This window comes from Acinetobacter sp. CAU_H_29a_1 (assembly GCF_058599505.1).
Genome location: NZ_CM178655.1, coordinates 922,742 through 1,845,487, shown reverse-complemented (window position 1 = coordinate 1,845,487; position 922,746 = coordinate 922,742). Strand labels below are relative to the sequence as shown.

Annotated in this window: 826 protein-coding genes, 18 tRNA genes, 3 rRNA genes, 1 other RNA gene, 36 pseudogenes and 2 riboswitches (2 of these 886 only partly in view); of the genes and pseudogenes, 406 read left to right on the top strand and 478 right to left on the bottom strand. The window is 41.1% G+C overall.

Annotated features, from left to right (window positions below; all coding sequences use genetic code 11):
* Positions 1 to 480 carry the final stretch of an NAD-dependent epimerase/dehydratase family protein gene (locus tag AC4MDD_RS09060; RefSeq protein ID WP_491881449.1) on the top strand. The gene continues 528 nt to the left of window position 1, outside the view, so the window shows 480 of its 1,008 coding nt (coding positions 529-1,008); its start codon lies beyond the left edge, outside the window; its stop codon occupies positions 478 to 480.
* A gap of 111 nt (positions 481 to 591) precedes the next feature.
* Complete coding sequence (fumC, locus tag AC4MDD_RS09055; protein ID WP_004979849.1) at positions 592 to 1,986, top strand: class II fumarate hydratase; 1,395 nt, start codon at positions 592 to 594, stop codon at positions 1,984 to 1,986.
* 285 nt (positions 1,987 to 2,271) lie between these two features.
* On the opposite strand, the gene AC4MDD_RS09050 is transcribed toward fumC, so the two are convergent.
* Positions 2,272 to 3,404, bottom strand: a protein-coding gene (locus AC4MDD_RS09050) for an IS3 family transposase (RefSeq protein WP_223235881.1) whose coding sequence is annotated in 2 segments (ribosomal slippage) — positions 2,272 to 3,152 and positions 3,152 to 3,404 — 1,134 coding nt in all. Because the reading frame shifts where the segments join, the coding sequence is not laid out codon by codon here.
* Between the two features lie 79 nt (positions 3,405 to 3,483).
* Here AC4MDD_RS09050 and AC4MDD_RS09045 point away from each other — a divergent pair.
* Together AC4MDD_RS09045 and AC4MDD_RS09040 are read left to right on the top strand one after the other, a co-directional pair.
* Positions 3,484 to 3,870 (top strand): annotated as a pseudogene (locus tag AC4MDD_RS09045) (hypothetical protein); the annotation flags it as partial.
* A gap of 186 nt (positions 3,871 to 4,056) precedes the next feature.
* Complete coding sequence (locus AC4MDD_RS09040) at positions 4,057 to 4,659, top strand: nitroreductase family protein (protein WP_491881448.1); 603 nt, start codon at positions 4,057 to 4,059, stop codon at positions 4,657 to 4,659.
* Between the two features lie 63 nt (positions 4,660 to 4,722).
* On the opposite strand, the gene AC4MDD_RS09035 is transcribed toward AC4MDD_RS09040, so the two are convergent.
* The gene (locus AC4MDD_RS09035; RefSeq protein ID WP_491881447.1) at positions 4,723 to 5,277 is read right to left on the bottom strand and encodes a thermonuclease family protein; all 555 of its coding nucleotides are present in this window, start codon (positions 5,275 to 5,277) and stop codon (positions 4,723 to 4,725) included.
* A 336-nt stretch (positions 5,278 to 5,613) separates the two neighbouring features.
* On the opposite strand from AC4MDD_RS09035, the gene AC4MDD_RS09030 reads away from it, so the two are divergent.
* The 5 genes from AC4MDD_RS09030 (at position 5,614) to AC4MDD_RS09010 (ending at position 11,946) form a co-directional block, all read left to right on the top strand.
* Positions 5,614 to 8,241, top strand: a complete 2,628-nt coding sequence (locus tag AC4MDD_RS09030; protein WP_491881446.1) for a type VI secretion system Vgr family protein — start codon at positions 5,614 to 5,616, stop codon at positions 8,239 to 8,241.
* Positions 8,242 to 9,147 carry a DUF4123 domain-containing protein gene (locus AC4MDD_RS09025; protein WP_286406309.1) on the top strand — a complete coding sequence of 302 codons (906 nt, stop codon included), beginning with the start codon at positions 8,242 to 8,244 and terminating at the stop codon, positions 9,145 to 9,147. It begins immediately after the preceding gene.
* A gap of 159 nt (positions 9,148 to 9,306) precedes the next feature.
* Entirely contained in the window at positions 9,307 to 9,729 is a 423-nt protein-coding gene (locus tag AC4MDD_RS09020; protein ID WP_491881445.1) for a hypothetical protein, read from the top strand.
* A 99-nt stretch (positions 9,730 to 9,828) separates the two neighbouring features.
* Positions 9,829 to 10,248, top strand: coding sequence for a hypothetical protein (locus AC4MDD_RS09015; protein ID WP_491881444.1), 420 nt, complete (start codon positions 9,829 to 9,831; stop codon positions 10,246 to 10,248).
* Between the two features lie 12 nt (positions 10,249 to 10,260).
* On the top strand, positions 10,261 to 11,946 hold the full coding sequence (locus tag AC4MDD_RS09010) for a T6SS phospholipase effector Tle1-like catalytic domain-containing protein (RefSeq protein WP_491881443.1): 1,686 nt from the start codon (positions 10,261 to 10,263) through the stop codon (positions 11,944 to 11,946).
* Between the two features lie 300 nt (positions 11,947 to 12,246).
* Here AC4MDD_RS09010 and AC4MDD_RS09005 read toward each other — a convergent pair whose 3' ends face one another.
* Positions 12,247 to 13,164, bottom strand: a complete 918-nt coding sequence (locus tag AC4MDD_RS09005; RefSeq protein WP_004693275.1) for a LysR family transcriptional regulator — start codon at positions 13,162 to 13,164, stop codon at positions 12,247 to 12,249.
* Positions 13,165 to 13,258: 94 nt separating this feature from the next.
* Here AC4MDD_RS09005 and AC4MDD_RS09000 point away from each other — a divergent pair, with 94 nt between their 5' ends.
* From AC4MDD_RS09000 to AC4MDD_RS08970, 7 genes are all read left to right on the top strand, one after another.
* Complete coding sequence (locus AC4MDD_RS09000) at positions 13,259 to 14,500, top strand: acyl-CoA dehydrogenase family protein (RefSeq protein WP_491881442.1); 1,242 nt, start codon at positions 13,259 to 13,261, stop codon at positions 14,498 to 14,500.
* A 96-nt stretch (positions 14,501 to 14,596) separates the two neighbouring features.
* Entirely contained in the window at positions 14,597 to 15,718 is a 1,122-nt protein-coding gene (locus AC4MDD_RS08995; RefSeq protein ID WP_279744125.1) for a phosphotransferase family protein, read from the top strand.
* Positions 15,715 to 16,413: a histidine phosphatase family protein gene (locus tag AC4MDD_RS08990; RefSeq protein ID WP_010326632.1), complete on the top strand. Its 699-nt coding sequence runs from the start codon at positions 15,715 to 15,717 to the stop codon at positions 16,411 to 16,413. The genes AC4MDD_RS08995 and AC4MDD_RS08990 overlap by 4 nt, the downstream gene beginning before the upstream one ends.
* A gap of 15 nt (positions 16,414 to 16,428) precedes the next feature.
* Positions 16,429 to 17,172 carry an SDR family oxidoreductase gene (locus AC4MDD_RS08985; RefSeq protein ID WP_491881441.1) on the top strand — a complete coding sequence of 248 codons (744 nt, stop codon included), beginning with the start codon at positions 16,429 to 16,431 and terminating at the stop codon, positions 17,170 to 17,172.
* Between the two features lie 152 nt (positions 17,173 to 17,324).
* Complete coding sequence (locus AC4MDD_RS08980) at positions 17,325 to 17,648, top strand: pyrimidine/purine nucleoside phosphorylase (RefSeq protein ID WP_491881440.1); 324 nt, start codon at positions 17,325 to 17,327, stop codon at positions 17,646 to 17,648.
* 131 nt (positions 17,649 to 17,779) lie between these two features.
* Positions 17,780 to 18,490: an SGNH/GDSL hydrolase family protein gene (locus AC4MDD_RS08975; RefSeq protein ID WP_491881439.1), complete on the top strand. Its 711-nt coding sequence runs from the start codon at positions 17,780 to 17,782 to the stop codon at positions 18,488 to 18,490.
* A 30-nt stretch (positions 18,491 to 18,520) separates the two neighbouring features.
* Complete coding sequence (locus AC4MDD_RS08970; protein WP_491881438.1) at positions 18,521 to 19,114, top strand: uracil-DNA glycosylase family protein; 594 nt, start codon at positions 18,521 to 18,523, stop codon at positions 19,112 to 19,114.
* A gap of 61 nt (positions 19,115 to 19,175) precedes the next feature.
* Here AC4MDD_RS08970 and AC4MDD_RS08965 read toward each other — a convergent pair whose 3' ends face one another.
* On the bottom strand, positions 19,176 to 19,613 hold the full coding sequence (locus AC4MDD_RS08965) for a hypothetical protein (protein ID WP_491881437.1): 438 nt from the start codon (positions 19,611 to 19,613) through the stop codon (positions 19,176 to 19,178).
* A gap of 256 nt (positions 19,614 to 19,869) precedes the next feature.
* Positions 19,870 to 21,423: a phospholipase D family protein gene (locus tag AC4MDD_RS08960; protein ID WP_491881436.1), complete on the bottom strand. Its 1,554-nt coding sequence runs from the start codon at positions 21,421 to 21,423 to the stop codon at positions 19,870 to 19,872.
* A gap of 119 nt (positions 21,424 to 21,542) precedes the next feature.
* Here AC4MDD_RS08960 and AC4MDD_RS08955 point away from each other — a divergent pair, with 119 nt between their 5' ends.
* The 6 genes and pseudogenes from AC4MDD_RS08955 to AC4MDD_RS08930 all read left to right on the top strand — a co-directional run bounded on the left by AC4MDD_RS08955 (position 21,543) and on the right by AC4MDD_RS08930 (position 30,651).
* Positions 21,543 to 22,658 carry an S-(hydroxymethyl)glutathione dehydrogenase/class III alcohol dehydrogenase gene (locus AC4MDD_RS08955; RefSeq protein ID WP_087013053.1) on the top strand — a complete coding sequence of 372 codons (1,116 nt, stop codon included), beginning with the start codon at positions 21,543 to 21,545 and terminating at the stop codon, positions 22,656 to 22,658.
* Positions 22,659 to 22,884: 226 nt separating this feature from the next.
* Entirely contained in the window at positions 22,885 to 23,913 is a 1,029-nt protein-coding gene (locus tag AC4MDD_RS08950; protein ID WP_491881435.1) for a flavin reductase family protein, read from the top strand.
* Positions 23,914 to 23,925: 12 nt separating this feature from the next.
* Positions 23,926 to 25,095 carry a fatty acid desaturase family protein gene (locus tag AC4MDD_RS08945; protein ID WP_491881434.1) on the top strand — a complete coding sequence of 390 codons (1,170 nt, stop codon included), beginning with the start codon at positions 23,926 to 23,928 and terminating at the stop codon, positions 25,093 to 25,095.
* Between the two features lie 476 nt (positions 25,096 to 25,571).
* Positions 25,572 to 27,671, top strand: coding sequence for an EAL domain-containing protein (locus tag AC4MDD_RS08940; RefSeq protein WP_491881433.1), 2,100 nt, complete (start codon positions 25,572 to 25,574; stop codon positions 27,669 to 27,671).
* A gap of 490 nt (positions 27,672 to 28,161) precedes the next feature.
* Positions 28,162 to 29,223 (top strand): 3-deoxy-7-phosphoheptulonate synthase, encoded by a 1,062-nt coding sequence (locus AC4MDD_RS08935; protein WP_491881432.1) that lies wholly within the window; start codon positions 28,162 to 28,164, stop codon positions 29,221 to 29,223.
* A 235-nt stretch (positions 29,224 to 29,458) separates the two neighbouring features.
* Positions 29,459 to 30,651, top strand: a pseudogene (locus AC4MDD_RS08930) (PilT/PilU family type 4a pilus ATPase).
* Between the two features lie 47 nt (positions 30,652 to 30,698).
* Here AC4MDD_RS08930 and AC4MDD_RS08925 read toward each other — a convergent pair.
* The 11 genes from AC4MDD_RS08925 to AC4MDD_RS08875 all read right to left on the bottom strand — a co-directional run bounded on the left by AC4MDD_RS08925 (position 30,699) and on the right by AC4MDD_RS08875 (position 42,811).
* Complete coding sequence (locus AC4MDD_RS08925) at positions 30,699 to 31,877, bottom strand: MFS transporter (RefSeq protein WP_491881431.1); 1,179 nt, start codon at positions 31,875 to 31,877, stop codon at positions 30,699 to 30,701.
* A gap of 260 nt (positions 31,878 to 32,137) precedes the next feature.
* Complete coding sequence (gcvH, locus tag AC4MDD_RS08920; protein WP_004693240.1) at positions 32,138 to 32,512, bottom strand: glycine cleavage system protein GcvH; 375 nt, start codon at positions 32,510 to 32,512, stop codon at positions 32,138 to 32,140.
* A 71-nt stretch (positions 32,513 to 32,583) separates the two neighbouring features.
* Entirely contained in the window at positions 32,584 to 33,612 is a 1,029-nt protein-coding gene (locus AC4MDD_RS08915; protein ID WP_004693238.1) for an AraC family transcriptional regulator, read from the bottom strand.
* 303 nt (positions 33,613 to 33,915) lie between these two features.
* Positions 33,916 to 35,766, bottom strand: a complete 1,851-nt coding sequence (locus tag AC4MDD_RS08910) for an ABC transporter ATP-binding protein (RefSeq protein WP_491881430.1) — start codon at positions 35,764 to 35,766, stop codon at positions 33,916 to 33,918.
* Between the two features lie 238 nt (positions 35,767 to 36,004).
* Positions 36,005 to 36,271 (bottom strand): hypothetical protein, encoded by a 267-nt coding sequence (locus AC4MDD_RS08905; RefSeq protein ID WP_039889627.1) that lies wholly within the window; start codon positions 36,269 to 36,271, stop codon positions 36,005 to 36,007.
* Between the two features lie 194 nt (positions 36,272 to 36,465).
* On the bottom strand, positions 36,466 to 37,704 hold the full coding sequence (locus AC4MDD_RS08900; protein WP_491881429.1) for a mechanosensitive ion channel family protein: 1,239 nt from the start codon (positions 37,702 to 37,704) through the stop codon (positions 36,466 to 36,468).
* A gap of 262 nt (positions 37,705 to 37,966) precedes the next feature.
* Complete coding sequence (locus tag AC4MDD_RS08895) at positions 37,967 to 38,503, bottom strand: DUF2058 domain-containing protein (protein WP_005399509.1); 537 nt, start codon at positions 38,501 to 38,503, stop codon at positions 37,967 to 37,969.
* Between the two features lie 20 nt (positions 38,504 to 38,523).
* A complete protein-coding gene (locus tag AC4MDD_RS08890) occupies positions 38,524 to 39,192 on the bottom strand; it encodes a YoaK family protein (protein WP_491881428.1) in 669 nt (222 codons plus the stop codon).
* 39 nt (positions 39,193 to 39,231) lie between these two features.
* Positions 39,232 to 40,425 carry a serine/threonine transporter SstT gene (gene sstT / locus AC4MDD_RS08885; RefSeq protein WP_004979798.1) on the bottom strand — a complete coding sequence of 398 codons (1,194 nt, stop codon included), beginning with the start codon at positions 40,423 to 40,425 and terminating at the stop codon, positions 39,232 to 39,234.
* Positions 40,426 to 40,658: 233 nt separating this feature from the next.
* A complete protein-coding gene (locus AC4MDD_RS08880) occupies positions 40,659 to 42,392 on the bottom strand; it encodes a SulP family inorganic anion transporter (RefSeq protein ID WP_491881427.1) in 1,734 nt (577 codons plus the stop codon).
* 101 nt (positions 42,393 to 42,493) lie between these two features.
* Positions 42,494 to 42,811, bottom strand: coding sequence for an ArsR/SmtB family transcription factor (locus tag AC4MDD_RS08875; RefSeq protein ID WP_004693230.1), 318 nt, complete (start codon positions 42,809 to 42,811; stop codon positions 42,494 to 42,496).
* Between the two features lie 392 nt (positions 42,812 to 43,203).
* On the opposite strand from AC4MDD_RS08875, the gene rutD reads away from it, so the two are divergent.
* The 8 genes from rutD (at position 43,204) to cysK (ending at position 50,681) form a co-directional block, all read left to right on the top strand.
* Positions 43,204 to 44,007: a pyrimidine utilization protein D gene (gene rutD, locus AC4MDD_RS08870; protein WP_491881426.1), complete on the top strand. Its 804-nt coding sequence runs from the start codon at positions 43,204 to 43,206 to the stop codon at positions 44,005 to 44,007.
* 344 nt (positions 44,008 to 44,351) lie between these two features.
* A complete protein-coding gene (gene rutA / locus AC4MDD_RS08865; RefSeq protein ID WP_491881425.1) occupies positions 44,352 to 45,464 on the top strand; it encodes a pyrimidine utilization protein A in 1,113 nt (370 codons plus the stop codon).
* Complete coding sequence (gene rutB / locus AC4MDD_RS08860; RefSeq protein WP_491881424.1) at positions 45,461 to 46,210, top strand: pyrimidine utilization protein B; 750 nt, start codon at positions 45,461 to 45,463, stop codon at positions 46,208 to 46,210. The genes rutA and rutB overlap by 4 nt, the downstream gene beginning before the upstream one ends.
* Positions 46,211 to 46,240: 30 nt before the next feature.
* Positions 46,241 to 46,624, top strand: a complete 384-nt coding sequence (gene rutC, locus AC4MDD_RS08855) for a pyrimidine utilization protein C (RefSeq protein WP_004979782.1) — start codon at positions 46,241 to 46,243, stop codon at positions 46,622 to 46,624.
* 125 nt (positions 46,625 to 46,749) lie between these two features.
* Positions 46,750 to 47,247: an NADH-dependent FMN reductase RutF gene (gene rutF / locus AC4MDD_RS08850; protein WP_491882607.1), complete on the top strand. Its 498-nt coding sequence runs from the start codon at positions 46,750 to 46,752 to the stop codon at positions 47,245 to 47,247.
* A 36-nt stretch (positions 47,248 to 47,283) separates the two neighbouring features.
* Positions 47,284 to 48,639, top strand: a complete 1,356-nt coding sequence (gene rutG / locus AC4MDD_RS08845) for a pyrimidine utilization transport protein G (RefSeq protein WP_491882587.1) — start codon at positions 47,284 to 47,286, stop codon at positions 48,637 to 48,639.
* Between the two features lie 45 nt (positions 48,640 to 48,684).
* The gene (locus AC4MDD_RS08840; RefSeq protein WP_039889624.1) at positions 48,685 to 49,521 is read left to right on the top strand and encodes an NAD(P)-dependent oxidoreductase; all 837 of its coding nucleotides are present in this window, start codon (positions 48,685 to 48,687) and stop codon (positions 49,519 to 49,521) included.
* Positions 49,522 to 49,682: 161 nt separating this feature from the next.
* Positions 49,683 to 50,681, top strand: a complete 999-nt coding sequence (cysK, locus tag AC4MDD_RS08835; protein WP_491882586.1) for a cysteine synthase A — start codon at positions 49,683 to 49,685, stop codon at positions 50,679 to 50,681.
* 61 nt (positions 50,682 to 50,742) lie between these two features.
* Here cysK and AC4MDD_RS08830 read toward each other — a convergent pair whose 3' ends face one another.
* The gene (locus tag AC4MDD_RS08830) at positions 50,743 to 51,354 is read right to left on the bottom strand and encodes a TetR/AcrR family transcriptional regulator (RefSeq protein WP_491882585.1); all 612 of its coding nucleotides are present in this window, start codon (positions 51,352 to 51,354) and stop codon (positions 50,743 to 50,745) included.
* A gap of 524 nt (positions 51,355 to 51,878) precedes the next feature.
* Between AC4MDD_RS08830 and AC4MDD_RS08825 the strand changes: the two genes are divergently transcribed.
* From AC4MDD_RS08825 to AC4MDD_RS08800, 6 genes are all read left to right on the top strand, one after another.
* A complete protein-coding gene (locus tag AC4MDD_RS08825) occupies positions 51,879 to 53,051 on the top strand; it encodes a thiolase family protein (RefSeq protein ID WP_491882584.1) in 1,173 nt (390 codons plus the stop codon).
* 319 nt (positions 53,052 to 53,370) lie between these two features.
* Positions 53,371 to 54,264: a LysR family transcriptional regulator gene (locus AC4MDD_RS08820; RefSeq protein WP_004979763.1), complete on the top strand. Its 894-nt coding sequence runs from the start codon at positions 53,371 to 53,373 to the stop codon at positions 54,262 to 54,264.
* Positions 54,265 to 54,408: 144 nt separating this feature from the next.
* A riboswitch (guanidine-I (ykkC/yxkD leader) is annotated at positions 54,409 to 54,512 on the top strand.
* 27 nt (positions 54,513 to 54,539) lie between these two features.
* Positions 54,540 to 55,280 carry an urea amidolyase associated protein UAAP1 gene (locus AC4MDD_RS08815; RefSeq protein WP_491882583.1) on the top strand — a complete coding sequence of 247 codons (741 nt, stop codon included), beginning with the start codon at positions 54,540 to 54,542 and terminating at the stop codon, positions 55,278 to 55,280.
* A 17-nt stretch (positions 55,281 to 55,297) separates the two neighbouring features.
* Positions 55,298 to 55,948 (top strand): urea amidolyase associated protein UAAP2, encoded by a 651-nt coding sequence (locus AC4MDD_RS08810; protein WP_148826080.1) that lies wholly within the window; start codon positions 55,298 to 55,300, stop codon positions 55,946 to 55,948.
* Positions 55,949 to 55,953: 5 nt separating this feature from the next.
* Positions 55,954 to 59,559, top strand: a complete 3,606-nt coding sequence (uca, locus tag AC4MDD_RS08805) for an urea carboxylase (protein ID WP_491882582.1) — start codon at positions 55,954 to 55,956, stop codon at positions 59,557 to 59,559.
* 212 nt (positions 59,560 to 59,771) lie between these two features.
* Entirely contained in the window at positions 59,772 to 60,239 is a 468-nt protein-coding gene (locus tag AC4MDD_RS08800; RefSeq protein ID WP_491882581.1) for a hypothetical protein, read from the top strand.
* A gap of 63 nt (positions 60,240 to 60,302) precedes the next feature.
* On the opposite strand, the gene accC is transcribed toward AC4MDD_RS08800, so the two are convergent.
* The 15 genes and pseudogenes from accC to AC4MDD_RS08725 form a co-directional block, all read right to left on the bottom strand.
* Positions 60,303 to 61,664, bottom strand: coding sequence for an acetyl-CoA carboxylase biotin carboxylase subunit (gene accC, locus AC4MDD_RS08795; RefSeq protein ID WP_491882580.1), 1,362 nt, complete (start codon positions 61,662 to 61,664; stop codon positions 60,303 to 60,305).
* A 16-nt stretch (positions 61,665 to 61,680) separates the two neighbouring features.
* A complete protein-coding gene (gene accB, locus AC4MDD_RS08790) occupies positions 61,681 to 62,100 on the bottom strand; it encodes an acetyl-CoA carboxylase biotin carboxyl carrier protein (RefSeq protein ID WP_004979753.1) in 420 nt (139 codons plus the stop codon).
* A gap of 16 nt (positions 62,101 to 62,116) precedes the next feature.
* On the bottom strand, positions 62,117 to 62,572 hold the full coding sequence (aroQ, locus tag AC4MDD_RS08785) for a type II 3-dehydroquinate dehydratase (protein ID WP_205668078.1): 456 nt from the start codon (positions 62,570 to 62,572) through the stop codon (positions 62,117 to 62,119).
* Positions 62,573 to 63,663: 1,091 nt separating this feature from the next.
* Positions 63,664 to 64,440 (bottom strand): 3-oxoadipate enol-lactonase, encoded by a 777-nt coding sequence (gene pcaD, locus AC4MDD_RS08780; protein WP_491882579.1) that lies wholly within the window; start codon positions 64,438 to 64,440, stop codon positions 63,664 to 63,666.
* Between the two features lie 99 nt (positions 64,441 to 64,539).
* Positions 64,540 to 65,745, bottom strand: a complete 1,206-nt coding sequence (gene pcaF / locus AC4MDD_RS08775) for a 3-oxoadipyl-CoA thiolase (protein WP_491882578.1) — start codon at positions 65,743 to 65,745, stop codon at positions 64,540 to 64,542.
* A 135-nt stretch (positions 65,746 to 65,880) separates the two neighbouring features.
* Positions 65,881 to 66,537, bottom strand: a complete 657-nt coding sequence (locus AC4MDD_RS08770) for a 3-oxoacid CoA-transferase subunit B (RefSeq protein WP_491882577.1) — start codon at positions 66,535 to 66,537, stop codon at positions 65,881 to 65,883.
* A gap of 13 nt (positions 66,538 to 66,550) precedes the next feature.
* Positions 66,551 to 67,231, bottom strand: coding sequence for a 3-oxoacid CoA-transferase subunit A (locus AC4MDD_RS08765; protein WP_491882576.1), 681 nt, complete (start codon positions 67,229 to 67,231; stop codon positions 66,551 to 66,553).
* 27 nt (positions 67,232 to 67,258) lie between these two features.
* On the bottom strand, positions 67,259 to 68,491 hold the full coding sequence (gene benE / locus AC4MDD_RS08760) for a benzoate/H(+) symporter BenE (protein ID WP_491882575.1): 1,233 nt from the start codon (positions 68,489 to 68,491) through the stop codon (positions 67,259 to 67,261).
* Positions 68,492 to 68,545: 54 nt separating this feature from the next.
* Positions 68,546 to 69,331 (bottom strand): benzoate diol dehydrogenase BenD, encoded by a 786-nt coding sequence (benD, locus tag AC4MDD_RS08755; protein WP_491882574.1) that lies wholly within the window; start codon positions 69,329 to 69,331, stop codon positions 68,546 to 68,548.
* Between the two features lie 320 nt (positions 69,332 to 69,651).
* Entirely contained in the window at positions 69,652 to 70,668 is a 1,017-nt protein-coding gene (gene benC, locus AC4MDD_RS08750) for a benzoate 1,2-dioxygenase electron transfer component BenC (RefSeq protein ID WP_491882573.1), read from the bottom strand.
* Between the two features lie 88 nt (positions 70,669 to 70,756).
* Positions 70,757 to 71,266, bottom strand: coding sequence for a benzoate 1,2-dioxygenase small subunit (gene benB, locus AC4MDD_RS08745; protein ID WP_004979732.1), 510 nt, complete (start codon positions 71,264 to 71,266; stop codon positions 70,757 to 70,759).
* Positions 71,263 to 72,660 (bottom strand): benzoate 1,2-dioxygenase large subunit, encoded by a 1,398-nt coding sequence (benA, locus tag AC4MDD_RS08740; RefSeq protein WP_004693190.1) that lies wholly within the window; start codon positions 72,658 to 72,660, stop codon positions 71,263 to 71,265. The genes benB and benA overlap by 4 nt, the downstream gene beginning before the upstream one ends.
* Positions 72,661 to 72,738: 78 nt before the next feature.
* A pseudogene (locus AC4MDD_RS08735) lies at positions 72,739 to 72,870 on the bottom strand (catechol 1,2-dioxygenase); the annotation flags it as partial.
* A pseudogene (locus tag AC4MDD_RS08730) lies at positions 72,864 to 73,082 on the bottom strand (muconolactone Delta-isomerase family protein); the annotation flags it as partial. The pseudogenes AC4MDD_RS08735 and AC4MDD_RS08730, both read right to left, overlap by 7 nt.
* 29 nt (positions 73,083 to 73,111) lie before the next feature.
* Positions 73,112 to 74,221, bottom strand: coding sequence for a muconate/chloromuconate family cycloisomerase (locus AC4MDD_RS08725; protein ID WP_119063936.1), 1,110 nt, complete (start codon positions 74,219 to 74,221; stop codon positions 73,112 to 73,114).
* Between the two features lie 115 nt (positions 74,222 to 74,336).
* On the opposite strand from AC4MDD_RS08725, the gene AC4MDD_RS08720 reads away from it, so the two are divergent.
* From AC4MDD_RS08720 to AC4MDD_RS08705, 4 genes are all read left to right on the top strand, one after another.
* Positions 74,337 to 75,251, top strand: a complete 915-nt coding sequence (locus AC4MDD_RS08720) for a LysR substrate-binding domain-containing protein (protein WP_491882572.1) — start codon at positions 74,337 to 74,339, stop codon at positions 75,249 to 75,251.
* Positions 75,252 to 75,530: 279 nt separating this feature from the next.
* On the top strand, positions 75,531 to 76,898 hold the full coding sequence (locus AC4MDD_RS08715) for an MFS transporter (protein WP_428871501.1): 1,368 nt from the start codon (positions 75,531 to 75,533) through the stop codon (positions 76,896 to 76,898).
* Positions 76,899 to 77,137: 239 nt separating this feature from the next.
* The gene (locus tag AC4MDD_RS08710) at positions 77,138 to 78,415 is read left to right on the top strand and encodes a DcaP family trimeric outer membrane transporter (RefSeq protein ID WP_491882571.1); all 1,278 of its coding nucleotides are present in this window, start codon (positions 77,138 to 77,140) and stop codon (positions 78,413 to 78,415) included.
* Positions 78,416 to 78,692: 277 nt separating this feature from the next.
* Positions 78,693 to 79,580 (top strand): DMT family transporter, encoded by an 888-nt coding sequence (locus AC4MDD_RS08705; RefSeq protein WP_491882570.1) that lies wholly within the window; start codon positions 78,693 to 78,695, stop codon positions 79,578 to 79,580.
* 210 nt (positions 79,581 to 79,790) lie between these two features.
* Here AC4MDD_RS08705 and AC4MDD_RS08700 read toward each other — a convergent pair whose 3' ends face one another.
* Positions 79,791 to 79,952: a hypothetical protein gene (locus AC4MDD_RS08700; RefSeq protein WP_317455089.1), complete on the bottom strand. Its 162-nt coding sequence runs from the start codon at positions 79,950 to 79,952 to the stop codon at positions 79,791 to 79,793.
* Positions 79,953 to 80,354: 402 nt separating this feature from the next.
* Here AC4MDD_RS08700 and AC4MDD_RS08695 point away from each other — a divergent pair, with 402 nt between their 5' ends.
* From AC4MDD_RS08695 to AC4MDD_RS08665, 7 genes are all read left to right on the top strand, one after another.
* On the top strand, positions 80,355 to 81,191 hold the full coding sequence (locus AC4MDD_RS08695; RefSeq protein ID WP_491882569.1) for an SDR family NAD(P)-dependent oxidoreductase: 837 nt from the start codon (positions 80,355 to 80,357) through the stop codon (positions 81,189 to 81,191).
* Positions 81,192 to 81,321: 130 nt separating this feature from the next.
* Complete coding sequence (locus AC4MDD_RS08690) at positions 81,322 to 82,230, top strand: cation diffusion facilitator family transporter (protein ID WP_004693172.1); 909 nt, start codon at positions 81,322 to 81,324, stop codon at positions 82,228 to 82,230.
* 65 nt (positions 82,231 to 82,295) lie between these two features.
* Positions 82,296 to 82,724, top strand: coding sequence for a cation efflux protein, CzcI-like (locus AC4MDD_RS08685; protein ID WP_004693170.1), 429 nt, complete (start codon positions 82,296 to 82,298; stop codon positions 82,722 to 82,724).
* Positions 82,725 to 82,771: 47 nt separating this feature from the next.
* Positions 82,772 to 84,094, top strand: coding sequence for a TolC family protein (locus tag AC4MDD_RS08680; protein WP_004693168.1), 1,323 nt, complete (start codon positions 82,772 to 82,774; stop codon positions 84,092 to 84,094).
* Between the two features lies 1 nt (position 84,095).
* Positions 84,096 to 85,322 carry an efflux RND transporter periplasmic adaptor subunit gene (locus AC4MDD_RS08675; RefSeq protein WP_491882568.1) on the top strand — a complete coding sequence of 409 codons (1,227 nt, stop codon included), beginning with the start codon at positions 84,096 to 84,098 and terminating at the stop codon, positions 85,320 to 85,322.
* On the top strand, positions 85,312 to 88,458 hold the full coding sequence (locus AC4MDD_RS08670; RefSeq protein ID WP_491882567.1) for an efflux RND transporter permease subunit: 3,147 nt from the start codon (positions 85,312 to 85,314) through the stop codon (positions 88,456 to 88,458). The genes AC4MDD_RS08675 and AC4MDD_RS08670 overlap by 11 nt, the downstream gene beginning before the upstream one ends.
* A 204-nt stretch (positions 88,459 to 88,662) precedes the next feature.
* Complete coding sequence (locus AC4MDD_RS08665) at positions 88,663 to 88,776, top strand: hypothetical protein (protein WP_010326689.1); 114 nt, start codon at positions 88,663 to 88,665, stop codon at positions 88,774 to 88,776.
* Positions 88,777 to 88,892: 116 nt separating this feature from the next.
* On the opposite strand, the gene AC4MDD_RS08660 is transcribed toward AC4MDD_RS08665, so the two are convergent.
* Complete coding sequence (locus AC4MDD_RS08660) at positions 88,893 to 90,986, bottom strand: TonB-dependent siderophore receptor (RefSeq protein WP_491882566.1); 2,094 nt, start codon at positions 90,984 to 90,986, stop codon at positions 88,893 to 88,895.
* Between the two features lie 408 nt (positions 90,987 to 91,394).
* On the opposite strand from AC4MDD_RS08660, the gene AC4MDD_RS08655 reads away from it, so the two are divergent.
* The 3 genes and pseudogenes from AC4MDD_RS08655 to AC4MDD_RS08645 all read left to right on the top strand — a co-directional run bounded on the left by AC4MDD_RS08655 (position 91,395) and on the right by AC4MDD_RS08645 (position 95,051).
* Entirely contained in the window at positions 91,395 to 93,551 is a 2,157-nt protein-coding gene (locus tag AC4MDD_RS08655; RefSeq protein ID WP_491882565.1) for a TonB-dependent siderophore receptor, read from the top strand.
* Positions 93,552 to 93,563: 12 nt separating this feature from the next.
* Positions 93,564 to 93,710 (top strand): annotated as a pseudogene (locus AC4MDD_RS08650) (zinc ribbon domain-containing protein); the annotation flags it as partial.
* Positions 93,711 to 93,992: 282 nt separating this feature from the next.
* Positions 93,993 to 95,051, top strand: a complete 1,059-nt coding sequence (locus AC4MDD_RS08645; RefSeq protein ID WP_201703322.1) for an asparaginase — start codon at positions 93,993 to 93,995, stop codon at positions 95,049 to 95,051.
* Positions 95,052 to 95,169: 118 nt separating this feature from the next.
* On the opposite strand, the gene AC4MDD_RS08640 is transcribed toward AC4MDD_RS08645, so the two are convergent.
* Complete coding sequence (locus AC4MDD_RS08640) at positions 95,170 to 95,868, bottom strand: DUF1826 domain-containing protein (RefSeq protein ID WP_491882564.1); 699 nt, start codon at positions 95,866 to 95,868, stop codon at positions 95,170 to 95,172.
* A gap of 247 nt (positions 95,869 to 96,115) precedes the next feature.
* On the opposite strand from AC4MDD_RS08640, the gene AC4MDD_RS08635 reads away from it, so the two are divergent.
* From AC4MDD_RS08635 to AC4MDD_RS08625, 3 genes and pseudogenes are all read left to right on the top strand, one after another.
* Complete coding sequence (locus AC4MDD_RS08635) at positions 96,116 to 97,447, top strand: type II toxin-antitoxin system HipA family toxin (RefSeq protein ID WP_078389110.1); 1,332 nt, start codon at positions 96,116 to 96,118, stop codon at positions 97,445 to 97,447.
* Positions 97,432 to 97,755: a helix-turn-helix domain-containing protein gene (locus AC4MDD_RS08630; RefSeq protein ID WP_078389111.1), complete on the top strand. Its 324-nt coding sequence runs from the start codon at positions 97,432 to 97,434 to the stop codon at positions 97,753 to 97,755. Before AC4MDD_RS08635 ends, AC4MDD_RS08630 begins: the two co-directional genes overlap by 16 nt.
* A 29-nt stretch (positions 97,756 to 97,784) precedes the next feature.
* Positions 97,785 to 97,882 (top strand): annotated as a pseudogene (locus AC4MDD_RS08625) (IS5/IS1182 family transposase); the annotation flags it as partial.
* A gap of 485 nt (positions 97,883 to 98,367) precedes the next feature.
* Here AC4MDD_RS08625 and AC4MDD_RS08620 read toward each other — a convergent pair.
* Together AC4MDD_RS08620 and AC4MDD_RS08615 are read right to left on the bottom strand one after the other, a co-directional pair.
* On the bottom strand, positions 98,368 to 98,838 hold the full coding sequence (locus tag AC4MDD_RS08620; protein ID WP_005399975.1) for an IS5/IS1182 family transposase: 471 nt from the start codon (positions 98,836 to 98,838) through the stop codon (positions 98,368 to 98,370).
* Positions 98,786 to 99,181 (bottom strand): transposase family protein, encoded by a 396-nt coding sequence (locus tag AC4MDD_RS08615; RefSeq protein WP_039889777.1) that lies wholly within the window; start codon positions 99,179 to 99,181, stop codon positions 98,786 to 98,788. The genes AC4MDD_RS08620 and AC4MDD_RS08615 overlap by 53 nt, the downstream gene beginning before the upstream one ends.
* Positions 99,182 to 99,468: 287 nt before the next feature.
* Here AC4MDD_RS08615 and acuR point away from each other — a divergent pair, with 287 nt between their 5' ends.
* The 5 genes and pseudogenes from acuR to AC4MDD_RS08590 all read left to right on the top strand — a co-directional run.
* Positions 99,469 to 100,113 (top strand): acrylate utilization transcriptional regulator AcuR, encoded by a 645-nt coding sequence (acuR, locus tag AC4MDD_RS08610; protein ID WP_078389310.1) that lies wholly within the window; start codon positions 99,469 to 99,471, stop codon positions 100,111 to 100,113.
* An 83-nt stretch (positions 100,114 to 100,196) separates the two neighbouring features.
* Positions 100,197 to 101,174, top strand: a complete 978-nt coding sequence (gene acuI / locus AC4MDD_RS08605) for an acrylyl-CoA reductase (NADPH) (RefSeq protein WP_491882563.1) — start codon at positions 100,197 to 100,199, stop codon at positions 101,172 to 101,174.
* A gap of 93 nt (positions 101,175 to 101,267) precedes the next feature.
* Complete coding sequence (locus AC4MDD_RS08600; RefSeq protein WP_004979619.1) at positions 101,268 to 101,426, top strand: hypothetical protein; 159 nt, start codon at positions 101,268 to 101,270, stop codon at positions 101,424 to 101,426.
* Positions 101,427 to 101,468: 42 nt separating this feature from the next.
* The gene (locus tag AC4MDD_RS08595) at positions 101,469 to 104,135 is read left to right on the top strand and encodes an excinuclease ABC subunit UvrA (RefSeq protein ID WP_491882562.1); all 2,667 of its coding nucleotides are present in this window, start codon (positions 101,469 to 101,471) and stop codon (positions 104,133 to 104,135) included.
* 168 nt (positions 104,136 to 104,303) lie between these two features.
* Positions 104,304 to 104,768: pseudogene (locus AC4MDD_RS08590) on the top strand (IS5 family transposase); the annotation flags it as partial.
* Here the strand turns inward: AC4MDD_RS08590 and AC4MDD_RS08585 are convergent.
* Positions 104,766 to 105,791: an IS30-like element ISAba125 family transposase gene (locus AC4MDD_RS08585; protein ID WP_005100823.1), complete on the bottom strand. Its 1,026-nt coding sequence runs from the start codon at positions 105,789 to 105,791 to the stop codon at positions 104,766 to 104,768. The pseudogene AC4MDD_RS08590 and the gene AC4MDD_RS08585 overlap by 3 nt on opposite strands.
* A gap of 53 nt (positions 105,792 to 105,844) precedes the next feature.
* Between AC4MDD_RS08585 and AC4MDD_RS08580 the strand changes: the two are divergent.
* Positions 105,845 to 106,333: pseudogene (locus AC4MDD_RS08580) on the top strand (IS21 family transposase); the annotation flags it as partial.
* Positions 106,333 to 107,097: an IS21-like element ISAba8 family helper ATPase IstB gene (istB, locus tag AC4MDD_RS08575; RefSeq protein ID WP_143002170.1), complete on the top strand. Its 765-nt coding sequence runs from the start codon at positions 106,333 to 106,335 to the stop codon at positions 107,095 to 107,097. The pseudogene AC4MDD_RS08580 and the gene istB, both read left to right, overlap by 1 nt.
* Positions 107,098 to 107,371: 274 nt before the next feature.
* Here istB and AC4MDD_RS08570 read toward each other — a convergent pair whose 3' ends face one another.
* Positions 107,372 to 108,463, bottom strand: a complete 1,092-nt coding sequence (locus AC4MDD_RS08570) for a sigma-54-dependent transcriptional regulator family protein (RefSeq protein ID WP_004979611.1) — start codon at positions 108,461 to 108,463, stop codon at positions 107,372 to 107,374.
* 233 nt (positions 108,464 to 108,696) lie between these two features.
* Positions 108,697 to 109,671 (bottom strand): lipoyl synthase, encoded by a 975-nt coding sequence (gene lipA / locus AC4MDD_RS08565; RefSeq protein WP_491882561.1) that lies wholly within the window; start codon positions 109,669 to 109,671, stop codon positions 108,697 to 108,699.
* Positions 109,672 to 110,012: 341 nt separating this feature from the next.
* On the opposite strand from lipA, the gene AC4MDD_RS08560 reads away from it, so the two are divergent.
* Genes AC4MDD_RS08560 through AC4MDD_RS08535 form a run of 6 tightly spaced genes read left to right on the top strand, consistent with a single transcriptional unit; the run spans position 110,013 to position 116,836 of the window.
* The gene (locus AC4MDD_RS08560) at positions 110,013 to 110,975 is read left to right on the top strand and encodes a thiamine pyrophosphate-dependent dehydrogenase E1 component subunit alpha (protein ID WP_004979607.1); all 963 of its coding nucleotides are present in this window, start codon (positions 110,013 to 110,015) and stop codon (positions 110,973 to 110,975) included.
* Positions 110,976 to 110,990: 15 nt separating this feature from the next.
* Positions 110,991 to 112,010: an alpha-ketoacid dehydrogenase subunit beta gene (locus AC4MDD_RS08555; RefSeq protein ID WP_048881927.1), complete on the top strand. Its 1,020-nt coding sequence runs from the start codon at positions 110,991 to 110,993 to the stop codon at positions 112,008 to 112,010.
* 1 nt (position 112,011) lies between these two features.
* Positions 112,012 to 113,547, top strand: coding sequence for a dihydrolipoamide acetyltransferase family protein (locus tag AC4MDD_RS08550; RefSeq protein ID WP_279745063.1), 1,536 nt, complete (start codon positions 112,012 to 112,014; stop codon positions 113,545 to 113,547).
* An 11-nt stretch (positions 113,548 to 113,558) separates the two neighbouring features.
* Positions 113,559 to 114,959, top strand: a complete 1,401-nt coding sequence (gene lpdA, locus AC4MDD_RS08545) for a dihydrolipoyl dehydrogenase (protein WP_491882560.1) — start codon at positions 113,559 to 113,561, stop codon at positions 114,957 to 114,959.
* An 11-nt stretch (positions 114,960 to 114,970) separates the two neighbouring features.
* A complete protein-coding gene (locus AC4MDD_RS08540; protein WP_075166716.1) occupies positions 114,971 to 115,756 on the top strand; it encodes an acetoin reductase in 786 nt (261 codons plus the stop codon).
* 21 nt (positions 115,757 to 115,777) lie between these two features.
* Entirely contained in the window at positions 115,778 to 116,836 is a 1,059-nt protein-coding gene (locus AC4MDD_RS08535; protein WP_491882559.1) for a 2,3-butanediol dehydrogenase, read from the top strand.
* A 323-nt stretch (positions 116,837 to 117,159) separates the two neighbouring features.
* On the opposite strand, the pseudogene AC4MDD_RS08530 reads toward AC4MDD_RS08535, so the two are convergent.
* Positions 117,160 to 117,315: pseudogene (locus AC4MDD_RS08530) on the bottom strand (VF530 family DNA-binding protein); the annotation flags it as partial.
* Positions 117,316 to 117,688: 373 nt separating this feature from the next.
* Between AC4MDD_RS08530 and AC4MDD_RS08525 the strand changes: the two are divergent.
* Both AC4MDD_RS08525 and AC4MDD_RS08520 read left to right on the top strand, forming a co-directional pair.
* On the top strand, positions 117,689 to 118,195 hold the full coding sequence (locus tag AC4MDD_RS08525; protein ID WP_004692085.1) for a GNAT family N-acetyltransferase: 507 nt from the start codon (positions 117,689 to 117,691) through the stop codon (positions 118,193 to 118,195).
* Between the two features lie 105 nt (positions 118,196 to 118,300).
* Positions 118,301 to 118,624: a condensation domain-containing protein gene (locus tag AC4MDD_RS08520; RefSeq protein ID WP_129556769.1), complete on the top strand. Its 324-nt coding sequence runs from the start codon at positions 118,301 to 118,303 to the stop codon at positions 118,622 to 118,624.
* On the opposite strand, the pseudogene AC4MDD_RS08515 reads toward AC4MDD_RS08520, so the two are convergent.
* Positions 118,547 to 119,146, bottom strand: a pseudogene (locus AC4MDD_RS08515) (site-specific integrase); the annotation flags it as partial. The gene AC4MDD_RS08520 and the pseudogene AC4MDD_RS08515 overlap by 78 nt on opposite strands.
* A gap of 73 nt (positions 119,147 to 119,219) precedes the next feature.
* Positions 119,220 to 120,310, bottom strand: a protein-coding gene (locus AC4MDD_RS08510) for an IS4-like element ISAba1 family transposase (protein ID WP_491881637.1) whose coding sequence is annotated in 2 segments (ribosomal slippage) — positions 119,220 to 119,770 and positions 119,770 to 120,310 — 1,092 coding nt in all. Because the reading frame shifts where the segments join, the coding sequence is not laid out codon by codon here.
* Between the two features lie 274 nt (positions 120,311 to 120,584).
* Between AC4MDD_RS08510 and AC4MDD_RS08505 the strand changes: the two are divergent.
* Positions 120,585 to 121,073, top strand: a pseudogene (locus AC4MDD_RS08505) (helix-turn-helix domain-containing protein); the annotation flags it as partial.
* On the opposite strand, the pseudogene AC4MDD_RS08500 reads toward AC4MDD_RS08505, so the two are convergent.
* The 4 genes and pseudogenes from AC4MDD_RS08500 to tssF all read right to left on the bottom strand — a co-directional run.
* Positions 121,055 to 122,230: pseudogene (locus AC4MDD_RS08500) on the bottom strand (type VI secretion protein IcmF/TssM N-terminal domain-containing protein); the annotation flags it as partial. The pseudogenes AC4MDD_RS08505 and AC4MDD_RS08500 sit on opposite strands and share 19 nt — an antisense overlap.
* Positions 122,231 to 122,254: 24 nt before the next feature.
* Positions 122,255 to 123,682, bottom strand: coding sequence for a hypothetical protein (locus AC4MDD_RS08495; protein WP_004693090.1), 1,428 nt, complete (start codon positions 123,680 to 123,682; stop codon positions 122,255 to 122,257).
* Positions 123,675 to 124,673 carry a type VI secretion system baseplate subunit TssG gene (gene tssG / locus AC4MDD_RS08490; protein WP_491882558.1) on the bottom strand — a complete coding sequence of 333 codons (999 nt, stop codon included), beginning with the start codon at positions 124,671 to 124,673 and terminating at the stop codon, positions 123,675 to 123,677. Before tssG ends, AC4MDD_RS08495 begins: the two co-directional genes overlap by 8 nt.
* A pseudogene (tssF, locus tag AC4MDD_RS08485) lies at positions 124,637 to 125,911 on the bottom strand (type VI secretion system baseplate subunit TssF); the annotation flags it as partial. The gene tssG and the pseudogene tssF, both read right to left, overlap by 37 nt.
* 79 nt (positions 125,912 to 125,990) lie before the next feature.
* Between tssF and tssA the strand changes: the two are divergent.
* Genes tssA through AC4MDD_RS08460 form a run of 5 tightly spaced genes read left to right on the top strand, consistent with a single transcriptional unit; the run spans position 125,991 to position 130,876 of the window.
* Positions 125,991 to 127,121, top strand: a complete 1,131-nt coding sequence (gene tssA, locus AC4MDD_RS08480; protein ID WP_491882557.1) for a type VI secretion system protein TssA — start codon at positions 125,991 to 125,993, stop codon at positions 127,119 to 127,121.
* 5 nt (positions 127,122 to 127,126) lie between these two features.
* Positions 127,127 to 128,491, top strand: coding sequence for a type VI secretion system baseplate subunit TssK (gene tssK, locus AC4MDD_RS08475; protein WP_004693069.1), 1,365 nt, complete (start codon positions 127,127 to 127,129; stop codon positions 128,489 to 128,491).
* Positions 128,492 to 128,502: 11 nt separating this feature from the next.
* On the top strand, positions 128,503 to 129,300 hold the full coding sequence (gene icmH / locus AC4MDD_RS08470; protein ID WP_005399426.1) for a type IVB secretion system protein IcmH/DotU: 798 nt from the start codon (positions 128,503 to 128,505) through the stop codon (positions 129,298 to 129,300).
* Positions 129,301 to 129,311: 11 nt separating this feature from the next.
* Positions 129,312 to 129,911, top strand: a complete 600-nt coding sequence (locus tag AC4MDD_RS08465) for a hypothetical protein (RefSeq protein ID WP_201951470.1) — start codon at positions 129,312 to 129,314, stop codon at positions 129,909 to 129,911.
* Entirely contained in the window at positions 129,908 to 130,876 is a 969-nt protein-coding gene (locus tag AC4MDD_RS08460; RefSeq protein WP_201951472.1) for a M15 family metallopeptidase, read from the top strand. The genes AC4MDD_RS08465 and AC4MDD_RS08460 overlap by 4 nt, the downstream gene beginning before the upstream one ends.
* On the opposite strand, the gene AC4MDD_RS08455 is transcribed toward AC4MDD_RS08460, so the two are convergent.
* From AC4MDD_RS08455 to AC4MDD_RS08420, 8 genes are all read right to left on the bottom strand, one after another.
* Positions 130,877 to 131,650 (bottom strand): alpha/beta fold hydrolase, encoded by a 774-nt coding sequence (locus AC4MDD_RS08455; protein WP_201951474.1) that lies wholly within the window; start codon positions 131,648 to 131,650, stop codon positions 130,877 to 130,879.
* 214 nt (positions 131,651 to 131,864) lie between these two features.
* Complete coding sequence (locus tag AC4MDD_RS08450) at positions 131,865 to 132,734, bottom strand: MBL fold metallo-hydrolase (RefSeq protein ID WP_078389287.1); 870 nt, start codon at positions 132,732 to 132,734, stop codon at positions 131,865 to 131,867.
* Positions 132,731 to 133,153 carry a DUF6691 family protein gene (locus AC4MDD_RS08445; RefSeq protein ID WP_078389286.1) on the bottom strand — a complete coding sequence of 141 codons (423 nt, stop codon included), beginning with the start codon at positions 133,151 to 133,153 and terminating at the stop codon, positions 132,731 to 132,733. The genes AC4MDD_RS08450 and AC4MDD_RS08445 overlap by 4 nt, the downstream gene beginning before the upstream one ends.
* Position 133,154: 1 nt before the next feature.
* On the bottom strand, positions 133,155 to 133,571 hold the full coding sequence (locus tag AC4MDD_RS08440) for a YeeE/YedE family protein (RefSeq protein ID WP_078389285.1): 417 nt from the start codon (positions 133,569 to 133,571) through the stop codon (positions 133,155 to 133,157).
* A gap of 473 nt (positions 133,572 to 134,044) precedes the next feature.
* Positions 134,045 to 134,770 carry an ATPase gene (locus tag AC4MDD_RS08435; protein ID WP_490748070.1) on the bottom strand — a complete coding sequence of 242 codons (726 nt, stop codon included), beginning with the start codon at positions 134,768 to 134,770 and terminating at the stop codon, positions 134,045 to 134,047.
* A gap of 33 nt (positions 134,771 to 134,803) precedes the next feature.
* Entirely contained in the window at positions 134,804 to 135,055 is a 252-nt protein-coding gene (locus AC4MDD_RS08430; RefSeq protein ID WP_004693049.1) for a hypothetical protein, read from the bottom strand.
* 127 nt (positions 135,056 to 135,182) lie between these two features.
* Positions 135,183 to 135,608, bottom strand: coding sequence for a hypothetical protein (locus AC4MDD_RS08425; protein ID WP_062034896.1), 426 nt, complete (start codon positions 135,606 to 135,608; stop codon positions 135,183 to 135,185).
* 3 nt (positions 135,609 to 135,611) lie between these two features.
* The gene (locus AC4MDD_RS08420; protein ID WP_004693046.1) at positions 135,612 to 135,980 is read right to left on the bottom strand and encodes an immunity protein Imm33 domain-containing protein; all 369 of its coding nucleotides are present in this window, start codon (positions 135,978 to 135,980) and stop codon (positions 135,612 to 135,614) included.
* A gap of 185 nt (positions 135,981 to 136,165) precedes the next feature.
* On the opposite strand from AC4MDD_RS08420, the gene AC4MDD_RS08415 reads away from it, so the two are divergent.
* The 5 genes from AC4MDD_RS08415 (at position 136,166) to AC4MDD_RS08395 (ending at position 140,317) form a co-directional block, all read left to right on the top strand.
* Positions 136,166 to 137,110: an ABC transporter permease gene (locus AC4MDD_RS08415; RefSeq protein ID WP_114837069.1), complete on the top strand. Its 945-nt coding sequence runs from the start codon at positions 136,166 to 136,168 to the stop codon at positions 137,108 to 137,110.
* Positions 137,110 to 138,006 (top strand): ABC transporter ATP-binding protein, encoded by an 897-nt coding sequence (locus AC4MDD_RS08410; protein ID WP_114837068.1) that lies wholly within the window; start codon positions 137,110 to 137,112, stop codon positions 138,004 to 138,006. The genes AC4MDD_RS08415 and AC4MDD_RS08410 overlap by 1 nt, the downstream gene beginning before the upstream one ends.
* 72 nt (positions 138,007 to 138,078) lie before the next feature.
* Positions 138,079 to 139,089, top strand: coding sequence for an isopenicillin N synthase family dioxygenase (locus AC4MDD_RS08405; protein ID WP_125273816.1), 1,011 nt, complete (start codon positions 138,079 to 138,081; stop codon positions 139,087 to 139,089).
* Positions 139,086 to 139,970 carry a hypothetical protein gene (locus AC4MDD_RS08400; RefSeq protein ID WP_490747666.1) on the top strand — a complete coding sequence of 295 codons (885 nt, stop codon included), beginning with the start codon at positions 139,086 to 139,088 and terminating at the stop codon, positions 139,968 to 139,970. Before AC4MDD_RS08405 ends, AC4MDD_RS08400 begins: the two co-directional genes overlap by 4 nt.
* Before the next feature lie 17 nt (positions 139,971 to 139,987).
* Positions 139,988 to 140,317 (top strand): DMT family transporter, encoded by a 330-nt coding sequence (locus AC4MDD_RS08395; protein WP_159128315.1) that lies wholly within the window; start codon positions 139,988 to 139,990, stop codon positions 140,315 to 140,317.
* A gap of 111 nt (positions 140,318 to 140,428) precedes the next feature.
* Here AC4MDD_RS08395 and AC4MDD_RS08390 read toward each other — a convergent pair whose 3' ends face one another.
* From AC4MDD_RS08390 to AC4MDD_RS08375, 4 genes are all read right to left on the bottom strand, one after another.
* Entirely contained in the window at positions 140,429 to 141,451 is a 1,023-nt protein-coding gene (locus AC4MDD_RS08390) for an ABC transporter substrate-binding protein (protein WP_201951482.1), read from the bottom strand.
* 90 nt (positions 141,452 to 141,541) lie between these two features.
* Positions 141,542 to 141,982: a CopG family ribbon-helix-helix protein gene (locus AC4MDD_RS08385; RefSeq protein ID WP_201951485.1), complete on the bottom strand. Its 441-nt coding sequence runs from the start codon at positions 141,980 to 141,982 to the stop codon at positions 141,542 to 141,544.
* A 4-nt stretch (positions 141,983 to 141,986) separates the two neighbouring features.
* Positions 141,987 to 142,109: a hypothetical protein gene (locus AC4MDD_RS08380; protein ID WP_260395253.1), complete on the bottom strand. Its 123-nt coding sequence runs from the start codon at positions 142,107 to 142,109 to the stop codon at positions 141,987 to 141,989.
* A gap of 318 nt (positions 142,110 to 142,427) precedes the next feature.
* A complete protein-coding gene (locus AC4MDD_RS08375) occupies positions 142,428 to 142,919 on the bottom strand; it encodes a hypothetical protein (protein ID WP_058869640.1) in 492 nt (163 codons plus the stop codon).
* Positions 142,920 to 143,248: 329 nt separating this feature from the next.
* Here AC4MDD_RS08375 and AC4MDD_RS08370 point away from each other — a divergent pair, with 329 nt between their 5' ends.
* A complete protein-coding gene (locus AC4MDD_RS08370; protein WP_491882606.1) occupies positions 143,249 to 144,328 on the top strand; it encodes a zinc-binding metallopeptidase family protein in 1,080 nt (359 codons plus the stop codon).
* Between the two features lie 133 nt (positions 144,329 to 144,461).
* A complete protein-coding gene (locus tag AC4MDD_RS08365; protein WP_491882556.1) occupies positions 144,462 to 144,776 on the top strand; it encodes a hypothetical protein in 315 nt (104 codons plus the stop codon).
* Here the strand turns inward: AC4MDD_RS08365 and AC4MDD_RS08360 are convergent.
* A protein-coding gene (locus tag AC4MDD_RS08360; protein ID WP_326942947.1) for an IS4-like element ISAba33 family transposase occupies positions 144,738 to 145,828 on the bottom strand; the annotation gives its coding sequence in 2 pieces (ribosomal slippage) (positions 144,738 to 145,288 and positions 145,288 to 145,828; 1,092 coding nt in all). The two genes, AC4MDD_RS08365 and AC4MDD_RS08360, sit on opposite strands and share 39 nt — an antisense overlap.
* Positions 145,829 to 145,884: 56 nt before the next feature.
* On the opposite strand from AC4MDD_RS08360, the gene AC4MDD_RS08355 reads away from it, so the two are divergent.
* From AC4MDD_RS08355 to AC4MDD_RS08345, 3 genes are all read left to right on the top strand, one after another.
* Positions 145,885 to 147,591, top strand: coding sequence for an esterase/lipase family protein (locus AC4MDD_RS08355; protein WP_491882555.1), 1,707 nt, complete (start codon positions 145,885 to 145,887; stop codon positions 147,589 to 147,591).
* A 172-nt stretch (positions 147,592 to 147,763) separates the two neighbouring features.
* Entirely contained in the window at positions 147,764 to 148,525 is a 762-nt protein-coding gene (locus AC4MDD_RS08350) for a 3-oxoacyl-ACP reductase (RefSeq protein WP_491882554.1), read from the top strand.
* Positions 148,526 to 148,665: 140 nt separating this feature from the next.
* Positions 148,666 to 149,820 carry an MFS transporter gene (locus tag AC4MDD_RS08345; RefSeq protein WP_491882553.1) on the top strand — a complete coding sequence of 385 codons (1,155 nt, stop codon included), beginning with the start codon at positions 148,666 to 148,668 and terminating at the stop codon, positions 149,818 to 149,820.
* A 55-nt stretch (positions 149,821 to 149,875) separates the two neighbouring features.
* Here AC4MDD_RS08345 and AC4MDD_RS08340 read toward each other — a convergent pair whose 3' ends face one another.
* From AC4MDD_RS08340 to AC4MDD_RS08305, 8 genes and pseudogenes are all read right to left on the bottom strand, one after another.
* Positions 149,876 to 151,366, bottom strand: a complete 1,491-nt coding sequence (locus AC4MDD_RS08340; protein WP_491882552.1) for an amidase — start codon at positions 151,364 to 151,366, stop codon at positions 149,876 to 149,878.
* A gap of 54 nt (positions 151,367 to 151,420) precedes the next feature.
* Positions 151,421 to 152,835 (bottom strand): annotated as a pseudogene (locus tag AC4MDD_RS08335) (GGDEF domain-containing protein).
* Between the two features lie 255 nt (positions 152,836 to 153,090).
* Complete coding sequence (locus AC4MDD_RS08330; RefSeq protein WP_491882551.1) at positions 153,091 to 153,318, bottom strand: hypothetical protein; 228 nt, start codon at positions 153,316 to 153,318, stop codon at positions 153,091 to 153,093.
* Between the two features lie 182 nt (positions 153,319 to 153,500).
* Complete coding sequence (locus tag AC4MDD_RS08325) at positions 153,501 to 154,745, bottom strand: D-amino acid dehydrogenase (RefSeq protein WP_491882550.1); 1,245 nt, start codon at positions 154,743 to 154,745, stop codon at positions 153,501 to 153,503.
* Positions 154,746 to 154,877: 132 nt separating this feature from the next.
* A riboswitch (glycine riboswitch) is annotated at positions 154,878 to 154,964 on the bottom strand.
* A 249-nt stretch (positions 154,965 to 155,213) separates the two neighbouring features.
* Positions 155,214 to 156,011, bottom strand: a complete 798-nt coding sequence (locus tag AC4MDD_RS08320) for a hypothetical protein (protein ID WP_491882549.1) — start codon at positions 156,009 to 156,011, stop codon at positions 155,214 to 155,216.
* Positions 156,012 to 156,271: 260 nt separating this feature from the next.
* Positions 156,272 to 157,363, bottom strand: coding sequence for a chorismate synthase (gene aroC / locus AC4MDD_RS08315; protein WP_491882548.1), 1,092 nt, complete (start codon positions 157,361 to 157,363; stop codon positions 156,272 to 156,274).
* 15 nt (positions 157,364 to 157,378) lie between these two features.
* Positions 157,379 to 158,389 (bottom strand): 50S ribosomal protein L3 N(5)-glutamine methyltransferase, encoded by a 1,011-nt coding sequence (gene prmB / locus AC4MDD_RS08310; protein ID WP_010326759.1) that lies wholly within the window; start codon positions 158,387 to 158,389, stop codon positions 157,379 to 157,381.
* Positions 158,390 to 158,494: 105 nt separating this feature from the next.
* Entirely contained in the window at positions 158,495 to 158,884 is a 390-nt protein-coding gene (locus tag AC4MDD_RS08305; protein ID WP_491882547.1) for a lysozyme inhibitor LprI family protein, read from the bottom strand.
* A gap of 225 nt (positions 158,885 to 159,109) precedes the next feature.
* Here AC4MDD_RS08305 and AC4MDD_RS08300 point away from each other — a divergent pair, with 225 nt between their 5' ends.
* From AC4MDD_RS08300 to AC4MDD_RS08275, 6 genes are all read left to right on the top strand, one after another.
* Positions 159,110 to 159,415 (top strand): hypothetical protein, encoded by a 306-nt coding sequence (locus AC4MDD_RS08300; RefSeq protein WP_201706538.1) that lies wholly within the window; start codon positions 159,110 to 159,112, stop codon positions 159,413 to 159,415.
* A gap of 157 nt (positions 159,416 to 159,572) precedes the next feature.
* Positions 159,573 to 160,946 carry an ABC1 kinase family protein gene (locus tag AC4MDD_RS08295; RefSeq protein WP_419277441.1) on the top strand — a complete coding sequence of 458 codons (1,374 nt, stop codon included), beginning with the start codon at positions 159,573 to 159,575 and terminating at the stop codon, positions 160,944 to 160,946.
* A 231-nt stretch (positions 160,947 to 161,177) separates the two neighbouring features.
* A complete protein-coding gene (locus AC4MDD_RS08290) occupies positions 161,178 to 162,464 on the top strand; it encodes an acyl-CoA dehydrogenase family protein (RefSeq protein WP_171065398.1) in 1,287 nt (428 codons plus the stop codon).
* A gap of 17 nt (positions 162,465 to 162,481) precedes the next feature.
* Positions 162,482 to 163,681 carry an acyl-CoA dehydrogenase family protein gene (locus AC4MDD_RS08285; RefSeq protein WP_491882546.1) on the top strand — a complete coding sequence of 400 codons (1,200 nt, stop codon included), beginning with the start codon at positions 162,482 to 162,484 and terminating at the stop codon, positions 163,679 to 163,681.
* 188 nt (positions 163,682 to 163,869) lie between these two features.
* Entirely contained in the window at positions 163,870 to 164,898 is a 1,029-nt protein-coding gene (locus AC4MDD_RS08280) for an IS701 family transposase (RefSeq protein ID WP_007116247.1), read from the top strand.
* A gap of 534 nt (positions 164,899 to 165,432) precedes the next feature.
* Entirely contained in the window at positions 165,433 to 165,993 is a 561-nt protein-coding gene (locus AC4MDD_RS08275) for a lytic transglycosylase domain-containing protein (RefSeq protein ID WP_195727983.1), read from the top strand.
* A gap of 246 nt (positions 165,994 to 166,239) precedes the next feature.
* Here AC4MDD_RS08275 and rrf read toward each other — a convergent pair.
* From rrf to ftsY, 9 genes are all read right to left on the bottom strand, one after another.
* Positions 166,240 to 166,354 (bottom strand): 5S ribosomal RNA (rrf, locus tag AC4MDD_RS08270).
* A gap of 238 nt (positions 166,355 to 166,592) precedes the next feature.
* Positions 166,593 to 169,486 (bottom strand): 23S ribosomal RNA (locus AC4MDD_RS08265).
* Positions 169,487 to 169,906: 420 nt separating this feature from the next.
* Positions 169,907 to 169,982, bottom strand: a tRNA-Ala gene (locus AC4MDD_RS08260).
* A gap of 68 nt (positions 169,983 to 170,050) precedes the next feature.
* Positions 170,051 to 170,127: transfer RNA gene (locus tag AC4MDD_RS08255), tRNA-Ile, on the bottom strand.
* 61 nt (positions 170,128 to 170,188) lie between these two features.
* Positions 170,189 to 171,726, bottom strand: a 16S ribosomal RNA gene (locus tag AC4MDD_RS08250).
* Together the 16S, 23S and 5S rRNA genes with 2 tRNA genes alongside form the textbook arrangement of a ribosomal RNA operon.
* Before the next feature lie 429 nt (positions 171,727 to 172,155).
* The gene (locus AC4MDD_RS08245) at positions 172,156 to 172,818 is read right to left on the bottom strand and encodes a DUF2057 family protein (protein WP_005401243.1); all 663 of its coding nucleotides are present in this window, start codon (positions 172,816 to 172,818) and stop codon (positions 172,156 to 172,158) included.
* Between the two features lie 198 nt (positions 172,819 to 173,016).
* The gene (locus tag AC4MDD_RS08240) at positions 173,017 to 173,610 is read right to left on the bottom strand and encodes a nitroreductase family protein (RefSeq protein WP_279737847.1); all 594 of its coding nucleotides are present in this window, start codon (positions 173,608 to 173,610) and stop codon (positions 173,017 to 173,019) included.
* Between the two features lie 172 nt (positions 173,611 to 173,782).
* On the bottom strand, positions 173,783 to 174,469 hold the full coding sequence (locus tag AC4MDD_RS08235; RefSeq protein ID WP_491882545.1) for a nitroreductase family protein: 687 nt from the start codon (positions 174,467 to 174,469) through the stop codon (positions 173,783 to 173,785).
* 192 nt (positions 174,470 to 174,661) lie between these two features.
* Positions 174,662 to 175,768: a signal recognition particle-docking protein FtsY gene (gene ftsY, locus AC4MDD_RS08230; RefSeq protein WP_126036255.1), complete on the bottom strand. Its 1,107-nt coding sequence runs from the start codon at positions 175,766 to 175,768 to the stop codon at positions 174,662 to 174,664.
* A 195-nt stretch (positions 175,769 to 175,963) separates the two neighbouring features.
* On the opposite strand from ftsY, the gene AC4MDD_RS08225 reads away from it, so the two are divergent.
* Together AC4MDD_RS08225 and AC4MDD_RS08220 are read left to right on the top strand one after the other, a co-directional pair.
* Complete coding sequence (locus tag AC4MDD_RS08225) at positions 175,964 to 177,343, top strand: M16 family metallopeptidase (protein WP_279692279.1); 1,380 nt, start codon at positions 175,964 to 175,966, stop codon at positions 177,341 to 177,343.
* Positions 177,343 to 178,935: a M16 family metallopeptidase gene (locus AC4MDD_RS08220; protein ID WP_279692280.1), complete on the top strand. Its 1,593-nt coding sequence runs from the start codon at positions 177,343 to 177,345 to the stop codon at positions 178,933 to 178,935. The genes AC4MDD_RS08225 and AC4MDD_RS08220 overlap by 1 nt, the downstream gene beginning before the upstream one ends.
* A gap of 377 nt (positions 178,936 to 179,312) precedes the next feature.
* On the opposite strand, the gene AC4MDD_RS08215 is transcribed toward AC4MDD_RS08220, so the two are convergent.
* Positions 179,313 to 179,672: a hypothetical protein gene (locus AC4MDD_RS08215; protein ID WP_004697078.1), complete on the bottom strand. Its 360-nt coding sequence runs from the start codon at positions 179,670 to 179,672 to the stop codon at positions 179,313 to 179,315.
* Between the two features lie 217 nt (positions 179,673 to 179,889).
* Between AC4MDD_RS08215 and AC4MDD_RS08210 the strand changes: the two genes are divergently transcribed.
* From AC4MDD_RS08210 to AC4MDD_RS08200, 3 genes are all read left to right on the top strand, one after another.
* Positions 179,890 to 180,123, top strand: a complete 234-nt coding sequence (locus tag AC4MDD_RS08210; RefSeq protein WP_004697075.1) for an SEL1-like repeat protein — start codon at positions 179,890 to 179,892, stop codon at positions 180,121 to 180,123.
* Positions 180,124 to 180,263: 140 nt separating this feature from the next.
* On the top strand, positions 180,264 to 180,644 hold the full coding sequence (locus AC4MDD_RS08205; protein WP_114837285.1) for a DUF2750 domain-containing protein: 381 nt from the start codon (positions 180,264 to 180,266) through the stop codon (positions 180,642 to 180,644).
* A gap of 130 nt (positions 180,645 to 180,774) precedes the next feature.
* A complete protein-coding gene (locus AC4MDD_RS08200; RefSeq protein ID WP_114837284.1) occupies positions 180,775 to 181,206 on the top strand; it encodes a CBS domain-containing protein in 432 nt (143 codons plus the stop codon).
* A 125-nt stretch (positions 181,207 to 181,331) separates the two neighbouring features.
* Here the strand turns inward: AC4MDD_RS08200 and trpB are convergent, their stop codons facing one another.
* The 6 genes from trpB to AC4MDD_RS08170 form a co-directional block, all read right to left on the bottom strand.
* Positions 181,332 to 182,540: a tryptophan synthase subunit beta gene (gene trpB / locus AC4MDD_RS08195; protein ID WP_491882544.1), complete on the bottom strand. Its 1,209-nt coding sequence runs from the start codon at positions 182,538 to 182,540 to the stop codon at positions 181,332 to 181,334.
* Positions 182,541 to 182,581: 41 nt separating this feature from the next.
* Complete coding sequence (locus AC4MDD_RS08190) at positions 182,582 to 183,769, bottom strand: vWA domain-containing protein (protein WP_005401232.1); 1,188 nt, start codon at positions 183,767 to 183,769, stop codon at positions 182,582 to 182,584.
* A gap of 13 nt (positions 183,770 to 183,782) precedes the next feature.
* Positions 183,783 to 184,634 (bottom strand): AAA family ATPase, encoded by an 852-nt coding sequence (locus AC4MDD_RS08185; RefSeq protein WP_004697065.1) that lies wholly within the window; start codon positions 184,632 to 184,634, stop codon positions 183,783 to 183,785.
* Between the two features lie 22 nt (positions 184,635 to 184,656).
* Positions 184,657 to 185,040, bottom strand: a complete 384-nt coding sequence (locus AC4MDD_RS08180; RefSeq protein ID WP_004697064.1) for a hypothetical protein — start codon at positions 185,038 to 185,040, stop codon at positions 184,657 to 184,659.
* 22 nt (positions 185,041 to 185,062) lie between these two features.
* On the bottom strand, positions 185,063 to 185,371 hold the full coding sequence (locus AC4MDD_RS08175) for a YcgL domain-containing protein (RefSeq protein ID WP_279692284.1): 309 nt from the start codon (positions 185,369 to 185,371) through the stop codon (positions 185,063 to 185,065).
* A 129-nt stretch (positions 185,372 to 185,500) separates the two neighbouring features.
* Positions 185,501 to 186,643: a ribonuclease D gene (locus AC4MDD_RS08170; RefSeq protein ID WP_336956973.1), complete on the bottom strand. Its 1,143-nt coding sequence runs from the start codon at positions 186,641 to 186,643 to the stop codon at positions 185,501 to 185,503.
* A 177-nt stretch (positions 186,644 to 186,820) separates the two neighbouring features.
* Here AC4MDD_RS08170 and AC4MDD_RS08165 point away from each other — a divergent pair, with 177 nt between their 5' ends.
* Positions 186,821 to 187,849 (top strand): IS701 family transposase, encoded by a 1,029-nt coding sequence (locus tag AC4MDD_RS08165; protein WP_007116247.1) that lies wholly within the window; start codon positions 186,821 to 186,823, stop codon positions 187,847 to 187,849.
* A 106-nt stretch (positions 187,850 to 187,955) separates the two neighbouring features.
* On the opposite strand, the gene recR is transcribed toward AC4MDD_RS08165, so the two are convergent.
* Genes recR through AC4MDD_RS08150 form a run of 3 tightly spaced genes read right to left on the bottom strand, consistent with a single transcriptional unit; the run spans position 187,956 to position 190,114 of the window.
* Positions 187,956 to 188,552 carry a recombination mediator RecR gene (recR, locus tag AC4MDD_RS08160; RefSeq protein WP_010326778.1) on the bottom strand — a complete coding sequence of 199 codons (597 nt, stop codon included), beginning with the start codon at positions 188,550 to 188,552 and terminating at the stop codon, positions 187,956 to 187,958.
* A 16-nt stretch (positions 188,553 to 188,568) separates the two neighbouring features.
* Complete coding sequence (locus AC4MDD_RS08155; protein ID WP_004984648.1) at positions 188,569 to 188,898, bottom strand: YbaB/EbfC family nucleoid-associated protein; 330 nt, start codon at positions 188,896 to 188,898, stop codon at positions 188,569 to 188,571.
* A 28-nt stretch (positions 188,899 to 188,926) separates the two neighbouring features.
* The gene (locus AC4MDD_RS08150; RefSeq protein ID WP_004697048.1) at positions 188,927 to 190,114 is read right to left on the bottom strand and encodes an O-succinylhomoserine sulfhydrylase; all 1,188 of its coding nucleotides are present in this window, start codon (positions 190,112 to 190,114) and stop codon (positions 188,927 to 188,929) included.
* Between the two features lie 142 nt (positions 190,115 to 190,256).
* Here AC4MDD_RS08150 and AC4MDD_RS08145 point away from each other — a divergent pair, with 142 nt between their 5' ends.
* Positions 190,257 to 191,348 (top strand): alpha/beta fold hydrolase, encoded by a 1,092-nt coding sequence (locus AC4MDD_RS08145; protein ID WP_491882543.1) that lies wholly within the window; start codon positions 190,257 to 190,259, stop codon positions 191,346 to 191,348.
* Positions 191,349 to 191,363: 15 nt separating this feature from the next.
* Positions 191,364 to 192,236, top strand: coding sequence for an NAD(P)-dependent oxidoreductase (locus tag AC4MDD_RS08140; RefSeq protein WP_491882542.1), 873 nt, complete (start codon positions 191,364 to 191,366; stop codon positions 192,234 to 192,236).
* A 71-nt stretch (positions 192,237 to 192,307) separates the two neighbouring features.
* On the opposite strand, the pseudogene AC4MDD_RS08135 reads toward AC4MDD_RS08140, so the two are convergent.
* Positions 192,308 to 192,628 (bottom strand): annotated as a pseudogene (locus AC4MDD_RS08135) (transglutaminase); the annotation flags it as partial.
* Between the two features lie 257 nt (positions 192,629 to 192,885).
* Between AC4MDD_RS08135 and AC4MDD_RS08130 the strand changes: the two are divergent.
* The 3 genes from AC4MDD_RS08130 to AC4MDD_RS08120 all read left to right on the top strand — a co-directional run bounded on the left by AC4MDD_RS08130 (position 192,886) and on the right by AC4MDD_RS08120 (position 194,927).
* Positions 192,886 to 193,155, top strand: coding sequence for a YARHG domain-containing protein (locus AC4MDD_RS08130; RefSeq protein ID WP_491882541.1), 270 nt, complete (start codon positions 192,886 to 192,888; stop codon positions 193,153 to 193,155).
* 30 nt (positions 193,156 to 193,185) lie between these two features.
* Complete coding sequence (locus tag AC4MDD_RS08125; protein WP_491882540.1) at positions 193,186 to 193,599, top strand: HIT family protein; 414 nt, start codon at positions 193,186 to 193,188, stop codon at positions 193,597 to 193,599.
* 272 nt (positions 193,600 to 193,871) lie between these two features.
* Complete coding sequence (locus AC4MDD_RS08120; protein ID WP_491882539.1) at positions 193,872 to 194,927, top strand: porin; 1,056 nt, start codon at positions 193,872 to 193,874, stop codon at positions 194,925 to 194,927.
* Positions 194,928 to 195,031: 104 nt separating this feature from the next.
* Here the strand turns inward: AC4MDD_RS08120 and AC4MDD_RS08115 are convergent, their stop codons facing one another.
* Together AC4MDD_RS08115 and AC4MDD_RS08110 are read right to left on the bottom strand one after the other, a co-directional pair.
* Complete coding sequence (locus AC4MDD_RS08115) at positions 195,032 to 195,652, bottom strand: YidB family protein (protein WP_195727994.1); 621 nt, start codon at positions 195,650 to 195,652, stop codon at positions 195,032 to 195,034.
* 107 nt (positions 195,653 to 195,759) lie between these two features.
* Complete coding sequence (locus AC4MDD_RS08110; RefSeq protein ID WP_004697025.1) at positions 195,760 to 196,227, bottom strand: DUF6231 family protein; 468 nt, start codon at positions 196,225 to 196,227, stop codon at positions 195,760 to 195,762.
* Between the two features lie 34 nt (positions 196,228 to 196,261).
* Between AC4MDD_RS08110 and AC4MDD_RS08105 the strand changes: the two genes are divergently transcribed.
* Entirely contained in the window at positions 196,262 to 197,131 is an 870-nt protein-coding gene (locus AC4MDD_RS08105; RefSeq protein WP_436904929.1) for a DUF2797 domain-containing protein, read from the top strand.
* Positions 197,132 to 197,213: 82 nt separating this feature from the next.
* On the opposite strand, the gene AC4MDD_RS08100 is transcribed toward AC4MDD_RS08105, so the two are convergent.
* From AC4MDD_RS08100 to AC4MDD_RS08090, 3 genes are all read right to left on the bottom strand, one after another.
* Positions 197,214 to 199,079 carry a SurA N-terminal domain-containing protein gene (locus AC4MDD_RS08100; RefSeq protein ID WP_491882538.1) on the bottom strand — a complete coding sequence of 622 codons (1,866 nt, stop codon included), beginning with the start codon at positions 199,077 to 199,079 and terminating at the stop codon, positions 197,214 to 197,216.
* A gap of 131 nt (positions 199,080 to 199,210) precedes the next feature.
* A complete protein-coding gene (locus tag AC4MDD_RS08095) occupies positions 199,211 to 199,483 on the bottom strand; it encodes an HU family DNA-binding protein (protein WP_004697018.1) in 273 nt (90 codons plus the stop codon).
* Positions 199,484 to 199,651: 168 nt separating this feature from the next.
* Positions 199,652 to 200,119 carry a phasin family protein gene (locus tag AC4MDD_RS08090; protein WP_195727997.1) on the bottom strand — a complete coding sequence of 156 codons (468 nt, stop codon included), beginning with the start codon at positions 200,117 to 200,119 and terminating at the stop codon, positions 199,652 to 199,654.
* 192 nt (positions 200,120 to 200,311) lie between these two features.
* On the opposite strand from AC4MDD_RS08090, the gene AC4MDD_RS08085 reads away from it, so the two are divergent.
* The 9 genes from AC4MDD_RS08085 (at position 200,312) to AC4MDD_RS08045 (ending at position 207,908) form a co-directional block, all read left to right on the top strand.
* Positions 200,312 to 200,959, top strand: coding sequence for a hypothetical protein (locus tag AC4MDD_RS08085; RefSeq protein ID WP_491882537.1), 648 nt, complete (start codon positions 200,312 to 200,314; stop codon positions 200,957 to 200,959).
* A 113-nt stretch (positions 200,960 to 201,072) separates the two neighbouring features.
* The gene (locus AC4MDD_RS08080) at positions 201,073 to 201,546 is read left to right on the top strand and encodes an Rrf2 family transcriptional regulator (RefSeq protein WP_004697011.1); all 474 of its coding nucleotides are present in this window, start codon (positions 201,073 to 201,075) and stop codon (positions 201,544 to 201,546) included.
* A gap of 1 nt (position 201,547) precedes the next feature.
* Positions 201,548 to 202,765 (top strand): IscS subfamily cysteine desulfurase, encoded by a 1,218-nt coding sequence (locus tag AC4MDD_RS08075; protein WP_004697009.1) that lies wholly within the window; start codon positions 201,548 to 201,550, stop codon positions 202,763 to 202,765.
* A 104-nt stretch (positions 202,766 to 202,869) separates the two neighbouring features.
* Positions 202,870 to 203,256: a Fe-S cluster assembly scaffold IscU gene (iscU, locus tag AC4MDD_RS08070; RefSeq protein WP_004697007.1), complete on the top strand. Its 387-nt coding sequence runs from the start codon at positions 202,870 to 202,872 to the stop codon at positions 203,254 to 203,256.
* Between the two features lie 36 nt (positions 203,257 to 203,292).
* A complete protein-coding gene (gene iscA, locus AC4MDD_RS08065; protein ID WP_004697006.1) occupies positions 203,293 to 203,613 on the top strand; it encodes an iron-sulfur cluster assembly protein IscA in 321 nt (106 codons plus the stop codon).
* 119 nt (positions 203,614 to 203,732) lie between these two features.
* The gene (gene hscB, locus AC4MDD_RS08060) at positions 203,733 to 204,248 is read left to right on the top strand and encodes a Fe-S protein assembly co-chaperone HscB (RefSeq protein ID WP_004697004.1); all 516 of its coding nucleotides are present in this window, start codon (positions 203,733 to 203,735) and stop codon (positions 204,246 to 204,248) included.
* A 37-nt stretch (positions 204,249 to 204,285) separates the two neighbouring features.
* Positions 204,286 to 206,145, top strand: coding sequence for a Fe-S protein assembly chaperone HscA (gene hscA, locus AC4MDD_RS08055; RefSeq protein WP_491882536.1), 1,860 nt, complete (start codon positions 204,286 to 204,288; stop codon positions 206,143 to 206,145).
* A 16-nt stretch (positions 206,146 to 206,161) separates the two neighbouring features.
* Complete coding sequence (gene fdx, locus AC4MDD_RS08050) at positions 206,162 to 206,500, top strand: ISC system 2Fe-2S type ferredoxin (RefSeq protein WP_004697000.1); 339 nt, start codon at positions 206,162 to 206,164, stop codon at positions 206,498 to 206,500.
* Positions 206,501 to 206,606: 106 nt separating this feature from the next.
* Positions 206,607 to 207,908 (top strand): IS4 family transposase, encoded by a 1,302-nt coding sequence (locus AC4MDD_RS08045; RefSeq protein ID WP_039891156.1) that lies wholly within the window; start codon positions 206,607 to 206,609, stop codon positions 207,906 to 207,908.
* 68 nt (positions 207,909 to 207,976) lie between these two features.
* On the opposite strand, the gene AC4MDD_RS08040 is transcribed toward AC4MDD_RS08045, so the two are convergent.
* The 5 genes and pseudogenes from AC4MDD_RS08040 to aspA form a co-directional block, all read right to left on the bottom strand.
* Positions 207,977 to 209,440 (bottom strand): adenylate/guanylate cyclase domain-containing protein, encoded by a 1,464-nt coding sequence (locus tag AC4MDD_RS08040; RefSeq protein ID WP_234304991.1) that lies wholly within the window; start codon positions 209,438 to 209,440, stop codon positions 207,977 to 207,979.
* A gap of 58 nt (positions 209,441 to 209,498) precedes the next feature.
* Complete coding sequence (locus tag AC4MDD_RS08035) at positions 209,499 to 209,933, bottom strand: HIT domain-containing protein (protein WP_004696995.1); 435 nt, start codon at positions 209,931 to 209,933, stop codon at positions 209,499 to 209,501.
* Positions 209,934 to 210,164: 231 nt separating this feature from the next.
* Complete coding sequence (mfd, locus tag AC4MDD_RS08030; protein WP_491882605.1) at positions 210,165 to 213,623, bottom strand: transcription-repair coupling factor; 3,459 nt, start codon at positions 213,621 to 213,623, stop codon at positions 210,165 to 210,167.
* A 140-nt stretch (positions 213,624 to 213,763) separates the two neighbouring features.
* Positions 213,764 to 214,129 carry a hypothetical protein gene (locus tag AC4MDD_RS08025; RefSeq protein ID WP_080543921.1) on the bottom strand — a complete coding sequence of 122 codons (366 nt, stop codon included), beginning with the start codon at positions 214,127 to 214,129 and terminating at the stop codon, positions 213,764 to 213,766.
* 464 nt (positions 214,130 to 214,593) lie between these two features.
* Positions 214,594 to 214,778, bottom strand: a pseudogene (gene aspA / locus AC4MDD_RS08020) (aspartate ammonia-lyase); the annotation flags it as partial.
* A 583-nt stretch (positions 214,779 to 215,361) separates the two neighbouring features.
* Between aspA and putP the strand changes: the two are divergent.
* Entirely contained in the window at positions 215,362 to 216,885 is a 1,524-nt protein-coding gene (putP, locus tag AC4MDD_RS08015) for a sodium/proline symporter PutP (protein WP_087013618.1), read from the top strand.
* A 66-nt stretch (positions 216,886 to 216,951) separates the two neighbouring features.
* Here the strand turns inward: putP and AC4MDD_RS08010 are convergent, their stop codons facing one another.
* The gene (locus AC4MDD_RS08010) at positions 216,952 to 217,446 is read right to left on the bottom strand and encodes an Lrp/AsnC ligand binding domain-containing protein (protein ID WP_491882535.1); all 495 of its coding nucleotides are present in this window, start codon (positions 217,444 to 217,446) and stop codon (positions 216,952 to 216,954) included.
* 117 nt (positions 217,447 to 217,563) lie between these two features.
* Between AC4MDD_RS08010 and putA the strand changes: the two genes are divergently transcribed.
* Entirely contained in the window at positions 217,564 to 221,319 is a 3,756-nt protein-coding gene (putA, locus tag AC4MDD_RS08005) for a trifunctional transcriptional regulator/proline dehydrogenase/L-glutamate gamma-semialdehyde dehydrogenase (RefSeq protein ID WP_491882534.1), read from the top strand.
* 267 nt (positions 221,320 to 221,586) lie between these two features.
* Complete coding sequence (gene trmA, locus AC4MDD_RS08000) at positions 221,587 to 222,669, top strand: tRNA (uridine(54)-C5)-methyltransferase TrmA (RefSeq protein ID WP_419276316.1); 1,083 nt, start codon at positions 221,587 to 221,589, stop codon at positions 222,667 to 222,669.
* 98 nt (positions 222,670 to 222,767) lie between these two features.
* Here trmA and AC4MDD_RS07995 read toward each other — a convergent pair whose 3' ends face one another.
* Positions 222,768 to 223,796, bottom strand: coding sequence for an IS701 family transposase (locus AC4MDD_RS07995; RefSeq protein ID WP_176536921.1), 1,029 nt, complete (start codon positions 223,794 to 223,796; stop codon positions 222,768 to 222,770).
* A gap of 221 nt (positions 223,797 to 224,017) precedes the next feature.
* Between AC4MDD_RS07995 and AC4MDD_RS07990 the strand changes: the two genes are divergently transcribed.
* The 3 genes from AC4MDD_RS07990 (at position 224,018) to AC4MDD_RS07980 (ending at position 225,443) form a co-directional block, all read left to right on the top strand.
* Entirely contained in the window at positions 224,018 to 224,242 is a 225-nt protein-coding gene (locus AC4MDD_RS07990) for a hypothetical protein (protein ID WP_004984703.1), read from the top strand.
* A 211-nt stretch (positions 224,243 to 224,453) separates the two neighbouring features.
* Positions 224,454 to 224,702, top strand: a complete 249-nt coding sequence (locus tag AC4MDD_RS07985; RefSeq protein ID WP_004696981.1) for a hypothetical protein — start codon at positions 224,454 to 224,456, stop codon at positions 224,700 to 224,702.
* 201 nt (positions 224,703 to 224,903) lie between these two features.
* On the top strand, positions 224,904 to 225,443 hold the full coding sequence (locus AC4MDD_RS07980; RefSeq protein ID WP_125281696.1) for a lecithin retinol acyltransferase family protein: 540 nt from the start codon (positions 224,904 to 224,906) through the stop codon (positions 225,441 to 225,443).
* On the opposite strand, the gene AC4MDD_RS07975 is transcribed toward AC4MDD_RS07980, so the two are convergent.
* From AC4MDD_RS07975 to AC4MDD_RS07965, 3 genes are all read right to left on the bottom strand, one after another.
* On the bottom strand, positions 225,437 to 225,898 hold the full coding sequence (locus tag AC4MDD_RS07975; protein ID WP_004696977.1) for an SRPBCC domain-containing protein: 462 nt from the start codon (positions 225,896 to 225,898) through the stop codon (positions 225,437 to 225,439). The genes AC4MDD_RS07980 and AC4MDD_RS07975 overlap by 7 nt on opposite strands.
* Before the next feature lie 119 nt (positions 225,899 to 226,017).
* Positions 226,018 to 226,929, bottom strand: a complete 912-nt coding sequence (locus AC4MDD_RS07970) for a bestrophin family protein (protein WP_491882533.1) — start codon at positions 226,927 to 226,929, stop codon at positions 226,018 to 226,020.
* A gap of 82 nt (positions 226,930 to 227,011) precedes the next feature.
* Positions 227,012 to 228,730: a glutamine--tRNA ligase/YqeY domain fusion protein gene (locus AC4MDD_RS07965; protein WP_491882532.1), complete on the bottom strand. Its 1,719-nt coding sequence runs from the start codon at positions 228,728 to 228,730 to the stop codon at positions 227,012 to 227,014.
* A 235-nt stretch (positions 228,731 to 228,965) separates the two neighbouring features.
* Between AC4MDD_RS07965 and AC4MDD_RS07960 the strand changes: the two genes are divergently transcribed.
* Both AC4MDD_RS07960 and AC4MDD_RS07955 read left to right on the top strand, forming a co-directional pair.
* The gene (locus AC4MDD_RS07960; RefSeq protein WP_004696971.1) at positions 228,966 to 229,475 is read left to right on the top strand and encodes a peptidylprolyl isomerase; all 510 of its coding nucleotides are present in this window, start codon (positions 228,966 to 228,968) and stop codon (positions 229,473 to 229,475) included.
* Between the two features lie 118 nt (positions 229,476 to 229,593).
* Entirely contained in the window at positions 229,594 to 230,313 is a 720-nt protein-coding gene (locus tag AC4MDD_RS07955; RefSeq protein ID WP_491882531.1) for a UDP-2,3-diacylglucosamine diphosphatase, read from the top strand.
* Between the two features lie 61 nt (positions 230,314 to 230,374).
* Here the strand turns inward: AC4MDD_RS07955 and AC4MDD_RS07950 are convergent, their stop codons facing one another.
* Entirely contained in the window at positions 230,375 to 230,602 is a 228-nt protein-coding gene (locus AC4MDD_RS07950) for a hypothetical protein (protein WP_004696967.1), read from the bottom strand.
* A 595-nt stretch (positions 230,603 to 231,197) separates the two neighbouring features.
* Here AC4MDD_RS07950 and nfsB point away from each other — a divergent pair.
* Together nfsB and AC4MDD_RS07940 are read left to right on the top strand one after the other, a co-directional pair.
* Positions 231,198 to 231,851: an oxygen-insensitive NAD(P)H nitroreductase gene (gene nfsB, locus AC4MDD_RS07945; RefSeq protein ID WP_491882530.1), complete on the top strand. Its 654-nt coding sequence runs from the start codon at positions 231,198 to 231,200 to the stop codon at positions 231,849 to 231,851.
* Positions 231,852 to 231,952: 101 nt separating this feature from the next.
* Positions 231,953 to 232,186 carry a hypothetical protein gene (locus AC4MDD_RS07940; protein ID WP_490768564.1) on the top strand — a complete coding sequence of 78 codons (234 nt, stop codon included), beginning with the start codon at positions 231,953 to 231,955 and terminating at the stop codon, positions 232,184 to 232,186.
* On the opposite strand, the gene AC4MDD_RS07935 is transcribed toward AC4MDD_RS07940, so the two are convergent.
* From AC4MDD_RS07935 to AC4MDD_RS07915, 5 genes are all read right to left on the bottom strand, one after another.
* Positions 232,146 to 233,003, bottom strand: a complete 858-nt coding sequence (locus tag AC4MDD_RS07935) for an EamA family transporter (RefSeq protein WP_491882529.1) — start codon at positions 233,001 to 233,003, stop codon at positions 232,146 to 232,148. The genes AC4MDD_RS07940 and AC4MDD_RS07935 overlap by 41 nt on opposite strands.
* A gap of 75 nt (positions 233,004 to 233,078) precedes the next feature.
* Positions 233,079 to 234,383 (bottom strand): IS4 family transposase, encoded by a 1,305-nt coding sequence (locus AC4MDD_RS07930; protein WP_062032364.1) that lies wholly within the window; start codon positions 234,381 to 234,383, stop codon positions 233,079 to 233,081.
* A 112-nt stretch (positions 234,384 to 234,495) separates the two neighbouring features.
* Positions 234,496 to 235,533 carry a class II fructose-bisphosphate aldolase gene (fba, locus tag AC4MDD_RS07925; protein ID WP_004696956.1) on the bottom strand — a complete coding sequence of 346 codons (1,038 nt, stop codon included), beginning with the start codon at positions 235,531 to 235,533 and terminating at the stop codon, positions 234,496 to 234,498.
* A 121-nt stretch (positions 235,534 to 235,654) separates the two neighbouring features.
* Positions 235,655 to 235,909, bottom strand: coding sequence for a hypothetical protein (locus AC4MDD_RS07920; RefSeq protein WP_491882528.1), 255 nt, complete (start codon positions 235,907 to 235,909; stop codon positions 235,655 to 235,657).
* Between the two features lie 149 nt (positions 235,910 to 236,058).
* Entirely contained in the window at positions 236,059 to 237,249 is a 1,191-nt protein-coding gene (locus AC4MDD_RS07915) for a phosphoglycerate kinase (protein WP_058869696.1), read from the bottom strand.
* Positions 237,250 to 237,388: 139 nt separating this feature from the next.
* Between AC4MDD_RS07915 and AC4MDD_RS07910 the strand changes: the two genes are divergently transcribed.
* Complete coding sequence (locus tag AC4MDD_RS07910) at positions 237,389 to 237,775, top strand: DUF2237 family protein (RefSeq protein WP_004984725.1); 387 nt, start codon at positions 237,389 to 237,391, stop codon at positions 237,773 to 237,775.
* Positions 237,772 to 238,365, top strand: coding sequence for a Maf family protein (locus AC4MDD_RS07905; protein WP_078388849.1), 594 nt, complete (start codon positions 237,772 to 237,774; stop codon positions 238,363 to 238,365). The genes AC4MDD_RS07910 and AC4MDD_RS07905 overlap by 4 nt, the downstream gene beginning before the upstream one ends.
* 114 nt (positions 238,366 to 238,479) lie before the next feature.
* Here the strand turns inward: AC4MDD_RS07905 and AC4MDD_RS07900 are convergent, their stop codons facing one another.
* Positions 238,480 to 238,902 (bottom strand): hypothetical protein, encoded by a 423-nt coding sequence (locus AC4MDD_RS07900; protein WP_087013594.1) that lies wholly within the window; start codon positions 238,900 to 238,902, stop codon positions 238,480 to 238,482.
* A gap of 193 nt (positions 238,903 to 239,095) precedes the next feature.
* On the opposite strand from AC4MDD_RS07900, the gene AC4MDD_RS07895 reads away from it, so the two are divergent.
* Positions 239,096 to 240,262, top strand: a complete 1,167-nt coding sequence (locus AC4MDD_RS07895; protein ID WP_004696944.1) for a ribosomal protein uL16 3-hydroxylase — start codon at positions 239,096 to 239,098, stop codon at positions 240,260 to 240,262.
* 21 nt (positions 240,263 to 240,283) lie between these two features.
* Here the strand turns inward: AC4MDD_RS07895 and AC4MDD_RS07890 are convergent, their stop codons facing one another.
* Both AC4MDD_RS07890 and AC4MDD_RS07885 read right to left on the bottom strand, forming a co-directional pair.
* Positions 240,284 to 242,182, bottom strand: coding sequence for a sensor histidine kinase (locus AC4MDD_RS07890; RefSeq protein ID WP_078388850.1), 1,899 nt, complete (start codon positions 242,180 to 242,182; stop codon positions 240,284 to 240,286).
* A complete protein-coding gene (locus AC4MDD_RS07885) occupies positions 242,179 to 242,865 on the bottom strand; it encodes a LuxR C-terminal-related transcriptional regulator (protein WP_004696942.1) in 687 nt (228 codons plus the stop codon). The genes AC4MDD_RS07890 and AC4MDD_RS07885 overlap by 4 nt, the downstream gene beginning before the upstream one ends.
* Before the next feature lie 298 nt (positions 242,866 to 243,163).
* Between AC4MDD_RS07885 and AC4MDD_RS07880 the strand changes: the two genes are divergently transcribed.
* Positions 243,164 to 244,834 carry an FMN-binding glutamate synthase family protein gene (locus AC4MDD_RS07880; protein ID WP_490752896.1) on the top strand — a complete coding sequence of 557 codons (1,671 nt, stop codon included), beginning with the start codon at positions 243,164 to 243,166 and terminating at the stop codon, positions 244,832 to 244,834.
* Positions 244,835 to 244,892: 58 nt separating this feature from the next.
* Here the strand turns inward: AC4MDD_RS07880 and AC4MDD_RS07875 are convergent, their stop codons facing one another.
* Genes AC4MDD_RS07875 through AC4MDD_RS07860 form a run of 4 tightly spaced genes read right to left on the bottom strand, consistent with a single transcriptional unit; the run spans position 244,893 to position 248,601 of the window.
* Positions 244,893 to 245,924 carry an alpha/beta hydrolase gene (locus tag AC4MDD_RS07875; protein ID WP_004696940.1) on the bottom strand — a complete coding sequence of 344 codons (1,032 nt, stop codon included), beginning with the start codon at positions 245,922 to 245,924 and terminating at the stop codon, positions 244,893 to 244,895.
* Entirely contained in the window at positions 245,924 to 247,036 is a 1,113-nt protein-coding gene (locus AC4MDD_RS07870) for a YdcF family protein (RefSeq protein WP_159127493.1), read from the bottom strand. Before AC4MDD_RS07870 ends, AC4MDD_RS07875 begins: the two co-directional genes overlap by 1 nt.
* A 4-nt stretch (positions 247,037 to 247,040) precedes the next feature.
* Positions 247,041 to 248,078, bottom strand: a complete 1,038-nt coding sequence (gene murB / locus AC4MDD_RS07865) for a UDP-N-acetylmuramate dehydrogenase (RefSeq protein ID WP_491882527.1) — start codon at positions 248,076 to 248,078, stop codon at positions 247,041 to 247,043.
* Between the two features lie 13 nt (positions 248,079 to 248,091).
* Positions 248,092 to 248,601, bottom strand: a complete 510-nt coding sequence (locus AC4MDD_RS07860; protein ID WP_491882526.1) for a low molecular weight protein-tyrosine-phosphatase — start codon at positions 248,599 to 248,601, stop codon at positions 248,092 to 248,094.
* 114 nt (positions 248,602 to 248,715) lie between these two features.
* On the opposite strand from AC4MDD_RS07860, the gene AC4MDD_RS07855 reads away from it, so the two are divergent.
* A complete protein-coding gene (locus AC4MDD_RS07855) occupies positions 248,716 to 249,876 on the top strand; it encodes an iron-containing alcohol dehydrogenase (RefSeq protein WP_491882525.1) in 1,161 nt (386 codons plus the stop codon).
* Positions 249,877 to 249,927: 51 nt separating this feature from the next.
* The gene (locus AC4MDD_RS07850) at positions 249,928 to 250,371 is read left to right on the top strand and encodes an acyl-CoA thioesterase (RefSeq protein ID WP_110973968.1); all 444 of its coding nucleotides are present in this window, start codon (positions 249,928 to 249,930) and stop codon (positions 250,369 to 250,371) included.
* Here AC4MDD_RS07850 and dnaX read toward each other — a convergent pair.
* The 5 genes from dnaX to AC4MDD_RS07825 all read right to left on the bottom strand — a co-directional run bounded on the left by dnaX (position 250,364) and on the right by AC4MDD_RS07825 (position 256,959).
* Positions 250,364 to 252,460 (bottom strand): DNA polymerase III subunit gamma/tau, encoded by a 2,097-nt coding sequence (gene dnaX, locus AC4MDD_RS07845; RefSeq protein ID WP_491882524.1) that lies wholly within the window; start codon positions 252,458 to 252,460, stop codon positions 250,364 to 250,366. The genes AC4MDD_RS07850 and dnaX overlap by 8 nt on opposite strands.
* Before the next feature lie 260 nt (positions 252,461 to 252,720).
* Complete coding sequence (locus AC4MDD_RS07840; RefSeq protein WP_058951900.1) at positions 252,721 to 253,176, bottom strand: copper resistance protein NlpE N-terminal domain-containing protein; 456 nt, start codon at positions 253,174 to 253,176, stop codon at positions 252,721 to 252,723.
* A 71-nt stretch (positions 253,177 to 253,247) separates the two neighbouring features.
* Positions 253,248 to 254,498, bottom strand: a complete 1,251-nt coding sequence (locus AC4MDD_RS07835; protein ID WP_491882523.1) for a serine hydrolase domain-containing protein — start codon at positions 254,496 to 254,498, stop codon at positions 253,248 to 253,250.
* Positions 254,499 to 254,564: 66 nt separating this feature from the next.
* Positions 254,565 to 255,419: a MaoC family dehydratase gene (locus AC4MDD_RS07830; protein WP_491882522.1), complete on the bottom strand. Its 855-nt coding sequence runs from the start codon at positions 255,417 to 255,419 to the stop codon at positions 254,565 to 254,567.
* Between the two features lie 148 nt (positions 255,420 to 255,567).
* Positions 255,568 to 256,959, bottom strand: a complete 1,392-nt coding sequence (locus AC4MDD_RS07825) for a 3-oxoacyl-ACP reductase (protein ID WP_491882521.1) — start codon at positions 256,957 to 256,959, stop codon at positions 255,568 to 255,570.
* A 241-nt stretch (positions 256,960 to 257,200) separates the two neighbouring features.
* Here AC4MDD_RS07825 and AC4MDD_RS07820 point away from each other — a divergent pair, with 241 nt between their 5' ends.
* Complete coding sequence (locus AC4MDD_RS07820) at positions 257,201 to 258,718, top strand: acetyl-CoA C-acetyltransferase (protein WP_491882520.1); 1,518 nt, start codon at positions 257,201 to 257,203, stop codon at positions 258,716 to 258,718.
* A gap of 127 nt (positions 258,719 to 258,845) precedes the next feature.
* Here the strand turns inward: AC4MDD_RS07820 and AC4MDD_RS07815 are convergent.
* Positions 258,846 to 259,960: pseudogene (locus AC4MDD_RS07815) on the bottom strand (OmpW/AlkL family protein).
* Positions 259,961 to 260,177: 217 nt separating this feature from the next.
* Entirely contained in the window at positions 260,178 to 260,603 is a 426-nt protein-coding gene (gene aceI, locus AC4MDD_RS07810) for a chlorhexidine efflux PACE transporter AceI (RefSeq protein ID WP_004696918.1), read from the bottom strand.
* A gap of 99 nt (positions 260,604 to 260,702) precedes the next feature.
* Between aceI and aceR the strand changes: the two genes are divergently transcribed.
* The 4 genes from aceR (at position 260,703) to AC4MDD_RS07790 (ending at position 264,691) form a co-directional block, all read left to right on the top strand.
* Complete coding sequence (gene aceR, locus AC4MDD_RS07805) at positions 260,703 to 261,590, top strand: HTH-type transcriptional regulator AceR (protein ID WP_491882519.1); 888 nt, start codon at positions 260,703 to 260,705, stop codon at positions 261,588 to 261,590.
* A 92-nt stretch (positions 261,591 to 261,682) separates the two neighbouring features.
* Entirely contained in the window at positions 261,683 to 262,669 is a 987-nt protein-coding gene (tal, locus tag AC4MDD_RS07800; RefSeq protein WP_491882518.1) for a transaldolase, read from the top strand.
* A gap of 70 nt (positions 262,670 to 262,739) precedes the next feature.
* Positions 262,740 to 263,390, top strand: coding sequence for a leucine efflux protein LeuE (leuE, locus tag AC4MDD_RS07795; protein ID WP_491882517.1), 651 nt, complete (start codon positions 262,740 to 262,742; stop codon positions 263,388 to 263,390).
* Positions 263,391 to 263,515: 125 nt separating this feature from the next.
* Complete coding sequence (locus AC4MDD_RS07790) at positions 263,516 to 264,691, top strand: benzoate/H(+) symporter BenE family transporter (protein WP_491882516.1); 1,176 nt, start codon at positions 263,516 to 263,518, stop codon at positions 264,689 to 264,691.
* Between the two features lie 66 nt (positions 264,692 to 264,757).
* On the opposite strand, the gene AC4MDD_RS07785 is transcribed toward AC4MDD_RS07790, so the two are convergent.
* The 3 genes from AC4MDD_RS07785 to AC4MDD_RS07775 form a co-directional block, all read right to left on the bottom strand.
* Positions 264,758 to 265,315 (bottom strand): TetR/AcrR family transcriptional regulator, encoded by a 558-nt coding sequence (locus tag AC4MDD_RS07785; protein WP_078425038.1) that lies wholly within the window; start codon positions 265,313 to 265,315, stop codon positions 264,758 to 264,760.
* Positions 265,316 to 265,320: 5 nt separating this feature from the next.
* A complete protein-coding gene (locus AC4MDD_RS07780; protein ID WP_005401176.1) occupies positions 265,321 to 265,665 on the bottom strand; it encodes a DMT family transporter in 345 nt (114 codons plus the stop codon).
* Between the two features lie 82 nt (positions 265,666 to 265,747).
* Positions 265,748 to 266,761 carry an alpha/beta hydrolase gene (locus AC4MDD_RS07775; protein WP_491882515.1) on the bottom strand — a complete coding sequence of 338 codons (1,014 nt, stop codon included), beginning with the start codon at positions 266,759 to 266,761 and terminating at the stop codon, positions 265,748 to 265,750.
* A gap of 302 nt (positions 266,762 to 267,063) precedes the next feature.
* On the opposite strand from AC4MDD_RS07775, the gene AC4MDD_RS07770 reads away from it, so the two are divergent.
* The gene (locus tag AC4MDD_RS07770) at positions 267,064 to 267,507 is read left to right on the top strand and encodes a universal stress protein (RefSeq protein WP_178927977.1); all 444 of its coding nucleotides are present in this window, start codon (positions 267,064 to 267,066) and stop codon (positions 267,505 to 267,507) included.
* Positions 267,508 to 267,580: 73 nt separating this feature from the next.
* Complete coding sequence (locus tag AC4MDD_RS07765) at positions 267,581 to 268,024, top strand: universal stress protein (protein ID WP_005401174.1); 444 nt, start codon at positions 267,581 to 267,583, stop codon at positions 268,022 to 268,024.
* Positions 268,025 to 268,091: 67 nt separating this feature from the next.
* Here AC4MDD_RS07765 and AC4MDD_RS07760 read toward each other — a convergent pair whose 3' ends face one another.
* Positions 268,092 to 268,307 (bottom strand): hypothetical protein, encoded by a 216-nt coding sequence (locus tag AC4MDD_RS07760; RefSeq protein WP_004696898.1) that lies wholly within the window; start codon positions 268,305 to 268,307, stop codon positions 268,092 to 268,094.
* 248 nt (positions 268,308 to 268,555) lie between these two features.
* Positions 268,556 to 271,165 carry an aminopeptidase N gene (gene pepN, locus AC4MDD_RS07755; protein WP_491882514.1) on the bottom strand — a complete coding sequence of 870 codons (2,610 nt, stop codon included), beginning with the start codon at positions 271,163 to 271,165 and terminating at the stop codon, positions 268,556 to 268,558.
* A gap of 423 nt (positions 271,166 to 271,588) precedes the next feature.
* Here pepN and AC4MDD_RS07750 point away from each other — a divergent pair, with 423 nt between their 5' ends.
* The 3 genes from AC4MDD_RS07750 to thiM all read left to right on the top strand — a co-directional run bounded on the left by AC4MDD_RS07750 (position 271,589) and on the right by thiM (position 274,083).
* The gene (locus tag AC4MDD_RS07750; protein WP_279689963.1) at positions 271,589 to 271,846 is read left to right on the top strand and encodes a hypothetical protein; all 258 of its coding nucleotides are present in this window, start codon (positions 271,589 to 271,591) and stop codon (positions 271,844 to 271,846) included.
* A 186-nt stretch (positions 271,847 to 272,032) separates the two neighbouring features.
* Positions 272,033 to 273,196: a hypothetical protein gene (locus AC4MDD_RS07745; RefSeq protein ID WP_491882513.1), complete on the top strand. Its 1,164-nt coding sequence runs from the start codon at positions 272,033 to 272,035 to the stop codon at positions 273,194 to 273,196.
* Positions 273,197 to 273,207: 11 nt separating this feature from the next.
* Positions 273,208 to 274,083, top strand: a complete 876-nt coding sequence (gene thiM, locus AC4MDD_RS07740) for a hydroxyethylthiazole kinase (RefSeq protein WP_491882512.1) — start codon at positions 273,208 to 273,210, stop codon at positions 274,081 to 274,083.
* A 24-nt stretch (positions 274,084 to 274,107) separates the two neighbouring features.
* Here thiM and AC4MDD_RS07735 read toward each other — a convergent pair whose 3' ends face one another.
* Positions 274,108 to 274,728 carry a hypothetical protein gene (locus AC4MDD_RS07735; protein ID WP_491882511.1) on the bottom strand — a complete coding sequence of 207 codons (621 nt, stop codon included), beginning with the start codon at positions 274,726 to 274,728 and terminating at the stop codon, positions 274,108 to 274,110.
* Between the two features lie 242 nt (positions 274,729 to 274,970).
* Positions 274,971 to 276,497 (bottom strand): TerC family protein, encoded by a 1,527-nt coding sequence (locus AC4MDD_RS07730; RefSeq protein WP_004696888.1) that lies wholly within the window; start codon positions 276,495 to 276,497, stop codon positions 274,971 to 274,973.
* A gap of 539 nt (positions 276,498 to 277,036) precedes the next feature.
* On the opposite strand from AC4MDD_RS07730, the gene AC4MDD_RS07725 reads away from it, so the two are divergent.
* Together AC4MDD_RS07725 and AC4MDD_RS07720 are read left to right on the top strand one after the other, a co-directional pair.
* Complete coding sequence (locus tag AC4MDD_RS07725; RefSeq protein WP_491882510.1) at positions 277,037 to 277,354, top strand: hypothetical protein; 318 nt, start codon at positions 277,037 to 277,039, stop codon at positions 277,352 to 277,354.
* 153 nt (positions 277,355 to 277,507) lie between these two features.
* Positions 277,508 to 277,972: a MarR family winged helix-turn-helix transcriptional regulator gene (locus AC4MDD_RS07720; protein ID WP_491882509.1), complete on the top strand. Its 465-nt coding sequence runs from the start codon at positions 277,508 to 277,510 to the stop codon at positions 277,970 to 277,972.
* A gap of 5 nt (positions 277,973 to 277,977) precedes the next feature.
* On the opposite strand, the pseudogene AC4MDD_RS07715 reads toward AC4MDD_RS07720, so the two are convergent.
* The 4 genes and pseudogenes from AC4MDD_RS07715 to AC4MDD_RS07700 form a co-directional block, all read right to left on the bottom strand.
* Positions 277,978 to 278,640 (bottom strand): annotated as a pseudogene (locus AC4MDD_RS07715) (SOS response-associated peptidase family protein).
* Positions 278,641 to 278,900: 260 nt separating this feature from the next.
* The gene (locus AC4MDD_RS07710) at positions 278,901 to 281,063 is read right to left on the bottom strand and encodes a malate synthase G (protein ID WP_491882508.1); all 2,163 of its coding nucleotides are present in this window, start codon (positions 281,061 to 281,063) and stop codon (positions 278,901 to 278,903) included.
* Positions 281,064 to 281,425: 362 nt separating this feature from the next.
* On the bottom strand, positions 281,426 to 282,577 hold the full coding sequence (gene zapE / locus AC4MDD_RS07705) for a cell division protein ZapE (protein WP_004696878.1): 1,152 nt from the start codon (positions 282,575 to 282,577) through the stop codon (positions 281,426 to 281,428).
* Between the two features lie 85 nt (positions 282,578 to 282,662).
* The gene (locus AC4MDD_RS07700; RefSeq protein ID WP_491882507.1) at positions 282,663 to 283,670 is read right to left on the bottom strand and encodes an AraC family transcriptional regulator; all 1,008 of its coding nucleotides are present in this window, start codon (positions 283,668 to 283,670) and stop codon (positions 282,663 to 282,665) included.
* Positions 283,671 to 283,818: 148 nt separating this feature from the next.
* On the opposite strand from AC4MDD_RS07700, the gene AC4MDD_RS07695 reads away from it, so the two are divergent.
* Both AC4MDD_RS07695 and AC4MDD_RS07690 read left to right on the top strand, forming a co-directional pair.
* Positions 283,819 to 285,324: a flavin-containing monooxygenase gene (locus AC4MDD_RS07695; RefSeq protein WP_491882506.1), complete on the top strand. Its 1,506-nt coding sequence runs from the start codon at positions 283,819 to 283,821 to the stop codon at positions 285,322 to 285,324.
* A gap of 45 nt (positions 285,325 to 285,369) precedes the next feature.
* Complete coding sequence (locus AC4MDD_RS07690) at positions 285,370 to 286,278, top strand: LysO family transporter (protein ID WP_491882505.1); 909 nt, start codon at positions 285,370 to 285,372, stop codon at positions 286,276 to 286,278.
* Positions 286,279 to 286,405: 127 nt separating this feature from the next.
* Here the strand turns inward: AC4MDD_RS07690 and pyrF are convergent, their stop codons facing one another.
* From pyrF to AC4MDD_RS07550, 28 genes are all read right to left on the bottom strand, one after another.
* Positions 286,406 to 287,086 carry an orotidine-5'-phosphate decarboxylase gene (pyrF, locus tag AC4MDD_RS07685; RefSeq protein ID WP_491882504.1) on the bottom strand — a complete coding sequence of 227 codons (681 nt, stop codon included), beginning with the start codon at positions 287,084 to 287,086 and terminating at the stop codon, positions 286,406 to 286,408.
* A gap of 238 nt (positions 287,087 to 287,324) precedes the next feature.
* Positions 287,325 to 287,690 carry a lipopolysaccharide assembly protein LapA domain-containing protein gene (locus tag AC4MDD_RS07680; RefSeq protein WP_004696867.1) on the bottom strand — a complete coding sequence of 122 codons (366 nt, stop codon included), beginning with the start codon at positions 287,688 to 287,690 and terminating at the stop codon, positions 287,325 to 287,327.
* Between the two features lie 17 nt (positions 287,691 to 287,707).
* On the bottom strand, positions 287,708 to 288,013 hold the full coding sequence (locus AC4MDD_RS07675; RefSeq protein WP_004696865.1) for an integration host factor subunit beta: 306 nt from the start codon (positions 288,011 to 288,013) through the stop codon (positions 287,708 to 287,710).
* 161 nt (positions 288,014 to 288,174) lie between these two features.
* The gene (gene rpsA, locus AC4MDD_RS07670) at positions 288,175 to 289,851 is read right to left on the bottom strand and encodes a 30S ribosomal protein S1 (protein WP_004696863.1); all 1,677 of its coding nucleotides are present in this window, start codon (positions 289,849 to 289,851) and stop codon (positions 288,175 to 288,177) included.
* Between the two features lie 113 nt (positions 289,852 to 289,964).
* Positions 289,965 to 290,648, bottom strand: coding sequence for a (d)CMP kinase (cmk, locus tag AC4MDD_RS07665; RefSeq protein WP_004984817.1), 684 nt, complete (start codon positions 290,646 to 290,648; stop codon positions 289,965 to 289,967).
* Between the two features lie 17 nt (positions 290,649 to 290,665).
* Complete coding sequence (locus AC4MDD_RS07660; RefSeq protein WP_004696860.1) at positions 290,666 to 291,097, bottom strand: SRPBCC family protein; 432 nt, start codon at positions 291,095 to 291,097, stop codon at positions 290,666 to 290,668.
* 75 nt (positions 291,098 to 291,172) lie between these two features.
* On the bottom strand, positions 291,173 to 291,673 hold the full coding sequence (tadA, locus tag AC4MDD_RS07655) for a tRNA adenosine(34) deaminase TadA (protein WP_317109989.1): 501 nt from the start codon (positions 291,671 to 291,673) through the stop codon (positions 291,173 to 291,175).
* A gap of 5 nt (positions 291,674 to 291,678) precedes the next feature.
* Positions 291,679 to 292,800 (bottom strand): enoyl-CoA hydratase/isomerase family protein, encoded by a 1,122-nt coding sequence (locus AC4MDD_RS07650; RefSeq protein WP_058951874.1) that lies wholly within the window; start codon positions 292,798 to 292,800, stop codon positions 291,679 to 291,681.
* Complete coding sequence (gene ung, locus AC4MDD_RS07645) at positions 292,797 to 293,510, bottom strand: uracil-DNA glycosylase (protein ID WP_004696856.1); 714 nt, start codon at positions 293,508 to 293,510, stop codon at positions 292,797 to 292,799. The genes AC4MDD_RS07650 and ung overlap by 4 nt, the downstream gene beginning before the upstream one ends.
* 41 nt (positions 293,511 to 293,551) lie before the next feature.
* The gene (locus AC4MDD_RS07640; protein ID WP_004696854.1) at positions 293,552 to 294,148 is read right to left on the bottom strand and encodes a 6-pyruvoyl trahydropterin synthase family protein; all 597 of its coding nucleotides are present in this window, start codon (positions 294,146 to 294,148) and stop codon (positions 293,552 to 293,554) included.
* 122 nt (positions 294,149 to 294,270) lie between these two features.
* A complete protein-coding gene (gene gspK, locus AC4MDD_RS07635; RefSeq protein WP_491882503.1) occupies positions 294,271 to 295,221 on the bottom strand; it encodes a type II secretion system minor pseudopilin GspK in 951 nt (316 codons plus the stop codon).
* Between the two features lie 78 nt (positions 295,222 to 295,299).
* Positions 295,300 to 295,920, bottom strand: coding sequence for a type II secretion system minor pseudopilin GspJ (gene gspJ, locus AC4MDD_RS07630; protein WP_491882502.1), 621 nt, complete (start codon positions 295,918 to 295,920; stop codon positions 295,300 to 295,302).
* Positions 295,917 to 296,318, bottom strand: a complete 402-nt coding sequence (gene gspI, locus AC4MDD_RS07625) for a type II secretion system minor pseudopilin GspI (RefSeq protein WP_062032924.1) — start codon at positions 296,316 to 296,318, stop codon at positions 295,917 to 295,919. The genes gspJ and gspI overlap by 4 nt, the downstream gene beginning before the upstream one ends.
* A gap of 34 nt (positions 296,319 to 296,352) precedes the next feature.
* The gene (locus AC4MDD_RS07620; RefSeq protein WP_278344809.1) at positions 296,353 to 296,922 is read right to left on the bottom strand and encodes a type II secretion system protein; all 570 of its coding nucleotides are present in this window, start codon (positions 296,920 to 296,922) and stop codon (positions 296,353 to 296,355) included.
* A gap of 12 nt (positions 296,923 to 296,934) precedes the next feature.
* Positions 296,935 to 297,549, bottom strand: coding sequence for a TetR/AcrR family transcriptional regulator (locus tag AC4MDD_RS07615; RefSeq protein WP_004696845.1), 615 nt, complete (start codon positions 297,547 to 297,549; stop codon positions 296,935 to 296,937).
* 45 nt (positions 297,550 to 297,594) lie between these two features.
* The gene (locus AC4MDD_RS07610) at positions 297,595 to 298,368 is read right to left on the bottom strand and encodes a TatD family hydrolase (RefSeq protein ID WP_078425022.1); all 774 of its coding nucleotides are present in this window, start codon (positions 298,366 to 298,368) and stop codon (positions 297,595 to 297,597) included.
* Between the two features lie 26 nt (positions 298,369 to 298,394).
* A complete protein-coding gene (locus AC4MDD_RS07605; RefSeq protein WP_005401154.1) occupies positions 298,395 to 298,736 on the bottom strand; it encodes a PilZ domain-containing protein in 342 nt (113 codons plus the stop codon).
* Between the two features lie 14 nt (positions 298,737 to 298,750).
* Positions 298,751 to 299,734: a DNA polymerase III delta subunit-related protein gene (locus AC4MDD_RS07600; RefSeq protein ID WP_126036800.1), complete on the bottom strand. Its 984-nt coding sequence runs from the start codon at positions 299,732 to 299,734 to the stop codon at positions 298,751 to 298,753.
* A gap of 19 nt (positions 299,735 to 299,753) precedes the next feature.
* Complete coding sequence (gene kdsB / locus AC4MDD_RS07595) at positions 299,754 to 300,515, bottom strand: 3-deoxy-manno-octulosonate cytidylyltransferase (RefSeq protein ID WP_491882501.1); 762 nt, start codon at positions 300,513 to 300,515, stop codon at positions 299,754 to 299,756.
* Positions 300,516 to 300,523: 8 nt separating this feature from the next.
* Positions 300,524 to 301,528 carry a tetraacyldisaccharide 4'-kinase gene (gene lpxK / locus AC4MDD_RS07590; protein WP_491882500.1) on the bottom strand — a complete coding sequence of 335 codons (1,005 nt, stop codon included), beginning with the start codon at positions 301,526 to 301,528 and terminating at the stop codon, positions 300,524 to 300,526.
* Positions 301,529 to 301,531: 3 nt separating this feature from the next.
* Complete coding sequence (gene msbA, locus AC4MDD_RS07585) at positions 301,532 to 303,259, bottom strand: lipid A export permease/ATP-binding protein MsbA (protein WP_114836896.1); 1,728 nt, start codon at positions 303,257 to 303,259, stop codon at positions 301,532 to 301,534.
* Entirely contained in the window at positions 303,259 to 303,681 is a 423-nt protein-coding gene (locus AC4MDD_RS07580; RefSeq protein ID WP_004696832.1) for an ExbD/TolR family protein, read from the bottom strand. The genes msbA and AC4MDD_RS07580 overlap by 1 nt, the downstream gene beginning before the upstream one ends.
* Before the next feature lie 8 nt (positions 303,682 to 303,689).
* On the bottom strand, positions 303,690 to 304,343 hold the full coding sequence (locus AC4MDD_RS07575) for a MotA/TolQ/ExbB proton channel family protein (protein WP_058869744.1): 654 nt from the start codon (positions 304,341 to 304,343) through the stop codon (positions 303,690 to 303,692).
* Positions 304,344 to 304,379: 36 nt separating this feature from the next.
* Positions 304,380 to 305,267 (bottom strand): ParB/RepB/Spo0J family partition protein, encoded by an 888-nt coding sequence (locus AC4MDD_RS07570; RefSeq protein ID WP_058869745.1) that lies wholly within the window; start codon positions 305,265 to 305,267, stop codon positions 304,380 to 304,382.
* Positions 305,264 to 306,046 carry a ParA family protein gene (locus tag AC4MDD_RS07565; RefSeq protein ID WP_004696827.1) on the bottom strand — a complete coding sequence of 261 codons (783 nt, stop codon included), beginning with the start codon at positions 306,044 to 306,046 and terminating at the stop codon, positions 305,264 to 305,266. Before AC4MDD_RS07565 ends, AC4MDD_RS07570 begins: the two co-directional genes overlap by 4 nt.
* 25 nt (positions 306,047 to 306,071) lie before the next feature.
* The gene (gene rsmG / locus AC4MDD_RS07560; RefSeq protein WP_491882499.1) at positions 306,072 to 306,704 is read right to left on the bottom strand and encodes a 16S rRNA (guanine(527)-N(7))-methyltransferase RsmG; all 633 of its coding nucleotides are present in this window, start codon (positions 306,702 to 306,704) and stop codon (positions 306,072 to 306,074) included.
* A gap of 84 nt (positions 306,705 to 306,788) precedes the next feature.
* The gene (gene murU / locus AC4MDD_RS07555; protein WP_491882498.1) at positions 306,789 to 307,478 is read right to left on the bottom strand and encodes an N-acetylmuramate alpha-1-phosphate uridylyltransferase MurU; all 690 of its coding nucleotides are present in this window, start codon (positions 307,476 to 307,478) and stop codon (positions 306,789 to 306,791) included.
* Positions 307,475 to 308,491: a phosphotransferase gene (locus AC4MDD_RS07550; protein ID WP_279043796.1), complete on the bottom strand. Its 1,017-nt coding sequence runs from the start codon at positions 308,489 to 308,491 to the stop codon at positions 307,475 to 307,477. The genes murU and AC4MDD_RS07550 overlap by 4 nt, the downstream gene beginning before the upstream one ends.
* Positions 308,492 to 308,612: 121 nt before the next feature.
* Here AC4MDD_RS07550 and AC4MDD_RS07545 point away from each other — a divergent pair, with 121 nt between their 5' ends.
* Positions 308,613 to 311,072: an LPS-assembly protein LptD gene (locus AC4MDD_RS07545; RefSeq protein WP_491882497.1), complete on the top strand. Its 2,460-nt coding sequence runs from the start codon at positions 308,613 to 308,615 to the stop codon at positions 311,070 to 311,072.
* The gene (locus AC4MDD_RS07540; RefSeq protein ID WP_114836901.1) at positions 311,072 to 312,376 is read left to right on the top strand and encodes a peptidylprolyl isomerase; all 1,305 of its coding nucleotides are present in this window, start codon (positions 311,072 to 311,074) and stop codon (positions 312,374 to 312,376) included. The genes AC4MDD_RS07545 and AC4MDD_RS07540 overlap by 1 nt, the downstream gene beginning before the upstream one ends.
* Positions 312,377 to 312,489: 113 nt before the next feature.
* Here the strand turns inward: AC4MDD_RS07540 and hfq are convergent, their stop codons facing one another.
* The 4 genes from hfq to tsaE all read right to left on the bottom strand — a co-directional run bounded on the left by hfq (position 312,490) and on the right by tsaE (position 316,459).
* The gene (gene hfq / locus AC4MDD_RS07535; RefSeq protein ID WP_058869749.1) at positions 312,490 to 313,005 is read right to left on the bottom strand and encodes an RNA chaperone Hfq; all 516 of its coding nucleotides are present in this window, start codon (positions 313,003 to 313,005) and stop codon (positions 312,490 to 312,492) included.
* A gap of 93 nt (positions 313,006 to 313,098) precedes the next feature.
* Positions 313,099 to 314,043: a tRNA (adenosine(37)-N6)-dimethylallyltransferase MiaA gene (miaA, locus tag AC4MDD_RS07530; protein ID WP_114836902.1), complete on the bottom strand. Its 945-nt coding sequence runs from the start codon at positions 314,041 to 314,043 to the stop codon at positions 313,099 to 313,101.
* Between the two features lie 6 nt (positions 314,044 to 314,049).
* Complete coding sequence (mutL, locus tag AC4MDD_RS07525) at positions 314,050 to 315,990, bottom strand: DNA mismatch repair endonuclease MutL (protein ID WP_491882496.1); 1,941 nt, start codon at positions 315,988 to 315,990, stop codon at positions 314,050 to 314,052.
* Positions 315,983 to 316,459: a tRNA (adenosine(37)-N6)-threonylcarbamoyltransferase complex ATPase subunit type 1 TsaE gene (gene tsaE, locus AC4MDD_RS07520; protein ID WP_279689994.1), complete on the bottom strand. Its 477-nt coding sequence runs from the start codon at positions 316,457 to 316,459 to the stop codon at positions 315,983 to 315,985. The genes mutL and tsaE overlap by 8 nt, the downstream gene beginning before the upstream one ends.
* Positions 316,460 to 316,580: 121 nt before the next feature.
* Here tsaE and AC4MDD_RS07515 point away from each other — a divergent pair, with 121 nt between their 5' ends.
* From AC4MDD_RS07515 to AC4MDD_RS07505, 3 genes are all read left to right on the top strand, one after another.
* On the top strand, positions 316,581 to 317,495 hold the full coding sequence (locus tag AC4MDD_RS07515) for a pseudouridine synthase (RefSeq protein WP_491882495.1): 915 nt from the start codon (positions 316,581 to 316,583) through the stop codon (positions 317,493 to 317,495).
* Between the two features lie 112 nt (positions 317,496 to 317,607).
* Positions 317,608 to 317,943, top strand: a complete 336-nt coding sequence (locus AC4MDD_RS07510; RefSeq protein WP_004984882.1) for a type II toxin-antitoxin system RelB/DinJ family antitoxin — start codon at positions 317,608 to 317,610, stop codon at positions 317,941 to 317,943.
* Positions 317,944 to 318,036: 93 nt separating this feature from the next.
* Positions 318,037 to 318,477 carry a GNAT family N-acetyltransferase gene (locus AC4MDD_RS07505; RefSeq protein ID WP_004696801.1) on the top strand — a complete coding sequence of 147 codons (441 nt, stop codon included), beginning with the start codon at positions 318,037 to 318,039 and terminating at the stop codon, positions 318,475 to 318,477.
* Positions 318,478 to 318,487: 10 nt separating this feature from the next.
* Here the strand turns inward: AC4MDD_RS07505 and AC4MDD_RS07500 are convergent, their stop codons facing one another.
* Positions 318,488 to 319,222: a pseudouridine synthase gene (locus AC4MDD_RS07500; protein ID WP_491882494.1), complete on the bottom strand. Its 735-nt coding sequence runs from the start codon at positions 319,220 to 319,222 to the stop codon at positions 318,488 to 318,490.
* A 135-nt stretch (positions 319,223 to 319,357) separates the two neighbouring features.
* Here AC4MDD_RS07500 and AC4MDD_RS07495 point away from each other — a divergent pair, with 135 nt between their 5' ends.
* Complete coding sequence (locus tag AC4MDD_RS07495) at positions 319,358 to 319,816, top strand: DUF441 domain-containing protein (protein WP_004696797.1); 459 nt, start codon at positions 319,358 to 319,360, stop codon at positions 319,814 to 319,816.
* A gap of 247 nt (positions 319,817 to 320,063) precedes the next feature.
* Positions 320,064 to 321,284, top strand: coding sequence for an MFS transporter (locus AC4MDD_RS07490; protein ID WP_279744022.1), 1,221 nt, complete (start codon positions 320,064 to 320,066; stop codon positions 321,282 to 321,284).
* A gap of 199 nt (positions 321,285 to 321,483) precedes the next feature.
* On the opposite strand, the gene AC4MDD_RS07485 is transcribed toward AC4MDD_RS07490, so the two are convergent.
* From AC4MDD_RS07485 to AC4MDD_RS07475, 3 genes are all read right to left on the bottom strand, one after another.
* Entirely contained in the window at positions 321,484 to 322,467 is a 984-nt protein-coding gene (locus AC4MDD_RS07485; RefSeq protein ID WP_491882493.1) for an ion transporter, read from the bottom strand.
* 101 nt (positions 322,468 to 322,568) lie between these two features.
* The gene (locus tag AC4MDD_RS07480) at positions 322,569 to 324,284 is read right to left on the bottom strand and encodes an AAA family ATPase (RefSeq protein ID WP_279732577.1); all 1,716 of its coding nucleotides are present in this window, start codon (positions 324,282 to 324,284) and stop codon (positions 322,569 to 322,571) included.
* 128 nt (positions 324,285 to 324,412) lie between these two features.
* Entirely contained in the window at positions 324,413 to 326,377 is a 1,965-nt protein-coding gene (locus tag AC4MDD_RS07475) for a hypothetical protein (protein ID WP_491882492.1), read from the bottom strand.
* Positions 326,378 to 326,616: 239 nt separating this feature from the next.
* Between AC4MDD_RS07475 and mdh the strand changes: the two genes are divergently transcribed.
* Both mdh and AC4MDD_RS07465 read left to right on the top strand, forming a co-directional pair.
* Positions 326,617 to 327,828 (top strand): iron-dependent methanol dehydrogenase, encoded by a 1,212-nt coding sequence (gene mdh, locus AC4MDD_RS07470; RefSeq protein ID WP_279740925.1) that lies wholly within the window; start codon positions 326,617 to 326,619, stop codon positions 327,826 to 327,828.
* A gap of 192 nt (positions 327,829 to 328,020) precedes the next feature.
* Positions 328,021 to 328,992 carry an alpha/beta hydrolase gene (locus tag AC4MDD_RS07465; RefSeq protein ID WP_491882491.1) on the top strand — a complete coding sequence of 324 codons (972 nt, stop codon included), beginning with the start codon at positions 328,021 to 328,023 and terminating at the stop codon, positions 328,990 to 328,992.
* Positions 328,993 to 329,021: 29 nt separating this feature from the next.
* Here AC4MDD_RS07465 and AC4MDD_RS07460 read toward each other — a convergent pair whose 3' ends face one another.
* Positions 329,022 to 330,197: a helix-turn-helix domain-containing protein gene (locus tag AC4MDD_RS07460; protein ID WP_010326873.1), complete on the bottom strand. Its 1,176-nt coding sequence runs from the start codon at positions 330,195 to 330,197 to the stop codon at positions 329,022 to 329,024.
* Positions 330,198 to 330,395: 198 nt separating this feature from the next.
* Between AC4MDD_RS07460 and exaC the strand changes: the two genes are divergently transcribed.
* The 4 genes and pseudogenes from exaC to eutC all read left to right on the top strand — a co-directional run bounded on the left by exaC (position 330,396) and on the right by eutC (position 335,914).
* On the top strand, positions 330,396 to 331,907 hold the full coding sequence (gene exaC, locus AC4MDD_RS07455; protein WP_010326874.1) for an acetaldehyde dehydrogenase ExaC: 1,512 nt from the start codon (positions 330,396 to 330,398) through the stop codon (positions 331,905 to 331,907).
* Positions 331,908 to 332,241: 334 nt separating this feature from the next.
* A pseudogene (eat, locus tag AC4MDD_RS07450) lies at positions 332,242 to 333,689 on the top strand (ethanolamine permease).
* A 13-nt stretch (positions 333,690 to 333,702) separates the two neighbouring features.
* Complete coding sequence (locus AC4MDD_RS07445) at positions 333,703 to 335,088, top strand: ethanolamine ammonia-lyase subunit EutB (RefSeq protein ID WP_491882490.1); 1,386 nt, start codon at positions 333,703 to 333,705, stop codon at positions 335,086 to 335,088.
* 10 nt (positions 335,089 to 335,098) lie between these two features.
* The gene (gene eutC, locus AC4MDD_RS07440; RefSeq protein ID WP_491882489.1) at positions 335,099 to 335,914 is read left to right on the top strand and encodes an ethanolamine ammonia-lyase subunit EutC; all 816 of its coding nucleotides are present in this window, start codon (positions 335,099 to 335,101) and stop codon (positions 335,912 to 335,914) included.
* A gap of 64 nt (positions 335,915 to 335,978) precedes the next feature.
* On the opposite strand, the gene AC4MDD_RS07435 is transcribed toward eutC, so the two are convergent.
* Positions 335,979 to 336,575, bottom strand: coding sequence for a 2-hydroxychromene-2-carboxylate isomerase (locus AC4MDD_RS07435; RefSeq protein ID WP_491882488.1), 597 nt, complete (start codon positions 336,573 to 336,575; stop codon positions 335,979 to 335,981).
* 11 nt (positions 336,576 to 336,586) lie between these two features.
* Positions 336,587 to 337,354, bottom strand: a complete 768-nt coding sequence (locus AC4MDD_RS07430; RefSeq protein WP_491882487.1) for an SDR family oxidoreductase — start codon at positions 337,352 to 337,354, stop codon at positions 336,587 to 336,589.
* A gap of 165 nt (positions 337,355 to 337,519) precedes the next feature.
* On the opposite strand from AC4MDD_RS07430, the gene AC4MDD_RS07425 reads away from it, so the two are divergent.
* The 3 genes from AC4MDD_RS07425 (at position 337,520) to AC4MDD_RS07415 (ending at position 340,114) form a co-directional block, all read left to right on the top strand.
* A protein-coding gene (locus AC4MDD_RS07425; RefSeq protein ID WP_126624276.1) for an IS3 family transposase occupies positions 337,520 to 338,664 on the top strand; the annotation gives its coding sequence in 2 pieces (ribosomal slippage) (positions 337,520 to 337,784 and positions 337,784 to 338,664; 1,146 coding nt in all).
* Positions 338,665 to 338,734: 70 nt separating this feature from the next.
* Positions 338,735 to 339,298 (top strand): TetR/AcrR family transcriptional regulator, encoded by a 564-nt coding sequence (locus AC4MDD_RS07420; RefSeq protein ID WP_279734297.1) that lies wholly within the window; start codon positions 338,735 to 338,737, stop codon positions 339,296 to 339,298.
* Positions 339,299 to 339,412: 114 nt separating this feature from the next.
* On the top strand, positions 339,413 to 340,114 hold the full coding sequence (locus tag AC4MDD_RS07415; protein ID WP_491882486.1) for a glutamine amidotransferase: 702 nt from the start codon (positions 339,413 to 339,415) through the stop codon (positions 340,112 to 340,114).
* Between the two features lie 103 nt (positions 340,115 to 340,217).
* Here AC4MDD_RS07415 and AC4MDD_RS07410 read toward each other — a convergent pair whose 3' ends face one another.
* The 4 genes and pseudogenes from AC4MDD_RS07410 to tkt form a co-directional block, all read right to left on the bottom strand.
* Positions 340,218 to 340,814: a YceI family protein gene (locus AC4MDD_RS07410; RefSeq protein WP_114837831.1), complete on the bottom strand. Its 597-nt coding sequence runs from the start codon at positions 340,812 to 340,814 to the stop codon at positions 340,218 to 340,220.
* A 123-nt stretch (positions 340,815 to 340,937) separates the two neighbouring features.
* Positions 340,938 to 341,387, bottom strand: a pseudogene (locus AC4MDD_RS07405) (GNAT family N-acetyltransferase).
* A 114-nt stretch (positions 341,388 to 341,501) separates the two neighbouring features.
* Positions 341,502 to 341,717: a hypothetical protein gene (locus AC4MDD_RS07400; protein WP_004696769.1), complete on the bottom strand. Its 216-nt coding sequence runs from the start codon at positions 341,715 to 341,717 to the stop codon at positions 341,502 to 341,504.
* A gap of 115 nt (positions 341,718 to 341,832) precedes the next feature.
* Positions 341,833 to 343,821, bottom strand: coding sequence for a transketolase (tkt, locus tag AC4MDD_RS07395; protein ID WP_491882485.1), 1,989 nt, complete (start codon positions 343,819 to 343,821; stop codon positions 341,833 to 341,835).
* Between the two features lie 720 nt (positions 343,822 to 344,541).
* Between tkt and metK the strand changes: the two genes are divergently transcribed.
* The gene (gene metK / locus AC4MDD_RS07390) at positions 344,542 to 345,708 is read left to right on the top strand and encodes a methionine adenosyltransferase (RefSeq protein WP_004984924.1); all 1,167 of its coding nucleotides are present in this window, start codon (positions 344,542 to 344,544) and stop codon (positions 345,706 to 345,708) included.
* A gap of 95 nt (positions 345,709 to 345,803) precedes the next feature.
* Here metK and AC4MDD_RS07385 read toward each other — a convergent pair whose 3' ends face one another.
* Positions 345,804 to 346,049, bottom strand: a complete 246-nt coding sequence (locus AC4MDD_RS07385; RefSeq protein WP_491882604.1) for a hypothetical protein — start codon at positions 346,047 to 346,049, stop codon at positions 345,804 to 345,806.
* 313 nt (positions 346,050 to 346,362) lie between these two features.
* On the opposite strand from AC4MDD_RS07385, the gene AC4MDD_RS07380 reads away from it, so the two are divergent.
* Positions 346,363 to 346,575 (top strand): hypothetical protein, encoded by a 213-nt coding sequence (locus tag AC4MDD_RS07380; protein WP_491882484.1) that lies wholly within the window; start codon positions 346,363 to 346,365, stop codon positions 346,573 to 346,575.
* Here the strand turns inward: AC4MDD_RS07380 and AC4MDD_RS07375 are convergent.
* The gene (locus tag AC4MDD_RS07375) at positions 346,537 to 347,178 is read right to left on the bottom strand and encodes a LysE family transporter (RefSeq protein WP_286407364.1); all 642 of its coding nucleotides are present in this window, start codon (positions 347,176 to 347,178) and stop codon (positions 346,537 to 346,539) included. The genes AC4MDD_RS07380 and AC4MDD_RS07375 overlap by 39 nt on opposite strands.
* A gap of 132 nt (positions 347,179 to 347,310) precedes the next feature.
* On the bottom strand, positions 347,311 to 347,892 hold the full coding sequence (locus AC4MDD_RS07370) for an FxsA family protein (protein WP_087013404.1): 582 nt from the start codon (positions 347,890 to 347,892) through the stop codon (positions 347,311 to 347,313).
* A 122-nt stretch (positions 347,893 to 348,014) separates the two neighbouring features.
* Between AC4MDD_RS07370 and ruvC the strand changes: the two genes are divergently transcribed.
* Complete coding sequence (gene ruvC, locus AC4MDD_RS07365) at positions 348,015 to 348,560, top strand: crossover junction endodeoxyribonuclease RuvC (RefSeq protein WP_004984936.1); 546 nt, start codon at positions 348,015 to 348,017, stop codon at positions 348,558 to 348,560.
* Positions 348,561 to 348,568: 8 nt separating this feature from the next.
* On the opposite strand, the gene AC4MDD_RS07360 is transcribed toward ruvC, so the two are convergent.
* The 5 genes from AC4MDD_RS07360 to AC4MDD_RS07340 all read right to left on the bottom strand — a co-directional run bounded on the left by AC4MDD_RS07360 (position 348,569) and on the right by AC4MDD_RS07340 (position 352,772).
* Positions 348,569 to 348,895, bottom strand: a complete 327-nt coding sequence (locus AC4MDD_RS07360) for a hypothetical protein (RefSeq protein ID WP_491882483.1) — start codon at positions 348,893 to 348,895, stop codon at positions 348,569 to 348,571.
* Between the two features lie 29 nt (positions 348,896 to 348,924).
* Positions 348,925 to 349,764, bottom strand: a complete 840-nt coding sequence (locus tag AC4MDD_RS07355; RefSeq protein WP_491882482.1) for a hypothetical protein — start codon at positions 349,762 to 349,764, stop codon at positions 348,925 to 348,927.
* A gap of 145 nt (positions 349,765 to 349,909) precedes the next feature.
* Positions 349,910 to 351,208: a glutamate-1-semialdehyde 2,1-aminomutase gene (hemL, locus tag AC4MDD_RS07350; protein WP_004696756.1), complete on the bottom strand. Its 1,299-nt coding sequence runs from the start codon at positions 351,206 to 351,208 to the stop codon at positions 349,910 to 349,912.
* Positions 351,209 to 351,250: 42 nt separating this feature from the next.
* Complete coding sequence (thiE, locus tag AC4MDD_RS07345; protein WP_004696754.1) at positions 351,251 to 351,871, bottom strand: thiamine phosphate synthase; 621 nt, start codon at positions 351,869 to 351,871, stop codon at positions 351,251 to 351,253.
* A gap of 517 nt (positions 351,872 to 352,388) precedes the next feature.
* Positions 352,389 to 352,772 (bottom strand): Mpo1-like protein, encoded by a 384-nt coding sequence (locus AC4MDD_RS07340; RefSeq protein ID WP_195728043.1) that lies wholly within the window; start codon positions 352,770 to 352,772, stop codon positions 352,389 to 352,391.
* A gap of 286 nt (positions 352,773 to 353,058) precedes the next feature.
* On the opposite strand from AC4MDD_RS07340, the gene AC4MDD_RS07335 reads away from it, so the two are divergent.
* Together AC4MDD_RS07335 and AC4MDD_RS07330 are read left to right on the top strand one after the other, a co-directional pair.
* Positions 353,059 to 354,519, top strand: coding sequence for a CYTH domain-containing protein (locus AC4MDD_RS07335; RefSeq protein ID WP_279690026.1), 1,461 nt, complete (start codon positions 353,059 to 353,061; stop codon positions 354,517 to 354,519).
* A gap of 401 nt (positions 354,520 to 354,920) precedes the next feature.
* On the top strand, positions 354,921 to 356,381 hold the full coding sequence (locus AC4MDD_RS07330) for a CYTH and CHAD domain-containing protein (RefSeq protein ID WP_491882481.1): 1,461 nt from the start codon (positions 354,921 to 354,923) through the stop codon (positions 356,379 to 356,381).
* Positions 356,382 to 356,451: 70 nt separating this feature from the next.
* Here AC4MDD_RS07330 and AC4MDD_RS07325 read toward each other — a convergent pair whose 3' ends face one another.
* Positions 356,452 to 357,084: a hypothetical protein gene (locus AC4MDD_RS07325; RefSeq protein ID WP_178927894.1), complete on the bottom strand. Its 633-nt coding sequence runs from the start codon at positions 357,082 to 357,084 to the stop codon at positions 356,452 to 356,454.
* A gap of 114 nt (positions 357,085 to 357,198) precedes the next feature.
* Between AC4MDD_RS07325 and AC4MDD_RS07320 the strand changes: the two genes are divergently transcribed.
* Entirely contained in the window at positions 357,199 to 357,594 is a 396-nt protein-coding gene (locus AC4MDD_RS07320; RefSeq protein WP_004696747.1) for a DUF3144 domain-containing protein, read from the top strand.
* Positions 357,595 to 357,715: 121 nt separating this feature from the next.
* Positions 357,716 to 358,780 carry an amidohydrolase family protein gene (locus AC4MDD_RS07315; RefSeq protein ID WP_491882480.1) on the top strand — a complete coding sequence of 355 codons (1,065 nt, stop codon included), beginning with the start codon at positions 357,716 to 357,718 and terminating at the stop codon, positions 358,778 to 358,780.
* A gap of 90 nt (positions 358,781 to 358,870) precedes the next feature.
* Here the strand turns inward: AC4MDD_RS07315 and AC4MDD_RS07310 are convergent, their stop codons facing one another.
* The 3 genes from AC4MDD_RS07310 to AC4MDD_RS07300 all read right to left on the bottom strand — a co-directional run bounded on the left by AC4MDD_RS07310 (position 358,871) and on the right by AC4MDD_RS07300 (position 364,163).
* The gene (locus AC4MDD_RS07310; protein WP_491882479.1) at positions 358,871 to 361,648 is read right to left on the bottom strand and encodes a M16 family metallopeptidase; all 2,778 of its coding nucleotides are present in this window, start codon (positions 361,646 to 361,648) and stop codon (positions 358,871 to 358,873) included.
* A 146-nt stretch (positions 361,649 to 361,794) separates the two neighbouring features.
* Positions 361,795 to 362,622, bottom strand: a complete 828-nt coding sequence (locus AC4MDD_RS07305; protein WP_176537524.1) for a PhzF family phenazine biosynthesis protein — start codon at positions 362,620 to 362,622, stop codon at positions 361,795 to 361,797.
* A gap of 152 nt (positions 362,623 to 362,774) precedes the next feature.
* Positions 362,775 to 364,163, bottom strand: coding sequence for an L-cystine transporter (locus AC4MDD_RS07300; RefSeq protein WP_491882478.1), 1,389 nt, complete (start codon positions 364,161 to 364,163; stop codon positions 362,775 to 362,777).
* 159 nt (positions 364,164 to 364,322) lie between these two features.
* Here AC4MDD_RS07300 and AC4MDD_RS07295 point away from each other — a divergent pair, with 159 nt between their 5' ends.
* Together AC4MDD_RS07295 and AC4MDD_RS07290 are read left to right on the top strand one after the other, a co-directional pair.
* Positions 364,323 to 364,928: a flavin reductase family protein gene (locus AC4MDD_RS07295; protein ID WP_490747594.1), complete on the top strand. Its 606-nt coding sequence runs from the start codon at positions 364,323 to 364,325 to the stop codon at positions 364,926 to 364,928.
* A 108-nt stretch (positions 364,929 to 365,036) separates the two neighbouring features.
* Positions 365,037 to 366,239 carry a YbfB/YjiJ family MFS transporter gene (locus AC4MDD_RS07290; RefSeq protein WP_125281324.1) on the top strand — a complete coding sequence of 401 codons (1,203 nt, stop codon included), beginning with the start codon at positions 365,037 to 365,039 and terminating at the stop codon, positions 366,237 to 366,239.
* Positions 366,240 to 366,443: 204 nt separating this feature from the next.
* On the opposite strand, the gene AC4MDD_RS07285 is transcribed toward AC4MDD_RS07290, so the two are convergent.
* The 3 genes from AC4MDD_RS07285 to icd form a co-directional block, all read right to left on the bottom strand.
* Positions 366,444 to 366,995 carry a M23 family metallopeptidase gene (locus AC4MDD_RS07285; RefSeq protein WP_058869762.1) on the bottom strand — a complete coding sequence of 184 codons (552 nt, stop codon included), beginning with the start codon at positions 366,993 to 366,995 and terminating at the stop codon, positions 366,444 to 366,446.
* A gap of 350 nt (positions 366,996 to 367,345) precedes the next feature.
* Positions 367,346 to 367,519 carry a hypothetical protein gene (locus AC4MDD_RS07280; protein WP_164996884.1) on the bottom strand — a complete coding sequence of 58 codons (174 nt, stop codon included), beginning with the start codon at positions 367,517 to 367,519 and terminating at the stop codon, positions 367,346 to 367,348.
* 390 nt (positions 367,520 to 367,909) lie between these two features.
* On the bottom strand, positions 367,910 to 369,163 hold the full coding sequence (gene icd / locus AC4MDD_RS07275; protein ID WP_491882477.1) for an NADP-dependent isocitrate dehydrogenase: 1,254 nt from the start codon (positions 369,161 to 369,163) through the stop codon (positions 367,910 to 367,912).
* Between the two features lie 197 nt (positions 369,164 to 369,360).
* On the opposite strand from icd, the gene AC4MDD_RS07270 reads away from it, so the two are divergent.
* Positions 369,361 to 370,149, top strand: a complete 789-nt coding sequence (locus tag AC4MDD_RS07270) for a pseudouridine synthase (protein ID WP_062032802.1) — start codon at positions 369,361 to 369,363, stop codon at positions 370,147 to 370,149.
* Positions 370,150 to 370,217: 68 nt separating this feature from the next.
* Here AC4MDD_RS07270 and AC4MDD_RS07265 read toward each other — a convergent pair whose 3' ends face one another.
* Together AC4MDD_RS07265 and AC4MDD_RS07260 are read right to left on the bottom strand one after the other, a co-directional pair.
* Positions 370,218 to 370,967: a hypothetical protein gene (locus AC4MDD_RS07265; protein WP_213072646.1), complete on the bottom strand. Its 750-nt coding sequence runs from the start codon at positions 370,965 to 370,967 to the stop codon at positions 370,218 to 370,220.
* A gap of 151 nt (positions 370,968 to 371,118) precedes the next feature.
* Entirely contained in the window at positions 371,119 to 373,350 is a 2,232-nt protein-coding gene (locus AC4MDD_RS07260; protein WP_491882476.1) for an NADP-dependent isocitrate dehydrogenase, read from the bottom strand.
* Between the two features lie 513 nt (positions 373,351 to 373,863).
* Here AC4MDD_RS07260 and uraH point away from each other — a divergent pair.
* Positions 373,864 to 374,262: a hydroxyisourate hydrolase gene (gene uraH / locus AC4MDD_RS07255; protein WP_491882475.1), complete on the top strand. Its 399-nt coding sequence runs from the start codon at positions 373,864 to 373,866 to the stop codon at positions 374,260 to 374,262.
* An 82-nt stretch (positions 374,263 to 374,344) separates the two neighbouring features.
* Here the strand turns inward: uraH and AC4MDD_RS07250 are convergent, their stop codons facing one another.
* On the bottom strand, positions 374,345 to 376,048 hold the full coding sequence (locus tag AC4MDD_RS07250; protein ID WP_491882474.1) for a M61 family metallopeptidase: 1,704 nt from the start codon (positions 376,046 to 376,048) through the stop codon (positions 374,345 to 374,347).
* A gap of 179 nt (positions 376,049 to 376,227) precedes the next feature.
* On the opposite strand from AC4MDD_RS07250, the gene AC4MDD_RS07245 reads away from it, so the two are divergent.
* The 3 genes from AC4MDD_RS07245 to slyD all read left to right on the top strand — a co-directional run bounded on the left by AC4MDD_RS07245 (position 376,228) and on the right by slyD (position 379,586).
* Positions 376,228 to 377,538, top strand: a complete 1,311-nt coding sequence (locus AC4MDD_RS07245) for a D-alanyl-D-alanine carboxypeptidase PBP6B (RefSeq protein ID WP_491882473.1) — start codon at positions 376,228 to 376,230, stop codon at positions 377,536 to 377,538.
* Between the two features lie 124 nt (positions 377,539 to 377,662).
* Complete coding sequence (locus AC4MDD_RS07240) at positions 377,663 to 378,964, top strand: NAD(P)/FAD-dependent oxidoreductase (protein WP_491882472.1); 1,302 nt, start codon at positions 377,663 to 377,665, stop codon at positions 378,962 to 378,964.
* A 139-nt stretch (positions 378,965 to 379,103) separates the two neighbouring features.
* Positions 379,104 to 379,586, top strand: a complete 483-nt coding sequence (gene slyD / locus AC4MDD_RS07235; protein ID WP_004696728.1) for a peptidylprolyl isomerase — start codon at positions 379,104 to 379,106, stop codon at positions 379,584 to 379,586.
* Positions 379,587 to 379,653: 67 nt separating this feature from the next.
* On the opposite strand, the gene AC4MDD_RS07230 is transcribed toward slyD, so the two are convergent.
* Both AC4MDD_RS07230 and AC4MDD_RS07225 read right to left on the bottom strand, forming a co-directional pair.
* Positions 379,654 to 379,932, bottom strand: a complete 279-nt coding sequence (locus tag AC4MDD_RS07230; RefSeq protein ID WP_491882471.1) for an acylphosphatase — start codon at positions 379,930 to 379,932, stop codon at positions 379,654 to 379,656.
* Complete coding sequence (locus tag AC4MDD_RS07225; protein ID WP_491882603.1) at positions 379,929 to 381,398, bottom strand: NAD(P)H-hydrate dehydratase; 1,470 nt, start codon at positions 381,396 to 381,398, stop codon at positions 379,929 to 379,931. The genes AC4MDD_RS07230 and AC4MDD_RS07225 overlap by 4 nt, the downstream gene beginning before the upstream one ends.
* Positions 381,399 to 381,420: 22 nt before the next feature.
* Between AC4MDD_RS07225 and queG the strand changes: the two genes are divergently transcribed.
* Together queG and bioB (AC4MDD_RS07215) are read left to right on the top strand one after the other, a co-directional pair.
* A complete protein-coding gene (gene queG, locus AC4MDD_RS07220; RefSeq protein WP_491882470.1) occupies positions 381,421 to 382,515 on the top strand; it encodes a tRNA epoxyqueuosine(34) reductase QueG in 1,095 nt (364 codons plus the stop codon).
* Between the two features lie 301 nt (positions 382,516 to 382,816).
* Complete coding sequence (bioB, locus tag AC4MDD_RS07215; protein WP_004981788.1) at positions 382,817 to 383,806, top strand: biotin synthase BioB; 990 nt, start codon at positions 382,817 to 382,819, stop codon at positions 383,804 to 383,806.
* Between the two features lie 68 nt (positions 383,807 to 383,874).
* Here the strand turns inward: bioB (AC4MDD_RS07215) and AC4MDD_RS07210 are convergent, their stop codons facing one another.
* Positions 383,875 to 384,111 (bottom strand): hypothetical protein, encoded by a 237-nt coding sequence (locus tag AC4MDD_RS07210; protein ID WP_490753508.1) that lies wholly within the window; start codon positions 384,109 to 384,111, stop codon positions 383,875 to 383,877.
* 602 nt (positions 384,112 to 384,713) lie between these two features.
* On the opposite strand from AC4MDD_RS07210, the gene AC4MDD_RS07205 reads away from it, so the two are divergent.
* Complete coding sequence (locus tag AC4MDD_RS07205; protein ID WP_491882469.1) at positions 384,714 to 386,351, top strand: long-chain-fatty-acid--CoA ligase; 1,638 nt, start codon at positions 384,714 to 384,716, stop codon at positions 386,349 to 386,351.
* 67 nt (positions 386,352 to 386,418) lie between these two features.
* On the opposite strand, the gene AC4MDD_RS07200 is transcribed toward AC4MDD_RS07205, so the two are convergent.
* Positions 386,419 to 387,345, bottom strand: a complete 927-nt coding sequence (locus AC4MDD_RS07200; RefSeq protein WP_491882468.1) for an alpha/beta hydrolase — start codon at positions 387,343 to 387,345, stop codon at positions 386,419 to 386,421.
* A 268-nt stretch (positions 387,346 to 387,613) separates the two neighbouring features.
* Positions 387,614 to 388,075, bottom strand: a complete 462-nt coding sequence (locus AC4MDD_RS07195; protein ID WP_491882467.1) for a DUF2147 domain-containing protein — start codon at positions 388,073 to 388,075, stop codon at positions 387,614 to 387,616.
* A 230-nt stretch (positions 388,076 to 388,305) separates the two neighbouring features.
* Between AC4MDD_RS07195 and AC4MDD_RS07190 the strand changes: the two genes are divergently transcribed.
* A complete protein-coding gene (locus tag AC4MDD_RS07190; RefSeq protein ID WP_062032364.1) occupies positions 388,306 to 389,610 on the top strand; it encodes an IS4 family transposase in 1,305 nt (434 codons plus the stop codon).
* Positions 389,611 to 389,663: 53 nt separating this feature from the next.
* Here AC4MDD_RS07190 and prpC read toward each other — a convergent pair whose 3' ends face one another.
* Positions 389,664 to 390,800: a bifunctional 2-methylcitrate synthase/citrate synthase gene (gene prpC, locus AC4MDD_RS07185; protein ID WP_004696709.1), complete on the bottom strand. Its 1,137-nt coding sequence runs from the start codon at positions 390,798 to 390,800 to the stop codon at positions 389,664 to 389,666.
* Positions 390,801 to 390,802: 2 nt separating this feature from the next.
* On the bottom strand, positions 390,803 to 391,687 hold the full coding sequence (gene prpB, locus AC4MDD_RS07180; RefSeq protein WP_004696708.1) for a methylisocitrate lyase: 885 nt from the start codon (positions 391,685 to 391,687) through the stop codon (positions 390,803 to 390,805).
* Between the two features lie 246 nt (positions 391,688 to 391,933).
* Between prpB and AC4MDD_RS07175 the strand changes: the two genes are divergently transcribed.
* From AC4MDD_RS07175 to AC4MDD_RS07165, 3 genes are all read left to right on the top strand, one after another.
* A complete protein-coding gene (locus AC4MDD_RS07175; RefSeq protein ID WP_005401081.1) occupies positions 391,934 to 392,584 on the top strand; it encodes a TetR/AcrR family transcriptional regulator in 651 nt (216 codons plus the stop codon).
* 120 nt (positions 392,585 to 392,704) lie between these two features.
* Positions 392,705 to 393,625: an ornithine carbamoyltransferase gene (gene argF, locus AC4MDD_RS07170; RefSeq protein ID WP_151836136.1), complete on the top strand. Its 921-nt coding sequence runs from the start codon at positions 392,705 to 392,707 to the stop codon at positions 393,623 to 393,625.
* Positions 393,626 to 393,715: 90 nt separating this feature from the next.
* Positions 393,716 to 394,189: a hypothetical protein gene (locus AC4MDD_RS07165; protein WP_151836135.1), complete on the top strand. Its 474-nt coding sequence runs from the start codon at positions 393,716 to 393,718 to the stop codon at positions 394,187 to 394,189.
* Positions 394,190 to 394,216: 27 nt separating this feature from the next.
* On the opposite strand, the gene AC4MDD_RS07160 is transcribed toward AC4MDD_RS07165, so the two are convergent.
* The 8 genes from AC4MDD_RS07160 to rpiA all read right to left on the bottom strand — a co-directional run bounded on the left by AC4MDD_RS07160 (position 394,217) and on the right by rpiA (position 402,143).
* Entirely contained in the window at positions 394,217 to 394,570 is a 354-nt protein-coding gene (locus AC4MDD_RS07160; RefSeq protein ID WP_126036920.1) for a YnfA family protein, read from the bottom strand.
* A gap of 88 nt (positions 394,571 to 394,658) precedes the next feature.
* Entirely contained in the window at positions 394,659 to 396,935 is a 2,277-nt protein-coding gene (gene clpA / locus AC4MDD_RS07155; protein ID WP_151836134.1) for an ATP-dependent Clp protease ATP-binding subunit ClpA, read from the bottom strand.
* A 9-nt stretch (positions 396,936 to 396,944) separates the two neighbouring features.
* Complete coding sequence (gene clpS, locus AC4MDD_RS07150; protein WP_004981811.1) at positions 396,945 to 397,361, bottom strand: ATP-dependent Clp protease adapter ClpS; 417 nt, start codon at positions 397,359 to 397,361, stop codon at positions 396,945 to 396,947.
* A gap of 17 nt (positions 397,362 to 397,378) precedes the next feature.
* Entirely contained in the window at positions 397,379 to 398,125 is a 747-nt protein-coding gene (locus AC4MDD_RS07145) for a DUF6776 family protein (protein WP_078424936.1), read from the bottom strand.
* 79 nt (positions 398,126 to 398,204) lie between these two features.
* The gene (gene argC, locus AC4MDD_RS07140; RefSeq protein ID WP_171262485.1) at positions 398,205 to 399,260 is read right to left on the bottom strand and encodes an N-acetyl-gamma-glutamyl-phosphate reductase; all 1,056 of its coding nucleotides are present in this window, start codon (positions 399,258 to 399,260) and stop codon (positions 398,205 to 398,207) included.
* A gap of 107 nt (positions 399,261 to 399,367) precedes the next feature.
* On the bottom strand, positions 399,368 to 400,402 hold the full coding sequence (locus tag AC4MDD_RS07135; protein ID WP_151836133.1) for a GGDEF domain-containing protein: 1,035 nt from the start codon (positions 400,400 to 400,402) through the stop codon (positions 399,368 to 399,370).
* A 259-nt stretch (positions 400,403 to 400,661) separates the two neighbouring features.
* Positions 400,662 to 401,345, bottom strand: coding sequence for a YgjP family zinc-dependent metalloprotease (locus AC4MDD_RS07130; protein ID WP_491882466.1), 684 nt, complete (start codon positions 401,343 to 401,345; stop codon positions 400,662 to 400,664).
* 126 nt (positions 401,346 to 401,471) lie between these two features.
* Positions 401,472 to 402,143: a ribose-5-phosphate isomerase RpiA gene (rpiA, locus tag AC4MDD_RS07125; RefSeq protein WP_004696685.1), complete on the bottom strand. Its 672-nt coding sequence runs from the start codon at positions 402,141 to 402,143 to the stop codon at positions 401,472 to 401,474.
* 107 nt (positions 402,144 to 402,250) lie between these two features.
* On the opposite strand from rpiA, the gene ilvA reads away from it, so the two are divergent.
* Positions 402,251 to 403,789, top strand: coding sequence for a threonine ammonia-lyase, biosynthetic (gene ilvA / locus AC4MDD_RS07120; RefSeq protein ID WP_004981822.1), 1,539 nt, complete (start codon positions 402,251 to 402,253; stop codon positions 403,787 to 403,789).
* Between the two features lie 40 nt (positions 403,790 to 403,829).
* Here ilvA and AC4MDD_RS07115 read toward each other — a convergent pair whose 3' ends face one another.
* Positions 403,830 to 404,324 carry a hypothetical protein gene (locus tag AC4MDD_RS07115; RefSeq protein ID WP_279734370.1) on the bottom strand — a complete coding sequence of 165 codons (495 nt, stop codon included), beginning with the start codon at positions 404,322 to 404,324 and terminating at the stop codon, positions 403,830 to 403,832.
* A 150-nt stretch (positions 404,325 to 404,474) separates the two neighbouring features.
* Between AC4MDD_RS07115 and AC4MDD_RS07110 the strand changes: the two genes are divergently transcribed.
* Together AC4MDD_RS07110 and AC4MDD_RS07105 are read left to right on the top strand one after the other, a co-directional pair.
* Entirely contained in the window at positions 404,475 to 405,128 is a 654-nt protein-coding gene (locus AC4MDD_RS07110) for a potassium channel family protein (RefSeq protein ID WP_491882465.1), read from the top strand.
* Complete coding sequence (locus AC4MDD_RS07105) at positions 405,125 to 406,474, top strand: TrkH family potassium uptake protein (RefSeq protein ID WP_491882464.1); 1,350 nt, start codon at positions 405,125 to 405,127, stop codon at positions 406,472 to 406,474. The genes AC4MDD_RS07110 and AC4MDD_RS07105 overlap by 4 nt, the downstream gene beginning before the upstream one ends.
* Positions 406,475 to 406,534: 60 nt before the next feature.
* Here AC4MDD_RS07105 and AC4MDD_RS07100 read toward each other — a convergent pair whose 3' ends face one another.
* From AC4MDD_RS07100 to AC4MDD_RS07090, 3 genes are all read right to left on the bottom strand, one after another.
* On the bottom strand, positions 406,535 to 407,665 hold the full coding sequence (locus AC4MDD_RS07100; RefSeq protein ID WP_491882463.1) for a phospholipase A: 1,131 nt from the start codon (positions 407,663 to 407,665) through the stop codon (positions 406,535 to 406,537).
* Between the two features lie 17 nt (positions 407,666 to 407,682).
* On the bottom strand, positions 407,683 to 410,622 hold the full coding sequence (locus AC4MDD_RS07095) for an insulinase family protein (RefSeq protein WP_419380958.1): 2,940 nt from the start codon (positions 410,620 to 410,622) through the stop codon (positions 407,683 to 407,685).
* 159 nt (positions 410,623 to 410,781) lie between these two features.
* Positions 410,782 to 411,231 carry a GNAT family N-acetyltransferase gene (locus AC4MDD_RS07090; RefSeq protein WP_201951601.1) on the bottom strand — a complete coding sequence of 150 codons (450 nt, stop codon included), beginning with the start codon at positions 411,229 to 411,231 and terminating at the stop codon, positions 410,782 to 410,784.
* 139 nt (positions 411,232 to 411,370) lie between these two features.
* Here AC4MDD_RS07090 and AC4MDD_RS07085 point away from each other — a divergent pair, with 139 nt between their 5' ends.
* The 8 genes from AC4MDD_RS07085 to AC4MDD_RS07050 all read left to right on the top strand — a co-directional run bounded on the left by AC4MDD_RS07085 (position 411,371) and on the right by AC4MDD_RS07050 (position 417,366).
* Positions 411,371 to 412,375 carry an adenosine kinase gene (locus AC4MDD_RS07085; RefSeq protein ID WP_491882602.1) on the top strand — a complete coding sequence of 335 codons (1,005 nt, stop codon included), beginning with the start codon at positions 411,371 to 411,373 and terminating at the stop codon, positions 412,373 to 412,375.
* 14 nt (positions 412,376 to 412,389) lie between these two features.
* A complete protein-coding gene (locus tag AC4MDD_RS07080; RefSeq protein WP_010326961.1) occupies positions 412,390 to 412,701 on the top strand; it encodes a Rieske (2Fe-2S) protein in 312 nt (103 codons plus the stop codon).
* A gap of 18 nt (positions 412,702 to 412,719) precedes the next feature.
* On the top strand, positions 412,720 to 413,337 hold the full coding sequence (locus AC4MDD_RS07075; protein WP_125280978.1) for an OB-fold-containig protein: 618 nt from the start codon (positions 412,720 to 412,722) through the stop codon (positions 413,335 to 413,337).
* 683 nt (positions 413,338 to 414,020) lie between these two features.
* The gene (gene cydP / locus AC4MDD_RS07070; RefSeq protein ID WP_004696660.1) at positions 414,021 to 414,212 is read left to right on the top strand and encodes a cytochrome oxidase putative small subunit CydP; all 192 of its coding nucleotides are present in this window, start codon (positions 414,021 to 414,023) and stop codon (positions 414,210 to 414,212) included.
* The gene (locus AC4MDD_RS07065) at positions 414,212 to 415,792 is read left to right on the top strand and encodes a cytochrome ubiquinol oxidase subunit I (protein WP_004696658.1); all 1,581 of its coding nucleotides are present in this window, start codon (positions 414,212 to 414,214) and stop codon (positions 415,790 to 415,792) included. The genes cydP and AC4MDD_RS07065 overlap by 1 nt, the downstream gene beginning before the upstream one ends.
* Entirely contained in the window at positions 415,789 to 416,934 is a 1,146-nt protein-coding gene (gene cydB, locus AC4MDD_RS07060; RefSeq protein ID WP_078424927.1) for a cytochrome d ubiquinol oxidase subunit II, read from the top strand. Before AC4MDD_RS07065 ends, cydB begins: the two co-directional genes overlap by 4 nt.
* A 24-nt stretch (positions 416,935 to 416,958) precedes the next feature.
* Positions 416,959 to 417,060 (top strand): cytochrome bd-I oxidase subunit CydX, encoded by a 102-nt coding sequence (gene cydX / locus AC4MDD_RS07055; RefSeq protein WP_002120988.1) that lies wholly within the window; start codon positions 416,959 to 416,961, stop codon positions 417,058 to 417,060.
* 3 nt (positions 417,061 to 417,063) lie between these two features.
* A complete protein-coding gene (locus AC4MDD_RS07050) occupies positions 417,064 to 417,366 on the top strand; it encodes a cyd operon YbgE family protein (RefSeq protein WP_004696655.1) in 303 nt (100 codons plus the stop codon).
* 54 nt (positions 417,367 to 417,420) lie between these two features.
* On the opposite strand, the gene AC4MDD_RS07045 is transcribed toward AC4MDD_RS07050, so the two are convergent.
* The gene (locus tag AC4MDD_RS07045) at positions 417,421 to 418,035 is read right to left on the bottom strand and encodes a MarC family protein (RefSeq protein ID WP_004981851.1); all 615 of its coding nucleotides are present in this window, start codon (positions 418,033 to 418,035) and stop codon (positions 417,421 to 417,423) included.
* 12 nt (positions 418,036 to 418,047) lie between these two features.
* Positions 418,048 to 420,108: a choline transporter gene (locus AC4MDD_RS07040; RefSeq protein ID WP_005401063.1), complete on the bottom strand. Its 2,061-nt coding sequence runs from the start codon at positions 420,106 to 420,108 to the stop codon at positions 418,048 to 418,050.
* A gap of 544 nt (positions 420,109 to 420,652) precedes the next feature.
* On the opposite strand from AC4MDD_RS07040, the gene betI reads away from it, so the two are divergent.
* The 6 genes from betI to AC4MDD_RS07010 all read left to right on the top strand — a co-directional run bounded on the left by betI (position 420,653) and on the right by AC4MDD_RS07010 (position 428,547).
* A complete protein-coding gene (gene betI / locus AC4MDD_RS07035) occupies positions 420,653 to 421,279 on the top strand; it encodes a transcriptional regulator BetI (RefSeq protein ID WP_078388798.1) in 627 nt (208 codons plus the stop codon).
* A complete protein-coding gene (gene betB / locus AC4MDD_RS07030) occupies positions 421,272 to 422,744 on the top strand; it encodes a betaine-aldehyde dehydrogenase (protein WP_491882462.1) in 1,473 nt (490 codons plus the stop codon). The genes betI and betB overlap by 8 nt, the downstream gene beginning before the upstream one ends.
* 119 nt (positions 422,745 to 422,863) lie before the next feature.
* Positions 422,864 to 424,528 (top strand): choline dehydrogenase, encoded by a 1,665-nt coding sequence (gene betA, locus AC4MDD_RS07025; RefSeq protein WP_491882461.1) that lies wholly within the window; start codon positions 422,864 to 422,866, stop codon positions 424,526 to 424,528.
* Positions 424,529 to 425,023: 495 nt separating this feature from the next.
* Positions 425,024 to 426,658, top strand: a complete 1,635-nt coding sequence (gene mqo / locus AC4MDD_RS07020; RefSeq protein WP_491882460.1) for a malate dehydrogenase (quinone) — start codon at positions 425,024 to 425,026, stop codon at positions 426,656 to 426,658.
* A gap of 72 nt (positions 426,659 to 426,730) precedes the next feature.
* A complete protein-coding gene (locus AC4MDD_RS07015; RefSeq protein ID WP_491882459.1) occupies positions 426,731 to 428,005 on the top strand; it encodes an MFS transporter in 1,275 nt (424 codons plus the stop codon).
* 56 nt (positions 428,006 to 428,061) lie between these two features.
* On the top strand, positions 428,062 to 428,547 hold the full coding sequence (locus AC4MDD_RS07010) for a hypothetical protein (RefSeq protein ID WP_348928760.1): 486 nt from the start codon (positions 428,062 to 428,064) through the stop codon (positions 428,545 to 428,547).
* Between the two features lie 81 nt (positions 428,548 to 428,628).
* On the opposite strand, the gene rodA is transcribed toward AC4MDD_RS07010, so the two are convergent.
* From rodA to pyrG, 6 genes are all read right to left on the bottom strand, one after another.
* Positions 428,629 to 429,765 carry a rod shape-determining protein RodA gene (rodA, locus tag AC4MDD_RS07005; RefSeq protein ID WP_491882458.1) on the bottom strand — a complete coding sequence of 379 codons (1,137 nt, stop codon included), beginning with the start codon at positions 429,763 to 429,765 and terminating at the stop codon, positions 428,629 to 428,631.
* 113 nt (positions 429,766 to 429,878) lie between these two features.
* The gene (gene ispD, locus AC4MDD_RS07000; RefSeq protein ID WP_491882457.1) at positions 429,879 to 430,598 is read right to left on the bottom strand and encodes a 2-C-methyl-D-erythritol 4-phosphate cytidylyltransferase; all 720 of its coding nucleotides are present in this window, start codon (positions 430,596 to 430,598) and stop codon (positions 429,879 to 429,881) included.
* A complete protein-coding gene (locus AC4MDD_RS06995) occupies positions 430,558 to 430,959 on the bottom strand; it encodes a septum formation initiator family protein (protein ID WP_010326966.1) in 402 nt (133 codons plus the stop codon). Before AC4MDD_RS06995 ends, ispD begins: the two co-directional genes overlap by 41 nt.
* Before the next feature lie 7 nt (positions 430,960 to 430,966).
* Positions 430,967 to 432,256 (bottom strand): phosphopyruvate hydratase, encoded by a 1,290-nt coding sequence (eno, locus tag AC4MDD_RS06990; protein WP_004696631.1) that lies wholly within the window; start codon positions 432,254 to 432,256, stop codon positions 430,967 to 430,969.
* A 60-nt stretch (positions 432,257 to 432,316) separates the two neighbouring features.
* On the bottom strand, positions 432,317 to 433,174 hold the full coding sequence (gene kdsA / locus AC4MDD_RS06985; RefSeq protein ID WP_005401052.1) for a 3-deoxy-8-phosphooctulonate synthase: 858 nt from the start codon (positions 433,172 to 433,174) through the stop codon (positions 432,317 to 432,319).
* Positions 433,175 to 433,205: 31 nt separating this feature from the next.
* Positions 433,206 to 434,846 (bottom strand): CTP synthase, encoded by a 1,641-nt coding sequence (gene pyrG, locus AC4MDD_RS06980; protein WP_004696627.1) that lies wholly within the window; start codon positions 434,844 to 434,846, stop codon positions 433,206 to 433,208.
* A gap of 226 nt (positions 434,847 to 435,072) precedes the next feature.
* Here pyrG and AC4MDD_RS06975 point away from each other — a divergent pair, with 226 nt between their 5' ends.
* Positions 435,073 to 435,474: an internalin gene (locus AC4MDD_RS06975; RefSeq protein WP_087526770.1), complete on the top strand. Its 402-nt coding sequence runs from the start codon at positions 435,073 to 435,075 to the stop codon at positions 435,472 to 435,474.
* A gap of 59 nt (positions 435,475 to 435,533) precedes the next feature.
* On the opposite strand, the gene AC4MDD_RS06970 is transcribed toward AC4MDD_RS06975, so the two are convergent.
* Entirely contained in the window at positions 435,534 to 436,424 is an 891-nt protein-coding gene (locus tag AC4MDD_RS06970; protein WP_491882456.1) for a LysR substrate-binding domain-containing protein, read from the bottom strand.
* Positions 436,425 to 436,534: 110 nt separating this feature from the next.
* Between AC4MDD_RS06970 and dkgB the strand changes: the two genes are divergently transcribed.
* The gene (gene dkgB / locus AC4MDD_RS06965) at positions 436,535 to 437,341 is read left to right on the top strand and encodes a 2,5-didehydrogluconate reductase DkgB (RefSeq protein ID WP_279692057.1); all 807 of its coding nucleotides are present in this window, start codon (positions 436,535 to 436,537) and stop codon (positions 437,339 to 437,341) included.
* An 8-nt stretch (positions 437,342 to 437,349) separates the two neighbouring features.
* Positions 437,350 to 438,519, top strand: coding sequence for an MFS transporter (locus AC4MDD_RS06960; protein WP_279692059.1), 1,170 nt, complete (start codon positions 437,350 to 437,352; stop codon positions 438,517 to 438,519).
* Between the two features lie 59 nt (positions 438,520 to 438,578).
* Here the strand turns inward: AC4MDD_RS06960 and AC4MDD_RS06955 are convergent, their stop codons facing one another.
* From AC4MDD_RS06955 to AC4MDD_RS06945, 3 genes are all read right to left on the bottom strand, one after another.
* Complete coding sequence (locus AC4MDD_RS06955; RefSeq protein WP_195728061.1) at positions 438,579 to 439,676, bottom strand: YheT family hydrolase; 1,098 nt, start codon at positions 439,674 to 439,676, stop codon at positions 438,579 to 438,581.
* Between the two features lie 80 nt (positions 439,677 to 439,756).
* The gene (locus AC4MDD_RS06950; protein ID WP_078388785.1) at positions 439,757 to 440,170 is read right to left on the bottom strand and encodes a nuclear transport factor 2 family protein; all 414 of its coding nucleotides are present in this window, start codon (positions 440,168 to 440,170) and stop codon (positions 439,757 to 439,759) included.
* Between the two features lie 178 nt (positions 440,171 to 440,348).
* Positions 440,349 to 442,373 (bottom strand): oxidoreductase, encoded by a 2,025-nt coding sequence (locus AC4MDD_RS06945; RefSeq protein ID WP_491882455.1) that lies wholly within the window; start codon positions 442,371 to 442,373, stop codon positions 440,349 to 440,351.
* 169 nt (positions 442,374 to 442,542) lie between these two features.
* On the opposite strand from AC4MDD_RS06945, the gene AC4MDD_RS06940 reads away from it, so the two are divergent.
* Positions 442,543 to 443,082, top strand: coding sequence for a PadR family transcriptional regulator (locus tag AC4MDD_RS06940; protein ID WP_010326972.1), 540 nt, complete (start codon positions 442,543 to 442,545; stop codon positions 443,080 to 443,082).
* Positions 443,083 to 443,104: 22 nt separating this feature from the next.
* Positions 443,105 to 444,016 (top strand): alpha/beta fold hydrolase, encoded by a 912-nt coding sequence (locus AC4MDD_RS06935; RefSeq protein WP_491882454.1) that lies wholly within the window; start codon positions 443,105 to 443,107, stop codon positions 444,014 to 444,016.
* 157 nt (positions 444,017 to 444,173) lie between these two features.
* Here the strand turns inward: AC4MDD_RS06935 and AC4MDD_RS06930 are convergent, their stop codons facing one another.
* From AC4MDD_RS06930 to AC4MDD_RS06920, 3 genes are read right to left on the bottom strand one after another with little or no spacing between them, the layout of a single operon-like run.
* Complete coding sequence (locus AC4MDD_RS06930; protein ID WP_491882453.1) at positions 444,174 to 444,953, bottom strand: glutathione S-transferase N-terminal domain-containing protein; 780 nt, start codon at positions 444,951 to 444,953, stop codon at positions 444,174 to 444,176.
* A 49-nt stretch (positions 444,954 to 445,002) separates the two neighbouring features.
* Positions 445,003 to 445,515 carry a ribonuclease E activity regulator RraA gene (gene rraA, locus AC4MDD_RS06925; protein WP_279746812.1) on the bottom strand — a complete coding sequence of 171 codons (513 nt, stop codon included), beginning with the start codon at positions 445,513 to 445,515 and terminating at the stop codon, positions 445,003 to 445,005.
* 8 nt (positions 445,516 to 445,523) lie between these two features.
* On the bottom strand, positions 445,524 to 446,189 hold the full coding sequence (locus AC4MDD_RS06920) for a Rossmann-fold NAD(P)-binding domain-containing protein (RefSeq protein WP_491882452.1): 666 nt from the start codon (positions 446,187 to 446,189) through the stop codon (positions 445,524 to 445,526).
* 213 nt (positions 446,190 to 446,402) lie between these two features.
* Between AC4MDD_RS06920 and rpsT the strand changes: the two genes are divergently transcribed.
* Positions 446,403 to 446,669, top strand: a complete 267-nt coding sequence (gene rpsT, locus AC4MDD_RS06915) for a 30S ribosomal protein S20 (RefSeq protein WP_004696602.1) — start codon at positions 446,403 to 446,405, stop codon at positions 446,667 to 446,669.
* Between the two features lie 195 nt (positions 446,670 to 446,864).
* Here rpsT and AC4MDD_RS06910 read toward each other — a convergent pair whose 3' ends face one another.
* Entirely contained in the window at positions 446,865 to 448,199 is a 1,335-nt protein-coding gene (locus AC4MDD_RS06910; protein WP_201953753.1) for an IS4 family transposase, read from the bottom strand.
* A 136-nt stretch (positions 448,200 to 448,335) separates the two neighbouring features.
* Positions 448,336 to 450,917: pseudogene (locus AC4MDD_RS06905) on the bottom strand (M66 family metalloprotease).
* A 465-nt stretch (positions 450,918 to 451,382) separates the two neighbouring features.
* On the opposite strand from AC4MDD_RS06905, the gene AC4MDD_RS06900 reads away from it, so the two are divergent.
* Positions 451,383 to 451,823: a hypothetical protein gene (locus tag AC4MDD_RS06900; protein ID WP_010326978.1), complete on the top strand. Its 441-nt coding sequence runs from the start codon at positions 451,383 to 451,385 to the stop codon at positions 451,821 to 451,823.
* A gap of 35 nt (positions 451,824 to 451,858) precedes the next feature.
* On the opposite strand, the pseudogene AC4MDD_RS06895 reads toward AC4MDD_RS06900, so the two are convergent.
* The 6 genes and pseudogenes from AC4MDD_RS06895 to AC4MDD_RS06870 all read right to left on the bottom strand — a co-directional run bounded on the left by AC4MDD_RS06895 (position 451,859) and on the right by AC4MDD_RS06870 (position 456,609).
* Positions 451,859 to 452,624, bottom strand: a pseudogene (locus AC4MDD_RS06895) (IS5-like element ISAba31 family transposase).
* Positions 452,625 to 452,819: 195 nt separating this feature from the next.
* Complete coding sequence (locus tag AC4MDD_RS06890) at positions 452,820 to 453,551, bottom strand: histidine phosphatase family protein (RefSeq protein WP_491882601.1); 732 nt, start codon at positions 453,549 to 453,551, stop codon at positions 452,820 to 452,822.
* A 54-nt stretch (positions 453,552 to 453,605) separates the two neighbouring features.
* Complete coding sequence (locus AC4MDD_RS06885; protein ID WP_491882451.1) at positions 453,606 to 454,460, bottom strand: 3'(2'),5'-bisphosphate nucleotidase CysQ family protein; 855 nt, start codon at positions 454,458 to 454,460, stop codon at positions 453,606 to 453,608.
* A gap of 501 nt (positions 454,461 to 454,961) precedes the next feature.
* Positions 454,962 to 455,207, bottom strand: coding sequence for a hypothetical protein (locus tag AC4MDD_RS06880; RefSeq protein WP_004696594.1), 246 nt, complete (start codon positions 455,205 to 455,207; stop codon positions 454,962 to 454,964).
* A 320-nt stretch (positions 455,208 to 455,527) separates the two neighbouring features.
* A complete protein-coding gene (locus tag AC4MDD_RS06875; protein ID WP_004696593.1) occupies positions 455,528 to 455,773 on the bottom strand; it encodes a hypothetical protein in 246 nt (81 codons plus the stop codon).
* A gap of 243 nt (positions 455,774 to 456,016) precedes the next feature.
* Positions 456,017 to 456,609 (bottom strand): annotated as a pseudogene (locus AC4MDD_RS06870) (LysE family translocator).
* 570 nt (positions 456,610 to 457,179) lie between these two features.
* On the opposite strand from AC4MDD_RS06870, the gene AC4MDD_RS06865 reads away from it, so the two are divergent.
* The 4 genes from AC4MDD_RS06865 to AC4MDD_RS06850 all read left to right on the top strand — a co-directional run bounded on the left by AC4MDD_RS06865 (position 457,180) and on the right by AC4MDD_RS06850 (position 460,159).
* Complete coding sequence (locus tag AC4MDD_RS06865; RefSeq protein ID WP_491882450.1) at positions 457,180 to 457,854, top strand: HAD-IA family hydrolase; 675 nt, start codon at positions 457,180 to 457,182, stop codon at positions 457,852 to 457,854.
* Positions 457,847 to 458,290: an RNA-binding S4 domain-containing protein gene (locus tag AC4MDD_RS06860; RefSeq protein ID WP_004696588.1), complete on the top strand. Its 444-nt coding sequence runs from the start codon at positions 457,847 to 457,849 to the stop codon at positions 458,288 to 458,290. The genes AC4MDD_RS06865 and AC4MDD_RS06860 overlap by 8 nt, the downstream gene beginning before the upstream one ends.
* Positions 458,291 to 458,404: 114 nt before the next feature.
* Positions 458,405 to 459,448 (top strand): recombinase RecA, encoded by a 1,044-nt coding sequence (gene recA / locus AC4MDD_RS06855; RefSeq protein ID WP_005401034.1) that lies wholly within the window; start codon positions 458,405 to 458,407, stop codon positions 459,446 to 459,448.
* A 105-nt stretch (positions 459,449 to 459,553) separates the two neighbouring features.
* The gene (locus tag AC4MDD_RS06850) at positions 459,554 to 460,159 is read left to right on the top strand and encodes a regulatory protein RecX (protein ID WP_491882449.1); all 606 of its coding nucleotides are present in this window, start codon (positions 459,554 to 459,556) and stop codon (positions 460,157 to 460,159) included.
* A gap of 458 nt (positions 460,160 to 460,617) precedes the next feature.
* Here AC4MDD_RS06850 and ffs read toward each other — a convergent pair.
* An RNA gene (gene ffs, locus AC4MDD_RS06845) (signal recognition particle sRNA small type) lies at positions 460,618 to 460,714 on the bottom strand.
* 274 nt (positions 460,715 to 460,988) lie between these two features.
* Between ffs and AC4MDD_RS06840 the strand changes: the two genes are divergently transcribed.
* Complete coding sequence (locus AC4MDD_RS06840; protein ID WP_491882448.1) at positions 460,989 to 461,834, top strand: YbgF trimerization domain-containing protein; 846 nt, start codon at positions 460,989 to 460,991, stop codon at positions 461,832 to 461,834.
* Positions 461,835 to 461,892: 58 nt separating this feature from the next.
* On the opposite strand, the gene lpxA is transcribed toward AC4MDD_RS06840, so the two are convergent.
* The 12 genes from lpxA to rimO form a co-directional block, all read right to left on the bottom strand.
* Positions 461,893 to 462,681, bottom strand: a complete 789-nt coding sequence (gene lpxA / locus AC4MDD_RS06835; protein ID WP_078388772.1) for an acyl-ACP--UDP-N-acetylglucosamine O-acyltransferase — start codon at positions 462,679 to 462,681, stop codon at positions 461,893 to 461,895.
* Positions 462,678 to 463,163, bottom strand: a complete 486-nt coding sequence (gene fabZ, locus AC4MDD_RS06830) for a 3-hydroxyacyl-ACP dehydratase FabZ (RefSeq protein ID WP_010326983.1) — start codon at positions 463,161 to 463,163, stop codon at positions 462,678 to 462,680. Before fabZ ends, lpxA begins: the two co-directional genes overlap by 4 nt.
* Before the next feature lie 7 nt (positions 463,164 to 463,170).
* Positions 463,171 to 464,238: a UDP-3-O-(3-hydroxymyristoyl)glucosamine N-acyltransferase gene (lpxD, locus tag AC4MDD_RS06825; RefSeq protein WP_491882447.1), complete on the bottom strand. Its 1,068-nt coding sequence runs from the start codon at positions 464,236 to 464,238 to the stop codon at positions 463,171 to 463,173.
* Positions 464,239 to 464,241: 3 nt separating this feature from the next.
* Complete coding sequence (locus AC4MDD_RS06820; protein ID WP_491882446.1) at positions 464,242 to 464,736, bottom strand: OmpH/Skp family outer membrane protein; 495 nt, start codon at positions 464,734 to 464,736, stop codon at positions 464,242 to 464,244.
* A 33-nt stretch (positions 464,737 to 464,769) separates the two neighbouring features.
* Positions 464,770 to 467,214, bottom strand: coding sequence for an outer membrane protein assembly factor BamA (bamA, locus tag AC4MDD_RS06815; protein WP_491882445.1), 2,445 nt, complete (start codon positions 467,212 to 467,214; stop codon positions 464,770 to 464,772).
* Positions 467,215 to 467,259: 45 nt separating this feature from the next.
* On the bottom strand, positions 467,260 to 468,615 hold the full coding sequence (rseP, locus tag AC4MDD_RS06810; RefSeq protein WP_491882444.1) for an RIP metalloprotease RseP: 1,356 nt from the start codon (positions 468,613 to 468,615) through the stop codon (positions 467,260 to 467,262).
* Between the two features lie 2 nt (positions 468,616 to 468,617).
* On the bottom strand, positions 468,618 to 469,814 hold the full coding sequence (ispC, locus tag AC4MDD_RS06805) for a 1-deoxy-D-xylulose-5-phosphate reductoisomerase (protein ID WP_335999093.1): 1,197 nt from the start codon (positions 469,812 to 469,814) through the stop codon (positions 468,618 to 468,620).
* Positions 469,815 to 470,639: a phosphatidate cytidylyltransferase gene (locus AC4MDD_RS06800; RefSeq protein ID WP_114837241.1), complete on the bottom strand. Its 825-nt coding sequence runs from the start codon at positions 470,637 to 470,639 to the stop codon at positions 469,815 to 469,817.
* A gap of 3 nt (positions 470,640 to 470,642) precedes the next feature.
* On the bottom strand, positions 470,643 to 471,395 hold the full coding sequence (gene uppS / locus AC4MDD_RS06795) for a polyprenyl diphosphate synthase (protein WP_004696563.1): 753 nt from the start codon (positions 471,393 to 471,395) through the stop codon (positions 470,643 to 470,645).
* An 8-nt stretch (positions 471,396 to 471,403) separates the two neighbouring features.
* Positions 471,404 to 471,958 carry a ribosome recycling factor gene (gene frr, locus AC4MDD_RS06790; protein WP_004981941.1) on the bottom strand — a complete coding sequence of 185 codons (555 nt, stop codon included), beginning with the start codon at positions 471,956 to 471,958 and terminating at the stop codon, positions 471,404 to 471,406.
* A 79-nt stretch (positions 471,959 to 472,037) separates the two neighbouring features.
* Positions 472,038 to 472,766 (bottom strand): UMP kinase, encoded by a 729-nt coding sequence (pyrH, locus tag AC4MDD_RS06785; protein WP_004696558.1) that lies wholly within the window; start codon positions 472,764 to 472,766, stop codon positions 472,038 to 472,040.
* Between the two features lie 43 nt (positions 472,767 to 472,809).
* Entirely contained in the window at positions 472,810 to 474,153 is a 1,344-nt protein-coding gene (gene rimO / locus AC4MDD_RS06780; RefSeq protein ID WP_148825854.1) for a 30S ribosomal protein S12 methylthiotransferase RimO, read from the bottom strand.
* 351 nt (positions 474,154 to 474,504) lie between these two features.
* Here rimO and glnL point away from each other — a divergent pair, with 351 nt between their 5' ends.
* Both glnL and glnG read left to right on the top strand, forming a co-directional pair.
* A complete protein-coding gene (gene glnL, locus AC4MDD_RS06775; RefSeq protein WP_004696555.1) occupies positions 474,505 to 475,614 on the top strand; it encodes a nitrogen regulation protein NR(II) in 1,110 nt (369 codons plus the stop codon).
* On the top strand, positions 475,601 to 477,082 hold the full coding sequence (gene glnG / locus AC4MDD_RS06770) for a nitrogen regulation protein NR(I) (protein WP_004981946.1): 1,482 nt from the start codon (positions 475,601 to 475,603) through the stop codon (positions 477,080 to 477,082). Before glnL ends, glnG begins: the two co-directional genes overlap by 14 nt.
* Positions 477,083 to 477,143: 61 nt before the next feature.
* Here the strand turns inward: glnG and AC4MDD_RS06765 are convergent, their stop codons facing one another.
* Positions 477,144 to 477,470 carry a hypothetical protein gene (locus tag AC4MDD_RS06765; RefSeq protein ID WP_004696551.1) on the bottom strand — a complete coding sequence of 109 codons (327 nt, stop codon included), beginning with the start codon at positions 477,468 to 477,470 and terminating at the stop codon, positions 477,144 to 477,146.
* A gap of 62 nt (positions 477,471 to 477,532) precedes the next feature.
* On the opposite strand from AC4MDD_RS06765, the gene AC4MDD_RS06760 reads away from it, so the two are divergent.
* Positions 477,533 to 477,964: a phosphohydrolase gene (locus tag AC4MDD_RS06760; protein ID WP_491882443.1), complete on the top strand. Its 432-nt coding sequence runs from the start codon at positions 477,533 to 477,535 to the stop codon at positions 477,962 to 477,964.
* 111 nt (positions 477,965 to 478,075) lie between these two features.
* Positions 478,076 to 478,984 (top strand): LysR family transcriptional regulator, encoded by a 909-nt coding sequence (locus tag AC4MDD_RS06755; RefSeq protein ID WP_004981950.1) that lies wholly within the window; start codon positions 478,076 to 478,078, stop codon positions 478,982 to 478,984.
* A gap of 302 nt (positions 478,985 to 479,286) precedes the next feature.
* Here the strand turns inward: AC4MDD_RS06755 and map (AC4MDD_RS06750) are convergent, their stop codons facing one another.
* Positions 479,287 to 480,081, bottom strand: coding sequence for a type I methionyl aminopeptidase (gene map / locus AC4MDD_RS06750; RefSeq protein WP_114837234.1), 795 nt, complete (start codon positions 480,079 to 480,081; stop codon positions 479,287 to 479,289).
* 350 nt (positions 480,082 to 480,431) lie between these two features.
* Here map (AC4MDD_RS06750) and brnQ point away from each other — a divergent pair, with 350 nt between their 5' ends.
* Positions 480,432 to 481,718 (top strand): branched-chain amino acid transport system II carrier protein, encoded by a 1,287-nt coding sequence (gene brnQ, locus AC4MDD_RS06745; RefSeq protein ID WP_491882442.1) that lies wholly within the window; start codon positions 480,432 to 480,434, stop codon positions 481,716 to 481,718.
* Between the two features lie 493 nt (positions 481,719 to 482,211).
* Positions 482,212 to 482,448, top strand: a complete 237-nt coding sequence (locus AC4MDD_RS06740; RefSeq protein WP_004696541.1) for a hypothetical protein — start codon at positions 482,212 to 482,214, stop codon at positions 482,446 to 482,448.
* Between the two features lie 67 nt (positions 482,449 to 482,515).
* Here the strand turns inward: AC4MDD_RS06740 and AC4MDD_RS06735 are convergent, their stop codons facing one another.
* Positions 482,516 to 482,974, bottom strand: coding sequence for a hypothetical protein (locus AC4MDD_RS06735; protein WP_078424894.1), 459 nt, complete (start codon positions 482,972 to 482,974; stop codon positions 482,516 to 482,518).
* Positions 482,975 to 483,097: 123 nt separating this feature from the next.
* On the opposite strand from AC4MDD_RS06735, the gene AC4MDD_RS06730 reads away from it, so the two are divergent.
* From AC4MDD_RS06730 to AC4MDD_RS06720, 3 genes are all read left to right on the top strand, one after another.
* Positions 483,098 to 483,955 (top strand): alpha/beta hydrolase family protein, encoded by an 858-nt coding sequence (locus AC4MDD_RS06730; RefSeq protein ID WP_491882441.1) that lies wholly within the window; start codon positions 483,098 to 483,100, stop codon positions 483,953 to 483,955.
* A gap of 216 nt (positions 483,956 to 484,171) precedes the next feature.
* Positions 484,172 to 485,536 carry an amino acid permease gene (locus AC4MDD_RS06725; RefSeq protein ID WP_004696534.1) on the top strand — a complete coding sequence of 455 codons (1,365 nt, stop codon included), beginning with the start codon at positions 484,172 to 484,174 and terminating at the stop codon, positions 485,534 to 485,536.
* A 216-nt stretch (positions 485,537 to 485,752) separates the two neighbouring features.
* Positions 485,753 to 486,238: an Lrp/AsnC family transcriptional regulator gene (locus AC4MDD_RS06720; RefSeq protein ID WP_004696532.1), complete on the top strand. Its 486-nt coding sequence runs from the start codon at positions 485,753 to 485,755 to the stop codon at positions 486,236 to 486,238.
* A gap of 232 nt (positions 486,239 to 486,470) precedes the next feature.
* Here AC4MDD_RS06720 and gltS read toward each other — a convergent pair.
* Positions 486,471 to 487,693 (bottom strand): annotated as a pseudogene (gene gltS, locus AC4MDD_RS06715) (sodium/glutamate symporter).
* 204 nt (positions 487,694 to 487,897) lie between these two features.
* Positions 487,898 to 490,129: pseudogene (locus tag AC4MDD_RS06710) on the bottom strand (TonB-dependent siderophore receptor).
* Between the two features lie 404 nt (positions 490,130 to 490,533).
* On the opposite strand from AC4MDD_RS06710, the gene AC4MDD_RS06705 reads away from it, so the two are divergent.
* Positions 490,534 to 491,466, top strand: a complete 933-nt coding sequence (locus AC4MDD_RS06705) for an IS5-like element ISAba12 family transposase (protein ID WP_074384144.1) — start codon at positions 490,534 to 490,536, stop codon at positions 491,464 to 491,466.
* A gap of 385 nt (positions 491,467 to 491,851) precedes the next feature.
* Here AC4MDD_RS06705 and AC4MDD_RS06700 read toward each other — a convergent pair whose 3' ends face one another.
* From AC4MDD_RS06700 to AC4MDD_RS06670, 7 genes are all read right to left on the bottom strand, one after another.
* Positions 491,852 to 494,491, bottom strand: a complete 2,640-nt coding sequence (locus AC4MDD_RS06700; protein WP_491882440.1) for a bifunctional aconitate hydratase 2/2-methylisocitrate dehydratase — start codon at positions 494,489 to 494,491, stop codon at positions 491,852 to 491,854.
* 294 nt (positions 494,492 to 494,785) lie between these two features.
* On the bottom strand, positions 494,786 to 495,055 hold the full coding sequence (locus tag AC4MDD_RS06695; protein WP_491882439.1) for a hypothetical protein: 270 nt from the start codon (positions 495,053 to 495,055) through the stop codon (positions 494,786 to 494,788).
* A 123-nt stretch (positions 495,056 to 495,178) separates the two neighbouring features.
* Positions 495,179 to 495,538 (bottom strand): hypothetical protein, encoded by a 360-nt coding sequence (locus AC4MDD_RS06690; protein ID WP_491882438.1) that lies wholly within the window; start codon positions 495,536 to 495,538, stop codon positions 495,179 to 495,181.
* A gap of 108 nt (positions 495,539 to 495,646) precedes the next feature.
* Positions 495,647 to 496,081 carry an I78 family peptidase inhibitor gene (locus tag AC4MDD_RS06685; protein ID WP_491882437.1) on the bottom strand — a complete coding sequence of 145 codons (435 nt, stop codon included), beginning with the start codon at positions 496,079 to 496,081 and terminating at the stop codon, positions 495,647 to 495,649.
* A gap of 145 nt (positions 496,082 to 496,226) precedes the next feature.
* Positions 496,227 to 496,430 (bottom strand): hypothetical protein, encoded by a 204-nt coding sequence (locus AC4MDD_RS06680; RefSeq protein WP_004696512.1) that lies wholly within the window; start codon positions 496,428 to 496,430, stop codon positions 496,227 to 496,229.
* Between the two features lie 209 nt (positions 496,431 to 496,639).
* Positions 496,640 to 501,157: a translocation/assembly module TamB domain-containing protein gene (locus AC4MDD_RS06675; protein ID WP_491882436.1), complete on the bottom strand. Its 4,518-nt coding sequence runs from the start codon at positions 501,155 to 501,157 to the stop codon at positions 496,640 to 496,642.
* Positions 501,158 to 501,182: 25 nt separating this feature from the next.
* Entirely contained in the window at positions 501,183 to 503,936 is a 2,754-nt protein-coding gene (locus AC4MDD_RS06670) for an autotransporter assembly complex protein TamA (RefSeq protein ID WP_491882435.1), read from the bottom strand.
* Between the two features lie 176 nt (positions 503,937 to 504,112).
* Between AC4MDD_RS06670 and AC4MDD_RS06665 the strand changes: the two genes are divergently transcribed.
* On the top strand, positions 504,113 to 505,432 hold the full coding sequence (locus AC4MDD_RS06665) for an MFS transporter (RefSeq protein WP_491882434.1): 1,320 nt from the start codon (positions 504,113 to 504,115) through the stop codon (positions 505,430 to 505,432).
* A 4-nt stretch (positions 505,433 to 505,436) separates the two neighbouring features.
* The gene (coq7, locus tag AC4MDD_RS06660) at positions 505,437 to 506,072 is read left to right on the top strand and encodes a 2-polyprenyl-3-methyl-6-methoxy-1,4-benzoquinone monooxygenase (protein ID WP_004696505.1); all 636 of its coding nucleotides are present in this window, start codon (positions 505,437 to 505,439) and stop codon (positions 506,070 to 506,072) included.
* A gap of 70 nt (positions 506,073 to 506,142) precedes the next feature.
* Here coq7 and AC4MDD_RS06655 read toward each other — a convergent pair whose 3' ends face one another.
* The 8 genes from AC4MDD_RS06655 to AC4MDD_RS06620 form a co-directional block, all read right to left on the bottom strand.
* The gene (locus tag AC4MDD_RS06655) at positions 506,143 to 506,670 is read right to left on the bottom strand and encodes a COG3650 family protein (RefSeq protein ID WP_491882433.1); all 528 of its coding nucleotides are present in this window, start codon (positions 506,668 to 506,670) and stop codon (positions 506,143 to 506,145) included.
* A gap of 73 nt (positions 506,671 to 506,743) precedes the next feature.
* Positions 506,744 to 507,187, bottom strand: a complete 444-nt coding sequence (locus tag AC4MDD_RS06650) for a 2-amino-4-hydroxy-6-hydroxymethyldihydropteridine diphosphokinase (RefSeq protein ID WP_491882432.1) — start codon at positions 507,185 to 507,187, stop codon at positions 506,744 to 506,746.
* Positions 507,144 to 507,524, bottom strand: a complete 381-nt coding sequence (folB, locus tag AC4MDD_RS06645) for a dihydroneopterin aldolase (protein ID WP_010327015.1) — start codon at positions 507,522 to 507,524, stop codon at positions 507,144 to 507,146. Before folB ends, AC4MDD_RS06650 begins: the two co-directional genes overlap by 44 nt.
* A gap of 145 nt (positions 507,525 to 507,669) precedes the next feature.
* Entirely contained in the window at positions 507,670 to 508,968 is a 1,299-nt protein-coding gene (locus AC4MDD_RS06640) for an ABC1 kinase family protein (protein ID WP_078426644.1), read from the bottom strand.
* A gap of 57 nt (positions 508,969 to 509,025) precedes the next feature.
* On the bottom strand, positions 509,026 to 509,796 hold the full coding sequence (locus AC4MDD_RS06635; RefSeq protein WP_004696494.1) for a HesA/MoeB/ThiF family protein: 771 nt from the start codon (positions 509,794 to 509,796) through the stop codon (positions 509,026 to 509,028).
* A gap of 566 nt (positions 509,797 to 510,362) precedes the next feature.
* On the bottom strand, positions 510,363 to 512,009 hold the full coding sequence (locus AC4MDD_RS06630) for an AMP-binding protein (protein WP_078389333.1): 1,647 nt from the start codon (positions 512,007 to 512,009) through the stop codon (positions 510,363 to 510,365).
* Positions 512,010 to 512,269: 260 nt separating this feature from the next.
* Positions 512,270 to 513,406: an acyl-CoA dehydrogenase family protein gene (locus tag AC4MDD_RS06625; RefSeq protein ID WP_078389332.1), complete on the bottom strand. Its 1,137-nt coding sequence runs from the start codon at positions 513,404 to 513,406 to the stop codon at positions 512,270 to 512,272.
* A 247-nt stretch (positions 513,407 to 513,653) separates the two neighbouring features.
* On the bottom strand, positions 513,654 to 514,424 hold the full coding sequence (locus tag AC4MDD_RS06620) for a 3-hydroxyacyl-CoA dehydrogenase (protein ID WP_114836743.1): 771 nt from the start codon (positions 514,422 to 514,424) through the stop codon (positions 513,654 to 513,656).
* Between the two features lie 143 nt (positions 514,425 to 514,567).
* Here AC4MDD_RS06620 and AC4MDD_RS06615 point away from each other — a divergent pair, with 143 nt between their 5' ends.
* The 6 genes and pseudogenes from AC4MDD_RS06615 (at position 514,568) to AC4MDD_RS06590 (ending at position 521,115) form a co-directional block, all read left to right on the top strand.
* The gene (locus AC4MDD_RS06615) at positions 514,568 to 515,593 is read left to right on the top strand and encodes an AraC family transcriptional regulator (RefSeq protein WP_114836744.1); all 1,026 of its coding nucleotides are present in this window, start codon (positions 514,568 to 514,570) and stop codon (positions 515,591 to 515,593) included.
* 327 nt (positions 515,594 to 515,920) lie between these two features.
* Positions 515,921 to 517,243, top strand: a pseudogene (locus AC4MDD_RS06610) (sphingomyelin phosphodiesterase).
* 9 nt (positions 517,244 to 517,252) lie between these two features.
* Positions 517,253 to 518,212: a lipase secretion chaperone gene (locus AC4MDD_RS06605; protein WP_419381075.1), complete on the top strand. Its 960-nt coding sequence runs from the start codon at positions 517,253 to 517,255 to the stop codon at positions 518,210 to 518,212.
* A 478-nt stretch (positions 518,213 to 518,690) separates the two neighbouring features.
* Positions 518,691 to 519,044 (top strand): hypothetical protein, encoded by a 354-nt coding sequence (locus AC4MDD_RS06600; RefSeq protein ID WP_029575052.1) that lies wholly within the window; start codon positions 518,691 to 518,693, stop codon positions 519,042 to 519,044.
* A 290-nt stretch (positions 519,045 to 519,334) separates the two neighbouring features.
* Complete coding sequence (locus tag AC4MDD_RS06595; protein ID WP_279687420.1) at positions 519,335 to 520,294, top strand: aliphatic sulfonate ABC transporter substrate-binding protein; 960 nt, start codon at positions 519,335 to 519,337, stop codon at positions 520,292 to 520,294.
* Positions 520,294 to 521,115: an ABC transporter permease gene (locus AC4MDD_RS06590; protein ID WP_490747573.1), complete on the top strand. Its 822-nt coding sequence runs from the start codon at positions 520,294 to 520,296 to the stop codon at positions 521,113 to 521,115. The genes AC4MDD_RS06595 and AC4MDD_RS06590 overlap by 1 nt, the downstream gene beginning before the upstream one ends.
* Positions 521,116 to 521,171: 56 nt before the next feature.
* Here the strand turns inward: AC4MDD_RS06590 and prmC are convergent, their stop codons facing one another.
* Together prmC and prfA are read right to left on the bottom strand one after the other, a co-directional pair.
* A complete protein-coding gene (prmC, locus tag AC4MDD_RS06585) occupies positions 521,172 to 521,990 on the bottom strand; it encodes a peptide chain release factor N(5)-glutamine methyltransferase (RefSeq protein ID WP_419381073.1) in 819 nt (272 codons plus the stop codon).
* Entirely contained in the window at positions 521,990 to 523,078 is a 1,089-nt protein-coding gene (gene prfA, locus AC4MDD_RS06580) for a peptide chain release factor 1 (RefSeq protein WP_004982013.1), read from the bottom strand. The genes prmC and prfA overlap by 1 nt, the downstream gene beginning before the upstream one ends.
* 338 nt (positions 523,079 to 523,416) lie before the next feature.
* Between prfA and AC4MDD_RS06575 the strand changes: the two genes are divergently transcribed.
* The 5 genes from AC4MDD_RS06575 (at position 523,417) to AC4MDD_RS06555 (ending at position 528,105) form a co-directional block, all read left to right on the top strand.
* Positions 523,417 to 524,546, top strand: a protein-coding gene (locus tag AC4MDD_RS06575; protein WP_100607972.1) for an IS3-like element ISAcsp5 family transposase whose coding sequence is annotated in 2 segments (ribosomal slippage) — positions 523,417 to 523,669 and positions 523,669 to 524,546 — 1,131 coding nt in all. Because the reading frame shifts where the segments join, the coding sequence is not laid out codon by codon here.
* A gap of 284 nt (positions 524,547 to 524,830) precedes the next feature.
* Complete coding sequence (locus AC4MDD_RS06570; protein ID WP_004696467.1) at positions 524,831 to 525,256, top strand: glycine zipper domain-containing protein; 426 nt, start codon at positions 524,831 to 524,833, stop codon at positions 525,254 to 525,256.
* Positions 525,257 to 525,480: 224 nt separating this feature from the next.
* Positions 525,481 to 526,008: a YMGG-like glycine zipper-containing protein gene (locus AC4MDD_RS06565; protein WP_078389325.1), complete on the top strand. Its 528-nt coding sequence runs from the start codon at positions 525,481 to 525,483 to the stop codon at positions 526,006 to 526,008.
* 290 nt (positions 526,009 to 526,298) lie between these two features.
* Complete coding sequence (locus AC4MDD_RS06560) at positions 526,299 to 527,300, top strand: LLM class flavin-dependent oxidoreductase (RefSeq protein WP_078389324.1); 1,002 nt, start codon at positions 526,299 to 526,301, stop codon at positions 527,298 to 527,300.
* A 241-nt stretch (positions 527,301 to 527,541) separates the two neighbouring features.
* On the top strand, positions 527,542 to 528,105 hold the full coding sequence (locus AC4MDD_RS06555) for an NAD(P)/FAD-dependent oxidoreductase (RefSeq protein WP_078389323.1): 564 nt from the start codon (positions 527,542 to 527,544) through the stop codon (positions 528,103 to 528,105).
* Positions 528,106 to 528,140: 35 nt separating this feature from the next.
* On the opposite strand, the gene AC4MDD_RS06550 is transcribed toward AC4MDD_RS06555, so the two are convergent.
* Together AC4MDD_RS06550 and ppsR are read right to left on the bottom strand one after the other, a co-directional pair.
* On the bottom strand, positions 528,141 to 528,815 hold the full coding sequence (locus AC4MDD_RS06550; RefSeq protein WP_171263873.1) for a hypothetical protein: 675 nt from the start codon (positions 528,813 to 528,815) through the stop codon (positions 528,141 to 528,143).
* 132 nt (positions 528,816 to 528,947) lie between these two features.
* Positions 528,948 to 529,784 carry a posphoenolpyruvate synthetase regulatory kinase/phosphorylase PpsR gene (ppsR, locus tag AC4MDD_RS06545; protein WP_005400687.1) on the bottom strand — a complete coding sequence of 279 codons (837 nt, stop codon included), beginning with the start codon at positions 529,782 to 529,784 and terminating at the stop codon, positions 528,948 to 528,950.
* A 156-nt stretch (positions 529,785 to 529,940) separates the two neighbouring features.
* Here ppsR and ppsA point away from each other — a divergent pair, with 156 nt between their 5' ends.
* From ppsA to alr, 14 genes are all read left to right on the top strand, one after another.
* Positions 529,941 to 532,319, top strand: coding sequence for a phosphoenolpyruvate synthase (gene ppsA, locus AC4MDD_RS06540; RefSeq protein WP_419381316.1), 2,379 nt, complete (start codon positions 529,941 to 529,943; stop codon positions 532,317 to 532,319).
* A 341-nt stretch (positions 532,320 to 532,660) separates the two neighbouring features.
* Positions 532,661 to 533,428 carry an RDD family protein gene (locus AC4MDD_RS06535; RefSeq protein WP_332476799.1) on the top strand — a complete coding sequence of 256 codons (768 nt, stop codon included), beginning with the start codon at positions 532,661 to 532,663 and terminating at the stop codon, positions 533,426 to 533,428.
* A 301-nt stretch (positions 533,429 to 533,729) separates the two neighbouring features.
* On the top strand, positions 533,730 to 534,803 hold the full coding sequence (cyoA, locus tag AC4MDD_RS06530) for a ubiquinol oxidase subunit II (RefSeq protein WP_004696450.1): 1,074 nt from the start codon (positions 533,730 to 533,732) through the stop codon (positions 534,801 to 534,803).
* A 3-nt stretch (positions 534,804 to 534,806) separates the two neighbouring features.
* Complete coding sequence (gene cyoB, locus AC4MDD_RS06525; protein ID WP_004982033.1) at positions 534,807 to 536,795, top strand: cytochrome o ubiquinol oxidase subunit I; 1,989 nt, start codon at positions 534,807 to 534,809, stop codon at positions 536,793 to 536,795.
* A gap of 4 nt (positions 536,796 to 536,799) precedes the next feature.
* A complete protein-coding gene (gene cyoC, locus AC4MDD_RS06520; RefSeq protein ID WP_004696446.1) occupies positions 536,800 to 537,420 on the top strand; it encodes a cytochrome o ubiquinol oxidase subunit III in 621 nt (206 codons plus the stop codon).
* Positions 537,417 to 537,746 carry a cytochrome o ubiquinol oxidase subunit IV gene (locus tag AC4MDD_RS06515; protein WP_026056475.1) on the top strand — a complete coding sequence of 110 codons (330 nt, stop codon included), beginning with the start codon at positions 537,417 to 537,419 and terminating at the stop codon, positions 537,744 to 537,746. The genes cyoC and AC4MDD_RS06515 overlap by 4 nt, the downstream gene beginning before the upstream one ends.
* Positions 537,747 to 537,756: 10 nt before the next feature.
* Entirely contained in the window at positions 537,757 to 538,635 is an 879-nt protein-coding gene (cyoE, locus tag AC4MDD_RS06510) for a heme o synthase (RefSeq protein ID WP_419381317.1), read from the top strand.
* A 112-nt stretch (positions 538,636 to 538,747) separates the two neighbouring features.
* A complete protein-coding gene (locus AC4MDD_RS06505) occupies positions 538,748 to 540,856 on the top strand; it encodes a PA5441 family protein (protein WP_490747571.1) in 2,109 nt (702 codons plus the stop codon).
* A 6-nt stretch (positions 540,857 to 540,862) separates the two neighbouring features.
* Positions 540,863 to 541,618 (top strand): DUF3142 domain-containing protein, encoded by a 756-nt coding sequence (locus tag AC4MDD_RS06500; RefSeq protein ID WP_419380821.1) that lies wholly within the window; start codon positions 540,863 to 540,865, stop codon positions 541,616 to 541,618.
* 144 nt (positions 541,619 to 541,762) lie between these two features.
* On the top strand, positions 541,763 to 542,149 hold the full coding sequence (gene rpsF, locus AC4MDD_RS06495) for a 30S ribosomal protein S6 (RefSeq protein WP_004278789.1): 387 nt from the start codon (positions 541,763 to 541,765) through the stop codon (positions 542,147 to 542,149).
* An 11-nt stretch (positions 542,150 to 542,160) separates the two neighbouring features.
* Positions 542,161 to 542,388, top strand: a complete 228-nt coding sequence (rpsR, locus tag AC4MDD_RS06490) for a 30S ribosomal protein S18 (RefSeq protein ID WP_004278792.1) — start codon at positions 542,161 to 542,163, stop codon at positions 542,386 to 542,388.
* A 9-nt stretch (positions 542,389 to 542,397) separates the two neighbouring features.
* Positions 542,398 to 542,844, top strand: coding sequence for a 50S ribosomal protein L9 (gene rplI, locus AC4MDD_RS06485; RefSeq protein ID WP_004696433.1), 447 nt, complete (start codon positions 542,398 to 542,400; stop codon positions 542,842 to 542,844).
* A 273-nt stretch (positions 542,845 to 543,117) separates the two neighbouring features.
* A complete protein-coding gene (gene dnaB / locus AC4MDD_RS06480) occupies positions 543,118 to 544,563 on the top strand; it encodes a replicative DNA helicase (protein WP_004696432.1) in 1,446 nt (481 codons plus the stop codon).
* A gap of 47 nt (positions 544,564 to 544,610) precedes the next feature.
* Complete coding sequence (gene alr / locus AC4MDD_RS06475; RefSeq protein WP_114836755.1) at positions 544,611 to 545,681, top strand: alanine racemase; 1,071 nt, start codon at positions 544,611 to 544,613, stop codon at positions 545,679 to 545,681.
* 32 nt (positions 545,682 to 545,713) lie between these two features.
* Here alr and AC4MDD_RS06470 read toward each other — a convergent pair whose 3' ends face one another.
* From AC4MDD_RS06470 to AC4MDD_RS06450, 5 genes are read right to left on the bottom strand one after another with little or no spacing between them, the layout of a single operon-like run.
* Positions 545,714 to 546,139, bottom strand: coding sequence for a BLUF domain-containing protein (locus AC4MDD_RS06470; protein WP_419380820.1), 426 nt, complete (start codon positions 546,137 to 546,139; stop codon positions 545,714 to 545,716).
* A gap of 47 nt (positions 546,140 to 546,186) precedes the next feature.
* Positions 546,187 to 546,921 carry a proteasome-type protease gene (locus AC4MDD_RS06465; protein ID WP_491882431.1) on the bottom strand — a complete coding sequence of 245 codons (735 nt, stop codon included), beginning with the start codon at positions 546,919 to 546,921 and terminating at the stop codon, positions 546,187 to 546,189.
* Between the two features lie 24 nt (positions 546,922 to 546,945).
* Entirely contained in the window at positions 546,946 to 547,725 is a 780-nt protein-coding gene (locus AC4MDD_RS06460) for a transglutaminase family protein (RefSeq protein WP_058869872.1), read from the bottom strand.
* Positions 547,722 to 548,324: an alpha-E domain-containing protein gene (locus tag AC4MDD_RS06455; RefSeq protein WP_114836757.1), complete on the bottom strand. Its 603-nt coding sequence runs from the start codon at positions 548,322 to 548,324 to the stop codon at positions 547,722 to 547,724. Before AC4MDD_RS06455 ends, AC4MDD_RS06460 begins: the two co-directional genes overlap by 4 nt.
* A 25-nt stretch (positions 548,325 to 548,349) precedes the next feature.
* Positions 548,350 to 549,900, bottom strand: coding sequence for a circularly permuted type 2 ATP-grasp protein (locus AC4MDD_RS06450; protein ID WP_114836758.1), 1,551 nt, complete (start codon positions 549,898 to 549,900; stop codon positions 548,350 to 548,352).
* A 239-nt stretch (positions 549,901 to 550,139) separates the two neighbouring features.
* Here AC4MDD_RS06450 and AC4MDD_RS06445 point away from each other — a divergent pair, with 239 nt between their 5' ends.
* Positions 550,140 to 551,141 (top strand): helix-turn-helix transcriptional regulator, encoded by a 1,002-nt coding sequence (locus AC4MDD_RS06445; protein ID WP_078389314.1) that lies wholly within the window; start codon positions 550,140 to 550,142, stop codon positions 551,139 to 551,141.
* A gap of 438 nt (positions 551,142 to 551,579) precedes the next feature.
* On the opposite strand, the gene AC4MDD_RS06440 is transcribed toward AC4MDD_RS06445, so the two are convergent.
* Together AC4MDD_RS06440 and mnmG are read right to left on the bottom strand one after the other, a co-directional pair.
* Positions 551,580 to 553,388 (bottom strand): tetratricopeptide repeat protein, encoded by a 1,809-nt coding sequence (locus AC4MDD_RS06440; RefSeq protein ID WP_419380819.1) that lies wholly within the window; start codon positions 553,386 to 553,388, stop codon positions 551,580 to 551,582.
* Positions 553,389 to 553,482: 94 nt separating this feature from the next.
* Positions 553,483 to 555,363: a tRNA uridine-5-carboxymethylaminomethyl(34) synthesis enzyme MnmG gene (mnmG, locus tag AC4MDD_RS06435; RefSeq protein ID WP_078389200.1), complete on the bottom strand. Its 1,881-nt coding sequence runs from the start codon at positions 555,361 to 555,363 to the stop codon at positions 553,483 to 553,485.
* A 253-nt stretch (positions 555,364 to 555,616) separates the two neighbouring features.
* Here mnmG and AC4MDD_RS06430 point away from each other — a divergent pair, with 253 nt between their 5' ends.
* From AC4MDD_RS06430 to AC4MDD_RS06330, 21 genes are all read left to right on the top strand, one after another.
* Positions 555,617 to 555,967: a hypothetical protein gene (locus AC4MDD_RS06430; RefSeq protein ID WP_004696401.1), complete on the top strand. Its 351-nt coding sequence runs from the start codon at positions 555,617 to 555,619 to the stop codon at positions 555,965 to 555,967.
* 138 nt (positions 555,968 to 556,105) lie between these two features.
* Entirely contained in the window at positions 556,106 to 556,993 is an 888-nt protein-coding gene (locus AC4MDD_RS06425) for a bile acid:sodium symporter family protein (RefSeq protein ID WP_004982071.1), read from the top strand.
* A gap of 44 nt (positions 556,994 to 557,037) precedes the next feature.
* The gene (locus AC4MDD_RS06420) at positions 557,038 to 557,919 is read left to right on the top strand and encodes a bile acid:sodium symporter family protein (RefSeq protein ID WP_004696396.1); all 882 of its coding nucleotides are present in this window, start codon (positions 557,038 to 557,040) and stop codon (positions 557,917 to 557,919) included.
* Positions 557,920 to 558,033: 114 nt separating this feature from the next.
* Positions 558,034 to 558,936, top strand: coding sequence for a 50S ribosomal protein L11 methyltransferase (gene prmA, locus AC4MDD_RS06415; protein ID WP_004696394.1), 903 nt, complete (start codon positions 558,034 to 558,036; stop codon positions 558,934 to 558,936).
* Between the two features lie 18 nt (positions 558,937 to 558,954).
* Positions 558,955 to 559,854, top strand: a complete 900-nt coding sequence (locus AC4MDD_RS06410; RefSeq protein WP_148825806.1) for an MJ0042-type zinc finger domain-containing protein — start codon at positions 558,955 to 558,957, stop codon at positions 559,852 to 559,854.
* 380 nt (positions 559,855 to 560,234) lie between these two features.
* A complete protein-coding gene (gene fis / locus AC4MDD_RS06405; RefSeq protein WP_001086304.1) occupies positions 560,235 to 560,504 on the top strand; it encodes a DNA-binding transcriptional regulator Fis in 270 nt (89 codons plus the stop codon).
* 90 nt (positions 560,505 to 560,594) lie between these two features.
* Positions 560,595 to 562,169 carry a bifunctional phosphoribosylaminoimidazolecarboxamide formyltransferase/IMP cyclohydrolase gene (gene purH, locus AC4MDD_RS06400; RefSeq protein WP_419380818.1) on the top strand — a complete coding sequence of 525 codons (1,575 nt, stop codon included), beginning with the start codon at positions 560,595 to 560,597 and terminating at the stop codon, positions 562,167 to 562,169.
* A 141-nt stretch (positions 562,170 to 562,310) separates the two neighbouring features.
* Positions 562,311 to 563,594, top strand: coding sequence for a phosphoribosylamine--glycine ligase (gene purD, locus AC4MDD_RS06395; protein ID WP_491882430.1), 1,284 nt, complete (start codon positions 562,311 to 562,313; stop codon positions 563,592 to 563,594).
* Between the two features lie 581 nt (positions 563,595 to 564,175).
* Positions 564,176 to 565,048 carry a MetQ/NlpA family ABC transporter substrate-binding protein gene (locus tag AC4MDD_RS06390; protein ID WP_419380816.1) on the top strand — a complete coding sequence of 291 codons (873 nt, stop codon included), beginning with the start codon at positions 564,176 to 564,178 and terminating at the stop codon, positions 565,046 to 565,048.
* 73 nt (positions 565,049 to 565,121) lie between these two features.
* Positions 565,122 to 566,147 (top strand): methionine ABC transporter ATP-binding protein, encoded by a 1,026-nt coding sequence (locus AC4MDD_RS06385; protein ID WP_126037103.1) that lies wholly within the window; start codon positions 565,122 to 565,124, stop codon positions 566,145 to 566,147.
* Positions 566,144 to 566,839: a methionine ABC transporter permease gene (locus AC4MDD_RS06380; protein ID WP_419380815.1), complete on the top strand. Its 696-nt coding sequence runs from the start codon at positions 566,144 to 566,146 to the stop codon at positions 566,837 to 566,839. The genes AC4MDD_RS06385 and AC4MDD_RS06380 overlap by 4 nt, the downstream gene beginning before the upstream one ends.
* Before the next feature lie 86 nt (positions 566,840 to 566,925).
* The gene (locus AC4MDD_RS06375) at positions 566,926 to 567,555 is read left to right on the top strand and encodes a hypothetical protein (RefSeq protein ID WP_419380814.1); all 630 of its coding nucleotides are present in this window, start codon (positions 566,926 to 566,928) and stop codon (positions 567,553 to 567,555) included.
* Between the two features lie 184 nt (positions 567,556 to 567,739).
* Positions 567,740 to 571,309 (top strand): DNA polymerase III subunit alpha, encoded by a 3,570-nt coding sequence (dnaE, locus tag AC4MDD_RS06370; protein WP_419380813.1) that lies wholly within the window; start codon positions 567,740 to 567,742, stop codon positions 571,307 to 571,309.
* Between the two features lie 33 nt (positions 571,310 to 571,342).
* Positions 571,343 to 572,191 (top strand): RNA methyltransferase, encoded by an 849-nt coding sequence (locus tag AC4MDD_RS06365; RefSeq protein WP_419380812.1) that lies wholly within the window; start codon positions 571,343 to 571,345, stop codon positions 572,189 to 572,191.
* On the top strand, positions 572,184 to 572,993 hold the full coding sequence (cysE, locus tag AC4MDD_RS06360) for a serine O-acetyltransferase (RefSeq protein WP_078425892.1): 810 nt from the start codon (positions 572,184 to 572,186) through the stop codon (positions 572,991 to 572,993). The genes AC4MDD_RS06365 and cysE overlap by 8 nt, the downstream gene beginning before the upstream one ends.
* Positions 572,994 to 573,116: 123 nt before the next feature.
* Entirely contained in the window at positions 573,117 to 574,019 is a 903-nt protein-coding gene (locus tag AC4MDD_RS06355) for an ABUW_2363 family tetratricopeptide repeat lipoprotein (protein ID WP_078425893.1), read from the top strand.
* Positions 574,020 to 574,151: 132 nt separating this feature from the next.
* Positions 574,152 to 576,158, top strand: coding sequence for an esterase/lipase family protein (locus AC4MDD_RS06350; RefSeq protein WP_491882429.1), 2,007 nt, complete (start codon positions 574,152 to 574,154; stop codon positions 576,156 to 576,158).
* A gap of 251 nt (positions 576,159 to 576,409) precedes the next feature.
* Complete coding sequence (gene mutS, locus AC4MDD_RS06345) at positions 576,410 to 579,043, top strand: DNA mismatch repair protein MutS (protein ID WP_491882428.1); 2,634 nt, start codon at positions 576,410 to 576,412, stop codon at positions 579,041 to 579,043.
* A 497-nt stretch (positions 579,044 to 579,540) separates the two neighbouring features.
* The gene (gene fdxA, locus AC4MDD_RS06340) at positions 579,541 to 579,864 is read left to right on the top strand and encodes a ferredoxin FdxA (RefSeq protein ID WP_004696359.1); all 324 of its coding nucleotides are present in this window, start codon (positions 579,541 to 579,543) and stop codon (positions 579,862 to 579,864) included.
* Between the two features lie 132 nt (positions 579,865 to 579,996).
* Entirely contained in the window at positions 579,997 to 580,716 is a 720-nt protein-coding gene (locus AC4MDD_RS06335) for a D-Ala-D-Ala carboxypeptidase family metallohydrolase (protein WP_005400653.1), read from the top strand.
* Between the two features lie 131 nt (positions 580,717 to 580,847).
* Positions 580,848 to 581,513, top strand: coding sequence for an O-methyltransferase (locus AC4MDD_RS06330; RefSeq protein WP_491882427.1), 666 nt, complete (start codon positions 580,848 to 580,850; stop codon positions 581,511 to 581,513).
* Between the two features lie 141 nt (positions 581,514 to 581,654).
* Here the strand turns inward: AC4MDD_RS06330 and AC4MDD_RS06325 are convergent, their stop codons facing one another.
* From AC4MDD_RS06325 to AC4MDD_RS06210, 24 genes are all read right to left on the bottom strand, one after another.
* Complete coding sequence (locus AC4MDD_RS06325; protein WP_004696353.1) at positions 581,655 to 582,497, bottom strand: universal stress protein; 843 nt, start codon at positions 582,495 to 582,497, stop codon at positions 581,655 to 581,657.
* Positions 582,498 to 582,625: 128 nt separating this feature from the next.
* Entirely contained in the window at positions 582,626 to 583,237 is a 612-nt protein-coding gene (locus AC4MDD_RS06320; RefSeq protein ID WP_062033549.1) for an acyltransferase, read from the bottom strand.
* Positions 583,230 to 583,826, bottom strand: coding sequence for an IMPACT family protein (locus AC4MDD_RS06315; RefSeq protein WP_078389212.1), 597 nt, complete (start codon positions 583,824 to 583,826; stop codon positions 583,230 to 583,232). The genes AC4MDD_RS06320 and AC4MDD_RS06315 overlap by 8 nt, the downstream gene beginning before the upstream one ends.
* A gap of 245 nt (positions 583,827 to 584,071) precedes the next feature.
* Entirely contained in the window at positions 584,072 to 584,773 is a 702-nt protein-coding gene (locus AC4MDD_RS06310; protein WP_219349264.1) for an IS1-like element ISPa14 family transposase, read from the bottom strand.
* A gap of 111 nt (positions 584,774 to 584,884) precedes the next feature.
* A complete protein-coding gene (gene lptB, locus AC4MDD_RS06305; RefSeq protein WP_004696348.1) occupies positions 584,885 to 585,631 on the bottom strand; it encodes an LPS export ABC transporter ATP-binding protein in 747 nt (248 codons plus the stop codon).
* Positions 585,631 to 586,197 carry a lipopolysaccharide transport periplasmic protein LptA gene (gene lptA, locus AC4MDD_RS06300; RefSeq protein ID WP_004982118.1) on the bottom strand — a complete coding sequence of 189 codons (567 nt, stop codon included), beginning with the start codon at positions 586,195 to 586,197 and terminating at the stop codon, positions 585,631 to 585,633. Before lptA ends, lptB begins: the two co-directional genes overlap by 1 nt.
* Positions 586,187 to 586,729, bottom strand: a complete 543-nt coding sequence (gene lptC / locus AC4MDD_RS06295; RefSeq protein WP_419380809.1) for an LPS export ABC transporter periplasmic protein LptC — start codon at positions 586,727 to 586,729, stop codon at positions 586,187 to 586,189. Before lptC ends, lptA begins: the two co-directional genes overlap by 11 nt.
* Positions 586,730 to 586,763: 34 nt before the next feature.
* Entirely contained in the window at positions 586,764 to 587,303 is a 540-nt protein-coding gene (locus tag AC4MDD_RS06290; RefSeq protein WP_419380808.1) for a KdsC family phosphatase, read from the bottom strand.
* A 3-nt stretch (positions 587,304 to 587,306) separates the two neighbouring features.
* The gene (locus AC4MDD_RS06285; RefSeq protein WP_004982125.1) at positions 587,307 to 588,284 is read right to left on the bottom strand and encodes a KpsF/GutQ family sugar-phosphate isomerase; all 978 of its coding nucleotides are present in this window, start codon (positions 588,282 to 588,284) and stop codon (positions 587,307 to 587,309) included.
* 271 nt (positions 588,285 to 588,555) lie between these two features.
* Positions 588,556 to 589,299 (bottom strand): adenosylcobinamide-GDP ribazoletransferase, encoded by a 744-nt coding sequence (locus AC4MDD_RS06280; RefSeq protein ID WP_419380807.1) that lies wholly within the window; start codon positions 589,297 to 589,299, stop codon positions 588,556 to 588,558.
* Positions 589,299 to 589,901 (bottom strand): histidine phosphatase family protein, encoded by a 603-nt coding sequence (locus AC4MDD_RS06275; RefSeq protein ID WP_419380806.1) that lies wholly within the window; start codon positions 589,899 to 589,901, stop codon positions 589,299 to 589,301. Before AC4MDD_RS06275 ends, AC4MDD_RS06280 begins: the two co-directional genes overlap by 1 nt.
* Positions 589,902 to 589,903: 2 nt before the next feature.
* Positions 589,904 to 590,956, bottom strand: coding sequence for a nicotinate-nucleotide--dimethylbenzimidazole phosphoribosyltransferase (gene cobT, locus AC4MDD_RS06270; protein WP_490747562.1), 1,053 nt, complete (start codon positions 590,954 to 590,956; stop codon positions 589,904 to 589,906).
* Positions 590,953 to 591,471, bottom strand: a complete 519-nt coding sequence (gene cobU / locus AC4MDD_RS06265) for a bifunctional adenosylcobinamide kinase/adenosylcobinamide-phosphate guanylyltransferase (protein WP_419380804.1) — start codon at positions 591,469 to 591,471, stop codon at positions 590,953 to 590,955. Before cobU ends, cobT begins: the two co-directional genes overlap by 4 nt.
* Positions 591,462 to 592,109, bottom strand: coding sequence for a 2'-5' RNA ligase family protein (locus AC4MDD_RS06260; protein WP_279690343.1), 648 nt, complete (start codon positions 592,107 to 592,109; stop codon positions 591,462 to 591,464). Before AC4MDD_RS06260 ends, cobU begins: the two co-directional genes overlap by 10 nt.
* A 147-nt stretch (positions 592,110 to 592,256) precedes the next feature.
* Positions 592,257 to 592,332: transfer RNA gene (locus tag AC4MDD_RS06255), tRNA-Gly, on the bottom strand.
* Positions 592,333 to 592,396: 64 nt separating this feature from the next.
* Entirely contained in the window at positions 592,397 to 593,818 is a 1,422-nt protein-coding gene (gene cysS / locus AC4MDD_RS06250; RefSeq protein ID WP_419271601.1) for a cysteine--tRNA ligase, read from the bottom strand.
* Between the two features lie 189 nt (positions 593,819 to 594,007).
* Positions 594,008 to 594,505, bottom strand: coding sequence for a molybdenum cofactor biosynthesis protein MoaE (locus AC4MDD_RS06245; protein WP_419380803.1), 498 nt, complete (start codon positions 594,503 to 594,505; stop codon positions 594,008 to 594,010).
* Position 594,506: 1 nt separating this feature from the next.
* Complete coding sequence (locus tag AC4MDD_RS06240; protein WP_078425903.1) at positions 594,507 to 594,773, bottom strand: MoaD/ThiS family protein; 267 nt, start codon at positions 594,771 to 594,773, stop codon at positions 594,507 to 594,509.
* A 1-nt stretch (position 594,774) separates the two neighbouring features.
* A complete protein-coding gene (gene moaA, locus AC4MDD_RS06235; RefSeq protein ID WP_419380802.1) occupies positions 594,775 to 595,803 on the bottom strand; it encodes a GTP 3',8-cyclase MoaA in 1,029 nt (342 codons plus the stop codon).
* Between the two features lie 347 nt (positions 595,804 to 596,150).
* Complete coding sequence (mobA, locus tag AC4MDD_RS06230) at positions 596,151 to 596,777, bottom strand: molybdenum cofactor guanylyltransferase (RefSeq protein ID WP_125273474.1); 627 nt, start codon at positions 596,775 to 596,777, stop codon at positions 596,151 to 596,153.
* A complete protein-coding gene (locus AC4MDD_RS06225; protein WP_078389225.1) occupies positions 596,774 to 599,566 on the bottom strand; it encodes a nitrate reductase in 2,793 nt (930 codons plus the stop codon). The genes mobA and AC4MDD_RS06225 overlap by 4 nt, the downstream gene beginning before the upstream one ends.
* A gap of 74 nt (positions 599,567 to 599,640) precedes the next feature.
* Complete coding sequence (nirD, locus tag AC4MDD_RS06220) at positions 599,641 to 601,251, bottom strand: nitrite reductase small subunit NirD (RefSeq protein WP_325087469.1); 1,611 nt, start codon at positions 601,249 to 601,251, stop codon at positions 599,641 to 599,643.
* A 95-nt stretch (positions 601,252 to 601,346) separates the two neighbouring features.
* Positions 601,347 to 603,893, bottom strand: coding sequence for a nitrite reductase large subunit NirB (gene nirB / locus AC4MDD_RS06215; protein ID WP_419380801.1), 2,547 nt, complete (start codon positions 603,891 to 603,893; stop codon positions 601,347 to 601,349).
* A 65-nt stretch (positions 603,894 to 603,958) separates the two neighbouring features.
* Positions 603,959 to 605,308 carry an MFS transporter gene (locus AC4MDD_RS06210; protein WP_078389228.1) on the bottom strand — a complete coding sequence of 450 codons (1,350 nt, stop codon included), beginning with the start codon at positions 605,306 to 605,308 and terminating at the stop codon, positions 603,959 to 603,961.
* 612 nt (positions 605,309 to 605,920) lie between these two features.
* Between AC4MDD_RS06210 and AC4MDD_RS06205 the strand changes: the two genes are divergently transcribed.
* From AC4MDD_RS06205 to AC4MDD_RS06195, 3 genes are all read left to right on the top strand, one after another.
* Positions 605,921 to 606,508: an ANTAR domain-containing response regulator gene (locus tag AC4MDD_RS06205; protein WP_004982170.1), complete on the top strand. Its 588-nt coding sequence runs from the start codon at positions 605,921 to 605,923 to the stop codon at positions 606,506 to 606,508.
* Between the two features lie 3 nt (positions 606,509 to 606,511).
* Positions 606,512 to 607,507: an ABC transporter substrate-binding protein gene (locus tag AC4MDD_RS06200; RefSeq protein ID WP_419380799.1), complete on the top strand. Its 996-nt coding sequence runs from the start codon at positions 606,512 to 606,514 to the stop codon at positions 607,505 to 607,507.
* Positions 607,508 to 607,777: 270 nt separating this feature from the next.
* Entirely contained in the window at positions 607,778 to 608,056 is a 279-nt protein-coding gene (locus tag AC4MDD_RS06195; protein WP_004696307.1) for a hypothetical protein, read from the top strand.
* A 23-nt stretch (positions 608,057 to 608,079) separates the two neighbouring features.
* Here AC4MDD_RS06195 and AC4MDD_RS06190 read toward each other — a convergent pair whose 3' ends face one another.
* Genes AC4MDD_RS06190 through hrpA form a run of 3 tightly spaced genes read right to left on the bottom strand, consistent with a single transcriptional unit; the run spans position 608,080 to position 613,941 of the window.
* The gene (locus AC4MDD_RS06190; protein ID WP_078389230.1) at positions 608,080 to 608,853 is read right to left on the bottom strand and encodes a 1-acyl-sn-glycerol-3-phosphate acyltransferase; all 774 of its coding nucleotides are present in this window, start codon (positions 608,851 to 608,853) and stop codon (positions 608,080 to 608,082) included.
* Positions 608,854 to 608,859: 6 nt separating this feature from the next.
* Positions 608,860 to 609,972, bottom strand: a complete 1,113-nt coding sequence (locus tag AC4MDD_RS06185; protein WP_004696303.1) for a beta-ketoacyl-ACP synthase III — start codon at positions 609,970 to 609,972, stop codon at positions 608,860 to 608,862.
* A 30-nt stretch (positions 609,973 to 610,002) separates the two neighbouring features.
* Positions 610,003 to 613,941, bottom strand: coding sequence for an ATP-dependent RNA helicase HrpA (gene hrpA, locus AC4MDD_RS06180; protein ID WP_419380822.1), 3,939 nt, complete (start codon positions 613,939 to 613,941; stop codon positions 610,003 to 610,005).
* Positions 613,942 to 614,285: 344 nt separating this feature from the next.
* Here hrpA and ahpC point away from each other — a divergent pair, with 344 nt between their 5' ends.
* From ahpC to AC4MDD_RS06165, 3 genes are all read left to right on the top strand, one after another.
* Positions 614,286 to 614,849 carry an alkyl hydroperoxide reductase subunit C gene (gene ahpC / locus AC4MDD_RS06175; RefSeq protein ID WP_004982189.1) on the top strand — a complete coding sequence of 188 codons (564 nt, stop codon included), beginning with the start codon at positions 614,286 to 614,288 and terminating at the stop codon, positions 614,847 to 614,849.
* Between the two features lie 204 nt (positions 614,850 to 615,053).
* Positions 615,054 to 615,785, top strand: coding sequence for a hydroxyacylglutathione hydrolase (gloB, locus tag AC4MDD_RS06170; protein WP_419380798.1), 732 nt, complete (start codon positions 615,054 to 615,056; stop codon positions 615,783 to 615,785).
* A 490-nt stretch (positions 615,786 to 616,275) separates the two neighbouring features.
* The gene (locus AC4MDD_RS06165) at positions 616,276 to 616,479 is read left to right on the top strand and encodes a hypothetical protein (RefSeq protein WP_004696295.1); all 204 of its coding nucleotides are present in this window, start codon (positions 616,276 to 616,278) and stop codon (positions 616,477 to 616,479) included.
* A 129-nt stretch (positions 616,480 to 616,608) separates the two neighbouring features.
* Here AC4MDD_RS06165 and AC4MDD_RS06160 read toward each other — a convergent pair.
* The 8 genes from AC4MDD_RS06160 to AC4MDD_RS06125 form a co-directional block, all read right to left on the bottom strand.
* Positions 616,609 to 616,693, bottom strand: a tRNA-Leu gene (locus AC4MDD_RS06160).
* 33 nt (positions 616,694 to 616,726) lie between these two features.
* Positions 616,727 to 616,800 (bottom strand) — tRNA-Trp (locus AC4MDD_RS06155).
* Positions 616,801 to 616,835: 35 nt separating this feature from the next.
* Positions 616,836 to 616,920 (bottom strand) — tRNA-Leu (locus AC4MDD_RS06150).
* Positions 616,921 to 617,109: 189 nt separating this feature from the next.
* Positions 617,110 to 617,194: transfer RNA gene (locus AC4MDD_RS06145), tRNA-Leu, on the bottom strand.
* Between the two features lie 33 nt (positions 617,195 to 617,227).
* A tRNA-Trp gene (locus AC4MDD_RS06140) sits at positions 617,228 to 617,301 on the bottom strand.
* 35 nt (positions 617,302 to 617,336) lie between these two features.
* A tRNA-Leu gene (locus tag AC4MDD_RS06135) sits at positions 617,337 to 617,421 on the bottom strand.
* Between the two features lie 107 nt (positions 617,422 to 617,528).
* On the bottom strand, positions 617,529 to 618,353 hold the full coding sequence (locus AC4MDD_RS06130) for a serine/threonine protein kinase (protein ID WP_419380797.1): 825 nt from the start codon (positions 618,351 to 618,353) through the stop codon (positions 617,529 to 617,531).
* Positions 618,328 to 619,839, bottom strand: a complete 1,512-nt coding sequence (locus AC4MDD_RS06125; RefSeq protein ID WP_078388965.1) for a DUF3336 domain-containing protein — start codon at positions 619,837 to 619,839, stop codon at positions 618,328 to 618,330. The genes AC4MDD_RS06130 and AC4MDD_RS06125 overlap by 26 nt, the downstream gene beginning before the upstream one ends.
* A gap of 204 nt (positions 619,840 to 620,043) precedes the next feature.
* Here AC4MDD_RS06125 and AC4MDD_RS06120 point away from each other — a divergent pair, with 204 nt between their 5' ends.
* Positions 620,044 to 620,916: an ATP-binding protein gene (locus AC4MDD_RS06120; protein ID WP_078388918.1), complete on the top strand. Its 873-nt coding sequence runs from the start codon at positions 620,044 to 620,046 to the stop codon at positions 620,914 to 620,916.
* A 163-nt stretch (positions 620,917 to 621,079) separates the two neighbouring features.
* Here AC4MDD_RS06120 and AC4MDD_RS06115 read toward each other — a convergent pair whose 3' ends face one another.
* On the bottom strand, positions 621,080 to 621,730 hold the full coding sequence (locus tag AC4MDD_RS06115; RefSeq protein ID WP_078388919.1) for an isochorismatase family protein: 651 nt from the start codon (positions 621,728 to 621,730) through the stop codon (positions 621,080 to 621,082).
* A 603-nt stretch (positions 621,731 to 622,333) separates the two neighbouring features.
* On the opposite strand from AC4MDD_RS06115, the gene AC4MDD_RS06110 reads away from it, so the two are divergent.
* Positions 622,334 to 623,571, top strand: a protein-coding gene (locus AC4MDD_RS06110) for an IS3 family transposase (protein WP_115613876.1) whose coding sequence is annotated in 2 segments (ribosomal slippage) — positions 622,334 to 622,670 and positions 622,670 to 623,571 — 1,239 coding nt in all. Because the reading frame shifts where the segments join, the coding sequence is not laid out codon by codon here.
* 54 nt (positions 623,572 to 623,625) lie between these two features.
* Here AC4MDD_RS06110 and tsaD read toward each other — a convergent pair.
* Positions 623,626 to 624,642, bottom strand: a complete 1,017-nt coding sequence (gene tsaD, locus AC4MDD_RS06105) for a tRNA (adenosine(37)-N6)-threonylcarbamoyltransferase complex transferase subunit TsaD (protein WP_114837510.1) — start codon at positions 624,640 to 624,642, stop codon at positions 623,626 to 623,628.
* Positions 624,643 to 624,787: 145 nt separating this feature from the next.
* On the opposite strand from tsaD, the gene rpsU reads away from it, so the two are divergent.
* A complete protein-coding gene (gene rpsU / locus AC4MDD_RS06100; protein ID WP_001136722.1) occupies positions 624,788 to 625,003 on the top strand; it encodes a 30S ribosomal protein S21 in 216 nt (71 codons plus the stop codon).
* 33 nt (positions 625,004 to 625,036) lie between these two features.
* The gene (locus tag AC4MDD_RS06095; protein ID WP_004982206.1) at positions 625,037 to 625,483 is read left to right on the top strand and encodes a GatB/YqeY domain-containing protein; all 447 of its coding nucleotides are present in this window, start codon (positions 625,037 to 625,039) and stop codon (positions 625,481 to 625,483) included.
* Positions 625,484 to 625,646: 163 nt separating this feature from the next.
* Here the strand turns inward: AC4MDD_RS06095 and AC4MDD_RS06090 are convergent, their stop codons facing one another.
* The 12 genes from AC4MDD_RS06090 to AC4MDD_RS06035 all read right to left on the bottom strand — a co-directional run bounded on the left by AC4MDD_RS06090 (position 625,647) and on the right by AC4MDD_RS06035 (position 638,034).
* Complete coding sequence (locus AC4MDD_RS06090) at positions 625,647 to 627,086, bottom strand: M48 family metalloprotease (RefSeq protein ID WP_491882426.1); 1,440 nt, start codon at positions 627,084 to 627,086, stop codon at positions 625,647 to 625,649.
* A gap of 84 nt (positions 627,087 to 627,170) precedes the next feature.
* The gene (locus AC4MDD_RS06085) at positions 627,171 to 628,139 is read right to left on the bottom strand and encodes a 2-hydroxyacid dehydrogenase (RefSeq protein WP_114837508.1); all 969 of its coding nucleotides are present in this window, start codon (positions 628,137 to 628,139) and stop codon (positions 627,171 to 627,173) included.
* 17 nt (positions 628,140 to 628,156) lie between these two features.
* Entirely contained in the window at positions 628,157 to 628,807 is a 651-nt protein-coding gene (locus AC4MDD_RS06080) for a hypothetical protein (RefSeq protein ID WP_114837507.1), read from the bottom strand.
* Between the two features lie 132 nt (positions 628,808 to 628,939).
* Positions 628,940 to 630,826, bottom strand: coding sequence for a M48 family metalloprotease (locus AC4MDD_RS06075; protein ID WP_164836585.1), 1,887 nt, complete (start codon positions 630,824 to 630,826; stop codon positions 628,940 to 628,942).
* Positions 630,827 to 630,913: 87 nt separating this feature from the next.
* Entirely contained in the window at positions 630,914 to 632,449 is a 1,536-nt protein-coding gene (gene purF, locus AC4MDD_RS06070; RefSeq protein WP_114837505.1) for an amidophosphoribosyltransferase, read from the bottom strand.
* A gap of 24 nt (positions 632,450 to 632,473) precedes the next feature.
* Positions 632,474 to 633,058 (bottom strand): CvpA family protein, encoded by a 585-nt coding sequence (locus AC4MDD_RS06065; protein WP_004696270.1) that lies wholly within the window; start codon positions 633,056 to 633,058, stop codon positions 632,474 to 632,476.
* A complete protein-coding gene (locus AC4MDD_RS06060; RefSeq protein WP_087526510.1) occupies positions 633,055 to 634,065 on the bottom strand; it encodes a quinone-dependent dihydroorotate dehydrogenase in 1,011 nt (336 codons plus the stop codon). Before AC4MDD_RS06060 ends, AC4MDD_RS06065 begins: the two co-directional genes overlap by 4 nt.
* A 90-nt stretch (positions 634,066 to 634,155) precedes the next feature.
* The gene (locus AC4MDD_RS06055) at positions 634,156 to 634,635 is read right to left on the bottom strand and encodes a type II secretion system protein M (RefSeq protein WP_114837504.1); all 480 of its coding nucleotides are present in this window, start codon (positions 634,633 to 634,635) and stop codon (positions 634,156 to 634,158) included.
* Positions 634,635 to 635,774, bottom strand: a complete 1,140-nt coding sequence (gene gspL, locus AC4MDD_RS06050) for a type II secretion system protein GspL (protein ID WP_491882425.1) — start codon at positions 635,772 to 635,774, stop codon at positions 634,635 to 634,637. The genes AC4MDD_RS06055 and gspL overlap by 1 nt, the downstream gene beginning before the upstream one ends.
* A 29-nt stretch (positions 635,775 to 635,803) precedes the next feature.
* On the bottom strand, positions 635,804 to 636,259 hold the full coding sequence (locus AC4MDD_RS06045) for a phosphoglycerate mutase family protein (protein WP_005400615.1): 456 nt from the start codon (positions 636,257 to 636,259) through the stop codon (positions 635,804 to 635,806).
* 102 nt (positions 636,260 to 636,361) lie between these two features.
* On the bottom strand, positions 636,362 to 637,435 hold the full coding sequence (locus AC4MDD_RS06040; protein ID WP_004982230.1) for an NAD(P)H-dependent glycerol-3-phosphate dehydrogenase: 1,074 nt from the start codon (positions 637,433 to 637,435) through the stop codon (positions 636,362 to 636,364).
* 23 nt (positions 637,436 to 637,458) lie between these two features.
* Positions 637,459 to 638,034 (bottom strand): nitroreductase family protein, encoded by a 576-nt coding sequence (locus AC4MDD_RS06035; protein WP_005400613.1) that lies wholly within the window; start codon positions 638,032 to 638,034, stop codon positions 637,459 to 637,461.
* A 232-nt stretch (positions 638,035 to 638,266) separates the two neighbouring features.
* Here AC4MDD_RS06035 and AC4MDD_RS06030 point away from each other — a divergent pair, with 232 nt between their 5' ends.
* Positions 638,267 to 638,647, top strand: a complete 381-nt coding sequence (locus AC4MDD_RS06030) for a hypothetical protein (RefSeq protein ID WP_004982234.1) — start codon at positions 638,267 to 638,269, stop codon at positions 638,645 to 638,647.
* A 59-nt stretch (positions 638,648 to 638,706) separates the two neighbouring features.
* Here the strand turns inward: AC4MDD_RS06030 and rhlB are convergent, their stop codons facing one another.
* Both rhlB and AC4MDD_RS06020 read right to left on the bottom strand, forming a co-directional pair.
* Positions 638,707 to 639,858: an ATP-dependent RNA helicase RhlB gene (rhlB, locus tag AC4MDD_RS06025; protein ID WP_005400612.1), complete on the bottom strand. Its 1,152-nt coding sequence runs from the start codon at positions 639,856 to 639,858 to the stop codon at positions 638,707 to 638,709.
* 97 nt (positions 639,859 to 639,955) lie between these two features.
* On the bottom strand, positions 639,956 to 640,168 hold the full coding sequence (locus AC4MDD_RS06020) for a cold-shock protein (protein ID WP_004648643.1): 213 nt from the start codon (positions 640,166 to 640,168) through the stop codon (positions 639,956 to 639,958).
* A 390-nt stretch (positions 640,169 to 640,558) separates the two neighbouring features.
* On the opposite strand from AC4MDD_RS06020, the gene AC4MDD_RS06015 reads away from it, so the two are divergent.
* From AC4MDD_RS06015 to AC4MDD_RS05990, 6 genes are all read left to right on the top strand, one after another.
* Complete coding sequence (locus AC4MDD_RS06015; RefSeq protein ID WP_004696251.1) at positions 640,559 to 640,792, top strand: sulfurtransferase TusA family protein; 234 nt, start codon at positions 640,559 to 640,561, stop codon at positions 640,790 to 640,792.
* 138 nt (positions 640,793 to 640,930) lie between these two features.
* Complete coding sequence (gene rpoH / locus AC4MDD_RS06010) at positions 640,931 to 641,800, top strand: RNA polymerase sigma factor RpoH (RefSeq protein ID WP_004982243.1); 870 nt, start codon at positions 640,931 to 640,933, stop codon at positions 641,798 to 641,800.
* A gap of 129 nt (positions 641,801 to 641,929) precedes the next feature.
* Positions 641,930 to 642,295, top strand: a complete 366-nt coding sequence (locus AC4MDD_RS06005; RefSeq protein ID WP_004696247.1) for a DUF423 domain-containing protein — start codon at positions 641,930 to 641,932, stop codon at positions 642,293 to 642,295.
* Positions 642,296 to 642,314: 19 nt separating this feature from the next.
* Positions 642,315 to 642,512 carry a sulfur carrier protein ThiS gene (gene thiS, locus AC4MDD_RS06000; RefSeq protein WP_004696245.1) on the top strand — a complete coding sequence of 66 codons (198 nt, stop codon included), beginning with the start codon at positions 642,315 to 642,317 and terminating at the stop codon, positions 642,510 to 642,512.
* A 12-nt stretch (positions 642,513 to 642,524) separates the two neighbouring features.
* On the top strand, positions 642,525 to 643,310 hold the full coding sequence (locus AC4MDD_RS05995) for a thiazole synthase (protein ID WP_078426210.1): 786 nt from the start codon (positions 642,525 to 642,527) through the stop codon (positions 643,308 to 643,310).
* A gap of 184 nt (positions 643,311 to 643,494) precedes the next feature.
* A complete protein-coding gene (locus AC4MDD_RS05990; protein WP_078426240.1) occupies positions 643,495 to 644,220 on the top strand; it encodes a hypothetical protein in 726 nt (241 codons plus the stop codon).
* A gap of 40 nt (positions 644,221 to 644,260) precedes the next feature.
* Here AC4MDD_RS05990 and AC4MDD_RS05985 read toward each other — a convergent pair whose 3' ends face one another.
* From AC4MDD_RS05985 to AC4MDD_RS05975, 3 genes are all read right to left on the bottom strand, one after another.
* Positions 644,261 to 644,572, bottom strand: a complete 312-nt coding sequence (locus AC4MDD_RS05985; RefSeq protein WP_279690907.1) for a putative quinol monooxygenase — start codon at positions 644,570 to 644,572, stop codon at positions 644,261 to 644,263.
* A gap of 15 nt (positions 644,573 to 644,587) precedes the next feature.
* Entirely contained in the window at positions 644,588 to 645,169 is a 582-nt protein-coding gene (locus AC4MDD_RS05980) for an NAD(P)H-dependent oxidoreductase (protein WP_279690906.1), read from the bottom strand.
* Between the two features lie 158 nt (positions 645,170 to 645,327).
* Positions 645,328 to 645,939, bottom strand: coding sequence for a glutathione binding-like protein (locus AC4MDD_RS05975; protein ID WP_279690905.1), 612 nt, complete (start codon positions 645,937 to 645,939; stop codon positions 645,328 to 645,330).
* Positions 645,940 to 646,158: 219 nt separating this feature from the next.
* On the opposite strand from AC4MDD_RS05975, the gene AC4MDD_RS05970 reads away from it, so the two are divergent.
* Positions 646,159 to 647,601, top strand: coding sequence for a SulP family inorganic anion transporter (locus AC4MDD_RS05970; RefSeq protein WP_279690903.1), 1,443 nt, complete (start codon positions 646,159 to 646,161; stop codon positions 647,599 to 647,601).
* 66 nt (positions 647,602 to 647,667) lie between these two features.
* Here AC4MDD_RS05970 and AC4MDD_RS05965 read toward each other — a convergent pair whose 3' ends face one another.
* The gene (locus tag AC4MDD_RS05965; RefSeq protein WP_171263856.1) at positions 647,668 to 650,121 is read right to left on the bottom strand and encodes an ExeM/NucH family extracellular endonuclease; all 2,454 of its coding nucleotides are present in this window, start codon (positions 650,119 to 650,121) and stop codon (positions 647,668 to 647,670) included.
* Between the two features lie 192 nt (positions 650,122 to 650,313).
* On the opposite strand from AC4MDD_RS05965, the gene trmB reads away from it, so the two are divergent.
* Positions 650,314 to 651,030 carry a tRNA (guanosine(46)-N7)-methyltransferase TrmB gene (trmB, locus tag AC4MDD_RS05960; RefSeq protein WP_005400603.1) on the top strand — a complete coding sequence of 239 codons (717 nt, stop codon included), beginning with the start codon at positions 650,314 to 650,316 and terminating at the stop codon, positions 651,028 to 651,030.
* A gap of 53 nt (positions 651,031 to 651,083) precedes the next feature.
* Here the strand turns inward: trmB and AC4MDD_RS05955 are convergent, their stop codons facing one another.
* The 7 genes from AC4MDD_RS05955 to AC4MDD_RS05925 form a co-directional block, all read right to left on the bottom strand.
* Entirely contained in the window at positions 651,084 to 651,869 is a 786-nt protein-coding gene (locus AC4MDD_RS05955) for a fatty acid desaturase family protein (protein ID WP_078388939.1), read from the bottom strand.
* Between the two features lie 112 nt (positions 651,870 to 651,981).
* A complete protein-coding gene (locus AC4MDD_RS05950) occupies positions 651,982 to 652,755 on the bottom strand; it encodes a Rossmann-like and DUF2520 domain-containing protein (protein WP_078388940.1) in 774 nt (257 codons plus the stop codon).
* 90 nt (positions 652,756 to 652,845) lie between these two features.
* Complete coding sequence (locus AC4MDD_RS05945) at positions 652,846 to 653,643, bottom strand: thioesterase family protein (protein ID WP_491882424.1); 798 nt, start codon at positions 653,641 to 653,643, stop codon at positions 652,846 to 652,848.
* Between the two features lie 53 nt (positions 653,644 to 653,696).
* Complete coding sequence (locus tag AC4MDD_RS05940; RefSeq protein WP_078388942.1) at positions 653,697 to 654,371, bottom strand: class I SAM-dependent methyltransferase; 675 nt, start codon at positions 654,369 to 654,371, stop codon at positions 653,697 to 653,699.
* A gap of 70 nt (positions 654,372 to 654,441) precedes the next feature.
* The gene (gene bioB, locus AC4MDD_RS05935; RefSeq protein WP_078388943.1) at positions 654,442 to 655,434 is read right to left on the bottom strand and encodes a biotin synthase BioB; all 993 of its coding nucleotides are present in this window, start codon (positions 655,432 to 655,434) and stop codon (positions 654,442 to 654,444) included.
* Positions 655,435 to 655,508: 74 nt separating this feature from the next.
* A complete protein-coding gene (locus tag AC4MDD_RS05930) occupies positions 655,509 to 657,197 on the bottom strand; it encodes an AMP-binding protein (protein ID WP_279690899.1) in 1,689 nt (562 codons plus the stop codon).
* A 100-nt stretch (positions 657,198 to 657,297) separates the two neighbouring features.
* Positions 657,298 to 657,924, bottom strand: a complete 627-nt coding sequence (locus tag AC4MDD_RS05925) for a TetR/AcrR family transcriptional regulator (protein WP_004982268.1) — start codon at positions 657,922 to 657,924, stop codon at positions 657,298 to 657,300.
* A 148-nt stretch (positions 657,925 to 658,072) separates the two neighbouring features.
* Between AC4MDD_RS05925 and AC4MDD_RS05920 the strand changes: the two genes are divergently transcribed.
* The 8 genes from AC4MDD_RS05920 to AC4MDD_RS05885 all read left to right on the top strand — a co-directional run bounded on the left by AC4MDD_RS05920 (position 658,073) and on the right by AC4MDD_RS05885 (position 667,507).
* Complete coding sequence (locus tag AC4MDD_RS05920) at positions 658,073 to 659,245, top strand: isovaleryl-CoA dehydrogenase (RefSeq protein WP_234304752.1); 1,173 nt, start codon at positions 658,073 to 658,075, stop codon at positions 659,243 to 659,245.
* A gap of 36 nt (positions 659,246 to 659,281) precedes the next feature.
* Positions 659,282 to 660,883, top strand: coding sequence for a carboxyl transferase domain-containing protein (locus AC4MDD_RS05915; RefSeq protein WP_114836816.1), 1,602 nt, complete (start codon positions 659,282 to 659,284; stop codon positions 660,881 to 660,883).
* Between the two features lie 10 nt (positions 660,884 to 660,893).
* Positions 660,894 to 661,688: an enoyl-CoA hydratase/isomerase family protein gene (locus tag AC4MDD_RS05910; protein ID WP_491882423.1), complete on the top strand. Its 795-nt coding sequence runs from the start codon at positions 660,894 to 660,896 to the stop codon at positions 661,686 to 661,688.
* Positions 661,689 to 661,708: 20 nt separating this feature from the next.
* Entirely contained in the window at positions 661,709 to 663,700 is a 1,992-nt protein-coding gene (locus AC4MDD_RS05905; RefSeq protein ID WP_491882422.1) for an acetyl/propionyl/methylcrotonyl-CoA carboxylase subunit alpha, read from the top strand.
* Positions 663,697 to 664,599, top strand: coding sequence for a hydroxymethylglutaryl-CoA lyase (locus AC4MDD_RS05900; RefSeq protein WP_114836818.1), 903 nt, complete (start codon positions 663,697 to 663,699; stop codon positions 664,597 to 664,599). Before AC4MDD_RS05905 ends, AC4MDD_RS05900 begins: the two co-directional genes overlap by 4 nt.
* A 26-nt stretch (positions 664,600 to 664,625) precedes the next feature.
* Positions 664,626 to 665,330, top strand: a complete 705-nt coding sequence (locus AC4MDD_RS05895) for a CoA transferase subunit A (RefSeq protein ID WP_114836819.1) — start codon at positions 664,626 to 664,628, stop codon at positions 665,328 to 665,330.
* Between the two features lie 3 nt (positions 665,331 to 665,333).
* A complete protein-coding gene (locus tag AC4MDD_RS05890; protein ID WP_078388950.1) occupies positions 665,334 to 665,963 on the top strand; it encodes a CoA transferase subunit B in 630 nt (209 codons plus the stop codon).
* A gap of 134 nt (positions 665,964 to 666,097) precedes the next feature.
* Positions 666,098 to 667,507, top strand: a complete 1,410-nt coding sequence (locus AC4MDD_RS05885; RefSeq protein ID WP_078388951.1) for a short-chain fatty acid transporter — start codon at positions 666,098 to 666,100, stop codon at positions 667,505 to 667,507.
* A 101-nt stretch (positions 667,508 to 667,608) separates the two neighbouring features.
* Here the strand turns inward: AC4MDD_RS05885 and AC4MDD_RS05880 are convergent, their stop codons facing one another.
* The 5 genes from AC4MDD_RS05880 to AC4MDD_RS05860 form a co-directional block, all read right to left on the bottom strand.
* Positions 667,609 to 668,634, bottom strand: a complete 1,026-nt coding sequence (locus tag AC4MDD_RS05880) for a DUF1311 domain-containing protein (RefSeq protein WP_114836820.1) — start codon at positions 668,632 to 668,634, stop codon at positions 667,609 to 667,611.
* A gap of 111 nt (positions 668,635 to 668,745) precedes the next feature.
* Positions 668,746 to 670,203: an OmpA family protein gene (locus AC4MDD_RS05875; protein ID WP_491882421.1), complete on the bottom strand. Its 1,458-nt coding sequence runs from the start codon at positions 670,201 to 670,203 to the stop codon at positions 668,746 to 668,748.
* Positions 670,204 to 670,363: 160 nt separating this feature from the next.
* Positions 670,364 to 671,599 carry a dihydroorotase gene (locus AC4MDD_RS05870; protein WP_114836822.1) on the bottom strand — a complete coding sequence of 412 codons (1,236 nt, stop codon included), beginning with the start codon at positions 671,597 to 671,599 and terminating at the stop codon, positions 670,364 to 670,366.
* Positions 671,600 to 671,609: 10 nt separating this feature from the next.
* On the bottom strand, positions 671,610 to 672,626 hold the full coding sequence (locus AC4MDD_RS05865; RefSeq protein WP_218288250.1) for an aspartate carbamoyltransferase catalytic subunit: 1,017 nt from the start codon (positions 672,624 to 672,626) through the stop codon (positions 671,610 to 671,612).
* Positions 672,627 to 672,912: 286 nt separating this feature from the next.
* Positions 672,913 to 673,266, bottom strand: a complete 354-nt coding sequence (locus AC4MDD_RS05860; protein WP_004696191.1) for a hypothetical protein — start codon at positions 673,264 to 673,266, stop codon at positions 672,913 to 672,915.
* Between the two features lie 231 nt (positions 673,267 to 673,497).
* Here AC4MDD_RS05860 and rlmKL point away from each other — a divergent pair, with 231 nt between their 5' ends.
* Complete coding sequence (gene rlmKL / locus AC4MDD_RS05855) at positions 673,498 to 675,702, top strand: bifunctional 23S rRNA (guanine(2069)-N(7))-methyltransferase RlmK/23S rRNA (guanine(2445)-N(2))-methyltransferase RlmL (RefSeq protein ID WP_114836824.1); 2,205 nt, start codon at positions 673,498 to 673,500, stop codon at positions 675,700 to 675,702.
* A gap of 123 nt (positions 675,703 to 675,825) precedes the next feature.
* Here rlmKL and AC4MDD_RS05850 read toward each other — a convergent pair whose 3' ends face one another.
* The 4 genes from AC4MDD_RS05850 to AC4MDD_RS05835 all read right to left on the bottom strand — a co-directional run bounded on the left by AC4MDD_RS05850 (position 675,826) and on the right by AC4MDD_RS05835 (position 682,132).
* Entirely contained in the window at positions 675,826 to 677,112 is a 1,287-nt protein-coding gene (locus AC4MDD_RS05850; protein ID WP_114836825.1) for a DUF945 family protein, read from the bottom strand.
* A gap of 209 nt (positions 677,113 to 677,321) precedes the next feature.
* A complete protein-coding gene (locus AC4MDD_RS05845) occupies positions 677,322 to 678,623 on the bottom strand; it encodes an IS4 family transposase (protein ID WP_039891156.1) in 1,302 nt (433 codons plus the stop codon).
* 116 nt (positions 678,624 to 678,739) lie between these two features.
* A complete protein-coding gene (gene clpB / locus AC4MDD_RS05840) occupies positions 678,740 to 681,319 on the bottom strand; it encodes an ATP-dependent chaperone ClpB (RefSeq protein ID WP_114836826.1) in 2,580 nt (859 codons plus the stop codon).
* 390 nt (positions 681,320 to 681,709) lie between these two features.
* Positions 681,710 to 682,132 carry an OsmC family protein gene (locus AC4MDD_RS05835; protein ID WP_004982311.1) on the bottom strand — a complete coding sequence of 141 codons (423 nt, stop codon included), beginning with the start codon at positions 682,130 to 682,132 and terminating at the stop codon, positions 681,710 to 681,712.
* 147 nt (positions 682,133 to 682,279) lie between these two features.
* Between AC4MDD_RS05835 and crp the strand changes: the two genes are divergently transcribed.
* Positions 682,280 to 682,987, top strand: coding sequence for a cAMP-activated global transcriptional regulator CRP (gene crp, locus AC4MDD_RS05830; RefSeq protein WP_004696183.1), 708 nt, complete (start codon positions 682,280 to 682,282; stop codon positions 682,985 to 682,987).
* 188 nt (positions 682,988 to 683,175) lie between these two features.
* Positions 683,176 to 684,225: an NADP(H)-dependent aldo-keto reductase gene (locus AC4MDD_RS05825; RefSeq protein WP_078388958.1), complete on the top strand. Its 1,050-nt coding sequence runs from the start codon at positions 683,176 to 683,178 to the stop codon at positions 684,223 to 684,225.
* A 125-nt stretch (positions 684,226 to 684,350) separates the two neighbouring features.
* On the opposite strand, the gene AC4MDD_RS05820 is transcribed toward AC4MDD_RS05825, so the two are convergent.
* The 4 genes from AC4MDD_RS05820 to AC4MDD_RS05805 all read right to left on the bottom strand — a co-directional run bounded on the left by AC4MDD_RS05820 (position 684,351) and on the right by AC4MDD_RS05805 (position 688,372).
* On the bottom strand, positions 684,351 to 685,124 hold the full coding sequence (locus tag AC4MDD_RS05820) for a M48 family metallopeptidase (RefSeq protein ID WP_004982314.1): 774 nt from the start codon (positions 685,122 to 685,124) through the stop codon (positions 684,351 to 684,353).
* Between the two features lie 186 nt (positions 685,125 to 685,310).
* Positions 685,311 to 685,616 carry a hypothetical protein gene (locus AC4MDD_RS05815; RefSeq protein WP_004696180.1) on the bottom strand — a complete coding sequence of 102 codons (306 nt, stop codon included), beginning with the start codon at positions 685,614 to 685,616 and terminating at the stop codon, positions 685,311 to 685,313.
* A 200-nt stretch (positions 685,617 to 685,816) separates the two neighbouring features.
* A complete protein-coding gene (locus tag AC4MDD_RS05810) occupies positions 685,817 to 687,136 on the bottom strand; it encodes an adenylosuccinate synthase (protein ID WP_114836827.1) in 1,320 nt (439 codons plus the stop codon).
* 69 nt (positions 687,137 to 687,205) lie between these two features.
* Entirely contained in the window at positions 687,206 to 688,372 is a 1,167-nt protein-coding gene (locus tag AC4MDD_RS05805) for an ATP phosphoribosyltransferase regulatory subunit (protein ID WP_078388960.1), read from the bottom strand.
* 429 nt (positions 688,373 to 688,801) lie between these two features.
* On the opposite strand from AC4MDD_RS05805, the gene AC4MDD_RS05800 reads away from it, so the two are divergent.
* Positions 688,802 to 689,314, top strand: a complete 513-nt coding sequence (locus AC4MDD_RS05800; RefSeq protein ID WP_114836828.1) for a hypothetical protein — start codon at positions 688,802 to 688,804, stop codon at positions 689,312 to 689,314.
* Between the two features lie 88 nt (positions 689,315 to 689,402).
* Here AC4MDD_RS05800 and AC4MDD_RS05795 read toward each other — a convergent pair whose 3' ends face one another.
* The gene (locus AC4MDD_RS05795) at positions 689,403 to 689,858 is read right to left on the bottom strand and encodes an Lrp/AsnC family transcriptional regulator (RefSeq protein WP_078426373.1); all 456 of its coding nucleotides are present in this window, start codon (positions 689,856 to 689,858) and stop codon (positions 689,403 to 689,405) included.
* A 162-nt stretch (positions 689,859 to 690,020) separates the two neighbouring features.
* Between AC4MDD_RS05795 and AC4MDD_RS05790 the strand changes: the two genes are divergently transcribed.
* Together AC4MDD_RS05790 and AC4MDD_RS05785 are read left to right on the top strand one after the other, a co-directional pair.
* Entirely contained in the window at positions 690,021 to 690,767 is a 747-nt protein-coding gene (locus tag AC4MDD_RS05790) for an AzlC family ABC transporter permease (RefSeq protein WP_078426372.1), read from the top strand.
* Positions 690,764 to 691,063 carry an AzlD family protein gene (locus AC4MDD_RS05785; protein ID WP_005400577.1) on the top strand — a complete coding sequence of 100 codons (300 nt, stop codon included), beginning with the start codon at positions 690,764 to 690,766 and terminating at the stop codon, positions 691,061 to 691,063. The genes AC4MDD_RS05790 and AC4MDD_RS05785 overlap by 4 nt, the downstream gene beginning before the upstream one ends.
* 12 nt (positions 691,064 to 691,075) lie before the next feature.
* Here AC4MDD_RS05785 and AC4MDD_RS05780 read toward each other — a convergent pair whose 3' ends face one another.
* Both AC4MDD_RS05780 and gap read right to left on the bottom strand, forming a co-directional pair.
* Complete coding sequence (locus AC4MDD_RS05780) at positions 691,076 to 691,381, bottom strand: hypothetical protein (RefSeq protein ID WP_004696167.1); 306 nt, start codon at positions 691,379 to 691,381, stop codon at positions 691,076 to 691,078.
* Between the two features lie 113 nt (positions 691,382 to 691,494).
* Positions 691,495 to 692,529: a type I glyceraldehyde-3-phosphate dehydrogenase gene (gene gap / locus AC4MDD_RS05775; protein ID WP_279691201.1), complete on the bottom strand. Its 1,035-nt coding sequence runs from the start codon at positions 692,527 to 692,529 to the stop codon at positions 691,495 to 691,497.
* 393 nt (positions 692,530 to 692,922) lie between these two features.
* On the opposite strand from gap, the gene alaS reads away from it, so the two are divergent.
* From alaS to csrA, 3 genes are all read left to right on the top strand, one after another.
* On the top strand, positions 692,923 to 695,616 hold the full coding sequence (alaS, locus tag AC4MDD_RS05770; RefSeq protein ID WP_171355056.1) for an alanine--tRNA ligase: 2,694 nt from the start codon (positions 692,923 to 692,925) through the stop codon (positions 695,614 to 695,616).
* A gap of 66 nt (positions 695,617 to 695,682) precedes the next feature.
* The gene (locus AC4MDD_RS05765; RefSeq protein WP_005400573.1) at positions 695,683 to 696,963 is read left to right on the top strand and encodes an aspartate kinase; all 1,281 of its coding nucleotides are present in this window, start codon (positions 695,683 to 695,685) and stop codon (positions 696,961 to 696,963) included.
* 273 nt (positions 696,964 to 697,236) lie between these two features.
* The gene (gene csrA / locus AC4MDD_RS05760) at positions 697,237 to 697,491 is read left to right on the top strand and encodes a carbon storage regulator CsrA (RefSeq protein ID WP_004696158.1); all 255 of its coding nucleotides are present in this window, start codon (positions 697,237 to 697,239) and stop codon (positions 697,489 to 697,491) included.
* Positions 697,492 to 697,548: 57 nt separating this feature from the next.
* On the opposite strand, the gene rnhB is transcribed toward csrA, so the two are convergent.
* The 3 genes from rnhB to AC4MDD_RS05745 form a co-directional block, all read right to left on the bottom strand.
* Entirely contained in the window at positions 697,549 to 698,127 is a 579-nt protein-coding gene (gene rnhB, locus AC4MDD_RS05755) for a ribonuclease HII (RefSeq protein WP_114837582.1), read from the bottom strand.
* Between the two features lie 62 nt (positions 698,128 to 698,189).
* Positions 698,190 to 698,552, bottom strand: a complete 363-nt coding sequence (locus AC4MDD_RS05750) for a hypothetical protein (RefSeq protein ID WP_078389499.1) — start codon at positions 698,550 to 698,552, stop codon at positions 698,190 to 698,192.
* 137 nt (positions 698,553 to 698,689) lie between these two features.
* Positions 698,690 to 699,067, bottom strand: a complete 378-nt coding sequence (locus AC4MDD_RS05745) for a hypothetical protein (RefSeq protein ID WP_078389498.1) — start codon at positions 699,065 to 699,067, stop codon at positions 698,690 to 698,692.
* Between the two features lie 236 nt (positions 699,068 to 699,303).
* Between AC4MDD_RS05745 and AC4MDD_RS05740 the strand changes: the two genes are divergently transcribed.
* Positions 699,304 to 699,858, top strand: a complete 555-nt coding sequence (locus AC4MDD_RS05740) for a cytochrome b (protein ID WP_004696150.1) — start codon at positions 699,304 to 699,306, stop codon at positions 699,856 to 699,858.
* 26 nt (positions 699,859 to 699,884) lie between these two features.
* Here the strand turns inward: AC4MDD_RS05740 and AC4MDD_RS05735 are convergent, their stop codons facing one another.
* The 4 genes from AC4MDD_RS05735 to AC4MDD_RS05720 form a co-directional block, all read right to left on the bottom strand.
* Positions 699,885 to 700,247, bottom strand: a complete 363-nt coding sequence (locus AC4MDD_RS05735; protein WP_114837583.1) for a hypothetical protein — start codon at positions 700,245 to 700,247, stop codon at positions 699,885 to 699,887.
* Between the two features lie 54 nt (positions 700,248 to 700,301).
* Positions 700,302 to 701,303, bottom strand: a complete 1,002-nt coding sequence (locus tag AC4MDD_RS05730) for an adenosine deaminase (RefSeq protein WP_114837584.1) — start codon at positions 701,301 to 701,303, stop codon at positions 700,302 to 700,304.
* 67 nt (positions 701,304 to 701,370) lie between these two features.
* Entirely contained in the window at positions 701,371 to 702,693 is a 1,323-nt protein-coding gene (locus AC4MDD_RS05725) for an NCS2 family permease (RefSeq protein WP_004696144.1), read from the bottom strand.
* Positions 702,694 to 703,105: 412 nt separating this feature from the next.
* Positions 703,106 to 703,303, bottom strand: a complete 198-nt coding sequence (locus AC4MDD_RS05720) for a hypothetical protein (protein WP_227557032.1) — start codon at positions 703,301 to 703,303, stop codon at positions 703,106 to 703,108.
* Positions 703,304 to 703,530: 227 nt separating this feature from the next.
* Between AC4MDD_RS05720 and AC4MDD_RS05715 the strand changes: the two genes are divergently transcribed.
* The gene (locus tag AC4MDD_RS05715; protein WP_114837586.1) at positions 703,531 to 704,958 is read left to right on the top strand and encodes a cryptochrome/photolyase family protein; all 1,428 of its coding nucleotides are present in this window, start codon (positions 703,531 to 703,533) and stop codon (positions 704,956 to 704,958) included.
* Here the strand turns inward: AC4MDD_RS05715 and AC4MDD_RS05710 are convergent.
* Together AC4MDD_RS05710 and yaaA are read right to left on the bottom strand one after the other, a co-directional pair.
* Entirely contained in the window at positions 704,955 to 705,581 is a 627-nt protein-coding gene (locus AC4MDD_RS05710; protein WP_004696137.1) for an HD domain-containing protein, read from the bottom strand. The genes AC4MDD_RS05715 and AC4MDD_RS05710 overlap by 4 nt on opposite strands.
* Positions 705,582 to 705,596: 15 nt before the next feature.
* Positions 705,597 to 706,376, bottom strand: coding sequence for a peroxide stress protein YaaA (yaaA, locus tag AC4MDD_RS05705; protein WP_491882420.1), 780 nt, complete (start codon positions 706,374 to 706,376; stop codon positions 705,597 to 705,599).
* A gap of 126 nt (positions 706,377 to 706,502) precedes the next feature.
* Here yaaA and AC4MDD_RS05700 point away from each other — a divergent pair, with 126 nt between their 5' ends.
* Entirely contained in the window at positions 706,503 to 707,132 is a 630-nt protein-coding gene (locus AC4MDD_RS05700) for an alpha/beta hydrolase (protein ID WP_010327145.1), read from the top strand.
* A 468-nt stretch (positions 707,133 to 707,600) separates the two neighbouring features.
* Here the strand turns inward: AC4MDD_RS05700 and AC4MDD_RS05695 are convergent, their stop codons facing one another.
* Both AC4MDD_RS05695 and AC4MDD_RS05690 read right to left on the bottom strand, forming a co-directional pair.
* A complete protein-coding gene (locus tag AC4MDD_RS05695) occupies positions 707,601 to 708,095 on the bottom strand; it encodes an IS630 family transposase (RefSeq protein WP_265102686.1) in 495 nt (164 codons plus the stop codon).
* A 47-nt stretch (positions 708,096 to 708,142) separates the two neighbouring features.
* Entirely contained in the window at positions 708,143 to 708,448 is a 306-nt protein-coding gene (locus tag AC4MDD_RS05690; RefSeq protein WP_000122230.1) for an IS630 transposase-related protein, read from the bottom strand.
* A gap of 30 nt (positions 708,449 to 708,478) precedes the next feature.
* Here AC4MDD_RS05690 and AC4MDD_RS05685 point away from each other — a divergent pair.
* A pseudogene (locus AC4MDD_RS05685) lies at positions 708,479 to 708,832 on the top strand (DUF2147 domain-containing protein); the annotation flags it as partial.
* A gap of 113 nt (positions 708,833 to 708,945) precedes the next feature.
* Here AC4MDD_RS05685 and AC4MDD_RS05680 read toward each other — a convergent pair.
* The 4 genes from AC4MDD_RS05680 to pheA form a co-directional block, all read right to left on the bottom strand.
* Entirely contained in the window at positions 708,946 to 709,311 is a 366-nt protein-coding gene (locus AC4MDD_RS05680; RefSeq protein WP_491882419.1) for a hypothetical protein, read from the bottom strand.
* Positions 709,312 to 709,419: 108 nt separating this feature from the next.
* Complete coding sequence (locus tag AC4MDD_RS05675) at positions 709,420 to 711,669, bottom strand: bifunctional prephenate dehydrogenase/3-phosphoshikimate 1-carboxyvinyltransferase (RefSeq protein WP_114837589.1); 2,250 nt, start codon at positions 711,667 to 711,669, stop codon at positions 709,420 to 709,422.
* A gap of 3 nt (positions 711,670 to 711,672) precedes the next feature.
* Positions 711,673 to 712,764 (bottom strand): histidinol-phosphate transaminase, encoded by a 1,092-nt coding sequence (gene hisC / locus AC4MDD_RS05670; RefSeq protein ID WP_114837590.1) that lies wholly within the window; start codon positions 712,762 to 712,764, stop codon positions 711,673 to 711,675.
* A gap of 67 nt (positions 712,765 to 712,831) precedes the next feature.
* Entirely contained in the window at positions 712,832 to 713,941 is a 1,110-nt protein-coding gene (gene pheA, locus AC4MDD_RS05665) for a prephenate dehydratase (RefSeq protein WP_004696123.1), read from the bottom strand.
* A gap of 456 nt (positions 713,942 to 714,397) precedes the next feature.
* Here pheA and AC4MDD_RS05660 point away from each other — a divergent pair, with 456 nt between their 5' ends.
* Entirely contained in the window at positions 714,398 to 714,916 is a 519-nt protein-coding gene (locus AC4MDD_RS05660) for a DJ-1/PfpI family protein (protein ID WP_114837591.1), read from the top strand.
* Between the two features lie 51 nt (positions 714,917 to 714,967).
* Here AC4MDD_RS05660 and AC4MDD_RS05655 read toward each other — a convergent pair whose 3' ends face one another.
* On the bottom strand, positions 714,968 to 716,110 hold the full coding sequence (locus AC4MDD_RS05655; RefSeq protein ID WP_005400559.1) for an acyl-CoA dehydrogenase family protein: 1,143 nt from the start codon (positions 716,108 to 716,110) through the stop codon (positions 714,968 to 714,970).
* Between the two features lie 142 nt (positions 716,111 to 716,252).
* On the bottom strand, positions 716,253 to 717,596 hold the full coding sequence (locus tag AC4MDD_RS05650) for a dicarboxylate/amino acid:cation symporter (RefSeq protein WP_491882418.1): 1,344 nt from the start codon (positions 717,594 to 717,596) through the stop codon (positions 716,253 to 716,255).
* A 560-nt stretch (positions 717,597 to 718,156) separates the two neighbouring features.
* On the opposite strand from AC4MDD_RS05650, the gene AC4MDD_RS05645 reads away from it, so the two are divergent.
* Complete coding sequence (locus tag AC4MDD_RS05645; protein WP_114837367.1) at positions 718,157 to 719,152, top strand: glycosyl transferase family protein; 996 nt, start codon at positions 718,157 to 718,159, stop codon at positions 719,150 to 719,152.
* Positions 719,153 to 719,180: 28 nt separating this feature from the next.
* Here AC4MDD_RS05645 and AC4MDD_RS05640 read toward each other — a convergent pair whose 3' ends face one another.
* The 3 genes from AC4MDD_RS05640 to AC4MDD_RS05630 all read right to left on the bottom strand — a co-directional run bounded on the left by AC4MDD_RS05640 (position 719,181) and on the right by AC4MDD_RS05630 (position 720,923).
* Positions 719,181 to 719,621: a hypothetical protein gene (locus tag AC4MDD_RS05640; RefSeq protein WP_114837366.1), complete on the bottom strand. Its 441-nt coding sequence runs from the start codon at positions 719,619 to 719,621 to the stop codon at positions 719,181 to 719,183.
* A 93-nt stretch (positions 719,622 to 719,714) separates the two neighbouring features.
* A complete protein-coding gene (locus AC4MDD_RS05635) occupies positions 719,715 to 719,981 on the bottom strand; it encodes a YeaC family protein (protein ID WP_058869973.1) in 267 nt (88 codons plus the stop codon).
* 3 nt (positions 719,982 to 719,984) lie between these two features.
* A complete protein-coding gene (locus tag AC4MDD_RS05630; RefSeq protein ID WP_004696112.1) occupies positions 719,985 to 720,923 on the bottom strand; it encodes an NAD(+) kinase in 939 nt (312 codons plus the stop codon).
* A 153-nt stretch (positions 720,924 to 721,076) separates the two neighbouring features.
* On the opposite strand from AC4MDD_RS05630, the gene mrcB reads away from it, so the two are divergent.
* Both mrcB and AC4MDD_RS05620 read left to right on the top strand, forming a co-directional pair.
* Positions 721,077 to 723,473, top strand: a complete 2,397-nt coding sequence (gene mrcB / locus AC4MDD_RS05625) for a penicillin-binding protein 1B (protein WP_201951948.1) — start codon at positions 721,077 to 721,079, stop codon at positions 723,471 to 723,473.
* A 21-nt stretch (positions 723,474 to 723,494) separates the two neighbouring features.
* Positions 723,495 to 724,043 carry a tetratricopeptide repeat protein gene (locus AC4MDD_RS05620; RefSeq protein ID WP_201951951.1) on the top strand — a complete coding sequence of 183 codons (549 nt, stop codon included), beginning with the start codon at positions 723,495 to 723,497 and terminating at the stop codon, positions 724,041 to 724,043.
* A 12-nt stretch (positions 724,044 to 724,055) separates the two neighbouring features.
* Here the strand turns inward: AC4MDD_RS05620 and AC4MDD_RS05615 are convergent, their stop codons facing one another.
* On the bottom strand, positions 724,056 to 724,955 hold the full coding sequence (locus tag AC4MDD_RS05615; protein ID WP_201951955.1) for an NUDIX domain-containing protein: 900 nt from the start codon (positions 724,953 to 724,955) through the stop codon (positions 724,056 to 724,058).
* 150 nt (positions 724,956 to 725,105) lie between these two features.
* Between AC4MDD_RS05615 and hemP the strand changes: the two genes are divergently transcribed.
* Complete coding sequence (gene hemP / locus AC4MDD_RS05610) at positions 725,106 to 725,273, top strand: hemin uptake protein HemP (protein WP_004696105.1); 168 nt, start codon at positions 725,106 to 725,108, stop codon at positions 725,271 to 725,273.
* A gap of 116 nt (positions 725,274 to 725,389) precedes the next feature.
* On the opposite strand, the gene AC4MDD_RS05605 is transcribed toward hemP, so the two are convergent.
* The 4 genes from AC4MDD_RS05605 to tfpB form a co-directional block, all read right to left on the bottom strand.
* Positions 725,390 to 726,727, bottom strand: a complete 1,338-nt coding sequence (locus AC4MDD_RS05605; protein WP_201951958.1) for a sensor histidine kinase — start codon at positions 726,725 to 726,727, stop codon at positions 725,390 to 725,392.
* A complete protein-coding gene (locus AC4MDD_RS05600; protein ID WP_114837362.1) occupies positions 726,727 to 727,389 on the bottom strand; it encodes a response regulator transcription factor in 663 nt (220 codons plus the stop codon). Before AC4MDD_RS05600 ends, AC4MDD_RS05605 begins: the two co-directional genes overlap by 1 nt.
* 145 nt (positions 727,390 to 727,534) lie before the next feature.
* Positions 727,535 to 727,897 carry a NirD/YgiW/YdeI family stress tolerance protein gene (locus tag AC4MDD_RS05595; RefSeq protein ID WP_201951961.1) on the bottom strand — a complete coding sequence of 121 codons (363 nt, stop codon included), beginning with the start codon at positions 727,895 to 727,897 and terminating at the stop codon, positions 727,535 to 727,537.
* 101 nt (positions 727,898 to 727,998) lie between these two features.
* A complete protein-coding gene (gene tfpB, locus AC4MDD_RS05590; RefSeq protein ID WP_491882417.1) occupies positions 727,999 to 729,756 on the bottom strand; it encodes a type IV pilus assembly ATPase TfpB in 1,758 nt (585 codons plus the stop codon).
* Positions 729,757 to 729,964: 208 nt separating this feature from the next.
* On the opposite strand from tfpB, the gene AC4MDD_RS05585 reads away from it, so the two are divergent.
* A complete protein-coding gene (locus AC4MDD_RS05585) occupies positions 729,965 to 731,221 on the top strand; it encodes an MgtC/SapB family protein (RefSeq protein ID WP_201951966.1) in 1,257 nt (418 codons plus the stop codon).
* A 5-nt stretch (positions 731,222 to 731,226) separates the two neighbouring features.
* On the opposite strand, the gene tsaA is transcribed toward AC4MDD_RS05585, so the two are convergent.
* Positions 731,227 to 731,937 (bottom strand): tRNA (N6-threonylcarbamoyladenosine(37)-N6)-methyltransferase TrmO, encoded by a 711-nt coding sequence (gene tsaA / locus AC4MDD_RS05580; RefSeq protein ID WP_039890059.1) that lies wholly within the window; start codon positions 731,935 to 731,937, stop codon positions 731,227 to 731,229.
* Positions 731,938 to 732,039: 102 nt separating this feature from the next.
* On the opposite strand from tsaA, the gene AC4MDD_RS05575 reads away from it, so the two are divergent.
* Together AC4MDD_RS05575 and AC4MDD_RS05570 are read left to right on the top strand one after the other, a co-directional pair.
* A complete protein-coding gene (locus AC4MDD_RS05575) occupies positions 732,040 to 732,819 on the top strand; it encodes a ferredoxin--NADP reductase (protein ID WP_004696086.1) in 780 nt (259 codons plus the stop codon).
* Positions 732,820 to 732,927: 108 nt separating this feature from the next.
* Positions 732,928 to 733,728, top strand: coding sequence for a DUF2071 domain-containing protein (locus tag AC4MDD_RS05570; protein ID WP_201951969.1), 801 nt, complete (start codon positions 732,928 to 732,930; stop codon positions 733,726 to 733,728).
* A gap of 389 nt (positions 733,729 to 734,117) precedes the next feature.
* On the opposite strand, the gene AC4MDD_RS05565 is transcribed toward AC4MDD_RS05570, so the two are convergent.
* A complete protein-coding gene (locus AC4MDD_RS05565) occupies positions 734,118 to 734,684 on the bottom strand; it encodes a TetR/AcrR family transcriptional regulator (protein ID WP_005400544.1) in 567 nt (188 codons plus the stop codon).
* Between the two features lie 251 nt (positions 734,685 to 734,935).
* On the opposite strand from AC4MDD_RS05565, the pseudogene AC4MDD_RS05560 reads away from it, so the two are divergent.
* Positions 734,936 to 735,681 (top strand): annotated as a pseudogene (locus AC4MDD_RS05560) (hypothetical protein).
* A gap of 142 nt (positions 735,682 to 735,823) precedes the next feature.
* Here AC4MDD_RS05560 and AC4MDD_RS05555 read toward each other — a convergent pair.
* Positions 735,824 to 736,462 carry a cation efflux transmembrane domain-containing protein gene (locus AC4MDD_RS05555; RefSeq protein WP_039890057.1) on the bottom strand — a complete coding sequence of 213 codons (639 nt, stop codon included), beginning with the start codon at positions 736,460 to 736,462 and terminating at the stop codon, positions 735,824 to 735,826.
* Positions 736,463 to 736,538: 76 nt separating this feature from the next.
* Here AC4MDD_RS05555 and AC4MDD_RS05550 point away from each other — a divergent pair, with 76 nt between their 5' ends.
* The 3 genes from AC4MDD_RS05550 (at position 736,539) to AC4MDD_RS05540 (ending at position 739,099) form a co-directional block, all read left to right on the top strand.
* Positions 736,539 to 736,967: a Cd(II)/Pb(II)-responsive transcriptional regulator gene (locus AC4MDD_RS05550; protein WP_005400541.1), complete on the top strand. Its 429-nt coding sequence runs from the start codon at positions 736,539 to 736,541 to the stop codon at positions 736,965 to 736,967.
* A 462-nt stretch (positions 736,968 to 737,429) separates the two neighbouring features.
* Entirely contained in the window at positions 737,430 to 738,830 is a 1,401-nt protein-coding gene (gene trhP, locus AC4MDD_RS05545) for a prephenate-dependent tRNA uridine(34) hydroxylase TrhP (protein WP_078389480.1), read from the top strand.
* Between the two features lie 14 nt (positions 738,831 to 738,844).
* Positions 738,845 to 739,099, top strand: a complete 255-nt coding sequence (locus AC4MDD_RS05540; RefSeq protein ID WP_078389479.1) for a YfhL family 4Fe-4S dicluster ferredoxin — start codon at positions 738,845 to 738,847, stop codon at positions 739,097 to 739,099.
* Positions 739,100 to 739,386: 287 nt separating this feature from the next.
* Here AC4MDD_RS05540 and ahpF read toward each other — a convergent pair whose 3' ends face one another.
* From ahpF to rnk, 5 genes are all read right to left on the bottom strand, one after another.
* Positions 739,387 to 740,952 (bottom strand): alkyl hydroperoxide reductase subunit F, encoded by a 1,566-nt coding sequence (ahpF, locus tag AC4MDD_RS05535; protein WP_491882416.1) that lies wholly within the window; start codon positions 740,950 to 740,952, stop codon positions 739,387 to 739,389.
* A gap of 170 nt (positions 740,953 to 741,122) precedes the next feature.
* Complete coding sequence (locus AC4MDD_RS05530) at positions 741,123 to 742,049, bottom strand: hypothetical protein (protein WP_078426580.1); 927 nt, start codon at positions 742,047 to 742,049, stop codon at positions 741,123 to 741,125.
* 33 nt (positions 742,050 to 742,082) lie between these two features.
* Complete coding sequence (locus AC4MDD_RS05525; RefSeq protein WP_004696049.1) at positions 742,083 to 743,216, bottom strand: toxic anion resistance protein; 1,134 nt, start codon at positions 743,214 to 743,216, stop codon at positions 742,083 to 742,085.
* A 19-nt stretch (positions 743,217 to 743,235) separates the two neighbouring features.
* Entirely contained in the window at positions 743,236 to 744,024 is a 789-nt protein-coding gene (locus AC4MDD_RS05520) for a tellurium resistance protein (RefSeq protein ID WP_201951973.1), read from the bottom strand.
* 312 nt (positions 744,025 to 744,336) lie between these two features.
* Positions 744,337 to 744,741: a nucleoside diphosphate kinase regulator gene (rnk, locus tag AC4MDD_RS05515; RefSeq protein WP_005400535.1), complete on the bottom strand. Its 405-nt coding sequence runs from the start codon at positions 744,739 to 744,741 to the stop codon at positions 744,337 to 744,339.
* A gap of 224 nt (positions 744,742 to 744,965) precedes the next feature.
* Between rnk and AC4MDD_RS05510 the strand changes: the two genes are divergently transcribed.
* Positions 744,966 to 746,267, top strand: coding sequence for an IS4 family transposase (locus tag AC4MDD_RS05510; RefSeq protein ID WP_039891156.1), 1,302 nt, complete (start codon positions 744,966 to 744,968; stop codon positions 746,265 to 746,267).
* A 43-nt stretch (positions 746,268 to 746,310) separates the two neighbouring features.
* On the opposite strand, the gene glyA is transcribed toward AC4MDD_RS05510, so the two are convergent.
* Together glyA and AC4MDD_RS05500 are read right to left on the bottom strand one after the other, a co-directional pair.
* The gene (glyA, locus tag AC4MDD_RS05505) at positions 746,311 to 747,564 is read right to left on the bottom strand and encodes a serine hydroxymethyltransferase (RefSeq protein WP_005400534.1); all 1,254 of its coding nucleotides are present in this window, start codon (positions 747,562 to 747,564) and stop codon (positions 746,311 to 746,313) included.
* A gap of 156 nt (positions 747,565 to 747,720) precedes the next feature.
* Positions 747,721 to 748,980, bottom strand: coding sequence for an alpha/beta hydrolase (locus tag AC4MDD_RS05500; RefSeq protein WP_078389474.1), 1,260 nt, complete (start codon positions 748,978 to 748,980; stop codon positions 747,721 to 747,723).
* Positions 748,981 to 749,470: 490 nt separating this feature from the next.
* On the opposite strand from AC4MDD_RS05500, the gene AC4MDD_RS05495 reads away from it, so the two are divergent.
* On the top strand, positions 749,471 to 750,169 hold the full coding sequence (locus AC4MDD_RS05495) for an exonuclease domain-containing protein (protein WP_114837799.1): 699 nt from the start codon (positions 749,471 to 749,473) through the stop codon (positions 750,167 to 750,169).
* Between the two features lie 89 nt (positions 750,170 to 750,258).
* On the top strand, positions 750,259 to 750,855 hold the full coding sequence (locus tag AC4MDD_RS05490; protein WP_114837798.1) for a hypothetical protein: 597 nt from the start codon (positions 750,259 to 750,261) through the stop codon (positions 750,853 to 750,855).
* Between the two features lie 336 nt (positions 750,856 to 751,191).
* On the opposite strand, the gene AC4MDD_RS05485 is transcribed toward AC4MDD_RS05490, so the two are convergent.
* Positions 751,192 to 751,410: a hypothetical protein gene (locus AC4MDD_RS05485; RefSeq protein WP_201951975.1), complete on the bottom strand. Its 219-nt coding sequence runs from the start codon at positions 751,408 to 751,410 to the stop codon at positions 751,192 to 751,194.
* Between the two features lie 631 nt (positions 751,411 to 752,041).
* Between AC4MDD_RS05485 and AC4MDD_RS05480 the strand changes: the two genes are divergently transcribed.
* From AC4MDD_RS05480 to AC4MDD_RS05460, 5 genes and pseudogenes are all read left to right on the top strand, one after another.
* A complete protein-coding gene (locus AC4MDD_RS05480) occupies positions 752,042 to 753,067 on the top strand; it encodes an IS30-like element ISAba125 family transposase (protein WP_491882415.1) in 1,026 nt (341 codons plus the stop codon).
* Positions 753,068 to 753,538 (top strand): annotated as a pseudogene (locus AC4MDD_RS05475) (serine O-acetyltransferase).
* 189 nt (positions 753,539 to 753,727) lie between these two features.
* Positions 753,728 to 753,958, top strand: coding sequence for a DUF2171 domain-containing protein (locus tag AC4MDD_RS05470; protein WP_078389470.1), 231 nt, complete (start codon positions 753,728 to 753,730; stop codon positions 753,956 to 753,958).
* Between the two features lie 65 nt (positions 753,959 to 754,023).
* On the top strand, positions 754,024 to 754,956 hold the full coding sequence (locus AC4MDD_RS05465) for an IS5 family transposase (RefSeq protein WP_201951978.1): 933 nt from the start codon (positions 754,024 to 754,026) through the stop codon (positions 754,954 to 754,956).
* Between the two features lie 74 nt (positions 754,957 to 755,030).
* Positions 755,031 to 755,261: pseudogene (locus tag AC4MDD_RS05460) on the top strand (helix-turn-helix transcriptional regulator); the annotation flags it as partial.
* 75 nt (positions 755,262 to 755,336) lie between these two features.
* Here the strand turns inward: AC4MDD_RS05460 and AC4MDD_RS05455 are convergent.
* The 6 genes from AC4MDD_RS05455 to AC4MDD_RS05430 all read right to left on the bottom strand — a co-directional run bounded on the left by AC4MDD_RS05455 (position 755,337) and on the right by AC4MDD_RS05430 (position 761,406).
* Positions 755,337 to 755,954: an ATP-binding cassette domain-containing protein gene (locus tag AC4MDD_RS05455; RefSeq protein ID WP_005400526.1), complete on the bottom strand. Its 618-nt coding sequence runs from the start codon at positions 755,952 to 755,954 to the stop codon at positions 755,337 to 755,339.
* Positions 755,955 to 755,958: 4 nt separating this feature from the next.
* A complete protein-coding gene (gene modB, locus AC4MDD_RS05450) occupies positions 755,959 to 756,651 on the bottom strand; it encodes a molybdate ABC transporter permease subunit (RefSeq protein WP_005400525.1) in 693 nt (230 codons plus the stop codon).
* Positions 756,651 to 757,403, bottom strand: a complete 753-nt coding sequence (modA, locus tag AC4MDD_RS05445; RefSeq protein WP_227557100.1) for a molybdate ABC transporter substrate-binding protein — start codon at positions 757,401 to 757,403, stop codon at positions 756,651 to 756,653. The genes modB and modA overlap by 1 nt, the downstream gene beginning before the upstream one ends.
* A gap of 267 nt (positions 757,404 to 757,670) precedes the next feature.
* The gene (locus AC4MDD_RS05440) at positions 757,671 to 758,021 is read right to left on the bottom strand and encodes a winged helix-turn-helix domain-containing protein (RefSeq protein WP_005400523.1); all 351 of its coding nucleotides are present in this window, start codon (positions 758,019 to 758,021) and stop codon (positions 757,671 to 757,673) included.
* A gap of 84 nt (positions 758,022 to 758,105) precedes the next feature.
* Positions 758,106 to 758,906: a formate dehydrogenase accessory sulfurtransferase FdhD gene (gene fdhD / locus AC4MDD_RS05435; RefSeq protein ID WP_151836066.1), complete on the bottom strand. Its 801-nt coding sequence runs from the start codon at positions 758,904 to 758,906 to the stop codon at positions 758,106 to 758,108.
* A 91-nt stretch (positions 758,907 to 758,997) separates the two neighbouring features.
* A complete protein-coding gene (locus AC4MDD_RS05430) occupies positions 758,998 to 761,406 on the bottom strand; it encodes an FdhF/YdeP family oxidoreductase (RefSeq protein ID WP_491882414.1) in 2,409 nt (802 codons plus the stop codon).
* 378 nt (positions 761,407 to 761,784) lie between these two features.
* Between AC4MDD_RS05430 and moaA (AC4MDD_RS05425) the strand changes: the two genes are divergently transcribed.
* From moaA (AC4MDD_RS05425) to AC4MDD_RS05400, 6 genes and pseudogenes are all read left to right on the top strand, one after another.
* Positions 761,785 to 762,792 carry a GTP 3',8-cyclase MoaA gene (gene moaA, locus AC4MDD_RS05425; protein ID WP_078389598.1) on the top strand — a complete coding sequence of 336 codons (1,008 nt, stop codon included), beginning with the start codon at positions 761,785 to 761,787 and terminating at the stop codon, positions 762,790 to 762,792.
* 139 nt (positions 762,793 to 762,931) lie between these two features.
* Positions 762,932 to 763,855: a bifunctional molybdenum cofactor biosynthesis protein MoaC/MoaB gene (moaCB, locus tag AC4MDD_RS05420; RefSeq protein WP_004982494.1), complete on the top strand. Its 924-nt coding sequence runs from the start codon at positions 762,932 to 762,934 to the stop codon at positions 763,853 to 763,855.
* On the top strand, positions 763,852 to 765,069 hold the full coding sequence (locus AC4MDD_RS05415) for a molybdopterin molybdotransferase MoeA (protein ID WP_491882413.1): 1,218 nt from the start codon (positions 763,852 to 763,854) through the stop codon (positions 765,067 to 765,069). Before moaCB ends, AC4MDD_RS05415 begins: the two co-directional genes overlap by 4 nt.
* 140 nt (positions 765,070 to 765,209) lie before the next feature.
* Positions 765,210 to 765,815, top strand: a complete 606-nt coding sequence (locus tag AC4MDD_RS05410) for an NTP transferase domain-containing protein (RefSeq protein ID WP_201951984.1) — start codon at positions 765,210 to 765,212, stop codon at positions 765,813 to 765,815.
* A 195-nt stretch (positions 765,816 to 766,010) separates the two neighbouring features.
* The gene (locus AC4MDD_RS05405; protein ID WP_201951988.1) at positions 766,011 to 766,262 is read left to right on the top strand and encodes a MoaD/ThiS family protein; all 252 of its coding nucleotides are present in this window, start codon (positions 766,011 to 766,013) and stop codon (positions 766,260 to 766,262) included.
* A gap of 1 nt (position 766,263) precedes the next feature.
* A pseudogene (locus AC4MDD_RS05400) lies at positions 766,264 to 766,732 on the top strand (molybdenum cofactor biosynthesis protein MoaE).
* Positions 766,733 to 766,891: 159 nt separating this feature from the next.
* Here the strand turns inward: AC4MDD_RS05400 and AC4MDD_RS05395 are convergent.
* On the bottom strand, positions 766,892 to 767,872 hold the full coding sequence (locus AC4MDD_RS05395) for a tyrosine-protein phosphatase (protein WP_078389602.1): 981 nt from the start codon (positions 767,870 to 767,872) through the stop codon (positions 766,892 to 766,894).
* Positions 767,873 to 768,533: 661 nt separating this feature from the next.
* Positions 768,534 to 768,609: transfer RNA gene (locus AC4MDD_RS05390), tRNA-Arg, on the bottom strand.
* A gap of 178 nt (positions 768,610 to 768,787) precedes the next feature.
* Here AC4MDD_RS05390 and AC4MDD_RS05385 point away from each other — a divergent pair.
* From AC4MDD_RS05385 to AC4MDD_RS05360, 6 genes are all read left to right on the top strand, one after another.
* Positions 768,788 to 769,723, top strand: a complete 936-nt coding sequence (locus AC4MDD_RS05385) for an ABC transporter ATP-binding protein (RefSeq protein WP_286405879.1) — start codon at positions 768,788 to 768,790, stop codon at positions 769,721 to 769,723.
* Positions 769,720 to 770,493: an ABC transporter permease gene (locus AC4MDD_RS05380; RefSeq protein ID WP_004982514.1), complete on the top strand. Its 774-nt coding sequence runs from the start codon at positions 769,720 to 769,722 to the stop codon at positions 770,491 to 770,493. The genes AC4MDD_RS05385 and AC4MDD_RS05380 overlap by 4 nt, the downstream gene beginning before the upstream one ends.
* Complete coding sequence (queF, locus tag AC4MDD_RS05375; RefSeq protein ID WP_491882412.1) at positions 770,493 to 771,305, top strand: NADPH-dependent 7-cyano-7-deazaguanine reductase QueF; 813 nt, start codon at positions 770,493 to 770,495, stop codon at positions 771,303 to 771,305. The genes AC4MDD_RS05380 and queF overlap by 1 nt, the downstream gene beginning before the upstream one ends.
* A 27-nt stretch (positions 771,306 to 771,332) precedes the next feature.
* Positions 771,333 to 771,983, top strand: coding sequence for a hypothetical protein (locus AC4MDD_RS05370; protein ID WP_004695843.1), 651 nt, complete (start codon positions 771,333 to 771,335; stop codon positions 771,981 to 771,983).
* Between the two features lie 470 nt (positions 771,984 to 772,453).
* Positions 772,454 to 773,455: a lytic murein transglycosylase B gene (gene mltB, locus AC4MDD_RS05365; RefSeq protein ID WP_062033930.1), complete on the top strand. Its 1,002-nt coding sequence runs from the start codon at positions 772,454 to 772,456 to the stop codon at positions 773,453 to 773,455.
* Between the two features lie 287 nt (positions 773,456 to 773,742).
* Positions 773,743 to 774,351 carry a septal ring lytic transglycosylase RlpA family protein gene (locus AC4MDD_RS05360; protein WP_004695839.1) on the top strand — a complete coding sequence of 203 codons (609 nt, stop codon included), beginning with the start codon at positions 773,743 to 773,745 and terminating at the stop codon, positions 774,349 to 774,351.
* Between the two features lie 643 nt (positions 774,352 to 774,994).
* Here AC4MDD_RS05360 and AC4MDD_RS05355 read toward each other — a convergent pair.
* From AC4MDD_RS05355 to rpsB, 6 genes are all read right to left on the bottom strand, one after another.
* Positions 774,995 to 775,312: an AzlD domain-containing protein gene (locus AC4MDD_RS05355; protein WP_491882411.1), complete on the bottom strand. Its 318-nt coding sequence runs from the start codon at positions 775,310 to 775,312 to the stop codon at positions 774,995 to 774,997.
* Positions 775,313 to 775,315: 3 nt separating this feature from the next.
* Entirely contained in the window at positions 775,316 to 775,948 is a 633-nt protein-coding gene (locus AC4MDD_RS05350) for an AzlC family ABC transporter permease (RefSeq protein ID WP_227518648.1), read from the bottom strand.
* Between the two features lie 137 nt (positions 775,949 to 776,085).
* Positions 776,086 to 776,919, bottom strand: coding sequence for an AraC family transcriptional regulator (locus AC4MDD_RS05345; protein ID WP_491882410.1), 834 nt, complete (start codon positions 776,917 to 776,919; stop codon positions 776,086 to 776,088).
* Positions 776,920 to 776,986: 67 nt separating this feature from the next.
* Positions 776,987 to 777,481, bottom strand: coding sequence for a DUF3465 domain-containing protein (locus tag AC4MDD_RS05340; RefSeq protein ID WP_004695827.1), 495 nt, complete (start codon positions 777,479 to 777,481; stop codon positions 776,987 to 776,989).
* Between the two features lie 82 nt (positions 777,482 to 777,563).
* Positions 777,564 to 778,439, bottom strand: a complete 876-nt coding sequence (tsf, locus tag AC4MDD_RS05335) for a translation elongation factor Ts (RefSeq protein WP_004695824.1) — start codon at positions 778,437 to 778,439, stop codon at positions 777,564 to 777,566.
* A gap of 141 nt (positions 778,440 to 778,580) precedes the next feature.
* The gene (rpsB, locus tag AC4MDD_RS05330; RefSeq protein WP_004982536.1) at positions 778,581 to 779,330 is read right to left on the bottom strand and encodes a 30S ribosomal protein S2; all 750 of its coding nucleotides are present in this window, start codon (positions 779,328 to 779,330) and stop codon (positions 778,581 to 778,583) included.
* A 207-nt stretch (positions 779,331 to 779,537) separates the two neighbouring features.
* Here rpsB and map (AC4MDD_RS05325) point away from each other — a divergent pair, with 207 nt between their 5' ends.
* The 5 genes from map (AC4MDD_RS05325) to AC4MDD_RS05305 all read left to right on the top strand — a co-directional run bounded on the left by map (AC4MDD_RS05325) (position 779,538) and on the right by AC4MDD_RS05305 (position 784,376).
* Positions 779,538 to 780,365, top strand: coding sequence for a type I methionyl aminopeptidase (map, locus tag AC4MDD_RS05325; protein WP_004695821.1), 828 nt, complete (start codon positions 779,538 to 779,540; stop codon positions 780,363 to 780,365).
* 328 nt (positions 780,366 to 780,693) lie between these two features.
* Positions 780,694 to 781,764: an OmpW/AlkL family protein gene (locus AC4MDD_RS05320; RefSeq protein ID WP_078426464.1), complete on the top strand. Its 1,071-nt coding sequence runs from the start codon at positions 780,694 to 780,696 to the stop codon at positions 781,762 to 781,764.
* Between the two features lie 152 nt (positions 781,765 to 781,916).
* Entirely contained in the window at positions 781,917 to 783,125 is a 1,209-nt protein-coding gene (locus tag AC4MDD_RS05315) for an MFS transporter (protein WP_236769713.1), read from the top strand.
* Positions 783,118 to 783,252: a hypothetical protein gene (locus AC4MDD_RS05310; RefSeq protein ID WP_004982541.1), complete on the top strand. Its 135-nt coding sequence runs from the start codon at positions 783,118 to 783,120 to the stop codon at positions 783,250 to 783,252. The genes AC4MDD_RS05315 and AC4MDD_RS05310 overlap by 8 nt, the downstream gene beginning before the upstream one ends.
* A gap of 167 nt (positions 783,253 to 783,419) precedes the next feature.
* Complete coding sequence (locus AC4MDD_RS05305) at positions 783,420 to 784,376, top strand: TauD/TfdA dioxygenase family protein (protein WP_281963719.1); 957 nt, start codon at positions 783,420 to 783,422, stop codon at positions 784,374 to 784,376.
* Positions 784,377 to 784,496: 120 nt separating this feature from the next.
* On the opposite strand, the gene serC is transcribed toward AC4MDD_RS05305, so the two are convergent.
* Entirely contained in the window at positions 784,497 to 785,576 is a 1,080-nt protein-coding gene (gene serC / locus AC4MDD_RS05300) for a 3-phosphoserine/phosphohydroxythreonine transaminase (protein ID WP_004982544.1), read from the bottom strand.
* A 341-nt stretch (positions 785,577 to 785,917) separates the two neighbouring features.
* On the opposite strand from serC, the gene AC4MDD_RS05295 reads away from it, so the two are divergent.
* The 4 genes from AC4MDD_RS05295 to AC4MDD_RS05280 are packed head-to-tail and all read left to right on the top strand — an operon-like array spanning position 785,918 to position 790,811.
* Positions 785,918 to 787,426, top strand: a complete 1,509-nt coding sequence (locus AC4MDD_RS05295) for a TolC family protein (protein ID WP_114837179.1) — start codon at positions 785,918 to 785,920, stop codon at positions 787,424 to 787,426.
* 21 nt (positions 787,427 to 787,447) lie between these two features.
* Positions 787,448 to 788,596 (top strand): HlyD family secretion protein, encoded by a 1,149-nt coding sequence (locus AC4MDD_RS05290; protein WP_491882409.1) that lies wholly within the window; start codon positions 787,448 to 787,450, stop codon positions 788,594 to 788,596.
* Entirely contained in the window at positions 788,596 to 789,726 is a 1,131-nt protein-coding gene (locus tag AC4MDD_RS05285) for an ABC transporter permease (protein ID WP_491882408.1), read from the top strand. Before AC4MDD_RS05290 ends, AC4MDD_RS05285 begins: the two co-directional genes overlap by 1 nt.
* On the top strand, positions 789,723 to 790,811 hold the full coding sequence (locus AC4MDD_RS05280) for an ABC transporter permease (RefSeq protein WP_279701517.1): 1,089 nt from the start codon (positions 789,723 to 789,725) through the stop codon (positions 790,809 to 790,811). Before AC4MDD_RS05285 ends, AC4MDD_RS05280 begins: the two co-directional genes overlap by 4 nt.
* Before the next feature lie 33 nt (positions 790,812 to 790,844).
* Here the strand turns inward: AC4MDD_RS05280 and AC4MDD_RS05275 are convergent, their stop codons facing one another.
* The 6 genes from AC4MDD_RS05275 to AC4MDD_RS05250 all read right to left on the bottom strand — a co-directional run bounded on the left by AC4MDD_RS05275 (position 790,845) and on the right by AC4MDD_RS05250 (position 798,350).
* Positions 790,845 to 791,288, bottom strand: coding sequence for a DUF3887 domain-containing protein (locus tag AC4MDD_RS05275; protein WP_419276818.1), 444 nt, complete (start codon positions 791,286 to 791,288; stop codon positions 790,845 to 790,847).
* A 73-nt stretch (positions 791,289 to 791,361) separates the two neighbouring features.
* Positions 791,362 to 794,343, bottom strand: coding sequence for a DNA gyrase subunit A (gene gyrA / locus AC4MDD_RS05270; protein WP_491882407.1), 2,982 nt, complete (start codon positions 794,341 to 794,343; stop codon positions 791,362 to 791,364).
* Between the two features lie 306 nt (positions 794,344 to 794,649).
* Positions 794,650 to 795,258, bottom strand: a complete 609-nt coding sequence (locus tag AC4MDD_RS05265; protein ID WP_491882406.1) for a hypothetical protein — start codon at positions 795,256 to 795,258, stop codon at positions 794,650 to 794,652.
* 298 nt (positions 795,259 to 795,556) lie between these two features.
* Positions 795,557 to 796,492, bottom strand: coding sequence for an FAD-binding protein (locus AC4MDD_RS05260; protein WP_004982561.1), 936 nt, complete (start codon positions 796,490 to 796,492; stop codon positions 795,557 to 795,559).
* Between the two features lie 17 nt (positions 796,493 to 796,509).
* A complete protein-coding gene (locus tag AC4MDD_RS05255) occupies positions 796,510 to 797,262 on the bottom strand; it encodes an electron transfer flavoprotein subunit beta/FixA family protein (protein WP_005400499.1) in 753 nt (250 codons plus the stop codon).
* Between the two features lie 482 nt (positions 797,263 to 797,744).
* Positions 797,745 to 798,350, bottom strand: a complete 606-nt coding sequence (locus AC4MDD_RS05250) for a LysE family translocator (protein ID WP_491882405.1) — start codon at positions 798,348 to 798,350, stop codon at positions 797,745 to 797,747.
* A gap of 113 nt (positions 798,351 to 798,463) precedes the next feature.
* Between AC4MDD_RS05250 and AC4MDD_RS05245 the strand changes: the two genes are divergently transcribed.
* On the top strand, positions 798,464 to 798,958 hold the full coding sequence (locus AC4MDD_RS05245) for an Lrp/AsnC family transcriptional regulator (protein ID WP_004695793.1): 495 nt from the start codon (positions 798,464 to 798,466) through the stop codon (positions 798,956 to 798,958).
* Complete coding sequence (locus AC4MDD_RS05240; protein ID WP_491882404.1) at positions 798,958 to 799,563, top strand: GNAT family N-acetyltransferase; 606 nt, start codon at positions 798,958 to 798,960, stop codon at positions 799,561 to 799,563. Before AC4MDD_RS05245 ends, AC4MDD_RS05240 begins: the two co-directional genes overlap by 1 nt.
* Here the strand turns inward: AC4MDD_RS05240 and AC4MDD_RS05235 are convergent.
* From AC4MDD_RS05235 to AC4MDD_RS05210, 6 genes are all read right to left on the bottom strand, one after another.
* Positions 799,490 to 799,888: a hypothetical protein gene (locus AC4MDD_RS05235; protein ID WP_010327226.1), complete on the bottom strand. Its 399-nt coding sequence runs from the start codon at positions 799,886 to 799,888 to the stop codon at positions 799,490 to 799,492. The genes AC4MDD_RS05240 and AC4MDD_RS05235 overlap by 74 nt on opposite strands.
* Before the next feature lie 321 nt (positions 799,889 to 800,209).
* Positions 800,210 to 801,121 (bottom strand): tyrosine recombinase XerC, encoded by a 912-nt coding sequence (locus AC4MDD_RS05230; protein ID WP_491882600.1) that lies wholly within the window; start codon positions 801,119 to 801,121, stop codon positions 800,210 to 800,212.
* A 154-nt stretch (positions 801,122 to 801,275) separates the two neighbouring features.
* The gene (dapF, locus tag AC4MDD_RS05225; RefSeq protein ID WP_491882403.1) at positions 801,276 to 802,121 is read right to left on the bottom strand and encodes a diaminopimelate epimerase; all 846 of its coding nucleotides are present in this window, start codon (positions 802,119 to 802,121) and stop codon (positions 801,276 to 801,278) included.
* Positions 802,122 to 802,127: 6 nt separating this feature from the next.
* Positions 802,128 to 803,378, bottom strand: a complete 1,251-nt coding sequence (gene lysA / locus AC4MDD_RS05220; protein ID WP_491882402.1) for a diaminopimelate decarboxylase — start codon at positions 803,376 to 803,378, stop codon at positions 802,128 to 802,130.
* A 32-nt stretch (positions 803,379 to 803,410) separates the two neighbouring features.
* Positions 803,411 to 803,635: a hypothetical protein gene (locus AC4MDD_RS05215; protein WP_004982578.1), complete on the bottom strand. Its 225-nt coding sequence runs from the start codon at positions 803,633 to 803,635 to the stop codon at positions 803,411 to 803,413.
* Between the two features lie 133 nt (positions 803,636 to 803,768).
* On the bottom strand, positions 803,769 to 805,172 hold the full coding sequence (locus tag AC4MDD_RS05210) for an amino acid permease (protein ID WP_491882401.1): 1,404 nt from the start codon (positions 805,170 to 805,172) through the stop codon (positions 803,769 to 803,771).
* Between the two features lie 331 nt (positions 805,173 to 805,503).
* Here AC4MDD_RS05210 and AC4MDD_RS05205 point away from each other — a divergent pair, with 331 nt between their 5' ends.
* The 4 genes from AC4MDD_RS05205 to AC4MDD_RS05190 all read left to right on the top strand — a co-directional run bounded on the left by AC4MDD_RS05205 (position 805,504) and on the right by AC4MDD_RS05190 (position 810,066).
* Complete coding sequence (locus AC4MDD_RS05205) at positions 805,504 to 806,865, top strand: alanine/glycine:cation symporter family protein (protein ID WP_004695773.1); 1,362 nt, start codon at positions 805,504 to 805,506, stop codon at positions 806,863 to 806,865.
* Positions 806,866 to 807,008: 143 nt separating this feature from the next.
* Positions 807,009 to 808,400 carry a DNA repair protein RadA gene (gene radA, locus AC4MDD_RS05200; protein WP_004695771.1) on the top strand — a complete coding sequence of 464 codons (1,392 nt, stop codon included), beginning with the start codon at positions 807,009 to 807,011 and terminating at the stop codon, positions 808,398 to 808,400.
* A gap of 118 nt (positions 808,401 to 808,518) precedes the next feature.
* Positions 808,519 to 809,481, top strand: a complete 963-nt coding sequence (locus AC4MDD_RS05195; protein WP_491882400.1) for a Tim44 domain-containing protein — start codon at positions 808,519 to 808,521, stop codon at positions 809,479 to 809,481.
* A gap of 261 nt (positions 809,482 to 809,742) precedes the next feature.
* The gene (locus tag AC4MDD_RS05190; protein ID WP_004695767.1) at positions 809,743 to 810,066 is read left to right on the top strand and encodes a CREC-EF hand family protein; all 324 of its coding nucleotides are present in this window, start codon (positions 809,743 to 809,745) and stop codon (positions 810,064 to 810,066) included.
* A 70-nt stretch (positions 810,067 to 810,136) separates the two neighbouring features.
* On the opposite strand, the gene AC4MDD_RS05185 is transcribed toward AC4MDD_RS05190, so the two are convergent.
* On the bottom strand, positions 810,137 to 811,318 hold the full coding sequence (locus AC4MDD_RS05185; protein WP_004695766.1) for a S1C family serine protease: 1,182 nt from the start codon (positions 811,316 to 811,318) through the stop codon (positions 810,137 to 810,139).
* A 168-nt stretch (positions 811,319 to 811,486) separates the two neighbouring features.
* On the opposite strand from AC4MDD_RS05185, the gene AC4MDD_RS05180 reads away from it, so the two are divergent.
* The 9 genes from AC4MDD_RS05180 to AC4MDD_RS05140 all read left to right on the top strand — a co-directional run bounded on the left by AC4MDD_RS05180 (position 811,487) and on the right by AC4MDD_RS05140 (position 816,513).
* Positions 811,487 to 812,245, top strand: coding sequence for a Nif3-like dinuclear metal center hexameric protein (locus tag AC4MDD_RS05180; protein ID WP_491882399.1), 759 nt, complete (start codon positions 811,487 to 811,489; stop codon positions 812,243 to 812,245).
* A gap of 346 nt (positions 812,246 to 812,591) precedes the next feature.
* Positions 812,592 to 813,212, top strand: coding sequence for a superoxide dismutase (locus AC4MDD_RS05175; RefSeq protein ID WP_279697757.1), 621 nt, complete (start codon positions 812,592 to 812,594; stop codon positions 813,210 to 813,212).
* Between the two features lie 86 nt (positions 813,213 to 813,298).
* The gene (locus tag AC4MDD_RS05170) at positions 813,299 to 814,249 is read left to right on the top strand and encodes an IS481 family transposase (protein ID WP_491882398.1); all 951 of its coding nucleotides are present in this window, start codon (positions 813,299 to 813,301) and stop codon (positions 814,247 to 814,249) included.
* A 180-nt stretch (positions 814,250 to 814,429) separates the two neighbouring features.
* Entirely contained in the window at positions 814,430 to 815,056 is a 627-nt protein-coding gene (gene sodB, locus AC4MDD_RS05165; protein WP_010327236.1) for a superoxide dismutase SodB, read from the top strand.
* Between the two features lie 144 nt (positions 815,057 to 815,200).
* Positions 815,201 to 815,276: transfer RNA gene (locus AC4MDD_RS05160), tRNA-Asn, on the top strand.
* A gap of 4 nt (positions 815,277 to 815,280) precedes the next feature.
* Positions 815,281 to 815,356, top strand: a tRNA-Asn gene (locus AC4MDD_RS05155).
* A 196-nt stretch (positions 815,357 to 815,552) separates the two neighbouring features.
* Positions 815,553 to 815,628, top strand: a tRNA-Asn gene (locus AC4MDD_RS05150).
* Positions 815,629 to 815,916: 288 nt separating this feature from the next.
* Positions 815,917 to 815,992: transfer RNA gene (locus AC4MDD_RS05145), tRNA-Asn, on the top strand.
* Between the two features lie 41 nt (positions 815,993 to 816,033).
* Positions 816,034 to 816,513: a DUF2726 domain-containing protein gene (locus AC4MDD_RS05140; RefSeq protein ID WP_491882397.1), complete on the top strand. Its 480-nt coding sequence runs from the start codon at positions 816,034 to 816,036 to the stop codon at positions 816,511 to 816,513.
* 1 nt (position 816,514) lies between these two features.
* Here AC4MDD_RS05140 and AC4MDD_RS05135 read toward each other — a convergent pair whose 3' ends face one another.
* From AC4MDD_RS05135 to glnA, 6 genes are all read right to left on the bottom strand, one after another.
* Entirely contained in the window at positions 816,515 to 816,745 is a 231-nt protein-coding gene (locus tag AC4MDD_RS05135) for a hypothetical protein (RefSeq protein ID WP_491882396.1), read from the bottom strand.
* Between the two features lie 99 nt (positions 816,746 to 816,844).
* The gene (locus tag AC4MDD_RS05130) at positions 816,845 to 818,296 is read right to left on the bottom strand and encodes an alpha/beta hydrolase family protein (RefSeq protein WP_491882395.1); all 1,452 of its coding nucleotides are present in this window, start codon (positions 818,294 to 818,296) and stop codon (positions 816,845 to 816,847) included.
* A gap of 107 nt (positions 818,297 to 818,403) precedes the next feature.
* Positions 818,404 to 819,285, bottom strand: coding sequence for a 4-hydroxybenzoate octaprenyltransferase (gene ubiA / locus AC4MDD_RS05125; protein WP_491882394.1), 882 nt, complete (start codon positions 819,283 to 819,285; stop codon positions 818,404 to 818,406).
* A complete protein-coding gene (locus AC4MDD_RS05120; protein WP_010327240.1) occupies positions 819,282 to 819,767 on the bottom strand; it encodes a chorismate--pyruvate lyase family protein in 486 nt (161 codons plus the stop codon). The genes ubiA and AC4MDD_RS05120 overlap by 4 nt, the downstream gene beginning before the upstream one ends.
* Positions 819,768 to 819,849: 82 nt before the next feature.
* Complete coding sequence (locus tag AC4MDD_RS05115; RefSeq protein ID WP_151835813.1) at positions 819,850 to 820,125, bottom strand: hypothetical protein; 276 nt, start codon at positions 820,123 to 820,125, stop codon at positions 819,850 to 819,852.
* A gap of 89 nt (positions 820,126 to 820,214) precedes the next feature.
* The gene (gene glnA, locus AC4MDD_RS05110; protein WP_005400480.1) at positions 820,215 to 821,630 is read right to left on the bottom strand and encodes a type I glutamate--ammonia ligase; all 1,416 of its coding nucleotides are present in this window, start codon (positions 821,628 to 821,630) and stop codon (positions 820,215 to 820,217) included.
* 841 nt (positions 821,631 to 822,471) lie between these two features.
* Between glnA and AC4MDD_RS05105 the strand changes: the two genes are divergently transcribed.
* The 3 genes from AC4MDD_RS05105 to trpC are packed head-to-tail and all read left to right on the top strand — an operon-like array spanning position 822,472 to position 824,942.
* The gene (locus tag AC4MDD_RS05105; RefSeq protein ID WP_087013255.1) at positions 822,472 to 823,056 is read left to right on the top strand and encodes an anthranilate synthase component II; all 585 of its coding nucleotides are present in this window, start codon (positions 822,472 to 822,474) and stop codon (positions 823,054 to 823,056) included.
* A gap of 16 nt (positions 823,057 to 823,072) precedes the next feature.
* On the top strand, positions 823,073 to 824,119 hold the full coding sequence (gene trpD, locus AC4MDD_RS05100) for an anthranilate phosphoribosyltransferase (RefSeq protein WP_005400478.1): 1,047 nt from the start codon (positions 823,073 to 823,075) through the stop codon (positions 824,117 to 824,119).
* Between the two features lie 16 nt (positions 824,120 to 824,135).
* Positions 824,136 to 824,942, top strand: coding sequence for an indole-3-glycerol phosphate synthase TrpC (gene trpC / locus AC4MDD_RS05095; RefSeq protein WP_491882393.1), 807 nt, complete (start codon positions 824,136 to 824,138; stop codon positions 824,940 to 824,942).
* 115 nt (positions 824,943 to 825,057) lie between these two features.
* On the opposite strand, the gene AC4MDD_RS05090 is transcribed toward trpC, so the two are convergent.
* The gene (locus AC4MDD_RS05090) at positions 825,058 to 826,896 is read right to left on the bottom strand and encodes a winged helix-turn-helix domain-containing protein (protein WP_491882392.1); all 1,839 of its coding nucleotides are present in this window, start codon (positions 826,894 to 826,896) and stop codon (positions 825,058 to 825,060) included.
* The gene (locus AC4MDD_RS05085) at positions 826,878 to 827,711 is read right to left on the bottom strand and encodes an AAA family ATPase (RefSeq protein WP_491882391.1); all 834 of its coding nucleotides are present in this window, start codon (positions 827,709 to 827,711) and stop codon (positions 826,878 to 826,880) included. The genes AC4MDD_RS05090 and AC4MDD_RS05085 overlap by 19 nt, the downstream gene beginning before the upstream one ends.
* Before the next feature lie 344 nt (positions 827,712 to 828,055).
* On the opposite strand from AC4MDD_RS05085, the gene AC4MDD_RS05080 reads away from it, so the two are divergent.
* The 6 genes from AC4MDD_RS05080 to AC4MDD_RS05055 all read left to right on the top strand — a co-directional run bounded on the left by AC4MDD_RS05080 (position 828,056) and on the right by AC4MDD_RS05055 (position 833,133).
* Positions 828,056 to 828,547, top strand: a complete 492-nt coding sequence (locus tag AC4MDD_RS05080; RefSeq protein WP_279693268.1) for a 2,4'-dihydroxyacetophenone dioxygenase family protein — start codon at positions 828,056 to 828,058, stop codon at positions 828,545 to 828,547.
* Between the two features lie 70 nt (positions 828,548 to 828,617).
* On the top strand, positions 828,618 to 830,252 hold the full coding sequence (locus tag AC4MDD_RS05075) for a long-chain fatty acid--CoA ligase (RefSeq protein WP_491882390.1): 1,635 nt from the start codon (positions 828,618 to 828,620) through the stop codon (positions 830,250 to 830,252).
* 32 nt (positions 830,253 to 830,284) lie between these two features.
* Complete coding sequence (locus tag AC4MDD_RS05070) at positions 830,285 to 831,106, top strand: SDR family NAD(P)-dependent oxidoreductase (protein WP_490738327.1); 822 nt, start codon at positions 830,285 to 830,287, stop codon at positions 831,104 to 831,106.
* Between the two features lie 252 nt (positions 831,107 to 831,358).
* Positions 831,359 to 832,045: a Smr/MutS family protein gene (locus AC4MDD_RS05065; RefSeq protein WP_279043624.1), complete on the top strand. Its 687-nt coding sequence runs from the start codon at positions 831,359 to 831,361 to the stop codon at positions 832,043 to 832,045.
* A 93-nt stretch (positions 832,046 to 832,138) separates the two neighbouring features.
* Complete coding sequence (gene folE, locus AC4MDD_RS05060) at positions 832,139 to 832,687, top strand: GTP cyclohydrolase I FolE (protein WP_171054237.1); 549 nt, start codon at positions 832,139 to 832,141, stop codon at positions 832,685 to 832,687.
* 86 nt (positions 832,688 to 832,773) lie between these two features.
* Positions 832,774 to 833,133 carry a cupin domain-containing protein gene (locus tag AC4MDD_RS05055; RefSeq protein WP_279043626.1) on the top strand — a complete coding sequence of 120 codons (360 nt, stop codon included), beginning with the start codon at positions 832,774 to 832,776 and terminating at the stop codon, positions 833,131 to 833,133.
* 56 nt (positions 833,134 to 833,189) lie between these two features.
* Here the strand turns inward: AC4MDD_RS05055 and AC4MDD_RS05050 are convergent, their stop codons facing one another.
* A complete protein-coding gene (locus tag AC4MDD_RS05050) occupies positions 833,190 to 834,572 on the bottom strand; it encodes a diguanylate cyclase (RefSeq protein WP_279043627.1) in 1,383 nt (460 codons plus the stop codon).
* 85 nt (positions 834,573 to 834,657) lie between these two features.
* On the opposite strand from AC4MDD_RS05050, the gene AC4MDD_RS05045 reads away from it, so the two are divergent.
* A protein-coding gene (locus AC4MDD_RS05045; RefSeq protein WP_491882389.1) for an IS5 family transposase occupies positions 834,658 to 835,409 on the top strand; the annotation gives its coding sequence in 2 pieces (ribosomal slippage) (positions 834,658 to 834,994 and positions 834,994 to 835,409; 753 coding nt in all).
* Positions 835,410 to 835,585: 176 nt separating this feature from the next.
* Here AC4MDD_RS05045 and AC4MDD_RS05040 read toward each other — a convergent pair.
* From AC4MDD_RS05040 to hemE, 4 genes are all read right to left on the bottom strand, one after another.
* Positions 835,586 to 837,469: an Lnb N-terminal periplasmic domain-containing protein gene (locus tag AC4MDD_RS05040; RefSeq protein ID WP_491882388.1), complete on the bottom strand. Its 1,884-nt coding sequence runs from the start codon at positions 837,467 to 837,469 to the stop codon at positions 835,586 to 835,588.
* Positions 837,470 to 837,538: 69 nt separating this feature from the next.
* Positions 837,539 to 838,009, bottom strand: coding sequence for a DUF3015 family protein (locus AC4MDD_RS05035; protein WP_004695672.1), 471 nt, complete (start codon positions 838,007 to 838,009; stop codon positions 837,539 to 837,541).
* Between the two features lie 144 nt (positions 838,010 to 838,153).
* The gene (locus tag AC4MDD_RS05030; RefSeq protein WP_491882599.1) at positions 838,154 to 838,951 is read right to left on the bottom strand and encodes a DUF817 family protein; all 798 of its coding nucleotides are present in this window, start codon (positions 838,949 to 838,951) and stop codon (positions 838,154 to 838,156) included.
* A 36-nt stretch (positions 838,952 to 838,987) separates the two neighbouring features.
* Positions 838,988 to 840,058, bottom strand: coding sequence for a uroporphyrinogen decarboxylase (hemE, locus tag AC4MDD_RS05025; RefSeq protein ID WP_078425354.1), 1,071 nt, complete (start codon positions 840,056 to 840,058; stop codon positions 838,988 to 838,990).
* A gap of 202 nt (positions 840,059 to 840,260) precedes the next feature.
* Here hemE and AC4MDD_RS05020 point away from each other — a divergent pair, with 202 nt between their 5' ends.
* The 3 genes from AC4MDD_RS05020 (at position 840,261) to AC4MDD_RS05010 (ending at position 843,463) form a co-directional block, all read left to right on the top strand.
* Entirely contained in the window at positions 840,261 to 841,502 is a 1,242-nt protein-coding gene (locus AC4MDD_RS05020) for a L,D-transpeptidase family protein (RefSeq protein ID WP_242759422.1), read from the top strand.
* Positions 841,503 to 841,577: 75 nt separating this feature from the next.
* On the top strand, positions 841,578 to 842,645 hold the full coding sequence (locus AC4MDD_RS05015) for a hypothetical protein (protein ID WP_491882387.1): 1,068 nt from the start codon (positions 841,578 to 841,580) through the stop codon (positions 842,643 to 842,645).
* Between the two features lie 122 nt (positions 842,646 to 842,767).
* Positions 842,768 to 843,463 carry a pirin family protein gene (locus AC4MDD_RS05010; RefSeq protein ID WP_491882386.1) on the top strand — a complete coding sequence of 232 codons (696 nt, stop codon included), beginning with the start codon at positions 842,768 to 842,770 and terminating at the stop codon, positions 843,461 to 843,463.
* Between the two features lie 81 nt (positions 843,464 to 843,544).
* Here AC4MDD_RS05010 and AC4MDD_RS05005 read toward each other — a convergent pair whose 3' ends face one another.
* The 3 genes and pseudogenes from AC4MDD_RS05005 to AC4MDD_RS04995 all read right to left on the bottom strand — a co-directional run.
* Complete coding sequence (locus AC4MDD_RS05005; protein ID WP_087013231.1) at positions 843,545 to 843,898, bottom strand: DUF1304 domain-containing protein; 354 nt, start codon at positions 843,896 to 843,898, stop codon at positions 843,545 to 843,547.
* A 67-nt stretch (positions 843,899 to 843,965) separates the two neighbouring features.
* The gene (locus AC4MDD_RS05000) at positions 843,966 to 844,943 is read right to left on the bottom strand and encodes a zinc-binding dehydrogenase (RefSeq protein WP_114837166.1); all 978 of its coding nucleotides are present in this window, start codon (positions 844,941 to 844,943) and stop codon (positions 843,966 to 843,968) included.
* A gap of 3 nt (positions 844,944 to 844,946) precedes the next feature.
* Positions 844,947 to 845,465, bottom strand: a pseudogene (locus AC4MDD_RS04995) (TetR/AcrR family transcriptional regulator); the annotation flags it as partial.
* A gap of 435 nt (positions 845,466 to 845,900) precedes the next feature.
* On the opposite strand from AC4MDD_RS04995, the gene AC4MDD_RS04990 reads away from it, so the two are divergent.
* Entirely contained in the window at positions 845,901 to 847,049 is a 1,149-nt protein-coding gene (locus AC4MDD_RS04990; protein WP_491882385.1) for an acetyltransferase domain-containing protein, read from the top strand.
* 122 nt (positions 847,050 to 847,171) lie between these two features.
* Here the strand turns inward: AC4MDD_RS04990 and AC4MDD_RS04985 are convergent, their stop codons facing one another.
* The 5 genes from AC4MDD_RS04985 to greB form a co-directional block, all read right to left on the bottom strand.
* Entirely contained in the window at positions 847,172 to 848,077 is a 906-nt protein-coding gene (locus AC4MDD_RS04985; RefSeq protein WP_114836985.1) for a DMT family transporter, read from the bottom strand.
* Positions 848,074 to 848,652: a TetR/AcrR family transcriptional regulator gene (locus tag AC4MDD_RS04980; protein WP_491882384.1), complete on the bottom strand. Its 579-nt coding sequence runs from the start codon at positions 848,650 to 848,652 to the stop codon at positions 848,074 to 848,076. The genes AC4MDD_RS04985 and AC4MDD_RS04980 overlap by 4 nt, the downstream gene beginning before the upstream one ends.
* Before the next feature lie 583 nt (positions 848,653 to 849,235).
* A tRNA-Ser gene (locus tag AC4MDD_RS04975) sits at positions 849,236 to 849,325 on the bottom strand.
* Between the two features lie 220 nt (positions 849,326 to 849,545).
* Positions 849,546 to 849,635, bottom strand: a tRNA-Ser gene (locus AC4MDD_RS04970).
* Positions 849,636 to 849,724: 89 nt separating this feature from the next.
* Positions 849,725 to 850,219 (bottom strand): transcription elongation factor GreB, encoded by a 495-nt coding sequence (gene greB / locus AC4MDD_RS04965; RefSeq protein WP_078425340.1) that lies wholly within the window; start codon positions 850,217 to 850,219, stop codon positions 849,725 to 849,727.
* A gap of 365 nt (positions 850,220 to 850,584) precedes the next feature.
* On the opposite strand from greB, the gene AC4MDD_RS04960 reads away from it, so the two are divergent.
* Positions 850,585 to 851,697 (top strand): MltF family protein, encoded by a 1,113-nt coding sequence (locus AC4MDD_RS04960; protein WP_491882383.1) that lies wholly within the window; start codon positions 850,585 to 850,587, stop codon positions 851,695 to 851,697.
* 67 nt (positions 851,698 to 851,764) lie between these two features.
* On the opposite strand, the gene AC4MDD_RS04955 is transcribed toward AC4MDD_RS04960, so the two are convergent.
* Positions 851,765 to 852,148 (bottom strand): SCP2 sterol-binding domain-containing protein, encoded by a 384-nt coding sequence (locus tag AC4MDD_RS04955; RefSeq protein ID WP_279669793.1) that lies wholly within the window; start codon positions 852,146 to 852,148, stop codon positions 851,765 to 851,767.
* 227 nt (positions 852,149 to 852,375) lie between these two features.
* Positions 852,376 to 853,299: a tRNA 2-thiocytidine(32) synthetase TtcA gene (gene ttcA / locus AC4MDD_RS04950; RefSeq protein WP_004695645.1), complete on the bottom strand. Its 924-nt coding sequence runs from the start codon at positions 853,297 to 853,299 to the stop codon at positions 852,376 to 852,378.
* A 502-nt stretch (positions 853,300 to 853,801) separates the two neighbouring features.
* Between ttcA and AC4MDD_RS04945 the strand changes: the two genes are divergently transcribed.
* Complete coding sequence (locus tag AC4MDD_RS04945; protein ID WP_114836986.1) at positions 853,802 to 854,674, top strand: lytic transglycosylase domain-containing protein; 873 nt, start codon at positions 853,802 to 853,804, stop codon at positions 854,672 to 854,674.
* A gap of 117 nt (positions 854,675 to 854,791) precedes the next feature.
* The gene (gene htpX, locus AC4MDD_RS04940; protein WP_004695643.1) at positions 854,792 to 855,697 is read left to right on the top strand and encodes a protease HtpX; all 906 of its coding nucleotides are present in this window, start codon (positions 854,792 to 854,794) and stop codon (positions 855,695 to 855,697) included.
* A gap of 70 nt (positions 855,698 to 855,767) precedes the next feature.
* On the opposite strand, the gene AC4MDD_RS04935 is transcribed toward htpX, so the two are convergent.
* The 4 genes from AC4MDD_RS04935 to AC4MDD_RS04920 form a co-directional block, all read right to left on the bottom strand.
* On the bottom strand, positions 855,768 to 856,133 hold the full coding sequence (locus AC4MDD_RS04935; protein WP_078425337.1) for a bleomycin resistance protein: 366 nt from the start codon (positions 856,131 to 856,133) through the stop codon (positions 855,768 to 855,770).
* Between the two features lie 6 nt (positions 856,134 to 856,139).
* A complete protein-coding gene (locus AC4MDD_RS04930) occupies positions 856,140 to 856,733 on the bottom strand; it encodes a DUF4112 domain-containing protein (RefSeq protein WP_114836987.1) in 594 nt (197 codons plus the stop codon).
* 115 nt (positions 856,734 to 856,848) lie between these two features.
* Positions 856,849 to 858,195 (bottom strand): magnesium transporter, encoded by a 1,347-nt coding sequence (gene mgtE, locus AC4MDD_RS04925; RefSeq protein WP_114836988.1) that lies wholly within the window; start codon positions 858,193 to 858,195, stop codon positions 856,849 to 856,851.
* A gap of 134 nt (positions 858,196 to 858,329) precedes the next feature.
* The gene (locus AC4MDD_RS04920; RefSeq protein WP_491882382.1) at positions 858,330 to 861,434 is read right to left on the bottom strand and encodes a multidrug efflux RND transporter permease subunit; all 3,105 of its coding nucleotides are present in this window, start codon (positions 861,432 to 861,434) and stop codon (positions 858,330 to 858,332) included.
* Between the two features lie 257 nt (positions 861,435 to 861,691).
* On the opposite strand from AC4MDD_RS04920, the gene AC4MDD_RS04915 reads away from it, so the two are divergent.
* Positions 861,692 to 862,831 (top strand): glycerophosphodiester phosphodiesterase, encoded by a 1,140-nt coding sequence (locus AC4MDD_RS04915; protein ID WP_491882381.1) that lies wholly within the window; start codon positions 861,692 to 861,694, stop codon positions 862,829 to 862,831.
* A 213-nt stretch (positions 862,832 to 863,044) separates the two neighbouring features.
* Entirely contained in the window at positions 863,045 to 863,419 is a 375-nt protein-coding gene (locus AC4MDD_RS04910) for a diacylglycerol kinase (protein ID WP_078425379.1), read from the top strand.
* Positions 863,420 to 863,521: 102 nt separating this feature from the next.
* Here the strand turns inward: AC4MDD_RS04910 and AC4MDD_RS04905 are convergent, their stop codons facing one another.
* Positions 863,522 to 865,126: an isocitrate lyase gene (locus tag AC4MDD_RS04905; RefSeq protein WP_004695627.1), complete on the bottom strand. Its 1,605-nt coding sequence runs from the start codon at positions 865,124 to 865,126 to the stop codon at positions 863,522 to 863,524.
* A gap of 647 nt (positions 865,127 to 865,773) precedes the next feature.
* Between AC4MDD_RS04905 and AC4MDD_RS04900 the strand changes: the two genes are divergently transcribed.
* From AC4MDD_RS04900 to AC4MDD_RS04885, 4 genes are all read left to right on the top strand, one after another.
* Positions 865,774 to 866,763 (top strand): LysR family transcriptional regulator, encoded by a 990-nt coding sequence (locus tag AC4MDD_RS04900; RefSeq protein WP_004695623.1) that lies wholly within the window; start codon positions 865,774 to 865,776, stop codon positions 866,761 to 866,763.
* 129 nt (positions 866,764 to 866,892) lie between these two features.
* Positions 866,893 to 868,221: a polyamine export protein PaeA gene (gene paeA / locus AC4MDD_RS04895; protein WP_491882380.1), complete on the top strand. Its 1,329-nt coding sequence runs from the start codon at positions 866,893 to 866,895 to the stop codon at positions 868,219 to 868,221.
* A gap of 236 nt (positions 868,222 to 868,457) precedes the next feature.
* Positions 868,458 to 869,798 carry a CitMHS family transporter gene (locus tag AC4MDD_RS04890; protein ID WP_491882379.1) on the top strand — a complete coding sequence of 447 codons (1,341 nt, stop codon included), beginning with the start codon at positions 868,458 to 868,460 and terminating at the stop codon, positions 869,796 to 869,798.
* 121 nt (positions 869,799 to 869,919) lie between these two features.
* Positions 869,920 to 870,204 carry a hypothetical protein gene (locus AC4MDD_RS04885; RefSeq protein WP_004695618.1) on the top strand — a complete coding sequence of 95 codons (285 nt, stop codon included), beginning with the start codon at positions 869,920 to 869,922 and terminating at the stop codon, positions 870,202 to 870,204.
* A gap of 47 nt (positions 870,205 to 870,251) precedes the next feature.
* Here the strand turns inward: AC4MDD_RS04885 and AC4MDD_RS04880 are convergent, their stop codons facing one another.
* Entirely contained in the window at positions 870,252 to 870,764 is a 513-nt protein-coding gene (locus AC4MDD_RS04880) for a hypothetical protein (RefSeq protein WP_004695616.1), read from the bottom strand.
* Between the two features lie 173 nt (positions 870,765 to 870,937).
* On the opposite strand from AC4MDD_RS04880, the gene AC4MDD_RS04875 reads away from it, so the two are divergent.
* Positions 870,938 to 871,666 carry a hypothetical protein gene (locus AC4MDD_RS04875; protein ID WP_004695614.1) on the top strand — a complete coding sequence of 243 codons (729 nt, stop codon included), beginning with the start codon at positions 870,938 to 870,940 and terminating at the stop codon, positions 871,664 to 871,666.
* Between the two features lie 40 nt (positions 871,667 to 871,706).
* Here AC4MDD_RS04875 and AC4MDD_RS04870 read toward each other — a convergent pair.
* A pseudogene (locus AC4MDD_RS04870) lies at positions 871,707 to 873,401 on the bottom strand (alkaline phosphatase D family protein); the annotation flags it as partial.
* A 36-nt stretch (positions 873,402 to 873,437) separates the two neighbouring features.
* On the opposite strand from AC4MDD_RS04870, the gene AC4MDD_RS04865 reads away from it, so the two are divergent.
* The 4 genes and pseudogenes from AC4MDD_RS04865 (at position 873,438) to AC4MDD_RS04850 (ending at position 875,126) form a co-directional block, all read left to right on the top strand.
* The gene (locus tag AC4MDD_RS04865; protein WP_039890557.1) at positions 873,438 to 873,785 is read left to right on the top strand and encodes an IS630 transposase-related protein; all 348 of its coding nucleotides are present in this window, start codon (positions 873,438 to 873,440) and stop codon (positions 873,783 to 873,785) included.
* A 17-nt stretch (positions 873,786 to 873,802) separates the two neighbouring features.
* Positions 873,803 to 874,276 (top strand): annotated as a pseudogene (locus AC4MDD_RS04860) (IS630 family transposase); the annotation flags it as partial.
* 298 nt (positions 874,277 to 874,574) lie between these two features.
* Positions 874,575 to 874,660 (top strand) — tRNA-Leu (locus AC4MDD_RS04855).
* Between the two features lie 97 nt (positions 874,661 to 874,757).
* On the top strand, positions 874,758 to 875,126 hold the full coding sequence (locus AC4MDD_RS04850) for a hypothetical protein (protein WP_078425328.1): 369 nt from the start codon (positions 874,758 to 874,760) through the stop codon (positions 875,124 to 875,126).
* A gap of 54 nt (positions 875,127 to 875,180) precedes the next feature.
* Here the strand turns inward: AC4MDD_RS04850 and AC4MDD_RS04845 are convergent, their stop codons facing one another.
* From AC4MDD_RS04845 to rlmE, 4 genes are all read right to left on the bottom strand, one after another.
* Complete coding sequence (locus tag AC4MDD_RS04845; protein WP_004982696.1) at positions 875,181 to 875,492, bottom strand: DUF5713 family protein; 312 nt, start codon at positions 875,490 to 875,492, stop codon at positions 875,181 to 875,183.
* Positions 875,493 to 875,652: 160 nt separating this feature from the next.
* Positions 875,653 to 876,504, bottom strand: coding sequence for a dihydropteroate synthase (gene folP, locus AC4MDD_RS04840; RefSeq protein ID WP_317112233.1), 852 nt, complete (start codon positions 876,502 to 876,504; stop codon positions 875,653 to 875,655).
* A gap of 135 nt (positions 876,505 to 876,639) precedes the next feature.
* Entirely contained in the window at positions 876,640 to 878,532 is a 1,893-nt protein-coding gene (ftsH, locus tag AC4MDD_RS04835) for an ATP-dependent zinc metalloprotease FtsH (protein ID WP_004695609.1), read from the bottom strand.
* Positions 878,533 to 878,664: 132 nt separating this feature from the next.
* Positions 878,665 to 879,315: a 23S rRNA (uridine(2552)-2'-O)-methyltransferase RlmE gene (gene rlmE / locus AC4MDD_RS04830; protein ID WP_004695608.1), complete on the bottom strand. Its 651-nt coding sequence runs from the start codon at positions 879,313 to 879,315 to the stop codon at positions 878,665 to 878,667.
* 194 nt (positions 879,316 to 879,509) lie between these two features.
* On the opposite strand from rlmE, the gene yhbY reads away from it, so the two are divergent.
* Complete coding sequence (yhbY, locus tag AC4MDD_RS04825; protein WP_004695606.1) at positions 879,510 to 879,833, top strand: ribosome assembly RNA-binding protein YhbY; 324 nt, start codon at positions 879,510 to 879,512, stop codon at positions 879,831 to 879,833.
* A 12-nt stretch (positions 879,834 to 879,845) separates the two neighbouring features.
* Positions 879,846 to 880,385 (top strand): DOMON-like domain-containing protein, encoded by a 540-nt coding sequence (locus tag AC4MDD_RS04820; protein ID WP_004695605.1) that lies wholly within the window; start codon positions 879,846 to 879,848, stop codon positions 880,383 to 880,385.
* 73 nt (positions 880,386 to 880,458) lie between these two features.
* On the opposite strand, the gene AC4MDD_RS04815 is transcribed toward AC4MDD_RS04820, so the two are convergent.
* Entirely contained in the window at positions 880,459 to 880,905 is a 447-nt protein-coding gene (locus AC4MDD_RS04815) for a hypothetical protein (RefSeq protein ID WP_218289016.1), read from the bottom strand.
* A 308-nt stretch (positions 880,906 to 881,213) separates the two neighbouring features.
* Here AC4MDD_RS04815 and carA point away from each other — a divergent pair, with 308 nt between their 5' ends.
* The 7 genes and pseudogenes from carA to AC4MDD_RS04780 all read left to right on the top strand — a co-directional run bounded on the left by carA (position 881,214) and on the right by AC4MDD_RS04780 (position 889,850).
* On the top strand, positions 881,214 to 882,356 hold the full coding sequence (carA, locus tag AC4MDD_RS04810) for a glutamine-hydrolyzing carbamoyl-phosphate synthase small subunit (RefSeq protein ID WP_004695603.1): 1,143 nt from the start codon (positions 881,214 to 881,216) through the stop codon (positions 882,354 to 882,356).
* Between the two features lie 14 nt (positions 882,357 to 882,370).
* Positions 882,371 to 885,604, top strand: coding sequence for a carbamoyl-phosphate synthase large subunit (carB, locus tag AC4MDD_RS04805; RefSeq protein WP_491882378.1), 3,234 nt, complete (start codon positions 882,371 to 882,373; stop codon positions 885,602 to 885,604).
* Positions 885,605 to 885,698: 94 nt separating this feature from the next.
* Positions 885,699 to 886,175, top strand: a complete 477-nt coding sequence (greA, locus tag AC4MDD_RS04800) for a transcription elongation factor GreA (RefSeq protein WP_005400425.1) — start codon at positions 885,699 to 885,701, stop codon at positions 886,173 to 886,175.
* Positions 886,176 to 886,386: 211 nt separating this feature from the next.
* Entirely contained in the window at positions 886,387 to 887,013 is a 627-nt protein-coding gene (locus tag AC4MDD_RS04795) for a CatB-related O-acetyltransferase (RefSeq protein ID WP_201702730.1), read from the top strand.
* Positions 887,014 to 887,090: 77 nt separating this feature from the next.
* Positions 887,091 to 887,856: pseudogene (locus AC4MDD_RS04790) on the top strand (IS5-like element ISAba31 family transposase).
* 77 nt (positions 887,857 to 887,933) lie between these two features.
* On the top strand, positions 887,934 to 888,866 hold the full coding sequence (locus AC4MDD_RS04785; protein WP_081405714.1) for an IS5 family transposase: 933 nt from the start codon (positions 887,934 to 887,936) through the stop codon (positions 888,864 to 888,866).
* 543 nt (positions 888,867 to 889,409) lie between these two features.
* Positions 889,410 to 889,850: a universal stress protein gene (locus tag AC4MDD_RS04780; RefSeq protein WP_004695589.1), complete on the top strand. Its 441-nt coding sequence runs from the start codon at positions 889,410 to 889,412 to the stop codon at positions 889,848 to 889,850.
* Positions 889,851 to 889,893: 43 nt separating this feature from the next.
* Here AC4MDD_RS04780 and AC4MDD_RS04775 read toward each other — a convergent pair whose 3' ends face one another.
* Both AC4MDD_RS04775 and AC4MDD_RS04770 read right to left on the bottom strand, forming a co-directional pair.
* Positions 889,894 to 890,217: an MGMT family protein gene (locus tag AC4MDD_RS04775; RefSeq protein WP_125279993.1), complete on the bottom strand. Its 324-nt coding sequence runs from the start codon at positions 890,215 to 890,217 to the stop codon at positions 889,894 to 889,896.
* 114 nt (positions 890,218 to 890,331) lie between these two features.
* Positions 890,332 to 891,831: a cation:proton antiporter gene (locus AC4MDD_RS04770; RefSeq protein ID WP_004695584.1), complete on the bottom strand. Its 1,500-nt coding sequence runs from the start codon at positions 891,829 to 891,831 to the stop codon at positions 890,332 to 890,334.
* A 223-nt stretch (positions 891,832 to 892,054) separates the two neighbouring features.
* Here AC4MDD_RS04770 and AC4MDD_RS04765 point away from each other — a divergent pair, with 223 nt between their 5' ends.
* The gene (locus AC4MDD_RS04765) at positions 892,055 to 892,612 is read left to right on the top strand and encodes a hypothetical protein (protein WP_078425319.1); all 558 of its coding nucleotides are present in this window, start codon (positions 892,055 to 892,057) and stop codon (positions 892,610 to 892,612) included.
* Between the two features lie 54 nt (positions 892,613 to 892,666).
* On the opposite strand, the gene ypfJ is transcribed toward AC4MDD_RS04765, so the two are convergent.
* Both ypfJ and AC4MDD_RS04755 read right to left on the bottom strand, forming a co-directional pair.
* Positions 892,667 to 893,572, bottom strand: a complete 906-nt coding sequence (gene ypfJ, locus AC4MDD_RS04760) for a KPN_02809 family neutral zinc metallopeptidase (protein ID WP_004695581.1) — start codon at positions 893,570 to 893,572, stop codon at positions 892,667 to 892,669.
* A gap of 41 nt (positions 893,573 to 893,613) precedes the next feature.
* Complete coding sequence (locus AC4MDD_RS04755; protein WP_114836765.1) at positions 893,614 to 894,540, bottom strand: DUF808 domain-containing protein; 927 nt, start codon at positions 894,538 to 894,540, stop codon at positions 893,614 to 893,616.
* 196 nt (positions 894,541 to 894,736) lie between these two features.
* Here AC4MDD_RS04755 and trpS point away from each other — a divergent pair, with 196 nt between their 5' ends.
* Positions 894,737 to 895,750, top strand: a complete 1,014-nt coding sequence (gene trpS / locus AC4MDD_RS04750) for a tryptophan--tRNA ligase (protein ID WP_491882377.1) — start codon at positions 894,737 to 894,739, stop codon at positions 895,748 to 895,750.
* Between the two features lie 347 nt (positions 895,751 to 896,097).
* Here the strand turns inward: trpS and AC4MDD_RS04745 are convergent, their stop codons facing one another.
* Positions 896,098 to 897,126 carry an IS701 family transposase gene (locus tag AC4MDD_RS04745; protein ID WP_081316814.1) on the bottom strand — a complete coding sequence of 343 codons (1,029 nt, stop codon included), beginning with the start codon at positions 897,124 to 897,126 and terminating at the stop codon, positions 896,098 to 896,100.
* Between the two features lie 189 nt (positions 897,127 to 897,315).
* On the opposite strand from AC4MDD_RS04745, the gene AC4MDD_RS04740 reads away from it, so the two are divergent.
* Both AC4MDD_RS04740 and AC4MDD_RS04735 read left to right on the top strand, forming a co-directional pair.
* Complete coding sequence (locus AC4MDD_RS04740) at positions 897,316 to 897,960, top strand: YqiJ family protein (RefSeq protein WP_491882376.1); 645 nt, start codon at positions 897,316 to 897,318, stop codon at positions 897,958 to 897,960.
* A 45-nt stretch (positions 897,961 to 898,005) separates the two neighbouring features.
* A pseudogene (locus AC4MDD_RS04735) lies at positions 898,006 to 899,719 on the top strand (flotillin family protein).
* 300 nt (positions 899,720 to 900,019) lie between these two features.
* Here the strand turns inward: AC4MDD_RS04735 and AC4MDD_RS04730 are convergent.
* From AC4MDD_RS04730 to sdhC, 10 genes are all read right to left on the bottom strand, one after another.
* On the bottom strand, positions 900,020 to 900,394 hold the full coding sequence (locus AC4MDD_RS04730; RefSeq protein ID WP_279736877.1) for a hypothetical protein: 375 nt from the start codon (positions 900,392 to 900,394) through the stop codon (positions 900,020 to 900,022).
* 377 nt (positions 900,395 to 900,771) lie between these two features.
* Complete coding sequence (sucD, locus tag AC4MDD_RS04725; protein WP_078425316.1) at positions 900,772 to 901,662, bottom strand: succinate--CoA ligase subunit alpha; 891 nt, start codon at positions 901,660 to 901,662, stop codon at positions 900,772 to 900,774.
* A gap of 11 nt (positions 901,663 to 901,673) precedes the next feature.
* The gene (gene sucC / locus AC4MDD_RS04720) at positions 901,674 to 902,840 is read right to left on the bottom strand and encodes an ADP-forming succinate--CoA ligase subunit beta (RefSeq protein WP_078425315.1); all 1,167 of its coding nucleotides are present in this window, start codon (positions 902,838 to 902,840) and stop codon (positions 901,674 to 901,676) included.
* A gap of 172 nt (positions 902,841 to 903,012) precedes the next feature.
* Positions 903,013 to 904,446, bottom strand: a complete 1,434-nt coding sequence (gene lpdA, locus AC4MDD_RS04715) for a dihydrolipoyl dehydrogenase (protein WP_078425314.1) — start codon at positions 904,444 to 904,446, stop codon at positions 903,013 to 903,015.
* Positions 904,447 to 904,505: 59 nt separating this feature from the next.
* On the bottom strand, positions 904,506 to 905,720 hold the full coding sequence (odhB, locus tag AC4MDD_RS04710; protein WP_004982740.1) for a 2-oxoglutarate dehydrogenase complex dihydrolipoyllysine-residue succinyltransferase: 1,215 nt from the start codon (positions 905,718 to 905,720) through the stop codon (positions 904,506 to 904,508).
* Positions 905,721 to 905,736: 16 nt separating this feature from the next.
* Positions 905,737 to 908,559, bottom strand: a complete 2,823-nt coding sequence (locus AC4MDD_RS04705; protein ID WP_490753230.1) for a 2-oxoglutarate dehydrogenase E1 component — start codon at positions 908,557 to 908,559, stop codon at positions 905,737 to 905,739.
* 804 nt (positions 908,560 to 909,363) lie between these two features.
* Positions 909,364 to 910,074 carry a succinate dehydrogenase iron-sulfur subunit gene (locus tag AC4MDD_RS04700; RefSeq protein WP_004982744.1) on the bottom strand — a complete coding sequence of 237 codons (711 nt, stop codon included), beginning with the start codon at positions 910,072 to 910,074 and terminating at the stop codon, positions 909,364 to 909,366.
* 14 nt (positions 910,075 to 910,088) lie between these two features.
* A complete protein-coding gene (locus tag AC4MDD_RS04695; protein WP_078388585.1) occupies positions 910,089 to 911,987 on the bottom strand; it encodes an FAD-binding protein in 1,899 nt (632 codons plus the stop codon).
* Between the two features lie 12 nt (positions 911,988 to 911,999).
* Positions 912,000 to 912,365 (bottom strand): succinate dehydrogenase, hydrophobic membrane anchor protein, encoded by a 366-nt coding sequence (sdhD, locus tag AC4MDD_RS04690; RefSeq protein WP_004695554.1) that lies wholly within the window; start codon positions 912,363 to 912,365, stop codon positions 912,000 to 912,002.
* Positions 912,365 to 912,763, bottom strand: coding sequence for a succinate dehydrogenase, cytochrome b556 subunit (sdhC, locus tag AC4MDD_RS04685; protein WP_005400408.1), 399 nt, complete (start codon positions 912,761 to 912,763; stop codon positions 912,365 to 912,367). Before sdhC ends, sdhD begins: the two co-directional genes overlap by 1 nt.
* A gap of 1,028 nt (positions 912,764 to 913,791) precedes the next feature.
* Here sdhC and gltA point away from each other — a divergent pair.
* The gene (gltA, locus tag AC4MDD_RS04680; RefSeq protein ID WP_004695551.1) at positions 913,792 to 915,066 is read left to right on the top strand and encodes a citrate synthase; all 1,275 of its coding nucleotides are present in this window, start codon (positions 913,792 to 913,794) and stop codon (positions 915,064 to 915,066) included.
* A 148-nt stretch (positions 915,067 to 915,214) separates the two neighbouring features.
* On the opposite strand, the gene AC4MDD_RS04675 is transcribed toward gltA, so the two are convergent.
* The 4 genes from AC4MDD_RS04675 to AC4MDD_RS04660 all read right to left on the bottom strand — a co-directional run bounded on the left by AC4MDD_RS04675 (position 915,215) and on the right by AC4MDD_RS04660 (position 919,333).
* A complete protein-coding gene (locus tag AC4MDD_RS04675; protein WP_491882598.1) occupies positions 915,215 to 916,807 on the bottom strand; it encodes a flavin-containing monooxygenase in 1,593 nt (530 codons plus the stop codon).
* Between the two features lie 18 nt (positions 916,808 to 916,825).
* Positions 916,826 to 917,671: an SDR family NAD(P)-dependent oxidoreductase gene (locus AC4MDD_RS04670; protein ID WP_279733489.1), complete on the bottom strand. Its 846-nt coding sequence runs from the start codon at positions 917,669 to 917,671 to the stop codon at positions 916,826 to 916,828.
* 15 nt (positions 917,672 to 917,686) lie between these two features.
* Positions 917,687 to 918,643 (bottom strand): metal-dependent hydrolase, encoded by a 957-nt coding sequence (locus AC4MDD_RS04665; RefSeq protein WP_491882375.1) that lies wholly within the window; start codon positions 918,641 to 918,643, stop codon positions 917,687 to 917,689.
* 183 nt (positions 918,644 to 918,826) lie between these two features.
* On the bottom strand, positions 918,827 to 919,333 hold the full coding sequence (locus AC4MDD_RS04660; RefSeq protein WP_078425310.1) for a type IV secretion protein Rhs: 507 nt from the start codon (positions 919,331 to 919,333) through the stop codon (positions 918,827 to 918,829).
* 203 nt (positions 919,334 to 919,536) lie between these two features.
* Between AC4MDD_RS04660 and AC4MDD_RS04655 the strand changes: the two genes are divergently transcribed.
* Positions 919,537 to 921,162, top strand: coding sequence for an NAD+ synthase (locus AC4MDD_RS04655; RefSeq protein WP_491882374.1), 1,626 nt, complete (start codon positions 919,537 to 919,539; stop codon positions 921,160 to 921,162).
* A gap of 117 nt (positions 921,163 to 921,279) precedes the next feature.
* On the opposite strand, the gene AC4MDD_RS04650 is transcribed toward AC4MDD_RS04655, so the two are convergent.
* A tRNA-Met gene (locus AC4MDD_RS04650) sits at positions 921,280 to 921,356 on the bottom strand.
* Between the two features lie 700 nt (positions 921,357 to 922,056).
* On the opposite strand from AC4MDD_RS04650, the gene AC4MDD_RS04645 reads away from it, so the two are divergent.
* Positions 922,057 to 922,746: the 5' portion of an RDD family protein gene (locus tag AC4MDD_RS04645; RefSeq protein ID WP_078389147.1), read on the top strand. 303 nt of this gene lie beyond the right edge of the window; only the first 690 of its 993 coding nucleotides appear in the window; the start codon lies at positions 922,057 to 922,059; the stop codon falls past the right edge of the window.

Sequence of the window (922,746 nt, the reverse complement as noted above, 5' to 3'; positions counted from 1 at the left end):
GGCAATGTTGCTGGTGCATTTGAAAATGCGATGCTCGGAGAACTGTTCCCGCCTTTACCGAAAAATATTATTCCACTGTTGATGCAAGTCGCTGCAAAACAACGTGATCACATTGAACTCAGAAAAAGTGCACAAACCACAGATCATACCGTAGAGCGTAGTTTTTTACATATCCTCGATGCCTGTGATGCGATTGCGGCTTCGCTACAATGGTTAAGTATTCAACAGTTTGCTTGTGAAGCCTTTAATATCGCAGGTCAAAGTGTATCGATACAGCAGTTGGTTGAAAAAGTTGAAAATGTAACACAAAGTGATATTGCTACAGTCGATGTTGTGGATTCGCATATCGTGGAATTAGATCAGGTCGCAGCAGAGTGTAGTAAAGCGAAAAACGTTTTACACTGGCAAGCGAAACGCAGTTTAGAACAAACCCTTGAAGATGGATGGCGTTTCTACCAACAAAGTTTAGATGGCCGTTAATTAATTTAATGATAATAATTATCATTTACATATTTTTGCTTAATCATTAAGATAAGGAAAACAAGTGCAAAATAATCATTTTGCAATTCACTTAAAAAGGAAGAGGTTAAAATGCAAACACGTATTGAACATGACACGATGGGCGAAGTTGAAGTACCGAGCGAAGCACTTTGGGGTGCTCAAACTCAGCGTAGTTTGCAAAATTTTAAAATTGGTAGTGAACGTCTACCACGTCCAATGATTCGTGCCATGGGCTTAGTGAAAAAAGCAGCAGCATTGACCAATGCTGAGCTCAACCAAATTCCACAAGAATTGGCGCAATACATCGTCGGTGCTGCGGATGAAGTGATTGCAGGGCAGTGGGATAGTCAGTTTCCTTTGGTGGTATGGCAAACTGGTTCAGGCACACAAAGCAACATGAACTGTAATGAAGTGATTGCCAATATCGCCAATCAGAAACTTGGCAATCCTTTAGGTGCACAAAAACCTGTACACCCGAACGATCATGTGAATCGTGCACAGTCGACCAATGACTCGTTCCCAACGGCGATTCATGTCGCAGCAAGTATTCAGATCAATGAATTACTGATTCCTGCGGTTACCCAGCTTCGAGATACTTTAGAGGCAAAGTCTCAAGCATTTGCTGACATCGTCAAAATTGGCCGAACTCATTTACAAGATGCGACACCCTTAACCTTAGGCCAAGAATTTAGCGGTTATGTTTCTCAGCTCGATCACGGCTTAAAGCGTTTACAACAAGCACTTTCAGGTTTGTATGAGCTGCCTTTAGGTGGAACGGCTGTAGGTACAGGGCTGAATGCTCATCCTGATTATGCAGAAAAATCAGCGGAGCAACTGGCACAGTTGACTGGACTGCCTTTTGTGACTGCACCAAATAAATTTGAAGCATTGGCTGGGCGTGATGCAGCAGTGTTTGCCTCGGGTGCATTAAAAACGCTTGCGGTAAGTTTGAATAAGATTGCCAATGACATTCGCTGGTTGGCAAGTGGCCCGCGTTGTGGTTTTGGCGAGTTACGTATTCCAGAAAATGAGCCAGGCTCAAGTATTATGCCGGGGAAAGTGAATCCGACTCAAAGTGAAGCGATGACCATGGTGGTGGCTCAAGTCTTAGGCAATGACACCACGATTAATGTTGCGGGCGCATCGGGTAACTTTGAGTTGAATGTATTCATGCCAGTGATTGCGTTTAATTTATTGCAGTCGATTCAGCTTTTGGGTGACGCATGTAATAGTTTTAATGATCACTGTGCAGTGGGTATTGAACCAAACCGTGAAAAAATTGATCACTTCTTACATGACTCATTGATGTTAGTTACGGCTTTAAACCCAGTGATTGGCTATGAAAATGCAGCGAAAGTTGCCAAAACAGCCTATAAAGAAGGGAAAACGTTAAAACAGGTGGCCGTAGAATTGAACTTAGTCACGGCTGAGCAGTTTGATGAAGTAGTACGTCCAGAGCAAATGATTTCACCAAATGTAAAATAGCCCTTGGTCCAGATGCTCAACTAAAGAGCAAATGAACACCAGCGGTTTTTATCTTTGGGCGAAGTCGGTACAATGGTCGACTAAAGATAAACTGCTGATGAGTTACCATGCTTGATATTTATTTGACAGATGTTCAGAAAAACGTGCAATTTAACGATTATCCGGGTGAACATCCTGTTAAATTTGTTTTAAATTTCAAAAAGATTTTCCCAAGTGTTATGGAGAGAGGTGGTCCCACATGTTTGAACAACTAAAAGCTTATTTATAAGTGATACTCTGCTCTAGTTAAGCTACCTTATTTTGTTGTGGTAGCTGGTCATAGTAAAACTCATCTGGAGTCATTTTGTCCAGACTCGAATGAGGTCGTTTCAAATTATAAAATTCAAAATATGCGTTTAATTGCTTCTTCGCATCCAAAACATTGCTGTAGGCTTTGAGATACACCTCTTCATATTTAACGCTCCGCCATAATCGTTCAACCATCACATTATCAACCCATCGACCTTTACCATCCATACTGATTTGAATGCCATTTGATTTCAATACATCAATAAATGCATCACTGGTAAACTGACTGCCTTGGTCTGTATTAAATATTTCAGGTCGACCATATTTTTCAATAGCTTCATTTAATGTTTCTATGCAAAATGTAACCTCCATACTAATCGATACTCTATGCGCAAGTACCTTGCGGCTATGCCAATCAATCACAGCACATAAATAAACAAAGCCTTTTGCCATAGGGATATACGTTATATCCGTAGACCACACTTGATTACTGCGCTGAATAGCCAATCCTTTGAGCAGATATGGATATTTGCGGTGAGCTTGATTAGCCTGGCTTAAATTTGGTTTGCAATATAACGCATTAATGCCCATTTTCTTCATTAAAGTACGTGTATGACGTCGTCCTATATGATGTCCTTGACGATTCAACAAATCACGCATCATCCGGCTACCTGCAAAAGGGTATTGCATATGTAACTCATCCATACACCGCATCAGCTTCAGATCTGATGCACTCACAGGTTTTGGGCGATAGTAATAACAACCACGGGAGACTTTCAGCAGCTGAGCTTGCTTAGATACTGAAATCTGAAGTGAGTCATCGATTAACTTTTGTGGTTGAAGCGGCCCAGTTTCTTCAACACACCTTCTAAAAAATCAATTTCTAATGCCTGCTCACCGATTTTTGCATGTAGTTTTTTTAGATCGATGGGTGGTTCTGTTGGAGCTTTTGATTGATCGAAAGCTTGCGAGGAAGCTGAAATCAGTTGATTTTTCCAGTCGATAATTTGGTTTTGATGAACATCAAATTCAGCACTCAATTCAGCAAGTGTTTTTTCTGCTTTAATCGCAGCAAGTGCTACCTTAGCTTTAAAATCATTTGAATGATTTCTTCTTGGTCTACGTGCCATAAAATACTCCATATATTGATGTTTATAACATCATTTGGGGAGCAAAATATCACTTATAAGTGTTGTTCAAATTTCCTGATCCACCTCTGAGTTATTACTTCCTGTTCTACCTGAAAATGAAAATCTTGAAGAAATGACATGGGAATCAACCACGACTGACTTTGAACTTTTCAAACTGTTGTTGAGTGGTTGGGGCGTTATTGAATTACGCTTAAACGCGATCAAACAGTTTAAAGATAAAGATTTTGCCGATGCTCTAGTGAAACGTGCACAACAAAAGCGCAAAGACTTTGCAAAAGCACAGCAACAGTTGAAAACAGTTGAACTCGATTATTTATTTATGCATGAGATTCATGCATTGATCGATGCAGAATTGGTTGAACTGGGTGAAAAGTTCTATTTACCCGTTCTTCGTGACTTATGGAAAAATAAAATTTCCACTCAAGTCTTAGAAGCCAAATTTTAAGTCATTCAAAAATCCTCCAAATGGAGGATTTTTTATATCGATAGCAAAACTATGTATTTGCGAGCACAAGAAAGTATTTAAACTGCATCTAAAGCAATAAATTTTATTATTTGGTCAAATGTTGGAATTAATATTGCTTGATACATTGCGTCATCATTCACAGTATAACCGTAAGGATTTTATAATATGTCAAATCAGTTCATCGACTTAATCACAAAGCGTCGTACCATTTATGCCATTGGTAAAAAGGTCGAGCACAGCCCTGAATTTTTAACTGATTTGATTCAAACTGCCATTAAACAAAGCCCATCATCGTTCAATTCACAGTCATCTCGGGCGGTAATTTTATTTAATACGGAACATGAAAAGTTTTGGACTTTTGTGGCTGAAAAACTGAAGTCTTATGCTAAAGATGAAGAAAGCACGGCTAAAACAACGGCAAAAATGACCAGTTTTTCAGCAGGTGTGGGAACTGTTTTATTTTTTGAAGATTTAGATGTAATTCAGGACTTACAAGAGCAATTTCCATCTTATGCTGAAAATTTCCCAGTATGGGCAGAGCATTCAACTGCAATAGCGCAGTTTGCAACTTGGACTGCATTACATACCTTAGGTTTAGGTGCATCTTTACAGCATTACAATCCAATTGTAGATGAAGAAGTCCATGCTGAGTGGGATGTGCCTGCAAGTTGGAAACTGCGAGCACAACTGGTCTTTGGTTCAGTTGAGGGCGAAGCTAAAGAAAAAGGCTTTGTGGATGATGCTGTACGCTTTAAAGTCTTCAAATAATTAATGAAAAAGCCACTCTACACGATGGAGCGGCTTTTTTTAGGCTGAGTTTTTACAGATCGACTACTTCTTCATTTTGCGGTAGTCACTCGGGCGAATAGGGCGGGTGCCGCGCCATAAACCTTTCTTGTGCTTTTTCGCATGATTTTGTAAAGCATTCATATGTTTCAAATGCTTTTTATCTTTAATATAGTCTTCATAGACCCATGCTGCACCACGTTTGACCATCTCTTCATTCATACTTCTCCGAAAACGATAAATTTCACCTACACAACGACCATAACGGTCAATGTCTGTAATGCGAACACGAACCACTTTCCGATAAACCATTTTTTTGATTAAGCGTTTGGATTCAGGTCCATAGCTTTGAGTCGACTCAGGCGCATCAATATAGGCAAAGCGTAATTTGGTTTCAGAGCGTCGAAAGTTAAAGCGATAACATGTTAGCGTATCACCATCACTTATAGCCGTAATTCGACACCAATAGGTTTTACCTTTTTTAAAGGGATGGAGAAGTTGGCTGAGTGCATTTTGTATTTTATAAAAAGTAAATACCAGTATCAGGCAAAGGGCGAAGCCAATACCGATGAGCCAGCTATTGGACAGGTGATCAAACATAGAGGAGAGCAATGGAAAATAAAAATATCAAAAAGACATTGTATGGTAGATACACTATTTAAAATGCTTTAAGTGATCTCAAGTGTTTATTTTTCATAACAAAATAGATGTTTAATTAAACAAGTAAACTGGAACAAATTTTTAACGAAATAAAAAAGCCAATAGTCAGTTTAATAGAGTGAATTTGTATTCCTTTAAATCATTTGAATGCTATTTAAACTGATATTTTCATAAGAAAAATAATTATTTATCCCTGATAACAAAAAATATACCGAATAGTTTTGAGAACAATACATTGTTTTGTTAGCATATTCTTGTAAAATTAAGGTCATAATAATGATAAATAATATTTCCACTATTTTGGATAAGCTTGGTTTTGGACTGCAAAAACGAGCAATTAGTATTCAACTTTCAAATACAGCAGTTAATTCTCAAATCATGCTGCAACGCCTCGAAGGTTATCATGGTATTAATGATGGGTTATCCTTAGAACTAATCTGCTTATCTACAAATCCATATATCGAATTAAAACAATTTATTGGATGCCAAGTTGCCGTTGATCAGGTGACAGATTCAGGCCAACTATATAGAACTACAGGTATTATTACAGGTGCAAGCCAAGGGCAAAGTGATGGTGCTTTGAGCCTCTATCGGCTCACCATGCAGGATACCACTAGTTTACTGCGCAAACGGTGTAATAGCCGTGTATTTATGAATAAAAGTGCGGTGGAAATTTGTGAAATTATTTTCAAAGAATGGCAAAGTAAAAGCCCTTTGTTTGCTGCTAGTCTAAAATTAGATACCAGTGGTTTAAGCAGGAATTACGATATACGCCCTTTCTCTATGCAGTCGAATGAAAGTGATTATGCGTATTTAACTAGGCTGTTACGTGAAGAGGCGATTAATTGGTTGGTTGATGAGTCTCATTTTTTTGTCTCAAGTAACGATGACAATATTGAGCCACAAATACTTAAGTTAATAGATAATAATGCTCAATTTGAAGCAATTGAGCGAAGAAGCATTCGCTATCATCGTTCAAATGCCACAGAACAATTAGATAGCATTACAAGCTTTATTGCGCAACGTCAATTGCAACCGACAGCCATTCACGTACAACGTTGGCAAGCTGATCGTTTGAGGCAAGAAGACTCAAGTGGTTCAGTGATCAGTTCACATCAGCACAGTGCCCAGCAAGATAATGAAAGTTTAACTTTGGAGCAAGCTTGGAATATCTCACCTGCTTGGATTGGGGATCTAAAAGGGGAAGATCAGGCTACTGCTTCAGGAAATGGCCAATTAGATAAACTCAATAAACAGCTGAATCAATATCAGGCTTTGCAGGCAAAATATTTTATAGCAAATAGTAGTGTACGTGATACTCAAGTTGGCTATTGGTTTCAGTTGAATGATCATCCGGAGCTAGAGAAGAACCATAGTCCAAAGGATAAAGAATTTTTAATCTTAACGAAGCATTTTTATAATCAAAACAACCTGCCTAAAGATATCAAAGATCAAATTGAAAAGTTGTTAAGTTTAAGTCATTGGGCAACCAGTAAAGACAGTGATCAAGAACGTCAAGCAAATGAGCTAACTGTCGTACGTCGTACGATTGAGGTTGTTCCTGAATATGATCCATTGACTCACCGTCCGGCTGCACATGTACAACGCGCTAAAGTTGTGAGTGATGGTGAAGAAATCCATGTTGATGAATGGGGGCGAATCAAGGTCCGTTTCTTATTCACACGTAGAGAAGACCATGCACACGATGGTGGTGCAGGATCAAATGACACTGATACCGATTCGGCATGGATAGATGTTCTCACCCCTTGGGCAGGCGAAGGTTATGGTGCACGTTTTTTACCACGTAAGGATGAAATGGTTGTTATCGATTTCTTTGATGGCAATATTGACCGTCCATTTGTGACTGGCCGTATTCACGAAGCGCAGCGTTTGCCAACCAAATTTGATATTAAAGGACAACTCCCTGATACCAAAAAACTCAGTGGAATCCGTTCAAAAGAAGTCGGAGGTGAAGGTTACAACCAACTGCGTTTTGATGATACAACAGGGCAAATCAGTGCCCAGTTACATAGTAGTCACGGTGCAACCCAACTGAACTTAGGGAATTTAAGTCATCCAAAAGACAAAGCTGAAAGTGATGGTCGTGGAGAAGGCTTTGAACTCAGAACTGATCATGCAGGTGCTATTCGAAGTAAAGGACTATATCTTTCAACGTTTGTTCAGGATAAAGCAACCGATATACACTTAGAGACAAAAGAAGCCGTCCAAAACTTCACAGAAAGTTTGGAAAGTATGAAAGCACTATCTGAATATGCAGTTAAGCAAAAAGCTGAAGCTGCAGATATGCTCGAAAATATTGATCAATATATCAAAACGATTGAATCACAATGGTCTGACTTAAAAGCAACGAAAGATGCTCTGATGCTTTTGGCATCACCAGAAAGTATTTCTCTGGTTTCAGGGAAAGATATCCATATGAATGCTTTGGATAGTATTACCGTTGGCGGTGGTCAATCGATCAATGTTAGTACAGATGAACACCTCATATTGAATGCCAAGAAAAAAGTCAGTGTTTTTTCAGGTGAAGACGATCTAAAAATTTATGCAGCAAAAGGCAAATTTGATCTGCAATCACAAGACAATGTATTAGATATTTCAGCACGACTAGACGTCAAAATAACTTCATCTGAAGGCAAAGTAGAAATTCATAGCCCGACCGAAATTGTATTTAAAGCAAAAGACAGTGCCTTAAAAATCAATGGTGATGGGGTTACCGTCATTACACCAAATAAATTTACTGCCAAAGCTAGTCAACATCTCTTTACAGCAGGTGCGAGTGAAAGTCCTACACTTCCTCTTTTCCCTAACAATATTTGTTGGGAATGTCTCGCTCGACGGGCAGCACAACGTGGTGCTTTTATTAACAAAGGAGATGGAATGTAAATGATAGGCAACCAAAGTCTCCAAATTTTCTTTAAAACATTTGAAAAGTATCCGCTTGATCAAGTTGGATTAAACGTTTATGCATTAGCCGATGCAGCCCAAGATAAAACATTCTTAAAAGTTTTAGAGCATTTAAGGCAAAAATGCCTATTGAAAGAAGCAGGTGGTGAAAAAGCTAGAGAAATCTCTCCACATTTACTGCAATTACCAAAAGACTTTACTGCACTCGAATGGGAGTGGATAGAAAAAAATATCGCTGGCACGACCAAAATGACGATTATTATTTCACCCTTGACATTTGATTACTTATATAAACACTTACGCCAATTCTTAGATGTCGAATTCGATGGTGGTCTAGAAATGATGTTGGCATTTTGGGATCCTGCTATCTTAGCAACACTGGTTGGCCACAAAGCCGATAAAACATTATATGTACAAGGACCTGTATTCAATCCACAACAAATTGAAACCTTGCTTAAACCGATTCAAAGTTGGTGGTACTGGGATCGTTCAGGTAATTTGCAGGGCATATTTGGCTTGAATGAGCGTGTTGAATTACTTCCATCCATAGAAGCACCACTACACTTTTCCGCTGAACAAGAAGAAATGATGGTTGAGGCAACCTTTCCCGATAATTTGATGTATTACCTCAAACTCAATAACTCATTTTTAGTCGATAAAATTGATGATGATACATTGTATCAGTTGGTGGTTAAGAGTATCCCTAAAGCAAGAGCTTATGACCTGGCTGGTACACGTGATATTTTAAATTTCATCTGTTTAAAGCTGATTTACAAAGATAAATTTGAGTCTGACGATAATTTACAGTATCAATTGATTCATTTGAAAGATAAAAAGTTCACAATGGATCAAGTAATGAATAATGTAATGGCTAAAACTGAATAATACAATTTTAGTTTTTTATACACCTTATTAAAATGAATAAACATAAATTCTCAAGAGAGAGTAAATATGAATTACAAAGTATTATTTTTCTTGCTTATCATTATACCAGTAGCATTATCTGGCTGTATCGGAAATTGGGCATATGGACAGATTTAAGCAATGACACTGATTTATCCTAAGAAAGAAATTTTAATACCAGTACTTATCTTTGCATTAATTGGATGTGCCAGTATTGGACCAAATACAACCTATTATATGGCTACTACGTCATTTAAATATGATCCAACATATGTAAGCTACATGGTTGAATTAAATAGTCATGAAATAGGAGCTGGTTTTGGTAGTGGAGTGAATACATCTCTTGTAAAAGTTGGACCGCAAACTATTACATGGAAAGATGCAAAAAATGGTGAAATACACTCTGCTAAAAACCAAGTAGTTATTACAAAAGAGCAATTAAAAGGTAAGAAATATTTAGCGGCTCATATTTATCCGGATGATACTGTAGAAGTTACAACATCTAATAATTGGCCAAATCCGACTGTAAAAGGTAATGCTTGGTATGATAGGTTAACTAAATAGATCTAAATAATGTTTACGAAAATGATTAAAGCTATTTAATCTATATGAATTAGATATGTTTTTATAGATTAAATATTTTAAAGAAAACAAGGAACTACTATGAATATAAAGAAGTTAGTCCTACTACCTATCAGCTTAGTTTTTAGTGCTGCAGGTTGTGCAGGTATTGGACCAAATGCAAGCTATTATATGGGAACGACTTCATTTCATTATGATCCTTCATATAGCCCTTATATGGTAAAATTAAACGGAAGTGAAATAGGTGGTGGCGGTGGTGGTATGAATACTTCACCGGTAAAGATTGGACCACAAACTATTACATGGAAAGATGCAAAAACAGGTGGAATACACTCTGCTAAAAATCAAGTAATCATTACTAAAGAACAATTAAAAGGTAAGAAATATTTAGCGGCACATTTATATCCAGATGACACAGTTGAAGTTACGACATCTAATAACTGGCCAAATCCAACTGAAAAAGGTACTAAATGGCTAAATCAATTGAAAAATAATAGATAGTGAGCGTAGCTAATGTTTACGAAAACGATTATAAAACGGACAGTAGAAACCAATCGTGATGTTTCCAATACTCCACCTACTGCAAAACAAGATTGTTCAGATGTAGTCCATATTTCAGTTTTTTTTGATGGCACAGGCAATAACAAAGATGCCGATGAGGAAAAAAAGAAGTGGTCTAACCCTGCTCGATTATGGCGTACTGCTAATCAATATGTTGTAGATAGTAGAATAAATAATTCAACTTCTAATTATGCAATCTATGTATCAGGCGTAGGCACTCGTTTTAATGGCGAGTTAAATATATTTCAACGTGCACTCGCTATGATGCAAGACCATAGTGGTTTTGGCCTTGGTGTGGGGACAGGTGGTACCCGACGCCTAGATTATGGCGAAGATCAACTGAATGATGCTTTAAAGCAAGTCATGATTATAAATGCAAAAAAATCAGAAATAGACACAGGTAAATATGCCAGTGAAAAAAAAGTGTATAGTTTTGCAGAGGTCGATAATAGTTTAAAGCAACATCGCCTCATTAAAAAAATTAATATTTCTACATTCGGCTTCTCCCGTGGAGCAGCTCTAGCCCGTGCATTTACGAATCAATTTATGTGGCAATGCGAATCTGATTGTAACGGTTTAAGTTACGGCACTGGAAAATACCCTATTGAATTTAAATTTATGGGTATCTTTGATACCGTTGCCTCATTTGGCTTACCCGCGACCAACTTAAATAATAATTTAACCTTTGAAGGTCGGGATATGGTCATTGATGAACGCATTAAAATGTGTGTGCACCATGTTGCAGGAAATGAGCTGCGCTTTGCTTTCCCTGTCGATTTAATTCATAAAGGAAATGGTCAAATTGCCAATCCAAATTGGAAAGAACTTGTTTATCCAGGCATGCATTCCGATGTTGGTGGTGGCTATACACCTGGTAGTCAGAATGTAAATGATAACTTTGCCCGTATCCCATTGAAAGACATGTTGGAAGATGCTGTCAGTGCAGGTGTTCGAATGTTTGACTATAATCAATTAAAAGAAAAATATGGGGCATTATTTACTGAACAGTTTGAAATTCAAAATGAAACACAGCGTTTGTATGATGCGGTAAAAGCACAAATGTCGTCTACAGGAAAAGTTCAAGATCAAATTGCTGCTGCAATGAAAGTTTATTATAGTGCATATGGGACATTGGCGAGAAGTAAGATAGCCTCTGTCAGTCAAAATGTGCGTAAAGAGAATAAATTTCGTGAATTATTACCGATCGGCCCATCAGATATGGCAACTGAAATTAGCCGCTTAGAAAAATTACAAAAGCTAACAGCACCTATTAAACCTGGTGGAATGAATATTTTTAGAATATTATCACCTGTTTCAAAAGCATATGAGTTTTTCTTAGGCGTAGATGATTGGGAGTTCGCGAGTTGGCATAAAGAATCAACACCAGAAATCATGAGCTTTTATCAAAACTATATTCATGACTCTAAGTACGGTTTTATGAGTAATGCTGAACCATTTAGTTATTTCCGTCAAAGGACGGTATATGAGTCCCGTCGTAGTGGAAAGGGCGAAGAGGTAGATCAAAAAACTGCAGAAGATAAAGCAGTATGCGCTGTGGTAAATAGGGAAGTACAACACGAAGAATTTTTTGATGCATTTGAACGAGCTAAACAAGAAGATTTACCGTTAGCTATGTAAAAAGAATAAACTCTTGGTACGGTCGCTAAGTTCTAAACGGCTTTAATTCCTTATAAGTGCTATTAAGAAATTAACATTTATTCCATATTTTAAGCATCTTAAGATGAGATGCTTATTGTTTACTTTCAAATTGAGTGTTCCTACAAATGGTTATGGTGTATATAACAAAGATACAGAATTAGAAAAAAACAAGGAGTAATTTGTAAGACTGGTGCGTTGGTTGTTTAGAGGTTCCAAATGACAGTCAAGATAAGAAGTTAAGTTCAAACTTCGAGTTTTTTAAAATTCTTATAAAATAGCCTAAGCAAAAATTTTATGAATTTCGCTCCTTAAAAAATGGTGTCTTTTATTTTCCATTAAATTTTTATGCCAAAAAATTCCAATATTCATTTGCGGCAGTTTTACAGGAACATCAAAAATATTGAGTAGAGGGGAAACATGCAAATGGCTCAAAATATTTTGAGGAATCGTTAAAATTGCATTTGGATATTGCTCTAAAATTTGTAGCGCAGTGGAATAGTGCTGACAACGCAAGAAAACCTGCCTAGACAATTGCTTACGATTTAAATGAACATCTTCAACCAAAACACCAGTACGCCGCGAAGATACACCAATATGCGGTGCAGCCAAATACAATTCAGCATTGATTTGCTGGAGCTGAGTACAAGCCACAAACTGGTCTTTGACCAAGCTCTCAAATTGAATTTTATCGCCAAAGTTTTGTTCCAAATCAATCACAAAATCAATTTGTTGAGAAACTAAATCAGCATCTACTGTTTTACGGTCCAGCTTACTACTCATGAACTGAATACTTAGTCCAAGTTTCTGAAAGTGAGCAACTAACTTTGGGAAAACAATTGGTTCGATTTCATCATGAATCGCAATTTTTAGACTTTGAACCATATTAGGGTCGAAGCTTTGCTGCTGCATAGAAATACTTTGAATCGCAATTAAAGCATTTTTAATAATCAGGTAATTTTGTTCTGCAAAAGGTGTTGGAAGCATTTGGCTGCCAGACCGAACAAATAAATCATCCTTTAAATGGTTACGTAGACGCTGCAAGGCATGACTGGCAGCAGACTGCGTAATCGACAAGATTTGAGCTGCTTTAGAAATACTTTTTTGCTCATAAATTGCAATAAAAAGCGGGTATAAATTGATATCGATGCGATGAAAAAGCCCCATATCAATGGGTGACTTACTATGAATATTGTTCATGCTGATCTATAAAATAAAATCATTTTGTTCATATTAGTTTTCAGGTTATGTTGATGTAAAGCGAAAATATCAAAATAGATCGAAGGAAGCAGCCATGTTTGAACTTTCAGCACGTGCTCAAGATTATGTAGAACGTACCAAACAATTTATTCAAAACGAAATTGAGCCGATAGAAACTGACTTTTGGCATGAGGTACATGAACTGAACCAAGGTGGCGACTGGACCAAATGGCAGTGGCCTGCACAACTTGAAACGCTCAAAGCAAAAGCAAAAGCTGCGGGGTTATGGAATATGTTTTTGCCATGTCCTGAATTGGGTCAAGGTCTATCGGTTCAAGAGTACGCTCATATTGCAGAACTCACAGGTCGGAGTCTTCTTGCACCGACCGTATTTAACTGTAATGCACCAGACAGTGGCAACATGGAAGTATTGTGGCGTTATGGTTCTGAAGCTCAAAAGCAAGAGTGGCTTACGAAGCTTTTAGATGGAAAAATTCGCTCTGTTTTCTGCATGACAGAACCAGCTGTTGCTTCATCCGATGCGACCAATATGCAAGCAACAGCCGTGATCGAAGGCGATGAAATTGTGTTAAATGGTCGTAAATGGTGGTCTTCAGGCTTAGGTGACCCCAATGCCAAAATTATTATTTTTATGGCGCATACGCCAGATGAAACCAAAGATCGCCATCATCAACACTCGATGGTTCTAGTGCCTGTTGAAACGGCTGGAGTCACAATTGAACGAATGTTACCAGTCTTTGGTGACTACGATGCACCACATGGTCACGGCGAAATTAGCTTTAGTAATGTTCGTGTACCTGTTTCCAACTTTATTGGTGGTGCAGGTCAAGGTTTTGAAATTGCCCAAGGTCGATTAGGCCCGGGTCGTATTCATCACTGTATGCGCTGTATTGGTGCTGCGGAAAAATCTTTAGAGTTGATGATTGATCGTGGTATGAGTCGTACAGCATTTGGCAAAGAAATTTTAAAATTAGGTGGAAACCTAGAGCGCGTGGCTGATGCACGTGTTGCAATTGATCAAGCACGTTTATTAACCTTGTATGCTGCGTATAAAATGGATACTTTAGGGAATATGGCAGCGTTAACTGAAATCTCTGCCATTAAAGTCGTTGCGCCAAGTGTGCTTGAAAAAGTGGTCGATATGGCGATTCAAATTCACGGCGGAGCAGGTGTGTCGCGTGATACGCCTTTGACAGGTTTCTTCGCTCAAGCACGTTCACTGCGTTTGGCCGATGGGCCAGATGAAGTCCATAAAGGCATGATTGCAAAACTAGAACTGGCAAAACGCGGCTATAGTACGCGTCGTAAAAAATAATAGAGGAGAAGATCATCTCTTTAATTCATCGTGTTGAAATAAGAATAGATGATCTTCTAAGTTATAAAGAAAAGATTGATAGTTTGGGAAAAAAGAATGTCAGCGATTGATGTAGGTGGAACAGTTCGGGCGGGTGAAGAACTGGATGCTGTAGCCGTAGAAAACTGGCTCAAAGCACAAGGTGTCGATCTACAAGGGCAGGTTGAAGTCACGCAATACTCAGGCGGTGCATCTAACTGGACGTATAGATTGAAATACGACAATGTCGATCTAATTCTACGCCGCCCACCCAAAGGTACCAAAGCTAAATCTGCACATGACATGGCACGTGAATATCATGTGCAAAAGAATTTAACCCCTTTTTATCCTGTACTTCCCGAAATGGTTGCATTGTGTCAGGACGAATCTGTTCTTGGCTGTGACTTCTACGTGATGAAACGTGTAGAAGGCATTATTCCACGTGCCAACTTACCGAGAGAGCTAGATTTTAAAGAAGCCCAAGTTCGTGAGTTGTGTATCAATGTGATTGATAAACTGATCGAACTTCATCAAGTGCCATACCAAGGCACAGAACTTGAGAACCTTGGTAAAGGTGATGGTTACTGTCGTCGTCAAGTGGAAGGTTGGGACGCTCGTTTTGAAAAAGCCAAAACCATTAATGTCCCTTCATTTAAATATGTGCGAAAGTGGCTGAAAGATAATATTCCAGCAGACTCAAAAACCTGTGTGATTCATAACGATTGGCGTTTTGATAATGTCATTTTAGATCCGAATCATCCGACACAAATTATTGGCGTTTTAGATTGGGAAATGGCAACGCTCGGTGACCCACTGATGGATTTAGGTTCGGCTTTGGCATATTGGGTTGAAGAGTCGGATAGTGCACTCTTTAAAGCGACACGTCGCCAACCGACAAATCTTAAAGGCATGTTCACGCGTAAAGAAGTGGTCGATTATTATTTAGAACAAACGGGTTTAGACGTCGAGAATTGGACCTTTTATGAAGTCTTTGGCATTTTCCGTTTAGCCGTGATTGCCCAGCAAATTTATTATCGCTATCACCATAAACAGACCAATAACCCTGCCTTCAAAGATTTTTGGATTTTAATTCATGCTCTCCATATTCGCGCACTTAAATTGATTGGTTTACAAAAAATTGAAGCCAATGAAGTCGCTCAAAAATACATTGTTAAAATGAAGGAAATATTAGGCAAATGACCACTATTTATTTCATTCGCCACGGGCAAGCATCTTTTGGTGCAGAAAGTTATGATCAACTCTCTCCCAATGGTGAACTCCAAGCCAAAATTTTGGGTCAATATTTTGATCAGATCTTAAAAGAAGCACCTGTGGTGGTGTCAGGCTCCATGCAGCGACATCAGCAAACGGCATGTATTTCTTTGGCTGAATGCTTTCCTGAGGTGGATGTCTTAACAGATTCTGCATGGAATGAGTTCAATCATCAGCAAGTCTTTGCTCATTACGAACCGCGTTTTAATGAGCCACATTTACTAAAAGCCGATGTGGCTAAAGAGTCGAACCCACGTGCTTATTTGGCCAAGATATTTGAAGGGGCAATTGAACGCTGGACAGGTGGCGACTATCACCATGAATACGATGAATCATGGCCTGAGTTTAAAAGTCGAATTGAAGTCGCTTTACAAGATTTGTGTGATGAACTGGCTCAAAGCAAACCTCGTTATGCTGTGGTGTTTACTTCAGGCGGTGTGATTTCAGTGGTAGCAGGCAAACTCTTAGGTTTAAGTCCAAATAAAACCTTTGCGCTTAATTGGGCTATTGCCAACAGCAGCATGACCACATTACGACTGGTGGGGAATGAACCTCAGCTTTTAAGTCTCAATGAACATCATTTTATTAAAGCCGAAAACTCAAACTTACTGACATGGATCTAAGGACAGGATTAAGACATGGCTAAAACAATTTTAATTACAGGGGCAAGTTCTGGCATTGGTGCAGGTATGGCGCGCGAATTTGCACAAAAAGGCTATAACTTGGCAATTTGTGCACGACGCTTAGATCGCCTTGAAAGTTTAAAGCAGGAACTTGAAAGCAAGTACGGGATAAAAGTCATCCCTAAAGTTTTAGATGTAACCAATTACGATCAAGTGTTTGAAGTTTTTCGTGCATTTAAACAAGAATTTGGCCATTTAGACCGTGTGATTGTAAATGCTGGAATTGGAGATGGACGTCGAATTGGTAAAGGCAGTTTTGCGATTAATAAAGCCACGGTTGAAACCAACTTTATTTCAGCTCTAGCGCAGTGTGAAGCTGCAGTTGAAATTTTCCGTGAGCAAAATGCAGGGCATTTGGTTGTTATCTCGTCTATGAGTGCAGTCCGCGGTATGCCAAACCATTTGACAGCGTACGGTGCAAGTAAAGCGGGTGTTGCACATTTGGCCGAAGGTATTCGTGCAGAACTTCTCAATACCCCAATCAAAGTCACGACTATTTTTCCTGGCTATATTCGTACAGAAATTAATGAGGGTGCAAAACCACTGCCTTTTGAAGTCGATGAAAAAACAGGTTCACGACTGTTGGCCGCAGAAATTGAAAAAGCCCCTGTAAAAGCCTATGTTCCTAAATGGCCATGGCTACCACTAGGTTTGGCGATGAAAATTTTACCGCTGAAATTGGTCAATAAACTGGGTTAATGATTGAAATAAAAAGGCTGTAAATCAGCCTTTTTATTTTTAACTATGTGAGTGCCTTCTAAATACAGGTTGCTATTTCCAGATGAGCATTTGAGTGCATTCATGAGTTGGTCATAATACCGAGGTAGCATTGAAGAAAAAAGGTGATCAAGATGTCCACACAATTCGACTTTGTTTCAGTCAGAAAAAAGCCCAATGTTCATTTTGGTGGGCGTTCAATTAGTCATGTTATTCAATGTGAAGATGGTTCACAAAAGACCCTTGGGGTTATTTTGCCTACAGATCAACCGCTGACTTTTGAAACACATGTCGCAGAGCATATTGAAATCGTTTCAGGTCAATGCCAAGTTAAAATTGGGCTACAGACTGAAATGAGGCTGTATCATGCAGGTGAAAGTTTTGATGTTCCTGCCAACAATCGCTTTAGTATGATGGCAAGTGAAGTCGTAGATTATATTTGTCACTTAGAAAAATAGCCGAAGATAAAGACTTAAAATGGCTAGAACAACGTTAATTCTTTATTTCTGAAGAATATTTAAGTCTGTGTATCGGTAATTCAACGTATACTATTTTCATCTCTCAGCTAGCTTAGACCCAGTCACTGAATATGCGATTAAAAATTTATACTTTGGCTTTGATTCCAGTCATTCTTTTTCAGGGCTATGCTGTCAAAAAAAATACACCAAGATTGGCTGAACCCAAAGGAGAGCGCATTGGACAAAAGGGCGTGGGTAAGTCGCTTGCTTTGCTCATTTTGGGGGATTCAGCAGCGGCAGGTGTCGGTGTAAATGTTCAGGATGATGCGTTATTGGGAGCAATTTTAAAAGAACTGTCATCTGAGTTTAGTATTCAATTTTATTTACACGCAATGACGGGATTCACCACAGATCAGGTCATTCAGTCCATCCAAACGCTTGAGACACAGCATTTTGATGTCATCATTACTTCTGTGGGCGTAAATGACATTACAAAATTCACTTCGCCGCAGGCTTGGATCGCAAAACAGAAGCAGCTTTATGACATACTCAAACATAAGTTTAGTCCACAATTAACGATTGCATCTGGTGTACCTCCGATGGATCAGTTTCCTGCACTTCCAAACCCACTTGCATGGTTGTTTGGTCAATATGCCAAAGCGATGAACTTAGAATTAGGCCAATTTGTCGCACAGCAAAAACAGATGGAGTGGATAGAGTACGATCTAAAGAAGTTTTTGGCTTTAAACTTAGCTATGGCCAAAGACGGTTTCCACCCCAGCAAAGAAATTTATCAGTATTGGGGTAAACAAGTGGCTGAAAAAATACGCCAATTTTTTTAAAATGCAATAAAGACAAATTTTCTATAGCTTATGACACATTCAGTTGAAATTGAAAAACATCCACTTAAGCCGTTCCTCCCATCTAATGCCAAATTATTGATGCTGGGCAGCTTTCCGCCGCCCAAGACCCGCTGGAAAATGGACTTTTACTATCCAAATTTTCAAAATGATATGTGGAAAATATTTGGTCTGTGTTTTTTCCAAGATAAAAATTATTTTCTCAATATCGAGCAGAAGACATTTAAAGAACAACAGATCCGTACATTTTTAAATGAACGGGGCATTGCGATTTTTGATACGGCCTATGAAGTGATTCGCCAAAAAGGCAATGCTTCAGATAAGTTTTTGCACATTATTAACCCAACCAATATACAACATTTACTTGAAAAAATGCCCGAATGTCATAGTGTGATGACCACTGGCGATAAAGCCACTGATACGCTCATGCTGTCTATGCCTATAGGTACATTAAAACCACAATTTGGCATGAAGTCCGAGACACATTTTGCTGGGCGAGATCTGAGGCTTTATCGGATGCCATCTTCTTCTCGTGCCTATCCTTTGGCTTTAGAGAAAAAAGCCGAGGCTTATTACAACTTATTTTCTGAAATAGGCTTACTTTAGGTAACTATTTGGATTATCCACATGACAGAATGTTCCAGCCATTCGTAGATAGTGGTCTGCTTTAGTCTTCGTACTCAACATAGTCCCAGAGATTCAGCCGCGCTTTAATCTGTTTACGTAGTTGTGGCAGCATAGGAAATAATGTTCCATCAATCCATAGGCTGAGTGCACCTGCCGAAAGTGGTTGTTGCGATTCATCGATCAATTGTGCACCTTTCACCAAAACAAAAGTCTCTTCGCTTGCAGCTGTTTCGATCCCTTTAAACTGAACCAAAAGTTCATGGCCTGTATCATGGATTAGCCACTCCAGTTCAATTTGGATATTTTGATTGGATTTTAAAACAACTTGTCCTTCAACCATGTCATTGTCACTCAAGCAGTCATGTTCAACACGCACTTTACTTAGAAACCATTCTTGTCGAGCAAGATCTTCTAGTGTTTTGTAGGGGGTTAAAATATTGCTGAGATTAAACTGACGACTTAAATCAAAAAATTGCATTACTAAACTTTATAAAGGAGAGATAAAAAAGGAGGGCTGCATGTTAAATCAATGTGTGTACTGAGTAAAACCTTTCAAGCCCTTGAATGAATTTAGGTATGAGATCCAATTATTTTGTTCGGGTCTTATATTCAATGGTGTTTATTAAGAATAGTAATAGATAAAACATTTCTAAGATGAGCCTAAAAAAAACAACTCAGACTAAACAGAAAGCTATCATACATTAGAGAATATGGATAACGTCATTCACCTGTAATTACATCATCCATTCAATGGGTAGGTATGACACGGCCTTCATCATAAAACGCTGAAATTTTGTGGTTTCAGGTTCTTTTTGATGTTCAATGACAGTTCCATCTTTTTGATGCTCAAGCCAAATGATATCGCCTTGAGAGTTGAGTTTTAACTCATAAGCAATATGCGGGAGAAATTCATCTAACTTATGTGAAATTGCATTTTGCAATTGATCTGACTCTACCACTAAGCCCACTTCTGTATTTAAATGGGCTGAGCGTGGGTCAAAGTTAAACGAACCAACAAAGACTTTTCCGTCTATATCAAAAAATTTGGCATGGAGCCGTGAGGAACTTCGACCTTTAGCTGGAATCACATGACCAGTTGCCACTTCATACCATGTGTATTTTTCTCGTTCTATATAGGGTTTAAACTCATACAGTTTGACGCCATTTTCGAGCAAGCCACGGCGATATTTTTTATAAAATGCATGCACAATGGCAACATCATTAGCCAATAACGAATTGGTTAAGACCCGAACTCGAGTTCCATTTTTTGCCAAATTGGAGAGATAGTCCGCACCTGCTGTGGTTGGAACAAAATATGCGGAGACCAATTCCATGTGCTTTTCAGGCTTGCCCATCAAATCGAACATTTGTTTGACAATAATTTCATCAGGCTTTGCTTCACCACGAATTTTATTGGGAGAATCAGCAATGAAATGAGCCTTTGCCCAGTTAACAGGATGTTTAGTTAGCTCTGAATCGACTTGTATCCGAGCCAAATCAATTTTCTGTTCAATCACATTTTTATCTAAGGCATACGCTTCATAGTGCTGTTTTAATTGAGCCAGTTCTTCTTTTGTTCCACGACCCACTAATTGGGGAATTGTATAACTGAGATCATCATTCCAGAAATTTAGAAATACACTGTTAGCATGCTCTACAGCTTGCCCATAAAACAAAATGTCCAAATCTGTAAATTGGAACTTTTCACTGGCATCAAAGTATTCACTGCTGATATTACGACCACCAGTTACCGCAATTGCACCATCAGCAATGATCAGTTTGTTATGCATACGATGGTTAATGTGATTGAAGCGAAAAGCGTAATCAATCACACGTAAATGACGGTATTTGTAAGGATTAAATAATTTGATTTCAAAGTTGGGATGAGCGGTCAGTTTTTTGAGAGTTTCATCAAGTGCTGTGCCGTTTTGGTCATCAATCAATAAACGTACTTTCACCCCACGATCCGCAGCATTCAGCAGTTCGTGCAACATCATATGGCCTATAAAGTCATCTCCCCAGATATAGTATTGGACATCTAGACTGTGCTTGGCCTCTCGTATCAAGTGTAAGCGTGAGGCAATGCTCATAAATGCTTCGTCCAACGCCAAATAAGCCGTAAGTCCCTGTTTTTGCTGTGCAGACTCATCTTGACCCTTGAGCCAATGCTCTGCATATACCTCTACAGGGGCTGAAGGCTTAGCCTGATTGGGGGCGAGCTGGCATCCCGCGAGTGTTAAAACGGTGCTCAACAAAATCAGCGGTCGACAATGAGTTGGTATCACCATATTTCTTTTAAAGACCTAATTTTTATAAGTTATATATTTCATATGTTATAGGTTGAAACAGAGAATAAAAAGCGGTTACTGTAGCGCATCTGTTAAAGACTTCCTTAAGGATAGCGAAAATGAAATCACGTGCAGCTGTTGCCTTTGGACCTGGACAACCTCTCGAAATTGTAGAAATTGATGTTGCTCCACCGCAAAAAGGTGAAGTTTTAGTCAAGATTACCCATACAGGTGTATGCCATACCGATGCATTTACTCTATCTGGTGATGATCCCGAAGGTGTTTTTCCAGCAGTTTTAGGCCATGAAGGTGCGGGTATCGTAGTTCAGGTCGGTGAAGGCGTAACTAGCGTTCAGCCGGGTGATCATGTTATTCCACTGTATACGGCTGAATGTGGCGAGTGTTTATTCTGTCAGTCAGGCAAGACCAATCTATGTGTTGCAGTTCGAGCTACACAAGGTAAAGGTCTGATGCCAGATGGTACAACGCGTTTTTCTTATAATGGGCAACCGATTTATCACTATATGGGCTGTTCAACCTTTTCTGAATATACCGTTGTCGCAGAAGTGTCTTTGGCTAAAATCAATCCAGATGCTAACCCTGAACACGTCTGTCTATTGGGCTGCGGCGTGACCACTGGTTTAGGTGCAGTCAAAAATACAGCTAAAGTACAAGAGGGTGATACCGTTGCAGTCTTTGGTTTAGGTGGTATTGGTCTAGCAGTTGTACAAGGTGCAAAAAAAGCCAAAGCCAGCCGTATTATTGCGGTTGATACGAACCCTGACAAATATAAATTAGCAGCAGAATTCGGAGCAACTGATTTTGTAAACCCAAAAGATCATGACCGTCCTGTACAAGAAGTCATTGTTGAAATGACTGGTTGGGGGGTTGATCACTCATTTGAATGTATTGGTAATACTAATGTCATGCGCTCAGCACTTGAATGTGCACACCGTGGTTGGGGTCAGTCGGTAATTATTGGCGTGGCGGGTGCAGGCCAAGAGATTTCAACACGTCCATTCCAACTGGTCACTGGCCGTACCTGGAAAGGGACAGCTTTTGGCGGTGTAAAAGGTCGTTCACAACTGCCAGGTATGGTTGAAGAAGCAATGACTGGTGACATTCGTTTAGCTCCATTTGTTACGCATACGATGGGTCTCGACAAAATCAATGAAGCCTTTGACTTAATGCATGATGGGAAATCAATCCGTACTGTGATTCATTTTGAAGACTAATTCGCTGTAAGATGTTTAAAAAACCAAGCTGCGGCTTGGTTTTTTGTTTTTGATTAGAAGAAAAGTGAATTGGCAAAACCGTTCATGTTGTTAGACAAAAATGATAAAAAATGTCAATTCGTTAGATTTTGTCCTTTTATGACATAGTCGAAAATAGGTTCTCACCTTATCTTGATGCCTTGATAATGCACACTTGTATAAAAATAAACTAAAGCAGAGGGTGACTATGGGAAAGCATGTTGAATACCGTCCTGAATGGGTGCGTGAAGATTTCATCGATTTTCTGGCTGAAAAAGTCAATCCGCTATGGGCATGGAAAAAAGCCAAAGCGCGGATTGTTGCAAAACATCACTTGTCAGATGACTTCCTGTACATGCAGTTACAGCCAAATCATCATTTTAAAGCAACCGACTATCAAGCTGGGCAAAGTATCTTAGTGACAGTACTCATTGCTGGTGTACGTTGGCAGCGCAGCTATTCGATTGTCGAGATTTTAGAAAATGGCAATCTTGTGGTTGCTGTCAAACAACAGGGCAAAGTCTCAAATGCGCTCACTCAACAGCCTGTAAAAAGTGTAGTTGAAATTTCCCAAACGCAGGGCGAATTTGTTTTGAAAACTCAGCCTCACTCTGCACTGATGATTGCCTCGGGAAGTGGTATTACCGCAATTTACGCATTGATTAAGGCTGCATTAAAACGCCCACAAACAGTTTCCAATATCGATTTAATTTACTTTACGCGGGATGATAGCTTTCATGCAGAACTGCAACAACTTACTGAACATTATCCGCAGTTTAAATACCATCATGTCAATACACGGACTCATAAACAACATCTGAGCCAAGACTTGCTTAGCCAAAAGATTGAAGATTTTGAACAACGTGAATGCTATGCCTGCGGTGCTGCCAATATGATGCGAAGCCTGACAGAAATTTATCAGGCTCTAGACTTAGTTGACTATCTGCATACCGAATACTTTCAAATTGTTGTCGATCACACCCAAAGCGCTCAAGTGGTCACGTTTCAACGTTCGCAGCAACAGTTTCAAGCCCAAAGCAATTTATTAGACAGTGCAGAACAAGCGGGTTTACGTCCCGCACATGGCTGTCGTATGGGCATTTGTAATACTTGTTCATGTACAAAAGTTCAGGGCGTGGTGCGGAATCTGCTCACAGGCGAGCTTGATCAAAACAATAACACACAAATTAAATTATGCATTTCACAGGCGGTTAGTCCTGTTGTAATCAACCTTTAAGAAGGTATAGATATGAATCTTCCCGTTTATTTTAGTGAAAGCAGTAAATCCAAATATTTAAGTCCTGCACAAATTGAAGAGTTTGGTGCGAAAGTTGAAGCGATCCGTCGTGAAGTGATGGAAAGTCTCAATGAAAAAGATGCTCAATATATTTACAAAATCCGAAATTTTGTGCGCTATAGCGAAATAAGCGCACGAGCGCTGCTTATGTTTGCAGGATGGCTGCCTCCAGTATGGCTTTTGGGCACAGGTTTATTGGGGGTATCTAAAATCGTAGAAAATATGGAGCTTGGGCATAATGTCATGCATGGTCAGTTTGACTGGTTAAATGACCCGAGTCTCAATGGGACAAATTATGACTGGGATACTATGGCCACAGGCCCTGACTGGAAACATACACATAATTATATCCACCATACCTACACCAATATTGTTGGTATGGATCATGATGTCGGCTATGGCTTAGTCCGTGTGAGCGATGCACAGGTCTGGGAACCTCGCTTTTTGCTGAATCTGCCTTTAGCTGCACAATTGATGGTATTTTTTGAGTGGTATGTTGGTATACAAAATCTGCATATAGAAGATGTGGTGGCGTATAAAACAAAAACTTGGCGCGAAGTTTGGATAGAGTCATATGATTTTAGGCAGAAAATGAAACGCCAAGTGATTAAGGACTATATATTTTTCCCAATCATTGCTGGGCCAAATGCTCTGCCAGTCTTTGCAGGAAATGCAGTAGCCAATGTTATTCGTAGTTTATGGGCATCCGCGGTGATTTTTAATGGTCACTTTACCGAAGACGCTGAAAACTTTGAAATGGACAATATCGACAATGAAACACGGGCTGAGTGGTATCTGCGCCAAATTCGAGGCTCAAGTAATTTTAGTGGGACACAGGGCTTGCATATTTTAAGCGGGAACTTGAGTCATCAAATCGAACATCATCTTTTCCCTGACATGCCAGCCAATCGCTATACGCAAGTAGCTCCCAAAATTAAAGCACTGTGTGCAGAGTATGGAATTCATTACAATGAAGCGAGTTTTATCAAACAGTTTTCATCTGTTTGGGTGAAATTGGCTAAATACTCACTGCCAAATGAGTGTTATGAAAAAAGTGACCCTACACAGTCTTTTCTGAAACACAATCTGAGTTTATTGAAGAAAAAAATCTTTAAATCATAGCTCACAAGCATGTACCAGAGCAGAAACTTTATTGGATAATATTGACCCATTAGGTTTCTGCTTTTTTTGCACAAAAGTAGGGCGTAAAATCCCTCTATATGATGTCTTTGTGTAAGTCGGATTAAATTTAATCATTATGTGAATAGTCGGCATTTACTTAAAATAAATTATTGTTAATATTGGTTTTTCAGTGAAAGTTGTTTAGCTTTGCTATGTCGCTCAAATACCTGCTCATTTGCTATTGAAAACGGCTCTCAGTTATTTGTCTAATTTGTGTAATAGTTGCAATTTTTCATTGGTATACGCTTATATAAGTTGTATATGATGCATATTGTGATGGTAATCACGCAGCGTCATTATACTTATATTTACTTTTTTGTTTTTTCATTGTTTTTCATGACTTTGCTTGATTTCTTTTTTAAACAATATGGCTGGTTATGGACTAAACCAGCAAGTTTAAGTTGCAGATAATTATTATGTCTCGAACCCATTCACAGCCTAAGAATAAATCTAAAAATATTGCTTATGATCAACAGGCAGGAAAGAGTTCTACTTCAAAAAAAGACCACCATCTGATTGATATTATTCCTCAGCTTTTTTGGATACATAATGACCTCTGCAAATATATAAATTTACCCTTACGTCAGTATGTGGGAGGAATGGATTTATCCGCAGATAGCTTCAATTTGGTCGAATATATTCATCCAGAAGATATACCAGCATTAGATGAATTTTTGCATCAACCGATAATTGCCGAGCTCACATTTGAAAAAACCTGCCGTATTCGTAATCATCAGGGCCAGTATCATTGGTTTTTAGTCCAAGGTGAAATGGATCGCTCTACGGCTGGATTTCAGCTGAGTTGCACTGATATTCATCAGGGCATGAAAATTTATATCGAGTCTTTGGCGCTGTTACGTGCGCATTCGGATATGTTAAATGCCAGTGTAGACTGTATTATTGTGGTTGAGCCAGATGGTACGGTCACACATATGAATAAGTCTGCATGTGTCATGTTATTGGGAAGTGGAGATGTTAAAGGCTTCGGTATGTCTTGGGTTGAACTACTGCCTCCTGCGGTGCGTAAAAAAGCCAAAAAAGCATTGCATGATGCGGGGCAAGGCCAAATTTCCCATTTTAATGGCATGAGTTTACTGAATGAAAAAGTTTATTATTGGGATAATGTTCTGACACCTGTACTTGATGTTGACGGAAAAACCCAGAGTATTTTATGTGTTTCACGTGATATCACGCTGCAATATTTGACTGAACAAAAATTAAAACAAGGCAGCGAACGTGATGAGTTAACTGGGTTAAATAACCGACGTGCGTTTAAAGAAAAAATCAGAAAAATGTATAACAGTGCACGTGATAAAAAACAAAAGTTAGCCGTCATGCTGATGGATTTAGATCACTTTAAAACCATCAATGACACACTGGGCTATGCGGCAGGCGACCACCTTTTAAGAATTTTATCGAAACGCTTAAAACAAATTCTAGAAGGGCGTGCTTTCTTAGCACGTCTTGGTGGGGATGAGTTTGGTGTGATTGTTCCGCATGTGCAGGATATAGGTGAGCTCAATCAAATTGCCCAGCAAATTTTGCAACAACTCGAGATTCCCATCACATTTTCGGGGAACTACATCAATGGTGGTATGAGCATTGGATGTGGCCTCTATCCAGATGATGCCAATGACCTCAGTGAGCTACTCAAGTGTGCCGATACAGCACTGAATGATGTTAAAGCGCAGGGCCGCGGTGGTATGCGCATGTTTGATCAGGATATGTTTAATGCGGTACGGGAGCAATCTGAACAACTTAATTGTGCGCATCAAATTATTCGTAATGTTGCTATCGAGGCTTTCTTTCAACCGAAAGTGTGTTTAGATTCAAAAAGAATTATCGGTTATGAAGCACTCTTACGCTGGCGTGATGATCAGAATAACATTCAAAGTCCTGCACGAATTGCAGCAGCCTTTAATGATTATGAGTTATCCAGCCGTATTGGTGAGATTATGCAGCATCAGGTTTTCAAGCAGATTACTGAATGGCGGGCAAAAGGCTTACAGATTGTACCTATTTCAATTAATGCAGCACCTGTTGAGTTTATGCGTGATAATTTTGCAGAGATCTTTTTAAAACGTCTCAAATCCTACCGCATACCCTCAAAATTTGTTGAAATTGAGGTTACTGAATATCATTTGGCTGAACGCGGCTATGAATATGTGGTTCGTGCCTTAAAGAAACTCAAAGCAAATGGTGTGCGAATAGCACTGGATGATTTTGGTACAGGGCATTCTTCTCTTACTCATTTACGTGACTATCCTGTTGATATTATTAAAGTTGATTGCTCTTTTGTGCAACGTTTAAGTGATGATAAATCAATTTATGCCATTGTCGAAGGGTTAGCCAAGCTTGGTCCGATTTTATCAATGGATATCGTTGCTGAAGGGATTGAAACTGAAATGCAATTGCAGCTTTTAAGAGATATGGGCTGTCATATTGGGCAAGGCTATCTGTTTAGTCCGCCTGTTTGTGCTCAGCAGGCAGAAATGCAGTTGCTAAAATTACACTAGGTATGGCTCTATAGAGTGTTCGTTCTCATGAACTCAAATATGATGAGGCAATTGAGCTAAAGGCGAAGACAGCAACTTAAACAGGGTGGAACTGAATTTTTGCATAAAAAAGTGTTGTAAAAGCAAAAAAATCAGCGTATTTTAAATTTCAGATAACATATTTTTGAAGATATAAAAATGTTAAAGCAACCTGTAATTTCTAACGCAAATTATTACTTTTGGCAATTTAGATAATTGCCTGAACGCGTTCGGGCATCAAAAGGTTGCCCACCTAGTTAATACCTGATCGGCAACCCTGGTCAGGTTTTTTTATATCTGCTGTTTTAATAAATTTTGGAGTACTTCATGAAAACAACTAACTATTCATACTTTAGCAACTTTCATTGGTTTTACTTTAGTCAATTTATGACTTTAGCCCAGCAATCCATTAGACCCATAACGCTCAAATAAAAGATCGGACTGAAGACCACAGTCCAAAGGATACAAACCAATGAATGCTTTAAATACTGCACTACAAAATACACAAACAACAGTTCAAGAAACACTTCTAAATTTGCCGCAGCAACTCAAAGCGCAGTTGCCACTTTCAGCGCCATTAAAACTACAAATTACTGAACAGCGTCAAACCATTCGAAATATATTAGAAGGCAAAGACCATCGTTTAATGGTCATTACTGGCCCATGTTCCATTCATGACCCTATTGCGGTTTTAGAATACGCTGAAAAGTTAAAACAATTACAAACCAAAGTTTCAGATCAGATTTTCTTCGTAATGCGTGCTTATATTGAAAAACCACGGACAACAGTGGGTTGGAAAGGTTTTTTATACGATCCTTTACTTGATGGATCTTCCAATATGCAGTTGGGATTAGAGCAGTCTCGAGCATTGTATTTAGCGATTATTGAAATGGGTTTGCCGATTGCTACAGAAATTTTAAGCCCGATGGCGACTGCTTATTTCGATGATTTGTTGGCATGGGGAGCTATTGGTGCGCGGACCAGCGAGTCGCAGATTCATCGTGAAATTTCGAGTCATATGCCATTCAGCATTGGTTTCAAAAATGGCACAGATGGTTCAATTCAAATTGCACTGGATGCGATTCAGTCTGCATCAAACCCTCACCAGTTCATGGGAATTGGGCAGCAAGGCATGGCATGTATGCTTCAGTCCCAAGGAAACCCGAAGCCACACTTGATTTTACGTGGTGCAAACTCAGGGCCTAACTATGCTTTAGCCGATATTCGTCATATGCAAGATAAAGTCAAAGGTGAATTACCTGCTTTGGTGATTGACTGTAGTCATGGTAACAGTAGTAAAAATCCACTCAATCAACCTAATGTATTGCGTAGCATTGTTGCAGAACGTACGCAAAGCAATGTGTGTGGTGTCATGCTTGAAAGTCATTTGGTTGATGGTAATCAGAAAATTTCAGATGACATGGTCTATGGTCAGTCTGTTACCGATGGCTGTTTAGGCTGGGAAAAAACCGAGCAAGTACTTTTAGAGGCTGCCGACACATTACGCAGTCATGCCATTCAACGTAGTGCTTAATCAACGCAGCCCAAAAGACCTTTCAATGAAAGGTCTTTTTTGTGATCCAGTTCAATAAATGAAGATAATAAATTGAAAAATAAGCTAAAAGTTATTTATCAAACGATAAATTAGGTTGAGCTAGAGCATAAACTTATGCAAAATCAGAAGCCTGAAACAACACGATAAAAATTGTATTTTGAATAAAAGAAATGCTTTTTAAAGTCAGCTATTTGCACTAATTTTAGAGAACACTATGTATTCTGCAGAACTTTTAGAAGAAGCCCGTCGGATGATGTTTCACATGCTCAGCAAAGTGGTTGAGTATGGTGGTTCAGACTTATTTATATCTGCAGACTTTCCGCCAAGTATTAAGCATCAGGGCCTTATGAAGCCATTGGGTCAACAAAACTTGCCATCTGATCAGACCAAACTCTTTGCTTATAGTTTAATGAATGAGAAGCAACGATTGGAGTTCGAAACTGAGCTGGAGTGTAATTTTGCAATTAGCGTTCCCAATGTTTCACGTTTTCGTGTCAATGTTTTTCAGCAGCAACTGCATGTAGGTATGGTGATTCGTACGATTACTGCGGAAATTCCTAACTTCACTAAGTTACAACTTCCAACGTCTTTAAAAGACGTAATTATGGAAAAACGTGGTTTGGTCCTCGTTGTCGGTGGTACAGGGTCGGGTAAATCGACGTCTTTAGCAGCCATGATTGATCATCGAAATGAAAACTCAGCAGGGCACATTATTACGGTTGAAGATCCTGTGGAGTATGTACATAAACATAAGAAATCGATGATTACTCATCGAGAAGTGGGTGTGGACTGTCATTCTTGGCACAATGCTTTGAAAATACTCTGCGCCAAGCACCCGATGTCATTTTAATTGGTGAGATTCGTGACACGGAGACTATGGAGCATGCTATAGCTTTTGCGGAAACAGGTCATTTATGCCTTGGAACATTGCATGCCAATAATGCAAATCAAGCTTTAGATCGAATTATTAACTTTTTCCCAGATGAGCGTCGCAATCAACTTTTGATGGACTTATCCTCCAATATGAAGGCGATTATTTCACAGCGTTTGGTGCGAACTGAAGATGGGCGTGGTCGCCGAGCAGCAGTAGAAATCATGCTTAATACACCCTTGATGTCAGACTTGATACTTAAAGGGAATTTCCACGAACTTAAAGAAGTGATGTCGAAGTCACGAGAGTTAGGCATGCAGACTTTTGATCAGGCTTTGTTTGATTTATACAATCAAGGTGCAATTGCTTATGAAGAGGCGCTACGAAATGCAGACTCGGTCAATGAATTACGTCTACAGATTAAATTAAAGAGTAGTCGTGCTAACCCACAGTTAAACTCAAGTAGTGCTTTGTCTTTTGATCAAGCGGTTGCTGAAAAAGCCAAAGACGCTGAAGAAGAGAAGGCCGACGCCTAATTTTCTGAGTCCGTATGTTCATTGCTATGCGCATACGGACTGATATTTTAAGCGGTTTTCTTTCTATTCGCGATAACGGCATAGAACAATAAACTTAAAATGGTTGTCAGTGCACAGAATAAATAGGTGAAGCTATAACCTTGCTTAGAAATGAGTAGACCCAACAATACAGAGCCAAGAGCAATACCTAAGTCATACATGGTAAAGAACGTGGAGGTCGCATGGCCAATCCGATGCTTTTCCGCACCTTGAATAGCTAAAGTTTGTAGACAAGGCTGTGCAGAACCAAAGCCCATGCCAACGCATACTGCCGCAACCAATAAACCCGTCAGAGATTGAATCTGACTGAGACTCACAAGTCCTAAGCTAAATAATATAATCGCTGGGTAAATCACATAGCTCGCTCCGCGACGGTCATAAATTTTGCCTGTAATCGGGCGTAGACTCATCATGGAAATCGCAAAGACGATAAAAAACAAGCTCGCGTAGTTCAGCAGATGTTTAGACTCTGCATAAGTTGAAATGAACGACATAATACTGGCATAGGAAAAAGAAACGATCATACCCATAATTGAAATATTCAAGGCTTTAGTTTCAACAAAGTCATGGATACTGAGCTTGCGCTTCACGGGTGGTGTCAATTTTTGAGTGGTCTGCTGAATTGGGATAAAGAGGCAAAACAAGAAACCGAGACAGACACTAAACGCTAAAATTCCTGCGACCATTGGATAGGATACAGACTGGATCAGGGTTAAACCGAGGAATGGCCCAAGTACAATCCCCAGATTAATCGACATGACAAAATAGCTCATGCCTTCGCCTTTACGTTTTTCTGGAATAAACTCATTGACGATAGGTACGGCAACTGTGGTGACGATACTGAACCAAATGCCATGTAGAAAACGAATCAGTAACAACAGGTGTAAATTATCAGCAAACAAATAAGCCAAGGAAAACAAACAAAATAGGGCTTCCGCGATAAAAAGCGTTTTCTTATTTCCCAGTTTTTCAATAATGAGTCCGCTAAAAGGGCGAACTGCGATAGACGATGCCATGAACAAAGTCATGGCTAAGCCTGCTTGTGCAAGGCTTCCACCCAAATCATTCAAAATATAGATTGGGAGAATTGAGGTCTGCGCAAAGTAAAAGATGAACAAAAACAGATTGTTCGCTAAACAAAGAATAAAAGACTTATTCCATAGCGAAGATGTATTAAGAGCAGACATGCAGAACCTTTGGTCCGAAGATGAGGCCACAGGGCGTGAGCTGTTGCTATTATTTTATGTAGAAGCTAGGTCACGGCTGTGAAATTAGAACAATCAAATTATAAGATAATGCACGTGAAAAGTATAATTATAGTAATAAATGCTGATATTTAAGCGATTTGAAAATAAAAATATTAAGTTAATTTATCAAAATAAGAGAATAATTGCAAAAAAATCAGTCCGCAGACTGATTTTTTGAGCCGTAAATATGAATACTAGGCTTATAGACCTGCTTCATAGGCTGTGCTTGAAAGGAGTTGTTCTACATCTGCGATATTGTCTGGTTTGATTTTATAAATCCAACCTTTGCCGTAGGGGTCATCATTGACGAAGTCAGGATCATCTTCCAGATTGGCATTGATTTCTACCACGGTGCCAGAAACCGGTGCATGAATATCAGAAGCCGTTTTTACAGATTCAACCACACCCGCTTGTTCGCCCGCAGTGATTTGTTGACCAACTTCTGGTGTTTCAACATAGACTAAATCGCCTAAAGCATCCTGTGCATGGTCTGAAATACCAGTTACAACAAGATCACCTTCAATACGCACCCATTCATGTGTACTTGCATACTTCAATTCTGAAGGATGATTCATGAATAACTCCTTAAAATACAAAAATCATTTTTCGCATGATTTATACATGCTTTTCTATCAAAACAAAAGATCTATAAATACGGATCTTTACGCCAATTACTCGGGCTGCGTCCACTCCAACGCTTAAATGCTCGGCTGAAATTTGCCACATCACTATATCCCAGTTCATCCGCGATTTGCTCTAAGCTATAGTCTGTACGTGACAAAAGTGACGTGGCATGACGGTAACGCACTTCATCCACAATGGTTGAAAAAGACGTGCTTTCAGCAGCCAATTGGCGCTTCAGTGTGCGATCAGACATGTGTAAGAGGTCAGCCACATGCTCGATGCTTAAATAGTGTTGTTCTGAGCGCGTTAAAATGTCACGAACACGCATCGATAATCTTCGGCGTTCGCCCATAGCTGAGAGCTCAGCTTCACATTGATTAATGGCTATTTGGCTTGCAAGTGGGTCAGCATTGACCATTTTAAAGCCGAGATAATGCTTATCAAAACTCAAAAGTAAATGTGGTTGATCAAAGCGAACACTATGGTTAGGTAGCTTTGCACGATAGCGATCAAAGCCTTCGGGTTCTGGAAAATCGAAATCAATTTCCCCAGCCAGATTTTCAATGCCAGTGAGCGCCTTACTCATAGAAACAATGCCAAAAATAATACTGATCGCAATATCGGTACGCAACGGTTCTATATCGACATCACAGCGTAATTGTAAAGTCGCTTTTTCGCCAAAGGTCGAAAAGAAAAGCTGCAAAAAAGGCATGCGCAGTTGAATAAAGCGGTTAGCAAGTACCAAGGCTTCGCCAATATCATGAGTTGTCATAATGGCATAGCCAATGAAGCCATGAATTGAAATACGCATTTGCGTGCCTAGATGGTAGCCAAGCGTGGGCTCACCAGTGAGACGGCTGGCTAACTTCACAAGTTCATTGGCAGTATGAACGGGTATGCGGAACTCAGGCTCTGCGAGTTGTTCGCTCGTGAGTTGAAAAGGGGAAAATAGGGTCTCTGCGTTATAGCCCCAACGAGACACAACATCTAACAACAATAAGCCATAAACACCAGGAATTCCTTGATCTTGGCGAAGTGAAACTGTTTTCATGCGCGATCCATTGCATTTTTCTTTCTTTTCTGACTGAAGTTATATTGGCATGAATATTTCAAATTCATGGAGCATATTGTTGGACAATATGTTCCGAGCCTATATCAATTCAGTATCCTTTTCATTTCTGATTTAGTGGAACGATATTATAAATATCATAAATTTATGAGCAAAAATATAAGACTCTCGATAAAAATAAAGGCTCAGCAAATGATGCTAAAAATTATGTAAAATCTTTTTAAAATCAGCACACCAAAATCATTGATGATAATGATCTAAGCGTGCTGAAAATGGAAAGTAAAATTAGGCTTCTTTCTTTTTAATCGGATGTTGTTCCGTTAAAAATCCACCTGTTTGACGCTGCCAAAGGTGCGCATAGATACCATTTTTTTGAATCAGCTCTTCATGTGTCCCTTGTTCTGCAATACGACCTTCATCAAGCACAATCAAGCGATCCATTTGAGCAATAGTTGAAAGACGGTGAGCAATCGCAATCACCGTTTTATCTTGCATTAAGTCATCAAGGCTGGATTGAATTGCAGCTTCAACTTCTGAGTCTAGGGCACTGGTGGCTTCATCTAAAATTAAGATTGGTGCATCTTTCAAGAACACACGAGCAATGGCGATACGCTGGCGTTGGCCACCTGAAAGTTTCACTCCACGCTCACCAACATAAGCTTCATAACCTGATTTACCACGTAAGTCAGTCAGCTGAGGAATAAACTCTTCGGCTTTGGCTTTACGTACAGCAGCATACATTTCTTCATCACTGGCATTGGGACGGCCATATTTGATATTTTCTGCGACACTACGGTGTAGCAGGGAGGTATCTTGAGTCACTAAGGCAATATTACGACGTAAACTGTCTTGGGTGACATCTTCAATATTCTGTCCATCAATTAAAATTTCACCCTGTTTCAATTGATAAAAATGCAGTAATAGTTGAATCAGTGTTGATTTCCCTGCACCAGAGCGACCCACGATCCCAATTTTTTCACCAGCTCGGATGCGTAGGTTTAAATTGTCGATGACATTTTTACTGTTGTACGCGAAAGTGACGTCTTTAAATTCAATCACGCCTTGTTTAACCTCAAGGTCTTTGGCATCAGGTTTGTCTTGAATGGTGATCGAACGACCGAGAGTTTTCATGCCATCTTGAATAGTGCCGACACTTTCAAAAAGTGCTGAGGTTTGCCACATGATAAATTCAGCAATACTGCTCAATTTTAAAATCATAGCTGTTGCAGCAGCAATAACACCGAGTTCAACTCGCCCATTCATCCATAACCAAACTGCGGTGCCCAGTACACCCACGTAAAGCACTATGTTTAAAAACAGGATGCTGATTTCATATTTGGCACCTAAACGCATTTGTTTATAAACGGTGACCATGAACTCTTGCATCGAGGCTTTGGCATATAAGCTTTCGCGTCCTGCATGGGCAAAAAGCTTTACTGTTTGAATATTGGTATAGGCATCGGTAACGCGGCCAGTCATTACAGCTCGGGCATCAGCCTGTTCATTTGAAACTTTGCTCAAACGTGGAATGAAGTAATACGCTGCACAGATAAACAACGCCAACCAGACCAGTAAAGGCAATATTAGGAGCGGGGAAATAGCGGCAAGGACCAGATTGACCGTGACAAAATAAATCAACACATAAGCCAACATGTCACCCAAAATAACCCAAAACTCACGTATTGCCAGTGCAGTTTGCATGACTTTTGCGGAGAGTCGTCCTGCAAAATCATTGTGGAAAAAGTCGAGACTTTGCTTCAGCAGTAAATTATGAAAACGCCAGCGCAGACGCATGGGAAAAGTGCTAAATAATATTTGATGTTTAATAACCGACTGTAAACTGGCAAATAAAATATTGGCCAATAAAATACAGAATAACAGGACTAAATTTGAACCATGTTCTGCTAAAAATGTTTCTGGCTGGCTTTTACTGAGCCAGTTTACTAAGTCACCAATTTTGGCATAAAACAAAGCTTCAAAGCTGGCAGCCCCAGCCGTGAATAAAACCAAGATCAGCAAATAGCCACGCACACCTTTAGCGGCCTGCCATACAAACGGAAAGAACGTGGTCGGTAAAGGTTGGTTTAAACCTTCTTCTGGATAGGGGTCAACACGTTTTTCAAACCATTTGAACATGAATAAAACCTTCTAAAAATAAGTCATTTATGAGGTAATGACTTGTTTTATAAATAAGTAGAATTTGAAAATTTTAGCATGAAAAGACCTCAGTGGTCTGTGTAAATTGAGAGAGACTAAACGTTGCTGTAGTAGTATTGATAGCAAGAAATGTAGATGAATAGATATAAAAGCCTGATATAGAGAAGAGTGATAAAAGGGAATCCAATCGAATGAATCCCCCAAGATGCTTAAAGTATTAGTTTGCTTGAGCTTCTGATGTCGCAACCGCATCAGATGCAGCAGCTTCTGAAGCAGGTGCTGCATTTTCAGTTGCAACAGCAGCTTGAGTGGTTTCTACAACTTGAGTTTCTGCTGCAAAAGAAGATGTCGCTGCTACAGCTAAAAGGGCAGCACACAAAGATTTATTTAAAGTATTCATTTTAGAAAGTCTTACAAAGTGAAAAGGAGTGGCTAATTTAATGAAGAGAAAAGGTTGGTATTGTGATATTGCAGTATATTTCATGTAAATAATCACATAATTAACTTACATAATACACAACGTAAATAACACAGTTATTGAAAAACTAATGTTATGTATTTCCAGAATCTTTATTCTAGAGTTGGTGATTTAGAACATATGTTGAAACGCTTATTCTGCGTTTTTAAGACCTTGGAATGCCAAAACTAGAGTAGTTTTAGCATACCAAAGTGAAAAAATTACGGGTTTGACATTGCGATTTGCATGTCATATCCCGATGGTGCTTGGTAAATTTTGAGACCAAATTCGGGAAGAATGGCAATCAAATGATCGAAAATATCCGATTGAATCGCTTCATAATCTTTCCATGCAATTTGATTGCTAAATGCATAAATTTCTAGTGGCAAGCCTTTTTCAGTCGGTTGTAACTGACGTACGATTAAAGACTGATGTTTTGAAATGTTCGGATGCTGATTAAGGTACAGCTCAACATACGCACGGAAGGTCCCAATATTGGTTAAACGTCGCTGATTACAAGGAGATGTATTGCTCAATTTCTGATTAAACTCAACCAGCTCTGTACTTTTGTGATCCAGATATTGGTCTAATAATAAGAACTCTTTAAGTTTGCTTTGTTCTGCTTCAGACATAAAGTGAACGCTACTTTGATCAATATAAAGTGAGCGTTTGATACGACGTACGCCTGCCTGTGACATACCACGCCAGTTTTTAAAAGTATCAGTGACCAATTTGTTGGTTGGAATCGTGGTAAAGGTTTTATCAAAGTTTTGTACGGTGATGGTATGTAATGACATATCAATGACATCACCATCTGCATTGAGGGATGGCATTTCAATCCAATCTCCAATACGCACCATGTCATAGGATGAAATCTGAACAGAAGCCACCAAAGACAAAATGGTGTTTTGGAAGACCAACATCAGCACTGCTGCCATAGCACCGAAGCCCGCTAGCAAGGTGAAGACATCTTTTTTCAGGAAGGTGCCTAAGATCATCAAACCACAAACGATGAAAATAATCAGTTTGATCAGCTGTAGATAGCCTTTGATGGGTTTATTTCTAGACTTCGGATTGCGTTGATAAACTAAATTGAAGATATTCAGTAATTCACCAATCGCGAGCGCAATGGTTAAGAAAATAAAGGCCTGTGCCGCCATTTGGACAAAGCTGACCATTTTCGCAGACAGGTGAGGAACGGTGACGATACCATTCATAATGACGATTGCTGGGACAATGTTCGCAATTCGACGAATCACGCTATGCTGCGACATGATGTCGTGATTGGCAAATTTTAGCTTAGTGATGAGATGCCGAATGCCGCGAACGACAACATGCTTGGCAATAATATACGCCAGTATAGCCACTAGAATGAGTATGCAGAACCCTGTCAGCATTTCGATCCAAGGATACTGATCCGACCAATCTTTTAAACTCTGTATAAAATGAAAATTATCCAAAATGCGATCTTCTTTTGATTAAAACACTGTAAATAGTGTAATCAGCTATATGAATTAAGCAAATTGTGTCACTAAGTTTATACATGTTATCAACGACTTGTTTATTTACTCTCGTAGATTCGGTTTTTAAATCGATATTTGAATGTCATGAAGTATAAATTGTTGATGGTCGGGATGTGTCAGGTCAGTGGAATGGTAAATTAGTTTTATAATGAACTAGGAAAAAAGAAGCTTCCAATATGGAAGCTTCTGATGGTTCAAATTACCACATGAGATCATCAGGGATCACGTACGCAGCGTATGGATCTTCCTCATCGGTGACTGCTTCATTTTTCTCTGAAGTATTTACGATAATAAAGCCTTCAAGTTTGGCATTAATACGATCAGCTAAAGCTTTAGGTAAGAAGGCATAACTTTCATGATCACGTGCAATCACGAGGCTACCAGCAACCAAGGCATTATAAATTTGTTGATTGATATATTGTTTTTTGATTTTGCCATCGTCAATAAACTGATAAGCCACGTCACCGTCGGTATCCCGGATTTTATGCTGCGTGATCATTTGAATGATCGTCGCTTTGAGCTCTTTTTCTTGCAATATCGCTTTCTTCTCAAGTTCAATGGCTTGATCTTTGGCCTGTTTTTGCTGTTTGTCTTGTGCAATTTTTGCCTTGATCTCAGCTTCACTGCTTTGACCTGTTCTTTGCTCATGCACTGCTTGTTTAGAAAGTTTTTTGGCCTTTTTGTTGTCAACTAAACCGGCTTTGAGTAACTGAGCCTGTAATGCATTTTTTACCATAGCGAATTCCACAACTGCGTTTAAAAACGACGATAACGAAAGTAAATGATCCAATATACAACACTAAGGATCAAGCTTAATGCTGTTGGAACTAAAAAAGAATTGAGTTTTAAATAGGGATACATCCAACTTGCACAGAGTCCACCGATCAAAAAGCCACTTAAAATCAAAAGATGTAAAACTACGCGCCGACGCTCAACCACGAGTCCGCGCAATCGATAACCAAGCGCTAGGCCGAGGTCGGTAAGGACACCCGATAAATGTGTAGTGCGAATGATAGTGCCTTTATAATGGCTCACCATGGCATTTTGCACACCCATTGCGACGCAGGCCCAGAGTAAAGCATAGCGTGGAAAATAAGGCAGAAAGAACCAACACAGAAAAATAAAAAAAGCCACTAACGTGAGTGGTACGCCATAGCGGCGTCCCAATCGAAAGTGACTATTTCCTAAAATTACACCGCTATAAAATGAACCTATGACATAGCAGACAGTTACTAATAGCAAATATAAAATGCTTTCGGGTTGCCAATGTACAAGCGACATCGCCAAAACAGTTACATTACCAGTCATATGGGAAACGGACTGGTGTAAAACAGTCACCAGTCCTAAGACATTAATCATTCCTGCATTGACTGCAAGAAAGAATGCCCCCAGTTGAATCCAAAGTGGTAAGTGTTGAAATGGCATAACTTCAAAAAAGAAATAATATACTGATTCTACAATATATTATTTTGAAGCGCGGTCAACTGCTGCAGTAAATAATACGTCAGTTGATGAGTTCAATGCGGTTTCAGTAGAGTCTTGTAGTACGCTAATCACCATACCAATTGCAACCACTTGCATTGAAATATCAGATGAAATACCAAATAGGCCACACGCAACAGGGATCAACAGCAAAGAACCACCTGCAACACCAGAAGCACCACAAGCTGAAACTGTTGCAAGCACAGATAAAATCATCATGGTGGTAAAGTCAACATTAAGACCTAGTGTATTGACTGCTGCCAGTGTAAGCACCGTAATCGTCACTGAGGCGCCAGCCATGTTAATGGTCGCACCGAGTGGAATAGCTACACTCGCTGTAGATTCAGCCACACCCAAACGTTTTGCAAGATCTAAGTTCACAGGAATGTTCGCAGCAGAACTACGCGTGAAGAAAGCAGTGATACCACTTTCACGTAAACACTGAAATACCAATGGATACGGATTGCTACGTGTTACCACAGCAACCATAAGCGGGTTGATGACTAAGGCAACGAAAGCCATTGTACCGAGTAAGACGGCCAATAAGTGTGCATAGCTTGCTAATGTGCTTAAACCTGTTTCTGCAAAGGTTACCGCCACTAGACCGAAAATACCGATAGGCGCAAAGTTAATCACCAAACGAATCACGCTATTTACTGCGTGTGCAGTATCATTGAGTAAGTCTTTGGTTGAGTCTTTGGCATGACGGAATGCAGCACCCAAGGCCACAGCCCACGCTAAAATACCAATGAAGTTTGCTTCACTAATGGCAGTTACAGGGTTAGCAATAAAGCTCAACAGCAGGTTCTTAAAGATTTCAATCAAGCTACTTGGTGGTTGTAAGTCAGTATTTGCAGGTAAATTTAAGAACAACGTACTTGGGAAAGCGATGCTGACAGCAACTGCTGAAAAAGCAGCCAGTAGCATACCCACGGCATACATGATGATGATAGGACGTAGATTCGCACTATGACCTACTTTAAAATTTGCAATAGAAGCAAGAACCAAGACAAATACAAGTACAGGCGCGACAGATTTTAACGCTTTAATAAATAAGTCGCCTAGCAGGCTCAAATAAGGTGCAACACCCGGGAAAACGAGGGCTACACCAATACCCAAAATAATGGCAATGATAATTCGAGTAACTAGACTCATTCGCGCTAAAACAGAAAACATAGAGGCGCCTTGTTGAAATTACGAGGACAAAATACGGATTTTAAGTGCGCCATTTTATACCTAATTTGCTAACTGACTGAAAAATATTTAAATATAAAAATTAAGTTATTGTAATTCCAGTTTTTATTATTCATTTTAATTCATTAAAATGACATATTTAATGGATTTTTATCATAAATGCCTGCTTGATATTTCTCACTATATTGAAAAAGTGCAAGCAGCCATTCTTTCTCTTATGAGGTTTTAAGCAGCTGTGGAGAAAGGGTCTGAATGGCTTGATAATGGGTTAAAAAGACATTCCCACTCAAATGTTTCAATAGTTTTGAGCTTTGCAGCCGATCCATCACAGGACCTTTAACTTCGGACAAATGCAGTTGAATGTTTTGCTTGGCCAATTCTAGATTAATATCTTCCAGCATTTCTAAAGCACTCAAGTCGATACTGCTCACACTGGAGCAATTAATCACCACATGGGCTAACTCAGGTTTTTGGCTCACGGCATTGATCAGCTCGCCTTTGAATATGTTGGCATTTAAGAAGGTTAGGCTTTCATCTATACGCATAGACAGTACTTGTGCCGTCGTCTGAACTTGATGGCGTTCAACATTGCGAAAATGTTGCGTCCCTTCGACCAAGCCAATCACAGCAATATGTGGCCGGCTAATCCGCCAAAGCAACAAAATAAAGGTCGAAACCATGCCAATGATCAGGCCGGTTGAAATATCGATACAGACAACACCAAAAAAGGTAATCCACATCGCGATACCATCTGCTTTGGAATACTTCCATGCTTCGATGAAGGGTTTAAAGTCCACAAGTTTCCATATGGAGACGATAATCGTTGCAGCCAAAATGGCTAAAGGAAGGTCCTGAAAGAAACCGGTAAAGTATAAGCTCACTACAATAATCAACAGCGAAGAGAGCACACCCGCCATAGGGGTCTGAGCGCCTGCATCTGCATTAACGACAGTACGAGAAAGGCTGCCTGTTACAGGAAAGGCCGAACTGAAACCTGCACTGATATTGGCTAACCCCAAAGCAATAAGTTCTTGGTTGCTGTTGAGTTGGCTTCGGTTTTGTAAAGCAGTGGCTTGAGCAATGGAAAGTGATTCAACAAAACTGATCATCGCGATCATAGTTGCACCTGGCAAAAGTTGGAGAACTAAAGTCCAGTTCCAATATGGCATATCGAGTGGAGGCATACCAGATGGAATGATTCCGACGGTTTTGATTCCAAGCGTTTGCAGTTGGAAAAAATAGACCAAGGCAATTGAGGCAACCACTAAAAATAAAGGAATGGTACGCGAAAGTAATACGGTCGATCCGAACCAACCCTTTAAGGTCTTAGTATTCAGCAGCTTTGGTACATAAATTAAAAATGCGATTGCACACAGTCCAAACAGCAGCGTACCTATATGAGTCAAACTGATGTATTGCCAAACACTTACCACAAACTTGGGGATATTATTGGCTTTTAAAGGCAGATCGACAATAAACTTCAACTGACCCAACGCAATCAGCAAAGCAGATGCAATAATGAAACTTTGGATGACGGGGTGACTAATCAGTTGGATGAGGAAACCAAAGCGAAATAAACCCAACAGTAGGGAAATGATACCGACCATTAGGGCTAATAAACATGCCGCTTGTATATAAACTGGTGAACCAACTTCAAACATTGAGCTCAAAGTCGCAAAGGTCATCATCGAAATGATGGCAACAGGGCCAATAGAAAGTGTAGGGCTGCCGCCAACGATGGCATAAATAATCATTGGGATAATGCTGGCATATAGCCCAGTGATTGGTGGTAAGCCTGCCAACATGGCATAGGCCATGCCTTGAGGAACCAACATGGCAATGACGATAAAAGATGCAAGTAAATCTGACTTAAACGTAGGCGTGTCATAGTTCTTGAGCCATTGCCATGCGGGTAGATAATGGCTTAGACGACGATTCCAATCAGACATAAAAAAATCTAAATCACAAATTTAGATATATTATGCATAAAAAATGCTAAGAAGTCTTAGCATTCGTTTTCAGAGCACAGAAAATATAGCAGTGATTTGGTTTAGAGACGTGGTTTTGGGCAGTACAAGCTATACAAAGTATTTAAAACTTCAATCATGCGTTCATCTTTAATGGAGTAATAAATTTGCTTACCATCACGACGCGTATTTACCACATCACTTTTACGTAACATCATTAATTGTTGAGAAAGAGTCGGTTGTTTGATGTCGGTAATTTCTTCAATTTGAGAAACATTAAGTTCTTGTTGCGACAAATGACACAAAATTAATAAACGATCAGTATTGGCTAGAGATTTTAAAATACTCACAACAACTTCAGCAGAGTCGCGCATAGACGTTATTTCAAGTCCTGTGTTCATTTAAAACCTACTCATAAAACAAAACAACTGTGCGCTTAGTATAAAACCAAGCCGTTCATAATGCTGTCTTTTCAAGTCCAATATGCATGGCTTTTAGTGAAATAAAATATTAGCTAAAGTTATATATACTTAATATTTACATCAAAATTAGTTATTCAAAATGTCACTTAAGTTCTCGATATTTATATAATTTAAGCCGATTTTTTAAATCAAAAAACTCATTCTTTATGATTATTTATAATAAGCTTTGAATATTTTATCATATAGATACTATTAAAATCTTAATTACAGATTTTTTTAAAAATATCATTATAAATTTAAAAAATACAAACATTTATTAAAAGGCATAATTATTGCTAGATAATATTTTTGACCAAAAAGTAAACATTGAGATGAATGTACAAATTTTTCTATCCCATATAGAAGATGCTGATTATGTGGTTTTGTCGTCGGGTTTAGGTGGACATGCGCAGTTTTGGCAGCCACAAATTCAAGACCTACAAACCAAATTTCATGTCCTAACTTACGATCAAGAAGGTTGCCATGAAAGCAGTACATTATTAAAACCAGATTATTGCATACGCGATTTGGGGCAGCAGCTTTTGCTGATTTTAAAGCAACAACATATTCGACGCTTTCATTTTATCGGTCATGCACTAGGTGGTTTTATTGGTGCGGAGTTAGCCTACTTGTGTCAATCGACCGAGTATCAGATGTTGTCAATCACGATTTTAAATGGTTGGGACACGTTAGATGCGCATACCTATAAATGCTTTGAAACCCGAATTAACCTTTTAACATGCACTGGCACTGAGGCTTATGTCAAAGCACAGGCTTTGTTTTTATATCCACCAGCTTGGATTTCAGCAAATATAGAAAGTATTCAAAAACAAGAACAGTTGCAAATTCAAAACTTTCCACCGCATGAAAATGTATTGCGACGGCTAAGTGCTTTAATGGACTTTGAACTGAGCGAGGAGATACGAGCCACTTTACAGAATATACCGATGCATTTGATTGCAAACCAAGATGATTTCCTTGTGCCTTACCAACGCTCACAAAACCTAAAACGGTTGTTTCCGCATGCACAGTTGACTCTTTTAAAGCAGGGCGCTCATGCAGCGACTGTAACCGAAACAGTACTGATGAATAAGGAAATGTTGGCTTTTTTAACAGTACAGGAAAGTTTAGTTTAGATTATCGATTGTTTAATTTGGCTTTATAAAGTGAAGGTGTATAGGTTTTGAAATCTATACACCTTTTTTATTTAGGCTAAAAATATAAAAACTCTAGTTTGGATCATTTACCGCACAATCATTGATCACTCCTCACAGAGATAGTGCATAAAATAAAAACTAATTTTACTTTTTGGTAAAAAATAAAATTAAGTAAAAATATTTAACATGTTGAAAAATAATAATAAATAATAGTTGGCATGGCTTGTGCAAATGTATTTTTATCAAACTAAAGGTCAAAAGTTTTGCTGTATTTAGCCTTTGATGTTCTGCAAATAATGAAATAAGTGTAGAGGATGAACAAGATGAAAATAGGTGTATTTTGTCCAATTGGAAATAATGGCTGGCTGCTTTCGGAAACCGCGCCACAGTACATGCCTTCATTTGAGCTAAACAAAAAAATTGTTCAACGTGCTGAGCATTATGGTTTTGACTTTGCTTTGTCGATGATCAAACTGCGTGGCTTTGGCGGGAAAACAGAGTTTTGGGATCATAACCTAGAAACATTTACCTTGATGGCTGGGCTCGCTGCGGTGACCAGTAAAATCCAAATCTATGCAACAGCTGCGACGTTAGTGATGCCGCCTGCAATTGTGGCACGTATGGCATCAACCATTGATTCCATTTCAAATGGTCGTTTTGGTTTAAATGTCGTGACAGGCTGGCAAGCACCCGAATATACGCAGATGGGGATGTGGCCAGGAGATGAATATTTTGCACAGCGCTATGAATATCTTTCCGAATATGTAGAAATTTTGCGTGAACTCTGGGCGACAGGTCGTTCAGATTTTAAAGGAGAGCATTTTACTATGCAGGACTGCCGTGTGAGTCCACGTCCGCAAGCAGACATGAAAATTATTTGTGCGGGCCAGTCGGATACAGGGCTTGAGTTTTCTGCCAAATATGCCGATTACAACTTTGTTTTCGGTAAAGGGCTGAATACACCGACAGCCTATGCAGAAATCAATGAGCGCTTAAAACAGCAAACCGATAAAACAGGGCGTGATGTACAAATCTATGTGCTGTTTATGGTGATTGCTGCAGAAACAGATGAAGAGGCGCATGCGAAATGGCAAACATATAACGCTGGTGCGGATATGGAGGCGATTAATTGGCTGATGAACCAAGGGGGTAAAGATACCAAATCTGGAACAGATACCAATATTCGCCAAATGGCATCTTCGGTTTCGCCTGTGAATATCAATATGGGAACGTTAGTCGGTTCGTTTGAACATGTTGCGCAAATGTTGGATGAAATTGGTGAAATTCAGGGGACTGAAGGTATTTTGCTTACCTTTGATGACTTTGTACAAGGGGTCGAAGACTTTGGTCAGCGTATACAACCTTTGATGAAATGCCGTGAACATATCGTGGTTGAAGCGGATGCACCACGCGTTGTTTTGGAGAAAAGTGCATGAATGAATCTATAGTCTGTGCAGAATTTACAAAACAAAGTCTGCACGCAAAAACATTAAAAGCAGAACCTGAACAGATTGCCTTAGCACCTGAACACACGGCATTGATTGTGATTGATATGCAAAATGCCTATACCTCAGTAGGTGGCTATTTGGACTTGGCTGGGTTTGATGTATCTAAAACCAAACCTGTGGTTGAAAACATTCAAAAAGCCATTACTGCTGCACATACAGCTGGCATTCAGGTGATTTACTTTAAAAATGGTTGGGATGATCAGTACCGCGAAGCAGGAGGGAGTGATTCACCAAACTTCCATAAGTCGAATGCTTTAAAAACCATGCGCAAAAATCCAGAGCTACAGGGAAAACTACTGGCAAAAGGTGGTTGGGATTTTGAGTTGATTGATGCACTCAAGCCTGAACCACAAGATTTAGTCATAGAAAAGCCTCGCTATAGTGGATTCTTTAATACTGCGTTGGACAGTATGTTGCGGGTGCGTGGAATCCGAAATTTAGTTTTTGTCGGTATTGCGACCAATGTCTGTGTCGAGTCGACTTTAAGGGATGGTTTTTTCTTGGAGTATTTTGGGGTCGCTCTTAAGGATGCGTGCTATCAAGCTGGGCCTATCGAGGCGCAAGAAGCAAGTCTCTATAACATCAAAACCTTTTTTGGTTGGGTGTCTGATACACAAAGTTTTGTGAACACCTTTCAAACTTCAAGCAGTCAAACACTGGTAAAAACAGCATAAGTCATACATACGAAAGATAGAGGAAACCTCATGCCTAAAGAAATTATTGTGCCTGAAGGCACAGCGAAACCACTTGCACCATTTGTACCTGCAACTAAGGCTGACAATATCGTCTATGTATCAGGCACCTTGGCCTTTGATGAACACAACAACGTTGTTCACGTTGGTGATGCAGCAGCACAGACTAGACATATTTTAGAAACCATTAAACGAGTCCTTGCAACCGCAGGTGGCACAATGGATGACGTCACTTTTAATCATGTTTTTGTGAAAGATTGGGCCGATTATGGCGCGATTAATGCTGTATATGCCGAGTATTTTCCAAACGATAAACCTGCACGCTATTGCGTACAGACTGGACTGGTCAAGCCAGAGGCTTTGGTTGAAATCGCTTCGGTTGCACATGTGGCTTAAGTGGAATAATCAAATTTTAATGCCCTGATATACGATTTTTTTAGGGCATGGAGAATACGATGAATGCAAAACTGATGAATCAAGATCAAGTTGAAACCTTGCTGAATCATAAAGCACCAGAGGCAATGGGTGAGGCAATGTTGGATCAACACACATTTCGTCAAGGTATGGCGAATCTAGGAGCTGCTGTCAATGTGATTACAACAGATGGGGGGGCGGGTCAGGCAGGCTTTACTGCATCGGCAGTATGCAGTGTGACCGATACACCGCCAACGTTGTTGGTGTGTTTAAACCGTTCAGCCTCTGTGTTTGAGACATTTAAAAGCAATCAAGTGTTATGTGTAAACACGTTGTCGAGTCAGCAACAACATTTATCTAATTTGTTTGGGGGGAAAACCCCAATACCTGAACGTTTTGCTCAAGGAACATGGTCCACACTTTTGACCAATGCACCAGTATTGGAGGATGCCTTAGTGAGCTTTGATTGTGAAGTGGTACAGACTATGTCTGTAGGCAGTCACGATGTGTTGTTTTGTCAAGTCAAAGCCATGAAGCAAAGTTATGGACTAAATGCGCTGATGTATTTTAACCGTGGTTACTGTGAGCCATTACCAATGTGCTAATTCAAAAATTCCTACTTTTACAAGGAGGGGAAACCCATGCAAACAAAAGAATCGTGGTTTCCAAAATTTAAGCCTTATCAAGGCGATTTAGATACAACGCCTGTGCAAACAGATGAATACTTGCCCGCAGGAAAAAGCATTATTTTGGGGTTGCAACATGCTTTTGCCATGTTCGGCGCAACCGTACTTGCCCCATTGTTGATGGGCTTTGATCCGAATCTAACGATCTTCATTACAGGCATTGGTACGATACTCTTCTTCCTCATGACCGGTGGACGTATGCCAAGTTATTTGGGGTCCAGCTTTGCCTTCATTGGAGTAGTGGTCGCTGTTACGGGTTATACAGGTGTTGGAGCAAACCCAAATCTTTCTTTAGCACTGGGTGGAACCATTGCGTGTGGAGTGTTGTACGCGTTAATTGGCTTAATTGTGATACGCACTGGTACAGCATGGATTGAAAAGTTGATGCCACCTATTGTGACAGGCGCCATTGTGATGATTATTGGGCTACACCTCGCACCAGTTGCGATCAAAAGTGTGTCAGCCAATCAGTTTGACTCTTGGATGGCGTTAATCACGATTATTTGTATCAGTGTCATTGCGGTATTTACCAAAGGTATGGTGCGCCGTTTACTGCTACTTTTAGGCTTGGTTGCATCCTATTTTATTTATTTCTTACTCACCAATGTCATGGGTTTTGGCACTGCAATTGACTTTGCAAAAGTCGGTCAAGCAGCATGGTTTGGTTTGCCAACTTTCCACAGCCCAACCTTTGATGTAAACGCCATGATGTTGATTGCACCCGTTGCGATTATTTTGGTGGCTGAAAACTTAGGACATTTCAAAGCTGTGTCGGCGATGACGGGGAAAAATTTGTCTCCTTATATGGGGCGTGGTTTCTTTGCAGATGGTGTATGTACCACACTGTCTGCTTCAGTTGGTGGCACAGGGATGACCACCTATGCTGAAAACATTGGGGTGATGGCAGTCACTAAAGTTTATTCAACCACAATCTTTGTTTTTGCAGGTGTATTTGCGATCTTACTGGGGCTTTCTCCTAAGTTTGGCGCAGTGATTAGCACAATTCCCATTGCACTCTTGGGTGGTGCATCCATTGTCGTTTTTGGTTTGATTACCGTTGCTGGCGCAAAAATTTGGGTCGATAACAAAATTGATTTCACCAAGAACAGTACTTTAATGATTGGGGCCGTGTGTCTGATTATGGGAACTGGTAATTACAGCTTACAAATAGGGAGTTTTGACCTAGGTGGTATTGGCACCGCAACACTAGCAGCCATTCTTCTTAATCTTTTCTTGAACCGAGGCAGTGAAAAAGAGCAAGTCGTAGAAAAATCAGAAGATCAAATCAATAGCACTATTGCACATAGTTAGGAGTACATTTTGAGTCTGAATATTGCATTTATAGGACTTGGGGCAATGGGCTGGCATATGGCCTCCCATTTGCCAAAACTGGGTTATCCTGTTTGGGTGTGGAATCGCACAGTGGAAAAAGCGTCTTCACATGCGCAAACCTTCGGTACTTTGCAGGTTGAACTTCAACAAGCGATGCAAGCCGATATTATATTTTCATGCTTACCGACCAGTGCAGACGTTGAAGCTTTAATTGCGTTACATCCACCCAAATCAGGAAGTTTATGGGTGGATTGTACCAGTGGCGTGCCTGAATCTGCACAGCGAATTTCCACTGATTTGGCAGGACGTGGAGTGACTTACTTAGATGCACCTGTTTCGGGTCAAACCGTTGGTGCTGAACGCGGTACTTTGACAGTTATGGTGGGTGGTAATATCGCTGGATTTGAAAGGGCAAAACCTATTATTCAGGCATTTGCGGGGCTGATTGAATATGTAGGGGAAAGTGGTACAGGCTTTGCGGTCAAAGCGGTAAATAATACGCTTATGGCAACGCATTTATGGGCACTGTCTGAAGGCATGTCTATTTTGAAGCATCAAGGCGTTGACTTGGCTAGAGCATTGAGTTGTATCAATCACTCCAGTGGTAAAAGTACCATGTCTGAAACGGTGATGGCGCAAAAAGTTTTGAGCCGCACTTTTCAAAAAACATTTGCTTTAAACCTGTTGCAAAAAGACATTGGTATTGCGATGGATCTTGCTGAAGAAGGACAGATGAAAACACCTGTTTTTCAAGTGACACAGGAACTGTTCTTAAAAACAGAGCGAGAACAGGCTGCACAAGTAGACTTTAGCGCAGCAGTTACACAGTTAGAAAAGTGGAATAGTGTAAGGCTCGTTTAAGCTGGTCGCGCGGGAGAAAAGCATGGGAAAACGCATGCTTTTTCTGTTTAAGTGATTTATTTATCAAATAAAAACATAAGCCCGACCAAATGTCAGTTTGCATTTAAAAATCAGGGTATGATAATGAGTGGATCATTAAAAACAACATAGGAAACATTGGTATGAGTACTGACTCAGCTTTTCCAACGCCTAATAATTTAGGGATAGCGGTTTATAGTAATAATGCAGAAGCGATTGGTAACACACCATTGGTTCGTATTAACCGAATTATACAAAGTCCAGCCACCGTTTTAGCCAAAGTTGAAAGCCGTAACCCTGCATTTTCAGTAAAATGTCGTATTGGGGCTGCGCTGATTGCGGATGCGGAAGCACGCGGTGTGCTGAAAGCGGGAATGCACATTGTCGAACCAACCAGTGGCAATACAGGCATTGCTTTGGCATTTGTTGCTGCTGCAAAAGGTTATGCGTTAACCCTGACTATGCCATCAAGCATGAGTATCGAACGTCGTAAAGTGATGAAAGCTTTGGGTGCGAACTTGGTTCTCACCGACCCTGCAAAAGGGATGCGCGGTGCGGTAGAAGAAGCACAGCGTTTGTTGGATGAAAATCCAGACACTTATTTTTTGCCACAACAGTTTGAAAACCCAGCAAACCCAGCTATTCATGAAGCAACCACTGGTCCAGAAATTTGGGAAGCAACAGGCGGTAAAGTTGATATTTTAGTTGCAGGTGTAGGGACGGGCGGTACGATCTCAGGGATTTCAAGTTATTTTGAAAATGTAAAAAAACAAGCCTTGTATTCAGTTGCGGTAGAACCTGCTGAATCGCCGATTATTGGTCAAACCAAACGTGGCGAAACTTTAACGCCTGGACCACATAAGATTCAGGGCATTGGCGCTAACTTTATTCCTAAAAACTTAGACCTTGACTTGGTCGATGAAGTGATGCCAATTGATGCTGCAACAGCAATTGATTGGGCGCGTAAAACAGCAAGCCAAGAAGGTATTTTGGTAGGTATTTCAGGTGGTGCCGCGATGGCAGCAGCAGCTGAACTTGCAGCACGCCCTGAAAATGCAGGTAAAACTATTGTGGTGATTTTACCTGACGGTGGTGAACGTTATTTATCTTCAGTTTTGTTTGAAGATATTTCCGTAGACTAATTTTCTGGATGAAAAAAAGCTAAACATAAAATGTTTAGCTTTTTTTATGCCGTTTAGAAACTTAAAGTGCTGCGTGTGAAATTTTATCAGGTGTCATGAGGGCTTGGTTTACATACAGTTTAATCAGACGCTCGCGAGAACCGATTGATTTTTGATAATGCGTTGAATTGAGTAACAATGACGCACCATAGGTCACTGTCCATACATAAGATAAATAATCACGAATGGACATTGCACTGTCTAAAGACTTTAAATAGTCAGAGGTCATGTCTTTAATTTCGATAATACGTTGTTCACGTATTTGATAGAGCTTCTCAAAAAGTTCTTTGAGTTTACGTTCATTATTGGTTAAACGTTCTTCAATAACGTGCAGTAAAATCGTACGGTTCGAGTACAACATATTATAAAGCATGTATTCGGAAACATACGTTTTAATATCATTGTTATGCTTTTGAGAAATCTCTAGCAGGCGAGTTTCATTCAAGATAATCAGCTCTAAATAAAGTTGATTTTTACTTTTGAAATGCTTGTAGATCGTACCCTTCGCAATATCGAGTTCCGTTGCTAATTCGCTTAAGGTGATGTCTTGATTATTGTCTAATAATAAAGTCTCAGCCATGGCTAAAATTTTCTCTTTGCGTAATAGAAAATTTTGTTGGCGTACTGAAGTCATTGGCTTATTCCAGTGTATTCCATGAGAACTATAGAGAGGCTATTGAACTTGGTTGAAAATGAAAATGCAACTAAGGTCTTGGATATTACTACAATCGTTTTAAAAATATCCACTTGTTCAACAATAGAAATAAATTCAGGAACATTTTCGCATTTCGTTGTCAATAAATTTGATCTCTAGAGATCAAATTTGGGCCATTGCATTCCTTTTTCGTGATTTTTACACTATTGTCAGTATAGCCACTGTGTTCTTAGAGACGAGAACCTTTAGTGCTCAAGCCTCGAATGCAGTGCGGGTTGATAAATGAATCATTTATCATATGGATAGATGTCTTATTATTCATGTGTGTTTATTTTAATGTCTTTATAGATGACTCGCTTTGAGACGGTAGCACTATGAAAAACATTAAAATAAGATCTGAAACAATTAACCCCTTTGTAATATGAAAAAATAGATAGGGAATGTCTTTAAGCCTTTTAATTGGGCTTAAAGCAAGTAAACCGCGAAAAAGGATGAAATAGAAAATGATTGTTATTGTAGACGGTGTACGTACAGCAATGGGTGGTTTTCAAGGTTCACTGTCGAGCTGTACCGCGCCTGAACTTGGTGCGGTGACAATTAAAGAAGTGTTAAACCGTTCTGGCTTACAACCGACCGATGTGGATGAAGTGATCTTTGGTTGTGTACTTCCAGCAGGTTTAAAACAAGGCCCTGCACGTCAAGCAATGCGTATGGCGGGTCTACCTGACTCAACGGGTGCAACAACCATCAATAAAATTTGTGGCTCTGGTATGAAAGCCGTCATGCAGGCGGCTGATGCGATTAAAGCGGGTTCAGCTGAGATTGTGGTGGCCGGTGGTATGGAATCAATGTCAAATGCGCCGTACTTACTTGAAAAAGCACGCGCGGGCTACCGTATGGGACATGGTAAAACCACCGATCACATGTTCCAAGAAGGTTTAGAGGATGCTGAAACAGGTCTGTCAATGGGTGTACTTGCTCAAGAAATGGCAGATAAAAAAGGCTATACCCGTGAGCAGCAAGATCAGTATGCCCTTGGTTCTTTAAATAAAGCTGTTGCTGCGATTCAAGGTGGTTTCTTTAAAGATGAAATCGTGCCTGTGACGGTGAGTAGCCGCAAAGGCGATGTTGTGGTTGATCAAGATGAACAGCCGCTCAATGCCAAAGTTGATAAAATTCCAACTTTACGTCCGGCATTTAAAAAAGACGGTACGATTACTGCGGCAAATTCGAGTTCTATTTCGGATGGTGCTTCGGCATTGGTTGTAACTTCATCCGAAGTTGCTGACGCACGTGGTCTTAAGCCATTGGCAAAAGTTGTGGCTTATGCAAGTAATTCCCAGCATCCATCTGAGTTCACCATTGCCCCTGTAGGTGCCATTGAGAAAGTTTTAGCCAAAGCAGGCTGGTCTGCGAGTGATGTAGATCTGTGGGAAGTCAATGAAGCATTTGCGATGGTCACAATGCTTGCAATTGATGGATTTGATTTAGATCCAGCAAAAGTCAATGTGAATGGTGGCGCTTGTGCACTTGGTCATCCATTGGGTTCATCTGGTTCACGTATTATCGTGACTTTACTGCATGCTTTGAAACGTACTGGTGGGAAAAAAGGCGTAGCTGCTTTATGTATCGGTGGTGGTGAGGCGACTGCTATTGCTGTCGAGCTGCTGGACTAAAGCTGTAATATCCTTAGCTATGCCTGTGAAGAAAATATTTTAAATAGCTATAATTCGGCATAGTTGATTTCATCAAAGGTTCGATTGATTCGGACCTTTTTTGTTATGTAAAATACATGCAGATCATGCGACATAACTTTTCAGGGAAAGCATCGATTGTTCAGTACAGCTAATGGTATAATTAATGTTCTTTTATTGCTGAAATGTCTGATATTAGACCTAGATGCCTGTAAAAGTAAGTTTTGAGCATTGGGGCATCGCTATAATGGGTAGATGATGGATCGTCTACCATCACATACATATAAGGAACATTTTTTTCGTGTTTGAACTGGACTGTAAATTACTCAGTATCTTTTTTTACGTTTATAAGTTTAAAAGTGTGTCACTGGCGGCTGATCATTTAGAAATGAGTCAACCGACGGTGAGTAACATTCTGAATAAAATTCGCCAACATTATAATGATCCGCTATTTTTGCGGATTGGCAATGAAATGGTGCCAACTGAGCTGTCTAAACAGTTATTTCCATTGGTCAGTGAGGCTTTAAACAAGGTTGAAATCATCAATAACTTCACGATTGATTTTGACCAAGCGACTTCACAGCAACAGTTTAGTTTGGCCATGACCGATGTTTCGCATTTGGTGTTATTGCCGAAAATTTCGCAATACTTAAAGAAACATGCGCCGCATATTCGTTTGAATATCCGTCCGATCACCTCTGAAACCAGTTATCAAATGGCAAATGGTGAGATTGATTTGGCGCTGGGTTTTTTACCTCAATTGGAAAATGGCTTTTATCAACAGCAACTGTTCGAGCAGTATTATGTGGTGATTGCTGCCAAAGATCATCCGCGTTTGACAGGTGACAGTATCAGCACAGCGCAGTACTTAGCTGAGTCACATATCGATATTGATGCAGGCATGGGACATTACCATATTGAAAACGAACTGCTCAATTTAGAACTAAAACGTGACATTTTAATGCGTTTACCGAGCTATTTAGGCGTCGGCTTGGTGGTACAAGAAACAGACGCGATTGCGACAGTTCCGTATTATTTGAGTGAAGTGCTGCTTTCACGTGGCAATTTAAAAATCTTTAATGCACCAATTGCCTTCCCAAGTTATGGGGTGAAACAGTATTGGCATATGTCTTGTCATCACAAAACCAGTCACCAGTGGCTGCGTCACATGTTCCATGAAATTTTAATGAAGTAATTCTTAAAATTTGATGCTTTTTAGTGCGCATAGCGAAAATATGCGTGCTTGAAATCTAAAGTGCCCATTTATTGCTCATAAATAGTATTACGAAGTTTAAAAATCGTAATACTAAATTGGCACAGCCTTTGCATCGTCTAATCTGAAAGAGTGATCTAGGGTTCCGATACATATCTATTTTATGTATGTCTGCGACCGAGAGTTCACGGTTCGAAAGAGCTACACGGAGGGATAAAAGCCCGGGAGGTAAACAGTTACGATTTAGGCAGAGGCGCATGAGCACAATAACTTATCACGACGATAACGCACTATGGACTGAACTTTTACCGGGTGGGCACCACTGGTCTGGGCGTATTCAACGCGGCACTGTTTTACAGTTTAAGGCCTTGGGAGCACAAGCTAACGTTTCTCTTTTCTGTGTCAACAGCGAAGACAAGCACGAACGTTTTAATATGCCAGATAGCCTAAAGGCACAACATACGGCATTTCTAAGTACAGGGCATGTGTTGTATTCAGACTTAGGTCGGGTTATGGCTTCAATTGTTCAAGACGATCATGGTTGGAATGATGCCTTATGTGGTCCGAGTCGCACAGAACAAATTCAAAAACAATTCGGCACTCAAACTTTCCAAGATGCACGAAATGAGATGTATCGAAGTGGACGCGACAGCCTATTACTTGAAATGACCAAGTATTCATTAGGTCAAGCCGACCTGTCAGCTACGGTCAACCTATTCTCTAAAGTTCGCCCTGATGATGCAGGCAACTTATCTTATATCGATACTGACAATACCCACCAAATCATTGAACTGCGTTTTGAGATGGACTGTCTGGTGTTCTTATCTGCCGCGCCACATGGTTTAAGCCAAGCAGCAAAGTATCAGCCAGCCGATATTCAAATGCGCTTATTCAAAGCCTCCGCTTTAGCAACACACGATATTTGTCGTGATTCATGCCCACAAAACCAACGCGGTTTTCAAAACAACGCACGTTATTACGCATTTGATGCTGCTTAAGCTCGAGGAGAATACGCATGACCAGTTTACAAGCATTTGATCTAACCATTTTAAATGAAGTCTGTCCAGCGGGTGAGGCATGGATGTGTGAAGTCCAGAAAGGGCAATATTTCCGCATTATTGACCTCGAAGGCAACCAAGCAGTCGATACTTTATTGATTTCTGCAAGCAATCCTGAAGAACGTTACAGCGCAACCGATACTCTAGCCATTAATCAGCAGATTTATCTAGAAAAAGGCACAGCTCTATATACCAACTATGGCAACAAAATCGCCACGATCCATGATGATAACTGTGGTCGCCATGACACCTTGGGCGGTGCTTGTTCATGTGAAAGTAACACCGTACGTTATGCACACGACACATTTCCGATGCACAGTTGCCGTAATAACTTTATGACAGCTTTAGCTTTGCACCCAATCGCGAAAAAGCATGGACTAAATGTTCGTCATATTGGGCCGAATATTAACTTCTTTATGAATGTACCCGTGAGCAGTGATGGGCATCTCAAGTTTGACGATGGAATATCGGCGCCGGGTAAATATGTTGAAATTCAAGCAGAGATGGATCTCATCGTGCTGATTTCTAACTGCCCACAACTGAACAACCCCTGTAATGCCTATAACCCGACTAAAATTCAACTGATTGTACGTGAAGGCAAGGAGTAATCTGCATGTTTAAAAAAGTTCTCATTGCCAACCGTGGTGCAATAGCCTGCCGAGTAATTCGTACATTAAAGAAGTTAGGCATTCAGTCGGTTGCGGTTTATTCAGAAGCAGACCGTGATTCCTTGCATGTGACTTTGGCTGATGAAGCGGTATTTATTGGTGATAGCCCAGCCAGTCAAAGTTATTTAAATATTGAAAAAATCTTACAGGTCGCGAAAGAAGCAGGTGCTGAAGCTATTCATCCGGGCTATGGTTTCCTGTCTGAAAATGCGGAGTTTTGTGATTTGTGTGAGTCACAGGGCATTGTGTTTTTAGGGCCAAATTCTGCACAAATGCGTAGTTTTGGCTTAAAGCATACTGCGCGTGAACTAGCCATTCAGGCGAACGTTCCATTGTTACCGGGTAGCCAACTTTTAGCAGATGAAGCGGAAGCACTGGTGGAGGCGAATCGTATAGGCTATCCCGTGATGCTGAAAAGTACCGCAGGTGGTGGCGGTATTGGTATGCGTTTGGTGTGGAATGAAGCAGAGCTTAAAGATGCTTATGCAACGGTATCTTATTTGGCACAAGCTAACTTTAAAGATGCAGGCTTGTATTTAGAAAAGTTTGTGGAAAATGCGCGTCATATTGAAGTCCAAATTTTTGGTGATGGCCAAGGTTTGGTTTTGGCTTTGGGAGAGCGGGACTGTTCAGTACAGCGCCGTAACCAGAAAGTAATCGAGGAGACCCCGGCACCGCATTTAAATAATGAACAACGTGCTTATATTCAAGGTGTTGCGGTTCAACTGATGCAGTCAGTGAATTACCGTTCGGCAGGTACGGTTGAATTTGTGATGGATACTGACACCCAGCAATTCTATTTCTTAGAGGTGAATACACGTCTACAAGTTGAACATGGCGTGACTGAACAAGTGTTTGGTGTAGACCTTGTGGAATGGATGGTCACTTTAGGTAGCGGTGACTGGACTGCACCAACAGATACACTTGCACCTAAAGGCCATTCGATCCAAGTCCGTTTATACGCTGAAGATCCAATTAAGAACTTTCAACCCAGTGCTGGCTTACTGACCTATGTCGACTTTGACCCGCAGGCCCGCAATGAAACATGGGTGGAAACAGGTTCAAATGTATCTTCCTTTTATGATCCAATGATTGCCAAAATCATTGTGACTCACGAAAACCGTGAAAGTGCAATTCAGGCCATGAGCGATACTTTGGCAAAAACCTCAGTGGCAGGAATTGAAACCAATCTTGAGTATTTACAAAATATTATTGACTGTGAAGTGTTTAAAGCAGGGACACAGACTACACGTTTCTTAAATACTTTTGAGTGGAAAACCCAAAAAGTTGAGGTATTACAGTCCGGTATTCAAACGTCAATACAAGACGTCAATGGTCGTTTGGGGTACTGGGATGTTGGAGTGCCACCATCAGGTGCGATTGATCCACTATCGTTAAATGTTGCTAATCAACTATTGGGAAATCCATTTAATACCGCAGGGCTCGAATGTACATTACAAGGCCCAACTTTAAAATTCCATTGTGACAGCCAAATCGTGATTACGGGTGGCGACATGCTTGCGACATTGGATGGTGTCGACGTTGCCATGTGGCAGACCCTTAATGTTAAAAAAGGGCAAATTCTTAAAACAGGTAAAATCACCACAGGTTGTCGCAGTTATATTGGTATTAAAGGTGGGTTGAGTGTACCTGCCTATTTAGGCTCGCAAGCGACTTTTACTTTAGGTCAGTTTGGTGGTCATGCAGGACGCAATTTACTCATTGGAGATATGTTGCCCATTACGGCTTACACCTCGGCAGAAACTGTTGCACTCAGTGCAGCACAGGTACCGAGCTTTAGCCACACTTGGAACATTGCAGTGATGTATGGACCACATGGTGCGCCAGATTTTTTCACCAAACGCGATATTGAGCGCTTCTTTGAGCAAGAATTTGAAATTCACTTTAACTCAAGTCGTACAGGCATTCGTTTAGTCGGTGAAAAACCTGAATGGGCACGTACCGATGGTGGTGAGGCAGGACTACATCCTTCGAATATTCATGATAATGCTTATGCCATTGGCGCGATTGACTTCACTGGAGATATGCCAATTATTTTAGGACCCGATGGTCCAAGCTTGGGCGGTTTCGTTTGCCCAGCGGTGGTGGTTAGCTCAGAACTATGGAAAATTGGTCAGCTTAAAGCGGGCGATAAAGTTAAATTTATCCCAATTTCTTATGATCAAGCACAAGTATTAAATCAAAAATATAGTGCAGCATTAACAGCGGATACGGCTGAAAATGTAGAATTTTCTCCAAGCTTTCATGCTGAAATGGAGACCTTATCAGATGCCGTTTTAGCGACATTAAAAGGTGAGGGCGCTGCACCCGATGTAAGCTATCGTCCAGCAGGTAATAGTTATCTGTTGGTTGAATATGGAGAGTTGGTTTTAGATCTCAATTTACGCTTCCGTATTCATGCTTTAATGCAATGGGTTAAAGACCAAAGTATCGAAGGGATTATAGACTTAACACCGGGTATTCGTTCACTGCAAATTCATTTTGATTCATTAGTGCTAGATCAAAAACATTTATTGTGCCTTTTACAACAAGCAGAAAGTGAATTGCCTGATGTGACCGCAATGGAAGTCCCGTCGCGCACAGTCTATTTGCCTTTGGCTTGGGAGGATTCTCAAACTCAGTTAGCGACTGAACGTTATATGCAAACAGTCCGTCCAGATGCGCCGTGGTGTCCTGACAATATTGAGTTTATTCGTCGTATCAATGGTCTAGACTCAAAGCAAGCAGTGAAGGATATCGTATTCAGCACCAATTATTTGGTGATGGGTTTGGGGGATGTGTACTTGGGTGCACCTGTGGCAACGCCGCTGGACCCACGTCATCGTTTAGTGACCACCAAATATAATCCTGCACGTACATGGACGCCTGAAAATGCAGTCGGCATCGGTGGGGCATATATATGTGTCTATGGCATGGAAGGCCCGGGCGGTTATCAGTTTGTTGGACGTACAACACAAATGTGGAGTCGTTACCGCAAAAATCCTGACTTTGAACAAGGAAAACCATGGCTACTGCGCTTCTTTGATCAAATTAAATTTTATGAAGTGTCTGAAACAGAACTGATGCAAATGCGGGAAGACTTTAAAGCGGGACGCTTAAAGCTTCGTGTAGAAGATGGGGTTTTAAATCTAAAAGAATATAATGACTTCCTCATTGAAAATGCGGCATCCATTTCAAGTTTTAAAGCGGTACAGCAAGCGAACTTTGAAGATGAACGCCGTCGTTGGCATGAGGCAGGTTTGGCTGAACATGTTTCTGAAAGTCTAGATACGGTGTTAGATGACAGTGAAATTCAAATTCCTGAAGGTGGTTGTGCAGTAGAGTCGCATATGCCGGGTTCTATTTGGAAAATTGAATGTACCTCTGGAGACATTGTGGAACAAGGGGCAACTTTGGCCGTGATTGAAGCCATGAAAATTGAAATTCCCATTATTGCACCTGAGCGGATGAAGGTTGAAACCATTACCATTGAAAAAGGGCAAACGGTAAAAACAGGTCAGGTGCTGTTTACACTTGCACCTGTAGCCTAAATTCAAAGATCACGACATACAAAAAAGACTGCTTAAGCGGTCTTTTTTTCGATTCTGAAAGGAGGATTTATCTAGTGCTGACAATAAATCGTTTTGTTAAATTAAGATTGCAACCCATAACAAAAAATAGATTGTTATGAAATGGTTATAAAATGATGTTTTGAATCAAAATATGCTAATTTAGTGAGACGCTTAAAAACATTATGGCTTGTATGAAAAAAACATTACTCGGCATGTTATTCATGTTAACTTCATCAGTGCTTATGGCAAATACGCCAAGTCAGGCTGAGGATACTCAAGCATCAAATCAAAATAATATTCGTGTAACGACTCGCCCTGAAATTGTGGGCTTATGGGGAATGGAAATTCCAAATAATCGTAAATGCGTTGAATACTATAATTTTAAAAGTAATAGTGATGTTGTGATTAAAAGTGGGGAAGAATGGTCTACGGGAATTTATGATTACCAGCCATCTACCGATAAAAATATGCAACTGCCTGCTTTAATTTTACAGGTCAAATTTGACAATAACCAAGTAGATTGTTCTGGGTCTCAAGAAGATCAGACTGGTGAAATGTCTCAGTATTTTGTGAAATGGCAAAGTCCATCGACCATTAATTTTTGTGCCAATGATAAAGCACAGCAATGCTTTGCAACGCTACGTCGCGTACTACCTTAATTAATTGTTTTATAAATAAAAAACCGCGATTTATCGCGGTTTTTTATTTAAGGATCAAGACAATTACTTATCTTGATTGCCTTCAATTTGCTTTAACAGGTGCTTTTCAAGGTAGTGAATATCCATTGCTTGTTCACAGAATTTTTCATCTTGAAGAATCAAATCTTTATGCAATGGAATATTGGTTTTAATACCGGTCAAAATCATTTCATCAAGCGCTTGGCGCATGCGTGCAAGTGATGTTTTACGATCCTTACCGTGTGCGATCAGCTTCGCAATCATCGAGTCATAGTATGGCGGAATGCTATAGCCTTGATAGATATGTGAATCAAGACGAATACCTGCACCACCTGACACATAAAAATTCTCAATTTTACCCGGTGAAGGTAAGAAAGTCGTTGGATCTTCAGCATTGATACGGCATTCAATCGCATGGCCTTTGACTTCAACTTGATCTTGTTCAATTTCAAGACCTAAGCCACCAGCAATGCGGAGCTGTTGTTCAATAATGTCGATACCTGTCACCATTTCAGTTACAGGGTGTTCAACTTGAACACGTGTATTCATCTCAATAAAGAAGAATTCACCATCTTCAAACAAGAACTCGAATGTACCTGCACCGCGGTACTGCATTAATTTACAAGCATTTACGCAAGCTTCTAAAATGTCAGCACGTGCTTGTTCAGGTAAGTTTGGCGCTGGCGCTTCTTCTAGCACTTTCTGATGGCGGCGCTGTAAAGAGCAGTCGCGGTCATAGAGGTGAATCGCGTGGCCATTACCGTCGGCAAGAACTTGGACTTCAACGTGACGAGGTGTTTGTAGGAAACGTTCCATATACACCGTGTCATCGCCAAACCACATTTCAGCATCACGCTGTGCGGCTTGAACGGATTCAAGCAGAGTATCGACACGTTCTACAATACGCATACCACGACCACCACCACCAGAAGCAGCTTTCACGATCAATGGGAAACCAATTTCTTTAGCTTCAGCCAGCGCATTTTGCGGTGTAACCGCATTTGCAGAACCGGGTACGGTTGGAACACCTGCTTTACGCATTGCTGTAATCGCAGAAACTTTGTTACCCATCAAACGAATATGTTCAGGGCGTGGTCCAATAAAAATAAAACCTGAGTTTTCTACAATTTCAGCAAATTCAGCATTTTCTGATAAGAAGCCATAACCTGGGTGAATGGCATCTGCACCTGAAATTTCAGCTGCTGTAATAATGGCAGGAATGTTCAAGTAGCTTTCGCTGCTTGCACCTGGTCCAATACATACTGCTTCATCTACAAAACGTAGGTGCATTAAGTCTTTGTCGGCATCTGAATAGATCCCTACAGTCTTAATCCCTAAAGTTTTGCAGGCACGGGTGATGCGCAGGGCAATTTCACCACGGTTTGCAATTAAAACTTTTTGCAACATTATAAGTCCCCGTCTATTACGCGCGGTAGCGGAATAATGGTTGACCGAATTGGATCACTTCGCCGTTTTTCACTAAAATTTCTTCAACCACACCGCTTTGCGTTGCTTCAATCGGGTTCATGATTTTCATTGCTTCGATAATACCAAGTGTTTCACCAGCAGTGATGGTTTGACCGACTTTAACAAATGGCGCTTCACCTGGGCTTGGAGCCGCGTAAAACACACCAACCATTGGAGAGGTTTCTACAGCACCACGTGGTGTTTTAGCCGCTGGAGCTTGAGCAACAGGAGCCGCCATAGCAACAGGAGCACCAGCTGCAACAACTGGACTACGACGAGTCAGCGCAATCGATTGATCGCCTTCTTTAACTTCAATCGCTTGTAAGTCAGATTCAATCATCAGGTCGATGAGTTTCTTGATTTTACGAATATCCATGTGACAGTATTCCTAATTATGATTGCGTAGAGGGTTGAATTTTAGTGAGAGCGTAATTGAGCGCAGCGCTATAACCTTGAGCACCTAAGCCACAAATAACGCCAACGGCTTTATCTGATAAATATGAATGATGTCTAAACGCTTCGCGCGCATGAACATTTGATAAATGAACTTCAATAAATGGGATGGCTACACCAAGCAGGGCATCACGTAGAGCAACAGAGGTATGCGTGAGTGCAGCAGGGTTAATAATAATAAATTGGACGCCATCCGCTTGGGCTTGATGAATACGGTCGACAATGGCACCTTCCCAATTACTTTGGAAAGCGTCGAGAGAAATTGAAGCATTTTCAGCTTGTGCAATGAGTTGCTGATTGATGTCGTTCAGCGTTAGAGAACCATAGACCTCTGGTTCGCGCATTCCTAGCAAATTTAGATTCGGTCCATGAATAACCAAAATGGTCGAACTCATTTAGCTTGCTCCATTTTTAAATTGCAATAAATCTTTGCAAGATGGCTGCAAAGTTTGCGTATTATGGCATAAAGTTCTACATTTTTTTTATAGTTTGTTTGAATTGACGTAGATGCTTAGTGCCAAACTTCGGCAATATAATGTAAATTTTGCAAGGAATTGGCAATGTTAAAAGATTACAAATTTTCGGATTATTACTCTTTTTTACATTGTAAGCCAAATTGACCAAAAGCAGCAGATTTGTTTTTGTTTCGTGCCACAGGTGCAACTCAAGTCTTGAAAAGAGGGCAACTCAGACTTCTTAGTCGGTAGCTCACTCTGCATCAGATCTAGATCAATTCTTATATGGCTAAACTGTATATCAAAATAAAGCTGAAGTTTGATATCGTTTGTATCTGTACATGATCTGATCAATTTATTCTAGCTCTTTTGGCTGGCTGGACGACCATGATCAATTCAGTTGTTAAGCTTTATTGGATCAATATTGAACTTGAAAAACATCATTTTTATCAATTAAAACATCAACTTGTTACGTTAAAATGTAGATGGACGTTTTTGTCTGTTGTTAACGTCTATCTAGCTGATGCCATGATCTTTTAGAAAAAAACTGAAAAACTTGAAACAGTAAGAGGAAAATTCAGGTTTATAACGGTGCTTTTCAGCATCCTCTTGGTTGAGAAATTTTGCCGTTAAATAAGCAAAAGACTGTAGAAAAATTGCTGAGTAGCAGAATGTATTGAAAAAATATCCTCCTATTGCGTATGGAATTTTACTATGCAAGAAAATTTATAAAAGAAAACGATTGGCTATTTTGCTCATTTTAGCTGTGTAGATTCGGCTTTACATGATGGGATCTAGTGAGTTTAGGATTGGCAATAAGTGAAATTCTGAAGATATGATTTTGAAACCATAATAATTTCAGTTTGTTTTATATACAATTTTTGAGTTTTGATGATTTTAAGAGGAAAAATTAAATGAGCCAAAGCCAGCATATTTCTAATGCTGAGTTTTACGCATTCCTATCTCTTTCTTTAAATAGGTAAGAAAAAAAACAGCCCATGTTGGGCTGTTATTGGATCAGATCTAGAGCATTAAGCAATAAAGTCTAAGATGGCCTGATTGAAGGCTTTAGGCTGTTCGATATTTGAAATATGAGAGGCATCGATTTCAAATAGGGCACTACTTCGGATGTGATTCACCATGTACTGTGCATCTGAGATTGTTGTTACTGGGTCTTTACGCCCAGCAATAACAAGTAAAGGTACATGAATACTTTCGAGTTTTTCACGTAAATCCGCTTTAGCCAAAGCTTCACAGCAACTCGCATAACCTTCTGGGCTGCCAGCACCTAAGTCGTTTGAAAGCGCTGCTACAATTACTGCGTTGCTTTGGATAAAGGGTTCGGTAAACCAACGGCTCGCAGCCGTTGATGCAATTGGTTCTAAACCTTGGGTACGTACTAACGATGCGCGATCATTCCATGCCTGTTCATTGCCAATTTTAGCTGAGGTATTACATACAATGGCACGGTGAAAACGTTCAGGTTTATGAATGACTAACCACTGACCTGTGAGTCCGCCCATTGAGATACCGCAAAAAATGGCTTTCTCAATGTTTAAATGGTCCAATAAATGTATCAGGTCTAGACCAAGTTGTTCAATATCATAAGGCCCTTGAGGTGCGGAAGACTGACCATGCCCGCGAGTGTCATAGCAAATCACAAAATAGTTTTTCTGGAAAAAAGTAATTTGTGGTTTCCACATGTTGAAGTTTGTGCCTAGCGAGTTTGAAAAAACGATCGCGGGATTTTTGGGGTCACCAAAGGTCTGATAGTGAATTTCGGCATTGTTTGAAGTAAACCTTGGCATATGCTTTTCCTTAATTCATTAAAAATTTTGAGTGTTTCCACTGTTGTTATCAACAAAAAGTGTTATGAGCAGAAACACCACGTCAGATCATAAGAAGGGTTAAACCCGCTGAATAATCATTGCAATGCCTTGGCCTACCCCAATACACATTGAACATAAGGCATAGGTTCCACCCGTTTGTTCTAACTGGTTTAAAGCCGTGGTGACTAAACGTGCACCCGATGCACCCAGTGGATGACCAATCGCAATTGCACCACCGTTTGGATTCACTTGTGTGGTGTCATCTGCCAGACCTAGGTCACGGGTAACGGCCAGTGCTTGTGCAGCAAAAGCTTCATTCAGCTCAATCACATCCATCTGCTCTAATGTCAGATTGGCTTGTTTCAGTAACTTTTTGATGGCAGGTGCTGGTGCAAAGCCCATAATGCGTGGTTCTACACCCACTGCTGTTGAAGCAATGATTTTGGCACGTGGTTTAAGTTGGTACTGCTCAATCGCTGCTTCTGAAGCGATCAGTACAGCAGCCGCACCGTCATTGATGCCTGATGCGTTTCCTGCAGTGACGGTGCCTTCTGCTGTCACGACTGGCTTCAGTTTTGCCAAAGCTTCTAATGTGGTCGATGCACGTGGATGTTCATCCGTGTCGACCACAATCGGATCACCCTTACGCTGCGCAATGCTCACAGGGATGATCTCATGTGTAAAAAAGCCTTGAGCTTGCGCGGTTGCGGTGCGCTGTTGACTCGCCAAGGCAAACTGGTCTTGATCTGCGCGATCAATATTAAATTGTTGTGCCACGTTCTCCGCGGTTTGCGGCATGGTCTCTACACCATACATTGCTTTGAGCTTAGGATTGATAAAACGCCAGCCCATAGTGGTATCTTCAATCTTTTGACTACGGCCATAAGCTGTTTCTGATTTCCCCATCACAAAGGGTGCACGAGACATACTTTCGACGCCACCTGCAATGATCAGATCGGCTTCACCTACTTTAATCGCACGCGCTGCCATGGCAATCGCATCTAAAGATGAGCCACATAAGCGATTCACAGTCGTGGCTGGAACTTCGACAGGTAAGCCTGCAAGCAGTGCAGACATACGACTCACATTACGGTTGTCTTCACCGGCTTGATTGGCGCAGCCATAGATCACGTCATCGACTTGGGTCCAATCTACACTTGGATTACGTTGCATTAAGGCTTGAATTGGCACTGCACCCAAGTCATCGGCACGGATCGGAGCGAGTCCACCTGCATAACGTCCGAATGGGGTACGAATGGCATCGATAATATATGCGTTTTTCATTTTTAATCTCGTCCTGTGAATCCTCCCCCTTGCGAAGCAGTGCTTCTCATCCTTTAAAAAGGAGGGAGACCTACCGCACTTGATGCTAGAGAAGCCCCCCCTTTAGCAAAGGGGGATTTAGGGGGATTCAAATCATTAATTCTGTTGTGTCGCATCCACTAAAGTTGCACCCGTCATCGCCTGCAATTCTGCAAAGCTTAGACCGTCGACTTTCTCAATCACTTTTAAACCGTCTGCGGTGACATCAATCACACACAGGTCAGTGTAGATACGATCGACACATTTCAAACCTGTCGCTGGATAGCTCAGTTCAGCCACGATCTTCGGTTCACCCTGTTTGGTGACATGGTCGGTGGTGATAAAGACTTTCTTGGCACCGACGGCTAAGTCCATCGCACCACCGACGGCAGGAATCGCATCGGGTGCACCGGTATGCCAATTGGCCAAGTCACCATTGGCTGCCACTTGAAAGGCACCTAATACTGCAATATCTAAGTGACCACCACGCATCATGGCAAAAGAATCCCCGTGATGGAAAAAGCTACCGCCTTCGAGCATAGTCACATATTCTTTACCTGCATTGATCAGTTCAGGGTCCTCTTGACCTTTTTCAGGTGGTGGACCAAAAGCCAATAAGCCATTTTCAGAATGCAGGAATACGTCTTTGTCGCTTGGAAGGTAGCTGGCAATCTTGGTCGGTAAACCAATACCGAGATTGACATAAGCCCCATCGGGAATATCTTGTGCCACACGTTCTGCAATTTGGTTACGGCTGAGTTTTTGATAGCTCATGATGTTCTCCCGATTACACAGCAGCAGGTTCAGGTTGAACCTGCACCACGTGTTGAACAAAAATACCTGCGGTGATGATGTGTTCAGGGTCTAATTCACCCAAGTCCACCACTTCTGAGACTTGAGCAATGGTCACACCAGCAGCCATCGCCATAATCGGGCCGAAGTTACGTGCCGATTTACGGTAAACCAAGTTACCCCAACGGTCGCCTTGTTGGGCTTTAATCAAAGCGAAGTCGGCTTTGATTGGATATTCCAACACATAATCTTTACCGTCGATGTGACGGGTTTCTTTGCCTTCAGCCAATAAGGTACCGTAGCCAGTGGGGGTGAAAACTGCACCGAGTCCCATGCCTGCGGCTTGAATACGACAGGCCAAATTGCCTTGAGGGACCAGCTCTAACTCAATTTTGCCTGCACGATAGAGTTCATCGAAGACCCAAGAGTCGGACTGACGCGGGAAGGAACAGATGACTTTTTTCACGGCACCTGCTTTCAGCAGCTTGGCTAAACCATAATCGCCATTGCCTGCATTGTTGCTAACAATCGTGAGGTCTTTAATGCCGAGTTGAATTAAGCCATCGATCAGTTCAGCAGGTTGCCCTGCTGTACCAAAACCACCAATCATGATGGTTGAGCCATCCTTTATTTGTGAAAGTGCTTCTGTTAAAGAAGCTGAACTTTTATCAATCATAATATTGTCCTAGGCACAGCGTACCTATTAACTTTTAGAACTTGGATTGGAGCTTGGAGTTGAAGCTAAAGCTGAAATTTTAGGACTACGTTTGGTTAAAATCAGATGCGCAGTTAAACCAATAACGATGCCCCAAAAAACGGAACTTAGACCCAAAAAGTGCATACCTGAAGCTGTAGCTAAAAAAGTAATGAGGGCAGAATCTCGTTGAGATTCATCTTTCATGGCTACAGCAATATTGGTTGAAATTGCACCCAATAAGGCCAAGCCAGCCAATGCGGCAACAAGCTCTTTTGGTAGCAAGCTGAAGAGCAGAACGATACTGCCTGCAAACAAACCACCTAAAATATAGAAAATGCCGTTAGCAACGCCTGCGATATAACGCTTTTCTTTTAACTCATGCGCATCTTTGCCCATACACAGTGCAGCCGTAATCGACGCCAAAACAATGGTGATACCGCCGACACATGCAACAGCTAAAGAAGCAATACTGGTGGCGGTGATAATCGGCTTGGCAGGCATGTCATAACCACTCAGTTTCATGATGGCCATGCCCGGTAAAAACTGTCCCGTCAGACTGACTAAAATCAAAGGTAGGGCAAGGTTTAAGGTTGAGTGCCAAGTCCACTCGGGACTGATGAACTGAGGAATGGCAAGTTGGAAATCTAAACTCACCGCATTCATTTCACCAAGACCAAAGCTCAAGGCCACACCAGAAAGCAGTACCCAAAGCATGCTATAGCGCGGTGAAATTCGTTTTGCGACTAAAAAGACAAACAGCATGCTAAATACAATAATTGGCATGCTATTAGTTGCGCTAAACAGACCTAAACCAAACTGAAATAAAATACCTGCCATCATTCCCGCGGCTACTGACTGCGGAATCCATTTCAATAATTTATCAAAGTAACCACTGATCCCGATCAGGAAAATCACCAAGGCTGAGGTAATATAAGCGGCTACAGCTTCATTCAGGCTAATATTCGGGAACAGCGTGACCAACAAAGCCGTACCTGGCGCAGACCATGCGGTAATCACAGGGACTTTAAACTTAATGGAAAGAAAGATCCCTGCCACGGCTGCTCCAATAGAAATACCCCAAATCCATGAAATCATCATGGTCGGGGAAACCTGAGCTTGTTGCGCAGCCTGAAAAAAGATAATGAGTGGCCCTGAATAGGAAATCAGCACGGCCAAAAATCCTGCGACAGTGGCTGAAATAGACCAATCTTCTTTCAAAGTTTTAAACAGGGTAGCCATTCATTTGCCTCCATGCAGACATGATCCTGTATATAAAAGTAATGTAACGATCAATTAGCCTTGATCGCCACCGCCGACAGGAACAACTGTACCTGTCATATATGACGAATCATCTGAAGCAAGGAATACAATCGCATTCACTTGTTCCTCAATCGTGCCATAACGGTTCATAAAACTACGATCAATAGTTTGATCGACCACTTGTTGCATCCACGACTTTTCATTTTCAGACAGTGGATTTGCATTACGTGGCACTTTACGCGGCGGTGCCTCGGTTCCACCTGTCGCAACTGCATTCACTCGGATCCCATCTTTGGCATGCTCAAAAGCAAGTGATGCGGTGAGAGTATTGACCCCACCTTTGGATGCCGAGTACGGCACACGGTTGATGCCACGAGTCGCAATAGAAGACACATTTACAATCGTACCTTTCTGATTTTTAATCATTTCAGGTAAAACAGCACGACAACACCACAGCGTTGGAAATAATGAGCGATTCACTTCTTTGATGATTTCTTCTTCAGAAAACTCTTGAAAAGGTTTCATCCAAATTGCACCGCCGACGTTATTGATGAGCACATCGACACGGCCATAGGCTTCAAGCGCTTTGTCTACAACACTTTGAGCACCTGCGAAGGTTTCAAGGTTGGCTTTGACAGTTATTGCATTACCTTGTTTTGCTTCAATTTCTGCTAATGTTTCATCGACATAGTCAGATAAGTCGGCTAAAACAACTTGCGCACCTTCATTAGCCACTTGGAGTGCAACACCGCGACCAATGCCTTGAGCGGCACCAGTCACAATCACGACTTTGTTTAAAAATCTTTGATTCGACGCCATTTTTGAACTCGCTTATCATCAAATATAAAGATAAATTTCTTAATTTATACAATTTGGCACTCCGGAGTCCTAACATCTGAACATCAATTACCGGATTAACCTTCGGCTAGACTTACTTTTCTTTTGGGAAAATGAGAAGCAGCGCTTCGCAAGAAACCACCTTACGGTGCAGTGCACCTCATCGCAAAACTCGTCGAAAACCTACTACTTAATATCTTCCTTGCAGGAAAAGCATTTTTACCAAGCAGTCTGGCCTCGAACAATTGCGAATGACATTTTCGCGTATCATCTTTTCTATAACTTAAATATTGGGTGGCGTATTAGTTTGCAGAGAATTTTTCAAACAGGAAGTTTGCAGGTTTCACGCCTTCGCTATCTAACCACCCACGAACAGCATCAACCATAGGGACAGGACCACAAAGGTAGACATCAACATCACCGCCATTGAGCCATTCATTGTCAATGTGCCCAGTCACATAACCTTTACGCTCATGTGCAGAGTCTGCACTTGCAACCACGGTACGGTATTCAAACCATGGAAGTTTAGCTTGGAGGGCATTGAGCTGTTCTAAAGCAACTAAATCGAAGTCATTGGTGACACCAAACACCAAACGAACAGGGTGTTCAGCGCCTTTTTCTTCTAAAATCTGCAGCATAGACATAAAAGGGGCAATACCTGTACCGCCTGCAAGCATGACAACAGGACGCACTACATTACGCAGGTAGAAGCTACCAAATGGACCAGTAAAAGTCATTTTGTCGCCCGCTTTGGCAGTACTACTTAAAAAGCTACTCATTTTGCCATTCGGCACATTACGTACCACAAAGCCCGTTAAACGGTTGCCTGGTTTCGAGCTAAATGAATAGGAACGAGTCTCTGCTGTCTCTGGAATGCCGACGTTGACATATTGACCCGCTAGGAAGTGAATATCAGGTTGACCTTCATCCAACTGAATATCAAAAGTAATGGTCGATTCTGATAGGTTTTTAACAGCGACTAAAGTACCTTGATACTGGTGAATTTCGGTTTTGCAGACTTCAGATGAAGCTTGAATTTGGAATACGGCATCCGAGCTTGGACGGCATTGGCACGCCAAAATATAGCCTTGTTCCGCTTCTTCGGGCGTTAACGCATCTTCAATATACGTCTCTTCAGGCATGTCATAACTACCAGATTCGCAAAAAGCGCGGCAAGTCCCACATGCACCATCACGGCAGTCTAGCGGAATGTTAATTTTTTGGCGGTAAGCGGCATCTGATAAAGACTCACCTTGAGTCACTGTAATAAAACGCGTTACGCCATCTTCAAATTGAAGTGCAACATTGTGGTTTGACATGGCTGAATATCCTTTAAAAACTTTGAAACTTGGAACTCTCAGCCAAAACTCCATTTGGCTGAAAGAATACTAAGGATGTGTGGCTAACTTAGAGGTGATAAACATCAATCACTTGGTTGATGTAATCGTTTTTCAGTACCACGTATTTACTTAAAATTTGTGGTTTTTCACCTGAAAAATCAATTTCATAACGTGACATCCCAAAGTAGCTATAACTGGTTTTGTAGCGGAAGCTCAGCGTATTCCAGTTAAAACGGACGGTAACTTTATCGCCATCACGCTCAATCACTTCGATATTGTTCACATTGTGACAAGTACGTGTGTCTGGCATGGTCGCAGAAGAGCGTTCAGTTTTAATGCGGAACACACGGTCTTCTAAACCTTGGCGGTCTGGGTAGTAAATCAGTGAAATTTCAGACTGCGGATCCGTCGTCAAGGTATCGTCGTCATCCCATGCAGGCATCCAAAATGATGCAGAAGGGGCATAACATGCAAGCCAATCATCCCATTGCTCATCATCTAAAAAGCGCGCTTCTTGATATAGAAACTGACTGATTTGTTCGATGCTAACGGTATTTAGTGTTGTAGGAGCATTCATGCCACTTCTCCTTGTTCATTTGCGGTTTCAACAGCCAGTGCTTTTTCATTGGCTATTGCAATTTTCATCATGTCTAACCAGTGTTGGTGCTGTGCAAGGTAGAGGCCCTCATCTTCAGTTTTTACACCTGAAAGTTTTGGTTTTAGACCAATTTCATTAGCAGCATCATCTGGGCCATGAATCCAATGTTTTGAACCGCGGCACATATCATTCCATTCCAGTTCAATGCCTGCGTAACCCGCTTGGCATGCACGGAATTCTTCTAAATCATCGGGTGTTGCCATACCTGAGGCATTGAAGAAGTCTTCGTACTGGCGAATACGGCGCGTACGTGCTTCCGCGTTTTCACCTACAGGTGCGATACAGTAAATCGTGACTTCAGTTTTATTAACTGAAATTGGGCGGAGTACACGAATTTGTGAACCGAACTGATCCATCAAATAGACGTTCGGATAAAGACATAAGTTACGTGAACGCTCAATCATCCACTTCGACATTGCTTCGCCAAATTTTTCAGAGTATTCGTCGGCTTTCGGGAAGTTTGGACGGTCTTCTGGATTTGCCCACTGTGTCCAAAGCAGCATGTGACCATTGTCAAAACCGTATGAACCACCGCCTTGTTTGCCCCAAGCGCCTGCGCTCATGGCACGGATGTTGTCACCCGCTTGTTTTTCTTTACGTTGTTGAGTGGTCGCTGCATAGTTCCAGTGCACCGCAGAAACGTGATAGCCATCTGCGCCATTTTCTGCAGTGAGTTTCCAGTTGCCTTCATAAGTGTAGGTAGACGCGCCACGTAAAACTTCAAGACCTTGTTCAGACTGATCCACAATCATGTCAATGATTTTGCTGGTTTCGCCTAAGTATTCCTCTAAAGAGGGAACATCCGGATTTAAGCTACCAAACAAGAAACCTTTATAGTTGCCAAAACGTGCAACTTTTTTCAGATCATGTGAACCCTCATGGTTAAAACAGTCTGAATAACCTGCATCTGCTGGATCTTTAACTTTTAAAAGTTTGCCAGAGTTGTTAAATGTCCAACCATGGAAAGGGCATGTATAAGTTGCTTTATTGCCACGTTTATTACGACAAAGCTGTGCACCACGGTGTGAACAGGCATTGATCATGGCATTGAGTTCACCATTACGGTTACGTGCAATCAGAATCGGCTGACGGCCAATATACGTCGTGTAATAGTCATTGTTATTTGGAATTTGGCTTTCATGTGCCAAGTAAACCCAGTTACCCTCGAAGATATACTTCATTTCTAGGTCAAAAAGGGCTTGATCAGTAAACACTGAACGATGAAGTTTGAATTCGCCTGTTTCAAAGTTGTCGACAAGTAATTCGTCGATACGATCGAGATGGCTAGTATTAATAACTGGGATACGTGGCATGTCCGTTCTCCGACTTTCCAAAAGTGAGGAAGTCCCCGAAATGCGACTTTGCAGTGGCTATTTCGGTTCCAAGGGTAATTAAGCGCTAGCGCGACGACGTTCAACTTCAGTTGATGGTGCAGCCGCTTGGTCTTTCACCAGTTCAACATTGAATTGAATGTGTTTGAATGGACCAGTTAAACCACGGCGTGCAATTTCAGCTTCATCGGTAAACCTTGCAAAATGTTGTGTAGCTCTTCATTGCTGTCTACATCAAAAATGCTGATGTTTGAGTACTGACCTGTAATACGCCAAATATGTCGCCATTTGCCTTGAGCTTGTAGCTCTTGCGAATATGCTTTTTCGACTGCTTTAATTTCACTGGCAGTTTCAGCAGGCATATCCAGTGGAATGTTTACATCCATACGTACGTGAAAAAGCATGTATAACTCCTAAACGGTTAAGACGTCGCTTAAGCGCGGCGCAGCTGATCAATCTTGTTTTCATCCAGTTCAATACCGAGTCCTTTGCCTTGGGGTAAGTGCAAGGCGAAGTCAGTGTATTGAAGTGGGGTTTTTAAAATATCTTGGGTTAACAGCAGTGGGCCGAATAGCTCGGTGCCATAGGCTAAATTTTCAAAGGTCGAGAACAAATGTGCCGAAGCAATCGTGCCGACGGCACCTTCAAGCATCGTTCCACCATACAAATCTATACCGGCTAAGTTGGCAATCTTCGCGACTTCATGACCTTCAATTAGTCCACCAGACTGAGCCACTTTGACTGCAAAAACAGAGGCCGCATTGGTTTTGGCTAAACGGTAGGCTGAGCTTGGTCCCATGAGCGATTCATCCGCCATGATGGCAAGATCAAAACGTCGTGTTAAACGCTGCATCGCATCAATGTTGTCGATCGCACAGGGCTGTTCAATTAAGTCAACACCACCATTTTGTAAAAGTTGAATACCTTTAATCGCATCTAGCTCAGACCATGCACGATTCACATCGACACGGATGGAAATGTCTGAACCCAGCGCTTGTTTAATCGCAAGAACATGTTCAACATCTTCTTCTACACGGCGTGAACCAATTTTAAGTTTGAAAATATTGTGGCGTTTTGCCTCAATCATTTTTTGAGCTTCAGCAATATCTTTTTCAGTATCACCAGATGCCAACACCCAAAGTACAGATAAGCTGTCACGCAAACGCCCGCCCAATACTTCAGACAGGGGTAAATCTAAACGTTGTGCTTGGATATCTAGCAGGGCGGTTTGAATTGCGCATTTGGCAAAACGGTTACCATTAATATTCTTTTTCAAAGCACGCATGGTTTGTGCGATGTTTGGAGCTTTAAGGGATTTCAATAAAGGTGCAAAATAAGTTTCAATATTGGTCTTAATGCTTTCTGGACTCTCTTCACCGTAGCCCAGTCCGCCAATTGTTGTCGCTTCACCCCAACCGACAAAGCCATCTTCAGTGCTGATTTTCACCAAGACAAGCGTTTGCGTTTGCATAGTCGCTACCGCCATTTTGTGTGGGCGAATAGTGGGGATTTCGACGAGTAAGGTTTCTATAGATTTATACATCTTAACTCTGCGCAGCCTTGCGTTGTGTACCTGATTTGATATACCTTAAAAGAATAAATATGAACTGTCGAAGATCAAATTAGCATTTTAATATATCTTAAAGGTATAAATAGTCATGGAATTGAGACACCTCCGCTACTACGTAGCTGTTGTAGAAGAGCAGAGTTTTACCAAAGCTGCTGAAAAATTATTCATTGCGCAGCCTCCTCTAAGCCGCCAGATACAAAATCTAGAGGCTGAATTGGGGGTACAATTATTTGAACGTGGTAGCCGTCCACTCAAGACCACAGAAGCAGGGCAATTCTTCTATCAGCACGCGGTTAAACTTTTGTCTAATGCCGAAGAAGTCAAAGCCATGACACAGCGTGTAGGCTTGGTTGAAAAAACGGTGACCATGGGCTTTGTGGGATCGTTGTTATATGGGTTATTGCCTAAAATTGTGTATTTATTTCGCCAACAGCAACCGCATTTAAAAATAGAATTGATTGAAATGAGTACCAAAGACCAACATCAGGCCTTAAAAGAAGGGCGGATTGATGTTGGTTTTGGACGCTTACGTATTTCAGATCCTGCTGTGCGTCGGGTTTTACTGCGTGAAGAACCGTTGATGTTAGCGGCACATTCTAGTCATCCTTTGACGGCACAAAAACAAGGCGTTTACCTGTCGGATTTGGTCGATCAAAACTTATTTCTTTATCCAAGTCATCCCAAGCCAAACTTTTCTACCCAAGTCCAAGGGTTGTTTTCAGAATACGGGCTGGAACCTAAACACTTAAAAGAAGTTCGTGAAATACAGTTGGCACTGGGGTTGGTTGCCGCAGGGGAAGGAATTTGTGTGGTTCCAGAAAGTGCACGAACCATTCAACTGCCGCATTTGAACTATATTCCAATCTTAGATGATGCAGCGACCAGTCCCATTTTTCTGGCGATTCGTTCCATGGATGAAAGCGAGGATATTCGTTCATTATTTGATTGTATTTATCAGGTCTATGACCTTGAAGCGATCAAATATGACCGTGCATTTATCTAAACTTGGGGATTTAAATTCCACGATACTTTTAAAGTCTGCATTTTAAAACGAACCATTTCAGCCATCCTTGGGGATGGCTTTTTTATAGTCATAATCGTTTGGTTTTGCTTATTTTCTGTCTCTCACTGCAATCAGTGACTATATAAGCAATTCATTTAAAACAATAAAAACCTTAACCGACCTTAAAGGTATAAATATAGAGTTATTCGGTTTTGGACAAGAAAGCTACTTTTGCTGCAATGTACACAGCAACAAACATTCGCAAGCAGGAGGCTTAAAGTGAATACAAATCCAGTTAACATCAACACGGTAGTCGATGAAGCCAAATTTACGCACTTTCATTGGAGTGTACTCATTTGGTGTCTACTGATTATTATTTTTGACGGTTATGATTTAGTCATCTATGGCGTGGCACTGCCACTTCTGATGCAAGAGTGGGGACTCAGTGCAGTACAAGCAGGCTTACTTGCAAGTACAGCCTTGTTTGGCATGATGTTCGGTGCGATGAGTTTTGGTACGTTGTCTGACAAATTGGGCCGTAAAAAGACCATTATGATTTGTGTGGCTATTTTTAGTGGCTTCACCTTTCTAGGCGCATTTGCAAGCAATCCTATTGAGTTTGGTATTTTACGTTTTCTTGCGGGACTTGGCATTGGTGGGGTGATGCCAAACGTGGTCGCACTCATGACTGAATATGCTCCGAAGCGTATTCGTAGCACACTCGTGGCGGTTATGTTCAGTGGCTATGCTATTGGCGGCATGACCTCAGCTTTGCTGGGTGCATGGTTGGTAACAGACTATGGTTGGAAAATCATGTTCTATATCGCTATCATTCCATTTCTGGCTTTACCGATTCTTTGGAAGTTTTTACCTGAGTCTTTAATGTTCCTGACTAAAAAAGGCGAAACTGAAAAAGTCCGTGAAATTGTGCAAAAAATTGCACCGGAGCAAGCGATTCAGCCTGAAACGACATTTAAGCTCAACGAACCTGTTGCTGGTGATGACGCTCCATTAAAGGCATTGTTCCAACAAGGCCGTACCTTTAGCACCATGATGTTTTGGGTGGCATTCTTTATGTGCTTACTCATGGTCTATGCGCTTGGAAGCTGGTTACCAAAACTAATGATTCAAGCAGGCTATTCGCTTGGTGCAAGTATGATTTTCTTATTTGCTTTAAATATTGGTGGTATGGTTGGAGCGATTGGCGGTGGTGCGCTCGCAGACCGTTTCCACTTAAAACCAGTTTTAACAACGATGTTCACCGTGGGTGCTATTGCACTGATTCTACTCGGTTTCAACAGTCCACAAATGGTGCTGTACGGTTTAATTGCGATTGCAGGCGCAGCAACTATTGGTTCACAAATTCTACTGTATACCTTTGTCGCACAGTTCTATCCAACTGCTGTGCGCTCTACAGGTATGGGCTGGGCTTCAGGCATTGGACGCATTGGCGCAATTGTTGGGCCAGTATTAACAGGTGCATTGTTAACTTTTGAGTTGCCACATCAAATGAATTTTCTCGTGATTGCGATACCTGGTGTGATTGCAGCTTTGGCAGTGTTTATGGTCAACTTAAAAGTATCCGTAGATGGTGAAAAAACCAAATCAAAACAAGTGTTTGATGCTGTTAAATCCACAGCCAATTAAATAATACTGAACCCATGAGTCTAGTGCATTAGTAGTAGGCTCATTTCAAAAACTGTATGAACTGTTAAATTCAATTTGCTTTTTATAATTTGTTTTTTAACGCGATTTTTAATGCGATAAAAAGTTTCATTTTAAAGTATTAAAAAAATGCATTGCGTTAGAAAACAGCGATGAAAAAGAGAGCTAAATATTAAAGAGTAAAAGTCAGGACAGACTTAAATACACAGGACCAGTGTTAAATGAAACAATTTCAGAAGAACGTTTTAGTTGTCACTTTATCCATGTTAAGTAGTGCAGCATTACACGCACAAAGCAATACGACGGCAGAGATTGAGCAACTTAGAAATGAAATTAATGCGTTAAAACAAATACTTCAACAGAATACGCAGCAACAACAGCAGCAAGCTGTTCAATTGAGCGCTGTTGAACGTCAAGTGTTGACGACGCCAAAAACGGTTGAAAAAACGGGTTTAGGTTTGACCAAAGGTGGGGCAGAGTTCAACTTATACGGTAATGTCCGCGCGGACGCATCGTATCAGGCTGAAGGTGGCGCTCGTGATATGCCCTATAACCAAATCAATAGCGTACCTTTAGAAGGAAATGCTGAAAATAGCGATCGTTTAAGATCAACCCTTTCAGCAACGCGATTAGGTTTGGACTTTAAAGCGCCAATAGCCGATCAGAACTTAAATGCCAAAATTGAGGTCGACTTTTTAGGCGGTGCAAACCTTGATAATTTACGTATTCGTCATGCGTATTTAAACTATGGTAACTGGCTAATTGGTCAAACGTGGTCGAACTTTGCGACTCCAGACTATATTCCTGAAACGATTGATGCTTTGGCTTATGTGGGTGCTTCAATTAAACGTACACCTCAAGTGCGTTATACCCATAAATTTACGCCAAATACTAACTTAGTCGCGGCAGTGGAAGACCCGAAAGATGCCAGCATGAGCCAACGTATGCCAGCATTTACAGGACGACTAAATCATAAGTTTAATGATGCCCTTTCAGTCAGTGGACGTGCAATGGCGCATGAAAAACGCATTCAAAATCAAGAAGAGTGGGCGTATGGCGTAGGTGTTGGTGCCAAATTTGACATCACCCCTGTGACTTCCGTGAAAGCCGACTACTACCATGTTAAAGGCGATAGCAGCTTTGTATCCTTTACTAACCCTGGCGTAGTTGCAACAGGCACAAGTATTGAACAAAGTGAGTTTGACTCAATTACTGTCGGTTTAACACAGAAGTTTAATGACAAACTACGTGGCACTTTGGCTTATGGTTATATGACTTTTGATAAAAATCAGGACTACCTTGATGCTGTGGCTTATGACACCAAAATCAATAAAAACTTATGGCAGGCATGGGGGAATTTATTCTATAGCCCAGTTCAGCCTGTTAGCCTTGGCGTAGAGTATGTCTACGGTGAGCGTGAAGCGTTTGCACCTGCGGCAAATGGTAGTAAAAAAGGTGAAGACAACCGTGTGAACTTGGTTGCGATTTATAACTTCTAATGCTTGAAGTGATAACCGGTTTTCACTTTGATATGTATAGATCGAAGTGAAATTTCACAAAGAAACCGAAGGATAACTCCTTCGGTTTTTTATGCCTTGCTGTTTAATTTACTCGATACTCAGTTTTGAGGAAATGTTGCACTTGTAATGCAATAGTCGAAGCTCCTTCAGAACTTAAGTTATTTGTCACATAAGAATAAGTCATGAAAATAAAGCACATGTATCGTCATCAACGGGTTACATTATGCGAGGTAAGTAACTGTATATAGAGTACTTGATGACAATAACATGGATTCTTTTTACGCTTATGGCCGCTTTTATGCAGGCTTGGCGCAACGCTTTTCAAAAGCAACTCAGTACTACTGTAGATGTTTATGGAGTGACTCTAGCGCGGTTCATTTTTGCTTTACCTTTAGCACTGCTTTACATCAGTTGTCTTTACCATTTCCAACCTGTGACAGATTCCGTCCATTTCAATCTCCGTTTTGCTATTTATGTGCTTATTGCGGCGTTGAGCCAAATTGCAGCAACAGCATTGATGGTGCAACTTTTTAAGCAAAAAAATTATGCGATTGGAGTGGGTCTTGCTAAAAGTGAGGCAGTACTTGCTGCGATTATTGCCGTGCTCTTTTTATCCGATCATTTAAGCCTTTTAGGCTGGTTAGGGGTTGCTGTCGGAGGCTTGGCAGTATTTTTAATGTCCAAAGGGTGGGACTTTTCTGATTTTTCCGTACAAACCTTATGTATAGGTATCGGTAGTGGTTTATGTTTTGCCATTACTTCGCTCTTGGTACGTGAGGCCAGTTTAGAACTAGATAATTTACCGTTTATTCACCGTGCAGCTTGGGTGCTCTTAATGGTGATTGCGACACAGTGCTTTTTACTTTTAATGTATTTGGGTATATTTCGCCGTGCAACATTATGGGCCATGTGGCAGCGTATTGGACTTACATTTCGTGTCAGCTTATGTAGTTTTTTGGCGTCACTGGGTTGGTTTAGTGCCATGAGTATGCAGTCCGTGCCTATTGTAAAAACCTTGGGGCAGGTTGAGATTATTTTTAGTATGTTGATTTCAGCCTACTTCTTTAAAGAAAAGCTGGCACGCGCTGAACATCTCGGTATTGTATTGGTGGTGATTGCTGCATTTTTAGTGATTTGGGCTTGAAGTCTGATCTTTACACAACCTCTGTCATTCATTTGTAATGACAATAACCATTCAAAATATAATTTAACTGCCGTTTTACTAGTATTCAACTCAAAAAAATAGAGACTAAACCCATGTCTAGGTTTAATCTCCAAAGTATGTTTTTCTCGTGAGATTTAATTCTGTGGCCAAAATTTAGATGTTGATATTAGTGCAACAAGTTTCAGCTTTTTACTGAAGAAGATAGTTTTGATCTGCACCGACAAAGAAAATCACACCTATACAAAAAAGCCCACAGTAAATCGCAAACCAGATAATCATGTTTTTAAAAGCTTTATCTGAAATTGAACTATCTGCATATTTTGCTGGTTTTTTTGAGTCTGGATCTTTCATGGTTACTGCACTCAACTGAGGTGATGAGTACATTATGCAAAGCAAACGACTGATGAAACAGATACAAAAACAAGATTAAAAAAATATAACAGATGAAGCAGAATTTCTCAGGGCTGTTATAGTCTAAAGCCTGTGTGACACACTATGTAGATATCAGTAACTTGTTTTCAGAGTCCTATCACTTAAGAACAAAAACCAAATAAAAAATGATCTTATATTTAAAATACCACTCATGAATTTTATACATACTGAATCATTAGAAATGATCATTTCATTCATGGCTGTAATTTTTGTACATTAACTAAAATAGACCTTGTCTGCATAGAACCAAAGTACTTGAACCTTCACCATGACGTTTAAGTGTAAAACGATATTTAGAGAACACTATATTTAGAGAGCATTATGAAAAATTTTGAAAATAAAGTGGCTGCGATCACAGGCGCAGGTTCAGGCATTGGACAGCAGTTGGCGATTCAACTGGCAAAACAAGGTACACATTTGGCACTCAGTGATGTCAATGAACAAGGTTTGGCGGAAACCTTAAACCACGTCAAAGATTATCCTGTTTCAGTCACGCTCACAAAACTGAACGTTTCAGACCGTAAAGCAGTAGAGGATTGGGCAAAGCAGTGTCAGCAAGACTTTGGGCAGGTCAATTTAGTTTTTAATAATGCAGGGGTCGCGTTAGCGAGTACTGTTGAAGGTCTGAGCTATGAAGATGCCGAGTGGATTTTCAACATCAACTTTTGGGGTGTGGTGTATGGAACCAAAGCTTTTTTACCCTACTTAAAACAAAGTGGCTCTGGGCATATTGTGAATATTTCAAGTCTATTTGGGCTCACTGCTCAACCTACTCAGAGTGCCTATAATGCGACAAAGTTTGCTGTCCGTGGTTTTACCGAGGCACTACGCCAAGAACTAGACCTAGAAAACTGTGGTGTCAGTGCAACTTGTGTTCACCCGGGTGGGATACGTACCAATATTGCCAATAGTGCTCGAATGAGTGACAGTATTCGTGCGCTGGGTATGAACCCAGAGCGTGCTAGCCGTTCTTTCAATAAAATGCTTAAAACCCCGCCAGATGTGGCAGCACAGGCCATTTTAAAGGCTGTAAAAAAAGATGAGCGCCGTGTCTTAATTGGAACAGATGCCAAAATTATCGATCTGGTACAGCGTATTACACCAACAGGCTATACGCAGGCCATGAGCTTTTTGACAGGGAAAAAACGCCGTAAATAAAGACGTATTCACATGAAAGATGATTTTATTGTTTTAACCGAGTATACTAAATCGAGTAATTTTTAAATTAAAAAAAGCTTCGATTTCAATGCTAAAGCATTCCGTTAAATAAAATGATAAGGAGTCCTACATGAGTGGTTCTCATAACCATGATCACAGTCATGTTGAAGTGACTGCAAAAAATGCCAAGAAATTAACCATCGCACTTGCCCTGACGTTTACCTTCTTAATTGTAGAAGTGGTCGCAGGATTTATCACGCAAAGCTTGGCCTTACTGTCCGATGCAGCGCATATGTTTACCGATGCCGCTGCTTTAGCGATTGCTTTAGCAGCCATCAAAATTGGGCAAAAACCTGCCGATGATAAACGTACTTTTGGCTATCAACGGTTTGAAATCTTGGCAGCTTTGTTTAATGCCATGATGTTGTTTGTGGTAGCCATTTACATTTTATATGAAGCCTATCAGCGTTTTAGTCAGCCACCTGAAATTCAAAGCTTGGGTATGTTGGTTGTTGCGGTTCTGGGTTTAATCATTAACCTGATTTCAATGAAGATTTTGGTGTCGAGCAGTCAAGACAGCTTAAATGTGAAAGGGGCTTATCTTGAAGTGCTCAGTGATGCCTTGGGCTCTGTGGGTGTGATCATTGGCGCACTGGTGATTTATTTCACAGGTTGGATGTGGGTAGATACCGTTATTGCGGTGTTGATTGGCTTTTGGGTCTTACCTAGAACTTGGGTGCTACTGAAACAAAGTATCAATATTTTGCTCGAAGGTGTACCAAGTGAAATTGATATCGAATCTTTACGCAATGATTTGCTGGCTTTAGAGGGTGTACAAGGTATTCACCAGCTTAAAGTTTGGGCCATTACCTCTAAGAATGTGCATTTAACAGCGCATTTGATTGCACCTGATGTAGATCAGAGAGCTTTATACCACCAAGCTGTGGAGTTATTGGGGCATGAGCATGGGATTACGCAAGTGACTTTGCAGATTGAAGAAGATGAATGCCATCCACACCAACATGAACATAGTCATTAAAAAAGACTTGACCTTAGACTTAGTCTAGGCTTTACAATAGCGTCACTTTATTTCAGTACGACATTATGCGTTCTACCACGTGGATTAGCGTCTTAGTTGCTTTATTCATGTTCCAAAGTCTTTGGAACGTGGCGGCAGCTTTTTGCGTCCATGAAGAACAAAAAACTCAAGTCGTGACGCAACAAAATTTTCATTTTGGGCATCATCAAACCACCTTGTGTGTGTCTGATGATAAGGCACACCAGCAAAGCAGTGCCGATAGCCATACTCAAACGGCAAATGATCAGTTTGAATTGGGTGAAGACCATCAAGACCATCAAGATCATTTGCCTTCAATGGCACATTTGATTATTCCGAAAGAAATAAACTATCAAATGCCGCTCGCGTTTGAAGTTCGTGAGCGTCCGCAGTTTTTTTGGCACAATGCCTATCAAGCCCCTGATTTATTGGGGCAACATCCTCCTCCTGAACTTTCCCCGCTAATGGTGGGGTAGCCTAAAACATTTCCCACCACTTCTTCTAAAAATTAGTGGGAAAAAACATGTCGAATCAATTTAAGGCGTTTATACGCCAAGCCCTTGCTGTGGGCATAACAACAGCCGCGATGCAATGGAGTTTTGCCGAACCGATCAAGACTTTGGATGAAGCTTTAGCAAAAGTAGAGCGCTATCAAAACCAAAGCGACATTGGGCAACAGCGTCAAAGCATTTCAGAGCTGAACATCAAAAACAGTGGCCTATGGCAAAATCCTAGCTTAAATATCAATCAAGATGGTTTGGGTTCAAATACCAATCAAGAGCTCAGTATTGCCATCAGTCAGCCCTTAGATGTTTTTGGACAGCGTAAGCTTAATCAAAAACTCGCAGAAACAGCGCAGCAACAAGGACAGTTACAACAACAACTGTGGACAGCACAAAGCCAATTGGTGGTGAAATTTGCATGGTCTCAGTTGGCTTTGGCACAAGTTGAAAAATCGCTGTACGCAGCACAACTCAAAGTGAGTCAAAACAATTTAGACAGTGCCAAAAAACGTTATCAGGCGGGCAGTATTGCTTTGGTTGACTATGAACGTGCGCAAATCGAAAGTTTGGATATGCAGCGCTTATACCAACAAGCGGTACTGTCAGAACAAGTAGCACAGCGTCAACTCTCAAACCTTTGGGGCGAAACCAAAGCCGATATTCAACTCAATGCGACCTCAATGCCATGGCCAGATCAAAGCGATGCCACAGTACAGCGCTATATTGCTGAAGGTTGGTTGGAAAAGCTATATGCACTGAACATTCAACAGTCCAATTTAAACATTGAAAGTTTAAAAGTGCAGGCACGTCCCAATCCGACCTTAAATGTCGGCATGAAACGGAGCCAAGCACCGAATGAAAGTAGCGATACCACATTAGGTGTCGGCGTGGATATTCCGCTGAATATTTTTAACCGTCAGCAATACAGCATTCCGATGGCCCAGCGTCAGCAAAGCCTGTTGAATCAGCAGCAACAGCGTGAGTTAAAACAGCAGATTTTAGATATCGCCAATGCCATGCATGAACTCAAAGGACTAAATAAACAGTTTAGTTCGATGAGTCAACAAACGTCTTTGGCAGAACAAGTGCAAGTCCGCACGCTGCAAGGTTTTAAAGCGGGAAAGCTGTCCATTACCGACATTCAACAAGCCAACTTACAGCTGCAAAGCATACGCCTTGGGCAGTTGCAGTTATTACGTCAAGCTTGGCAGACTGCATTGAGCGCAGAAGCACTCAGCCTCGGTACTAGCTATGAGCAGATCAGTAGTTCAGATGCTTATAGCCAAATCAGTAAAAATTCAATCGCACAAATACAAGACCTCATCCTTGGCGGAGCACAATAATATGCAACTAAAAAACCAATTTGGAAAAATATCACAGCCATTGATGATTGGGCTTTTGCTCCTCATTACATTTCTCATCGCTGTTGGAATTTGGTTTAGCTCGAAAGATACAACCACTGATGAACATGCGCATGAAGAATCTGAACATTCGGATGAGCCCGAGGCCGAAAAAGGACATGCCGAGGAAGGTGAAATTCAACTGACGGCACAGCAACTGACAGAGCAAGGCATTCAAATCGCTTCAGCTCAACAAGGTGTGGTGTCTCAAGTTACCGTTCTACCCGGAAAGCTTGTGGTCAATACCGATCAGCAAGCACACATTTCGCCAAACTTTGGTGGGCATGTGGAACAGGTGAATGTTGAACTTGGTCAAAACGTACAAAAAGGACAAACCTTAGCTGTACTGTCTGTCCCTGAACTGATTGATCAACAAGCCAATTTGCGGATGGCTCAAGCCAGTTTGGATTTGGCACGTCAAGATTATCAACGTGAACAGCAGTTATGGTCACAGGGCATTTCTGCCAAGCAAGACTACCAACGGGCAGAAAATGCTTACCGACAAGCGCAGATTACTGTGCAATCGGTGCAAAGCCGTTTAAACGCCCTAGGGGCAACAGGTGGGGTAAATGGTCGTTTTGCCATTAAAGCACCCATTTCAGGTGTGATTAGCCAAAAAGATATCGTAGTGGGTGAAAACGTACAATTGGCTGATCAACTTTTTGTGATTGAACAATTTAAAGAGTTATGGCTTGAGTTTAATCTGCCTGCTCAGTACTCAGGTCAGTTACAAGCCAATCAGAGTCTGACATTTAAGCCGAATGCTTCTGAGCAAAAATATGAAGCCATTATCCAAAGCTTAACCTCTCAAGCCGATGCACAAACAGGACGCTTGGTGGTACGTGCTAAATTAAAAAGCCAAGCGGCGGAACTACGTCCAAATGTTTTAGTGAATATCTTTTTAGACAATACCAGTTCAAAAACAGCGCTTCGCGTCCATAAAAGTGCTATTCAAAACATTGAAGGCCAAACTTCGGTATTTGTGGTCGACGCTGAACAAAAAGGACAAGTGCATTTGAAAGCGCAGCCCATTCAACTTGGGCAAGCTTCAAATGACGCTCAATGGGTGGAAGTGATTTCAGGCCTAACAGCAGGACAACGCTATGTCAGTCAAGGCAGCTTTGTCCTTAAGTCTGAACTAGAAAAAGGCGAGGCTGATCATGCACACTAATCATGATTTACCCAAGCCTGAGGGTTTGTTTGAACGAATTATTCAGTTCTCTATTCAAAATGCAATTTGGGTCATGCTCTTTGTCTGTACATGGATTGCGGTCGGAGTTTATAGCTATCAAAAACTGCCGATCGATGCAGTGCCCGATATTACCAATACGCAAGTACAAATTAATACCCAAGCCAATGGTTTTACCGCACTGGAGGTTGAGCAGCGGATTACCTATCCGATTGAAACTGCAATGGCGGGTATTCCCGATTTACAGCTGACTCGATCTATTTCACGTTATGGTTTGTCCCAAGTCACTATTGTATTTGAGGATGGTACAGACATCTATTGGGCACGTCAGCAGATTAATCAACGGGTACAAGAGGTCAAAGCAGATTTACCCAGTGATGTTTCCCCAACCATGTCACCAGTTTCGACGGGTTTAGGTGAAATTTATCAATGGGTCATTAAAGCAGAACCGAATGCCAAAAAAGCCGATGGTACAGCTTATAGTGCGATGGACTTACGGGAGATTCAAGACTGGATCGTTCGTCCACAACTGCAACGTGTTGCGGGGGTGGCCGAGGTCAACAGTATTGGCGGGTTTAACAAAAACTATGTGGTTGCTCCCGACTTAAACCGTATGCAACAGTTAAATATTTCATTAAGTCAACTGCAAACCGCTTTACAGGAAAATAATGAAAACCGTGGCGCAGGCTATATTGAGGAAAATGGTCAGCAACTTACAGTGCGTGTTCCAGGGACACTCAACAGTCTTTCAGACATTGAAAATACAACGGTTGCCAGCCCAAATGGGAACCCCATTCGTGTCGCGGATATTGCGCAGGTTTCAATTGATCATGACCTCCGAACAGGAGGAGCAACCTATAACGGCGAAGAAACTGTACTCGGCATCGCTATGATGATGATGGGTGAAAACAGTCGAACGGTGTCTAAAGCTGTAGATGCCAAAATTCAAGAGGTGCAAAGCAGTTTACCGCAAGGCGTTAAAATCGAAACAGTTTATGACCGTACCACGTTGGTGGAGAAAGCCATTAAAACGGTGCAAAAAAACTTGGTTGAAGGCGCAATCTTGGTGATTGTGATCCTGTTTTTATTCTTGGGTAATATTCGTGCAGCATTAATTACAGCCTGTGTGATTCCACTGTCTATGCTGTTTACTTTAACGGGTATGGCACAGCAGAACATCAGTGCCAACCTGATGAGTTTAGGGGCATTGGATTTCGGGATTATTGTTGATGGCGCAGTGGTAATTGTTGAAAACTGTATTCGCCGTTTAGCCCATGCGCAGCAATTACTCAAACGACCGTTGACTCAGTCGGAACGTTTTAAGGAAGTGTTTTTGGCAGCGCGCCAAGCCCGCCGTCCACTCATTTTTGGTCAGCTGATTATTATGGTGGTGTATTTACCGATTTTTGCACTGACGGGTGTAGAAGCAAAAATGTTCCACCCAATGGCTTTGACTGTTGTACTTGCACTCGTTGCAGCCATTATTTTATCAATCAGCTTTGTACCTGCGGCTGTCGCACTTTTTGTTAAAGGTGACATCAAAGAAACTGAAAGCCGTTGGATGCTGTGGCTAAAGGATCGTTATCAGCACGTATTGGACTGTGCCTATCAGTATAAAGCCGTAGTTTTAACCTTTGCACTGTGCTTGTTGATGTTGACAGGATTACTTGCAACGCGTATCGGCAGTGAGTTTGCACCACAACTGAGTGAAGGTGACTTTGCTGTACAGCAACTGCGCTCTCCAAGCACAGGCTTAGAAGAATCACTTAGTATTCAGGAAAATACAGAAAAGCTACTTCTGAAGAAATTCCCTGAAATACAGGCTATTTTTGCACGAACAGGCACGGCTGAAGTGGCGACCGATGTGATGCCGCCGAATATTTCAGATGGTTATGTCATGCTGAAACCCCGTGATGCATGGCCAAATCCAAAAGAAACACTCGATGAACTGCGTAGCCGTATGCAGGCCTATTTAGCAACATTGCCCGGTAACAACAGTGAGTTTTCTCAGCCAATTGAACTGCGTTTCAATGAGTTAATATCGGGTGTACGTAGCGATGTCGGTGTCAAAATCTTTGGCGATGACATGCAAGTATTAAATACGGAAGCTGAAAAAATCAGTAAATTGATTCAACAGATTTCAGGCAGTACCGCCGTTAAAGTTGAACAAACGTCGGGTTTACCTTTGCTCAATGTTGAAATTGATAAAAGCTTGGCGGCGCAATACGGCCTAAGTGTCAAAACCATACAAGACTATGTATCAGCAAGCATTGGCGGACAAAATGTTGGTGAAATTTTACAGGGTGACCGCCGTTTTGACTTTGTGATTCGACTTAGTGAACAAGACCGTAGTGTCAGTGGGATCGCGCAACTGCCAATACAGCTTCCGAACGGTGGCAGTATTTTACTCACCGATATTGCCACTGTAAAAATGATGGATGGCATCAACCAAGTCAGCCGCGAAAATGGCAAACGTCGTGTGATTGTCACAGCGAATGTGGAAGGGCGCGATTTAGGTTCTTTTGTCACAGAAGTACAAAATCAGCTTAAGCAGTATCCGTTACCAAGTGGTTACTGGATTGAATATGGTGGTCAGTTTGAAAATCTGGCCTCGGCACAGGCTCGAATGCAGATTGTGATTCCACTGGCATTATTGACGATCTTTATTTTGCTGATGGCTGTTTTCCATAACATCAAAGAAAGCTTGCTGGTGTTCACGGGTGTTCCATTTGCCCTAACTGGTGGTGTGCTTTTCTTGTGGTTAAGAGACATTCCTTTGTCAATGTCGGCGGGCATTGGTTTCATTGCCTTGTCTGGCGTTGCCGTTTTAAATGGTTTGGTCATGCTGACCTTCATTAAAGAGTTAAGAGGGCAATACCGCTTACATGAAGCCGTTTGGCAGGGAGCGATTTTGCGATTAAGGCCTGTTTTAATGACCGCTTGTGTGGCGTCCTTAGGTTTTGTGCCGATGGCGCTTGCCACAGGCACAGGAGCAGAGGTTCAACGTCCACTGGCGACCGTGGTGATTGGTGGAATTATTTCTTCGACGTTATTGACCTTGGTGCTATTGCCAGTGTTGTATCGTTGGATGAATGCAAAAAAAGAAACGAACGTTTAATCCTTTAATCTGCTGAAGCATGAGGAGGCAAAATAGTCTCCTCATACTTTTTTATACTACTTGATATCAGTCTGATCGCTTTGGAGAGTTAAAATGGCAAAACTGTTATAGTCTGTTATATTTTTTTCACAAAGAACTGTATCTGTCCTTTCGTATAGGAAACCTTAGAATAATGAATATAGATAGAGCGTTGAGGTATTGGAAATGAACTTTTTACTGAAGAAAAATAGAGCTTGGTTTGTATTCTTTATCATTACTTTATATTCGTTTCTTGGATTTTTTCTTGGATTTATCATTTGGGAATATTTTTTGAAGTAAGTACGTAGTAACGCTAAAGAAAACTAAGGCAGCTAATACTTCAAAAAGTGATCTGAATCTTACTTTTCTGACTACCAGACTCAACTCATAGCGAGACAAGTCTGGTGTTTAGAACCTTAAAACTTCCATTGCACCGAGATAGATGCATTTAAAGGGTCGCCAGGTTGAATCCACATATCGCTATAGCTTGCAACATAGTACGTTTCGTCTAAGAGATTGTGCACATTGAACTGATAACGTAGCTGATCTGTTGGCGCATAATAAGCATTTAGATTCAACAACGTGTACTCAGGTAAGTTGAAGCCATTATCTGTACTGTGTCCACTACGTTTGCCCACATAGATTGCCGTTGCACCCAGCCCAACTTTGTCTGCATTGGCAAGGGTCCATTCATAGTTGCTACTGATAGAGCCGCTGTGCTTCGGCACATTGCTGAGTCGTGAACCTTTAGCAAGAATTTGGTCTTTTTCAACTTGGGCGTCTGTGTAGCTATAATTGGCACGTATAGAGAATTGATCATTGAGCTGTGTCTCTAGATCGAGCTCTAGCCCCTTACTTGAGACTTCTCCAGCGGTAATTTGATAGTTACTATCTGCTGGATCTGTGGTTAAGACATTCTCTTTATCCATTTTAAAGAGGGCTAAGCTCAACAAACTCTGTGGGGTAATCCGATATTTCCCACCAATCTCATAGCTTTTTCCTTTTTCAGGGTTAAACATATCGCCATTTCGGTCCATGCCACTGTTAAGCGCAAAGGATTCTCCATAGTTGGCATACCATGACCAACGATCATTCAGTCGATAGTTTAAACCCAAGCGTGGACTGGTTTGTTGTAAATCCTTTTTACTGGATGTACCTGCAAGTTTATTTTGAAAGTCTTGGGTGACGTGATCAAAGCGCGCACCAAACAGCACACTCCATTGATCATTGAGGAAAATTTGATCTTGTAGATTCAGTGCAAAATAGCGTTGCTGTTCTTCGGTGTTAATGAAAAGTGGAAGCTCGGGTAAGTATTGTCCATAAATAGGATCATAGATATCAATGCTATTTGGCACGCTACTACTGTGGTTTCGACGCAGTTGTAATTGACGATACTTCATCTGCCCAAGTTCTGTGCTCAAAAGTACTTCATGACGGGCCCAGTCTTGTTGGATCGTCCCAAGAACTTCTGTTTGAAAGAGAAAGTCATCACTTTTATTGTCACGGTAGCGACGCTGGCGCTCTAATGTCTGCCCATCACTTTGAATACGACGAGGTTCACTGGAAAAGCCTTTGAGCTGAGTATCTTTCACACTAAGAGCATTATTCATTTTCCAGTCATCATTAAACTGATGTGCAAGTCGAAGCTGATAGAAATGATCTTTTTGAATATGATCACCATCATCAGGTTCGCCTGTAAATGTTTTGGGGTCCATCACAAATTGTTTTTGATAACTACTTACACCACGGTCGAAGGTTCCATCTTGTCGGGTAAATTCACTGTCAAAATCTAATTGGGTTGAATCTGAAATTTTCCATGTGAGTTGGGGGGAGAAAAACCAACGCTCACTCTGCACATGATCACGAAAACTTTGATTATCTTCATGTGCGACCGCAATACGATAAGCCACAGCATCACTGATTGGGGCAGTATGTTCAAAACTAGCACGGTATTTTTCTAAACTATTGGCACGTAAATTCACTTCTGAAGAACGTTCCCATTCAGGCTTTTTAGTGTTGATATTCAGTAGACCGCCAGCTTCCCCGCGGCCATAGAGCGCAGCCATTGGACCTTTTAAAAAGTCGAGAGATTCAATATTCACCATATCTCGCGGAGCGCTGAGACCACGGTTGACACTCAGACCATTTCTGATGATTTGTGCCCCAATATTGGGGTCTGTACTAAAACCTCTAAATGAAAAGTTATCCCAAAAGCCGCCACCATAATTGGTTTGACTATAGACCCCACTCACTTGTGTGAGTGCATCGTCAATACGTTGCACATCTTGTTGCTGAATTAACGCTTTGGATAACACACTTCGACTAAATGGCACGTCTAAAATGTCATGTGAAAACTTAGTCATTGCGGTGCTTTGTTGAAGGTTTTCACCCTCAGTTTCGGCTTGCAATTGGATGGTCTGGAGTACTTCTGTTGAAGTTTCGGCCCAAGTGAAAGAACTCAGTAGGCTTAAATATAAACTAGAAGATAGAATGGAGAATTTATTCATCATGAAGGAGAGTAGTTTAGATTTTGTATTGTTATGTTATAACATTTTAATAAATTTGTAGTTAAAAAATCACTCTAAAATCGAAAAATGGCTTAAAAAATTGAAATAAATCAACCTAAGCTTTTAGGTTCCAATTCACAATACACTGTTTCAAGTCAGCTAAAGTCCCAATACCATATGCTGTATCAAATACGACTGAAGATATGGAAGGAATATCTAAGTTATGCTTTAAAATCAGTTGGTTAAACTATAACCTCAATTTCAAAATCTACACACTCAAAGCTATCGTCAGATAATTTAAAAAAAAGCTGAGATATGTTGAATAATGTGCTTGTTCATTTTAAGAAAATTGTGAATACTCATGCCGCAAAATTCAGGCTGTAAATTTATCTTTTGGGGTTAGCAACGACAGTGAAAACGTATCCATTTTCTCATTTACAAAAAGCATTATTGGCGGTTGGTTCATTTTCATGTCTAGGGCTGAACTCGGTATGGGTACATGCGGCAGAAGAGAGTGATGTGGAACAACTCGCAACCATTACAACCACGGCTCAAACTGAACAACTGGCTTATTATCAACCTAAGGTTAATTTGTCTGGGTTTGGTCAGCAAAACCTTGCAGCCATTCCTGCATCTATTCACACCGTTACTGCTGAACTGATCGCAGATCAACATGCGAAAACACTGGGCGATGTGGTAAAGAACGATGCGTCCGTTGGGGATGGCTATGCACCCATTGGTTACTATGCCAACTTTGTGATGCGTGGATTTAGCTTAAATGCGGGATCAAGTTATTTACTAAACGGTAATTTGCTACGCGGTGAGCAAAATGTAGCGCTTGAAAATAAAGAACAAGTTGAAATCCTAAAAGGCATGAGTGCGATTCAAAGTGGGATGTCAACGCTGGGCGGAGTCGTGAACTATGTGAGCAAACGCCCCAAAGATGTCCAATCTTTAACCCTTGAAGCAGATAGTCATGGCGGCAGCCGTGTGGCGACTGACCTTGGTGGATGGTTTGGAGACAATCAACAGTTTGGTTATCGTGTGAATGCAGCTTATGAAGATATTCACCCCTATGTTGAACATGCTGATGGAAAACGTTTGTTTGGTTCCTTGGCTTTAGACTGGAAAATTTCAGATCGTTCAAAACTTGAATTTGATCTTGAATCACAGCGTCAAAAACAGCGTTCAGTACCGGGCTATCAGCTACTTGATGGTAAAACTGTACCGACAGGAGTGAAATGGGATCGTTTACTGGGCTATCAAAGCTGGAGCAAACCTATCACCAATGAAAGTCTAAATACCAGCTTAAAATATACTTACCAAATTAATGAAAACTGGACAACAAACCTATCAGCTTCACAAAGTCGTGTGATTGTGGATGATTATTCAGCCTTTGCATATACCTTTGACCAAAATGGTAACTATGACATTTATGATTTCCGTAGCCCTGATGATAGCTATTTGACCAATCAATTTAAAACAGGCTTAAACGGTAAATTCAATACTGGGGCATGGCAACATAACCTGAGCTTAGAGCTGTCACATGCTTATAAACGCCATGCACAGTATGATGCGATTAATGAGCCAGTAGGTACAGGAAATATTGATAATGATCCTATCACCTACACACCTACGAACAAAGCTTTAGGCAATCATTACAAATCATTGGATAGTCAGCAAACAGCTCTCAATTTGCTGGATCAAATCGAATTTGATGACGCTTGGTCAGTTTTGTTGGGCGGTAAACTCTTGCATTTAAATGAAAATGCCTATGCTGCTGATGGCAACAGCATCCGAGATACCAATTTTAATCGCTTCTTACCACAGCTCGCGTTGATGTATCAGCCTTGGCAGAACACTCATCTGTATGTTTCTTATGCCAAAGGTTTAAGTGATGGCAGTCAAGCGCCGTGGTATGCTACAGGTAATCCTGCCAAAGGCATCGTAGGTAATGCCTTCGCAACATTAGAACCAAGACATTCAACTCAATATGAGTTAGGTCTTAAACAGCAATGGCAAGAGCTACTGTTTACTGCCGCATTGTTTGACTTAACACAAGATCATCAATATACCAACTTAGACAATTACTATGTCAGCGATGGTGAACAGCATAATCTAGGTTTAGAATTGGGCTTGCAAGGTCGCGTTGCTGAAAATCTAGATATGACATCGACTTTGGCACTGATCCGTTCACGTTTGGAAGATATACAGGTCGATGCTTATAAAGGGTATCAAACTCAAAACGTACCGACAGTTCGTTTTGCCAGTCATGTGTCTTATCAAATGCCTCAAGTAGAAGGTTTACGTTTACTCGCAGGTATGCAATACAGCAGCAGTAAATACGCCAACAAAACGGGTACGGTTAAAGTTTCAGGCTATACCGTATTCGATGCGGGTGCAGCTTATAACTTCCGTGCTTATGGTTATGACAATATGCTTCGCCTGAATGTGGACAACCTGTTCAATAAAAAATATTGGCGAGATGCAGGAAGCTTTTTCGGGGATGACTATTTATTTCTGGGTACACCACGTACAGCACAATTTTCATGGACTGTGAACTTCTAATAAATAGTTTTAAATAAAGGCATACAGGCAAACTTTAACTGTGTTGAGTGTGGCTTTAGCGAGAATGCGGATATAAACGCTTCTCGCAACATTTTAGCGGTAGGATGTACCGTTTTGTCTGTGGAAGGAAGATACATTAAAGGTCGACCTATGAAGTAGAAAGCAAGCGAAATCCGTGAGGAAGTCACCTAAGAGCCTTTGCTTTTAGAATACCCCCACTTGAGCTAGTCGAAAGTGGGCGGAAATATCACCCATTCATAGTGATTGGATGATTGCATAGGTCAGATCATTCATGTTGTAGCTGCTTATTTGTATTTAAGATAAGAAATGTGATGGCCCAAAAATACAATTTCTACACCTATACAATCCGATCTTTTTCAAGTAATTTTATAATATGGTATGAAAAATGCTAAGAATAAAATGACTCAAAAAGGATGACCTATGAAAAAAACGATTTCAGCTTTGACACTCAGTTTAAGCCTATTACTCCCATGTGTAGCATTTGCCAAAAATAATGTTGTTGTTGTCGCTACTGGTGGAACGATTGCAGGTGCTGGTGCAAGCTCTACCAATAGTGCAACTTATACTGCGGCAAAAGTTCCTGTAGATGCATTACTAAATGCGGTTCCCCAGATTCAAAACATTGCCAATGTAACTGGTGTGCAGGCAATGCAAGTTGCATCAGAAAGTATTACGGATAAAGAATTATTATCCCTTGCACGTCAAGTCAATGACTTACTTAAAAAGCCTGATGTGAATGGTGTCGTGATTACACATGGAACAGACACATTAGAAGAAACAGCTTTCTTTTTAAATTTAGTGATTCATTCAGACAAGCCGATTGTATTGGTCGGGTCAATGCGTCCAAGTACTGCACTTTCTGCTGATGGCCCGTTGAACCTTTATAGTGCGGTTGCACTTGCGGCCGACGATAGTGCAAAAGGTAAAGGAACTTTTGTACTCATGAATGACGACATTTTTGCAGCACGAGATGTTTCAAAAACAATTAATATCCATACCAATGCATTTATGAGCCAATGGGGAGCACTTGGAACCTTAGTCGAAGGAAAACCATATTGGTTTAGAAATACAGCGAAACGTCATAATAAGAGCTCAGAATTTAATATTGAAAATATTAAAGGTGATAGCTTACCGCTGGTACAAATTGTTTATGGTTCAGGCAATATGTTGCCAGATGCATACACGGCTTATGCGAAAGCAGGGGCAAAAGCTATTATTCATGCAGGTACAGGGAATGGCTCGGTAGCCAATTATATTGTCCCAACTTTAACTGACTTACAAAAACAAGGTGTGCAAATTATTCGTTCATCTCGCGTACCTCAAGGTTTTGTTCTAAGAAATGCAGAACAACCAGATGACAAATATGGTTGGGTCGTCGCACATGATCTTAACCCGCAAAAAGCTAAATTACTTGCTGCACTTGCTTTAACAAAAACAAAAGATGCCAAGGAAATTCAGCGCATTTTTTGGGATTACTAAACTCAATAACGGTGAAATCGCATAGTAACGCTTTTCAGCTAAGCACCTTAAAAATTTAAGGTGCTTTTTTACCGTCTATAAATAGATTAAATTCATCGACTCTGTATCGAATAAATGTTTAACAAATCAACAGTAATCTATATTCGCCATCCTTTTCAACGGGTGCTCTATGTACACAAGGCAAGACTTTTTGCATAGGATGATCTACCGCCAAACGACAAAGATGGCCTAAGCCTAAATTCACAGGTTTTGCATTCAGTTTAGGCTGATAATGCAGATCAAAAAAATATTCTTCTAGAAAGGTTTCAAATTCAACTTCAGGGCCATCATGTAATTTTTTAAGTTTTTCTCTGATCTCGGGAATTAGAATCTTTTGCTCCACCTGATCATTGGGTACGATATCACTTGCAGCGCCGTGATAAGTGCAGAGGAAAGTATCTGTTTCAATCGGTGAGCGATCAACATGAAACGAATATACATCTGTGGAAATAAAGTCTAGCTCGTCATCTCGCTCATAACATTTTAGTAAATTAAGAGCAGGAGATGCACCGAAATCAGTTAAGAGCTGTATATCTTTTAAAATGATTTCCCTTGCTAAATTTCCTTTTTCTGAAAGTTGTAATGCTAAAAGATCTTCAATCGAAACTTCTGTAATCTTTTCTTTTAATTCAAGTTTAACTACAATTTCTTTAAAATCCCCAACCAAATTTCTATGCCAGCAAAGTGCATTCATTTCTCCTTGAAATTTGGAATTTACAAGTTCAGAAAAAGAAGAAACTACTTCAATTTGATTGTTGTCAGAAAATGTATTCGTCATGAGAAAATTAGATAATAAACAGTGCTTAATCATAACATCTAGCTTTAGGTGTATTGCATTTAAAAGTAGCTCGGTAATTGCTTACAGATATGGAGGAGCTCTATATTTGTAGTATGGAAAGAAGTTTTAGCTATTGATTGAGCAAATATTTCCGCATTTAATTTAAATTATTATGTGAATGCGCAAATATATTCTCATTTTTTTAGTTTTATGGTATTTTTGAGAAAATATTTGTTCATTAATATTTATGGAAAAATTAACGATTCAAGCTCTTCTCGATACAGAATGGCTAGATATAGCAGAACTTAAAATATTAGAACCACATAAAGGTTCTGCAAGTGCGTGTGAGTTAGCCTACGAATTAGAATATGCCATTTCTTATCTAGATAAGAGAGATGAACATGCATGTAGCTTAGCACTTCCTATTCAAATTCTTATTCAACATGAATCGAAAGTCTGGTTTAGTTTTTTAGATGATATTGTTCCATCTGGTGCTGCTCGACGTTATTTGGTTCAATATCTAGGTTTGCAAAAACTCTCATCAGCAGAACAAGATTTTACTTTATTGGCAAAAGGTACAATTGCTCCTGTAGGGAATCTAAGAGTTAAGGAGTCAGTTCCTCCGATCAATCCAGAATCAACATTACACTTACGCAAGTTCACTACTGGTGATGTTACAGAACGAAATGTTGATTTTCTCGAATACGCACAACAAATGGGTGCAATTAGTGGCGGTGCAACTGGTGCAGGAGGTGAGGCTCCAAAACTATTAATTCGCGTGTCAAAGGATCAGCAAGTTTGGATTGATACCTATCAAAATTCTTTTGATGAACCAGATCAGCATTATCTAGTTAAATTCCCTCGAAATAAGCGTAGTGCAATAGATTGCGACATATTGAGAGCAGAATATCATTTTTATCATGTCCTGAATGAACTTGGATTTACAACAATTGAAACTTCTCAGATGAAGCTGATTGAAGGTCAGAAATACCCTTCGTTATGGTTGCCGAGATTTGACACAGAGTGGCGTAATCAACAATGGCATCGACTCGGGCTTGAGTCAGTTTATTCCGTATTGAATAAAACATCAGGGAGCCATTTGAATCATTTTGAGGTCATAGACACGCTTTGTACCTTATTAAAATCGGTGGACAAAAACTTTGATTCTTCGCAATTCGTTTGTGAGTGGTTACAAAGGGATTTGCTGAATATCATTTTTGGTAACTCAGATAATCACGGCCGTAATACGTCATTCTTAAAAAAATCAGGACGAATATTTCTTGCTCCAATTTACGACTTTGCCCCAATGAAAGCCGATCCAGAAGTTGTCACGAGATCAACAACATGGGGAAGTCCGTATGAAGAAGGAGGGGAATACCGCTGGGAAAGTATTAGCCGAAATCTTGCACATTGGTGTGAACCACAAATATCTTTAAGTACATTGAAAACATTGGCGAGCAAACTTATTGGTCTCAAACAGCAATTAATCAATAAAGGTGTTCCCCAAACGATTATAGATATGCCAGGTCTAGGATATGACTTTATTGAAGCCAAATTGAGTCGATGGGAGCTATTATGAAAAAGGAAAATCAGCCACTTGACCGTCAGCAATTGCTCATTGATTTATATACGCAATATTTATTCGGTAAAATTACCTTGGGGCAACTGCTGAACCACTTGCGCAAAAATGTATTGGGGCTATCTCAAGAAAAATATGCAACAATGGTTGGAATCAGTCGGCGTACTTTAACCGACATTGAACAGGACAAAGGTCAACTGACTCAGGTCGTGTTAGATAAGGTGTTTAAACCACTTGGCTTAAAAGCTGGCCTCGTACCGACACATGAGCATATCGTTCACAAGATTATTCAGCCATCTAGTGATTAAAAGCTTAAGATTGAAGCTATTTTGACCATCTAGGCAGGACACTATGGAAAAAATGGTCACGCTGTGCATCAAGTTATTAGGCGATAAACTCAGTTCAAGGAATTTTGACAGTCAATTCAACGAGATTGATCTGCCTGAGAACAAAAAACAATCGAATACAGCGAGTTTACAGTGGGGATTGAAAACCCCCTCTAATAAGATGCCGGTAAAGATTTATGCGTGTAAACCCACATTTGTACAAAACTGGAAGCTACGACAGATCAAAGGGTGTTTTAACCAAGGCTGACTATGTGTACATGCGCGATCTACTAGAGACCGTGCTAGAACAACTGCAAAATTCAGAATTAGATAACGATAAAGAAATAGATCAGCTCAAACAGTTTTTTATCAAGTTAGATCATCACATCGATAGGCTGCGCGCGTAGATTTCGGCATAACGTATATTATGTTCATTGGCGTAGTCAGCAGCGTGAATATAATTGTGCAGATTCACGATGCTGATCTGTGGCACCAACTGAGTTGCGTAGGCCACAACCTCAGGTACTCCATTTAACTTATGTTTACCTAAAATCTAGTTTATAAATTATTTTTACAATAGACCTCTTTCATAAATCATTTTTTACTCAGTTCCAAATTATAGATCCCAGCAATTAGATTGAACCTCAATCCCAATCTTTTTCCTCGATTGCGATATCGCTCAGCAAGGATTTTGAAGGTTTTCAAACTGCCAAATACATGCTCAATGCCAATTCTTCTTTTGTTAATTTCTCGATTGTAAAGCTTTAGCTCAGGATCTAGTTTGCAGCGTTTTTTTGCTTTTAATGGCAATAGGCTATTTCGATACACTGTGTAAATCCCTTGATAACCCTTATCTGCAAGTATAAAGGCACTTGCAGGAATCTGATTCAAATTGCGTTTGAAAAGTTCGAAATCATGTACAGCACCACGACTTGTGCATAAACTCAGAATTTGCTGAGTTTTATAATGAACAATGGCTTGAACTTTGAAAGTATGTGCCTTCTTCTTACCACTATAGCTTTTCTTCTGTTTTTTTAGGCCTTTGTATTGGAATTTCTGTGGCATCTACGATCACCACATTCCAGTCAATACCTTCGCCTTCAGGCAAATGCTTTGGTAAATTAAATAAATTGGACTTGATGAGGCAGTCCTCTACATGGTGTACGATTCTTGAAGCAGTGGGCTCTGACACGCCATAACTTGTTGCGACATGGAATAATGTTCGGTATTCACGCCAATAGCTTAAGCATAAGAGAATCTGATCTTCTAGGCTTAATTTAGATGGTCTACCTTTGGCAGGAACATGCATTTTCAATTGCTCAACCATTAAATTAAAGGTTGACCATGAGATGCCGGTATATCGCTTAAACTGTGTTTCAGAAAGCTTCTTTGAATAGATGTATTTCATTCAAAGATTATGCCTGAATGTTTAAGATTCTTCGGTACAAATAATCAGCAATAGATAGGTCGTTTTTTGATTTATGAAAGAGATCTAATATATTTATTAATTTCAATATTTTGAATAAAAGTAATAGGAATTTATTAAAAATGAGTTCATGAACTCGTAGAATTTTTAAGTACATTTATATAAAAGGCTAAGTTCTCCCAGCAAAGAAATAGATGCCGTTTAGATAAAATTTTCAATCAAATAATCTTATTGTTGATATTTCTAGTCACATAGTCTATTTTCATTATATGAATTATTCTTCTTTACCCAAAAGACCACGTGGTCGACCAACCAAACACGGTTGTAACTATGCAGACACTAAAGAAGTTTTAATCCGCCGAGGTATTGAGTTACTGACCGAACGTGGAATGAATGCTATGAGCTTGGACGATCTCATGAAATCAGTCCAAGTTCCTAAAGGGTCTTTCTACCATTATTTTGTAAATAAAGAGGCTTTTATTTTAGAAGTCTTAGATGCTTATGAGCTTTATTTTGTGAAGCGATTGAATAAGTTTTTAAGTCAAACTGATCTTTCCCCACTAGAAAAGCTGCAAAATTTTGTAAAAGATGCGGGTGAAAAAATGCAAAAATATGATTTTAAACGAGGTTGTATTTTAGGTAACTTAGGACAAGAAGTGTCGTATTTGCCACAAGAAATCATTGCCCGAATCGAAAGTATCTTTAAGGTATGGGAGAAATTAGTTTCTGATTGCCTACATCAGTCAAATTCACAATATAGCCTAGCTGATTGCGATGAAGCTGCTTATCAGTTTTGGATTGGGTGGGAAGGTGCAGTTCTAAGAGCGCGTTTGGTCAAATCAACAAGTCCCTTAGATGCATTTTATCGCTTGTTTACTTTAGCTGTAAAACAACAAAATCACGTAAAAAGTTAATTAAAAAAATAAATGCAGACGTCTGTATTTATTTTTTTAATTAATTCTAGATAAGCAGTCTAATTAAATAGAGAGGAAGTTCTATGTACAAAGGTATTGTAATTACTAAAGATGAAGCAGGTTACACATCACAAATTACTGAGATTGCATCAAAGCCTTTACAAGAAGGAGAGGTTAGAGTCGAAGTCAAATATTCAACACTCAATTATAAAGATGCTTTAGCCATTACTGGGCGTTCACCAGTAGTGCGTAGTTTTCCTTTGACCCCAGGCATCGATTTTTCGGGTGTTGTGATTGAATCAAAACATCCAGCATGGAAAGAAAGAGATGAAGTTCTACTAAATGGTTGGGGAGTGGGTGAAAAGTATTTTGGAGGGCTAGCCGAGCAAGTCACTGTTTCTGGTGATTGGCTCATACAAAAACCTTCTGCTTTTTCTTTTAAAGATACGATGGTTATTGGTACAGCAGGTTATACCGCAATGTTGTGTGTCATGGCTTTACAAAAGCATGGTATTAAATCAAGTGATGGAAAAATTTTAGTGACAGGTGCAAATGGTGGAGTAGGTAGTATTGCCATTATTATTTTGAATTATCTTGGTTATGAGATTACAGCTTCAACTGGTCGACCTCAAGAGTCAGAATATTTAACCTATCTAGGTGCGAGTGAAATTATTGATCGTATTGAATTATCTTCCCCAGGAAAGCCATTAAACAAAGAAGTTTGGGCTGGCGTGATTGATACTGTTGGAAGCCATACTTTAGCCAATGCATGTGCTAGTACAAAATATCGTGGTGCAGTTGCTGCGTGTGGTTTGGCAGGCGGAATGGATTTTCCAGCAACAGTTGCTCCATTTATTCTAAGAGGGATTACCTTATATGGAATTGATAGCGTGATGGCACCAATCGAATTAAGAAAAGAAGCATGGGAACGTTTGGCTACAGAATTAGATCAAACAAAATTAGAAACAGTAACGACTGAAATTCAGTTAACAGATGCTTTAAATATTTCAAATGAAATTTTAGATGGAAAAATTCGAGGTAGAGTTGTTGTACAGATATAGTTCAACAAAATGAGTTGTGGGACTGTTCTAAATTTTGTGTAAGTACTTAATTTTCATTTATCCTACTGAGGATAATAAAAAGAGGTACTTCACATGGATGAAGCTACAATCAAAAGTATGACAGCTGAATTAGCTAAAGGTTTAAAAACTCCTGAAGATTTAAACCAAATGACAGCCATATTTAAATGTATTAGTTTAGCAATGAATTGTTTTACGATTCAGTTCGATGATCGATTAAAAGATCATTTATAAAAAATGGGACTTACACAAAATAATTTACAGGCTCGTAGAAACATGAAAATACATTCTTTTGGTGAACACAATAACATTACTTTATCTAATAATTGTATTGAAGTTCGAGGTGCACGTGAGCATAACCTTAAGGATGTAGATGTTTCTATCCCAAGAAATGCACTTGTTGTTTTCTCAGGTGTATCGGGTTCAGGAAAATCATCACTTGCTTTTGGAACTATTTTTGCTGAAGCACAAAGAAGATATTTCGAATCTGTTGCACCTTATGCAAGACGCTTAATAGATCAGGCCGGAGTACCAGATGTTGATGCTATTGATGGTCTACCACCAGCAGTAGCATTGCAACAACAACGTGGTGCAAGTAATACCCGTTCTTCTGTTGGAAGTGTAACAACTTTATCAAGTCTCGTGCGAATGATTTATTCGCGTGCTGGTGCATATCCTGCCGATCAGCCAATGTTATATGCCGAGGACTTTTCACCGAACACTCCTCAAGGTGCTTGTCCTACCTGTCATGGTTTAGGTCACATTTATGAAGTTACAGAATCGACAATAGTTCCTGACCCAACACTCAGTATTCGTGAGAGAGCTATCGCATCATGGCCACCTGCTTGGCACGGGCAAAACTTACGCGATATCCTAGTAACCCTAGGGTATGATGTTGATCGACCATGGAAAGATTTACCGCAATCGGATAGAGACTGGATTTTATTTACTGAAGAAACCCCAACAGTTCCTGTCTATGCTGGTTTAAGCCCCGCTGAGACTCAATCTGCACTTAAACGTAAACTAGAACCCAGCTATATGGGCACTTTCACTGGTGCTCGTCGCTATGTCCTTCATACTTTTGCTAATACCCAAAGTACGTTGATGAAAAAACGTGTTTCACGTTTTATGGAAGGAAAAATATGCCCTTCCTGTCATGGTAAACGCCTTAAACCAGAAGCCTTATCTATTACCTTTGCTGGAGTAGATATTGGTGAGTTTATGCAACTTTCTTTGGATAAGTTAACTTGCCTGCTTGAGCCCATTGTTCTTGGCAATTTCGACGCTCATGATGCTGGAGAAAAGACTAATAATAAAGTAACCCAACTTGATAGATCTGAACGAGCAACAACAGGTAGAGCTGTGCATTCTGTATCTCCAGATGTAAGACGTACGTCAGCACTTTCAGATGAAAAGAAAATTGCTGCCCAGCGTTTAGCAAATGGTGTGGTGGGGCGTTTAAATCAATTACGCCAGTTAGGTCTTGGTTATCTAACATTAGATAGAGCCACACCGACTCTTTCAGCGGGAGAGTTACAACGTTTGCGTTTAGCAACACAATTAAGTTCTATGCTATTTGGTGTAGTTTATGTACTGGATGAACCGTCTGCTGGATTACATCCTTCAGATAGTCAGTCATTATATGATTCTCTCGATAAATTAAGAGACGCTGGAAACTCCGTATTTGTTGTAGAGCATGATTTAGAGCTCATGCGTCGTGCTCAATGGTTAGTGGATGTTGGACCAGATGCAGGAGAGCAAGGTGGTAATATTTTATATAGTGGAGTACCTCAGGGTTTAAGTGAGATTTCAGCTTCACGTACTGCAAGTTATTTATTTAATAAAATCCCAGTTACTCAAAGTTATGGACGTACACCCTCTGGTTGGCTTGAACTTAACAATATTTACCGACATAACCTGCATAATGTTGATGCTCGTATACCTCTTGGTGTACTTACAGCAGTTACAGGTATTTCAGGTTCAGGTAAATCTAGTCTCGTTTCTCAAGCTTTACCCGAGTTAGTACTTTCATATTTAGGCAATGAATCTGAAACTGAAAACAATAATGAAAATAATCCTTTAAATGAAGGAATGTTGGTTACCGAGGTTACACAGGGTTCTCTGGCTGGTGATGTGGAGGCTATACAGCGTCTGGTACAGGTTGATCAAAAACCAATTGGCCGTACTCCACGTTCTAATCTGGCAACTTATACGGGTTTATTTGATCATGTTAGAAAGTTATTTGCTGGGACTCCTGAAGCTCGCCAAGCTCATTATGATGCTGGACGTTTTTCGTTTAATGTGGCTAAAGGGCGATGTGAAACTTGTGAAGGTGAAGGCTTTGTCAGTGTAGAATTATTGTTTATGCCAAGTGTATATGCCCCTTGTCCGACATGTCATGGTGCTCGATATAATGATGACACTCTGAAAATTCGCTGGAATGGACGTAATATTGCTGAAGTATTAGGAATGACCGTCAATGAAGCACGTGATTTTTTTGATGGAGAGGTCTCGATTGCTCGTTCACTACAATTATTAAAGGAAATTGGCCTTGGTTATTTACGTTTAGGGCAACCAGCGACTGAACTATCTGGTGGAGAAGCGCAACGTATTAAATTGGCGACCGAGCTGCAACGCAATCAGCGTGGAAATACACTGTATATACTTGATGAGCCAACTACAGGTTTGCATCCATCAGATGTAGATCGATTGTTAGTTCAATTGCAGCGATTAGTCGATGCGGGTAATACCGTGGTTATGATTGAGCATGATATGCGTGCCGTTGCACAAGCAGATTGGGTGATTGATGTGGGACCAGGTGCTGGAAATGCTGGTGGGAATATTGTTGTGGCAGGAACACCAAAACAAATAACAGAAAATCAAGATAGCCGTACTGCTCCATATTTAGTTAATGAGTTAGTGAGTCGTGATACTAAACGTTGATATTGCGAGTGAGTAGAATAAAGACTTAAATTAAAATCCTGTAAAATCAATCAGATATTTTTTTGTTTTAGGTGGTGTGTGTGCATGAAATCTAAAAGTTTTTTTTCAACTAAGGGCTTTGTTGCACAACCCTATCTGTAACGTTTTTTTCAGCGATATAATTTTCAAATGAAGAAGCCTACACACAAAATCTACCGCACAACCAATTGGCCCGCATATAACCGAGCACTCATGAGTCGCGGAAATATTGCCATTTGGTTTGATCCTGCTACGCAATGGTATGCGCCATCAAAAGGCAAACAAGGGCGAAATCAAACCTACTCCGACGCAGCCATCCAATGCTGCTTAATGATTAAATCCTTATTCCGTCTGTCTTTACGTATGGTCACTGGCTTTGTGCAAAGTCTGATTAAACTTTGCGGATTAAATTGGATAGCTCCAGATTACACCACGCTTTGTAGAAGACAAAAGCATATTGATATTGTAATCAGCTACCAAAAAAGTAGCGATGGGCTGCATCTACTCATGGACTCTACAGGCATGAAGTTTCTAGGTGAGGGCGAATGGAAACGCAAGAAACATGGACCTGAATATCGTCGCCAATGGCGTAAACTACATATTGGGGCGAATTCAAACATGAGGTGCGACAGTTTGAAAAGTCTTATGATAATCAACAAGCTGAGCAAATTTCTCTAATGGTGTAAGCCAATCTAACGCTTTTCTAGGACGAGTATTCAGTGACATGGCAACTTGATTTAAATAATGCTGATCTGCCTGATTTAAATCAATCCCTTTAGGTAAATATTGCCTAATTAAACCATTCATATTTTCGCATGTGCCTTTTTGCCAGGGTGAATGTGGGTCACAGAAATATACATCTATGCCTAAATCTTCTTCAAGTATTTTATGTTCTGCCATCTCGCGTCCACGGTCATAGGTCAACGTTTTACGCAGTTCTGCAGGTAAATATTTCAGAGCTTCAGTTAAAGCCTTGCGCACTGATTCTGCCTTTGCATCAGGTAATGTTGCCAAGATACAGAGCCGTGTATTTCGTTCAATAAGTGTTGCTATCGAACTTTTATTGTCTTTACCTTTAATTAAATCAGCTTCCCAATGACCCGGTATTTTTCTTTCTTGAACTTCGGCTGGGCGCTCATGAATAGTTTTAATATCCTGTAATATAGAATCTTTTTTAGGTTCACCGTTAGCTTTTCGCTTTTTATTTTCATGACGCAGACAGGATAATAAGTCTTTTTTCAACTCACCCTTTGGTAATGCTCGTATCGTTGAATAAATCGTTGTATGGCTTACATTCATTGTTTGATCCAAATCAGGAAATGTCTTTAAACGCTTTGCTATTTGCTGAGGAGACCATAAACAACGGATCGCTTCAACAATAAATTTCCAGAGGATTGAATCGATTTTGAGTTTTCTGTGACCACGTCTACGTCTAGCAAAAGTGTTATCAGAAGCATATTGAGCTTGATAAACGTCATTGATGCTATTTCTTTTAAGCTCACGATAGATCGTACTAGGATGTCTTTTAATAAGTTCAGCAAATTTTCTGGCTGAAAAGCCTTCTTTTCTTGACTCAAGCATTAATGCAGTACGATCTTCAAAGTTAAGATGATGGTATGACAATTTTATATACTCCATAAACCTTTTAAATTAATTAGGTGGTTTATGTCGCACTTCAAGTTTTACTCTGCCCTCAGGAAATCCTGTTTAATAACGCTAAAACGATCATGATTGAACGGGATGCCTATCAGGAGGGGCAGCATAAATGGAATCCCAAACTGCTCGACTGCGCCAAGAAGTACAGCTTTCGTCCTCGCGTATGTAAGTCCTATCGTGCACAGACCAAAGGCAAAGTTGAACGCTTTAATGGATACCTCAAATCAAGCTTTATTGTGCCATTGAAAGCAAGCCTGAAGACTTCGGGTTTACTGTTAGATGTTGATGTTGCCAATGCCCACATTGGCTGGTGGCTGCATGAAACCGCCAATCAGCGGATTCATGCCACCACGCAAGAAAAACCGGCTGTTCGACTGCAACAGGAGCAGCAAAAATTTACGCCATTACCGCAATCAGATACAGGTTCTGGCACTGTACCTGTTGCAGCAGCACAGCATGTCATGCCCTACGAGAGTTTGCAGCATCCCTTATCTGTATATGACCAGTTGCTGGGAGTTTCCTGATGAATCTGCAATACGACCGTATAGAGCAGCTTTGCCAAAAGCTCAATCTGCCTGCCATCGCATCACAATGGTCACATCATGCACAACAAACATTAGGTCAGGATGGAAGTTATGCCGACTTTGTTGAAGCGATCTTGACGCATGAATATGCTGCCAGGCAACAGCGCAGTCAGCAGGTACTGATGAAACTCTCAGGCCTGCCTCAAGTCAAAACCCTGGAAGACTATGATTTTAATTATGCCCTAGGGGCCCCTAAATCACAGGTGATTGAACTGTTCAATCTGAGCTTTATTGCTAGAGCAGAAAATGTGGTGTTTCTGGGGGCTAGCGGAGTAGGAAAAACGCATTTATCTATGGCATTAGGCTATAAGGCCATCATGAACAACATTAAGATCAAGTTCATTACCGCAGCGGATTTAATGCTGCAACTGAGTACAGCCTATCAGCAAGGTAAATTGAAAACTTATATGCAACGCGTGATACTCGCCCCGAAATTACTGATTATCGATGAAATTGGTTATTTACCCTTTGGACGTGAAGAAGCGAATCTATTCTTTAACGTGATTGCCAAGGGTTATGAAAAAGCCAGTACGATATTGACGAGTAACTTACCATTTAGCCAATGGTCCAAATCCTTTGCAGATGATGTCACGTTGACCGCTGCGATGTTAGATCGGTTATTGCATCACTGTCATGTGGTACAAATATCGGGTGAGAGTTATCGTTTGAAGATAAAAAAGAATAGGGATTCAACCTCAGGTTGAAACTTAATACGAAATCAAGGGGGTCTATTTTACTTTGCCATTTGTAAGGTAAAGGGGGGCAATTTTAGAATGCCGTTGACAACGGCAAAGCTGTAGTAATGGCATAGATACACCTTGCAGCGACAAACTAGGTGTCAAAGCTGGGTAAGTGAATTACTAGACTTCACTGTATTTAGTTCTCAATTTTAAATTTTATTAAAGGAAGTATGAAAATCATACTTCCTTTTCAATCTGCTTCACAATAAAACTTTAGAGTTGAAGCAACAGATCAAATCTAAATCAGATTTGAAAAATAATTACGGTGGATACTGTCCTGTGGTAATAACTCTAATAAACGCTGTACCGCATCAATTCGGTCATGTGTTTGCCCAATAATTCTTAATAATTGATCGATATCCTTTATTTGATAGATCAACTGGCTTAAACGGGCATCAAAACAATGTCTCCAAGTGCTGAGTAAAGGGCTTTCTGATTTAGAGAGAAAGCTACCTTTATATAGCGAGAATGTACTGGAAATAAGATTTGCATTTAATGATTGTTCAGCACTTAAAAAATCACATTGGACTTCACAGCTAAGCCTATAAATCCGAGGCTCAATTGAATGAGGTAATAGGCTACGAAGTTGTGAAAGCTCAGCCTTTAGGGTTTTTAAGCTGACACTACGCTCACCATAAAGGGCATAGTGTAACTCTTCTAAACCAATGCCATGGGGGTGCAAAGCTAAAATGCAAAGTATTTCAATTTGACGGTGACTCAAGTTCAAGGTATGCCCATTAAATTGAACCCAAGGCGAGCCTAGCGCCTTAATGTATAAAAAATTCTGCTGTTCAAACTTTATGGCTCGTTGTATTAAATCCGCACAGCGTTCAACTGCAAGCAGCCCCAAAGGAGTATGTTTTTTATATTTTGTGGAAAGGTTAATAATGCCATGAAATTGCCCTGATGTCGGATCCCAGATCGGCGCGGCATAACAAACCCAATCTCGAACACTGTCCATTTGGTTTTCATGAGAATAGACACAACTTGATATTTGGCTGTTTAAAGTCATACCTATCGCATTGGTCCCAACAGCCTGTGTAGACCAATGCCCACCCTCAATAAAATGAACCTGTTCGGCAGAAGAAAGCATTACAGAACTACTCCATGTCCATAAGAGAGTACCTTGATGATCTGTGAGACCAATCGCCATATCTGAATCATCAGCTATTTTGAGTAAGTCGGCATAATTATGTTGGATAGAGCGGCGAAATAAAGAAGTTTTATCTTCTGGAGGTAAGGCTAAAACAGGAGCGGCATGAACAGTATGTTGATTAATTAAATGGGTTGTTTGCAGATTTTTTGCAGATGCGGTATTGAACAGGTTCATATCATATTCCTTTATGATCAGACTGTAATATTTTTAAATTTTAGAAATGAGTTTCCAAATTTATAGTCATTTACGTCATTTCTTCTTGCTTCAATTTTAAATGCTTTTATCTTTGCTTGGTTAAATCATATCTTTTGGCTTTACCAGTCCTTGAGTTACTTTAAAAGTGTTCTTATGAGCTGAAAATGGCTATTTCCATCTGAAATGTTAATAAACGTAAATAGGATGAAAATTCATTCGCTCATGTAAGGGCTAGGCACAGCTTCACCATGATACTGACGGTCTGCAAAATAACTTGATCGTACTAATGGCGCACTCCAAATATTTTTAAACGCTAAGCGCTCTCCATGTGTTTGATAATGCTTAAACTCTTGCAACGTAACAAAACGATGAATTGGCGCATGAGATTTAGATGGCTGTAAGTATTGACCGATTGTGACATAGTCCACTTGATAATCTTTCAAATCATTTAATAACACAATAACCTCAGCCTCGACTTCTCCTAAACCTACCATCAAACCACATTTCGTTGGAATTTCAGAACAGTAGTGTTTAAATTTTTTGAGTAAATCCAATGAGTGCTTATAGTCAGCGCCTGGTCGCATGGCTTTATACAGACGTGGAACGGTTTCAATATTATGATTAAAAACATCGGGTGGGTTTTGGCTCAGAATCTTCAGGGCAATATCTGCACGACCACGAAAATCAGGAACCAAAATTTCTATCAGAGTTTCTGGACTGGTTTGACGAATTTCTCGAATGCAATCTGCAAAATGCTGTGCGCCACCATCTTTTAAGTCGTCTCGATCAACAGAAGTAATCACGACATACTTTAAGTTTAGATTCTTGACTGTTTCAGCCAGATGCTTTGGCTCATTAGGATCTAGGATATTAGGACGACCATGTGCGACATCACAGAATGGACAGCGGCGAGTACAAATATCTCCCATGATCATAAACGTTGCAGTCCCTCCGCTAAAGCATTGTGGCAAATTAGGGCAGGCCGCTTCTTCACAAACCGTATGTAGTTTCTGTTGTCGTAATAAATCCTTAATGATTTGAACTTCCTCAGGTTGACTAATTTTACTCCGAATCCATTCTGGCTTTTTCGGTGTCGTTTCTGTTGGAACAACTTTAATTGGAATACGCGCCATTTTTTCAGCGCCACGTAGCTTTTTTCCAGTTAATACTGTGTTATTTAAATCCATTACAAACACTCCATCATTTAAAATAATTAATATAGATCCCGATATTAAATAAGCTCTTTTAGGTGCTTTAATAATATTAAAACAGTGCAAAAAACTTATCATATAAAATAAAGGTTGGTTAAAGGTTTGTTTTCATAAGTGATTGAACCATTGTAAAATTTTAAAAAATTTTTAAGTTCATAACCTTCTGTTTTTAATATTTTTCCCATCTCTTAATGCATTATATTTTTTTAGTCTAATATGAAATTAAATAAAAATATATTTATATAAATATACGGTTTAAAAATCCAACCATTAATTTTTGGATTTTCTTTTAAGCGTAGTTAATAAGGAACAAAGATATGCAATTAACGGAAGAGCAATTGCTAGCAGCATACAAAAGAATGCGCGACATTCGTGAATTTGAGGATCGACTTCACGATGAAAATAATACAGGTGATATTCCCGGTTTCATCCATTTATATAGCGGTGAGGAAGCTATTGCCGTAGGGATCTGTGAAAATTTAACAGACAAGGACTTCATTACATCAACGCATCGTGGTCATGGACATTGTATTGCTAAGGGCTGTGACATTCACGCCATGATGTTAGAAATTTTTGGCAAAGATGATGGTTTGTGTCGTGGTAAAGGCGGCTCAATGCACATTGCGGACTTAGATAAAGGCATGCTTGGTGCAAACGGTATTGTGGGTGGTGGTCCACCTTTAGCGATTGGTGCTGCTTTAAGTGCCAAAACACTCAAGAATGGGGGTATTGGTCTGTCATTTACCGGTGATGGCGGGTCAAATCAGGGCTTAACTTTTGAAGCCATTAATATGGCTGTCGTGTTAAAGCTCCCTGTCATTTTTGTTTTTGAAAATAACGGTTTTGGTGAAGGTACTGCACATGACTATGCCGTAGGCAGTAAAGACATTGCAGGTCGAGCGGCAGGTTTTGGCTTACCTGCTGAAAAAGTAGATGGAACAGACTTTTTTGCTGTGTATGAAGTTGCACAAAAAGCCATTGAACGTGCCCGCTGTGGTGAAGGTCCGAGTGTGATTGAAACGGTAACCAACCGTTTTTATGGACATTTTGAAGGTGATCCGGGGCTTATTCGTTCCAAAGAAGAACTGGATTATGTCAAAGAACATAAAGACCCATTGAAAATATTCCGTGAAAAAGTCAAGGATAAAATTGACGAAGCCAAACTGGATGCGATTGATGCCCAGTCTAAAGCCAATGTAGACGATGCCGTTGCAAAAGCACGCGCAGCTAAGTACCCAGAAGTCTCTCAGTTACTTACTGATGTTTACGTCTCTTACTAAAGGAATAGTAGAAAAATGCCAAATAAAAGTTATCGAAACGCGATTAAAGAAGCAATTGAATTAGAAATGCGCCGAGATCCGAGTGTCATTGTGGTCGGTGAAGATGTTCGTGGTGGGCATGGTGGCAAAAATACCGATGACAATAAACTGGAAGGTTTTGGCGGTGTACTTGGTGTAACCAAAGGCTTATGGACTGAATTTGGTTCTGAACGAGTCATTGATACTCCAATTACAGAATCAGCGATTATTGGTATGGCGGCAGGTGCTGCTGCAACGGGTTTAAGACCTGTGGCAGATTTAATGTTTATGGATTTTTACGGCGTGTGTTATGACATGCTGTATAACCAAGCAGCTAAATTTCGCTACATGTTTGGCGGCAAAGCCAAAGCGCCACTCGTTGTACGTGGCATGATCGGTGCAGGTTTTTCCGCAGCAGCGCAGCATTCTCAGTCGCCATATAACGTGTTTGCCTCAGTGCCAGGCTTAAAAGTGGTGGTGCCTTCGAGCGCATATGATGTGAAAGGGTTGTTGATTCAAGCCATTCGAGATGACGACCCAGTAGTCTTTTGTGAACACAAGTTGTTGTACGACATTAAGGGCGAAGTGCCAGATGAGTCCTACACTATTCCTTTTGGTGTCGCAAATTACACCCGTGAAGGCACAGATATCACCATTATTGCCTTAAGTTTGATGGTGCATCGTGCCAATGAAGTCGCTGATAAGCTCGCAAAAGAAGGCATTTCGGTTGAAGTGGTTGACCCTCGAACCATTTCGCCATTAGATGAAGACGGTATTTTAGAGTCAGTAGCTTCAACAGGTCGTGTGGTGATTGTAGATGAATCAGCAGCACGTTGTGGTTTCGGACATGATGTGGCTGCGCTTATTGCCCAGAAAGGCTTTCATTATCTTAAAGCACCAATCGAATTAGTCACTCCACCACACTCACCCGTACCATTTTCACCAGTATTAGAAAAAGAATGGCTACCAAGTGTAGAACGCATCGAACAGGCTGTACGCAAGACGTTGGAGGCTTAGGATGAGCGAAATTAAAACTTTAGAAATCCCAAAATGGGGTTTGTCCATGGAAGAGGGTACGATTGCCCAATGGCTGATTCAGGAAGGTACCCAATTTAGTAAAGGACAGGAAATTTGTGAAATTGAAACCACAAAAATCGTCAATGTATTGGAGGCACCTTTTGATGGCCTGCTACGAAAAATTATTGCTAAAGATGGTGACACTCTGGTCGTAGGTGGAGTTATTGCAATTTGTGCAGACGCTCAAGTTTCAGATACAGAAGTTGAAGCATTTGCACAGTCCTTAGGTGGAACACCTGCTGTAACAGAAAATAAAGCGGTAGCAGCGGTTCCTGAAAAAGTAGCTGTAGCTCAAGTTGAAACCAAAGTGCAAGCTGCTCCTAAACAGAACAGTGTTGGTAATGGATCAAAAGCGGTGACTCAGGGCGGATATTCTATTCCTGCTGCGTTACAAGGCTACCAACAAAGCGATGATATTTTTGCAACGCCACATGCCTTGAAATTGGCTGAAAAGCATAATGTAAACTTGTCTCAGATTACGGGTTCTGGACGTGAAGGTCGTATTAGTGTTCAAGATATTCAGACCGCAGTTCAAGCTGCTGGTGGTTCTTGGCCAGATGTGCGTCATCAAGCCAGTACCAAAGCCGCGAAATCTAAAGCAGATGATAGTGATGTTCTAGCGACACCTGTTGCCCGCCGTTTGGCAAGACAATGGGGCATTAATTTGCATGATTGTCGTGCATCGGGTTCACGTGGACGAGTCTGTAAGGAAGATGTTGAAGCTGTATATCAACGTGAAAACCCTGTACAAGCTCAACATGCTGATCATGCGCATCCAGCAGAGTCCGCAAAATTCACTACTGTAGCTATGAATGGTATGCGTAAAGCAATTGCTTCGCGCTTACAGGCTGCGAAACGCAATGCACCACATTTTCGCTTAACGATAGACTTAAATGTTGAGTCGGTTCAGGCTTTGCGTCAGCAAATTAACAGTACCGTACCGCAAGTCAAGCTGTCCATTAACGATATGCTGATTAAAGCTGCTGCTGCCGCACTGATCAAAGTTCCACAGGTCAATGTTCAGTTTGATGAAGAAAATCAGCAGATTTTACAGTTTGAACAGGCTGATATTTCGGTTGCTGTGGCCATCGAAAATGGACTGATCACGCCAATTATTAAATCAGCGAACCGTAAATCTTTGGCGCAAATTTCCAATGATATGCGCGATCTGGCGACACGTGCCAAAACTGGAAAACTAGCACCTGATGAGTTTCAAGGTGGCAGTTTCAGTATTTCCAATTTGGGAATGCTGGGTATTCAACAGTTTGATGCCATTATTAACCCACCTCAAGGTGCAATTCTGGCCTTAGGTGCAGCAGAGAAACGTGCTGTCGTTGAAAATGATGAGATTGTTGTTCGTGAAATGGTGACCGCAACATTGTCTTGTGATCATCGTGTCATTGATGGTGCGTTGGGTGCTCAATTCTTATCGGCATTTAAGCAGTTTGTCGAAAATCCTGCATTAATTTTGGTGTAGGAGGAATAGTCATGTCAGATACACAATTTGATCTTGTGGTTATTGGTGCTGGTCCTGGAGGATATGTCGCTGCGATTCGCGCAGCGCAACTGGGATTAAAAACGGCAATCGTTGAAAAACAACACTTAGGCGGAGTATGTCTTAATTGGGGATGCATTCCAACCAAGGCATTATTGAGCGGGGCTGTGCTTGCGCAGCAGTTCAAACATGCAGGGCAGTTTGGCTTTACGCTTAACGCGATTGATTTTGATATTCAAAAACTGGTCCATCATAGCAGACAGGTTTCTGAACAACTGGTGCAAGGTATCGGTCAACTATTGAAAAAAAATCAAATCACTGTTTTTAACGCAGTAGCCCAGTTTATTGCCAAAGAGCGATTAGAGCTTACAGATGCGAATGGTCAAAAACAGCAGATTTCTGCACCGCATATTATTGTCGCAACAGGTGCACGTGCGGCCAATTTGCCTCATATTCCTGTAGATGGCCATCAGGTCTGGAGTTATAAAGAGGCTTTAGTTCCAGAACAATTACCAAAATCTTTACTGGTCATTGGTTCGGGGGCTATAGGCAGTGAGTTTGCAAGCCTATACCAAGACTTAGGCTGCCAAGTCACCTTGGTTGATATTGCCAAGCAGATTCTCCCTAGCGAAGACATTGAGGTTGCGAAGTATGTACAAAAGCAATTTGAACAGCAGGGTATGCAGGTTTTAACCGAAGCGACTGTAAAAAAAATAGAAACTGATCAGGCTCAAGTACATTGTCATATTGAAACTGCCACAGGTGTGCAAATAATTACTGTTGAAAAGGTGCTTTCAGCTATTGGCGTGAAACCGAATGCTGAAAATCTTGGCCTAGAAGCTTTGGGAATTGAATTTGAGAATGGTTTTATTAAAGTCGACTCATGGTGTAAAACCAATGTAGTGGGCATTTATGCAATTGGTGATGTCGCAGGTGCACCGTGTTTGGCACACAAAGCCAGTCATGAAGCCATTCTTTGTGTGGAGAAAATTGCAGGCCTAAGTCATGTACATGCTTTAGATCGTACACAAATTCCGGGCTGTATCTTTACCCATCCACAAGTGGCCAGTATTGGTTTGACAGAACAGAAAGCGAAAGCTGCGGGCTTGAATATCAATGTGGGTAAGTTTCCTTTACAAGCGAATGGTAAAGCATTGGCTTTGGGCGATAGCGCAGGATTTGTTAAAACCATTTTTAGTCAGGAAACAGGTGAATTGTTGGGTGCTCACATGGTTGGACATGAAGTCACCGAACACATTCAAGGGTTTGCCATCGCGAAATACCTAGAAGCTACAGATGAAAGCTTAGCGCAGGTCATTTTCCCTCATCCTACTTTGTCTGAGGCGATGCATGAGTCGGTCTTGTCGGCGATGCAACGTGCAATCCATATTTAAGGAGTCGCAACATGCCTAGAGGTTTAAACAATAAAGTTGCATTAATTACGGGTGCGGCACAAGGTATTGGACGCGGTATTGCCTTACGTTTAGCACAAGAAGGTGTTCATATTGGATTGGTCGATCTTCACCAAGAAAAGTTAAATACTGTTCAACAAGAGGTTGAAGCCTTTGGCGTAAAAGCCACCACATTTATTGCGGATATTTCAGATCCAATACAAATCAGTGACGCTATTAATCATGCAGAATCGACACTTAATGGTTTTGATATCATGATTAATAATGCAGGTATTGCACAAGTCAAAGCTTTGGCAGAAGTAACGCCGAGTGAATTTAACCAAATTATGAACATCAATGTCGGTGGTGTACTTTGGGGGATTCAAGCCGCAGCAAATAAATTTAAACAACGCCAACAGGCTGGAAAAATTATTAATGCGTGCTCAATAGCAGGCCATGAAGGTTTTGCTTTACTCGGTGTTTATTCAGCAACTAAATTTGCAGTTCGTGCATTGACGCAAGCTGCGGCTAAAGAATATGCCAGTGCTAAAATTACTGTAAATAGTTATTGTCCGGGTGTTGTTGGTACAGACATGTGGGTCGAAATAGATCAGCGGTTCTCTGAAATTACAGGCGCACCAATTGGTCAAACGTATAAAAAATATGTAGATGGTATTGCTTTAGGACGTGCTGAAACACCAGATGACGTGGCTGCATTAGTTGCATTTTTAGCCAGCGAGGATGCAAACTATATTACAGGTCAGTCTATTTTGACAGATGGTGGAATGGTTTACCGTTAATATCAACATAAGGAATACACAATGAAAGCAGCTAGTTTTTATGATCGAGGGGATATTCGAATTGAAGATATCCCTGAACCGAAAGTACTTCCAGGCACAGTTGGAATTCAAGTTGCATGGTGCGGTATTTGCGGTACAGATTTACATGAATTCATGGAAGGCCCTATTTTTATTCCACCTTGTGGTCACCCACATCCAATTTCGGGAGAATCTGCACCTGTAACAATGGGACATGAATTTTCAGGCGTAGTTTATGCAGTTGGTGAGGGTGTAGACGATATCCAAATTGGACAACATGTCGTAGTTGAACCCTATATTATTGCGGATGATGTCCCGACTGGCCCCAATGATAAGTATCATTTATCAAAAAATATGAACTTTATTGGTTTAGGCGGACGCGGTGGTGGTCTTTCTGAAAAAATTGCAGTTCAGCGGCGTTGGGTACATCCTATTTCAAATGATATTCCTTTAGACCAAGCAGCATTGATAGAACCTTTATCTGTCGGTCATCATGCCTATGTCAGAAGTGGCGCAAAAGCTGGCGATATCGCACTGGTTGGTGGAGCAGGCCCAATAGGCTTACTTTTATCTGCTATTTTAAAGGCTAAAGGTCTCACGGTCATCATTACTGAACTGAGTGCAAAACGTAAAGAAAAAGCGATAGAAGCGGGTGTTGCCGATTATGTACTAGACCCATCTAAGGTTGATGTAGTTGCTGAGGTAATGAAAATTACAGAAGACCGCGGTGTAGATGTCGCTTTTGAATGTAGTAGTGTCAATAAAGTCATGGATACACTCGTTGCAGCAATGAAACCAACTGGTGTAGTCGTTATCGTTTCTATTTGGAGCCATCCTGCCACAATTAATGTGCATAGTGTGGTGATGAAAGAGCTAGATATTCGTGGCACGATTGCTTATGTAAATGATCATCAGGAAACTATCCGTTTAGTCGAGCAAGGTAAGATTAATCTAGAACCTTTTATTACCCAACGTATTGCATTAGATGATCTTGTTTCTAAAGGCTTTGAAACGTTGATTCATAATAATGAATCGGCTGTAAAAATTATTGTTCATCCATAGTAAAGCCTAATTTGAACGACTAATTTGAATAAACTAGAAATAAACTCTATGTAGCTATTTCTAATATCTTTATAGATAGGGAATGAGTCTGTACGTACAGATTCATTCTCAAATTTACAGTGTTGAGTGCCAGTATGATTTTGATCATACAGCCTAGTAAAGATAGAAAATAAGTTTTTAAATAAACCATAGGGATATAGACTAAATTTTGCCAGGAGAGTGATGGCAGTCCACCACTAATTAAAAGGTGTCTACAAAATCATTGGCTATTCAATAATTTTAGTTTACTGTTTGGTATAAAATATTATGCTGAGTTTTGATAGCTACGATTTTTGTTTGGCTTTTTGACGTAAGACATACAAATATAAGCTTTCAACTTTTTCACGTGCCCATGGTGTGGTACGTAAAAACCGTAATGATGACTTAACACTTGGATCTATACAAAAACATCTAATTTCAATTTTACGACTTAAGCCTTCAATGAAGAGGTTGTTATGATTTCAAATGTTTTAATTTTAAAAAACCACTAGTGTAAAATGGTTTGATGTGAGGGGTATGTATTTTTATAAAGTTGAGTTTTTTGAATTTTAACATGTTAAATATATTTTACTATCTTAATTTTTTTTGTTTTTTATAGTGCTAATTATTTGAAAGTGTAAATTATTAACTTGAGGGTGGTTTGGTTGTAATTATGGGTTCGGATAAGTTGGTGGTTTAAATTGTTTAATTTTATTGAAATAAAGACCTAATATGGCTGAATAATATATTGGTTATATCGAAATGTTTAAAGTATCGAGTTGTTAGTTAAATTAATTATCTACTACTTTTAGAAGAATTCTTTAGAGGTGTTAAATGAGTCAAGGTTTGGATGAAATAGAGGTACGTCTTACTATAGAAGAAGACTGGGAAATTCTTAAAACAGTTCGTTTGGAGTCACTTCTAGATAGTCCCGATGTTTTTTCTGCCACTTATGCCATTGTTGAGAAATATAGTGAATCTGAATGGCGTGATAGGGCTGCGCATAAAACTAAATATCAATATATTTTAGCAATCAAAGATACCCAAGCTATTGGGATTGTTGGCGGGATACAAAATTCAGCTCATGATTTTAACTTAGTGGCGATGTGGGTAAATCCTAAATTTCGTGGAAAGGGAATTGCAGATATTTTGATCTCTACTATTAAGGAGCTAGCGATTTCTAAAGGGCACAATAGGATTGTATTAAGTGTATCACCTGGAAACTCTAGAGCTGTTGATGTTTATTCTAGACATGGTTTTGTTTTTATATCTGAGTGGGAGGTTTTACCACTTAGTTCTGGTGAAAAAAATCAAAAAATGGAATGTTCCGCATTATTTTAATTTGCATTAGGAACTGGTCAAAAATCAAAATGTGCAAGATTATATTCTACTATTTAGTAGGTGAATATGTTGAGTACTATTAAATTAATTTTGGAAGTATAATTAATGAAGTCATTAATTAAAAATTCAACTAATTTTTTTCCTCTTTCATTTGAACAAGAGCAATTTCTGTCCAAGGAGGAGGTCAAATGTGTTAATGAATTTAATAATATATCTGCGATGACTCGACTAATTGGGCAAGTTCAAATACCAGAGATGCTAGCTGCCTTGAATGAAATTGTGCGTCGTCATGAGATATTTCGTACCACATTTAATATATCTGACCAGTTTTTAGTACAAACCATTGCAGCACAATCCTTTAATCATTTCCTGATTCATGCTCTTAAAATTATGATTTATCTCACTTTTAATTGTTTTATTGGCTTTTGAAAAGTTATTTATAATTTTTTTCTTTATTGTCATATATTTATTCAAGTTTTCTTTAATTTTTTGAATTTCTTTTAACGTGAGTTGTGGTTGTGATTGGATGCTTAAGTATTCATCAATCAAAAAGTTGTAAAACTTTAGAAAGGATCTAATTCTATGACCAATTGTTGTGTAATTGGTATGGTCTGTATTTCTTAGCCGAATAAGATTGCTATCAACTTTTTTATTATTTTCTAAATAGACAATGAAATTATCAATTTCACCTTGAATGATCTCAAAATTGTAGGATGTCGAGTAGAACGACTCACAAAAGGATGTTGAAAACTTTTCATGCCAAAATTCATACCAAAATTTTATTGCGATTAAATCTGCATGCTGTGTGGATATGCTTTGAAATCTAAGGAATTTCATTGTGTACAGCATAGGGTACAAACATGGACAAGATGAATTTAGATCAAATAAAAGAATAATTTGATTTTCGTTTGAGACTTTCTTTTCTAAATGAATTGTTTTTAAAGCAAACATAGTAAAGTTTATGAAGTATTCTCAAGGTAAACATATCATATTTTATAAGTGAAATCTCTGTACACGACAAATTTCACAGAACCCTTATCCTATCAGGATTCTGCTTTCTTAAAATTGCCAAAATTTCCTTAAACTCTTCTTTTTTCCCAAAACCAATTAAACGCTGAATCGCCATTTGAACATAGTCTAAACCATAGCGAAATAAACTCATTGAGAGTCGTCCATGCTTCTTTATTTTTATCGCTTTTTTTTGATCATGTTGCCATTCACCCGTTAAGTAACACCAACAGAAGCTTATAGCTAACACCGCAATCAATTTTTTCACTCGTCTAGGGTCTGTCAAGCGCGTATTTTCAAGATTAAACCCGCGTCCTTTGAGACAACTGAATAAGGTTTCAATTTCCCAGCGTAATGCATAATCCTGAATAGCATTGGCATTAAACTGAGGAGAAACGACGAGTAAAAGCTCTCCATTTTCTAACTGTAGTGCACTTATATATAGTTTCACCCGACCAACCAAAATCCGTCGTTTACGACATTCAATTTGACCAACTTTAAGATGGCGAAATAAATCACTAATTTTATGATTCTTTCCTAAATGATTGGTGACAATGAAGTTTTTTTAACACGAATGCAGAAGTTGATGTCTTGTTCAATTAACCATGTAAACCACTGCTCACCGATAAACTCTCTGTCTGCGAACACATTCACAACACGGTCTTTACCAAAAATGGCTATAAAGCGTTGAATCAAAGCAATACGCTCTTTCGTATCTGAATTTCCACGTTTATTAAGCAATGTCCAAAGGATAGGTATCGCTATTCCACGATAAACGATTGCGAGCATCAGGATATTAATATTTCGTTTTCCCCATTTCCAATTGGTTCTATCTAAAGTCAGTTGCACTTGGTCGAATGAAAACATATTGAAAATCAACTGAGAAATTTGACGATAATCAAAATACTGACCTGCAAAGAAGCGCTGCATACGTCGATAAAATGATTGTGGTAAGCACTTGATGGGCAAGGCTTTAGATGCAGAAGAAAGATTACATGTTTGCTTTAAAATAATCACAAGCATGATGAGCGCAAAGCACTTTAAATGTGACTTGTTCCATTTTAGAGATTTGTTTAAGATAAGATATAACTCATTGAGATGTGTCATAGTATTCGTCGTTAGAAAACAATTATTGTGACATTATTTCAATGAGTTATCTATTTTTGTCGTGTACAGAGAAGTGAAATAGAAATCACTTAAGTTATTGAATTTTGGTTTAAGTAAGAAGGATATGAAGTTATGGTTAGGTGTATCGGATTTAACATAATATACATTATACGCAATATAAGTGTTAGAACCCATTTAAAGTGTCTATATTCTCACCAATAAAAATGTCTAGTTTATGATGGCTTAAACATCATGGACTGGATATGAAATATAGATGCTGATCACTATGTCTGACAAAGAAATTCAACGTCTTGCAGTTCTGCAAGACGTTCGAGATTATCGTATTACACAAGTCCGTGCTGCTGAAATCCTTAATCTTTCAACCCGTCAAATTACCCGGTTATTACAGAAGCTCAATCAAGATGGTGTTTCAGGTATGGCGCATGCCAGTCGTGGTCAACCTGGCCATCGTCGCCATGATGATTTATTAAAATCAAAATGTCTTTCCATTATTTCTGAACATCTGCTGGGATTTGGACCTACCTTGGCCCATGAGAAGCTCAGCAGCATGTTTGACCTGAATATCCCGGTAGAAACGCTTCGGCGCTGGATGACTGCAAATGACCTCTGGATTCCACGATCCAAGCGCCTTAAACGTCCATATCAGCCACGTTATAACCGGGATTGCTTCGGTGAGCTAATCCAGATTGATGGCTCATATCATGACTGGTTCGAAGGACGCGCTGCTAATTGCTCGGTCATTGGACTTTCAATAATGCCTTCTTGAAGTGCGCTGGTGAAATAAAAGCCACGGAAAACAGGTTTAAATTGATAAGGGTTATCTTCAAACAGCGTGCCAATAAATGTCTTTAATGCAGGCTTTAAGCTTTTAAACTCTAAAGGAAATGTCATGACACTTGGAGAAATATTCTGCGAGTGTCGGCGGCTGAGATGTGTCGTACTGACGCCTTTTAAACCGTCATATAAGATGGAATAGTGTTTTTCAAACAATTCAACAGCATTATTGGCCCCATCGGTTGTATAAGGCAGTGTTGCCCCCCAAACCTGATCAAACTCACCGACTTCATAACATTCAAAAAACTCAGTAAAACCTGCAATCAGATCCATTTTAGAGAAGACCAAATAAACAGGCGAAAAAACTTCTAGGCGCTCAGTGAGATCTTGAATCCGTGCACGTAAATTCTTTGCCAATTTGATCGACTTTTCTGGGCTGTTACTGACCAACTCAGCAATACTGACAATCACGATCAAGCCATTGATTGGTGCTTTTGAGCGGTTTTTTTTCAAAATATTTAAAAAACCTAGCCACTCAAAATGATCTTCCGCATAAACGGAATAACGACCTGCAGTATCTAATAACACGCCTTCTGTTGAAAAAAACCAATCACATTGACGGGTTCCACTTAATCCAGCAGAAACTGATTTTTGATGAGTTTCTTCAAAAGGAAATTTTAAACCTGAGTTATAAATGGCCGAACTTTTACCCGCAGCCGGATTACCAATTACCATATACCATGGCAACTCGTAGAGTGCAGCATTGCCCTTTTTATCCCCCAATTTTGATTTCCGAATCAACTGAATAGATTCTTTCATTTGTTGCTGAATTAAATGAAGTTCATCTTTGTTTTTTTGTTTGCCATATTCCGCATGCGTATCATGTGCAATGGCATCGGCAAGAGCTTCACCTTGTGCAGCATGTCGACGACGTACAATGAGTAAATAAATCCCCCACAGCATCAACCCGACTACATAACAAATCATTAAAGGCTAAAAAAATTTGGCTGGAATGACGTTATGCATGGCCATTAGTGCGACAAAACCCGATATAGCCATAATGGCTTTAGGGTTGCTCACATACTGCCAAACATAACCTAAGACGTTATAAAATAAAGAATTCACAATACTCTCTTATTCTTTTTTAATTTAAATGGTTGGTTCTACAGGGATATTACTGTCTTCACACGCATGTAGAAAACAATGTGTAGACAATTGATCAGTGCTATAAATCATCGCCATCAGCTCATCAGGCAAATGCATACTCAACATAAATCCAAATACTTTGGCCAAATGCTGCGTATGTCCAAAGCTTTGTTTGGTATGAATGAAGTGATGCAATTCAATCCCACTTCGATCGAAAATTTGGTTAAGTTTTTTCATGGTTTGAATGTCTGTAATATCATCGAGCATCAGCACAAAAGGCTGAATATCTTTAAATTGTTCTAATTGCTTCATCGGTGGGGATTCAAAATGATTGGCAAGATTGGCCTCGTTTAGTGCAATCTTGAGTTGTTTTAAGGGTTTGATATCAAGTAATGGTAAAGAAGATGATGCTAAGCACCAACTAGAGGCATATTCAGCAGGCAAGTAATGGTCGGTTAACCATGTTTTTTCATCAAGCAGTTCTTGGTCAATTTCAGAATCTACATTCAGGATGAACGTGATTTCCTCTGACTGCTGAGAAATTTGCTCCAATAACAGCATCCAATCTTTATAGGCTGTTTCTTGACTGAAATAATGGTGCTCAAGATGAATTTGCTGCGTAATCACGCCTAATGAACTTAAATAATCCTGTACGACGCCACTGCTTTGTTCTTCATTCCAAGCATGTAACATCGATTCAGGCAGCAGCATATGTATATTGATACGGTTTAATTTAGCAACCTGCTGCACATCAGGTTGTTCCTCTGGTTCATTGCTATCATATTCACTCGTAGGATCAATCCATGCCGGATGCATACGATATTCATAGGCCAATTCACTGTCATAAAATAAAGCCGATTGCTTTAAATGCTGCGAGACTTGCCACAATGTTTCTGCATGTTGCTCTAGTTGATGCTCGATCAGAGCTTGAATTCGCAGATGGCGCGGATGATCAACGACTTCACCATCGTCCTGATTTGTAATGACATGATCTAGTGCATGTATGCGATAAGACAGCATCGGTAAGCCATAGGCATTTTGTAATTGCGTATCGAGCTCTGGGCTTTTATATTTTTTAATCTCGTCAAGAATCTCGTCATTTTCCCCAAAAGCACTATATGCAGACGAGGAATAAATATTCAGGTTCAACCACTGAACTTCAACAGCTTCAGCCTGTTGGTTGTCATCATCCTGATGCTGCTCTACTTGCGCTTGTTTTTGTTGCTCTTTGCGCTTTTGGTGGGCTTTAATGGCATGATAAATAAATACAGGAGACCATAAAATCACACACAGAATCAGTGGAAATAGAAGCAAATAATTGAGCAGGTCTGCCCCAGTTGGGTCATATTGAATATCTCGCCAATAAAAAATGACGATTCCTGCAACAAGCAACAACAAGCTGCTCAAAGTACCAATAAAGAGCTTAAGCATGCCCTATCCCCATCAATGTATAACAGGTTTCATGATTGTGTTCAGTTGGCATCGGCATTAAAAAAGCGCCTTGTGATAAACCAATGGTCATCGTTGAACTCAGCTGAATCGGTTGAATATCCTCTTTCCTCAGGATGATTCTTAAATCCACCCCAAGCGTTGGACTGAGCCAGCTTGCAAGTAATCGTTTAAGTTTTATACTCTCAGCTTGATCGGGTAAAAATTTTAAATACTCGGTGTATGAGACGGGGCCAACTTCTATTTCAATTTTTCCATCTATTTGACGGATATTTTCTCCACAAAAGGTATTAATGCCCAATTGATTATTACCACCCAGTGTGCTTCTTTGTTCAGGGGACAAATGAAAGACCTCTTCAACAAATTCTTTAATCTTAAAGGGTTGCTTAAACACACAACTCAGCATGGTTTTTAGCGCATGTGATGTATTATTTTGCCCCTGCATTAATCCAGCGAATTCAGCAAAATAATGATCTAAATCCTGCTGCTCATGTTGAACACTCACATAGCCATTTAGTGCATGCAAAATATCGAGGTAATGGTTTTCTTGCTCAATCTCATAGCGAATCGGTAAATGGTAAGCTAAAGATGCATCCACATATTGCGCAGTGAGCTTGTGATTAAATAAACCTAAAAAATGAAGTGTTTCATTCCGTTGTATACGCGCACTTTGTTTAATTTTATTGGTATAGCTATACGGTAAGGTGCCCTGAATCCCAGTTAAACCAATCATTAAGTTGGTTAAGTGAATTTTTTCTTCGTCAAGGGTCAAACTCTCAATTTCTGCATTCGGAAAATTAAGATTCAGTGAACTATGAAACTTAAATTGCTTTGCCCAATCCCCTTCTTTTTGAGCATGGGGAGCCTCCGCATGACGTAGTAATCGCGTGGCCTGAATAAATTCAAAAGCGTTCGGTTGTTCAACCAGTACATCAACTATAGAAGTGTCTTGCCACCAACGTTCTGCACGCATTGGTATAACTCCTGTTGAGATTGAGCATCTGAAATAACAACATCGACAAAACTGTTCATCTGGACTTTTAGATTAAAGACATGCGACAACAACTGACTAAAAATATACAGGCTATGTCCTCGAAACACTTTCGAATCAATCCCTAGATTTACTTTCAACCCTCGTATAAAGAGTGGGAATGGTTTTGCATCCACCATCTTTTGCTTTAATTCAAAACTAACCGACTGAATCGCATTAATAATAAGGTGGTTTTCTTTGAGCTGAGGCAGGTTATACAGTTCAAGCAATTCCTGAATATGGCTTAAAGCATCGCCCTTGGTGAGAGATAAAGTATTTAATGATAAATGCGAAATGATCCGCCATTGCTCTTTTTTATTTTGTTCAAAGTAATAGGGTTTATTCGGTCTTTTTAAAACCACAGCTCGCCGTGCCAGACTACTATCATTCAAATTTAATATATTGTTGGCTTGGCTCAATGCCTCATGGGGTAAATCACGATTGGAGCATAATAATTGCGTACTGATAAAATCAGATTTGGTTGTTTCAGGCGATAAATGTTTTGAAATAATACTATAACCTGTTTCAACATATTTATTTTGTAGCTGTGCCGAATTCAAACTATAAAAAAACTGAGTCTCATCCTTTTGATAATGACTCATCGCAAAGAATGGATAAATGTCAAAAGTAGTTTGATCTTTATTCGACTTTTCACGAATCATTTGCATTTTAGTAATCGAATAAGTTTGATAAAACTCAGGATGATGAGCATCGGTAATTAAAGGATATTCGAGTTGTTGATGATTAATTTTTTGAGGTTCAGCCTGTTTTTTAAATAAATTGATAACTGGTACCACATATAATTTAAAGTTTGCGACATTCAACTCAGAATAATTTCGAATATTGACCTGATCATTTAAATTCAGTTTAAGATGAATCAAAATTTCAAACTGATTTTGCTCTTTTTCTAAATATTTTAACAAACCTAAGTTCATATTGAGAAAGTTAAATTTTTCAGAAAAACAGAAATATTCCATCAACAGCCGGTATGCATGATGTGTATGTTGATCCAAGGGCAACAGACTTTCAGTTTCAGCAAAACCCATGATACTAAACGGATTTGGGATGTCGATGACGCGATGACCAAACTTTAATGAAAATCCTGTACCCGACTGGAACACAGCATCCAAAACTTGTAGTGGAAAATTGGATATCGCATCCAAATAAATAGGCAAGTTTTCTTTTTCTACGGCTAAAAAGAAACGACATCCTGCTAAAAATAAAGCGAATCAAGTTTAATAGAATATAGAGTGTAAAATTATGAGCTTAGAAATCGAGCCTTTATTGTCTCCTATCTCAAGCGATCAACCATGTGGACAAGACTTGTCTTTTTCCAATGAATTCCACGCTATCAAAATTGCAAAAACTCAGGATGATCCACTACTCGATCAAGGCGACTGGGTCGCTGAACCCAAGCAAGCAGACTGGCATTTCGTTGAACAAAAATCTATCGAACTTCTCACGGAAAAATCGAAGGATTTACGCTTATTGGGCTGGGTACTTGAAGCGTGGTCAAATTTATACGGATTCGAAGGCACCGCAAAAGCCCTAGAGCTTATGCACCGGACGCTAAATGAGTATTGGATACAACTTCATCCTGAAATTGAAGAAGAAGATTTAGATCAACGTCTAGGTTTATTACAAGGTTCAATTAATCATTTGATTCCACTGATTAAACAAGTCGCTATCGTGAATGTTCCTTCATTTTCACTCAGTGATTATGAAGCCTTATTGAGACAAAAAAACCATTTGTTGAAACAAGTCGAAAGTTATACGGATGATGCCAATAGCTCTCAGATTTTGGAACAATTTGAGCAGAGCTTGTTCAATACATCAAAATCATTTCAATATCAGAACTATCAACATTTTTCGGCGATTCTGGCTGAATGGTCAATTTTGAAAAGTGTATTAGATACCTTAATAGGCTTAGATGCACCAAGCTTTGCTGCGATTGATACTCAGCTTGAAAACATCCACACCAGTTTAAAAAAGCTCTACAAAACCGATGTTTTTACTCAGCCTGTAATGGCGACACAAACGTCTGAGTCTTCTGCTGCCGCAACGATAACAACACAGGCACTTTCATTTACTCAGCACAAAGAACAAGAGATTGACATGAACACCGTCCATCCATCCAAAGGCTTTCAGGTTCAACCGCAAAATCACTTAGCAAACCGTGAACAAGCCATGCGGGTATTACAAGAAATTTCTGACTATTTCCAAGCCAATGAACCGCATAGTCCCGTAAGCTATATGTTACAGAAAACCATCAAGTGGAGTCAGATGCCACTACATGAGTGGTTAAATCAAGTCATTAAAAACGAAAATCCACTGCATAACGTCCAAGAACTACTGGGCGTGCAACAAGCAAATGAATCAAACGATTGGTAATCTAAATGTTTAAAGCAGAAAAAATACTTTGGGGTGAAGGTCTATTTTTACGTCCTCAACATTTTCAATTACAAGATGCGTATCATGAACAACGTCTGAATCATACCATTCGTTCCACAATTCCATTTGCCTATGGCATTCAAAATATTCAATTTGATGAAGCCCAGTTACACACACATATCTTGGCACTCGAAAGTATTAGTATGATTTGGCAAGATGGCGAAATCTATCAGGCGCCGGCACGTGATTTATTGCCAGAGCCAGTGTTATTAGATGAACTGAATTTACGTGGCGAAATCTTGGTTTATTTGGCTTTGCCGATTGTACAAGCCAATAAGAAAAATGTGACCGCTGAAAATAGTGCACAGTTCGGTCGCTATCATTCTTATCTAACCTCAACTCATGATTTATTTACAGATGCAACTGCAGCAGATATCACCTTATTGCGCCGCCGTGCAGAGTTTCGCTTGTTAGAGGTCAACGCAGAACCGAATCAAGAGCTTGATGGCTTTTTGTATTTAGCTTTAGCAAAAATTAAACGTCAAAGCTCAGGTCAATTTGAATTTGATCGTCATTTTATTCCGCCTATCTTGCATATTGAATCTTCTGAAAATCTTATCTCGAGTTTGAAACGCAGTTTAAATGTTATCAAAGCGAAAATTAAAACCATTCAAAGTAATAATCGAGAAAACGAGCAAAAACTGATTGAATTTCGCTCTGGCGACATTGTGTCATTTTGGCTGGTTAATGCACTCAACACAGCACACGCGACGTTGAATCATTTATTGCAATACCCGCATATCCATCCAGAGCGGCTATTCTTTGAATTATTACGTTTGACTGGCTCATTGCTGACTTTTTCAACGGCTCATGAGGTTGATCATTTACCTCGCTACCAACATCATAATTTACAAGAAAGTTTTAGTCAGCTCGATGTCATTCTACGTGAGTTATTAGATACGATTATTTCAAACCGCTACATCAGTATCCAACTCAAAGAAACACGACCATCCTATTGGTTAGGCAGTTTAGAGTCAGATAAAATCACCCGAGATTCAAGACTTTACTTGGCTGTTTCAAGCAGCATGATGCAAAGCCACGAACTGATTCAATTGGTTCCATTGCGCTTTAAAGTGGGCAATACCGTAGATGTGGAACAACGCGTCATCGCCGCACTCCCTGCAGTTCCTTTACATCATTTAATGCAAGTTCCAACCGCTATTCCAGTGCGATCTGGTGTGAGTTACTTTGAAATTGAACCAAATAATGACTTATACCAACGCATGTTGGATGCCGAGTCGATTTGTATTTATATTCCGGCAGGTTTCCAAGATATTGCTGTTGAATTGATTGCTGTGATGAATGGCTAAGGAAATGAATCATGAATAATGCCCCTTCACTTTTTGATGATGGACAAATTGGAACTGGTTCAATTACTCAGCCCATGACCGCCAAAGTCACCAGTACAACCAACTTGGTTGACTTACTCCATGACGGGTTTTATATTGTATTTTTATTAAAAAACAAATATATACCGAGTAGTTCGACTGAATTTCGTGAAAAAATTCTTGTCCTACTCAACCGTTTTGAAAACCAAGCTCGAAAATTACAATTTTCATCAGATGACATTCAAGATGCTAAATATGCTTACTGTGCATTATTAGATGAAACCATTGTGACTCAGCAAGATGCACAATTTTTCGAGCTACAAAATAGTTGGTTAATCAGTCCCTTACAGCTTAGTTTATTTGGCTCGCAACTTGCGGGTTATCGTTTTTTTGAAATTTTAGAAGAGTTACGCCGTAAAGGAAATAGTCGATTAGCCGCACTTGAAGTTTATCATTACTGCATGCTCCTGGGTTTTCATGGTAGATATCGCATTGAATCTATAGAAAATTTAAACCATTTGGTCGCACGTGTGGGCGATGAAATTGACTATTTGAAAGGAAAAAAGGCTGCCTTTTCTCCTTTTGCATCGCTCCCCGATCAAATTAAACACATGATTCACCGTGAGCTTCCTTTTTACTGGATTTTACTTTTTCTAATCCTATTCGCGCTCTTATCCTTTGCAGGCTTGCGCTATATGTTATCAAAGCAAAGTACGAATTCTTTGGCCACATATGAAAATGTCATTTCTACGCCAACAGAACAGGCACATATTACTATTCATTTACCCTAAGAACTAACTCCATGGCTCATGAAAAACGGACTTCAGTCAAAATTTTGACGTCTACAAAAAAGAAAAATATTTCACCTATGCTCTATGCGTTTGGTGGTTTTTTGAGTGGTGTCGTATTGATGGCCACTCTTGGTTTTACTTACTTTTTTACACAACAAAAAAATGATTCAATACAGGTTAGTCAAAATTCTAGCGTCGATGTCTCTGAACCCTCAGTCGATAATGAAGCCCCGACGCGGGAACCCGAAGCTATTTTTGAAGCAACTAAAGTCATCCCTTCTAAAAGTGTTCAACCTTCAAATGTAACTGAGCCGCTTTCTGATTTTCCCCAACCCAAAGAAGATGAATTAAGCAGAGCTTTTCTTCGTCCAGCTGAAACAGTTGCTGCCCCATCGATGAAGAGTGCTAGTCCTCAGCCCTTATCAAAAGAAAATAAGAAACAAAACTCGTCAACGCAAAGTTTGGCCGCACTGCAAGATAAAAATCACGACAAAGTAGCCAAAGCAGAACAGGCAGTGGAAAAATCTGAAGAATCTCCCACAGGTAGTGTACAAACCAAGATTACAACTCGTACCGCCGAAGCCCCAATGCCAGCTACTATCAGACTATGATTTATGCTCTTTTTTCGATTTTTCTAATCCTAGCGATAGGACTAGGTTTGGCACTGTCCTACGAACTCAGAGCAAAATTAGCAAGCTTTTTTGTTGGGTTAATTCCTCAAGGAAAACAAAGATTTCAATCCGCTCGTCATTTTGCACAGCATATAAATCATGCTGCTGCGCCTGAGCAATTGCAATCGCATTGGCATATTCAGCAATGGTGGATATTGATTGCGGGTCTATTTTTATTTGCTAGCATCTTAATGTTTGCTTTTACCAGCCCCGTCACACCCACTAAAATCGAAGCGGATTATTTAAGACAATCGGATCCACAAATTTATGCCTTACTTGATGGGCAAATTTTGTCGCCGCCACCAGAAATCGAAGAATCCTTAGTTGCTGCGGCCATAGTTGAAGCAAGTATGCTTGAGCAAGCGGATCTTAATAATAATTCTATTCAAGCCAGTGCTTTGAATTACGATCCAAGTATTCAGGATGTACATTCAACTCATTCACATGACAATTTAGCAACGGCTGATCGTAAGTGGCACAAAATGAACCCACGCTATAAACAACGTTTACTGATGGTATTTAAAATAATGCGTGAGCAGCATGGATATGAACTGGTTTTACTGGAAGGCTATCGTAGCCCGCAGCGTCAGAATTCTTTAGCCAGCAATAAAAATACGACTTTGGCACGTGGTTATCAGAGCTATCACCAATTTGGATTGGCGGCGGATGTCGCATTTAAGCGGGATGGAAAAGTCGTTATTTCTGAACGAGATCCATGGGCGATGCGTGGCTATCAGCTCTATGGTGAAGTTGCAGAATCTGTAGGTTTAACTTGGGGCGGGCGTTGGAAGTCGATCCAAGACTATGGCCATACTGAATATCGAATGCCGAATTTAAAGAAAACTGCGGAAATGGCTGAAAAGCTGACCTCTGAAGGACAACTTTCAGCTGCAAATTTGAGTTAATCAGGTTGAAGACTGACTCAAATATTGAGTGATGATTTGCAGAACTTGCGCAGTTTTCTCTGCATGTAACCAGTGTCCAGCATCTGCAACCGTCTGAATCTGGGCTTGAGAAAACTGCGATTGGATAGCTTCTATATATTCTGGCTTTTCTACATAAGGTGAGTTTCCACCACGTATAAACAATGCAGACTTATGCCATGTTTCTATATTTTCCCATGACAAAATTTGAGCATAGTTCTCATATAGTGCATCTACATTAAACAACCACTTCCCTTTGCTAAAAGACTTCAAGAGAAACTGAATAACCATTTCTTCTTTGAGATATTCACGCATGATTTCTATGGCTTGTTGACGTGTTTCAATATCTGCTTTTTGTACTGCAAAGAGCGCTTTAAAAATCTGCTCATGATGATTTTCTTTATAAGCAATAGGCGTAATATCCAATACCACCAGTTGATCTAGTCGATCTGCTGCGAGCTCTGTCACTTTCATCACCAGCTTTCCACCCATAGAATGCCCGATCAAAGAAAAGTGCTCGATATTGAGTTCATCTAAAGTTTCAATTAGATCAGCTGCCATGACTTCATAAGTCATAACATTGGAATGTGTAGATAACCCATGATTACGTACATCTACCTGTAATACATGGTGGCTTGAATAATACTCCCGAGCCAACATCCCTAAATTACTTAAACTGCCAAATAAACCGTGAACAAAGACCAATGTTTTTGCACGCGGCTGCTCATTTTGATGAAATTGATGATTTAGGATCATATGAAACTTACTTTATTTGATTCCTATAGATATTGAATTTTTAATGGAAATAAATCAAATGACTTTTTATATTAAGTTCAATTTTGCTTAGGCTATTTTAGGTGAGATATTTGCTTAGGCTAAATTTAAAAGCATGATGTGCATGTTTGTTTAATATCAGATTTTAAGCAAGTGAAAAGATGCCGAATGCTTTAAGTCTTGCTACTTTTCTGTTTTAAAAATAATTCAGCGGAATTTTTAAGTAAGAAATACCATTGTCTTCTGGTTGAGGGAACTTGCCTGCAAACATATTGATTTGAATTGCGGGTAATATCAATTTTGGCATACTTAACGTTGCATCACGGCGGTTTCGCATCTCGACAAAATCGGCCCTTTCCGTTGTAGTATTGATATGAATGTTTTCATGCTTTTGCGAATAAACCGATGTCTCATATTGGTATTGATCACGACTTTCGGGTAAGTAGTCATGACATAAGAACATCCGCGTTTGATCTGGCAATGTGTACAAAGTCTTCACTGAGTCAAATAAAGCCGCCGCACTCCCCTTTGGGAAATCACAACGTGCCGTTCCATAGTCAGGCATAAACAAAGTGTCCCCCACAAAAACAGCATCACCAATGACATAACTGAGACACGCAGGTGTATGCCCTGGTGTCGGAATATTATATGCTTTTATGTTGCCTATCAAAAATGTCTCGTAATCTGCAAAAAGATAATCAAATGACTGCTTGGCATTTAAACTCTTAATATCTAAGTGATAAATCTCACCAAAAGTTTGTTGTACTATCTCGATCTTATGACTAATCGCAATTTTTCCACCTAGTTTTTGCTTTAAATACTGTGCAGCACTTAAATGATCTGCATGCACATGTGTTTCTAAAATCCAGTCTATGCTTAGGCTATTTTCCTGAATATAAGCAATAATTAAATCGGCCTGCTCTGTTTTGGTCGTTGCCGATGCTGCATCATAGTCCAACACACTATCAATCACGGCGCAGCGCTGAGTGTCGGGATCACTCACCACATAACTAAACGTGTTGCTCGCTGTATCAAAAAATGCTTTTACTTGAGCAATTTGCTTCATGGCATTCTCTCCATCACTTTACGATGTAGCAGTACACCGACGAACATCGCAATTATAAAATAGATCGCTTGAAAATAACCTAGTCCAATCAAAGTAAAGCTCGGCGCAGGACAAATTCCCGCAATTCCCCAGCCTATACCAAATAGCAGACTTCCGAAGATCAGTTTTCTGTCGATTTTCGTATTTTTAGGAAGTTGTATGGCTTCACCATAAACCGTTTTTGGATGTGGCTGACGTACAGCTTTTTGAAAAGGAATAAATGCAACCGCAATTGCACCCATCATCACAAAAGCTAAACTGGCATCCCACTGCCCGAAAATATCTAAAAAGCCAATCACCTTCGCAGGATCCGACATTCCTGAAAGCATGAGACCAATTGAAAATAGTCCACCCCAAATGAATGCCCAAACATTTTTCATTTTAGATTGCTCCAAGCATATGACGGACAACATACACAGTAATAAAGCCTGCGAACAAAAAACTCATTGTAGCGATGATTGAACGTTTGGATAAGCGACTGATACCACAAATACCATGCCCGCTGGTACAACCAGAGCCTAAGCGAGTTCCAAAGCCTACCAATACGCCCGCAATAATTAACATGAAAGGTGTAGCCTCAATATGGATTTCTGGCTGAACAAAAGCTGCGTATATAAACGGAACAATGAACAGGCCCAATAAAAACCACAGTGCAGGCGTATTTATGATCCCTTTTAAGTTTAAAACTTGAGAGACCAGACCACTGATTCCTGCAATTCGTCCATTGGTATATAAATATCCAACGGCTGAGATGCCGAGTAATATTCCACCTATAAAAGACCACGCAAAATCATGCATTGGTAAGCACCTTAAAACAATATATATTTTTATAATATATTTAATTAAAAAATAATCAAGCACCCTTTGTATCTATCGATGCTATGCACGTCTATGACCACTGTTTACGGGCCCTTTCATCTAGCTTTAGATATTTGAATGGCACTACCCGTCCGTTCTCGAAGCTTTTAGTCTTTTAGATAACACCTTAAAGCATTTCTTTTACATAGTTATTCTTCACAATCATGCAAAAATCTTGAATATATCCCCGAGAGATTTTGTATTCAGCCCTTTTTTAGATTAGAAATACTTAACTTCTCTCGCTTTATTTCATGATAGTTTTCATTTAAAGAAACTGAATACAGTTAGAGGTACATCTCTACATCATGATCATTATTCTGGGTTTATGAAACACATTCGCGACTTTTGAATATTTTTTTATGCGGGCAGACACATGAAAAAGGATAAAATAATCTGCTCTTTTTCTGAGCAGTTTATTGGAATTCTGATAGTACGCGTTCTGCAAACCATCTTGGGAGCTTAGACACGGCGGCATTCATTTTTAAGGTTTCAGCTGCTTCTATTTCTGCAAGAAAAGACGCTTGTATACCGTCAGAAGAGTTATCAAACAAGTAGGCTCGATCACAGCACTCTATGGCTTGCATGAGCAGATCCATACTACGGTAGTAACGTTCAATAATTTTCTGCTCAGGAACAGGATGACCACCCACACTGACGCGATACTTGACCCGAGCAATATTGATTTGTGGGTCTACTGTTGAGACATAATATAGATAGGTTTTATAACCCTGACGTTTCGCTTCTCGGAGAAACTCAACTTTAGAGATATGTGACATGACCGTCTCAAAAGTAAAACTGACTTTTACGCGCAGAAACTCAAGCCGGATATAGTCAATAATGCGTGCACAGAGATAAGAATCAATTTCTTCGGTTTTAAACTCGATCTTCCATTCATCTAGCACAATTGGTTCATGCGCAAGTAAGGCCACGAACTGTCCCCCTTGAGGACGCTTCTTACTTTTTAGAAAAGTGACCAACTCTGAAGCTTTTAAGGAAGGATGATAATGCAATAAATCAATGCGTTGACTCTGTCTTAAGTTTTTTTCCAGTTCATCTGCATTTAAATATGCCCCAATATGTTGGGGCAAGAGGTAATCTTTAACAGTGCTTTTACCAGAACCATTTGGCCCTGCAAACATTCTTATTCTAGGTTGTCGAGGTGGCATATCAATCTATACGGTTGCGTGTTTCTTTTTACGTGTCAGTGTCGGTAAAACGCCTACATCGACATAAGCATGACTTAAGTCTTGTAAAACAGTTTCATTGCCATGAATATCGCGTTCAACCAACTGCTCTGCTTTTGCATAAACTACAGATGAACGAGTGGTTGCTTTTTGAAAAGCATCATGAAAAGCATGAATGGCAAGTTTAGGAATCATATCATCCTCATATTTGCCTACTTTAATGTCGGTATAAGCTGCCATACACCAACTCCTACTCAAACGATGGTTGATTTTTATTTATCTTAACACAATCGAGGACATTGTCTATTTATACAGCATCCTGAAACAATAAATTAGATCTTAATATCTACACTAATTTCATACTGTCTTATTGGGTTACTTTACTTTTTAATCGTTTCGTATCTTCAACTTTTAAAGTTTTAGCCGTTGGGCAGAAGGCACTTTCATTCATCCCTGCATCGGTCAGGCTTTTTTCTTGCTGATCAAGATAACGGTTGGCCACCATCAGCATCACTGAAGCGGTACTTAACTCAATATTGGCTTTAGATAGCGCAGCAATTTGATGATATGCATCCATACGCTGACAAAATGCGGTTTTCATTTCTGTTGCTGTCGCTGGATTATCTTTTGCATCTAAAACGGTTTTAGTTGAATTCACAGTTGCTGTATATTCAGCCATCTTCTGATCATACTGTGCCTGAGTTAGCTTCGTTGTTTCTGCATAACTCAGGGTTGATAGAAATGATGATAAAAATAACGAAAGGCTAAGCAACGTCCATGTTTGTTTTTTCATGTATTAAGACTCATCGCCTTCTTTCCATACGTCTTCATAGTCATCGCCATCAATCATAAAACGATAACCTTCACTTAAAGCCAAATATGGAAGTACATCAGGCAAGATATCTTGTAATTCACGTACAGTCATGGTTGTAAAAAAGTCTTGTCCTTCACCCAATTCACCACCATAAATAAACCAAGCGACATTCTCTTCAGTTTCTGGCTTTTTACGTAAACCGACAATGGGTTCTTGATTCAAAGTATGCACAGCAACAGCAACGACATCATCACCTTTTACTTCAACATAAGCCGAGTCAAATTCTTCACACAGTAGTTTTTGTTCTGCAATCAATTCATTCAATGCAGATTGTTGTGACTTTTGTGCCATGCGATGCTGCCCCTTTTGAGCGTCAATCTATCGATAGCGCATTTTAAAACATATTTAGGTCAAAGGCTGTTTTTATTTAAACAATTAGCACATAGGTGAACACTCAATATCACTACAAATGTGGCATTCATTTTGCTTAACAGTATTACGTTTTATAAAAAAAGTAATATCGGGGCTAAGCAACTATGGGTTATGTCGCACGAGAACTCAGTCCTCAAAGCAAAATATTGCTGGGCTTTGGATCATTTCTAATACCAATCCTCATTTGGTGTGCTGTGAGTTATTTGCCCTTTATTTGGCATCCTCAAGTACAAATTACCAACTCTGGCAGTGTCTCTTTTTTACAAGTCGGTAGCCGTGTAGACAAAAATGTGTTCTATGCCGAAGCGCAAAATGCCGTCAATAAAGGCACTGAACCGCCACAAGGTAATTTGGTCAATCCCATTTATTTACCAGCACCTCATCAAGTTGCGACAGCCTTAGTGACAGCATTTACTACACCACCAGCTCAAGCCGATGCACCATGGTTTCATCAAAGTCTTTGGCACAGTATCAAAATTGTATTCAGTGCTTTCTTTATTGCATCACTCGTTGGTATTCCATTGGGGATTTTATGTGGTTTTTCCAACAAAATTTCCCAGCTCACTGAACCCTTTGTTGAGTTCTTTCGCTACTTACCTGCGCCTGCCTTTGGTGCACTGGCTGTTGCCATATTAGGCATTAATGATGCACCAAAAATTGCCATCATCGTGATTGGAACACTGTTTCAGCAAATTCTGATTATTGCCAATACTACGCGTATGGTTGACCGCGGGCTGATTGAAGCGGGTTATACCCTAGGGACGAATAAAGCAAAAAGTCTGTTTCACGTGGTCATTCCAGCGGCGTTACCCGATATTTACCGTGATTTACGTGTTTTGCTGGGCTGGGCGTGGACCTACTTGATTGTCTCTGAGTTGATTGGCACCACCACAGGGATCACTTGGTTTATTACCCAGCAAGCACGCTACCAGAACTTTGACAATGTCTATGCTGCGATTTTGATTATTGGCGTGATTGGCTTGGTCTGTGATGTGATTTTAATGAAACTCGGACAACATCTGTTTAAATGGAAAGCGGGAGCAAAATAATGATAACCACAGATATAAGAACGACGGAGTTCAATTCTCGTCAATATTTTGATCACATTTATCAACGTCCTGTCATTTTAGAGGCCAAACAACTTAGTCAAGTTTTTCAGCATAGTAAAAACACACGCACGATTTTAAATCAGCTCGATTTGAAAATTCATAAGCGGGAGTTTATTTGTGTGATTGGCCCGTCTGGTTGCGGAAAATCGACCTTTAGTCGTGTTGTTGCGGGTCTAGACCCATATAGCAGTGGCGAATTGCTAGTAGACGGACAGCCCATTTTAGGCCCTAGTCCAGAGCGAGGCATGGTGTTTCAAGGCTATACCTTATTTCCTTGGAAATCGGTTAAAGAAAATGTGATGTTTGGTCCACTGATGAAAGGTGCAAGTCATGCCTCAGCCGAAGCGGCTGCACGAGAATGGATCAATATTATTGGCTTAGAGAAGTATGAAAACCAATATCCGCATCAACTGTCTGGCGGGATGAAGCAACGTGTTGCGATTGCCCGTGCTTTAGTCAATGAACCGAAAATTTTACTGATGGATGAACCTTTCGGTGCGCTTGACCCGCATACCCGTCAGAAAATGCAAAAACACCTAATGGACTTATGGCAAAACATTGATATCACCATCATTTTTGTAACCCATGATATGGATGAGGCTATTTTACTGGCTGATCGTATCGTAGCACTGAAAGCCAATCCTGGGGAAATTAAAGAAATTATTGAAGTAGATTTACCCCGTCCACGAAACACTGAACTGATGTCCAGCCCTGCTTTTAAGCAACTTCGAGAACGGGTCGATTTCTTAGTACATGCACAAGAAGAAGAACTCGATCCAGCACTGGAAGATTTACCCAAAATTCCACGTATGACCCAAGTTAGTACGCATAAATAACTCATTGATCTAGCCTGAGGGACGACCCTTAGGTTTTATGCACTGTTGGACGGCCAACGCGAGGATTTTACCATGCAAGATAAATATGTCCTTCCATTGGTGGATATCAGCCTTTTAAATAGCCCAAATCTAGATGACCATATGCAAGTTGCTCAAGCGCTTGATCAGGCCTGTAAAGAAGTTGGCTTTCTCTACCTTAGAGGTGATCAATTTCAACCTGCATTATTTGCACAGTTATGTGACATCGCGAAGCACTATTTTGCCCAAGATGACGCACTCAAAATGCAAAACTATATTGGAAAATCGGTGAATCATAGTGGCTATGTGCCTATAGGTGAGGAACAGTTTTCGAGTAACAGCTACGATTTAAAAGAATCTTATGATGTGAATTATGACTATCAAGGGTCTGCATTAAATTATCCCTTACTTGGCCCAACGCAATGGCCAGATGATCCCGCATTTAAACGCCATGTCTCACAGTACTATCAGCACTTAAAAGCGATTGGTCATCAACTATTTCGCTGTTTTGCGCTGGCTTTAGAGCAAAAAGAAGACTTTTTTGATGTGCATATTCAACATGCACCCAGCCAGTTACGCCTCATTCACTATCCATATAACCCTCAAGCGACAGATGCAGAAGGCATCGGGGCACATACCGACTATGAGTGCTTTACTTTATTACTACCCACAGCGCCCGGTTTACAAGTCCTCACTAAACAAGGCGAATGGATTGATATTCCTCTACTTGAAAATACTTTGGTGATGAACATAGGTGACATGATGGAAATATTGTCCAATGGTAAATATTTAGCCACCAAGCATCGGGTTAAAAAAGTCCAACAAGAACGCTATTCCTTCCCTTTATTTTTTTCTTGTGACTATGACTATGTCATCCAACCGATTAATACAAATGAGCCACCTAAATATGCGCCACTGGCAGGTGGAGAACATTTGTTTAATCAAACGGCTCAAACCTTTCATTATTTAAAACAGCGTGTAGCCAGTGGTGAGTTGGCCTTAAAGAATGCCGTTCCACTTTATTCTTTTGGTCTGACTGAGTCAAACATGGAGTACACACCATGAATTTATTTGAAACTTTAAGTCAACTAAAACCCATCACAGCTGCTTCAGGTAGTGTGCCAACCTATTTAATGGGCGCATTTCGACGTAAAAGTATTAGCTTTTACAATGGCCTGACCGATGAAAATACGATTGTGTATTGGTTTCAGTCCAAGAGTTTCACCATTGACCTACGTCTTAAATCAGTAACAGATACACCTATCGTAGAGCGTCAAGCATGGGTCGGTTATACGCATTGGGATGCACAAAATGCATCACTGTCATGGGAGCTAAGTAGTAATTATCAGAACCATACCCAGTGGCCTGAGCCAGCAACTCTACATACTATTGGCAATTGTATTTTGGAGTTTTCACCCAGTAATGCCTATGTTGAAGACTGGCGTCAACAAGCCAGTACGGGTTTATTTTTAGGACTACACTTAGTCAAAGCTGTACATGTTGCCACGCAACAAGAAATTTCGCTCGATGGCGGTCTCATCATGTGCGGTGAGCATATGGCATATGCACAGTCACGTTTACCCCATATTCAACAGAATGTAGACGCATTAGGGGTTCTTTCTTATGTGGAGCAAAGTCCTTCTGACTTAAATCAAATTGAAAGCTATGAAGTATCAGTTTCAACTCAGGATCAACTCATTCAATATTCAAGCTGCACCCAAATGACTCAACAACAACTCATTCTAGATGGTTTTGAAGTCGTTGATACTAAAACCCTTATACAGCGTAAATTGATCGGTGGCGAAGCATATCAGCTGGTGTTCGTCGTGGATGTGTATGAACCTGAATACACTTTTCAAAATATAACATCGACCACGGCGGACAGTCAGCATTGGCTGAAACAAGAACAACATCACCTCATGCATCATGCAACTGTGGTTGCGTAAGGGAACTTTAATAAGCTATGGCTTTTCTCTATTTATTGATTGCCGTGATTGCAGAAGTCCTCGCGACTTCTGCATTAAAAGCGACCAATGGTTTCACTGCACCTTTACCTATTGTTTTAACTATTATTGGTTATGCAATTGCGCTCTTTTTCTTAGGTCTAACGTTTAAATCCATCCCTATGGGGCTAGCTTACGCACTGTGGTCAGGTGCAGGCATTATCCTGATCTCTACAGTCGGTTGGATTTACTTTAAACAGCAGCTCGACTTTGCGGCGGTTGTTGGTTTAAGTTTTATGATTATCGGCATCGTGATTATTCATGTGTTTTCTAAAAGTACACATTTATAAATACATGCCTTAAAATCTAATCTGTATTTAACATTAGATCTTTCTTTGCTTTTTAAACACACTCACACAAAAAAGCCCAAGTTAACTTGGGCTTTTAGTTTCTACGAAGTCCTATTTTAACTCTTCAATCAAAGCTGGGTAAATTGCACCATCAACATCCATTTCTGTTTTATAAATGCCATTTTCAACGTTGAATTTGTTTACGTGGTAGCTTGAGCCATAAATCGAGTCAAAACCTGAACCTTTCTTAAAGACGGTTTTATTGGCTGCCAAATCGAGTAAATGCGTCCCGCCAATAAATTGTTCATATTGTTTCGGATCGACTCCAACACGGTTAGACATAATTTTCACGGCATCTTCATGTGTTGCAGGGTCATTAATATATTTGACTGTTTTATCCCACACTTGAATCATCTTTTTCCAATCTTCTTTATTGGCAGAAAGATGGCTCATATTCACAGTCAGAGTGTCATAAATTAAACCAGGCTTATCTTTAGAACTATAAATAATTTTAGACCCTGCAACAGACTTCAACGCTTGATTGGCTACAGGTTGCCAGACCGCAATTGCAGCAATATCTGGACTTGCAAAAACTTGTGGAAGCTCATTGGTCATAGAATTGACCAATTTAATATCACTGGTCTTAATTTTTGCATCTGTCAGTGCTGTACTTAGCAATAGATGGTCAACCAAGCCTTTTTCAGTAGCAATACTTTTGCCTTTTAAATCAGCAATGCTGTTAATTCCATCTTTTGCGATAATCACGTCATTACCTGCGGAATAGTCTGTCGCCATAATCATGACACCTTGAGTGCCCCCAGAGGCTGTGACTAGATTATCTCCATTGGTCACCAGTACTGCATCTAGCTGATTGGCTGCAAAAGCAGAAAGTGATGATGAATAATCAAACCATTTAAATTCAACATTCAGCCCCGCTTCTTTGAGCCAACCTTTTTCAATTGCCACCTGCCATGCAACAAAACCCGGCCAATCACTATAGCCAATCGTGATGGTTTTGGTGCCTGTGCTCTCAGATGCACTGTTTTTTGTTTCAGGAATTTTGGCGGTGTTATCACAACCCGCCAATAAAATAGTCGAAACAATAGAGACTGACAAAAACGCTTTTTTAATCATGATGCAATTTTCCCGATGCTGTAAATGTTTAAACTTGCTATGTATGGAGTGAGCCATTGAGGACGGTGAACATGGTCAAGCTTTCAATGCTCACTGTTCTTCGTTTTGTGGAATCGGCGGCATCACCGCATCCATCAGTTCCAAATGCCCTTTGATCACACCTTTCAAAGCAATGAATTGCTGGCTCAGCGCTTTTAACTCTGTAGTTAAGCCCTGCAAAATCATCACTTCTAGAATTTTTTGCTCATCTAACTGAATATGCAGTGAACTCACCACTTGTTCTAAAAACTGCTGCTGTAAGTCCAGCAATTGGACTCTAAGTGGCGTAACACTGGCGTCATAGAGCAAGGTAAATGTCCCCACCATCACGGCGTTACGTTGCTCCTGATCCGCAATCAGATGTTTATTGATCATGTCGACAATTGCTTGAGAACGGCTTTCATAGTGCTGATCAACAATTTTCTGATCCAATGCATCGACAGTCAGTTCAGGCACAGTGATACTGATCCGTGCCAATTTATGTTTCGGCACGTGCTTATCCTTTTTCGGATGGATCTTGCTTGATATAAATGCCCGCTCTAGCGCTTAAGATAGCAACCACGAACTGTTTAAATACGATGAAGAATGCATTTAAGTCATCTTTGAATTGTTTAGACATTTGCTGCTCCTTTCGGTATTACCAAAAAAGGTTTTTGTAATACCTAGAACTAAGCAGAATACATGCCAATTTTTTTGATTAGATTGACAGCAACAACACATTAAAAAGTTTATTTTTTGTGCAAAATTTATTTATATTTTTAAAATTGATACATCAAAGTGCATTTCGGGCTATTCAGCTTGACTTTTTATCCGTCAAAGGCCGAATGTTTACATCCCTAGAAGCAAAACACCTTATGGACATGAGCTCTTATGTCCTCGCAACTTTTAGTTTTCTCTCACTTATAAGCAAAAAAATCGCCAGATGGCGATTTTTCTTTTATTGATAAGCTTTTTGGAACTCACCCAAAATTGGAGCGGAGACGCCATCTTTATACACATATCGAGAGATAATACCTTGATCTGTATAAATATTCATTTTGATCGAATCCGTTCCTTTTAACTTACTCATCAAATTTACAGGCGCTAAAATATAATTGGTCGAACGGTCGGTGCCTAACACATGATCATGCTCTGTTGGTCCAGTGACAGCAAAAGTTTGGCTTTTTTGTCCATTGGTAAACACGACCTTTTGAATATCGTATTTATTATAAGTGCTGCTCAAATGCATTTTTAATTTAAGCAACTCTTTGTTCGATTCATTCCAGCTCACAGTAACCACTGGACAAAGCTCATTCTGCGCACAAATGAGTAAACCTGTGGTACCCACATTTTGACGACTTGGGTCTGTAGAGGTTGTCGCACAACCTGAAAGCAACATCGCCCCCAAACTCATGAGTAACCATTTTTTTGGCGATACGTTCGTTATCATTATATTTACTCCCAGAAACTTAAAAGGCTTTGAAATTCTAAAATGAAGCTTTGATTTTTCCCAGCCCCTATTTTTGACGAATCTGCACCTAAATCAAGCTTTTTCGTTCATTCAGGTTATAAATTTTAAAATTTATATTTCTTTATACAAATATGAAAGAAAAGAACCTGCTGAAAAGCTCGCTACTAACCAAGCACATGTATTCTTTCTAATATGCTCTCAATGAATACTCAACTTTGCAAGCCTATCAAAACAGATGACAGAACATGACGAAGGGAACCGACATCCTTTATACTGGTTCTAAAAGCTCACCAAAGACACAGCCGCCGATGAAATTCTTTAGTTGCGCATCCTGTCAAAACCAAGTTTTTTTTGCCAACTCACAATGTGTGAGCTGCCAAACTACACTCGGTTATATTGCATCAGAAAAAGATATGGGGAGTTTTGAACAGCATAGCCCTGTTCTTTGGTTAGCGCTAAATGAAAAATACCAGATGAAGCGTTATAAGCCTTGTTATAACTATCAGCATCATCAGGTCTGTAATTGGGTTATTCCCGCAGAGAGCAACGACATCTACTGTGAGTCTTGTGTACTCACATATACCATTCCTACTCTAGATAACCCTGATCATATCGTCTATTGGTCACGGCTCGAACATGCTAAACGGCGTTTTCTGTATTTAATGCAACGCCTGAATATTATGCCAAGGCCCAAATATAACGATGATGATCGCTACGGACTCCGTTTTAATTTTCTCATGCCTGAACCAGAGCACCCTGTGCTGACAGGACATGCTAATGGCGTCATTACACTCAATGCCAGTGAAGCAGATGTCATCTATAGGGAAACGACCCGTATTAAAATGGGTGAAAACTACCGTACGCTTTTGGGGCATTTCCGTCATGAAAGTGGTCATTATTATTTTGACCTCATTAAATCGCTACATCCTGAGCTGGTCGACGAGTTCCGTCAGTATTTTGGAGATGAGCGTCAAGATTATAACGCAGCACTACAACGTCACTATGAAGATGGCGCACCACAAAACTGGGACCAATTTTATGTCAGCTCTTATGCCAGCACACATCCTTGGGAAGACTGGGCAGAAACATGGGCACACTATTTACACATGATGGACACATTGGAAACCGCTTACTATGCAGGTTTAATCGTGCGTAATAATCGAAAAGATACGCATGACTTAAGCTTTTATGAAAATCCAATCGGCGCTCAAGATTTTGATTTACTCCTCAAACAGTGGATGACACTGACTTTTAACTTAAATGCGTTAAATCGCAGTATGGGTTTAGAAGATGCTTATCCATTTACGCTATCAGCGCCAGTCCTCGATAAATTACGATTTATACATAAACATGTTTTGGGCAAAGCCTTTGCTCGCCAAATTGCTTGAGCTGAATATAAGCGTTCTTAAGTTATGTCTAGGGACACAAAAGATCGGACCGAATCTGGATGTAACTCGTTAGAAATTGTCTTAAAATGAAAGACATCTTTAGCCTATATAGATAACGTCCGTGCTAAAAACTATGCTTTTAACGAGACATCATACTTTCACGCGACCAATCATTTTAGGGCTAACGATTGTTTTACTGCCGGCCTGCCAGTTGGTCAAAGTTAAAGAAAATAATATCCATCAGGCTATTCGTAGCAAGTCCGAAAATATCTTAACCCACGAACAATTGAGTGCGGAAACCACCAGCTTACTCAAACTACTCAGCCTGACGCCACAGCAATGCACCGCTGAATTTGAAACATGTTTGCAACGCTTAAACATACAAACAGATCTCTGTACACGACAAATTTCACAGGGCCCTTGTCCTATCAGGCTTATTCTTTCTTAAAATTGCGAGCACTTTCTTAAATTCTTCTTTTTTTCCAAAACCAATCAAACGTAGAATAGCCATTTGAACATAGTCCAAACCGTAGCGAAATAAACTTACTGAAAGTCGTCCATGCTTCTTTATTTTTATCGCTTTTTTTCGATCATGTTGCCATTCACCTGTTAAATAGCACCAACAGAAACCGATAGCTAGCACTGCTATCAATTTTTTGACTCGTCTAGGGTCTGTTAAACGAGTATTTTCAAGATTGAATCCACGTCCTTTGAGACAACTAAATAAGGTTTCGATTTCCCAGCGTAATGCATAATCACGAATAGCAGAAGCATTAAACATAGGAGAAACAACAAGTAAAAGTTCTCCATCTTCTAATCGTAGCGCACTAATATACAGTTTCACTCGACCAACCCAAATACGTCGTTTACGACATTCAGTTTGACCAACTTGAAGATGACGAAATAAATCACTAATTTTATGATTCTTGGCTAAGTGATTGGTCACAATAAAGTTTTTTTAACACGTATACAGAAGTTAATGTCATTTTCAATTAACCATGTAAACCATTTCTCACCGATAAATTCTCTGTCTGCAAACACATTCACAATACGATCTTTACCAAAAATGGAGATAAAGCGTTGAATCAAAGCAATACGCTCTTTTGTATCTGAATTTCCACGTTTATTGAGCAATGTCCAAACAATAGGTATCGCTATTCCACGATAGACGATGGCTAACATCAAGATATTGATATCTCGTTTTCCCCATTTCCAATTAGTTCTATCCAAAGTTAATTGGACTTTATCAAATGAAAATATATTGAAAATTAACTGAGAAATTTGACGATAATCGAAATACTGATCTGCAAAGAAGCGTTGTATACGTCGATAAAATGATTGTGGTAAGCACTTGATGGGTAAGGCTTTAGATGCAGAAGAAAGATTACATGTCTGTTTTACAATTAATGCAAGCATAATCAGTGTAAAACATTTTACATGTGACTTGTTCCACTTTAGATATTTGTTTAAGATGAGATGTAACTCATTGAAATGTGTCATCATATTCGTCGTCAGAAAACAAGTATTATGCCATTATTTCAATGAGTTATCTTTTTTTGTCGTGTACAAAGCAAACAGATATTGCTGCAGATGAACGCTATGCCGCTTTAAGTGAACTGTATTTAGCCCAAGCTTTAGATATTTCAAAACAACGCAACTGTACCCAAGCACAGCTACATAGTGAAAATAATCACTGCTTAGAACAGAGCCTTAATGCCTTCGACCAAAGCTTACGCTATAGCTATGTGTATTTATTTAAAATGCAAGAAAGCCCAAGTACCCGTGTTTTTGATCAAAGACAAATGCATGTCCGCACTTTTTACAATGTCGCTTTGTCGCGTTTAATTACCACGGCGTACCGTACGCAGCCTTTTCATCAAGTTCCCGGGCAACTCAACGTCCAACAACGTCAATATATTGTGAACTTAGAACACTATCCTGAACTGAAAAGTAAAACCATTGACCGAGTTCAATCCAGTTATAACTTAAATTTTTCAGGTTTTTATCAAGTCAACCGTCAAGATGGTCTGGGCGCAGAGTTTGCGGTTGTGGCTGAAGCGGATCCTATTCATAAAAATGATTTTATCCTTGACACGATATCTTTTTATCAAAATCAAACCAATCCCAATATCCATCCTGCACGCTATTTGTCCGTAACCGCAGCAGCGCAACCTTTAAACCCTGAAAGCAGCATTGAAGATGTGCTTAATGGCAAAGCCATTTTTGAGATTGAGCTATTTAATCCTTATACGCAAAAGTATGTAGACATACATCAACAAAAATATATCCTCACGGCGAATTATTCTGTGCCTTTTGCTTATTGGCTGGCAGAAAATAAACTGGGCTCTACAGGCTACTTAACCTTGCTCGATAAAACTGAGCACTTGCGTATGCCACATGTCTATATGCTTGAACCCTACCAACCGAATAAAAAAGTGATTGTACTTATTCATGGTCTCGCCAGCAGCCCTGAAACTTGGGTCAATCTGACCAATAACATTTTGGGGGATAAAGTTTTACGAGAAAACTTTCAGGTATGGCAGGTGTTTTATTCAACCAATATGCCGATTGTTGAAAGCCGCTATCAGATTCATGCACTACTTAAACAAGCCTTTGCACAAGTTCAACCCAACTCTCGCTCGGCCAGTGACGCCGTGCTGATTGGACATAGTATGGGGGGCGTCATTAGTCGCTTACTGATTAGTGAGCACGATATTTCTGAGCAAGTGATTCCACTGTTAAACTATGAGCAATACACCCGATTACAACAATACCCCGTAATCAAAGAGCGTTTTCAATTTCATCCTGATTTACCCATTGGACGTGCAATTTTTATTGCCGCGCCTCACCGTGGCAGTGAACTGTCTGACCGCTGGTATATGGAAATGGTGAAGAAAATGGTGAAATTGCCGATCACTTTCTTTAACCAAGTGGATATACAGCTCAATGGTAGCTCTAGCACCAAAGGCATGGTGCAATCTGGCCCTGACGACTTAAGTCCAAAGTCACGCTTTATGGCTTTGACCAGTAACATCATGCCTGTATCCACAGTTCCTTATCATTCTATTATTGGCAATCACCGTCAGACCAATGACATACATGATATGAGCGATGGTATTGTGCCCTATTCAAGTTCACATTTAGAACAAGCAGTCTCTGAAAAAATCATTAAAGGCAATCATTCTGTGCATGAGGAAGCAGAAACATTATTAGAATTGCGTCGTATTTTGAGGCTACACCTTGAGCAAAATCAGGCTCAATAATCAATAGTAATAAAAATGTTCTCCTGCTTAGAGATTTTTATCCGAATACTCTAACCCAGCTAAATGAGCATCGAAAACTTGAAAAGTAGCAGTTGTAAAACCTAAGGTACGGAAAGGTTTTGATATACTTGCTTTATCTAAAAATACATACATTTATCTGCTCGGAAACATTATGCACATTAAAAATCAAATTGTACTGGTCACAGGTGGCGCACGCGGTTTAGGTCTTGCAATTACACACACCTTAATCAATGAAGGTGCTCGTGTAGTCGTGAATTATTTGAACAGCCACGTTGCAGCGCAAACCTTAGTTCAGCAGTATCCCGAGCAGATCTTTATCTACCAAGCAGATGTTACAGACAGTGCACAAGTCAAAAGTATGTTTGACGCAAGCTTTCAACATTTTGGACAGCATATCAACGCCGTGATTAATAATGCGCTCATTCAATTCGAGTTTAATGGTGAGGCCCGCCCAAAAATTCATGAGCTACGCTGGGAAACCATGCAACAACAATTTGAAGGTGCAGTTAAAGCCGCTTTGAATACTACCCAAGCAGCGCTTGAAGGTATGAAACAAGGTCAGTTTGGACGCATTGTAAACATCGGAACCAACCTGGTGCAGAACCCAGTTGTACCTTATCATGACTACACCACAGCGAAGGCTGCATTATTGGCATTTACTCGTACCTCTGCACATGAACTTGGTCAATACGGTATTAATATCAATATGCTCTCTGGCGGTTTACTACAAACCACCGATGCCAGTAAAAGTACGCCCAATGAAGTTTTTAATTACATCGCGAGTGCAACACCACTGCGTCGTGTAGTTACACCTGAGGAATTTGCTTCAGCCATTTTAATGTTCTTATCGCCATATTCTTGTGCTGTGACAGGTCAAAACTTGATTGTGGATGGTGGTTTAGTCAAAGGCTAATGAGCTTTAATCCCTAAACTCTGAATAAGCATGATTTAAACAATCCATTTTAAAATTCTTGAAGCTTCATCGACTTGAAGCTTTGTTTTAGGTTCAAGTCTTCTTCAGAATCTGCTCACCCTAGCAAGGAATACAGTACGATGCTTTCTTTACCCATTCGGCACCGACTGGCTGGCTTTTACTTTTTTTATTATTCCATTGTGGGCACGTTCATGCCGTTTTGGAGCCTGTATCTCGAAGATCAAGGCTTTAACTACAGTGAAATCGGTATCCTTTCCTCAATTGCGATCATTACCCGTTTTTTTGCTCCTTTTATTTGGGGCTGGATTGCAGATAAATCAGGGAAACGGATGCTCTTGGTCAGAGTCGCAACGTGGATGGAAGCCTGTATTTGGTTCATGATTTTTATCATTCCAAACTCCTTTCAGGCGATCGCCCTGCTCATGCTGATCTTTAGCTTCTTCCAAAATGCCATTCTGGCTCAATTTGAAGGCGTTACGCTATTTTGGCTCGCGGAACAGCGCAGTGCTTTGTATGGAAAAGTTCGAAAATGGGGCTCTGTCGGTTTTATTGTCGGGGTTTTTGGTATCGGAGCCTTATTAGAGATTTTACCCATCTCTATGCTGCCAGTTTTATTGCTGTGTATTTCTTTTTTGGCCTTTATTTGGTCATTTAGCATCAAAGAACCAACCACTGCACCCAATTCACAAGGGCAGCTCGAGCCATTATTACCAATTTTAAAAAAACCCGTTGTCGCTGCATTTTTCGGTATCGAGTTTATTCTGCTTTTTTCACATGCACCCTTTTATAGTTTTTATAGCAACTTCTTAAAACAAGCCGGTTACTCAACCACAGAAATTGGTTTTTTGTGGGCTATCGGTGTCATGGCCGAAATTATTATGTTTGCCATTGCTCACGTTTTTTTCAAACGCTTTTCATGGCGACTCATGGTGTCTATTTGTCTGATCCTCACGGCGCTACGCTGGTTTATGGTCGGTTCTTTTCCACAAATCTTCGCGATCCAGTTCTTCGCACAAACCATTCATGCCTTTAGCTTTGGTTTATTTCATCTCATCGCCATGCGTATCATTTTCCAAAACTTTAGTTTAGGACAACAAGGACGTGGTCAAGCCCTGTATAGCACCATGTGGGGACTGGGTGTAGCATCTGGAAGTATTCTTGCAGGACATTATTGGCACAGCCTGTCAGGCGAACTTATTTTTATTTTGGCAGGCTGTGCGGTTCTACTCGGTTTGGGTTTTATTCGCTACTTACCCAAAGAAGTTCAAGCTTAAAAAGTTCTCTTCTGATCTGCGCGCATAAATTGCAGCAGTTTCATTAATCAGCTTTCTAAACTTTGATTTCACTATATTTATGAAACCATGGCTGGGCCTGTTCAAGCTGACTAGCCAACTGTAAGAGCCGATCTTCACGGGCAAAAGGCGCAATGAACTGTGAACCAAGCGGAAGATTATCAGCATTCCAATACAAAGGTACAGACATCGCAGGTAAGCCTGTGATATTGGCTAACTGAGTGAAAGGCACCCAACGTAAATTATCTTTCACAATTTTATCGACCAGTTTTCCTTGTGCCAGTAGATGCGCTTTGCCGACTTTTAATAAACTTTTTAAAATTGGTTTTTGCCATGATGGAGTAGAAATTTGCCCATTTTGGGGTGCGACTGAAGCTGTAGCAGGAGTCAGATAAAGATCATAATGATCAAAGAATTGGTTCATTTTAGTGACATACACGCCCCAATTATTCAGATTATGAATATATTCTAACGCAGTCGTTTTCGCACCAAAGGCAGCCAAAGCTAAAGAATCCAGCTCAAAATCTCCTGCTGTGGTCGGAACCTGTTGCTTGATCTGCTCTAACATATAAGAAAATTGACTAAACCACGTCGTGATAAAGTCTCTGGCCAAAGACATACCATCTATCTCAGGTTGTGCTTCGACCACTGTATGCCCTAAAGACTCCAACAAACGTGCAGTATGCTGCACAGCATCAATTGCATCTTTAGACACTGTGGTTCCGATAGGCGATTGGGTACTAAATGCAATTTTAAGTTTTTTTACAGGCTGCTGTAGACAGGCCAAATAGCTTTGGCTGCGCAGTTCAATTTTAAACAATGAGCTATGCTCTGCACCCTGTGTTGCATCTAACATCGCTGCACTGTCTCTAACACTTTTACTCAATACATGCTGTATCGCGGCGCCGTGCATTGCCTCACTCATATCTGGGCCCCACGGCGTACGTCCGCGACTCGGTTTTAAACCAAATAAACCGCAATATGATGCAGGAATTCGAATCGATCCGCCGCCGTCGCCCGCACCCGCAATAGGAACAATTCCTGCGGCCACCGCAGAAGCGGAACCACCCGATGAGCCACCACTGTTATGTTTTAAATTCCAAGGATTATGACAGGCTCCCCAAGCATCCGATTCTGTAATGCCTTTGATTCCAAACTCAGGGGTATTGGTACGGCCAAAAGTTAAAATGCCTGTGTTTTCCCACCGGTTTACGATTTCTGCATTATGTTCTGCAATATGGCCTGTGCGTTTAAATGCTTGGCATCCATAAGAAGTTGGATAACCGGCATATTCTTGAAATAAATCCTTTACTAAAAAAGGCACCCCTGCAAATGGGCCAGACAATGCATTCTGTGCTCTGTTCTTGGCATAATCATGCATCGGAATAATAATCGCATTTAAAGCAGGATTGGTTTGCTGGCTACGCTCAATTGCAATTTGTAATAATTCAGCGGGATGGATTTGTTTTTGTGCAACCAACTCAGCTAAACCCAGCCCATCATAACGAAGGTATTCAGAAAAATTCATTTTTATCCAAGTATCTATAGTTTTTATTGTTTTATACTTTTACTAAATTTTAACCTATGAGGCAAGTTGTACTTGATTACGTCCTAAAGTTTTGGCTTGGTATAACGCCCGATCAGCACGATTTAACAAGCTCTGTAGGCTATTTTGCGTTGGTAAAACTTGATGCACCACACCAAGACTCACCGTCATACTCAAAACAGCATGCACAACTTGAGTTTTTGAAGTAGCGACAGCACGGCAGATACGTTCTGCAATGATTTGCGATTCAATTTCAGTGGTATTATTTAACACCACCACAAATTCCTCACCGCCCATACGTGCAAATAAATCCTGTTCACGCAAATTACTTTTCACCGTTGTGGCAAAGCTTTGTAGCAATACATCACCAATATAGTGACCATATTGATCGTTCATTTTCTTGAAATGATCAATATCTAGCACAATGATACTCATCGATTTAACCAGATTTTCCTTCAATAAGTTTTCAGTTTGAGTGAAGAAAAAACGGCGATTTCCCACATGAGTTAAGGGATCATGGTTAGCCAGATAGAGCACTTCTTTATATAGATCATGACGATTACGACTCACAATACATAAAAGTAAAGGTGCAATCATCAACATGCACAGCCCTATACGCACCGAAATAGAAGTGGCCAAGAAGTTGTCTGCTGTACGTGAAATATAATAAGTCGTTAAACTATGATACGTCACAAAACAAACCAAACTGTTAATGATACTCACATAAAATAAGTTGTAACTTAAAGCCGCCCAAATGAGCCCTGCTAGAGGGAAAAGTAAGGCACCAGGACCAAAGAACAGATGAGTACATGCCACAGAAATTAAAACTGAGAGTAAGGGTAAAACATCGACAAACTGGGTTTCACACTGTCTACGGTTATTCCAAAGATACTTTAATTTCTTCGCTGCAGGAAAGGTCAACATGAGGGGTAAAAGTGAAATACAATTGAGAACTTCCCCCGTCCACCAAATATAAAACTCAGCCCAAAGGTCTTGCGTGCTCATAAAGGTGTGTGGCATATACGGAACGACCGCAACGGCAAATATCGCGCTGGAAAAGCACCCAAGAAAAGATAAAGAAAATTTAAGCCTTTGTTATATGCACGATAGTCAATTTGTAAATAATGGATAAAGAATAAAGACACGCCTACCGTCATAAAATTGGCGATTGTTAAAGCCAAAGTCAGCTCAAGATGATTCCCAGTGGCTAAGTCTGCCGACATATAACCAATAAAAGCGCCCAACCAACCGCCGACATTTCTAAGTGGCCTAAACCGTAAAAATAAGCCGATCAGTACAGCATTAGCTGGCCAAAAATAAGCGAAATATGCAATCGGTCGAGTAAATATCCCAAGCAAGCAGCAAACAAAAATCACCGCAGCAACAATCAAACATGCTCGGCCATGCTGTTTAAAATTCAACGATACTTCTGTGAGCTTAACTGCGTACAAAATATTCCCTCATTTTTACATGAGTTATGATTAAACATCATGTTTTCTACTGTCCATTTGCTTGCAAAGGATGCATTGATGAAAACCATCACAGATTGACAATATTTACTAAATAAACTCTATCGATTGTTCGTTATGGTTTCAATATGATTTTTTGATTTATATCCTGAATCTAGATATTTACGATTAAATGCTGATATCACTCTCACCCATAAAAAAAGCCTCCACATCGGGAGGCTTTTATCATCTTTGGACTTATTTTGCTTCAGACGCTGCCGCTGGTGCTGATGCACCTGCTTCTTCAGACTCTAAAGGTGCAGCATCAATCATCTCTGGACTAACTTCAATATTGGTTACTGGTGTCTCAGTTGCTGAACTTTCCACTGGCGTTTGTTCAGTCTCTTGTTTTTTGTCACTACACGCAGCAAGCGACAGCATCGCTGCAGAAGCTAAAACCACCAAAGCCATTTTCATGTTAATCATTATTCACCTTCACATTAGTCATCAATTGCTTGAAACAATACTACTTATTTTTGCTCAAGTTTAAAGTATTCATTTGTGAGCAATCTTTTGAAATTAAGGCAGAATTATAACATCATTAAACAGAAATAATAAAAACAAGCTCGAAGCAAACTTGTTTTTATCTATCCAAGAATGCACTCGAATTAAACAGGATACGCTGTCGCGACTTCCTGACTAATCATTGCCGCAGTTGCCGCAGATAGCGTCCAACCTAAGTGCCCATGTCCTGTATTAAAGAACACACGTTCTAGCTTTCCACGGCGAACTACAGGCATCATATTCGGCATCATGGGGCGAAGGCCCGCCCAAGGAACCGCATGCTCTGTCGAAACTTTAAAGTTACGATTGGTCCAGTCAACCAGAGGTTGAATCCGATCTGCACGGATATCACGGTTATAGCCATTAAATTCAGCAGTGCCCGCAACACGGAAACGATCTTTACCTAAACGTGAAGTTACAATTTTCGCACTTTCATCTAGCAAGCTCACCCACGGCGCATTTTGCTGACTTTCTTCGTCATTTAACATCACCGTAATCGAATATCCCTTTACAGGATAAACATTGACGCGTTCTTGGACCAATTCGGCCAATTGATAACTACCCACACCAGCACAAACCACAACTGCATCGGCAGCCAACATTTCCACTTCATTTGGAAGCAGTTCAACATTCTCTGAACTTGGCTGTAACTTCACTTCAACACCTGAAGTTAAATGTTCGATATCTGTCACATCCATACCAAAACGATACTTCACACCTAACTTTTTGGTAACTTCAGCCAACCCTGTGGTGTACTTATGAATATCACCCGTTGCATCGCCTTCACAATAAAATCCAGCATAATATTCGCCGGTCAATGTCGGCTCAATTTGCTTAATTTCTTCGTTGGACACACCAGAACGTTCAAGTCCACCTTTATTGAGTAAATCATTAACTCGAATGGCAACGTCATAATCTTGTTTATTATGATAAAAATGCAAAATACCACGTTTTTCTAAATTGAAGTCGATTGACTCTTTATCCGCAATTTCGAACAAGCGCTGACGAGCCAATAAAGCCAATCGTACTGTTTCATGGGTATTTGCCTCATAATGTTTAATATTACCCAGAAATTCCATTAGCCATGCATATTTATGCACACTAAACGCAGGATTGAGCAATAAAGGAGCAGATTTTTGAGACATCCATTTCATGCCTTTCAGCACTGTCGATTTTTGATTCCAAACTTCCGCATTACATGCAGACAGTTGTCCACCATTTGCAAAAGAAGTTTCCATCGCAGGAAATAAGTGCCGATCAACAACGGTCACTTGATAACCAAGTAAGCTTAATTCATATGCAGTTGTGACGCCTGTGATTCCAGCACCAATGACAACGACATGACACATAGACACCTCCTTTTTATTGTTTGATGTCAACCCCATCTGTCATGTGTACCTGAGAGCTTCGATCTAAAACATCCCATGACGTTTTAAACCATCCCCTTCGGTGAGTGATTGAACACTTCTCTCCAGAGTTTTTTCATTATTACAGTCCTTTTGCCTGAGAGTTTCCGGGGTCGTTGCTCCTTCGGCGAATGCAGAACATTTCTCTCCTGCAATAATGCTTATTATTCTATGAGCAATTTATATACCATGTAATCATCCGATTTGAAACTGCTCTTAAAGTATTATCTTTCGTTTATTTTTATAAAGCACAACCTCAGCTTAGGACAAACGTTGCACTATACTGATCAAAATAACGCTGTCACTGCTTTAAAATAGGACATATCTATCGTACATCTGAGCTATCCTAAGGTCATCTAAACATCTTCCTGCATGGGTACGGTTATACTCTTTGGACGTTTCATTTTAGTTTCACTCAATATTAAAAGAATGAATGAGTTGTTCTGCATTTTGATAAATTTCTTGCCAATGCGGTAGTAACTCACTGTGAAAGCTTATAGTGATATAACTCGTATTAAACCCATAATTGGGCTGATGTGTATTAAATTCACAACTTGTTGCACCACTCTTAAAATAAAGACATACAATAGTGAGACTTACCCCTTTACCTTTATGCTCCTGCCAATACACCTTTTTTCCAACACCATCATCACTTTTTACCTCTATTTCGTAGAGTCCCAAATCTGAGTTAAATGTTTTTGTTTCATCTATCCATACTTCACTCACCTCTTCTCCACCAGAAGACATTCCTTTCCTTAAATATTGTTTTAAAAGTAAAAACTCATTAAAAAAGTCTTTACTTCCCCACTCCTCTTTCCAAACTGAGCGTTGGTTTAATGCGATTGTGATATCATTTTTATACTCAGAACCTAGTCTAAAGCCTTCACTCGACGTTCTCATTTCAGGCCATTTCACTTTCAAAGCAATACTTTGAATTTGATCATCACAACCTTTGGCCTCGTGTTCTTCTTTGATATTTTTCCCCCAGTAATTAACACCTTGATAGATCACTCTGCCAAAAAGTAAATACTGCTTATCAATAAGCATGTGCCGATCACCAAATTTTCCACAAGCATATAAGCGCGCTTTGACTTTTTCAGGGTCATGCATACTGTCATAGCCGTATATCAACAATGAAATAACCAAAACTGTGAGTAATGATAAAAATATAATGGTGCCTCGTCTGGCTGTGCTTATTTTTTTATTCATACGCCCCTTCTTTTTTCTTTTAAAAATGAACTCTCTAAATTTTCTTACTCAGTAAGACCAAATGAAAATGAATCAAAGGTTGTCCTACATTGGCATCTAATGGATAAGATGCCGTTTTCTGAGTATCGTGATAACCATAACGTGCATAATATGCCAACAGCTCTTTTCTTACATTTAAGATTAGCTTTCATACGCAAATAAAAAAAGTCAGACCGAAGTCTGACTTTAATGTCTATTCTCTTAAATATAAAGAGAATTTTCTAGTATTCAATCGGTGCAAATGGTGCAACGACGTCTGCATTTTGAGCACGATGACGCAGAAAGTGATCCATTAAAACAATCGCAAGCATTGCTTCTGCAATCGGAGCCGCACGCACACCCACACAAGGGTCATGACGACCTTTGGTTAATACATCCGTATCTTCACGGTTAATATTGATGGTTTTACCCGGTGTAGTAATAGACGCTGTTGGTTTTAAAGCAATGGCCACACGAATGGTTTGACCACTTGAAATACCGCCCAAGATGCCCCCTGCATGGTTCGCAAGGAAGCCATCAGTGGTTAACTCATCTCGGCTTTCATGTCCAAACTGACCAGCAACGGCAAAACCATCACCAATTTCAACCCCTTTGACCGCGTTAATAGACATCATGGCATGGGCAATGTCAGCATCTAGACGGTCAAAAACAGGCTCACCCCAACCTACAGGCACTTTTTCAGCCAAAATTTCAAGCTTTGCACCGCAACTGGTACCTTGTTCACGTAATGAAGTCACAAGTGCTTCAAAACGCGTTACGGCATCGACATCGCCACAGAAAAATGGATTATTAGGCACTTCATTCCAATCCAATTTTTCCGCAATTTCAGTCCCAATTTGGGTTACATGACCACGAATTAAAATACCAAACTTTTCAGCCAAGTATTTTTTCGCAATTGCACCCGCAGCCACACGCATAGCTGTTTCACGCGCACTTGAACGGCCACCACCACGGTAATCACGGAAACCATACTTTTGTGTATAAGTATAATCTGCATGTCCCGGACGGAAGCTTTGTGCAATATTGCCGTAATCTTTGGATTTTTGATCGGTGTTACGGATCAATAAACCAATTGGTGTGCCTGTTGTTTTACCTTCAAACACACCTGAAATGATTTCAACTTCATCAGGTTCTTTGCGCTGCGTCGCAAATTTAGAGGTGCCCGGCTTACGACGGTCTAAATCTTTTTGTAAATCGTCTGCTGTAAGCTCAAGGCCCGGTGGAATACCATCCACAATCGCCATTAAGCCTACACCATGAGATTCACCACAAGTCGTTACACGGAAGAGTTGCCCTATACTATTACCTGCCATGTCTAACGACTCCTTTTATGCTTGAACAGATTGAATGAATAAATCACGGAATTGACGGCATTGAGCAGCGGTCAATGCAAAGATTCCTGTACCGCCTTTTTGGAACTGTAACCAGTAAAAATCAACAGTATTAAAGTTTTGGCGCATTGCCCATTCAGAATTACCCACTTCAATCACGATGAGACCATCTTCAGTTAAGTAATCTGGCGCTTGAGCTAACATTTTACGAACCAAATCTAAGCCATCCTGACCTGCTGCCAGAGCCAATTCTGGTTCATGGTGGAATTCTTCAGGTAAATCTGCCATGTCTTCAGCGTCCACATAAGGTGGGTTCGACACGATGAGATCATATTGATTTTCAGCAGGAATTTTGGAGAACAGGTCAGACTCAAGTAAAGCCACTTGATACTGTTTGTCGTGGTGTTCCGAGTTAATTTGAGCCACTTCTAAAGCTTCTTTAGAAATATCTGTTGCATCTACTTCGGCATCTGGGTACGCATAAGCCAAAGCAATCGCGATACAACCAGAACCCGTGCACATATCTAAAATACGTTGTGGCGTTTTCGGATTTGGGTTTTCTGGCAAGTTATTGACTGCCTCACCCATTTGGCCATTTTCACCTAAGCAATAAGGTGCAAAACGGTTTTGAATCAATTCTGCAATCGGTGAACGTGGAATCAATACGCGTTCGTCGACATAATATGGTTTGCCATCAAAATATGCCAAATTAAGCAAATATGAAGTCGGTACTTTTTCATTAATACGACGTTCTAATAAGCTTAAAACTTCTGTCTTTTCGCTTGGTAGTAGCTTCGACTCTAAGATTTCAGCATCCGCATTCCAATCTAAAGATAAAGTTTGTAAAACCAAAGCTGAACTTTCAGCAAAATAGTCTTCTGTACCTTGACCTAAATGTGCATCGTATTGACGTAATGCTGTCACTCCAAAACGGATAAAATCACGAATTGTGCTTAAGTTTTCAGCGGCTTCCTGTATATGTTCAGGGCTAATAGTCGGGCGATCCACTAAAGGCGTCTCCAAGGTCATAATAAAAACGCCTTATGATACCCTGTTTTTCTATGATTTATAATGTTTTGATGCACAGCAAACACATTTTCATACGCTTTGCTCTTATTTGCTGATACGGCCTGTACGTGCTTCGTACATATCTGCACGGGTTTGCGTCATTTGCATCAGACACGAAATACGCTGTAATTCAGTCTTTTCATTTTTCACGATAGGTTTGTTATTACAAATCTGATCACGCTGCGCCAGCCATTGCTGATGAGACTGTTTAGCCAATCCTTGCTCTTCTACAGGAGCCTTCGCTAAATACGGCTTAAATACTTTCTTTAAGCGTTTTTTTTGTACTTTATATTCTTTACTCATGCATGCATCAATTTCACTCAACACATTGCCAGTTTGCTTCATGCATGCTTCATATTTTTTAGTTGGACCCATTGCATAGGCTGAACCACTGAATAATCCCACAACAAGCAACGCACTGAATATTTGTTTCAATTCCTTTCCCCAAAGCAAATTTTCTTCATTGATTTTTTAATCTAATCATTCACAGCATCTACGTGCTGCAGCGCTTTAATATAACATCCTATTTTGTATGAACATACTAGCCTCTTATAAAATTTCCACCGCACAGCTTTTACATGAACTCACAGGCTTTGCATTGAAACCTGATCAAACAGCCTTATTATAAATTGAGTTCTTCTGCAAATATTCCCCAAACTTATGAGTTATAAACACAACAATTTAATGGCGATGCGTGAACGCTATTGGAATGACACCGAAAACAATCATGTCGACACTGAAAAAGCCTTTTTTCAAAAGCTGTTACAGCAGCAAGGGATCTATGAATGTGCAACCATTGAGGATGCTCGATACTTCTTTTTTAGCCTACCGAGCATCATCATTGTTAAAGGTTATGCACATGGATTTATGCACCAACCAGTACAAGAGATGATCCTGCAACACATACAAACGCATAAAGATGAATTGATTCAGAAAAACACACTTAAAGTAAAATTTCGTATGTAACAATCCCGATTAGGCTTTATTTAGTTGGTTGCTTAACACTTATGGCCTTTTTTAACTCGAGATTCAGCAAGTTGAACTTTTTTAATACGTGAATACACGATATTATCCGTTACAATCTAAAATGCTGCCCTTGCTGATGAAAGGATTTTACTGAATTATGTCAGATCACAACGATAAGCTTAAACAACTGAAAACCTCCTCTATGGATCGTCGTTTATCGATTGCCAAAGCTTCGTTGCTTGCTGGAACACGTTGGGCTGCTTCTAATGCGACAACTATGTTTTCTAGCGAAGAAGAAAAAGAAAAGAAACGCAAAAAAGCAATGAAAGAACAGGCCGATTATCTTGTTTCTGAAATAGGCAAACTTAAAGGTTCTATCGTCAAAATTGGCCAAATGATGGCGCTTTATGGTGAACACTTTCTACCTGAAGAAATCACGCAAGCCTTAAATACTTTAAATAACCAAACAGTCGCTTTAGCGTGGCCTGCGATAAAACAGCAACTGCACAGCCAGTTGGGTTCTAAACTAGATGATTTAACCATCGATCATGAGCCACTGGGCACTGCATCACTGGCACAAGTCCACCGTGCAACGCGTAAGTCTGATGGTTTAGAGATGGTATTGAAAATTCAATATCCAGGCGTTGCTGAAGCCATTGACTCAGACATGAGCCTGTTTAAAAACATGCTTAAACTGACACGTATGGTGCCGCAAACACGCGAGTTCGACCAATGGTTCGATGAAGTTCGTGAGATGATGCACCGTGAAGTGAATTATAAAATTGAGGCTGCAACCACACGCCGCTTTGCTGCTCGCTTAAAAGAAGACCCACGCTACATCGTGCCGCAAATTATAGATGGCTACTGCACAGACCAAGTATTGTGTATGACATTTGAACGTGGCGTGCCGATTAACAGCCCTGTCATGCTGTCTCTGCCGCAAGAACGTCGCAACAAACTTGGCGAAGCATCACTTGAAATTGCGGTACGTGAGATTTTTGAATGGGGTGAAATGCAGACCGACCCGAACTTTGGTAATTACCTCGTTCGCTTAGGTAATGGCAATGACATCTTGGACAAAATCGTTCTGCTTGATTTCGGCGCAATACGACAGTTTGATGAACACTTACTTGGTGTTGCACGCAAGCTCATTCATGCTGGGTTTAATCATAGTAGTGAAGAAATGGTTCAAGCAATGACAGGCTATGAGTTTTTCGACTCTATCCCTCAAAGCATTAAACCGGATATGGCTAAAGTCTTCTTACTTGCAACTGAAGCATTCAGCAGTCCAAGCAATAACCCAGACTTACCTACTGGTGTTATGGATGAGCACTTTGCTTATGACTGGAAAGCAAGCCAACTTCATAGCCGTGTAATGCAGCAAGCTTCAAAGTCGATGGCATCTCGTTATTTCAGTGTCCCACCCAAAGAGTTTATGTTTATCAGCCGTAAATTCATTGGTGCTTATACCTTTATGACTGTGATTGAAGCGAAAACCAATGTTCGTTCAATGGTGAAAAAATTTATCTAAAAGCTCATTGACCAAAATGACATTGCGTCATTTTGGTCAATTGATCAATCATTTCAATTCCAAACGATTCAATAAAAAACTTAAAAAACAAAATATTAGAATATTTTAAAATACACCACATACCGTTTATCTTTGACAATACATCATGTCAGTGATGACATAGTTATTCGTATGCCGCTATGTCAGCATAAAACCACAGAATAATTCTGCTGGATGAAAATAATGACAAATATGGTAAATAAGGCGCAGGGATTTGGCTTATCACTGATCACAAAAATGGCAAGTAGCGACGTACTTGACCAATTAAAACTTAGAAAATTTATGGAGAAATCGCTATATCAAGGCTCAAAAGCGGGCTATAAGACTTTATCAAAAACACAAAAAGCCTTTAAAGCCAATAAGGATCTGCATAAACAGCGACTCAATAATCAAGAAAAATCATTATTTGATCTGAGCTATTCAGAAGATCAGCAAATGACCATCGACACCATGTCACAGTTTGCCGCCGATATACTTTACCCATTAGCCGCAAGTGCCGATCAAAATGAAACTTTTCCAACAGAACTTTGGCAATATATCGAAGAGCTAGGTCTGAACTTTTATGCTTTGCCTGAGGCACTCGGTGGTGTCGCTGCTGAGAAAAATATTCTGAGTAATGTGCTTATCGCGGAGCATCTGGCCAAAGGTGACTTTAGTTTAGCCGCGGGTATGCTCTCTACCTTTAGTGTAATTAATGCCATTACGCAATGGGGTTCGGAGCAAGTACAAGCTTTATATTTAAACAGTTTTGCGCAAGACAGTAGCATTCGCGCTAGCTTTGCAATTCAAGAAGTTACGCCTGCTTTTAATCCTTACCAGTTAAAAACCAAAGCCATTTCACGTGATGGTCAATATTTTATTCAAGGTGAAAAGACACTGGTACTATTGGCTGAAAGTGCAGATATTTTCCTTGTCAGTGCTGAACTTAATGCTCAAACTGAAGTTTTTATTCTCAGACGGGATGAAAGTATTCAGTTTAAAAAATCTCCCGCTATGGGGCTCAAAGCAACGGAAACAGCAACTTTAATTTTTAATCAAACCCCTGCTTTACGCTTAGGTGATGAAGATTTCAACTACACGGCATTTTTAGACCTCGGCAATTTAATGTGGTGTTCAATGGCGGTCGGCACATGTGAGGCGGTCAAAAAATATTGTATTGAATATGCCAATGAACGTACCGCCTTTGGTGAACCCATTTCACATCGTCAAAGTGTTGCTTTTATGATTGCCGATATGGCCATTGAAATTGATGCAATGCGTATGCTCATTCTAAATGCCGCAAGTCTAGCTGAATCTGGGCAGACATTTCACCGTGAAGCCTATTTAGCACGCTTACTTTGTGCCGAAAAAGCCATGAAAATTGGCACCGATGGTGTACAGATTTTAGGTGGGCACGGATTCACCAAAGAACACCCTGTTGAGCGTTGGTATCGTGATTTACGTGCAACAGCGATTGTTCACTCTGGTCTACATGCATAATAAAAAGGAAAACTGGCATGAATTTACAAAACCCTAAAAAATTTAAATTACTGATTGATCAAGCCCACCAAGTGGCCATCAATGTACTTCGCCCTATCTCCCGAAAATACGACAAAGCTGAACACAGCTATCCTAAAGAACTGGATATGTTGGCATCTTTAGTCGATGGTATGAATGAAGGCGGTGAAGGTATGAACGCAGGGGCCGCTGTCGGCAAGCGAGGTACCAATGAACAAGGTAATAAAAATGGAGTGAATCTCTCTACCGCTTTAAGTGTAATTGAAATGTGTTATGGAGATACCGCTTTACTCCTATCAATGCCCCGTCAAGGGCTGGGAAACTCAGCAATTGCAGCTGTTGCCAATGAAGAGCAATTACAACGCTTCAAAAACACATGGGCAGCCATGGCAATCACTGAACCAAACTGTGGCTCGGACTCTGCTGCTATTCGTACTACGGCAACAAAAGTTGGTGAAGATTACATCTTAAATGGTGAAAAGATTTTCGTGACTTCAGGTGACCGGGCCGATGCTATCGTCGTTTGGGCAACTCTAGATAAAAAATTAGGTCGTTCAGCGATCAAATCTTTTGTGATTCCTAAAGGAACTGCTGGCATGACAGTAGAACGGTTAGAGCATAAGCTAGGAATTAAAGCCTCTGATACCGCAGTTATTCGTTTAATCGACTGCCGAGTGCCAGCCAAAAACCTACTAGGAAATGCGGAAATTGACATTGCTAAAGGCTTTGCTGGCGTGATGGAAACTTTTGATAATACCCGTCCGCTCGTTGCAGCGATGGCTATAGGCTGTGCCAAGGCCTCACTAGAACGTATTAAAGAGATCTTCAGCGATTGTTTAGATCCTCAATATATAACCCCATACTTACAAACGACTCATATTGTGAATCAAATTTATCGTATGGAAGCCGAATGGGAAGCAGCACGTTTACTGACCTTAAAAGCCGCATGGATGGCAGATAACAAGAAACCGAACTCAAAGGAAGCCTCCATTTCCAAAGCCAAAGCTGGTCGAATTTGTAATGAAATTACCCTTAAGTGCGTCGAACTTGCGTCAACGGTTGGTTACAACGAAGATGAGCTTTTAGAAAAATGGGCAAGAGATTCTAAAATTCTAGATATTTTTGAAGGTACGCAACAAATTCAGCAACTCATTATCGCACGCCGTGAACTCGGAAAGTCATCGAGCGAATTGAAATAATATAAAACATCTCATTCAGATATGTTGATGCCATGGTTTCTCTAAATAAAGAATTATGGTTTCACATTGAAAGTAATACAAAATAAGAAATTGCTCGACTTAAATTCATGCTATTAAGCAAGCTTAATATTATAGGACTTACGCATTGACGGATTCAAAAAAGTATTAAAATACTTTATAAAGTATCTGTGATCAGACGAATTAAACATGCTTCTACAGCAACTTGTACATTACCCATTTATATGGGCTTTCTCATGACAGAACCGAACTCTATTAGCTGCACACAACTTGCCGAGACTTATAACATCTCGCATGATAGTGTAAATCGCTTTCTAGAACGTGAAGACTACACACCTCACGACCTATATCAAGAAGCAATTCAACATATTGATAATAATAAACTTATAGTCAGTATTGATGATACTGTTTTAGATAAACCCTATAGTCAACATATGGACTTGGTTAGCTATTTTTGGTCAGGCAAACACCACCGATCCGTCAAGGGTATTAATCTCATTACCTTGTATGCGACAGATCAGAATGGTCAAAATATTCCAATTAATTTCCGAATTTATGACAAATCTGAAAGTAAAACCAAGAATGATTACTTTATGGATATGTTAAGTGAAGTACTCAGTTGGGGTGCAAAGATTCAATTTATTACAGGTGATAGTTGGTATTCATCGACTGGAAATCTAAAAACCATAAGAAAATATGGTATTCGATTTATGTTTGGTATCGACTGTAACCGTAAGGTTTCCCCAGAAAAAGGACAATGGTTTCAACTGCGTTTATTGCCAAATTTCCATCAGGGTCAAGTGGTCTGGCTCAAAGATTTTGGCTTTGTACAATTATTTAAGACTCAGTTAAAAGAACAGCAGAGGTTTTATATTGTGCATCAAGATGAAGATGATTTATTGTCCTTTGAGGGTTTTCATGAATTACATTCAAGTCATTGGAAAATAGAGCAATATCACCGGGTGATTAAACAGGTTTGTCATATTGAAAAGTTTCAAGTAAGACGATCTAAACTGATTTTGAATCATATTTTTTCAGCCTTGATGGCCTACGTCGAGATACAAAAGAACCAGTTTGAGCGGATCTTTGAAAATGTATATCGTTGGCAGAAGAAATTATTTAGACCAGTTATCAAAAACTTCATTGATGACTTTATTCTCGATAAAAATCATCTGCTACCACAGAGAATCTATAAATAATAGTGCGTAAGTCCTATATTAAATAAATGCTTTTAATTTTATATGCACCCTCACTGTATTTTTTAATAGTATTGATAATTATCAGCATAAAACAAATAGTTGATGTTATTTTCTGTTGCGTGTAAATCACTCTTTTTTGAAATTTAAAAGTTTTTTATCAGTCGTCAGTTATGTCTTTACATTAGGCCTTATATCCTCCTAATTTCCACCCTAATATTTGGAGAATAGCCAGTCTTACAAATTTAGATGCTTAGCCTCTGCTTAGGCTATTTATTATAAGCAATAGAAATTTTTTACTTATCCATGCAATCACTTATGGAAAATTTAAATACTTTGGGGTTATGTGACAAAACTGTCTTTGCAAGTGGCTCTACTCACCGCATAAAAATCTAGACTTTTGATTAATCGCCTCTATTTCGCTTAAATAAAGTACGGATTTAACAAAACCATAAAATAGTACCTTCTGTCTCAACTTGACTGTAATTGCACAGCTCAATATGATCTTCTCAGACATTATACCAATGGATATACAGTTTGCTGAATTATCAACGATACTTGCCAACATCTCATATTAAAGCTAAATCTGTTTTAATTTTAACAACAACTTTAATATTTACTGGTTGTGCATCACTTGGTGGCGGTTCCGTAGAAAAGCGTTCAGCAAAATTAGCCAACGGCATTCAAAAGGCATATGCTGTTGAACCAACTACAGCACTACGTATTGCACCTATGATTGTACAAAGTGCAGATCGTTACAATGTGGATCCATTACTAGTTGCAGCAGTCATAAGACAAGAGTCTAGCTATAGAAATTATGCTGTTTCCCCTGCTGGTGCTATTGGACTTACTCAAGTTATCCCACGCTATTGGCAACAAACCTGCCCTGGTGATTTATTTGAAGAGATTAATAATATTAATTGTGGCACCTATATTCTCGCTAACTATAACCAAAAAGCAGAAAGTTGGCCCAAAGCTTTGGCTTATTATAATGTCGGTCCAACAGGATACCATTCGAGCTGGAAAATGAAGCGTCAAGGAAAGAAATATGCCAAACAGGTTAAAGCACATCAAGAAACGTTAAAAGGTGCTCTGTGACCTTGTTAAATATGACATAAAAGTCAGTAAATACTAGCTTTTTAGCATTTAGACCCTTATAGATAGCTTATTTTCGGTTCTTTTCATCTGTTTACTTCTTCTTATTTTTCCCTATTAAATTTTAAAGGCTATCTTTTAGCCGTGTCTTCTCATTTCCCACTTAATAATTCTTTATTTATATTTTTAACCTTCCTTGCATAAAAAAATCCCCCTCTGCGATTAGCGGAGGGGGATTTTGAATTAATGAGCTGGCGATGACTTACTCTCACATGGATAACTCCACACTACCATCAGCGCTAAGAGGTTTCACTTCTGAGTTCGGGAAGGGATCAGGTGGTTCACTCTTGCTATTGTCGCCAGCACAACTGTTTATGACTATTCGTTGGGTCTTATTTACACATTGTGTATGCCTAACTTTCATCAAATGAGTTATTAACAGGTATATTTGAGTTGATTTTAACATAAAGCATAGCTTTATGTCTTGCGCTCGGACAAACATAATTAATGTTTGTTTATTCCTCGCTCATGTATCTAGCTTTATAACTAAATCAAGTTGTTTGCAGTGATTTGAACCACAACACCAACTGTTTGGGTGTTGTATAGTCAAGCCTCACGAGCAATTAGTATTGGTCAGCTTCACATATCACTATGCTTCCACATCCAACCTATCAACGTCGTAGTCTTCAACGGCTCTTTAGAGGACATAAAGTCCTAGGGAAATCTTATCTTGAGGTAGGCTTCCCGCTTAGATGCTTTCAGCGGTTATCCCTTCCGAACATAGCTACCCGGCGATGCGACTGGCGTCACAACCGGTACACCAGAGGTTCGTCCACTCTGGTCCTCTCGTACTAGGAGCAGATCCTCTCAAATTTCCAACGCCCACGGTAGATAGGGACCGAACTGTCTCACGACGTTCTAAACCCAGCTCGCGTACCTCTTTAAATGGCGAACAGCCATACCCTTGGGACCTGCTTCAGCCCCAGGATGAGATGAGCCGACATCGAGGTGCCAAACACCGCCGTCGATATGAACTCTTGGGCGGTATCAGCCTGTTATCCCCAGAGTACCTTTTATCCGTTGAGCGATGGCCCTTCCATACAGAACCACCGGATCACTAAGACCTACTTTCGTACCTGCTCGACTTGTGGGTCTCGCAGTTAAGCGCGCTTTTGCCTTTATACTCTACGCGTGATTTCCGACCACGCTGAGCGCACCTTCGTACTCCTCCGTTACTCTTTAGGAGGAGACCGCCCCAGTCAAACTACCCACCAGACATGGTCCTCGTCCCGGATAACGGGACAGAGTTAGAACCTCAATATTACCAGGGTGGTATTTCAAGATTGGCTCCACCGAAACTAGCGTCTCGGTTTCAAAGCCTCCCACCTATCCTACACAAGTAAGATCAAAGTTCAATGTCAAGCTGCAGTAAAGGTTCACGGGGTCTTTCCGTCTAGCCGCGGGTACACCGCATCTTCACGGCGAATTCGATTTCACTGAGTCTCTGCTGGAGACAGCGCCCCCATCATTATGCCATTCGTGCAGGTCGGAACTTACCCGACAAGGAATTTCGCTACCTTAGGACCGTTATAGTTACGGCCGCCGTTTACTGGGGCTTCGATCAAGAGCTTCGCTTACGCTAACCCCATCAATTAACCTTCCAGCACCGGGCAGGCATCACACCCTATACGTCCACTTTCGTGTTTGCAGAGTGCTATGTTTTTAATAAACAGTTGCAGGGGCCTGGTTTCTGTGGCTGCCAATAGCTCAAGGAGTAAATCCTATCACCGTCGGCAGCGTACCTTCTCCCGAAGTTACGGTACCATTTTGCCTAGTTCCTTCAGCAGAGTTCTCTCAAGCGCTTTGGTCTACTCGACCTGACCACCTGTGTCGGTTTCGGGTACGATTCCTATGTAACTGAAGCTTAGAGACTTTTCCTGGAAGCATGGTATCAGCCACTTCACTGTACAAGTACAGCTTGCTATCAGTTCTCAGCATACAGTACCCCGGATTTGCCTAAGATACATGCCTACAACCTTCCACCTGGACAACCAACGCCAGGCTGACTTAACCTTCTCCGTCCTCTCATCGCATTACATAGAAGTATTGGAATATTAACCAATTTCCCATCGACTACGCCTCTCGGCCTCGCCTTAGGGGTCGACTCACCCAGCCCCGATTAACGTTGGACTGGAACCCTTGGTCTTTCAGCGTGCGAGTTTTTCACTCGCATTGTCGTTACTCACGTCAGCATTCGCACTTCTGATACCTCCAGCATACTTCTCAATACACCTTCATCGGCTTACAGAACGCTCCCCTACCACTTGCAATAAATTGCAAATCCGCAGCTTCGGCATATAGTTTTAGCCCCGTTACATCTTCCGCGCAGGCCGACTCGACTAGTGAGCTATTACGCTTTCTTTAAAGGGTGGCTGCTTCTAAGCCAACCTCCTAGCTGTCTATGCCTTCCCACATCGTTTCCCACTTAACTATAATTTTGGGGCCTTAGCTGGCGGTCTGGATTGTTTTCCTCTTGACTACGGACGTTAGCACCCGCAGTCTGTCTCCCGGATAGTACTCATTGGTATTCGGAGTTTGCATCGGTTTGGTAAGTCGGGATGACCCCCTAGCCGAAACAGTGCTCTACCCCCAATGGTATTCGTCCGAGGCGCTACCTAAATAGCTTTCGGGGAGAACCAGCTATCACCGAGTTTGATTAGCCTTTCACCCCTATCCACAAGTCATCCCCTGGCTTTTCAACGACAGTGGGTTCGGTCCTCCAGTTAGTGTTACCCAACCTTCAACCTGCTCATGGATAGATCACCCGGTTTCGGGTCTACACCCAGCAACTAAACGCCCTATTAAGACTCGATTTCTCTACGGCTCCCCTATGCGGTTAACCTTGCTACTGAATGTAAGTCGCTGACCCATTATACAAAAGGTACGCAGTCACCGAACAAGTCGGCTCCCACTGCTTGTATGCATGCGGTTTCAGGATCTATTTCACTCCCCTCACAGGGGTTCTTTTCGCCTTTCCCTCACGGTACTGGTTCACTATCGGTCAGTCAGGAGTATTTAGCCTTGGAGGATGGTCCCCCCATATTCAGACAAGGTTTCACGTGCCCCGCCCTACTCGACATCATCATATCAGCCCTTTCGTGTACAGGACTATCACCCACTATGGTTGCACTTCCCAGAGCATTCCACTAAAACTGATATGACTTAATGGGCTTTTCCCCGTTCGCTCGCCGCTACTGAGGGAATCTCAATTGATTTCTTTTCCTAAGGGTACTGAGATGTTTCACTTCCCCTCGTTCGCCTCGTATGACTATGTATTCATCATACGATACCTGCCTTATGACAGGTGGGTTTCCCCATTCAGAAATCTCCGGATCACAGGATATTTGCCGCCTCCCCGGAGCTTATCGCAGGCTATTACGTCTTTCATCGCCTCTGACTGCCAAGGCATCCACCACATGCACTTAATTACTTGACTATACAACCCCAAACAGTCGTTAATCCCTACAAGTAGGATTAAGACAGTCTATGATGATTTCTCATCACTTCCTTACAGTTTGTTGTTCTGTGTACTTAAACACTGTACAGCTTCAATTCAATTCACATACCAAAACGCTTGATTCAGTTAATTTCGCTAGTAACTCATTTCTTCAATCTTCATCAATCAGTAATAAATCACTGTTAATGTCGATCTTAAAAACGAGTATGAACAAATTATTTCAACTCAAATATATTCTGTTAATGATTTTTCCAGCCTTCGTCAGGTCAGGAAACTGTGATAAATCACAGAAGTTAATAAGTTATCTACTTACTAATTTCTGTAATCCAACCTATCTGCGCGAAGCATAGCTTCTTGCTTAAATTTCAAGGAAAAGCATGCTTTTCTTGTCTTGAAATTTGGTGGAGACTAGGAGAGTCGAACTCCTGACCTCCTGCGTGCAAAGCAGGCGCTCTACCAACTAAGCTAAGTCCCCAGCTTATCAATAAGTCAATGTTTCTGTTTTTCTGTATTCAGCATTTAACAATGCTTGTTAGTCAGATTTGGTGGGTCTGACAAGACTTGAACTTGTGACCCCACGCTTATCAAGCGTGTGCTCTAACCAACTGAGCTACAGACCCTCAGATACATCGTCATGAAGAACAACTTGTTGTGGATTCTTACCAATCGTCAATCTTTCGTTAAGGAGGTGATCCAGCCGCAGGTTCCCCTACGGCTACCTTGTTACGACTTCACCCCAGTCATCGGCCACACCGTGGTAAGCGTCCTCCTTGCGGTTAGACTACCTACTTCTGGTGCAACAAATTCCCATGGTGTGACGGGCGGTGTGTACAAGGCCCGGGAACGTATTCACCGCGGCATTCTGATCCGCGATTACTAGCGATTCCGACTTCATGGAGTCGAGTTGCAGACTCCAATCCGGACTACGATCGGCTTTTTGAGATTAGCATCCTATCGCTAGGTAGCAACCCTTTGTACCGACCATTGTAGCACGTGTGTAGCCCTGGTCGTAAGGGCCATGATGACTTGACGTCGTCCCCGCCTTCCTCCAGTTTGTCACTGGCAGTATCCTTAAAGTTCCCGGCTTAACCCGCTGGCAAATAAGGAAAAGGGTTGCGCTCGTTGCGGGACTTAACCCAACATCTCACGACACGAGCTGACGACAGCCATGCAGCACCTGTATGTAAGTTCCCGAAGGCACCAATCCATCTCTGGAAAGTTCTTACTATGTCAAGACCAGGTAAGGTTCTTCGCGTTGCATCGAATTAAACCACATGCTCCACCGCTTGTGCGGGCCCCCGTCAATTCATTTGAGTTTTAGTCTTGCGACCGTACTCCCCAGGCGGTCTACTTATCGCGTTAGCTGCGCCACTAAAGCCTCAAAGGCCCCAACGGCTAGTAGACATCGTTTACGGCATGGACTACCAGGGTATCTAATCCTGTTTGCTCCCCATGCTTTCGTACCTCAGCGTCAGTATTAGGCCAGATGGCTGCCTTCGCCATCGGTATTCCTCCAGATCTCTACGCATTTCACCGCTACACCTGGAATTCTACCATCCTCTCCCATACTCTAGCTTCCCAGTATCGAATGCAATTCCTAAGTTAAGCTCAGGGATTTCACATCCGACTTAAAAAGCCGCCTACGCACGCTTTACGCCCAGTAAATCCGATTAACGCTCGCACCCTCTGTATTACCGCGGCTGCTGGCACAGAGTTAGCCGGTGCTTATTCTGCGAGTAACGTCCACTATCCTAGAGTATTAATCTAAGTAGCCTCCTCCTCGCTTAAAGTGCTTTACAACCAAAAGGCCTTCTTCACACACGCGGCATGGCTGGATCAGGCTTTCGCCCATTGTCCAATATTCCCCACTGCTGCCTCCCGTAGGAGTCTGGGCCGTGTCTCAGTCCCAGTGTGGCGGATCATCCTCTCAGACCCGCTACAGATCGTCGCCTTGGTAGGCCTTTACCCCACCAACTAGCTAATCTGACTTAGGCTCATCTATTAGCGCAAGGTCCGAAGATCCCCTGCTTTCCCCCGTAGGGCGTATGCGGTATTAGCATTCCTTTCGGAATGTTGTCCCCCACTAATAGGCAGATTCCTAAGCATTACTCACCCGTCCGCCGCTAGGTAATGTAGCAAGCTACATCTCCCCGCTCGACTTGCATGTGTTAAGCCTGCCGCCAGCGTTCAATCTGAGCCATGATCAAACTCTTCAGTTAAAAATCATTAGTAGCTTATGGCTACAAATCTTGGCTCATCAATTTTCTGACAAATATTTCTCAAATAAACTTCGAGTAATTTTTACCATCAATCAATGAAATATTTTCGATCGATCAATCAGTAAAAATCCACACAAGTTGTTCTTCATAATCTCTTAATGATCCTCTTACTGATTCGTCATCAGCAAGACCTTCGCTTTAAGTTATTCACTACATTGCGTTGGTGTGCTGCGTATTCTATACAGTTTTATTTGCAGCGCAAGTGCATTTAAATAAATAATTCAAAAAACCCATTCGACTGGTTATTTTTAAAGCAAAAAATACGTTTTAGGTTAAATTATGGTCAACATTATCAAGTTATCCACCATATAAATGCGCTATCTAAATAAAAAAAACAGCTAACGCTGTTTTTTTTTTAGAATGTACCAGCTACTGTGCTTGTTCAGCAAGCCAAGCCATAAACGCTTGGCGTTCAGATTTAGATGCACTTTTCCAAGTATTAATTAATTGTTGAGCATTGCCAGAACTTGTTAAATCTTTTTGTTTATCTGTCCCAGCTTTCGCAACAACAGCTTGTGACGTATAGACCGGTGCAGGTTGTACCACTGTCGTTGCTTTTTGAGTTAGATCGGTTGGTGCATCGCTAAATAAATTTTGAAGAATGCCTGCATTTTGAGTTTTACTGCCCTTTTGCTCAACCAGTAACTGATTTTTGGCATTGTATAGACCAAAGATCGGCTGCTTAGCATAAGCTTTGGCATCATCATGGTTTTGCGGAGGATTGATCAGTGCCAAACGGTAAGACTGTTGGTCTTGTAAAATTGGGGTCTTAATATTTACAATCCCTGAGCGAACGATATCGTGGGAGCCAATACCCGGATGCTCTTCAAAAAACTGGGTATAGCGAACACTGATAATATTTTCACCAGCATCAATATTATATTTGTTGTCAGAACTGAATAAACGACTCTTAACCTCTTGCCCATTTAAGCCTTCAATTTTTATTTCCTCTGGAGCAGTAATAGTCACCGCTGAAAATACTGAAGTACTCAACATCAATGCTGCTGTTGCAAGGGTTATGCGTAAGGTCATTTTTACACTCTATCGATGATTTATTAAAGTTTAGTTGCACTATGCAGTGTATAGATGACAATTTTATGACAATTTCTGAGCTTAGAACCAATTCGCAACTACAATATATATTGCTAAGCTTTGATATTTTAAAGATAAATCCTTAAACAAAAAAAAGAGCAGATCTACTCTGCTCTTTTTCATTTTAATGACTAGCGATTAATTGAATGTTTTAAAGCGATCCGCTTCCGCCATAAATGTTTTTTCACCCGCAGGCGCTTCAATCGAACCAAAAACAAGTTGTGCACGAAGTTTCCAATTCGCAGGGATATCGAAGATCTCTGCAATCTCAGCATCTACGATTGGATTGTAATGCTGTAATGACGCACCAATATTTTGTTCAGATAACGCAGTCCATACGGCAAATTGAGCAATTGCAGAAGAATGTTCAGACCAAACTGGGAAATTATCTGCATAAAGCGCAAATTGTTCCTGCAATGATTTTACAACATCTTGGTCTTCATAAAATAAAACCGTACCATAGCCTGCAGCAAAGCTATTAATTTTTGCATTTGTGCCTTCAAAAGCAGCGTCTGGAACAATTTTACGTAAAGTTTCACGCACCACATTCCAAAACTGTAAATGCGACTCACCAAACAAAGTCACAATACGAGAAGTCTGTGAGTTAAATGCAGAAGGACTGTGATTTACCGCTTCTTTAATTACAGATTCAATTTGTTCTGGTGTTAATGCTACATTTTTACCAACAGCATAAATGGTACGACGTTGTTTGATGTGGCCTAAAAATGACATATTATTTTCCTCAGCGATCTCACGATCTTGTTATATGTGATTCATATTCATCATAGCTATAATTTCAAATTTGAACATGCTTAATTCAGCGACATAGTGTCTTAAAAATAGAACAATATGCCATAACATTACAAAACTTGATCTAGAAACCACTACAGATTATTCCGTCTCATTATGCATAGATCATAAAGCGCTCTTCATCTTTATAATGTTCTTTTTCAGCGACTTTTTCTTCTATCGAACCAAAGACCAATTGCGCACGTAACAGCCAATGTTTTGGAATCTCAAAAACTTTTGAAATGTCAGCATCAATACTCGGGTTATAATGTTGTAATGACACACCCAAACCGGCATCTGCTAAACAAGTCCATACAGCATATTGGGCCATACCAGAAACTTGCTCTGACCAAACTGGAAATTCTGCCGCATCAAAAGGAATTTTCTTTTGTAATTGTTGAATGATCTGCTGATCTTCATAGAATAGAACTGTACCAAATCCTGCCGAGCATTGATCAACCTTGAATTCTGCACCAGCAAAAATATGCGCGGGGACTAACTTGCGCTGCACTTCTTTTACGACATTCCAAAAGTGATGATGTGAATCGCCCATTAAAATCACAATACAAGTACTTTGTGAATTATGTGCCGAAGGACAACTTCGCACGGCCTCTTGGATCAATTCAGCTAAATACACCTGACTTAAGTGCACACGCTTCCCTAAAACATAAATACTACGTCGCTTTTTTAGTTGATCGATAAATGTGGTTTGTTTTAGGTCTTCTGCGTGATTTTTTTTAAATTTTAAGTCTTTGGTTAAATCCGTTGTTAGAACTTGCCCAATTTTATGTAATAAAGCCATACCGTGTTCCCCAAAATGTACAGTGATGCCTATTGTGTTAGACGTTAGTGTAATCTCAGGAGAATCACTTATATTCATTACGTGATTTCTAAATGTTTGTTTTTAAAACAAACAAATTGAATAAAAAATAAACCCCGCATTTAGCGGAGTTTATGTGACTGATCTAACACTTTAAAACAGTGCTGTTCAATCTTATTTCTCTGTTTCGAACAAAGCAGCAACAAAGGATTTTGCAGAGAAAGGACGTAAATCGTCAATTTTCTCACCAACACCAATGAAGCGAATTGGAACATGCGTACGACTGGCAATATTAAATAGTACACCGCCTTTCGCAGTGCCATCGAGCTTGGTAATCGTCAGGCCTGTCAAACCAACTGCCTCATCAAACATTTCTACTTGATTAATCGCATTTTGACCTGTTCCTGCATCGACCACCAACATAACTTCGTGTGGCGCAGTCGCATCGATTTTTTGCATGACACGTTTTACTTTGGTCAACTCTTGCATGAGATGCCCTTTGTTATGTAAACGACCTGCGGTATCTGCAATCAAGACATCAACACCTTTCGCACGCGCACTTTCAAACGCATCGAAAATGACAGAAGCGCTATCAGCGCCATGACCCTGTGCGACTACAGCAATATTATTACGTTCACCCCAAATTTGAAGCTGTTCAGTCGCTGCCGCACGGAAAGTATCCCCCGCAGCAAGCATCACTTTCTTGCCTTCACCTTGTAAACGTTTTGCCAATTTACCAATGGTTGTGGTTTTACCCACCCCGTTTACACCCACCACCAAAATCACATAAGGCGTTTTGTTCGGATCGATGTGTAAAGGTTTCACACGTGGTGCTAGTAAAGCCACCAACTCTTCCTGAAGCGCTTTATAGAGGGAGTGCGAGTAAATTAAATCGCCACGTGCAGTACGTTCAGTTAAGTTGGTAATAATGGTTTTCGTTGCATCTACACCGATGTCGGCTACTAGAAGCTGCTCTTCAACTTCTTCAAGCAGTTCATCATCAATTTCCTTACCGCCGATCAAAATATTGACCATACCATCGGCAAGGTTTTTACGGGTTTTGGTTAACCCTTCTTTCATGCGGCTAAAGAAACCGCCTTTTGCAGATGCATCTGCTTCTTCTGCGCTTGTTTCAGCAACCACAACTGGACTAACAACTGTTTGCTCTTTTGTTTCAACGATTGGCACATTGACCACAGGTAAACTTGGTAGTGTGACATCGTCATCCCCGATATCAGCATCAATCAAAAATTTGTTCTGCTCATTAGATTGCTGTTGCATGCCGAATCCTTGAAAAGCACTGCGTTAAAAAAGACGGATTCTACCATAAAAGATAGGCTTTCGCTTAGCAACAATACTTTATGTAAACACTTAACAAATCAATACTTCTGGCGCTTGATCTACTTCGCATTTTTCTTAAGAATGGTTATTTATTGAAATGCTTTAACTTCACTTCAACCTGAGCCCAAATTTTATATGCATCACTTATTAGTCACGCATTCTTATAAAAAAAGTTTAGTTGCACTGGGTTTAACTCTACTTTGTTTACCTATTACCACCCATGCACAAATACGCAGCGAACTTACCCGCAGTAGTTTTGAAACCACTTTAAGCAATGGCTTACAGGTGATTATCCGTGAAGATCACCGCTCCCCGATGGTCATGACCCAAATTTGGTACAAAGTCGGTAGCACTGATGAGTCTGGAAATATAACGGGTATTTCGCACGTACTGGAACATATGATGTTTAAAGGCACATCCAAGGTCCCCAATGACGAATTCAGTCGCTTAAGTCGAATTTATGGCGGTACAGTAAATGCCGCAACATTTACCAATTACACCAATTACTATCAGCTTTATCCCAAAACTTACTTTCCGATGGCTTTAGAGCTTGAAGCGGATCGTATGCGCAATCTCTTACTACGGAAACAAGACTTTGACCCTGAAATTAAAGTGGTGATGGAAGAGCGACGCCTGCGTACCGATGACAACCCCCGCTCACTCGCTTTCGAACGTTTCAAATGGATTTCGTATCCCACGAGTCACTATCGTCAACCCGTCATTGGCCACATGAAACACTTGCAAAATATAAGTCTAGATGACGTGAAGCAGTGGTATCAAAAATGGTATAGCCCAAACAATGCGATCTTGGTGATTGTGGGTGATGTCAATGCAGAATCCGCCCTCAGACAAGTTCAAAAATACTTTGGTGACATCAAAAGCCATCCAACACCTGTACGCAATGATGTGACTGAGTTTGAGAACGTTGGCTACCGTCATATGGAGCAAAATACCAATGTTGAGGTGCCAAATTTATATATGGCTTGGAATGTCAAATCGCTTGCAACAGCAAGCAATCCAGAAAATGTTTACGCGCTCACACTTATTCGAAGCTTGTTAGATAGCGGGATCAGCTCTCGATTACAACAACGCCTTGTACGCGACAAAAAATTAGCGACCGCACTGAGTGTCAGTTATGACCCCTATAACCGTGGAGACAGTTTGTTTAGTATCTCTGCACTTCCAGTCACTGGCGTGGAACTTCCTGAGCTACAAAAAGCCATTGAATATGAAATTGAGCGACTCAAAACAGAACTTGTTCAACCACAAGAGCTTGAACGGATTAGCACACGCTTTGTTGCAAACTTAATTTATGGCCAAGATGACATTATCGGGCAAGCAAAGATGATTGGAAACTTAGCCGTGAATGGCTTGAATTATCGACTAATGGATCAGCTTCCACAGCATTTTGAAGCGGTTACACCTGAAGATATTCAGCACGTTGCTCAAACTGCTTTTATCAGAGATAACTTAAGTACGTTGTACCTTCAACCAGAAAAGAAGGCCGCAAAATAATGAAAAATCAAAAGACCGCCTTTCGCCTGCTATTTATTACCATGTCTGCTTTTTGCACTACCAATGTAATTGCAGATGTAAGTACAAGTAGTGTTAGCAATGATGACCCACGTACATTACAGTCTATTGCTTCTCTACAAAGCTTAAAACAAGTTCAAACTAGCGACCTTTATACAGCACCACATGTACATGAACTTAAAAACAAATACAAAGTTCGAAGTCTATTTGTTGAGTCACCCGCCTTACCTATGGTGGATATTCAACTTACCTTTAATGCAGGCTCTGCACGAGATATAGAAGTAGAAAAAGGACTATATGGCGTTGCCAATATGGCGGCACAACTCATCGATGAAGGCACTACGCAACGTGATGCAGTTGAAATCGCGAATGCCTTTGAACAAGTCGGGGCTCGTTTTAGTGTAGCTGCACACCGTGACATGTTTGTGGTTCGACTGCGTTCGTTGTCTGACCCTAAAAAACTAGATGCTGCGGTAAGTACGATGCTTGAAGTATTAAAAGACTCTACTTTTAAAAATAACAGTATTAGTTTGATGGTGAGCAATACTCAAGTAGGTCAGAAGCAATTGAAAGAGAGCCCGAGTCGATTGATGAGCATTCGTTTCTATCGTGCGCTCTACGGTTCACACCCTTATGCGGAACCGATTACGGGAACCAATGGCAGTATTAAAAAAATTACGACTCAGCACTTAAAAAAATTCAGAGATGAATTTCTGGTTAGTCAAAATATGAATATTGCACTGACAGGCCAACTCAGTGTTAAACAAGCGCAGAAACTGGCTGAACGAATAAGTGCAGCCCTTCCGCAAGGTAAAGAAGCAAAGCCACTTGCTGTACCACAAGATAAACCTAACTTTGATATTCAACATATTGTATTTAATTCAACTCAAGCCCACGTCACCATGGGACATCTATCAACCACGCGGGATGATCCTGATCGTTTGGCGCTCGAACTGGCTAACCGTATGTTGGGTGGGGGTGGATTTAGCTCCATTTTAATGAAAGAACTACGCGTTAAACGTGGATACACCTATGGAGCAAACAGTGCTTTTACATTTAGTCAAGCGGCTGGAAGTTTTAGTCTAAGTTATTCAACCCAGCAAGATCAGCTCATGGACAGCATACAAGTGGCGCATAAAGCCCTAGTTGACTTTGTCCATCAACCAATTGATGCACAGCAGTTAGAAGAAACTAAAGCCGGTATGTTACGCAGCCTACCTAACAGCTATAGCAGCAATGCAAACATCAATGCACAACTCGGCTCTATAGGGTTTTATCAGCAAGATGCGAATTATTTAGCAGACTACCCAAAACGTTTAGCTACAATCACGCCTTTAGATGTTCAAAATGCGATACGTAAACATATTCACCCTGAGAGTCTTACCCTTGTGATTGTCAGTAACGCCTTAGATAAAGAGCAACTTCGACATATTTTAGAATTGAATCTTGATCCGAACATTAAGCAAAGCATACCGCATCCTGATCAAATTCCTGCGATTATTGAACCTCCGGAGCCAATGCCGGAAGCTGCTTCGCCCGATTCTGTTCAAACTGATGAGCCTGCATTAATCTAAAGTAATCAATATAGGAAATCTGGTTTTCCAAAACCAGATCTTGTGCCATCTCTTGTGTTTCTGGGAAAGTCGCTTGATGAGATAAGCGACTTACATTTTCAAATTGGCTTGGAGAAATGGGTCGAGATAAGGCAATACTCGATAAAATGACAATAAGCATAATGATCGATGCCATCAGACCATTATAAATTTGTACAAGCGTAATCTGTGATTTTAATTTAAGAATTTTTTGGATCGCAATGTGCATAACCTACCTCTAGTGAAACTAGTGTAAGTAGCGAATTGCATAATCACAAGTTGAAATGCTGAAAAATGCCCCCCATTAATGCTAAAGAGGACATAATTTCAGCAAGTCAGATTGTTTGTAAAGCAAAAGTCTAACCAACAATGCTACGAATAACTGCAAAATAGAGCACCAAGGCAATTACCCCCAATGCAATCATAATGGCGAAAGCCCCAACACCATTTTCTGCATCTGCAGGGTGTGCAGGATCGTCATCGGCAATACGTCTTAGCTCCCCATTGTATGTTTCATAAAAATCAGCCCGTTGATTTTCATCAAGCTGACGTGTGAAATCATAAACTCGTTTACGTTGTGCCAAACAAAAATCCCCAAGATGAATTTCTTGATGGAAAACTGCTTCATCTAATAGCGTTCGGTGATATTGCGCCAACGCTACAATTTGAGAAACAGTTGGAGGCATATCAAAATCAAAACCGTCTAATGTATTTGTCATGTTATTCTCCTTATAAAATACAGTTTCCTGTTTTATTATCATATTCAATCTTTTGATTGTTCATTGTTTAATCATGTAAACAAAATAAGATGAAGAATACTCGACAATATATTTGACAATTCCAGCAATTTGTAATAAATATTTAACATTAGCGTGATATTTATATCTAAAGGTAAAATTACCTTTAAGTGATCATAATTAGAATAAGGAGCTTAAAATGATTCAACAAATCTCTCATCATGACTTAGAACATGCGTATGCGGATGCAGTAAACACCATTCAATCACAAATGAACTTCGTAGAAGCAGTACAACAGTTAGAAAGCGTTGCACGCGCTGGCCACGGTAAAGCAGCACTGTTTTTGGCAGAACTTTATTATCAAGGTTTCCGCGTAGAACGTGACTCGCTGAAAGCACAATACTGGCAACAGCTTGCCACCATGAAAGCATAATAAAACGTCACCTAGGTGGCGTTTTTTTTGAGGCTAACATTTTGATATGACATATTTATTTACATAGTTATGCAAAGCTTACACTGAACTTTCATCTTAATTATTTAAAATAGCGTCATGTTCCTTACTGACATAACGCTATGTACAAAATTTTAAAACTCCAACCGATTTCAAATCATTTATATTTAAAAATCAATATTCTAAGAGGCATGATGTACTGCGGTATTCTTTGGGGGCTTTACAACACTGAACAGCAAGGCTGGGCGATGACCTCAGATCATGATGACTATGTTTTCCCTTTTTGGCTCAATGGTTTACACGCACATCAATATGCTCAATTGCACTGGCCAAACTATATTCCTAAAAAAATCACACCGCAGGATTTCCAGAGCGCATTACTGCCTACTCTATCACGCTTAAAAGTCACCCCTGCGCTATGTAATGGCACAAAGCGTATGAAGCTCAGTACGTCTCAAATGCGTCACTTTTTCTTCAATGACGCTATTCTAGAGCCAGCTTAAGGTTCATTGAGAACAATAAAGTTCAATGAACTTATTATTTTATTGAGAGCTATGACTGTAAAGTATTTGCTTTTTTTTAAATCGCGCTAATTTAAATATAAAACAATAACCACAACCGAGGATATGCCCTATGACCAATGTTGCTCAAGTATTAAAAGATAAAGCACATCAAGCAATCTACACCATCAGCCCTGAAGCCACGGTTCTTGAAGCAATTTCACTTATGGCAGATAAAGGCATTGGTGCACTTGTGGTCACACAAGAAGAACGTGTTGTAGGTATATTGTCCGAACGTGACTATATGCGCAAAGTCATGTTGATGGAACGTACTTCAAAGCAAACCACAGTCAATGAAATTATGACAGCAAAAGTACTGACGGTCACAACAGCAGTTACGGTTGAAGAATGTTTAGACCTGATGACAGATCGCCACCTACGTCACTTGCCTGTGGTTGAACAAGATAAATTATTAGGACTCATTTCTATTGGTGACTTGGTAAAAGCGGCAATGGATGATCAAAAGAAACTGATTGAGCAACTACAACAGTATATTTCAGGTTAAGTTTTAATGTTTAGGTGTTCAAGCATAAACATATACTCAGCATTGGCTATTAATGATAAAAACGAGATCATAAAAAATCCCTGCTCTAAGTAGGGATTTTTATATAACTATGAGAGGCTTAAAATTTAATTCAGACCTAATTTTGCAGCAACATAGTCTGCATCTTTGTCGCCACGACCAGATACGTTCACCACAATTTTAATATCTTTGGCCAACTTTGGAGCTTCACGAAGTACCCACGCCACGGCATGTGAACTTTCAAGCGCAGGTACAATTCCTTCAACTCGCGACAACCGCATAAATGCATCCAAGCACTCTTGATCAGTCGCAGTGGTGTATTCAACACGACCCAAGTCTTTCAGTAGACTGTGCTGTGGCCCGACACCAGGATAATCTAAACCTGAAGCAATCGAATGCACTGGTAACGGTTCACCTTGATCATTTTCAAGTACATAACACGCCATACCATGAATCTGACTTGGTTTACCTAAAGTTAAGGTTGCCGAGTGCATGTCGGTATCTAAACCATGACCTGCTGGTTCGACACCAATCAGTTTCACATCTACATCGTTTAAAAATGCGGTGAAAGCACCCATAGCATTTGAACCGCCACCCACACATGCAACCACATAATCTGGGTTAGCACCAAAGCGATCATGGGTTTGTGCTTTAATTTCTTTACCAATAATCGACTGGAAGTCTCGCACCATCATTGGAAATGGATGTGGCCCAACAACCGAACCAATAGCATAGATATAATTGGTTGGATCTTTTAAATACTCTTCAAAAGCACTGTCCACAGCATCTTTGAGCGTTGCAGTACCACGTGTCACTGAAATGAGTGTTGCTCCAAGGATTTTCATTTTGACGACATTGGGATGTTCTTTTTCAATATCGACCTGCCCCATATGAATTTCACACGGAATCCCCACCAAAGCACAGGCTGTTGCTAGTGCAACGCCGTGTTGGCCCGCACCGGTTTCTGCAATAACTTTGGTTTTACCCATATATTTTGCAAGCAGCGCTTCACCCAAACAGTGATTAATTTTATGTGCGCCTGTGTGGTTTAAGTCTTCACGTTTAAGATAAATCTGTGCCCCGCCCAACTGTTCAGATAACCGTTTTGCATAAAACAACGGACTTGGACGACCAACATAGTGCGCAAACAGTTCAGCAAGTTCAGTTTGAAATTCTTCTGTTACACGAATTTGCTCGTAAGCGACTTTAATGTCATCCATTGCCGCTTTTAAGTGAGGCGGGATAAACTGACCACCATAGTTCCCAAAAAAGCCTGCGTCATTCGGCAAAGCAATACCATTAATTTGATGATCCATTTTTATGATCCTTATTCTTAAAATGTGCTTTCTTTCCAGCTTTATCGTGCTAAATACTTGGTCATATCCTCAACGCCTTTGAGAGTCATTGGGTACATATGGTCTTCAAAAATTTGCTTAATTAAACCAATCGTATGGGTGTAATGCCAATAACGGTCTTCTTCTGGATTCAACCATGCTGTTTTTTCAAAATGATTGCGTAAACGCTGTAGCCAGACATTTCCTGCTTCATCATTCATATATTCAACCGAACCACCCACAGAATTGAGTTCATAAGGTGCCATAGAAGCATCCCCAACCACAATTACACGATAGTCGCGTCCGTAGGTATTGAATAAATCCCATGTATTCATACGAGTACTTGAGCGACGTACATTGTCTTTCCAAACATAGTCATATAAACAGTTATGGAAATAGAAATACTCTAAGGTTTTAAACTCAGTTTTCGCCGCACTAAAAAGTTTTTCGCATTGTGCAATGTGTGAATCCATCGATCCACCCACATCAAACAACATCAGCACCTTAATGCGATTACGACGTTCAGGCACGAGCTGCACATCGAGTATGCCTTGCTTCGCGGTTTCACGAATTGTACCGTCGATGTCTAACTCTTCAGCCGCACCTTGTCTCGCAAACTTACGCAAACGACGCAATGCCATTTGCATCTGACGCGTTCCGAGAATTTGATCATCATCCAAATTCTGATATTTACGTTGTTCCCAAACTTTTACAGCAGAACGTTTACGCCCTGGCCCACCAATACGCACCCCTTCAGGATGATCACCATAAGCACCAAATGGAGACGTTCCTCCAGTGCCGATCATCTTGTTTCCACCCTGATGTTTCTTATGCTGTTCGCGTAAGCGCTCTTCCAGCATTTTCATGAGTTCTTCTAATGAACCAGCTTTCTTTAATTCTTCACGCTGCTCAGGGCTTAGATGCTTTTCTAAGAGTTCTAAATCGAACCAGTCTTTCGGTAACTTTTGAACTTTATTGAGTAGATCATCCAAATCAAAAGTTGAAATCCCATCAAAATAGTCCTTCATACCTCGGTCAAATTTGTCAAAGAAACGTTCATCTTTCACCATAATGGTTTTGGCGAGTTGATAAAACTCTTCTTGATCGGCAAAGACCAAACCTGAAGCAACAGCTTCATTCAAATCGATCAGTTCACGCGTCGAGACAGGAACACCGTATTTGCGTAAGGTATAAAACAAGCGCACAAACATGCGTGTTTCTCCTTTAGCGACGTGACATGAAGGCTAAACGCTCAAGCAACTGTACATCTTGTTCGTTTTTAATGAGTGCGCCATATAAAGGTGGAATGGCTTTAGACTTATCATGATTACGCAGTACATCTTCTGGCATATCGTCGGCCATGAGCAAGCTTAACCAGTCAATCAACTCAGAGGTTGATGGTGGTTTTTTTAGACCCGGAACTTGACGTAATTTGAAGAAAACTTGTAATGCTTCATTGACCAATGCCGTTGAAATTTGCGGAAAATGAACATCAATAATTTCACGCATGGTCGCGTCATCTGGAAATTCAATATAGTGGAAGAAACAACGACGCAAGAATGCATCTGGAAGTTCTTTTTCATTATTTGAAGTAATAATCACAATAGGACGTTGTGATGCAGTAATAGTTTCGCCCGTCTCATAGACATAGAAAGACATCTTATCCAATTCATGCAACAAGTCGTTTGGAAACTCAATGTCCGCCTTATCAATTTCATCAATCAATAAAACACAACGTTCTTCACTGGTGAACGCTTCCCACAATTTACCCGGTTTAATATAGTTTTTAATGTCATATACACGGTCGTCGCCCAGTTGGCTGTCACGTAGACGTGAAACCGCATCATACTCATATAAACCTTGCTGGGCTTTTGTGGTTGACTTGATGTGCCAAGTCAATAATTTTAAGCCTAAGCTCTCAGCCACTTGTTCAGCCAGTAAAGTTTTGCCCGTACCCGGCTCACCTTTGACCAATAAAGGCTTTTGTAAGCTACGTGCAGCTTTTACAGCAAGTTTTAAACTATCGGTAGCGATGTACTGATCTGTACCCGTAAATTGTTGTGTTTCAACAGACATGATTAAACCTTATTTTTATTAATTACAGCGGTGAATGATTGTTACTGACAACTGCTTTGGTTTTATTAGCCACATATTTTGACCAAAAGAAACCGATCACAAGCCCCACACCCATGACAAAGAGAATCAGTGACAAATTTGACCAAATGAGTGCTGATTCTTTCGTTAACACACCGAAAAGCAAGCCAAAAATAGCCGGTGCAATCGATGAGTTTGGACCTTCGGAAACCGTTGGTGTCAATAAAATGGCAAAGATCATCATCCATGTGATGCCACCCAACAGCTTCGGTAGGCGTGTGGCAATGGAATACCAACACCACAAAATCAGCAAACTGCCCAAAAGGTAAACTGTGACAGCAATACTGTCTTCAGGAATTGAATCGAGCATTGAAAGAAAACTATCCACGGTGCAACTCCTGAATTATGCTTTATGCGCCACGAAGGCCTTCTGGTGCCGCAGCGTTCGGATTGATTAATCCTTCTGGCGGCATTTGTAGAAAAAAGCCTTGAGTTTGAATCGAATCCATGACATGCAATACATTTACACGGGCCAATTTACGCACTTCACTCAGCTCTAATGACATCACAAAAGTCGCTCGACCAAATGCAACACGAACAGCTTCAGGTAAAACATTCAATGGGCTAAAATCTTCAGCGGCTTGATCGGCTTCAGTTGGACAAGCAATATAAAGATACATTTCATCTTTTTTACTTGATTTATAAATAGAACATTGCATATCTAAAACAGCACTCAAATAACTCAAGCCACAGGATACATCAAATAAAAGCAGCTGACATTAGTCATGATTAACGCATCAGTCGTGATTTTGTATAAATATTCAAACTTCAGACCAATTGACTAATTATTAATCCATCACTTTCATTTGCGTCGAAAGATAGCTTTCATCACGGCGTAGGAGTTGAATTAAAGGTTGGGTTAACAAATCATAGCGCCAACCTAATAAATAATCAGGCAAGTCTTGCTCATCATTATGAAAAACCACATGTTGATGCAGTGCGTTCATCCACTTTTTGCGCATCAACACTTCTTTAGGAATACTGGTTTCATTGACCACATTTTGAATTAAGTGATCAATCTTCTCCCCCACATCTTTTGAAGAATGACGGATGGGACGTGCCATACGTAGCGGCCAATCTGCTTGCTCAGGCAAGAACTTCACCAAATCTAAAATGGTTTTGCCGTGCTCGCGGACAACGTTTTGACGTATGTCTTTTACACCCGATAACTGAAAAGCATTTTTTGGATTTTTCTCAACCAAATCAATCATGCTTGAGTTTTTCAAAATGAAACTACGTGGTGTATTTAGAGCTTTCACCATGTGTTCACGCCATACAGCCAACTGCTGCAACTGCATTAACTGACGACGTGAATGTCGATAGTTACCAATATCTTGATAGAGTAAATGCAAAGGCGTTTCTGTCGCGATTTCTTGCGTCAGATGCTGACAGTCCTCAAGTGCAAAATGTAAGAGTGACTTTGAATCTAGTTCTTGTTTAACTTTTTCAGACAGATTCATCAAGTACAGCACATCGTTTGCCGCATAGCTGAGTTGTGCAGGGCTTAATGGACGCGCCAACCAGTTTGAGCGGGTTTCCCCTTTGTCGATATCGACATCCAACATTTGTTTCAGTGCATTTTGATAGCTCACTTGTAAGCCATGTCCTAAAAATGACATGCCCACTTGGGTATCAAATACATTGTTTAAGGTTTTATGCTGTGCATAGTGATAAATCAGGTCGATATCTTCACTACAAGCATGAAAGACATTTTGTTGTGCGCGAAAAAGTTTATTCCAAAATTCAGATAAATCGAGTGTCGTACCATCGAGTAAATAGACATTGTTTTCGACATTGATTTGAAATACGCCTAACTTCGGCCATAAGGTATCGACTTTGATGAATTCTGTATCGAGTCCATAGACTTCGTTACGATCCATTTTTTCCAAGACTGGTGTTAAGTCTTGTTGCTGCTGAATAAACTGAAACATATCCTACTGCGTCTAATGCTAGATGCTCTTTGGGCTATCTTACCTGAATAAGATCATTTAGCTATCAAGATTTCTAAGGGTTTTTTAATTATTTGCCGTTTTTTGTGATTTTTTTATACAATAGGACTTACGCATTGACGGATTCAAAAAAGTATTAAAATACTTTATAAAGTATCTGTGATCAGACGAATTAAACATGCTTCTACAGCAACTTGTACATTACCCATTTATATGGGCTTTCTCATGACAGAACCGAACTCTATTAGCTGCACACAACTTGCCGAGACTTATAACATCTCGCATGATAGTGTAAATCGCTTTCTAGAACGTGAAGACTACACACCTCACGACCTATATCAAGAAGCAATTCAACATATTGATAATAATAAACTTATAGTCAGTATTGATGATACTGTTTTAGATAAACCCTATAGTCAACATATGGACTTGGTTAGCTATTTTTGGTCAGGCAAACACCACCGATCCGTCAAGGGTATTAATCTCATTACCTTGTATGCGACAGATCAGAATGGTCAAAATATTCCAATTAATTTCCGAATTTATGACAAATCTGAAAGTAAAACCAAGAATGATTACTTTATGGATATGTTAAGTGAAGTACTCAGTTGGGGTGCAAAGATTCAATTTATTACAGGTGATAGTTGGTATTCATCGACTGGAAATCTAAAAACCATAAGAAAATATGGTATTCGATTTATGTTTGGTATCGACTGTAACCGTAAGGTTTCCCCAGAAAAAGGACAATGGTTTCAACTGCGTTTATTGCCAAATTTCCATCAGGGTCAAGTGGTCTGGCTCAAAGATTTTGGCTTTGTACAATTATTTAAGACTCAGTTAAAAGAACAGCAGAGGTTTTATATTGTGCATCAAGATGAAGATGATTTATTGTCCTTTGAGGGTTTTCATGAATTACATTCAAGTCATTGGAAAATAGAGCAATATCACCGGGTGATTAAACAGGTTTGTCATATTGAAAAGTTTCAAGTAAGACGATCTAAACTGATTTTGAATCATATTTTTTCAGCCTTGATGGCCTACGTCGAGATACAAAAGAACCAGTTTGAGCGGATCTTTGAAAATGTATATCGTTGGCAGAAGAAATTATTTAGACCAGTTATCAAAAACTTCATTGATGACTTTATTCTCGATAAAAATCATCTGCTACCACAGAGAATCTATAAATAATAGTGCGTAAGTCCTATACAACTAGATTCAAATTAATATTTTTTTTATCTTACTCAAGATTTCAATCTTGTAGCTCAACTAAAAAATGAAACAAGTATCGAAATACTTATTTCATTCGCATTCTATTATGTACAGCTTGGCTTAAGGTATGACTATCGACATATTCAAGTTCACCACCCTGTGGTACGCCTTGTGCAATGCGCGTCATTTGGATCGGTAAATGTTTCGTTGCCTCGACCAAATAGTGCGCTGTGGCCTGACCTTCTACCGTTGCATTGGTCGCCAAAATCACTTCTGTTACTTTACCATCGCCTAAACGCTGGATTAGATAAGGAATGCCGATCTCTTCAGGCCCAATACCATCAAGTGGAGATAAATGCCCACCCAATACATGGTACTTACCGCGGAAACTACCACTTTGCTCAATCGCCATCACATCTGCGGGAGACTCAACCACACAAAGGAGTTGATCGTCTCGTTCATGCGAGATGCAAATATCACAAACTTCGTTTTCGGTCAGTGAGTGACACAAACTGCATTCGTGAATATAGCTGGTGGCTTCGTTCAAAGCATGTGCAAGACCCACAGCCCCTTCACGATTTTTCATAATCAGATGAAGCGCCATGCGCTGAGCCGATTTCGGCCCAACACTTGGCAAAATACGTAAAGCTTGTACCAATTGATCAAAACGATCGCTAAACACTATACGTATTCCTTAATTAGAATAAACCAGCAAGACCTGGTGGTAAGCCTGCACCTGAGTTCGCAGCTTTCATGCGTTCTTCAGTGATTGCTTCTGCTTGACGTGCAGCATCATTCATTGCCGCAGCAATTAAGTCTTCAATCATATCTGCATCATCTTGCAATAATTCAGGATTGATTTCGATACGTTTTACCACATTGCGGCAAGTCATCGTCACTTTAACCAAACCACCACCAGCTTCAGCATGCACTTCAGTTTGCGCAAGCTCTTCTTTAGCTTTTTTAATGTTGCTTTCCATGTCTTTTTGCATGCGTTGAGCTTGCTGCATTAACATATTAATGTTCATTAAAATCTCCGAACATAAAATTAAAAAATTAGATTAAGTCTAAACCACGTGTGATATCGCGAATAATATCATCAATATCTTCTAAACCAACAGAAACACGAATTAAACCTTCACGAATTCCTGCGGCTTGTTTCGCTTCTGGTGAAAGTTTGCCATGGGTAGTCGTTGCAGGATGGGTAATGGTCGATTTGGCATCGCCCAAGTTGCCTGTAATTGAAATAAACTGAGTATTGTCAATAACAGTCCATGCCCCTTCGCGCTCGCCTTTCACTTCAAAAGAAACGATCCCACCAAAGCCTGTTTGTTGCTTCGCTGCAAGCTCATGCCCAATATGCTCTGGTAAACCTGCGTAATACACTTTTTCGACTTTCGGGTGTGTATTTAAGAATTCTGCCAGTTTCTGCGCACTTGCTGAATGCTCGCGCATACGTAAACGTAAAGTCTCTAAGCCTTTTAAGAATACCCATGCATTGAAAGGACTCATTGAAGGCCCTGTGGTACGTACATAACCAAACACTTCTTCGAGTAGTTTATGACTACCAACCACTGCTCCACCGAGAGCACGACCTTGACCGTCCAAATACTTCGTCGCTGAATAAATCACCAAGTCCGCACCAAACTCAATTGGGCGCTGTAATACTGGCGTACAGAAACTATTATCAATTGCTAAAAGTGCGCCATTGGCATGTGCGATATCAGCAAGTGCTTGAACGTCTGCCACTTCAGCCAAAGGATTCGACGGAGACTCAACAAAGAGCAATTTAGTTTCAGGCTTAACGGCATTTTTCCATGCATCTAAATCTGTTAAATCGACAAAGTCGACAGTTACACCAAACTTAGCCACATATTTTTCAAACAAAGATACGGTCGAACCAAATACCGCACGTGAACAAATCACATGATCGCCCAGTTTTAAAAATGACATTGCCACGGCCATAATTGCGGCCATACCTGAACTGGTTGCCACTGCCCGCTCTGCACCTTCTAAAGCTGCAAGGCGTTTTTCAAACATTGCAACAGTTGGGTTGGTAAAACGCGAGTAGATGTTCCCTGGCTCTTGACCTGAAAATTTTGCTGCGGCCTCTGCTGCATTTTCATAGACAAATGATGAAGTTAGAAAGATAGGTTCGCCATGTTCTCCCTCGAAACTACGCGTATGCCCAGTACGAATGGCTAAGGTATCTAATTGGTATTCAAATTCGTCTTGTAGGCTCATGGCTCTGGTTCAGTCGACAGACTGCCTTTGTAAAGAATTGCCAACATTTTGAGCGTCTAGGCTATTTAAGGTCAAGGTAAAATACGCGAATATTGATTAGACTTCGATCAAACTTTCTGCTTATTTGAGATCTAAGACCTATATGCACGCTTTAAAAACTAAAATTTCAACGCATCAAAATAAATTAAAGAATCTTTCTACGCGCATTTTTAATGGAAAGTCACTCATTTTGTCACAAAGCACACCTTATGAAGTGATTGAAACATTTGATCTGACCCAAATTCGCTATTACGCACCTGAAGTGCGTAAGTATAAAGAACCCTTGGTTTTTGTGGTCCCGCTAGCCATCAATATGTCTATTTACGACCTTTACCCTTATCGCTCACTGGTGAAGTACTTCCAACAGCAAGGCTTTGCCGTATATGTGATTGATTGGGGGAAATTAAATATTCACAACCGTCATTTTAACTTTCTGACGTTTATTGATCATTATATTCCACTCTGTATACAAAGCATTTTAAAACATAGCCACAGCGAGCAAATTTCCCTGCATGGCTGGAGTATGGCTGGCATTTTCGTGACTTTGTATACCGCCCTGCATCAACCCAATTTTGTGAAAAATTTAATGGTTTTGGGGAGTCCAATTGACAGTTATAAATCTGGGCGAAATGGACAGTTCTTTGCATATCTCAATCGAATCATTTCAAAAAGCAAAGCATTACAACAGCAAATTTATCAGGGCAAGATACCGAAGCGTCTGCTTCATACCTCTGGGGGCTTAAATACTTTTGGTTTTAAAATCATTGATCCTATCAGTTGGTTTCAAAGTCATAAGAACCTACTGCTTAATTTAGATGACCGTGAAGCCTTGTATGAACATGCCACCATTGGCGGTTTTCTCAATCGTATGATTGATTATCCCGGCGGCATTAACCAAGACATGCTTTTTAATGTTTGGCTACGTAACCCACTCAAAACTGGACTAATCACATTAAATGAGAAAAGCATAGCTTTAAAAAATATACAGTGCTCATTGCTTGTGGCTGCGGGGACAACAGACCAACTTGTTACAGCAGAGGCAGCTCAACCATTAACCCAATTGACAAGTAGCACCGATGTCACGTTTACTCTTATCCCAGGGGGACATTTAGGACTGATGTCGAGTAAGCGTAGTGCCGATGAATTTTGGCCACAACTGGCTCAGTGGTTAAGTGAACGTTCAAGTAAAATTTAAATACTAAGGTTTGACATGATTCAGTCAGTTGCATTTATCGGTCTAGGCGCCATGGGTTATCGCATGGCATCACACTTACCTAAACACTTTGAACACGTGTGGGTATGGAATCGCAATTTTGATAAAGCAAAACAACATGCAGAAGCCTATGGCACGCAGGCGGTGGAACTTGCGCAAGCCGTTCAGGCCGATATCGTCTTCTCTTGCCTTCCAACCAGTCAAGATATTGAAGACTTACTTGCACAAGTTGAGCTTAAAGCAGGCAGCATTTGGGTCGATTGCACCAGCGGTGTACCCTCTTCTGCAAAAAAAGTAGCTGAACAGCTTAAACAACATGGTGTGGACTTTTTAGATGCACCGGTAAGTGGTCAAACTATTGGTGCTGATAATGCAACCCTTACGGTTATGATCGGTGGTGATGCCGCAGCTTTTGAACGCGCACTACCAGCTATTCAAGCGTTTGGTAAACTGATTAAACACGTGGGCGAATCAGGTGCTGGTTTTGCAGTTAAAGCCGTAAACAATATGCTTTTGGCTGTGAACCTCTGTGCTGTTGCCGAAGGGTTTACCACCCTAAAAGCCCATGGCGTAAACTTAAACGAAGCATTAGATTGCATTAATGCGTCTAGTGGTAAAAGTGGCGTAACTGAAACTGTTTTACCACAGCGCATTCTTAACCGCAGCTTCCCGCTTACTTTTGCACTCCCTCTATTAGCAAAAGATACGGGCATTGCCGTTGATTTAGTCCGCGAAGCAAAACTATCCGCACCTGTGATTGGACTGGCTCAAAGTTTAATTCAAACTGCTAGTGATTTATCTGAAGCAGACAGCGATTTTTCTTCAGCAGTTAAACTATATGAGTCATGGAGCAAAATTACTTTAGAGTAATGCTTATCATAGTCAGTCATACTTTAACTTTAATCATAAGTTAAGCTATTCCGATGGCCGAACAAAAAGCCTCATAAAGAGGCTTTTTGTATATTTCTAATATTATTGACATTTTGATTCATTAAGTGTCTGACTACATATTTAAAAGCCATACGTTGTATCGGACTAAGTTCTTGTTGATGCATATTATAAAAATCATCTGGGCTATCAAATAAACCGAAATCTTGATTAATCCCCTTGTCTTGGATAAAAGTATCATTCAAATTCCAATCAATAGGTGGATTTTCAAAATTCTCGGTAAATACCCCAAAACCACAAAAGGTTTTTGCTTGATGCTTATTTATACTTTGTAATTTTTCTAAATAAAGTCGATCAATAATTACACCCCACTGTGACCCTCTCAATGAAATTTAAAAATGTTAGAGCCTAAGAAAAGTTGTAAAAATAGACTAAATTACATAAAAAACTTAAATATCCATTTCTATCTGTCATCTTAAAAGCTATTGATATATATAAATTTTATGTATTATATGCAGCAATTATGAAGTAAAATTACAATTGAGTAAGAACTCACTATTGAATAAACAGAACAAACCCCTATAAAGTAATAGCGTGACTACATACAATGTTACAAACTGAGGAAATTCTCATGAAAAAGTTGACTGTAGCGGTTTTTGCCAGTCTTGCAACATTAATCGGGGCGCAAAGTTTTGCGGCATCACCTGAGCAAGAGTGTCAAAAATTAAAAGATGATCATGATGTCATTTATGCATCTAAAGGTTTTTGTTTTAAGGACCCTGAAGCGAAAGCAAAATTTGGCAATGATAATTGCTACACCACTAAACCGAAATTCTCTGAAAAAGAGCAACAACGTCTTGACGCCATTAAAGAACGTCAAAAAGAATTGAAATGTAAGTAAATCAGTTTAAGCGAAACTTAAGGAATAGACATGGCTTACGATGAGCAAAACATTTTTGCACGGATTTTACGTGGTGAACTTCCAGCCATTAAAGTATATGAAGATGACCAAGTTCTTGCATTCATGGATATTATGCCTCAAGCAGACGGTCATACTTTAGTCATACCAAAAATACCTGCAGTAACTTTACTCGACCTCCCTGCCGATGCTGCCGCCTACACCATTCATGTAGTACAAAAAGTAGCAAAAGCCATTGAAGTCGGTTTGGATGCCCAAGGCATTGTCCTCATGCAACTGTCTGGAGCTGCTGCTGGGCAAACCGTTCCCCATGTACATTTCCACCTCATTCCGAGTTCGGTACATGAGCTAGGTAAGCATGCGTTGCAAATGGGTGATCAAGAAAAAATCAAAGCACAAGCAGAAAAAATTCGCGCTGCTTTGTAATTCCATCCATTCAATCAAGGAGCTTCGGCTCCTTTTTTTAGGTCTAAAAATAAATAAGATCAATAACCTAAGCACTCAAAATCAACCTTAACAATTTATCGCGGAAATGCATTTGACATTGAGTTGTTTAATATTTTTGTAATATTACCTTAATATTAATGACTTATTTGTAATCAATAATGAGTGCCAAGAGACAGAAGTCTGATGAATAAAAAGACGACTGAATAACCTTTTATAGACGAATCAACAAAAAGTCTTTCTTGGAGCTACACATGAAAAAAACACTTTGCGCATTAGCAGTTGGGGCAACCTTATTTACACCAGCACTAGCTATGGCTGCTGATGTTAAAGTTTATGGTCGTGCACACGTATCTTTAGACTATCTTGATGATGGTAAAGACTACAATGAAGTTGGTCTTTCTTCTAACTCATCACGTTTAGGCTTCAAAGCTGAACAAAAATTAGAAAATGGCATGACTGTTTTTGGTCAAATCGAGCAAGAAGTTAACTTTGCTAGCGGTAGCCAAGATGGCGATGGTGTAAAATTTGCAACACGTGATACTTTTGTTGGTTTGAAAGGTGACTTTGGTCAAGCACGTGTTGGCCGTTTTGACAGCCCATTTAAAGCTGCTCGTGGTCCAGTAAACTTCTTTGGTGATATGGTTGGTGACATTCGTAACGTGACACGTGTTACTGAAGGTGCAAATGTACGTTTTGATGAACGTAATGAAAATACTATTGAATATAAATCACCTAAATTTGGTGGTGGCTTTAATGTGATCGGTGCCCTTTCTTTACATGAAGGTACTACAAAAGCTGAAGACGATAAAGACAAAGCTTACGACTTAGCTTTAACCTATAAAGAAGGCAACGTAGATTTTGCTGCTGCTTATGAGCACTACGAAGAAGATACACGTGCTGAGCGTGATGGCTTCCGCGTGGCTGCTGCTTATAAATTTACCCCAGAGTTGAATGTCGGTGCTTTATACCAATACACTACTATTGATGGTGGAGAAGATACAAACGCTGACGCAAATGTTTTTGGTATCGCGGCAGACTATAAAGTAGCACCTAAAACTTATGTACGCGGTCAAGTCTTCCACCGTGATGTAGATGCCGAAGATGCAAACTCAACTTTAGTTGCTGTAGGTGTAGAGCATCGTTTAGATAAAGCAGTACGTGTTTATGCAAACTTGGCGACAATGCTTAATGATGAAAATGCCTACTTAACTCCTTGGAATCAAGCACGCAGCAATGGTAAAAATGTTTATGCTGCTGTTGGCGAAAACGCTACCGCACTTTCTTTAGGTTTCCGTTACGACTTCTAAGTTGTATTCCCCTAAAAATTAAAAAAACACGCTTCGGCGTGTTTTTTTAATTTAGAATTTTAAGTAATAAAACAGCCATTCTAGAATGGCTTTTTATTTCGAATTTAGCGTTTTAAGAAACCCGAAACTAAGTTCAATACCTGTTGAATATCCGCGTTGGCTTCTTGAGGATTAGTTTGTCCTGCTTGTGGGGTGAGTGAGTCAATAATTTGCGGTAACACTTGTGAAATAGCACTATATACATCTTGTTTAGGTGCATTCGCTTGCTCTGCAACTTGCTCCACCGCGGCATCATCAAACAAGTTTTGCACTTGCTCTGGATTTACACTGGCATTTTCTCCTGGTCCTGTAGAAACCCAGTCCTCAACCTGACTGCTTAAACCTTGCCCTTTGAGTTTATCTAAAGCTGCCTGCAAACCACCTTGCTGTTGAATCCATGCCAGAATCAAAGGCAATACTGCAACCAATAAACTTTTTCCACCACCTGCAAATCCTGAGTTCTGCGAGTTTGGCACCTGCTGTGACTGTCTACCAGTCAAGCCACCCAACACCGAGCCTAAAATATCGCCCAGACCACCCTGTTGTGTTTGGCCAGTACTACCCGCTCCGAGTTGCCCAAGCACCGAACCCAAAATTCCACCCAAACCACTTTGTTGGTTTGACTGTTGCTGACCGCCCATGGCCTGTTTTGCCAAAATTTCTATAATATTATTAAGGTTCGTCATCACTTTATCCCGTCTAGGTTTTTAAACAGCATACGATGTTTAAAAAAACCCTATAGAGATAAATTGTTAATTTTTGCTATGAATGAAAAAATAGAGTCGCAGTCGAATCACCAACGGAATTTATTCCAGTTTTCAGGATTCGCCCAAAACTTTGAATTAAACCAGTCAGGCACATGCTTATAGGTCAAAATATTAAATTGCCATAAAGCAAAGTCTTTACCATGCGTCGTTTTATCGATCAGTTGAGTAAAACCTAAAGCACGAAGTAGTTGTTCATCCTGCAATTGACTCACCACCACAATACGCTTTGCCATCAAATCTCTTAAACGCACCAATAGTTGTGATTTTTGTTGTGAGCTTATATTTTGCATTTCTGCCGTATCAAAAAGTACAAAACCTAAATCATAGCGCTGGGTAAAAGGCAGACTTAAAAAGTCAGATACGCTAAAATATTGCCATTGAATAGATTGATGATGATTTGGGCTGAGATCCTGCCCAATGCACAATGCAGTTGAAATAGGCTGTTCTTGAGATAAATCGTCTAGCATAGAAGTAATGACGTTCAGTTCAGCCATAACCGCATCCTTAATATTGAGTGAGTAATTCTGTATGGAACTTCAAGGCATTTGCCATAAAATGCATGCAGGTCTTAAGGACCTTAGTGTAACTGATCAACATACACACAAGGCAAATGTTGAATATAAATTTATCCTAGATCGTTCAGAAGTTGACCTTCCTTTTAACTTGGGTCAAGAAATCGAGATTGAATGGACTGGTAAAATCTTCTGTGTTTCATGTGGTACGAAGACTTCTAAATCATTTTCACAAGGCCATTGCTTCAAGTGCTTTAAAACCAAAGCCTCTTGTGACATGTGTATTATGAAACCTGAAACCTGTCACTACCACCTAGGCACCTGCCGAGAAGACAGCTTCGCACATGAAGTTTGTTTCCAGCCACATATTGTTTATTTAGCCAACTCAAGTGCCCTAAAAGTTGGGATTACACGGATTAGCCAAATGCCAACCCGTTGGCTCGATCAAGGTGCAACCCAAGCCCTTCCAATTATGAAAGTCGGTTCGCGCCGTCTTTCAGGCCAGCTCGAAATTATGTTTGGCACACAAGTGGCAGACAAAACCGATTGGCGCAAATTACTCAAAGGCGAAGCTGAACCACTCGACTTGATTGAAGTTCGCGAACAACTCATCGAAGAGTTTGCACCTAAAATCCAAACCATTCGTGAGGAATTTAGTCAAAATCTTGAATTCAATGAAACGGTTGAGCTTTTGGAAACTGAACTGCCACGCGAGTTTGTTTATCCAGTTGAGCAATATCCTGAGAAAATTAAATCCCACAATCTGGATAAAACCCCAGTTATTCGCGGTAAGTTACTAGGGATTAAAGGTCAGTACCTGATTTTAGATACAGGCGTGATTAATATTCGTAAATATTCAGGTTATGAGCTCAAAATTCGTGCCTAAGCTTGTTTATCCTTAAATAAAATTTGTTTATCTACACACATAAAAAAACCTGCACGAATGCAGATTTTTTTATGTCATACGATTATTTAATTTTTGCATGTGCTTTTAAGTATTGCACATAATCTTCAGCTTCTTGCTGACCACGAAGTTGTTGATATAACTTCGAAAGCTCAGCCAATTGCTCATCCGTCAACGTACTAGACGTCGTCTTGTTTACGTTTGATACCGCTACCACCACCATTTCTGTTGGCAATAATGCTGTTGTTACAGACCACTGTCCTGCTTTTGGTGCCGCTTGGCTAAACGCCGCACGCTCAACTGCACGTGGTAAGCCTTGTGAACGAATAAACACTTGCGGTGCAGTAAAGGTCAAACCGCTCTTGGCAACAACAGATACTGCTGGTTGAGTTTTAAAGTCTTTTAAACTTTGAGCAATTTTGGCTTTAGCAGCATCATAAGCTTTTTGTTCAACCAATTTTGCTTTCACACGTGGTGTTGCTTCTTGAAGCGTTTGGACACCTGCCGCATGATAATCACGTACTTTTGCCCAAACCACATCCCCATTCGGAAGTTGAATGCTGCTGGTCGCGTTACGATCACCGTTTTTAACGTCATCGTTAAACAGTTTCACTTTTACCGCAGCATTACTTAATACAGGATGCTGTGTAGATAAGGTCATGCCTTTTACTGTTTGAACTTGTACACCTTTAACTTCTTGAGACACCACGTCTAAAGCATCTGAGTCTACAACCAGTTCATTTAAACTGTTTACAGTATCAGAGAATGCATTGGCTGTTTTATTCTTTTGAACTTCCGCAGTCAAACGTACTTTTTCATTTTCAAAAGATGGCAACTTCACAGCTGGCGCATCAGTTTCAATGACATGGTAACCAAATTCAGTTTTTACAGGCGCTGACACTTGGCCCGATTTAAGTGATGCTACAGCTTGGTCAAAAGCATCACCAAAAGTGCCTTTGTTATAAACTGCTAAAGCACCACCATTCGCTTTAGATGCAGTATCTTCAGAGTATTGAGCCGCAGCTGCTGCAAAGCTTGTTCCTGCTTTAATTTTCGCAACAACTTCTTCTGCACGTTTTTTCGCTTCAGCATCTGTACGTGCATCCGTCGTAATCAGAATATGTTTAACCAAAGGCGCAACATTATCTTTTTGTGCTTCAACAAACTGTGTATAGGCTTGCTGCAACTCCGCATCTGTAACAGGTGAAGCAGCAGCAGGAACATTGGCTGGTGTTAACAACACATAGTCAACATCTACACTTGCCACTTGTTTAAACATAGCTGGGTGTTGTTTGTAATAGTTTTCAATCTCTTGTGCTGAAACCTTGACGTTCTTTTTATATTCATCAAGATTTACATTGGCAAACTGCACAGTACGCTGTTCTGTTTGTAAGTTAGCAATTTGTTGAATATCTAGTTTACTCACCAATGCATAATCAACAAAAGTCGAACGCATCATTTTTAATGCATGGTCTTGACGTAAGTTTGCAACGAGTGCATCACTACTCATACCCACAGACTGCAAATAGCTTGAATAACGCGTTTCTGAAAATTTTCCATTTTCTTGAAAACTTGGCTGTTGAGCAATCATCTGTTCAATTTGAGTATCACTGAGTGAAATGCCCAGCTTTTCAGCCTGTTGCAATAACAAAGTATTAGCAATCAGTTGGTCCATCGCTTTATCTTTAATAAAGCTTTGGTTGAGTAAAGTTTCATCCCCATTGGCATAAGCTAAGAATTGTTCTTTAAAGGAAGCGGTTAAGGTCTCTAATTCCTTTTCAGAAATATCTTGGCCATTGACTGATTTCACAGCGTCTTTTGACCCGCTACTAAAATATCCTTCAATACCTACAAGTGCTAAAGGGGTCAAAAACAAAATGAGCAAAGCCTTGCCCAACCAACCCTTAATAACTTTACGAAAAGATTCCATAAGTATTCCAATATTTTATTTGCCCGAGATTTTAACTGAAAAGCAGCAATGAATGAATGTGTTATCGACACATTTTCTAATGTTTAATAAAAAACGCGCCGAAAAGGCGCGTTTAGTATTTATTTAAAAGATTAAGCTACAGAATCTTTTAAACCTTTACCAGCTTTGAAGCTTGGTACTTTGCTTGCTTTAATTTCTAAAGTAGCACCAGTTTGTGGGTTACGGCCAGTACGTGCAGCACGTTCTTTCACGTTGAAAGTACCAAAACCAACAAGTGTAACTGTATCACCAGACTTAAGCGCTTCAGTGATTGAAGCAATTGTAGCGTCTAAGGCCTTACCAGCATCAGTCTTAGACAATCCCCCTTTCTCTGCAATTGCATCAATTAATTCTGATTTATTCATGTGGATCGCGTCCTCTTAATATCGTTTATTTAAGGTCCAAAAATTTAGTATAAATTACCGTAACGCCTTTATAGCAATGCTTTAGGTGAAAACGCAATACTCTGCATATGCTTTTTTGGAAAATAAATCACAAAAAAACGTTGAAAAAGGTACAAAAGCACAACCAGATCACTTTTTATTCACTTTTTCGTTTAACTTCTTATTTTCTTCAATCAAAACATCGATTTTATCATTCAGTTGAAGAATCAGGTTTTCTAAGTACTGAATGTCTTTCACTGTGACCAATCCAATGCGGTTTAAGGAGTGATTTACTCCACGATCCACGATCTTCTCAACCTTGTCTTTAGTATCTGTCACCGATTCACGTGCTTTCTCAGATACCTTTTCAACCGTTTGGTCAGCAATTTCAGTGGTTTTAGATTCTAACTCTTCGCCGACTTGGACCAAGGAGTCAAATAATTTATTCCCCTCTTCCTCTGCACGTGAAAAAGCACCCAAACCGGCTAACCAGATTTGCTTGGTATACTTTCTAAAATCCAAACTATTTTTACGGTTAAAATGATGCTTAGTTTTTGTTTTTTTTAGTGTTTCATCTTCTTGCGAAATATCATCTAACTCTATATCTGCTTTTTCCATTAGCACCATCTCCTGCATGATTTATGTGCAAAAACATCCAAAAAATCTTATAGATTGCACTATACTAGCAAATATTAGACTTGATCGATTTGTAAAACTGTTCTACAAAGCATCTTTATTACATTTTATTTTTAAGTCTGAAGTTTTTGCGAGCAGGATGCTCATTTCAGGTCAGGATTTAGGTTACTACTTATGAGTGATTCTCAAAAAGAATACAATCAAACACATATGCTACTCACTATGGTGATGATTGTTCTTGAGACGATCTTTTCTCTTATTTTAAAACACGACCGCGTGGTTGCACTTCACTGTAAAAAATTTGTTGAGCAAAATATTGCGATTAAAATAAATAGCTACCTGCCTTATTTCGATTTCTATATCACCTTTACCGCTCAAGGTGTTTTATTTGACGCCAAAGCCCCCGAAAAACCAGTCGACTTAGATGTACGCACCACATTGATGGATTTAATTAAAATTTTCGTCTTTGGAAACCGTCGTAGTATTAAAACCATGCGTATTGATGGTGACATCACTTTAAAAGATGAGTTCCGAGATTTAATTTTACATTTTAGTGCACCTAAAGTTCTTGCCGATTGGAAAAACTGGTTAACTGAACCAACTGATCCGCAAAATGTAGTTGCATCTAAAAAGCGCATTGCACCACTTTTAGAGAAAATTGAAGAACAACGTTCTAAAATCAACACTCTACAGGTTGAAGTGAAACAATACAAAAATCGTATTCGCCGTATCGAGCAACGTCAAAAACGTATAAATGTCACATTTTTTGTGTTTTCTATACTTTTGATTAGCTTATTGCTATATAATATTTGGCTTGCATAACTACATAATATTTCAAGCAAATTAAATACGCACAATCCCTATTAAAAAAACTTGACTATTTTAGTCAGGATTCTTAAAATCAGCACATCTAGTCTAATCATGTGTATCGAATCATGCGCTTAACAACTCGCGGACGCTACGCAGTGACTGCTCTACTTGATTTAGCTTTGCAGCCAACTGAACAAACGATCACGCTTGCAGAAATTGCAGCTCGTCAAACTATCTCTGTTGCTTATCTTGAGCAGTTATTTGCGAAATTAAAGCGCCACGGCTTAGTTTCTAGTATTCGTGGTGCCAACGGTGGTTACCATTTAGCTCGTCGCGCTGATGAAATCACGGTATTAGCAGTTATTGAAGCTGTAAACGAAACAGTTGATGCCACTCGCTGTGACCATAAAGGCAACTGCCAAAATGGCGCAATGTGCTTAACTCACGATTTATGGCAAGAACTCTCCCATCACATTGCCGACTATCTCGCTAAAATCACTCTTGCTGACCTTGTAGCACGTGACAACGTTCAAAAAGTTGCCATTCGCCAAAACACAGCACCTTCAGATTCAGCCCTTTTATCGGTAACAGGTATTTGACATGAAACGTCCAATTTATCTTGATTATGCAGCAACAACTCCTGTAGACCCGCAAGTCGCTGAACGCATGATGGAATGTCTGACATTTGACGGCACATTTGGCAACCCAGCATCTCGTTCTCATGCTTACGGTTGGCAGGCAGAAGAAAAAGTAGAATATGCACGTGAACAAGTTGCGAACTTGATCAAAGCAGATCCACGCGAAATCGTTTGGACTTCAGGTGCAACTGAATCAGACAACTTAGCTCTTAAAGGCGTAGCACAATTCTATGCGTCTAAAGGCAAGCACATTATTACAAGTAAAATTGAACACAAAGCTATTTTAGACACTTGCCGTGAGCTTGAGTCTGAAGGTTTTGAAATCACTTACCTTGAGCCACTTCCAAACACGGGTTTAATTACCCCTGAAATGGTTGAAGCAGCTATTCGTCCAGACACTATTCTTGTTTCACTTATGATGGTAAACAACGAAATTGGTTCTGTGACTGATGTTGCGGCAATTGGTGAAATTACTCGTGCACACAAGATCTTCTTCCATGTCGATGCGGCGCAAGCTGCAGGTAAAGTTGAAATTGACCTTTCAACCATGAAAGTTGACCTTATGAGCTTCTCTGCTCATAAAATTTATGGCCCTAAAGGTATTGGCGCACTCTATGTACGTCGTACTCCACGTGTTCGTTTAAAAGCGCAAATGCATGGTGGTGGTCATGAACGCGGTATGCGTTCTGGTACACTTGCAACACACCAAATCGTTGGTATGGGTGAAGCATTTGAACTTGCAGGTAAAAACTTAGCTTCTGAACAAGCACGCATTCGCGTACTTCGTGACAAGCTTTGGAATGGCTTACAAGACTTAGAACAAATTTTCTTAAACGGCCACCCAACACAAAACGTTGCGAACTACTTAAACGTAAGTTTCAACTTTGTTGAAGGTGAATCGTTAATGATGTCGTTGAAAGACGCTGCTGTATCTTCGGGTTCAGCTTGTACTTCAGCAACATTAGAACCTTCTTATGTATTACGTGCACTAGGTTTGTCTGACGAACTTGCGCACAGTTCAATTCGTTTCAGTTTTGGTAAATACACCACTGAAGCAGACATTGACCATGTACTTACAGTGACGCGTTCTGCGGTCGAGAAACTTCGTGAACTTTCTCCACTTTGGGACATGTACAAAGACGGTATCGACCTTTCTACAGTTGAGTGGGCTGAACACTAATTTTTCCTATTGAAGTCATCCACATACTGGAGGGCTTCATTGAAAAATCAAGTTTTGACCCCATATTTAATATTAACGCTGACCCCGAGGTTTGGAGACGCATCATGGCTTATAGCGAAAAAGTAATTGATCATTACGAAAACCCTCGTAATGTAGGTGTATTAGACAAAAATGCTGAAAACGTAGGTACAGGTATGGTCGGAGCACCTGCATGTGGCGACGTTATGCGTTTACAGATTCAAGTAGATGACAACGGTGTGATTGAAGAAGCACGTTTCAAAACTTATGGTTGTGGTTCTGCTATTGCATCTAGCTCTTTAGTGACTGAATGGCTAAAAGGCAAAACTTTAGATCAAGCTCAAGCGATCAAAAACATTGATATCGCAACTGAACTTGCTCTTCCTCCAGTAAAAGTACACTGTTCGGTACTGGCTGAAGATGCTATTAAAGCTGCTGTTGAAGACTACCGCAGCAAAAAATCTAAAGCTTAATTGCTTCGCATTTTAAAGAAAGATTAGGGAGTTTTCATGATCAACTTAACTGAAAATGCTGCAACTCATATCAGCAATTATTTAAAAAATCGCGGTAAGGGTGAAGGTATTCGCGTTGGCGTGAAAACTTCAGGCTGTTCTGGTTTGGCTTATGTGCTTGAATTTGTCGATTCAATTGATGCACATGACACCACCTTTGAGCAGTTTGGGGTGAAAGTATTTGTAGACCCAAAAAGCTTGGTTTATCTCGATGGTATGGAGATGGACTACGTGAAAAATGGTTTAAACGAAGGCTTTGAGTTTAACAACCCAAACAAAAAAGGCGAATGTGGCTGTGGTGAATCCTTCACCGTATAACAGTTCATCAACTTGCCTTTCAACATTAAAACAGTGTGTATCACACTGTTTTAATTGCATTTACATAGAGTGTTTTTGCTTTCGCAATGACCCCCAATTTAGCGCGGAATCCCTCTCCTATGAATCATTTTGAGTTGTTTAACCTCCCAGTAGCACTCGATATTGATTTAGCAACCTTAAAATCAGAATTTTTAAAGTTGCAGCAACAATATCACCCAGATAAAGCTCTCGATAAAGATCAAGCCCTCATAAAATCAAGTGAGATCAATCAAGCATTTAAAGTTTTATCTCAGGTTGATAGCCGTGCAGGATATTTATTAGGATTAAAAAAACAAGATTATCATCTTGATCAATCCATCAATGATTTTGAATTTCTCCAGTCTGCCTTAGAAATCCGTGAACAACTTGATGAAGCACGTTCAGCAGATGAATTACAATCACTCAAATTAGACGTTCAACAATGGATTGATGGTTTAGTCCGCGAATTCAAAATTGATTTTGAAGAGGAAGATTGGGCTGAGGCACGTGATGATGTCCGCAAACTTCGCTTCTTTGTAAAAGTCATGCATGACATAGATAAAGCTGAAGATCGTTTTGAAGATGACGATAGCTTTGATTTAGATGATGAATTTTAACTTATTTTTAATTTTTGACGCTCAAAGGATGTAACACATGGCTCTCTTGCAAATTGCAGAACCTGGACAATCAAGTGCGCCACATGAACACCGTATTGCCATTGGTATCGACTTAGGTACAACTCACTCTCTAGTTGCAACTGTACTTTCAGGCAAAGCAAAGGTTTTGCATGATGAACAAGGTCGTGTCTTACTCCCATCGATCGCGCATTATGGTGTAAACCAAACCCAATATGGTGACGGAGCAAAACCATTTTTGACTGCCGATCCTAAAAACACCATCGTTTCAGTCAAACGTTTTATGGGACGCTCTAAAGCCGACATTAAGTTTCAACACCCCTACACTTTGGTGGGTGAAGATAATCAAATGCCTGCTTTTGAAACCGCTCAGGGCCGTAAAACCCCTGTCGAAGTGTCCGCTGAAATTTTAAAGCAACTGAAAGATCGTGCTGAAGCGAGCTTAAAAAATGAAGTCAATGGTGCAGTGATTACTGTTCCTGCATACTTCGATGAGGCTCAGCGTCAAGCGACACGTGATGCCGCACAACTTGCAGGTTTAAACGTATTACGTCTCTTAAATGAGCCTACTGCTGCTGCAGTTGCCTATGGTCTCGACCAAGAAACCAATCTTGCGCATGATCACAACTATGTGATTTATGACTTGGGTGGCGGTACCTTTGACGTTTCAATTTTACGCTTTTCACAAGGCGTGTTTGAAGTGTTAGCGACGGGTGGTCACACTGCATTAGGCGGTGATGATCTTGACCGTTTAATCGTAAAATGGGCGAAAAAAGAACTCAACATTGATCAGTTCGATGACACTGAATATGCACACGTTTTAGTTGCTGCACGTAAAGCCAAAGAAGCTTTAACCGATGCAGAAAGCGTTCATTTACAAGTCCTAGAGCATAGCTTAATGCTTGATCGTGCGACATTTGAAAGCATTATCAAAGTTGCTTTAGATAAAACGATTAGTGTGTGTAAACGCGTCCTCCGCGATGCCAAACTTGAACTCAGCGACATTCAAAACGTGGTTTTGGTCGGTGGTTCAACTCGCTCTTATGCTGTACAAAACGCTGTACGCGATGTATTTGCTCAAGAGCCATTGTGTACCATCAACCCAGACGAAGTTGTTGCTATTGGTGCATCAATTACAGCCAATCAGTTGATTGGAAACACAGCCGATAGCGCATTACTGCTTGATGTAACTCCGCTTTCTCTCGGTCTAGAAACCATGGGCGGCTTGGTTGAGCGTCTTATTTCACGTAATACCGCAATTCCAGTCGCACGTCGCCAAGAGTTCACCACCTACCAAGATGGCCAAACTGCGATGTTGATTCATGTGGTTCAAGGTGAGCGTGATTTGGTTGAGCATTGCCGTAGCTTAGGTCGTTTTGTCCTTCGCGGTATTCCACCAATGACTGCGGGTCAAGCGCGTATTGAAGTAACCTTCCAAGTGGATGCCGATGGCCTACTGACGGTTTCAGCTAAAGAAACAACCTCTGGTGTACATGCACAAATTGATATCAAACCATCATATGGTTTGGCTGATAGTGACATGGAACGCTTACTGCTTGATGGTTACAAGTTTGCTGAAGAAGATAAAAATCTTCGTCACTTACAAGAAACCAAAGTTGAAGCAAAACGCGAACTCGAAGCTTTAGAGCAAGCCCTAAAAGTAGATGCTCACCTGCTCACGAATGAACAACAAGTTGCATTAAATGCGGCCAAAACTTCATTAGAAGCAACACTTGAAACAACAGAAATCAAAGCAATTGAATCTGCTGTTGAACAGCTTAAAATACACAGTGATGCTTTTGCAGCAGCACGCATGAATCAGCATATCGATGCGGCGCTGAAAGGCACAAAACTCGACGACTGGTCAAACTCAAACTAATTTATAGGTAAAGACTATGCCACGTATTAAAGTTCTCCCACATGCGCAAATCTGCCCAGAAGGTGCTGAGTTTGAAGTTGAACAGAATGCAAATCTTTGTGAAAGCTTACTGAAAAATGGGATCAAGATTGAACATGCATGCGATATGTCCGCTGCATGTACAACGTGCCACGTTGTGGTACGTAAAGGCTTTGACAGCTTAGAAGAAATGAATGATGTTGAAGCCGATCTACTGGATCGTGCTTGGGGCTTAGAACCCGACTCTCGTTTGTCTTGCCAAGTGAAGTTAGTGGATGAAGACTTAGAAGTTGAAATTCCTAAATACACAATTAACCACGCATCTGAAAATCACTAATTTTCAAAGCCAAAAAAAGCCACTCATTGTAGTTAATGCTGATCAGTTAAGACAAAATAGCTGAAATGCGGTAAAAATGAGCGTATCCAGATACACTCATTTTTTTATGACTTTTTCTCAGAATTTAAGTTCAGCATTTCAGCAGACAGCTCCTTCACTTTCTAATTTTAGCGAATTAATTGATTTAAACTGGATTGAAGACTGTTTAAAACGGACCGGGAAAGCATCGGTCAGAAAAAGAAAACTCCCCGCAGAGCATGCTGTATGGCTAGTTATTGGACTTGCATTGTTCCGCGACCAGCCCATCTGGTATGTTGTTCAGCAGCTGCAGCTGGTTTTTGGCACGGCTGAAAGCTGCGCCCCAAGCGCATCAGTGCAGGCCAGACAGCGCTTGGGTCTGGAGCCTTTAAATGTCCTGTTCAATACACTGAGTCAGACATGGTTTGAAGATTCTCAGCCGCAATATTCCGCCTTTCATGGCCTAAGCATCTGCGCTGTAGATGGAGCCGTCTGGTCCATGCCCCACACAGATGAGAACTTCAGGCACTTCGGTTCTTCCAAAGGCAAAACGATAGCAGCACCTTGGCCGCAAGCCAGAGCGGTTTGCCTGATCAACACCAATACTCATGAAGTGATTGATGCCGGGATTGGAAGTATGGATCAAGGCGAGCTGACTTTAGCGAAGAAATTGAAAGTGCCTGCAAATAGCCTGACTTTATTTGACCGGGCCTACTTCTCTGCTGATTTCTTATCAGGGTGGCAGTCTCGGGAAAACTGCCATTGGCTTATGCGGGCTAAAGACAATCTGCGCTATGAAATTATCAGGAAAAACTCAGCGCATGACTTTCAAATCAGAATGCCTGTTTCTCCAAGAGCGAAGAAACTGAATCCGGATTTAGGTGACTATTGGGAAGCCCGCCTGATTGAAACTGAACAGTCTGGAAGGGTTAGACGATACGTTACATCATTATTAGATTCAAAGGCTTATCCTCTGGAAGAGGTCAGTACGCTGTATGCTCAGCGCTGGGAAATCGAGATGTGCTACCGTGAAATCAAGAGCGACCTGCAAGATGGGATGCATTTAAGAAGCAAGCAGCCTGAATTGGTGTATCAGGAATTATGGGGTGTATTGATTGCTTATAATATTCTTAGAAGGCAAATGAAATTTATGGCTCAACGGGCGAAAGTCAGCCCTTTGCGTATCAGTTTCCATATTGCTTCAATCAGCATTATCAATATATTAAGGCATACTCCGCTGGAATCGGCAGGGAATTTGCCCAAGCATTTAGAGCGTTTGCTGGAACAGTCTAAAATGTTTGTTTTGCCTGAAAGAAGATCAAGGCAATGCCCTAGAGTCGTCAAAATAAAGCCTCAAAAGTACCCAAGAAAATGCCAGTCAATTTCTTAACTGACTGGCATTAACTCATTGTAGTGGCTTTTTTTATGACTCTCATTTTTATATCTCATACCATTAAATTAATGATACTCATTTTTCTGAACAGGCTCTATTACTTCATCTTCAAGATTGAGTTTGACGATACCTTGCGAGTTGGTCATCTTCTGTTGGGTTTGAATACGTTGAATCATTTTTTCTAAGACTTGAATTAACTGCGGATATTCAAAATTCTGCACTTCATCTAAGTTCAGCAGTAAATGAAATCCTTTATATTCATAATCAAACCAGCGTTGATAATCTGATTTTTGCGAGGTATATTTTTCAACAACTTGCCACGTCTTCACAGCACCTTTAATCCCCTTAAGGAAAATTGGCGCTTTCGGCGCACAAAGATAATCATTTTTTACTAAATTATGCGTATCGTCCGAAATTAAAATTTCATCCACTTGTGCTGCACTTTGTAAACGTGCCGCAAGGTTTGCATCACGACCAACAATGGTATAAGCCATACGGTGCGATGCACCATAGTTCCCTACGTGGCAATACCCTGTAGAAATCCCCATACGAATATGCAATGGCGGATACCCCATTTTCACCCAACGCTCGCGCAGAATTTTCATTTGCTGACGCATCGCCATAGCCATTTCCAAACAGTTTTGAGCATCACGCTCTACACCTTCAGAATTAGGGTCACCAAAGAACACTAAAATTGCATCCCCCATGAATTTATCCACAGTACCTTCATATTGCTTCGCAATCTCGGTCATGTGTTTTAAATAATCATTGAGTAGGAATGCTAAATCATCCGGAATTAAGCTTTCAGAAAGCTCTGTAAAGCCCTGAATATCTGAAAAGAAAACTGTCAGTTTCTTACGCTTGTATTCAATTTTCGCTTCAGACTCACCCTTCATAATCGATTGCCACAACTGAACTGGTGCATAGCGACTCAGTTGATTGGCAAACTCCATATAACGGTTCATCTGATCAAAATAGTGATTTTTGCGGCGGTATATGTCTTGCATTTGGTTGCGCTGATAATAGCTACCCACGCCAAAATAAGTGGTGAGGCACAAAAAGCCCAATACGATCAGTTCGGTACTGGTAGCCTCGAAATACTCACCAAAACCAAAGACAAAGATAATCGAGATATAAAAGACAACCACCCCAATCAGGCTGGCCAAAGACACCATCAAAAAAGAAATTTTATTGCTAATAGCCGTATAAAGCATAGCAAAAATGGTTAAAAATGTGAGTACGATACTGAGATGTACAGCGGCTAAAATGATCGCTGTAATGACAATATCTATAACAAACATCACACCGCGTTGCATCGTATTATTGAAGCGATAACCTAACCACCTAGAAAATGGCGGTGTGATCAATAACACAATGAGCAACAGCAGCGGCACGTAAATCTGATATTTGGTATCTGCCATCGTATAATGATAGACGATGGTTATTAAAGACAGCATGCCATATCCCATCGCACGATGGAAATACACAAATTGTTTGGGCTCTTTAGATAACCAATGATCTAATGGCACTGCTCGTTCCCCATTATGCACACGATCAAATCATCCCTGATTTGATTTCTCACGTGTATTAGTCCATACGCCAATCGAATGGCATATCACCTTGACCACGTAGTGCAAGCATTAGAGTTTGACGCATATGCGCAAGCACTTCATTGCTATAAGGAACAGCGGGTGTACCCCAAACTGGTTTTGGCCATGCGACGTCGTTTTGATAACGTACAACATGGTGAAAATGGAGCTGCGGAACCATATTACCTAAAGCAGCAACATTCATTTTGTCAGCACGGAATACACGAGCCAATTGGCTTGATAACCAGCTTGACTCACGTAAAAACTGTTCTTGGTCGGCTTGACTGAGTTCATATAACTCAGTGATGCCTGGCACGCGTGGAATTAAAATTAGCCACGGGAATTGCATATCATTCATTAAGCGACATGTTGAAAGTGGAAAGTCGCCTACAAAAAACGTATCTTGAGCAAGTTGTGGATGCAAACTAAACATATCTTTATAAATGATGCAAATTAGAATAATGGCTAATACTATCACATCCAATCAGAGGTGAATATTGTAAGCAATGTGTTTCAACACAAATAAACTACGTTTTACTTTGAACCACATCACATTTATTACTCTAATAAATTTCATCAAAAAATCAAGTCTTTCTTTTTATAGCGCAAGTGCGCAAGAAAGACCAGATATCTGTATGAAATCACAGCAAATTAAAACTAAATTTTAATGCAACTCTTTCAATAAACTTTCCAATAAGTCATTGATAAATTGAATCCGTTTTTCATATTCCTCTAGTATGACCATGACCTTTAAGCGCTGACCACCTTCCATCCTAAAAAAGGTCGGGTGTTTTTGCATCATCTGAATAATACTAATTGCCTGAACAGGAGTATCTGGTGAAAATTCAATCGTACCACCATTGGCAGAAATATCCACTTTGGTAATGCCCAGTGTTTCTGCTTTCAAACGCATCTGATGTACAGCAAAAAGCTGCTTTACAGGTTGTGGTGGTATCCCAAAACGGTCAATCAACTCCATACGAATGTTATCGAGTTTTTCCTGACTGTCCGTATTACTAATACGCTTATAGAACAATAAACGCTGATGGACATCTCCCAGATATTCATCTGGAATCAAGGCCGGCATATGTAAATTGATTTCTGCGGTCAGTGAGAGTGGCGCATCGAAATTTGGGGTTTTGCCCTTTTGAATGGCTTTGGTCGCCTTTTCGAGCATCTCCATATATAAGCTATAGCCAATGGCTTGCATTGAACCACTTTGTTGCTCGCCAAGTAGCTCACCCGCTCCGCGAATTTCCAAGTCTTCTGTCGCCAACATAAAGCCCGCACCTAATGTCGATGCCCGCTGAATCGCATCCAGACGTTTTTCAGCATCACCTTTTAATCCTTTGATGGATGGCACCAACAGATAGGCATAAGCTTGGTGATGCGAGCGCCCTACACGCCCACGTAGTTGATGCAACTGCGCTAAACCCAGCTTATCTGCCCGCTCAATTAAAATGGTATTGGCATTCGGAACATCAATCCCTGTTTCAATAATGGTTGAGCAGACCAGCACGTTATATTCTTTATGGTAGAACTGCTGCATGACTTGTTCTAACTCGCGTTCACGCATTTGACCATGTGCAACAGCCACACGTGCCTCAGGGACCAACTCTCGAAGACTCTCCGCTGCACGCTCAATGGTTTCGACCTCATTATGCAAGAAATAAACTTGGCCACCACGCAGTAACTCACGCAAGATGGCTTCTTTAACTGAATCACCCGTATGTTCTTGCACAAACGTTTTTACCGCTAAACGTCGTGCAGGTGGTGTAGCAATAATGGATAGATCACGCATGCCACTAAAGGCCATGTTTAGAGTCCGTGGAATTGGAGTTGCGGTCAGAGTCAACATGTCCACATCTGCCCGCATGACTTTAATCCGCTCTTTGTCACGTACACCGAAGCGGTGTTCTTCATCCACAATCATCAAGCCTAAGTCTTTAAACTGGACATTCTCTTGTAGAATTTTATGCGTACCAATCACAATATCAACTTTGCCCTCAGCTAAGTCTTCAATCGTTTTGGTATGTGATTTACTGCTGCCAAAACGTGATAAAACTTCGATGCGAATAGGCCAGTCTGCAAAACGGTCTTTAAAAGACTCATAATGCTGTTGAGCCAGCAACGTCGTCGGCACCAAAACAGCTACCTGTTTATTGTTCTGTACCGCTAAAAATGCTGCGCGCATCGCAACTTCGGTTTTGCCAAAACCCACATCGCCACAGACCAAGCGATCCATCGGTTTAGCCAGTTGCATATCATACAACGTCGCCTCAATGGCATTGGCTTGATCGAGTGTTTCTTCATAGGCAAAGCCACTAGCAAACTGCATATATTGACCTTGATCTAACTCAAAACCAAAACCAGGTTTAGCTTGACGACGGGCTTGGATATGCAATAACTCCGCTGCTACATCATGGATTTGCTCCAATGCTTTACGTTTTGCTTTGTTCCAAGCATCAGTACCCAGCTTATGCAAGGGTGCCAAGTCTGGGTCACCGCCACTATAACGACTGATCAAATGTAAATTGGTGACAGGAACATAGACTTTGGCAGCATCGGCATAATCGAGCTGCAAGAACTCATAGTCTTGATCATCAATACTTAAAGTGACTAAGCCCGCATAACGCCCCACACCATAGTCGATATGCACCACCGGCGCACCCATACTCAGTTCAGTCAAACTTCGGATGAGAAACTCTTCCGAAACCTCTTGCTGGCGTTTACGACGACGCTGTACAACGCGATGCTCATACAACTGATTTTCAGAAATGATGCTAATGCTGTCTTTTAATACCAAGCCACGCTCTAATGGTGCACTGGTAATTGCTATGGCATGTAAGGATTTTTGAAATTCAGCAAAATTCTCAACATTAGGAATCTCTCCCAATGTTGCACGCAATGCATCTTTTAAAGTTTCACGACGCCCCGCGCTTTCAGCAACCAGTAATACCGGATGGTTAGCAGCATCAATATACTGTTTAACCGCATGAAAGGGCTTTTCATGCTTAGGATCGACCGCTAAACGTGGTGGAAGCACGGTGTTTAAATTGATCACACCTGCTTTTAGATCAAAAGCCTCAACTGAAGCGATAATGCGGGGAAAGGTATTGAGCTGTTCTAAAACTTGATTGGTCGAAATAAAAAGATGGTTAGGGGCTAAAATTGGCTGGTCAACATTATGGCGGCGGTCTTCATAACGGCGATCGATTTCTTTCCAAAAACTATCTAAACCATCATCAACCTGCTTATCTGTAATGACAATTGAATGACTTGGTAAATACGAAAGCAGTGTACTTTGGGTTTCCATCTGCGCTGCACTGAAAAATAGTGGGAAATAGAACTCAATCCCTGGTGATGCAATCCCTTCTAACACATCCTGATAAATTGGATTTTTCTTTGGATTTGCCGTCGGAAACATTTCTGCATAGCGATCACGAAATATGCTGCGTGCCTCTTTCAGCGGAAACTCTTTAGCCGGTAATACGGAAAATTGTTGTAAGTTTTGCGTAGTGCGCTGTGTTTCAGGATCAAAAAATTTAAGGGTTTCAATTTCATCATCAAATAAGTCTATGCGAATTGGTGCGGCTTGACCTGAGGCATAGATATCCATAATGCTACCCCGAACCGCAAATTCACCATGGTCATATACTGTGTCGACCAAATGATAGCCTGCTTGAATCAAACGCTTCTTTTGCTGTTCCAATTCAAACTTTTGACCAACGTGAATATCAAAGTGTTCTCCCAACACCCACGAAGTCGGCGCTACACGCTGCGCCAAGGTCGAAGCCGAAATCAGTAAGACACCTGTTTGCGGCATATTGGATAAAATTGCGAGACGCTCAGATACAATATCTTGATGAGGAGATAAACGATCATAAGGCAGAATTTCCCAGTCTGGAAAAATGGTCGGTCGAATACCGTAAAATTCAAATTCACTTTCGAGTTGTGCTAAGTGTTGATTATTTTTTGCCACAACCACAAAGAGCTTTTTATTTTGTGTACTTAACGTTTGAATGAATAATGCAGCTGAAGAGCCGAGCAAATTTCCCAGCCAACGTTTTTCGCCTGCTTTTAGTTGTTGCACATTCAGTTGGGAGATTTTTTCTTGGAACATGGACATGGCTTTAGCGTTTAAAAACATGCGTCATATACTAGCATGATGTCCTCTCGTTGCATGTTATTTTTCACGACAAGAACAACATCAATCTAGCGCTAAGTCCTTTTTAAAACTCAAATTTATGGTTTTTAAAAGACTTATTTTTTGTCACGTATAAACTGGTAATAATAGTCATTGAGTAGCTTAATCATTCGCTTTAACTCGGTTAAGTTTTCTAGATTATTGCCTAAACGTACAACAAATCGCTCATTGGCAATTTCCAGGTCGATCTTTTCATTGATTAACATAGCACTATAAAAAAGTGCATTGAGGTCATCAAACTGACTAATTCTACGATTTGAAAAATAGACCAAACGTTCAGCATGTATAGCATTTAGCACAATACCTTCAATGATAAAGCCTTTTTCATCATCATATTCAATCTGATGCTGCTGCAAAAAAAGTTGTTCTGGCGCATCTTTCTTTAATTTAAATAATTGGCTTAATTTACTCAACATAGACATCTAATCATGGTTCTTCACTCAAGCTTATTGTAGTTCCAACTGCTACCTTTTGTTAGCGTGTATCCGCTAAAAAGTATAAAAGCAGCGCATTGACTACTTTTATACCTATATATAGTTATAAATGTCTTAGCGAACTTATGCTAAAGGTACAACCGTCGGCGTCACCTCAGCAGCCAAGTTTCAAATGAGAAATATGACCTAAGGGTTCTTAAGTTAACAACCCTTTCTCCAATACCACTTGCTAAATTGTTTTGTTTTTCCGCAATATACTGTTTACCCATTTCATCACATTTCACGACCTAAAATTGGATCAAGCAAAATCACCATACCAGCACTACTCATGACTGCATCAAAGTATACGTTTTCATTAGCTTGAATACATTTGGTATTTAAGGCTGCAATACCATTAATAAGTGACTAAAACACAGCGCCGTTGGATAGACATCATTATTCGATTGAGATTAATTGATATGATCGTTTTGAAATATAAAATCATATTTACCTTGAGGAAGTGATAGATGTTCCAATGCAAGATTGGCCAATACTTCGTTTCTATTCATTTAATTGAAGTACCCGCTCCACCTTGATAGGCATCTATGGTTAGATGCAAGGGAAAAGCGTATAACCAACTTTCAGGTGGTTGGATCAATTACTCATATGCCACCGCAATGGCCTGCACAATTTCAGGAGAGATTTTTGCCAAATGTGCAGTTAATTTATGCTGACTCTATTTTTACTTACGCCAAAGCATGCAGAAAATGCCATTGAATTCCTATTTTCTAATTAGAAATTTAAAAGTTTTCCAATGCACTCAAAGTATGAATGCCCTAAGAAAGTTAGTTAAATAGTGAAATATTCGTCTTTTTCACCTATTTCATGACTGTAAATACATTTCATAAATGAAACACCTTATATGTAAATTCGCCTATTTTGTAGGTAATGTAATTTTTCGTAAGCAATAAAAAATCAAAAATTATAACTAGCCTGCTGATTTTACGAAATAAAAGCTTAGAATTTCACTTACCCTATAAAAAAAGAATAATAAATGATCAATAAACAGCATATTTTCAACAACTTATTATTTAATTCTAAAAAACAATTAATAATTACACAAAACATACAAAAACACCTCACAACTGTTACAGAGTGTGATTTTATTTTTATGCTTGAATCGCCGTCTCAAACAAAGCGATTAAAAAATCTCCCAAGTCGGATTTTGCCAAGGAATGCCTATGAGTCAAATTAACCCCACCCTCGTCACATTTTTAGTTTATATCATTGCCATGGTTGGCATCGGTTTGTATGCATACAAGTCCACAAACAACTTTGATGATTACATCTTAGGTGGTCGTAGTTTAGGAAGTGTGGTTACTGCACTTTCTGCAGGTGCATCAGACATGAGTGGCTGGTTACTGATGGGCTTACCGGGCGCAATTTATTTGTCTGGTTTGTCTGAAGCGTGGATTGCTGTAGGTCTGATCATTGGTGCATGGCTCAACTGGTTATTGGTTGCAGGACGTTTACGTGTGCATACTGAAGTTCAAAACAATGCCCTCACCCTGCCTGATTATTTCACAGGTCGTTTCGCAGATCGTAAACGTATCTTGCGTATGATCTCAGCGATCGTCATTTTAGTATTCTTCGCGATTTACTGTGCTTCCGGCATGGTGGCTGGCTCACGTTTATTTGAAAGCATCTTTGGTTGGGACTACACCACTGCTCTTTGGATTAGCGCAATTGCAACCATCAGTTATGTATGTATCGGTGGCTTCCTTGCAATTAGCTGGACAGATACCTTTCAAGCAGGCTTAATGATTTTTGCTCTGCTACTTACCCCAATCATGACTTATCTTGCGATTGATGGTAATGCTGCACAGTTTACAGTCCTGCTTGAAACTGCTCGCCCACAAGCAATGCACATTGTCTCTGAACTCAGCACTGTTGCCATCCTGTCATCATTGGCATGGGGCTTAGGCTATTTTGGTCAGCCACACATTTTAGTGCGCTTCATGGCTGCAGACTCTGTGAAAACAATTCCTGCTGCGCGTCGCATTGGTATGACATGGATGATTTTATGTCTAGGTGGTGCGGTAGGTGCAGGTTTCATTGCGATTGCTTACTTCCAACAACACCCTGAACTGGCAGCCGTGGTTTCTCAAAACCCTGAAACTGTGTTCATGGAACTGACTAAAATTCTCTTCAATCCGTGGATTGCAGGCATTGTTTTAGCTGCAATTTTAGCTGCGGTGATGAGTACATTAAGCTGTCAGTTACTGGTTTGTTCTACAACATTGACAGAAGACATGTACAAAGCATTCATCCGTAAAACCGCTTCTCAAAAAGAATTGGTCTGGGTGGGTCGTTTCATGGTTCTTGCAGTTGCTGTTCTTGCAATTTGCTTAGCAAGCAACCCTGACAGTAAAGTTCTAGGCCTTGTAGCTTATGCATGGGCAGGTTTTGGTGCAGCATTTGGTCCACTGATTATCTTGTCTTTGTTCTGGAAGCGCATGACTTTGAATGGTGCTATTGCAGGTATTATTGTTGGTGCGGTAACCGTGATTGTGTGGAAAAATGCATTAGGACACTTAGGTCTATATGAAATTATTCCAGGCTTTATCTTCTCTTGGATCAGCATTGTAGTTGTAAGCTTAATGGGTAAAGCCCCTGAAGCAGAAGTGGTACAACGCTTTGAACAAGCAGACAGCATGTACAAACAAGCCATGGCTGAAATGAAAGAAGAATCTACACAACGTTAATTGAACGTGTAGACCAACAAAAAAAAGGGGCTTTTAAGCCCCTTTTTTTGCATCTCATGCACTCAATTATTTCGACAACGGTTTGTACTTAAGTTGAATACGTGAGCTTTCTTTGATGACTTCCATCACGGGATAACTACGCGTTTCTTTAACGCCCGGCAGTTGCCACAAGACTTGGCCTGAGATTTTTCTGAACTCATCCATACTGGCACAACGAATCTTCACCACAAAATCAAAGCCCCCACTGGTCATATGACATTCCACAATTTCATCATGCTGTAGTACGGCATGGCGAAAGTCTTCCAAGACATGTGGCGTGGTTTTATCCAAAAGTATCTCAACAAAAACCACAAAACTGGCATTCAGCATGTTTGGATTTAAGCGTGCTTCATAACTCAGAATAAAGCCTTCCTTGGTTAATTTTTGCACCCGAGCCAAAGCAGCTGTCGCTGATAAGTTCACTTCTTCGGCAAGTTTAATATTCGGTATTTTTCCATCTCTTTGAAGAATATCTAATATTTTGATATCTGTTCGGTCCAAGCTAAAAATTGGGCTCGTCATCTGAATTAATCTCTAAATAGCATACAAATTATAGTGAGTTATTCGGCATTCTTTCTGTAATCATAAATTAATTACTATAGATCTCTCAACACATTATTGTATGCACAGGATGTAGGCATGAATATGATGGAAAGCAATACGCATTTCAACGACGCTCAAACTCAATTTGAATATATTACCGAATTCAAAGAAAAAAGTGAGCTTGAAGTTGAAATCAATACCGCTTGGCGACGTGCCGAAACTGACTGTGTTCAAAATTTATTAGACCACAGCAAAATCTCTGACGAGATGAATCAACGCATTCATGAACTTGCGTTTGATTTAGCTCATACTTTACGTGAACGTAAAAGCGGCAGCGGTAAAGCAGGTATTGTACAGGGTCTCTTACAAGAATTTGCACTGTCTTCTCAAGAAGGCATCGCGTTGATGTGTTTAGCTGAAGCATTGCTTCGTATTCCAGATATGGCGACACGTGACCTATTGATTAAAGACAAAATCAACCAAGGCAACTGGAAAGAACACGTTGGTCAAAGTAACTTGATGTTTGTCAATGCGGCAGCATGGGGTCTCATGTTGACTGGCAAACTGATGGAAACACCAAAACAAAATAGCTTATCAGGCACTTTAACTGGCTTATTGGCACGTAGTGGTCGTGGCATCATCCGTAAAGCAGTTGATGTAGCTATGCGTATGATGGGCGAACAGTTTGTGACTGGCGAAACCATTGGTGAAGCATTACAACACGCTGAACGTCTTGAAGAAAAAGGCTTCCGCTATTCATACGACATGCTGGGTGAAGCGGCACTGACCGATCATGATGCTGATCGTTATATGAAAGACTATACCGATGCCATTCATGCCATTGGTCAAGCGTCAAAAGACAAAGATGTTTACGACGGTCCGGGTATTTCAATTAAATTATCTGCTCTACACCCTCGCTACCAACGCGCACAAGTTGCACGTATGCATGAAGAGTTGTACGGCAAAGTCTTTACGCTTGCTAAATTAGCACGCGGCTATAACATCGGTTTAAATATCGATGCTGAAGAATCTGAGCGTTTAGAAATTTCTTTAGAAATGCTTGAACGTCTATGCTTTGAACCAGAACTGAAAGACTGGAAAGGCATTGGTTTCGTTATCCAAGCATATCAAAAACGTTGTTTCTACGTGGTTGACTACATCGTAGACTTGGCTAAACGTAGCGAAAAACGCTTAATGATCCGTTTAGTGAAAGGCGCGTACTGGGACAGCGAAATCAAGAAAGCGCAAATTGAAGGGATGACTGACTACCCTGTATTTACTCGTAAAGTACATACAGACTTGTCGTATATCTCTTGTGCGAAGAAATTATTAGCTGCACCAGAACAAATCTACCCACAGTTTGCAACACACAATGCGCAAACCTTGGCGACTATTTATGAAATGGCTAACCCAGAGAAATACTACGTGGGTCAGTATGAGTTCCAATGCTTACACGGCATGGGCGAGCCACTGTATGAACAAGTGGTCGGCGAAAAACTAGATAAAAAACTAGGTGTACCTTGCCGTATTTATGCACCTGTGGGCAACCATGAAACACTATTGGCTTATCTTGTACGTCGTTTACTTGAAAATGGTGCAAACACCTCTTTTGTAAACCGTATTGCAGACAAGTCACTCGCAATTGATGATTTGATTGAAAACCCAACTCAAACCATTTTAAGCAGTGCAAAACGTGAAAATATCGTGGGTCAAAAGCACCTTTCGATTCCACTTCCTGCTGAACTTTATGGCCAACTGCGTGCAAATTCTAAAGGTTTAGACCTTGCAAATGACTCTGCATTAATTCATCTGAACCAAACAGCTCAACAGTTTGCTAAGCACCAATGGTCTGCTGCACCAATGGGTGAGCACTTTCAGACCAATGACGCCGTTGCTCCGCAAAGCATTATCAACCCAGCACGTCACTCAGATGTTGTGGGTTATGTACAAGAAGCAACAACTGAACAAGTTGAGCAAGCATTAAACAATGCGCAGGCTGTTCAAGACATTTGGGCACGTACGGCTAAAGACACCCGTGCAAGTTACCTACTTCGCGCTGCTGACTTAATGGAAGCTCGCTTAGAAGAACTGATGGTTTTACTTTGCCGTGAAAGTGGTAAAACGTATGCCAATGCAATTGCAGAAGTTCGTGAAGCTGTAGATTTCTTACGCTACTACGCAACGCAAATGATAGATCTAGATGCAAACGCAGAAGTTGAGCCTTTAGGCACGATGCTATGCATTAGCCCATGGAACTTCCCATTGGCCATCTTCACAGGTCAGGTTGCTGCTGCGTTGGTTGCGGGTAATACCGTGATTGCTAAACCAGCTGAACAAACGCCATTGATCGCAGCTCAAGCAATTCAAATCTTATGGCAAGCGGGTGTGCCTCAAGCTGCTGTACAGCTGATTCCAGGTCGCGGTGAAACTGTGGGTGCACAACTCAGTGCAGCCGAGCAAGTTCAAGGCATCATGTTCACAGGTTCTACTGAAGTTGCTAAGATTTTGCAAAAAACTGTGTCGAAACGTTTGAGCAAAAATGGTGAAAGCATTCCTCTGATTGCTGAAACAGGCGGTCAAAATGCCATGATCGTTGACTCATCAGCATTGACTGAGCAAGTTGTACTTGATGTCGTCAGTTCAGCTTATGACAGCGCAGGTCAACGTTGTTCTGCCCTTCGCGTACTATGTGTACAAGAAGACAATGCCGATGCTGTGATTCAAATGCTTAAAGGCGCAATGCAACAACTTCAAGTGGGCAACCCATATCTACTTAAAACTGATATTGGCCCTGTGATTGATGCTGAAGCGCAAGAAAACATTCAAAAGCACATCGACAAGATGCGCCAAAAAGGTCATCGCGTACACCAGTTGATGCGTAATGATGCTCAAGACTCTGAACTAGATGCAGGCACGTTCATTACACCAACACTAATTGAGTTACCAAATCTAAATGATTTAGAACGCGAAGTGTTTGGTCCTGTGCTTCACGTGATTCGCTTTAACCAAGGTTCACTCAAACAATTACTTGAACACATCAATAGCAAAGGCTATGGCCTGACGATGGGTCTACATACCCGTATTGATGAAACCATTCAAACTGTGATGACCCATGCTGAAGTAGGCAACCTCTACATCAACCGTAACATCGTGGGTGCGGTTGTCGGTGTACAACCATTTGGTGGTGAAGGTTTATCAGGTACAGGCCCTAAAGCGGGCGGTCCAATTTATCTATATCGCCTAATGCAAAACTGTTCTGCGAAAAAGTTGAATAAACCTTTTGCTACAGGTGCTGATTTAAACCCTCAGGTTGAGTTCAGCAACTCTGCATTGTTCCTTGAGTGGGCAGCTAAAACCTTCCCAGCAGTGAAATTGGCAAAAATTGAGAACTTCTGTTCAGGTCATCATTACGAGCTGCAAGGTCCGACTGGTGAAAGCAACCAATACATGGTAATTCCGCGTCATGCAGTCTTGTCATTAGCTGAACAAGAAGTGGATCAACTACAACAACTGAATGCAATTTTTGCAGTTGGTAGCCGTCCAGCGGTGCTTGCAGATAACAGTTTTGTGTTAAAACACATGCCAAGCATGCCTAAAGCATTGGCTCAAGCTTTTCATGTCATTAAAGACATCAAAACTGATGCTTTTGATGCGGTATTGCACCATGGTACGACAGCGCAGCTTTTAGCACTGCAACAGCAGATTGCTGAGCGTCAAGGTGCGATTGTAGGTATTACTCACCTTAGCCCATCACAAACAGCCATTCCTTTGGAACGTTTTGTGATTGAGCGCGCTATCAGTGTAAACACTGCAGCTGCTGGTGGTAATGCAAGTCTCATGACTTTGAACTAAGCCCAATTTAAACCTGTAGTCCTCATCGGGACTGCAGGTTTATTACTGTTTTTCCTCTATTGCCAAGTCAACATCTCCTGGTCTGTTTACTTGGCATTTTTTATGCGACTCGGTTTGACTTAATCTGCTCAAAAATTTCCAATGTAGCACAGCATCAAACCATGTGTAGCATGAATAAACCCCACGCTTTTGCTGAATATCTTTAGGCTAATTCGGCAAACTTTGTTACCATCTCTTTTTTCAATATGTTTGCGATTTTTACTGCATATGACTTCTTCTTATCAACAACAACTTGACGCCAAAATTGAACGAATTACAGCTCAATTTGCTGAATTCACTCCACCTTCGCTTGAAGTTTTTCAATCTCCTGAAAAACACTTTCGCATGCGTGCAGAATTCCGTATTTGGCATACCGAAGATGATATGTTTTATGCCATGTTTGAACGCGATGAAGACAATCAGAAAAAAGTCATTCGTATTGATGACTTCCCAATTGCTGATGCCAGCATTAATCAGCTCATGCCTGTTTTATTGGCAGAATTGAAAAGCAATGATCTCCTCTCAAAACGCCTATTTGAAGTGCATTTCTTAGCGACCTTAAAAGGTGAAATGCTAGTTTCCCTGATTTACCGCTGCCCACTCGATGAACAATGGCAGGTTTTAGCCAAACAACTTTCAGAAAAATTAAATATTAAGTTGATTGGCCGTAGCCGTGGTCAAAAAGTGGTACTCACCGATGAATTTGTGGTGGAAGAACTGCAAGTTTTTGAGCGTAAATATCAATACAAACAAATTGAAAGTAGCTTTACGCAGCCCAATGCGCAAGTCTGCCAAAAAATGCTCGAATGGGCCTGCAATGCTGCACAGCAATCAAATAAAGATTTGTTAGAACTTTACTGCGGCAATGGTAACTTTACCCTACCGCTTTCCACCCGTTTCAACCGTGTCTTAGCCACTGAACTGGCTAAGTCTTCGGTGTATGCCGCACAGTGGAACATCGAACAAAACCACATCGATAATATTCAAGTCGCGCGTTTATCAGCAGAAGACTTCACACAAGCCTATAACGGCGAACGCGAATTCCGTCGCTTACAAGAAGCAAATATAGATATGAGCAGCTATGAGTTCGATACCGTGTTTGTTGACCCACCGCGTGCGGGCATTGATGGTGAAACCTTAAAATTGATTCAGCGTTTTGAACGGATTATCTATATTTCGTGTAATCCTGATACCTTGCATGACAACTTAAAAACACTCAGCCAAACCCATAAAATTTCACAGTTTGCGCTGTTTGACCAATTTCCCTATACCCACCATGTCGAGTCTGGGGTTTTGCTGGAAAAAATTTAAACAATTTGTTGCAACTTAAACCGTATAAAAAAGAAGCTCAAATGAGCTTCTTTTTTAATTTTCATGAAAAAAGATAAGCTTATAGGACTTACGCAGTATTATTTATAGATTCTCTGTGGTAGCAGATGATTTTTATCGAGAATAAAGTCATCAATGAAGTTTTTGATCATTGGTCTAAATAACTTCTTCTGCCAACGATATACATTTTCAAAGATCCGCTCAAACTGGTTCTTTTGTATCTCAACATAGGCCATCAAGGCTGAAAAAATATGATTCGAAATCAGTTTAGATCGTCTTACTTGAAACTTTTCAATATGACAAACCTGTTTAATCACTCGGTGATATTGTTCTATTTTCCAATGACTTGAATGTAATTCATGAAAACCCTCAAAGGACAATAAATCATCTTCATCTTGATGCACAATATAAAACCTCTGCTGTTCTTTTAACTGAGTCTTAAATAATTGTACAAAGCCAAAATCTTTGAGCCAGACCACTTGACCCTGATGGAAATTCGGCAATAAACGCAGTTGAAACCATTGTCCTTTTTCTGGGGAAACCTTACGGTTACAGTCGATACCAAACATAAATCGAATACCATATTTTCTTATGGTTTTTAGATTTGCAGTCGATGAATACCAACTATCACCTGTAATAAATTGAATCTTTGCACCCCAACTGAGTACTTCACTTAACATATCCATAAAGTAATCATTCTTGGTTTTACTTTCAGATTTGTCATAAATTCGGAAATTAATTGGAATATTTTGACCATTTTGATCTGTCGCATACAAGGTAATGAGATTAATACCCTTGACGGATCGGTGGTGTTTGCCTGACCAAAAATAGCTAACTAAGTCCATATGCTGACTATATGGTTTATCTAAAACAGTATCATCAATACTGACTATAAGTTTATTATTATCAATATGTTGAATTGCTTCTTGATATAGGTCGTGAGGTGTGTAGTCTTCACGCTCTAGAAAGCGATTTACACTATCATGCGAGATGTTATAAGTCTCGGCAAGTTGTGTGCAGCTAATAGAGTTCGGTTCTGTCATGAGAAAGCCCATATAAATGGGTAGTGTACAAGTTGCTGTAGAAGCATTTTTAATTCGTCTGATCACAGATACTTTATAAAGTATTTTAATACTTTTTTGAATCCGTCAATGCGTAAGTCCTAGCTTATATAAAATGCAAGTATTTCAACTGTCATAATAACGTTAATACCTTGCGCTATAATCGGAATTTTTCGACATCGATCGCTGCTTTTATCTCTCACGCTGACTTGCATTATTTTACAGATTGGTTATATTTCACCCTATGTTAGGTTGTAAATGAAGTCTATATGAGTTTTTGGCAAAAGCTGTTTTCGAATGAACAGCAAAACGAGCATAAAAATCAAATTGCTTGTGTTGAAAATGACTGCTCTTGTAAAACCAATGAACAGCTCATCGAAAAGCTTAAAACAGCGACCGATGAAGACGTGATTGTTGGGATTAAAAAAGTATTAGCTTCTCGTGGCTATGGCCGTAAGGAGTTAAATGAACTTCAGCATCGACCTCTACAGTAGTAGAGTCACTGAATATTCATCAAAAAGGCATTTAGATTGATCTAAGTGCCTTTTTTTTAATGCCTGTACGTCACTCTACCTATAAAAAAACCAAGGCATATGAAACACAGTACACTTTGAACGTTTAAATATTATACAAAGTCTTAAATTTTTGTTACCTTACAGGCTCAATATAAAAATCAATAATGTTTGAAAATTAAAGGTTTAAGCAATGAAAAAACTACTCATAATCAGCACATGTATTACCCTTTTATCTTTAACAGCATGTAGCAAGATGCCGAAAGCTTGTGTTGAGTCTTGGGAAAAAATGGAAAAACTTGCCGAGCAGATGGGTTTACCTGAAGAACAACTCAAAGAACAAAAAAAGAAATTTGAAGAAGACGTGAAAGCGATGAACACTGAAGAAGCAACACGCATGTGCAGTACCCAAAACTCACTTTTAGGTCTAGTGGATCAATAAATACTACTTCATCTTAAAAGAGGATGCTTGCATCCTCTTTTAATGCGATCACAAAAGCTAGATACTCCTTTCCAATCGGTCCCTTTTATTTCTATCATCGTAAACTCAAATAACCGAAACCCACTAAACAGTCGATTATTCCCAGCAGAAGCTTTAAAATACAGATAAAAGACAACTGTAATGAATTAGCACGTATTAGGCATGCAACAACAAAAAGTCCACTACCCCTTGGGGGCTCATCTCATAGTCAAACATTTTGGCTATACGCATCACGGCATATATGCGGGGCGTGGACGTGTGATTCATTATTCAGGTTTTGCACATCTTTTTAAAAAGCATCCGATTGAAATAACCTCCATCGAGAACTTTAGCCACGGACGTAAAATTACAGTCAATCAGTACCAAGCCCCCAAATATAAAGGCCGTAAAGTGGTTCGCCGGATGCGCTCACGCATGCATGAAAACAATTACCATCTTATTATCAATAACTGTGAACACTTATGCACGTGGGCCATTACAGGCGTTGAAAGTAGCCCACAAGTCATCAAAATGATGAACCGACTCACTACCATTGGTTATGTCAGCTCTATGATGAGTTTCATGAACAGCCTGATATTAACGCTGACCACGACCTGTTTTGCATTGGTGCTCTATATCAAAAAGAAATTACGTGATAAGGCCAAACAACAGCTTGGGAACTATTTTGAGTTTAAAGAAGAACGCTCTAAAAAAGATCACTGATGTGAACGCAGTTGAAAAGGCGGAAATTTATCTTCAACCAAGTTAAGCTGAATATCGTATTCAAGCCATGCCTTGGCACCATCTAGCACTGTAGTAAAGCCACCTGTTGCATCCATCACATAATGAATCAGCTCATTACCTTGTAACTCAATGTCATAATTTCGAATGATCACATAGGTATTCATGCTGTCGATTTTTTCAAATACAAAATCCACTTTAGTTTTAGGCGTGCCCCATTCGATGCAGATCAACTCATTTTCAACGACTTGTAGGACATGAGTCGAGTGTGTAATTTGGTATTTATCCCAGGTCCAATCGACCATTGCGCCTTTTTCTAAATAGCCCGAAGACTGACTAAACCAAAACTTGGTGGTTATGAGTGGATCAACAAAAGCGTTAAACACAATATTGACAGAACGCCGAATCAACATCTGAGTTTCGATCACGGTAGTCATTGTTATATCCCTATCACTTTTAAACTTAGTGATAGCACATCTCAATAAACCAATCATATCGAAAATTTGTTATGGCTCAGGCAATCCACTCATTTTCTGTTATGGATTTGTTCACTGCTTTAACTTAAATTGGCTCTATGTGCGCTCACTGGTTCTGGCAAAGATTCATTTAAAGAACTGAGCATTTCGCGCTCTATGCCCCGCACAATAGCATCTAAAGGCAAGTCGTTTTCTTGAAGTCCGAAGGGTTCTTCTAACTCTGCACTTAGCGCATCTAAACCCAATAAGAGATAGGCAATTAAGGCCACGATCACCGGTGACCAAAAACCAAGACTGGAACTTAAACTAAAAGGTAAAATGAGACAGAAAGAGTACACGGCACGGTGTAACAAAACCGAATAAGAAAATGGCAGAGGTGTAGATGAAATACGATCACAACCAGCGTGAATATCTCCCATTGCCACCGTATGCTTAGTCAGCATACTGTAAATAATATCGCTAATCTCACCACGCTTATACAACACCGCCAGATCTTTCTGCGTAAGCTCTAATACATATTGCGGTGGATTAATATGCGTAGCCAATACCTCCCACTGCTCTACTGTCAGTTGTACTTTGGCTTGATAGTGGTCATAGGTATGACTTTGCTGCCGTAAACGATCTCGAAGCAAGTGGCTAAATAACATGACGCGATACATCAAAACTGTACGGTCTGTATCATTTAAGACATAACTATCACGGATTATATGCCGTGCGTTGGCAATCATTGCTCCCCATAGCTTACGCCCTTCCCACCAGCGGTCATAACACGCTGTATTTCGAAAGCTTAAGAAAATCGAAAGAATCACACCAAATACAGTAAAACCAATGACAGGCACTGCAGGAGCTGTCACGTAATGTTGAGTCGCTAGATAAACCAACAGTGTTGAAATTAAAACACCGACCATCAGTGCAGGAAACACTTTCGGTAAAATGGTGCCACGCCAAGCAAAGAGTAACGCAAAGCTATTGGTTTTATCTCGAACGATCACAGTGTTTTCCTATTGGTTTCGCTACGAAAAGGCTCAACCGAAGTTGAGCCTTATATGTCTATCCACATCAAGCAAACAGCGCTTATTTAGGCTTAAAGCTGTCTTTTAAGTCTAAAATACGGTTAAACACAGGTTTCTCTGCTGTATGGTCATACTGATCTGCAACAAAATAACCTTCACGCTCAAATTGGAAACGGTCTTCAGGCTGTGCTTGCGCTAATGCAGGCTCAATCACCGCGCGTACAATTTTCAATGAATCAGGATTCAAGTTCGCTAAGAAATCATCACCCACTTCAGGGTCCGACTCTGTAAAGAGGCGATCATAAATACGCACTTCAGCAGGAATGCCCTTGCTTGCAGATACCCAGTGAATCACCCCTTTAACTTTACGCCCTTCTGGATTTTTGCCCAAAGTTTCAGGGTCGATTGAACATTTCAACTCAACAACTTCACCGTTTTCATCTTTAATCACTTCATCACACTTAATGACATAAGCATGGCGCAAACGAACTTCACCACCCGGAATTAAACGCTTGAAGCCTTTTGGTGGTTCTTCTTCAAAGTCTTTACGGTCAATGTAAATTTCAGAGGTTAACGGAATCACACGCTCACCCATGTCTACATTTGGATGACGTGAATGGGTTAAATCCATATCGTTAGGCAAGTTGGTGAGCGTAACTTTAAGTGGGTTCAACACCGCCATACCACGCGCCGCAACATTTTCTAGAGACTGACGGATGCAGTATTCAAGCATTGCAACATCAACAATACCATCTGACTTCGACACACCAACACGCTTACAGAAGTCACGTAGGCCTTCTGGGGTAAAACCACGACGGCGCATACCTACAACGGTTGGCATACGTGGGTCATCCCATCCATTGACATAACCACCTTCAACCAATTTACGTAATTTACGCTTAGAGGTAATGGTGTAGTCGATATTTAAACGGCTAGACTCATACTGACGTGGTACTGCTTCCGAGTGAACTTTCTCAACCACCCAGTCATAAAACGGACGGTGATCTTGGAATTCCAAAGTACACAGTGAGTGAGTAATGCCTTCGATTGCATCTGATAATGGATGTGCATAGTCGTACATTGGGTACATTTTCCATTTATCACCTGTTTGGTGATGCTCTGAATGGAGTACACGGTACAAAATAGGGTCACGCATATGCACATTTGGAGATGCCATATCGATCTTGGCACGCAGAACTGCTTCACCTTCTGCAAACCCACCATTGTTCATTTTTTCAAAACGTGCAAGGTTTTCTTCAACTGAAGTATCACGGTAAGGCGAGTTTTTACCTGGCTCAATAAAGTTACCACGGTTCAAACGAATTTCTTCAGGTGACTGCAAATCAACATAGGCATCACCCTGTTTAATCAGTTGAATCGCCCATGCATGGAGTTGGTCGAAATAGCTTGACGCATACCGTGGTTCACCATTCCACTCAAAACCTAACCATTTAACGTCATTGGCGATCCCATCTACATATTCTTGTTCTTCTGCATCTGGGTTGGTGTCATCAAAACGTAGGTTGCAAAAACCATCAAACTCGTTGGCAATACCAAAGTTTAAGCAAATTGCTTTCACGTGACCAATGTGTAAATAACCATTCGGCTCTGGCGGGAAACGCGTGACTACTTTTTGTGTACGACCTTCAGCCAAATCATCGGTAATCACTTGGCGAACAAAGTCTAAGCCTGGCTGTTGTTCTTGCTGCGCTGCGACAGAGGCATTGTTACTTGGTGTCGGGTTATTTGGCAGTGTTGAAACAACATCATTCGGCTTCATAGTTTAAAAATCACTTTGATGAAAAAAATTAAGGGAAAATAGGGTCCTGCTATACGAGCATAATTCTAACTGATCTATCAGTCGATTTATGAATATTTTACAGCCCCTTAAACGATATTTGATCTATTTTACAAAGAAAATAACGTTTTTACTTGCCTTGTAGTTTACAGTTTGCTTATGCTTCTCACAACCAAAAAACCCATGGCTTTGATGTCCATGATTAGGAGATTACACAATGAGTTTTCCTCAAGTCGAATTAAACACCAATAAAGGTCGTATTGTTCTTGAACTTAACAACGAAAAAGCACCAATCACTGTTGCTAACTTCTTAGAATACGTACGTGACGGTTTCTATGACGGCGTAATTTTCCACCGCGTGATCGATGGTTTCATGATCCAAGGTGGTGGTATGGATGAAAACTTCAAAGAAAAAGCAACACGTGATGCAATTGAAAACGAAGCTGATAACGGCTTAACCAATGACCTTGGTACAATTGCAATGGCGCGTACACAAGCACCTCACTCTGCATCTGCGCAGTTCTTTATTAACGTGGGTAATAACTCTTTCCTTAACCACTCTGGCAAAAATGCACAAGGTTGGGGTTATGCAGTTTTCGGTAAAGTAACTGAAGGCCTAGACGTAGTAAACGAAATTAAAGGTGTTCGTACTGGCAACCGTGGCTACCACGCTGATGTTCCACTAGAAAACGTTGTGATTGAATCTGCTAAGATCATTTCTGAGTAATTTTTAAATCCTCCCCAGCCCTCCTTTGATAAAGGAGGGAGCTAGACTCTCATTCGAATATGAGATTACCCTCCCTTTTTAAAGGGAGGTCGGGAGGGATTTTTAAAAGGAAACTTCCGTGACCTATTTGTTTATCGCTGATTTACACTTGTCACCCGATCACCCTCGACTCGTTCGGGGGTTTTTAGATTTATTAGATGCTTATAAGAACAAGAATACCCAACTGTATATTTTAGGCGACTGGTTCAATGCATGGATTGGCGACGACTACACTGCTCCTTGGCTAGATGAAATCATTCGCGCTTTAAAGCAATTTTCAAATGCAGGCAATCACATCTATTTCTTAACAGGTAACCGTGATTTTGCCCTAGGACAGCAGTTCCTCGACCAGTTTAATGGCCAACTGTTAGCTGAAGTTTGCACACTCAAACTTTCAGATCACATCATACGTATTGAACATGGTGATTTGCTCTGCACGGACGACGTATCCTATCAGCGTTTTCGTAAAATCATCCGTAATCCACTTCTGCTAAAGTTTTTAAAAAGTACACCGCTTGGCTTTAGACAAAAATTGGCCAATGGATTCCGTAAAAAAAGCCATCAAGCGCAACAGGTTAAAAGCTATGAAGTCATGGATGTGAATCAAGATGCTGTTCATGCAGCATTAAGCAATGCGGATTTACTAATTCACGGACACACGCATCGTGCTAATATTCATGATGTCGATGGGAAAAAGAGAATTGTACTCGGTGACTGGAAAGAAGATTCCGCTCAAATTTTAGAAATTAATGCGAATGGTCATCTACAAAATTTGGCATTAAAAAAATGGCAGTATTAATGCCATTTTTTTACTATACCAGTCAATATTATACATAATGCTAACTCAAGTACTTACCGCCTTAATTCAACTCATTTAGACGGTACAATTGATTAACACCAGTATAAAAACTCAAACCATCTAAGTTCATTGGAAGAGTTTCGCCAGATTCAAGTTGAATCATATGCCCCACTTCAACCCAGATTAAACCGTGATTTGTATTCTGTTGACGTTTAAGTGGCACCAATTTTACATTGATTTCACTACCATTTACGGCTGTAGCAACACGCCATGTATTTAAAGTTGTCAAAATTTTAACTCACTAAGTGAGCTTTTTGTGATGGAACAAAGAGATTAATAAAACGGGTTTTGAATAATAATTCTGTAGTTACAATGATGATATTCAAGTCAAATGCCTGAACTCAGATAGATCACAATCAGCTATATCATAGAAAAGCAGGAACAATACCTACTCGTAGTCTGCATTATACTAGGTTGTCAAGATTTAAGCAAAAGTAGCCCATTTTTTAATAGTATGACTTTTTTATTATTTTATCTGTTTGAAATAAAAAACTTTTCATGTAAATACTTTATTCACCACCACCAAATACTAGGACTTGTTCTTCTATTTTGTGTTGAGCTATCCGCACTTTGAAAGCATGCATAGACATCCTGACCTATATACTAATTAAATACATCCTCACAAAAGTGCCAAAACCATGTCATGTCATGTCATCCTATTACTTAGGGCTAGATCTATTTATAGCTATCATCACAGGCGCTTAAATGCGTATTCCGCTGGTACACATATTCAACTAAAATCTAAGTCTGTTCGAGTTGTAGCGTGATCACAAGTCTCCTTTCATCGGTTAGAATGAGACATCAACAATAAATCGAGTGCGATTATGGATCTGCTAAATATTTCAAAAAGTCGTTATACCACTAAAGCTTATGACCCAAATAGAAAGATCCCTCATGAACAGTTTACTCGATTATTAGAAATTCTCCGCTTGACGCCATCGTCTATCAACATCCAACCTTGGCATTTTTTCATTGCAGAAAACACAAACGCCAAAGAGCGGATTGCAAAAGCGCTAGTAGGTAAATACGCATACAATGCTCCCAAAGTGCTAGATTCATCACATACAATTTTATTTTGCACCAAAACCGATATTTCTGAGCAACATTTGGAAAATTTATTGCATCAAGATGACCTACATGGTCGTTTTAAAGATGATGCCGCTAAGCAAGGCCAAAAAGACAGTCGTTCAGGTTATGTCAACTATTACCGCAATGAAAAAGGTGATGTACAGCGTTGGGCTGAAAACCAAACCTTTATTGCTTTAGGTCAAATTCTATTGGCTGCAGGTATTGAAAAAATTGATGCTACACCGATTGGTGGTTTTGATGAATCCATTATTAGTGAAGAGCTAGGTTTAACCGAACAAGGTCTAGTCCCTTCTGTATTGCTCACACTAGGCTATCGTAGTGATGCTGACTTCAATGCAAAATTGCCAAAGTCTCGTTTAAGCAAAGAAGATATTTTCACGCAGCTGTAATGCTATTTGTATATAAAAGGGACTTCAGTCCCTTTTATATTTTGGGCCTGAAAATTGCTTGATCATATTCAATATCAAAAACAAAAATAGTGAGGTTGCTGATGTCTGTTAAGCCCAATATGCCGATGAAATTTGAATGTGCACACTGTAATAAAATCTATTTAGGTCAGTATCAACATATTATGCGCCCTCAATATCCCGATTGCCCCAGTTGTGAGCAACCAGGGCTGTTATTAGGAATTGCAGTGATTGAAGATCTGTTCAAACACCCTTTTTCCTTTGTGCAGAACTATTTTAAACAGACATTGCATAAGCTAAACAAGCCACGCTTGTAATACCCAACACCAATCCGATTGCTGTTGCGAGTTTGAGCTTCTCTTTAAAGAAAAGCAGTCCGCTGAATACGCCTAACAGCACCACCATAATATTCATGCCCGCAAAGACCACCGCTGGGCTATCCTTGAGTAGCAGATGAGCTTTGACATAAAGTACGATATTGGCAAAGTTCAACACCCCAAGACATAGACCTGCCACGACGTTCTTGGTTAAGCCGATATTTTTCGTAGTCACGGCAACATAACCGACTGACAATAAAAACGCGCAAATAAACATCAGGTTTAACGAAACGGAAAACTGCACACCCAGCCCTGTTGTATATTTGAGCAAGATATCAATCAGTGCATAACCAAACCAAACTAGTGTTAGATACCACACGGCCTGTTTTTGACCTTCTCCACCACCAGAGGCATTGGTAAATAAAATGCACATCACGGCGGCAAGCCCCAAGACTACCCCTACAATTTTGAGCTGATTAAACTGTTCTTGAAAAATAAAATAAGCCGCCAATAAAGATAAAATCACCGACAAACGCTGTGCGATTTCTGTTTTGACAATGCCTGCATATTGTAAAGATTTAGCTAAAAATAAAAATACACTCGGCAACAAAACACCAAGCGCGACAATCAGCCACCACGGGGTATTTGAAATAGAAACGTGGCTTAGATCAGGTTTAAACCAGAAGTAACACAGTAAACTGGCTGAAGCATAGTTCCAGCTGATCATCTGAATCGGATCAAATCCTTTGTTTTTGCCCCATTTTAAAAGAATGGAGACCACCACACTACAACAGGCCGCAGCAAATATCAGTTCCATAGCACACTCTTATTATTGTCGCCTCGAATATAAACACACATAGAAAAGCCCACATCAGGGTGTAATGCCAGTCAGTTAAGAAATTGACTGGCATTTTCTTGGATATTTTTGTGCTTTAATTTTCACTACTCGCGGACATTGCCTTTGCCTTTTTTCAGGTAATACAAATATTTTAGATTGTTCAAATAATTGCGCTAAATGTTTGGGTAGGTTTCCTGCTGATTCTAAAGGTGTGTGCCTTAAGATATTGATAATACTCATAGATGCAACATGGAAACTGATCCTTAAAGGACTCACCTTTGCATGTTCAGCGATAAACCTCATCTGTCTTCTTAAGATATTATATGCAATAAATACCCCCCACAATTCTTGATAGACCAAATCAGGTTGTTTGCTTCTTAAAATCCTTGCATCCTGTAAATCACTTTTAATTTCCCGATAACACATTTCTATTTCCCAACGCTGGATATAAAGCATTGCAAGGTCTTTGAATGGATAAACTTTAGAATCTGTTAATGATGTAATGTAACGTCTTATTTTTCCTGCATATTCAACTTCAATTAAACGTGCTTCCCAATAGTCACCCAATGACGGATTTATCTTTTTTGCTCTTGCTGAAACAGGCATTTTGATCTGAAAGTCATGGGCCGCATTATGATGAATCACTTCATAACGCAGGTTGTCCTTTGCTCGCATCAACCAATGACTCTCTTCTGCCTGAGATTGCCAGCTCACTAAAAAATCAGCAGAGAAGTAAGCACGATCAAATAGGGTAATACTGCGAACTGGTGCTTTTAATTGACTGGCTAAGGTTAATTCACCTTGATCCATACTGCCCATTTGGGCATCAATCATTTCATGGGTATTGGTATTCACCAGGCAAGTCGCTCTAACTTGTGGGTAAGGTGCAGCTGCTGTTTTGCCTTTGGATGAACCAAAGTGCTTAAAGTTTTCTTCTGTATGAGGCATAGACCAAACCACACCATCTACAGCACAAACGCATAGACCGTGAAAGTTGCTATATTGTTGTTGTGAGTCTTTAAACCATGCCTGACTTAATGTCGAAAATAAAGCACTCATGGGTTCTAAGCCTAAGCGTTGTCTTGCTTGTACGGATGCACTCGGTACACAGTATTCTGCCGTACCGAAAACAAGTTGCAATTGTTGAACCACATACCAAATCGGTTGATTTCGAAATAGAGCAAGTCCGATTACCAGCCAAACAACATGTTCAGCAGGCAGTTTTCTTTTTCGAATTGATGCTTTACCTGTTTGGTCTAAGCAATCTTCAATCCAGTTTAAATCAATCAATTCACTGAATTGTGAAAGTGAAGGTAAGGTTTGTTTTAATGTTAAATCTAGATTCTGAGATAAATTCATAAAAAAAGAGCGTATTTACATACGCTCTTTTTACAGCATTTTAACTTTTTTTGCTTAACTGACTGGCATTACTCATATGAGGGCTTTTCCAATATAAATTATTCAAAAAGAATTATTTATAACGATCAACCATTTTCTCTAAAGAAATTGGACGAATCTTGTCGGCATTGCCCGCTGTACCAAATGCTTCATAACGGTCAACACAAATTTGTTTCATTGCGTCTACAGTTTTCGCGAAGAATTTACGAGGGTCAAATTCGCTTGGTTGTTCAGCCATCATACGACGCATTGCACCAGTCGATGCTAAACGCAAGTCTGTATCGATGTTGATTTTACGAACACCGTGCTTAATTGCTTCAACCAATTGCTCAACAGGAACACCATAAGTTTCTTTGATGTCGCCGCCATACTGGTTAATGATTGCTAACCATTCTTGAGGAACAGAGCTTGAACCGTGCATCACAAGGTGGGTATTTGGAAGCGCCGCATGAATTTCTTTAATACGGTCAATCGCCAAAATATCGCCTGTAGGTGGACGCGTAAATTTGTACGCACCGTGAGAAGTACCCACTGCAATTGCAAGTGCATCCACATTGGTATCTGCAACGAACTGACGTGCTTCTTCAACTGAAGTGAGAAGTTGAGAATGATCGAGAACACCTTCAGCGCCTACACCATCTTCTTCACCTGCCAAACCAGTCTCAAGGCTACCTAAACAACCGATTTCACCTTCAACTGAAACACCGCATGCATGCGCCATTTGTACTGTACGACGAGTTACATCAACGTTGTATTCATACGTTGTTGGTGTTTTACCGTCTGCACCCAATGAACCATCCATCATCACAGATGAGAAGCCCAATTGAATTGAACGTTGGCAAACGTCTGGATCTGTACCATGGTCTTGATGCATTACCACTGGAATGTGTGGCCATTCTTCAATTGCAGCCAAAATAAGATGACGTAAGAATGGAGCACCTGCATATTTACGCGCACCCGCTGATGCTTGTACGATAACAGGTGAATTTGTCGCATCTGCTGCAAGCATGATTGCGCGCATTTGTTCTAAGTTGTTTACGTTGAATGCTGGTACGCCGTAAGCATGTTCGCCGGCGTGATCCAAGAGCTGGCGCAATGAAATAAGAGCCATAATGTCCTCCCAGTTGATGCGACATATTCTACATGCTCAAAGGTTTCAATTCAGCAACAAATAACACTATTTAAAAAAAATCCCCGCAATTGCAGGGACTTTTTACAAAATTCGCGTGTATTTAGTGTGCTGTAGCCGCCGAAGCCTCTACCGCAGGATCCGCTGTTGCAGCATCTGCTGGAATGTCTTTGTTCTTTTCATCCAACTCTGGCTGATCAATCGCATCAATTGCCGCTTGTTGTTCAGCCGTTACAGCTTCTTCAACTGCTGCTGTTTCAGATGCCGCAGCGGTTTGCTCTGGTGCTTCATTTTTCTTACAAGCAGTCAGTGCCAATGGTGCTAACAAAAGTGCAGCAAGGGTCATTTTTAAATTCATAATGTTTTCCTAGAACAGATGATTTAATGCCCTATAGTTTATTTCAGCATTATTTCATTTTCATGACTGAATGATGAATAGATTTGTTAAGCCCATAAAAAAAGGTTGACCGAAGTCAACCTTTTTACAACAGCATGAGCACACAATAATTATTGTGCACGCTCTATGAGCGCTGCAACTGCTGGAAGTGTTTTACCTTCGACAAACTCAAGGAAAGCACCACCACCAGTTGAGATATAACCGATTTTGTCAGCAACTTCGTATTTATCTATAGCAGCTAAAGTGTCACCACCACCTGCAATAGAGAAGCCAGCAGATTCAGCAATTGCTAAAGATAATGTTTTAGTGCCTTCGCCAAATTGATCAACCTCAAATACGCCCACTGGGCCATTCCAAAGAATCGTTTTTGACGTTTTTAAAATGTCTGCAAATGCTTTTGCTGTTTCTGGACCTACATCCAAAATCATGTCATTGTCAGTCACATCTTCAACTTTTTTCACGACTGCTTTAGCAGCAGCCAATGAACCCAAGAAATCTGCAAAATCGATTTCAGAAGCATCAGCTACTACAACATCCGTTGGAAGCGGTACAGAAACTTTTGCCGCAATTGCTTTTGCTGTATCAATCAAATCATTTTCACACAATGATTTACCAACATTGAAGCCTGCTGCTGCCAAGAACGTATTGGCAATACCTCCACCCACGATCAATTGATCACAAATATCAGAAAGTGATGTCAACACATCTAACTTAGTCGATACTTTAGAGCCTGCAACAATCGCAACCATTGGTTTTTCAGGTGTTTGTAATGCACGACCAAGTGCATCTAACTCAGCCGCCAATAAAGGACCAGCAGCTGCAACTTTCGCTAAACGTGCCACGCCTTCAGTTGATGCTTCTGCACGGTGTGCTGTGCCGAATGCATCCATCACAAATACATCACAAAGTGCTGCGTATTTTGCAGCAAGTTCTGGGTTATTTTTCTTTTCACCTGCGTTAAAACGACAGTTTTCAAGGAGTACCACTTGACCTGCTGCAACTTCAACACCGTCAAGGTAGTCCGTCACTAATTGAACGTCTTGACCCAATGCTTCAGTCAAATACGCAGCAACAGGTGCTAATGATTGTTCTGGTTTTGGCTCACCTTCAACTGGACGACCAAGGTGAGAATAAACCATTAGGGCTGCGCCTTGTGCTAACGCTGCTTTAATTGTTGGTAAAGCGGCACGTAAACGTGCATCGCTTGTAATCACACCATTTTTAACAGGAACGTTTAAATCTTCGCGAATAAGAACACGTTTACCCGTTAAATCGAGGTCAGTCATACGCTGAAAATTCATGTAGAGCTCTCTTTCTATATATAAAAATCGCGTCGATTTTAAATGATTATGCAGAAAAAGGTTAGCTTCTTTTGCAGAAAAGCAAACGAAAGGCAAAGTTTTGCTATCATAGTGAAAAGTCTCACTAGATTTAGCATTTATGTCTATTCATCCTGATCCAAATCTAAACCGTTTAAACGTTTTGGGTGAACCTTTAGCCAGCTGTTGTTATTCCCCGATCACGGGATATTTCCGTAATGGCTTTTGTCATACAGCACCTTCCGATTTGGGACAACACACGATCTGTGTCGAAATGACCTCTGAGTTTTTAAATTTTTCTCAGCGAGTGGGTAATGATCTTATTACCCCTGTGCCTGAAGTTGACTTTCCAGGTCTACAACCTGGTGATTTTTGGTGTATCTGTGTGACCCGTTGGGTAGAAGCTTATCAGGCCGGTTTTGCGCCTCCTGTTAAAGTTCAAGCTTGCCATCAAGCTGTACTGTCTTACGTACCCCTAAATGTGCTTATGGAATATGCTGTCGAATGAATACTTCAGAAATTATCTTGGCATCAAGCAGTCAAACTCGTAAAGACCTCATGAATCGTTTACGTCTAGACTACCGCTGCGTTGTCCCTGATATAGACGAATCGCCTCGTGGTGAAATCCATGCCGATGATTTAGCCAAACGATTGGCTTATGAAAAAGCGCACGTCATTGCGTCACAGAACCCTGAAGCAATCGTGATTGGCTCAGATCAAGTAGCATGGCGTGAAGGTGCACCCGATATTTTTATTGGTAAGCCATTGAGTACTGAAAAAGCCATTAAACAACTACAAGCCAATTCGGATAAAATTGTGTACTTTAGTACCGCACTCAGCGTGCAGCAACACTCAACTGGCTTTGAACGTAGTCTAGTTGAACACTATAAAGTCAAATTCCGTAAACTGGGCCTACATGAAATCCAGCGTTATGTTGAAGTTGAACAGCCACTGATGTGTGCTGGAAGCTTCAAGTGTGAAAGTCTTGGTATCAGCTTATTTGAACAAATGATAGGACAAGATCAAACCACGTTGATGGGTATGCCTATGATTCAGTTGTGTCATATTCTGCGTGAATTAAAAGTGCTTGTGCCATAATTATTAGAAGTATTTTTAGTTGGTTCCTCAATAAATTGAACAGCAGCAGATGTTGCTGTTCAATTTTGAGCATTAAATGTAACAACAGCATTAATATAATATATGACCAATCGCTCAAAGCTTTTTAAACGAATTTGCTGAGAGATAAGCTTGAATGAGTCGTTTAAAGTACATTCGAATTAATAAACTACGGTATAGCGTAATGACCATAAAAAGAATAAGAAATGAAAATAGACCAATATTATTAGGGTCAAAGCTACTCACACTTTCCCTCTGTCTAAAGAGATATTTGACAAATAACAATGCCAATACCAAATAGCCATACCACATTTTATTATATAGCGGATGATCTTCAGCGAGACTTTTGGCTTGTCTAAAAAGTAAGATATGCTGATATTGCGGCACCTTAGCCAAATCTTTTGTTTTGTATATCCTATCGATTGAGGATGATTTTTTCGCTAATTTGGACTGACTTTTCTCTCTTTCTTTTTGCAATATCTCATTCGCCATTTTCTCGGCGTCTTCTTTACTTAACATTATTTTTCTTCACTATATTTTAGACCTATTATGCTGTAAAAATTTTGATGCCTGCAATCATAACGACTCAGACAAACTTAATTTATTTAAATCAACCAAGCGCATTTAAATAAATCTAACGATACTTGCACATAGGCCTTCGATCATAAGACAATAGTCACAATATTGTTTTAAATTTGCTTAGGCTATTTTCATGTCCCAATCTCTTGATGTTCTTGGCGGTATTACAGCTGAACAATTCCTTGCCGAATATTGGCAAAAAAAACCATTATTGGTCCGCAACGCGCTGCCTGAAATTATCAATATTTTAGAACCTAGCGATATTATGGAACTGGCTTTAGATGAAAATGTCACAGCTCGTCTCATCAAACAAAAAGACCGTGACCCAAATCAGTGGTCGGTAAAGTCTTCACCGCTGTTAAAAGCTGATTTCCAAAAGATGCCAAAACTCTGGACTTTATTGGTTCAAGCCGTAGATCACTACTCTTTTGACTTAGCTGCACTGTGGAAAAAATTTCCTTTTATTCCGCAGTGGCGCCGTGATGACATCATGGTGTCTTATGCGCCTAAGGGTGGCTCTGTCGGAAAGCATTTTGACTTTTACGATGTCTTTTTAGTTCAAGGTTATGGACACCGTCGTTGGCAATTGGGTCAAATGTGCGATGCTGAATCTGAGATTGTTGCAGGCCAACCTTTAAAATTACTGCCTGAAATTGACGTACATTTTGACGAAGTATTAGCGCCAGGTGATCTACTTTATGTACCACCAGGTTTATCACATTTTGGTGTAGCCGAAGATGACTGCCTGACTTTCTCTTTTGGCTTCCGTATGCCAAACGTCACCGACATGGTAGACCGTGTAGGCGATAAACTGTCTGATAACGCGCTATTGCGTAATCCTTTGCTCGATATTGTTCGTGACCAACAAAGCCCGATCGGCCAATTAACACAAAACGAATTGGATTATTTAAAAGCAGAAATTTTGGCGCAGCTACAAAATTCAACTTTGCTTGAAGATGCTATTATGACCTTGATGTCAGAGCCGAAATACCCTGAAAATATTCCTGAAGCTGAAGAAATTGGCACAGGAGATTTAGAAGGTATTTTAGACCAAGGCTATCAGCTGATCTTAGAACCCGCTTCTCGCCTACTTTATACTCACGATGAAGTTGAATTCTTATTTTGGGCCAACGGTGAAGGGCTATGCATTTCGGAGCAATTTGCACCATTACTCAAGAATTTAGCAGATGGTGAAGCACTCTTACTTGATGAAAGCTTATATGATGCCGATATTCTAGAAGACATTGCAATGCTGATGAACGAATCCGTCTTAATGCTACTCCCACCTGACGAAGCTTAAGCAAACCAAGTGCTGAGGAATCTACTCAGCACTTTCTCCCTCACCAAACCTTAAACTGGCAATAATTTTGGTACAGCCTTTTTCAGATTCGATATTGAGCTCAGCACCAATTTTTTCTAAACGCATTTTCATACTGCGCATACCAATGCCCATCCCGTGGTTAAGCACACACTCCACATTAAAACCTACGCCATCATCCTGAATAATCATGACCAAGTGAGTTGTACTTGGATAATACATTTTTACATCAATATGCCGTGCTTGGCTGTGCTTCATAATATTGGTCAAACTTTCTTCAAGCACACGAATTAAAGTCAAACATTGTAGTGCTGTCGGTTGTATTTCCCATGCTTCAGGAATGCTCCAAGTCGCCTCAATGTCCAACTCATCCATGATCTGACTAAACCGATGCCGAACAGGAGCAATCCATAACACAGGATTATCTGGCGTTTTGTTATTGGTTAAAGAACCGCTGTCAATAATTTGTCTTAAATCATCTCGAAGCAATTTGAGGATGGATAAAAATTGTTGATTCGACATGGTGCTGGAGCTCTGATCCACTAAAATCATGGAACGAACCAAAGATGCACCCAAACCATCGTGCAAATCATGCGCTAAATGAATACGCTCTTGTAGACGGACATTTTCAAGCTCTAATTGATGTCGAGCATATAAACTAGAGGACAGATTACTGGTCACAAAGCTCACTCGTTGCTCAAGCTCACTATTAAATCTTTGTATTTTTTTAATATTTTTATCTAAACGTGTTGCGAGAATAATCACAATAAAAAAAGTGATCACCGGTGAGGTATACGGCGACAAAGGCTGATGGTCATTAATATGCCCATCAAAAAGTAGTGAAATATCGTAAAGCATGACGATAAGAATCACACTTAAACAAACCACCAACAAGATATAATCACGGCGCTTGGTCTTATAAGCACGATAAATCACAAAGCAGAATGATGCGATAAATAATGCAATACATAACAGGAAAATCACAGCAAATACGATATTGACCATCAAGCTCGGGATAAACAAGATGGTGACAATACACACTGCAGCAACTAAAAATAAGGTTTTCTCTAACTCAGCAAACTTTGTCTTCACAAAACGCAGTAAGTAAATGCAAAAGCAAACATTGTATAAAACAAAAAAAGTCAGGTTAGTTTTCATGACCCACAAGGAGTTTGGATATGGAAACACTTCTCGGTTGATGACATTCCAAATAAACAAGACCCAAAACAAACAGCTAACAGAAAACCACAGAAATGTCGTTTCATTGCGTCTAAAAAACCAAATGACAAAGCACACCAAACCTAAGGTGGTGGAAATGACTAAATTGACTTGAAACAGTGCTCTCTTGTTCCAAATTCTTTTTTGTTGTTTATCATATGCTGTTGTGATATCAGAAAATTCTAGTTTGCCTAAACCCGGACTTTCATAACTATTACCAACCACATAGACCCAAATGTCATTGTTTTTTTGTTTTAAGCTTTCGACAGGAAGGATCCAAAAACGCGGAGTATTCCAACTTTTTGATAGGGGTTCAACTAAATGCTTATCTTTCCAAAGCAGGTTTCGATTAAAAAAAACAGCGCCTGCGCTACTCATGCCTTCCACAGAAAATGCTAAAGGCTGCTTCAGTTCATTACTGTCGTTACAACTCCAATGCCAATTAAAATGGTACCAAACGCCGCCATCGTAATGTGGCCAGCGTTCTGTCCACACGTCAGGGTTTTTAACCTCTACCCATCCCGTCTTCGGAACAACATCGATAGAACTTGTTTTCACCGCAGAAATTTTATCGACATTCACTTTACAGGTTGGACTAACAGCAAAGTTCGTTTGTGCGGAACTGGCAAAACTAAGCGCACACAAACACAGTGTGACAAAAATGCTCAGCCAGCCATTTCTCATAAAATACCTAAAGAACGCGCAGTACTGACTGCTTTGGTTCTTTTTGAAACAGAAAGCTTGCGGTAAATATGCTTAATATGGCTTTCAACGGTATAGCGCGAAACAAATAATTGCTCAGCAATTTCGCGGTTACTCAGGCCTTGTGCCACCAAGTTTAGAATTTCAGTTTCTCGATTGGTCAGTTGATCATAGTCCTGACCATCCAACTGCTCTACACGCTCAGTTTGGGGGGTATTTGAGGTTGAGATTTGATTTAAAATTTCGCGAGCAATAAAGGGATCAATCGGCGCTCCGCCGCGCAAAATACTCCGTATCGACATTAGCACTTCAGCATCATCACGTTCTTTCAGTACATAGCCATTCGCTCCTGCCTTAATCGAGGCAAATAAACTTTGCTGTGTACTCCATGCCGAAATCACCAGAATTAAGGCGCTTTCGTCTATCTCTCTAAGTTTTTCAATTAAGGTAATACCATTCCCATCGGGCAACCCTAAATCAACTAAGGCTAAAGAAATCGGTTGTGATGCAATGATTTGCATGGCTTCAGCTAAATTTTTAGCAAAAATCAGCATATCTTGACTATAGCCCAGCTCCGACAGGATCAGATCTAGGCGCGAGCGAATCATGGCTTCATCTTCCACGATTAAAACAGGTGCAGGCAAAACAGTTTCCTTATTTTTCACTGAAGCTTCCCCTTTTTCTTATCATTCTTCAACCACACTATACCGATGCAAGCTTGGCCTAACCTATCCCTAGAAGTAAGTAATTTATAATTTTTTCTTTTGAACAATAAGCGCTTGTTCATATTCATTTTATATACTTTAAATTCTGAAAGATATCAATCTGTATAAAATTTATCCGTAATTTTAATATTGGATTGCCCCTGCGAATAATAACGGACTTAACAACAATTTATTACTTGTAGATGAAATAGAGACTTGGCACATTAGGTCTAAACAACCAGGAAGGATGCCCAGCCATATGTCTAGCCCTGCTCAATCCATACGACATAAATTACTCAATACTTTTTTTTCACGGCACTCCATTTGGCTACTGTGTATTTTTATTTTCTTGAGCATTTCTTTTTTTCATTATAGCCATACGCCCATCTATATTAATTATTTTATTTCGGACACTTTACTGAACAGTATTTGGCTGATCACAGGTTTACTAAGTCTTGTTGGCTTGCATGATGTTTTACAAAATAAACATTCGATCTTAAAGAACTATCCGATTATGGGACATTTTCGTTTTATTTTTGAAGATTTCCGCCCTGAAATTCGCCAGTATTTTATTGAGGCAGATCAAGACGCACTGCCTTTTTCACGGATGCAACGCAGTTTGGTCTATCAACGTGCAAAAAACCAAAATGCAGATAAACCATTCGGCTCCATTATCGATGTCTATGCAGACAATTACCGCTTCATGACTCATTCACTGAGCCCATGTACACCTGCTGACCCTAAAACCTTCCGTATTTTGGTGGGCAATTCGCAATGCTCACAACCTTATAGTGCTTCTATTTTCAATATTTCAGCCATGAGTTTTGGCAGCTTGAGTGCCAATGCTATTCGCGCTTTAAATAAAGGAGCACAAATGGGTAGTTTTTACCATGATACTGGCGAAGGCAGTTTAAGTCCGTACCATCTTGAGTATGGAGGCGATATTGTTTGGGAGTTAGGCAGTGGGTATTTCGGTTGCCGTACTCTAGATGGTCAATTTGACCCTGAGAAATTTGCTGTGCAAGCCAAACGACCTCAAGTCAAAATGATCGAAATCAAGCTATCTCAAGGAGCAAAACCCGGTCATGGAGGGATTCTACCAAAAGATAAAATTTCTGAAGAGATTGCCGAAATACGGGGCGTCAGTCGAGATCATGACTGTGTTTCCCCCTCAAGTCACTCTGCCTTCAAAACGCCAATTCAGATGATGCATTTTATTCAAAAACTGCGTGAATTATCTGAAGGCAAACCAGTCGGATTTAAGCTGTGTATTGGTCAACCTTGGCAGTTTATGAGTATTGTCAAAGCCATGCTACATACTCAAATTATTCCCGATTTTATTGTGGTAGATGGTTCAGAAGGCGGTACAGGTGCAGCGCCTATCGAGCTGATAGACAATATGGGCGTACCACTACGTGAAGGCTTACTTTTTGTACACAATACACTGGTCGGTGCGGGTTTACGTGCCCAGATCAAAATTGGTGCCAGTGGCAAATTGGTTAGTGCCTTTGATATTGCCAGTACCATGGCAATTGGTGCAGATTGGGTCAATTCTGCACGAGGATTTATGTTCGCGGTGGGCTGCATTCAAGCGCAAAGTTGTCATACCAACCAATGCCCTGTCGGTGTTGCGACACAAGACAAAGAGCGTCAAAAAGCAATACATGTGCCCACAAAAGCCGAACGCGTTTTGCATTTTCATGACAACACATTAAAGGCACTTTCAGAAATGATTGCTTCAGCGGGCTTAAAACATCCAGCAGAAATTAAAGCACGCCATTTAGCACAGCGCATTAATGACCGAGAAATTCGAAACTATGCGCAGCTGCATTTTTGGTTAAAAGATGGTGAACTTCTATCTTGTGAAAATAAAGATGAAGAGAACTTCTATTTCCGTATGTGGAATATGTCCAAATTAGAACATTTCTAAATAAAAAGGAGGCTCTATCAGCCTCCTTTTTATTTTCGATAAGAGAAATCACAGAATGTTAGTAATATCCACTCGATGAACCCTGCGCATGTAAAAAGGCAGGAATTAAACCTGTTAAGGCCGCGCGAATATCCGAACGTTCATTAATCAATTGATGCGAACCTTCCTCCAACATCAATAAAGTTTGTAAGCGGAACTTCTCACGAATAAACTCAATGTTATAACGCCAGTCTACCGTCTGATCCAGCGCACCTTGGGCTAACCAGACAGGAATGCGACAGGCTGGGCGCTGCTCCATTTCCAACATCCATTTGGACATAGCCAAAATCCAATCCATACCCATCATGCGAGGTTGTAGCGGATCTTTTAACCGAACAAAGCGTAAGAACTCTGGGTTATGGTTATTCCGCCTAAAATGACGCGGTACTTGACGTTTAATCCGTCGAATAATGCCTAGTCCAACCGAGTTATGCCACCAAGCGGATTTTGCAGGTCGAATGAGTGGCGACAACAACAAAACACGTTGCACATAAGGGTTTTCACGGCGTTCGGCAAATTCAAGCAAATGATGCATCAAAATTGCACCACCCGTGCTCTGCCCTATGCCTAGCCACGGTTGCGGTAGCTGTTCTGCATGTTTCACATAGCGCACCACAGCATGTAACACATCTTGATAATGATCAAAATTTTGGATATTCGCGGGTGATCCATCACTGAGTCCATGCCCTGGAAGATCATAGGTCAATACACTAAAGCCTTGCTCAAGTAACTCTTTAATAATGGGTTGATAAATTCCGCTATGCTCTAAATAACCATGCAACAGACAGACTGAACCTTTGATTTTTTCAATTTTTGGTGCAAAAACTTGGACATGCAGCTTAAACAAAGGCATTTGAACATAACCTTGCCAGTGATCACAGTCCAATGCATCTAAACCATATAAACGACGATAAGACACCATCTCCACCGATGCCTCATACGGCTGGTTCAGATTCAAAGGCATTAATAGCTGTGGTGTTGTCTCACGACTCGGCACAGGAAGTTCAAGCTGTTTGAGTACTGAAGGATTTAAAAAAGGAAGTTCAGGCATTATGGAATCTCCCTACAGTCACTCGAACCCAACAGTACATCGCGTATCGTTGCGAGCATTTCATAATTGGCACGGCGACTATGATCATAATTCTGTTCACTTGGACGCCATTGGGTTAATTGGGTCGGCATTGGCGCCTCTATCGGCTGTGTTTCGATACCATTTAAAGCAAATAAACGGCGTGTACGTGGCATATGATATTGATCTGTAATTAAAATCACTCGTGGTGCACCACCTTTTTTCTGCAATAGCAAAGAGCTAAAGCGTGAGTTTTCGCAGGTATTCATACTACGATCTTCCAATAGTTTCGCATCGACTCCACGTGCCTTTAACCATCTTTGCATATACGGGGCTTCGACACCGCTAAGCACAATGGGGAGCTTGAACTGTTGTTCGACCTGCAATGTGGTTTCAAGACGTAATCGCGTATATTCATTCACTACAATATCTTTACGATTTTTGTCTAGAGTTAATCCACCACCCAAAACGACTATGGCATTCGGCATGTTTAATGCCGCTTTTCTCTCTTCATTTTGTGCATGTATTTGTGCGATATCCTGATAGATTTGTTCATCTATCGGCTCTTCCTCTACAGTCTCAACCTTATGTGTTTTTAAAAAGTCGAGATAATGTTCCATCAGGGCTTTATTTTCTTTGCTATTCAGCTCTAGCAGTTCTTTGACATTTTCAGTCGGGTCAACCTCAGAACTTGCCGTCTCAACCACCAAAGGAATTTGAGGCTTTTGCTCTTTTTCTTGCTCCTCACGCTGTTCAGAAATAATTAACTGTTGCAGTGCTTTATAACGTGCCTGAATCGTGGTTAGGTTTTGCGAATTATGTTCTTTGATTTGCTCTTCCATCAACTGTAAGTACGCTTGACGAGCAATCCATAAATCAGAACCCGGTTCTAAGCTTTCTTGTTCACTGAGTGCTGCCATTTTTTGACTTTGTGCTGCAACTTCATTGACGTCTACAGGGACAAAGGCATTCAATGTCGCCACAATCAGCTTTGAATAAAAAGGCGTATAAATAAAAATCATTAAACAGCCGAAAAATGCAAACAGCACCGAAGTGATTTGCATTAAACGCACCATTTTATGGGTTTTACTCATACTTTTAACGATCCTGATGAGATTGGATGAGACCCGAGGAATTAAATAACACAGGTTCAGGTTCCAACAAAACTTTAAATTTATTATACACATCCTGCTGTACTGCACGGTATGTGCTCTGTACATCGTTCAAATCTGCATTGGCATAATTCACTAAAACCAAGGCTTGTTTGGCAAACATCCCGACCACACCAAGCTGCTTACCTTTCCAGCCCGATTGATCAATCAACCAACCTGCTGCAATTTTAACATCACCATTCGGCTGCGGATAATGTGGCAATTTTTCAAATTGTTGGGCTAAAAGGTCATAAGCTTGCTGACTAATAATTGGGTTCTTAAAAAAACTGCCTACGTTAGGAAATTCTTTCGGATCAGGCAATTTACTTTGACGAATCTGAATCACTTGTTGTTGTAAATTAAAAGCTGTTAGCTCATCACCCACGGCTTGTTTTAAGTCACCATAGCTAATTTTCAAATCTTCTTTTTTCAACAACTTGAAGGTCACATGCGTAATCACATAGCGATTTGGATTATCTTTAAAAATACTATGACGATAACTAAATGCACAGTTTTTAGCTTCAATATCACTAAATGTTTTCAACTGTCGGTCATAGACTTGCACGCTTTCGATGAACTCACCGACTTCTACACCATAAGCCCCAATATTTTGTACAGGAGATGCACCCACGAGGCCTGGAATCAACGCCAAATTCTGTAAGCCAAATAAATGGTGTTCTGTCGTCCAAAGCACAAAGTCATGCCAAACTTGGCCCGCACCGACCCGTATAGTTTTGGTAGTTGCATCTTCAGACAGGTTTTCTACGCCTAGAATATTCATATGAACAACCAAAGCATTAATTTGTGCGGGAAGCAGCATATTACTTCCACCAGATAGAATCATGACATTCAAAGCGTGTTGCTGTGCATAATCCAATGCATCTACAAGCTCGTCTGGACTGTGAATTTGAACATAATGAGAGGCTATCGCATTTAAGCTTAACGTATTAAAAGGTTTAAGCTGTTTTTGTGTTTCGATTTGCATGCACGAACCTTAATTACTGTTCAAATTGTTGTTTAAAAATACTGACCCACGCTTGGCTGCTCGACTCACATTGGTCAAGAACACGTTCAAAACCATCAAAACCACCATAGTAAGGATCAGGTAATGCTTGCTGCGGATACTGCGCGTCATGTTCAGACATGAGTGCAACTTTAGCGCGGAGAGGTTGAGCACCAAATTCAGTTTGCGCTGTTTGATACAACGCTTGAATATCATCAAAATTACGATGATCCATGGCCAAAATTAAATCGAAATGGACAAAATCACTGGTCTGTAACTGTCGTGCGCGTAAGCTGGATAAATCATAGCCCCGTTTTAAAGCATGTTCTTGACTACGTAAGTCAGGTGCTTTGTTGGGATGGTAGTTACTGGTTCCCGCCGAATCGATTTCGATGTTGAGCTGATGTGCATCACAAAAATGTCTGAGAACCACTTCTGCCGTGGGAGAACGACAAATATTTCCTAAACAGACACATAACACCTTATAGGGCGCTGTGAATGACATAACCACCTCGAAACAGCTTTATTTTCAAGTGTCTTATGTTAAGTTATTTAGAGGATGAATCCTATAGAAGTACAAAACAATATTGTCGGATAAGATATAAAAAAGGATGCTGATATGAACCAATTTCAATTTCAAACCGTGCCGAATATTATTTCAGGCTTAGGCAGCATTCAACAACTCAGAGACATTTTAACAGCACGTCCTTATCAACATCTGTTATTGGTTACAGATGCAGGCATGTTAAAGCATCAGCTTCATCTTCCCATCTTGGAAATTTTAGAAGATCTCTCACTCACTTACAGTATTTACAGTGAGGTTGAAGCAGATCCAAGTGAGCAAATTGTTTTAAATGCGGTTGATTATGCCAAACAGCAAAAAGTAGATATCGTTTTAGGCTTTGGTGGCGGCAGCTCTATGGATGTTGCAAAAATTATTGCCATCCTCAGCCATCCTGCACAGCAGCAACACTTGTCAGATCTTTATGGGATGAATCATGCCCAAGCACCTCGCCTACCCTTAATTTTGGTCCCAACCACTGCAGGGACAGGCTCTGAGGTCACACCAATTTCGATCGTTACCACAGGTGAAACGACAAAGACTGGCATCGTAGCACCCGTTCTTTTTGCTGATGTGGCGATTTTGGATGCGACTTTTACTGAAAACCTACCGCGTCATATTAGTGCTGCCACAGGCATTGATGCGATGGTACATGCGATTGAAGCTTATACCTCTAAAATCAAGAAAAACCCCTATGCAGACATGTTAGCGAAACAGGCTTTAAAACTGCTGAATCAGAACCTCAGTTTAGTGCTAGAAGATGGTCGAAATTTAGAAGCTCGACAAAATATGTTGGTCGGTTCGATGTTGGCAGGGCAAGCCTTTGCCAATGCCCCAGTAGGTGCTGTTCATGCGCTGGCTTATCCACTGGGAGGTCATTTTCACATTTCTCATGGACACAGTAATGCCTTAGTGCTGACAGAGGTTTTAAAGTTTAATCTGCCTCTAGCTAAGCAACATTATGCAGAACTGATCTGCTGGCTCGACCCAAAAAGTACAGGCTGTACCGATGGTCTTTCTGATCTTTTCGTCGATCATATGCAAAACCATTTAGACTGCAGTGGTTTAACCTTAAAACTCAAAGCGTTGAATATTTCTGAACACAGTCTAGATCAGCTTGCAACCGATGCCATGTTACAAACACGCCTACTACAAAACAACCCAAGAGAACTAGAGTGGCAACAGGCACGCGAAATTTATCAAGCCATTTACAGCTAAGCCATATAATTAACTTAGGCTATTTATAAGACGATTTTAAGGATGATATCGATGAGACAAGCTGCAAAAACACGTGACCAATTTCATTATTTTTTACCGATTCAGACACGTTGGTCGGACAATGACCTCTATGGCCATGTCAACAACGTCACCTATTATAGTTATTTTGATACTGCGGCAAATGCCTTACTGATTGAAAAAGCAAATTTTGATATTCACCAATCCCCTATTATTGGTTTAGTGGTCGACTCAGCATGTAGTTTCTTACATGAGTTGTCTTATCCCGAAATTATTGACGTTGGTGTGACTATTTCCAAAATAGGGAACTCTTCACTCACTTACGAACTCGCCATTTTCAAATTTGGTCAAGAAACTGCTTCAGCTCAAGGACATTTTGTTCATGTCTTTGTAGACCGTGAAACACGAAAAAGCACCCCGATTCCCTCTGAAATGCGGAGTGCTTTGCGCCACTACTTAAGCCATGACATTACTTAAGTTGAATATTGTGTAATTCACCATCAAAAGTTTGTACAAGACCTTTTACCGTGTCTTCGTTTTGCAGTAACTCATGCGCACGTTGAAATGCTTTTTGCTTGCGCTGCGCCTGCATGGTGTACGGGGTAATCGTTTCAACTTCTGCATATTTCACATCAAAACGCGTCTGAGGCCATTCAGCTTTAAGCGCATCTTCCAAGACATGACGTAATTGGGTGAGGAGTTGCTCATAACGCTGCGGAATCATAAACACAGACTCGGCATTAATTTGCCCAGCCATTAAACCTTGCTGAGCCAACTCTTGTACCGCGGGCGATAAGCCGCTGCTTCTGAACCAGTACTCCCACTTCTCCACCGTCCACTCACCGACTAACTGCTGCGGTTGAAGTTGTAAAATATCTTGCGGCATTAAATCGGCTGATGCAGTTGCAACCTGTTCAGGTTGAACGGGCTCTACAATAGCGGCAACAGTTTGCAGGCTTTCATTTTCTACAACTTGGGTGTCCTGTACGCTATCTGCTGAAAGCACTTCATTTGCTAAATCAGAAGACTCCGCTTGCACAGCAGGTTCAGCTATTGCTACGACATCTTCAAGGGAAGCATCATTTTGACTTTCTAGGTCTAGCGGTACAATTTCTTCAAATAAGAAATCATCACTATTTGGCTCATCGTCATTGCTTCGAGCATTAAATTCGTCTGCTTCATCTAAATCGAATAGCACTTCATCACTTGAAGGATCAAAAACGATTTGATCAGATTGCTGAGATGAATCCACTGGTGGTTTATTATCTTCAACGCTTTCTGAAAGATCGACATCATCAAGTTCAGGCTTAAACTCAGGCTCTGCATCCTGAGTTATTGCAGCGTCTTCAGATGCCACATCAACAACTGTACCTTCAGCATCTTGCTGCAAAGCCGTTTCTGGATCAGAACTCAGTATTGCCGCTTGTTGTACAGATTCAACTACAACGCTATTCGTCTGAGCTACCAGTACTTCATTCGGTTGTAATGGACGGAACGCCAACATGCGCAGCACTGACATTTCAAAGCCTTGCTCTTGCGTGACTGCTAGCTGTAATTCAGCACGTCCTTTACATGTAATTTGGTAATAAAGTTGTAAGTCTTGCGCAGCAATTTGCTGAGACAATTGCATGATTTTTTTATTAATTTCAGCACTATATTTGAGACTTAGTTCTGGCAAATATTGTAGTAATGCCAATTCATGTAAAGTCGAAATCAGCTGATCCAAAACTAAAGATACATCCAGTGCTTGCTGGCGGAATTGCATCAGCAACTCACTCACCCGTTGTTTTTGGTTTTGATGTATCGCAAGGATCAGATCATAAATAATGGTACGGTCGATTAAACCCAACATTTCTTTGACATCTTGGTGCTGGATAGCGCCCTGACCGTAAGCAATCGCTTGGTCTGTCAAAGAAAGCGCATCACGTAATGAGCCTTGGGCAGACTCTGCAATTTGCCAAATCGCATCTTGTTCGGCTTGGATGCTTTCTTTATTTAAAATATTAGCCAGATGCTCAGTAATTTCATCTACAGCCAAAGGGCGTAATGTAAACTGCAAACAACGCGAAATCACGGTAATTGGGAGCTTTTGCGGATCTGTCGTTGCAAAAAGGAATTTCACATGTTCAGGTGGTTCTTCCAATGTTTTGAGTAAAGCATTAAAAGAATGCGTAGACAGCATATGCACTTCATCGATCAAATAGACCTTAAAACGACCTTGCGTCGGTGCATAAGGAACATTGTCTAAAAGCTCTCGCGTATCTTCAACTTTAGTCCGTGATGCCGCATCGATTTCAATCAAGTCAATAAAACGGCCTTCATTCACGGCGGTACAGGTTGGGCAAACTTCGCACGGCGTCGAAGTCACACCCGTTTCACAGTTCAAGCACTTCGCCAAAATACGGGCAATGGTGGTTTTTCCAACACCACGCGTTCCTGTAAATAAATAAGCATGGTGCAAACGCCCGCGCTCTAAAGCACTTGTTAGCGCTCTAGAAACGTGGTTTTGACCCACTAGCTCATTAAAATTGCGAGGACGATATTTCCGTGCAAGTACTTGATACATGTATGCTCCTTTTTATAGGCCTAAGCATACTGTTTTTTTGCCAAAGAGTGAATGAATTACTTCACTCCGTTCTCTCATTTCTAAGCTATAAAGCTGATTTAGATCAATAATTCAAAAACCATTAGCTCCATTTTTATCCCACTCTCTATCTCAAGCTATTTATGCATTTAGATTATGGATTTGAAATAAAGTGAGAGCTTTGGAAAAGCAAAAAGATGTAAATATTAAAATGAATTTCTAAAATACAGATATTTAGAAAATTAAGCTGGTTTCACCAAAACAAAATCACTCTGCATTTGATATTTTTTTCCAGTCACATCTTCACGTATTTCTAGAACACGGTCTTCTAAATCGACATAAAGTAAGTTTCGCGTTGTCACGTTCACCAACTCAACCTTGTGCTGATCTTGAGCATTAAAACGAAGTGGTCCAGTCAAAGTTTCGATTTCATTATGACCACTCAAACTTTCTCGTTTTAGGGTGTAGGTCATGTTTTCATGCAGCTCTAGTGCTACTGCCATACCTGGACAGTCTTCACAACGGGACAAACATCCCATACACGGCGTTGTCCCCTGATAACTCCCAACCCACGCAGGAATAATCTGCTTTTGTTCTGCCACTTGAAGTTTAGACTGATCATGTTGCGTTTGATTCGCCTCGGAACAACCTAAGAGTAGTCCTGTAGCAACCAGCGGGATAAGAATGGGAGCCTTCATGTCACAAATATTCAAAACCTAAACCGCGACGAACATAACATATTTTAGACGATGACTAAATCTCAGACCTGTCAAAACCAGCCTTTTTTACCTGTTAAGACCGCATCAACGCAACGCAAACTTTCTTGGCTCAAAGCCCAAAGTCGATAATCCCCAGTCAAAGAACCTGTAGCAAAGTTATGTGTATAAGCAAAACTTAAGCCTCGCTCACTATCGCCCCAAGCCCCTGAACCATTAAAGCCCATATGACCAAAGCCCTGCTCTGCAGTTTTTCCTAAGGTTAATATACGGTGATACCCCAAGCGCCAATGCATAGGTATCGGCATCACGCGATCTCGATAGCTATATTGCACTCGACTCAACTCAGAAAACACATCTGGACGAATCAACTGCTGACCTTTCCAAATTCCTTTTTGAGATAGCATCGCATAAACTTTGGCTAAACTATTGGCTGTAAATGCACCATTTGCAGCAGGAATGATCGCCTGAATCGCATCATCATGATAAAAACTGACCTTTTTCATGCCTTTGGGAATCATAGCATCCTGAAAATCTTGTGGATCTTGCCCTGACCACTGCATCGCTTTATCCAGCAAGGAAACTTTACGTACCTTCGTTGGACTTTTTTGATTTGGTTGGATAGGTACAGGACGAGTAATAGGTCGTGCGATACGTTTTAATTCAGCACTGGGTGCACCAAAGTAAGCCCCATCAAGCTCAAGTGGCTTAACTAAATAGGTTTGAAAGAGTTCAGTTAAAGGTTTCCCTGTTGCTTTTTCCAAAGCACCACCGACTAGCCAACCAAATGACAAAGGTTGATAGGCAGCATCTTCACCAATTGCAAAACGTGGTTGTGCCTTTTCAAATACGTCTAACATATATGTCCAGTCCAACATTTCTGTCGCATCGGCAATGTTATTACGAATATCAAATAATCCACTTTGATGACTCAGCACATATCTTAGCGTCATCTTCCCTTTGCCATTTTGGGCAAATTCAGGCCAATAATCCGCAATCGGTTGATCGTAGCTCAGCACACCTCGACTGACTAAAATATGCGCCAAGGTTGCGAGCACGCCTTTGCCTGTCGAATAACACACCGACATGGTATTGGCCTGCCAAGGAGAATCTACCGCTGCCAAACCCGTACAGATATCGACAACTTTTTCACCTTGAAAATATAAAACACAGGCTGCACCGCCATATGCTGAACGAGCATCTTGTACGCGACTAAAGAGATGAGCAACACTTTGAAAACGTGGGTCAACGTAGCCTTGGTAATGGTTCGGATTCGCTTGTAAATATTGTTTTAAAATTTTCATTTACACATCCTTGTATTTTTAAGCTGGCATAAAAAAGCCCAGTGTAATCTAAACTGGGCTTTTAAATTATAGTGCTTTGACCTGTCCCGTCACATGCGGTTTTTGGTTCTTACTATTTCGAATTAAGAAAGCGGTATTTGCACCTTCTGTCGCGGTCATAAAATCGACTGTTGACGGTAAATACATCGGCAGTTTAAACCAAACATCCGCTTCATAAGCATCAGGCAATGTAATCGAAGCCAACGCTCGGGCCTTACTCCACATGCCGTGCGCAATGGCCTGTTTGAAACCAAAAGCTTTTGCTGTCACTGCATGAATGTGGATGAGGTTGAAGTCGCCCGAGGTCATTGCATAACGACGACCTGTGTTTTCAGAGACTGCCCAGACTGCATTCGGCTGATAATCTGGAGTCGTTGGTTCAACTAATTTTGGTGCTGTTTTACCATCGGTCTTTTGACGTGCTAAATACGTGGTTAAGGCTTCAACCACCACTTCATTGCCAACTTTCACCGTGGTAATGAAATCGAACTGAACACCTTTATCATGTGGCTCAAGCGCGCCATATTTACATGATAAAGTAAGGGTTTCATTGACGCCAACTTTACGCATTTGTTTAACTTGATTGCGAATATGCACCAAACCTAGCACAGGAAATGGAAACGGCTCTTGCCCCATCATGTGCATTTGTAGGCTTTGCGATAATACGGCCAAATAAATCGCAGGAATATAACCATTATTTTTAAAGCCACACACTTGGTTATAAGCTTTCAAATGCTTTTGATCGACGTTAAAAGAATCCATCACATACTCAACCTGCGGTAAGACTTTTTCACCTTTTGGCTTTTTAAAGATCAAACCTTGAATGACTTTCGGATAAGCCATATATGGTTTTGGAAGTTGACTAAAATGGCGAGTCTTCATACTGAACCTTTGAGAAGTTTTTATTTCAATATTTTTGAAAGCTCCTTCTCCCTCAGGGAGAAGGTTAGGATGAGGGAAAAATACCATCCCACTTATAATATAAAGAATTTATCCCCCTCTAAAGGAGAGATAAATTCAAGCTTTTAAATTAAGCACCCAACAAGCTTTGACCACAAACACGTACCACGTTGCCGTTTAAACCAGTCGATGCTGTCGCTGCAAATAAAGCAATGGTTTCAGCAACATCTACAGGTAAACCACCTTGGCTCATCGAGTTCATACGACGACCCGCTTCACGGATTGCAAATGGAATTGCAGCGGTCATTTGCGTTTCAATGAAACCTGGCGCAACCGCATTGATGGTAATGCCATTCGTCAAAGTTGGAGCAGTAAATTTAACTACACCAATGACACCTGCTTTCGACACAGCATAGTTGGTTTGACCTAGATTACCTGCAATACCTGAAATAGATGATACACAAACAATACGACCATTGGCATTTAAACCCTCGTTCGCAAGTAAATAATCATTTACACGCTCAATCGCTGACAGGTTAATGTTAATCACCAAGTCCCAAAGCTCAGGCTTCATATTTGCCAAAGTTTTGTCACGAGTAATACCTGCGTTATGCACGATGATGTCTAAACCACCTTGAGCAGCTGCCGCAGCTTTGATTTTCTCACCAGCATCGTTTGCTGTGATATCAATTGCCAGTGTTGAACCACCAATCTCACCTGCAACACGGTCAAGATCTGCTTGTTGCTGTGGTACATCTAAACAAATCACATGCGCACCATCACGTGCCAAGACATGTGCAATCGCTTCACCAATACCACGGCTCGCACCTGTGACTACAGCCGTTTTACCTGCCAGTGGTTTAGCCCAATCTACATCTACAACAGCAGCTTTACATACGCGAATCACTTGACCAGAAACATAAGCAGAACGTGGAGATGCTGCAAAACGTACAGTTGACTCAAGATTTGCTTCTGCACCTGCATCCACATAAATCAAATGTGCTGCAATCCCCTTTTTAAATTCTTTACCGACAGACTTCACGAAGCCTTCAAGCGCGCGTTGTGCAATCGCTTTTTTCACGCTACCCGCAGTTTCAGGTGTCGTACCTACCACAATCACACGACCAGAAGCAGCCACTTGACGTGCGATAGGATTAAAGAAGTTATATAACTCATTGAGTTGCTCTGATGACTCAATGCCAGATGCATCAAAAATAACAACTTTGAATTTAGACTCTTTGTCGCCTGCATTAAATGCACTTAAATTTAAGCCCACTTGAGCCGCAGCTTGCTGTAACTGTGCATTGTTACCTGCATAGCTATTGGCGTGAACATTGGCCAACACTTGCGCAATTGCACCAGATAATGAACTGTTTGCTGCTGCACCCAGTAAAACAGCACCTTTAATAACAGGCGTTGCTGACTCAAAACGGTCTAAAAAAGTTGGTGCAGGTAAACCCAAATTTTTAATGACAAATTTACCAATCGGAGATTTTGCGAATGTTTGGTATTGATCAGTCATGTTTTTTATCTCTCATACAAATGAATTGTTGATGGATTCAAAGATATCCTTTTAACTTCAAAGTGATGTCTAGAGTCTTATATTTCAATAGTTCCATCGGTTTCTATAGAATCATACTTGAGTTATAGATGATATGTCTTGACCTGAAAGCCTGTTGCAATGTCATTCTAGTCAATTCAGCCCTTTTTATAATATGCTAATGTACACCCTAAGAATAGATTAACATGCTTGGAAAAGCCTTATGAGCAAAACAACTCAAGAAAATCCAGCAGTGGAAAATTCTGCTACGGAAACTGTGTCAAATACATCAAAAAGTACACCGCGTAGAACTAAAAGTACTGGCACAATAACCCAATCAGTAAATAACACGACTAAGCCGACTCGCACCCGTGCTGCGTCAACTCGTAGTAAAAGCCCCGCTTCTTCTACAAATGCTTTAAAATCAAAAACTCAAACTGCTGTTCAACAGGATCAAACCATGAGTCAAAACACTGTTCGCCGCGTGGCTATTATCGGTGGTAACCGTATTCCTTTCGCTCGCTCAAATGGCGTATATTTCACCGCTTCGAATACAGATATGTTCACAGCAGCGTTAAACGGTCTTGTTGAACGTTTTAATCTTCAAGGTCAACGCCTTGGTGAAGTGGTTGCTGGTGCGGTACTTAAACACAGCCGTGACTTTAACATGACCCGTGAATGTGTACTAAACACTGCACTTGCACCAGAAACACCTGCTTACGATATTCAGCAAGCATGTGGCACTGGCTTACAAGCAGCTTTCTTAGTTGCCAACAAAATCGCACTGGGTCAAATTGAAGTGGGTGTGGCTGGTGGTGTAGATACGACTTCTGATGCACCAATTGCGTTTGGTGATGGTTTACGTAAAGCATTGCTTGAACTCAACATTGCAAAAACGGGTAAAGACCGTTTAAAAGCCTTAACTAAAATCAACCTAAAAGACTTAATGGATGCGCCGAAAAATGGTGAACCACGTACAGGGCTTTCTATGGGCGATCACCAAGCGATTACTGCGCTTGAATGGGGTATTGCACGTGAAGCACAAGACGAACTTGCTGCATCTTCACACCAAAAAATGGCTGCGGCTTACGAAGAAGGTTTCTTCGATGACCTAATCACACCATTCTTAGGTTTAGAGCGTGACAACAACTTACGTGCTGACTCTACGGTTGAAAAACTTGCTAAGCTCAAACCAGCTTTTGGTAAAGGCGATGCGCGTACCATGACCGCGGGTAACTCAACACCACTTACGGATGGTGCATCTTGTGTGCTTTTAGCGTCAGAAGAATGGGCCAAAGCAAACGGTTACGAAGTGCTTGCTTACTTAACCTTCCAAGAAACGGCTGCTGTTGATTTCGTTGAGAAAAAAGAAGGCTTATTGATGGCACCTGCTTATGCAGTTCCACGTATGCTTGAGCGCGCTGGCATTAAACTTCAAGACTTCGACTACTACGAAATTCATGAAGCATTTGCATCGCAAGTTCTTTCAACATTGAAAGCTTGGGAAGATCCAAAATTCTGTAAAGACCGTTTAGGTTTAGATGCTCCACTCGGTTCAATTGACCGCACTAAACTCAACGTAAAAGGTTCTTCACTTGCAGCAGGTCACCCATTTGCTGCAACTGGTGGTCGTATCATTGCTACTGCTGCGAAGTTGATTAACCAAAAAGGTTCAGGTCGCGTACTGATTTCAATTTGTGCTGCTGGTGGCCAAGGGGTAACAGCGATTATTGAAAAATAATTAACTGTTTTCACTTTTGAAAAAAAGACCCTTGAAAGTTGTACTTCCAAGGGTCTTTGCATTTTTATAGATGAAATAAAAATTATGGTTAGAAAAAGCATTCCTAAATGCTTTTTCGCTGATTAGATTAAAAACGATAACCTACGCCAAGGTAAGTAATTAAAGGATCGATATCGATTTTAGTAGAAGAATGAATTAAACGATTTCCTGTATTCCTATCTATAACATCGATCGTAGTTTTATTATTTAATTTTGAATATGAAACAGATGCCACGCCGTACCAATTAGAAGTTATGTCATATGTTGCACCAAGACTTACGATTGGAGCAAAGGCATCTTCAGACTTTACTTTTACATAAGGAGATGCACTTGATTGCTCCCGATCTAGAGCGGCGCCAGCTTTTCCATCTAGAATATTTTGAATCATATGGCCTGCTGCCACTAAGTCAGCTTTGGTTTCTCCATTCACTTTAATGCTACCAAAATGTGCATACATGATGCCTAAGCCAACATATGGGCGGAATTTATTTATCCCAGACTGACCAAACTGATATTGTGCTTCAAATGCAGGAGTCCAAGCACGGACTGTCGCAACTTTAGACTTACTTCCTAAATTTGTAATTGGAATATCTTGTGCTAAAGGCAAATCAAGACCTATACCTGTATGGCCTATACCTGACATAGGCGCTAATATTTCTCCTTTTCCTTTAATATCGACTTTTGGCGGTATTCCTCCAATCAGCTGTAATGAAACATTATCATTTACATAATAATTCATCATTAAACCGAGCGTATCTGCATCTTGAACTTCAAGGCCACTCCCCCTGCTGTCCATTGTTCTAAACCGTATAAGTCTGCACTACCTGACAAAGCATCTTTTAAATAGACCTCATCTGTGCCATTCACATTTTTTAACTCAAAGAACTGGCTCAATTCAGGTTCGTTCGGATTTTCTTTATACATATCTCCAAGCATATTAAGAATACTTTTCATAGCATCTGCATTTACATCCGAAGGATCAATTGAATTAACAACAGCATTCAATGAGACCGATCCAATATTTGCATTCCTACCATTTGCAATTGGAGTCGAAATATTAAATGGATTGGTCTTTCCTTGAGGCATAGCATGTAACCACCCCGCAGAAACAGAAAACCGTTTAAAACTTCCACCTGTAGCTGAAAAGCCTGACTGTGTAACACTCAGTAAAGCTATAGATACAACTAAAGCGCCTATTTTCATCGTCTAACTCCTTGTACGATATATTTTTTATTAAGTTTTATAAAAACACTTCTTTGTTTTTATATTTAGAAGTTATGTAATAAATGGAGTTATTTGTATGATCAAATTGTGATCAATTTTCATCTTTTGTTAAAATATAAAGTATTTAATATCAATAAAGGCCTTACTTTATCAGATAAGGCCTTTATGACTAATTAATGGATTTTTTAATTAATTATTAATGATATTTTGGTTTGTAGCCTAACTGTTCTTCTAGGCAGTCATAACACCACTGGAAAATAAAGGTATAAACCAAAATACACATGGTTAAACTGAAGTCGAGTACGATGGCTTGCCAAATACTCATTTGCATTGCATATGCGACCATTGGGATGGTTGCCAGCATCAAACCACCTTCAAAACCAATCGCGTGAAGAACACGCACGCCGATGGTTCTTTTTAGCTTTCTTTTCGCTTCAAACTTTTCAAAAAAATGGTTAAACACCATATTCCATATGACCGAAGTGACAGCCATGGCAATACCGAGTACACCTGTGACTTCTAAAGGCATATGGAATATGAAACTTAAGGCAACAGCAATGATCACCAATAGGATGATTTCATAGCTGAGCGCATGAATAATCCTTCTTTTGGAAATCAACATTTTTAATTACTCTTTCATGATTGGATATTGGCTATTTTATTTTTATAATATTGATTAATCGAGTTAGGTTCTTTCAATAAAATTGAAAGATTGGAAATTATGAATATCAATCAAGAGCAACTGATTATTTTTAAAACTGTGATTGAGTCTGGCTCATTTTCAGCAGCTGCACGCAAGTTGGGTAAAGTACCATCGGCCGTGAGTATGTCAATTGCTAACTTGGAAATAGACTTAAACTTACAACTCTTTTTACGTGAAGGACGTGAGCCCACAGCAACAGCACAAGCAATCACTTTGTACGAAAAGACCGAGCAACTGCTGACCGAAATGAATCAATGGAAACAGCATGCCTATGCCCTAAGCCATGGTTTGGAGTCCTCGCTCAACATTGTAGTGGTATCTGAGCTTCTACATATGCAATGGATCGACTACATCGCGATATTAGTGGCCGAATTTCCCAGTCTACAAATCAATATTTTTTCTGCACCTCAAGAAGATGCGCAGAAAATGTTACTCAACGGCACAGCACAACTGGCGCTGATGTTTGAACGTGAGCAACTGGAAAGCAGCGAACAGTTTGTAGAATTAAAACTCGAAACTTTAGTTCCCGTCGCCAATAAGGACTTTATTCTTGCTCAATTTCCACAAGTCAGCTTTGAACAAATTCAACATAGCCGTCAAATCGTGGTTGCCAGTCGCGATAAAAGCATTAAGCCAGAATTGCTGTATTCCAAACAGTATTGGCGGACAGACAACCATCACTCAGCTTGCGCTTTAATCATGCAAAACTTTGGTTGGGGTGTTTTACCCTTAGAAATGTTGAATGAAAACCCTCAGCTCAAAAAACAGCTCAAAATATTAGATCTGCTAGATTTCACCCCGAAGTTTGAATATTTTGTGGACTTGGTCTGGAGTCGCGAAAGTGAATTGGGCGCGGCTGCGCGTTTTTTAATCCAATACATCCGAAATCAGCGTAAAAAAGTATAATAACTGCTGTTAAAACGTCCGAATCTACTTGGGTTAAAAGCAGTTTGTGTTATAAATATTTTACGGGTAATAACTTTAAGAACTAACGATCAATGACACAAACCGCATTAAACCAATTAAAAAGCTTAACCACCATTGTTGCCGACAGTAGCGATTTAGCGGCGATTAACCAATTTCGCCCGCTAGATGCAACCACCAATCCATCTCTAATTACAGCCGCTGCAAGTCAACCTGAAAATAAAGAGTTGATTGAAGACGCTTTCGCTCAAGCCAAGGCTGAAGGCTTTGAAGATGACTTACTTATTGAACGTACGATTGACATTCTTACCGTCAAATTTGGTGTTGAAATTCTCAAGTTGATTGAAGGTCGTGTTTCCACAGAAGTAGATGCAGCGCTGTCTTATGATACCAATGCCACCATCGAAAAAGCCAAAGAGCTGCTGGCGCTATATAAAAACTACGGCGTAGATCAAGATCGTATTTTAATTAAAATTGCTTCGACATGGGCAGGCATTCAAGCAGCGAAAGTGCTGGAAGCTGAAGGTATCCATACCAACTTAACGCTTTTGTTTGGTGTGCATCAAGCACATGCTTGTGCGGAGGCGAATGTCACTTTAATCTCACCTTTTGTTGGACGTATTTTAGATTGGTACAAAAAGGCCGAAGGCGTGAACAGCTATCCCGTTGAAAAAGACCCTGGCGTACTTTCTGTGAAGCAAATTTACCAGTTCTATAAAGCACATGGGGTTAAAACAGAAATTATGGGCGCAAGCTTCCGTAGTATTGACCAAGTGTTGGGACTAGCTGGCTGTGACCTGCTGACTGTTGCACCTAATTTATTGGCTGCACTTGAGCAAGACACGCGTGAAGTCAAAGCACAACTGTCTGCAAGTGATGTTATGCCTGCGACAGCATCACTTGATCCACTCGGTGAAACTGAGTTTAGAGATCAAATTGAACATGACCTCATGGCAACGCAACTGCTACAAGGCGGTATTGATGGATTTATTAAAGCCCGTCAACAGCTGAACACACTATTGCGTCAGTCTTTTGGTCTAGATGAAGAAATTTCAGCTTAACTTGATTTTTCTTCTTTTAAAAGCCGATTTTGTTATCATGTAACATCGGCTTTTTTATTGAGAATACGTTGTGTTTGGTATTATCGATATCGGTACTTATATCATCGGTACAACTCTAATTGTGATTTTGCCAGGCCCAAATTCTCTTTATGTGATGTCCATTGCCTCACGATTTGGTATTAAGACAGGTTACTGGGGTGCATTAGGTGTTTTCACAGGCGATTTGATCCTCATTCTATGTACCGTGCTGGGTGCAGCATCTCTTTTACATGCTTTTCCTTGGCTGTTTATTTTATTAAAAATTGTTGGTGCACTGTATCTATCATATTTAGGTATAAAACTCTTGATTGCAGGAGTCAAAACCTGGAAGTCCAGCCCACAACAGCTTGCAGCAAGTACAGGCCAGAGTACTTTACAAAGCTTGCATCCTTTTCGCTCAGCGCTGACCATTAGCCTTTTAAACCCAAAAGCTATTTTGTTTTATCTGTCTTTTTTTGTTCAGTTTGTCGACCCAAATTATGCTTACCCAGCACTGAGCTTTGCCTTACTTTCCATTATTCTACAAATCATCAGTATGGCCTATCTTAGTATCCTGATTTTTTCAGGTATTAAGCTGGCGAGCTATTTCAATCGTCAGTTTAAAGTTGCAGCCGTTGCGGTGGCGACCGTCGGTCTGCTGTTTTGTGGCTTCGGCTTAAAACTGGCACTTTCTACACTGTAATTTTCGTGAATAATCTCATTATTTTCGATAAAAAATCTATCATGTGCTGTTTTGTTTTTCAAGGACCAGCGTATGACCCTTGAACAATAGTAATTTTCACTCATTCAAATTATGTTTTGATCTTCATGCAAAAATTATTTCAAGATTTCTCAGTTCCAGCTGTATTCGCAGGTTTTATTACCTTCCTCATTGGCATTAGTGTGTCTTCAGTCTTGGTCATTCAATCCGCCCAAGTCTTAGGTGCAAATACCGCGCAAATCAACTCATGGTTCTGGGCTTTAGGTCTAGGTATTGGTTTGAGTGGCCTGCTTTTATCTTGGAAACTTAAATATCCTGTATCGACCTCATGGTCTACGGCAGCACTGGCCTTAATTATTGCGACAGGCAGTGGTTATAGTTTGCATGAAGCGATTGGCGCATTTTTGGTCTGTGGTTTGGTTACTGCCATTTTGGGCTTTTTCGGTATCTTTGAAAAAGTACTGACGTATATCCCTCAAAGCCTAACCAGTGCCATGCTGGCAGGTGTGTTATTGAAGTTTGGTATTTCATTGTTCGCCAGTATGCAAGATCATTGGGGTTTTATTTTATCCATGCTAGCGGCCTATATTGTTTCTAAGCGACTTACTCCACGTTATTGCATTGTCATTACAGTGATTGCAGGCTTGTTACTCTGCCCGTTATTCTTAGACTTCCATACTCCTCAAATCACATGGAGCCTAGCGCAACCTGTTTGGATGGCACCTGAGTTCAGCATGTCTGCTATTTTAGGTTTAGCGCTGCCTTTGTTTGTGATCAATATGGCATCGCAATACTTACCGGGTATTGCCATGATTAAAAGCTATGGCTATAACCCACATGTCAATCAACTGATTGGTTGGACGGGTACCGCTCAAGCCTTACTCGCACCTTTTGGCTGTTATAGTGTCAATACCGCAGCAATTAGTGCAGCCGTCAGTTTAGATGAACAAGTTCACCCTGATCCATCAAAACGTTATATTGCGGGCATGAGCTGCGGTTTCTTCTACATCTTAATGGGACTATTCGCAGCCACCCTGACCAGTCTTTTGCTGTCTTTCCCTGCGATTTTTATTACAGCCTTGGCTGGTATTGCTTTGTTTGGCACGATTAGTCATAACATCGCGATTGCATTTGAAGCGGTATCAGACCGCGAAGCAGCCCTCATGACCTTCTTATTTAACGCATCTGGTGTACAGTTCTTTGGTATTGGCTCTGCCTTTTGGGGACTACTCTTTGGTTTTGCAGTTATGCTTATATTTAAGTTTAAAGCTAAAAAAGTTTAGGCCCTCATATAAAAAAGCACCCTCGATGGGTGCTTTTTTATTTTCAAATATTGCTAAATTGAAAAATTAATGCTGATAACTTCGTTGAATCAATTCTTGCTTAAGTTGCATGGTCTCAGACAAATTTTCCACCTCAGTAAATGCCGTGAGCCAAATGCCATCTGCAGCATAGCGCAAAATTTTAAGCTCCAAATCATTATCTGTATCCTGATGTCGCGCTAAACGTTTTTCTAGCCACTCAATCCAATACTCATTAAAGGTCCGATCCGTCAGCATAATCATCGAAATAGCTGACCAAGAATGCTCCAAGCCTAGCACCTGCTTTTCCAAAGTAATCTCGATATAGGCTCGGGTAAAGCAACCATAATGATCACGGTCTTGGCTAATCAACTCATCAATAATACGATCTAATTGTTCAAGCTTTTCCACAACCATCGCTTCAAGTAGCTTTTGTTTGTTTGGAAAATGATGAAAAACACCACCCTTACTCACGCCAACCAAATCAGCCACTGCTTGTATGGAAACCCCAGTCACGCCTTTTTCAGCAGCCAAACAGATCGCATGTTGTAGAATACTTTGGCGAACCTGTTCCGGTGCCTTTTTACGTGGACTTGCTTGTTGCATCGAACTTAATGCCCTGTTGAGTTTGAAAATAAGTTAATTACGACCACACCAGAAACAATCAGTGCAATACCGATCATTGCTGCGAAATCTAGACTTTGTCGGAAAACAAAGTAACCAATCAGAGCGGTTAAAACAATACCAACACCCGCCCAAATCGCATAAGCAATACCCAATGGAATCACTTTAATCACTTGAGACAATAAATAAAATGCCAACGAAAATAAAACTACTACCGCCAGTGAAGGCAATAGCTTGGTAAAACCTTCCGACTTTACCAAAAAAGTCGAACCAATCACTTCAGAAATAATTGCCATCGCCAGCAAAGCATAAGCCATTAATATAGGATTCATCAGAAACTCAACAATAAACATACCGATCGGTCGGTATGTTATTAAAATAGCAAAAACTAAACAAGTCTTTCTGTATACTTTTTTATTTTGTTTCAGTCGGCCTTGAGGTTTGCTTTATAAAATCAATGGTTCGATCAAAGGTGATCTGACTCGCTTGTTTGCTCATCATGAACTGATATTCATGCACCAAAAACTCCTTAGAGTCTGGATAAAAAGCTTCCGTGACTGCAACTTGATGCAGCTTCAACACCTCGACGAAAGGTAAAGACTGGCTCTTGGTTAAAAAGTCTTTATTTCCCCCACTGATAAAGACAGGTGGATACTGTGATGTAATATGTTCACTGGTTGAAATCGACTTTAAAAAAGCTGCATCCTCTTTACGCTCTCCTGTATACGCTTGAACCAAGTTATAAACGCCCCATTCAATGAACCTGAGTTCCTCAGGAGCGGTGTTCACAAAGCGATATAAGTCATAAATACCACAATGCAAAATTAGCCCTTTAAGCTGTTTCGGCTGAATGCTCGGCTTAAAATTGGATGCTTGAGCAAATGCGGGATTCGTCAAAAGTGCAGCATAATGACTGGCAATATTGGCTCCAGCAGAGTCTCCTGCTAGATACAGCTGGTTCGGGTTAATATGATACTGAGCAGCATTCAATTGTAAGAAATTCAGTGCATGATCGACTTGCTGTAACTGAGTGGGATAAATAGCCTCAGGTGCAAACTGATACTCTACCGAGACCACGTTAAAGCCTTGATTGGCCAAAAGTTTGAAATAACCTCGCGCATGCTCTTTTGACCCCGAAACCCACCCGCCGCCATGAATCCAAACCACCGTGGGCACTGTGTTTAATTGCTCAATATTTTGGGGTTGATAGATGTCAACATTCAGCTCAGGACTAGCTTGATATGGAATATTATTATGTACGATGACATCGGGAGGAGCAAAACGATCCAGCATTTTCATTTGAATACTGGTTGCTGTGTTAAATGTACCCGCAATCAGTTTGGTGTTCTTTTCTACACTTTGACACGCGCTCAATAGCACAATCATGAAAACAGTACTAAGTACTTTTATTATTGATTGAAAAATCATACTGTTCGGCTCTCCCCTTTTTTCAAATGATTCTAATACAATCTCTATCACACCGCATGATTAAACAGGTCTCATTTCAGCCTCATTTAAACACTAGAAGCACCTTTTAAAGAATATTGCTTTAAATCTGAAACTTGAGTTTTTTACTCAACATTTTGGACACGTAAATTGGCTGTTTTTTGAATTATTTTCTTTAAATTTCATGAATTTTCAATTTTTAGCCCGATCAAAATTGAACATTTAATGGCAGTGTGTTATCAATAAATTAAGAACTAAATCTTATACAAAAAGGAGTCCCTCTGATGGCTTACCAACATATTTTAGTCCCTGTTGACGGTTCACAAATTTCTTTTTCTGCGGTGAAACAAGCGGCTGAAATTGCCAAAGTTTTTGACAGTCAACTCACATTAATTAGCTTAGTCGCTGAAGACCCACTCAAAGATGCTGATTTTTACTATACTTCTCCAATCATGAAAGACTATTTCATACAAGCCTACAACAATGCTGAGAAAGCCCTTCAGGATGCGGTTCAAATTGCACAAGAACAAGGTGTGACAGCTCAGTCTAAAATCATCAAAGGTGAAGTCTCTGAAGATGCTGTGGTCGAAGCAGCCGCTTCACTAAAAAATGACTTGATTGTGATGGGTTCACATGGCCGTAAAGGCTTTCAAAAATTCCTATTAGGCAGCTTTGCTCAAGATGTTCTCAAGTCTACTGAGCTCCCAGTTCTCATTGTTAAAGCTTAATCAACCATAACGCGTCTTTATGTGAGCTGATTTCGCATGTACTGCAAAAAGACGTACCCTTAAGGAGAAAATAATGAGCTACAAACACATTTTGGTTGCCGTCGATGAATCCCCGATGTCTTATGCTGCTGTTGAACAAGCACTTGAGTTGGCCAAAGATTTAAATAGTCGTGTAACGCTCATGAGTGTGATTGCGGTCGATCCATTTGTCGGTGTCGACTTCTATAAAGTTGCACCAGCCATCACCGACTATTTCCTACATGCTGAAAAAGTCGCTCAAGAACGTTTAGCCGAAGTAAAGCTCTCATTTGACCGTGATGAAATTGAGGTGGATACCAAAGTGATTCGCGGCATCTCTCCTTCTGAAGGTATTATTCATGTGGCCGATGAAGTCGGTGCAGACCTGATTTTGATGGGCTCACATGGCCGTACAGGCTTTAAAAAGATGATGTTAGGTAGTGTGGCGCAAAATGTTCTCACACAGTCTCCGATACCTGTGCTGATCGTAAAAGTTTAAGTATTGTTTTAAACAAAAAAGACTGCCGAAGCAGTCTTTTTTTGTTTGGCAGAACTTGTTCACTTTATTAGCTTTTACTAATCTGCTGATGCAAATTTTGCAAATAATGCTCTGCTGCCGACTGTTGCATAAAAGTTTTTTGAAATAACCCCGAAGCCTGATGGTTATGCGGGCTATATTCAACATTGACTTGAAATGTTCCCAGTTCAGCACTTTTCGCAATACGAATAGCAATAATATGAACGGTATTTAAATAAAACCCATCTTCAATTTTAACTAACATATCTGTTTACACTCTACATGTTTGTGTGCCCAATAGCCTGTATACAGAAGCCGAAAAAATACAGAATATTGAGCTAATCATCTGTTATGCCATAACATTATACCCATAAAATGCGATTCAATTCACACTATTCACATGAATGTTCATTATTTAGAAAAATACCAATGTGAGCTCTTCATGCTGTCATTCTTCAGTTCGCATAAAAAAAAGCCAGTCTACTGACTGGCTTTTTTTTATGCGAAGATCAGTTAAATACTTAACATACTGCTTAAAGTTTCACTGACATTTTTAGATTTCACTTGTGGTTTTAAAGCCTCAAGCTTCGCTTTCACTTCGCTACGCTGTGGCTCTGCCAATGTGTACCAACGTGACAAAACCTGAAGTAAACGAGAACCAACTATTGGGTTTTTCTCATCTAAATATTTTGCCAGTCCAATGAAATGATCCACACCAAAACTCCATGTGTTCACTGGGTTTGCATTTAAGCCACCACTCACAGAACGAATACGGTTCGGCACGCCCAAATCATAATCGACATGAGAAGTGAGGTATTGAATGGTTTCCGTCGTAGCACAAGGATGTGCCGCTTGAAGTGTGAACCACTGATCTAGTGACAAAGCCTCATCTTTAAAACGTAGATAAAAGTCACGTAAAGCCGCTTCTGCTTGCGGTGCATCATTCCAAACCAAGACACGTAGGGCACCTAAACGTTCAGACATATTGGCTGTAGCTTCATATTGCTGATATGCCAGCTCAAAAGCGGTTTCATCACCTTGACGCGCCATCATACTGAGCATGATGTTTTTCAGCGCACGGACACCCATGGCTTGTGAGAACTCTTTTTGCAAATCTGGGTCTAAAGCCAAATAAGTGTCTTTACAGAACTCACCTAACTCACGTGCTAGTTTTTCAATTAAAGCATTACGCTGTTCTTTAATCTTCGCTGGTTCGTAGTCAGTGTCGATACGACTACCCAAATAACCTTCACTTGGTACATCAAATAAACGTGATGCCAAGAGTGGATCTTGTTCAACAAGATCTGGCAGTGTGTTTTTAATGGCTTGAATATAAATATGCGCATCATGACCATTGAGTAAAATACGCTCAAGCAGCTTTTGCGTTGCTTGCCATTGGTTAAAACCATTGTTTTCGTATTGAATCAGGAACGCCAACTCTTCATCGGTATAGTTAAATTCTAAGTTGACGGGCGCAGAAAAATTACGCAGTAATGACACGACAGGTTTCGTGCTTAAACCGCTAAACACAATGCTGGCTTGATCTTGATCGAAAAGATACACACCGTCTTTGACGGCATTTTCAAATAAATTGTCTGAGTTTAAAACCAATTGCTCACCTGTTGCAGCATCGAACAGCGCTAAAGCGACAGGGATTGGAACAGCTTTTAGATTCGGATACTTAGGATGTGCTTTTAAACTTTGCTTAAAATTTAAGGTATAAGTTTGTGCAGCAGCATCATAATGACCTTCCGCTTCTAACTTTGGTGTACCCGGTTGGTTATACCATGTTAAGAAGTTGGATAAATCTACGCCTGAACCTGCGGTTAAAGCAGCTACCCAGTCTTCAACGGTCACGGCTTGACCATCATGGCGTTCAAAGTATTCATCAGTTCCTTTACGGAATTTTTCTTTGCCTAATAAGGTTGCCATCATGCGGTTAATTTCCGCACCTTTTTCATAGACCGTTGCAGTATAAAAGTTATTGATTTCCACAAAATGGTCTGGACGCGGTGGATGAGACAATGGGCCTGAATCTTCTGGGAACTGATGCGCTTTGAGTACCGCAACATCGTCAATACGTTGAACCGCAGCAGACTGCAAATCTTCTGAGAAAGATTGATCACGGAAAACCGTTAAGCCTTCTTTTAAACACAATTGGAACCAATCACGGCAAGTAATGCGGTTACCTGTCCAGTTATGGAAGTATTCATGGGCAATGACCGACTGTACACGCATGATCGCGGCATCTGTCGTATATTCTTCATCTGCCAAAACACATGACGTGTTAAAAATGTTGAGACCTTTATTTTCCATCGCACCCATGTTGAAAGCACTGGTAGCCACAATCATATAGTTGTCTAAATCATAGGGACGACCATAGTGTTCTTCATCCCAACGCATTGAATGCTTTAAGGCTTCCATCGCAATATGACATTTCGGAATATCTTTTTCTTCGGCATAAATTTCCAAAGCCACATCACGGCCTTCAGAGGTCACATAACGATCTTTTAAAACCGCCAAATCACCAATCACACAAGCAAACAAATACGCTGGTTTTTTGGTTGGATCTTGCCAAATGGTATAGTGACGACCTTCGCCTGCCTCGCCCGCTTCAATCAAGTTACCATTGGCAAGGAGCACTGGATATTTTTTATCGGCTTCTACACGTGTGGTGAAAACTGAAAGGACATCAGGACGGTCTGGGTAAAAGGTAATTTTACGGAATCCTTCAGGCTCATTTTGGGTAACAAACAAATCTGATGCGGCTTGGTATAAGCCTTCAAGTTGTGTATTTGACTCAGGATGAATGATCACCGATGTCTCAAGCTTGATCTGATTTGGTGCATTACGAATCACCAACTGCTCAGTATCAAGCACATATTGCTTTTGGCTGAGTTGCTGACCATTCAGCACCAAACTTTTCAGCTCTAAATCACGCCCAAGTAAAACCAAATCACCCTCAGTTTGGCGCGTCAGCTCCAGTACAGCATCAACTTGGCTATGCTCATCATAGACTTGAATATCGAGGTGAATGCTGTCTACTAAAAAAGATGGTTTTTGATAGTCTTTTAAATAGACGGTTTGATCTGCTTCAATAATTGGATTTGCCGCAATATTCATGTCATGTCCTAATGCTATTGGTCTACAGCTTTATATTGTGTATGTTTTGATCATACGACAAGTTTGCCATGCTGTCTGTGTATGTTGAATGATATTTATATGGGCACGTTGAATAGGCTTTTCAATTCTATTTGTCTTATCCCGCTCATATGATTGCACCAAGTGAATAAGAAACAGTCAACGCCCTTATCGTGCCGTGCTTGTATAGCAATATTTGCACCAGCCTTTAGACTTGCTCAGTACCATTAGCTCTCCGCCATTCAAACGCTGAGAAACTTAAAGACATCGATAAAATATAAAGCCAGCTCTTTTCAAATATCTAACTTAATTTTCAAATCGGCTACATTTTGTGCACAGTTTTTGCTTGTATCTAAATATGCATAGCGCATGATAAAACTTAAGCAAAACAAATAGAGGTGTGAGATGTACTTAAAAGACCATATCGTCCGCGTCGAAAATATAAAAATGCTGCAAGCAATGCATGCTGCAAAAATTGATCATAAAGTCATTGCCCTGTTCATGAGCTGTGAAGGAATGCCTTTACAAGCCCACGATGTCAGCAGCATTTTAAATCACTACGACACACTGGGGAGTAAAAAATTGCCAAGCAAAAAAGTTCAAGCCATGATTGAAGCTAAAAAATTAGGTATGGAACATGACTCTCTACCTTGCCCCGTTTAAATTCTACTTCTACAAAAAATACGGTGCATGCCGTATTTTTTTCGCCCTATATTCGCCACTGCGTTGCTTCACCCGTCTAGTGTTTACAAAGCACCTCTGCTTGTTCAATTACACTGCAATTTACAACGCCTTTCTGAAATTTTAGCGTGTATAATTTGATAAAATCCTGAGTTTCAAATTCATCTTATGTCGCTTCAAATTTTGCACAAACAACTTGATGAAAGCACGCCTTGTCCACTTTGTCAGGCGGCCATGTTTTGGGTGGATGCTGAACAATACGACAAAGAAATTAACTTTCATGAATGTAGCCACTGCCAACATCGTGTTTTTAGCAATTCAAATCTAAATTGCCACTGCGACAGTTGCTTAGCACAGCGCAAAAAAATATTGAAAGAAACTCGTCAGCAAGAACAGCGTAAATCCAAAACCAAAACCAAGGACATTTATGAGTTTGAACTGGGTCAACTCAGTTTTATGCATAAATTATTTTTATTGTCCCTGTTAGATGACTACGCACAAGAACATACACAACATCAAGAATTTATTGATTGGGAACAGATCAAATATTTTAGCATCACCCCCAATTATCTGTTTCAAAATAGTCTCGTCAAACAATTGGTAAAAGAACAAATCCTCGTTGCCAAAGATTTTGCCAGTGAAGCCCATCAGTATTATATTAATGTACGTTTGGACGGCTATTCTGAACCTAGCCTATTTAGTGTTACGCAGCAATTACGTTATTGGTTTTATGAAAATCTTAGCCTTGGTGTGCCTTTTAAGACCGCGGATGAAGTCAAAAATGCCTTGTACCAATTGCTCTATCAGGAAATTATCCAATTTATGCAGTTTTACTGCCGTACTTGGGGCATTCAAATTGCGGGAAATAACAGTTTCCAAGTGATTTGTTATCGTTTACTCGATGTACTCGCAGTCGGACAAATTTATTATTTAATCCAAACTGCATTGGAGTATTTATATCAACGGAAAGCCTTACAACCCAGAAATGAAAACTTTATTAACACCAACTTGTTGAAAAAAACTTTACAACAATACCGTGAACGCAGTGTGGCTGAAAAATGGGAAACTTCAACGCTGCCTCGACCGCATAACCTACCATTCAGCAAAATGAGCGAAGTCTTATTTTTCCGCTTTTTAGGCTATGACGAAGCCATTTTCTTCCAGCCTATCTCTCGTTCATGGCAAAAAATTGAACCACGTTTAAGCTTCTATTCACAAAAACGCTGTATGTACTGCGGTTCAAATGAACTCACTGTAGACTATGATGCTGACCAATATGTGACTTTATTTTGTCGCAAATGTAAGCATCAAGACCACTATTTCACCAAATAAGGGCACCCACTATGACCCAGCTTTTAGACCTGTCCTTGCTTAACACAAAACAATCGATTCAAGACCAAACCGATGTCTTGGTGGCATATGTTGCTGAAGCTTGGACTGCCCTGCAAACGCAACAACCTTTGGTGCAATGTATCACCAACAGTGTGGCTGCCAATTATGCAGCGAACGTTTTATTGGCTGCGGGGGCCTCACCTGCCATGATTGATAATCCCTTTGAGGCGGAAAGTTTCACCCGTATTAGTGCAGCGCTCAGTATTAACCTAGGTACACCGACATCTGAACAAATGCAAGCCATGCAAATCTCGGCACAAACCGCACAGCAGCAAAACATACCTTGGGTATTAGACCCTGTAGGATATGGGCCATTTTTAAAATGGCGCTCTGAAATGGTAGATCAGCTTTTAGCTTTTCAACCCACCGTTATTCGTGGCAATGCATCGGAAATCAGCACACTTGCAGGGAACCAGATCGAAACCAAAGGCGTTGACAGTACAGCAAGCAGTGCCGATGTCTACCATCAAGCAAAAACACTTTTAGCACAGGCTGAAGTCATTGCCATTTCTGGCGAGTCTGACTATATTCTCTCAAAACAACTTGATGCTGTAATCCAAGTCAATGGTGGTTCGCATTTACAACCCAAAATTACAGCTACGGGTTGTGCCCTTGGTGCCTTGATCGCAGCCTATAGCGCAGTCACCAATCCTGTCATTGCAGCGCTGTCTGCGCATGTCCACTTTGCCATTGCGGGGCAACTTGCTTATGCCCGAAGCCAAAGCACAGGAAGTTTTAATGTAGCGTTTATGGATCAAATTCATCAAATGAAAGCTGAAACCATTTATGAATATGCGGATATACAGCTTATCCATACCTCAGCCTAAATAAAGCATGGCGAGGGTTGCTGCTTAGGCAACTTCTCGCCCTAAAAACACGTTCATCGCCGCTTCTAGCAGAGTCAACAAATCTAATTTACAAATGCACATTAAGCCCATACCAATAAAATAATCAGGCGTATGTTGCATATAAAAGTTGATATGACGACTGGCTCGATTTCGAAGCCGAATCAATTGTTCAGGCGTGGTCTGCGGCAGTACACATGGATGCACAAACACATCATCACTGCGCTGTTGCACATTCACATGACGGTTTTGTATGAGATCAAGAACCTGTAAATAATCCTCAGGCATTGGCACTTCTGCACGTGGATAAAAACGTTTTGAACGTGAAGCAAACAGCCGATATACTTTTGGCTGCATCAAACTCGAAACAAACCATAACTGACGCGTAGGATATTTTAAACGATAACCTAAAGTTACTCGAATTGCAGATAAAAGTGTTCTGTTTTGATTTCGGTAGTCAGGTAAAAAAGCTGCACGCGAGCTAAGAATATATAAGGGTTGATGCAGTTCTGCTGGGATTGCATTTGGGAAAATTTGTCGATCAAAATTTTCAAGCTCTTCAAATAGTACTTGTTTTTTCTCTACTGAAAGCTTTTTAAAATCAACGACCTTTTCCATAAGTTGCATGAAGTGTTTCCGTTCTTATTTTGATCACTTGTTTTACTGCTATAGTCTAAATGCAATGCTTTGATGATCACAGGGATAGAAAAAACTGTCTTCACCAAACCGATAGCGTCAAGGACCAAATACGACAGCCAAATTGCGGGCATAGAATAACTGCTTTTTATTTAAGTGCATAGCGCTTATTTTATAAGCAGAAAAAATGCCAGCACGAGGCTGACATTTTTCTCACAATCTATTTTGCATGATTAAGCAGTACGATAAGTAATATTTACTGTCTTAATTCGGTTTGAATCTAATTCAAGTACTTCAAAGTGAACACCTCGATAGTCCAGTTGAGTTCCAACGTGTACATCACCGTGAGTTTTATCTAGGATTAAACCTGCAACACTGATATAGCCAGCATCTTCTTCAACTAAGTCGATCATCCCGAGTTCCAGTTCCAACTGATATAAATCCAGCATGCCTGTCGCCTTCCACGTCTGATCATCAACCTTCACCAAATCAAGTTGCTCATCGGCATCGGGGAATTCACCAGCAATCGCTTCAAATACGTCAAGTGGTGAAACAAGGCCCTGCACATTACCAAACTCATCGCTCACCAAGACCAATGAACCTTTAGACGTTCTTAGCGTATTTATCGCATCAATAACTTTCATTTTTTCAAAAATGTAAATTGGACGATGACGTTTGATCAGGTCTTTTAATTGCTCTTCATCATCTAAGACATCAAGCAATTCTTTGGCGCGCGCAATACTGATCACTTTATCCAAACTACCGCGGCACACAGGAAATAAACTGTGCGGCACAGACAGTACCTGTTCACGAATTTTCTCAGGTGAATCATCAAGATTGACCCACGAAATTTGACTACGCGGTGTCATGATCGACGCGACCGAACGTTCAGCCAATGTCAGTACACCGCCAATCATATAACGCTCTTCATCCGCAAAAGTTTCTTGCGCTTGAAGCTGATCAGGGTCTTCAGCTTGGAGCTTGCCACCCATGAGTTTCAAAATAGAATCCGCAGTACGATGACGCAATGGAATTTTCGCTTCATGTTTTGCCGCATTGCGCTCACCAAATTGGTTAAAGGCTTCAATCGCAATGGCAACACCAATACCCGAATAGATATAACCTTTAGGAATGTGGAAGCCGAAACCTTCCGCAATCAGGCTGATACCAATCAACAGTAAGAAGCTTAAACACAAGATGACCACAGTCGGATGACGATTTACAAAAGTCATTAATGGTTTTGACGCCAACAGCATGACCACCATGGCAACGACCATAGCCACCATCATCACATTAATGTTGTCGACCATACCAATCGCGGTAATCACCGAATCCAGTGAGAACACCGCGTCAAGGATCACAATCTGTGCCACAACTGCGGTGAAACCTGCGTAGACCACATTGGTGGTCAACTTAACTTCGGGCTTACCTTCAATTTTTTCATGCAATTCGGTAACGGCTTTATAGACTAGGAATAAGCCACCAAATAAAAGAATCAGATCTCGCCCAGAGAATGTCCAATCTAAGACAGTAATCAGCGGTCGAGTCAACGTGACTAACCAAGTGATGATAAACAACAAGCCCAAGCGCATTAAAAGTGCAAGCGAAAGACCAATGACACGCGCTTTATCGCGTTGCTCAGGGGGAAGTTTTTCAGCCAAAATGGCAATAAAGACTAGGTTATCAATACCTAAAACAATTTCTAATATAATAAGCGTAAGTAAACTTACCCATATTCCCGGATCTAATAAAAATTCCATTATTTTATTACCCCAGAATTATGTTTCTGTTTTAAAAGCATAGACCTGCGCGGCGACGGATCCATATTTGTGACCTGTTCAACTAAAGATGAAATAATTATGCCTGAGATGTTTGGTTTGTAATAATTTTTTTATGGTTTTTAACAAATTTTTAATATTCGACCACTTATTATGCAAAAAATACATAAAAATATCGAAATCTCTGTTCGAAATTTTGTCACTTAATGCCAATTGTCGCATTCTATAAAGATTAGACTCCACGGTCATTTTTTAGTTTTTCTAATTAAACACATCTCAAATAAAACACAATTTATTGTTTTTATTTAATTATTTATTTTAATAATAGTTAAAAAATATCAATTCACTACATTTATGATTTCTATAAATGACACTTTTTGTTAAAAACACTAGTTCACAAATCCATTTTTTTCACTAAAATGAAACACGACCAGCATTGTTGTAAAAGTGGTCAATTACCCAAACCAAGGATGCGCGGATTGACAATCCGATCAAAGTAATCGAAGACAGGATTCATCGCTATGAACAATGAAAAAGCATTGACCTTCAATAAGACGTCAAAAATGCTTGCCAATACTAGCTATGAAGGCGCATATCTGCATTTAGACTCCTCATTTGATCAGCATCAAGTTAAAGTTGTGGTTTCGCATAATAACCAAAAGTTTGAAATGCACTTGCCTATCGTTCTACAGGACGGTGTTCCCATGGCTAAACTCTCTTTAGATTCTCACCAGAATGCTGAAGTCGAAGATGAAGTTTTACAATTTGCACAAAGTATTGTGAGCTTCCATCAAGATAAAGACGGCTATACCCTGTCTCTTTTAAACAGCCACGCTTAACTTTTCTTAATTACTGGCAAAGACTATCCATTAACAGATTTCCTTTATGATGACAAATCCAGTAATTTTGTATTGATAAGTGTATGAGTGTTCACATAAAATGTGTTCAAATGATCTATAAAATAAAAATACGATTCACGGGGAATCCGTCACATGACCAAAAAGTACAGTAAGTTCCTACCAGGTTCTGAAGATTTTTCTTTAGAAAGTTTTCCATTTTACTGGGTAACGCAAGTACATGCACAGTATGTACTCAATGTCGATCACGCTTTAAAAAAGTATGGTTTAGATAACTCACGTCGTCGTATTTTACTGGCTCTAAACTCAAAGCCACATGCCAGTGTTTCTGATTTATCTGACATGGTGGTCTCTAAAATGTCGACAACCACCAAAATTGTTTATCGCTTAAAGGATGAAGGATTGGTTGAAACTTATTCTTGTGAAGATGATGCACGTATTACCCGTGTTCTTCTCACCGAAAAAGGTGTTGAAATGACCAATAAGATTAATGATCTCACCAGTGTTGTGCTTGAGCAATCATTTGAAGGCTTAACACCTTTGCAAATTGAAAAAATGATGGAAAGCTTAAAACACGTGTTTAAAAATTTAGCTCGCTAAACCGCTTAAAAGTCGAAAAAGTTGAGTTGGGGACTCTCTTTTTCGACTTTTATTTTCGGCACATGTGAACATTCAAACTCTTCAACAGGAAAGCCTTGTCCAAAGGATTGAATATTCGGTGATTTCCAGCTGAGCCACTCCTCTAAGCGTTCATGTGGAATCACGATCACTGAGCGCTTCACATCCCCCGGCTAATGAAACTCCCGCATCATTGGATGATCTATCGCGTTCATCGTAAGCATGGTGGCTGAACGCACCACCTCACCTGCTATACGACAGATTTCATAAAGTGCGGCAACAAAAATAACCTGCCCATCCCGTCGTCTAACACCCCATCTCTGCGGCTTTTGCTCTATATATTTTGACTCATAAAATTCAAAAACGGGAATCACCCCAAACTGATATTTTGAAGTCGCTTCAATAAAACTGGCCTTTTGCAGAAGCGTCTCACTTCGAGCATTATAGGTTTTGCTTGCAATGCTCTTATCTTCTGCCCATTTCGGTATTAAGCCAAAATGTACCTTACGCCACTCAAATCCTAAATTTGATTTGAACAATAAAGGCAACTCATAACCAGGGTAGACTTCGTCCACATAATCAAACGGAATTTCAGGTAGACCGAACTGTTGTATTTGAGCAAGGGTTAGAGGTTTAAAATTAGCGCACATGGATTTTCATCCAACTTGATGGTTAACAATAGTATGACGAGCTTTATATAGTGAATTGTATAAGGCTTTTATCCGCAGCGTCTAGTTGAGATACTTATTTAGCCCTACGCTTAAATCCATTCATAGCCTTGAGCACGTGCCAATCTATAGATCACTATTACCCAAAATTAAATCAGTCTTATTGTTTTCCTCTATAGATACAGTAGGACTTATTTCAGCCAATAAAAAAGCCTCCGAAGAGGCTTTTTTCGATTTACAGATTAGTCACCTGTATAACCTTTTAACTTCAAACGTGCAGCATGCAGAAGTGGTTCTGTATAACCTGATGGCTGCTCACCACCCTTAAACACAAGGTCATAAGCTGCTTTGTATGCATAACCATCGAAGCTTGGCGCCATAGGTGTGTAAAGTGGATCGTTTGCGTTTTGCTCATCAACGATTTTCGCCATACGCTGCATCACTTCTTCAACTTGCGCAGCAGATACGATGCCATGACGCAACCAGTTTGCAACGTGTTGAGATGAAATACGTAAAGTTGCACGGTCTTCCATTAAACCCACGTTGTTGATGTCTGGAACTTTCGAACAACCCACACCCAAGTCAACCCAACGCACAACATAACCCAAGATCCCTTGAAGATTATTTTCAAGCTCTTTGGTTTTCTCTTCTTCAGTCCAGTTGGTATCTGTTGCTAAAGGCGGTGTTAACAAATCATCTAATGATAAAGGCTGAGTATTCAATAATTCTTTTTGACGCTCAGACACGTTGCACTGGTGGTAGTGAATCGCGTGAATGACAGCACCAGATGGAGATGGAACCCATGCACAGCTTGCGCCCGCTTCTGGATGTTCAATCTTGGTTTTATACATGTCTAAAAGCATATCTGGTTTTGGCCACATGCCTTTACCAATTTGTGCTTTACCACGTAAGCCCGCTTGAAGACCGATCATCACGTTACGGTTTTCATATGCTGGGAACCAAATTTGTGATTTCACTTCGCCCTTGCGAACGAATGGACCTGCTTCCATAAAGGTATGGATTTCATCACCTGTACGGTCCATAAAACCTGTATTAATGAAGATCGTACGGTCTTTTGCTTGCGCAATACAGTTTTTCAAGTTTACAGAAGTACGACGCTCTTCATCCATGATACCGATTTTTAAAGTTTTTGCAGGCAAGCCAAGCGCTTGTTCTGAACGCTCAAACAATTCAACAGCAAAAGCAACTTCTTCAGGACCATGCATTTTTGGCTTAACGATGTACATAGAACCTTTACGAGAGTTCTTGTTTTCGTTTTCACCTTTAATGTCTGCAAAAGACAAAAGCGGAGTGATTAATGCATCCATGATACCTTCGTAGATTTCAGCACCATCTACAAGAATCGCAGGGTTGGTCATAAGATGACCCACGTTACGAAGAAGCATCAATGAACGACCATGAAGTTTTGTTTCACCGCCAATCAAGTTTTTGTGCGTACGGTCTTTATTCAAAGTACGCGTAACAGTTTTACCATTTTTCTCGATAGACTCTGAAAGCGTACCCTTCATCAAACCTAACCAGTTACGGTAGCCTTCAACTTTCTCTTCTGCATCTACAGCAGCGATCGAATCTTCTAAGTCTTGAATTGTGGTTAAAGCAGACTCAAGTACTAAATCTTTTACGCCAGCCGCATCTGTTTTACCAATTGGGCTGTTCGCATCAACTTCAATCACAACGTGTAGGCCGTTGTTTAAAAGTACGATTTCTGTTGGAGCAGATTCTTCGCCATTAAAACCAACAAATTGTGCTTCTTTAGCCAAAGTCGATGTTGAACCGTCTTTTAACGTCACAACTAACTTTTTGCCTTCAACTGCATATTTTGTCGCATCAGCATGCGAACCATTTGCTAATGGGAAGGTTTCATTTAAGAAGTTTTTAGCAAATGCAATAACTTTGTCGCCACGTATAGGGTTATAGCCTTTACCTTTTTCCGCGCCACCGTCTTCTGGGATCACGTCAAAACCGTAAAGTGCGTCGTATAAAGAGCCCCAACGTGCGTTTGCAGCATTTAAGCAGTAACGTGCATTACGCACAGGTACTACCAATTGCGCACCAGCCAATAATGCGATTTCTTCATCTACATTTTCTGTGCTGATTTGGAAATCTTCTACTTCTGGTACTAAGTAGCCAATTTCAGTAAGGAAAGCTTTGTAAGCTTCGAGTTCAAATTTGTTGTTGCGGTGCCATTCATCGATCTTCGCTTGAATATCGTCACGCTTAGCCAATAGTGCTTTGTTCTTTGGGCTAAGATCGACAACGACTTGTTCAAAGTTTTTCCAGTAAGTTTCACTGTCCAAACCTGAACCTGGAAGTGCTTCATTTTCGATGAAATCGTAAAGTTCTTTAGCAATCGCTAACTTGCCTTTTTGAATACGTGCAGTCATTGTCTTTCCTGATATTGCTACTTTTTATACAAGAGATTCTAGTATACCGATTTAAACTTGGCTGAATAGTAATATCACTGTGCGAAATAGTGATCATTTTTTATTTAATAAAGTATACAAACTACCAAATAAAATACAGCTCAAGGCACAAGCATTATCAATTTACAAAATGCTCTTTAGTAGTTTATTAAGTTTTTGAAATGCCGAAATTAGACTTAAGTGCAGTTTTGTATATTTTTTACACTTAAAACCAATATTCTCCCTATTTTCAATCCTGATTAAGCCATGATTATTCAAAAAAGTCGATAAATTAATCGATGAAAATGCACATAAAAAAAGCACCCTTTTGGGTGCTTATATTTTTAAATTTCTTCTTGTTGTTTACTTGCTTCAGCTTGTATTTGTCGATGCGCTTCATTCAAGTAATCATCTGATTGCATTTCCAATAAACGTGAACGCGTGCGTTCAATTTCAAAGGCTAATTTATCACCAGAGTACAAATCGATAATTGTATCTTCTGAGGTTAAAATCAGTTTTACCCCACGGTCATAAAACTCATCGACCAGATAAATAAAACGACGTGTGCCTTCAGAAAGATAATCGGTCAAATGCGGAACATTACTCACCAACACCGTATTATAAATATTTGCAATTTCGATAAAGTCAGCAGGACTACGGGGTTTTAAACACAGCTCTGAATACTCACACCATAAAACATCTTCAGTATGCCCGACCGTTTCTACAATACGATTATTAATAATAATCGGCTCATCTGAAATGGTTTGAGTCTGTGTCAATGCGCTAAAACGCTGTGCGATCCAGCGTTGGTGCTCATGTGTTAAAGGTGATTTAAAGAGTTGCGCTTGCTTTAAAACACGCAAACGGTAGTCCACGCCTGCATCTACATTTAAAATCACACACTGCTGTTTCACCATTTCAATGGTTGGAATGAAACGATCACGGTGAATGCCGTTTTTATATAAACCATCTGGCGCAATGTTTGAGGTTGCCACCAAGGTAATGCCACGTGCAAAAAGCTTTTGGAACAAATCACTAAGAATCATGGCATCCGTCACATTCGAGACGAAGAACTCATCGAAACAAATAACCACTGCTTCTTTATAAATTTGATCCGCAACTGCATCTAAAGGGTTACGCTGACCTGAAAGCTTGTTGAGCTCACGATGTACATGTTGCATAAAATGGTGAAAGTGCATCCGTGTTTTACGACGAAATGGAATTGAGTCATAAAACTGATCCATCAACCATGTTTTACCACGGCCTACGCCACCCCACATATATACACCACGTGGAGAAGTTTGACGGCGGAAACGACGGAATGCTTTTTTAGATGCCTTAAAACGTTGAATTAATTCATGCCAAACGCGATCCAGCTCATGAACGGCCTGAGCTTGTGCCTCATCAGACATGAACTGCCCGGATGCTAAGGCTTGAGCATAACGCTCTGCAGGAGATAAGGGACTGAATGCGGTAGGTGAATTAAAATCTGACATATCATTTAATACTGTTTTTAGGCTATATCAATTATAGCGGAGTGGAAAAGTTAATATATAACACTTTGGCATAATTATGCTTAGGCTATTTCCCATATTGTCGTGGACTGTAACCAAACCACCGTTTAAATGCATGATTAAAGGCTGCAGGCTCCGAGTAACCCAATAACTCTGCAATCATTTCAATGGAATATTCCTGATATTCCATCAAATGTAGTGCACGATCTTTCATTAATTGCTCACGAATTTGTTTATAACTGCTATTTAACTGTTGCAACTGATGTCTTAAGGTTCGCTCGGGCAAATTCAACGCTTGCGCGGTTTCAGCCATGGTCGGCAGTAAACCTCGTTGCAACTCCAAATAATCTTGTACACGTTGAATCAGACTCGGTTGCTCTGCCGTTTCTTCCAAACGTTGTAATTCCGCCTGACATTTGCCTGCATAAACGTTAAATGTCATCAAATCTGCTGAAGGAATTGGTACATTTAAGACCCATTCATCAAACCAAAATTCAGCTTGCTGCGTACCAAAACTCACTTGTTGACCATAAACCTGCTGATAGAGCGCCAGTTTTTTCGCATCTTCAGGTCGTGTAACAGGTAAAGTAATTCGAACCTCAGGCATCTCCAGCCCAATCATCTTATAAATATCTTGCAAAAACTTATAGGTTCCCGCTATTTCAGAATGTGCACGCAACTGTCCCACAGACGTTTGTAGGTCCCGCGGTAGATAACATAGTGCGACTTGATCATTTTGTTTTTTCAAACCCAATAAGCCACTCAAATGCGTCAAACTTTGATAGCGAATACCTTGTTCTAACGCGGTATGTGTCGTTGGACTGGTCATCAATAACATCAGTAAAGGGCCATATCCTGCCAAGACATAATGCTGACCAATAAACAAGCCTTGCTCAGGCTCAATATCCTCTGCAATGATTTTCAAAATATCCCACTCTAGAGCAGGATGAATGATCGCATTCGGATCAAGCGACTCCACACGTAAGCCAATGCTTTGTAACTTTTGATCGACTGCGACTCCTGCTTTACGCATTCCTTGAATCAAATACATCAAGCCAAGTACAGAACGTTTCATAATCAATTAAAAGCAAAATATTGGCCTATGTTTTACTACAGCCACCTAGCGTACAACAATTGCCGAATCTATCAATTTTCTTGTCAAGGCTATCATAGATCTTCTGGATAGTTGCTCTACAATAAAGTAAAACAAAAAGGAAAAACAAATGCAGGCAGCAAATTCAACAACCCCACAGGTAAAAATCGCCATTATTGGTGCAGGTTTTGGTGGCTTAGCGATGGCTATTCGCCTTTTGCAAAATAATATTCGTGATTTTGTAATTTTGGAAAAAGCCAGTGAAATAGGTGGCACATGGCGTGAAAACCAATATCCGGGCGCTGCTTGTGATGTACAGTCACACCTCTATTCTTTGTCTTTTTCACCCAAGACCGACTGGTCTAAACGTTATGCTGAAGCACCTGAAATTTATCAATACATGCAAACACTTACCGCTGAACATCAATTGCAGCCTTATATCCGCTTTAACACCGAAGTGTGTGCTGCACATTACTTAGACAATCAGTGTTTATGGCAACTCACCCTTAATCAAAATGAAACTCTGACCGCTCAATTTGTTATTTTCGCATCTGGTCCACTGCATGTACCGCAAATTCCGTGTATTTCGGGTATCGAGAAATTTAAAGGCAAAGTTTTCCATTCATCACAGTGGGATCATAACTATGACCTCAGCAATAAAAATGTTGCCTCTATTGGCACTGGGGGTAGCGCGATTCAATATATTCCTGAAATTGCAGAAAAAGTGAAGCAACTCTACGTACTACAAAGGACAGCTGCATGGGTTATTCCTCGGGATGAACGTCGTTATTTACCGATTGAGAAAACACTGTTTAATCGATTTGATTGGTTTCGAAAAATTCATCGAGCTCGTCTGTATTGGACAAATGAATCTCGTGTAGTTCCCATTATGAAACCACAGGTCATGAAATATGCACAAAAACTAGCAGAAGCGTATATTCACCATCAAGTCAAAGACCCTGAAACCGCAGATAAGCTGATTCCCAACTATATTATGGGTTGTAAACGCATCTTGGTCTCCAACAAATATTATCCAAGCTTCAACCGTAAAAATGTGGAGTTGGTTACCAATGATATTTTGGAATTAACTGAGGACAGTATCATCACCAAAGATGGGAAGAAGCGTGCAATTGACTGCCTCATCTATGGCACAGGTTTTGTGACTGACCCACGTATTTATCTTAAATCCTTTAGCTGTACAGGGCTGAATCATGTTGAGCTTACAGACGCATGGCAAGACGGGGCCGAAAGTTACTATGGAATTAGCACCAAAGGTTTCCCAAACTTATTTCAGCTTTTAGGGCCCAATACAGTCTTAGGTCATAACTCAGTTATTTTTATGATTGAGTCACAAGTAAATTACATTCTACAGCTCGTCGAGATGGCAGAAAAAACCCAATCTCAAGCAATCATTGTGAAAGCAGATATTCAAGACCAATTTAATCAGCATTTACAAAGTAAATTTACAGATACCATTTGGCAATCTGGCTGTGTCAGCTGGTATCAACAAGCGGACGGGAAAAATTTCTCTTTATGGCCCAGCTATACATGGAAGTATTGGCTAAAAACACGAAAAGCCAATCCAGCAGACTATCGTTTTTTAAATTCTAAGCAAGATAGTCAAGCAATAAATTAAGATCGCGGTCATAATAAGTTAGTATTTTTTCACACTTTATTTGACATGCAATCGTTTTGGTTGATTTTTCAGCTTCTTATTTGTTTAGCACTTGGATTTGTTTTGGCACGCCGTTTACCCAAATGGCTTGAACGACTTTCCTTTCAAATCCTACCCTATTTTACGTATATTCTCTTAATCTCAATTGCGATTGAGTTTTCAACGACTTTGCATAGCATTGCCGAACCTTGGCAGATACTCAATCATGCAGCACTTTTAGCAGTTATGACCAGTATCGGTGCTTTTGTCTGTTGTTACATATTATTTAAACTTTTGGGCTATCAACCGAGTCATGGCAAAGTATCCATGAGCCTTGTGAGCAAATCATTAATCAATATCAGTTATGCATTTATCGCACTGGCCTTAGGTTATGGCTTGGCAGAGCTATCTTCAGGTTTCGGTTATACCCTTCATATCAGTACATGGAACTTGTTACTGGTTTTCATGTTCCTGATCGGGCTTGATTTAGCCTATTCCCCACTAGATCGCTCATGGTTGAACTGGCAAATCCTGCTCGTTCCACTTGGTTGTATTCTGGGTTCAATTATCGGGGCGTTTGTAACGGCCTATTTTGTGCCGAGCATTCAACTAAAAGACTTGATTATGTTATCTCAAGGTTATGGTTTCTACTCCATGACCGGCATTGTGGTCACGGAGTTAAAGAATGCACATTTAGGCAGTATTGCTCTGATGAATGATTTGTTCAGAGAAATTTTTGCGATTGTGTTTATGTACATCATTGGCTGGCGTTACCCTCGCTCTGCGATTTCATCTGCAGGAGCTACAGCAATGGATGTCACCCTACCGATGGTCAAACAAGCCTGTGGGAATGACTTTATTCCACATGCCATGGTGAGCGGTTTCATCCTGTCAGTTTTGGCACCGATTGTTGTCAGTGTATTGGCGGCTCTGTAAAGCATGGTGCTCTATTCAATTCTGTCTTTTTATTTTGCTATTGCCACTTCGCTCACCAACAATTCTTTTTAAAATTTAATCCATAATAAAGCCTTTCAAATGAAAGGCTTTTTAGATTTCTAGTCGCTTAAAGCGTCGCTAAAATATCTTTGAGCATCTGACATGGGTTTGCAGACTGTGTAATTGGTCGACCAATCACTAGATGTGTTGCACCGTCTAACATTGCCTGTTTTGGCGTTACGATACGCTTTTGGTCATCAGCACTTGAGCCCTCAGGGCGAATGCCCGGTGTTACCAATGCAAACTCTGAACCCAAAGCCTCACGCAGCATTTTTGCTTCTTGCGCTGAACATACCACACCATCTAAACCACTATCTTTAGTCAGTTTTGCTAAACGTTTGACTTGTTCAAATGGTTCAATATCCAAACCAATATCGGCTAAATCTTCACGGCCCATCGAGGTTAACACCGTTACTGCTATCAGTTGAGTATTATAATTGCCAGCCTTTAAGCGCTCAACACAGGTTTCCATCATTTTACGGCCACCTGAAGCATGGACGTTTACCATCCAAACCCCCATATCTGCAGCAGCACATACCGCTTGCGCAGTCGTATTTGGAATATCGTGAAATTTTAGATCTAGAAAGACTTCAAAGCCTTCACCATGTAAAGCTTTAACAATAGATGAGCCTTCATGGGTAAATAATTCTTTACCGACTTTTACACGGCATAATTGAGGGTCTAATTGCCCAGCAATCGTCATTGCCTCATAATGACTTTTTGCATCTAAAGCAACAATAATACTCATGGGGAGACCCTTCAAACTCACAAAATTAAGGCATTATACGGATTAAGCCTAAAACGACCAAGACTATTTTTCTAAAAACCATTTAAAATTCAAACTAAGTTCTTTATTCATATGCTTTTTATATAGTTATCAATATTTTAAAGCACAATAAAAAACGCCTTTGGCTATATATCCAAAGGCGTTTAAATCAAACTTGCTTCAATACTTCTAAGATAGAAATCTTACTTCATATTGTGGCTTAAAGCGGTGTAGATGGACGATCATTAGGATTGATATCTAACACTGTTTTTTCATGTCTTGTATGTGCTGCAGCTTCAGCAGCAGCCAACTGAGCGGATTGAATCTGCTCTTTACGAAGGTGATCAATGTCTTTACGTAGTCGCTTAATTTCCCAACCTTTCTGGAATACACGAAATACCTGAACACCAATTAACAAACCCAACACAATCCCTAAAGCCATTGTTAATAATAACAATAGGCCTAAACGCATTGCTGGAACCTGTATAAACAACAGATCAACGGTTAGCTCAGTTCCGTTTTGTAGCACTAAAGCTAGGCAGTAGCCAAACAGTACAATTAATAATGCGAATAATACGTAACGCATAAGCACCCCAATAAATTTTATTCGCCTGCAGTCTCGTTTACTGCATCACGTAATGCTTTACCTGGTTTGAAATGTGGAACAGCTTTAGCAGCCACTTCTACCGACTTACCCGTTTTAGGATTACGCCCAACACGAGGTTCACGGTGATGGAGTGCAAAACTACCAAAACCACGAATTTCAATACGATTATCAGAAGACAAAGATGCAATCATTTGATCAATCATAATCTTAACAGCTTCTTCCACTAATGGCTCTGCTAAGTGCGGGTTTTTAAGAGAAATACGCTCTATTAAGTCAGACTTATTAAGTGCTTCAGTAGTCATCTGCGACCTCTTTAATTATCAAGCTACCTTGTAGATAGATTGATAATAACCTGTTTAAATACAAAACGGTAGCGTAATAAGTGAATACTACGCTACCGTTTATTGTATTTGTGTAAAAAGTATTAGTTAACTTACATTAACAATACAATTCAAACATCTACTTAGTTGCCCATTTGAGCTTTGATCAAATCACCAATAGTCTTAGGACCATTGTCTTGACCAGTAGTTGCTGTCTTCAAGTTAGCAACTGCTTCTTTCTCTTCAGCTTCGTCTTTCGCTTTGATAGACAAGTTGATAGAGCGAGATTTACGATCTACGTTGATGATTTTCGCTTCAACTTCTTGACCAACTTCAAGGAACTTAGTTGCATCTTCAACGCGGTCGCGGTTAATTTCAGATGCTTTAAGAGTCGCTTCAACTTCGTCAGCTAACTTAAGTGTTGCGCCACGAGCGTCAACAGCAGTTACAGTACCTTTTACAAGTGCACCGCGTTCGTTAGCAGCTAAGAAATCGTTGAACGGATCGCTGTTCATTTGCTTGATGCCAAGGCTGATACGGTTGCCTTCAGCGTCTACAGACAAGATAACCGCTTCAACTGTGTCACCTTTCTTGTAACGACGGATAGCTTCTTCGCCTTGTTCGTTCCAAGAAATATCAGACAAGTGAACTAGACCATCGATACCGCCTGGTAAACCGATGAAGATACCGAAGTCAGTGATTGACTTGATCGTACCTGAAACTTTTTCACCTTTGTCGTGGTTCTTAGCAAACTCTTCCCATGGGTTAGCACGAGTTTGTTTGATACCAAGAGAAATACGACGACGCTCTTCGTCAACTTCAAGAACCATAACATCAACTTCATCACCAATCTGAACAACTTTAGATGGGTGGATGTTTTTGTTAGTGTGGTCCATTTCAGAAACGTGTACTAAACCTTCAACGCCTTCAGCGATTTCTGCGAAACAGCCGTAGTCAGTTAAGTTAGTTACGCGAGCTTTAACGATTGAACCTTTAGGGTAACGGTTCATGATCGCTAACCATGGATCTTCGCCTAATTGCTTAAGACCTAAAGATACGCGGTTACGTTCTTTGTCAAACTTAAGTACTTTAACAGTAACTTCTTGACCAACTTCAACAACTTCTGATGGGTGCTTGATACGCTTCCAAGCCATGTCAGTGATGTGAAGAAGACCATCAATACCGCCAAGGTCAACGAATGCGCCGTAGTCAGTAAGATTTTTGATAGTACCAGTAACTGTTTGACCTTCTTCAAGCTGAGCAAGAAGAGCTTCACGGTCAGCTGAAGATTCAGCTTCCATAACAGCACGACGAGATACAACAACGTTGTTACGTTTAGCATCAAGTTTGATTACTTTAAATTCTAACTCTTTACCTTCTAAGTGAGTAGTATCACGAATAGGACGAGTATCAACTAAAGAACCTGGAAGAAACGCACGAACTGGACCGATGTCAACAGTGAAACCGCCTTTAACTTTACCAGAGATAACACCAGTAACGATTTCGCCGTCTTCAAAGATTTTTTCAAGTTTAGTCCAAGTTTCAGCACGTTTCGCTTTTTCACGTGATAAAACTGTTTGACCCATGCCGTTGTCAAGCGCTTCAACAACAACATCAACAGTGTCGCCAACTTGAACTTCAAGTTCGCGTTGTTCATTTAAGAATTCAGCGCGGTCAACAATACCTTCTGATTTAAGGCCAGTGTCAACTGTTACCCAATCAGAATCGATGTTTACTACAACGCCTTGGATGACAGCACCCTTTTCAACGTTGAGGTTTAATTCGCTTTCTTCAAAGAGGGCTGCAAAAGATTCGGTCATGATATACCTGATAAAGTCAGCGGTCTTGGATCAGACAAGGCCGGTTTAGTTAAGCGTCTACATAGTCCATTTTGAACTGATCAAGCTATGCTTCTGCTGAATATAAAAATTCGTTAGTTTGCTAATTGCTTATCGATATAAGCCGTCATAAGCTGAAATACCTCATCAATGTTCAATTCAGAACTATCAATGATGTAGGCATCAGCTGCTGGTCTGAGTGGAGCAACTTCGCGCTCCATGTCACGTTTATCACGCGCCTCAATATTAGCTAAAATATCGTTTATTTTAGCATCCAGCCCCATACCCTGCAACTGCTTTACTCTGCGTTCAGCACGAGATTGGGCTGAAGCAGTTAAATAAATCTTGGCTTGAGCCTCTGGAAAGATAGATGTTGCCATGTCTCGGCCATCTGCAACCAAGCCCGGTGCTTGTGCAAAAGCATGCTGGCGATCGACCAGCGCAGCTCTAAGCTCAGGAATTGTTGCAACTTTTGATGCAAACTCACCAACTCGCTCAGTTCGAATGGTTTGACTAACATCCTCACCATTGAGCAAGACTTGTGTGCCTTGTGCAGAACTTAAAAATTGTATGTCTAAATGTTTAGCAATTTCGACACATTGACTCAGTTCGCTTGACAAAGCATCTAACAAATCTTGTTGATGCAATGACAGGCCCAACAAGCGATATAACGCTCCCGAATCAAGTAAATGAAATTGATAATGAGCTGCTATTTTCGCAGCCAGTGTGCCCTTACCCGAACCACTTGGGCCATCAATTGTGATTATTTGAACTGTCATTGCTTACCCAAAGTTTGTTATACAGATTTAGCGAGTTTCGAAAAACCTAGTTTAATCGCAGATTTAAGCTGTGCAAGGATTAATTTACTTACAAAAGGTGCACGTGCCTGTAATTCAATCGTATAGGTCACTAAAGTTTTATTCGAGTCAATCGGCTCAAACTCAATAATACCCAAATGATGTTTGATGAGTGGATTTTTAATAATCTTGTATTCAATACGTTCATTCACATTCATTAATGTGATTTGCTCTTGCAAAGGTTTAATTGGACCAAAACCCATACGACGCACAGAACCAAGTCCATCCGGACGTTCTGGATCTGCTGAATCTTTCACTCGCACCACTTGAACTGGTGCAAAAGCGACGTTATAGGTTGAGTGTTTAGAAAGTAAATCAAACACCTGTTCTACAGGTGCATTAAATTCTTTTTTAATCTGAATATTGTTCATGGTGATTCCAACGCCTTATTTGACAATAATTATTGTCATTTTATTTTACATGAAATTATTATTTTACGAATTCATTCATCCCTTTTCTTGTAGACGGGATAGTCGCTTTTGTTCGCGGCGCATTTTAAAAAAGTGGCTGAGCTGCTGTGAACATTGCTCATGTAAACAACCTGACTCAACCAAGAACTGATGATTATAATAACCCGTTTCAAATAGTTTACGTGCACTTATAAGCGAACCCGCTTTCGGCTCTGTCGCACCAAATACCACTTTTGAAACGCGTGCATGCACCAAAGCACCTACACACATGGTACAAGGCTCAAGCGTCACATACATGACCGAATCATCAGGCAAACGATAGTTTTGTATATGTTGACAGGCATCGCGCAGAGCTTGAACCTCAGCATGTGCGGTAGGGTCATTTAGCGAAATAGGCGCATTAAAGCCCGAACCAATAATTTTATTTTGACTCACAATGATCGCCCCAACTGGGACTTCACCTTTTGATGCCGCAATAGCAGCCTGCTCTAAAGCAAGCTGCATCCATTCACTATCTGTTTTTAAAACATCAGTCATAAAGATTAGATTACATCGTAATGTTTAAGGAGTTCATTCCAGCTTTCAATACTCGTTGTTGGTGGATTACCAGCGAAAATACCCTTTAAGCTGTTACTAGCCCCTTGTTTCCATGCAGGTGACAAGTCTTTATCCACTAAACGCGCACGCACACCCTCAACAAAGTCTGCATGACGAATTTTCCAGTCCGAAATTTGCGTTTCAAGCTCAAACACTTCATTCCAAGAATGAACCTGCTTACCCCACTGCCATAACAACCATGTTAATGCAGCAGTTGTTGGTGAGCCTTTTTGCAAGTTTTCACTGGCTTGACGAAGCCAATCACTACGTGCATCACTTAAACCAACAATAGCATCATAATCATGCTCGAAGTTCACACCACGACATACACTATGAATGACATCCAAAGAGTTCTGTAATGGACCTGGGCCCACCGGACGATGCATACTGTTTAATGTGTCATCAATGGCTCTAAAATCACCTGCTGGATAATGGCTCCAGTCAATATTGATGACTTTCTCAAGCACCGTATTACGCTGCGCATCACAGATATGTGTTGCCCAACCAATCCCATATGCGCCCGCAGCCGTCATGATTGAACCCGTTAAGCCCGTGAACAAACCAATTGCCCCACGGTCCGCCAAGAAGCGCGTTGCACCCACATCTGGGTACAAACCAATATTAATTTCAGGCATCGCTAAACGTGAATGCGGTGTTACCAAACGGAATGGTGCTGCCATAAACAGACCCAAACCACCGCCCATGACATAACCTTCACCCCAGACCAAGACAGGCTTAGCATAGTTATGCAGTAATAAATCTAAAGCATATTCTTGCTCAAAGAACTGATTGGCTGTTTCAACTTCATCATTAATCACCAGTTGACGAAGTTTACGTACATCACCACCCGCACAGAACGCTTTTGGTGTAGTTGAATCCAACCAAATGGCTTTTACAGCGTCATCGCTATGAAAATCTTGAAACACTTCAAATAAAGCTGAAACAATCGTTTCATCTAAAGCGTGAAGTGATTTTGGTCTATTCAGACGAACAATGCGCCAACCATTTTTTGCTTCTTCTACAATCAAATCTGGATGGTAGTTTTTAGAAACGGGAGAATATGTCATGCGTCCAGCTGCCAATCTATAGGCTCAATGCCATGTTGTTTAAGATAATTATTGGATTTTGAAAAAACTTTACAACCGAAGAATCCACCACGGTTTGCTGCCAAAGGTGACGGATGTGCCGCCTTTAACACCAAATGCTTTTCTTGATCAATCCGTTGTCCTTTCCGCTGCGCATATGCTCCCCAAAGAATAAAAACAATATGCTCGCGCTGTTCATTTAAAACATCAATCACATGATCGGTAAAGTCTTCCCAACCTTGTTTTTGATGTGATGTGGGTTGACCAGCTTCAACGGTTAATACACTGTTCAACAGCAAAACACCTTGCTGCGCCCAACGAGTTAAATCCCCATGTTTAGGAATATCAATTCCTAAATCTTTATTTAACTCATGGAAAATATTACGTAAAGATGGTGGCAAAGCAAGCCCCTTTTGCACAGAGAAACTGAGCCCATGTGCCTGATTCGGCCCATGATACGGGTCTTGTCCGAGTATTACCACTTTCACATTCGCCAAAGGCGTTGTATTAAATGCATTAAAAATCAGCGCATTTGGCGGATAAATCACTTTATTCGCTTTTATTTCTGTAACAAGAAACTGCTTTAACGCATCCATCTTTGTACTAAGCAAAAAGTCACTTAATCCATGTTTCCAACTGGCATCCAGCTGAATTTTATCAAGCTTGGTTTGCTGTTGTTCTGTTAAAGACATACTTGCGCCTTATTCCCTTACTGTATATTCCGTGACAAATTTCACAGTTTGACTTGCAATTCTACATTCGGATTGTGAAATTGGATACCTTCTTTTAATTTGGTATACATTTCAGTGTCCGCCCATTCCGCTTGGATTTGTTCTGAAAACTCGATCTGGCTTAAATCTAAAAGCCCCATCTGTGTATTTTCAATATCTTCAATAAAACTCTGCGCATAGCCCGTATCGGTCTCATGCACAATCACCGAGTACACTTCCACATCACCTTCACCGTTTTGAGTCACGGTCGACGCAAGTACTTGCTGTGCAAGATAAAAGAAAATACGTGAAAATTGTTCAGCCGATGGCGAAACAGGTAGCGACACCCAACGTGCACTAAATGTTTTACATGCTTGAATATATTCTGGATCATCGTTTTGCCAAAAACAAATCGCATGATCAAAAGAGTCATAAAGGTCTTTAATCACCCCTTTCAGCAAGCCAAAGTCATAAACCATTTGACCATGATCTAATTTCGATGCTTTGAGGAGTAATTCAACTTTATAACTATGACCATGAATGGAGCGTTTACAACGATCCGATGTACAGTTGCGTACAATATGGGCATTTTCAAACTTAAATAACTTACGAATTAACATATGCCGTAATGCAATCAAACTTTCTGAGAATTGACTTTAATTATAAAGCAAAAGTTAACCTATGCTCATTTATTTTATTGTTCAATCCAATTGGTAAATCATATCAGCCTTACATTTAGCCTTTAAAAAGGTGACATGCTCCGATAAGCCACATATACCACTTGATCTTTTCGCACCAAATCACTACTAAACTGACGCTTACGCTCACTCAGCAGCACTTCAATTCTGGCTTTAAAATAGTTCGATTGAACTCCGAGAAAATCATTAACAGCAGCCCGCTGAGTCTCGTCCACTTGTTTAAATGGATCAACCTCCCACAGTTCATTAACATTGGAAAAATGCTCCAAATTGGCCTGTCTTTGCTTTTGTAAATTTTGAATAGCAGATACATCCAACTTAGGATCAATGCTAGCCAACACCAGTGCAGGTGCAGTATTTACATTCACCTTTAATTCATTACTCGGTAAAGCACTCACATAAGGTGCAATCAGTAGATAATTGCGCCCCTCAAACCCCCGCACCAACTTCAACTGTTCAACATTATAAAAAGCACGATTTGATGCCAAATACCCCTGTGCTAAACTTTGATAATAAGCAGATTCAGCACCCATCGGCCCACTGACTTCATCATCTTCATCTTGCCAATCAATCACTGCTTCTGAAAGCTGTGCAGGCAACCCCACACGTACCAGCAGCCTTTCAAACCAAAGTTTTGCAGCCTCATTCGGCTTTTTATCCGACTTAACTAAAGCATTTAAATTAAATTTACCCGATTCATCTTCTAAACGCCCAGAAACAAAACCATCTTCCACTGGAAAAGCAGGCATGGGCTTCGCCCATGTTTCCTGTAGATGATCGACCTCTGCTGCATTTTTAGCATCATCCACTAACAGCTCAGAAAAAAAAGCTTCTGCACTTTTTGCGTATAACAGAGCTTGGTTTTGTCGCATTAAATAAGCCGTACTCTCTGCGGTATTGCGCTGATGTTTCGCAATCGTAGCCGCAAGGATGGTTGCTAAAGCCACCATCACCAAAATGGTGATCAATGCAATGCCGTGCTGAGAGCGCTTCAAAACATCCACCTATTTACAACGAATACATTTAAGGAAAAATGGTTTTGCATAGAGTCCGTGAGTTTCATATCCTGCAACTTAATTTTTTTGTTTTAAAAAATCTGTATTTAATAAACTAAACACCCATTCATAACTCACTTCATTAACAGTGAGGTTTATTTTTAAACCGCGCGGTAGTATTTTTGCCTGAGTCACATCATTTTCACTCAATGCCACCTCAGGCCATTGTGCCATTTCATTGGGATTAAGTAGCATAATTTGAAATTGATCAACCGAATCAAGTAAAACACTGGTTTCAGGTTGATCATTACCTGTTTGATTTAAATTTTTATATTTATAACGGTACAGTTTTTTTTCATCTGCTTTATAAATATATTCAACTCGCTCTTCAGGCGGTATGCCTTGCATTAAAGGATCAGTCACGCTAGTTTTACTAAAGGTTAACTGACCATTTTGCAACATGACTGCGGGTTGAACCTGCCCCGCAACATTGGCAGTAATTGGTACAATTTGCACAGTGTCACGTAACACTTGTTGATATGCTTCTTGTAGCTGACCTAAGCGCTGTTCATGTTGGGTATTACGCTCTTTAATCTTGATCAGATAATCAAAAACCTTCCAACCCAAAGCTGAAAGCACAGCAAAAATCGCGATTGCCACCAACAACTCAACCAAAGTAAAGCCTGAGCGTTTTGTCATGGTTGGCTTCCATCACGATGGTTAAAAAAAACTAAACTCGTAACACCCGAATCTACTTTTCCAGTTTCAGTATTCACCAAGCTCACCTGTACATTGACGCGTTGCACATTAGCACTAATCGTTGCTTGCGCTGATTTATCAATTTGCCAAGTTTCACCTTGTTGGGTGATTTGTTTAGAGGCCGTGCCTTGTAGCCAATCACGATTGATTTCCATCATAGAAATTTCATTCAAGGCAACAAATTGTGCCTTGGTACGCAAGATGGCATGGGCTGTAGACTGAGTATATTGCATACCCACTTTGGTTAAAGCGACCGCTGCTGTAGCAAAAATAGCCAGTGCCACCATCACTTCCAGCAATGTAAATCCTGAGCGAGGATTAATGAAATAATATTTCATCCGAGCGCAAGCCGGCAGACTATTCTTTAAATCTTTAGCTCGCATTTATTTTACCCAAATGATCAATTTCAATTTCTGCACCCACGGGCTCATTGGCATAATAAAATTGAATACGAACAGGTTTTGCTTCGCCATTCCCCAACCAAATCAGTTTAGGTGCACTCGATTGGGTTAAATCATCGTTTCGGGCTTGGGAAACATCATAGTCTAAGGATTGCACAGCAAAAGATACATTTTTAGCTAACACTTGCTGCGGGAACTCATTATATTTTTGCCATTTTTGGTGATTCAGCATTGCATTATTTTGTTGTTCTGTGGGTATGGTAAATTGAGGGTTTTTATATTCAACAACAGTATAAGAAAAATCAGCCACATCGGTCGCAGGATGAACCTCTAGTGCCAAAACACGTGCTTGATCATTTGCCTCACGTGCAATTTTCTGTACATCCATGATAAAAAAATCACGGGCTTGCGCTGCTTTACGTTGATCGACCCCATTGATATTCAACATCACCAATGACGCCATAATGGCCATAATAACAATAACCACCATCAATTCAACCAGTGTAAATCCTTGAATCCTTGAAGGTAGTTTCTGTTTCATACATCCTATCCGCTAAGCAAGATAACCTGCTGCACCCGTTTGTTTAGGCATCGCCAGAGCTTGGTCGATGTAGGCCACGCGTAAAGTGTCGCGTGAGCCCAAATATCGTTGATAAAAACTAGAGTTCAAAATCGCTGCGGCACCATGCGTCAAAGACCAAATCGATGCCAAATAATCACGAACTGTCATTTGACTTTCTATCGACTCCAAATACCGCTCGGTCATACGAATAATTAAACGTAGACGTTGCTTTCGAATTTGATAAAGTTCAGTAAATAAATGATAGATCCCAACACCCGTGGTCGATAATCGCTCTTCTATTTGATGAAACAACACGGTGCGTTCAGGATGATGCAAATGATGTAACATAAAAAATGCTAGATGTTCAGGGAACTGCTTATCCGTATCTTTAATCATTTCAAGCAACATTTGCTCATTACGAATAATGAGCAACATATAGAGTTCATCTTTACTTTGAAAATGTTTATAAAGCGTACCTTTTGCTAGATCTAATTCCGCAGCCAATGCATCAAGGGTCATCCCTGCTTCGCCATTCTCTAAAAGCAACTGTTCAGCCACTTGGAAAATTAACGCTTCTCTTGCTCGAAACTGAGCCTGACGATCCATTTTCACCCTAGTACTCTCTTATACGCTTTTATCGTTTCAATTTATTTACTTCATGTTGAGAAGGTTTTCAAAGTTCTGTGTTGTGATGAAAGCCATCTCTTCCAAGGACTTATCATATACATCTGCCAAGGCTTTGGCTACATAAGGAACGTACTTTGGCTCATTAGACTTTCCTCTATATGGCATCGGTGCCAAATAAGGACTATCCGTCTCAATTAATAAGCGATCCAAAGGAACTTGCTTCGCCACATCACGCAGGTCTTGCGCATTTTTAAAAGATACAATCCCTGAAAATGACACATAGTAACCGCAGTCTAAAACAGCTTTGGCCGTTTCCCAGTCTTCTGTAAAGCAATGCAAAATTCCATGGGTCGATTTTTCGGCGCGAATAATATCGACAGTATCGTGCTTGGCAGAACGGGTATGCACAACAACTGGTTTTTTTACAGCTTGTGAAGCATGAATATGTCGTGCAAAACAGTCTTTTTGCTCAGCGATGAAATCTGTACTGTGAAAATAATCGAGCCCAGTCTCACCAATTGCCCAAACTTTTTCAGGCTGTGCCAACTCAATTAAATAGTCTGTGGTCGCGCGGGCCATGGTTTCAGGATCTTCACAAGGATGCACCCCGACGCTATAGCCCACATCGTCATGCCGTGCCGCAATTTTTGCTAGCTCAATATGATCATCAAGATCAACCGAGATACTCATAAAGCGATGAACGCCCGCTGCACGTGCTTGCGCTAATGCTAAATCTAAATCCCCATCATAAGGGGTTAAATCTAGCATGGTTAAATGGCAGTGTGTATCTACAAACACAGGCGTTTCCTACTTCATGTACTTAATTACATAGTGTAACTAGTTCGCCCTTCAGACTTAATACCTGCAAGCAACTTTTCCGCTTCTGATTTGTAATAAACCCCTTTCTCCCCAGAAAGTTGAATACCAAATCCTTGGAGTTTGATTCCATTTTGCTTTTGCGAGATCCAAATCACTTTACCTGTTAGAGGAATTTTCTGTGCTTGCTCTGGCAATGTTGCCAAAACAAAGACTTCCTCCCCCATTTTCACAGGTTGCTTGGATGGAATAAATAAACCACCACCAACCACAAAAGGCATGTAGCTTGCATATAACGTTGCTTTATCTGGAATATTGGCTTGAATGATTCCGCCCATACGTGGTTGCATAAAATTCCCCTGTTTTAAACATCCATCAACCGAATACACAATTGGTCGAGCACTAAATTAGTTTGTACGTTTTGTTCAATATATTGTTTTGACTGTTGCAACTCGGCATAAATTGAAAACAAAGTTTCAAGTGAATACCGTTCTGCCAGCACACTGAAATCCAAATCAGTGTTTTTTAATTGCTGATTTAGCTTGACACAAATCAAATCTGACAACAAGTACTCAAACATTTGACTAAAATCACTAAATGTCAGCGCTTTATTCCACTTGGTCGCAATTGCCATCGGCATATTTTTATCCATCACCAACTTTTGCCAATCTTTTAAAAATTCAGCACGTTGAGGAATCCACTCACTCTCGGACAATGTAATTGCCTGCAACGGCATATGATTGGACAAATTCATCAACAAATGTTGTTGTGCCAAATCCGTATGGGGCAAATGCTGGTTTAAAAATTGCTCTGCTTGCTGTTCATTTATGCGATCCAAAGTAAAATGCTGCAAACGACTGCGAATGGTTGCAGGCAGTTTTAAATAATGATCTGCCAATAAAATGATAAGTACACGATCCCCGGGTTCTTCAAGCGTTTTCAATAAAGCGTTGGCTGAAGCTGTGTTCAAAGCCTCAGCAGGTTCAATAATGATGACGCGCCAACCATCTACCGTTTGCTGCACAAAAGGCAGCAGATCACGAATTTTCTCAATTTTGATCTTGGCATTTTGTTTCTTATTGTCTTCATCTGTAGTGATATGCACATAATTGGGATGTGTATCCGCCTTTAACCACTGACAACTTCCACACTCCCCACAGGCCAAATGATTTGGTTGCCGCTTAGCGCATAAGACCCAAGTAAGGAACTGCTCAGCAAAAGTCTCTTTACCACAACCTTTTTTGCCATAAAACAATAAGCCATGACCAATATTGGGAAAGCGCGTGGTTAAAGTTTCCCAAACAGTTTGATGCCACGGATAAATCTGCTCAGGCAGCGTTTGCTTCATTTATACGACCTAAGTTCTATTATGCAAAATGAGCCACATCCATGGCATTTAAACGATCTAAATCTTCTTGTGTATCCACACCTGGTGGCAAGTTCGCTTCTGCGATATCAATGGCAATACGGTGCCCATTCTCCAAAACACGCAGTTGCTCTAGGCTTTCGAGCTTTTCGAGTGTACCCATATCCCATGTCACATATTCTTGAAGCAATTTCACGCGGTAAGCATACAAGCCCAAATGACGGAAGGCTTGGTTATGCAACGTTTGTTCCACTTGTTTTGCAGCATCTCGGTCATATGGAATAGTGGCACGACTAAAGTAAAGTGCTTGTTTGTACTTCGACATCACCACTTTAACAATACTGTCACGTTTAAATTCATCTAAATGATGAATTGGTTCGCACAAAGTCGACATTGAACAATCGGCTTGTGACTCTAAAAGTTGCGCGACTTGCTTGACCAAAGCCGCTGGCAATAAAGGCTCATCACCTTGAACATTCACAATGATATCTTCACTGGCCCAGCCCTTAATTTTTGCCACCTCACTTAGACGGTCTGTTCCCGAAGGATGCTCCGCTGAGGTCAACACCACATCCACGCCTTCAGCCATACAAAGGTCATAAATTCGCTGATCATCCGTTGCGACGCAGAGATCATCAAAACCTTCAACTTTCTTCGCCTGATCAACGACCCGTAAAATCATTTCACGACCATGAATTTTAAGAAGTGGTTTTCCAGATAAACGTGTGCTCGCAAAACGCGCAGGAATAACAATATGCTTCATAATAGACCTTAAGAAATTTCAATACCTACAGCGGCGAGCTGTTGATGTAAGGTGTCATAACACGCCGTCGATAACACTGCATCGACAGGAACAACCCAAATATCGCGGGCAAAACTAGGATTTTGTTTGAGCAGTGCTAAAATTTTCACTGCATCTTTTTCAGTGGTAATGATGGGATTGGCATCGTCAAAAACCAAATCTTCTAACTCATATTCATAATGATCGGCAAACTCATGACACTGGAATTGCTGTACTCCCATACGCTCTAAAGTACGATAAAAGCGCTGCGGAAACCCGATCCCCACGACTGCATAAAAATCATCTTGCGGATTGAATGCTTTTGCCTCAGTACTATTCAACAAGTAAGGCTCTGCAACCTCTAAGTGCATGTGCATAGTACGAGTAGGATGATCTGCATGTTCAATCACTGTACCTTGATCCAGTCTAGATTTTGGCTCTCGTAAATAACCTTCGGGCAATAATTTTTCATTACCAAGACCACGATTATTATCCAAGACAATCCATTCAATTTGACGCTTCAATGCCCAATGTTGCAGCCCATCATCGCTAATGATCAGATCAATGGGATAGTGAGATAAAAGCAGTTCAATACTTTCTTGGCGATTTGGACCCACTGCCATCGGCACATCAGTGGATTGCACGATGAGTGTTGGTTCATCACCTACATTTTCAGGCAATGAGTTGAGATCCACCATCGTCGGAAATGGTCCTTTGGCACCATAACCGCGACTAATCACCCCAACTCGAATATTTTTATTTTGTAAATAACTCACCAAGTGAATAAGCAGAGGGGTTTTTCCACTCCCACCCACAGTAATATTACCAATCACCATGACAGGTACAGGAGCCGTATAGGCTTTTTTAATATTGCACCGATACAACTTACGGTTTAAAAGAAAACCGCCACGATATAACCAAGACAGCGGACGAAGCACAATTAACCACTTTGCCTGTGAGTTCCAAGCATCCTGAATAAACCGTGCACCTGACATGACTTAGTTTTCCTCAAAATTACGCTGATGGAGTTGATAATAAGCACCTTGCTTAGCAATAAGTTCAGCATGTGTACCTTGCTCTACTATACGCCCTTTATCCATCACCACAATACGGTCTGCATTCTCAATAGTGGATAAACGATGCGCAATGACAATCGTGGTACGATCTCGCATTGCAGCATCGAAGGCACGCTGAATAAAATACTCTGATTCATTATCAAGCGCGCTGGTAGCTTCATCTAAGATCAGTACAGGCGCATTTTTCAAAATCGCACGAGCAATGGCTATACGTTGGCGTTGACCGCCTGATAAATTGAGACCTTGTGCCCCCAACTTGGTGTTGTAGCCTTGTGGTAAAGCCATAATAAAGTCATGTGCATAAGCTGCTTTTGCCGCTGCAATTACCTCTTCATCAGAGGCATTTTCAAGCTGCCCATAGGCAATATTGTCACGCACAGTGCGGTTAAATAAAACCACTTGCTGATTGACCATTGCCACTTGGGTACGCAGACTATTGATTTCAATATCGTGAATATCGATACCATCAAAGAGGATTTGACCCGAGGTCGTATCTTGAAAACGCACCAGTAAATTCACTAGAGACGTTTTACCAGCACCAGAACGCCCCACTAAAGCAATCGTCTCACCTTCTTTGACACTCAGATTAAAATCATGCAGCGCTTGATAACCATCCACATAAACTAAGTTCACATCTTTAAAGTCGATATTACCTTTCAGTACTGGAGTTAAAGTCCCAGTATTTTTTTCTTCAGGCAAATCTAAAATTTCAAAGACGGAATGTGCTGCCGCCATACCCCGTTGAATTTTTTCATTCACATCAGTCAATGCTTTAATTGGCCGACTCAACATACCTGCTGCAGTAATATACGCCACAAATTGACCCGCGCTGGTATCTTGCAAAATTTCTGGGCGTAGTGCGATCCACATCACAATACTCAGAGCAACGGACATAATCAACTGTACAATTGGACTATTGAGCTGTTGCACAACCACCATTTTCAAACCGCGTCGTAAATTCTCCAATGAGGTATCTTTAAAACGTTGTTGCTCATACCCTTGACCACCAAAACCTTTCACCACCAAGTGACCATTGACTGTCTCTTGTACCACGTGATTGACATCCCCCATGGTGTCTTGGACTTGAATGGAAAGCTTACGCATACGCTTTGCTGCTTTACGAATAAGCAAACCTATCAGTGGCGCAAAAATCAAAATACACAAAGTCAGACGCCAGTTGCTATAAATCAGGTAACCGAGCAATGCAAGAGTGATTAGACCTTGCTGAACAATAGTTCTTAATGACTCTGTAGATGCGGCTGTAAGCTGCTCCACGTTATACATAATTTTCGCAGTGATATGACCACTGTTATTGTCCAGATAATACTGCGAGGGAAGACGCAATAATTTGGCAAAAACTTCTTGGCGAATATTAAAGACCAAGTTTCTGGAAATGACCGCTGTAAAGTAGCCTCCCATGAACAAACCCAGCCCACGGAAGAACATTACCACAACAACCAAAATTGGGAACAATGTCGTAAAACCTTGATCACGGTGTTGAATCGCTTCAATAATTTTTTCAAGTAATTTAGCGACAGAAACTTCTGTCGCCGCATTCATAGCAAAACCAATCACCACAAGAATCGCTACGCCCCAATACGGTTTTAAATAGCTCAGTAGACGTAGATAAACTTTTAAATCGTGTTTCACTAATAACCTCGAGAAGGCACTTTGGTACTAATATTGATATTTACAAATCCCAACTGACCAGCCACATCCATCACACGGATCACATCCTGATGGGTTGCTTTTGCATCCGCAGCAATCACAAACATTAGATCACGACGGTCATTGGAAATCTGTTTAATTGCGGTATTTAATTCTGAAACATCTTTCGATGCAATAGACTGACCATTAATTGAATAATGCCCTGTGGAATCTACCACCACTTCAATTTTATGATCAAATGTTTTCGGTGGAACACCTTGCGCATCGGGCAAGGTTAAATTCATACGACTAAATTGATTGAAGGTGGTGGTCAGCAATAAAAACACCAAAATAAATAATAAGCAATCAATCATTGGTGTAAGGTTAATATGAACATCTTCAACTTGTGAACGTTTGAATTTCATACTTCACCTTAGCTCGCTTGCTTCACAACAACATCATCTTGGTTTTCAAGCACAGTTTCTGTTTGCTTATAAAATAAAGCCGCATGAAATAAAGTCGATTGCTGTTCTAATTCAGCAACATATTCTTGAACCAAACGCTGAAAATAACGATAAGCAAATAGTGCCGGAATCGCAATGAACATTCCTGCCGCTGTTGTAATCAGTGCTTTAGAAATCCCCGGAATCATCAGTGTTGGATTACTACTATTACCAATATCAATCATTAAAAATGACTCGATAATCCCGAGTACCGTCCCCAACAATCCTAAAAGAGGCGCGACAGCACTCAATGTTCCCAAAAAATTGATGTTTTTTTCAAGATAACCAATTTCCTGAGAGGCCGTTGCTTCCATCTGCGCACGTGCGAACTGTTCACCTTGTGCCTTACTTTGGTACCCAGCTTCCAAAATACGACCCAATGTCGTTGCCTGTAAATCTTGATTTTGTTTAAGTTTAGGCAAAACCATTTGTACGCTTTGCGCTGCACCTAATAGCAAATCTTTCGGTAAAATAGTGGATTTCTTCAAGCGAATAAAACGCTCTAAACTAATCGCAACAGTAAAGATCGAACAGAGAACAAGGGGCAGCATAAGCCACCCACCTGCTTTGACCAATTCCCACATAACACTTCCCCAAGTATTTAGAAATAGAAAATAAAATTATTCAGCTAAGCAAATATTCAAAATACCATCCAACTCGTCGAGTGAATGATAATGAATCGTGAGCTTGCCTTTCCCTTGTTTATTATGATCAATTTTGACATTTGCACTAAAACGATCTGTTAAGCGCTGTGTCAATTGTTGAAGATCTGGTGCCATTTCCGTTTTGGATTTTTCTTGTTTAGGCGCATTGAGATCACGGACATATTGTTCAGTTTGGCGAACAGATAAACTCTTCTCTATCACCAATTCTGCGACTTTCAGTTGATCTTTCCCTTTCAAAGTCAAAATGGCACGGGCATGCCCCATGTCCAGCAATCCTTGCTGCATAAAGTCTTTAACTTGTTCAGCTAGACTTAATAAACGTAGTAAATTACTCACCGTGGTACGCGCTTTACCCACAGTATCTGCAATTTCTTGATGACTTAAACCAAACTCTTCATGAAAACGCTGTAAAGCCATTGCTTGATCAATCGGATTAAGGTCTTGACGTTGAATGTTCTCAATCAACGCCAGTGCAATTGCAACTTGGTCTGTTAAATCACGAACAATGGCTGGAACTTGCGTTAACCCAGCAAGTTGAGCTGCACGCCAACGACGCTCACCCGCAATAATTTCATAGGGGTGCTTTTCATTATCAATTGGACGAATCACAATCGGCTGCATTACACCGTGTTTTTCAATCGATGCCGCTAACTCTTGCAAGTCTTGCTCATTAATAAAACGACGTGGCTGATATTCACCACGTTGTAATAGATGCACATCAATTTGTTTTAGCTGACCGTGATCAAGAGCTTGTGCTTCAAGTTGTAATTTCTCTTTTTGAATGGAACCGAGTAAGGCATCTAAACCACGACCTTTTGCCAGCCCACGTTTTTTAACGGTCATGCGTTACTTCCTTTTTTCACTTTGCTTTTCTTAATCATTTCAGCTGCTAAATGTAAATAAGCAACTGCGCCCTTCGAGCTTTTTTCAAAATAAATCACTGGCAAACCATGCGCAGGTGCTTCAGCTAGACGCACATTACGTGGAATGACGGTGTCATAGAGTTTTTTGCCAAAGTATTGTTCTAATTCTTCAGACACATCACGTGTCAGTGCATTACGTGCATCATACATGGTGCGTAAAACACCAATAATTTTTAACTCAGGATTTAATGCTTGTTGAATACGATCAATGGTCTGTGTTAAATCTGCCAAGCCTTCCAACGCATAATATTCACACTGCATTGGAATCATCACACCATCCACTGCTGCCAGTGCATTAACCGTAATCAAGCTTAAGCTTGGCGCACAGTCCACAATGATGTAGTCATATGCTTGTTCAATTTCTTGCAACGCATCACGCAGAATAAACTCACGCCCTTCTTGCTCAGCAATCGCAAGTTCAACTCCTGCCAAATCACGGTTTGCACCCAAGACCTTATAACCCACTTCCGCCTTGGTAATTGCAGTCTCTATAGGTACTTCACCCAGTAGAACATCGGTCACTGAATACAGTAGGTCATTTTTTTGAATGCCTGAACCCATGGTCGCATTGCCTTGCGAGTCCATATCAACCAATAAAACACGCTTTTTAAGTACTGCTAAAGATGCAGCCAAATTTACTGCGGTTGTGGTTTTACCTACACCACCTTTTTGGTTCGCAATCGCAATAATTTGTGCCATGACCCGCCCAATCCTTTGAATTTTTTTAGATACATTTTAATAAAAGTAAGTGTCGTTGTTCGTCCAAACGTGGAACTTTTAACGCAATAATGTCACAACTAAATTCGTTTTTGAACGCTTCAACTTCGTCATGCGGAACCAAGCCTTTCATCGACGCAATAATGCTGTCTTGGTGCATATAAGGCTTCGATGCATTGATAAAATCGGTTAAAGAGGCAAATGCACGACTGGTAATCACATCAAACTGACCCAAATCATGGATGCTATCTTCATTCTCAACACGCGTTTGAACTGCAATTACATTGGTTAATTTTAAGTCTGCAATAAACTGCTTTAAAAAACGAATTTTTTTGCCATTTGAATCGAGCAAAACACATTGACGCTCAGGTTGGCATAGAGCAATAATCATGCCCGGCATACCACCGCCTGTACCAATATCCAGCAAACGACCTTTCGGCAAATCTTTTAAAATACTTAAACTATCTAATAAATGCTTCACCAGCATTTCTTTAGGATCGCGAATCGCTGTTAAATTGTAAGCTTTGTTCCACAGCACAAGTGCGTCTTGATACTTCAGCAATAAATTTAATGCTTCTTCACTCAAATCTAAGCCAAGCTTTTGACTACCTTGCTTTAAGTCTTGAAAAAATGGATGCATAAAGAAGACATCTCAATAAAATTAAACTGAAGTATACCGATTTCTCAGCCGTGGAACAGTAGCTAACGCTTAGTGATTATGCACTTAAACGTACATACCTTGACGAATCTGTAGATCTAGATCACTTAATCGCTCAGGTGTGCCAACATCCACCCATGCGGCTTGCATTTTCTCAGCAGAAACTTTTCCAGCAGACATCGCTTCTTTTAGCAATGGAGCCAGTGGACGCTTACCTGCTTCCAAGCCCTTAAACATCTGTGGGTGAATAACAGCAACACCACTATAAGTTAGCGCCTCACCCGACTGCTCTTGTTCAAAGGTATAAGCACGCCCTTGATTTAAGATAAAGTCGCCTTTGGGATGCTGTGTCGGGTTGGGTACAAATACGAGATGCGCAAAATCAGTGTCCAACTGCACATCAAGTAAAGACGCAAAATCAAAAGTGGTCCAAACATCGCCATTCACTAAAATAAACGGTTCTGTCCCCAACAGTGGTAGAGCATTAATAATACCACCCGCTGTTTCAAGCCCTTCTTCTTCACGCGTCCAACGAATAGTCACACCAAACTGCGAACCATCGCCAAGTGCACCAATCAACACATCGGCCAACCAGGCAGAATTGATCACAATTTCTGTGACCCCAATTTGCTTGAGTTTTTCAATATGCCAAACGATCAGTGGTTTGCCACCAACTTCAAGCAGCGGTTTCGGTTTATATAATGTTAAAGGACGCATACGGTTTCCAAGCCCAGCGGCCAAAATCATCGCTTTCATGCTGCAACAACCTCATATTTGCCATATTTTGCTTCAAATTTTGGCATCACTTTATCGCAAATAAATTCTATGAAAGGTTGTAGTTCTGCATAAGGTTTGCTTTCTTCGAGTAAATACCACATCACACGTGGCAAATCTTTCAAATAACCTGATTTTCCGTCACGTTCAAATAACCGCACAAAAATACCTAAAATTTTAATATGACGTTGAATTGCCATCAGGTCAGCGTCTTGCTTAAACTGTTCAAAGTCACGCCCTTCTTTGGCAGAAGCTGGCAATAGGTCATAAAACACTTTAAACCAATGATAAACGCGCTCAGGATTCCACTGTACATACGCATCACGTGTAATTGAGATCAGATCATAAGTATCTGCACCTATCACAGCATCCTGAAAGTCAATTACGCCCTGCTCTTGTTCATCTGCCAAAAGCATGAGATTACGACTATGGAAATCACGATGTACAATCACTTGAGGCTGAGCCAAAGCAGCATTGGCTAAAATTGCAAATGTACGTTTAATCAGCGCAGACTCATCATCAGAAGGTTGAATCTGTAAACTTGGCAATAACCAATCTGTCAACAACGACATTTCGGTCATTAACTTCTCATAAGAATAAGCTGGGAAATGACCTTCACCATCAATAGATTGCAATTGAATCAACTGTTTAAAACTTTGCTCATAATGTGCATCAACAGTCTTGTCATCGAGCTGTGTTGACAGTAGCACATCACCAAAATCTTCAAGCAATAAGAAGCCTTGCTCCAAATCTTTCGCCACAATATGTGGTACACGAACACCGTTCGTATCAAAAAATTCATCAATCGTCACAAAAGGCACACAATCTTCTTTTTCTGGTGGTGCATCCATCAGCATAAATGTTTTATTATTCAACTTGATTCGTGCATAACGACGGAAACTTGCATCGCCTGCTAAAAAGTTAATTTCAAATTGATCTGAACCAAGTACAGATGAAATCCATGTTTGTATCAATTGTTCACGTTGTGTATTCATTTGCGATAAATTCTAATACAGGCTGAGTTTTTAAAGTGCTAAGTGTAGCCACTTATCAACTTTTTCTCTATGATGCGACAATAATTAATTGCGTTTTAAGCATACTTGGTAAATGAGACACATGAAGCATCAGTTTAAATTTAATCCTTTAGCGACTGCGATATTTACCCTTCTTTGTGGTAGCTCAATCACAAGCTATGCTGCAACACCAACTACGTCTATTTCAGACGAACAACAATCGCTAAAACAAGCACTACAAGAAAGCTATCCTGGGCAAAAGTTTTTCGAACAATACTACGTTGATAAGTCATCTCCTGAAGCTCAACAGCGCCAAGGTCGTTACTTAAGTTCCGCGTATTGCCAAGGCACATGGTTAACCCCTGTAAGCCCTGAAACCAAAGCTGCTGACGCAGCCAGTGCGACATCCACCATTACAGCGGACTATGGTCACTACAACCCACAAGGTGACTCTGTTCTTGAAGGTAATGTCCTGATTGATCAAGAAGGTCGTCAAATCCGTGCCGATAAAATCACCATTGACCAGACTCAGACTTTTGCCAATGCTGAAGGCCGTGTACAAATGGCGCAAAGTGGCTTATTAGCGCAAAGCGACCAAATCAATTACAACCTAAAAACTCAACAAGGCGATCTGAAAAACAGTTTCTATATTTCAGAAGAACAACATGCGCATGGGCGGGCTGACCAAATCCTACGTGAGTCACAAACGACCACCACGCTAAAAAATGCAACTTATAGCACCTGCCCACCAGAGCAATCGCCAACATGGAAAATCCAAGCCGACGAAATTAAGTTAAATCAAGAAACTGGACGTGGTGAAACACGTGGTACAAAACTTTATGTTAAAGATGTACCCGTTCTCGCTGTTCCTTATTTCAACTTCCCAATTGATGACCGTCGTACTACTGGTATTTTGACACCAAGTTTTGGCTTCACCAATGATGGTGGTGTCGAGCTTGCAGTGCCTGTTTATCTCAACTTAGCTCCTAACCACGACGCGACCGTTACGCCACGCTATATCAGCGACCGCGGCCCAATGTTTGAGGGTGAGTTTCGCTATTTGACCGAAAACTTTGGTTCAGGTCAAATTTTGGGGGGGTACTTAGCTGGTGACCGAAAATATGACGATGAAGACCGTAAAGATTTGCACTTTTTACATAACTGGCAAATCAATGAACAGTTCTCAACCAACCTTGAATATAACTATGCATCAGACAAAGACTACTTTACTGACCTAAGTAACAACCCAAACACCAAAACAGACTTAAACCTGCGTCGTGCGTGGGAGTTAAACTATAAAAATGGAATTCCTGGTCTAAAAGCCCAACTAAAAGTTGAAGACTTCCAAACACTAGACGAAACCACACCCTACGTTGACCGTCCGTATGCGCGTTTACCACAGTTCTTACTCAACTATAAAGCGGGTAATGCACTGGGCTTAGAATACGAGTTCAACAACGATACGGCTTACTTTAAAAAGGACTTTGGGACTATCGACGGCGATACCAACGATAGCTTTGAACCAAGCGGCACCCGTGTCTATAATGACTTTTCTGTACGCTATAACTACCGTACACCGTGGGCTTTCGCCATTCCTGAAGTATCTATTCGCAATGTGAACACATTCTACGATCAAGACACCATCAATGAGTTTGACAACACCAACCGCTCATCGAATGACAAATCTTATGTTGTGCCACAGGTGACTTTTGATGCAGGTTTAACTTTTGAAAAAGAAGGCACTTTCTTACAGACGTTAAGCCCACGCATGTTCTATGCCTATGCACCCTATAAAAATCAAGATGGCGCACCAAACTTTGACTCTGCAACAGCATCGATAAACTATGATCAGTTATTTAGTGCAAATCGCTTCTATGGCCATGACCGTCTAGAAGACAATAACTTCTTGTCACTGGGCTTAAGCTATAGCCTATTTGATACGGTGGGTCTAGAGCGCTTAAAAGCCAGTGTGGGCCAAAGCTATTATTTCGAAGACCGCCGCGTAACGCTTGACCAAACAGCAGATGTCTTTGACACAGAAAATCACTCTGGTCCGATTGTCAGCGTATCTAGCCAGCTCTCGCAAAACTTTACCCTCGGTGCAAACTCAGCATGGATGGCAAATGGCGATAATGCGCAACGCGACTTACAACTTTACTTTACGGGTGATAAAGGCAACCTCTATAACGTTGGCTATTTCTACCGTAAAGAAATTGCAGACCGTCAAGAACATTACGACCAAGTGGTTGCATCTTTTGTACAACCGATCCATAACAACTGGCGTATTATGGGCCACGCTCAATATGACTTAGACAACAATGTCGCTCGTGAATACCTCCTTGGTGTCAATTACGAGTCTTGCTGTTGGGGGATCTCCGTTTATGGTCGCGAGTACTATAACGACTTGGATGACGTCAATGCTGCAGGTGTAGAACCTAAACGTGCAATTATGGCCGAAATTACACTTAAAGGCTTAGGCGGACTCAACAGTAAACTTTCATCATTACTAGAAAATCGTATTCTAGGCTTTAACAATATTAATCAGACTTGGACAGACCGTTAATGAAGACAAAACAGTTCAAACAATTTTTTAAAGCGAGTGCTTTGGCTTTAGCTCTCGCAACCGCTATTCCAACTTTTGTACATGCGTCGGATGAAGTTGTTGCTGTTGTCGATAACAGTGTCATTTTGAAGAGTGACTTAGAAGCAAGTATGGCTGAGCTCAAACATCAACTTGAGAGCCAAAAGAAACAAGTCCCACCAGAGCAATATTTGGCACAACAAGCATTAGAGCAACTGATTATTCGTCAGACTCAGCTTGAGCAAGTGAAACGTTACAACATTCAACCTGATGAAAAAAGCTTGAATGAAGCGGTTTTAAATGTTGCAAAACAATCTGGTAGCACAAGCCTGGAAGCATTCCAACAAAAGCTCGATAAAATGGCACCCGGAACCTATGCTTCTTTGCGTAGTCGCGTTGCTGAAGATTTGGCAATCAATCGTTTACGCCAGCAAATCGTTACCTCTCGTATCCAGATTTCAGATCAAGACGTTAAAAACTTCTTAAATACCCCACAAGGCCAAGCAGCACTCGGTAACCAAGTGCATGTGCTACATGTGCGTGTTTCAGGTGACAATGCTGACGCTGTGGCGAAGCAAGTTAAAACAGTACTAGCAAACGACAACGATGTCGCTGCAATTGCTAAAAAGTTCAGTACTGGTGGCACTAAAGTTGAAGGTGCAGATATGGGCTTTAGAGCACTTTCTGACATCCCTAGCGAGCTTGCAGCACGTGTGAGTCCACTCCAAGTGGGACAAACCACAGATTTAATTACAGTACGAGATGGTGTACATCTTTTAAAATTAGTTGAACGCAAAGGTGCTGAGCAAAAAGCAATTGTACCTCAATACAAAGCACGCCATATTTTGATTCAACCCTCTGAAGTGGTTAGCCCTGAAAATGCTAAACAAATGATCGAAAGCTTGTATAACCGCGTTCAAAAAGGTGAAGACTTTGCAGTCTTAGCTTCAACCTACTCTAATGACACAGGTTCAGCACGTGATGGCGGGAGCTTGGGTTGGGTCAGCCCAGGTGTGATGGTTCCTCAGTTTGAAGAAACCATGAAAAATACGCCTGTAGGTCAAACCAGCAAACCTTTCCAAACTCAGTTTGGCTGGCATATTCTTCAAGTGACTGAAACACGTCAACAAGACATGACTGCTGAATACCAAGAACGTATGGCCCGTCAAATTTTAGGTGAGCGTCAATTTGATGCAGAGCTTGATAGCTGGTTACGCGAAACACGCAACAGAGCTTATGTCGAAATCAAAGATCCGAACTTAGACCGTAAGAACAACAAGTCATAAATTTGAACACATAAAAAGACCAGCATTAATGCTGGTCTTTTTTTCGCTTGGCCGAAAACTAAAAATTAGACATAAAAAAAGCATCTCATGTGAGAGGCTTTTTTAACAATCAATTAACGATTATTTTCGTCATCTTGAGTGTCTTCAAATTTTGATTCGCCATCAAAACCAGTCGATTGACCACCGAAGCCACCTTGACCACCAAAGCCACCTTGACTACCAAAGCCACCTTGACCACCGAAGCCACCTTGACCACCGAAGCCACCTTGACCACCGAAGCCACCTTGTTGACCACCAAAGCCGCCTTGTTGACCGCCAAAGCCACCTTGTTGACCGCCAAAGCCGCCTTGTTGACCGCCAAAGCCGCCTTGTTGACCGCCAAAGCTACCTTGTTGACCAGCGCCAGCAGGTGCACCAGCAGGACGTGGATTACGTGCAGGAACAACTGTAGAAATTGCATGCTTGTAAACCATTTGGCTTACTGTATTTTTTAATAAAACAACATATTGGTCGAAAGATTCAATATGACCTTGTAACTTAATACCGTTTACAAGGAAGATAGAGACAGGAATACGTTCTTTACGGAGAGAATTTAAGAACGGATCTTGCAAAGTTTGACCTTTAGACATGTTATAACTCCAAAAAAATTTTAAAATCAGCGCAAAAAACTATCTTTATTTTTCAATTAAAAATTATAAAAAAGATAGTAGCTAAATTTTGCTTTATCCGTAGCAGTTTCGCAAGTCTTCTTGTGCCTGCGTGATAGTAGAATACGTTGTAAATTTATGTGCCTCTTGCAAAGATCTTAACCAAGTGTATTGACGTTTGGCAAGTTGTCGTGTCGCAAAAAGTGATTTATCCTCCATTTCACGTTGTTTTTCGACAGTTTTATCTCCTTTCTGTAAAAATTCGAGTGCTTGTCGATACCCAACTGAGCGCATAGAGGGTAAATTTTCATCTAAATCGTATTTTTTCATAAGTGCTTCCACTTCATTCAAAAATCCGATGTCCCACATAATTTTCAATCGTTGTGCAATTCTTTGGTGCAATTCGGCACGGTCTGGCATCAAAGCATAATTATGAAAATTATAGCGATAAGGCACGTTTTTAGGTTGTTCAGCTTGAAGTTTAGTAATAGGCTGCCCTGTCAATTTATAAACTTCTAAAGCGCGAATAATCCGTTGTTTATCACTCACTTTAAATTTTTCGCCCGCCAGTGGATCCACACTGCATAATTCCGCATAGACCGCAGACCAACCCTCACTTTCACCCTTGGCTTCTATTTCAGCACGAACAGCATAATCTGCGCTCGGTAAATTGCTTGAAAGACCTTCTAAAAGTGCCTTGAAATAGAGCATGGTTCCACCCACCAAAATCGGGGTCTTACCTCGTGCATGCATATCATCAATTAAACTACACGCATCTTCAACAAAGTTTGCAGCCGAATAGACTTCTAATGGGCTAATAATATCGATAAGGTGATGTGGATATTGCAGCAACTCTTCTTTGGTTGGTTTAGCTGTACCAATATCCATATCCTTAAAAACCAATGCTGAATCTACAGATATCAGTTCAAAGTTTCCTTGCTCATAGAGCTGACATGCCAAAGCAGTTTTACCACTTGCAGTTGGCCCCATTAAATTGATGACCGGCAATTGAGTTGACATGTACAACTACTCTCCTCGAGCAAAAAGCTTATCTAGTTGAGCCAATGGAAACGCACGCCAAGTTGGGCGACCATGGTTACATTGGCTTGCAAATTCAGTTTGTTCCATTTGACGAAGCAAAGCATTCATTTCAGAAAGACCCAAAATGCGATGCGCGCGAACAGCACCATGACAGGCCATACCCGCTAAAATTTGATCACGCTTTTGCAGTAAGCCCTGCGCTTCATCATTTGGATCCAAATCGTTCAGTAATTCAGGTACCAGCGCCTCAAAATTGGCTTTATGTAAAATCGCAGGCACACCACGAACAATCACCTGCTCATCGCCATATTGATCAATTTCAAGACCTAAACGCGCCAATTGATCTTTGAGCTCTTCCACTCGTGTCGCTTGCATTCGCGTGATATTAATCACTTTGGGAATAAGTAACTGCTGAGAAGTCCAAAACTCTGGTTTATCCCACGCTGACTTCATTTGCTGTAGCAGAATACGCTCATGCGCTGCATGCATATCAACAATAATCAGCCCTTCTGTATTTTGAGCCAGCACATAAATACCATGCAATTGTGCAATTGCAATTCCCAATGGATGTTCGTCGACTTTAGGGCTTTGCACTGTAAAATCAGCCAAAGGCTGAGCTTGATCAACAGCAGATGATGTATCACGTAGAGGTGCTAAATAGCTTTGCAAAGCATTATTGAGCTGTTGTGAGCCCTGATAGCGTGAAGGTTGCGCCGAATAATGGACGCCTTGCGGTTGATTTGAACTAAAGTCAGTAAGCACATCCGATGGAGCTTGCTCACCAGTTTGTGCAGACTCAACATGACGATGCAACTGCAAAGGCTCTTGATAACGAGGCTGCACAGACATCGAAGCTTGATTCTCTGCAATCTTCATTGCATCAGATAAATCTGCGGTTGCCGTTTGAAACTGCGATAAAGTCTCTTTGGCATAATGACGTACAAATTCATGTACTTCACGTTGATTCAAAAAGCGAATTTCATGTTTGGTCGGATGTACATTGACATCAATATTTTCAGGGTCTACTTCCAGAAAAAGCAAATAACCCGCATGCTGATGTCCATGCAAAATACCATCATAAGCCATACGCAGCGCATGAGAGATGGTTTTATCTTTAACAATTCGACCATTCACATAAACATACTGTAAGTCAGCCTGAGCCCGCGCATCGGAGGGATGTCCCAACCAACCTGTTAAACGCATGTTGATGCTATCTGCATCCATCCAATAAGCATTTTCAGTAAATGCACGCCCTAGCAACTGCTGTACGCGCTGAAAACGTAGCTCACCACTATCTGCAATCGGCAAGTTCAGTTTGATGCTTTGATTATGTTCAAGCACAAAACGAATATCGAAATGCGTCAGCGCTAAACGCCGAACAATTTCCTCAATATGACCAAACTCTGTGCCAGGTTTTTTGAGAAATTTTCGACGCGCAGGCACATTGAAAAATAAATCTTGTACCCGAATATGCGTACCTTTCGGTGCAGCTACAGCCTGAATCTCTTGACGGTCAAATGCAGTTCCATTGACTTCAACTTGGTAGCCAATTCCATCATCCGCTTGACTACTGGTCAAGGTTAAACGCGACACCGCTGCAATAGAAGCCAAAGCCTCTCCGCGAAAGCCTAAACTGACAATTGCATGTAAATCTTCAGCGGTTTGGATTTTACTGGTCGCATGGCGCATCACCGCCAAAGGGAGATCTTCAGCGTGAATCCCTCGACCATTGTCCATGATTTCAATTAAAGTACTGCCGCCTTGCTCTACCCGAATAATGAGCTCTGTCGCACCTGCGTCAATCGAGTTTTCAAGTAACTCTTTGACCACAGACGCTGGACGTTCAATGACTTCACCTGCTGCAATTTGGTTGGCTAAAGCAGGATTCAAAGTATGAATACGGCGTATCTTTAAATCATCACGCATTGTTTAATTGACTCTCTAAAGCTTGTAATAATGCTACTGAATGGAAACTTAAGGTAGCAGACCGTGTCAGTTCATCTTCTGATTTTTGAATATCAATAATTAAGTCTGCCTGAGGGATCTCATCGCCCCCTTTAGACGGCCATTCAAACAAAAACAATGCATTGGGCGTTTCCAAATAGTCACGGATACCCATTAACTCCAGTTCATACGGATCGTTTAAACGATACAAGTCAAAATGAAAAATATCACGGCCTTGAACTTGGTAAGGTTCAACCAAGGTATAGGTTGGGCTTTTCACGGAACCTTGATGGCCTAAATGCTGTAAATAGTGGCGTGTTAGCGTAGTTTTTCCCGCACCCAAATCCCCAATTAAATACACCACACCCGTCGTAAAATGCTGTGCCAAAATTTGCGCTAAATTTTGGGTATCTTGTTCATTATTGAGCGTTAAATTAAATGAATACTGCATAATACTCACGACAAGTGACAAAAGAACAATTATGATAGCACTGGACTCACAAAATGCCCAAGCCACAAGCTTGAAATCTCGTATTTAACTGCGCCAACCGATTAGATATTGCCTGCACATCATGCTCAACATAAAACCTGCTGAATTTTGTCCTCCCACGCTCAATGGCGTGAGCGCAAGTAAAGTGTTTCTGCCTAAATTAGAGCCAGCACCGCACACCGTATTGGCTTATTTATCTGACCAATTTCCGCATATTGAAGCAACTGAGTGGCAGCAACGCTTTCATGATGGCTTGGTCTATGACGCTGTAGGTAATGTACTCCATAAAGATTCGGCATATCTTGAAAATCAGCATGTGTTTTATTACCGCTTTTTAGCGCACGAAATTGAAGTGCCATTTCAGCATGACATTTTATTTGAAAACGATCATTTCTTAGTCGTGGATAAGCCGCACTTTTTGACCATCAGTCCAACGGGGCAATATGTCCAACAAACCCTATTGGTGCGCCTGAAAAAACAAACAGGTATTGAGCATTTAACGCCCATCCACCGCCTTGACCGTGAAACCTCTGGCTTAGTGATGTTTTCCAAATGTATTCACAGTCGAGGGCTGTATCAGCAAATGTTTGCAGATCGACAGGTTCAAAAAACCTACCATGCGATTGCACCGTTTAACCGTGAACTCAACTTTCCACGCATAGTAAAACTACATATGCAAAAAGGTGAACCGTTCTATACCATGCAAGTCCTAGACAAAGCACCGAACAGTGAAACCGAGATCTTGCTTCTAGAGCATGATGCAACATGGGCAAAATATGAGCTTAAACCCGAGACAGGCAAGCAACATCAACTCCGTGTACACCTCAATTTCTTAGGCCTGCCGATTAAAAATGATCCGTTCTATCCTAAAGTTGTACATAAAGCCGACGATGATTTTAGTCAGCCTTTACAGCTCTTAGCCAAGCATCTTTCATTTAAAGACCCAATAACTCAACAGCTTATGCAGTTTAGCTCCAATCTTGAATTGACATTGTAATCTGCTTGTCATTACAAAATAATTTAAAATTCCATTGTATGAATATTGAAATTACAATGGAATTGATTAAAATAACTTCTACCCTTAAGTCGTTAAAATTATTTAAAAAATCATGAGAAAAACAGAAGTCTATCAAATTCGACTCGATTCCCAAGAAAAGAAACAAGCTTTTGCAGTGTTTAAACAATTGGGAATTACGCCTGCGCAAGCCGTTCGTTTATTCTTCAAACAAGTGGTTTTAACCAAATCCATCCCTTTCTCAATCGAAAACCAGAACATCAATATTGAACAACTGATTAAGCTACGTAAACTCAAGCAAGAACAAAAAGCGGTTGAACACATCACCAGTGCAGACTCAACTGCAACCAATGATTTATTTGCAGATGATGAACATATTGATCTTTTTGAGGAATTAGCTGCAATCTTGGGAGAAAGTGACAAAACTTAACAGTGTTGCATTTCTAAACAAATTTTAGAAATATCCCTTTCAAAACTTAGGTATGCTTCATGTAAACATTATAAATACAGCATGGAGTAATACATGATCGTTAGGCGTGCCACTTTAGAAGACTTAGAAAAACTTGCTGTATTATTTGATGAATATCGCCAATTTTATGGTGCATCGTCCAACCTAGCGCTTTCCCAAAAGTTCCTTAAACTTCGCCTTGAAAACGAACAAAGCGTCATCTTCATTCATGTCAAAGACGATGTGATTACAGGTTTTGTGCTGCTGTATTTAGGTTTTTCTTCTGTGGCCTGCGCAACTTACTATATTTTAGATGATGTTTATGTTTCTCCACCGCATCGTCGCCATGGCTCAGCAAAACAATTGATCGATACCGCGATTTTGTTTGCGCGACACGAAAAAGCCATTCGTATTACGCTTGAAACGCAAAAAAATAATTATCAATCCCACAGCTTATATGAAGCCATGGGCTTTGTAGCGGATAATGAGTTTAAGACCTATCATTGCTTTCTATAGCATTCAGCGTCTAAAGACCTTCACTCTCAAGATCATTGCGTGTCTTGGCTAAAGCCACTTGTTCAGCATTTAAATAGATCCAACGTCCCTCGACTAAATCTGGTATCCCCGTTAAGTCGAGCGCTCCAATTTGCTGACGATGCAAGCTCTCAACTTTATTTCCCACTGCCGCAAGCATACGTTTCACTTGATGATATACCCCTTGATGCACGGTCATTTGCAGTTCACATTCAGCTAAGCGTTTTACATCCGTTGCAGCAAAACTTCCTTTTTCATTTCGCAGCTCCACTCCTTGCTCCAGCTGTTGAATTTGTTCATCTGTAACAGGGTCGACCGTTTGCATGCGATACACCTTTGCCACATGCTTTTTAGGGTGTGTCATCGCTTGTAAAAACTGACCATCATCGGTGAGTAACAATAAACCTGTGGTGTCTTGATCTAGACGACCTACACACTGAATACCACGATTTAAGAGCACATCGTCAAACAAATCAAAAACACTAAAATGATGTGTCGCCTGATGTGAACATTCATAGCCTTGAGGTTTATTTAAGGCGATATAGACTTTTTCACGGTATTCAAAGCTCTTGCCGTGTACCTTGTAGTGCAGCGCATCCAATTTGAGTTTATGTTTAGGGTCAGTAATGATCTTCCCATCAATTTCAATGACTGCATTTTTAATCAACTGTTGGCAATGCTTTCGCGAACCAAATCCTTGCGACTGCAACATTTTTTCCAACAGCATCAGCACACCACATTTTTAAATAAAGGCTCATTTTATACTGAAATACAGGAACATCAATCAAAGGACTCGGATCATTCAGCAGAGCGGCTAAAAAAACGTTACAATGCACATGTTTTTTTGACCAGCCTCCCCCATATGCCGAACTTAGATTTGAATCTGATCGTCCTCCTAATCCTACTGGCTTGTGGTATTTTCAGTCACAACTCTGCGGTAACCATTGCTGCTGCAGTACTCATTATTTTGCGGATGACACCACTGAGTGAATACTTTCCACTAATTCAACAACATGGATTAAATATCGGTATCATCATTTTAACCATTGCAGTTTTAGTGCCTATTGCAAGTGGCAGAATTAGCGGTGAAAGTATTTTTAAATCTTTTTTAAGTGTTAAATCGTTACTTGCTATCGCCATTGGTGTTTTGGTTGCATGGCTAGGTGGGCGCGGCGTAAAACTGATGTCAAACCAACCCGATGTTGTTGCAGGCTTACTGGTTGGAACCGTTGCAGGGGTAGCTTTACTGCGTGGCGTTCCAGTTGGCCCACTCATTGCGGCTGGTTTACTTACCCTAATCATTGGTACAGGACAGCCCTAGCCTAACGAATACAAAAACAAATCCAAATTCTCAAGCTCAGTTTGACTGATCTGTATTTGCTGCCTTTAAATTTAATTTCTTTTAAAAAATGGTCACTCAATCTAGCGCTATGAATAAATATTCATCGTACAGAATCTTCAGGGTTCGTATGAATATTATGCTTGCTTAGTTCACTTATAACTTTTTTGAACAACCAAATTTTCATGTGATAAAGAACGTATAATACTTTTGATTTTCTCCTCTATTTATGTGCTCTCAAGAAAATAGCATCTCTCCAACAAGCCACTTATCTGTCATTATTTTGGCATTGGCACTCGGTGGTTTTTGTATTGGGACTACTGAGTTCGTTGCGATGGGACTCATCCAAGAGATCTCACAAAGTTTCAAGCTCAGTATTCCTGTCACAGGGCATTTCATTAGTGCCTACGCTTTAGGTGTGACTATAGGCGCGCCTGTGATTGCCATTTTGGCCGCAAAGGTTCCGCGTAAAACACTCTTAATTGGACTCATGCTGTTTTATGGTATCGCCAATGCCAGTACAGCACTCGCAAATAGCTATGAGTCTATGTTGGTCTCACGTTTTATTGCAGGTTTCCCTCACGGCGCTTACTTTGGTATTGCCGCTTTGGTGGTTGCAGAGTTTGCAGGAAAACAAAAGCGCGCTTCGGCGGTCGCCATGCTCATGATGGGTCTGAATGTCGCGACCGTGATTGGTGTGCCTTTTGCGACATGGCTGGGTCAGCTGTATGGTTGGCGTGCAGGTTTTGAGTTTTCTGCATCTATCGCATTTTTGACCGTGGTCGCGATTTGTTTTGGCCTACCTAAAATGCAGCTGGATCACACCGCCAGCATTCAAAATGAACTACGTGGACTTAAAAATACACAAATGTGGATCACGCTTGCTGTCGGTGCAATTGGATTTGGTGGACTATTCTCTGTATATAGTTATGTATCGCCTATTTTGACTGAATATACTCATGCTAGCATTCAAGTCATTCCGTTTGCACTGGCATGTATTGGGCTCGGGTTGGTCGTCGGCGGTGTTGTCGCAGGACACTTTGCCGATAAAAACTTAAACAAGGCGATTATTTGGGTCTTAGTTTCCAATGCCTGCTCTTATGTACTTTGTGCCCTGTCTATGGATCACCTTGCCACTGCTTTTATTGCACTCTTCTTGGTCAGCTTCAGTATTGCAGGCTTGGGGCCTTTACTACAAACCCGCTTAATGGATGTCGCTGGTAATGCACAAGGCTTAGCCGCTTCACTCAATCACTCTGCATTTAATATTGCCAATGCTTTTGGTGCTTTTCTGGGCGGCTGGTTAATTAGCCAAGGTTTAGGTTGGCTAGCTCCAATCTGGGTCGGGGTTCTACTAAGTTTGGGTGGGCTAATTATTTTGCTAGTGGCTTTTCAGCATGAGAAAAAGTTGATATCCGCATGTAAAAGCGATGCAAACCAGACTTGTTAAAACCAAATCAATGACTTTTATCTAAAAACAATAAGCGTGCATAAAAATTCAATCGTACTTTTATGCACGCTTTTACAATCCATCATTCAGATTAATGTCAGGCCATTAACAATCTACGAGCATTTTCTTTTTAAACTCTAGATTTTATTCGATACGCAATAAGAAGTTAAATACGAAACTCCTTAACTGAATGGCATAATCATTCAGGTAGTTTCTTCCCGCAGTGTGGACAATAGGCATATTGCTCACGCTCTTGCCTTAAAGATTCTTCTTTTTGTTCACGAATGAGCTGTAAAATAATATCGTGTGTTTGCTCTTTGGTCAGCCCAACTTCTTTACGAACTTCTTCAATTTTTTCTGTCTCTAAGACAAAATCAATATCGCTATTTTGGATTAATTCTCGAAATCTAAGTTCAAGTTTTTCTTTACGCTGCTCAAGTTCATTGGCTAAACCATTCGCCAAAATACCCGCAGGTAATGCCGCTAAACCTACACCTAAGATGGTAATAATCGCTCCAAGAAAGCGTCCTAACGGCGTAATAGGTGTCACATCACCATAACCGACGGTGGTCAATGTAACCACGGCCCACCACATTGAAGCTGGAATGGAGCTGAAAACTTCAGGTTGTGCCTGACTTTCAATCAAATACACCCCTGCAGCCGCCATAATGATCATAATCATTAAGATGAAAATAACCGCTTGAAATGAGCCTTTTTCGCGCTCAATGACCCGCAATAAAATTTGTAGAGAGACAAAGTAGCGGGTTAACTTGAGAAGTCGGAGCAGACGAACAATTCTTAAGAATCGTAAATCGAATTGAACAAAGAAGTTTAAATAGGCAGGTAGAATAGCCAAGAGGTCGATAATCGCCCCACCACTTTTGACCCAATTTAGGCGGTTTTTCCAATCCGACTCAAAACTATTAGATTCAGCAATTGACCAAAAACGTAAGAGATATTCGACGCTAAAAACGACAATAGAAAAGATTTCAAAATAATAGAAAAAGTCTTGATACAACACATAGTACTTTTGCACCGACTCCAGCAAGACCGCAGTAGCATTACTCATAATCAGTGCAATGAGAAAATAGTTCAACCCTCGACTTAAGGGCGTCTCATAATCCTCATTATGCAAATTGTTATAAACAAATTTGCGTAGCGTGTACCAAGCTGTCAATTTCATTACGATTCAAAGTTATTCTTATCCCTTAAAATTCAGTTTAACTGAAGTTCCAGGCAAAGTAAGTAAGAAATTTCTGCGTGAAATGCCCTAGTTTTAAGATGTTATTCAATATATAACAACGCCAGACGAACTTGGTCATAGCCCATACGTGGATTAGTCAGTTCCACAATAGGACGAAGCTTGATCACACCATCTTCGCTAAAGTGTTCTGTTTGCTGACGCTTCATTAAGCGTTTATAAATTTTCCGCACTTGCTCAACTACTTCTTCTCCAGGATGTGCCACGGAAATATCTAAGCCCTGCTCTTTATGCAACTTTGCCAAATGGTTGATAATGGTTGCTGCCGTTAAACCGCGCTCTTGTGCGATATCTGCAATTTCATAACCACCTTCAAACAACTCACGTGTTTCATCGAGTGTTGCAGAAGCATAGTTGGCTTTACCTGCATTACGGGCAATTTTCTTTTCATTACGTTCAATCTCAATTTCATTGAGCGTTCCACCGCAGTGACGAATAAAGGCCTTGTGCTGTGGTTCAAGATCAATGGCCTCAAAATGTGTTTCGGCTTCATCGGACAGTTCTTGGAAGCGGCGGTCTGCCTTAATGGCAAGACTATCTAACTCCAACGCTTGTTCATTAAAACCTAACAACCTTAAACCTTCCAAAGTCTTTAAGCGCGACAAAGCCACATAGCCCTGTCCTTTTTCAAAAGTATGACTAAGATTAATTTCTGCTGCCGCTAAAGTCATCCCTTGTGACTTGTGAATAGTGATAGCCCATGCCAAACGCAATGGAATTTGCTGAAAACTGGCAATGGTTTTGCCTGCATCATTGTCCACTGACCAAGTTTCAGGCTCAACCACCAGTACCGTACCATCAGTCAGTTTGACCTTCGGCAAGATCCCAAAGTCATCATCTTCTTCAAAGCCCACTACTTCGCCTAAGCTACCGTTGATATAGCCCACATCGAAGTTGTTCTTTACAAACATCACTTTGGCATTTTTCTTGAGGGTTAAATTTTCAGGTGCACGCACAGAAGACTTTAAGGTTTCAATAAGCTTGTCATTGCCATCACACACTGCCTCAAACTGTCGACCTTCATTTTCAATTTCATTCAGATGTTTGAAGTTGATGGTGTCCACGTCCATATTATGTGTATATAAACGTGTAAAGGTTTCTCCAATATCTTGCTGACGTGTAGCTTGTAAAGCCTGCAAGTGCTGAGAGTTAATACTCTGACTGCGGATGGCATTTAAAATATCATTGAGGTAATCATTGCCCTGACGGTGCTGCTCAGTCAAATAGCACACACGAAACTTGGCTTCGACCCAAGCATCAGACATAAAACAGAATTTATCGCGATTACGCTCTTCATTTTTACCGACTGGCGGTAACTGGAAGAAATCACCTGCAACAATCACTTGAATCCCGCCAAATGGCTCTTCACTTTCCTTAAAGAACTTAAGGACTTTATTGACCAAATTGAGTTGCTTGGCATGTAGCATCGAAATTTCATCGATGATTAAGACTTGGGCATTTTCTAAATGCTCTTTTAAGTATTTACGTTCTTTCATGCGTTTGAGTTCATCTTCCCCCAACGCATCTTTAATACCTATACCAGCCCAAGTATGAATGGTCATGCCATTCATATGCGTCGCGGCAATACCTGTAGAAGCCGTAATCGCCACAGGCACTTTGCGGGCTTTTAAATAGTTAATGTATTGGTTCAGTGTATAGGTTTTTCCTGCACCAGCGGAACCGGTTAAAAAGACATTTTCGCCCGCTTTTAAGAGTTTGAGTGCAGTTTCTTGCTTCATAAGACCTATACCATTGATGAACGGCTATAGCCTACCGAGTTTTTGCTAAAAAGTTAAGCAGATCTCGTCACACAGTAAATGATGTGCGACAAATTAAGTCCATTGTTGTTTAAATTTTAAGAGCTTGGTTATTGGGCTTGATTCAGCATAGCAATGAATTGTTCAGCAACGACAACATCATCGGGTAGCGCTTTTTGGTTATTCGGATATTCAAGCTGATCAAATAACAGCTGTCCTGCAATATAGTGACAACCGAGCGTCAAGTGCCGCTGTGCGTCGGTATGACTCATATGAAATGCCGCATATTCGCGCACAATAATTCGCTCAGCAAAACTGGCTGCTAAACAATGTTGAAAGCGACGTGATTCAGCAATGATGCGATCCATATCTTTGAGCTCCTCAAGCACCCAACTCTCAATAAAATAATAAGCTTCGTGACTGATCGGTTGCCATGACACACAACCAAGCTTTCGTTTCAGTTCAGCGAGTAACTCTTGGCTATGCAACTGATCATGCCACTGCACAGCCTGATGAAATAGGCTCTTCCATGTGACATTTTTTAAAACCTCTTTTTGCGTCTCGAAATGTTCAGGCAAATAATCGCGCACATAAGCATCAAACACCGAAACTCGTAAAGGTGGCCGATTTAAATAAAACAACTGTCGAAAGCTTTCAATATGCAGTTTATGTTGCTTTAACTGAAGATAAAAATCACGGTGCTGTTGCTTATCTTCGCTAAAATAAGTCACTAAGTCTCCTGGGAGTTTCTGCGCAATTTTATCTAGATGCTGAATATAGGCCTGCATTACACGACTCAATTTTGTGTAGACCCGTTTCCCCCATTCAGGCTGTTGTTCGACCACACGGCGTAGCAGTTCGAGCCATTCATCTAAATACAAAATAGACGGACTGATCGCTATCCGCTGATCATCCATATCTTGGCGTCTATTTTTTAAAACCACATGCTGGTTGGCCTCCAGCTCAAACCAATGCTGTTGTAAGGCATGTTCATAGCAACTTTGTATAAATAAGCGCGCCGCAACATGTTGGAAGTACTTTAAGGTAGTCACAATAATCTCAGGATGATAAGACTGAGTATCAAGATAACTTAAAGCCGTGACGGCAACGCGGATACTACTGTGCTGAATATTTTGACTAACCCAGTCTGTCACCACAGCTTTTTGTTTGAATAACCAATTTACGGTACGGCTTTCATCAAAAATCGGGAGTTTGGCGACCTTCTTTTGCCATGTCTTGGTCTCAGTTTTTAAAAAATGCCGCTTTGACAACAAATCACGCGATGTCCAAAGATCCCGATGCATAAGCCGCACAAAGCCAAGCATATGGGGCTGCTCTTTAGCATGCGGATATAACAAATGAATGTCGTGCGTATGATCCATCAACTCTTGTAACGAAAACCGTTCAGGAAATGCCGTTTGTACAATGCGATAAACATACGGATCTAATAATTGATTGGCACTGCAACACAGCTCGTCATAACAATTCATCAAAGACTGTAGAGGTAAAATCTCTTCCGCCTGATCTGTATCTAATCTGCATAAGCGCTGCAACTCAGCTAGCAGACTTCGCTCAGAAGCTGGATCAGCTGTATTGAATTCAACTTGCTGGCACAACTGTTGAAAGAGTTCTGATTGCGTTTTCCGTATTTCAGTCAAAATCGTTTGCACGCGACTCGGCCCATCGAGTAAAACAAACACCTGTTGTAGAATCAGCTGACGCAGCTGTTTAACTTTATTGCGCAAATACAAAGAATGTTGTGGGGACTGATCACCCACTAAAAACACAATGTCGTGTAAACAAAACTCTTCGAGCGCTTCTGCATAGTGTCCTTGATAAATAAACTGCGGGACACATAGCTCAGCCTGTTCCGTCGGTGTATAAAACTGAATATGAAAACAATGATTTAAAATTTGAATCCGTTGTTGTTTTACGTCAACACTTAAAACGTTTTGCACATTGAGTGTGGAAAGATAAGCGGCCTGCTCGTGATAAAGCTGCTGAATACTTGGAACAACTTGTCTTAACTGTATAGCAAGACTTTGATATTGCTTAAGCTTATCGTTTTGCTCCACGGCTTTTCCTCTTTGAATTTGGCTATTTTCTCCACAACTTCAAAACCAATATAAACAAATCCTGAACCACAGGCTATGCCTTTTATCGATAGCTATTTTGTTCGCTAAAGTCAGTCTTTGTCATTCCCTTACTTATGGTAGGTATTTGGTAGGTACACAAGTTTTTTGAATCATTCGATACTCTAAAAACGGTAATGAGCACCGATAACAACATAAATAATGGTAGAAGGAATCGCACCATGGCTTTTAAAAATATTGCAGATCAAACCAACGGTTTTTATATCCCTTGTGTTTCACTTTTTGGCCCAGGCTGTGCCAAAGAAATTGGTGGTAAAGCACAAAACCTCGGTGCAAAGAAAGCACTGATTGTGACCGACGCAGGTTTATTTAAATTTGGCGTAGCCGACACCATTGCAGGATATCTCAAAGATGCAGGTGTTGATAGCCATATCTTTCCAGGTGCAGAACCGAACCCAACTGACATCAATGTCCACAACGGCGTGACTGCGTATAACGAACAAGGTTGTGACTTTATTGTGTCCTTAGGTGGTGGTTCTTCGCATGACTGCGCTAAAGGTATTGGACTTGTGACTGCGGGCGGCGGTCATATTCGTGACTACGAAGGGATCGATAAAAGTACGGTTCCAATGACCCCTCTTATTGCCATCAACACCACGGCAGGTACAGCGTCAGAAATGACACGCTTCTGTATTATTACCAATACAGATACCCATGTAAAAATGGCAATTGTAGACTGGCGCTGCACTCCACTAATTGCAATTGATGACCCTAAACTGATGATTGCAAAACCTGCAAGCTTAACAGCAGCAACAGGTATGGATGCTTTAACCCATGCAGTAGAAGCTTATGTTTCAACAGCCGCAAACCCAATCACTGATGCCTGTGCTGAAAAAGCTATTTCAATGATTAGCGAATGGTTAAGTCCAGCAGTTGCGAACGGCGAAAACTTAGAAGCACGTGATGCCATGAGTTATGCACAATATTTAGCAGGTATGGCATTTAATAATGCATCTCTAGGTTATGTCCATGCAATGGCACATCAACTCGGCGGCTTCTATAACCTACCTCACGGCGTATGTAATGCAGTCCTACTTCCACACGTCTGTGAGTTCAACTTAATTGCCTGCCCTGACCGTTATGCACGAATTGCTGAACTGATGGGAGTTAACACCACAGGTTTAACTGTGACAGAAGCTGGATATGCTGCCATTGACGCAATTCGTGAACTATCTGCATCGATTGGTATTCCATCGAGCTTGTCTGAACTGGGTGTGAAAGAGCAAGATTTGGGTGTTATGTCTGAAAATGCGCAAAAAGATGCCTGCATGCTGACGAACCCACGTAAAGCAAACCATGCTCAAGTGGTCGACATCTTCAAAGCTGCACTCACATCTAGTGCTTCAGTGGTCGATTTTAAAGCAGCGGTCTAAGTTCTCTTCTTAACTTTTTGTTTGCTTTGACAATTTAAGTGGAATGAAACAGACGTCCATACTGTTTCATTCAGGTAAGCCTAATCCTTGCTTACCTGTGCACTTAAATTGTCTTTTTTTATTTGTGGTTGACAAAGTTTTGCGCTTCATCAAGGATAAGAAAACTCATGACAATAACAACCAGAGCAAATTATGTCAGCAACTCAGACTCATCCTGCGTATACAACTGATGTCCTCGGTGAAGGCTATGAACAATTAAAACTCAGTTTTCCAGACGATTATGAAGGTGCTGTATGCGCAACCCTCGTACGCAAAAAAGCACCGCAAAATACTCAAAAAGCTGTGCTGTATATCCATGGTTTTATTGACTACTTTTTCCAAACCGAAATGGCTGAACAATTTAATCAGCATGGTTATGATTTTTATGCGCTCGATTTAAGAAAATATGGTCGTTCTCACTTGAGCCATCAAAAATATTATAACGTCCGTGATCTCAACGAATATGATGCTGAGATTACCCAAGCCTTAGAGACCATTGGCAATGAAGGCCATACTGCGGTGCTGCTTGCAGGACACTCTACCGGTGGCTTAATCACGACTTTATACGCTGCGCACAATCCTAGGCATCCGCTGATCAAAGCACTTTGGGCCAATAGCCCTTTTTATGATTTTAATATGCATCCCATTAAGCTCAAACTTGGCGTGCCGCAGCTCAGTCGACTCGCAAAGCGTTTTCCTGACCTCAAGTTTCCAAGTGAACTGAATAAATGGTATGTACCGAGCCTACATCAAAACGAGCATGGTGAATGGAACTTTGATTTGGAGTGGAAACAACCAAGCTATTCTATGGTTCGGATCAGCTTTGTACGTGCAATTCATGAAGCGCAGAAAGAAATTCATCGCGGTGGTTTAAAGCTCTCTGTCCCTACACTCATCATGCATTCACATCAAACGCTCAACCCAAAGAAATGGGGCGTAGCCGCGCAAACCAGTGATGTGATTTTAGATGTTAAAGACATTGAAAAGCAGGCCAAAAATTTACAAGGTGACGTCACTGTCGTGACCATTCAAAATGGTTTACACGACTTAGTCCTCTCCGCACCTGAAGTTCGTGCCGAAGTCTATGCTGAGCTGTTCCAGTGGCTCGAGCAAAAAATAGTGTAACTACACCTTTCCAACACAATTCATAATTTTTAAATTTTATATTTCTCAAGTAGCTGATGCGCAGGGTGTCCATCCGGTGTCAGCTCAATGAGTCGCTCAACGGCATCAATCGCCTCTGGGTAACGTGCGACATGTTTAAACAACATATCGGTTTCATTGGCTTTAAAAATCGCACTGCTTAAACGTGACTCCAAACAGTCACGCCATGCACATAGAAATGGACTTTCTGTTTTAGGCAGTAAAACCCCTGAACAAAGTTTTAACGCGGTCTCGATATACGCAGCATCTAAGGCCTGCTCAGCTTGTAAAAAATCAGCCTCAATATGCGCCAAAATTCGATAAGGACGAGATCCCAACATTCCACCGAGCAAGTCACGCAATTGTGACATTTCGGCCTTAAGTGTTCCCACACTCACCTTGCGCTCACCATATAAGGCCTGATGCAAAGTATCTAAAGTCATACCCTGTGGGCACAACGCCAAGATGGTCAAAATTTCAATTTGTCGCGGTGTGAGGACCATCACTTTGCCATTGAAATGTACTTGTGGAACACCAAAAGCACGGATATACAACTGTTGACGCTGGTATTCTAACAGTGCCGTTTGAATGATAGATGCACAGCGCTCTGCTGCGAGTAGACCAAGGCTATTGTGGTTTTTCCATGTGGTGGATAAATCAATCACCCCAAGGACGTGTTTTGAGTAAGGGTCGATGATTGGTGCAGCATAACAAACCCAATCATGGATGGAGCTCATGTAATGTTCATTTGAAAAGACACAACTGGACTGTTGCGTTTTTAAGGACAAGGCCAACGCATTGGTCCCCACCAATTCCTCTCGCCATTGCCCGCCTTCAACAAAATGTACACTTTCTGCCGCATTACGCATTTGTCTGCTGGAGGCACTCCAAATAATCGTACTACCAATATCTCCTACAGCCACCACCATAGACGACTGTTGTGCAATATGTCTCAGTTCATCTGCGCAATAACTCAAAGCATGTTGCAACGCTGAACCTTGTGACATGGAACCCTCAGAAATGGGCGCAGCAAAGCGATCTTTTGGAATTTCTGCGGAGTTAGAGCGCTGCCATGAACTTGCAATACTTTTTCCCAATTGTTCAGCTTGTACCGTCGAAATACTGCTACTGGTTCTAAGCTTTTCTATTTCTTGTCTTTTCTGTATTAAATGTTGCATTGCCATCATTCCTTATACTCAAAACAATTCCTGATATACGTCCACTGTATTACTTGGTTGTAAACATTTGTCAAAGCCGTGTAAACCTCCTTCCTTCCAACCTTTTTCCAACCTTATATTAGTTATGCTACTTAAATATTGTACAGATGTACCTTATACCAAAGCTGTAGATGCTTTTAAAAAATCAATAAGCAAAGGAACTTCAATATGCGCTATGTAGACCCTAACCAATCTGGTTCTAAAGTAGAATTTAAAGCACAGTATGACAACTTTATTGGTGGCGAGTGGGTTGCTCCAGTAAAAGGTGAATACTTTGAAAATATCTCTCCTGTCGACGGTAAAGTTTTTACAAAAGTCCCTCGCTCATCTGTAGAAGACATCGAACTTGCACTTGATGCTGCGCATAAAGCCAAAGAACAATGGAACAAATCTTCTCCTACTACACGTTCAAATTTACTCCTTAAAATTGCAGATCGTCTAGAACAAAATCTAGAAAAATTGGCTGTGGCTGAAACATGGGATAACGGTAAACCGATTCGTGAAACACTTGCAGCGGACATTCCTTTAGCCATTGACCATTTCCGCTATTTCGCAGGTTGTATCCGTGCGCAAGAAGGTGGCATTTCTGAAATTGATGAAGATACCATTGCCTATCACTTCCATGAACCATTAGGCGTGGTAGGACAAATCATTCCATGGAACTTCCCAATTTTGATGGCAACATGGAAAATTGCTCCTGCTTTGGCTGCGGGTAACTGTATTGTACTTAAACCTGCAGAACAAACCCCTGCGAGCATTTTGGTTTTAATTGAACTCATTCAAGATTTATTGCCTGCAGGCGTACTAAACGTAGTCAATGGTTACGGCGTAGAAGTTGGTCGCCCATTGGCAACCAATCCACGTATTGCCAAAATTGCATTCACAGGTTCGACTCAGGTCGGTCAATTGATCATGCAATACGCCACTGAAAACATCATTCCAGTGACTTTGGAGCTTGGTGGTAAATCTCCAAATATTTTCTTTGAAGATGTTATGGCGCAAGATGACGACTACCTAGACAAAGCACTCGAAGGCTTTGCTATGTTTGCGCTTAACCAAGGTGAAATCTGTACGTGCCCATCGCGCGCTTTAGTTCAAGAAAGCATTGCGGATAAATTCCTTGAAATGGCAGTTGAACGTGTAAAACGCATTAAAACGGGTCATCCGCTCGATACAGAAACGATGATTGGTGCGCAAGCTTCACTTGAACAACAAGAGAAAATCTTGGGTTGTATCGCAACAGGTCGCGGTGAAGGTGCGCAAGTACTAACAGGTGGTAGTGAGCGTAATGAAGTGGGTTCTGGTTTCTATATTGAACCAACCATTTTCAAAGGCACCAATGACATGAAAATTTTCCAAGAAGAAATTTTTGGGCCTGTACTTTCAGTGGCAACATTCAAAGACTTTGACGATGCGATTAAAATTGCCAACGACACCATTTATGGTTTAGGCGCTGGTGTATGGTCACGTTCAGCACATACCTCTTACCGCGCAGGTCGTGCAATTCAATCGGGTCGCGTTTGGACCAACTGTTACCACATCTACCCTGCACATGCCGCTTTCGGTGGCTATAAAAAGTCAGGGATTGGTCGTGAAAACCATAAAATGATGCTTGATCATTACCAACAAACTAAAAACTTACTTGTGAGCTATGCAACCAAGCCTATGGGCTTCTTCTAAGCACTTAGCTTATTCGTATACAGTTCTCTATGTGTTTAGGGTGATTCGTTACCCTAAACATTTCTCCATCAAACATCAAACATCAAACATCAAACATCAAACATCAAACATCAAACATCAAACATCAAACATCAAACATCAAACATCAAACATCAAACATCAAACATCAAACATCAAACATCAAACATCAAACATCAAACATCAAACATCAAAACAATAATTCAAAACTGTGTCATATAAATATTAGACAGGACGTCTAGTCGCTTGGTACTGAAATTGCATAAATATTGCATCCATCAAGCCATCTATAAAAACTCAAGATATGGAGCTTCACATGACCGATTCTCCCATTAACAGCTCAACGACTCCGCTCTCTACTTCAATAGTAAGCACATCTGACGACTATTTTGAAAAAAGGCAACTGAAACAAGGTGCTGTAGGCTGGCTATTATTAGTCGGTTTAGGCGTAGCGTATGTCATTTCAGGCGACTTTGCTGGCTGGAACTTCGGTCTTGCTCAAGGTGGCTGGGGCGGTATGTTTATCGCAACGGTTGTCGTAGCCATCATGTATTTATGCATGTGCCTGTCGATGTCTGAAATGGCCACCATGCTGCCCACTGCGGGCGGTGGCTATAGCTTTGCGCGTACCGCATTTGGTCCATTTGGCGGCTATCTCACTGGCACGGCGATTTTAATTGAATATGCCATCGCCCCTGCAGCCATCGCATGCTTTATTGGTGCCTACTGCGAGTCCTTATTTGGTGTCGGTGGATGGAGTATTTATCTCATCTGCTATCTGGTTTTTATGGGTATTCATCTTAAAGGTGCAGGTGAAGCCCTCAAGATCATGTTTGTCATTACCGCCATTGCAGCCGTAGCTCTTTTTGTCTTTATTATCGCAATGGCACCACATTTTAACAGCGCCAACTTATTTAACATTGCACCAACTGAAAATATCGGAGCAAGTAGCTTCCTCCCGATGGGTTATATTGGTATTTCGGCGACGGTACCCTATGCCATTTGGTTCTTTTTAGCGGTGGAAGGTGTACCACTGGCAGCAGAAGAAGCCAAAGATCCATCCAAATCATTACCACGTGGTTTAATCGGTTCGATGTTGATTTTGGCCGCTTTTGCCCTACTTATTCTGTTCTTAGGTGCTGGTGCTGCTGGTGCAGAACAACTTAAAGAATCAGGCGCACCCTTAGTTGATGCACTGGTAGCAGTCTATGGTCAAAACACCTGGTTAGGCAGTTTTGTTAACTTTGTCGGTCTAGCAGGTTTAATTGCAAGTTTCTTCTCCATCATCTATGCCTATTCACGTCAAATTTTCGCCTTATCCCGTGGGGGGGGTATTTACCGACCTCGTTATCACTGACCAATAAAAACAAAGCGCCCTATTTAGCGATTATTATTCCTGGCATCATTGGTTTTTTATTGTCCCTAACAGGTGAAGGTGATCTGCTCATCCTGATGGCGGTATTTGGTGCGACTATTTCTTATGTCTTGATGATGCTTTCTCACATTAAACTGCGCATCAGCCGTCCAGAGTTGCATCGTCCCTATAAAACCCCAGGTGGGATTGTCACCTCATCAATTGCTTTGATTTTAGCCAGTATTGCGGTGATAGCTGGTTTTGTGGTGGATCCTAAAGTTTGGTTTATGGCTGCCACTATTTATGCGGTCTTTATTGCCTACTTTATTTTCCATAGTCGCCATCGACTCGTTCAAGGTACACCTGAAGAAGAGTTTGAAAGTATTCGTAAGGCCGAACAAGACTTATAGAAGGACCTATGACATGGCTTATAAAACGTTGATTGGACATCAGCACTATGTGTTTAATGATTTAAAAACTTTAATGGCAAAAGCAACCCCGCTGCGCTCAGGTGATCAACTTGCAGGTGTTGCGGCGGAAAATGCCACTGAACGTGTTGCCGCACAAATGGCATTGGCGGATGTTCCATTGAAGCAGTTTTTAACTGAAGCGCTGATCAGCTATGAACAGGATGAAATAACCCGCCTGATTATCGATGAGCACCGTAGTGATTTATTTGCGCCGATTTCACATTTTACCGTAGGAGACTTTCGTAACTGGCTACTCAGTGAAGATGCGACTACGCAGAAATTACAAAAACTTGCGCTCGGTTTAACCCCTGAAATGGTGGCTGCGGTGAGTAAAATTATGCGCAACCAAGACCTCATCTTGGTTGCAAGTAAATGTGAAGTCATCACCCAATTTCGCAACACCATCGGATTGAAAGGTCATCTCTCGATCCGTTTACAACCGAATCATCCGACCGATGATCTCTTGGGAATATCGGCCAGTATTTTGGATGGCTTGATGTATGGCAATGGTGATGCCGTCATTGGGATTAACCCTGCAACCGATAACCTACAAAATTTATCGGAGCTACTCAAACTACTCGATCATGTGATCCAAGAGCATCATATTCCAACCCAGTCCTGTGTGCTGACGCATATCAGTTCGGGGATTCAACTGGCAGAGAAAAATGTGCCGATTGATTTAATGTTTCAGTCGATTGCAGGCACTCAGCGCGCCAATGAAGGTTTCGGCATTAATCTCGAATTACTGCGTGAAGGCTATGAAGCAACACTGGCTCTCAAGCGTGGGACTGTGGGACAAAATGTGATGTATTTTGAAACAGGTCAAGGCAGTGCTTTATCTAGTAATGCACATCACGGTGTAGATCAACAAACCTTAGAAGTCCGTGCCTATGCTGTGGCTCGTAAATTTAACCCACTACTGGTAAATACTGTGGTTGGGTTTATTGGCCCAGAGTATTTATACAATGGTAAACAAATTATCCGTGCAGGCTTGGAAGACCATTTTTGTGGCAAGCTCCTAGGCTTACCTATGGGCTGCGACATTTGCTATACCAACCATGCCGATGCCGACCAAAACGACATGGATGTACTACTCACCCTATTCGGTGCAGCAGGTTTGAACTTTATTATGGGTATTCCCGGTTCGGATGACGTCATGCTGAACTATCAAACTACATCGTTTCATGATGCACTGTATTTAAGGCAACTTCTGGGCTTAAAAGCCGCACCTGAGTTTGATCTGTGGTTGGCGGAACAAGGCATCTTTAAACAACAGCAGCAGCACATTCTCTGGCCAGAACATATCCCGCCACAATTTGAAAAACTTTTACATATATAAGGAGCAACTTATGTCACTTGTTCCTCTAGAAAACTATCAATCTGAACAGCATCAGGATGTTTGGGAAAACTTAAAGAAATTTACCGATGCTCGTATCGCCATTGGACGTGCAGGCTGTAGCATCCCGACCCATGAACTGCTGAAATTTCAACTAGCACATGCGGAAGCGCAAGATGCGGTACATCAAGCTTTAGATGTCGAACACTTAGTTGCAAGTTTTAATACACTAGGTTTGGATAGTCTGACGGTACACAGTCAAGCTGAAAATAAACAAGAATACTTAAAACGTCCTGACCTAGGTCGCCTGTTAAGTCCAGCTTCACAACATGGCTTAAAGGTCTTTAAAGCCAGCAACCCGCAAAACTATGATGTCTGCATTGTGATTGGTGATGGACTATCTGCACGGGCAATTGAAGAAAATGCAGTGCCTTTTATTCAACACCTTATCCCGCAGTTGCAAGCGGAACACTGGAGCATTGCACCGATGGTTATTGCTACTGGAAGCCGAGTCGCTTTGGGTGATCCAGTTGCAGAGTGCCTACACGCGACTATGCTCGTGATGCTGATTGGCGAAAGGCCTGGCCTAAGCTCACCTGATAGTATGGGCGTTTACTATACATGGAAAGCAGCCTCAGGTACGTTGGATGCTAAACGGAACTGTATTTCAAATGTTCGACCTGCGGGCTTAAGCATTCCTGTTGCAGTACAACGGCTAATGTCTCTCATGCGTGGCTCTAAGAAACTCGGTTACTCAGGTGTAGACTTAAAAGATGAACATAAAATGGTGAGTCTAGACACGGAACATGCGCCTAAGCGTTTATTTTAATTTGAAGCAGATCAGCCGTAATTTTATGGCTAATCTTAAATGGTGTGTTCTTTTAACTTGTATTTTAGCTCGCTTTATTCAGTGCTTGCTCTACAAAATGTAGACGATCTTGGCCCCAATACATTTCATCACCCACAAAGAATGTCGGTGCGCCGAAAATGCCACGTTGAATGGCCTGTTCTGTTTCAGTGATCAGTTTTTGTTTCACCACATCCGACTGAACCATACTCATAATATCTTCTACAGAAAAGCCACTTGGTTTTAGCACTTCTGCCAAGACAGTAGGTTCATTCAGATTTTGTGGTGTACCAAACATCGCATCGAATAAAAGTTTTAAAACTTGCTCAAACTTTTCTAGATGCAACAATTGAACGCCTGTCAAAATGCGCATTAGGGTTAAAGTGTTCATTGGAAAATGCGGATTCATTTGCATTGGGATATGGTAATACTCCGCCCAGCGCTGCATATCTAAGATTGAATAAACCCCTTTGACAGGAATCTCTATCGGACTACGATTACCTGTTGCTTTAAACACCCCGCCTAATAAAATAGGCTTATACACAATCTGAATCTCTTGCTGCTCTGCTATTTGCAGTAAACGATAGTAGGCCAAATAGCTATATGGGCTGCCCAAATCAAAATAAAATTCTACGCTTTTCATGCTTTGTCCTTTTACCACGTTTCCATCCAAGGTCTTAAATCTAACTCATGCGTCCATGCATCGCGCGGTTGCTGCGACAAATGCCAATAATTTTCTGCAATATGCACGGGATTTAATATGCCATCCTGTTCTTTGCGCGCGTACATCTCAGGAAAAGTGTCTTTAATAAAATCGGTATCAATTGCCCCATCCACCACCACGTGTGCCACATGAATATTTTTCGGGCCAAGCTCACGTGCCATACTTTGCGCTAAAGCACGCAGTGCATGTTTCGCCCCTGCAAAAGCGGCAAAGTTTGCTGCACCTCTTATGCCTGCGGTTGCACCCGTGAAAATAATGCTCCCATGTTCACGCACGAGCATACGCTTCGCCACTTCACGCCCTGTCAAGAACGCGCCGAAACATGCCATTTCCCAAATTTTAAAATACTTACGTGCAGTTTCTTCTAAAATACTACATGGCACATTCGCCCCAATGTTAAACACTAAAACATCGATTTCACCAATATTGGCTTCAATTTCTTCTACCAAAGCGATGACTTGATCTTCTTTACGTGCATCCGACGCAAAGCCATATGCAAGGCCACCTTCAGCTTCTATCTCTGCAATTAAGGGCTGGAGTTTTTCGGCATTTCTTCGCGTCATGCAGGCGATGTATCCACCACGTGCAAAACGTTTCGCGATTTCGCCCCCTGTAGCATCTCCTGCGCCAATCACTAACGCGACTTTCTTTTTAGCATCAGCCTTTTGCAACTGCTGTTCTGGCTGTAATTCATCCATAAATACACTCCCTCTATAAAATAACGATCGTTATCATAACGATCACTATGTTATAGTTTTCAGCATCAGTCAATTTTATTTTGATGAAAAGAGGTGGATCAGGAAATTTGAACAACACTTATAAGTGATATTTTGCTCCCCAAATGATGTTATAAACATCAATATATGGAGTATTTTATGGCACGTAGACCAAGAAGAAATCATTCAAATGATTTTAAAGCTAAGGTAGCACTTGCTGCGATTAAAGCAGAAAAAACACTTGCTGAATTGAGTGCTGAATTTGATGTTCATCAAAACCAAATTATCGACTGGAAAAATCAACTGATTTCAGCTTCCTCGCAAGCTTTCGATCAATCAAAAGCTCCAACAGAACCACCCATCGATCTAAAAAAACTACATGCAAAAATCGGTGAGCAGGCATTAGAAATTGATTTTTTAGAAGGTGTGTTGAAGAAACTGGGCCGCTTCAACCACAAAAGTTAATCGATGACTCACTTCAGATTTCAGTATCTAAGCAAGCTCAGCTGCTGAAAGTCTCCCGTGGTTGTTATTACTATCGCCCAAAACCTGTGAGTACATCAGATCTGAAGCTGATGCGGTGTATGGATGAGTTACATATGCAATACCCTTTTGCAGGTAGCCGTATGATGCGTGATTTGTTGAATCGTCAAGGACATCATATAGGACGACGTCATACACGTACTTTAATGAAGAAAATGGGCATTAATGCGTTATATTGCAAACCAAATTTAAGCCAGGCTAATCAAGCTCACCGCAAATATCCATATCTGCTCAAAGGATTGGCTATTCAGCGCAGTAATCAAGTGTGGTCTACGGATATAACGTATATCCCTATGGCAAAAGGCTTTGTTTATTTATGTGCTGTGATTGATTGGCATAGCCGCAAGGTACTTGCGCATAGAGTATCGATTAGTATGGAGGTTACATTTTGCATAGAAACATTAAATGAAGCTATTGAAAAATATGGTCGACCTGAAATATTTAATACAGACCAAGGCAGTCAGTTTACCAGTGATGCATTTATTGATGTATTGAAATCAAATGGCATTCAAATCAGTATGGATGGTAAAGGTCGATGGGTTGATAATGTGATGGTTGAACGATTATGGCGGAGCGTTAAATATGAAGAGGTGTATCTCAAAGCCTACAGCAATGTTTTGGATGCGAAGAAGCAATTAAACGCATATTTTGAATTTTATAATTTGAAACGACCTCATTCGAGTCTGGACAAAATGACTCCAGATGAGTTTTACTATGACCAGCTACCACAACAAAATAAGGTAGCTTAACTAGAGCAGAGTATCACTTATAAATAAGCTTTTAGTTGTTCAAACATGTGGGACCACCTCTGAAACTCCTATGCGCTATAAAACAGGCTATAAAGAAGAAAAACGTCAAGAGCTGCTTAAAATCAGTGCTCAACTGGCCAAGAAGCAAGGCTTTGCCAATACTGGCGTCGACGGTTTTATGAAAGCGGCTCAAATGACCAGCGGTGCTTTTTATTCGCATTTTTCATCAAAACATGAATTATTTGAAGCACTGATCGAGTCCGAGTTACAACACAGCTTTCAAGCATGGCAAGCCAATCCGCACGATAACCTCGAAGAGTGGATTGACTTCGAACTTGAACGTTATTTAGCGCTGTCTCATGTGCAACGTCCAGATCAAGGCTGTGTTATTCCCTCTCTTGCAGCCGAGGTAGCACGTAGTAGTGAAACAACAAGACTGTGTTTTCAACAGGAAATGCTTCGTGGTCATGCACTCTTTACACAACATCTAGGCAGTGAAATACAAGCTTGGGCGGTTCTATCTCAACTGGTCGGCGCAATCGTCATGGCACGCAGCATGGCGGATGGACATCTACAACGAGAAATTTTAAGCTCAAGCAAATGGATGATTAAAAACATGCTACAGCTCAAGTAAAATCTTGGATTGAATTTATAGTTTTTCTACATATTTTCTGATTTATTGCCTTCAACTTCTACGCATTTCCCTGTACATTTTTAAACTCCTTTAACCCCTGTGAACGAGCCAACTATGACGACACTACCCGATACCATTTACGCGATTCAGCATCTTGCTTTTGAAGATTTGGGCGCATGGGAAGATGTGTTATATCAATTGGGTTATCGGGTACGATATTTTGAAGCAGGCAAAGATGATTTAGCTAAAGCTCTGAACTACACAGGTCTAACCGTCATTTTAGGTGGCCCGATTGGGGTATATGAAACTGAAGACTACCCTTTCTTACAACAAGAAATAGACTTACTAAAAGTTCGTTTAGAAAAGAATTTACCCACTTTAGGCATTTGCTTAGGTGCACAGTTGATTGCACATGCACTCGGTGCAAAAGTATATGCAGGTCATAGCAAAGAAATTGGCTGGAGTCAGTTACAGCTCAATATCGTTGAACATAACCCATTACAAACACTGGTAGGAACTGAAGTCCTACATTGGCATGGCGACACCTTTGAACTCGCTGCTCAAGCTGAACTGTTGGCCAGCTCAGAAGTTTATCCCAACCAAGCTTTTCGTGTAGGCAAAAATATTCTAGGCTTACAGTTCCATCCTGAAGTCGCAGCGGATGGTTTAGAAAAATGGCTAATTGGGCATACTGCTGAACTTCGTCAAGCAAACATCAATATTCCAGCATTGCGTGCAGACAACCAACGCTGTGCAGCTCAACTAGAACATGTCTCTGGACAAGTTTTGGCAGCATATTTAAAAGCACTGGTTTAATAATTCAGCCATAATCCGTCAATGCGCCTATTGCTCTAAATTTTAAGTTTAGAGCAGACATAAAAAAGCACCTCTATGAAGGTGCTTTTTTGGTAGATATCGCTTATTTTGCAGCAGCTTTAGGCTGTGGAACTGATGCTTCAGTGGTGATATTCACAGTGATTTTATCACCCACGTTTGGCACGTATGCGCCTACACCAAAAGCAGAACGGTCAAATGAAGTGGTTGCATTGAAACCAATTGACTGTGCTTTGGTCATTGGGTGCTCACCTTGCTTATTCAACACGGCATCTAAAACGACAGGCTTTGTCACATTTTTAATGGTTAAATCACCTGTGATTTTGTATTTGTTTGCACCAACTGCTTGTACTTTTGTACTCTTGAAAGTGATCTTTGGATATTTTGCTGCATCAAAGAAATCCCCGCCTTGCAAGTGCTCATCTAAAGCTTTTACGTTGGTGTTTAAGCTAGATAAAGGAATCGTTACATTCACCGATGAATTTGCAGGTTTTGCATTATCAACATTAATTACACCCTGAATGTCGCTGAAGTTAGCAGATGGAGTTGAAAAACCAAAGTGGCTCCATGTGAAAACTGTTGCTGTATGTGTAGGGTCAATTTGATATGCCACAGGTTTCGCCATAGCAAATGTAGTCGCAGTTGCAACAGCCAAACCGATTGTTAAAGCTTTAAAGTTCATGTTTTTATCTCACATTGGAATACTGCTTAGTCTATAGAGTTCTACAACGAATACATCTATAAAGATAAAACGATATGTTGCAACTTTAGAACGATATAATTGTTTTTAAATGTAGCAACTTAGCTACGCCCGATATTGAATGAAACCAGTCTTCTTCACGACTTTATTATAGATTTGCTGTGAGACTAAATTATCCTGATGAGTGAGCCAATAGACCCGATCACATGCTCGCTTTTCAGTATGCATTTTGACGTGTTCGATTAAAGCTGTTGCAACCCCTAGCCCACGATAGTCCTCATGCGTAAATAGATCTTGTAAATAAGCATAAGGCTTTAACGTCCAACAGCTATCATGTTCTACCACATGCACAATGCCAACAACCCGACCGGCCATAAGTGCAGCAAAACCATACATATGCTCACGCTTAGAATCAGTCAGTTTATGCCACGTATTTTCAGATATCTACTCCAATAAATCAACCTGATAAAATGCCTGATAAGCTTGCCATAATGTAATCCAGATCGACTGATCGATTTCTGTCAGTGACACAATTTGAATATTTGGTACTTCCATTTTGCTCTCAAAGTGATGTTTATTTTTGTAAGGCTTATATTTAAATTAAAATCACTACAAAGAAAAAGCCTTATTGAATCGCTTCAATAAGGCTTCTTTTAGACGTGACAACCATCATAGTTTTTCAATCAGAATCCGATCAATTAACTTCATACCTGTCTGTTTTTCATGGTTTTTACGACGGATCTTAATTTGCTTATCTTCTGCTAAATCTTGCAATAACAGTTCAACAGCAACCATCGCCTCCAAAGGTAGATCTGGTCCAATCCACTTCTGTTCGCCCGCATCCATCAATACAACTTCATCATGAATTTGATCGTACAAGCTCATATCATCACCTAAAATTTATGCAGCTACTTCAGCAGCAGCTTGCATATTATATACGCCATTCAAAATAAAAGACGCCCCTAAACTGGAGCGTCCTTCAAACAGTTAATTTTAAAAATTAAGCTGTCAATTCTTTTACCGCAGCAACAACTGCTTCAGTGGTAATACCGAAGTATTGGTATAAGTCTTTCGCAGGTGCAGATTCACCATAAGTCGTCATACCAATTACACGACCGTCTAAACCTACAAACTTCCACCAGTAGTCTACATGTGCTGCTTCAACAGCAACACGCGCACGAATGTTTGATGGAAGAACCGCTTCACGGTACGCTGCATCTTGCTTCACAAATTCTTCAGCACACGGCATAGACACGACACGCACACCTTCAAGCTGCGCATAGGCTTCCATCGCCAATGAAACTTCAGAACCCGTCGCGATAATAATCGCTTTTAATTCGCCTTTTTCTTCAGCTAATACATAACCACCTTTCACTACATTTGCAATTTGTGCATCTGTACGTGTTTGGAATGGTAGGTTTTGACGCGAGAAGATCAACGCAGTTGGGCCTTCTGAACGTACAAGTGCAGATTTCCAAGACACAGCAGCTTCAACTGTGTCACATGGACGCCAAGTATTTAAGTTTGGTGTACCACGTAAAGACGCAATTTGCTCTACAGGTTGATGCGTCGGACCATCTTCACCCAAACCAATAGAGTCATGCGTATATACATGGATTACACGCTGTTTCATCAACGCAGACATACGTACTGCATTACGCGCATATTCCATAAACATAAGGAATGTTGCAACGTAAGGAATGAAACCGCCGTGAAGCGCAACACCGTTAGCAATTGCAGTCATACCAAACTCACGTACGCCATAGTGTACGTAGTTACCTGCTGGATTGTCTTGAACGCCTTGGCAACCTTTCCAAAGTGTTAAGTTAGAACCAGCCAAGTCCGCAGAACCGCCTAATAGTTCAGGCAATAATGGACCGAAAGCTTGCAATGTGTTTTGGCTTGCCTTACGTGTAGCAATGGTTTCAGCTTTTGCATTAGTTTCTGCGATAAATGCATCTGCTTGAGCAAGGAATTCAGCTGGCAATTCACCTGAAAGGCGACGTTTTAATTCAGCTGCTTCAGTTGGATATTTTGCTGCATATTGAGCAAATAATTCATTCCAAGCCGCTTCAGAAGCCGTCCCTTTCGCTTTTGCATCCCATGCTGCATAAACGTCAGCAGGAATTTCAAATGGACCTTCAGTCCAGCCCAATGCTTCACGTGTTAATGCGATTTCGTCATTACCTAGCGGCGCACCGTGGCAGTCTTCTTTACCTTGCTTGTTTGGTGAACCTAGACCAATAATCGTTTTACAGATGATGATCGTTGGTTTTTTCGTTTCAGCTTTTGCTTGCAAAGTTGCAGCACGTAATGCATCTGCATCATGACCATCAGCTTTAAGTACTTGCCAACCATAAGCCAAGAAACGTTGCTCTGTATCGTCAGAGAACCAACCTTCTACTTCACCATCAATCGAAATACCGTTGTCGTCATAGTAAGCAATCAGTTTACCCAGACTTAGTGTGCCTGCAAGTGAACATGCTTCGTGAGAAACACCTTCCATTAAACAGCCATCACCTAAGAAGCAGTAAGTGAAATGGTCAACAACACTCATCTCATCTTTGTTGAACTGCGCTGCTAGAGTTTTTTCAGCTAGAGCAAAACCAACTGCGTTTGCAATCCCCTGACCAAGCGGGCCAGTTGTCGTTTCAATACCTGGTGCATAACCTAATTCTGGGTGACCCGGCGTTTTAGAGTGCAGTTGACGGAATGCTTTTAAATCTTCAATTGATAAATCATAGCCCGTAAGGTGCAATAACGCATATTGCAGCATAGAGCCATGACCATTTGATAGTACAAAACGGTCACGGTTCGCCCATTGAGGGTTAGTCGGGTTATGGTTGAAAAACTCACGCCATACCACATCAGCGATATCAGCCATCCCCATTGGCGCACCTGGATGTCCAGAGTTTGCTTTTTGCACAGCATCCATTGCCAATACACGAATTGCGTTTGCAATACGACGTTCGTTAAGCGGGGTTGTCATAGGTCAGAGTCCAAACAAATGATTTAAAGAGTAAGATGAATAGAATTCAAAGATAGGTGTATTGTCTTAAAAAAAGAGGAATGGGTAAAGCCTAATGGACAATATTTCGCTATTTATTCATCATCAATGTCTAATAAATGCGGGCATTGCCTAAAATCACAACAATTTCACTCGGAAATGTCTCTCTAGCTTTTCTCCGGATCAAATTCTACACGATAGAATCATCAATTTTTAAAAACAAAGCTCGGCCACCCTATTCACTAATCAGAACAAACCGTTATCCTTGAGTATCAAACACATCACAAGATACATTTGTATTTTTTACATACAATTAAACATTCATGGTGAATTTTATTCACTTTTTTAAATTATTCATGAATTAGTACAAATTATAGATTCTTTTATGATGCTTATTTTGAGCATTTTTTATTTACCAACTTAACACCCAAGCCAACAAAAACTCAAACAAGCTATTGTTTTCAAATTAGATATAATCAAAGCACAAAACCTCATGATACGCACCCCTAAACTTTGAATAAGAACCCGTTACTTTGTCATTTCGAACTAAAAATAAACGCTATATCAATTTTTTAGATGCTTATATCAGATAAAAAGTCGTTGAATTGAAATAAATTCAGTCATTTTGGTCGTGTAGAACTGGCTCAAACGGCTAAGTCGATGTACCATATTGCGTCTTTTAAATTAACTGTGATAGGACTTATGCGCGAGTACGCTGTATTTACCTCGGAATCTGTAAGCGAAGGCCATCCAGATAAAATGGCTGACCAAATCAGTGATGCTATCTTGGATGCGATCTTAAAAGAAGACCCATATGCGCGGGTTGCTTGTGAAACGCTTGTAAAAACGGGTGCGGTAGTACTTGCAGGTGAAATCACAACAACTGCAAATGTGGACTTCGAAGCGATTGTTCGTCAAACCGTAAATGGCATTGGTTACCACCATTCTGACCTTGGTTTTGATGGTTCAACATGTGCCGTGATTAATATGATTGGTAAACAGTCACCAGAGATTGCTCAAGGTGTAGACCGTCAAAAGCCTGAAGATCAAGGTGCAGGTGACCAAGGTTTAATGTTTGGTTATGCAAGCCGTGAAACTGACGTGCTTATGCCTGCTCCAATTTCATATGCACACCGTTTAATGGAAAAGCAAGCTGAACTACGTCGTAGTGGCGCTTTACCATGGTTACGCCCAGATGCAAAAAGCCAAGTGACTTTTGCTTATGAAAATGGCATGCCTGTTCGTTTAGACGCAGTCGTATTATCTACTCAGCACGATCCTGAAATTTCTCAAAGCAACTTAAAAGAAGCTGTGATTGAAGAAATCGTGAAAAAAGTGATCCCTGCTGAAATGTTCCATGCAGACACCAAATTCCACATCAACCCAACAGGGATGTTTGTGATTGGTGGTCCAGTGGGCGACTGTGGTTTAACAGGTCGTAAAATCATCGTAGACACCTACGGTGGTATGGCTCGTCACGGTGGTGGTGCGTTCTCTGGTAAAGATCCATCTAAAGTTGACCGTTCTGCTGCTTACGCAGGTCGTTATGTTGCGAAAAACATCGTAGCGGCGGGTCTTGCAGACAAATGTGAAATTCAAGTGTCTTATGCCATTGGTGTGGCTGAGCCAACGTCTATTTCGATCAATACCTTCAATACAGCAAAAGTATCTGAAGAGTTGATCATTGCGTTAGTCCGTGAACACTTCGACTTACGTCCATACGGGATCACTCGTATGCTCGACCTCATTCAACCGATGTATAAGCAAACTGCTGCTTATGGTCACTTCGGTCGTGAAGGTTCAGATACTGCATTTACGTGGGAAAAAACCGACAAAGTGGAAGCACTTAAAGCTTCAGCTGGTCTATAAGTTTGCTCCTAAAAGAAACCCGCTTAATGCGGGTTTTTTTATTTTAACTAATGGAAAATAGTCCATCAGTTAAGGCGTGAAGTCATTGAACTCCACTACTTGGGTTTGTTGTCATGATTGAGCACATCAAAGAGCGAAGTCACGGCAGCGGGTTCACTGTTTCGGTCGGCCAAATAGACTTGTACAGATTTAACGATAATCGCTGCTGCAAGACATGCAACAATACATAAAATCCAAAATCCAAAAGGACTTCGAATATTATGTGATCCACAATTTGGACAGTTTTTATCTGTTGACGCGACAACTGTTTCACAACATGCGCAGTGGTATTGATAGAGCATCGCTTTACCCCCTTGTTTTTGTCCTTTCTTGTTTTTATTGTCCATCACCCTGCCTCACAGAATGTTAGGTTCATTTATCTTATGTGAGTATTTGTTGAGACTCAAGCGCAATTCACCTGAAGTGATGTCAGCAACGGCTTACACTGAAAGATTAATCAATTGATTTAACGCATATCCTCTTTATAACACCGAATCATGACAATTTCATTTTGTAACATAATAGTTTTTGACGTATTCCGTCATATTTGCTCAAAACCCTTTAGTTTTCTCGCGATTGTTTATTAAAATAAGATACAACGATGAGGAAGAAAGAATGGTTCAGTTGATTAAAAAAGGCGGTTTACGCGAACGTGCCAACCGCAGTCGTAGCTATAAGGGCTCAGAAAATACCGAAGCGACATTGCAGCCCAACCGCTATGCGCAAAGTAAAAAAGACGAAGTTTCTATCTTGGAACAGGCTCCATCATCTCAAGAGCTTAAAAATGACTTAGATGTAGATTGCGAGAGCATCGTACCAAAGCCATAAAGCAAAAATTAGGAACAACCCGCCAGAAAAAATGTCGATATAACTCCCTGAACGCTGATATGCCGCCTTAATTTTAGGTAATGACAAAAGCAGCATCAGCAGTGCAAAAGTCATAAAAGTTTGAATGGGAATAATGACCGCAAGCTGCATTTTTAAATAGGGACTTGCGCTAGAACTCAAGGCTAGTGAAAACACACTACTAAAATAAATCAGCGTTTTCGGGTTAGACAAGTTCGTCAGTAAACCTGACATGAAATAATGGTTGGCCTTGGGTGTAGGTAGTTTTTGACCATCATCTAGCAAGGCTTCTTGCTGCATTGTATTGAGGCCAGCTTTCAACATCAGCCACCCCATACGTGCAAGGAACACCCCACCAATCACCATCAATACCTGTTGAATCCATGGCATTTTTTCGATGAGTACGGTAAAACCTAACAAGGTTAAAACCACCCAAACGACGATGCCAACGGAAATACCTAAAATAGTTTTTAAAGTGTTTTTTTGTGTGGTCGAAGCTGAACTTTTGGCAATCAGCAAAACATCAGGACCAGGACTTAGCTGCGCAACAAAATGCAATGCGCAAATCGTGAAAAGCAATGACATAAAAAAGCGGCATAAATTTTAAAAAATAATTATATCGTTTGTTATATTTATTTTAAATCATAAGCACTTAAAACATTTTCATAAAGATAAAAAAAGCCGAGTTAGAACTCGGCTTTAAAATTAGGCATGAAATTATTTATTCACATCTTTCATTTCAATTTTTTTCGCCTCTGGCGTGACTTCTCGTGCTTCGCCATCAATAATACTCGAGTCACGATAAGCTGAACCACCCTGCTGTTGCTGCATTTCTTGCATCTGGCGCATGATATCTGCAAATGGGTTTTGACCTTGAGCACCACCGCCCATGCCATTCATATCCCCCATCATGCCACCCATCATTTTTTCCATCATCGCTTGCTGACGTTTCATCATCACGTTCATCAGCGCGCCCGTCATGGCTTTTTGTACTGCTGGAATAAGCAATAACACGGCAACCACGTCTGTCACCAAGCCAGGAATCAATAAAAGAAAACCCGCAATGATTTTTGGCAGATTGTTTGTTAATGCAGGATCTGCACCCATCTGGCCCGCTTGCATTTGCTGCATTTGTGGCATTAAACCTGCTGAATACTTACGAATCAGGCTCATACCAATAAAGAAAGCGGCAATAAACCAGAAGAACACGTACCACATGCTACCAACGAGGTCACCCACGCCAATCCATACGAAGACTTCGAGAATGACACCAGCTAATATAAAAAGAAATAATTTCATGAAAATTAATCTAATCTCAACAAAATGAATAAGGTGCAAGAATCAAGTGCTCAATCTACATCAAGCTTTTTTGATACGCTTATGTAACAATATGGGCATATTATTTTTTTTAAAGGGCAAGCATGTCATTAATTATTGGTATTGACCCCGGTTCTCGCCTCACAGGCTACGGTATTATTCAAAAAGAAGGTCAAAAACTAATTTTTGTCGATGCTGGCACCATTCGTACCGAAGCTGCTGATATGCCTGAACGGCTAAAACGTATTTTTGCAGGTATTGATCGTATTGTAAAATTTCATGGCCCAACCGAAGCCGCAGTTGAGCAAGTATTTATGGCACAAAACCCTGACTCCGCACTGAAGCTAGGGCAAGCACGCGGGGCTGCTATTGCTGCACTGGTAAACCTTGACCTACAAGTTGCAGAATATACCGCACGCCAGATTAAACAGTCGGTGGTCGGTTATGGCGCTGCGGACAAAGAACAAGTACAAATGATGGTGATGAGACTCCTAAACCTGAGCATCAAACCACAGCAAGATGCCGCCGATGCTCTCGCTGCTGCTATTTGTCATGCACATGCTTCAGGCAGTATGACCAAGCTTGCTGTACTCAATGCTCTAGGCGGTATGGCGCGCGGACGCAGCCGTAGTAGCTCTCGTCGACGCTAAGCTAAGTGTTAAGTGAGATGGTTTTTAAAGTCTTTACGCATTTCACGTACCGACGGTGCTTTGGGATAAGTTGCTATCAGCATTCTTCCTGAAATGCGTAAATTTTTCTTTTGAGCAGGATCGATACGAATAAAGACCAATTCTTCTGGCTCATTGCGATGGTTGATCTCACAAATCATAATGGTGTAGTTTTTTTCGATCACTTTATAACGACTAAATGCCTGCTGTACGATTTGTTTAAAATTTTTCTGTCCACCTGATGGTGCAAGTTGGGTGTAAATCACCAACAGTATGCATGCACCAACCACCAAGGCCACCAGTAAGTATTTATCCATTCTTCCTCCCCACTTTTACCATTACTACATCAATGTTCTTTACCCGAAGCATTTACTTTATTTTCTTCTATCTGAAAAGAATTAAATAATTTTAAAGAATCACGCTGAATTTTTTCCCAATGTGGCAGAAGCTCCGCATGGAAATCTATATCCAAATTACTAGTATTAAAACCATAATTTGGTACATGACTATTTAATTCACACGCCGTAGCACCACTTGGATATGAAGCACACGCAATGACTACACCAATGCCTTTCCCGTTTTCTTCTTTCCAGTAAATTTTTTTAGAAATATTATCTTGCTCTCCCAAATCTATTTCATAAAGTGACAAACTTGCATTAAATTTCTTCTCCGAATTAATCTCACTTATGCTCATATCTTTTCGAGCACCCATCCGTTCACTTAAATAAAATTTCAATGAAGGCGTATAATCAAAAAACGTTTTGTCGTCTCCCCACTCATCCTTCCAATTGCCACGTTGTGATAAAGTGAAAGCGATGTCACTGATTTGATTTGAGGAAAGCCTAAAACCTTCTGAAGGATGCATTTCTGGCCATTTCACAAGAAATGTGGCGTTACCGATTTGATCATTACAACCTTTGGTATTATGTAGTGGATTAGAACCTTTCTCCCAATAATTAACATCTTGATATTCAACACTTGCAAAAAATAAATATCGTCGATCAATGCGCATTTTCTGATCGCCAAAACTTCCACACTCATATGGTTTTTCTTTTAAGCTCGGTACATCACTTGGTTCTAATACACTAACAATAACACTCAAAATAACGATAATGATTGGTGACAATAGTATAAAGATCAAAAAATGTTTTAGCTGAATAGGCTTTCGAAGAAAATTTAAAATCATAAGTCATCTTATTTAATTATTCATTTTTTTCATGTACTCCTAAAATTAACACAAAGTATTTGAGATATAGTATTTTTTTATTCAAAATACCCATCATATAAAAAGCCCATCAAAGGAGATGAGCTTTTTTAGCAAGGACAAATACTTACTTCATGCTTGCAAAAACTTCTTTCGCTGCTTGTAGGGTAAATTCAATATCTTCATCAGAATGGGCAGCTGAAATAAAGCCAGCTTCAAATGCAGATGGTGCAAGGTTCACACCACGGTCTAACATGCCATGGAAGAACTTACGGAATGCATCGATATCACACTTTAACATCGAGTCGAAGCTAGTAATGTCTTCTTGATCGGTAAAGTACAAACCAAACATACCGCCTACTTGTTGCGTTTTAAAAGCAATACCCGCTTCATCAGCCGCGGCTTGTAAACCCACAAGCAGTTTTTCTAGCTGCGCTGTCAATTTTTCATAAAAACCATCTTGGCGCAGGTGTTTAAACATCTCAATCCCTGCACGCATTGCAAGTGGATTCCCCGACAGTGTTCCAGCTTGGTAAACTTTACCCAGTGGAGCAATACACTCCATCACTTCTCGTTTCCCACCAAAAGCACCAACGGGCAAGCCTGCACCAATAATTTTACCCAAGGTGGTTAAATCAGGAGTCACGCCATAGTGAGCTTGCGCACCACCCAATCCAACACGGAAACCAGTCATCACTTCATCAATGATAAAAACAGAACCATGTTCATCACATACATCACGAATCGCTTGTAAGAAGCCTTCGATTGGTTTCACAAGGTTCATGTTCCCTGCCACAGGCTCCACAATCACCCCTGCAATCTCTGAACCAAACTTAGCAAAGCACTCTTTTAAAGTAGCAATATCGTTATATGGAAGAGTCAGTGTATGTTTGGCAAAATCGGCAGGAACACCAGCTGAAGTCGCTTCACCTTCACCGCTGGTTAACAAACCTGAACCTGCTTTTACTAGCAGTGAGTCTGAATGACCGTGGTAACAGCCTTCAAATTTTACAATCTTGTCACGACCTGTATAACCACGCGCAAGACGAATGGCGGTCATGGTTGCTTCAGTACCTGAGTTGGTCATACGAACCAGCTCAATTGACGGCATAATTTCGCAAATAATGTCGGCTAAAGTCGTTTCATGTACAGTAGGCGCACCGAAACTTAATCCATCCACTGCAGCATTTTGAACTGCTTTAATAATTTCAGGATGAGCATGACCTAAAATCATTGGTCCCCATGAGCCCACATAGTCTACATAGCGCTTACCATCCACATCGTATAAGTATGCACCTTGCGCCTTTTCAATAAAGACAGGCGTTCCGCCTACGCTATTAAATGCACGTACAGGTGAGTTCACACCACCCGGAATATGTTTGCTTGCTTGTTTAAACAATTGTTCTTGCTTTGGAGATAAGCTCATGAAGTTACTCAACTCAAAAAATAAAAAAACATCTAAAAACGCTTAAGCTTTAGATGCAAATAAATCAGCCCACTGTTCTATACGATCAGGAATCGCAGACATTGATAGCCCTAATATATCACTAATCACCGCGCAAAGGTCGGCACCGGCTTCGATCACTTCACCTGAATTTTCAACTGTTAAGCCACCAATCGCACAAATCGGAACATTCAATTTGGATTTGGCTTCTTTTAAAGTCTCCAAGCCAATATTGCCAGCCTCTGGCTTGGTCTCAGTTGCATAAATTGCACCAAAAGCGACGTATGTTGCACCTTCAGCAATAGCTTTCTCTGCCAGCTCAATCGAGTTCAAACACGTACGACCAATCACCGCATCTTTTGGCAGGCGCGCGACAGCTTCGGCAACTTCGCCATCATCTTGCCCTAAATGCACACCAACGCCGTATTTGACTGCCATTTCTAAGTCATCGTTGATCACAAAAGGAACACGATACTCAGCGCACATCGCTTTCATATACTCGACTTCGTAAGCCTGTTCTTCTTTAGGTACTTTTTTACGGCGATACTGCAAAACGGCAACTTCACGTGTTGCCATTGCACCTTCTAATTTAGCCAAAAGTAGCTCTAAAGGATCATCATTTGTAATTAAATATAAACCGCGCATTTAACTCTACCTTTGGGTTATGTCATTCTATTATAAAGCTAAAGCTACTGATGCTTTAATGAATTAGAACTGAAAATGCGTTGCTTTGCACAAAAATCCCGCGACCAAGTTCAGGCTATATAAAAATACCTATTTTCAGTGATAGTCGCCCCACCGCTTTCGCAGTTTAATGGATACAGAAAGCAACAAGAATAAAATAAAAAAACAACTTTATAACAAGAATAAGAGACACGCAGCGATCTGATACGGCTTTTTAGCTTTTTAAACCAGTGGTGTTTGAACAACATCATAAAAGCTAAAAAGCCGCATATTTTAATTAACGTCCATATAAAAAAAAGCCTAGAGAAGGTCGCTCTAGGCTTCGAAAACTAAAAGCACTTTAAAGTTCAAAGCACTTATATATTATTTGATGAAAATATAAACAACGATCTCATTATTAGAACATTAACTCATACTTTGCAACTGTTAATTTCAAGCTTTTCATAAAACTTTCATGATGAAGTCACAAAGTGCTTCACTAACTTGGAATTTTATCCAAAGCACGATCTTGTAAGCTTAAATTTCCACGTAAAACATCGGAAAACATGCGCCAGTCAGAAATGAAACTATACAAAGGCTGTTTAAAACTGGCTGGCTTATTTTTTTCAAAAACAAAATGACCTACCCACGCACAGGCATATCCAGAGACTAAGCCGTATATAAAATAACACGGCTTGCGTTTAAGTATGGCTTTAGAGAAAAAGTACAGTCCAATCGAACTCCCCGCGACATGTAGCCGACGACTCATGATGTTGCGGTGCTCTGTTAAATAAAAACGATAAAACTGGTGATAGTCCTTAATCGGCAATTGAAAATTAGGTTCAGCGTCGTGTTCCTGTTTCGGTTCAACCTGAGCATTCATCTGTCATCATCCTGATGTTTTTCTATCAACATAACTGAAAATATGCAATCTGCAAAGTGCAATCGCCTCTGGGAGCGCGTCCACTAAAAACAGAATTGTTTTTTGATCAATCTCGCACTGCAACTTTGTTTTATTGTGTCGTCAAGTCTTACATACTGTCTCTTTTTCGCTACAATCCAGTGGTCCATTGGTGTGCCTTTAGCGCACATAAAAACAAACTACAGATCATGCATCTAAATACATAAAGGCTTGGCACTGACCTAGCCCCTCAAATTAGGAATTTTTCATGGTTGAAATTGAATTAAAATTTCAGATTAGCGAAACACGACGTACCGCCCTTCTTAAAGCTTTAGATCCTAAAAAATCTGAAACGATTCAACTTCAAGCCAAGTATTTTGACACGCCTGATCGCCTCTTGGCCCAACACGGCGCTGCTTTGCGTCAGCGTCTTGAGGGTACTAGCTGGATTCAAACACTCAAAGCCGCAGGTAAAAGTCATTTACACCGTTTTGAACATAATCATAATTTGGGTGAGTTAGAGTCATCTCCTGAACTGGACTTAAGCATTTATGAAGCTATTCCAGAGGCTCAGCAAATTTTAAACCAAGCTTTAGGAGTGGATGCAGCTGCGTTAAAGCTAACCTTTGAAACGGACATCCAACGTACCTATCGCGTCATTGAGTTTGAAGATGCTGAAATTGAAGTCTGTTTGGATGTTGGTGTGGTTCGTGCATCTGGTCGAGAACAGACCATCCATGAGGTAGAGTTTGAACTCAAATCAGGCTCTGTTCAGTCGCTTTTGGCTTTTAGTTTTGAATGGGTGAAGAAGTATCAACTGTGGTTAGATGTCCGCAGCAAAGCCGAAATGGGTAATCTACTGGCACTTCAGCAAACAGTGAGTCCAGCACGTTTTGAAAAAGAGTTTGTCTTATCGAAAAAAGAAAGTGCGGCACATAACCTGAGTTTGTTGATTGGTCAGCAAATGCAACATTTACTGCCAAATATTGCTGCAATTTCAGCAGGTGTTGCTGAGCAAAGCCATATTGACCAGGCTCAAACCGCTTTAGAGCACTTACAACTAACCTTGGCTTTGTTTAAAGACTGGAATAGCAATATTTCTGATAAATGGGCGATGCAACTTGCTGCATTTAAGCATCAGTTTGATCATTTACAACATTTGCAGCATATGCAAAGTACCCTAGGCGCTTTTCTTCAAAACCCAACCACTACTGAAAATCTTGCCAAAGACATTTTATATGCTCAAGAAAAGCTTGGAAATTTAGTTAAATCGACGCAGAACGTGCATCATTATCTTGAATTATTGACTTTTAGTTTAAGTTCACATGATTTGGTACAAAAGCAGGATTTAAAAACCTATGCACATAACACCCTGCAAAACCAATATCGACAGCTACAAGAAAGCTTAAATGCTGCGGATATTAGCCACTTTGAAAGCTTAGATGTATTGGCACAGAAAATTAAGGAATTGAAGTTTAGCTTTCCTATTTTAACATCCATTTATGATGTGAAAAATTTGCAGAAATACAGTAAAGCGTTAAATGATGCCCAACAAGCCGCACATGAATATCAAATCTTGGCGACTTCAGCTACATACATTCAACAGACCGAACTTGAAGCCAGTGATTGGTTTGTTTTGGGTTGGCTCACGGCAAAGCTTGAAGTTTATGCCGATAAACTTTTAGAAGCGACAGAACAGTTCTTAGTTAGCCGTAAATTCTTAAAATAACGCTCTGTATCCCATAGCAGTCATGTTAAATACATGACTGCTATCGACTCTCCATGAGGCTTTATAAGCCCCAAAACCACGATAGACAATCGTGGTTGGTGGCATGGATGTCACCAATTTATCTGTGATAAAAAAACATTATCAGAACAATACAGGCTTTCTATCACTTTTCATCTTTAAGAAGATATAGCTATGCTCTCCTACTCAACGTCGAGTTATAGTCACCTCACGGCGACAATCCGTATTTATTAACTCTGCATACTTTTTAAATTCCGCCGCAGTGTTTTAAAAGTGACATCTAGCACACTATTTCTGCTCTTTTAGCTTATACCTATTCAAATCTGGTCTTTTTTTACTCAATTTAGCATATAGTAAAACCTAGGTTGTCATGAGTCAGGGCTATGCAAGAGATTGAGTTTAAGTTTCAAGTGCCAGTTAAGAAGCGTAAGGCCTTACAAAAAGCTTTTACACTGCTTAAGGCTGAGCCAATTCATTTAGCAGCCCAATACTTTGATACAGCGGATCAAACACTTGCTAAGCATTGCATCGCGATTCGACGTCGGCAGGAAAATGATGAATGGAAACAAACCTTCAAAGCAGTGGATACCGCAAAAGCATTGAGTCGCTTTGAACTTGAATTTGATATAGCACCACCTGAGACGACGACCCTCGACTTACATAGCTATAAAGATTATCCTACTGTCTATAAAAAATTAAAACGCGCTTTGGGGCTTCCACTTCCAACCCTTGAATTGCTCTTTGAAACCAACATCCAACGTTTACGCGTTTTGCAGGATGTTGGAAGCAGTACAGTTGAAATTGCTCTCGATATTGGCAAAATTTTTAAAGAACAAAACAGTGTTGATATTTTCGAGATCGAATTTGAATTAAAACAAGGATCAACAGAGGATTTGATCGCATTTATACGACCTTGGGTTCAAAAATACCAACTGACTCTCGACATACATAGCAAGTCAGACTATGGTCTTCAAGTGGTTCACCAACAGACCTACTTTCCTGCGCAGTATCAAACAGCTCTTGTACTGAACAGAACCTCAAGTGAAGCTGAAGCGCTACAAAGCATAGTGGCCAATTGCTTACAGCACTTACTTCCGAATGCCAGTTCAATTGCTCGACAGCAGTACTCCACTGAGCATGTGCATCAGGCCCGCGTGGCAATCCGCCGCTTGCGTACCGCACTGAAAAGTTTTGCTGCATGGTCGGAGGACATTCAACCACACTGGAAAAAGGAACTCACCACTATTTTTCAAGCCTTAGGTGGAACACGTGACATCGATGCGCTAAACGAAGACTTACTCCCTCAACTGATTGAGGCAGGTTATCCTTTAGACCATCTTGCTCCAAATACAGAAGCCATCACTGATGTCTGCGCCCTATTCCAACGAGCAGAAACGACGCAACTTTGGCTTGAATTAATTTTATTTACAGAGCAAGAACTAGATTCGCCTTCAAAAGCCAAACTGAAAAAGCATGCACTCAAAGTTATACATGCTTTACACGATAAAATATGTGCACATGCCGAGCACTTTAGCCAGCTTGAAGATGAGGAAAAACACCGTATTCGTAAACAAGTCAAACAACTGCGTTATAGCATTGAGTTTGTGACGTCTTTACTCGATGTAAAAGCATTAAAAACCTATTTAAAAAAACTCAAAGCAGTTCAGGAAAGCCTAGGGCACTATAATGATTTGGTGGTTGCAGATGCCTTATTTCAACAAGCCCCTGAACCAGAAGCTGCTTATAGTTTTGCCACAGGATGGATCGCCGCGGAAAAAAATAGAATGCTGAAATTGGTTGAACAACAGCTGATGCTGTTCAGTCAAACCAAAAAGCTGAAATAGTCTTTTAAATTAAAATATAGATCAGCAGCGAAAAGTTCTTCTATAGGTGAATTCCCTGTCTACACCTAAGTTAACGATACTTTCCGTACACCTTCCACGTATTGTTATCTGCTAAGGGGGCGTTATAGCTATCACTGCGCTGCTTACGTGGTTTGTCTCGTGCATCGACCAGTTCAAAGTGTGCTTCGGTACTTAACACGATACCATTTACATAAAATCGGGTACGGGTATATTCACTCTGCCCATGCTGAAACACATAGGTTCTGAGGTCAATAAATTCCCTATGCGCAACCAAGGCGGCGTTATCATCGCTGTCCAACCAAGCGCGCATGGCTTGGACTTGCTCTGGCTCAAACTGCCCACATTTTTCGATTAAGCTTGCAATACCGCGAAAACTTTTAGATTCTTTGGCGCGGGTTTTATTAATCCGAATACGATCGACGTGAAAATAAAACAGCGGTAAGTTCAAATGACTAGGTAAATGAATTGCATCCAACACTTCATCTTCCATAAAAGGTTGGAACAAGTCTTGTGCCCGCTCAATCAAACCCATCCACTGACGGTAGTAGTCCTCAACTTCCGCTTTCGTGCCATAGTAGATCGGTAAGCCTTCGACATTGGCTAAATTTTGTGGTGGCCAAATGTTTTGACGCAATAAAGCAATATCACTTTTTAAACTTTGTACCGCAATCGCGTCTTGCATGGATATTCTCTATTTTATTGCTTAGGCTATTTTTAGATTAAGGCAAAGGTTTAGTTTCTGCAAGGCTTTGCCTATAATGCAGTCTGAGTTATTTATGTATTTTAGGACAAGTTCATGGTTCAGAAGATTGAAGCAACAGATGTAACCGAAGAAGAAGCGTTGAATGCTGCTTTTTTTGAACGTGCAGATGAATTTATTAAGCAAGCCAACGATTTTTGTCGCACTGAAAAAGGTTCACAAGTGAAACCTGCTGAAATACGTGGCCAAGTGAGTGCTGCGATGTTGTTTGGTACAGCCCGTTTTAACACGTGGGTGGCAGCCAACAACTTTAAAGATGGCGATGAAATGCGTGATGCCAAAGAGCAAGTGATGTCTTATATTTTGCAACAGTTCCAAATGATGCTTGAAGACAACTATGACGAATATTGTGAACAGTTTGAAAACTACCTTCGTTTCCGTCATAACGAAGAATTTCATGCCAACAAGCATGACCACAAACACGATCACTGATCAATCAAAGCCTGCCTTGCGCAGGCTTTTTTTATTTCGTCGTATTTGAAACGAAATACAATGTTGCAACACCTCAATTTACAGTAAGGTAATCGCTAAGGAATATGACTTAGGGAAGAACATGCAGCATTTGGACTTTGCACTCATCGATCCACACATCCATCAGTGGGACCCCTATAACACGCCACATGCAGCGGCTTTGGCAGTCAAATTATTGGGTAAGCATCCTAAGCTTTTGGACAAAATGGTTCGTTTGGTGAAACCTAAAGATCTGATTGAAACCCTAGGCCTAACCCGTCATATCACACGTCCTTATTTGCCCCAAGACTATAAACTCGATACTGGCCCATACACAGTAGAGCAAGTGGTACATGTTGAAGCCAGTTGGCATCACAGCAAAGGTAAAGGTGTGGTTGAGGAAACTCAGTTTATCGAGTCTTTAGCTTTTGGGGCAGATACGGTCAAATTGGGTGGCATTGTCGCAACAGCTGACCCACGTGATCGTAACTTTAAAAAGATCCTAAAATTACATCATAAAGCTTCACCACACTTTCGTGGTATTCGTAAAATGGCGTCTTTTCATGAAGACAAACAAATCCATGCGTGGACAGATGAGCCACAGTTATATCGCAATAAAAAATTTCTCAAAGGCTTCGAAGTGCTGCCCCAATACAACTTGAGTTTTGATGCTTGGGTTTATTCCACACAGCTTGAAGATGTGATTTATCTGGCCAAGCAGTTCCCTGAAACTTCCATTGTGCTAGACCATTTGGGTACACCCGCAGGTTTATTTGGCCCAATTGGTGCAAATACAGGGATGACACAGACGGCACGGGAAAATATTCTCTTTCGTTGGAAGGACGACTTAGCTGAGCTTGCAAGCTATCCGAATGTCTATACCAAAATGTCGGGGCTTTTCATGCCTGTTTTAGGACATCGTTTTCATAAAGAAGACCGACTGGCGTCCAAACAAGAAGTCTTTGACCTTGCGCATCCCTTGATTACACATGCCCTCGCCTGTTTTGGAACCTATCGGGTGATGTTTGCCTCTAACTTTCCTATGGATTCGGTCAGTACATCGTTGGTGAATATTATCGATGCCTTTAGTGATGTCGTCGCAGCCTATGACCCTGATGCTTTAGAGCGCGTATTCCATCACAATGCCAAACAGTTTTATCGGCTTTAATTGAAAAAATAAGAAAAGTATTTTATAAAACCTATGATAAAAAGAACCCCTCAAAATTGAGGGGTTCTTTTTAGATGGGGGCTAAAATCTTTACTTTTTCAAGGCTGGTTGCACTTTGCCGTATTGGTCAGCCATTACTTCAACCAACTGATCCAGCTTAATATACTTCTGAATCACCGCATCAACATCGGCTTTACTAATTTTTGCCAATGCTAAATCACGCTGTTCACGATCCAGTAAAGTACGATTACGCTTCATTTGAGGAATCAACATGCGATGGATATTGCGACTATCTTCAAGTGCAGTCACACGTTTTTTCAAAATATCAGCCTTGGCAGCTTCCACTTCCTGTTCAGTAACGCCTTTTGCCAGTAACTCATTCAACACTTTATAGACCGCCTGAGACACTTGAGCCGATTTGCCTGCGCTATAGTTTGCATCAATCGTCAGCGCTCCTGACTCCGTCCAGTCATCCAGCGAAATGCTGCTGCCAAAACCATAGACCAAGGCATTCTTTTCACGTAGCTCTTGCGCCAAACGAGAAGATAATTGTGACTCACCTAAAATGTGCTCGAGTACCTGTAAGGCAGGTGCATCTGGGTGGTATGTGCCTACAGGGAACGTCATAATACTCTGATAGCTACCAAACTCACGCTGCTCTGACAGTGCATGTACACGCTGCGCTTTATATGCCGTAAAGTCAGAAGTAATCCGCTGATAAGGCGCTGCCGAATTCCAGTTTGCAAAAGCCTGATTTAAAGTCTTTTTCATCTTTTTCGTATCAATCACACCCGTCACCGAAATTTGTGCATGATTCATCGCGAAAAACTGCTGATACAGCTGTTTCACCTGTCCTTGTGTTGCGGCCTGATACTGCTTCTTGACATATTCAGGCTCGAAGTGATGTCGAATATCCCCTATTGGATAAGTTTCAAGTAAACGAGCAATGGTTAAAGCTGCTACAGTTTCAGGTTCTGTATACGGTCGGTCTAGACTTGCTAAGCTTTGTGACTTAATCAAATCAAACTGGCTTTGTTCAAAGGTTGGATTTTTAAGGACATCAATCACGAAGTTAAAAAATTCATCAAATTTTTCTTTCTTCGCCACGATTGAAATATTAATCCCATTGCCATTACTTGAGGCACTTGCTCCACCGCCCGCATCGATCGAATGATCGGCAATATCTTGCAAACTATATTGAGTTGAAGCTCTGAGCAGTAAATAAGAAGTTAAATCTAATAACTCTGCTTTATTAAACAAACTTTCTGCAGTACCAAAATCAATCGAAATGGTGGCATAAGTCTTATCATCACGCGTGGTACTTGGGTACAGCGCATATTGCATACCATTTTTTAACTTGCCACGCTGAATTTGTTTTTCAGCACTTTCTAAATATTGCTTTGAGCTTTTTACATATCCAGCCACTTCTGCCTTATACGCACTGACATCTTTCAATGGTTCTTCAGCCACGGCTTGTTGGTCTAAAGTTTTTGCTGGGGTCGCTGCTGCCGCTTGTTCAAGTGCTTTTTTCTGATCTTCTGGGGTTGGTAAAATAGTGCCTGAAATCCGATGCTCTGGGATCAAAAAGTCATCTAAACGTTGGTTCACATCAGTAACGCTGAGCTGTTGTAATTGTTGCTGATCTTTAAAGTATTGTGTCCAATCACCATTGGCAGAAACCACATAGTCACTGAGCATGCCACCGACTGCTGTTGCACTGCTGAACATGCTTTCTTGTGCATTTTTAATCATACTCTTCACACGGTTGAGCTCAACCTCGTTGAAGCTTGGTGTTTTTTCTACCCCAGTAACCAAAGCCGACTCGACTTTTTTCACATCATGGTTCGGTGCATAAACTGCGCCCATAAACACCATATTGAAATCTTGGTCTAACCATGTGGTCGACTGAACAGCTGTAGCCGTTCCCGTTTCTACAATGCTTTGGTACAAATGTCCACTGGGTTGCATGGTGTATAAATACGGTGACACCGCCAGCGCAGTCTTAATGTTCTCGTTTTTACCATTCAGGTAGATATTATATTTGGCGAAATTACTGCCTTTTTTCACCACAAACTGACGATCTTTAATCTTACTTGCATCTAAGACAGGCACTTTGACTTTCGCAGGCACAGCGCGCGCTTTAATCGCACTAAACTTTTCATCAATCTGCTTCAGTACAGCTGCTTGATCAAACTTACCTGAAATGACAAATACCGCATTATTCGGTGCATACCAGTCACGATAAAACTTATTCAGTTCAGCCATTTTGATTGACTGTAACTCGTTTAAATCACCAATCGGTAAACGCCCTAAATATTGATTACCATAAGCAGACTTCCACATCTGATCCATGAGTACCGAAAAAGGCTGATCCATACGGACTTCACGCTCGCGCTTTACAATCGCGATTTCAGACGGTACATATTTTTCTTGGAGCACCAAGCCGTCCATACGCTCAGCTTCAAGATGAATCAGCTCATTAATCGCATTTTGTTCAGGACGAACTACGTTAATATATTTGGTTGAATAATAGTCCGTGCTGGCATTATTCATTAAACCGTATTGATCTAAACGGCGTTGAAACTCGTCCCCAGGAACATTTTTAGTTCCCTTGAACGCTAAATGTTCCAGTAGGTGCGCTAAACCGCCCTTACCTTTGGGATCGTTCAATGAACCAGTCAAATAGACCATGTTCATATACACTTTATTTTCTTTATCGTTTGGCGCAAGAATAATACGTAAACCGTTATCTAATTTATATTCTTCAATTTTCTGTTCCGATTTTACCAATACGGGTTGTGCCCATACTGTGCCCCCAAAGCCAAGTAGCAATACCGACAAACTCAATGTTTTAAAACGCATTAACATTATTTTTCCAAATAATTCGACAAAATATGAATGATTCTCAACATCATAGAGGAAAGTGAAATTATTTTTATAGTAATTTGGTGAAAAATAGCATTTTAATCAATGCTTATTTTTCACCAGTAGTTTTAATTTAAAAGAATTGCAACTTAATCTAAGTAAAGTTCAGCCGTCATATATAACTTGGCATAGCCAGAAATTTGGATCCGTGTTTCAGACTGAATATCACAGTAAAGCAATCCTCCACGGCTCGATGCCTGATAGGCAATCAATGAGGTTTTACCCAACTTCTCCGCCCATAGTGGTGCAAGACCTGTATGCATGGAGCCTGTCACAGGGTCTTCATTGATGCCTTTATGCGGTGCGAAATAACGCGCGATATAGTCATAGTCTTGAGACGTTGAAGTCAGGGTAACATCCAAGTTTTCAGCAGTAATCGCAGTACTGACTTTATGCTTTTCTGCCAGTTGACGAATTTTATCTAAGTTCGGTTTGGCATCCTTAACAGCCTGCTCAGACTCACACACTAAAATATAAGCCTGTGGGTTTAAATAGACTTCTTTAATTTCACAATCGACCAATTCATGAATTTCCGCAGGATAGTCTTCTAACTTTTGCGGTGCACGAATTGGAAAATTCATATGAATCTTGCCATCAGCATCTTGATCAATGATAAAAACACCCAAGTCTTTTACATGAAACTGGATACGTTTAGCATCGGTATAATCCCGAAACAGGACGAAACTACTAGCTAAAGTCGCGTGCCCGCAAAAGTCCACTTCAACCTGAGGGGTGAACCAACGAATTTCATAGTTTTCAGCATCAATCACTTTCACAAAAGCCGTTTCTGCCAAATTATTTTCCAAAGCAATATTCTGCATCAAATCTACTGCTAACCATTCATCACGTACAATCACAGCGGCAGGATTACCTTTAAATAATTCAGTTGTAAAGGCATCGACTTGATACATTTTCATCGTTTTTCTCCTAAATTGAAGCTTTATTTTGCAAAAAACTGAGTAAAAAAGTAGATACAGTTTTTAGTCATTTATGGATACACGCCCAATAAAAAGAAGCCTAATCATGAAGATAGGCTTCTTTTCAGTTCATAAGCTATATATTTCTCAGCTTAGACTTCTTTTAAGTCCACATTGTCTTGCTCAAAAATACGCTTATCCGTTTGACCTAAGACTTGGCTGGTCACGACACCTGCGGTCATAGAACCATTCACATTCAAAGCCGTACGCCCCATATCAATTAAAGGCTCAATTGAAATAAGCAGTGCAACCAAAGTCACAGGCAAGCCCAGCATCGGCAGGACAATCAGTGCTGCAAATGTTGCTCCACCACCTACACCAGCCACCCCAATCGAGCTCAAGGTCACGACACAAACCAAAGTCAAAATCCAAAGTGGATCGAGCGGATTAATACCCACTGTCGGTGCAACCATAACAGCCAGCATCGCAGGATACAGCCCTGCACAGCCGTTTTGCCCAATGGTCGTACCAAATGATGCTGAAAAGCTGGCAATCGACTCTGGTACACCCAGACGTCGTGTTTGCGCTTCAATATTTAAAGGAATACTGGCAGCGCTTGAACGGCTGGTAAATGCAAAGGTCAGCACAGGCCAAACCTTTTTAAAGAACTGAATTGGGTTCACGCCTGTGAGCGCCAAAATCACGGCGTGCACGATAAACATAATCGCCAAGCCGATATAAGACGCAACCAAGAAGCCACCTAAGTTTAAGATGTCCGCCATTTTAGAGTTGGCCACAATATTGGTCATGAGTGCGAACACACCGTAAGGCGTGAGCATCATAATTAGACGCACCAACTTCATGACCCACGCTTGCAAGATATCAATTGCAGACAACAGCTTTTGCCCTTTCTCAGCATCCGCTTTCATGAGGTTCAAGCCTGCAATGCCTAAAAACACTGCAAAAATGACTACACTGATAATTGAGGTTGGATGTGCCCCTGTCAGCTCGGCAAAAGGATTGCTCGGAATAAATGACAGAAATAAATCAGGTACTTGCAAGTCAGCCACTTGCCCGACATAGTCAGTTTGAATCGTATTTAAACGTTCAGTTTCTTGTGCCCCTTGTACCAAACCTGCCGCAGTTAAGCCAAACAGATTGGTCACCACCACACCGACAAATGCAGCAATTGCTGTGGTAAATAACAAAGTTCCAATACTGATAAAACTAATTTTACCCAATGAACCCGCATCGTGTAGCTTAATCACAGCGCCTAAAATGGAAACAAATACCAAAGGCATCACCACCATTTGTAGTAGTTTGACATAGCCTTTACCGACCAAATTAAACCACTGTACCGACTCTTGCAGTACAGGCGAATGCGTACCATAAAACCCATGTAAAGCGAGACCAAAAACAATACCGAGACAGAGACCTGCCAGTACTTTCTTCGCTAAACTCCAATCGGTTTTACGGGTTCGGCCCAGTAAAAAAAGCAATGCAATAAAAATGATGACATTGATGATTAAGGGGATATTCATATTGTTTCCCTAAATGATGCTGTCATAATTATAAATCAAAATTTAAACGGGCTTACTGTTTTGCGCCATATTCCACGCTGAATGTACAAATTTAGACTGAATTGGCAGTTTTAAAATGTGATATAAAGCATTTAAACGGCTGTTAAAGTGTTCTTTTACATGAATCAATCTCTGCTTAATCCTCACATTCTGCCCGTCCCTTTAGAAAAAGCATATCGGCTACTCAACCACGGACCAACCGTGCTGGTTTCCAGTCAAGATAATGAAAGCACCGATGTCATGGCCGCGGCTTGGGCATGCGCCCTAGAGTTTAGCCCAGCCAAAGTGACGGTGGTACTCGATAAATCGACAAAAACCCGCAGTATTATTGAAAAATCGGGTTTGTTTGCGCTGCAAGTCCCTACACTTAAACAGCTGAAAATGGTCTACGCACTGGGCATGATCAGTCAATATGATGCTCCTGAAAAGTTACGTCAATGTGGGGTCGAACTTTTTCAGTTTGGTCACAGCCCAATTCCAGTGGTTGAAGGCTGTAGTGCATGGATTCTGTGTGAACTCATTCCTGAACCGCATAATCAGCAGCAGCATGACTTGTTTATTGGCAAAGTCATTGCCGCTTATGCAGATGATCGTGTTTTTAGAGATGGCCATTGGTACTACCATGAAGCCGCAGATGAATGGAAAAGTATCCATCATGTTGCAGGCGGGCATTTTTATACCATTGGTGATGCAGTGGATATCAATCAACTCAAAGATACTGATTAAATTGACTGCGCCTTTACTCCGCTCGACTAAAGGCGGACATCACTCGATTGTTTTATTGTAAATTTCATCTTATAGTTCAAGTGTGTTTTTTAAACAAATAGTCAAATTATGATGAACAGGACGTTCTCAAGCACCGTACAACTGAGTCTCTTTCTCTGCCTGAGTATGTGCTTGGGAATTGGCATCTTACGTTTTTCTTATACCGCGCTACTGCCGTCCACACGCGAAGCCTATGAATGGTCACACAATTTCGCCAGCTTACTCGGTAGTGCCAATCTGCTGGGTTATCTGATCGGCGCATTTTGGGCGATGAAGTTGCCACAAAATGCAAAAATGCCGATCTATATCATTTTTGCTGCGCTCTTTGGTTCAATCAGCCTGTTTGCCTGTGCATTTGCGCATTTTAATGAAGTCTGGTATTTGGTGTGGCGCATCATTTCAGGTATCGGCGGTGGTTTGCTGATGATTCTATCGCCCAGTATTGTGGCACAGTGCAGTGAGTTACAGCACCGTTTTAAAATTAATCTCATTGGATTTAGCGGAATAGGAATTGGTGTATTGGCAGCCACGCTGTTTATGCCGTATTTAGACCGTATTGCAATCAGTAGCGCATGGTTCATTCTCTGTGGCTTTGCATTTGTCATTACATGGTTATTATGGATACTGGTTCGTCCTTTCCAAAAGCAACTGCACAGCATCCCTACAAGCCAGCCCCAAACTCATACAGTGAATAAAATTTACTATAGCTTACTCATTGTTTATGCCTGCAGTGCCTTTGCGTATATTCCCCATTCTTTGTTTTGGATTGATTACTTAAGCCATGTTTTAACGCTAAATTTATATTGGATCAATTTTAACTGGATTTTATATGGCTTAGGCAGCGCTTTGGGTGCAGCGACAGCTTATGCTTTAGCACGTAAATTTGGCAACTTTCTGGCTTTAAAGATTTTATACAGTGTCTATATTGCGGCAGTTTTTATTGCGGTTCTGAGTTTCTCGCCTGTATTTACGCTCCTGTCTTCATTTCTCACAGGCCTACTGAACCCTGCGGTGGTCTTTCTCACCTCCTACACCATCTTACAACTCTACGGCTTGGCCTATAAAAAACTGTGGAGTATGGCAACACTCAGCTTTGCAACGGTCCAACTGGTCGGTGGTTTAAGTTTTAGTACCTTGCAGCATTTGGGTTGGTCATATCACTTTCAGTTTATGCTTGCTGCGGGAGTTCTCGGTTTAGGAACATTGCAACTATTTTACTTTACCCGTAGGACATCCACCTCCAATCCAACAACTAAAAAAGAAGCCTTTTAATCCTTCACATAGAAGGAAATCGAAAAAGAGTTGTAGGTTCCGTTATAAAGGGCCGTCCATGTTAAATACCTGTGATATATTTAACTTACCTCTAAATACTACAAATGTACGGTTTAAGTATAAGAAAAGAACCCAATTGATGTGCCTTCTATAACCAATACAATTCACGCATTCAAACTTTTACAGCTGTAAATCAAAGCTCGGTTATTTCAATGCATTTAAAGTTAAATACGGATAAGGATTCACAGCTCCTTTCCCAGTCCTATAAATTCCATAGTGCAAATGTGGTGGCGTATTCTTGGCATTGCCCGTGTTCCCGACATAGCCCAATACCTCTCCCACTTCAACCCAATCACCCGTTTGAATATTAGGCGCATAAGCATCTAAATGTGCATAGTAGTGACGGCTTAAATTTGGTCCCATTACCCATACTACTTGTCCACCTAGACTATTGAGGCCGACATCCAAGACAATGCCTGATGTAGCACTTAAGACAGGTGTTCCGCGTTTAGCGAAGATATCAATACCTTGATGTTTTCGTCCCTGACCACGTGCTGCCCCCCAAGTATCTTGTATCTGCTTATGGCTTACACCTTGTACAGGCACATTTAAGTTTTTCTCTAAAGGTGTCTTATATAACTGCCAATATAAATATGGATAACTCAAACCCGCTGCTTCACCCGAAGCGGGTGGCTGACATCCACTCATCAGCAGACTTGTACTTAAAATAGCTCCACTCAGAACTAAACGAGACATGATTCAACTACTCAGCTAATTTTTAGATATTAAAATAAGATAAAGTTACCTTTTCATACTAAATGCCTCATATATTGAAAGATATCTTATATATGTAACGGCAAAGCCCTCATATAAAATGAGGGCTTTGCTTCGAATAAACCACGTAAAACTACTTACACTTCTTCAGTTTTTTCTCTAAGGCTTTCAGCTTAGACTGATGCTTAGAGATCTTTTTTAAACGTGCTTTGATCTTCTGTTTTAATGTTTTCACAACATTATTCGACATAGGGTCCTCCTTTGGTTCAACTCCCCTTGATCGACACTTCCTTGAAATGCCTTTGGCATTCGTTCATGAAATAGCAATACGCCTAGCGTTGTTGCTGATCTGGGTTCGGTTGTTTTTGATTCGGTTGTTTTTGCGGATTTTGCTGTTCTTGTGGCTGGTTCGGCTGTTGCTGTTGTTGCTGCTGATCTTGCTGCTCTTGTGGTTGATTCGGCTGCTGTTGACGTTGCTGCTGATTATTTTGTTGTTGATTAGCCATGAGACTACTCCTTTTTCATCATTTGCCGTAGTTGACAAGTCCCACCTTACAGTAATAGGGAGAAAACCCAAGCCATAAGCTGTATCAAGGTGATTCAATGTAATTACATATATAAATTATGGTTAAGAATCAACTCCCCCTTATTATTCAGCCTTACCTATACTCACTCAAAACACTGATCCCTTAACCTAGCCTTACATTGCAATCATATTTCCACAGCTATTAGACTTCTTGCGTTAGTCAAATTTTAAGTAGCCGAAAGCTATATTTTATGAGGTTTTAGCCAATTCAAAAAATAGATAAAACTATACTTTCGCAAGAGGTCTATTCTCAAGCCAACAAAAGAAAACCCGCAGTATATGCGGGTTTCTATCATTTTTAGCTTAAGGCTTATTCCATATTCGCAATAATAGCCTCACCAAACTCCGAACAACGCAATAAGGTCGCATTCGGCATTAATCGCTCAAAATCATAAGTGACTGTTTTCGCCTCAATTGCCCCTGAAATGCCTTTAATAATCAAATCTGCCGCCTCTACCCAGCCCATATCACGTAACATCATTTCAGCAGAAAGAATAATGGAGCCTGGATTGACTTTATCTTGACCGGCATATTTTGGCGCTGTTCCGTGCGTGGCCTCATAAACAGAAATAGCCCCACCAATATTCGCACCCGGCGCGATACCAATCCCTCCGACTTCAGCAGCCAGCGCATCAGAAATATAGTCACCATTCAGGTTTAAAGTCGCAATCACTGAATAGTCCGCAGGACGCATTAAAATCTGTTGCAAGAATGCATCGGCAATCACATCTTTAATGATGATGTCTTTACCATTTTTTGGGTTTTTAATTTTTACCCATGGCCCGCCATCAATGAGCTCACCACCGTAACGCTCCATCGCAAGTTCATAGCCCCACTCTTTAAATGCCCCTTCGGTATATTTCATGATATTGCCTTTGTGAACCAAGGTCACACTCGGCTTATCATTATCAATCGCAAATTGAATCGCTTTACGCACAAGACGCTGCGTCCCCTCTTTCGATACAGGCTTAATCCCGATACCACAGTTATCTTCAAAGCGGATTTTAGTCACGCCCATTTCTTCTTTGAGAAACTTAATCACTTTCTTCGCTTCAGGAGAATCGGCTTTCCATTCGATTCCTGCATAAATATCTTCTGAGTTTTCACGAAAAATAACCATGTCGGTCAGTTCAGGGTGCTGAACAGGTGATGGTACCCCTTCAAACCAACGTACAGGGCGTACACAGACGTACAAATCTAATTCTTGGCGTAACGCCACGTTCAAAGAACGAATCCCCCCACCAACAGGTGTGGTTAAAGGGCCTTTAATTGAAACCACAAACTCGCGTAGCGCATCAAAAGTTTCTTCTGGCATATAAGAGCCATAAATTTTATTGGCTTTTTCACCGCAGTAGACCTCCATCCACTCAATCGAGCGTTTACCACCATATGCTTTTTGTACTGCAGCATCCACTACAGTTTTCATAGCTGGTGTAATGTCGACACCAATACCATCGCCTTCAATAAAAGGAATAATCGGTTGATTTGGAACATTTAATGATAAATCTGCGTTTACGGTAATTTTACTACCATCCGCAGGAACGATGATCTTCTGATAACCCATTTTGCAGGCGCTCCCTTATATTATAATTGGCAAATTTAAAAAATAATTGCCGATAGACAATACTTTCCACTCTTCTTATCGCATAATAGCTTAATCGAATTCCGCTGTTTTTGAGATTTATACGAGAAATAACTACATTTCTCTATTAAATAAATCTTGATATTTCTTATTTTATGTAATTACAGAAGTTATTGACTATGAAAATCGTCATCCTGAATAAGCCCTATGACGTCCTCTCCCAGTTCCGTAAAGATGAAGCACATATGACGATGTCTGACTTTGTCAGCGACTCTACTTTGCGCTTGGCTGGTCGTTTGGATATGGACTCTGAAGGCTTGGTATTTTTAACCGACCATGGTGGTTTAAACCAATACATCACCAACCCTGCCAATAAAAAATTTAAAACGTATTTGGTTCAGGTCGATGGTGATGTAACTGAAGAAGCCCTTGAGCAGTTGCGTAAAGGCGTGGAACTGAAAGATGGTATGACTTTGCCTGCTGAAGCATCTAAAGTTGAACAACCTGAGTGGTTATGGGAGCGAGATCCTCCTGTACGTTTCCGTGCGTCTGTGCCTACTTCTTGGGTCGAAATTTCAATTTGTGAAGGCCGTAACCGTCAAGTACGTCGCATGACTGCTGCTGTAGGTTTTCCTACTTTACGTTTAATCCGTACTAAAATTGGTGCAATTGATTTGGTTCAAATGGGTTTACAACCAGGTGAATCCAAAGAAATCGAACCACTTTTATACCCTGACTTTCAAAACATTCCTGCTGAAGAACCTTACCGTTCGCGCTCTTATGTGAAAAAACCGGGTGGTACAGGTGGTAAGCCTATGGTTCGTAAGAACAAAGATGGTTCTGTGAAAAAGTCAGGTACAAAGCGTATTTGGCAAATGGATGATAGTGAGAAACCAAAGCGTAAAACCAATGGTACTACTCGTCCTAATACGAAAGCTCCACGTGGTCGCGGACGTAATGGTCGTTAAAAATTAAGTATTTTAAAGCCCACGAACGTGGGCTTTAATAATTAATACTATACAAAAAGTACTTATATTTATTTTTCTCTTTCAAAATCGTATTGCTTTAACATTTTATCAAAATCGCTCTTTAGCGAAAATTTTATTTCCCATATCTCTTCTAATTTATACCCATAAACATTTTCATATTCAATTTTTATTTTTGCAGTAAGAGTTTCACCCGTATCTCCAAAGATATCATCAAAAAAATTACTATCCTGTAAGCTATCATTAAAAAACGCTACATTTTTCATTTTAAACGTACTTAATGCAACGGGCATTAGCCCCCTAACTCGTAGAAAATTAATATGCGCTCTTGATGAAATTCCATCATGTAAATATGCAGTCAAATTATAGCAATCACCTTTACCTATATTATGCACATTCAATAATAACGAATAATGATCTTCAGAATGTTTAAAAGCACTAGGTGCATAATAACCTATCTCAGGTCGGGCTTTTTCAAATGATGCCTGCAAAGTCTTTTCATTAATTAATGCTATTTCTTTTTGCTGTTTAACACCCTCTTTCATCTCATCAATCTGAAGTTGTAACGCTTTTTCTTGTTGCTCTAAAGCTTTAGTATTTTGATCTAACTGCTTGCCCTGCTGTATATAACCTAAAATTAGCCAAAAGAATGCAATAGGTGCAAAAATACCCGCAAGAAAATCACCCAATTCATTGAGTGTTGCAGGCAGATTATAACTATTACTTTGACTGAATACATAAATTCCTAGAAACCAAATCAAAGTAGCTATTACCCCAAAAATTAAACTCTTTTTATTCATCTCTCAATTAAATCACTCAAGCATTTTTAAATTATAGTTATAACAAATATCTGATTTTTTAAATATAAAGCATAAAGTACTATTAAAAAAAGCCGATGCATACGCATCGGCTTTTTCACTTCATCGGTAAATTTACCAATTTAGTTTTGACTTAGATCGCTTCAAGTGCAGCATTCAAAGTCTCGCTTGGACGCATTACAGCATTTACTTTAGCTGTATCTACAGCATAGTAACCGCCGATGTCAGCAGCTTGACCTTGAACTTGAGCAAGTTCAGCAATAATTTTGTCTTCGTTTTCAGCAAGTGCTTTCGCAAGTGGAGCAAACTTCGCTTTCAACTCAGCATCTTCATCTTGTGCAGTAAGCGCTTCAGCCCAGAACTTCGCTAAATAGAAGTGGCTGCCACGGTTATCTAACTCGCCAGTACGACGTGATGGAGACTTATCATTATCAAGTAATTTGCCAGTCGCTTGGTCTAAAGTCTTCGCAAGTAATTTCGCACGAGCGTTGTCTTCTTTGATGCCCATTTCTTCTAAAGAAACAGCAAGCGCCAAGAACTCACCTAAAGAATCCCAACGTAAGTGGTTTTCTTCAACAAGCTGTTGTACGTGTTTAGGCGCTGAACCACCCGCACCAGTTTCGTACATGCCACCGCCCGCCATTAACGGAACAATAGACAACATTTTCGCTGAAGTACCCAATTCCATAATTGGGAACAAGTCAGTCAGGTAGTCACGTAGGATGTTACCCGTTACAGAAATCGTATCTAGGCCACGCGCTACACGTTCAAGTGTATAACGCATTGCACGTACTTGAGACATGATCTGAATGTCTAAACCAGCAGTGTCGTGGTCTTTCAAGTATTTTTGTACTTTCTTGATCACTTCATTTTCGTGCGGACGGTATGGGTCTAACCAGAAGATTGCTGGCATACCCGAGTTACGAGCACGGTTTACTGCAAGTTTTACCCAATCTTGAATCGGTGCATCTTTCACCTGACACATACGCCAGATGTCGCCTTCCTCAACATTTTGAGTCATCAACACTTCGCCAGTTTCTAGGTCAGTGATGTTTGCAACACCCGCTTCAGACATTTCGAAAGTTTTGTCGTGCGAACCGTATTCTTCAGCTTTTTGCGCCATCAAACCAACGTTAGGCACAGTACCCATCGTACGTGGGTCAAAGTTACCATTCCACTTACAGAAATTGATCATTTCTTGGTAAATACGTGCGAAAGTTGACTCAGGCATTACTGCTTTACAGTCGTAAGGTTTGCCGTCAGCACCCCACATTTTACCGCCACCACGGATCATTGCAGGCATTGAAGCATCTACAATTACATCGTTTGGTGAGTGGAAGTTGGTGATACCTTTCGCCGAATCAACCATTGCAAGTGCAGGACGGTGTTCTTGGCAAGCATGTAAATCTTCAATGATTTCTTCACGTAAAGACGTCGGTAAAGTTGCGATCTTCTCGTAAAGACCAGCCATACCGTTGTTTACGTTAATGCCTAGCTCATCGAACAATTTACCGTGTTTTTCAAAAGCATCTTTGTAGTAAATTTTCACACAGTGACCGAAAACGATCGGGTGTGAAACTTTCATCATGGTTGCTTTCACATGTAAAGAGAACAAAATGCCCGCTTCTTTACAATCATCAAGTTCTTTTTCATAGAAATCGCAAAGCGCTTTCTTGCTCATGAACATTGAGTCGATGATTTCGCCGTCTTGAAGTGCAACTTTTGACTTCAGAACAATCGTTTCACCAGACTTGGTGATGAGTTCCATTTTCACATTACGTGCACGGTCTAAAGTCATCGATTTTTCACCGTGGTAGAAGTCACCTTCATCCATGTGAGAAACGTGAGTTTGAGACCATTGCTTCCACTCGCTCATAGAGTGCGGGTGTTTTTTCGCATAGTTTTTCACTGCAGCTGGTGCACGACGGTCAGAGTTACCTTCACGCAATACAGGGTTTACAGCTGAACCAAGACATTTGCCATAGCGTGCTTTAAGCGCTTTTTCATCTTCAGTGGTTGGGTTTTCAGGATAGTCAGGAATCGCGTAGCCTTTTGATTGAAGCTCTTTGATACATGCTGATAACTGAGCAACAGAGGCACTAATATTCGGGAGTTTGATGATATTAGTATCTGGATCTTGGGTAAGACGACCTAGTTCTGCAAGATTGTCTGGGACTTTTTGCTCTTCTTTTAGGTATTCAGAGAATTCTGCGAGAACACGTGCGGCAACAGAGATATCAGTTTTAACGATCTCTACACCAGCAGGTTTAGTAAAGGTCTCAATGATCGGCAGTAGCGAATAAGTCGCTAGCAATGGCGCCTCGTCGGTCAGTGTGTAAATGATGGTTGACTTTCCACCAGCCATATATAGCCCCTTGCGTTAGATTGAGTTTTTTAGGGTGATGAGCTTTTGGCTCAACCCCTGCGAACCGATGTGCTTGAATAAAACCCTGAAAGTATCGTCCCTCAGGGCTTTACAGTCAACGTAATATCCAGTGATAACGACATTTCGCCAGAAAATACCACTACAGCCTTCGTTTTTCAAAATCACGTCTTTCCACAAGGCTTTAGCTTTTGCTTAGCAAATAAACAAATTTTTTAGCGAAATGTGTTATTTACCTCATTTAAGCCACAACAACAGATACTTTTCACATAATACAGTCTTCAAATCGTTTTACAGTCTTGTAGCCCTACATGCATAAGCATGACTTTTCTCAGCGCTAAATTTAAATCGGCAGAGCCATTCATCATGCCACAGCTTAAATATTGATACATAAACCCTCTACGCGTACTCCTCCATTTTTACATTTTTAAACCTATGATTTTTATATGGTTGGTTAAACTGAATCTTTTTCCTGCAACGGTAAGGGTCAATTCAATGCTAAAAATGCTGCTTCCGCTCATTGGACTTGGTTTTTCTTCTTGGTGTTCTGCTCAAAATCCATTGAGCGTCCATGTGCTGAATTTGGAAAATGGTCTCCCTTCTGCCAATGTCAAAGTGACACTTGAAGCCCAACAAAATGATAAATGGACAGAAATCATCTCAAGCACGACCGATGACCAAGGTCGAATCAATGATTTATATCCCAAAGATACGGCCTTACAAAAAGGTGTATACAAAGTTACCTTTAAAACGGGTGATTGGTTTCGCCAAAAAAATCAGCGCTCATTCTTTCCTGAAGTGCCCGTGGTGTTTGTAATTGATGGCTCATTGGATCATTACCATATTCCGCTATTAATTAGCCCATATGGCTATTCCACTTACCGTGGTAGTTAATGCAATACATAAGCGCATAAAAAAAACCGATGTCTAGGCATCGGTTTTTGTCTGTACAGAATCAAATAAAGTGGCTTAGGGATTAAGCCTTGAACCACTTCTCTGCTTTCGCTTGGTCTTCAACTTTCAATTCAACTTCCGTCAGCTCTGAGCCAGCAGCTTTTACGTCAAAGCTCATCAACTCATCACGGCGGAATGCCAAAATGCTATATATACCTTCTTGCTTGGCATACTTTTCTACCAGTTTCATCGTTGCTTTGAGACCATCAATCGCAATGATCACATCATGGGCAGAAAGGCCAGCTTCAGCAGCAGCACCATCACGACGTGCGCTTTGCACCAACACGCCTTCTGGCTTATCTACAAGCTTTAAACCTAGCGGTAATGACTTATCATTTTTCAGGCTATAACTTAAACCAAATTCAGGGAAAAGTTGATCCAGCGGCAACTCATCTGTAGTGTTAATTAAGTGATTGATTTGCTCAATCCAGTTATCACCTGTCAGTTCATTACACAACTCAACAATCGTACGCTCATGTACTTGTATGCCCTTTTGCGCGTTCTCATAAAGTTTACGCATAAGTGCATCTAGACTTGAACCACGTAAGCGCAAACCTAAGTCTAAGCATAGGGCAACCAAACAACCTTTGTTGTAATAGCTGGTGCCTGCATTGTTCGAGTTTTCATCCTGACGGTAAAATTTCACCCATGCATCAAAGCTGGACTCAGACACAGACTGAACAAAACGACCCGGATTTTGTAAATAACGATCAATCTGAGTTTTGAGTAGTTTGATATATGAGGCTTGGGAAATCACACCACTACGTAGCAAAATCAAGTCATCATAATAAGACGTGAAACCTTCAAAAATCCAAAGCAAAGAGGTATAACCTTCTTTGTTCAGATCATAATTAACAAAATTTTCAGGACGAATGAATTTGACCAACCATGAGTGGAAGTATTCATGGCTACATAAACCTAAGAAACGTTGATAGTCTTCAGACGGCTCTTCAGGCTCATTGGCTTTTGGTAAGTCTTCACGTGGGCTAATCAAGCTGGTTGAATTTGGATGCTCCAAACCACCATAACTATTTGCTGTAGCCATCGTCATAAAGGTGTAGTTTGAAAATGGCGCTGAGCCAAACATTGAGATTTCTGTTGCACAGATTTTTTCAATGTCTTGCTGCATACGTGCAGCATTCATGGCATGTTTACCTGACACCACAAACTCGTGTGGGATGCCATTGGCTTCAAAACCAAAACGAGTCTGCTCTGCCAACTCAAATGGTGCATCAATCAACTCGGCATAGTTTTTGGCTTTTAAAGTAAAACGACCTTTAACGAGGCTTTTTGAAGCCATACCAGTAGCCAATTGGAAGTATTTCAGCTCATCAGGAAGGAACAGTTCAACTTCAACTGCTTTGTCCTCTTGACCCTCTAAACCTAAGCAAGCACATGCGGGGTTTACATATAAACGGGTTTGATCTACATACGCACCGCGCACCGACAGATCATAGGCATAGACATCATACTCAACCGTAATCAATTCATGGTCAGTATTAAAAAGACGCCATTTATTCTTTTCAAATTTTTGAATTTCTAACAAACGCCCTTCTTCATCATAAGCACGAACCGACTCTATATGCTTTGAAAACTCGCGAATGAGGTAACTACCCGGAATCCAAGTTGGTAATGAAAGTACCTGTGTTGGGTCTGCTACAAAACGTAAAGTCACGTGTATAAGGTGCTGACGATAATCGTCAAATTCGATCTGATAATGCAACATAATGGGCGATACAAAATAAAATGAAATGAGTTATAACTTAGCTTAGCATTATTTACGCCAGTTTTGCGTCACAGTCACATTTGTCTGCATTTTTGACTGGTCATTGAGGAAAAAAAGGCATAGCATTTGCAGCTGTTTTAGGTTTAAAAGTCACGGAATGGCTTGGTTAGGGAATTTCATTGAAAGCTGTCATCTACTTCATCGCTACACTCTTCGCCTTATGTTCAAGTTTCACTCAAGCGGCATTGCTCAATATTGTTCCTGAAACAGTTGAAGCTCAAGCTTGGACAGTTTTTGACAGCCAATCGGGGCAAGTCATTGCAGAGCATAATAGTCATGTTCAACGTGCACCCGCTTCGCTCACCAAAATGATGGTGGCGTATATTGCACTCAAAGAAATCAATGCAGGAAAGCTCAATAAGAGCGAAATTCTTACCGCAACACCTGTGGTCAGTACGGTGATGTGGGATGAGTCCCAAATGTACTTAAAACAAGGTGAACAGATTTCTGTGGATCAGCTTCTAGCGGGTTTAGTGGTCATGTCTGCCAACGACGCAGCAGTGACTTTAGCGGAACGCATCTCGGGTGATATTCCAAACTTTGTTGCACGAATGAACCAAGAAGCCAAAGCACTAGGAATGACTGAAACTCATTTTCAAAACCCTGCGGGTATCACCATGCCAGAGCACTATTCAACCGCACATGATTTAGCGCTATTAGGTCAATCCTTGGTGAATGAAACACCAGACTATTTATATTATTCAAAACAGCAAAGTTTTAGCTATAACCAACGCTTTCACCGTGCAACCAATATTCTGCTAAAACAAGACCCAACGGTAGATGGCTTAAAAACAGGTTATACCAAAGCAGCGGGATACAATTTAGCGCTGACAGCAAACCGCCCGACCATGAATCCAGACAATCCAAACCGTCGCTTGGTTGTCATCGTTTTAGGTACAGAAAGTGCAGCTAAGCGTGCTGAAGTTGCACACAACCTCATGAATTTGTCTTATACCTATACTCGCAATGAAGTTGCACTGAAAGATAAGCAAATTATCGCTGAACTGCCTGTCGTCAAATCGACATTGAAAATGTTCAAAGTGGAAAGTAAGCAACCGAAAATTGTGACCACATCACTGTACGATCAGCCATATGCCATTGACTTACATGCCTTTGACCAGACCAACCAACGGATTATGCTCAATACAGGCAATGGCACTATTCAACGCATTGATCCATTAGAGTCTACAAAAACGCATTTCAATATTGAAGTGTTGCAAAACAAGCTGACCGCTCCGCTGGCTGAAGTGATGCAACTGGCAAAAGTTCAGGTCTATCAAAACAATCAGCTCATTCAAACGTTCACCATTGAAGAAGATGTACAAATTGAAGAAGCCAATATTTTCCAGCGACTAATGTTTTGGTTCAAAAGCTTGTTTCCATTTTTATCAAGCGATGAACCTAAAGTAAAAACCTATACACTCGGTTAAGTTCGAGCAGTATCCCGAGTTTTATACTTTATGTAACTTGTAAGACAATCTAATTATCAATAAATCAAGAAGATGGCATATTCAATGTCATCTTCTTTTTTTAATAATAAATAGGTTGCTTCATATGGCTGTACAAACAGAACAAGTGCCACACCATATTGTTATTATTGGCGGTGGTGCTGGTGGTCTAGAGTTAGCAACGCAACTCGGTGACAGCTTCGCAAAATCCAACTGGGTTAAAATCACCCTCGTCGATCAAAACCTCACCCACATCTGGAAACCCTTACTCCACGAAATTGCGGCAGGTACACTCAACCCAAGTGTTGAAGAAATTAATTATTTTGCACATGCTTCTAAGCATCATTATGAGTTTGTTTTGGGTCGTTTTGTCGGCTTAGATCAAGAACATAAAAATGTAAAACTTGAAGCACGCCAATATGCCAAACAAAACACGGAAACCACGCAGTTTGAACTCAACTACGACACCTTAGTCCTAGCAGTCGGTTCGACCTCTAACGACTTTTCGACCGAAGGTGCTAAACATTACTGCCATTTCCTCGACAGTCGCCAGCAAGCTGAAATTTTCCAGCAAGACCTTCTACATTTGTATTTGGATGCACAAAACCGCCCCGAAACACGCGCACTCAATATTGCGATTATTGGTGCAGGTGCCACAGGGGTCGAGCTTGCAGCCGAATTGATCCATGCGAAAAGTACCTTTTTTAAATACGGTCTCAATAAAATTGACCCAAACAAAGTCAAAGTGACCTTGATTGAAGCAGCGGATCGTATTCTTCCCGCCCTATCCACCAAAATGGCAAATCACACACATACCCAATTGGAAAAACTTGGCGTTGAAGTCCTCACCCATCACCGTGTTGCCAAGTTAGATAAAGACCATGTCTATTTTGCCAATGGCTCACAAATCGATGCCGATCTTAAAGTTTGGGCAGCAAGCATCAAAGCACCTGTCGTTTTAAATGCGCTTGAAAGCTTTGAAAAAGATGCGATTGGCCGTCTTAGAGTCTATGCTACTTTGCAAACCCGTTCCGACCCCAACATTTTTGCCTTTGGTGATTGCGCCCACTGCCAACCTGCGGCCGATGAACCAGTCCTTGGCCCACGCGCTCAAGTGGCCAGTCAACAAGCGGCCTTTTTGGTTCGAGCGCTCAAAGCACGCATTCGTGGTCAGTCTTTACCGATGTTTAAATTTTCGGACAAAGGTTCTTTGGTTTCCCTCAGTCAATACAAAGCTGTGGGCGAACTCCTGGGCCAAGTCAATGTGCAAGGCGTGCTGGCAAAAACCATGTATGTTTCTTTATATCGACTCCATCAGGCCACCTTACATGGCTATACCCAAGCTGGGCTGATGACCGCAAAAGACCTGATGAATAAAAAAGTCGGTCCGAAAATAAAATTGCATTGAAATCTAAAAATGCGTCCCCACTAATAAAAAAACGCCATAAGAACGTGGAAAATGCAGTTTTTTTGCTAAATTTAGTCTACAAAAGCTGCTTTTCACTTTATGATATACCCCTTAAATTCTAAATGAATGGACGAAAAACATGACTGCTATCGCAAATGATCACGTGGTTTCTTTCAACTACAAATTGACTAACGCTGAAGGCGAAACGCTAGACCAATCACAAGGTGAACCACTTGCATATTTGCACGGCGCAGGTAACATCATCCCAGGTTTAGAAAATGCATTGCTAGGCAAAACTGTAGGTGAAAAATTCACTGTTACTGTTCCTGCTGCTGAAGGTTATGGCGAATACAACCCTGAACTCGTTCAAGAAGTTCCAGCGCAAATGTTCCAAGGCGTAGACAACATCCAAGCGGGTATGCAGTTCCAAGCTCAAACTGATGATGGCGTTCAAATCGTAACTGTAAAAGCAGTTGAAGGCGAAAACGTAATTGTTGATGCTAACTTCCCACTTGCTGGTCAAGACTTAACTTTCGAAGTTGAAATCGTAGAAATCCGCGATGCAACTGAAGAAGAATTACAGCACGGCCATGCGCACGGTGCTGGTGGTCACCACCACTAAGATTTAACAATCTTAAAAAAAGGGCGAAAGTTTAACTTCCGCCCTTTTTTTATTTTTGCATACTTGATCATTCGCGACGTATTTGAAAATCTGTAAATGTTTGCTGTCCTGAAGCAAGTTCTATGATGAACACATCCGTGACTACCGCATGAGTTGGCCCGACTTTAGCGCGATTCACCAGTTCGGCAACCACACCATCCTCCCCCAAAAGCAACGCTTCAACTGCACCTGAAGCCAGATTCTGTACATAACCCTTTAAACCTAAAGCAACAGCCTGTTGTGCAAACCAGCGTCGATACCCAACACCCTGAACTTTTCCCGATATGGTCAGTTTTACTACTTTCATACTGTATGCTCTCGGTTCACGACCGTATAAATAGCCTGACTCATTTGCTGCGCTTGTAAACCACGTTCACCTTGCTGAGCCAAAAGGTCACCTGCTTGAGCATGTAAGGTCACAATTTGATGTAACGCAATGTCAACTTGCAACTGTGCTTTTAAACTAGCAATCATGCCTGCCAATACATCACCCATTCCACCTGTTCCCATCCCTGGATTACCTGCGGTACAAATCCAAAGTTGCGTATCTAAAATCAAGCTTCCTGAGCCCTTAAGCACCCATTGTCCTGCATATTTTTCTTGTAAGGCATAAATAACTGCAATACGGTCGGACTCCACCACTGAGGTACTGATACCGAGCAAAGTTGCGGCCTCCCCAGGATGCGGTGTTGCGTACACCTGCTCACCGAGTTTTACTGGCTTTTCAGCCAAAAACCATAAAGCATCCGCATCCAATACCACCTGTAAAGCACTGTTTTGAATGAGTGGAAACCATGCATCAAACTGCTGCTGAGCCCACGAGTTTCTTCCCAAGCCCATACCAAAACTGACTGCATCCACATGTGCCACCAATGCTTCACGCTCTTGGAGCGACATTTGGTTAATATCGCGCAGCATAATATTCGGTGCACGGGATAAAATCGCAGTATGGTGTTTTGCATCACACACCACCGTCACCTTGCCAGCACCCGCGTGAAAGGCAGCTTCAGCGGCTAACATCACCGCACCGCCCATCTGTGCATGTCCGCCAATCACCAGTACATGCCCATAACTTCCTTTATGCCCAAAGGCTTGACGCGGTACAAGCTGCACATGCTGTGGAGCAAGCGAAGCTAAAGGTTTTAAAGCATTGTCTACAGGAAGTACCGAAATAAGCTCAACGACTCCTGCATAAGCTTTACCCTGCCCAGTAAATAAACCCGCCTTTAAGCCCAGAGCCGTAAAGGTATAATCGGCGACAACTGCACAAGGTAAAGCTTGTCCCGTGTTGGCCTGCAAACCACTTGGAATATCAACCGCAATTTTTAAACCTGTTTGTCTATTGATCTGTCGAATAACCGCCTGCCAGTCTGAACTGAGTTCACGGTTTAACCCAATGCCAAACAAAGCATCAATATACGCATCATAAGGGTGTTGAAAAGCAAAACCGGTATGAATCATTATCCCCTGTTGCACAGCTGCTGCATGTGCTTGTTGCAGTGAAGTAGATTCTCCCAAAGCAGCTGCATAAATTTCAACGTCATAACCTTGCGCGGCTAGATACGATGCAATCAAGTAACCATCACCTGCATTGTTGCCTTGACCACAACATACTGCGATGCTTTTAACCTGCTGCTGTTTAAGCCTAGGCAGCATATGTTCAGTTGTTGACCATGCGACTTGTTGCATCAACCCATAAGCACTATTTTGCCGCGCGAACCAACGCCCTTCCCATGCTTGAATCTCGCTGCTGTGGTACACTTGCTGATGCATGATTTTTCCTTTGTTCTTGGTTATGACAACATCCATATCTTCCTCAAAAATCCCTGTAGATCAATATGATCCAGAGCAGCTTAAGGCTTGGATTAAAGCTGAAGCACTGGCTTTAGGATTTTCTGATTGTGTCATCGCCAAACCAGATGCTCAAGCTGAATTGCCGCGTTTTAAAAAATATTTAGAACTTGGTTATCATGGTGACATGCATTTTCTTGCTGAAAACTTAGAAAAACGCACAGATCCAACACTGCTTGTTCCGGGCACCAAAAGCATTATTTGTGTGCGTATGGATTATTTAGTTGCCGTTCCTGAACCACGTCTTGTGCCTTTTGCACCAAATAGCGCCATCATTGCGCGTTATGCACGCGGACGTGACTATCACAAAGTCATGCGTGGGCGTTTAAAGACCCTTTCTCAGAAAATCAAAGCCAAAGTTGGCGATTTTGAATCTCGCCCATTTGCAGACTCAGCACCCATTTTTGAAAAATCATTGGCTGAAAATGCGGGCATGGGCTGGGTCGGTAAACACACCTTACTCATTCATAAAACATCAGGCTCATTTTTTGTTTTGGGTGAGCTGTTTACCTCTTTAGAGCTACCTTTTGACCAAGCCACCACCAAACACTGTGGTTCATGTAGCGCGTGTATTGATATTTGCCCGACCCAAGCCATTGTTGAGCCTTATTTATTAGATGCGCGTAAATGCATTGCCTATTTAACTATTGAGTTTCAAGGCATTATTCCTCTAGAGCTGCGCCGCGGTATTGGTAACCGTGTGTTTGGTTGCGATGATTGCCAGCTCATTTGCCCGTGGAATAGCTTTGCCAAAACCACACCAATTGATGATTTTAACCCGCGTCATGGTTTGGATGACATTCAACTAATTGACCTTTGGCAATGGGATGAAAACACCTTTATGGCAAATACCGAAGGGAGTCCCCTACGTCGTACAGGCTATCAAAGCTTTATGCGTAACGTCGCGATTGGTCTAGGTAATGCACCATTTTCAGATGAAATATTGCAGCAATTACAAGCTTCTCGCCCAGAGCTTAACGATATTGTGCAAGTCCATATTGACTGGGCCATCCAAGAGCAACTGATGAAACGGCACTAAAACTTGCTTCAAACAGACTCAATCAATAAAAGTTCAATCAAACAGCCATTTGCTTGCATAATTTTATTTATTTTATCTATTTAGCTGCATTTTCAGTGTAACTCAAAATCTAAATAAATAGAATTTTGCGGCCAAATTTCCGAAAAAACGCTCAACTTTGCAACTATTTTTACAATCTCATAAAAAGATAAAATTAAAAACATAATCGGGAGATACTATTAAAACTGAGCAATAATGCCTTTTAAGTTGGCACGTTAAATGTATGATGTATACAAGTTAGAATTAAAAATGGATCGCCATTATGAACCTACGCAATGATTGGACGCGTGAAGAAATCGAAGCTTTGTATGATCAGCCTTTTCTTGATCTCGTCTTTCAAGCGCAGACCGTACATCGCCAACATTTCCAAGCCAACACCATTCAAGTCAGTACTTTATTGTCGATTAAAACAGGAAAATGTCCTGAAGACTGTAAATACTGCTCTCAGTCAGCACGTTATGACTCAAAACTTGAAGCCGAAAAGCGAATTGCTGTAGACAAAGTGATTTCAGAAGCCAAAGAAGCTTTAGCCTCAGGCTCATCTCGTTTTTGTATGGGCGCAGCTTGGCGTAACCCACATGAACGTGACATGCCTTATGTACTAGAAATGGTTAAAGAGGTGAAAGCTCTTGGTTTAGAGACTTGCATGACTTTAGGGATGCTGAATGAGTCTCAAGCTGGGCGTTTAAAAGATGCAGGTTTAGATTATTACAACCATAACCTCGACACTTCACGCGAGTATTATTCACATATTATTAGCACACGTACCTTTGACGACCGTTTAAATACCTTAGAATATGTCCGTCAAGCAGGCATGAAAGTGTGTAGCGGTGGTATTGTTGGTCTAGGTGAAAAGAAAGAAGACCGTATTGGTTTATTGCAAGAGCTTGCAACGATGCCTATTCACCCAGAATCTGTGCCAATCAACATGTTAGTTCCAATTGAAGGCACGCCACTGGCAGATGTTGAAAAACTCGATGTGACGGAATGGATTCGCACCATTGCTGTTGCGCGCATTATCATGCCGCACAGTTATATCCGCCTATCTGCAGGTCGTGAAGCACTTTCTGACTCAGACCAAGCACTTGCATTTATGGCGGGTGCAAATTCGTTGTTCTCGGGTGAGAAATTACTGACCACACCAAATGCAGGCGAAGGTAAAGACCGCCAACTGTTCACCAAATTAGGTTTAGTGGCAGAAAAGCCAAAACCAACAGTGGCAGACCTTAGCTTAGATGCCATGGCAAGCTAATACCTAAGAGCTGCTAAGCACAAAAAAGCCCCTTATTTCAATATGGGGCTTTTTTAATGTCTATCTATTTAACCTTCAGGCGACTGAGCAAAATTATGCGCAGTAATTAGAATACCATAACTGGCATTCAGATAATCGCCTTGGAATATCTCATCTTCACCATTGGCATGGCGTACCGTTAAGGTTTGGCAAATCGCGTCATAGTGAAAAGAATTAAAACACTCTTGATGCTGACACAGCCAGCTTAAGGTATCACTCAGATTATCATCGACAATATAAGTCTGTGCTTGAAAATTTTTAGTCATCATCTGTATATGCTAAACACTGTGATTCGTCTATTGTAAGCCGTTCTGCGTCGATTCAGCCAAACCAAGCCATAAAAAATACAGGCATTAAAAAGTGAGCCTACGCTCACTTTTCCTTAAGATGATTAGTCGGTTTTAGAATCACCGCACTTTCGGCATTCCATATGCTCCCCTATTTCAGTCATTTGTTCATATTCATAAACGTGGATGCAAAATAATTTTTTAAACAACTGAAGCATTTTTAACTCCTGTAAATGATTTTTTAAAAATTCGCTTCTTAAAATAGGTATATCTTCCTGAAATACCCACAACTCATATCTCATGAGCTATACACAGTTTTAAACATACTTTTTATAAATTTCAAGTGCCTTTTGTCGAATAACAGCATAAAGTGATAAATGGTCATTTACTTTTTTAAATGATGCTTTTTATTTACTTATTGTTCTGCTTCACATCGCTTTTAAAAATGCGGCTGAGAATGAAACAATGCTTGATTTAAATTTGGATCAAGCTAGGATAAAAATACAATCAATGCTCAAAACAGATGTTTCGAGCAACCAAAAAAGAGTTTGATAAAAAAGCAACGATAAGGATATTTATACATGCTTGGACGTATGATGTTTCAACCGCTATTAATTAGCAATCTTATTGATCACGCAGAACGCTACCATGCGGATACAGCCATTATTTCTAAAAATACAGACGGCAGTATCACTGAAACCAACTGGGCCAACGTCGCAGCCAATTCTAAGCGATTTGCCAATGTACTCAAAGATTTAGGGCTTTCTCAAAGTGACCGCGTGGCGACCATCGCATGGAACAATCATCGTCACCTAGAATCTTGGTATGCGATCTCTGGTAGTGGCTATATTTGCCATACCATCAACCCACGTTTATTTCCAGAACAACTGATTTTTATTATCAATGATGCCCAAGACCGTGTGGTGTTATTTGATAAAACCTTTGCACCACTCATTGCTGCGGTAAAAGCACATTTACCCCATGTAGAGCACTTTATTTGCTTAGATGCCGTAGATGACGCTATTGCAGAAAAAATTGCCGATGTAAAATTTTATGATGACTTGGTCAGCAAAGAGTCTGAACAATTCACATGGCCAAGTTTTGATGAGCAAACTGCAAGCTCTTTGTGCTATACCTCGGGCACAACTGGAAATCCAAAAGGCGTGCTATATAGCCACCGCTCCACTATTTTGCATAGTTTTGCCATCAGCCTACCCGATTCTCTCAATCTGTCTGCAAATGACATTATGTTGCCTGTAGTTCCGATGTTTCATGTCAATGCTTGGGGTACACCTTATGCAGCAGCTATGGTCGGTTGTACCGTTGTATTGCCAGGTCCAGGCTTAGATGGGCCAAGTTTAGTGAACATGATTGACACCTATAAAGTCACTGTGGCTTTGGGTGTACCCACCATTTGGCAAGGTTTATTGGCAGCAGCCAAACAAACAGGCAGTCAGCTGGCAAGTATGAACCGTAACGTTGTTGGTGGTTCTGCATGTCCACCATCCATGTTAGCGGCCTTTAAAAATGACTATAACTGCGACACTATCCATGCATGGGGCATGACCGAAACCAGTCCACTCGGTTCTGCCAACCAACTTAAAGCCAAACATCAACAGCTCTCTGAACAAGAGCGTTTCAAGCTACGTCTTTCTCAAGGCCGTCCGCCTTTTGGCGTGGATTTACGTCTTACCGATGAAGAAAAAGGCAGCCATGAAATTGCCCGCGATGGTGAGCAGATTGGAAATCTACAAATTAAGGGTCACTGGATTATTGACAGTTACTTTGGTAAAGATGAATCTGCCCTCACGACCGATGGCTGGTTTGACACAGGTGATATTGCAACCTTAGATGAAGACGGCTTCTTATGCATCAGTGACCGCTCTAAAGATTTAATTAAGTCTGGCGGCGAATGGATTTCATCGGTTGAACTTGAGAACCTTGCGATGGGACATTCAGACATTCTTATGGCAGCCGTTATTGCAGCTGAACATCCAAAATGGGATGAGCGTCCTATTGTCATCGCTGTGAAGAAACCCGATAGCACGGTCACTGAACAAGGTGTCTTAGACTACTATACGGACAAAATTGCGAAATGGCAGATCCCTGACCGTGTGATTTTTGTCGACAGTATTCCACTGAGCGGTACGGGTAAAATGCTAAAACGTGAACTCCGCGCCCAATATGGACAAGTACTACTGGAACAAAATCCTGTTTAACGTTGTTGAGAATAAAAGCCTGATCTTATAGTCAGGCTTTTCTCATGTTCGGATAGTGTAAATACCATCAATACAATTTATTTGAAGGCACGTCTAATAAAGACGCTTTAAACACCTCACCATGCTTTAGATTTGGATAGATTAAAAATTTAGACTCTATGCCCTGCTGATCGAATATAGACAAAATTTCTCTATTTTTATTAATGCCATTTGCATCAAAATTAGCGCTTTGCTGTGTTCCACTATGTGTTAAAAGATCACCTTCCATCAGCCATACATGTTTTTGTGGCTCTTTGACTAATTTTACTGTTCTAATTTTTTGCATCATGCGCTCATCTGCCCAAGAAAGTGATGGACTTGCAGCAAAGAAATGGCTGAAATAACGACCATCGAGCAAGCTATCAAGCACAAAAAGCCCTCCATAGGAATGCCCCCATAACGCTCTTTTTTGCGCATCCAGCTTTACATTCCGCTCAACCCAAGGGGCAATATCCTTCAAAATCACATTTCTAAAATCAGCACTTCCCCCGCTCATCCGCTCTGGATTTCTTGGGTCTTGAGCGGGTTTCCCCATTAATAAATCTACTGGAGTATAGTCAAGTGAACGAAAAGCTGTGGCAAATGGCAAGTTGGTTTTATAGCCAATGGCAACCAATACAGGGGCATCATTTTCATACAAAGACTTAAGTATTTCTTCATTCAGATGGGACATCGCAGCGTTCCCATCCAGCATAAAGACCGATGCATAAGCGTCCTTCGTCTTCTGCACTGTCTTTGGAATACCTAACCAAACGCGATAAGTTTTATTTTGATCTGTAGTTGCAAACTCTTTGACTTTAAAACCGTAATACGCCGAGCCTATTTCTGCAATATTGGCAGGCAAAGGTTTTATTTCAGGTTTCGCATAAGCACTTAAGCTGGCACCCAAAATCAATAACGAGCTAAAAATTCGCGAAAGCAGAGTAGTAAAAATCTTTCTATAAAGATGCGTCATTTTTTGTATATACAGCCATGAGATACTGAAGCCTAACACATAATAATTATCATTATAATTATCAATTAAATCTTTATCATCTCTCTATCATGACGTACATCTCATCGATTAAATAGTCTACATTATCTTTGACCACACACTCCGAAAGATGATTTTCCTTTTTATACGGATTGAACAAGTCTAGGAAATCTCCTTCCAACTTTTTTATCCATAACAAAAGCCACCGCACTATGAAAGTTCAATGGCTTTATCGATACAAGCAAAAGACTTAAAGCTTTTTCCATGTCATGTTGCTCAAACCTTTCGCATCTTTTGCTGTGGCTTGTACCTTCATCTGATCTTTACCAGCATTTAACTGCGCAATATTGATGTTATACACACGGCCATCTTGAGGATTCAGCCATTGGCCTTTTGCGAATTTTTGACCTGTTGCATCACCCATTAAGCCATTCAGCACTTGCATACCAAAAATCGGTTTATCCTTAAGCCCACCCTGACACTTACTACATACATCACTTACAGGCGCCTCAGCCAAAGGATAGTACTTGGTCACCACTGCGCTATATTGTGATGTTTTAGAATTCTTACGAATCACAATATCTGAAATATAATACCCTGTCCGATCATCAATCACTTTCCATGTTCCAATAAGCGGGTCAAATGGCATGGCGAAAGCAGAATGAGACAACCCCAAAAACAGTGCTGATGCACACAAAAACTTATGTTTCATAAAGTAAATTACAATAAAAATGAAAAAATGAACGGTCGAGATTATAGCAACTCTATTCTTTTATTTATCGATTATTTCATTAAAATTAAATATTTATATGAAATTAAACCGTGAGAAACATCAACAAAAAATTGCATATAAAAAAAGCCTCCGAAGAGGTAATGCCAGTCAGTTAAGCAAAAAAAGTTAAAATGCTGTAAAAAGAGCGTATGTAAATACGCTCTTTTTTTATGAATTTATCTCAGAATCTAGATTTAACATTAAAACAAACCTTACCTTCACTTTCACAATTCAGTGAATTGATTGATTTAAACTGGATTGAAGATTGCTTAGACCAAACAGGTAAAGCATCAATTCGAAAAAGAAAACTGCCTGCTGAACATGTTGTTTGGCTGGTAATCGGACTTGCTCTATTTCGAAATCAACCGATTTGGTATGTGGTTCAACAATTGCAACTTGTTTTCGGTACGGCAGAATACTGTGTACCGAGTGCATCCGTACAAGCAAGACAACGCTTAGGCTTAGAACCCATGAGTGCTTTATTTTCGACATTAAGTCAGGCATGGTTTAAAGACTCACAACAACAATATAGCAACTTTCACGGTCTATGCGTTTGTGCTGTAGATGGTGTGGTTTGGTCTATGCCTCATACAGAAGAAAACTTTAAGCACTTTGGTTCATCCAAAGGCAAAACAGCAGCTGCACCTTACCCACAAGTTAGAGCGACTTGCCTGGTGAATACCAATACCCATGAAATGATTGATGCCCAAATGGGCAGTATGGATCAAGGTGAATTAACCTTAGCCAGTCAATTAAAAGCACCAGTTCGCAGTATTACCCTATTTGATCGTGCTTACTTCTCTGCTGATTTTTTAGTGAGCTGGCAATCTCAGGCAGAAGAGAGTCATTGGTTGATGCGAGCAAAGGACAACCTGCGTTATGAAGTGATTCATCATAATGCGGCCCATGACTTTCAGATCAAAATGCCTGTTTCAGCAAGAGCAAAAAAGATAAATCCGTCATTGGGTGACTATTGGGAAGCACGTTTAATTGAAGTTGAATATGCAGGAAAAATAAGACGTTACATTACATCATTAACAGATTCTAAAGTTTATCCATTCAAAGACCTTGCAATGCTTTATATCCAGCGTTGGGAAATAGAAATGTGTTATCGGGAAATTAAAAGTGATTTACAGGATGCAAGGATTTTAAGAAGCAAACAACCTGATTTGGTCTATCAAGAATTGTGGGGGGTATTTATTGCATATAATATCTTAAGAAGACAGATGAGGTTTATCGCTGAACATGCAAAGGTGAGTCCTTTAAGGATCAGTTTCCATGTTGCATCTATGAGTATTATCAATATCTTAAGGCACACACCTTTAGAATCAGCAGGAAACCTACCCAAACATTTAGCGCAATTATTTGAACAATCTAAAATATTTGTATTACCTGAAAAAAGGCAAAGGCAATGTCCGCGAGTAGTGAAAATTAAAGCACAAAAATATCCAAGAAAATGCCAGTCAATTTCTTAACTGACTGGCATTACTCCGAAGAGGCTTTTTTAATAATGTATCAGAGCTTCACATTAAGCCGCTGAACGTTCTTCAATAGGAACTACTTTACGCAGTTCAGGCCCCGTATAGTCCGCACTTGGGCGAATAATACGGTTGTCCGCACGTTGTTCCATCACATGCGCTGCCCAACCTGTCACACGGCTCATCACGAAGATTGGTGTGAATAATTTGGTCGCAATATCCATGAAGTGGTAAGCAGATGCATGGAAGAAGTCCGCGTTACAGAACAGTTTCTTCTCACGCCACATCACCTCTTCACAACGTACTGAAACTGGATACAGTACCGTATCACCCACATCTTTGGCTAAGCGCTCTGACCAAATTTTGATGATGCCATTACGTGGGTCATTGTCTTTGTAGATTGCATGTCCAAAGCCCATGATCTTTTCTTTACGTTCCAGTTTGCCCAGCATTTCACGCTCAGCTTCTTCAGGTGACGTCCAGTTTTCAATCATTTCCATCGCTGCTTCGTTTGCTCCACCGTGTAATGGACCACGTAGTGAACCAATTGCACCCGTGATGCATGAATGCATATCGGATAAGGTTGATGCGCATACACGTGCGGTGAAGGTCGATGCGTTGAATTCATGCTCTGCATAGAGGATCAGTGATACATTCATCACTTGTTCATGCAATTCATTTGGCTTTTCACCACGCAGCAGGTGTAGGAACTGAGCACCGATTGAATCGTCATCGGTGTTTTCTTCAATGCGTACGCCATCATGGCTAAAACGGTACCAGTAGCAAATGATCGCTGGAAGCGTTGCGAGAATGCGGTCTGCAACATCTTGCTGTTCTGCAAAGGATTGTTCTGTTTCTAGGTTACCTAGCATCGATACGCCTGTACGCATCACATCCATTGGGTGTGAATCCGCAGGGATACGCTCTAATACTTCTTTGAGTGCTTGTGGCAGTTGGCGCAGTGATTTAAGTTTAGCCTTGTAAGCGGTGAGTTGTGCTGCTGTTGGTAGTTCACCAAAGAAGATCAGGTAGGCCACTTCTTCAAACTGGCAGTTTTCAGCGAGGTCTTGTACGTCATAACCACGGTAGGTTAGACCTGCTCCGCTTTTACCTACAGTTGAGAGTGCTGTCTTTCCTGCGACTTGTCCGCGCAATCCTGCGCCTGTGAGGACTTTTCCTTCAGCCATTTTTAATTCTCCTGTTTAAACAGCTTGTCTAATGTGTTTTCAAAGGTGTGGTAATCGAGAAATTCGTAGAGTTCTTTGCGCTGTTGCATTTTGTCAAGGACGTTGACTTGGGTGCCGTCATTGCGAATGGCATGCATGACTTCCAGTGCTGCCTTTTGCATGGCACGGGTGGGTGACAGTGGGTAGAGCACCATCGAGATGCCTTGTTCTGCAAGTTGTTCTTTGGTGTAGTATGGGGTATCACCAAATTCGGTGATGTTGGCCAATACTGGGACACCGACTGCATCGCAGACGGTTTTGTACATAGTAATGTCAGTCATTGCTTCGGCAAAGATCGCATCAGCACCGGCTTCTACACAGGCACAAGCACGGTCAATTACCGCTTGTAGGCCTTCTTTTTGTAGGGCATCGGTACGTGCCATCACCACAAAGTTTGCATCGGTTTTGGCATCAACTGCGGCTTTGACGCGGTCGACCATTTCTTGTTGGGTGACGATTTCTTTATTTGGGCGGTGGCCACAGCGTTTTTGTGCTACTTGGTCTTCGATGTGCACTGCGGCTGCGCCTGCAGCAATCATTTGTTTCACAGTACGGGCAATGTTAAATGCCCCACCCCAACCGGTGTCGATATCGACCAGTAACGGAGTGTCTACACGTTCGGTAATGCGGCGTACATCTTCCAAAACATTATCCAGACTGGTCATGCCTAAGTCAGGCAATCCATAAGAGTAGTTGGCTACACCAGCACCCGAAAGGTAGATGGCCTTGTAGCCCACCTGTTTCGCCATCATTGCTGCATAAGCATTGACTGTACCGATAATTTGTAATGGTTTTTCCACTTCCAGTGCTTGTCTAAATCTTAAGCCTGCAGATCTTTGTTCTGTCATCGTCCTTTCCACGGCATTTACTTTAATTTTCGAGTTTTGAGTATAGCCATAATGACTGAATTGGCTATGACATTTTAGAATGATCACTCTAAAACTTTAGTCCCATGGTTCACGTTTTTATTGTGTAATTTTCTTCCATGCATTGGGCTTTAGTGGTAAACAGATAAGCCCCAAAACAACAATGTGTGCATATTTTTGCTATGATAGCAACTAGAGATCCACATTTATTAGGCTGTTGTTAGTTATATGCACGACTCAGTTCAACTAGAACCCCTTACACGTGACATACCTCACACAAAACGAGGTCATGAACGCTGTCTTGCATTTTTATTAAGTGCAAACGAGTTGTTTTTGCAACATGGCTACGATGCAGTTTCACTTGATGATATTGTCAATCATGCGGGTGGTTCAAAAGCATCGATTTACAAATATTTTGGAAATAAAGACGGTCTTTTTACAGCAATTTGCGACTACCGTCGTGAGCTGTTTTTTAAAGATATTTGTATGCCTTTTGATTTTACGAAGGACAATTTGCGCGTTTATTTAATACAAACCATTTTAAATATTCAAACACATCTTGTGCTTCCAGAAAATGCTTCTTTTTTAAGACTCATTATGGAACAAGTACAGCGTAATCCGCAGTTGGCCTTTCATATTCACAAACAAGGACCTAAACATATTGAAGATGCTGTGGCTTGTGTTTTAACCAAAGCAGATGAAATAGGTATTATTCGATGTGAACATCCGAATTATTCTGCGCAGCTTTTTTTTGGCATTGTGCGCGAATTAGAGTGGCGAGTACTCATGAACATCTATGTTGAAGAAAATGAACAAGAAAATCTAGAATATGTTCATTATTGTGTAGATCGCTTCTTAGCAGGTCATCAAAAAGTCTAGTTTTTTTGCAATTTCCTTTGCATATAGTATATTAATCGACTCTCTTTTTCTTTCCACCAACCAACAACTAATTGTTGTTCTGTACCTATTTCGGTTTTCAGCAATTATTGTGGAGTAACAATGGCTCTACGTCACTTTCTTACCTTACGCGATTTATCTACTTTAGAACTGAACCAAGTTGTGCAACGCGGTATCGAACTAAAGCGTAAACAGCACAACAGCGAAGTATTCCAACCGTTTGTTGGTAAAGTCATGGGTATGATTTTTGAAAAATCGAGCACCCGTACCCGTGTATCGTTCGAAGCAGGCATGAGCCAATTTGGTGGCAGTGCAATTTTCCTCTCCCCACGAGACACCCAATTGGGTCGTGGTGAGCCGATTGAAGATTCTGCACGCGTAATTTCAAGCATGTTGGATATTGTGATGATCCGTACTTTTGGACATGACATTGTTGAACGTTTTGCCTCTTATTCAAAAGTTCCAGTGATTAATGCCTTGACCGATGATCACCACCCTTGCCAACTACTTGCAGATGTTCAAACTTTTGTTGAACACCGTGGTCCCATTGCAGGCAAAACGGTAGCGTGGATTGGTGATGGCAACAATATGTGTAATTCATATATTGAAGCTGCACATATGTGGGGCTTTAAATTAAAAATTGCTGCGCCTAAAGGTTATGAACCCAAAGCAGAATTTTTAAGTGAATTTGCACATTGTGCAGAACTGGTGAACTCAGCTGAAGATGCTGCCGTAAATGCAGACCTTATCGTGACCGATGTATGGGCAAGCATGGGCCAAGAAGAAGAGCAAAAAATTCGTGAAGCTGCTTTTGCAGACTATCAAGTGAATGAACGTCTTATGGATCTTGCTCATTCTGATTGTTTATTTATGCATTGTTTACCTGCGCATCGCGGCGAAGAAATTTCTGAAAAGATGCTCGACCATAAAAATGCTGTGGTTTGGGATGAAGCTGAAAACCGCTTACATGCACAAAAAGCATTGGTTGAGTTTTTAATCAATGAAAATACCAAGAAAGATTAATTAATTTTTCCAACGAAAAGCACCTAAGGGTGCTTTTTTTATAAGAGCAAAGCTATAATCGGAACATAATTTTTATAAGCGACACTTTCCATGCATTTCAAAAAAACTGGCCTGTGCCTTGCTACAATTCTAAGCTCTACATTTTTTCAGATTCAAGCCTCAGAGTTTGATGACTACTTACAGTCCAAACAAATCATTGATCAAAATTTTAAAATTAAACAACCAGAAACGTTGAACGAGATCTTAACGGTATTAACCGCAGAAGACTCACGAACTCTCCCAATTGAAATTGATAACAACACCATCATTGAACAATTTAATCTATATGCAGACCGTACCGAGCTTAAAGGCTTGATCATTACCCCTGATTTTGCGCAGTTTGAACAGGATTTGGGTGCGAAAGCAGTTCAAAAAGTGATTAAAAAGAATGTTGTGCAAAACTGCAATATTTTCTTCGAGCATCAATATCAACGCCATAACCCCTACATTATAAAATTACAGCTCAGCTCTGAGAAAAATAGCTACGATTTAGAATTAAAGCAAAAAGATTGTGGTATCAAATAGTACCTTTTTAGCGATTGGTTCTCTACTTTAGCGAACCAATCCTTGCGGTTGTAAGATAATCATGGCCGCACCAATCAACACCACTGTCCCACCCATTATGTCCCAACGGGATAAATAAACTTGATCGACATAACGCAACCATAGCAATGCGGTAAAAATATAAATTCCGCCATAAGCGGCATAAATACGTCCCGAAGCAGCCGGATGTAAGGTCAACAACCACACAAAAGCACCTAGCGCTAAGGCTGTAGGAATCCACAACCAATGACTTCTTCCCTGATTTAAAATCAAATAAGGGAAATAACAGCCTAATATTTCCATCACAGCGGTTACCAAAAACAGTACAAATGTACTTAAAACTTTCGTCAATTGAATATCCATGCAACCTACTTTTATTACTTCTAACTGTTAAATACTTTTTTCAATAAAAAACCCGTGCGAACACGGGTTTTTTATTATGTAGCAATTCTTAAGCAGGTTCAGCCGTTTGGTCTTCAAAAACTTCAAGTTTTAGACCCACCGCTTTACCATTTTCGTTCTTCACAGAGACCGCAACATTGCCACCATGTTCTGCAAGCTCACCAAATAGAATCATTTCAGCCAGTGGTTTTTTCAAATGCTCTTGGATGAGTCGTTGCATTGGGCGAGCGCCCATTAAACGGTCATAGCCATTTTCAGCCATCCACTCACGCGCACTTTGATCCACTTCTAGAATGACTTTTTTCTCATCCAGTTGCGCTTGTAGTTCAGTTAAGAACTTATCCACCACATTTTCAATTACTGTCGTTGGCAAAGCTTTAAACTGAATCACACTGTCCAAACGGTTACGGAACTCTGGAGAAAACGCTTTCTTCATCGCATCTTGGTTATCATTACTGTTGTCTTGATCCATGAAGCCAATACTCACGCGAGAAATAGTTTCTGCGCCAATATTTGTGGTCAAGACCAACACCACATTACGGAAGTCTGATTTACGACCATTGTTATCGGTCAATGAACCATGATCCATGATTTGTAGCAATAAGTTGAATACGTCTGGATGCGCTTTTTCAATCTCATCTAGCAATAATACACAGTGCGGATTTTTATGAATCGCATCGGTCAACAGACCACCTTGGTCAAAGCCGACATAACCTGGAGGCGCACCAATCAAACGTGAAACTGCATGGCGCTCCATATACTCTGACATATCGAAGCGAACCAGCTCAACACCCAGTAATTTCGCAAGCTGCTTGGTGACTTCTGTTTTACCTACCCCAGTTGGGCCTGCAAAAACAAAACTACCCACAGGCTTATCTGGTGATTTTAAGCCTGCACGCGACAGTTTAATTGCTGAGCCTAAAGCTTCAATGGCTTCATCTTGACCAAAGACCACACGTTTTAAATCACGCTCAAGATTTTCAAGAACGGTCTTATCATCTTTAGATACGGTTTTTGGTGGAATACGTGCAATTTTCGACACGATATCTTCAATATTTTCCACGGTAATCAAGGTGTCATCTTGTTCAGCTTTCAGACGACGTTGTGCCCCTGCTTCATCAATGACATCAATGGCTTTATCTGGCAAGAAACGATCATTAATGAACTTTGCAGACAGCTCAACCGCAGAAATTAAAGCTTTGTCATCATATTTAACATGATGGAAATCCTCAAACTTGCTCTTCAAACCACGTAGAATATCAATCGTTTCTGAAATAGATGGCTCATTGACATCAATTTTTTGGAAACGGCGTGACAATGCATGATCTTTTTCAAAGACTTGGCGGTATTCTTGGAATGTGGTTGAACCAATGCAGCGCAATGAGCCATTGGCCAAAGCGGGTTTAATCAAGTTTGATGCATCCATCGTACTGCCCATACTTGAGCCCGCACCAATAATCATGTGGATTTCATCAATAAACAAAACTGCTTCTGGTTTCTTTTTCAACGCGTTCAAAAGCTGTTTTAAACGTTTTTCAAAGTCACCCCGGTATTTGGTTCCTGCTACCAAAGCACCAATGTCCAAACTATACACTTCAGCATTTGCCAATGGTTTCGGTGCTTTACCATTAACAATGAGCCAAGCTAAGCCTTCAGCAATCGATGTTTTACCGACGCCAGGATCACCGACCAATAACGGGTTGTTTTTACGACGACGGCACAAAATTTGCGCAGCACGTTCAATTTCTTTTTCACGACCAATTAAAGGATCCGTTTTGCCCTTTTGTGCCTCAACATTTAAGTTGGTTGTATACAGCTCTAAAGGGCCTGCGTTGCTTGAACTGGTCGATTCACCATCGAGATCTTCAATTTCTTCTTCCACTTGCACTTCGTCTTTACGTGTGCCGTGGGCCAAGTATTGTGTCAGAGTTAAACGGTTAATTTGATGGCGTTTCAAGAGGTAGACTGCAAAAGAGTCACGCTCAGAGTACATCGCCACTAAAATGTCTGCGCCTTCAACTGTACGATCACCACCGCTTGATTGCACATGAAAAATTGCACGTTGTAAGATACGGTCAAAACTTTCAGTTGGATGCGGAGCTTGGTCACTGTTTTCGCCCAGCTTAGGAGTGTGCTGCTCTACATATTCTTCAAGCTCTTTGCGAAGCACAATAATATCTGCACCGCAGGCTTTCAATGCATTTACGGCCGAATCATTATCGAGTAAAGCCAATAATAAATGTTCAACGGTTAGGAATTCATGTCTCTTTTGTCGAGCCATACTAACAGCCAAACGTAAGGATACTTCTAATTGACGACTGAGCATGGAACCCCCTTAATCTTTCGGCTCAATCTGACAAAGTAAAGGATGACCTTGAGACCGAGCGTAATTATTGACTTGGTTTGCTTTTGTTTCCGCGATGTCTCTCGGGTAAACGCCTGCAACACCTTTTCCTTCATAATGTACAGTTAGCATTACTTGAGTGGCTTGGTCAAGATTCAAAGCAAAGTATTGTTGTAAAATTTCAATAACAAAGTCCATTGGGGTGTAGTCATCGTTCATTAAAACGACAGCATAGAGTGGCGGACGCTTAAGTTCTGGTGGCGCGGTTTGGACAGCGACATCCCCATTTTCTTCTTCATGCGGTTCATCATTGCTCAAGCGCGGGCTGATATGCCAATCGACATAGCCAGATTCATGAAAAGACTGCTTGATTTCATTTAAACACGTTGAACGCTTAGAGATACCCATAAACTTACAATTCACAATTATTGTGCATTCGCCTCAGCCTGAGGAATTTCAGAGACAAATGCTGATTGACTTTCTACGGCTTCACCACGTGACCAACTAAAGCGTCGTGTCACTGGTGTGCTACCTGTTAAACGGACTTCGATAAACTGCGGCGTAAAGCCTTTAGGCATTGTCCAACGCCCTGTTAAACGCTCATAGTTTTCAAAGTTAAAGTTTTTGTCTTCAAGAGGCACAACTAAAACCTCTGTACCACGAATGAGTCGGAGTTCAACTGTACCTGAAGCTGCACGTTTAGATGGACTGACTTGAACCAAGTCGAGTTGATATTCAAATGCATTTTCAGGCAAAGGTTTAATCGCAATATGCTGCACAGCCAGTGGAATACCACCGCGTTGACGCAAAACCTCACGGTAAATCACCGCAGTGGTTTCAGATTGCGCTTGTTGATCCAGAGCTTTTTGCAATGACAAATACAGCTCATTTGAATTGGTCACAGCAACGTCACGCTCCTGAACAGCAGCGTTATAGTTTTTATTTAAAGCATCCAGACTGGTCTTTTGCTTTTGTACCACTTCGACCAGTTGCTCAGCATCTGCATCAAAACCTACCACCGTTAAACCCTGACGATGTCCGACGGTATAGCCCAATCCCCCACTTGCAAGCATCAATATTGCAGCACCAATTGCCAAGGGCTTATTGGTCTGTAAAAACGGCTTTGCAGGTTCAGGCTGTTGTGACGTCATATTTGTGTCAGTGTTCGGCATCGTCATCTCTTATTTTGATTCAATTCAAAACACACATTTAAATCGAAATCTAAATGTGTGTGAAGTTTTAAAACGTTTTTTATGGTAATAAACCAATTCCGTCTAGGCCCGCTGTTTCAGTAAATCCAAACATTAAGTTCATGTTTTGAACGGCCTGACCTGCTGCACCTTTAACCAAATTGTCTTGTACTGAAATGACCACTAATTTTTTCGGTTGTGGTTTATACAGCGCAATACGTAGTTGATTTGCACCCCGCACAGAACGTGTCTCTGGTGAACTTCCCGCAGGCATCACATCGACAAAAGCTTCATTGGCATAAAACTGTTCATATAAACTTTGCACATCAGCAGCTTCACCTGCATCGGTTAAGTCCACATAAATCGTGCTCAGCATGCCACGAATCATTGGCACCAAATGCGGGACAAATAAAATGTGGTTAAACACCTCTTTTAAGCCTGAAATATTTTCCAACGCTTCCACAATTTCAGGATGATGACGGTGACCTGCAACGCCATAAGCTTTGAAATTATCTGCATTTTCAGAATAGATCATCCCAAGGCTGGCTTTACGGCCTGCACCAGACACACCCGATTTTGCATCAATAATAATGCTTTCAGGTTTAACTAATGTGTCGTTTTGCTTAAATAACGGCGCTAAACCCAGTTGTACTGTTGTTGGATAACAACCAGGGTTACCAATGACATTGGCTTGTTTAATCTGCTCACGGTTTAATTCTGACAAACCATAAACCGAGTCTTTCAGTAGTTCAGGGCACGCATGCTGCATACCATACCATTTTTCAAACTGTTCTAAGTCTTGTAAACGAAAGTCTGCGGCAAGGTCAATCACTTTAGTATTTGCAGCCACCAACTCTTCGGCATGCTTCATGGCAACGCCATGCGGTGTCGCAAAGAACACCACATCACATTTTTTCAGTTCATCAATATTCAAATCTGAATATTTGAGTTCGGTATGTCCACGTAGGCTTGGGAACATATCATCTACACGGCGACCGTCTTCTGTACGCGATGTTAATACGCTTACTTGCACATTTGGGTGTCGTAGTAAAAGACGCAACAATTCAACGCCTGTATAACCTGTACCGCCGACAATACCAACTGAAATCACGTGTATTACCTCAAACTTAAACTGTCCATTTCGTAACTGCCTAGTATGACAGGAAGTTTCTGCTTTCTAAACTGTTTTACTTGGAATTTATGCGTTTTTAGTGCTATCGACACCTAATGAGACACATCCAATATACTCTGTGCAGGCTCAAAACCAATCTGATTTCGTCCCGAATGTTTCGCCTGATATAACAATTGATCGGCAGTATGTATGGCATATTTTAAGTTAGGCTGATGTACCGCAGCCAGTCCGAAACTTGCTGTCACGGCAATACTTTTGGAGGATAGTCGTGCATCGGCAATACCTAAACGAATACGATTGGCAATATTATAAGCCAGCGTGGCGTCATCAATTTGCAATAAGACAATGAACTCCTCTCCACCAAAACGCCCCACTAAGTCGTGCGCACGGACGTTTTGCCCAATAATTTGACCGACTTGTTGTAAAATTTGATCACCCACCAAATGCCCATAGGTATCATTTATTTTCTTAAAATGATCAATATCACACATGAGCAAGAAATAAGACTGTTTAGAGAGCTGATGCAACTTCCGTTTAGCCGCTTCGTTAAAACCACGTCGATTGAATAAATGCGTTAGCGGATCTCTTAGTCGCTCATCATTAAGTTGATGGATAATATCGCGCACCAAGGTTCCGAGCAGCACTATTGCAAACCACATACTTAAGATAATGCTCGCAGCAAGCATCATCAGCCACCAAACTGAATTTGCCAGCATGTCTGCTTCGATATTTCTTAAAAAGAGAAAAATAATGATTCCGCGAACAAAGGTATACAGCACAATAAACAAGTAGGAAAAGTCGACTATTTTATTGAGCAAATCAATCCCTTGATAATGTTTAAACATTGAAAACAAAACCAAAGACTCAACCAATGCAATTGAAATGTTCAGAATCAGCATCCTGATCCACAGTTGATCATCTACGTAGGAATAATAACTGAGTGAAAGTAAAGCCATCACGACCAAGGCCAGACACCAATATGGACGTGCATTCGCGTTCTTTCTTAAGCCCATGGCATAAGCGCTGGCCCATGCGCCAAACAAATACATACTGCCTAAAATGGGTGCCGACAAAGCCAACTGCTTATTCGACATAAAACTTTGCGCGGCCACAGAAAACGAAGGCACAATATATCCAAGCCCGAGCCACAATAAATATGAGGGAGCCCTAAAAGCAAAATGACATATTAAAAGTAAGCTTCCCATTAAAATCAGGCAAGCTGGAACGATTAATATAAAATAGTGGATATCTGTAAAATTCACATTTGAGGTCTTTGGACTGAAATTGAGGAATGTTTACCTTAGATCATGAAGTTTAGAGCATTTTTTGACTCACCCTCAATCAATCAGAAGAAATTATTTTTCAATTTTGTACGTAAAATTAACTTTAAACGCCTGCCCACCAATGCGGCAATGCGATTGTTTTTAAAGTTTTTCGATGCTGTTGAAAAGCAGCATCATATTTGGCAACTTCCGCCCAAAAGCGTGCACTATGATCAAAATGTTGCGTATGTGCGAGTTCATGCACACAGACATAACGCGTAATGGCTTCAGGAAACAACACTAAAGCACTGTTAAGCATAATGTCGTGTTTGGCACTACAACTCCCCCAACGTGTTTTGGGCTGACGAATTGAACATTGTGCAAATTTTAAACCAGTTTCATGACTAATCTGTTGCAAATAAATAGGCAAGTGCTGTTTGGCATATACAATCAAAAAAGATTTTAAATAACTTTCAGGCTGACGGTCACTGATCCAAAGCTGGTGATTGTGCTCATCCAAAATATACGCATTTTTTTGTGTTTGATAGCTCACCGTTAAAGCATTTTGGCGATTAAATAACCGTAATTCTGTGGGAAGGGTTTGATCTATCTGTAGCAGACTGGCTTGTTGCTTCTGCCAAGTTTCAACCATCCACTGTTCAGATTGATTTAAAAAATCCTGAATTTGCCGTTTGCTACAAAATTTAGGCACGGTTAAACGAATTTGAGTTGGTTCAACACGAAGTCGTAACCGGGTCGCACGTGCATGATGGGTGATTTGAATTTCAGGTAGGTCTGCTAAGGTCATTAATATTATTCTTTATTGAATCATCCTCCCGACCCTCCTTTTGAAAGGAGGGAGAAAAACATAAGATAAAAATGTTTTTGCTTTTAGCCCCTCTTTTTCAAAGAAGAGCTTAGGGAAGATTTAAAATTAAACCGCGGTACGCTCTTCAATACCACTGTCTGTTGCAACAACTGCCACATCTGCTTTATTGATTGCAAAAATACCATTACACACCACACCTGGAATGTCGTTAATGGTTTTTTCAAGCTCAAGCGCATTTAAAATATTCAGGTTATAAACATCTAAAATCACGTTACCGTTATCCGTCACCACGCCTTCACGGTAAGCAGGATCACCACCGAGCGCTACAATTTTACGTGCCACAGCTGAACGAGCCATTGGAATCACTTCAATCGGAAGTGGGAAGTCACGCCCCAATTGATCAACCCACTTAGAGTCATCAACGATACAAACAAATTTTCTCGCAATTGAAGCCACGATTTTCTCGCGAGTAAGTGCAGCCCCACCACCTTTGATCATATGCATATGACGGTCAATTTCGTCTGCACCATCTACATAGGCATCTAAACCGCCTACAGAGTTCATATCAACCACTTCAATGCCTAATTTCTTTAAGCGCTCAGCCGTTGCTTCTGAACTTGCCACAGCCGCCTCAAGCTGAAGTTCTGGTAAAAGTTCAATTAAGAAATTGACGGTGCTGCCTGTACCCACTCCTAAAATGCCACCTTTAGGTAAGTGCTTTAAGGCAGCTTTTGCAGCAGCTTGCTTTTTTTCATCTTGGGTAGCATACAGACTCATAATTTGGCTCAACTATTTTTTGACATTTGTTGCTGATTTTACAGCCCAAATGTACAGGGGTTTGTTACAATGATCCTCTATTTTAAACTGTTAAATGGGAAATTAACATGCTGTCTCGTTTGGTTCGACAAATATTACAAGCAACAGTCTACGATGTTGCAATCGAAACTCCACTCGAAGCGGCACCTCGAATTAGTGAGAAACTCAATAACAATATTCGTTTTAAACGTGAAGACCTACAGCCCGTCTTTTCATTTAAGCTCCGTGGTGCGTATAACCGCATTAGCCAACTTCCTAGAGCTCAACTTGAACGTGGCGTGATTACTGCATCTGCTGGCAACCATGCCCAAGGCGTAGCACTGTCAGGTAAAAAACTCGGGATTCGTGCCATTATCGTGATGCCGAAAACCACCCCAGATATTAAAGTTCAGGCGGTCAAACGCTTAGGCGGTGAAGTGGTTCTCCATGGCGACTCTTTTGATGTTGCAAACAAATATGCAATTCAACGTGCTGCAGAAGACGGTATGAGCTTTATTCCACCCTATGACGATGAACTGGTCATGGCAGGTCAAGGTACGATTGGCAATGAAATTTTGCGTCAATGGCGCGATGTCGACTACGTTTTCGTCGCTGTTGGCGGCGGCGGTTTAATTGCTGGTGTGGCGGCCTACTTAGGCGATGTTGCACCGCATGTTAAAGTCATTCCTGTTGAATATGACGAATCTGCTTGTTTAAAAGCCGCATTTGAAGCAGGTGAACGTGTTGTACTGCCTCAAGTCGGCTTATTTGCTGATGGCACAGCTGTAGCACAAATTGGTGAAAAACCATTTGAAGTGATTCAACTCCAAAAGTCGGATAACTCAGGCCCGATCGTTGAACGTGAAGTGGTTTTGGTCAATACCGATGAAATTTGCGCTGCAATTAAAGACACCTATGATGAATGTCGTAGCATCGTTGAACCATCGGGTGCGATGGCCTTAGCAGGGATTAAAAAATATGTTGAAACACACGAGCTAATTGGGCAAAACATCGTCTCAATTGTATGTGGTGCAAACATGAACTTTGACCGTTTACGTTATATTGCAGAACGCACTGAATTGGGTGAACGTAAAGAAGCTATTTTTGCTGTGACTATTCCAGAGAAAAAAGGTTCATTCCTGAATTTCTGCCGAGCGCTACAAGGCCGAAATATCACTGAGTTTAACTACCGTGCAAGTGATGCCAGTGCAGCGCAAGTCTTTGTCGGCATTAGCTTAAAAGGCGGTGAAAAAGAGCGTCACGATATTTTTGAAGCACTCAAAACTCAGTTCGATGTCGATGACTTATCTGATGATGAAGTGGCAAAACTGCATATTCGCTATCTGATTGGTGGGCATGCAGACCTTGAAAATGAGCGTTTGTTCCGTGTTGAGTTCCCTGAACGTCCAGGTGCACTGTTAATGTTCCTCGAACGCCTTGGTCCTACACATAACATTACCCTATTCCACTACCGTAACCATGGTGCGGCGGAAGGTCGCGTCCTCGTTGGTTTAGAGGCAAGTGATGCGAAACAAAACCCAGATGGTTTGATTGAAACTTTAGAAAGTATTTCGTATCCATATGAAGAAATTACCAATAACCTAGGTTATCAACGTTTCTTAAAATAAAAGATTCAATACATACATAAAACCGCCCTTCGAGGCGGTTTTATTCTATGAGCTGCATCGGCTCTTCATCACCAAACGTGTGGTTATACGTAACAATAATTCTATCGATCAGCTCATCATTATGCGGTACCAATAGCCAATAAGGGTTTTCCCGCTCAATAACCAATAAACTGAGTTCATAAGGCTCAATAAAAATTTTAATGTGATTAAAAATAACATCAAAACTAAATTCAAAATCATAACCATGCATGTCTGAGGTTTCTTCTTCCTCACTCTCATACATTTGATAAAAAGACGCCATATCATCATTAATTTGGTTTTTCAGCTCGTCTAAGTCAATACCCAACTGTTGAAGTCGATGGCATTCATCAATACCATTTTGTCGAAAATCATCGAGTTCTATTTTTTGAATGTTTGAATAATAGCTATTCAACCAACGTACAAAGTGCTCGAACTCATCTTGTTCTTCTGGAATTGCGGTATCATTCAATTCTGGAAACGCGATCCTGAGGGATTCATACAGTGTCTTCCGCATTTATATACTCCTTTGGATGAGTGATATATTGGTATAAGGCAAAGCGCGGTTGATCGAAAAAAGCGTGTCTGTATAAAGATGACATCTTGTGAAATTTGGCACAACATTCGTTAACAATCGACGTATAAAAAAATTTAAAGGAAAGATGACATGGCACAATTTGCAGTGATTGGTTTAGGAAGCTTTGGAGCCACAGTTGCAACTCAACTCATTGAACTGGGACATGATGTCATTGGTATCGATAGTGAAAAAAAATATGTTGAAAATATTTCTGAGCAGGTGACCCATGCTGTCATCGCCGACGCAACAGATGAACATGTCCTCGATGAATTAAATATTAAAAACTGTGATGCCGTGGTGGTCGCAATTGGTGAAAATATTGAAGCCAGTATTTTGTGTGTACTGCACCTCAAAAATATTGGGGTTGAAAAAATTTGGGTCAAAGCCAAATCAAAGTCGCACCATATGATTTTAAGCCATTTAGGGATTAGTAAAATTATTCACCCTGAAGAAGACATGGGCGTGCGGATTGCGCAGTCTTTATGCTACCCCATGGTCAGTCGCTATATGGCGCTTGAAGATAACCACTATATTGTCAAAATTGAAATTGATGAAAAACTACAAGGGACTCGCTTCCGCCAACTAATGGATCAAGCACCTGATGTAAAAACATTACTCCATAAACGTGGCAAAGACGTTTTGTACAGCATTGACCCCAATTTAATTTTACAAGTGGATGATATTCTAGTTGTTGAAGGTTTAGTTGAAACATTACGTCGTCTTTCAGCACGGTTCAAATCATGAAAAAAGTCAAAGACTGGCAAACCCCAAAAAACAGCACCATTAATTTAAGCCCGCCCAGCCTACTGGCTTTGGGTTTTTTGAGTTTTATTATTATTGGGACCCTGTTATTAAAGCTACCCATTTCACACCACGGTGAACTCAGTTGGATTCACTCTTTGTTCACCGCCAGCTCAGCAGTCACCATTACGGGACTGTCTGTGGTGAATGTCGGTGAAACTTTTACCGTAACAGGTAAAGTCATCATTATGCTGCTAATTCAAATTGGTGGCTTAGGCTTTATGACTTTTGCAATTTTAGCCGCACTGAGTCTGTCGACCAAACTCGGTTTAAAGCAACAAATCATGGCGCAAGAGACCATTGGCCAAACCAGCTTATCCAAAGTGTCCTTCACCATTAAAGGGGTACTGCTGTATTCCTTATTTTTTGAAGCGATTGGCACGGTTATTTTGACCATTGCATGGTTAGAGGATTACAACTTCAATCAAGCTCTGTTTTATGCAGCTTTTTATAGTGTATCCGCATTTAACAATGGTGGCTTTTCACTGTTTCCCAACAGTCTAATGAGCTTCTCGGGTCAGTATCTCATTACCTTTACCATCAGTATGCTATACATCATTGGTGGGACAGGTTTTGTGGTGTTAATGGACATTAAACGCAGCAAACGTTGGAAAGGTTTAAGTACCAATAGCAAACTGATTTTATCCACCATTGCAGGCTTGAACCTGATAGCTTTTGTTCTTTTATGGGCGATTGAATCGAACAATCCCCTCACTTTAGCGCCAATGAGCTTAGGTGACCAAGCTTTAAATGCATGGTTCCATGCCACCGTGCCTCGTTCATCGGGCTTTAACAGCCTTGATTTGGCACAGATGAAAGATGCTTCGACCCTCGTGACGATGTTACTAATGTTCATTGGTGGTGGCTCGATGAGTACCGCAGGCGGGATTAAAGTAGGTACTTTTATTATTGTTTTACTCAGCGTGATTAGCTTCCTTCGACGCGAAGATGAAATTCGTGTGTTCAATCACTCCGTTTCTCAAAAAACCTCTTTTAAGGCGATGGCTGTTGTCTCTATTACCGCGGCACTTATTTTCTTAGGCATCTTTAGTTTATCTTTAATCGAACCTAATCATCAGTTTATGGATTTGTTATTTGAAGCCATTTCCGCTGCTTGTACTGTCGGTTTATCACGCGGCATCACGGGTGAACTTCAACCTGCAAGTTTATTTATCCTGATGCTCTTGATGTTTGCAGGTCGTTTAGGTCCTTTAACACTGGCCTACCTGATTGCGACGCCAAAAAAGAGCCGTTTAAAACATCCAACTGCCGATATTCAAATTGGTTAAAGCACCTAACACTTAAACATAAAAAACCACGTATCAAACGTGGTTTTTTATGTTTCTAAATTAGTACCAATTCATTAAGGACACACCCAAGCCCACATAAGTCGCTCGGTGGTTATAATCAATTAAGCTTTCACCATAACCATCAAATAACTGGAAATGGCCACGCAACTTCCCTGAAATAGGGAAAGCCCAGTCAAACTGTGCAGCACCGCGAGAATCATCACCACCTTTTAAACTATGACGCAGCATAAGTGAAAAGTCATGTTCATTCCAACGGTAGAATGCTGTTAAGTCCCCCCGTCCGACATAATCCTTAATATCAGGGTTATTATCATCACCTGCATCTTCATCTAAGCGATACCAAGGGCGCAGCATGAGCGCAAAGTTGTCTCTTTCAAAACCCACATTCAACATGACACGGTTCCAACTACGCGACAGCGGATCGGAACGACCATTAGACTGGTGGTTGAAAGTTAATCCCAGTAAGCGACCATTTAAACCCAACAGTTCATAATTGGTACGGAAAACCAAACTGGCTTCAGGCTCATAGTTGGTTTCACGGAACGGACGTGATTCTTCACCGTTATACACCTGCCAACGAGAAGACTGGGTATAACCTAACCAAACATCACCATTGTCCCCAAATAGGTTTTCCACCGCTTTAGTTTTTAAAGACAATTGGAATTTCGCTTCCATTGACTTTAGGTTCTGATCTTCATCCACCGTATTGGTCGGATTTGGACTTTGTGGATATTCATTTTTATCTGTCGTCCAAAAACCAGGCATTAAATACACAGGTTGATAGGCACGAATATTCCAAGTCCCTAGCTTACTTTCTGGTGAAAGTTCCCAACGACTATCCATTAAAGATAAGTTTGGCGATATTTTAGGACCTTCAGAAGCGAAAACAGAGCTCACACCTTGTGCAATCTTCCCTGTGATATTTTCAGGTTCTGGCGCAATTTCCATGGCTGCACGTTGCTCAGAAACAATGCGCGGCTTTACTGCTTCAGGAATTTTGAATAATGCATCATAACAAGCCAAACGGTCTGCATTCGATGCTAATGCAACACATGCCTCGGCTGTTGCAGGTACTTCGGAAATTTGTGCATGTGTTTTAGCGACACCCAAAGTACTGAGCACAGTTATGCTCAGTACTAAAGTTGAACGCTCAAATGATTTGAACGCCATACGACCCTCTTATTGTTTTACTGAACTTGTTGAATACTAAAACCTAACTCAATTAAAGTATCACGCTTCGCCATAGGTGCAACCACGGCTTTCGTTGGTTTTTGTTCAAGCAAGTATTGTACCGCCACACGTTGCAAGTCCTCTAAACTCACAGCCAAAAGACGGCTACGTAACTGCTTACGGAAGGCTGGTGTACGTGCATGTAAAAGTGCATAACATGCCGTAATCGCTTCACCCGCTGGTGAACCTGGTTTGTCCATACCCGCAATCAAACCTAAAATTGCTTCTTCAAGCTGATGTGGTTTTTGCTCAGTATTGAGCAACCATTGCACACTGGCTTCAAAGTCATTAAAAGTTTCAGCCAAACGCGGATCACGGTAGCTATAGAAGCGGAATGAACATGCATTGCCGTCATAACTTGCGCCACCACCATAAGCCCCACCTTTTTCACGAATTGCACTGTGTAAGAAACCATTACGCAAGTACGCTGCCAGTACCATTAGCGGTGCAGCATCTGGATGTGACACCTCAACGGCTTGATAAGCCGATGAACAGAATTGAACATTGGCTTGAATTAACCACGCCTCATCTGCATCGGTATCGATCTGCTCAATAGCTTTTAAAGTCACAGTTTGCTCAGGAATGGCTAACTTGTCCCACACATTTTGAACTTCTTCAACCAAGCGGTCTGACTGATGTTCTTCACACACCAGTAAGAACTGTTTTGGCGCTTGTAAAAGTTTTAAATGAATCGCTTTTAATTCATTGATCAAATCATCATAAGCTGCTGCATCTTTTTCAATACGGCTGACTAAATCGCCTAACCAGTTTAATGCACCCAAGCCCGTGTTGTGATAATCACGTTTTGCTAAAGCACTGTGGTTACGTCCTGCAATTTGCATGGCATAACTGTGACCTGAACCTGACAGACGAGATGCCCAACGCGTTTTACGTTGTTGCAATAACTCAACAATGCGATCTTTTTCGTCAAAACGCAGTTGTTCAAATGCCAGTTTCAACAAAGCGATACTATCAAAATTACTCACCAACGATTTTGTGGTCAGCGTTAACCATGCACTGATTTGATTTTTGTCATTTACTTGAGAACGCAAAGAGGCGCCCATACCTAAACCACCACTCACCGCTGTTTGCAGTTGTTGTAGTTCTAGATAGTCATATTGACCTGCACCAACTTCACCCATCAAAATGGACAGCAAGTTAAAGTAAGGTGACTGCACTACATCTTGCGGAATCTGGATCAGTACTTGGTTGTAGTAAATACCGTTCGTACCTGCATGATAAAGATTTAACGGATAATCGATACGATTTGAGATAATCTCGCGCAACTGCCCTTGTACAATTTGCAGTTCAGCAGGCACATCTTCCAAGCCCACTTTCGGCAAAAGATTAAGGTCATCTGGGGTATCTTGACGGACTTTAAGTGCTTCAGTTTGTGCTTCAATTTCTGCTTTTTCAGCGTCTGTTAGCTGCGCACCAATTTCGGTTAAACGTGCTTTTTCTGCCGCTGCTTCCACTGCAGATTTATTAGCATCAGGCACCAAAGTCATTTGTACACGGTGTGGGTTATCAATCAAATAAGTTTTGATTAAGTTTGACAACCACATTGGATCTTTCAGTTCTTCTTTCACCGCAGCAATCGCTGAGTCCACATCCCATACAGTGACTGGGTCGCTGTGGTGAATCGCACTGCCCAAACCATTTAAAATCAGACTTAGACCATAAGGCATGCCATCGCCATTGATTTCACGTTGATGTAATTCAATTTGATGTAAAATCGCATCCACCATGTTTTGATCGACAGGTTTTGAAGCGACGTCTTCTAAAACCTTAAACACACCTGCTTTAAACTCAGCTGTATGTTCTGGATTAGAACCTTGTACACCACAGTAGAATGTCATTTCATAGTTAGAGTCATCTACACCCATAATCGGGCCAGTAGACTGTGCATAACCACAGGTCTCTAAATAATGACGTAATGGAGAAGCTGAATCTTCTAACAACACACCTTCGACAAGACGCATACCTAAGCGTAGTTTGATTTCACTGGCTTTAGGCAATAACCATGAAATGATGTGATAAGTTTTGTCTTTTAAATCTTCTGCATCTACCGCATAGGTTTCAGTCACTTCTAGCGGCGCAGTCAGGCGTCGCTCTTCTTTAGAAAAGAGCGTTTCACCTTTTGAAAACTTCGCCAAGGCTAAAGTTTCAAACTGCTCTTGTAGATTGTAAGCAGGCTCATTACCAAAGGTCATGAAAACTGCGTTACTTGGGTGATAATGTGACTTGTAGAAATCCACTAACTCAGGATAAGTCAAGTCCGGAATATCTTTAGGGTCGCCACCTGAGTTGTAGTGGTAAGTGGTTTCAGGAAATAAGTGATGCGCTAACTGATGATACAACTGGTCTGAAGGCGAACTCATAGCCCCTTTCATTTCGTTGAAAACCACACCTTTATAAACAGGCTCACCGTTTTCAAGCTCAATGCGGATCCCTTCTTGGGCAAAATCCAACGGATTCAAATTGGCTGCAAAAGCCGCATCTAAATATACTTCAAGTAAATTTTGGAAATCTTTTTTATTCTGAGTCGCAAATGGATACGCTGTCCAGTCCGCCGCAGTAAAGGCGTTCATAAAAGTATTCAGTGAACGACGAATCATTAAAAAGAACGGATCACGAACAGGAAATTTTTCCGAACCACACAGTGCTGTGTGCTCTAAAATATGCGCTTCGCCTTTTGAATCCATAGGTTGGGTGCGAAATGCAACCAAGAATACATTTTCATCATGATTGGTGGCCAAGTGATAATGCACTGCCCCAGTGACTTTATGTTTATATTCAGACACTAAAATGTCTAAAGCTTCAACATGGTGTTGACGTACCAACTGAAACGCAGGATGTACAGTTTGAGAAATGGTTTCAGTGACATCTACAGTCATGTGATCTCCTAACAATAATTAATACACTGCCTGCATTATAGCTTTAGTTGTCAAAAGATTTCACGCTGAAAACCCGAGTAATTTGCTGGAAATTTGAAAAGCATCTCGCTGCTTTCCAAATTTCAGTCTTTTTGAGGGAAGTGTTCTCAGAAAGTAAAACTAGATGAGATATTTAAAATAATTATAGTTCGGGTGATTTTCCACAAAAACATAGTTTTGCTTTTGATAAAAACTGGCTGCGGATAAATCTGCGGTATTTAAACACAGCGCAGAAAAGTTCGGACGCGCACATTTTTCTAGATGCGCCAACAACTGACGACCCACACCGCTCTTACGGTATTTAGGATGAACATAAAAACGGCGTACGCGCCCAATCCGCGCCTCGATTTCATTTTCACCCCATTGCTGATTTAAACCGCCACAGGCAATCAATTGGTCTTGATCGTAGGCCAATAACAACACTTCACCCTTTTGATCAAAACGATTTTTTCCGCTTTGATATTCTTCGATCAAGCGGGTCAACGGTTCATATCCTTCTTTTGCTGCGAGTTGTGCCAAAGCTTGTATTTGAGGAGGTAATTGTTCTGTCGCTTGAATTAAAATTTCCATCTAAACTTCCTTGAATATGAGCAAAGCCATTTCACTACATTTGCCACGTAAATAAAATGAATTTTCCTCAACAAACTACAGCAATCTTGAGCATTGGTGTAAAATGTCGCTTTATTTTCAATACGTGACGAAAAAAGACATGGCAACTGTTGATCTTTTTGCAATTGGTAATGCACTAATCGACCAAGAATTTAAAGTCTCTGACGACTTCCTTATTCAACAACATTTGCAAAAAGGCACTATGCAGTTAACTGATGGTGAAACACAAGCAGATCTTTACAAAAAATTAAAAGAAACACAAAGCTATAAAGGTCAGGCTTCAGGTGGTTCAGCAGCCAACACCACCGTTGCTTTTAGTGCCTTGGGTGGTTCAGCATTTTATGCATGCCGCGTGGGTAATGATGAACTAGGGCAAACTTACCTCAATGGTTTACACGAAGCAGGCATTAAAAACACTGAAAAATCAATCAGTGAAGGCGTAACAGGCACGTGTATGGTTTTAGTCAGTGAAGACTCTGAACGCACTATGCATACCTATTTGGGGATCACGGCCGAGTTAACTGAACAACAGATTGACTTTGAACCCTTAAAAACAGCGAAATGGCTCTATATCGAAGGTTATCTTTCAACCAGCGATAGCGCACGTGTAGCTGTCAAGCAGGCTCGTGAAATTGCCAAAGCTCATGGTGTTAAAATTGCATTAACCCTATCTGACCCTGCGATGGTGCAATACGCGCGTCATGGTCTAGATGAAATGATTGCGGATGGTGTGGACTTATTGTTCTGTAATCAGCAAGAAGCCATGATGTACACCGAAACTGAAACAGTTGAGGCGGCTTTAGCAAAACTCAAAACACTGAGCCAGCATGTGGTGATTACGCTTTCGGCGGAAGGTGCACTTATTTCAAATGCACAGGAAACATTTAATGTCGTGGGTCGTAAAGTACACGCTATCGATACCAATGGTGCAGGTGATGCCTTTGCTGGTGCCTTCCTTTATGCAGTGAATGCGGGCTTAGGCTTACATACAGCTGCGCAACTTGCAATTTTGATTTCAAGTGAAGTGGTGTCACAGTTTGGCCCTCGTTTGGCTGTGGCAAATTACGCTGAATTGTTCCAACAACTGCAAAAGGAATGTGTATGATGCAAAAAATTTGCATGACGGAAGACATCCCAGAACGCGAAGCGCGCTCTTTTGAAACACCTAAAGGGGATACGATTTTTATCACCCAACGTGACGGTGCCTTCTTTGCTTACCAAAACATTTGCCCGCATTTGCAAGTTGAACTTGAATTTTTGGAAAACCAGTTCTTAGACCGCGACCAAGAATTTATTGAATGTTCAACCCATGGTGCGTTGTTTATGGTGGAAACAGGTGAATGCATTTCTGGCCCCTGCCAAGGCGAAGCACTTGAAAAAGTAGCGATTACCGTGCATTCTGACGGTGGGATTTATCTCACAGAAGAATAATGAAATTGGACGTTCACCATGTATGAGTTGCTACATCACCCTGACTTGATGCTCTTTCATTTCAGCTTATTGACTTTAGTCATACTCAGCATGGTGGAAACCTTAGGCTACTTTTTTAAATCTCACCCAAGTCATTTCCTTAAAAGGCTCTCGCCACAAAAACTGACTGAATCTCCGCTGCTGGACGTTAAGTTTTCTAAAGTACTGATTGTAGTTTTTCTCTTACTTAATTTTAGTGTTGCAGGTTATTTCCTTCAGTTCTGCATCTACGCCAAAGAACAGGCCTTTACTTCGGCTTACTACCTGATTTTGCCTGCGCTGATTATTGCAATTTTCTTTACCGTTTTTATGATCCACTGTTTGGATCAAGTTATTAAACCCAGACCAGATAAAAAACAAACCAACTTACTGGGTCGTCTGGCAACTATCTCCAGCGGGAATGCACGTCCTGGTTTTTCGGCTCAAGCTCGCGTTCGCGATGAATATGGTCAACTCCACTATGTGCAAGTTGAACCTGAGTTTGGTGAACTTGAATTTCAGTCACAAATTATTCTCATTCGTCTAAAAAAGTCGCATTACATAGCAAAGAAAATTTCAAAATCCAATCAACTTTTTAGTGGTGAAAGTACACGCTAAACAAGCACCCCATCTGATCCCATTTCAACACTCTACGTCTTTATGAGCAAGTTTATCCTTTGCCATGGCCACTGCGTTAGCCTCCAACAAACGCCTCACAACGCGCTGTTTAAATCGAACCCTTGCCTCATCTTCTTGCTCAATCTTTTCAAAGCAATCTTTCATTTACAATCCAGCTTTCTGGATTCTAAGAAAATTTACCCAGAATAAGCTCAGGATGAGAATTTTACTCCCCGCCTCTGCCTTCAAGCTTAGATGACACAATAAAAGACTTTTTAAATATTAATTCGATTTTTAATTCCTAATTTCCTTGTGGTATATGCAACAGATCAAATCATCCATGATTCATATCCGTTAAAATCCATCATTTAAAAGCCCTATCACTTTTATATTCTTAAGATGAATTATCAATAAAATAACGATGAACGTTAAATATAAGCGTTTTAGTCGGATTTAAAATAAATATATACAAGTATTTTAGTCAGGTATTTAAATATAAACATAAGTAATTTGGTCAACTTTAAAATACAAAAATATTAGTTTATTTTTCATCACACCATTATTTTAAGTATATGTATTTAAACAACTTAATAATATATTTTTTATTTAAGTTTAAAGACTATTTATCTTTTGTATGTTTTTGTTTAATAATATAAAGCAAGTTAAAAAATAGGCTTTATGAAATGAGCTTAGTCCCCAAAAATCTCAATCAAAAAGTCACCAGAGAGATTGTGGCCATTTTAATCATTAAAGTGATTATTTTAATGGTCATTAAGAACATCTGGTTTGACGCCCCGACTATTCCTAAAAATTTTGACAATCAAGTTGCTGAGCGTATTGCAGGCAATCCATCCCCAATCAAGGAGACACGTTGATGATATCTGAAAGCGTGGTCGATCTTTCGCGGTTCCAGTTCGCTATGACCGCGATGTATCACTTTATTTTTGTTCCACTTACACTGGGGCTTGCCTTTATTCTTGCCATTATGGAAACCACCTATGTGATTTCAGGTAAAGAAATTTATAAAGACATGACCAAGTTTTGGGGGAAACTCTTCGGTATTAACTTCGCTTTAGGGGTCACTACTGGCTTAACCATGGAGTTCCAGTTCGGGACTAACTGGGCATACTACTCACACTATGTGGGGGATATTTTCGGTGCTCCATTAGCCATTGAAGGATTAATGGCATTCTTCTTAGAATCGACATTCATCGGTCTGTTCTTCTTTGGATGGGATCGCTTATCCAAAGTGCAGCACTTATGTGTGACATGGCTGGTTGCACTCGGTTCTAATATGTCTGCCTTATGGATTTTGGTTGCAAATGGTTGGATGCAAAACCCTGTCGGTTCTGTATTCAACTATGAAACCATGCGCATGGAACTGGTAGATTTTGGTGCTCTCATTTTTAACCCAGTTGCGCAGGTAAAATTTGTACATACCGTGTCTGCGGGTTATGTGACAGGCGCTATTTTCGTCCTTGCTATTTCAAGCTACTACTTACTGAAAAAACGCGATATTCCGTTTGCGCGTCGTTCATTTGCCATTGCCGCAATTTTTGGTTTAGCTTCAACACTTTCAGTGATTTTACTGGGCGATGAGTCAGGTTATGAACTGGGTGATGTTCAAAAAACTAAACTCGCAGCCATTGAAGCAGAATGGGATACTCACCCTGCACCTGCACCCTTTACTTTGTTTGGTATTCCAAATAAAGAAACCATGACTACAGATTATGCAGTGAAAATTCCATATGTAATGGGTCTTATTGCAACACGTTCTTTAGACAAAGAAGTGACTGGCATTAAAGATTTGATCGTACAACACGAAGATCGTATTCGTAACGGTATGGTGGCTTACTCACAACTGGAAAAACTACGCGCGGGTGATACTTCTCCAGAGCTAAAAGCTGCCTTTGCTGAAACTCAAAAAGACTTGGGCTATGGCTTACTGCTGAAAAAATACACACCAAATGTAGTTGATGCATCTGAAGATCAAATTAAATCTGCTGCAAAAGACACGATTCCGCACGTACCAAGCTTATTCTGGGCATTCCGTGCCATGGTTGTATCTGGTTTCCTTATGCTGTTGTTATTTGCGCTAGCAACCTTTGCTGTGGCAAAACGCAATGCAGAAAACAAACCATGGTTACTGAAGTTCGCACTATTCGCTCTACCTCTGCCATGGATTGCTGCACAAACAGGTTGGTATGTTGCTGAAGTAGGTCGTCAGCCGTGGACGATTGGTGAAGTTTTACCTACACACTTGTCAGCATCGAGCTTAAGCACAGGTGATGTATGGGGTTCTATCGCTGCCTTAGCTGCGTTCTATACCGTTCTTTTGATTATTGAAATGTATTTAATGATCAAATTCTCACGTCTTGGTCCAAGTTCGCTTCACACTGGTAAATACCATTTTGAAAAACTTGAAGCAGCTCGTAATGAGGAGACTCAAGCATGATCGAATATGAATTACTCAAAATCATTTGGTGGGTTTTAGTCGGCGTCTTGCTGATTGGCTTTGCCCTCACCGATGGCTTCGATATGGGCTCTATGGCGATCATGCCATTTGTGGGCAAAACAGATGAAGAACGCCGTGCGGCTATCAACACCATTGCTCCGCACTGGGACGGTAACCAAGTTTGGTTCATTACTGCTGGCGGTGCATTGTTTGCCGCATGGCCAATGGTTTATGCAACAGCATTCTCAGGCATGTATTGGGCGCTACTTTTAGTATTGTTTGCCCTATTCTTACGACCTGTAGGTTTTGACTACCGCTCTAAACTACAAAATACCAAATGGCGTACGTCATGGGACTGGGGTTTAGCAATTGGTGGTGCTGTGCCTGCACTGGTCTTCGGTGTGGCTTTTGGGAACATGTTCTTAGGCGTGCCGTTTAGTTTAGATGACACTGTCCGTTCAACTTATACAGGAAGCTTTTTCGCCCTGCTTAACCCATTTGCTTTAGTCTGCGGCCTAGTTAGTTTATCAATGCTGTGTGCACACGGCGGTGCATGGCTCATGCTTCGTACCGATGGTGACTTACGTAGACGCTCAGCACAAGCAACAAAACTTATGGGCATTGTTTATCTCATCTGTTTCTTAGGTGCTGGTGCTTGGTTGTACTTTGGTGGAATCGAAGGTTATACCTTAGTCACTCCATTTGACACCAACGGTGTTGCTAACCCATTAGCGAAAGAAGTGTTGACCAATGCCAACCATGGCTGGATGAACAACTACTCGACTTACCCAATTACCATGATTGCGCCTATCGCAGGTATCTTAGGTGGTTTAATTGTGGTGCTTGCAGCAGGCAAAAACAAAGCGGGCTTTAGCTTCTTAGGTTCAAGTTTAGCGGTCGTGGGTGCAATTTTAACTGCTGGTTTTGCGCTGTTCCCATTCTTAATGCCATCAAGTATTCAACCTGTTGCAAGCTTGACCATGTGGGATGCAGTTTCAAGTAAAACGACATTAACTGTAATGACCGTTGCTGCATGTATCTTTGTCCCACTCATTTTGTGCTATACCACCTGGTGTTATTACAAAATGTGGGGTGTTATTACCAACACACACATTAAAGAGAATTCACACAGCCTTTACTAAGGCTGTGTCTAAGGAGATCAAATTATGTGGTATTTTGCATGGATTCTCGGCATTTTGATGGCTTGCTTTGCAGGTGTACTCAGTGCTTTGTATATCGAACATCATCAAGACCTTGATGAGGAATAAACCATGACAGACGTTGCTATGGAAAACCAAACTGTAGATAAAAAGCCGAACAAATTTGCGATGCTAATTTCCTGCCTATTGGCCTTTCCACTTGCAGCGGTGTTGTTAGTGCATCCTGCTGCTATGTTGGATGACAATGGTCACTATAGCCACAGTGCGCTGATGTATATCATGATTGGTATATCAGGTGGCTTTATCCACGGCGTCGGGTTCGTGCCACGCCACTGGATTTGGAAATGGCTGTTTAGCCCGTTTCTATCGTGGCCACTGATGATCTGGGGTTATTACACTTGGTTCTTCAGTTAAATAAAAAAGCCCTCATTGACTGAGGGCTTTTTTATGTTCCGCTATTCGTGGATTCTACATTTCAGCCATGACGCCAATAATGCCATTAATAATCATATCTACCGCAATGGTTCCAATCAGTAAGGCCGACAGTCGCCCGACAATATCAACATAACGGTCAATATATTTGGCATGCTTATAACGCAAATGGTCATGCGCAAATTTCATTAAAATCATCAAGCCACAGGTCAATGCCAAAGTCAGGAAAATAATCATGGCCGCGCCACTGATTGGCAGTGCCATACCTGTAACCACAGCAGCACTGATGGTTCCTGGACCAATCATAAAAGGCATCGCAATGGTTCCTGCCAGATGCTCAGGCGCACCACGCATTTCACCAATGGTATCTGCCCCCTGAAACACATAGCGATAACCAATCACCAAGAAGATCAGACCACCAAATATTTGAAAGGCTTCAAAGCGTACATTTAAATATTTACTAAAAATCGCTTCCCCACCCCACGCAAACAGCATAAATACTATAAAGGCAATGAGACAACCCTGAATCAAGGCCTTATTAAACACTTTAGCTTCGGAGTTCCGAATCATGCCAATCATGTAAATACTCATTAAAAACGGATTCAGCAATGAGAAAAACAAAGCAAAAGCATGTAAATATGAGGTCAACATGGTTCCTCCTAATTATCCTTGAGGGTCTGGAAATAAGGGACGATTCCCCGGACTGATTCGATTGATGTGTAAGAAGGTCATGTGACGTTCATAACGATCCAGCACATCATTAATCACTTGCTCTTTGGTATAACCAACAAGGTCGTTACCTTGAGAACCTTCATACAAATAGGTTTCAAGACGATAATAGAAGCGTTTACCTAGTTTGCCACGTTCACTAAAGGTCGGCGCGATATAACGCACTGGCCAAATTTGATAGACAAAGTTTTGCTCTTCTTCCAAATGAATCATCAAATCTAAATGATACAGATTTGGGTCTTCTTCTAGCGCACTTTCTTGAACACTGATGTCGATACCTCGTTTTTGCATTTCTTCTGCAACGGCCATTACCGCAGGTCGGCAGATGTCATCGAGCATACGCCGAGTATCAGTTGTTCCTGGATGGTGCATGACTCGGGACAAACGCTTTTTCCAATTGAGGATGTCGACATTGCCCACCACGGGTGCGGCATTTAAACTGCTACTAGCTTGTCGATAGTCTTCTAAACGCAATGACTTATACAAACCTGCCATGACCAAGAACATCACAAAACTAAACGGCAACCCCATAATAATCGTGGCATTTTGTAGTGCCGTAATCCCGTTAGCCATCAACATTGCAAGGGTCAATAAACCAATCGCTATGGCCCAAAATACGCTCAACCATCGCGGTGCATCATGATCAACATTGGTAAATTGAGTGGTGAAATTACCCAATACCAGTGCACCAGAGTCCGCTGAGGTCACATAAAACAGTAAACCAGTAATTGTGGCTACACCTGCAATAAACGGAAACCATGGATACTGAGCCAGTAAGTCATAAAAACCATGTGCAGGATTTGCAATCACACTCTGTGCAAGGGCTAAATTACCATCAAAAATCACACTATGTAGTGCACTATTTCCAAATATTGATAACCACGTGAGTGTGAAAAATAAAGGAATAATGAGCGTCCCACTAACAAACTCACGAATGGTTCGACCACGTGAAATCCGTGCTAAAAATAAACCTACAAATGGTGACCAAGCCACCCACCAAGCCCAAAAGAACAATGTCCAACTGTTCATCCATTCTTTCGGTTGTTGAAAGGCAAAACTTTCCAAAGTCATACTTGGAAAACGGTTAATGTAGTCCCCAATATTTTGCACAAAAGCATTCAATAGAAATTCGGTATTGCCTAAAAACAAAATAAACAGCATCAACCCGACAGAGACATAAATATTGATCTCGGAGAGAACTCGCAGCCCTTTATTCACCCCTGAAGTTACTGAAATAATGGTCATTACCACCGCAACCACAATTAATGCGGTTTGCATCCAGAGGTTTTCGGGTAAATCGAACAGCACATGCAAGCCGTAGTTCAGCTGTACTACCCCAATCCCGCAGGTTGTCGCAATACCAAAAATAGTCCCGATGACCGCAGCCGTATCGACACTATGACCGATCGGCCCATGAATCTTATTCCCAAAGATCGGATATAAAGCAGAGCGAATAGTCAGTGGTAAGTTATAGCGATAACTGAAATACCCCAATGCCATGCCAATCAAGGCATACATACACCATCCAGTTAGACCATAGTGAAACAAGGTCCACACCATGCCTTGACGTGCAGCTTCTAAGGTCTGCCCCTCACCCACAGGTGGATGCATATAGTGGGATAAAGGTTCCGCCACCGAGAAAAACATCAAATCGATGCCGATCCCAGCTGAGAACAACATTGCAGACCAACTTAAAAGGCTAAATTCTGGCTTGGAATGTTTGGGGCCTAATTTAATGTTGCCGTAGCGAGAACAGGCAATAAAAATGACAAAGACCATATACAAAGTCGCTGCGAGTAAGTAATACCAACTAAAAGTTGAACTCACCCACGCCAAGACTGTATTTAAGGTTCGATTGGCAAAGTCATTAAACAAAATGGTGGTAATAGAAAAAATTAAAATAATGAGAGCTGAAATATAAAAGACCACACCATTTAAACGGTCTTTAGGCGCTAATGTTTGATCATCAACTGCTCTTGGATTATCTGTTGCCATACAATCCTCAAGAAAGTAAATAAAAAAAGACAAAAGCCAATTTTTAAACTTCTCGTGGTCGAGAGCTTAAAAATCGACTAACGAAATCGACAGTATTTTTATCAGAAATAAAAACGCTATCTTCTTTAAACCTGAAGGTTTAAATCATTTATGAGGTGCATTTGCTACACAGGCTTAAAATGTGAGCCCCCCTTGTTCATCGATATTCCGATTGGAATCTTGTAGATCTCCCTTCAACATGACTATATGAGCTTTCTCAACTCGAAAAAAGTATAAAACCGTAAGCTCATAGCTCATCAGCTCACTTTTCTGAAAGATGTCCTGAGATTAAACCCTTATGGCACATCCATTTGATAAATAAAAAGTTATGTCGAATACTCAAAGCAATTTAGCAGTATTTTGCTTTGAATTTAACCATAAGTGTACTTTTTATTGATTGAACGTTCAATCAATAAAAAGTATCATAAAAAAATGCTATGATGCTTTCCATGTAAATTATTGAATCTAACGCCTTTAAATTTAAGGCAAATTGTTCTGGATTGTCATGAATAAACGTAGAGTAAAACCTGAGCATGAGCGCCGTGAAGAAATCATTAATGCTGCCTATGCAGTCATTTATGAAGTGGGCTTATCCAACACCACTATTGCTCAAATTGCGAAAAAAGCACAGCTTTCTACGGGCATTGTGAGTCATTATTTTGGCGATAAACAAGGCCTCATTCACAGTTGCATGCGCCAAATGCTCAATGTCTTAGCCAAGACTACGGCGAGCTATAAAGCAAAGGTGACGCAGCCCAGTCCAGAACATTCGCTCAAAGCCATTATTGATGCCAACTTTGACATCAGTCAGGTCAACAACACTGCTATGCGGGTTTGGCTGGATTTTTGGTCTGCCAGTATGCACCTACCCGACTTAGGTCGACTGCAACGAATTAATGACCAACGGCTTTATTCAAATTTGAAGTTTCATTTCTTGCAGCTCATGCCAAAGGCCCAAGCAAGCCAAGCCGCTAAAGGTCTAGCAGCACTGATTGATGGATTATGGTTACGTGGAAGTTTAAGTGGTCATCAAGCATTTGATCGTGATTTGGCACGTTCTATTGCATACGACTATGTCGATATGCAACTTCGCTTAATTCAACAAATACGGCAGGAACAACAAAATGAATGATGTACAGCTTCACTCGCTTTATATTCACGGACAATATGTCAATGCCACCAGTGGTCAAAGCTTTGACAGTATCAATCCTGCCACAGGTCAAGTCATTGCTACCATTCAACAAGCCTCTAAAGCTGATGTCGATGCAGCCGTACAAAGTGCTGTACAAGGGCAGCGTGAATGGGCTGCCAAAACAGCGGTCGAACGTGCCCGTATTTTACGTCGTGCAGTCGATATTTTACGCGCTCGTAATGACGAATTAGCACGCCTAGAAACACTGGATACAGGTAAAGCGTTCAGTGAAACCTCTACCGTCGATATTGTCACTGGTGCTGACGTTTTAGAGTACTACGCAGGACTTGCAACGGCCATTCAAGGTGAACAAGTGCCGCTACGTGAAAGTAGTTTTTTCTACACGCGCCGTGAACCTTTAGGTGTGGTAGCAGGCATTGGTGCTTGGAATTATCCAATCCAAATAGCACTTTGGAAATCAGCTCCGGCCATGGCTGCTGGGAATGCCATGATTTTTAAACCTAGCGAAGTGACCCCTCTTACAGCCTTAAAGTTGGCAGAGATCTATACTGAAGCAGGCGTACCTGCTGGGGTTTTCAACGTTGTACAAGGTTTTGGTGCTGAAGTGGGTCAATGGTTGACTGAACACCCAGATATTCAAAAAATTTCATTCACAGGTGGTGTGGCAACGGGTAAAAAGGTCATGGCCAGTGCTGCGGCTTCTAGCCTCAAAGAAGTCACCATGGAGCTCGGTGGCAAATCACCTCTGATTATTTGTGCCGATGCCAACCTTGATCGCGCAGCCGATATTGCGGTGATGGCGAACTTCTTTAGCTCAGGTCAAGTATGTACCAATGGCACCCGTGTGTTTGTACCACAAACCCTCAAGGCTGCATTTGAACAAGCAGTGATTGAGCGTGTAAAACGTATCCGCATAGGTGACCCGATGCAGGCTGAAACCAACTTTGGACCTTTAGTCAGCTTTCCGCATATGGAAAAAGTCTTGTCTTATATTGAGTCAGGCAAACAACAAGGTGCGACCTTATTGATTGGTGGACAACGTGCCACCGAAGCAGCACTTGCTCAGGGCGCATATGTATTACCAACCGTGTTCACCGACTGTCATGACGACATGCACATTGTGCAAGATGAAATCTTTGGTCCGGTTATGAGCATTTTAAGCTATGACAATATTGAAGAAGCCATTCAACGTGCCAACAACACCAGTTATGGTTTAGCCGCAGGTGTGGTCACACAAGATATTTCCCAAGCACATCGCATTATTCATCAACTTGAGGCAGGTATTTGCTGGATTAATACATGGGGCGAATCCCCTGCTGAAATGCCTGTAGGTGGTTATAAACAGTCAGGAGTCGGACGTGAAAATGGCATCACCACACTTGAACACTATACTCGCATCAAATCAGTTCAAGTTGAACTGGGTGAATACCAAAGTATTTTTTAAAGTCTGAATTTTAAATATCTAAATCCTTACTCCATTTTTATTTATTCTTTTTTCATCCTCAACTCAACATGTGGCCACGTTCTCATGCAACGTGGCCCTGCCATAGAAAAAGGATCATTATGCATTCTCAACACTACGATTATATTATTATTGGTGCAGGTTCTGCGGGTAACGTACTGGCTGCTCGCTTAACTGAAGACCCCGATGTTTCAGTGCTGTTACTCGAAGCAGGCGGACCTGATTATCGCCTCGACTTTCGCACTCAAATGCCTGCGGCTTTGGCTTATCCCTTACAAGGGCGTCGTTATAACTGGGCATATTTAACCGACCCAGAACCCCACATGAACAACCGTCGTATGGAATGTGGTCGCGGCAAAGGCTTAGGCGGTTCATCCCTCATTAATGGTATGTGCTATATACGTGGAAATGCCATGGATTTAGAACAATGGGCCAGCCTTAAAGGTCTTGAAGACTGGAGCTATGCGGACTGTCTCCCTTATTACAAAAAAGCAGAAACCCGTGATCTCGGTGGCAATGACTATCATGGCGATGCTGGCCCTGTTTCTGTCGCCACGCCTAAAGCAAACAACAATGTTTTATTCCACGCCATGGTTGAAGCGGGTGTGCAAGCAGGCTATCCACGCACTGATGACTTAAATGGTTATCAACAAGAAGGTTTCGGCCCAATGGATCGAACCGTGACCCCCAAAGGTCGACGCTCAAGCACAGCACGTGGCTATTTAGATATGGCCAAAGGTCGAGCGAATCTAACCATTATTACCCACGCCATGACCAATCAAATTTTGTTCAATGGCAAACAAGCGATTGGTGTTGAATATATTCAAGGTGCTAATCAAAACAACTTGCTTCAGGTCTATGCCGATAAAGAAGTTCTACTTTGTGCAGGGGCGATAGCATCACCGCAAATTTTGCAACGTTCAGGTGTGGGTTCAAGCACCTTACTTCAATCTCTCGACATTCCAGTCGTGCATGACTTACCGGGTGTCGGTGAAAACCTGCAAGACCATTTAGAAATGTACTTACAATATAAGTGTAAGCAACCTGTTTCTCTCTACCCTGCTTTAAAATGGCAAAATCAACCTGCAATTGGTGCAGAGTGGTTATTTAACGGAACAGGGATTGGAGCAAGCAACCAGTTTGAAGCAGGTGGCTTTATTCGATCATCCAAAGAGTTTGCTTGGCCAAATATTCAATACCACTTCTTGCCTGTTGCAATTAACTATAATGGCAGCAATGCCGTCAAAGAGCATGGATTCCAAGCCCATGTCGGTTCGATGCGCTCACCTTCACGCGGTCGAGTACAGGTGACATCTAAAAACCCTTTCGACCATCCAAGTATTTTATTTAACTACATGTCGACAGAACAAGATTGGCAGGAATTTCGTGACGCGATTCGAATCACCCGCGAAATTATGCAGCAACCTGCGCTTGATCCTTACCGTAGCGAAGAAATCAGTCCCGGAAAAGATGTGAGTAGCGATGCTGAATTAGACGAATTTGTACGTAATCACGCCGAAACGGCTTATCATCCATCCTGTAGTTGTAAAATGGGTGAAGATGATATGGCGGTAGTTGATGGACAAGGTCGCGTGCATGGCCTGCAAAGTTTACGTGTGGTGGATGCATCGATTATGCCGCTGATTATCACAGGTAACTTAAATGCAACCACCATTATGATGGCTGAAAAAATCGCGGATCAAATCCGTGGCCGCACAGCCCTACCTCGTTCTCATGCACTTTTTTATCAAGCAGAAACTGAATAAGTTTTAATAGCTCAGCACCTGACTTTAATTAGCTTTAAAATAATAAAGTCAGGTGATTATTCATTTTTTCTTAAACAACAATGCTGCTTTTTGTACAGACAGTGCTATTTCTATTAGCATCCAATTTATACTTTTTAGCTTTTAAAAAATTGAATGCCTGTATATATATTCAACATCAATATCTTAATGATCAAATCTTAACAAAAATAAACACCAATAAAAACAATGATTAATATCACACATCACTCATATTTATAGTTTAATCCAACCCATTTACAATAAAAATTACTAAGTCAATACATATTTAGTCTAAAATATTCATAAATCAGGACTGTGTGATAGGCTCAAAAGTTATAATTTTTGTGCGCTTTTCAGCTTTTAAGTATTACTTCAACTATACCAAGCTGATCTTTATAAGCAGCTCTATCATTCTTCTTATTTTTATTCTATTCGCTATAAAGCGATCCAAAACCTGCTCCCCAAGGTAATAATCGCATGAACAAATTTTTAAAATACCTTTTGGTATTGATCGTACTGCTTATTATTGCAGTCGTAATTTTCTTATTTAGACCCGTCACGTCTAAAAAAATTCAAACCACCAGCAATGAGCCTGTTGTTGACGCAGTCTTAGTCGGCGGTGGGATCATGAGTGCAACTTTAGGCACATATCTAAGCGAGCTTGAGCCAAACTGGCAAATTCGCATGTATGAACGCCTAGACAATGTTGCCCAAGAAAGCTCAAACGGCTTCAACAATGCTGGTACAGGCCACTCTGGCTTTATGGAAATGAACTATACCTCTGAAAAAGATGGGAAAATGGACATTTCTAAAGCTGTGAACGTTGCGGAACAATTTGAAGTTGCAAAACAGTTCTGGTCTTATCAGGTGAAAGAAGGCGTTTTGGGTCAACCAAATAGCTTTATCAATCCTGTGCCGCACATTGCCTTCGTTTGGGGCGATAACGTGAATTTCCTAGAAAAACGTTATGCTGCAATGGTTAAAAACCCAATGTTCTATGGCATGAAATTCTCTGAGAATCCTGCTGAAATTAAACAATGGGCACCATTGGTGATGAATGGCCGTGATGCTGCACAAAAAGTAGCTGCAACACGCATGGATGTAGGTTCGGATGTGAACTATGGTTCGATCACCACTCAATTGGTCGATCACCTTAAAAAACAATCTAATTTCCAGTTACAAACATCGACTGAAGTGACTGGCATTAGCCAAAACGATGATAAAACGTGGACTGTTGCATTTAAAAACCTCACTACAGGGAAAACAGATCACGTGAAAACGCGCTTTGTCTTTATTGGTGCAGGCGGTGCAGCGGTTAAGCTTTTACAAATGACAGGCTTACCAGAAGCGAAGCAATATGCTGGCTTCCCTGTAGGTGGCGTGTTCTTAATGACCGACAACCCGAAAGTCACTGAAGGTCATACTGCAAAAGTTTATGGTCGTGCTGAATTAGGCGCACCGCCAATGTCTGTTCCACATATTGATACACGTTATATCGATGGTAAAAAATATGTGTTGTTTGGTCCATTTGCAACTTATTCAAACAAGTTCTTAAAACAAGGTTCTCAGCTTGATTTATTGAAATCAACCACTAAGAACAACGTTTTACCAATGACCGCTGTGGGTATGGAAAATCTTGATTTGGTGAAATACTTAGTTAGCCAAGTCATGATGACCGATGAAGACCGTTTTAATGAGTTGAAAAAATACTATCCTGATGCAAAACCAGAAGACTGGCGTATGAACCAAGGTGGTCAACGTGTTCAAATCATTAAGAAAGAACCAGGCAAACCTGCAAGCTTGCAATTTGGTACCGAGATTTTTGCATCACAAGATGGTGCTGTGACTGCCCTATTAGGTGCGTCTCCTGGTGCTTCAACTTCCCCTTATATTATGTTGAGCTTGCTTGAAAAAGCATTCCCTCAGCAAGTAGCAGGTAAATGGAATCCGAAATTACATGAAATTGTAAAATCGTACCAACAAGAACTCAGCACTAATCCTGTGCTTCTTGACCAAGTTCGCCAATACACCAGCACAACCCTTGGTTTGAAATATACACCTATGGCTAAAGCTGCAAATGACGAAACTATTGCGGTAGCAAAAGCACAGTAATCTGCTTTAAACCCTAAAAAGGATGGACTTTGCGCCATCCTTTTTTAATTCATATTTGAAACTATTCTGTTTATGTCGCTTTTCCATTCCGATGCTTTTTTGGCTTTTCATTCACGTGATTTTTCACTTCTGAGTGTCAATCAGTTGTGCTTAATTCTAACCATCATGATTCAAGAAGTCGTCATTGCCTATAGTATCTATCAACTCACTCAAAATCCACTCAGCCTTGGCATGATTGCCTTAATTGAGTTACTCCCCTTTATTTGCCTCTCCCTGATCAGTGGCGACTGGGCTGATCGCTATAAGCGACAAAAAATTGTGCAGTGGAGTTTTAGCTGTAGCACTTTAATTCCATTATTATTTATTGTTCTTTTTTTTCAGTACCAACAACAGCACATTCAACAAAATACACTTTTATGCGGCATTTATAGCCTCATCTTTTGCTTAGGCATACTTAGAGGCATTTACAGCCCATCATTTAATTCATTACGCCCTTTTCTAACCCCCGAGTCAGCCTATAGCAATGCAGCCACATGGACCGCGCTCATTTGGCAAATAGGCGGCATTTTAGCGCCTTTATGCGCAGGACTTTTACTCGGCCAACTTGGGCTTGAAAAGACCCTCTTTATTGTTTTTTTCTTGTGTTGCGTGGGTAGCATCTGCTTATTCAGATTAAGTCCTCGTCAATTCCCTAGCCCACATAAACAGCATTTGAGCAAAAGTTTGAAAGAAGCCTATTTGTTTATTTTTAAACATCCACTAATGTTTTGGAGTATGTTGCTGGATCTCAGCGCCATGCTTTTTTGTAGTGTCATTATCTTACTGCCTATTTTTGCACACGATATCCTGCATCTTGGTGTTGAAGGCTTAGGTATACTCAGAGCTGCACCAGCTATTGGCGCCTGTATCATGATGTTGATGTTGACCTGTTATTCTCCGATGCAAAATGCATGGAGAAATATGCTCTATAGTAGTTTTGCAATTGCTTTGTGCACTTTGGCCTTTGCACTATCCCCCCATGTTTGGCTCTCAGTCTTCCTCCTTGTTTTGATTGGCGCCTTTGATAGCATCAGCATGATCATTCGACAAACTTTATTACAGCAACCCCCCCAAAAAGCACTATTAGGACGTGTAGCCGCTTTAAATGGCATCTTAGTGACTTCAGGTAATCAACTCGGTGCCCTACACATGAGCCTGATGACGCGCTATTTTTCGGTAGTGCCAGCAGTACTTATTGGAGGGACGCTGTGTTTAATAATCTGTGGTCTAAGTTCTACTCGTACGCGACATTTATTCAAGCCATCTCCAACACAACAAAAACATGCCACAGTGGCAAAAAGTGAATAGCATGTTAAGCTTTAAATCCTCTTTTAATATGATGTGAGTTTTCAATAGAGCAAATTATGAAACAGATTCTCCCCTTTTCACACATTCTCTATACCAAACTCTATGCTTTCGTACTATCCGTGTTGTTGGCTTATTGCCTATTCAATGCAATCTATAGTGTGATTATTGGTGGAAAAAGCGCATACCTTTTCAGTAGTCTGATTTTAATATTTCAAACAATTACTGTTTTTAAAGCATCTGCAAATAAAAAGATCTATAACTACATGGGATTGATTGGACTCATTCTAATTCTGATTTATCTCAATCATTGGAGGCTTCTTTCTCAGCATGAAAGTATTGCCATTCTTCCCTCAGTCATACTCACCTTACTTAGCTTAGGCTATTTTCCACAGCAACATTCGCGTTTAAATCTATTGAAGGCAGCTTTAATTTTTGGGCTTTTAGTACTGACCTATACGCAATACCATGACTTGAACACTCTGCAAAACTATTATGACAGCCTGCATACAGGCGAAACATGGCAGCAATATGGTGCTTTATAAAGATCAAAAAACCGTTAGAGTTTTCTTGTTATTTTAAGCACAAAAAAGCCAGCAATATCGCTGGCTTGATTCTTTTAGACTTTAGCGATGAGTATGAATTGACATCACGATGCCCATGCTGGCCAGCATGGTAATCACCGCGGTTCCACCATAACTCATCAGTGGCAATGGATCACCTGTTACAGGTAAAATCCCGCTCACCATCCCCGAGTTTAACAATACAAAGAAGAAGAACGTTAAGCCCACAGCACCCGCGTATAAACGCCCAAAATTATGGAAGCTATTCATACCAATAATCAAACAACGAATGATAATGGCCGCAAACAAACTAAACAGCAAGAACACCCCAATAAAGCCAAACTCTTCCGCATACGTCGACATAATGAAGTCGGTATGGTGCTCAGGCAAATACCCTAAATGTGACTGCGTGCCTTCCGTGAATCCCTTCCCCATTAAACCACCTGAACCAATGGCAATTTTGGATTGGATAATATTCCAACCGGCACCCAATGCATCCGACTCTGGGTCAAATAAAGTGAGCACTCGCTTTTTTTGGTACTCTTGCAAAAAGAACATCCAAAGTAAGGGAGCCACAACAGCCAATGCGCCACAGGCCAAAGCAATGAGCCGCCAAGAGATACCGCTGAGGAAAATGACGCACACACCAGGAATCAAGAGACCTAGGTTTAAGTCGGGCTGTAAAGCCGCCAATAAAAATGGCAATATCATAATGCCCAACGAAATCACAATATGCATAAACTTAGGCGGGAATGCGCGGCCTGCAAAGTACCACGCCATCATCAAAGGCATAGCAAACTTCATAAACTCCGAAGGCTGCATGCTACCAATACCGGGTAGACTAATCCAACGTCTGGCCCCCATGCGGGTTTCCCCCACCACCAAGACCAGTACCATTAAAATTACAGCAAAGATGAAAAAGTAAGGACTAATGGCCTGATAGACTTTGGGTGGGATTTGCGCACAGATAATCATCACAATAAAGCCCACAGCAAAGCTCGTAGCTTGGCGAAACACCATGCCCATATCTTGTGCTGAAGCACTATAAATGACCAACAACCCCAACACGGCATTTAAAATCAGAAAGCATAAAAGCCATGGATCTAAATGTAATTTAGCCCAGCGAGATGAGTCATGTTTAATGCTTCTACCGTCACGTAAAGACTGACGTAAAAAACGATACTGCTGTGATGGTATCATTTGCGTAAATTGAATGAGCTAAAGACAGGGCAAATTATAAGTTCAAAGTGTTTTAGATAACATCATTCAAACCCATATTTCTGTAGTTTTAGCTCAATAAATCTAAATAATTTTTATTGTGCCGCCAAAATCAGGCGCGCAAGCTCAAGGTCATCTGGATAGGTAATTTTAATATTATCGGAGCGCCCTTGTACGACTTGAACCTTTTCACCTACAAACTCTAAAGCACTAGCTTCATCAGTAATTAAGGCTTGTGCCTCTAGTGCATGCTCAATTGCTTTCTTCAGTACCCCCAGTTTAGCAATCTGCGGGGTTTGTGCCTGCCAAAGCTGTGAACGGTCAACCGTTTCTTGAATATCTTGCGCCGCGATCACACGCTTTAAAGTGTCTCTAACAGGAATAGCTAAAATCGCCCCTGTATTGGACTGAATAGCAGTATCAACCAGTTTGAATAAACAATCCTGCGTGACACATGGACGAGCTGCATCATGGACAAAGACCCAGTCGTCAGCATCAGCGATTGTGGAAAGATAATTTAGCGCATTGAGCACTGAGTCTACACGCTCAGCACCACCTTCACAAAAATGTGCTTTTTCCATGTTGGTAAAAGGCAAACTTTGAGCGACATCATCATCTAAACCAATCGCCAAAACATAGCCCTGTAAAGGCAATTGGTTAAGACGTAAAACCGTATGTTCAAGTACGGTCTTTTGTCCAATCATTTGATATTGTTTTAGTTCAGTTTTAGAAAAGCGACTACCCGAGCCAGCAGCAGGAATAATAGCCCACAATTTATGGGGTAGCTGGAGGGGTTTCAGGCTCATCGTCTTCATTGGTTCGCAAATCAATTTGGGCGTTAGGATCAATATAAACAGGCTTATATTGAGTACTGATGGTACTCATTTGAATAAACGTTTCTCGAGGTTTGATTAAACCCAAGTCCAAGCGCGCATGCTCTTCAATGGCTTCAATACCATTTTTCAAATCATACACTTCTGCCGCCAAGACGCGATTACGTTCTTTTAAGTCGTTATTAATTTCAGTTTGTTGTTGGATTTTTTGTGTGAGTTGTAAATGGTCTTGGTAACCACCCTCACCAAACCAGTATAAATACTGAAACCCTGCGATCAAAATGATCGCAAGGCCTAGTAGTACTTTACTCATCAACGAGTCGAATACATTGAACATTGACATCAGTCGCTTAGTTTAAACCTTTAAACTCAGCTTTACCGCGGTAAGCAGCATTTGTCAATTCTTCAATACGAAGCAATTGGTTGTATTTCGCTACACGGTCAGAACGGCACAGTGAACCTGTCTTGATTTGACCAGCCGCAGTACCCACCGCAAGATCAGCAATCGTAGAATCTTCAGTTTCGCCAGAACGGTGTGAAATTACAGTAGAGTAACCATTTTCTTTCGCAAGATAGATTGCATCTAGAGTTTCAGTCAACGTACCAATTTGGTTGTATTTAATTAAGATAGAGTTACCTACTTTCTCATTAATACCACGTTGAAGGATTTTCGGGTTTGTAACGAACAAGTCATCACCCACCAACTGGATTTTGTCACCAAGGATTGATGTCAAGTAAGACCAACCTTCCCAATCTGACTCATCTAGACCATCTTCAATAGAGATTATTGGATATTGGTTTACAAGGCCCGCTAAATAGTCAGAGAACTGGTTGCTTGTGAATGCTTTATTACCTTCACCAGCAAGAATGTATTGACCATTTTTGTAAAATTCTGAAGATGCACAGTCAAGCGCAAGCATAATGTCAGAACCCGCTTTGTAGCCAGTTTGACCAATCGCTTCAAGAATAACTGTGATTGCTTCTTCGTTTGAACGTAAGTTCGGCGCAAAACCACCTTCATCACCTACAGCAGTGTTTAAACCTTTTTTGTTTAAAACTGATTTTAGAGAATGGAAGATTTCAGCACCCGCACGTAATGCTTCAGAGAATGAAGTGAAGCCTACAGGTTCAATCATAAACTCTTGAATATCCACATTGTTGTCTGCATGTGAACCACCATTGATGATGTTCATCATTGGTACAGGCATAGTCAAAATGGTTTGACCACGTAAGTCTGCGATGTATTGGAAAAGAGGAATTTTCTTTTCATCAGCAGCAGCACGTGCAGCAGCGAGCGAAACAGCTAAAGTTGCATTCGCACCCAATTTTTCTTTGTTTTCAGTACCATCAAGTTCGATCATCGTGTTATCGATGTCTTTTTGTTCAAATACTGATTTGCCCACTAAAGCATCACGGATAATCGTGTTTACGTTGTTAACTGCAGTTTTAACACCTTTACCCAAATAGCGTGCTTTGTCGCCATCACGAAGTTCTAAAGCTTCACGAGAACCAGTTGAAGCACCAGATGGTGCACATGCACGGCCAACTACGCCAGATGCTAAGATTACGTCTGCTTCGATGGTTGGGTTACCACGAGAGTCCAAAATTTCACGTGCACGAATGTCAACGATTTGGCTCATGAACAATTCCTCAGTTGATTAATAACGAGATGCTTTAGATGGCATCAATGAGTTTATAATTTAGTGTGTATCTAGCTTTTTGAAACCTTTAACCAAGGTGTCCAATTCTTTTAGCTGCGCCAAGAAAGGCTCAAGTTGAGACATACGCAATGCGCATGGTCCATCACACTTGGCTTTTTCTGGGTCAGGATGCGCTTCCAAGAATAAACCTGCTAGACCTGTTGCCATTCCCGCGCGAGCAAGTGTCGTGATTTGCGCACGGCGACCGCCCGCAGAATCTGCACGACCACCCGGAGTTTGAAGCGCATGGGTCACATCAAAGAACACAGGGACATTCATTTCTTTCATGATGTCAAAGCCCAACATGTCTACAACCAAATTGTTGTAACCAAATGCCGAACCACGTTCACAAATAATGAGCTTGTCATTCCCTGCCTCTAAACACTTATGCAAAATATGGCGCATTTCATGTGGTGCAAGGAATTGTGCTTTTTTGATGTTAATGATGGCATCAGTTTTTGCCATCGCTTCAACCAAATCAGTCTGACGACTTAGGAAAGCGGGAAGTTGGATAATATCCGCAACTTCCGCTACAGGTGCAGCCTGGTAAGGTTCATGTACATCAGTAATGATGGGTACATTAAAATGTTTTTTAATGTCAGCTAACCACTCAATCCCTTTTTCTAGGCCTGGTCCTCGAAACGAGTTCAAGCTTGAACGGTTGGCCTTATCAAAACTGGCTTTAAATACGTAAGGAATCTCCAAACGCTTGCAGATATCGACATAAGTCTCTGCAATTTCAAAAGCCAAATCTTTAGACTCAAGTACGTTCATGCCGCCGAATAGTACAAATGGCAAGTGGTTTGCCATTTGTATATCGCCTAAACGTACAATTTCTTGTGGTTTTAATTGTGACATTTAAACTTCCTAGTTGATTGCTTAACCCAAATTACTTCGCTTTTTTGTACTGTGCTTTCGCAGCATCAATAAAACTAGCAAATAATGGGTGTCCATCACGTGGTGAACTTGTAAATTCCGGGTGGAATTGTACAGCAATAAACCAAGGATGTTGAGGAATTTCAACTGTTTCTACTAAGTGCTGTACAGGTGAATAGCCCGAAATTTTCATGCCAGCTTCTTCAAGCGCTGGAATAAAACGGTTATTCATCTCATAGCGGTGACGGTGACGTTCAATAATATCTGCTGAACCATACACTTCACGTGTTTTAGTGCCTTCAACCAATTCTGATTTTTGAGCACCCAAACGCATCGTACCACCAAGATCAGAGTCAACATTACGCTGTTGAACTTCACCACGTTCATCTAACCATTCAGTGATTAGACCAATCAATGGAGACTTAGTCGAACGGTTGAATTCAGTCGAACTCGCGTCACTAATACCCACGACATTACGTGCATATTCGATCACAGCCAACTGCATACCTAAACAGATACCCAAGAATGGAACACCGTTTTCACGTGCGAATTTAATCGCTTGCATTTTCCCTTCAGTACCACGTTCACCAAAACCACCCGGTACCAAGATTGCATCCATATCTTTCAATACTTCATTGACATCTTGGCTTTCAAGTTCTTCAGCATTGACATAGTCAATTTGAACTTTAACGCGATTCTGAATACCCGCATGTAAAAGCGCTTCATTTACAGACTTATACGCATCTGGAAGTTCAACATACTTACCAACCATTGCAACACGAACCGTGTATTCAGGGTTTAGTAGTGCTTCCACAACATTGTCCCAATCTGTTAAATCAGCTTCAGGCAAGTCATTGAATCCAAAACGTTCACAGATTAAGTCGTCAACATTTTGTTCATAGAATGTACGCGGAATTTGGTAAATGCTGCGCGCATCTTTACACACCACAACTGCACGTGCTTCAACGTTTGTGAACAAGGCAATTTTACGGGTCGTGTCTGCATCAACATCATATTCAGTACGACAAATTAAAATGTCTGGCTGAATACCAATCGATAACAATTCTTTTACCGAGTGCTGAGTTGGTTTAGTTTTCAACTCTGCCGCAGATTTGATATATGGAAGCAAAGTTAAGTGCATAAGCATAGTGCGCTTATGACCTAGTTCAACCATAAGTTGACGTACAGATTCCATGAATGGGAGAGATTCGATGTCACCTACTGTACCGCCAATTTCAACAATAGCAACGTCATAACCTTCGCCTGCACGAAGTACACGTTCTTTGATGTTGTCTGTAATATGTGGAATAACTTGAACAGTTCCACCAAGGTAGTCACCACGGCGTTCTTTATTTAAAACGTCTTGGTATACGCGACCAGAAGTAAAGTTATTTAACTTGGTCATTTTCGCACGACGCAAGAAACGTTCGTAATAACCCAAGTCTAAATCGGTTTCTGCACCATCCTCTGTGACAAAAACTTCACCATGTTGGAACGGGCTCATAGTCCCTGGATCGACATTAATGTATGGATCCATTTTTACCATGGTTACTTTTAATCCACGGGCTTCTAAAAGCGCAGCAACTGAAGCAGCTGAAATACCTTTACCTAGTGATGAAACTACACCACCAGTCACGAAAATAAAATGGGTCATTGGGTTTCTCGTACAATCGAGCCTAATTCGGCCTGCAATGTTGCGCAATTTTACTTTACCTTGTACCAATAAAGCAAAGTCAATCCGCATCAATTCATAGAACAATAAACAATTGGATATTCTATCAGCATTTGGCAAATAAAATTAAGCTAAGTTCATAGGATTTTCATCTTGCATTTTGCTGTTATAATGGCGCAATCCTTCAAACACTCGATTTTATGTAATTATGAATAAAAAACTTTTAATTTGTGGTGCCATTGCAGCAGGCTTACTATTAACAGCATGTGTAAAGAAAGAAGCGCCTAAAGAAGATGAACAAGAACAAGTTGAAGTCGTTACTACAGAGCAACAACAAACTGTTGAACTTCAACCTTTAGCAGCGTCTGAGCCTGAGATTCCAGCGCAAGTTGAAGTGATTCGCGAAGAAACACCGAATACAACTACTGAGATCCGTCGTGAAACACCAGCACCTGCTCCAGCAGCAGAGCCTGCACCTAAAGCAGAAGCACCTAAAGCTGAAGAAAAACCAACGCAGGCACGTCCAAGTAATACAAATCCAAATACGCAAACTGAAGATGATGCGGTTGCAGCAGCCATTGCAGCAGCGACACCAGCTTTAGAAAACTAATCATCAATATTTAGATGATTAAAAAAACCCGATTGATATCGGGTTTTTTTATTGCTGGCTTATAAATAAGCTTTTAATTTTTCTGCAAGAAAGTCGATAAACAAGCGAATACGCTTTGGCACATAATTTTGCTGATAATAAACTGCATGTATTTTCTGTTCATGTATTTTTATTTCATTTTCAAACAAAGCTACAAAACGCCCTTCCTGAATATCTTTTTCAACCATAAAACGTGACAAACAGGCAATCCCTGCCCCTTGCAATGCCAACTGACGAACCGTTTCTCCATTTGAGCATTTAATTTTGGCCTGAATAGTTAAAGGTTCATCCTCCAACTGAATAGGCCACGTATTTAAATGTGCAGGCTGGCTAAAGCCAAGCAAAGTATGTGAGCTTAATTCTGCTGCATTTTTAGGTAGACCATGTTTTTGCGCATAAACAGGACTAGCCACAATATATAACCGGCTTTTACAAAGCAGCTTGGCATGTAAGCTGGAATCCGCTAACTCACCAAACCGAATCGCGACATCGGTTTTATGTTCAAGTAAGTCTATAACCTGATCGTGATTGGTAATTTCTATATCAATTTTTGGATAGCGCTGCATAAACTCTTCAATCAGCGGCACTATCACATGCAGCACAAAAGGCGTTGCTGAATCAATCCGAATTAAACCAGATGACTCAGCATCATTATTTTGCAGACTTTCTTCAGCTTCGGTCAGATCGAGTAAAATTTTACGTGCCTTTGCCAAAAACTGCTGCCCTTCATAGGTCAACTTGAGCTTCCGTGTCGTTCGCTCTAGCAAAGTCACATTCAACTTTGACTCTAAACGTTGCAAGGCACGGCTGACACCCGATGTGGTTTGATCCAATTGCTGCGCAGCTTTGACGATAGAGCCACTATCAACAATGCTCACAAAAGCCGTTAATTCTTCTATGGTTGATTTCATGTGTAATTATTGATTAATAGTCAATAATATTTTGCAAATTACCCAGTTTTTAAGCAAGTCTTTTTTCTACAAAATAGCCTCATTCCATGAAACAAGTTATCGAGTAAAAAATGAATATCGTTCCTCAATTCGGCCTAGGTACTTTCCGTTTAACAGGTGACACTGTCATTGAGTCTGTGAAAACTGCACTAGAAGTCGGTTATCGTGCGGTCGATACTGCTCAAATCTATGGTAATGAAGCCGAAGTTGGTCAAGCCATTGAACTCAGTGGTATCAATCGTCACGATCTTTTTCTCACCACAAAAATCTGGACGGAAAATTACTCAGCAGAAAAATTGATTCCAAGCTTAAAAGAAAGTTTGCATAAACTAAAAACCGATGCAGTGAATCTAACCTTGATCCACTGGCCTGCCCCAAGTACAGGTGTAAACATTACAGAACTCATGCAGAACTTATTGGAAGCGAAACAACAAGGTTTGACCGAACACATTGGTATTTCTAACTTCAATATTGAGCTGACTCAACAGGCGATTGAGAGTATTGGGCTAGAAAACATCGCAACCAACCAAATTGAACTCAGTCCTTACCTACAAAACCATAAGTTGGTTGATTTTCTCCAAGCTCAAAACATTGATGTCACTTCATATATGACACTGGCTTACGGTAAGGTTTTGAATGATCCTGTTTTAATGCACATCGCGCAGCAACATCAAGTATCGACGGCACAAATTAGCCTAGCTTGGGCCTTACAACGTGGTTTTGCAGTCATACCATCTTCAACCAAACGTGAACACTTGATGTCCAACTTAAAGGCACAAGAGATTCAACTGTCGAGTGAAGAAATGATGGAAATTACGCAATTAGACCGAAATCAACGTGAAGTTAATCCTGAAGGATTAGCACCGATTTGGGATTGAGCATCGCTATGAAAATTAATTTTCCACTTTTGGCGCTTGCGGTGGGTGCTTTTGCCATTGGAACCACCGAGTTTTCACCCATGGGATTTTTGCCTGAAATTGCCAACGATTTGTCCGTTTCAATTCCACAAGCCGGACTGCTGATTAGTGCCTATGCAGTAGGTGTCATGATTGGGGCTCCGCTCATGACCTTATGGCTGGCACGCTTTCCTAAGAAAACAGCTTTAATCCTATTGATGGCTATTTTCACGATTGGGAATGTGTTGGCAACCGTTGCACCTGATTATATGAGCTTAATGAGTGCACGTTTAATTACCAGTTTAAACCATGGTGCATTCTTTGGCTTAGGTTCGGTGGTGGCAGCCAGTGTTGTGCCTAAAGACAAACAAGCCAGTGCGGTCGCCATGATGTTTATGGGGCTCACCATTGCCAATATTGGCGGTGTGCCACTTGCGACGTGGCTCAGTCAAAATACCAGTTGGCGCATGGCCTTTGCTGCTATTTCAATCTTAGGCATTATAACCATGTTGGCGCTATGGAAAGCGCTCCCGCAAGATCACGATGTGGTTAAACCGAATGTAGCAAAAGAATTGCGCGTTTTAACACGTGCGCCTGTCGTCCTTGCTTTATTAACCACAGTCATGAGCGCGGGCGCAATGTTTGCGTTATATACCTACATTGCTCCGAGCCTACACGTATTTATGCAGGCATCACCGCAAACCATCACCTTGATGTTGGTGTTAATCGGAATTGGTTTCTCCATTGGTAATCATTTGGGTGGAAAGTTTGCCGATCTATCCCTAGAGAAAACCCTGATTGGCTTCCTTGTACTTTTGATGGTGATGATGCTTGTTTTCCCAGTATTAGCACAAACAACCGTTGGTGCAGCGATTGGCTTGGTGATTTGGGGTGCGGCGGCATTTGCGGTAGTACCGCCACTGCAAATGCGCGTCATGTCGGTCGCAGCAGATGCGCCTGGGCTTGCCTCTTCAGTTAACATTGGTGCCTTTAACTTAGGCAATGCCTTAGGTGCCTTTGCAGGTGCAACAGTACTGAGTATGCAACTCAGCTATGCAGCGGTTTCGTATGCAGGTGCCGCACTCAGCTTTATGGCCTTGATCTTGGTCTTACTGCAAATGAAGTTCGGTCTTAGCAAGAAAGCTTGTGAAGCCATTTAAGCTTTTAGAATACTGAACTAAACAAAAAAAGACCTACACTGCTGTAGGTCTTTTTATATTTAGTGTTTTTGTTGTTCCAATTTCAAAAAGTCCGCAATCAGCTTGGTTGCCCAAGACTCTGTATTAAGAGCCCCTTCATAGAAGCCACAATGGCTGCCTTTTTTGGTGGTCACAACGGCAATATTCGGCATTTGACGGATCATGTCTTTATACGGTTCAAAATTTTTAATGTGACAGACAGGATCATCCTCTGCATTTAAAATCAGCAATGGAATGGTGACATTTTCAAATACATAAATTGGATTTGTAGCTTGGTTATAACTGTCATAGTCCACATAACCCGCCATTTCATAATAACTCGACTCAAACTCAGCCAAGGTTTTGGTCATTAAGACTTGCGACACAGACGCTGTTTGTTGCCATGTTTGCTGGTAGGGAAAAATAAATTTCTTAAACAGCTTCTTAGTCATGACTTTACTGTAAAAGGGATGCACATTTACAAAACCTAACTCGGTGTTATAGCCTGGACACAGCGCAAAGGCCGCCTTAAAAGGGGTTTGACTCCCTTCTTCGCCTAAGTAACGCACCAAAAGCCCCGTTCCTGCAGAAGAGCCTACCGCATACAACGTTGAACTTGGAAATGTGCTTTGAATAAAGGCAATTTGCTCACGTAAATCATCGGTTGAACCGAAAAGATTCATTTTGGGTACAGGCATTGGAAGGTCTGCATGTCCACGGCGTAAGCACAGTGCAACGCGCCAACCTGTATAACGATTTAAGTCACGCACCACTTCACGCATACTTTCAGGAGAGCCCGTAATCGTATGCATAACCACAACCGTTGGCGTCACTTCAGGCAAGTCATAACCGAACCACATAATGCCAGTGACCCCACCATCTTGCATCTCTAACTGATCAAAATGATCGTATTCCAATTGAATCTGACGCTTGCGAATCACATCAAAATACAAAAGATGGGCATGCGTGTTGGATAACCACGGCGTTGGTCGATACTTTTCTTGAAGCTGTGTAAGCGCCCCAACAGTCTCTTGAATTTGCCCTTGTGGGTTAATATAGAGCTTCGGTTGTTCCGCACCAGTCACTCGATCCCACGCCGTTTGGCTTAATTGGTTTAGCAAACTGAACACAGCATTCATATCAGTACCTTCTTTTTCCTATCTTTCTTGGTGATGCATCAATTTTCGTGCCTAACTATAAATAACAAGTCACACGTTTATCATCCAGCTTGAGGTGCAAAAGCTGCCATTCGCTGTCCCATTTGTACAGCTAAGGCCTCTAGCCCAGATTTAGGACGGATCATCACTTCAAAATCTACAATTTGACCTTGCTCATTAAAACGAATCATGTCAATCCCTTTGAGTTTCTTTTCGCCGACATTGGCAGAAAACTCAAGGACAACACTTAAACCATCTTCTGTAAAAAACTCACGATGGTAAGTAAAGTTTTCAAAAACCTGAATCACATTACTTAAAATAAAAAAAACCACTTGCTTACCCGGATAAGGATTAAACGCCACAGGAGAGCGAAACACTACGTCTTCGGCCAAGAGTTCACTCAAAGTACTCATATCACGGTTGCTGATCATCTCATGCCAACGTTGCAGTGCTTGTTTTGTTATTGCTATGCTCATTATTCTATCCTTATGAATTTGAATGACTTTAATAGATTAAATGAAGACAGTTTGTCCCTCTAGAAAAGGCAGAGATGAGAAAAAATACTCATATTTTTGACAACACCTCTCATCCCCCCTCCTTAAAGGAGAGGGACCTCTTTACAATTTATTCAACTGATTTAAAAATGATGATGTTTTAAATAGTTGCAGCCAATTCAGCACCTTGACGAATTGCACGCTTTGCATCCAACTCACCCGCTTCTTTTGCACCACCAATTAAATGCACATTCTTACCATCTGCTTTTAACTGATCATACATGGCTGTGTAAGATTCTTGGCCTGCGCAAATAATCACATTATCCACTTCTAACACTATTGGCTGATCATTGACGGTAATGTGTAGTCCTTGATCATCAATTTTGTCGTAGCTTGCGCCTGCAATCATTTTTACATCGCGATGTTTTAACCCTGTGCGGTGAATCCAACCCGTGGTTTTACCTAAGCTTGCACCGACTGCCTTCGCTTTACGCTGTAGAAGGTAAATTTCACGATCTGACTGCTCCAAGACTGGCTGTTTTAAGCCACCGACATGTGCATAGCTGGTATCAATTCCCCACTCATCATAGAATTTTTGTGGGTTTAAACTACCGCTTTCACCTTCATGGCTTAAGTATTCTGCTGTATCGAAACCAATACCACCCGCACCAATAATCGCGACTTTTTTACCGACAGGCTTACGCTCACGTAGAACTTCGATATAGCTCAACACTTTCGGGTGATCAATCCCGTCTATAGTCAACTCACGTGGAGTCACACCCGTTGCAACCACAATATCATCAAACTCAGACTGGCTTAATTCTTCATAGCTTGCAGTATGGTTCAGCACCAATTTAATATTCGGTTGTAATTCAATTTTACGTTTGAAATAACGCAGTGTTTCGTAAAACTCTTCTTTACCGGGAATAGTCTTCGCAATATTAAACTGACCACCAATTTGATTTGCTGTATCAAAAACAGTCACCTGATGTCCACGGTCAGCGGCATAAGTCGCAAAACTCAAACCTGCAGGCCCAGCACCAATCACCGCAATATTTTTCTTTTCTGCACTTTCTTTAAAAATCAGTTCAGTTTCATAGCATGCACGCGGGTTGACTAAACATGTTGCAATTTTCATCGAAAAAATATGATCTAAACATGCTTGGTTACAGCCGATACAGGTATTGATTTCATCACTACGACCCTGCTCTGCTTTGAGTACAAACTCAGCATCTGCAAGCATTGGTCGTGCCATCGACACCATATCCGCATCACCCTGAGCCAAAACATGTTCAGCCATTTCAGGGGTATTAATACGGTTAGACGTCACCAAAGGAATTTGAACCGAACCTTTTAGCTTCTTGGTCACCCATGTAAATGCCGCACGTGGCACTTTGGTTGCAATCGTTGGAATACGTGCTTCATGCCAACCAATACCTGTATTGATAATGGTTGCACCCGCCTTTTCAATTTCTTTGGCAAGCTGAATCACTTCTTCTAAAGTCGAACCACCTTCAACCAAATCCAACATTGAAAGACGATAAATAATAATAAAGTTTTCACCCACTTCTGCACGAGTGCGTTTTACGATTTCAATCGGGAAACGAATACGATTTTCATAGCTTCCACCCCATTCATCATCACGATGGTTGGTACGTGCCGCAATGAATTCATTGATTAAGTAGCCTTCTGAACCCATGATTTCAACGCCATCATAGCCAGCAACTTGTGACAATTTTGCACAATTGGCAAAGTCCGCAATAGTCTGATTTACTTCAGCAGAAGTAAGAGCATGGGGTTTTACAGGGTTAATCGGTGCTTGAATTGCAGAAGGTGCAACGTTTTCAGCCTGATAAGAATAACGACCAGTATGTAAAATCTGTAATGCAATTTTACCACCCGCATCATGTACGGCTTGTGTGATGACTTTATGCTTTTCCGCTTCTTCTAAAGTATCTAACTTAGAACCACCGTGAAAAGTCACACCATGATCATTCGGTGAAATACCACCTGTTACGATTAGCCCTACACCGCCAGCGGCACGCTCTGCATAAAATGCCGCCATGCGATCATAACCACCTTCAACTTCTTCAAGTCCAACGTGCATAGATCCCATTAATACGCGGTTTTTTAATGTGGTAAAGCCTAAATCTAAAGGCGCAAGTAAATGCGGATAATTAGACATGTGTACTCCTTGGCGTGCTTTCGCTGGCTGGTATTTTAAATACAAGGTTAGATCAAATTATTTAATGCAACAAGTTGCATAATGTTTATCTTTATAATCGAGATTTGTTTTTTATGCAACATGTTGCATAATGACTCTACGTCCATTTTATTTGCGAAATATTACCGAAATGTCATTAGCTCATGTTTTATTGACCAGTTTGATTGAAAAACCAAGCACAGGTATTGAGTTAGCGCGTCGTTTTGACCGTTCAATGGGCTTCTTTTGGAATGCAACACATCAACAAATATATAGAGAACTCAGCGCGATGCAGAGCAAAGGCTGGATTTCAACGATAGAAGATGATGGTGCAACCTCGCGTAAAAAAACCTATCAAGCAGAACAGCTCGGACGTACAGAACTTGCCGACTGGCTTGTAAAACAAAGCCCACCTGCCCAGCTCCGTGAAGAACTGATGGTGAGACTGCGTGTTGAAGCTCAGCTTGGCGGCAACACGGTTTTGCCTGAACTTGAACGACATCTCATCTTACACAAAGAAAAACTACAAATTTACCAAAGCATTTTTGCCAAAGATTTTGGCCATGCTGAAGAAAATGATCGTACCTTATATATTCATAGAATGATTTTACAACTTGGAATTAACTTAGAATGTGGTTGGATTGAGTGGCTAGAGACCATGATTCCAGCACTTAAAAACTTCGAAAAATAAAAAACCACGCAAAGGATTGACCATGCCACATTACCTGATGCCAGATGGCGAAAAACTCTATGTTCGAGAATTTGGACAAGGCACACCTGTACTGGTTTTATCTGGCTTAGGGATGCAAAGTTGGCAATGGCTGCCTTTTTTATATCAACACCGTAAAAAGTACCGCTTTTACATTCCTGACTGGCGGGGTTTTGGTGGTTCAGCACAGTGCAAAATTCCCACACTGGATGCAATTTCCAGCCACTGGCAAGATTTAAACTGCTTTCTAAATCAATATGCTGATACAGCATTCCATGTGATTGCCTACTCTATGGGCGCCACGACAGCCATGCATGGTATGCAATATGGTCGCTTTCAAGACCATATCAGTAGCTATTTACACATTGACCAAACTCCCAAGATTAGCGTAGATACAGACTGGCCACATGGTTTATTTGCTGAAAAGCATGCTGACTTCAAAGCCATCCTACAAAACATTGCAGACCTATTGGCTCAAAATGCGCAGTATCGTTTGGTTTCAGACTTAACAGCACCCATACGCACCGAACTGGTTAATCAATGGTTGGCTTTTATTCAACTACAAGCCACACCATCTCGAACGGCGGCTTTATTTCAAAAAGCATTTCAACAGCCCCACTTACAAAAATTCATGCTCCCGATCCAGCGTTTAGACTATATGGCTTGGTACATTCAAAATTATCTTGACCATCAAGAAGACTATCGCGGTGCGCTCCGCCAGATTGACCGACCAGCTACATTTTTTATTGGTGAAGAATCAAAGCTTTATGCCGCTCAAGGACAAAAGCTGATTGCCTCAAGCGTACCGCATGCAAAAACAGTGGTCTTTAAAAAATCCGGGCATACGCCTTTATTGAGTGAACCACTCAAATTCTCTCTAGAAATTACACGTTTCCTCAATGCTACGGATGTTTGAATGTGTGTCGTTGTATCAGCCAAATGATGAATATTTTTATAATAGCTGAAGATAAATACAATTCATCATTCCATTGTAATGACAAAAAATCAGATCAACCCGATAAAACATCAATGCTTAGGAATTAAAAAAGGCATCTCTAAGAGATGCCTTTTTCTTATGCTGCATAGGTCTGCTTGAGATAAGCAACAATATCTGCCGACTCAAACAAAGCTGTTTCAGTGTTCGGATGAACCAAATATGGCACTTGAATATCACGCCCCATCACCTGCATGACTTGCTCACGCTTTCCACCTGCCAAAGGTACATATTTGCCCGGCTTTAAACGCAGTACTGCTGGGCCTTGATCTTGCCAACGTTCTTTAGGCACATTATGAAACTTAAAAGGGAGCTCCAACTCGGTCAGCAAACCACGGACAATCCGAGTATAAGGGCTGGCTTCAAATCCCCAAAGTTGTAACAGCTGTTCTGGCGCTACGCGATCTTTAATACTCTTATTGACCCACACTCCACTCGCACCATTTACCAATGTCCCGACATAAGCAACATAAGGTGTTTTGGGATAATGTGCATACTTTTTCGGTGTTCTACCACTGCGACCATATTGTTCAAACAAGTAGTGAATAATATCTTCAGACTCGTATAGCTTAGTGTCTGTATTTTCATCGAGTAAAAAAGGAAATTGGGTTTTCCCACCCAACTGTTTCACCAAAGGGCGATATTTAGTTCCACCCTTAGGACATGGATACACTTCATAATCTAAGTTCAACAAAGTCAGTACTTCACGCACACGACGACAATATGGCGAGCCTTCAAACTCATAGAGCTTTAAAGGTTGCTCAGGTTGTTTAGGATGCGGCGTTCCTGTTACACCACGTCCACCTTGCGCAAGCCCCGAAAAAAGAGCCTGAATCACTTTAATTTGATGCTTCACCATATTACACGTCCATATCTTTTGTTGATCTTGTTATGAGTCTGGTTGGTACTTATTCATCGACCAGTTTTTCTTTTGCAATGACAATGCCGTTATTATCCGCATAGAGATAATGACCTGATTGAATGGTGACACCACCAAAATGCAGGCTGATATCAACTTCTCCTACACCTTTACGATTACTTTTTTGTGGAATAGCAGCTAAAGCATGCACCCCTAAATCCAGTTCAGCAATGGCATCTACATCACGGACACAGCCATAAATCACCACACCATTCCAGTGATTTTTGACTGCTGACTCTGCAATTAAGTCCCCCATCAAGGCACAGCGCATCGAAGCGCCACCATCCACAACCAATACTTTACCCGTACCATCTGTTGCTAACAGCTCTTTCACCCGAGAGTTATCTTCAAAGCATTTAACCGTAACCACCTCACCACCAAAGGTTTTACGTGCACCATAGCTCCTAAAGAACTTACCATCCATCGATGGGCTGACCACTTGTAAATCAAGTTCAGGATGATCATCCAATAAATCGCATGTCACAAATGCTGTCGTCACCACACTTCCCCTCATTTTGTCTTTTGTATGCGTAAATTATCATATATTTCAAATTTCTCGGTCTGCGTTTGGGCAGCCTCGACCATAGTATGAGCCACTTGTTCTGCTGTCACTGGCTTATATTTAAAATGCTTTGGTATAAAATGCGATAGTTTGGTATAAGCCTTTTGGAATATATCTTCCAACATGCGACCTTCATTACGCTGTCCGATCAGTAAGGATGGCTGCAAAATACTGACCTTATATAAATCGAGTCCTCGAATAGTCTCTTCAAGCTCACCTTTGACGCGATTATAGAAAATTTTTGAATTGGCTTGCGCACCCAAGGCACTGATCAACACATAATGCGTTTTGGTCAAAACAAACAACTCAGCAAAATGTGCATTCACCACATAGTCGATGGCATAAAACTGCTCTTTTGAGCCAGCTTTCTTTAAAGTCGTCCCCAAACAACTAAAAGCATGACTGTAGCCATGAACATCTTCATGGTTAAGTAATAAAAAATCATCCAGCTCCAGTTGCTGAACTTTGTCATAGTGATCGAGCTGCACATTATGCTTTCTGACCACAGCCAGTATTTTGCTACAACTTGGCAGTTGTTGTAATTGTTGAATCAGGTTTAAGCCCACCAAACCCGTTGCTCCAATCACAATCGCTTGTTCTATATTTTGTGTCATTTTTATACAAACTCCCATGCAGATGGCTAATCTTACCTTTTCTTTAGAATTTTTATGTATCTTAAATATAGTCAAAGCATGTCAAGACTTGACTTCACTGCGTATATTAATCAAAATATGCCACTTGTTTACGGGCTGGTGATTGTTCTTCTGATGTGGTTTTCAGTTTGAATTTCAGCCCGCCCAGACCAATCTATTTCAAGGAGTGCACGAGTGGCAAACTCTGCTCAAGCTAAAAAACGTGCTCGTCAAAACGTTAAAGCACGCAAACACAACGCAAGCTTACGTTCTATGGTTCGTACTTACATCAAACGTACAGTAGCTGCTATCGCTGCTGGTGATTATGCAGTTGCTTCTGAAGCATACAAAACTGCTGTACCAGTAATCGACCGTATGGCTGATAAAGGCATCATCCATAAGAACAAAGCTGCTCGTCATAAGAGCCGTTTAAATGCACAAGTTAAAGCTTTAGCTAACTAATTTATGCATTAAAAAAAGCCCTTTTTAAAGGGCTTTTTTTGTATCTATTTTTTGAATTTTCACACTACGCACACCCTTTTCAGTACATCTATACTTAACAATACGGTTTAAAACCCAAATAAAATTTAGCAAGCGCTCTCTAGCACCCATAAGAACATCTACTTACAAAAAAAGCCCCCTTTAGGGCAATGCTGTTCACTTAAGAGGAGCAGCATTTCGATCTACTGGATAACGGGTTTTTGACATCTTAACCGTTCGGGGTGTTGTTGCCCTCGAACGCCTTTCCAGAAACAGGCTACCTATCCCTGATCTCAGCTCCGATAGCCGCCTGCCAGTTCTTGATAATGGGTTGGCATTCGCCATCACGATCAGCTGAACGGCTATGTACTGGCATACAGGCTTGAAACGGATATCCGAAGGTGAACGCCCAAAGGCTACCGCTGCAAATGCCGCTTCTCGCCGGATAATATTGTAGGTCAGCAATAGACCCCACAGCTCTTGATAAACCAGCTCTACTGTCTTGCTGCGAAGCGTGATGGCATTATGCTGCATCGAGCTTTTGATATCCCGAAAACCTAATTCGATTTCCCAGCGTTCTTGATAGAGTCTAGCGATATCCTTTGCAGGATACTGATCGGCCGGCAGCGAGGTCAGAACCGTCTTTATTCGTCCCTTATCCACAGCATAACTGACTTGCCTGACTTCCCAGTATTCGGGGAGCATCGGGTTGTTCTTTCTTGCTTGGGGTGATACTTTCATCCGTACCCGCACGTCATCTTCTGCATACGTCTCGATCACCTCACTTTTCAGATTTTTGCGTTCCGGAATCAACCAGTGACGACCTTGACCCTGCATCGAGAGTGAAAGCAATAAGTCCGCACTCCAAAAACCCTTGTCAAACAAGGTGATCGAATGATCGGGAATCTGGCTGAGAAACTTCGACGCCAGAGGAATCTCCCCCCGGCGATAGGGACTGATCTGCGCATCGACTAATATATGCGAGCGCACATTCATCAGTGCGACGAGCCGTAGCATCGGAAATGGCGTCTGGCGCTGCGTGGAAGTATTCCCTGAGCCAAAATGCTCACGAAGATCATTTGTATCTTGGGTTCGCAAGAGTGCACCGTCGACAGCAAAGACCTGAAGCCCCTGCCATTGATCATCTGGGTAACGCTCATGTCCCCAGTGCTGACCTGTCTGGCGAAACAGCCACTCCACAGGATCTGCACCCAAACGCTTACGTGCTTCAGTTACCCCGCTGCGTGCCAACAGGTCAAGAGAGGCCAGTCCTTGAGCGCAAATATTTAGTCTTCTTGCCACTTCATGGACAGGCTCATCACGAAAAATCGCCATTCCGAGAACCAGCCAAAGAACCTGATCTGCGGGCAAGCGTCGCCTGCGGATAGTAGCCGAACTGCTCAATTTAAGTGCAGATTCAACCCACTCAATGGGGATATTATGAGTAAATGTATTCAGATCCGAGAAGTTAAACAGACTGTTGAGGTCGAGAAGATCCTGCTGAAACACCATAAAAAATCCAATGCCAAACCCGACATCGGATTCTCTAACAAACTCCGCCACGCTTCAATTGCTTAAGTGAACAGCATTGCCCCTTTAGGGAGCTCTTTTCATTTTATGTTGAATCATTTGCCAGATGAGCAGTGGTTTAATTCAAAGATTGAGCTTTCAAGTTTTTCACTAAAATACCCATGTTTTTTGAGGTTGCCCCAGCCAAAATCAAGCTTGTATTTTGATTCAGCATTGTCCATCTTTGATTGTTATTTCCAGAGCAACCATATCGAATTGCAATCTGACGGTTATTTACCAAACTACCCGAGTTTAAGTCTAAGCACTGTCCTGATTGTTTAATGGCAGACGCCGTCGCATCCATTGACCACACTTGTGCTGCATTATTCGCCACACAGTCAGTCAAGGTGACTTTAGCACTTCCTCCATTACCCGTTAAACATTGTCCCATAGCCGCTTTGCTATGGATACGTCCTAAACTGTCATAAACCCACTGCTCAGTATCATCAGCAGTACAAGCCGACGGACCACTAATGTAAACATCCATTTTTTTGTTCGCAGTTAACTCCGTTTTTAAACAGTTTTTGTTGTTTTTCAACAAAGTACTTTGTGCAAGTGGATCATCTTGTTGTAAACCTAGCTGTTTGATAAAAGCATTGAGTGCATCAATCGCAGCAGGTACATCTTTGGCTAAATCATCATAATAAACATTTACCCAGCGATTTAAACGCATCCACCTAGTTTCTTGCTCTTCATAACGCTCAAGTACCTGCTGTGCAGCCAAACTCATCTCATTTTTATATGACTTATAAGCCTGATAAAGCATTAAACCGTTTGGTGACAAAACAATAATATTGTTCGCCGCTTGATTCAGTAGCTCTTGCTCAAGTAGAGGCAACTCCACATCGCGTAAGGCTTTATAACCCTGTGCTTTCCCAATCTTAACTGCAGGCGTAATAGCCATAGCATATTGGGGAATCACTGTAGTCGATAATAATTTGGCAGCAGCATTGACCTGCTTACAATATAAATCAACTTTCTGAGGATGATCTGCAAGCGCTAAATTGACATGCAATTTATTGGCATTACTACCTAATCGTGTCGGAGCCAGTGCAATATTGGTCACTGTATTTGGATACTGTACATTCAACCAACATGCATCCTGATTTAACGCCGTATTTGCAGCGGGTAAATCATAGACATTGCCCCAATTTGAACGTGCCGCAGGATAGAGTAGCCCAACCTTTGCAACAGGGTCATAGCCACCCAAAATAGTCACTACAGGCTCACCAAAGACACGTGGGCGTAAATAGTTTTGCTTTGGTTGATACCAAACAGGTGCAGCAGAATCTGGCATAGTAGGTTGAGCCACTTCCATCTGCCGTGTGACTTCATTCCATTTTTTATAACCCGTCGGTGAAGTCTTGTCCCACACATAACGGTTAAAGTGCGGTTGAATTTTTAAATAAGTGCTATAGCCCGTATAGTGGGTATAACGTGAAACTGAGCTTGATGCATAACCGCCAGACATTGCATCTCGGCTATGTGGATATAAAGCTAAGAAATTTGCAATTCCTGTAGAAGTAGCCCATAAATCCTTATTATTCCAAATCAAATTACCCCGCATCATATTGCGATAGGGAATGTAACCCCAACCACTATCCGCATGATGAGAGGTCCAGAAATCATTACCCTTCTCCTGCCCAGGATAATGCCCCAATCCATAGTGGTGTCCAATTTCATGACTAAATTCATTCCCAACCGAATCATACAACGTTAGCATGCCGTTACCACCACTTAAGCCATGATTACTTTCTCCATTGGCATATTTTCCACGGCTATGGTGTGCAACTACGGTTTGGGTTAATTGTGGTTGATCTTGATTTACCATCGAAGCACTGGTAATTCCCCAGTTTGCTAGATTAATGCCTACACTAAATGTCGACTTCCCCACGTTTTCACGCATGTCACCCTCATAAACCCCGCCTTGGCTGGCACTTGCCGTATCGTAAATCGTCCCGTCGGCAATCATGACGCGATCTAACTGAATATCATCATATTTTGCAACGGTCATTTCAGCAGCTGGAATCGTTTGAAAGTAATCTGAACCTGCCCGAACAGGATCATTCAGCATATAGTGACCATTGGAAACAGGAGGAGCCGTTAACATACCGATACGAATATTGTTTAAGACCAACTCTCCCGGAGAGGCAAAATCAATTTTGTCTTCCGCAATTTGCCCCTGACGTCCAAGAGAATCTTTGATCTGAATACGCAAACCTGGACGTATTTCATCCAATTGAGTCGAGCACTCCACGCGCGCTTACTATATTGCACACGCGGACGGTCATCAGTATTAGTTTGATCAGACTGAGGAATGTGTGTTGGATCAGCCAATTCAATAGTTCTTAACCATTGGTTATTCATATAGATGTCTGCACTCAGCATCTCGATTGTTCCCATTGCTTGACTGGGTGTAACCAATAACAATGCCTCTTTTTCCATCGTTAAATGTGGCATTTTTTTACTTTCATTACCATTTGGATCAACCACATGACTCTGACCAAATTGCAACATCGCCTCAAAGCTACCAATTAAATCATTTCGTATCACACGTGTTTTTGAGTTTGCATCGTAGTCAAAATACCCCAATGTGCTTTCAATAACTTCAGGTGCAGCTTCTGCCGAATCGCCATCCCCACCACCACATGCAGCAAGCATCAGCGTTACAACACAAAGACTTAGCTTGCAATACAAGAACTCATTCACACTTTTCACATCTCCCCCCAAAAAAGTCAAAAATAAAATTAAAAATCATTAATAATTTATATAAATCAAAAACTTAATTATTTAACACTATTTTCTATTGATATTCAATTTACATAATTTGTCACTTCAGAACATATTTTTTATAAACATTAAAACTAAAGTCCGAAAAGTAAAAGTTCTGTGACAGGGCTTGAATTTATGAAAAATAATGATGAGTTATACATTTGAATTTGCACCAATATAGTGCCAATATTTGTCAGTCAATTTTTTAAAAAAAAGAGATTTCAATTAATTTTCTTTGTAAGCACGTAGCTTATTTTAATTTTTAGATCCAAAATGATTAAAATCCCATAAATTAATTATGGTATTCTGTTTTCTTATAATGAAACCACATAGAATGTTCTACTGGGGAATAGCATGATTAATAAATTTCTTCCAACACTTGAAAAATTTCAACCGACAGAACAACAATATATTGAGTATTTTCATACCAAAGGTGAAAAAGACATACTCGCCAAAGTCATCTCAAATATGCGGGGAACCGCAGAAATTCAGGCTTCTCAGGGCGTTGATGCATGGTTAGGCTATGGCGTTTACTTGCCTGCAATTGAACGTATTTTTGCACTGCACCAAGGGGAAACGGAAGCTGAGTTTTATGACCGTACTCAATATCCAGCCGATGTTGTCAATGCTTATACCCTTTCGAATCATGAGATTGCCACGCTCATTGCTGCAGATAAATACAATCGCATTCATCAGCACAGCGTAGCGGTGAATACCTCATTATGGCCTTTAAATGATGAAGGCCTGAGTATCGACTTGCTCGATTTTCCCAATCGACTCAAAGCCAAAATTTAAACTTATGCGATATAGCATTTAGGGTCTGTTGACATTTACTGTTCATAATTAACCCTATAAAGGTAGCCATAAAAATATACAGGCTAAAGCAACAGAACTTTGATAATTTCTTTTGAGCTTGTCATATCGAGTAGCTATTCCTCTAAATTGCTTTAATCTACAAAACATATTTTCAACTAAATGCCTGATTTTATATAAATACCAGTCCATATGGTCATTGTTCGATTGGCTATTTGTTTTCTTTGGTATATTCGCTTTAGTCCCTGTTTTCCTGATCTGTTCACGCAGTGGTTCTGAATCATAGCCTTTATCTGCACATACCACTTTTGTCTCTTTTAAATCTAATGTTGATATTAAATCAGGTGCAACTTTAACATCATGTGTGGTTCCATCGGTAATCATGAAATCAATAGGATTGCCATGTGCATCAACAATCAAATGTATTTTTGAGGAGTTTCCTCCTACACTTTTAGAAATAGATTGATTCGCTATGCCGGCAGAATGTTGATGAGCACGTACATGAGAGCCATCAATAAAAATCCACTCCATATCGGGGCATGAGGCTAATAATTTGAATAATCTAAGTAACTTACCGCTGCTTGACCAACGATTAAAACGTTTGAAAATAGAGTTTGAATGACCAAAACAACAAGGAATATCTCGCCACGGACAGCCTGTTCTAATTCTATAGAGAATAGCTTCAATAAAATTGCGTAAATTTGAGTTGTGGTGAATGGATAAATTACGCAGAATAACTTTCAACTTTTGCCAGTGTTGATCTGTCAGCATGGTACGAGGCATAGCGAATAGTAAAATTGGGTTTGGCGATTTGATTTTACTACTTCGCTATTTTTTTAAGCTAAAAGTGTCAACACACCCTAATAAGGTTGACGAATGATCGATCTATAAATCTCGTATATTCTTTTTCTCGTTCAAACGAACGCCTAAATGAATGAACGAGATTTATAGCTGATTTTTTATTAATAAAAAAAGCACTTACAGATTTTGAAATTCATGAATATTCAGTTCATTCATTTCCCCACGCCAAATCCATTTCAATTTTGATTCCAAAAACACATCTCCCTCAAACCATACGAAAAGACCTTCCATCATTTTCGGCCAGTCTTCTTTGGTCACAATCGTGCGCCCTGAAATAACCGCCAAAATCGCGGCTAAAATCGTGTCATGACTGACCGCAAGGCTCAAACCATAAGGATTGTTCGGATGCGTGTTATATATGAGCTCCAATACATCTACGACACCGTGAATTGGATGCTTCATACCGGGTAAAGCATTATTAACAAAGCTATTAATAAATCCTAGAGCGCCTTGGCGCTGAAAATAAGGCCCAGCTTGCTTAATATCCAAAACAAAACTGCCTGGCTCAACCAGTAAACCTTGTTCGATAATTTCAATATGGTGGGTATTCGGCTCAAGGGTTTGTCCATCTGCCCCTTGAATCATTAATGCAGCGGTATCAATACAACGTTGAATTGGGCTAGAAATACAGTGTTGTATCACTCGATCCGTATTATCGATCAGATAAGAACCCCACGCCTCCGCCAAATCACGCCCTTGATGCGTCAACTGTAAATCATAGCCTGCAAGCCCCTGACCCGTAACAACTTCACGAATGGAATGACGTGTAAACAACGTCACTGGCGTTTTTGCATCTGGCAATAAATCGATTGCCTTCAACATACTAGGCGGGAGTAACTCTAAGGCCATAATCACTAGCAACTCAATAATTCAAAAAACACTATAGCACGCTCAGTTTTTAGCTCAAGCCGACGAAGGCATTAGTTCAAGTGCTTGTAATGCCAGTTTTTTCATATCGTTATTTCGATATGCAATAAAACCGCCATTCAGTAAACTCAATCTTTGATTATATACAAATGGTCGTCCCTGAAAATCAACCAAACCACCACCTATCCGCTCCAATAAACACTGTCCAGCACTGGTATCCCACTCACTCGTTGGGTGAAAGCGCGGGTAAATATCGACTCGGTCTTCCAACACCATGCAGAACTTATATGCACTCCCTGCACGATACTCTTGAATAGGCGTAAGTTTTTCCAACTGCTCTAAATACACTTGATACTGCGGTTTGCTCTGACTACTTTGGCTTAAGCCGACTTGAACAGCACTGTAGTTTTCAACTGGAACATATACAGACCATACGTCTTTTTCAATATTGTATTTTAAAGGCTGACCTTGTAGTGGACAGAAGTAAATTTGCTGTTCACAAGGAATAGCCAGCACAGCAAAAATTGTATACGCACCCTCAATAAGACTGAGATTAATGGTGAATTCAGGACGTTGATGCAAAAATTCTTTGGTACCATCTAAAGGATCAAGCATCCAAAAAGACTGCCACTGCTGTCTATGCGCATGCTGCCCTTCTTCAGAAAGAACTGGCAAATGAGGAAAGGTGCTGTTTAAAGTATCGGTAATAAATTGATTGACACGATAGTCTGCTTGCGTGACGGGTGAATGATCGGATTTTCGCTCAACTGTAAAATCACCACCTGCAACATAAGTTTGATACTCCTCTCGCAAAATCTCACATGCCTGAGTCACAATCGGTACAAGTTGCAATATCAGTGCATCTTGAGGTGCAGTTGTGGGCTTAAACATGAGATCGCCTTTTATTCATCAAGTTATAGATAGAGAAATTCATCTGTGAAATAGCAGCATGCTGATCGCTTCATATTCAACGTTATACTGTCACCTTAGAGTGAGCGCACACGAATACTTTTCAAAACACTGCCTTAAAAACATTATACGCCTAAGACACTCAGGAAATATCACTCAATTCCAATTCTTCTTTTGACTTTGGGTTGAGTAGTCCAATCAACCTGACTTTACCTTTACCCACACCTTAAATATTGAGACCAGAGAAAGTCACAAGCTGACCGTTTCTAATTTGTGCTTACTCTTAATTTCTTTTCAACTTTATACATCCAAGTGATTACTTTAGGAAAAATCATCGCGCAAAAAAATCCCACGCATGGGAGCGTGGGATATAAAACAAGAAAAGCTACAGCGCTTTAATTTCGAGTGCAGTATAAACCTGTATTTAAAATACATCAATTAAAAAATGCGGCATTCCTCTAGTTTTTTTAAATTACGGTACACCTACTCATTTTTATCTGAACACTTCACTTCTAATTGATATTCATCCTGTGTGACTTTGATCTTAATCTTTTGATACTTTCTTTTATTCGGATCCATAGCTGAGCTAGCGACTTCATGCAAAAACTTTCGGTCATTCATAAGCTCGCTATATGCTTTATAACCAATCAAAATCTTTTCAGGCTTTTTATTTTTGGAAATTAATTCTTTTAGAATATCGTCTAGTTCATTTGCAGTAACAATTGACATATCGAAGCAACTCAAAATAAAAAAGATTATCCATGAATAATATGATCAAAAGATGTCAGAAATCATCTTTCTCACTATTTTCATTTCAATAGAAAAATAAAAGCCCGATCAGCATGAAAACAAATCGGGCTTTTTGCCTGCAATCACTCAGACCAGAAAGTTATTATAATAAAAAACCTGTTTACCTCTCTCCAAATAAACAGGCTTAACTGCACAAACATCATCTAATCATTATATTTTCATTTCTTTATGCCGCACACTCTACAGCCCAAATATTTCAAATAAATGAAACCTTAAGGCTTTTTAACACAATTCAATCCTTAATCATCATTACGTAAAAAGGTTAACTCATATTCATCATGCGTAATTTTAATCTTGGTATTGCGATAAGTCCGCTTATTTGGATCTAAAGATGAACTCATTACATTTTCTGCAAATTTTTTATTCGACATAAACTTTGCATAGAGCATATAACCAATACGGATTTTTTTAATGGCCTTTTTCTTACCTTTTGCTTCATATTTATCTAAGGTTTCATCTAAAAAATCTAAATTTAATTCACTCATGCATTCCTCTCTATTTTATTCTCATTTGCCACATCTTTTTTAACCGATTCTTGTGTAAATAACCATCAAAACCACTTTATTTTTTATTTTCATTTTTGTCAGAAAACTTACGTTTATCGCATTAATCCGCTAAATACAGCCAACCTTTCTCCACCAGCTGAAGTGGTTTAAATTTAGCTTCAAACATAAAAACCACCCTCAGGTGGTTTTTATGTTATCGATGTAAAATGAAAGTTTGATGAATTAGATAGACATGAGAGCCGAATAGCTAAGCGGTACTGAAAAGCTGACCAAAACTAATGATGCAGTCCGTTGTAAATTTTTTTGATTCAACCATGAAATTTTATTGGCCACCAAGACAGAGCCAATAAAACCCAAAACAATGCAATCGGTGCAATTAAACATAAAAATAGCCCCATATGCACCGTATAGGCTTGCAAACTTGACCATGCTACAGCTGGGAAAACGGCTGACGCAAATAATAGCGCTTTAGGATTTAACATGGTCGCACAAAAAAGCGCCTTCGCTGTAATCGATGGCTGATTTAGGTCAGCAGCAACAGTAGAGGTTTTCCATAATTTAAAGGCCAAGTAAATAATATAAGCCGCACTAAAAAGCTTCAAGATGGGTGGCAGAATAGGTAGAGATTCAGCAATAGAGTCAATTAAAACTCCCCATACGCTAATGGCAATAAAATAACCCACCACTTCTGCTGGAATCAATTTCAGGGATTTTTTAACACCCGTTTCAATGCCTGATGAGGCTAAAAGGGTATTTGTTGGTCCGGGTGTTAAAAGGATGGTAATGACCAAACTTACAAAAAGCCATGAAAACATTCACTATCCTTTTCCTCATAAAGTTGGCCAAATACTTCAATATTTCGTTTTATTTGTCGATATTTTAAATGTAAAAAAAATTTAATACAAAAAAACACCTTATAAAACAAATTCTTAATAGTCTATTTATCTAACATTAAGTAATAAACACAACTTGCTAAAGATCATCTGGACATCAGCAAAAATGCACTGCTAAACCGTAATCTTGTATTATTTTTATACAAATTTAAAAAACTCATTCTCTACTGCCCATACATTCAAATGATAGCTCGAAGTGTTCTCATCAAAAGTTTATAAAAGCTCTTCCTTCTCCATAAAGTGAATCATTCCTTATACTGAAATTTCAATATTGTTATGGATCAATGTGCAGTTAACACATCTTATATGCTCTGACTTAAAAAATTGAGATCCCGTCTTCTTCAATTTTTGACAATGGGCTATGCAAATCCGTCATCTTATGCAGCTATACGCTATAATTACGCCATATTTGCATAAAGCAAAACTGCTAGATCGATTACTAACTGTTTTCTATAGCCATTGCTGAATTTTGAAACATTGGAGATTTTTTGAGTGGAAAAGCCAATTATCATTTTTGATATGGACGGTACATTACTGGATCTTGCCTATGATGATTTTATTTGGAATCATCAGCTTCCTATCCGTTATGCTGAACAACACCAGTGCTCTTTAGAACAAAGTACTCAAGCGCTGTTTCAGTTTTATCAAACCCATAATCACACACTCAATTGGTATTCTACACGCTTTTGGACAGCCAAAGTCGGCGTAGATACACTCGCCTTACAGCAGGAATTTAAGCATAAAGTTGGGCTACGTGAAGGCTGCCTTGAACTTCTCGACTATTTAAAAAGTAACGGCTACCCTTGCTGGCTCGCCACTAATGCGGACTGCGAGGGACTCAAGTTCAAACTTGAACACACGAAACTGGCTTCATATTTCGATGTCATCATTAGCAGTGAAACTCTCGGTCATGCCAAAGAGTTTACTGAGTTTTGGCAACATCTACATAAACGCCATCCTTTTGCAGCCACACAGTGTTACTTTATCGATGACACTGAAAAAGTATTAAAAGGTGCTGAAAGTTATGGTATTCAAAACCTATTTACCATTGCTCAACCCTCATCACTAGGTCAAAGCAAGACATCCAGCCCTTATCCGATCTTAAATCAGCTCACCGATTTAATTCCTTATTTAGAGCAAGCTGAGGTCACGGCTAAATATGCGTAAATCCACTTTAGCGGAAGATGCTGTAGGCATGCGCATTGACAAATGGTTATGGGCAGCACGTTTTTTTAAAACGCGCTCCATTGCCAAAAATGCAATTGAAGGGGGCAAAGTTCACCACAATGGCGAACGTGTCAAAGTGTCGAGAGAAGTTCGAGTTGGGATGGAGCTCACCATACAGCAAGGTATTGACAAGAAAACCGTGGTGATCAAAGAACTCTCTGACGTACGTGGCCCTGCTCCTGTTGCTCAAAAATTATATGAAGAAACTGAAGTCAGTATTACACGACGGGAATTGATTGCAAGCCAAAGAAAGTTGCATAATCTAGCTCGACCTGATCATCGTCCAAGTAAAAAAGACCGACGTGATATCAGTAAGTTTAGACAAGAAAATGATCAACAATTTGACCAATATTGGTCTTATAATGATGATGAATGACATGCGTCATATTGTGTCGCACACGATCTGACTTTTATAGAAGATACAGACTAAATCTGTCACTATACTGAGCATATTCAGTAAATATCCGTGACATCGTTTTGAGGTTGTAAGATGGATGATAATAAAAGCAAGGCGCTCAATGCTGCGCTAAGCCAAATTGAAAAGCAGTTTGGTAAAAACACAGTAATGCGTCTTGGCGATAACACCGTACAAGCTGTTGAAGCGGTATCAACGGGTTCTTTGACACTTGATATTGCACTAGGCATTGGCGGCTTACCGAAAGGTCGTATCGTTGAGATTTATGGTCCTGAATCTTCAGGTAAAACAACCATGACTTTACAAGCGATTGCCGAATGTCAAAAAGCAGGTGGTACATGTGCATTTATCGATGCAGAACACGCTTTAGACCCACAGTATGCGCGTAAACTTGGCGTAGATATTGACAATCTACTGGTTTCTCAACCTGACCATGGTGAGCAAGCACTTGAAATTGCAGACATGCTGGTTCGCTCTGGTGCCATTGACCTCATCGTTGTCGACTCTGTTGCAGCATTGACACCACGTGCGGAAATTGAAGGTGAAATGGGCGACTCGCACATGGGCCTCCAAGCACGTTTAATGAGCCAAGCATTACGTAAAATTACAGGTAATGCAAAACGCTCAAACTGTATGGTGATTTTCATTAACCAAATTCGTATGAAAATTGGTGTAATGTTTGGTAGCCCTGAAACCACGACTGGTGGTAATGCGTTGAAATTCTATGCGTCTGTGCGTTTAGACATTCGTCGCGTAGGTCAAGTCAAAGAAGGCGATGAAATCGTTGGTTCTGAAACCAAAGTGAAAGTTGTCAAAAACAAAATGGCACCTCCATTCCGCGAAGCGCTCTTCCAAATCCTATATGGTAAAGGCGTCAACCACTTGGGCGAACTTGTAGACTTAGCTGTTCAACAAGAAATCGTACAAAAAGCAGGTGCTTGGTATTCATACCAAGGTGATAAAATCGGCCAAGGTAAAAACAATGTGATCCGTCACCTTGAAGAAAACCCTCAGTTGGCTGAAACCATTGAGAAAATCATTCGAGAAAAACTACTGACGACTGCAAACGCTGCGCCTGTAGAAGAGAATGAAGAAGAGCCAGACTTTTTAGATGCTTAATTAAAAGTATCGAAAAAGATTAAATATTATTACACGACATTTAGGCTTACACTAAGAACGCCCTACGGGGCGTTTTGTTTATTCAGATCTACTTCATACCCAATTATGCCTAATTCAAAATTTCCCAAACTCCTTGACTACGATGCTCTCAAACAACAATTTGGCGAGGAAGAATCCCTCGCTACTCAATACGGCCACACGCAGGTAACACAAGAAACTGATGATGCTTTAGATTTTGATGAAGAGAATCAACCCAAACCCACAGGTTTAACAGGTTCTCGTCTACGTTCTTATGCCTTTGCAGTATTAACACGTAAAGAATATTCAAAAGCAGAATTGATTGAAAAATTGGCCACATGGGCAATGCACCGAGAAGAAGTGATTACACTGGTTGAAGAGCTTTCAGCACAAAACTATCAGAGTGATCAACGCGTAGCTGAGATCATGCTATCGAGCCAAAAGCGTAAAGGCAAAGGCCCTAATCGCATTAAAATGGCGCTAAAAACCAAAAAGATTGACACTGGTTTAATTTTAGAAGAATTGAAAGAAACGGATTGGGTCGAACAAGCCTATCAACTCAAAGTTAGAAAGTATGGAACTGAGGTCGCAACAGATCCAAAACTAAAAGCCAAGCAAATCCGTTTTTTAATGTATCGTGGCTTTGAAATGGACGCGATTATGAAAGCGATTAATCGCAGGGTTGATGACTAATCACCATTCACTCTTGACCAAGCTATGCCCAAATCACCTTTATAAATATTGATCTTATATTCACACCCAACATTAACTACATGTAATCGTTAATGAATTATAACACTCTTAAATAAATATAAATCAAACTAAATTCAGAAAATCTTCAATATATACAAGACGAGTAAGATAAAAAATAATGCAATGATTTCTATTGCTTGAAATAATTTTCGATAAATTAAATGATCGCGATTTAACGTGATATTAAAATACATCACCTAAGAAAAAGTACAAATGCTAGAGAGCAAAAAGAGGTGCGGAATAGAGTAAATGAATCTTTAAAACAAAAGCTAAGGGTAAAGAGAATAAGAAATATACAAACCTAATAACAGTCAATGGAAAGATATTTTAAATTTGGTCTACATACAATATATTTGTATATTGATTATTATATTTTTAATAAATGAATATGGTGGCAACCCTACCAGCAAGCCTTCGGCACATCATATTTCTACTACCGTTGCTACCTTCCGGTCCTGGCGGGGTTCGTAGAATACAATTGCGAAGTAACCAGCAGGGCTACCATTGCAAGAACAGAGTATAGAGATTTTTCCCTAAGTTGCAAGCCTATAAACGACTTTTCAATAAGCATTTCATTCAATTGACTATTTATAAAACAAACTCAAGAAAAATCGCTCAATTATTAGTAACGACTAGGCTACATTCATTTACCTAAATATACGACAACAATGTAAAAGCTTATTGCAATTCATAACGTTGCCGTTTTTAATGGGGTAAATGAATTTTGTTTGATGTATCCCCCATCAAAGCCTTATAACACGGATATTTTATGATGCTAAAGAAGCATAGCCTATGTGCCCTCACCCTACTTTGCACAATGCCTGTTTTCGCCAATATTCCAATTGAATCTCGCGGCTTAAGCCAAGCAACGAACAATAGTGTCAATCCAACCAGCATCGCAGTAGACACAGGTGCGAGTGCAACAGCAACCAATATTAATTGGCAAATCATGCAAAAGAACCAACAATTAGAAAGTGATTTGCGTAGCTTACGCGGTAAACTTGAAGAACAAGACAATGAGATCGCTCAACTCAAACATGAGTTGGAAAACCGTTACGCTGACCTAGATCAACGCTTAGAGTTACTTCAACAAAAAGTAGATCCTGAAGCGAGCAATACAACGGAGGATAACCAACAGGATACTCCTCCCAGTAACACCACAATCACCAACGCCAGCAGTAGCACAACCGCGGCCGCAGTAAACAAAGCACCTATAGTGGTCAGTACTCAAAACACATCAGAACCATCTGAGCTAGAAAAAGCCGCGTATACTGTCGCATTGGATGCCTATAAGCAAGGTGGTGCGAAGAAAGCGATTGCACCCATGCAGAATTTTATTAAAAACAACCCCAACAGTGTTTACATCAGCAATGCATATTTCTGGTTAGCGGAATTTAATTTAGCGATTGAACCCACCAACTATGCAGAAGCAAAAAAGAACTACGGGATTGTGGCAAACCAATATCCAAACTCTTCACGCGCGCCTCGAGCCGTCTATCAACTCTACAATATTGCCAAAGAAGTGGATAAAAACACGACTCTAGCCAATCAATACAAAGCCAAACTCCTTAAGCAATATCCCAAGTCTGAAGAAGCCTCTTTCTTTAAGAAATAATTTTCCTATAGATATAAAAAAAGACACGCGAAGTGTCTTTTTTATCTTTGGAATAAGCTTAACGCACAATGCCACGCTCTGACTGTTCTAACGAGTCAATGAGCAACTGTGCTTCAGCAACTTCAGGCAAAATTTCTGCACGGATACGTTCTAAAGCCTGCTCTGTCGTTAAACCTTCTTTATAGATCAGTTTAAATGCAGTACGTAAACCTTGAATCACATTTTTAGACCAACCTTTACGACGCATGCCTTCAACATTCATCGCAAAAGCATGTGCAGGATTACCAGAAACCATCACATAAGCAGGGACATCTTTTACAATCAATGATGCACCACCAATCATGCTATAAGAGTCAATTTTACAGAATTGGTGTATACCCGAGTTACCGCCGACAATCACATAGTCACCTACATGAACATGGCCAGCCACGCCGACATTGTTTGCAAAAATATTATGATCACCGACCACACAGTCGTGTGCAATATGCGTATTCACCATTAAAAGATTATGGCTACCAATCTTGGTTATACCGTGATCCTGAACCGTACCACGGTGTAAACTACAATGCTCACGAATTTTATTATGGTCACCAATTTCTAACCAGGTTTCTTCACCTGCATATTTTAGATCTTGGCAGACCTCACCCACGCTTGCGAATTGGAAAATTTCATTTTGTTCTCCAATACGCGTATAACCACCGACCACCACATGCGAATGTAACTGCGTACCTGCACCAATAGTGACATTTGGACCAATAATACAATACGGTCCAATCTTTGCATCTGCTGCAATCACGGCAGATGCATCGATGATTGCTGTTGGGTGAATAAATTCGTTATTGCTCATGATTGCTCTATTTTCTGATGCGAAACCATAATTTCCGCAGATGCTGCTACTACACCGTCAACGGTGGCAATACAATTATATTTGTAAATACCACGTTTCTGCATGACCAATTCTGATTTTAACACTAATTGGTCGCCTGCAACGACTTGCTTTTTAAAGCGAACTTTCTCTGCACCTGCGAACAAGAACAAAGAACCTTCACTTGGTTTCTCATTGTTCATGATGAAACCAAGAATACCTGAAACTTGCGCTAATGCTTCGACAATCAAAACACCAGGCATAATTGGATAATTAGGGAAATGGCCTTGAAGGAACTCTTCATTAATAGACACATTTTTATACGCCACAATTCCATTTTCAGTCACATCAACAACACGATCGACCAATAAAAAAGGATAGCGGTGTGGTAAGTACTCACGAATAGTTTGAATCGTCATTGGCAATTCAGGTTTCGTGAAACTAGTAGAATTCGACTCAGTCATCATATTTCTATTTACGCAATTTAATTGTTGATTCAAGGGACTCGATTTGAGCCTGCATATGATCAAGTTTTTTTACCAATTGGGTCAATGGCACATCTGCTAATTGTCTTAAACGAACAACGGTGCGTTTCCACTTTTGATTTTCAAACAGTCCAATTCCTGAAGAATATGTTCCAGCCACAGAAATATTATTTGTGACCATTGACATTCCAGTTAAAGTGACATTATCAACAATATTTAAGTGCCCTGCAATTGCAGACCCACCACCTACGATGCAATTTTTGCCAATGGTTGTACTACCGGCTATTGCAGTATTGGCAGCAAAAGCCGAATTGGCACCAATTTTAGCGTTATGGGCGATTTGCACAAGGTTATCAATAATGACACCTTCTTCCAAAATTGTGTCATCCAATGCACCGCGATCAATACTACAATTTGAACCAATCCGTACATCATTTCCAATGATGACCGAACCCAATTGAGCAATTCGATGCCATTTCCCTTGATAAGGGGCAAAACCAAAACCTTCACTACCAATCACCGTATTGGCATGAATACGGACACGATCACCAATTTTGCATGACATCAGATTTACATGTGATTCAATTAAACCACCGCGGCCAATTTCAACACCATCATGTATGCTGACATGGGAATGGATAATCGTATCATCGCCAACAACGCAATTTTTACCAATGACTACATAATGACCAATATAAGCAGTATCTGAGATGATTGCAGAAGGATGTATCTGTGCAGTGCTTTCAATGCCCTGCTCAGTGTGTTTAACCTCAAAAGCATGGGTCAAAATCGCAAAGGCTAAATAAGGATTGGCAACAACAATAAAGTTTTGATGTTCAACCAAGTGATTTTTCAGATCTGCTGTAACAATGAATGCTCCAGCTTTAGACTGCAGTGCTTGCTCTAAATACTTTTCACCATTTACAAATGCAAGATGTCTAGATTCTGCCGAATCTAGACTTGCTAATCCCTTAAGGATTAAATCAGCTTGACCTACACACTCACCTTGGACTAAACGAGCAAGATCTTCTAAGCGGTACTGTTGAGGATTCATTGATTACTTAATTGCGTTAACCTTTTGAATCATTTTATCAGTTAAATCATACTTAGCGTCATAGGCAAGTGCTGAGTTTTTATTCAAAACAACATCTAATTGATTTTCTTTACGCAATTGTTCAGCAACTTGCTTCACACGACCATCAAATACAGTACGTACTTGCTGAATCGAGCTTTGCACACTGTTTTGCATGGTCTGTTGTAAAGTATTGAACTCGTTCATTTTGGTTTGATACTGAGTCACCATTTTTTGCTTATCCGCAGCGCTCAGCTTATCACCTGTTTGTAAGCGCTGTTGTAAGTCTTGAAGCTCTTTACTGAGTTGATCAAGCTTGGTACTTTGCGGTTGAATTTTCTGTTGAAAACTCGAATTTTGCTGTTTTAAATAGGTGCTATTTTCAACAACACGCTCAAGATCCACCACACCATAGCCAGCAGCATTCACCACTGTAGAAGTTAATGCTGTAAGTGTTAAAGCTGTAAGAAGTTTTTTCATATTTATATCTTTCATGTAGAGAAAAGGTCGACCTTAGAAGGTACGACCGATTTCAAATTGAATGTTCTTTGTCTCGTCGCCTTCTTTATCATTCAATGGATATGCATAGCTGAGAGACAATGGACCAATCATCGTAATCCAAGTAAAGCCTACACCCACGCTATAGCGCATGTTATCAAGCTCGAAACCGAAGTTATCTTTACAATATTGTTTACTTGCCTCACTTGTAGGAACGTCACATTGTGTATCAAAAACTTGAGCACCTTCAGCAAACAGTACAGGACGAACCTGACGTGTCCAATCACCCTTAAACGGTAAGGGTAAAGCCAGTTCCGTACCAAATTGTACTAGAGCATTACCACCGACTTCTTCGGGATCAAAGTTTTCTAATCCCGTATTTTCAGCATACACACTGTCATATTTAGGACCTAGAGTACTGTTGTCATAGCCCCGAACCGAGCCAAAACCACCGGCATAGAAGTTTTTATAGAATGGCAGATCATTACCATAACCCAACTTACCATAACCACGCAGTACAAAGCCCTTGCCTAACGGCTGGAAGGCTTGCGCATCATAAGTGATTTTTTGATATTCCACATCACTGCCTGGCAATGCAATTTCACCATTCACGCGATGTGACATACCCGATGTCGGGAACACGGGACGGTTTAACGTATTGTAAGACCAACCTAAATTTAAGTTATATGTTAGGTAATCTCCTGAAAAACGATCAGGTTTGGATTGCTTCGTACATGGATCAGCTGTATCTATACAATATTCTGACTTCCCAATCTCCTTACCATCATTTGCCAATAAATAATCACGAACATAAGTTGAAACACCATTACCTGTGGTCACTTCTGTCTGGTCAATATTTAAACCTGCGCTGACACTCTGGTTTTCATCAATTGGGTAACCAAAGTTAATACCACCACCAAAACTGTCCGTTACATAGTTATTGACGTTATAGTCTTCATCCAGCTTGGTTTTACGGTAGTACATATTATAACCGCGACGCACACCATCAATGGTGAAGTACGGATCGGTCACACTTAAATTATAATAATCTTGTGTTTCTGAACGGGATAAATCAATCGAAACGCTATTACCCGTACCCAGGAAGTTGGTTTGACTTAAGCCCGCCTGGAAGGTTACACCACCACTTTGCGAGAAACCAACTGCCAATGTACTGGTCCCTGAGTGCTGCTCTTCAACATTAATGTTTAAATCAACCTGATCGGCTGTGTTCGGAACACGTGCTGGTTTGATATCTACAGTTTTAAAGAAACCTGTACGCTCTAAACGAACTTTCGATAAATCAATTTTCTCATTACTTGCCAGCGCACCTTCCATTTGGCGCATTTCACGACGTAATACTTCATCCGCAGTTTTCGTGTTGCCGGTAAAGTTAATACGACGTACAGTTACTTGCTGACCTGGATTCACATAATAATTTAAATCCACCAGATGAGTTTCTTTATCAATCTGAGGCACGACGTTCACTTCTGCATAGTAATAACCCGCATTACCGTATTTACGTAGAAGCAACTGCTTAACCGCATTCACTTTTTCTTGTGAATAGATATCGCCATCTTTATAAATTTGTAAAGCTTTCAGCTCTGCTGGGGTGTATAAAGCATCGCCCAAAAATTTGGTTTCGCCAAATTTAAACTGTTCGCCTTCATCCACTGAAACTTCAACAAAAATATTCTTTTTATCTTCACTTAAATTTAAGCTTGAGTGATTAATATTAAAGTTGATATAGCCTTTGTTTAAATAAAGCGCACGTAAAGACTCTAAGCTTGCAGCCATCTTTTCACGTGCATAACGGTCATTACGTGAAATAATGGACGTCCAACCACTTTCTTTTACCGCAAACGCTTGTTCAATTTCGCTTTCTTTAAATACGGTATTACCAATAATATTGATATCTACAACTTTTGCAGCCTTACCTTCAACAAACTCAATAGTAAGGTCTACACGGTTGTTCGGCTTCGCTGTTGTCACAACTTTTACATCAGCATCATAACGACCTTGCTGCATGTACTGCTGTTCAAGCTCAGACTCAACCGTTTGTAGCGCTGATTTTTTCAGCACTTCACCTTCGGTGATTCCCATCTTCTTCAAGCCTTCTTCCAAGGCCTCTTTAGGAATGAGTTTATTACCTTTAAATTCAACTTTAGAAATTAGTGGGCGCTCGACAACTTTGAAAACCAGCGCATCACCCTGCTTTTCTGTTTTAATGTCATCAAACAAACCTGTTGCATATAAACTACGAATGGCATTGGCAAGTGCTGCATCGCTCACACGATCCCCACTATTCAACGGAATCATTCCATAGACATTTGCTGGCGTTAAACGAACAAGTCCATCAACCTTAATATCACGTACTATATAATCTTCTGCTGCATATACTTGTTGTACTGTTGCCATAGCACTGATGAGCGCCAAAGGCATAAATAAATGTGTGTGCTGCATGCCAGTTTTTTCCGATGTAAAATTTAATTCCGTATCTACGCTTTTTTACAAACGCATAAAATCATTGAATAGTGCCAAAAGCATCATACTTCCGAGCAATACCATACCAATTTTTAAACCAACCAATTGTATTTGTTCAGAAACAGGTTTACCACGTATTAGTTCTATAAAATAATAGACCAAATGTCCACCATCAAGCATAGGAATAGGCAATAAATTTAATATCCCTAAACTTACACTCATCAGTGCCATAAATGAGATAAAAGTTTGCCAACCCATTTCCGCACTTTGTCCTGCGACTTTGGCAATCGTGATCGGTCCTGATAGGTTGTCTAGACCAATCAAACCGCGCACCATTTTTACAATCGAGTTCAAAATCATACTCGAAAGTTGACCAGTTTTATCCACCGCCATCATGAAGGCTTCGGCAGGATTATATTGTATCGTTTGTTTATATTCTGTAGGAATACTGATTTTCCCAGGGTCACTTTGCACACCTAAGACACCAGAAACCTTGCCCATATTGTCGCGTTTACCTTGTGGCATCACTTCAAGTTGTACCAATTGATTTTGACGAAGCACATCAATTTTTAACAATTTCTCAGGCGAGGCTTGAACCACTTGTACCACATCAAACCAATCATTCATCTTGATGCCATCAATCGCGACAATTTTGTCACCTTGTTGCATACCCTGACGAATGGCTGCACCATCTTCGCTCAACTTAGTCACGACCGCAGGAATTTTAGGTCGATAAGGCGTAAAACCCAGAACATCAAGCGGAGACTGTGTTTGATCTTTCAAGAAGTTTTGAATAGGCAAACTAAATGTCTTAACTTGTCCCGCACGTTCGGCCTGGATTTGGATTGATCCCGTTTCACCTACACGATCAACCAAGGCAAAATTCAACTTTTCCCAAGTGGGTGTCGTTAAGCCATCAACAGCGGTAATTTTATCGCCCACTTGCATTTGAACTTGTGCTGCAGATGTATTAGGTAGCACTTTACCCACACGTGTATTCAACTGCTCTTGTGCAGGCAAAAACAAAATCCAAAACAGAAAGATTGCAAATACCAAGTTAATCAATGGGCCAGCCGCAACAATTGCGATACGCTTCCAAGGTGATTGACGATTAAATGCTTTGGGCACATCCTCTTCAGCAACATCGCCTTCACGCTCATCCAGCATTTTGACATACCCCCCTAAGGGCAATGCTGAAAGCTGATATTGAATACCAGACTTTTTAGACGTCCACTTTAAAACCGTTGGTCCAAAACCAATGGAATAAACTAAAACTTTTACGCCCAATTTACGCGCAACAAAATAGTGCCCAAACTCATGTATTGCAATAAGTGGGCCTAAAAGCAAAATTGCCGCAACAATCATAAACAAGGCGCTCATGCTTAAATTCCTATATTCACCACATATTGCTGAGCAACATGACGTGCGTTTCGATCGGCTTCTAAAATAACATCAAGTTGTGTTGCTGCTTGATGTGGGATGGTATTCAAAGTGTGTTCAACAATAGCAGGAATATCCATAAACCCCACCTGTTGATTTAAAAATGCAGCAACCGCAATTTCATTGGCAGCATTTAAAATCGCAGGGGCTGTACCCCCAGTTTTCATCGCTTGACGTGCCAAGCTTAATGCAGGGAATCTATGCGTATCTGGCGCTTGAAAATCCAACTGATGATTTTTAAATAAATCTAAAGCTGGAACATGGGTTTGAATACGCTCAGGCCATGCCAAAGCATGTGCAATCGGCGTACACATATCAGGATTTCCCATTTGCGCCAATGTTGAACCATCCACATATTGCACCATGGAATGAATAATACTCTGCGGATGCACAACTACTGTAACAAAATGTTCTTCGATTGAAAAAAGATGACAAGCTTCAATTAGCTCTAACCCTTTGTTCATAAGGGTCGCCGAATCAACCGAAATCTTCTGTCCCATGGACCAATTCGGGTGTTTGCACGCCTGTGCAGGCGTTACATTGTGTAATTCATCTAAACTATGTTTTAGAAATGGCCCACCGGATGCGGTCAGAAGAATACCAGAGACGCCGAGTTTCGGCTGTCCGTGACGCTCAGCTTGTAAATAGGTCTGCGGCAAGCATTGGAAGATTGCATTATGCTCAGAATCTACAGGAAGTAAAAGAGCCTGATGATCATGAGCAGCTTGCATCATGATGTCACCCGACATCACTAGCGCTTCTTTATTTGCCAAAAGAACACGCTTTCCTGCTTTTACCGCAGCTAACGTCGGCATTAAACCTGCAGCGCCCACAATCGCCGCCATCACCACATCCACTTCTGGATGTTCAGCAACCGCGATGAGGCCTGCCTCATCCGCCAAAATTTCAATGTTTTGTAAATTGGCTGCGACTAGGAGCTGGCGCAGTTCATCCACTTTAACTTGAGGTACAACTGCAATTTTAGGTTGAAACTGCTGACAAATATCAACAAGTTCTTGCATCCGACTATGTGCCGTAACAGCAAACACAGAATAGCGTTCAGCATGTTGTTGCAATATTTTTAAGGTGCTCTGCCCAATCGAACCCGTAACACCCAAAATACAAACAGATTGAGACATTTACAAATCTACGCCAATAAGTTTTAACACATATACACCCGCAGCAAAGATAGGTGCAGCAGCCAGTAGCGAGTCAATGCGATCCAGTACTCCACCATGCCCCGGCAAAATACGACCTGAGTCTTTAATTACAGCACGACGTTTAATCATAGACTCAAACAAATCACCTAAAACTGAGCTAAATACAGTCACTACAGATAAAATAAGAAATAATAAATGCTGAGCGTATGTTAAGTCTAAATAGAGGATTTCAACAGCAACCACGATGATCATGGCCGTAATCACACCACCATAAAGCCCTTCCAACGATTTATTTGGACTCACTTCAGGTGCAAGTTTACGCTTACCTAGTTTACGCCCAACAAAATATGCTCCGCTGTCAGCACCCCAAACCAATAAAAACAGGTACATTAGCCACCATGGAGACATCTTCCAGAGTGCAAAAATAGCGGTCACAGCTGAAGATATCAGAACAATACCAACCACCTTAAGGGTTGAATTATACCAAGCATCATAATTTGGATAGGATTTAACCCAATACAGGCTTAGCAGCCAACATAGGATAGAGGCAGCCCAAAGTAGAAGCGCAATATCGTTAAAGTATAAAGCAAGTGTAGCAAGGCCAGCACTTAGTAAACCAAAACCCCATGCTAGAGGTTTATTAACATTTTTTGTTGTACGGGGCATGAGTTTAAACCACTCATAGCCTGCGACCCCTGCCGCAATAATCATCAGCACAAACATTGGATAGTGTGACTGGGTTGCAAACATACAACTCAGTACAACGGCCACCAAAACCAATGCGGTTATAATCCGCTCTAACATTTATTAGTTCTCAATTTTATCTTGTAGAATTTGTTCCGTCGTTTTCCCGAAACGACGTTCACGCCCACCAAATACAGCCAAGGCGTCATCAAACTCTTCTACACTGAACTCTGGCCAAAGAGTTGGAGTGAAGTAAAGCTCTGCATAAGCTGCTTGCCACAACATAAAGTTCGATAAACGAAAATCCCCACCTGTACGAATCAATAGATCCACAGCCGGTAAATCACTCAAACTTACGTATTGGCCAAAAATATGTTCATCAATTTGCTCAGGATCTAACGCTTGAGATTGAACAGCAAGCGCAATCTGCTTAGCCGCATGCGCCATATCCCACATCCCACCGTAACTAATTGCGATGGTCAAAGTCATCTTGTCGAAATTAGCAGTGTCTTGTTCGGCATGCAACATTAAGTCACGCAATTGCGGAGATAATTTAGAACGATCACCAATAAAACGTAAAGACATTTGATATTGATGCATACGAGGCAACTGTTCATGAATCGTGTCTTCCAACAGTTTCATGAGCAAATCAACTTCAGCTTGAGGGCGCTTCCAATTTTCACTCGAAAAAGCAAAAACGGTTAATGCTTGAATATTTCTTTTTCGACAATGCTCAACAATCGGGTCAAGGACATTTTTTCCTTCACGGTGACCATCGCCCTTTTGCATTGCATTTTTTTTGGCAAAACGATTGTTGCCATCCATGATGATGGCAACATGTTTTGGAAGAGTAAGCTTATCTTCTGAATCGGTCATTATACAAATTAGACCTTCAACAACTCAGCTTCTTTATTCGCAAGACGTTTGTCGATTTCAGCAACAAACTTATCTGTGATTTTTTGAATATCATCAGATGCACGACGTTCATCATCTTCAGAAATTTCTTTTTCTTTCAACAATGCTTTGATGTCGCCCAGTACATCACGGCGAATATTACGTACTGCAACTTTTGCATTTTCAGCTTCGTTACGCGCAACTTTTTGCATGTCACGACGTGTTTCTTCCGTCAATGCAGCCATTGGAACACGAATCGCATCAGCCGTAATCGGGTTTAAACCCAAATCTGATTCACGAATCGCTTTATCAATTGCTGCAACCATCGTGCGCTCAAATGGCTGAATCAACAAGGTACGCGAGTCTTCAACACCCACGTTTGCCACTTGGTTTAATGGCACATCTGAGCCATAGTAAGGAACCATTACCCCGTTTAAGATAGATGGATGCGCACGTCCTGTACGAACCTTGGCAAAACCGTGTTCTAACGAGTCAAGTGACTTGTTCATACGGTCTTCTGCGTCTTTTTTAAGATCGTTAATCATGTGATCTTCCTTACTTAATTCGAAAAGATATAAATTCTAAAATAGCGTGTAGTATAAAGAGCTTTCGAGGTCACGTACATTAGTTCGTTACGTGAGTACCCTCTTTTTCGCCCATAACTACTGAAAGCAATGAACCTGCTTTATTCATGTCAAAGACTTGAAGCGGCACATTATGGTCACGACACAAACAAATCGCTGTTAAATCCATCACACCCAATTTTTCATCTAACACTTGATCAAAGGTTAAAGTGTCATATTTAACGGCATCATCATATTTGCTTGGGTCTTTGTTGTAGACACCATCAACTTTCGTTGCTTTTAGGATCAGGTTGGCTTCAATCTCGATACCACGTAAGCATGCTGCTGTATCTGTGGTAAAGAACGGGTTACCTGTACCTGCGACAAACACACAAACTTCACCTTGTGTTAGGTGACGAATGGCATCACGGCTTGAGTATGATTCAACTACAGCACCAATTGGCAATGCTGACATCAAACGCGTTTTGATATTCCGGCGTACCAAAGCATCACGTAATGCCAAACCATTCATCACGGTTGCAAGCATACCCATTTGATCACCCGTTACACGACCAACCAAACCATCTTTTTGTAATTGACTACCGCGATATAAGTTACCACCACCCACAACGATCCCGACTTGCACACCCAAACCTACTAAGTGCGCAATAGCCAAAGACATTTGATCAAGTACTTGAGCATCAATACCCATATCTTTATTTCCAGCCAACGCTTCGCCAGAAAGTTTCAGTAAGATGCGTTCAAAACGTGGTTTTTTAGAATCCAACATCGCAATAACTCCAATATCTAAATTTTAAAATTTTATTTGTGTCTTAATTCGATTTAATCGAAATCAACTGTGCATACAGATCATATTCATCTGCATCGGTAATTTCGACTTCTAACAAATCGCCTGATTTAATCTGGCTTTTATCAATATCTTCCACAAAGACATTGCCATCAATTTCAGGAGCATCTGCGTATGAGCGTGCAATCGCAACTGGGAATTCCTCATCCAGCTCATCAACCAGCACCGTCATTTTCTGACCAACACGCTTTTGAAGTTTTGCAGCAGAAATCGTCTGTTGCACTTCCATAAAGCGTTCATAACGCTGTTGCTTAATCTCTTCAGGCACGTGATCTGGCAAGTCGTTTGCTGTTGCACCTTCAACAGGTGAATAGGTGAAGCAGCCTACGCGATCAAGTTGTGCTTCTTTCAACCACTCAAGCAAGATCTCAAAATCTTCTTCAGTTTCGCCTGGGAAACCCACAACGAAGGTTGAACGAATCACCAATTCAGGACATTTTTCACGCCACAGCTTTAAACGCTCAAGTGTATTTTCACTATGTGCAGGTCGTTTCATTAATTTTAAAACTTTTGGACTTGCATGTTGGAATGGAATATCCAAATAAGGCAAAATTTTGCCTTGTGCCATCAAGTCAATCACTGCATCCACATGTGGATATGGATATACATAGTGTAAACGCACCCAAATACCCAGTTGACCTAAGGCCTCACACATGTCATAGAACTTTGTCTTAACAGGTTGACCATTCCAAAAGTCTAATTTGTATTTGGTGTCGAGGCCGTAAGCAGAAGTATCTTGGGAGATAACGAGTACTTCTTTTACCCCAGCACGTTTAAGCGCAGCCGCTTCTTCTAAAACAGAACCAACTGGGCGAGACACTAAGTCACCACGCATACTTGGAATAATGCAGAAGGTACAACGATGGTTGCACCCTTCTGAGATTTTTAAGTACGCATAATGCTTCGGCGTTAAACGAATCCCTTGTTCTGGAACAAGGTCAATAAATGGGTTGTGTTTTGGTGGCTCAGGCACGTATTGGTGCACGGCTTCCATCACTTCTTGATATGCAGCCGCCCCTGTCACTTTTAAGACATTTGGGTGCATTTGGCGAATTTTGTCTTCGTCTTTACCTAGGCAGCCCGTAACGATTACACGACCGTTCGCACTCATGGCTTCGCCAATGGCATCTAAAGACTCTTGCACTGCAGATTCAATAAAACCACAGGTATTTACAACAACTAAATCCGCACCATCATAATCTGATGCTACATCATAACCTTCAGTCTTCAACTGAGTTAAAATTCGTTCGGAATCAACCAATGCCTTAGGACAACCTAAAGAAACAAAACCGACTTTGGGGGATTTCATGAATCTGCGCTCCACTAGAATGCGCGTATTGTATGTCTTTTCTGTTTATAAAAACAGATCGATTCCACACTCTTTGTTTAATGCACCAAAATAAAACCAACACTGTAGTAGAATCAGTATAACGCACCATTTTAAGTCACTTTCAGTTTACTTGATTTTTAGAATCCGCTATATCTTTAGCTAATCGTTCATTTACAGCGCATTCCGCAAAAAAAGTGTGCTCATTTCATTATACAAAATCAAAGTTGGCGTGCATTTTGCTTTATTTGCATCAATTCAGTCCGCTATTTGGAACGGTTAATGCTTTATCAAGATGCCATTGCGCTATTTTAATACAGGATACATTCGCTAATGGATCACCCTATTTCTATCGACTATCGCCTTTTAGTGGACAATTTGACCACTGCGATTCTATTGGTCGACAGTAAATTAAATATTTTTTACTTAAATTCCTCTTGCGAAGCATTATTTGATATCAGTCTTTTACGTGCCTCTGGCCAACCTGCGCTTAATTTACTCCATGCACCCAATGATGAGTTCAATACAGAAGAAGCACTTCTCAATACTTTAAACTCGGGACAACACTACACCCGCCGTGAAGCCATCATTAAGGTCAACTTTAAAGATATTCATGTTGACTATACCGTGTCACAGCTAAATTCAAATAAACCCTACCATCCTTTGCTTTTAATTGAGATCAATCCGATTGATCGGATGCTCAAAATTTCCAAGGAAGAAAACTTCTTACAACAACATCAAGTTGCACGCCAACTCATTCGTGGTGTTGCACATGAAATTAAAAATCCGCTAGGCGGAATTCGCGGTGCTACACAACTTTTAGCACGTAGCCTCAATGATCCTCAATATAGCGAGTTCACCGACATTATTATTAGTGAAGTCGATCGCTTACGTAATTTAGCAGACACCATGCTTGGTTCACGTCAGCTCCCAAGTTATGAGTTGGTCAATGTACATGAGCCTTTAGAGCGTGTTCGCTCACTCATTACCAACCAAACCAAAAAGAAAATTAAGATCACCCGTGATTATGATTTGTCATTACCTGAAGTGATGGCCGATCGTGATCAACTGATACAAGTCATGTTGAACATTAGCGTCAATGCAGTGCAAGCCATGACTGAAAATAAAGAGTTCTTTGTCGACCACCAACCTGAACTAATGTTACGCACCCGTATTCAACGTTTAGTGACCATCAATGGTGTACTGCAACGCTCTGTGGTACGGATTGATATCGAAGACAATGGTCCGGGCGTTCCAGAAGAAATTTTAGAATCCGTGTTTTACCCGCTGGTCACGGGTCGTGCTAAAGGCACAGGACTAGGTTTAAGTATTGCGCAAAATATTATGCATCAACATAACGGAATGATTGAATGCCAATCTGTTCCTGGAAAAACAACTTTTAGCTTATATATACCTTGGGAGTTAAACCATGTCGCGAAATAAAATATGGGTAATTGATGACGATCGCGCCATGCGCTGGGTGCTGGAAAAAACGTTCAAAGAAGAAGGTTTTGACGTCACAAGTTTTGAAGAAGCTCAATCTGCTTTAGACCAACTCAGTTTAGATGCACCCGATGTGATCTTGACCGACATTCGAATGCCCGGCATCGATGGCTTAACTTTTTTAGCGAAAGTTAAAGCCAACTATCCTGATCTACCTGTCATTATTATGACGGCTCACTCTGACCTAGAGTCTGCTGTTTCAAGTTATCAAACAGGCGCATTTGAGTATTTACCCAAGCCTTTTGATATTGATGAAGCCTTAGCTTTAGTGAATCGTGCGATTTTGCACATCACCAAAATGCAGCAGCAAGAATCGGCAAAAACGGTACCACCGATTCAATCGACCGAAATCATTGGCGAGTCTCCTGCTATGCAGGAAGTCTTCCGCGCGATTGGTCGTTTGTCTCAGTCACACATTACAGTGTTAATTAATGGTGAATCTGGTACAGGTAAAGAGTTAGTTGCGCATGCGCTACACCGCCACTCACCACGGAGCAGCAAACCTTTTATTGCACTCAACATGGCCGCGATTCCCAAAGACCTAATTGAAACAGAGCTTTTTGGTCATGAGAAAGGTGCATTTACTGGCGCCAACACCCAGCGCCAAGGTCGCTTTGAACAGGCCAATGGTGGAACGCTGTTTTTAGATGAAATTGGCGATATGCCTTTCGAAACGCAAACACGTTTACTGCGTGTGCTGGCTGATGGCGAGTTTTACCGTGTCGGTGGGCATATCCCAGTAAAAGTGGATGTACGTATTGTCGCGGCAACGCACCAAGACTTAGAAAAATTGGTCCATGATGGTCGCTTCCGTGAAGACTTATATCACCGTCTGAACGTGATTCGTATTCACATTCCAAAACTGGCGCATCGTAGCGAAGACATCCCAATGTTAGCGCAACACTTCTTGGCGCGTGCAGGCAAAGAATTAGGCGTCAGCCCTAAAATTCTTCGCCCTGAAACGCAAGAATATATGCAACAGCTGCCTTGGCAAGGAAACGTACGTCAACTCGAGAACACTTGCCGCTGGTTAACGGTCATGATTACAGGACGTGAAGTTTATCCTGAAGACCTACCGTCAGAGCTGAAGCAAATTCCAATTACCCGCTCAGGTGAAGATGCACAAGCCGCGCATAACTTAGATCGTATTGCAGTCCACCATTGGGACGAGTTATTGGGTCAATGGGCTGTGCAGAAACTAAAAAATGGCGAGATGAAAATCCTCGATATCGCAACCCCAATGTTCGAACGTACATTGATCATTGCTGCGCTGCAACAAACCCGTGGCCGTAAACGGCATGCGGCTGAGTTACTCGGTTGGGGGCGTAACACCCTTACGCGTAAACTTAAAGAGCTAGGTATGGATACCGCAGATGATGAAAGTGAAGAAGAAGCTTTAGAAAACTAAAAGCAGATTCAGCTTCATAACCGACTCAAAATAAAAGCGCCGCAATGGCGCTTTTATTTTTTTAAGCCGTAAAACCTAAATAGCGTGAATAACCTTCAACACCAAGTGGTGCTTTTAACATGATAAATTTTGGGTAACTGGCTTGGGTTAACTCTTCAAACATAATGACTTGATCATCATGTGCATGGAGATCATCAACACTGCGCTGCATGGTCGCTTCAAATTCATCTGTGATATATTCAAAACCAATGTCCATTGCAATAAATAAGGTATGTTCACAAGGCTGAACGTATTGTTCCTGAGACCAATCAATTACCTGTTGTTGGCAGTGTGGACACGCTACAGGATCTGTCGCTTCACAGTCTAGTGGGATCAATTGATAAGTCATAATTTAGTTTTTAAACAAAGATGCTGCGAAGTTTAGCATAGGATAAAGTACCTAGAATAATCATGTCGACTTTAGAAAAAGCCATTGCATTGGCTGCAACCCAACATGCGGGGCAACTCGATAAGGGCGGACAACCTTACATCTTGCATCCATTACGCCTCATGTTGCAATTTTCCAATCCTACCCTACAAATCATTGCGGTGTTGCATGACATTTTGGAAGACACCGCAACGACTGCTGAAGACTTAGAAGCGCTTGGCTTTAGTGCCGAGATCATTCAATCCATACAAGCACTGACCAAACAAATAGGTGAATCACGTTTGGAAGCGGCTAAGCGCACTACATTAAACCCTCTTGCAACCCAAGTAAAATATGTCGATGTACTCGATAATATGAACCTTTCGCGCATAAACAACCCAACAGCACACGACTTTGCACGGCTTGAAGAATATAAAGTAGTGCTTGAAATACTCAAACAAGCGAAAACACTGTGAAACCCTTAAAATAACTGAGTATTTTCAATTAAATCTCTACAATTTCAAAATTGACAAAATGCAACGATCACTTTTTAATTATGCCTATCGTTGCACAAATGGACATGGTGAATGTTAAGCGATTTAGATGATTTTTATTGTTTTGCTCAAGTGGTTGAACATGGTGGTTTTAGCGCAGCCGAACGCGCAACAGATATTCCTAAATCCAAGCTCAGTCGACGCGTGTATAACCTCGAAGAGCGCTTGGGTGTACGCCTAATTCAACGCAGCTCTCGCCATTTCGCAGTGACCGATATTGGTATGAATATTTACCGTCATGCGCAAGTGATGATGAATGCTGCACAAGCCGCACACGATTTGGTCGATCATCTCAGTTTACAACCGCGTGGCGTCATTAAACTCAGCCTGCCAGTATCGATTGCACAAAACGAAATTGCACGTATTTTACCGAGCTTCTTAAAAACCTATCCCGAAATTAAAGTGCAAATGATGGTGACCAATCGCCGTGTGGATATTATTAATGAAGGTTTTGATATCGCTCTGCGGGTTCGCTCCAATCTAGACGATGATCCAAGTTTGGTGATCCGCAAGTTTGAAAACATCGAGCAGCATTTATTTGCCAGCCAAGCCTACTTAAATGAATTTGGCGAACTGAAACAACCTGAAGATTTAAGCCAACATCATATTCTAAGCATGGTTGATGAGCATTTAGATCAACATATCATTGTGCATAATGATGCGCAGCAACAAAAGAAAATACGCGTAAACCCTGTCGTGATGGGCTCTGATTTGAGTATGTTGGCTCAACTGGTTCGTAAGAACTGTGGTATTGCCTTACTTCCAGACAGCATCGTACAAGATATGGTGAAAAGTGGTGAGCTGGTTCGTGTATTGCCCGACTGGAAAGCACCACACGGTATTTTTCATGCTGTGTATCCTTCACGTCGTGGTTTACTGCCTGCTGTCCGTGTGTTTATTGACTATTTAATTGAACACCTTAGCTCAAATAAATCACTTTAAACCCGGCACATGCTCAATGACATTAAGCAAAACCATTAGACAAAAAAAAGAGCTTAACCGAGGTGGATAAGCTCATAAACTTTCAAAATAAGAAACTACAGCGAGTATCTTGAAAACAATTTTAGTGACAAAATGAAGTCTAGACCAATAGCTTACATGTATAAGTTTTAATCAAAAAATATCAAAAATGCGATAAGCAAAGGGTTTCAGAAATATCAGTTATTGCTTTTAAGACTTAATTTAGATTTTAGGTCACAAAGCTAGACCAAAGTCTAAAATTTAATCACCTACAAAACATCAACTTAAATTTCTGGATAAGTGCCCGTGCCTTCAGGCCAAGGTGATAGTAGTTCAAAACCTGTTTCAGTCACGAGTACCATATGTTCCCACTGCGCAGTTAAAGATTTATCGGCAGTCACGACTGTCCAACCGTCCTTGAGCTCTTTGACATGTGCTTTGCCCATATTAATCATCGGTTCAATCGTGAACACCATGCCTGCTTTAAGCTGCATCCCCTTACCTGGTTGCCCATAGTGCAATACGCTTGGCTGTTCGTGATAAACCTTGCCGATACCATGACCACAATACTCGCGTACCACACTATAACCTTCACGGTGCGCAACTGTCTGGATGGCATAACCAATATCACCCAAAGTGGCACCTTGCTTCACAGCATGAATACCTGCAACCATCGCCTCATAAGTCGTATCGACTAGCTTTTTGGCTTCCGGTTTCACTGTACCGACATAGTACATACGACTGGTATCACCAAAGTAGCCATCTTTAATAATCGCCACATCAATATTAATAATATCGCCATCTTTGAGTACAACATTCGGCGATGGAATACCGTGACAGACCACTTCATTTGGAGAAATACAAGTGGTTTTAGTATAGCCATGATAACCAATATTGGCAGGCGTCACTTTTAAGGTATTTACAATGAAGTCATGACAAATATCATCCAGATATTCAGTCGTAACACCCGGCTTTACATGTTCACCAATCATCGCTAAAACTTCGGCAGCCAAACGACCAGATATACGAAGTTTTTCTACATCTTGTTCAGTTTTTATGCTCACATTTAAGCCACGCATTGAAATATCCTCAATTATGAAGTCGCAAGTATAGACCTTTTCTCAATATTTTTGTTCAAACTTAAATCTTAGGGTAGCCTCCAACAACCGGCCTTTAAAAAATTTGTGTAATTTTAAAGCATTTGCACTACAACTTTTAATTTAGGAAAAATAGCGCCTCAAGCTTTTAATATTTATAATTTTTCTATTTTAAAATGGATAATCAATCACATATATCAACCTATTTTTTACAAGTTGATATATTCACTTTTCATCTTATAAAAAAATTTAATACTACCCATGAAATAAATTAGCCAAAAAAACACTTATGCACTAAAATCGTCCCCTTTGTTCAACTCGATCTCCCTTTTATGACAAGTCTGCGTACTCGGGATATTGTTGCTTTGGGTTTTATGACTTTCGCACTCTTCATTGGTGCGGGCAACATTATCTTTCCACCGATTGTGGCTCAACAAGCGGGTGAGCATGTATGGCTAGCAGCTTTTGGTTTCTTAATCACTGCTGTGGGCTTACCTGTAATCACCATTATTGCGCTGTCACGTGTCGAAGGTTCGATTCAAATTTTAAGTTCACCTTTGGGTAAAATAGCCAGCCTGATTTTAACCATTACGTGTTACCTAACTGTCGGGCCACTCTTTGCGACACCACGTACTGCAACCGTTTCTTATGAAATTGGTTTTTCATCTTATCTTGGAACATCAAGCAGTAGCTTGCTGATCTACAGTGCAATCTACTTTAGTGTAGTCACCCTCATTTCACTGTATCCAAACAAGATTTTAGACACGGTTGGTTATGTACTCTCGCCACTGAAGATTTTATCTTTAGCCATCCTTGGCATTGCGGCGATGATGATTCCAACGGGTTTCGTTCCGCCAGCCATCAATAATTATGTCGACAGCCCTGTTTCTGAAGGTTTTGTAAATGGTTATTTAACCATGGACACTTTAGGCGCTTTGGTTTTTGGTATTGTGATTATTCAAGCCATTCGTTCACGCGGTGTCAGCAACCCTAAACTGATCACGCGTTATGCGATTATTGCGAGTATCATTTCTGGTATTGGTTTAACTGTAGTTTATCTCAGCTTATTTAAACTTGGCCTTGGAAGCCATGAAGTCGCAGCAAATGCGAGCAATGGTGCAGTGATCCTGCATGCATATGTTCAACATGCATTTGGTGACTTAGGTTCTATTTTCCTTTCTGCCATGATTTTTATTGCGTGTATGGTCACTGCGATTGGCCTGACCTGTGCATGTGCTGAATATTTCAGTTCAATCACTAAAATTGGCTATAAAGTTTGGGTTTTCATTCTGATTGGTTTCTCTTTCATTATTTCAAACTTAGGTTTAACCAAACTCATCGCCTTTTCAGTGCCTGTTTTAAGTGCAATTTATCCACCTGCAATTGTGGTGATTATGCTGAGCTTTGGCTGGAAATTCTTTAATCATCCTCGCCGAGTGATTGCCCCTGTTACAGCAGTGTCTTTGGTCTTTGGTCTTCTAGACGGTTTAAAAGTAGCAAACTTTGAACTACCTTATGCACTGACTCACTTACCTCTTGCAGAGCAAAACCTTGCATGGCTTATCCCATCATTGGTGGTTTTTGTAATTGCTGTTGTAATCGACAAAGTGAAAAAGTAAGCAAAAACTGATGTTGTTAAAATCTGGTTTTACCCAAACCTGATTTTAAGCATGATCAATATTTGTCACATTTTATCCAAATGGACACATATTGTTTCATTTCTTTCTACATCAGTTTTTGTACATACTGACACATTTCATATACACCGCTAAAGTCGTATATCAACTCCTTCATATCTCTTCTAAATTTAATATTAGAAAATAAAAAATTCTTTAAAGCCTGTCCTAGTAAGCCATTCATGGCATCAATATTGCTTTATACAATCTATGTATAAGCTTACATACATCAGTTATTTGTCATCTTATACCGTAACGAAATACTATTTATTCACTAAAAAAATGCTACATACATATTTTCTGATTGGTATAGCATAATTTCTCTGAAAAATAGTTGTTTTTGCTCTTGATCAACGCAAGTTTTAGCAGTACAACATTTAGAACTAATCCGACTAAACACATTGGTTTTTAGTCAAAAACTCAAGGAGGGATGGAGATGTTATCATTACATTTCAACAAGCAAGTCTTCATTAACGCTCTGAAGGCAAACAAGAATATGGTGACGTATTTAAGTACCACCATTGCCCTAATGGTCATTATGATCATGCATGGCTTAATTCAAGGTAACCTTAAAGCTGAATATTTTGCTTACGCTATCGTCGTATCATTTGCCTTTTATTTATGGGCAGTCGTCGATCAAAAATTCCGAAAGGCCACACAGTCAATTGACTAGCAAACAGGTGGATGATTAGTCATCCACCTTTGTAAAAGTATAAAAATTAAAAAGCTATAAGAACAACTTAAAATAAACCTAAAAACATTCCCCACAACAAACCCAACGTCGCTACAATTTCCCCCACAACCAATGCCATCATTGCCATCAGCATGATTGATTTGGGCAAAGTCCATTTGCCTAAAACATGCGGACTACGAAATTGGTTATTGGTGTCTTGCAATACCCCATGCACAATATAGCTCAGTATAGAGAAGCTAAAAAAGAATAAATTGATTCCCACAAACAGCATATTCACAGGTTCAGGCCAGACTGAAATTGCGGCCATTACCGCAATAATTAAACTTGCAGGTGCATATAACAAACTGCTGCGGTGTGCGATATCAACATAATAATGCGCACGAAACTGTGGTGAATGGCGAATTTGCGCATATTTCCATACCCCTGTCAGCATCCCAACAAACAGAAAAATCCCACTAAACAAAAGTGCAAATTTTACCGACATATCTAATTCAACAAACTGCATGTGTTTTCCTTTTTTATTTTCACCCTATTCTATACAGATCTACTTGACTTCAAAGTCATAGATTAGACAAGTTTCTTTTTGGAACTTAGGTAGAGTAGAAAAAAATTCTATGCTTAACCGATTATGCAAAATTACGAAACTTTAGCTATCACCTGCTCTGACCATTATTCACTCAGTGGACGCTTTTATGCAGCCCAAGGTACACAGCAAGCCCTACCTGTTTTAATCTGCCCTGCCACAGGTATTACCCAGCAGTTTTACCACCATTTTGCATCATGGCTTGCCGAACAAGACTATGCCGTTTTGGTTTTTGATTTTCGCGGCATTGGTGAGTCTCTGCATGAACCACTTAAAAAGTCGAAAGCCAGCATCGTGCAATGGGGGCAATTGGACATTCCAGCGGCGATGGAGGTGTTATTGAATAAGACCCAAGCGACACAAGTGATTTTGCTCGGTCATAGTGCAGGTGGGCAACTTTTAGGTATTAACCCAAACTATGAAAAAGTCGCAAAAGTTGTTGCTGTTGCAGGATCAACAGGTCACGTAAAAGATTTGAAAGGTCGTACTAAACTTCTGGCTCCTGTGATGTTTAAACTGATCTTTCCTATTGCACGTTATACCTTAGGTTACGGACCGACCAATGCCATTGGCATGGGCGAAAACCTACCCAAAGATGTGGCACGTGATTGGGCACAGTTTTGCAGCAAACCTGGTTATGTCATCAATGCCTTAGGCAAAACTGTACAAGATGATTTCCACCGTGATATTCGCTGTCCAATTACAGCCATTTGGGCCTCGGATGATGAAATTGCCACACAAGTGAATGTTAAAGGCTTACTCAGCCTTTACCCAAATGCACAAACAGATCAAATTGAACTCAAACCACAGGCTTATGGTCATAAAGTCATTGGACATATGGCGATGTTTAAGCGCTCCCATCAAAACTTATGGCCTGAAATTGCAGCACAGCTTTCATCTTAAGGCGGTACATATCAAGCCAAGCCTATCGCCAGTTCAAGCAGCACTTACTTGACTGGCTTTATTTTCACCGCAAAACTGCAGCTTTCAGATAAAAACCAACGCTATTGATAAATTTAATTTCATTAATCGATAAATAAATATTATATTTCCACCACGAATTTTTATTAAGTCATAGTTCATGTGATGACTATCGCATGTGCTAGAGATGGATGAATCATGTCTGCACAACAGCAACCCCAGCTTAAGCATGGGCTGAGCAACCGCCATATTCAGCTGATTGCTTTAGGCGGCTCTATTGGTACAGGCCTATTTTTAGGCATTTCGCAAACCATTAAACTGGCTGGCCCTTCCGTTATTTTAGGCTACGCACTGGCGGGCTTAATTGCATTTTTCATGATGCGCCAGTTGGGTGAAATGGTGGTTGAAGAACCAGTGAGTGGCTCTTTTAGTTATTTTGCCTATAAATTTTGGAGCCCTTTTGCCGGCTTTATGTCGGGCTGGAACTATTGGGTGCTCAATGTCTTGGTCTGCATGGCGGAACTCAGTGCCATCGGGCTCTATGTCCAGTATTGGTGGCCTGAAATTCCCACATGGATTTCAGCGCTTGGTTTCTTTGTACTGATCAATGCCATCAACCTGTTACATGTCAAAGTCTTTGGTGAAACAGAATTTTTATTCTCCATGATTAAAATTCTCGCAATCATTGGTATGATTGGATATGGTGCTTGGTTACTGGCAAGTGGTCACGGTGGTGCACATGCCTCTATTTCCAACCTCTGGGCTCTAGGCGGTTTCTTTCCCAATGGCATTTCCGGCTTAATCATGGCGATGGCCATCATTATGTTTTCCTTTGGCGGGATTGAACTCGTTGGTATAGCAGCTGCGGAAACTAAAAATCCGACTACAACTATTCCTAAAGCAGTCAATCAAATTGTCTACCGTGTATTGCTGTTTTATGTGCTTACGATCATTGTTCTGCTCTCATTGTTTCCATGGAATCAAATCGCAGAAGGCGGTAGTCCTTTTGTTTTGATATTTGACTCCTTAGGTAGTCAGGGCGTTGCAACTGTGCTGAATTTTGTGGTCTTAACCGCAGCTATATCGGTGTATAACGGCACCAGCTACGGCACGAGTCGTATGCTGCTAGGTCTGGCAGAACAAGGCAATGCCCCACAATTTTTAAAGAAAATTAACCAACGCGGCATTCCTTATGCAGCCATTTTATGCTCTGCGTTGGTGACCTTACTGTGTGTCGTATTGAATTATATCTTCCCAGAAAAAGCCTTTAAGCTGCTAATGAGCCTTGTGGTTTCAGCCATTGTGATTAACTGGATGATGTTGGCGTTGACCCATTTAAAATTCAAGCAACGTATGCTGGCATTGCAAAAATCAACCTTGTTTCCAACTTTGATTTACCCTATCAGCAACTATATCTGTATTGTATTTATGCTCGGTATTTTAGTGGTGATGTGGCTCACACCTGATATGCGAATTGCAGTAATGCTGATTCCACTTTGGATTGGCTGCTTAACTCTAACTTACTGGTTTAAACAAAGATCAAAAACGCAAAAAATACCATAAATAAGTCAGCAAACAGCGCCAATAAAAGGCACCCTTCCCTTTAAAGACGCTGTTTGCAAATCAAAGTCAATTTCCCAAATGACTTTGATTGAATCACTTTATTGTAGTCATGACCGATGCAGAGTGTTTCTCTTTTATTTGCTTATTTTGAGTATTTATTGAGAAATATTTTCACATAAAATAGTTTATAAAGAAAATTATACGCAGGAATACGTTATGAATGACGCTCACTACGTTTTAGATAAAATTGACCGCCGTATTTTGTCTGAACTTCGCCAAGATGGCCGTCTGACTGTTACCCAATTGGCTGAGAAAGTTGGGCTCTCGTCTTCTCCGTGCTGGACACGTGTAAAACGTCTAGAAAATCTCAACATCATTGAAGGCTATACAGCAAAGATTAATTCAAAAGCCATTGGGATTAATGAGCTGTTTTTTATTGAAATTACGCTTGAACGCCATGATGATGAAATCTTAGAACAATTTAGTGAAGCACTGGCTTACATGCCTGAAGTGGTTGAAGCGCATTTAGTAACTGGCGATTACGACTACTTACTCAAAGTCGCAGTGAAAAATGCGGAACACTATGAACGCTTTTTGCGTAAAAACTTATACTCAATGAAAGGTGTACGACATACACGCTCCATTTTTGCCTTACGCCCTTTGAAGCTCGAAAATAAATCAGACCTCATTATGATTGAGTGATTGCTGCAACTATTGTGTAAATGTGGTTTAATACTCTCAGTATGAGATGAGCCTCTTACAGTATGTGCCTTAGATGTGCATACGACTAGCCCCTAACCATGGGGCTTTTTAATGCCTATAAGTTTTAGAATACTGATATTTCAGATAGTTCAAATTATTCAAATACAAAATGGCAGCCAATAAAAAAGCACCCTAAAGTGCTTTTTTATTGGCGATATCATCTCTAAAAATATTAACCCAAAATACCAATTGAGAGCTGAATCACAAAAGCATTCACAATATCAACAAAGAATGCACCCGTCAGCGGAATGATCAAAAAGGCTTTGTGGGATGGTCCATAGGTATTGGTTACCGCTTGAATATTGGCAATTGCTGTCGGTGTCGCACCTAAGTTGACACCACATTGGCCTGCACAAAGTACCGCAGCATCGTAGTTCTTACCCATCACACGGAAAGTCACAAAGTACAAATAAAGTGCTAAGAACAGTGTTTGTACAATCAGGATAATCACCAGTGGACCAACCAAATCTGCCAACAACCAAAGCTGTAAGGACATTAACGCCATGGCTAAAAACAGTGCCAGTGAAGCATTGCCAAATACATCGATGCAGCGGACAAAAACCTGAACTCTCAACCCATGCTCTAAAATATTACGTAAAACCACACCACACATTAGCGCCCAAACAAAACTTGGTAGCTCAAACCACTGCCCTTTAGCCGCCGCTGTCATGAAGTATGCAAAGCTGATGCAAATGGCAAACATCCCCATGGTTTTGACGCATCATCTGCCGTAATTAGACGTGTTTTTTCAGGAAATTCAAATGGCGCCGTTTGTGCTGAAGGTGGCGCTTCATTACGCCCTGTTGCAGCTGGAATTTCTTCAGCCAACTGGTAGCGACGTATCAGAAATTTAGCGATAGGTCCACCTATTACCCCGCCAATGATCAAACCAAATGTTGCACTTGCCATGCCCAGTACAATCGCACCCTGCACACCGTGTTCATTTTCAAATATCGTGCCCCACGCTCCTGCTGTCCCATGACCACCTGTGAGTGTGACTGAACCGGTAATTAAACCAATCAGCGGGTCTAGACCTAAAACTGTGGCAAGGCTAATACCAACCACATTTTGCAGCAGGACAAATACAATGACGCAAACCAAAAAAACAAGCAGCGACTTCCCACCTTCTTTAAGCTTAACAAAGCTTACACTTAAACCCACAGAGGTAAAGAACATCAGCATAAAAATTTGCTGAATATTGGTATCAAAGTTGACGGTTATGTTTGAACTTTTAAACAAAATATAAGTAATAACAGCTGCAACCAACCCACCTGCAACAGGTTCGGGAATGTTATATTTTTTTAAAATACTGACTTTATTCACACATACATAACCGACCAATAGCACAGCAACTGCTGCAACAATGGTCATAAATGCATCGAATTGATAGTTCATGAGATATCCAATGATGCTTATTTCATTAATTCTAAAACAGATAAGTCAGTGATGAACAGATTAAAGTTTCTCAATGTACAATTTCTATGCTTTAGATTACATGATGTTTTAAAACTGAGCTCAGTATTTTAAAACTACATAATCTTAAAAAACAAAAAAGACCCAATTGGGTCTTTTTGTTTTTATAGCAACGTAACTTTAAAATTAAAATTTATAATGAAAGCTTAATGTTGCATTTCTTGGTTCGCCCCAAATCATTGAATCTGAGCCTATTCCATCATAATATTTTTTATCAAATAAATTATTTACATTGAGTTGCGTACTAAAATTTGGATCAAACTTATAACCCAGCATTGCATTTGCAAGATACAAATCACCTCTGTCCACACGCGTCGCACCTGTGCCTTTATAAATTTTACTAAAATAATTTAGGCCAGCACCGGCATACCATGCTTCATTTTTATATTTAACAAATAAGTCTGCCGTAGTCCGAGAACTGGTAGAGTTATAATCAACACCTTTAGCATCCTTAGCATCAAAATTGGCAACACCAAAGCTAAGCCCCCAATTCTCATTAAGCTCACCATCAATGTTGAGTTCAACACCTTTACTGGTTACACCTTCAGCCGCAAAATAAGCATTTTCTGGGGTATCAGCCCCGTTGCTATCTTTAACTTTTACTTCTTTTCCATTTGAATCATATAATTGCTCTGCAACATTATCTTGTTCAATCCGGAAGATAGATAAGGCGGCATTTAGCTTTCCATCCAAATATTCACCTTTTAAACCCATTTCATAGCTTTTACCGTCAATAGGATCAAGGTAATTGCCACTTACATCTTTTCTGTTTTGTGGTTTAAAAATACTGGTATAGCTCACGTATGCTGAATAATCTCACGCAACGTCATAAATAAGGCCAAAGTAAGGTGTAATCTCATTTTTAAACTCTCTATTCCCTTTACCATCTGCTGCTTCGTATTCCCAATTTGAAACACGAACACCTGCAACTGCTTTTAATGAATCTAAAATATGGAATTTACCTGAAATGTAACCTGCTGTTTGAACCGTGTTATTGAGTACACCTTTTTGATTTTTTTCTATAGGTACAACAATTTGGGTATTCATATCGTTAAAGCTTAATGCATCTACATTTAATACATTCCCCCCCGTATAATAAGAACCACCAAAGTTATTTTTCTTTAGTTCAGATTTATTCCATGCCCCTCCAACAACAATCTCTTGCTCACGGCCAGCAAGTATAAAAGGCGCTGCGATATAAACATCGACATTATTTTCATCGGTACGTTGATCATCTGCATAAACAGAAACATTATACTTTTTGGTAGTCTCATTATAGACTGGAAGTTTATTTGTTTCTTTATTCACTTGCCCTGTTGTGTACAACAAGTTTGAAGATGAATCTTCTTGTCTGTATAAATATGAAACGTTTAAACTTACATCATTAAACAAAGTATGCTTTAAGTCAGCAAAAAGCATCGTCGTTTTTGCGTCCCAGTACCTCCAGTCAGAACTAACTGTTAGTGATCGATCAAAATTAGTCCTGGTACCATCGGTATAAAATGCGGGTAAGCCTCCCCAACGCACACCATCGCGATTCAACTCTTGATAAGATGCAGCGAAAGATAATAATGTTTTATCGCTAATATCATAATCAATTGCACCATAAACAATATTTCGCTCTTTCTCATAAAAATCCATAAATGAATCTTCATCAGAATGTTTTACGAAGATGCGTCCACGAAGTGAGCCATCACTATTTAAAGGTGCTGATAGATCTGCCGAGCTTGAATAACTATTCCATGAACCAACCGATGCATTTACTGACCCAGCAAACTCTCTTGAATTTGCATGCTTACGGATTAAATTAATACCCATTGCTGGGCTTCCAGCTCCAGTCATTAAACCATTAGCACCTTTTACGACTTCAACACGATCATAAATGCTTAAATCTAGGTCAGCTGCCACTAAGTTTGCAGTTGTTGGCTTGCCATCGATGAGGAAATAATCTACATCAAAACCGCGTGCATAAGGTCGCTGACGTTCGTCCGTACGCGGAGTAGATACACCTGTAATATTACTCATCAAATCTTGGAAGGATTCAATGTTACGGTCATTTAAATATTCTCGGGTATAGACTTTGACTGTTTGTGGCGTTTCACGTAGGGATAAATTTAACTTGGTTGCGGTATTTGTGCTGCTCGTCGTATAGCTGCCTGTATTTTCGGTAACTGCTGTTTTATCTTGGGCTGTAAGGGTAATGGTCGCCAACTGTGCATTTGGCTGAGACGTTACATTCGCCTCCTCCTCTTCTACGCTGTTTGCATGTGTCATAGACAGCATGGCAGTTGAAGACAGAAAAATGATTTGCATCGCCAAATAGAGTGGCTTTTGCGTAGAGAGAGGACGTTTAAACATATCAGGACATTCACAGCTAATGAGAAAAAATAAGACAATGAATTGATAATTTTAAAGTGCGCACGTGCCTACTATGCTTAAGTAAAACAAGCACCTTTGTAGTATCACAAGTACTAAGATTCGTAAAATCCTTTTCGAACATCTCAGTGGTTTGAGTCATTACATATCAATCCATTTCGAAAAATTATAAACAAAAAATAATGCAAGTGATACTAATTATCATTAGCAAATACATCTTTAATTTAGATTTAAGATATTTGTATTGCCGATATACGTTCCTTTTCACAGAAACTGGGTGAAAAATAGACAATCGATATTTATAATGCTCTAATTTTTTATAATTATAAATAGGCTTTGTTGCACAAACCTATCTGTAAAGGCTTTTTCAGCGATATAATTTTCAAATGAAGAAGCCTACACACAAAATCTACCGCACAACCAATTGGCCCGCATATAACCGAGCACTCATGAGTCGCGGAAATATTGCCATTTGGTTTGATCCTGCTACGCAATGGTATGCGCCATCAAAAGGCAAACAAGGGCGAAATCAAACCTACTCCGACGCAGCCATCCAATGCTGCTTAATGATTAAATCCTTATTCCGTCTGTCTTTACGTATGGTCACTGGCTTTGTGCAAAGTCTGATTAAACTTTGCGGATTAAATTGGATAGCTCCAGATTACACCACGCTTTGTAGAAGACAAAAGCATATTGATATTGTAATCAGCTACCAAAAAAGTAGCGATGGGCTGCATCTACTCATGGACTCTACAGGCATGAAGTTTCTAGGTGAGGGCGAATGGAAACGCAAGAAACATGGACCTGAATATCGTCGCCAATGGCGTAAACTTCATATTGGTATAGATGCTAAAACCCTACAAATACGAGCAGTTCAGCTTACAACCAATAATGTCAGTGATTCACAGGTGCTTGGTGATTTACTTAATCAGATTCCACAAGATGAGCAGATTAACTCTGTTTATACCGATGGAGCTTATGACACCAAGCAATGCCGTCAGGTCATTGCAGATCGGCAAGGGCATGCGGTGATTCCACCTAGAAAAAATGCGAAACCATGGAAAGATACAAAGAGTAGCTCGCTAGAGCGAAATGAATTACTTCGAACAATTAAACGTTTAGGCAGGACACTATGGAAAAAATGGTCAGGCTATCATCGTCGAAGTTTGGTTGAAACTAAGATGCATTGCATCAAATTATTAGGCGATAAACTCAGTGCAAGGAGTTTTGATAGCCAAGTGAATGAAATCCATGCACGTGTAGCAGTCCTTAACAGATTTACGGAATTAGGTCGACCACTTACCCAAGTTACGCCTTAAATTTGGCTCAATTAGGGGCGCTTTGCATTTCAAATCTTTGTGCAACAAAGCCTATCAAGTTTTAGATAATTTATACAAATATTTTTATCCGTAATTGTATATCGAATATACTGACTTAGAGCCAAAATATAATTCTCACTCCTAACCTCATCAACTGTAAGTAGCTTAATAAAATTTGACTGCCAAAACATATCAAATTTATTTTTATAATCAAAATATTTTGGTTGTGAACATTTATATAGTAAGTCTTCGACTATTTTTTCTAATGCTTTTTTTGGATCAAATTCTGTAAATAATGAATCAAATTTTTCTTCGTAATAATTTTTCATAAAAAAATAAGGACTGATAAATCAGCCCTTATTCTAAACTACTTTTTAATCAACAATTAAGTTAATTGAGCAGCAGCAATTTTCTTCGTATCAACGTCTTTAGCAGCGTTAGTATATTCGCTCATCTTGTCAAAGCTTAAGTATTGATAGATGTCAGCTGACATGCTGTCAATTTGAGCTGCGTACTGTTGGTATTCTTCTGGAGAAGGCAATTTACCCAATACAGCAGCAACAGAAGCAAGTTCAGCAGAAGCTAAGTAAACGTTAGCACCTTGACCTAAACGGTTCGGGAAGTTACGAGTAGAAGTCGATACACAAGTCGTGTTCGGCGCTACACGTGCTTGGTTACCCATACATAATGAACAGCCTGGCATTTCAGTACGCGCGCCAGCTTTACCATAAGTATTGTAGAAACCTTCTTCCATCAATTGACGTTCGTCCATACGCGTAGGTGGAGCAATCCACAAACGAGTTGAAAGTACGCCACCAGGAACTTTCTCTAACAACTTACCAGTTGCGCGGAAGTGACCAATGTTCGTCATACATGAACCAACGAATACTTCGTCAATTTTCACGCCTTGAACGTCAGAAAGCAATTTAGCGTCATCTGGGTCATTCGGGCAGCAAAGAACTGGTTCAGTAATTGTCGCAAGATCAATTTCATACACTTTCGTGTATTCAGCGTCAGCATCAGCTTTAAGAAGTGATGGGTTCGCTAACCATTTTTCCATGTTCTCGACACGACGAGCCATAGTACGCGCATCGCCATAACCTTCAGAAATCATCCACTTCAACATTGTGATGTTTGATTTGAGGTATTCAGCAACTTTCTCTTCAGAAAGCGTGATAGAACAGCCCGCAGCAGAACGCTCAGCAGACGCATCAGAAAGTTCGAACGCTTGCTCAACAGTAAGGTCAGTTTCCATTTCTGTTAAGTCGATCTCAAGGATACGACCAGAGAAGATGTTTTTCTTACCTTTCTTCTCTACAGTTAAGTCACCTTGCTGAATCGCAACGTAAGGAATTGCATGTACAAGGTCACGTAGTGTGATACCAGGTTGCATTTTACCTTTGAACTTAACAAGTACAGATTCAGGCATATCCAGTGGCATAACACCAGTCGCAGCAGCGAAAGCTACAAGACCAGAACCCGCTGGGAATGAAATACCAATTGGGAAACGCGTATGTGAGTCACCACCAGTACCAACTGTATCTGGAAGAAGCATACGGTTTAACCAAGAGTGAATAATACCGTCACCTGGACGTAGAGATACACCACCACGGTTCATGATGAAATCAGGAAGCGAGTGTTGCATTTGAACGTCAACTGGTTTTGGATACGCAGCTGTGTGACAGAAAGATTGCATAACAAGGTCAGCAGAGAAGCCTAGGCAAGCCAAGTCTTTCAATTCGTCACGAGTCATTGGACCAGTTGTATCTTGCGAACCCACAGTAGTCATCTTAGGTTCACAGTAAGTACCTGGAAGTACACCTTGACCTTCAGGAAGACCACAAGCGCGACCAACCATCTTCTGAGCTTGAGTGAAACCTTTACCAGTTGCAGCAGGCTGAACCGGAGTACGGAACATTGTAGATACTGGAAGACCTAAAGCTTCACGCGCTTTAGTCGTCAAACCACGACCTACGATCAGGTTAATACGACCACCAGCACGAACTTCGTCTAGAAGTACTGGAGTTTTAAGTTCAGCTTCAGCGATTTGTGCGCCGTCTTTGAACGCAGTTACTTTAGCAGCAGCGTGATCGATCTTAAGAACGATTTCGTCGCCCATGTTCATGTTGGCAACATCGATCTCGATCGGTAATGCACCCGCATCTTCCATGGTGTTGAAGAAAATCGGAGCGATTTTAGAACCTAAGCAGTAACCACCGTCTTTTTTGTTCGGGATGTGTGCAATTTCGTCACCGAAGAACCAAAGTACAGAGTTAGTTGCAGATTTACGGCTTGAACCAGTACCAACAACGTCACCTACGTAAGCAACTTGGTTGCCTTTCGCGATCAAGTCTTTGATTTGGTTTAATGGACCAACTTCACCAGGAACTTCTGGGTTGATACCGTCACGTACGTTTTTCAACATTGCGTTTGCGTGCAATGGAATGTCTGGACGGCTCCATGCGTCTTGTGCAGGTGACAAGTCGTCAGTGTTAGTTTCGCCAGTTACTTTGAAAACGGTAAGTTTGATTTCAGTCGGAACGTCTTTACGAGTCGTGAACCATTCAGCGTCAGCCCAAGACTGCATAACCGCTTGAGCATTCGCGTTACCAGCTTTTGCTTTGTCTGCAACGTCATGGAACGCATCAAATACTAGAAGTGTTTTCTTAAGCGCTTCAGCCGCTAATTCTGCAAGTGCTGCATCGTCAAGAAGAGCAACTAAAGGAGCAACGTTATAACCACCAAGCATAGTGCCTAGTAAGTAAACCGCACGTTCTTTAGAAACTAATGGTGAAGTCGCCTCGCCTTTAGCCAAAGCAGCTAAGAATGCAGCTTTAACATATGCAGCTTGGTCAACACCCGCTGGAACACGGTTTTCTAGTAAATCAACTAAAAATGCTTCTTCGCCAGCTGGTGGGTTTTTTAATAATTCAACTAATGCAGCTGTTTGAGCATCGTCAAGTGGCTTCGGTGGGACTCCGAGTGCGGCACGTTCTGCAACGTGTTGGCGGTAAGCTTCTAGCACGGTGTTATTCCTCTTTTTTAAAAAATTATTTACGTATTCCTGCTTTAAATAAAGCTACGTAAATAATATGGACTGCTTAATTTTACTAAAATTCCAGTTAAAAGTTAATGCGCTACAAGTGTTTCTTCGTGATGCCCATTATTTTCTAACTAAATGATGTTCATATCGATTGCACATAAAAACGGCAATATAGTCAGATCGTTTGGAAATGTTTCACATTAACTTTGAACTGCCATTTAAAAACAAAAAAGGCAACCTATGTTGCCTCTTTTTACGTAATATAAATATTCAACCTTAGTGTACTGTTGTGGCTTGAATATATTGTTTGAAACTTTCACGACAGCCTTCAAATTTCATCTGAATTTCATCCTCATGCAAATTTTGATGTGTAGAGCTTGCAAAAGAAATTTGTACTGAAATTCGTGTAGGTTCATGGTCAAGTGCGTGTTTGAAGTATACATGGTCACCCAAGCTAAGGACATAATGACCACCGCCAATTACGGCCACACCATTTTCATCTTCCAAGAGTAAATCTGCGTGATTTAAATAGCCAACAACTTCCATTTTCTGCTCCTCTCGTTTTTTTATTCTAGGTTCATTATTCTTTATTTTTATATGCTTTGCTATATATATGATTTAGAGTTTTGTCACAAAAAAAGTTCCATGCAAAAAATAAAAAACCGTTCCTTAGAACGGTTTGTAATCTGGCATTTCAGTATGCGGTGTTGCAATACATTTTTCAGTATATTTCACACGAATTTTTTCACGCGCACCTTCAATATCGGATTTAATTTCAGCCTCAGGTAAAACATAAACATCTTCAATAATTTCTAACGCAAATGCCTTAGTCATTTCGTCTTCAACTTTATTGGCATGCTCAATCGCTTTATCTTTTTCAATGGCATTTTGACGGTCTAACATAATTGAACGTGCTGCATTACCAATACTTTTACAATAGCCATGCCATTGCTCTTCTGGTGTTAACGGTTTTTTTTCAGCACAACCCACCAGTGCAATCACAGCAGCCAAAGCGAATAACTTTTTCATTACAACTCTCCTATTCGCCCTATCATAATCAAACTTTTTCAAATGAAGAACCATTACCCACTTTAAATAGTATAAAAGCCCAAATTTGGGCTTTTATACTTAGAAAAATTAACCGCAGCTTGCTTGAACTACTTTATTGGTTTTCGGATCGACTGTTACTGTCACACGGTCTTCGCGATAATCCATAGTCACAGGCTGCCCTGATTGTACTAAGCGTACCATCTTCGCACTGGTTTTTTGCTTAATCTGTGCTTCAGTTAAATTTGACTGACCAATCAAAGCTGTCGCTTGCTCAGCAACACATTTGCTTTGACTAGCACGGAAAAGTGCCCATTCTTCAATGATTTGACCATTCGGTAAATGGCAATAGCCTACTTCACCATTGGCCTCTTTTCGAATCTCTAATTTACCACCCTGTTCAACACAGTACGTACTGGCAGGATTAGCCATACCTAAAGTTGGCTTTTCAGTTTCATTCTTTTGCGCAGTACTACAACCCGAAATAGCAGCAACCATTAATCCAAGCATTACGATTTTTTTCATAAAAAATATTTCTTTAAATAAAAGATCAACATAGCAAATATGTTTAAAAAAAAACTGTGCGAGTTTTGCAACATTTAAGATTGCATAAAAAAGCCCATCACTTGACGGACTTTTTATTTTGAAAAGCTAGATTTTCAGGTCAATTTTAATTGACTGAGTGAATATCAAGCTCTTCATTTTTTGCTAAAACTACAGATGCTAGAATTGGAGTACCTAAAATGAACGGCATAGCAAAGATCCAAAAGACCACGGTATAGTGCGGATCAAAGAAAAACTGGATAGCAAGCGCCACTAAAATTAAAACTGAAAATAAAATCACTGCAAAGCGTATTACAAAATTGATCGGCATAGGGATCATCACTCTAAATTTAGCAAGTCCATTTACTATACACCTACTTTCATTATGGTTTAATTGATTTTAAGTATCTAGTGTCTGTTATTCATAGGTTTTCTTCATCTATCAAATAAAGAATTTTATCAAATGACGAATTAAGCTTTTTTAACACCTAAAAATAAAGCCTACATGATGTAGGGGCTTTATTTGGCAGAAGAGCAGCTTTAGAACTTCCAGTTATAGAAGACGTCGATGGCACGCTCTAATGACTGACTCGCCTCTAAGTACATACGTTTGTTCATTTGATAACGCAGAGTCAGTTTATTGACTGGTGTAAAGACACCCACGCCATAACGAATATATAAGTCAGGTGTAATATAACCCGTCAGGCTGACTTGTGTGTCATCCCCTGTGCCTTGCGCATCCAACGCCAAACCGCTTAAGCCAAAAGTACGTCCAATTTGGTTCGTAAAGGCGCGTGTACCGCCTAAACCTAAACTAATCCCTGCGGCAGCAATGGTGTTGTTGACATCTGACTTGAAGCCTTCCGTTTGACTTAAACCAGTTGTACCTTCATTAATTCGGCCAGTGATTAACGCATTCAAAGCTTCTTGCTCAGAAAGCCCTGCATCGTTATAGACTTGAATATTGGGTGATGTTGCCGTACCCGTCACACGGAAACCCACCGTGCTGCCTTGTACATTTTTATTTGCATCGACATCCAGTGTCGGGTTGCTCAACACACCGTTAAAACGCGCAATAGCACGGTTTAAATCCAAACTCTGTCCATAAGCTTCAATTTTAACTTTCTGACTTACTCCAATTGCACCATTGGCACCCATTGCGGTTTCAGCACCGCGCTGAGACAAATATAAACGTCCTAACAATGGAATACGACTATTAAACCCTTGGAACACAACTTGATTACCTAGTCCAACCATCAGATCAGCACGAATATCCCAAGGTTTTGCGCTATTTAAAATCGCCAATTGGTTTTGACCTTCTCTGACCACGCGTACATCTGACGATACGTTCACCACAGGTACAGATGCTTCAGGCATCGAAATAAGCGCACGAGGAACTTGAATTTCACCGTTTAAGGTTAATTTCTTACTCAACGGTAAAACATCCAGTGTGATTTTAGGCGTCACTAGCGCGGTAATTAATGGCGCTTGGCGAATCAGTAGATTTTCTCCATTCAACTGAAGCTGAATGCGTGGATCATTTTTCCAATCTACCGTCCCTGTAAGTGTGCCCACACCACGACCACTGTTAAAAGCACCATTGATGGTGGCTTGGTCTTGGCGTATAGCCGAATACAGCTGAATATTGGTCAAGTTGACTGGCAATGAAATCATACTAATCGAACCGTCTTTCAGACGGACATCGCCTGTAAGTAGTGGTGCTTTTAGCGTTCCATTAATCATACCTGCATACGAAATTGTTCCACCCATCGAACGTACATCCGCAATGAAAGGTTTAAAGACTTTAAGTTGTACCTGATCAAATGCAATTTCACCGCGCATAGGCATATTGTCCCGATACGGATCAATAACCACATTAGCATAGCCCACACCAATTTCAGGTGTTTTGACATCCAAACGGATTTGTAATCCTTCTGCGATGCTTTTGGCAACCAAAGCCACTTGTTCATATTTTAAGGTTGAGCCCATATCTTGTGGGTCATCCGCCGCCAAGCCAATCACACCATCACGGGTGACTAAGCGCGCATCAATTTTTGGTTTAGATCCTTGTGCCCAAACCGCTTTAGCATGTCCATTTAACTTACCTGTAATCGCTAATCCTTCAGGCATAAAGGCAGCAAAGTCGTTTAGGTCGAGGTTTTGAGTCAAGAATGAAATATTGCCACGTGTTTTACTGACTCGAATCGGTTGGTCAAAACACAACTGACTTTGTTGACTCATCCAACAATGCGCACCAATCAACAAATCTGCTTTGGCACTGTTATAGACCACGGCTGCACTTTGGCGCTGTACCAAACGTGCACGTAAAGAGTCAAAATCACCTTTTTGGATCTGACCTAACCAATCATTTTGCGCATTAAAACCACCTGCCAATTGCACATAAAATTTCGACTTTTCGTTTTGTGCAGAAACTTTTAATAAATGAGCTTTGCGAATACCTGCCAGTGAAATTTCACCTTGTTGAATTTCACGATTACCACTTCTTAAGCTTTCCATTTTTGCAGTCAATAATGATGGCGTTGTTTCCGATGTCGGTAACTGCCCAACAATGCGTAATTTACGCATATCAATCAGATCTTTAAAGCCAAAATTATCCACTGCTAAGTTTGCCGTAGCCCTTAAACGTGGTTGAGATTGAATATTTAAATAACCGTAGGCACGGCCACGTAAACCCGCATAAATTTCATACAGTGCAGGCGCATTAATATTCAGTCTTAAATTTTGCGCATTACCCGTCGCTTGCACTTGGTTTTTGGCATAAGCCAACAGTAGATTATTCGCTTCAAACTGTTGCGGTAAAAAGCCCTTTTCACTGGAGTTGAGCACCAAAGCTAAATTACCTGTACCACGCAGTGGTTTATTATTGAGCATGCCTGCGAGGTTTAAGCTCTCAATGTTAATGCGTTTTAAAGCATCCGACCATGTGCCTTTAGTTTTCACTACACCAGACAATTCGCCTTTAACACTAGATGCAAAATATTGTGGTTTAAAACGAATGAATGCTGCATTCACATCCCAAGTGATACCGTGAATAAAATGCACCAAACCACTGGCATTAATTTGACCTGCCACACCATTGTGTTTCAACTCAGTTACTTTAATAAACTCAGGCGTTCCTGAAAGTTTTAGGTTTAACGCACCCTGACTCGCTTCAAACTGGCTGGCTTTTAAAGCGCCATCATAGTTCACTGCATAGCCTTTGAAAGCACCACCAGCTTTTTCATCATTAAACAGGAGTGCCGCGGTTGACTGACCAGTTAAGTGAACCGTTTCATTATTGCCCACCAGTTTTCCAGTCAGATCAATGCCCTGTAGCTGAATGATTTGCTGATTCGGTTTGGCATAGCCACTTGCTTGGAGCTTTCCATTCAATAGATTAACTGGTGAAGCTTCTGCTACCATTTGCGGGTTAAAATCTTTCGCGTTTAAAGCAGCTTTCCACTTCAGTTGACGTTTCTCATCTGGCAGCTCTACCACCGCATTACCACTTAAGCTTCCCTTACCTGCTACATAACTAAAACTCGGCACATTTAAATTATTATTTTTAAAATTTAACTGCGCGAGGTAATTACCCGCAGGTAAGGTCGCTTTTTCGTGTTGACTCACAACAGTAGCAACATGAATATCTTGCTGACCTTCAACCAACGCCAGTTTTACATCTCCTGAAGCACTACTTAACCAGCCGATATAAGGCACGGCGCGGTCAATATTTTTCCAAGAGACATCTATCAACATTGGCTGGACTTTGTTATTTTTCTCTGGGTTTTGGTCTAGTGCGAGATGCCATGCTTCATAACGATCAAAGTCTAGATCTGCGGTTAAGTGTAAACCCTTTTCAAGCGTACCTTTGGATGCAATTTTTGCATCTAAACTTGGTGGTAGAAAGTCAGAAACCACTTGTGGCAGTACATCATCTTTAGGATTAATTTTATCTAAACGACCTTGTATGTCCCAAGTGACATGATCTTTCCAACTCACCACACCACCCAGATTGACCGAACCTTTCATCAACTGAGCATTTAGGTTATCAATATCAAGTTGATGAACCAAATCGGTATGCATCAAAGCAGTATATTGACCTTTTGGAATATCTTTACCACTCAGATCTGTATTTAAGTCGATATTTAAACGTTCTATATCACCTGAAAATTTAGCAACGCCTTTTTCAGCATAGAGTTTGTAATCGGTCAGGAGTGGTAAGTTGTAATGATTAAATTTTAGCTGACCTTGCATCGGTACATGCTCACGTACAGGGTGCAAAATAGCCCAACCCGTCAACAGGTCAGGTGTCCGCGTTGCAAAACCCGCTTGAATAGTATCCAATGTCCCTGTTGCGTGTACAGCAATATCATGCACATTTAAGCTATCACGTAGTGCTGGTAGGTTGACAATAGCAGTCGCCTCAAGTGGATATTTCCCTGAGAATTTCATTTTCCCAGTTGCATTACCAACTGCTAAATAGCCCATGTCCATGCGAGAGTCTTCAAACTCAAGTTCCGTCCCCGACCAGAGGGCATTATTTAAATGCACATCATAAAAATCTACTTGGGCATCGGATGCAGTCCGGATATTTAAATGATCAATATCTGCTGTATCTAAACGTAAAACAAAGGGTAATTTAATTTCGCTGAACTTAAAGGGTTCATCACTCGGTTCACCTTTGGTAATGATGCGCAAATTGCGTACATCAGCTTCACGTAGATGAATCTCCTTATCTAAGATGGCACGCCAACCCAAAATCACGTCAGCACGGTCAATTTTGACATCGACAGGCTTTAAGGTAACCACCACATTTTTAAGGATAATACCTTTCCACAAGTTACCGCCTTCATACTCATATTGGATAATCTGCTGACGTTGTAAAACTTGGTCGAGTAAAAACTTACTGCCTTTGTCGGTAGAAAACATGACCGCAAGCGATATCACCAACAAGATGAGCGTCAACAACAGCGTCAAAATGACACTTCTAAAAATACGTCGCTGTTTGATGAGCGGCGCAGGTGGTGTTGGTTCTTGCTGCTGTTCTACTTCAGCCATAGTCTTCCCAAAAAAGTGTTAAATATTATAATAATGAGCCAATAAAGAAATGCACACGTATCGGATGACTATCATCAGAAATACCTGAAGCTACATCAATCCGAATGGGGCCTATCGGTGATGCCCAACGCACACCAAGACCAATACTGTATTCGGTGTCATTGCTAAAATCTGTATCATAAGCATTACCAAAGTCGCTGAATACTGCTGCACGCCAGCCTTCTTTAAATTGGTAATTGTATTCCATGGAGCCGACAGCTAAGGCTTGACCACCCACTTTAAAACCATCGACCACAGGTGACAAACTCTTGTAGTCAAAACCACGAATGCCTTGGTCTCCACCCGTGAAATAACGTAAGTTATAAGGGACTTTATTAAAGTCTGAGGTAAAGATATAACCGAGATCACCACGCCCAACAAACTGGTGATTATCATTTTCACCCAATGAATAGATAAAACGCCAACCCGCATTTACGATGGCCATATCTGCATCTGAAAGTAGGCTTTCGCTTCCCAGTTCAATTTTATAAGTTTGTTTAATTCCCTTACTTGGGTTTACACGCTTATCGCTATCGATTCTAGAAATTTCATAGCCCAATAAAAGCGACTCTTGCTCAGGGTCATTATTTGCAATAAATGCATCCGGCAAATCATCTACATTCGCCGAACCCTTTTGCGTTAATCGATCTAAACGGTAACGCACCCCATAGGTATGTTGCCAATTCCCCATTGGGTTTTTGATAACACGGTCAGCCCCAGCAACAGCAGATTCAGTGAGTAAGTTTACGCCTTGTCCGATGTCATCTCGTTCTTCACGCTCATAACCTCCCACGAGACTGATATAATCATTTAGTGGATGCTTATATGGGATATTATAGCGACCATCAATAGCCTGTCGAATTTCTGAAAGTTCCAAGTTGGCATCAAAAGAGTGACCACGCTGGTTCACAATCGCACGGCGATACTGTGTACGTAAGCGTGCACCTGAGTCACTACCATAACCAGCACCGACTTCGACACTATTTAACTGGTCTGCATTTAAAGTGACTTTAACAGGAATTACTTTTGTTTCCCGAGCTTCAAGTTTTAAACGCTCTTCTTCACTCTGTTTGGTTTCTTGTGCGGTGCGAAGCGCTGCTTGTGCTTTATTTTGCTCAGGATCATTAACACCTGCGAACTGTGCTTCACTCACCACAGACTGCGTCACTTCACGATTCGAAGCAACTTCCTTTTTTTCTTGAACCAGAACATCCTGACGAGAAAGTTGTTGTTCATCGACCAACTGCTGTAAATCAGGTGGTAACTCACGAACTCTTTCAACAGGATCAGGTCGAACAGCATCTACCAAGCTGTAGTTAAAGTAACGTGAGTTAGTTAAATTATTAGCCAAACCATTAACACGCCAAAAGGTATAGTCCGCCCCAGGCTCCCAAGTCACTAAACTTTGTAAAACATCTAGATCAATAGGCAGTGGTTTGCTTGGGTCGCTCATCACAAACTCAACACCGCCAAGTTTATAGCGTTCACCTGTTTCATAACGTAAGTTAATGTCTGCCGTATTTTGCGGCTGTTCAACTTTCACATCATGTAAACGCCAATAACTATCAAAGAAACCGTTATTGCTGGCCGCATCATTAATTCGTGCTTTGGTCGACTCGTATAAGCCGTGGTGCAATACATCACCGACGTCTTGCTCCGGTAAGACTTTAATCACTTGGAACTGCGGTAAGTACTGCCCTGCGCCACTAAACTCGATGTTTTGTTCTTCAATCCGCACAGGGGTATTCGGTACCACTTGAATGCGCACACGGTTACTGCTGGTTTTTTCAAACTTAAATTCAGCATTATAAAAACCGACAGCTTGTGCGGCTTGGTTTGAAAGTGAACGCAACTGTGGCAGTGCAGAAGGAAAGTCTTCAAAAGACTCTTCAGTAAAGCTAGAAACTTTGCCTTTAATATTTTCTTTTAAATTAACCAAAGCGGCCTGATACGCTTTATTGGGTATTTCACCTTCATATTTCGCATTGATGACTTCGACATCCGCACTGATCCGCGGCACCTTTGCCGTATCCAGTTCTCTTGGTGGTCGAATTTTATAAAGCATGCGTTTAAAGAAATTAGGTTCTTTGGCAATTTGCTCTTCAGCACTCATGCCAAAATCTAAAGTATTTCCTTCCGTGTTGGCTTCTACTGAAATTTTACTGTCTGCTTGAATACTTTGTATCAGTTGATCAACATTGACCGGAGCTTGATTAATTTCCGCCATTTCCTGCTGAGTTGCATCGCTCAGCACCAACTCGGTCGTTTTACCACTTCGGTAAGCTTGAGCTTCTGCTTTCGCTTGCTCAGCCATCTGATAAATATCATTGGCCATGCCTTGATCAACTTGCAGAGTTGGCAATTCCTCAAGATCTTCAAACTCAATCGGTGCAAATTCAGGTAAATTTTTTAAAGCCGTCTGCTGCTGTTGCAACATTTGCATACTGTCAGGAACCGTAGGCTGAACTACAGAATTTTCAACTTTTTTTAATTCGTCCGCGCTGCCCATACCTTGGCGAATTGCTTCTTTTTTAATGTCTTCAGTGAATTGCGTAGAAGTTTGTGGCTCGACTTGTGCGTTACTTGGTTCAATCGCAACGGGCGTTTCAGCCAAAGCGGCTTGTGACAAAAGCGTTAAAAAGATACTCAGACACAAATATTTATTGTTATGATGCCACGGTATGAAAGAATTCATACTCAATGAAAGAGTCGACTTTTTAAATTGTGTTTTGGCAAGCATAGAAAACTCTAAATTTATTTAATCGTTACGGATTTGCTCTAATGAATTGTCACAAAAGAACTGAAATCTATTGATTATTTTACCCAATTTCAGGTTTTAAATATCTTACATGATTTTATTGAACGTTTGAGCAATTAGTCACATTTCTTAATAAAACTTAATGCAGTGCAAAAAGCATGAAAAACAATGAACATCTATTAAGTACCCGTCGTTTTCTTCCCATGTTTATTACCCAATTTTTTGGTGCTTTAAACGACAATGTCTATAAACAAGCTTTGCTTTTAGTCATTACTTATGGATGGATTAATCAACAAGCCGCGGATGTCAGTACCTTAAATAATTTAGCCGCACTGTTATTTATTTTGCCTTACTTCATTTTTTCTGCAACCGCAGGACAAATTGCCGATAAGTTTGAGCGCTCACAACTTATTCGTGGCATCAAAGTTCTAGAAATTGTGATTATGCTCATCGGTTCTGCGGGTTTCTTATTGGGCAATTTATGGCTGCTGCTCTTGGCTCTATTTATGATGGGCACACACTCCACCTTCTTTGGCCCCATTAAATACGCCATTTTACCTGAGATTCTAAAACCGAATGAACTCATGTCAGGCAATGCGCTATTTCAGTCGGGTACATCCATTGCTATTTTAATCGGGATGATTTTGGGTGGCGCAGTTATTTCGGTTTCTCAAGGCAATCTTATTTGGATCAGCCTGACTGTCGTCATTATTGCCGTTTTGGGTTATCTCTCCAGTCGATTTATTTTAAAACAGCAAGTCAGCTCACCCGAGTTAAAAATTGATTGGAATTTCTTTAGAACCAGTTTTCAAACACTCAAATATGCCAAAAGCCTCCCCCTCATCTTTATGATTTTACTGGGAAATTCATGGTATTGGTTTTACGGAGCAACCTATCTCACCCAAATTCCACAGTTGACTCAACAAAACTTACATGCATCAGAAAATGTCGTCAGTCTTTTACTCACGTTCTTTTCTGTCGGGATTGGAGTCGGTTCACTGCTGTGTCGTAGAATTGGTGGCTCTGAAGTGAATATTAAAATGGTGCCTATCGGTGCGATTGGGCTCACCCTATTTGCCTTTTACTTGGCTTTGAGTCTGGCTTTTGTACCTGAGCGTACAGGGGCAATGATGAATGTCGCGGATATGTTTAACCACGGTGCAATTTACTACCATGTCATGCTTGCAGTGACCTTGCTCGGCATCAGTGGTGGTTTTTATATTGTGCCCCTATACGCCATGATGCAAGCCTATTCACCGCGTTCACATCGTGCACGCGTTGTTGCTGCAAACAATATATTAAATGCGGTGTTTATGGTGTCTTCTGCTGTATTTTCGATTATCATTTTAAGTGTTTTGAAGATTGATATTAAAATACTTTTCAGCATTACTGCTGTACTGAGTGCGGGCTTTACGCTGTGGTTGTTATATCGACTCAAACCCATGCTAAAAACTGTACAACCTGAGTTAGAGGACTAAAGTTATGCGTCATTACACTGGAATCGATAAATTTATCAATTCTTTTGATCAAGCCCTGCGTAGCTTAGTTCCAGGCACAACGTCTGCTCAACGTGAAAACCCAGGCAAGGCGGTCGAAACCCAACTCGCCGTGAGTGAAGCGCGTCATGTTGCAGGTCTAATGCGAGTCAACCATAGTGGCGAAGTGTGTGCGCAAGCGCTTTATCATGGGCAAGCTTTAACGGCAAAACTACCGAATGTACGCCGCGAAATGGAACAAGCTGCGATTGAAGAACAAGACCATCTTGCATGGTGTGAAGATCGCTTAAAAGAGCTAGACAGCCATACCAGTCTGCTCAATCCAATTTGGTACGGCTTATCCTTTGGTATGGGCGCAATCGCAGGCATTGCAGGCGATAAATATAGCTTAGGTTTTGTTGCAGAAACTGAACGCCAAGTGAGCCTGCATTTACAGCATCACATCAGCCAACTCCCTGCTCAAGATGACCGTTCACGCAATATTCTTGTGCAAATGAATGAAGATGAATTACACCATCGTGATACAGCACTGAATGCTGGCGGTGTCGACTTACCGATTCCTGTCAAAATCACCATGACGGCTATATCAAAACTCATGACCAAGACCAGTTATTTTATTTAAACCACAATGGTTTGAACCCAATAAAAAAGCAGTGGTTATGCCACTGCTTTTTTATTGACTTAATGCTGAGTTATTCCACAACGATCGGCAGTAATAAAGTATTACCTACTTGCTTTAAATTCGCCGTATATTTTGACGCTAGTGATGGATTTGATGGATAGCTTTTCCCATTGTACTTCAGTATGACCTGTCCCAAACCTCGGGTATAGACCGATAAATCACGCCAACCTTGGGTTTGAGTACTTAAAGCATAAATCGGTGTAGATGAAACAGTCATTTTGCTATGCGGTTGGAAACTCTCATCTGCAAGACCTTTAAAGACCAGCAACGTACAGCCACCTGAACCACACCACTCCATCCCACTTAATAGCACCACGGCATCATCGATTCCGTCTTGGTTTAAATCATATAGGCTAGCTTGATAATCCGATTGATCTTGGGTATAGGTCTGAACAGCTAGTTTTAACCCTTGTTTTTCAGTCGTTTGAGATACACTCGTTATATCCATAGCAGGTCTCGCTGTCGTTTTGGACGGAGTTGAATGACAGCCCGCTAAAAACACTGCTAAAGAAAGAGCACTCAAAATTTGTATTTTCATGAAAATAGCTCGCTGCGAATTATATTTTATAAGCATATTAAGCCAGTTCAAGTGCCAATCACACTTCGATATGTTACTTGGCTTCCAAGCAGCTCACCGTTGGAAATACATGCGCTTGATGTTGAAATGCATTATCCTTCCACACATCGAACATTGGAATTTTAACATCTAAAGCCAAAGGCAATTTTTTGGGATTGAACTGCATATGTTCTAAGTTTTCACCCCATGCAATCAAATCGACATCCAGTGAAATCTGATGCGATGGGCGGATACGCCCAGATGTGGCTTCCATATTTTTCAGCAATACTGAAATATCGGTAACGGACAAAGACGATTTCAACAAACAGGCTGCATTCCAATAATCTGCCCCAACCCCATCACGGCATGGAATTAAATAAATGTTCGAAAATTGCAGTTGCCCAATTTTAGCAAGTTGCTCAGAGGCATATAAAAAATGTTGCTTTGGATTATTATTACTCGCCAGAGCTAGGGCGAAAATCGTTTCGGTGGCGTTCAAGACGAATTCCTACAGAATTTGCTTGCGCGATAATGGCAGGCTTACGGATGGTAATATTAATCGATTCAATCGCATGAAAGGTAGAAAAAAGTGCGTTGATAACCAATTTTGCTGCATGTTCAATCAGTTCAGGCTTAGCATCCTGAATGACCTTTGCTGCAATTTCACAAATTTCAGCATAATTTAAGGTATGGTCTAAGTCATCTGAGTTTGAAGCTTGTTCCAAATCTGTTTGAATAATCATATCCAACATTAAAGGCTGAATAATCTGACGTTCCCAGTTAAAGCAGCCAACCACTGTTTCAACCTTTAAGCCTTCAATGATAATTGCGTCCACATTATTACCTTTAACAGATTTTGACATTTTAATCCCTGACTTACGAAACCATGTTTCTCACCGCTTAAACAGGAAAGCATTTTTCAGTCCCTCTTTTAAAAGAAGGACTGAAAGGGATTTTTTGGTGAGTGTGCTTCAAAAGAACTTAGTTTTTTAACAACACATTTGGATCCATAGTTTGCACCATTTGCAAACGCTGGTCAGCATAGATGTCGGTATACGGTGCAAGGATGCGCATGAAACGATCGAAATACAGCATCTGTTTAAATAACAAGGCAAAATCACGTGGGAAGCGAATACCGTGACGCTCACCTACTGCAACCATATCCATCATGATGTCATTCAAATCTGCTGGGTTTGAACTAAGCAATTCTTGCGGATCTGCCAACAACACACCACTAAATAAACGCTCAAGATCTGCAGCCAACACCTGAGTATCAATCTTCACAGCGGTCATGCCCATTTTCAGCATATTTTCCGCCATGAGTGCATAATCCGTTTTTTGTAAGGCATCCATAAACGCGATGCAAGCTGTCCATACTTCAGGTTTCAACTGCCCCACAATGCCGAAATCAATAAAACCCACGCGACCATCATCAAGCAGCATCAGATTGCCAGCATGTAGATCAGCATGGAAGCTATTACACATCATCAGGCTACCAAACCATGTATTCATAGCAGTAATCAGGACTTGTGAAGGATCTTTACAGCGTTTTTTAACCACTTCAAAATCTGTTAATGGCACGCCATAAAGACGCTGCATGGTGAGCACACGGCGAGTCGAATACTGGTGATAGACTTTAGGTGCCATCGCCTTATGGTTTTGCGTGATATTGAGATAGTTCACAAAGTCATCCAGATTACTGGCTTCTTCAATAAAATCGACTTCACGAACCATGCGGGTTTTGATTTCTTCCACAATGTCTGCAAGAGATGCAAATTTGACTTTAGGCACTGCTTTTTCTAAAACCTTGGTGGCCCAGTGCAGAACATTTAAGTCGGTATAGAGAATCGTTTCTACACCTGGCTTTTGTACTTTAATCACCACATCTTCGCCCGTCACCAGTTTTGCGGCATGGACTTGGGCAATAGATGCTGAAGCTAAAGGCGTTTCATCAATAGATGCAAAAATCTCAGACAGGTTTCGGCCTTCAAACTCAGATGCCAAAACCCCTTGCACATAACTAAATGGTAAAGATGGCGTTTGGTCTAAACAGCCTTGAAACTCTTCAACATATTCACGTGGAAAAAGTGAAGGTGTACTTGCAATAAACTGACCCAACTTGATATAGGTTGAACCCAAAGACTCAAAGGTTTCACGCATCAGTTTGGCATTACTTGGTTTTTCAGTCGCGTACTTAATACCCGCACGTGCTGCAATGACTGCTGTTTCCCCAACACGGGCAACAGAGCGCAGTCCATCTAAAAAGATATTGTTTTTCATAATATCGGTCAAAAATAAATTGTATTGAGTGTATCAAAGAATGAAAAAATTGTAGGCTTATCTTGCCTGACAAACGGGACAATCTGTATCTTTTTCGAAAGCAAGCAAACGTTGTTTCATACTTAGACCATCCCAAAGCAACAGACGTTGTTTGAGTGCGGTCACATTTAAACCCAAATATAAGAGTGCATGATGCGCTTGAAGGCTGGCCATCACGTTTGGCGTGGTAGCTAAAACGCCCGAATCTGCACAGCGTAGGCTTTCATTCGCATGTTCTTCTTTCGGGAACAAGCATTCATAGCAAGCGGACTCACCTTCCACCATAAACAGTTGCCCTTGAAAACCAATGGCCGATGCACTGATGAGTGGAATATTGGCCACTTTACACTGCTGATTGACCAAATACCGTGTCGTAAAATTATCACAGCCATCGAGGACTAAGTCTTGACCTGCAATTAAACTAGCTGCATTGGTTGTATCAAGTTTTACAGCATGCGCATGAACTTTGATGTAGGGATTGATCTGCTTTAAACGCTGGGCCAAAACCTCTGCTTTATAAAAACCGACATTGTTTTCTACATAGGCAATCTGTCTTTGGAGATTGCTCACTTCGATGGTATCGGCATCTATCAAGCTGATTTGCCCTACGCCAGCACGTGCCAATAACTCCGCAGTCATACAACCAATGCCACCACAGCCTACGATGAGTACATTGGCCAACTTGAGTTTTTCTTGTGCCTCTATATCCCATCCGTCCAATAAAATCTGGCGGCTATAGAGATGCATTTCAGCATTACTCAGTTCTAGACTTTCATCTAACTCGTCCATGATTCAGCCTTTCGCTAAAGAAAATGTTGATGGCGAATTATAACCATGAAACCAAGGTTAGCTATGCACAAATTCAATAAATGCTATGAGCTTTAGATGGCTCAACTTTTTTCATTTTTAAGTAATGGAGATTGAATCATACTAGTTGCCTAGTTAAATTTTCTTAGGCTATTTATACATCTAACTATATTTCTAGCGGTGTTCCACAAGTTACATCCCGCTATAAATGGTTAAAAGAAAAAGCCAGCCTATTTAGAACTGACTGGCTTTAATTCTAATTAGAGTTCAACAAAAAATATGATACGCGAAAATGTCATCTGCAACCTGCATGGTCTAAGCAAGATAATGTTTCTTCGATATCTTTTAATAAATCCAAGAAAAGAACAGGTTTTGCAGGTGACAATGGTTTTGCCTACTTTTGCCGAAACAAAAGTAGGGCGAGCCGCAGGCTAATGACGAAATTGGATGAAAATTCGATAAAACTCCGCCAAGATAATTTTTTTCAATCGGTTAGATCAACAATTACTGCGAATTCGACTTACCACTAAGACCCTTTTATTTTTAAATTAAATTGCAGCTTGTAAAGTTTGCATCTTTGCCACTTCTTGCTGTTTCAGCAAATTACGTTGAATTTTGCCACTCGATGTTTTCGGTAAGCTTTCAACAAACTCTATTTCTTTCGGATAAGCATGTTTAGATAAACGTGAGCGTACATAGGCTTGGAGTTTGCTATCCAACTCTTTTGATGCTTGGTACTGTGGCTTTAGCACCACAAAAGCTTTCACCACTTCAGTGCGCTCTGGATCAGGCTTACCAATCACAGCTGATTCGAGTACTTCAGCACACTCAAGCAAAGTACTTTCGACATCAAAAGGTCCAACACGATAGCCTGACGTTGTAATGACATCGTCAGCACGCCCAACAAAGTCAATACCGCCAATTTCATTGAGCTTGACCGTATCACCTGTTAAATAATACTGTCCCACAAAGGATTTACGATTATTGCCACCATAGCCTTTAAACCATGTCAGTGGTGACTGGCTAAAGTCTATAGCTAGCGTTCCAATTTCACCGCACTTCACTTCTTGGTGGTTCGCATCAAGTACAGCAAAGCGGTGTCCGGGGTTAGCAAAGCCTGCCGACCCGACTTTTTTCTCATGCTCCAGTGCATGATGGTTGGCAATCACCATGCCCAACTCAGTTTGTCCATATTGGTCATAAATGTTGACATTCAGATCATTATTAAACCAATGAATCACTTCTGGGGTTAAAGGCTCACCTGCACTACTGACGGCGCGTAAATGGGTCTTAATGGAAGGATCAAACTTTTCTTTAAAACCAAAGAACATCCGAAAAGCTGTAGGCGAACCCGTTAAGTTACTGACGCGATACTTTTTAATGACTTCAACCGCATGATCGACGCTAAATGCACGCTCATCCATAATGATGCTATGCCCCAAGCTGAGCGGGCCTGTGATTCCGTAGTACAACCCATAAGCCCAGCCCGGATCGGCTAAATTCCAAAATGAATCGTCTTCTCTTAAATCGACTGCATGTTGCATATAACCCTTAAACGCCAAAACAGCTTTTAAAGGGACAGGCACTGATTTCGCCAAACCTGTGGTGCCTGAGGTAAACATCATCAGAAAATCATCATCAAAGCTACGCAAAACAGCTTCACACTGATCGGACTGTTGTTTGACCTCTTGCCAAAAATCAGCTTCATTACTAGTTAAGTTTGTTCCCGCATTTACTGTAAGGATATGTTTGACTTCAACGTGATTTAATTTTGGACGTTGCTCTGCATTGATCACAATCAACTTGGTGTTCGCAGTTAAAACTCGATGTTCAATCGCCTTCGACTCAAAAGCAGTAAACAAAGGCTGATAAATCGCACCGATCCGCCATGTTGCTAAAATCGTAATCAGCAGTTCAGGCGTACGCGGTAACAGCCCTGCGATACAGTCCCCCACTTGAATCCCGATCTTTTTAAAATAATTTGCCAACTGTGCTGAGGCAACATCGAGCTGTTCAAAACTCCATTGCTCTGACTCACCATTTTTTCCTTCCCAGATGAGTGCTGTTTTTTGTAACCCGACATAACGCTGACAGCACTCAATATAGGCATTTATTGCATTGGGTTGGCCGACCAATTGTTCCTGAATCAGTTGCTCATAGTTAAATTCTTGGTGGGCTTGTTCTAATGTCTTCATCACGACAACCTCGTATTATCCATTTTTTTAAGGCCAAATCCACTTTGGCCGTCCATGTTCTTTATCGTTTTAAGCGTTGAACTGACCTCATTGTCAGTTCTATATTATTTGAAAACCTAGAGCAGCTCAGCTGCTCTATTTAATGACTGTACTTAACCGCTGTACCTAGATAACCATGTTTTAAATGCACCTACAATTTCCAAATCCCTCAATGAAAGTGCAGGCTTTGAACATCGACCAAGGTCTAAAACTGAGTCGACTTAAACCTTGGTGACTTCACGTGCAATGACAAGACGCTGGATATCAGATGCCCCTTCATAAATCTGGCTCACACGGACGTCCCTATAAATTCGTTCAACAGGAAAATCTGAAACATAGCCATAGCCACCATAAATTTGAATAGCATCAGAACAAACACGCTCTGCCATGGTTGAGGCAAACAGTTTGGCCATAGAGGCTTCTTTTAAACATGGCAATCCTGCATCCTTCAAAGCGGCTGCATGGAAAATTAACTGACGTGCCGCTTCAATTTGCGTCGCCATATCGGCTAAACGAAAAGCAACTGCCTGATGTTGTACAATTTCAACACCAAAGGCTTTACGGTCATTGGCATATTCAACCGCAGCATCTAAAGCGGCACGAGCCATACCCACTGATTGGGCTGCAATACCGATACGTCCCGACTCCAAATTTGAAAGCGCAATTTTATAGCCTTCGCCTTCAGCACCTAGCAAATGATCTGCCGGAATGCGGCAGTTCTCCAAAACAATGGTTGCCGTATCCGAACAGTGCTGCCCCATCTTTTCTTCTATACGAGAGACAATATAGCCTTCGGTATCGGTTGGGACTAAAAAGCAAGAAATACCTTTCTTCCCCGCAGCTTTGTCTGTGACTGCAAAAACCAAAGCGACTTGTGCATGCTTTCCTGTGGTAATAAATTGTTTGGTTCCATTCAGCACCCACTCATCGCCCTCACGAACAGCTTTACACTCCAACGCACCTGCATCTGATCCTGCTTGTGGTTCAGTGAGACAAAAGCACCCCAACCACTCACCTGTGGCAAGCTTGCTTAAATATTTCTGCTTTTGCGCATCAGTTCCATAACGCTGGGTAATGCCACACGGCAGTGAGTTTTGCACACTGACAATGGTCGAAATCGCACCGTCACCTGCTGCAATCTCCTCAAGTGCCACCACCAGTGAAATATAATCTAAGCCTGCACCACCCCACTCAGGTGAAACAGTCATACCCAAAGCACCTAACTCACCCAGCTCTTTAAGTTCTTGCGCAGGAAACTGTGCGGTTTTGTCACGTTCAGCTGCAGTTGGCTTCAGTTTTTCCTGCGAATAACTACGCAGCATATCCTGAACCATTTTTTGTTCTTCATTTAAAAGCATTAGATATCCTTTTCTATATCAATTATATTCAGTTCAAAATTTCTACTATTTACAGCATTTGGATAGATGTGACGGCGACATGGATGTCGCCTCCGAAACTGAGATACAAGGATGTATCTTCAGTTTCGAAAAGGATTTTTGTTTCTTTTGATCCTTCAAAAGAAAATGAATACGGACACAACGCTATTTTAATTCGATTAGAAATTTGTAGCTCTGTACAGATCATCATTTTCTATAAAAATCTAACTTATTTAGGCTGCATACGAATCGCGCCATCTAAACGAATCACTTCACCATTCAAATAACTATTTTCAAAAATATGCCCCACAAGCTGAGCAAACTCTTGAGGTTTTGCCAACCGCTTCGGAAATGGCACCATTTCACCCAACGCATCTTGTACATTTTGCGGCATCGCCTTCAACATTGGCGTTTCCATAATGCCTGGAGCAATGGTCATCACTCGAATTTTTTCACGTGCTAGCTCGCGTGCCAGCGGCAAAGTCATTGAGACAACCGCGCCTTTCGATGCTGCATAAGCGGTCTGGCCAATTTGTCCGTCATAGGCTGCAACTGAAGCTGTATTCACAATCACGCCACGTTCTTCTTCACCAGATTGAGGTTCATATTTCGCGATTAACTGCGCAGCAAAACGCAGCATATTAAAAGTACCTGAGACATTGATGTTTAATACTTTTTGGAATAACGCCAGCTCATGAATACCATCACGACCCAACACTTTGGCTGAAGGCGCGACACCCGCACAGTTCACCAAACCATTCAATTGTGCATATTCCACCTCGACTTCTTGGAAGAAACTTTGCACGGCGTGCTCATCCGTAACATCAAGGCTTTTAAACTGAGCATTTTCACCCAACTCACGCTGTAGCTCTTCACCTAAAGCTTGGTTCATATCTACCAAAATGACTTTCGCGCCTTGTTCAATCAAATGACGTGCTGTTGCCGCACCTAAACCCGATGCACCACCTGTAACGACAAAAACCTTCCCTTGAATCTTCATTTATTTTTCCTTGTATGATTGAATGCTACGACTTAAGAAGAAATGTAAACACAGAACCCTTTAAGTACAATTTCCAAATATTGCATCTTCCATGATGGTTTTGGACAATGCTCAAAATGCACAATAAAAATATGGAAGCCACTATGACTGCATCGGAACATGCAAACGCCCAGAAAGATTCCATTTCAATTGCTTTGGTACACGAAGCATTGTTTGAAGCTGAAAAGCAGGGATATACAGTTGCTGATATTTTAAAAAATGCAGGCATCAATAGCGAATTGTTAAGTGCGACAAAAGCACGAGTCTCAGTCAATCAATATGCACAGCTCTGGACTGAACTGGCCAATGTGATGAATGATGAGTTTTTTGGAATGGATCGCCATGCTATGCGCCGTGGCAGTTTTCAGTTTTTATCTAAAACACTGTTACACACCACCCAGCTGGACCAAGCCATTCAGCATATTTTGCAGTTTATGAATCTGGTGCTAGACGACTTTAGCAGTCAGCTCATGGTACAAGAACATTATGCCTATATTGTGATTTACGAACGACAACAGCCCAAGCGTATGTTTAGTTACGCAACTTACATCATGCTAATTCATGCCCTAATGTGTTGGCTGGTTGGGCAACGAGTGATTTTGAATCAAATTCAACTCAAATGTGATACACCTACAGATGACATCGATTACAAAGTTCGTTTTTGTGAAAATATCCAGTATCAAATGGCTGAAAACTATATTCAGTTCGATGCCAATTATTTAAAAATGCCCATAAAACAGGACAGTAAATCGTGGTATCAATTTATTCAGCAAACCCCACATATTTTATTGACCCGTTATAAAAATCCACATTCAACCAGTGCCCAAATTCGTCGCTATTTAATGCAAGAACCCCCGACCCAGTGGCTTGAACTGTCTGAAATTGCCCATCATTTCAATATGTCTGAGGCGACTATTCAGCGGCGACTGAAAAGTGAAGGTTTTAGTTATCAACAGCTCAAAAATGATATACGCCGCGATATGGCCATTGAGCTGCTCAGTAACAGCCAAGTATCATTACAAGACATTAGCACTGAACTCAATTTTCATGATCCGAGTGCTTTCCATCGTGCTTTTAAAAAGTGGACTGGGGTCAGCCCCGGCGCCTATCGTCAAAATAAGGATACTTAACTTAGGTCGATTGGTATAGGCAACTACGTGACGCCCTTGCTCTTTCCACATAACAAATAACCAACCCATACCATTCTCTCGTTAAAGTAAACCTCAACATTCTATTGTTCTGGGTTTGGTTTTGATTGGCCAAAGGAAATGTCAACAGAGCTTATAAATTAAATTGAATTTTTGATGCTCACTCATCGGAAAATCAGGGTGCTGTCGCACTTTGTCACTGACTTAAAAAAATTACCTGCCATAGTGATCTCGTCATATTGTTTTACACAATATTGAATAAAAACATCATGGAGGGAACACATGAGCACCCAACTAAATAAAAACTTAATGAAAAATATCAGATGGTTATCATTACTGCTGTGTACGCAGCAAGCGATAGCAGACTCATACATTTATGTGACCAATACTACCCCTGAAACAGTATCCGTCAATATTAATCATCATGGTACACGCACCTTAACTCAAGGGAGTCAATGGGCTCAAGAAGCCACCCAAATTGCACCTTATGAAACCAAACGTGTACTGCGTTTTAACCGTTATACTGGGGTAAAGTCAGGTCAAACCTATAATTTTGATACCGTGATTACTGGCGGTGGTTCAAGCATCACCCTGAAACAATCGATGACTGGCACTTGGTCTGGCAGTGATATTAAACACTCTGCATCTGGCAGTGATTTCTCTGCACCATGGTTTAACGATCGTAACATTCAGCGCTTCAACACCAATTATGCAGGAAAAGCAGCGCAGACTGCTTTTAAAGCTGAATACACTGGTGGCTATGACGACTTCCACTACACTATCCATCAAAATACCGTGCCAGAACCCGTTGCCAGCAGTGCCGATGAGTTTAAAGTTTTAACCTACAATATTTATGCTCTTCCTTTGGTGGCAAGTAAAATTGATTCGCGTTTAGGGCAACTGCCGCAAAACCTAAAAGGCTACGATGCGATCTTGTTCCAAGAAACCTTTGCTTCTGGTCGTACTGCCATGTTGGCCAAATTAGCGCAGGAATATCCGTACCAAACTTATATTCCAATCGGTTCAGGCTTCAATATTTATGACAGCGGCATATTGGTTGCAAGTCGCCATCCAATTGTAAAAACGGATCATTTTATTTACCCGAGCTGTACGGGGATTGACTGTTTTGCCGATAAAGGCGTGATTTATGCTGAAATTCTCAAGAATGGCAAAGCCTACCATGTGACCTCCACGCATACCGCATCGTTTGATACCGACGCGGCACGTGATATGCGCCAGTAACAATTTAAGCAAATCCGCGCTTTGGTCGATAAGCAAAATATTCCATCATTTGATGCCGTGCTCATGGGCGGTGACTTTAATGTCAACAAACTCCTGTGGCCGCAAGATTATGCGCAAATGCAAATCAACTTGAATGGTACGGTCCCAGTCAGCACAGGATATACCGAATCGACCTTCGATCCACGAGTGAATAAACTCGCAGGTGCAGGACTTACGGGTGGCTCTACCGTAGAGTATTTAGACTACGTGGTGTCATCCAATAACCACCGTCAGCCTATGCAAGCACGTAATGATGTCCGTATTCTTCGCTCGGCTGCCGCCCCCGTATTTATGACTTGGGACTTATCTGACCACTTCCCAGTAATGGGTCAATTCCAATACAACCCATAAGGAAGAATAATGAAGCGCTTTGGGCTTATCGCTTTGGTGCTGAGTGTATTGGTAATCGGTGTGGTGATATGGTTGGGCCTTGGCTCATCATATGCCACATCGGGTCAAACTCAGGCATCCTCACCGTCCCTTACAGAGACTGCTCAACCCAGCAGTTTGCAAGAGAAGCTTGCCGCTGCAAACAATGACGAGTCAAGAATGCAGCAACAACAGCAACAAGAATCCATCCAAAAAATGATTCAACACTTTCAAAAAAACCCGGGCAATATCACACAATTATTAAACCCGTTACAACAAAACTGCCCTGATACCAACTGTCAGGCATTATTAAAACAGGTATTGGACGAATATCCAGATCAACAGTTTGCTCAAACTTTAAAACAATTGATAGAACGCCTACCACTGTACGAAAAAGAAATGCAAGCTAAAACCATGTCCACACAAATGACACCGCAACAGCGTTATCAGGAGATTTGGAACTTACGTGAGCAGACTTTAGGTAAGCAAGAAACCCAACTCGGCTTTGCTGAAGAAAAAGAGTTTGCCAGCTATCAGTTTGCTTATGGTGAACTCTTGAGCCGCGCACCGCACTTGACCTTACAACAACGACTGAGTGAACTTGCGCAACTACAGCAACAATATAAAAACCCGAGCAAAAATATTGATGGTCAGAGTGGTAGTTATGATAAAGCCCTTAAATTGGCTTTAATTGGCGTCACCGACCCAATACAGCAACAAGAAATTACCCAACAAATTCGTAACAGCTACTTTTCAGGCAAAGAAGCGGCGCAGTTGGCTGAACGCGAACAACAAGTCGCTCGACAACAACAACAGATCGCCAGTTATCAATCTGAGCTTGCTGCTCTCAACCAAGAAATGAACCAGCAAAAACAAAACTTAGCTGAAAGTGCATGGCAACAGCAATATCAACTCCGTCTAGAACAACTGAGGCAAAAGCACTTTAACTAGTGGCTTAAACGTTCATCATTCTCCACACCAAACAAAGATAGCTAAAGCAAGGTGATATACCTCATGTTGCTTTAGCTGGTCCTTATAAATTGCAATTCCACGATGTTTTGAGTTCGCATCAGTGATGCGTAAAATATAGACCATTGCAATGACAATATTAATAAATTATTATAATTCAACATCTTAAATAAAAATAAAAGAACTTTTTGATTAAAACTCCACAATATTTCACATTGAATACTTCTTTTTGATCGATCCGAGTCCATTGGAACAATAGTGTAAAATTCAAATAGGAATTCTATTTAATAAATTCAAGCTTTTCACTTACTTAACAAATCCATCTTTCATTTATCGGAATCTATTTGCAAAAAGTTCCAAAATGGATTATTTTTCAACCAATTTTAAAGCATTCTTTAATGCTTATTTTCCGGCTGTACTCCCCCTGTTTAATCACCTTATTTCTTTTAAAGGTTATGACATGCTTAAAATGATTGATGTTCTCGATCAACGTCTGGTGCAAAACTTTACTCAAGCTTTGCAGTCTCCTACCCCACAATTTGAAGAGCAACTGGATCAAGGTATTCTCAATGCATCAGACCTTGAATTAAATCATGCTGTTACTGCATTTTTTAATGAAGTTAATGCGATTGAAGCTGCTCAAGCATTGGATATTAGTGCTGACCGTATTCAAGCCCTGCAGTTAGGTGCATCGTTTAAAGATGAACAATATTTAGCTGATCTAAAGAAAATTGTGACACTTTGTCTTGCACTTGAAACTGATGCTTTAGAGCAAGTTGAAGTGTTTGACAGCTTACAAGACTATCCTATGTAAGCTTGCAGCCCCCTTAAAAAAAGCGACTATTACAGTCGCTTTTTTACATTCAAAATGAATGATTTAGTTATGCAATCTTCATATAAGAAGAAATTATTCTATGCTTTTTTAAAGTTATTCTATACTTAAAAAACCGCAAAAAGCTCAATCAAGTTATTAAAATTCAGATACTTAAATTAAGATTATCTGCTTATTTCAATTTAATATTTTATTATCCATTTTTCTTTTTTTATTTTTCGCATACATAAGGTTAAAAGAACCCACAAATGAACTTATTTAAATGATGCAACATGAAAAACTTTAAACTACTGAGCACTTCACTGATTTTAGGTTTGATCGGCTCGTATGCCCATGCCGCTATTCCAGACACGCTCAAACTCGATTATGCCTACTACGCACCAACCAGCCTCGTAGTGAAAGAACAAAAGCTGTTAGAAAAAGCCTTACCTAAAACTGAAATTAAATGGGTGTTTAGCCAAGGCAGTAACCGTTCACTGGAATATTTAAATAGTGGCAGTGTAGATTTTGCTTCAACCGCAGGGCTTGCAGCCGTACTCAGTCGTGCCAACGGCAGTCCAATCAATACCGTTTATATCCAAAGCCAACCTGAATGGACCGCTTTGGTGGTTGCTAAGAACTCCCAAATTAAAAGCCTAAAAGACTTAAAAGGAAAAAAAATTGCCGCAACCAAAGGCACAGATCCATTTCTGTTTACCTTACAAGCGCTGGATACAGTGGGTCTAAATAAACGTGATGTACAACTGGTTCACTTACAACATCCGGATGGCAAAACGGCTTTAGAACGTGGTCAAGTCGATGCTTGGGCAGGCTTAGATCCATTGATGGCATCGGCACAAGTGCAATCTGGCGCAAAACTGCTGTATCGAAATATTGGGTTTAACAGTTATAGCGTGCTCAGTGTCAAAGAGTCTTTTACTCAGCAAAGTCCCGAAGCCATTGAAGCCGTGATTAAAGCTTATGAGCAAGCACGTAAATGGGCCAAAGCTAATCCAGAGAAATTGGCGGAGTTACTGGCACGCGAGTCCAAACTGCCGTTGAATGTCGCAAAATTACAACTAAGCCGTACCAACTTTGATCAAAACATTCCGTCAGCCAAACAGATTGCTGCATTACAAAAGTCTGGCGGCATTTTGAATGAAGAAGACTTAGTCCGTAAAGGCACCAATGTAAATCAAGTCGTGACTCAGTTGTTTAAGCCACAATATGCACAAAAGGTTGTAAGCAAATAATGACTAAGTCAGTCGCGAGCTCTTTCAGCCCTATTGTAGTAAAAAAAAGTTCCTCATTTCAGTTGAAATTGAAGAGTTTTCTCAAAGCGATCACCCTTCCAGTACTCTTACTGATTGCTTGTGAATATCTGGTCCGAGCAGGTTTTATTGAATCTTATTTATTGCCTGCTCCCACTAGTCTATGGCAAACCTTTCTAGATTTATGGCAGGCAGATTTATGGATGCATGTCTGGACCAGTACATGGCGGGTGTTTTTAGGATTTTTTATTGGGAGTGCTCTGGCTTTAATGTTTGCGATTTTGGTGGGACTCAATAAACAGGTTGAAGCATTTTTAGAACCCAGTTTTTCAGCGATCAAATCCATCCCGAGCTTAGCGTGGATTCCTCTACTTTTACTGTGGTTGGGAATTGATGAAGAATCGAAGATTACCCTAATTGCAATTGGCGCATTTTTTCCGACCTATACCAACACTGTCGCAGCCATTAAAGGGGTTGATCGCAAGCTCATCGAAGTCGCACAAGTCTATCGACTGAAGTACTGGCAACAAGTGCAACAGATTATTTTGCCTGCGGCATCTCCGGGAATTTTAACGGGACTGCGCAACAGTTTAAGTTTGGCATGGATGTTTATGATTGCAGCAGAACTCATTGCAGCGACACAAGGCATAGGCTACTTACTGAGTGATGGCCGAGAAACTTCACGTCCTGATATTGTGATCTTAGCGATTATTCTTTTAGCCGTGCTCGGAAAATTCAGTGATAGCATCATGAAAGCCATCGAGACTTGGCTACTCCGTTGGCGTGACGTATTTGGAACATAAGGTAGAAAAAATAAAAGCGCATCGAATGCGCTTTTATTTTGGAGGGAACAATGAAATTATTGTGTCCACTGCCCTAAAGTAACGCGGTCATTTCCACCATAATCTTTCACCGTACGGACTTGTTTATAGCCCGCTTCTTTAAAGATTTTCTGTACAGCGTCACCTTGATCATAACCATGCTCAAGTACCACCCAGCCATCAAGAGTTAAATGCTTTTTACCTTGCTGGATAATGACTTTCAAATCAGCCAAACCATGATCTGCCGCAATTAGAGCACGTTCAGGCTCAGTTGCTAAGTCTTGCATGTGAGCATCATCGGCATCGATGTACGGTGGATTCGATACAATCACATCAAAAAACTTTCGATTTAGCGGTGCAAACCAACTGCCACACACAAAAGTCACATCATTTAAGTCATGCTTTTCTGCATTTTGCTGCGCAACGGCTAAAGTTGGCTCATAAATATCGGTCGCCGTGATGTCCCATGTGTCCCGTTCACTGGCCAATGAAAGCGCAACCGCACCCGTCCCCGTACCTAAATCGACAATGCGGGCATCTTCAGGTAAGTCTAATCGTAATACAGTTTCTACCAGTACCTCGGTATCTGGACGTGGCACTAAAGTGTCAGGAGTGACAATCAAATCTAGCGTCCAAAACGGCTGTGAACCTGTCACATAGGCCAAAGGTTCACCTGCTTCGATTCGTGCCAAGGCAGCAACATAGGCCTGCTCTTGTTCATTGGTCAGCACTTGATCTTTTTTCATAACCAAATCGAAAGAATCAATTTTGGTGATGTGTTCCAGCAACCATGCGTTCTCTTGACGTTCGTAACTCTCAGCTTCACCACGTAAAGCCAAAGCTTGGGCAATATTCATTATCCACCATTCTGCTGTGCAAGCATCGCAAGCTGATCTGCTTGATATTCACGATGTAAGCTATCTAATAGTTCAGTTAAATCGCCTTCCATAACCGCGTCTAACTTGTATAAAGTTAAGTTAATACGGTGATCGGTCATACGACCTTGCGGGTAGTTATAGGTACGGATACGTTCTGAACGATCACCCGAGCCGACCAAGTCACGACGCATTTCAGAAGTTGCTGCATCAGCTGCCGCACGTTTTGCATTTTCCAAGCGTGAAGCAAGTAAAGCCATCGCTTTGGCTTTGTTTTTATGTTGTGAACGTTCTTCCTGACATTCCACCACGGTTCCTGTTGGAATATGAGTAATACGCACAGCCGAATCGGTTTTGTTGATGTGCTGACCACCCGCACCTGAGGCGCGGTAGGTATCAATACGTAAGTCTGATGCATTAATCTCAACCGTTGTATCAACATCAATTTCAGGCAAAATCGCAACGGTACACGCCGAAGTATGTACACGACCTTGAGACTCCGTTGCAGGCACACGTTGTACACGGTGCGCGCCACTTTCAAACTTCAAACGGCCGTAAACACCCTCACCATTCACCAAACAAATAATTTCTTTATAACCACCGTGTTCGCCTTCATTTTCAGACAACACTTCAATACGCCAGCCTTGTGATTCAGCGTACTTGGTGTACATGCGGTATAAGTCACCCGAGAAAATAGCGGCTTCATCACCGCCTGTTCCCGCTCGAATTTCCAAATATGCAGAGTTCGCATCATTTGGATCTTTCGGAATCATTAAAATATTTAAATCAGCTTCTAAAGACGCAATAATGGCTTTATTTTCTTTAATTTCTTCAACAGCCATTTCCTTAAAATCAGGATCTGACAGCATCGCTTCAGCCGTTTCAATATCAGCTTCAGCTTGTTTGTACTTGGTCCAAACTTCTGTGATTTCGCTTAAATCACTATGTTCACGTGACAACTGACGAAAGCGTTTGTTATCCGAAATGACTTCTACATCTGCAAGTAATGCTGTTAATTCTTCGTGACGGTCAGAAAGTTGATCTAATCGTAAACGTAACGATTCTTTCATTAGGAAAATATCTCAATATAAAGGCTGCAATACAGTTTCACAGCACCAAAAAATTTGCGCTTAGTTTAACGGCTCTATCACGCAAAGAACATCTTTATTCAATCCTGAGCGACGTTTACTTTATACGCCTCAGTAGATTGATACACTTTTAAAGCATGTTTATGACCTTACTAACGCTTAAAAAATGCAAAACAGCTTATTTCATATACACCTTTTTAATAGGCCATTTCAGCTCAAAATTCAGAGTGTGTGATGTGGGTATAGGATTTTAGACCACGCCTATAAGTGATAATCTACTCCCCAATAAGCATGGGAAATGCTTGTTTTTGGAGTCAACCATGACACGAAGAAAACGTCGTAATCATTCAGCAGAGTTTAAAGTTAAAGTTGCTCTCGCAGCAATTAAAGGCGACCACACACTCGCTGAACTTTCTACTCAATTCGACTTACATCAAAACCAAATCATCGATTGGAAAAATCAACTGCTTGAGCAATCAGTCAATATTTTTTCACGACCAACAGCACAACAAGAACCAGAGATTGACCTCAAAGCTCTACATGCCAAGATAGGACATCAGGCATTGCAAATTGATTTTTTAGAAGGTGCGCTCAGAAAAATAGGGCAGCTGAGCGGCAAAAAATGATCGATAAGACCCATCAACTTTCGGTACGACAACAATCGCAATTGATTCAAATCAATCGCAGTACGTTGTATTACAAGCCCAAAGAGATTTCATCAACTGATTTGAGTTGGATGCGTCTAATCGATGAAATTCATCTCGACTACCCATTTATGGGCAGTCGAATGATACGAGATATGCTACAGCGTCAAGGACATCAAATAGGTCGGCGTAAAGTCCGACGTTTAATGCGCTTGATGGGAATACATGCCTTGTATCCAAAACCCAATACCAGTAAGCCTAATCTTGCACACCGTATTTTCCCATATCTGTTGAAAAACATGGTCATCGATCACTCTAATCAAGTCTGGTGTACAGATATCACGTACATTCCTATGGCTAAAGGCTTTGTCTATCTGTGTGCAATTATAGATTGGCATAGTCGTAAAGTACTGGCTCATCGTGTATCGATCAGTATGGAAACAGACTTTTGCATAGATGCGTTGCAAGAAGCAATTGTGAAATATGGTTGTCCAGAGGTGTTTAATACAGACCAAGGCAGTCAATTCACAAGCGAGGCATTTTTGAATGAGTTAAAATTGCGAAATATCCGTATCAGTATGGATGGGAAAGGACGATGGATGGATAATGTGATGATTGAGCGTTTATGGCGCAGCGTGAAGCATGAGGAAGTCTATTTGAAGGCTTACGATACGGTTAAACAAGCGAAACAATCAATTGCTGAATATTTGGATTTTTATAACATGATACGTCCTCATTCAAGTTTGAATAAGGCAACACCGGATGAATTTTATGATCAACATTTACTAAAAGTAATGGCAGCATAATTTAAATATTTAGAGCGGATTTATCACTTATAAAACTGAATTGAGTGGTCTAATTAACGGAACCACATTAGTGAACTGCATCACTCCTAGGTTTATCCACATTTGCATGATTTTGGATAAATTTCATTCTGCTTATTCACATTTGTAATAAAACTGATACAAACAAGAAACCAACGGGTTTCAATTTAGTTTTAACTCTCCACAATTAACTGGAATCTTTTTGTTACATTAGCCACATCGAAAAAAGTAAGACAGTTCAACCAATGTTGGACATGGAGAAACACATGAAACTTAATACACTCTTAATGTCAGCAACATTAGCAACGGCATCTATGTTTACTGCAACTGCGTATGCAGACAGCACAACTCGCGTTGCAGCAGCCAGTGCTTTAGGTAGTGTTGCAGGGACAGCAATTGGTAAAAACATGGGCGGCACAACTGGTGCAACCATCGGTGCAGCACTCGGTGGTGCAGGTGGTGCAGCAGTTGCAAGTGACAAACGTCATCGTACTGAATCTGCTATTGGTGGTGCGATCGGTGGTGGTGCGGGCTATACCGTAGGTAAAAGCATGGGCGGCACCAATGGTGGCTATGTGGGTTCTGCATTAGGTGCAGCGGGCGGTGCAGCACTCGGCAACAAAATCTCAAAAGATAAACAGTATGACTCTTACCATGGTAAAAAATGGAAGAAAAAACATAAACACCATTAATTAGCTGCATCGTAAAGATGTCATTGAAAGCACCTTCGGGTGCTTTTTTATGGCACAGATTTAGACGCAATAGTACTCTAGCCAAACTGGTAGAAAATACGAAGAGTCGTTACACAGCACTTACCAAAGCAACGGTTTCGATAAAATTTCTCTTCATTATTCTTCCCACTTGTTTCGCTAAAGTGAAATCAAGACAAAATAGACATGCTCTTAGGAGTTTAAAAATGAAAATTAAATCAATTTTAATGAGTACCGTAATTGCAGCTTCAGCATTAACGATGACCACAACATATGCAGGTAATACAACCAATACTGCACTAACATCTGCATTAGGTGGTGTTGTCGGTGCCGCGATTGGTAACCAAATGGGTGGACAAACAGGCGCGATGATTGGTTCTGCCATTGGTGGTGGTGCAGGTGCAGCCGCTTCAGCCAACAAACGTGACCGTAATGGTGCAATCATTGGTGGAGCACTCGGTGGTGCTGGTGGTTATACCGTAGGTAAAAACATGGGCGGTACCAATGGTGGGTATATTGGTGCAGGTCTCGGTTCAGCGGGTGGTGCAGTTCTAGGTAAAAAAGTCTCTGAAGACCGTCGTTATGATGACGAATATGACCGCCGTTACGACGACCGTTATGATCGTCGTTATGACAGCCGTGGCTACCGTAATAGCAATTATAAATATAATGGTCACAACTACCGTGGTGACAATGGCCGTCACTTAGGCTGGTACAAAAACGGTAAACGCTAAGTACCGCATAAAACATTTTCAAATAAAAGAGCACCTTCGGGTGCTTTTTTATTTATCTGACAACTACACTCAAAAAAGACACTGCATCGTTTCTACTGAATGCAGCAGCTTACCACTTTGGTTTTAAACGCATGTGTGGCTGGTGCTGTTCAACGATGTTGAATATAAATTTTGTTTCATTTTTAAATCAATACCTTATATAAAACAATCAGAACATCGAATAAAATCGATATACAAGATAGCACTTATATCGTATTATTTCGATATATAAAACAAAACTGAGAAATAGAATGCGCACGTTGTCCGAGACTCAATTTTCTATTTTAGAATTAGCTCCTGTCCGCGAAGATCAAACTGTACAACTCACCCTACAGCATAGCTTAAAGTTGGCCCAACAAGCTGAGCGTTTAGGCTATAGTCGACTTTGGCTTGCAGAACATCATAATATGGATGGTATTGCCAGCTCTGCAACTGCGGTGCTACTCGGCTATTTACTCGCAAATACCTCAACCTTAAAGGTAGGTTCAGGTGGTATCATGCTCCCGAACCATGCCCCACTGATCGTAGCGGAGCAATTCGGTACGCTTGCGACACTCTATCCAAACCGGATTGAATTAGGTTTAGGTCGAGCACCAGGTACAGACCAAGTGACCATGCGCGCACTTCGCCGTGGCCGTCAAGAAACTGAAGATCAGTTCCCACAAGATGTCTTAGAAATTCTGCATTACTTTAAAGACGCTGAACCAAATCAGCGCATCATTGCAACTCCGGGGCAAGGGACACATGTGCCTGTATGGCTACTCGGTTCAAGTTTATTTAGTGCACAACTGGCTGCAAAACTAGGTCTTCCCTACTCTTTTGCATCACACTTTGCACCGCGTATGCTGAAACAAGCGATTCAGCTCTATCGTGAAAACTTTGAACCCTCTGAGTACTTATCCAAACCTTATGTATCTATGGGTGTCCCGACGGTCGTTGCTGAAACCGATGCTGAAGCTGAATATCTAGCAACCAGTGCCTACCAACGAGTTTTAGGTCTCATGCGCGGTCAAAGTTTAAAGTTAAAAGCACCAATTGCCAGTATGGACGGTCTATGGTCACCTTCGGAAAAAATGTCAGTAGACAGTTTTTATGCCATGGCGCAAATCGGCTCCAATGGCACGGTGAAAGAAGGCTTGAAACAGCTTCTTTTGGAATATGATGTTGATGAGTTTATTTTCACCTGTGACATCTATGACACGGACAAACGTTTAGAAAACTTTGAACGTCTCATGCAGATCAAAAACAGTTAAGTACAAATGAAGTGAATCGCCTTATGCGTATTAATGCATACCCATAAGGCGACGTGCATAAATGAATAACCAAAATCTTAGCCGATACTTAAAAAATCCTTAAAGCCCTGCAAAACTGCTGCTATGTCTAGACTAAAGTTAGCGTGACTGCTCAGACAATTTATCACTTTGCTTTTTTAGAGCAAAAGCACTAAAAATAATAAATTAAGGAAAGACGATAAAAAACAATTAAGGATCAAGCATGGTCAATTTGTATTCAACAGACAACGTATCTGGTTTATTTCAAAACCATCCCGAATATTTTCAGCATTTTAAAGGGCAATTGATTACCGCATCAGAAATTAAACAACATGCTTTTACTGAACAACGTGTCGCAATTATTGGTACCAACCAGCATACAGTAACTGCCCTTGAGTCGGTTTGTCAGGTCGCTCAATCGGTCTATGTTTTTCAAAATGCGCCACAATTTATCTTGCCAAAAACAGAGCGTGGAATTCAGCGCTTAATTCAACATCCACTGGTTATTAAGAACCGACGCCTATTTAACACACGTATCAAATGCCTACTGGCTTTACGCTTCTTAGAAACCCAAGTTCAAGACCCATGGCTTAGACACCAGCTCAAACCTAACTCCGCTGCCGATAAACTTAAATTTTTTAAGTCCGATCATTATTATCATGCCTTACAGCGCGACAACTGTAAGCTAATCACTTGGCCGATCGTCAAAATTCGAGAACATGATATTCAAAGTTTAGATGGCGCTGAATATCCCGTCGATGTGATCATTACCACCTATAGCCATTAACCATATAGGGTAAGTTTTAGCCACTTACCCGTTGTTTATTTCGTCACACCTGTATATTGATAGCCTGTATTTGAACGTTGATAACGTAAGTACTTTCCAGTCGGGCGGCTGTTTTGATCTAATAAAGTGATATCAATCTTGTTTAAGTCTTTTGAAACACGAATATATGAACCGCGCCGCTCTTCGTCATAGTGACAGTCATAATCTACTTCAATCGAACTTAGTTGCTTGTTCTTGGTCTGAAAAACTGGTGTTGCTGTCAAAGCTTGGGCGTGCATTTTAAAGGCTTGAATTTGATAAAGACCGTGACAACTATCGCCTTTGTAATAACTTTGAATCAGATAAATCGGTTGTGCACCCCATTTCACTTGGTCAATCTTTAAAATATAGCCAGCTTCTAAAGGCTGAAGTTTAGTGGAATTGCTCGATTTCATCTGCACATAGGATGAAAATTCACCCATGGTACCGCCACCACCTACATCAAAGGTATAGAATTTAAGCAGTTGGTCCGGTGAGGCATTAATCTTTAGTCTAAGATTTTCAGTCAATTTGGGGAAAGAATAAGCATAACTTTCTGCATTTTCACGGATTAAATCAACCACATCATTTTCGATCTGTTGATTCACTGCATAAAAATCTAGCGCTGCATATTTTTGATCAATCGCCTGCTCAGCCTGCTGAATTGATATATTTTGCGCATATACAGCCATATTAAAATGAGCAAAACAAAATACACCTAATAGGCATTTTGATATTATTTTCATTTGATCTAATCTGTATTTTTATATTGATCAACATTATAAAGCATCATCAATATGACGCTTTATAATGTAATGACAATATCAACCAATGCGACGTTTTAAACCCGTCATTTGGAGTACACGAGTTGAAATTTCTTCAATCGACATTTCCGAGACATTTAAGTATTTAATCCCTTCAGAGATATAAATCCCTTCAATTGCGCGAAGCTCCATTTGACACTGGCTGAAGCTTGCATAACGGCTATTGGCTTTACGTTCAGAGCGAATAGCGACAAGGCGTTCAGCATCAATCATCAAACCAAAAAGCTTCTGCTTATGTGCGCGAAGTACCGCTGGTAAACGGTTGTCATCCAAGTCTTCTTCGGTCAATGGATAGTTTGCTACACGAATCCCAAACTGTAATGACAAATAAATTGAAGTCGGTGTTTTACCCGAACGTGATACCCCAATCAGAATCAGATCGGCCTTGTCATAGTGGCGTGTACGTGCACCGTCATCGTTATCCAAAGCAAAATGCACCGCATCAATACGTGCTTTATAAGACTCCGAATCGGTCACTGCATGGGTCTGTCCGACTAAAGTTGTAGGCGGTGTTCCCAACTCTTCAGATAATTTACTAATAAGCCCTTCAAATACATCAAGATTTATAGCATTTGCAGTATTAATAATGTCACGCACGTACGGGTCGACTAAAGTGTCAAAAACCAGTGGCTTTTGTCCGTCTTGTTGCGCCCTTAAATTGATCTCAGCAACCACATTTGTAGCAGCTTCTTCAGAGCTAATATAAGGAATAATATGAATGTCAAAGTCAACATTTGGAAACTGCGCCAATAGCGAGTGCCCAAGGGTTTCAGCGGTAATTGCAGTACCATCTGATACAAAAAAAACACTCCGCTTAAATTGTTTACTTCCTGACATTAAAATTCTCCTCAAAAATTTGTCTTAGTGCTATATAATCTTTATAGTAAACCGATCTTACATGACTGTCGCTTAGTAAAATCAAAAAGCTAAGTAGATTTGTTATAATCTGATGCCAAGATAGTGATTAAATACTGCAAAAGTGGAGTAACAACTTTGGAAGCGCGCGTAATTGGTCTAGAAAAATTAGGGAAACACGACGTTGAACTTGTAGGTGGGAAAAACTCATCTTTAGGTGAAATGATCAGCCACCTATCAAATGCAGGTGTATCTGTACCAGGTGGCTTTGCTACTACAGCTCAAGCATATCGTGAATTTCTCGAGCAAAGTGGCCTAAACGCTAAAATCAATGCAGAGTTAAATGTCCTCAATGTTGATGATGTAAATGCTCTTGCTGAAACAGGCGCGAAAATTCGCCAATGGATTGTAGATACTCCACTGACGGCAGAACTCGAACAAGAAGTTCGTAAAGCATTTGCAGAGCTTTCAAACGGCAACCCAGACATCGCGGTTGCCGTTCGTTCTTCTGCGACAGCAGAAGATTTACCAGATGCATCTTTTGCAGGCCAACAAGAAACCTTCTTAAACATTCGCGGTATCGACAACGTATTGATCGCGATCAAAGAAGTATTTGCATCACTGTATAACGACCGTGCAATTTCTTACCGCGTACACCAAAACTTTGCGCATGATGTTGTGGCTTTATCTGCTGGTATTCAGCGTATGGTCCGCTCTGAAACTGGTGCAGCGGGTGTAATGTTTACACTCGACACTGAATCAGGTTTCCGTGACGTAGTGTTCATCACTGCATCTTACGGTTTGGGTGAAATGGTTGTTCAAGGTGCAGTGAACCCTGACGAATTCTACCTTTCTAAACCACTTTTAAATGCAGGCAAGCATGCTGTACTCCGTCGTAATCTAGGTTCTAAACACCAAAAAATGATTTATGGCGAAGAAGCTTCTGCGGGTAAATCAGTTGTTGTGGTTGATGTTGAAAAACAAGAGCGTCAACAATTCGCATTAAACGACCACGAACTACAAGAACTTGCAAAACAAGCGCTGATCATTGAAAACCATTATGGTTCTCCAATGGACATCGAGTGGGCAAAAGATGGCGATGACGGTCAAATTTATATCGTTCAAGCGCGCCCTGAAACAGTGAAGAGCCGTGAAAACGTCGGCACCATGGAACGCTACCTTTTAAAACAAAAAGGCACTGTGATTTGTGAAGGTCGTTCAATCGGTCAACGTATCGGTTCTGGTAAAGTACGTATTGTTACGTCTATTAAAGAAATGGACAAAGTACAAGACGGTGACGTGCTTGTATCTGACATGACTGACCCAGACTGGGAACCAGTAATGAAGCGTGCCGCTGCAATTGTCACTAACCGTGGTGGTCGTACTTGTCACGCAGCGATTATTGCGCGTGAATTGGGTGTTCCAGCAATCGTCGGTTGTGGTAATGCAACTGAAGTTCTAGTAGACGGCCAAGATGTAACTGTTTCATGTGCTGAAGGTGATACAGGTTTCATCTACGAAGGTTCTTTAGATTTCGAAATTCAAACCAACTCAATCGAATCTATGCCAGAACTTCCGTTCAAAGTAATGATGAACGTCGGCAACCCTGACCGCGCATTTGACTTTGCACAAATTCCAAATGAAGGGATTGGCCTCGCACGTCTTGAGTTCATCATTAACCGTATGATCGGTGTTCACCCTAAAGCATTGTTGAACATTGACAGCTTGCCACGTGAAACACGTGCTGCGGTGATGGCGCGTACAGCGGGTTATGCATCGCCAATCGAATTCTATGTTGAAAAACTGGTTGAAGGTATTTCTACCCTTGCTGCAGCATTTGCAGACAAACCTGTCATCGTTCGTATGTCTGACTTTAAGTCAAATGAATACGCAAACTTGATCGGTGGTAAGTTATACGAACCTGAAGAAGAAAACCCAATGTTGGGCTTCCGTGGTGCAAGCCGTTATGTGTCTGACAACTTCCGTGACTGTTTCGAATTAGAATGCCGCGCGTTGAAAAAAGCACGTGACGAAATGGGCTTAACCAATATTCAAATCATGATTCCTTTCGTACGTACTGTACATGAAGCGAAACGTGTAATTGAATTATTGGCGTTAAACGGCCTGAAACGTGGTGAAAATGGTCTGAAAGTGATCATGATGTGTGAGTTACCAACGAACGCATTATTGGCTGAACAGTTCCTTGAACACTTTGATGGCTTCTCTATCGGTTCGAACGACTTAACCCAGTTAACACTTGGCCTAGACCGTGACTCTGGTATCGTATCTCACCTATTTGATGAACGTGATCCAGCCGTAAAAGCGCTTCTTTCTATGGCAATTCATGCATGCCGTAAAGCAGGAAAATATGTGGGTATCTGTGGTCAAGGCCCATCAGATCACCCAGATCTTGCGCAATGGCTTATGGAACAAGGTATCGAATCTGTATCACTTAACCCTGACTCAGTATTAGACACTTGGTTCTTCCTTGCAGAAGAAAAAGTTCAAAAAGCTTAACTCTTTGATGCGAAAAAAAGACCCTTTCATGGGTCTTTTTTTATATCTACACTTTCAACGTATCCACATTAAAACAAGCATATTGATACAAAAATTTAGACTAAGTTTGGCATTCATGCAGCAATATCTTGATTGAGAAGAGATCGCATTGCGATAAAGCTAGAAGAAGCAGCATAATCCTTGCTACACTGTCCTGCATTTTGTGTAGTTTTGGTTAATTTCAGCTTGAAATTCTCTAGACTATCCGCATGTTTTACCATAGATTTTTTATTTGTTTTTCATCTGAAGCAAATACATTTATTATTTGAATATCCCAATTTATATTTTGAGATTAAGTTTATATGCAGATTTACTTGGCACGAAATAATCAACAAGCCGGTCCATATACCTTAGAGCAGTTGAATCAGATGCTCGCAAGCCAACAAGTTTTATTGACGGATTTAGTTTGGCATCAGGGTATGCCTGAATGGAAAGCTTTAGGTGAACTCACCCAAGGAAAACTGGCGTATGAACCTGTAGGTTATCAACCTCAGCCCCCTATTCCTGAGCCAATGCATACGCCAAATCAATTTTCACAACCAAACCGTACAGCGGCGAAAGTTGCTCAACCTGAACTGGCATCGATAGGTACACGCGTCTTAGCCAAAGTCATTGATTTACTTCTTTGGCTCCCTGCCGCTGCGATTCCCTCGTTCTTTTTACAAGCAGATAAATTTGGTGAACTCACTGAAATTCAGCAAAAAATGCAAGCGGCTACCACAGCAACACAGGCCAGTGAACTGCAAGCACAACTGTTCAGTTTGATTCCAACTGAAGCATGGACCACCATGGGAATTTACCTGCTGATTATGCTCGGCATACAGGCCTTTTTCTTAGCCAAAAGTGGCCAAAGCATTGGTAAAAAAATCACCAAAATTAAAATTGTAGACGTTGAAACGAACGAAAAAGTCAGCCTTTTGCGTGTATTCACATTGCGCAGTGTTGTCTTTATTGTGCTCAATATGCTGTTCATGCCGTTTATTACCATCGCCGATCACGTCTTTGGTTTAACTGCAAAGCGTCAAACTTTGCACGATAAACTAGCGAAAACCAAGGTCATTAAGCAGTAATTTGACCATATTTAAGCTGAGGTTTGGCTCACCTCAGTTTTCCGCAGTTTATTGATATTCAAAATAAATCCACAAAGAAATTATAAAATTCCGAGTGAAAAAATCGGTTTTTATAACAGTCATTTAAAGCATCTTTACGTATAGCTTAGTTTGTCGATATGAGGCATAATGCCCTACAACGTAGCGGTGTCTTATGATTGAGAAGTGTTTTTAGACTTAAAAAGAAACTTTTCAATCATGCGACACTTTAATCGCTATCCCAATTTTATTAGGGAATGGGACTCTTCACCGAGGTTGTAAAATGAGACAAACGATTTTAGCTGTATTGTCTTTATCTGCGATCGCCGCGCTCTTAACTGGGTGTGGTGGTGATATGGTACTTCTAAACTCAAAAGGTCCAGTTGCACAAGGTCAATCTGACTTAATGATGACTGCGATCTATTTAATGCTATTGGTGGTTATTCCATCAGTCGTAATGGCATTATGGTTTGGTTGGAAATATCGCGCGTCGAATAAAGATGCAGACTATAAACCTACATGGGCACACTCTACTGCAATTGAAATTGTAGTTTGGGGTATTCCTGTCATTATTATTGGTATTCTGGCTTGGTTAACTTGGTGGGGTTCACACAAGTATGACCCTTACCGCCCACTCGAATCTGATAAAGCACCTGTAAATATTCAAGTCATTGCAGAACAGTTTAAATGGATCTTCATTTACCCTGATCTTAACATTGCGACGGTTAACGAAATTCGTTTCCCTGAAAAAACTCCAGTTGCACTTAAAATTACCTCTAACTTCACGATGAACTCGTTCTTCATCCCTGCGTTAGGTGGTCAAATTTATGCAATGGCAGGCATGCAAACGCACTTGAATTTGTTAGCAGATGGAACTAGCCCAGCTGAAGGCTACCGCGGTTTCTCTTCAAACTATTCAGGCTACGGCTTCTCGCAAATGCGCTTCCGTGCTCACTCTGTAACTGACGCTCAATTCGCTGAATGGGTTGCTGCAGTTAAAGCAGGTAACGGTACAAGCATTAATCCTAAAGCTGTACAAAAAACAATTTTAGATCAAGCTGAATTTGAGTCTTTACGTGACGGTAACCGTGGTAAACACCAAATTGAAGTTTTGATTTCAAAAGCAAAAACTCCTGAAGAGAAGGCTGCTGCTGAGGCAATGAAGCCTTATCCAACTAAGCCACACCCTGTGACTTACTACTCTTCTGTAGAGGAAGGCTTGTTTAAGTCAGTCATCAGCAAATATATGAGCAACTATCACGGTGCTGATCACTCAGCGACTGCGGGTGCTCACGGGGCTGCTTCATCTGAAGCACATGCCGCTGTTGAACCTGCTTCATCAGTTGTAGGGGAATAAGACATGAGCTTCTTAGGTAAGTTAGGTCCGGACGTTATTCCGCACGATCCAATTGTACTGGTCACAGTTGCAATGATGATCTTAGGTGGTATCGCAGTTGTTGCTGGTATTACCTACTTTAAAAAATGGGGCTACTTGTGGAACGAATGGTTCACATCAGTCGACCATAAAAAAATTGGTATCATGTATCTTTTCGTATCGATCATCATGCTTTTGCGTGGTTTCGCCGATGCGATTATGATGCGTCTTCAACTGTTCCTTGCAAAAGGTGGCGGTGAAGGTTATTTACACCCAGAACACTACGATCAGATCTTCACCGCACACGGTGTAATCATGATCTTCTTCGTAGCAATGGGTCTAGTTGTTGGCTTAATGAACATCTCTGTACCACTTCAAATTGGTGCACGTGACGTTGCCTTTCCATTATTAAACTCTCTAAGCTTCTGGTTATTTGCTGGTGCTGCAGGCTTAATGATGGCATCTCTTGCAATTGGTGAATTCGCTGCAACAGGTTGGATGGCTTATCCTCCTCTTTCAGGTATCGAATACTCTCCAGGCGTGGGTGTGGACTACTATATCTGGGCACTTCAGATTTCAGGTTTAGGTACGCTATTAACGGGTGTTAACTTCTTCGTTACCATCATTAAAATGCGTGCGCCTGGTATGTCTCTTATGGACATGCCGATCTTTACTTGGACATCTTTATGTACTGCGGTATTGATCATTGCGTCGTTCCCAGTGTTAACAGCAACAATTGCGATGTTAACGCTTGACCGTTACTTCGGTTTCCACTTCTTTACAAATGACATGGGTGGTAGCCCAATGTTGTATGTAAACTTGATTTGGACATGGGGTCACCCAGAAGTATACATCTTAGTATTACCAGCATTTGGTATTTACTCTGAAGTTGTATCAACGTTCTCTCGTAAAACGTTGTTCGGTTACAAATCAATGGTGTATGCAACAATTGCGATCACAGTACTTGCGTTCGTAGTATGGCTTCACCACTTCTTCACCATGGGTGCTGGTGCGAACGTGAATGCGTTCTTCGGTATCATGACCATGGTTATTGCGATTCCTACAGGTGTGAAAATCTTCTCTTGGTTATTCACAATGTATAAGGGTCGTATCACCTTCACTACTCCTATGTTATGGACGCTTGGCTTCCTTGTAACATTCGGTATTGGCGGTTTAACTGGTGTATTAATGGCGGTTCCACCTGCGGACTTCCTTGTACACAACTCATTGTTCTTGATTGCTCACTTCCATAACGTAATTATCGGTGGTGTGGTGTTTGGTATGTTTGCCGGCATCATTTTCTACTGGCCGAAAATGTTTGGTTGGAAGCTCAATGAAGCATGGGGTAAAGCTGCGTTCTGGTTCTGGTTCTTCGGTTTCTACTTCGCATTCATGCCACTTTATATCCTTGGTTTCATGGGTATGACTCGTCGTTTGAATACATATGACAACCCTGAATGGGATCCGTACATTGCTATTGCATTCTTCGGTTCTGTGTTAGTCGCGATTGGTATTGCATGTTTCGTTATGCAGATTGTTGTTGGTTACTTACAACGCAACGACAACCTCGACCTTACAGGCGATCCATGGGATGGTCGTACACTTGAATGGGCGACTTCGTCTCCTGCTCCGTTCTACAACTTTGCTCATCTTCCAACAATCAATGGTATTGATACGTTCTGGAATGACAAAGAGAATGGCGTAGCGTATGCGAAACCTACTTCATACGAAGACATTCATATGCCAACGAATCGTGCTGCTGGTGTTGTGATTGCCATGTTCATTACTGTTATGGGCTTTGGTTTAATCTGGCATATCTGGTGGTTAGTTGTTGTGATGTTCATCGCTGCTATTATCAGCTTCATCGCGTCTTCGTTTACGAAGAAAGTGGACTACTATGTTCCTGCTGCTGAAGTTGAGCGTATTGAAAATGAACGTTACGCGATTCTTGAAAAACATTTGAAGAAGGACTAAGACAATGGCTGACGTACTTCATCACGAAAACCACGGACACGATGAGCATCATCACCACGATGATACCGACATCACCGTCTTTGGTTTTTGGACTTATTTGATGAGTGACTTGATTCTATTCGGTACACTCTTCATTGCATTCGCTGTTTTAAGTAGCCATGTGCCTATGGGCACACCAAGTGCAAAAGAATTATTCGGTGAGTCTTTAGGTTTCGTTTTAACTGAAACTTTCGCTCTCTTGATCTCTTCTGTAACTTTTGGTTTTGCGGTTCTTGCTGCATACAAAAAGAACGTCAACCAAGTTTTAACTTGGTTAGCGATCACTTGGTTATTCGGTGCTTCATTCATCGGCATGGAACTATATGAGTTTAATCACTTAGTTCATGCTGGCCACGGTCCAAGCGTAAGTGCGTTTTTATCGTCGTTCTTTACTTTAGTAGGTACGCACGGTATTCACGTAACTTCAGGTTTGGTATGGATGATCATTTTGATGATTCAGATCAAGAAAAATGGTTTGACTCTTCCAAACACTCGTCGTCTTGCTTGCCTAAGCTTGTTCTGGCACTTCCTTGACATCGTTTGGATCTGTGTATTCAGCGTAGTTTACTTGATGGGAGTTCTATAATGAGTCACGATCATAACTCAGCTGGTGCTTCACACGGTAACACCAAGCAATACACGATCGGCTTTATCCTTTCAGTTATCCTGACCGTAATTCCATTCGGTATGGTAATGGCTGGTGGTTTTGGTCGCGGTATTGTTATGGCGGTTATCGCAATTACAGCGGTTGCTCAGGTTCTAGTTCAATTAGTTTACTTCTTGCACATGAACTCATCTTCAGAGCAACGTTGGAACGTGATTGCATTTATCTATACAGTACTTTGTATTGCTGTACTTCTAGTCGGCTCTGTATGGATTATGAACTACTTACACTACAACATGATGATCTAAACTGATCGTCATGTTGAAAAAGTATTTATTCCTGACTAAACCAGGAATTCTCTTTGGTAACTTCGTTACCACTCTGGGCGGCTTCTTTTTAGCCGCTCAGGGGTCTGTAGATTTCCTCCTCCTTCTCATCACTCTACTCGGTACAACACTGGTTGTTGCTTCTGGCTGTGTCGTCAATAACGTCATTGATCAAGATATTGATCAAAAGATGGAACGGACGATGAACCGTGCATTAGTTAAAAAAACCATCAGGCCTTCCGTTGCTTTGGCATTTTCTGCTGCGCTTGGAATATTAGGTTTCGCCCTACTCTGGTTCTTTGTTAATGCTTATGCCTTTGGCTTTGCTGTACTTGGTTTTGTGGTTTATGTGATTTTTTATAGTCTATGGAGCAAACGCACATCCATTCACCAAACCGTGATTGGAAGTATTTCTGGTGCTAGTCCACCAGTGATCGGCTATACAGCTGTGACCAATGAATTTGATGTTGCCGCACTGTTGCTTTTCTTAGCATATGCACTTTGGCAAATGCCTCATTCATGGGGAATTGCGGTATACCGCTTTGACGACTATAAAAATGCAGGCATTCCAATTTTACCTGTAGCACGTTCAATTTTTCGCACGAAAGTTGAAAGCTTGATTTATGTCTTGCTGTTTGCTGCGGTGTTAAATGGTTTGTATTGTTTTGGCTATACCAATATGTTTTTTCTTATCACCTTTAACGCACTCTGTGCTTATTGGGTATATTTATCAATCATTGGTTTTAAAGCTGAAAATGATCAGGTTTGGGCAAAACGCTATTTCTTATATTCAGTGATTTTAATTACTGCATTAAGTTTTAGTTTTAGTTTTAGCTATGTCTCACCTGCTCCACATTTGCCGCTGTTTTAAAAAGATAGAGTTCTCTCTATCTTTTTTTTATTTCAACTTATTCAATATTTAAGTCTAGTCTTTAAATTGTTACCATAGCAGACACAACAATAACTCATACTCTGTAATGAAAATGCCATCACAATTTTTTAAAAAATCTATTTTTATTAGTCTATTCCCTATCACTCTTGCTTATAGCACGCACAGTTTTTCTGGTTTTGATGTTACTTGCTACCCATCGACCAACATTCAAACCAATGCCTATACAGCCTGTGACAATTTGCCTGCGCTCACGCCCGCCAATGACAATCAAACCAATATGCTCCTACTCCTGAGCGACATGGGCTTGGCCAAATTGAATTTTAATCAGCCAAATAGTCCGCTTTGGGAAACTGAATATAGCAACGTACCATTTGCGGCTAAAACATTGTTTGAAAGCGCAACCAATAAACGACCGAATGCCCGATTAAAACCAAACAATCAAAAGACTCCTTACCAAGAACATTGCAGTAGTCTAGACAATGGTGCGGATCAATTTACCCAACAGGTGAAAGCCGACCAAAATCTCAGCAAAGTGGAAAAAGATTTACTGATTCAAGAAAGACAAAATATCTCGGCCTGTGACCGTGATCTTGCCCTCATCCAAGTCAATCCGAACTGGTCTATACAAGCACGTCAGTATGCGTCTTATTTAAATGCAACCATTGCCTTTTATAATAGTAACTTTTCCACAGCTACTAAAATTTACTCAGTATTAACTACGGTTGATCAGTCTTGGATCAAAGAAACATCGCAATATATGTTGATCCGTAGCAGCCTCAATGAAAGCTATCAGTCGGGTATCGGTGAATATGGTGATTTAAAAATCGATAAAGTAAATCAGACTTTACTCAAAAATACCTATGAGCATATCACTACCTACTTCAAACGCTTCCCTGAGGGAAAATATGCGGCAAGCGCACGCGGTTTACTACGTCGTTGTTATTGGCTGAGTGGAAATACCGAACTCCTGACCAGCGAACTCGCATGGCAAATCAATCATCCTGATTCCAAATACTATAATTTAGAGCTCGATAATCTAGCCTTTGAAATGGATCGCCATGTTTTTCAAAGCCACTCATTCAATCCAAAAAATCTAAAAGATCCCTTCTTTCTGACCATTTCAGATTTAATGCAAATGCGTCAGGCAACATCAGCAGAAGATAAAGTCTTAAGCTGGTCTGAACTCAACAACCAAAAAACACTATTTAAGAGTCAGCCAGAACTATTCCAATACCTACAAGCCAATCACTTATTCTTTGTGCAGAACAAACCAGCTGAAGCTTTAAAATATTTGCCAGAACACTCTTCTAATTCAATCGATAGTTACCTTCAACTCAGTCAAATATTATTAAAAGGTCGTATTTTAGAAAAACTCGGACAAACTCAAAATGTGCAGCAATATTGGGAGGGTTGGCTTAGTCGATCAAAGTCCATCGAACAGCGTGGCTTGTTTGAGCTGATGTTGTATCCACATTATGCCCAACAGCAAAGCGCGAACCTATTCATCGGTTCAGATGCTAAAATCAAACAAGCTTCATTACAAAAAAGTTTTATTGAAAATGAAGCCAATGAAAAAAGCTTAATGCAAATTGTCCAGAGCAAAGCATCAAATACAGATCAAAAAAATTTAGCTTTATATAAAACTTTGCAAAAGTCATTGGTACATCAAAACTTTAAACTGTTTAATCAAGCCTTTGTACTGCTACCACAAGATGCCGCGAAGTATAAATATGATTCAGAAACATATAAAAATTATAAAAACCAACCGCCTTTCAGTGATTTCATTTGGGCAGGAACAAAAATCACGCCACAAATGCAATGCCCTGACTTATTCAGCCTGACTCAAAAACTTGAAAATTCACCTCAAGATCTAAAGCTCCGACTTTGTTTGGGCGAATATGCACGCTCGTCTCAAGGCTACAACATAAGCTATGTCACTGCTTTAGAAAAAGAAACTGCTCGCTTCCAAGGTGCAATTTTTGCCCGTGGCCAAGTGTATAAGGACATCATCAAATCCAGTTCTGTACCTGATTTAAAAGCGTATGCGCTTTATCGCTCAATCATGTGTTATTCACCAAGCGGGATGAATGACTGTCAGGATGCAGAGGTTGAAAAATCTACCCGTAAACAATGGTTCGACCACATTAAACGCGACTATCCAAGTACCTCTTGGGCACAATCTTTAAAGTATTACTGGTAAGACTATATGTTGAAGCAGATTTTTTCCGTTGTTATGACGCTGATCTGTATGCTCAGCATCATGGCTTGTCAGCCGAGTCAGTTAGCTTCAACATCTGGTCAGGTAAATGCCGAAGACTATGATGCATTTTGGATTTGGGGCAATATTTCATCTACCCCTTACCTAAATGCGGCTAAAGAACTTTATATTTTACAAGGTGAAATCCGTTTAGATTCCCAAACACATCACTCTAAGCTCATACCGCAAGGCGTAAGCGTCTTAACAATTCCTCAGCAAAAGGTGTGGCTGGTTTTTCGTAATTATCATTTAGACTGGCAAGGCCAAGAGCTTACACAAATTTTAAAACGCGTTCAGCAATGGGAAAATGCAGGGAATCATATTCAAGGCATACAAATTGATTTCGATGCCAAAACCAGACATATCCACCAATATGCCCTATTCTTAAGTCAATTAAGAAAACAATTACCGCAGCACTATCAACTCAGTATCACTGGTTTAATGGACTGGACCAATGTGACAAACCAAGAGACTTTAAACCTCCTGAATAACACCATCGATGAGTTGGTCATTCAAACTTATCAAAGTTCAACCACCATACCCAACTATGCAGCTTATCTAAAAAAAGTTTCAGCACTAAAACTGCCTTATAAAATTGGCATTGTTCAATATGGTGAGTGGCATAGACCGCCCAAGCTTGAAAATGATCCGAACTTTAAAGGCTATGTCGTCTTCCTTTTACGCTCAAAACCTCAAAATAATTAGGGCTTTTTAAGAGAAGTTCTTGAATTTGGCGAGCAAAGTCTCTAAAATTCCCCCTTCGCATCTAATGCGACACAACCTAGGTTGTGACTCCTTGCTTCTAACAACTTTTTTGTTAGGGGCTGTTTAAACCGTAAGGAGCTGACAATGCGTCATTACGAAATCGTACTTTTAGTACACCCTGATCAAAGCGATCAAGTCGTTGGTATGGTAGAACGCTACCTAACTCACATCAAAGAAGCTGAAGGTCAAATCCACCGTCTTGAAGACTGGGGCCGTCGTCAATTGGCTTACCCAATCAACAAGATCCACAAAGCTCACTACATTCTTATGAATGTTGAGTGTGGTCAAACTACTCTTGATGAGTTAGAAGAATTGTTCCGTTACAACGATGCAATTATTCGTAGCCTTATCATCCGTCGTGAGAACGCTATCACTGAAGAGTCACTATTGGCTAAGAGTGCTGAAGAAAAACGTGCGCGTAAAGCTCAACGTGAAGAAGCACAACACGCTCAAGACTCTGCTGAAGCATAAGGAGAACATCAATGGCACGTTTTTACCGTCGTCGCAAGTTCTGCCGCTTTACAGCTGAGAACGTTACGTACATCGACTACAAAGATATCGACACTTTAAAACAGTACATCACTGAAAACGGCAAGATTGTTCCTAGCCGTATTACAGGTACTAAAGCTCGTTACCAACGTCAATTAGCGCTTGCTATTAAACAAGCTCGCTACTTGTCTTTGATCCCTTACACTGACAATCATAAGTGAGGTTGAGCTGTGGATATTATCTTATTACAACGCATTAAAAACCTTGGTAAATTAGGCGATAAAGTTTCAGTTAAAGCTGGTTACGGCCGCAACTACCTTATCCCTCAAGGTCAAGCAGTAGCAGCTACTGAAGCTAACACTGCTGCTTTTGAAGCTCGTCGCGCTGAACTTGAGAAAGCTGAAGCTGATGTTTTAGCTGCTGCTCAAGCACGTGCTAGCCAATTAGACGAAGTTAACATCGTAATCACTGCGAAAGCTGGTGACGAAGGTAAACTATTCGGTTCTATCGGTACTCGTGATATCGCTGACGCGTTAACAAATGCTGGTCTTGAAGTTGACCGTGCAGAAGTTCGTTTACCGAACGGTGCACTTCGTCACACTGGCGAATTCAACATCGCAATCCAATTGCACCATGATGTTGTTGCTGAAGTTCTCGTTACTATCGTATCTGAGTAATTTCTTGCAAAAAAAAGAGCATGCTTTTGCATGCTCTTTTTTTTATCTCTATGAAAAAGTAGTTTCTTCGCTCAGCTTAAAACTTCATCAGCCTGCCCCGCAAAATGCCAAATTTGAATATTATGGGTTTTATCCATAAGCCTTGAATTCAGCACACAGCAGCTGCATTTTTTGATAAAGTGCATACAGTTAAATGGCTGTAATTTTTTCCAAATTTACAGTGAAATTTATCTTAAGTTATCCCTCTTACTGTATTAAAAATCAGGGCGTTATATGTCACAGGCGAATGCCACTGCTCAAAAGAGCTCATCGAAACAAGACAATAAACCGAATGAGTCAGGGCAACTGAAAGAATTCCGTACACCTCCGCATAACTTAGCATTGGAACAAGCCGTACTTGCCGCTTTAATGACGGTTGCTGAATCCTTTGAACAAGTTGGCGATGTACTCACTGAAAATGACTTTTATGCGACGCGCCATAAATATATTTTTCGCGCGATTGCACAACTCTCCAAAGACAGCTCACCCTATGATGCGGTTTTAGTGCATGACTGGCTCACCACACAAAACCTACTCGATGCGGTTGGTGGTGAAGAGTACCTGATGCAATTGATGGCAGACTCCCCGTCTAGTTTCTATAACATGGAAACTTATGCCACCAAGATCAAAGAATTTTCGACTTTGCGCAGCATGATCAAGGTTAGTTCTGAAATTTTACAAAATGCCTATGACACCAAAGGTCGTAACGTCAGTGAAATTTTAGATTTGGCCGAAACTAATATTTTCTCTTTGGCAGAACAACACAATAACAATGCCAAAGCTCAAGGGCCTAAAGCCATCAATACAGTTGTAGCTGATGTATTTGATAAGCTGAATGAGCTGTCGCAAATGGAAGGCAGCATTACAGGCTTAACCACAGGCTTTCTTGAACTCGACAATAAAACCTCGGGCATGCAAGCAGGTGATTTGATTATTGTTGCAGCGCGTCCATCGATGGGTAAAACCACTTTTGCCATGAATTTAGTGGAAAGCGTGCTGTTTAATAATGACTTACCTGCCTTGGTTTACTCCATGGAGATGCCAGCCGACTCCATCGCCATGCGTTTAATTTCATCTTACGGGAAAGTCCATCAGGGACATTTACGTTCAGGTAAACTCGATGGCGATGAATGGTCAAAAGTGACGGGCACCATTTTGCAACTGCAAGAGAAAAAGCTCTATATCGATGACTCCTCTGCTCTTCCGCCTACAGAAGTTCGTGCTCGCGCACGTCGTATTGCCAAACAGCACGATGGTAAACTCGGCTGCATCATGGTCGATTATTTACAGCTGATGAAAGTGCCAGGCATGGGTGATAACCGTGTAGGTGAGATTTCAGAAATTTCACGAAGCTTAAAAGCTCTTGCCAAAGAAATGATGTGCCCTGTAATTGCACTATCGCAGCTTAACCGTTCCCTCGAGAACCGCCCAAACAAACGCCCCGTGATGTCAGACTTACGTGAATCCGGTGCGATCGAGCAGGACGCCGACTTAATCATGTTTATTTACCGTGACGAAGTCTATAACAAAGAGTCCAAAGAAGCGGGCACTGCCGAAATTATTATTGGTAAACAACGTAACGGCCCTATTGGTACCGTTCGACTTGCTTTCGAAGGCCAATATACCCGCTTTAGTAACTTATCCCCTGAGTTTTATGCTCAGTACGATGATGAGGAATAATTAAAGCCTCATCGTCGCCTTTCCATGACCCTGTAGGAGTAATTAGGGTGCGTCAAGCAACAGTTTATATTGATAGCCAAGCGCTGCAATATAATTTAAACCGTGTCAAACAACTTGCCCCAAACGCGAAAATCGTCAGCATGGTCAAAGCCAATGCTTATGGACACGGAGTCAAAGACTGTTTAGCAGCCTTAAGTGAAACCGATGCCTTTGGCGTCGCCTGTTTACAAGAAGCATTAGAGATTCGTGAACTCGGCTTTACACAACCGATTACACTGATTGAAGGTGTTTTCTCAGCAGATGAAATGCAAACCGTCATTGAGCAAAATATCGAGTGTGTGGTTCATCAGCAACAACAAGTCGATTGGTTAATCGCACATAAAACCGCGTATATCGCACAAAAGCTTAAAGTATGGGTCAAACTCAATAGCGGTATGAACCGTTTAGGCTTTAAAGTTGCCGAAATCATTGATGTTATCAACACTTTAAAAGCAGAAGGCTTTACATGTGTCCTAGCAATGCACTTTGCCAATGCCGATGCGGATCACCCACTCAATGAGCAGCAACGTGCGCAATTCCTACACATCAAAGAAGCGTGCTCACCAATTCTAGCCTCATGTTGTAACTCAGCTGCTATTTTTAAATGGCCTGAACTTAATTTTGATTTTGTTCGTCCCGGCATCATGCTATACGGTGCATCACCTTTTGCCGATAAAAATGCACATGACTTAGACTTAAAGCCAGTTATGACCTTCACGGCGGAAATTATTGCATTAAATACCATTCAAGCAGGTGAAGGTGTCGGCTATGGTTCGCATTTTGTCGCGAACCAAGAAACTGAACTGGCCATTGTTTCGATTGGTTATGGAGATGGCTATCCACGTGCATTTTCAAAGCAAAACTATGTTGCTATAAATGGTCAGGCAGTAGCTGTTGTGGGCCGAGTAGCAATGGACATGATTGCGATCGATGTGACGGGTTTAAATGCCGGCCTCGGTACAAAAGTTGAGCTCTGGGGTGAAAATCGCTTAGTTGACGATGTTGCGGAAGCCAATGGAACCATTGGTTATGAGCTACTTTGCCGGTTAAGCAATCGCCCTACACGTAAGCAAATCTAGCCATAAAAGCCCAAGTAGAACTTGGGCTTTTATCAACCTAAACTCTCATCAGACTGGGCATCGTAAAGATCTTGCAACAACTGATCAATTTGTTGTTGACTCATACTCTGCGGTTCAAATGTTGCAAAACCCATCTCACGCATTTTGGTATGTACGCGACTCATACGTTGCACATACTTCATGCCCCAAGCTCTAAAATGTGCCGCGCGAATGGTTTTCGCCTCAAAGACTTTAATATCTTTATGTCTAGGGTCTTTCAATAATTTTGACATTAATAATTCTAAAGCAGCTTCATCCCCTTCTAAGCACTGGAAATAATGCTGATCTGCATAATAAAGAACACCTGAAATATTATGTACTGCATTAAAATCACGCGCTTCGCTTAAAATGTCCCGAACATCTTGAAGAAGCTGTACATGATCCGAAGTTGAAGTACTTGCATAGCAAATTTGCTGCATAGACTTCCCCAATTGATTGATTTCATTATTTTTAGCATTTAGCACGTTTATACTAAATAGTCATCCGTCGGCTTTGCCAATTCTTGCAATCCTTTTCTTAATGTATCTGACCATTGCTTGCTAATGCTTGAAAAATACGGATCTTCTTCATCAATCCGCTTACCCACTGGAATATGTAAACTATCTCTCGTGTACACCAAAGCATCTAAGGGCAAACCTACAGAAACATTAGACCGCAAGGTTGAATCAAAAGAAATCAAACTACACTTCACCGCTTCGTCTAAGGGCATGTCATACCGTAATGCACGATCTAGAATTGGCTTGCCATATTTACTTTCACCAATTTGAAAATACGGCGTATCTTTGGTCGCACAAATAAAATTGCCCTGCGGGTAGATATTGTAAAGTTGCATTTCAGCCCCTTTAATTTGCCCACCGACCAATAAGCTACAGTAGTAATTACTTTGTTCTTGTGTGCCTGGTGCCATATCCGCCAAGACTTTTTTCAAAGTATGCCCGACCAACTCAGCTGCTTCGAACATGGTATTGACACTATATAAATTCGGTTCTTGGCTTAACTCCAGATGATTTTTTAAATGCCCAATCACCGCTTGGGTCGTTGCTAAGTTTCCTGAGGTTTGAATCGCAATAAAGCGTTCACCCTCCACACCAAAGGTATACAGTTTCCTAAACACGGATATATGGTCTACACCTGCGTTCGTACGTGTATCACTTATAAAAACCAAACCATCTTGAAGACGAAGTGCACAACAATAGGTCATAGAACATCCTTTTTCAGCTAAACCTTAACAACTTAAAACTTGTACCATGGAATGCATCGATTCCATCCCACCTTTTTCACGTACGCCACGAACGGGAGCTACATCCCAATAATCGCGCCCAATAGCTACATAGATATGTGACTGTGGTTTGAACAATTGATTACTGGTATCAAAACAATACCATGCATCATCAATATACACCTCGGCCCACGCGTGACTGGCGAGGTGTGAAGTTTCAGGCACATGCAAATACCCCGATACATAACGTACCGGTAAGCCCAGATGCTTACACATGGCAATAAAAACATGACTATGGTCCTGACATACGCCTTGCTGCCCATTGAATGCATCGATTGCCGAAGTGAGCACCGAGGTTTCGGCAGATACATAAGGAATATGCGCTAAAACTGCTTCTGACAGTTTCATCAAATTTTCCCGATTCAGCTCAGGCACATACTGATGTGCAAATGCCTTCATTTCGGCATTGCACTGAGTATTGGGCGTCGGTTGTAAAAATAAATTGGGATTCAGACGATCTTGTATGCCATGTTCTGCCAAGCTATTAATTTCAACAATGCCCTGCGCCATTATGGTCAGCTGTTGATAGGCTTCACGTTGCGAACTGGTAATCCAAATATTTTGGAAGGCATCCCGTTTTTCTTCACGCTCTCCTGGCACACTCACATGCCAATGACATACCTTTTGGTGTGAATTATTCGTAGGTGTCATTTTGATATATTGAATGCTATTCAGGGCCAATTCACTATATTGATAATGCGTTTGATGATTGATCATAAGTTTCATACATCAACCTCAAACAATTGTTGAATATAATCACTAAAATGATAAAAATTCATCGCATCAGGTTGCGATTTGAGCTCTAGCCAAGCCTGTGCCAGATTTAGCCAGCCCATTTCTTTTAACAACATGACGATGTTTTCTATTTCAACTAAAGTATTTTGTGCATCTTGTTTCAGGCGAATTTGACGGTCAAGCTGCTCAATCATTTGCCCCAAACTAAAGAATAAAAAGACATCACTGGCTTCAGACTCAATCACATCCTGGCACTCTCCAACCACATCACAAATATAGGCGGTGTTTTCAGTGGCATTTTTGATAAATTGATTCAGTTCTGCATAGGCCTTTGCAGATAGAATCCCACGCAAGTCTTGAACATTACTCTTGGCGCTTTGAAATTGCTGGTTAAATGAAGCAGGGTTGTTTGGGTTTAAAATCAGCTCATTCAGTGAGCACGCATCAAAAGCAGGCAAACAAAATGCATGCGCATAATCCATTGCAGGCTGGTCTTGGGTAAAAGGAAACTGAGCACACAAATATTGAGTACGTGTTAAATAACGCCCTAACCAAAAAATATTTTCAGCATTGGTGCTTAATAAAATCATAGTTCTACCCTCATATTTGTTTATTTTATGAATGTAAGTTTTCCACGACCCAAGTGTCTTTAATTCCTCCTCCTTGGGATGAGTTGACCACCAACGAACCTTCTTTCATCGCAACACGTGTTAAACCGCCAGGGACAATTTCGGTACGATAGGGTGAACTGAGCACAAACGGTCTAAGGTCAATATGACGCTCAGACACACCCGATTCAGTCATGGTTGGACTAACTGAAAGCTCTAAAGTAGGCTGGGCAATATATAAATGCGGCGTCGCCATGAGCTTATCTCTAAATTGCTCAATTTGGCTTTTACAGGCTTGCGGTCCAATCAGCATACCATACCCACCCGAACCTTGCGCCTCTTTGACCACTAACTGCTCAAGGTTCTCCAGTACATAAGCCAAATCTTGCTTGTCACGGCATTGATATGTCGGAACATTTTTTAAGATAGGTTTTTCACCTAAATAAAACTGAATCATTTTATCGACATAAGGATAAATCGATTTATCATCCGCAACCCCTGTGCCTGGTGCATTCGCAATAACCACGTTATGACTCAGATAAGCGGACATCAGCCCTGCAACACCTAAAGTGCTATTCGGCATAAAGCACAGCGGATCAAGATAAGCATCATCCAAACGTCGGTAAATCACATCTACTCGTTGACGGCCCCGAATGGTTTTGACATAGACTTTATCATGCTCTACAAACAAATCACGCGATGTCACCAAAGGCACATCCATTTCACGGGCTAAAAAAGCATGTTCATAATAGGCACTATTAAAACGTCCCGGTGTCAACACCACGATGAAAGGCTGATCGACATAAGCATTTTCAGCCAAGATTTCTTTTAGTAATTGTGGGTATTGTTCTATGCCTAAAATATGGTTCTTCTGCATCAAATCTGGCATGAGTTTTTCACTAATCTTACGACTTTCAAGCATATAAGATACACCCGATGGCGTTCTTAAATTATCTTCGAGTACATAAAACTCACCCTGCCCATCACGGATAATATCAATCCCACTAATTTGGCTATAAATCTGACCTTTTAAACGGTGCTCATACATATGCGGTTGATAAGCTTCATGCGTCAACACTTGCAGTTCTGGAATAATTTTCGCTTTGAGAATGTCTTGTTGATGGTAAATATCATGTAAAAATAGATTTAAAGCTCGCACACGTTGTGCAGAGCCAAGGGAGATTTTATTCCATTGTTGTTTAGCGATCACACGTGGAATTAAATCATAAGGAATGGTGCGCTCAATGCCCTCAGATTCACCATATACAGTAAACGTAATACCTTCATATAAAAAATGCTGTTTGGCAATTTGGTTTAGTTCTTCGAGTTCTTCTACACTATGCTGTGACAACCAGTGCTCAATACGCGCACAAGCCTCACCAGACATCGCTTGGTCATCTGTCATTTCATTAAAGAAATTCGAGGTCATTTGATGAAACAATCCAACAGACTGGCTCGATAGACGATCATGAGAGTGAATCGGATTTAATACAGGAGAGTTAAGCTTATATCCGTCCAACATCGTATTTACATTTGTATCTTTATCTTCTTTAAACATACAAACCTCTCAATTGTTATCGATATGTAACCCATACGTAGCAATATCTATGCCATGGATTTCTAAAGATGCTTTGTTTATTAATCGATAAAAAACGCATTGCTTCAATTCTATTTCGCATTAAGTTGTGTCAAAAAATATAACTGAAAAATTTCAAGCAAAGCTTGCTTAAACGAATGAGTTTTCTTATTGTGTTCACATTCAAGTAAGTAATTTCGACTCCTATATTTTATTAAACTATGTCTATACAAGAAAAAGAAACGTCCAATAGTCTCTATCGCCAATGGCAAATTTTGTCTCGCCTTTCCACTGGAAAATGGATGGGCACTCGAGAGCTGCAAGAGATTTTACAACGTGAAGGTATCGACATTACTTTGCGAACTATTCAACGTGATTTAAACCAAATCTCTCAACGCTTCCCAATTGAAAACAATGGGGCTGTGCCTCAAGGTTGGCGTTGGCGTTCTGATGCTCCAATTCAAAGCTTACCGCACATGACCAGCTCTCAAGCGGTGACATTTATGATGGTTGAAGAACACCTTAAACATCTTCTTCCACCAAGCTTAATTGAAGAAATGAACCCATGGTTTGACTTAGCACGTCGTAGTCTCTCTACCCAAAACAATGTACGCCAATGGATTAACCGTGTACGCATTGTGCCTGCGACACAACCGCTGATTCCCCCGATTGTGGAAAAAACAGCGCAGCAAGCCATCTATGAAGGGCTGCTCCAAGACAAACAGCTGGAATGCGTTTATCAAGGCTTAAACCAAGCGGTTGAAGCAAAAACCTATACGCTCAATCCACTCGCACTGGTTCAAAAAGGTGCAATTATTTATCTGATTTGTACCCGCCACGACAAAACTGATATTCAAACCTTTGCACTGCACCGTTTCAAATCAGCGACGGTTTTAAACACTCGTGCCTTACACCCAGTCAATTTTGATATCGATGAATATATCGAATCGGGCGCATTAGGTTTCCGTGTAGACTTTTCAAAACCTACAGAAACCGTTGCACTTACCCTGACTATGACTGAAATAGATGCGCTGTATTTGGAAGAAACCAAACTCAGTACCAATCAGGTTTTAGAACCGCTTGGAAATGGGCAAATCTTGGTTCATGCTACCGTACCTTTTACCAATCAACTGGTGTGGTGGTTACGTAGTTTTGGTCATAAAATTAGTCACATTGAACCCAAAGAAGTTCGTGATGCAGTTAATCAGACCATCACCGACTAAAATAAAAAAAGCCCCAAGTATTAGGGGCTTTACAGTCTTTTTGGTATTAGATATTTGAATTGCTTGGGTTTGTCGTTTTCATTGCTCATCTTGGTTTAATGCCTCCCCTAAACCAAGATAAGTGCGCTGTTTTTGGTGATTGATACAAACTAGCATTGGCATGCAAGCTCTCCACTGTTAAAACGGATCGATTTCATCGTCATGGTGTTGACCTCATGTTAAGAACGTAAAATCAATTTAAAAGATGGCAATACTTTTGTGAAATAACATGATTGGCTATTTTTATCTGTTTTTATCTTAAACAACTATTTTGCTTTGTTTATCTGCCAAAACAAAAAGCCAGCCTTATGGTCAGCAGGCTTATGATTAGGCCCTTGCATTTCCAAATGCCGATCGCAAAAACCTTTCTCATCAGCAATCGTTACAAATCATCCGCGTTTATTTCTTCCAAAATTGCCACTTGCTACGTTTAGGCCGCTTTTCTTCAATACGCACTAATCCCTTGAGGGCTTCATTATTGATTCTGTCATACATTTTCAAATACTCAGGATTCAACTGCTCTCCGATATATTCAGGCGTATACGATGTACAAGGTTTTCGTAATGAGCGCTCATACCATTTTTGTGCAACGTCTAAATCAGCATTAAAATAGAGCCCTTTTTCATACAAATAGCCAATTTTACATTCCGCATATTGGTCTTTTTGATCAGCCGCTTTTTGAATCCAATACACAGCCTCTTCCAAATCTTTCTCAGTGTACAAGCCATTTAAATACCAATAACCCACTTGGTACTGTGAAGATGCCTCACCTTTTTGGGCATTCAGTAAAAATAGTTTGAAGAATAGTTGTTTGGCTTCATCCATATGCAGAAATGAATCAATCTTTTGGATTTGTTCATTAACCTGATCAATTGAGTAGTCCCGTGCATTTTTGAGAACATGTTGAGCCTGTTGCAGTGGACTTTCTTCGGTAAAGGATGCGATTAATTGCATTGCTTCTGCCTGCATCTCATCTATCCCAGTGATACGCGCATCCAGTACTACATTTAAATGTTTTCGAGCCAATTCGAAGTCTTGCTCAACACCTCGTCCTTCTAAATACATACGACCCAAACTTAAATCTGCCGCTATGACCTGACCTGCTACTTGTTGATACAGTCCAATTGCCATATCTAAATCAAGTGGTACACCTAAACCATGCTCATACTTATCCGCTAAATTATTGATCGCAACGGGATTACCCAGATCAGCAGACTTTTGATACCAATAGACACATTGCTCGTAGTCTTGTTGAGTCCCAATACCATCTTGATACATCCAGCCTAAATGATAATAAGCATTTGCCAAAACACCTTTTTCAGTTTCGGGCGCTTGTGACGAGATTCGATGATACAGATAAAATGCTCGTGCCGAATTAATCACATGTTCGCTCACCACGCCATAATTTGGATAAACTGAATTGACCAAGAAACACGTTAACCAGCCAAAACGATAATAAGCCGCCAACCCCAATGTGGCTGCCCAACAACCCTGTTCGGAGGACTGTTCCAAGAGCTGCAAACTTTTTTGTAAATCTTGTTCGGTGCCATGACTTCGTGCATAGCATCCCGCCAACTGATATAGCGCTATGCTATCCTTTTTGGACGCGGCTTCTCGATACCAGTTAAAGCTTCCTTCTAGACTTTTTTGTAAAATTCCGCCTATGAATAATTGCTGCGCTAACTGACACATCGCAGGGGTATAACCCGACTGAGCAGATTGACGTAGTAAATCAATATAGAGCTGAAACTCACGCTCTTGGTAGGCTTGATCTGCCAAATAATATTGATAAATACCCCGATGTTGCTCGGCTTTACCTCGAATGAGTTGAAGGATTAACGCTCCATGTCCTGTTTCATGCTCAGAAAAACACTCAATACGTTCAATCAATCCCAAACTTTTAGATACTTGCTCCAAGGGTAAAAACCATCGTGTAATGGTATAGAGTCCCGGAACATCTTGCATTTTCACAATGTCAGAAGATGGCTCAGGATCTTTGGGTCGAACCAAAGCTCTCAGCATCTGCATAGGAGATTCTGCTTCTGGTGGCATTAAATTTACCCCAACCAGTTCTCCATCATTGGTTTTAGCAACCTCCCAAACTTTCATAATGGCTTGATCAAATTGATAAAACTCACTACTTTGATTGAGCCAGATAACCACATCACCCGCGCGAATCTCTTCTCCGCTTTTATAATGTAATGACATAATTCACCTTATTTTTTATTGTATATTTCCCCTGCACAGATTTTACCCAAAAAAAAGCCCGCATAAAGCGGACTTTTTCAATAACTTTCAAATATTAAGCAGATTTTTTCGCTTGTGCATTTTTACGGATCGTAATCATGATTAATTGCACTGCTGCAGGTGTTACCCCCGGAATACGATTTGCTTGAGCCAATGTCTCAGGACGTACATCTTTCAATTTTAAAGTAATTTCACGAGATAACCCTGAAACGACATCATAATTAAAATCGGCTGGAATTTTGGTTTCTTCCAAACGCTTCATTTGCGCAACGTCTTCATGCTGACGGTTAATATAACCTGCATATTTCACCGCGATTTCAATTTGATCGCCCACTTGTGCAGACACTTCTGAACCTGTGAGCTCCGCAATTTGAGCAAATGAAATATTCGGACGTTTTAACAAATCAATCGCAGAGCATTCTTTCGATAAATCTGCACCCGTCATTTCGACAAACTTTTTGCCCATTGGGTTGTTTGGTGCCGCCCAAAGGTGTTGTAAGCGACCTGTTTCCAGTTCAACCGCTTCCATTTTTTCACAGTAAGCTGCCCAACGCTCATCATCCACCAAACCCATTTCACGACCCACTGGCGTTAAACGTTGATCCGCATTGTCTTCTCGTAGCATCAAACGATATTCGGCTCGTGAAGTAAACATACGGTACGGTTCTTTCGTACCGAGCGTAATCAAGTCATCCACCAATACGCCCATATAGGCTTCATCACGTTTTGGTGTCCATTGCTCTTGATCCCACGCACGACGCGCAGCATTTAAGCCTGCTAGTAGACCTTGTGCACCCGCCTCTTCATAACCTGTCGTACCATTGATTTGACCGGCAAAGTACAAGTTATTGATGGCTTTGGTTTCTAAAGTAAACTTCAATGCTTGCGGGTTGAAATAATCGTATTCAATAGCATAGCCCGGACGTAAAATGTGCGCATTTTCCATCCCGCGAATTGAACGAACCAATTCAAACTGCACATCAAACGGAAGTGAAGTTGAAATACCATTTGGATAAAGCTCATGTGTATCTAAACCTTCAGGCTCTAAGAACACTTGATGTGAGTCTTTATCGGCAAAGCGGTGAATTTTGTCTTCAATAGATGGGCAGTAACGTGGGCCCACGCCTTCAATGACACCAGTGTACATCGGAGAACGATCTAAACCACCACGGATGATGTCATGGGTTTTTTCATTGGTATGTGTGATATAACAATTCACTTGTTCAGGGTGCATAGATGCATCACCCATGAATGACATAGTCGGTGATGGGAAATCACCCGGCTGTGGAATCATCACAGAAAAATTAACTGAACGCGCATCAATACGTGGTGGCGTACCTGTCTTTAAACGACCCACTGGCAAATTCAATTCACGTAAACGGTGTGCCAGTGAAATTGAAGGTGGATCACCTGCACGGCCACCGCTTGATTTTTCAAGCCCTACGTGGATTACACCACCTAAGAACGTCCCTGCGGTGAGTACAACTGTTTTCGCATCAAAGCGAATACCCGTTTGAGTTACAACACCCTTTACAGTATCACCCTCAACAATCAGGTCGTCTGCGGCTTGTTGGAAAATATCGAGATTTGCTTGGTTTTCTAAAGTGTCACGAATCGCGGCTTTATAGCGAATACGGTCTGCCTGTGCACGTGTTGCACGAACGGCTGCACCTTTACGTGAGTTTAGGATACGGAACTGAATACCACCTTTATCGGCAGCCAATGCCATTGCACCGCCCAAGGCATCAATTTCACGCACCAAATGCGATTTACCAATACCACCAATTGCTGGATTACAGCTCATCTGCCCTAAAGTCTCAATATTATGAGTTAAGAGTAAAGTCTGTCGCCCCATACGTGCCGCAGCCAATGCTGCTTCTGTACCTGCGTGACCGCCGCCGATAACAATGACATCGTAAACTTTAGGATAATGCATAGTGGTAAAGGAGATTAAAAAATGATAACGAAAGATTATAGCAAATTTTCGATTGTAAGTTGACAGATTCCGTGGAATTTATTGTATATGCGGTGCTGTGCTTACTGCGCCAGCACTAGGTTTATGTAATTTTACTTGCAGAGCAGTAGCAAAAACTCAACAAAGGATGCGTTTTGTTACCTGAAAAGCCTTGCATTAATTTGATCATTTTTTATCCTATAAGTTGATCATACAACAACCAAAGGTAAGCATTATGAATAAGAAGATTCTTTTTTCATCCATTCTCTGCGGTTTATTTTTTTCGCCTTTTGTATCAGCCAACGACAAAGTTGAAAAAGTCTATGATAGTCAACGTTATCAACAAGTCTGTAAAGGCAAGTCACAAGGAACAGCGGTTAGTTTTGCCTATCGAGGCATTATTTGGAATGGTACCTGTGAACCTCAATTTTTCCCAAGCTCAAAAAATGCCAATATTCATGGTGATGAAGCTGAGTTAGCCAGCATTTGCCAAGGCGACTCAAAAGCGACATCAATCAATATCGAAGGTAAAGAAATTAAAGGCAAATGTGCCCTTGGTTTTGTAGCACCTAAACCAAGAATGTAAGCAAAACAATTTAAAGTTCATGCTGTATTGAGGGTAAAAAATAGTCCATTTTTTACCCTTTTTTCGACCTTGTAAATTATTGAATTCTGTATACACTCAAAAACACAAAAGATAAAAAACGAATAAAAAAGGTATTCCATGGATTCGGAATTGTTTACAGTTTTTTTGCCTTTGACTTTGGCATTGATGATGATGGGGCTTGGTTTACACCTACGCCCAGCTGATTTTTATCGCCTCACACTGCACCCCAAAGTCATTTTCATCGCGTTATTTTCACAGTTAGTGCTGCTAGTTGGCATTGCGTTCCTGATTTGCCAATTTTTAAATTTAGCGCCTATTTTCGCGATTGGTTTGATGCTCGTTGCAGCCTCACCGGGCGGACCAACGTCAAATCTATTGACCTATTTATTTAAAGGTGATGTTGCGCTCAACATTACTCTTACAGCCACGAACTCCATCATTTCAACACTAACCCTGCCTTTTATTATTAATTTTTCACTGATGTACTTTCTACAAACATCACAACCCGTTGACATGCCCGCCATGAAAATGATGAAAGTTTTTTTCATCACTTTACTTCCAGTCAGTATGGGCATGTTTTTACGTTATTACTTTCCAAAACTTGCCGACAGATTAAACCGCCCAATGCGTATTTTGTCTGCAAGCTGTCTTCTTTTTATCTTTTTTCTCGCACTGTACTTAGAGCGACATAATTTTGTTGAATATGTGTTTGAGATTGGGCCTGCCGTAGCCTTATTCTGCTTCTGTAGCATGTTTATTGGTTTTTTTGTGCCACATCTTGCCAATATTCCAGAAAAGCAAGCCTTAACTTGCTCCTTTGAGATCACCATTCATAACACCGCACTTGCCATTACGGTTGCCCTGTCAGTCTTAGGCAACACTGCCATGGCCATTCCTGCCGGTATTTATTCTATTTTCATGTTTGTATTTGCTGCGTTATTAGGCCTATTAATCTCGCGAAGAAATGACAGTTTATTTTTGAAGAAAGAGACCGTAGCTGAATAAGTTCACGGTCATGATTTATATAATTTTAAGGAGAATATGCACCTATGGATTCAGGAATTATAACTATTATGTTACCCCTAGCTCTTGCCATCATCATGATTGGCTTGGGCTTAGAGTTAACTCCGAAGGATTTTGCACGCGTCAGCAAGCATCCCAAAGCAGTATTGGTTGCTTTATTTTGTCAGTTGGTACTTCTTGTTGGGATTGCCTTTGTAATTTGCATAGTACTCAACTTACCGCCACTGCTTGCCGTCGGCTTAATGCTCTTAGCGGCTTCCCCAGGTGGGAGCACGGCAAATTTATTTAGCTATTTGTTTAAAGGTGATATTGCGCTCAATATTACTTTAACCGCGATTAACTCCGTTATTGCAGCGTTTACCTTACCGCTAATTGTCAATTTTGCCATTCAATACTTTATGCAGGATGGACAACACGTCAGTATGCAGTTTAGTAAAATCTTACAGGTTTTCGCTATTATTCTTATCCCCGTCTGTATTGGTATGTTGATTCGCCACTATGCACCCTCTTTTACCAAGAGGCTGAATAAACCATTGCGTATTTTTTCTGTTGTATTTTTGGTCTTAATCATTGTTGGAGCAATAGCCAAAGAACGCGCACATATTCTGGAATATCTGACTCAGGTCGGTTTAGCCACAGTCATTTTCTGTATTTGCAGTTTAATGATCGGTTATTTTGTACCAAGACTACTGGGGATCAATAGTGCTCAAGCTCGGGCCTGTGCCTTTGAAATTGGCATTCATAACAGCACCCTTGCCATGACCATTGCACTTACCGTGATGGCCAGTACCACCATTGCCATGCCCGCAGCGGTCTATTCTATTTTTATGTATATCTTTGCAGCCATCTTTGGGACATTACTCAACCGTTATGCTCCATCGGTTCAAACCAGTACAGAACAAGCCTAGAACAGATGTAGATCTAAGGATGCTTCGGCATCCTTTTTTATTTTGAGGAATGCTGTCGAACTGCCCCCCGTTCCGCTACAATATTTATTTATACATAAATATTAGGTTATTCCTGTGAAGTGGTTACAAATTCATATTACGGTTGATCAAGCGCAAGTCGATTTTACTGAAACCCTTTTAGAATCTTTGGGTGCAGTCAGTGTCACATTAGATGATGCAGAAAACCAAGACTTACTTGAACCACTTCCAGGTGAAACGCCACTTTGGAATAAAGTCATTGTGACGGGTATCTATGCGCAAGAAGACGACGAAGAAATTGATGTCAATGCATTAGAAACTTTTATTCGCACTCAAATGCCTGATGCACCGATGCGTAGCGAATTTCTTGAAGACCAAGAATGGGAACGCACATGGATGGATGCCTACGAACCAATTCAAATTGCTGACAAATACTGGATCGTTCCTGAATGGATGGAAGCACCAGAACCAGATGCAGTCAACATTAAACTTGATCCAGGCTTAGCGTTTGGCACGGGGAACCATGCCTCTACTTTTCTTTGCCTGCAGTGGTTAGGTAAAACTGATGTTAAAGATAAAATCGTGATCGACTATGGTTGCGGTTCAGGTATTTTAGGTGTTGCTGCTCTACTTCTAGGTGCAAAAAAAGTCTATGCCACAGACATTGACCCTCAAGCAATTTTAGCCACTGAACAAAATGCGGCGCTCAATGGCGTGGCTGAGAACCTTTATGTCGGCTTACCAGATGAGTTTAATTTAGAGCTTGCTGACCAAAAAGCAGATGTCTTTGTTGCAAATATTTTGGCAGGCCCGCTCATGATGTTAGCGCCTGAATTCGCAACTTTAGTCAAATCTGAGGGAGAGTTCGCACTTGCAGGTGTAATTGAAGAGCAAGTTTCTGATGTTTCTAGTGTTTATTCTGAGTTTTTTGATATATTAGAGGTCGAGAAACGTGATGAAAACTGGTGCCGAATCTCGGGTAAACGCCACACCCTTTAAATGAACCCTTAATACACTATGAGCGACAAACAAACCTCTTGCCCTAAATGCCTAACCATCTACAAAGTAAGTGTTGCGCAACTCACTGTTGCGCAAGGTATGGTTTGTTGCCCAAAGTGTTCGATGACCTTTAATGCGCTCTCGCATTTAACCACGGGTCATACTTTTGACACAGGTGAGGAAAGATCGTCGAATCAGAATGACATGAGCATGTCTTCAAATTCAGCATTTTCCTCTCCTCGCGTAGACAGCATTCATTTTGATTTATCGCAATCTGCTGCGCTTTCAATGTCGACATCAAATTTGCTTGATATTTTCAATCTGAAAGTTGAGCACTCCAACATTGACCTCAAAACCTATTTAAACAATTTAAACTATTTTAGTACCGACCCGATTGGTAACTATCCTGCCATGAATTTGGCAGACAACAATCCAGCGAAACCGCAAAAAAGCCCGATGTACTATATGCTTTGGGGTGTGATTAACTTCAGCTTATTGGCATTATTGTGTTTCCAATACTTATGGTTTAACCCACATATCCTCAATAATAGCCCCGCATTAGGTGCAACCTATAATAAAATTTGTCTCGTACTGAACTGTAGCAGCCTACAAGAACGGTACAGTCTGATCAGCATTAATAAATTAAAAGTAAAACGTCTCGATGCACAGAAAACTCAATTTTCAGGTGAACTGATCAATTATCATGACACCAGCCTTCCGCTACCAGATCTTAAGGTCATTTTAAAAGTGGATGGTGAAGTCGATTCAACCTATCAACTGCATGCAAATGAATACTTGATTGATAGCCTGGTTGGAATCAAACGAATTCCTAAAAATAGTCCGTTCAAATTCAAATTTAGCCTGCCAGTCAGCCGTAAAAGCTTCAATCATTACAGTTTAGAAATAGTCCAGCCCTAAAATTTAAAAAAAATGTAAAAAAAGTGAAAAAAAATGCAGTTTTCTTGCTCACTTTTTCTTAGACAATGGTATGATACGCGCCACAAAAGCTTAGTGCTGCAATCTCCTCAGTCTTTTAATACAAATAGAACATCAGCAAAAATGCGCGTTATCGAAATATCGCGTATTGAGCAGATTTTTTTGTTTAAAAAAGGTCGGTAACAAATATTTAACTATTGTTACGCTTATATTTCGACCAACTTAGCGATATTGTGGCATGCTAAATGTACAGTTTTAGAACTAGTCGTTTTAGGATCTAAAACGAAGTTCATTTTAATTTTAGACCACTTTATATATGTCACTTTACCCAAGTGATATTTAGATTTTTCGGATTACTTCGCATGAATAGCAAATCTCCTATTTTTACTGCACAGTCTGATGTCGCTCTTCGTATTCACGTAGATCGCGCAGTTCGCCACTATTTTGCACAACTGCAAGGCGAGCAACCATCTCAGGTCTACGACATGGTGCTGGCAGAAATGGAGAAACCTCTTCTATCTGTAGTTTTAGAATATACCCGCGGTAACCAAACACGTGCTGCGGAGATTCTAGGACTTAACCGTGGAACTTTACGTAAAAAGTTAAAAGCTCACGGTTTAATGAGTGAATAAATGATAAAATGCTTGCGGCTTCCGCGGGCATTTTTTTTACCTGCTATTTTTGGCTTTTTGTTTTAATTCTTGATAACTGTGACGAAGATCATGACCATTAAACGCGCTTTAATCTCTGTTTCCGATAAAACTGGCATTGTTGAGTTCGCTCAAAACCTTGTTGCTCTAGGGGTAGAAATTTTATCTACTGGCGGTACATATAAGTTGTTAAAAGACAACAATATCGCTGTAGTTGAAGTTTCAGAGCATACGGGTTTCCCAGAAATGATGGATGGTCGTGTAAAAACGCTACACCCGAAAATTCATGGTGGTATCTTAGCTCGTCGCGGTCTAGACGAAGCTGTGATGGCTGAACACAATATCGATGCGATCGATCTTGTGGTTGTGAACCTTTATCCATTTGCTGCAACTGTCGCTAAACCGAACTGCTCACTTGCAGATGCGATTGAAAATATCGACATCGGCGGCCCAACTATGGTGCGTGCTGCTGCGAAAAATCATGCTTCTGTCGGTATTGTGGTCAATGCTACAGACTACGACACTGTTGTTGCTGAGCTTAAAACAAATGGTGCTTTGTCTTACGAAACTCGTTTTGATTTAGCCGTTAAAGCATTTGAACATACAGCACAGTATGATGGCATGATTGCTTCTTACCTAGGTGCTCGCGTAGGCAAGGAAGAAGGTCAAGCAGACAAGTTTGCACGTACGTTCAATACACAGTTAAATAAAGCTCAAGACTTGCGTTATGGTGAAAACCCGCATCAGTCAGCAGCATTCTATGTAGAAAGCACAGCAACTGAAGCCTCTGTTTCAACAGCGAAACAACTTCAAGGTAAAGAACTTTCGTATAACAACATTGCAGATACAGATGCCGCACTTGAATGTGTCAAATCATTTGCAAAACCTGCTTGTGTTATCGTTAAACACGCAAACCCATGTGGCGTTGCTGTGTCTTTAGATGGTATTCAAGCGGCATATGACTTGGCTTATGCGACAGATCCTGAATCAGCTTTTGGCGGCATCATTGCATTCAACCGTGAATTAGATGTTGCTACTGCACAAGCCATTGTAGATCGTCAGTTTGTTGAAGTTATCATTGCACCGAGCATCGCTGAAGGCGTGCTTGAAGTCACTGGCGCGAAGAAAAATGTTCGTGTTCTCATTTGTGGTGAATTACCTGCACTTGATGAGCGTGCGCCACAACTTGACTATAAACGCGTAAATGGCGGTTTATTGGTTCAAGACCAAGACTTAGGCATGATCACCAAAGATGATCTAAAAGTCGTGACGAAACGCGCACCAACGGATGCTGAGATTGATGATTTGATCTTTGCATGGAAAGTTGCGAAATACGTAAAATCAAATGCCATTGTTTATGCTAAAGGTCGTCAAACCATTGGTGTAGGCGCAGGTCAAATGAGCCGTGTTAACTCAGCGCGTATTGCTGCCATTAAAGCGGAGCACGCAGGCTTAGTGGTTGAAGGTGCTGTAATGGCATCTGATGCATTCTTCCCATTCCGCGATGGTATTGATAATGCAGCAAAAGCAGGTATTAAATGTATTATCCAACCGGGCGGTTCTATGCGTGACGAAGAAACCATTGCTGCTGCAGATGAAGCAGGTATTGCAATGGTCTTCACTGGCATGCGTCACTTCCGTCATTAATTTACAATAATTCATATTCAAAAATCCCCCTAAATCCCCCTTTTTAAAGGGGGACTTGTCATGAATTAAAGGACTCTTTAAATTCGTGATGCCCCTCCCTTTTCAAAGGGAGGTTGGGAGGGATTAAAAAAGGATAGTAAGATGAACATGTTAGTTTTGGGTAATGGCGGTCGTGAACATGCATTGGCATGGAAAATCGCTCAAGATGAAAAAGTTGCAAAAGTTTTTGTTGCACCAGGTAATGCAGGAACTGCAACAGAAAACAAATGTGAAAATGTTGCACTCAACATTTTAGACAATGCTGCAATTATCGACTTTGCAAAAAACAATGCAGTAGATTTGATTATTGTGGGTCCAGAAGCACTGCTGGTAAATGGTGTAGTTGATGCTTGCCGCGCGGCAGAGCTTCAAATTTGGGGCCCAACTCAATTTGCTGCCCAGCTAGAAGGCTCAAAAGCATTTGCTAAGCACTTCTTAAAACGCCACAACATTCCTACTGCGTTCTACGATGTATTTACTGAAGTCGATGCAGCGAAAGCATTTGTTGAAAAAAATGGCGCGCCAATCGTGATCAAGGCCGATGGTCTTGCTGCGGGTAAAGGCGTAATTGTAGCCATGACTAATCAAGAAGCTTTTGATGCGATTGATGACATGTTGGCGGGCAACAAGTTTGGTGATGCTGGTTCTCGTGTTGTGATCGAAGAATTCCTTGCTGGTGAAGAAGCATCTTTCATTTGTATGATTGATGGCGACAACATCTTACCAATGGCAACATCTCAAGACCATAAGCGTATTTTTGAAGGCGACCAAGGTCCAAACACGGGTGGTATGGGTGCTTACTCTCCTGCTCCTGTGGTGACTGCAGATGTATTTGAAAAAACCATGAATGAAGTGATGCGTCCTACCGTTGAAGGTATGAAAAAGGACGGTCACGTTTATACAGGTTTCTTATACGCAGGCTTGATGATTGATGACAAAGGTCAACCAAAAGTGATCGAGTTCAACTGTCGTTTTGGTGACCCTGAAACTCAGCCGATTATGATGCGTTTAAAATCATCATTGGTCGATCTGGTTGAAGCTGGTATTGCAGGTAATCTTCCAGCAGAAGCTGAATGGGATGAACGCAAATCAATTGGTATTGTCCTAGCAGCAGAAGGCTACCCAGAAACTGTTCGTCAAGGTGACGTAATCTCTGGTCTTGGTCAATCTCCTGAAAACACAAAAATCTTCCATGCGGGCACTACAATGAGTGCCGACGGTCACATCTTGACTGCGGGTGGTCGTGTTTTATGTGTCACAGCTCTTGGCGATACCGTACTTGAAGCGCAAGTCAATGCTTTAGAAGTCTGTGGTCAAGTGACATTTACGGGTATGCAATATCGTACAGATATTGGTTATCGTGCTATTGCGCGTGAAAATGCTTAAAAGCATCCATACTGTAAAAACCCGCTAAATGCGGGTTTTTTTATTGCAAACCGCTGCGAATTTTTTTAAATATATCCGTATGAATATAAATTAATTTCTAAAGATATAGCTATATTCATCCTATATTCTGAGACATACTTTTTGCACTTTATACTCGTTATATCTATTTTTTGTATTTAGTTTAGATAAAATCTTATAAAGCACAAAATTTATGCAAATTATTATTTTTAAATAGATTAATTAAAAATAATATATTGTTTTCATTATAAAATTATAAACAAAATGCAAATTACTAATCTTTAAATAAGATAAGTATTGAACTTTTATGCTCTATATCGAATATTACTTTGTTGATATGATGTGCAAAATTTAACGATTGAGCAGAGATGTTTCTAGTGATTTGAAAAAGTTAATCTTTTCCAAAGTGAAAGTACATATTCGACTGATATCGAATTGCACACTTGCAAAACTCACATTACAGTCATATGCATCAAATCAGGAATACCTGATTTAAAATCAATCGATCTCTCTATTGTTCAGCTAAGTTAAGCCTCGTTTGGGTGCTTACTCGGGAAGAAAAAATGAAAAAAATTCTAGGAATTGCGCTGGGTTTATCTGTTGTTTTAACGGGTTGTAGTAAACCTGAAGCACCTGCAGCAGATGCGGCTAAAACGGATACTGCAGCAGCTGAGCAAACAGTAACCATCGCATCGACTGGGTCTGATGCAGACATTTGGCGCTATATTGCAACTTTGCCAGAAACTAAAGCAGCTGGCTTAAAGTTAGACATTAAAAACTTCACTGACTATGTTGCAATGAACACTGCTGTTGCAAACAATGAAGTCGATGTCAATGCATTCCAATCTTATGCTTACCTTGTAGCATATAACGAAGCGAACACAGCGAAGATTGCTCCACTTTCAACGACCTACCTAGAGCCAATGGGCATCTATTCAAGCAAAGTAAAAACTCTGGCTGAATTTAAAAATGGTGCAACGATTGCGATTCCAAATGACGGTGCGAACGAATCACGTGCATTGTTATTATTACAATCTGCGGGTCTTGTGAAGTTAAAAAATGACTTTGACTTTGTGAAAGGTACATCTCAAGACATCGTTGAAAATAAAAAAGCATTGGTGATTAAACCCATTCAAATGGCAACGGCTGTACGTGTGAAAGACGAAGTTGATGCAATTGTCTTGGGGAATACCCTTGCAATGGAAGGTGGTCTAAACGTATTGAAAGATGCGATTTACTATGAGCCAATCGACCAAACCACGAAAATGAACGTCAACGTTCTTGCTGTGGCTGAAGCGCGTCAAAACGACCCTGTACTGAAAAAAGTCGGTGAGCTTTACCATGTTGCTGCAGTCGGCAAATATGTTCAAGAACATTTTGGCGGCACAAAAATTGATGTGAACAAGCCAGTAAGCTACCTTACTCAAGCTAAATAGTAATATAATCAAATCAACGAAACAGGCAAAGTCTCTTTGCCTGTTTTTTCATTTTTGTGTAGTTTTTGACGATATGATTCAATTTAAAAACATTTCAAAGCACTATCAGCTGAAAGGCCAAACCATTCCTGCACTGGACCAAATCAATTTGGACATTCCAGAAGGCAGTATTTTTGGCGTTATTGGCTATAGTGGTGCAGGTAAAAGTACCCTCATTCGTTTGATCAATTTACTTGAACGCCCAACTCAAGGCCAAGTGATTATCAATCAAAAAGACTTTACTGCATTAGATGCAAAAGCATTACGTCAAGAACGTGCAAATATTGGCATGATTTTCCAGCATTTCAACTTACTGCAAACCAAAACCGTTGCAGCCAATATTGAAATGCCCATGAAACTTTTAGGTTATAGCAAAGCTGAACGTGAAAAGCGTTTGAATGAGCTACTTGAGTTTATTGATCTCAAACACAAAAAAGAAGCTTATCCAGACGAACTTTCGGGTGGTCAAAAACAACGTGTCGGTATTGCACGTGCGCTTGCCAACCATCCTAAAATATTACTTTGTGACGAAGCGACTTCTGCACTCGACCCACAAACCACTAAGTCAGTTTTAGACTTGCTCAAAAAAATCAATCAAGAGCAAGGTATTACCATCGTCATGGTGACACATGAAATGGATGTGATTCAAAGCATCTGCTCACATGTGGCCGTGATGGAACTCGGCAAAGTAGTTGAAACTGGGAAAACGGTGGACTTATTTAGTCGCCCACAACATGCAACGACACAGAATTTTATTCAAACGATTTTGCATCAACAGCTACCAATTAAACTTCTGAATAACCTCGAACATAAGCATCATCATAGTATTTACCGCTTACAATTCCTGGGTAACTCTGCACACGAAACCGTAATTCAAAACTTAATTAAACAGTTTGATATTAGTCTCAATATCCTGTTTGCCAACATGATTGAAATTGATGGCAATGTGATTGGACAAATGTTTGTTCAGCTCTTGGGCGATGAAAGCCTGATTGCTGAAGCGGTTGAGTTTTTAAAACAACATGGTGTGGCTGTTGAACAATCAGGAGAGCTGGCATGAGAGATTTAATTGTCCAGTGGTTAACTCAAATCACAGCGCCTTTTTGGAAAAGCTCTTTATCGATTGACCAGTTTATTACTGCTTTGCAAGAAACATTTCATATGGTGTTTTTTGCAATGCTGTTCGGCTGTATTTGGGGCTTTATTCAGGCCATCATTTTATTGGTCACACGTCCTAATGGTATTTTGCCAAATAAAGCGATTTATCACAGCCTGAACCCGATTGTGAATGCTCTACGCTCTCTACCCTTTATTATTTTGCTGATTGCGGTTTTACCTTTGACCAAACTCATCGTCGGCACATCGATTGGCACGTGGGCTGCGATTGTTCCGCTCACCATTTATGTCGGACCATACATTGGTCGTTTGGTGGAAACTTCATTACTTGAAGTGAATGAGGGGATTATCGAATCTGCACAAGCCATGGGTGCAACACCACTACAAATCATCTTCAAATTTATTCTACCTGAAGCACGCAGTTCACTGATTTTAAACTTAACCACAGCCACGATTAGCTTAATTGGTGCAACCGCGATGGCCGGGGCCGTGGGTGCAGGCGGTATTGGTGACCTTGCTATATCTTATGGTTATCAACGTTTTGACACCAGTGTCGTGATACTCACAGTGATTGTGCTGTTGATCATGGTGCAAATTGTACAATCCGTTGGCGATTGGCTATCTAAACTACGCTAGCAAAATTAAGCTCTCAATATTGGGAGCTTTTTTTCAGGTCTAAGTTTTATATCATGCGGCAAACAAAACTTTTAAAAGCTATAACGATGAAAATAACAACTCTATTGATCAGTCTAAGTCTTTTGCCGATGCTCAGCCATGCAGCTTCAAATCCCTATAACTACGTCACCAATGTGAAAGTGAATCAGGTTGAACTCAATACATCTGTGACAGCACATCAAGTCAGTCAATTGCTCGCCCCTCCAAATGGAAAAACCAGTAAGCTATATGCTGAATGTACAGGCAACTATGAATACAGTATTAAAAGTGGCCAATCCAAAACCCTAAAGTTTGAGATTTTTAACGAAGATAATCCCAAGATTCAGACTGAAAAATTCTATAAAGACAAAACGAATTTAAAACAACTCGGTCAAACCAAAGGCCGTGTTTGGCTTGAATGGAAAAGCACTCAAGCAATGAGCGAAAACATACACGTACAAAATATTCAGGTCACACCGAATTATACTTTGCAGCAGTTTAAACAAGACTTTAAATACAGTGCACAAGGCATGGCAGCATCAGGTGAAGCCCAAGTTTTGCTCTTGCAGCCCAATGAAATCAAAGCCTTTCTGAAAGAACCACAAGACTTTGCCCCACCCTACACGGCTTATCTCAACTTTGGTTTTAAAAATGGACGGTTAAGCAGCTTTGCCATTCAGCAAGCAGTGGCCTGCTAAAGGCTTTTATGCCAAGAAACAATGCGACTAACATTGCCTTTTCTAAGTCGTTTTGAACTTACTGACAATAAAATAAACAGTCCAAACACTGTGTGCTATTAAATTTTGCCAATTCATTTCAATCGCACTCAGAATCGCAGCAGAGCATGTTAAACTATTCAGCGGTTTTTGCAGGGACTCACTTATGCACTTTGTACATCTTGGTATTCATACAGAATTTTCAATCACAGAATCAATTGTACGTATACCTGATTTAGTCAAAGCTGCTAAGGCAGAAGGTATGCCAGCCCTTGCCATTACTGACTTATCTAACTTACACGCTGCTGTAAAATTTTATGGTAAATGCTTAGATAATGGCATCAAACCGATTATGGGTTCAGAAGTTCGTTTGAACGATGCTGAACATCGTGTGACATTATTGGCGATGAGCAATGTTGGCTGGCGTAATCTAACCGAACTGGTTTCAGAAGGTTTTATCCGTGGTCAACAGCTTGATATTCCTTGCGTTGCAAAAGACTGGATTTTAGAACAAAACCATGACCTGATTGCGCTACTTGGCATGCGATCTGATGTCGGCAAAATGCTCTGTACATCGAATCCGCAAAAAGCCGAACCTTTACTCGAAGAATGGATTGCAAAATTTGGCAATCGTGTTTATTTGGCTCTATGTCGAACAGAGCGTTCAGGCGAAGATGACTTCAATTATGAAGCCTTAAAACTGGCTAAAAAATACAATATTGGTGTAGTTGCGCACAACGATGTGCACTTCATGAAAGAAATAGACTTTGAGGCACACGAAGCTCGGGTCTGTATTGCCGATGGTTATGTATTAGGGGATAACCGCCGACCAAAAGATTACTCTCCAGAGCAATATTTTAAATCTGGCCAACAAATGGCGGAGTTATTTGCAGACATTCCATCTGCAATTGAAAATACTTATCAGATCGCGAAGCGTTGTAACGTCACTCTGCAATTAGGTAAATACTTCCTGCCTGACTACCCTATTCCTGAAGGCCATACCATTGACACCTACTTTGCACATTTATCCAAAGAAGGTTTAGAAGAGCGTTTAGACTTTTTATATCCACCTGAAACGCGTGATGAATACTGGCCTCAAAAACGTAAAGAATATGATGATCGTTTAGAGTATGAAATCGGGACCATTCTTAAAATGGGTTTTCCGGGCTATTTCTTGATTGTCATGGACTTCATCCAATGGTCCAAAGGTAATGGCGTTCCCGTTGGTCCGGGTCGTGGTTCAGGTGCAGGTTCACTTGTTGCTTACAGCTTAAAAATTACGGATCTCGATCCTCTCCCATACGGACTACTCTTCGAACGCTTCTTAAACCCAGAACGTGTTTCAATGCCCGATTTCGACGTCGATTTCTGTATTGCTGGTCGTGATCGTGTGATTGACTATGTGGCGCGTACATACGGACGCGATGCAGTATCACAAATTGCCACTTTCGGCACCATGGCAGCCAAAGGTGCTATTCGTGATGTGGCACGTGTCTTGGGTAAATCCTATGGTTTGGCAGACCGAATCTCAAAAATGATTCCGACCAAGCCTTTAGGTCTTAGCCTCGAAGAGTCGATTGAAGCAGAGCCACAGCTTAAAGATATTGTCACTAACCCATCCAACCCAGACAATGACGATGCGGCTGAAATTTGGGAAATGGCATTAAAACTCGAAGGCATTACCCGTAACACAGGTAAACACGCAGGTGGCGTGGTCATTTCCCCGACTAAAATTACCGACTTTTCTGCCGTGATGTGTGATGCAGATGGTACAGGCCGTGTTGCGCAGTACGATAAAGACGATGTTGAATCTGCAGGTCTAGTAAAGTTCGACTTCTTGGGTCTGCGCAACTTAACGGTCATTGAAGATGCCGTGAAGAATATCAATAAGCGCATTCAGCTAGATGTGCCTTTAGACATTGCGTTCATTCCGCTTGATGACAAAGATGCATACCTCATCTTTGCCAATGCCAACACCACAGCGGTCTTCCAGTTTGAATCCGTGGGCATGAAAAAAATGCTCAAGGAAGCACGTCCAAGCAAATTTGAAGAAATTATCGCCTTCGTATCCCTTTACCGTCCGGGCCCAATGGACCTGATTCCAGACTTTATCCACCGTATGCATGGTGGCGAGTTTGAATATCTTCACCCCCTACTTGAAGGTGTACTTGAGCCGACTTACGGCATTATGGTTTACCAAGAACAGGTAATGCAGGCAGCACAGTATTGTGCGGGCTATAGCTTGGGTGGTGCGGACTTACTACGTCGTGCGATGGGTAAGAAAAAGCCCGAAGAAATGGTCAAACAGCGCCAAATTTTCACGGAAGGTGCAGCCAAAAAAGACATTGATGAAGCCACTGCCAACCATATCTTTGACTATATGGAAAAGTTCGCAGGTTATGGCTTTAACAAATCGCATGCCGCTGCCTATGCCCTTGTAGCTTATCAAACGGCATGGCTCAAAGCGCATTATCCAGCTGAATTCTTAGCAGCGGTGATGTCATCGGAAATGCAAAACACCGATAACGTGGTGTTCTTGATTGATGACTGTCGCCACAATGATATAGAGGTATTGCCGCCTTCGGTCAATATGTCTATCTATCAATTCCATGCTTCGGACGATAAAACGATCGTTTATGGACTCGGTGCAATTAAAGGCGTCGGTGAAGCGGCGATGCAGTCGGTCATTGACTCGCGTATTCAAGATGGGCCTTATCGTGATTTGTTTGATTTCTGCCATCGTATTGATCTGAAAAAAATCAATAAACGGACTTTAGAAGCATTGATTCGCTCAGGTGCTTTAGACTGCCTCGGCATTGAGCGCTCAAGCCTAATGGCGCAGCTACCTGAAGCGGTACAAGCGGCAGATCAAGCTCGCTCAAACCGTGAAACAGGCATCATGGACTTGTTTGGTGAGGTTGAAGAAGTACAACGTAAACCCGCCAAACCTGTTAAACCTTGGTCAGATGAAGTCCGTCTCAAAGGTGAAAAAGACACTCTAGGGTTGTATTTAACCGGTCACCCAATTGATGTATATCGCACTGAGTTGAAAGCGTTTATTCCGAATAAAATTAATGAACTTACCCCAACCCGTCGTGGTGTTACTACGGTTTTTGCTGGGCTTGTGGTTGATGTAGCTAACTTCCCGAACCGAATGATGGTGACCTTAGATGATGGTACCTCACGGATCGAAGTCTCTGCGAACCATGAACGCTTTATGCGTTTTAAAGACATCATTCAAAATGAAAAAGTGGTGGTAATTGAAGGTGAAATTTACGAACGTGAAGGTTTTGACCGTCCAATGGGTCGCTTAACCAAAGCATTTACCCTAAATGAAATTCGTCAAAAACGCGCCAACTGTATTCAAATTCGTCTCGACCCAACACATAGCACAAAAACACTGAGCCAAGATTTAAAAAATATTCTTGCACCCTTTTGTAATGTCGATATGTGTAATCACATCCCACTGCAATTGCTGTTGGACTACCCGTATGCCACGGCTGAATTGCACTTAGGGATTAATTGGAAAGTGGCGCCACTGGATGACCTTCTGTCTAAACTGCGTGACTATTTTGGTAAAGAAAATCTTCATGTGGAATATCAAGTCAAATCCAAAGCAGCCAAAGCGGTGAGCTATGAAGAAGCCAAACCTGTAGATGTACCACCGCCCCCTGCGGATATGAGCATGGATGATGCCATGGACTTATATCAAGCTGAAGTCGGTCAGTTCTCTTAATTATTTAAATTTTAAAGATTCATTGGAAAAATCATGAGCCAATTTGACAATGCCGCTGTTTCAGCGCATCTCTCCCATGTGCGTATTGTCATGGTCAATACCACACTCCCTGCAAACATTGGTAGCGCACTGCGCGCCATGAAAACGATGGGACTCTCAAAACTGGTTTTGGTTGCGCCAAAAACCTATCCGCATCCCAATATTGATGCTTTGGCTGCGGGTGCAACTGATTTAATTGAGCAGATTGAAATCGTTGAAACCCTTGCTGATGCCATCAAAGACTGCCATTTAGTGTTTGGCACGAGTGCGCGTAGTCGTACCATTCCTTGGCCTTTGCTAGACGCACGTCCCGCAGCTGAAAAATCAATTTCAGCAGTGGTGAATGATCAGCAAGACGTTGCTGTTGTATTTGGCCGTGAAGACCGCGGACTGACCAACGAAGAACTCGCCATGGCTAACTATCATGTCACCATTCCTGTAAATACAGACTATGGTGTACTAAATGTGGCTCAAGCGATTCAAGTGATTTGTTATGAAATGCGTATGGCCACACTGGCTGCTGTGGAAAGCGGTAAAGATGAAACTGCAACCATGCCTGTAACAGATACTGAGTCTATGCAATGGGATGAGCCTTTGGTCACCCATGAGCAAATGGAACAGTTCTACCCGCACATTGAAAAAATGTTGGCCGAGATTGAATTTTTAGATCCAAAAAATCCTCGATTACTGCCTTTACGCTTGCGTCGTCTTTTTGGACGTATACAATTAGATCGTATGGAATATCATTTACTTCGTGGTATTTTTAGTCGTGTACAAGCTTTAAATAACGGCACATGGAAAAAGTCAAATACGGATCAAACAGAGGATCAATCTAATGCTTAAACAGCTCAAAGAAGATATACAAGCTGTATTCGCGCGCGATCCTGCGGCACGAAACACTTTAGAAGTTCTAACCACATATCCAGGCATTCATGCCTTGATCATGCACCGCATGGCGCATGAGTTATGGAAAAAAGAATGTAAAGGCTCAGCTCGTTTATTATCTTCTTTTAGCCGATTTGCAACAGGTATTGAAATTCACCCGGGTGCTAAAATTGGTCGTCGTTTTTTTATTGACCATGGCATGGGCGTCGTGATTGGTGAAACCGCTGAAATTGGCGACGATGTGACCTTATATCACGGTGTCACTTTAGGTGGAACCACATGGAATAAAGGCAAACGTCACCCGACCTTAGAAGACGGTGTGGTGGTTGGTGCTGGTGCTAAAATTTTAGGCCCTTTTACTGTTGGTAAAAATGCGAAAGTCGGCTCAAATGCAGTCGTCACCAAAGCAGTTCCAGCCGACACCACAGCAGTTGGTAACCCTGCACGCTTTATTTCTAAAGATAAACCGAAAGATGAAGCAGAAACACGTCGTCGCGATTATGCAGAAAGTATTGGTTTCCAACCTTATGCTGCAACGCAAGACCAGTCTGATCCAATTCTTGAAGGTATGCGTGTTCTACTTGACCGTATTCAGCTGAATGAGAAACGGATGAGCACCCTATGCCAACGTTTGTCTTTGCTTGATCCAACTTTTAAAAAGCAACAACAAAATGAACAACCCTTTAGTGCTGAAGAATTGAAAATTTTGGAAGATGTACGCCGCGAATGTGAAGCTCAAAGCCTACCATCCAATGACTAAACATGAAAAGTGTTAGTTTTTGAAACCCTGCCTATAGCAAACCTTGCATGTTCATCAGAGTTTTTTTAGACTGACGAACATGCCTTTTATACCACTTCTTAAAATAATGAATGGATGAACCTTATGATGCTTAAACCCTTAGCGGTTGCTGTTCTTGCTGTCTCGTTTTTAACAGCGTGTAGCTCAAACCCAACGAAGAACAATAGCGATACCATCGTTTTTACAGAGCCTGAATTAACTGCACCATTTTATGCACTCAATCCATTTAATTATGATGCGCCACCTCCATTTGAAATTAACTTAAAAAAAGCAGCGGCTCAACCCGTAACTAAAATGGAAGTGACTCGCTCTGACGATCCATCTAAAAAACTGGTTTTAGACACCAATAAACTGATTATTCCAACCGTAAACAGCAAAGACCGTCAGTTGAAGTTTGCCGTACTGGCGGGCGACAATGAAGTCGACATTACTGAAATTGATGACTTCTTACAGTTGGTTGAAGGCAAAGCCCGTCACTACCCACCACGCTTTACAGAACGCCAAGAACGTAAAGGTTTTGAGTTAAAACTAAAAGAAGTGACACAACAGCTCGATACGTTAGCGTCGAAAGACAATGCTTCATTTGATGTACTGGTTCGTGCGTTCAAAGCTAGCGTTATGGCACGTAATTTAGACCTTGGTTCAGTCTATACCACCAAGTCTTTGGCTTATGCACAGCGTATTTTAAAAATTAACCAAGAAGACCCTGAAGCAAACTTCTGGTTCGGTTTTGCCTTGTCTGAAGGTGGTGGTCAACGTGAAGCGATGCCATACCTCGATAAAGCAATGAAATCTGGTGTTCAAGAAGCCTATTTAGCGACAGCAAATAACTACATCGCGATGGAACAAAAGAAAAATGCGGTGCAAACCTTGAAAAACTACAAGCTGAAATATCCGCAAGAAGCTGAAGTTGCGGATCGCTTGATTAATGAAATTGAAAAACAAGGTCGTTGGAATGTTTGGCAAGTTCTAAATACTGCAAAATAATCCCATCATTTATGATGTACCTAAAAATAGACCGAATTTTCGGTCTATTTTTATTTTAGGCGAATTGATAAATCCGAGAATTATCGTATGATTTAAAAAATTCAAAAGAATAAACGGTAGTCGACGCTTTTTATGCCTAAATACATCCGTAGCACCTTGATGATGACCACTCTCGTTTCGCTTTTGAGTGGTTGCCAAGTGGTCAGTGTGAAAAATCAATCACTGAACGTCACGATTACCAATGAGCGTGAGAGTATTTTAACGCGGGATAAGCTCAGTGAAGCGAGTCTAAACGTGCTGTCTATGACAGGCCGAGAAGCAAAAATCTGTTCAGAGCAACCTGAGGAATGTGTCAGCGAACTCAAACAAATTCCACAAATTCAAGATGAACAGCTCCTCTCTACTGCTAGCGAACTTTATCTCGCTAAAGCACTTTCCTTAGAAAAATCATCAGCCTGTAAAGTGAGTATTTTAGCCAAGACCCAGTCGGAAGAAAAACAGGCGCTGCAAAAACAAAACTACCAAAGCTGCTTAGATCAACAACTTGGCATGCTGGATAAAAGCATTCGCTATAGTTATGCCTACATGTTTAACACCAAACGTGGCCCGCAAGACCGTATTTTTGATAACAGACAAGTCCAACTCCGTGACTTTTATAACCAAGCTATCGCTAAACTTGTAAATAGTTATGGCCTGCGCCATGGGCCATCTGAAGTCGGTAATCAAATAAAAGTGGGACAAAGTATTTACCGCATAAATTATGATAACTACCCACTTTTAAAAAACCGTCAAGTTGAACAACTGATGTCAACTTACAATATGAACTTTTCAGGCCTGCGCTCTATCACACGTCGCGATGGTTTTGGTTCAGAGTTTCTGATTGTCCTCCCACCTGAGCACAATGACACCTCACCCGAAAAAGCCAAATATATTGTCGATCCACTGCATTATCAGTACACCAATGGTCGTAATCCTAACATTCACAATGCCCGTTATTTAGCAGCAACTATTACCGCACAGCCACGCTCTGCATCCAGTATCGAAGAGATCTTAAACAACCCTGAGTTTGAAATCTCAGCTTATGATCCCTATAAGTTTGAATCTGCGAAAATTGCAGGCAAAAGTTACCCTCTTGCTGCAAACTTTTCTGCGCCTTATGGCTTATGGTTAGCACAAAACAATTTAGGTAAAGCCGCGTATTTATCACTGATTGATCGTGATGCACGCCTCACTATGCCGCACCTATACATGCTTGAGCCGTACAACCCAAATAAAAAAGTGGTGGTGCTCGTTCACGGACTAGCCAGTAGTCCAGAGGCATGGATTCGTCTGACGAATGATGTAATGGGCGATCCCGTACTACGTGAGCACTATCAAGTTTGGCAAGTGTTCTACTCGACCAATATGCCAATTTTGGAAAGTCGTTTCCAAATCTATGCAATCATTCAACAAAGTTTTAATTTGGTCGATAGCAAAGCGCCTGCCAAAAAGGATGCCGTGCTAGTGGGTCATAGTATGGGCGGTATTATTGCACGGCTTTTGGTAAGCGATGCTGACTTAACCCCTGCGGCAATGAAACTGCTACCCAATCGACGTGCGCAACAATTTAAAAATGACCCTCTGTTTAAATCACGTCTCGACATTCAACCGATTCCAAACTTTAGTCGGGCCATTTTCTTGGCAGCACCACATCGTGGGACAGAGTTTGCTGACCGCTGGTTTACCCTTACGGCACGTAAAGTCATTCGTCTACCAGGTGCGTTTTTGGGGGCACTGACCGATGTTATACAAAGTAGTGACCCTGACCTACAAGCCTTCATTAAAGATGTCGATAATGGACTCATTCAAAATGGGCCAAGTGATCTCAGCAAAAACTCTAACTTTACTCGGTTAACTAAAAACGTCGTTCCATACAAAGGCATGAAATTCCACAGTATCATGGGGAATGCGACCAAAAGTGATGACCTCAATATCATTACAGACGATGTCGTGCCTTATACGAGTGCCCATCTAGATGGTGCATTGTCTGAGAAGATTATTAAAGGGGGACATTCTATTCAAGAAACGCCTGAAGCTGTTCTTGAGTTACGTCGTATCCTGCGGTTGCACCTGACTGAACTTGGTCTGTATAAGCCTTAAATCCTTAAAAGCCTAAACAGATGTTTAGGCTTTTTATTTTTGCTTTACACCTAACGCCTACAACAATAATCACTTGGCTGTTTAACAACTGTTCGCTTTATAGATGATTTATTGTTTAGTCGTTTTCAATTTTGCTAAGATATTACCATTCATACAATAGCTGTTCATAGCGCATAAATACACACGGTAAGCGGTGTCGCTCGGTCTATTTTTATATTGTGTATTTTCAAAGATTTAAGGATTTCACCTACATGAGCAATTCGGGAATCATAACTGATTTGTCCACCCTCACCCCTATGATGCAACAGTACATGGGCGTCAAAATGCAACATCCGCACTCTTTGATGTTCTATCGTATGGGGGACTTCTACGAGCTATTTTTTGAAGATGCACACAAGGCCGCTAAACTTCTCGGAATTACCTTGACCCATCGTGGCAAAGCCAATGGTGAACCCATCCCTATGGCAGGTGTTCCTTACCATGCAGCTGAAGGCTACCTTGCTCGCTTGGTGAAAAAAGGCGAAACCGTCGTTATTTGCGAGCAAATTGGTGAAGTTACAGGTAAGGCCCCTGTTGAACGTGGCGTTGTCCGGATTATTACACCAGGTACGCTGACTGACGATGCCTTACTGACGGCACATCAAAGTTCAAACCTTGTGGCGCTTTGCGTACAACAAAATGAAATTGGTATTGCATTGTTAGATTTAAGTGCAGGTTTATTCAAAGTTCAACAACAAGAGTTTCAACTTGAGCAACTGGGTATTGAACTGTCTCGCCTCATGCCAAGTGAAATTTTGGTCGATGAAAATATTGTCGACCCCAACATCATTGAACACATTAAAAAACTGCTCGACTGCCCTGTAACACGCCGTCCAAATGTCGACTTTAATTTAAACAATGCACAAAAAACTTTATGCGATCAGTTTGCTGTATCGACTTTAGCTGGTTTCGGTATTGACCATTTACCGCTTGCCAAAGCAGCAGCAGCATCCCTGATTCATTATGCCAAAGAAACGCAAAAGACTGCCTTACCACATATTCGCTCTATTCAGCTTGAACAAAGCAGTGATTTCATTGCGCTTGATCCTGTGACACGTAAAAACTTAGAGCTGGTTGAGCCTCTGTTTGAACATGGCACGTCATTATTTCAACTCATCAATGACTGTCAAACTGCAATGGGTAGACGTTTACTTAGTCGTACACTGATGCAGCCCTTACGCGATACAAAGCTGCTAGATGCACGTTTAGATGCCACCAAGAGTCTTGTGGATGGTTACCATGAATCACCAGTCCGTTTAGTATTAAAAGAGATTGGAGACATTGAACGTGTTCTCAGCCGTGTGGCTTTAGGCAGTGCCCGTCCGCGTGACTTAGTGCAACTGCGCCAGGCCTGTGCGCAAGTCCCTTATTTACGTCATGCCATTCAACCCGTGATCCAAAGCAAACAGTCTGCACTCATTAGCCAATTGAATGAGGAATTGGGTGATTTCCATGGCTTACATCAACGTTTAATGTCCGCCATCGTTGAACATCCACCTGTGCTTTTACGGGATGGAAATGTAATAGCCGAAGGCTTCGATCATGAACTGGATGAACTGCGTAAAATCCGCGATCATGCAGGACAGTACTTGATCGACCTTGAAATTCAAGAACGTCAAAATACTGGAATTTCGACCTTAAAAATTGGCTATAACCGTGTCAGTGGGTACTACATTGAACTGACCCGTGCACAAGCCGAGCAAGCACCTGATCACTACATTCGTCGTCAAACCTTGAAAAATGCGGAGCGTTATATCACGCCTGAGCTGAAAACCTTTGAAGACAAAGTACTTTCGAGTGAGTCCCGTGCATTAGCTCGCGAAAAAATGCTGTTCGAAATGCTCTTAGATGAACTGCGCGCCGACATTGGTCATTTACAAATGATGAGTAGCGCTATTGCGCAAATCGACCTCTTAGCCAACTTTGCACATCAGGCTCGCTTACGCAATTGGTCACGTCCTGAGTATAGCCCAGAAATTGGGGTTAAAATTATTGCGGGACGTCATCCAGTGGTTGAGGCTTTGAACAAAGCCACATTTACACCGAATGACACGACACTTGATTTTAACCACCGCATGGCCATTATTACCGGTCCTAACATGGGGGGTAAATCAACCTTTATGCGTCAAACGGCTTTAATTAGCCTATTGGCCTATTGTGGCTCATATGTACCAGCCCAATCGGCAGTATTAGGTCCTATTGATCGAATCTTTACCCGCATTGGTTCTGCGGACGACCTATCTACAGGCAAATCGACCTTTATGGTGGAAATGACTGAGACCTCGCAAATCCTACATCATGCAACCAATCAGTCACTGGTTTTGATGGATGAAGTTGGTCGTGGCACCAGTACCTATGATGGTTTATCTTTGGCATGGGCTTGCGTACTTGACTTAACTAAACGTATTAAATGCTTATGTTTATTTGCCACACACTACTTTGAACTGACCGAGCTGGCGAAAGAAACTGCTATTGATAACTACCATGTCACTGCAAAAGAACTCAATGGCAACCTCATTTTGTTACATAAAGTCCAACATGGGCCAGCGAGTCAAAGTCACGGCTTACAAGTAGCAAAATTAGCAGGTATTCCTGCCAGTGTGATCAAAGAAGCACAAAATCGTCTGAAAATTTTAGAGAAGCAACAACTGCAAAAACCTAAAGTCATTCAAAATGATTTGTTTGCTGTAATAGAAACGCCTGAACTTGAAATTATTGAACGTGTGGTCGAAATTGAGAAACCTTCTGCCGCACTTGAACTACTCAAGAGCATTGATGTCGATAACTTAAGCCCACGTGAAGCGTTACAGCAGCTTTATGCATTGAAAGATCAGTTACATTCATAGTAGTTTTCTATTTTTGTAACCCATCTAGACCGTCAAAATGACGGTCTTTTTTATTGTCAAAAGCAGTTTTCAGCAAAATGTTCAGTTTTTATCAAATTTAACAGCAAGAAACTCAATCATACTTAATTTTTATACAGGACAATCAGTTCACCAATGGATTAGTAATACCAACTCATAAATGACTAAGTTCTATGCATTCAGATCAAAAATTACATGGAATGATTTTGATATTGGAATCTCTTTACCATTTGCAGATGTGACATAAGTTGCACCTAAAAAACTATTATTTAAGTTATTGTTTTCTATAATTTCTTAAAGCTCGATTTCTCCCATAAAAACCCCTTTAAAATCAATACACATTCTAATAAAAATCATAAACATAGTCTTATTTCACGCATATAAATAACAAATATCAATAAAAGCAATTGTTAGTTGGTGCTGTTTTTGCCTAAAATACACATTAGTTATTAGAACCATATTTTTAGGTAGCCTTCGCCATGACCTTTGTTGTCACTGAAAATTGTATTAAATGTAAATATCAAGACTGCGTAGAAGTTTGTCCAGTAGACTGTTTCTATGAAGGTCCAAACTTTCTAGTGATCAATCCGGATGAATGTATCGATTGCGCACTTTGTGAACCTGAATGTCCAGCAAATGCAATTTTCTCTGAAGATGAACTGCCAGAAGGTCAAGAAGTATTTATTGAACTAAATGCTGAGTTATCACAAACTTGGCCAAACATCACCCAGATTGGTGACCAACCTGCTGACCGTGAAGAATGGAATGGTAAAGCAGATAAGTTACAATACTTAGAAAAGTAAGCCACAAAAAGATCAGCATAAGCTGATCTTTTTTTATACCTAAAACACACATTTGATTGCAATATTTCCAATTTTTCCTCACAAATTTGGATTAAAATAATAGGCGTATTTTTTAAATATTTGATTTCTATAATGAAGAAATTTTTAAAGGGATTATTTGCGGTTAGCATAATCCCCTTGGTGATGATTGGCTGTACGACTTCATCCCACAAAGGACAGACCATCACAACTCCTGATGGAAAACGCATTTTTATCCCGCAAGAGAAAATTAGTTTTGACCGCCCTGCTCCACCTAAAATTATTCCTTATAACTACAATTCATGGATGTCTGTCGGTGACACGCTAGCACGCGTACGTGAGTATGAAGTTTTTCTTGAACGCAATGGTGTGGGAAATATCATCCCAAGCTTTGAACTGCTCAGAACAGCGCGTGATTGGCAAAAATGTGGTCGTTCACAGTACATGATTCCAAACCGTGAACTTTGGAAAAACCAAATTGCGACCTTAAAAGTTTTTAAATACTTAGTTGCAGCCAAAGTACTGACCGATTTTGAAGTCACTTCAGTTTATCGAGATCTGCCTTTAAACCAATGTGCTGGCGGTGCAAACTCGTCACGCCACTTATTCAATTCTGCCATCGATTTTCGAATTGGGTCTGAAAACCCACAACCCGAAGATTATGCTTATATTGAAAATACAAAATATCGTCTATGCCAATTTTGGACCCAGCATGGTCAGAGCTTGAACATGGGCTTAGGTTTATATGCTTCTGGTCAGATTCACATTGATACCCAAGGATATCGTACATGGGGCCCAGACCTCAGTCGCAATTCTTCGATGTGTAGTTACTAGTTTTTAAAAATTAAAAGAGGTCAATATGACCTCTTTTTTTGAGCATTGATTTCAACAAATATGGTCGGAAAAATTGCACTCTGAAAATAAAAGTTTAAAATGCTCCACATCGCAACCAAGGTGAACATGCTATGCAACAAATGTGGACAGAGATTGATAACTATATCGATGCACATTTAATTCCTGAAGATCCCATTCTACTGCAAACTTTAGAAAATACAGAGAAGCATGATTTTCCAGATCACTTAGCTGTTGCACCGAACCAAGGTATGCTTTTACAGATGTTGATTCAAATGAATCAGTGTAAACGTGTGCTAGAACTCGGCACTTTTGCTGCGTATAGCACCATGTGGTTAGCGCGTGCCTTACCTGAAGATGGTTATATTTTAACGATTGAAGGACGTGATACGCATGCCGCGATGGGCCAAGAAAATATCGACAAAGCTCAGCTTAAACAAACCATTGAACTCAAATGTGGACGTGCAGCAGATATCCTTAAATCACTGCCTGCAGACATTGAACCTTTCGACTTTATTTTTATTGATGCCGATAAACAAAGCTACCCAGAGTATTTGGAATTAAGCCTGAACCTATCTCATTCAGGTACTTTGATTTTCCTTGATAACGTGATTCGTGCAGGCGATATTATCAATCCTGAAAATCACAAACCAAGTATTGAAGGGATTCGAGATATGTTCAAAGCGATGCAAAGCCATCCGAAAATTTTGTCTTGCACCGCACTTCAAACTGTCGGTAGCAAAGGACATGATGGATTTGCCTTAGCCATTGTAAAATAAGTCAAAATTTAGATTAAAAAACAATCGATTAATTTAAGCTTATATAAATTATAAACTTACATTTACTGTCCATATAGTTATCCACAATTAATGCGGATAACTATGGATAAAACAGTTCCAATTTAGAGAATTCACTCTAAATTAACGGGCGACCAGTAAGGGAACTTTGGCATTCCTAAAAATGGTGGTTGCAATGCTGCCCAAGAAGAACTGATGAATTTTACTGTGGCTGAACGCACCAAGCACAATCAGTTGTATGCCATGCTCATTTTGGTATTCCAGAATATTTTCAGCCACGTCGCCATAACGATATTCTGTAATCACATCCAAATTCGCATCTTTCAGATACTGTTCAGGCTCTCTTAAAATTTCAGGGTGGTCCCCGACATAGACCAAATGGCATTGTAAGAGGCGCAGTAGATCACTTTGCGCAATCCGCTTCATCATCTTCACACACGTCGGTGAATACTCGTAGGCAAAGATAAAGCGCGTAGGTGGCTTAAAGCTATCACCTACCGTCATGACGGTACAGTTTGCACCACGGATAAAGTTTTCAACATTACTGCCCAATGGTTTATTGCGTTCAGCCGATTTCTCACCCACACGGCCAATCACCACAATGTCATCTTCATGCAATAAGTTAAAACTTTGCTCTAGAAAGTCACCCTTTTCTTGAATATGCGTTGTATGTAGGCCATGCGTTTCGAGAATGAGTTTAGAAATATGATCGAGCAAATTATTGCTATAACTGAGCGCAAGTTCACTTTGTTTTTGCTCTAATTCAGCCAGCTCTTTAAGCAACATTGCATTGCTTTCAAATCCAATTACCCCGCTAATTTCACCTAAGTGATAACTTGCAGGATAATAATCCAAAACTTGTAAAAGGACCAATTCCCGCCCCGTCTGTTTTGCAATCCATGCCGCAGCTTCTGCTAGAGCATTGATACAAGGGGAAGAATCAATACATGCAATGACTCGTTTCATTATCGCCTCTCATTACACCGCATTTGGTATAAGGTCTCATTGTTGTTCTAAACTTAGCATATCTTTTTTTTTGATGGCAGGTTTTTATGTAATTAAGTATTGATAAATGTTCAATATTCTTTGATATCTTAATCACGTAAACGGATAAACTGTGCAGGATTTCCAGCAACAATCGATTGCTCGGCGATATCTTTAGTCACCATGCTATTCATCCCCACTACAGCATGTGCACCAATTTTCACCCCATCTTTCACGCCCACATGTGCACCCAACCAAACATCCCGACCAATTTCTATCCCTTGTGAACGCACAGGTTGTTGATAAATCGGATCACTGAGCGCCATGCCATGATCAAAGGCATATAAGTGACAATAGGCTGCAATACGCACTTGATCATGTAACTTAATCCCCACACGACCACCATCTAAAATACAATGGTGGTTGATCGCGACTTCGCTGCCAATCTCTAGAGGCCCATGCAAAGTACAATCGGCAGCAATAAAAGTGTTGTCCCCAATGACAATTTTGCGACCAGGCTCTGCAAAAATGTGTGCCAATGGAGAAATAAAACAGTTTTGACCAATTTCAACGGTTTCCATTTCCATTAGATAAGCTTGGTATTCTTGCTGCCATACTTCAGCCCACACACGGTTTTTAGGCTTGAGCGACCAATACAACCAGGGCATATAGTTTAAGCGATGCTTATGCTGCTCACGATATTTTAATAAGGGATCAGTCATGATGGTCATCCACAATTTTTAAGGCTTCACGTCCACGGGTCACATCTTGTATTTTAAGAGCGAGCGCTTCAATCTGATGCACTTGTAATAATGCCTCTACAAGCACGCCATCCGCAGTATATTGCTCATTAAATTCAATCTGCTGGCTATTCAGCTCATACTGGAAAATCGCCCATTCATTAAATTGGCAGGCAAAATGCACTTTTTTCTTCTCAATGAGCTCTATTTTTTCAGCCAATAGTAAACACTGCCCTGCAGTTCCACCATAAGCACGTACCAGCCCGCCTGTGCCTAACTTGACACCACCATACCAACGATTGACCAAAACCAAAACATTGGTCAGTTCATTTCCTTCAATGGTCGCTAAAATAGGACGACCTGCAGTACCTGAAGGTTCACCGTCATCATTAAAACGAACATTATGACCAATTTTCCATGCCCAGCACTGATGCGTGGTACTGATATCTTTATATTGCTCTAGAAAATCTTTAACGGCTTGTTCATTTTCTACAGGCACAGCAAAAGCTTGAAAACGACTTTTTTTAATGTCTTCTTCATAGCTCACTAAACTAGAGATGGTAAATGGCATAGCGTAATTTTAAAAAAATTCACAAAAAATTATAACGTATTTTCAATCAGCTATCGTATGAAAATGGCTTTTCGCATTAAGCCAATACGAAATAAAAAGATATGCATACTGTGAAGCATGCTGAAAAAGCGATTTCAAAAGGATGGCAGGGCGCGCGGTTTGAATATAAAGGAATGCCCTATTCTTAATTCAATACAAAGCGATGGATTAAAAATATGGGTGGTGTTTCAAAAAGTATGCTGACATTAAATGAAACCATTATTGATGTAAAAAAAGGTTAAGTCGAAGGCTTTAAAATGGTTTTCAATCTTTTTGGAGAAATTACAACTCTTTCTAAAACCGCGCCTAATTCTATGCCTTATTTTACAATTATTACCTTCAATACCTACGGTAAAAAACTTACCAATACTTTGCTTGCAGTTTTTAAAAGCAGTGATGAAACTGTCCCAATGATCACTTGCAATTCGGGTGTAATGAATACCTAATTGTTTAAGCTTTGTCTTCAACCGTTGGACTGTAGCTAAATCTCTCTTACCCCAAACATAAGCAACAATCTCACCTGTTTCTCGATGGTAGGCGTAAATAAGCCATTGTTTATTATTTTTATTTCCAACAAAAGTCCAGAATTCATCTACTTCGAGAGATTCATAATGACTTTGTTTAGGCTGAATTTGATAGGTCGATTCAGTTAAAGTCCGTAAAACTTTACCGATACTAATGCGCTCAACTTCAGCGATATCTCGTATACCGCTGCCTCTGACCATCAACTGTAATATTTTACGAGTAATGCCAGAATTACATCCTAGATAGCTCAGAGCATGGTCACCAATAAACTGACGTTTGCAGTCTTTGCATTGATAGTTTTGTTTCCCATCTACTTTGATGCCATTTTTCTTTATACTGTCACTGAGGCAGGTTGGACATTTGATTTCTAGAGTTATTTGCATTTCTCTATTTTATCAAAATTCAACCTGCTTTTTTTCAGCATACTTTTTGAAACACCACCAAAATATGAAAGGGAAATCTGCGCCAATTATTTTCATTGACGCAGAAAAAGCTTATACAGTGAAGTCATCACCAAGGTAAACTTGACGCACGGTTTCATTGGCTAAGATTTCATCTGGAGAACCTTCAGCAATCACCGCACCCTCACTCACGATATAAGCACGTTCACAAATCGCCAAAGTCTCACGAACGTTATGATCCGTAATAAGAACGCCAATACCACGGTCTTTTAGAGTACGAATAATATCTTTAATGTCACCCACTGAAATTGGGTCAACCCCAGCAAAAGGCTCATCGAGTAACATAAATTTTGGATCGGCTGCCAGTGCACGTGCAATTTCAGCACGACGACGTTCACCACCTGACACACTCATGCCCAATGAATCTTTAATATGGCTAATTTTGAAATCGGCCAGCAATTCATGCAGACGCTGTTTACGTTGTTCTTTATTTAGATCTTTGCGCGTTTCCAAAATCGACATAATATTTTCAGAAATAGTGAGTTTTCTAAAAATTGATGCTTCTTGAGGTAAGTAACCAATACCTTTACGCGCACGTTCATGCATGGCCAAATCAGACATGTCTAGGTCATCAAGATGAATTTCACCTTTGTCCATACGCACCAGTCCAACCACCATATAGAAACTGGTGGTTTTCCCTGCACCATTAGGGCCAAGTAAACCTACGATTTGTCCGCTTTGCATGCTAAAAGATACATCTTTCACTACCCAACGCTTACTGTAGTTTTTCGCGAGATGCTTAATACATAGGGTTTGTGGCTGATTGAGAGTTTGCTCCATTAGTCACGCGCTCCTGGGAAGGATTGAGAACCTGAAGGTGGGATCACAATTTGAACACGACCACTCGACGAACCACTGCTGTTTGGTGTACCAATCGCTTCGATATCACCTTTGTTCATACTATAACGTAATGTATTACCGCGAATACTGGCACCATCTTGTTCTAGAAGTGCACTACCCGATAAGGTAATAATGCCTGTTTCTGCATTATAAATAATTTTTTGCGCCTGACCCTTGGCAATACCTTTATTGGTACTGACTTGCTGCTGGAAACGTGCAGGCTTACCATTGGCCGTAATGGTGCTAATTTGGCGGGTTTGATTTAAATTGGCAACAATTGAATCTGCTTGTAGTTTCATCGTACCCTGTTCAATGATGACATTGCCTGTGTACGTCGTAACACCCGTTTTTTCATTAAACGTTGCTCGATCTGCCACCAACGAAATCGCTTTACTACGGTCACTTGGCAATGCCAAAGCAAAAGTTGAAACAGCCACACCTAAACTCAGTGCAAGTGTTTGCTTGAGGAAAGTTTTCGAAATAGAAAATTTTGGATTATGGTTCATACTTCCCTCGAATATGGAAAAAGTCATATTGACCCGTATTTAAATTCGCTTTTAAGCCCTGACTAACAAATTCGGCTTGTGGTGTCGTAACAACCACTTGATGCTGAGATTCAAGTTCACGCGTCTGTGGAAACGCAGTCAGTTCTGCTGTCTCAAACTGCATCTGACCTTGATCCAACATTTTCTTTGCAACCACTTGGTTTGTCAGAACGACTTTTTCGTTGTCGTTGATGCCATTGGCTTGCTTGGCATAGAAAGTCGCATCCACTTTTCCATCTTTATACATCTCAGCATTTAAGTTCTCTAACTTAGAGGTCTTCTTTTGCATGTCCTGCTCAAGACGATCTACTTTTGCGCGGACGTATAAATTACCCTGCTCATCTGTTTGAGTCAGTTGGATCTGCTCAGCAGAATAGGTCATGCTTTGCGCACCATCGAACTCGAGCTTTTGCCCTTTTCCGCTGTAATAGTAATAACCACTACTGATAGCCGCAATGGCTACAGCAGTGATATATAAAACTTTAGTATCCATAAATGTTAACTAAACTCTCATGCATGCATACAGATTAATGCGGGACTGCGGTGTACTTTTCAAGTAAAGTTTCGTATACACCTTTGGCTTGTAAAATCATATCGCAGATTTCACGTACCGCGCCACGTCCACCCATCGCTTGAGTCACCAAATCGGCACGACGACGCACTTCTAAATGACCATTTGGCACGGTCACTTTCATGCCTGCAATGGCAAATGCAGATAGGTCAGGCCAGTCATCGCCCATGTATAAAGAGTCTTCTGGTGAAATACCAAATTTTGCACAAGCCTCGCACAGTGCAACACCTTTGTCTTCACGGCCTTGATAAACAAGGTCTACGCCCAAATCAGACATCCGTTTTTCTACGATCTGGCTTTTACGTCCTGTGATAATAATCACTTTCACACCAGCTTGCTGAACCAGTTTCATGCCTAAACCATCACGGATATCGAAAGATTTGATTTCGTCCCCCGAGTTGGTCAAAGTCACAAAACCATCACTTAAAATACCATCAACATCCAAAACTAGAGCTTCTACATAACGCGCTTGTTCTAACAAAATATAAGAAGCCATTTTTTAATTTACCCCAGCTTGAATCAGGTCATGCATACTCAAAACACCAATGACTTTATTGCTCTCATCAACAACGACAAATTGGTTGATTTTCTTTTCATTCATTCGCTCTAATGCTTCAACAGCACGTGCTTCCGGTGAAATCGTCAGCGGGCTCTTAATCATCACATCAGACACCGCCAAGTTCACATCAAAACCTTGCTGTTTATCAATCAAACGGCGTAAGTCACCATCGGTAAAAATCCCCAATAGATGATCATTGTCATCCACAATTGTGGTTAAACCTAGGCGTTTGTTAGAGATTTCGTACAGAACTTTGTTCATTGCTGTATCTGGAGACACTTTCGGTAGTTCGTCCCCAGTGTGCATTAAATGCTTCACATGTAATAACAAGCGTTTACCCAAAGCACCCGCAGGATGCGAGCGTGCAAAGTCATCTGAAGTAAACCCGCGTGCATCTAACAGTGCAACAGCCAATGCATCACCTAAAGCTAAAGTCGCCGTTGTACTCGATGTTGGTGCTAGACCTAATGGACAAGCTTCTTGGATATTACCCAATGTCAGTGCCACATCAGCATTTTGTGGCATCGGCCCACGCTCATCCCCACTGATGGTAATTAAAGGCACACCCAAATATTTGATCAAAGGCATCAGCATCATGATTTCATCACTCTTACCCGAGTTTGAAATCGCAATCAGCACATCACCTGCAACCAACATCCCTAAATCACCATGCCCCGCTTCACCAGGATGCATAAAGAATGATGGCGTACCTGTAGAGGCAAAGGTGGCAGCCATTTTTCGGCCAATATGCCCTGATTTACCCATGCCAGTAATGACTAAACGACCTTTACACTTTAAGATAATTTCACAAGCACGGCTAAAACGATCATCGATTTGCTTAGCAAGTACCGAGAGTGCCTGACGCTCTATCTCTAGTGTTTCTAAAGCAACTTTTTGGAAATCAATGGGATTTGACATATTTTCAGAATTCAACGTTGTTTTACCTGAACCGTGTGACGAAATGAAACGTCAGCACATAAAAAATAATTTTCGCAATTTTATCATATCTCTGTAGACAACTAGCGCGGAAATCTTTGGATTTTCACAACATATCTACAAATGTGTTTTGCTGATGATGGAAGACCTTTGTTTCAGATGCATATAGCTCGTTTCCTTTTTATTATTTCTTCTTTCGGTCACGTATGACTGCACAACCTTCACACTAAGAGGCTCTTATTTATTCCGTAACTTAAGTGAAATAAAAAGTAGCCATCACAAAACTAAACAATGTCGCTAATTCAATTATTTCAATACTGGCACCAATGGTATCTCCCGTCACACCACCAATACGCCGTATAAATTTATATCGCAAATACCACAGTACCAGATAAAACGTGGCAATCACCACAACACCAATCCATGCCCAATACAAAGCCACCAAAGGTATCAGCAGTAAAAGTGCCATTGCAATTGGTCGTGCTAAATGTTGGCTCAACTGGCTGCCGAGTCCTTTAGCACGCACATAGTCTGTGCTTAAAAAGAAAAATAGCGGCACGAGACGCCCTAAGACAGGAAATAAAATGAGTGTGCTATAACACTGCTGCTGCAATAACACATACAATGCCGACCACTTTAATATGCATACAATAACAAGACTGAGTACACCTATCGGCCCACAACTCGGATCTTTCATGATCTCAAGTGTGCGTGCTTTATCGCCAAAACCACCGACCCAAGCATCGGCAGTATCGGCTAAACCATCCAGATGCAAACCACCCGTCAACCAAATCCATAACACCAGAACCACACTGCTTAACAGCACAAGTGGAAAAGCATGCAATAACAGGGCGATCCCATACAGAATGCCGCCTATGAGCAAACCCACCACAGGATAAAATAACAGTGCTTGCGCATTTTGCTGAGGCGTTGGCATTGCGCTTAAGCGAACTGGAAACGTCGTTAAAAACTGTAATGCAATCCAAAACGGTGTCATTATACGTCCCCACTTTGAATAAACTGAAGTTGCCCTTGTTCGAATACAAAGCGGTTTAACTGTCCCAACTCTGCGGACATTTTTAAAAGATCGTTATCATGCTGTTTCAGCGCTTGGCATTTTAAGAGTTTAATCACTCCACCATGGGAAATAATCAATGCGCGTGTCCAGCCCCGCGCATACATTTGCTGGGTCAAGGTCTCTACAGACTCTAGAACACGACTTTTAAATGTCAATAAACTTTCTGCCTGAGGCGGGGTGAAGCTTAACGGTGTTTGCCAAAATTGAGCCAATTCATCTGGGTAGAGTTGATAGAGTCGCTCAGTCGACTGAGCCTCCCATTCCCCAAAATCTATTTCTTGCAAATTCTGTTCTATATACAAAGGGAGCTGTTTTTGCTCCGCCCACTGCTCTGCAAACAGACGACAGCGCTGTAATGGTGAGCTATAAATGACATCCCACGCCTGACCAGTCTGCTCAGACTGTGTGATGGTAGATCGCATTTGCGACCATCCTTTCGCAGTCAAAGCATCATCCGTTCTACCCCGTAAGGTATGGCTTAAGCTGGTTTCGCCGTGGCGTAGGAAGTCTAAATACAACATCCTTAAACTTTCTCACCAATCACGGCAGCTTCAGCAAATGTCGCCATTTCATTATGTAAGCGACACGCTAGCTTGATCAACCCCAGTGCGGCCCCTGCTCCACTGCCTTCACCTAAACGCAGATTCAGCTTCAATAAAGGCATCGCTTTAAGTTCTTCTAACAAACGTACATGACCATATTCAGCCGACTGATGCCCAAAAAGCATCCAAGCGCGAACGTCTGGATTTAAGCGTACTGCGAGCAATGCCGAAACGGTACTGATAAACCCATCTACCACCATTGGCAGCCCCAATTGCGCACAGCGAATATACGCAGCTGTCATGGCTGCAATTTCAAGTCCACCCACTGCACATAAGGCTTTAAATGGATCGTTTCCGACATATTGGGCATGGAGTGAAACTGCTTGATCAATCACCTGTTTTTTATGTATCAATTGATCAGTACGGATACCCGTTCCAACACCCGTGAGCTTTTCAGCGGGTTCAGCCAATAAAAAGCAAGCGACAGCTGAGGCTGAACAGGTATTTCCAATGCCCATCTCCCCCGCGACATAGATATCTGCCCCATAAGCGATGGCATCTTCCACACTTTTTTGCCCCAAAGCAAAAGCTGCTTCACATTCAGCTTCAGTCATGGCTTGGGTTTGAGCAAAGTTAGCCGTCCCCGCGCGGATGCAGTGGCGTTCAACCCCGACATATTCATAAGCTTCACCGACTGAACCACAGTCGATGACTTGTAACTTGGCTTGATATTCTTTGGCAATCACACTAATACACGCCCCGCCAGTTGCGAAGTTCTGCAACATTTGACGTGTCACCACTTGTGGGTAGGCAGAAATATTTTCTTCCATCACCCCATGATCACCTGCAAAAATTGTAATCCATGGGCGGTCAATCTTGGGTTTTACAGTGTTTTGCAAACTGGCTAAAGTCACTGCAACCGATTCAAGCTCCGACAACGAGCCTGTCGGTTTGGTCAACTGTGACTGGCGTGCTAGGGCTTGAGCCAATACAGACTCACTCGGACTTTGACATGCTTCTAACCACCAACTCACACTTGTTCTCCTTTTAAAATCATTGGAAATCCTGCTACGCAGAACACCACTTTTGTAGCAATTTGACCTAACTGCTGATGCAATCGTCCTGTTTCATCGACAAAGCGTCGGCTAATTTGTCCTATAGGAACCACACCTAGGCCTGTTTCATTACTCACTAAAATCAGCTCGGACTGTAAATTTCCGACAACATCTAACAACTTTTGGCATTCTTGAACTTGCAAATCTGGGTCAGTATGCATCAGTAAATTACTCATCCATAAAGTCAGACAATCGACCAAAATGGTTTGGTTTGGGCGGTCTAATTTGAGCAACTGCGCTGCAAGATAAATGGGTTCTTCACACAGCCCCCAATCTTCGGGTCGTTGTTGCTGATGGTGTTGAATACGCGCTTGCATCTCCCCATCCAAGGCTTGTGCAGTTGCCACATAAACCACAGGCTGCGCCAACTGTTGTGCAATCTGCTCCGCCAAGCGGCTTTTCCCCGAACGTGCACCACCTAAAATCAGCTGCATTGTGCATTCCCCAACTCAATCTGTGTATGTGAAAACAATGGCCCTTGTAGGACATGGGCCTGATAAAAACCAAACGTGAGCTTTGAGACGTTTAAGCTATAGCTAATATCTTCAATTTCAGCCATCCGTGCCAATACATGATCACTGCACACTGCTTCACGGTATAGACCTAATGTAATATGTGGACAATAACTTAATGCCGCGACTTCCTGCGATGTATGCAGCAATGTTTTTCTAATTTTATCCAACACGCCTGCGGTATCATCCATTTTTAAAAATAAGGCACTTTCAAAACTATTTAATTCACCCATCTGTAACTGAAAAGATTCTAGTTTTAAATTTTTAAGGCGTTCAATCTGCTGAGTCAGTTGCGCTCGACTAAAGTCATCCGACTGTGTCACCTGTTCCACCCAAAAACCAGCAACAAATAAAGTGATATGGAACTGCCGTTGGTTTGGTTGATAAAGTAGATCTGAAAACTGCTCACGAAGCTGTTTTAAATAGTTGATCAAAACGGGATCATCCACTTCAATATACCAAAGTGCATAGCGTTCTCGTCCCAAATGCCATTCAGGATAGTCTCGAGCTTCAGTCGGCACTACAGTGCTATGGGGTTGAAGAAACACTATTTTATTCACAAATGAAGATGAATGATTTAAGCATATTTTTGTCAAATTTATGGTCTGACACACCGAGATAATTTCACATTTAAATGAATTATTTTCAACACACTCAAATTACAGGCATAAAAAAACCCCAAGTTAAACTTGAGGCTTTTTAAATTTTGGAGCGGGAAACGAGACTCGAACTCGCGACCCCAACCTTGGCAAGGTTGTGCTCTACCAACTGAGCTATTCCCGCAATATGGATGTGCATTATAGAGAGTTTCATCAAACTGTCAACACTCTATAATGCAATTGCTGAATTAATCAGCACGACGCCAGATTGTCCCTTGGCGAGTGTCTTCCAAAACCACACCTTGATCTAACAAGGACTGACGAATTTGATCCGCTTTGGCAAATTCTTTGGCTTTTTTCGCATCTTGACGTTGTTGAATCAAATCTTCAATTTGCTCTTCAGACAAAGCCAAAGCCTCTTGCCCAATATCAGACTTCAGGAACTCTTCAACATTGTGCTGAACCAAACCTAGAGTATTGGTTAAATGACGCAAAGTTGCATAGTAAATCGCCGCTTGTTCCGCTTGTTGCTCTTTCACGGCACGGTTCAATTCTTTGTTCACTTCAAACAATACCGCAATGGCTTCAGCGGTATTGAAGTCATCACGCATGGCACTATTGAAACGTTCAAGCAATGTTTCATCTAAGGTATCGACTTGTGTATCGCCATAGGCTTGTTGATAAGCTTTAAATGAATGATAGAAGCGTGACAGCGCTGTTTTTGCTTCTTTTAAAGCAACATCAGAGAAGTTCACAGGGCTACGATAGTGTGATGACACAATGAAGTAGCGAATCACTTCAGGATGGAACTTATCCATCACATCCCGAATGGTAAAGAAATTGCCCAATGACTTCGACATTTTCTCGCCATCAACGTTGATGAAACCGACATGCATCCAGTAGTTAACATACTGCTCGCCGGTTGAAGCCTCAGACTGTGCAATTTCATTTTCATGGTGCGGGAACATCAAGTCTGAACCGCCGCCATGAATGTCAAAATGGTTCCCTAGGCAGCATGTCGACATCGCAGAACATTCAATATGCCAGCCCGGACGACCTTTGCCCCACGGCGAAGCCCATGCAGGTTCATTTTCTTTGGCATGTTTCCAAAGTACAAAGTCAAAGGGATGTTTTTTCTCAACTTCGACATCGACACGTTCAGATGCACCCGCCTGCATATCTTCCAGTTTACGTCCTGAAAGACGACCATATTTAGCGAATTTTTCCACTTGGAAATACACATCACCATTGGCAGATGGATAAGCTGTGCCCTTTTCAACCAGATTACCAATCATGCATTGCATTTGATCAATATAATCCGTTGCACGCGGTGCTTCGTCTGGATGTAGGCAGCCTAGATTTTCAGCATCTTCATTCATCGCTTGAATAAAGCGGTCTGTCAGTTGAGTAATCGACTCGCCATTTTCATTGGCACGTTTAATGATTTTGTCGTCAATGTCGGTAATGTTACGTACATATTTCACGCTCCAACCTTGGCTACGCAGGAAGCGAATAATATAGTCAAATGCAACCATCACGCGCGCATGTCCAATATGACAGTAGTCATAAACCGTCATACCGCAGACATACATATCAATATGTCCCTCAACACGAGGTACGAATTCTACTTTTTTGCGTTGCTCTGAGTTATATAGAACAAATGGTTGCATAGCGATTCAAAAGACTTCAAATATAAGAATGGATCATCTTAACCTAAGCATCATTTTTCATAAAGTTTTCAGAAGATTTTTCTTTCAATTATCTCGCCACTTTTCATTCATACGCAACTATTACTAAATTTCCTTTATTCAGATCTGAAAGGAATTATTGGTAAATATTGGCAGTGCATGATGCATTTGTTAGGGATGAACATGTGCATGCTCGCAATGCTCATGGCTATGAAGTTTTGGCGCTTCATGATCTGTTCGAATACAGCAACCCTCGACATACTGACTGGTACCGTCCATATAAAATTCCTCTTTCCATACAGGAACTTCATGTTTCACCCGCTCTACCGCTTCCTCACAGGCTTGAAAGGCTTCACGGCGGTGCGCAGCGTACGCCATCGCAATAATGGCTGTATCGCCAATATCTAAAGCACCTATGCGATGCACCACCCGAACGTAGGACACGCCATATTTTAATTGGATCTCTTGTTCGATTTGACGAATCATTTTTTCAGCGACAGGTGCATAAGCGGTATATTTTAATGCTTTTACAGCTTTGCCTTGATGATGATTCCGCACCGTACCAATGAATATGCCTATGCCGCCACACTCAGGAAAATGCTGGATGCCATCAAAGTCATTTTGGCTAAAAGTCACTGTTTGAATCCGTGGAAATTGTTTTAATTCCATATCAACCTCCTGCCACAGGGGACAACAACACCAAAGTACAATCTCGACTTAAAATGGTCTGCCTTGGAATAATGTCTTCACCGATTGCACAGGCACAGCGCTCCAATAACGTGTGGACAGCTGGGTATTGAGCAACGAGATCCTTTAAAACCACCGTAACCGATGAATCAGGCTCACATTGCAGCATTAAATTGGGGGATAACTGCCGTTCAATCGCACCAAAAGCTTCGATCTTCACTCTAATCACATTGTTTAATTCCTGAGTCATCCTAACCTCCAATCATATGCATACTGATTTTTCGTACGGGCTGATGCAATTGCTGTTTTTGAATAGCATGAAAGCCTTGCTCTTTATGCCAAACATAAGTTGAAAGTTTCCCCTCTAAAACAAAGGGTTCATACTGATTGATTTGGGCAAGTTGTTGAATGTCTGACTTTAAATTTAAGCCTTGCTTGGCAAAAAGACAATTATAAAACTCACCTTGCGCATTCAACCGCAGTCGATCACACTCCCCACAAAACGAGTTGCTAATGGTGGAGATAATCCCAATGTTCGCACCATCTACCTGATAACTACGTGCTGGATTGGCACCTTGTCCTTCAAGCACTTGCACCGTAAATTGCGAGCTGAGTTGCGACAAAATCTCTTGTTCAGTGACGACATCGGCTTGCGACCAATTTTGATCGCCATCTAAAGGCATAAACTCAATAAAACGCAGTTCTACCTTTTGCTGCTTTGCCCACTGCACCAAAGGGACAATTTGATCGTCATTGATGCCTTTCATCAGCACGGTATTGATTTTGATGTTAAAACCAACCTGTTGTGCGGCATGAATGCCTTCCAGCACTGTATGTAGTTGTTTTTTTGTGAGGTGTTGAAATTGCTCGGCATCTAGACTGTCTAGACTAATATTTAAATCATCTAACCCTACTTGCTTTAAAGCAACGGCATATTGTTTTAAATAATGACCATTGGTGGTCATGGAAATACGCTTCAGCCCCTGCTTTTTTAGGCTTTGTAGTTGTTCGATAAAATGCACCACACCTTGGCGCATCAACGGTTCACCCCCCGTGATACGAATTTGCTCAATGCCATGCTGCACCATCAATTTGCAAAAATGATAGAGTTCTTCAAAACTGAGCAAGTCGTGTTTTTTCATCCATTCGGGATGTTCGGGCATGCAATAGACGCATTTAAAATTACAACGATCCGTCACCGAGATTCGTAGTTTGCGCTTTTCACGTCCAAACTGATCTTGGAATACTTTAACTGCGGATACATGGGTCATGCTGTTCATCTGTCTTGCCTATGCGTCCTTTGAGCGGTGTGGGTGCAGTTCATATTTCACGCCCTATTTTCTGAAATATAATTTGCAATAAGTGTTCCAACTTTGTGCACTTTTTACATTTTGAGTATTTCCAGTTCAATGCCGTAATGCGTGATCACTGCTACATACGTTCAATATATAAATAAGATAATGCCTTCCCCTAAAACCATTTCAAATGATTGTTTTTATAAAAAATTTAATATCAATATGAATACTTATTTGGTTCTTTTATAGATTTTTATTTAAACAGTCAAATCAGCTTATGGCAACATCGTCTACTCTCGACACAAACCTCCTCTCTTCAATATCTGAGGTATTTATAAAAAATTGAGTTGCCGATGCTGTTGTAACTCATCCAACGAGTTAATGCTGTGAAAAAACAGTGCATGATTTTTAAATCGTGCCACTTGTGGGTGCAAATCTGCAAAACACTGCCTTAAGCTGCGCTGATTTTGTTCAAGGTGCTGAATCAATGTCGGTAGACTGCTCCGTTTTAACAAACAAAACGGATACAGTGCACGGTCATTGATTTCTACAATAACGACACCACAGTTCGGATCTTGTTGCATCGCCTGATGTAATCGTGAAAACACTTTTTTCGGAATAAAAGTCACATCACAGGGTACGAACAGTACATAGTCTGATTGCACATGTGCCCATGCACTTTTCATCCCCATCAAGGGTCCTTGAAAGCCTGTTGCCTCATCTTCAAAAAAGCCAATCGACGGAATCAACCGCTCATAAATGGAATGATCCCTATGGCTGTTGACCCATACCTTGGTTGCACGTGACTTTAACTGCTGATGAATTTTGATAAGTTGAATTTCATCATCAAATTTTTGCAAGAGTTTATTGATGCCATTCATACGGCGCGCCTGACCACCCGCCAAAATAACAACTTCAGTTTCTGGGTAACTCACGGGTTTGAATATTTTTCTTTTCATTCTACATCCTCCGTTTGACACGCTTTGATCAGACCTCGAATTTCAGGTAAGCAAGAACCGCAATTGCCTCCTGCCTTTAAGCATGCAGTGACTTGTTTTTCATGGGTGATATTTTTTTCTTTAATGACATCGATAATACGATTTTTCCCAACTTTAAAACAGCTACAGACCAGTGGGCCATCGCTATTAGTCATTGACATCGCTTGCCCTGCCAATAAAGCTTTCCTATGCATAGCACTTAAGCGTTCGCGCTTAAACAGACTTGCCACCCAGTCTCGATCTGGCAATAAGGCTTTAGGCGCAATATACAGACTTGCAATGAGGTGTCCATCTTGTAACACCACACTATGACTGATATGGGCAGTTTGATCTTCTACATTGAGCCATTCAAAACTTTCGTCATCAAAAGGCAATAAAGCTTTGAGCTGTTCCGTCGTTTCCGTAAAACGTCGACGGTCTGCCAGCTCATAACGAATAGCTTTGGACGTTTTGATTTTGGTCCACCAAATGCTTTGTTCAATACTTTGTTGTACCAAATGTTCAAAGCCCGTTCTGACATAAAATACGCCCTGCCATTGCGTATAAAACGGATGAATCATCACAGGGGTATGTTTGAACTCAGGTTCTCCCGAAATCGCATCCACCACAGGATTCACCACTTTACCAATCCGTGCATCTGATGCGAATTGATCACTCCAGTGAATCGGTGCAAAAATCTGTCCACGGCGGATATTGTCACTGACCGTGGCACGCAGTACGCAATTTCCCCAAGCCGATTTGATCTCTACCAGTTCCCCATCTTTCAAACCATATTTCAAGGCATCATTTGGGTGAATTTCACAATAGGGTTCTGCTTTATGTGTACTTAAATTGGCTGATAAACCTGTACGTGTCATGGTATGCCATTGATCGCGGATGCGTCCTGTATTCAGCACCAATGGATACTCACTGCTAATTGGATTCACTGCACCAACTGCTGTTGTTGCAATAAACTTGGCTTTACCATCTGGATGACTAAACTGACCATCTTTAAATAATTGAGCAAAAGTGTTTGGTTTGGTTTTGCCATTTTTCAAAGGTACGAGCACAGGCCATTGCGTCGGTTCAAGCTCTTGGTAGTCATCAAATGAAAGATTCGTCAGACCTGCCAAATTGAAATAGCGGAATGTTTCAGTCGATGAACGTAAAGCAATTTCTGCATTTTGATAAGCTGAGAGCTGGGCATGTTCTTTGAAAATGTCATGACTACTTTCAAAGTCAAAACCCTGAAACCCTAATTTTTTCGCCACTTGTGAAACTGACCACCAATCCGCTTGTGCTTGTTCTGGAATGTCTAAAAAAGCACGCTGTCTGGAAATACGGCGTTCAGAATTGGTCACCGTGCCGTCTTTTTCACCCCAACCCAATGCAGGCAATAACACATCGGCATATTGCGTGGTATCTGTATCTAGACAAATGTCTGACACCACCACAAACTCACATTTCTCTAGTGCACGTTTCACCTGATCGGCATTGGGTAAACTCACCACAGGATTGGTCGCCATAATCCAAATGGCTTTAATTTTACCGCTTTCAACTGCTTCAAAAAGGTCGACAGCCTTTAAACCCACTTGCTTGGCAATCGTTGGACTGTGCCAAAACTGCTGAACCAATTGTTGATGTTGTGGGTTATCCAAGTCCATATGCGCAGCCAGCATATTGGCAAGTCCACCCACTTCACGTCCGCCCATTGCATTCGGCTGGCCCGTCATGGAAAAAGGTGCAGCACCCAATTTTCCAATTTTGCCAGTCAGCAAATGACAATTGGTAATACTATTGGCTTTGTCTACCCCACGTGAAGACTGATTCACCCCCATTGAAAATAAGCTCATCACTTTTTCTGTTTGAGCAAATTTTTCAAAAAAGAGTGCTAATTTTTCAACAGAAATCCCCGTCCGTTCGCTTACACTCGCTATTGATGCTTCAGAAGCACTGCTTGCCAGCGCTTGTTCTAAGCCTTGAGTATGCTTTGCAATAAAATCGGTATCGGTATAATGATTGGTTGCTAAATACTGTAATAAACCATTGAACAGCGCGACATCTTGACCCGGTAAAATCGGTAAGTGTAAATCAGCCGCCTCACAGGTGGCAGTAAAACGCGGGTCAATCACGACGACAAAAATATCTCGCTCCTCTTTGGCTTTCATGATGCGTTGATACAGCACAGGATGACACCAAGCTGTATTTGAACCGACTAAAACCACCATATCAGTGTGTTCAAAATCACTATAACTGGCTGGAACTAAGTCTTCCCCAAAAGCACGTTTATGCGCAGCAACGGCTGAAGACATACACAACCGTGAATTGGTGTCGATATTGGCCGTACCCAAGTAGCCTTTAACAAATTTATTGACCACATAATAGTCTTCAGTCAGCAGTTGACCTGAGACATAAAAAGCAATACTTTCAGGCCCATATTGATCGATATAATGTTGAAATTTGTTGGTGATTAAATCTGTTGCGGTATCCCATGAACTTACCTCACGTTGCGGTTTACGCCCTAACATGGGATGTAAGACGCGCGTTTCTAAACCTACCGTGTCGGCTAAATTACTGCCTTTAATGCACAATTTTCCAAAATTAGATGGATGCTGAGCATCACCCACCACAGAGACTTTTTGCCCTAAAGCCGTTTCTTCAACAGTTGCTATTACCCCACACCCCACCCCACAATATGGGCAGGTGGTTTGTGTAGTTGTCATCATTTTTTCTGTGGAGCTATGCAGTTCCATTACAGGGATACTATTCATTTCTGCTTCGCTCCTTTATCTATGGCAAATACTTAAAATCACCCCTCCTTTTTAGAAGGGGTTAGTGGAAGGTTTTACCCTGCTTTTTTTAATGCAAAATCTTTACCAAATAACAATTTATTTCGAATTGAAGAAATTGGGGTTTGATCGGAAATAAGTTCTGCATACCAAACACCATCTTCAGTATCACCAAACAATACCGCACCGACAACCTTATCCTTTTGAATAATAATGCGTTTATAAATCTGACGTTTTTCATCATTTAAAATGATGTCTTCAAAGTCATCCTTCGGTTCAAAATTACCCGCTGAGAACACATCACAGCCACTTACCTTTAACTGTGTTGGAACAGTTGGTGCTTTGAACGTTAAGCTGCCATGCTCCGCCAAATGTGAGGCACAAATGAACGCCTGCCCCCAAAGTGGCTCAACCAAACCAAAAGTCTGGCTACGATGCTCAATACACTCTCCCACGGCGTAAATACTTGGGTCAAAAGTCTGCATGGTGTCATTCACCAACACACCACGGTTACAGCGCAGTCCTGCACTTTGTGCAAGTGCCATGTTCGGACGAATACCGACTGCAAAAACCACAAGATCCGCCTCTAGGACTGTACCGTCTTTCAAGCGAATTTGAGTAACATGACCATCCACACCCACCAATGCTTCAGTATTGGCCTCAGTGATAATGGAGATACCCTTTTGTTCAATACTGTGTCGTAGCATTTGGCTGGCTTTACTATCTAGTTGGCGCTCCATAATGCGATCCATCAGATGTAAAACCGTGACATTCATCCCGCGTTGTTTGAGGCCATATGCAGCTTCAAGTCCCAACAAACCACCGCCGATTACCACGGCGTTTTTCTTGGTCTTGCAGTAATCCAACATGGTGTTGATGTCGTAGATATCTCGGAAACTAATGATACCTTTCAAATCCGCTCCAGCAATTGGAGGAATGAACGGTTTCGAACCTGTCGCCAGGATCAAACGATCATAATCGACCACTTCGCCTTTTTCGGTATAGACCTGCTTACGAGGACGGTCTATACGTACCGCAGGATCACCCGCAATGAAACGAATCCCTTTGTCGCTATACCATGCATGTGGATGCAACATAATGTCGTCAATGGTTTTATCTCCTGACAATACTGGCGATAACATAATACGGTTGTAGTTTCCCCAAGGCTCTTCACCAATCACCGTCACTTCATAACGGTCTGGTGCCATGTCGAGTAAATCTTCCAAACAACGCATGCCCGCTAAGCCATTGCCAACCAGCACCAGCTTCATTTTTTCCTGAGATGCACCTGTGTTGGTGATATAGGTTTTTTGTGGTGTCGGACTAATCCACACTCGGCCATTTTCAATTTTACTTGGAAAAACTAACAGTTTTTGGTCTTTATCTTCCAAACAGCGTCCTGTGGCTAAACTAAAATGCTGTTTATAAATCGGGGATGCCACCACACGCTCACCTTGCAAATCACCAATAATGCCGCGCGACATTACAAAAGCTTGGCTAAATGGATCCTGATTGCTCAAGGCATATACCCGCTTTTCAGCACCGACACGAAAAATAGCAATTTGCTGATGTTCAATAAGTGCACCTACGCCTGTATTTGGCGTTAGATCATCTAGTGCACAGACATCAACCCAATCTAGCTCATTCATTTCTTTTAAAATTGTCATCATCTTGATCCTTTTTAAACTTTTTCATTCATTTATTCCCTCTATCTTTGCTTTTGAGAGAGTGCTGAAGAAAGAAGTTTGAATACCCTAATTTGTTAAGCTTCAACCACTGGAATACGGCTACGATCTCGTTCAACCGCAGTTTTAGGCCGAATCTGTCCACGAACTTCTGCAAACTGAATATGCGGATCTTGTTGCTGCTCAGCTTTGGCATTGATAAAGGTCATGAAGCGTTTACGTACTTCTGGGTCTTCAACAGCCGTACGCCACTCATCTTGATAAGTCCCCACCACATGGCTCATACGGCGTTCTAGTTCAGCAGCTAGACCTAAAGAATCATGCACAACCACATCTTTGAGATAATCTAAACCACCTTCCATGTTGTCGCGCCATACCGAAGTTCGTTGTAAACGGTCTGCGGTTTGCACATAGAACATAAAGAGTCGGTCGATGTATTTAATTAAAGTTTGGGTATCGAGGTCTGAAGCCAATAATTCTGCATGACGTGGTTTCATCCCACCATTACCGCAGACATATAAATTCCAACCCTTTTCAGTGGCAATCACACCGACATCTTTACTTTGCGCTTCGGCACACTCACGGGTACAGCCTGAAACAGCCATTTTTAATTTGTGCGGTGAGCGCAATCCTTTGTAGCGGTTCTCTAGGAAAATGGCTAAACCCACCGAGTCATCCACACCGTAACGACACCATGTACTGCCGACACAAGACTTCACTGTACGCAACGATTTCCCATAAGCATGGCCTGACTCAAAGCCCGCAGCGATGAGCTTTTCCCAAATTTCAGGAAGTTGGTGAATTTGCGCGCCAAACATATCGACACGTTGTCCACCAGTGAGTTTGGTATATAAGCCATATTCTTTAGCAATTTGCCCCACAGCAATTAAGCCATCAGGCGTCACTTCACCACCTGCCATCCGTGGAACTACAGAATAAGAACCATCTTTTTGAATGTTGCCAAGATAGTAGTCATTACTGTCTTGTAGACCTGCATGGCTTGGTTTTAAAACAAAGTCATTCCAACACGACGCTAAAATATTCGCTGCAGTTGGCTTACAAATATCACAGCCTAAACCATGGCCATGTTGTTGAATCAGGTCATCAAACGTTTTGATTTCATTGACTCGTACCAAGTGATACAGCTCTTGACGTGAGTAAGCAAAGTGCTCACAAATATGGTTATTCACTGTCACGCCTTGGCGTTGTAATTCAGACTTCAGTACTTGAGTGACCAGTGGCGCACATCCACCACATGCTGTAGCTGCTTTGGTACATTTTTTTAGTGCACCTAGAGATGTTGAACCCTCAGCAATTGCACTGCAAATATCAGCTTTAGAGACATTATTACATGAGCAAATGGTTGCACTGTCTGGCAGTAAATCAACTCCACTACCGCCCGATTTACTTGAAGCTTGTGCATAACCCGGCATGATTAAGCTTTCAGGATTTTCTGGAAGCGCTAATCCATTCAGCATCATTTGTAGTAAGTCGTTGTACTCTTTTGCACAGCCCACTAAAACTGCGCCAAGTAACTTGGTCTTTTCGCCGTTCACCACGATTTTTTTATAAACTTGCGTATCTTCGTCGGCATAGAAATAACTGAGTGCATTCGGTGTCATCGCATGTGCATCACCGACCGAAGCAACATCAACGCCCATCAGTTTCAACTTGGTGCTCATGTCTGCACCCGCAAATTCAGCACAAGTTTGTTCAGTGACATGTTTTGCTGCAATACGTGCCATGTCATAGCCCGGTGCCACCAGACCATAAATTTTGTTTTGCCACAGTGCACATTCGCCAATAGCATAAATATCTGGATTTGACGTTTGGCAATAATCATTAATCATGATCCCGCCACGCTCCCCTAGAGCTAAACCGCTTTGACGTGCCAACTCATCACGTGGGCGAATACCCGCTGAGAACAAAATGATGTCTGTTTCAAGCTCAGAACCATCACCAAATTTCATCACATGCTTCGTCGTAGCACCTTCCTCAATTGATGAAGTCGCTTTTTGGGTATGAACTTTTACGCCTAAGTTTTCAATTTTTGCACGTAGAACCTTTCCGCCCAAGTCATCAATTTGAACCGCCATGAGACGTGGTGCAAACTCAACCACATGGGTTTCCAAGTTCAAATCACGTAACGCCTTAGCAGCTTCTAGGCCCAGTAAACCGCCACCAATCACCACACCCGATTTCGCATTAAGACTTGCAGCACGAATCGCATCTAAGTCGTCAATGGTTCGGTAGACAAAGCAGTTTTCACGGTCATTGCCCGAAATAGGCGGAACAAAAGCGTATGAACCTGTTGCCAAGATTAATTTGTCAAAACTAAGAACATCACCATGATTCGTCGTCACCGTTTTATGACTTTGATCAATTGCAACCGCTTTGGTGTTTAAACGTAAATCTATGCCATAAGCATCAGCAAAATCTGCACGACAAAGGGTTAAATCCTTTACTGATTTACCACTGAAATATTCAGTCAAATGTACGCGGTCATAAGCCAAGCGCGGTTCTTCGGCCAAGATGGTAATTTCAACATCATCACCCACATGTTCGAGTACTGATTCGATAAATTTGTGGCCAACCATGCCATGACCAATCATGATGATTTTCATATTCTTTCTCCGCAATATTTCATTTGTTCTGCCTGAGCCTTGAGGCTTGGGTTTAATCTCTTTATTTAGTTTTGCGCTTCAGCAATGCTACGATCATGTACTGCTTGTTCGAATAAGCGCTGTTCCTTTTCTTTATGCTCAACAGAGAACCGAATCATCAGGACAAAACTTGCAGCGATGACCACCAAGCCACCTAAAATCATCAGTGTGGTTTGAATATCCAACATACCTTTGAGTAGGAAACCTGCTGCCACTGCACCAACGTTACCCCCTGCACCAATGATGCCTGCCACACCGCCTAAGGCATCACGATCAATAAAAGGTACCAAAGCATAAGTTGCACCACATGCCATGTGCGTGAACAATGCGAAAACTGTCATTGCGAGAATCGCAAAGATAGGGGTGTTCATTTGAGAGAATAGGACGAGGAAGAGACCTTCCAGCAAAATCATGCCAAATAACACTTTGGTACGACCATCAAGCCCTTTTTTGGTTGCAACTTTGTCTGACACAATGCCGCCCAGAGCACGAGCAAACAGTGCCAGTAAACCGAAAATACCAGCCGCCATCCCTGCTTCTTTTAAACCAAAGCTAAAATGGTCGACGTAGTACATCGCGACAATGTTGTGAATAAAGATTTCGATCCCGAAACACGCGGCATAGGCACCAAATAAAATCCAAACACGGTAGTTTTTCGCAGCATGCATCAGAATCGCTACACCACCTTTTTTATCTGAACCAACACTGACACCCTCTGCACGAAGTTCTTTGAAGTTGCCTTGTGGGCAGTCTTGGGTAAATTTCCAATACATCAAACCCACGATCAGCATCAAGATACCCGGAACAATCAGTGCAATTCTCCAGCCCATCGCTTGCTCTACACCAAATATCACTAAGGCACCGAGCATCAATGGCATAAGTACTTGTGTTGCACCACCGCCTGCGTTGCCCCAGCCTGCTGTCGCTGCGTTTGCAGTCCCGACTACGTTTGGCGCAAACATAATGCTGGTGTGATACTGAGTGATGACAAAGCTTGCCCCAATCGCACCAATCAATAGACGGAAGAACAAGAAGGATTCATAGCTATTTGCAGATGCGACTCCAAAGACTGGAATGCTGCCGAGTATAAGAAGTGCGGTATAGGTTTTACGCGGGCCGTATTTATCACACAATGGCCCCACAATAAGGCGAACTAAAATTGTGATGGCTACAGCAGCAATATTAATATTTGCTATTTGATCTTTGGTTAAATGAAATTCACCCGCAATCACTGGCATCAGCGGTGCACAAGCGAACCAAGCAAAGAAGCAGACAAAAAAGGCGAGCCAACTCATGTGGAAGGCTCTCATTGCTGCGCCGTTAAAACTGAAAAGACTTATTTTTGTTGCTTTTTTAGCATGTAAATTTGAAGACATAACCTTCTCCAGACTGAACTGAGCGTATAGTTTTTCTACAGCACAAACACTTGGGATGTAGAAGCGATCAGAACGGACGTCGTTGGCCGTCTTACAAATTTGATTTAGAGTCGTCTTTGACTCAGCATAGGTAATGCAACGAGTGTGCCAATATTTATTAATTAATCTTATGGTATTGTTTTTTATTATTTTATTTAAAATAAAATCTTATCTTACGGTATAAGCAGCGTTTTTTATTTTTAAAACACAATAGCTACTTTTTCCGACTCTTTAAAACCCTGCTATCTCTTGGTGCATTTTGCATTATCGATGAGCATCTGTTTTCTCAAATAAACGACATTACTTTGTTCTAAGCACGACATCTAGAAATTCTCCCTTAGATGTACAAATCGACTGTGAACATCAACACTTCAATTTACTGAATCCATATCCGTAAACTCTTTCATGAAAACTCCGATCACAACATATGCAACATGCATACTTTGTCTGTAATCGCGACCATAAAGATTGACTGCCTGATTCGAGATAAAGCTGGCATTTGTTAAGTTTGGCATTTAAATTGCTTGTATACTTTTAGATCTCATTTTCAGGTTTTCCTGAGCACTGTACAGTATGCCTAAACTGAAAATTGCATTGATTGATGACAATCAAGAACGCGCACAATATATTCGAAATTCCCTCATCGAACATGATTTCGATGTAGTTGCTTGCCTGATTATCGATCACATCAATATTAGCCGCCTTGAACAATTAAGTGCGGATGTCATTTTGTTAGATATGGACCATCCGCAACGTGACATCATTGAAAGCTGTGTAAGCCAATTTAATCTGCCCACTGTTTTATTTACTAAAAATAGCCATAAAGACACCATTAAAAGTGCCATAGATGCTGGAGTGACGGCTTATATAGTGGATGGGATCGATCCTTCAAAGTTAGAAAATATTTTAGAAATCTCGATCGAACAGTTTCGTAAACACAAAAAGTTGCTCACAGACTTACAAGACACCAAAAATAAACTCGCCGATCGTAAAGATGTGGAGCGTGCGAAAGTCTTGCTGATGCAATTACATGGACTATCTGAAGATGATGCCTTTCAATTGCTGCGTAAAAATGCCATGAGCCACCGTATGACCATCGGTGAAATGGCAAGACGTCTGTTGGATGCTCAACAGCTTTTACAATCTCAACTCAAGGACTAAGTCATGGCTCAACTCGAAAAGTCACAACTTCATCTGGGCTATATTCCACTTTTAGACTGTGTTGCTTTACTGTGGGCTAAACAACGCGGTTTTTTTGAGGAAGTAGGCTTAGACGTAAGCTTAGTGAAAGAAGCGTCTTGGGCAAGCTTAAGAGATCGTTTGGCTTTTGGTTTTCTAGACGCCGCGCATTGTTTATCTGCCATGTTGCCTGCTGCTGCACTCGCTCAAGATCAACTCGGTATTCCGCTACAAACCCCTCTCGTCTTAAGCTACAACAGTGCTTTTATCAGCTTAAGCCAAAAACTATGCTACGCGCTTGATATCAAAAAAACTGACGATGCAGCCACCACTGCACAGAAATTCTTTAGTGCCATGCAGCATGAACAGTATCTTCCGATTGCCCATGTGTTTAAGCAGTCTATTCATCATTATTGTTTACGTGAGTGGTTGGCGTTGGCCAATCCTGAATTTGCCAAACGCGTACATCTCCGCACTTTACCGCCGCCCTATATGGTGGAAGCCATTTCAAACCAATTGATCGATGGTTTTTGTGTTGGGGAACCTTGGAACACACAAGCGGAAATTCAAGGCTATAGCCAAATCATTGCGACTGGCTCAGAAATTATTCCTCGCGTCGCAGACAAAGTACTGGCTGTGACTCAAGAATGGGCTATTTCCAATCCCAATACGCTTGCAGCTCTCGTCCAAGCCATCCAAAAAGCACAAGTTGAACTTAAACAAATGCAGGATCTTGAACCTGTTTGGCAAGTCTTGGTCGATTACAACATCATTCGCTTTGCGTGTTCAGCAAGTGTTCACGTCGAAAAATATCACCTGATTCAGAACATTATTCGTGGTTTTATTCCCGAACAAGCCCAGCCGCAAGTTTCGGATTTTGTTTGGCTCACACAGCAAATGCAAAAATGGGATGATGTAAATTTAGATAGTGATGAAATTCACAGCATTAGTGAAAATTGCGTCATTCAAACAAAAACTTGATTTTTGAATTATTACTATATGTTACTTAATCCGTAATTACGCACTATATTGAAACATTTATTCTGAAAAATATTTTGAAGTAAATCTGTGATCTAACTTTACTACCACTTTATTGGGCATTTTTCTTGAGCTTCCATTTATCTGAGCGTGCTATTTACTCATGCGAAAAGCAGGTTAAGATCTTTTAAAACATGAAAACAATAGATAAATAATCTTCATCACCACTTCTTTTTTAAACGTCAAACTAACCCAAGGACAGCGGGGTGTATTATGTTTACCGAGGAAAATCGACATGTTTCTTTATTACATGCGATTAACAAAATACTGATTAAAGACTGGGATCCGCTGCGGATCTATCGTAATCCTGCACTACAAGATGAATATGAGGAATACTTACCCAGTTTATTTCGGTTCATTTGTGAACAAGCCAGTGAAACTGAAATTTTTGAATATTTATGGTGGGTGGAAAATAAGGTTATGGAAGTTAAAGGGAATAAGACCCATACTTTAAAAATTGCACATTTGTTGAAAGATTTACAGGAAGACTAAGCCGAGTTTACGCCTGTAAATGCTCAATCAAATCGGTCACCATGTTGCTGTTGACGCAATACTCTTAAGTCTGCAAGCCCAGTATAAATTTCTGCTGCAATCAGGTCTCGGAACTGCTGTAACTGTTCTAGGTTTTCAATATGCATCAAACTTTGTCTAGGCATAAACTTAAAATAAAAAGGCAAGCGTTTCGGAATCAAATGTTTCGGTAAAGATGGAATCACCTCCCCTTTACGTAGCAAGCGACTTAACTGCGGCACTTGTAGCAACTTTTGAAAATATTGGTGCTGAACCACTTTATTAGCATCAAAACCAATATCAAAGACTTCATCTCCGCCTAAAGCGGCAAACGGCACAATGTCATAGCCAAATTCTTGAGCAAGTTTTAAAAAGCCGTAGCGCTGTTTCCAAATCAGGTGGTACTGTTCGCCCTCACGTTTTAGAACTTCGCGTCCGCCACCAGGAAAAACCAAAATGGAATAGCCTTGTTGCATGGCTTCACGCACATAGGCTGGAACACCATCAACCGCACCAAATTTTTTCACCACACTGCGCCACAGTGGCAAATAAAAATGGCTATGATCAGCAATACTGACCACAGCCACTTGATGCTCATTGTAGAGATAATCAATCAACATAGGTGAATCAAGCACACCATACATAGAATGATTTCCTACATACATTGCAGGTTGTGATGCATCTAACTGTTCAGCACCGATAAATGTCGGTGTGAAATAAACTTTGGATAAAGCACTCAGGCGTTTAATCCATTTTGCATCATGCTCAACCTGCAACATACGGGCTTATGCGACGTGTTTTTTCACAAGCACAGCACCAACAGAGTAACCTGCGCCAAATGAACACAAGACACCGTATTCACCGTCATTGACTTGATCTGCTGTGCGATGCAACGCAATGATGACACCTGCTGAAGAAGTATTTGCAAATTCATCCAAAATGATTGGCACTAAATCAGGCTGAGCATTTTCTTTGCCTACGACTAATTTCAAAATCAGCTCATTCATGCTGGCATTGGCTTGGTGTAACCAAAAACGCTTCACATCAGTCGGTGCAATGTTATTTTTCTCAAGTTGCGCTGTAATCATTTTGGCAACCAGTGGACAAACTTCTTTGAACACTTTACGACCGTCTTGAGCAAAACGATTATTTTCAATGTCTGCATCGACTTCACTTAAGTTTAGGAAACCAAAGTTATTGCGGATGTTATTTGAAAACTGTGTGAATAAGTTAATGTCTTCAATTTCAAAACCAGTTTTGCTGTCGGTTTCTTCAATGATTGAAGCCGTTGCGACATCACCAAAGATAAAGTGGCAATCACGTGAACGGTAGTCGGTATGACCAGAGGTGATTTCTACATTCACCAATAATACACGGCGTCCGCCCGCTTTAATCGCATCATACGCTTGTTTAATGCCAAAGGTTGCGGCCGAACATGCTACGTTCATGTCGTAGGCATAGCCTTGAATACCCAATGCTGTTTGGATTTCAATTGCAACAGCAGGATAAGCACGCTGTAAATTAGAGCACGATAAAATTACCACATCGATATCTTCTGCAGTTACGCCTGCATTTTCCATCGCTTGTTTTGCAGCGATCACGCCCCATTCGGCTTGAATCGAGAGTTCATCATTTGAACGCTCATGTAACAATGGACGTAAACGCTTCGGATCTAAGATCCCTGTTTTCTCAACCACATAACGACGTTTTACACCAGATGCTTTTTCAATAAACTCTGCACTTGACCCACGACGGGCTTCCAACTCGCCCGAAGCAATTTTGTCAGCATTGTCTAAGTTATACTGTTCCACATAAGCATTTAAACTTTCAACTAACTCTTCATTGGTAATGATGTCTTCAGGATGATAAAGACCCGTACCTGTAATGCGGATGCCCATGTAAAACTCCTTCTTTAAATTACCTATATCTTAACTGATTCCAAGTTTTTCCCATACTTTTTGCAAGCGAGTTGGAGAAATGGGCATCTTTGTCTTCATCGGTTGAGAGAATAAAGAAATCCGAAACTCCTCAACCATGAAATACAATTCTTTAAGGCGAGTGTCATTTTTAAACTTAAATAATTTTTCCATCCACGGGTCAACTTGATCAATGGCAGAATTATCCCTCTGTAGGTTATTGGGCAGGCGCTCCAAACGCAAGACCAATGCTTTCAAATATCGAGGAAATTCAAGCCAAATGTCGGAAGATTTCACATAAACAAAGTTTGATAAGCACATCAAATCTAGCTGATCTTCAACATCATCAATATTTTTCCCAAACACAGCATCATCTAAGACCAACAGTTTTCGACGTATATTCTGCCATTGAATATAGATCTCTGTCACATCTGCCAGTGCTTTTTGCCCATGGGTCAGAAAAGTTTTTTTGACATTTGCAACCAAGTTTTCAAACTCTTGTGCGTTGACAGGCAGTTCATTGATCGACATTTGCAGTGTGGCATAAACTAACATTTGCTCCAGCTGCGCCTTATCGCCCAAAGGTGAATACGCCAATGCCAACGGTTTGGAAATTTGCTTTTTCAACTGACGGACCAAATCCCCCAGTTGTATATGCACCAAACGAAGTACACCCTCGCGGTGCTGTTTAATCGCCTCAGCTTGATCATTAAAGGTCTGAATCACCACACCGGACTCATCCTTTTGTTCCAGTGCCGCAAATGCCTTGGTCGGGACTAAAGCTTGATACTGCTTCACCACCACGCCCGTCACTTTTTGTGATGCTTCAAACACAAAATTTTCAGGAAAAGCTTGGAACTCACCTTTGAGCTGTTTGACTGGACTATGAGTTTCCGTTCGGCAACGCGCTTTTAACTCAGATAAATCACGACCTTGTTCAATCACACGGCCTTTGTCGTCAATGACTTTAATCAATGGCAATAAATACTGTTCAATCCGCTCAAAGCTAAAGTCTTTTTCAGAGATTTGTTCGCCACGTAACTGGAAGGCTAAAAAACTAAAAATATGCTGCTGCAAATGCATCGCATCTACTTTCGCCATTAGCTTTGCAGCCGTATCAGGGATAGGCACCAAGTGACGACGTTTATCTTTAGGCAGTGCTTTGAGTAAGGCTTCCATTAAATCCTGACGCCAGCCGGGAATGCCCCACGACCACAAGTTTTCATCCACCTGAGGCAAGGCTTGCAACGGAATTTTCACCGTTGCACCATCTTCGTCATGACTTGGATCAAAACGGTAACTGGCCGCAAGGCGCAGTTCACCATTGCGTAAAAAATCGGGAAATTGCTGCGTGGTTGGACGGTCGTTCAGCCATAGCGCATCATCATCGATAAATAAATAACGTGGGTTTTGCGGTTCAACCGTTGCGCGCCAGTCTTCAAAACTACGACGGCTTGCGACCTCTTCAGGAACTTTAGCCGCATAAAACTGGTAAATAGTCTCTTCATCCACCACCAAATCACGGCGGCGTAGCTTATCTTCGACCCGCTCTACTTCTTCAAGTTTAAGCAGGTTGTGTTTTAAAAATGGTGGCGTAATGCCTAAATGTCCTGTCGTCAGTGCATCTCGAAGGAAAATTTCATGTGCTGCAACATGGTCGACTTTTTCATAGTTGATTTGACGTTTCGGCTCAATAATTAAGCCAAACAATGAAATTTGGTCATAGGCATTGACCACACCTGCTTTTTTCGACCAGTGCGGCTCAAAGTAATGGTGCTTCAGCAAATCACCTGCTGCAAGCAAAATCCACTCAGGTTCAATTTTTGCCAGTGTACGAATGTAGACCTGTGAGGTTTCTACCATCTCAAAAGCCATGACCCAAGGCGTATTGGTCTTATGTAAAGTAGATGCTGGAAAAATGCGGGCCTTTTGCTGACGTACCGCCATAAACACATTGCGTTCATCGGTTTTATTGGCAATAAAAGACAACAAACCTGTTAAAAGCGCGCGGTGTAAATTTTCATAACTGGCTTTTTTCTCATTAAAAGACAGCTTTAAGCCTTTTGCTAAATCGACCAATTGCTCATGAGTTTTCTTCCATTCACGTAAACGCAACCAGCTTAAAAAATGATTACGCGCAAAAGTACGACGTTTGTTTTCACTCATATCTCGGTTGGCAACCAGTACGTCCCAAAGTTTGATATAAAATAAAAAGTCAGAATCGGCTTCACGGAACAACGCATGTTTTTGATCTGCCTGCATTTGTTTATCCGCTGGGCGTTCACGTGGGTCTTGTACAGCCAAAGCGGCAACAATCACCAAGACTTCATTCAACACTCCAAAATGAGCCCCACCCAAAATCATACGGGCCAAACGTGGATCAATTGGCATTTTGGCCATTTGTTGACCAATTTTGGTTAAGTCTCCTTTACCTCCCCCTTTGGAAAAGGGGGATTGAGGGGGATTGACTTCAGATGAATCTCCCCCAACCCCTCTTTGCAAAAGAGGGGCTTTACCTTTATCAGACATTGCCCCAAGTTCAACCAACAACTTACGACCATCGTTGACTAAACGATGATCTGGCGGCTCAATAAAATCAAAATCTTCTAAAGCACCCAGCCCTAAACTTTGCATCTGCAAAATCACTGAAGCTAAGTTCGTTCGCTTAATTTCAGGTTCAGTAAACTCAGGGCGGCTTTGAAAGTCTTCCTCAGAATACAAACGAATACATACACCTGGGGCAATACGACCACAACGACCTTTACGCTGATTTGCTGCGGCCTGAGAAACTGCTTCAATCGGTAAACGCTGTACGCGTGAACGATAGTTATAGCGAGAGATACGCGCAAAACCACTGTCAATCACATAACGAATATTGGGTACAGTCAGCGCTGTTTCTGCAACGTTGGTGGCGATAATAATGCGTCGCCCACCACCAGATGGATTAAAGATTTTTTGTTGTTCAGCTAAGGCCAAGCGCGCATATAAAGGTAAAATTTCTGTATGTCGCGGCCCATGCTTTTGCAAAGTTTCTTGTAATTCACGAATCTCTTGTTCGGTACTGGCAAAAATTAAAGTATCGGCATATTCAGGATGGCCTTTTTCTTGTGCATCCCGAAAACATTCCTCTACAGCTTGCACGACAGCACGAGGTAGATTTTCTTCAAAGTCATCAAACTCATCATCATCACTACCGACAATGCTCATCTCAGATACAGGGCGATAACGTAGTTCGACTGGAAAGCTACGACCTTCTACTTCAAAAATAGGCGCATTGTTAAAGTACTGACTAAAACGGTTTACATCTAAAGTTGCTGAAGTGATGATGACTTTTAAATCTTTACGGCGAGGCAAAAGCTGTTTGAGATAGCCCATGATAAAGTCAATATTGAGTGACCGCTCATGCGCTTCATCGATAATAATCGTGTCATATTTATTGAGATAACGGTCATTGGCCAGCTCTGCCAGCAAAATACCATCTGTCATTAAACGAATGATCGAATCCTGCGACCCTTGTTCATTAAAACGAACTTTAAAGGAAATCGACTCACCAAGTTTCTCACCAACTTCTTCAGCAATACGCTGGGACACACTACGCGCAGCCAAACGACGTGGCTGTGTATGACCAATCAGACCCGTTAAACCACGACCTGCTAGCATCGCAATTTGCGGTAGCTGTGTGGTTTTACCTGAACCTGTTTCCCCTGCAACGATAATCACTTGATGCTCTTGAATGGCATCAATTAACTTATCTGCATACTGCGTAACAGGCAGGTCTTGATTCAGTTTAATATTCGGAATGCGTTCAATACGCTCTAGAACTTTTAAATGCGACTGTTCAAATAATGCTTGATATTGCTTTTCGTTGGCATCTTTTCCTTTTTTGAGTCGGTTTAAACGATGACGGTCTTTGACCATCACCAATTGCTCTATATTTAAAGGACGCTGCACAGAAAGAATACCCACATCAAAAACATCAATCGCTTAGTTTACGTGGTAATACAGCGAAGCGAAAGTACAGCATAATTTTTTAATTTTAACTTTTTTTCAAATATCCCCTTGAATTTTAAGCCTAGGGACATCATGTCTGTAAACGAGTTGCGGAATAGATGATTTTGTCATTTGGTCATCATATTTATCATGCTAAATGAACAGAATGATCACATTCGCTGAAATAGTCTGGAGTAAGATTCGGTTTTTCCGATTCTTGTAATGTAAAAATACTGTTTCAGCAATAACAAAAATTTCGATACCCTATTCAACATTAAATACAAACCCCAATCATGGAGACAATGATGAGCTTGATTAATACTGAAGTAAAACCATTCGCTGCTACTGCATATCACAACGGTCAATTTGTTGACGTAACTGAAGCAGATCTTAAAGGTAAATGGTCTGTAGTATTCTTCTACCCAGCTGACTTCACTTTCGTTTGCCCAACTGAACTTGGTGACCTTGCTGACAACTACGCTGAATTCCAAAAATTAGGCGTGGAAATCTACGGTGTTTCTACTGACACTCACTTCACTCACAAAGCTTGGCACGACACTTCTGAAGTTATTGGTAAAATCCAATACCCATTAATCGGCGACCCAACGTGGACTCTATCTAAAAATTTCGACGTTCTAATCGAAGCTGCTGGTCTTGCTGACCGTGGTACTTTCGTAATCGATCCAGAAGGTAAAATCCAGATCGTTGAAATCAACGCTGGTGGTATTGGTCGTGATGCTCAAGAATTACTTCGTAAAGTTAAAGCAGCTCAATACGTTCACGCTCACCCAGGTGAAGTTTGCCCAGCTAAATGGAAAGAAGGCGAAGCAACTCTTGCTCCTTCAATCGACCTAGTAGGTAAAATCTAATCTAAATTAGATTGAACACATAAAAAACCACGCTTTTTAGCGTGGTTTTTTATGGCCAAGATAACAGCACAATATGACAAGAAAGAGAAAAATATAGAATAAGAAAGAGCTAACCTTTATGCGCTACACATAATTCATGACTGGAATTCAGTGCTTGTACCCGCTACAGTAGAATGAATACATGCAGCTCTTTGAAGAAGAAAAATGACTTATCAAGTTCATATGATTGATGTGAAAAACCAACTCCAAAACTATATTTGGCTGCTGGAACATACCTCATCAAAGCAAGTCGTGGTGGTTGATCCAACTGAGGCTGGATTAGTTGAAGATTATTGCACTGAACATGGCTTAAGCATTGCTCAAATTTGGCTGACTCATTGGCATAAAGACCATATTGGCGGTGTCGCCGACCTGATTGCGAGTCGGAATATTCCTGTGTATGGGCCACGTGAGGAATTATCTAAAATTCCATTCATCACCCATGCATTGATGGATGATGACTATTTCTCATTTCATGATTTACATATCGATGTTTTAGCAGTTCCTGGCCACACACTGGGCCATATTGTGTACTTTATTGAATCTATCCAGACTTTATTTTGCGGTGACACTCTGTTTGCTATGGGCTGTGGGCGAGTGTTTGAAGGTACACATGAGCAGATGTACCATTCGCTCAATCGTTTAGCAGCTTTGCCTGCCGAAACCAAAGTCTATTGTACGCACGAATACACGCTCTCTAACGCGAAGTTTGCCAACCATGTCGAACCAGATAATATCGCCATTCAAGAACGCTTAGACCGTGTGGAAACCATGCGCTATTTGGGTCAATGTACCCTTCCTAGCAGTATTGAAATCGAACTTGAAACCAATCCTTTTTTACGTACAGAAAATGTGGAAGAGTTTAAAAGACTACGTGATCTGAAGGATCAATTTTAATTGGCTTCCCCCCTTCTAGAGACTGCTAACGAACGCAGTCTCCTATTATGTATGTATGCTTCTATTGAGTTAAAACGATCAGTTGGGGCTTCTACCCTTAACCTTTGAGCTCTCAAAATTTCAACCAATGCAGTTTCAAGCCACACGATGCCTGAATCGAATGATCACGAGCAAGGCTGTTTGAAAATACTGTCACAAAAGACCCAGCCTTTGAAAAAAATCATTACATTTCTATTTATGATAAAATACTTCTCTATCACGAACGCACATAATTCCATTGTATTGAGACTCATCTCAAAATATTATTATTTTTCATCATGATAAAATTATTTTAAACAATGAAAAACTATCGTTTATGCTTTCTATACGTTTTCGCCTTAGTTTAGATTGCTTTAAAAAGAGACAAAAACAAAAATATATAAAAAAATCCCCTTTAAAAAAGCGTGAAATATCCCTATTAATAATTTATCAGTGAAAAAGGAATATCCTCGTGAAAAAAGTAGTGAAAGCAAAAAACCTCATCGCCTTTCGTATTTGGCTAGAGAAATTAGGTTATTCAGTTAAAACCTTAGCAGACAACCGTGGCTTTACTTTTAGCTTTAAAAAAGAATATGGACTGGTGACTTGCGACCTAGCGGGCAATAACTTGGCCATGCAGCTCGGTGAAGAATTCGAAGACCATTTGAAAGCCTAAATTGCTCCATACTTACTTCGCGTGATGAATCAAAATTTAGCCCCTTAAAGGGGCTTTTTTTATATATGAATCATCTATTAAATTTTAGGCAATAAAAAAGCAAGGCTTAATACCTTGCTTCATTACTGATGGTGGGGACGGAGAGACTCGAACTCTCACACCTTGCGGCGCTGGAACCTAAATCCAGTGCGTCTACCAATTTCGCCACGTCCCCATCAGGGTGCTAACTTTCCGTTAGACTTTAAGTTGGCAGAGGATCAAGGATTCGAACCTTGACGAACGGTTTTGGAGACCGTCATGCTACCATTACACCAATCCTCTATTGCCTTATAAACCATCTTAATTCAAATGATTTATGGTGGGGACGGAGAGACTCGAACTCTCACACCTTGCGGCGCTGGAACCTAAATCCAGTGCGTCTACCAATTTCGCCACGTCCCCAATGGCTTTGTATATTATAGCGATAGACACTATATGACAAGCGCTTTTATAAGCAATCACCCGCTTTTCTGTCATAAAATCGGCAGTTGAATCTATTTTTATGCTCTATCTATATAAAAAGGCTATTCAGCTCTTTACTAAATTTTAGGCAATAAAAAAGCAAGGCTTAATACCTTGCTTCATTACTGATGGTGGGGACGGAGAGACTCGAACTCTCACACCTTGCGGCGCTGGAACCTAAATCCAGTGCGTCTACCAATTTCGCCACGTCCCCATCAGGGTGCTAACTTTCCGTTAGACTTTAAGTTGGCAGAGGATCAAGGATTCGAACCTTGACGAACGGTTTTGGAGACCGTCATGCTACCATTACACCAATCCTCTATTGCCTTATAAACCATCTTAATTCAAATGATTTATGGTGGGGACGGAGAGACTCGAACTCTCACACCTTGCGGCGCTGGAACCTAAATCCAGTGCGTCTACCAATTTCGCCACGTCCCCAATGGCTGTGTATACTATAGGGATCATTTTCGCATGACAAGCAATTTTTAAGAAAAACACACTCATTTGATTAAATAAGAAACAAAAACTTTATACTTGGCTTTTTCTCATTCAATTTCAGTCATTAAGCATCGTTTTGCAGCCATGGTATTTTGCCATCTTTGGCTTTTTTGCTTAGCTAAAAGTCCATGTAATAGTGGACTAAAACCCTGAAAAGGTTCTGGAAGCGCTATCTTCAAAGACTGACAGTGTAAATACGCCCAATCTTGGTAGCATGATGCCTGCAAACGTTGATCAGTCAACCACTCAAGTAGAATGATCCCAAGTGCATATAGGTCGGTTTGTACAGTCTTTGCTTCACCATGAAATAACTCTGGTGCCATATAGCGTGGCGTTGCAGTTACAGTTTGTTGATGTCCAGTTTCACTAATTTTTTGGCTCTGCTCAAAATCAATTAACTTACATGTAGAACCATCTAACAAAAAATGTGAAGCTTTTAAATCAGCATGAATCCAACCCATCTGATGTAATTCTTCAACTGCATTCAGCATTTTAAAAATGATATGAATGATATGATCTCGACTTAACTGATGGGGATTCGCCATAAGTAATGATGGAACATCTTTTAAGATGAGTGCGGCTTTCACCAGCTCTGAGTGAAACTCAAAATTTTCAAGGATTTGCACTTCAGGCAAGAACTTCGGCAGTTGCAGCATTGCAAGTGCTTTCTGATAAAAACTAAGTTCAGCGTCAAAGCCGTTAATTAGCACCACATGTTCTGATACAAACTGATACTTTAACCAATACCCCTGCCCTGCAACTTCAAAGCGATAAAGCCTTCGCCCCCAACCCAAACGCTGAGTCGGAGTATGGAGCGACAACGCGAGAGCATTTAATTCTTGACGATCAAACTGCCAAGAATTCGGATTCATTCATCTCTGCCGTATCCAATGCAGTTAAGACCTCTAAACAATGTTGTATAGTTTTCCCAACACGAGCATGTGTTTCAATCATTGAGATTTTTGGCCAAGTTGCACGTTCACCTTCACGTTGTAAAAGTTTAAACAAGTGTGGTCTTGGATTTTGCAGCATATAACTATAATGGCGCAGGCCATATTTCCCCACAATGTTTACATCGCCATAATAACGCTGATCGACCACGCCATAACCATGATCCAGTAAACGGCGGATCGGTGGAATCATCCCCACACGCTCACGGGCAAAGTCCATCACCCCTTTACTAATCACTTTGCCTTGTCTGCGTACAATCCGCTCAGGCCAGCTCAACATGTCTTTACGAAACCGTGCTTCGTCCGACTGCATAAACGGCACCACATGCGGATTCACTTGACTGGCAATGGTGTAGTTTAAGTTGTATAACCGCGCCATTTTTTCCTGCGGGAAATCACTACGCACACTGCCATCAACCCAGCGCGTAGATGACATATAAGGTGTATACAACCCATCATGTCGCTTACTAGTCAGCTTGACTGGTGGAAATAGAATCGGAACTGCACAAGACGCGAGTACCGCACTCCACACCAATAAGTCAGGTGAAGTAAAGGTACTCATAATGCGTGGATTTTGTGAGGCATCATAAGGTGCAACCGCGACATTGTTATACAAGCCTGACTGCTTAAATGCCTCTTCAAAGGTAACGTCACCCAAATTTGCAATTAAAAAGTTTTTTAAATGCTTTACATCCGCTAAACCACCATTGCCCTTTAAGACCTCACGAAAGCCTCGAAATTGAAAAGCATCGGTGAAAAAGTTTTCACCATTTAAGATGCTCAGCATTTCTGCAGGCGTTGCTCGCCCCAGCATCGCTGTCATAATGGCGCCAGCACTTGAACCAGACAGCACTTTCGGCATCAGGTCTTGCTCAAGCAAAGCCTTGCACACACCTGTATGAAACAGTCCTAATGTTGCACCGCCTGAAAACATCATGGCTGGTTGCCCAAAAGCTTTTTGACAGTGCTGAAAAAATTCAATTTTTTGCTGTTTATCCAAACACTGGCAATCCGTAGATGCTACAAATGCTAAACCTCGACTAACTTCTTCAATATAGTCTTCAATAATTTTCTTGGTGCCGACATAGGTTGCAGTAAACAGCATGGGGTGAGCAATATTGGCAATGTCATAACTCAGACCTTCACGTAGTAGGTACATTAAATCGGTCGTACGCTTTTGTTGGCGATAACGCTTCAACAAACCCAAACGATGGGTAATCACTTCTGCATCGAAATAAGATGAACAGTTGTCATACTTCCACTCTTGCGCCCCTGACTCTTCATCAATTCTAAGTGCAATGCTTTTCCACTCAGTATAGTTCTCTGCCTGAGCCAATTGGTTTTTCAGTTTTTTGATTCGATAGGCTTGGTGCGGGTTGATTTCCCGTGTGAAATCTTTAAACAACATATTCATACTCACCCACTTTTTTTGTTTTCCTAAAATTTCACTGACATGTTCAACCGTCAGTCTAACTGACTATGTGCAAATTATGTGAGCATTACAATTGCCATTTCAAGCCTAAAATTGGCAAATCTGCACCACGTTAAGGGTTTGATACGACTAGATCGGATGTTAAGATCGACGACAAGTGTAATTATAAGCTGATTAATCATGGCGACCATTGACCTACCGAACAATATCTTAGAAGCACTATCGACTGTACTCCAACAACTACAGCAAAGCCTACCAGAAGTTAAACAAGCACCTGATTTTTCAGCGATTGCCTTTAAATGGGAAAATGGCGAATTAAAAGCGATTCGCCAGCTCAAACGAATCGAATTAAATGATTTAAAAGGCATTGAGCGTCAAAAAGAAAAAGTACTGCAAAATACAGAACAGTTTCTTAATGGTTTACCTGCCAATGACGTCCTGCTTACAGGCTCTCGCGGGACAGGCAAGTCCTCTATTGTGCGTGCTTTATTAACGGAATACGCAGAGCAAGGCTTAAGGCTGATTGAAATTGAACGTGATGATTTATCCGAACTGCCTGAAATTCAAAAGCTAATTGCAGAGCGCCCTGAAAAGTTTATTGTGTATTGTGATGACTTGGCTTTTAACGCCGAAGATGAAAACTATCGCAGTTTAAAAAGTGTGCTAGATGGCTCTTTGCAGTCAGGTTCAAGCAATTTTATTATTTATGCCACCAGTAACCGTCGTCATTTGCTGCCTGAGTTTATGCATGAAAACACGCCTGTGACTCGAGTCGACGTACCGCAGTACACTGAACTACATCCACAAGAAGCGATTGAAGAAAAAATTTCACTCTCTGATCGTTTTGGATTATGGCTGTCTTTTTATCCAATGGATCAAAACTTATATTTGGACATTGTGCAGCACTACTTAGCAAAAGCTCAAATCGCCATGGACGATATAGTACGAGCCGAAGCGCTTCGTTGGTGTCAGGCGCGTGGACAACGCTCTGGACGTGCAGCGTATCAATTTTCTAAACACTGGGTCGGTTCACAACAATTAAAGCAGCTTTAGTATAAAAATACTGATCGGCGTTTAAGCATCTATTTTATTTAAATTATTTTTATATTTAATAGTTCAGTCTGATCAAAGAAATAACCCAAATTCCGCATTAGAATTTGGGTTATTTCTTTGAAAAAATGAGGGATGAATATCAGTTCAAATAGGTTTGATCTGATTATTGATATTTATCTAAGTTTGTTTCTGGCCCATCTTTAACCACAGCTTGTGCTTTTGCATAACTCTCCATTAAGCATTTATATTCTGGGCAGACATGATCTGAAAGAATTTCAGCAAAATGGGAGCCTTCTGGACGGTTCCAAGTACGCATTAACTCGGCCACGATTGCAAAAGTATCGGTTGGAATTGCGCCCGCTTGGGTCACACGAGCAATTGATGTATCTGTAGCTAATTTACTCCAGTTGCCTGATGCATCCACAACACAATAAACGTTATAACCTTCTTTACGAGCGCTTACAGCAGGGAAAGTCATACATACACTGGTCAGCGTTCCAGCAATAATCAGTGTCTTCCTACCCGTTTTTTTAACTTCATCTACAAATAAGGGATTGTCCCAAGTATTAATTTGTCCAGTCCGTGGTACATAAACTGCGTGCGGAGCAAAGTGGTGAATTTCAGGGATTAGAGGACCATTTGGGCCGTCAGGTACAGAAGCCGTGGTAATTACAGGTATATTTAATAAAGTTGCTGCTTTTGCAATTGCAATCACATAATTGCGTAAGTCGGGTACAGGTACATCGCGTACGGTATTAAAAAGTCCACTTTGATGGTCAATCAGTAGAATTATCGAATCATCAGGGTCTAGCATTCCATTAGTAGCCGCTATGGGTAACACCTCTAAAATTTTCTTCTAATTATGTACTTCCATTGTTGTAATGAAAGTTCCTAAGACAGACCGTCATAGCTTTGTGATTTATACGACCAAGATATTTTTAATTAAATCTACATCTGCCTTTCATGTAAACTAAAGAATATTCTTAAACTCAGGAAGCTAAATCATGTTACGTGTTGTAATTGGCCTTCGTGGCTTTGAGTTTTATCCTCGTATAGCAATAAAAACTTAAGAAAAATAGAAACTATTAACATTAATCAATACCTTAAAACCATATAAAATAGAATTTCAATTGAAGTCAAAATACTCAAAGTTTTAATCTTTTGAAATCAATCAAAAACTACGCTAGGCATACTTATCCCCAATTTCTATGGATAAACCTATGGGTAAATACTTTTAACTTGATTCTAAGTTACATTTAAGTGAGTCAAAAAATATTCTTAAAGTCTAAGCAGAGCATTTTTAAAAGTCCTTTGGTAAAGACCTAAATGTAAAAAAAGCCCAACATTCAGTCGGGCTTTAAGCTTATCAAATGTGTCCCGTCCTGAAATAAGTTTACACCTTTAAGAGGCTTATTTTATGGAACATGAACGAGAACAAAGAGTTAAACGTACACAAGGTGATTATAGCTTTGCCTTTAAAATGATGGTTGTACATGAAGTAGAAAAAGGGCAAATTACTTATAAACAAGCTCAGGCAAAATATGGTATTCAAGGAAGATCAACTGTGCTGGTATGGTTACGCAAGCACGGACAACAGGACTGGACTTCGAATATGCCGCCTTCTTCTAAACGCCAATTAACACCCCAACAACGAATCCGCCAATTAGAAAAGCAGTTAGCCGCAGAAAAGCTTAAAACTGAATTTATTCAGGATGTGATTTATCACATTGATAAAGAATGTGGGACTGATCTTGGAAAAAAGTATACCGAGCACGTTTCAAAGATTGGCAAAGCCAAAGAGGACTAAGCGTTTCACGTTATTGTCAGTGGTTGGGAATCACCCGACAAGCTTATTATCAAGCAGAAAAACGTGCTCAAATGACTGCACAAGCAACTGAACAAATACTTGAGTTGGTTATGGAATATCGTTGTCTCATGCCAAGTATCGGAACACGTAAGTTGTATTGGCTTATTAAAGGCAAATTGTTGCAGCGTGGTTTAAAGTGTGGACGGGATCAGTTATTTAAAATATTGAAAGAGCATAATTTATTGATTCGCCCCAAGCGTCGCTATACAAAAACTACGGATAGCAAGCATTGGATGAAGAAGCATCCAAATTTATTAAAGGATTATTCAGCAGTGCAAGCCAACGAAGTCTTTGTTAGTGATATTACTTATGTTGAGAGTGCTGAAGGCGTACATTATTTATCATTGGTGACAGATGCTTATACCCGTCAGATTAAAGGTTATAAGTTATCGAATGATATGCGTGCGGAGAATGTTATGCAGGCTCTACATATGGCGATGCAGCATGTGACGGATCGAGCGACTAGGATGATTCATCATTCAGACAGAGGCTCTCAGTATTGCTCTGAGCTATATCAATCGGCATTGCGCCATTATGGGATATGTCCTTCCATGACAGATGGATACCTTGCGAAACAGTGTTTCTCATATCAAAATGCATTAGCAGAGCGGATTAATGGAATATTAAAGCAGGAGTTTTTAACTACACGATGTCAAACCATGAAGGAGTTAGATCACTTAATTACGGAATCTATCATGATTTATAATTGCTATAGACCACATTTAAGTTTAAATATGAACACCCCGAATCAGATGTATGAGCAAACTAAAACCGAGCTAATTGCTTAACTCGGTTTGAAGTGGAATACTGTCAATCTATTTCAGGACAAGACAATGAAAGCCTTATACTTCACTGGGATTGTTCAACTCAGTCATTGGCCAGCGTGGTGTTGTCGTTACAGCCAAACCATCTTGCTGCCCTGCTTTTAAGCGCTGATAACCAGCAAAAGCTATCATAGCGCCATTGTCCGTACAAAGTGCAGGTTCGGCATAGTAGACCTGAGCACGAATCTTAGTTAAATCTGCTTCCAAACGTTCACGCAAACGTTTATTGGCACTGACACCACCTGCGATCACTAAGCGTTTTAAACCTGTTTGCTTCAACGCTTTCACAGATTTTTTAACCAAGGTATCCACGATAGCTTCTTGGAAACTCGCTGCAATATCCGCATCACGGTTTTCATCACCTAATTTTTTCATTTGCACAGATACAGCTGTTTTTAAACCACTAAATGAAAACTCCAAACCTTGATGCAACATTGGACGTGGGAAAGCAAAGGCATTCGGATCACCTTGCTCAGCCAGTTTTGAAATATTTGGGCCACCTGGGTACGGTAACCCCATCATTTTCGCAACCTTATCAAAGGCTTCACCTGCAGCATCATCAATCGACTCCCCCAATAATTCATACTGCCCAATCCCATAGGCAGCCATCAATTGAGAATGTCCACCTGAGACCAAAAGTGCTACAAAAGGAAATTCTGGCGGTGTTTCCGATAAAAGTGGCGCCAACATATGCCCTTCCATATGATGCACACCAACTGCAGGTTTATTTAAAGCAAAGGCCAAAGTTCGACCAAACAGCGCGCCTGTCATCAGCGCACCCATCAAACCTGGGCCACGCGTATATGCAACGGCATCAATTTCAGATTTTTTTACACCACTTTCTTCAAGCAGTTGATTCATCAATGGAATCAGCTTACGCACATGGTCACGCGATGCCAACTCCGGCACCACACCACCATACTCTGCATGCAGTTTAATTTGGCTGTACAGCACTTGCCCACGCAAACCCAACTCGCTGTCATAAAGGGCAAGTCCTGTTTCATCACAAGATGTTTCTAAGCCTAAAACGATCATTAAACTGCCTATAACCTGTATCAAATCTATTGCGTGAACCATTATAGACTTGTGGTATGAGATGTAAATGAGTAAAATACTGACCTTCACTTGTGATCAGGGCAATGTCGCCCAGATCTTATCCATAACTTAATGAGGATTCTTCATGCCACAAGTTAAATTGAAAGAAGGCGAACCAGTAGACGTAGCTATCCGTCGTTTCAAACGTTCATGCGAAAAAGCGGGCGTTTTAGCTGACGTTCGTAAGCGCGAATTCTACGAGAAACCAACTCAAGAACGTAAGCGCAAAAAAGCTGCTGCTGTTAAACGCTACCAAAAGAAATTGGCGCGTGAATCAGTACGTACTACTCGCCTTTACTAAGATTAATTTGTGATTGACTGCCTGGACTAAATAATGACTACTTTAAAAAGCCAAATAACTGAAGTTTTGAAAGCCACTATGCGTGCTAAAGAAATGGATAAGTTAACGGTAATTCGTGGTCTACAGGCGGCAATTAAGCAAATCGAAGTCGATGAGCGCAAAGAACTTGACGACGCTCAAGTTCTTGCGGTCATTGAAAAACAAATTAAACAACGTAAAGAATCGATCAAAGCCTTTGAAGGCGCTGGTCGAGAAGATTTAGCTAGTAAGGAACAAGCCGAACTTGAGGTTTTATCTCAATTTCTACCAGAAGCTATGACTGAGGAAGAACTTGATTCCATGATTGCGCAAACGATTGCAGCGCAAGAAGCTACTAGCATGAAAGATATGGGTAAGGTGATGAATTCTCTGCGTCCGCTCATAGCCGGGCGCGCCGATCCTTCTCAAGTTTCAGCAAAAATTAAAGCAAAACTGGCTTAATTTAAAAATCTTTAAATCGATTACGTTGAACTGACCTTAAAAAAGGCAGTTCAAAGTTCTACTTTCTATAAAAATTATTATTTTTCTTTTATCTCTTCATTCCCTGATTTAAAACAATTCTCGAATTGTCTCTGTTTATCCCTCTATTTGCGCTACCACTTTTCTAAGCTCTAAATTGTCGATCCTTTTGCATTTGGGTTAAACGCGTTTTAATGGTCGCTGACATTGATTCATTATCTTTCGCTAAACGTTGAGCATGCAATAAAGATTTAATCGCTTCTTCTTCAAAGCCCGACCAAAACTGCACTTCAGCCCGATAACGCAAAACATTAATGGCATGCATTGGCGATTTTTTATCCAAACTCGCGGCTTGCTGCATCAATCTCCACGCATTCACATCACGCGGATTATTTTTCAAAAACCGATTAAGTACAGGCTGCGCAAGCTCAGGTCGATTCTGACGAATGTAAACTTCAGCCAATTTATAATTTAAAGCCCTATTTTCAGGCATGATGCTCGCAGGTGATTGGATCACGGCAAGAGCTTCATTCACCCGATTTTGTCCAAGCAAAATATCAGTTTGAATCAAGGTTTGCAGGTTATGTAATTTTTGATGTAACTTGGCCTGATCTAACACCTGTTGAGCAAGTTTATAGTCACCTTGTTTGAGATAAAAACTAGCCAAAGCCAGTTGGGCTGCATAACTATTACGACTCACCAGCATCTGCAATTGCTGTTCTGTCGCCTGATTCGAGATCACCACGGTATACAGCTTCAAGATTTCAAAGTCTTCATCACGCCAAGTAGATTTCACTTTAGGCAACTGATTCGCTCTAAGCCTTGCCTCACTCATTCGCTTAGTCGTGAGTGGGTGTGTAAACCAAAAGTCAGGTAAAAAACTCACTCGACTGGTTGCACGGTGCATCACTTCAAAAAAATCAGCCATACTTTGTGGGTTATAACCAGCGCTATACATGTACTGCATTCCTATACGGTCAGCTTCACGCTCTTGGTTACGACTATAAGACAACTGCTTGTCCATGAGTGCGGCTTGCGTACCAACCATGACTGCAGAACCGACATCACCATCGGCTTGAGACGCAACCAAAGCACCAACCAAAATCCCTGCCAGCGCGAGTAACCCCTGCCCCTTAAACGCCTCTTGTGAGCGACTGTAATGACGCTGTGTGACGTGGGCAATTTCGTGCGCCATTACGCCAGCAACTTCATCCATATTATTGGCATTGGTAATCAAACCAGCATTTAATGCAAACAAACCACCCGGGACTGCAAAGGCATTAATTTGCGGGTCATTAATAACCACCAGACCAATCGGTTGACCAAGCTGAGTTTGACTCAAAATGCTTGAAAAAGCATTCATCAGTTGATCTTCTAGCCACGGATTTTGCGTAACAGGTAGCTGACGCTGTACTTCACGATAAACTTTTTCACCAATATAGCGCTCATTATATTGATCAATAAAACCTATACCTGAACCAATTTCGGGTACATTAAACTGTGGGGCATTCGTAAGAAATTGACCTTCTGCAAAACCAACAGTCGAAATAAGACTTAAACTGCACGCACACAGAAAACGCTTCAACCCTCACCCCGACTTTATTTAAAGGAATCGAATGAATATAACATTGATAATTGAATAAAAATGCAATGAAGTGTTATCAATTCTTTATCTAAATTCAGGATTCACCACATATTGAGGTTGACCACCCTCTAACGCTTTCACCAAGTTTTGGTAAGCCAACTCTGCCATTTTTTTACGTGTTACAGACGTTGCAGAACCAATATGCGGCAACGTCACCACATTATGTAGCTGGAACAGTGCCGAATCTTGCAAGGGTTCTTTTTCATAAACATCCAGCCCTGCTGCAAAAATTTGCTTTTGTTCCAAGGCCCGAATAAGTGCCTGCTCATCCACCACAGCACCACGTGAAATATTTACAAAAACAGCATGAGATTGCATTTTCTTAAAAGCTTCTGCATCAATCAAATGCTGCGTGTCCGCGTTCAGATCAACAGCCACGACAACGAAGTCCGATTGCTCCAGCAGCTCATCCAATTCGCAAAAACGTGCATTTAGGGGTTGTGCCAATTCTAATTTTTCTCGGCGCCCGTGATACAAAATATTCATATTGAAACCATGAAAACCACGTCGCGCAATTGCCACACCAATATTCCCCAAACCAATAATACCCAATGTTTGACCAAATATTTCCTGACCAAATTGTGCCTGCCCGACAGTACGCGACCACTGACCTGTTTTGCTCCATTGATCCAAATAAGGCACTTGACGCGCCGCACTCATCAACAAAGTAAAGGCCAAATCAGCAGTCGTTTCAGTCAACACATGAGGGGTGTGGCTGAGCCAAATTTTTGCTTGGTTTAAGTAGTTCAGATCATAGTTGTCATAGCCAACACTGACACTAGATATAATTTTGAGCTGTTTCGCAGTTTCTAGGTTGTTTTTATTCAGTAAACGCCCTGCACCAATCATGGCATCCGCATCCGCAACTTGCTCACGGATTTGCGTATTTACATCACCTGCTTTTGGGTTGATGACCACTACGTGATAACGCTGCTCTAGGCGTTGTAATACTTCTGCATCTATTTGACTAAAAACAACGACCTTCTGCTTCATATCTATTCCATAGTTTGTTATTTTGCTCGCATCATGTGCCACAGGACTTTTTTAAGTAATGGCTGATCAAGCATTTCTTGTAAGCTTGCTGCTTGTGTGACTTTTATACCATTAGCATTTGGTATAGAGCCCAATGCAATAACAGTTTTACCCTGACTTAAACCATCAATGAAACCTTGAATATAACTCTGAACACCGCGCCCATCTTGGAAATTCAACAAAGGAAAAGGCCAATTCAGCGCATACTTTTGTGCAGGTAAGGCTTGCACAATATTTTGCCACAGCTGTTGCTGCTCCAGGCTCAATTGTGTCGCTTCAATGACCAAGGCGCAGTGCTCCAAGGAAACAGCTTGCAACTGAAAAGCCTCAACATGGATGGCCTCTCGGACAATTTCTTCTTTTAATGCTGTAACAACTTCTTGTTCAATCGGCTGCGTTGCAATTTCAGCAGGAGGCGCTGGATGTGGAAGCTTATTCTGTACAAGTGGATGTTCAGGAATGCTTTTGGCTTCGGGCTGAGATTGAGGTCGCACAATTTCAGAAATAATCTCAGTCGCGCTTTGATCTCGCCAGATCGATGTGGCTACATTTTGTTGAGACGGCAAAAAATCAGGAACCCACAAATCAATTCCTAAACTCGCCAAAACCTCACGCTGATGCCCGATCATCTTTTACCTTCACACTTAATTCAGTGCATATTCTATCGAGAAATGCCAAGAGATGCTGTTCTTTTCACATTTTATTCGCATAGACACTAGGCAAATATCAAGAACATGCTCAAGGCCAAATTCACCACTCAATTAAACAATCATCAAGCGATTCTTCTTTTGCATTTGCTCAACGATCTCTTCACTGTCAAAACCGAGACGCCAATAAAGCAACTCCAAAACATCCTGCTCATCTTGAGTAATAATGCGGTCATTCCATAAACAGATTTCAGCCACCCCCAAAATACTCAAACGATCTCGCAGCAGCAGCCCCGCCATATCATTTAAAATTTCGGCCAAATCAATCGGCTCATCTGAAATTTCCGCATACTGCTCCAACTCTTGCACAGTTAAAACTCGGCGTAAGATTTTCTCTCGCACCTCCAACTGTGTTTCACTATTGATTTGTTGCACATGTAACAAAGCATCAATTAAACGCACAATCTGCGGTTTAACTTCATCTAGGGCCGCAGGTGTATGTACAGGCAACAGATTCAGCTCAAACTTAACTCGTTCGAGTAACAGCGCATCTAACAGTCCAATTTCACCATCTTCTTGAATAATCCTCGCCAACTTTAATAAAAACTGGCGTGCAATTGTCGCTGGCATGCCACCAATATTTCGGCATGCCTCATGGAAAATTGAAATATGAACACGACCATCTAGGTTTAACAATGAATCAACAATGGCACGGCTGACTTCAGCCTCAGCAGGAATAAACTCACGGAATTGGCGAATCATGAGAATTGCGACCATCAGCTCGCGTGAACCTGTTGCGGTCTGTAAAGCACGCTGAATGAGCTCTGGACGTTCAATATGCGCACGTACTTCAGGGTTAAGCGGTTTAATCGCATCTTTAATTGCAAAACTAATCGGAGACAGTCGTAATAAAGGCAAAGGCTGCGGTGAAGTCCAAGGGGCTTGAAAATCCGCGTACTGCTCTTCTAGGGAACGAAACAAACCAAATAACGGACGGTTGCGCAGTTTTTCTAGGTTTTCCAACTGTATGTCTTGAACCAAGTTCGGATTCATTTCATAAATCCGCTCTTCAATGCTTGGATGAATATTCATCCAACTTTGCGCACTTAATGAGTTGGCAAAACACATGTGTGCTATCGACTCAGAGTACTCACTGTGAATTTGTGAACCTGCATGATGCACATAGATACGCATCAAGGTTTGAATATTGGCATCATTTTGCATCAGACGGCGTGTTTTCATATCATTTTTTAAAGTACGCCCCCCCAACGTCAGAAACTTAATACAGCGGGTAACCAGCACCCCCAAACTTCCGACCAACCAAATCAAACCACCTGTTGCAACAAAAGTCGTTTCAAAACTTTGTGACTTTTTATGATGAGTTGAAAATCCCAATTTAGCAATTTTACTGCCCCACTGACTAAAGGTCGTGAGAGCACTATATAAAATTTTTAACCGTGTATTTTCGGCGGTCTCACCAGATAAAATTTGATTAAACTCATGATTCAACAAACCCGTCAGCTCAAGTTCATCGAGGTTTTGCAGGGCACCCCACGTTAAAATAATCGCAATATCTTTGGGATAAAAACCTGCGGTTAAGGCATTCACCCCTACTTCATCGGGCAAAACATAGACAGCAGGCGTTTCAATTAAAAAAGTATCCGCTAGTTTTTCTGTAATTTTCAGTGCAATACTTTCTTCTGGTGTACTTTCAATCAAACTTAAACGTCGTGCACGCAGTTGCTTGGCCAGACTGTGTCCACCTGAACGGAACACATACAGCTCATATACCACGGAATAACTCATCACCAAGAGCAATAAACCAATGATATAAATACTCAAGCTATGCCAAAAAATGCTTTGACTCGAATCAAAATAAAAAACCAGCAGTCCAGCCACAGTATTTAAAATAAATAGCGACAAAAGTACCGCAAGCAAGCAGATACTGGCAGACCACAACATGTTTTTATTCTTTATGATTGAATAACTTACACCCTTCAATGTAAATCCCTTTTCTTACATTGTTTGAATCAATCCATCATAAATGAAAAAAGCGGGAAACTCCCGCTTTTCTCAAATCTAAATCAATTACACTTCTTTCACACCTGTCAAATCAACGGAAGCTGCATCAACATTGACATCAATATAGCCGTCTTTCTTTTTCGATGTTTCACGACGTTTCGCCTGTAATTCATCTAAATAAGCTTCATCGATACCACCAGCAACATATTTACCATCAAATACCGAGCAATCAAACTCTTGTAAATCTGGCACTTTGCTGGTGCGCACAGCGGCTTTTAAGTCTTCCAAATCTTGGAAAATTAGACGATCTGCACCAATAATTTCACGAATTTCTTCAACGGTACGCTCAGATGCAATCAACTCTTCTTTTGCTGGCATATCAATGCCATACACGTTTGGATATTTCACCATCGGCGCAGCAGAAGCAAAGAAGACTTTTTTCGCACCCGCATCACGTGCCATTTGGATAATTTCGTTACACGTCGTACCACGTACAATCGAGTCATCCACCAAAAGTACATTTTTGCCTTGGAACTCAAGTTCAACAGGGTTCAACTTTTGACGCACTGATTTCTTACGTAATTGCTGACCCGGCATAATGAAGGTACGCCCGATGTAGCGGTTCTTCATAAAGCCTTCGCGGAACTTCACGCCCAGCATATTTGCAAGTTCAAGTGCAGAGGTACGCGAGGTATCTGGAATTGGGATCACGACATCGATATCGTGCTCTTCACTCCACTCTGTCAGGATTTTCTGAGCAAGCTTTTCGCCCATTTTTAAACGTGCTTTGTAGACTGAGATGCCATCAATGATCGCATCTGGACGCGCAAAGTAAACATATTCAAAAATACATGGGCGGTATTCAGGCGCTTCAGCACACTGCTTGGTAAACATCTGCCCTTGTGAGTCGATAAAGATCGCTTCACCCGGCGCAATATCACGCTCAACTTTAAAGCCGAGTGCCGTAATACCGACAGACTCAGATGCAATGATATATTCCATACCTGCGTCAGTTTCACGAGAACCGTAAATCAGTGGACGAATACCATTTGGATCACGGAAGCCCACTAAACCATGTCCAGTAAGCATTGCAACCACGGCATAACCACCTTTACAGCGTTCATGTACTTTGCTGACCACATGGAAAATATCATCTGCTGTAGGCATCAATTTGCCGCGTTTTTGCAACTCATGCGCAAACACGTTTAACAGTACTTCTGAGTCTGAATCCGTATTCATATGACGTAAGTCTGTTTTAAACAGGTCGTCATGAATTTCTTCAGCATTGGTTAAATTACCATTATGCGCTAACGTGATCCCGTAAGGTGAGTTCACATAGAAAGGCTGCGCTTCAGCACTGCTCGATGAACCCGCTGTAGGATAACGCACATGGCCAATACCGTAATTACCTTGTAATGCACGCATATGGCGAGTGTGGAACACATCACGAACCATGCCATTGTCTTTACGTAAGAATAAACGACCTTCGTGGCAGGTTACTATCCCAGCTGCATCTTGCCCACGATGTTGTAACATCGTTAATGCATCAAACAACATTTGGTTAACAGCTGATTTACCAGCTATACCAACTACTCCACACATAGCAACCTCGCAGACAAGCTAGGATTAATAAAAAGGATTATTTGTTGACTCACCCTGTCCCTCAGCATTTTTCGAGGAAATTTTCGGTGAAGAATCTGAAGATACATGTGTATCTTTAGACTTGATATGTGACATCGCCTCGCTTGCAGCCTCTTTAGAAAGCTCCATCGCCCAAGGCGCGTAAGGCAAAAGTGTTTGGACAAACTTGGATTGTCTCCAATATGGAGAGCTTTCAACCCAAGAACCCACACCTTGCATCGTAATCAGAACAATTAACAACCCTTTTAATGAACCAAAAGCACCGCCGGCTAATCGATTCAAAGGCCCGAGTTTTAAACTCTTCAATATGTTATTCAGTAATGCCGTGACTATCCACGTCAAAACCACAATAACCAATACAATAAATGCAAAAGCTGCAATTTTTTGAACCACTGGATCTTCACTGAGTGAGACCATCGAAGGTGCTAGGACGCTTGCAAATTTAGCACCAACAATCAGCGCTAAAATCCATCCTATCAAGTTCGCAAAGGCTTTAACAAATCCTTGACGCAAACCGTTGAGCCCTCCAATGAGCAATACAATCAATATGAAGATATCAATGGCATTCATGTTGTTTTCATTGCAGAGACGCAGTCTTGAATTAAGGTTGGTCCTGTATAGATGAGGCCACTATAAACTTGTACAAGGTTTGCCCCTGCATTTTGTTTTGCAAGCGCCTGCTCACCCGACAAAATCCCACCTACACCAATCAAAGGAATCTGGCCTTTTAAAACCTCAGCAAAGGCTTTTAAACACGCTGTGCTTTTCTCAAACACAGGCGCACCAGATAAACCACCCGCTTCATCACCAAAAGGTAAGTTTTCCACCCCTTCACGAGACAAAGTCGTATTGGTCACAATCAGACCATCAATTTTAAACTGAAGCAGTTGTTTCGCAATAAATTGAATATCTTCCGCTTCCAAATCCGGCGCAACTTTCAGTACCAGTGGTACATAGTGCTGTTGCTCTTCAGCCAACTCTAACTGACGTTTTTTCAGCGTCTCTAGCAGCTCGGTTAAAGCATCGCCACTTTGCAAACTACGCAGGTTTTTAGTATTTGGAGAAGAAATGTTAACAGTAATATAAGACGCATAGTTATAGACTTTTTCTAAACAAATGAGATAATCATCTACTGCTTTTTCGACTGGGGTATCCGCATTTTTGCCGATATTAATCCCTAAAACCCCTTTGAACTTTGCCGCTTTGACATTTTCAATCAGTTGATCCACACCAGCGTTGTTAAAACCCATACGGTTAATAATAGCTTTAGCTTGTGGGATACGGAATAAACGTGGCAGAGGATTACCCTGCTGTGGACGCGGAGTAATGGTTCCAATTTCAATAAAACCAAACCCTAGACCTGCCAGTGCGTCAATATAAGCACCATTTTTATCTAGACCAGCAGCCAAACCTACAGGATTGGGGAACTCGATGCCCATACATGTCACCGGTTTAGCCGCTATATTTTGACGCATTAAGCCTAGCTTATGCGTTGATTTCAATAGCGATAGTGTTAGCTCATGTGCACGCTCTGGTGCTAAAGTAAACAACAAAGGGCGGGCAAGAGAATACAACATATCTGTAAAAGTCTACTGCTTTTTAAGTCGCCATATTATAGGCATAGCCTAGCTAAAACACCATGCTTCGTCTGGCTTTATTTTTAGCGATTATTTCACGCTCGCCGATAATTTAATCTGCCCTGCGTCTGAGACCAACTCCATTTTTTCAATATTCAAACCATTTTGCGTCAGTTGGGTCAAAAAGTTGGCCAACACCACATAGTTTGCATGGCTTACCACCAACTGAATTTGTTCAGCATTCTGCTGCGAAGCAACCGACAAACCTTGCTGCTGTGCAATACGTTGGATCTGCTCTATCGGAGTCAGTTGCCCATCTGAGCTCGATTTCATGGTGACTGCATTGCTCTGCATCCATGTCATGGTTTCTTTGAGCTGGTTCACGCGTTTTTGCTGTTTCTCTGCCGCAGCATGGGTATACCAAAGTGCAGCCCCTATCGAGCTCACCAATACGAAAATGAGCAAGAAGATGGCTAATACACGGTCGCGCGGTGTAAGACGATCAAAATAAGTACTGATCAGCTCTAAACGCTGATCCAAAACAGTTTGTAAATTTTGCATGGCTTTCATTATTGTATTTTCACCATTCCAATTGCCCCACCCGTGGTCGGCTGAATATTGCCTAATTCAACCTGAAAACCTTGTTGATTAAGCTGCTGAGTGAGTGTCTGTAAAGCCTCTGCCGAGTTGGCTTTAAGTTGCATATTTAGGCTATTCGCTTCATACACCACCTGATTCGCCACAATTTGCTGTTGCATGAGCACAGGGCCAACACGACTCAATAAAGACAAAGCTTGAGCATCCGCTTGTTTATTCATATTCAGTTGATATTCAAACTGGCTTCGCAGGGTTTGCTCGCTCACAGGATAGTTCGCACCAAACCAATATTTAAATTGATCGACTGCTTGCACAGCCACTTGCTCTGCAAGCTTTTTATTTTGATACCAACGCGTCGCATCGTAGGTCAGTTGGGTCACAATCAACGCAACCAATACCGCTGCACAGGCTTTCCAATAGCCCGTTGAAACATGTTGCTCTTTCACCTTCGGCAAAAGATTCCATGGATGCTGTTTTGCTCTTGGCAATACCACCCATTCATAATGGAAAGACTCAAGCTGCTCCTGCGTCACACTGGCGTTTAAGCTATCCATGTGTGAAGCACTCAAGTTACAAATCTTATATTTTTGATTGGCTGCTTGATAATCTAAAAATACAGCAAGATCATCAATTGATCCGCCCAACCAAGTATTAGAGCGAAACAGGAGTCGTTCTTCAATATAACCCAAGATTACCTGTTCTGCGTCAGGTACAGGCAAAATCAGAAAATCAGGCAATAGACTGACCAGCTTCACAGGAATCAAACTCAAGGCATGCTGCAAAGTCTCTAAACGATGCTTTGAAATACCCAAAACAGTGAGTTGCTCAGGCGCTTGAAAGTGATGTAATACTTTCATCTGATCGATTGAGCTTAATACATATTCTTCAAGAGAATACTTCACACCTTCAGCACCCAACTGCTTGTATTGGGCCTTAGGCATGTTTTGCTGAATAATTTGCACATCACGGCTTGGAAAGAAAACAGTTGCTTCCTCACCATGATGCGCTTGTATATCTTGGATCAATTGCTCAAGTGTATGAGCAGATTGCCATCTTTCCCCTATAGACCAGTGCCATGTTCCATCGGCTTCGGGCATCCAAATTTGCAACATGTATTATATTCTGCCGTTTTAATTGGTTTTTATATGCTAGGTATAAATGCTTTTGTTTGTGTCGACAAGCCTTCCGCGATAACTGCTTGCTCATAAATCCGCGCTTCAGCCAAAGCATAAGGATTAAAAGATTCCGTCACCAAAATCGAGGCCATATGCGCCACCACATTCATATGGCACACCACCACAATAGACTCATACGGCAAATGTGATAACCATTCCACAGCCGCTTTTGCATCATCATCGGGCTTAATAGTATTGCAAATTACAACAGGCACATCCGCAAAGTGCTGTTTGATGTGTGCCAATGTTTCCTGCGCACGCAGCAATGGGCTAACCACAAAGACATCAGGCTGGATGCGTGACTTTAAAAAGTCAGCAGTTTGCTCTGCCTGTGCATGCCCACGTTCGGTGAGTGGACGTTTAGTGTCATTCCCCATGATCGGTGGCGCAGCTTCGCCATGACGTACCAAAGTCAGTTGCATAAAAAATCCTTATTCAAATCCTGATTATTTTAATTAATTTTTATGACAATTCAGTCACTCTATCCACTTAAACGCTCATCTTATTTCGGTTTTTAAGTGACTTTAAACCTCATGATGCGGCAAAACAAACTCCACATCACTGCGGTGTCCATTTTTCATTAAGGATAATGCAATTGTCATTGGTGGCGCATTTTCAAAAATAACACTGTATAAAGCGCTAGTAATCGGCATATACACATCTAGCTCTTCAGAACGTGCTTTGACTTGTACAATGGTGTTAATGCCTTCTGCTGTTTGTCCCAATTCAGTGGTCGCCTGTTCCAAACTCTTGCCTTGCCCCAGTGCAAAACCGACTTGATAGTTGCGACTCAGTGGGCTGCTACACGTTGCAAATAAATCACCGACACCAGACAAACCTAAGAAGGTCAGTGGATTTGCCCCTAACTTCACAGCAAAACGACTCATTTCCGCCAAAGCACGAGTCAAAATCATACTCTTGGTATTTTCACCGACTTTGTATGCAGCAGCCATTCCCATCGCAACCGCATAAATGTTTTTAAGCGCACCGCCGAGTTCTACACCATGCACATCATCACTGGCGAAAACACGGAACAAGGCACTATGCAAAGCTTGTTGTACAGCGTAACGCACTAAGTCAGACTGGCTTGCTATAACTGTTCCCGCTGGTTGTCCTGCCACAATTTCCTTGGCTAAGTTTGGCCCAGATAACACGCCATAAGGCACTTCTGGTAACTCTGAGCGAATAATGTCACTCATAAAACTAAAAGTATTCGCTTCAATACCCTTGGTCAAAGACACCACGGCTTGCGAAGTAATAAACGGTTTTATTTGTTTAAGGACATCACGAAAAGAATGACTCGGAATCGCCACCAAAATAATGTCGCGATCACGAACCGCCTCTTCTATATTTGAAACTGCACGTAAACCATCTTCAAGTTTAAAATCGGGCAAATAGCGTTTATTCACATGTGTCGCATTGATATCAGCCGCAACCGCTTCATCACGAATCCAAATCATGGTATCGCAGCCATTACGAACGGCGGTATTCGCCATGGCCGTCCCAAAACTACCACCACCCAAAACGGTAATACGTAGTGCCGTTTTTTGATCTACTGCTACAGGTTCAACCAAATCTGAAAACTTTAACTCTGACATTATTTTTATATCCTAAAATGGAACTATTGATTCCAATAACTTACATAATCTTGGGTTTGAATTTCGGCACGTGGCGGAATCGCTTTAACTGCCGTACCAATATATAAAATACCTGAGATCAAATCATCTGCGCTGAGGCCTAAAACCTGTTTGAAATGCACCGATTCCACCACTGCCCCACTACGCCACATACTCGAAAAACCTTGAGCTTGTAAGGACAAAATAAAATTCTGAATAGCAGCCCCACTACTTAAAGTCTGCTCAAAATTAGGGACTTTCGGATGCGATTGAAATTTAGTCAGCGCCAAAACCAGTAATGGGGCACGAAAAGGATGATTTTTAACACGCTCTAACTGTGCTGATTCCGTTTCGCCCAAATCAGCCAAGGCTTGTGACAATAACTCACCAAATGCCTCACGTTGATCTTCAGCAATTACGATAAAACGTGTCGGCTTTAAACGATGATGATCTGGTGCAGTCAATGCGGCTTGAAATGCCCGCTCTAATTGTTCTGCATTGGGAGCAGGCTCGACCAAATGGCCAATCGATTGACGTTGATGCATATTCTGGTGAACGATATCTACCGCGAGTTCCGTCATTAGGCTCTTAATCTTTCAAATTAAACAATACGTTTTAGAGTAGCACACTCTGAAAAGTTTGCTCTAGCGCTTCAGTATGAAATACCCAGTTTTGGCAAAACTAATTTTAAAATTCTGAGCACTTTTTAAACTGTTCGATAAGACTGCATTTTTCATACATTTCTTACATGATTCATCCTACAAGCTATGTTCCAATAAACAAGGATTTAATAAAACATGACTGGGGTATGAAATGAAAAAGAATATCGCTATTGCTGGAGCAGCAGCACTAACACTACTTCTAAGCGCTTGTGCATCAACACCAAGCAACTCTTTAGCGATCCAAAAAGCTGACAATCAATACGAAGTTACGGGTATTGGTAAAACTGCATTGATTGCAAAAAACAACGCCATTGAAGCAGCAGCTAAAACGTGTGGCTCTAAAGCAACGGCGATTGTGAGTGATGAAAAAACTGAATATCAAGGTGCTTTAAAAGGCGTCGTGAGCGATGAAACTGGAAAAATGATTCAAGCAGCCGCATCTGTACTAGGTTCTATTTCGGGTACAAACTCAGGCATTAACCAAGACAGTGACTATCAAACAATCCTGACTTTTTCGTGTAAAGCAAAATAAAGATGCCATAAAAAAACCGCTCATCTGAGCGGTTTTTTTACACCAATCACTTCAAACGATTAGCAATAGCCTTCTAAACGTGTCAGTGGCAGTTTTTGCCCAATGGCTTTTTCAATTTCGGGTAAATAGAACGCATCATCTTCAGATAAGAAACTAATACTCACACCACGCGTACCTGCGCGACCCGTACGACCAATACGGTGTACATAGTCATCCGACTGTTCAGGTAACGTAAAATTCACCACATGTGATACACCATCCACATGGATACCACGACCTGCAACATCGGTTGCAATCATGATGTTATGTTGACCATTTTTAAATTGGTCTAGCATTTTCAGACGTTTGTCTTGAGCAATTTCACCTGATAACATCACTACTTTATAGCCATCACGCTTTAAGTTGTCATAGAGCTTACGCACTTGATCGCGACGATTTGCGAAAATCATCACTTTTTCAATGGGCTCATCACGCAGAATGTCTTGTAGCAATTTATATTTATCAGACTTTGCGACCATGTAGACACGTTGTTCAACGTCTGCATTGGTCTTCTTCTCTGGCTCAATTTCAACAGTTACAGGTTCAAACAACCATTGCTGCGCAAGGTTTAAAACATCGTAACTAAACGTTGCAGAGAACATCAGAGTCTGACGTTGTTCCTTACGCGGTGAGAAACGAACAATACGTTTTACTGAAGGAATAAAGCCCATATCCAATAAGCGATCGGCTTCATCAATCACCAAAAACTCAATTTGGTCGAGCCAAACTTCTTTTTGCTCAACAAAGTCAATCAGACGACCTGGCGTCGCCACCATAATATCGACAGGTTTTTTATCGAGTTGTGCTTTTTGTTTATCAAAGTCAACGCCGCCTAAAAGCGTCACGACATGTAAATCTGAGAATTTTGTGAGTTCTTTCGCATCGCTTTCAATTTGCAGTGCAAGCTCACGGGTCGGTGCTAAAATCAAGGCGCGAGGTTCACCGCGGTAGCGCTGCTCTTGAATTGGGTTATTCAGCAAGTCGTTAATCACACTCACCAAAAATGCCGCTGTTTTACCGGTTCCCGTTTGCGCACGACCAATTGCATCGTGTCCCGCCAAAGTGAATTTTAAAACCTTTTGCTGAATAGGCGTCATATCCTTAAAACCTAAAGCATCAATAGCTCGTTTAAGTTGAGGATGTAAATTTAAGGTTTCAAAACCTGATGACATATAAGTGCGCTCTGACGAAAAATCACGAAAATTGATCTGTAGTATAAACAAAAACGCCCCAATTTACATTGGGGCGTTTTAAAGTACGTTCAGACAATTAGTCTAAAGGTTGTACTTCTTCAGCTTGGAAGCCTTTTTGACCTTTTACAACGCTGAATTCAACGCGTTGGCCGTCACGTAGTGAACGGTGGCCGTCGCCTTGGATTGCACGGAAGTGAACGAATACATCGTCGCCGCCATTGCGTTGGATAAAGCCGAAGCCTTTAGTGTCGTTGAACCATTTAACTACGCCTTGTTCACGAGCTGTCATAAGTTAATCCTCATTGTATCTAAAAGAAGGACCACCCGGTGTTGCAAACAGCAGACCAAACAAGGTTTAAAAATATTTATTATTTCTAAGCTTGTAATCATTCTGTATAACTATTAACAAAATCCCGGTTACATCCATTTGTAAAATAGGATTTAAAACAATTTATGGTTGTGTTAAATCCCAGTACGCGACGAGCTTAACATGGGTTAAAAACAATTCATACCCTTTTTTTGATTAATCGTCTTTTTAATTCAGCATATTTTTTAACTAGTTATTTGTAATTTTAGATATAGCGACTATAGACCTATAACACATGAAATATTTGGGTTTTGGCACTGAATTTGCTAATATTTCTACCCACCTAAATATTGTGAAGCCTGCCTTAGCTATATGAGTGATATCGAACAAAATACCAACATTATTGATGCAATGGGGCAACCATGTCCTATGCCTCTGTTGTTGCTTAAACGCGCACTTAAAAAGAGTCCAGCGCAGCATTTTCTATTAAAATCGTCTGATCCACACAGTCAGATCGATATCACGCGTTATTGCGAAATTCATCATTTAACTTGCGTTTTGAAACAAATTAATGAGCATGAATTTCACTACTTCATTGAATCTTAATTCTTTTCAATTACACTAAGTCTATTCACATTTGCATAAAAGTTTACATTTCTATACCCAATTTTCCATTATTCAGTGGAAGATTGGATTAAGATAAATTCAATTGTTGGGTAAAAATGAAATCCCTAAGGAGAACACATGAGTGACAGCAGCAATCAATTGATGCCCCTGTCATTATCGGCACCAGGTGTAAACTTGGGCGCTTATATTAGTACTGTCAACCAAATCCCGATTTTGACAGCGGAACAAGAAAAAGAGTTAGCTGAACGCTACTATTATGACCAAGACCTAGATGCCGCTAAACTTTTAGTCATGTCGCATCTACGTTTTGTGGTTCATATTGCCCGCAGTTATGCAGGCTACGGCTTACCTCAAGGCGACCTCATTCAAGAAGGTAACTTGGGCTTAATGAAAGCCGTTAAACGCTTCGACCCAAACATGGGCGTACGCTTGGTCTCTTTTGCGGTGCACTGGATTAAAGCCGAAATTCACGAATATGTGATTCGTAACTGGCGTATTGTCAAAATTGCGACGACTAAAGCACAACGTAAACTGTTCTTTAATTTACGTAGTCTAAAAAAATCGTCTAAAAAGCTCACTCTAAAAGAAGCGCAATCGATTGCAAATGACCTCAATGTAACACCTGAACAAGTGTTGGAAATGGAAGGTCGTTTAACTGCTTATGATGCAGCATTTGAAGCTCAGGGTGATGATGACGATGAAGGTTCAACCCATGTTGCACCTGCCCTCTATCTTGAAGATAACCGCTACGACCCAGCGCGTTTGGCTGAAGAAGAAGATTACGAAGAACAAAGCACCAATGCTCTGCATGATGCGATGGAACAACTTGATGATCGTTCACGTAATATTTTACAGCGCCGTTGGTTAGATGATGAAAAATCGACGCTGCACGAACTGGCTGCTGAATATAATGTTTCCGCAGAACGTATTCGTCAGCTTGAAAAAAATGCCATGGAAAAAATTAAAGTGGCGATGTCATCAAACTAAGATGATACCAATACAGAAAAGGGCGAAATGCCCTTTTCTTTTTACCAATAAATGAGGCTTTTTGTCTTTTAACCTTTCTTCAAAATATGCTACTTTGTTGCGCACAGTGATATAAGTAAAGCATTGCATATGTGGATTGCGATTTCAGCGCTGAATTTAGCGTTTGCCGTTATATTAGGTGCCTTTGGCGCACATGGTCTCAAAGCACGTGCTACTGAAGCCCAATTGGCTTGGTGGCAAACTGCAACTGATTACTTTTTTTACCATGCGCTTGGTTTATTGGCGCTCGGCATTTTGGCCAAAGTCCTTCCCAAGCTTCCCATCAAAATCAGCTTTTTACTGATTCAAGTCGGCATCTTCTTTTTCTGTGGTTCCCTCTATGTCATGGCATTGGGCTTACCGCGTGGCCTAGGTGCGATTACCCCGATTGGTGGGGCATTGATGATTGCAGGTTGGTTGGTTCTGGCATGGAATGCCATGAAATATGCCAAGTAAACAACTAGAGATGAGCACCATGCAAATTTATTTAAACGGCGAACTACAGCACACCGAATGTAAAAACCTGCTTGAACTGGTGCAAACCTTTGCACTTGAAGGCAAACGTTTTGCTGTTGAGCAAAACGAAAACATTATTAGTAAAAGTAAATTGGAACACACTCCAATTTGTGCAATGGATCGAATTGAAATTATTCATGCCGTCGGTGGCGGTTAATACGGAGTTCACATGCAAGACAGCCCTCTCATCATTGGTTCTAGATCATTTCAATCTCGTCTACTGGTGGGCACAGGTAAATATAAAGACCTGCAAGAAACCGATTTGGCCATTCAAGCCAGTGGCGCAGAAATCGTGACGGTTGCGATTCGTCGCGTCAATATTGGTCAACACCCCGGCCAACCAAACTTATTGTCCGTGGTCCCACCTGAAAAATACACCATTCTCCCGAATACAGCAGGCTGCTTTGATGCCAATAGTGCCGTGCGTACCTGTATGTTGGCGCGTGAATTATTAGACGGTCATAACTTGGTGAAGCTTGAAGTATTGGGCGATGAAAAAACGCTATATCCAAACATTACCGAAACATTGAAAGCGGCACGTACCTTGATTGACGATGGTTTTGAAATCATGGTCTATACCTCGGATGACCCAATTGTGGCGCAAGAACTTGAAAGCATGGGCTGCGTTGCCATCATGCCTTTAGGCAGTTTGATTGGTTCTGGTCTAGGAATTTTGAATCCACACACGATTTCTATTATTAAAGAAAATGCCAAAGTGCCAGTATTGGTGGATGCTGGTGTGGGAACGGCAAGCGATGCAGCCATTGCCATGGAACTCGGCTGTGATGGCGTGTTGATGAATACCGCGATTGCTGCCGCTCAGCAGCCAATTTTAATGGCTTCTGCTATGAAAAAAGCAGTTGAAGCGGGTCGAGAAGCATTTCTCGCAGGCCGTATGCCTCGCAAACGTATGGCCAACGCAAGCTCACCAGAAACAGGTTATTTCTTTAAATAATCTCTTAATCTGTTTTAAGCGATAAAAAGGATTCTTCGGAGTCCTTTTTTATTTATTTCAACACTAGGACAACACTTTATGATGACCTAGGTTGTAGGGACATTTCGCCACACGCTTTGATACACTCAACCATCTTTATTTATTAACATCGATAACCATATAAAAATGAGAGGAAACGATGCCCATGCAAAAATGGATCAGACCAACACTCATACTCAACACCCTATTTTTCATAACACTCACAAGCAATGCTTGGGCCAAAGCAGAGGCAAAACCGACTCTCAAAACGAGCTACCAATCTTTTGTGGCAACAAACTGGAAGGTTTTAGAAAAAGTCCAAGGCGATTTAAACCAAGATGGTCAAGCGGATATTGCCCTGATTATTGAAGACACCAATCCTGAACATTTCGTTAAAAATGATCGCTTAGGGAGTGATGTCCTCAATATCAATGAACGAAAGCTTTTGGTTTTATTGAAGCAAACACATGGTTATCAACTTGCGGCGACTAATACTACTTTGCCGACAGAAGGTGACATAGAGTCCCCTTGCCTCGCTGATCCACTCGGTGAGACTGAAGCGTTAAGCATTCAAAAAGGTGTGCTCAAGGTTCATCTGCACTACTGGTTAAGCTGTGGTTCGTGGTATGTGACCAATCACACGTATACCTTTCGATACCAAGACCGCACATTTAAACTGATTGGTTATGATGTCAACGATTTCCACCGTGCATCAGGCGACATCACGGCGCGAAGTATCAACTTTATGACAGGTAAAGTAAAAAATACGACAGGTGAAAATGAGTTTGCTGAAACAACACAACCTGTCAAAGTTCAATGGACAACACTCAAACAGCGCTACGCATTGAAACTCGAACAGGTTCAGTTCAATGAGCTACTGGAGTTTAAATAAACAGAGCAAAGAAAAGCGCTGTCAAACTCATATGCATCACTTATTGCGCTTCTAAAATACGAATTTGCACATGAGCAACTGCACCTTTGGTTGCTTGAGCATGTTGCTGCATATTGACACTGTGCATATGGGTTTCTAAATGCTGCATGCTTTCCCATTTTTCATACATCATGATTGAAAACGGTACTTTGGTTTGTAATGGACTCTCAACAGCAGGATGGTCGATATGCACATCATAGAGATGGCAACCGGGCTCTTGTAATACTTGCTCACGGATGTTGTTGAATGAATCAAGAACCGTTGTAAAATCTTGCTCTGAATGACAAATAATTTCAGCAATGACAGTTAACATGGTCACTTCTCCCGATTAAGCAAAAACTTGCGTCAAATGGTCACGGTACTGTGCCATATAGGCTTCAACTTCAGGTGCTTTAATCACATCATTCACAATAAACGTCGGTAAGGTTTGCATTCCTAAAAATTGATTGGCTTTGTGAAAAGGTAAATAAACCCCGTCGACCCCAACCCCATGGAAAAATTGTTCAGCATCATTAAATGCATCCATCGGTGCATTCCATGTCAACGACAGCATATAGTTTTTATCGTGAATCAGACCGCCTGAACCATACTTTTTTGAAGCATCGGAACGTGAGCGTCCATCATTGGCATACAGACTACCGTGCCCTTCGGTAAAGACATCATCGATATACTTTTTCACAGTCCATGGTGCACCCATCCACCAACCTGGCATTTGGTAAATCACGGTGTCTGCCCACAGAAATTTCTCCACTTCAACTTTTGTATCATATTCGCTGTCGGCGCGTGTCACTTGAACCTGATGTCCTAAGTCTAACAACACCTCTTGCGCAAGTTCAGTTAAGGTATCGTTTAACTGACCATTCGAGTGCGCAAAGGTTTTTGCACCGTTAATTAATAAAATATTTTTCATGGGAAGAGCCTAAAAGCCAAAATCTATATAGGCACTATAGAGACTCTGTTCTGCGCTAAAAAGTAGTGAATTTGCAAAATATTGTTGACTAAATATCAACAATAAACTTTAAAGTATAAAAAAAAAGCGCCTTTCGGCGCTTCTTCAATGCATCAAAATTAAGGAATTAGACCTTCATCTCGCATTGCAATTTGTACTGACTGACGTTCAGCCACTTTATTACGGATAAAGATAATATTTTTATACGGCGAAAAATCATGTTCGATGCCATTTGACCAATTGGTGAGGACAAATAAATACGCATCTGCGGGGCCAAAATTATCATCGACCAAATAGTCATGATCCGACTCGCCAATTTGTTTATCAATATAACTGAGTAAACGATCAATCTCAGCATAGGCTTTTTCTTTGGCAGCAGCATCTAATGGCGCACCGAAGAAAACAGCATAAGCATCGTGCAATTCAGAGTTTAAATAACCTAGCCATTCTAAAACTTTGGCACGCCCCAAACCCGATGGCGGAATAAGATCTTGTTTTGGATCATGTTGTGCTAAAAATGGCAAAATGGCTACATTTTCAGTCAGAATCAAACCTGGATTAATTTCTAAAGCGGGTACATATCCTTTTGGATTAATTTCGTAATAATCAGCACCTTTTTCTGTTTTATGTGTTTTTAAATCTACTCGGACTAAATCAAAGTCAACATTAATTTCATTGAGGATAATGTGCGCCGCAAGTGAGCACGCACCCGGTGCATAATAAAGCTTCATATCTGATCCTTGTTATAACTCTATTCTCTGTTTTAAATGGCTTCTAACAAACTTTCAAGTGATCAAAACCTGTAAATTGCAAAAAAGCGTAAACGAAAAATCATTCGTTCGCCTATTGAATATTGTCTAATTCACATTTTTTTTCAAGTACAACAACACTGCAATTTGCAACAGAGTTGTTTTAACATAGCTCCCTTGTCCCTAAAATGAATTTGATCTGTGATTAGCCTTAAAAAAGATGAATGGTTTTCTAACATTCGTACCGATGTTTTAGCAGGTTTAGTGGTAGGACTTGCACTGATTCCCGAATCTATTGCTTTTTCAGCAATTGCAGGTGTAGACCCTCAAGTCGGACTGTATGCCTCCTTTTGTATCGCAGTGAGCATTGCTTTTTTTGGTGGTCGTCCAGCCATGATTTCAGCAGCAACAGGCGCGATGGCCCTACTCATGATCACGCTGGTCAAAGAGCATGGCCTACAGTATTTACTGGCGACAACCATTCTCACTGGGGTCATTCAGATCGTTGCGGGTTATTTTAAAGTTGCCAAACTGATGCGTTTTGTGTCGCAGTCGGTGGTGTATGGTTTTTTAAATGCGCTGGCGATTTTAATCTTCATGGCACAACTTCCAGAGCTCAGCCAAATGAATCACTGGGGTTATGCATTTGTCGCACTTGGCCTCGCTGTAATTTATCTGTTTCCCTATCTGCCTAAAGTAGGGAAAACCATTCCTCCACCGCTCATTTGTATTCTCGTCCTGACCGCTTTGGCACTGTTTTTAGGCACGGATATGCGTATGGTCAGTGATTTAGGTCATTTCCCTGATACTTTACCTATTTTTCTACTACCAGATATTCCACTGACCTTTGAAACGCTGCAAATTGTCTTCCCTTATGCCATCACATTAGCGACCGTCGGTTTGCTTGAAAGCATGATGACCACCACAGTAGTGAATGAAGTCACAGGTACTGAAGGTGACCGTCATCAAGAATGTCGCGGACAAGGTATGGCCAATATTGTGAGCGGTTTTATGGGCGGTATGGCAGGCTGTGCAATGATCGGACAGTCTGTGATTAATGTCAGCTCAGGTGCACGTACTCGGCTTTCAACCTTAGTGGCTGGTGTGTTTTTACTGTGTTTGGTGGTGTTTTTTAAAGGCTGGCTGTCTTATATTCCAATGGCAGCTTTGGTTGCCATTATGATCATGGTGGCATTTACAACCTTCCAATGGGACTCAGTTAAAAACATCGCTAAACACCCGCTACAAAGTAATATGGTTATGCTGAGTGTCGTGATGATTGTCTTAGCCACACATAATCTTGCCTTGGGTGTCTTTGTCGGAGTTTTACTGTCCGCATTATTTTTCATCAATAAACTGGAAAGTACGGTTCATGTTCAGTCTGAACTGCATAACCATACCCGTCGCTATCTGGTAAGCGGTCAAATTTTCTTTAGTAGTTCAGAGAAATTCTTTCAGTTTTTTGACTTTAATGAACATATTCAGAAGGTTGAAATTGAACTCAGTAATGCACATATTTGGGATATGACTTCAGTCCAAATGTTAAATGCTGTAGTTGAAAAGTTTGAAGCCCAAGGTGTTGTGGTCGAGGTGTTAGGCTTAAATGAAGCCAGCACTACCCTCATTGACCGTATCAGCTCATAAAAGGTTTCAAATCATAAACAAATTAAAAGGGCGATGACGCCCTTTTATTATTATCCATAAAGCAAGTTAAGACTGATTCTTGCGACGTCTTAAACTGCCATACAAGGCCAAACCAATTAACCCTAATGCAGACCACAACCCTGTACTTCCCGCACTGGTTTTATCCTCATCGTTAACCACTGCATCGTTTAAGTCTAAATCCACAATCACGGGGTCATGGTCAGAAGAGCGGTAAGCATCGTCCGCATAGAATGCAGCAATTTGCTCCTCAGTTTTATATTCTTCGTTATAGTCTAGTGCCGTCGGTTCATCTGCATTGATATGCCATGCAAATGCTTTTTTCACCAAAGGATAAAGTGCTGCATCAGCAATCGCATGGTCTAAATTGCCTGCACCACCATAACCTTGGGTATTACTGGCTACGCCGAAAACATAGCTATAAGCTGCTTTCCCCTGACCAATTTTTTCATCATTCAACAATACTTTATAGTTGGCTTGTTCAAGCGCCAGAATTGGATCTTCTTTGGCATAACTGTTCATATCCCCCAACAGTAAGACATTCGGTTTACTTACCTGTGTTGGATTTTTCGCGACCCATTGCATTAACGCTTGTACCGCTTTAACGCGGGTTGGATTCCAGCAACCTTGACCATCGCCCTGATCTGCCTCTATCGAAATTTTATCATCTGGACAGCTACCTTTAGACTTCAAATGGTTCGGAATAACCGTAAAAGTCTTCCCACCTGATAAGGCTTGAAAGGTCTGTGCCATCGTGACTCTGTTTTTCTGGCTCTGGTCATCAAAGACCGCTGCAACATTGATTGGTTTGACCCGCTTGGCATTATAAATAATGGCAACAGCAATCGCATCAGTTCCAAGTTTGTCAGCATTCGGAGGCGTTACATATTTCCAGTCACTCCCCAGAGCTTGGGCTAAATAAGCAACTGCACTACGCTCGCCATAACCATTGTTGGCAATTTCCATCAGACCATAGACATCCGCATCAATCGCTTTTAATGCACTGACAATTTTCTGATGCTGCTTTTTAAACTCAGCTTCGGAACTTGCACCACGTTCCGTAGGAAAACCTTGTGCCAAACCATTGTCATAATTCAGTACATTAAATGCTGCAACACGAACTTGTTGTGTAGCCTTTGCTGGAACGCTTGCACGTGGGTTTGTCGCGTCTAAGACTTGTGGCGCTGTTGCACCAAGCACAGGTTGAATTCGCCATTGGTTATAGCGGTATTCTAAAATGCCTTGTACGTTTTGCAGTTGTGCACCTGTACGTAGGGTATTTTTAGCACTAAAAGCACTTGGCAACCACGGCGTTCTGTTCTGATTGTTATAGCCATCATCCAAAATAAGTTTAGAACGTAAATTCTGTTGTGCCAGCGCTTTGGCTTCCGTTGAATGGGCAGGATATAAATTGGTTGGGATATATAAACGCGCGGGGCTTAAAGCCAACTGACCATAACGTCCATAGTCATAGTTTTCACTGACCGTTAGGGTTTGAGGAATATTGACCAACATGCCTTGATAGCGTTTTGGTGCATGGCCTGAAGTTTCAGTCAAATTATCAAAAGGCAAATTGATCGCCATTGGTTTAACCAAGTCACTCGCCGAAGGATTACAGACATTAATATCGCTGCTTAAATCTTGAAGCTGTAATTGGTTTTGATAGGTTTTCAATTTGCCTTTGAAAATGACTTCCTGCCCGACTTGCCCACCTGTCACGCTACTTGAAGAGGGAACATAGACAAACACCGCATTACTGGTATTGGCTTGGGCTTGAACATCTGATGTTTGTACAAAGAAACCTGAGAAACCATTGCTATAACGATAATCAGCCGTAATTACGCCTTTCACCACATATTCCTCATCTTGCGCTGCACTTTGCAATGTCGCAATTGGGGTAGCTGTCGTACTACAGCTCACAGCGGTTAGGGAGGGTGCTGTATTTCCAGCAAGATAACTGGAAAATGCATTTCGGTCTGACCATTTTTCCCATGCCGATGCCAAATCAAACGGCGCGGTAACATCAATCCCCCTACTAGAAACATTATTGCTTAATAATGTGCGTTTAAAACTATTCGCTGTTGCAACACTACCCCATCCAGTGCTTGGTCTTTCGCCCACTGTACCAAAGCGGTCAATCGCAACGCCATTATGATAAAGCACCAAAGTGTCGTCACCATTGAAAGCTAAGTTCGCCTGCTGTTGCACCGCATCGCCTAGAGCTTCTTTTAAAGCAGAATGCCCGACCAAATAATGCCCCTTTGCCGCCAATTGACCTGTCAAACTCACTGTCAAATTTGCACTGGTCTCGCCATTTGCGTATTGCTTGATCTGATATTCTGCCAAGTTGACTGTCGTCGGATCTGGATTATAAATTTCCAATCCTTTCTTATTTTTGCTTCCATCTACATACTGACTAAACAATAGCTGCGCATACGCAGGAAAGGAACAACCCGCCAAAATCAGGCTCAGGCTTAATATCTGTGGCTTAAAATTCTTCATCATTTTTTATCAATTGGTTAAATCAGATGGCAGGTTAATTTTTATTCGTTACATCATGATTAATAAATAATGACAATTTCTAGGCTGCGCAAACATGGTGGTGCTGAATTTAATAAATTCTGAGTAAAAAATTTGACTTGTCCTGCTCAGGACTTACAATACCGCTTTCGAATTTCTACATCTGCCAAAATTATGACGAATGATCAATTAGACCAGCAAGTCGTCGAGCTAGACAACTTAAATGAACACCGCGAAATTGTGACATTTATGCGTCGTTCATCTCCGCTGAACACCTCGCAACGCACTGCGCTTGAACAATATGGTCACATGATTTTGGAATACCCTGTAGGTGACCTACGCCAACAGTTTGAACATCCAGAGCGCCCGCTCACGGTTGAAATTGGCTTTGGTATGGGACGTTCATTGGTCTTGATGGCGCAGGCCAACCCTGAACGTAACTATGTCGGGATTGAAGTGCATGTTCCAGGGATCGCGCAATGTGTGTATGAAGCTGGAATTGCAGGCTTAACCAATCTTCGTCTTTTAGATGCAGATGCCATTCAAGTCTTACGTGAAATGCCAGACAACAGCATCAATGCTGTGCAACTGTACTTCCCAGACCCATGGCAGAAAAAACGTCACTTCAAACGTCGCTTCGTATCCCATGACCGTATGCCACTGGTTGAGCAAAAGTTAGAAATGGGTGGCACATTCCACGCAGCGACAGACTGGGAACCATATGCAGAATGGATGATTGATGTACTCGATAACCGTCCAAATCTTGAAAATATGGCAGGAAAAGGCAACAGCTACCCACGTCCAGACTGGCGTCCACAAACTAAATTTGAACGTCGTGGACTCGAAGAAGGTCATAAGATCAACGACTTCTTATTTAAGAAAATTAAATAAATTTTAGATCTCATAAAAATAGGGCCTAGAGCCCTATTTTTATGGCCGATGTTTTAAAACACATGCCGAATTTCAACCGTTGGATCATGTTCATCCAAACGTTTTGCCAAAATATGTAAACGTCGTGTCGGCACTGCGGGAAACAAATGATGCTCCACATGATAAAACATGTTGTAGGTCACGATCCGTTTAAACTCATTACGCACAGTACGCGCCATATAGACATGATCTTCCGTATCATGATGCACCGTCCACACTGCAAAAAATGCCGTCATACATTGCCCAATCAACATGGCACTGACATGGTATTTTAAAATACTGATATCCAAGACCATAAAAACCAAAAACAATACAATGACGTTGGCAACCAGCTCAGCAGACATCCATTTTTTCTGGGTTTTAGTCCCAACCTCAAAGGCTTTTTTATGCAACATCCATGGAAAAACAGGGCCAAAAAGTAAAGCTTGCCACCACTTCATGGTTGCACTTTTCGCCTCAATATCCTCATCCTGCATACAGTGCTGATGGTGGCGGAGGTGATTAATTTGTACCGCATGCATCGAACCGAGCATAACGATGCTCAAAACAAACATAACCCAATGGGTCGCAGGTCGGCCAATGCCTAAGGCAAAATGAAAAGCGTTATGCACCTGTCTGAGCCCTGTTAAGAAAAACATAAACGAGCAAAACAGCGCCAATACATACCACTGTAAACTTGCAAAAATGAATGAGACAATCAACCACGGCAAAGAGATAAATAACTCACTGATCACATCGGTACGGCCTAACTGAACAAGATCTTTCCACTGCACTTGTTCTAATAATGAATGTGAACGCATACGCCCTCTATTTGTTTATATTTATTTTAAGTAACACTGTACCGAATCTTAGGGCATAAAAAAAGCCACGTTTTCAGTGGCTTTGCTTGTTCTTTGTTTATTATTTTAAATGCTAACTGTGACGTTGACTGATCTGCTGACTCATTAAGGCATACACTTCAGCAAGATCCGCTCGTTGAGCTTGCGCGAGCATCTGTTGATGCATCTGTAGAATATTCTGATCCTGACGCATCGCAGGGCCAGTTTGCATCTGCTTCGGGTCATTCTGTGTCGCTTTCTGTGCGGTTTCTAAGATCAAGGGGTATAACAGACTAAAATCGACCTGCTCTGCATCCACCACTTGTTTTGCCATGTCATAACAATAATTACTAAAATTACAGGCAAAAACAGCCGCTAAATGCAAACTTAGACGCTGTGCAGAGCTATAACTATACACCCGTTGGCTCAGGCTTTCTGCCAGTGTATGTAGTCTTTGAAGATCCATATTTTCAGTAGCTTCTACAAACAACGGTGTATTTGACCAATCAATTTCACGTTCTAAGCTAAAGGTCTGTAAGGGATAAAAAACTCCTGCACGTGCATGTTGCGTAGACAAAACTGAAAGCGCTGTACTCCCCGAAGTATGTACAATCAACACATTCGGCAGATATTCAGTCAAGGCCGAAATCACACTCGGAATAGACTGATCACTTACTGCAATCATCACCAAATCCACATCAGTATTTAACTGCTTAAAATGACTGACCGCCTTTGCATGTACGACTTGTGCTAAATCCGCAGCTTTGTCGAAGCTTCGGTTATGAATATTGACGATTTCATGCTGAGACATCAGGGCTTTAGCCAAATGATGAGCCACCCGCCCCGCTCCAATTAAACTGATCCGCATCTTCATTTCACTATTTTAAAGTGCCTACAGCATGCCAATAAAAAAAGGATGAAGCAATTCATCCTTTTTTATTAAATTGACACTGACCAACTAAAACTTACGCAGGGTCAAAATCTGTTCACTACGACCAAATGGCCCTTGCTCATCGTGCAAAACCGCACTAGTTAAACCGATACCATCATCACCATATTGCTGAGTCGCTTCCAAACCTAACCATTTCCCTTGGGGTAAACGGTATAAATGCAGTTGTAGGTCTAAATTGGGAAAGCCCCATCCAGATGCTGGATTTTGACGTGGCACAATACCGTTGGCTGTATCCACCATCCCCAATAAGCGCACAAAACTTGATGTTTCCTGAGCTTCCACCATGTCCAAATCATTATGTAACCAGACAATGCCTTTACCCGCACGGTGCCCTTCTGCCGCACGTGTCTCAATACTCTGGATATAACCACCCGGCCAACATTTCATCCCATCCCATACTGGCAAAGTTTCAGGATCTACAATCGATTGATCTTCTAGCCCTGCAATTGCACTGGTATCTTGCTTCATCATTTTCCAAGCACGGGCCACAATACAAGTCTTCCCGTTTGCTTTCATTTCCGCCTCGATCAGTTCAATGGTTTTTCCAGCACGAATGACACGGGTATGCACCGTAAACTCACCAAAAGCGATCAGTCCAAAAATATCTAAACTCACGCGTCCAATGCGCATCTCATCGCGTGGTTGAAACTGCTCTAACTCTGCACACAAAACCCCTGTTGCAGGTGCCATATGCTGTTCATGCGGGTTCCATGCGCCTTGTGCATGAATATTGGAAAGATAAGACGCCGTACAGCTCCCATCACTGTGCTGTTCACGATTTAAAAGTTGATAATAGGCTGCCATGTGTATTCCTTCATTCTTATCCTTAAAATGTATCTTTTCACTGCTATTGGCTCTTACTTTTTTACAAAAAAACCATAATAATTCAACAGTTGACTATAAGTTCGTACTTCATGAAATCCAACTTTAGTCAGAAGCTCTCGCATCTGGTTGGCCGAAACCAAATAAAAATCTTGTTGCAGGCGCTCAATCATTTTTTCACTCTGTACCACCGTCAAACCATTGCTCTGACATAAGGTTTGTAAAACCTTGAGTTCAGTGTCATCACTGGAACGCATCAGGTCATAGCTCAGTAAAATAGCTTGTGTTTTAAGACAGCGTAAAATATCGGCAAAGAAGAATGGCTTTGCTTCAAGTGGAATAAAATGCGCCACCAATATGGCTAAAGCGGCATCAAACTGTGCACTTTCCTGTAAGGTCGTCGTATCACCATGCACAAAGCGAACCCGCGTTAAATCACTATGGGTCTCGCTCAATAACTGCTGCGCTTTTTCAATCATGGTCAAAGATGGGTCAACAGCGGTAAAACTCCACGCCGGATGCTGCGCCAACAAATATGAAAGCTCATAACCTGTTCCACATCCCACAATCAATACATGCGCATGTTCTGGTAAATGTGTTTTTAAAATGGCTTGAATTTGCAGATGAACCAACTCATATCCTGGAATGAGCTTACGAATATGTTGATCATAACCATCCACTAAAGTTTGACTCTGAAAGTCTTTCGCCATTTTATTGTTCACTCATCTACTTTTATTCGTCGCCCTAAATCTACACTTTCATGACCACATGTTCTAGCACTTAAGCCACAGCCATAGCATCGACCGTTAACTCAGCAAGTTGCGGTTTGGTTTTTTCTGCATGTAGCCCCAATTTTTGAAAGAGTTGTTGGTCTTTGCCTTGTGCTGTATTTGGCGTAGTCAGCAATTTTTCACCCGAAAACAGTGAGTTTGCACCTGCCATAAAAGCCAAAGCTTGGTCGGCATCGGACAACGATTCACGTCCTGCGGACAGACGAATATAACTTTTCGGCATAATAATGCGCGCTACCGCAATAGTTCGAATCCACTCTGTCACATCTAACTTTTCAACTTCTGCCAAAGGCGTACCTTCCATAGGAACCAGCATGTTGATCGGCACAGACTCAGGATGTATCGGTAAAGTTGCCAATTCAAACAATAAACCAATTCGATCTTTGGTCTCTTCACCTAGGCCAACAATCCCGCCACTACATACTTTTAAGCCTGCCTCTCGAACATGACTTAAGGTATCCAAACGGTCATCAAAACTACGGGTACTAATCACATTAGGATAGTACTCACGCGACGTGTCTAAGTTATGGTTGTAATAATCGAGTCCTGCACCTTTTAAACGTTCGGCTTGAAAGGCATTCAGCATGCCTAACGTCATACAGGTTTCTAAACCCAAAGCTTTAACTTCACGCACCATATCCAAGACATAAGGCATATCGCGCTCATGTGGATTTCGCCATGCCGCGCCCATACAAAACCGTGTAGAACCCGAGGCTTTCGCCTGCTGTGCTTCGCTAATGACCTTTTCAACCGCAATTCTTTTTTCAGCTTCAAGCTTTGAGTCATAGCGCGCAGACTGTGAACAGTATTTGCAGTCTTCAGGGCATTTTCCTGTTTTGATCGACAGCAAAGTACTGACTTGAATGGCATTCGCTTCAAAGTACTGACGATGAATTTGCTGTGCTTGAAAGACCAAATCTAAAAAAGGCTGTTGGTAGAGTGCTTGTATTTCAGCGCGAGTCCAATCATTTCTCAGGTGCATATGCTATTCCTTTTGCTTTTCACTTCGGACTTTCCTTTGGCTTTAACCCAGCAAAGGAAAGTCCGTCTTCAACCTTATGCGATTTCTTTCAAATCCAGTTCATTACGCATAAATTCCTGCAATTTAAACTTCTGCGGTTTGCCCGAAGCCGTCATTGGGAACTCATTAAAAAACCGGACATAACGTGGAACTTTATTGTGTGAAATATGTTCCGCACAGTACTGACGGATCGACTCTTCAGTAATTTCATGATGCTCATGTAAAATAATACAAGCACACAACTCTTCACCATAACGTGCATCGGGCAGACCAATGACTTGGACATCGCTGACATCAGGATGGGTATATAAAAAGTCTTCGATTTCTTTCGGGAATAAGTTTTCTCCGCCACGAATGACCACATCCTTAATTCGGCCTTTAATTTTCACAAAGCCTGCTTCGTCCATTTCTGCGATGTCACCCGTATGCATCCAGCGTGCTGAATCAATCACTTCTTGTGACTTCTCATGGTCTTCCCAATAACCCAACATTACCGAATAGCCACGAACACATAGTTCACCCAACTGACCGCGCGGCACGACTTTGCCTTGCTCATCTACAATTTTAATTTCAAGATGTGGATGGACACGCCCTACGGTTCCGACCCGTTGTTCAACTGAATCTGAAGTTGAACTTTGTGCACTAACCGGTGCCGTTTCAGTCATACCATAACAAATGGTAATTTCGGACATGTGCATCCGATCAATAACACGTTGCATAATTTCACGTGGGCACGGACTACCCGCCATAATGCCTGTACGTAAACTAGAAAGATCAAAATCATCAAACTGTTCATGCTCTAAAATGGCAATGAACATGGTCGGTACACCGTATGCGGCCGTACATTTTTCTTGCTGAATGGCTTTTAACGTTTCTAAAGGATTGAACACCGCCGATGGATAGACCATGGTTGAACCATGCGTAATACAGGCCAAATTACCCATCACCATACCGAAACAGTGAAAGAGCGGTACAGAAATACAGACTCGATCGGCAGGGCTTAAGTGAATGGCTTCACCAACAAAATAACCATTATTGAGAATATTATTATGTGTCAGCATTGTGCCTTTCGGGTTACCCGTGGTGCCCGAAGTAAACTGGATATTGATGGTTTCATCAAACTGCGATTCGCTTGCAACGAGCTCTAATTGATTGAGCTGTCTCTTGCTGGGGGGAGTAAGCAAATCACTAAAACGATGCAGCCCTGTATGTTCTTTTTCATCAATTTTAATAATATATTTTAAATGTGGCAGTCGTTCTGCCTTTAACACTTTATTTTCAGCACCTTTAATTTCAGGGGCAATTTTCATTAGAATATCTTGATAATTCGTGCTTTTAAATTGCGATGCAATGACCAAGCCCTTACAAGAGACTTTATTCATCACATATTCGAGCTCATTACTTTTATAGGCAGGGTTCAAGTTGACTAAAATGATGCCCGCTTTAAACGCAGCAAACTGGGTGATCGTCCATTCCACACAGTTCGGTGACCAAATCGCAAGTCGATCGCCTTTCTTCAAGCCCAGTTTTAGTAAACTACAGGCAAACGCATTGACCTGAGCTTGTAATTCCTTATACGTGAGTCTGACATTTTGATGCAGGCTGACAACAGCATCTTGTTCCGCATACTGCTGACAAGCCTGATCAAATTTCTCACCAATCGTCATACCTAATAAGGGTTGACTGCTCGTTCCATAGGCATAACTTAACCGTTCTTGTGTCATCGAATCGATCTCCTTGATTCATTGTAATCTTGTTATTCAACTTTAATTGTTCTATGACTACTTCCCTTCAAACACCAGGTCTTTGTGTTCACACCTGCTACTATTTTTCCTCCTGAACCTGAACTGCATTGACACAAAATTCAGCAATTTGTTTCACAAAGTAGTCTTTATAGTTTTGATCAAACATCACATTTCGAGACGGATTTAAGGGCTCAATCACCACAAAAGTCATGGCACCGACCACACAAAGTGCTGCGGTATTTAAATCTTCAAATCCAAACTCACCGTTAATTTTCCCTGCGGCCAGTATTTCTTTGATGCTCTGTTTAATCAGCTGTTTACTGCGAAAACGTTCATGTTCTAACTCAGCATCGACTGGCTCAAACATGAGTGAATACGCAAGTTGGGGGCTATTCATAGCACGTTTCACAAACGTGGTTACCGCCTTGTCCAATTTCTGTTTTGACGAGAGCTCACTTTCAGCAATGTGATTTAAAATTTTCACCTCATGCTGAATGGCCTCAGACAAAACCTCAATTAACACTTGGCTTTTGTTATCGAAGTATCGATACACCAAACCACTCGAAACACCCGCGCGTTCAGCAATTGCTTGAATTTGCGCGTCTTTAATTCCCCCTTGAGCAATAAGTTCACGAGCGGATTGCAAAATCGCTTCACGATTTTGTTCCATTCGTTCTTGCATCAACGATGATCTTTTATAACTCATAATTCTATTCTCAACCAGATAAAATGAATTGTAAATCAATTTGTGAATTTTAGTTCACTTTTTTAAAAATTCGATGTATTGTAAAAATCAAGCACAACAAAAATGCTTTATCAGGAACAATAAATACACTCATAGGACGAATGAAGAAATGACCCTACAAAGCTTAAATTTCGGTTTAGATGAGACACTCATTGCACTGCGTGATTCCGTTGCGGCTTTTTGTGCCAAGGAAATTACTCCTATTGCTCAACAAGTCGATCAGAACAACGAATTTCCAGCTCAGTTGTGGAAAAAATTTGGCGATATGGGCTTACTCGGTCTGACCGTCAGTGAAGAATATGGCGGTACAGGCCTAGGTTATTTAGCGCATATCATTGCCATGCAAGAAATCTCACGTGCTTCAGCTTCGATTGGTCTTTCTTATGGTGCACATTCTAACCTATGTGTGAATCAAATTAACCGAAATGGCAGCGAGGAACAAAAGCAGCGCTATTTACCTAAGCTAATTTCAGGTGAATACGTCGGTGCACTCGCAATGTCTGAACCAAACGCAGGCTCAGACGTGGTGAGCATGAAACTCAAAGCTGAAGATTGTGGCGATCACTTCCTGTTAAATGGTTCAAAAATGTGGATCACCAATGGTGGTGATGCTGATGTACTTGTGGTCTATGCCAAAACTGATCTGCATGCAGGCGCTAAAGGCATGACGGCTTTCCTTGTAGAAAAAGACATGGAAGGTTTTAGCCACGGCACACATTTAGACAAGTTGGGCATGCGTGGTTCGAACACTTACCCACTGTTCTTTGACAATGTGAAAGTGCCAAAAGAAAACGTGATGGGCGGTGTAGGAAACGGCACGAAAGTGCTCATGAGTGGTTTGGACTATGAGCGTGCGGTTTTAAGCGCAGGTCCTTTAGGCATTATGGATGCCTGCATGGACACCGTGATTCCCTATATCCATGACCGTAAACAATTCGGCCAAGCGCTCGGTGAGTTCCAGTTGATGCAAGGTAAAATTGCCGATATGTATTCGACTTGGTTGGCATGTAAAGCGTTGGTTTATGCCGTGGGTGCTGAGTGCGACAAGGCTGACCATAGCCGTAGCCTACGTAAAGATGCAGCCAGTGCAATTTTATATGCTGCGGAAAAAGCCACGTGGATGGCGGGTGAAACCATTCAGACCTTAGGTGGAAATGGCTATATCAATGAATTCTCTGCAGGCCGTCTATGGCGCGATGCAAAACTCTATGAAATTGGCGCGGGAACTTCTGAAATTCGCCGTATGTTGATTGGCCGTGAACTGTTTAATGAAACAGCTTAATCCTCCACAACAATAAAAATGACAAGGATGTTCGTGATGAATCAATTACATAGCAAGATCAATATTCGAAGTGAAGACTTCAAAACCAACCAAACCGCGATGAAAAGCTTGGTCGATGACTTAAAGCAAAAAGCAGAACAAATTGCTTTAGGCGGCGGTGAAGCGGCGCGACAAAAACATTTGGCACGCGGAAAACTATTAGCACGTGATCGTATTGATCAGTTAATTGATGCAGGCACGGCATTCCTTGAAATTGGTCAGTTGGCAGCACAAAACGTCTATGCAGACGATGTGCCTGCGGCTGGTGTCGTTGCTGGTGTAGGTCAGGTCAATGGTGTGACCTGCATGATCGTCGCCAACGATGCGACAGTAAAAGGCGGCACGTACTACCCACTGACTGTGAAAAAACACTTACGTGCTCAAGAAATTGCGGAGCAAAACCATCTGCCATGTATTTATTTGGTTGACTCAGGCGGTGCATATTTGCCGATGCAGGATGAAGTTTTCCCTGACCGCGATCACTTTGGCCGTATTTTTTATAACCAAGCACGCATGTCGAGCATGGGAATTGCCCAAATTGCGGTGGTAATGGGCAGTTGTACAGCTGGGGGTGCATACGTACCTGCCATGTCTGATGAAACCATTATTGTGCGTAATCAAGGGACGATTTTCTTAGGTGGCCCACCGCTGGTGAAAGCTGCAACAGGTGAAGTGGTCAGCAGTGAAGACTTAGGTGGTGGTGATGTGCATACTCGCCTGTCCGGTGTGGCCGATCATTTGGCTGAAAACGACGAACATGCTATTGCTATTACTCGTAACATCGTAGCCAACCTGAATAAAACACCACATACACGTGCAACAGAGATTGAAGAACCATTATTTGATGCATCAGAACTGTATGGTGTTGTTCCAAGTGATGCACGCAAACCATTCGATATTCGTGAAGTGATTGCGCGCATTGTCGATGGTTCACGTTTTGATGAATTCAAAGCTCGCTTTGGCACCACCTTAGTCACTGGTTTTGCCAAAATCTATGGTATGCCCGTTGGTATTATTGCCAACAACGGTATTTTATTTTCAGAGTCTGCACAAAAAGGGGCTCACTTTATTGAGTTATGTACGCAGCGCAATATTCCCCTCCTGTTCCTCCAGAACATCACTGGCTTTATGGTCGGTCGCCAATACGAAAATGAAGGCATTGCCAAAAATGGCGCCAAACTGGTCATGGCTGTCGCAACCGCAAATGTCCCGAAACTTACCCTTGTGATTGGTGGTTCATTTGGTGCAGGCAACTACGGTATGTGTGGTCGTGCCTATTCTCCACGCTTCATGTGGACATGGCCGAACTCGCGTATTTCGGTAATGGGTGGTGAACAAGCGGCAAGTGTATTGTCGACCTTAAAGCGTGATCAAATCGAAAAACGTGGCGAGTCTTGGTCTGCGGCAGAAGAAGATGATTTTAAACAACCTTTCCGCGATCAGTTTGAACGTCAAGGCCATCCATATTATGCATCGGCGCGTTTGTGGGATGACGGTGTGATTGATCCTGCACAAAGCCGTCAGGTGCTCGGTTTAAGTTTAGCTGCAGCCTTAAATGCACCCATTCAACCGACCAAATTCGGCGTGTTCCGCATGTAGGAGATGAGCGATGAGCTTTCAATATTTACAACTCGAACAACGCGACCAAGTGGCAACGGTATGGATTAATCGTGCAGAAATGCATAATGCCTTCAATACTCAAGTGATTGAAGAACTGCACCGCTGCTTTAGCGAACTCAATACACGTGATGATGTCCGTGTCGTGATTTTAGCAGGACGTGGCAAAAGCTTCTCGGCGGGTGCTGACCTGAACTGGATGAAAGAAGCAGGACAAGCCTCACAGGCTGAAAATGAAGCCGATGCATTAAAACTAGCGAAAATGCTACAAAGTTTAGCGACTTTAAAACAACCGACCATCGCCCGCGTGCAAGGCATTGCTTTTGGTGGTGGCATGGGACTAGCTTCTGCCTGTGATATTTGTGTCGCAAGCAGCGATGCTAAGTTTGCGACATCTGAAGTGCGCTTAGGTTTAGCCCCTTCAACCATTAGTCCTTATGTGATTCGTGCGATTGGCGCACGTCAAGCTTCACGCTACTTTTTAACCGCAGAACGTATTTCTGCGGAACAAGCCCTGCACATTGGTCTAGCGCATGTGGTGGCCGATGCTGAACAGTTAGATGAAAAAGTCACAGAAATAGTCGATGTCTTACTTTTGGGTGGGCCAGAAGCACAAACGGCTTCAAAACAACTTATCGAAATGGTCGATCAGCAAGTGTTAACCGAAGCATTATTGTTGCAAACCGCACAACATATTGCCCATGTACGCCAAGGATCAGAGGCGAAAAATGGCTTAAATGCTTTTTTAAATAAACACAGTCCAGTCTGGATCAAGACGACGGCATAACAACAAGAAAGGATATCGATATGTTTAATAAAATCTTAATTGCAAACCGTGGTGAAATTGCTTGTCGTGTGATCCGAACTGCAAAAAAAATGGGCATTGCCACCGTTGCAGTCTATTCAGATGCTGACGCTCAAGCACAGCACGTGCAACAAGCCGAAGAAGCCATTTATATCGGCGAATCCCCTGCTGCACAAAGCTATCTACAAATTGAACGTATTATCCAAGCTGCCTTAGACACGGGTGCAGAAGCAATTCATCCAGGTTATGGCTTTTTATCTGAAAATGACCAATTTGCCAATGCCTGCCAAAAAAACAACATTGTCTTTATTGGACCACCTGTAGATGCCATTTTAGCCATGGGCCTAAAAGCCACCTCTAAATCTTTAATGGAAAAAGCAGGCGTACCGCTGACACCGGGCTACCATGGCACTAACCAAGATCCTGACTTTTTAAAACAACAAGCCGATGCCATTGGCTACCCTGTGCTGATTAAAGCCAGTGCTGGCGGTGGTGGTAAAGGCATGCGCTTGGTTTATCGCGGCGAAGACTTTTTAAGCCATTTGGCTTCATGTAAAAGTGAGGCACGTTCAAGCTTTGGCAATGACGATGTACTGGTTGAACGCTATGTGGTACAACCGCGCCATATTGAAGTGCAGGTTTTTGGTGATACGCATGGTAACTATGTGCACCTATTTGAACGCGATTGTTCGGTACAACGTCGCCATCAAAAAGTATTAGAAGAAGCACCTGCGCCCCAAATGGCAGAGCCAAAACTCGAAGCCATGCGCCAAGCCGCTATTGATGCAGCACGTGCAGTGGATTATGTCGGTGCAGGTACAGTTGAATTTATTGTGGAACAAGACGGCACGGCGTATTTCATGGAAATGAATACCCGCCTGCAAGTTGAGCACCCTGTAACAGAGATGATTACAGGGCAAGATTTGGTGGAATGGCAACTTCGTGTAGCTTTTGGTGAACCACTGCCTAAACAACAACACGAACTCAGTATTCATGGTCATGCATTAGAAGCACGTGTCTATGCTGAAGAACCTGAAAAAGGTTTCTTACCTGCGATTGGCAAAATCCACTACCTGCACTACCCTCAGCAAAATGAGCATGTCCGCGTAGACAGTGGCATTGTTGAAGGGGATGAAATCACAACCTTTTACGACCCAATGATTGCCAAGTTAATTGTCTGGGCAAAGAATCGTGAAGCAGCACTCACTCAAATGCACCATGCACTCAGTCAGTTTCATGTCGATGGCTTGGGCAATAACATTGCATTCTTAGACCGTTTGGTCCGTTCAGAATCGTTTAAAACCGCCAACCTCGACACCAACTTAATTCAACGTGAAGAAGCGTTTTTACTGCAACACAATGAAACAGCCTCTTCAGAACTCATCATCACGGCGGCATTGATTGAACTTTTGTCCCGCTTTGCCAGCAATAAAACAGCTGCAAATCCTGTATGGCAAGCCGAGTCTCTATGGCGTTTAAATATTAATACCAGCTATGCCATTAAACTGGCACTGAACGATGAAGAACATAAAGTTTATTTCAGCCCAACGGCAAAAGGCTTTACAGCTAAGTACAATGGAAAGAGCGTTTTCATTCAAGGTGAATTGTTAGAGACACATTTAGCTAAAATTGAATATGCAACAAGTAAAAAAACGTATGCTTATAGTTCAAATGCACACGGCCTAACCCTGTATGCAGACGGTCATAGCTATAAATTTGCACATATTCAGCCTAACTTTAATACGGAAGATGATGCTTCTGATGCCAATAACTTAAAAGCACCTATGCCGGGTGTTATTACGCAAGTCTTGGTACAAAACAACAGTGCAGTGAAAAAAGATGATGTCCTCCTCACGCTTGAAGCGATGAAAATTGAATATTCAATTCGTGCTCCACATGATGGCATTGTCTCTGCAGCTTACTTCCAAGTCGGTGATCAGGTCAAAGCGGGTGATGAATTGGTTGAGTTTTCAAGCTTGGAAGGTGCCGCATGAATGAATTTGTCAAAATTGTCGAAGTTGGGCCGCGAGATGGTTTGCAAAATGAAAAGACACCGCTCACTTTGGATGACCGTCGTAAACTGATTTTAGATTTAATGCAGACAGGACTCAGTGCCATTGAAGTGGGTTCTTGCGTCTCTGCAAAGTGGGTTCCACAAATGGCACAAAGTGACGAACTCTTTGCCAGCTTACCCAAAGATCCGAATATCAGTTTTAGTTTACTGACCCCGAACTTGAAAGGGTTTGAGTCTGCTTTGGCCGTCGGCTGTCAGGAGGTTGCCGTTTTTACCGCAGCCTCCGAAAGCTTTACCCAAAAAAACATCAATTGCTCCATTGATGAAAGCTTTGAAAAATTTGCAGACATCATGACTGCGGCGAAAGCCCATAACATCAAAGTGCGTGGTTATGTGTCTTGTATTGTCGACTGCCCCTATGAAGGCGCAATTGCACCGAGCAAAGTTGCACAAGTCAGCCAACGTTTGCTGGACATGGGCTGCTATGAAGTGTCCTTAGGTGAAACGATTGGTACGGCAACACCAGACCGCGTGAAAAAAGTCTGGCAGGCATGTTTAGCTGAAATGGATGCCGCGAGTCTGGCAGGACATTTTCATAATACCTATGGCATGGCCATTGCCAATATTTACCAGTCTTTAGAACAAGGCATTCGTGTATTTGATTCGTCCATTGCAGGTTTAGGCGGCTGCCCCTATGCCAAAGGCGCATCGGGCAATGTCTCCACAGAAGACCTTTACTACCTACTCTCCAACATGGGTTATGACACAGGGATTGATCTTGATGCACTGATGATTGCCAGCCAAAACATCAGCCAAGTACTACAACGCACCAACCCATCTAACTATGCCAATGCATACTGGCAAAAGCGCTGTGCCTAAGCCATTTAATTGATAACGAGAACACTATGGTCAATAAAGTTTATTCAAGTGCAAAGGATGCACTGCAAGATGTGGTTCAAGATGGTCAAACCTTAGCGGTTGGTGGCTTTGGTTTATGCGGCATTCCAGAAAGTCTGATTGCAGCCTTAAAACAAACGGGCGTGAAAAACCTCACCTGTATTTCAAACAATGCAGGCGTCGATGGTTTCGGCTTAGGCCTCTTATTAGAAAGCAAACAAATCAAAAAAATGATTGCCTCTTATGTAGGTGAAAACAAAGAATTTGAACGTCAGTTCTTAAGTGGTGAGCTTGAAGTGGAGCTTACCCCTCAAGGCACGCTGGCAGAAAAACTCCGTGCTGGAGGTGCAGGTATCCCTGCCTTCTTTACCGCAACAGGCGTAGGTACGCTCATTGCCGAAGGCAAAGAAGAGCGTGAGTTTAATGGAAAACCATATATTCTAGAAAACTCGCTCACCGCTGACATTGCACTCGTTAAGGCATACAAGGCCGATACTGCAGGTAACTTAATTTTCCGTAAAACCGCACAAAACTTTAACCCTGTATGTGCGATGGCTGGAAAAGTCTGCATTGTCGAAGTTGAGGAAATTGTTGAAATTGGCGCTTTAGACCCAGACCAGATTCACCTGCCGGGTATTTATGTCAATCGGATTGTGCTAAATGCAACCCCTGAAAAACGTATCGAACAACTCACATTAAAAGAGGAGGCTTAACCCATGGCTTGGTCTCGTAATGAAATGGCACAACGTGCAGCGCTTGAGCTGGAAGATGGTTTTTATGTCAATTTAGGCATTGGCTTACCCACACTGGTGGCCAACTATATTCCTGAAAACGTCAACGTCTGGTTGCAGTCTGAAAATGGATTGTTAGGTATTGGCGAGTTTCCAACAGCCGAAACAGTCGATGCCGATTTAATCAATGCTGGAAAACAAACTGTTACTGCACGTCAGGGCGCCGCATTTTTCTCTAGTGCAGATTCTTTTGCCATGATCCGTGGAGGTCATGTCAATATCGCCATTTTAGGGGCCATGGAGGTCTCACAAAATGGTGACTTGGCGAACTGGATGATTCCGGGTAAAAAAGTCAAAGGCATGGGTGGTGCGATGGATTTGGTTGCTGGAGTACAAAAAGTGGTGGTGCTCATGGAACACTCTGCAAAAAATGGTACGCCGAAAATTGTCGAGCAATGCAGCCTGCCCCTGACAGGCAAAAATGTCGTACATCGCGTGATTACTGACCTCGGTGTCATGGACATTACGCATGAAGGTGTCAAATTAGTTGAACTGGCGAAAGATGTCAGTTTTGAAGACATTCAAAAAGTGACAGGTGTTGCTCTGATCCGCTAATTCAACACCATTTATACCAATAGAAAAATAATCCAATGCCTTTAAAGCAACGATCCTGTTTTAAAGGCATTTCTATCAGCACGGATAGGCTGAATCAAAAATTCATACCTCATAAATAAAAATGGAATCAATGCATGGAAAACTCTCAAAATATTTTGCAACGTTTTGCACTACGTGTCAGTGATTGGTCGGAGAAATGGTTTCCAGACTCTTATATTTTTGCCCTATTGGGTGTCGTGATCGTCGCGATTGCTTCAATCAGCATTGGCGCACCTGCCAAAGATGTCGCGGTTTCCTTTGGTGATGGTTTTTGGAGTCTGATTCCTTTTACCTTACAAATGTGTATGCTGATTGTGGTTGGTTATGTGGTTTCTGTTTCAAAGCCTGTAGAACTGCTGATTCAAAAAATGGCTCGAATTCCCCATAGTGGTCGCGGTGCAATTGTACTTGTTGCGACAGTCAGTTTATTAATTTCGCTGATAAACTGGGCCATGAGTACAGTACTGACTGCCCTGCTGGTGATTGCTTTAGCTAAACGCAAAGAACTGAATATGGACTATCGTGCTGCCGCTGCCGCCGCAATTATTGGTATGGGCGCGACGTGGGCCTTAGGTATTAGTTCTTCTGCGGCACAACTGCAAGCCAACAAAGCCAGCCTGCCTGAATCGATTTACAATCTAACGGGTGTAATTCCCTTCACCGAAACCATTTTCTTGCCTCAGTCGATGATCATGACGGCTGTATTGATTATTGCCTCGATTGCTATTGCATTTTGGTCTGCACCCAAAGGGCAAGACATTAAAACCATTGATCAATTCCCTATCCAGTTTGAGGAAGAAGCTAAACCAACACCCACCACAAAACGCCCAGGAGACTGGTTAGAGAACTCGCCTTTATTGAGTATCTTGATTGTGCTCTTGGGTCTGGTTTGGATGTTCAATGAGTTCAGCAAAAGCAATCCGATCTTGGCTATTTCAAGCCTAAACACCTACAACTTTATTTTTCTCATGCTGGGTATTGCACTGCATGGTACGCCACGAAATTTCCTCAATGCTGTCACCAAAGCCGTGCCAGCGGTTTCAGGTGTCCTAATTCAGTTTCCACTGTATGGCAGTATCGCCTTTATGATGACGCAAGCGTTAAACAGCCATGATTTATCGCTATCACATTATATTGCTGAGTTTTTTGTTTCGATTGCCTCCAAAGAGACCTTTGCCATTGTGATGGGCTTATATTCTGCCATTTTAGGCTTTTTCATTCCTTCTGGCGGTGGTAAATGGATTATTGAAGCACCCTATGTCATGCAAGCTGCACATGATTTAAAAGTGCATTTGGGCTGGTCGGTGCAAATCTATAATGCTGCTGAAGCCTTGCCGAATTTAATCAACCCATTTTTTATGCTGCCAATGCTTGGCATTCTCAAATTAAAAGCCAAAGATGTGATCGGCTTTACCGTCACTCAATTGGTTTTCCACCTGCCTTTGGTGCTGTTCCTACTTTGGATTTTAGGCCGTAGCCTAACCTATATGCCTCCTACCTTCTAAACCAAGGAAGAAAATACAATCTAAATAAAAAAGGACGAATCATATTCGTCCTTTTCTCATTCTATAAATATTCAATAAAGCGTATTTTCAATATAGCCCAATTAATTAAACACATTATTTAAATACACAATGCGCTCATTGGTTTTTTGGTTAAAGCACTTGGTATATTGCAATTGTTGATCTTGGGCACGTAAAGCATCATCCCAATATTGCGACTGCTTTTGATAGGTTTCTTTTTCACTATCCGTCATTTGGTAGACACTTTTTTGGGAAATCACTTTACAGTCTACATCACGTTTTTCAAACCACTCAGTTTGGTCTTGTTGTAGCTGCTGTTTTTGCTCCTCAGTGAAATTGTCCCAAGTTTGGTTCAGTCGTTCCACTACCTTGACTTGGTCAGTATCCAGTTCCTTCTTACGAATATTCATGGCTTTCTGTGCCAGTTCCATCTGCGCAACTTCTTGCTCATTATATTGTTTTATATTCTTTTGTATTTCTGCATTTTCTTTTTCATATGCCGCAAACTGAACCGCATGCTGAGTCACCAACACTACACCATCAATCACGCCATTTTGGTTCGGTACATTGAGGCTAATGCCTTCTTTATCCGTTTTAATGATGTTATAGCTAAATGCACCTTGTAGCTGATCATTGTCTAAGTTGAGTGAATATTCACCCTCTTCTAAAACATCACGCAAAGTACTTTGATAACCGTCCTCACACTCTTCGCATGGACGCGCTAAAAACGCATTTTCAGCACGTTTCTGTAACCCTTTCGGGAAAATCACCACCAACTGACTTTCACAATCCAATTGCTTCGCAGTTTCAGGCTTTTCTGTGGTCGTTGAAATCCCTTTAATTTCAAAACGAATACCGTTATTAATCTGTGTTAATAATTTTTCATCGGCCTCATATTCACGGCTATCACGCAAACGGCGGTCTAGGGCTTTTAAGTATTCAGCTTTTAAATGCGCTTGAATTTGTTCGACATTGGCAGGAGCCGTACAACTCCAATCTGACATCTCTTGCGGTTCAGCAACCGTTTCTGTTTTATTCTCTGTTCGGTTACAAGCACTTAAAAATAAACTGCTCAAGATTAGACTGGCAAAAATTGTGTTCTTCATCATTGTTATAAAACCATAAGGCTGTTGTTTTTCGCAGCGTATTTAACCAAAAAATAAGCTTTTATGCGAGTATCTAAATAAAAGAACCCTGCCGTAGCAGGGTTAAAGTATCACTTAGTTGACCTTTTCTACACCACGTTCATCTACTTCACGCACCACACCAGAGTCTGTATTTAAAACCTCAAACTCGATACGGCGGTTTTTAAACTTACCTTCATCAGTTTGATTGTCTGCTATTGGCTTTTCTTGACCATAACCAATCGCTCGCAACTGCGCAGGATCGACGCCTTTAAAAATTAAATAATCCACCACCGCTTGTGCTCGATTTTGCGACAAGGTTTTATTGACTGCCGCATCTCCCGTTGCATCTGTATGCCCCATCACGGTTAGTTTGACTTGCGGTGCTTTTTGCATCAGTGCTGAGGCCTGATCCAAAATCGACTTATTGACATCAGGTATCGCCGATGAAGCTGTATCAAAGTTAATAATTTGCAAATTCAATGCCGTGGCAACGTCTAGTGCTCGAACTTGCTCAGGATTAATTTCTGCCAGCGCACGCTCAGCATCACTAATACTGGTATCCACAGCACGGTTTACATCCAGTGGTTGCTGAGTCACAACCGTCATATTGCGCAGTAAAGGTTTAATTTGATCTGCCACTTTAAGTGCATTGGCTGGATCTTGTGATTGAATCGATAACTGATTGCCAAACCATGTTAAATTTACATTGGGCACACCTTTCAACGCACTGATTACACTGGGTATCGCATCTTGATCAATAAATTCAGTGTGATACATACTCTGCATATCTGCACCACAACCGATGCTGTTATTAAAAATTTGCTTTACTTCTTTTTGTAAAATTTCAACATAAGCAGCATTGGCTGAGAAAATTTGGCAGGTGACCAAGTCTCCTGTTGCCCCAGTGGTGATTTGAAATTTAGCGGGTTGGCTGGCATTCACATTTGCAGCAGGTATTGTTTCAGTCGTGGCTTTGTCGGTACAGGCTCTAAAAATAAAAGCAAACAATGCCGCAAAAATAATTAAAGCCAAAATTGGCAGTAAAAATGACCGTTTCTCATCTACTTTTGTAGCATGTACACTTGTAGGCGCGACATGTGTAGCCTGTCCTTGTAAGGTATTTACCCCCAATCCAGCCAGTAATGCAGTTGCCCACTCAGGTAACGCACGACTAATGGAATCCGTGTTGACCTGTAGTAAATGGGAAATCGCTTCAGGTTCTGAAGAGCCTGCCTCTGTGGCTAAAAATGCTAATGCAGGTGTAATCGAACGGCTCAAGGTACTTTCAATTTCATCTGCGGGTGCTGCCCCGCGGACATGATCCAAAAACTGTTGCTTGAGACTGACATTCGATGCAAAAGCATCATTAAGACGTGGATTCAACTGCTGTTGAAATGCAGGAATCAGTTCAGACTTTGACTTTAATATAGACAGTAAAATTGGTAAAAAGGATTGAATTGCTTGATTTTTTTCAAGTAAATGTTGTGTATCACCCTCTAAAACAATTGCAGAGACATTTTGTTTTAGTAAATCCATAAAATCGACATTCATGAAGTCTTACCCCACTTTTTCTCATTGTTTTCATCATCATTTTCCAGTTTATCTGTTCATTTTTTACACTTTGTAAAATATTGTATTTGCATCAGTTTTACCTAGGCCCAATAAAAAAGCCAGCCGAAGCTGACTTTTTAATCCACGTTTAAGGCAATATTTAAGCTGCAAAAGTTTTTAGAACTTTTCCTTTCACCACTTGATTGATCAAAGGCGTATTTTTACCTTGCGACAAAATATTGTCTTTATTCACAATCCAGTCTAACTCAGGATCAACCAACACCCAACCAGCTTCAGCAGACCAACGTTCAAGCATATTGGCTACCGTGGCTGGTGCAATCGTGACTTTTTCGACCCATTCCAAAGGGCTAAATAAACCTTCACGCACCAATTGCACACCGAAAGTTACATAGGTATCAAAAGCGGTAATACCTGGCTGTGTTTCAGCAAATGGTGCAAGCTTTGCAGAGCTGCTCAGCGGTTCATGATGCGTACAAATCGCATCGATCACTCCACTTTTCACACCTTGGCGAAGGAGCTCTTTATCCGACTCAGCACGTAACGGAGGACGGACGTGTGCAAGTGAGTTAAAGCCATCAATCAGCTGATCTGTTAAATGCAGCTGATGCATCGCCACATCACATGTGACTGGCAGGCCTTTATCTTTGGCAATTTTGATCAAATCGACAGAAGCGCCTGTAGACAATAAGCCAAAGTGAGCACGAACACCCGTCGCTTCAATCATTAGCAAATACTTAGCAATGGCAATGGTTTCAGCAATCGCTGGGATGGTCGGTAAGCCCTGACGCGATGCCACAAAGCCCTCATGGACACAGCCATCTTTGGCAATTTGCGGTTCTTCGGCATAAAACACCACCGTCATACCAAGGCCTGCTGCGTATTCTAAAGTGCGCAGCACCACATCGTCATCTGCAAAAGGCGCATTGGCATTTGAAACTGCTTTACAACCGCCCTTTTTAAGACCCGCCATATTTGCAGGTTGCTTACCTTGTAAGCCTTGGGTTTGAGCACCAATCACTTCAAGATAAATACCGCCATCCAGCATCGCTTTTTCCATCAGACCATGAATCAAAGCACCATTGTCTTGCACAATCGGTTTTGAGTCTGGCGGTGTAAACACATGCAAAATACCATTTCCACGCGCAGCGCGACCTTCTGATTTTAATGTCCCGTGCTGCTGCTGACCTGGCTCACGTAGGCGTGCACATAAGTCCACCATCGTTGGTATCAACCACTTGCCTTGACCATCGATTGTTTCAGTGACATTGGCTGTTTCAGCAACCAACTTGCCATTTTCGATATACACCGTTTGAACCACATCTGTTTGATGAATTGGGTCAAGAACACGTACATTTTCAATTTTTACAACAGTCATGACTTATTCCTTATACCGCAATCGCGTCTAACAAACCTTGCTCTTGCAGTTGACCTTGCATTGCAAGCGCCAAAACTGCCATACGTACAGCAATCCCGTTGGTCACCTGATTTAAAATCACAGACTGCGGACCATCGGCAATACTGGAATCAATCTCTACACCACGGTTCATAGGCCCCGGATGCATAACGATGCAATCAGGTTTTGCCATCGCAAGACGTTCTTTGTTTAAACCGTACATTTTGTAGAATTCAGCTTGAGATGACAGCGCGGGCGAATCAATGCGTTCATTTTGAATGCGTAAGGTAATAATCACGTCGCAGTCTCGGATCCCTGCTTCCATGTTATTAAATAGACGTACGCCTTCGCCATATTCATCAAAGCCGTATGGCAATAGCGTGTTCGGTGCAATTACACGAATGTCTTTACATCCCAGTGTTTGTAATGCAGCAACATCTGAACGCGCCACGCGTGAGTGTTTAATATCACCAATAATGGCAATCGAAATATCTTCAAATTTCTTTTTGGTTTCACGGCGAATGGTCAGCATGTCCAACATAGCTTGTGTTGGATGTGCATGACGGCCATCACCTGCATTGATAATTGCAACATGCGGACAAACGGTTTGGGCAATAAAATGTGCCGCACCCGACGAAGAATGGCGTACCACAAAAATATCCGCAGCCATCGCTTCTAAGTTCCACAAAGTGTCTCTGAGCGTCTCCCCTTTGGAAGTACTTGAACGTGCGATATCAATATTTAATACATTTGCAGAAAGACGTTTTGCCGCTGCTTCAAAAGTGGTACGAGTACGGGTTGAGTTTTCAAAGAAAAGGTTCATTACCGTTCGACCTTCTAAGAGGTTGTTGGTAATCAGCTGATTTTGGTCATTAAAAAAGGACTGCGCGGTGTCCAATATTTTTGTAAGAGTTTCTTTAGAAAGACCTTCGATGGTGAGGAAGTGTTTGAGATGACCATCTTGGTTGAGTTGAATCTGACTCGGAGTATGCAATGCTGCCAAGTGCATGAGAGATTCCTTGTACGTTAAGTTAACGCATTATACAGATTTTCTTTTTGATTTGGACCTCAGTTTAAAACAATTGCCTTAATTATCATCGGCTTCAAAACTAAGATTATGAAATTCTTATCTATTATTTCAACCAGTTAAATTAAACCATCAAAGGCTAAATTAGCTAAATTCAGAGTTCATCAAATTGCTATAAATATCAATTCTATAGAGTTTCTTATCTCATTTATCCCAAGCGGACATTTAAAAAAGCTCTCTTGCGAGAGCGATCCAACTTCAGCGATTCTTATCGTAAAGCGCCAATATAGTGATGTGACACCTGGGCACGGTAGATTTCTTCTTCAGTGGCTTCCAACTCATGTCGTGTCGTGTCGACCTGTTTAGGTTTTTCAATCACGGCGGTTTCTTCATAGTTAAAAACATCCATGACACTGTCTAAACGACTCACCAATCGAATCAGTTCAGCATCTTCCGTACTTAAAGCAAGCTCTGCCATTTGACGTGCATAACTTGGATTTTCCACCAAATACATCACATCAATTACACGCCCCGATACACGGCGCAGACGTGCATAAAGTAAAGTTGCAATTGAAAAAGCATCAGCATGACTTACAACACCGCGATCTAACTTGGTCGACATATTCATCCCCTTTCAAGTGAAAAATATTTACTAACGATCTATCAGAAATCAGTCAGCAAATTAAACTTGCAAGGAATTAGCAAAATACGTACCAAAAACGTTATTGTTCACATGGTGATTCATTTATTTTGATATTTCCGCTGAGTAGAGGCATATTTAAAAAACCATTCAGAGGCAAAATACGTTAAACTTTAGCGAGTTTATTTTGTTTTATTTTGGTCTCTCAAATTTATGAAAACCGCTTCGCGTTTAAGCAGCTATTGGGTTACGTGTGCCGATGGCTTAGAAACCTTACTCCAAGAAGAATTAGAAGGTTTAGGTGTTCAAAACATTGAACGTTTTCCTGGGCGTTTAGTTTTCAAAGGTACACTGGAACATGCCTATCGCATTTGTATGTGGTCGCGTCTTGCGTCGCGTGTACTCACACCAATTCATGTCCATGAGCTGGAATTTAGCCATGACGCACGTGATGTTGCTGAAGAGCTCTACGAAGGTGCAATGAACTTTGATTGGTCACTGATTTTTGCACCACAAAGCACCTTCGCCGTTCGTTTACATATTGAACGTGAAATTAAGGTGAACAGCCAGTTTGCAACTTTACGTGTGAAAGACGGTATCGTCGATTCATTCATGGAAGCTGTGGGTAAGCGCCCAAGTATTGATATTAAGCAACCTGAAATTACCATTTATGCACTCGCAGGCAAAACTGAACACACCTACTGTTTAGACTTATCTGGTGATTCATTGCATAAACGTGGCTACCGTCGTTATATGACCGATGCCCCTATTAAAGAAAACTTAGCCGCTGCGATTTTACAAAAAGCCAAGCTTCTTGCAAAAAGACCCGATATTTTCCTTGACCCAATGTGTGGTTCAGGGACGTTCATTATTGAAGCATTGATGATGCTGACTGACCGCGCACCTGGTTTAGTTCGTCGTTTCGGTTTCAATGGCTGGAATGGCCATGACCATGATCTGTGGATGAGCATTAAAGCGGAAGCAGCCGATCGTCATCAAGCAGCGTTAGAGCAACCTTTACCAAAGTTCTATGCTTTCGATGCAGACTGGGAAGCAGTAAAAGCCACTAAGCAAAACATTATTGCTGCGGGTTTTGAGCGCCTACTAGACCAGATCCAAATCGAAGAACGGACTTTAGCAGACTGGCCAAACTTTGAAGCCGAAGGCAAAACAGCCTTTATTGTGACTAACCCACCTTATGGTGAGCGTTTAGGTGATAAAGCCTCAAACCGTGCTTTATATTTAGGCTTGTCCGCATTACTGCAAAAGAACTTCCCAAATCAAACCGCAGCCGTTATCGCCGCAGCCGTCGAGCAAGCCGATGTATTGGCGCTGAATGACCCACAAACCATGCGTTTGATGAATGGTAAACTCCCAATTTACGTACGTTCAGGTTCAGTTAAGCCAGTTGCAGTGATTAAGCCGTTCTTGGAAACATGGCAGCCGCAACAGTTTGAAGCAATTGAAGGCGCTGAAGACTTTGCTAACCGTTTACAAAAGAACATGCAGACCTTAAAGAAATGGGCTGTGAAAGAAAGCATTCACTGTTTACGTCTATATGATGCTGACCTCCCTGACTTTAATGTCGCGGTTGATTTGTATGGCGAACGTTTACATGTACAAGAATATGCGCCACCGAAAACAATCGATCCTGAAAAAGCCAAGAAACGTTTCAACCTTGCTTTACAGGCAATTCGTGCAGTAACTGGTCTTGGTCGTGACGCAATCTTTATCAAAACGCGTGCTCGCCAAGAAGGTAAAACTCAATATACCAAGCAAAGTACTGCTTCTAAGCGTTTTATCGTGCAGGAAGGCAAAGCGAAAATTTTAGTCAATCTAACCGATTACTTAGATACCGGCTTGTTCTTAGACCACCGTCAAATGCGTTTACGCATTGCACAAGAAGCGCGTGGTAAGCACTTCTTGAACCTGTATAGCTATACATCTACAGCCAGCTTACATGCAGCTTTAGGCGGTGCGGCAAGTACCACCAGCGTCGATCTTTCAAATACATATTTGAACTGGTCTAAAGAGAACTTCGTCTTGAACGGCTTAACAGTCGATCATGCCGATGAACAACATCAGTTCTTTGCCAGCGACTGTTTTGAGTGGTTAAAAGAAGGTCATGAACAGTATGAGCTGATCTTTATTGACCCTCCAACCTTCTCAAACTCGAAGAAATTCTACGGTACCTTTGATGTACAACGCGACCATTTATCATTGCTTAAACGTGCGATGAACCGTTTAACCACGGATGGTACCTTGTACTTCTCGAACAACTACCGTGGTTTTGAAATGGACGAAGAAATTTTGGCGTTCTTTGATGTTGAAGAAATTACCAATGAAACTATTGGGCCTGACTTCAAGCGCAATCAAAAAATCCACCGTGCGTGGAAAATTACCCATCCAAAAAACTAATGTACTGAAGATGAAGTACACGCAGGTCTTTCATCTTCACTAAATTATGTATTAGACAATGTTCAGATATAAAAAAGGGACGAAATACGTCCCTTTTATTATGTTAGATCATCATCTTTTACATTATTCAGTCAGGAAATTGGTTTGCCCATATTTGTAATCAACTGACATTTTCATGACATTCCCTTCACGTTTCACCTGCCCTGAACTCTGCATCGTCGAAAGCATGCTTTCGATCTCTTGATCAGACATGCTGATGCCTCCTTTTTGCAGATAATTATTCATGATGCGCGAGATCATATTTTTATCAAACTGAATATCTGCTCTGTATTCCATTAAACTCGGCATCATTTTCACCATACCCATCAGCGTCGATTGATGACTCGGCATAATACGCCCCGTCACACTCGCTTGTGCAACCCCTTCCCCGATAGCAAATTGGTTCTCTTTGGATTCAAAACGGAAACCTTCATTGATCACTGCCAATAAAGCAGGCTCCATATCTTTTTCCACGGCCTCTTTTGCCAAACAACTGTTTTCACTTTTCGCCACAATATCAAACAGCATCTGTAATTTTTGTCGGTTTACATCGAGCACATTAAAATTAAACTGTACGTTTTGGACTGCGGGTGCTGAAGGCATTTTCATTTCATCTAGACGCAATAACATTTCAGTGTTTACAACTCGATCTGTCAGTTCACTTTGCGTTTCTATACTAAAATTCTTCAGTTCAGCATTGATGGGTTTATTGATATTTCGATCTGACATTTTCAGCAGATCCATCTTAATTTTGGTTTCACCCGCCTCAAGATATTCACCATTGAGCCCTTGGTTGCTTTCTAGTTTTAACCCCACCATTTGCAAATGTATATTTGGATCGGTGACTGTTAAATTCGGAATTTCAAGCTGTAAATCCAGTATCTTTAACTGTTGTTCGATTGGTTTTGCACGAAACTTTAATGTCATCGGGTCTAATCTAGACTGGAGTTGAGCTTCATTGCGGGTAATCACTGGCGTAGTCAAGGTACTATTCAAAGTACCCAACCAATTCACTTTGCTTTGTACTTTAAGTGGTTCCTTCAACAAAGATTGAAGTGCGCCGGGTGCTTGCGTAATATTAATATCTGAACGAATCGCATATCCATTCCAACTCCGTTGAATATGATCCTGCCCCTTCAATTGGATCACTTCTTTCGGTTTACATGGGTCTAGGACTAATTCAGCGGTCCAGTTCGCACTGCCATTTAAAGCCCCCATTTGAAATTGTTGATATTGCAACTTTAAATCATTCGATTGTTTGGTGCTGTGTTGATAATAAGCCTTCAAGCTTTTATCCGCATAAAGATTCCCCCCTACTGCGACCACAGCAAGCGTAAGTACGCCTCCAATACCCCACTTCAATTGAGTCATTTCTTCTATCTCAAGTTGTTTGTTTTTTATTAAAATAAATTATAAAGAGAATCTTTAAATAAAGATAATTGTTTTGCAAATAAATCACTTAGATGCCATACCCATCACATAAATGTGAAAACTTACGTCACATTTTGGCTTAAAAATGTCAGCTTTTAACATTTCTATCCCGCAATAAAAAACCCAGCCGAAGCTGTAATGCCAGTCAGTTAAGAAATTGACTGGCATTTTCTTGGGTACTTTTGAGGCTTTATTTTGACGACTCTAGGGCATTGCCTTGATCTTCTTTCAGGCAAAACAAACATTTTAGACTGTTCCAGCAAACGCTCTAAATGCTTGGGCAAATTCCCTGCCGATTCCAGCGGAGTATGCCTTAATATATTGATAATGCTGATTGAAGCAATATGGAAACTGATACGCAAAGGGCTGACTTTCGCCCGTTGAGCCATAAATTTCATTTGCCTTCTAAGAATATTATAAGCAATCAATACACCCCATAATTCCTGATACACCAATTCAGGCTGCTTGCTTCTTAAATGCATCCCATCTTGCAGGTCGCTCTTGATTTCACGGTAGCACATCTCGATTTCCCAGCGCTGAGCATACAGCGTACTGACCTCTTCCAGAGGATAAGCCTTTGAATCTAATAATGATGTAACGTATCGTCTAACCCTTCCAGACTGTTCAGTTTCAATCAGGCGGGCTTCCCAATAGTCACCTAAATCCGGATTCAGTTTCTTCGCTCTTGGAGAAACAGGCATTCTGATTTGAAAGTCATGCGCTGAGTTTTTCCTGATAATTTCATAGCGCAGATTGTCTTTAGCCCGCATAAGCCAATGGCAGTTTTCCCGAGACTGCCACCCTGATAAGAAATCAGCAGAGAAGTAGGCCCGGTCAAATAAAGTCAGGCTATTTGCAGGCACTTTCAATTTCTTCGCTAAAGTCAGCTCGCCTTGATCCATACTTCCAATCCCGGCATCAATCACTTCATGAGTATTGGTGTTGATCAGGCAAACCGCTCTGGCTTGCGGCCAAGGTGCTGCTATCGTTTTGCCTTTGGAAGAACCGAAGTGCCTGAAGTTCTCATCTGTGTGGGGCATGGACCAGACGGCTCCATCTACAGCGCAGATGCTTAGGCCATGAAAGGCGGAATATTGCGGCTGAGAATCTTCAAACCATGTCTGACTCAGTGTATTGAACAGGACATTTAAAGGCTCCAGACCCAAGCGCTGTCTGGCCTGCACTGATGCGCTTGGGGCGCAGCTTTCAGCCGTGCCAAAAACCAGCTGCAGCTGCTGAACAACATACCAGATGGGCTGGTCGCGGAACAATGCAAGTCCAATAACTAGCCATACAGCATGCTCTGCGGGGAGTTTTCTTTTTCTGACCGATGCTTTCCCGGTCCGTTTTAAACAGTCTTCAATCCAGTTTAAATCAATTAATTCGCTAAAATTAGAAAGTGAAGGAGCTGTCTGCTGAAATGCTGAACTTAAATTCTGAGAAAAAGTCATAAAAAAATGAGCGTATCTGGATACGCTCATTTTTACCGCATTTCAGCTATTTTGTCTTAACTGATCAGCATTAAGCCGAAGCTGGGTTTTTTAGTTTCAATGAACCATTTACACGATTAACTCATTTTCACTTTGTCAAAGCTCAACTGACCATCTTGTGCAGTGATCATAATATTGTCTCCAGCCACATAGTAACCAGACAATATTTTTTGAGCTAAGTTGTTTTCAACCTGTTGTTGGATGGCACGTTTCAATGGGCGTGCACCGTATACAGGGTCAAAACCAGCGTCAATCAATAAGTCAAAGGCTTGATCATCCACCGTTAAGCGCATATCTTTTTCAACCAAACGATCACGTAAACGATCCAATTGGATATCGGCAATACCACGAATTTGTGCTTTTTTGAGTGAATGGAAGACCACTAATTCATCAATACGGTTGATAAATTCTGGACGGAAATGTTGCGTCACGGCATTCATCACCACAGCTCGCACTTCTTCATCCAAAGGATTATCACCCAACTCACGCACATCACTCGAACCTAAGTTCGATGTCATGACAATCACGGTATTTTTAAAGTCAACCACGCGACCTTGCGAATCCGTTAAGCGACCATCATCCAACACTTGGAGCAAGATGTTAAACACATCGGGGTGTGCTTTTTCCACTTCATCGAACAGCACGACACTATACGGTTTACGGCGTACAGCTTCGGTTAGCACACCACCTTCTTCATAGCCGACATAACCAGGAGGCGCACCCACCAAACGGCTGACAGAGTGTTTTTCCATAAACTCGGACATGTCGATACGAATCATGGCATCGTCACTATCAAACAAGAAGTTTGCCAGTGCTTTGGTCAACTCTGTTTTACCAACACCAGTTGGGCCTAAAAATAAGAACGAGCCGCTCGGTCGGTTCGGATCAGATAAGCCAGCACGCGAACGGCGAACCGCATTGGATACTGCAACCACAGCATCATCCTGCCCAACGACACGGTTATGTAAGAACTCTTCCATATGGAGAAGTTTCTCACGTTCACCTTGCATCATTTTGGCCACTGGAATACCCGTAGCAGCACTAACGACTTCTGCAATTTCATTGTCAGTGACTTTGTTACGCAGTAGTTTTGGCTCTTCTTTTTCCTCAACGACTTCTTCTTCATTGAGACGCTTTTCCAGCTCTGGAATCACACCATACTGAAGACGCGACATTTCGCCCAAGTCATTTTCACGCTGTGCTTTTTGCAGCGCAATACGCGCCTGATCCAATTCAGCTTGAACTTGTTTGGTACCTTCAACTAAGGTTTTTTCAGCTTTCCAAACTTCTTCTAGATCATTGTATTCGCGTTGAACTTCACTGATTTGCTTTTCAAGATGAGCAACTTCCGCACGACTACCTGCATCTTCATCTTTTTTCACTGCTTCAAGTTGCAGTTTCAATTGAATCAAACGACGTTCAAGTTTATCCAAAGCTTCTGGCTTAGAGTCCAGCTCCATTTTAATACGAGAAGCCGCTTCATCAATCAAATCAATCGCTTTATCAGGCAATTGACGGTCGGTGATATAACGATGTGACATTTTCGCTGCTGCAATGATGGCAGAGTCTAAAATTTTCACACCATGGTGCACTTCATAGCGCTCTTTCAAACCACGTAAAATCGCAATGGTGTCTTCCACACTTGGCTCATCGACCAACACTTTTTGGAAGCGACGCTCTAGCGCAGCATCTTTCTCAATGTACTGACGATATTCATCTAATGTGGTTGCACCAACACAGCGTAACTCACCACGTGCCAGAGCAGGTTTCAACATATTACCTGCATCCATTGCACCATCGCCTTTACCTGCGCCCACCAATGTATGTAATTCATCAATAAACAAAATGACTTCACCATCTTGTTTAGACAAATCTTTCAGTACTGCTTTTAAGCGCTCTTCAAACTCGCCGCGGTATTTGGCACCTGCAAGCAATGAACCCAAATCTAAGGATAAAACACGTTTACCTTGTAAGCTTTCAGGCACTTCACGGTTAATAATCCGCTGTGCTAAGCCCTCAACAATGGCTGTTTTACCCACCCCGGGTTCACCAATCAACACTGGGTTATTTTTGGTACGACGCGACAAAACTTGAATGGTACGACGAATCTCGTCATCACGCCCAATCACAGGATCTAACTTACCTGCAAGTGCGCGTTCAGTTAAATCAATGGTGTATTTATTCAGAGAATCACGTTGATCTTCATGATTGTTGCTCATGACTTTCTCATCACCTCGAATTTTTAAAATGACTTTGCGTAAGCTGTCTGCTTGTACGCCCACACTGTTGAGTAGCGTTTTAGTTGCCCCCACTTCGGTCAAGGCTTGCATCACCCAATCGGTAGACAAAAACTCATCGCCTGCTTTTTGCGCGAAGCTATCTGCCAAATTCAGTGCTTTGACTGCCTCTGAACTTAAGTTGACGTCCCCTGTAGGATTTGTCAGTGTTGGTGCATCAGCTAGCGCTTGTTTTAATTTGCTTTGTAAAGCAGGTAAATTGGCACCCGCTTGTTGCAACAAACTCAGATTGGAGGTTTCATCTAACAATGTTGATAAGATATGAATACCTTCAATTGCGGTATGGTCTTTCCCCACTGCAAGTGATTGAGCATCTGAGAGAGCTTGCTGTAAGCGGTTTGTGAATTTTTCAAATCGCATTCTTGTTTTCCTCACAATAAATTTCGAACTTGATGGATATATGGGAACAATTGCTCAAAATTCAATTCAAATTTAATTAATTTTTCTACATTTTAACTTATTTTTCATTAGTTTATCTTAATAATAAACTCATAAGACTGGGTTATAATATGGGTCTTCTCCCTCTTATTTTCAAGCGCCAACCTAGATTATTTATGTATTAAAGACCACGACGACCTATCAATCAGTGACAACCAAAATCATTTGATCAATTATTAATCAAACAAGCAACGCATTTTTCTATTTATTCGTGTGATGAATTGTGTCCCAGTTTACGGAATCAAAACAAAAGCGTGAAGCATGAAAAAGGCCGATCACCAGATCAGCCTCAAATGACTTAAAAGTCAGCGTTTAATTTGCTTCAATAATCTCAAAATCATGGGTGATTTCAACCCCACCATCCATCAACATTTTGCTCGCAGAACAGTACTTTTCTGCCGATAATTCCACAGCTTTTGCGACTTGTTTTTCCTTCACCGCATGACCCGTAATCACGAAATGTAAGTGGATTTTTGTGAACACTGCAGGGATGCTATCTGCCCGCTCTGCCTTGAGTTCACAGCGTACATCGGTAATTTCTTGGCGTGATTTTTTAAGTATGGTCACGATGTCAAAAGAGGCACAACCACCCAGTCCTGTCAGGATCAATTCCATTGGTCTTGGACCACGGTTTTCACCACCATATTCTGGCGATCCATCCATGATAACACTGTGACCACTTTGAGTTTTTGCTTCGAAAGCAACATTCTCTAACCAATGAACAGTTGTTTGCATTGCAAGTACCTAAAAAAAGCTATAGATTGACGAAGTGACTGTACACTAACATAAATTGAGTTGATAAGGAATTTCAGCTCTGACTGTGTGACAAGTTCACCCTAGGTCTGTGCGATCTATATTTTATCCATTTTCGGAACCGTTAGCATGACTTCAAGCTTTTCACAATTAAGCACTGATGCGCTGTCTCCAGGTCAACTCCCCGAGTCAGTCAAAGCATTATTAAAACGCGCATATATTAATCGTTATCCTAAGCGTACAACCATCGTAGATGCAGGCTCAGAATCTAAATCTTTATATTTGATTTTAAAAGGTTCGGTCTCCATTATTCTGCGTGAAGACGATGAACGTGAAATCGTAGTCGCTTATTTAAATGCGGGTGATTTTTTTGGGGAAATGGGTCTATTCGAAGCAAACTCACAACGTACTGCAGAAGTGCGTACCCGTGATGTCTGCGAAATTGCTGAAGTGACTTATGAAAACTTCCATGAGCTCAGCAAACAATACCCTGACCTGAGCTATGCAGTATTTGCACAGCTGGTACGCCGTCTAAAAAATACCACTCGCAAAGTGACTGACCTTGCATTTATCGATGTTTCAGGTCGTATTGCACGTTGCCTAATCGACCTATCTTCGCAACCTGAAGCGATGATTTTACCAAATGGCCGCCAAATTCGTATTACGCGTCAAGAGATTGGACGTATTGTCGGTTGTTCACGTGAAATGGTTGGTCGTGTTTTAAAAACACTCGAAGAGCAAGGCATGATCGAAACTGATGGTAAAGCCATCTTAATTTTCGATGCCTCTTTAGAAGAGTCAAAAGCGAATGCTGATGACTATGAAGACGAAGAATAAGCCGTTTTTCTTCGTAGCTGATACAGCCAAAAGCAAATCTTAGGATTTGCTTTTTTTTATGTCTTTAAATCTGCTTCTGCTTTGACAAAATCATGACAAACTTTGTAAAAATAGTGATTTAACCTACTGGGCATAACTGTGTAACCTAATTCGACCGAAAAAATGCAGTCCATAAAAGGAAATGTTGAATGCAATTTAAACCCTTAGCCGATACAGGTATTTTGGTTCCTGAAATTTGTCTCGGCACCATGACCTTTGGTGAGCAAAACACTCAAGCTGAAGCCTTTGAGCAACTTGACTATGCTTTGGCGCAAGGCATTAACTTTTGGGACACTGCGGAAATGTACCCTGTTCCTCCAAAACCTGAAACCCAAGGTGCAACCGAAAGTATTATTGGCCAATGGATTGCCCAGCGCGGCGGTCGAGACAAGCTATTTCTAGCCTCTAAAATTGCGGGGCCATCGCAAGGTGGTAGTCATATTCGTGATGGACAGACTCGTTTTAATGCAACCGATATTTCTTCTGCACTAGATGGCAACCTAAAGCGTTTACAGACCGATTATATTGATTTATATCAGCTACACTGGCCACAGCGCCCAACCAACTTTTTCGGAAAATTAGGCTATGAAAACAGTGAAGCCCATAACACGCAAACCGTGACCTCTTTGCAAGAAACACTACAAGCATTAGAAACAGAGATTCAAAAAGGGCGTATTCGTTATATTGGCTTATCTAATGAGACGCCATGGGGCACTATGAAGTTTCTACAGATTGCAGAACAGCTTGGTCTATCTAAATTTGTCAGTGTGCAAAACCCATATAGCCTATTGAACCGTACTTATGAAATTGGTATGTCGGAAATTGCGAAATATGAAGGCATTGGTTTACTCGCCTATTCCCCACTCGCTTTTGGCTATCTCACAGGTAAATTCCGCAATGGTGCACGCCCAGCCAATGCTCGAGTAACGCTTTTCAGCCGCTTTAGTCGTTATAGCAACCCAGAGAGTGAATGGGCAACAGAACAGTATGCGCAACTGGCTGAACGACATGGTTTAACACCGACACAACTGGCTTTAGCCTTTATCAAGCAGCAATTTTTTGTGACCAGTACGATTATTGGGGCGACCAACTTAGACCAGTTGAAAGAAAATATTCAAGCTTTTGAGATTGATTTATCCGAAGATGTTTTACAGGGTATTCAAGCTATTCATCAGCAACAACCTAATCCTGCGCCATAGATATTTCTTATATTAGCTGTTCAGGTGAAGCACTACTTCACCTGTCACAAATAATTGATGATTTTCAAAATCATCAACTGATATTAAAAAAGGACGCCTTGGCGTCCTTTTTTATTCAAAACGAATTAACGTCTTTGATTATAAACCGCTTGAGCAGCGGCTAAGTTCTTACGCATTGCTTCAATACGTTGACTATTTGAGGGGTGCGTCGACAGGAATGAAGAACCGCCTGCTCCATCGAGCTTATTCATTTTTTCCCACAGACTAATTGCGGCTTGAGGGTTATAGCCTGCTTTAGCCATCAACATTAAACCACCTTGGTCTGCACGACTTTCTAGGCTACGTGAGTATGGCAAGCCAATACCAATTTGACTACCTAGCTGTGCTGCTGCCGAACCCGTTTGACCTACACCTGCTGCACTTAGACCAATTCCCAATGCCAAATCCGTTAATGCCTGCGCACCAACCTTACTCTTCGAGTGCTCTTCTAAAGCATGCACCATCTCATGTCCCATCACCGCTGCAATTTCAGCATCAGTTAGGTTCAATTTATCTACAATACCTGTGTAGAACACCACCTTACCACCAGGTGCAACATAGGCGTTGACCTGATTTGACTTAAGTACTGCCAACTGCCAGTCAAATTTCGTTCCAGTTTGATTCATTTGATCGGCATATGGCTTTAAGCGATTGAATACACCATAAATACGCTTATAGGTCGTAGATGAGGTATCTAAGGTCTTTGTGCTTCGCGCTTCATTCACAGTTTTGTTGAAGCCTTGGGTTGCTGCTGCATTTAATGTTGCAGTGTCTGCACCTGCCACTTCCGCAAAAGTTGCACAACCTGAAATTGTAACCACACTTGCTGCACACAAACTCATTAATATTTTATTTTTCATTATTGCTTAACTCCATCCATCTCAAAGCATTTTACATAATGTGCTGAATTATATTGAATAGATTTAAATTGTTAAATATCATCACCACGTTTTATCATAGCAATTATGTAAAAATATCTTCACAATTAAGCACAATAAGCCAAATTTCCGCGCTAGAGCGATATCTACACACCACCTTAAACCTAGTTACATAAACTGAATCAAAAGCCAATAAACCAAACACAGAATATTTAAACCCAAATACAGGTGGCTTAAAGGTTCAATTTTTTCCTCAAGGGTCGCACTTTTACGCTTCGCGAACAGGAATGCATTTTGGAGCAGTATGATCGGCACTAAGATACAAGCAATAATCACAGACAATCCAATGAGCGCACTATAAATCACGTCTGGATCGGTGGTTTGCCCTTGAATAATCATCATCGCGATTGTTGGCGCACCACCCATAGCAAAAAGTAGTGAGTAAAAAATAGTTCCCGCGATATTCTTTTGCATCCTGCCTGCTCATCTGTTTATTGTGCATTTTATTCTAACAAGCACTTATACATTATGTCGTGCTTATTCATGCAACTTTAGTCGGGAAAATCATTCCAGCTCAGTAGCTTAAATCAACAGCAGTAATGCTCATGCACAGATGTACCGCACAAATAAAAAACCCTGTACGAGACAGGGTTTTTTACTCAATGCTTTATCGCTTAAGCGTCAAATGGATGACGTAAAACAATCGTTTCTTCACGGTCTGGACCTGTAGAAATGATATCGATTGGGCATTCGATTAATTGTTCAATGCGTTTTACATAGTTGATCGCTGCTTGTGGCAATTGATCCATTGATTTCGCACCAAAGGTAGACTCAGACCAACCTGGCATTGTTTCATAAATTGGTTTTAAAGTTTCAAATGCAAGCGCATCAGAAGAACCAACACAACCAGAATCCGCTGCTTCGTAACCTACGCAGATTTTCACTTCTTCTAAACCGTCAAGAACATCAAGTTTAGTTAAGCAAATACCTGAAAGTGAGTTTACGTCTACAGAACGACGAAGGATTTCAGCATCGAACCAACCACAACGACGTTGACGACCTGTAGAAGCGCCAAATTCAGAACCTACAGTCCCTAAGTGCTTACCAATCGCATCACCTACGTCATTTGCAGCGTCATAAACCAACTCAGTTGGGAACGGACCTGCACCTACACGTGTTGTATATGCTTTGGTAATACCCAATACATAGTCAAGATGTAATGGCCCCAAACCAGAACCTGAGCTTACGCCACCAGCAGTCGTATTTGAAGACGTTACATACGGATATGTACCATGGTCAACATCTAGAAGTGAACCTTGAGCACCTTCAAACATGATGTTGTCACCGTTTTTACGGTAATTATGCAGCTCTGTAGTGACATCAATCACAAGTGGTGCAACCACTTCACGCCATTGATCACACAGCGCAAGTACATCTTCTAATTTAACTGCTTCTACGCCGTAGAATTGTGTTAATTGGAAGTTATGGTATTCAAGAAGTTCAGTTAACTGAGCTTTAAGATGCTCGCCACCACGAACCAAATCTGCAACACGAATTGCACGGCGTGCAACTTTGTCTTCATACGCAGGGCCAATACCACGACCAGTGGTACCAATTTTCGCATTACCACGCTTGATTTCACGCGCTTGGTCAAGTGCAATATGGTTTGGCAAAATCAGTGGACAGTTCGGAGAAATACGTAGACGTTCTTTAACTGGTACGCCTTCTTTTTCAAGAATGTCCATCTCTTTGATGAGCGCTGCAGGAGAAAGTACCACACCATTACCAATTAAGCACAGTACGTTTTCACGTAAAATACCAGATGGAATGAGGTGTAATACAGTTTTCTTACCACCAACGACAAGTGTATGACCTGCGTTATGTCCGCCTTGATAACGAACGACCGCAGCCGCTTGATCTGTGAGCAGGTCGACGATTTTACCTTTACCTTCGTCGCCCCATTGGGTACCGAGTACCACAACATTCTTGCCCATAATAGCCTCATTGCATCATGCTGTTAAAATTGAAGAACTTCTCAGGTTTTAGCTTACCTGAAGAAGTGATTAAATCTGTTCTACAGTCCATTGGCCTGCAACATTCACCAACTGGTGCGTTGCATATGGAAGCGTAGTTAAATCATCCTGCCCCAAAAGTTGAATCACGCTCATGCCCTGAGCACGCGTGTGTTCAATCGCTTGGATCAAATCTGTTTGAGTACCTTTGGGTGCAACCACAAGACTGTTTTGCTGAAAACGACCTGCACTAAGTGCATATAAGTCACAACTAAAGCCTGTTGCTGGACGTGCACGCCCAAAGTGCTCACCAATTCCGTCATAACGTCCACCTTGTGCCAATGGCGCAGCACGGTTTGGTGCATAAACGGCATACATTAAGCCCGTATGGTAGTGATACGAACGTAGCTCAACCACATCAATACCCATCTGAAGATTTGGCCAACGTGCTTGAATCTCAGATTGTGTAGTTTTTAATGCATCAAAAGCGTGCTTAAATTCAGCATCGGCAATGACTTCTGCACTTAAATGCGTTTGCAAGGCAGCTAAGTCACTTGCATAACGACCTAAAGTATAAAAGTCTGCACCAAAGTTTAAATCTTGGGTAAATTCAGCCAATTCTGGCAGAGCTTTACGTTGGTATAAATCAGAGAGTTGACGTTCAGTCGCTTTGTTTAAACCCGCAACTTTCACCATACTACGGAATAAACCCACATGGCCTAAATCCAAATGGATACCGTCTGCAAAACCTGTTTTTTCAAGCAGGCTGATCATCACATCAATCAGTTCCACATCGGCATCAATGCTGTCTGAACCAAATAGCTCAGCACCTAACTGCAAAGGTGTACGCGTGGTATTAAAGCCTTGTGGTTTGGTATGTAGGACTGTTCCTGCATAGCAATAACGAGCAACGCCTTCAACTGGATGTACATGCGCATCAATACGAGCCACTTGTGGTGTCATATCGGCACGCACACCAAGTAAACGACCAGAAAGCTGATCAATCACTTTAAAAGTGGCTAAGTCTAAATCTTGATTCGATTCTGAAAGAGAAGATAACGATTCGATGTATTCAATGAATGGCGTGTACACCAACTGATAACCTCGAGTTGCGAGGAAATCTAATGCTTGACGACGCAAAGTTTCAATCACTTGCGCCTGTTCTGGTAGTACATCAGCTACACCATCAGGTAATAACCATGTCTCTGAAATGGGCATGTTGTAAACCTAAAATCTTGTCTGCGCGGAACGAATCCGCATAAAAAAATCGGGGCACACCCGATTTCTCTTAGTCTATCACGATACAATGTGCTGTGCATTAGACAATTTCGGAAAATTTAATTTATCGTTTCGATGTCATCGTTAACAACTTTATAAATTCTTACCGATTTTGAGCGAGCCATTCAAAACATGGCTTTAGACAATGCCTAAGTATCAGAATCAATAATATTAACTCATCCTAGTGCTCTGCACAGATTGGAAAAATTCATTTAAGACTTTGTTTTATATTTTATTTCCAATTATACCTGTGCTTGCACAAAAGGCACATTCTTTTATACTTCAGCTCAATTTAACAGCAACAATAAATACAACGGCGTTATACAGATAACACTTTTAATCACATATTTTTTACTTGGGGAAAATTCGATGGAAATGCATAGCAACTTATATTACAGGCATGCAGATGCTCAAATCATGTCAAAGTTAGACCGATTATTTCAAGAACATCGCGGCGATGCGAGTCAATTTACGGCTTTAGTCTGTGACATCAATCCAGAACATGGCGCTGAACTGGCCGAAGATATTTTAAATACCGTCGATAATATCGAGTTTGACTTAGGTCCTGAATCACTATACTCCCTCGCGGGTTATTCCATCGCACACTTTGTCCATGGTTCATCAGGTGATGAGTTCATGGAAGCGATTTTATTCTTCCTGAAAGCCTTGCTTCCAGACATCCATGCGCAAGCATGGGGTTGCGGTGATGATGATCCTTGGGAGTTTTGGTTCAAATTTGAAGGTGATGAACTGGTTCGTGAAGATGATGAACCTCTAAATGACCCTGAAGAAGATGAAGAAATTAAAGCCAGTATTTATGCATGGTGGCACGCAGATCTGCCTAAAGAAATTAAAGAAGGCTTTTTAAACGAAGAGTCATAACATCCTAAGTAGCATGACTAGAGTACAAGTCTTATCACTTTGAGTCATGCTGCCAGATTCATAGGCGATTTCACTATCAACTTTTGAGCTACCAAATCGGCAGTTCTGTGGTTTGTTTGATATTTTGCAATGGAATTTCTGTTTTAATACTTTGTATATTGGGGATTTTATTTAGACGATGGATTTGAAACTGTCGATAGGCGTCTAAGTCTGCAACCACAATACGTAAAAAGAAATCACAATCCCCTGCCATTAAATGACACTCGACCACTTCAGGAACTTCACGAATCGATTCAACAAATTGGTTCACCGTTTGCGGATCCTGACTCTTTAGCCAAATGCGTGCAAACACGGTCAATCGCAGATTCACTTTAGCAGGATCTACCAAAGCCACATAAGCCCGAATAATCCCGTCTTCTTCTAGTTGTCTTACTCGTCTTAAACACGGTGAGGCAGACAGTCCAATGCGCTGAGCCAACTCATTATTTTGAAGTTTTCCGTCGGTTTGTAGTACTTGCAATATCCGCTTATCTGTTTGATCCATAAATTCCATCCTTAAAGCATAATTTTGCTCAGACTTAACCAATCACAGCATATTATTCCAAACAATCTCTATATTAAGCTAAATAAAGCAAAAAATATCTCATAAAAAACATAAACTTATTCACCTACTGCACCAAAACCTAGCACGCATAGGCGATTTAAAATGTTCTCCCTTAGAAATACGACTCAAGAACTCAATGACTCCACCGATTACGTCGAGTTTAAACGTGGTATTAAAACATCTATCCCCATGCTGCTGGGCATTATTCCTTTTGCTTTGGTCTTAGGGACACAAGCCACTCAAAAAGGCTTTAGCCATTTAGAAGTTCCATTATTTACTGGCCTGAATTTTGCGGGCGGTTCCGAGTTTGCTGTGCTCGAAGTATGGACCAATCCACCAAATTTTGTCGTTTTAATTTTCATTACGTTCCTAGTCAATAGCCGTCACTTACTCATGGGCGCAAGTCTAGTGCCCTATTTACGCCATTTGCCTAATCGACAGGTTTTCCCTGCCCTGTTTTTCATGTGTGATGAAAGTTGGGCAGCAGCCCTTGCCGATGCAGAAAAGAAGAAAAAATTCGGGTTGCAACAGGCCTTTAGCATGTCCTACTACGCAGGTATCTGTTTTGCCCTGTACTTGATGTGGGTCAGTTTTACCAGCTTAGGGGCCATTCTTGGTCCTTTGCTAGGGGATGTTCACCGTTATGGGTTTGATATGGCCTTTGCTGCAGTATTTCTGGTTTTACTACGTGGCATGTGGAAAGGATTCAGTACAGCACGCCCTTGGCTTATCAGTCTAATTAGTGCGGTCATTGCTTATTTATATTTACCGACAGGTTGGTATGTGCCAATTGGTGCGCTCTGTGGCATCGCTTCTGCTTTCTTATTTATTCAGGAAGATGAGCTATGATCCACAGCACTACACTTATCGCGATTTTATTGGTCGCAGCTACCACTTATCTGACGCGTATATTGGGCTATGTTTTGCTGAAAAATAAAACTTTAAGCAACAAACAACGAAAGATTTTGGAAGTTGTTCCAGGCTGCGTGCTGATTTCAGTGATTGCACCTTATTTTGTCAAAGACAATGTCGCAGATCTACTCGCCATTGCCATCACTTTGATTGCAGCTTCACGCTTTTCACTACTACCAACCGTTGTAATTAGTATGCTGAGCGCGGCATTATTGCGTACCGTGCTCATCTAATAAACTTAATTTTTAGCGCTCAGGCTGTACGGCTTTAGCGAGAATATTCACCAATTCAGCATTTTGTAGCTCAACTTTTTGCAACTTAGACGTGGTCTGCTCGATCACTTCCTGTTGCACATGCATCTTTTTTGCAAGATCTTGCATAATTTCCAAGGTCTTTTTTAAATTTTCTTCAAGATGATGTACTTTTTCTTGCAGTTGATTTTGCTCTACGCTTGGATCGGTTTTATCTGCCTGATTTTTAAATTGAAACCAAATTAAAAATACGACAGCGACCGCCAACAGCAAAATAAATCCCCAAATTAAGATCAACATAAGCACCACTCTACATTATTTTTCATTTATAGATTCATGATAACCACAAGTCTGTATTCGGTCTATGCCTATCATCTTGTTTTCAGAGTAAAAATGCTTAAAAATAAAGACCTTTAGGTAGTTAACGCACTAAAAGATTCACACAAATCTAATAAGCGGTTTGCATAGCCCCACTCATTGTCATACCACGCAAAGACTTTAGCTTGATGCCCCACCACCATGGTTTGCGTTAAATCAACAATAAGTGAATAGGGTGAATGATTAAAATCCGAAGATACCAAAGGTTCATCCGTCACATCCATAATTTCACGGTAGTCTGACTTCGCCGCTTGAATCAGCACTTCATTAATTTTATGGTCGGTAATTGGTGTTTGCGAAATAAAGGTCAAATCAATTGCCGCCACATTAATGGTTGGCACACGAATCGAATAACCATCGATACGATCGGCCATTTTTGGCATGACTTGTTTTAAAGCACCAAGCGCTGACGATGTGGTGGGAATAATATTTTGACCTGAAGCACGAGCACGTCTTAAATCACGATGCGCATGATCCAATACAGACTGATCGGCAGTCACTGCATGAATTTCGGTCATGAGCGCAGTATCAATTCCAAAAGCATCATCAATGATTTTAACCAAAGGCACTAAGGCCTGCGTAGTACATGACACACTGGAAATAATTTGGTCACTGACTTTGACCTCATGGTGATTCACCCCATACACAATGGCGGCATCAACCGAGTCAAAAGGTGCCGCGCCAATAATGACCCGCTTTGCACCTGCACTGATATGCCCTGTTGCTGCTTCACGCGAGCGAAATAAACCTGTGCACTCTAGAACCACGTCTACATGGAGGCTTGACCAAGGTAAATCCTGCGGGTTTGCCTGACGCAAGACTTCAACTTTGAGCTGCGCTTGATCTTTAGAAAGATGTAAATAAATTCTTTCATTTTCATAACTTAAATCGACTTTTCCCGGAAAGCGCCCATGCGTGGTGTCATATTTAAATAAATGCAATAAGGTTTCTACATCTGCTACATCATTTACCGCGACGATTTCAAACTGAAAGTTCTTTGGATTTTCAAACCAAGCGCGTAGTACATTACGTCCGATTCGACCAAATCCATTTATCGCCACTCGTTGCATGACTTGCCCTTATTTATAAAATGATGAAAGATAAATCAGGCCTATATTAATGGATTTATACAGATTTGGTTAAGCTTTCTTTTTCTATCATCCATCAGTGAAGATGATGAATATGAACCCTTAAGTCATAAATTGATCTACCTAACCACCTCGGACCAATCAGCTCATTTCCATGAAATGATATAAATATCCAACAATAACAAGCAAAATCTTAGAACTATCGAATACATAGAAATGTCATCAATTCGCCTTAAAGTGATTGGTGCAATATCCTTTTTCCGTTATAATTTGGCGTTTTAAAATTTTTAAGCCAGTATCTGAAGTCAGCGTATTTAGAATAAGACTAACTTCAGCTACTATTAGCCAAATCGAAAATTATGGAGTGACTTGGTTGTGAGTACTCGTTTTATGACATCAGCTGAAATCCGCGAAGCTTTTTTAAGCTACTTTGAATCGCAAGGACATACACGTGTCGCGTCGAGTTCTCTAGTTCCCGCCAACGACCCTACTTTGTTGTTTACCAATGCGGGTATGAACCAATTTAAAGATTGTTTCTTAGGCCTAGAAAAACGTGATTATGTACGTGCAGTGTCTTCACAAAAGTGTGTCCGCGCAGGTGGTAAACACAACGACTTAGACAATGTCGGTTATACCGCACGTCACCATACCTTCTTTGAAATGTTAGGTAACTTCTCATTTGGCGACTACTTCAAACGTGATGCAATCAAATTTGCATGGGATTTTCTCACTGGTGAAGCTTGGTTAGCTCTGCCTAAAGACAAACTCTATGCAACGGTTTACCACACTGACGACGAAGCATTTGACATCTGGAACAAAGAAATTGGTTTAGATGCTAGCCGTATTATCCGTATTGGCGACAACAAAGGCGGCCAATACGCATCAGATAATTTCTGGGCAATGGGTGATACAGGTCCATGTGGTCCATGTTCTGAAATCTTCTTTGACCATGGCGACCATATTTGGGGTGGCTTACCAGGCACACCTGAAGAAGATGGCGACCGTTTCATTGAAATCTGGAACAACGTCTTCATGCAGTTCAACCGCACTGCAGATGGCGTATTACACCCTCTTCCGGCGCCTTCTGTTGATACAGGCATGGGCTTAGAGCGTATTTCTGCAGTTTTACAACACGTTAACTCAAACTACGAAATTGACCTGTTCCAGCACTTACTCAAAGCGGCCGCTGAAATTATTGGTTTAGATACCGCTGCACTTGAAGCAGAAGCTCGCGAAAAAGGTACACCTGTTCAGTACCCTGCATCACTTAAAGTGGTTGCGGATCACGCACGTTCATGTTCATTCCTGATTGCTGATGGTGTAAACCCATCAAATGAAGGCCGTGGTTATGTACTTCGCCGTATTATCCGTCGTGCAGTACGTCATGGTAATAAGCTGGGTGCAACAGGTTCATTCTTCCATAAAATGTTGCAACCTTTAATTGAAGTGATGGGTCAAGCTTACCCAGAACTTGAAGCACAAAAGGCACGTATTGAAGCGCAATTACTGAAAGAAGAAGAGCAATTTGCTAAAACCTTAGAGCAAGGTTTGAAATTGCTTGAAGGTGAATTGGCTCAACTGAAAGGTTCTGTAATTCCAGGTGAAGTGGTGTTTAAACTGTATGATACTTACGGTTTCCCAACTGACCTGACTGCTGACATCGCTCGTGAACGTGATTTAACCATTGATGAAGCTGGCTTTGAAGTTGAAATGGCAGCTCAACGTCAACGTGCACGCGATGCAGGTAAATTCGCCATTGACTACAACTCTGTTGTTAAAGTTGAAGGCGAAACTCAGTTTGACGGCTATGACGCAACAGTTGGCGAAGGTCAAATTATCGCGATCTATAAAGATGGCGAACAAGTTGATGAAGTGGTTGAAGGTGACGAAGCCCTCATCGTACTGAACCAAACCCCGTTCTATGCAGAAAGCGGCGGTCAAATTGGTGACACGGGTATTTTCAAAAACGACACAGGTATTTTTGAAGTCCAGGACACCAAGAAATCGGGCGGCGCTTTTGTACACCAAGGTATCGTGACTGTAGGTAGCATTAAGCTTGCTCAAAATGTTGAAGCAACAGTTAAAGCAGACATCCGTGCTGCAACTGCGCGCAACCACTCTGCAACTCACCTTTTGCATGCTGCACTACGTCAAATCTTAGGTGAGCACGTACAACAGAAAGGCTCATTGGTTGCGTCAGACATCTTACGTTTTGACTTTGCCAACGATCAGCCTGTTTCGTTTGAACAACTTCAAGAAATTGAACGCTTAGTCAATGCTGAAGTGATTGCAAATACAGCAGTAAGTACTGAACTTCTTGACATCGAATCTGCTAAAGCAAAAGGTGCGATGATGTTGTTCGGTGAAAAATATGGCGATGAAGTTCGTGTACTTTCAATGGGTTCAATCATTGAAGAGAAAAACTTCTCAATCGAGCTGTGCGGTGGTATTCACGTTAAACGCACAGGCGACATTGGCTTGTTTAAAATCACTTCTGAAGGTGGTGTAGCTGCGGGTGTACGTCGTATTGAAGCGGTAACGGGTACCAAAGCCATTGAAGTTACTCAAAAAGCTGACCGTGATATCAATACCATCAATGGTTTACTAAAAGCTCAAAAAGACCAAACTTTAGAAAAAGTTGAAGCCTTAGTCGACACAGCATCAAGCTTGCAAAAGCAGATTGAGCAACTCAATCAAAAACTTGCCAGCTTCCAAGCTGCTGAACTGCTTAGCCAAGTTCAAACGCTTGCGGGTCGTCAAACGCTAATCACGACTGTTCAAAACATGGATGCGAAATCACTTCGCAACCTACATGACGGTGTGAAATCAAAATTAGAAAATGCAGTCATCGTACTTGCTGGTGTTGAAGGTGACAAAGTTAGCCTGATTGCATCTGTAGCAAAAGACTTTACTGCTTCTATTAAAGCAGGTGACATCATCAAACATCTAGCAACTGAGCTCGGTGGTAAAGGTGGTGGCAAACCTGACTTAGCACAAGGTGGCGCGCCACTAAACGAGAAGTTTGCAACAGTGATGGCAGATTTAACTGCTTGGCTTGAAGCGAAATAAAACTTCACCTTTTGTGTAACTGACCCTGAATGATGCATTCAGGGTCATGGTTTATATGGAACAACTATGGCATTAATCGTTCAAAAATATGGCGGTACCTCTATGGGTACTCCAGAGCGCATTTTAAATGTTGCTCGTCGTGTAAAGCGTTGGCATGACCACGGCCACAAGGTTGTAGTGGTTGTATCAGCAATGAGTGGCGAAACCAATCGTCTACTTGCTTTAGCGAAAGCCATTACCGAAACCCCTGACCCACGAGAATTAGACCAAATGGTTTCTACGGGTGAACAGGTAACGATTTCAATGTTAGCAATGGCGCTCAATTCTATTGGCGTTGAAGCTAAGTCACTTACAGGTCGCCAAGTCGGTATCAAAACGGACAATGCGTTTACTAAAGCACGTATCGAATCAATTGATACTGACACCATGACTGCGCATTTAGATGCCGGTCGTGTGATCGTGGTTGCTGGTTTCCAAGGCTTCGATGCCGATGGCAACACCACCACCCTCGGCCGTGGCGGTTCAGATACTTCTGGTGTAGCACTTGCTGCGGCATTAAAAGCAGATGAATGCCAAATCTATACCGATGTAGATGGCGTTTATACGACTGACCCACGCGTTGCACCAAAAGCGAAAAAAGTAGACCGTATTTCATTTGAAGAAATGCTGGAAATGGCATCACTTGGTTCAAAAGTTCTACAAATTCGCTCGGTTGAATTTGCAGGAAAATACCAAGTGCCTTTACGCGTATTATCAAGTTTTGATAATGACGATGATGGCGCATTCGACGAAGAATTTAAAAAGAACGTCGGAACACTAATCACCACTGAGGCGGAAGACAACATGGAACAACCAATTATCTCTGGTATCGCATTTAACCGTGACGAAGCTAAACTTACGATTCTAGGTGTTCCTGATGAACCAGGTATTGCATCTAAAATTTTATCGCCAATTGGTAATGCCAACATTGAAGTGGATATGATTATCCAAAATGTTGAAGAAGATGGTACAACTGACTTCACCTTCACGGTAAACCGCGGCGAACTTGCAAAAGCAACAAAAATTCTTCAAGAAACTGCTCAAGCCATTGGTGCGCGCGAAGTTGCTACACGTGACGACATTGTTAAAGTGTCAATCGTAGGTGTTGGTATGCGTTCACACGCAGGTGTTGCAAGTAAAATGTTCACTGCCTTGGCTGATGAAGGCATCAACATTTTGATGATCTCAACTTCAGAAATCAAAATTTCTGTGATTATTGAAGAAAACTACCTAGAACTTGCTGTACGTTCTCTACACACTGCTTTCGGTTTAGACCGTGAACACGGTGAATCAAGCGCACGTGCTTAAGCAATCTTGCGAAAAACTTGTCATTGTCTGACAGTTTTTGCAAAAGACTACAAAAATCAGGAGCCACTATAGTTTTTTCTATAGTGGCTCTGTTATATTAAGCCCGAGGCTTTCTTAAATTTAGATGAATGTTATACCTAATGTCACTAGATATCTAAAAATTCAAGTGTCATGCGGTTGTATTAAACATTTGTTTAAATTTTTTTAAATACAAAAAATTATGTATTTTACTTTAGTACAACTGCAGGTTTAGCGTTTTGCAAGGAGATAAACATGCTGATTTTGACCCGACGCGTCGGTGAAACATTAATGATTGGGGATCAAGTAAGTGTTACTGTACTTGGTGTCAAAGGCAACCAAGTTCGTATTGGTGTCAATGCTCCCAAAGAAGTATCTGTACATCGTGAAGAGATTTATCAACGCATTCAGCATGAACGTGCAATGCATGAACATCTTCAACATCTTGATCAGGATTACCAGCCTGCATTTGAAGATGAAGGTTCACAGCAGAATAATTTCAATCGTTAAGATTGAAACATTCAGATATAAAGCGGCCCGATTGGCCGCTTTAAATTTTTACCCAGTCTATTTTTGCTCAAGTACCTCGATCACTTTCTTTACAGGCCCAAAACTACGACGATGCTCGTCGATAACCCCATGTTCAGCAATCGCTTCAAAGTGCGCTTTGGTTGGATAACCTTTGTGTTTGGCAAATCCAAACTGAGGATATTTTCGATCCATCTCAATCATTTGATGATCACGTGTCACTTTGGCCAAAATACTCGCCGCTGAGATTTCAGCATGTAAAGCATCCCCACCCACAATTGCCTCACAGCTCATACTCAAGCCTTGTGGAATTTTATTACCATCAACCAAGACATGTTCAGGCTGTATTGCAAGCTGTTCAACCGCGCGGCGCATCGCAAGCAAAGATGCTTGTAAAATGTTGATCTCATCAATTTCAGCAGCACTCGCCTCAGCAATCGCCCATGCCAATGCTTTTTCCTTAATTTCGACAAAAAGTTTTTCACGTTTTTTTTCGGTCAGTTTTTTGGAATCATTTAACCCTTGTATCGGGTTATTCGGGTCTAATATTACCGCAGCAGCGACCACTGAACCCACCAAAGGGCCGCGCCCTGCCTCATCTGCACCTGCAATTTGCATTTTCTACTCTCATAAAAAATGGCTGATCAACAGCCATTTTAAAAACTTAACAATTTATTGGCTTAGTTTAGCATTTCAGAGGCGCATGTGGCTGTTGTTTTTGTTGCTGCTAAAGCGCTATAGGTTGCCTTTGCTTTGGGATCAATTGCCGCCAAAGCCAACTGCTCTTTAGACAACACTTTGGGCGAGTTATCACCCACACAGTTGCAGACTTCACGTTTTTTCTTCTGTTTTTGGTCTTCAGATAACAGCTTACTGCCCACAACCCATGTCGGATTAGTTTCGATTTCATCCATACATTTTGCATGTGAGGCCATTTTAATAGCCGAAATTCCATCATCATCTGAGCTAGATAAAGGATTCGACACACACGCGGAAAGCATAAGCGAGCCAAACAAACAGAGAATTAACTTATCATTTTTCATACAGATACACCCTTTGTTGTAAAAGAAATCAGGCTTCAATTGTTATTATTCACATCAATATAAAAGATAAACGCCAAAAAGTACAAAAAACCGCAAAGAAGCGAGGCATGTCCCCCGCTTCTTTGATATATCACAACTTAATTCACCACTTCAGCCACACATGCATTGATGGTTTTCGTCACAGCATTGCTAATAATGGTTGTACGCGCCGCAGGGTCAATGGCCGCTGTTGCCACATCGACAGCGGTAATATTTTGTGGGGCTTTCTCACTGACACAACCACAAATTTCGGTTTGAATATCGGTTTTTTGATCAGCCGTCATAAATTTGGTTGCTGTTTTCCATGCTGGCAGATTATTCAACTCAGTCGTACATTTTGCATTAATGGCAATTTTAAGCGCTGCTGTACCCAGTTGTTGTGTGGTGGTCGTCGTATTGGTCGTTGCTATATCAGTCGTTGTACAAGCCGAAAGGATCAAAGCCAAAGGAGCAAGCACTGCAATCATTTTTTTCACGGAGTTATCCATTTATAACAGTTAAAGTGCGCGTATTTTGCCGAATCTTTGCTATTTACGGAAACACTATTTCCATGCCATTTTAATATCTTTCGCTTATTGCACAGTTTTAGATCAGACATGCGCCACTGGTCTGTACAGCGTTGCAGAATATCAACGCTATGTTGCATCTACTACATTTTTGACCTATCTATAGTTCTATAAAATAGCGCAGCATAAAAATGGATGTGAATCTAATGAACTCGGCAAATACCCATTACACGCGTACTGCTCAAATCCTGCATTGGCTCATGGCAATTATCTTTATTGCTGCTTGGCTGATTGGGTTTTATAGCGGAAACTTCCTCAGTTATGATGCTGATGGTAGCTTTAAAGGGGATGTCATTACCTTACATAAGAACATTGCAACCACGATTATCTTTCTAGTAGTGATTCGTATCTTTTGGCGTTATACCCACCCTGCACCCAAACTTCCAGACAGTATGTCGCCGTTAATGCAAAAAATGGCACACCTCGGTCATTTGGCTTTATATTTCATTTTGTTGGCTTTGCCAATTACTGGCTGTTTATTTAGCTGGAGTGCTGGGCACCCTGCACCTGTATTGTACCTTTTTGAAATTCCCCGTTTAGTACAAGACAACCCTGAATTACTCGCGATCGTGAAACCTTTACATATCTGGATTTCATGGGCTGCAGGATTGCTGTTAGTGGGTCATATTGCAGCAGCACTGAAACACCACTTTATTGATAAAGATAATGTGTTAAATAGCATGACCAAACAAGCAAAGTAAGACCAAGTTGAATTAGCCTAAAAGCATCAATCTGTTGCTTTTAGGACTTCATCCACCACACATCCTTTCAGCGTATTCAACACACCCTGTTGTACCACCTGTTTTTTGACTTGTTCATCAACCACTGCGCGCAACAAAGTTGTTGCTGGAATATCGTTTAACGCATTTTCACCCACGCAACCACAGATTTGCGTTTGGAGCTGATTCTTTTTCTCTTCACCAAGCAATGCTGTACTGACTTTCCACAACCTTGTCGCTTCAAGCTCTACACCGCACTGATACACCACCACAGGCTTTAGTAGTTTTTGCGTTAACCCAATATCCGTTTTGAGCAAATAAACTGCAAAGAGCACAAAAATAACCACAAGCAATGCAATGATTTTTTTCATATCGACCTCACATAAAAAAGACAGAGCGAACTCTGTCTTTAAAAGGACATTAGATTAAGCAATGGCTACAATTTCAGCCGCCCATTTTTGCTTCTCTTCTGCCGAAATAAACGACGCTTCAAAAGAGTTCAACGCCAATTGTTTTAGCTCAGCTGCTGTTAAGTCTAACGCATCTGTAATGGCAATAAAGTTATCATTCATATAACCACCAAAGTACGATGGATCGTCTGAATTTACTGTTACTTGCACACCTTGTTGCAACAAACGGCGGATATTGTGCTGTGCCATATCGTCAACGACACATAACTTTAAGTTACTGAGTGGACAAACTGTCAGTGGCATTTTCTCTGCGATCAAACGCTGCATTAATACAGGATCTTCTTCAGAACGCACACCGTGGTCAATACGATTCACTTTAAGCAAATCTAAAGCTTCCCACACATATTCTGCTGGACCTTCTTCACCCGCATGTGCCACCACTAAAAAGCCTGCTTCACGTGCTTTAGCAAAGACACGTTCAAACTTTGAAGGAGGATGCCCAACTTCACTTGAGTCCAAGCCCACAGCAATGATTTGATCTTTATAAGGCAATGCTTGCGCTAAAGTTTCAAGGGCTGCTTCTTCACTTAAATGACGCAAGAAACACATAATCAAATGCGAACTAATGCCAAATTTTGCCTTGGCATCATCACATGCGCGTTGCAGACCATTAATCACTGTTTCAAAAGCAATATCACGGTCTGTATGCGTTTGTGGGTCAAAGAACATTTCGGTATGTACTACACGATCTTCTGCACATTTTTCAAAATACGCCCAAGCCAAGTCATAAAAGTCTTGCTCATGAATCAGTACATTTGCGCCTGCATAATAGATGTCTAAAAATGATTGTAGATTGTGAAAATTATAAGCCTGTTTCACTTCTTCAACCGACTTATAAGGAATGTCTATTTGATTACGCTGTGCGATTGCAAACATGAGTTCTGGCTCAAATGTCCCTTCAATATGCACATGCAATTCAGCTTTTGGTAAAGCACGAATGAGCTCCAATTGACTCATAACTTTTCCTCTTTAAAAATAAAAAAGGGCGTAAACTGAGTTTACACCCTTATCACTATTTGATGAATTAGCCACCAAATAACGCGAATTTTAATGCCCAAAGCACAGCTACAATCCACACCATGTACGGTACAGTCGCCGCTTTACCGGTGAACAATTTAACCAATGCATAGCTAATAAAGCCCATCGCAATACCATCTGCAATTGAGTAGGTAAATGGCATAAATACAATGGTTAAGAACGCAGGTACGGCTTCAGTAATATCATCCCAATCAATATGGGTAATCCCCTGAATCATTAACACGCCAACAAATAACAATGCTGGAGCTGTTGCAAAACCGGGTACAGATTGAGCTAAGGGTGCTAAAAACAAACATAAGATAAATAACACACCGACCACAACTGCGGTTAAACCTGTACGGCCACCAGCAGCAACGCCCGCAGACGACTCAATATATGGTGTTGTCGAAGATGTACCTAATGCTGCACCTGCAACAATTGCGGTTGAGTCTGCAAATAATGCTTTTTTCAAACGTGGAAGCTTGCCATCTTTCAGTAAGCCTGCACGGTGTGACACACCCACCAATGTACCTGTTGAGTCAAATAAATCGACCAAGAAGAATACAAAAATGACACCCACTAAGCTTGCTGTAAATAGGCCTTCAAAGTCCATTTGCATGAATGTTGGAGCAATTGATGGAATCTCACCAACAACACCTTTGAACTCGCTTAAGCCCATGGCTGTTGAAATTGCAGTTAAAGCCAAGATACTGATAATAATGGCACCACGCACTTTAAAGTGATGCAGTACAACCACCATCAAGAAGCCAAATAAAGCCAAAAGAACCGTCGGTTGCTTTAAGTCGCCCAATCCAACCAAAGTCGCTGGATTGTCCACAATAACGCCTGCATTTTTTAAAGCAATCAACGCAAGGAATAAACCAATTCCGCCGCCAATCGCAAGCTTAAGCGACATTGGGATTGCATTCACAATGGCTTCACGGATCTTAAACATACTGATCGCAATGAACACTAAACCTGATACAAACACTGCAGCTAAAGCAGTCTGCCAAGGCACACCCATACCCATACACACCGAATAGGTAAAGTAAGCGTTTAAGCCCATACCCGGTGCCAATGCAATTGGATAATTTGCAACAATACCCATAACCAAACAGCCAATTGCGGCTGCAAGACAAGTCGCTACAAAGACAGCACCATGATCCATCCCCGTTTCGGATAAAATCATTGGATTCACAATAATGATGTAACACATAGTTAAGAATGTGGTTACACCTGCAAGAAGCTCTGTACGAAAACTGGTTTTATTTTCACTCAGTTTGAACATACGCTCGAGCATATTTTCTGAAGATGGATTAGGAGTCGTCATGACCTAGCCCCTGTAAATAAACTTTTAAAACTGTATAACTGCCAAAAAATTTCGACACTCAGTATGATGAAAATCTGATTAAATTTCTGGAAGTTAAAGCAATGAATATGCCAAATTTCCTCAATTCAGGAAAAGTTTATTTAGCCATGAATGGTTCAAACGCAGGGTCGAACCATATATACCTAAACAAAAAAGCCGCATAAACTGTATGCAGCTTTCAACAAAAACGTCATTTTAGACTCAAAATCTAAAATTCAATATATCTTGGCGCGAATTATAACACACTGATTTTTAATTGTTTTAAATTTATTTTTAATTAAAATTCAACATGATAAGTCATTTACACATGATTTTATTCTATCTTAAGCGTCAAAGTACTTTAATGGAGACCTGATCGATTATTGCTTCAGCATCACTTTGAAAACGAGCTATTGACTTTTTCAGGCACGACCTTTGCCTTTGAGAGAGGACTCAACTTTTGCACTTTAGGCTCAGTACTGTTCATGAGTTGATTCAACTGTTGCTGTTTTTTCGTTTCTGTATCCTGAAAAACAACAAACCCAAGCAAACAAACAGCAGCCACAAAAATAGGGATTAGAATTTTTTTCATGACATTCACAATATCCACAACTGCTTTAGCATGATTACAAATCATAACAAATAATACAAAGGGCCACACATTTATCAGATAAAAAGTATCTTCACACTTTATAGTTTTTTCTGATTTAATTATTTCAATAACATAAGATTAAATTAAATGAGTGAGAAAAAATATGATCAAAGTGCTCAATTTTGTAATATTTTATATTTCAAAAAATTACAGTTGATTAACCTTTTATGAACATAATTTGGTTTAGACAAGATCTTCGCATACACGACCATGCCGCACTTTGGCATGCAAGCCAACATGGACCTATGCTGGCTTTAGTGATCCTATCCCCACAACAGTGGCTATTACATCATGATGCAGCTGTAAAAATTGATTTATATGTCAGACAATTGCACGATTTAAAACAGAGCCTTGCTCAGCTGAATATTCCTTTGCTCATTCTAAATATTCCGCTGTGGCAAGATATTCCACGTCAGCTTTCATCTTTATGTCATACACTGCAAGTACAACAAATCTTTGCAAATATCGAAATGGGCGTGAATGAGCTTAAGCGCGATGCCGAAGTTCAACAATGCTTAAATCAGCAACACATTGAATTTACGCTCTTCCAAGATCGAATCCTCTTTCCCTTAAACAGTATTCGTAACCAATCTGGTAAGCCCTATCAAGTCTTTGGCGCTTTTAAAAAAACCTGTTATGAGCGCTTAAATATTGGCTTACCGCAGTGCTACCCTCTCCCTTCTGCACAGCAACCTATACACCTTCCTGCCGATTTAAATACAGCCATTCCACACATTGAATCACTGATTGATGTGAATACGAATGAGTTAAATCAAATTAAAGCCTATTGGCCTGAAACGGAAATATATGCGCTTTCAATGCTCGATGATTTTATTGATCACAAAGTTAGTGACTATCAAAAAGAGAGAGACTTTCCATTTTTAAATAGCACCAGTCAACTTTCAACTTATTTAAATCTCGGGATCGTGTCGATTCGACAGTGTCTCAATGCCCTGTTTCGTGCTCAACACGGCCAATTTATGATTGATAACACAGGTCAGCAGACTTGGTTAGATGAATTACTTTGGCGAGAGTTTTATCAGCATATTTTATTTGATTTTCCACATGTCTCTAAACATCGGCCATTTAAAGCCAATACACAGCGTATTGTATGGCGAGATTCGCCTGAAGATTTAAACGCGTGGCAACAAGGTCGTACTGGTATTCCAATTGTGGATGCAGGTATGCGACAACTACTTGCGACAGGCTGGATGCACAATCGTGTTCGTATGATTGTCGCAATGTTCTTAACTAAAAACTTGTTGATTGATTGGCGTCTGGGCGAGCAATGGTTTATGCAACATTTGGCTGATGGTGACTTAGCTGCCAATAATGGCGGATGGCAGTGGTGTGCCTCCACGGGCACCGATGCTGTGCCTTATTTCCGAGTCTTTAACCCTGTGAGCCAATCTCAGAAATTTGATAGCAATGGTGATTATATTCGACAGTGGCTGCCAGAGCTTGCACATTTAGATGCCAAAAACATTCATGAGCCTTATGCGAAGCAGCAGAATATGGATTTGGACTACCCCAAACCAATCGTCGATTTAAAATCCAGTCGTGTTCGTGCCATCGAAGCATTTAAAGGGCTTTAAACACCTAAAGTTTGGGCTAAGTTCTGCTTAGCAAGACGCTCATAGCACTTTTGGAAAAATGGCGTCTGGTACAGTGGTTGCGTTTCTAAAAAGTGCCTTAACACTTGCTGGCGCTTCTGCACATAAAGTGCGGGCTCAACCCAAGCATATTCTTGCTGAATTTGGCGTTCATATTCAGCAAAACGCATAGGATCACTGGCTAAAATAGCCAGATCAATATCCAATAAATAAGCCAAATCAGTGTCAACTGTCGGTGCATGTGCTTTTGTTGCCAAAATCCATGCGTAGAGCTTTGCAATTTGCTCAGCTCCAAGCACATTTTTAAGCATCCGTTGCATATAGTCGGCGCTTTGCTGCTCATTATCATGTGCTTGCGGGTTGTAAATGACATCATGAAACCAAATGGCCAACTCAACAGACAAAGGATCGTCTAGGTAGGTTTTGATCTGATGAAAATGCTCAAAACATTCAACAATATGTTGAATGCTATGATAATGCCGCTGTACTTCACTATAGGCGTTATACAGCGAGGCATGGAACTTTTGAGTGGTATCGTCATCCAAACTCAATTGCTTTGCGGTGAGCGCCCAATAGTCCTGAAACTGTTTTGTATACTGCACCATTGGAATGCCCTTTCGTTATGCTGCCTGTTCATCTCGTTTAAAGACCAACTCACTTTTTAATGAGCTATCTGCATCAAAATAATAACCATCTGTTTGGAATGATTTTAACCCCTCAATTTGATCAATTTGGTTTTCAATCATATAACGCGCCATCAAACCACGCGCTTTTTTGGCATAGAAACTAATGACTTTATATTTGCCATTTTTCTGATCTAAAAACACAGGTTTAATAATTTCTGCTTGAATTTTGCTTTCTTTCACAGATTTATAGTATTCATCCGAAGCAATATTCAGCAAAATTTTCGAACCTGCCTGTTCTAAATCTTGGTTAATTAAATCGGTAATGTGATTGCCCCAAAACTCATACAGATTATGTCCGCGTGGGTTAGCTAGCTTAGTTCCCATCTCTAAACGATACGGCATCATCAAGTCCAATGGACTTAGCAAACCATATAACCCAGAGAGCATTCTTAAATGTTGCTGTGCGTATTCAATGCTCGACTCTGACAAATGATAAGCATCTAAACCAGTATAGACATCGCCCTTAAAAGCAAACATAGCTTGTCGGGCATTTGCAAAGTTGAATTCTGGCTGCCAATCGCGAAAACGATCGACATTTAAGGTGGCAATTTTTTCACTGACACTCATTAAGCTTGCAATTTCACTTGCTGACAGTTTGCGACTAACTTCGATCAATTCTTGGGAATGTTGTAGCAATCTGGGTTGTGTATACGCATCGGTTGGTAAAGCAGTTTGGTAATCTAAAGTTTTGGCAGGAGAAACAAGGGCAAGCATAGATAACCTGATTAAAAAACAATTAAACAGACTATATCAGTAGACTTATTTTATTGCCAATCTGTGTTTTTAATAAGCATAAACGGTTAAACTAGCCCATTCTCCTGTTATATGTATCGATTCTCTATGTCTGAGCAGATGTTCATTCAAGGTCCAGTTGGACAAATTGAAGTTTTTGTAGATTATCCACAGGGTGAAGTGAAAGGATTCGCGGTAGTTACTCACCCCCATCCACTCCAAGGTGGTACGCCTCAACACAAGGTTCCAGCATTGCTTGCGCAAATGTTCTTAGAACGCGGTTGTATTGTGTACCGTCCAAGTTTCCGTGGCTCAGGTCAAAGTGTTGGTCTACACGACGAAGGTCATGGCGAAACTGATGATGTTCTTGAAGTGATTAAGCATGCTCGTGCAGCACATACAACTTTACCCTTCTATGCAGGTGGTTTTAGTTTCGGTGCGCATGTCATGGCAAAATGCTATGATGCTTTACAAGAAGAAATTCGACCAAAACAAACCATTTTATGTGGTCTACCAACGGCAACGGTCGCAGGTGTGCGCCACTATGTAACACCTCAACTTAAAGGTGACATCTTATTTATCCATGGCGAAGCCGATGAAGTGACCTTACTGTCTGACATGATTACATGGGCTAAACCGCAGCGCCATTTAGTGACTGTATTACCTGGTGCAAACCATTTCTTTACCGGTTACTTAAAACAGTTACGTATTGCGATTACACGTTTCCTGTGGATTTAACGCATCACTCAGTTCAGGAAAGAAATGACTGTCTAACATTAGCCCCTTTCTTTCTTGAACTTTTTATTTTTAATCTAGACGTATCTCTTTTTCTATTCCAACGCTTCATTAGCCGTCCGTTATATCTATTCTGTTCCCAAAATAATTTTAAGCTCCCTTTTGAGCGCTAAACTCAATCAGCACTACCTCCATCAAATACCTGTTTTAAAAATCAGTGAGGCTTGAACCCTGCTAATGGTACTTTATGCAACAATCTACGCTTGAACTTGATATATTCTGCACATCATTATTCAAATAATAAGTTATACAATCAACATCTTAGCTCGAGAGAGCTATTCATTTAAATAATTTTTAAAATATTCAGGGATTTTATGAAAACAATTCTCGGGGCAGTTTTAGTCACTATAGCCACCACATCAGCCTGTGCTCAGGACATTATAGGAACTTGGCGTTATATCGATGATATAGTCAAAATACTTTATTATTCATACAAGATTCGAAAAAAACTCGAAATAACTCATCGACTGAGTCGATCAACCATTCTTTACGCTTACGTTTAACCCATGCCCACATGTGTTCTATAGGATTTAAATCAGGGCTGTATGCAGGAAGCCAAAGAATTTTATGCCCTTGTTGTTCCAATAACTCCTGAATATCTGCTCTTTTATGAAATGCTGCATTATCCATAACCACTACACTATTTTCTGGTAATGCTGGTATGAGGAATTGCTCAATCCAAAAATGAAAAACATCTGAATTGATTTTGCAGTCAAATAAACCGACTGAAAATAACTTACCCTCATGGATTGCTCCAATGGCATTGGTCTGATTCTTTAATTGCCAATTATATTGCCCTAAACAGGGCACACCTTTTCGTGAGTAGCCATGAGGTCTGTAATCATGTGACTTAAAACCACTTTCATCCAGATAAATAATCGGGTGGTTTGTTTCTAATTCATTCACTTGCTGAATAAATTTATCCCTAAGCTTTGTATCTGCTTTAGGATGGCTTAACGTCTTTTTTTAACTGTAATATTTAAGCGCTTTAATGCAGCACCAATAGATGAAACACCACAATTAAAACGTGCAGCACGTTCATATTGATAAGCATCAGGATACTTTTCAACATCTTCACGTAAAGCATCATCGTTAATTTTAGAAGGTTTACGTACACGAGTTTTTTTAATCTCTATACGTTTCTTCCATTCAACAATGGTATTTTTATTAATTTCAAATTGTGCAGCTACCGCTCGAATAGAATAACCTTCCTCAAGCTTAGCTAAAATTTTACGTCTAAAATGTTCTGAATAACTCATTGCACCATTGTATTGGTTTTATAATGATTTGACTATAAAACTGGAGAACCCAAAGGTCTGGTGAAAATTGAAAAGCAAGCCAATGGAACTTATGCAGGAACTGCACTGAAAGCAACTCCTCGCCCAGGTTATACAGCAAAAGAGTTCTGCACCAACTGCCCTGCACCCTACACCGATAAGCCTATTATTGGTATGCAAGTGATTACAGGTTTAAAAACTGAAAATAATATTAATTATACCCATGGCAAAATCATTGACCCCGTTTCAGGCAAGCTGTATAGCCTAAAAGGTAAAATTAGCCCAAATGGGAAAAAACTATTCTTAAGAGGCTATTTAGGCGTCTCGGCTGTGGGACGTAGTCAGACGTGGTTACGTGTGGAATAAGTCTTATAGCACATCCAGTTATAAGCGCGTTGACCCATCAAAATATTAAACGTGTTCTGTTCTAAAAAATGCTGAATTAGGAAAAACCAATTCAGCATTTTTTATCTATTCAATTAGCCTTTCCACTCAAACTCAGTAAAACTTTTATCTATTTTTAGTGTGGTTTCAACCGCTTGTGCCAATTGATTTAATAAGCTTCGTTCAGCAATTCGGTCTAACCAGTCTTGCTCTTCATCTGGATAAGAGGCAATTTCGCACACCAGATTTCCTTCGCCGTCATGACCTTGGCACGTAATAGACAGTGGCAAAGTATGATTATCGACACTCACAGCCACTTGATCACCACTTTGTGGCAAAGTTTCAAAACCCAATTGACCTAACTTTTCAACCAGTAGGTCTTGTACCTGCTTCTGTACTACACTACTCTCACTTACTTCCTGCTGCTGTCCATGCTGCGCCGTAAATTGTAATTTTCTCATTGATCATCCCAAAGGCTTTTTTGTTATATGGGTTTAGCATAATGGCTTAATACAAAACAGCCAAGCAAAAGCTTGGCTGTTCTCACACAAAATATATAAGCTTTAGTCTTATTCCGTGACTTGGATCGCTAAACCGGCTTGATTGCTTAATTGCGTAAAGGTCGGGAAACTCGTAGCAACCGTTTCAGTGCCAATAATTTTAATTTCACCAGAGGTGCGTAAGCCAGCCATTGAGAAACTCATCGCAATACGGTGATCGTGATGTGATTCAATTTCGCCACCAGTGAAAATCGCGCCCCACTCACCTGAATGACCTTTACCTTCAATGATGATGCCATCGTCAGTCGGCGTACAATCGATACCCATGGTTTTTAAACCATCCGCCATCACTTGAATACGATCTGATTCTTTCACACGCAGCTCAGCAGCACCCGTTAATACGGTTTGCCCTTCAGCACATGCCGCTGCAATGAACAATGCAGGGAATTCATCAATCGCCAATGGCACTTGATCTTCAGGCATATGAATACCTTTGAGTGTACGTGTGCCTTGAATACGAATATCTGCAATCGGCTCACCGCCTGCAATACGTTCATTTTCAACCGTAATGTCCGCACCCATTTGCTTCAAAATCTCGATCACACCTGTACGCGTTGGGTTAATGCCCACGGCTTCTAAAGTAACGTCTGAACCTTCAGTAATCGCAGCACCCACCATAAAGAAAGCAGCCGACGAAATATCTGATGGCACCTGAATCTCTGTACCGACTAGCTTACCGCCACCTTGCAGTGAGATTCGATTACCCTCTGTTTTCACATCATAACCAAATGCACGTAGCATACGTTCAGTATGGTCACGTGTAGGTTCTGGTTCTGTGACCGATGTTTCACCTGCTGCCCACAATCCTGCCAATAAAATCCCAGATTTCACCTGCGCAGATGCCATTGGCAAATCATAGTGAATGCCTTGTAAAGCTTGGTTTCCCGTGATCGAAACAGGAGGTGTACCACGCTCACCTGTAGTTTGAATCTGTGCACCCATTTCACGTAACGGTTTAGCAATACGTTCCATTGGACGCTTCGACAGTGATGCATCACCCGTCATTACAGAGTCAAATTTTTGTGCAGAGAGCATGCCTGAAAGCAAACGCATCGAAGTCCCTGAGTTACCCATGTAAAGCGCACTTGCTGGCGCTTTTAGGCCATTTACGCCGACACCATGAATCGTCACTTCACCATTTTTAGGACCTTCAATGCTCACGCCCATATCACGGAAGGCTTGTAAGGTTGCTAGCGCATCTTCTCCTTCCAAGAAACCTGTCACATGCGTCGTTCCTTCTGCAATTGCACCAAACATGATTGAACGGTGTGACACAGATTTATCACCTGGCACGCTAAACTTACCTTGGAAACTCTTTTTACCCGGTAATATGGTGAATTGCTGTGTCGTCACTTTATTGTTCTCCATGAAAGGTTTTTGAGCCAGCATATGGTTAAAATGCTGGCGTGCTGCTTGCGCATGTCCAAGCAAGCCCATTAAAGCATGTGAATCTTCATCTTCAATGAGTTTACGAATCGTAGCCAGTTGGTTTTCAAAACCATCTACGGCATTTAAAATGGCTTTTTTATTGGCAAAAAAGATGTCATGCCACATTTGTGGGTCACTTGCGGCAATTCGAGAAAAATCGCGGAAGCCCCCCGCAGCATAGCGAAAAATATCTAAATTATCTTCACGGTTTGCCAGTTGTTCAACTAAGTTAAAAGCCATCAAATGCGGAAGATGACTGGTATGAGCCAAGACTTCATCATGCTTGGCCACATCCATACAAATCACTTCTGCTTTCGCAGCTTGCCATAGTTGAATCAGTTTCTCTACAGCCCAATCAGCACTGGTCGGTAACGGTGTCAGAATCACTTTATGATTTGCAAATAAATCGACCTTACCCGCATGTACACCCGTGTGTTCTGCCCCAGCAATTGGATGCCCCGGTACAAACCCGGCAGGTAATGCTTCGCCATACACGGCTTTGGCCGCGTCGACCACATTGCCTTTGGTACTGCCTACATCGGTAATAATCGTATGTTCTTGCAAATATGGTTTGATGGTTTCCAATACTTTTTGCGTTGCACGAACAGGTAAGGCTAAAACCACCAAGTCCGCACCTTGAACCGCCTGCACAGGATCACTATACCCCTGTTGGATTAAGCCCAAAGCTTTGGCATCCTGTAAGGTTTTTTCCGAACGTGTAGAGGCTACAATATTTTGGGTTAAACCTTCAGCAATCATCACCCGTGCAAGACTTGAACCAATCAGTCCAAGACCAATAAATGCAACTTTTTCAAATAGTGGCACAGACATAATTTAAGCGTTCGCCTCTAAACCTAGTACGTTGGCCAAAGCCGTTAGAAATTTCGTATTTTCAGCTTCAGTTCCAATCGATACTCGTAAATGATTGGCGATGCCCACAGGACGAACAATCACCCCTTCTTTTAATAAAGCATTAAAAGTTTGTGCAGGATCGGCTTGTATATCGACCAAAATGAAGTTAGCACGAGAAGGCTCATAGTTTAGACCTAACGCTTTAAACCCTGTTTCAAGTTGCACCATGCCCACTTTATTGACCACACGTGATTTCTCAATGAAATCTTCATCTTTCAGTGCAGCAACTGCTGCCACCATGGCTAAATGGTTGACGTTAAACGGCTGACGAATGCGATTTAAGAAATCTGTCACTTCTGCCGATGCTAAAGCAAAACCAACACGTAATGCCGCTAAACCAAAGCACTTCGACATGGTGCGGCTAACAATCAGGTTTGGATACTGTGCTAAAAACTTCAAGCTATTAAAGTTTTCTGGAAAATATTCCACATAAGCTTCATCTAAAACCACGATCACATGACTCGGTACTTTTTGCATGAAGCGCTCAAATTCGGCCTCTTCAAACCAAGTTCCTGTCGGATTATTGGGATTTGCAATAAACACCAATTTGGTATTGTCTTTAATTGCCACCGCCATCGCGTCAAGGTCATGCGAAAAACCTTGAGCAGGTACCTCAATCGCTTCAGCATTGATGGCTTGCGTGACCAAAGCATAAACTGCAAATGCGTGTTGGCTATACACTACCGAGTCTTTATCTGAAACAAATGCACGGGCAAAAATTTCAAGTAGATCGTTTGAGCCATTGCCTAAAGTAATACAATCATGTGCTACACCAAACTGCGTATGAACTTGATCCTTCAAGATAAAACCACCACCGTCTGGATATCGTCCAATTTCCGCCAATTCAGCAGCAACTGCTTCTTTTACTTTGTCCGAACAACCCAAAGGGTTTTCATTTGAAGCAAGCTTAACAATATCGGTCATTCCCAATTCACGCTCTAATTCGCTGATTGGCTTACCTGGTTGATATGGTTTTAACTTCGCAATACCTTCATTGGCTGGAGCAAACGACATGTGACCTTTCCATTCTTACAAGTGGTGTACATGGTTGAGTTTGGAACAAACCCAACCACCTTAGAGATTACAGTACTGCAATCGGGTATGAACCCAATACTCGAACTTCTTTCACAAGTGGACGAATCTCTTCAATCGCCGCTTTAACATTGTCTTGTTCCACATGACCTTCTAAGTCGATGAAGAAAACATAAGCCCATTTTTCAGGCAGTGCTGGACGCGTTTCGATACTGGTCAAACTAATGTTGTGCTTTGCAAATGGTGCAAGGATTTCCAATAATGCACCTGCACGATCATGTGCAGAAATCAGCAATGACGTTTTATCATTACCGCTTTGCGGGATTCTTTCACGACCAATCACCAAGAAACGTGTGGTGTTCTCAGGATTATCTTCAATATTGCTGTGTAAAATTTCTAAATCATAAATACTTGCTGCAACATCAGATGCAATAGCAGCCGAATGCCATTCAGTACGAATACGACGTGCCGCCTCAGCATTCGAACTTAAAGCTACACGTTCCACACCTGGATAGTGTGCGTCTAACCATGCACGACACTGTGCCAAAGTTTGCTGATGCGCATAAATTTGTTTAATACTGTCTTTACGCGTGTTTTCAGATACAAGAAACTGGTGATGAATACGCAATTCAACTTCACCAATCACATTTAAGTGTGAGGCTTTAAAACAATCCAAAGTATGATTGACCACACCTTCTGATGAGTTTTCTACAGGCACCAAACCATAGTGTGCACTGCCTGCTTCCACTTCACGGAACACTTCATCAATGGTCGGTAAAGGACGAACCACAGCATCATGTCCAAAATGCTTCAACACCGCAGAGTGTGTATAAGTTCCAACAGGGCCTAAAAATGCAATACTTTGCGGTGCTTCAAGCGCCAAACATGCAGACATGATTTCACGGAACAAACGTGCCATGGTCACATCAGACAAAGGGCCTTCATTACGCTCCATAACATTCCGTAAAACTTGCGCTTCACGTTCTGGACGGTAAAACATTGGATTCTCTTCAGAAGCAAATTTTGCTTTTGCAACAGCTTCCGCCAGTTTCGCTCGACGGTTAATAAGTTGTTGAATCTGTTGATCAACAGAGTCGATATCCTGACGGATTTGGTTGAGGTCAAGAGAAGTCGTTGTGTTTTGATCGTCTTGGATCATTGTTATGTCGCCCTTCATATACATTGTGCAAACAGTATAACAATAGTTAGCTTTGAAATCTTGCGCAATAAAACTTTGCATGTTTCAGTGCTAAAAACAGACAGTTGATTTAATCATCAAGTTTATCAATAAACTGCCCCAATAATAGACATCAATAAAACCACTGAGCCCTGCCTATTTTTCTCGTGTGGTTATGCATAGAACAACACTCAAACAAAACACTAAGACGATGGTGTTTAGGTCTTAGCTTATCGCTTTTAAAACTGTATCTAGGTTTTGAAAAATTTTGCTACACCTTCACAAAAATCACCATTCATCCGTATTTCAGTGCGTTAGAATATCTTTTAAAATATGCTTTACTTAAGTTGACGTATTCATAACAAAGAGAGTATGCAGCAGTAGCGATTGCTCTATAGTCTCAATAAAACAAAACAATAATGAACTGTAGGTACTGTCATGCACAAAAAAATTGCAGTCTTGGTCACCTATGACTTTGAGGATGCCGAATATGCTGAACCCGTAGAAGCATTTCGAGCAGCTCGGCATAGTATTATTAACCTTGAAAGTCAGGCTGGAAAAATCATTTATGGCAAAAAGCGTAAAGCTTTTGTCACCATTGACCAAAGTATCGATGATGCCTCTGTGCATGACTTCGATGCCTTACTCATTCCTGGCGGTTTTTCGCCAGACAACCTGTGCCAAGATGAACGCTATGTCTTATTTGTCAGGCACTTTGCAAACATGCAAAAACCTATTTTATGCAGTGCAGACGTTCCGCAAATTTTAATGCATGCTGGAGTTGTGAAAGGTAGGCGCATGACGTGTATCCATCACCTTCATCAAGACTTAAAAGATGCAGGTGCCGTGCTGTATGACACAGGTGTTGTGAATGACAATAACTTATACATTTCATCACAAACCCAATATGACCTCCCCGCCTTTATTCAAGAAAGTTTATTGGTACTGAACCGATAAAAAAGAGCCTACTTGAGGCTCTTTTACGCATGTTTATATCAGCACCTAGGCTTAACGCCCAAGTAGACTACGCGCGACAATTTCTTTCATAATTTCATTAGTCCCGCCGTAAATGCGTTGAATACGCGCATCGACAAAGAAACGTGAAATTGGATATTCACTCATATAGCCATAGCCACCAAAGAGCTGCAATAAATTATCTGCCACCTTCATTTGCATGTCTGTTGAAAAACTTTTTAATGCTGCTGCGGTTTCGACATCCAGCTTGCCTTGCATATAAAGCTCAACGTTTTGATTGTAAAAAGCTGCTGTGGCTTGTTCATCAATCTTGGCTTGAGCCAAAACAAAACGTGTATTTTGGAACTGCGAAATATGTTGACCAAAAGCTTGGCGCTCTTTGACGTATTGGATGGTGACATCAATCGAACCGCGAATTGCACCTATAGCTGTTGCTGCAATTGCTGTACGCTCTCGTGGTAGCTCTTGCATCAAATAAGCAAAACCTTGGCCTGCTTGTCCCAACAATTGATCTTTCGGGACTTTGACATTGTCATAAAACAACTCAGAAGTGTCTTGTGAATGCAGCCCAATTTTGTCGAGGTTGGTGCCTTTTTTAAACCCATCCAAATGGGTATCGACTAACATCAGTGAAACACCCTTTGCTCGGGCTTGCGGATCAGTTTTCACCGCTAATACCACAAGGTCGGCATGCTGCCCATTGGAAATAAAGGTTTTAGAGCCATTTAAAATATAATGCTCACCTTGCAAAATGGCATTACTTCGCATGGCTTGTAAGTCTGAACCCGCACCCGGTTCAGTCATCCCAATCGCACCGACCACTTCACCTGACACCATTTTCGGTAACCAGTACTGCTTCTGTGCTTCAGTTCCGATATGCAAAATATAAGGCGCAGCAATTTCAGAGTGACAAGAAATACCTGTCGATAAAGCACTAAAACCTGCACGTGCTGACTCTTCCACCAACATGAGTGAATAATGCGTTGGAACACCATAACCGCCATATTCCTCAGGTACATCGACACATAAGAAACCATTTTCACCCAAGGCATTCCAGACTGAGCGCGGCATTAAGCCTTCTCGTTCCCACTGTTCATAGTGTGGTGCAATGTGTTCATTCATAAAACGGCGAAAGTTATCGCGAAATAGTTCTAAGTCTGCATCGTAATTCAACATGCTTCTTCCTTGTAGTGACGTTGTTTTATTATTCAGCTCACATGCTAGCCATTTTTAAGGCAACTGTCATGAACGCATCAGGCCATTTTATATTCCAATAAAAAAGGAAGCCTTTGGGCTTCCTTTTTAAGATGAACTGAAATTATGCGTGAGCATTTTCTTCAACAGCCATCAAGCAATCTACTTCTTCTGGATTTGCAAGTGCGAAGTTTAATTTTTCTTGGTCTAACTGACCCACCCATTTCGCAACAACAATCGTTGCCAATGAGTTACCCACCAAGTTGGTTAAGGCACGTGCTTCAGACATAAAACGGTCAATACCTAAGATAAGCGCAAGACCCGCCACTGGAATATGACCAACGGCTGACAAAGTCGCTGCCATCACAATAAAGCCCGAGCCTGTTACACCCGCAGCACCTTTCGATGAAATCAATAACACACCCAATAAAGTCACTTGGTGCATAAGATCAAGCTGAGTATTGGTCGCTTGTGCAATGAAGATCGCAGCCATCGTTAAGTAGATTGAGGTACCATCTAAGTTAAATGAATAACCTGTTGGAATAACCAAACCAACCACTGACTTTTCACATCCCGCAATTTCAAGCTTTTTCAGCATACGCGGTAAAACCGATTCTGAAGATGACGTACCCAGTACGATCAACAGCTCTTCGCGAATCATACGAATCATTTTCAAAATGCTGAAGCCACAAAGACGTGAAATTGTGCCGAGAACCAAGAAAATGAAAAGCAGACAGGTAATGTAGAAGCAGATGATCAACTGAGCAAGTTGCGCCAAGCTACCGATACCATATTTACCGATGGTATATGCCATTGCACCAAAAGCACCAATTGGAGCAAGTTTCATGATCATGTTTACAATGTTAAAGAACACATGCGAAATTTGATCGATGAACTTCAGTACAGGTTTACCTGCATCACCCAACTTGTGTAATGCAAAACCAAACATCAAGGCAAAGAGCAGCACTTGCAGGATTTCACCTTCAGCAAATGCACCAACCACAGTGTTTGGAATAATATGCATAAAGAAGTCGACAGTCGATTGCTGCTGACCAGATTCAACAAACTTTGAGATACCAGAAGTATCTAATGTTGAAGGGTCAACGTTCATGCCCACACCTGGCTTCCAGATGTTAATGACCAGTAAACCGATCAATAGTGCAATAGTCGATACAATTTCAAAGTAAAGTAGCGCAACACCGCCTGTTTTACCCACAGACTTCATACTTTCCATACCCGCGATACCACTCACGACAGTACAGAAAATTACTGGCGCAATAATCATCTTGATCAGCTTAATAAAGCCTTGACCTAGAGGATAAAAAAGCTCGCCCCAGCCGGGTACATATTTTTCAACGCCATTGATAACTTGCGTACCACTAGGGAAAAAATGTCCTACTAAGATACCCGCAATAATCGCGACAATAACTTGAAAATATAGTGACTTATAGATTGGTTTCTTAGTCATAACGAATACTTCTGGGTGGTGTTTCAAAAAGTATGCTAGTTAATTCTGTCAATAGAGAAATTGAAAATAAGTAAATTAAATTCACTATATTTTTAATGCTTTATGAGATTTCAATTGTGGTTAAAATATAATCAGCATACTTTTTGAAACACCACCTACTTCTGTAAATCAAAAGACTGAAAAAATCGGTATACCTATACTTCCTCATAGGTAGTTGGCTTTCTGATAAACACAAAAAAGCCCACAGTTTGGACCGCATCCAAACACCGGGTAAAAAAATCATGGTGTACAAACAACAGCACTGTGACAAAAATCACAGTTCATTCACATTTACTGCAATGGGAGAGACTAAAAACTAGCGAGTCACAATTATTGGGTAAATTTTACCTAACATTCTTTAATCAAAGTAAACTGATTTTAATCATAATGTATAAAATCTAAACAATATTACTCATACTTTAGTCTAATGGTGGAAAATTTATTTAAAATTAAAAGTGCTGTTTTTTTTGATTGTTCCACTAAAATAGCACAACACAGCCTTCACTTACTTTGGTTTTTCCATGAACAACAAAAGAAATATTTATAAAGATGCTGAGCACCCTTTTGCCCAGTTTGTTCGCATTATTGGCAAAGGGAAAAATGGTGCGCGCTCACTCAGTTATGAAGAAGCTTACCAAGCCTTTGATATGATCTTGAAAAATCAAGTGTTAGATGTACAGCTCGGTGCATTTCTGATGCTACTACGAGTTAAGGAAGAGTCTGTAGATGAACTGGTAGGCTTTGTTCAAGCCACACGAGATCAACTGCCGTTCACGGCTTTAGAGGTCGATTTAGACTGGTCTTCTTATGCAGGCAAGCGTAAACACTATCCATGGTTTCTCTTAGCGGCACTGACTTTAGCTAAAGCAGGTTATAAGGTCGTGATGCACGGAGCATCAGGTCATACCATTAACCGTATTTATACTGAGCAGGTATTAGAGTATCTCGATTTTAATATTTGCCAAACTCAAGCAGATGTGGAACAGGAATTAGCGACGCGTAATTTTGCATATTTACCGCTGCACGCCATCTCCCCGATTTTAAGTGACTTAATTTCCCTACGAAATGTTATGGGTCTTCGTTCACCCATTCATACTCTTGCACGCTTGATCAATCCATTTAATGCCAAAGCAACCTTGCAAGCTATTTTCCACCCTGCCTATCGTGGTTCGCATCAGCAAGCAGCATTTAAACTGGGCTATAAAAATAGCGCGGTCATTAAAGGTGAAGGCGGCGAATTTGAACGTAACCCAGATGCCAAAACACTGATCTGCGGCATCAAAAATGGTGAACTCTACGAACATGAGCTACCTAAACTCACCGACAACCGAAGCCCAATTGAAGAAGAGTTAGATTTGGCTGAGTTTAAAGCAGTTTGGCTGGGTGAAAAACAGCATGAATATGGTGAAATGGCAGTGACTGAAACCATTGGCATTGCGCTCTATACCATGGGAGTGTGCGATACATATAGCGATGCCATGCAACAGGCCAACCAGCTTTGGCACACTCGTTTCTAAGCATAAGGGACAAGCAAAAGCGTGAACGTTATTCGTTACGCTTTTCGACCCAGTAAAAGTCGGCCCAGTAAGGATAATGCTTTCCTGAAGAATGAATATTTCTGAGTATCAACTGATCACCAATATGGATCTCAATTTTTTGAGATTCATAAGGGCCAGATAAATAAACATCTTTTTGTTGTCCAATGAGGTTTGAACAATAGAGCTGATGGCTTTTTATCTTTTTCGATGCTTCACCTGCATGGGCGTTATGGATCTTTATTCCAATCAATAACATCGGATAACCATCATTTTTCATTGATGTGTATTGTGTGACGGGATTTTGAAAATTTTGACTCGGTAACACAGAAACATCTAATAAACATTCAATTTTTCTTGCATCACTTGTTCGCTCAGCAAATACATTGGTCGAAATTACAGTAATGAAGAATAAACTGAGTCGAGTGAGCTTTATTATTTTTATAAGCATAATGATTGAAACAGTTTGAAGGTATTCTTGTTAGATTGAGTTGTTGAATCACCAAGCATCTGTTGCTGAGCGATTCAACGTATTTTTAATCAATTAAATAAAGCGAATAGGTTTAAATTCTGGTTCAGGCACATGAGAATCACACTCCTCACCTTCTTCTTTATGCCCTTTATCAATATAACCCGTACGTTCTTTTTCAGGAGTATTCTGATGCTCCCAAGCAATAACGGCTTGCATACAAGTTTGACGTTGTTCAGCAGTCAACGCAACGCCATTCGGCCATTTACCAATTTCTACAGCTGTTTTTAAACGCTCAACAATATCGGCATCTAAAATAGAAAGCATCTGTTCAATATTCATGATTTAATCCTGTTGAAAAGAGTCAAAATCTTGGTTCCAACCGAGTTTAGTACGGCATGACATATAAAAATCATAACCCGGTGGATGTAATAAATTCAGTTTAAAGGGGTGCTTACGAATATGTAAGCTATCACCCACATTGAGTGAAACACTGTGTTGACCATCGGCACTGACCATCGGCAAGACACGGTTTTCACGAATCAGAAGCTTAATTTCACTATGACCACCCACCACAATCGGGCGTGAAGACAAAGTATGTGGATGCATCGGTACCAAAGCAATCGCATCCATCCCCGGATGCACGATTGGGCCACCACCTGACAACGAATAAGCGGTTGAACCCGTAGGCGTCGATACAATCAAACCATCACTGTGTTGACGGTAGACATATTGACCATCGATATTGAGTTCGAAGTCAATCATATGCACCGACTTGCCCGAGTGTAATACCACATCGTTTAGCGCAATAGCATCATAAATCGTCTCGCCCTTTGAGCGAATTTCCATTTCCAATAAGAAACGACGATCTAACTGAAACTCACCTTTTAAGACTTGATCGAGCTTAAAAATCACTTCAGTCGGCTTGATGTCGGTTAAAAAACCCAAACGCCCTCGGTTTACACCCATTACAGGGGTATTAAATTTAACCAAGGCACGTGCAGCATGCAGAAGTGAGCCATCTCCGCCCACCACAATCACCAAATCGACCACTTCACCCAGAAGCGCACGACTCACCGTTTGCGTGTTTTTATAAGGAACCAGTTCAGCGGTTTGCGCATCAAAAACGGGATGTAACCCTAAGCTGAGTAGATGATCATGAATAAGACATAAGGTTTCGACAACTGAAGACTTATCTGGACGTCCAATTAAGCCTATGTTTCGAAATGTTTTATGTGAAATTTGCACCTGCAACATCGCTCCGCTACGATTCCCGCCTATCATAACATTATTTATTTAAATTGATTCAAAAACTAAAGTGACTGCTGCTACACACGGAATTGTCTCTATATTTCAGTTCGTTCACAGTTTAATTATTGCAAATTAGCGAAAAGCTTCGCATGATTAGCACAATTTCTCAGGATCTTATTCGTATTTATGAAGTCAGAACGTGGCATAGGTTTAATTGCACTGATCTTCTGCATCTTAGTCATTGCAGCATTCTTGGTGTTTAGTATTTATTTAATAAGACTCGACTCCGTTGTACGTGACAAGTTTGAAGGCAAGCGCTGGGACATTCCTGCGAAGGTATTCGCACGCCCACTCGAAGTGTATACCAATGCCCCTGTCAGTCAGGCTGACTTCACTCAAGAGTTAAAACTTTTGGGCTATAAGTCCTCGGAAAACTATACCAAATCAGGGAACTTTGTCAGTTCTGGCAATGAGCTATATGTACACACTCGTGGCTTTGACTTCGGTGATAGTATCGAGCCTGAACAAGTGCTTAAAGTCACCTTTGCCAATGAGCAAGTGGCTGAAGTCAGTGCAACTAAACCCTCATCTACAGGGATTGCACGTTTAGAGCCGATGCTGATTGGCGGGATTTATCCGCAGCATAATGAAGACCGTGTCCTGATTAAACTCGACAAAGTCCCTAAGCCTTTAATTGAGGCTTTAATTGCAACAGAAGATCGTAATTTCTATAGTCACCACGGCGTTTCGATTCGTGGTACGGCACGTGCGATTGTGAGTAATGTCACGGGTGGAAAACGTCAAGGTGGTTCAACACTGACCCAACAGTTGGTGAAAAACTTCTATCTCACCCCTGAAAAAACCATTAAGCGTAAAGTCAATGAAGCATTTATGGCTTTATTGGTCGAATTTCACTATGACAAAGATGAAATTTTAGAAGCCTATCTCAATGAAGTGAACCTCGGTCAAAATGGCAACTATTCTATTAATGGTTATGGTTTGGCTTCGCAGTTTTACTTCGGGATGCCTTTGCGTGAGCTAAATATTGCGCAACAAGCTTATTTGGTGGGTTTGGTACAAGGTCCAACCTTATATAACCCTTGGCGTAACCCAGAAGCTGCGAAAAAACGCCGTAATATTGTTTTAAACAACATGTTGGTCATGGGCTATCTGACCCAAGAACAATATGAAACTGAAACGGCTCGCCCTTTAAATGTGATTGCCAAACCGACTCTCGGCCCTTCACGTTTCCCAGATTTCTTAGACATTGTACGCCGTCAGTTACGTACCGAATACCAAGAAGGTGATTTGACCAACCAAGGTCTACGCATCTTTACAACGCTCGATCCGATTGCCCAAACCAAAATTCAAGATGCATTTAAATCGACTGTTGGTCGCTTAAGCCGTGGCTCAAGCCGTCTAAAAGAGCTGCAAGGTGCTGTGTTAGTTGCACATCCTGAAAATGGTGAATTGGTCGCAGCTGTTGGTTCAACCCAAGACTTTACTGGTTTTAACCGTGCACTCGATGCCAAACGTCAGGTCGGCTCACTGCTTAAACCTGTGATTTACCTCAGTGCGATTCAGTCGGGACGTTACAACTGGGCCAGCCCAATTGAAGACAGTAGTATTAGTATTCAAGCCAATGGTAAAGCATGGACACCTAAGAACTATAGCGGTGGCGAACATGGCGTTGTGCCGATGGTACAGGCACTGTCTAATTCATATAACTTGTCAGCAGTTCGCCTTGGTCAAGAGTTTGGTTTATCGACGTTTAGTAACCACCTAAAACGTTTTGGTGTGACCAGTAATATTCCAACCTATCCATCCATTTTCTTGGGTGCGGTAGACATGTCTCCGATGGAAATGCTCAGCATTTATGGCAACTTTGCCACAGGCGGTTTTAAGTATCCGACTAAATCCATTCGTACTGTTGTCGATCAAAATGGTCGCTTACTAACCCGTTATGGCTTAAATGTCCAACAAACCATTGACCCTGCTTCTGCCTATGTCCTGAACTATGGTCTACAACAAGTGATGACCTCAGGTACAGGTCGTTCGGCTTATAACACTCTACCGAACTCGCTTCAGCTTGCAGGCAAATCTGGAACCACCAATGACACCCGTGACTCATGGTTTGCAGGTTACTCGGGCAATTATGTTTCTGTGGTTTGGCTAGGTTTAGATGACAACAAACAAACTGGCTTAACAGGTTCTTCAGGTGCGTTGCCAGTGTGGACCAATGTAATGAGCCAACTGCGTCAAAAACCAGTCAACTTACGCCAACCAGATGATGTGCAATGGCACTGGATTGATCGTGGCACGGGTTATCTTGCTGCTCAAGGTTGTGAGGGTGCAATGTATATTCCCCTCTTGCGAAACACCGTACCACGTAAAGCAACCGCATGTGGCTTACCGCATTATCAAGTTGAACCCACTTACAATCCTGAAACAGATGGTTACCAAGCTACACCTGAACAAGGCGACAGCATAGACAACTATATTCGTGAAAGTGAATCGAACATGCAGCGTAACTTAGAAGATGAGACGCAAGTCATTTCGAGTGGTAGCTATCAACCTGAATAAATAGGACGGATTTAAATTTTGATGTGGTTTAAACGTTTAAGTATCTTAGTAACCATCGTGACTGTGGCAGGCTGTCAAAGTCTCCCACAGCTAGCTGAAAAAAAGATACCTGAAAAGCCGACACAGTCGGATAAAGAGCAGAAAACACCTTCAGGGGTAACAATTCATCCTTATGATCGCGAAGAAATTCAACGTCAGAAGATTGTGATTCCTGAGCAGAAAAGCAAACAACAGTTTGATGATGGGCGACAGCTTCCTGCTTTTAAAAGTCTGATGCAAAAAACACAAACGGCCTATCGCCAAGGCCAGTGGAGTCAAGCACAAAGCTACGCCATGCAAGCACAGCGTTTAGCACCACAGTCGAGTGAGACCTTTTTGTATTTGGCTTTAATTGCCAATCAACAAAAACAACCTGCAAATGCGGAATCGCTTGCACGTCGCGGCTTGAGTTATGCCCAAAGCAATGCCATGAAAAAGCAGCTTTGGAGCGTTATCTTAAAAGCAGGTCAAATGCAGAAGAATCAGAAAACCATTCAACAAGCCCAAACAGCAATCAAAAGTCTGTCTTAAAAGCACGCTCCGTTAGATGGAGCGCTGCCCTGCTATACCATAAGCGCCATAACTTTGCGCTTTGGCTAAATCGGCTAACTGTAAGCCGCCTAGAGCAAAAATTGGGATATGAATCTCTTCTGCAATCAAACTCAATTGCTCCCAACCCAAAGTTTCACTATTTGGGTGGCTGAGTGTATCAAGTACGGGACTGAGTAAAAGAGCATCACAGCCAATTTCTTGTGCATGTTCAGCACTGCTACGGTCATGACAGGCCGCAATATAACGCTGCCCAACATTCAGCTCCCCTTTACTCAATTGCATCAGTTGAGATTGTTTCAGGTGTATGGCCGCAACTGCCTGCTGTTGTAGTGGATTTAAACCTTTCCATAGTTCTATATTGACAATCACCCGTGCCAATTGTTCTACACTCAGTTCTGCAATTTTTAAAATATGTTCAGGACTGGCAGACACTCGCCAATACAGCACTTGTTGTTCAGGCAAATCCTTCAACAGATCGATTTGATCTGAAATTTTAATCACGGGTGCGGCATAGAGTCGCTTCAAAATGGCTTGATTGGCTTTTGGAAAGTTAAGATCTTGTAATTCGGCACGCTTGAACCACACCCATGGTGAGTGAATGTCTGCCAATAGATGATTTGATACTACAGCATGAAATAAATGCAAATTGACAATTACATCGTCATATTCAAACTGAATACAGTCAAAAGCATGCCAATCTTGTATACCAATTCCGACCTCTTCTAACACTTCACGGCGACAAGCTTGCTCAGGCGTTTCACCTGCTTCCACCTTCCCCCCAGGAAATTCGTGCTTATTGCCCTGATGCTGTTCCGCCTGGCGCCAGCCCACCAAAACTTTGCCTTGATGTAAAAGGATGGCTATAGCAACTTGAACCAAAGGTTTTGACATAATCAGATTCCATTTCAGATGTGTAGTGTATTAAGTGATTGCATGTAACGATATTGAAGTTTTTTATATTTTCAGCGAGAAAATGTTGACAGCCTCATTCGATAATGATTATCATTTAAATCGTTCAACATACACCACGGAGTCGCCAGAATGAACGCACCATTTAGCTTATTTACTCGTAACGAAACAGCCCATTCACTACCAATGCTACACTCAAACAACTTATTTGCCCTAGGCCGTGAAATTCGCATTATGCATGCTGGAGAAGAGTATCGTCTACGACTCACTCGCAATAACCGACTCATTCTTACCAAATAAGAACTATAAAAACCCAATAACAATAATCGTGGAAACAAGCAGTATGTCAGCGCGTACTGCTTTTTAATGTCTTTAAGTTTGATCATTTATGCTGTTTTTATCGCAAATCTGCACATCTAAGCCTCAACCCTATTTAACAGCAGCTCCACTTTTAAACCGCCTAAGTCGGATGAAATAAATAACAACTGCCCTGCGTGTAAATCGACAATTTTCTGACAAATCGATAAGCCCAAGCCTGAACCTTGTGTTTTTGTACCTAAAGCCCGATAGAAGCGTTCACCCAAGCGCTGGATAACTGCTGCATCGACCCCATTTCCGCTATTTTCAATCCTCAGTCTGAGCTGCTGTTTTTCAATAGTGAGATTGACAAAAACTTGTGCCTGCTCGGGGCTATAGCGAATGGCATTGTCGAGCAAATTGCGAAGTGCGCTAAATAAGAGCTGCTCATTGGCCAAGACACAGGCTTGCTCTGCAAGCACCACGTTAATTTTAATCTGTTTTGAGTCAGCAAACGGCTGTAAAGCTTTAATCACGTCCTGCATTAGTAGACTGAAGTCAAACTTAGTCTTCGCCAAGCCCTCCTTTTGCTCAGGGTCTAGACGCGCCAGCAATAACAAATTATCCAACACCTGTACCCCACGACTGACATCTTGCTGGATCGGTTTGAACTCACTTTCAAGTTCAGGGAACTTGCGCTTGAGCACCTGAAGTCGCATTTGTATCGCAGACAGTGGAGAACGTAACTCATGTGAAGCATCCGCGGTAAAGCGCTGCTCTGCCACTAAAGCTTGGTCTAAACGCGCCAACAAGGCATTCAGCTGAGATAGCATCGGTTGCAACTCAATCAGCTCAGGTTCTGGCATAGAAATAGGTGCTAAATCATTGACCGATTTATTTGAAATTTGCTCTGAAACTTGGTGTATCACCCGAAATTTACGTCGAATGGCAAAATGCATCAACAACCACTGTACACACCAGACTAAAAACAACACACCGCTGAAAACTAGGATGCTTTGCCAAAATGCATGGAAACGTTCGGACATCGACTGGGTCACTTGAACCTGTAAACCGTGATTATCCTGCGCAGTATAAATACGCCACAGTTTCTGCTCTGACCAATAAAAACCATAAGGTTCATCGGAAACCAAACTCAAATGATCCACAGTTATTTTTTCAGGTACATCTTCGGATGCAGTCAAAAGTTGCTGCGCATTATCGAGTCGATAGCGAATATCAAACTCATCACTAAGCTCTGCCAAGGCTTGACCATTGCTGACCGTTAAATCATCTGCCAGCAACATATCGGCCATTTCATCCATGATTTCATCTTGCATAGACATGGTCTGATAAACCGATACCCCAATAAACATCAGCAATGCCAAAAGCCCCGCCAGTATCGAACTGAGGAGCGAACTTTTAACGAGCTGACGCTGCAGTGAAATTGGCTGTGCCATTATGTGTCCTGATTCATTCTGTAGCCCAAACCACGAATGGTTTTAATACAATGACTACCGAGTTTTTTTCGCAATTGATAAATAAAAACCTCAATCGCATTGCTTTCGATTTCATCGCCCCATGCATAAAGACTTTCCTCAAGTTGTTCCCGCGTAACGACATATTCTGGCTTGAGCATCAATTTATGCAAAATTTGAAACTCTTTGGCGGTTAAATTAACAGCTTGACCATTTTGAGTCACACTTTTGGACTGTGGGTCGAGTTGGATATTGGCATAGCTCAATACCTGCGAGCTACTATGCTGTTGCTGTCGAAGTTGTAAACGAATTCGAGCGGATAATTCCTCTAGACTAAAAGGTTTGACCAAATAATCATTGGCGCCCAAGTCTAGCCCTTCGACTCTATCTCGAATACTGTCACGCGCTGTGAGAAAAATCACAGGAGTCGATAGGTTCTTGCCACGGACTTTCAGCAAAATGTCATCACCTGTGGCATGTGGCAAACCACGATCTAAAAGCACACAGTCATACTGATGCTGTTCAATGGCTAAAATGGCATGGTCGCCCCGTTCCACCCAGTCGACACTGTAGCCATCCATTTCAAGCCAAGTTTTAATACTCTCAGCTTGAGAGGCATCATCTTCTGCTAATAATATCCGCACTGCTTAACCTGCCTAATCACTATTGTTTAGATCATGCCGTGAAATGACTCAAAATACAAAAACCACAGGGCTAAGATCAAATCTTAGCCCTGTGGTTTTTTTAAGAAAGCCCAATCAAAATTGAATTGAGCTTGGGCAAGTGTGTTTAGAATTTCACTTGATCTACGTCAATTTCAACGCGTTTTGCTGGTTTGTAGTCAATATCTACTTCACCGATAATGGTTACAGGTGTTTTAGCCGAAATTGCTTTGCCACCCCATAATTCATCATCAATGTCGACAGTAATTGAACCAGTTTGGTCACGGAATTCATACTTCTCATCCCCAATGGCTTTGACCACATAACCTTTTAACTGGACGTGACTGTCATCTTTTAATGTTAACGCATGCTTAACTGTAGTTGGTGTTGAAGCAGTAACTGCCGCTTGGTTCACTGCGGTGTTTGCTACAGCGACAGTGGTTGAGCCAATAACACCTGCAACCAATAACGCTTTCATCATCATATTCATATCCAGTACCTCTATTTAATTGTTCATCTATTTGATGAAGTCATTAAACCAAAGCTAGATGAGCTGAATCTTAAGAAAGATTCAATTAAAGCATTAAACGCTTAGTTAAGTGGGACGACACGTAACACTTCTTCTAGTGTCGTGACGCCTTCTAAAACTTTACGAGCACCCGAAATTCTTAAAGGCTCAATGCCTTCTTTTTTGGCTTGTTGACGCAGTGCAGTCAAGTCACCATTGGCACCAATCAGTTGCTTTGCCTCTAAACTCACGGGCATAAACTCATAGATGCCGACTCGTCCTTTGTAGCCCGTTTGACGACACTCTTCACATCCCACTGCGGTAAAGACTTTTTCAGGCATCTCCATAATGTAATCAAAAGTCAGATGCTCCCATTCTTGGCTATTGATTTGCTTTTCAACTTTACAATGTGGACATAAACGACGTACGAGACGCTGTGCCAACACCCCTAAAATGGTTGCCGCGGTTAAGAACGGTTGTACGCCTAAATCATGCAAACGCGTCAGACTGGAAGGTGCATCATTAGTATGCAGAGTTGAAAGCACCAAATGCCCTGTAAGTGCGGCCTGAATCGCCATATTGGCCGTATCATGGTCACGAATCTCACCGACCATAATAATGTCAGGGTCTTGACGCATCAGTGCGCGAACACCATCAGCAAACCCAAGATCAATGCCTGTATTCACCTGCATTTGGTTAAAACTCGGCTCTAACATCTCAATTGGGTCTTCAATGGTACAGACGTTCACCTGTTCGGTAGCCAATTGTTTCAAAGAAGAATAAAGCGTGGTGGTTTTACCTGAACCCGTTGGCCCTGTCACTAAAATAATGCCGTGACTATGCGAAGTCAGCGCTTGCCAATCACTGAGCAAATGCCCTTCAAAACCCAACTGCTGAAAGCTACGCACTAAAACTTCAGGGTCAAAAATACGCATCACCAACTTTTCACCAAAAGCAGTCGGTAAAGTCGAAAGACGCAGTTCTGTTTCTTGTCCTTTCGGTGTCCGTGTTTTTAACCGTCCATCTTGTGGTTTACGTTTTTCCGCCACATTCATTCGACCTAAAATTTTAATCCGCGAAATCACTGCGGTTAAAGTATTGGCAGGCATGTTATAAATCGTATGCAGCACTCCATCAATACGGAAACGAACTTTGCCGTTGTCTTTACGTGGTTCTAAGTGAATATCACTGGCACCTTGCTCAAAAGCAAACTGTAGAACCCAGTCGACTAATTTAACAATGTGTTGGTCATTGGCATCAAGGTTTTGACTATCACCCAACTGTAAAAGTGCTTCTACGCCTTTATTATCACGGTCATAACTCCCAGACTTCTGGGAGTTACTGACGGCGCGACTCACCTGATAATACTCGACCATATAGCGCTGTAATTGTTCAGGGCTGAGTAATACACGCTGGATTTTTTTCGGTGCAACATTCTGCTCCAAATTTGCAATCCAATCTTTCATATACGGCTGATCTGTTGCAATCATAACTTGATTAGCCTGAACTTCTACTGCCAAGATTTTATTGCGGAAGGCGAATTCTTGAGACATCACCGAAGTCAAAGCTTGCACATCGGCTTTGAGTGGATCAATCACATAAAACGGTAATTGGGTCTTTTCGGCTAGCCACTGACACAGCCGATTTAATGTCAGTCTCGACTGTGGATGCGACTGATCCACCAGATTAAAATGAGCAATCCACTGTAAAGGATGCCACTTCAATTGATCGCGTTGACGGTGCGAGGTTTGTACTAGATTTTTTTCTTTTTCAGTAATTCGCCCATCTTTAAACAGTTGATCTAAGCACCAAGTGGTATCAATTTCAAAATTAAAATTCATTGTTATACGTCCCCAAACATAACCCCACTATAGCAAGATTTTCTGTATTCATTCACACAAAGCATAAGCAAATCCCACAAATATCGAGGAGTAGCCAAGCTCATCAATAGAATCACGAATTTACTCACAAATCTTGCTCTTTTAACTTGAATCCACCTTCAGCATTCGCCTATATTTTAGACAGGTCATTAAATTTAGTGAGATAGGCTTGGACTTCAGCATAGTTTCCATCAACAACTTGGCTTTATCTGATGTCCTCATTACCTTGGCTTCAGCATTAGGCTGTGGACTGTTGATTGGTCTAGAGCGCGAACGAAGCAAACAACGTGAAAACCAACAGAGCTTTGCAGGACTACGCTCCTTTGCCATTTGTGCCCTTCTCGGTGCCATTTGTTTTTTATTTGGTGTCAATATTGGCATTGTTGGTGCGCTGATCATCGGCGGCATAGTTATATTCTCAATGAAAAACCAAACAGAAGATTTGGGTTCAACCACTGAACTTGCCTTTGTCATGACCTATTTTATTGGCGCAATGTGCCTGTGGAATACCCCTTTAGCGGCAGGTTTAGCCGTGCTCCTGACCATTATTTTAATGACCAAACATTCTATGCACAGCATTGCTGGAAAATGGATTACTGAAGCTGAATTTAAAGACGGTATCTTTCTTCTAGCACTGATTCTAATTGCTTTGCCCTTAACGCCGAATACGCCTTTATGGGGTGCTGTGCTGAATCCCTATATTATTTTAAAATTAGTTACACTTATTCTTGGTGTTCAAGCGCTTGCACATATTGCCAAACGACTGCTGAACACTAAAAATGCCATGATTTTATCGGCAATCGCCTCAGGTTTTGTATCCAGTACCGCGACTGTTGCCAGCTTAGGCATGGAAGTACGTGCAGGTCGAGCACTTGCCAAACCCAATGCAGGTGCAGCGCTCATGTCCTGTATTGCGACTTTGTTGCAACTACTAATTATAGTCGCAGGTGTGAGTATACTTTGGCTCAAAACTATACTGCTGCCGACGCTTGTGGCAAGTGTCCTTTTAGGGATCTGTGCTTATGCGTTGGTACGATCTGCCCCTGCACAAGAACAACATCAACCCACTGATTCACGCATGTTTAGCTTAAAAGAGGCTGGCATTATTGCCCTGACTTTGACGTTCATCCAAGCGGGTGTGTATGGACTTAACCTTTGGCTGGGAGATGCAGGTTTAATCGCTGGGACTTTGCTGGCCTCTTTATTTGAAATTCATGCAGCGATGGCAACAGTGGTCATGCAAGGGGCACCGACAGACACGGCAGCAATGTCTGCATTTATATTAGGTTTGACTGCACACGCTGTTGCCAAGTCCATTAATGCCGCCTTAACAGGTGGTAAGCAATACTTTATAGCTTTTGCCCCGATTCAGATTTTGCATATGGTGGTTTTGATTGGGCTGTTGTATTGGAGCTTCTCTCTTTAAATCTCTCATTCTACGGCCGTGATATTCACTGTAGTTTCACCCACTGTAAAAGCGATATCAACAGCAGCAAATTTCATTTTATATACCCGTGCTTCATCATCCTGATACGCCGGTCTGGGATCTAAAGATAAAATGGCTTCAAGCTCTTGTAGGGTCTGTACAGACAATTTCCCACTCGTCAAAAGCTGCTGCTTCTGTTCGATCGCCCGATTCGACCATATCACCGATTTACGTTTAGGTTCATCTTGCGCATAGCCACTTTCCGCTTCTATAACGGCATCTGAGTAGTGAATATAGGGTTTAATATCGACAATCGGGGTGCCATCTAGCAAATCACTTCCTGTGACATACACTCGAACCGATTTCCCTTCTTTTTTAACGTACTTGAGCTTTACCACCGATAGACCAATCGGTGAAGGACGATACATACTACGCGTAGCAAATACTCCTATTTTTTTATTGCCCCCTAAGCGTGGCGGACGAACTTGTGAGCGAAACTGGTTTTTTTCTGGATTTTTATTGTCATGAAACTGCCACACCAACCATACATGACTAAATGCCTCAATTCCTTCAAAGGCCAGAACATCATTATAGGGTGCTAGCATTTCAATATACGATTCCACTTGAACCAAATTAGGCTGACGAGGAATACCAAACTTTTCCTTATAAGAAGAGTGCATATAGCCAATAATTGGCAAGGTTAACTCAGTCATCATCACTTTTTCTAATAAGCTCAATTAAATATATTCAGTTTATCGAGAATGATTTTAGATTAGAATAGCAACCTGTTCTAATTTGATAATTTATTGAGACCTTTAATGGCTGCTTTCAACGTCGAAAAGATTACTCACGTCCACCATTGGAATGATACTTTATTCTCTTTTAAAACGACGCGCGACACTGCTCTACGTTTTAAAAACGGTCAATTTGTGATGATCGGCCTTGAAGTAAATGGCAAACCGTTAATGCGTGCTTATTCTATTGCTAGTGCAAACTACGAAGAAGAACTTGAGTTTTTCTCAATTAAAGTTCCAGATGGCCCGTTAACCTCTATTTTACAAAAAGTTAAAGTGGGCGACGAAATTTTGGTATCTAAAAAACCAACTGGAACTTTAGTACTTGATGACTTAAACCCAGGTAAAAACCTATACCTGCTTTCTTCTGGTACAGGTCTTGCACCGTTCTTGGCGACCATTCGTGACCCTGAAACCTATGAACGTTTTGAGAAAGTGATTGTGGTTCATGGTACACGCTTCATTTCTGAATTGGCTTACCAAGACCTCATTTTAGACGAACTTCCGAACAATGAGTTCTTTGAAGAGCTAGGCATTAAAGATAAATTGGTTTACTACCCAACGGTTACTCGTGAAGAGTATCCAAACCAAGGTCGTGTCACAACTGTAATTGAAACTGGTGAGATTTTTGAGAAGATCGGTTTACCACGTTTCAACCCAGAAACGGACCGTGCAATGCTTTGCGGTAGCCCTGCATTCCTCGATGACGTTGCTGCACTTCTAGACCAACATGGTTTAAAAGAGTCGCCACGTATGGGTGTACTTGGTGACTACGTGATTGAACGTGCATTCGTTGAAAAATAAGATCGTATAAAGATATTAAAAAACCGAAGCTTAGGCTTCGGTTTTTTATTTACTCTACGCATAGTTTTATCTAATATTAAAAAAATAACAAATCTAGAATTTAAACCCATGACCTTTCCAGAACTCAAATTTAAAGACTATTTACATCCAAAACCCAAGCCCAGCGGCCTCGATGTACAGTGTAAACTCCAGCATTTTGCCCTCATTACTTATGCCGTTGACCCAGCTCGTTTTAAAGAGATCATTCCAGCACGATTTAAGTTAGACACGGTCCAGTACCAAGGCAAACAACATGCACTGATGTCGGTAGTGCCCTTCATCGATGTCGATTTCAGCTCTGCGGTTTATCCTTTTCCAAAATTCACTATGGGGCAAACTAATTATCGTGTCTACGTGATTGATCAGGAAACACAGGAACGTTGTGTTTGGTTTTTAGGAACGACTTTGGACTCTTGGACGCTAATCGTTCCTCGTTATGTCTGGCAACTACCGTGGCATCCTGCACAGATTGAGTTTGATTGTCAGCAAGATGCAGAGGGTCGATATACACAATATAAAATGCGGACTCAATCGGCATGGGCCACTTCAGATGTGCATTTGTCTCAGTCCGAACATGACCCATGGCTTTTTGAAGGCTTTCCCAATTTAGAAAGTTATCAGGTCTTCTTGACTCATCCTTTGGCAGGATTTTACCATCGCCGCGATGGAAAACTCGGCAGCTATCGTGTGTGGCATGGTTGCTTAAATCCAAAACCTGCAACGCTGCATTATGCTCGCTTTGAACTTTTAGCAAGGCTCAATCTTGTATGCTATGAAGATCAGCTCAAACCCTATAGTGTTCTGATTGAACCAATCAATGAATTTACCATTTATTTACCCCCAAGGTGCCTTAATCATTCGGCTGAATAACACAATAAATAATGAATACCCTACATATTTTAAGGGATATTAAGCATGATGAATAAATTTCAGCCAAAATAATGAGAGATTGGTTGTTTTTCTCCACAAAGTCTCTATAATTCAACAAAACAGACAAGTCTGTCTATTTTTGCTGAAATACTGAATGACCGAAAACATTCAGAGGGTACAAAAAATATAAGAAGGCACATTAAGTTGCTCATATTCATATCATGCATTATTGTCAAATAATGTGCGATATGGAACATAATCATTATCAGCAAAGCGCGATAACTTAACCGTTATCGCGCTTATTTATTTGTACGTGATTTATTTTAAGCGCATTTAAGCCAGCAATATAATGAGTGTATTAGGTTAACCTTAAAATCAAAATTTATATATTAGGCAGCTGAAAGTTCCATTTGAATTAAAGTATTCACACGCTTCCAATAATCTTCCAAATGTACTTGCTTCGGATCGATTTGTGCTTGTATGGTCATGCCATCCAAAATACTCGATAAAAAAGCCGCCAACTGTTCATCCTGCTTCACACCTAGACGATTCAAAGCCTGACATAACTTGCCTTTTAACCATTCTTTATAATCAATTGCGGGCTGTAGTGAAGAAGGATAAATTTTTGAAATTTCTTCAACTGCCTTTTGGAACATACAACCATTAAAATCCGCGCTATGAAACCAAGCATGGTACCATTCAAAAATTGCACGAATATGGGAGAGATAATCACTTGGGTCACATGCAGCAATCGTCGCTTCAAGCGACTGCTGTAAATTTTGGTTTCTGGTCACTAAGCATTCTTCAATTAATTTAGCTTTAGATGGGAAGTATTTGTAAAACGTCATTTTAGCAACGCCAGACTCGCTAATAATCCGATCCACACCGATAGAATTATAACTATGTGAGTTAAAGAGATTAAGCGCTGTGTTAATGATGTCTTCTTTTTTTGACATTTATTTTACCTGATGCACAAAACTTTAAAATTAAGCCATTAACCCAAAAGAACAGCACATGAAAACGAAATACATCGATTGAAGACGATATTATATATCAAATTTAGATCAACACCGTTTTTTTATAAGAAACAATATCAATATTAAAATAACCATTTGAAATATATAGTTTTTAAAATAAATAAAACACTAGAAGAGTCGGATCTTTTTCACTATGATAAAAATGATGACAATTAAAATTTACTTCGTATATGAATGCTCTCTCCTTCACCCAGTCTGAACATACCCGCGCAGAAGTTTTGCGCTTTATTGAACGATCCTTAAGCTCAGCGTCATGGGCAACCAATACTCAAGCGATCATCCGCTTGAAACAAACGACAGCCGAACATATTTTATTTCAACATCCGATACTGACACGGCTGCATCAATGCCAACTGAGCCTTGAACAGCTGAAATTTATTCATCTGAATTATTTTACCGCCATTGTCAAAATTTTCACTGATGCTTTGAGTATGGCTATGTATCAAGCACTGCAACTTGAGCACGACAGTAATATCGTGGAGCAAGACCGCATTGCAGCCAAGATATATGCACGTTATTTGTTGTCACTAAATCTTCTAGATGAATTGGGTTTTAATACCCATCAACTTGAGAAAAGCTCACCCTCTAAATCGCATTTGGTCTATTTCCTTCAACTGATGCAGCAACTTGAACTCAATGTCACCGATCAAAAACAGACCGAGCCTGAAGCATTTGCAATCGCACAATTTATTCAAGAACATATTCATTCTTATGCAGACTTGCTGCTCATTTTGGCTTGTACTGAATTACAAGTGATACAACCCTTGCTAACGATGACAATCATGAAGACGACGTTTGGGTGCTATTCACACAATGCTATAAACCTGAACAGGCTCTGTATTTCCAGCAACTTCAAACTGAATATTTAAGTCTATGGAATAACTTTTGGAGCAAGATGAGTTTACGAACTCATTAATTCACCTCAGTAGCTAAACGTCCTTGTACACTCACGTATCCAACTCTTGAATATGGAGTGAATTCACATCTTATGAATGCCAAGCATTAATTTCCAGCAGTAGTATTAAATCTAGAATTAAACCGTAGAAGCACTCTCACTTTTATTGTGCAGTCGAATTTTCTAATATACTTTTTTTGCGCTCAGATAACGCTTTGCTCACCACTTGATAACCCGCCGTCATACCTAAAGTCGCCATAATGCCTGCCACGATTATGTCTGGCCACAAACTGCCTGTACCAAACACACCTATTGCAGCAAAAATAACCGCCACATTCCCAATCGCATCATTTCGGCTACAAAGCCAGACCGATTGCATATTAGAGTCACCTTCTCTAAAGGCATATAAAATGACGGCACAAACCACATTCGCAAGCAAAGCAATCACACCAATCACCCCCATGGTCATGGCTTCAGGCGGAATTCCCAAAACATAGGCATAAATCACTTTACCTATCACGACTAAGCCAAACAGCGCCATGGTTATACCTTTAAGCAATGCCACTGTCGCCCGCCAATACAAGCTCGCACCAAGCACCGCTAGGGAAATACCATAGTTGACTGCATCACCAAAGAAATCTAAAGAATCGGCCCATAAAGATGACGAATGCGCATAAGCCCCACCAATGAGCTCCACCACGAACATAGCTAAATTGATCAATAAGGCTATCCACAATGCCGTTCTAAACTTACTATTTGGCTTTTGCGGTGCAGGTGCACAACTGCAAGAAGAACATGCCATATACACAACCTCTATTCAGACGTAATCATTTTCTATTATGATTAAAAACTATGGAGTCGCTCTAAGGTCAAGCAAAATGAATCAACAAAACTCATCTGCTATTTATTTGATGAAAGACTTAGTCCATAAAACAGGATTAAGTGCCGATACCATTCGTTTCTATGAAAAAAAGCATTTATTAGAACCTTCTTTTCGCGGGGACAATAATTATCGCTATTATCAAGATAATGCACTTAAACGACTCATCTTTATTAAACGTTGCCGCGCGCTGGATATCTCACTCAAAGAAATTGAATACCTGATTGAACTGGAACAAAAACCTCAACAAGACTGTAGTGCTGTCAATCAACTGATCGATGAGCATTTAAAACAAGTCGAACAAAAAATCATTGAATTGCAAAAATTTCAGATACAGCTACAACAGCTTCGGCAGTCTTGCTCAACTCAATCAACCATTGATGATTGTCAAATTTTAAGACATCTTGAAGCAGGGCTAGATGTATAAAACACATCAACGCAGAATTTAGAATATGGGTATTACTCAGTTTTGCTACCTATTTACTCAAACCATTCGTGGGCAATGCAGGATTTTTATCCTTATTTTCTTTAATTTTTTAATAATTTCAGAAATAAAAAATCTAGCCTAACCTCAAATCTAATAAAAATGATCCCTAATTATTTCGGATAAAAGGCCGCAAAGAACTCCAATTTTTTGATGATTAGAACCTCGAATAAGTTTTATATAACAGATCTTTTACTTTATAAAACAAGGGGATTTAAATTCATTTTTATCCTTAGCCACATAAAACCATATATTCAAACATTTATAATGGAGCACTCACATCCAGCATTTGAACATGTAATTTTCGCGTCTATAACCGTTTAAATTCCGAGTTGTTTACTAGGTTGAATCTATTTTTTAAAGCCCTACAATAAACCCATATTTTTTCTATGCCTTAGTTTAATCATGAGCATTCATCACGTTACTGAACTTCTTTCTCCTGCAGGTTCGCTTAAAAATATGCGTTATGCATTTGCCTATGGTGCAGATGCAGTCTATGCCGGACAACCTCGTTACAGTTTACGTGTGCGCAATAATGAATTTGACCATGACAATCTGGCTATCGGCATTCAAGAAGCGCATGACTTAGGTAAAAAGTTTTATGTGGTCGTCAACATTCAACCACATAACTCAAAACTCAAAAACTTTATTCGTGACCTCACACCTGTGGTTGCAATGCAACCCGATGCCCTGATCATGTCGGATCCAGGCCTGATTATGATGGTACGCGAACATTTTCCAGACATGGATGTGCATCTTTCGGTTCAAGCCAATGCCATTAACTGGGCTACTGTGAAGTTTTGGAAGAACATGGGACTGACTCGGGTCATTTTGTCCCGTGAATTATCTATTGATGAAATTGAAGAAATTAAGCAACAAGTACCAGACATGGAAATTGAAGTTTTTGTGCATGGTGCGCTATGCATGGCGTACTCTGGACGTTGTATGCTTTCCGGCTATATGAATAAACGTGATGCCAATCAGGGGGCATGTACCAATGCATGCCGTTGGGAATACAAAGTACACGAGACTCAGCAAGATGAAAATGGCGATGTGATCCCAGTCCAAAATCTGAATACAGGCTCCAACTGCTGTTCAAGCTCTAATGCTGATGAACTGCATATGCAAGCACAGCATCAGTTTGATGAACCCGTATTACTACAACGTCATGATGAAGACATGTTTGCTGCTGAAGAAGACGAACATGGTACTTACTTTATGAACTCAAAAGACTTACGCGCGGTGCAACATGTTGAGCGCTTAACCCAAATGGGGATTCATTCTTTAAAAATTGAAGGACGCACCAAGTCTTATTTTTACTGTGCCCGTACAGCACAAATTTATCGCAAAGCCATAGATGATGCGCTCGCAGGTAAACCTTTCGATTCCTCACTCATGACACAACTCGAAGGTCTGGCCAACCGTGGTTATACCGAAGGTTTTTTACGCCGCCACGTGCATAGCGAATATCAAAACTATGAAAATGGTTCATCCAGTTTTGACCATCAACAATACTGCGGTGAAATTTTGGAACGCAATGGCGATTATTTGAAAGTCGATGTCAAAAACCGTTTTGTAGTGGGCGATGTGCTCGAACTCATGACCACTTCAGGCAACATCATATTTAAACTAACAGAAATCCTCGATAAAAAAGGCAATCCAATACTTGAAGCGAAAGGCTCAGGACATGTGGTTGAAATACCCGTTCCTGCTGATGTAGACATGCGCTATGCCCTGCTCATTCGTAACTTACCGCATTCAAGCACTGACATTTCAGCGCCTGCATTGGCTTATGTTACAAGCTGACTGGGGATAATGCTATGGCACTACAAATAACGGATGCTTGTATTAACTGTGATATGTGTCTTCCTGAATGTCCCAATACCGCTATTTTTGAAGGTGATAAAATTTATGAAATAGACGTCAACCGCTGCACCGAGTGTGTTGGTTTTTATGATACCCAAACCTGTGTCGATGTTTGCCCAATTGCCTGTATCGAGCCACATCCAGAATACGTTGAAACACAACAACAACTGTTAGAAAAATTTAAAGGATTGAACTTATTTAGCGTCTAACCTTGGGGAAAGTAGAAAAGAAACCGAGTACTGACCACACTCAGAGTTTCAAAACAAAAACTGGGCAAAGAATAACAATAAACAAAAACTAAATGAAAAAGCCAAAGTGACTGGGGAGCACTTTGGCTTTTTCTTTGTACAAGATATTTGCTTTAAACGAAAAAAAAAGGAACTGAGCTGTTAGCGACTCAGTTCCTATCAAGGGTAAAACCAAAGATCAACAATACAGCATAAAGGGGAAAAGCCAACGTATATTTTGGGAGAGCGTTGGCTTTTTCATTTCACACTTACAGCCCAGAACGAATAATATAATCAAAAGCAGACAGAGCTGCTTTCGCGCCTTCACCTGTGGCAATGATGATTTGCTTGTAAGGCACAGTCGTACAGTCACCTGCGGCAAATACACCTTTGACATTGGTTTCATTGCGATCATTAATCACAATCTCACCACGATTTGAAAGCTCAACCGCTGTTTCTTTGAGGAAATCGGTGTTTGGTAATAAACCAATTTGCACAAAGATTCCTGCAAGCTCAACCGTATGTTCTACATCGGTTGTACGGTCTTTATATTTCAATGCTGTTACTTGTGAACCATCACCCACAACTTCAGTTGAGAGTGCATTCAGGATCACTGTGGTATTAGGCAAGCTATGTAACTTATCTTGCAACACTTGGTCTGCACGTAATTTGGTATCAAACTCTACCAAGGTCACATGTTCAACAATCCCAGCAAGATCAATCGCGGCTTCGACACCTGAGTTCCCCCCACCAATCACTGCAACACGTTTGCCTTTAAACAGTGGACCATCACAGTGTGGGCAGTAGGCAACACCACGAGTACGGTATTCTGCTTCGCCCGGCACATTCATTTCTCTCCAACGTGCCCCTGTTGAAAGGATTACTGTTTTAGATTCAAGCTTTGCACCATTTTCTAAAGTGACTTCAACCAAGCCATTCGCTGTCTCATCTGCACCTTTGATGTTAGAGACACGTTGTAAGTTCATGATGTCTACACCGTAATCACGTACATGTGCTTCCATTTCAGCAGCAAACTTCGGCCCTTGAGTCTTTTGAATCGAGGTATAGTTTTCAATGTCCATGGTATCCATGACTTGACCACCCATCCGTTCAGCCACGATCCCTGTTTTAATACCTTTACGTGCTGCGTAGATGGCAGAGGTATTTCCCGCAGGGCCACCACCAACCACTAAAACATCAAAAGCCTCTTTGGCATTGAGTTTTTCAGCTTCTTTGACTGCTGAATTGGTATCCAGTTTGGCAATAATTTCTTCCAAGGTCATACGGCCTTGACCGATATGGTTATTGTCTTGGAACACCATCGGTACAGCCATGATTTTGCGTTCTTCAACTTCATCTTGGAAGAATGCACCATCAATCATAGTTGCTGTCGTGCCTGGGTTGTAAATAGCAATCAGGTTCAACGCTTGCACCACGTCTGGACAGTTATGACAGCTTAAAGAGACAAAGACGTCAAAGTCAGACTGGATACCTAAACCTTTGATTGAAGCTAAAACTTCATCTGATACTTTGGGTGCATAACCTGAGGTTTGTAACAATGCCAAAATCAAAGAGGTAAACTCATGTCCCATCGGCAAACCCGCAAAGAAGACACGCGGCTCTTCACCGGCTTTTGCCACACCAAAGCTAGGTGCACGTGAGTTTTGACCATCAAAACGTGCAGTCACCAGTGGAGACAGTGCTGCAACTTCTTCAACCAATTCTTTGATTTTGTCTGATTTCTCAGAACCATTCAAAGTCGCAACCAATTCAATCGGACCTTCTAGGCGTTCAAGAAGTGTTTTTAATTGAGCTGAAGTATTTTGATCTAACATTGTTAAGCTCTCCAAAGCAGTCTATAAATTTATTTGATAGAAGAATCATAGAGCAAATCTAGAAATAGATAAAACAGTTTGTTTTTATTTTAATAATCGGTTTTATAGATTTAAAGATATTCATCATAAAAAGTCCCACTACCCCGCAGGACTTTTTACGAAGTCAAAGCTTAAGATTCACTCTGCATCCGCTGTTCAATTCTTAGCGTTCTGGCCTTTAACTGACGTGTCAAACCAAACAACAAAAGACTTAGCACTGCCATCAGTAACATCAAGATAAGTGAGAAGAATTGCATGACCTTAGTGAACTGCGCTGCTTGCTGAACTTGCTTTTCTACACTTGCAGCCATCGGCGTGAGTGTTTTGCCATAGAGTTGATGCTGCATCGTCCATAACTGTTCAGGCTTAAACCCATATTCAATAAAATGTGAATCGGTTTTTTCTGCTTGGACCAGAGCAAGCACATGCGGAATGGCTGCATTTTTATCGACAGGTTGGTGTAACAATGCCGTCTGCGCAAGCAAATAATGTTTTACAGGCATTTGAATTTGCGACTGCTGCAAATACTGTGCTATTTCACTTTGCTGAATGTTTTTATCGTAGTGTACGATTTGCTGAAAAGCCTCGCTTTCATCATCTTTTAAATCATATTGCACATAAGTCAGTCCTGACCAAAGCAGAATAAAGGCAATCAGCCATGCCACAAACTTCAGTATAAAAGACTGAAAACGTACATAGAAAAAATGAATTTTCCGTGTATAGTGCACCAGTATGAATGCCCCAATAAAAGACACCATGATCTTGAGCACAAGCCAACCAAACCACGACAGCAAATTCAGAAAATAATCTGGCTGATGTCCTAGTGATGCGAGATTTTCATCGACACTCATGGGCATATGCAGTTGCTGTATTTCAGTGCTCAGCCCAAAAAAGCTATAGACAAAATCAGGTTGTAGAAAATAACTAATGCTGGAGGCAATAAACAAGGCAGCACTCAACATACACCATAAACTCAGTTTACGTTGACGTTGTTTAAGTGCAACCACGCCTTGTTCAATGTGCTGAGGCTGAACAACATACTCATCTAAGGAAGGCAAACGCTTCTCCTCTATTGACCATCAACCTCGGCATTAAGATGGTGTCGTACGATTAGAACTTGAATCTAAAACCAATTGATTCAAATTGTCCTGCAAACTACGCAACCGTGTGGTTGCTTCAGCACGTTTCTGCATACCTTCCTTTTGTATTTGAATCACATCATTTACTGTTTTAATGAGGGTGTTTTGTACATGTTCAAGCGTCTCAATATCAATCACTGAACGTTGATTGGCTTTTGCTGTATCTACTGAGTTTTGATGTAACAAATCAGCATTGCGCTTCAACAAGTCATTGGTCGCATCATCAATGGTATTGGCCAACTGCACACTATTCGTCTGCTCATTTAAAGAAATCGCCAAACTAATTTGGTTTTTCCATGCAGGCAATGTAATGTTTTTAATCGCATAAAACTTATCGACCAACATCAAATTATTAGACTGGATAATACGAATCATCGGTAATGTTTGCATGGCTGATTGTTGTAAAACCTGCAAATCACTCACACGTTTTTCCAAATTATTGGCTAAATGATTGAGGTCGTAAACTCTCTGTGTCGTGGTTTGGTCTTGCCCCTGTGCAGTCAGTGTTGAGATTTCCTGCTGAATTTCATCCTGTTTCAACTTACCCGCTGCGATATACACACCGAGCTGTTTATATTCACTTTGCACACCATGAAACATCCGATCTAGCGTATCAACACGTGCTTTTAAACCAGACTGTGATTTTTCAATTTCTTTCACTAAAGTATCAATCTGTTCTTTGGTGGTATTAAAGTGCATATCAATATTATTCTTTGCGCCTTTAATTTTGCTTATCAAGCCACCGAAGAAACCTGAATTTTTCTTTTTATTTAAGATACTTGAGGTATTCAGTTGTTGTGCAACTTGTACCACCTGATTTAGCTTTTGCCCAGTTTCATCCAAGTCCTTATTTTGAACCAAATTTAACAACTCATCGGTATATCCTGAGGTTTGTGTCGCAATATTTTTACCATACTCCGCTACGGCGTTATGGTTGATTTCTGCCAACTCTTTCCGTGCTGCCAAGACCGCATTGAAGTCATCTTGTTGCAAGCCAATTTCTTGCAAATTTAACTGTTGAAACTTATGTTCAATCACTTCGGTGGTTGGCTCTACCACAAGACTGTTTTGTTCTGAGTTGGTCATAATTCACCTAATCTATTTCTTAAAGTGTTGGTTTCTGTAGTGATTTTTTTAAGGTATGAATCAATTTTTCACGGCTATTATCGAGCTTTTCTAGTTCAATTGTCGAGCTTGATTGCTGCGATTGTTTGACATGATATTGCCATGCCGGGATCAAAACCTGCTGTGCCTCTTTATATCGGTCTAACAAACTCAATGAAAGCTGCTGTGACAACTGCATTTGCGTAATCACAATATCATTACTGCTTTGCAAAGTCTGCAAGCTGTTTATTTTCTTGGATAAACGTTCTGCAAAATTATCTAAAGGATGTGCATTCTTCACAAATTTAGGATATTCCATTAAAAATGCTTCAGCCGCAGATATATATTTGGCCATTTGCTCACGTAAGCCTGTTAACTGCTGATAGCGCGCCTGTGACTTTTGAATTTCAATTTGTAATTTTTGGCTGAGATGATTGGCTCGATCCAACAGCTGATCCAGTTTTTTATAGTATTCAACTTGGGTTGAACCATATTCAATATCAATTCCGAGCCACTTTTGTAGCCCATTAAATTTGCGCTTCTTCAGGTATTTTTTTGAGTCAGCCAGTGACTGGATCAGTTGCTCAATGGTCTGACTCAACTGTAAAGTGAGCTGCGGGTCCACTCCATTTAACAGCACAGACTGCGCTTGAATGACACCATCTGCATAATGATTGAGACGATATTGATCGTTCAGCAAAGGAACCAAATCATTACGCTGGATACTTAAAAGTTCATCTGAATTGACTGGTATATCCCTTAAAGGAACAAGAACGTCAATTTGTGCCATAGCGCTTTAACCCAATAAAGAAATTGAATAAAATCATTTTTATAGTACAGCTTTTATGTCACATAACATGTAGATTTTTGCAAAAATGCTGTGACATCTTTTGTGCCGTAAAAATTATCATGAAGGTTATATCAGTTATTCAGTACTCTATTCATACTAGACCCAAACCTATTGAGTAGAAGTAAAAGATCCAATCAATACATACTCTGTTTTTATCTTCTATGGAGTTACAATCCTTTATGAAACAAAACGCATATTTGAAATCATAAAAAAGCCATGATCAACATGGCTTTAAAATGGGGTGTTTCGATATTATAAATAATTGCCTTCACGCTCAGGTTGATAAACCACTTTTTCAATTTTGACTTTCATCATTTGCCCGTCTGGCTGTGGCCATTCAATTTCTTGACCTTCAGCTAAGCCAAGAATTGCTGCACCAATAGGGGCTACAACATTGACCTGTCCCTTCTCGCCTTTAAAATCATGCGGATAAACCAAGGTAATTTCAGATGCTTCTGTAGATGGTGCAATAGTCAGTAAAACTTTTGCATTCATCGTTACCACATTGGCAGGCATATCTTGTGGAGCAACAACATCGGCGCGTGCCAATTCTTCTTCAAGCAACTGCATGGTCGGTGTAAGTTTAGGCTGATGTTCTAACATCGTTTCTAAACGATGAAGATCCTGCTCAGAAATGATAATTGCTGGGTTTGCCATGTGCTGCATTCCTATTTGAATACGGTATGAATAAAATTCTTATTAAAAATAATTTATTAGCCTATAACTTCTGTTATATCAGAAATGCAGTCTAAATTATATTTCAACTGATTTTGATTTTTTAATGCTATAAAAAAAGCCCCCTTGAGGGTAATGCTGATCAGTTAAGACAAAATAGCTGAAATGCGGTAAAAATGAGCGTATCCAGATACGCTCATTTTTTTATGACTTTTTCTCAGAATTTAAGTTCAGCATTTCAGCAGACAGCTCCTTCACTTTCTAATTTTAGCGAATTAATTGATTTAAACTGGATTGAAGACTGTTTAAAACGGACCGGGAAAGCATCGGTCAGAAAAAGAAAACTCCCCGCAGAGCATGCTGTATGGCTAGTTATTGGACTTGCATTGTTCCGCGACCAGCCCATCTGGTATGTTGTTCAGCAGCTGCAGCTGGTTTTTGGCACGGCTGAAAGCTGCGCCCCAAGCGCATCAGTGCAGGCCAGACAGCGCTTGGGTCTGGAGCCTTTAAATGTCCTGTTCAATACACTGAGTCAGACATGGTTTGAAGATTCTCAGCCGCAATATTCCGCCTTTCATGGCCTAAGCATCTGCGCTGTAGATGGAGCCGTCTGGTCCATGCCCCACACAGATGAGAACTTCAGGCACTTCGGTTCTTCCAAAGGCAAAACGATAGCAGCACCTTGGCCGCAAGCCAGAGCGGTTTGCCTGATCAACACCAATACTCATGAAGTGATTGATGCCGGGATTGGAAGTATGGATCAAGGCGAGCTGACTTTAGCGAAGAAATTGAAAGTGCCTGCAAATAGCCTGACTTTATTTGACCGGGCCTACTTCTCTGCTGATTTCTTATCAGGGTGGCAGTCTCGGGAAAACTGCCATTGGCTTATGCGGGCTAAAGACAATCTGCGCTATGAAATTATCAGGAAAAACTCAGCGCATGACTTTCAAATCAGAATGCCTGTTTCTCCAAGAGCGAAGAAACTGAATCCGGATTTAGGTGACTATTGGGAAGCCCGCCTGATTGAAACTGAACAGTCTGGAAGGGTTAGACGATACGTTACATCATTATTAGATTCAAAGGCTTATCCTCTGGAAGAGGTCAGTACGCTGTATGCTCAGCGCTGGGAAATCGAGATGTGCTACCGTGAAATCAAGAGCGACCTGCAAGATGGGATGCATTTAAGAAGCAAGCAGCCTGAATTGGTGTATCAGGAATTATGGGGTGTATTGATTGCTTATAATATTCTTAGAAGGCAAATGAAATTTATGGCTCAACGGGCGAAAGTCAGCCCTTTGCGTATCAGTTTCCATATTGCTTCAATCAGCATTATCAATATATTAAGGCATACTCCGCTGGAATCGGCAGGGAATTTGCCCAAGCATTTAGAGCGTTTGCTGGAACAGTCTAAAATGTTTGTTTTGCCTGAAAGAAGATCAAGGCAATGCCCTAGAGTCGTCAAAATAAAGCCTCAAAAGTACCCAAGAAAATGCCAGTCAATTTCTTAACTGACTGGCATTACCCCTTGAGGGGGCTTTCTCAAGTCAGAACTTAGTTTGCGTAAACAGGAAATTTCGCACAAACAGCTTCAACTTTCGCTTTAACAGCGTTAATCACAGCTTCGTCACCTTTGCTGTCTAGGATATCAGCGATCCAGCCAGCAAGTTCACGCACTTCAGCTTCGCCGAAACCACGAGTCGTCACAGCTGGTGTACCAATACGGATACCAGAAGTCACAAATGGTGAGCGTGGGTCATTTGGTACTGCATTTTTGTTCACAGTAATGTGAGCTGCACCTAACCATGCATCTGCTTCTTTACCTGTTACATCTTGCTTAATAAGAGATAACAAGAACAAGTGGTTTTCTGTACCGCCAGAAACGATGTCATAACCACGAGCAATGAGAACTTCAGCCATTGCTTGAGCGTTCTTCACTACTTGTTGTTGGTAAACTTTGTATTCAGGAGCCATTGCTTCTTTAAAGCAAATTGCTTTAGCCGCTACCGCATGAACCAATGGACCGCCTTGGTTACCAGGGAATACAGCTGATTGTAATTTTTTCTCAATTTCTTCGTTTGCTTTTGCAAGGATTAAACCTGAACGTGGGCCACGAAGTGTTTTGTGTGTAGTGGTTGTTGTTACGTCAGCAATCTGAACTGGGCTTGGGTAAACACCAGCAGCAACTAGACCAGCAACGTGAGCCATATCTACAAATAGGTAAGCGCCAACTTTATCCGCGATGTCACGGAAACGCTGCCAATCTACAATTTGGCTATAAGCAGAGAAACCAGCTACGATCATACGTGGCTTGTGCTCAATTGCTAAACGTTCAACTTCTTCGTAATCAATTTCGCCAGTTTCAGGGTTTAAACCGTACTGAATTGCGTTATATGTTTTACCAGAAAAACTTACTTTAGCACCGTGAGTCAAGTGACCACCGTGAGCCAAACTCATACCCAAAACAGTGTCGCCCGGGTTAAGAAGCGCTAAGTAAACAGCAGAGTTTGCTTGTGAACCTGCATGTGGTTGAACGTTTGCGTAATCTGCACCGAAAAGTTCTTTAGCACGGTCAATCGCTAATTGTTCAATCACGTCTACATATTCACAACCGCCGTAGTAGCGTTTGCCTGGGTAGCCTTCAGCATATTTGTTTGTAAGTTTTGAACCTTGTGCTTCCATTACTGCTGGAGAGCAATAGTTTTCAGAAGCAATCAGTTCGATGTGCGCTTCTTGGCGAGCATCTTCATTTGTGATTGCTTGCGCGATTTCTGGATCAAATTCAGCAATTGAGATATTGGCAAACATTAGCGAGGTCCTATGAAATTAGGGCTTTTAAGCCGTGCTAAGATTGGCGCGTATTGTAGCATGAAGTTTATAAATTTCGAGAACGAACTTTACGCAGTTTTAAATAAAAAATCGCTCATGAAGCAGAACTCCTTGAGCGATTTGAGTCAAAGCAAATTACTGAATTGGCATGAGAGTTTTTACATCGGTCACAAAATTATCCAAATTACGAGTATAAACAGTCGTATGATTCCATTTATCAACTGGAGCAAGTAATCCATCATTTTTGTAAGTAATGACTGTCCCTGCTGGTGCAGTATTCACTAAAAAATCCGTAACCTTTCTAGGCACAGTCTCATCAAATGATCCTTGATAAATAATGATTGGAGTACTTATCTTCTTTTTCAAAGGCTGAGAACCATTTGCTAGAAAATCTTTCACTTCCGGAATATTGGTCATAAACCCAGTTTGGGTACGTGGATATCCCTCTATTGTTCCAAAAATGTCTGCGTAATCGACCATTGGGGCACGAAAAGTACCTCCTAATAGCGTATAACATAGAGACTCAGCTTGTCTCGCAATATCATCTGTTGGAATTTCAAAGACTTCACTATAGCGTAATGCTGGGTAAGGATTTCTTAATCCTGCTGTAATTAAAGCAGTAAAAGTATCTAATGGCGCAAGAATATTAATTTTTTTCGTTAGATCCGTTTCCGTAGCAGCTTGCTGCTCACCACCTGCGAGGATTAAACTCAGGTTGGATGCTGGTGCAATGGCAATAGCGCCTTTGTAATCGAGCTGTGCTCTTGATGCATTCTCAGCAGCACCTAATGCGGCATGTCCCCCTTGAGAATGACCAATAACAGTCCAGCGCTTCTCCGTTGTATTCCCCAAATTTTTACTCGCGGCAACAACTGCATCTGTGATCGAATAAGCCTCACTTTTCAGATTTAAAAATGGATGTAACTCACGACCTCCAGGTTCACCTAAGCCTTCATAATCTGGAGCAACCACGGCATAACCTGCTACAAGTAACTTTGCAATTAAGAATTCGTTTCCACCTAAACCTTGCTGACTCGGGGCACATTGATCAGCAACACCTGTAGTTCCATGTGCCCATGCAACGATCGGCCAACCGCCTGCTGGCATTGGCCCTTTTGGTTTAAAGACTAAAGCTGTTGCTTGCGTTTCACTTCCATTGACCCCACGCATTAAATAGGTCATCAATGTTTTAGAACTACTAACACTATCCAACACAACATTAGCATTAATATCTACATCTGTATAAGCCTCGACTCTAACCACTGGATTAACAATATTATTTTTAGGCACCCCATCATCTACGATAACAGAAGTTGAATCGCCATCCCCTCCTCCACAGGCTGTTAAAACAAGCACAGAACTACTGACGAACACGGCCAATATATGTTTTTTCATCTTAAAATTCCTTAATGACATTTTTTCTTGTTGTAACGATTCAAATCACTTGAATACATTAATGATTTACGCCTCAAAATGACACATGGCAAGACCAGTTACGAGAATGATACAAAGTGAACATTGTCTGCAAGTGAGCACTTACCATTGTTATAAAAACTGGTCATTGGAACTTAAAATAAATCCTGATCCCACAACTGAATTCAGGCATTAAGCTCTTCTCTAGTCTTTGTTTGAACCGAATCCCAAAGAATTATTTTAATTTTAAGCAAAAATTTTCCTTGTAATCTGCCTAAATAAATCAACAAGTAACTTCCAACTTTTTCCTTGCTCAATAAAGTCTGATCTCTAATCACGCAGGTTCACCAGATGATTTAAACAACATCACTGCACAAAATCAGCGAATAAACCACAAATCTGGCAGTCATAGGCTGTCTTGATAGTCTTGAAAATGATAAATTTATTCAGCTTTTAATTTTCGGATATGCACATGCAAGCCATTATTCTCGACACAGAAACCCATACCCTAAATGGTCAACCCATTGAGATTGCATATGCACCGATTGAAATTACAAATGGCAAATTAAGCCTAGACAAAAGCCAAGTATTTGATCAGCTCTATACCGTCGATGAACCAATCTCATTCGCAGCGATGGCTGTGCATCATATTTTAGAGTCAGACCTCGTTGGGAAGCCTCACTATACGACCTTTAAACTACCTGCTGAAACACAGTACATCATTGGTCATAATATTGATTATGATATTCGGGCTATCGAAAAATGTGGTGTCGATACTTCTCATATTAAAGCGATTTGTACACTCGCCCTTGCACGTTTGGTCTGGCCTGATGCTGAAGCGAACAATATTTCGGCACTCATTTATATGATTTCAAAAGGCAGTGAAAAAGCCCGTGAAATGATTAAAAAAGCTCATCGTGCCGATATGGATATTATTTTAACGGCCAATATTTTAATGCATGTGGTTCATCAATTAAAAATAAACAGCATGGAGCAATTATTTGCTGTCTCTGAAGATGCTCGTATTCCGCGTGTCATTAATTTTGGCAAGCATCGCGGCACAGCGATTGCTGAACTCCCTGCTGACTATATTCAGTGGTTAATGCGTCAAGATGAACTCGATCCTTACTTACGAAAAGCTTTAGAAAATACGAGCATTAAAACGCTCTAAAATGTATTGTCATAAATTCTTAATATTGTTGTAATTTTCACCCTGTATGTTCAGCCTTAATTTATTTGTTCGGGGGAGTAAATTAAGGTATGAATCATTATCAAAAGACAGCATTGGGTTTAGATGCTTTACAACAACGTCATATCCCACTCAATGCGCGTCAAAGACGACTATTGGTTTTAATTGGTACAGAAGATTTTGAACAATTGGCTGACCAGTTCAAACAACGCATCGCAACGCCTGAAATCCTCGGACAATTAATTGAATTGGGTTTAATTCATTCCACACAAACAGCTCACGTCTCTAGCCCAATAGAGCCTCTATCCGAATCTCAACCACCTGCCTCACTACTAGAAAATAGTCAAAATAGCGTCAATCCAATAGATTTAGACAGCAAAGCGCAGACTCCTGCACCACCCGCTCCTACACAAAGCCCAGCCCCACCACTTAAAGCTTATAGCTTTGAAGAAACACGCGATTTGATGATGAGCTTATTACAACGTTATTGTGGCTTAATGGCAAAACAACTCATTCTTCAAATTCAATCGGCGACAGACTTACACAGTCTCAAACGCTGCCAAATGCAATGGATTACGACGTTACAGGAAAGTCGAATAGAACCCACAGCACTCAATCAACACTTACAACAGATCAATCATTCACTGTTGCGTTTGCAAGCAGCTTAAAGAAATAAATTCAATGGATAATTGAGTCTTTTTCGGTCTTAGTTAAGATTTAAAGACTACGAGTTTGATTAGCAATCTATTGTTTTATTATTCAGGCAAAAAATCCTAATGTCTTTCATCGACTTTTCAGACTTTGGCACAATGGTTACTCGAACCATTTATCAAACAGCTTGATAAATAATAACTATGTGTGAAGTGATATCCTGATTTTATTTTATGACGTTAAAAATAGTCGCTCAAAAAAATTTATCTCTTATACTGCAATGGGATAACTTAACTCGACATTTATCGCCCATAAAAAAGCCCATGTAAACATGAGCTTTTTTTTCAAAAGTGTTAATCAACAACTCGGTATATATTTTCCGTTTGCCGACTTTCAAATAACAGTTCAATACTAGGCAGAATCACTTCACCATCAACAACGATATGTTCAATTCGTTTAAACAAATCCAAACGTTCTGCTTCGGAGTTTTCAGGTACTTGCCTTAACCGGGCCTTTACATTATACGTTTGGCTGTATTGGTCTTTTACCTTTACATCTACAAGCTGAGTCATGGTCATTTTCCTTTTCTTTTTTTAGCTCTGTTTAATCTTATAGCACAAGTTTTTTCCAATACTGCCCTTAGAGTTGTTAGAATTTATCGCAATGTTAATTTATATAAATATTTTCAAAATCATAACTATAAATCATAAACTTAAATCAAATATGCTTAACAACCGAGATACATAGTCATATTTTTTCACATAAAAAAAGCTCGCATTGCTGCGAGCTTTTCTATGTTGGAAGGCTAGTGCTGATTTATTGTTTGAACACTCCGTTTCAAACTCAACGAGCTGTCATTGATCCGTCCAACTACATCGTAGCGTCTTAGTTATCGACCTACTGTAAGTACAATATAAAAACATTTTTTGCTCTCGACAAGAGCCTATGACATTTCGAAACAACTGTACAAATAAAAGCCAATTGATATTTTTTAAAAATAAGAGACCATACTGAAAGGCAAAATCGAGATAACATCTCAGCGTCAAATCAAGTAAAATCGCGCATTCAACCTATGAGTTCTTTTCCATGTTAGTTCAATTGATTTTGAGTCATTTATAAATACAAAACTAAGTTCATTCCTCAAAACTTGGCAGAGTAAAACTTGAAGTGCGACATAAACCACCTAATTAATTTAAAGGGTTTATGGAGTATATAAAATTGTCATACCATCATCTTAACTTTGAAGATCGTACTGCATTAATGCTTGAGTCAAGAAAAGAAGGCTTTTCAGCCAGAAAATTTGCTGAACTTATTAAAAGACATCCTAGTACGATCTATCGTGAACTTAAAAGAAATAGCATCAATGACGTTTATCAAGCCCGATATGCTTCTGATCACACCTTCGCTAGACGTAGACGTGGTCATAGAAAACTCAAAATCGATTCAATCCTTTGGAAATTTATTGTTGAAGCGATCCGTTGTTTATGGTCTCCTCAGCAAATAGCAAAGCGTTTAAAGACATTTCCTGATTTGGATCAAACAATGAATGTAAGCCATACAACGATTTACTCAACTATACGAGCATTACCAAAGGGTGAGTTGAAAAAAGACTTATTATCCTGTCTGCGTCATGAAAATAAAAAGCGAAAAGCTAACGGTGAACCTAAAAAAGATTCTATATTACAGGATATTAAAACTATTCATGAGCGCCCAGCCGAAGTTCAAGAAAGAAAAATACCGGGTCATTGGGAAGCTGATTTAATTAAAGGTAAAGACAATAAAAGTTCGATAGCAACACTTATTGAACGAAATACACGGCTCTGTATCTTGGCAACATTACCTGATGCAAAGGCAGAATCCGTGCGCAAGGCTTTAACTGAAGCTCTGAAATATTTACCTGCAGAACTGCGTAAAACGTTGACCTATGACCGTGGACGTGAGATGTCAGAACATAAAAAACTCGAAGAAGATTTAGGCATAGATGTATATTTCTGTGACCCACATTCACCCTGGCAAAAAGGCACATGCGAAAATATGAATGGTTTAATTAGGCAATATTTACCTAAAGGGATTGATTTAAACCAGGCAGATCAGCATTATTTAAATCAAGTTGCCATGTCACTGAATATTCGTCCTAGAAAAGCGTTAGATTGGCTTACACCATTAGAGAAATTTGCTCAGCTTGTTGATTATCATATGGCTTTTGAAACTGTCGCACCTCATGTTTGAATTCGCCCTTATTTGTTTAATCGTGGTTTTAACTTTAGCGTTTGGTTACGTCTTTCGACTTCAAAATCATGGATCGGCAAACTGGCCTACCCTATTTTTTATTATAAGAAGAAAAAATACGGGATCGATATCCACTGCACCACAAAAGTTGACTATGGCTTGTTCATCGGTCATGGGGGACCTTTGATTGTCAACCCAACGACTGTGATTGGAAACAATGTCAACCTATAACAATTTACAACGATTGATGCCAATGGCGGTCGTCAGACTGCTGTAATTGGCGACAATGTATATATTGGCCCAAATGTCTGTATTATCGACCATGTTAAAATTGGCAATAATGCCACCATCGGTGCAGGTAGTGTGGTCACCAAAGATATTCCTGATAATGCAATAGCCGTAGGTAATTATGCAAAAGTCATTCACTATAATAATGCTGGAAATTCAGTAAATAGATGCTGGCTGAATTGAAAAAAAAATAACACCAGCATAATTTAATCAACTTAGCACTCTATGAATAAAACACAGACTGACAATTTTTATACTTCGTAAATTTTAAGACATAATATGTTAGTGTTGTATTTCAAAAGCTCATGAATAGGATAAATTAGGTTAGGGTAAATCTTCGTTTATGTTCGATGAATAAGATAGAGGTATATCATGACCACGATTAATATTTCAGACATTAAAGAACATTCTAGTGTAATTGCCGTATGTGGAACGAAGATTGGAGATGTTGACCACATAGAAGGTAACGAGATCAAACTCACCAAACATGGCGATGGGAAACACCATATTATCTCAAGTGCATGGGTAAGAGAAATTCGAGAGGATCAGGTCATGTTAAGCAAAGATGCCCAAGAAATTAAAGATAATTGGATTGAAGCATAGACTCAAAAAACGGCTTTGTTGCACAAACCTATCTGTAAAGGCTTTTTTAGCGATATAATTTTCAAATGAAGAAGCCTACACACAAAATCTACCGCACAACCAATTGGCCCGCATATAACCGAGCACTCATGAGTCGCGGAAATATTGCCATTTGGTTTGATCCTGCTACGCAATGGTATGCGCCATCAAAAGGCAAACAAGGGCGAAATCAAACCTACTCCGACGCAGCCATCCAATGCTGCTTAATGATTAAATCCTTATTCCGTCTGTCTTTACGTATGGTCACTGGCTTTGTGCAAAGTCTGATTAAACTTTGCGGATTAAATTGGATAGCTCCAGATTACACCACGCTTTGTAGAAGACAAAAGCATATTGATATTGTAATCAGCTACCAAAAAAGTAGCGATGGGCTGCATCTACTCATGGACTCTACAGGCATGAAGTTTCTAGGTGAGGGCGAATGGAAACGCAAGAAACATGGACCTGAATATCGTCGCCAATGGCGTAAACTTCATATTGGTATAGATGCTAAAACCCTACAAATACGAGCAGTTCAGCTTACAACCAATAATGTCAGTGATTCACAGGTGCTTGGTGATTTACTTAATCAGATTCCACAAGATGAGCGGATTGACTCTGTTTATACCGATGGAGCTTATGACACCAAGCAATGCCGTCAGGTCATTGCAGATCGGCAAGGGCATGCGGTGATTCCACCTAGAAAAAATGCGAAACAATGGAAAGATACAAAGAGTAGCTCGCTAGAGCGAAATGAATTACTTCGAACAATTAAAAGTTTAGGCAGGACACTATGGAAAAAATGGTCAGGCTATCATCGGCGAAGTTTGGTTGAAACTAAGATGCATTGCATCAAATTATTAGGAGATAAACTCAGTGCAAGGAGTTTTGATAGCCAAGTGAATGAGATCCATGCACGTGTAGCAGTCCTTAACAGATTTACGGAATTAGGTCGACCACTTACCCAAGTTACGCCTTAAATTTGGCTCAATTAGGGGTGCTTTGCATTTCAAATCTTTGTGCAACAAAGCCTATGCAACTCGCATCAGACTATTTACAAATGAGTGAGCGTCATCTTCGACGCTACTTATTGCTAGAAGGTATTAGTTTTCAGCAAATTCGACAAACCGTATTAGAACGAAAAGCGAAACAGATGCTTGAAAATAATCTCTCCATTGGGGACATTAGCCAAGCTTTAGGTTTTAGTGAAGTACGTGAATTTCGTCGGGCATTTAAACGCTGGACAGGCCAAGCGCCGTCTGTTTATAAAAATGGCACCGAATAATCCTAAGCTGATACAGAAGCCTTTTTCTGTTTTTATTCGTTCCCGCTTTAAAAGTTGAAGCTGAAATGTGTTCAATTAAAGCAACCAAACTGCTTCGGTCAGCTGCTTAATTTCATCCATATCATGGCTGACATACAGCATCGGGATATGGGTTTCATGTTGGACGGTTTGAAAAAAAGGAAGGATTTCCTGTTTATGTGCAGCGTCTAACGCAGACAATGGTTCATCTAATAATAATAAATTTGGCGAATACAACAGTGCCCGACCCAATGCAACTCGCTGCTTTTCACCACCTGAAAGCTTCGTCGGCATACGACTGAGTAAATGATTAAGTTTAAGCAGTTCAATAATATAATCAGGATCAAAACGTCGGCTTTCAGGCGGAATGCGCTTATAGCCAAACAATAAATTTTGCATCACCGTCATATGTGGAAACAGTTGTGCATCCTGAAAAACCAAACCCACATGACGTTGCTGCACGTTTAAATTAATCTTATTTTTCGCATCAAACCATGTCTGATGATTGATTTTAATCCAGCCCTTGACTGGAGTATTAAGTCCTGCAATAGCATGCAAAATACTGGTTTTTCCTGAGCCTGACGCTCCAAATAAACCAACGACAGGATGTTCAGATGAAAATGTCTGATCGAGTTTAAATTTGCCTAAATTTAACAGAATATGACAGTCAATCATCGTCTTAATGCCCCCGTTTTTTTTTCTGATAACGATGGAACCACTGGGCAAACCATAAAGCGAAAAATGCCACAGTTAATGACAGAATAATCAGTCGCCAGACCGCTTGTTCTGTGTCGGGTTGCTGCATCAAGCTATACATGGCCAAGGGCAAAGTTCTGGTCTCCCCTGCAATATTACCGACAAAGGTAATAGTTGCGCCAAACTCGCCCAGACTGCGACAAAAACATAAAATTGCCCCCACCAATATGCCACTGCTGGATAAAGGCAAAGTGACATAAAAAAAAGTGCCCAAGGAGGAAGCACCGAGCGTTTTCGCCGCCATTTCTAGCCGTTGATCCACCAGCTCTATGGCCAAACGAATCGATTGAACCAAGAGTGGAAAGCCCATCACTGCTGAGGCCAAAACTGCGCCTTTCCAATTAAATGCAAAATTGAGTCCAAAGGGCTCAAGATATTTACCCAGTATTCCGTTTCCTCCAAAAACCTGTAACAGCAAATATCCTGGCACTACAGGCGGCAGCACCAAAGGTAGGAAAATAAAGGTTTCAAATAATGATTTGCCAAAAAACTCTTTACGTGCCATAACCCAACCCACTACCAACGCAGGGATCAGGCTAAATGCCAAACAGGTTGCAGCCACTTGGCAGGATAACTTGAGTACCTCTATTTCTTCAGCCGATAAAGAAAACATCATCACTTGGCAGCAGATAAAACGGTAAAGCCATATTTTTTAAAGACTGCATGTGCTTGTTTACTCTGTACAAACTGATAAAACGCTAGTGCATCTGGATTATTTTTGACAAGACCTAAGGGATAAACAATCGGGGTATGGGTGCTGATAGGGAAAACGCCAACGACGGTGACATCGTTACTAATAGCAGCATCGGTTGCATAGACAATGCCAAGCTGACATTCACCACGTGCGACAAAGTTGAGCGCAGCTCTGACATCTTCAGTTTCAACCAATCTTGGTTCAAGTTTTGACCACCACCCCAATGCGGTCAGTGCTTGTTTCCCGTATTTTCCGACTGGGACACTTTTGGTGTCACCTGTACAAAGCTTGCCTTGAAAAGCGGTAGAAGGATCAAAACTTTTATCCATTTTTATTTTGACGGGCTTAGCTTTTGGAGAAATCAGAACAAGACGATTGCCCAATAAATTCACACGTTTATTCGGCACAATTAACTTTTTATTTTGCAGATAATTCATCCACTGTTCATCTGCCGAAATAAAAACATCCGCAGGTGCACCCGCTTCAATTTGCTTAGCCAAAGTCGACGACCCGGCATAAGAGGTTTTCACACGTACTCTTTTTTGTTGTTCAAACATTGCATCGACATCTGCTATAGCATTGGTCAAGCTGGCCGCTGCATAAACGGTAATGGCTTGCTCTGCATGTACATGTGCCGCAAGAGCCAAACCACAACACAACACCGCATATTGCATGCACTTATTCTTAAAATTGAGCAGCACCATGTTCCCCTTAAGCGTTATAAATTGATCGATATGTTTTCAAAAATATATGGATACACAAGCAACGTCAATTCTAGAAACAGATTATTTATCGCTCAAGTTAAAGTGTTTGTATCTTAATCACGTGACTGATACTGCTCTTACAATCGAGTGAGTAGATAAGAGGTTTTATCAAATAGAGGAAGCTTATTCGTGTATGCAATGACTGACTACGAGAAGCATCTAGTTGAACTAAATAGATTATGGTTTCAGGTGTTGAGCTATTTCTTCAAAATCCTGCTCAATCGCAACGCGTGCTTTTATTTCCATCTGTCTAAATTGACTTAAAATACTTTCGCCCAAGTCTGTGAGTTTTGCCCCACCCCCATGCGTTCCACCTTTTTGAGTTTCGACCAATCCTGACTGAAAGCTATGATTCATGGTTTCAACCAACTGCCATGCACGGCGGTAGCTCATATTCATACTTTTTGCAGCTTGAGAAATTGAACCTGTACGGCGAATTTCTTCCAATAACTCGGCCTTACCTGGCCCAAAGGCAATGTCTTGATTGAGAAGTATTCTGAGCTGTAATTTTAATTTGACGTCCTGCATACATTCACTCAAATAAAGACCTGTCATCGACACAGATGACCTAAAGAAAAACCTTTTACTTTTTATACAGCAAAATTTTAAATATCAAGTATATAAAACAAAACCATTACCGCGGCAAAAACTCGCTAAGGTCAAACCTGACTGCTTTGCCATATTAATCGCCATACTGGTTGGAGCTGAAATACACGCCAGCAAGGCAATATTCAGTTGAGCACACTTACGAATCAACTCATAACTGGCGCGGCTGGTCATCACGACAAAACCTTGATTCACATCATAATGATGTTTTGCAATATAACCCAATAGTTTATCTAAAGCATTGTGTCGGCCTACATCTTCAAACAAAGCCACTATTTCCCCTGCTTCAACCCATGCAGCCGCATGTGCACCACCTGTCATTTGGGTGATTTTCTGTCGGGTATTGAGTTGAGCAATGGCTTGGGGAATTTGAGCCAGCCATCCCTCACAAAGGGCTGTGGTAATTTGAGGTAAATCCAAATGAAGTTGCTGCAAGCTTTCAATCCCACAGAGACCACAACCCGTGCGTCCAACCATCATCCGTCGATGTTGTTTTAGCGCCATAAAGGCGCGGGTAGAAATCGTCATTTCGACTTGGATCCCAAATTCCGTTTCGTATATGTCTAAAGAGTAAAGCTCTTTCAAACTCGTCAAAATACTTTCAGACAAGCTAAAGCCTTTCGCAAAGACTTCAATATCTGCTGGCGTTGCCATCATTACTGCATGGGAAATCCCATTATAAACCAAAGCAATAGGGTGTTCTTGCACCACAAAATCAGATTGTTCAACAGCTCTATTTTCACTTAGACGCTGAATATCAACAGTTTCATAGCCCAGAGAACTCAACTTCGACGTTCGAATATCCATAATAATTTTCCAATCTTCCCTAAACACTCAACCCTTCAATCATGAAAAAAATGACACCTACAAATCAGGCGCCATTTCAGCATTGAATCAACTAGCCAGCTCGATTCACGATCTGATTGGCATCTTCAGGATCAACTGCTTGTGCCAAGTTGAAATGTTCAGGAGCTTGACCTGCATGTAAAATCACAGGCACGCTTTTCGAAGCCGGTATTTTGGCGTATTTATCATGACTACTGAGCGCAACCAATGGATTGGTTTCTGGATAATAGGCTGCGAGGCTACCCCGTGGAATGTTATACGGTACGATACGGAAGCTGTGAACCACACGTTTAACACCGTCCGAATAAATACTTTCGATATGCACCCATTGATCTGCAACAAAACCAGCCGCAGCGATATCTTCTGCATTCATAAACAAAACACGGCGCTGACCAAATACCCCACGATAACGGTCATCGAGTCCATACAAGGTTGTGTTGTATTGGTCATGAGAGCGTGTGGTCATTAGGGTATAGACTTTTGCCCCTGTATATTGTTCAGCGTATTTATTCTCTTTATCGGCATACACTTCAGCCAACGGCGTAATTAAGAACTGTGCCTTGCCTACAGGCGTATTCCACACATGCTGATTGGCAGGATGCTCTAAGTGAAAACCACCCAGCTGATAGACACGTGCATTGAAATCTTGGAATTCATCAAAGACCTCTTCAATCGAATCTCGAATACGATCATAACTTTCTACATACCATTTCCACTTGATATCACTGTCTGGCAAGACGGCTGCTGCCATACGCGCCACAATGTCAGGCTCTGAAAGTAGATTCTTAGAAGCAGGCTCATTACGCCCTGCTGAAAGATGTACATTACTCATAGAATCTTCAACACTCACTGCCTGTGGCCCATGCTGTTGCATATCAATTTCGGTACGGCCCAAACAGGGTAAAAGTAATGCCTCTTTACCACAAACTAAATGGCTACGATTCAACTTCGTTGCAATCTGTACTGTTAAATCACAACGACGTAAGCCTTCTTGTGTATACGGTGTATCTGGAGTGGCAACAGCAAAGTTACCACCTAAACCAATAAAGACTTTTACATCACCTTCATACATCGCCTGAATGGTATCCACCACGCCAAAACCATGTTCACGTGGCGACTTAATGCCGAATACTCGGTCCAGACTATCCAGCAATTTTGGGCTTGGTCGTTCATTGATCCCCATGGTTCGATCGCCCTGCACATTACTGTGCCCACGAATCGGTGCTAAGCCTGCCCCTGGACGACCAATATGCCCTCTTGCCAACATTAAGTTCGCGAGCATATGTACATTCGCAGTCCCGTGCCGATGCTGTGTAATCCCCATGCCCCAACAGAAAATGGCCGTTTTGGCATCCAAATACATTTTAGCTAAAGATTCTAAATGCTCAGGGCTAAGTCCCGTATGTGTATGAATATCGGACCATGCAGTACGATCTATTTCTTCCATCATGGCATCGAAACCAACCGTATTCATCTCAATAAAAGATCGGTCAAAAACGCTCTTTTTCCCAGCTGCCAGTGTTTGAATGTCCCATTCACGTAAATGTTTCAGCATTCCGAACATGAGTGCATAATCACCACCCACGTTGGGTTGGAAATAATAACGACTAATGGTTGTACTGCCATTGGTCATCATCTCAACAGGTGCTTGCGGATCTTGGAAACGTTCTAAACCACGTTCTTTTAAGGGATTAATGGCAACAATATTGCCACCACGCCGTGAAACTTCTCGTAAAGTCCCCAACATCCGCGGATGGTTGGTGCCCGGATTATGCCCAAAACTGAAAATCGCATCGGCGATATCAAAATCTTCTAAAGTCACCGTTCCCTTACCCAAACCAATTGAGTCACGTAAGCCAACACTGGTGGTCTCATGGCACATATTGGAACAGTCTGGAAAATTATTGGTACCAAAAGAGCGGACAAAGAGTTGATACAGAAATGCTGCTTCATTACTGGCACGACCCGAAGTATAAAATGCCGCTTGATCTGGATGATCCAAGGCATGTAAATGTTTTGCAATTAAGGCAAAAGCATCGTCCCACGAGATAGGCACATATTTATCGGTCGCGCTGTCATAGCGCATTGGGTCAGTTAGACGACCTGAATCTTCAAGCAAGAAATCACTTTGTTCAGACAGCCAACTGACCGTATGGGTCGCAAAAAATTCAGGTGTAACACGTTTTGAAGTGGCTTCAAAGGCAACGGCTTTTGCACCGTTTTCACAAAAGTTAAAGGCATGTGCATCTTTCTTTTCAGGCCATGCACATCCTGGGCAGTCAAAACCCGTGGGTTGGTTAATATTGAGAAGCGTAATCGCACCTTTTTTGAAAACTTCCTGTCTCTTTAAGTTTCTTGCAACACTTAACAACGCGCCCCATCCACCCGCAGGATTGGTATAAGGTTCTATTCGTGCATAGCTGGTTTCTTCATCATGCTTTTTATCTTCAGTGTTTTCCATCTCACCGCCCTCAATATTTATCTTCGGTAAAAAGTTCTGCAATGATCAATTCACTGTTCGCTTTGCTCATACTTGCAAGCGATTTGGATTGCTCAACCCTTTTTTATTGCTCTTTTCTTATTCATCATGCCTGCGTTTCTTGGCACAATTCCAAAAACACTTCTGATCAAAAATATCACCCTTTTGGCATGCAATTTCAATAGATGAATTATTACAAAAGACAATGATTTGATGGATCATGTTCGGGTAACACACCCTCTCATTTTTGAAAATGAACGAACTAAGCGACTTTAAGACTCTGTTTGATCTTTGAAATAAAACATTTCATACTCTTGTTTATAAAAACTAAATCGTATGTAAATACGAAGTGGAGCGACTATGGACGGTTCGACGACTACACCCTTAGAACATAGGTCAGCGCAACTGATCGATCAATTTGGCCGTCATAAACATAAACTCCGAATCTCACTGACAGATCGTTGTAACTTTCGTTGTAGTTATTGCATGCCCGATATGCCTGAATGGTTAGCCAAAAAAGACATATTAAGCTTTGAAGAGCTTTTAACATTTTGTGAAATGATGGTCAGTTTAGGCATTCGGTACATCCGCTTAACAGGTGGCGAGCCTTTGATGCGTCAAGGCGTAGTCAATTTTATTTATGCTTTGAATCGACTCAAGGCACAGGGCTTAGAACGTATTTCCATGACCAGCAATGCTTCCTATTTAAACAAGTATGCACGAGCGCTAAAAGAAGCAGGACTAGATGATCTCAATATCAGCCTCGATAGCATTCATGCAGACACGTTTATGAACATGACCAAACGTCCGATAGCACCTGTTCTCGAAGGCATTGCAGCCGCACAGCAAGCCAATCTCCCGATAAAATTAAACTGTATTTTAGTCGCAGGACAAAATGATCATGAAGTGCTTGAACTGACCCAATGGGCTTATCAGCAGAAGATCGCATTACGTTTTATTGAATATATGCCTTTAGATCAACCTGAACACTGGCAGGCAGAAAAAGTTATCACTGAAGATGACATTATCCAAATACTTGAACCCCATTTTCAGATTCAGAAACAAGCCAGACAACATGACCCTGCAACCATTTATCTGCTTAATGATCAATACACATTAGGCATTATTTCCACCATCAGCAAACCCTTCTGTCAAAGCTGTGACCGTTTACGTATCACTGCAACGGGAGAGCTATTTACCTGTTTATTTGCCAATAGGGGAACACCGCTGCGTCATTTACTTCAACCAAAAGATTCCGCTTTATTACAAGCTCAGATTCTCAATGCTGTGTGGCATAAAAAAGCAGGGTTTATTGAACATCAACATGCCCCAACGCGCAAAATCAGTATGCATGCCATAGGGGGTTAATCAACTGGTTAATTTTGAGTTTGTCAGTCATTCGACTGTATCCGCTTTTATTTTTGTGTTATCTAAATACGTCATAAACTTTTTCTCTTGATCGAACAGTTTCACTTTAGATCAACACTTCAATGTTTCGGAATACTTTATGAAAAACGTTGGCATGAAGCCAGAAAGCTATCGCGTTGCAACTGCAAGCTCCGAACTGCTTGCCCCTGCACATTGTTTACAACTTCTTGCCGATGGCAATACCGAAAAAGGTGATGCTCTCAAAACAGCCCGCATTGCTGGGATTTTAGCCGCAAAACGTACCGATGAACTGATTCCGCTGTGCCATCCGCTACCTATTTATCGTGCCGATGTCGATTTTGAACTGCTTGTCGACCGTGTGGTTATTCGTGCAACCGTTGAAACGATTGGGCCGACAGGTGTAGAAATGGAAGCGTTAACCGCTGCCAGTATTGCGGCTCTTACCATTTACGACATGCTCAAACCACATTGCGAACCGCATGAGCTGATCATTCAACAATGTAAACTCGATCTGAAAAAAGGCGGAAAATCACACTTTAAACGTCATTTGCGTCAGCCTGTTTCTGCGGCAGTATTGGTTCTATCAGATACCGTTGCCGCAGGTCGTAAACCCGATACTGCTGGCCGCTCCGTCGTCGAGACCTTAACTGAAGCTGGTTTTGATCCAATTCACTATCAAATTTTACCTGACGAAGCCGATCAGTTAAAAGCATTGGTCTTAGAGCTCACTCAATCTTATGCCTGCATTATTACTGTGGGTGGAACAGGTATCGGCAAGCGTGACATTACAGTAGATACACTTGAGCCTTTACTTGAACGTGAACTCAATGGACTGATGGAAGCTGCACGTGCTTTCGGACAAAAACGTACCCCCTATGCTGCGATGTCACGTGGCGTTGCAGGTTTTATCGACCGTTCATTGGTGATTACCCTTCCGGGCAGCCGTGGTGGTGCAAGTGAATCTATGGCAGCCATTTTACCGGCTTTGGTTCATATTTTTGATGTCTGCCGTGATCTACCGCATCCGGGAGGTTATGAATGAGTTGCTCTGGCGTTGGTTTAATTACACTCGATCAAGCTCTTGAACACTATAGCGCCGTCCAAACATTGCCTGTCATTACTTTGCCTTTAGTACAGGCGCATAGACATGTTTTAGCGGCAGATGTTGCATCAACAGTTGCCTTGCCTCTATTTACCCAAAGTGCAGTTGATGGCTATGCGCTGCGCTCTGAAGACTTGCAAGCTGGAATTACCAGCTTTGAATTAGTTGGTGAAATTCGTGCAGGTATTGAAGAACATATTGAGATTCAAACAGGACAAACCGTTCGTATTTTTACTGGGGGCAAACTGCCAAACTCAGCAGATACTGTGGCTCGACAGGAAATTATTACGCGTGGCCATAAACAAGCGACTCTAACTCAAGCTTTGGACAAAGGCGCAGACATTCGTTATCAAGGTGAGGAGTTATCCATCGGGACAACACTTGCGCAACAAGGCCAGCATTTAGGCAGCGGTTTAATTGCGGCACTCAGTATGGCGGGTGTTCAGCATGTCGAGGTTTATCGCCAACCTAAAATTGCAGTGCTTATTACTGGTGATGAAGTCAGTACACAACTGGACAATCAATCTAAAGTATTCGATGCCAATGCCCCAATGATCCTCACTTGGCTCAAAGAACAGGGTTTTGCTGAAGTGAATTTAGAGCATGTGATTGATGATGAGAAGATACTCACACAAGCGCTCTCGAATGCCATGAATCATTATGATGTGGTCATTACTACAGGCGGTGTTTCGGTTGGCGATTATGATTTGATTCGACCTGTTTCAATGGCTTTAGGTGCAAAAGAGATTTTCTGGCAAGTTGCACAAAAACCGGGTAAACCGCTGTATTTTGCTGAATATCAAACAGACCATCATCATTCTTATTTGATTGGTTTGCCTGGGAACCCTGCTGCTGTGCTCACCTGTCTTGCTGTACATGTATCGACACTATTGGCGGCTTTACAGGGAGTTACGTCTCCCGCACCCGCTTGGAAAAAAGCTCGTTTCAACGACAGTATTAAACAAGACAGCCGTGAGCAACTGGTTCGCATGGTATTAGATGTCAACGAGTTTGGACAATTAACCGTTTCCAAACTCGGCAAACAACAATCCCACATGCTCAGTAATTTAAATCGAGCCAATAGTATTGTTCGAATCCCTGCTCGATCTGATGCCCCTATAACATTGGACTATGTCGATTTCATCTCCATCTAACAACATAGATTGGATAGTGATACAAACCAAGTGCTTTTTTGCACACGGTCTAAGGCATGAACAGCTTTGTCCTAGACCGTACATCTCAATATTGAACGGTTATTATTGATATCCCTACACACGGATGTTAGGTCAAAATCATGCAAAACTACCCAGCAACAGCACTGGTGATTTTAGCGGGTGGTAAAGCCACACGAATGAATGGGGTCAATAAGCTTTTGCAAAGATTTGACCATGAAGTCCAGTTGTTAAAAATATATTCAGCTTTTGATGGAAAAGTTCAGGACATATGGATCAATAGTCATCGCGATTATGCGCAATATAGTGAGTTGATTCCTGATATTCGCTGTTTCAAAGATAATAATGCCGGTTTTTTAGGGCCTTTAATCGGTATTCAAACGGCATGGTCATATGTGCAGGCTGATTATATTTTATTTATCCCGTGTGATATTACCAATATTCCACAAGATATATTGCCGCGCCTCCATCACACATTAGAACAACATCCGCACTCTTCTGTTGTCTACCTGAATATCAATGGACAAGCGCTCTACCCTTTTTGTTTGTTAAAACGCAATAGTCTAGAAACCTTGAATAACCATTTACACCAACAACAATTCAGCTTAAAACACTGTTTCAACGATCTGTCGCCACAAACAGTAGATATTCAAAATGCGCATTTGGCTTACCACAGCCTCAATTCATTTGAAGAAGTGCACGATTACCAAAAGTCATTAGACTCTTAGTCGAGTCATATCATTCAAACCGTTCTGTCATAGATAGAAATAGCCACATCTATAAGAAAAATAGTGTTTTATTTGTCTGTACAAACTGACTTTTCCATTTTGATGATCAAATTAAATAATGCTAAAGTGAATTAATAAATATTCAATAAACTGAAGACAACAAACTATTTTTAAACCCGTTTTGACAGAGGCAACATGCAGGACATTCATATCAAAATCGAGGCTTATGGTGCAATTGAAAAGCATCTTCCTGCCGAACTTAGCCTGAGTTGTGTGCCGAACAGTTTAATTGCTGATGTACTTGATCAAATAAAAATACGTTATCCATCTGCTTCTGACCTGCTGGAACGCTGTGTTTGTGCGATTGGTGAAGATATTGTGGCGCGTCAAAGTCGATTAGTACAAGATAGCACCTTGGTATTACTTTCACCTGTTGCTGGAGGCTAAAATGTTAGAGTTTGCTCGTATTCAAGACACTGCTCTTAATTTAGAGGATTTTGACAGCATTCAAGCATTTCCAGAGTGCGGTGGAACAGGTATTTTTATTGGTACGGTTCGAAACCATCATGAAGGACGCGCGGTTCAGGCACTGAAATATACATCTTATTGCACCTGTTGCCGAAAAGATGATAAGAACGATTGAACAAGAGATACAAGAAAAATATGCGCTTCGCTATGTTCGGGTTGTACATCGGATTGGTACATTAGACATTGGTGATAAAGCTATTATTGCCATTGCGTATGCTCCACATCGCCGAGAAGCATTTCAGGCCTGTGAAGAAGCGGTTGAGCGTGTTAAACATGAAGTGCCTGTTTGGAAAGAAGAGTTTTATACCGATGGAAGCAGCCAATATGTTGCAGGCTGCTGTATTCGCCAAGACTATGATGAAAAGCATGAACAACACCATCATCACTAAAAATACTTGCATCCATTGATGCTAAAAACCAATGAAACTCTTTAAACGAAAATAATGGGAAATCATCTATCGCAATCTTCAAGTTTAGTTTTCCCAGTCAGTCCAAAGCCCTCTTCTACTTTGGGCTTTGAACTCGGATGGCGTTATTACGGCTTGATATTATGAAGCACTTTTTGATTTATAGCCGACGAGCATCTTTTCTTTCAACTTTTCAATATCTTCATCCGATAAGCCCAAACCTTCTGTCGCATACTTATCAATACTGCCATACACTTTGATGACTTCATCGAATTGTGCTTTAAAGAATTCTTCACGCACATCAAGAACTGGTCGATATATATTAGCGGCTGCTTCACCTTGGGTGTTGACCATATATTGATACGTCGCATTGACACGGTCTGCGGTATACGCATTTGTTAAAAGATAATCTTGTAAGACATCGTCATACTTCATACCGACCAATAACTGAATCACAGCGGTAACCCATCCCGTACGATCCTTGCCTGCTGTGCAATGATAAAGCTGAACACCATCTGTATAAATTAAACTATTAATCACTACTCCGAAACGTAATTGAGTGCCTTTATCATGCGCAGCCATATTCGCCATTGAGCTATTAAAAAAATTGATCATATCTTCAGCTGTAGCAATTCCTTTCGGTAGATCACTCTCTTTTGAACCAGCAATATTTACCATCATAATATTAGTATCGGGACTTAAAATATCTGGGCTTTTTTCTCTTTCAGAATTGGTCCGCAGATCATAAACGGTCTTAATTTCCAATGTTTTAAAGGTTTCTAAGTCTGTTTCATTTAATGGCAAATAGTTCGATCGATAAATCACGCCTCGTCTTAATTTCAAACCATCAGCGTTAACATAATTGCTTGAAATGCTATTTCCTGCAATATCACGAAAGTTGTCTGCTGTTTCAATTGTAGGTGTATCTGCCAAATATAAACTCGGATCATCCGTAGTATTTGCTGGATTATCAACGACGGTGTTATTAGCATTGTTTGATGAGTTTGAATAACGACTTTCCTCACCACATCCTGTAAGGATAAGCGTTCCTACAAGTAATGGGATAAATAAACTTTTTTTAAGACAAGAAACTAAAAGGCTTTGTTTAGTACTGACGTCCATGGTCTTTTACACATCTGATTTACGGAAGTCGTATTATTGTTAGAGCACATTACATTTACATGAATAATCAAGAATAAAACATAAGCCAATATATTAATTTTTATAGTATTTATCTCAAAATAAAATCACATTAGTGACATAAATCACAATTTAATACACATCAACCCGCGTAAGTGACTGGATGGAATACTTTAATCATTTTGTCATTTTTTATGATAATCAAATGCTGCGCCGAACACGATTTGTTATAGCTAGACCAGTACTAAGCACATTGTCTTATCAGTTCATGTAATTGCATCAATCGATACTAAAATTTTGCCCATATCTAAAAATACACGGGCTTCCATATGCTAACGCATGCACTAAATTTTTAATATTTTGCCTTGGAAAATAAAATTTTCTAAGCTTTAAGCGTACAAAAACTGATTCAAACCAATTACTTGTTCTATATAAATTCGATCAATTTACGTCATATACGGTAACAGAGTCGCCATGATTAGTTACAACACTTAGATTTATTGCAAATAGCTAGTGTCGTCATAGAGCAACAATAAACATTTAAATTGTTGCAAGAAATATAACGAAGGTAGCTTTGAGTGAAATGAAAATAGAGCTTAAAACTGTATTTTTAATATAGCTTCAGAAAGGAAAATAAAAAAAATGGTGCGCTCAGCGGGACTCGAACCCACGCCACAGGCTTCGGAGACCTGTACTCTATCCAGTTGAGCTATGAGCGCGCGAGCACATCATATCAAAAAAAATCACAAGGTAAAGCATCTATATAGCTTAGAGTGATTTTCCTGCTTATGCTTTATACAATGTTCCATATCTGCAACACAGAATTGCGAGTAGATTACTTGGTTTATTAGGCATAATCGCTCACAATAGTGCCACTATTAATCATTCGAGAATTTCATGACTGATGCATTGACGTTAAGAGATTTGTCCAAAACCTATAAAAATGGGTTTCAGGCTTTAAAAGGCATCGATTTAACTGTTCCTGAAGGCGAGTTCTATGCCCTTCTTGGACCAAATGGTGCAGGCAAATCTACAACGATTGGTATTATCAGCTCATTGACCAAGAAAACCTCAGGCACTGTCGAAATTTTTGGACATAATCTCGATACACACCCCTCTCAAGCCAAACAGTGCTTAGGAGTTGTACCTCAAGAGTTTAACTTCGGTCAGTTTGAAAAAACCTTCGATATCTTAGTCACACAAGCGGGCTATTATGGTATTCCTAAAAAAATTGCGGAAGTTCGTGCCGAAGAATATTTAGAAAAACTCGGCTTATGGGAAAAACGCGGCGTTCAAGCCCGTATGCTTTCGGGCGGTATGAAACGTCGCCTGATGATTGCCCGTGCCATGATGCATGAACCGAAACTCCTTATTTTAGATGAACCCACAGCAGGGGTTGATATTGAGCTGCGCCGTTCGATGTGGGACTTCCTCACAGAAATGAACAATAAAGGTACATCGATCATTTTAACCACACACTATTTAGAAGAAGCGGAAATGCTGTGTCGTCGAATTGCCATTATTGACCGTGGTGTCATTAAAGAAGACACCAGCATGAAAAATTTCCTTAATCAACTCAATGAGGAAACCTTTATTTTTGATTTGGCCGCACCGATTGAACCAATTCATATCGACATCATTGGGGTTCGTTTCCATTTAGTCGATACCGTGACTTTAGAGGTGACCATGGATAGAGCGCATACCCTCAATGACTTATTTCAATTGCTCGAATCGCAAGGAATCCAAGTCCGCAGTATGCGCAATAAATCCAACCGTTTAGAAGAACTGTTTGTGAAGATGGTCGAAAAAAATCTCGAAGGAACTACGCCATGAACTTAAATCAACTTAGCGTAGCTTTATATACTCTGGTGCATAAAGAAATTCGCCGCTTTATGCGCATCTGGCCGCAAACCTTACTTCCACCTGCCATTACCATGAGTTTGTACTTTGTGATTTTTGGTAATTTGGTCGGTTCTCGTATTGGCGAGATGGGCGGATTTAGCTATATGCAGTTCATCGTACCTGGCCTGATTATGATGGCGGTGATTACCAACAGTTATGCTAACGTTTCTTCGAGCTTTTTTAGTGCCAAATTTCAAAAAAGCATTGAAGAGCTGATCATGAGTCCTGTACCTTTGCATGCCATTTTATGGGGCTTTGTCTTAGGCGGTGTGTGTCGTGGGGTCTTGGTCGGTATCATTGTGACGGCCATGAGTTTATTTTTTACTGACCTTTATATTACCAATTGGTTTGTTACCATTTACACCGTCTTGGTCACCTCGTTCTTATTTTCACTAGGTGGTTTTATCAATGCGGTGTATGCGAAATCTTTTGATGATATCTCCATCATCCCAACCTTTGTGCTGACGCCTTTAACTTATTTAGGTGGCGTATTTTATGCCATTTCAGCACTCAGCCCTTTTTGGCAAAATTTATCGTTGATCAATCCGATTGTATATATGGTCAATGCTTTTCGTTTCGGTATCTTAGGTCATAGTGATGTTAACGTCGTCGTCTCCCTATCTGTTATGACCATATGCTGTGCAGTGCTTTATGGCATTGCTTACTATTTACTTTCTCGTGGTTCAGGAATGCGTGAATAATGAGTGTAGAACATTCTCTTTTGGGTAAAGACACCAATTACCCTACAACTTATCAACCCGATATTCTTTTTCCTATCGCCCGTGCCACAGCACGTGAGCACTATGCACATGTTGAAGGTATTCAACAAGGTAAAGACTGGTGGCATGTTTTTGAAATTTCTTGGTTAAATCACCATGGTGTTCCTCAAGTTGCCATTGGTCGCATCAGCCTGCCGGCCACATCGCCCAACCTCATTGAGTCAAAGTCATTAAAACTCTACTTTAATAGCATGAACTTTACTCAGTTTGAGTCTAAAGCTGCATTTAAAGCAACGGTTGAACAGGATTTATCGGCGGCGGCTGGCGCAGATGTGAATATTGATCTTTTTCATGTCGATGATGTGGAAATTAGTCAACCTGAAGGCATCTGTATAGATGAACTGATTCCGACCCAATTGGAAAATCATCCCAATGCAAATCTGTTGACATTAGATGACGCTGCGGAAGATGTTGAAGTACAGATTTACTCGCATTTACTCAGAAGTAACTGTCCAGTCACTGGACAACCTGATTGGGGCACGGTATTTATCCGATATAAAGGTAAAAAGCCTTGTTATAACAGTATACTGGCTTATATTATCTCTTATCGTCAGCACAACGGTTTTCACGAACAATGTGTGGAACAAATATTTGCCGATATTTGGCAAAATTTGAAACCTGAAAAGCTGATGGTGTACGCAGCTTATACACGCCGTGGTGGTTTAGACATTAACCCTTGTCGTGTGTCAGATGTGTCATGGATGCCCCGCCCAATTCGATTGGCACGACAATAAAATAAAGAACATTGAGGTTAATACACGATGCCATTTTTTGGTTTTATTCCATCGACTGAACTTTTACAGACTATTCAAACTGCTCAGCAGAAGAAAGACTCAAGTGAACCTTTATATCCACTTCGTGATAAAACAGCACTCCTCATCAATGATGAAATTATTGATGCCATTTTGACTGAGTTAGTTCGCCGTTTTCCACCGAGTGATAAACGTGACACAGCCGAGAAACTGGCTGGCTATATTAAGTCAACAGTTGCGGTTTTGTTGAAGCAGCTTTTAGGCAAATCATCGAATGATGTGGTTCAAGCATCGATTCAGTTTTCTGAAAAAAGCTTGTTTAAAGATGCTGAAGGTCAGTTCCGTGTGGGTGAAGCGTTAGATGCAAGCTTAGTGACCAGCCTCAAATATAACTATGCTGAAATTAAAGCAGGCAATGAAGTAGATAAAGCCGCGTTAACCGAACTGTATAAACAGTTTGCTGAAGCGACTGTACGCCACTTCATGAATGACTTTAATAAAACCCTCGATTTGGGCATGATTAAGCGTAAAGCAGCCGATATCGGTTCTGCAGCTGTCATTAAAGCAGTGCATATTGCTGCCAATAAAATCATCCCCAATTTAACCAAAGATGAACTTTTAGCTTTAGCTGAATATCACGACACCTTATTTCATGCTTAAGTACTAAAAGTCTTCGAGACTTTTCAGATCAAAATGACTCTACTTGTGTAGGGTCATTTTGGTTTCTAAGCTGTAATTTCTTAGTCTTTATATAAAGCCATATATAAAGTCCATATATAAGCTGAGACCAGATCTTTTTGTCATTGTCACTAGACCCTAAACACTACAATTTTAATTGCCTCTATATAAGGAAGACTTTTTATATCAGTCAGTAAAACTTGACTTATATAGTCACGTAAATATTCTGCCTGAAAAACTGTGCCATTTTGATTGATCTGTCCTTTATATAGGCTGAGTTTGTCTTTTTTTGTATACCTATTTGCCCGCTTCAGTACAGACAATGTTATCTTAAAGCCTATTCACGCTAGACTCCGTTCACAAGAATTTCGACATAACAGAAACGCGAACTATGGGCATTCCCCTATTCGCTTTGCTCCACTGCCAATAACGACTCTGGAAATTAGACTTCTATGTTAAATTTAAACTTTTATAACAAAGTTAAACGTTTACCTTTATTGATTGGCGCTTTGTCGATCACCAGTTTTTGCCAAGCCAACGATTTCGCTTCTCATCCTGACTATTACAGCTTTAAACAAAAAACCATGCAAAATTATGGTCTGTCTGCTGAGCAAGTCGATTGGGCGATGAATGGTTCTAAAAATGTACCCAACATCATCAACATTATGAACCGCCCTGGTGAAAGTAAACCGTGGTACGAATATAAAACCAACTTTATGGCGGAAAGCACCATTCAACGTGGTGTCCGTTTCAAAGCCCAATATGCAGATACTTTAAACCGCGCCGAACAACAATTTGGTGTACCTCAATCAGTCATTCTCGGCATTTTAGGGGTAGAAACAGGTTTTGGGAGCAATAAAGGTAATTTTGTGACCCGTGATGCCTTAGCCACTTTAGGTTTTGGTTACGAACGCCGTAAGCAATATTTCCAAGATGAACTCAGTGCTTTAATCGCATGGAGCTATAAAGATGGCGTGCCAACCAACTCGGTTGTAGGTTCGTATGCAGGTGCAGTTGGCTATCCACAATTTATGCCTAGCAATATTCCAAAGTTTGGGGTGGATTATGACGGCAATGGTCATGTCGATTTACGAAATTCAGCGGTCGATGCGATTGGTTCAATTGCCAACTATTTAGCAAATCATGGCTGGCAACGTAATCAGCCAATTGGATTCGCAGCACGCTATAGTGGCTCGAATCCTGAAGCGGTCATTGCCAAAGATTTAACTTTACCGACACCTTATGGCGTTTTAAAAAATCAGGGCATTCAACCGACCAATCCGATTGTCAAAATCGATGATTTAGATATGGTGAATGTGATCCAACTACAGGAAAATTATGGGCAAAGTTATTACATCACTTACCCTAACTTTCAGGTGATTACGACCTATAACAAGAGCCGTATGTATGCGACTGCAGTGTGGCAATTAGGGGCTGAAATTGCTAGCCGATAGGGCTAGCTTTTTACTCAAGCTTGAGATGTCAATAAAAAAATATTTAAAAATGATGTAAATTTCGGCATTTTTCACACCTTGTTACAATATTGATTATTTTTTAATCAAAAAATGTTCGGTTTATGTAGTTTTTATCGTTATTTTAATTAAACACTAGACATGCTTATGACTGCATGAATATTATCCATTTCGTCAAATGTTGTTGCAAAAGTGAATTAACAGGCAAGTTTTTTTATCTTTCAACCACTTAGTTTAAAGAAAAAAGTATTGTCTTTTGGAGTTTATAAATGCAGTCTTCACTTAAATATATACTGGCCATTGCCTCGACCATCGCGCTGAGCCAATCGCAAGCAGAGATGGTTCAGTCATCATTTACCAATGATAACGATAACTCTCGCCTAGCTGCGCGTGTCTTGAATAAAGATGCTCAAGGCTTCAACTCACACTTCTCAAATTTAAATAGCCTTTCAATCACTGAACGTTCAGGCGATAAGATTCGTCGCGAAACAATCGCTGCAAAAATTGAGATCCCTGAAGAAGAGCCTTCAGTGATTGAAAAGTTAAATACTGTTGCATCAAATACAGTACGTAAGTTTAGTCAAACGGGCATGGCGTCTTGGTATGGTCGTCAGTTCCACGGTCGTAAAACAGCAAGTGGTGAAACATTCGATATGAATGCATTAACTGCAGCTCATCGTAGCTTGCCACTAAACTGCTTTATTCGTGTAACGAATAAAACCAATGGTAAAAGTGTTGTGGTTAAAGTAAATGACCGCGGCCCATTCCACGGTAACCGCGTGCTTGATCTTTCTTATGGTGCTGCTAAGCAACTGGGTATTACCAATGCAGGTACTGCGAAAGTCAGCATTGAACGTATTGATGGACCAAACTCTTAAGATTCTTTCCTACAGCACGCATTTGACAGCAAAGCCACAGTAATGTGGCTTTTTTATTGTCCTATCTTTGCCTAATGTTTTACACAATCGTAAACAGCTCGATCTCCATCATTTGATCTCTACCAGATGCTTAGTTTGTATAAGATGCGAAATCTAATCGATCCGATTTTTTGAAGTGAGTGCGCTCACATTTTTACAGCGGTGGAAGACTAGCAGAATTAAATATTTTCTCGGCTCATTCTTATCTGATCAAAGCCAATTTTTCTACCCACCCTGAACTGTAGTTTTAAGCATTCGTCAAATTCAAATGATTTTATGAATTACCTAGTAAATTAAGCGCCATTTTTGCGATATTAGATTCACTATTGCCCTGCTTGTTTTATATAATTGACTCAATTCTATGGACCAAAACTAAAAAGAAAACCTTCTTATTTCTTCAAAGTTCTCAAACCCCGCCTCATTTGCTCTATTTTCAACTTTTTTAGTTCCTCAATCAAAGCTACGCCAATTTGATAGACATAGAAAAAATCGCAAATGGTGAGCATTTAGAGCAACACAAATTTAAAAGCAATGAAAAAGATCGGGCTCTCACACTTTTTTATCCTTTTTTCGGTATTTTATGGGCCTATTTGCTGATGAAATGCTAGAAATCGAATAACAGATTCAGACCGTAAAAAAAACCTAAACTCAGCAAAATACTAAGCAATAATTTTCTCGTCAAAAGAGTGACTAACAGCGTAAAAATTGCCCCATAAAAATAGCTATTTTCAAATACCCCTTTCCAGTATCCGCCTTCGAAAAAAACCAGTGGCAAACAAATCGAAACCATCAGGCAAGGCGCCGCATATTTCAGCATGCGTGTCGCAAATTTAGGCAGCCGAATTTGAGTTTTAGGCTCTAAAAATAAATACTGATTAAAAAAGGTGACACAGGTCAAGCTCAAAACAAATAACCAGGTCATGTTTTAGTCCTCCACTCGATCAAAGAGCGCAGCAACCCACATGCCACTAAATCCAGCCAGCAAAATAGCTGATCCAAGCTCGAACCAACTCAAAATCAGCACCATGATCGATGAACTCACCACGCCATAAATTGCGGCCTTATTTTGAATCAGCATCACAGCCATAACCAAGAGCACCACCACAATTGAAAATTCTAAGTGGAGAGTTGAAAGATCAGGTACTTTATTTGCTAGCAAAATACCCATTAGACTAAACAACACCCAACTGACATAAAAGCTGAATCCTGCACCCAACATATAGGCATAAGACGGCTTTTCCTTCAGCATCGCGGTGGCGTAGAGTTCATCGGTTAGCAAAAAGCCGATGCTCAGTCTTCTTTTGAGTGACCATGGCTTCACTTCCTCTCTTAAACTCAGTGCATAAATAAAGTGCTGACTGGTTAAAAAAAATACGGTGATCAGAATACTCAGTAAAGATGCACCCGTCATGAGCATACTCAAACTGACCAATTGTGCCGCACCTGCAAACACTAACGCTGACATGCCTACAGCTTGCATGACACTCAGGCCCGCATTAATCGCTGCTGAGCCTGCCAATATTCCCCATGGAATAACGGCGACTGAAAGCGGCAACATATCCTGTACACCACGGAAAAAGCTTAAACTTTTTTGTTGGATCAATTACGACTGCACAGCAGACTCCATTTTTCAATTCGCTAGAGTCAATATGCGGCATACCTTAGATGGCTTTCTTGTATGAAATTGCTGTTATTTTAAATTTTATGTGCCAGATATTGCGCAGGCGTACAGCCCAAAGACTTTTTAAAATGACGAGTGTAATGGCTTTGATCGGAGAAACCACAGAGTTGTGCGACTGTCGCAATCTCGCAGCCTTGTTTAAGTAAATATAATGATTTACGTAATCGAAACTGTACCAACCATGCATGAGGTGGAAGTCCAGTAAACTTTTTAAATTGACGTAATAAATGCCATGGGCTCATCCCGACGACAGCGGCGAGCTCGGCCAGTTGATGCTCTCTTTCAGGTTCCGCAGCAAGTAGTTCTTGTACCAAGACCACTTTACGCTGCGCTTCAGGCAAGTCTTTTAATATTTTTTTAGATTGATTATAACGACTTAATAAATAAGCCAAAGTTGAAATATATAAACTCTGCTTAAACAGTATATTTTTCGGCTGTAACAACAAATCGAACAGCAAATTCAATTGTTCGGCTAGTCCTTCATCATGAACCACAGCTTGCGGAAACCACGGCATAGTGCCGGCTTCATGAAAAAAATCTTGACTCACCTCTTGGATCATTTCAGGGGTCGGATAAATTGCCCGATAACACCAACCAGTTTCAACAGCAGAAGAACCCGTATGTACCTCATCAGCATTGACCAAAATAATATCGCCTTGCGGCGCAATATGCTGATTTCCTGTGCGCAAAAAGGATTGTGCATCTTCATCAATTAAACCAATACAATAGCCTTCATGGGTATGTTTTGAAAACTGCGTATGCTGATAGGAGGCTTTTAACATTTCAAGACCATCAAGTTCCTGAACATGATGGTAATTTACAAATTCACTGGGTCTGATTTCGTGCATGAGTTGGCCTCTCCTGAACACTCAGCATACTGCGATTCAGCAAAACGTATAGAACAAAATTGCTCTACTACTGATAGGTTTTTCCTTGGTGTTTTAACCAACCACCTTCATGGCGCTGTTGTGGATCGTGATGTGTCCAGTGGATCACCCCGCCTTTTTCACTATATTCGTATTCACCATTGAAACCAACGGTATCGCCTTTTTGTAAGCGTTCAATGCGTGGTGCCAAATCAATATTATGTGCAACCAAAACCGTCATTGCATTAGGGAGTTCTACAATAAATTTTTGATGACGAGAACCATCATTATCATCTTTAAGCACAGCCACAACACGCCCTTGTGATTGAACTTGAATATTACTTTTCCGGTTTTGAAACGCTTGGGCAATTTTTGCTGTGCCATCAAGTACTTGATTTTGCGGTTGGCTGGTCTGTGTAGAGGGCTCTACCGCGACTGATGGTGTCGATGTTTGTAATTGATTTTCTTGAAGATCGATTCCGAAATATGCAGCAATCAATAGTATGATCACCGCGCCAATACTCAGGTTGGTTTTGTTGGCCACTTATCTACTTCCTCGTTTTATTTTTATTAATTGTATAAAAAAAGCCCCAAAGGGGCTTTTTTTACTCAAAATAATTTTTCAATTATTTTGCAGCAGCTTGAGCAGCAGCAACTTCTTCAGCGAAAGAAAGTTCAGCTTTTTTCTCAATACCTTCACCCACTTCAAAGCGAGCAAATTGAACAACTGTAGTACCAGTTGCTTTAAGAACGTCCGCAACTTTCTTGTCGTTGTCGATTACGTACATTTGACGATCAAGAGCAACTTCGTTCAAGTATTTCTCAACTGAACCAGTGACCATTTTCTCAACGATGTTTGCAGGCTTACCAGATTCGATTGCTTTAGCTTCAGCAATTTCTTTCTCTTTAGCGATAAGTTCAGCAGATACACCCTCAGCAGAGATAGCAACTGGGTTGAACGCAGCAACGTGCATTGCAATACCTTTACCAGTCGCAGCATCACCTGTGTAAGATACAACAACACCGATTTTTAAACCGTGTTTGTAAACTGCAAGGTTTTCGCCTTCAATGATTTGAGCACGACGAACTTGGATGTTTTCACCGATTTTTTGAACAAGAGCAATACGCGCTTCTTCTACAGTTGCACCATCTTCAAGTTTCAATTCAGCAATTTTAGCAGCATCAGTTTCGCCAGCAGCTAACGCAGCAGCAGCAACTTGAGCAGAGAAACCAGCAAAGTTTTCGTCTTTAGCAACGAAGTCAGTTTGGCAGTTTACTTCTAAAAGAAGCGCTTTGTTACCGTCTTGAGCGATAGTGATTGCGCCATCAGCTGCAATGTTACCCGCTTTTTTAGCCGCTTTAGCTTGACCAGATTTACGAAGGTTATCAATCGCTAATTCGATGTCACCATTCGCTTCTGTTAATGCTTTTTTACATTCCATCATTGCAAGACCAGTACGATCACGCAATTCTTTAACCATGCTTGCTGTAACTGCAGTCATGTCAATCTCCTAAATACGGTAGAAAATGAATTCTTTTTAGAACAGAAACGGCCCAGAGCTGTCTCTTGGGCCGTCTGCATACATGACGCTTACTTTGCCACCATCACATGTCGCAAAAATGACAAGCTTACGTCAAACGCATTAAGCCTCAGGAGCTTCTTTAGCTTCTTCAACTTTAGCTTGTGCATTTGCTTGTGATTGAGCATATTCTTTACCAGCAAGAATCGCATCAGCCATAGCAGAAGCATACAAAGTAACTGCACGGATCGCATCGTCATTACCCGGAATAACGTAGTCTACGTTATCTGGGTTAGAGTTTGTATCAACGATACCGATTACAGGAATACCAAGGTTTTTAGCTTCTTTAATTGCAATTGCTTCGTGATCAACGTCGATTACGAATAATGCGTCAGGTAAACCACCCATGTTCTTAACGCCGCCTAAAGCGCGTTCAAGTTTTTCCATCTCACGAGTACGCTCTAAAGCTTCACGTTTAGTAAGCTTAGCGAAAGTACCATCTTGAGATTGAGTTTGAAGGTCTTTAAGACGGTTGATAGATTGGCGAAGTGTTTTCCAGTTCGTCAACATACCACCTAACCAACGGTGATCAACATATGGTTGACCAGCACGTTGTGCTTGTTCACGGATGATGTTAGAAGCAGCACGTTTCGTACCAACAAACAATACTTTATTCTTTTTGCTAGCAAGGTTGTTAACAAAGTTCAAAGCATCATTTAACGCAGGAACAGTGTGCTCAAGGTTGATGATGTGAATTTTGTTACGCGCACCAAAGATGTATTGACGCATCTTTGGGTTCCAGAAACGTGTTTGGTGACCGAAGTGTGCGCCTGCTTGAAGAAGGTCGCGCATGCTTACGTTGTAATCTGCCATTTTCTTTACCTTAAAGTTTGGGTTAGGCCTCCATATATCCGCATCCTCCACCCTAACGGGCACCCAGAGAAATGTGTCGATATATGTGCGGATTTTATTGCCCCATCGCACAAAGCCCGTGAAATTTATTCACGAAAAAGCATTTGATAAAATGGGCGGCTATTTATACCATAGTCACACACAAATTTCCAAAAGTTTTTAGAGATCATGAACAGTACTTACGAAGCACCCCGTCGACTCATCAAAAGCGCTGAAGACATCGAAAAGATGCGTGTGGCTGGACGACTGGCGGCTGAAGTCTTGGATATGATCAAGCCACATATTAAACCAGGTGTGACTACACTTGAGTTAGATACGATTTGTCACGATTATATTGTCAATAAACAAGACGCGATTCCAGCATGTTTAGGTTACGGTGCAGCACCAGGTCGCCCTGCTTTCCAACATGTGATTTGTACTTCTGTAAACCATGTGGTCTGTCACGGCATTCCTTCAGATGCAAAAGTGTTGAAAAAAGGCGATATTTTAAATATTGATGTGACGGTCATTAAAGATGGTTTCCACGGCGATACCAACATGATGTACATCGTGGGTGGCGAGACGTCTATTCTCGCGAATCGTTTATGTAAAGTGGCACAAGAAGCGATGTACCGTGGAATAGCAACAGTGAAGCCGGGTTCAACCATTGGCGACATTGGTCATGCCATTCAACAATATGTCGAATCGGAACGTTTTGGTGTCGTGCGTGAATACTGTGGTCACGGTATTGGAACTGTGTTCCATGACGAACCTCAAGTCTTACACTATGGTCAACCAAACTCAGGCATGATTTTAGAAGAAGGCATGACCTTTACCATTGAACCAATGGTCAATGGTGGTGATTGGAAAACTAAATTACTGGGCGATAAATGGACGGTAGTGACCAAAGACCATAGCTTGTCTGCACAGTATGAACATACGTTGTTGGTCACTAAAAACGGGGTTGAAGTGTTAACTGCACGTCCTGAAGAAGATTTATCACGTTTTCAGTCTTAAATGATGTCATTGGCATGAAATATGATGCCACCTGTCAAAAAGACCACCTACTGGTGGTCTTTTTTATGACTAAACAAATATTGAATTTGAAATTTATTCTTTATTTTACAAACAGCTAGAACCAAAAAACACCCAACAGTAGCTTTCTATTACATTCATTCATCTGTAACAAAGATTGCAAGCTAGTAACACGATCACACAAAACGGGTTTTGACATTCACAAATGTCAAAAACACATCTCCTTCAAAAACAACAGCTTTATCGTAGCAGCAACCTTAATAATACGCTCTATAAAAACGAATAGTTAATTTGGACATGGAGTCCCAGAATGAAAAAAACATTGCTTTGTGTAGCAACGTCTATTGCTGCTTTACCTATGCTCACACATGCAGATTCACCTTATTTTAGTCTACAAGATGGTGATGGATTTAAACGCTTTTCTGTATCGGTCGGTGCTTTGCACGTTATGCCACAAGGTAAAGCTCAACCCTTCCGAGTTAACACATCGGTTAAAGAAGGCGAAACTGCAAAAGTTGGAGATATCAAAGCACAAACGGTGCTCGACAATATCAAGCCAGGAAGTAGCGTCAATCCTCTCTTAAAGGCTACTCTTGATGGGCTTGCTTTAATTAATGCTGATGTCCCCTCAGCATTAAGTGGGACTGCTGAAATCCGTGGACTCAGTCAATGGGATAATCCAGGTACGGGTTTAGAAGCCGATGATGTCACCACATTGGGCATCATGACCAATTACTTTTTTACCGACAATATTTCTTTTGAAATGAAAGCAGGGATTCCACCGAAAGTCGATTTACAAGGTAAAGGAAAAATTTATGCGCCTTTTTCAGCAACTGCAACACCTATGGGCGGAGCTTTAGGAAATTTAGAACTTGAAAATGATATTTTCATTACCGATTTGGAAGCACACGGCCCTGCGGCATCTGCACGTGCGTGGACACCTGCTTTCGAGTTCCAATATCACTTTGGTAAAACAGGGGTAAATAAATTCCGCCCCTATGTCGGTGTTGGAATGATGTATGCCTACTTTAATGAGTTGGAAATTAACCCACAAACTGAAAAAGACTTGATTGCAGCAGGTCATATGATTGCCAATATTAAAGAAGGAAATGCTGGCGCATCACTTGAAGGGAAAAAGAGTTCAGCCAATCCCAAAGTTAAGCTAGAAGCAACTGATGCCTTCGCCCCTATTGCAACCGTCGGTTTCACCTATGACTTTAATGATAAATGGTTTGCTGTCGGCTCGGTGTCCTATGCTCATCTTAAAAATGAAACCACGATTACCGTCAAAGATGCTACGCACGGTGAACTGATCAAATCCACAGCCGATATTGAAATTAACCCCATTCTGGCTTATGCAGGTGTCGGCTACCGATTCTAAGCTTCAAACAACTACCAAAAAGACGACACCAAGTCGTCTTTTTTCATGAATATTCATTGTTTTTATTGATCAAATAGTCAATTTTTTATCATCGATTTCAGCAAATAATTCACTTAATATAGCGAACTCTAAGCTCATTTTTTGGTTGAAATATGTCAGAAACTCGTTTTTCCAAACCGCTGATTTATATGCTCATTGGAAGTGCAATAATTCTGGCATTATCACTAGGTGTCCGACATGGCTTTGGACTCTACCTTGTGCCTATGAGTGATGAGTTTGGCTGGGGACATAATGTTTTTAGTCTAGCGATTGCGATGCAAAACCTGATTTGGGGCGCTGCGCAGCCCTTTACAGGTGCATTAGCAGATAAATATGGCTCTAAAATCGTGGTTGCCGTCGGTGGTGTGTTGTATACCATCGGTTTGCTGCTCATGGCAGTCAGCTCTACGGGTTGGTTACTCAACTTAAGTGTCGGTCTTATTTTGGGCCTAGCATTATCTGCGACCTCTTTCTCTGTATTGTTATCCGCGGTGGGTCGTGCTGCACCGCCTGAAAAACGTAGCCTTGCTATGGGTATTGCCAGTGCAGCGGGTTCTTTTGGGCAGTTCATTATGCTGCCGTCAACCTTACTACTGTTACAAAACTTTGGCTGGTCTGCGGCGTTGGTCGTTAGTGCACTTTTAATTGCGATGATTGTTCCACTGGCTTGGATGCTCAAAGCTCCCGCCTTTGTTGTACCGAATGCGTCAACCAACCAAGTTCAGCTCAGCTTTAAAGATATCTTAGTGATTGCGAAAAATCATAAACCGTTTTGGTTCCTATCACTTGGTTTTTTGGTCTGTGGCTTCCAAGTCGTCTTTATAGGTATCCATTTACCTGGCTATTTGATTGACCATGGTTTTAATGCAACCACAGGAACTGTTTTCTTAGCGCTGGTCGGTTTATTTAATATCGTTGGCACCTACACTGCTGGTTGGCTAGGTGGGAAATATTCTAAACCAAAGTTACTGATGGGCTTATATGGGCTCAGAGGCATTGCAATTATTGCCTTTTTAATGCTCCCGCTCAGCACATTCACCATCTATAGCTTTGGTGTGGTGATGGGTTTATTATGGTTATCTACAGTACCTTTGACCAACGGTATTGTAGCCAATATGTTTGGTATTAAATATCTGAGCATGCTGAGCGGGATCGTGTTCTTTACCCATCAAGTTGGTTCATTTTTCGGTGGATGGCTAGGTGGTGTGAACCATGACGTGACAGGTAATTATGACTTGATTTGGCTGTTTTCTATTATTCTGAGTGTTTTTGGCGTACTGGTACATTTCTTTGTCGATGAAAAGGCGGTTGTCCATGACTAATTCATTTTTATGGCTCAAATGCGGTATCGGCATTAGCATTATTGCGTTGTTTGCTCTGGCTATTAGCCTTTGGCTGAATACGCCTGACCTGTTTGAGTATTTTAATCAGGCATTTTGCGCTCATTAAATCTGCATATTTTGAGCTCAATATTTCATTATAAAAGAAAAGCAATATAATCATCAGCTTAGTATTTTTTAAATTTTTTCATAAGTTTAGAACTTCTTTTAATTTTAAGATTACACATATTTTGATTACATTTTCTCTAGACCGCATATCTAGAGAAAATAATCAAAATGACCGCATTAACTCAACTTTCACAAGCGATTCATGATGCCCAGCGTTGGCATCAACCTGAACAATTTCAAAATCCAGAAGAAATACAAATTATCCCACTGGCGGAAGAAGCCTTAGGTGCTGTGGTTTTTGGTTTAGATGCCCGTAAAGCCCAAGCAGGAGAGACCATCTATCGCTTGAAAGAAGCTTTGGCTGAACATCTACTTTTAATTTTTAAAAACCAAACTTTGGATGATCTGCAATATTTAGCCTTTGCCAGCTATTTTGGTTCTATTTTCCGCCCAAGTGCAGACAATCCAGTGCTGGCTAGCCAGACTGACACTGGTGTTCCACCCGATGTGGTTCCTGTTTCTAATGCGGTCGGTCAAGGCGACTATACTGGTCATGGCGAACTCACCCCACATGCCGATCACCAGTGGACACCTCTTCCCTCTTTTGGCTCTCTGCTCTATGCCCTTGAGCTTCCTCAAGACGGTGGACAAACCTCTTGGTTCAATACCATCAAAGCCTATGATGCGCTTCCCGATGACGTCAAAAAGCAGATCGACCAGCTACAGCTGATTACTTATAACCCATTCGTCCGTGCGCAAAGTAATACAGGCAATACGGGTTATGGCGACAGCCCTTATTATCGCTTTAAAGATCAACCCATTTTAGGTCATGCCTATCCTCATCCCTTAGTCCGCACACATCCAGAATCTGGGCGTAAAGCGCTTTGGCTCAATACCCGTTCGGAAGTTGAATTACTCAATGTCGATGATACCGAAGGCAGTGAACTGATTGCTGCACTTCGTACGCATATCCTCAAACCTGAGTTTCGCTATGAACATCACTGGGAAACTGGAGATATTGTCTTTTGGGATAATCAGGTGACACTACATTCACGTCGCCCCTTTCCGGTCGATCAACGTCGCTTACTCAAACGTATTAGTCTTGCAGGTGGGCGTCCTTACTAAGCGATAAATAAAATGAATGATTTATTGGTATGACACCAAAATGTCACGATTGTTTTAGATAATCTGTTAAAAAACCAATAAAAAAGCCCATCGTTTGATGGGCTTTTTTATTTCTATGACTTAAGCATTGCGTTTCGCAAAGTCATCCATAAAATTCACTAGGGCTTGCACGCCTTCTAGAGGAACCGCGTTATAAATACTTGCGCGCATCCCACCAACTGAGCGGTGACCCGCAAGGTTCAACAAATGGTTTTCTTCAGCTTCTTTCAGGAAAAGTTTTTCCAAATCTGGATTCGCCAAAGTAAACGGCACATTCATAATTGAACGGTTTTGCACAGCAATTGGATTTGCATAAAAATCGCTTGCATCGATATAACCATAAAGCAGTTTCGCCTTTTCAAGGTTCACTTTATGAATCGCCTCAACACCACCTTGTTCAAGCAACCATTCAAATACCAGACCAGATAAGTACCAAGCATAGGTCGACGGCGTATTGACCATCGAATCATTCTTCGCTTGTGAAGCGTATTTCAAGATGCTTGGAATTTCAGGTTTAGCTTGATCTAGCAGATCTTCACGAACAATAACCAAGGTTAAACCCGCTGGGCCAATGTTCTTTTGCGCGCCTGCATAGATGATACCAAATTTAGTGACATCAACAGGTGCAGACAAAATACTTGAAGACAGATCCGCAACCAATGGTGCATTGGTTTCTGGAATAGCCGCAAACTGAAGACCACCAATCGTTTCATTGTCTACATAATGCACATAAGCCGCATCTTGAGATAAGTTCCAAGTGCTTGAGTCTGCAATGGCAAGTTTTCCATCAATTTGCGTACCCGCTTCAATGACGTTGATATCGCCATAGCGCTGCGCTTCTTTTAGTGCTTTCTCAGACCAAATTCCAGTATGGATATAGTCCGCTTTGCTGTTTTTACCCAACAAGTTTAAAGGAATCGCGGAGAACTGAAGTGAAGCACCACCTTGAAGGAACAAGACTTTATAGTTCTCTGGAATGTTCATGAGTTTACGTAAATCTGCTTCTGCTTTTTCAGCCACAGCAACATAGTCTTTACTACGGTGACTCATTTCCATGATGGAAAGACCCTTGCCTTGCCAATCAAGCATTTCAGCTTGTGCTTTTTCTAAAACGGCAGTAGGTAATGCAGCAGGACCAGCACAGAAGTTGTACGCGCGCATGATTTTTCCTTTCAAAGTGAAACACAATAAAATGATGGCATTTAACCACAGATAGCCAGTGCTTGCAGTAAATTCAACTGAAAATATTTCAATGTAATCTCACCTTTACAGTCAAAAACTCAATCAAGATCAATGATCCAGTTTTAACTCAGCACTGCTCAATCAATTACAACAGCGCTTTCCCATTCACCTAAGCTCAAACGAAAGCATTTCCTTTGCTTAAAAATGTCGCTAATCTATTGATATACATTTGCAAATTAAACAATTCAGTAACTGAGTCAGCATTCAGAACAGTTAGATTATGCGTATAATGTGCAAAAACATAGAAAAGAGTCGTGCTCATGCCACAAAGACTATTCAACATGCTTAATACACCAGCCAACAAATTCTTATTGCGTACATCACTGCCATCAATCTTGTCATTAAGCATGTTCGGTCTCAGTCTCGGAATCAGCTCGACAACTTTTGCTGCATCTATCAGCTATCAACAAGCTGAGCAAAGTGTGTTACAAGACTCGTATAGCACACAGGCCACCCAAGCCTTACAACAAGCCTCAAAACTAGAAGCTGAAGCGGTCAAAGGTTTGGGGCTCCCCCGTATCGATCTGAACGTACGTGCCTATGCTTTTCATAATGAGCTCGATGTGCCTCTTGGTGCACTCAAAAATAATTTAGAACACACACTTTCTCAAAACATTAATGACCGTATAAATCAACAAAATCTGCCACCTAATATTTCTGACCCGTTAAAAGAAGGTATTAATCAGACCATCCATAATGGTGTCGGGCTTATTCCAGATAACTCTCAAATTACCTTAGAAGATCAAGTCATACGCCCGACGATTTCTGCAATGATGCCGCTTTATACAGGTGGGTTAACCTCAAGTGCGAAACAAGTCGCCAATATCAAAGCAAAACGTAGCGAACTCAATACAAAACAACAGCAAGACCTACAACGCTTTGAGCTGATTCAAGCCTATTTCAATGTTCAACTGCAAAAACAGTTACTCGCGTCTAGCCAATATAATTGGCATGCAATGCAAAAACACTATGACAATGCACTTAAACTTGAACAACAGGGCTTTATTAGTAAAGGCCAGCGCATGCAATTTGAAGTGGCAAAAAACAATGCACAGCGCAGTGAGCAAGCCAGTCAGGCCAATTTAAAAGCCAGTTTATTTCAACTGAATAACCTTTTACAAAGCAGCCAAATTACTGAGCTCACCACACCACTCTTTATTAACAGTACCCAAAACCAAGATTTAAATACCCTACTCAAGTCATATGCAGATCAATCGGCTTTAGTACAAAAACTGCAAATGGACACCCAACTGGCACAAGCCAATGTCACGGCACAAAACGCCGCCAAGAAACCCCATATTTTTGCCTTTGGTGAATATAGTCTGGACGATAAAAATAACTGGATCGTTGGCTTAGCCGCACAGTACAATCTGTTTTCAGGCATTGATAAAAACAAAAATGTCCAAGCAGCAGAGTTACAACGCTACGCTTCTGAACTGATGACAGCACGGACTAAACAAGAAATTGAAAATGTGATTTATAAATCGTATAGCGAAGCCACCACAGCGCAGCAAAGTGATCAGTTATTACAGCAAAATATAAAAGCAGCGCAAGAAAATTTACGTATACAAGAACTGTCCTTTAAAGAAGATATGGGAACAGCGACCCAAGTGATCGATGCACAAAATATGCTCAGCGCCTTAAAAGCAGAAACCGCACTGAATGCCTATAAATATGTCATGTCACTGGCGACGCTTCTACAAAGTCATGGTTCGATCCATCAGTTCCAAACCTATTTTCTGCAACCCAATACGCGATTTATTCGTTAATTCTTTGATGAGAGCCATTTAATGAATCAAGATCAAAACCAATCTGATCCGCAAAAACCTGAAAAACAAGAAGATCAAGCGGTGCCATCAACAGAGGAATTAACCACAAATGATACTCAAGAGCAGGCACAGACTGAGAGCGAACAGACTGAGCCAGCATCAGTCAATACGAACACAGAACAAAAGTCCAAAGCGATCAAGCTAATTGGGGGCCTTGCTCTTATTATTCTATTCATCGTGATTGCTTTTGGACTGTGGAAGGCCTATCAACCGAAAACGGTTGAAATCCAAGGTCGGGTTGAGGCAGAAACGATCCATGTCAGTACCAAAGTGCCCAGTCGAATTGATGAAATTTATGTCCATGACGGACAGAAGATCAGTAAAAACCAAGAACTCGTTCGACTGTATAGCCCTGAAGTCGATGCCAAAAAACAGCAAGCACTGGCCAGCTTACAGGCTGCTTTAGCACTCCAATCCACCGCTGACCGTGGCTCTCAGGAAGAAAATATTGCGAGTTTATACGCTAACTGGCAAGCACTGAAAGCACAGCAAACTTTGGCACAAACCACCTATCAACGTGGGGCTAACTTATACCAACAAGGTGTCATCTCACGCCAACGTCGCGATGAAATGCATGCTGCGGCGCAATCAGCCGCTCAAATGACAGAAGCAGCATATCAACAATATGCTCGGGCTGAACGTGGTAGCACCCCACAGCAAAAAAGTTCAGCAGATGCACAAGTGCAAATTGCAAAAGCAGCTGTTGCTGAAGTCAATGCACTTGAAGCTGAAACCAAACTACTCTCGCCCATTGACGGTACTGTCTCTAAAACTTATGGCAAACCCTCTGAATTGGTGGCGATGGGGGTACCGATTGTCAGTATTATTCAAGATCGCGAGCTTTGGGTATCACTGAATATTCGTGAAGACCAATATGCCAACATCTATCAGGCAAAACAAATTGAAGGCTTTATTCCAGCCTTAAATCTACACACCAACTTTAATATTAAGAATATTGATGCCGAAGGCGAATTTGCCACCATTAAGACCACACGCCAAACAGGAGGCTATGACATTCGTAGCTTTAAAGTCCATTTGACGCCTGCGCAAGCCATTCCAGACCTAAAAGTTGGCATGAGTGTGTTGTTTAAAGTCAAAGAGAGCAAATAATGCTAAGCGGGCTACTGCGGGAACTGAACTATTTACTCAAGCATAAGTGGGATCTATGTTTAGTCACGCTTGCCCCACTGTTTATTATCGTGCTGTTTTCCAGCATGTTTGCCCAAGGCAAGCCTGAACATTTGCCTATTGCAATTATTGACCAAGACCAAAGTGAGCTGAGCCAAAACATACAACGCTATTTAAGACTCAACCATACCTTAGATGTCGCCATCGTCAGTGATCAAAATACCGAAGTTGAAAAGCTGCTGAACCAAACCAAAGTTTGGGGTTACGTCAGTATTCCCAATGGCGCCGAACAACGTTTTGTTCAAGCTAAAGATGCTGAAATCAGCATCGCCTATAACCAAAGTTACTTTAGTGTGGGTAACACCATTTCATCAGCCATGTTACTCAGTACAGTTGAAGCCATGGCAGACTATGCTGGTGAAAGCTATTTAGAAAATACGATCCCTTATTTAGATGTACCTACACCACACGTTAAAATTTCGACCTTATACAACCCAAATTTGAGTTATGAGTTCTATTTAGAACCCTTTATGATTCCTGCGATTTTGCATTTATTGCTCTGCTGTTGTGTCGCATTTTCAGTCGGTCAAGAATTTAAGTTTCATACAACGCAAAACTGGCTAAACAATCAATCCGCTTTTAAAGCTATCCTCACGAAAAACCTGACCTATGTACTTATTTTTAGCTTATGGACATGGGCGTGGATGTTTTGGCTGATTGAGATTCGCGGTTGGTTTATTGCAGGTCAACTTTGGTTGATCATGTTGGGACAGCTTTTATTTTATAGTGCCTATGCCTTAATCAGTAGCACCATTGTTCTAGCCACCAACAACTTATCTAAAACCTTTGGTTTAATTGCTGTGTATGGCGGCTCTTCGCTCAGTTTTGCAGGAGTGACTCTCCCCTTAAATAACGCACCACTGTTTACCAAATTTTGGGCCAATATTATCCCTTACACACCTTATGCCAAACTACAAACCGAACAATGGGTCATTGGTAGCCCAATCAGTTCATCGCTATTGCCTTTACTCATACTTATCCTCTATGTGGTCTTTTACGCTGTGACCTCTGTCCTGCTGCTCAAAAAACGAAGCAAAGGAGCAGTGTCATGAAGTCATTTTTGCACTATTACCTCAAGACATTTAAAGACATTATCGCCAATCAGTCGATTTTAACCACGCTCATCCTCTCGGTGATTTTCTATAGTGTTTTCTATCCGACTGCCTACAAAGCACAGCAAGCAGAAGCTTTGCCCATTGTGATTGTGGATGAAGAACAAAGTATCGTGACCAATAACATCATTCAGCAAGTTTCGCTCAGTCCAAATGTTGAAGTGAAAGCTGTGACGGGCAATTTTCTCGATGCTGAAAATATGATTAAACAACAGCAAGCCGATGGTATTTTGCTCTTACCCGAAAATCTTTCCAATAGTCTTCGGCATGGCGAAGTCGGTGGGATTGGGCTCTATCTCAGCGCGGCAAACTTTTTAAAAACCAAACAAATTGGGCTAGGTCTCGCTACCTCAATTGAAAATGCTGTACGCGAACACATGGAAAAATTTGGCAATATTTCACACTTTTCACCAGCCATTTCCATTCATCAAACGCCGCTTTTTAACACCATGTCGGGTTATGGCAGTTATATTTTCCCCGCTATTGCTCCGCTGATTATTCATCAAACCATCGTGCTCGGTTTAGGGATGTTATTGGCCGGATACCGCGAACAGAAATGGCGACCAACGACGACAGAATTTTTTGCGATTTTTTGCGCCATTCTGACCATTGGTATGCTCGGTTGTTTATATTTATTTGGCTTTATTTATTGGTTAAATGACTACCCACATGGGGGAAATTTTAGTGGCATGTTACTGGCCGTGCCGATTTTTATAGGCTGTATCGTGGCTTTAGGCATGTTGATTTCAACATTTTTCGATATGCCTGAGCGTGCAGGACATGTCATTGTATTTACCTCTATTCCGCTATTTCTACTTTCAGGAACAGCATGGCCACACGCCGCAATGCCCGCTTGGATGCAATACTTGGGCAATGTTTTGCCATCGACCCAAGGGATTCAAATGTTTATTCAACTGAACCAAATGGGTGTACCAACTACACTTATTCTGCCGAAACTACTGTATCTCTTTGTGTTTGGTATAGCGTGCGCAGCATTTGCTTATTGGCGTCTCAAGCATCGCTAAATTTTAGAACCTATTGATAGCAATCCTACCAATTTAATCCGTTGAAGCCCCATAAAGTTTGACATCAAAGCTGCGAATTTTTGTGCTTCCGCCGGCTTTGTCAAAACCAACATCGTATTGAACTAGGTTTTTATTGCTATAAGCATACTCATAGGTAACTGCATACAAACTTGGTTTTTCCGTCGATTTTTCAATGTGTTTCGATACAATTTTTTGAGTCGTTATGGCTTGTTTAGGAATCGATTTTGCAAATTTTCGCATGTCTTTTTCATGAGTTTTAAATTCACGCTGTAACTCTGGCTCAAAATAAGTATAGAGCTGCGGAAAATCGCCCTGAGTAAAGGCTTGATAAGCTTGCTGAGCTGCTTTCTCTTGAGCAGGACTCGGATTTGGGATCGAATCCAATGCCTGTTGTCCCAATTTATCACATGCTGTTAAAGCCAACGCACAACTCAAAACCAGTAATTTTTCTTTCATAAAATCTTCTCCGCCACTAGGTCATCGCCAATATGAAAAAGGACGCCGAAGCGCCCTTTTCTTGTTCATTCAGTTAGTCTTCGTTCGATGTATTGGTATCTGTTGTATTTTCAGATGCATCTACATTTACTTCGTCAACTACAGTTTCTTCGGCAGTCTCGATAGAAGCATCTAAAATATCGTCTTCGACTTCAACGGCTTCCACTGCAACAACACCGACCAAGATTTCTTCATTACCTAAACGAATCAGACGTACACCTTGTGCATTACGCCCTGTTCTAGCAACTTCAGAGGCACGAGTACGAACTAAAGTACCGCCATCAGAAATCAACATCAACTCTTTAGATTCATCAATGGCAACCGCACCTACCAACTCACCGTTACGTTCAGATGTTTTGATGGCAATAACACCTTTACCACCACGTTTCTTGGTTGGGAAGTCATCAACTGGCGTACGTTTACCATAACCATTTGCAGAAGCACACAGTACTTCGCCAGTTTCAGGCACAACAACCAATGAAACAATACGGCTTGCCACATTTAAATCAGAAGATTCTTCATCATCTGAATCTGTGTCGGTTTCAACATCATCTTCGGCCTGAGCTGCAGCTAAAGTGACGCGCATACCACGTACCCCTTTTGCAGTACGTCCCATCACACGTGCATCAGTTTCAGAGAAGCGAATTGCCTTACCTTCATTGGAGAACAACATGATTTGCTGTTCGCCATCGGTGATTGCAACACCTATCAAGGTATCTTCTTCTTTCAGCTCAATTGCACGTAAACCGTTTGAACGAACATTACTAAATTGTTCTAATTCAACACGCTTGACTGTACCAGATGCAGTTGCCATAAATACAAAGAAGTTCTTCCGCATTTTCTCTGCAAGATCAGCAAATTCAACAACTGTTTCATTGTCCAAATCTGTTGTTGAAAGCTCAACACCCAACTCTTTCAATTGCTTACGTAATGCATCAGAGAGCTCATCAGCATCTTCAGCCAACTCATCGAATGAAGCTTTTAACGCTTCATAATGCGCATCGATAATACTATTTTCACGTAATGTCGCGATATTGCTACGCACAAAGTTTTTGAACTCAGCTAAGCGTTCTTTAAATTTCTTCGGCGCATCAATCACAGGAAGAATTGCTGTGATTGTCTCATCGGCATCCAGTGGCAATAAGTTCACCATTGGGCGACCTTTTGAACCACGCGATGCTTGAGGCACTTCAAACACTCTCAGGCGATAGACTTTACCAACATTGGTAAAGCACAACACTGTGGCATGGTTAGAGGTCACAATCAGATGCTGGATGTAGTCATCTTCTTTCATCGAGGTCGCAGATTTACCACGTCCACCACGACGCTGCGCAGCATAGTCTGAAAGTGGTTGAGTTTTCGCATAACCTGTTTTTGAAACAGTCAGTACCACTTGCTCTTCAGGAATTAAATCTTCACGCGAGAAGTCAATACGAGACTCAACAATTGCGGTACGACGAGCATCACCGTATTGTTGCAAAATTAAAGCTAATTCTTCTTTAATCACTGCCATCAATAAATTGAAGTCATTTAAAATAGCTGTAAGTTCAGCAATTTGACCTAAAATTTCAGTATATTCAGCTTGTAACTTGTCTTGTTCAAGACCCGTTAAACGGTGCAAACGAAGTTCAAGAATCGCACCAACTTGCGCAGGCGATAAACGATATATCTGACCATCTAAACCAAACGGACGACTTGGATCTTCACCTTCAATTTCGTCTGGACGTACAGAAACAGAACCTGCTTTTTCAAGCAGTGCAATTACATTGCCTGCTGCCCACTCACCTGCTTGTAAACGCTCACGCGCCTCAGCTGGGTTTGCAGAAGTTTTAATGGTTTCAATGATCGCATCAATATTTGCTAATGCTACCGTCAAACCTTCTAAAATATGGCCACGTTCACGTGCTTTGCGCAATTCAAACATGGTACGACGCGTCACTACTTCTTGACGGTGACGAATAAATGCCGCAACAATGTCTTTCAAGTTCATTAACTTTGGCTGGCCGTTGTCTAAGCACACCATGTTAATGCTGAAAGAGTTTTCCAACTGCGTGTTTTGGAATAAGTTATTTACCACAACTTCAGCGTTTTCACCACGCTTTAAGTCAATGGCAATACGCATCCCGTCTTTGTCAGATTCATCACGTAGCTCAGAAATACCTTCCAGTTTTTTCTCTTTTACCAACTCAGCGATACGTTCAATGGTTTTCGCTTTGTTGACTTGATATGGAATTTCTGTGAAAACGATCGTGGTACGACCTGTTTTTTGGTCTTCTTCAAAGTGGTATTTACCACGAATATGCAAACGACCTTTACCCGTACGGTAAGCATCAACAATGCCCGCTTTACCGTAAATAATGCCACCTGTAGGAAAGTCTGGACCCGAAATATATTCCATCAATCCTTCAATTGAAATATTTGGGTTTTCAGCATAGGCCAAACAAGCGTTCACTACTTCAGTCATATTGTGCGGCGCCATATTGGTCGCCATACCCACAGCAATACCTGTAGTACCGTTAATCAGTAAGTTAGGAATACGCGTTGGCATCACTTGCGGAATACGTTCAGAGCCGTCGTAGTTGTCTTCCCAATCCACCGTATCTTTTTCAAGATCGGCAAGGATTTCATGAGTCAACTTACGCATACGAACTTCGGTATAACGCATCGCAGCTGCGCTATCGCCATCGACCGAACCAAAGTTCCCCTGACCATCAACCAATTGATAACGCAAGCTAAAGTCTTGAGCCATACGAACAATGGTTTCATAAACAGCAGAATCACCGTGTGGGTGATATTTACCGATCACATCACCAACCACGCGGGCAGACTTTTTATAAGCTTTGTTGTAGTCATTACCCAATTCGTGCATTGCATAAAGCACACGACGATGAACAGGTTTTAGACCATCTCGAACATCTGGCAAAGCACGAGAAACAATCACGCTCATTGCATAGTCAAGATACGAGTTCTTGAGTTCATCCTCAATCGCAATCGGTCTGATTTCCGATACGCTCATGCATACTCCTTATTCTACAAACGTAAAACCGTTTGCATTTATATGTCGTAAAACTTGCAAAATTATTAGTTCAAAATACTAAACTAAAAACTGAAATATAGCCGTAAATTATAGCATAAACACTCTGATTTTTGTGTCACGTCACCACAGTTAATCTCGTTAATTTTCTTTAATTTAGGGGTTATTTTTTACACATGTATAGGATGTACATTTACAGCTCCATCACATTCCCTATCAGCGTTGCATAAAATGCAAAAAAGCCCTCATTTTTGAGAGCTTTAAGCCATGTCTTGCCTATCTTTGGACTTACTGATCGATCTCTTGCTTATCGTGCCGCATAATATGAAATGCCACCATAAACAAGCCCAATATTAAAGGAAACTCATATAGCTCCTCCATAAGGTCTTTATAAGCAATCTGATGTAAGAAAATTCCACCATAAATGCGACTGTGTTCAATGCCGTCAGAAATAATCAAACCCAACACCGTGAGCAGCATTGCCCAAGCAGGTATCGTAATGTTCTTCATTTTTATCGCAATCTCATCGCGCAATGGTTTAACCAACAACATAAATACGACTGAACCAATCAAAACTACCGAGATGCCACGAAAATATACTTTTGGGATTTCAGGGAAATAGTCTCTCCCCCAACTGGTGCTACGTCCAAACAAAAGTAACCACCACAGCACAGCCCAGATCCAAAAATACTTTTTACCATCAGGAAGATGCATCGGTTGCATGTAACAATAGCTAAATACAGCAAATATCAATAAAAGTAACGCTTGAATATTTTCCACGCCACGTACAACAGCACCACCTAAAAGTGGAAACTGCAGATCAGCTAAAAATGGAAAAATTAGACACAGAACAGCAAGGATCAGAACAGACCAAGATACACGCGTATCAATCAGCAAGATTACAACTCCCAACTTAACAAAAAATGTTTTGTGTAAGTTAAGCTTAAAAATGGATGGCAAATAGTATCATAAATCTGAATATTCAGATGCACACTCATCTAAAGAAATGCTTAAATTTTCATTATTATTTGCAGAATACAAGGACTTAAAATAACAAAATAAATATCGAGTGATTTTAATTTTTTATAATATTAAAGAACAGCTTTAGCACATAAAAAAACGCTCCTGCACATAGCAGTTAAGCATTGCTTAAACTGCTTGCACAAAAGCGTTTTTTTTGAAACGTTGTCAGGAATTAGATTTTAGATACTAACTCTGGAACAACGGTATTCAAATCACCTACTAACCAGTAATCTGCTACTGCATTGATAGGCGCTTCTTCGTCTTTGTTGATCGCAACGATCACTTTAGAGTCTTTCATACCTGCCAAATGCTGGATCGCACCAGAGATACCTACAGCGATATACAGATCAGGCGCAACAATTTTACCTGTTTGACCTACTTGCATATCGTTTGGAACGAAACCAGCGTCAACCGCAGCACGTGATGCACCTTGAGCAGCGCCCAATTTGTCAGCCAATGGGTCAAGAACAGTATGGTAGTTCTCACCTGAACCCACACCACGACCACCTGAAACCACAATACGCGCAGCAGTTAATTCTGGGCGTTCAGATTTTACGATCTCTTCAGCAACAAACTTAGAGATACCCGCATCTTTTGCTTCGCTTACAGCTTCAACCGCAGCAGAACCACCTTCAGCAGCGACAGGGTCAAATGCTGTACCACGTACAGTACCAACAATGATTGCTTCATCAGACTGAACTGTTGCAATCGCGTTACCTGCATAGATTGGACGCTTAAACGTATTTGCAGATTCAACAGCAATGATGTCTGTGATCATGCTGACATCAAGAAGAGCAGCCACACGTGGAAGAATATTCTTACCCGTTGTAGTTGATGCAGCCAATACGTGTTTGAAACCACCTTTAGCAATATCTGCAACCAAAGCTGCAACGTTTTCAGCCAATTGGTTTGCGTAAACTGCGTTGTCAGCAAGTAATACTTTGCTTACACCCGCAACTTTTGCAGCAGCATCAGCAACAGCTTGAGCGCCAGAACCAGCAACTAATACAGTGATATCACCACCGATTTTTTGAGCTGCAGCAACAACGTTTAAAGTTGCACCATTTAGTGCTTTGTTGTCGTGCTCAGCGATAACTAAAATACTCATGATTTTATCCTTCTGTATTAGATCACTTTCGCTTCATTTTTTAGTTTTTCTACAAGTTCGTCTACAGACTTCACTTGTACGCCAGCTTTACGTTCAGCAGGCGCTTCAACTTTAACTGTTTTAAGTTTAGTTGTTGTAGAAACACCAAAATCAGCAGGAGACTTCGTATCCAGCGGTTTTTTACGCGCTTTCATGATGTTTGGAAGAGCTGCATAACGTGGCTCATTCAAACGCAAGTCAGTGGTGATGATCGCTGGAAGTGCAAGTTCAACAGTTTGTAAACCACCGTCGATTTCACGAGTCACTTGTACTTTGTCTCCATCAACTTTGACTTCAGAAGCAAAAGTACCTTGACCTGCACCTAGAAGCGCACCAAGCATTTGGCCAACTTGGTTAGAGTCATCATCAATTGCTTGCTTACCAAGAAGAATCAACTGAGGTTGTTCAGCGTCAACAACGCCTTTCAACACTTTCGCAATTTCTAAAGCACCCAGTTGGCTGTCATCAGCTTCAACTAAAATACCGCGGTCAGCACCAAGCGCCATAGCAGAACGGATTTGCTCTTGCGCTTCTTTAGGACCAATAGAAACAACGATGATTTCTGAAACAGTTCCCTTCTCTTTTAAGCGAACCGCTTCTTCCACTGCGATTTCACAGAATGGGTTAATTGACATTTTAACGTTGGTTAAGTCAACACCACTGTTGTCCGGCTTAACGCGAACTTTAACGTTGGCATCAACCACACGTTTTACAGCAACAAGAGCCTTCATGTAATCCTCGGCTGTTTTAGCAAATGTAAATGTTGAGAAAAGTTAGTTTAACTCTTCACTTAAATTTTTTTTAGGTGCCCTATCTTGCAATGTGTACGGCATTTCGGTCAAGTCACAATTCACCAAAGAGCTGTAAAAATGCGTAAATTTAGCTGAACGACGCGTTCATACTTTTTTGTACGCACTATATTTGCACAAAATCGCACTCAGATTAAGTTATGATTTTTATTATATTTTTATCTGATTTACATTATTCAAAGATTTGATTTCTTTTCTCTAATATTCACCATCAAATAGATTATTGACTGTCTGTTCACATCTTTATCAGGCTTCACAAATCTGTCATTTAAGATAGATCAGACAGCCTTAGATTCAAATACTCATTATTATAGACATATGATGACACAATGTTGCTGCTTTATTAGGCGATCCAAAAAACTTCCTCAAAAAAAAGCATGCCATTTTGACATGCTTCTCTCAGTTTAATTGGCAATCAGCCATGTCGCGGCCAATGCCAGCAAACCACCTGAAGTGCCATCAATCCATTTTTGCTTACGTTCATCTATTGGGGACTTCTGTGTCAGTTTTGCAAAAACCAGACTCAAACTACAGTAGACCACAAAAATCATCGCGATAAAGATTAAAGATAAAACCAAACCTTGACTGACAGTGTTGGCAGATTTATCGATAAATTGCGGCAAAATTGCAAAATAGATAAGCATACCTTTGGGATTTAATAGTGCGGTAAAAAAGCCTTTTTTGATCGGGTTATTTTCCGTTTTTCGGTCTAGTTGCAATTTTTTAGTACTAAAAACCGACTTTAATAAACCAAAGGCCAAATACAACAAATATGCAATACCCAGCCAGCGGATGGTTTCAAACAAAAGCGGGAAAGACACAATAATGGCAGCAATACCCAAAGCCACTAAAATTGAATGTAGTAAATAGCCTGTACATACGCCGACAGTCGCCATCATGCCTGCTTTTGCATCTTTGCCCATAACTTGAGACAGAATAAATAACATATCTGGCCCAGGTGTAAAAATCAGCGGCAGCACGGTCAGTGTAAAGAGTACATATACAGACATTTCCTTTCCCCTTTCATCCATTAGAAAGTGAAAATTAGTATGTGCGAAATAATACAAAATTGGCTTTCAATTTATTCTATAATAAAACGTATTTTTAAATTATATTCTAAGATATGAAACAATCACCAAAGTCTGTGCGCATAAAACTTGACCGTATTGATAAAAATATCATTCGCCACTTACAAGACAATGGCCGCATTCAAAATAATGACTTAGCACGAGAAATCGGTCTATCACCGTCTTCATGCCTAAGACGCGTCAAACTATTAGAAGAAGCAGGCGTTATTCAAAATTATACCACAGTGGTCGATCCACAAAAAATTGGCCTTCAACTGATTCTGTTCTCGCGCATTTGGCTGGTCGGTCAAGATGCCGAAACCATCGACACCTTTATTGAAGCCATGAAAGAGCTCCCTCAAGTCATGGAATGCTACATTATTTTAGGGGAATGCGATGCAATGCTGAAAGTTGTGGTCCCCGATTTAGAAAGCTATCGTGAGTTCCAATCCACGCATTTGACCAAAAAGAATGGCATTACCAGTGTCAAAACAGACTTGCCAAGTCAAATCATTAAACAAAGTTTCCAACTGCCGCTTGATGAAATCTAATGTCAGCGCATTTAAATTTTGCGATAGAAACGACGCGTTTACGTCTAAGAGCTTGGCGAGCAGATGACTTTCCTGCATTTGCGCAGTTAAATGCCGATGCTCAAGTGATGCGTTATTTTCCTCATCCACTCACGCAAACAGAAAGCGATACCCTTGCGCAAACGTTTCAGCAATTCATCAATCAAAATGGTTGGGGCTTTTGGGCAGTCGAACTGAAGCATAGTCAGGAGTTCATTGGATTTACAGGCTTACATGCTCAACCTGAGTGCTTTGATTTTTCACCCTGTGTCGAAATCGGTTGGCGATTAGACTCGAAATTTTGGCATCAGGGTTATGCCACAGAAGCTGCACAGGCTTGCCTATATTTTGCTTTTTCGGTTTTAGACTTGGATGAGATTGTTGCTTTTACCGCAGTTCAAAATAGGGCTTCTGAAGCGGTAATGAAACGTCTTGGCATGCAACATCGTGGCTATTTTAATCATCCTAAACTCGATCAAAATAGCCCACTGCTTCGACATACGCTCTATGCCATTAAGCTAGCTGACTTTCTAAAAAATCACGATGAATATGACTTAAATCAATCAATTCATATTGTCCAAGATTAAAAATTTTCCAGACTTCAAGAAAGTCGTCTTTTAAATCAATGCTATTTGAGGGCTGTGCAGTCGCTTGCCACTGTAAATCGGAAATCCATAAATAGTATTGCCCAGTCTCTGCATTAAAAGCCTGAACTTTACCTGCTGCATTGACGCCTTGAACAAATGCATTTTCAGGCAGTACAGGTTCAATATTGGCTAAACTAATTTCAACAAAGTGTTTGACCTGACGCAAACCATAGCCCGCAAAAATGTCTTTTTGCGCGGAGCTGAGTTGATCATACTTTGCTTGTATATCTGAAATCATATACTGACCTATTTTCACATTTGTCATCTTCAATATAAGCTTAAATCTACCGTTTCATTAAACTGGAACATTCAGCCCATCCTCTTTTAAGTTTATACTCTATTTTTTGCCAATTTATTATTCTACAAAAGTTCATAATCACTCTTTTCCCAACAAAAGTGAGCGATGATTGCTACCTATTGATCTAGTTGATTCAAGCAAGAATAATGCCGAATTTCACAGCCCCTAGCGCGTACATAATTATCTACTGATGTGTTTACGCTGTTTGTTCTGACTTTTGGCGCTTAACCCAAAATACAGCGCTATAGTGCATGCATTATGTGACACTATTTTTAAAGTATGAATAAACTAAGTTTTCACCTTTTGCTGTGCTCGAGGATGCGTCTGATCATACACTTGAGCCAGTCTGTCAAAATCGACATGGGTATAAATTTGGGTGGTACTTAAGTTACTGTGGCCTAACATTTCCTGCACTGCGCGTAAGTCACCACTGTTTGACAGCATGTGACTGGCGAAACAATGCCGTAATAAGTGCGGATGTAAATCGATATTCACGCCTGCGCGCTGTGCTTGAAACTTGACCCGATTTTCAATCTGGCGCATTCCCAAAGGATTGCCCTTTTGAGTAATAAAAACTTGTGCATCGGGCACAAAATCACCATTCCATAGCGGATAAATGCTCAGCCATTTCATTACCGCATCTTTGGCTTTAAAACCAAAAGGCACAACCCGAGTTTTATTCCCCTTACCTGTAATACGTAATAACTGTCGGTTAAAGTCGATATCTTTAATTCTTAAGCCCTGCACTTCCGCTAAGCGTAATCCACTGGCATAAAGCAGCTCAAGCAAAGCTTTGTCTCGATACCACATTTGCTGTTCGACTTCTTTCTCAGGCAAGGCCTGATCCAAAATTTTATTGATAGTTTCAATATCCACTAGCCCTGGTAAAGGGCGAGGTTTACGTTTAAGTTGAAAGTCATCGGCAGGATTAAAAGCCAAATGTTGTCCCTGCTCAGCCCATTTCATAAACTGACGAATAGAAGACAACATCCGCTGTAAACTACTGGAGCTCAACTGTTGATATTCAACCTTTTGCGCAATAAATTCTCGTAAATCAGTGGCTTCAACATCGCCCAGTTGAAGCTTTTTCTGTTCGCAGAACAACAAAAAATCAGACACATCTCGTTCATAAGCCTGCAAAGTATGGGCAGACTGATTTTGTATTTCTCGTTGTTTTAACCACATCGCGAGCAGTTGCATGGGCTCAAAAGTCACAAGTCAGCCTCTATAGTTCTATTCTGTGGAAGATTGATTTTCTTTTGCATAGTAGCACTGTCTCAGCTCTTTCTATGCCTATGTACATTTTTCATAAAAAAAGCACTGATGAATCAGTGCTTCTTGTGTGACGCTAAACTTAGTTTTGATAGTAACTCAGATCAATACGTCCTTCGTAGACATTTGAGGTTGGTCCCGTCATCCAAACCACATCACCTTCACGCCATTCGATATGCAACTTACCACCTGCCAATTCAATTTCAACAGATGAATCGAGTAAACCTCGGCGCATACCTGAAATCGCAGCCGCACAAGCTCCTGTTCCACAGGCCAAGGTTTCGCCTACACCGCGTTCAAACACACGTAAGCGCGCATACTTTTCATCAATGATTTGCATAAACCCAGCATTCACTCGCTGCGGAAAACGCTCATGCGATTCAACCTGAGGGCCTAGACGTGCAACATCAGCTGTAATCACGTCAGGAACGATAGTAACTGCATGAGGGTTACCCATATTCACCACATCAATGGTCAATTGCTCATTGTTCGCCAAAGCAATGTCATACAAAGCTTCTGGTGCATCCGCAATAAATGGAATTTCCTGTGGCAAGAACTTTGGATAACCCATATTCACGCGTACCCAGCCATTTTGACCGAGTTCGGGTTCCACAATCCCTGCCTTGGTTTGCACTTTAATCTTGGTTTTTGTAGTGAGCTGACGCTCATGTACAAAGCGTGCAAAGCAGCGCACGCCATTACCACATTGTTCAACTTCAGAACCATCAGCATTGAAAATACGGTATTTGAAGTCGACATTGGGTAAATCAGGTGGCTCAACAATCAACAACTGATCAAAACCGATGCCGAAATGGCGATCCGCCAAGCGCTGAATCGTAACAGTATCAAGGAATGCTCTTTGGCTGATTAAATCAACCACCATAAAGTCATTGCCTAGACCATGCATTTTGGTAAATTCTAATAACATCTTGAATTATCCTTCAGGCAATAAACGTTCTTTGTCCCAAAGCGACTCAATGGTTTCACGCTCACGAATCAAATGTGAGTTTTCACCATCCACCATCACTTCAGCGGCGCGACCGCGACTGTTGTAGTTTGAACTCATGACAAAACCATAAGCGCCAGCACTTAATACCGCCAGTACGTCATTTTCTTTGAGTGCAAGCACACGCTCTTTACCTAAGAAATCACCTGTTTCACAAATCGCACCAACCACATCCCACTCTTTTGCCTCAACATCCGAGCGCGGTGTAACGGGCTGAATATCCATCCATGCTTCATACAGTGCAGGACGAATCAAGTCGTTCATGGCTGCGTCAGTAATCGCAAAGTTACGGTGAATGGTCGGTTTGAGTAAATCAACTTTGGTCAGTAGTACCCCTGCATTTGCCGAAATACTGCGTCCCGGTTCCATATACACTTTCAAGCCCAATTTTTCTAAAGCGGGCTTCATTGCATTGGCATATTCAAAAACAGTAGGCGGCACTTCATCTTTATAGGTCACGCCTAAACCACCACCAATATCGATGTGTTTCAGCTGAATACCCATGGTTTTAAGCTGATCGATCATCACAATCACGCGATCTAGCGCATCCACAAAAGGCTGTGTTTCAGTCAGCTGTGAACCAATATGACAGTCAATACCAATAATGTCTAAATTCGGCAGCGTTGCAGCATATTGATAGGTTTCAAAAACTGTATCTGATGGAATCCCAAATTTATTTTCTTTCAGCCCTGTTGAAATATAAGGATGCGTTTTCGCATCTACATCTGGATTGACACGCAATGAAATGGGTGCTTTTTTGCCGAGCTTCGCTGCAACTTTTTGAATACGATCCAGCTCTGCATGAGACTCGACATTGAAGCATGCAATACCCACTTCTAATGCTTTTTGAACATCAATCTCAGTTTTACCTAAACCCGAAAAGACAATTTTAGAAGCATCACCACCCGCTTTTAGTACACGAGCCAATTCTCCGCCGGTCACAATATCAAAACCCGCGCCGAGCTTTGCAAGGACATTCAATACCGCAATGTTTGAGTTTGACTTAACCGCAAAACAAATTTGATGATCGATAAAGTCAAAAGCACGATCCATCTCTGTAAAGTGTTTTTCAAAAGTCGCTTTTGAATAAACATACAGTGGTGTACCAAATTGCTGCGCAAGCTGTTGCAGCGAGCATTGCTCAGCGTGCAAAACCCCATGATTGCGGGTAAAACTCATGAATGTATCCTTTCTATGAAGCGTTTAAGGTATTAAGGCTGATTGGTTTCAACTGAAGGTGCAGCAAACTCTTGCTTAACGGGCGCTGTATCTTCCTTTTGTGCAGACGGCTTAGATGCTGCGTCTTTATAAAGCAAATATTTCGCTCGCTTGTCGTAGTTTGGATCATTTGGCATATGTAATGTACCAGACTGACCACAACCGACGAATGCAGTACTCATCACCAAGACACTGATGCAGCAAATGACAGAACGCATCTGATCACCTATTTGATATTTTGAAGAAGTATAACCTGATCAACATACATGACCAAACCACTAAGCGCTAAAGATTATAGTGAGTTAAAAAAAAACGCCAGTTAAAGACTGGCGTTTTTTTAAATGGTATCGATTATTTATGTTTCGGTTTGTAGAAACCAAAATAACCAATAATCAAAATGATGAACCAAATTGGACTCACCATTAAAGCTTTCATGGTATCGACTTCTAGTGATAACACATAGATCACGCCAATGAAGAAAACAATCACAAACCAACAGGTAAACAGACCACCCGGTAATTTAAAGGTCGATTTTGCATGTAACTCTGGACGTGTTTTGTAATACACAATGTAGCTCCAGATAATCATAATCCAGACGCAGATAAACAAAATCGTCGACAGTGTAGTTGCCAAAGTAAAGGCTTCAACAGTATTTGGTACAAAGTACTGTAGTGCAGCACCTAACAGTAAACAAATTGCTGAAAAGTACAATGCATTTGCAGGAACAGCACGCTTGTTTAAATGCCCAAATGCTTTTGGCCCTTGATCTTCACGAGACAAACCAAACAACATACGCGACGTTGAAAACACACCACTATTCATTGATGACATCACAGAAGACAATACCACCAAGTTCATGATGATTGCTGCTGCTGCAATACCCGCTTGACTAAACAAGTTCACAAAAGGCGAAACCGCAGGATCAATAACGTTCCATGGTGTCACTGACATCACAATCACTAAAGACAGTACATAGAAAACAATGATACGAATTGGAATCGAGTTCACCGCTTTAGGCAAATTTTTCTCTGGGTCTTTGGTTTCAGCAGCTGTGGTACCGACCAGCTCTACACCCACAAAGGCAAAGATCGCAATTTGGAAACCCGCTAGGAAGCCCGTCACGCCTGTTGGGAATATTCCGCCATGTGACCAAAGATGACTAAATGATGCAATTTCACCCGTCGTTGAAGTGAACCCTGTAAAGATCATCCATAGACCAACGGCAATCAACACCACAATGGCAATAATCTTAATCAGTGCAAACCAGAACTCCAGCTCACCAAACAGTTTCACCGTGACCAAGTTCAAGCCCATGATGAACACAATGGCCGCAACACTGATCATCACCCCTTCCCCAGGTGTGAACGGCATACCTCCATTAAAGAACTGAAGGTAATAAATAATGGCTGATAAGTCCGCAATACCAATCGTGATCCAACATAACCAATAGGTCCAACCAACGAAATAGCCTGCCCACGGTCCAATCAAATCGGTAGAGAAATCGATAAACGATTTGTACTTCAAGTTAGACAGCAGTAATTCGCCAAGCGCGCGCATGACCAAAAACACCATAAAACCAATAATCATGTAAATGATTAAAATAGATGGCCCAGCGAGACTAATCGTCTTCCCCGACCCCATAAATAAACCTGTACCAATCGCACCGCCAATCGCAATGAGTTGCAAATGGCGGTTGGATAAACTCCGTTTTAAATCACCTTGTTCAGAGGTCGATTCTGTATTTTCTAAACTCATTCTTGATGTCATCTTTTATTTCCAGTCGCCAAAATTACCCGAAAAGAACAAAAAAATAAAAATAAAATTGTATTAATCTATATTTTCAACATCTTTTGAAAAGTTAATTAATTTTTCTTATATTTAACACGACAACGGACACGTAAAAGTTCCTGTTGAAAAAATCAGCAAAACACTTGTCAAAAATAAATTTCCGTGTAACAAATACTACAAGACTAAAAATCAATAAAAAATCGTGCAGGAAGCATGACTGTGGCATATCAATTGCTTAATAAAACTCAAAATTTTTCTAGAAATTTCAAGTTTTAAAACATAGAGGACTAAAAGAAAAATGAATACACAAAGTTTACAAACTTTTATGGAAACCATCAGTGGTTGGGTCTGGGGACCCTATATGTTGGTCCTCATTGTCGGAACAGGGATATTCCTCACATTACGCTTGTTCTTCTGGCAAATTCGCATGTTGCCTCTGGCCTTTAAACAAGTCTTTGGCAAACATGACCAAGCACATTCTCATGCAGGAGATATCTCGCACTTTGCATCCCTCATGACTGCACTCTCTGCCACCATTGGTACGGGTAATATCGCTGGTGTTGCAACCGCTTGTGTCCTTGGTGGCCCAGGTGCGGTGTTTTGGATGTGGATGACAGCCCTGTTCGGTATGGCAACCAAATATGGGGAAGGTGTACTGGCAGTTAAATACCGAATCAAAAATGAAAAAGGTGAAATGTCTGGCGGTCCAATGTACTACATTGAACGTGGTCTAAAATGGAAGTGGTTAGCCCTGATTTTTGCACTATTTGGCACTCTGGCGTCTTTTGGGATTGGCAGTTCAGTGCAATCCAACACAGTTGCGCTCGCTGTTGAAAACAGTACGGGAGTTGCAACATGGATCACAGGTATCGTCATTACTGTATTCTCCGCTTTAGTTATTTTAGGCGGCATTAAATCTATTTCTAAAGCCGCTTCTTTCATCGTGCCGATTATGGCGATTGGCTATGTCCTCGGTGGCCTCATTATTATCTTCAACCATCTTGAACTCGTCATGCCTGCACTTGAACTGATCTTCCGTGATGCCTTTACTGGTGAAGCGGTAGCAGGTGGCGCAATTGGTGCTGTCATTCGTTACGGTGTCGCTCGTGGCGTCTTCTCAAATGAAGCTGGTATGGGTTCGGCGCCGATCGCCGCAGCTGCTGCAAAAACCGACCACCCTGCGCGTCAAGGCTTAGTCTCAATGACAGGTACGTTTATCGATACCATTATCGTCTGTAGTATCACAGGGATCGTTTTGGTCATGGGCTTTATTATGGCGGGCAATAGTTTTGGTGGCGAAACAGGCGCGGTATTAACCACCCATACTTTTAACCAATTACTGCCGGGTGTCGGAGGCTGGATCGTAACTTTTGGTATTGTGTTCTTCGCTTATTCCACCATTTTAGGTTGGTGCTATTACGGCGAAAAATGCTGTACTTATTTACTCGGTGAAAAGTATGTTCTGCTGTACCGTCTCATTTACATCGCGTCAGTCTTTATTGGTTGCGTAGCATCACTTGATTTAGTCTGGCTATTTGCCGACACCTTTAATGGTTTAATGGCGGTTCCAAACTTAATTGCCTTGTTATTGCTGTCGACGGTGATTGTGAAAGAGTCACGTGATTTTGTCGAAAAGCGTAAATCAGGTGAGTTGTACTAAGGCTATTTTCAAAGCAAATTTTCAAAATCTTCAATAGTTAAGCCACATTCGGGTGGCTTTTTGATTCAGAGCATTCATTTCAAATCCAATCCTCTGTATGCTGTTGAACCATCGAATACTCCAAATAGTGCATCAAATAAAGCATGGCAAAAGCAAAAAGTGTTTACCGCTGTGAACAATGTGGCGCTGACCATTCAAAATGGGCGGGCCAATGTTCTGAATGTGGAGAATGGAATAGTCTAGTTGAAGTCAATATTGCACCAGCAGTCACACATCGTGCGCAGCCCAAAATGGGTGGCGGCTATGCAGGTCAAGCTGCTGCTATTAGCACCTTAAATCAAATTTCAGTTTCACATGAGACTCGATTGGCTACAGGAATTGGTGAGTTTGATCGTGTGCTTGGCGGTGGTCTCGTCACGGGCTCTGTGGTACTGATTGGCGGTGATCCGGGCATTGGAAAATCGACCATTTTATTGCAAACGGCAACGCATATGGCCGCGGCCAACAGTGCGGCATTGTATGTCACAGGTGAAGAATCACTCTCTCAAGTGGCCTTGCGTGCAAATCGTCTTGATCTGCCCACAGATAAACTCAAAGTCATGGCTGAAACCTGTGTCGAGCGGATATGTGAAATGCTTGCCCATGAGCGTCCAGCTGTGGCAATTTTAGATTCCATTCAAACCCTGTATACCGAAACACTCCAGTCAGCGCCGGGCGGCGTTTCTCAAATTCGCGAATCTGCTGCTTTACTAACTCGTTTTGCTAAAAATAGTGGCACAGCCTTGTTCATTGTCGGACACGTCACCAAGGAAGGTGCACTGGCTGGTCCACGTGTGCTTGAACATATGGTGGACTGTGTTCTGTACTTTGAAGGTCAGTCCGACTCACGTTATCGGATGATTCGTGCCGTTAAAAATCGTTTTGGTGCAGTCAATGAACTCGGGGTTTTTGGCATGACCGATAAAGGCTTAAGAGAAGTGGCGAATCCTTCAGCCATTTTCTTAAGTCGTTATGATGAAGCCATTGCAGGCTCAATCGTGATGATCAGCCGTGAAGGCACACGTCCTCTGTTGGTTGAGGTTCAAGCTTTGGTTGATGATGCACATGGTCAACCGCGCCGAGTCGCCTTAGGTTTAGAACAAAACCGTTTAAATATGCTCTTGGCGGTGATGCATCGCCATGGTGGCGTGCAAACATCTGGACAAGATGTCTACGTCAACGTTGTCGGTGGTTTAAAAATCACGGAAACAGGCTCTGACTTGGCCGTCTTATTGGCCTGTGCCTCTAGCCTGCGAGGTAAAGCGCTGCCACAACAACTGGCTGTTTTTGGTGAAGTAGGACTCTCTGGGGAAATTCGCCCAGTGCCAAATGGGCAGGAACGCTTAAAAGAAGCCATTAAACATGGTTTTAAATACATTATTCTACCGCGAGGCAACGCACCGCAAAAAGACATTGCTGGGGTGAAGGTCATCGCTGTGGCGCGCTTACATGAGGCACTCACTGAAGCCATGAGCTTAAGTGACGAACTCAACTAAGCTAAATTCCATTCGTTTGGATTTCTCATAAAATAAACACGTTTTTTATTGAAATTTAGGATGAAAGACTGCATAAAGGTAGAGTTAAAATTTATTTTTTATAGAGTAGGAAAATTTGATGGAAGTTCGACAGCGTGGTTTGATTGCTGGTTTTTTAACAGCGGCTCTTTTAGTTGCACCCTTAGCCGCAGACGCTAAACGTGCAGGTGGTGGTAAAAGCCACGGCATGAGCCGTCAAGCTGCACCAACTCAGTCTTATCAACAACCTCGTCAAGCAACTCCAGCTCAACAACCTACCGCGCCCGCTACAGCTCCAGCTAAATCTGGTCCAGGCGTCGGTGGTATGGTTGCGGCTGGTGTAGCGGGTGCTGCAATTGGAGCTGTAGCTGCAAATGCATTGGCAGATGACAACTCTGCTTCTCAAGCGCAAGCACAGGAAGAAAAAGGTGGTATTCCGAGCTGGATTTGGATTCTTCTTGCCGCTGCTGTTGCCTTCTTCATTTTCCGTAAAATGGGCGCAAAAAAAAAAGTAGCACCTAATCCATACGCGCCAAACAATGGTTCAACTCAAGCACCGTTTGGCCAACAAGCTGCACCACGTACATCAAATGACAACAGCAATATTTTTGGTCAGTCTGTAGGTGGTTCAGCTGCTACACCACAAAACAATGCACCTTTTGGCGCTGCCTATACCAATAGTGGTAGTCAGCTTCCAGACGGTACAGAACCTGCGGCTTTCTTACGTATTGCTCGTCAACGTTTCAATCATATTCAGTCGATGAACACGGCAAGTAACATTTCTGAAATTCAGCGTTACTTGACACCTGATCTTTACCAGTCTATGTATCAAGACATTATGGCAAACCAAGATCAAGATGTAGCTGAGTTTTCAAACCTGAATGCGATGGTTGCAGACTCTGCGACAGAAAATGGCCAATACGTGGTTAGCGTACGTTTTACTGGTACAGTAAGTGAAGACCTCAACAGCTTACCGCAACCTTTTGCTGAAGTTTGGCACTTTGTAAAACCTGCGGGTTCTACCCAAGACTGGCTCGTTGCGGGTATCCAGCAAGAAGCTTAATCTCTAAAGATAAAAAACAGCGACTTCGGTCGCTGTTTTTTATTGTGCAGATTCAACAATTAAATTACGGATAAATCGCTATACAACTTTTCAATACAAAATAGCATCCACAAAAACTGAACACCTATTTCAATAAATTTCCTTACCTAATAAATTATAGTATTCATATTCAGAATTCTATTTTGCGCTTAGGCTATAGCCATATCACAAATAGTTTCGCATTTTGAACACTCTGTAAATAATGTTACTGAGAAAGAAAATATGAAAAATTTAACCATGCTTTGCATTTCACTATTTATCAGCTCCCATAGTCTCGCCTGCGAGCCAGCCTCCTTAAATTGGGAACAGTTTCATAAGACCTATGATCTAAATAAAAATAAAACCTTCGAGTTAAAAGAATTTTTAAGCGTTAAAGATTTTGACCCGCTTCCTTGGCCCGATGACAAACGCTTCCAAGCTAAAGATAAAAATTTTAAATTATTTAAATATCTAGATAAAAATAAGGATGGTAAACTGGCCGATGAAGAGCTTGGAGAAATTCATAGCTTACTCCCTAATCCTTGTGCAAATTGGCCCCCACGATAATTTCTCAATCATAAAATTCTAAGCAATAAAAAACCCTGAATAATCAGGGTTTAATATTTTTAAATAATGATTAACGTTCTGGTAATGGGATAAATTGAGAGTCCTGATTTTGCTCTTTTCTTTCCCCAACAACCACAGCAACATCTAAAGGTTTGCCATCGCGCTCAAGTGAAATCTGAATGGTGCTATTTGGCGGTTGTAGAGCCACAAAATTAATCAAATGTGAGGTTGAAGCAATCACTTCATCATTCACTTTCACAATCTTGTCGCCTTTCTTTAAACCAGCTTTTGCAGCAGGTCCCGTTTTTAACACGTCCGCGACAACCACACCTGGCCCTTTAGGCTCTAAGATATTGACTTGTTCAACAGGCAATAAACTAATACCTAGCCAACCACGTACCACACGACCGTCTTTAAGAATAGAGTTCAGTACTTGTTGGCAAATTCTTGCAGGAATGGCAAAACCAATACCTAAAGACCCACCTGACTGAGAGAAAATCGCAGTATTAACCCCAATCAAATTCCCCGCCACATCAATCAAAGCACCACCAGAATTACCAGGATTAATTGCAGCATCAGTTTGAATGAAGTCTTCATAAGTGTTAATGCCCAGGTCAGAGCGTCCTGTAGCAGAGATAATACCCTGCGTAACGGTTTGACCTACGCCAAATGGGTTGCCAATGGCCAAGACCACATCACCCACTTCGTTGCCACTGAGCTTAAAGGGTAAAACAGGCAGATTTGCCAGCTCAATTTTAATCACAGCCAAATCGGTATCGGGGTCGGTACCAATCACTTTAGCCACTGCACGACGACCATCTTGCAATGCCACAACAATTTGATCTGCTTGAGCAATCACATGGTTGTTTGTCAAAATATAACCATCAGGACGAACAATCACACCCGAACCCAAGCTGTTTTCATTTTTATTTTGGCTAAACTGATCAGGAATTTGATTGCCAAAAAATTCACGGAACGCAGGATCATTGAGTAACGGATGGTCAAGTTGTTTGACTTTTTGCGTGGTAAAAATATTTACTACTGCTGGTGCAGCCACTTTCACTGCAGCGCTATAAGAAACTACACCACCGGTACGCGTGGTGTTAATTAAAGGCTCCACCTTTTCAGCAGGCATCTTAATCCCATCGGACGCCACAGGCGCTTTTGGCTTTTGATACTGCTGCCAAGCAAAAAATCCAGCAATGACTAAAATGAGTAATACCCAAGGTAACCAGGAAAAGGTCCTGCGCACGATTTCACCCTCTAAAATGTTTTAATTCATTGATGACTAAGTAATTTATGCCTATTGTAAAGCGAAATTCAAGCCGAAGCACAAAAATAAGCAAGAGTTTTGTCATGCTTTAGTTACAATAAACAATAGGTTCCGATGTAATCAATTTAAAAGAGTTTTTAAGTCGATATGGCAAAATTACAAGACATTATTCAGTGGTGTGATCAAACCCTCAAATCACCTGAGTTTAAGGACTATGCACCGAATGGCCTTCAAATTGAAGGAAAGACCGAAGTGCATAAAATTTTAGCTGCTGTGACAGCATCGCAAGATGCCATAGATGCCGCGATCCGAGAAAATGCGGATCTTTTACTGGTGCATCATGGTTATTTTTGGAAAGGTGAAGCCTACCCCATCACAGGTATGCGCGGTAAACGGATCAAGAGTCTGATTCAACATGACATTTCTTTGTTGGCATATCACCTCCCCCTCGACAGCCATGCGAGTCTTGGAAATAATGCAGCGATTGCAGATTTGCTCAAACTGGAACGTATTGAGGCGCTTGACCCATCTGAGCGTCATCCTATTGGCAATATTGGTTATTTAAACCAGCCTATGCCTGTAGAAGAGTTTAAAAAGTTTGTGTCTGAGAAATTAAAGTTTGATGTTACCCATCTTCCTGCGGACAAGACCATGATTGAAAAAGTTGGTTTTTGTACCGGTGGTGCACAAGATTTTATTGTAAAAGCCGCTGAACAAGGCTGTGATGCCTATATTTCAGGCGAAGTCAGTGAACGTACCTTCTATGAAGCTAAAGAATTAGGCGTACATTATTTTGCTTGCGGACATCATGCGACTGAACGCTATGGCGTGCAGCGATTAGGTCAAGCCATTTCAAAACAATTTGATATTGAATATGTTTATTTCGAGTTAAATAACCCGATCTAAGCAATCACTGGGATGAGGCTTCTTTCATCCCAGTCCTTTCAATGCGCTTACATTGCATGGTATCCGACATCACTTCCATTTCAGCAAATTATTACTTTCTAAAATATTACTCCTAGCCTTTCATCTTTTTAAATCAAAACATAGCATCAGTTCAAAAACGCTTTGCATTTGATATTTGTTATACCTGCTGAACGTTCAACCCAATACGAACAATATAAATTACTACGCTGCACTCCAATATTGTAAATAATAAACATATTGATTCTCATTAATAATTAAGTGGATAATAAAACTGCTTTAAAAACTCCCAATAAAACAAACTTTGATGATTAAAGGAATCAAAAACATGGCTTATTCTTTACCCGCTCTTCCTTATGCCTATGATGCACTCGAACCCAATATTGATACGAAAACGATGGAAATTCACCACAGTAAACACCATCAAACCTACATCAATAACATTAATGGCGCGATTGCAGGCACAGAATGGGAGAAACTGTCTGTGGAAGATTTGGTTGCCAAAGTCAATGAAGTCCCTACTGATCTTAAAAAGATGGTGATCAATAATGCAGGTGGTCATGCCAACCACTCACTGTTTTGGACGGTCATGAGTCCACAAGGTGGTGGCCAACCGACTGGAGCTGTGGCAAAGGCTATTGATGAGCAACTCGGTGGTTTTGATGCTTTTAAAGATGCATTTACCAAAGCCGCGATTAGCCGTTTTGGCAGTGGTTGGGCATGGCTGAGTGTGACACCTGAACGCAACCTGATTGTTGAAAGCAGTGCAAATCAGGATTCCCCTCTTATGCACGGTCATACCCCTATTCTCGGTTTAGATGTATGGGAACATGCGTATTATCTAAAATACCAAAACCGCCGTCCTGAATATATCAATGCCTTTTATAATGTGGTCGATTGGGATGAAGTAAATCGCCGTTACCATGCTGCGTTGCAGACTAAAAATTAATTACACACCTCAATCCATCTAGAGCTTAGATGTTTAGTCCCAGATTTTAATGGTGCAATATTCTCAGATAAATGGAAGGAAGCACTATGGGACAAGTTCTACACAGCAGCGCCACAACGACACAGGCAGTGCGTCGAGCAATACAAAATAGTCAAGAGAGCTTAAGAACGCTAGCCAAGCGTTACGGCATCAATCAAAAGACCGTCGCAAAATGGAAGAAACGTACTTCAGTAGATGATCTTACAACCGGCCCAAAGAATCCTCGCTCAAGCGTGTTATCGCCTGAAGATGAGGCGGCAATTGTTGCTTTTCGAAAACGCACTTTGTTGCCGCTAGACGATTGCCTTTATGCATTGCAGCCGAGTATTCCTTATCTGACACGCTCGTCGTTACACCGCTGCTTGCAGCGGCATGGTATTTCACGACTGCCTGAGGTACAAGGTGATCGCCCTGTCAGGAAGCGCTTCAAGAGCTACCCCATTGGTTACTTTCATATCGACATTGCTGAGATGCAAACAGCACAGGGTAAGCTTTATCTCTTCGTTGCCATTGATCGCACTTCCAAGTTTGCGTTCACTGAATTGCATACTAAAGCCAGTAAGATGGCAGCCGCGGAGTTCATGCGCAATCTGGTTAAGGCTGTGCCCTATAGAATCCATACGGTGCTAACAGATAACGGCATCCAGTTCACGAACCGCACCTGTGATCGCTACGCCTCTGAGCACATCTTTGATCGGGTTTGTACTGAATGTGGCATTGAACATCGTCTTACCAAGGTTAAGCATCCATGGACCAATGGACAGGTCGAGAGGATGAACCGAACGATTAAAGAAGCTACTGTCAAACGGTTCCATTACGACGATCACACTCAGCTATGCATTCACCTTGCTGATTTTATTGCTGCATACAACTTCGGCCGCAGACTCAAAACACTCAGAGGCCTGACTCCCTACGAATTCATCTCCAAACAGTGGACAGATGAACCTGAACTTTTTAAGATTGATCCGATCCATCAAATGCCGGGACTAAACACTTAGAGTCTTTTAAAATGAACACATTCTGTACAAAAGACTCTAACGATATCTTGTGTATCGTATATGTCTCCTTGCGAAATTTTTTGCATATTTTGTGTATTAAAAGACTGCCCTATTGTCTATAGAATCATTTACAATAAATGCACTTAAAGTAAAACCCAGCAAATCTGCAAGGAATGAAACATGACAACCATTACTTTACCTGCACTTCCATATGGCTACGAAGATCTTGCTCCACACATCAGCAAAGAAACTTTAGAATTCCACCACGACAAACACCACAATACTTATGTTGTTAACCTAAACAACCTAATCAAGGGTACTGACCTTGAAGGCAAAACTTTAGAAGAAATCATCACAGCTTCTGCTGGTGATGCATCTAAAGCAGGTATCTTCAATAACGCAGCACAAGTTTGGAACCACACATTCTACTGGAACTGTATGGCTAAAAACGGTGGTGGTAAAGCAACAGGTGCTTTAGCAGCTAAAATTGATGAAGCATTCGGTTCTTACGAAAAATTCGCTGAAGAATTTGCTGCTGCTGCAACAACTCAATTCGGTTCAGGTTGGGCTTGGTTAGTTGCTGACGAAGTAAATGGTAACCTTTCTATCCTTAAAACTTCAAATGCAGACACTCCACTTGCACACGGTAAAGTTGCAGTGTTAACCATTGACGTTTGGGAACATGCTTACTACATCGACTTCCGCAATGCGCGTCCTGTTTACATCAAAACTTTCCTTGAAAGCCTTGTAAACTGGGATTATGCAAACGCGAAATATGCAGGTCAAGCTGCTGGCGTTGAAAAATAAGATTCGTCTTGTTTAAAAAACCGCTCTTTTTGAGCGGTTTTTTTGTTTTTGCTGTCTAAACGCATATTTATAAAGCAAACAATTCATTTCTCAATATTTTTTGCTTGACCCATTTTCCTTTCCTCCCTAAAATGCGCATCAGATTCTCCAATAGCTCAGTCGGTAGAGCGACGGACTGTTAATCCGCAGGTCCCTGGTTCGAGCCCAGGTTGGAGAGCCACTATTCTTCCATAGCTCAGTCGGTAGAGCGACGGACTGTTAATCCGCAGGTCCCTGGTTCGAGCCCAGGTGGAAGAGCCAAGATTCTAAAAAGCCCAAGCATCGTGACTTGGGCTTTTTTTATCGCTCATTATTCTGATCCACAAACATATACCATTCTGGTATACAGCTATGACATATCAAATTGTTTATAAAAAAAACATTTAATCTAAAATTCGACTTTTTTTAGAATTGTAACTTGACCGATGTGTAATTTTCTCTATACTGCATTTCAGATTCTCCAATAGCTCAGTCGGTAGAGCGACGGACTGTTAATCCGCAGGTCCCTGGTTCGAGCCCAGGTTGGAGAGCCAAATTTTAAAAAGCCCAAGCATTATGACTTGGGCTTTTTTCTGTCTATAAAAATGACATTCACCCATACGTAAAACCAATCTCTCAAAATCACTCCAAAGCAGCTTTCCATACAGGCTCTTCTCAGCTTGAATCTCCCAAATATCTCCATGGAAAACCAAAAAGATTGAATCAAATCGTATCAATAAAAGCTAAACCGTTTATTTTTAAATCATTTAAAGCAGATTATATAAAAATATCAGGCCAAAGACTTGACCCTTTGAGCTTTGCCACATAGAATGCGTGCAGATTCTCCAATAGCTCAGTCGGTAGAGCGACGGACTGTTAATCCGCAGGTCCCTGGTTCGAGCCCAGGTTGGAGAGCCAAAATTCTAAAAACCCACTCCATGCGAGTGGGTTTTTTCTTTGTGCTAGAAAATATTGTGTTCGATCTGAGTCAAATCATCTTTTTTATCATCGGCTGCTTTGCCACTATTACTTTAGTGATGATGGTCTATCCTGACCTGTTTCGCCGTAAACAAAAGTTTTATGCCAAATACGTCATTACGCCGTTTGAACGTAAAATGTTTATTCGCTTAAAAGAAGCCTTTCCACGCCATCATGTTCTAGCTCAAGTTTCATTTAGCTCACTGATTACCAGTGACCACTATAAAATACGGGCCAAGTTTAACCGTAAAGTCACCGATTTCGTTTTATTAGATGAACAATTAGCGGTTGTGGTGATTATTGAACTCGATGATCCTTCCCATATCGGCAAAGAACAAGAAGATGCAGAACGTGATGCCATGCTCAATGAAGCAGGTTACATCGTTCTGCGTTTTACTGAAATTCCAAGCATTCGCCAACTGCATAAACACATTGGTATCACGCCTGCAATGCGTGCTTGAATTATTTTGAGACTGCGCTGCTCGCTTCCTGCTGTGTGAATTGCTTTTCGGCAGCCAACTTTTCTTGAATACGCTGCTGTTGTTCTTCCTTAATACGCTGATATTCCGCTTGGTTTTTTGCATCGCTTTTTACCGCTAAAAAAGCAATCCCTAAAATAAGCAATGGAATCACAATACCAAGACTCGCCAAAAACATCACTTTCGGCGTTAGTTTTTGATTTGATTTCGTCATAGCCAGCCTATTTCCAATATCTAGATTTTGATGGGCCAATACTATAACAAAAAAAGAGCCTCAATCATGAGACTCTGTCTTCAGTTTAAATGGTTCATTTTATGTCGGTGCTTTACCTGTACAGTTTTCATTGGTGCTGGCATCTTTTTGCGCATCAGTTAGTACAATCCCCGTACCCGCAGCCATATGGGTCTGAATAAAGTCTACCGCCTCCTTATTTTGACATATGATTGCCTGCGTATGCGTCGCATTCGGTACAATCGTTAATTTATAACCATCAGCATATGCATTTTGCGGGAAATATGTGGTCGCTTTTGCTTTCATATTTACATATAACGCTTGCGTTACTACAGGCAGTACCGCTTGATCATTGGCACCTTGAATAATAAATATAGGGGTTTTAATGACTTTCGCAGCAGTGGCATTGGTTGCTGGTTGATTATCCGCCAAAAATTTCTGAACCACTGGATCTGTTTTAATTTTATTTAAATCAACACCATACTGTGAAGTCCAGTGTGTCGGATCTGCCAAGAACTCTACAACACCCGCTTTAAATTGTTCTTGTAAGCCATTTGCACTATTCGGTGCTGGATAACCTAAACATGCACCATCATCGCCTGTACGTCCATAAGCACTTTCTGCAATTTCAGCAGCGCCAGGGGTAAAGATATTTTTTAAATCATAATCAGGCTGATACGCTTTAATACCCGAGCTTGTGAGTGCCGCATAAGCCAAGAGTTCAGCATAACCATCCGCAATTTGCGCAATCAATGCTTGGCCTTGTGCCGCTGGTAGGCCATTTGCCATTGCAATACGGACTTGTTGCAATTTGTCATCTAAAATATTCAAACCATTTGCTTTAGGTTGACCATTTACGTCAAGATTATATTGTGGATCGAGATAAATTTGAATAATTTGTCCTAAACTGGATGCAGGTGCACCAGCCACAGCTCCTTTATAAGTCGTATCTGTATTAGCAAACTCGGCTGTACCCAATGATGCATGCCCACCTTGTGATTGACCAATCGACATCCATGCCCCATTTAACTGGGTGCCATAATGCTCTTTTACGGCCTTAACGGCCGCAATTGCTGAGTTTGCAGCACTAGATAAATTCAAATAAGGATGTACACCTGATGTACCTAGGCCTTCATAATCTGGAGCAACAATGACATAGCCTGCAGCCAATAATGTATTCGCTAAAATTTTAAAGCGTGGATGAATCACATTTTTACTTGGTGCACAATCATCTCCACCTCCGACCGTTCCATGCTCCCATACCACAACACGATAACCATCTTTAGGTCGAGCTACCTGTGGAAATAAAACCATTGCCGTTGCGGTTGCTATCTTCCCCTGCACATTCGTCATGTTATAAGTCATGACTTTAATCGATGAACTATTCTCGACTGTATCTAAAGAATAATTTCCTTGCAACAGATACGTGGGTTGTTGATTTGAAGCGGGCGAATCATCATCGTCATTACAAGCAGTTAAAGACAGCATTGAAACGGCAACTGTAAGGGCTAATGCTATTTTCGAGCGTTTCATAAAATATCCTTTTATTCGTTGTTTTTTTAAGCATGAAACTACATGCCGTTTTATTAAGACATAAAAAAAGCGCCCTGTATAGGACGCTTTTCAACCAAAAAATCACTTTAAATAATTAATTCTAAAAAGATTCCAGTAAAAATAATAAGTCCCACCCAACGATTGTGACGGAATGCCCAAAAACAATACTGTGGATCTCTGTCTTTGGTTTTTGACCATTGATAAATAAAATCAGCCACGACTACCAGCAATGCGATTAAACCCAATGGCATCAATAAATTTTCAAGGTAAAGCGCCGTACCGATCAAAACGACACTCATCGCCTGTAAAAGTGCAATGATTTGAATATCAAAACGACCAAACAAAATGGCTGTCGACTTCACCCCAATTTTTAAATCATACTCACGGTCAGTAATCGCATATTGAGTATCGTACGCTACAGTCCAAGCCAGATTGCCAAAATACAGCAACCAACAGGTTAAATCTAATGGTTTACCCATGGCCGTAAATGACATCGGAATTCCCCACGAAAAAGCCATGCCTAAAACAACCTGAGGCAAATGAGTATAGCGTTTCATGAAAGGATATATAAATGCGAGAAAAAGCCCACCTAAAGCACAATAGAATGTTTCAATCGGTAGAAATAACAACATACAAGCACTAGCAAAGACTAAAGCTAGAAACACATAAATGGCTTCTTTGGCCGTGATAACCCCTGTTGCTAAAGGCCGCATTTTCGTACGCTCTACATGTGCATCGACTTTACGATCAGCAAAATCATTAATTGCACACCCAGCCGCACGCATAAATATCGTGCCAAGTACCATCGGAATCAGAATACCAATTGGCGGTATGCCCTCTGCTGCAATCCATAGTGCCCACATGGTAGGCCAGAACACCAATTCTGTGCCAACAGGCTTATCAAAACGACATAAATAATAATAGGCTTCTAAACGTTCACGCCAAGTAATTTGATGCGCAGTTGTCATGACTGTCCTTCAGATGCTGAATTCTGCTTTTGCAAAAATTGCTCAAAACTCGCTAAAAAAGTTTCTTGAACAATAAACTTGCAGCCGTGCCAAGTATAACAGCTCTGTCTGGTCCAACCATCTTCTAGCCAAATCACACGACGTTCACATGCTGGATTGGTGCGCTGAAACAAGAACCAACCAATCGGTTTTTTACCAATATGTTTAAAAAGCCGTGCGCGGCCTTGCAAACTTAAGATCGGGAAAATGCTTTTGGCTTTGACCCAAGGCTCTGCATCACTGCCATATAAAAAGCTTTCTCGTACCCATGACGTATGCTGAAACGGCATGCCCATCCATTTTGCATCGATAAACTGAAGACGCTGAAAATGTTCTTTGGTCGGTTGAACCCTAAATGCTCCATCAGCCAAATCCGTCAGTTGCTGAGTAAGTGAACCTGAAGCATATAACCATGTTTTCAGTTCAGCTGGAATCTGCTGCATAAACCTACCTGTACCATTGATTTACTGTGCGCTTAAACGCTTTTTGAGTTATGAAGAATGTATTTAATTGTAAGATCAATCTTTAGCAATTATCTGTTTTTGCAATGGTTTCAAATTTACCATGCGGAGTTTTTACCAAAATAAAACCTTCAGCACTCAAGTAAAAACTTTGAGGATAATCATAATCCAGTGCTAACTCTGGGCTTTTCAATGCAACAAATTCTGCCTGCTTGTAGCCTTCAGGGGTGCGACCAACTTCAATATAAGTCACCATCGAAAAATTTAGCTTAAATCCTTTGTCGTGATCTTTAGGGTCAATCCAAGGATAAAAACTGGTGTGCTTCTTACGCTGTGCCATTGCTCTCATCAATTTTTTTCAAGTTAAACAGATGATACAAAAAAACCCGCGACTAGCGCGGGTTTTTTGCAGTGAAATTCAGTTCAGAATTACAAGCTGTAGTACATATCAAATTCAACTGGGTGAGTTGTCGTGTTCAAACGACGCACTTCTTCAGTTTTAAGTTCGATATATGCATCAAGCATTTCTTTAGTGAATACACCACCTTTAAGAAGGAACTCGTGATCCGCTTGAAGCGCTTCAAGAGCCATATCTAGGCTGTGCGCAACTGTAGGGATTTTCGCTTCTTCTTCAGGAGGAAGGTCGTATAAGTTTTTATCAGCTGCTTCACCTGGGTGAATCTTGTTTTGGATACCGTCAAGACCCGCCATTAACAATGCAGCGAAACCTAAGTACGGGTTCATCATTGGATCTGGGAAGCGAGCTTCGATACGTTTGCCTTTCGGGCTAGAAACGTAAGGAATACGGATAGAAGCAGAACGGTTACGTGCTGAGTAAGCCAACATAATCGGTGCTTCGAAGTGCGGAACTAAACGCTTATACGAGTTTGTAGATGGGTTCGTAATTGCGTTCAATGCACGAGCGTGTTTAATTACACCACCGATGAAGTAAAGCGCCATTTCTGAAAGACCAGCGTATTCATCACCAGCAAACAAGTTCTTGCCATCTTTAGAGATTGACATATGAACGTGCATACCAGAACCGTTATCACCAACCATTGGCTTAGGCATGAAAGTCGCAGTTTTTGCATATTGGTGCGCAACGTTCCAAACAGCATATTTGAACTGTTGTACTTCGTCTGCTTTACGAACCATTGTGTTGAAGCTTACACCAATTTCTAATTGGCAAGATGCAACTTCGTGGTGGTGTACTTCTACACGACCTGGGCCCATGATGTCTTCAATACGCGCACACATATCAGCACGCATGTCATGTGAAGAATCAACTGGAGGAACTGGGAAGTAACCACCTTTAACACGTGGACGGTGACCAGAGTTTCCGCCTTCGTAGTCTTTGTTTGTTGACCAAGCAGCTTCTTCAGCAATCAATGTATGGCGCGCGCCAGACATATCAATTTCCCATTTTACTTCGTCAAATACGAAGAATTCTGGTTCTGGACCAAAGAATGCAGTATCACCAATACCTGTCGATTTTAGGTATTCTTCAGCACGGCGAGCAATCGAACGCGGGTCACGGTCATAACCTTGACCTGTTGATGGCTCAATAACGTCACAAGTAACAACTACTGTAGGCTCAGCGAAGAACGGGTCGATAAAACCAGTTGCAGCATCTGGGCGTAAGATCATGTCAGATGCTTCAATGCCTTTCCAACCAGCAATAGAAGAACCATCAAACATTTTACCGTCTTCAAAAGTATCTTCGTCGATAGTATCTGCTGGGTAAGTTACGTGTTGTTCTTTACCCTTAGTATCCGTAAAACGGAAATCGACCCATTTTGCGCCACTTTCTTGGATGAGTTGTAGGACCTTGTTCGCCATGCTCATTTTGCTCCGATGAATTTTTGTTGCACTCTTTAGTGCGTGTTAGTAGTTGGTTGTTCTAAAGCAATTACCGTACCAACTTTAAAAAGCTTAGCTAAAATATTGAATTCATTATCAGAATAACAGTTTTAAGCTGTTTGCTTTGGCTCTATTATACTGAGCTAAAAAGTAAATGCACCATATTCAAGCATGCTTCTTCACATTTAATCTAAAAGATTTTGAGTGTGGATCATAATGGTGCATTTTTAAATTTCACTGTGCAATTTCCACTCGTTTTTTATAAATTAGAGCACTGTTAAAGCTGCTATTTTCGCCATGATTTGACCTCAATACCTTATATCACGGCGGGCGATATACCTAAAACCAAATATAAAGCACGTAATCAACTGTTTTTATTTGATTTTTAAAAAATAAAAAACCTCACCATTCAAACTGATATAAAGCCGAAATCTCAGATGTGACTAAGCAAATAAAAATGCTCTGTTTTGGTGATATTTGGGGAGTTTTTAGCTCACAACATCAGAAGATATTCTTTTATATTCGTTGAATGTGCATGCTTCATGATATTTACACATAGTCCACGAGGTTTCTCGTTAGGATTTGAATCTAAGATATTCATAAACTCTATATCTGTTAGTAACAAAACCCATTGTAATTTTTAGACACGCGAAAAAATGTCACGCCCTAGCTGTGTATTTTTTGCTATGATAATTTCGGTTTTGTGCCTCCATTCAAGTCATTGAATGAGAAAAATAATTTACTTATAGCTTTATAATGTAATTGCACGAATACCACAGGACTCTTCAAGCACATTTATGTGCATAAATTTCAATAGGTTAAGCTCATGCTTTTAATGATCGACAACTATGACTCTTTTACCTACAACATCGTCCAATATTTTGGCGAGTTAAATCAAGAAGTAAAAGTAGTGCGTAATGATGCCGTGACATTGGAAGATATTGAGCGATGGCAACCTAAATATCTTGTGATTGGCCCTGGTCCATGCTCACCTTCGGAAGCAGGAATTTCTATTCCAGCCATTCAGCATTTTGCTGGAAAAATTCCATTATTAGGGGTGTGCTTAGGACATCAGGCCATTGGTCAGGCTTTTGGCGGCGAAATCATTCGTGCCAAAAAAGTGATGCATGGTCGTTTGTCTGACATGCACCACTCGGATAAAGGCATTTTTAGCAACCTCCCTTCTCCGTTTTCAGCAACGCGTTATCACTCACTGGTGATTGATCAAGAAAGCTTGCCTGAATGCTTAGAAGTGACTTGCTGGACCAATGAAGCCGATGGCTCAATTGAAGAAATCATGGGTGTAAAGCATAAGACGCTTGCCGTTGAAGGCGTGCAATTTCACCCTGAATCAATCTTGAGTCAGCATGGCCATCAAATCTTTAAGAACTTTTTAGAAATTTACGCATAAATGAGTGCAGTGAAAAATGAATATGCAACAAGCTTTAAATAACATCACTAAAAATATTGAGTTGACGCAGCCGCAAATGGAAGACGTCATGCGTACCATCATGAATGGTGAAGCAACTGATGCCCAAATTGGTGCACTGATGATGGGTCTTCGCTTAAAAGGTGAAAGTATTGATGAAATTACCGCAGCAGCTCGTGTCATGCGCGAGTTTGCCATCAAAATTGATGTCAGTGATGTGCCTTATTTAGTCGATATCGTCGGTACAGGTGGTGACGGTCAGAACTTATTCAACGTCTCGACTGCGTCTGCTTTTGTGATTGCTGCGGCAGGTGCAACTATTGCTAAACATGGTAACCGTGGTGTTTCAACCAAATCGGGTTCCTCGGACCTGTTAGAACAAGCAGGCATCCAACTTGACTTAAACATGCAACAAACTGAACGCTGTATTCGCGAAATGGGTGTCGGTTTCTTGTTTGCCCCGAATCATCACAAAGCGATGAAGTATGCGGTTGGCCCACGTCGTGAATTAGGCATTCGCAGTATTTTTAATTTACTTGGCCCGCTTACGAATCCGGCTGGAGTAAAACGTCTAGTGATTGGGGTGTTTTCGACTGAATTATGTCGACCAATTGCAGAAGTGATGAAACAACTGGGGGCTGAACATGTCATGGTCGTTCATTCTAAAGATGGTTTAGATGAAATTAGCCTTGCATCAAGCACCTATGTGGCTGAACTCAAAAATGGTGAAGTCACCGAATGGGAGATTCAACCTGAAGATGTTGGGATCGAATCGCAAACTTTAACAGGTTTAATCATTCAAGACTCTGCTGAAAGTTTAAGCCTAATCAAAGATGCCTTAGGTAAAAACAAATCCGATAAAGGCGAAAAAGCAGCCAATATGATTGCTTTAAATGCAGGTGCCGGTTTATATGTCTCTGGACTTTGTACCAGCTATAAACAAGGCGTGGCTTTAGCACATGACATCATCTACGGCGGACAAGCCTTAGAAAAGATGAGCATCCTTGCTGAATTCAGCAAAACCCTTAAACAATACGACGCTTGATAGACAGGATTTTGTCATGGTAGATATCGCAAATACGATTTTAGGCAAAATTGTGGATCGCAAGCAGGAAGAGTTTGCTGCACGCCTCAAACAACGTAGCTATAAAGATGTTGAAGAATGGGCATTTGAGGCAACTCCTGTGCGTGGTTTTGCAAAGTCTTTACTGAGCAGACAACCGGGTGTGATCGCTGAAATTAAGAAAGCATCACCATCTAAGGGCATCATTCGTGAAAACTTTGATCCTGCTGAAATCGCACAACAATACGAAGCCGCAGGTGCAGCATGTTTATCAGTTTTAACCGATGTCGATTTTTTCCAAGGTGCCGATGAGAATATTCAAATTGCACGTTCTCACTGTGCCCTACCTGCATTACGCAAAGACTTTCTGATTGACCCTTATGGGGTGATTGAAGCACGTGCTTTACATGCGGACTGTATTCTTCTGATTGTGGCATGCTTGTCCGATCAACAACTCGAAGAAATGTCGAAAACAGCTTTTGAGCAGAATTTAGATGTCTTGGTTGAAGTACACGATGAAGCAGAGCTTGAACGTGCTTTGCGTCTATCTGAGCGTTGCGTATTGGGTGTCAATAACCGTAACTTAAAAACCTTTGATGTTGACTTAAACACCTCGATTCGTCTGAAAAAACTGCTTGAACCATCTCGTCTACTGGTGACTGAAAGCGGCATTGCGACCCCAGCGGATGTGGCGATGATGCAAGAGCATGGCATTCATGCTTTCTTGGTCGGTGAAAGCTTTATGAAGCAGCCGCGTCCAGACCACGCCTTTACTGAGCTGTTTGGAACACCTCAAACACTTTAATCGCACATTCAGGGTAAGGCATACTCTTGCCCTGAATACTTTGTGATATGTCCTTTCAAAAAGCTGTTGAAGATCTGGTTAAACAGTAACATATAAAAAATTGTTCAATTTTAAATTACTCAATTAAGCCCTGCTTCTTGGCCTCATTCACCGCTTCCATTCGAGAGCGGACCTGCAACTTGTTATAGATTTTACGCAGATGCCATTTCACCGTATTGATGGACAAAAAGATCGACTCGGATATTTCAGCATCAGTACAGCCACGGCTTAATTTTTCTAAAATTTGGACTTCACGTTTTGATAAAGCCTCAAGGCCAGAACTTCCGATCAAAGCTTCAGCACTGCTTTCAGCTTGATTGAGCTTTTGAAGTTGCTGGATATATTCTAGCAATACAACTGTATGCTTTTGCTTCTGTCGACTTAAATGCTGACTTAGCCCACTTAACATATCCCAAATTAAAGGGTTTTCATCTAGAATCACCCGCACTGCCTGAGTCGGCATGAGGGTTTCAAGCGCTTGTTGTAGAGCTTCAAAAGCCTGTTCATGTTGTTTCAGCTGATACAGGGCCAGTGCAAACAAAATTTGAACACGCGCAAAACGTATCGGATAAATCCTAAAAAATGCTAACTGCTGGCTTAAATATTCTTTGGCTTGCTCGACTTGCCCCATGAAAATTTGCTGACGCACCAGCATTAAATCATCGCCACGCAGCAAATTCGTAAAATTTAAATATGGCTGAAATGCTGCCTGTTCAGTATCAGCTAATGCAGAAAGCGGGCTTGCTTGTTGCACATAGGCTTGTATGGTTTGTGCGAGTCGAGGTAATGACCATTGGCTACTACGGGTATGTGCTTGGTGCAAACACGTTTGTATCGCACTTTGATCTTGATGCAAGGTCGCTAGTCGCATTTGTAAAATATAACCGACTATCACCATATCAGGCATTGCTAGATTACCGCCGCCCTTAAAGTCCATTAATGCAACTTCGACTTGCGACATTTGGTTCATTTCATAATACAGGTCTGCTTTAAAGCTGCTCAGAATATTCATAATAGTCGCTTTATTGTCTTCATCTAGACCTAAGTTACGATATTCCTCGCTCTGCCCTACTTGAGTAAATTTCTCTGCCGCGAGCGTTAAATTTCCTAATAAATAATCACATAGGGCATCAATACAGTCGACCATTGCCAAACCATATAGGTTATGACCTTGCAAATAGATAATGCGCGTTTGTAGTAATAGCTTTCGTGCTTCACTCATTTGCCCCAAACAAATGTGATGTAAAGCCCCAATCCCAATCAGTAGAGCACGGACAAAATAAACGGTACTTGGCAGTTGTGCTAAGTTTTGTTGCGCTAAGCGATAAGCCACATCTAACTTGTCTTCTAAAACAGCAATGAGAGGGGCTAAACCTAATTGGTCCTCATGTTGTAATAAGGTTTCATGTTGATCCACACTATGCCAGAGCTGTAAATAATGATTGGCTAGGGTCACTTGATGCGTCAGCACCAAGGTCCAAATAATGTCATAGAGCAAATTTGGATTTTGCAGCAAGACAGAATCAGGGATCTGTTTGACCAACTCCAACAACGTATAGTGTCGGCCTTCTAAAATCAGTTCACGACACACCGAGTTGAGCAAAGACAAAATCAACTGCTGATCTTCTGCTTGTTGGGCGTGATAAATCGCCTCCATCAGATAACGCTGTTGTTTGAACCATTCTGCCGCTTTACTATACATTTCCTGATATGCATCAGGTTGTAAAAGCTTAAACTTCAATTGCAAAAAGTCTCGAAATAAATGATGCACGCGATACCACGTACGCTGTTCATCTATCGCTTGAATGAACAAGCCTTTTTGGCTGATGACATCGAGAATCTGCTGTGCAGCATGATTACCCGTTAAAGCGACAACCAAAGCTGGATTAATTTTCCTCAGTACACTAATTTGCAATAAAAATTGCTGAATTTCAGGGTCTTGTTGTAAAAAACCTGCTCACTGAGGTAATTTACAATCTGATGGTGCGCACCACTTAAGTTTTGAATAAAGCCATGAATATCTTGATGTTCTTTCAAATATAAATTGGTGAACTGAATGCCTGTAAACCAGCCTTCAGTTTTATCAATCAGTTGTTCTGCAAGCTCAGTGCTTAAAGCAAGCTGGTCAAAGTTTTGTTGTTGTAAAAACTGAATAAGCGCACTGCTTTCTTGCTGTTTGATACTCAGCTGAGACTCTGTGACCCACTTTAAATGACCTAATAGATATTCTTTCGCGAAACTCCAGTTGGGTTTGACCCTTGAAGCAATCACCAAATGACAATTTTCAGGTAAGGACTGGTACAACCACCAAAAGATATTTAAACATTCTGGGTTTGTTAATACTTCAAACTCATCGATAAATAAAACTGTGTCAGCATCCTCTTCTGCAACTTTTTGCGTCAGTTCAATGATGTGTTGTTTATGGATCTGTCCATAAGAGATCGAATGCGGTGGTTCTAAATCTAAAAGCGCTAAACGCAAGTATTGATAGAGTCGAATAGGATCATTTTCATCATCATCCAAAGTTAACCAACAGACTTTCTTTCCCTTTGCTAAAAGAGACTCTGAAAGTTGATGCATCAGCGTGGTTTTTCCATAACCCGCCGCGGCGTGAATAAAAACCAAAGAAGACTGACAATAGTCCACGATCTGACTTAACAGTTGGGGACGTTGCATTGCCCTGCCATTCAGCATGCTCGGACGACTGAGTTTAGTCTTCAACACTTGCATGTATATTCATCCAATCTTTTTATTCAATTACATCTGCAACATTCATTTCCCTGAATTTTGCATTTGGGAAAACATCATCCTCTACGAATCATGTTATGCCGTTCATCAGTCTAAAACACTTATAAATTAGTAGGGGCACCGCAGTTAAGCAATATGAAATAGCATCAAAAACCATTCCAATCCCTATTTTAAACTGTTCATTCGCGCATTTATCAAACAATGTAAATTCCATTCTTTCGAGTGGTTTGCATTTTCTGAAACATTGTTATGCTCAGGCTTAAGGAAATCTTAGATATTGATATCTCATATCATATTCTGATTCCAAGACATACAAGGAGTTTGTCATGAGCATCGCACAATCAGTTAAACATCAGGATCGATTATTAACGATTAACATCAAAGATGGCGAAATCAAAAATGCACTACCGGGTGTGCATGTCACACCTTGCTTTTTAGACCCCGATAATGGCGTCTGGGTCATTCATGCCCGTTTTGAACCGGGTACTATCCTTCCACGTCACTTCCATACCGGTGTTGTACATTTCTATACAACAGCAGGTTCATGGCATTATGTCGAATATCCTGAAGATGTTCAAACGGCTGGCAGCTATTTATTTGAACCAGCAGGTTCGATCCATACTTTAGCAACACCAGAAGGTGCTGAAGGCTTTATGGTCATTAATGGTGCGAACGTCAACTTAAATGATGATGATTCACTGATGTTTATTATGGATGCAGGTTGGATCGAGCGCACTCTTCACGTCGTGGCTGAACCAGGGCAAAAAATGCCGCGTTATATTAAACCAGGTTCGGATGTTGTATTTAGCGACAAATAAATTCCAAAAGGCTTTTTGCTTCAGCAAATAGCCTTTTTTATTAGAAAAATAGTCACCAAGGATAAATGAAATGTTTGGCAAAATGATGCACCAATCTTTATTGATTAGTAATTTAATCGAACATGCGGCAAAGTACCACGCAGATACTTCTATTTTTTCACGTGAAGTAACTGGACAAATGACCATCACCAATTGGTTACAGGTCCAACAGAATAGCAAACGTTTAGCCAATGCTTTCACATCATTTAATCTTAACCAAGGTGATCGTCTTGCAACGATCGCGTGGAACAACCACCGTCATTTAGAATCTTGGTATGCTATTTCGGGTAGTGGTTATGTTTGCCACACCATCAACCCTCGCTTATTCCCAGAACAACTGGTGTTCATTATTAACGATGCACAAGATAAAGCGATTTTCTTTGATTCAACTTTTCTAACGTTAATTGTCGCAATCCAAGGCAAAGTACCAACCGTTGAAAAATTTATCTGTTACGGTGCGCGTGATGAAAAAGTCATTGCAGCACTTCCAGATGTTATTTTCTATGATGATTTAATTCAAAACCAATCTGCTGAATTTAACTGGCCGCAATTCGGCGAAGAAACGCCAAGTTCGCTTTGCTACACTTCTGGCACTACAGGCAATCCTAAAGGGGTGTTGTATAGCCACCGCTCAACCTTATTACACAGCATGGCAACGTGTTTCCCAGACTCACTCAACTTGTCTGCATCAGATATCGTCATGCTTGTCGTACCCATGTTCCATGTAAATGCATGGGGTGTTCCTTACTCAGCAGCAATGGTGGGCTGTACTATTGTCCTTCCAGGGCCAAATCTGGATGGTGATAGCTTAGCCAGCTTAATTGATGACTATAAAGTAACCATCGCTTTAGGTGTGCCAACCATCTGGCAAGGTTTACTTGCTGCTGCAAAAAAACGTGGCACAACCTTAGACAGTATGAACCGCAATGTTGTGGGTGGCGCTGCGTGCCCACCGTCGATTATTCGCGATTTCAAAGATAACTATGCATGCGACACCATTCATGCTTGGGGGATGTCTGAAACCAGTCCACTCGGCACGATCAACCAACCGAAAGCAAAACATTCAGCTTTAAGCGCTGAAGACTTTGAAAAACTACGCTTAACCCAAGGTCGCCCGCCTTTTGGCGTTGAACTTCGCATCGTGGATGGCGATAGCCTAAATCCTTTACCAAACGATGGTCATACTCAAGGTAATCTTCAAATCCGCGGGCCTTGGATTGTTGATCATTACTTCAACCAAGAAAAAAGTGCCACCACAGCCGATGGTTGGTTCGACACGGGCGATATTGCAACATTAAATGCAGACGGCTATATGACCATTTGTGACCGTGCTAAAGATTTGATCAAGTCAGGCGGTGAATGGATTTCTTCGGTTGAAATTGAAAAAATTGCAGTTGGACATCCTGAAATTCGCATGGCTGCCGCAATTGCAGCACGTCATCCAAAGTGGGACGAGCGTCCAATCTTAATTGTAGTAAAACAGGAAAATTCAACACTGACTGAAGATGAAGCCCGAGCTTATTTTGAAAATAAAATTGCACGCTGGCAGATTCCGGACGTAGTCATTTTTGTAGATGCACTGCCAGTCAATGGCACAGGCAAAATTGTCAAGGCTGAACTTCGTACAAAATTTAGCGATGTTTTGCTAAAAGAAGAAGTTGTTTAAGGCTCATTCGAAACATTCAAAAGGATATTGTGATGAAAAAAAATATGAAAACAGCATGGGTTACAGGCGGCAGCAGCGGTATCGGTCTTGCATTAAGCAAACTGTTACTAAAAGATAAATATCAGGTTTGTATTTTTGCCCATGCGGGGATTGAGCAAGCAGTAACTGAATTAAAAAAACAGTCACCATCGGTACATGGTTTTGAAATTGATGTACAAAATGAAAGTAATTTGGAAAAGGCATTTGCTGAAGTAGTTACTGCAGCAGGTACACCTGATCTTGTAATCAATTCTGCTGGTATTGTGATTGCAAAATCTTTTGAAGACATGAGTTCTGAAGAGTTTTTACGCCAAATCAATATTAACCTTGTTGGTAGTCGCAATGTTGCTCATGCTGCATTACCTTATTTAAAACAAACTACCCAACAAGGCAGACGCCCTAAAGTTGTCTTCATTGCTTCAGCATCTGGGCTGCTCGGTTGTTATGGCTATACAGGTTATTGTTCTTCTAAATTTGGTGTGGTTGGCCTAGCTGAAGTACTCCGTATGGAGCTACGCAGCCAAAACATTGATATTGCCGTGGTATGCCCACCTGAAATTGATACGCCGTTGGTGACTGAAGAGCGTAAACACGGCTCGCCTGTAACAGCTGCTTTGAAACAGCTGGGTGGTAGTATGCCTCTAGATAAGGCATCTAAAGAAATTTACAACGGTATTTTATCTTCTGATTTCATGATCATTCTAGGTACACAAGTACGTCTTCTTATTAAAGTATCGCGTTTACTACCGAATACCTTCCGTGGTCAAATCGACAAGAAACTGGATAAAATTCTCAGTAATTTACGTGCAAGTTAAGTCACGACTGACTTAGCATGCCAAACCTGAACCCGAGTACATCATTTGTCTCTCTAGATAGAATGGTTGCTCGGGTTCAATCATTTGAGGTTCTTCCAGAACAGCAGTGCTCTTGAGCACCGCGCAGAATACTATTCACCATTTGACATGCAATTTTTTGCAAATCTCTATGAATGCAATTCAGTTCAAATATAGGGAAAATCAGACTATAATTATCGCCTAATTTCTTATTTTGCGTATTTTTCTGACACTATGAGCAAACATGATTCATCGCTTTCTAAAGAACAGTTTAATTTACTGAAAGACTTTAAAAAGCAAATCACCAATCCGCATTCGACTGCCATCAAACAGTCTGAAGCCCAAGCTCAAGTTGCTCCGCCCGAGCCAGAAGATGATTTCGCGTTGTTTCAAAAACAAATGCAAGGTGTCCAAAAAATGGAGACCGCGAACATTGCCAAAATAGAAAAAAATCCAAAGAAAAAAATCGATGCACAAACTTTAGCAAAACGTGCAGCGGCTGAAGGCCCAATGCATACAGATGCAACTGAGCTGTCCGATACTCAAGCGATGCTCAACCCTGTAGCGAGCCAAGCCACACTCAGTTATCGCATTGCTACACTACAACACAAAGTATTTGAAGATTTAAAAGCGGGTAACATTCGTTGGTTTGAAGCAGTCGACTTGCATGGTTGCACCGTTGAAGAAGCCCGTGTCGCAGTTTTACAAGTCATTCAAATGGCCAAAGATGAAAATCAAAATGTCATTAAAATTGTACACGGCAAAGGTCCGGAAGCCATTTTAAAAACATATGTGAATGGTTGGCTGCGTCAACACCGCGATGTGCTGGCTTTTGTGAGTGCACCAGAGAAGCAAGGTGGTACAGGTGCTGTTTTAGTGTTGCTAAAACGAAGCGACAAGAACCCAAAGTTTAAACAGTAATCGGATTTTTGTCCAAAATAAGGCATTGGAATAGTTTTCTGCTACAATGCCGTCCTTGTTCAATATCAGTGTAAGTGAACACGTCTTATGTCTATGCAGCAATCCTACGCTAACATCTTAACTGCCGTTGGTGAAGACCTAACCCGTCCAGGTCTCCTCGATACGCCTATGCGTGCTGCTAAAGCTTTTTCGTATTTAACGTCTGGTTATAGCAAAAGCTTAGAAGAAGTGACCAATAATGCGGTGTTCCCATCGGACAACCGTGAAATGGTGCTGGTTAAAAATATCGAATTTTATTCACTCTGTGAACACCATTTATTGCCTTTTTATGGTCGCGTACATATTGCGTATTTACCTGAAGGCAATGTCCTTGGACTCTCTAAATTTGCACGCATCACCGAAATGTTTGCACGTCGTCTACAGATTCAAGAAAACCTGACGCAGCAGATTGCAGAAGCGGTTGCAGAAGTGACAGGTGCACGTGGCGTGGCGGTTATGATTGATTCAGCACATATGTGTATGATGATGCGCGGCGTCGGCAAACAAGAATCGACTACACGTACCGTTTCCTTTATTGGTGACTTTAAAACCAATAAAGAAGAGCGCCGCGAGTTTTTAAGTGCAGTCCCTGAAAGCTATTAATTGAAACATAAAGCCTCAACCTCTGTTGGGGCTTTTTTTATGCATATATCATTGAACGATTCATTTTTTGTTTAGAGGAATACGCAATGTCAGCAATTTGGTTAGCAGGTCATGGTTTGACCCAAGGCGAACAGAGTATTGATTTTCCACGTCCAGACCGTTTGGTTCAAGGCAATCCACAGCGCCAGACCTATAGTCTATATGAACACCCACACATGGGCTGCGGGATTTGGCACTGTGAAGTTGGCTCATGGAATATTCAATTTGCTGACAACAAACAAGAATTCTTTCAAGTGATGGAAGGCTGCATCCGTATTCATGATGCCCATACTCAAAACTTCATTGAAATCAAGGCAGGTCAGGCAGGAATTATTCCTCCGAGTTTTATCGGCACATTTGAAGTGGTTGAAGCTGTAAAAAAATACTATGTGATTGTTGAGGTATAAGCACCTCAACAACCGATTTGAAACGTCTTAGAACAGCTCGTGTTTAAATCTGAGATTTAAACACTCAGGACTTTTTCAGTCATATGAATACAGTTACGCCCTTTATTTTTGGCGGCATAGAGTGCCGAATCGGCAGTGTCTAAAAAGCGTTGATAGTCAGGATGACCATTATAAACCGTACAGCCAATACTGACGGTAAAACTAAAACTTTGCCCATGAGCGGTACGAATTGGGGTTTCCTGTACCCGCATACGAATCGTTTCAGCGATTTGTAAAGCACGCGTGAGATCACTGTCGACCAACAGCAATAAGAACTCTTCCCCACCGACACGGAAGGCATAGTCACTGCCCTTCGCTACATCTAACAAGACTTCAGCAATAAAACGCAGTGCCAAGTCCCCTGCGGTATGCCCATATTTATCATTAATACGTTTGAAATAATCCGCGTCGATTGCCAATAAACTAAGTGCTGCATCATTTTTACGGGCAAAATTAATTTCACGCGACACAATCGTACTTAAATAACGACGGTTTAACAGCTGAGTCAGTGAGTCATTGCCTGAGTCTATATATTCGGTCACTTGAAACAGTTGATCGACCAAATGCTGAATCTGTCGGTTCACGTCACGAATTTCTTGAATGCGTTCTACCTTCTGAGCCTGATCCTGATCCTGACAGTCGAGCACGTCAAAATTGAGGGTATCGACCTGTTGAATCAGCCTGATAATGGTCTCCACCTGCTCTGCACCCGTAAAGGCATACGCTGCTTTATGCACAAACCATAGACCAAATTCTGACTTAGACAAAGCAATGTGTTGTAACTGCGGATGCTCGGAGAAGACTTTGAACATCAGCTCATTTTCCCAGTCAAGCAAAATACTGCGCTGCTTATCTTTTTGTACCGCGACATCTTGCATTGCAGAAAATAAGCGATAGCTATGCTTAACTTCATGGCTTCGCTCAGTATTGGCTTCATAGGATCTGCACATAATTTCTGTCGCAAAACCCATAATTTGCAGCATATAACTTAGCATGTGGTGGTTATTTTCTAGCGGAAGTCCAGCCAAGAGTTCCAAGATCTTGTTCTCAATCTCACGAATACCGCGCATGATCAACCAAGAAGGAATGCCCACCCGCGCATGTACCTGCCCAACTTTTTGTTGTTTTTCAACTGCTGCATAATAGGCTTCATTCACAGCCACGTCGAAACTTTCAATGAGCCATTGGTTTAAACTGTTTTTTAAACGTTGTTGAATGATGTCATCTTTAAAAAAATCTGCAGCCTCAGGCTCCAAGACAATATTGCTATAAAATTCATTAACCAATACAGACGAATGCTGCTGAATAAAATTTTGCGCTTTAACGTGATCATTCACTGAATAATGTTGGCAAATTTTCCCCCATTGCTCGGCCAATTTAGCCATGCATTCATCATTCATAAAACTTACCTATTTATATATTTTTGAGACTTACTAGGGCTTGTTGAGAATTAACAAAGGCTACTGATTAATTTATAATAGTACTATGAATAGATACATACTTACTGATGCCCAATGGGCAAAAATGGAACCTTTTTGCCTAGGTAAAGTGACCGATCGAGGTCGTAGTGGAAAAGATAATCGATTATTTTTAGAAGCAGTCCTATGGATTGCCCGTACAGGCAGTCCATGGCGTGATCTACCTCCTCATTTTGGTAAATGGAATACCGTCTTTAAAAGATACCGTGATTGGGTGAAAGCTGGTGTATTTGAAACTATTTTTGCATCTGTAAATGAAGATGTTGATTTGGAATACGCCATGATTGATGGAACGATTGTTAAAGTTCATCGACATGGGCAAGGTGCAAAAGGGGGACTTTCAAACAGTCTATAGGTAAATCTCGAGGTGGAATGACCTGTAAAATTCTTGCCTTAGTGGATAGTCTAGGCAACCTTATTAAGTTTCGATTAATGCCTGGTCAATATCACGATTTAGTAGAAACCAAACCTTTAATTGAAGATGTTGATTTTCAAGCATTACTAGCGGATAAAGCATTTGATGCAGATTGGCTCATCCAAGAACTCAATGAACGTAAAGTGAAAGTGGTGATCCCACCCAAATCTAATCGAAAAGTAATGAGAGCCTTTGATACGATTATGTATAAATGGCGTCATCTCATTGAAAACTATTTCTGTAAGTTAAAAGAATTTAAACGTATAGCGATGCGTAGTTGTAAAACAGATACGAGTTTTGAAGCCATGATTCAACTGTGCGCGAGTTTAATTAACTCTCGGTAATTCTCAACAGACCCTAGACATTTATGTGATTAATATAACAAATTTCAATACTTATTTTCACCATCAGCTTTCATTTTCAGCGCTTTATAAAAAGTAAGGCTCACGTTTGGTTGTTTTAACAGCAATGACTTTCATAAAAAAAGCCCCATTATTGGAGCTTTGAAAAGAGGATCGAACTAAAAGAAATGGATATAACTCAAACCCGTCTGATCCCAATCTTTGCCTTTTTGCTGTTGATACTGCCAATGAAGCCTCAACGCATTTTGCTGATTGAATAAATATTGCAACTGAGTATTCAGTCTGACTTGCCATTGATGGCTATCTTCCCAATATGGCAGCTCGACCTGTACCAAACTATTGATATGTTCGCTCCAGATGTTCTGGCAGCCTACCGTTGGCCCAAGTCCCATGCGCCAACCTCGGTCTAAAGCTTTGCCTGCTTGAACATGATTTTGCAATTGTGCATAGCATAAATGTTGACGCTCTTGATCTGCCACACTATAGCCAAACTGACTGGATAGATTGAATACACCGTGTTGATCCTGTTCACTAAATGCACCATCTCGATTTAGTGCCTCTTGTTGCCAGCCCATATTGAAGCCCCAACTTAATGGAGTTTTAAAGGCAGTCAGCGGACTGTAGGCATTGACCTCCAGCACATTCAACTCTTGCAGTTTTAGTCGATCATCGCGATATTCGAGGCTACCATCTAGAAACTTAAGCTGTGTACCCAAACGGAAACCGCCTTGTGGGTCAATCAAGTCATGATAAGCCTGACGATGGCTCAGTCGGAAATAAGTGTCACCTTGTATTTCACCCGATTCAAGCTGAACGGTTCGCGCCTGATGACCTTTTACTGGATCTACTTTTGGCGCTTCGACCACTTGACGTTGCTTTTCCAAGTTAATCTGACTCCGCAAACCCAGCAGTTGTCGAATACGCGGTTGAGCATCTTCTGCAGCGACCTTTTGTGCAATTAACTGTAAATACACATGGTCATAGGCCATTTCTAAAATACGTGCCTGATCCACCAACGCATAGCGACTCAAATAGTCTTGCATTTGAGCCGGTTCAAGTTGCGCAACCTGATGCGCAGCCGCTGCCAAGGCTTGTCCGTGTTGTTTGGCTTGTGCCAACAACTGAGTTTCTAAAGCTGGACGGTAAACACTTTTTGCAATTAGATGGTTTTCATCGACCGCCTTAATAGTCTCAACAGGAATCGCAGCAGTTTTAAATTGTTTTTGTAGGTTGACCTCTGGCCGTACCAAATCAATTAAACCCAGTAAACGATAGGCACAGTTATCACTGATAAAATAGTAAGGAAATTGCACATGCTTGAGTTCCCAAATATGCTCAACCATGGTTTTGGTTTCTTCTGGCGTCAGGGCTAACTCGTACTCCCACAAATCGCGGCTTTCCAAATCACCATATTCTTTCACTTTTCGATAGTACGGCATGAGTGAGTACTCACCTGGGTACTGCCCGGTTAAGCCCTTCCATGCAAAAGAAAAACTGTCGCTATTGGCCACTGTCGCTGCATAATTCACTGCATAAGAGACTAAGTTCAGCTGTTTTTGGTCTTTAGGATCGAGCCTTAACAGGGTATGCCCAAACATCGAACTAGGATTACCCATAAAGTCCGTGGCGTAAATTAAAGTCGCCTTATATGGCTTAATTTGCCCAAGCCACTCATCCAGCTCAGGACATGAGGCTTTAGGCAGTTGGTTTGATGCAATATTCAGTTGTCCTATGAGCCATTTTGAACGTGCCGGAAAGCGACACTGAATCGATTGATTGGCTTCGGCTGGGGTAAAAAGTGCTGCAATATTGGCATCAAGCTCTTGTTTGAGCTGAGTTTGTCCGTGTTCGCTATAAAAAAATGAACGGTAGGTGACTTCACTTTGTCCTGAGACATTGGCATACATCAAACGTTGCCAAGTCACATTTGAGGCTAGCTTCAGCTGCTGTGCTTTTTCAATATAAAACTCGGCTGAGCTAGGTGCTTGAGCAAAGATGCTGGTGCTGAATAGCACACTAAAGAGGAGGACAACAGATTTCATGCAGTGTTAGCTATTCTTCTTTTTTAGATATGAAAAACCCTGCCTGAATGGCAGGGTTTTATGGTGCAATTAAACGTATGCTTTTAATACGCTATCCGTTGCCATGACTGCTTGTAAAGATGCTAATACTTGAAGCGCATCTTGGTTTTCAGCTGAATAGATTTTTGCGAAGTTTTGTTTAGACACTTCAAAGAAACGTGCTTTATCTTCAGACTGGATGTTCAGTAATTCAGCCAGTACATTTAGACTTTCGCCCTCACCAACTGCCATATCACGCGCCAATGCTTCCGCATTTTCGTTGGTAAATGTTACTGCCTGAGCAGTCACGGTACCTGTACCGCTACAACCTAAAGTACCAAAGGTAATACCGAAAAGTTGGTTAGCAAAAAGACCATTGGTTGTACCCGCTAAAATTTTAGCGACTTTACCAGACTGGCCAGCCCAAATTTGTGAACCAATACCACAACCGACGTCATTATCTGCAAATGTAGCGGTAGAACCAACAGCCAAAACCGCAGCCAATGCTATTTTTTTCAACATAAGGTTTCTCCAGACTCGATTATCTCCGAGTATTTTTATTGTTCCCATTGTGTGTATTTTGAGCTACACCCTTGTAAGATAGCCGTAACAAGCGCATAACGCAAAACAATTTATACTAAAGTGAAGTGAATATTTAAAAATGTGCTAGCAGTATAAGGACCAACTGCCACGTAGGTCTCGTTTCCCTAAAATCTTTAACACCAACACCAGACTGAGCAGTAGCAATAAATACCAAGAACCCAACTTACCCCAACCGACCATATGCCATGCATCGACTTGACTTGGGTACAGCCAGATTTGGTAAAACGTACTGATATTTTCCGCAATCCAAATAATAAAAGCCAACAGTAAAAGTACGGGTAACATCGGCAGTTGAAAACGGTGCTGCTGTAATTCAAAGCCAATCTTGGTTTTCCAAAACAGCACTATGCTCCACGCAAACAAAAGATAACGAATATCCGGAACAAAAAATTTGGACATAAAGTTGATATAAGACAACACCGCCAATGTCAGCATGGCGGAGAAACGGGGCAAGTGCTGAAAAGAAACATGATAGAGACGCAATGAGCGCGAAAAAAAACTGCCTACAGCCGAATACATAAAACCTGCAAACAACGGCACGGTGAGAATTTTAAACACGGCGGGATGCGGATACTGCCAAGATGCAATTTGCGGATGAGTCAAAAAGATTTCCATCACCATTGCCATCACATGAAATAATGCAATCACTTTAGCTTCGGCCCAAGACTCAAGTTTTAAATACAGCAGACAAACTTGAATCAGCACGGCATAAAACAATAGATAGTCATAACGGAAAAAGCCGAAATATTCCTGACTCCCCATACTGGCTGTGAACGCAAAAGCCAATAACAGTAATATCCCAAATAAGGCAGCCGAAGCTGCCTTAGATGAGAACTCAAAACATGATTTTAAAATCGTGATCACGCATGAACCCTAATTGAATTGAAGCTGTGAAACTTAGAGATATTTGGCACTGTATTCATGCACAGTATCAACAAAGGCTTTCGGGTTTTCAGGGTCAACCCACTGAGTAATGCCGTGACCTAAGTTTGCAACATAACCTGTTTTCTCACCGCCTGCATAAGCGTCATCCAACATGGCTTTAGTGGCTTTCACGATGGTGTCATGCGAACCATATAATGTTGCAGGGTCTAAGTTGCCTTGCAGTGCCGCACGGCCAGCCACCGTTTGACGAGCTACATTTAATGGCGTCGTCCAATCTAAACCAAAAGCATCAGCTCCTGTTGCCACCATCGGCTCTAGCCACTGACCGCCACCTTTGGTGAATAAGATCACAGGCACTTTACGTCCTTCATTTTCACGTTTTAAACCTGCAACAATTTTTTGCATGTATTTTAAAGAAAATTCTAAATATTCACGGTGTGCCAATGCCCCGCCCCAGCTGTCAAAAATTTGTACGGCTTGAGCACCTGCATCAATTTGCGCATTTAGATAGTCAATCACCGCATCAGCCAAACGATCGAGCAGCGCATGTAAAACTTCAGGTTGCGCATACATCATTTGTTTGGTGAAACGGAAATCTTTGCTCGAACCACCTTCAACCATATAAGTTGCTAGCGTCCAAGGACTGCCTGAAAAACCAATTAATGGCACTTGGCCGCCAAGCGCTGAACGGATCGTCTTGACTGCATTCATCACATAGTCGAGATCAGATGCAGCATTAAACTGAGGTAAATTCGCCACATCTTGTTCAGTACGAACCGTTTTATGAAATTTAGGCCCTTCCCCAGCTTCAAAATAAAGCCCTAAACCCAAAGCATCGGGTACAGTTAAAATATCTGAAAATAAAATGGCAGCGTCGAGCTCATAACGACGTAAAGGCTGTAAAGTTACTTCACACGCAAATTCGTTATTTTTACACAGCGAAAGGAAATCACCCGCTTGTGCACGGGTTGCACGATATTCAGGTAAATAACGCCCTGCTTGACGCATCATCCAGACGGGTGTGGTATCTACAGGTTCACGTAATAAAGCACGTAGAAAACGATCATTTTTAAGCGTCGTCATTTACTTTCCCATCTCAATTAAATTTGCTCACCATCATAACAAAAAGGTCGAATTTTTAATAACTTCTCATAACACTAAAATTCGATCAGGACAAAGATGCAAACGAATATTTACACAAAACAAATACTGCATCTCCATCTTTTTTCTGTAATACTTGACTAGTTTTTACTTTGTAAATGAATAATTCTTAAGGTTGAATTACATGTTCGTTCGCACAATACTCGCGATGAGTTTAAGTTGCATTCTTGCTGGTACAGCGTTTGCTGCATCTACTACTGAACAACCTTTGACGCCCAAAAAGATCATTGGTACTTCAGTTCAAGATCCTATTGATCCTTTAGCAACAGATGTCGCTTCAGCTTCTACTGCGGTTGCAAATAGCCAAATTACAGCAAAAGAACAAGCAGACTTAAACCAAGCTTCGCAAACTTTAGATCAACTTGAACAATCTGAAGATAAAACCGCTGACGTTGGTGCTGCACCAAGCAAAACCACCCCTGCACCGACCACCACGACGACCAATCCTGCTGCAGCAAAAGCATCGTGGACATTAAATGGTCTAAACAGTGCAGAATGGTTTGACAATATTGGTAAAGGCCAATTCCCTGTCTATGCACGTGCTCACGTGATGCTGAATAATGCACATGCGTCTCCGGGTGCAATTGATGGCATGAGCGGTAAAAATACCCTCAAAGCCATTGCTTCGTTCCAGCAAATGAGCGGTTTAAAAGCAACAGGCACTTTAACCAAAGAAACTTGGGATGCCCTACTGGCAAGCCAAGGTTCTAAGCCTGCATTTATTGAATACACCATTACCGAAGCAGACCTAAAAGGTCCTTATGCCGCATCAATTCCACGCGATTATGCACTACAAGCCAAAATGAAAGGTTTGTATTACACTCGCGTGACTGAAATGTTGGGTGAAAAGTTCCATATGGATGAAGACTTCTTGCAGAAGTTAAATCCAAAAGCGACCTTCAAAAAAGCGGGCGAAAAAATTATTGTGGCCAATATCCGCAATGAAGTGCCAGAAGACATTCATTTGATCGTTGCGCACAAAGGTGCAAAACAGCTGTATTTATTTAACAGCCGCAACCAAATGATTGGTTCTTTCCCTGCAACCATTGGTAGCTCGGACACTCCATCGCCAGCGGGTACCTATAAAGTCACTGGTGTTGCACCAAATCCATGGTATAGCTACTCGCCAAGTAACTTTGTACAGGGCAAAAACTTAAAACCACTTTCTCTACCACCGGGTCCAAACGGTCCTGTAGGGAATATCTGGATTGGTTTAAGCAAAAAATCATTTGGTATTCACGGTACACCAAACCCTTCAGCTATTTCTAAAACAGCATCACACGGTTGTATCCGTTTGACCAACTGGGATGCCAATGATCTTGGCAAAAAAGTGAAGTCAGGTGTAACGGTTAAATTCTTAGAATAATTGGCTTTCTAAGGCATTTACGCTATAAAAGGTGTTCTCTTGAGAGCACCTTTTTTCAATTACAACAATATAAAAATGACGATGAATGCTTTAAAAATAATACTGCCCGTGGCCTGCTTACTATCTTTCTCAACTTATAGCTTTGCCGAATTAGATGAAGAAATAGTGACCAGCGTGGATGCTTCTGCTTATGTGGTGGAATCTGACAATCCATATGACAATCTGGATGATCATGAAAAAATCCGTCATCCGCAATACATTCCAGAGCAAGATAGTCTCAGAGAGCCACTTTTGAATGCACGCTATTATGTCATCGCAGGCAAATCTCCGATTTACTATTACGCGATTCGAACAGGGCCAAAGCCTAAACTACTTTATTTAAACCCGCCCCACTCCGCGGTTTTTTCAATAGGCGAGGCATATGCTGAAAATCGAGAAAAAATCACCCTACAGCCTCAACTCGACAATACAGTCAAAGATCATGAGCTGTTTTCGATTATGCCCGTCGCGAAGCATCTCGCACTGATTTTTCGTACTCGCTATGCCTATACTCCTACAGAGTTAAAAGCCAATGCGGCCATGAACGCCATCTATGCCAACAATCGCTACCGATACAGCTATGAAATTATTGAAATCGACACGAATGGCAAACAGCTTCACCGCGTACAATTTGTGGCTCCTGCCATTGAAGATGGGATGAGTTTTGGCCCCAAATGGGACGAGGACTCATCGGATTATAATAATGCAATACTTGAATACAGCACCAAGTCTCCAGGCGACTACCAAACCGTACAACCTTATAACCTTGAAACCCGCTATGAATACAAACAAGGTCAATTGAAGCACTTTGAACAAAAAGTTCTGCTCACCGCCAGTGACAAAGTGTTCTTAAAGAATCCACCCAACTCGATTAATTATGAAAATTATCTCGATGATCAAGATGTACCACTCTCCGTTGAAAGCAGTACTTGCCTTGATGACTATTTTGTTTTTAAAGACAAAGCAGCTCCACTCGGTGTGAAATGGGGCAATGACTGGATGCAACAGCAGCCGAATCTACATCAACAATTTTTAGCTGAATATGCGCAAGGCAAAAACTACGTCTGGAAAGATTTCCGCGTACGGTATTGTTATTTAAACTAAGGCTGCAATGTTGCGTTTAATCATTTCAATATTGAAACGCAACATTGCAAATTCAATATTTTAGCGATAAATATAAAACGCTAAAATTGCTCCATAGATTAAAAATAAGATTGGAGTTCAAAATGGATGCTTTCATTCATCGCAGTCAAGACCGTGGTCATGTGAATATCGGCTGGCTAGAGTCTAAACACAGCTTTTCTTTTGGCAGTTGGTATAACCCTAAATATATGGGCGTAAGTGCTCTACGTGTCATCAATGACGACGTGATCGCGGGCCATCAAGGTTTTGGGCAACACCCCCATGACAATATGGAAATCTTAACCTGTGTACTCAAAGGCACCATCACCCATAAAGACAGCATGGGCAACCATGGCGGTATTTCGGCAGGTGAATGGCAACTGATGAGTGCAGGTACAGGTGTACAGCATAGCGAAATGAATCAGGGTGATGAGCCAGTACATTTGCTACAAATTTGGATTACCCCAAATCAAAGAGATGCAGCACCAACCTATCAGCAGATTCGTCTTGATCCACATGAGCAGCCAAATCAATGGCATGTAATATGTGGTCCAAATGACAATGCTGCAATGCATATCCGTCAAGATGCCGAAGTCAAAACGGCTGTGATTGAAAAAGATCAAATGCTAGAAGTTAAAGCTACACAGCATATTAATTATGTACATGTGATTTCAGGTTCAATCCAAATTGCAGAACATACTCTTCATGCAGGTGACGCGATTGCTTTCTTAGAAACAAGCGACGTTAAAGCTTTGGAAGAAGCACAAGTGATTTGGTTTGATTTGCCTGAAGTCAAATAAGTACGTACCCACTCACAATAAAAAGCCAACGTCTCGACGTTGGCTTTTTTAATGTAGAACTCAAGCAATTTTTCTCTTGCCTTAGAAAAAATTTACCGCAAGTAACGCTACAGCCGCAGGTAAGGCTTGGATGTAGATAATTTTCTTACTGGCGGTCAGGCCACCGTAAATACCAGCAACCAAAACGCAGCCTAAAAAGAAATTGGCCAGTGGCAGTGCATAAGTTTCAGGTGCACATAATGCCCAAAATAAACCTGCAGCCAAGAAACCATTGTATAAACCCTGATTTTGTGCCATAACTTTGGTCAGTTGTGCTTTTTCGGGCGTATTGCCAAAGGCTTTTAAGCCATAGGGCTTATCCCATAAAAACATCTCTAAAACTAAAATATACACATGCAACAGTGCAATTAAAGCAATCAAAATTTGTCCCATCATATGCTTTATCCTTATTTTTGATGAATGATGCTAGATCAGCTTCACAGCTGATCTAAGTCGAAAACGGTTAAGGTTTCAAAAGTACTTTACCCTGACGTGCGCCTTGCGTCGCTTTCAGTGCTGCATCTTTAATTTGTGCAAAGCTGAAGATGCCTTCAACAGGCAGCAGTAATTTTTTCTGTGCAGCAAGCGTCAATAACTCTACAATTAACGCCTTTTTGCGTTCAGCAGACAATTGCTTATTCACCACACTCGCCCAAAAGCCTTTGATTGTGGCTTGTTTAAAAATCAGATCTCCCGAAGAAATTTGCATGGTCTCACCCGTCATGCTGCCAAATGAAACCAATAGACTATTTTCACTCAGCAAAGCCAACATTTCACCACTGGCCTGACCACCAATGGAGTCTACACCTGCGATCAGTGGCTGATCTGCATGAATCGCTTTGACTTGTTCTTTCCAATCAGCTTGGTCTGTTGCTACCACATTTTGAATGCCTAAGGCCTGCATTTCAGCTACAGCCTTAGTACGGCGAACCAAATGAATTACCTTTTGACCACGCGCTTTTGCAATCATTGCCACGGTTTTACCCACCGCACCATTGGCAGTGTTCTGAATCAACCACGAATCTACTGGTAAATCGATAAAATCTAAAAGCATCAGTGCACTGATCGGCATCCCAATCAACTGCGCTGCCGTTTCATCATCAATCGCATCAGTTAAAGGCACGATGCCATGTGCTGGCGCAATAAAATACTCAGCCCAACTACCATGAATTCCTGCAACCGCTACACGCTGCCCTATCGATACGCCTTGTACCCCCTCACCCAGAGCATCAATTACACCCACAGCTTCACTGCCACCAATTGCAGGCAGTGTTGGCTTATAACCATAACTACCACGCACTGTCCACACGTCATGGTTATGGATTGGCGATAGAATCATTTTAATACGCACTTCACCCGCTTTCGGTTCAGGTTGCAGCATATCCGCAGCTTCCAAGGCGTCAACAGGCTCACCAAAATGGTGATGAATAATACTTTGCATTTGCTATTCCTTTATCGGCTGTAATAGTTGTTGAGTGGTTTCCAAAGCAAGGTAAAGAGGCTGCTTATCTTGGGCCAATCTTGCCAATAAAGCTGCTCCCAACCACAGTTGATACATCGTCTGTGCCATTTTTTCAGCGTCAATATGCACTGGAATTGAACCATCTTGCTGCCCGGCTTGGATTAGACCCGAAATACGTTCTGTTAACTTACGCACCCCAAAGTTCAAAATCTGACTCATATCTTCAGATAAATCTGAGACTTCTGCTGCCAACTTGACGATCAGACAATTCTCCGCCCATTCCCCATCGCTATGATGTTCAACTCCACTTTCAATATGTGATGGGTTATCAATCCATGCTTGCCAAAGCGCCACGAGACTTGCATAGGCGCTTCGCTGTTCTTGCTGTATCAGCTGATCGATTTTGACTTTATAGTCGGCCAAATACTGCTGGAGTAGCGCACAGCCGAAAGCCTCTTTCGAAGCAAAGTAATAATAGAATGAACCTTTTGGCACATCACAATTCGGTGGTGTTTCAAAAAGTATACTGATTATATTTTAACCACAATTGAAATCTCATAAAGCATTAAAAATATAGTGAATTTAATTTACTTATTTTCAATTTCTCTATTGACAGAATTAACTAGCATACTTTTTGAAACACCACCCACAATTCTTTAGAATTTCTTGTAAACCCACTCCGACAAAACCTTTATGTAATACCAGTTGAAAACTGCTATTTAAAATGTGTAGTCGTGTTGCTTCACTTTTGTCTGATCGTTTCATATCCACACTATGAATCAATAATAGACCAGTCGTCTACAAATTAATGCATCTACCTTTGATACTTCATCTCGAACCATTGGATTGCATATAAATTTTACTGATTGAATTTCAGATATAAATGATTGAAATAAATGTTACATTATACCATAACACTAATTTTCAATTCATCTTATGTCTACACCTTCACAACGTTTACAAGCGATTGACGCCCTCAGAGGATTAGTTATTCTGATTATGATGGTCGATCATGTCAGAGAAACTTTTTATCTCCACCAGCAAGTCCCCGACCCGATGCTGATTCCAGGAACCGAAGAATCCCTTTTCTTTAGCCGGATCTTGGCTCACTTATGTGCACCTGTTTTTGTGGTATTAACAGGCTTATCGGCTTATCTTTACCAAGCAAAAAACAACAGCGCTCAAATGACACGTGAATTTTTACTCAAACGCGGTCTATTTCTGATTTTTCTCGAACTGATCATTATCAACTTCGCTTGGACTGGACAGTTCCCGCCCGATGTCATCTATTTACAAGTAATTTGGGCCATTGGTCTGAGTATGGTGGTTTTAGCAGGCTTGATTGGGCTATCGCAAAAATGGCTCTGGGTGATCAGTCTCAGCATTATTTGTGGACATAATGCGCTGGATCAAGTGTCATTTTCGCAGATGCCGATCCTGCAAAATCTGTGGTTTATTTTACATGAACGTGGTTGGATCGAATTTGGAGATCTGATTCGTTTTAGAACCTCTTACCCAGTACTGCCTTGGATTGGGGTGATTACCCTTGGCTATTGCATCGGTCATACCATATTTAACAGTACATACGATGTCGCAAAAAGAAATCAAATCTTGTTAGGCTTCGGGCTTGCCAGTATCAGCTTATTTATCGTTTTAAGAATGATCAATCTCTATGGCGACCAAGCATGGTCAGTCATGCCGACCAGCACTGAAACCGTTATGAGTTTTTTGAACTTGACCAAGTATCCGCCATCGCTGCTGTTTATTTTGTGGAATGTCGGGCTAGGCTTAGTTCTGTTAGTGTTACTTCAAAGGGTTGAAAGTAAACCTTGGGTCAAACCCTTGATTATCTTTGGTTCCGTGCCAATGTTCTTCTATATCGTACACTTATATGTGCTGAAAGCTCTCTATCTCATTGCGGTCGCTCTGTTTGGCACGACCCATGGCGAATACTTCGGCGTCGATCATGTCTCCACCCTCTGGCTCATTTCGATTATTTTAACTGTAGCTCTCTATCCCTTGATGTTGAAATTTTCAGCCTTTAAACATAAAAACAAACACATTCGCATTCTTAAATACCTATAAAGATTTAAGGTGTATAGCCAATTTCACTGAAATAAGATTGATGCTTAGTCCAACTAGGCATCAAATTTCCCGACACCCGGCAAATATGTTTTATGCGCCAACGAATGTCTGAAGCAAAAAATTTACTTTGCTTTAGTCTGCAATGCTAAGCAAATTGAAATTAAAACCATCCCAATCCAGCCGATTGGTGCAAGTTGTTCTCCCACCAACAGGATTGCAAAAACAGCAGCAACCAAAGGTTCAAATAAGGTCAAGGTAATGGCTTTACTCGCAGGCACAGTTTTTAAGCCATATCCAAATAAAACATAGCCCAAAAACATGGGGATCAACATCATATAACCCACGACATAAAGGTTAATGTTTTCTTCAAACAAGTTTGAACCTGTTATCCATAAAGTCGGAAGTAATAATAAAGAACCAAGCCCGAAGATGAGCCCCATTGACGCTTTTGCATCCATTCCTTGGTCAATCATTCGTTTTGCCGCCCAAGAATATAAAGCATAGGTCAATCCCGCAACCGCCCCTAAAGCAATACCCAACATTGGTCGGTTTTGGGACAAATGCTCCGTGGTTGCCACAGCATGTGATTCCCCGAGAGAAAGTAGCGCAACGCCCGTCACGCCGAATACGAAACTCATCAACCATGTCATCGAAAGTGATTTTCGGTCAAACACCCTTTCTAAAAGTGCGGTAAATAAAGGCGCCGTACCAATCGACACGACCGTACCAATGGTGATGCCTGCATAATGCATCGATGAATAAAAGGCCAAAGGATAAATAAAAACCGCAATTACGCCTACACCGAGCATCACAGCATTGGCTTTGATATGTGCCAGATGGTAGATAATACTTTTTCGTGCCAAAAGTGCCTGTAACAGTCCACCACCGCCCATGGCGGCAGCGCCAACAGCCAAAGGACTCAAATTAGGTGCAAAAGATGCGACTATGCCCGTCGTTCCCCATAGAAAAGCAGCGAACAGCACCGCGATAAAACCATAATTCGGTACTGCAGAAACAGACTGATTCACGTACTGATTTCCTGTGCTAAAAGTATTTTCACCATAGCTGTTGCAGCTTGTACTTTTTCACTCGAGCTTTCCAAGCCCGCTCGCGCAATCGATCCCTCTAGAATAAAAGACAACAACAAAGCCATTTGTTTGACCTTATCTACGTCCAAAATGATAAGGGCAAGCTGTGTAGAGATAATGTTTTCAATTTCATCCTTATGCCGTTTTACAGCCAAGCGCTCGGCGCTGTGCGCTGGGAACTCAGCAGCAGCATTCAACAAACCACAGCCCCGAAAACCTTTTTCATAGGCAAACTCAGCATGGTCTTGATAGGCTTCAAAAACCGCGACAATTTTATCAATAGGGGTATGCGCTTGTTGGTTTCGAAGCGCATACGAATCTAACCACTCTTGGTGCCGTGCTTCTATATAAGAGGTAATCAGGTCAGCCTTGGTCGGGAAATTATTATATAAGGACATTTTGGCAACTTTGGCCTTATCGGTAATGCTATTAATCCCTGTACCGGTAATGCCATCGTTATAAAACAAAATTGCGGCTGCATCTAAAATTTTCTGTTTCGCAGTTTTCGTATTCATCAAACTCAACTAAGTAGACCGATCTACCCAATTTATAGAATCTGTAAAAATATGCAAGACACCTTTGCTTATTTAATGAAGGAAATATCAGATGAATCAAATACGGGAGAATACCCTTCAATCGACCCATCGCAATGGCGGTAGAAAAAAAGCGAAACGGAACTATCGCTCTATACTTTTACAAATCATATGTAGTTCCAACTTATAGGTAAGAAGTTGCTAGATAAACCAAACGAAGGATGCTAAGAACCGTTCAGATGAAATTGAGAAACTTTCGAAAAACTGATCTACCAAAACGACTACTACATAGCACAACAGTGTAGTCTCTATAACTGCTTGTCTGAAAACGAATAGCGAATCTAAAAAGGGATCGAGTTGGACAACTCAAGCTATAGCTGAATACTATAAAAGAAGGTTAAATACCTTAAATAAAAAAAAGCAGTAAGAGAAGGTCTAACTGCTTTTTTTAGAATTTGATCACTGCCGATCTATGTGGTGTGCCCCACACTACTTGCCGTAATGGCCCAACTTAAACTTGGGTTATTGATTACTGATTAATTTTAGTTTGTATTTAAAAATAATTTGGCGGAAGCGGTGAGATTCGAACTCACGGAGGACTCACACCCTCGTCGGTTTTCAAGACCGGTGCATTAAACCGCTCTGCCACGCTTCCATGGGCGCTATCATATAAATAAAAATATTTTTTGGCAAATATTTTTCATCTCACGGCCTGCAAAAAGCCACTATTCAGCTAAAAAATGTTCAATCTCAATAAGATATTAAATTTACAGCCTCTATAGGATGGAAAATTGATCAATAACTCTGGCATCTTTTAAAAATTAACTTTAAAAAAGGCATAAAAAAAACCCTGACTTAGTCAGGGTTTTTGAATTTGGCGGAAGCGGTGAGATTCGAACTCACGGAGGACTCACACCCTCGTCGGTTTTCAAGACCGGTGCATTAAACCGCTCTGCCACGCTTCCATGGGCGACATCATATAAACATTCAATCTACTTGGCAAATACTTTTCTTCAAAAATCACACCAAGTGGCTAAAATTAAAACAAAATCTTTTAGTTCTCTGAACTTTCAGGTATGTCATAACGAATTGAATTGACGTACCAGTGTTTTTTTCCAGTTGGCGTCAACACTTCAATTTCATCATCGACTTGTTTGGACAGTAAAGCCCGTGCCATCGGCGAGTCGATGGAGATGTGCTGCGGGTGATGATCATAAATTTCATCCACCCCAACGATGCGTAAGGTTTTTTGCTCCCCTGCGTCATTTTCAATTTCGACCCAAGCCCCAAAATAAATCTTGCCAGCCTGCTCTTCAGAAAAGTCGATAATACGAAGTTCTTCGAGGCGTTTTCCCAAGTAGCGAACCCGTCGATCAATCTTACGTAAGATCTGTTTGTTGTACTGATAATCCGCGTTTTCACTACGGTCGCCAAGGCTCGCCGCCCAGTTTACTTTCTTGGTAATTTCAGGACGTTCTTCATGCCAAAGCTGCTTTAATTCCGCCACCAATTTGTCGTGACCAGCACGTGTAATTAAGTTTGATTTCATGATGAATGCCGTCTAAATCTGCTTATTGATTTACAACAAAGGATTATTTTATCCCTTATTTCTCCACAACAGAAGTTTATAAAATAAATTCCTGAATTAAATTAAATTGTTATGTTACATTTTTCAAAAAAATATTGCACAAAATTTGACACTTTTAAAATTGCTATATATTATGCGCACATCTTAAATTAGTTGCCTATTTTTTAATCTATGTAGTTTTTCTACATAATCTTCTTAATCCCATGTCATTTTGAATGACGTCATGAATGCCCAACCTCTTATTGAATTTAGACAACTTGAACTCGTTTTAAGGCATGTTTTTGCCTTTGCGTTCTAGGGCATAAATTACTTGTAGCGGAGACAACATGCACAGTAGTTCAACTTCTGGATCGAGGCTTTGCCTTAATTCATTAACTTTCTCTCTCCCGTTGAAAGCCCTTGCTTTAAGTACTTTGTTAATTCCATTTCATAGTATTAATGCAAGTAAGACCTACCAATATGATAACGTCGTCAATCATAATAAATTGACTGTCGTTTCAGTGGAAAACCCAACGACCGTTTTTAAAGATGGTCAGCATTTGCATGGTTTTGGTTATGACCTTGCACGTAACTATGCAGACAGCTTAAATGTAAAGCTAGACTTCAAAACCGTCCCCGATAATGCTACAGCACTTAAATGGGTCGCACAGGGCAAAGCAAATTTTGCAATGACGACGGCAAGTGTTCAAACGATTGAACAAAAAAGTCTCGCAACCTTTTCTGCAACTTGTGGTGATTTAAACGTTTTACGTAAAAATGGCCTCAATACTGGGCTGAACTGGGTATTTAAACATGCAAATGATCCATTGACGCAAACGGCGAGTGGATTTGTCTGCCGTGGTAAACAATCTGGTTCAATTGGTCAATTGGCCTCTTTTTACAACCGTAATGTCGTGAAGCCTGAAAACTGGAATACGATTCAACGCGATTTGCGTCAGCGTATGCCGATCTATAAGGCCAGTTTTAAAAGTACAGCGCAAAAGTACGATTTAGATTGGCACTTATTGGCAGCGATTGGTTATCAAGAGTCTTATCTTAAGCCAAACTCCGTTTCTCCCACGGGTGTTCGCGGTTTGATGATGTTGACCAATAGCACAGCCAAAGCCATGGGTGTAAGTAACCGTACCGATCCTGCGCAAAGCATTCAAGGTGGTGCCAAGTACTACGACCAAATGCTGAGTCGCTATGAGGATATCCCCTTCCCTGACCGTAACTGGTATGCATTGGTTGCCTACAATATGGGACCGGGTGCGGTGAATCAGATTCAAAAACGGATTCAGGCACAAGGTAAAGACCCTAATAACTGGCTCAATTTGTATGCTTACTTACAACAGAACCAAGCAAAGAATGGCCGTTACCGTCAAGCACTACAGTATGTGACACGTATTCGTGCTTATCTTGAACATATTAAAACCACGCCGCAGTTGGTCAATATCTAAAAGATCCTCTCTATCGGCATAAAAAAAGCTTACCTATAAAGGTAAGCTTTTTTTTATTTCAGAACACTTAAGCTGTTTGCTCAAGCACTTTCTTAAATAAATCTTTTTGCTCTTGGCTTGGCTTCGCTGTTTGCAATGCCATCAACTGTGACATATCGCCTTGAACTTTTATTTTACCCGTCATGAACGCTTGCATTGCTGCAGCCATATCAAACTCAAGGAACACTTTACGTAGTGTTTCAGCATCCATGTTCAAGGTTGTTTTCGCGTTTGAAGACAAGCCTTTTTTAATTGCGCCGCCATCTAAAGATAATTCGGTATTACCCGTATTGTCAGCAACAACTAAGTTAATTGCAAGATTCGCAAGTGCTGGCGGCAGGTTCAAATTCCCCGCTTGAGCAGTTAATGTTTCTACAGTTGAAAACCAATCATCAGTTAAAAAAGCAGGCATGATGTTTCCTCAATTCTTTGTTCGTTGTGTGCTGCCTATCCAGGCGGCATCATTGTGAAGCTAAATATGCTCGGAGATTGTTATAGCATGTATATCCTACATGTGCCTAAAGTTTTTTGTACGTACCGTTCATATTTTATATTTCTTATACAAAGTTTATCAAAATCATCCACATAAAAAAAACACCAATCATTGATTGGTGTTTTGCATTGGCTTAACTGACAAAATTAGTCTGCTGCAAAGCCAAGATTAACCATGTTAATGCGTTTGTTCTCTGGTTCATCTTCCGTTGAACAACTTTCACCTTTAAAGTCGAATTCACGTTCGCTATCTAACGCTTCAAAGTCGAATAACTCACGGTCTGCCAGCTGCGATGGCGAGACATTTTGCAAGGCACCAAAAATACTGTGTAGACGCTTTGGATGTGCTTTATCCCACTCACGCAACATGTCATTTAACATGGCACGTTGCAGATTTTCCTGAGAACCACACAAGTTACACGGAATAATCGGGAACTGGCGCATTTCAGCATATTTAATAATGTCTTTTTCTTCCACATAAGCCAGTGGGCGAATTAAGATGTTCTTTTTATCTGAGGATAACAATTTAGGAGGCATCGCCTTTAAGCTGCCGCCATGGAATAAGTTCAAGAAGAAGGTCGCCAAGATATCATCACGGTGATGCCCCAACGCCACTTTGGTCGCGCCAATTTCTTGCGCAAAGCCGTATAAAGAGCCACGGCGTAAGCGTGAACAGACTGCACAGTAGGTTTTGCCTTCAGGCGTTAAACGTTTGGTGATGCTGTAGGTGTCTTTTTCTAAGATATAGTAGGGAATATTATTCTCTTCTAAATAACGTGGTAACACGTCCTCAGGGAAACCGGGTTGCTTCTGGTCCAAATTCACAGCCACCACATCAAAATTGATCGGTGCAATGCGTTTAAACTGCAACATAATATCGAGCAAGGTATAACTGTCCTTACCACCGGAAATGCAGACCATCACTTTATCGCCTTCTTCGATCATTTTAAAATCGCGAATGGCATGACCCACCTGACGGCGTAACTTTTTCAACAGACGATAATACGCAGAGCTAGTGGGTAGTTCTGGTTTAAAATTAAATCCCTGATTGGACTCAACTGGCGAGAACATAGACGAGTTAAACCTTAAAAAAAATACCGCGCAATTTTATCCGATTCACAGCCATCTCGCACCTAAAGAATGTAAATTCTCATGAATTGTCATTGCTGTCATATTCATGTATTGAAATCGGTTTAACTTTGAACGATTGCGTTCATATTTTAGCTGAACTGCTTATGTTTTGGACTTTTCCACATTTTTCCACAAAAGCTGGGGATAACTTTGTGGATTCTAATCGACTTGACAGGGTGTTCCCCCCACTCTTTAAGGCTTCTATTTAAATTGATCATTTTTTGATCAATTTATTTACTATTAAATTTCAATAACTTAACCCAGTCAAGCAATCCTCATTAAAAATAAATTAATTATTTTTTTTGATTACTTGCTCAACAATTTGACTTGATTTTTACAAAGACATAGATTTTTTGAACTTAAAATAGTTTCAGACTGTTCTTTTTTTGCTAAACTCATTTCTAGTCACTGAAATCGATTTTTTTACAATTAATAATAGATAATGAAAAATAAGCTGCTTTTGAGTCGTTTTTACGTTTTGGGGTGTATGATGATTTCGTTCATGGCACTGGATTGTCACGCGGGTCAAACTATCTACCAATTGAGAGATTCCAACGGTACGACCTTGTTAACCAATAAACAAAGTCGTTATAGCAACTTAAAAGTCGAAAAGAAAACCTATTATCCAGACAGTAATATCCACAGTTATAGTAACTGGGGGGCTTCTGAGTCTTCTGTGTTACCTAGTTATAGTCGTAACAAAAATGCTTTTGACCACATTATTCGCCAAGCGGCTCAAACCCACGGCGTTTCTGAAGGCTTAATTAAAGCGGTCATGCATACCGAATCAGGCTTTAATGTCAATGCACGCTCACCTGTTGGGGCTCAGGGGCTTATGCAACTCATGCCTGCGACAGCACGGCGCTTTAATGTCTCTAATGCGTATGATCCGCAGCAGAACATAAATGCAGGTGCCAAGTATTTAGCATGGCTGATGAAACGCTTTAACGGCAACACCAGTCTTGCGCTTGCAGGCTACAATGCTGGCGAAGGCAATGTACAAAAGTACGGCGGTATTCCACCCTTCCGTGAAACTCAAGACTATGTTCGCCGCGTGAGTAGCCGTTATAGCAATCTATATGCGGGCGGGATCAACATTTCTGCAGGCTCAAATAACACACCAGCCAATGCTCAAGTCATTGCGCAATCTACACATTACGATGCAGACTCTTCTCCAAGCACACAACTCAGTGTGAGTCGTAGCGCACCTTCACGCCAAATTATCCTCGCAGCTGATGGCAGTTTTACTGATGCGCCTGGTTCCTATGCCACGGCCAATGCAACCGCCTCTGCCCGCATCCAAATTTCAGAATAATTTTTATAGCAGTTTTATTATTTTTTCTTGAATTTTGATGAGTTTCACCTCATATTGAGATCAATGATTTTCGATTTATAAATCAGATTATTTTTTTATTATAAGAGGATTTTCTCAATGATGCGGATTGGTTTGTTCTTGCTAACCAACCTCGCGGTACTGGTTGTAGCTGGCATTATCTTGTCACTCTTCGGTGTCGGTAGTTACCATGGCGCGGGTGGCTTAAATCTAGGTAACCTACTGGTTATCTGTTTTGTCTTTGGTATGGTTGGCTCAATGATTTCTCTATTCATGTCAAAATGGATGGCGAAAAAAACAACTGGTACAGAGTTAATTGACCCCAATGCCCCGCGCAACCAAGCTGAAGCATGGTTGTTACAAGAAGTCGCTCAATTGGCGCAACGTTCTGGTATTAAAATGCCAGAAGTCGGTATTTTCCCGTCTTACCAATCTAATGCTTTTGCTACAGGTTGGAACAAGAACGATGCATTAGTTGCAGTTTCTACCGGCTTACTTGAGCGTATGAATAAAGACGAGCTTCGCGCAGTCTTGGCTCACGAAATTGGTCACGTGGCCAATGGTGACATGGTGACTTTGGCGCTGGTTCAAGGTGTCGTGAACGCCTTTGTGATGTTCTTTGCACGTGTCGCAGGTGATTTCATTGACCGTAATGTCTTTGGTCGTGAAGACGGTGAAGCACCAGGTTTAGCTTATTTTGCCATTACCATCGTGCTTGATATTGTCTTTGGTATTTTAGCTTCTGCAATCGTGATGTGGTTCTCCCGCTACCGCGAATATCGTGCAGATGAAGCAGGCGCGCGTCTTGCAGGCAAACAAGCAATGATTTCAGCCTTGTTACGTTTACAAGCCGAGTCACAACTTCCAGATGCGATGCCTAAAGAAATGAAAGCGTTTGCGATCGCGGCAGGTCAAGAGCAAGGCTTTAGTTTAGCTGCTTTGTTCCAAACCCACCCAACGATTGAACAACGTGTTGCTGCTTTACAACAGCTCGATTGTCCATAAACAATTCGTTCACTAGATTTGAAAAAGCCTCCGCATGGAGGCTTTTTTGTGACTCGGCATAAGAACATTTTCATTCAATCGTCACTTCGATGCAGCGTAATAAACTGCCATTTGGGTCAATGATGCAAAACTGGCGGATCTCATCAAAATCCTGAATATCGGTCATACGAGCGCTTTCCCACAACGACCAATTCACTTTAGACCAGTATTCATAATAGGGTTGAATTTCCGCTACGCGAATACAGGCACTATGCCATGAACTATTTGGGTCTAAATGCGGATGATGGAAAAATTCCAGTGTCATTTCGCCCAAACGCAGAATCATCCACTCTGCGGACTGATAAACCAGATTAAAGCCCAAGCTTTGATAAAATGAAGAAGTGCACGCCAAATCAATCGCTGGCAAATTTGCCGTAATCTGACCTTCAAATTTCATGAGTGGCTATCCTAAGTTTAGTCCCTGTAACCAATGCCACATCACACTACCACCCCACCACAATAAGCCCATAAAACACACCAAAAAGATCAGGCCAAACAAATCTGGGATGTGTAGCCAAAGCCATGCCACTACTGGGTTTCGCCAAAATGCGGACTGTTGCTGTTTCTTTTCCAATTTTTCATGAAGAAAAGGATGAGTCACATGATGCTCTGAATGGATTTGGTATTCTTCCCGAATATGGTCATGAACCACATCCAGTGCTTTACGACTCGGACGTATAAAAATATCAAACAGTGTTCCTAGAACAGGGATAAAACCGACGACGGCATCAATCATAGCCAGCTTCAATACTGGACTCAATTTCTCTTGCGGTACACCAATTTGCTTGGCTTTATAAATGGCATAACACGTTAGGGCAAAACCTGCGATATCCCCAGCAATCGGAACAGTACTCAACGCAGCATCTGCACCGACCCCCTGCTTGGTGAACGGGATACGCACCACAGAATCCATCATATTGGCATATTTGGCCAAATCACGCTCTAAACGAATGACATCTTGCTGGCTCATTTTTTTTTGTTCTAAGGATTCAGGCATGTTGTTACTGACCTCCATCATTTCAACCACATTAACATCATAAACCCGCTGAATTATGCTGGTTTTTATGACTTTTTTCTGTGCTAACTTTGTGCTGAAACAATTGCTTGCAAGCTTAAGACAAGGTCAGAATTTGCGACGCAATCAGCAGATATACCACCACGCCTGACGCATCACAAATTGAGGTGACCAAAGGTGCGGATGCACTGGCTGGGTCGAGTTTCATGCGGTTTAAGATAAACGGCAGACTCATACCAATCAAACAACCCATCAACACAATGCCCATCATACTCAGTGCCAATACTACAGCGACCAGAATATCCCCACGGAAATAGCCCAAGATGGAGACTGCCATTGCCATGGTTCCACCCAAGCACAGTGCAACCAAACTTTCACGTCCTAGCAAATAAAACCAGTCTTTAAAATGTACATCGCCCGTTGCCAGTGCACGTACCATTAAGGTTGCAGACTGAGACCCCGCATTTCCCCCACTTCCCACCAGTAAAGGAAGGAAAAATACCAAAACGATATGTGCCGCAATCAAGTCTTCAAAGTGTGCAATTCCTAGTCCCGAGAGTAAACTACCAAAAACCAGAAACACCAACCAAAACACCCGCTTCTGATACAGTAATAGGATTGGAGCCGTTTTAATACTCATCTGCGGACTGGCCGCAACCGCACTACTTTTTAGAATATCTTCTGTGGTTTCTTGTTGCACCACATCCATTGCATCGTCATAAGTCACAATCCCCAATAGACGCTGCTGCTCATCGACAATGGGCAAAGCCATAAAATCATAATGAGCCAGTTTCTGTGCAATACTTTCCTGATCCTCACTGACTAAACCCGTAATGACATGACTGGTCATAACCTGTCCAATCAATTGCTCAGGCGGAGACTGAATAATTTGCCGCAGCGAAATCACCCCGTGTAAATAACGCGAGGCATCGGTCACATAGATGAGATATAAAGTTTCACTTTCCGCTGCATGCTGTCGTATATGTTGAATCGCCTGTTGCATGGTCATTTCGGCATGTACCGTAATGACTTCAGTGCTCATAATTGCACCCGCAGACTCAGCTGGATAGTGCATTAAATCATTCAGCTGGGCTTGAACATGCGCATCTAGCTGCGGAAAAATCTGACCTTGAACCTCTTGTGCCAAGCTTTGAAATAAATCAGTACGGTCATCCGAATGCATATGAGCCAGTAGCTTCACCAGCAAAGCCTGAGGCAATTGCGCTGCTAGCTGCTGCTGCTGGGTTAATGCTAAAAACTCAAAGACATAACTGGCTTGTGGTAATTGTTCCAATAGCCGAATTTGGTCATTTATAGGCAGGCCCATTAAAATATCAGCCAAATACGCAGTGCTGTACTGTTTCAAACTTTGAATAAAAGCATGGTTATCGGGCTGATTTAATTGCTCTTGGAAATCTTGCTGTGAAAATGACGGATTTGGCATACACCACTCAAATATTGTTTTCTTTATCTATGCGAGTATAGCAAACGATCTTTAAATGTCAGGCCTTTCAGCCTGATTGGGTTAAAGGTTCGCTTTGCCTATTCAGACTGCACACGAATGTTTCGGATTCGATCTTAAACCTCGTCCTGAGGTGTTCGTCCATGAAACACACGGCGAACCAAGACATACATTAAAGGAATAAACAGCAATACCAACACCGTGCCAAAAATCACGCCACCAAGTACACTCACCCCAATTTCCTGACGACTTGCGGCCCCTGCACCAAAAGCAAAGACCAGAGGTGTAACACCCGCGCCAAAAGCCAAAGACGTCATTAAAATCGGGCGTAACCGTAAGCTTGCGCCTTCCAAGGCAGCTTCAATTGCGGTTTGGCCTTTTTGCTGCGCCAGTGAAGCAAATTCCACAATTAAAATCGCATTTTTACAGGACAGACCAATTGTAGTCAGCAAGGCAATTTGAAAGTAAATATCATTCGGAAAACCCGTCAGATAACTGAACAAAATATTGCCACCGATACCGAGTGGAATCGCACTCATGACTGCAGTTGGAATACTCCAACTTTCATAAAGTGCAGCAAGGCATAAAAAGATAAAGCCTATGGAGACCAAATACAGCAGCAATGCTTGGTTATTGGACTTGTTTTCCTCGAACGATAACCCGCTCCAAGCCAAATCTATACCATCATGCCCTCGTACCATGTTTTGTACGTCTTGCATGGCTTGTCCAGAACTAACATTTTGTGCTGTATCCGCCTCCATTTCTAGTGCGGTATAGCCCATAAAGCGATTCACTACCTCAGGGCCTCCGCTCCAAGACACTTGGGCAAAATTTGTAAAAGGAATCATTTGGTTCAAATCATTCCGTACGGTCCATGCTTGAAGATCGTCAGGTTTTGAACGAAACTCGGCATCCCCTTGCATAATTACACGCTTAATCCGACCACGGTCAATAAAGTCATTGATATAACTTCCGCCCCAAGCACTGGATAAAGTACTATTAATAGCGGTCTGACTCAGTCCATTGGCCAAAGCTTGTTTTTGGTTTACATCCACTTTGAGTTCCGCTTTATCTGGATTAGAACGTTTATCTAAATTGCTAAAACTAGAATACTGCTTGGATGCTTCCTGCAAAGTTTTGAACTGGGCTTCTAAATAGACACGACCTTCGCCATTGATATCACGTATCCAAAACTCCATGCCATCGGTTTGCCCTAAGCCACTGACTGAAGACGGCATATTTACATTAATTTGTGCATTTCGATGCGATCTAAAATGAGCAATCGCCCGTTCTCGAATCGCTTGTGCGGAGTTCTCTTTCCCCTTACGTTCATCCCAATGTTTCAACGCAATAAAACCCTGACCTAAATTTTGTCCCGTCCCCGAGAAATTACGCCCATAGCGGATCATCACCAAATTAATATTGGCATCTTCTTTATCTAAAAAGTATTGGCGAATTTCTTCACCCACCACACGGCTTTGACTCAACGGTGCGCCATCGGCCAGTTTAAACTGCACACTTAAAATACCCTGATCTTCACTGGGAATAAAACTGGTCGGTAATGCCCGATAAAACAGCGCAAAGACGGCAATGAGCGCCACAAAAACCACCAGCATGATTTTACTGTGCTGAATGGTCTGAGTACTCAACTTTAAATAACGCTGTTTTAGCTGATCCAATTTCAGATTAAACCAAGTTGCCCATCGTGCCGATTTATCATTGGGTTTTAAAATTAAGGCGCACAACGCTGGTGTCAGAATCAATGCGACCAGCAGCGATAGCGCCATGGCAGCAACTAAGGTCATTGAAAACTGACGGTAGATCACTCCTGTCGAACCACCGAAAAAAGCCATGGGAATAAATACTGCGGTTAACACCAAAGTAATCCCAATTAATGCCCCACTGATTTCCTGCATCGATGCAATTGAGGCTTGTTGAGCACTCATCTGCTGTTCATGCATCAGCCGCTCAACGTTTTCCACCACCACAATCGCATCATCCACCAGAAGCCCAATCGCTAAGACCAACGCAAATAAGGTTAAGGTGTTGATACTCATGCCGAGCACATACAGAATGGCGAGCGTGCCTAAAATTACAACAGGTACTGTGATAGTCGGAATCAACGTTGCACGCCAATTTTGCAAAAATACAAACATGACCACAATCACCAAAAGCACTGCTTCAAACAGTGTTTTGACCACTTCCTTAATCGACTCTTGCACAAAAGGCGTGTTATCACGTGGATAAACAATTTGATAGCCTTCAGGCAGTTTAGAAGATAAACGGGCAACCTCTTGCTTAATCAATGCAGACGTCGCTAAGGCATTGGCACCTGAAGAAAGTGAAATGCCCATCCCCGCTGAAGGAAAACCATTAATAGTATTAAACGACTGGTAATTTTCTGCGCCTAGTTCCACCCGTGCGACGTCTTTTAAATAAATAAAACTGCCATCGCGGGTCGATTTAACAATGATGTTTTCGAATTCTTCAACGGTTTTTAGACGTGTACCGGAGGTGACTTTGGCATTTAAATATTGGTCGGATAGGCTGGGTAACTCGCCAATTGCCCCTGCGGCCACTTGCGTGTTTTGCGCTTCAACCGCCGCACGAATATCACTCGGCATCAGTCCATATTGACGCAATTTGTGCGGATTCAGCCATAAGCGCATGGCATACTGCGCGCCAAAGACATCAACCTCACCAACCCCATCAATACGGGCTAAATCTTGCTCCAAATGCGTCATCATATAATCTGACAGTGCAATATTGCTGCTTTTGCCTGTTTGGTCATATAAACCAATCACCATGTGCGTATCGCCAAGCGACTTATAGACATTGACCCCTTGACGCTGTACATCTTCGGGTAAACGGTTAATCACCCCATTGATGGCATTTTGTACTTGCACCTGAGCTATATCTGGGTCGGTTCCATTTTCAAAACTAATGCTGATTCGACTACGGCCATTCGAGTCACTGCTCGAACTAAAATACAGCAAATGATCAATCCCTTTAATTTGCTGTTCTAAAACCTGAGTAACACTCTCCTCCACCGTCTCTGCCGATGCACCTGTATATGTTGCACTCACCGTAATTCGCGGAGGTGCAATATCGGGGTAGCGCTCTACAGGCAACTGAAAGGTGGCAAATAAACCAAATGCCATCACGATAATCGCCAGCACACCAGCAAAAATTGGACGATGAATAAAATATTTAGACAGCATGGGTCTGCGGTACTCTTGGGTCTGAGGCTAGATCTAGCAACTGGGCATCACTTCATGCTTGATCTTCTATGACGAATCATTAAAAAACAAGACTTAACAACATGAAATAGAACATTAGAGCTAAATATGAAGAAACTATGAAGAAAGCTTTTTGACCAATTGATGACATCCTGTAATTTTTCGCAATTTGTCATTGATCTGAGATATTAAAATTGAACACTGAGTCCGCAACACCACAATAAAATGTTGAGGAACACATGTTAAAAAGAACATTATTGAGTTTTATTTTTTTAGGCTTATTGGGCTGTCATCATGATGAGAAAGACAATGCAGCGTCCCAGCCGCCCCTAAACAACGCCGAATACATTGAGCCTGAATTCCTCATTATTGGACATCGCGGCGCCAGCGCGTTACGCCCTGAACACACCTTAGCCGCTTATCAAAAAGCGATTGATGATGGTGCAGATTTTATTGAGCCTGATTTGGTGCCAACTCTAGACGGTTATTTAGTCGCTCGCCATGAAAATGAAATCGGAGGAACCACCAATGTCAGCAGCTTACCGCAGTTTGCAGAACGCAAGACCAGTAAAGTCGTTGATGGCGTGACTTACACAGGTTGGTTTACTGAAGACTTTACTTTAAACGAGCTGAAGCAACTGAAGGCACGAGAACGTATTCCAGAGATTCGTCCAGCAAATGTCCGATATAATGATCAATTTGATCTGCCCACTTTAGATGAAATTATTGAACTCGTAGATGCACACTATAAAAAGACAGGAAAAATTGTGGGCCTGTATATCGAAACCAAACATCCCAGCTATTTCCAAGGTCTCAATTTGGCCATGGAGCAACGCCTATTAACCACGCTGGCCAAACACACCTATAGTCGTGACATTGCACCTGTCTATATCCAGTCGTTTGAAGTCAGTAACTTAAAACAGATGCGTCAACAGTTAGATCAATTAAAATCGATTCAACATGCCAAAATTATTCAACTCTATGGCGGTAACTCCGAACAACCTGCCGATGCTGTGCTTGCCAAATCAACACTCCGCTATAGTGATATGGCAACACCTCAAGGACTGAAAGACGTCGCAAGTTATGCACATGGTGTTGGGCCAAGTAAAACCTATATCGTGCCCAATACTCAGCCGGCGACCCCGACCAGTTTTGTGAACGATGCACATACAGTGGGCTTAAAAGTACATCCTTATACCCTACGCCCTGAAAACAATTTCTTAGCAGACTATTTAGACTGTAGCGCTATTGCCGCTGAAAAGTGCGAAAAAGGTGCGCTGGCTGAGTTTGAAGTTTTCTTTAAAGCTGGAGTGGATGGTGTGTTTACCGATGACCCTGCTTTAGGACGCCAAGCCGCCGATGCTTTTTTGAAAAAATAGAATAAGTCACACAAACTAAACCAAACATTTAAACAGCTTGTTGACGTCAAACCCATATCCATCCTTTTAACTATAGAGATTAAAAAGCAGGCTTTTTAATCTCTTTCTCCTTACTTTAGGTGCGCATAGATTAAGCACTTTTTGAATACTATAATTAAGTGACTTTTAATATAGATCATGTATTGTGGCTGAAATTTTAAAATGGTTGATGGTATGAGCCAATATTCCCCACTCAAAGGCAAGTCAGGTTTTAAGCGTATTTTTAATGCAACACATTATTCCATTTCAGGTTTTAAGGCTGCATTTGCGCACGAAGCTGCGTTTCGCCAAGTCCTGCTGATTAACCTGATTCTGATTCCAACAAGCTTTTTTTGTGATGTCAGTCGCTTAGAACAAGCCCTCATGGTAGCAGTCTGTTTACTTGCAATTATTGTTGAATTGTTCAATTCAGCCATTGAGGCGATTGTGGATCGTATTTCATTGGAGCGCCATGAGCTTTCAAAAAATGCCAAAGACATGGGAAGTGCTGCACAGTTTGTTTCTTTAAGTATTATCTTTATTGTTTGGCTGCTGATTCTGATGCCTTAACATTTTTGTTCAATATTTCACGCTCAAGCTGTTCAACAAGCTTAAAATTAAGTCATAAAAAACCCTGCTTTCGCAGGGTTTTCTTTTGAATCAGTTCAGTGCTTAGTGAGCAGCGAATTGGTTCATTGTGTTTTTAGCATCATCGTGCGCTTTAAGAGCGTTGTCACCAGAGAAAATTTCTTTGTGATCATCACCGATGTCAGAACCCGCCATTGCTTGGTGTTTCACACAAGCGATACCACCACGGATTTCTTTACGTTGTACGCCAGCAACATAAGCCAACATACCTTCAGAACCGAAGTAACCTTGTGCAAGCTCATGAGTAGAAAGCGCAGCAGTATGGTAAGTCGGAAGTGTGATCAAGTGATGGAATACACCCGCTTCACGAGCAGCATCTGCTTGGAATGTACGGATCTTAGCGTCTGCATCAGCAGCTAATTCAGTTGCATCGTACTCTGCGCTCATTAATTTAGCACGGTCGTAAGCAGAAACGTCTTTACCTTCAGCAACCCAACGGTCGTAAGCTTGTTGACGGAAGTTTAACGTCCAGTTGAAAGATGGAGAGTTGTTGTAAACAAGTTTCGCATTTGGAACTGTTTCTTTAACACGGTTAACCATGTGCGCGATTTCGTCAACGTTTGGAGTCGCTGTTTCGATCCAAAGAAGGTCAGCACCATTTTGAAGGCTAGATACACAGTCAAGAACAACACGGTCAATTTGAGTGTCTGGACGGAATTGGTATAGACCAGAAGCCAAACGTTTTGGACGGTGAAGTTTACCATCACGCTTGATTAGGATTTCGTCTTCTTGAGCATCAGCAATGTCAATTTCAACAGTGTCTAGGAAACCGATGTATTGAGAAGCGATGTCGCCTGGCTCTTTAACCACTGGGATTTTTTGAGTCAAGTCAGCGCCTTCAGAGTCAGTACGCGCAACAATGATACCGTCATCAAGACCCATTTCTAAGAATGCATAACGTAATGCATGAATTTTAGAGATGAAGTCTTCGTGCGGAACAGTTACTTTACCAGCTTGGTGACCACATTGTTTCGCGTCAGATACTTGGTTTTCGATTTGTAGTGCACAAGCACCAGCTTCAATCATTTTACGAGCAAGTAAATAAGTCGCTTCTTCGTTACCGAAACCAGCATCGATGTCCGCAATAATTGGCACAACGTGAGTTTGGAAACCGTCGATTTGAGCAGTGATTTCAGCAGCTTTAGCGGTATCGCCTGCTTCGTTTGCTTTTTTAAGCGCACGGAAAAGGTCGTTTAATTCTTTCGCATCAGCTTGGCGTAAGAACGTGTAGATTTCTTCGATCAACGCAGGTACTGAAGTTTTTTCATGCATAGATTGGTCAGGAAGTGGACCGAATTCTGAACGAAGCGCAGCAACCATCCAACCAGAAAGGTAGATGTAGCGACGTTCAGTCGTACCGAAGTATTTTTTGTTTGCAATCATTTTTTGTTGTGCGATGAAACCGTGCCAGCAACCCAAAGACTGAGTGTATTTGCTAGAGTCAGCATCATAAGCAGCCATATCACGACGCATAATTGCAGCTGTGTATTTAGCGATATCTAAACCAGTTTTGAAACGGTTTTGGATTTGCATACGCGCAGCATCTTCAGGACTGATGTCTGCCCAAGTGCTACCGAATTTTGCTTTTAATTCGCGGATTGCATCAATCGCTGTTTGATATGTAGTCATGATATTTCCTGTAATAATATTAGGATTTTCTTCAACGAAAAGCTAAAATCAGACCCTCAAGCTTTTGCTTAGATTTAGAGCGCTTCGTTGCGATGAATACAGATTAGATTGACAGAAAAAATTAATCCAATATTCTGCATTAATTTTCAGTATTTATTTAAAAAATATATAGATAAAAGTCTAATTATATTTCGATAAAACAAAATTAAGTAATTGTTATTATTAAACTTAAATAAAATAAGAAAACCGTAAAAAATACATACTTTGTCGAATATTTCTTCATTAGACTTAAGTCTTGGCCGTTGAAAAAAAGAGTCCCAACCGAAAATCAATACTTAATGTGACCGAAATGACAAAAGTTCAAAACTGAGCAAAAAGAGTATTTATCACGCTTTTATTCCATCAATAACAGGCAAAATTAAGCCATTTTCTAGGCGATACTCTAAGCCACAATTCACACATATTGAAACATTACTTAGAGCTAATATGCCCTCAGTTTTTAAGCATAAAAACCCATTTTCTTAGAAAATGAAGGGGGGATTCTTTATACAACCCGATGCTTTTTTTTTCGTCAGTTTATTACACAAGCCCGATGGCTTATGGCATAATGCAAATAATTTCATGATTTTATTCTCGGTATTTATTTTATGAATCTGGAGCGGGTTGATCTAAACCTCTTAATTTACTTGGACGTACTTTTACGCGAAAAAAATGTAACCCGAGCAGCTGAACAATTGGGTGTCACCCAACCAGCAATGAGTAATATTCTACGTCGTCTTCGTAACTTATTTAATGATCCCCTGCTAATTCGCTCTTCTGAAGGTATGACACCGACCGAACGGGCTTTAGAGTTACAACCCCGCATACGTGACGCTCTTTCTGATCTCTCCATGATTTTGGAACCTCGTACCGAGTTCCGTCCTTACACTTCAAACCGTGTTTTCCGTATTATGACTTCGGACTATGCCGAAGCAACCTTAGTTCCCCGCCTCGTTAAAGCATTACGTTCTGAAGCACCCAATGTGGTTTTAGACTTCTTAACTCCAAGTGATGTGTCATATCGTGATATGGAACAAGGTAAAGTTGATCTAGCCATTAACCGATTCAATGAAATTCCACAAAGCTTCCACCAAGTTTTGGTCTGGCGTGACAGTTTTTCATGTCTACTCAACGGTAAACACCCCGCTGCCAGCAACTTAAACCTAAAAAGTTACCTCGATGCACAGCATATTTGGGTCTCTAAAACAGGTATGGGCGTTGGTTTCGGCGTTAACCCTGAAAAACAAGCAGGTCTAGGTTGGATTGATCAAGCTTTAGAACGGATTGGCCAAAAACGTAAAATTTCGGTCTTCACCCGACATTATCAAATGCCTGCACTATTGGCTTCAAATGTAGATTTGATCGCGACTTTACCGACCCGTATTGCACGCTTACAAGCCAAAAGTCAAAACCTCCTGATTAAAGACCCACCTTTTTATATTCCAGAACTTGAGTTGAAAATGGCATGGTGTCCACTGTTACATCACCATCCTGCACATCGCTGGCTCAGACAGCTGATTTTGTATGTGGCACGTCAAATGATTGAGGAAGAAAATCGAGAGTTTTTAGGCAATAACTCGCAATTCTCACATTATTAAGCATTCAAGCTCTAAATAATTCATTTTCATACCAATAACTCAGGTATGATAGAAGACAGTAAGTGATTACTGTCTTTATTTTTTTGTGTTAAAAATATTCATAATAACGATGAATCACAGGTGGATTCCGTGAGCCTTTTTCAAAACATAGTTATCATTCTAGTCCTGATTGCTGGGGCGGGTTTCTTGTCTCTGACAGAAATTGCACTGGCAGGAGCACGTAAGGTCAAGCTGAAAATCTTGGCTGAGTCGGGCGATGATCGCGCACAGAAAGTTTTGAATTTACAAGAAAATTCTGCTGACTTCTTTGCCGCTTCACAAATTGGCTTAAATGCAGTGGCGATCTTGGGCGGTATTTTAGGTGAAGGGGCTTTTCGTCCTTACTTCATGAGCTTTGTTGCTCGTTTTTATACTGGCCCTTGGTCTGAAACCATTAGCTTTGCTCTATCTTTCACTTTAGTCACCTCACTATTTATTTTGTTTGCTGACCTCATGCCAAAACGTTTGGCCATGATTGCCCCTGAAAAAATCTCTATTGCAGTGATTAACCCCATTCAGGTGTTTATTAAGGTCTGCAAACCTTTGGCTTGGATTATTAATGCCCTTGCCAATTTGCTATTCCGTCTGTTTAAAGTGAATACCATTCGTGATGACAACATTACCTTTGCTGATATTTCCGCAGTGATGGATGCCGGTGCACAAGCGGGTGTACTACAAAAGCAAGAACATCATTTCATTGAAAATGTATTTGAACTTGAAGAACGTAATGTTCCATCAAGTATGACCACGCGTGAAAATGTGGTGTTCTTTACCTTAAAAGAGTCTGAAGCCAGTATTCGCCAAAAACTGGCTGAATATCCTTATTCCAAGTTTTTAGTGTGTAGTGAAAATATTGATGATGTGATTGGCTATATTGATGCCAAAGACATTCTGGTACGTATTTTAAATAATCAGTCTCTATTACAATTAAATGAAAATACCATTCGTAGTGTATTGACCATTCCAGATACCCTGACCCTTTCTGAATTGCTAGATCGTTTCCGTTCAACCAAAGAAAAATTTGCTGTTGTGATTAACGAATATGCTTTGGTCGTGGGCGTCATCACTCTGTCAGACATTATGATTACCGTGATGGGCGATTGGGTTACTCCAATTGAAGCCGAACAACAGATCATTAAACGTGATAATAATTCATGGCTGATTGATGGCAGCACGCCGATTGAAGACATGAAGCATGCACTGGCCATTGATGAAATGCCAGATGAAGAAAATTATGAAACCTTGGCTGGTTTTATGATGTACCGTCTACGCAAAATTCCACGCCCTGCCGATACCGTAGAATACGCAGGCTTTAAATTTGAAGTGGTTGATGTCGATCATTTTAAGATTGACCAACTTTTAGTGACGCGCTTACTTGAAGAAACACTACAGCCTGCAACCCAAACAGTCGAGGAATAGAAACATCGCCTTGAATTAAAACCTTGCAACTGCAAGGTTTTTTTTGCTTCAGATTTAACCATATGAAGTTATACAAAATAAGTATCTTAACCATACTTTACAGATATATATTATTTATTAGAAAAATAGAATGAAAAATCACATATGTTTAAGAGCATTTAAAAATCATGCTGAATTGTATACTATCGCTGTCACTTGATGAATAAACAGACTTAACACGTTCAAAGGATTGATCCATGCTGACCATTTTAGGTTTAGGCATGATTATGTGCTTCATGTACTTAATCATGTCCAAACGACTGAGCGCTCTTGTTGCTTTAACTTTAATCCCTATCATTTTTGCATTACTTACTTATGTTTTAAGTCTCTTTGTTGACAACCTTGCTGGATTTGATATTGCTGAACTTGGCAATATGATGATGGAGGGCATTAAAAAGCTCGCTCCTACGGGCGTAATGCTCCTTTTCGCAATCCTTTATTTTGCAATTATGATCGACACGGGTCTATTCGACCCCTCAGTGAAGTGGATTTTAAAGCAGGTTAAAGGCGATCCTTTAAAAGTGACCCTCGGCACCATTACGCTGACTTTAATTGTTTCTCTAGATGGTGACGGCTCAACCACTTATATGATCTGTGTTGCCGCAATGCTACCGCTGTATAAGCGTATTGGTATGAGCCCTTTAATTATGGCCTGTCTAATGATGCTTGCGAGCGGAATCATGAACTTAACTCCATGGGGTGGACCAACGGCACGTGCTGCAACTGCATTACATGTTGATCCAAACGATGTCTTTGTTCCGATGATTTTACCAATGCTCGTTGCAATTGGGTGGTTATACTTCCTCGGCTTTATGTATGGCCGTATGGAGCGTAAACGCATTGGTATTGTGGAATTAGATATTAGTCATGGTGACAGTATTCAAATTTCGCAAGAACCTGAAGCTAACCGTGCCCACTTAAGATGGTTTAACGCTCTACTGACTTTGGTCTTGATGGTCTGCTTAGTAATGAGTGTTTTACCTGCGGCGATTCTGTTCATGGTTGCCCTGTGTATTGCCTTGGTGGTGAACTATCCAGATTTAGACATGCAAAAGCGTTTGGTTGGCAACCACTCTGCTAGTGCCTTAGCTGTAGTCGGGATTATCTTTGCGGCAGGTATTTTTACCGGTATTTTATCGGGTACAGGTATGGTTGAAGCCATGTCTCAAGAACTGGTTGCCATTATTCCAGAAAGTATGGGGCCGTATTTAGCACCTATCACGGCTGTGATTAGTATGCCACTGACCTTCTTCATGTCGAATGATGCCTTCTACTTTGGTGTACTGCCTGTACTCTCTGAAGCCGCTGGACACTATGGTATCACTCCTGTGGAAATGGCTCGTGCATCGATTGTTGGTCAACCTGTACACTTACTGTCCCCATTGGTTCCATCGACTTACTTACTCTGTGGATTGGCTGGAATTAACTTTGGTGAACACCAAGAATTTACCATCAGGTGGGCGGTGATTACTTGTTTAGTGATGCTGGTTACAGCGATGATCTTTGGTATTTTCCCACTTTACTCAACACTGGGTTAATCAAATACTCATACTGAGTTATAACGAACCTTAAGCTCAACAACCGATAAATACCCGATGTATCACATCGGGTATTTTCATTTATAATGCCTTGATATAACAATATAATAGAGTCAAGCTTATGTCTTTTTCATTGCCTGCTATTTTGGCGTGTACTTTCTTTTATTCTGCGCTTTATCTGATTTACTATTATTTTTCCCAATACAGCCACACACTTCTGATCGTAAGTGCGATTGTTTTGCTGATTTTAGCATGGCGGATTACACCTTATGCTTATGAACGTGGGCAACGCAGCTTTAACGATACTCTGTCTTTTGGACAATATTTCTGGAATCCACTCATTACATGGTGGCGACTGTTCATTTGGCCCATCAGCTTATTACTGTCTTGGATTTTCCATAGCTAATATAGCCCCATAAAAAAAGCACCCGAAGGTGCTTTGATACTGCGATCTTAACGACCATACAATTCTAGCAATTTATCTAAAGTTGCTTGATAGTGAATGGTAATATCTTCAGATAAAATTTTATATGCACTGTCAAACTGAACCATTGGCCAGCCTTCTTTCCAAAATGGGAAGATGTTGTGCAAATCATGTGTCACGGTCGCATCTTCCCGTACAATGGCTTGTGCAACTTGTGACAAGACTTGTGCTGTTTCCGCACCATCAATCGCCATGTAATCAATCCCACGTACTTTTAAAATACGGATGCGGTCTTTCTTATAACGAATTTTTTTGGCTTGACCTTCATTCAAGCCCAATGCCAAAGCTACAGCTTCAACAAATTTGCTTTCAAAAGATTGGTTTAAAGCCACAATCGCAAGTTTATGTGCTTCTTGACGACCCGCTTTACCGCCTTTACGAATCTCTTCTTTTGCCTCTGTATCAAGCTCATCGTCTTTCATAGACTGCAAAATGTCTAAAATTTCGATATCACTTAAAGATTCAGGAGAATGATCAGTCATGAACTGCCCTTAGACAAAAAAATTGAATCCGACATTTTCGCATAATTCAGAGCGAAAAAGCGAAATTGTTGTGCTTTTCTCTGTGAATATTCTGTTTCACGTATTTTTTTGAGCCATCCCCTTCCAAATCTACTATAGTAAAGGCTATTTTTCTCATACGCTCTTTTTTGACGATGCAATCCAAACAAGTTCAACTGTTACTGCAACAATTAGAGACCCTTTACCCTGCCGCATTTAAACGTAATTACTTGCTTTATAGTCAAATCAAAACACGCGGTATTTTAGATGACCAGCGTGAAGTTATTCCGTGGGTTTTGGCGGTGATGATTTTTATTCCAATCAGCTTAATTCTGAAAGATTTTTACTTAACTCACTTGGAGAATCTCGATCCGCTCCAAAGTCACAGTTATGCCATTATCAGTATTTTATTGGTGCTGATGTGGGTCTTACCTTTTGTCATTAAACAAATTAAACATTCATCAAACTCCCTGTATCAACTGCAACGCCATGCGCCCTTCAAACTCGCTGCCGTGATTCTTTTAAGTGGACTAAATCTGGTGTTCCTTGAAAGCAGTTTGCTAATGTGGATCTTGTTTTATTTTGGTGTGAACTTTGGTTTTGTGCGCTTCTATAAAGAAAATTTATTTCGAGACCACAGCCAGTCGGTTGAACATCACCAGTTACAACAACTCAGACGTGTCTGCTTTTGGGCCTATAAGCAAACGCTCAAATCACGACTCCAATTACGCTTTAGCTCCCATCAATCTGAAGATTATCAGGCACGTAAAACCCAGCTGGGGCATGAAGCAGATTTATATGTGCAACTACTGAAGTATGAGCATGCTTACTGTAAGCAGATTAAGCATATCGATCTCGATAGTTATATCGATGAGAAATTATAAAAAAACCGAGCAATGATGCTCGGTTTTTTCTAGGGTCATTTTATGCCGTTTGCTTTAACGCACTGACTGGTGATAATGTCGGGTCTAATATCACTTGATGCGAGCGAGTTTCATCAACGATGTATTCTTTGTGCTTAATGGTATCTACAAAAATCCAATCCGCTTGTACCCGCTCTGCGGTAAAACGGACTTTCAAATAACCACGTTGATTCAAGTTGCAATAATTCAACTCCTCAATCAAACTGGTAAATGCAAATTCAAATTCTTGCAGTTGCTGCATCGGAATGGACAAATATTTCTCCAACCCAGGGGAAGAGACTGAACTGGTCGCCAACTCCACGCCAACCAATACCCCATCTTTACTCGATAAATCCGAAGCCCAAGCATTATGGGTATCTCCAGCAAGGACCACAACTTTTTTCTTAAGTTGTGCCAAAGTGCCATACAAAATTTCACGCTCAGCAAAATAACCATCCCACGCATCTAAGTTATAAGGTGCAGTAACCGCAAGACGCGCTTTCTCCTCTGGACTTACGGTTGGATCACCTGCATCCATTCGAGCTTTAATTTTTAATAGTTCAGTGATTTGTGTGGTGATTTTACTTAAGGTCTCAGGACTAGGATTACCTGCTGTAATTTCTGCCAGCGACATTAACAATTCTGCTGGAACAAACATTTTGCTCATCAGAATCTGCTGGCCGAGTACATTCCATGTTGCCGTAGATTGCTGAAGTTTCTGCAATAACCAATTTCGCTGCTCCACACCCATCAAGCTACGCACAGGATTGATTAAATCGGCTTGGAATTTTGCAATATCTAAACCTGTAGCAGTCATATAGTTTGCATAATCTAATTGCACATTACGTGCAATAATCCGTGTATCCAGCATCGTCAGTTGAACAAGCGTACCAAAATCAAATTGACGATAAATCTTGATATTCTGATCATCAATTGGACGGATTGGCATCCATTCAAAATAGGCCGCCAGTGCCGCAAGTTTACGTTCAAAGAAATCACCTTCAGTATCTGACTGATGATTTTCAGCACCCTTTTCCCAGGCATCATTTGCGAGTTCATGGTCATCCCAAATCACAATAAAAGGATGACGTTGATGCGCGGCCTGTAAATCCTGATCTAATCTATATAAAGCATAACGTTTGCGATAGTCATCTAAGCGAATAATTTCTGCATTATTATCATCCGCCAGTGCGCGCCCCATCGCTACAGCCTCTTCCGTTGCATATTCGCCCATACCATATTCGTAAATGTAATCCCCCAAATGAATCACAACATCGACATCCTGTTTGGCCATTTCTTTATAAACATGGAAATAGCCCGCTGGATAATTTGAGCATGAGCAGACCGCAAACTGTACCAACTGTACTTGTGCTGCCAATGTTTTGGTTTGCCCAGTGATCGAATATTTCGACGCCGATTTAAAACGGTAGAAATAAACTTGCCCTGCTGCCAGTCCCGTCACATCCACTTTCACAGTAAAATCTTGTGCAGCCGTGGTCAGCACCTTTCCAGTTGCTGTAATGTGTTTAAAGTCTGCATCTTTTGCCACTTCCCACACTACCTCTAAACGCGCACTGCTGTCCGTCGGTGTTACACGTGTCCAAATGATAACTTGAGTTTGTAAAGGATCACCACTGGCAACCCCATGCAAAAACTGCACTTGCGTAGTGGGCTGTGTGTTTGAATCGGCGTCATCACCACAAGCGGTTAGTGAAATATAGTCAACACGTCAAAAAACCAATACAATACTGATATGAGTTATCCAATACATTTTAGAAAAAAAATATTAGCCAAGCTTGAAGAAGGTCAATCTATCCGAGCGGTTGCTCAGCACTTCGAAATTAATAAAAATACAATTGTCGAATGGAAAAAGCGAATCGAAATAAAAAGAACTCGACCAAGAAAACCATCTAAAGTTGATGATGATGCCTTACGTGCAGATGTTGAGCAATATCCCGATGATTATCAATATGAACGCGCTGCTCGTTTTGGTTGTGCTACTTCTACAATTGGAGATGCGCTCAAGCGTCTAAATATTACAGTTAAAAAAAGACCTTACGGCACCCGAAAGCAAAAACAGAACTCAGAGAGCAGTATTTAAAAGATTTAAACCGATTAAGGTATCAACACCCGATCATCTATCTTGATGAAAGTGGATTTAAATCTCATGAACATAGACCTCATGGTTATTCAAAACAGGGAACTCCTTGTTATGGAACATATAATTGGCAATTAAAAAATCAAACCAATGCAATAGGAGCAATCCATGAGGGTAAGTTATTTGCAGTGGGTTTATTTGATAGCAAAGTAAATTCGGATGTATTTTATTTTTGGGTAGATCAGTTTTTATTACCAGAACTACCCTCGAATAGTGTAATTGTCATGGACAATGCAGCCTTCCATAAACGACCAGATATACAAGATCTATTAAGCCAACATGGGCATCAAATACTTTGGTTACCACCTTATAGTCCTGACCTTAATCCTATTGAAAAAATGTGGGCATGGGTGAAAGCAAAAAGGAAAAAATGGTTGGTTAACTCAATAGATAAGCTTTTTAGTCGTTTCTTTAACGAGTGTATGGGTAATTAAGCGGTTTGACTATAGGTAAAGATAAAGCACCAAATCCTGCCAAAGTTTTTTGAATAAGTTCTCGGCGGTTCATTTTTTTTGTCATGTGGATTGCCTAAAGACGATATGGACTTGAAATTTATGCGAAAAAGATGACATCCATATCTCAAGTCGATGACATTTTTATGAAGCCTGAACGAGTGCAGCACAGATAATTTTGCTATTTTTTAAACATAAACCGCTGAATTGATTGAAAAGAAAGCAAATAATCACAAATAGACTTGCCAACTTTTATTTCGTCCTCTATTATTGCGCTCATGCCCGAGTGGTGAAATCGGTAGACACAGGGGATTTAAAATCCCCCGCCCACAAAGCGTGCCAGTTCGAGTCTGGCCTCGGGCACCATTCTTAAGCTAATTAAGATGGTGCAATAAAAAATCCAGCGATATGCTGGTTTTTTTATGTCTATAATTTATGCCTCGAAGCACATAACAATCACAATATGAAAAAGAACACTCTTATTATCATCTTATGCCTAATTTTTTCAAACGTCAGCCATGCAAACCCCACCTCGCAGCAAACAGATAGCGATACGTTTTATGACTTGTTTGCAGGCACGATTATTGAAAAAGACCGTCAACTCTATTTACATGCGTGTAAATCAGTAGATGCTCATTTTAAATTAAGCTTTAATCACACTAAAGATGAGCAACATATTCGTGAGCTCATGAAAAAGCATCCAAAATTTTGGCTGAATCTCAATGCAAATGCTGAAATGGTCGAAGGCGAATACCTGATGACAGTCGATGCGATTGGAGATGAGCATTTAAAGCAAAGCTGTCATCTCACCGATCTTTTAGATGAGTTGTAACAGCAAACTCTGTTTCTAAAGCAAAACCAACAGAACTTGAAATGAGAGAGTGACTCACCACTCTCTGTTCACCACCAATTCTTCCATTTCAATATCCATAAACCCAGCATCTTGCACCACCATCATCATCGCTTCAGCAATAAAATCGGCAGCAGAATCATCTAATGATGAATCTAGATCTTCAAAATGCGGCTTCATTTCATTAATTTCAGCTACTGTGGCATTGGCATATTGATAGATATCACCCTCAGATTTTGCTTTTACAATTTTTTTAGCAAAAGTCTCAACATGCTGCTTCACTTCAGCAACAAGAATATCGGGATAATATTCATCATCAAACATAGGGAGAAGTAAATCTGCAAACATACAGGCACTCAAAACGAGAAACTTAAAAAACGAGTCTGTATAACATAAACCGAACAAATCACCAAATAAAAAAGCAGCATCTGAAGATGCTGCCAGTCTAACAATCTAATATAGATCAAATTTTCAAATTAAATCATTAGCCCAGCATTCCGCCGCCCCATTAAGCAAGATTCATCGCTTGCCAAACCTTGATCGCATCACTCATGGCTTTGACATCATGGGTGCGTACCATACACGCGCCTTGTTGAATACTCAGCAAATGTCCCGCTACAGAACCCACGGCCCGCTGGCCTGCATCTGCCCCACCTAAGGCTTCGCCGATAAAGCGCTTCCGTGACAATGCGGACAAGATGGGATACCCGAGCTGATTCAGCTGATGGAATTCGTTTAAAAGCTTAAGGTTCTGCTTTGCATTTTTAGCAAAGCCAAAACCCGGATCAATCATGATATTTTCAGCTTTGACACCTGCCTTGAGTGCATCCGCCACACGCTGGGAAAGCTCAGCCATCACATCTAAAGTGACATTATCATATTGATCTAAACTATTCATGGTGGTTGGTTCACCACGCATATGCATGATGATCACTGGAATATTCAGTTCAGCTGCCATCTCTAAAGCATTCGGGCGTGTTAATGCTCTCACATCATTCCAGATATGTGCGCCTGCTGCGACCGCAGCTTGAATTACTTCAGGTTGAGAGGTATCAATCGAAATGACTACATCAAGTTCAGCCAAAGCTTCCACCACTGGGACGACACGACGAATCTCTTCTTCAACCTCAACTACAGATGCACCTGGACGTGTAGATTCACCCCCAACATCGATGACTGTAGCCCCATCCGCAATCATTTGCTGAACATGCGCAAGCGCTTGTGCTTTGCCATTATGTTTGCCACCATCACTGAACGAGTCTGGCGTCACATTTAAAATACCCATCACATGCGGTACCGACAGATCGAGTGATAGCTCACCACAACGTAGGATTTTCTTCGGCAAAGCCATCAATTGCATGTAATATTCTCCAGTTCAACTTACATTATCTTAACGCGTTCCCACTTTTAAGTGCCTATTTTTCTTCATCGGCAGTGGAAAATCTGCGCAATAAAAAACCACCCGAAGGTGATTTTTTATTTTAACTTTTAAAAATTAAGTTGCAGATGGTAATGGTGGTGGTGTACTTGGACCATCCGTTGGAGTTACATCCATCACAGGATTTTCTGCAACATATACTTTTGGTGGTTGTGGCTCACGACCTTCCATAATGTCACGAATTTGCTCGCGATCAATCGTTTCCCATTCCATCAGAGCTTTCACCATCGCATGAGCAATATCTTTATTGTTTTCTAAGATATTGCGTGCGACATGGTATTGCTCATCGATGATACGACGAACTTCAGCATCTACTTGTTGCTGTGTTGCTTCAGAAATCGTACGACTACCAATGCTGCCCATGAATGATTGCTGAGAATCATCTTCATACACCATTACACCCAGTTTGTCAGACATACCGTACTTGGTCACCATCGCACGTGCCATTTTAGTTGCACGTTCAAAGTCGTTTGAAGCACCTGTCGACATTTGGTTGATAAAGATTTCTTCAGCAATACGACCACCAAACAAAATTGAAAGTTCATTCAACATTTTGTCTTTATAGTGGCTGGTTTGGTCATGTTCAGGCAACTGCCAAGTTACACCCAACGCCCAACCACGCGGCATAATAGTCACTTTATGTACAGGGTCTGTACCCGGCAGAATTTCAGCCACAATCGCATGACCAGCTTCATGGTACGCAGTTGCACGACGTTCTTCTTCACGAATCACCATCGACTTACGTTCAGGGCCCATGTACAACTTGTCTTTTGCATCTTCAAAATCATGCATATCGACAGTGTTCTTGTTACGACGCGCAGCAAAGAGTGCAGCTTCGTTCACAAGGTTCGCCAATTGTGCACCCGAGAAGCCTGGCGTACCACGTGCAAGCACTTGTACATCGACACCAGTCACTGAAGGCAATTTCTTCATGTGAACATTTAAGATTTGCTCACGACCTTTAATGTCTGGTAAGCCAACCATTACTTGGCGGTCAAAACGACCCGGACGGAGTAAAGCTTTATCCAGTACATCGGCACGGTTTGTCGCAGCAATGACGATAATGCCTTCATTACCTTCAAAGCCATCCATTTCGACCAACATTTGGTTCAAGGTTTGCTCACGTTCATCGTGACCACCGCCAGTACCCGACCCACGATGACGACCCACAGCATCAATCTCATCAATAAAGATGATACATGGTGCATGACGTTTCGCTTGTTCAAACATGTCACGGACACGAGACGCACCCACACCCACGAACATTTCAACAAAGTCAGAACCAGAAATACTAAAGAATGGTACTTTCGCTTCGCCTGCAATTGCTTTTGCAAGTAAAGTTTTACCGGTACCCGGTGGACCCACCATTAACACGCCTTTAGGAATCGTTGCACCTAAACGTTTAAATTTTGAAGGGTCTTTTAAGAAATCAACAATTTCTACAACTTCTTGCTTTGCTTCATCACAACCAGCGACGTCGGTAAAAGTCACTTTAATTTGGTCTTCTGCCAACATTTTTGCTTTTGACTTACCAAAACTCATTGGACCGTTTTTACCACCTGCTCCGCCACCCATGTTGCGCATAAAGAACATGAATAACAAAATGATTAAAAGTACAGGGAAGCTTGCGATCAAAAGTTGCATCAATAAACCTTGACGTGCAGGTGCAGTACCTTCAACGACAACGTTATTTTTAATCAGATTAGGCATAAGCTCTGGGTCTTGAACCGCAGGACGAATACTTTCAAACTCTGAACCGTTTGATTTTTGGCCATGAATTCGTTCGCCATCAATTGTCACTTGCTTAATTTGACCAGCATTCACCGCAGCAACAAACTCTGAATAATTCATCGCTGTCGGCTTTTCATTGCTACTGACATTACTGAAAATAAGGATCAGTACGCCCAGTATCACTAGCCACAATATGGCATTCTTGAAGAGATCGCTCAAAGCTTTATTCCCATATCAATCTAATTTGATCATGCCCTATCGGGTGACCTTAAAGTTTCTGCTGAAGATCAGCTTCGCAAAATAATAAAAAGGTACAAAATGCACAATTTTTAACGACTTGGCAAGTAAACTTTATTTGAAAGCCTTCTTACGGCCTTGCCCAACTAAGAATACTTCCTTAGATCGGGCACGTGATGCAGCAGGTTTTACTGTTTTTAACACATCAAAGTTGTCGACTACTTGCTTGCGGAACTCGTCAAAGCCTGTACCTTGGAATACCTTTACAACAAATTGACCATTTGGACCGAGCACTTTCGTAGCAAAATCGATGGCCAATTCACAGAGGTAAATCTGGCGAGGTTGATCTACAGCCTTGTTACCTGAAGTATTGGGGGCCATATCTGAAATTACAACGTCTACTTTACGTCCATCTAAAATATTTAACAATTTATCGAATACTTCTTGCTCACGGAAGTCACCTTGCAAGAAGGTTACATCTGGGAGTGCATCCATTTCCAAAATGTCAGATGCAACCACCAATCCTCGATCACCGACCAGCTTTCCTGCAATTTGTGACCAGCTTCCAGGTGCAGCACCCAAGTCAACCACAGTCATGCCTGGACGAATAATGTTATATTTTTCTTGAATTTCAAGTAACTTATAAGCTGCACGTGCTCGATAACCTTCTTTTTGCGCTTTTTTCACAAAATGATCATCAAGGTGCTCTCTCATCCACGCACGGCTACTTTTGGATAACTTTTGGTTGGTAATGCGTGTTGCCATATCTCTCTAAAACATTAAAATTTCTTAAACTTAATTGTACGTTAAATTCTCTAGGCTTGCAGTATACATCTGTATCCAAATCTTGGGTTTTAGTTGTTTTTTTCTATTATCTAAATCGATTATTTCCACAGAATATAAAGCGTTTAATTTCGCAGTTTGTTATACTAAGCCGTTTTTAAAATTAGGTTATCTTTATGGCGACTTTATCCATTCAGGAACGCAAGCGTTTGCGTCAAATCGGTCATGCTTTAAACCCTGTAGTAATGCTTGGCGGTTCAGGTCTGACTGAAAATGTCGTTGAAGAAATTTTACGTGCTTTAAACGACCACGAATTGATTAAAGTCAAAGTCGCGGGTGAAGACCGTGAAGAGCGCGCTGCAATCATTGCAGAAATTGCCTCAACTACAGGTGCAGAAATTGTACAGACCATTGGTAAAATTGCATTGCTTTACAAAAAAGCGGCGAAACAAAATGCCAAATTGTCTAATTTAGTTCGTTTCGCTCACGCAGCAAAATAATTGTAGTTTTTTATGGCAAGTTACGAACTCAGTGCATTTGATCGTCGCTTTCAAGCTATTTCGCTTGTTGGTGCGATTGAACAACAAAGCCCATATGCTCTCAATATCGGCTTTTGGTTACGCGATCCCAATTTGTACATGCACTGGCCTGAAGTCGTGAATGCAAATCCTCGTCAAGACTTTTTATGGGAAAACACCTGTTTTGAAGTCTTTATCGGGGTAAAAGGCGAAGATTATTATCGCGAGATCAATCTCTCCCCTTCGCAAGCTTGGCAGGCCTATCAGTTTGAGGAATATCGCTATCCTGAAGATATGCCGCCACAGGTCGCTTACGATATTGAACTCAATCAATTGAAGCGCACCCACTATGGTTTAAATGTCAGCATTGATCTGACTGAATTTATGCTGCAACACAAACTCAAATGGGCTGACCTATATCTAGGTCTATCAGCTGTGTTGAATACATCACAAGGTCAACAGTTCTATGCCATGCAGCATAGTGGTCAACAAGCTGACTTTCACAATAAACGTGATTGGTTGCATCAGTTTTAATCCAGATCAATAAAAAAGTGAGGCTATGACCTCACTTTTTTATGCACTTAATCTTGAGCCTCGTACAGCTAGATTATTTGTTTGAAACTTTATTCCACGCATCTAAGGTGTGTTCTTTTGAACGTTTAAACGTTTCAGTCAACTGATCTTTATGTTTTACTGAAATTTCGCTGACATCACCTTTTAACTCTTTACCTAGTTTGGTCAAGTCATCTAAAACGGCCGTAAACTCAGTTTTAACAAACTCTTTTAGTTCAGTTAAGTCTTTTTGAGAGTTCGATAACTGCCCTTTAATGGTTTCTAAGCGCAGTAAAAGATCTTGTTTAAACTGGCGGAGTTGCTCTTGCACACTGGCATTCAACTGCTTCGCTTCAGCTTCAAGCTTTTCCTTGCTTTCAACTACCGCTTCAGTGACCTGCTCTGTTGCTTCTTTCGCCACTTGCTCAAGCTTTTCAGTGCTTTCTGCAACGACTTCTTTCAACGCTGGCTTTGGTTTGGTCGCTTTGTCTTGTTCAGTCATGATGTTATTCCTGTTGTTATATATACAGCGACAGCTTAGCGTGATTCGATAAAATTTAGATTTTGATTTGTTAGACAATTATTTGTTGTTACATTTTTCCTTACAAAACTCTAGAACAGCTTTCGCTACAAAATAAAAGCACTTTATCTTGTTAATTCCATCTTATTGGCATGGACTTTGTTAGTGAAGTTGCGTATAGTGCCATGTTAAGTTCAAGCGAGCAGACATAGGGAGGGTAGGTTTTTAGATAGCCTTCCTTTTTTTTCGTCTACTCGCTTTTTTACAGCCTAAATTTCAGGAGCTTTGGTTTGAGCACCCCAGCAATTTTAGCCCTTGCCGATGGTACGATCTTTAAAGGAACGTCTATTGGTGCATCGGGTAGTACGACTGGTGAAGTCGTTTTCAACACTGCCATGACTGGCTATCAAGAAATTTTGACTGACCCGAGTTATGCACAGCAACTTGTGACTTTAACTTACCCTCATATCGGTAACACAGGTTGTAATGATGAAGACGCTGAGTCAGGTCGAATTCATAAAGTGTGGGCCAACGGATTAATCATTCGTGACCTACCTTTATTGCATAGCAACTTCCGATCAACGCAATCTTTAGGCGAATACTTAAAAGAACATAATGTTGTCGCAATTGCAGATATTGATACGCGTAAATTAACCCGTATTTTGCGTGACAAAGGTGCGCAAAATGGTTGCATCCTTGCTGGTGAAAATATTACTGAAGAGCAGGCTTTAGAAAAAGCACGCGCATTCGGTGGTTTAAATGGTTTAGACCTAGCGAAAGAATGCTGTGACCCAACTGGTTTCGAATGGACAGAAGGTTCTTGGGTATTAGGCAAAGGCTTCACACAACCTGAACTTAAATTCCATGTTGTTGCATACGACTACGGTGTCAAAACCAACATCTTACGTATGCTTGCAGACCGCGGTTGTAAACTCACTGTCGTGCCTGCACAAACTCCTGCTGCTGACGTGCTTGCATTGAATCCAGATGGCGTGTTCTTATCGAACGGCCCTGGCGATCCAGCTGCATGTGACTACGCAATTGAAGCTGTAAAAACAATTGTAGAAGACGCTCGCAACCTACCCGTCTTTGGTATTTGCTTGGGTCACCAAATTCTTGCACTTGCCTCAGGTGCAAAAACGGTGAAAATGCCGCATGGCCACCACGGTGCTAACCACCCTGTTCAAAACATGGAAACAGGCACAGTGATGATTACTTCTCAAAACCACGGCTTCGCAGTGGATGCAGAAACACTTCCTGCAAACTTGAAAGCTACGCACAAGTCTTTGTTCGATCAAACTCTTCAAGGGATTCATCGTACAGACAAACCAGCGTTCAGCTTCCAAGGTCACCCTGAAGCAAGCCCTGGTCCGCATGACTGCGCACCATTGTTCGATCATTTCATCGAACTTATCGAAGCATCTAAGAAGTAATTAAGGAAGCGATCATGGCTAAACGTACAGACATTAAAAGTATCTTAATTATTGGTGCAGGTCCGATTGTAATCGGACAGGCATGTGAGTTTGACTACTCAGGTGCGCAAGCGTGTAAGGCTCTTCGTGAAGAAGGCTACCGTGTTATTTTGGTGAACTCTAACCCAGCCACCATTATGACCGACCCTGCGATGGCAGACGCAACATATATCGAGCCAATCACTTGGCAGACTGTTGCACAAATCATTGAAAAAGAGCGTCCAGATGCTGTCCTTCCTACAATGGGTGGTCAAACAGCATTGAACTGTGCACTTGCACTTGATGCCAACGGTATTTTAGAAAAATACAATGTTGAATTGATCGGTGCGACCAAAGAAGCAATTGAAAAAGCTGAAGACCGTAAACTGTTTGATGAAGCAATGCGTAAAATTGGTCTTGAATGTCCAAAAGCTGCGATTGCTGAAAACATGGAAGAAGCTTTAGAGATTCAAGCACGCTTCGGCTTCCCTGTGATTATCCGTCCGTCATTCACGATGGGTGGTTCAGGTGGCGGTATCGCTTATAACAAAGAAGAATTCCTTGAAATCTGTGAACGCGGTTTCGATCTTTCTCCAACCAAACAATTATTGATTGATGAATCTTTAATTGGTTGGAAAGAATACGAGATGGAAGTTGTTCGTGACAAAAACGACAACTGTATTATCGTTTGTGCGATCGAAAACTTTGACCCAATGGGCGTGCACACAGGTGACTCAATCACTGTTGCTCCTGCGCAAACATTGACAGACAAAGAATATCAATTGATGCGTAATGCATCTTTAGCAGTTCTTCGTGAAATTGGTGTGGAAACAGGTGGTTCTAACGTTCAGTTCGGTATCTGTCCAGATACTGGCCGTATGGTGATCATCGAGATGAACCCACGTGTATCGCGTTCATCTGCCCTTGCATCAAAAGCAACTGGTTTCCCAATTGCAAAAATCGCTGCGAAACTAGCAGTTGGTTATACCCTTGATGAATTAAAAAATGACATCACGGGTGGAACAACTCCTGCTTCGTTCGAACCTGCAATTGACTACGTGGTAACAAAAATTCCACGTTTCAACTTTGAAAAATTCCCACAAGCAGACGCAACACTGACCACACAGATGAAGTCTGTGGGTGAAGTGATGGCGATTGGTCGTAACTTCCAAGAGTCTGTAAACAAAGCGCTTCGTGGTCTTGAAGTTGGTGCGTGTGGTTTTGATGAAAAAATCGCTGTAGGTACTGAAGGCGCGAAAGAAAAGATCTTGGTTGAACTTAAAGTTCCGGGTCCAGAGCGTATTTGGTATGTAGCCGATGCATTCCGTCATGGTTTCACCTTAGAAGACGTGTTCCAAGCGACGAAAATCGATAAATGGTTCTTGATCCAAATCGAAGACATCATCAAGACTGAAAATGAAATCAAAACTTTAGGTTTTGGTGATCTAAACGCAGACAACATCCGTTCGTTCAAGCGTAAAGGTTTATCTGACCTTCGCATCGCGAACTTGATGGGTATTTCACAAAAACAATTCCGTAAGCACCGTTGGAACTTGGGCGTAACGCCAGTTTACAAACGTGTGGATACTTGTGCAGCAGAATTCGAATCTGACACTGCATACATGTATTCAACTTACGATGATGAGTGTGAATCAAACCCATCTGATAAAGATAAGATCATGGTGATCGGTGGTGGTCCTAACCGTATTGGTCAAGGTATCGAATTCGATTACTGCTGTGTACACGCGGCGCTTGCAATGCGTGAAGATGGCTACGAGACCATCATGGTAAACTGTAACCCTGAAACAGTTTCAACAGATTACGACACTTCAGATCGTTTGTACTTCGAACCAATCACTTTGGAAGATGTACTTGAAATCGTGCGTACTGAAAAGCCAAAAGGCATTATCGTTCAGTACGGTGGTCAGACTCCGCTTAAATTGGCTCGTGCTTTAGAAGAAGCAGGTGCGCCAATTATCGGTACATCACCAGATGCGATTGACCGTGCAGAAGACCGTGAACGTTTCCAACAAATGATTCAACGTCTTCAACTTCGTCAACCCAACAACAGCATCGTAAAATCTGCTGAAGAAGGTATGGCTGAAGCATCTAAAGTAGGCTACCCACTTGTGGTACGTCCTTCTTATGTACTCGGTGGTCGTGCGATGGAAATCGTATACAACGACGACGAACTTAAGCGCTATTTACGTGATGCGGTACAAGCATCAAATGAAGCGCCTGTTCTGCTTGACCGTTTCTTAGATGATGCGATCGAAGTTGACGTAGACTGTGTATCTGACGGTAAAGACGTTGTGATTGGCGGTATTATGCAGCATATTGAACAAGCAGGAATTCACTCAGGTGACTCAGCATGTTCTATTCCTCCGTACTCTTTATCTCAAGAAGTTCAGGATGATATGCGTCGTCAAACCATTGCTATGGCGAAAGAGCTTGGCGTAATTGGTTTGATGAACGTACAGTTTGCTGTAAAAGGCACTGACGTTTACATCTTAGAAGTGAATCCACGTGCATCACGTACTGTACCGTTCGTTTCTAAATGTATCGGTGAATCATTAGCGAAAGTTGCTGCACGTTGTATGGCGGGTCAATCTTTAGAATCTCAAGGATTCACGAAAGAAATTATCCCTACATATTTCTCAGTAAAAGAAGCAGTATTCCCTTTCAATAAGTTCCCTGGTGTTGACCCAATTCTTGGCCCTGAGATGAAATCTACAGGCGAAGTGATGGGTGTGGGTAAAACTTTTGGTGAAGCATTCTACAAAGCTGTTTTAGGTGCAAACGAGCGTTTACCAGGTCTTCCAACAGAAGGTGAAGTGAAGCATGCATTTATCTCTGTGCGTGATTCAGACAAACCTCGTGCTGTTGGTATTGCGAAGCAACTGGTAGGCTTTGGCTTCAAAGTACTTGCGACTGGCGGTACTTATGAGTTCATTAAAGCTGCAGGTATTGAGTGTGAACGTGTAAATAAAGTCACTGAAGGCCGTCCTAATATCGTGGACCGCTTGAAAAATGGCGAAGTTCACCTCATTATCAATACAACTGAAGGCAAACAAGCTCAACAAGATTCGTTCTCGATTCGTCGTTCAGCGCTTCAAGCGAAAGTGTATAACACTACGACCTTGAACGGTGCTGATGCTGTATGCCAAGCTTTTGCGATTCAATTGCCAATGGATGTATACCGTTTGCAAGATTTACAAACTGTAGGTTAATTCGTTTACCGAGAAGTCCCGTCACCTCTCGGTGGCGGGCTTTTTTCATTTATAAACCTATATTTTTTTACACTCACCGACTTGAGGGACAACAATGCAACGTTATCCTATGACTCCCCAAGGCAAATTAGCCTTAGAGAAAGAATTACATCAATTAAAAAGTATTGAACGTCCACGTATTATTGCGGCAATTGCTGAAGCACGTGAGCACGGGGATTTGAAAGAAAATGCGGAATACCATGCTGCGCGTGAGCAACAAGGTTTCTGTGAAGGTCGTGTTCAAGACATCGAAGGTAAATTGGGTGCGGCTCAAGTTATCGATGTAAAAGAACTTGAACAGAACGGTCGTGTGGTTTTTGGGGTGACAGTTACTATCGAAAACTTAGACACCGAAGAACAAAAGACCTATATGATCGTTGGTGACGACGAAGCTGATTTTAAAATCAATAAAATTTCAGTGAACTCTCCTATCGCACGTGGCCTTTTGGGTAAAAGTGAAGGTGACGAAGCAAAAATTCAAACCCCTCAGGGTGAAGTTGAATACGAAATTGTAAAAGTTGCATATATCTAAGTTTCTTTGATATTTACGGCTGTAGAAACCCCTCTATTGAGGGGTTTTTTGTTTTTGTATTTTCCCAAATATCTCTCCCTAGCCCTCTTCTTATGCACGTGGGAAATTTCACTCCAAGAATGAGATAGATTTAGGGTATTCATTTCCTCTCTTTTTCAAAGCAAGACTTTTATTTGTTATAATTTCTCACACTCTTCAACGCTGTCTTTTTATGTCTGAGCCCCTGATTAATTCTCCTGTCAAACACTGGTGTGAGTTTGAGTTCATCTCTAAAACGGTGAAGAATCCGAATATTCACATTAAAGGGAATTACTCTTACTACTCAGCGTATTGGGATCAAGGTTTTGAACGTTGTGTTGTGCGTTATTTACATGATAAACCCTCGACCATAGACAAACCAATTGATCAGCTCTATATCGGTAACTTCGTTTGTTTTGGCGCAGAATGCGTCATTATGATGGGTGGTAACCAACTGCATCGTACTGACTGGATTTCGGCCTTTCCTTTTGATACGCGTAGTTTTGTGCCCGCAGGTGATACAATCATTGGGGATGGCTGCTGGATTGGCTCTCGTGCCATGATTATGCAAGGTGTAACACTCGGTGAAGGTGCAGTAGTGGCAACGGGCGCTGTCGTGACCAAAGATATTCCACCCTATGCAGTTGTGGGTGGTGTGCCTGCCAAGATTATTAAGTATCGCTTTCCCGAAGTTGATATCGAAAAACTGCTTGCACTGAAGCTCTATGACTTAGATGAAAAGCTGTTTTTAAAGATGCGTGAGCAGTTACAGACGAGTGATGTAGATACGTTGATTGAATATATACAAAAAAAGATCTAGGGTGTGTTGACACTTTTAGCTTAAAAAAATAGCGAAGTAGTAAAATCAAATCGCCAAACCCAATTTTACTATTCGCTATGCCTCGTACCATGCTGACAGATCAACACTGGCAAAAGTTGAAAGTTATTCTGCGTAATTTATCCATTCACCACAACTCAAATTTACGCAATTTTATTGAAGCTATTCTCTATAGAATTAGAACAGGCTGTCCGTGGCGAGATATTCCTTCTTGTTTTGGTCATTCAAACTCTATTTTCAAACGTTTTAATCGTTGGTCAAGCAGCGGTTAGTTACTTAGATTATTCAAATTATTAGCCTCATGCCCCGATATGGAGTGGATTTTTATTGATGGCTCTCATGTACGTGCTCATCAACATTCTGCCGGCATAGCGAATCAATCTATTTCTAAAAGTGTAGGAGGAAACTCCTCAAAAATACATTTGATTGTTGATGCACATGGCAATCCTATTGATTTCATGATTACCGATGGAACCACACATGATGTTAAAGTTGCACCTGATTTAATATCAACATTAGATTTAAAAGAGACAAAAGTGGTATGTGCAGATAAAGGCTATGATTCAGAACCACTGCGTGAACAGATCAGGAAAACAGGGACTAAAGCGAATATACCAAAGAAAACAAATAGCCAATCGAACAATGACCATATGGACTGGTATTTATATAAAATCAGGCATTTAGTTGAAAATATGTTTTGTAGATTAAAGCAATTTAGAGGAATAGCTACTCGATATGACAAGCTCAAAAGAAATTATCAAAGTTCTGTTGCTTTAGCCTGTATATTTTTATGGCTACCTTTATAGGGTTAATTATGAACAGTAAATGTCAACAGACCCTAATCATTAGGCTTTGTTGCACAAACCTATCTGTAAAGGGTTTTTCAGCGATATAATTTTCAAATGAAGAAGCCTACACACAAAATCTACCGCACAACCAATTGGCCCGCATATAACCGAGCACTCATGAGTCGCGGAAATATTGCCATTTGGTTTGATCCTGCTACGCAATGGTATGCGCCATCAAAAGGCAAACAAGGGCGAAATCAAACCTACTCCGACGCAGCCATCCAATGCTGCTTAATGATTAAATCCTTATTCCGTCTGTCTTTACGTATGGTCACTGGCTTTGTGCAAAGTCTGATTAAACTTTGCGGATTAAATTGGATAGCTCCAGATTACACCACGCTTTGTAGAAGACAAAAGCATATTGATATTGTAATCAGCTACCAAAAAAGTAGCGATGGGCTGCATCTACTCATGGACTCTACAGGCATGAAGTTTCTAGGTGAGGGCGAATGGAAACGCAAGAAACATGGACCTGAATATCGTCGCCAATGGCGTAAACTTCATATTGGTATAGATGCTAAAACCCTACAAATACGAGCAGTTCAGCTTACAACCAATAATGTCAGTGATTCACAGGTGCTTGGTGATTTACTTAATCAGATTCCACAAGATGAGCGGATTGACTCTGTTTATACCGATGGAGCTTATGACACCAAGCAATGCCGTCAGGTCATTGCAGATCGGCAAGGGCATGCGGTGATTCCACCTAGAAAAAATGCGAAACCATGGAAAGATACAAAGAGTAGCTCGCTAGAGCGAAATGAATTACTTCGAACAATTAAACGTTTAGGCAGGACACTATGGAAAAAATGGTCAGGCTATCATCGGCGAAGTTTGGTTGAAACTAAGATGCATTGCATCAAATTATTAGGAGATAAACTCAGTGCAAGGAGTTTTGATAGCCAAGTGAATGAGATCCATGCACGTGTAGCAGTCCTTAACAGATTTACGGAATTAGGTCGACCACTTACCCAAGTTACGCCTTAAATTTGGCTCAATTAGGGGCGCTTTGCATTTCAAATCTTTGTGCAACAAAGCCAATCTAAATTAAATACATGACAAAGTATTACTGTTTAGCATAAATTTAGATTAGTAAAAATATTTTAAAGTCATATAAAGCTATACAGAAAAACTCTGGCACACTCTATTGAATCCCCAAAGGTCACTTTCCCAAGCTGTTTCTATATTCTCTAAATTTGTCCGTTGCCAATTCAGTTGATTCGTATCTGTCATCGTATTTATAAAGTAGTAAGCTATTCATAAATATAAGCTATTTTTTAGACAAAGCCTATGTTTCTTAAACGCTACATTTACATTCAACTTTAGTGTTAAATTGATTATTATTCACACGCTTTTGTGCTAATTTAGAAGTGAGAAATTAGCATTTCATATGCAAATATCCATATGAATTTACTAGGTTTTATTCTTTAAAAAATACAGCTAATATTAAGGTATAAGCTGTATTTAACCCGTGATACATTAGAACAGAAATCTGTACGTATAATCAGTTGATAATAAGGAGAAATAACCATGGCATACCAAAACATTTTAGTCCCTGTAGACGGTTCAGAAACATCATATGCAGCAGTTGCGCAAGCGGCTGAACTTGCTAAAGCATTTGGCGGAAAAATTACAGTCGTTCAAGTACTTGCACTTGACCCTTACATTGCTGCCGAATACATTTCTGCAACTCAAACCAATGACTTAATTGAACGTGCACGTACTTCAGTTTTGAAAACGCTAGAGGAAGCTGCGGCTAAATTTAGCGATCTGGGCATTCCTGTTGAAGCAAAACTACTTGAAGGTCAGGTGGTGCACCGTGAAATTATCAAAGAAGCAGAAACATCTAAAGCAGACCTCATTGTCATTGGCTCTCATGGCCGTACAGGTTTAAAACGTTTATTCCTAGGCAGTGTTGCACAAAGTGTTTTAGGTGAAGCGCACATTCCAGTTTTAGTTGTTCGTCAGTAATACATCGAGTGCTCTACTTCTACGGAGGTAGAGCATTTCTATTTTAAATATCCCACTGGAACTCTTTCATTTTCACTTTGTCCCCAATCACTAAAATACCCTCCGCCAGAAGTAACTGTGCTTGAATGTTCTGTCCCTGATCATTCAGTTTACTTAGGCTAATTTTTCCTTGGGAGTTGATTACCCGATACCAAGGCAAACTACTGTCTGCATCCATATGTTTTAGCACATAGCCTACTAAACGTGCATGTTTGGGAATACCTGCTAAACGTGCAATTTGTCCATAACTGGCTACCCGCCCATAAGGAATCTGAGCGATCACCTGAAAAATCATCGGGGCTAGTTCTTTGACTATCGATTCTGCCATTTCAAATGTGCCCTATTCTAAGTATTCCATAATGACATCATTATTTGATTCAAATAAACCAGCTCATTCATTCTAAAAAGCCCCAATACAGGGGCTTCTTGATTGAGCAAATCACTAAAAATTATCAGGACTTTCCAGCCGTTTCACTTCCTGAACTCGCTCAGGGTTATGCACCGCAGCAATGCCATCATCTGCTTTAACATCAATCAATGCTTCAGGTTGATAGACAATAATGGTTTCATAGCCCTGTGCATCTTCACCAATAATATACTTGAAACCTTTACGGTTCATTTTATTACACAGACGTTGATACCAGCCTTTAAAACCCGTCTTTTCTTCATTCGGGTTGTAATAAAACGCATTCATCACAGCAGGTAATCCTAGGCCACAGACCATGCCTGAAAGCAACACGGCGATAAAAGTATAACCAATCAAAATACTGCTATATTCACTTAACTCAGGCACGTTGGCTACCGCTAAGATCAGTGCTAAGGATATCCCTCCACGCACTCCACCCCATGACAAAATCGCTAAACTTCCGTTATAACTTTTCTTACGGAAAGAGGGAAAAAAGGCAAAAGATAAATAGTTCGCTGCAAAACGTGAAGCATGCAAAATAATAAAAGCGACGATGCCTCCAAAAATTAGACTAAAGCTGAGATCTAAAATAAACAGTTCCAAACCAATTAAGGTGAATAAGAACGAGTTAATAATCCCTTCAACCGTATGCCAAAAATGGTTCACTTCCCGTATTTCGCGCTCTTGTAAAATTTCTTTCCATTTGTTCCCTACAATCAAACCACCGATGACACAAGCAATCGGTGCTGAAGCATGGGCAAACAGTGCAACCAAGTACGAACCGCAGGCCAAGAGTGCTGTGGTCAAAATGAGAGACTCCATTTCGTGCTTACCACGCAGCAGTCGCAAGATCCCTAAACCAAAGGCCCAACCAATAATGACTGCGACAAAAATTTCATAGAGTAAGGTTTGCAACACGCCCATGACGGTAAAGTTTTCACCCTGTAAGACGTTTAAGAGTGTCATAAACAAGGCAATACACATGGCATCATTAAACAGTGATTCACCTTCAAGCTTGACCATTAAATGATGCGGTGCACGTACCGAACTGAGCACGCCTTTGATCCCAATCGGGTCCGTTGCACCCAATGCAGCCCCCAGCAGCAAAAGCACCAATAAATCGACATGCTGCCCAATGATGAACTGATAACCGTAGAGCACCACCCCAAAGAACACGGCGCACAGTACCAGCGCAATACTGGCTAAAATACTGATTGGCTTCCAATAACTACGTAAATCTGAGACTTTGAACTTCAGTGCAGAAGAGGTCAAAATGAAGCAAATCACGCCATTGATTAAAAAGTCATAAAAGTCGATATGACGAACCGCTTCTTCAATATTATGAATATTGATGGTGATAAACTGATTACCACTCAGCAGGCTCGCGCCCCACTGTAAAATAAAGACAAAAATGGCGGAAACGATGGGTACGCCAATGGCTTGAGGAAAACCTAAAATACGTTTATTAAAAATAGTCGTTGCAATAGATAATGCAAAAATAACGGTAAAAACTTGTAGAAAAAAATAATTTCCCATTGAACTTCCAAATTGGGCGGTTGGGGAGATGGCGGCTTTCAGTGCTTATCTATGGAATAAAAATTCACTTCATACACATTGATGCTCGAAATATTTTAATCATTTTTCACATCAACGCCCGAAAAAAATAATTTTTTTAACATTTCTCCTGATGATGAATTAACATAGGGCATATGCATGTTTTTTATGCGTGAACTTTCCCTTTGGCCAAGTTTGATCTCCTATGCAATTCACTTTTAAAACCATCTTTCGGATGTTCTTCGCACTGATTATTTTCCTCACGACCTTTGCGTTGTTTCTAACCTGCTTTGCGAAAACCAAAGAAATTTTACAGGCTGAGCAAACTTTTGCCTCAGCCCAAAGTTTTAAAATGAACTCTCGTCCCGATCAAACACTGGTTCTACTTTCAAACAATAAAGCTCCCGATGATCATATTTATTTGCATGTGGCCAATCAGGGTTATATCGCCAAACTCAGCTGTGATCATTATTTAACTGACATTTGTGTAGATGACTACAACGAACAACATACCCGCCAAATTCAGTCAATTGAACTACTCAAAGCAGGTCAGTTTAACTATATTCAGCAAGTCAGTTATCTCGATACACGCACACAAGATGTTAAAACATTGCGTTATACGCCTGAACAAATTCAACAGTTTTACCGTGCGGATATGAGCAACTTAAAGTATGTGGTGTTTGGGGTGTTGTTATTTGCCTGTATTGCGTTATATGTGAGCGTCCGTATTGCTCGAAACTTTAAGCAGTTCTTAAACCGCTAGAATGAATTGCTTGAAATAAAAAAAGAGGCGATCAATCGCCTCTTTTTTTATGGCTTAAATGGCTTGGTTAAAGGTATCACAACTTTCAACTTGACCCGACTTAAAGCCAGTGCCAAACCAAGTCATACGCTGTTGACTGGTTCCATGGGTAAAGCTATCAGGGACCACTTGCCCTGTTGCCCGCTTTTGTAGGTAATCATCACCAATCTTATGTGCCGCATCCATCGCCTCTTCAACATCCCCTTGCTCTAAGAACTGAGTTCGTTGATTGTTATGATGCGCCCATACTCCTGCTAAACAGTCAGCCTGTAACTCTTGGCGTACCGATAAAGCATTGCCTTGCGCTTTTGAGCCCTGTGCACGAGCTTTTTGTACTTGTTCAGAAATACCTAAAATGGTCTGAATATGATGTCCAACCTCATGTGCCACCACATAAGCCTGAGCAAAGTCACCCGCTTGATCTTGGCGCGCCAACTCCGTTTGGTTTTGCTCACCGCCAATACCCATTTGAGTCCGCATGTCTTTAAAGAAAGCGGTGTCGATATACACCTTCTGATCTGCTGGACAGTAAAACGGCCCCATTGCAGACTGAGCAGTACCGCAACCCGAATTGATCACTCCTGAAAACATCACCAGCTTCGGTGGAACATATTGTTGTCCCAATTGCTGTTGGAAAATTTGACTCCATGTGTCTTCAGTGTCGGCCAGTACCGTACCGACAAAGTCCATCGCTTCCTGCTGATCAGGCGTTGGGTTATCCAAACCTTGAGTTTCTGCCGCTCCAGTTTGTGCGGTCACTTGTTTAGTGGCTTGGTAGGCTTGCTGCGGATCGACTCCTAGAAATTTCCATGCCACAAAGGCCACGATCAGCCCTAAAATACTGATGCCACCCGCCTTGACACCGCCACCACCGCGACGATCCTCGACATTGCTACTGACACGACGTCCCTTCCAACGCATAGCACTCTTCCTTCTTCTAATTCATGCTGACCCGATCCAGTTTATGCCTTTTTTGAGCTCGGCCAAACTTTTTTAATCAAGCTCACAATAGCCAATACAATCAAACCAGCCACAAAACCGATCACTAAATTAATCAGTGTTGGGGTTAATGCTCCAATGATACTGCCCACAGTTGGAATATGTTCAGCATAATCCACTGAACCTTCAGTGAAATGATGCAATAAAGGCACGCCGTGGGAAATAATACCGCCACCCACTAAAAACATCGCGATAGTGCCCACGATAGTTAAGGTCTTCATCAGCTTTGGTGCAAAAGCCAGTAAACCACGGCCAATAGTTTGCTTAAATGAAGAGGCTTGCTGAGTTAGATACAGCCCTAAATCATCAATTTTGACAATCATCGCCACAAAACCATACACACCGACAGTCATTAAAATAGCAATTACAGACAACACCATAACTTTGGTTGAAAAAGTTGCTGCCGCTACAGTCCCCAGTGAAATCACCACAATTTCTGCCGACAAAATAAAGTCGGTACGAATCGCCCCTTTGACTTTATCTTTTTCAAAAGTCGCCATATCGGTTTCAATCGCAGTTAATTCTTGGCTGGCTTCTTCTTCGGTTTTGGCTTTTTTGTGATGCAAACTGTGCAGGACTTTTTCTACCCCTTCATAGCATAGAAATAAACCACCAATCATCAACAGTGGCGTGATCAGCCACGGTGCAACCACACTAATCAACAGCGCTGCAGGGACTAAAATCAATTTATTAACAAAAGAGCCTTTAGCCACAGCCCAAACCACAGGCAGCTCACGGTCAGTACGAACCCCACTCACCTGTTGGGCATTCAGTGCTAAGTCATCGCCCAAAACGCCCGCCGTTTTTTTTGCTGCCATTTTACTCATGACTGCAACGTCATCTAATATCGTGGCAATATCATCTAGTAATATTAATAAGCTACTCGCCATTTATTTTTATCCATCTTGAGAATTCTGACATTTTAATCTGTGATCTAAGCTTTTGAATATTTGTTTTTTGAAATTTAACTGATTTTATAATTTTTTCACTGCAGTTTTTTTAGACTGACATTGAAAAAGATTATGCCGTACAATGTCTGCATTCTTTGAAAATAGCATGTCGCTACGACGACTTTGGAAATAGATAATGAGTAATCAAGACAACCGTCCTGTTATTTTGACAGGCGACCGTCCAACGGGACAACTTCATTTAGGGCACTTTGTCGGATCTTTACGTTCACGTGTGGGTTTGCAGGATTCACACCATCAGCATTTATTATTGGCCGATGCACAAGCCTTTACTGACAATGCAGATAACTTCGAAAAAGTTCGCCGCAATATTCTTGAAGTTGCCACAGATTACTTAGCAGTCGGGATCGACCCAACCAAAACCACCATTTGCGTGCAGTCGAGCTTACCCGCGCTGAATGAACTCACCATGTTGTATCTCAACTTTGTGACCGTGTCTCGTTTAGAACGTAACCCAACCATCAAGTCTGAAATTCAGATGCGTGGTTTTGAACGTGATATTCCAGCTGGTTTCTTATGCTACCCAGTTGCGCAAGCGGCAGATATCACCGCATTTAAAGCAACGGTTGTACCTGTGGGTGAAGACCAAATTCCAATGATCGAACAGACCAATGAAATTGTACGCCGCTTAAATCGTCAGATTGGTCAGGAATTACTGCCTGAGTGTAAGGCTCTGCTTTCCAATATGAGCCGTTTACCTGGCTTTGATGGTAAAGCCAAAATGTCGAAATCTTTAGGCAATACCATTGTGTTGGATGCAACAGATAAAGACATTAAAAAAGCTGTTAATGCGATGTACACCGACCCGAACCACCTACGTGTTGAAGACCCAGGTCAGGTTGAAGGCAATATCGTATTTACGTATTTAGATGCGTTTGATCCAAACAAAGAAGAAGTTGAAGGACTGAAAGCACATTACCGCCGTGGCGGTTTAGGTGATGGTACGGTGAAAAAACGTCTTGAAGGCGTATTGAAAGAACTGATCACGCCTATTCGTGAACGCCGTATGGAACTTGCGAAAGATCCTGATTACATCATGGATATTTTGAAGACTGGTACAGACAAATGTCGTGACATCACTCAACAGACGCTGGATGAAGTTAAATCGGGTTTAGGGGTATTTCATTTCTAAACTTACTTTAAACTAAAGCACATATTTAAGCCTTTCTCAAATAAGAAAGGCTTTTTTAATCGTAAAATAAACACGAATAAGCCACATGCATCTCAAAAACTGACATTTAGTGTCGTTTGTTAACCTAAATTTACAGTACTTAACGTGAATACTCATGAAATAAGAACGCGTAGCCCTTATGATAAGTTCATAGCTTAGATTAAACCTGAGATATAACATTTCTCCTTTTACCGAAACTGTGTAACAACAGATTCGTAGTTCTACGCAATGAATACCCCAATCATTGCGTATTTTTTTATCTAAAATTTATCAAATCACAATTAAACTGCTCTAGGACTTACGCAGTATTATTTATAGATTCTCTGTGGTAGCAGATGATTTTTATCGAGAATAAAGTCATCAATGAAGTCTTTGATGATTGGTCTAAATAATTTCTTCTGCCAACGATATACATTTTCAAAGATCCGCTCAAACTGGTTCTTTTGTATCTCGACGTAGGCCATCAAGGCTGAAAAAATATGATTCAAAATCAGTTTAGATCGTCTTACTTGAAACTTTTCAATATGACAAACCTGTTTAATCACTCGGTGATATTGTTCTATTTTCCAATGACTTGAATGTAATTCATGAAAACCCTCAAAGGACAATAAATCATCTTCATCTTGATGCACAATATAAAACCTCTGCTGTTCTTTTAACTGAGTCTTAAATAATTGTACAAAGCCAAAATCTTTGAGCCAGACCACTTGACCCTGATGGAAATTCGGCAATAAACGCAGTTGAAACCATTGTCCTTTTTCTGGGGAAACCTTACGGTTACAGTCGATACCAAACATAAATCGAATACCATGTTTTCTTATGGTTTTTAGATTTGCAATCGATGAATACCAACTATCACCTGTAATGAATTGAATCTTTGCACCCCAACTGAGTACTTCACTTAACATATCCATAAAGTAATCATTCTTGGTTTTACTTTCAGATTTGTCATAAATTCGGAAATTAATTGGAATATTTTGACCATTTTGATCTGTCGCATACAAGGTAATGAGATTAATACCCTTGACGGATCGGTGGTGTTTGCCTGACCAAAAATAGCTAACTAAGTCCATATGCTGACTATACGGTTTATCTAAAACAGTATCATCAATACTGACTATAAGTTTATTATTATCAATATGTTGAATTGCTTCCTGATATAGGTCGTGAGGTGTGTAGTCTTCACGCTCTAGAAAGCGATTTACACTATCATGCGAGATATTATAAGTCTCGGCAAGTTGTGTGCAGCTAATAGAGTTCGGTTCTGTCATGAGAAAGCCCATATAAATGGGTAGAGTACAAGTTGCTGTAGAAGCATGTTTAATTCGTCTGATCACAGATACTTTATAAAGTATTTTAATACTTTTTTGAATCCGTCAATGCGTAAGTCCTATGCTCTTTCTTTACGTGCCAACAAACTTAGACATTCTGTTTTTTGAATGCTATGCTAAAGCCCAATTTCAATACAATTCTTTTTAAAAATTTACACTTAATTGATAACAGCATAAAAATAGAGAACCTTTAGAATGTGGGAATTATTTACTCACCCATCCAATTTAATTTTTAGTATTTGCCTCAGTCTGATGTTTTTATTGGGACTGCTAGAATTGATTTTATTGGTATTAGGCGGCGGCTCACAAGGCCTACTTGACCAATTCCTACCTGATGACTTAGGCAGTACTAAAGACGTCGACATTGCACTAGATGCCGATCAAGGTTGGCTCAATGCCCTGCTGGATTGGTTGTTTATTGGCCGTGTTCCTCTCTTGGTTTGGCTGATTATCTTCCTCACCCTGTATAGCTTAAGTGGCTTTATTCTACAGTCCATTCTTCAAACTTGGACCGGGAGCTATTGGAGTGCATGGATCATGGCACCTCTTTGCCTCGTATTTTCGATGCCTATGATACGTTGCAGCGCCATGCTGATTGCTAAAATTTTGCCACAAGATGAAACCACAGCAATTTACAGTGAAGAACTAATTGGACGAACAGCACTGATTATTTTAGGTGAGGCTAAAGTCAACTCACCTGCTCAAGCACGTGTTCAAGATCAGTTCGGACAAACGCATTATGTACTGGTTGAACCTGAAACAGACCTTCATTTTTCTCAAGGTCAAGAAGTCATTTTGACTCAAAAAACCAAGATTGGCTTTAAAGCCATTTCACTTTAATTCTTTTATTTTCTACTGATAACTTTAAATAAAATCGGGACCCTTATGCTCAGCAACAATTTCTATAACATTCTTATTCTTGCAGGGATTATCTTTGCTGCTCTGGTCATTATCGGCATTATTATTGCTCGTCTTTACCGTCGTTCAAGCAAAGAAATCTCTTTCGTACGTACCGGTTTTGGCGGCGAAAAAGTCATTTTAGGCGGCGGTGCAATTGTACTGCCTGTATTACATGAAATTATCCCTGTCAACATGAACACGCTACGTTTAGAGGTTCGCCGTGCTGATGATCAAGCGCTCATTACCCGTGACCGTATGCGCGTCGATGTCATGGCTGAGTTCTATGTCCGTGTGAAGCCACTAGCAGAATCAATTGCAGTTGCCGCACAGACTCTGGGACAAAAAACCATGTCTCCAAATGAGTTGAAGAACCTTGTAGAAGGGAAATTTGTCGATTCCTTGCGTGCAGTAGCAGCTGAAATGGCGATGGAAGAGTTGCATGAAAAACGCGTGGACTTTGTGCAAAAAGTACAACAAGTGGTTTCCGAAGACTTACATAAAAATGGTCTAGAACTTGAAACTGTGTCTTTAACAGGTTTAGACCAAACAGGTTTTAAATACTTTAACGCCTCAAAATGCATTCGATGCCGAAGGTTTAACTAAGCTGACTGAAACAATTGAAGACCGCCGTCGTAAACGTAATCACATCGAGCAAGACGCTGACCTTGCCATTAAGACCAAAAACTTAGAAGCAGAACAAGCACGTCTACAAATCATTCGTGAAGAGGAATACGCCAAACTACAACAAGAGCGTGAAATTGCAATTCGCCGTGCAGAACAATTGGCTGAAATTGCCTCACAAGAAGCTGAGAAAAAACGTGAAGCAGAAGAAGCACGTATTGCAGCTGAGCGTGAAGTAGAGTTAAAGCGTATTGGTGCAGCACGTGATGTGGAAAGCCAAAATATTCAAAAATCACAAATTATTGAACAAGCGCAGGTTGAACAAAAGAAAACCATCGAGCTGGCTGAACAGTCACGTGCCATTGCAATTGCTGAAAAGTCGCGTGAAGAGTCTGAAGCCAAAGCTTCTGCGGACCGTGCCCGTGCTGAAGCCGTTAAAGCCGAAGAAGAAGTGATTACCGTACGTGAAACCCAGCGTGCTGAGCGTCAAAAAGCAGTTGAGTTGGTTGCTGCGAAGCAAGCTGCAGAAAAAGATGCTATTGCAATTACGGTTGCAGCTGAAGCAGGCAAACAAGCCGCTGCCGATGATGCCGAAGCCGTTCGTATTGCAGCGGAAGCTCAAGCCGAACAAGCTCGCTTAAAAGCCAAAGGTGAAGCAGATGCCAAAATACTGTTGGCTCAAGCAATGGAAAAACAATACCAAGTCGACGCTGATGGTACACGTGCGGTGAATGAGGCCAACAACGTCTTATCTCCTGAGCAAGTCGAAATGCAAATTCGCCTAGCATTGTTAAAATACTTACCTGAAATCATTCGTGAAAGTGTTAAACCGATGGAAAATATTGATGACATCAAAATTTTACAGGTCAATGGTTTAGGCAATGTCGGTTCAGTAGCATCTGGGGTTGATGGTGCGGAATCTTCACAAGTTGCTTTGTCTGATCAAGTGGTAAATAGTGCGCTACGCTATCGTACTCAAGCACCACTAATTGATAGCTTGATGAATGAACTAGGGATTCAAGGCGGCGACATCAATGGTTTAACCCAAAGCTTAAAACCGCAAAGCAAAGCTCAATAGTAGTTAGACTTACAAGCAAAAAACGCGACGATCTGTCGCGTTTTTTATCATCTATTTTAATATTCAACTTTCAATAAAATACACATTTAAGCTGTTAAAATGATAAACCTAAGAATTCACTCAGCACAGTAAGCCTATCATCTATTATAAAAATTTAAGTTAGTTTAGCTTGGTAATCGATTCGTCGACCATCAGAAAATGTAAAGAAGTAATGTAAACATCCTAGACGCTACAATTGAGTGAAAATATTCTAAACAGTAATGGAAAAAACTTTTTTATGAATAAATAGAATTAATCCATTTAGTGCAAACGCACCCAAAAGAAACGGATCAATTGCCCACGATCATAAGGAAAATTTGAAAGGTACTCATATCCAACTTTATTTCTTTTATTAACTTTAATTTCGATACCATACCCGAATGAAATACTGAGTACATCCAAGTCTGAACTGTGAAACTCCCCTGTCCCTAATTTATGGCTCAAACCATCCGAGTTGTAGGCCGAGTAGTTAAATACACGAATATATTCATTCTCATAAAAATCATTATTGATCAATGTATAATCGTTTTCCTCTTCATCATGTTGTGCCGCTAACTGTTGATAATAGTGGAAAATATCATCACTCAAAGAATCAGCCAAGTAGACGTCTTCATTTTCAGCATAAGCACTATTCATCGCAAGCCCAAACAAGAATAAGCAGCGACAAAACAATAAATGAATAGGCTTAAACATCTGTAATATTATGTCTTCAAAAGAATTATTTTAATTATGAATATAGCATAGTCTCCTATAGAAACAGTGAACACCAAATATTTATCAATTCTCAGATTGTTAAGTACATAGTAAATCTTGCTCTAATTTAACCATTTTGTCTTTTGTCCAATATGGATTTTTCAATGTGGCTAAATATAGTTTTCAGCTGAGATTAAAAACTCTAATACCCATATTATTTTTATACAGAGAAATGTATTAGTGCAAACCAATATGCTCTCCACAAAAAAGCCGTATGTGCAATTAAGACATACGGCTTTTTCCTTTAAAATATAAAAGGCTTAAACTAAACCTTTATCCTTTAAAAGTTGGAACATCGTTGAACCGAGTTCTGCTGGGCTACGCGTGTACGCCATCCCCGCCTTTTCAAATGCTGCAAACTTTTCTTCCGCTGTCCCTTTACCACCAGAAATAATTGCTCCCGCATGCCCCATACGCTTGCCTTTCGGTGCTGTTACACCTGCAATATAACCCACCACAGGTTTAGTCACATGCGATTGAATATATTCAGCTGCTTCTTCTTCAGCCGTACCACCAATCTCACCAATCATGATAATCGCTTCAGTTTGCGGATCTTCTTGGAACAGTTTCAAACAATCAATTTGGTTCATACCCGGAATTGGATCACCACCAATACCAATACAGGTGGATTGACCTAAACCAAGCTTAGTCGTTTGCGCAACCGCTTCATACGTCAATGTACCAGAGCGAGAGATAATACCAATTTTACCCGGTTGGTGAATATGACCAGGCATAATCCCGATCTTACATTCCCCCGGAGTAATAATACCCGGACAGTTTGGACCAATCAGACGTGTACCATGGCCATTGGTTTCTAGATAACGCTTAGCTTTGAGCATGTCTAAAGTTGGCACACCTTCTGTGATGACTACAATCAGTCCAACACCTGAGTCCACTGCTTCAATAATTGAATCTAATACAAACGGAGCTGGTACATAAATCACAGTCGCATCTGCGCCTGTACCAGCAACTGCATCTTTCATGGTGTTAAATACAGGTAAATCTAGGTGGGTTGTGCCACCTTTACCAGGAGTTACCCCGCCAACGACTTTAGTTCCATAATCTAGTGCTTGTGCTGAGTGGAATGTGCCGTTTTTACCTGTAAAACCTTGTACCAATACTTTGGTGTCTTTATTAATTAATACGCTCATATTGATACTCCTTACGCTTTTACTGCAGCAACAATTTTTTCTGCGGCATCCGACAAGCCATTTGCAGAAATAAGTTTTAAACCTGATTCATCAAGTAATTTGGCACCCAATTCAGCATTGTTCCCTTCTAAACGAACAACCACAGGTACGGTCACATTTACTTCTTGAACCGCTGCAATAATTGCTTCAGCAATCATGTCACAACGTACAATTCCACCGAAGATATTAATCAACACCCCTTGTACAGAGGTATCTGCCAGAATAATTTTAAACGCTTCAATCACACGGTCTTTGGTTGCACCACCACCGACATCAAGGAAGTTCGCAGGTTGGCCGCCATAGAGTTTAATAATATCCATGGTTGCCATCGCAAGGCCTGCACCATTGACCATACAGCCAATGTTGCCTTCAAGCGCGACGTAGTTGAGGTCAAATTCAGATGCTTTCAACTCCCGTTCATTTTCCTGTGACTTATCGCGCAGCGCAGCAATTTCAGGTAAACGATACAGCGCGTTTGAGTCGATCCCCACTTTGGCATCGACACATAGGATGTCACCATTTTCACGCACAGATAGCGGGTTAATCTCAAATAAAGCAAAGTCATTCTCAATGAACGCCTGATACGCAGCAGACATCACTTTCACAAATTGATTCACTTGACCATCTTTAAGGTTCAACTTAAATGCAACTTCACGCGCTTGAAATGGCAATAAGCCAACCAAAGGATCGACTTCAACTTTAATAATTTTTTCAGGGGTTTCTTCTGCAACCTTTTCAATTTCGACGCCACCTTCGGTCGAAGCCATAAAGGTCACACGACGGCTTGAGCGGTCAACCACTGCACCTAAATACAGTTCACGCTCTACAGGATAAACATCTTCCGCGACAAGTACGCTATTTACAGGTTGGCCATGGCTATCGGTTTGATAGGTAACAAGGTTGGTCCCGATGATGCTTTTTGCATATTCAGCAGCTTCCGTTGCAGACTTTACAACTTTTACGCCACCCGCCTTACCACGACCACCCGCATGAACTTGAGCTTTCATGACAGCAAATTTTCCGCCTATTTGTTCAAAGGCTTTTACTGCTTCTTCTGGAGTGGTGGCTAGTATGCCCTCTTGGACAGGCATACCATATTTTTTTAATAGCGCTTTAGCTTGATATTCATGTAAATTCATCGACTAACCTTTTTATTACTGCTTATTTACTTTTTGTTGCACCAAAACTGTTTACTATCACAGTAACCATTTTGGATTTTAAAAACTTCTTGTCTTTATTTTTAGATGATTCTTCATGAGAAGACAACACCTGAAACAAAAAAGAGCGACCGTAGTCGCTCTTTTCGTTGTCTTATTTGCGTTTACGCTGAATTGCGTGAATCGCTCGACCATCCACTGCAAGTGCAGCTTCATGAACCACTTCTGAGAATGTTGGGTGACCAAAAGTCATCAACTGTAGATCTTCAACCGAAGATACAAACTCAAGCGCAATCATACCTTGGTGTACGATATCAGACGCAGCAGGCCCAATCACATGCATACCCAGTAAACGATCTGTTTTTGCATCAGCAACAAACTTCACGAAACCAGCATTTTCACCCGCAGCCATTGCACGGCCGTTTGCAGCAAAACCGAATTGACCCGTTTTCACTTCGTGGCCTTTCTCGATCGCTTGCTGTTCTGTTAAACCGACCCACGCCGCTTCTGGGTGTGTGTAAATCACAGAAATGATCGTATCATAGTTCACTTGAGCTGCATGACCGTGAATACGTTCAACAGCCATTACGCCTTCTTCCATTGCTTTATGTGCAAGCATTGGACCACGTACTAAGTCACCAATTGCATATACACCGTCAACAGACGTCGCACACCAATCATTCACTTCAACTAAACCACGTTCAGTTAATTTGATACCACAATCATCAGCCAATAGACCTTCAGCGTATGCACGACGACCTACACAAACGATCAACTTATCAAACGCTTGAGTTTTTTCTTCGCCACCTTGAGTATATTTAACAGTGACTTCAGAACCATTAACTTCTGTGCCAGCAACTTTAGCGCCAACACGGATATCTAGACCTTGCTTAGTTAAAAGTTTTTGGTAGTCTTTCGCCAATGCTTTATCAGCCATTGGTAAAAATGCGTCCATTGCTTCAAATACAACAACTTCAGCACCTAGACGACGCCATACTGAACCAAGCTCTAGACCGATTACGCCCGCACCAATGACACCTAAACGCTTAGGTACTTCTTGGAATTCTAGTGCGCCAGTTGAGTCAACAATGATGTTCTGATCAACTGGTGCTGATGGAATGTTAATTGGCACAGAACCCGTTGCAAGAATCACATATTTAGGCTCTAAAACTTGAGTTTCACCTTCGTGAGATACAAATTCTACTTTTTTACCTGCAAGTAATTTACCTGTACCTTTTAACCACTCGATACCGTTACCTTTTAGAAGGCCATCAATACCCATGGTAAGTTGGTCAACAATTTTGTCTTTACGCGCAAGGAGTTTAGGCAAATCAAAGTTCACTTCACCTGTTGTAATACCGTGATCAGCTAAGTGATGCACTGTATCTTCATAGCGGTGAGAAGAATCCAGCAATGCTTTAGACGGAATACAACCCACGTTTAAGCACGTCCCACCTAAAGATGGTTTGCCTTTGTGTATACGTTTTTCAATACAAGCAACTTTAAAACCAAGTTGCGCTGCACGAATTGCTGCTTCGTAACCACCTGGGCCACCGCCAATTACAACAAGATCAAATTGTTGAGACATTTTTATCTCCAAAAATGGGCTTAGAGGATCGCTCTAAGCCCATGTTTTATTCTTTAGAATTAAAGGTCAAGGATCAATTTAGCTGGTTCTTCTAACAATTCTTTGATTGTTACAAGGAAACCAACTGCTTCTTTACCATCGATTAGACGGTGGTCATAAGAAAGCGCTAAATACATCATCGGTAAGATTTCTACTTGACCGTTTACAGCCATTGGACGTTCTTGGATTTTATGCATACCCAAAATCGCAGTTTGTGGTGTATTCAAGATCGGAGTCGATAACAATGAACCGAAAGTACCACCGTTGGTGATTGTGAACGTACCGCCAGTCATGTCTTCGATGCCTAATTTGCCATCACGTGCTTTGTAAGCAAAGTCACGGATACCATTTTCAACTTCAGCATAGTTCATGCGGTCTGTATCACGAAGCACAGGTACAACTAGACCACGCTCAGAAGATACTGCTACACCGATGTCATAGTAACCGTGGTAAACAATGTCATCACCGTCAATTGAAGCATTAACTGCTGGGTAGCGTTTAAGCGCCTCAGTTGCCGCTTTAACAAAGAATGACATAAAACCAAGACGCGCACCATGACGCTTCTCAAATGCGTCTTTGTATTGTGCACGCATTTCCATAATTGGCTTCATGTTCACTTCGTTAAACGTCGTCAACATTGCAGTTTCTTGAGTTGCAGCAAGCAGACGCTCAGCAACACGCTTACGAAGACGTGTCATTGGAACACGCTTCTCAACACGCTCACCCACGGCAACACTTAATGGTGCTGCAGCTGGAGCTGCTGGTTTAGTTTGGTGATTTGTCACATCTTCTTTCGTGATACGACCACCACGGCCTGTACCTGCAACATCAGCAGCTGGAATGCCAGACTCAGTCAATGCTTTACGCACAGCAGGCGCTTGATCAGCAACTTGAGCACGTTCAACGACTGGTGCAGCACCCGCTTCAGTTTGAGTAACTGCTTGTTCTACTTTCGCTTCAGACTGAACTGCTTCAGTTTGCGCAGCGCCAGATACAGCACCTTCTTCAAACTGTGCAATCACTTCATTTGAAAGAACAGTGTCACCTTCACCTTTAATGATCGATGCAATTGTACCGTCAGCAGGAGCAACAACTTCTAAAACAACTTTATCTGTTTCAATATCACAGATCACTTCATCACGTGATACTGCTTCACCTGGTTGTTTGTGCCAAGTTGCGATTGTTCCATCCGCAACTGACTCAGGGAATACCGGTGCTTTAATTTCGGTTGCCATTACTAAGAATCTCCTGTTATTCAGCTACGATCGCTAAAGCGTCATTTACGAGCTGAGCTTGTTGTTTTGCATGCAAATATGGTGAACCACAAGCCGGTGCAGCAGAAGCTTCACGACCTGCATAACTGATACGTACTGGTTTAGCTGACTTCATTACATCATCATATAGACGAGGAGCAATAAATAACCAAGCTCCTTGGTTCTTCGGCTCTTCTTGCGTCCAAACGATGTCTTTCACATTTGGATATTGAGCAAGAACTTCAGCAATACGCTGTTCAGGGTATGGATACAATTGTTCAATACGAACGATTGCAGTGTTATTCAACTCTTGCTCACGACGTTTCTCAAGCAAGTCGTAGTAAACCTTACCACCACAAAGCACTAAACGTGTCACGTCTGCTTTGTTGATGTTATCGATTTCATCAATCACAGTTTGGAATGTACCATTTGCAAGTTCACTTAAAGTAGACGTTGCAAGTTTGTGACGAAGTAAAGACTTCGGTGACATGATGATCATTGGCTTACGAATTGGGCGAATCGCTTGACGACGTAAAGCATGGAAAATCTGTGCAGGCGTAGTTGGCGTCATTACTTGCATGTTGTCTTCAGCACATAGCTGTAAGAAACGCTCTAAACGTGCAGATGAGTGCTCTGGACCTTGACCTTCAAAACCGTGAGGAAGAAGTAAGGTTAAACCACACACACGCTCCCACTTGGTTTCACCTGATGCGATGAACTGATCGATCACCACCTGCGCACAGTTGGCGAAGTCACCAAATTGTGCTTCCCAAATCACCAAGCTCTTAGGCAGAGTCGTTGCATAACCATACTCAAAACCTAACACCGCCATTTCAGACAATAATGAGTCATAAATAGCAGTACGTGGTTGATTTTCTTTGATATGGCAAAGCGGAATATAGGTTGAACCATCCACTTGGTTATGCAGTTTTGCATGACGGTGTGAGAAGGTACCACGACCAACGTCTTCACCGGTCAAACGAACCAAATAGCCATCATCTAAAATAGATGCATAAGCCAAAGTTTCCGCAGCACCCCAGTTCAATGGCATTTCGCCAGTTTGCATTTTTAAGCGATCATCAATCACTTTTGCAACTTGACGCTGCATAACGAAGCCTTCAGGAAGCTCGCGCATTTTGCGACCAAGTTCTTTTAGGCGATCTTCAGAACATGTGGTATCCCATACATCTGTATAGTCATGCCCTAAGTACGGCGCCCAATCTACAAACATTTTTGTATTTGGTTCAAGTACCAGTGCATTGGCAACGTGCTTACCTGCTTCTAGATCCGAACGGTAGTCTTCAACCATTTGATCCGCTTTAGCACGGTCTAAAACGCTTTCTTGAACCAATTGGTCTGCATATAGCGCACGCGTTGTAGTTTTTTTGTTGATGACTTGATACATCATTGGCTGAGTTGCAGCTGGCTCGTCCGCTTCGTTGTGACCACGACGACGGTAACAGAACATGTCAATGACAACGTCTTTACGGAAAGTATGACGGAAGTCATGTGCCAATTGCGCAACAAACAATACTGATTCAGGATCATCACCGTTCACATGGAAAATCGGCGCTTGGATCATTTTCGCGATGTCCGTACAGTATTCTGTAGAACGCGCATCACGTGGATCAGAGGTTGTGAAACCGACTTGGTTATTCACCACAATGTGAACCGTACCACCCACAGTATAGCCACGTGTTTGTGACATTTGGAAGGTTTCTTGGTTAACACCTTGACCTGCAAATGCAGCATCACCGTGAACAATTACTGGCAATACGTCATCACCACCAATGTCTTTACGACGTACTTGACGTGCACGTACTGAACCTTCAACCACAGGGCCGACGATTTCTAAGTGTGATGGGTTAAACGCCAATGCCAAGTGAACTTCGCCACCTTGAGTCATTACGTTTGAAGAGAAACCTTGGTGGTACTTAACGTCACCAGAACCTTTTTTATGTAAGCTCTTACCTTCGAACTCACCAAATAGGTCTGCTGGGTTTTTACCCATGATGTTTACAAGAAGGTTCAAACGACCACGGTGAGGCATACCAATGACAACTTCTTTACAACCTACAGAACCTGCACGCTGAATTAAAGCATCAACCATTGGAATGAAAGATTCACCACCTTCCACGCCGAAACGTTTTGCACCAACGTATTTATTACCTAGGAATTTTTCCAGGCCTTCAGCCGCAGTTAAACGCTCTAATACGTGTTTTTTCTGTTCTGCAGTGAAGTTGAATTGACCGCGCGCACCTTCAAGGCGTTGTTGAATCCAACGTTTTTCTTTGGTATCAACAATGTGCATGTATTCTGCACCAATTGAAGCGCAATACGTTGCTTCCATGGCTTGAACCATTTCACCTAGAGTTGCTTCGTCTTTACCAATCAAAAGATTACCTGTATTGAACACAGTGTCTAAATCAGATTGGGTTAAACCATGTGCAGCAAGGTCAAGATCTGGCACGATTTCACGTTTTGCCAAACCTAAAGGATCAAGCTTCGCTTTTTGGTGACCGCGGTTACGGTACGCTGCAATCAGTTGTAGTACGCCAATTTGACGACGCTCATGTTCTGTACTAACAGAACTCTGTACCACTGCTTGAACACGACTTGAATTACGACCTAGTAATAAGAATTGCTCACGTACATTGCTGTGTGGTTGATCACCTTTCGGGTATTTATCGAAGTATGCACGCCAGTCAGCTTCTACTGAGTCTGGTGCAGCCAAGTACTGCTCATAAAGTTCTTCAATATACGCTGCACTATCAGCGGAAAGTTCAGTGTCAAGACGCAATGCGTCAGCAACTTCTTGCATTTGTGGACCCATTTCCTATTGCAAAAACATTTCAGGATGCTTTTTAAGCGAACCCATGATTAGTAATGTCAAATTGGTAACATGACATTAGTCCCCATAAGGCGGATGCCATGAGGCGTTATCACTACATTAGAATTACCCAATGTGACAATGAATCATAACGCCCTCAGCGGCATCATCACTCATTCATACCCGGCCAAAACCGAGCAATTTTTTGCAAATCGACTTAGAAAAAATAAGGCATTGCATTATTTTTTCTAAAGCGACTAACCCTTCATTTATACTCGCTCTAATGCGGCTTAAATGTTGAATTAATGTACATATTTAGCGCGCATTTTTTAAATATAAACGTGCAAAAATTTTAACATACTCCCCATATTTCAATTGATTTTTTTGACACATACCTTTCATAAATTGGCGAAATACACATATCAAAATTTCATCTAATATATGGTGCTTTAAATAAAACCGAGTTTCAACGTAGACCAAAGTCTACTCCAAAAAACACATACGAAAAGAGAGCATCATCTTTCAATATGCCCTCCCCATCAACAACATCCATATTAACATCTTCATAACTTTTTTTGCAGACTCATACTTGCACTTATTTATGACATTTGTTTTAAATCGCCGCGCTTTTCACCAATCTGGTGCAATTTCCACAAAAACCACCTATCACAAACAAAAATAGTGCCAACCTCACGCTTTCACTCAACTTTATTTTTTACAGCAAAAATCTAGCTATAAAATAAAAAAGCACACCCCCAAGGTGTGCTTTTTCTAACTGATAAATCAGCCTAGAGATTAACCCGCAGCATCTAAAAGCATATTACGGATGTGACCGATTGCTTTAGTTGGGTTCAAACCTTTAGGACACACTGATACACAGTTCATGATGCCTTTACAACGGAATAGCGAGAATGGGTCGTCTAGACGAGCCAAACGCTCTTGAGTTGCTGTATCACGAGAGTCAATGATAAAACGGTATGCATTCAACAATGCTGAAGGACCCAAGAACTTGTCTGGGTTCCACCAGAATGATGGGCATGAAGTTGAACAACATGCACAAAGAATACATTCATATAAACCATCTAAGTGTTCACGCTCTTCAGGAGACTGTAAACGCTCTTTTGGTGGCGCAGGTTGGTTGTTGATCAAGAATGGATGAATTTTGTTGTACTGATCGTAGAACTGGTTCATATCCACAACTAAATCTTTAACCACTGGCAAACCAGGTAAAGGACGAACTGTAATCACTTCTGGTAAGTCGTTTAGGTTCCAAAGACACGCTAAACCATTTTTACCATTGATGTTCACACCATCCGAACCACAAATACCTTCACGGCATGAACGGCGGAATGTTAATGATTCATCCTGTACTTTCAATGCAAGAAGCGCATCAAGCAACATACGGTGCTTATCAGTCAATTCTAACTTGAAAGTTTGCATATACGGCGCTGCATCCTTATCAGGATCGTAGCGGTAGATATTAAATGTACGAGTACCTCTACTCATCTTACTTCTCCCAATTAGAATGTACGTGGTTTAGGTGGAATTGCAGCAACTGACAATGGCTTGTAACGCACTGGCTTGTACTCAAGACGGTTATCGCTAGAGAACCATAATGTGTGCTTCATCCACTCATCATCACGACGACCATATGGGTAAGTTGGGTGATCTGGCGACTCTTCAAAGTCTACAACCGTATGCGCACCACGGCACTCTTTACGAGCTGCTGCTGAAATCAATGTCGCTTTAGCTACTTCATACAAGTTTTCAACTTCTAAAGCTTCTACACGCGCGGTGTTAAATACTTTAGATTTGTCTTTCAAGTGAATGTTACGTACACGTGGTTCAATCGCAAGAATCTGCTTCACACCTTCTTCAAGAAGTGCAGTTGTACGGAATACACCAGCATGGTCTTGAACGATGTCACGAATTGCATCTGCAACTTCTTGAGCATTTTCACCTGTAGATGAGTCATCTAACTTACGGATACGTGCAACAGTTTGCTCAAGTACAGTCGTAGGAAGTGGTTGGTATTCATCACCGTGATGTTTAGTCACGTAGTCGATGATGTGCTCACCCGCAGCTTTACCAAATACCACCAAGTCAAGTAATGAGTTCGTACCTAAACGGTTTGCACCATGTACAGACACGCAAGAACATTCACCAATTGCATAGAAGCCTTTAACAGGTTTCGTAAAGTTACGATCGCCCGCATTAGTCGAATAGATATCGCTATCTTTGTCATAATGTGCTGCAAATGCTTCAGTTTCAGAACCTTCAGGCACAACCACTTGACCGTGGATATTCGTTGGAATACCACCCATTTGGTAGTGAATTGTTGGTACAACTGGAATTGGCTCTTTCGTGATGTCAACGTTCGCGAATTTCTTACCAATCTCGAATACAGATGGAAGACGCTTCATGATCGTTTCAGCACCTAAGTGCGTCATATCAAGCAAGATGTAGTCTTTCTTCGGACCACAACCACGACCTTCTTTAATTTCTTGGTCCATAGAACGTGATACGAAGTCACGTGGCGCCAAGTCTTTTAAAGTTGGTGCATAGCGTTCCATGAACGGCTCACCTGCATCGTTACGAAGGATTGCACCTTCACCACGACAACCTTCAGTTAACAATACACCTGCGCCAGCAACACCCGTTGGGTGGAACTGCCAGAATTCCATATCTTGCAATGGAATACCTGCACGCGCAGCCATACCAAGGCCGTCACCAGTGTTGATATAAGCATTGGTTGATGCACGGTAAACACGACCCGCACCGCCTGTAGCAAACAATGTCGCTTTGGCTTGGAATACTGCAATTTTACCCGTTTCTTGGTCAATTGCTGTTACACCAAGAACATCACCTGCTTCGTTACGAATCAGGTCAAGCGCGATCCATTCAACAAAAAATTGCGTACCCATTTTCACGTTGCTTTGATAAAGCGTGTGAAGAAGTGCGTGACCTGTACGATCAGCAGCAGCACATGCACGTGGAACCGCTTTTTCACCGTAGTTTGCAGAGTGACCACCGAATGGACGTTGGTAAATCGTACCATCTGCGTTACGGTCAAATGGCATACCCATATGTTCAAGTTCATAAACAACTTGAGGCGCTTCACGCGTCATATATTCGATTGCGTCTTGGTCGCCTAACCAGTCAGAACCTTTAACAGTGTCGTAGAAGTGGTAGTGCCAGTTATCTTCTTGCATATTACCAAGAGATGCACCAATACCACCCTGCGCTGCAACTGTGTGCGAACGAGTTGGGAATACTTTAGTTAAAACAGCAACTTTCAAACCAGCTTGAGCAAGTTGGTAAGACGCGCGCATACCTGAACCACCACCACCAACGATGACAGCATCGAAAGTTTCGTGTGGAATATTTGTGTAATCTTCTTTAGGGGTTATAGCGCCCATGATCTATTCCTATCAATTCGCCCAAAAAATCTGGATTGCCCAGATCGCATATGCAAATACAGCAATAATTACTGCTGAAGTCAGTACAAGGCGTAAACCTGAAGCTGAAGGACCCATTTGACGAGTAGTCACATAGTCAGTGAATACCTGCCACATACCAATCCAAGCATGTGCAACAAGAGATAAGACGGCCAATAAAGATAAAATCTTCATTGGAGCTGTCATCATAAAGCCGTACCACTGTTCATAGCTAAAACCGCCATTGCATAGGATCCAACCTAAAACAACAACTGTATAAACCGCTAATACGACAGCACTTACACGTTGGATAAACCAATCGCGAGAACCTGAACCCGTTAAACCAGTAGCACTTTTCATTAGATAACAATCCATACAAATGCCGCAACGATACCGATTGCAGACAAGATCAATGAAATAGTAGCTGCGATACGACCACTTTGCAGTTCTTCAGCAATACCGATATCTGCAAGTAAGTGCTTAACACCCGCAATAAAGTGGAAAATTAAGCCGGCTACAAATACCCATACGACAAAACGCACAATGAAGCTATTAAAAATAGCCTGAACTTGAGCAAATCCTTCAGGCGAAGACAATGACTTGTCTAAGATCCATAGAAGTACCGGTACGAGTAAAAATACGATGACACCTGATAGACGGTGTAAGATTGATGCAATAGCCACAGGGGATTTTAAGTTTACTTCTAAAACTTGACCCATGGACAAATTGACAGGTCTGTTGCTTTTCACAGCGGGCATCCTGTAAGTAAAAACTCCATCCGGAGTTTGTTGGAATTAATTCGAAGGAAAGCTGGCATTGTTCAGCAGCTACTTTAAAACTCTAAATTAAATAGCGTTTGAACTTAAAACGACACTGAATTATAAGACGTGAACTATCAAAATACAAACAATGCCCTTGGCCTTTTTGCATAAAAATTCTTTAAATAAGAATCATTAACACATAGATAAATACCTTACGCTACAATACTTTAGCTTCAAATCTCAGCTATATGGTTGGTTTTTATAAAATAAACACCAAATTCAAGCGCTAAAATTTATACAAAAACGGGAAAATTCGACTTTAGACTAATGATGCACAAAAAATTCTTGTTTTAAAAACTGGGGAATTTCACTGCTTTATTTTAATCATTTTTTATTTATATATAAAATGTTCATTATTTTATTTTAATATAGTGGCATAAATATGCATGATGTTGGTGCAACAGATTAATCCCCTACAAGATTGAAATATCTCGTAATAAATTTTAATTAAAACAATTTTTCACATCCGTATAAATAAAAAAAGTGACTGATATACCGTTTTCGAAATACCAAATAAGCTCTATTTTTTATACAATTAAATCATTTTTTTTGAGTCACTTATTGTTTTTAACAATGACTACGAAATCAGCATTTTCTTTTTAAAATGATGCGTAAGTTACGAGAATCATAATAAATGTAAATATATGACGACTTGAATTCTTTTTCTTTTCAAGCGCTTTTTTCAATATAAAACTGCTTACAATTGCGCCAGCAACATTTTTTATTTATGCACTTGCTCGTTGAATTAACTTATTATAGTGTGTCGGTGCTGTGATTTTATGCAAATTTTAATGGATTAAATCTTAACTATAACTTCGGAAGTCATCATTTTATCCATAAGTATAATTGACAAAATTTCAGCACTCTCTACTCTTAGAGCAAATTTTTAATCCGTCTGATTCGTGCATTAAAAGATGAGTATTTCGAGTCAGATAAATCATTCACCAGGACAGGAGATCTATTGAATGTCTGAAGCAACTGGCAAAAAAGCCGTTTTACAGCTTGATGGCAAAGAAATTGAATTACCAATTTACAGCGGCACATTGGGCCCAGATGTAATCGACGTTAAGGATGTATTGGCCGCAGGTCACTTCACTTTTGATCCTGGTTTTATGGCTACTGCTGCATGCGAGTCTAAAATCACTTTCATCGACGGTAACAAAGGTGTGCTTTTACACCGCGGCTACCCAATCGACCAGTTAGCAACTAAAGCTGACTACTTAGAAACTTGCTACTTACTTCTCAATGGCGAGCTTCCAACAGCTGAACAAAAAGAAGTATTTGATGCTAAAGTTCGTAACCACACTATGGTTCACGATCAAGTTAGCCGCTTCTTCAATGGTTTCCGTCGCGATGCTCACCCTATGGCGATCATGGTTGGTGTAGTTGGTGCGCTTTCTGCGTTCTATCACAACAACTTAGACATCGAAAATGTTGATCACCGTGAAATTACAGCGATCCGCTTAATTGCTAAAGTACCTACTTTGGCTGCGTGGAGCTACAAGTACACTGTAGGTCAACCATTCGTTTACCCACGTAATGACTTAAGCTACGCTGAAAACTTCTTATACATGATGTTTGCTACTCCAGCAGACCGTGATTACAAAGTAGATCCGATCCTTGCTAAAGCAATGGACCGTATCTTCACGCTTCACGCTGACCATGAACAAAATGCTTCTACGTCTACAGTACGTTTAGCTGGTTCTACTGGTGCGAACCCATATGCATGTATCGCTGCAGGTATCTCTGCACTTTGGGGCCCTGCTCACGGCGGCGCGAACGAAGCTGTTCTTAAGATGCTTGATGAAATCGGCACTGTAGAGAACGTTGCTGACTTCATGGAAAAAGTGAAAACTAAAGAAGTTAAACTCATGGGCTTCGGTCACCGTGTGTACAAAAACTTCGATCCACGTGCGAAAGTAATGAAAGAAACTTGCGATGAAGTTCTTGGTGCGCTTGGCATCAACGATCCACAGCTTGCTCTTGCTATGGAACTTGAACGTATCGCGCTTTCTGATGAATACTTCATCAAACGTAACTTATATCCGAACGTAGACTTCTACTCAGGTATCATCCTTAAAGCGATTGGTATCCCGACAGAAATGTTTACAGTGATCTTCGCGCTTGCACGTACTGTTGGTTGGATCAGCCACTGGTTAGAAATGCACAGCGGTCCGTACAAGATCGGTCGCCCTCGTCAGCTTTACACTGGCGAAGTTCAACGCGACATCAACCGTTAATTCGGTCTGCGTTGATAGACAAAAAACCACCCGCATGGGTGGTTTTTTTATATATTGAACTCTAAACCTACCATTCATGAATCACACCCTTAAAGTATTAAAAGGCCTGAACAGACTCAGGCTTTTTTTAATACTTAATGTGGCTACTTTAAGCTTCAACAACATCGTAGTGTTTTAGCTCAAGCGCAGATAAACGTTGCTTTAACTCAGCCAAGGACCACGGCCAAGCCGCGAAGTTACGGCCATTTTGATCTAAATAATAGCTTGAGCAACCACCTCGGTTAAATACGGTGGTTTTCAAATGGGTTTGCACCTTAGCATTGTGATAACGCAGAACATCTCGTTTTACCATCATACGTTTAAAGCCTTGCTGCTTCATTTTTAGTAGACCATCTACAATGTACTGAATCTGAGCTTCAGCAATGCCAATAAAAGAGTCATAAACCAAGATATTTGGGCCCAATACCAAAAAGGCATTCGGCACATTTTCCAAACTTGTACCCAAGTACGCTTCTGGAGAACTTTCCTTCCAAAGGTCAGCCAATCGCTCACCTTGAGCATTCCATACACGCTGGCCAATTGGAAGATGTGCCACTTCAAAACCGGTCCCCCAGATAATGACATCGAACTCAAATCGCTCACCATTTGCCGCAATGACACTCTGCCCATCAATCTCGACCAAACCTTGGGATAACAACGTGACATTGTCTTGTTGCAGTGCTGGATAATAATTGTTGGCAAATAAAAGTCGCTTACAGCCGATCGAAAAGTTAGGCGTTACGGCTTTACGTAAGGAGTCATCCTGTATTTGTAATTTTAATAATTGACGGCTTAAAAAATTAACTGGCTCAAGCAGTGACGGATGACGAAGCCCAAAGTTGATCCCATTTAAAATGCTGGAAACACTCTTCCTCCAGCCTTGCTGAATCATCGGGAATTTGGCCACCAGCGACTTTACTGTAGCATTGAGCTGCATATCCGCTTTGGGCAAAACCCACGGCGCAGTACGCTGAAATACGATCAACTCTTTCGCCAACGGCTGAATTTGTGGAATAAACTGAATGGCAGATGCACCTGTTCCAATCACTGCAACCCGCTTTCCCGTCAAGTCATAATCATGCTTCCAACGGGCTGAATGGAACATTTCTCCTTTAAATCCTTCTATCCCTTTAATGTTAGGTAAGGACGGTTCTGTAATCGGCCCTGTGCTAAAGATCACGGTTCGTGCTTGATATGCCCCTTGAGAAGTTTCGAGTTGCCAAATACCCGCCTCTTCATTCCACTTTGCACTGAGTAACTCATGCTGAAAACGAATTTTATCTTGCAGCTCAAACTGCTCAACCACCTGTTCCAAGTAACTTAAAATTTCAGGTTGTTTCGCAAATAAATGACTCCATTGATGACTAGGTGCAAAGGAAAATGAATACAATGCCGAAGGTACATCACAGCCACAGCCAGGGTAATTATTATCACGCCACGTACCACCGACCCTATCCGCTTTTTCTAAAACCAGATAGTCCTGATAGCCCACTTGTTTCATTTTATAAGCCGCAGCAATGCCCGAAATCCCTGCTCCCACAACAATGGTATCGTAAGTATGTACAGCTTTAGGACGAAGCACAGCCTTTTTACGGGTCTGCTTGGGTTGAGCTTCCACACTTTTTGGCGTCGTGGTTTGATCTTGCATTTGATCAGACGGCGCTTGCACATCTGCTTGCTCTATCTCTAATTGCGTTTCCATATTCATTTTTCTCTATTCTTATTTTGTGATTTGATTAAACAGTGGGTAACCCAAACCTAAAAGTTTGACGTATAAGCTTGGCGATGCACGCTTCATCCACCAGAACAATTTGGCATCAGGTTGTGGAATGGTATAAAGCTTGCCCGCATCTAAGCGATTTAATGTTTTTTTGACTACAGCATCACTGGTGGTAAACGCATGGTTCATCAGCAGTTTGTCAGCCAGTCCAGAATAGCGACTTGGCAAACGCCCATTCTTCATAATATTGGTCGGCACCAAGGTTGGGCACAGCACATTGACTGCAATGTTATAGGTATGAAGCTCTGAAGCTAAGGTTTCTGATAGTGCCAAAACACTAGACTTGGTCACGTTATACGCTGTCATCTCAGGGGCTGCGGTATAGCCCGCTGCCGATGCCACATTGATAATGGCACCAAAACCTTGCTGTTTAAATTTGGGTACAAAGTAGTGGCAACCATGAATTACCCCCCACAGGTTGACATGCATACACCACTGCCAATCCTCCAGCGACACCTCATCAAACTTACCACCTAGCCCAACTCCCGCATTATTGATGAGCAAAGTAACAGGATGTCCCAAAAGCTGTTCCGCTTGCTCCACCAAAGCGTGTACAGATTCTTTTAATCCAACATCACAATGCACCGCATAGGCTGACGTAGATGTCATCGACTGAATTAAATCTACCGTCTCCTGTGCCGAGCTTAAGTCAATATCTGCACAGATGACATCACCACCGCGTTTTGCCAGTTCCAATGCAAAGCTACGACCAATTCCACTACCTGCACCCGTTACAACTGCATAGGCCTTTTGACTTGGTTTATTTTTTTTACTCAACAGTCCCATGTCATAACCTCCTCTTTATGATTTAAGTGCTGGAGTAAATTCTTTGGTGAAATAGGGGGTTAATACTCCTGTTTCAGGATGTAGTAAACGCTCTTTGTAATAATCTAAAAATGCAGAAGTGTCATAATCATTCGGATGAAAGCTCGGACGTAAATAGTCAAAAATATGCATCCAACTACTGCCATAAACACCACGTTTCAGCCCAAACAAGAGACTGAAACTCCGCGGCACATCCTTCCAATAGCTGAGACTCACCAAATTAGACGGTTTGCGATAAAACGGAACAAAAACTGACGCCACAGAGATCAGCAGTAAAATAGTGATAATGGCTGGGAAAAAACCCGCAATACGTAAGGCATAGTTATTGGAAAGTGATTGAAACACATCATACGCAATGTCTTTGTGCTCAGATTCCTCTAGCATGTGCCACATCCAAATCGCCCGTTGCTTTTCGTCTTGAGAATCGAAAAAAATCTCTTCATGGTTCATCATGTATTCAGACAGCACTGCGGTAAAATGTTCAATGCCTGCCATTAAAGACAATTTCATCGGCTGTGGTAAACGGTTAAAACCGTAGTCAAAAACGATTTCGGCTAAATAACGAAAAATGCCAACGGGTAAATCAACCTGTTTAAAAGTATCGTTCAATTCTTCATGTAGCTTTGAATGCAGTGCCTCCTGTCCAATTAAAGACGTCACACGTTGTTTTAATACAGGGTCTGTGAGGAAATCGCGGTGATAACGGGCGGTATCAATCACCAAGTCTTCACCATAGGTCAGAAAGATCGAGAGAGATGCAAAGTAAGCACTGGCTAGCTCCGCATTTAAGTAAAATTTGGGATCAATTTTCTCAGCTTCAAAGTCAAATTTCCTATGCCGAATTGGAATAATCGCAGACTGTTTTTCAGCATCGAATACGGGTCCTGCAAAAATTTGGCTGGCTTTGCCTTTCAATGGAAGAGCGATACGCATAGGACATTCCTTCTTATTTTTAGCTCATTTTTTAGGCTCAATCTCACGATTTTTACCTGTGCTTTGCATTCAAAATAAGAGTCCGCTTCCCCTATGCCACTGGCATTTTTCTTCAAATGATTTGCAATTTATGACTTTAAAATCTGTTGTCTAACAATCACTCCACAGATTTATCTATCGGGGTCAGAACGAGGCTTTGTGTGCCACAAAGGGAATACACTGTTCATAGGCTGAGCATTCTTCGCCATAGTGTTTTTTGAGAAAATAGTCTTGCACCATTTGCGCCTGCTGTTCAATGCCATAGCTTAAAAACTGCTTGCCTTGTTTTAATGCATAACGATATTGACGGTTAAAAAGTGCCTTACGGACTACAGCGAGTCCCTGCTGAATTTGCCAAACATGCGTTAATTCATGAATCAACCAAGCTTGTTGATGAATCGGTTGGTCGGCAAAGTTTTCGCACCAGTCTTTGATATTAAAATAGACATGTCCATTGGGGCTAATCGCATAATGAGGCAGCACTGCCCGATGCGCGATAATTCGAACCGAATCCATGTTCAGACTGTTCCCAAAAATACTGCTGGCAAACTTTTTCTCCCCTTCAGTCAAGGGCCTGTTTTTAAGTTCAAACTTTTGCTGTATTTTTTGTAAAAGCGGTTGAAACCACACAATCACACTCCATAAAGACATTAGAACAATTTGTTCTTTTTAAGGACATTTACGGATTTTTTTTAGAATATCCCTTAAAAAAAATCGCATTTCGTATATAGTATTCGCACTTATTATTGATTAATACTTCTATTTGTTTATCGTCACTTACACCACGTAGAACTTATAGCTATAACAAACTCAATCGTCGTGTATATCCCTATAGGTATAGGATTTAGTTGGAAATGAAAAGTTTTAAAATTGCACTTGCACAGTTCTCTCCGCACATTGGCAACCTTGAAGCAAATGCCCAAAAAATGTTGGAGCAGGCCAATGAAGCAAAAAAACAAAATGCTGATTTAATTATTTTTCCAGAACTTTCGAGCATTGGTTACCCAGCAGAAGATTTACTTCTACGTCCAAGCCTAACCAAACGCACGCAACAAGTTTTTGAACAACTTAAAACAGTAAAAGACATTGTGATGGTCTTTGGTTTTGTCAACCAAACCGAAGATGGTCAACGCTACAACGCCGCTGCGGTCATGAAAGATGGACAAGTTTTGGGTGTGTATAACAAACAAAACTTGCCAAACTATAGCGTATTTGATGAAAAGCGCTACTTCACCGAAGGGCATCAACACCTTGTTTTTGAATATCTGGGTCATAAGTTTGGTGTGTTGATTTGTGAAGATGTTTGGTCACTTTCAACCGTACAACAACTGGCACAGCTCAATGTAGAAACGGCTTTGGTCTTAAATGCTTCACCATATGAAGTCGGTAAGCCGCAGCACCGTGTTGAAACCATGTCTGCATTGGCGAAACAAATGAACCTCAACTTGGTTTATGCCAACCAAGTCGGCGGTCAAGACGACCTGATCTTTGATGGTACAAGCTTCGTGATTGCCAAAAATGGCTCGGTTGTACTTCAAGCAGAAAGCTTTAAAGAGTCTCTGTATTTCGCTGAATACGAAGCAGAACAACAAGCCTTTAAGGCCAATGCGCTGCCGCCTGCTTTAGACACTATGGCAGAGATTTATCAAAGCTTAGTGATGGCGACTCGCGACTATGTACAGCGCTCAGGTTTCCCTGGGGTGATTTTGGGTTTATCAGGCGGGATCGACTCAGCTCTAACTCTTGCCATTGCAGCTGATGCGATTGGCGCCGACAAAGTCCAAGCCGTAATGATGCCATATACCTATACCGCTCAAATCAGTGTAGAAGATGCTGCTGAACAAGCGAAGAGTATGGGGGTGACTTTTGGGATTGCTGAAATCAACCCAATTGTGAACAGCTTTATGCAAACACTTTATCCGTTCTTTGGTAACAGCCCTGCGGATGCAACTGAAGAAAACTTACAAGCGCGTGCCCGTGGTACACTGCTGATGGGTTTATCCAACAAATTTGGTAATTTAGTCCTGTCTACAGGCAATAAATCAGAATTGGCGGTGGGCTACTGCACGCTCTATGGTGACATGGTGGGTGGTTTTGCGGTACTGAAAGATGTGTATAAAACCATTGTGTTTGAACTTGCGAAATACCGTAACAGCATTTCAGACAAGCCTGTGATTCCTGAGCGTGTGATTACTCGCCCACCTTCAGCAGAGCTACGTCCAGATCAAAAAGACCAAGACTCTTTACCGCCATATGATGTACTGGATGCCATTTTGTATGCCTATATCGAAGAAGATATGAGCCAAGATGACATCATTGGCAAAGGCTTTGATGCTGAAGTGGTTGCAAAAGTAATTCGTTTGGTTGATTTCAATGAATACAAACGTCGCCAAGGTGCAATTGGTCCGCGTATCAGCTCACGTGCATTTAGCCGTGAACGTCGCTACCCAATCATGAATGGCTGGAAAGCTGGCCTATAAGCACTTTCTCCAATAAAAAAGCCCAAACATGTGTTTGGGCTTTTTTATATCGACATATTCAAATCTATTTTTTACGCACAAAAAAAGAGACCAAGCTGAGAGCTTGGTCTTTTAAAATGGTGGCTATGACGAGACTTGAACTTGTGACCCCCGCATTATGAGTGCGGTGCTCTAACCAACTGAGCTACATAGCCGTAAACTGTGGGGGCATTATCTATACATATTAAACACCCGTCAAGCCCCACCTCACCCCAATGATCAGCATTTAAACAATTGATAATTAAATGTTTAAAATTAATACATATTTAGTAAAAAAACATAGGGCACAATAGCTAAATACATAAAGAAAATTATCCTTACTCAGATCAAATCCTTGCTTATTGCTACACTCATAACAATACTAAGTGCATGCCACCTCGTGAGTCCAGTCTTGGTCAATTATAATAACGCTCACATAGATGTTGCCAAATGAATCATCTATCAACACTTATAGAACATGCAACAAAAACGATGCATGGCACAGCTCAACAAGATCCAACAACACTTACATCATGTTCAAAAAATTACCATCTGAACAATTTGAAGTTGCAATGCTAAATGCTAAAGCTATGCATTACGCACAGCTAAACTGAACAGAGAATAAAATTACAGGCTAAAAAAATAAATTTTTGCAGAATAATGTACTGCCTATATGCAGATCCAAAATAGCTTCCAAGGATTAAAATTGCAGAAGTATCAACTCAATATAAATAAAAAGAATCTCTTCGAATTATTGATTTCATCTCTACAATTCTGTAAAACAGCTCACTATTTAATAAAGTGATTAAAACTTTTTAATCACTGATTACTTTTAACATTAAAACCAATAATTTTATAACAGCATGAGTCATTATTTTGGATAATACAATTGAAAATGATGTATCACCTGATACACAACCTTATATTGCAGGCTTTTGGCGTAGAAGCTTCGCATTTATCATTGATGCTTTGCTCATCGGTGCTTTCTGTAACATTATCTCTAGCCTATTAGGTAAATTTCCTTATGAATACCCTATACTCATAACATTAATTGGTTATCTTTTCGTTGTTCTATATTTTACTTATTGCAATAGCGTTAACAATAATGGACAAACAATTGGCAAAATTCTTCAATCCATTAAAGTCGTCAAACTAGATCAGCAGTATCTCAGCCTATCCGCCTCATTTCTACGCTCGGCAATTTTATATGCCCCTTTCTGCTTAATGTCTTTTACGCTACTTTTTCACCCAGTATTGAATAGCATCTTTACGATACTATTAGGTAGCTTACTGATTTCTATACTTTATTTATATATTTTTAACCGAAAAAATCGCCGCTCTATTCACGACTATCTAGCCCACACAATTGTCATAAAGAATGGGAGTGAACCCAAGACTATTTCTACAACATGGAATGTACATTTTTACATCGCGACTATTTTAGTTTTAATTTTTTCAGGGTTACAAGTTTGGAACAGTATTACAAGTGATCAAGACTATATTCCTATTTCCTTACAAAATCTAAAATTTAAGGAATTAAGCCAATTTGATTATGGTTATCTCATC

Coding starts and splice junctions, on each gene's coding strand:
- AC4MDD_RS07010 (WP_348928760.1), top strand. CDS start 428,062: ATGAAACAGATTCTCCCCTTTTCACACATTCTCTATACCAAACTCTAT.
- AC4MDD_RS06085 (WP_114837508.1), bottom strand. CDS start 628,139: ATGAAGCAGAAGGTCGTTGTTTTTAGTCAAATAGATGCAGAAGTATTA.
- AC4MDD_RS06430 (WP_004696401.1), top strand. CDS start 555,617: ATGAATAAGAAGATTCTTTTTTCATCCATTCTCTGCGGTTTATTTTTT.
- AC4MDD_RS05925 (WP_004982268.1), bottom strand. CDS start 657,924: ATGAGTTATAAAAGATCATCGTTGATGCAAGAACGAATGGAACAAAAT.
- AC4MDD_RS04990 (WP_491882385.1), top strand. CDS start 845,901: ATGTCTACACCTTCACAACGTTTACAAGCGATTGACGCCCTCAGAGGA.
- AC4MDD_RS05485 (WP_201951975.1), bottom strand. CDS start 751,410: ATGACTCAGCTTGTAGATGTAAAGGTAAAAGACCAATACAGCCAAACG.
- AC4MDD_RS05635 (WP_058869973.1), bottom strand. CDS start 719,981: ATGAATATTGAACAGATGCTTTCTATTTTAGATGCCGATATTGTTGAG.
- AC4MDD_RS08615 (WP_039889777.1), bottom strand. CDS start 99,181: ATGAAATACATCTATTCAAAGAAGCTTTCTGAAACACAGTTTAAGCGA.
- AC4MDD_RS05470 (WP_078389470.1), top strand. CDS start 753,728: ATGACCACGATTAATATTTCAGACATTAAAGAACATTCTAGTGTAATT.
- nirD (WP_325087469.1), bottom strand. CDS start 601,251: ATGACAATTTTAAAAGAAATGAATGAGCTAGATTGGGTTGATGTCTGT.
- AC4MDD_RS07820 (WP_491882520.1), top strand. CDS start 257,201: ATGAGCAAAACAACTCAAGAAAATCCAGCAGTGGAAAATTCTGCTACG.
- AC4MDD_RS06455 (WP_114836757.1), bottom strand. CDS start 548,324: ATGATTTTATTAAGCACCAATGCTGAAAATATTTTTTGGTTAGGGCGT.
- AC4MDD_RS08300 (WP_201706538.1), top strand. CDS start 159,110: ATGAGTTATAAACACAACAATTTAATGGCGATGCGTGAACGCTATTGG.
- AC4MDD_RS08600 (WP_004979619.1), top strand. CDS start 101,268: ATGGATGAAGCTACAATCAAAAGTATGACAGCTGAATTAGCTAAAGGT.
- tal (WP_491882518.1), top strand. CDS start 261,683: ATGACACAAACCGCATTAAACCAATTAAAAAGCTTAACCACCATTGTT.
- AC4MDD_RS07225 (WP_491882603.1), bottom strand. CDS start 381,398: ATGCATCAGCAAGTGTACCACAGCAGCGAGATTCAAGCATGGGAAGGG.
- AC4MDD_RS06850 (WP_491882449.1), top strand. CDS start 459,554: ATGCCTAATTCAAAATTTCCCAAACTCCTTGACTACGATGCTCTCAAA.
- cysE (WP_078425892.1), top strand. CDS start 572,184: ATGCTTAAACAGCTCAAAGAAGATATACAAGCTGTATTCGCGCGCGAT.
- AC4MDD_RS07290 (WP_125281324.1), top strand. CDS start 365,037: ATGATGAACAGGACGTTCTCAAGCACCGTACAACTGAGTCTCTTTCTC.
- hscB (WP_004697004.1), top strand. CDS start 203,733: ATGAATCATTTTGAGTTGTTTAACCTCCCAGTAGCACTCGATATTGAT.
- AC4MDD_RS06900 (WP_010326978.1), top strand. CDS start 451,383: ATGATTAATAAATTTCTTCCAACACTTGAAAAATTTCAACCGACAGAA.
- AC4MDD_RS07875 (WP_004696940.1), bottom strand. CDS start 245,924: ATGCCTGAACTTCCTTTTTTAAATCCTTCAGTACTCAAACAGCTTGAA.
- AC4MDD_RS05295 (WP_114837179.1), top strand. CDS start 785,918: ATGCCACAAAGACTATTCAACATGCTTAATACACCAGCCAACAAATTC.
- mgtE (WP_114836988.1), bottom strand. CDS start 858,195: ATGCCAAATCCGTCATTTTCACAGCAAGATTTCCAAGAGCAATTAAAT.
- AC4MDD_RS06390 (WP_419380816.1), top strand. CDS start 564,176: ATGAAAAAAATTCTAGGAATTGCGCTGGGTTTATCTGTTGTTTTAACG.
- AC4MDD_RS08465 (WP_201951470.1), top strand. CDS start 129,312: ATGGCTCATGAAAAACGGACTTCAGTCAAAATTTTGACGTCTACAAAA.
- AC4MDD_RS07265 (WP_213072646.1), bottom strand. CDS start 370,967: ATGAATAAAAAGAGTTTAATTTTTGGGGTAATAGCTACTTTGATTTGG.
- AC4MDD_RS07385 (WP_491882604.1), bottom strand. CDS start 346,049: ATGCTCTATCAATACCACTGCGCATGTTGTGAAACAGTTGTCGCGTCA.
- folE (WP_171054237.1), top strand. CDS start 832,139: ATGCAGCAATCCTACGCTAACATCTTAACTGCCGTTGGTGAAGACCTA.
- AC4MDD_RS06210 (WP_078389228.1), bottom strand. CDS start 605,308: ATGTCTTCAAATTTACATGCTAAAAAAGCAACAAAAATAAGTCTTTTC.
- AC4MDD_RS07330 (WP_491882481.1), top strand. CDS start 354,921: ATGCAAGAGATTGAGTTTAAGTTTCAAGTGCCAGTTAAGAAGCGTAAG.
- AC4MDD_RS08220 (WP_279692280.1), top strand. CDS start 177,343: ATGAAAAATCAAAAGACCGCCTTTCGCCTGCTATTTATTACCATGTCT.
- AC4MDD_RS05930 (WP_279690899.1), bottom strand. CDS start 657,197: ATGACACAAGAACGGTTAAGTTATGCCTATGGAACGAGCAGTCAACCC.
- glnL (WP_004696555.1), top strand. CDS start 474,505: ATGGATCACCCTATTTCTATCGACTATCGCCTTTTAGTGGACAATTTG.
- AC4MDD_RS05050 (WP_279043627.1), bottom strand. CDS start 834,572: ATGAATGATGAATGCATGGCTAAATTGGCCGAGCAATGGGGGAAAATT.
- ypfJ (WP_004695581.1), bottom strand. CDS start 893,572: ATGCGTTGGAAGGGACGTCGTGTCAGTAGCAATGTCGAGGATCGTCGC.
- AC4MDD_RS07745 (WP_491882513.1), top strand. CDS start 272,033: ATGTCGCTTCAAATTTTGCACAAACAACTTGATGAAAGCACGCCTTGT.
- mnmG (WP_078389200.1), bottom strand. CDS start 555,363: ATGCATTATCCTAAAGTTTACGATGTCATTGTTATCGGCGGCGGTCAC.
- AC4MDD_RS06615 (WP_114836744.1), top strand. CDS start 514,568: ATGACTGCATCGGAACATGCAAACGCCCAGAAAGATTCCATTTCAATT.
- AC4MDD_RS04655 (WP_491882374.1), top strand. CDS start 919,537: ATGAAAAGTTTTAAAATTGCACTTGCACAGTTCTCTCCGCACATTGGC.
- AC4MDD_RS04780 (WP_004695589.1), top strand. CDS start 889,410: ATGGCATACCAAAACATTTTAGTCCCTGTAGACGGTTCAGAAACATCA.
- AC4MDD_RS07835 (WP_491882523.1), bottom strand. CDS start 254,498: ATGAAAATTTTAAAACAATATTTACAAGCGAATCCGAACCATTACCAA.
- AC4MDD_RS05215 (WP_004982578.1), bottom strand. CDS start 803,635: ATGCGTTCTGTCATTTGCTGCATCAGTGTCTTGGTGATGAGTACTGCA.
- rpoH (WP_004982243.1), top strand. CDS start 640,931: ATGAGTGACAGCAGCAATCAATTGATGCCCCTGTCATTATCGGCACCA.
- AC4MDD_RS07100 (WP_491882463.1), bottom strand. CDS start 407,665: ATGGCGTTCAAATCATTTGAGCGTTCAACTTTAGTACTGAGCATAACT.
- AC4MDD_RS06355 (WP_078425893.1), top strand. CDS start 573,117: ATGATGCTTAAACCCTTAGCGGTTGCTGTTCTTGCTGTCTCGTTTTTA.
- AC4MDD_RS08970 (WP_491881438.1), top strand. CDS start 18,521: ATGACACATTCAGTTGAAATTGAAAAACATCCACTTAAGCCGTTCCTC.
- AC4MDD_RS08875 (WP_004693230.1), bottom strand. CDS start 42,811: ATGAACACAGGACTTGAAATAACGTCTATGCGCGACTCTGCTGAAGTT.
- AC4MDD_RS06450 (WP_114836758.1), bottom strand. CDS start 549,900: ATGTTTAAAGAAGATAAAGATACAAATGTAAATACGATGTTGGACGGA.
- AC4MDD_RS06930 (WP_491882453.1), bottom strand. CDS start 444,953: ATGGTGAAGCATCAAATTAAAGTGATTCAGGCTCTTTTTTCGGGGCTT.
- tkt (WP_491882485.1), bottom strand. CDS start 343,821: ATGACAACCCCGCTTAACGAACGTCGTATTGCAAACGCAATTCGTGTA.
- AC4MDD_RS07730 (WP_004696888.1), bottom strand. CDS start 276,497: ATGGAATTTTTATTAGATCCGGGAATATGGGTAAGTTTACTTACGCTT.
- AC4MDD_RS05570 (WP_201951969.1), top strand. CDS start 732,928: ATGACCTTTCCAGAACTCAAATTTAAAGACTATTTACATCCAAAACCC.
- AC4MDD_RS08125 (WP_491882540.1), top strand. CDS start 193,186: ATGGCTTACGATGAGCAAAACATTTTTGCACGGATTTTACGTGGTGAA.
- AC4MDD_RS07505 (WP_004696801.1), top strand. CDS start 318,037: ATGATCGTTAGGCGTGCCACTTTAGAAGACTTAGAAAAACTTGCTGTA.
- moaA (WP_419380802.1), bottom strand. CDS start 595,803: ATGAACAGCATGACCCATGTATCCGCAGTTAAAGTATTCCAAGATCAG.
- fdxA (WP_004696359.1), top strand. CDS start 579,541: ATGACCTTTGTTGTCACTGAAAATTGTATTAAATGTAAATATCAAGAC.
- AC4MDD_RS08765 (WP_491882576.1), bottom strand. CDS start 67,231: ATGATTGATAAAAGTTCAGCTTCTTTAACAGAAGCACTTTCACAAATA.
- AC4MDD_RS04980 (WP_491882384.1), bottom strand. CDS start 848,652: ATGAATACGAAAACTGCGAAACAGAAAATTTTAGATGCAGCCGCAATT.
- AC4MDD_RS05950 (WP_078388940.1), bottom strand. CDS start 652,755: ATGCGGATCAGTTTAATTGGAGCGGGGCGGGTGGCTCATCATTTGGCT.
- AC4MDD_RS06950 (WP_078388785.1), bottom strand. CDS start 440,170: ATGAGCATAGCAATAACAAAACAAGCACTGCAACGTTGGCATGAGATG.
- AC4MDD_RS08225 (WP_279692279.1), top strand. CDS start 175,964: ATGCATCACTTATTAGTCACGCATTCTTATAAAAAAAGTTTAGTTGCA.
- AC4MDD_RS06005 (WP_004696247.1), top strand. CDS start 641,930: ATGTGGATTGCGATTTCAGCGCTGAATTTAGCGTTTGCCGTTATATTA.
- rutA (WP_491881425.1), top strand. CDS start 44,352: ATGAAAATAGGTGTATTTTGTCCAATTGGAAATAATGGCTGGCTGCTT.
- AC4MDD_RS05035 (WP_004695672.1), bottom strand. CDS start 838,009: ATGTTGAAAAAAATAGCATTGGCTGCGGTTTTGGCTGTTGGTTCTACC.
- AC4MDD_RS05895 (WP_114836819.1), top strand. CDS start 664,626: ATGGTCAATAAAGTTTATTCAAGTGCAAAGGATGCACTGCAAGATGTG.
- AC4MDD_RS06040 (WP_004982230.1), bottom strand. CDS start 637,435: ATGTCAGAGTTAAAGTTTTCAGATTTGGTTGAACCTGTAGCAGTAGAT.
- AC4MDD_RS06500 (WP_419380821.1), top strand. CDS start 540,863: ATGTTGAAGCAGATTTTTTCCGTTGTTATGACGCTGATCTGTATGCTC.
- htpX (WP_004695643.1), top strand. CDS start 854,792: ATGATGCGGATTGGTTTGTTCTTGCTAACCAACCTCGCGGTACTGGTT.
- recA (WP_005401034.1), top strand. CDS start 458,405: ATGGATGATAATAAAAGCAAGGCGCTCAATGCTGCGCTAAGCCAAATT.
- thiS (WP_004696245.1), top strand. CDS start 642,315: ATGCAAATTTATTTAAACGGCGAACTACAGCACACCGAATGTAAAAAC.
- AC4MDD_RS07065 (WP_004696658.1), top strand. CDS start 414,212: ATGATATCTGAAAGCGTGGTCGATCTTTCGCGGTTCCAGTTCGCTATG.
- AC4MDD_RS07495 (WP_004696797.1), top strand. CDS start 319,358: ATGCCGAACTTAGATTTGAATCTGATCGTCCTCCTAATCCTACTGGCT.
- yhbY (WP_004695606.1), top strand. CDS start 879,510: ATGGCGACTTTATCCATTCAGGAACGCAAGCGTTTGCGTCAAATCGGT.
- AC4MDD_RS05085 (WP_491882391.1), bottom strand. CDS start 827,711: ATGCAAGTGTTGAAGACTAAACTCAGTCGTCCGAGCATGCTGAATGGC.
- rpsR (WP_004278792.1), top strand. CDS start 542,161: ATGGCACGTTTTTACCGTCGTCGCAAGTTCTGCCGCTTTACAGCTGAG.
- AC4MDD_RS08965 (WP_491881437.1), bottom strand. CDS start 19,613: ATGCAATTTTTTGATTTAAGTCGTCAGTTTAATCTCAGCAATATTTTA.
- trmB (WP_005400603.1), top strand. CDS start 650,314: ATGACGAATGATCAATTAGACCAGCAAGTCGTCGAGCTAGACAACTTA.
- AC4MDD_RS08245 (WP_005401243.1), bottom strand. CDS start 172,818: ATGACCTTACGCATAACCCTTGCAACAGCAGCATTGATGTTGAGTACT.
- AC4MDD_RS05135 (WP_491882396.1), bottom strand. CDS start 816,745: ATGACGAAATCAAATCAAAAACTAACGCCGAAAGTGATGTTTTTGGCG.
- AC4MDD_RS05405 (WP_201951988.1), top strand. CDS start 766,011: ATGCAGGACATTCATATCAAAATCGAGGCTTATGGTGCAATTGAAAAG.
- AC4MDD_RS05310 (WP_004982541.1), top strand. CDS start 783,118: ATGACTAATTCATTTTTATGGCTCAAATGCGGTATCGGCATTAGCATT.
- AC4MDD_RS04850 (WP_078425328.1), top strand. CDS start 874,758: ATGAAAAAGAACACTCTTATTATCATCTTATGCCTAATTTTTTCAAAC.
- zapE (WP_004696878.1), bottom strand. CDS start 282,577: ATGTCAGATTTTAATTCACCTACCGCATTCAGTCCCTTATCTCCTGCA.
- fdhD (WP_151836066.1), bottom strand. CDS start 758,906: ATGGATATTCGAACGTCGAAGTTGAGTTCTCTGGGCTATGAAACTGTT.
- AC4MDD_RS07195 (WP_491882467.1), bottom strand. CDS start 388,075: ATGAAACATAAGTTTTTGTGTGCATCAGCACTGTTTTTGGGGTTGTCT.
- mltB (WP_062033930.1), top strand. CDS start 772,454: ATGTTAAATTTAAACTTTTATAACAAAGTTAAACGTTTACCTTTATTG.
- AC4MDD_RS05955 (WP_078388939.1), bottom strand. CDS start 651,869: ATGCGTTCACATTCATTATTAGAACAAGTGCAGTGGAAAGATCTTGTT.
- AC4MDD_RS07050 (WP_004696655.1), top strand. CDS start 417,064: ATGACAGACGTTGCTATGGAAAACCAAACTGTAGATAAAAAGCCGAAC.
- AC4MDD_RS06035 (WP_005400613.1), bottom strand. CDS start 638,034: ATGACGGAACTCGCGGTAGATATCGTTCACCAGAATATGCATCAACGT.
- AC4MDD_RS08520 (WP_129556769.1), top strand. CDS start 118,301: ATGAAGTCATTAATTAAAAATTCAACTAATTTTTTTCCTCTTTCATTT.
- ppsR (WP_005400687.1), bottom strand. CDS start 529,784: ATGTCAGGAAGTAAACAATTTAAGCGGAGTGTTTTTTTTGTATCAGAT.
- AC4MDD_RS06380 (WP_419380815.1), top strand. CDS start 566,144: ATGAGAGATTTAATTGTCCAGTGGTTAACTCAAATCACAGCGCCTTTT.
- AC4MDD_RS06935 (WP_491882454.1), top strand. CDS start 443,105: ATGCCACATTACCTGATGCCAGATGGCGAAAAACTCTATGTTCGAGAA.
- sucC (WP_078425315.1), bottom strand. CDS start 902,840: ATGAATTTACATGAATATCAAGCTAAAGCGCTATTAAAAAAATATGGT.
- rlmKL (WP_114836824.1), top strand. CDS start 673,498: ATGAAAACCGCTTCGCGTTTAAGCAGCTATTGGGTTACGTGTGCCGAT.
- trhP (WP_078389480.1), top strand. CDS start 737,430: ATGAGCATTCATCACGTTACTGAACTTCTTTCTCCTGCAGGTTCGCTT.
- AC4MDD_RS08910 (WP_491881430.1), bottom strand. CDS start 35,766: ATGTTCAAATGGTTTGAAAAACGTGTTGACCCCTATCCAGAAGAAGGT.
- AC4MDD_RS08685 (WP_004693170.1), top strand. CDS start 82,296: ATGCGTTCTACCACGTGGATTAGCGTCTTAGTTGCTTTATTCATGTTC.
- AC4MDD_RS06955 (WP_195728061.1), bottom strand. CDS start 439,676: ATGAATGCTGTGTTCAGTTTGCTAAACCAATTAAGCCAAACGGCGTGG.
- trpD (WP_005400478.1), top strand. CDS start 823,073: ATGAATATGCAACAAGCTTTAAATAACATCACTAAAAATATTGAGTTG.
- AC4MDD_RS05870 (WP_114836822.1), bottom strand. CDS start 671,599: ATGACTGTTGTAAAAATTGAAAATGTACGTGTTCTTGACCCAATTCAT.
- hfq (WP_058869749.1), bottom strand. CDS start 313,005: ATGTCTAAAGGTCAAACTTTGCAAGATCCGTTCTTAAATTCTCTCCGT.
- AC4MDD_RS05700 (WP_010327145.1), top strand. CDS start 706,503: ATGTCTGAGCAGATGTTCATTCAAGGTCCAGTTGGACAAATTGAAGTT.
- tsaE (WP_279689994.1), bottom strand. CDS start 316,459: ATGCAGTATTCATTTAATTTAACGCTCAATAATGAACAAGATACCCAA.
- AC4MDD_RS07105 (WP_491882464.1), top strand. CDS start 405,125: ATGAAAAAAGTCAAAGACTGGCAAACCCCAAAAAACAGCACCATTAAT.
- AC4MDD_RS05940 (WP_078388942.1), bottom strand. CDS start 654,371: ATGGCGAAAGACTTTCAGAGTCAAACTTTAGTGGATGGTTATGATCAA.
- AC4MDD_RS07735 (WP_491882511.1), bottom strand. CDS start 274,728: ATGCAACTTATGGAAAAGGTCGTTGATTTTAAAAAGCTTTCAGTAGAG.
- betB (WP_491882462.1), top strand. CDS start 421,272: ATGAATGATGTACAGCTTCACTCGCTTTATATTCACGGACAATATGTC.
- AC4MDD_RS04755 (WP_114836765.1), bottom strand. CDS start 894,540: ATGGCGAGTAGCTTATTAATATTACTAGATGATATTGCCACGATATTA.
- AC4MDD_RS07915 (WP_058869696.1), bottom strand. CDS start 237,249: ATGAATTTTCAGCGTATGACTGACCTCGATTTAACGGGTAAACGTGTT.
- AC4MDD_RS04770 (WP_004695584.1), bottom strand. CDS start 891,831: ATGGGAAATTATTTTTTTCTACAAGTTTTTACCGTTATTTTTGCATTA.
- AC4MDD_RS07310 (WP_491882479.1), bottom strand. CDS start 361,648: ATGTTAATGCGTTTTAAAACATTGAGTTTGTCGGTATTGCTACTTGGC.
- AC4MDD_RS08150 (WP_004697048.1), bottom strand. CDS start 190,114: ATGAGCCTACAAGACGAATTTGAATACCAATTAGATACCTTAGCCATT.
- brnQ (WP_491882442.1), top strand. CDS start 480,432: ATGACAAGTCTGCGTACTCGGGATATTGTTGCTTTGGGTTTTATGACT.
- AC4MDD_RS08940 (WP_491881433.1), top strand. CDS start 25,572: ATGTCTCGAACCCATTCACAGCCTAAGAATAAATCTAAAAATATTGCT.
- rutF (WP_491882607.1), top strand. CDS start 46,750: ATGGGTGAGGCAATGTTGGATCAACACACATTTCGTCAAGGTATGGCG.
- AC4MDD_RS07750 (WP_279689963.1), top strand. CDS start 271,589: ATGTACTTAAAAGACCATATCGTCCGCGTCGAAAATATAAAAATGCTG.
- AC4MDD_RS05250 (WP_491882405.1), bottom strand. CDS start 798,350: ATGTCTGTATATGTACTCTTTACACTGACCGTGCTGCCGCTGATTTTT.
- AC4MDD_RS05350 (WP_227518648.1), bottom strand. CDS start 775,948: ATGTTGCCGCTTTCAGTCGCCGTTATTCCATGGGGAATATTGGCAGGC.
- AC4MDD_RS07445 (WP_491882490.1), top strand. CDS start 333,703: ATGGCTTATAAAACGTTGATTGGACATCAGCACTATGTGTTTAATGAT.
- AC4MDD_RS05495 (WP_114837799.1), top strand. CDS start 749,471: ATGCAAGCCATTATTCTCGACACAGAAACCCATACCCTAAATGGTCAA.
- AC4MDD_RS08815 (WP_491882583.1), top strand. CDS start 54,540: ATGAGCACAATAACTTATCACGACGATAACGCACTATGGACTGAACTT.
- rnhB (WP_114837582.1), bottom strand. CDS start 698,127: ATGCAAATTGCAGGTGCAGATGAGGCAGGGCGCGGCCCTTTGGTGGGT.
- AC4MDD_RS06975 (WP_087526770.1), top strand. CDS start 435,073: ATGAATAAAAAACTTTTAATTTGTGGTGCCATTGCAGCAGGCTTACTA.
- AC4MDD_RS05790 (WP_078426372.1), top strand. CDS start 690,021: ATGTTCTCCCTTAGAAATACGACTCAAGAACTCAATGACTCCACCGAT.
- AC4MDD_RS05905 (WP_491882422.1), top strand. CDS start 661,709: ATGTTTAATAAAATCTTAATTGCAAACCGTGGTGAAATTGCTTGTCGT.
- AC4MDD_RS09030 (WP_491881446.1), top strand. CDS start 5,614: ATGATAAATAATATTTCCACTATTTTGGATAAGCTTGGTTTTGGACTG.
- moaA (WP_078389598.1), top strand. CDS start 761,785: ATGGACGGTTCGACGACTACACCCTTAGAACATAGGTCAGCGCAACTG.
- AC4MDD_RS06680 (WP_004696512.1), bottom strand. CDS start 496,430: ATGCCGATCAATTTTGTAATACGCTTTGCAGTGATTTTATTTTCAGTT.
- fabZ (WP_010326983.1), bottom strand. CDS start 463,163: ATGACTGAGTCGAATTCTACTAGTTTCACGAAACCTGAATTGCCAATG.
- AC4MDD_RS05345 (WP_491882410.1), bottom strand. CDS start 776,919: ATGCACGAAATCAGACCCAGTGAATTTGTAAATTACCATCATGTTCAG.
- AC4MDD_RS05990 (WP_078426240.1), top strand. CDS start 643,495: ATGCAAAAATGGATCAGACCAACACTCATACTCAACACCCTATTTTTC.
- AC4MDD_RS07325 (WP_178927894.1), bottom strand. CDS start 357,084: ATGCAAGACGCGATTGCGGTACAAAGTTTAAAAAGTGATATTGCTTTA.
- AC4MDD_RS07300 (WP_491882478.1), bottom strand. CDS start 364,163: ATGAATATCCCCTTAATCATCAATGTCATCATTTTTATTGCATTGCTT.
- AC4MDD_RS06630 (WP_078389333.1), bottom strand. CDS start 512,009: ATGAAGACATTAGAACAAGCCCACCAAGAATTTAACTATGAGCAACTG.
- AC4MDD_RS05845 (WP_039891156.1), bottom strand. CDS start 678,623: ATGACTTTTTCTCAGAATTTAAGTTCAGCATTTCAGCAGACAGCTCCT.
- AC4MDD_RS08410 (WP_114837068.1), top strand. CDS start 137,110: ATGATAACCACAGATATAAGAACGACGGAGTTCAATTCTCGTCAATAT.
- AC4MDD_RS07905 (WP_078388849.1), top strand. CDS start 237,772: ATGAATACTTCAGAAATTATCTTGGCATCAAGCAGTCAAACTCGTAAA.
- cysK (WP_491882586.1), top strand. CDS start 49,683: ATGAGTACTGACTCAGCTTTTCCAACGCCTAATAATTTAGGGATAGCG.
- AC4MDD_RS05525 (WP_004696049.1), bottom strand. CDS start 743,216: ATGACCAACTCAGAACAAAACAGTCTTGTGGTAGAGCCAACCACCGAA.
- AC4MDD_RS06470 (WP_419380820.1), bottom strand. CDS start 546,139: ATGCAGCAAATTTGCTATGCAAGTACTTCAACTTCGGATCATGTACAG.
- AC4MDD_RS06375 (WP_419380814.1), top strand. CDS start 566,926: ATGAAAATAACAACTCTATTGATCAGTCTAAGTCTTTTGCCGATGCTC.
- AC4MDD_RS06115 (WP_078388919.1), bottom strand. CDS start 621,730: ATGCTAGACCCTGATGATTCGATAATTCTACTGATTGACCATCAAAGT.
- AC4MDD_RS05240 (WP_491882404.1), top strand. CDS start 798,958: ATGTCAGCGCATTTAAATTTTGCGATAGAAACGACGCGTTTACGTCTA.
- AC4MDD_RS08095 (WP_004697018.1), bottom strand. CDS start 199,483: ATGAATAAATCAGAATTAATTGATGCAATTGCAGAGAAAGGGGGATTG.
- AC4MDD_RS05040 (WP_491882388.1), bottom strand. CDS start 837,469: ATGAAATCTGTTGTCCTCCTCTTTAGTGTGCTATTCAGCACCAGCATC.
- folP (WP_317112233.1), bottom strand. CDS start 876,504: ATGCAATTGATGGCTTTGCCGAAGAAAATCCTACGTTGTGGTGAGCTA.
- uppS (WP_004696563.1), bottom strand. CDS start 471,395: ATGACCGATTCAGAAGATAAGCTTACTCTTCCAAAACATGTTGCCATC.
- rutB (WP_491881424.1), top strand. CDS start 45,461: ATGAATGAATCTATAGTCTGTGCAGAATTTACAAAACAAAGTCTGCAC.
- AC4MDD_RS07095 (WP_419380958.1), bottom strand. CDS start 410,622: ATGACTGTAGATGTCACTGAAACCATTTCTCAAACTGTACATCCTGCG.
- AC4MDD_RS07725 (WP_491882510.1), top strand. CDS start 277,037: ATGAACAATGAAAAAGCATTGACCTTCAATAAGACGTCAAAAATGCTT.
- AC4MDD_RS09020 (WP_491881445.1), top strand. CDS start 9,307: ATGACACTGATTTATCCTAAGAAAGAAATTTTAATACCAGTACTTATC.
- rsmG (WP_491882499.1), bottom strand. CDS start 306,704: ATGCATCCATTTTTTCAAGACTTAAAGCAAGGTAGTCAAAAGCTTGGC.
- AC4MDD_RS06030 (WP_004982234.1), top strand. CDS start 638,267: ATGAAAAAGAATATCGCTATTGCTGGAGCAGCAGCACTAACACTACTT.
- AC4MDD_RS06535 (WP_332476799.1), top strand. CDS start 532,661: ATGCAGATTTACTTGGCACGAAATAATCAACAAGCCGGTCCATATACC.
- AC4MDD_RS07695 (WP_491882506.1), top strand. CDS start 283,819: ATGCAGGCAGCAAATTCAACAACCCCACAGGTAAAAATCGCCATTATT.
- AC4MDD_RS05575 (WP_004696086.1), top strand. CDS start 732,040: ATGGCTGCTTTCAACGTCGAAAAGATTACTCACGTCCACCATTGGAAT.
- nirB (WP_419380801.1), bottom strand. CDS start 603,893: ATGAAAATCATCATGATTGGTCATGGCATGGTTGGCCACAAATTTATC.
- rlmE (WP_004695608.1), bottom strand. CDS start 879,315: ATGGCAACACGCATTACCAACCAAAAGTTATCCAAAAGTAGCCGTGCG.
- AC4MDD_RS05645 (WP_114837367.1), top strand. CDS start 718,157: ATGAACAACAAAAGAAATATTTATAAAGATGCTGAGCACCCTTTTGCC.
- AC4MDD_RS09015 (WP_491881444.1), top strand. CDS start 9,829: ATGAATATAAAGAAGTTAGTCCTACTACCTATCAGCTTAGTTTTTAGT.
- AC4MDD_RS06605 (WP_419381075.1), top strand. CDS start 517,253: ATGAAGCGCTTTGGGCTTATCGCTTTGGTGCTGAGTGTATTGGTAATC.
- AC4MDD_RS07575 (WP_058869744.1), bottom strand. CDS start 304,343: ATGTGGGAATTGGTCAAAGCAGGTGGGTGGCTTATGCTGCCCCTTGTT.
- AC4MDD_RS08425 (WP_062034896.1), bottom strand. CDS start 135,608: ATGAAAAAACAAACATGGACGTTGCTTAGCCTTTCGTTATTTTTATCA.
- ahpC (WP_004982189.1), top strand. CDS start 614,286: ATGAGCTTGATTAATACTGAAGTAAAACCATTCGCTGCTACTGCATAT.
- queF (WP_491882412.1), top strand. CDS start 770,493: ATGAGTGTAGAACATTCTCTTTTGGGTAAAGACACCAATTACCCTACA.
- frr (WP_004981941.1), bottom strand. CDS start 471,958: ATGATTAACGATCTTAAAAAAGACGCAGAAGACCGTATGAACAAGTCA.
- AC4MDD_RS06570 (WP_004696467.1), top strand. CDS start 524,831: ATGAAACTTAATACACTCTTAATGTCAGCAACATTAGCAACGGCATCT.
- AC4MDD_RS05065 (WP_279043624.1), top strand. CDS start 831,359: ATGAGCAAACATGATTCATCGCTTTCTAAAGAACAGTTTAATTTACTG.
- AC4MDD_RS08375 (WP_058869640.1), bottom strand. CDS start 142,919: ATGATAACGAACGTATCGCCAAAAAAATGGTTACTCATGAGTTTGGGG.
- AC4MDD_RS05825 (WP_078388958.1), top strand. CDS start 683,176: ATGCAATTTAAACCCTTAGCCGATACAGGTATTTTGGTTCCTGAAATT.
- AC4MDD_RS05985 (WP_279690907.1), bottom strand. CDS start 644,572: ATGTTAACTGTCATTGCTGAAATTATTTGTCATTCAGAGCAAGATTTT.
- rutD (WP_491881426.1), top strand. CDS start 43,204: ATGAATGTACAAATTTTTCTATCCCATATAGAAGATGCTGATTATGTG.
- AC4MDD_RS06020 (WP_004648643.1), bottom strand. CDS start 640,168: ATGACAGCTCGTGAACAAGGCGTAGTTAAATGGTTCAACGACACTAAA.
- AC4MDD_RS07280 (WP_164996884.1), bottom strand. CDS start 367,519: ATGGCTAATCAACAACAAAATAATCAGCAGCAACGTCAACAGCAGCCG.
- AC4MDD_RS05245 (WP_004695793.1), top strand. CDS start 798,464: ATGAAACAATCACCAAAGTCTGTGCGCATAAAACTTGACCGTATTGAT.
- AC4MDD_RS05980 (WP_279690906.1), bottom strand. CDS start 645,169: ATGAAAAATATTTTATTAATTAACGGTGCAAAAACCTTTGCGCACTCG.
- AC4MDD_RS08525 (WP_004692085.1), top strand. CDS start 117,689: ATGAGTCAAGGTTTGGATGAAATAGAGGTACGTCTTACTATAGAAGAA.
- rhlB (WP_005400612.1), bottom strand. CDS start 639,858: ATGTCATCAGGTTTTGAAACCTTAAATTTACATCCTCAACTTAAACGA.
- AC4MDD_RS08240 (WP_279737847.1), bottom strand. CDS start 173,610: ATGTCATTTTTAGGCCACATCAAACAACGTCGTACCATTTATGCTGTT.
- AC4MDD_RS08675 (WP_491882568.1), top strand. CDS start 84,096: ATGCAACTAAAAAACCAATTTGGAAAAATATCACAGCCATTGATGATT.
- AC4MDD_RS07580 (WP_004696832.1), bottom strand. CDS start 303,681: ATGAAATTCAAACGTTCACAAGTTGAAGATGTTCATATTAACCTTACA.
- carB (WP_491882378.1), top strand. CDS start 882,371: ATGGCTAAACGTACAGACATTAAAAGTATCTTAATTATTGGTGCAGGT.
- AC4MDD_RS06995 (WP_010326966.1), bottom strand. CDS start 430,959: ATGTCAATGTTCAATGTATTCGACTCGTTGATGAGTAAAGTACTACTA.
- AC4MDD_RS06350 (WP_491882429.1), top strand. CDS start 574,152: ATGCCTAAATACATCCGTAGCACCTTGATGATGACCACTCTCGTTTCG.
- rodA (WP_491882458.1), bottom strand. CDS start 429,765: ATGATACCATCACAGCAGTATCGTTTTTTACGTCAGTCTTTACGTGAC.
- AC4MDD_RS08935 (WP_491881432.1), top strand. CDS start 28,162: ATGAATGCTTTAAATACTGCACTACAAAATACACAAACAACAGTTCAA.
- AC4MDD_RS04935 (WP_078425337.1), bottom strand. CDS start 856,133: ATGAAATTTGAAGGTCAGATTACGGCAAATTTGCCAGCGATTGATTTG.
- AC4MDD_RS07250 (WP_491882474.1), bottom strand. CDS start 376,048: ATGTTGCATTATCAGATCGAATTTGACGATTATCGTCAGCACCTTATA.
- AC4MDD_RS04795 (WP_201702730.1), top strand. CDS start 886,387: ATGTCTGAGCCCCTGATTAATTCTCCTGTCAAACACTGGTGTGAGTTT.
- AC4MDD_RS08895 (WP_005399509.1), bottom strand. CDS start 38,503: ATGGTAAAAAATGCATTACAGGCTCAGTTACTCAAAGCCGGTTTAGTT.
- AC4MDD_RS08325 (WP_491882550.1), bottom strand. CDS start 154,745: ATGTGTCATGTCGTTGTCATTGGTGCTGGAATCACAGGCGTCACAACT.
- AC4MDD_RS07825 (WP_491882521.1), bottom strand. CDS start 256,959: ATGACTGATCAATACCAAACATTCGCAAAATCTCCGATTGGTAAATTT.
- AC4MDD_RS05170 (WP_491882398.1), top strand. CDS start 813,299: ATGGGACAAGTTCTACACAGCAGCGCCACAACGACACAGGCAGTGCGT.
- AC4MDD_RS08810 (WP_148826080.1), top strand. CDS start 55,298: ATGACCAGTTTACAAGCATTTGATCTAACCATTTTAAATGAAGTCTGT.
- benE (WP_491882575.1), bottom strand. CDS start 68,491: ATGGCTACCCTGTTTAAAACTTTGAAAGAAGATTGGTCTATTTCAGCC.
- uraH (WP_491882475.1), top strand. CDS start 373,864: ATGCTAAAAATGCTGCTTCCGCTCATTGGACTTGGTTTTTCTTCTTGG.
- hemL (WP_004696756.1), bottom strand. CDS start 351,208: ATGAGCTTATCTCCAAAGCAAGAACAATTGTTTAAACAAGCAAGCAAA.
- AC4MDD_RS04890 (WP_491882379.1), top strand. CDS start 868,458: ATGCTGACCATTTTAGGTTTAGGCATGATTATGTGCTTCATGTACTTA.
- AC4MDD_RS08340 (WP_491882552.1), bottom strand. CDS start 151,366: ATGAATTTTTCTGAATACCTTCGTTATGATGGGCTGGGTTTAGCTGAG.
- AC4MDD_RS08145 (WP_491882543.1), top strand. CDS start 190,257: ATGCACGCTTTAAAAACTAAAATTTCAACGCATCAAAATAAATTAAAG.
- AC4MDD_RS08350 (WP_491882554.1), top strand. CDS start 147,764: ATGCACATTAAAAATCAAATTGTACTGGTCACAGGTGGCGCACGCGGT.
- AC4MDD_RS06765 (WP_004696551.1), bottom strand. CDS start 477,470: ATGACTTATCAATTGATCCCACTAGACTGTGAAGCGACAGATCCTGTA.
- AC4MDD_RS07110 (WP_491882465.1), top strand. CDS start 404,475: ATGGCACAATTTGCAGTGATTGGTTTAGGAAGCTTTGGAGCCACAGTT.
- AC4MDD_RS05055 (WP_279043626.1), top strand. CDS start 832,774: ATGTCAGCAATTTGGTTAGCAGGTCATGGTTTGACCCAAGGCGAACAG.
- hemE (WP_078425354.1), bottom strand. CDS start 840,058: ATGACGACGCTTAAAAATGATCGTTTTCTACGTGCTTTATTACGTGAA.
- AC4MDD_RS05615 (WP_201951955.1), bottom strand. CDS start 724,955: ATGTCAAAACCTTTGGTTCAAGTTGCTATAGCCATCCTTTTACATCAA.
- rpsU (WP_001136722.1), top strand. CDS start 624,788: ATGCCACAAGTTAAATTGAAAGAAGGCGAACCAGTAGACGTAGCTATC.
- AC4MDD_RS08840 (WP_039889624.1), top strand. CDS start 48,685: ATGGGCTGGCATATGGCCTCCCATTTGCCAAAACTGGGTTATCCTGTT.
- AC4MDD_RS07615 (WP_004696845.1), bottom strand. CDS start 297,549: ATGGATCGTCAGGCTCAGTTTCGAGCAAGAGAAGCGTTAATTTTCCAA.
- AC4MDD_RS06625 (WP_078389332.1), bottom strand. CDS start 513,406: ATGCTTTTAAATGAAGAACAAAAAATGGTTCAGGATATGCTGCGTAGT.
- AC4MDD_RS08285 (WP_491882546.1), top strand. CDS start 162,482: ATGAATTTACAAAACCCTAAAAAATTTAAATTACTGATTGATCAAGCC.
- AC4MDD_RS05480 (WP_491882415.1), top strand. CDS start 752,042: ATGGAGTATATAAAATTGTCATACCATCATCTTAACTTTGAAGATCGT.
- AC4MDD_RS04785 (WP_081405714.1), top strand. CDS start 887,934: ATGAAGAAGCCTACACACAAAATCTACCGCACAACCAATTGGCCCGCA.
- cyoE (WP_419381317.1), top strand. CDS start 537,757: ATGTTGAAAAAGTATTTATTCCTGACTAAACCAGGAATTCTCTTTGGT.
- rseP (WP_491882444.1), bottom strand. CDS start 468,615: ATGAGCGCCTTGTTTATGATTGTTGCGGCAATTTTGCTTTTAGGCCCA.
- tssK (WP_004693069.1), top strand. CDS start 127,127: ATGTTTAAAGCAGAAAAAATACTTTGGGGTGAAGGTCTATTTTTACGT.
- gspJ (WP_491882502.1), bottom strand. CDS start 295,920: ATGACAAAACGCTCAGGCTTTACTTTGGTTGAGTTGTTGGTGGCAATC.
- AC4MDD_RS08330 (WP_491882551.1), bottom strand. CDS start 153,318: ATGATTAACATGAAAATGGCTTTGGTGGTTTTAGCTTCTGCAGCGATG.
- benA (WP_004693190.1), bottom strand. CDS start 72,660: ATGCCACGTATCCCAGTTATTAATACTAGCCATCTCGATCGTATCGAC.
- AC4MDD_RS04910 (WP_078425379.1), top strand. CDS start 863,045: ATGAGCCAATATTCCCCACTCAAAGGCAAGTCAGGTTTTAAGCGTATT.
- AC4MDD_RS07210 (WP_490753508.1), bottom strand. CDS start 384,111: ATGACTAAAAATTTTCAAGCACAGACTTATATTGTCGATGATAATCTG.
- AC4MDD_RS07085 (WP_491882602.1), top strand. CDS start 411,371: ATGGCAACTGTTGATCTTTTTGCAATTGGTAATGCACTAATCGACCAA.
- AC4MDD_RS07145 (WP_078424936.1), bottom strand. CDS start 398,125: ATGCCGAACACTGACACAAATATGACGTCACAACAGCCTGAACCTGCA.
- ubiA (WP_491882394.1), bottom strand. CDS start 819,285: ATGACAACTGCGCATCAAATTACTTGGCGTGAACGTTTAGAAGCCTAT.
- AC4MDD_RS08200 (WP_114837284.1), top strand. CDS start 180,775: ATGACCAATGTTGCTCAAGTATTAAAAGATAAAGCACATCAAGCAATC.
- AC4MDD_RS07465 (WP_491882491.1), top strand. CDS start 328,021: ATGTCAGCAACTCAGACTCATCCTGCGTATACAACTGATGTCCTCGGT.
- AC4MDD_RS06460 (WP_058869872.1), bottom strand. CDS start 547,725: ATGAAACTTATGATCAATCATCAAACGCATTATCAATATAGTGAATTG.
- AC4MDD_RS08645 (WP_201703322.1), top strand. CDS start 93,993: ATGAAAAAAACGATTTCAGCTTTGACACTCAGTTTAAGCCTATTACTC.
- AC4MDD_RS05885 (WP_078388951.1), top strand. CDS start 666,098: ATGGAAAACTCTCAAAATATTTTGCAACGTTTTGCACTACGTGTCAGT.
- AC4MDD_RS08415 (WP_114837069.1), top strand. CDS start 136,166: ATGGGTTATGTCGCACGAGAACTCAGTCCTCAAAGCAAAATATTGCTG.
- AC4MDD_RS08710 (WP_491882571.1), top strand. CDS start 77,138: ATGAAACAATTTCAGAAGAACGTTTTAGTTGTCACTTTATCCATGTTA.
- dnaB (WP_004696432.1), top strand. CDS start 543,118: ATGTCACAGGCGAATGCCACTGCTCAAAAGAGCTCATCGAAACAAGAC.
- gspI (WP_062032924.1), bottom strand. CDS start 296,318: ATGAAATATTATTTCATTAATCCTCGCTCAGGATTTACATTGCTGGAA.
- AC4MDD_RS08770 (WP_491882577.1), bottom strand. CDS start 66,537: ATGAGCTATCAAAAACTCAGCCGTAACCAAATTGCAGAACGTGTGGCA.
- AC4MDD_RS06875 (WP_004696593.1), bottom strand. CDS start 455,773: ATGAGTGAATTAAATTTAGATTTTTTAGATGAAACCTTAGATAAATAT.
- rnk (WP_005400535.1), bottom strand. CDS start 744,741: ATGGCAAACCCAGCAATTATCATTTCTGAGCAGGATCTTCATCGTTTA.
- AC4MDD_RS08365 (WP_491882556.1), top strand. CDS start 144,462: ATGCTTTTAACGAGACATCATACTTTCACGCGACCAATCATTTTAGGG.
- AC4MDD_RS07710 (WP_491882508.1), bottom strand. CDS start 281,063: ATGACTGCACGTATTCAAAAAGGCAAGTTAGCGATTGCTAAAGAACTT.
- AC4MDD_RS05430 (WP_491882414.1), bottom strand. CDS start 761,406: ATGGAAAACACTGAAGATAAAAAGCATGATGAAGAAACCAGCTATGCA.
- AC4MDD_RS08370 (WP_491882606.1), top strand. CDS start 143,249: ATGAAATTCTTTAGTTGCGCATCCTGTCAAAACCAAGTTTTTTTTGCC.
- AC4MDD_RS04700 (WP_004982744.1), bottom strand. CDS start 910,074: ATGAGTAGAGGTACTCGTACATTTAATATCTACCGCTACGATCCTGAT.
- gap (WP_279691201.1), bottom strand. CDS start 692,529: ATGCAACGAGTGGCGATAAATGGATTTGGTCGAATCGGACGTAATGTA.
- AC4MDD_RS08555 (WP_048881927.1), top strand. CDS start 110,991: ATGCCAAATAAAAGTTATCGAAACGCGATTAAAGAAGCAATTGAATTA.
- AC4MDD_RS05005 (WP_087013231.1), bottom strand. CDS start 843,898: ATGATGGGACAAATTTTGATTGCTTTAATTGCACTGTTGCATGTGTAT.
- AC4MDD_RS08450 (WP_078389287.1), bottom strand. CDS start 132,734: ATGAAGCAAATTGCTCAAGTAAAAGCATTTTTTGATACAGCGAGCAAC.
- AC4MDD_RS06670 (WP_491882435.1), bottom strand. CDS start 503,936: ATGCTTGCCAAAACACAATTTAAAAAGTCGACTCTTTCATTGAGTATG.
- AC4MDD_RS06420 (WP_004696396.1), top strand. CDS start 557,038: ATGGATTCAGGAATTATAACTATTATGTTACCCCTAGCTCTTGCCATC.
- AC4MDD_RS06200 (WP_419380799.1), top strand. CDS start 606,512: ATGGCTCAACTCGAAAAGTCACAACTTCATCTGGGCTATATTCCACTT.
- AC4MDD_RS07515 (WP_491882495.1), top strand. CDS start 316,581: ATGCTCAACATAAAACCTGCTGAATTTTGTCCTCCCACGCTCAATGGC.
- trmA (WP_419276316.1), top strand. CDS start 221,587: ATGACTTCTTCTTATCAACAACAACTTGACGCCAAAATTGAACGAATT.
- AC4MDD_RS06590 (WP_490747573.1), top strand. CDS start 520,294: ATGACTAAGTCAGTCGCGAGCTCTTTCAGCCCTATTGTAGTAAAAAAA.
- AC4MDD_RS07935 (WP_491882529.1), bottom strand. CDS start 233,003: ATGGAACTGATATTTGCTGCGGCCTGTTGTAGTGTGGTGGTCTCCATT.
- AC4MDD_RS05315 (WP_236769713.1), top strand. CDS start 781,917: ATGTCAGAAACTCGTTTTTCCAAACCGCTGATTTATATGCTCATTGGA.
- AC4MDD_RS07780 (WP_005401176.1), bottom strand. CDS start 265,665: ATGAATCCTATATTAATGGCTTATGCTTTGCTGGCGATGGCAATTATT.
- AC4MDD_RS08185 (WP_004697065.1), bottom strand. CDS start 184,634: ATGTCTGTTGAAACACAACAATTTACGGGTACAGATCAGTACATCGCT.
- AC4MDD_RS07165 (WP_151836135.1), top strand. CDS start 393,716: ATGCATTTCAAAAAAACTGGCCTGTGCCTTGCTACAATTCTAAGCTCT.
- AC4MDD_RS06060 (WP_087526510.1), bottom strand. CDS start 634,065: ATGTTGTATTCTCTTGCCCGCCCTTTGTTGTTTACTTTAGCACCAGAG.
- AC4MDD_RS07490 (WP_279744022.1), top strand. CDS start 320,064: ATGTGCTCTCAAGAAAATAGCATCTCTCCAACAAGCCACTTATCTGTC.
- AC4MDD_RS08665 (WP_010326689.1), top strand. CDS start 88,663: ATGAACTTTTTACTGAAGAAAAATAGAGCTTGGTTTGTATTCTTTATC.
- dkgB (WP_279692057.1), top strand. CDS start 436,535: ATGAATATCGTTCCTCAATTCGGCCTAGGTACTTTCCGTTTAACAGGT.
- AC4MDD_RS06125 (WP_078388965.1), bottom strand. CDS start 619,839: ATGTTGTTTAAAGATTTCACACGGGAAATCAACCCGCACCAAGCCTAT.
- AC4MDD_RS07910 (WP_004984725.1), top strand. CDS start 237,389: ATGTCTATTCATCCTGATCCAAATCTAAACCGTTTAAACGTTTTGGGT.
- AC4MDD_RS05280 (WP_279701517.1), top strand. CDS start 789,723: ATGAAGTCATTTTTGCACTATTACCTCAAGACATTTAAAGACATTATC.
- AC4MDD_RS05075 (WP_491882390.1), top strand. CDS start 828,618: ATGTTTGGCAAAATGATGCACCAATCTTTATTGATTAGTAATTTAATC.
- AC4MDD_RS08915 (WP_004693238.1), bottom strand. CDS start 33,612: ATGAAAACAGTTTCACTTCGCCAAGATCAAGGAATTCCTGGTGTTTAT.
- AC4MDD_RS08950 (WP_491881435.1), top strand. CDS start 22,885: ATGGGAAAGCATGTTGAATACCGTCCTGAATGGGTGCGTGAAGATTTC.
- AC4MDD_RS08995 (WP_279744125.1), top strand. CDS start 14,597: ATGTCAGCGATTGATGTAGGTGGAACAGTTCGGGCGGGTGAAGAACTG.
- map (WP_004695821.1), top strand. CDS start 779,538: ATGAACAGTACTTACGAAGCACCCCGTCGACTCATCAAAAGCGCTGAA.
- AC4MDD_RS05355 (WP_491882411.1), bottom strand. CDS start 775,312: ATGACCTGGTTATTTGTTTTGAGCTTGACCTGTGTCACCTTTTTTAAT.
- cydX (WP_002120988.1), top strand. CDS start 416,959: ATGTGGTATTTTGCATGGATTCTCGGCATTTTGATGGCTTGCTTTGCA.
- AC4MDD_RS06445 (WP_078389314.1), top strand. CDS start 550,140: ATGTCTATACAAGAAAAAGAAACGTCCAATAGTCTCTATCGCCAATGG.
- AC4MDD_RS06425 (WP_004982071.1), top strand. CDS start 556,106: ATGGATTCGGAATTGTTTACAGTTTTTTTGCCTTTGACTTTGGCATTG.
- putA (WP_491882534.1), top strand. CDS start 217,564: ATGAATATGATGGAAAGCAATACGCATTTCAACGACGCTCAAACTCAA.
- putP (WP_087013618.1), top strand. CDS start 215,362: ATGAGTCAAATTAACCCCACCCTCGTCACATTTTTAGTTTATATCATT.
- modB (WP_005400525.1), bottom strand. CDS start 756,651: ATGATGTTTTCTTTATCGGCTGAAGAAATAGAGGTACTCAAGTTATCC.
- AC4MDD_RS08170 (WP_336956973.1), bottom strand. CDS start 186,643: ATGTTTCAGTTTATTCAGCAGCAACAAGACTTAACACCAGTCTTGGAA.
- bioB (WP_004981788.1), top strand. CDS start 382,817: ATGAACCTACGCAATGATTGGACGCGTGAAGAAATCGAAGCTTTGTAT.
- AC4MDD_RS06335 (WP_005400653.1), top strand. CDS start 579,997: ATGAAGAAATTTTTAAAGGGATTATTTGCGGTTAGCATAATCCCCTTG.
- AC4MDD_RS07640 (WP_004696854.1), bottom strand. CDS start 294,148: ATGTTAATTCGTAAGTTATTTAAGTTTGAAAATGCCCATATTGTACGC.
- AC4MDD_RS07485 (WP_491882493.1), bottom strand. CDS start 322,467: ATGAAATTGACAGCTTGGTACACGCTACGCAAATTTGTTTATAACAAT.
- eno (WP_004696631.1), bottom strand. CDS start 432,256: ATGAGCCAAATCGTTGACATTCGTGCACGTGAAATTTTGGACTCTCGT.
- AC4MDD_RS06315 (WP_078389212.1), bottom strand. CDS start 583,826: ATGCCATTTACCATCTCTAGTTTAGTGAGCTATGAAGAAGACATTAAA.
- AC4MDD_RS08075 (WP_004697009.1), top strand. CDS start 201,548: ATGAAACGTCCAATTTATCTTGATTATGCAGCAACAACTCCTGTAGAC.
- lpxD (WP_491882447.1), bottom strand. CDS start 464,238: ATGAATCCTCAACAGTACCGCTTAGAAGATCTTGCTCGTTTAGTCCAA.
- AC4MDD_RS08635 (WP_078389110.1), top strand. CDS start 96,116: ATGGAAAAATTAACGATTCAAGCTCTTCTCGATACAGAATGGCTAGAT.
- csrA (WP_004696158.1), top strand. CDS start 697,237: ATGCTGATTTTGACCCGACGCGTCGGTGAAACATTAATGATTGGGGAT.
- aroC (WP_491882548.1), bottom strand. CDS start 157,363: ATGGCAGGTAATAGTATAGGGCAACTCTTCCGTGTAACGACTTGTGGT.
- lptB (WP_004696348.1), bottom strand. CDS start 585,631: ATGGAGCAAACTCTCAATCAGCCACAAACCCTATGTATTAAGCATCTC.
- AC4MDD_RS05290 (WP_491882409.1), top strand. CDS start 787,448: ATGAATCAAGATCAAAACCAATCTGATCCGCAAAAACCTGAAAAACAA.
- AC4MDD_RS06275 (WP_419380806.1), bottom strand. CDS start 589,901: ATGTTGTATTTAGACTTCCTACGCCACGGCGAAACCAGCTTAAGCCAT.
- AC4MDD_RS06960 (WP_279692059.1), top strand. CDS start 437,350: ATGAAAATTAATTTTCCACTTTTGGCGCTTGCGGTGGGTGCTTTTGCC.
- AC4MDD_RS08190 (WP_005401232.1), bottom strand. CDS start 183,769: ATGTTTGTGCGCTTGTTTTATACCTTACGCAAATACGGTGTTCCTGTC.
- glnG (WP_004981946.1), top strand. CDS start 475,601: ATGTCGCGAAATAAAATATGGGTAATTGATGACGATCGCGCCATGCGC.
- mobA (WP_125273474.1), bottom strand. CDS start 596,777: ATGAAAAGAAAAATATTCAAACCCGTGAGTTACCCAGAAACTGAAGTT.
- lptA (WP_004982118.1), bottom strand. CDS start 586,197: ATGAACCATAATCCAAAATTTTCTATTTCGAAAACTTTCCTCAAGCAA.
- AC4MDD_RS07015 (WP_491882459.1), top strand. CDS start 426,731: ATGTCGCTTTTCCATTCCGATGCTTTTTTGGCTTTTCATTCACGTGAT.
- ispD (WP_491882457.1), bottom strand. CDS start 430,598: ATGAAGACGATGAGCCTGAAACCCCTCCAGCTACCCCATAAATTGTGG.
- hisC (WP_114837590.1), bottom strand. CDS start 712,764: ATGTCGTTTGCTCCAGCCAATGAAGGTATTGCGAAGTTAAAACCATAT.
- AC4MDD_RS07895 (WP_004696944.1), top strand. CDS start 239,096: ATGTCCCAATCTCTTGATGTTCTTGGCGGTATTACAGCTGAACAATTC.
- purD (WP_491882430.1), top strand. CDS start 562,311: ATGAACATGTTAGTTTTGGGTAATGGCGGTCGTGAACATGCATTGGCA.
- tssA (WP_491882557.1), top strand. CDS start 125,991: ATGAGCTTAGAAATCGAGCCTTTATTGTCTCCTATCTCAAGCGATCAA.
- AC4MDD_RS08380 (WP_260395253.1), bottom strand. CDS start 142,109: ATGTCTAAACAATTCAAAGATGACTTAAATGCATTCTTCATCGTATTT.
- AC4MDD_RS04670 (WP_279733489.1), bottom strand. CDS start 917,671: ATGGGACTGTTGAGTAAAAAAAATAAACCAAGTCAAAAGGCCTATGCA.
- hemP (WP_004696105.1), top strand. CDS start 725,106: ATGAACGCACCATTTAGCTTATTTACTCGTAACGAAACAGCCCATTCA.
- kdsA (WP_005401052.1), bottom strand. CDS start 433,174: ATGTCACAATTAAAACCACAAGAAATTGTACGTTTAGGCGATATACAA.
- AC4MDD_RS06185 (WP_004696303.1), bottom strand. CDS start 609,972: ATGGGCATCCGCATTACAGGTACGGGTCTTTATCATCCTGAAGACATC.
- AC4MDD_RS04695 (WP_078388585.1), bottom strand. CDS start 911,987: ATGGGCGCTATAACCCCTAAAGAAGATTACACAAATATTCCACACGAA.
- AC4MDD_RS07985 (WP_004696981.1), top strand. CDS start 224,454: ATGAAAAAACTACTCATAATCAGCACATGTATTACCCTTTTATCTTTA.
- AC4MDD_RS05655 (WP_005400559.1), bottom strand. CDS start 716,110: ATGTTGAATTACGATGCAGACTTAGAACTATTTCGCGATAACTTTCGC.
- AC4MDD_RS08690 (WP_004693172.1), top strand. CDS start 81,322: ATGAGTGGTTCTCATAACCATGATCACAGTCATGTTGAAGTGACTGCA.
- AC4MDD_RS08235 (WP_491882545.1), bottom strand. CDS start 174,469: ATGGCTTTATTACATAAAATTGGGCAAGTTCTAACAACGGATTTAACC.
- AC4MDD_RS07295 (WP_490747594.1), top strand. CDS start 364,323: ATGAATCAATCTCTGCTTAATCCTCACATTCTGCCCGTCCCTTTAGAA.
- thiE (WP_004696754.1), bottom strand. CDS start 351,871: ATGCGCGGTTTATATTTAATTACAAATGATGATCCTTTAGAGCTACTT.
- AC4MDD_RS05440 (WP_005400523.1), bottom strand. CDS start 758,021: ATGCAGGACGTCAAATTAAAATTACAGCTCAGAATACTTCTCAATCAA.
- AC4MDD_RS05510 (WP_039891156.1), top strand. CDS start 744,966: ATGACTTTTTCTCAGAATTTAAGTTCAGCATTTCAGCAGACAGCTCCT.
- AC4MDD_RS05680 (WP_491882419.1), bottom strand. CDS start 709,311: ATGAGAAAATTACAATTTACGGCGCAGCATGGACAGCAGCAGGAAGTA.
- AC4MDD_RS07305 (WP_176537524.1), bottom strand. CDS start 362,622: ATGAAAATGTATCAAGTCGATGCCTTTACAACTGAATTATTTAAAGGT.
- aroQ (WP_205668078.1), bottom strand. CDS start 62,572: ATGAGTTCGACCATTTTGGTTATTCATGGACCGAATCTAAATTTGCTA.
- AC4MDD_RS08090 (WP_195727997.1), bottom strand. CDS start 200,119: ATGGAAAAAGCAGATATAGAGTTAGATGATATTTCGCAAGAAGATGAA.
- AC4MDD_RS06655 (WP_491882433.1), bottom strand. CDS start 506,670: ATGAAAATACAAATTTTGAGTGCTCTTTCTTTAGCAGTGTTTTTAGCG.
- AC4MDD_RS07540 (WP_114836901.1), top strand. CDS start 311,072: ATGAAGACAAAACAGTTCAAACAATTTTTTAAAGCGAGTGCTTTGGCT.
- cobU (WP_419380804.1), bottom strand. CDS start 591,471: ATGCAGCTGATTTTAGGTGGTGCACGTTCGGGGAAAAGCCGCTTGGCG.
- AC4MDD_RS05260 (WP_004982561.1), bottom strand. CDS start 796,492: ATGAGTATTTTAGTTATCGCTGAGCACGACAACAAAGCACTAAATGGT.
- AC4MDD_RS08395 (WP_159128315.1), top strand. CDS start 139,988: ATGGCTTTTCTCTATTTATTGATTGCCGTGATTGCAGAAGTCCTCGCG.
- fis (WP_001086304.1), top strand. CDS start 560,235: ATGAATAGCAAATCTCCTATTTTTACTGCACAGTCTGATGTCGCTCTT.
- AC4MDD_RS05660 (WP_114837591.1), top strand. CDS start 714,398: ATGCACAAAAAAATTGCAGTCTTGGTCACCTATGACTTTGAGGATGCC.
- AC4MDD_RS05285 (WP_491882408.1), top strand. CDS start 788,596: ATGCTAAGCGGGCTACTGCGGGAACTGAACTATTTACTCAAGCATAAG.
- AC4MDD_RS08825 (WP_491882584.1), top strand. CDS start 51,879: ATGATTGTTATTGTAGACGGTGTACGTACAGCAATGGGTGGTTTTCAA.
- AC4MDD_RS07850 (WP_110973968.1), top strand. CDS start 249,928: ATGAGACAAGCTGCAAAAACACGTGACCAATTTCATTATTTTTTACCG.
- AC4MDD_RS06840 (WP_491882448.1), top strand. CDS start 460,989: ATGATGCTAAAGAAGCATAGCCTATGTGCCCTCACCCTACTTTGCACA.
- AC4MDD_RS07550 (WP_279043796.1), bottom strand. CDS start 308,491: ATGAATACACAACGTGAACAATTGATACAAACATGGATTTCATCTGTA.
- AC4MDD_RS05455 (WP_005400526.1), bottom strand. CDS start 755,954: ATGATTGACTGTCATATTCTGTTAAATTTAGGCAAATTTAAACTCGAT.
- AC4MDD_RS05175 (WP_279697757.1), top strand. CDS start 812,592: ATGGCTTATTCTTTACCCGCTCTTCCTTATGCCTATGATGCACTCGAA.
- AC4MDD_RS05725 (WP_004696144.1), bottom strand. CDS start 702,693: ATGACGACTCCTAATCCATCTTCAGAAAATATGCTCGAGCGTATGTTC.
- AC4MDD_RS05465 (WP_201951978.1), top strand. CDS start 754,024: ATGAAGAAGCCTACACACAAAATCTACCGCACAACCAATTGGCCCGCA.
- cyoA (WP_004696450.1), top strand. CDS start 533,730: ATGAGACAAACGATTTTAGCTGTATTGTCTTTATCTGCGATCGCCGCG.
- AC4MDD_RS04820 (WP_004695605.1), top strand. CDS start 879,846: ATGGCAAGTTACGAACTCAGTGCATTTGATCGTCGCTTTCAAGCTATT.
- AC4MDD_RS06130 (WP_419380797.1), bottom strand. CDS start 618,353: ATGAATCCGAATTCTTGGCAGTTTGATCGTCAAGAATTAAATGCTCTC.
- murB (WP_491882527.1), bottom strand. CDS start 248,078: ATGCAAATCGAAACACAAAAACAGCTTAAACCTTTTAATACGTTAAGC.
- ttcA (WP_004695645.1), bottom strand. CDS start 853,299: ATGTTCTCGCCAGTTGAGTCCAATCAGGGATTTAATTTTAAACCAGAA.
- AC4MDD_RS05850 (WP_114836825.1), bottom strand. CDS start 677,112: ATGACTCAATTGAAGTGGGGTATTGGAGGCGTACTTACGCTTGCTGTG.
- AC4MDD_RS08130 (WP_491882541.1), top strand. CDS start 192,886: ATGAAAAAGTTGACTGTAGCGGTTTTTGCCAGTCTTGCAACATTAATC.
- AC4MDD_RS06325 (WP_004696353.1), bottom strand. CDS start 582,497: ATGAAACGAGTCATTGCATGTATTGATTCTTCCCCTTGTATCAATGCT.
- AC4MDD_RS07430 (WP_491882487.1), bottom strand. CDS start 337,354: ATGGATGAATTACAGCCAGAACAGCAGTTGCAAAAGGCTGATGCTAAA.
- AC4MDD_RS07435 (WP_491882488.1), bottom strand. CDS start 336,575: ATGAAAAGCGTAGAATTTTATTTTGATTTGGGCAGCCCATATAGCTAT.
- AC4MDD_RS04660 (WP_078425310.1), bottom strand. CDS start 919,333: ATGTCTTTATGGAGTGTGATTGTGTGGTTTCAACCGCTTTTACAAAAA.
- AC4MDD_RS06385 (WP_126037103.1), top strand. CDS start 565,122: ATGATTCAATTTAAAAACATTTCAAAGCACTATCAGCTGAAAGGCCAA.
- AC4MDD_RS07370 (WP_087013404.1), bottom strand. CDS start 347,892: ATGAAATTATTTCTTTTTATATTAGCTGGTGTCATTCTCGAAGTCTTC.
- mutS (WP_491882428.1), top strand. CDS start 576,410: ATGAGCAATTCGGGAATCATAACTGATTTGTCCACCCTCACCCCTATG.
- AC4MDD_RS05720 (WP_227557032.1), bottom strand. CDS start 703,303: ATGAAAAAAATTCTAATCCCTATTTTTGTGGCTGCTGTTTGTTTGCTT.
- AC4MDD_RS06225 (WP_078389225.1), bottom strand. CDS start 599,566: ATGAATAGTATCCCTGTAATGGAACTGCATAGCTCCACAGAAAAAATG.
- AC4MDD_RS05255 (WP_005400499.1), bottom strand. CDS start 797,262: ATGAAGGCTCTTGTTGCTGTAAAACGTGTGGTTGATGCCAACGTTAAA.
- AC4MDD_RS07785 (WP_078425038.1), bottom strand. CDS start 265,315: ATGCAACAAGCAAGTCCACGTAAAAAGGCACCGGAACAGGTTCGCCAA.
- AC4MDD_RS08975 (WP_491881439.1), top strand. CDS start 17,780: ATGCGATTAAAAATTTATACTTTGGCTTTGATTCCAGTCATTCTTTTT.
- AC4MDD_RS06245 (WP_419380803.1), bottom strand. CDS start 594,505: ATGGAATTAAAACAATTTCCACGGATTCAAACAGTGACTTTTAGCCAA.
- AC4MDD_RS05710 (WP_004696137.1), bottom strand. CDS start 705,581: ATGGTGCAGTATACAAAACAGTTTCAGGACTATTGGGCGCTCACCGCA.
- greA (WP_005400425.1), top strand. CDS start 885,699: ATGCAACGTTATCCTATGACTCCCCAAGGCAAATTAGCCTTAGAGAAA.
- AC4MDD_RS08550 (WP_279745063.1), top strand. CDS start 112,012: ATGAGCGAAATTAAAACTTTAGAAATCCCAAAATGGGGTTTGTCCATG.
- AC4MDD_RS05070 (WP_490738327.1), top strand. CDS start 830,285: ATGAAAAAAAATATGAAAACAGCATGGGTTACAGGCGGCAGCAGCGGT.
- AC4MDD_RS08705 (WP_491882570.1), top strand. CDS start 78,693: ATGACAATAACATGGATTCTTTTTACGCTTATGGCCGCTTTTATGCAG.
- AC4MDD_RS04845 (WP_004982696.1), bottom strand. CDS start 875,492: ATGTTTGCAGATTTACTTCTCCCTATGTTTGATGATGAATATTATCCC.
- AC4MDD_RS07080 (WP_010326961.1), top strand. CDS start 412,390: ATGACGGAAGACATCCCAGAACGCGAAGCGCGCTCTTTTGAAACACCT.
- iscA (WP_004697006.1), top strand. CDS start 203,293: ATGATCAACTTAACTGAAAATGCTGCAACTCATATCAGCAATTATTTA.
- ahpF (WP_491882416.1), bottom strand. CDS start 740,952: ATGTTAGATCAAAATACTTCAGCTCAATTAAAAACACTTCTTGAACGC.
- mfd (WP_491882605.1), bottom strand. CDS start 213,623: ATGTTCCAAGAAAAAATCTCCCAACTGAATGTGCAACAACTAAAAGCA.
- dapF (WP_491882403.1), bottom strand. CDS start 802,121: ATGTTATTAGAATTTACCAAAATGCATGGTCTAGGCAATGACTTTATG.
- AC4MDD_RS07545 (WP_491882497.1), top strand. CDS start 308,613: ATGAAGCATCAGTTTAAATTTAATCCTTTAGCGACTGCGATATTTACC.
- AC4MDD_RS06940 (WP_010326972.1), top strand. CDS start 442,543: ATGTCATTAGCTCATGTTTTATTGACCAGTTTGATTGAAAAACCAAGC.
- pyrG (WP_004696627.1), bottom strand. CDS start 434,846: ATGACCCATTTTATTTTCGTGACTGGTGGTGTAGTTTCATCACTAGGT.
- AC4MDD_RS05780 (WP_004696167.1), bottom strand. CDS start 691,381: ATGTTGATCTTAATTTGGGGATTTATTTTGCTGTTGGCGGTCGCTGTC.
- AC4MDD_RS08725 (WP_119063936.1), bottom strand. CDS start 74,221: ATGTATAAATCTATAGAAACCTTACTCGTCGAAATCCCCACTATTCGC.
- AC4MDD_RS07920 (WP_491882528.1), bottom strand. CDS start 235,909: ATGAATTTAAAAATGACCCTTGCTGCACTTTTGTTAGCACCATTGGCA.
- AC4MDD_RS08435 (WP_490748070.1), bottom strand. CDS start 134,770: ATGTTTGCAGGGCCAAATGGTTCTGGTAAAAGCACTGTTAAAGATTAC.
- AC4MDD_RS05740 (WP_004696150.1), top strand. CDS start 699,304: ATGAACTCGGCAAATACCCATTACACGCGTACTGCTCAAATCCTGCAT.
- AC4MDD_RS07415 (WP_491882486.1), top strand. CDS start 339,413: ATGACGACACTACCCGATACCATTTACGCGATTCAGCATCTTGCTTTT.
- AC4MDD_RS05010 (WP_491882386.1), top strand. CDS start 842,768: ATGGATGCTTTCATTCATCGCAGTCAAGACCGTGGTCATGTGAATATC.
- AC4MDD_RS05920 (WP_234304752.1), top strand. CDS start 658,073: ATGACCCTACAAAGCTTAAATTTCGGTTTAGATGAGACACTCATTGCA.
- serC (WP_004982544.1), bottom strand. CDS start 785,576: ATGCGCGCGTACAACTTCTGTGCTGGTCCTGCTGCATTACCTACTGCC.
- gspL (WP_491882425.1), bottom strand. CDS start 635,774: ATGTTGCAAATTTGGATGCCCGAAGCCGATGGAACATGGCACTGGTCT.
- AC4MDD_RS05380 (WP_004982514.1), top strand. CDS start 769,720: ATGAACTTAAATCAACTTAGCGTAGCTTTATATACTCTGGTGCATAAA.
- ilvA (WP_004981822.1), top strand. CDS start 402,251: ATGCTGTCTCGTTTGGTTCGACAAATATTACAAGCAACAGTCTACGAT.
- AC4MDD_RS07190 (WP_062032364.1), top strand. CDS start 388,306: ATGAATTTATCTCAGAATCTAGATTTAACATTAAAACAAACCTTACCT.
- AC4MDD_RS07320 (WP_004696747.1), top strand. CDS start 357,199: ATGGTTCAGAAGATTGAAGCAACAGATGTAACCGAAGAAGAAGCGTTG.
- AC4MDD_RS08405 (WP_125273816.1), top strand. CDS start 138,079: ATGCAAGATAAATATGTCCTTCCATTGGTGGATATCAGCCTTTTAAAT.
- AC4MDD_RS06045 (WP_005400615.1), bottom strand. CDS start 636,259: ATGCAACTGACTTTGGTACGTCATGGCGAAGCTGCGCCACCGATCATG.
- AC4MDD_RS08035 (WP_004696995.1), bottom strand. CDS start 209,933: ATGTTTAGTTTGCATCCACAACTTGCTCAAGATACGTTTTTTGTAGGC.
- sstT (WP_004979798.1), bottom strand. CDS start 40,425: ATGTTTTCTGTTTTAGCGCGAATGAGTCTAGTTACTCGAATTATCATT.
- AC4MDD_RS08175 (WP_279692284.1), bottom strand. CDS start 185,371: ATGCAATGTTCTATTTATAAATCAAGTAAAAAAGATGAAATGTATCTT.
- lpxA (WP_078388772.1), bottom strand. CDS start 462,681: ATGAGCAATAACGAATTTATTCACCCAACAGCAATCATCGATGCATCT.
- AC4MDD_RS04930 (WP_114836987.1), bottom strand. CDS start 856,733: ATGCCTGAATCCTTAGAACAAAAAAAAATGAGCCAGCAAGATGTCATT.
- AC4MDD_RS06320 (WP_062033549.1), bottom strand. CDS start 583,237: ATGACTGATCCCTTATTAAAATATCGTGAGCAGCATAAGCATCGCTTA.
- dnaX (WP_491882524.1), bottom strand. CDS start 252,460: ATGTATCAAGTACTTGCACGGAAATATCGTCCTCGCAATTTTAATGAG.
- AC4MDD_RS06205 (WP_004982170.1), top strand. CDS start 605,921: ATGCCTAAACTGAAAATTGCATTGATTGATGACAATCAAGAACGCGCA.
- AC4MDD_RS06505 (WP_490747571.1), top strand. CDS start 538,748: ATGCCATCACAATTTTTTAAAAAATCTATTTTTATTAGTCTATTCCCT.
- AC4MDD_RS07940 (WP_490768564.1), top strand. CDS start 231,953: ATGTCTGTTAAGCCCAATATGCCGATGAAATTTGAATGTGCACACTGT.
- AC4MDD_RS06290 (WP_419380808.1), bottom strand. CDS start 587,303: ATGGCTTCTTATATTTTGTTAGAACAAGCGCGTTATGTAGAAGCTCTA.
- AC4MDD_RS06285 (WP_004982125.1), bottom strand. CDS start 588,284: ATGTCAAATCCCATTGATTTCCAAAAAGTTGCTTTAGAAACACTAGAG.
- AC4MDD_RS06555 (WP_078389323.1), top strand. CDS start 527,542: ATGGTCAATTTGTATTCAACAGACAACGTATCTGGTTTATTTCAAAAC.
- AC4MDD_RS08345 (WP_491882553.1), top strand. CDS start 148,666: ATGCTTTCTTTACCCATTCGGCACCGACTGGCTGGCTTTTACTTTTTT.
- AC4MDD_RS05765 (WP_005400573.1), top strand. CDS start 695,683: ATGGCATTAATCGTTCAAAAATATGGCGGTACCTCTATGGGTACTCCA.
- lpxK (WP_491882500.1), bottom strand. CDS start 301,528: ATGTCAGGTGCACGGTTTATTCAGGATGCTTGGAACTCACAGGCAAAG.
- AC4MDD_RS07965 (WP_491882532.1), bottom strand. CDS start 228,730: ATGAAGCCGAATGATGTTGTTTCAACACTGCCAAATAACCCGACACCA.
- fba (WP_004696956.1), bottom strand. CDS start 235,533: ATGGCTCTTATTTCATTGCGCCAGCTCTTGGATCACGCCGGCGAACAT.
- rimO (WP_148825854.1), bottom strand. CDS start 474,153: ATGAAATCCCCCAAAGTCGGTTTTGTTTCTTTAGGTTGTCCTAAGGCA.
- AC4MDD_RS08025 (WP_080543921.1), bottom strand. CDS start 214,129: ATGTCTATGTTGAGTAAATTAAGCCAATTATTTAAATTAAAGAAAGAT.
- AC4MDD_RS06440 (WP_419380819.1), bottom strand. CDS start 553,388: ATGTCATTACATTATAAAAGCGGAGAAGAGATTCGCGCGGGTGATGTG.
- AC4MDD_RS07480 (WP_279732577.1), bottom strand. CDS start 324,284: ATGAAGCAAGAAACTGCACTCAAACTCTTAAAAGCGGGCGAAAATGTC.
- AC4MDD_RS06760 (WP_491882443.1), top strand. CDS start 477,533: ATGTCGACTTTAGAAAAAGCCATTGCATTGGCTGCAACCCAACATGCG.
- trpB (WP_491882544.1), bottom strand. CDS start 182,540: ATGGATCATCAAATTAATGGTATTGCTTTGCCGAATGACGCAGGCTTT.
- prmC (WP_419381073.1), bottom strand. CDS start 521,990: ATGAATATTGCCCAAGCTTTGGCTTTACGTGGTGAAGCTGAGAGTTAC.
- AC4MDD_RS05815 (WP_004696180.1), bottom strand. CDS start 685,616: ATGCAAAAGAATATCGCGGGAACTATTTTTTACTCACTACTTTTTGCT.
- cydB (WP_078424927.1), top strand. CDS start 415,789: ATGATCGAATATGAATTACTCAAAATCATTTGGTGGGTTTTAGTCGGC.
- AC4MDD_RS08495 (WP_004693090.1), bottom strand. CDS start 123,682: ATGCTTAAGCTCTTTATTGGTACTTTGAGCAGCTTGTTGTTGCTTGTT.
- sdhC (WP_005400408.1), bottom strand. CDS start 912,763: ATGCCCGCTGTGAAAAGCAACAGACCTGTCAATTTGTCCATGGGTCAA.
- AC4MDD_RS06190 (WP_078389230.1), bottom strand. CDS start 608,853: ATGTTGCAGGTTGAGCATGATGCAAAATGGATTAAACGCCTGAGTGCT.
- AC4MDD_RS07605 (WP_005401154.1), bottom strand. CDS start 298,736: ATGCAACCACGTATGGGCGGAATCATTCAAGCCAATATTCCAGATAAA.
- odhB (WP_004982740.1), bottom strand. CDS start 905,720: ATGGCAACCGAAATTAAAGCACCGGTATTCCCTGAGTCAGTTGCGGAT.
- AC4MDD_RS06195 (WP_004696307.1), top strand. CDS start 607,778: ATGTTTACCGAGGAAAATCGACATGTTTCTTTATTACATGCGATTAAC.
- AC4MDD_RS07130 (WP_491882466.1), bottom strand. CDS start 401,345: ATGACCTTAGCAGACCTACCTGAAATTCAAATCACCCATCATGCACGT.
- accB (WP_004979753.1), bottom strand. CDS start 62,100: ATGGATATTCGTAAAATCAAGAAACTCATCGACCTGATGATTGAATCT.
- AC4MDD_RS06690 (WP_491882438.1), bottom strand. CDS start 495,538: ATGAAAAAGTTATTCGCTTTGGCTGCTGTGATTGCACTGGTGGGTTGT.
- AC4MDD_RS05975 (WP_279690905.1), bottom strand. CDS start 645,939: ATGAAGCTTTATTATGCACCGGGTGCGTGCTCACTTGCGGCGCACATT.
- AC4MDD_RS06860 (WP_004696588.1), top strand. CDS start 457,847: ATGCGTAAATCCACTTTAGCGGAAGATGCTGTAGGCATGCGCATTGAC.
- AC4MDD_RS05360 (WP_004695839.1), top strand. CDS start 773,743: ATGCAGTCTTCACTTAAATATATACTGGCCATTGCCTCGACCATCGCG.
- AC4MDD_RS07900 (WP_087013594.1), bottom strand. CDS start 238,902: ATGTTAAGTAAAGAAGACGCCGAGAAAATGGCGAATGAGATATTGCAA.
- ftsY (WP_126036255.1), bottom strand. CDS start 175,768: ATGCAACAGCAATCTAATGAGCAGAACAAATTTTTGATTGATGCTGAT.
- AC4MDD_RS09005 (WP_004693275.1), bottom strand. CDS start 13,164: ATGAACAATATTCATAGTAAGTCACCCATTGATATGGGGCTTTTTCAT.
- AC4MDD_RS06705 (WP_074384144.1), top strand. CDS start 490,534: ATGAAGAAGCCTACACACAAAATCTACCGCACAACCAATTGGCCCGCA.
- AC4MDD_RS07760 (WP_004696898.1), bottom strand. CDS start 268,307: ATGTTAGTTAAAATTGAAGATGGGTTTTATTTAAATACCGTTCATATT.
- AC4MDD_RS05915 (WP_114836816.1), top strand. CDS start 659,282: ATGAATCAATTACATAGCAAGATCAATATTCGAAGTGAAGACTTCAAA.
- AC4MDD_RS08430 (WP_004693049.1), bottom strand. CDS start 135,055: ATGGCAGCTTATACCGACATTAAAGTAGGCAAATATGAGGATGATATG.
- aceI (WP_004696918.1), bottom strand. CDS start 260,603: ATGTTGATTTCCAAAAGAAGGATTATTCATGCGCTCAGCTATGAAATC.
- AC4MDD_RS06665 (WP_491882434.1), top strand. CDS start 504,113: ATGAAAAACAATGAACATCTATTAAGTACCCGTCGTTTTCTTCCCATG.
- AC4MDD_RS05395 (WP_078389602.1), bottom strand. CDS start 767,872: ATGGACGTCAGTACTAAACAAAGCCTTTTAGTTTCTTGTCTTAAAAAA.
- AC4MDD_RS06685 (WP_491882437.1), bottom strand. CDS start 496,081: ATGAAAAAAATCGTAATGCTTGGATTAATGGTTGCTGCTATTTCGGGT.
- AC4MDD_RS04765 (WP_078425319.1), top strand. CDS start 892,055: ATGCAATTCACTTTTAAAACCATCTTTCGGATGTTCTTCGCACTGATT.
- greB (WP_078425340.1), bottom strand. CDS start 850,219: ATGAAATCAAACTTAATTACACGTGCTGGTCACGACAAATTGGTGGCG.
- AC4MDD_RS07620 (WP_278344809.1), bottom strand. CDS start 296,922: ATGAAACAGAAACTACCTTCAAGGATTCAAGGATTTACACTGGTTGAA.
- AC4MDD_RS05865 (WP_218288250.1), bottom strand. CDS start 672,626: ATGCACTTGGCAGCATTGCATACTCCGAGTCAGATTCAACTCAACCAA.
- AC4MDD_RS08720 (WP_491882572.1), top strand. CDS start 74,337: ATGGAATTGAGACACCTCCGCTACTACGTAGCTGTTGTAGAAGAGCAG.
- AC4MDD_RS05540 (WP_078389479.1), top strand. CDS start 738,845: ATGGCACTACAAATAACGGATGCTTGTATTAACTGTGATATGTGTCTT.
- AC4MDD_RS07045 (WP_004981851.1), bottom strand. CDS start 418,035: ATGTTGACCTCATATTTACATGCTTTTGCTTTGTTTTTCTCATTGCTG.
- AC4MDD_RS08010 (WP_491882535.1), bottom strand. CDS start 217,446: ATGACGAGCCCAATTTTTAGCTTGGACCGAACAGATATCAAAATATTA.
- AC4MDD_RS04915 (WP_491882381.1), top strand. CDS start 861,692: ATGTTAAAAAGAACATTATTGAGTTTTATTTTTTTAGGCTTATTGGGC.
- AC4MDD_RS08210 (WP_004697075.1), top strand. CDS start 179,890: ATGATTCAACAAATCTCTCATCATGACTTAGAACATGCGTATGCGGAT.
- AC4MDD_RS04880 (WP_004695616.1), bottom strand. CDS start 870,764: ATGACTGATCATTCTCCTGAATCTTTAAGTGATATCGAAATTTTAGAC.
- AC4MDD_RS05115 (WP_151835813.1), bottom strand. CDS start 820,125: ATGGCACAGCGTAAGAAGCACACCAGTTTTTATCCTTGGATTGACCCT.
- AC4MDD_RS06735 (WP_078424894.1), bottom strand. CDS start 482,974: ATGCAGTTTGTTGAATTAGATATGTCGGTAAAATTTGCACTTTTGTTT.
- AC4MDD_RS05820 (WP_004982314.1), bottom strand. CDS start 685,124: ATGAAAAATAAAATATTAATGAGTTTGTGTGCAGCAAGTGTGGTTACA.
- AC4MDD_RS07380 (WP_491882484.1), top strand. CDS start 346,363: ATGGTTCAGTTGATTAAAAAAGGCGGTTTACGCGAACGTGCCAACCGC.
- AC4MDD_RS08985 (WP_491881441.1), top strand. CDS start 16,429: ATGGCTAAAACAATTTTAATTACAGGGGCAAGTTCTGGCATTGGTGCA.
- tsaD (WP_114837510.1), bottom strand. CDS start 624,642: ATGATCGTTTTAGGCTTAGAAACATCTTGTGATGAAACAGGACTTGCC.
- AC4MDD_RS07720 (WP_491882509.1), top strand. CDS start 277,508: ATGACCAAAAAGTACAGTAAGTTCCTACCAGGTTCTGAAGATTTTTCT.
- benB (WP_004979732.1), bottom strand. CDS start 71,266: ATGAATGCTCCTACAACACTAAATACCGTTAGCATCGAACAAATCAGT.
- crp (WP_004696183.1), top strand. CDS start 682,280: ATGACTTCAAGCTTTTCACAATTAAGCACTGATGCGCTGTCTCCAGGT.
- AC4MDD_RS08585 (WP_005100823.1), bottom strand. CDS start 105,791: ATGGAGTATATAAAATTGTCATACCATCATCTTAACTTTGAAGATCGT.
- AC4MDD_RS08085 (WP_491882537.1), top strand. CDS start 200,312: ATGAGTGATTCTCAAAAAGAATACAATCAAACACATATGCTACTCACT.
- mqo (WP_491882460.1), top strand. CDS start 425,024: ATGAACAAATTTTTAAAATACCTTTTGGTATTGATCGTACTGCTTATT.
- rpiA (WP_004696685.1), bottom strand. CDS start 402,143: ATGAGTCTGTATGCTACCCAAGATGAAAAAAAGCAAGCTGCTGCAAAA.
- AC4MDD_RS05900 (WP_114836818.1), top strand. CDS start 663,697: ATGAATGAATTTGTCAAAATTGTCGAAGTTGGGCCGCGAGATGGTTTG.
- AC4MDD_RS07855 (WP_491882525.1), top strand. CDS start 248,716: ATGAACCAATTTCAATTTCAAACCGTGCCGAATATTATTTCAGGCTTA.
- AC4MDD_RS05520 (WP_201951973.1), bottom strand. CDS start 744,024: ATGGCACAAATTGACGTTCTTGTTCCTTTAAGGGATATACCAGTCAAT.
- AC4MDD_RS05235 (WP_010327226.1), bottom strand. CDS start 799,888: ATGACAAATGTGAAAATAGGTCAGTATATGATTTCAGATATACAAGCA.
- AC4MDD_RS06600 (WP_029575052.1), top strand. CDS start 518,691: ATGCTTAAAATGATTGATGTTCTCGATCAACGTCTGGTGCAAAACTTT.
- AC4MDD_RS08320 (WP_491882549.1), bottom strand. CDS start 156,011: ATGAATAAAAAAATAAGCACAGCCAGACGAGGCACCATTATATTTTTA.
- benD (WP_491882574.1), bottom strand. CDS start 69,331: ATGGCGTCGAATCAAAGATTTTTAAACAAAGTCGTGATTGTGACTGGT.
- AC4MDD_RS07315 (WP_491882480.1), top strand. CDS start 357,716: ATGCAGCATTTGGACTTTGCACTCATCGATCCACACATCCATCAGTGG.
- sodB (WP_010327236.1), top strand. CDS start 814,430: ATGACAACCATTACTTTACCTGCACTTCCATATGGCTACGAAGATCTT.
- AC4MDD_RS06945 (WP_491882455.1), bottom strand. CDS start 442,373: ATGTCTAATTATCCGCATTTACTTGCGCCTTTAGATTTAGGCTTTACC.
- AC4MDD_RS05550 (WP_005400541.1), top strand. CDS start 736,539: ATGAATCAACAAAACTCATCTGCTATTTATTTGATGAAAGACTTAGTC.
- cyoC (WP_004696446.1), top strand. CDS start 536,800: ATGGCTGACGTACTTCATCACGAAAACCACGGACACGATGAGCATCAT.
- AC4MDD_RS09035 (WP_491881447.1), bottom strand. CDS start 5,277: ATGTTTGATCACCTGTCCAATAGCTGGCTCATCGGTATTGGCTTCGCC.
- lpdA (WP_078425314.1), bottom strand. CDS start 904,446: ATGTCTCAACAATTTGATCTTGTTGTAATTGGCGGTGGCCCAGGTGGT.
- AC4MDD_RS06330 (WP_491882427.1), top strand. CDS start 580,848: ATGCAACAAATGTGGACAGAGATTGATAACTATATCGATGCACATTTA.
- glyA (WP_005400534.1), bottom strand. CDS start 747,564: ATGTTTGCCAATATCTCAATTGCTGAATTTGATCCAGAAATCGCGCAA.
- AC4MDD_RS05650 (WP_491882418.1), bottom strand. CDS start 717,596: ATGACTAAGAAACCAATCTATAAGTCACTATATTTTCAAGTTATTGTC.
- purH (WP_419380818.1), top strand. CDS start 560,595: ATGACCATTAAACGCGCTTTAATCTCTGTTTCCGATAAAACTGGCATT.
- AC4MDD_RS07335 (WP_279690026.1), top strand. CDS start 353,059: ATGGTTGAAATTGAATTAAAATTTCAGATTAGCGAAACACGACGTACC.
- AC4MDD_RS08700 (WP_317455089.1), bottom strand. CDS start 79,952: ATGAAAGATCCAGACTCAAAAAAACCAGCAAAATATGCAGATAGTTCA.
- AC4MDD_RS06595 (WP_279687420.1), top strand. CDS start 519,335: ATGAAAAACTTTAAACTACTGAGCACTTCACTGATTTTAGGTTTGATC.
- AC4MDD_RS08045 (WP_039891156.1), top strand. CDS start 206,607: ATGACTTTTTCTCAGAATTTAAGTTCAGCATTTCAGCAGACAGCTCCT.
- AC4MDD_RS08215 (WP_004697078.1), bottom strand. CDS start 179,672: ATGACAAATACATTAGACGGTTTTGATTTTGATATGCCTCCAACTGTT.
- glnA (WP_005400480.1), bottom strand. CDS start 821,630: ATGAGCATGGCGAACAAGGTCCTACAACTCATCCAAGAAAGTGGCGCA.
- AC4MDD_RS05595 (WP_201951961.1), bottom strand. CDS start 727,897: ATGAATATGATGATGAAAGCGTTATTGGTTGCAGGTGTTATTGGCTCA.
- AC4MDD_RS05735 (WP_114837583.1), bottom strand. CDS start 700,247: ATGAAAAAAATCATTGCATTGCTTGTGGTTATTTTTGTGCTCTTTGCA.
- AC4MDD_RS05800 (WP_114836828.1), top strand. CDS start 688,802: ATGGAAATGCATAGCAACTTATATTACAGGCATGCAGATGCTCAAATC.
- AC4MDD_RS07840 (WP_058951900.1), bottom strand. CDS start 253,176: ATGAAGGCTCCCATTCTTATCCCGCTGGTTGCTACAGGACTACTCTTA.
- AC4MDD_RS05120 (WP_010327240.1), bottom strand. CDS start 819,767: ATGCAGCAGATTCCAGCTGAACTGAAAACATGGTTATATGCTTCAGGT.
- AC4MDD_RS08390 (WP_201951482.1), bottom strand. CDS start 141,451: ATGATTAAAAAAGCGTTTTTGTCAGTCTCTATTGTTTCGACTATTTTA.
- pepN (WP_491882514.1), bottom strand. CDS start 271,165: ATGAATATTGCGGCAAATCCAATTATTGAAGCAGATCAAACCGTCTAT.
- AC4MDD_RS04900 (WP_004695623.1), top strand. CDS start 865,774: ATGAATCTGGAGCGGGTTGATCTAAACCTCTTAATTTACTTGGACGTA.
- AC4MDD_RS05130 (WP_491882395.1), bottom strand. CDS start 818,296: ATGAAACGCTCGAAAATAGCATTAGCCCTTACAGTTGCCGTTTCAATG.
- AC4MDD_RS05630 (WP_004696112.1), bottom strand. CDS start 720,923: ATGATAGGCGGGAATCGTAGCGGAGCGATGTTGCAGGTGCAAATTTCA.
- AC4MDD_RS07650 (WP_058951874.1), bottom strand. CDS start 292,800: ATGACATATTCTCCCGTTTCTAAAAACTACCATCCAGATTTGATTGTA.
- AC4MDD_RS05730 (WP_114837584.1), bottom strand. CDS start 701,303: ATGAGTCAATTGGAGCTCATTCGTGCTTTACCAAAAGCTGAATTGCAT.
- AC4MDD_RS07690 (WP_491882505.1), top strand. CDS start 285,370: ATGCAATCGTTTTGGTTGATTTTTCAGCTTCTTATTTGTTTAGCACTT.
- AC4MDD_RS07675 (WP_004696865.1), bottom strand. CDS start 288,013: ATGACTACTGAAGCACTTAATAAGTCTGACTTAATAGAGCGTATTTCT.
- acuR (WP_078389310.1), top strand. CDS start 99,469: ATGAATTATTCTTCTTTACCCAAAAGACCACGTGGTCGACCAACCAAA.
- AC4MDD_RS05810 (WP_114836827.1), bottom strand. CDS start 687,136: ATGGGCAAGAATGTTGTGGTACTCGGTACCCAATGGGGCGACGAAGGT.
- AC4MDD_RS07880 (WP_490752896.1), top strand. CDS start 243,164: ATGTCTAGCCCTGCTCAATCCATACGACATAAATTACTCAATACTTTT.
- AC4MDD_RS07860 (WP_491882526.1), bottom strand. CDS start 248,601: ATGTCATTCACAGCGCCCTATAAGGTGTTATGTGTCTGTTTAGGAAAT.
- AC4MDD_RS07230 (WP_491882471.1), bottom strand. CDS start 379,932: ATGAAAGTAGTAAAACTGACCATATCGGGAAAAGTTCAGGGTGTTGGG.
- AC4MDD_RS05500 (WP_078389474.1), bottom strand. CDS start 748,980: ATGAAAAAACATATATTGGCCGTGTTCGTCAGTAGTTCTGTGCTTGTT.
- cydP (WP_004696660.1), top strand. CDS start 414,021: ATGAGCTTAGTCCCCAAAAATCTCAATCAAAAAGTCACCAGAGAGATT.
- AC4MDD_RS06640 (WP_078426644.1), bottom strand. CDS start 508,968: ATGAAAAACAATATCTTTTTAGATGGACTGCGCTCTGTTGCCCGTGTT.
- AC4MDD_RS05180 (WP_491882399.1), top strand. CDS start 811,487: ATGGCAAAATTACAAGACATTATTCAGTGGTGTGATCAAACCCTCAAA.
- sucD (WP_078425316.1), bottom strand. CDS start 901,662: ATGAGCGTATTAATTAATAAAGACACCAAAGTATTGGTACAAGGTTTT.
- AC4MDD_RS07930 (WP_062032364.1), bottom strand. CDS start 234,383: ATGAATTTATCTCAGAATCTAGATTTAACATTAAAACAAACCTTACCT.
- AC4MDD_RS05415 (WP_491882413.1), top strand. CDS start 763,852: ATGAGTTGCTCTGGCGTTGGTTTAATTACACTCGATCAAGCTCTTGAA.
- AC4MDD_RS07830 (WP_491882522.1), bottom strand. CDS start 255,419: ATGAAGACTCGCCATTTTAGTCAACTTCCAAAACCATATATGGCTTAT.
- AC4MDD_RS05490 (WP_114837798.1), top strand. CDS start 750,259: ATGAATCATTATCAAAAGACAGCATTGGGTTTAGATGCTTTACAACAA.
- AC4MDD_RS06240 (WP_078425903.1), bottom strand. CDS start 594,773: ATGACTCAGGAATTAAACAATGTGATTAGAGTGAAGATCGAAGCTTTT.
- hscA (WP_491882536.1), top strand. CDS start 204,286: ATGGCTCTCTTGCAAATTGCAGAACCTGGACAATCAAGTGCGCCACAT.
- AC4MDD_RS07960 (WP_004696971.1), top strand. CDS start 228,966: ATGAGTTTTCCTCAAGTCGAATTAAACACCAATAAAGGTCGTATTGTT.
- AC4MDD_RS08830 (WP_491882585.1), bottom strand. CDS start 51,354: ATGACTTCAGTACGCCAACAAAATTTTCTATTACGCAAAGAGAAAATT.
- exaC (WP_010326874.1), top strand. CDS start 330,396: ATGCGCTATGTAGACCCTAACCAATCTGGTTCTAAAGTAGAATTTAAA.
- AC4MDD_RS06410 (WP_148825806.1), top strand. CDS start 558,955: ATGAGCGACAAACAAACCTCTTGCCCTAAATGCCTAACCATCTACAAA.
- accC (WP_491882580.1), bottom strand. CDS start 61,664: ATGTTGCAAAAAGTTTTAATTGCAAACCGTGGTGAAATTGCCCTGCGC.
- AC4MDD_RS05875 (WP_491882421.1), bottom strand. CDS start 670,203: ATGAATGTCGATTTTATGGATTTACTAAAACAAAATGTCTCTGCAATT.
- clpA (WP_151836134.1), bottom strand. CDS start 396,935: ATGCTCAGTCGTCAATTAGAAGTATCCTTACGTTTGGCTGTTAGTATG.
- AC4MDD_RS07500 (WP_491882494.1), bottom strand. CDS start 319,222: ATGCTGTTGGAAAAAATGTTGCAGTCGCAAGGATTTGGTTCGCGAAAG.
- AC4MDD_RS05675 (WP_114837589.1), bottom strand. CDS start 711,669: ATGTCTGTGCCACTATTTGAAAAAGTTGCATTTATTGGTCTTGGACTG.
- AC4MDD_RS08890 (WP_491881428.1), bottom strand. CDS start 39,192: ATGCCATTTCAACACTTACCACTTTGGATTCAACTGGGGGCATTCTTT.
- AC4MDD_RS05640 (WP_114837366.1), bottom strand. CDS start 719,621: ATGCTTATAAAAATAATAAAGCTCACTCGACTCAGTTTATTCTTCATT.
- AC4MDD_RS05385 (WP_286405879.1), top strand. CDS start 768,788: ATGACTGATGCATTGACGTTAAGAGATTTGTCCAAAACCTATAAAAAT.
- AC4MDD_RS06560 (WP_078389324.1), top strand. CDS start 526,299: ATGCGCACGTTGTCCGAGACTCAATTTTCTATTTTAGAATTAGCTCCT.
- AC4MDD_RS06310 (WP_219349264.1), bottom strand. CDS start 584,773: ATGCAAATAACTCTAGAAATCAAATGTCCAACCTGCCTCAGTGACAGT.
- tadA (WP_317109989.1), bottom strand. CDS start 291,673: ATGACTGATGTTTTAAAAACAGATAGTGAATGGATGCAGCTTGCTTTA.
- AC4MDD_RS05690 (WP_000122230.1), bottom strand. CDS start 708,448: ATGAGTTATTCAGAACATTTTAGACGTAAAATTTTAGCTAAGCTTGAG.
- AC4MDD_RS07510 (WP_004984882.1), top strand. CDS start 317,608: ATGAGAAAAACAGAAGTCTATCAAATTCGACTCGATTCCCAAGAAAAG.
- tssG (WP_491882558.1), bottom strand. CDS start 124,673: ATGCGTGCAGAACGTTGGTGGCAAGACACTTCTATAGTTGATGTACTG.
- AC4MDD_RS08110 (WP_004697025.1), bottom strand. CDS start 196,227: ATGGCTGAACTGAACGTCATTACTTCTATGCTAGACGATTTATCTCAA.
- AC4MDD_RS05370 (WP_004695843.1), top strand. CDS start 771,333: ATGCCATTTTTTGGTTTTATTCCATCGACTGAACTTTTACAGACTATT.
- AC4MDD_RS07040 (WP_005401063.1), bottom strand. CDS start 420,108: ATGGCAACAGATAATCCAAGAGCAGTTGATGATCAAACATTAGCGCCT.
- pcaD (WP_491882579.1), bottom strand. CDS start 64,440: ATGCCAAGGTTTACTTCAAACAATGCCGAAATTCACTATCAGACCTTT.
- AC4MDD_RS08080 (WP_004697011.1), top strand. CDS start 201,073: ATGCGCTTAACAACTCGCGGACGCTACGCAGTGACTGCTCTACTTGAT.
- AC4MDD_RS09000 (WP_491881442.1), top strand. CDS start 13,259: ATGTTTGAACTTTCAGCACGTGCTCAAGATTATGTAGAACGTACCAAA.
- AC4MDD_RS07375 (WP_286407364.1), bottom strand. CDS start 347,178: ATGTCATTGCTTTTCACGATTTGCGCATTGCATTTTGTTGCGCAGCTA.
- AC4MDD_RS07340 (WP_195728043.1), bottom strand. CDS start 352,772: ATGAATGCTCAGGTTGAACCGAAACAGGAACACGACGCTGAACCTAAT.
- prfA (WP_004982013.1), bottom strand. CDS start 523,078: ATGAAAGAATCGTTACGTTTACGATTAGATCAACTTTCTGACCGTCAC.
- pheA (WP_004696123.1), bottom strand. CDS start 713,941: ATGATCCAAGACGATCAAAACACAACGACTTCTCTTGACCTCAACCAA.
- AC4MDD_RS09040 (WP_491881448.1), top strand. CDS start 4,057: ATGTCAAATCAGTTCATCGACTTAATCACAAAGCGTCGTACCATTTAT.
- AC4MDD_RS07360 (WP_491882483.1), bottom strand. CDS start 348,895: ATGGATAAATACTTACTGGTGGCCTTGGTGGTTGGTGCATGCATACTG.
- modA (WP_227557100.1), bottom strand. CDS start 757,403: ATGCAATATGCGGTGTTGTGTTGTGGTTTGGCTCTTGCGGCACATGTA.
- trpS (WP_491882377.1), top strand. CDS start 894,737: ATGAGTAATCAAGACAACCGTCCTGTTATTTTGACAGGCGACCGTCCA.
- ung (WP_004696856.1), bottom strand. CDS start 293,510: ATGTCTTTAACAGAACAACAGCAAACCAAGCTTGATAAAATTCAGCTG.
- AC4MDD_RS05105 (WP_087013255.1), top strand. CDS start 822,472: ATGCTTTTAATGATCGACAACTATGACTCTTTTACCTACAACATCGTC.
- cmk (WP_004984817.1), bottom strand. CDS start 290,648: ATGACAGTTCAAATAATCACAATTGATGGCCCAAGTGGTTCGGGTAAG.
- map (WP_114837234.1), bottom strand. CDS start 480,081: ATGCGTGGCTTAAATGTGAGCATAAAAACTGAACAAGATGTAGAAAAA.
- murU (WP_491882498.1), bottom strand. CDS start 307,478: ATGAAAGCGATGATTTTGGCCGCTGGGCTTGGAAACCGTATGCGTCCT.
- AC4MDD_RS05805 (WP_078388960.1), bottom strand. CDS start 688,372: ATGCCCATTTCAGAGACATGGTTATTACCTGATGGTGTAGCTGATGTA.
- AC4MDD_RS06890 (WP_491882601.1), bottom strand. CDS start 453,551: ATGGCCTTAGAGTTACTCCCGCCTAGTATGTTGAAGGCAATCGATTTA.
- AC4MDD_RS06620 (WP_114836743.1), bottom strand. CDS start 514,424: ATGAAGATTCAAGGGAAGGTTTTTGTCGTTACAGGTGGTGCATCGGGT.
- AC4MDD_RS05195 (WP_491882400.1), top strand. CDS start 808,519: ATGGAAGTTCGACAGCGTGGTTTGATTGCTGGTTTTTTAACAGCGGCT.
- gcvH (WP_004693240.1), bottom strand. CDS start 32,512: ATGAATCATCCTTCAGAATTGAAGTATGCAAGTACACATGAATGGGTG.
- AC4MDD_RS04740 (WP_491882376.1), top strand. CDS start 897,316: ATGTGGGAATTATTTACTCACCCATCCAATTTAATTTTTAGTATTTGC.
- AC4MDD_RS05210 (WP_491882401.1), bottom strand. CDS start 805,172: ATGAGTTTAGAAAATACAGAATCGACCTCTGAACAAGGTGATTTAAAA.
- AC4MDD_RS07200 (WP_491882468.1), bottom strand. CDS start 387,345: ATGACGCATCTTTATAGAAAGATTTTTACTACTCTGCTTTCGCGAATT.
- AC4MDD_RS07680 (WP_004696867.1), bottom strand. CDS start 287,690: ATGCGTTACGTATTATTCGCATTATTAATTGTACTGTTTGGCTACTGC.
- AC4MDD_RS05565 (WP_005400544.1), bottom strand. CDS start 734,684: ATGTCAAAAAAAGAAGACATCATTAACACAGCGCTTAATCTCTTTAAC.
- AC4MDD_RS08680 (WP_004693168.1), top strand. CDS start 82,772: ATGTCGAATCAATTTAAGGCGTTTATACGCCAAGCCCTTGCTGTGGGC.
- gltA (WP_004695551.1), top strand. CDS start 913,792: ATGTCTGAAGCAACTGGCAAAAAAGCCGTTTTACAGCTTGATGGCAAA.
- AC4MDD_RS07420 (WP_279734297.1), top strand. CDS start 338,735: ATGCGCTATAAAACAGGCTATAAAGAAGAAAAACGTCAAGAGCTGCTT.
- aceR (WP_491882519.1), top strand. CDS start 260,703: ATGAATATCAATCAAGAGCAACTGATTATTTTTAAAACTGTGATTGAG.
- AC4MDD_RS09010 (WP_491881443.1), top strand. CDS start 10,261: ATGTTTACGAAAACGATTATAAAACGGACAGTAGAAACCAATCGTGAT.
- purF (WP_114837505.1), bottom strand. CDS start 632,449: ATGTGTGGAGTAGTTGGTATAGCTGGTAAATCAGCTGTTAACCAAATG.
- AC4MDD_RS05605 (WP_201951958.1), bottom strand. CDS start 726,727: ATGGCACAGCCAATTTCACTGCAGCGTCAGCTCGTTAAAAGTTCGCTC.
- AC4MDD_RS05410 (WP_201951984.1), top strand. CDS start 765,210: ATGCAAAACTACCCAGCAACAGCACTGGTGATTTTAGCGGGTGGTAAA.
- AC4MDD_RS07160 (WP_126036920.1), bottom strand. CDS start 394,570: ATGGATATTCAATTGACGAAAGTTTTAAGTACATTTGTACTGTTTTTG.
- AC4MDD_RS08100 (WP_491882538.1), bottom strand. CDS start 199,079: ATGGAATCTTTTCGTAAAGTTATTAAGGGTTGGTTGGGCAAGGCTTTG.
- tfpB (WP_491882417.1), bottom strand. CDS start 729,756: ATGAATTTTAATTTTGAAATTGATACCACTTGGTGCTTAGATCAACTG.
- AC4MDD_RS06080 (WP_114837507.1), bottom strand. CDS start 628,807: ATGATCGGGCATCAGCGTGAGGTTTTGGCGAGTTTAGGAATTGATTTG.
- AC4MDD_RS08455 (WP_201951474.1), bottom strand. CDS start 131,650: ATGATCCTAAATCATCAATTTCATCAAAATGAGCAGCCGCGTGCAAAA.
- gyrA (WP_491882407.1), bottom strand. CDS start 794,343: ATGAGCGTATCGGAAATCAGACCGATTGCGATTGAGGATGAACTCAAG.
- AC4MDD_RS08620 (WP_005399975.1), bottom strand. CDS start 98,838: ATGCCACAGAAATTCCAATACAAAGGCCTAAAAAAACAGAAGAAAAGC.
- queG (WP_491882470.1), top strand. CDS start 381,421: ATGACAACATCCATATCTTCCTCAAAAATCCCTGTAGATCAATATGAT.
- AC4MDD_RS06120 (WP_078388918.1), top strand. CDS start 620,044: ATGGCGACCATTGACCTACCGAACAATATCTTAGAAGCACTATCGACT.
- AC4MDD_RS06365 (WP_419380812.1), top strand. CDS start 571,343: ATGAGCCAATTTGACAATGCCGCTGTTTCAGCGCATCTCTCCCATGTG.
- slyD (WP_004696728.1), top strand. CDS start 379,104: ATGACTGCTATCGCAAATGATCACGTGGTTTCTTTCAACTACAAATTG.
- lysA (WP_491882402.1), bottom strand. CDS start 803,378: ATGAGTTTTACCCGCAATCATGGGGTTTTGCACGCTGAGCAATGCTCG.
- AC4MDD_RS07285 (WP_058869762.1), bottom strand. CDS start 366,995: ATGTCTCGTTTAGTTCTGAGTGGAGCTATTTTAAGTACAAGTCTGCTG.
- yaaA (WP_491882420.1), bottom strand. CDS start 706,376: ATGCTTGCCCTTGTTTCTCCTGCCAAAACTTTAGATTACCAAACTGCT.
- AC4MDD_RS05890 (WP_078388950.1), top strand. CDS start 665,334: ATGGCTTGGTCTCGTAATGAAATGGCACAACGTGCAGCGCTTGAGCTG.
- AC4MDD_RS08630 (WP_078389111.1), top strand. CDS start 97,432: ATGGGAGCTATTATGAAAAAGGAAAATCAGCCACTTGACCGTCAGCAA.
- bamA (WP_491882445.1), bottom strand. CDS start 467,214: ATGCAGCACACACATTTATTTATGCCTTTGGCGCTCATCAGTGCTATG.
- betI (WP_078388798.1), top strand. CDS start 420,653: ATGAATAAACGTAGAGTAAAACCTGAGCATGAGCGCCGTGAAGAAATC.
- AC4MDD_RS05965 (WP_171263856.1), bottom strand. CDS start 650,121: ATGAAGAATTTTAAGCCACAGATATTAAGCCTGAGCCTGATTTTGGCG.
- AC4MDD_RS04775 (WP_125279993.1), bottom strand. CDS start 890,217: ATGGCAGAATCGATAGTCAAAGAACTAGCCCCGATGATTTTTCAGGTG.
- ruvC (WP_004984936.1), top strand. CDS start 348,015: ATGTCATTAATTATTGGTATTGACCCCGGTTCTCGCCTCACAGGCTAC.
- moaCB (WP_004982494.1), top strand. CDS start 762,932: ATGAAAAACGTTGGCATGAAGCCAGAAAGCTATCGCGTTGCAACTGCA.
- rutC (WP_004979782.1), top strand. CDS start 46,241: ATGCCTAAAGAAATTATTGTGCCTGAAGGCACAGCGAAACCACTTGCA.
- lpdA (WP_491882560.1), top strand. CDS start 113,559: ATGTCAGATACACAATTTGATCTTGTGGTTATTGGTGCTGGTCCTGGA.
- AC4MDD_RS04730 (WP_279736877.1), bottom strand. CDS start 900,394: ATGAATAGTGCTTATGCTGAAAATGAAGACGTCTACTTGGCTGATTCT.
- AC4MDD_RS07600 (WP_126036800.1), bottom strand. CDS start 299,734: ATGAAGCAAACGCTGCCTGAGCAGATTTATCCGTGGCATCAAACTGTT.
- AC4MDD_RS07355 (WP_491882482.1), bottom strand. CDS start 349,764: ATGATTTTAAATTTTCTTCGAAAGCCTATTCAGCTAAAACATTTTTTG.
- AC4MDD_RS06465 (WP_491882431.1), bottom strand. CDS start 546,921: ATGACCTATTGTTGTGCACTTCGTCTTCAAGATGGTTTGGTTTTTATA.
- coq7 (WP_004696505.1), top strand. CDS start 505,437: ATGCGTCATTACACTGGAATCGATAAATTTATCAATTCTTTTGATCAA.
- AC4MDD_RS07870 (WP_159127493.1), bottom strand. CDS start 247,036: ATGAGTAAAACCCATAAAATGGTGCGTTTAATGCAAATCACTTCGGTG.
- AC4MDD_RS06920 (WP_491882452.1), bottom strand. CDS start 446,189: ATGACACAAAATATAGAACAAGCGATTGTGATTGGAGCAACGGGTTTG.
- AC4MDD_RS08540 (WP_075166716.1), top strand. CDS start 114,971: ATGCCTAGAGGTTTAAACAATAAAGTTGCATTAATTACGGGTGCGGCA.
- AC4MDD_RS05230 (WP_491882600.1), bottom strand. CDS start 801,121: ATGCAACTGCTCGCGATGTGGTTAAAACAACGAGAAATACAAAATCAG.
- AC4MDD_RS06015 (WP_004696251.1), top strand. CDS start 640,559: ATGAGTGATATCGAACAAAATACCAACATTATTGATGCAATGGGGCAA.
- AC4MDD_RS05795 (WP_078426373.1), bottom strand. CDS start 689,858: ATGGATCAAACAGATAAGCGGATATTGCAAGTACTACAAACCGACGGA.
- AC4MDD_RS08695 (WP_491882569.1), top strand. CDS start 80,355: ATGAAAAATTTTGAAAATAAAGTGGCTGCGATCACAGGCGCAGGTTCA.
- AC4MDD_RS07975 (WP_004696977.1), bottom strand. CDS start 225,898: ATGACTACCGTGATCGAAACTCAGATGTTGATTCGGCGTTCTGTCAAT.
- AC4MDD_RS07240 (WP_491882472.1), top strand. CDS start 377,663: ATGGCTGTACAAACAGAACAAGTGCCACACCATATTGTTATTATTGGC.
- AC4MDD_RS07400 (WP_004696769.1), bottom strand. CDS start 341,717: ATGAGCTTGTACGATCAAATTCATGATGAAGTTGTATTGATGGATGCG.
- AC4MDD_RS08400 (WP_490747666.1), top strand. CDS start 139,086: ATGAATTTATTTGAAACTTTAAGTCAACTAAAACCCATCACAGCTGCT.
- AC4MDD_RS05715 (WP_114837586.1), top strand. CDS start 703,531: ATGAACATAATTTGGTTTAGACAAGATCTTCGCATACACGACCATGCC.
- icd (WP_491882477.1), bottom strand. CDS start 369,163: ATGGGTTATCAGAAGATCATCGTTCCTGCGGATGGTAGTAAAATTACC.
- eutC (WP_491882489.1), top strand. CDS start 335,099: ATGTCACTTGTTCCTCTAGAAAACTATCAATCTGAACAGCATCAGGAT.
- AC4MDD_RS07460 (WP_010326873.1), bottom strand. CDS start 330,197: ATGATGGCAATGCAACATTTAATACAGAAAAGACAAGAAATAGAAAAG.
- cyoB (WP_004982033.1), top strand. CDS start 534,807: ATGAGCTTCTTAGGTAAGTTAGGTCCGGACGTTATTCCGCACGATCCA.
- AC4MDD_RS07790 (WP_491882516.1), top strand. CDS start 263,516: ATGCAAAAATTATTTCAAGATTTCTCAGTTCCAGCTGTATTCGCAGGT.
- AC4MDD_RS05190 (WP_004695767.1), top strand. CDS start 809,743: ATGAAAAATTTAACCATGCTTTGCATTTCACTATTTATCAGCTCCCAT.
- uca (WP_491882582.1), top strand. CDS start 55,954: ATGTTTAAAAAAGTTCTCATTGCCAACCGTGGTGCAATAGCCTGCCGA.
- mutL (WP_491882496.1), bottom strand. CDS start 315,990: ATGCGTGATGATTTAAAGATACGCCGTATTCATACTTTGAATCCTGCT.
- AC4MDD_RS04960 (WP_491882383.1), top strand. CDS start 850,585: ATGCACAGTAGTTCAACTTCTGGATCGAGGCTTTGCCTTAATTCATTA.
- AC4MDD_RS06910 (WP_201953753.1), bottom strand. CDS start 448,199: ATGGTGTTTCAGCAGGATCTTCTCGACCTCAACAGTCTGTTTAACTTC.
- AC4MDD_RS05020 (WP_242759422.1), top strand. CDS start 840,261: ATGTTCGTTCGCACAATACTCGCGATGAGTTTAAGTTGCATTCTTGCT.
- AC4MDD_RS04885 (WP_004695618.1), top strand. CDS start 869,920: ATGTCTTTTTCATTGCCTGCTATTTTGGCGTGTACTTTCTTTTATTCT.
- AC4MDD_RS08205 (WP_114837285.1), top strand. CDS start 180,264: ATGTACAAAATTTTAAAACTCCAACCGATTTCAAATCATTTATATTTA.
- istB (WP_143002170.1), top strand. CDS start 106,333: ATGAATCTGCAATACGACCGTATAGAGCAGCTTTGCCAAAAGCTCAAT.
- cysS (WP_419271601.1), bottom strand. CDS start 593,818: ATGCAACCATTTGTTCTATATAACTCAGAGCAACGCAAAAAAGTAGAA.
- AC4MDD_RS06635 (WP_004696494.1), bottom strand. CDS start 509,796: ATGGACGAGTTAGATGAAAGTCTAGAACTGAGTAATGCTGAAATGCAT.
- bioB (WP_078388943.1), bottom strand. CDS start 655,434: ATGCACCTGAGAAATGATTGGACTCGCGCTGAAATACAAGCACTCTAC.
- AC4MDD_RS07115 (WP_279734370.1), bottom strand. CDS start 404,324: ATGCGGAAGACACTGTATGAATCCCTCAGGATCGCGTTTCCAGAATTG.
- AC4MDD_RS04815 (WP_218289016.1), bottom strand. CDS start 880,905: ATGACTGAACAAGACAAAGCGACCAAACCAAAGCCAGCGTTGAAAGAA.
- AC4MDD_RS07770 (WP_178927977.1), top strand. CDS start 267,064: ATGGCTTACCAACATATTTTAGTCCCTGTTGACGGTTCACAAATTTCT.
- AC4MDD_RS06885 (WP_491882451.1), bottom strand. CDS start 454,460: ATGTTTAAGCCCACAACTGCACCTCAAGATGCACTGATATTGCAACTT.
- AC4MDD_RS06730 (WP_491882441.1), top strand. CDS start 483,098: ATGCAAAATTACGAAACTTTAGCTATCACCTGCTCTGACCATTATTCA.
- rutG (WP_491882587.1), top strand. CDS start 47,284: ATGCAAACAAAAGAATCGTGGTTTCCAAAATTTAAGCCTTATCAAGGC.
- AC4MDD_RS07270 (WP_062032802.1), top strand. CDS start 369,361: ATGAAAATCGTCATCCTGAATAAGCCCTATGACGTCCTCTCCCAGTTC.
- AC4MDD_RS05555 (WP_039890057.1), bottom strand. CDS start 736,462: ATGGCATGTTCTTCTTGCAGTTGTGCACCTGCACCGCAAAAGCCAAAT.
- AC4MDD_RS05835 (WP_004982311.1), bottom strand. CDS start 682,132: ATGCAAACAACTGTTCATTGGTTAGAGAATGTTGCTTTCGAAGCAAAA.
- AC4MDD_RS06675 (WP_491882436.1), bottom strand. CDS start 501,157: ATGGCTGAAGTAGAACAGCAGCAAGAACCAACACCACCTGCGCCGCTC.
- AC4MDD_RS06055 (WP_114837504.1), bottom strand. CDS start 634,635: ATGAAAGCCATGCAAAATTTACAAACTGTTTTGGATCAGCGTTTAGAG.
- AC4MDD_RS04955 (WP_279669793.1), bottom strand. CDS start 852,148: ATGCCTGCTTTTTTAACTGATGATTGGTTTTCAACTGTAGAAACATTA.
- AC4MDD_RS07410 (WP_114837831.1), bottom strand. CDS start 340,814: ATGAACTTTAAAGCTTTAACAATCGGTTTGGCTGTTGCAACTGCGACT.
- rpsF (WP_004278789.1), top strand. CDS start 541,763: ATGCGTCATTACGAAATCGTACTTTTAGTACACCCTGATCAAAGCGAT.
- AC4MDD_RS07980 (WP_125281696.1), top strand. CDS start 224,904: ATGCAACAACAAAAAGTCCACTACCCCTTGGGGGCTCATCTCATAGTC.
- AC4MDD_RS07260 (WP_491882476.1), bottom strand. CDS start 373,350: ATGGCTGGTGGAAAGTCAACCATCATTTACACACTGACCGACGAGGCG.
- AC4MDD_RS08800 (WP_491882581.1), top strand. CDS start 59,772: ATGAAAAAAACATTACTCGGCATGTTATTCATGTTAACTTCATCAGTG.
- AC4MDD_RS05750 (WP_078389499.1), bottom strand. CDS start 698,552: ATGAAAAATGATAAGTTAATTCTCTGTTTGTTTGGCTCGCTTATGCTT.
- AC4MDD_RS08670 (WP_491882567.1), top strand. CDS start 85,312: ATGCACACTAATCATGATTTACCCAAGCCTGAGGGTTTGTTTGAACGA.
- AC4MDD_RS08560 (WP_004979607.1), top strand. CDS start 110,013: ATGCAATTAACGGAAGAGCAATTGCTAGCAGCATACAAAAGAATGCGC.
- AC4MDD_RS04875 (WP_004695614.1), top strand. CDS start 870,938: ATGCAATCCAAACAAGTTCAACTGTTACTGCAACAATTAGAGACCCTT.
- prpC (WP_004696709.1), bottom strand. CDS start 390,800: ATGGCTGAAGGAAAAGTCCTCACAGGCGCAGGATTGCGCGGACAAGTC.
- AC4MDD_RS08925 (WP_491881431.1), bottom strand. CDS start 31,877: ATGTCTGCTCTTAATACATCTTCGCTATGGAATAAGTCTTTTATTCTT.
- argF (WP_151836136.1), top strand. CDS start 392,705: ATGGCTCTACGTCACTTTCTTACCTTACGCGATTTATCTACTTTAGAA.
- AC4MDD_RS05015 (WP_491882387.1), top strand. CDS start 841,578: ATGACGATGAATGCTTTAAAAATAATACTGCCCGTGGCCTGCTTACTA.
- AC4MDD_RS06820 (WP_491882446.1), bottom strand. CDS start 464,736: ATGAAAAAACTTCTTACAGCTTTAACACTTACAGCATTAACTTCTACA.
- AC4MDD_RS07700 (WP_491882507.1), bottom strand. CDS start 283,670: ATGAAACGTTCTGTACTTGGCTTGATGTATTTGATTCAAGGAATGCGT.
- AC4MDD_RS04920 (WP_491882382.1), bottom strand. CDS start 861,434: ATGCTGTCTAAATATTTTATTCATCGTCCAATTTTTGCTGGTGTGCTG.
- acuI (WP_491882563.1), top strand. CDS start 100,197: ATGTACAAAGGTATTGTAATTACTAAAGATGAAGCAGGTTACACATCA.
- rpsB (WP_004982536.1), bottom strand. CDS start 779,330: ATGGCAGATTACAACGTAAGCATGCGCGACCTTCTTCAAGCAGGCGCA.
- AC4MDD_RS06970 (WP_491882456.1), bottom strand. CDS start 436,424: ATGAAATCAACCATAGAAGAATTAACGGCTTTTGTGAGCATTGTTGAT.
- trpC (WP_491882393.1), top strand. CDS start 824,136: ATGGTAGATATCGCAAATACGATTTTAGGCAAAATTGTGGATCGCAAG.
- AC4MDD_RS07570 (WP_058869745.1), bottom strand. CDS start 305,267: ATGACCGTTAAAAAACGTGGGCTGGCAAAAGGTCGTGGTTTAGATGCC.
- AC4MDD_RS05945 (WP_491882424.1), bottom strand. CDS start 653,643: ATGGCAGCCTATTATCAACTTTTAAATCGTGAACAGCACAGTGATGGG.
- clpS (WP_004981811.1), bottom strand. CDS start 397,361: ATGGGTATCTCTAAGCGTTCAACGTGTTTAAATGAAATCAAGCAGTCT.
- kdsB (WP_491882501.1), bottom strand. CDS start 300,515: ATGAAGCATATTGTTATTCCTGCGCGTTTTGCGAGCACACGTTTATCT.
- pcaF (WP_491882578.1), bottom strand. CDS start 65,745: ATGAAAAACGCATATATTATCGATGCCATTCGTACCCCATTCGGACGT.
- fdx (WP_004697000.1), top strand. CDS start 206,162: ATGCCACGTATTAAAGTTCTCCCACATGCGCAAATCTGCCCAGAAGGT.
- AC4MDD_RS07090 (WP_201951601.1), bottom strand. CDS start 411,231: ATGGAAATTTTAATTCAAGCGACAGAACAATTACCTCCTCAAATACAA.
- fumC (WP_004979849.1), top strand. CDS start 592: ATGCAAACACGTATTGAACATGACACGATGGGCGAAGTTGAAGTACCG.
- AC4MDD_RS08120 (WP_491882539.1), top strand. CDS start 193,872: ATGAAAAAAACACTTTGCGCATTAGCAGTTGGGGCAACCTTATTTACA.
- AC4MDD_RS05320 (WP_078426464.1), top strand. CDS start 780,694: ATGAAAAAAACATTGCTTTGTGTAGCAACGTCTATTGCTGCTTTACCT.
- AC4MDD_RS04905 (WP_004695627.1), bottom strand. CDS start 865,126: ATGACTACATATCAAACAGCGATTGATGCAATCCGCGAATTAAAAGCA.
- AC4MDD_RS05785 (WP_005400577.1), top strand. CDS start 690,764: ATGATCCACAGCACTACACTTATCGCGATTTTATTGGTCGCAGCTACC.
- AC4MDD_RS08905 (WP_039889627.1), bottom strand. CDS start 36,271: ATGAAATATACTGCAATATCACAATACCAACCTTTTCTCTTCATTAAA.
- nfsB (WP_491882530.1), top strand. CDS start 231,198: ATGGATCTGCTAAATATTTCAAAAAGTCGTTATACCACTAAAGCTTAT.
- prpB (WP_004696708.1), bottom strand. CDS start 391,687: ATGACAGAACAAAGATCTGCAGGCTTAAGATTTAGACAAGCACTGGAA.
- AC4MDD_RS06095 (WP_004982206.1), top strand. CDS start 625,037: ATGACTACTTTAAAAAGCCAAATAACTGAAGTTTTGAAAGCCACTATG.
- betA (WP_491882461.1), top strand. CDS start 422,864: ATGCATTCTCAACACTACGATTATATTATTATTGGTGCAGGTTCTGCG.
- icmH (WP_005399426.1), top strand. CDS start 128,503: ATGAATAATGCCCCTTCACTTTTTGATGATGGACAAATTGGAACTGGT.
- AC4MDD_RS04865 (WP_039890557.1), top strand. CDS start 873,438: ATGAGTTATCCAATACATTTTAGAAAAAAAATATTAGCCAAGCTTGAA.
- AC4MDD_RS06280 (WP_419380807.1), bottom strand. CDS start 589,299: ATGACACCGTTTTGGATTGCATTACAGTTTTTAACGACGTTTCCAGTT.
- AC4MDD_RS06550 (WP_171263873.1), bottom strand. CDS start 528,815: ATGGCTGTATATGCGCAAAATATATCAATTCAGCAGGCTGAGCAGGCG.
- AC4MDD_RS05620 (WP_201951951.1), top strand. CDS start 723,495: ATGTGGTTTAAACGTTTAAGTATCTTAGTAACCATCGTGACTGTGGCA.
- iscU (WP_004697007.1), top strand. CDS start 202,870: ATGGCTTATAGCGAAAAAGTAATTGATCATTACGAAAACCCTCGTAAT.
- AC4MDD_RS08955 (WP_087013053.1), top strand. CDS start 21,543: ATGAAATCACGTGCAGCTGTTGCCTTTGGACCTGGACAACCTCTCGAA.
- AC4MDD_RS08105 (WP_436904929.1), top strand. CDS start 196,262: ATGGAACTTCAAGGCATTTGCCATAAAATGCATGCAGGTCTTAAGGAC.
- AC4MDD_RS07175 (WP_005401081.1), top strand. CDS start 391,934: ATGCACGACTCAGTTCAACTAGAACCCCTTACACGTGACATACCTCAC.
- mrcB (WP_201951948.1), top strand. CDS start 721,077: ATGAAGTCAGAACGTGGCATAGGTTTAATTGCACTGATCTTCTGCATC.
- AC4MDD_RS08660 (WP_491882566.1), bottom strand. CDS start 90,986: ATGATGAATAAATTCTCCATTCTATCTTCTAGTTTATATTTAAGCCTA.
- AC4MDD_RS04675 (WP_491882598.1), bottom strand. CDS start 916,807: ATGGAAACGCAATTAGAGATAGAGCAAGCAGATGTGCAAGCGCCGTCT.
- pyrF (WP_491882504.1), bottom strand. CDS start 287,086: ATGAGTATTATTGTTGCTTTAGATGCAAAAAGTCATTATGAGGCAATG.
- lipA (WP_491882561.1), bottom strand. CDS start 109,671: ATGGATTTAAATAACACAGTATTAACTGGAAAAAAGCTACGTGGCGCT.
- AC4MDD_RS08290 (WP_171065398.1), top strand. CDS start 161,178: ATGGTAAATAAGGCGCAGGGATTTGGCTTATCACTGATCACAAAAATG.
- miaA (WP_114836902.1), bottom strand. CDS start 314,043: ATGTCAACTCAATTGCCGGTCATCAATTTAATGGGGCCAACTGCAAGT.
- tsaA (WP_039890059.1), bottom strand. CDS start 731,937: ATGATGACTGAGTTAACCTTGCCAATTATTGGCTATATGCACTCTTCT.
- AC4MDD_RS08880 (WP_491881427.1), bottom strand. CDS start 42,392: ATGTCTGATTGGAATCGTCGTCTAAGCCATTATCTACCCGCATGGCAA.
- AC4MDD_RS08140 (WP_491882542.1), top strand. CDS start 191,364: ATGATTCAGTCAGTTGCATTTATCGGTCTAGGCGCCATGGGTTATCGC.
- AC4MDD_RS06695 (WP_491882439.1), bottom strand. CDS start 495,055: ATGGAAGTTGTTGGCTATTTAAATCACGCAGATTTACTCTTGGAAGAT.
- AC4MDD_RS06740 (WP_004696541.1), top strand. CDS start 482,212: ATGTTATCATTACATTTCAACAAGCAAGTCTTCATTAACGCTCTGAAG.
- gloB (WP_419380798.1), top strand. CDS start 615,054: ATGACTTATCAAGTTCATATGATTGATGTGAAAAACCAACTCCAAAAC.
- rpsA (WP_004696863.1), bottom strand. CDS start 289,851: ATGACCGAATCTTTTGCAGCCCTCTTTGAAGAAAGCGAATTAAACCTC.
- radA (WP_004695771.1), top strand. CDS start 807,009: ATGGCAAAAGCAAAAAGTGTTTACCGCTGTGAACAATGTGGCGCTGAC.
- AC4MDD_RS08535 (WP_491882559.1), top strand. CDS start 115,778: ATGAAAGCAGCTAGTTTTTATGATCGAGGGGATATTCGAATTGAAGAT.
- AC4MDD_RS04945 (WP_114836986.1), top strand. CDS start 853,802: ATGAAAAATAAGCTGCTTTTGAGTCGTTTTTACGTTTTGGGGTGTATG.
- AC4MDD_RS08440 (WP_078389285.1), bottom strand. CDS start 133,571: ATGCATGATTTTGCGTGGTCTTTTATAGGTGGAATATTACTCGGCATC.
- AC4MDD_RS04705 (WP_490753230.1), bottom strand. CDS start 908,559: ATGCAAGAAGTTGCTGACGCATTGCGTCTTGACACTGAACTTTCCGCT.
- AC4MDD_RS05000 (WP_114837166.1), bottom strand. CDS start 844,943: ATGCAAAGTATTATTCATCACCATTTTGGTGAGCCTGTTGACGCCTTG.
- AC4MDD_RS08640 (WP_491882564.1), bottom strand. CDS start 95,868: ATGACGAATACATTTTCTGACAACAATCAAATTGAAGTAGTTTCTTCT.
- AC4MDD_RS05275 (WP_419276818.1), bottom strand. CDS start 791,288: ATGAAAGAAAAATTACTGGTTTTGAGTTGTGCGTTGGCTTTAACAGCA.
- AC4MDD_RS07890 (WP_078388850.1), bottom strand. CDS start 242,182: ATGAGAAATGGCTGGCTGAGCATTTTTGTCACACTGTGTTTGTGTGCG.
- AC4MDD_RS05910 (WP_491882423.1), top strand. CDS start 660,894: ATGAGCTTTCAATATTTACAACTCGAACAACGCGACCAAGTGGCAACG.
- AC4MDD_RS05860 (WP_004696191.1), bottom strand. CDS start 673,266: ATGTCGACCAAGTTAGATCGCGGTGTTGTAAGTCATGCTGATGCTTTT.
- AC4MDD_RS06755 (WP_004981950.1), top strand. CDS start 478,076: ATGTTAAGCGATTTAGATGATTTTTATTGTTTTGCTCAAGTGGTTGAA.
- AC4MDD_RS07765 (WP_005401174.1), top strand. CDS start 267,581: ATGAGCTACAAACACATTTTGGTTGCCGTCGATGAATCCCCGATGTCT.
- AC4MDD_RS08460 (WP_201951472.1), top strand. CDS start 129,908: ATGATTTATGCTCTTTTTTCGATTTTTCTAATCCTAGCGATAGGACTA.
- clpB (WP_114836826.1), bottom strand. CDS start 681,319: ATGCGATTTGAAAAATTCACAAACCGCTTACAGCAAGCTCTCTCAGAT.
- AC4MDD_RS06880 (WP_004696594.1), bottom strand. CDS start 455,207: ATGTCAATTGTTACTGCAAATGAACTAGACGATATTCTAAAAGAATTA.
- lptC (WP_419380809.1), bottom strand. CDS start 586,729: ATGGATACTAAAGTTTTATATATCACTGCTGTAGCCATTGCGGCTATC.
- AC4MDD_RS08295 (WP_419277441.1), top strand. CDS start 159,573: ATGTCAGATCACAACGATAAGCTTAAACAACTGAAAACCTCCTCTATG.
- AC4MDD_RS08595 (WP_491882562.1), top strand. CDS start 101,469: ATGAAAATACATTCTTTTGGTGAACACAATAACATTACTTTATCTAAT.
- AC4MDD_RS05205 (WP_004695773.1), top strand. CDS start 805,504: ATGAATACACAAAGTTTACAAACTTTTATGGAAACCATCAGTGGTTGG.
- AC4MDD_RS09025 (WP_286406309.1), top strand. CDS start 8,242: ATGATAGGCAACCAAAGTCTCCAAATTTTCTTTAAAACATTTGAAAAG.
- thiM (WP_491882512.1), top strand. CDS start 273,208: ATGACCCAGCTTTTAGACCTGTCCTTGCTTAACACAAAACAATCGATT.
- AC4MDD_RS08420 (WP_004693046.1), bottom strand. CDS start 135,980: ATGGCACAAAAGTCACAACAATCTGCATTGAATGAATTGATTGCAGAA.
- sdhD (WP_004695554.1), bottom strand. CDS start 912,365: ATGAAAAGTGCTACTGGTTTAACGGGTTCAGGTTCTCGCGATTGGTTT.
- metK (WP_004984924.1), top strand. CDS start 344,542: ATGCGCGAGTACGCTGTATTTACCTCGGAATCTGTAAGCGAAGGCCAT.
- AC4MDD_RS08445 (WP_078389286.1), bottom strand. CDS start 133,153: ATGAAAAATGTTTGGGCATTCATTTGGGGTGGACTATTTTCAATTGGT.
- AC4MDD_RS07075 (WP_125280978.1), top strand. CDS start 412,720: ATGTATGAGTTGCTACATCACCCTGACTTGATGCTCTTTCATTTCAGC.
- AC4MDD_RS06725 (WP_004696534.1), top strand. CDS start 484,172: ATGTCTGCACAACAGCAACCCCAGCTTAAGCATGGGCTGAGCAACCGC.
- ispC (WP_335999093.1), bottom strand. CDS start 469,814: ATGTCTCAATCTGTTTGTATTTTGGGTGTTACGGGTTCGATTGGGCAG.
- AC4MDD_RS08570 (WP_004979611.1), bottom strand. CDS start 108,463: ATGAACCTGTTCAATACCGCATCTGCAAAAAATCTGCAAACAACCCAT.
- pyrH (WP_004696558.1), bottom strand. CDS start 472,766: ATGTTGGATTCTAAAAAACCACGTTTTGAACGCATCTTACTGAAACTT.
- AC4MDD_RS08115 (WP_195727994.1), bottom strand. CDS start 195,652: ATGACGAACCTTAATAATATTATAGAAATTTTGGCAAAACAGGCCATG.
- AC4MDD_RS07205 (WP_491882469.1), top strand. CDS start 384,714: ATGCTTGGACGTATGATGTTTCAACCGCTATTAATTAGCAATCTTATT.
- AC4MDD_RS05305 (WP_281963719.1), top strand. CDS start 783,420: ATGACCGCATTAACTCAACTTTCACAAGCGATTCATGATGCCCAGCGT.
- mdh (WP_279740925.1), top strand. CDS start 326,617: ATGGCTTTTAAAAATATTGCAGATCAAACCAACGGTTTTTATATCCCT.
- AC4MDD_RS06565 (WP_078389325.1), top strand. CDS start 525,481: ATGAAAATTAAATCAATTTTAATGAGTACCGTAATTGCAGCTTCAGCA.
- AC4MDD_RS06800 (WP_114837241.1), bottom strand. CDS start 470,639: ATGTTAGAGCGGATTATAACCGCATTGGTTTTGGTGGCCGTTGTACTG.
- AC4MDD_RS05995 (WP_078426210.1), top strand. CDS start 642,525: ATGCAAGACAGCCCTCTCATCATTGGTTCTAGATCATTTCAATCTCGT.
- AC4MDD_RS08155 (WP_004984648.1), bottom strand. CDS start 188,898: ATGAACATTAATATGTTAATGCAGCAAGCTCAACGCATGCAAAAAGAC.
- AC4MDD_RS08980 (WP_491881440.1), top strand. CDS start 17,325: ATGTCCACACAATTCGACTTTGTTTCAGTCAGAAAAAAGCCCAATGTT.
- AC4MDD_RS05880 (WP_114836820.1), bottom strand. CDS start 668,634: ATGATGAAGAACACAATTTTTGCCAGTCTAATCTTGAGCAGTTTATTT.
- AC4MDD_RS06065 (WP_004696270.1), bottom strand. CDS start 633,058: ATGAATGCCATTGATATCTTCATATTGATTGTATTGCTCATTGGAGGG.
- AC4MDD_RS08945 (WP_491881434.1), top strand. CDS start 23,926: ATGAATCTTCCCGTTTATTTTAGTGAAAGCAGTAAATCCAAATATTTA.
- tsf (WP_004695824.1), bottom strand. CDS start 778,439: ATGACTGCAGTTACAGCAAGCATGGTTAAAGAATTGCGTGATCGTACT.
- AC4MDD_RS08960 (WP_491881436.1), bottom strand. CDS start 21,423: ATGGTGATACCAACTCATTGTCGACCGCTGATTTTGTTGAGCACCGTT.
- benC (WP_491882573.1), bottom strand. CDS start 70,668: ATGTCAAACCACAATGTTGCACTTCAATTTGAAGATGGCGTAACGCGT.
- dnaE (WP_419380813.1), top strand. CDS start 567,740: ATGCACTTTGTACATCTTGGTATTCATACAGAATTTTCAATCACAGAA.
- AC4MDD_RS04665 (WP_491882375.1), bottom strand. CDS start 918,643: ATGCGTATCGCTCTTCCATTGAAAGGCAAAGCCAGCCAAATTTTTGCA.
- AC4MDD_RS07990 (WP_004984703.1), top strand. CDS start 224,018: ATGAGTTTTTGGCAAAAGCTGTTTTCGAATGAACAGCAAAACGAGCAT.
- AC4MDD_RS07565 (WP_004696827.1), bottom strand. CDS start 306,046: ATGGCACAAATTATTGCGATTGCGAACCAAAAAGGTGGTGTAGGTAAA.
- AC4MDD_RS08990 (WP_010326632.1), top strand. CDS start 15,715: ATGACCACTATTTATTTCATTCGCCACGGGCAAGCATCTTTTGGTGCA.
- AC4MDD_RS06720 (WP_004696532.1), top strand. CDS start 485,753: ATGAATGACGCTCACTACGTTTTAGATAAAATTGACCGCCGTATTTTG.
- AC4MDD_RS07775 (WP_491882515.1), bottom strand. CDS start 266,761: ATGATTTTTCAATCAATAATAAAAGTACTTAGTACTGTTTTCATGATT.
- AC4MDD_RS07660 (WP_004696860.1), bottom strand. CDS start 291,097: ATGAACAATATTCAGATTAAAAAAGAATTTAATGCACCTGTAGAACAG.
- AC4MDD_RS05080 (WP_279693268.1), top strand. CDS start 828,056: ATGAGCATCGCACAATCAGTTAAACATCAGGATCGATTATTAACGATT.